General features: G+C 44.3%; 828 protein-coding genes, 27 tRNA genes, 1 other RNA gene, 12 pseudogenes, 2 riboswitches and 2 other annotated features (2 of these 872 running past the window's edge). Of the genes and pseudogenes, 534 read left to right on the plus strand and 334 right to left on the minus strand.

Annotated features, from left to right (window positions below):
- Positions 1-865, plus strand: the 3' portion of a protein-coding gene (znuA, locus tag JKJ11_RS03925; protein WP_006074272.1) for a zinc ABC transporter substrate-binding protein ZnuA. 23 nt of this gene lie to the left of the window's left edge; the window shows 865 of its 888 coding nt (coding positions 24-888); its start codon lies off the left edge, out of view; it ends in the stop codon at positions 863-865.
- Between the two features lie 300 nt (positions 866-1,165).
- Entirely contained in the window at positions 1,166-4,516 is a 3,351-nt protein-coding gene (locus JKJ11_RS03930; RefSeq protein ID WP_239913895.1) for an AraC family transcriptional regulator, read from the plus strand.
- On the opposite strand, the gene JKJ11_RS03935 is transcribed toward JKJ11_RS03930, so the two are convergent.
- Genes JKJ11_RS03935 through JKJ11_RS03945 form a run of 3 tightly spaced genes read right to left on the minus strand, consistent with a single transcriptional unit; the run spans position 4,513 to position 6,874 of the window.
- Entirely contained in the window at positions 4,513-5,454 is a 942-nt protein-coding gene (locus JKJ11_RS03935; RefSeq protein WP_252038764.1) for a 5-oxoprolinase subunit C family protein, read from the minus strand. The genes JKJ11_RS03930 and JKJ11_RS03935 overlap by 4 nt on opposite strands.
- Positions 5,439-6,137 carry a 5-oxoprolinase subunit PxpB gene (pxpB, locus tag JKJ11_RS03940; protein ID WP_252038765.1) on the minus strand — a complete coding sequence of 233 codons (699 nt, stop codon included), beginning with the start codon at positions 6,135-6,137 and terminating at the stop codon, positions 5,439-5,441. The genes JKJ11_RS03935 and pxpB overlap by 16 nt, the downstream gene beginning before the upstream one ends.
- Positions 6,134-6,874, minus strand: coding sequence for a 5-oxoprolinase subunit PxpA (locus JKJ11_RS03945; RefSeq protein WP_252038766.1), 741 nt, complete (start codon positions 6,872-6,874; stop codon positions 6,134-6,136). The genes pxpB and JKJ11_RS03945 overlap by 4 nt, the downstream gene beginning before the upstream one ends.
- Before the next feature lie 562 nt (positions 6,875-7,436).
- On the opposite strand from JKJ11_RS03945, the gene JKJ11_RS03950 reads away from it, so the two are divergent.
- The 3 genes from JKJ11_RS03950 to JKJ11_RS03960 are packed head-to-tail and all read left to right on the plus strand — an operon-like array spanning position 7,437 to position 10,161.
- Complete coding sequence (locus JKJ11_RS03950; protein WP_006074277.1) at positions 7,437-7,664, plus strand: FeoA family protein; 228 nt, start codon at positions 7,437-7,439, stop codon at positions 7,662-7,664.
- Positions 7,664-9,934, plus strand: a complete 2,271-nt coding sequence (gene feoB / locus JKJ11_RS03955; protein WP_006074278.1) for a Fe(2+) transporter permease subunit FeoB — start codon at positions 7,664-7,666, stop codon at positions 9,932-9,934. The genes JKJ11_RS03950 and feoB overlap by 1 nt, the downstream gene beginning before the upstream one ends.
- Positions 9,931-10,161, plus strand: coding sequence for a FeoC-like transcriptional regulator (locus JKJ11_RS03960; RefSeq protein ID WP_006074279.1), 231 nt, complete (start codon positions 9,931-9,933; stop codon positions 10,159-10,161). The genes feoB and JKJ11_RS03960 overlap by 4 nt, the downstream gene beginning before the upstream one ends.
- Before the next feature lie 50 nt (positions 10,162-10,211).
- Here the strand turns inward: JKJ11_RS03960 and JKJ11_RS03965 are convergent, their stop codons facing one another.
- From JKJ11_RS03965 to argS, 3 genes are all read right to left on the minus strand, one after another.
- The gene (locus JKJ11_RS03965) at positions 10,212-10,715 is read right to left on the minus strand and encodes a YqhA family protein (protein WP_006074280.1); all 504 of its coding nucleotides are present in this window, start codon (positions 10,713-10,715) and stop codon (positions 10,212-10,214) included.
- A 169-nt stretch (positions 10,716-10,884) separates the two neighbouring features.
- Complete coding sequence (locus JKJ11_RS03970; protein WP_252038767.1) at positions 10,885-11,313, minus strand: HIT family protein; 429 nt, start codon at positions 11,311-11,313, stop codon at positions 10,885-10,887.
- Positions 11,314-11,423: 110 nt separating this feature from the next.
- Positions 11,424-13,157, minus strand: a complete 1,734-nt coding sequence (gene argS / locus JKJ11_RS03975; RefSeq protein ID WP_096441841.1) for an arginine--tRNA ligase — start codon at positions 13,155-13,157, stop codon at positions 11,424-11,426.
- Positions 13,158-13,190: 33 nt separating this feature from the next.
- On the opposite strand from argS, the gene JKJ11_RS03980 reads away from it, so the two are divergent.
- The 3 genes from JKJ11_RS03980 (at position 13,191) to JKJ11_RS03990 (ending at position 14,910) form a co-directional block, all read left to right on the plus strand.
- The gene (locus JKJ11_RS03980) at positions 13,191-13,331 is read left to right on the plus strand and encodes a hypothetical protein (RefSeq protein WP_216364621.1); all 141 of its coding nucleotides are present in this window, start codon (positions 13,191-13,193) and stop codon (positions 13,329-13,331) included.
- A gap of 3 nt (positions 13,332-13,334) precedes the next feature.
- Positions 13,335-13,937, plus strand: a complete 603-nt coding sequence (locus JKJ11_RS03985; protein WP_252038768.1) for a VOC family protein — start codon at positions 13,335-13,337, stop codon at positions 13,935-13,937.
- 163 nt (positions 13,938-14,100) lie between these two features.
- Entirely contained in the window at positions 14,101-14,910 is an 810-nt protein-coding gene (locus tag JKJ11_RS03990) for a hypothetical protein (RefSeq protein ID WP_096441733.1), read from the plus strand.
- Positions 14,911-15,018: 108 nt separating this feature from the next.
- Here the strand turns inward: JKJ11_RS03990 and purU are convergent, their stop codons facing one another.
- Positions 15,019-15,852 (minus strand): formyltetrahydrofolate deformylase, encoded by an 834-nt coding sequence (gene purU / locus JKJ11_RS03995; protein ID WP_006074285.1) that lies wholly within the window; start codon positions 15,850-15,852, stop codon positions 15,019-15,021.
- A gap of 270 nt (positions 15,853-16,122) precedes the next feature.
- On the opposite strand from purU, the gene JKJ11_RS04000 reads away from it, so the two are divergent.
- The 8 genes from JKJ11_RS04000 to rnd all read left to right on the plus strand — a co-directional run bounded on the left by JKJ11_RS04000 (position 16,123) and on the right by rnd (position 24,004).
- Positions 16,123-16,320 (plus strand): hypothetical protein, encoded by a 198-nt coding sequence (locus JKJ11_RS04000; protein ID WP_031494254.1) that lies wholly within the window; start codon positions 16,123-16,125, stop codon positions 16,318-16,320.
- A 146-nt stretch (positions 16,321-16,466) separates the two neighbouring features.
- Positions 16,467-18,425 (plus strand): DNA repair helicase YoaA, encoded by a 1,959-nt coding sequence (gene yoaA, locus JKJ11_RS04005; protein ID WP_031494253.1) that lies wholly within the window; start codon positions 16,467-16,469, stop codon positions 18,423-18,425.
- Complete coding sequence (tsaB, locus tag JKJ11_RS04010; protein WP_006074288.1) at positions 18,426-19,127, plus strand: tRNA (adenosine(37)-N6)-threonylcarbamoyltransferase complex dimerization subunit type 1 TsaB; 702 nt, start codon at positions 18,426-18,428, stop codon at positions 19,125-19,127.
- Between the two features lie 45 nt (positions 19,128-19,172).
- Complete coding sequence (locus JKJ11_RS04015) at positions 19,173-19,490, plus strand: hypothetical protein (RefSeq protein WP_062463120.1); 318 nt, start codon at positions 19,173-19,175, stop codon at positions 19,488-19,490.
- A 34-nt stretch (positions 19,491-19,524) separates the two neighbouring features.
- Positions 19,525-20,073, plus strand: coding sequence for a Slp family lipoprotein (locus JKJ11_RS04020; RefSeq protein WP_006074290.1), 549 nt, complete (start codon positions 19,525-19,527; stop codon positions 20,071-20,073).
- 2 nt (positions 20,074-20,075) lie between these two features.
- Complete coding sequence (locus JKJ11_RS04025; RefSeq protein WP_252038769.1) at positions 20,076-20,942, plus strand: alpha/beta fold hydrolase; 867 nt, start codon at positions 20,076-20,078, stop codon at positions 20,940-20,942.
- Between the two features lie 168 nt (positions 20,943-21,110).
- Positions 21,111-22,811, plus strand: a complete 1,701-nt coding sequence (gene fadD, locus JKJ11_RS04030; RefSeq protein ID WP_062463126.1) for a long-chain-fatty-acid--CoA ligase FadD — start codon at positions 21,111-21,113, stop codon at positions 22,809-22,811.
- A gap of 74 nt (positions 22,812-22,885) precedes the next feature.
- Complete coding sequence (gene rnd, locus JKJ11_RS04035) at positions 22,886-24,004, plus strand: ribonuclease D (RefSeq protein WP_031494239.1); 1,119 nt, start codon at positions 22,886-22,888, stop codon at positions 24,002-24,004.
- 46 nt (positions 24,005-24,050) lie between these two features.
- On the opposite strand, the gene minE is transcribed toward rnd, so the two are convergent.
- From minE to minC, 3 genes are read right to left on the minus strand one after another with little or no spacing between them, the layout of a single operon-like run.
- Positions 24,051-24,314 (minus strand): cell division topological specificity factor MinE, encoded by a 264-nt coding sequence (gene minE, locus JKJ11_RS04040; protein WP_031494240.1) that lies wholly within the window; start codon positions 24,312-24,314, stop codon positions 24,051-24,053.
- 3 nt (positions 24,315-24,317) lie between these two features.
- Positions 24,318-25,130, minus strand: a complete 813-nt coding sequence (gene minD, locus JKJ11_RS04045) for a septum site-determining protein MinD (protein ID WP_252038770.1) — start codon at positions 25,128-25,130, stop codon at positions 24,318-24,320.
- Between the two features lie 21 nt (positions 25,131-25,151).
- Positions 25,152-25,814: a septum site-determining protein MinC gene (minC, locus tag JKJ11_RS04050; RefSeq protein ID WP_031494241.1), complete on the minus strand. Its 663-nt coding sequence runs from the start codon at positions 25,812-25,814 to the stop codon at positions 25,152-25,154.
- Positions 25,815-25,994: 180 nt separating this feature from the next.
- On the opposite strand from minC, the gene JKJ11_RS04055 reads away from it, so the two are divergent.
- Together JKJ11_RS04055 and JKJ11_RS04060 are read left to right on the plus strand one after the other, a co-directional pair.
- The gene (locus JKJ11_RS04055; RefSeq protein ID WP_006075752.1) at positions 25,995-26,270 is read left to right on the plus strand and encodes a YcgL domain-containing protein; all 276 of its coding nucleotides are present in this window, start codon (positions 25,995-25,997) and stop codon (positions 26,268-26,270) included.
- A gap of 24 nt (positions 26,271-26,294) precedes the next feature.
- Positions 26,295-27,272 carry a lytic murein transglycosylase gene (locus JKJ11_RS04060; protein ID WP_031494242.1) on the plus strand — a complete coding sequence of 326 codons (978 nt, stop codon included), beginning with the start codon at positions 26,295-26,297 and terminating at the stop codon, positions 27,270-27,272.
- A 55-nt stretch (positions 27,273-27,327) separates the two neighbouring features.
- Here the strand turns inward: JKJ11_RS04060 and folD are convergent, their stop codons facing one another.
- Entirely contained in the window at positions 27,328-28,191 is an 864-nt protein-coding gene (gene folD, locus JKJ11_RS04065) for a bifunctional methylenetetrahydrofolate dehydrogenase/methenyltetrahydrofolate cyclohydrolase FolD (RefSeq protein WP_038225364.1), read from the minus strand.
- 205 nt (positions 28,192-28,396) lie between these two features.
- Here folD and JKJ11_RS04070 point away from each other — a divergent pair.
- Positions 28,397-28,473: transfer RNA gene (locus JKJ11_RS04070), tRNA-Arg, on the plus strand.
- Positions 28,474-28,659: 186 nt separating this feature from the next.
- Here JKJ11_RS04070 and JKJ11_RS04075 read toward each other — a convergent pair.
- Together JKJ11_RS04075 and JKJ11_RS04080 are read right to left on the minus strand one after the other, a co-directional pair.
- Positions 28,660-29,721: a hypothetical protein gene (locus JKJ11_RS04075; RefSeq protein ID WP_252038771.1), complete on the minus strand. Its 1,062-nt coding sequence runs from the start codon at positions 29,719-29,721 to the stop codon at positions 28,660-28,662.
- 94 nt (positions 29,722-29,815) lie between these two features.
- Entirely contained in the window at positions 29,816-30,991 is a 1,176-nt protein-coding gene (locus tag JKJ11_RS04080; RefSeq protein WP_164491449.1) for a helix-turn-helix transcriptional regulator, read from the minus strand.
- Between the two features lie 365 nt (positions 30,992-31,356).
- Between JKJ11_RS04080 and JKJ11_RS04085 the strand changes: the two genes are divergently transcribed.
- The 4 genes from JKJ11_RS04085 to JKJ11_RS04100 all read left to right on the plus strand — a co-directional run bounded on the left by JKJ11_RS04085 (position 31,357) and on the right by JKJ11_RS04100 (position 33,575).
- Entirely contained in the window at positions 31,357-31,707 is a 351-nt protein-coding gene (locus tag JKJ11_RS04085) for a hypothetical protein (protein ID WP_124940722.1), read from the plus strand.
- Positions 31,708-31,789: 82 nt separating this feature from the next.
- A tRNA-Arg gene (locus JKJ11_RS04090) sits at positions 31,790-31,866 on the plus strand.
- A gap of 103 nt (positions 31,867-31,969) precedes the next feature.
- Positions 31,970-33,163 (plus strand): DEAD/DEAH box helicase, encoded by a 1,194-nt coding sequence (locus tag JKJ11_RS04095; protein WP_252038772.1) that lies wholly within the window; start codon positions 31,970-31,972, stop codon positions 33,161-33,163.
- 88 nt (positions 33,164-33,251) lie between these two features.
- Entirely contained in the window at positions 33,252-33,575 is a 324-nt protein-coding gene (locus tag JKJ11_RS04100; RefSeq protein WP_164491450.1) for a hypothetical protein, read from the plus strand.
- A gap of 27 nt (positions 33,576-33,602) precedes the next feature.
- Here the strand turns inward: JKJ11_RS04100 and JKJ11_RS04105 are convergent, their stop codons facing one another.
- From JKJ11_RS04105 to JKJ11_RS04115, 3 genes are all read right to left on the minus strand, one after another.
- Positions 33,603-34,055, minus strand: a complete 453-nt coding sequence (locus tag JKJ11_RS04105) for an NfeD family protein (RefSeq protein WP_252038773.1) — start codon at positions 34,053-34,055, stop codon at positions 33,603-33,605.
- Complete coding sequence (locus JKJ11_RS04110) at positions 34,052-34,987, minus strand: SPFH domain-containing protein (protein ID WP_006075698.1); 936 nt, start codon at positions 34,985-34,987, stop codon at positions 34,052-34,054. Before JKJ11_RS04110 ends, JKJ11_RS04105 begins: the two co-directional genes overlap by 4 nt.
- A 221-nt stretch (positions 34,988-35,208) precedes the next feature.
- Positions 35,209-36,063, minus strand: a complete 855-nt coding sequence (locus tag JKJ11_RS04115) for a co-chaperone YbbN (RefSeq protein ID WP_124940725.1) — start codon at positions 36,061-36,063, stop codon at positions 35,209-35,211.
- A 144-nt stretch (positions 36,064-36,207) separates the two neighbouring features.
- Here JKJ11_RS04115 and JKJ11_RS04120 point away from each other — a divergent pair, with 144 nt between their 5' ends.
- Complete coding sequence (locus JKJ11_RS04120; RefSeq protein WP_252038774.1) at positions 36,208-36,357, plus strand: hypothetical protein; 150 nt, start codon at positions 36,208-36,210, stop codon at positions 36,355-36,357.
- 82 nt (positions 36,358-36,439) lie between these two features.
- Here JKJ11_RS04120 and JKJ11_RS04125 read toward each other — a convergent pair whose 3' ends face one another.
- A complete protein-coding gene (locus JKJ11_RS04125; protein ID WP_006075622.1) occupies positions 36,440-37,267 on the minus strand; it encodes an SDR family oxidoreductase in 828 nt (275 codons plus the stop codon).
- Between the two features lie 63 nt (positions 37,268-37,330).
- Positions 37,331-38,245, minus strand: a complete 915-nt coding sequence (locus tag JKJ11_RS04130; RefSeq protein WP_006075623.1) for a TIGR01777 family oxidoreductase — start codon at positions 38,243-38,245, stop codon at positions 37,331-37,333.
- Between the two features lie 234 nt (positions 38,246-38,479).
- Here JKJ11_RS04130 and JKJ11_RS04135 point away from each other — a divergent pair, with 234 nt between their 5' ends.
- From JKJ11_RS04135 to yfcE, 5 genes are all read left to right on the plus strand, one after another.
- A complete protein-coding gene (locus tag JKJ11_RS04135) occupies positions 38,480-39,214 on the plus strand; it encodes a DUF1538 domain-containing protein (RefSeq protein WP_124940727.1) in 735 nt (244 codons plus the stop codon).
- Positions 39,211-40,020, plus strand: coding sequence for a DUF1538 domain-containing protein (locus tag JKJ11_RS04140; RefSeq protein WP_124940728.1), 810 nt, complete (start codon positions 39,211-39,213; stop codon positions 40,018-40,020). The genes JKJ11_RS04135 and JKJ11_RS04140 overlap by 4 nt, the downstream gene beginning before the upstream one ends.
- The gene (locus tag JKJ11_RS04145; RefSeq protein WP_006075626.1) at positions 40,010-40,360 is read left to right on the plus strand and encodes a P-II family nitrogen regulator; all 351 of its coding nucleotides are present in this window, start codon (positions 40,010-40,012) and stop codon (positions 40,358-40,360) included. Before JKJ11_RS04140 ends, JKJ11_RS04145 begins: the two co-directional genes overlap by 11 nt.
- A complete protein-coding gene (locus JKJ11_RS04150) occupies positions 40,357-40,761 on the plus strand; it encodes a CBS domain-containing protein (protein ID WP_006075627.1) in 405 nt (134 codons plus the stop codon). Before JKJ11_RS04145 ends, JKJ11_RS04150 begins: the two co-directional genes overlap by 4 nt.
- A gap of 63 nt (positions 40,762-40,824) precedes the next feature.
- Positions 40,825-41,376, plus strand: a complete 552-nt coding sequence (gene yfcE / locus JKJ11_RS04155; protein WP_252038775.1) for a phosphodiesterase — start codon at positions 40,825-40,827, stop codon at positions 41,374-41,376.
- 92 nt (positions 41,377-41,468) lie between these two features.
- Here yfcE and crr read toward each other — a convergent pair whose 3' ends face one another.
- The 9 genes from crr to miaB all read right to left on the minus strand — a co-directional run bounded on the left by crr (position 41,469) and on the right by miaB (position 51,241).
- Positions 41,469-41,978 carry a PTS glucose transporter subunit IIA gene (gene crr, locus JKJ11_RS04160; protein ID WP_031494205.1) on the minus strand — a complete coding sequence of 170 codons (510 nt, stop codon included), beginning with the start codon at positions 41,976-41,978 and terminating at the stop codon, positions 41,469-41,471.
- A 41-nt stretch (positions 41,979-42,019) separates the two neighbouring features.
- Positions 42,020-43,747: a phosphoenolpyruvate-protein phosphotransferase PtsI gene (ptsI, locus tag JKJ11_RS04165; RefSeq protein ID WP_038225348.1), complete on the minus strand. Its 1,728-nt coding sequence runs from the start codon at positions 43,745-43,747 to the stop codon at positions 42,020-42,022.
- 136 nt (positions 43,748-43,883) lie between these two features.
- Positions 43,884-44,141: an HPr family phosphocarrier protein gene (locus tag JKJ11_RS04170; protein ID WP_006075478.1), complete on the minus strand. Its 258-nt coding sequence runs from the start codon at positions 44,139-44,141 to the stop codon at positions 43,884-43,886.
- A gap of 298 nt (positions 44,142-44,439) precedes the next feature.
- Positions 44,440-45,408, minus strand: coding sequence for a cysteine synthase A (gene cysK / locus JKJ11_RS04175; protein WP_006075477.1), 969 nt, complete (start codon positions 45,406-45,408; stop codon positions 44,440-44,442).
- 202 nt (positions 45,409-45,610) lie between these two features.
- The gene (lnt, locus tag JKJ11_RS04180; RefSeq protein WP_252038776.1) at positions 45,611-47,116 is read right to left on the minus strand and encodes an apolipoprotein N-acyltransferase; all 1,506 of its coding nucleotides are present in this window, start codon (positions 47,114-47,116) and stop codon (positions 45,611-45,613) included.
- 43 nt (positions 47,117-47,159) lie between these two features.
- Complete coding sequence (corC, locus tag JKJ11_RS04185; RefSeq protein WP_006075474.1) at positions 47,160-48,056, minus strand: CNNM family magnesium/cobalt transport protein CorC; 897 nt, start codon at positions 48,054-48,056, stop codon at positions 47,160-47,162.
- An 87-nt stretch (positions 48,057-48,143) separates the two neighbouring features.
- Positions 48,144-48,608 (minus strand): rRNA maturation RNase YbeY, encoded by a 465-nt coding sequence (gene ybeY / locus JKJ11_RS04190; RefSeq protein WP_006075473.1) that lies wholly within the window; start codon positions 48,606-48,608, stop codon positions 48,144-48,146.
- Positions 48,608-49,699 (minus strand): PhoH family protein, encoded by a 1,092-nt coding sequence (locus JKJ11_RS04195; RefSeq protein WP_006075472.1) that lies wholly within the window; start codon positions 49,697-49,699, stop codon positions 48,608-48,610. Before JKJ11_RS04195 ends, ybeY begins: the two co-directional genes overlap by 1 nt.
- 117 nt (positions 49,700-49,816) lie before the next feature.
- Positions 49,817-51,241, minus strand: coding sequence for a tRNA (N6-isopentenyl adenosine(37)-C2)-methylthiotransferase MiaB (miaB, locus tag JKJ11_RS04200; protein ID WP_006075471.1), 1,425 nt, complete (start codon positions 51,239-51,241; stop codon positions 49,817-49,819).
- A 294-nt stretch (positions 51,242-51,535) separates the two neighbouring features.
- Between miaB and JKJ11_RS04205 the strand changes: the two genes are divergently transcribed.
- Positions 51,536-52,690, plus strand: a complete 1,155-nt coding sequence (locus tag JKJ11_RS04205; protein WP_252038777.1) for a 2-octaprenyl-3-methyl-6-methoxy-1,4-benzoquinol hydroxylase — start codon at positions 51,536-51,538, stop codon at positions 52,688-52,690.
- 1 nt (position 52,691) lies between these two features.
- On the opposite strand, the gene JKJ11_RS04210 is transcribed toward JKJ11_RS04205, so the two are convergent.
- The 25 genes from JKJ11_RS04210 to lolB form a co-directional block, all read right to left on the minus strand.
- The gene (locus JKJ11_RS04210; protein ID WP_252038778.1) at positions 52,692-53,714 is read right to left on the minus strand and encodes a lactonase family protein; all 1,023 of its coding nucleotides are present in this window, start codon (positions 53,712-53,714) and stop codon (positions 52,692-52,694) included.
- 194 nt (positions 53,715-53,908) lie between these two features.
- A tRNA-Leu gene (locus JKJ11_RS04215) sits at positions 53,909-53,993 on the minus strand.
- Positions 53,994-54,051: 58 nt separating this feature from the next.
- A tRNA-Met gene (locus JKJ11_RS04220) sits at positions 54,052-54,128 on the minus strand.
- A 41-nt stretch (positions 54,129-54,169) separates the two neighbouring features.
- Positions 54,170-54,254 (minus strand) — tRNA-Leu (locus JKJ11_RS04225).
- A 133-nt stretch (positions 54,255-54,387) separates the two neighbouring features.
- Positions 54,388-54,462 (minus strand) — tRNA-Gln (locus JKJ11_RS04230).
- 35 nt (positions 54,463-54,497) lie between these two features.
- A tRNA-Leu gene (locus JKJ11_RS04235) sits at positions 54,498-54,582 on the minus strand.
- A 133-nt stretch (positions 54,583-54,715) separates the two neighbouring features.
- Positions 54,716-54,790 (minus strand) — tRNA-Gln (locus tag JKJ11_RS04240).
- Between the two features lie 35 nt (positions 54,791-54,825).
- Positions 54,826-54,910: transfer RNA gene (locus tag JKJ11_RS04245), tRNA-Leu, on the minus strand.
- Between the two features lie 133 nt (positions 54,911-55,043).
- A tRNA-Gln gene (locus JKJ11_RS04250) sits at positions 55,044-55,118 on the minus strand.
- A 35-nt stretch (positions 55,119-55,153) separates the two neighbouring features.
- Positions 55,154-55,238, minus strand: a tRNA-Leu gene (locus tag JKJ11_RS04255).
- Positions 55,239-55,296: 58 nt separating this feature from the next.
- Positions 55,297-55,373 (minus strand) — tRNA-Met (locus JKJ11_RS04260).
- A gap of 41 nt (positions 55,374-55,414) precedes the next feature.
- A tRNA-Leu gene (locus JKJ11_RS04265) sits at positions 55,415-55,499 on the minus strand.
- A gap of 133 nt (positions 55,500-55,632) precedes the next feature.
- Positions 55,633-55,707 (minus strand) — tRNA-Gln (locus tag JKJ11_RS04270).
- Between the two features lie 35 nt (positions 55,708-55,742).
- Positions 55,743-55,827: transfer RNA gene (locus tag JKJ11_RS04275), tRNA-Leu, on the minus strand.
- Between the two features lie 133 nt (positions 55,828-55,960).
- Positions 55,961-56,035: transfer RNA gene (locus JKJ11_RS04280), tRNA-Gln, on the minus strand.
- A gap of 35 nt (positions 56,036-56,070) precedes the next feature.
- Positions 56,071-56,155, minus strand: a tRNA-Leu gene (locus JKJ11_RS04285).
- Between the two features lie 83 nt (positions 56,156-56,238).
- A tRNA-Met gene (locus JKJ11_RS04290) sits at positions 56,239-56,315 on the minus strand.
- Between the two features lie 82 nt (positions 56,316-56,397).
- A tRNA-Gln gene (locus JKJ11_RS04295) sits at positions 56,398-56,472 on the minus strand.
- 34 nt (positions 56,473-56,506) lie between these two features.
- Positions 56,507-56,591, minus strand: a tRNA-Leu gene (locus JKJ11_RS04300).
- 38 nt (positions 56,592-56,629) lie between these two features.
- A tRNA-Met gene (locus JKJ11_RS04305) sits at positions 56,630-56,706 on the minus strand.
- Between the two features lie 293 nt (positions 56,707-56,999).
- On the minus strand, positions 57,000-58,091 hold the full coding sequence (ychF, locus tag JKJ11_RS04310; protein ID WP_031495560.1) for a redox-regulated ATPase YchF: 1,092 nt from the start codon (positions 58,089-58,091) through the stop codon (positions 57,000-57,002).
- A 10-nt stretch (positions 58,092-58,101) separates the two neighbouring features.
- Positions 58,102-58,692, minus strand: a complete 591-nt coding sequence (gene pth / locus JKJ11_RS04315; RefSeq protein WP_038229709.1) for an aminoacyl-tRNA hydrolase — start codon at positions 58,690-58,692, stop codon at positions 58,102-58,104.
- A gap of 121 nt (positions 58,693-58,813) precedes the next feature.
- Entirely contained in the window at positions 58,814-59,764 is a 951-nt protein-coding gene (locus JKJ11_RS04320; protein WP_031495558.1) for a ribose-phosphate pyrophosphokinase, read from the minus strand.
- A 27-nt stretch (positions 59,765-59,791) separates the two neighbouring features.
- Complete coding sequence (ispE, locus tag JKJ11_RS04325) at positions 59,792-60,664, minus strand: 4-(cytidine 5'-diphospho)-2-C-methyl-D-erythritol kinase (protein ID WP_252039094.1); 873 nt, start codon at positions 60,662-60,664, stop codon at positions 59,792-59,794.
- An 11-nt stretch (positions 60,665-60,675) separates the two neighbouring features.
- Positions 60,676-61,230 (minus strand): lipoprotein insertase outer membrane protein LolB, encoded by a 555-nt coding sequence (gene lolB, locus JKJ11_RS04330; RefSeq protein WP_503060287.1) that lies wholly within the window; start codon positions 61,228-61,230, stop codon positions 60,676-60,678.
- A 238-nt stretch (positions 61,231-61,468) separates the two neighbouring features.
- Here lolB and hemA point away from each other — a divergent pair, with 238 nt between their 5' ends.
- The 8 genes from hemA (at position 61,469) to ybaK (ending at position 69,433) form a co-directional block, all read left to right on the plus strand.
- Positions 61,469-62,728, plus strand: a complete 1,260-nt coding sequence (hemA, locus tag JKJ11_RS04335; protein ID WP_038229713.1) for a glutamyl-tRNA reductase — start codon at positions 61,469-61,471, stop codon at positions 62,726-62,728.
- 27 nt (positions 62,729-62,755) lie between these two features.
- Positions 62,756-63,844 (plus strand): peptide chain release factor 1, encoded by a 1,089-nt coding sequence (gene prfA / locus JKJ11_RS04340; protein ID WP_038229716.1) that lies wholly within the window; start codon positions 62,756-62,758, stop codon positions 63,842-63,844.
- A gap of 9 nt (positions 63,845-63,853) precedes the next feature.
- The gene (prmC, locus tag JKJ11_RS04345; protein WP_252039095.1) at positions 63,854-64,702 is read left to right on the plus strand and encodes a peptide chain release factor N(5)-glutamine methyltransferase; all 849 of its coding nucleotides are present in this window, start codon (positions 63,854-63,856) and stop codon (positions 64,700-64,702) included.
- 33 nt (positions 64,703-64,735) lie between these two features.
- Positions 64,736-65,119, plus strand: a complete 384-nt coding sequence (locus tag JKJ11_RS04350) for a SirB2 family protein (protein ID WP_006075551.1) — start codon at positions 64,736-64,738, stop codon at positions 65,117-65,119.
- A 3-nt stretch (positions 65,120-65,122) separates the two neighbouring features.
- On the plus strand, positions 65,123-65,932 hold the full coding sequence (locus JKJ11_RS04355; protein ID WP_006075552.1) for a SirB1 family protein: 810 nt from the start codon (positions 65,123-65,125) through the stop codon (positions 65,930-65,932).
- A 17-nt stretch (positions 65,933-65,949) separates the two neighbouring features.
- Positions 65,950-66,801, plus strand: a complete 852-nt coding sequence (kdsA, locus tag JKJ11_RS04360) for a 3-deoxy-8-phosphooctulonate synthase (RefSeq protein ID WP_096993838.1) — start codon at positions 65,950-65,952, stop codon at positions 66,799-66,801.
- Positions 66,802-67,174: 373 nt separating this feature from the next.
- On the plus strand, positions 67,175-68,839 hold the full coding sequence (gene ushA / locus JKJ11_RS04365; protein WP_252038779.1) for a bifunctional UDP-sugar hydrolase/5'-nucleotidase UshA: 1,665 nt from the start codon (positions 67,175-67,177) through the stop codon (positions 68,837-68,839).
- A gap of 117 nt (positions 68,840-68,956) precedes the next feature.
- The gene (ybaK, locus tag JKJ11_RS04370) at positions 68,957-69,433 is read left to right on the plus strand and encodes a Cys-tRNA(Pro) deacylase (RefSeq protein ID WP_252038780.1); all 477 of its coding nucleotides are present in this window, start codon (positions 68,957-68,959) and stop codon (positions 69,431-69,433) included.
- 178 nt (positions 69,434-69,611) lie between these two features.
- Here the strand turns inward: ybaK and rluF are convergent.
- The 3 genes and pseudogenes from rluF to JKJ11_RS04385 all read right to left on the minus strand — a co-directional run.
- A pseudogene (gene rluF, locus JKJ11_RS04375) lies at positions 69,612-70,482 on the minus strand (23S rRNA pseudouridine(2604) synthase RluF); the annotation flags it as partial.
- Positions 70,483-70,558: 76 nt separating this feature from the next.
- Complete coding sequence (gene smrA / locus JKJ11_RS04380) at positions 70,559-71,140, minus strand: DNA endonuclease SmrA (RefSeq protein ID WP_006075558.1); 582 nt, start codon at positions 71,138-71,140, stop codon at positions 70,559-70,561.
- 139 nt (positions 71,141-71,279) lie between these two features.
- Positions 71,280-71,420: a DUF3149 domain-containing protein gene (locus tag JKJ11_RS04385; RefSeq protein ID WP_038229728.1), complete on the minus strand. Its 141-nt coding sequence runs from the start codon at positions 71,418-71,420 to the stop codon at positions 71,280-71,282.
- A 255-nt stretch (positions 71,421-71,675) separates the two neighbouring features.
- Here JKJ11_RS04385 and JKJ11_RS04390 point away from each other — a divergent pair.
- Positions 71,676-71,752: transfer RNA gene (locus tag JKJ11_RS04390), tRNA-Pro, on the plus strand.
- Positions 71,753-71,977: 225 nt separating this feature from the next.
- On the opposite strand, the gene JKJ11_RS04395 is transcribed toward JKJ11_RS04390, so the two are convergent.
- On the minus strand, positions 71,978-72,385 hold the full coding sequence (locus tag JKJ11_RS04395) for a hypothetical protein (protein ID WP_006074295.1): 408 nt from the start codon (positions 72,383-72,385) through the stop codon (positions 71,978-71,980).
- 424 nt (positions 72,386-72,809) lie between these two features.
- On the opposite strand from JKJ11_RS04395, the gene fdhF reads away from it, so the two are divergent.
- Entirely contained in the window at positions 72,810-76,925 is a 4,116-nt protein-coding gene (fdhF, locus tag JKJ11_RS04400) for a formate dehydrogenase subunit alpha (RefSeq protein WP_252038782.1), read from the plus strand.
- Here the strand turns inward: fdhF and flhB are convergent.
- The 6 genes from flhB to JKJ11_RS04430 are packed head-to-tail and all read right to left on the minus strand — an operon-like array spanning position 76,906 to position 81,005.
- A complete protein-coding gene (flhB, locus tag JKJ11_RS04405) occupies positions 76,906-78,054 on the minus strand; it encodes a flagellar biosynthesis protein FlhB (protein ID WP_062462695.1) in 1,149 nt (382 codons plus the stop codon). The genes fdhF and flhB overlap by 20 nt on opposite strands.
- Entirely contained in the window at positions 78,047-78,826 is a 780-nt protein-coding gene (gene fliR, locus JKJ11_RS04410; RefSeq protein WP_198557435.1) for a flagellar biosynthetic protein FliR, read from the minus strand. The genes flhB and fliR overlap by 8 nt, the downstream gene beginning before the upstream one ends.
- 5 nt (positions 78,827-78,831) lie before the next feature.
- Positions 78,832-79,101 (minus strand): flagellar biosynthesis protein FliQ, encoded by a 270-nt coding sequence (fliQ, locus tag JKJ11_RS04415; RefSeq protein WP_006074299.1) that lies wholly within the window; start codon positions 79,099-79,101, stop codon positions 78,832-78,834.
- Positions 79,098-79,835 carry a flagellar type III secretion system pore protein FliP gene (fliP, locus tag JKJ11_RS04420; protein ID WP_124940740.1) on the minus strand — a complete coding sequence of 246 codons (738 nt, stop codon included), beginning with the start codon at positions 79,833-79,835 and terminating at the stop codon, positions 79,098-79,100. Before fliP ends, fliQ begins: the two co-directional genes overlap by 4 nt.
- Positions 79,836-79,861: 26 nt before the next feature.
- Positions 79,862-80,245, minus strand: a complete 384-nt coding sequence (locus tag JKJ11_RS04425; RefSeq protein WP_006074301.1) for a FliM/FliN family flagellar motor switch protein — start codon at positions 80,243-80,245, stop codon at positions 79,862-79,864.
- The gene (locus JKJ11_RS04430; RefSeq protein WP_252038783.1) at positions 80,238-81,005 is read right to left on the minus strand and encodes a flagellar motor switch protein FliM; all 768 of its coding nucleotides are present in this window, start codon (positions 81,003-81,005) and stop codon (positions 80,238-80,240) included. Before JKJ11_RS04430 ends, JKJ11_RS04425 begins: the two co-directional genes overlap by 8 nt.
- Positions 81,006-81,175: 170 nt before the next feature.
- On the opposite strand from JKJ11_RS04430, the gene JKJ11_RS04435 reads away from it, so the two are divergent.
- From JKJ11_RS04435 to flgA, 19 genes are all read left to right on the plus strand, one after another.
- Positions 81,176-81,523 (plus strand): flagellar basal body protein, encoded by a 348-nt coding sequence (locus JKJ11_RS04435; RefSeq protein WP_006074303.1) that lies wholly within the window; start codon positions 81,176-81,178, stop codon positions 81,521-81,523.
- Positions 81,524-81,547: 24 nt separating this feature from the next.
- A complete protein-coding gene (gene flgC, locus JKJ11_RS04440) occupies positions 81,548-81,976 on the plus strand; it encodes a flagellar basal body rod protein FlgC (RefSeq protein ID WP_006074304.1) in 429 nt (142 codons plus the stop codon).
- 45 nt (positions 81,977-82,021) lie between these two features.
- Positions 82,022-82,687: a flagellar hook capping FlgD N-terminal domain-containing protein gene (locus JKJ11_RS04445; protein ID WP_240207417.1), complete on the plus strand. Its 666-nt coding sequence runs from the start codon at positions 82,022-82,024 to the stop codon at positions 82,685-82,687.
- Between the two features lie 129 nt (positions 82,688-82,816).
- The gene (flgE, locus tag JKJ11_RS04450) at positions 82,817-84,043 is read left to right on the plus strand and encodes a flagellar hook protein FlgE (protein ID WP_006074306.1); all 1,227 of its coding nucleotides are present in this window, start codon (positions 82,817-82,819) and stop codon (positions 84,041-84,043) included.
- A 4-nt stretch (positions 84,044-84,047) separates the two neighbouring features.
- Positions 84,048-84,782, plus strand: a complete 735-nt coding sequence (locus tag JKJ11_RS04455) for a flagellar basal body rod protein FlgF (RefSeq protein WP_006074307.1) — start codon at positions 84,048-84,050, stop codon at positions 84,780-84,782.
- 11 nt (positions 84,783-84,793) lie between these two features.
- On the plus strand, positions 84,794-85,579 hold the full coding sequence (gene flgG, locus JKJ11_RS04460) for a flagellar basal-body rod protein FlgG (RefSeq protein WP_006074308.1): 786 nt from the start codon (positions 84,794-84,796) through the stop codon (positions 85,577-85,579).
- A 129-nt stretch (positions 85,580-85,708) separates the two neighbouring features.
- Positions 85,709-86,341, plus strand: coding sequence for a flagellar basal body L-ring protein FlgH (gene flgH / locus JKJ11_RS04465; RefSeq protein WP_420883069.1), 633 nt, complete (start codon positions 85,709-85,711; stop codon positions 86,339-86,341).
- Entirely contained in the window at positions 86,341-87,468 is a 1,128-nt protein-coding gene (locus JKJ11_RS04470; protein ID WP_286036745.1) for a flagellar basal body P-ring protein FlgI, read from the plus strand. The genes flgH and JKJ11_RS04470 overlap by 1 nt, the downstream gene beginning before the upstream one ends.
- Positions 87,468-88,064, plus strand: coding sequence for a rod-binding protein (locus tag JKJ11_RS04475; protein WP_252038784.1), 597 nt, complete (start codon positions 87,468-87,470; stop codon positions 88,062-88,064). The genes JKJ11_RS04470 and JKJ11_RS04475 overlap by 1 nt, the downstream gene beginning before the upstream one ends.
- Positions 88,064-89,443 carry a flagellar hook-associated protein FlgK gene (gene flgK / locus JKJ11_RS04480; RefSeq protein WP_031494855.1) on the plus strand — a complete coding sequence of 460 codons (1,380 nt, stop codon included), beginning with the start codon at positions 88,064-88,066 and terminating at the stop codon, positions 89,441-89,443. Before JKJ11_RS04475 ends, flgK begins: the two co-directional genes overlap by 1 nt.
- 10 nt (positions 89,444-89,453) lie before the next feature.
- Complete coding sequence (gene flgL / locus JKJ11_RS04485; RefSeq protein WP_006074313.1) at positions 89,454-90,338, plus strand: flagellar hook-associated protein FlgL; 885 nt, start codon at positions 89,454-89,456, stop codon at positions 90,336-90,338.
- Between the two features lie 8 nt (positions 90,339-90,346).
- Positions 90,347-91,264 (plus strand): OmpA family protein, encoded by a 918-nt coding sequence (locus JKJ11_RS04490; protein ID WP_252038785.1) that lies wholly within the window; start codon positions 90,347-90,349, stop codon positions 91,262-91,264.
- A 21-nt stretch (positions 91,265-91,285) separates the two neighbouring features.
- Positions 91,286-91,669 (plus strand): flagellar hook-basal body complex protein FliE, encoded by a 384-nt coding sequence (gene fliE / locus JKJ11_RS04495; RefSeq protein WP_252038786.1) that lies wholly within the window; start codon positions 91,286-91,288, stop codon positions 91,667-91,669.
- A 14-nt stretch (positions 91,670-91,683) separates the two neighbouring features.
- A complete protein-coding gene (gene fliF / locus JKJ11_RS04500) occupies positions 91,684-93,357 on the plus strand; it encodes a flagellar basal-body MS-ring/collar protein FliF (RefSeq protein ID WP_006074316.1) in 1,674 nt (557 codons plus the stop codon).
- A 25-nt stretch (positions 93,358-93,382) separates the two neighbouring features.
- Positions 93,383-94,387, plus strand: coding sequence for a FliG C-terminal domain-containing protein (locus tag JKJ11_RS04505; protein ID WP_006074317.1), 1,005 nt, complete (start codon positions 93,383-93,385; stop codon positions 94,385-94,387).
- Positions 94,388-94,400: 13 nt separating this feature from the next.
- Positions 94,401-95,408: a hypothetical protein gene (locus JKJ11_RS04510; RefSeq protein WP_252038787.1), complete on the plus strand. Its 1,008-nt coding sequence runs from the start codon at positions 94,401-94,403 to the stop codon at positions 95,406-95,408.
- Positions 95,409-95,468: 60 nt separating this feature from the next.
- Positions 95,469-95,756: a flagellar biosynthesis anti-sigma factor FlgM gene (locus JKJ11_RS04515; protein WP_198557443.1), complete on the plus strand. Its 288-nt coding sequence runs from the start codon at positions 95,469-95,471 to the stop codon at positions 95,754-95,756.
- On the plus strand, positions 95,746-96,165 hold the full coding sequence (locus JKJ11_RS04520) for a hypothetical protein (protein WP_236111570.1): 420 nt from the start codon (positions 95,746-95,748) through the stop codon (positions 96,163-96,165). Before JKJ11_RS04515 ends, JKJ11_RS04520 begins: the two co-directional genes overlap by 11 nt.
- Positions 96,158-96,865, plus strand: a complete 708-nt coding sequence (flgA, locus tag JKJ11_RS04525; RefSeq protein ID WP_124940749.1) for a flagellar basal body P-ring formation chaperone FlgA — start codon at positions 96,158-96,160, stop codon at positions 96,863-96,865. Before JKJ11_RS04520 ends, flgA begins: the two co-directional genes overlap by 8 nt.
- Positions 96,866-96,933: 68 nt before the next feature.
- Here flgA and JKJ11_RS04530 read toward each other — a convergent pair whose 3' ends face one another.
- Positions 96,934-97,533 (minus strand): thiol:disulfide interchange protein DsbA/DsbL, encoded by a 600-nt coding sequence (locus tag JKJ11_RS04530; RefSeq protein WP_124940750.1) that lies wholly within the window; start codon positions 97,531-97,533, stop codon positions 96,934-96,936.
- Between the two features lie 63 nt (positions 97,534-97,596).
- The gene (locus JKJ11_RS04535; RefSeq protein WP_051647424.1) at positions 97,597-97,950 is read right to left on the minus strand and encodes a hypothetical protein; all 354 of its coding nucleotides are present in this window, start codon (positions 97,948-97,950) and stop codon (positions 97,597-97,599) included.
- Positions 97,951-98,142: 192 nt separating this feature from the next.
- Here JKJ11_RS04535 and JKJ11_RS04540 point away from each other — a divergent pair, with 192 nt between their 5' ends.
- The gene (locus JKJ11_RS04540; RefSeq protein ID WP_252038788.1) at positions 98,143-98,658 is read left to right on the plus strand and encodes a glycine zipper 2TM domain-containing protein; all 516 of its coding nucleotides are present in this window, start codon (positions 98,143-98,145) and stop codon (positions 98,656-98,658) included.
- Between the two features lie 66 nt (positions 98,659-98,724).
- On the opposite strand, the gene JKJ11_RS04545 is transcribed toward JKJ11_RS04540, so the two are convergent.
- A complete protein-coding gene (locus JKJ11_RS04545; protein ID WP_124940753.1) occupies positions 98,725-100,812 on the minus strand; it encodes a flagellar biosynthesis protein FlhA in 2,088 nt (695 codons plus the stop codon).
- Positions 100,813-100,977: 165 nt separating this feature from the next.
- Between JKJ11_RS04545 and lafA the strand changes: the two genes are divergently transcribed.
- From lafA to JKJ11_RS04630, 17 genes are all read left to right on the plus strand, one after another.
- Complete coding sequence (lafA, locus tag JKJ11_RS04550) at positions 100,978-101,868, plus strand: lateral flagellin LafA (RefSeq protein ID WP_124940754.1); 891 nt, start codon at positions 100,978-100,980, stop codon at positions 101,866-101,868.
- Between the two features lie 66 nt (positions 101,869-101,934).
- Positions 101,935-103,257: a flagellar filament capping protein FliD gene (fliD, locus tag JKJ11_RS04555; RefSeq protein WP_124940755.1), complete on the plus strand. Its 1,323-nt coding sequence runs from the start codon at positions 101,935-101,937 to the stop codon at positions 103,255-103,257.
- Between the two features lie 12 nt (positions 103,258-103,269).
- Positions 103,270-103,674, plus strand: coding sequence for a flagellar export chaperone FliS (gene fliS, locus JKJ11_RS04560; RefSeq protein ID WP_006074328.1), 405 nt, complete (start codon positions 103,270-103,272; stop codon positions 103,672-103,674).
- Positions 103,658-103,960, plus strand: a complete 303-nt coding sequence (locus JKJ11_RS04565) for a hypothetical protein (RefSeq protein WP_006074329.1) — start codon at positions 103,658-103,660, stop codon at positions 103,958-103,960. Before fliS ends, JKJ11_RS04565 begins: the two co-directional genes overlap by 17 nt.
- Entirely contained in the window at positions 103,960-105,141 is a 1,182-nt protein-coding gene (locus JKJ11_RS04570) for a flagellar hook-length control protein FliK (protein ID WP_252038789.1), read from the plus strand. Before JKJ11_RS04565 ends, JKJ11_RS04570 begins: the two co-directional genes overlap by 1 nt.
- A gap of 2 nt (positions 105,142-105,143) precedes the next feature.
- Positions 105,144-105,578 (plus strand): flagellar biosynthesis sigma factor, encoded by a 435-nt coding sequence (locus JKJ11_RS04575; RefSeq protein ID WP_124940757.1) that lies wholly within the window; start codon positions 105,144-105,146, stop codon positions 105,576-105,578.
- Between the two features lie 9 nt (positions 105,579-105,587).
- On the plus strand, positions 105,588-106,295 hold the full coding sequence (locus JKJ11_RS04580; protein ID WP_006074332.1) for a sigma-70 family RNA polymerase sigma factor: 708 nt from the start codon (positions 105,588-105,590) through the stop codon (positions 106,293-106,295).
- Positions 106,283-107,149, plus strand: a complete 867-nt coding sequence (motA, locus tag JKJ11_RS04585; RefSeq protein ID WP_006074333.1) for a flagellar motor stator protein MotA — start codon at positions 106,283-106,285, stop codon at positions 107,147-107,149. Before JKJ11_RS04580 ends, motA begins: the two co-directional genes overlap by 13 nt.
- Positions 107,150-107,162: 13 nt before the next feature.
- Positions 107,163-108,134 (plus strand): OmpA family protein, encoded by a 972-nt coding sequence (locus JKJ11_RS04590; protein WP_252038790.1) that lies wholly within the window; start codon positions 107,163-107,165, stop codon positions 108,132-108,134.
- Positions 108,127-108,417, plus strand: coding sequence for a hypothetical protein (locus JKJ11_RS04595; protein WP_006074335.1), 291 nt, complete (start codon positions 108,127-108,129; stop codon positions 108,415-108,417). The genes JKJ11_RS04590 and JKJ11_RS04595 overlap by 8 nt, the downstream gene beginning before the upstream one ends.
- A gap of 418 nt (positions 108,418-108,835) precedes the next feature.
- On the plus strand, positions 108,836-110,293 hold the full coding sequence (locus JKJ11_RS04600; RefSeq protein WP_198557449.1) for a protein adenylyltransferase SelO: 1,458 nt from the start codon (positions 108,836-108,838) through the stop codon (positions 110,291-110,293).
- A gap of 161 nt (positions 110,294-110,454) precedes the next feature.
- Positions 110,455-111,183 carry a response regulator gene (locus JKJ11_RS04605; RefSeq protein WP_006074338.1) on the plus strand — a complete coding sequence of 243 codons (729 nt, stop codon included), beginning with the start codon at positions 110,455-110,457 and terminating at the stop codon, positions 111,181-111,183.
- A gap of 3 nt (positions 111,184-111,186) precedes the next feature.
- The gene (locus JKJ11_RS04610; RefSeq protein WP_198557450.1) at positions 111,187-112,641 is read left to right on the plus strand and encodes an ATP-binding protein; all 1,455 of its coding nucleotides are present in this window, start codon (positions 111,187-111,189) and stop codon (positions 112,639-112,641) included.
- Positions 112,642-112,739: 98 nt separating this feature from the next.
- Entirely contained in the window at positions 112,740-113,996 is a 1,257-nt protein-coding gene (locus JKJ11_RS04615) for an ABC transporter substrate-binding protein (protein WP_038223373.1), read from the plus strand.
- A gap of 242 nt (positions 113,997-114,238) precedes the next feature.
- On the plus strand, positions 114,239-115,237 hold the full coding sequence (locus JKJ11_RS04620; protein WP_006075543.1) for a TRAP transporter substrate-binding protein: 999 nt from the start codon (positions 114,239-114,241) through the stop codon (positions 115,235-115,237).
- A gap of 80 nt (positions 115,238-115,317) precedes the next feature.
- Positions 115,318-115,971 (plus strand): TRAP transporter small permease, encoded by a 654-nt coding sequence (locus tag JKJ11_RS04625; RefSeq protein WP_252038791.1) that lies wholly within the window; start codon positions 115,318-115,320, stop codon positions 115,969-115,971.
- Between the two features lie 2 nt (positions 115,972-115,973).
- Positions 115,974-117,335: a TRAP transporter large permease gene (locus tag JKJ11_RS04630; protein WP_006075545.1), complete on the plus strand. Its 1,362-nt coding sequence runs from the start codon at positions 115,974-115,976 to the stop codon at positions 117,333-117,335.
- Between the two features lie 32 nt (positions 117,336-117,367).
- On the opposite strand, the gene JKJ11_RS04635 is transcribed toward JKJ11_RS04630, so the two are convergent.
- From JKJ11_RS04635 to JKJ11_RS04645, 3 genes are all read right to left on the minus strand, one after another.
- Positions 117,368-117,556 (minus strand): hypothetical protein, encoded by a 189-nt coding sequence (locus JKJ11_RS04635; RefSeq protein WP_006075546.1) that lies wholly within the window; start codon positions 117,554-117,556, stop codon positions 117,368-117,370.
- 96 nt (positions 117,557-117,652) lie between these two features.
- Positions 117,653-118,999, minus strand: coding sequence for a sigma-54-dependent transcriptional regulator (locus JKJ11_RS04640; protein WP_006075547.1), 1,347 nt, complete (start codon positions 118,997-118,999; stop codon positions 117,653-117,655).
- Between the two features lie 3 nt (positions 119,000-119,002).
- Complete coding sequence (locus JKJ11_RS04645) at positions 119,003-120,793, minus strand: sensor histidine kinase (protein WP_252038792.1); 1,791 nt, start codon at positions 120,791-120,793, stop codon at positions 119,003-119,005.
- Positions 120,794-121,353: 560 nt separating this feature from the next.
- Between JKJ11_RS04645 and tig the strand changes: the two genes are divergently transcribed.
- The 7 genes from tig to JKJ11_RS04680 all read left to right on the plus strand — a co-directional run bounded on the left by tig (position 121,354) and on the right by JKJ11_RS04680 (position 130,238).
- Positions 121,354-122,658, plus strand: a complete 1,305-nt coding sequence (tig, locus tag JKJ11_RS04650) for a trigger factor (protein WP_240207397.1) — start codon at positions 121,354-121,356, stop codon at positions 122,656-122,658.
- Between the two features lie 105 nt (positions 122,659-122,763).
- A complete protein-coding gene (gene clpP, locus JKJ11_RS04655; protein WP_038229800.1) occupies positions 122,764-123,387 on the plus strand; it encodes an ATP-dependent Clp endopeptidase proteolytic subunit ClpP in 624 nt (207 codons plus the stop codon).
- A gap of 123 nt (positions 123,388-123,510) precedes the next feature.
- The gene (clpX, locus tag JKJ11_RS04660) at positions 123,511-124,791 is read left to right on the plus strand and encodes an ATP-dependent protease ATP-binding subunit ClpX (protein WP_038229801.1); all 1,281 of its coding nucleotides are present in this window, start codon (positions 123,511-123,513) and stop codon (positions 124,789-124,791) included.
- A 117-nt stretch (positions 124,792-124,908) separates the two neighbouring features.
- Entirely contained in the window at positions 124,909-127,260 is a 2,352-nt protein-coding gene (gene lon / locus JKJ11_RS04665) for an endopeptidase La (protein ID WP_252038793.1), read from the plus strand.
- A gap of 195 nt (positions 127,261-127,455) precedes the next feature.
- Positions 127,456-127,728: a non-specific DNA-binding protein Hbs gene (hbs, locus tag JKJ11_RS04670; RefSeq protein ID WP_006075676.1), complete on the plus strand. Its 273-nt coding sequence runs from the start codon at positions 127,456-127,458 to the stop codon at positions 127,726-127,728.
- 185 nt (positions 127,729-127,913) lie between these two features.
- Entirely contained in the window at positions 127,914-129,773 is a 1,860-nt protein-coding gene (gene ppiD / locus JKJ11_RS04675; RefSeq protein ID WP_124940764.1) for a peptidylprolyl isomerase, read from the plus strand.
- A gap of 171 nt (positions 129,774-129,944) precedes the next feature.
- Positions 129,945-130,238 carry a ComEA family DNA-binding protein gene (locus JKJ11_RS04680; protein ID WP_006075255.1) on the plus strand — a complete coding sequence of 98 codons (294 nt, stop codon included), beginning with the start codon at positions 129,945-129,947 and terminating at the stop codon, positions 130,236-130,238.
- Here JKJ11_RS04680 and rrtA read toward each other — a convergent pair.
- Complete coding sequence (gene rrtA / locus JKJ11_RS04685) at positions 130,221-130,784, minus strand: rhombosortase (RefSeq protein ID WP_198557454.1); 564 nt, start codon at positions 130,782-130,784, stop codon at positions 130,221-130,223. The two genes, JKJ11_RS04680 and rrtA, sit on opposite strands and share 18 nt — an antisense overlap.
- Between rrtA and JKJ11_RS04690 the strand changes: the two genes are divergently transcribed.
- Positions 130,783-131,403, plus strand: coding sequence for a tRNA-uridine aminocarboxypropyltransferase (locus JKJ11_RS04690; protein WP_252039097.1), 621 nt, complete (start codon positions 130,783-130,785; stop codon positions 131,401-131,403). The two genes, rrtA and JKJ11_RS04690, sit on opposite strands and share 2 nt — an antisense overlap.
- Before the next feature lie 20 nt (positions 131,404-131,423).
- Here JKJ11_RS04690 and JKJ11_RS04695 read toward each other — a convergent pair whose 3' ends face one another.
- The 3 genes from JKJ11_RS04695 to JKJ11_RS04705 all read right to left on the minus strand — a co-directional run bounded on the left by JKJ11_RS04695 (position 131,424) and on the right by JKJ11_RS04705 (position 134,656).
- On the minus strand, positions 131,424-132,755 hold the full coding sequence (locus JKJ11_RS04695; RefSeq protein ID WP_006075258.1) for an anti-phage deoxyguanosine triphosphatase: 1,332 nt from the start codon (positions 132,753-132,755) through the stop codon (positions 131,424-131,426).
- A gap of 18 nt (positions 132,756-132,773) precedes the next feature.
- Positions 132,774-133,358 (minus strand): 5'-deoxynucleotidase, encoded by a 585-nt coding sequence (gene yfbR, locus JKJ11_RS04700; protein WP_006075259.1) that lies wholly within the window; start codon positions 133,356-133,358, stop codon positions 132,774-132,776.
- A gap of 83 nt (positions 133,359-133,441) precedes the next feature.
- On the minus strand, positions 133,442-134,656 hold the full coding sequence (locus tag JKJ11_RS04705; RefSeq protein WP_006075260.1) for a pyridoxal phosphate-dependent aminotransferase: 1,215 nt from the start codon (positions 134,654-134,656) through the stop codon (positions 133,442-133,444).
- A gap of 228 nt (positions 134,657-134,884) precedes the next feature.
- Here JKJ11_RS04705 and JKJ11_RS04710 point away from each other — a divergent pair, with 228 nt between their 5' ends.
- The 7 genes from JKJ11_RS04710 to JKJ11_RS04740 all read left to right on the plus strand — a co-directional run bounded on the left by JKJ11_RS04710 (position 134,885) and on the right by JKJ11_RS04740 (position 142,485).
- Positions 134,885-136,192 carry an isochorismate synthase gene (locus tag JKJ11_RS04710; RefSeq protein ID WP_252038794.1) on the plus strand — a complete coding sequence of 436 codons (1,308 nt, stop codon included), beginning with the start codon at positions 134,885-134,887 and terminating at the stop codon, positions 136,190-136,192.
- Positions 136,189-137,901, plus strand: a complete 1,713-nt coding sequence (menD, locus tag JKJ11_RS04715) for a 2-succinyl-5-enolpyruvyl-6-hydroxy-3-cyclohexene-1-carboxylic-acid synthase (RefSeq protein WP_252038795.1) — start codon at positions 136,189-136,191, stop codon at positions 137,899-137,901. The genes JKJ11_RS04710 and menD overlap by 4 nt, the downstream gene beginning before the upstream one ends.
- On the plus strand, positions 137,894-138,748 hold the full coding sequence (gene menH / locus JKJ11_RS04720) for a 2-succinyl-6-hydroxy-2,4-cyclohexadiene-1-carboxylate synthase (protein ID WP_252038796.1): 855 nt from the start codon (positions 137,894-137,896) through the stop codon (positions 138,746-138,748). The genes menD and menH overlap by 8 nt, the downstream gene beginning before the upstream one ends.
- A gap of 3 nt (positions 138,749-138,751) precedes the next feature.
- A complete protein-coding gene (gene menB / locus JKJ11_RS04725) occupies positions 138,752-139,618 on the plus strand; it encodes a 1,4-dihydroxy-2-naphthoyl-CoA synthase (RefSeq protein ID WP_006075264.1) in 867 nt (288 codons plus the stop codon).
- A 194-nt stretch (positions 139,619-139,812) separates the two neighbouring features.
- Positions 139,813-140,814 (plus strand): o-succinylbenzoate synthase, encoded by a 1,002-nt coding sequence (gene menC / locus JKJ11_RS04730; protein ID WP_198557458.1) that lies wholly within the window; start codon positions 139,813-139,815, stop codon positions 140,812-140,814.
- A gap of 3 nt (positions 140,815-140,817) precedes the next feature.
- Positions 140,818-142,203, plus strand: a complete 1,386-nt coding sequence (menE, locus tag JKJ11_RS04735; protein ID WP_252038797.1) for an o-succinylbenzoate--CoA ligase — start codon at positions 140,818-140,820, stop codon at positions 142,201-142,203.
- A gap of 72 nt (positions 142,204-142,275) precedes the next feature.
- Positions 142,276-142,485, plus strand: coding sequence for a hypothetical protein (locus JKJ11_RS04740; protein WP_252038798.1), 210 nt, complete (start codon positions 142,276-142,278; stop codon positions 142,483-142,485).
- Here the strand turns inward: JKJ11_RS04740 and JKJ11_RS04745 are convergent.
- From JKJ11_RS04745 to JKJ11_RS04755, 3 genes are all read right to left on the minus strand, one after another.
- On the minus strand, positions 142,430-143,356 hold the full coding sequence (locus tag JKJ11_RS04745) for a YeiH family protein (RefSeq protein ID WP_006075268.1): 927 nt from the start codon (positions 143,354-143,356) through the stop codon (positions 142,430-142,432). The two genes, JKJ11_RS04740 and JKJ11_RS04745, sit on opposite strands and share 56 nt — an antisense overlap.
- A gap of 170 nt (positions 143,357-143,526) precedes the next feature.
- On the minus strand, positions 143,527-145,401 hold the full coding sequence (locus JKJ11_RS04750) for an MFS transporter (protein WP_038229821.1): 1,875 nt from the start codon (positions 145,399-145,401) through the stop codon (positions 143,527-143,529).
- A gap of 15 nt (positions 145,402-145,416) precedes the next feature.
- On the minus strand, positions 145,417-146,007 hold the full coding sequence (locus tag JKJ11_RS04755; RefSeq protein ID WP_006075270.1) for a TetR/AcrR family transcriptional regulator: 591 nt from the start codon (positions 146,005-146,007) through the stop codon (positions 145,417-145,419).
- A 263-nt stretch (positions 146,008-146,270) separates the two neighbouring features.
- Here JKJ11_RS04755 and JKJ11_RS04760 point away from each other — a divergent pair, with 263 nt between their 5' ends.
- The 3 genes from JKJ11_RS04760 (at position 146,271) to JKJ11_RS04770 (ending at position 149,058) form a co-directional block, all read left to right on the plus strand.
- Positions 146,271-147,155, plus strand: a complete 885-nt coding sequence (locus JKJ11_RS04760; RefSeq protein WP_006075271.1) for a Tim44 domain-containing protein — start codon at positions 146,271-146,273, stop codon at positions 147,153-147,155.
- Between the two features lie 135 nt (positions 147,156-147,290).
- The gene (locus tag JKJ11_RS04765; protein ID WP_252038799.1) at positions 147,291-148,463 is read left to right on the plus strand and encodes a BamA/TamA family outer membrane protein; all 1,173 of its coding nucleotides are present in this window, start codon (positions 147,291-147,293) and stop codon (positions 148,461-148,463) included.
- An 82-nt stretch (positions 148,464-148,545) separates the two neighbouring features.
- Positions 148,546-149,058, plus strand: a complete 513-nt coding sequence (locus JKJ11_RS04770; protein WP_198557462.1) for a GNAT family N-acetyltransferase — start codon at positions 148,546-148,548, stop codon at positions 149,056-149,058.
- A gap of 101 nt (positions 149,059-149,159) precedes the next feature.
- On the opposite strand, the gene JKJ11_RS04775 is transcribed toward JKJ11_RS04770, so the two are convergent.
- The 4 genes from JKJ11_RS04775 to JKJ11_RS04790 all read right to left on the minus strand — a co-directional run bounded on the left by JKJ11_RS04775 (position 149,160) and on the right by JKJ11_RS04790 (position 149,742).
- Positions 149,160-149,244: transfer RNA gene (locus tag JKJ11_RS04775), tRNA-Tyr, on the minus strand.
- A gap of 81 nt (positions 149,245-149,325) precedes the next feature.
- Positions 149,326-149,410, minus strand: a tRNA-Tyr gene (locus JKJ11_RS04780).
- 81 nt (positions 149,411-149,491) lie between these two features.
- A tRNA-Tyr gene (locus tag JKJ11_RS04785) sits at positions 149,492-149,576 on the minus strand.
- Positions 149,577-149,657: 81 nt separating this feature from the next.
- A tRNA-Tyr gene (locus tag JKJ11_RS04790) sits at positions 149,658-149,742 on the minus strand.
- A gap of 486 nt (positions 149,743-150,228) precedes the next feature.
- Between JKJ11_RS04790 and JKJ11_RS04795 the strand changes: the two genes are divergently transcribed.
- The 4 genes from JKJ11_RS04795 to JKJ11_RS04810 all read left to right on the plus strand — a co-directional run bounded on the left by JKJ11_RS04795 (position 150,229) and on the right by JKJ11_RS04810 (position 156,192).
- Positions 150,229-151,314: an efflux RND transporter periplasmic adaptor subunit gene (locus JKJ11_RS04795; protein WP_081875878.1), complete on the plus strand. Its 1,086-nt coding sequence runs from the start codon at positions 150,229-150,231 to the stop codon at positions 151,312-151,314.
- On the plus strand, positions 151,314-154,442 hold the full coding sequence (gene vexH / locus JKJ11_RS04800; RefSeq protein WP_252038800.1) for a vibriobactin export RND transporter permease subunit VexH: 3,129 nt from the start codon (positions 151,314-151,316) through the stop codon (positions 154,440-154,442). The genes JKJ11_RS04795 and vexH overlap by 1 nt, the downstream gene beginning before the upstream one ends.
- A 124-nt stretch (positions 154,443-154,566) precedes the next feature.
- Complete coding sequence (locus JKJ11_RS04805; RefSeq protein WP_006071398.1) at positions 154,567-154,887, plus strand: DUF1244 domain-containing protein; 321 nt, start codon at positions 154,567-154,569, stop codon at positions 154,885-154,887.
- Positions 154,888-155,412: 525 nt separating this feature from the next.
- On the plus strand, positions 155,413-156,192 hold the full coding sequence (locus JKJ11_RS04810; RefSeq protein WP_252039098.1) for a methyl-accepting chemotaxis protein: 780 nt from the start codon (positions 155,413-155,415) through the stop codon (positions 156,190-156,192).
- A 70-nt stretch (positions 156,193-156,262) separates the two neighbouring features.
- On the opposite strand, the gene JKJ11_RS04815 is transcribed toward JKJ11_RS04810, so the two are convergent.
- Positions 156,263-157,330, minus strand: coding sequence for a PLP-dependent cysteine synthase family protein (locus JKJ11_RS04815; protein ID WP_107306230.1), 1,068 nt, complete (start codon positions 157,328-157,330; stop codon positions 156,263-156,265).
- A gap of 122 nt (positions 157,331-157,452) precedes the next feature.
- Between JKJ11_RS04815 and JKJ11_RS04820 the strand changes: the two genes are divergently transcribed.
- The 3 genes from JKJ11_RS04820 to JKJ11_RS04830 all read left to right on the plus strand — a co-directional run bounded on the left by JKJ11_RS04820 (position 157,453) and on the right by JKJ11_RS04830 (position 160,637).
- Positions 157,453-157,914 (plus strand): Lrp/AsnC family transcriptional regulator, encoded by a 462-nt coding sequence (locus tag JKJ11_RS04820; protein ID WP_006071395.1) that lies wholly within the window; start codon positions 157,453-157,455, stop codon positions 157,912-157,914.
- A gap of 108 nt (positions 157,915-158,022) precedes the next feature.
- On the plus strand, positions 158,023-159,198 hold the full coding sequence (locus tag JKJ11_RS04825) for an iron-containing alcohol dehydrogenase (RefSeq protein ID WP_252038801.1): 1,176 nt from the start codon (positions 158,023-158,025) through the stop codon (positions 159,196-159,198).
- Positions 159,198-160,637: a coniferyl aldehyde dehydrogenase gene (locus JKJ11_RS04830; RefSeq protein WP_240207087.1), complete on the plus strand. Its 1,440-nt coding sequence runs from the start codon at positions 159,198-159,200 to the stop codon at positions 160,635-160,637. Before JKJ11_RS04825 ends, JKJ11_RS04830 begins: the two co-directional genes overlap by 1 nt.
- A 51-nt stretch (positions 160,638-160,688) precedes the next feature.
- Here JKJ11_RS04830 and tesB read toward each other — a convergent pair whose 3' ends face one another.
- Positions 160,689-161,564 carry an acyl-CoA thioesterase II gene (gene tesB, locus JKJ11_RS04835; protein ID WP_038222333.1) on the minus strand — a complete coding sequence of 292 codons (876 nt, stop codon included), beginning with the start codon at positions 161,562-161,564 and terminating at the stop codon, positions 160,689-160,691.
- Positions 161,565-161,769: 205 nt separating this feature from the next.
- Here tesB and JKJ11_RS04840 point away from each other — a divergent pair, with 205 nt between their 5' ends.
- Positions 161,770-162,225 carry a YbaY family lipoprotein gene (locus tag JKJ11_RS04840; protein ID WP_252038802.1) on the plus strand — a complete coding sequence of 152 codons (456 nt, stop codon included), beginning with the start codon at positions 161,770-161,772 and terminating at the stop codon, positions 162,223-162,225.
- A gap of 20 nt (positions 162,226-162,245) precedes the next feature.
- On the opposite strand, the gene JKJ11_RS04845 is transcribed toward JKJ11_RS04840, so the two are convergent.
- A complete protein-coding gene (locus JKJ11_RS04845; RefSeq protein WP_124940781.1) occupies positions 162,246-162,548 on the minus strand; it encodes an MGMT family protein in 303 nt (100 codons plus the stop codon).
- Positions 162,549-162,599: 51 nt separating this feature from the next.
- Here JKJ11_RS04845 and JKJ11_RS04850 point away from each other — a divergent pair, with 51 nt between their 5' ends.
- Both JKJ11_RS04850 and ffs read left to right on the plus strand, forming a co-directional pair.
- On the plus strand, positions 162,600-163,340 hold the full coding sequence (locus JKJ11_RS04850) for a VP0952 family biofilm-associated protein (RefSeq protein WP_031496556.1): 741 nt from the start codon (positions 162,600-162,602) through the stop codon (positions 163,338-163,340).
- A gap of 193 nt (positions 163,341-163,533) precedes the next feature.
- Positions 163,534-163,630: signal recognition particle sRNA small type (ffs, locus tag JKJ11_RS04855), an RNA gene on the plus strand.
- Positions 163,631-164,143: 513 nt separating this feature from the next.
- Here ffs and JKJ11_RS04860 read toward each other — a convergent pair.
- From JKJ11_RS04860 to JKJ11_RS04885, 6 genes are all read right to left on the minus strand, one after another.
- Entirely contained in the window at positions 164,144-165,286 is a 1,143-nt protein-coding gene (locus JKJ11_RS04860; RefSeq protein ID WP_252038803.1) for an iron-containing alcohol dehydrogenase, read from the minus strand.
- A gap of 11 nt (positions 165,287-165,297) precedes the next feature.
- Positions 165,298-166,098, minus strand: coding sequence for a rhamnulose-1-phosphate aldolase (rhaD, locus tag JKJ11_RS04865; RefSeq protein ID WP_006071371.1), 801 nt, complete (start codon positions 166,096-166,098; stop codon positions 165,298-165,300).
- An 83-nt stretch (positions 166,099-166,181) separates the two neighbouring features.
- The gene (locus tag JKJ11_RS04870; RefSeq protein WP_006071370.1) at positions 166,182-167,441 is read right to left on the minus strand and encodes an L-rhamnose isomerase; all 1,260 of its coding nucleotides are present in this window, start codon (positions 167,439-167,441) and stop codon (positions 166,182-166,184) included.
- Between the two features lie 11 nt (positions 167,442-167,452).
- Positions 167,453-168,898: a rhamnulokinase gene (gene rhaB, locus JKJ11_RS04875; protein ID WP_252038804.1), complete on the minus strand. Its 1,446-nt coding sequence runs from the start codon at positions 168,896-168,898 to the stop codon at positions 167,453-167,455.
- A 325-nt stretch (positions 168,899-169,223) separates the two neighbouring features.
- A complete protein-coding gene (rhaM, locus tag JKJ11_RS04880; protein WP_006071368.1) occupies positions 169,224-169,547 on the minus strand; it encodes an L-rhamnose mutarotase in 324 nt (107 codons plus the stop codon).
- A 12-nt stretch (positions 169,548-169,559) separates the two neighbouring features.
- On the minus strand, positions 169,560-171,281 hold the full coding sequence (locus JKJ11_RS04885) for a purine-cytosine permease family protein (RefSeq protein WP_252038805.1): 1,722 nt from the start codon (positions 171,279-171,281) through the stop codon (positions 169,560-169,562).
- 357 nt (positions 171,282-171,638) lie between these two features.
- On the opposite strand from JKJ11_RS04885, the gene JKJ11_RS04890 reads away from it, so the two are divergent.
- From JKJ11_RS04890 to copI, 8 genes are all read left to right on the plus strand, one after another.
- Entirely contained in the window at positions 171,639-172,433 is a 795-nt protein-coding gene (locus JKJ11_RS04890; protein WP_252038806.1) for a helix-turn-helix domain-containing protein, read from the plus strand.
- Positions 172,434-173,165: 732 nt separating this feature from the next.
- Entirely contained in the window at positions 173,166-173,456 is a 291-nt protein-coding gene (locus JKJ11_RS04895) for a hypothetical protein (protein ID WP_006071364.1), read from the plus strand.
- A 275-nt stretch (positions 173,457-173,731) separates the two neighbouring features.
- Positions 173,732-174,376, plus strand: coding sequence for a type III secretion system effector protein (locus JKJ11_RS04900; RefSeq protein WP_006071363.1), 645 nt, complete (start codon positions 173,732-173,734; stop codon positions 174,374-174,376).
- 77 nt (positions 174,377-174,453) lie between these two features.
- Positions 174,454-174,843: a hypothetical protein gene (locus JKJ11_RS04905; RefSeq protein WP_096441575.1), complete on the plus strand. Its 390-nt coding sequence runs from the start codon at positions 174,454-174,456 to the stop codon at positions 174,841-174,843.
- A 137-nt stretch (positions 174,844-174,980) separates the two neighbouring features.
- Complete coding sequence (locus tag JKJ11_RS04910; RefSeq protein WP_503060915.1) at positions 174,981-176,312, plus strand: TolC family protein; 1,332 nt, start codon at positions 174,981-174,983, stop codon at positions 176,310-176,312.
- A gap of 20 nt (positions 176,313-176,332) precedes the next feature.
- Complete coding sequence (locus tag JKJ11_RS04915; protein ID WP_252038808.1) at positions 176,333-178,045, plus strand: efflux RND transporter periplasmic adaptor subunit; 1,713 nt, start codon at positions 176,333-176,335, stop codon at positions 178,043-178,045.
- Positions 178,042-181,164 (plus strand): efflux RND transporter permease subunit, encoded by a 3,123-nt coding sequence (locus JKJ11_RS04920; protein ID WP_252038809.1) that lies wholly within the window; start codon positions 178,042-178,044, stop codon positions 181,162-181,164. The genes JKJ11_RS04915 and JKJ11_RS04920 overlap by 4 nt, the downstream gene beginning before the upstream one ends.
- 57 nt (positions 181,165-181,221) lie before the next feature.
- Entirely contained in the window at positions 181,222-181,773 is a 552-nt protein-coding gene (copI, locus tag JKJ11_RS04925; RefSeq protein WP_124940803.1) for a copper-resistant cuproprotein CopI, read from the plus strand.
- 92 nt (positions 181,774-181,865) lie between these two features.
- On the opposite strand, the gene JKJ11_RS04930 is transcribed toward copI, so the two are convergent.
- Positions 181,866-183,131, minus strand: a complete 1,266-nt coding sequence (locus JKJ11_RS04930; RefSeq protein ID WP_252038810.1) for a RidA family protein — start codon at positions 183,129-183,131, stop codon at positions 181,866-181,868.
- 509 nt (positions 183,132-183,640) lie between these two features.
- On the opposite strand from JKJ11_RS04930, the gene gad reads away from it, so the two are divergent.
- The 3 genes from gad (at position 183,641) to JKJ11_RS04945 (ending at position 188,274) form a co-directional block, all read left to right on the plus strand.
- Positions 183,641-185,035 carry a glutamate decarboxylase gene (gene gad, locus JKJ11_RS04935; RefSeq protein ID WP_198557519.1) on the plus strand — a complete coding sequence of 465 codons (1,395 nt, stop codon included), beginning with the start codon at positions 183,641-183,643 and terminating at the stop codon, positions 185,033-185,035.
- An 81-nt stretch (positions 185,036-185,116) separates the two neighbouring features.
- Positions 185,117-186,844 carry an aspartate:alanine exchanger family transporter gene (locus tag JKJ11_RS04940; protein ID WP_198557520.1) on the plus strand — a complete coding sequence of 576 codons (1,728 nt, stop codon included), beginning with the start codon at positions 185,117-185,119 and terminating at the stop codon, positions 186,842-186,844.
- Positions 186,845-187,038: 194 nt separating this feature from the next.
- Entirely contained in the window at positions 187,039-188,274 is a 1,236-nt protein-coding gene (locus JKJ11_RS04945) for a methyl-accepting chemotaxis protein (RefSeq protein WP_198557522.1), read from the plus strand.
- Positions 188,275-188,372: 98 nt separating this feature from the next.
- Here JKJ11_RS04945 and JKJ11_RS04950 read toward each other — a convergent pair whose 3' ends face one another.
- The 5 genes from JKJ11_RS04950 to JKJ11_RS04965 all read right to left on the minus strand — a co-directional run bounded on the left by JKJ11_RS04950 (position 188,373) and on the right by JKJ11_RS04965 (position 192,494).
- The gene (locus JKJ11_RS04950) at positions 188,373-189,668 is read right to left on the minus strand and encodes a DEAD/DEAH box helicase (RefSeq protein WP_006071353.1); all 1,296 of its coding nucleotides are present in this window, start codon (positions 189,666-189,668) and stop codon (positions 188,373-188,375) included.
- 281 nt (positions 189,669-189,949) lie between these two features.
- Complete coding sequence (locus JKJ11_RS04955; RefSeq protein ID WP_006071352.1) at positions 189,950-190,495, minus strand: DUF2799 domain-containing protein; 546 nt, start codon at positions 190,493-190,495, stop codon at positions 189,950-189,952.
- Positions 190,496-190,639: 144 nt separating this feature from the next.
- Positions 190,640-190,840, minus strand: a complete 201-nt coding sequence (locus JKJ11_RS26065; RefSeq protein WP_088876908.1) for a DUF3955 domain-containing protein — start codon at positions 190,838-190,840, stop codon at positions 190,640-190,642.
- 327 nt (positions 190,841-191,167) lie between these two features.
- Positions 191,168-191,548, minus strand: coding sequence for a DUF2061 domain-containing protein (locus tag JKJ11_RS04960; protein WP_063605719.1), 381 nt, complete (start codon positions 191,546-191,548; stop codon positions 191,168-191,170).
- A gap of 304 nt (positions 191,549-191,852) precedes the next feature.
- Positions 191,853-192,494 (minus strand): Crp/Fnr family transcriptional regulator, encoded by a 642-nt coding sequence (locus JKJ11_RS04965; protein ID WP_236110553.1) that lies wholly within the window; start codon positions 192,492-192,494, stop codon positions 191,853-191,855.
- Positions 192,495-192,769: 275 nt separating this feature from the next.
- Between JKJ11_RS04965 and JKJ11_RS04970 the strand changes: the two genes are divergently transcribed.
- Positions 192,770-193,915, plus strand: a complete 1,146-nt coding sequence (locus tag JKJ11_RS04970) for an OmpP1/FadL family transporter (protein WP_252038811.1) — start codon at positions 192,770-192,772, stop codon at positions 193,913-193,915.
- Positions 193,916-193,990: 75 nt separating this feature from the next.
- Positions 193,991-194,701: a ShlB/FhaC/HecB family protein gene (locus JKJ11_RS04975; protein ID WP_006071348.1), complete on the plus strand. Its 711-nt coding sequence runs from the start codon at positions 193,991-193,993 to the stop codon at positions 194,699-194,701.
- Between the two features lie 64 nt (positions 194,702-194,765).
- On the opposite strand, the gene JKJ11_RS04980 is transcribed toward JKJ11_RS04975, so the two are convergent.
- Both JKJ11_RS04980 and JKJ11_RS04985 read right to left on the minus strand, forming a co-directional pair.
- Positions 194,766-197,510 carry a sulfide/dihydroorotate dehydrogenase-like FAD/NAD-binding protein gene (locus JKJ11_RS04980; protein WP_006071347.1) on the minus strand — a complete coding sequence of 915 codons (2,745 nt, stop codon included), beginning with the start codon at positions 197,508-197,510 and terminating at the stop codon, positions 194,766-194,768.
- A gap of 2 nt (positions 197,511-197,512) precedes the next feature.
- Positions 197,513-202,510: a 2-oxoacid:acceptor oxidoreductase family protein gene (locus JKJ11_RS04985; protein WP_252038812.1), complete on the minus strand. Its 4,998-nt coding sequence runs from the start codon at positions 202,508-202,510 to the stop codon at positions 197,513-197,515.
- Between the two features lie 707 nt (positions 202,511-203,217).
- Between JKJ11_RS04985 and JKJ11_RS04990 the strand changes: the two genes are divergently transcribed.
- Entirely contained in the window at positions 203,218-203,853 is a 636-nt protein-coding gene (locus JKJ11_RS04990) for a murein L,D-transpeptidase catalytic domain family protein (protein ID WP_038229911.1), read from the plus strand.
- 64 nt (positions 203,854-203,917) lie between these two features.
- On the opposite strand, the gene JKJ11_RS04995 is transcribed toward JKJ11_RS04990, so the two are convergent.
- The gene (locus JKJ11_RS04995; RefSeq protein ID WP_038229913.1) at positions 203,918-205,351 is read right to left on the minus strand and encodes a DEAD/DEAH box helicase; all 1,434 of its coding nucleotides are present in this window, start codon (positions 205,349-205,351) and stop codon (positions 203,918-203,920) included.
- 267 nt (positions 205,352-205,618) lie between these two features.
- Here JKJ11_RS04995 and JKJ11_RS05000 point away from each other — a divergent pair, with 267 nt between their 5' ends.
- The gene (locus JKJ11_RS05000) at positions 205,619-207,022 is read left to right on the plus strand and encodes an MATE family efflux transporter (RefSeq protein ID WP_062463320.1); all 1,404 of its coding nucleotides are present in this window, start codon (positions 205,619-205,621) and stop codon (positions 207,020-207,022) included.
- 59 nt (positions 207,023-207,081) lie between these two features.
- Here the strand turns inward: JKJ11_RS05000 and JKJ11_RS05005 are convergent, their stop codons facing one another.
- The 9 genes and pseudogenes from JKJ11_RS05005 to mnmC all read right to left on the minus strand — a co-directional run bounded on the left by JKJ11_RS05005 (position 207,082) and on the right by mnmC (position 217,274).
- Positions 207,082-208,047, minus strand: a complete 966-nt coding sequence (locus tag JKJ11_RS05005; protein WP_252038813.1) for an enolase C-terminal domain-like protein — start codon at positions 208,045-208,047, stop codon at positions 207,082-207,084.
- A 7-nt stretch (positions 208,048-208,054) separates the two neighbouring features.
- Positions 208,055-209,059 carry an N-acetyltransferase DgcN gene (gene dgcN, locus JKJ11_RS05010; protein WP_252038814.1) on the minus strand — a complete coding sequence of 335 codons (1,005 nt, stop codon included), beginning with the start codon at positions 209,057-209,059 and terminating at the stop codon, positions 208,055-208,057.
- 171 nt (positions 209,060-209,230) lie between these two features.
- A complete protein-coding gene (locus JKJ11_RS05015; protein ID WP_124940815.1) occupies positions 209,231-210,133 on the minus strand; it encodes a LysR family transcriptional regulator in 903 nt (300 codons plus the stop codon).
- 132 nt (positions 210,134-210,265) lie between these two features.
- Positions 210,266-210,522: pseudogene (locus JKJ11_RS05020) on the minus strand (hypothetical protein); the annotation flags it as partial.
- An 87-nt stretch (positions 210,523-210,609) separates the two neighbouring features.
- Entirely contained in the window at positions 210,610-210,987 is a 378-nt protein-coding gene (locus JKJ11_RS05025) for a diacylglycerol kinase (RefSeq protein ID WP_252038815.1), read from the minus strand.
- Positions 210,988-210,991: 4 nt separating this feature from the next.
- Positions 210,992-212,065, minus strand: coding sequence for a DUF4056 domain-containing protein (locus tag JKJ11_RS05030; RefSeq protein WP_006071337.1), 1,074 nt, complete (start codon positions 212,063-212,065; stop codon positions 210,992-210,994).
- 124 nt (positions 212,066-212,189) lie between these two features.
- Positions 212,190-214,016, minus strand: a complete 1,827-nt coding sequence (locus JKJ11_RS05035) for a GGDEF domain-containing protein (RefSeq protein ID WP_252038816.1) — start codon at positions 214,014-214,016, stop codon at positions 212,190-212,192.
- A 7-nt stretch (positions 214,017-214,023) separates the two neighbouring features.
- The gene (locus JKJ11_RS05040; protein WP_124940819.1) at positions 214,024-215,085 is read right to left on the minus strand and encodes an ABC transporter substrate-binding protein; all 1,062 of its coding nucleotides are present in this window, start codon (positions 215,083-215,085) and stop codon (positions 214,024-214,026) included.
- 179 nt (positions 215,086-215,264) lie between these two features.
- Complete coding sequence (mnmC, locus tag JKJ11_RS05045) at positions 215,265-217,274, minus strand: bifunctional tRNA (5-methylaminomethyl-2-thiouridine)(34)-methyltransferase MnmC2/FAD-dependent 5-carboxymethylaminomethyl-2-thiouridine(34) oxidoreductase MnmC1 (protein ID WP_239913934.1); 2,010 nt, start codon at positions 217,272-217,274, stop codon at positions 215,265-215,267.
- A 175-nt stretch (positions 217,275-217,449) separates the two neighbouring features.
- Here mnmC and fabB point away from each other — a divergent pair, with 175 nt between their 5' ends.
- From fabB to purF, 10 genes are all read left to right on the plus strand, one after another.
- Positions 217,450-218,661 (plus strand): beta-ketoacyl-ACP synthase I, encoded by a 1,212-nt coding sequence (gene fabB, locus JKJ11_RS05050; RefSeq protein ID WP_006071332.1) that lies wholly within the window; start codon positions 217,450-217,452, stop codon positions 218,659-218,661.
- A gap of 232 nt (positions 218,662-218,893) precedes the next feature.
- Positions 218,894-220,039 carry a 4-phosphoerythronate dehydrogenase gene (locus JKJ11_RS05055; protein ID WP_252038817.1) on the plus strand — a complete coding sequence of 382 codons (1,146 nt, stop codon included), beginning with the start codon at positions 218,894-218,896 and terminating at the stop codon, positions 220,037-220,039.
- Positions 220,023-221,036, plus strand: coding sequence for an aspartate-semialdehyde dehydrogenase (locus JKJ11_RS05060; protein WP_124940822.1), 1,014 nt, complete (start codon positions 220,023-220,025; stop codon positions 221,034-221,036). The genes JKJ11_RS05055 and JKJ11_RS05060 overlap by 17 nt, the downstream gene beginning before the upstream one ends.
- A gap of 196 nt (positions 221,037-221,232) precedes the next feature.
- Positions 221,233-225,399 (plus strand): FimV/HubP family polar landmark protein, encoded by a 4,167-nt coding sequence (locus tag JKJ11_RS05065; RefSeq protein WP_252038818.1) that lies wholly within the window; start codon positions 221,233-221,235, stop codon positions 225,397-225,399.
- Between the two features lie 150 nt (positions 225,400-225,549).
- Positions 225,550-226,353 carry a tRNA pseudouridine(38-40) synthase TruA gene (gene truA / locus JKJ11_RS05070; RefSeq protein ID WP_124940824.1) on the plus strand — a complete coding sequence of 268 codons (804 nt, stop codon included), beginning with the start codon at positions 225,550-225,552 and terminating at the stop codon, positions 226,351-226,353.
- Positions 226,354-226,531: 178 nt separating this feature from the next.
- Positions 226,532-227,458, plus strand: a complete 927-nt coding sequence (gene accD, locus JKJ11_RS05075) for an acetyl-CoA carboxylase, carboxyltransferase subunit beta (protein ID WP_124940825.1) — start codon at positions 226,532-226,534, stop codon at positions 227,456-227,458.
- A 42-nt stretch (positions 227,459-227,500) separates the two neighbouring features.
- Positions 227,501-228,781: a bifunctional tetrahydrofolate synthase/dihydrofolate synthase gene (gene folC, locus JKJ11_RS05080; RefSeq protein WP_124940826.1), complete on the plus strand. Its 1,281-nt coding sequence runs from the start codon at positions 227,501-227,503 to the stop codon at positions 228,779-228,781.
- An 18-nt stretch (positions 228,782-228,799) separates the two neighbouring features.
- A complete protein-coding gene (locus tag JKJ11_RS05085; protein WP_124940827.1) occupies positions 228,800-229,363 on the plus strand; it encodes an SPOR domain-containing protein in 564 nt (187 codons plus the stop codon).
- 61 nt (positions 229,364-229,424) lie between these two features.
- A complete protein-coding gene (locus JKJ11_RS05090) occupies positions 229,425-229,913 on the plus strand; it encodes a CvpA family protein (protein ID WP_006071324.1) in 489 nt (162 codons plus the stop codon).
- Between the two features lie 36 nt (positions 229,914-229,949).
- Complete coding sequence (gene purF, locus JKJ11_RS05095; RefSeq protein ID WP_006071323.1) at positions 229,950-231,458, plus strand: amidophosphoribosyltransferase; 1,509 nt, start codon at positions 229,950-229,952, stop codon at positions 231,456-231,458.
- 78 nt (positions 231,459-231,536) lie between these two features.
- Here purF and JKJ11_RS05100 read toward each other — a convergent pair whose 3' ends face one another.
- Entirely contained in the window at positions 231,537-232,412 is an 876-nt protein-coding gene (locus JKJ11_RS05100; RefSeq protein WP_006071322.1) for a LysR family transcriptional regulator, read from the minus strand.
- Between the two features lie 354 nt (positions 232,413-232,766).
- Here JKJ11_RS05100 and JKJ11_RS05105 point away from each other — a divergent pair, with 354 nt between their 5' ends.
- From JKJ11_RS05105 to recR, 6 genes are all read left to right on the plus strand, one after another.
- Positions 232,767-233,870 carry a response regulator gene (locus JKJ11_RS05105; protein ID WP_062460396.1) on the plus strand — a complete coding sequence of 368 codons (1,104 nt, stop codon included), beginning with the start codon at positions 232,767-232,769 and terminating at the stop codon, positions 233,868-233,870.
- A 352-nt stretch (positions 233,871-234,222) separates the two neighbouring features.
- A complete protein-coding gene (locus JKJ11_RS05110; protein WP_420883070.1) occupies positions 234,223-234,558 on the plus strand; it encodes a YbaN family protein in 336 nt (111 codons plus the stop codon).
- A gap of 133 nt (positions 234,559-234,691) precedes the next feature.
- Positions 234,692-235,237 (plus strand): adenine phosphoribosyltransferase, encoded by a 546-nt coding sequence (apt, locus tag JKJ11_RS05115; RefSeq protein WP_006071318.1) that lies wholly within the window; start codon positions 234,692-234,694, stop codon positions 235,235-235,237.
- A gap of 13 nt (positions 235,238-235,250) precedes the next feature.
- On the plus strand, positions 235,251-237,434 hold the full coding sequence (dnaX, locus tag JKJ11_RS05120) for a DNA polymerase III subunit gamma/tau (protein ID WP_252038819.1): 2,184 nt from the start codon (positions 235,251-235,253) through the stop codon (positions 237,432-237,434).
- A 110-nt stretch (positions 237,435-237,544) separates the two neighbouring features.
- Positions 237,545-237,874, plus strand: coding sequence for a YbaB/EbfC family nucleoid-associated protein (locus tag JKJ11_RS05125; protein ID WP_006071316.1), 330 nt, complete (start codon positions 237,545-237,547; stop codon positions 237,872-237,874).
- Between the two features lie 22 nt (positions 237,875-237,896).
- Complete coding sequence (gene recR / locus JKJ11_RS05130; RefSeq protein WP_006071315.1) at positions 237,897-238,496, plus strand: recombination mediator RecR; 600 nt, start codon at positions 237,897-237,899, stop codon at positions 238,494-238,496.
- 69 nt (positions 238,497-238,565) lie between these two features.
- On the opposite strand, the gene aqpZ is transcribed toward recR, so the two are convergent.
- Complete coding sequence (gene aqpZ / locus JKJ11_RS05135) at positions 238,566-239,261, minus strand: aquaporin Z (RefSeq protein ID WP_006071314.1); 696 nt, start codon at positions 239,259-239,261, stop codon at positions 238,566-238,568.
- A 77-nt stretch (positions 239,262-239,338) separates the two neighbouring features.
- The gene (locus JKJ11_RS05140) at positions 239,339-239,587 is read right to left on the minus strand and encodes a YkgJ family cysteine cluster protein (protein WP_031493115.1); all 249 of its coding nucleotides are present in this window, start codon (positions 239,585-239,587) and stop codon (positions 239,339-239,341) included.
- Between the two features lie 159 nt (positions 239,588-239,746).
- Here JKJ11_RS05140 and JKJ11_RS05145 point away from each other — a divergent pair, with 159 nt between their 5' ends.
- The 12 genes from JKJ11_RS05145 to JKJ11_RS05200 all read left to right on the plus strand — a co-directional run bounded on the left by JKJ11_RS05145 (position 239,747) and on the right by JKJ11_RS05200 (position 255,819).
- Positions 239,747-240,199, plus strand: a complete 453-nt coding sequence (locus JKJ11_RS05145; protein ID WP_252038820.1) for a YcgN family cysteine cluster protein — start codon at positions 239,747-239,749, stop codon at positions 240,197-240,199.
- A gap of 56 nt (positions 240,200-240,255) precedes the next feature.
- Complete coding sequence (locus JKJ11_RS05150) at positions 240,256-241,851, plus strand: site-specific integrase (RefSeq protein WP_252038821.1); 1,596 nt, start codon at positions 240,256-240,258, stop codon at positions 241,849-241,851.
- The gene (locus JKJ11_RS05155) at positions 241,848-243,710 is read left to right on the plus strand and encodes a hypothetical protein (protein WP_252038822.1); all 1,863 of its coding nucleotides are present in this window, start codon (positions 241,848-241,850) and stop codon (positions 243,708-243,710) included. The genes JKJ11_RS05150 and JKJ11_RS05155 overlap by 4 nt, the downstream gene beginning before the upstream one ends.
- Positions 243,711-243,713: 3 nt before the next feature.
- Positions 243,714-245,696, plus strand: coding sequence for a site-specific integrase (locus tag JKJ11_RS05160; protein ID WP_252038823.1), 1,983 nt, complete (start codon positions 243,714-243,716; stop codon positions 245,694-245,696).
- The gene (locus JKJ11_RS05165) at positions 245,693-246,151 is read left to right on the plus strand and encodes a phage tail tube protein (RefSeq protein WP_252038824.1); all 459 of its coding nucleotides are present in this window, start codon (positions 245,693-245,695) and stop codon (positions 246,149-246,151) included. Before JKJ11_RS05160 ends, JKJ11_RS05165 begins: the two co-directional genes overlap by 4 nt.
- A 193-nt stretch (positions 246,152-246,344) precedes the next feature.
- Positions 246,345-246,938 (plus strand): tyrosine-type recombinase/integrase, encoded by a 594-nt coding sequence (locus JKJ11_RS05170; RefSeq protein ID WP_252038825.1) that lies wholly within the window; start codon positions 246,345-246,347, stop codon positions 246,936-246,938.
- Positions 246,939-247,091: 153 nt separating this feature from the next.
- Positions 247,092-248,195: a helix-turn-helix domain-containing protein gene (locus JKJ11_RS05175; RefSeq protein ID WP_252038826.1), complete on the plus strand. Its 1,104-nt coding sequence runs from the start codon at positions 247,092-247,094 to the stop codon at positions 248,193-248,195.
- Positions 248,176-248,670, plus strand: coding sequence for a PIN domain-containing protein (locus tag JKJ11_RS05180; protein ID WP_252038827.1), 495 nt, complete (start codon positions 248,176-248,178; stop codon positions 248,668-248,670). The genes JKJ11_RS05175 and JKJ11_RS05180 overlap by 20 nt, the downstream gene beginning before the upstream one ends.
- Positions 248,671-248,725: 55 nt before the next feature.
- Positions 248,726-250,306 carry a type I restriction-modification system subunit M gene (locus tag JKJ11_RS05185; RefSeq protein WP_252038828.1) on the plus strand — a complete coding sequence of 527 codons (1,581 nt, stop codon included), beginning with the start codon at positions 248,726-248,728 and terminating at the stop codon, positions 250,304-250,306.
- The gene (locus tag JKJ11_RS05190; protein ID WP_252038829.1) at positions 250,303-251,568 is read left to right on the plus strand and encodes a restriction endonuclease subunit S; all 1,266 of its coding nucleotides are present in this window, start codon (positions 250,303-250,305) and stop codon (positions 251,566-251,568) included. Before JKJ11_RS05185 ends, JKJ11_RS05190 begins: the two co-directional genes overlap by 4 nt.
- Positions 251,568-252,698 (plus strand): AAA family ATPase, encoded by a 1,131-nt coding sequence (locus JKJ11_RS05195; RefSeq protein WP_252038830.1) that lies wholly within the window; start codon positions 251,568-251,570, stop codon positions 252,696-252,698. Before JKJ11_RS05190 ends, JKJ11_RS05195 begins: the two co-directional genes overlap by 1 nt.
- Positions 252,691-255,819 (plus strand): HsdR family type I site-specific deoxyribonuclease, encoded by a 3,129-nt coding sequence (locus JKJ11_RS05200; protein ID WP_252038831.1) that lies wholly within the window; start codon positions 252,691-252,693, stop codon positions 255,817-255,819. The genes JKJ11_RS05195 and JKJ11_RS05200 overlap by 8 nt, the downstream gene beginning before the upstream one ends.
- 715 nt (positions 255,820-256,534) lie before the next feature.
- Here JKJ11_RS05200 and JKJ11_RS05205 read toward each other — a convergent pair.
- The 6 genes from JKJ11_RS05205 to gap all read right to left on the minus strand — a co-directional run bounded on the left by JKJ11_RS05205 (position 256,535) and on the right by gap (position 262,971).
- Complete coding sequence (locus tag JKJ11_RS05205; protein ID WP_006071311.1) at positions 256,535-258,409, minus strand: BCCT family transporter; 1,875 nt, start codon at positions 258,407-258,409, stop codon at positions 256,535-256,537.
- Positions 258,410-258,500: 91 nt separating this feature from the next.
- Positions 258,501-258,866 carry a hypothetical protein gene (locus tag JKJ11_RS05210; protein ID WP_006071310.1) on the minus strand — a complete coding sequence of 122 codons (366 nt, stop codon included), beginning with the start codon at positions 258,864-258,866 and terminating at the stop codon, positions 258,501-258,503.
- Positions 258,867-259,008: 142 nt separating this feature from the next.
- Positions 259,009-259,959, minus strand: a complete 951-nt coding sequence (locus JKJ11_RS05215; RefSeq protein ID WP_252038832.1) for a ChaN family lipoprotein — start codon at positions 259,957-259,959, stop codon at positions 259,009-259,011.
- A 104-nt stretch (positions 259,960-260,063) separates the two neighbouring features.
- The gene (rlmA, locus tag JKJ11_RS05220) at positions 260,064-260,876 is read right to left on the minus strand and encodes a 23S rRNA (guanine(745)-N(1))-methyltransferase (protein WP_252038833.1); all 813 of its coding nucleotides are present in this window, start codon (positions 260,874-260,876) and stop codon (positions 260,064-260,066) included.
- Between the two features lie 70 nt (positions 260,877-260,946).
- Positions 260,947-261,831, minus strand: coding sequence for a D-hexose-6-phosphate mutarotase (locus JKJ11_RS05225; RefSeq protein WP_252038834.1), 885 nt, complete (start codon positions 261,829-261,831; stop codon positions 260,947-260,949).
- 144 nt (positions 261,832-261,975) lie between these two features.
- Positions 261,976-262,971, minus strand: coding sequence for a type I glyceraldehyde-3-phosphate dehydrogenase (gap, locus tag JKJ11_RS05230; protein ID WP_004748683.1), 996 nt, complete (start codon positions 262,969-262,971; stop codon positions 261,976-261,978).
- Between the two features lie 362 nt (positions 262,972-263,333).
- On the opposite strand from gap, the gene msrB reads away from it, so the two are divergent.
- Entirely contained in the window at positions 263,334-263,735 is a 402-nt protein-coding gene (gene msrB, locus JKJ11_RS05235) for a peptide-methionine (R)-S-oxide reductase MsrB (RefSeq protein ID WP_038223355.1), read from the plus strand.
- 83 nt (positions 263,736-263,818) lie between these two features.
- On the opposite strand, the gene JKJ11_RS05240 is transcribed toward msrB, so the two are convergent.
- Complete coding sequence (locus tag JKJ11_RS05240; RefSeq protein WP_124940867.1) at positions 263,819-264,634, minus strand: DUF2989 domain-containing protein; 816 nt, start codon at positions 264,632-264,634, stop codon at positions 263,819-263,821.
- 142 nt (positions 264,635-264,776) lie between these two features.
- Here JKJ11_RS05240 and JKJ11_RS05245 point away from each other — a divergent pair, with 142 nt between their 5' ends.
- Positions 264,777-265,061, plus strand: a complete 285-nt coding sequence (locus JKJ11_RS05245; protein WP_031494478.1) for a YeaC family protein — start codon at positions 264,777-264,779, stop codon at positions 265,059-265,061.
- Positions 265,062-265,098: 37 nt separating this feature from the next.
- On the opposite strand, the gene JKJ11_RS05250 is transcribed toward JKJ11_RS05245, so the two are convergent.
- Together JKJ11_RS05250 and rne are read right to left on the minus strand one after the other, a co-directional pair.
- A complete protein-coding gene (locus JKJ11_RS05250) occupies positions 265,099-266,658 on the minus strand; it encodes a SulP family inorganic anion transporter (protein ID WP_006075502.1) in 1,560 nt (519 codons plus the stop codon).
- A 340-nt stretch (positions 266,659-266,998) separates the two neighbouring features.
- Complete coding sequence (gene rne, locus JKJ11_RS05255) at positions 266,999-269,983, minus strand: ribonuclease E (protein ID WP_252038835.1); 2,985 nt, start codon at positions 269,981-269,983, stop codon at positions 266,999-267,001.
- A 617-nt stretch (positions 269,984-270,600) separates the two neighbouring features.
- Here rne and rluC point away from each other — a divergent pair.
- Positions 270,601-271,548: a 23S rRNA pseudouridine(955/2504/2580) synthase RluC gene (rluC, locus tag JKJ11_RS05260; RefSeq protein WP_252038836.1), complete on the plus strand. Its 948-nt coding sequence runs from the start codon at positions 270,601-270,603 to the stop codon at positions 271,546-271,548.
- Positions 271,549-271,605: 57 nt separating this feature from the next.
- Here rluC and JKJ11_RS05265 read toward each other — a convergent pair whose 3' ends face one another.
- Entirely contained in the window at positions 271,606-272,190 is a 585-nt protein-coding gene (locus JKJ11_RS05265; RefSeq protein WP_239913976.1) for a Maf family protein, read from the minus strand.
- Positions 272,191-272,325: 135 nt separating this feature from the next.
- Between JKJ11_RS05265 and yceD the strand changes: the two genes are divergently transcribed.
- The 15 genes from yceD (at position 272,326) to JKJ11_RS05340 (ending at position 285,510) form a co-directional block, all read left to right on the plus strand.
- Positions 272,326-272,853, plus strand: a complete 528-nt coding sequence (yceD, locus tag JKJ11_RS05270; RefSeq protein WP_031493500.1) for a 23S rRNA accumulation protein YceD — start codon at positions 272,326-272,328, stop codon at positions 272,851-272,853.
- 43 nt (positions 272,854-272,896) lie between these two features.
- The gene (gene rpmF, locus JKJ11_RS05275) at positions 272,897-273,067 is read left to right on the plus strand and encodes a 50S ribosomal protein L32 (RefSeq protein WP_031493499.1); all 171 of its coding nucleotides are present in this window, start codon (positions 272,897-272,899) and stop codon (positions 273,065-273,067) included.
- A gap of 9 nt (positions 273,068-273,076) precedes the next feature.
- Complete coding sequence (gene plsX, locus JKJ11_RS05280; RefSeq protein WP_031493498.1) at positions 273,077-274,102, plus strand: phosphate acyltransferase PlsX; 1,026 nt, start codon at positions 273,077-273,079, stop codon at positions 274,100-274,102.
- 5 nt (positions 274,103-274,107) lie between these two features.
- Positions 274,108-275,058 carry a beta-ketoacyl-ACP synthase III gene (locus tag JKJ11_RS05285; protein ID WP_124940871.1) on the plus strand — a complete coding sequence of 317 codons (951 nt, stop codon included), beginning with the start codon at positions 274,108-274,110 and terminating at the stop codon, positions 275,056-275,058.
- A 56-nt stretch (positions 275,059-275,114) separates the two neighbouring features.
- Positions 275,115-276,038, plus strand: a complete 924-nt coding sequence (fabD, locus tag JKJ11_RS05290; RefSeq protein ID WP_038229975.1) for an ACP S-malonyltransferase — start codon at positions 275,115-275,117, stop codon at positions 276,036-276,038.
- A 16-nt stretch (positions 276,039-276,054) separates the two neighbouring features.
- On the plus strand, positions 276,055-276,789 hold the full coding sequence (gene fabG, locus JKJ11_RS05295) for a 3-oxoacyl-ACP reductase FabG (protein WP_038230175.1): 735 nt from the start codon (positions 276,055-276,057) through the stop codon (positions 276,787-276,789).
- A 162-nt stretch (positions 276,790-276,951) separates the two neighbouring features.
- Entirely contained in the window at positions 276,952-277,185 is a 234-nt protein-coding gene (acpP, locus tag JKJ11_RS05300) for an acyl carrier protein (protein ID WP_004406112.1), read from the plus strand.
- A gap of 94 nt (positions 277,186-277,279) precedes the next feature.
- Positions 277,280-278,521, plus strand: coding sequence for a beta-ketoacyl-ACP synthase II (gene fabF, locus JKJ11_RS05305; RefSeq protein ID WP_006075090.1), 1,242 nt, complete (start codon positions 277,280-277,282; stop codon positions 278,519-278,521).
- An 81-nt stretch (positions 278,522-278,602) separates the two neighbouring features.
- Complete coding sequence (gene pabC / locus JKJ11_RS05310; protein ID WP_252038837.1) at positions 278,603-279,406, plus strand: aminodeoxychorismate lyase; 804 nt, start codon at positions 278,603-278,605, stop codon at positions 279,404-279,406.
- Complete coding sequence (gene mltG / locus JKJ11_RS05315; RefSeq protein ID WP_006075088.1) at positions 279,403-280,419, plus strand: endolytic transglycosylase MltG; 1,017 nt, start codon at positions 279,403-279,405, stop codon at positions 280,417-280,419. Before pabC ends, mltG begins: the two co-directional genes overlap by 4 nt.
- Positions 280,416-281,054 (plus strand): dTMP kinase, encoded by a 639-nt coding sequence (gene tmk, locus JKJ11_RS05320; protein WP_006075087.1) that lies wholly within the window; start codon positions 280,416-280,418, stop codon positions 281,052-281,054. The genes mltG and tmk overlap by 4 nt, the downstream gene beginning before the upstream one ends.
- Positions 281,055-281,057: 3 nt before the next feature.
- Positions 281,058-282,014, plus strand: a complete 957-nt coding sequence (gene holB / locus JKJ11_RS05325) for a DNA polymerase III subunit delta' (protein WP_252038838.1) — start codon at positions 281,058-281,060, stop codon at positions 282,012-282,014.
- 90 nt (positions 282,015-282,104) lie between these two features.
- Entirely contained in the window at positions 282,105-282,872 is a 768-nt protein-coding gene (locus tag JKJ11_RS05330; protein ID WP_124940877.1) for a TatD family hydrolase, read from the plus strand.
- A gap of 454 nt (positions 282,873-283,326) precedes the next feature.
- Positions 283,327-284,760 carry a PTS glucose transporter subunit IIBC gene (gene ptsG, locus JKJ11_RS05335; protein ID WP_006075083.1) on the plus strand — a complete coding sequence of 478 codons (1,434 nt, stop codon included), beginning with the start codon at positions 283,327-283,329 and terminating at the stop codon, positions 284,758-284,760.
- A gap of 207 nt (positions 284,761-284,967) precedes the next feature.
- Positions 284,968-285,510: a hypothetical protein gene (locus tag JKJ11_RS05340; RefSeq protein ID WP_124940878.1), complete on the plus strand. Its 543-nt coding sequence runs from the start codon at positions 284,968-284,970 to the stop codon at positions 285,508-285,510.
- Between the two features lie 63 nt (positions 285,511-285,573).
- Here the strand turns inward: JKJ11_RS05340 and JKJ11_RS05345 are convergent, their stop codons facing one another.
- The 3 genes from JKJ11_RS05345 to JKJ11_RS05355 all read right to left on the minus strand — a co-directional run bounded on the left by JKJ11_RS05345 (position 285,574) and on the right by JKJ11_RS05355 (position 288,209).
- Positions 285,574-285,666, minus strand: coding sequence for a MetS family NSS transporter small subunit (locus JKJ11_RS05345; protein ID WP_006075081.1), 93 nt, complete (start codon positions 285,664-285,666; stop codon positions 285,574-285,576).
- Position 285,667: 1 nt separating this feature from the next.
- Entirely contained in the window at positions 285,668-287,137 is a 1,470-nt protein-coding gene (locus JKJ11_RS05350; protein WP_252038839.1) for a sodium-dependent transporter, read from the minus strand.
- Between the two features lie 484 nt (positions 287,138-287,621).
- Entirely contained in the window at positions 287,622-288,209 is a 588-nt protein-coding gene (locus JKJ11_RS05355; protein WP_198557556.1) for an outer membrane protein, read from the minus strand.
- A gap of 161 nt (positions 288,210-288,370) precedes the next feature.
- Here JKJ11_RS05355 and cydH point away from each other — a divergent pair, with 161 nt between their 5' ends.
- The 4 genes from cydH (at position 288,371) to JKJ11_RS05375 (ending at position 292,168) form a co-directional block, all read left to right on the plus strand.
- Entirely contained in the window at positions 288,371-288,463 is a 93-nt protein-coding gene (gene cydH / locus JKJ11_RS05360) for a cytochrome bd-I oxidase subunit CydH (RefSeq protein WP_096441502.1), read from the plus strand.
- 7 nt (positions 288,464-288,470) lie between these two features.
- Positions 288,471-289,658, plus strand: a complete 1,188-nt coding sequence (locus JKJ11_RS05365) for a patatin-like phospholipase family protein (protein WP_252038840.1) — start codon at positions 288,471-288,473, stop codon at positions 289,656-289,658.
- 234 nt (positions 289,659-289,892) lie between these two features.
- Entirely contained in the window at positions 289,893-291,110 is a 1,218-nt protein-coding gene (mlc, locus tag JKJ11_RS05370; RefSeq protein ID WP_006075076.1) for a sugar metabolism global transcriptional regulator Mlc, read from the plus strand.
- Between the two features lie 119 nt (positions 291,111-291,229).
- Positions 291,230-292,168: a chemotaxis protein CheV gene (locus JKJ11_RS05375; RefSeq protein WP_006075075.1), complete on the plus strand. Its 939-nt coding sequence runs from the start codon at positions 291,230-291,232 to the stop codon at positions 292,166-292,168.
- Positions 292,169-292,455: 287 nt separating this feature from the next.
- Here JKJ11_RS05375 and JKJ11_RS05380 read toward each other — a convergent pair whose 3' ends face one another.
- Genes JKJ11_RS05380 through imuA form a run of 3 tightly spaced genes read right to left on the minus strand, consistent with a single transcriptional unit; the run spans position 292,456 to position 297,679 of the window.
- Positions 292,456-295,527 carry an error-prone DNA polymerase gene (locus JKJ11_RS05380; RefSeq protein ID WP_006075074.1) on the minus strand — a complete coding sequence of 1,024 codons (3,072 nt, stop codon included), beginning with the start codon at positions 295,525-295,527 and terminating at the stop codon, positions 292,456-292,458.
- A 20-nt stretch (positions 295,528-295,547) separates the two neighbouring features.
- Positions 295,548-296,972, minus strand: a complete 1,425-nt coding sequence (locus JKJ11_RS05385) for a Y-family DNA polymerase (protein ID WP_252038841.1) — start codon at positions 296,970-296,972, stop codon at positions 295,548-295,550.
- Positions 296,973-296,983: 11 nt separating this feature from the next.
- The gene (imuA, locus tag JKJ11_RS05390; RefSeq protein WP_006075072.1) at positions 296,984-297,679 is read right to left on the minus strand and encodes a translesion DNA synthesis-associated protein ImuA; all 696 of its coding nucleotides are present in this window, start codon (positions 297,677-297,679) and stop codon (positions 296,984-296,986) included.
- Positions 297,680-297,902: 223 nt separating this feature from the next.
- Between imuA and JKJ11_RS05395 the strand changes: the two genes are divergently transcribed.
- Positions 297,903-299,048, plus strand: a complete 1,146-nt coding sequence (locus JKJ11_RS05395) for a patatin-like phospholipase family protein (protein ID WP_006075071.1) — start codon at positions 297,903-297,905, stop codon at positions 299,046-299,048.
- 62 nt (positions 299,049-299,110) lie between these two features.
- Here the strand turns inward: JKJ11_RS05395 and JKJ11_RS05400 are convergent, their stop codons facing one another.
- Positions 299,111-299,863 (minus strand): YciK family oxidoreductase, encoded by a 753-nt coding sequence (locus JKJ11_RS05400; RefSeq protein WP_252038842.1) that lies wholly within the window; start codon positions 299,861-299,863, stop codon positions 299,111-299,113.
- 87 nt (positions 299,864-299,950) lie between these two features.
- On the opposite strand from JKJ11_RS05400, the gene sohB reads away from it, so the two are divergent.
- The 7 genes from sohB (at position 299,951) to pyrF (ending at position 306,591) form a co-directional block, all read left to right on the plus strand.
- Positions 299,951-301,012 carry a protease SohB gene (sohB, locus tag JKJ11_RS05405; RefSeq protein ID WP_252038843.1) on the plus strand — a complete coding sequence of 354 codons (1,062 nt, stop codon included), beginning with the start codon at positions 299,951-299,953 and terminating at the stop codon, positions 301,010-301,012.
- A 177-nt stretch (positions 301,013-301,189) separates the two neighbouring features.
- Positions 301,190-301,870 carry a (d)CMP kinase gene (cmk, locus tag JKJ11_RS05410; RefSeq protein ID WP_031496510.1) on the plus strand — a complete coding sequence of 227 codons (681 nt, stop codon included), beginning with the start codon at positions 301,190-301,192 and terminating at the stop codon, positions 301,868-301,870.
- A gap of 120 nt (positions 301,871-301,990) precedes the next feature.
- Entirely contained in the window at positions 301,991-303,661 is a 1,671-nt protein-coding gene (gene rpsA / locus JKJ11_RS05415) for a 30S ribosomal protein S1 (protein ID WP_038230008.1), read from the plus strand.
- Positions 303,662-303,833: 172 nt separating this feature from the next.
- Positions 303,834-304,118, plus strand: coding sequence for an integration host factor subunit beta (ihfB, locus tag JKJ11_RS05420; RefSeq protein WP_088876954.1), 285 nt, complete (start codon positions 303,834-303,836; stop codon positions 304,116-304,118).
- Between the two features lie 215 nt (positions 304,119-304,333).
- On the plus strand, positions 304,334-304,615 hold the full coding sequence (locus JKJ11_RS05425) for a LapA family protein (protein ID WP_252038844.1): 282 nt from the start codon (positions 304,334-304,336) through the stop codon (positions 304,613-304,615).
- A 31-nt stretch (positions 304,616-304,646) separates the two neighbouring features.
- The gene (gene lapB, locus JKJ11_RS05430; protein WP_006075560.1) at positions 304,647-305,816 is read left to right on the plus strand and encodes a lipopolysaccharide assembly protein LapB; all 1,170 of its coding nucleotides are present in this window, start codon (positions 304,647-304,649) and stop codon (positions 305,814-305,816) included.
- 79 nt (positions 305,817-305,895) lie between these two features.
- Entirely contained in the window at positions 305,896-306,591 is a 696-nt protein-coding gene (pyrF, locus tag JKJ11_RS05435) for an orotidine-5'-phosphate decarboxylase (RefSeq protein ID WP_124940884.1), read from the plus strand.
- An 82-nt stretch (positions 306,592-306,673) separates the two neighbouring features.
- On the opposite strand, the gene miaE is transcribed toward pyrF, so the two are convergent.
- A complete protein-coding gene (gene miaE, locus JKJ11_RS05440; RefSeq protein ID WP_198557561.1) occupies positions 306,674-307,444 on the minus strand; it encodes a tRNA isopentenyl-2-thiomethyl-A-37 hydroxylase MiaE in 771 nt (256 codons plus the stop codon).
- 63 nt (positions 307,445-307,507) lie between these two features.
- On the minus strand, positions 307,508-308,269 hold the full coding sequence (locus tag JKJ11_RS05445; protein ID WP_006075564.1) for a hypothetical protein: 762 nt from the start codon (positions 308,267-308,269) through the stop codon (positions 307,508-307,510).
- A gap of 261 nt (positions 308,270-308,530) precedes the next feature.
- Here JKJ11_RS05445 and cysB point away from each other — a divergent pair, with 261 nt between their 5' ends.
- A complete protein-coding gene (gene cysB / locus JKJ11_RS05450; protein ID WP_031496747.1) occupies positions 308,531-309,505 on the plus strand; it encodes an HTH-type transcriptional regulator CysB in 975 nt (324 codons plus the stop codon).
- Between the two features lie 80 nt (positions 309,506-309,585).
- On the plus strand, positions 309,586-310,785 hold the full coding sequence (locus JKJ11_RS05455; protein ID WP_252038845.1) for a methyltransferase: 1,200 nt from the start codon (positions 309,586-309,588) through the stop codon (positions 310,783-310,785).
- 68 nt (positions 310,786-310,853) lie between these two features.
- Here JKJ11_RS05455 and ald read toward each other — a convergent pair whose 3' ends face one another.
- Positions 310,854-311,978, minus strand: a complete 1,125-nt coding sequence (gene ald, locus JKJ11_RS05460; RefSeq protein WP_006075567.1) for an alanine dehydrogenase — start codon at positions 311,976-311,978, stop codon at positions 310,854-310,856.
- Between the two features lie 156 nt (positions 311,979-312,134).
- Between ald and lrp the strand changes: the two genes are divergently transcribed.
- From lrp to JKJ11_RS05490, 6 genes are all read left to right on the plus strand, one after another.
- Entirely contained in the window at positions 312,135-312,629 is a 495-nt protein-coding gene (lrp, locus tag JKJ11_RS05465) for a leucine-responsive transcriptional regulator Lrp (RefSeq protein WP_004734558.1), read from the plus strand.
- Positions 312,630-312,790: 161 nt separating this feature from the next.
- Complete coding sequence (locus JKJ11_RS05470) at positions 312,791-315,910, plus strand: DNA translocase FtsK 4TM domain-containing protein (RefSeq protein ID WP_252038846.1); 3,120 nt, start codon at positions 312,791-312,793, stop codon at positions 315,908-315,910.
- Positions 315,911-315,939: 29 nt separating this feature from the next.
- Positions 315,940-316,557 (plus strand): outer membrane lipoprotein periplasmic chaperone LolA, encoded by a 618-nt coding sequence (lolA, locus tag JKJ11_RS05475; protein ID WP_006074059.1) that lies wholly within the window; start codon positions 315,940-315,942, stop codon positions 316,555-316,557.
- Positions 316,558-316,625: 68 nt separating this feature from the next.
- The gene (locus JKJ11_RS05480) at positions 316,626-317,915 is read left to right on the plus strand and encodes a replication-associated recombination protein A (RefSeq protein ID WP_216613685.1); all 1,290 of its coding nucleotides are present in this window, start codon (positions 316,626-316,628) and stop codon (positions 317,913-317,915) included.
- 103 nt (positions 317,916-318,018) lie between these two features.
- A complete protein-coding gene (serS, locus tag JKJ11_RS05485; RefSeq protein WP_124940889.1) occupies positions 318,019-319,326 on the plus strand; it encodes a serine--tRNA ligase in 1,308 nt (435 codons plus the stop codon).
- A 216-nt stretch (positions 319,327-319,542) separates the two neighbouring features.
- Positions 319,543-319,809 carry a DksA/TraR family C4-type zinc finger protein gene (locus tag JKJ11_RS05490; RefSeq protein WP_171389250.1) on the plus strand — a complete coding sequence of 89 codons (267 nt, stop codon included), beginning with the start codon at positions 319,543-319,545 and terminating at the stop codon, positions 319,807-319,809.
- A 58-nt stretch (positions 319,810-319,867) separates the two neighbouring features.
- Here the strand turns inward: JKJ11_RS05490 and bioA are convergent, their stop codons facing one another.
- On the minus strand, positions 319,868-321,160 hold the full coding sequence (bioA, locus tag JKJ11_RS05495; protein ID WP_252038847.1) for an adenosylmethionine--8-amino-7-oxononanoate transaminase: 1,293 nt from the start codon (positions 321,158-321,160) through the stop codon (positions 319,868-319,870).
- Between the two features lie 120 nt (positions 321,161-321,280).
- Between bioA and bioB the strand changes: the two genes are divergently transcribed.
- The 4 genes from bioB to bioD are packed head-to-tail and all read left to right on the plus strand — an operon-like array spanning position 321,281 to position 324,955.
- On the plus strand, positions 321,281-322,333 hold the full coding sequence (gene bioB, locus JKJ11_RS05500) for a biotin synthase BioB (RefSeq protein ID WP_006074067.1): 1,053 nt from the start codon (positions 321,281-321,283) through the stop codon (positions 322,331-322,333).
- A complete protein-coding gene (locus JKJ11_RS05505) occupies positions 322,317-323,471 on the plus strand; it encodes an 8-amino-7-oxononanoate synthase (protein WP_252038848.1) in 1,155 nt (384 codons plus the stop codon). The genes bioB and JKJ11_RS05505 overlap by 17 nt, the downstream gene beginning before the upstream one ends.
- Entirely contained in the window at positions 323,472-324,275 is an 804-nt protein-coding gene (bioC, locus tag JKJ11_RS05510) for a malonyl-ACP O-methyltransferase BioC (RefSeq protein WP_252038849.1), read from the plus strand.
- Positions 324,272-324,955 carry a dethiobiotin synthase gene (gene bioD, locus JKJ11_RS05515; protein ID WP_006074073.1) on the plus strand — a complete coding sequence of 228 codons (684 nt, stop codon included), beginning with the start codon at positions 324,272-324,274 and terminating at the stop codon, positions 324,953-324,955. Before bioC ends, bioD begins: the two co-directional genes overlap by 4 nt.
- 54 nt (positions 324,956-325,009) lie before the next feature.
- Here bioD and JKJ11_RS05520 read toward each other — a convergent pair whose 3' ends face one another.
- Entirely contained in the window at positions 325,010-325,177 is a 168-nt protein-coding gene (locus tag JKJ11_RS05520) for a hypothetical protein (RefSeq protein ID WP_006074074.1), read from the minus strand.
- A gap of 388 nt (positions 325,178-325,565) precedes the next feature.
- Here JKJ11_RS05520 and htpX point away from each other — a divergent pair, with 388 nt between their 5' ends.
- The 9 genes from htpX (at position 325,566) to JKJ11_RS05565 (ending at position 332,774) form a co-directional block, all read left to right on the plus strand.
- The gene (gene htpX / locus JKJ11_RS05525) at positions 325,566-326,441 is read left to right on the plus strand and encodes a protease HtpX (protein ID WP_252038850.1); all 876 of its coding nucleotides are present in this window, start codon (positions 325,566-325,568) and stop codon (positions 326,439-326,441) included.
- 174 nt (positions 326,442-326,615) lie between these two features.
- Complete coding sequence (locus tag JKJ11_RS05530) at positions 326,616-327,035, plus strand: nuclear transport factor 2 family protein (protein WP_006074077.1); 420 nt, start codon at positions 326,616-326,618, stop codon at positions 327,033-327,035.
- Positions 327,035-327,775 carry an SDR family NAD(P)-dependent oxidoreductase gene (locus JKJ11_RS05535; protein ID WP_240207024.1) on the plus strand — a complete coding sequence of 247 codons (741 nt, stop codon included), beginning with the start codon at positions 327,035-327,037 and terminating at the stop codon, positions 327,773-327,775. Before JKJ11_RS05530 ends, JKJ11_RS05535 begins: the two co-directional genes overlap by 1 nt.
- A 21-nt stretch (positions 327,776-327,796) precedes the next feature.
- On the plus strand, positions 327,797-329,089 hold the full coding sequence (locus JKJ11_RS05540) for an NAD(P)/FAD-dependent oxidoreductase (protein WP_252038851.1): 1,293 nt from the start codon (positions 327,797-327,799) through the stop codon (positions 329,087-329,089).
- Positions 329,089-329,886, plus strand: a complete 798-nt coding sequence (locus tag JKJ11_RS05545; protein ID WP_252038852.1) for a DUF1365 domain-containing protein — start codon at positions 329,089-329,091, stop codon at positions 329,884-329,886. The genes JKJ11_RS05540 and JKJ11_RS05545 overlap by 1 nt, the downstream gene beginning before the upstream one ends.
- A 12-nt stretch (positions 329,887-329,898) precedes the next feature.
- On the plus strand, positions 329,899-331,155 hold the full coding sequence (locus JKJ11_RS05550; RefSeq protein ID WP_171391724.1) for an SAM-dependent methyltransferase: 1,257 nt from the start codon (positions 329,899-329,901) through the stop codon (positions 331,153-331,155).
- 35 nt (positions 331,156-331,190) lie between these two features.
- Positions 331,191-331,706, plus strand: a complete 516-nt coding sequence (locus JKJ11_RS05555; protein ID WP_252038853.1) for a DUF2878 domain-containing protein — start codon at positions 331,191-331,193, stop codon at positions 331,704-331,706.
- The gene (locus tag JKJ11_RS05560; protein WP_252038854.1) at positions 331,696-332,253 is read left to right on the plus strand and encodes a chalcone isomerase family protein; all 558 of its coding nucleotides are present in this window, start codon (positions 331,696-331,698) and stop codon (positions 332,251-332,253) included. Before JKJ11_RS05555 ends, JKJ11_RS05560 begins: the two co-directional genes overlap by 11 nt.
- Positions 332,250-332,774 (plus strand): DUF3833 domain-containing protein, encoded by a 525-nt coding sequence (locus JKJ11_RS05565; protein WP_038230053.1) that lies wholly within the window; start codon positions 332,250-332,252, stop codon positions 332,772-332,774. The genes JKJ11_RS05560 and JKJ11_RS05565 overlap by 4 nt, the downstream gene beginning before the upstream one ends.
- A gap of 89 nt (positions 332,775-332,863) precedes the next feature.
- Here JKJ11_RS05565 and purB read toward each other — a convergent pair whose 3' ends face one another.
- From purB to mnmA, 3 genes are all read right to left on the minus strand, one after another.
- Positions 332,864-334,234 (minus strand): adenylosuccinate lyase, encoded by a 1,371-nt coding sequence (gene purB, locus JKJ11_RS05570; protein ID WP_252038855.1) that lies wholly within the window; start codon positions 334,232-334,234, stop codon positions 332,864-332,866.
- A gap of 142 nt (positions 334,235-334,376) precedes the next feature.
- Entirely contained in the window at positions 334,377-334,994 is a 618-nt protein-coding gene (gene hflD / locus JKJ11_RS05575) for a high frequency lysogenization protein HflD (RefSeq protein ID WP_006074097.1), read from the minus strand.
- 32 nt (positions 334,995-335,026) lie between these two features.
- Complete coding sequence (gene mnmA / locus JKJ11_RS05580; protein ID WP_038230055.1) at positions 335,027-336,136, minus strand: tRNA 2-thiouridine(34) synthase MnmA; 1,110 nt, start codon at positions 336,134-336,136, stop codon at positions 335,027-335,029.
- A 241-nt stretch (positions 336,137-336,377) separates the two neighbouring features.
- Between mnmA and JKJ11_RS05585 the strand changes: the two genes are divergently transcribed.
- Entirely contained in the window at positions 336,378-337,682 is a 1,305-nt protein-coding gene (locus JKJ11_RS05585) for an inosine/guanosine kinase (RefSeq protein ID WP_006074101.1), read from the plus strand.
- Between the two features lie 53 nt (positions 337,683-337,735).
- Here the strand turns inward: JKJ11_RS05585 and JKJ11_RS05590 are convergent, their stop codons facing one another.
- Positions 337,736-338,143, minus strand: coding sequence for an H-NS family histone-like protein (locus JKJ11_RS05590; protein WP_038222895.1), 408 nt, complete (start codon positions 338,141-338,143; stop codon positions 337,736-337,738).
- A gap of 542 nt (positions 338,144-338,685) precedes the next feature.
- Positions 338,686-338,869, plus strand: a riboswitch (Lysine riboswitch).
- Positions 338,870-338,982: 113 nt separating this feature from the next.
- On the opposite strand from JKJ11_RS05590, the gene JKJ11_RS05595 reads away from it, so the two are divergent.
- The 9 genes from JKJ11_RS05595 to hisIE all read left to right on the plus strand — a co-directional run bounded on the left by JKJ11_RS05595 (position 338,983) and on the right by hisIE (position 348,153).
- Positions 338,983-340,584 carry a Na+/H+ antiporter NhaC family protein gene (locus JKJ11_RS05595; protein WP_006074104.1) on the plus strand — a complete coding sequence of 534 codons (1,602 nt, stop codon included), beginning with the start codon at positions 338,983-338,985 and terminating at the stop codon, positions 340,582-340,584.
- A 226-nt stretch (positions 340,585-340,810) separates the two neighbouring features.
- Positions 340,811-340,947: a sequence feature (His leader region), on the plus strand.
- Between the two features lie 40 nt (positions 340,948-340,987).
- On the plus strand, positions 340,988-341,884 hold the full coding sequence (gene hisG, locus JKJ11_RS05600; protein WP_006074105.1) for an ATP phosphoribosyltransferase: 897 nt from the start codon (positions 340,988-340,990) through the stop codon (positions 341,882-341,884).
- Between the two features lie 4 nt (positions 341,885-341,888).
- Positions 341,889-343,187 carry a histidinol dehydrogenase gene (gene hisD / locus JKJ11_RS05605; protein WP_031493478.1) on the plus strand — a complete coding sequence of 433 codons (1,299 nt, stop codon included), beginning with the start codon at positions 341,889-341,891 and terminating at the stop codon, positions 343,185-343,187.
- A complete protein-coding gene (gene hisC / locus JKJ11_RS05610) occupies positions 343,187-344,239 on the plus strand; it encodes a histidinol-phosphate transaminase (protein WP_252038856.1) in 1,053 nt (350 codons plus the stop codon). The genes hisD and hisC overlap by 1 nt, the downstream gene beginning before the upstream one ends.
- A 28-nt stretch (positions 344,240-344,267) precedes the next feature.
- Complete coding sequence (gene hisB, locus JKJ11_RS05615) at positions 344,268-345,341, plus strand: bifunctional histidinol-phosphatase/imidazoleglycerol-phosphate dehydratase HisB (RefSeq protein ID WP_006074110.1); 1,074 nt, start codon at positions 344,268-344,270, stop codon at positions 345,339-345,341.
- Positions 345,341-345,964, plus strand: a complete 624-nt coding sequence (gene hisH, locus JKJ11_RS05620; RefSeq protein ID WP_252038857.1) for an imidazole glycerol phosphate synthase subunit HisH — start codon at positions 345,341-345,343, stop codon at positions 345,962-345,964. The genes hisB and hisH overlap by 1 nt, the downstream gene beginning before the upstream one ends.
- Positions 345,965-346,037: 73 nt before the next feature.
- Complete coding sequence (gene hisA / locus JKJ11_RS05625) at positions 346,038-346,775, plus strand: 1-(5-phosphoribosyl)-5-[(5-phosphoribosylamino)methylideneamino]imidazole-4-carboxamide isomerase (protein WP_006074114.1); 738 nt, start codon at positions 346,038-346,040, stop codon at positions 346,773-346,775.
- A complete protein-coding gene (hisF, locus tag JKJ11_RS05630) occupies positions 346,757-347,530 on the plus strand; it encodes an imidazole glycerol phosphate synthase subunit HisF (protein WP_198557574.1) in 774 nt (257 codons plus the stop codon). The genes hisA and hisF overlap by 19 nt, the downstream gene beginning before the upstream one ends.
- The gene (gene hisIE / locus JKJ11_RS05635) at positions 347,527-348,153 is read left to right on the plus strand and encodes a bifunctional phosphoribosyl-AMP cyclohydrolase/phosphoribosyl-ATP diphosphatase HisIE (protein WP_038230069.1); all 627 of its coding nucleotides are present in this window, start codon (positions 347,527-347,529) and stop codon (positions 348,151-348,153) included. Before hisF ends, hisIE begins: the two co-directional genes overlap by 4 nt.
- Positions 348,154-348,216: 63 nt before the next feature.
- On the opposite strand, the gene JKJ11_RS05640 is transcribed toward hisIE, so the two are convergent.
- Positions 348,217-349,650, minus strand: a complete 1,434-nt coding sequence (locus JKJ11_RS05640; RefSeq protein WP_252038858.1) for a lipopolysaccharide biosynthesis protein — start codon at positions 349,648-349,650, stop codon at positions 348,217-348,219.
- Positions 349,647-350,585: a glycosyltransferase family 2 protein gene (locus tag JKJ11_RS05645; protein WP_252038859.1), complete on the minus strand. Its 939-nt coding sequence runs from the start codon at positions 350,583-350,585 to the stop codon at positions 349,647-349,649. The genes JKJ11_RS05640 and JKJ11_RS05645 overlap by 4 nt, the downstream gene beginning before the upstream one ends.
- A gap of 264 nt (positions 350,586-350,849) precedes the next feature.
- Between JKJ11_RS05645 and JKJ11_RS05650 the strand changes: the two genes are divergently transcribed.
- Positions 350,850-351,995, plus strand: a complete 1,146-nt coding sequence (locus JKJ11_RS05650; RefSeq protein WP_062460302.1) for a glycosyltransferase — start codon at positions 350,850-350,852, stop codon at positions 351,993-351,995.
- On the opposite strand, the gene JKJ11_RS05655 is transcribed toward JKJ11_RS05650, so the two are convergent.
- The 6 genes from JKJ11_RS05655 to pflA all read right to left on the minus strand — a co-directional run bounded on the left by JKJ11_RS05655 (position 351,992) and on the right by pflA (position 359,031).
- Complete coding sequence (locus JKJ11_RS05655) at positions 351,992-352,393, minus strand: hypothetical protein (RefSeq protein ID WP_252038860.1); 402 nt, start codon at positions 352,391-352,393, stop codon at positions 351,992-351,994. The two genes, JKJ11_RS05650 and JKJ11_RS05655, sit on opposite strands and share 4 nt — an antisense overlap.
- A 111-nt stretch (positions 352,394-352,504) precedes the next feature.
- A complete protein-coding gene (locus JKJ11_RS05660) occupies positions 352,505-354,037 on the minus strand; it encodes a SpoVR family protein (protein ID WP_006074130.1) in 1,533 nt (510 codons plus the stop codon).
- 12 nt (positions 354,038-354,049) lie between these two features.
- The gene (locus tag JKJ11_RS05665; protein ID WP_124940902.1) at positions 354,050-355,321 is read right to left on the minus strand and encodes a YeaH/YhbH family protein; all 1,272 of its coding nucleotides are present in this window, start codon (positions 355,319-355,321) and stop codon (positions 354,050-354,052) included.
- A gap of 76 nt (positions 355,322-355,397) precedes the next feature.
- On the minus strand, positions 355,398-357,332 hold the full coding sequence (locus tag JKJ11_RS05670; RefSeq protein ID WP_006074135.1) for a PrkA family serine protein kinase: 1,935 nt from the start codon (positions 357,330-357,332) through the stop codon (positions 355,398-355,400).
- A 286-nt stretch (positions 357,333-357,618) separates the two neighbouring features.
- Positions 357,619-358,119 (minus strand): YfbU family protein, encoded by a 501-nt coding sequence (locus JKJ11_RS05675; protein ID WP_006074138.1) that lies wholly within the window; start codon positions 358,117-358,119, stop codon positions 357,619-357,621.
- 171 nt (positions 358,120-358,290) lie between these two features.
- Entirely contained in the window at positions 358,291-359,031 is a 741-nt protein-coding gene (gene pflA, locus JKJ11_RS05680) for a pyruvate formate lyase 1-activating protein (RefSeq protein WP_006074139.1), read from the minus strand.
- A gap of 275 nt (positions 359,032-359,306) precedes the next feature.
- Here pflA and JKJ11_RS05685 point away from each other — a divergent pair, with 275 nt between their 5' ends.
- Positions 359,307-361,187: a methyl-accepting chemotaxis protein gene (locus JKJ11_RS05685; protein ID WP_252038861.1), complete on the plus strand. Its 1,881-nt coding sequence runs from the start codon at positions 359,307-359,309 to the stop codon at positions 361,185-361,187.
- A gap of 62 nt (positions 361,188-361,249) precedes the next feature.
- Here JKJ11_RS05685 and JKJ11_RS05690 read toward each other — a convergent pair whose 3' ends face one another.
- From JKJ11_RS05690 to JKJ11_RS05700, 3 genes are all read right to left on the minus strand, one after another.
- Entirely contained in the window at positions 361,250-362,230 is a 981-nt protein-coding gene (locus JKJ11_RS05690; RefSeq protein ID WP_006074145.1) for a lipid A deacylase LpxR family protein, read from the minus strand.
- A gap of 259 nt (positions 362,231-362,489) precedes the next feature.
- The gene (gene pflB, locus JKJ11_RS05695) at positions 362,490-364,766 is read right to left on the minus strand and encodes a formate C-acetyltransferase (protein WP_124940904.1); all 2,277 of its coding nucleotides are present in this window, start codon (positions 364,764-364,766) and stop codon (positions 362,490-362,492) included.
- 259 nt (positions 364,767-365,025) lie between these two features.
- Positions 365,026-366,573: a DUF3360 family protein gene (locus JKJ11_RS05700; protein ID WP_031494604.1), complete on the minus strand. Its 1,548-nt coding sequence runs from the start codon at positions 366,571-366,573 to the stop codon at positions 365,026-365,028.
- Positions 366,574-367,462: 889 nt separating this feature from the next.
- Between JKJ11_RS05700 and JKJ11_RS05705 the strand changes: the two genes are divergently transcribed.
- From JKJ11_RS05705 to JKJ11_RS05720, 4 genes are all read left to right on the plus strand, one after another.
- Positions 367,463-368,233 (plus strand): ABC transporter ATP-binding protein, encoded by a 771-nt coding sequence (locus JKJ11_RS05705; protein WP_006075027.1) that lies wholly within the window; start codon positions 367,463-367,465, stop codon positions 368,231-368,233.
- Positions 368,234-368,324: 91 nt separating this feature from the next.
- Positions 368,325-369,095 (plus strand): L-arginine-binding protein AotJ, encoded by a 771-nt coding sequence (gene aotJ, locus JKJ11_RS05710; protein WP_031494603.1) that lies wholly within the window; start codon positions 368,325-368,327, stop codon positions 369,093-369,095.
- A 121-nt stretch (positions 369,096-369,216) separates the two neighbouring features.
- Complete coding sequence (locus JKJ11_RS05715) at positions 369,217-369,957, plus strand: ABC transporter permease (RefSeq protein ID WP_038230091.1); 741 nt, start codon at positions 369,217-369,219, stop codon at positions 369,955-369,957.
- A gap of 2 nt (positions 369,958-369,959) precedes the next feature.
- Positions 369,960-370,643, plus strand: a complete 684-nt coding sequence (locus JKJ11_RS05720) for an ABC transporter permease (protein ID WP_006075030.1) — start codon at positions 369,960-369,962, stop codon at positions 370,641-370,643.
- Positions 370,644-370,793: 150 nt separating this feature from the next.
- Here JKJ11_RS05720 and xthA read toward each other — a convergent pair whose 3' ends face one another.
- The gene (xthA, locus tag JKJ11_RS05725) at positions 370,794-371,600 is read right to left on the minus strand and encodes an exodeoxyribonuclease III (RefSeq protein ID WP_252038862.1); all 807 of its coding nucleotides are present in this window, start codon (positions 371,598-371,600) and stop codon (positions 370,794-370,796) included.
- Positions 371,601-371,776: 176 nt separating this feature from the next.
- Between xthA and JKJ11_RS05730 the strand changes: the two genes are divergently transcribed.
- Positions 371,777-373,894 (plus strand): methyl-accepting chemotaxis protein, encoded by a 2,118-nt coding sequence (locus JKJ11_RS05730; RefSeq protein ID WP_252038863.1) that lies wholly within the window; start codon positions 371,777-371,779, stop codon positions 373,892-373,894.
- A 116-nt stretch (positions 373,895-374,010) separates the two neighbouring features.
- On the opposite strand, the gene JKJ11_RS05735 is transcribed toward JKJ11_RS05730, so the two are convergent.
- The 6 genes from JKJ11_RS05735 to JKJ11_RS05760 form a co-directional block, all read right to left on the minus strand.
- The gene (locus JKJ11_RS05735) at positions 374,011-374,994 is read right to left on the minus strand and encodes an alpha-L-glutamate ligase-like protein (protein ID WP_252038864.1); all 984 of its coding nucleotides are present in this window, start codon (positions 374,992-374,994) and stop codon (positions 374,011-374,013) included.
- 3 nt (positions 374,995-374,997) lie between these two features.
- On the minus strand, positions 374,998-376,503 hold the full coding sequence (locus JKJ11_RS05740) for an inactive transglutaminase family protein (RefSeq protein WP_006075034.1): 1,506 nt from the start codon (positions 376,501-376,503) through the stop codon (positions 374,998-375,000).
- 53 nt (positions 376,504-376,556) lie between these two features.
- The gene (locus JKJ11_RS05745; protein WP_006075035.1) at positions 376,557-377,291 is read right to left on the minus strand and encodes an ATP-dependent zinc protease family protein; all 735 of its coding nucleotides are present in this window, start codon (positions 377,289-377,291) and stop codon (positions 376,557-376,559) included.
- Positions 377,292-377,449: 158 nt separating this feature from the next.
- Positions 377,450-378,427: a tRNA 5-methoxyuridine(34)/uridine 5-oxyacetic acid(34) synthase CmoB gene (gene cmoB, locus JKJ11_RS05750; protein WP_031493418.1), complete on the minus strand. Its 978-nt coding sequence runs from the start codon at positions 378,425-378,427 to the stop codon at positions 377,450-377,452.
- A gap of 67 nt (positions 378,428-378,494) precedes the next feature.
- Complete coding sequence (cmoA, locus tag JKJ11_RS05755; protein ID WP_006075038.1) at positions 378,495-379,223, minus strand: carboxy-S-adenosyl-L-methionine synthase CmoA; 729 nt, start codon at positions 379,221-379,223, stop codon at positions 378,495-378,497.
- A 183-nt stretch (positions 379,224-379,406) separates the two neighbouring features.
- On the minus strand, positions 379,407-380,288 hold the full coding sequence (locus JKJ11_RS05760) for a DUF72 domain-containing protein (protein ID WP_252039099.1): 882 nt from the start codon (positions 380,286-380,288) through the stop codon (positions 379,407-379,409).
- A 287-nt stretch (positions 380,289-380,575) separates the two neighbouring features.
- On the opposite strand from JKJ11_RS05760, the gene aspS reads away from it, so the two are divergent.
- The 22 genes from aspS (at position 380,576) to JKJ11_RS05870 (ending at position 402,154) form a co-directional block, all read left to right on the plus strand.
- Positions 380,576-382,354 carry an aspartate--tRNA ligase gene (gene aspS / locus JKJ11_RS05765; RefSeq protein WP_063605598.1) on the plus strand — a complete coding sequence of 593 codons (1,779 nt, stop codon included), beginning with the start codon at positions 380,576-380,578 and terminating at the stop codon, positions 382,352-382,354.
- 312 nt (positions 382,355-382,666) lie between these two features.
- Positions 382,667-383,113 carry an IS200/IS605 family transposase gene (gene tnpA / locus JKJ11_RS05770; RefSeq protein WP_252038865.1) on the plus strand — a complete coding sequence of 149 codons (447 nt, stop codon included), beginning with the start codon at positions 382,667-382,669 and terminating at the stop codon, positions 383,111-383,113.
- 128 nt (positions 383,114-383,241) lie between these two features.
- Complete coding sequence (locus tag JKJ11_RS05775) at positions 383,242-383,988, plus strand: YebC/PmpR family DNA-binding transcriptional regulator (protein ID WP_252038866.1); 747 nt, start codon at positions 383,242-383,244, stop codon at positions 383,986-383,988.
- A 13-nt stretch (positions 383,989-384,001) separates the two neighbouring features.
- Positions 384,002-384,523 (plus strand): crossover junction endodeoxyribonuclease RuvC, encoded by a 522-nt coding sequence (ruvC, locus tag JKJ11_RS05780; protein WP_006075042.1) that lies wholly within the window; start codon positions 384,002-384,004, stop codon positions 384,521-384,523.
- A 203-nt stretch (positions 384,524-384,726) separates the two neighbouring features.
- A complete protein-coding gene (locus JKJ11_RS05785; protein WP_252038867.1) occupies positions 384,727-386,154 on the plus strand; it encodes a methyl-accepting chemotaxis protein in 1,428 nt (475 codons plus the stop codon).
- Between the two features lie 80 nt (positions 386,155-386,234).
- Positions 386,235-386,852 carry a Holliday junction branch migration protein RuvA gene (ruvA, locus tag JKJ11_RS05790; protein ID WP_006075044.1) on the plus strand — a complete coding sequence of 206 codons (618 nt, stop codon included), beginning with the start codon at positions 386,235-386,237 and terminating at the stop codon, positions 386,850-386,852.
- A 65-nt stretch (positions 386,853-386,917) separates the two neighbouring features.
- A complete protein-coding gene (gene ruvB, locus JKJ11_RS05795; RefSeq protein WP_006075045.1) occupies positions 386,918-387,925 on the plus strand; it encodes a Holliday junction branch migration DNA helicase RuvB in 1,008 nt (335 codons plus the stop codon).
- 524 nt (positions 387,926-388,449) lie between these two features.
- Positions 388,450-390,036 (plus strand): cytochrome ubiquinol oxidase subunit I, encoded by a 1,587-nt coding sequence (cydA, locus tag JKJ11_RS05800; protein ID WP_006075046.1) that lies wholly within the window; start codon positions 388,450-388,452, stop codon positions 390,034-390,036.
- 15 nt (positions 390,037-390,051) lie between these two features.
- Positions 390,052-391,188 carry a cytochrome d ubiquinol oxidase subunit II gene (gene cydB, locus JKJ11_RS05805; RefSeq protein WP_031495488.1) on the plus strand — a complete coding sequence of 379 codons (1,137 nt, stop codon included), beginning with the start codon at positions 390,052-390,054 and terminating at the stop codon, positions 391,186-391,188.
- Between the two features lie 12 nt (positions 391,189-391,200).
- Positions 391,201-391,308: a cytochrome bd-I oxidase subunit CydX gene (gene cydX, locus JKJ11_RS05810; protein WP_006075291.1), complete on the plus strand. Its 108-nt coding sequence runs from the start codon at positions 391,201-391,203 to the stop codon at positions 391,306-391,308.
- On the plus strand, positions 391,301-391,603 hold the full coding sequence (gene ybgE / locus JKJ11_RS05815) for a cyd operon protein YbgE (RefSeq protein ID WP_006075292.1): 303 nt from the start codon (positions 391,301-391,303) through the stop codon (positions 391,601-391,603). Before cydX ends, ybgE begins: the two co-directional genes overlap by 8 nt.
- A gap of 183 nt (positions 391,604-391,786) precedes the next feature.
- Complete coding sequence (ybgC, locus tag JKJ11_RS05820; RefSeq protein WP_006075293.1) at positions 391,787-392,206, plus strand: tol-pal system-associated acyl-CoA thioesterase; 420 nt, start codon at positions 391,787-391,789, stop codon at positions 392,204-392,206.
- On the plus strand, positions 392,196-392,882 hold the full coding sequence (gene tolQ, locus JKJ11_RS05825; RefSeq protein WP_006075294.1) for a protein TolQ: 687 nt from the start codon (positions 392,196-392,198) through the stop codon (positions 392,880-392,882). The genes ybgC and tolQ overlap by 11 nt, the downstream gene beginning before the upstream one ends.
- Entirely contained in the window at positions 392,882-393,325 is a 444-nt protein-coding gene (locus tag JKJ11_RS05830) for an ExbD/TolR family protein (protein ID WP_006075295.1), read from the plus strand. The genes tolQ and JKJ11_RS05830 overlap by 1 nt, the downstream gene beginning before the upstream one ends.
- Before the next feature lie 13 nt (positions 393,326-393,338).
- Entirely contained in the window at positions 393,339-394,361 is a 1,023-nt protein-coding gene (gene tolA / locus JKJ11_RS05835; RefSeq protein ID WP_252038868.1) for a cell envelope integrity protein TolA, read from the plus strand.
- 37 nt (positions 394,362-394,398) lie between these two features.
- Positions 394,399-395,727 carry a Tol-Pal system beta propeller repeat protein TolB gene (tolB, locus tag JKJ11_RS05840; RefSeq protein ID WP_006075297.1) on the plus strand — a complete coding sequence of 443 codons (1,329 nt, stop codon included), beginning with the start codon at positions 394,399-394,401 and terminating at the stop codon, positions 395,725-395,727.
- 30 nt (positions 395,728-395,757) lie between these two features.
- Positions 395,758-396,282 (plus strand): peptidoglycan-associated lipoprotein Pal, encoded by a 525-nt coding sequence (pal, locus tag JKJ11_RS05845; protein ID WP_252038869.1) that lies wholly within the window; start codon positions 395,758-395,760, stop codon positions 396,280-396,282.
- An 84-nt stretch (positions 396,283-396,366) separates the two neighbouring features.
- Positions 396,367-397,155, plus strand: coding sequence for a tol-pal system protein YbgF (gene ybgF / locus JKJ11_RS05850; protein WP_006075299.1), 789 nt, complete (start codon positions 396,367-396,369; stop codon positions 397,153-397,155).
- A gap of 371 nt (positions 397,156-397,526) precedes the next feature.
- On the plus strand, positions 397,527-398,588 hold the full coding sequence (gene nadA / locus JKJ11_RS05855) for a quinolinate synthase NadA (protein WP_236110469.1): 1,062 nt from the start codon (positions 397,527-397,529) through the stop codon (positions 398,586-398,588).
- Positions 398,589-398,704: 116 nt separating this feature from the next.
- Entirely contained in the window at positions 398,705-399,736 is a 1,032-nt protein-coding gene (locus JKJ11_RS05860) for a potassium channel family protein (protein ID WP_062463651.1), read from the plus strand.
- 161 nt (positions 399,737-399,897) lie between these two features.
- Positions 399,898-401,199, plus strand: a complete 1,302-nt coding sequence (locus JKJ11_RS05865) for a BamA/TamA family outer membrane protein (RefSeq protein ID WP_252038870.1) — start codon at positions 399,898-399,900, stop codon at positions 401,197-401,199.
- 10 nt (positions 401,200-401,209) lie between these two features.
- Positions 401,210-402,154, plus strand: a complete 945-nt coding sequence (locus tag JKJ11_RS05870; RefSeq protein ID WP_252038871.1) for a hypothetical protein — start codon at positions 401,210-401,212, stop codon at positions 402,152-402,154.
- 39 nt (positions 402,155-402,193) lie between these two features.
- On the opposite strand, the gene JKJ11_RS05875 is transcribed toward JKJ11_RS05870, so the two are convergent.
- Positions 402,194-402,763, minus strand: coding sequence for a UPF0149 family protein (locus JKJ11_RS05875; protein WP_252038872.1), 570 nt, complete (start codon positions 402,761-402,763; stop codon positions 402,194-402,196).
- Between the two features lie 111 nt (positions 402,764-402,874).
- Between JKJ11_RS05875 and JKJ11_RS05880 the strand changes: the two genes are divergently transcribed.
- The 4 genes from JKJ11_RS05880 (at position 402,875) to JKJ11_RS05895 (ending at position 407,711) form a co-directional block, all read left to right on the plus strand.
- The gene (locus tag JKJ11_RS05880) at positions 402,875-405,079 is read left to right on the plus strand and encodes a hybrid sensor histidine kinase/response regulator (protein ID WP_107306183.1); all 2,205 of its coding nucleotides are present in this window, start codon (positions 402,875-402,877) and stop codon (positions 405,077-405,079) included.
- Between the two features lie 415 nt (positions 405,080-405,494).
- Positions 405,495-405,944, plus strand: a complete 450-nt coding sequence (locus JKJ11_RS05885) for an L-alanine exporter AlaE (protein ID WP_038223284.1) — start codon at positions 405,495-405,497, stop codon at positions 405,942-405,944.
- 141 nt (positions 405,945-406,085) lie between these two features.
- A tRNA-Ser gene (locus tag JKJ11_RS05890) sits at positions 406,086-406,173 on the plus strand.
- Positions 406,174-406,487: 314 nt separating this feature from the next.
- On the plus strand, positions 406,488-407,711 hold the full coding sequence (locus JKJ11_RS05895; RefSeq protein ID WP_252038873.1) for a tyrosine-type recombinase/integrase: 1,224 nt from the start codon (positions 406,488-406,490) through the stop codon (positions 407,709-407,711).
- A gap of 60 nt (positions 407,712-407,771) precedes the next feature.
- Here the strand turns inward: JKJ11_RS05895 and JKJ11_RS05900 are convergent, their stop codons facing one another.
- The 3 genes from JKJ11_RS05900 to JKJ11_RS05910 form a co-directional block, all read right to left on the minus strand.
- The gene (locus JKJ11_RS05900; RefSeq protein ID WP_252038874.1) at positions 407,772-408,164 is read right to left on the minus strand and encodes a helix-turn-helix transcriptional regulator; all 393 of its coding nucleotides are present in this window, start codon (positions 408,162-408,164) and stop codon (positions 407,772-407,774) included.
- Between the two features lie 416 nt (positions 408,165-408,580).
- Entirely contained in the window at positions 408,581-409,486 is a 906-nt protein-coding gene (locus JKJ11_RS05905; protein WP_252038875.1) for a hypothetical protein, read from the minus strand.
- 146 nt (positions 409,487-409,632) lie between these two features.
- Positions 409,633-410,823, minus strand: a complete 1,191-nt coding sequence (locus tag JKJ11_RS05910; protein WP_252039100.1) for a tyrosine-type recombinase/integrase — start codon at positions 410,821-410,823, stop codon at positions 409,633-409,635.
- Between the two features lie 852 nt (positions 410,824-411,675).
- On the opposite strand from JKJ11_RS05910, the gene JKJ11_RS05915 reads away from it, so the two are divergent.
- The 12 genes from JKJ11_RS05915 (at position 411,676) to JKJ11_RS05970 (ending at position 428,320) form a co-directional block, all read left to right on the plus strand.
- Positions 411,676-412,692, plus strand: a complete 1,017-nt coding sequence (locus tag JKJ11_RS05915; protein ID WP_252038876.1) for an integrase domain-containing protein — start codon at positions 411,676-411,678, stop codon at positions 412,690-412,692.
- 5 nt (positions 412,693-412,697) lie between these two features.
- The gene (locus JKJ11_RS05920) at positions 412,698-412,988 is read left to right on the plus strand and encodes a hypothetical protein (RefSeq protein WP_171393672.1); all 291 of its coding nucleotides are present in this window, start codon (positions 412,698-412,700) and stop codon (positions 412,986-412,988) included.
- Positions 412,989-413,091: 103 nt separating this feature from the next.
- A complete protein-coding gene (locus JKJ11_RS05925) occupies positions 413,092-413,523 on the plus strand; it encodes a hypothetical protein (RefSeq protein WP_252038877.1) in 432 nt (143 codons plus the stop codon).
- A 232-nt stretch (positions 413,524-413,755) separates the two neighbouring features.
- The gene (locus JKJ11_RS05930; protein ID WP_252038878.1) at positions 413,756-414,322 is read left to right on the plus strand and encodes a recombinase family protein; all 567 of its coding nucleotides are present in this window, start codon (positions 413,756-413,758) and stop codon (positions 414,320-414,322) included.
- Positions 414,323-414,589: 267 nt separating this feature from the next.
- Positions 414,590-415,087: an addiction module antitoxin gene (locus tag JKJ11_RS05935; RefSeq protein WP_252038879.1), complete on the plus strand. Its 498-nt coding sequence runs from the start codon at positions 414,590-414,592 to the stop codon at positions 415,085-415,087.
- Positions 415,087-418,356, plus strand: coding sequence for a helicase-related protein (locus tag JKJ11_RS05940; protein WP_252038880.1), 3,270 nt, complete (start codon positions 415,087-415,089; stop codon positions 418,354-418,356). The genes JKJ11_RS05935 and JKJ11_RS05940 overlap by 1 nt, the downstream gene beginning before the upstream one ends.
- Positions 418,356-419,096, plus strand: a complete 741-nt coding sequence (locus tag JKJ11_RS05945) for a DUF4391 domain-containing protein (RefSeq protein ID WP_252038881.1) — start codon at positions 418,356-418,358, stop codon at positions 419,094-419,096. Before JKJ11_RS05940 ends, JKJ11_RS05945 begins: the two co-directional genes overlap by 1 nt.
- A gap of 58 nt (positions 419,097-419,154) precedes the next feature.
- On the plus strand, positions 419,155-421,044 hold the full coding sequence (locus tag JKJ11_RS05950) for a site-specific DNA-methyltransferase (RefSeq protein ID WP_252038882.1): 1,890 nt from the start codon (positions 419,155-419,157) through the stop codon (positions 421,042-421,044).
- 10 nt (positions 421,045-421,054) lie between these two features.
- Positions 421,055-422,161, plus strand: a complete 1,107-nt coding sequence (locus tag JKJ11_RS05955) for an AAA family ATPase (protein WP_252038883.1) — start codon at positions 421,055-421,057, stop codon at positions 422,159-422,161.
- Positions 422,154-422,846, plus strand: coding sequence for a DUF4276 family protein (locus JKJ11_RS05960; protein ID WP_252038884.1), 693 nt, complete (start codon positions 422,154-422,156; stop codon positions 422,844-422,846). Before JKJ11_RS05955 ends, JKJ11_RS05960 begins: the two co-directional genes overlap by 8 nt.
- A complete protein-coding gene (locus tag JKJ11_RS05965; protein ID WP_252038885.1) occupies positions 422,836-425,940 on the plus strand; it encodes a type III restriction-modification system endonuclease in 3,105 nt (1,034 codons plus the stop codon). The genes JKJ11_RS05960 and JKJ11_RS05965 overlap by 11 nt, the downstream gene beginning before the upstream one ends.
- Before the next feature lie 676 nt (positions 425,941-426,616).
- Positions 426,617-428,320: a class I SAM-dependent methyltransferase gene (locus JKJ11_RS05970; protein WP_252038886.1), complete on the plus strand. Its 1,704-nt coding sequence runs from the start codon at positions 426,617-426,619 to the stop codon at positions 428,318-428,320.
- Positions 428,321-428,412: 92 nt separating this feature from the next.
- Here the strand turns inward: JKJ11_RS05970 and JKJ11_RS05975 are convergent, their stop codons facing one another.
- On the minus strand, positions 428,413-429,993 hold the full coding sequence (locus JKJ11_RS05975) for a diaminopimelate decarboxylase family protein (protein WP_252038887.1): 1,581 nt from the start codon (positions 429,991-429,993) through the stop codon (positions 428,413-428,415).
- Between the two features lie 438 nt (positions 429,994-430,431).
- On the opposite strand from JKJ11_RS05975, the gene JKJ11_RS05980 reads away from it, so the two are divergent.
- From JKJ11_RS05980 to aphA, 6 genes are all read left to right on the plus strand, one after another.
- The gene (locus JKJ11_RS05980; protein ID WP_038228030.1) at positions 430,432-431,808 is read left to right on the plus strand and encodes an aldehyde dehydrogenase EutE; all 1,377 of its coding nucleotides are present in this window, start codon (positions 430,432-430,434) and stop codon (positions 431,806-431,808) included.
- A gap of 565 nt (positions 431,809-432,373) precedes the next feature.
- Entirely contained in the window at positions 432,374-433,459 is a 1,086-nt protein-coding gene (locus JKJ11_RS05985) for an ABC transporter ATP-binding protein (protein ID WP_006071538.1), read from the plus strand.
- A 31-nt stretch (positions 433,460-433,490) separates the two neighbouring features.
- Positions 433,491-434,537, plus strand: coding sequence for an ABC transporter substrate-binding protein (locus tag JKJ11_RS05990; protein WP_031494112.1), 1,047 nt, complete (start codon positions 433,491-433,493; stop codon positions 434,535-434,537).
- Between the two features lie 95 nt (positions 434,538-434,632).
- Entirely contained in the window at positions 434,633-435,877 is a 1,245-nt protein-coding gene (locus JKJ11_RS05995; RefSeq protein WP_236109771.1) for an ABC transporter permease, read from the plus strand.
- 4 nt (positions 435,878-435,881) lie between these two features.
- Positions 435,882-436,733: an ABC transporter permease gene (locus tag JKJ11_RS06000; protein WP_006071541.1), complete on the plus strand. Its 852-nt coding sequence runs from the start codon at positions 435,882-435,884 to the stop codon at positions 436,731-436,733.
- Between the two features lie 198 nt (positions 436,734-436,931).
- Entirely contained in the window at positions 436,932-437,639 is a 708-nt protein-coding gene (gene aphA / locus JKJ11_RS06005) for an acid phosphatase AphA (protein ID WP_006071542.1), read from the plus strand.
- 156 nt (positions 437,640-437,795) lie between these two features.
- Here aphA and JKJ11_RS06010 read toward each other — a convergent pair whose 3' ends face one another.
- The 8 genes from JKJ11_RS06010 to JKJ11_RS06045 form a co-directional block, all read right to left on the minus strand.
- Positions 437,796-438,767: a LacI family DNA-binding transcriptional regulator gene (locus JKJ11_RS06010; RefSeq protein WP_252038888.1), complete on the minus strand. Its 972-nt coding sequence runs from the start codon at positions 438,765-438,767 to the stop codon at positions 437,796-437,798.
- Complete coding sequence (locus tag JKJ11_RS06015) at positions 438,757-439,491, minus strand: copper homeostasis protein CutC (RefSeq protein WP_252038889.1); 735 nt, start codon at positions 439,489-439,491, stop codon at positions 438,757-438,759. The genes JKJ11_RS06010 and JKJ11_RS06015 overlap by 11 nt, the downstream gene beginning before the upstream one ends.
- Before the next feature lie 77 nt (positions 439,492-439,568).
- Positions 439,569-440,363 carry a transporter substrate-binding domain-containing protein gene (locus JKJ11_RS06020; RefSeq protein ID WP_006071545.1) on the minus strand — a complete coding sequence of 265 codons (795 nt, stop codon included), beginning with the start codon at positions 440,361-440,363 and terminating at the stop codon, positions 439,569-439,571.
- Positions 440,353-441,309, minus strand: a complete 957-nt coding sequence (locus tag JKJ11_RS06025; protein ID WP_006071546.1) for a glycosylasparaginase — start codon at positions 441,307-441,309, stop codon at positions 440,353-440,355. Before JKJ11_RS06025 ends, JKJ11_RS06020 begins: the two co-directional genes overlap by 11 nt.
- Positions 441,309-442,043 carry an amino acid ABC transporter ATP-binding protein gene (locus JKJ11_RS06030; RefSeq protein WP_252038890.1) on the minus strand — a complete coding sequence of 245 codons (735 nt, stop codon included), beginning with the start codon at positions 442,041-442,043 and terminating at the stop codon, positions 441,309-441,311. Before JKJ11_RS06030 ends, JKJ11_RS06025 begins: the two co-directional genes overlap by 1 nt.
- A gap of 10 nt (positions 442,044-442,053) precedes the next feature.
- A complete protein-coding gene (locus JKJ11_RS06035; protein WP_252038891.1) occupies positions 442,054-442,725 on the minus strand; it encodes an amino acid ABC transporter permease in 672 nt (223 codons plus the stop codon).
- Between the two features lie 2 nt (positions 442,726-442,727).
- On the minus strand, positions 442,728-443,393 hold the full coding sequence (locus JKJ11_RS06040; RefSeq protein ID WP_240206619.1) for an amino acid ABC transporter permease: 666 nt from the start codon (positions 443,391-443,393) through the stop codon (positions 442,728-442,730).
- A gap of 283 nt (positions 443,394-443,676) precedes the next feature.
- Positions 443,677-444,705, minus strand: a complete 1,029-nt coding sequence (locus tag JKJ11_RS06045) for an AraC family transcriptional regulator (protein ID WP_240206620.1) — start codon at positions 444,703-444,705, stop codon at positions 443,677-443,679.
- A gap of 167 nt (positions 444,706-444,872) precedes the next feature.
- Between JKJ11_RS06045 and JKJ11_RS06050 the strand changes: the two genes are divergently transcribed.
- The 4 genes from JKJ11_RS06050 (at position 444,873) to JKJ11_RS06065 (ending at position 450,746) form a co-directional block, all read left to right on the plus strand.
- Positions 444,873-446,354 carry a coniferyl aldehyde dehydrogenase gene (locus tag JKJ11_RS06050; RefSeq protein ID WP_252038892.1) on the plus strand — a complete coding sequence of 494 codons (1,482 nt, stop codon included), beginning with the start codon at positions 444,873-444,875 and terminating at the stop codon, positions 446,352-446,354.
- 93 nt (positions 446,355-446,447) lie between these two features.
- Positions 446,448-448,010, plus strand: a complete 1,563-nt coding sequence (locus JKJ11_RS06055; RefSeq protein WP_252038893.1) for a long-chain-fatty-acid--CoA ligase — start codon at positions 446,448-446,450, stop codon at positions 448,008-448,010.
- Positions 447,997-449,631: a GMC family oxidoreductase gene (locus JKJ11_RS06060; RefSeq protein WP_252038894.1), complete on the plus strand. Its 1,635-nt coding sequence runs from the start codon at positions 447,997-447,999 to the stop codon at positions 449,629-449,631. The genes JKJ11_RS06055 and JKJ11_RS06060 overlap by 14 nt, the downstream gene beginning before the upstream one ends.
- Before the next feature lie 203 nt (positions 449,632-449,834).
- Positions 449,835-450,746, plus strand: coding sequence for an alpha/beta fold hydrolase (locus JKJ11_RS06065; protein ID WP_252038895.1), 912 nt, complete (start codon positions 449,835-449,837; stop codon positions 450,744-450,746).
- Here the strand turns inward: JKJ11_RS06065 and JKJ11_RS06070 are convergent.
- Positions 450,724-451,767 (minus strand): AraC family transcriptional regulator, encoded by a 1,044-nt coding sequence (locus JKJ11_RS06070; protein ID WP_252038896.1) that lies wholly within the window; start codon positions 451,765-451,767, stop codon positions 450,724-450,726. The genes JKJ11_RS06065 and JKJ11_RS06070 overlap by 23 nt on opposite strands.
- Positions 451,768-452,061: 294 nt before the next feature.
- Between JKJ11_RS06070 and JKJ11_RS06075 the strand changes: the two genes are divergently transcribed.
- From JKJ11_RS06075 to phnE (JKJ11_RS06105), 7 genes are all read left to right on the plus strand, one after another.
- The gene (locus tag JKJ11_RS06075) at positions 452,062-453,960 is read left to right on the plus strand and encodes a sensor histidine kinase (protein ID WP_412105004.1); all 1,899 of its coding nucleotides are present in this window, start codon (positions 452,062-452,064) and stop codon (positions 453,958-453,960) included.
- Positions 453,957-455,312: a sigma-54-dependent transcriptional regulator gene (locus tag JKJ11_RS06080; protein WP_252038898.1), complete on the plus strand. Its 1,356-nt coding sequence runs from the start codon at positions 453,957-453,959 to the stop codon at positions 455,310-455,312. The genes JKJ11_RS06075 and JKJ11_RS06080 overlap by 4 nt, the downstream gene beginning before the upstream one ends.
- 287 nt (positions 455,313-455,599) lie before the next feature.
- On the plus strand, positions 455,600-456,817 hold the full coding sequence (locus tag JKJ11_RS06085; RefSeq protein WP_252038899.1) for a glycerophosphodiester phosphodiesterase family protein: 1,218 nt from the start codon (positions 455,600-455,602) through the stop codon (positions 456,815-456,817).
- 240 nt (positions 456,818-457,057) lie between these two features.
- Positions 457,058-458,098 (plus strand): phosphate/phosphite/phosphonate ABC transporter substrate-binding protein, encoded by a 1,041-nt coding sequence (gene phnD, locus JKJ11_RS06090; RefSeq protein WP_006071559.1) that lies wholly within the window; start codon positions 457,058-457,060, stop codon positions 458,096-458,098.
- A gap of 127 nt (positions 458,099-458,225) precedes the next feature.
- The gene (gene phnC, locus JKJ11_RS06095; RefSeq protein ID WP_006071560.1) at positions 458,226-458,996 is read left to right on the plus strand and encodes a phosphonate ABC transporter ATP-binding protein; all 771 of its coding nucleotides are present in this window, start codon (positions 458,226-458,228) and stop codon (positions 458,994-458,996) included.
- Positions 458,984-459,781: a phosphonate ABC transporter, permease protein PhnE gene (phnE, locus tag JKJ11_RS06100; protein ID WP_006071561.1), complete on the plus strand. Its 798-nt coding sequence runs from the start codon at positions 458,984-458,986 to the stop codon at positions 459,779-459,781. Before phnC ends, phnE (JKJ11_RS06100) begins: the two co-directional genes overlap by 13 nt.
- A complete protein-coding gene (gene phnE, locus JKJ11_RS06105) occupies positions 459,781-460,584 on the plus strand; it encodes a phosphonate ABC transporter, permease protein PhnE (RefSeq protein ID WP_006071562.1) in 804 nt (267 codons plus the stop codon). The genes phnE (JKJ11_RS06100) and phnE (JKJ11_RS06105) overlap by 1 nt, the downstream gene beginning before the upstream one ends.
- 83 nt (positions 460,585-460,667) lie before the next feature.
- Here phnE (JKJ11_RS06105) and JKJ11_RS06110 read toward each other — a convergent pair whose 3' ends face one another.
- Positions 460,668-461,450 carry an HAD-IIB family hydrolase gene (locus JKJ11_RS06110; RefSeq protein ID WP_252038900.1) on the minus strand — a complete coding sequence of 261 codons (783 nt, stop codon included), beginning with the start codon at positions 461,448-461,450 and terminating at the stop codon, positions 460,668-460,670.
- 315 nt (positions 461,451-461,765) lie between these two features.
- On the opposite strand from JKJ11_RS06110, the gene JKJ11_RS06115 reads away from it, so the two are divergent.
- The 7 genes from JKJ11_RS06115 (at position 461,766) to fucO (ending at position 469,465) form a co-directional block, all read left to right on the plus strand.
- Entirely contained in the window at positions 461,766-462,536 is a 771-nt protein-coding gene (locus tag JKJ11_RS06115; protein WP_198557639.1) for a DeoR/GlpR family DNA-binding transcription regulator, read from the plus strand.
- 79 nt (positions 462,537-462,615) lie between these two features.
- On the plus strand, positions 462,616-463,926 hold the full coding sequence (gene fucP, locus JKJ11_RS06120; protein ID WP_006071565.1) for an L-fucose:H+ symporter permease: 1,311 nt from the start codon (positions 462,616-462,618) through the stop codon (positions 463,924-463,926).
- 29 nt (positions 463,927-463,955) lie between these two features.
- A complete protein-coding gene (fucI, locus tag JKJ11_RS06125) occupies positions 463,956-465,707 on the plus strand; it encodes an L-fucose isomerase (protein ID WP_252038901.1) in 1,752 nt (583 codons plus the stop codon).
- Between the two features lie 38 nt (positions 465,708-465,745).
- Positions 465,746-467,194, plus strand: coding sequence for an L-fuculokinase (gene fucK, locus JKJ11_RS06130; protein ID WP_252038902.1), 1,449 nt, complete (start codon positions 465,746-465,748; stop codon positions 467,192-467,194).
- Entirely contained in the window at positions 467,187-467,627 is a 441-nt protein-coding gene (gene fucU / locus JKJ11_RS06135) for an L-fucose mutarotase (protein ID WP_006071568.1), read from the plus strand. The genes fucK and fucU overlap by 8 nt, the downstream gene beginning before the upstream one ends.
- Before the next feature lie 2 nt (positions 467,628-467,629).
- On the plus strand, positions 467,630-468,277 hold the full coding sequence (gene fucA, locus JKJ11_RS06140; RefSeq protein ID WP_006071569.1) for an L-fuculose-phosphate aldolase: 648 nt from the start codon (positions 467,630-467,632) through the stop codon (positions 468,275-468,277).
- Positions 468,278-468,316: 39 nt separating this feature from the next.
- The gene (gene fucO / locus JKJ11_RS06145; protein WP_006071570.1) at positions 468,317-469,465 is read left to right on the plus strand and encodes a lactaldehyde reductase; all 1,149 of its coding nucleotides are present in this window, start codon (positions 468,317-468,319) and stop codon (positions 469,463-469,465) included.
- A 75-nt stretch (positions 469,466-469,540) separates the two neighbouring features.
- Here the strand turns inward: fucO and JKJ11_RS06150 are convergent, their stop codons facing one another.
- Positions 469,541-470,422, minus strand: coding sequence for a LysR family transcriptional regulator (locus tag JKJ11_RS06150; protein WP_031494634.1), 882 nt, complete (start codon positions 470,420-470,422; stop codon positions 469,541-469,543).
- Between the two features lie 155 nt (positions 470,423-470,577).
- Between JKJ11_RS06150 and JKJ11_RS06155 the strand changes: the two genes are divergently transcribed.
- From JKJ11_RS06155 to JKJ11_RS06215, 13 genes are all read left to right on the plus strand, one after another.
- On the plus strand, positions 470,578-470,976 hold the full coding sequence (locus JKJ11_RS06155) for a RidA family protein (protein WP_252038903.1): 399 nt from the start codon (positions 470,578-470,580) through the stop codon (positions 470,974-470,976).
- Between the two features lie 78 nt (positions 470,977-471,054).
- Positions 471,055-472,515, plus strand: a complete 1,461-nt coding sequence (locus JKJ11_RS06160; RefSeq protein ID WP_107306770.1) for an aldehyde dehydrogenase family protein — start codon at positions 471,055-471,057, stop codon at positions 472,513-472,515.
- 82 nt (positions 472,516-472,597) lie between these two features.
- The gene (locus tag JKJ11_RS06165; protein ID WP_006071574.1) at positions 472,598-473,587 is read left to right on the plus strand and encodes a membrane dipeptidase; all 990 of its coding nucleotides are present in this window, start codon (positions 472,598-472,600) and stop codon (positions 473,585-473,587) included.
- Between the two features lie 132 nt (positions 473,588-473,719).
- Positions 473,720-475,288 (plus strand): BCCT family transporter, encoded by a 1,569-nt coding sequence (locus JKJ11_RS06170; RefSeq protein WP_503060916.1) that lies wholly within the window; start codon positions 473,720-473,722, stop codon positions 475,286-475,288.
- Positions 475,289-475,386: 98 nt separating this feature from the next.
- Positions 475,387-477,105 carry a hypothetical protein gene (locus JKJ11_RS06175; protein WP_252038905.1) on the plus strand — a complete coding sequence of 573 codons (1,719 nt, stop codon included), beginning with the start codon at positions 475,387-475,389 and terminating at the stop codon, positions 477,103-477,105.
- Positions 477,106-477,115: 10 nt separating this feature from the next.
- On the plus strand, positions 477,116-477,847 hold the full coding sequence (locus JKJ11_RS06180) for a DUF3726 domain-containing protein (RefSeq protein ID WP_038228093.1): 732 nt from the start codon (positions 477,116-477,118) through the stop codon (positions 477,845-477,847).
- 211 nt (positions 477,848-478,058) lie between these two features.
- Positions 478,059-478,967, plus strand: coding sequence for a GntR family transcriptional regulator YhfZ (yhfZ, locus tag JKJ11_RS06185; protein ID WP_006071578.1), 909 nt, complete (start codon positions 478,059-478,061; stop codon positions 478,965-478,967).
- 26 nt (positions 478,968-478,993) lie between these two features.
- A complete protein-coding gene (locus tag JKJ11_RS06190; RefSeq protein ID WP_252038906.1) occupies positions 478,994-479,878 on the plus strand; it encodes a phosphotriesterase family protein in 885 nt (294 codons plus the stop codon).
- Between the two features lie 18 nt (positions 479,879-479,896).
- Positions 479,897-480,259 (plus strand): DUF2620 domain-containing protein, encoded by a 363-nt coding sequence (locus JKJ11_RS06195; RefSeq protein WP_031494231.1) that lies wholly within the window; start codon positions 479,897-479,899, stop codon positions 480,257-480,259.
- Positions 480,260-480,261: 2 nt separating this feature from the next.
- Positions 480,262-481,566 carry a YhfT family protein gene (locus tag JKJ11_RS06200; RefSeq protein WP_252038907.1) on the plus strand — a complete coding sequence of 435 codons (1,305 nt, stop codon included), beginning with the start codon at positions 480,262-480,264 and terminating at the stop codon, positions 481,564-481,566.
- A gap of 51 nt (positions 481,567-481,617) precedes the next feature.
- Complete coding sequence (locus tag JKJ11_RS06205) at positions 481,618-481,977, plus strand: hypothetical protein (RefSeq protein ID WP_006071582.1); 360 nt, start codon at positions 481,618-481,620, stop codon at positions 481,975-481,977.
- A 63-nt stretch (positions 481,978-482,040) separates the two neighbouring features.
- A complete protein-coding gene (locus JKJ11_RS06210) occupies positions 482,041-483,180 on the plus strand; it encodes a YhfX family PLP-dependent enzyme (protein WP_252038908.1) in 1,140 nt (379 codons plus the stop codon).
- Entirely contained in the window at positions 483,173-484,390 is a 1,218-nt protein-coding gene (locus JKJ11_RS06215; RefSeq protein ID WP_252038909.1) for a phosphopentomutase, read from the plus strand. The genes JKJ11_RS06210 and JKJ11_RS06215 overlap by 8 nt, the downstream gene beginning before the upstream one ends.
- Positions 484,391-484,475: 85 nt before the next feature.
- Here JKJ11_RS06215 and JKJ11_RS06220 read toward each other — a convergent pair whose 3' ends face one another.
- The gene (locus JKJ11_RS06220) at positions 484,476-484,973 is read right to left on the minus strand and encodes a peptidylprolyl isomerase (RefSeq protein WP_252038910.1); all 498 of its coding nucleotides are present in this window, start codon (positions 484,971-484,973) and stop codon (positions 484,476-484,478) included.
- A 185-nt stretch (positions 484,974-485,158) separates the two neighbouring features.
- Here JKJ11_RS06220 and JKJ11_RS06225 point away from each other — a divergent pair, with 185 nt between their 5' ends.
- Positions 485,159-485,377 (plus strand): VF530 family protein, encoded by a 219-nt coding sequence (locus JKJ11_RS06225; protein ID WP_006071586.1) that lies wholly within the window; start codon positions 485,159-485,161, stop codon positions 485,375-485,377.
- A 53-nt stretch (positions 485,378-485,430) separates the two neighbouring features.
- On the opposite strand, the gene JKJ11_RS06230 is transcribed toward JKJ11_RS06225, so the two are convergent.
- Positions 485,431-485,670 carry an RNA recognition motif domain-containing protein gene (locus JKJ11_RS06230; RefSeq protein ID WP_031495002.1) on the minus strand — a complete coding sequence of 80 codons (240 nt, stop codon included), beginning with the start codon at positions 485,668-485,670 and terminating at the stop codon, positions 485,431-485,433.
- Between the two features lie 194 nt (positions 485,671-485,864).
- Here JKJ11_RS06230 and JKJ11_RS06235 point away from each other — a divergent pair, with 194 nt between their 5' ends.
- On the plus strand, positions 485,865-486,395 hold the full coding sequence (locus JKJ11_RS06235; protein WP_124940952.1) for a GNAT family N-acetyltransferase: 531 nt from the start codon (positions 485,865-485,867) through the stop codon (positions 486,393-486,395).
- Between the two features lie 26 nt (positions 486,396-486,421).
- Here JKJ11_RS06235 and JKJ11_RS06240 read toward each other — a convergent pair whose 3' ends face one another.
- Positions 486,422-487,420 carry a substrate-binding domain-containing protein gene (locus tag JKJ11_RS06240; RefSeq protein WP_006071589.1) on the minus strand — a complete coding sequence of 333 codons (999 nt, stop codon included), beginning with the start codon at positions 487,418-487,420 and terminating at the stop codon, positions 486,422-486,424.
- Between the two features lie 319 nt (positions 487,421-487,739).
- On the opposite strand from JKJ11_RS06240, the gene JKJ11_RS06245 reads away from it, so the two are divergent.
- From JKJ11_RS06245 to JKJ11_RS06255, 3 genes are all read left to right on the plus strand, one after another.
- Positions 487,740-489,854, plus strand: coding sequence for an alpha-galactosidase (locus tag JKJ11_RS06245; RefSeq protein WP_252038911.1), 2,115 nt, complete (start codon positions 487,740-487,742; stop codon positions 489,852-489,854).
- Positions 489,855-490,132: 278 nt separating this feature from the next.
- The gene (gene melB, locus JKJ11_RS06250; protein WP_006071592.1) at positions 490,133-491,506 is read left to right on the plus strand and encodes a melibiose:sodium transporter MelB; all 1,374 of its coding nucleotides are present in this window, start codon (positions 490,133-490,135) and stop codon (positions 491,504-491,506) included.
- A 341-nt stretch (positions 491,507-491,847) separates the two neighbouring features.
- Complete coding sequence (locus JKJ11_RS06255; protein ID WP_124940954.1) at positions 491,848-493,344, plus strand: ArnT family glycosyltransferase; 1,497 nt, start codon at positions 491,848-491,850, stop codon at positions 493,342-493,344.
- Between the two features lie 75 nt (positions 493,345-493,419).
- Here JKJ11_RS06255 and metR read toward each other — a convergent pair whose 3' ends face one another.
- Positions 493,420-494,331: an HTH-type transcriptional regulator MetR gene (metR, locus tag JKJ11_RS06260; protein ID WP_006071594.1), complete on the minus strand. Its 912-nt coding sequence runs from the start codon at positions 494,329-494,331 to the stop codon at positions 493,420-493,422.
- A 197-nt stretch (positions 494,332-494,528) separates the two neighbouring features.
- Between metR and metE the strand changes: the two genes are divergently transcribed.
- Positions 494,529-496,808 carry a 5-methyltetrahydropteroyltriglutamate--homocysteine S-methyltransferase gene (gene metE, locus JKJ11_RS06265; protein WP_006071595.1) on the plus strand — a complete coding sequence of 760 codons (2,280 nt, stop codon included), beginning with the start codon at positions 494,529-494,531 and terminating at the stop codon, positions 496,806-496,808.
- Between the two features lie 56 nt (positions 496,809-496,864).
- Here metE and JKJ11_RS06270 read toward each other — a convergent pair whose 3' ends face one another.
- From JKJ11_RS06270 to JKJ11_RS06325, 12 genes are all read right to left on the minus strand, one after another.
- Entirely contained in the window at positions 496,865-497,269 is a 405-nt protein-coding gene (locus JKJ11_RS06270; protein WP_124940956.1) for a GspS/AspS pilotin family protein, read from the minus strand.
- Positions 497,270-497,278: 9 nt separating this feature from the next.
- Positions 497,279-497,575 carry a YciI family protein gene (locus JKJ11_RS06275; RefSeq protein ID WP_006071598.1) on the minus strand — a complete coding sequence of 99 codons (297 nt, stop codon included), beginning with the start codon at positions 497,573-497,575 and terminating at the stop codon, positions 497,279-497,281.
- Between the two features lie 73 nt (positions 497,576-497,648).
- On the minus strand, positions 497,649-498,050 hold the full coding sequence (yciA, locus tag JKJ11_RS06280; RefSeq protein ID WP_006071599.1) for an acyl-CoA thioester hydrolase YciA: 402 nt from the start codon (positions 498,048-498,050) through the stop codon (positions 497,649-497,651).
- 85 nt (positions 498,051-498,135) lie between these two features.
- Positions 498,136-498,708 (minus strand): septation protein A, encoded by a 573-nt coding sequence (locus tag JKJ11_RS06285; RefSeq protein ID WP_038222399.1) that lies wholly within the window; start codon positions 498,706-498,708, stop codon positions 498,136-498,138.
- 179 nt (positions 498,709-498,887) lie between these two features.
- Positions 498,888-499,553 (minus strand): hypothetical protein, encoded by a 666-nt coding sequence (locus JKJ11_RS06290; RefSeq protein WP_051647683.1) that lies wholly within the window; start codon positions 499,551-499,553, stop codon positions 498,888-498,890.
- Between the two features lie 130 nt (positions 499,554-499,683).
- Positions 499,684-500,919: a dicarboxylate/amino acid:cation symporter gene (locus tag JKJ11_RS06295; protein ID WP_124941237.1), complete on the minus strand. Its 1,236-nt coding sequence runs from the start codon at positions 500,917-500,919 to the stop codon at positions 499,684-499,686.
- A gap of 351 nt (positions 500,920-501,270) precedes the next feature.
- Positions 501,271-502,089: a tryptophan synthase subunit alpha gene (gene trpA / locus JKJ11_RS06300; protein WP_252038912.1), complete on the minus strand. Its 819-nt coding sequence runs from the start codon at positions 502,087-502,089 to the stop codon at positions 501,271-501,273.
- Complete coding sequence (gene trpB / locus JKJ11_RS06305) at positions 502,089-503,279, minus strand: tryptophan synthase subunit beta (RefSeq protein ID WP_006073854.1); 1,191 nt, start codon at positions 503,277-503,279, stop codon at positions 502,089-502,091. Before trpB ends, trpA begins: the two co-directional genes overlap by 1 nt.
- Before the next feature lie 46 nt (positions 503,280-503,325).
- A complete protein-coding gene (trpCF, locus tag JKJ11_RS06310; RefSeq protein WP_252038913.1) occupies positions 503,326-504,690 on the minus strand; it encodes a bifunctional indole-3-glycerol-phosphate synthase TrpC/phosphoribosylanthranilate isomerase TrpF in 1,365 nt (454 codons plus the stop codon).
- 28 nt (positions 504,691-504,718) lie between these two features.
- Positions 504,719-505,717, minus strand: a complete 999-nt coding sequence (gene trpD, locus JKJ11_RS06315; protein WP_252038914.1) for an anthranilate phosphoribosyltransferase — start codon at positions 505,715-505,717, stop codon at positions 504,719-504,721.
- Between the two features lie 39 nt (positions 505,718-505,756).
- A complete protein-coding gene (locus JKJ11_RS06320; RefSeq protein ID WP_252038915.1) occupies positions 505,757-506,362 on the minus strand; it encodes an aminodeoxychorismate/anthranilate synthase component II in 606 nt (201 codons plus the stop codon).
- 5 nt (positions 506,363-506,367) lie between these two features.
- Positions 506,368-507,933: an anthranilate synthase component 1 gene (locus JKJ11_RS06325; protein ID WP_252038916.1), complete on the minus strand. Its 1,566-nt coding sequence runs from the start codon at positions 507,931-507,933 to the stop codon at positions 506,368-506,370.
- 126 nt (positions 507,934-508,059) lie between these two features.
- Positions 508,060-508,162, minus strand: a sequence feature (Trp leader region).
- A 135-nt stretch (positions 508,163-508,297) separates the two neighbouring features.
- On the opposite strand from JKJ11_RS06325, the gene rnm reads away from it, so the two are divergent.
- From rnm to rluB, 3 genes are all read left to right on the plus strand, one after another.
- Entirely contained in the window at positions 508,298-509,191 is an 894-nt protein-coding gene (gene rnm, locus JKJ11_RS06330; protein ID WP_252038917.1) for an RNase RNM, read from the plus strand.
- 71 nt (positions 509,192-509,262) lie between these two features.
- A complete protein-coding gene (locus JKJ11_RS06335; protein ID WP_062460921.1) occupies positions 509,263-509,883 on the plus strand; it encodes an L-threonylcarbamoyladenylate synthase in 621 nt (206 codons plus the stop codon).
- 139 nt (positions 509,884-510,022) lie between these two features.
- Positions 510,023-510,955, plus strand: coding sequence for a 23S rRNA pseudouridine(2605) synthase RluB (gene rluB / locus JKJ11_RS06340; RefSeq protein ID WP_006073868.1), 933 nt, complete (start codon positions 510,023-510,025; stop codon positions 510,953-510,955).
- Between the two features lie 97 nt (positions 510,956-511,052).
- Here the strand turns inward: rluB and JKJ11_RS06345 are convergent, their stop codons facing one another.
- The 6 genes from JKJ11_RS06345 to pspF form a co-directional block, all read right to left on the minus strand.
- Positions 511,053-511,838, minus strand: coding sequence for a peptide ABC transporter ATP-binding protein (locus JKJ11_RS06345; RefSeq protein ID WP_006073870.1), 786 nt, complete (start codon positions 511,836-511,838; stop codon positions 511,053-511,055).
- Positions 511,835-512,830: a peptide ABC transporter ATP-binding protein gene (locus JKJ11_RS06350; protein ID WP_006073871.1), complete on the minus strand. Its 996-nt coding sequence runs from the start codon at positions 512,828-512,830 to the stop codon at positions 511,835-511,837. The genes JKJ11_RS06345 and JKJ11_RS06350 overlap by 4 nt, the downstream gene beginning before the upstream one ends.
- Positions 512,830-513,717 carry an ABC transporter permease subunit gene (locus JKJ11_RS06355; RefSeq protein ID WP_006073874.1) on the minus strand — a complete coding sequence of 296 codons (888 nt, stop codon included), beginning with the start codon at positions 513,715-513,717 and terminating at the stop codon, positions 512,830-512,832. Before JKJ11_RS06355 ends, JKJ11_RS06350 begins: the two co-directional genes overlap by 1 nt.
- Positions 513,704-514,666 carry an ABC transporter permease gene (locus JKJ11_RS06360; RefSeq protein WP_006073876.1) on the minus strand — a complete coding sequence of 321 codons (963 nt, stop codon included), beginning with the start codon at positions 514,664-514,666 and terminating at the stop codon, positions 513,704-513,706. Before JKJ11_RS06360 ends, JKJ11_RS06355 begins: the two co-directional genes overlap by 14 nt.
- Positions 514,667-516,286: an ABC transporter substrate-binding protein gene (locus JKJ11_RS06365; protein WP_006073878.1), complete on the minus strand. Its 1,620-nt coding sequence runs from the start codon at positions 516,284-516,286 to the stop codon at positions 514,667-514,669.
- Between the two features lie 140 nt (positions 516,287-516,426).
- Entirely contained in the window at positions 516,427-517,446 is a 1,020-nt protein-coding gene (pspF, locus tag JKJ11_RS06370) for a phage shock protein operon transcriptional activator (RefSeq protein ID WP_252038918.1), read from the minus strand.
- Between the two features lie 190 nt (positions 517,447-517,636).
- Here pspF and pspA point away from each other — a divergent pair, with 190 nt between their 5' ends.
- From pspA to pspC, 3 genes are read left to right on the plus strand one after another with little or no spacing between them, the layout of a single operon-like run.
- Complete coding sequence (pspA, locus tag JKJ11_RS06375) at positions 517,637-518,305, plus strand: phage shock protein PspA (protein WP_006073881.1); 669 nt, start codon at positions 517,637-517,639, stop codon at positions 518,303-518,305.
- A 19-nt stretch (positions 518,306-518,324) separates the two neighbouring features.
- Positions 518,325-518,561, plus strand: coding sequence for an envelope stress response membrane protein PspB (pspB, locus tag JKJ11_RS06380; protein WP_006073883.1), 237 nt, complete (start codon positions 518,325-518,327; stop codon positions 518,559-518,561).
- Entirely contained in the window at positions 518,521-518,940 is a 420-nt protein-coding gene (pspC, locus tag JKJ11_RS06385) for an envelope stress response membrane protein PspC (protein ID WP_207383189.1), read from the plus strand. The genes pspB and pspC overlap by 41 nt, the downstream gene beginning before the upstream one ends.
- Before the next feature lie 82 nt (positions 518,941-519,022).
- Here the strand turns inward: pspC and JKJ11_RS06390 are convergent, their stop codons facing one another.
- Complete coding sequence (locus JKJ11_RS06390; RefSeq protein WP_006073886.1) at positions 519,023-519,919, minus strand: LysR substrate-binding domain-containing protein; 897 nt, start codon at positions 519,917-519,919, stop codon at positions 519,023-519,025.
- Positions 519,920-520,021: 102 nt separating this feature from the next.
- Here JKJ11_RS06390 and JKJ11_RS06395 point away from each other — a divergent pair, with 102 nt between their 5' ends.
- From JKJ11_RS06395 to JKJ11_RS06420, 6 genes are all read left to right on the plus strand, one after another.
- Complete coding sequence (locus JKJ11_RS06395; RefSeq protein WP_252038919.1) at positions 520,022-521,347, plus strand: 6-phospho-beta-glucosidase; 1,326 nt, start codon at positions 520,022-520,024, stop codon at positions 521,345-521,347.
- Between the two features lie 21 nt (positions 521,348-521,368).
- A complete protein-coding gene (locus JKJ11_RS06400) occupies positions 521,369-522,136 on the plus strand; it encodes a carbohydrate deacetylase (protein ID WP_252038920.1) in 768 nt (255 codons plus the stop codon).
- Positions 522,137-522,303: 167 nt separating this feature from the next.
- Positions 522,304-523,338 carry an efflux RND transporter periplasmic adaptor subunit gene (locus tag JKJ11_RS06405; protein WP_006073890.1) on the plus strand — a complete coding sequence of 345 codons (1,035 nt, stop codon included), beginning with the start codon at positions 522,304-522,306 and terminating at the stop codon, positions 523,336-523,338.
- 1 nt (position 523,339) lies between these two features.
- Complete coding sequence (locus JKJ11_RS06410) at positions 523,340-524,416, plus strand: efflux RND transporter periplasmic adaptor subunit (protein WP_038222853.1); 1,077 nt, start codon at positions 523,340-523,342, stop codon at positions 524,414-524,416.
- Positions 524,416-527,517 carry an efflux RND transporter permease subunit gene (locus JKJ11_RS06415; RefSeq protein WP_124940965.1) on the plus strand — a complete coding sequence of 1,034 codons (3,102 nt, stop codon included), beginning with the start codon at positions 524,416-524,418 and terminating at the stop codon, positions 527,515-527,517. Before JKJ11_RS06410 ends, JKJ11_RS06415 begins: the two co-directional genes overlap by 1 nt.
- A 60-nt stretch (positions 527,518-527,577) precedes the next feature.
- Positions 527,578-528,183, plus strand: coding sequence for a DNA-3-methyladenine glycosylase I (locus tag JKJ11_RS06420; protein ID WP_252038921.1), 606 nt, complete (start codon positions 527,578-527,580; stop codon positions 528,181-528,183).
- Between the two features lie 3 nt (positions 528,184-528,186).
- Here the strand turns inward: JKJ11_RS06420 and JKJ11_RS06425 are convergent, their stop codons facing one another.
- Positions 528,187-528,981: a fumarylacetoacetate hydrolase family protein gene (locus JKJ11_RS06425; RefSeq protein ID WP_252038922.1), complete on the minus strand. Its 795-nt coding sequence runs from the start codon at positions 528,979-528,981 to the stop codon at positions 528,187-528,189.
- A 128-nt stretch (positions 528,982-529,109) separates the two neighbouring features.
- On the opposite strand from JKJ11_RS06425, the gene JKJ11_RS06430 reads away from it, so the two are divergent.
- The gene (locus tag JKJ11_RS06430; RefSeq protein ID WP_031493125.1) at positions 529,110-529,790 is read left to right on the plus strand and encodes a DNA-3-methyladenine glycosylase I; all 681 of its coding nucleotides are present in this window, start codon (positions 529,110-529,112) and stop codon (positions 529,788-529,790) included.
- A 100-nt stretch (positions 529,791-529,890) separates the two neighbouring features.
- On the opposite strand, the gene JKJ11_RS06435 is transcribed toward JKJ11_RS06430, so the two are convergent.
- A complete protein-coding gene (locus JKJ11_RS06435; protein WP_006073901.1) occupies positions 529,891-530,406 on the minus strand; it encodes a glycine cleavage system transcriptional repressor in 516 nt (171 codons plus the stop codon).
- Between the two features lie 290 nt (positions 530,407-530,696).
- Here JKJ11_RS06435 and JKJ11_RS06440 point away from each other — a divergent pair, with 290 nt between their 5' ends.
- The 9 genes from JKJ11_RS06440 to JKJ11_RS06480 all read left to right on the plus strand — a co-directional run bounded on the left by JKJ11_RS06440 (position 530,697) and on the right by JKJ11_RS06480 (position 539,785).
- Positions 530,697-532,112 (plus strand): coniferyl aldehyde dehydrogenase, encoded by a 1,416-nt coding sequence (locus JKJ11_RS06440; RefSeq protein WP_252038923.1) that lies wholly within the window; start codon positions 530,697-530,699, stop codon positions 532,110-532,112.
- 22 nt (positions 532,113-532,134) lie between these two features.
- Complete coding sequence (locus JKJ11_RS06445; protein ID WP_171388734.1) at positions 532,135-533,310, plus strand: iron-containing alcohol dehydrogenase; 1,176 nt, start codon at positions 532,135-532,137, stop codon at positions 533,308-533,310.
- A 63-nt stretch (positions 533,311-533,373) separates the two neighbouring features.
- Entirely contained in the window at positions 533,374-533,781 is a 408-nt protein-coding gene (locus JKJ11_RS06450; protein ID WP_006073906.1) for a hypothetical protein, read from the plus strand.
- A 9-nt stretch (positions 533,782-533,790) separates the two neighbouring features.
- The gene (locus JKJ11_RS06455) at positions 533,791-534,213 is read left to right on the plus strand and encodes a tetratricopeptide repeat protein (RefSeq protein WP_006073907.1); all 423 of its coding nucleotides are present in this window, start codon (positions 533,791-533,793) and stop codon (positions 534,211-534,213) included.
- Positions 534,214-534,226: 13 nt separating this feature from the next.
- Positions 534,227-535,969, plus strand: a complete 1,743-nt coding sequence (locus JKJ11_RS06460) for an arylsulfatase (RefSeq protein WP_252038924.1) — start codon at positions 534,227-534,229, stop codon at positions 535,967-535,969.
- 100 nt (positions 535,970-536,069) lie between these two features.
- Positions 536,070-537,311, plus strand: a complete 1,242-nt coding sequence (locus JKJ11_RS06465) for an anaerobic sulfatase maturase (protein WP_252038925.1) — start codon at positions 536,070-536,072, stop codon at positions 537,309-537,311.
- 4 nt (positions 537,312-537,315) lie between these two features.
- Positions 537,316-537,783: a hypothetical protein gene (locus JKJ11_RS06470; RefSeq protein WP_124940973.1), complete on the plus strand. Its 468-nt coding sequence runs from the start codon at positions 537,316-537,318 to the stop codon at positions 537,781-537,783.
- Positions 537,784-537,863: 80 nt separating this feature from the next.
- Complete coding sequence (locus tag JKJ11_RS06475) at positions 537,864-538,265, plus strand: DUF4345 domain-containing protein (RefSeq protein ID WP_124940974.1); 402 nt, start codon at positions 537,864-537,866, stop codon at positions 538,263-538,265.
- 17 nt (positions 538,266-538,282) lie between these two features.
- On the plus strand, positions 538,283-539,785 hold the full coding sequence (locus JKJ11_RS06480; RefSeq protein WP_006073916.1) for an arylsulfatase: 1,503 nt from the start codon (positions 538,283-538,285) through the stop codon (positions 539,783-539,785).
- 44 nt (positions 539,786-539,829) lie between these two features.
- On the opposite strand, the gene JKJ11_RS06485 is transcribed toward JKJ11_RS06480, so the two are convergent.
- Positions 539,830-540,399: a TetR/AcrR family transcriptional regulator gene (locus JKJ11_RS06485; RefSeq protein ID WP_240206667.1), complete on the minus strand. Its 570-nt coding sequence runs from the start codon at positions 540,397-540,399 to the stop codon at positions 539,830-539,832.
- 162 nt (positions 540,400-540,561) lie between these two features.
- On the opposite strand from JKJ11_RS06485, the gene JKJ11_RS06490 reads away from it, so the two are divergent.
- From JKJ11_RS06490 to JKJ11_RS06505, 4 genes are all read left to right on the plus strand, one after another.
- Positions 540,562-541,803 carry a CinA family nicotinamide mononucleotide deamidase-related protein gene (locus JKJ11_RS06490; RefSeq protein ID WP_124940975.1) on the plus strand — a complete coding sequence of 414 codons (1,242 nt, stop codon included), beginning with the start codon at positions 540,562-540,564 and terminating at the stop codon, positions 541,801-541,803.
- Between the two features lie 193 nt (positions 541,804-541,996).
- Positions 541,997-542,236: a hypothetical protein gene (locus JKJ11_RS06495; RefSeq protein WP_252038926.1), complete on the plus strand. Its 240-nt coding sequence runs from the start codon at positions 541,997-541,999 to the stop codon at positions 542,234-542,236.
- 206 nt (positions 542,237-542,442) lie between these two features.
- A complete protein-coding gene (locus tag JKJ11_RS06500; RefSeq protein WP_038228191.1) occupies positions 542,443-543,462 on the plus strand; it encodes a DUF2804 domain-containing protein in 1,020 nt (339 codons plus the stop codon).
- A 24-nt stretch (positions 543,463-543,486) separates the two neighbouring features.
- Positions 543,487-544,338, plus strand: coding sequence for a sterol desaturase family protein (locus tag JKJ11_RS06505; RefSeq protein ID WP_443088384.1), 852 nt, complete (start codon positions 543,487-543,489; stop codon positions 544,336-544,338).
- Between the two features lie 193 nt (positions 544,339-544,531).
- Here the strand turns inward: JKJ11_RS06505 and JKJ11_RS06510 are convergent, their stop codons facing one another.
- The 6 genes from JKJ11_RS06510 to ubiG form a co-directional block, all read right to left on the minus strand.
- Positions 544,532-544,741, minus strand: coding sequence for a hypothetical protein (locus JKJ11_RS06510; protein ID WP_038222859.1), 210 nt, complete (start codon positions 544,739-544,741; stop codon positions 544,532-544,534).
- Positions 544,742-545,023: 282 nt separating this feature from the next.
- Entirely contained in the window at positions 545,024-545,236 is a 213-nt protein-coding gene (gene cspE, locus JKJ11_RS06515; protein ID WP_006073927.1) for a transcription antiterminator/RNA stability regulator CspE, read from the minus strand.
- Between the two features lie 325 nt (positions 545,237-545,561).
- Positions 545,562-545,837 carry a class I ribonucleotide reductase maintenance protein YfaE gene (yfaE, locus tag JKJ11_RS06520; RefSeq protein ID WP_006073928.1) on the minus strand — a complete coding sequence of 92 codons (276 nt, stop codon included), beginning with the start codon at positions 545,835-545,837 and terminating at the stop codon, positions 545,562-545,564.
- Positions 545,837-546,970, minus strand: a complete 1,134-nt coding sequence (nrdB, locus tag JKJ11_RS06525; RefSeq protein WP_006073932.1) for a class Ia ribonucleoside-diphosphate reductase subunit beta — start codon at positions 546,968-546,970, stop codon at positions 545,837-545,839. Before nrdB ends, yfaE begins: the two co-directional genes overlap by 1 nt.
- Before the next feature lie 74 nt (positions 546,971-547,044).
- Entirely contained in the window at positions 547,045-549,336 is a 2,292-nt protein-coding gene (gene nrdA / locus JKJ11_RS06530; protein WP_006073933.1) for a class 1a ribonucleoside-diphosphate reductase subunit alpha, read from the minus strand.
- Between the two features lie 488 nt (positions 549,337-549,824).
- Positions 549,825-550,535: a bifunctional 2-polyprenyl-6-hydroxyphenol methylase/3-demethylubiquinol 3-O-methyltransferase UbiG gene (gene ubiG, locus JKJ11_RS06535; protein ID WP_038228201.1), complete on the minus strand. Its 711-nt coding sequence runs from the start codon at positions 550,533-550,535 to the stop codon at positions 549,825-549,827.
- Between the two features lie 312 nt (positions 550,536-550,847).
- On the opposite strand from ubiG, the gene gyrA reads away from it, so the two are divergent.
- Positions 550,848-553,490, plus strand: coding sequence for a DNA topoisomerase (ATP-hydrolyzing) subunit A (gene gyrA, locus JKJ11_RS06540; protein WP_031494648.1), 2,643 nt, complete (start codon positions 550,848-550,850; stop codon positions 553,488-553,490).
- A 61-nt stretch (positions 553,491-553,551) separates the two neighbouring features.
- Here the strand turns inward: gyrA and JKJ11_RS06545 are convergent, their stop codons facing one another.
- Entirely contained in the window at positions 553,552-554,166 is a 615-nt protein-coding gene (locus JKJ11_RS06545; RefSeq protein ID WP_006072210.1) for a DsbA family protein, read from the minus strand.
- A gap of 150 nt (positions 554,167-554,316) precedes the next feature.
- On the opposite strand from JKJ11_RS06545, the gene JKJ11_RS06550 reads away from it, so the two are divergent.
- Entirely contained in the window at positions 554,317-554,952 is a 636-nt protein-coding gene (locus JKJ11_RS06550) for an SDR family NAD(P)-dependent oxidoreductase (RefSeq protein WP_252038927.1), read from the plus strand.
- Between the two features lie 69 nt (positions 554,953-555,021).
- On the opposite strand, the gene JKJ11_RS06555 is transcribed toward JKJ11_RS06550, so the two are convergent.
- The 3 genes from JKJ11_RS06555 to cls all read right to left on the minus strand — a co-directional run bounded on the left by JKJ11_RS06555 (position 555,022) and on the right by cls (position 558,198).
- Positions 555,022-555,336, minus strand: a complete 315-nt coding sequence (locus tag JKJ11_RS06555; RefSeq protein WP_006072214.1) for a DUF6693 family protein — start codon at positions 555,334-555,336, stop codon at positions 555,022-555,024.
- A 56-nt stretch (positions 555,337-555,392) separates the two neighbouring features.
- A complete protein-coding gene (locus JKJ11_RS06560; RefSeq protein ID WP_252038928.1) occupies positions 555,393-556,598 on the minus strand; it encodes a cystathionine beta-lyase in 1,206 nt (401 codons plus the stop codon).
- 142 nt (positions 556,599-556,740) lie between these two features.
- Positions 556,741-558,198: a cardiolipin synthase gene (gene cls / locus JKJ11_RS06565; RefSeq protein ID WP_038228207.1), complete on the minus strand. Its 1,458-nt coding sequence runs from the start codon at positions 558,196-558,198 to the stop codon at positions 556,741-556,743.
- Between the two features lie 508 nt (positions 558,199-558,706).
- Between cls and JKJ11_RS06570 the strand changes: the two genes are divergently transcribed.
- The 3 genes from JKJ11_RS06570 to JKJ11_RS06580 all read left to right on the plus strand — a co-directional run bounded on the left by JKJ11_RS06570 (position 558,707) and on the right by JKJ11_RS06580 (position 561,788).
- Positions 558,707-560,050, plus strand: coding sequence for a sodium-dependent transporter (locus JKJ11_RS06570; protein WP_252038929.1), 1,344 nt, complete (start codon positions 558,707-558,709; stop codon positions 560,048-560,050).
- Positions 560,051-560,142: 92 nt separating this feature from the next.
- On the plus strand, positions 560,143-560,829 hold the full coding sequence (locus JKJ11_RS06575; protein ID WP_006072220.1) for a TIGR01621 family pseudouridine synthase: 687 nt from the start codon (positions 560,143-560,145) through the stop codon (positions 560,827-560,829).
- Positions 560,830-560,855: 26 nt separating this feature from the next.
- Positions 560,856-561,788 (plus strand): class I SAM-dependent methyltransferase, encoded by a 933-nt coding sequence (locus JKJ11_RS06580; RefSeq protein WP_038222543.1) that lies wholly within the window; start codon positions 560,856-560,858, stop codon positions 561,786-561,788.
- Between the two features lie 59 nt (positions 561,789-561,847).
- On the opposite strand, the gene JKJ11_RS06585 is transcribed toward JKJ11_RS06580, so the two are convergent.
- Positions 561,848-562,303: an META domain-containing protein gene (locus tag JKJ11_RS06585; RefSeq protein ID WP_006072222.1), complete on the minus strand. Its 456-nt coding sequence runs from the start codon at positions 562,301-562,303 to the stop codon at positions 561,848-561,850.
- A gap of 229 nt (positions 562,304-562,532) precedes the next feature.
- Between JKJ11_RS06585 and JKJ11_RS06590 the strand changes: the two genes are divergently transcribed.
- From JKJ11_RS06590 to JKJ11_RS06600, 3 genes are all read left to right on the plus strand, one after another.
- A complete protein-coding gene (locus tag JKJ11_RS06590) occupies positions 562,533-562,787 on the plus strand; it encodes a DUF1289 domain-containing protein (protein ID WP_006072224.1) in 255 nt (84 codons plus the stop codon).
- Between the two features lie 210 nt (positions 562,788-562,997).
- Positions 562,998-563,960, plus strand: a complete 963-nt coding sequence (locus JKJ11_RS06595; RefSeq protein ID WP_252038930.1) for a response regulator — start codon at positions 562,998-563,000, stop codon at positions 563,958-563,960.
- Positions 563,957-564,910: a sensor domain-containing diguanylate cyclase gene (locus tag JKJ11_RS06600; RefSeq protein WP_006072227.1), complete on the plus strand. Its 954-nt coding sequence runs from the start codon at positions 563,957-563,959 to the stop codon at positions 564,908-564,910. Before JKJ11_RS06595 ends, JKJ11_RS06600 begins: the two co-directional genes overlap by 4 nt.
- Here the strand turns inward: JKJ11_RS06600 and JKJ11_RS06605 are convergent.
- On the minus strand, positions 564,907-566,130 hold the full coding sequence (locus JKJ11_RS06605) for an MFS transporter (RefSeq protein WP_252038931.1): 1,224 nt from the start codon (positions 566,128-566,130) through the stop codon (positions 564,907-564,909). The genes JKJ11_RS06600 and JKJ11_RS06605 overlap by 4 nt on opposite strands.
- Positions 566,131-566,220: 90 nt before the next feature.
- The gene (locus tag JKJ11_RS06610) at positions 566,221-567,360 is read right to left on the minus strand and encodes an acyl-CoA desaturase (protein WP_252038932.1); all 1,140 of its coding nucleotides are present in this window, start codon (positions 567,358-567,360) and stop codon (positions 566,221-566,223) included.
- 250 nt (positions 567,361-567,610) lie between these two features.
- On the opposite strand from JKJ11_RS06610, the gene JKJ11_RS06615 reads away from it, so the two are divergent.
- Positions 567,611-568,993, plus strand: a complete 1,383-nt coding sequence (locus tag JKJ11_RS06615) for a nucleobase:cation symporter-2 family protein (RefSeq protein ID WP_006072232.1) — start codon at positions 567,611-567,613, stop codon at positions 568,991-568,993.
- A gap of 84 nt (positions 568,994-569,077) precedes the next feature.
- Here JKJ11_RS06615 and JKJ11_RS06620 read toward each other — a convergent pair whose 3' ends face one another.
- From JKJ11_RS06620 to ugpB, 5 genes are read right to left on the minus strand one after another with little or no spacing between them, the layout of a single operon-like run.
- Positions 569,078-569,890 (minus strand): HAD-IIB family hydrolase, encoded by an 813-nt coding sequence (locus JKJ11_RS06620; protein ID WP_252038933.1) that lies wholly within the window; start codon positions 569,888-569,890, stop codon positions 569,078-569,080.
- Complete coding sequence (locus JKJ11_RS06625) at positions 569,883-570,983, minus strand: sn-glycerol-3-phosphate import ATP-binding protein UgpC (protein WP_252038934.1); 1,101 nt, start codon at positions 570,981-570,983, stop codon at positions 569,883-569,885. Before JKJ11_RS06625 ends, JKJ11_RS06620 begins: the two co-directional genes overlap by 8 nt.
- Entirely contained in the window at positions 570,984-571,832 is an 849-nt protein-coding gene (ugpE, locus tag JKJ11_RS06630; protein WP_252038935.1) for a sn-glycerol-3-phosphate ABC transporter permease UgpE, read from the minus strand.
- A complete protein-coding gene (gene ugpA, locus JKJ11_RS06635) occupies positions 571,832-572,713 on the minus strand; it encodes a sn-glycerol-3-phosphate ABC transporter permease UgpA (RefSeq protein WP_006072238.1) in 882 nt (293 codons plus the stop codon). Before ugpA ends, ugpE begins: the two co-directional genes overlap by 1 nt.
- A 60-nt stretch (positions 572,714-572,773) precedes the next feature.
- Positions 572,774-574,081: a sn-glycerol-3-phosphate ABC transporter substrate-binding protein UgpB gene (gene ugpB, locus JKJ11_RS06640; protein WP_006072241.1), complete on the minus strand. Its 1,308-nt coding sequence runs from the start codon at positions 574,079-574,081 to the stop codon at positions 572,774-572,776.
- 241 nt (positions 574,082-574,322) lie between these two features.
- On the opposite strand from ugpB, the gene JKJ11_RS06645 reads away from it, so the two are divergent.
- Positions 574,323-575,057 carry a glycerophosphoryl diester phosphodiesterase gene (locus tag JKJ11_RS06645; RefSeq protein ID WP_062461069.1) on the plus strand — a complete coding sequence of 245 codons (735 nt, stop codon included), beginning with the start codon at positions 574,323-574,325 and terminating at the stop codon, positions 575,055-575,057.
- Between the two features lie 63 nt (positions 575,058-575,120).
- Complete coding sequence (locus tag JKJ11_RS06650; RefSeq protein WP_252038936.1) at positions 575,121-575,885, plus strand: DeoR/GlpR family DNA-binding transcription regulator; 765 nt, start codon at positions 575,121-575,123, stop codon at positions 575,883-575,885.
- On the opposite strand, the gene JKJ11_RS06655 is transcribed toward JKJ11_RS06650, so the two are convergent.
- Positions 575,882-577,024, minus strand: a complete 1,143-nt coding sequence (locus JKJ11_RS06655) for an HD-GYP domain-containing protein (RefSeq protein WP_252038937.1) — start codon at positions 577,022-577,024, stop codon at positions 575,882-575,884. The two genes, JKJ11_RS06650 and JKJ11_RS06655, sit on opposite strands and share 4 nt — an antisense overlap.
- Before the next feature lie 231 nt (positions 577,025-577,255).
- Between JKJ11_RS06655 and JKJ11_RS06660 the strand changes: the two genes are divergently transcribed.
- The 4 genes from JKJ11_RS06660 (at position 577,256) to nqrM (ending at position 580,098) form a co-directional block, all read left to right on the plus strand.
- Positions 577,256-578,347 (plus strand): PfkB family carbohydrate kinase, encoded by a 1,092-nt coding sequence (locus tag JKJ11_RS06660; RefSeq protein WP_088877095.1) that lies wholly within the window; start codon positions 577,256-577,258, stop codon positions 578,345-578,347.
- Positions 578,341-579,258 carry a pseudouridine-5'-phosphate glycosidase gene (locus JKJ11_RS06665; protein WP_006072250.1) on the plus strand — a complete coding sequence of 306 codons (918 nt, stop codon included), beginning with the start codon at positions 578,341-578,343 and terminating at the stop codon, positions 579,256-579,258. Before JKJ11_RS06660 ends, JKJ11_RS06665 begins: the two co-directional genes overlap by 7 nt.
- Before the next feature lie 186 nt (positions 579,259-579,444).
- Positions 579,445-579,885 carry a NifB/NifX family molybdenum-iron cluster-binding protein gene (locus tag JKJ11_RS06670; RefSeq protein ID WP_006072252.1) on the plus strand — a complete coding sequence of 147 codons (441 nt, stop codon included), beginning with the start codon at positions 579,445-579,447 and terminating at the stop codon, positions 579,883-579,885.
- Between the two features lie 12 nt (positions 579,886-579,897).
- A complete protein-coding gene (nqrM, locus tag JKJ11_RS06675) occupies positions 579,898-580,098 on the plus strand; it encodes a (Na+)-NQR maturation NqrM (protein WP_252038938.1) in 201 nt (66 codons plus the stop codon).
- 14 nt (positions 580,099-580,112) lie between these two features.
- On the opposite strand, the gene JKJ11_RS06680 is transcribed toward nqrM, so the two are convergent.
- Both JKJ11_RS06680 and JKJ11_RS06685 read right to left on the minus strand, forming a co-directional pair.
- Positions 580,113-580,385 carry a DUF134 domain-containing protein gene (locus tag JKJ11_RS06680; protein WP_006072255.1) on the minus strand — a complete coding sequence of 91 codons (273 nt, stop codon included), beginning with the start codon at positions 580,383-580,385 and terminating at the stop codon, positions 580,113-580,115.
- A gap of 3 nt (positions 580,386-580,388) precedes the next feature.
- Positions 580,389-581,408 (minus strand): AbrB family transcriptional regulator, encoded by a 1,020-nt coding sequence (locus JKJ11_RS06685; protein WP_198557680.1) that lies wholly within the window; start codon positions 581,406-581,408, stop codon positions 580,389-580,391.
- A gap of 150 nt (positions 581,409-581,558) precedes the next feature.
- Between JKJ11_RS06685 and JKJ11_RS06690 the strand changes: the two genes are divergently transcribed.
- From JKJ11_RS06690 to JKJ11_RS06705, 4 genes are all read left to right on the plus strand, one after another.
- Positions 581,559-582,596, plus strand: coding sequence for an HD-GYP domain-containing protein (locus tag JKJ11_RS06690; RefSeq protein WP_031494127.1), 1,038 nt, complete (start codon positions 581,559-581,561; stop codon positions 582,594-582,596).
- Positions 582,597-582,633: 37 nt separating this feature from the next.
- Entirely contained in the window at positions 582,634-586,242 is a 3,609-nt protein-coding gene (locus tag JKJ11_RS06695) for an ATP-binding protein (RefSeq protein WP_252038939.1), read from the plus strand.
- An 87-nt stretch (positions 586,243-586,329) separates the two neighbouring features.
- Positions 586,330-586,995 (plus strand): HAD family hydrolase, encoded by a 666-nt coding sequence (locus JKJ11_RS06700; RefSeq protein WP_006072262.1) that lies wholly within the window; start codon positions 586,330-586,332, stop codon positions 586,993-586,995.
- 31 nt (positions 586,996-587,026) lie between these two features.
- Positions 587,027-587,785: a DeoR/GlpR family transcriptional regulator gene (locus tag JKJ11_RS06705; RefSeq protein WP_038222536.1), complete on the plus strand. Its 759-nt coding sequence runs from the start codon at positions 587,027-587,029 to the stop codon at positions 587,783-587,785.
- Between the two features lie 28 nt (positions 587,786-587,813).
- On the opposite strand, the gene JKJ11_RS06710 is transcribed toward JKJ11_RS06705, so the two are convergent.
- A complete protein-coding gene (locus JKJ11_RS06710; protein ID WP_236109707.1) occupies positions 587,814-589,064 on the minus strand; it encodes a D-amino acid dehydrogenase in 1,251 nt (416 codons plus the stop codon).
- A gap of 104 nt (positions 589,065-589,168) precedes the next feature.
- Here JKJ11_RS06710 and JKJ11_RS06715 point away from each other — a divergent pair, with 104 nt between their 5' ends.
- Positions 589,169-590,053: a LysR substrate-binding domain-containing protein gene (locus JKJ11_RS06715; protein ID WP_252038940.1), complete on the plus strand. Its 885-nt coding sequence runs from the start codon at positions 589,169-589,171 to the stop codon at positions 590,051-590,053.
- A 51-nt stretch (positions 590,054-590,104) separates the two neighbouring features.
- On the opposite strand, the gene JKJ11_RS06720 is transcribed toward JKJ11_RS06715, so the two are convergent.
- The 4 genes from JKJ11_RS06720 to JKJ11_RS06735 form a co-directional block, all read right to left on the minus strand.
- A complete protein-coding gene (locus JKJ11_RS06720) occupies positions 590,105-591,409 on the minus strand; it encodes an alpha/beta fold hydrolase (protein ID WP_252038941.1) in 1,305 nt (434 codons plus the stop codon).
- 164 nt (positions 591,410-591,573) lie between these two features.
- Positions 591,574-592,038 (minus strand): hypothetical protein, encoded by a 465-nt coding sequence (locus tag JKJ11_RS06725; protein WP_252038942.1) that lies wholly within the window; start codon positions 592,036-592,038, stop codon positions 591,574-591,576.
- Between the two features lie 146 nt (positions 592,039-592,184).
- Positions 592,185-592,607: a tRNA (N6-threonylcarbamoyladenosine(37)-N6)-methyltransferase TrmO gene (gene tsaA / locus JKJ11_RS06730; RefSeq protein ID WP_252038943.1), complete on the minus strand. Its 423-nt coding sequence runs from the start codon at positions 592,605-592,607 to the stop codon at positions 592,185-592,187.
- An 11-nt stretch (positions 592,608-592,618) separates the two neighbouring features.
- A complete protein-coding gene (locus tag JKJ11_RS06735) occupies positions 592,619-593,506 on the minus strand; it encodes a DMT family transporter (RefSeq protein ID WP_252038944.1) in 888 nt (295 codons plus the stop codon).
- A 111-nt stretch (positions 593,507-593,617) separates the two neighbouring features.
- Here JKJ11_RS06735 and JKJ11_RS06740 point away from each other — a divergent pair, with 111 nt between their 5' ends.
- Positions 593,618-594,229, plus strand: coding sequence for a TetR/AcrR family transcriptional regulator (locus tag JKJ11_RS06740; RefSeq protein WP_252038945.1), 612 nt, complete (start codon positions 593,618-593,620; stop codon positions 594,227-594,229).
- Between the two features lie 42 nt (positions 594,230-594,271).
- Here JKJ11_RS06740 and JKJ11_RS06745 read toward each other — a convergent pair whose 3' ends face one another.
- Complete coding sequence (locus JKJ11_RS06745; RefSeq protein ID WP_171388697.1) at positions 594,272-594,811, minus strand: helix-turn-helix domain-containing protein; 540 nt, start codon at positions 594,809-594,811, stop codon at positions 594,272-594,274.
- A gap of 98 nt (positions 594,812-594,909) precedes the next feature.
- Between JKJ11_RS06745 and JKJ11_RS06750 the strand changes: the two genes are divergently transcribed.
- On the plus strand, positions 594,910-596,064 hold the full coding sequence (locus JKJ11_RS06750) for a benzoate/H(+) symporter BenE family transporter (RefSeq protein WP_252038946.1): 1,155 nt from the start codon (positions 594,910-594,912) through the stop codon (positions 596,062-596,064).
- 59 nt (positions 596,065-596,123) lie between these two features.
- Here the strand turns inward: JKJ11_RS06750 and glpK are convergent, their stop codons facing one another.
- Positions 596,124-597,617 carry a glycerol kinase GlpK gene (glpK, locus tag JKJ11_RS06755; RefSeq protein WP_006072280.1) on the minus strand — a complete coding sequence of 498 codons (1,494 nt, stop codon included), beginning with the start codon at positions 597,615-597,617 and terminating at the stop codon, positions 596,124-596,126.
- 277 nt (positions 597,618-597,894) lie between these two features.
- On the opposite strand from glpK, the gene glpD reads away from it, so the two are divergent.
- A complete protein-coding gene (gene glpD, locus JKJ11_RS06760) occupies positions 597,895-599,424 on the plus strand; it encodes a glycerol-3-phosphate dehydrogenase (RefSeq protein ID WP_062460257.1) in 1,530 nt (509 codons plus the stop codon).
- 66 nt (positions 599,425-599,490) lie between these two features.
- On the opposite strand, the gene JKJ11_RS06765 is transcribed toward glpD, so the two are convergent.
- Positions 599,491-600,378 carry a DMT family transporter gene (locus JKJ11_RS06765; protein ID WP_062460023.1) on the minus strand — a complete coding sequence of 296 codons (888 nt, stop codon included), beginning with the start codon at positions 600,376-600,378 and terminating at the stop codon, positions 599,491-599,493.
- 212 nt (positions 600,379-600,590) lie between these two features.
- Here JKJ11_RS06765 and JKJ11_RS06770 point away from each other — a divergent pair, with 212 nt between their 5' ends.
- The 5 genes from JKJ11_RS06770 (at position 600,591) to JKJ11_RS06790 (ending at position 604,242) form a co-directional block, all read left to right on the plus strand.
- Positions 600,591-600,920 carry an STAS domain-containing protein gene (locus tag JKJ11_RS06770; RefSeq protein ID WP_006072285.1) on the plus strand — a complete coding sequence of 110 codons (330 nt, stop codon included), beginning with the start codon at positions 600,591-600,593 and terminating at the stop codon, positions 600,918-600,920.
- A 133-nt stretch (positions 600,921-601,053) separates the two neighbouring features.
- Positions 601,054-602,595, plus strand: a complete 1,542-nt coding sequence (gene tyrR / locus JKJ11_RS06775) for a transcriptional regulator TyrR (RefSeq protein WP_038228270.1) — start codon at positions 601,054-601,056, stop codon at positions 602,593-602,595.
- Complete coding sequence (gene rimJ, locus JKJ11_RS06780; RefSeq protein ID WP_006072288.1) at positions 602,595-603,173, plus strand: ribosomal protein S5-alanine N-acetyltransferase; 579 nt, start codon at positions 602,595-602,597, stop codon at positions 603,171-603,173. The genes tyrR and rimJ overlap by 1 nt, the downstream gene beginning before the upstream one ends.
- Positions 603,173-603,760, plus strand: a complete 588-nt coding sequence (locus JKJ11_RS06785) for an HD domain-containing protein (protein ID WP_252038947.1) — start codon at positions 603,173-603,175, stop codon at positions 603,758-603,760. Before rimJ ends, JKJ11_RS06785 begins: the two co-directional genes overlap by 1 nt.
- Positions 603,761-603,768: 8 nt before the next feature.
- Positions 603,769-604,242, plus strand: a complete 474-nt coding sequence (locus tag JKJ11_RS06790) for a DUF2947 domain-containing protein (RefSeq protein ID WP_006072292.1) — start codon at positions 603,769-603,771, stop codon at positions 604,240-604,242.
- A gap of 62 nt (positions 604,243-604,304) precedes the next feature.
- Here JKJ11_RS06790 and JKJ11_RS06795 read toward each other — a convergent pair whose 3' ends face one another.
- Entirely contained in the window at positions 604,305-605,201 is an 897-nt protein-coding gene (locus JKJ11_RS06795) for a homocysteine S-methyltransferase family protein (RefSeq protein ID WP_038228272.1), read from the minus strand.
- 207 nt (positions 605,202-605,408) lie between these two features.
- Between JKJ11_RS06795 and JKJ11_RS06800 the strand changes: the two genes are divergently transcribed.
- From JKJ11_RS06800 to mnhG, 10 genes are all read left to right on the plus strand, one after another.
- The gene (locus JKJ11_RS06800) at positions 605,409-606,827 is read left to right on the plus strand and encodes an SLC13 family permease (RefSeq protein ID WP_252038948.1); all 1,419 of its coding nucleotides are present in this window, start codon (positions 605,409-605,411) and stop codon (positions 606,825-606,827) included.
- 5 nt (positions 606,828-606,832) lie between these two features.
- Entirely contained in the window at positions 606,833-608,158 is a 1,326-nt protein-coding gene (locus JKJ11_RS06805) for an ATP-binding protein (RefSeq protein WP_124941003.1), read from the plus strand.
- Complete coding sequence (locus JKJ11_RS06810; protein WP_031494351.1) at positions 608,145-608,618, plus strand: response regulator; 474 nt, start codon at positions 608,145-608,147, stop codon at positions 608,616-608,618. The genes JKJ11_RS06805 and JKJ11_RS06810 overlap by 14 nt, the downstream gene beginning before the upstream one ends.
- Before the next feature lie 40 nt (positions 608,619-608,658).
- Positions 608,659-609,012: a rhodanese-like domain-containing protein gene (locus tag JKJ11_RS06815; protein WP_252038949.1), complete on the plus strand. Its 354-nt coding sequence runs from the start codon at positions 608,659-608,661 to the stop codon at positions 609,010-609,012.
- Between the two features lie 856 nt (positions 609,013-609,868).
- Positions 609,869-612,538 (plus strand): hydrogen gas-evolving membrane-bound hydrogenase subunit E, encoded by a 2,670-nt coding sequence (gene mbhE, locus JKJ11_RS06820; RefSeq protein ID WP_503060917.1) that lies wholly within the window; start codon positions 609,869-609,871, stop codon positions 612,536-612,538.
- Positions 612,538-612,891 (plus strand): Na+/H+ antiporter subunit C, encoded by a 354-nt coding sequence (locus tag JKJ11_RS06825; protein WP_006072303.1) that lies wholly within the window; start codon positions 612,538-612,540, stop codon positions 612,889-612,891. Before mbhE ends, JKJ11_RS06825 begins: the two co-directional genes overlap by 1 nt.
- Positions 612,891-614,384 (plus strand): proton-conducting transporter transmembrane domain-containing protein, encoded by a 1,494-nt coding sequence (locus JKJ11_RS06830; protein WP_252038950.1) that lies wholly within the window; start codon positions 612,891-612,893, stop codon positions 614,382-614,384. The genes JKJ11_RS06825 and JKJ11_RS06830 overlap by 1 nt, the downstream gene beginning before the upstream one ends.
- Entirely contained in the window at positions 614,381-614,857 is a 477-nt protein-coding gene (locus JKJ11_RS06835; protein WP_006072307.1) for a Na+/H+ antiporter subunit E, read from the plus strand. Before JKJ11_RS06830 ends, JKJ11_RS06835 begins: the two co-directional genes overlap by 4 nt.
- Positions 614,850-615,134, plus strand: a complete 285-nt coding sequence (locus tag JKJ11_RS06840) for a cation:proton antiporter (RefSeq protein ID WP_006072309.1) — start codon at positions 614,850-614,852, stop codon at positions 615,132-615,134. The genes JKJ11_RS06835 and JKJ11_RS06840 overlap by 8 nt, the downstream gene beginning before the upstream one ends.
- Entirely contained in the window at positions 615,134-615,430 is a 297-nt protein-coding gene (gene mnhG, locus JKJ11_RS06845) for a monovalent cation/H(+) antiporter subunit G (RefSeq protein ID WP_031494385.1), read from the plus strand. The genes JKJ11_RS06840 and mnhG overlap by 1 nt, the downstream gene beginning before the upstream one ends.
- Before the next feature lie 507 nt (positions 615,431-615,937).
- Here the strand turns inward: mnhG and JKJ11_RS06850 are convergent.
- A complete protein-coding gene (locus tag JKJ11_RS06850) occupies positions 615,938-616,654 on the minus strand; it encodes a nucleotidyltransferase domain-containing protein (protein ID WP_240206696.1) in 717 nt (238 codons plus the stop codon).
- Positions 616,655-616,936: 282 nt separating this feature from the next.
- Here JKJ11_RS06850 and trmY point away from each other — a divergent pair, with 282 nt between their 5' ends.
- From trmY to JKJ11_RS06905, 11 genes are all read left to right on the plus strand, one after another.
- Complete coding sequence (gene trmY / locus JKJ11_RS06855; RefSeq protein ID WP_006072313.1) at positions 616,937-617,533, plus strand: tRNA (pseudouridine(54)-N(1))-methyltransferase TrmY; 597 nt, start codon at positions 616,937-616,939, stop codon at positions 617,531-617,533.
- Positions 617,534-617,726: 193 nt separating this feature from the next.
- Positions 617,727-618,710, plus strand: coding sequence for an HAD family hydrolase (locus JKJ11_RS06860; protein ID WP_252038951.1), 984 nt, complete (start codon positions 617,727-617,729; stop codon positions 618,708-618,710).
- Positions 618,711-618,809: 99 nt separating this feature from the next.
- On the plus strand, positions 618,810-619,769 hold the full coding sequence (locus tag JKJ11_RS06865) for a hypothetical protein (RefSeq protein WP_252038952.1): 960 nt from the start codon (positions 618,810-618,812) through the stop codon (positions 619,767-619,769).
- Positions 619,770-619,968: 199 nt separating this feature from the next.
- Positions 619,969-620,421: a septal ring lytic transglycosylase RlpA family protein gene (locus JKJ11_RS06870; protein ID WP_006072320.1), complete on the plus strand. Its 453-nt coding sequence runs from the start codon at positions 619,969-619,971 to the stop codon at positions 620,419-620,421.
- A 67-nt stretch (positions 620,422-620,488) separates the two neighbouring features.
- Positions 620,489-621,064, plus strand: a complete 576-nt coding sequence (locus tag JKJ11_RS06875) for a sugar O-acetyltransferase (RefSeq protein WP_031495696.1) — start codon at positions 620,489-620,491, stop codon at positions 621,062-621,064.
- 352 nt (positions 621,065-621,416) lie between these two features.
- Positions 621,417-622,430, plus strand: a complete 1,014-nt coding sequence (locus JKJ11_RS06880) for a substrate-binding domain-containing protein (RefSeq protein ID WP_031495695.1) — start codon at positions 621,417-621,419, stop codon at positions 622,428-622,430.
- 19 nt (positions 622,431-622,449) lie between these two features.
- Positions 622,450-623,469 (plus strand): ABC transporter substrate-binding protein, encoded by a 1,020-nt coding sequence (locus JKJ11_RS06885; RefSeq protein ID WP_503060740.1) that lies wholly within the window; start codon positions 622,450-622,452, stop codon positions 623,467-623,469.
- 17 nt (positions 623,470-623,486) lie between these two features.
- Positions 623,487-624,329 carry an ABC transporter permease gene (locus JKJ11_RS06890; protein ID WP_006072327.1) on the plus strand — a complete coding sequence of 281 codons (843 nt, stop codon included), beginning with the start codon at positions 623,487-623,489 and terminating at the stop codon, positions 624,327-624,329.
- 3 nt (positions 624,330-624,332) lie between these two features.
- Positions 624,333-625,121: an ABC transporter permease gene (locus JKJ11_RS06895; RefSeq protein WP_124941009.1), complete on the plus strand. Its 789-nt coding sequence runs from the start codon at positions 624,333-624,335 to the stop codon at positions 625,119-625,121.
- 11 nt (positions 625,122-625,132) lie between these two features.
- Positions 625,133-626,221, plus strand: a complete 1,089-nt coding sequence (locus tag JKJ11_RS06900) for an ABC transporter ATP-binding protein (protein ID WP_124941010.1) — start codon at positions 625,133-625,135, stop codon at positions 626,219-626,221.
- 4 nt (positions 626,222-626,225) lie between these two features.
- Positions 626,226-627,041, plus strand: a complete 816-nt coding sequence (locus JKJ11_RS06905) for a phosphodiesterase (RefSeq protein ID WP_252038953.1) — start codon at positions 626,226-626,228, stop codon at positions 627,039-627,041.
- Positions 627,042-627,243: 202 nt separating this feature from the next.
- Here the strand turns inward: JKJ11_RS06905 and JKJ11_RS06910 are convergent, their stop codons facing one another.
- The 3 genes from JKJ11_RS06910 to JKJ11_RS06920 form a co-directional block, all read right to left on the minus strand.
- Positions 627,244-628,014 carry a class II glutamine amidotransferase gene (locus tag JKJ11_RS06910; protein WP_006072333.1) on the minus strand — a complete coding sequence of 257 codons (771 nt, stop codon included), beginning with the start codon at positions 628,012-628,014 and terminating at the stop codon, positions 627,244-627,246.
- Between the two features lie 103 nt (positions 628,015-628,117).
- Positions 628,118-628,795, minus strand: a complete 678-nt coding sequence (locus tag JKJ11_RS06915; RefSeq protein WP_252038954.1) for an SDR family oxidoreductase — start codon at positions 628,793-628,795, stop codon at positions 628,118-628,120.
- Between the two features lie 150 nt (positions 628,796-628,945).
- Positions 628,946-629,851 (minus strand): AraC family transcriptional regulator, encoded by a 906-nt coding sequence (locus JKJ11_RS06920; protein WP_503060741.1) that lies wholly within the window; start codon positions 629,849-629,851, stop codon positions 628,946-628,948.
- 141 nt (positions 629,852-629,992) lie between these two features.
- Here JKJ11_RS06920 and JKJ11_RS06925 point away from each other — a divergent pair, with 141 nt between their 5' ends.
- Positions 629,993-631,141 carry an aminotransferase-like domain-containing protein gene (locus tag JKJ11_RS06925; RefSeq protein WP_252038955.1) on the plus strand — a complete coding sequence of 383 codons (1,149 nt, stop codon included), beginning with the start codon at positions 629,993-629,995 and terminating at the stop codon, positions 631,139-631,141.
- A gap of 82 nt (positions 631,142-631,223) precedes the next feature.
- Here the strand turns inward: JKJ11_RS06925 and JKJ11_RS06930 are convergent, their stop codons facing one another.
- The 10 genes from JKJ11_RS06930 to JKJ11_RS06975 all read right to left on the minus strand — a co-directional run bounded on the left by JKJ11_RS06930 (position 631,224) and on the right by JKJ11_RS06975 (position 642,546).
- Positions 631,224-632,360, minus strand: coding sequence for an AI-2E family transporter (locus tag JKJ11_RS06930; RefSeq protein WP_252038956.1), 1,137 nt, complete (start codon positions 632,358-632,360; stop codon positions 631,224-631,226).
- On the minus strand, positions 632,353-633,039 hold the full coding sequence (locus JKJ11_RS06935) for a potassium channel family protein (RefSeq protein ID WP_252039104.1): 687 nt from the start codon (positions 633,037-633,039) through the stop codon (positions 632,353-632,355). The genes JKJ11_RS06930 and JKJ11_RS06935 overlap by 8 nt, the downstream gene beginning before the upstream one ends.
- Before the next feature lie 12 nt (positions 633,040-633,051).
- The gene (locus tag JKJ11_RS06940; protein WP_252038957.1) at positions 633,052-633,930 is read right to left on the minus strand and encodes an HlyD family secretion protein; all 879 of its coding nucleotides are present in this window, start codon (positions 633,928-633,930) and stop codon (positions 633,052-633,054) included.
- A gap of 12 nt (positions 633,931-633,942) precedes the next feature.
- Positions 633,943-634,146, minus strand: a complete 204-nt coding sequence (locus JKJ11_RS06945; protein ID WP_006072343.1) for a DUF1656 domain-containing protein — start codon at positions 634,144-634,146, stop codon at positions 633,943-633,945.
- Positions 634,147-635,769, minus strand: coding sequence for a TolC family protein (locus JKJ11_RS06950; RefSeq protein ID WP_198557698.1), 1,623 nt, complete (start codon positions 635,767-635,769; stop codon positions 634,147-634,149).
- Positions 635,770-635,780: 11 nt separating this feature from the next.
- On the minus strand, positions 635,781-637,949 hold the full coding sequence (locus JKJ11_RS06955; RefSeq protein ID WP_252038958.1) for an FUSC family protein: 2,169 nt from the start codon (positions 637,947-637,949) through the stop codon (positions 635,781-635,783).
- 139 nt (positions 637,950-638,088) lie between these two features.
- Positions 638,089-639,213: a permease gene (locus tag JKJ11_RS06960; protein WP_038228320.1), complete on the minus strand. Its 1,125-nt coding sequence runs from the start codon at positions 639,211-639,213 to the stop codon at positions 638,089-638,091.
- Positions 639,214-639,376: 163 nt separating this feature from the next.
- A complete protein-coding gene (locus JKJ11_RS06965; protein WP_236109684.1) occupies positions 639,377-640,744 on the minus strand; it encodes an L-cystine transporter in 1,368 nt (455 codons plus the stop codon).
- A gap of 157 nt (positions 640,745-640,901) precedes the next feature.
- Positions 640,902-641,585 carry an NAD(P)H-binding protein gene (locus JKJ11_RS06970; protein ID WP_252038959.1) on the minus strand — a complete coding sequence of 228 codons (684 nt, stop codon included), beginning with the start codon at positions 641,583-641,585 and terminating at the stop codon, positions 640,902-640,904.
- A 76-nt stretch (positions 641,586-641,661) separates the two neighbouring features.
- Positions 641,662-642,546 carry a sigma-70 family RNA polymerase sigma factor gene (locus JKJ11_RS06975; RefSeq protein WP_038222111.1) on the minus strand — a complete coding sequence of 295 codons (885 nt, stop codon included), beginning with the start codon at positions 642,544-642,546 and terminating at the stop codon, positions 641,662-641,664.
- Positions 642,547-643,268: 722 nt separating this feature from the next.
- Here JKJ11_RS06975 and JKJ11_RS06980 point away from each other — a divergent pair.
- The 9 genes from JKJ11_RS06980 (at position 643,269) to btuD (ending at position 651,946) form a co-directional block, all read left to right on the plus strand.
- Positions 643,269-643,559: a hypothetical protein gene (locus JKJ11_RS06980; protein ID WP_006070567.1), complete on the plus strand. Its 291-nt coding sequence runs from the start codon at positions 643,269-643,271 to the stop codon at positions 643,557-643,559.
- 457 nt (positions 643,560-644,016) lie between these two features.
- Entirely contained in the window at positions 644,017-645,045 is a 1,029-nt protein-coding gene (cobT, locus tag JKJ11_RS06985) for a nicotinate-nucleotide--dimethylbenzimidazole phosphoribosyltransferase (RefSeq protein WP_198557701.1), read from the plus strand.
- The gene (locus JKJ11_RS06990; RefSeq protein ID WP_252038960.1) at positions 645,042-645,830 is read left to right on the plus strand and encodes an adenosylcobinamide-GDP ribazoletransferase; all 789 of its coding nucleotides are present in this window, start codon (positions 645,042-645,044) and stop codon (positions 645,828-645,830) included. Before cobT ends, JKJ11_RS06990 begins: the two co-directional genes overlap by 4 nt.
- A 9-nt stretch (positions 645,831-645,839) precedes the next feature.
- Positions 645,840-646,376 carry a bifunctional adenosylcobinamide kinase/adenosylcobinamide-phosphate guanylyltransferase gene (gene cobU, locus JKJ11_RS06995; RefSeq protein ID WP_252038961.1) on the plus strand — a complete coding sequence of 179 codons (537 nt, stop codon included), beginning with the start codon at positions 645,840-645,842 and terminating at the stop codon, positions 646,374-646,376.
- A gap of 28 nt (positions 646,377-646,404) precedes the next feature.
- Positions 646,405-647,031, plus strand: a complete 627-nt coding sequence (locus tag JKJ11_RS07000; protein WP_006070571.1) for a histidine phosphatase family protein — start codon at positions 646,405-646,407, stop codon at positions 647,029-647,031.
- Between the two features lie 113 nt (positions 647,032-647,144).
- A complete protein-coding gene (locus JKJ11_RS07005; RefSeq protein ID WP_006070572.1) occupies positions 647,145-648,944 on the plus strand; it encodes a M3 family oligoendopeptidase in 1,800 nt (599 codons plus the stop codon).
- Positions 648,945-649,131: 187 nt separating this feature from the next.
- Positions 649,132-650,160, plus strand: a complete 1,029-nt coding sequence (locus JKJ11_RS07010; RefSeq protein ID WP_006070573.1) for a succinylglutamate desuccinylase — start codon at positions 649,132-649,134, stop codon at positions 650,158-650,160.
- A gap of 45 nt (positions 650,161-650,205) precedes the next feature.
- A complete protein-coding gene (gene btuC, locus JKJ11_RS07015; RefSeq protein WP_038228343.1) occupies positions 650,206-651,204 on the plus strand; it encodes a vitamin B12 ABC transporter permease BtuC in 999 nt (332 codons plus the stop codon).
- Positions 651,188-651,946, plus strand: a complete 759-nt coding sequence (btuD, locus tag JKJ11_RS07020; protein WP_252038962.1) for a vitamin B12 ABC transporter ATP-binding protein BtuD — start codon at positions 651,188-651,190, stop codon at positions 651,944-651,946. The genes btuC and btuD overlap by 17 nt, the downstream gene beginning before the upstream one ends.
- 337 nt (positions 651,947-652,283) lie before the next feature.
- Here the strand turns inward: btuD and JKJ11_RS07025 are convergent, their stop codons facing one another.
- The 5 genes from JKJ11_RS07025 to JKJ11_RS07045 form a co-directional block, all read right to left on the minus strand.
- Positions 652,284-653,771: a SulP family inorganic anion transporter gene (locus tag JKJ11_RS07025; protein WP_252038963.1), complete on the minus strand. Its 1,488-nt coding sequence runs from the start codon at positions 653,769-653,771 to the stop codon at positions 652,284-652,286.
- Between the two features lie 523 nt (positions 653,772-654,294).
- Positions 654,295-654,867, minus strand: a complete 573-nt coding sequence (locus JKJ11_RS07030; protein ID WP_006070578.1) for a nucleoside triphosphate pyrophosphohydrolase family protein — start codon at positions 654,865-654,867, stop codon at positions 654,295-654,297.
- 419 nt (positions 654,868-655,286) lie between these two features.
- Positions 655,287-655,550, minus strand: a complete 264-nt coding sequence (locus tag JKJ11_RS07035) for a hypothetical protein (RefSeq protein ID WP_038228349.1) — start codon at positions 655,548-655,550, stop codon at positions 655,287-655,289.
- Positions 655,551-655,934: 384 nt separating this feature from the next.
- The gene (locus tag JKJ11_RS07040; RefSeq protein ID WP_252038964.1) at positions 655,935-656,510 is read right to left on the minus strand and encodes a DUF1415 domain-containing protein; all 576 of its coding nucleotides are present in this window, start codon (positions 656,508-656,510) and stop codon (positions 655,935-655,937) included.
- Between the two features lie 172 nt (positions 656,511-656,682).
- Complete coding sequence (locus JKJ11_RS07045; protein ID WP_252038965.1) at positions 656,683-657,573, minus strand: LysR family transcriptional regulator; 891 nt, start codon at positions 657,571-657,573, stop codon at positions 656,683-656,685.
- A 118-nt stretch (positions 657,574-657,691) separates the two neighbouring features.
- Between JKJ11_RS07045 and JKJ11_RS07050 the strand changes: the two genes are divergently transcribed.
- Positions 657,692-658,132, plus strand: coding sequence for an ester cyclase (locus tag JKJ11_RS07050; protein ID WP_006070583.1), 441 nt, complete (start codon positions 657,692-657,694; stop codon positions 658,130-658,132).
- 78 nt (positions 658,133-658,210) lie between these two features.
- Here JKJ11_RS07050 and JKJ11_RS07055 read toward each other — a convergent pair whose 3' ends face one another.
- The 4 genes from JKJ11_RS07055 to JKJ11_RS07070 form a co-directional block, all read right to left on the minus strand.
- Complete coding sequence (locus JKJ11_RS07055) at positions 658,211-658,402, minus strand: hypothetical protein (RefSeq protein ID WP_198557706.1); 192 nt, start codon at positions 658,400-658,402, stop codon at positions 658,211-658,213.
- A 330-nt stretch (positions 658,403-658,732) separates the two neighbouring features.
- Positions 658,733-658,978: a hypothetical protein gene (locus tag JKJ11_RS07060; RefSeq protein ID WP_038222115.1), complete on the minus strand. Its 246-nt coding sequence runs from the start codon at positions 658,976-658,978 to the stop codon at positions 658,733-658,735.
- A 140-nt stretch (positions 658,979-659,118) separates the two neighbouring features.
- Positions 659,119-659,538 carry a hypothetical protein gene (locus JKJ11_RS07065; RefSeq protein ID WP_006070585.1) on the minus strand — a complete coding sequence of 140 codons (420 nt, stop codon included), beginning with the start codon at positions 659,536-659,538 and terminating at the stop codon, positions 659,119-659,121.
- Positions 659,539-659,994: 456 nt separating this feature from the next.
- On the minus strand, positions 659,995-661,206 hold the full coding sequence (locus tag JKJ11_RS07070; protein WP_252038966.1) for an MFS transporter: 1,212 nt from the start codon (positions 661,204-661,206) through the stop codon (positions 659,995-659,997).
- A gap of 104 nt (positions 661,207-661,310) precedes the next feature.
- On the opposite strand from JKJ11_RS07070, the gene JKJ11_RS07075 reads away from it, so the two are divergent.
- Complete coding sequence (locus tag JKJ11_RS07075; RefSeq protein WP_252038967.1) at positions 661,311-662,180, plus strand: LysR family transcriptional regulator; 870 nt, start codon at positions 661,311-661,313, stop codon at positions 662,178-662,180.
- Here JKJ11_RS07075 and JKJ11_RS07080 read toward each other — a convergent pair.
- The 3 genes from JKJ11_RS07080 to JKJ11_RS07090 form a co-directional block, all read right to left on the minus strand.
- Entirely contained in the window at positions 662,164-662,886 is a 723-nt protein-coding gene (locus JKJ11_RS07080; RefSeq protein WP_252038968.1) for a hypothetical protein, read from the minus strand. The genes JKJ11_RS07075 and JKJ11_RS07080 overlap by 17 nt on opposite strands.
- 48 nt (positions 662,887-662,934) lie before the next feature.
- Positions 662,935-663,165 (minus strand): glutaredoxin family protein, encoded by a 231-nt coding sequence (locus JKJ11_RS07085; RefSeq protein WP_006070589.1) that lies wholly within the window; start codon positions 663,163-663,165, stop codon positions 662,935-662,937.
- A 141-nt stretch (positions 663,166-663,306) separates the two neighbouring features.
- Positions 663,307-664,200: a DMT family transporter gene (locus tag JKJ11_RS07090; RefSeq protein WP_252038969.1), complete on the minus strand. Its 894-nt coding sequence runs from the start codon at positions 664,198-664,200 to the stop codon at positions 663,307-663,309.
- 117 nt (positions 664,201-664,317) lie between these two features.
- Between JKJ11_RS07090 and JKJ11_RS07095 the strand changes: the two genes are divergently transcribed.
- Entirely contained in the window at positions 664,318-664,800 is a 483-nt protein-coding gene (locus JKJ11_RS07095) for a MarR family winged helix-turn-helix transcriptional regulator (RefSeq protein ID WP_006070592.1), read from the plus strand.
- A 34-nt stretch (positions 664,801-664,834) separates the two neighbouring features.
- On the opposite strand, the gene JKJ11_RS07100 is transcribed toward JKJ11_RS07095, so the two are convergent.
- Both JKJ11_RS07100 and aceB read right to left on the minus strand, forming a co-directional pair.
- The gene (locus tag JKJ11_RS07100; protein WP_006070593.1) at positions 664,835-665,272 is read right to left on the minus strand and encodes a GlcG/HbpS family heme-binding protein; all 438 of its coding nucleotides are present in this window, start codon (positions 665,270-665,272) and stop codon (positions 664,835-664,837) included.
- A gap of 102 nt (positions 665,273-665,374) precedes the next feature.
- Positions 665,375-666,973 carry a malate synthase A gene (aceB, locus tag JKJ11_RS07105; RefSeq protein WP_503060918.1) on the minus strand — a complete coding sequence of 533 codons (1,599 nt, stop codon included), beginning with the start codon at positions 666,971-666,973 and terminating at the stop codon, positions 665,375-665,377.
- Positions 666,974-667,303: 330 nt separating this feature from the next.
- Between aceB and gcl the strand changes: the two genes are divergently transcribed.
- The 4 genes from gcl (at position 667,304) to JKJ11_RS07125 (ending at position 671,656) form a co-directional block, all read left to right on the plus strand.
- Positions 667,304-669,097, plus strand: a complete 1,794-nt coding sequence (gene gcl / locus JKJ11_RS07110; RefSeq protein ID WP_252038971.1) for a glyoxylate carboligase — start codon at positions 667,304-667,306, stop codon at positions 669,095-669,097.
- Positions 669,098-669,107: 10 nt separating this feature from the next.
- Positions 669,108-669,884, plus strand: coding sequence for a hydroxypyruvate isomerase (hyi, locus tag JKJ11_RS07115; RefSeq protein WP_038228368.1), 777 nt, complete (start codon positions 669,108-669,110; stop codon positions 669,882-669,884).
- A 22-nt stretch (positions 669,885-669,906) separates the two neighbouring features.
- Positions 669,907-670,806: a 2-hydroxy-3-oxopropionate reductase gene (locus JKJ11_RS07120; protein ID WP_200874587.1), complete on the plus strand. Its 900-nt coding sequence runs from the start codon at positions 669,907-669,909 to the stop codon at positions 670,804-670,806.
- 235 nt (positions 670,807-671,041) lie between these two features.
- The gene (locus JKJ11_RS07125; RefSeq protein ID WP_038228372.1) at positions 671,042-671,656 is read left to right on the plus strand and encodes a TetR/AcrR family transcriptional regulator; all 615 of its coding nucleotides are present in this window, start codon (positions 671,042-671,044) and stop codon (positions 671,654-671,656) included.
- An 83-nt stretch (positions 671,657-671,739) separates the two neighbouring features.
- Here JKJ11_RS07125 and JKJ11_RS07130 read toward each other — a convergent pair whose 3' ends face one another.
- Positions 671,740-672,003, minus strand: a complete 264-nt coding sequence (locus tag JKJ11_RS07130) for a hypothetical protein (RefSeq protein ID WP_038228374.1) — start codon at positions 672,001-672,003, stop codon at positions 671,740-671,742.
- 548 nt (positions 672,004-672,551) lie between these two features.
- Positions 672,552-673,058, minus strand: a complete 507-nt coding sequence (locus JKJ11_RS07135; protein ID WP_124941033.1) for a DUF3087 domain-containing protein — start codon at positions 673,056-673,058, stop codon at positions 672,552-672,554.
- A 144-nt stretch (positions 673,059-673,202) separates the two neighbouring features.
- Between JKJ11_RS07135 and JKJ11_RS07140 the strand changes: the two genes are divergently transcribed.
- Both JKJ11_RS07140 and JKJ11_RS07145 read left to right on the plus strand, forming a co-directional pair.
- Entirely contained in the window at positions 673,203-673,637 is a 435-nt protein-coding gene (locus JKJ11_RS07140) for a helix-turn-helix transcriptional regulator (RefSeq protein ID WP_353505904.1), read from the plus strand.
- 60 nt (positions 673,638-673,697) lie between these two features.
- A complete protein-coding gene (locus JKJ11_RS07145; RefSeq protein WP_031494100.1) occupies positions 673,698-674,087 on the plus strand; it encodes a VOC family protein in 390 nt (129 codons plus the stop codon).
- A gap of 92 nt (positions 674,088-674,179) precedes the next feature.
- Here the strand turns inward: JKJ11_RS07145 and JKJ11_RS07150 are convergent, their stop codons facing one another.
- The 4 genes from JKJ11_RS07150 to uraH form a co-directional block, all read right to left on the minus strand.
- Positions 674,180-675,541 carry an 8-oxoguanine deaminase gene (locus JKJ11_RS07150; protein ID WP_252038973.1) on the minus strand — a complete coding sequence of 454 codons (1,362 nt, stop codon included), beginning with the start codon at positions 675,539-675,541 and terminating at the stop codon, positions 674,180-674,182.
- A 139-nt stretch (positions 675,542-675,680) separates the two neighbouring features.
- Positions 675,681-677,090 carry a nucleobase:cation symporter-2 family protein gene (locus tag JKJ11_RS07155; RefSeq protein ID WP_107306696.1) on the minus strand — a complete coding sequence of 470 codons (1,410 nt, stop codon included), beginning with the start codon at positions 677,088-677,090 and terminating at the stop codon, positions 675,681-675,683.
- Positions 677,091-677,256: 166 nt separating this feature from the next.
- Complete coding sequence (locus JKJ11_RS07160; protein ID WP_006070605.1) at positions 677,257-678,600, minus strand: NCS2 family permease; 1,344 nt, start codon at positions 678,598-678,600, stop codon at positions 677,257-677,259.
- A gap of 249 nt (positions 678,601-678,849) precedes the next feature.
- Positions 678,850-679,203 (minus strand): hydroxyisourate hydrolase, encoded by a 354-nt coding sequence (gene uraH, locus JKJ11_RS07165; protein ID WP_006070606.1) that lies wholly within the window; start codon positions 679,201-679,203, stop codon positions 678,850-678,852.
- Positions 679,204-679,562: 359 nt separating this feature from the next.
- On the opposite strand from uraH, the gene puuE reads away from it, so the two are divergent.
- The 5 genes from puuE to JKJ11_RS07190 all read left to right on the plus strand — a co-directional run bounded on the left by puuE (position 679,563) and on the right by JKJ11_RS07190 (position 684,029).
- Positions 679,563-680,495, plus strand: a complete 933-nt coding sequence (puuE, locus tag JKJ11_RS07170; RefSeq protein ID WP_088877161.1) for an allantoinase PuuE — start codon at positions 679,563-679,565, stop codon at positions 680,493-680,495.
- A complete protein-coding gene (gene uraD / locus JKJ11_RS07175; RefSeq protein ID WP_006070608.1) occupies positions 680,495-681,010 on the plus strand; it encodes a 2-oxo-4-hydroxy-4-carboxy-5-ureidoimidazoline decarboxylase in 516 nt (171 codons plus the stop codon). Before puuE ends, uraD begins: the two co-directional genes overlap by 1 nt.
- Positions 681,011-681,168: 158 nt before the next feature.
- Complete coding sequence (gene alc, locus JKJ11_RS07180; protein WP_062460123.1) at positions 681,169-682,155, plus strand: allantoicase; 987 nt, start codon at positions 681,169-681,171, stop codon at positions 682,153-682,155.
- Positions 682,156-682,175: 20 nt separating this feature from the next.
- Positions 682,176-682,745 (plus strand): ureidoglycolate lyase, encoded by a 570-nt coding sequence (locus JKJ11_RS07185; RefSeq protein ID WP_124941035.1) that lies wholly within the window; start codon positions 682,176-682,178, stop codon positions 682,743-682,745.
- A 21-nt stretch (positions 682,746-682,766) separates the two neighbouring features.
- The gene (locus JKJ11_RS07190; protein ID WP_062460126.1) at positions 682,767-684,029 is read left to right on the plus strand and encodes a urate hydroxylase PuuD; all 1,263 of its coding nucleotides are present in this window, start codon (positions 682,767-682,769) and stop codon (positions 684,027-684,029) included.
- Positions 684,030-684,099: 70 nt separating this feature from the next.
- Here JKJ11_RS07190 and JKJ11_RS07195 read toward each other — a convergent pair whose 3' ends face one another.
- The 3 genes from JKJ11_RS07195 to JKJ11_RS07205 all read right to left on the minus strand — a co-directional run bounded on the left by JKJ11_RS07195 (position 684,100) and on the right by JKJ11_RS07205 (position 686,665).
- Positions 684,100-684,420: a hypothetical protein gene (locus JKJ11_RS07195; protein WP_006070612.1), complete on the minus strand. Its 321-nt coding sequence runs from the start codon at positions 684,418-684,420 to the stop codon at positions 684,100-684,102.
- Positions 684,421-684,633: 213 nt separating this feature from the next.
- Complete coding sequence (locus tag JKJ11_RS07200) at positions 684,634-685,434, minus strand: SDR family NAD(P)-dependent oxidoreductase (RefSeq protein ID WP_252038974.1); 801 nt, start codon at positions 685,432-685,434, stop codon at positions 684,634-684,636.
- Positions 685,435-685,747: 313 nt separating this feature from the next.
- Positions 685,748-686,665, minus strand: a complete 918-nt coding sequence (locus JKJ11_RS07205) for a helix-turn-helix domain-containing protein (protein WP_124941038.1) — start codon at positions 686,663-686,665, stop codon at positions 685,748-685,750.
- Positions 686,666-686,940: 275 nt separating this feature from the next.
- On the opposite strand from JKJ11_RS07205, the gene JKJ11_RS07210 reads away from it, so the two are divergent.
- The 3 genes from JKJ11_RS07210 (at position 686,941) to JKJ11_RS07220 (ending at position 689,610) form a co-directional block, all read left to right on the plus strand.
- On the plus strand, positions 686,941-688,098 hold the full coding sequence (locus JKJ11_RS07210) for an alpha/beta hydrolase (protein ID WP_252038975.1): 1,158 nt from the start codon (positions 686,941-686,943) through the stop codon (positions 688,096-688,098).
- Positions 688,099-688,239: 141 nt separating this feature from the next.
- The gene (locus JKJ11_RS07215) at positions 688,240-688,644 is read left to right on the plus strand and encodes a hypothetical protein (RefSeq protein ID WP_124941040.1); all 405 of its coding nucleotides are present in this window, start codon (positions 688,240-688,242) and stop codon (positions 688,642-688,644) included.
- Between the two features lie 39 nt (positions 688,645-688,683).
- Complete coding sequence (locus JKJ11_RS07220; RefSeq protein WP_252038976.1) at positions 688,684-689,610, plus strand: alpha/beta hydrolase; 927 nt, start codon at positions 688,684-688,686, stop codon at positions 689,608-689,610.
- Positions 689,611-689,974: 364 nt separating this feature from the next.
- Here JKJ11_RS07220 and JKJ11_RS07225 read toward each other — a convergent pair whose 3' ends face one another.
- Both JKJ11_RS07225 and JKJ11_RS07230 read right to left on the minus strand, forming a co-directional pair.
- The gene (locus tag JKJ11_RS07225; RefSeq protein WP_124941051.1) at positions 689,975-691,315 is read right to left on the minus strand and encodes a lyase family protein; all 1,341 of its coding nucleotides are present in this window, start codon (positions 691,313-691,315) and stop codon (positions 689,975-689,977) included.
- Positions 691,316-691,358: 43 nt separating this feature from the next.
- Positions 691,359-692,891, minus strand: a complete 1,533-nt coding sequence (locus JKJ11_RS07230) for an aldehyde dehydrogenase family protein (protein ID WP_239919895.1) — start codon at positions 692,889-692,891, stop codon at positions 691,359-691,361.
- Positions 692,892-693,080: 189 nt separating this feature from the next.
- Between JKJ11_RS07230 and JKJ11_RS07235 the strand changes: the two genes are divergently transcribed.
- The 5 genes from JKJ11_RS07235 to JKJ11_RS07255 all read left to right on the plus strand — a co-directional run bounded on the left by JKJ11_RS07235 (position 693,081) and on the right by JKJ11_RS07255 (position 699,639).
- Positions 693,081-693,965 carry a LysR family transcriptional regulator gene (locus JKJ11_RS07235; protein WP_124941052.1) on the plus strand — a complete coding sequence of 295 codons (885 nt, stop codon included), beginning with the start codon at positions 693,081-693,083 and terminating at the stop codon, positions 693,963-693,965.
- Between the two features lie 205 nt (positions 693,966-694,170).
- On the plus strand, positions 694,171-695,190 hold the full coding sequence (locus tag JKJ11_RS07240; protein ID WP_124941053.1) for an aldo/keto reductase: 1,020 nt from the start codon (positions 694,171-694,173) through the stop codon (positions 695,188-695,190).
- Between the two features lie 524 nt (positions 695,191-695,714).
- On the plus strand, positions 695,715-697,052 hold the full coding sequence (gene dddP, locus JKJ11_RS07245) for a dimethylsulfonioproprionate lyase DddP (protein WP_124941054.1): 1,338 nt from the start codon (positions 695,715-695,717) through the stop codon (positions 697,050-697,052).
- Positions 697,053-697,061: 9 nt separating this feature from the next.
- Positions 697,062-698,663, plus strand: a complete 1,602-nt coding sequence (locus JKJ11_RS07250) for a BCCT family transporter (RefSeq protein WP_198557720.1) — start codon at positions 697,062-697,064, stop codon at positions 698,661-698,663.
- 610 nt (positions 698,664-699,273) lie between these two features.
- The gene (locus JKJ11_RS07255) at positions 699,274-699,639 is read left to right on the plus strand and encodes a winged helix-turn-helix transcriptional regulator (RefSeq protein WP_088878038.1); all 366 of its coding nucleotides are present in this window, start codon (positions 699,274-699,276) and stop codon (positions 699,637-699,639) included.
- 82 nt (positions 699,640-699,721) lie between these two features.
- Here the strand turns inward: JKJ11_RS07255 and JKJ11_RS07260 are convergent, their stop codons facing one another.
- The 3 genes from JKJ11_RS07260 to JKJ11_RS07270 form a co-directional block, all read right to left on the minus strand.
- Positions 699,722-700,261, minus strand: coding sequence for a redoxin domain-containing protein (locus JKJ11_RS07260; RefSeq protein WP_088878037.1), 540 nt, complete (start codon positions 700,259-700,261; stop codon positions 699,722-699,724).
- An 85-nt stretch (positions 700,262-700,346) separates the two neighbouring features.
- Positions 700,347-701,003 (minus strand): DsbA family oxidoreductase, encoded by a 657-nt coding sequence (locus JKJ11_RS07265; RefSeq protein WP_252038977.1) that lies wholly within the window; start codon positions 701,001-701,003, stop codon positions 700,347-700,349.
- 235 nt (positions 701,004-701,238) lie between these two features.
- Positions 701,239-701,823, minus strand: coding sequence for an NAD(P)H-dependent oxidoreductase (locus JKJ11_RS07270; protein ID WP_088878035.1), 585 nt, complete (start codon positions 701,821-701,823; stop codon positions 701,239-701,241).
- 305 nt (positions 701,824-702,128) lie between these two features.
- On the opposite strand from JKJ11_RS07270, the gene JKJ11_RS07275 reads away from it, so the two are divergent.
- Together JKJ11_RS07275 and JKJ11_RS07280 are read left to right on the plus strand one after the other, a co-directional pair.
- Positions 702,129-702,407: a hypothetical protein gene (locus tag JKJ11_RS07275; RefSeq protein WP_252038978.1), complete on the plus strand. Its 279-nt coding sequence runs from the start codon at positions 702,129-702,131 to the stop codon at positions 702,405-702,407.
- 421 nt (positions 702,408-702,828) lie between these two features.
- Positions 702,829-703,668 (plus strand): class I SAM-dependent methyltransferase, encoded by an 840-nt coding sequence (locus JKJ11_RS07280; protein ID WP_252038979.1) that lies wholly within the window; start codon positions 702,829-702,831, stop codon positions 703,666-703,668.
- Positions 703,669-703,925: 257 nt separating this feature from the next.
- Here JKJ11_RS07280 and JKJ11_RS07285 read toward each other — a convergent pair whose 3' ends face one another.
- Positions 703,926-704,831, minus strand: coding sequence for a helix-turn-helix transcriptional regulator (locus tag JKJ11_RS07285; RefSeq protein WP_252038980.1), 906 nt, complete (start codon positions 704,829-704,831; stop codon positions 703,926-703,928).
- Between the two features lie 302 nt (positions 704,832-705,133).
- Here JKJ11_RS07285 and JKJ11_RS07290 point away from each other — a divergent pair, with 302 nt between their 5' ends.
- From JKJ11_RS07290 to JKJ11_RS07300, 3 genes are all read left to right on the plus strand, one after another.
- Entirely contained in the window at positions 705,134-705,997 is an 864-nt protein-coding gene (locus JKJ11_RS07290; RefSeq protein ID WP_346657542.1) for an alpha/beta hydrolase, read from the plus strand.
- An 11-nt stretch (positions 705,998-706,008) separates the two neighbouring features.
- The gene (locus tag JKJ11_RS07295; RefSeq protein ID WP_252038981.1) at positions 706,009-706,560 is read left to right on the plus strand and encodes a nuclear transport factor 2 family protein; all 552 of its coding nucleotides are present in this window, start codon (positions 706,009-706,011) and stop codon (positions 706,558-706,560) included.
- A 146-nt stretch (positions 706,561-706,706) separates the two neighbouring features.
- The gene (locus JKJ11_RS07300) at positions 706,707-707,408 is read left to right on the plus strand and encodes an SDR family NAD(P)-dependent oxidoreductase (protein ID WP_252038982.1); all 702 of its coding nucleotides are present in this window, start codon (positions 706,707-706,709) and stop codon (positions 707,406-707,408) included.
- A gap of 118 nt (positions 707,409-707,526) precedes the next feature.
- Here the strand turns inward: JKJ11_RS07300 and JKJ11_RS07305 are convergent, their stop codons facing one another.
- The 3 genes from JKJ11_RS07305 to JKJ11_RS07315 all read right to left on the minus strand — a co-directional run bounded on the left by JKJ11_RS07305 (position 707,527) and on the right by JKJ11_RS07315 (position 709,426).
- Positions 707,527-707,865 carry a cytosolic protein gene (locus JKJ11_RS07305; RefSeq protein ID WP_252038983.1) on the minus strand — a complete coding sequence of 113 codons (339 nt, stop codon included), beginning with the start codon at positions 707,863-707,865 and terminating at the stop codon, positions 707,527-707,529.
- Positions 707,866-707,936: 71 nt separating this feature from the next.
- Entirely contained in the window at positions 707,937-708,488 is a 552-nt protein-coding gene (locus tag JKJ11_RS07310; RefSeq protein WP_171388624.1) for a DUF2301 domain-containing membrane protein, read from the minus strand.
- Between the two features lie 2 nt (positions 708,489-708,490).
- Positions 708,491-709,426: a 2-dehydropantoate 2-reductase gene (locus tag JKJ11_RS07315; protein ID WP_252038984.1), complete on the minus strand. Its 936-nt coding sequence runs from the start codon at positions 709,424-709,426 to the stop codon at positions 708,491-708,493.
- Positions 709,427-709,527: 101 nt separating this feature from the next.
- Between JKJ11_RS07315 and JKJ11_RS07320 the strand changes: the two genes are divergently transcribed.
- The gene (locus JKJ11_RS07320) at positions 709,528-709,995 is read left to right on the plus strand and encodes a DMT family transporter (protein WP_063605382.1); all 468 of its coding nucleotides are present in this window, start codon (positions 709,528-709,530) and stop codon (positions 709,993-709,995) included.
- Positions 709,996-710,036: 41 nt separating this feature from the next.
- Here the strand turns inward: JKJ11_RS07320 and JKJ11_RS07325 are convergent, their stop codons facing one another.
- The 6 genes from JKJ11_RS07325 to JKJ11_RS07350 form a co-directional block, all read right to left on the minus strand.
- Positions 710,037-710,399: a YgiW/YdeI family stress tolerance OB fold protein gene (locus JKJ11_RS07325; RefSeq protein ID WP_006070629.1), complete on the minus strand. Its 363-nt coding sequence runs from the start codon at positions 710,397-710,399 to the stop codon at positions 710,037-710,039.
- Between the two features lie 197 nt (positions 710,400-710,596).
- Positions 710,597-711,931 (minus strand): guanine deaminase, encoded by a 1,335-nt coding sequence (gene guaD, locus JKJ11_RS07330; protein WP_006070630.1) that lies wholly within the window; start codon positions 711,929-711,931, stop codon positions 710,597-710,599.
- A 65-nt stretch (positions 711,932-711,996) separates the two neighbouring features.
- The gene (xdhC, locus tag JKJ11_RS07335; protein ID WP_006070631.1) at positions 711,997-712,821 is read right to left on the minus strand and encodes a xanthine dehydrogenase accessory protein XdhC; all 825 of its coding nucleotides are present in this window, start codon (positions 712,819-712,821) and stop codon (positions 711,997-711,999) included.
- Positions 712,822-712,835: 14 nt separating this feature from the next.
- The gene (xdhB, locus tag JKJ11_RS07340; RefSeq protein WP_006070632.1) at positions 712,836-715,226 is read right to left on the minus strand and encodes a xanthine dehydrogenase molybdopterin binding subunit; all 2,391 of its coding nucleotides are present in this window, start codon (positions 715,224-715,226) and stop codon (positions 712,836-712,838) included.
- The gene (xdhA, locus tag JKJ11_RS07345) at positions 715,219-716,607 is read right to left on the minus strand and encodes a xanthine dehydrogenase small subunit (RefSeq protein ID WP_239942173.1); all 1,389 of its coding nucleotides are present in this window, start codon (positions 716,605-716,607) and stop codon (positions 715,219-715,221) included. The genes xdhB and xdhA overlap by 8 nt, the downstream gene beginning before the upstream one ends.
- A 379-nt stretch (positions 716,608-716,986) precedes the next feature.
- Positions 716,987-717,724, minus strand: coding sequence for a GntR family transcriptional regulator (locus JKJ11_RS07350; protein ID WP_006070634.1), 738 nt, complete (start codon positions 717,722-717,724; stop codon positions 716,987-716,989).
- A 305-nt stretch (positions 717,725-718,029) separates the two neighbouring features.
- Here JKJ11_RS07350 and JKJ11_RS07355 point away from each other — a divergent pair, with 305 nt between their 5' ends.
- Positions 718,030-718,818 (plus strand): TerC family protein, encoded by a 789-nt coding sequence (locus JKJ11_RS07355; protein ID WP_252038985.1) that lies wholly within the window; start codon positions 718,030-718,032, stop codon positions 718,816-718,818.
- Between the two features lie 99 nt (positions 718,819-718,917).
- On the opposite strand, the gene JKJ11_RS07360 is transcribed toward JKJ11_RS07355, so the two are convergent.
- From JKJ11_RS07360 to JKJ11_RS07375, 4 genes are all read right to left on the minus strand, one after another.
- Positions 718,918-719,106: a hypothetical protein gene (locus JKJ11_RS07360; RefSeq protein WP_006070636.1), complete on the minus strand. Its 189-nt coding sequence runs from the start codon at positions 719,104-719,106 to the stop codon at positions 718,918-718,920.
- Positions 719,107-719,258: 152 nt separating this feature from the next.
- A complete protein-coding gene (locus JKJ11_RS07365; RefSeq protein WP_006070637.1) occupies positions 719,259-719,936 on the minus strand; it encodes a 3-oxoacid CoA-transferase subunit B in 678 nt (225 codons plus the stop codon).
- Positions 719,936-720,589, minus strand: a complete 654-nt coding sequence (locus tag JKJ11_RS07370) for a CoA transferase subunit A (protein ID WP_252038986.1) — start codon at positions 720,587-720,589, stop codon at positions 719,936-719,938. The genes JKJ11_RS07365 and JKJ11_RS07370 overlap by 1 nt, the downstream gene beginning before the upstream one ends.
- 13 nt (positions 720,590-720,602) lie before the next feature.
- Positions 720,603-721,808, minus strand: a complete 1,206-nt coding sequence (locus tag JKJ11_RS07375; protein WP_252038987.1) for an acetyl-CoA C-acetyltransferase — start codon at positions 721,806-721,808, stop codon at positions 720,603-720,605.
- Between the two features lie 194 nt (positions 721,809-722,002).
- Here JKJ11_RS07375 and JKJ11_RS07380 point away from each other — a divergent pair, with 194 nt between their 5' ends.
- Together JKJ11_RS07380 and JKJ11_RS07385 are read left to right on the plus strand one after the other, a co-directional pair.
- Entirely contained in the window at positions 722,003-722,890 is an 888-nt protein-coding gene (locus tag JKJ11_RS07380) for a sugar phosphate isomerase/epimerase family protein (RefSeq protein ID WP_252038988.1), read from the plus strand.
- Positions 722,891-722,892: 2 nt separating this feature from the next.
- On the plus strand, positions 722,893-723,654 hold the full coding sequence (locus tag JKJ11_RS07385) for a sulfite exporter TauE/SafE family protein (protein WP_252038989.1): 762 nt from the start codon (positions 722,893-722,895) through the stop codon (positions 723,652-723,654).
- A 1-nt stretch (position 723,655) separates the two neighbouring features.
- On the opposite strand, the gene JKJ11_RS07390 is transcribed toward JKJ11_RS07385, so the two are convergent.
- On the minus strand, positions 723,656-724,558 hold the full coding sequence (locus tag JKJ11_RS07390) for a LysR family transcriptional regulator (protein ID WP_252038990.1): 903 nt from the start codon (positions 724,556-724,558) through the stop codon (positions 723,656-723,658).
- Positions 724,559-724,647: 89 nt separating this feature from the next.
- Positions 724,648-726,090 carry a sugar porter family MFS transporter gene (locus JKJ11_RS07395; protein WP_006070643.1) on the minus strand — a complete coding sequence of 481 codons (1,443 nt, stop codon included), beginning with the start codon at positions 726,088-726,090 and terminating at the stop codon, positions 724,648-724,650.
- Positions 726,091-726,640: 550 nt separating this feature from the next.
- Between JKJ11_RS07395 and iolE the strand changes: the two genes are divergently transcribed.
- From iolE to iolG, 10 genes are all read left to right on the plus strand, one after another.
- Complete coding sequence (iolE, locus tag JKJ11_RS07400; RefSeq protein WP_006070644.1) at positions 726,641-727,534, plus strand: myo-inosose-2 dehydratase; 894 nt, start codon at positions 726,641-726,643, stop codon at positions 727,532-727,534.
- A gap of 112 nt (positions 727,535-727,646) precedes the next feature.
- Positions 727,647-729,518, plus strand: coding sequence for a 3D-(3,5/4)-trihydroxycyclohexane-1,2-dione acylhydrolase (decyclizing) (gene iolD, locus JKJ11_RS07405; RefSeq protein ID WP_252038991.1), 1,872 nt, complete (start codon positions 727,647-727,649; stop codon positions 729,516-729,518).
- Positions 729,519-729,591: 73 nt separating this feature from the next.
- Entirely contained in the window at positions 729,592-730,767 is a 1,176-nt protein-coding gene (locus JKJ11_RS07410) for a Gfo/Idh/MocA family protein (RefSeq protein WP_088877186.1), read from the plus strand.
- Between the two features lie 11 nt (positions 730,768-730,778).
- On the plus strand, positions 730,779-731,774 hold the full coding sequence (gene iolC / locus JKJ11_RS07415; RefSeq protein ID WP_006070647.1) for a 5-dehydro-2-deoxygluconokinase: 996 nt from the start codon (positions 730,779-730,781) through the stop codon (positions 731,772-731,774).
- 166 nt (positions 731,775-731,940) lie between these two features.
- Positions 731,941-732,810 (plus strand): 5-deoxy-glucuronate isomerase, encoded by an 870-nt coding sequence (locus JKJ11_RS07420; protein WP_006070648.1) that lies wholly within the window; start codon positions 731,941-731,943, stop codon positions 732,808-732,810.
- Positions 732,811-732,820: 10 nt separating this feature from the next.
- On the plus strand, positions 732,821-733,648 hold the full coding sequence (locus JKJ11_RS07425) for a class II fructose-bisphosphate aldolase (RefSeq protein WP_006070649.1): 828 nt from the start codon (positions 732,821-732,823) through the stop codon (positions 733,646-733,648).
- A gap of 76 nt (positions 733,649-733,724) precedes the next feature.
- Positions 733,725-734,558: a MurR/RpiR family transcriptional regulator gene (locus JKJ11_RS07430; protein ID WP_006070650.1), complete on the plus strand. Its 834-nt coding sequence runs from the start codon at positions 733,725-733,727 to the stop codon at positions 734,556-734,558.
- A 98-nt stretch (positions 734,559-734,656) separates the two neighbouring features.
- Positions 734,657-735,481: a sugar phosphate isomerase/epimerase family protein gene (locus JKJ11_RS07435; RefSeq protein WP_252038992.1), complete on the plus strand. Its 825-nt coding sequence runs from the start codon at positions 734,657-734,659 to the stop codon at positions 735,479-735,481.
- A 140-nt stretch (positions 735,482-735,621) separates the two neighbouring features.
- On the plus strand, positions 735,622-736,452 hold the full coding sequence (gene iolB, locus JKJ11_RS07440; protein WP_198557733.1) for a 5-deoxy-glucuronate isomerase: 831 nt from the start codon (positions 735,622-735,624) through the stop codon (positions 736,450-736,452).
- Positions 736,453-736,565: 113 nt separating this feature from the next.
- On the plus strand, positions 736,566-737,549 hold the full coding sequence (gene iolG, locus JKJ11_RS07445; protein WP_252038993.1) for an inositol 2-dehydrogenase: 984 nt from the start codon (positions 736,566-736,568) through the stop codon (positions 737,547-737,549).
- A gap of 46 nt (positions 737,550-737,595) precedes the next feature.
- Here the strand turns inward: iolG and JKJ11_RS07450 are convergent, their stop codons facing one another.
- The 4 genes from JKJ11_RS07450 to JKJ11_RS07465 all read right to left on the minus strand — a co-directional run bounded on the left by JKJ11_RS07450 (position 737,596) and on the right by JKJ11_RS07465 (position 742,312).
- Positions 737,596-738,426, minus strand: coding sequence for a MurR/RpiR family transcriptional regulator (locus JKJ11_RS07450; protein ID WP_006070654.1), 831 nt, complete (start codon positions 738,424-738,426; stop codon positions 737,596-737,598).
- 217 nt (positions 738,427-738,643) lie between these two features.
- Entirely contained in the window at positions 738,644-739,663 is a 1,020-nt protein-coding gene (locus JKJ11_RS07455) for an ABC transporter permease (RefSeq protein WP_006070655.1), read from the minus strand.
- An 84-nt stretch (positions 739,664-739,747) separates the two neighbouring features.
- Complete coding sequence (locus JKJ11_RS07460) at positions 739,748-741,241, minus strand: sugar ABC transporter ATP-binding protein (protein ID WP_006070656.1); 1,494 nt, start codon at positions 741,239-741,241, stop codon at positions 739,748-739,750.
- A 63-nt stretch (positions 741,242-741,304) separates the two neighbouring features.
- A complete protein-coding gene (locus JKJ11_RS07465; RefSeq protein ID WP_006070657.1) occupies positions 741,305-742,312 on the minus strand; it encodes a sugar ABC transporter substrate-binding protein in 1,008 nt (335 codons plus the stop codon).
- A 527-nt stretch (positions 742,313-742,839) separates the two neighbouring features.
- Here JKJ11_RS07465 and JKJ11_RS07470 point away from each other — a divergent pair.
- From JKJ11_RS07470 to JKJ11_RS07490, 5 genes are all read left to right on the plus strand, one after another.
- Entirely contained in the window at positions 742,840-744,747 is a 1,908-nt protein-coding gene (locus JKJ11_RS07470; protein WP_062460179.1) for a bifunctional 5-dehydro-2-deoxygluconokinase/5-dehydro-2-deoxyphosphogluconate aldolase, read from the plus strand.
- 73 nt (positions 744,748-744,820) lie between these two features.
- Positions 744,821-746,332, plus strand: a complete 1,512-nt coding sequence (locus tag JKJ11_RS07475) for a CoA-acylating methylmalonate-semialdehyde dehydrogenase (protein ID WP_252038994.1) — start codon at positions 744,821-744,823, stop codon at positions 746,330-746,332.
- A 537-nt stretch (positions 746,333-746,869) separates the two neighbouring features.
- Positions 746,870-748,102 (plus strand): DUF819 family protein, encoded by a 1,233-nt coding sequence (locus JKJ11_RS07480; protein WP_006070660.1) that lies wholly within the window; start codon positions 746,870-746,872, stop codon positions 748,100-748,102.
- A gap of 227 nt (positions 748,103-748,329) precedes the next feature.
- A complete protein-coding gene (locus tag JKJ11_RS07485; protein WP_252038995.1) occupies positions 748,330-749,445 on the plus strand; it encodes a phosphoserine transaminase in 1,116 nt (371 codons plus the stop codon).
- 122 nt (positions 749,446-749,567) lie between these two features.
- The gene (locus JKJ11_RS07490; RefSeq protein WP_124941075.1) at positions 749,568-750,737 is read left to right on the plus strand and encodes a phosphoglycerate dehydrogenase; all 1,170 of its coding nucleotides are present in this window, start codon (positions 749,568-749,570) and stop codon (positions 750,735-750,737) included.
- Between the two features lie 25 nt (positions 750,738-750,762).
- Here the strand turns inward: JKJ11_RS07490 and JKJ11_RS07495 are convergent, their stop codons facing one another.
- Complete coding sequence (locus JKJ11_RS07495; protein WP_240206743.1) at positions 750,763-752,184, minus strand: DUF3131 domain-containing protein; 1,422 nt, start codon at positions 752,182-752,184, stop codon at positions 750,763-750,765.
- Positions 752,185-752,412: 228 nt separating this feature from the next.
- On the opposite strand from JKJ11_RS07495, the gene JKJ11_RS07500 reads away from it, so the two are divergent.
- The 4 genes from JKJ11_RS07500 (at position 752,413) to JKJ11_RS07515 (ending at position 756,444) form a co-directional block, all read left to right on the plus strand.
- Entirely contained in the window at positions 752,413-753,045 is a 633-nt protein-coding gene (locus JKJ11_RS07500; RefSeq protein ID WP_252038996.1) for an ElyC/SanA/YdcF family protein, read from the plus strand.
- 124 nt (positions 753,046-753,169) lie between these two features.
- Positions 753,170-754,870 carry a type I secretion system permease/ATPase gene (locus JKJ11_RS07505; protein WP_252038997.1) on the plus strand — a complete coding sequence of 567 codons (1,701 nt, stop codon included), beginning with the start codon at positions 753,170-753,172 and terminating at the stop codon, positions 754,868-754,870.
- Between the two features lie 8 nt (positions 754,871-754,878).
- The gene (locus JKJ11_RS07510; protein WP_198557739.1) at positions 754,879-756,186 is read left to right on the plus strand and encodes an HlyD family type I secretion periplasmic adaptor subunit; all 1,308 of its coding nucleotides are present in this window, start codon (positions 754,879-754,881) and stop codon (positions 756,184-756,186) included.
- Positions 756,187-756,444: a membrane protein gene (locus tag JKJ11_RS07515; RefSeq protein WP_006070667.1), complete on the plus strand. Its 258-nt coding sequence runs from the start codon at positions 756,187-756,189 to the stop codon at positions 756,442-756,444.
- A 107-nt stretch (positions 756,445-756,551) separates the two neighbouring features.
- Here the strand turns inward: JKJ11_RS07515 and JKJ11_RS07520 are convergent, their stop codons facing one another.
- Together JKJ11_RS07520 and JKJ11_RS07525 are read right to left on the minus strand one after the other, a co-directional pair.
- Positions 756,552-760,994 (minus strand): beta strand repeat-containing protein, encoded by a 4,443-nt coding sequence (locus JKJ11_RS07520; protein ID WP_252038998.1) that lies wholly within the window; start codon positions 760,992-760,994, stop codon positions 756,552-756,554.
- 232 nt (positions 760,995-761,226) lie between these two features.
- Positions 761,227-762,210, minus strand: coding sequence for a hypothetical protein (locus JKJ11_RS07525; protein WP_124941081.1), 984 nt, complete (start codon positions 762,208-762,210; stop codon positions 761,227-761,229).
- Positions 762,211-762,358: 148 nt separating this feature from the next.
- Between JKJ11_RS07525 and JKJ11_RS07530 the strand changes: the two genes are divergently transcribed.
- From JKJ11_RS07530 to JKJ11_RS07580, 11 genes are all read left to right on the plus strand, one after another.
- Positions 762,359-763,585 (plus strand): PP2C family protein-serine/threonine phosphatase, encoded by a 1,227-nt coding sequence (locus JKJ11_RS07530; protein WP_198557741.1) that lies wholly within the window; start codon positions 762,359-762,361, stop codon positions 763,583-763,585.
- A gap of 10 nt (positions 763,586-763,595) precedes the next feature.
- Positions 763,596-763,928 (plus strand): STAS domain-containing protein, encoded by a 333-nt coding sequence (locus JKJ11_RS07535; protein ID WP_252038999.1) that lies wholly within the window; start codon positions 763,596-763,598, stop codon positions 763,926-763,928.
- 32 nt (positions 763,929-763,960) lie between these two features.
- Complete coding sequence (locus tag JKJ11_RS07540) at positions 763,961-765,085, plus strand: nucleotidyltransferase family protein (protein WP_124941083.1); 1,125 nt, start codon at positions 763,961-763,963, stop codon at positions 765,083-765,085.
- Between the two features lie 11 nt (positions 765,086-765,096).
- A complete protein-coding gene (locus tag JKJ11_RS07545) occupies positions 765,097-765,549 on the plus strand; it encodes an ATP-binding protein (RefSeq protein WP_031496075.1) in 453 nt (150 codons plus the stop codon).
- Positions 765,550-765,558: 9 nt separating this feature from the next.
- Positions 765,559-767,715, plus strand: coding sequence for a glycoside hydrolase family 2 protein (locus JKJ11_RS07550; protein WP_252039000.1), 2,157 nt, complete (start codon positions 765,559-765,561; stop codon positions 767,713-767,715).
- A 90-nt stretch (positions 767,716-767,805) separates the two neighbouring features.
- Positions 767,806-769,665, plus strand: a complete 1,860-nt coding sequence (locus JKJ11_RS07555) for a glycosyltransferase family 2 protein (RefSeq protein ID WP_006070675.1) — start codon at positions 767,806-767,808, stop codon at positions 769,663-769,665.
- The gene (locus JKJ11_RS07560; protein ID WP_240206751.1) at positions 769,655-770,971 is read left to right on the plus strand and encodes a DUF3131 domain-containing protein; all 1,317 of its coding nucleotides are present in this window, start codon (positions 769,655-769,657) and stop codon (positions 770,969-770,971) included. Before JKJ11_RS07555 ends, JKJ11_RS07560 begins: the two co-directional genes overlap by 11 nt.
- A gap of 27 nt (positions 770,972-770,998) precedes the next feature.
- Positions 770,999-772,408, plus strand: a complete 1,410-nt coding sequence (locus tag JKJ11_RS07565) for a DUF3131 domain-containing protein (RefSeq protein WP_006070677.1) — start codon at positions 770,999-771,001, stop codon at positions 772,406-772,408.
- Positions 772,409-772,419: 11 nt separating this feature from the next.
- Positions 772,420-773,811, plus strand: a complete 1,392-nt coding sequence (locus tag JKJ11_RS07570; RefSeq protein WP_236112005.1) for a DUF3131 domain-containing protein — start codon at positions 772,420-772,422, stop codon at positions 773,809-773,811.
- Positions 773,798-774,793: a hypothetical protein gene (locus tag JKJ11_RS07575; RefSeq protein ID WP_252039001.1), complete on the plus strand. Its 996-nt coding sequence runs from the start codon at positions 773,798-773,800 to the stop codon at positions 774,791-774,793. Before JKJ11_RS07570 ends, JKJ11_RS07575 begins: the two co-directional genes overlap by 14 nt.
- Before the next feature lie 123 nt (positions 774,794-774,916).
- A complete protein-coding gene (locus JKJ11_RS07580) occupies positions 774,917-776,194 on the plus strand; it encodes a glycosyltransferase (protein ID WP_252039002.1) in 1,278 nt (425 codons plus the stop codon).
- Between the two features lie 61 nt (positions 776,195-776,255).
- Here the strand turns inward: JKJ11_RS07580 and JKJ11_RS07585 are convergent, their stop codons facing one another.
- Entirely contained in the window at positions 776,256-776,447 is a 192-nt protein-coding gene (locus JKJ11_RS07585; protein WP_124941089.1) for a hypothetical protein, read from the minus strand.
- Positions 776,448-776,793: 346 nt separating this feature from the next.
- Between JKJ11_RS07585 and thrS the strand changes: the two genes are divergently transcribed.
- The 4 genes from thrS to rplT all read left to right on the plus strand — a co-directional run bounded on the left by thrS (position 776,794) and on the right by rplT (position 779,970).
- A complete protein-coding gene (gene thrS / locus JKJ11_RS07590) occupies positions 776,794-778,719 on the plus strand; it encodes a threonine--tRNA ligase (RefSeq protein WP_031494507.1) in 1,926 nt (641 codons plus the stop codon).
- A gap of 66 nt (positions 778,720-778,785) precedes the next feature.
- Complete coding sequence (gene infC, locus JKJ11_RS07595; protein WP_338116821.1) at positions 778,786-779,274, plus strand: translation initiation factor IF-3; 489 nt, start codon at positions 778,786-778,788, stop codon at positions 779,272-779,274.
- A gap of 106 nt (positions 779,275-779,380) precedes the next feature.
- Entirely contained in the window at positions 779,381-779,575 is a 195-nt protein-coding gene (rpmI, locus tag JKJ11_RS07600; RefSeq protein ID WP_004401085.1) for a 50S ribosomal protein L35, read from the plus strand.
- A gap of 41 nt (positions 779,576-779,616) precedes the next feature.
- The gene (gene rplT / locus JKJ11_RS07605) at positions 779,617-779,970 is read left to right on the plus strand and encodes a 50S ribosomal protein L20 (RefSeq protein ID WP_004401084.1); all 354 of its coding nucleotides are present in this window, start codon (positions 779,617-779,619) and stop codon (positions 779,968-779,970) included.
- Between the two features lie 51 nt (positions 779,971-780,021).
- Here rplT and JKJ11_RS07610 read toward each other — a convergent pair whose 3' ends face one another.
- Positions 780,022-780,987, minus strand: a complete 966-nt coding sequence (locus tag JKJ11_RS07610) for an integron integrase (protein WP_252039003.1) — start codon at positions 780,985-780,987, stop codon at positions 780,022-780,024.
- Between the two features lie 634 nt (positions 780,988-781,621).
- Between JKJ11_RS07610 and JKJ11_RS07615 the strand changes: the two genes are divergently transcribed.
- The 35 genes from JKJ11_RS07615 (at position 781,622) to JKJ11_RS07795 (ending at position 806,280) form a co-directional block, all read left to right on the plus strand.
- Entirely contained in the window at positions 781,622-782,011 is a 390-nt protein-coding gene (locus JKJ11_RS07615; protein ID WP_252039004.1) for a hypothetical protein, read from the plus strand.
- A gap of 157 nt (positions 782,012-782,168) precedes the next feature.
- Positions 782,169-783,215, plus strand: a complete 1,047-nt coding sequence (locus JKJ11_RS07625; RefSeq protein ID WP_252039005.1) for a hypothetical protein — start codon at positions 782,169-782,171, stop codon at positions 783,213-783,215.
- A gap of 134 nt (positions 783,216-783,349) precedes the next feature.
- Entirely contained in the window at positions 783,350-783,772 is a 423-nt protein-coding gene (locus JKJ11_RS07635) for a GNAT family N-acetyltransferase (RefSeq protein ID WP_252039006.1), read from the plus strand.
- A 742-nt stretch (positions 783,773-784,514) separates the two neighbouring features.
- On the plus strand, positions 784,515-785,513 hold the full coding sequence (locus JKJ11_RS07640) for a hypothetical protein (RefSeq protein ID WP_252039007.1): 999 nt from the start codon (positions 784,515-784,517) through the stop codon (positions 785,511-785,513).
- 131 nt (positions 785,514-785,644) lie between these two features.
- A complete protein-coding gene (locus JKJ11_RS07645) occupies positions 785,645-786,217 on the plus strand; it encodes an HNH endonuclease (RefSeq protein WP_252039008.1) in 573 nt (190 codons plus the stop codon).
- Positions 786,218-786,762: 545 nt separating this feature from the next.
- Positions 786,763-787,161, plus strand: coding sequence for a hypothetical protein (locus JKJ11_RS07650; RefSeq protein ID WP_252039009.1), 399 nt, complete (start codon positions 786,763-786,765; stop codon positions 787,159-787,161).
- A gap of 143 nt (positions 787,162-787,304) precedes the next feature.
- Positions 787,305-787,943 (plus strand): hypothetical protein, encoded by a 639-nt coding sequence (locus JKJ11_RS07655; RefSeq protein WP_252039010.1) that lies wholly within the window; start codon positions 787,305-787,307, stop codon positions 787,941-787,943.
- Positions 787,944-788,081: 138 nt separating this feature from the next.
- The gene (locus JKJ11_RS07660; protein ID WP_252039012.1) at positions 788,082-788,555 is read left to right on the plus strand and encodes a hypothetical protein; all 474 of its coding nucleotides are present in this window, start codon (positions 788,082-788,084) and stop codon (positions 788,553-788,555) included.
- 142 nt (positions 788,556-788,697) lie between these two features.
- Positions 788,698-789,945: a HEPN domain-containing protein gene (locus tag JKJ11_RS07665; protein WP_252039013.1), complete on the plus strand. Its 1,248-nt coding sequence runs from the start codon at positions 788,698-788,700 to the stop codon at positions 789,943-789,945.
- A gap of 131 nt (positions 789,946-790,076) precedes the next feature.
- Positions 790,077-790,775: a hypothetical protein gene (locus tag JKJ11_RS07670; protein ID WP_252039015.1), complete on the plus strand. Its 699-nt coding sequence runs from the start codon at positions 790,077-790,079 to the stop codon at positions 790,773-790,775.
- A gap of 147 nt (positions 790,776-790,922) precedes the next feature.
- Positions 790,923-791,822, plus strand: coding sequence for a hypothetical protein (locus tag JKJ11_RS07675; protein WP_140266822.1), 900 nt, complete (start codon positions 790,923-790,925; stop codon positions 791,820-791,822).
- A gap of 210 nt (positions 791,823-792,032) precedes the next feature.
- The gene (locus JKJ11_RS07685) at positions 792,033-792,467 is read left to right on the plus strand and encodes an Sbal_3080 family lipoprotein (protein ID WP_038223160.1); all 435 of its coding nucleotides are present in this window, start codon (positions 792,033-792,035) and stop codon (positions 792,465-792,467) included.
- Between the two features lie 109 nt (positions 792,468-792,576).
- A complete protein-coding gene (locus tag JKJ11_RS07690) occupies positions 792,577-792,966 on the plus strand; it encodes a nuclear transport factor 2 family protein (protein WP_006075005.1) in 390 nt (129 codons plus the stop codon).
- A 143-nt stretch (positions 792,967-793,109) separates the two neighbouring features.
- Entirely contained in the window at positions 793,110-793,565 is a 456-nt protein-coding gene (locus tag JKJ11_RS07695; protein ID WP_062460212.1) for a GNAT family N-acetyltransferase, read from the plus strand.
- 209 nt (positions 793,566-793,774) lie between these two features.
- Positions 793,775-793,909, plus strand: a complete 135-nt coding sequence (locus JKJ11_RS26020) for a hypothetical protein (RefSeq protein WP_286036749.1) — start codon at positions 793,775-793,777, stop codon at positions 793,907-793,909.
- A 77-nt stretch (positions 793,910-793,986) separates the two neighbouring features.
- Positions 793,987-794,931, plus strand: coding sequence for an RDD family protein (locus JKJ11_RS07700; protein ID WP_252039016.1), 945 nt, complete (start codon positions 793,987-793,989; stop codon positions 794,929-794,931).
- Positions 794,932-795,052: 121 nt separating this feature from the next.
- The gene (locus JKJ11_RS07705; RefSeq protein ID WP_006075009.1) at positions 795,053-795,448 is read left to right on the plus strand and encodes a GFA family protein; all 396 of its coding nucleotides are present in this window, start codon (positions 795,053-795,055) and stop codon (positions 795,446-795,448) included.
- A 574-nt stretch (positions 795,449-796,022) separates the two neighbouring features.
- On the plus strand, positions 796,023-796,376 hold the full coding sequence (locus JKJ11_RS07710; RefSeq protein WP_006075010.1) for a DUF1428 domain-containing protein: 354 nt from the start codon (positions 796,023-796,025) through the stop codon (positions 796,374-796,376).
- Positions 796,377-796,639: 263 nt separating this feature from the next.
- Positions 796,640-797,005: a hypothetical protein gene (locus JKJ11_RS07715; RefSeq protein ID WP_124941102.1), complete on the plus strand. Its 366-nt coding sequence runs from the start codon at positions 796,640-796,642 to the stop codon at positions 797,003-797,005.
- A 71-nt stretch (positions 797,006-797,076) separates the two neighbouring features.
- Positions 797,077-797,550, plus strand: a complete 474-nt coding sequence (locus JKJ11_RS07720) for a GNAT family N-acetyltransferase (RefSeq protein ID WP_031495856.1) — start codon at positions 797,077-797,079, stop codon at positions 797,548-797,550.
- A gap of 39 nt (positions 797,551-797,589) precedes the next feature.
- Entirely contained in the window at positions 797,590-798,066 is a 477-nt protein-coding gene (locus JKJ11_RS07725) for a GNAT family N-acetyltransferase (protein WP_252039017.1), read from the plus strand.
- A gap of 64 nt (positions 798,067-798,130) precedes the next feature.
- Positions 798,131-798,376: a Rho-binding antiterminator gene (locus tag JKJ11_RS07730; protein WP_252039018.1), complete on the plus strand. Its 246-nt coding sequence runs from the start codon at positions 798,131-798,133 to the stop codon at positions 798,374-798,376.
- Between the two features lie 69 nt (positions 798,377-798,445).
- A complete protein-coding gene (locus JKJ11_RS07735) occupies positions 798,446-798,898 on the plus strand; it encodes a DUF3291 domain-containing protein (RefSeq protein ID WP_031495862.1) in 453 nt (150 codons plus the stop codon).
- A 205-nt stretch (positions 798,899-799,103) separates the two neighbouring features.
- A complete protein-coding gene (locus JKJ11_RS07740; protein WP_236110571.1) occupies positions 799,104-799,487 on the plus strand; it encodes a hypothetical protein in 384 nt (127 codons plus the stop codon).
- 46 nt (positions 799,488-799,533) lie between these two features.
- A complete protein-coding gene (locus JKJ11_RS07745; protein WP_124941109.1) occupies positions 799,534-799,923 on the plus strand; it encodes an MAPEG family protein in 390 nt (129 codons plus the stop codon).
- A gap of 387 nt (positions 799,924-800,310) precedes the next feature.
- The gene (locus tag JKJ11_RS07750) at positions 800,311-800,760 is read left to right on the plus strand and encodes a YHS domain-containing (seleno)protein (RefSeq protein ID WP_006075019.1); all 450 of its coding nucleotides are present in this window, start codon (positions 800,311-800,313) and stop codon (positions 800,758-800,760) included.
- 12 nt (positions 800,761-800,772) lie between these two features.
- Positions 800,773-801,048, plus strand: coding sequence for a hypothetical protein (locus tag JKJ11_RS07755; RefSeq protein ID WP_252039019.1), 276 nt, complete (start codon positions 800,773-800,775; stop codon positions 801,046-801,048).
- Positions 801,049-801,254: 206 nt separating this feature from the next.
- On the plus strand, positions 801,255-801,797 hold the full coding sequence (locus JKJ11_RS07760) for a PH domain-containing protein (protein ID WP_252039020.1): 543 nt from the start codon (positions 801,255-801,257) through the stop codon (positions 801,795-801,797).
- Positions 801,798-801,832: 35 nt separating this feature from the next.
- The gene (locus tag JKJ11_RS07765; RefSeq protein ID WP_171394135.1) at positions 801,833-802,462 is read left to right on the plus strand and encodes a DUF1349 domain-containing protein; all 630 of its coding nucleotides are present in this window, start codon (positions 801,833-801,835) and stop codon (positions 802,460-802,462) included.
- 32 nt (positions 802,463-802,494) lie between these two features.
- On the plus strand, positions 802,495-802,911 hold the full coding sequence (locus tag JKJ11_RS07770) for a GFA family protein (protein WP_252039021.1): 417 nt from the start codon (positions 802,495-802,497) through the stop codon (positions 802,909-802,911).
- Positions 802,912-803,071: 160 nt separating this feature from the next.
- Positions 803,072-803,782: an HAD family hydrolase gene (locus JKJ11_RS07775; protein ID WP_124941114.1), complete on the plus strand. Its 711-nt coding sequence runs from the start codon at positions 803,072-803,074 to the stop codon at positions 803,780-803,782.
- A 193-nt stretch (positions 803,783-803,975) separates the two neighbouring features.
- Complete coding sequence (locus JKJ11_RS07780) at positions 803,976-804,728, plus strand: SDR family oxidoreductase (RefSeq protein ID WP_252039022.1); 753 nt, start codon at positions 803,976-803,978, stop codon at positions 804,726-804,728.
- A 10-nt stretch (positions 804,729-804,738) separates the two neighbouring features.
- The gene (locus tag JKJ11_RS07785) at positions 804,739-805,134 is read left to right on the plus strand and encodes a DUF1801 domain-containing protein (protein ID WP_252039023.1); all 396 of its coding nucleotides are present in this window, start codon (positions 804,739-804,741) and stop codon (positions 805,132-805,134) included.
- 199 nt (positions 805,135-805,333) lie between these two features.
- Positions 805,334-805,801, plus strand: coding sequence for a 2TM domain-containing protein (locus JKJ11_RS07790; protein ID WP_006072362.1), 468 nt, complete (start codon positions 805,334-805,336; stop codon positions 805,799-805,801).
- Between the two features lie 77 nt (positions 805,802-805,878).
- A complete protein-coding gene (locus tag JKJ11_RS07795; RefSeq protein WP_252039024.1) occupies positions 805,879-806,280 on the plus strand; it encodes a GNAT family N-acetyltransferase in 402 nt (133 codons plus the stop codon).
- A 61-nt stretch (positions 806,281-806,341) separates the two neighbouring features.
- On the opposite strand, the gene JKJ11_RS07800 is transcribed toward JKJ11_RS07795, so the two are convergent.
- A complete protein-coding gene (locus JKJ11_RS07800; RefSeq protein ID WP_006072365.1) occupies positions 806,342-806,530 on the minus strand; it encodes a hypothetical protein in 189 nt (62 codons plus the stop codon).
- A 77-nt stretch (positions 806,531-806,607) separates the two neighbouring features.
- Here JKJ11_RS07800 and JKJ11_RS07805 point away from each other — a divergent pair, with 77 nt between their 5' ends.
- Complete coding sequence (locus JKJ11_RS07805; RefSeq protein ID WP_006072366.1) at positions 806,608-807,213, plus strand: nucleotidyltransferase family protein; 606 nt, start codon at positions 806,608-806,610, stop codon at positions 807,211-807,213.
- A 19-nt stretch (positions 807,214-807,232) separates the two neighbouring features.
- Here JKJ11_RS07805 and ggt read toward each other — a convergent pair whose 3' ends face one another.
- Positions 807,233-809,002: a gamma-glutamyltransferase gene (gene ggt, locus JKJ11_RS07810; protein WP_252039025.1), complete on the minus strand. Its 1,770-nt coding sequence runs from the start codon at positions 809,000-809,002 to the stop codon at positions 807,233-807,235.
- Positions 809,003-809,449: 447 nt separating this feature from the next.
- Here ggt and JKJ11_RS07815 point away from each other — a divergent pair, with 447 nt between their 5' ends.
- Positions 809,450-820,717: a VCBS domain-containing protein gene (locus JKJ11_RS07815; protein WP_252039026.1), complete on the plus strand. Its 11,268-nt coding sequence runs from the start codon at positions 809,450-809,452 to the stop codon at positions 820,715-820,717.
- Positions 820,718-820,752: 35 nt separating this feature from the next.
- Positions 820,753-821,577, plus strand: a complete 825-nt coding sequence (locus JKJ11_RS07820) for a hypothetical protein (protein ID WP_252039027.1) — start codon at positions 820,753-820,755, stop codon at positions 821,575-821,577.
- Positions 821,578-821,641: 64 nt separating this feature from the next.
- Here JKJ11_RS07820 and JKJ11_RS07825 read toward each other — a convergent pair whose 3' ends face one another.
- Genes JKJ11_RS07825 through JKJ11_RS07840 form a run of 4 tightly spaced genes read right to left on the minus strand, consistent with a single transcriptional unit; the run spans position 821,642 to position 826,613 of the window.
- The gene (locus JKJ11_RS07825) at positions 821,642-822,937 is read right to left on the minus strand and encodes an HlyD family type I secretion periplasmic adaptor subunit (protein WP_198557776.1); all 1,296 of its coding nucleotides are present in this window, start codon (positions 822,935-822,937) and stop codon (positions 821,642-821,644) included.
- Entirely contained in the window at positions 822,930-824,996 is a 2,067-nt protein-coding gene (locus JKJ11_RS07830) for an ABC transporter transmembrane domain-containing protein (RefSeq protein ID WP_252039028.1), read from the minus strand. Before JKJ11_RS07830 ends, JKJ11_RS07825 begins: the two co-directional genes overlap by 8 nt.
- A complete protein-coding gene (locus tag JKJ11_RS07835) occupies positions 824,989-825,882 on the minus strand; it encodes a hypothetical protein (protein WP_252039029.1) in 894 nt (297 codons plus the stop codon). The genes JKJ11_RS07830 and JKJ11_RS07835 overlap by 8 nt, the downstream gene beginning before the upstream one ends.
- A 5-nt stretch (positions 825,883-825,887) precedes the next feature.
- Entirely contained in the window at positions 825,888-826,613 is a 726-nt protein-coding gene (locus tag JKJ11_RS07840) for an ABC transporter transmembrane domain-containing protein (RefSeq protein ID WP_252039030.1), read from the minus strand.
- 409 nt (positions 826,614-827,022) lie between these two features.
- Here JKJ11_RS07840 and JKJ11_RS07845 point away from each other — a divergent pair.
- A pseudogene (locus tag JKJ11_RS07845) lies at positions 827,023-828,844 on the plus strand (PhoX family protein).
- Positions 828,845-828,897: 53 nt separating this feature from the next.
- On the opposite strand, the gene JKJ11_RS07850 reads toward JKJ11_RS07845, so the two are convergent.
- From JKJ11_RS07850 to JKJ11_RS07860, 4 genes and pseudogenes are all read right to left on the minus strand, one after another.
- Positions 828,898-829,260: a DUF805 domain-containing protein gene (locus JKJ11_RS07850; protein ID WP_252039031.1), complete on the minus strand. Its 363-nt coding sequence runs from the start codon at positions 829,258-829,260 to the stop codon at positions 828,898-828,900.
- Positions 829,261-829,274: 14 nt separating this feature from the next.
- Positions 829,275-829,607, minus strand: a pseudogene (locus JKJ11_RS26145) (response regulator); the annotation flags it as partial.
- 534 nt (positions 829,608-830,141) lie between these two features.
- Positions 830,142-831,395 (minus strand): annotated as a pseudogene (locus tag JKJ11_RS26150) (sensor histidine kinase); the annotation flags it as partial.
- Positions 831,286-831,711, minus strand: coding sequence for a hypothetical protein (locus tag JKJ11_RS07860; protein ID WP_252039033.1), 426 nt, complete (start codon positions 831,709-831,711; stop codon positions 831,286-831,288). The pseudogene JKJ11_RS26150 and the gene JKJ11_RS07860, both read right to left, overlap by 110 nt.
- Before the next feature lie 408 nt (positions 831,712-832,119).
- On the opposite strand from JKJ11_RS07860, the gene JKJ11_RS07865 reads away from it, so the two are divergent.
- The 7 genes from JKJ11_RS07865 to JKJ11_RS07895 all read left to right on the plus strand — a co-directional run bounded on the left by JKJ11_RS07865 (position 832,120) and on the right by JKJ11_RS07895 (position 842,739).
- Positions 832,120-835,335 carry a S41 family peptidase gene (locus tag JKJ11_RS07865; RefSeq protein WP_252039034.1) on the plus strand — a complete coding sequence of 1,072 codons (3,216 nt, stop codon included), beginning with the start codon at positions 832,120-832,122 and terminating at the stop codon, positions 835,333-835,335.
- A 708-nt stretch (positions 835,336-836,043) separates the two neighbouring features.
- A complete protein-coding gene (locus JKJ11_RS07870) occupies positions 836,044-836,784 on the plus strand; it encodes an SDR family oxidoreductase (RefSeq protein WP_252039035.1) in 741 nt (246 codons plus the stop codon).
- Between the two features lie 15 nt (positions 836,785-836,799).
- Positions 836,800-838,011 carry an acetyl-CoA C-acetyltransferase gene (locus JKJ11_RS07875; protein WP_252039036.1) on the plus strand — a complete coding sequence of 404 codons (1,212 nt, stop codon included), beginning with the start codon at positions 836,800-836,802 and terminating at the stop codon, positions 838,009-838,011.
- Between the two features lie 101 nt (positions 838,012-838,112).
- Positions 838,113-838,460 carry a phasin family protein gene (locus JKJ11_RS07880; RefSeq protein WP_038228517.1) on the plus strand — a complete coding sequence of 116 codons (348 nt, stop codon included), beginning with the start codon at positions 838,113-838,115 and terminating at the stop codon, positions 838,458-838,460.
- A gap of 79 nt (positions 838,461-838,539) precedes the next feature.
- Positions 838,540-840,336: a class I poly(R)-hydroxyalkanoic acid synthase gene (gene phaC, locus JKJ11_RS07885; RefSeq protein ID WP_236110594.1), complete on the plus strand. Its 1,797-nt coding sequence runs from the start codon at positions 838,540-838,542 to the stop codon at positions 840,334-840,336.
- 139 nt (positions 840,337-840,475) lie between these two features.
- Positions 840,476-841,084 carry an FKBP-type peptidyl-prolyl cis-trans isomerase gene (locus JKJ11_RS07890; protein ID WP_198557783.1) on the plus strand — a complete coding sequence of 203 codons (609 nt, stop codon included), beginning with the start codon at positions 840,476-840,478 and terminating at the stop codon, positions 841,082-841,084.
- Between the two features lie 353 nt (positions 841,085-841,437).
- On the plus strand, positions 841,438-842,739 hold the full coding sequence (locus JKJ11_RS07895; RefSeq protein ID WP_063606768.1) for a dicarboxylate/amino acid:cation symporter: 1,302 nt from the start codon (positions 841,438-841,440) through the stop codon (positions 842,737-842,739).
- A gap of 64 nt (positions 842,740-842,803) precedes the next feature.
- On the opposite strand, the gene JKJ11_RS07900 is transcribed toward JKJ11_RS07895, so the two are convergent.
- The 5 genes and pseudogenes from JKJ11_RS07900 to JKJ11_RS07920 form a co-directional block, all read right to left on the minus strand.
- Positions 842,804-843,943 carry an ABC transporter permease gene (locus JKJ11_RS07900; protein WP_031493596.1) on the minus strand — a complete coding sequence of 380 codons (1,140 nt, stop codon included), beginning with the start codon at positions 843,941-843,943 and terminating at the stop codon, positions 842,804-842,806.
- Positions 843,940-845,125 (minus strand): annotated as a pseudogene (locus tag JKJ11_RS07905) (ABC transporter permease). The gene JKJ11_RS07900 and the pseudogene JKJ11_RS07905 overlap by 4 nt, the downstream one beginning before the upstream one ends.
- A gap of 9 nt (positions 845,126-845,134) precedes the next feature.
- Positions 845,135-846,113: pseudogene (locus tag JKJ11_RS07910) on the minus strand (HlyD family secretion protein).
- Positions 846,110-847,545: pseudogene (locus tag JKJ11_RS07915) on the minus strand (TolC family protein). The pseudogenes JKJ11_RS07910 and JKJ11_RS07915 overlap by 4 nt, the downstream one beginning before the upstream one ends.
- A 206-nt stretch (positions 847,546-847,751) precedes the next feature.
- A pseudogene (locus tag JKJ11_RS07920) lies at positions 847,752-847,992 on the minus strand (cation transporter).
- A 398-nt stretch (positions 847,993-848,390) separates the two neighbouring features.
- Here JKJ11_RS07920 and JKJ11_RS07925 point away from each other — a divergent pair.
- The 3 genes and pseudogenes from JKJ11_RS07925 (at position 848,391) to JKJ11_RS26025 (ending at position 851,314) form a co-directional block, all read left to right on the plus strand.
- Positions 848,391-850,018, plus strand: a pseudogene (locus JKJ11_RS07925) (ATP-binding protein).
- Complete coding sequence (locus JKJ11_RS07930) at positions 850,015-850,701, plus strand: response regulator (RefSeq protein ID WP_252039037.1); 687 nt, start codon at positions 850,015-850,017, stop codon at positions 850,699-850,701. Before JKJ11_RS07925 ends, JKJ11_RS07930 begins: the two are co-directional and overlap by 4 nt.
- A gap of 133 nt (positions 850,702-850,834) precedes the next feature.
- Positions 850,835-851,314 (plus strand): type II secretion system protein, encoded by a 480-nt coding sequence (locus tag JKJ11_RS26025; protein ID WP_286036750.1) that lies wholly within the window; start codon positions 850,835-850,837, stop codon positions 851,312-851,314.
- A 54-nt stretch (positions 851,315-851,368) separates the two neighbouring features.
- On the opposite strand, the pseudogene JKJ11_RS07940 reads toward JKJ11_RS26025, so the two are convergent.
- The 3 genes and pseudogenes from JKJ11_RS07940 to JKJ11_RS07950 all read right to left on the minus strand — a co-directional run bounded on the left by JKJ11_RS07940 (position 851,369) and on the right by JKJ11_RS07950 (position 854,595).
- Positions 851,369-852,898, minus strand: a pseudogene (locus JKJ11_RS07940) (tripartite tricarboxylate transporter permease).
- A 13-nt stretch (positions 852,899-852,911) separates the two neighbouring features.
- Positions 852,912-853,406: pseudogene (locus tag JKJ11_RS07945) on the minus strand (tripartite tricarboxylate transporter TctB family protein); the annotation flags it as partial.
- A 214-nt stretch (positions 853,407-853,620) separates the two neighbouring features.
- Positions 853,621-854,595 carry a tripartite tricarboxylate transporter substrate binding protein gene (locus tag JKJ11_RS07950; protein ID WP_006072418.1) on the minus strand — a complete coding sequence of 325 codons (975 nt, stop codon included), beginning with the start codon at positions 854,593-854,595 and terminating at the stop codon, positions 853,621-853,623.
- Positions 854,596-854,887: 292 nt separating this feature from the next.
- On the opposite strand from JKJ11_RS07950, the gene JKJ11_RS07955 reads away from it, so the two are divergent.
- From JKJ11_RS07955 to JKJ11_RS07980, 6 genes are all read left to right on the plus strand, one after another.
- Positions 854,888-855,574 carry a GntR family transcriptional regulator gene (locus tag JKJ11_RS07955; RefSeq protein WP_006072419.1) on the plus strand — a complete coding sequence of 229 codons (687 nt, stop codon included), beginning with the start codon at positions 854,888-854,890 and terminating at the stop codon, positions 855,572-855,574.
- A gap of 72 nt (positions 855,575-855,646) precedes the next feature.
- Positions 855,647-856,546 carry a methylisocitrate lyase gene (gene prpB, locus JKJ11_RS07960; protein ID WP_062460608.1) on the plus strand — a complete coding sequence of 300 codons (900 nt, stop codon included), beginning with the start codon at positions 855,647-855,649 and terminating at the stop codon, positions 856,544-856,546.
- 104 nt (positions 856,547-856,650) lie between these two features.
- Entirely contained in the window at positions 856,651-857,781 is a 1,131-nt protein-coding gene (gene prpC, locus JKJ11_RS07965) for a bifunctional 2-methylcitrate synthase/citrate synthase (protein ID WP_252039038.1), read from the plus strand.
- Positions 857,782-857,829: 48 nt separating this feature from the next.
- Entirely contained in the window at positions 857,830-860,424 is a 2,595-nt protein-coding gene (gene acnD / locus JKJ11_RS07970) for a Fe/S-dependent 2-methylisocitrate dehydratase AcnD (RefSeq protein WP_252039039.1), read from the plus strand.
- Between the two features lie 10 nt (positions 860,425-860,434).
- Positions 860,435-861,610: a 2-methylaconitate cis-trans isomerase PrpF gene (gene prpF / locus JKJ11_RS07975; RefSeq protein ID WP_252039040.1), complete on the plus strand. Its 1,176-nt coding sequence runs from the start codon at positions 860,435-860,437 to the stop codon at positions 861,608-861,610.
- Positions 861,611-861,629: 19 nt separating this feature from the next.
- Positions 861,630-863,510, plus strand: coding sequence for a propionyl-CoA synthetase (locus tag JKJ11_RS07980; protein ID WP_252039041.1), 1,881 nt, complete (start codon positions 861,630-861,632; stop codon positions 863,508-863,510).
- 1 nt (position 863,511) lies between these two features.
- Here JKJ11_RS07980 and JKJ11_RS07985 read toward each other — a convergent pair whose 3' ends face one another.
- Entirely contained in the window at positions 863,512-863,847 is a 336-nt protein-coding gene (locus tag JKJ11_RS07985; RefSeq protein WP_006072426.1) for a hypothetical protein, read from the minus strand.
- Positions 863,848-864,023: 176 nt separating this feature from the next.
- Here JKJ11_RS07985 and JKJ11_RS07990 point away from each other — a divergent pair, with 176 nt between their 5' ends.
- Both JKJ11_RS07990 and JKJ11_RS07995 read left to right on the plus strand, forming a co-directional pair.
- A complete protein-coding gene (locus JKJ11_RS07990; RefSeq protein ID WP_252039042.1) occupies positions 864,024-864,518 on the plus strand; it encodes a GNAT family N-acetyltransferase in 495 nt (164 codons plus the stop codon).
- A 12-nt stretch (positions 864,519-864,530) separates the two neighbouring features.
- Positions 864,531-866,063, plus strand: coding sequence for a bifunctional NUDIX hydrolase/phosphatase PAP2 family protein (locus JKJ11_RS07995; RefSeq protein ID WP_252039043.1), 1,533 nt, complete (start codon positions 864,531-864,533; stop codon positions 866,061-866,063).
- A 266-nt stretch (positions 866,064-866,329) separates the two neighbouring features.
- On the opposite strand, the gene JKJ11_RS08000 is transcribed toward JKJ11_RS07995, so the two are convergent.
- Positions 866,330-867,697 carry an alanine/glycine:cation symporter family protein gene (locus tag JKJ11_RS08000; protein WP_252039044.1) on the minus strand — a complete coding sequence of 456 codons (1,368 nt, stop codon included), beginning with the start codon at positions 867,695-867,697 and terminating at the stop codon, positions 866,330-866,332.
- A 145-nt stretch (positions 867,698-867,842) separates the two neighbouring features.
- Positions 867,843-867,942, minus strand: a riboswitch (glycine riboswitch).
- 389 nt (positions 867,943-868,331) lie between these two features.
- Here JKJ11_RS08000 and JKJ11_RS08005 point away from each other — a divergent pair.
- The 4 genes from JKJ11_RS08005 (at position 868,332) to JKJ11_RS08020 (ending at position 870,842) form a co-directional block, all read left to right on the plus strand.
- The gene (locus tag JKJ11_RS08005; protein ID WP_006072438.1) at positions 868,332-868,490 is read left to right on the plus strand and encodes a hypothetical protein; all 159 of its coding nucleotides are present in this window, start codon (positions 868,332-868,334) and stop codon (positions 868,488-868,490) included.
- Between the two features lie 29 nt (positions 868,491-868,519).
- Positions 868,520-869,263, plus strand: a complete 744-nt coding sequence (locus tag JKJ11_RS08010; RefSeq protein ID WP_124941137.1) for a chromosome partitioning protein ParA — start codon at positions 868,520-868,522, stop codon at positions 869,261-869,263.
- A 162-nt stretch (positions 869,264-869,425) separates the two neighbouring features.
- Positions 869,426-869,809, plus strand: coding sequence for a DUF4156 domain-containing protein (locus JKJ11_RS08015; protein ID WP_252039045.1), 384 nt, complete (start codon positions 869,426-869,428; stop codon positions 869,807-869,809).
- 172 nt (positions 869,810-869,981) lie between these two features.
- The gene (locus JKJ11_RS08020; protein ID WP_006072449.1) at positions 869,982-870,842 is read left to right on the plus strand and encodes a DNA ligase; all 861 of its coding nucleotides are present in this window, start codon (positions 869,982-869,984) and stop codon (positions 870,840-870,842) included.
- 3 nt (positions 870,843-870,845) lie between these two features.
- Here the strand turns inward: JKJ11_RS08020 and JKJ11_RS08025 are convergent, their stop codons facing one another.
- Together JKJ11_RS08025 and JKJ11_RS08030 are read right to left on the minus strand one after the other, a co-directional pair.
- Positions 870,846-871,910, minus strand: coding sequence for a DUF3080 family protein (locus JKJ11_RS08025; RefSeq protein WP_252039046.1), 1,065 nt, complete (start codon positions 871,908-871,910; stop codon positions 870,846-870,848).
- A gap of 90 nt (positions 871,911-872,000) precedes the next feature.
- Positions 872,001-873,371, minus strand: a complete 1,371-nt coding sequence (locus JKJ11_RS08030) for an MATE family efflux transporter (RefSeq protein WP_252039047.1) — start codon at positions 873,369-873,371, stop codon at positions 872,001-872,003.
- A gap of 178 nt (positions 873,372-873,549) precedes the next feature.
- Between JKJ11_RS08030 and JKJ11_RS08035 the strand changes: the two genes are divergently transcribed.
- On the plus strand, positions 873,550-873,906 hold the full coding sequence (locus JKJ11_RS08035; RefSeq protein ID WP_006072452.1) for a VOC family protein: 357 nt from the start codon (positions 873,550-873,552) through the stop codon (positions 873,904-873,906).
- Between the two features lie 77 nt (positions 873,907-873,983).
- Here JKJ11_RS08035 and purT read toward each other — a convergent pair whose 3' ends face one another.
- The 5 genes from purT to sbcB all read right to left on the minus strand — a co-directional run bounded on the left by purT (position 873,984) and on the right by sbcB (position 878,954).
- Positions 873,984-875,159 (minus strand): formate-dependent phosphoribosylglycinamide formyltransferase, encoded by a 1,176-nt coding sequence (gene purT, locus JKJ11_RS08040; RefSeq protein WP_006072453.1) that lies wholly within the window; start codon positions 875,157-875,159, stop codon positions 873,984-873,986.
- Between the two features lie 157 nt (positions 875,160-875,316).
- Complete coding sequence (cdd, locus tag JKJ11_RS08045; protein WP_006072456.1) at positions 875,317-876,204, minus strand: cytidine deaminase; 888 nt, start codon at positions 876,202-876,204, stop codon at positions 875,317-875,319.
- A 176-nt stretch (positions 876,205-876,380) separates the two neighbouring features.
- The gene (locus JKJ11_RS08050; protein ID WP_006072457.1) at positions 876,381-877,067 is read right to left on the minus strand and encodes a CidB/LrgB family autolysis modulator; all 687 of its coding nucleotides are present in this window, start codon (positions 877,065-877,067) and stop codon (positions 876,381-876,383) included.
- A gap of 1 nt (position 877,068) precedes the next feature.
- A complete protein-coding gene (locus JKJ11_RS08055; protein ID WP_252039048.1) occupies positions 877,069-877,434 on the minus strand; it encodes a CidA/LrgA family protein in 366 nt (121 codons plus the stop codon).
- Between the two features lie 98 nt (positions 877,435-877,532).
- Positions 877,533-878,954 carry an exodeoxyribonuclease I gene (sbcB, locus tag JKJ11_RS08060; RefSeq protein ID WP_252039049.1) on the minus strand — a complete coding sequence of 474 codons (1,422 nt, stop codon included), beginning with the start codon at positions 878,952-878,954 and terminating at the stop codon, positions 877,533-877,535.
- A 282-nt stretch (positions 878,955-879,236) separates the two neighbouring features.
- Between sbcB and JKJ11_RS08065 the strand changes: the two genes are divergently transcribed.
- The 9 genes from JKJ11_RS08065 to JKJ11_RS08105 all read left to right on the plus strand — a co-directional run bounded on the left by JKJ11_RS08065 (position 879,237) and on the right by JKJ11_RS08105 (position 886,868).
- Positions 879,237-880,610, plus strand: coding sequence for a Na+/H+ antiporter NhaC family protein (locus JKJ11_RS08065; RefSeq protein ID WP_252039050.1), 1,374 nt, complete (start codon positions 879,237-879,239; stop codon positions 880,608-880,610).
- A gap of 290 nt (positions 880,611-880,900) precedes the next feature.
- Positions 880,901-881,494 carry a GNAT family N-acetyltransferase gene (locus tag JKJ11_RS08070; protein ID WP_006072464.1) on the plus strand — a complete coding sequence of 198 codons (594 nt, stop codon included), beginning with the start codon at positions 880,901-880,903 and terminating at the stop codon, positions 881,492-881,494.
- Between the two features lie 428 nt (positions 881,495-881,922).
- On the plus strand, positions 881,923-882,558 hold the full coding sequence (locus JKJ11_RS08075; protein ID WP_062460570.1) for an alternative oxidase: 636 nt from the start codon (positions 881,923-881,925) through the stop codon (positions 882,556-882,558).
- A gap of 171 nt (positions 882,559-882,729) precedes the next feature.
- The gene (locus tag JKJ11_RS08080; protein WP_239942066.1) at positions 882,730-883,323 is read left to right on the plus strand and encodes a DJ-1/PfpI family protein; all 594 of its coding nucleotides are present in this window, start codon (positions 882,730-882,732) and stop codon (positions 883,321-883,323) included.
- On the plus strand, positions 883,320-883,823 hold the full coding sequence (locus tag JKJ11_RS08085) for a GNAT family N-acetyltransferase (protein WP_252039051.1): 504 nt from the start codon (positions 883,320-883,322) through the stop codon (positions 883,821-883,823). Before JKJ11_RS08080 ends, JKJ11_RS08085 begins: the two co-directional genes overlap by 4 nt.
- A gap of 40 nt (positions 883,824-883,863) precedes the next feature.
- Entirely contained in the window at positions 883,864-884,538 is a 675-nt protein-coding gene (locus JKJ11_RS08090) for a YoaK family protein (RefSeq protein ID WP_038222344.1), read from the plus strand.
- A gap of 9 nt (positions 884,539-884,547) precedes the next feature.
- Entirely contained in the window at positions 884,548-884,925 is a 378-nt protein-coding gene (locus JKJ11_RS08095) for a VOC family protein (RefSeq protein WP_031496537.1), read from the plus strand.
- Between the two features lie 18 nt (positions 884,926-884,943).
- Positions 884,944-885,738: a PhzF family phenazine biosynthesis protein gene (locus JKJ11_RS08100; RefSeq protein WP_198557796.1), complete on the plus strand. Its 795-nt coding sequence runs from the start codon at positions 884,944-884,946 to the stop codon at positions 885,736-885,738.
- Positions 885,739-885,836: 98 nt separating this feature from the next.
- Complete coding sequence (locus JKJ11_RS08105) at positions 885,837-886,868, plus strand: hypothetical protein (protein WP_252039052.1); 1,032 nt, start codon at positions 885,837-885,839, stop codon at positions 886,866-886,868.
- Positions 886,869-886,909: 41 nt separating this feature from the next.
- Here the strand turns inward: JKJ11_RS08105 and JKJ11_RS08110 are convergent, their stop codons facing one another.
- The 5 genes from JKJ11_RS08110 to JKJ11_RS08130 all read right to left on the minus strand — a co-directional run bounded on the left by JKJ11_RS08110 (position 886,910) and on the right by JKJ11_RS08130 (position 890,940).
- Positions 886,910-887,389, minus strand: coding sequence for a hypothetical protein (locus JKJ11_RS08110; protein ID WP_006071408.1), 480 nt, complete (start codon positions 887,387-887,389; stop codon positions 886,910-886,912).
- Positions 887,390-887,425: 36 nt separating this feature from the next.
- A complete protein-coding gene (locus JKJ11_RS08115; protein WP_031496530.1) occupies positions 887,426-887,929 on the minus strand; it encodes a hypothetical protein in 504 nt (167 codons plus the stop codon).
- Between the two features lie 2 nt (positions 887,930-887,931).
- Positions 887,932-888,381: a hypothetical protein gene (locus tag JKJ11_RS08120; protein ID WP_252039053.1), complete on the minus strand. Its 450-nt coding sequence runs from the start codon at positions 888,379-888,381 to the stop codon at positions 887,932-887,934.
- Between the two features lie 773 nt (positions 888,382-889,154).
- Positions 889,155-889,799 carry a DUF3299 domain-containing protein gene (locus JKJ11_RS08125; RefSeq protein ID WP_198557800.1) on the minus strand — a complete coding sequence of 215 codons (645 nt, stop codon included), beginning with the start codon at positions 889,797-889,799 and terminating at the stop codon, positions 889,155-889,157.
- 118 nt (positions 889,800-889,917) lie between these two features.
- On the minus strand, positions 889,918-890,940 hold the full coding sequence (locus JKJ11_RS08130) for a helix-turn-helix domain-containing protein (RefSeq protein ID WP_031495396.1): 1,023 nt from the start codon (positions 890,938-890,940) through the stop codon (positions 889,918-889,920).
- Between the two features lie 235 nt (positions 890,941-891,175).
- Between JKJ11_RS08130 and JKJ11_RS08135 the strand changes: the two genes are divergently transcribed.
- Genes JKJ11_RS08135 through JKJ11_RS08150 form a run of 4 tightly spaced genes read left to right on the plus strand, consistent with a single transcriptional unit; the run spans position 891,176 to position 896,196 of the window.
- Positions 891,176-892,330: an HlyD family secretion protein gene (locus JKJ11_RS08135; RefSeq protein WP_006071414.1), complete on the plus strand. Its 1,155-nt coding sequence runs from the start codon at positions 891,176-891,178 to the stop codon at positions 892,328-892,330.
- Complete coding sequence (locus tag JKJ11_RS08140; protein WP_096443619.1) at positions 892,320-893,339, plus strand: DUF2955 domain-containing protein; 1,020 nt, start codon at positions 892,320-892,322, stop codon at positions 893,337-893,339. The genes JKJ11_RS08135 and JKJ11_RS08140 overlap by 11 nt, the downstream gene beginning before the upstream one ends.
- Positions 893,340-893,348: 9 nt before the next feature.
- Positions 893,349-894,413: an AI-2E family transporter gene (locus JKJ11_RS08145; RefSeq protein WP_006071416.1), complete on the plus strand. Its 1,065-nt coding sequence runs from the start codon at positions 893,349-893,351 to the stop codon at positions 894,411-894,413.
- 19 nt (positions 894,414-894,432) lie between these two features.
- Positions 894,433-896,196, plus strand: coding sequence for a phospholipase D family protein (locus JKJ11_RS08150; RefSeq protein ID WP_252039054.1), 1,764 nt, complete (start codon positions 894,433-894,435; stop codon positions 896,194-896,196).
- 208 nt (positions 896,197-896,404) lie between these two features.
- On the opposite strand, the gene JKJ11_RS08155 is transcribed toward JKJ11_RS08150, so the two are convergent.
- Positions 896,405-897,163: a hypothetical protein gene (locus tag JKJ11_RS08155; protein ID WP_006071418.1), complete on the minus strand. Its 759-nt coding sequence runs from the start codon at positions 897,161-897,163 to the stop codon at positions 896,405-896,407.
- Positions 897,164-897,310: 147 nt separating this feature from the next.
- On the opposite strand from JKJ11_RS08155, the gene JKJ11_RS08160 reads away from it, so the two are divergent.
- From JKJ11_RS08160 to JKJ11_RS08175, 4 genes are all read left to right on the plus strand, one after another.
- Positions 897,311-898,261: a helix-turn-helix domain-containing protein gene (locus JKJ11_RS08160; RefSeq protein WP_252039055.1), complete on the plus strand. Its 951-nt coding sequence runs from the start codon at positions 897,311-897,313 to the stop codon at positions 898,259-898,261.
- 202 nt (positions 898,262-898,463) lie between these two features.
- Entirely contained in the window at positions 898,464-899,843 is a 1,380-nt protein-coding gene (locus JKJ11_RS08165; protein WP_252039056.1) for a metal-dependent hydrolase family protein, read from the plus strand.
- 49 nt (positions 899,844-899,892) lie between these two features.
- A complete protein-coding gene (locus JKJ11_RS08170) occupies positions 899,893-900,540 on the plus strand; it encodes a DUF3299 domain-containing protein (RefSeq protein WP_006071421.1) in 648 nt (215 codons plus the stop codon).
- 11 nt (positions 900,541-900,551) lie between these two features.
- Positions 900,552-901,817: a carbohydrate porin gene (locus JKJ11_RS08175; protein ID WP_006071422.1), complete on the plus strand. Its 1,266-nt coding sequence runs from the start codon at positions 900,552-900,554 to the stop codon at positions 901,815-901,817.
- Between the two features lie 26 nt (positions 901,818-901,843).
- Here the strand turns inward: JKJ11_RS08175 and JKJ11_RS08180 are convergent, their stop codons facing one another.
- The 4 genes from JKJ11_RS08180 to JKJ11_RS08195 all read right to left on the minus strand — a co-directional run bounded on the left by JKJ11_RS08180 (position 901,844) and on the right by JKJ11_RS08195 (position 907,519).
- The gene (locus tag JKJ11_RS08180; protein ID WP_006071423.1) at positions 901,844-901,996 is read right to left on the minus strand and encodes a hypothetical protein; all 153 of its coding nucleotides are present in this window, start codon (positions 901,994-901,996) and stop codon (positions 901,844-901,846) included.
- A 144-nt stretch (positions 901,997-902,140) separates the two neighbouring features.
- The gene (locus JKJ11_RS08185; protein ID WP_252039057.1) at positions 902,141-904,939 is read right to left on the minus strand and encodes an Hsp70 family protein; all 2,799 of its coding nucleotides are present in this window, start codon (positions 904,937-904,939) and stop codon (positions 902,141-902,143) included.
- Between the two features lie 85 nt (positions 904,940-905,024).
- Positions 905,025-906,887 carry an Hsp70 family protein gene (locus JKJ11_RS08190; protein ID WP_006071425.1) on the minus strand — a complete coding sequence of 621 codons (1,863 nt, stop codon included), beginning with the start codon at positions 906,885-906,887 and terminating at the stop codon, positions 905,025-905,027.
- On the minus strand, positions 906,887-907,519 hold the full coding sequence (locus tag JKJ11_RS08195) for a DUF2760 domain-containing protein (RefSeq protein ID WP_006071427.1): 633 nt from the start codon (positions 907,517-907,519) through the stop codon (positions 906,887-906,889). Before JKJ11_RS08195 ends, JKJ11_RS08190 begins: the two co-directional genes overlap by 1 nt.
- 333 nt (positions 907,520-907,852) lie before the next feature.
- Here JKJ11_RS08195 and JKJ11_RS08200 point away from each other — a divergent pair, with 333 nt between their 5' ends.
- Both JKJ11_RS08200 and JKJ11_RS08205 read left to right on the plus strand, forming a co-directional pair.
- On the plus strand, positions 907,853-909,388 hold the full coding sequence (locus JKJ11_RS08200) for a sensor domain-containing diguanylate cyclase (protein WP_006071428.1): 1,536 nt from the start codon (positions 907,853-907,855) through the stop codon (positions 909,386-909,388).
- 88 nt (positions 909,389-909,476) lie between these two features.
- On the plus strand, positions 909,477-910,007 hold the full coding sequence (locus JKJ11_RS08205; protein WP_006071429.1) for a 3'-5' exonuclease: 531 nt from the start codon (positions 909,477-909,479) through the stop codon (positions 910,005-910,007).
- Positions 910,008-910,082: 75 nt separating this feature from the next.
- Here the strand turns inward: JKJ11_RS08205 and JKJ11_RS08210 are convergent, their stop codons facing one another.
- The 3 genes from JKJ11_RS08210 to JKJ11_RS08220 all read right to left on the minus strand — a co-directional run bounded on the left by JKJ11_RS08210 (position 910,083) and on the right by JKJ11_RS08220 (position 912,933).
- Positions 910,083-910,529, minus strand: coding sequence for a tellurite resistance TerB family protein (locus tag JKJ11_RS08210; protein WP_006071430.1), 447 nt, complete (start codon positions 910,527-910,529; stop codon positions 910,083-910,085).
- Between the two features lie 71 nt (positions 910,530-910,600).
- Entirely contained in the window at positions 910,601-912,523 is a 1,923-nt protein-coding gene (locus JKJ11_RS08215; RefSeq protein WP_252039058.1) for an alkaline phosphatase D family protein, read from the minus strand.
- 23 nt (positions 912,524-912,546) lie between these two features.
- The gene (locus JKJ11_RS08220) at positions 912,547-912,933 is read right to left on the minus strand and encodes a VC1380 family protein (protein WP_240205880.1); all 387 of its coding nucleotides are present in this window, start codon (positions 912,931-912,933) and stop codon (positions 912,547-912,549) included.
- A 250-nt stretch (positions 912,934-913,183) separates the two neighbouring features.
- On the opposite strand from JKJ11_RS08220, the gene JKJ11_RS08225 reads away from it, so the two are divergent.
- From JKJ11_RS08225 to JKJ11_RS08250, 6 genes are all read left to right on the plus strand, one after another.
- Positions 913,184-914,515 (plus strand): MipA/OmpV family protein, encoded by a 1,332-nt coding sequence (locus JKJ11_RS08225; protein ID WP_031494492.1) that lies wholly within the window; start codon positions 913,184-913,186, stop codon positions 914,513-914,515.
- A 114-nt stretch (positions 914,516-914,629) separates the two neighbouring features.
- Positions 914,630-918,550 (plus strand): ATP-dependent RNA helicase HrpA, encoded by a 3,921-nt coding sequence (gene hrpA / locus JKJ11_RS08230; RefSeq protein WP_286036751.1) that lies wholly within the window; start codon positions 914,630-914,632, stop codon positions 918,548-918,550.
- A 185-nt stretch (positions 918,551-918,735) separates the two neighbouring features.
- A complete protein-coding gene (locus JKJ11_RS08235; protein WP_006071435.1) occupies positions 918,736-919,248 on the plus strand; it encodes a porin family protein in 513 nt (170 codons plus the stop codon).
- A gap of 219 nt (positions 919,249-919,467) precedes the next feature.
- The gene (locus tag JKJ11_RS08240; protein ID WP_062460490.1) at positions 919,468-920,586 is read left to right on the plus strand and encodes a linear amide C-N hydrolase; all 1,119 of its coding nucleotides are present in this window, start codon (positions 919,468-919,470) and stop codon (positions 920,584-920,586) included.
- Between the two features lie 128 nt (positions 920,587-920,714).
- On the plus strand, positions 920,715-921,044 hold the full coding sequence (locus JKJ11_RS08245; protein WP_252039059.1) for a nucleoside triphosphate pyrophosphohydrolase family protein: 330 nt from the start codon (positions 920,715-920,717) through the stop codon (positions 921,042-921,044).
- Positions 921,045-921,437 carry a VOC family protein gene (locus JKJ11_RS08250; protein WP_252039061.1) on the plus strand — a complete coding sequence of 131 codons (393 nt, stop codon included), beginning with the start codon at positions 921,045-921,047 and terminating at the stop codon, positions 921,435-921,437.
- Positions 921,438-921,505: 68 nt separating this feature from the next.
- Here JKJ11_RS08250 and JKJ11_RS08255 read toward each other — a convergent pair whose 3' ends face one another.
- Both JKJ11_RS08255 and JKJ11_RS08260 read right to left on the minus strand, forming a co-directional pair.
- Positions 921,506-921,991: a hypothetical protein gene (locus JKJ11_RS08255; RefSeq protein WP_006071439.1), complete on the minus strand. Its 486-nt coding sequence runs from the start codon at positions 921,989-921,991 to the stop codon at positions 921,506-921,508.
- Positions 921,992-922,125: 134 nt separating this feature from the next.
- Positions 922,126-922,746 carry the final stretch of a carboxypeptidase M32 gene (locus tag JKJ11_RS08260; protein ID WP_252039062.1) on the minus strand. Its footprint extends 861 nt past the window's final position, so only the last 621 of its 1,482 coding nucleotides appear in the window; the start codon falls outside the window, past its right edge; its stop codon occupies positions 922,126-922,128.

The following is a 922,746-nucleotide window of genomic DNA, read 5'->3' on the forward strand; positions in this document are numbered from 1 at the left end:
GGCACTTACTACACTGCTTCCATTTAAATCGCAAGCATTTGAAGTACTTAATAGTATAAAACCGTTCGAGATGATTTCCCATGAACTGATTCTGGATGACCAAACGGCTTCTTCGTTGTTAAGCGCAAGCGCCTCACCTCATGATTATGCCCTAAAGCCCTCTGATGTGAAAAAATTACAAAGTAGTGAACTGGTCATTTGGTTTGGTAGCGACCTAGAGAGTTTTCTTGAGAAGTCTCTTGAGGGGAAAAATAACGTGCTGGAAATTCAAACTGTTCCTGGCTTAGCGTTGAGAGAATATGGCGATGAAGATGGTCATGATCACGGTCATGAAGGACACAACCACGGTAGCTACGACCCTCACGTATGGTTAGGGCCTGCACAGTCGCGACAGGTCGCAAAAGCCATTACTGCGAAATTGATAGAGCTCGATCCTAAAAACGAAGCGGGTTATTTGGCAAAGCTCAAAGCATTTGAGGCTAACTTAGATGCAACGGAACAGAAGATACAGCAGCAGCTCAAACCAATTCAGTCGGAAGGGTATTATGTTTTCCACGATGCTTATGGCTATTTCGAAAGTTACTTCGACTTGAACAATCTAGGTCACTTTACGGTGAGCCCAGAACGCAAGCCTGGAGCAAAAACACTGATCTCGATTAAAACCACGCTTCGCGAGCAAAATGTGAAGTGCGTTTTTGCTGAACCACAATATACACCTGCCGTGATTCAATCAGTTACTAGGGGCACCAGTACTTCCATCGGAACTCTAGACCCACTGGGGACCGATATTAAAGTAGCAGATGGGAGCTATTTCACTTTTCTTGAGTCAATCTCGACCAATATCGTTGATTGCATGACTCAATAATTGATCTGTGCCAGATTAATCCTACTTGATACTTGAGGTGTTGGTCGTTTTCTGAATTTTCCTGATGACGACCATCACCTTTAGCGTGATCCAACAATCATTTATATGAGTGAAGTCACACAATTACTTTCCCTGACTAAGTAAATCTATTAAATTATCGATAATTATCGACGCAAATTAACTAGGTTTATTTTGACCCATTGCTTTCATTACTCGTCTACGAATGTCTTACCGCTACCTTATAAAAGCGGTGGAAGCAGGGGCTTTTCATCTTACTTGTTTTGCTTTATAGCAAAACTATTGAGCTTAGCTGCGCTGGCGGTTTATTCCATCACTACGTTTGCCGTCGAATTACCGCCAATATTCTACCCACTCACTCTGCAAACCGAAGGAAAGTTTCTTGCTGCGAAACAGCTTTTCCCTGGAGAAGAGGGCGGGTTATGGTCTATTGATGTGCATGATAAAGTTCGATTTTTCGATGGTTCTCGTTTTGTTGAGCTCAGTGGTGCGTCTTTCAATAGTCGTACCGTTACATTTGCAGATGGCCGGTTTTGGTATGCCAGAGGTAATCAGCTATTGACTCGTTACCCACTGGGTAAAGAGCAAGTTGCCTATCAAGTAGAAATCACTGGTAGCATAAAACGTATTGGTCATAGTGGACCGCGAGTTTGGTTTGCCGATCAAAAACACCTTTACGTTCAGGATATAAATTCACAGAACTTCTCTCAAATCGACCTAGCTATCTTTGAACGGTTCTACAGCGGTTCAAATATTGATATACGTGCCGTTTTGAAAGTTGATGGGACTTGGTTTTTAGGGACAAATGTAGGTGTGTTTAAGTGGCAAGACCAAGCCTTGAGTCAACTCAAGACTAGCCATAGAGGCATGGTTACCGAATTATTCTATTCGTCCTCAACACGCCAGCTTTTGATAGGGTATAGCACAGGCGTAGAGCAGTTTTCCTTGGTAAACCAAGAGTCACATTACTATTTACTGAATCGCGCCCATGTACTGACACTCCAAGAATCTACTCAATACTTCTGGGTTGGAACGGAGCATGGTTTGTTCCTAATTGATAAAGCAACCTATCGCGCCGAACGTGTAGAACACAACATTAATGACAAGTTCAGCTTATCTGGTGAAAAGATATATTCGCTAGTATCAGACAAAATGGATGGGATGTGGATCGCCACCGATAATGGCATGCGTTATTTCTCGGAATATGGTGATCTATTTCGTCGTTTTACGGTGTCGCTAGAGGATGAGCTACAGCGCGTAGAGGCGAAATTGGAAGTCGTAGCAAACCCATTGGGAGGCTACTGGGTTATTACGCCATCTGCGCTCTATTCTATAGATCGTAAGGGAATTTCAACACTGGTATTTTGGGGACGTGTTTCATCTCTGACCCAACAAGACAAACAATTATGGTTAGCGACTGATAGAGGACTGTTGCAACTCGATCTCGCCAAATATCGTGTCACGGCTATTCGACAAGATATTGATAGCATCCCAACACACGTTGATCACTTGGCGATAGGGTCAGGTAATAGCCTGTGGTTGAGTGATGGACTAAGGTTGATGAGCGTAAACACAGTGACTAAAAAAGTCACAGACTTTGGTGATGAGTGGGTGGTGAGCAAGCACTTACCTGCAAAGATCACTGAAATCGAAGTTGTTAATCCAGAACTCACCGCTGTTGGGACAGACCACGGACTGTATCTGATTGAAAATGGCAAAAGTCACTTTATTAAGCAGAGTGAGCCCTTTGGCAGCGTTATCGAAATATCCTCCTCTGATGAGCAGATTTGGGTGGCGAGTGGCTATGGAGCCTTTTCGTTATCACTACCTAGTCGAGCCTTTAGGACCCTTCCTCTATTTCACGACAACATTCGTCCAGTATGTATTACGCAAGCGGATGAGCGTGTTTGGCTCGTGACATCAGCGGGGATTTCTGCCTATTCCACCTCAGGAGATATCACGAAACATTTTAGTGCGCCTTATGGGCTAATCAATAATGAGTTTATCAATGGCAGTTGTAGTTACAGTCAAAAAAGTGATGAAGTGATAGTAGGTTCACGCTACGGTATTGTCGAGTTCAGTTCGAAAGCACTACTTGATGCACAGCTGCCTTTGCCGGAAGTACTAGTGTCGAAGGTATCGATCAATAACCAACCCATTCACCTTGGTGGTGTAGCAGGATTAACACCTAAAGTGGAGTTTGGTGATTCAATTGCTTTGCAGTTAGGTTTATGGCCTTTTGCGCAAGGGAATAACTTGGTCTATCGAATCGGTGATTCTAATTGGCAGCAATTGCAGGGACAGCAGTTAAACATTGATAAGCCAAAGCCGGGCAAGCAGCATATCGAAATTGCAATATCAGGCGAGCAAGATAGTCCGAGGACCAAAGTGTTCGAGTTCTATGTACTCACACCTTGGTATATGACCGGGTGGTTTTATACCCTTCTTGGTATAAGTTTTGTTTGTGCAACGGCGATGTTTATCTACTGGCGTTCACGTCGAATACAAGCAATGAATACCGTGCTAAAAACACAAGTCGCGTTGAAGACGGAACAATTGCAACATCAAAGTCGAGTTCTGGTGGGGAATAATCAACAACTTAGAAAGGCATTTAATATACGTCACCAAGTGCTTCGAGAACTCACTGAGCAGGCGATCAGTCACTCTAAACAGTTTAAGCTAGAAAATTCCAGTTTCTCTCACAAAAGCAGTGAAGCGAGTGAAAGTCTAAAAAGTGTGCGTGCTGTGTTTGAGGATAGCAATCAAAAGCCAATGTTATGCTCGGTGACGCGGATCCTAAAGTTCACGCTGGCGGCGTGGCAGAAAGAGTTAGACAGCTATGGCATCAATGTTGAGCTGGTTAATCACGCCAGTCGCGATATTGTGTTAGTAGATAGTTGTGACTTAGACATCATATTTAATTCGATACTTGCTAACGCAATGAGACGTTTGGTTCGTGGGCAAGTCATACGTATTACTCTGGATGATGACCAAGCGAAGCTGAGCGTTTGCTTTGAAGATAGTGGTTTACCACTCCCTAACTTTAGCGAAAGTAATGCAACTCAATTGGATACGATGGCCGTTAATCAGTTGGATTTCAGTCCAAGTAGTCTTCCTTTCCATATACATCACTCTGGTGGCGAGTTGAAACCTGTAGAGCGAAACGGTCGAAATCGAATTACCATGCGCTGGACTCTGTCAGGTGAGCAGTCAACTACGGGACCGGCAGAGGAGAAGGCTCGCTCTTTACTGAATCCAGAGACGGAAACCTCATCGGTTGAAGTAAAAACCGACAAGTATGAAAGTTGGAAACGCCAAGTGACTCAGTTGGTGTCAGTACACTTCAATGACCCTGATTTTAGTACCGCTACGGCGTCTAAATCTTTGTTTATCTCCGAGCGCAGTTTTCAGCGTCGTTTTAAATCACTTTTTGGTGCGACATTTACCGACTATCTAACGGATGTGAGAATGGAAAAAGCGTGTGAGATGTTGTTACAAGGAGAAAAAGTGGCTGACGTGGCGTTTGCTTGTGGTTTCAACGATCCGTCATATTTCTCGCAACGCTTCAAACTCTATTTCGGTTTGCCGCCCTCGAAGTTTGCTGCCATGGATATAGAAGAAACGAGCGATTAGAGTTCAAAGTACTGATAAAAGGCTCGTTGCTTATGACGTTCGACTTCAAGGTTAGTCAGGTGGAACTTAATGTGGTCGCCAGGTCTTAACTGTGCAAGCCTCGCCAAGTCTCTGAAAGCGACGGTGCCAAGTTTTTTGTAGCCACCTAACGTTTGTCTATCTTGCAGTAGTATAATTGGCATCCCGTCTGGCGGGAGTTGAACAGCTCCGCAAACGATACCTTCTGAGATCATCGAACCAACAGCAGGTAAAGCCGTACTGGTTGATCCGTTTTCGTTTTCGAGTCTGATACCCATGCGATTGCTATTGGCTGAAATTCGATATTGCGATGTCAGTATTTCATTGGTCACCTGCGATGATAATTGATGGTATTGAAAAGTGGGGATGAGCCTGAGTCGATAACTGGATGCATAACGTGGAATTGCCGAATTTGGCATCTTGATGGGGTTGGTATGAGCTTTATCCGTAATGGTCAATATATCTCCCATAGCGAGTGGTTTTCCTTCTCCTAGTCCTCCTATTTGGTTTCTTTCAACCGTTGCGACGCTATGCAGAAAAGAAGGAATTTGGAAATTTCCTTTGACCGAGAAATACGTTCTTAGTCCTTGTCTGGGCGTGGATAGGTGTAGTTCTTCGCCATCATGCAAGCGAAAGGCTTGCCACTGAGGCAAGGCAATACCGCGAGTAGCGTTAATTGCGCGACAATCAGCTCCGGTAAGAACAGCGTCGATATCGCCGACTGCACGCAGCTTTATCCGCCCAAGCAGTATTTCGATGCTGGCGTTGGTAGGCGGGTTACCTAACAGTTTTTGGCCCCAGCAATGGGCGTGTAGATCACTGACTCCACCCGGACTTAACCCAAATTGCCCGCAATGGTGGCGTCCAAGATCTTGAATAGTTGCATGATGTCCTTGATTGAGCACTACCAATTTGGGCATATCTTGCCTCCAAGACTTATGAACTCTTGCTTGTCTATTGCTTCGAATCGAACGTTATTTCCCACCTTCAACTTGCTGTCTTGTGGCTTCTGAGGGTTATAAAGTTCAATAGGACAATTACCGATGATTTGCCATCCGCCAGGCGTATCTTGAGGATAAACCGCCGTTTGATTATTAGCGATACCGATACTTCCTTTTGGAACAAAGTGTCGCGGTGTGACCAGTCTGGGAACTTGGATTGCTTCTGACACCTGAGCTAGAAAAGCAAACCCTGGAGCGAAGCCGATAGCGCAAACGGTATAAAGTGTCTGGCTGTGTATTTCAATAATACGCTCAATTGCAAGAGATAAGTCACGAGACATGCTGTCTAATTCTGGGCCTACCTCTGGGGCGTAGTAGGCTGGTAAAACCGTAATTGATGACGGTGTGGACAGACTGGTTTCGATTACCTTAATGTCTGTGATGAACTGTCGAAGCTGCTGCTCATCCACTCTCAAAGGATGATATTCCACCAATAAGCTGGTGTAGGAAGGGGTGAGGTTGAGTATACCTTCCCCAAACTGTTGCTCTATCCGGTCACAGAACTGACCAATAGCATTTGGTAAAGAGAGTTCAATTTCATCGCCAAAGTACACCATAAGTGCTGACTCAGATACCGCAATGATGCGTAAGTTGGTATTCATGATAAGACCTGAGCGTCAATAAGTGAGCGGATTGCTTTGGCGACTCGAATTGACGCCCCATTATCTCCATGCACACAGAGTGTCTCTGCATCTAACTTCAACGTCTTATTGTCAATGGTTTGTACAGAATGTTGTGAGACTAAGGATGAGGCTTGCCCAAGAATATCGGTTTCAGAGTGAAGCACGGCGCCTTCTAGATTTCGCGGCGCCAATAAACCAGAGGTTTGGTAGCGTCTATCAACAAACGCTTCGAATATTAATGATGCTCCACATTGACTCGCCATTTCTGAGTGGGTCATGGCACGATTTGTTGCCAGTAGCATAAGAGGTAAATTCAAAGAGGCTGACACCGTCAACATACATTTCAAAATATCATCGGACTGCATCATATCGTTATATAACGCGCCGTGTGGCTTAAAATAACTTACATGACTGCCTTGATATTCTGTCAGTGCTTTAAGAGCGCCAATCTGATAAATCACGGAGTGAATGAGGGCATTTCGTGTCATTGGTATCGAGCGCCGCCCAAATCCCTCTTTATCGGCATACCCAGGATGGGCACCAATTGTAACCTGATGTGTGACACAGAGTTCGATAGTCTTAATCATGTTGTCAGGATCAGAGGCATGAAAGCCACAGGCAATGTTAGCCATATCTAGCAGTGGGATTAAGGAGGCATCTTGTCCCATTTGCCAAGGGCCGAAACTTTCACCAACATCTCCGTTAAGTTTAAACATAGTGTCCAATTCCATTTGACCATCTATTACTGAGTATGGGGAATAGGTTAATTGTTTACAAATCAGAAAAGTAGACGTGAGAAGGAAGTTTGAGAGACGAGTAAGAAAAAAAATTCGCGGCATAGCCGGGGGACCATACCGCGGGTGCCAATGACACCTTCGCTTGCTGCCGGAGTGATGCGGTTACCCACATCACCTCTGGAATTTCGATTAACAGGAGCAGGTTTGCTCTGTTGGGATTTACTATAAGCAGTTCCACTTATTTTCCTTATAAAAAAAACGGCAACTTATTATGAGTATTACGCCATTGTTTTGTATTTAGTGTAAGGTGTTGATATTTAGTGATTTTATTTTTATTTATCTTTTTTGCTAGTCATCTTCTCGTCATGAAAGTTGGGTTTATTTTCAGAAATTGACGTAATTGACGGAAACATTTTGACAAATATTGCAGTTGCGTTGGCGCTAAAATTGATTTAGCGCAATGCGAAACCTTAGTTTTTAAATATAAAATTATTGTTAATGTTAATATTTCTCATTACCAATCATAGTTTGGGTGGATTTAATGAAACTTGCTGATTTGAATATCGGAAGCAGTGGAAAAATCACTGCACTGACAGGACTATCGAATGATGTCCGTAAAAAACTGATGGTAATGGGATTATTACCTAATACCGAAGTTAAAGTTATTCGTCGAGCTCCAATGGGTGACCCTCTGCAAATTGAGGTTCGTGGCGTCTCTTTGGCTGTTCGCAATAACATAGCGCAAGCGATAGAAGTGGAGTCAGTGTAATGAACTACACCATTCTGACAGTCGGTAACCCAAACAGCGGTAAAACGACCTTATTCAATGGACTTACAGGTGCTAAGCAACAAGTTGGTAACTGGGCTGGTGTCACGGTAGAAAAGAAAACTGGTCAATATCATCACGCGGGTGATGACTTTCAACTTACAGACTTGCCGGGGATCTACGCGTTAGATAGTGGCAATGATGGTAACAGTATTGATGAATCGATAGCTTCTCGCGCTGTCCTGACTCATCCTGCTGATCTTATCATTAACGTTGTTGATGCTACCAGTTTAGAGCGCAGCTTGTATATGACGCTCCAGCTACGTGAGCTGGGTCGCCCTATGGTAGTTGTACTTAACAAGATGGATGCGTTGAAGCGTGAACGAGTAAAATTAGATATTGCCGGGCTTGAGAAAGCGCTTGGCTGTCCGGTGATGACATTATCTGCGACGGATAAAGACCAAGTCAGAAACCTAAAAGAACGTCTACACAAAACCGTTGTTCAAGGTCTTACTCTTGACGCGCTTGCCATTAATTATGGTGCAGAGATGGAGCAGGCTATTGCGAAAGTGGAACCTGTTTTTGCTGGAGAAACGGTTAATTCGCGAGCACTAGCGATTCGTGCATTAGAAAAAGATGTGATGGTGTTGAACTCATTGACATCAGAGCAGCGTGACGACATTGAACTGGCTGGCAAGCAAACTCAACTTGATATCGATCTACAGGTTGCTGATACCAAATACACATTCCTGCATGAACAATGTAAGAAACTTCGCCGTAGTGAAGGTAAGCTAAGCCGCAGCTTCACTGAAAAAGTAGACGCACTTATTCTGAACAAATGGGTGGGTGTGCCATTCTTCTTTGTGGTGATGTACCTAATGTTTATGTTCTCCATTAACATTGGTAGCGCATTTATCGACTTCTTTGACATTGGTGTCGGTGCGTTGCTGGTTGATGGTGGACACTATCTACTGGATGGACACTTACCTGTTTGGCTTGTAACGCTTATTGCTGACGGTGTCGGTGGTGGTATTCAAACGGTAGCTACCTTTATCCCAGTGATTGCAGCTCTGTACCTTTTCTTGGCCGTTCTTGAGAGCTCTGGTTACATGTCTCGTGCCGCGTTCGTGCTAGATAAAGTCATGCAAAAAATCGGTCTACCGGGCAAAGCATTCGTCCCACTGGTTTTAGGTTTTGGCTGTAACGTGCCTTCCATTATGGCAACACGTACCCTAGATCAAGAGCGTGAGCGCAAACTCGCCGCATCCATGGCACCATTTATGTCGTGTGGTGCCCGCCTTCCTGTGTATGCCTTGTTTGCAGCGGCTTTCTTCCCGGAAAGCGGTCAAAATGTGGTATTCGCTTTGTACATCCTTGGTATTGTCGCGGCAGTGTTTACAGGTTTAGTACTTAAGCACACCATCTACCCAGGCTCGAGTGATAGCTTAGTTATGGAAATGCCAGACTATGAGCTGCCAACCTTCCAAAACGTCATGATCAAAACATGGCAGAAACTGAAGCGCTTTGTATTGGGTGCAGGTAAAACTATCGTAGTAGTTGTGACTATCTTGAGCTTCCTAAATTCTGTTGGTACAGACGGCTCATTCGGTAATGAAGATAGCGAAAACTCAGTACTGTCGAAAGCAGCTCAAGTGGTTACTCCAGTCTTTGCACCTATGGGTGTACAGCAAGATAACTGGCCAGCAACGGTGGGTATTATCACTGGTATTTTTGCGAAGGAAGCGGTCGTTGGTACACTCAATAGCCTTTACACTTCGAGTGAAGGTGAAGAAAGTGAATATGATTTGATGGGCAGCCTACAAGAAGCGGTTGAATCTATTCCGGCGAATCTAGCTGGTCTTAGCTACTCAGATCCTCTAGGTGTCGATGTTGGTGACCTTACTGATTCCTCTGCCGTAGCTGAAGAGCAGGCCGTAGATACATCAATTTTTGGTAACCTAAAAGGCTACTTTGTCACTGGCAATGCAGCGTTTGCTTACTTGATCTTTATCTTGCTTTACACACCATGTGTTGCAGCAATGGGTGCTTACGTTAAAGAGTTCGGTCAAAAATACGCACGCTTTATTGCGGTGTGGACAATGGGTCTAGCCTACGGAAGTGCAACGCTGTACTACCAGGTTACTCATTTCACGGCTCATCCTATGACCAGTGCTGCTTGGATCGCTGCCATTCTGTTAGTGTGTGTACTGGTGTTCAAGCTACTGCAAAGCGAAGGCCGAAAACAGAGTGCACTAGAGGCGCAAACTGCATGATTCTTACAGAGTTAAAATCATTCATTGAAATGCATCCTGGCGCGAGTCGTCAGGAGATTGCTAAGAAGTTCTCACTCAGTGAAGATGGTGTTGATGCGATGTTGTCCGTATGGATTCGTAAGGGCACAGTATCACGCATGCTTGATACCAATAAATCCGATCAAGTGACGCGTGTGCGTTATGCCATGAATCGTAACGATGGTTTATCGATTACCGTTACTATGTAAAACGTGATTGAGTCATTATATTAATAGCCGCCCAATTAGGGCGGCTTTTTTTATTTATGTTGATTGAGACCTAATAACTTGAGGCCACCACTTAGCAAAACAATTGCACTTGGCAAGACCAGCATTTCCCACTGAAGTTGGTTAAAGTTGATCAACACCAGTTCAAGAAACTTGACGAAGAGGATGATGATAATGACCTCGGCCAGTTTGTTTTTTAAGTGACCGATGTTTGGTGTTTTAATCCAGCTCAGAGTTGAATCTGTCTCTTCGGAGGTTTTATTCTTGATAAATAAGGTGTACACCCCATGTGAAAAAATAAACAGCACTAAAGCGACTAAGAAGGTATCCAAAGATTTAATAAGGTAGCTGATGGCTATATCTGCGCGGTCTAGGTGCAGTAACTCGGAAGGTGGCTCGGCGTTCAACAAGAACACACCAAACGCATTGTAAGTCTTTGTGGCACCAATTAGGAACAATAAGACAGAGCCAGCCATAGAGCCAATGATGGCAATCCAGCTGACATAACGGAATTGAACTAATAATCTTTTGGTCATGACTTGCTCCTATATTTCAATGGGGCAAGTTTATAGAGAAATTGGATTCGTGATAATAATAGGATTTTTTTAAAGATTATTACGAATACGTAATAGTACCCAAGATCTTTATTCGAGCGGAGATCTTGGGTAGGTAGGCCAATGGTCACTCGCTGTTAAAAGGGCGACATTAATCGCGTGTAAACAAGCTGCTTAAGGAAAGGACATTACCGATGCGTGTCATGATGTCCGCTTGTTCTTCATCGCTGCGTTGCTCGCCTTTGGTATTGCCCCATACAGGACCTGGCCACGCGATGTCGTCTTTGAATCGAGCAATATGATGGATATGCAGTTGCGGCACCATATTTCCTAATGCGCCAAGGTTGAGCTTGTCAGGTCGAAAAGTCGCTTCGAGTGCTTGAGCGACGGCTTGAGACTCTAGCAAAAATTGCTGCTGTTCCTTCATTGGTAAGTGATGAAGTTCTTTTAAGTTTTCACGCTTCGGAACCAAGATTACCCAAGGAACTGCACTGTCCTTGCTCAGGAGGGCAACGCAAAGTGGAAAGTGACCGATGACAGTAGTGTCTTTGGCGAGTTGAGGGTGCAGTTCAAAGCTCATGGTGTTAATTCCGTTGTCATAATGAGGGACTTAGTATACGTCAGATAAAACAAAAGGTTGACGCTTTCACGTCAACCTTTGTGTATTCATTACCATTTACGGAGTGGTAATTACATGCGTTCTAGCGTTTCGATACCAAGCAGTTCTAGACCTTGCTGGATAGTCTTCGCTGTTAATGCCGCGAGTTTTAGGCGGCTTTGCTTAACGCTTTCATCTTCAGCAATAAGAATTGGACATGCTTCGTAGAAGCTAGAGAATTGACCAGCAAGCTCAAATAAGTAGCTACACATAATGTGAGGCTGACCTTCACGAGCAACAGATTGTACGGCTTCCTCGAATTGCAGTAGTTTAGCAACTAACGCTTTCTCTTTCTCATCAGTGATCTTAATGTCACCAGAAAGCTCGTCCATTGATACGCCAGCTTTTGCAAAGATAGATGCTACACGAGTGTAAGCGTACTGCATGTAAGGAGCAGTGTTACCTTCAAACGCTAGCATGTTGTCCCAATCAAACACGTAGTCTGTAGTACGGTGCTTAGAAAGGTCAGCATACTTAACCGCTGCCATTGCTACCGTGTTAGCGATATTTGCTTTCTCTTCAGCATCTAGCTCTGGGTTTTTCGACTCGATTAACGCTGTAGCGCGCTCTACTGCTTCGTCTAGAAGATCAGCAAGGCGAACCGTACCGCCTGCGCGAGTCTTGAACGGACGACCATCTTTACCTAGCATCATACCAAATGCATGGTGCTCAAGGCTGGTTGATTCTGGTACATAACCTGCCTTGCGAACGATAGTCCAAGCTTGCTGTAGGTGTTGGTGCTGACGTGAATCGATGAAGTAAAGTACGCGGTCTGCACCAAGCTTCTCGTAGCGATATTTTGCACAAGCGATGTCTGTTGTAGTGTATAGGAAGCCGCCATCACGTTTTTGGATGATAACACCCATTGGCTCGCCATCTTTATTCTTGTATTCGTCAAGGAATACCACTTGTGCGCCGTCATCTTCAACTGCTAGACCTTTTTCTTTCAGGTCTTGCACAATGCCAGGTAGCATGTCGTTATACATACTTTCACCCATCACATCATCACGCGTTAATGATACATTTAGGCGATCGTAATTGCGTTGGTTCTGGATCATAGTAACGTCAACAAGCTTCCTCCACATTTCAGCGCAGAACTCATCGCCACCTTGCAGTTTCACTACGTAGCCACGAGCGCGCTCTGCAAATTCAGCATCTTCGTCATACAGCTTTTTAGATTCGCGGTAGAAAGCTTCAAGGTCAGAGAGTTCCATTGAAACTTCACCAGACTCTTGTTGAACGCGTTCTAGGTTAGCGATAAGCATACCGAACTGAGTACCCCAGTCACCGATGTGGTTAGCACGGATAACGTTATGACCTAAAAACTCTAGGGTACGAACAACCGCATCACCGATGATGGTTGAACGAAGGTGACCAACGTGCATTTCTTTTGCTACGTTTGGTGCAGAGTAGTCAGCAACGATGGTTTGTTGCTCTTGAGAAGCCACACCAAGGCGTGCATCCGTCAGTGCTTCGTCAGCTTGCTTTGCAAGAAATTCTTCGCTTAGGAAGATGTTAATAAAGCCAGGACCAGCAATTTCAGTTTTGCTTGCAATTCCATCTAGGTCCAAAACGTCCAGAACTTTCTGTGCGAATTCTCGTGGATTTGTACCCAATTTCTTAGCAACGCCCATTACGCCATTTGCTTGGTAGTCACCAAACTGTGGTTTCGCAGATTGGCGAACAGCAGCAGGACTGCCTGCAGGTGCGCCAGCGGCTTCTAGAGCCTGAGATACTTTGTCGTTGATCAGTGCTTGGATATTCACACGCGTTTCCTTCAATTCTTGGAATTGGATTTCATGTTGTTCATGAAACTGTGGCAATTTGGCGCACATAATAGCAACTTTAACGCCAGTGACCTAGAGGGGAAGTTTGTATTTTTTCTGATTCTGGCCGAATCCTGCTACTATCTGGCGTTTGAAGTACAAAATGAGCGCTAAAAAATGGAACAAACCCTGCTACAAAAAGGTCTAGTACCTTCTCAAATGTTGAGTGAAACGGATGCCTTTCTCGATAAAGTTCAGGCATTATGCAGCAAGTTATCTATAGATTTAGCAGATTACCAAGCCGATCATATTGCTTTGCGAATCAATGATTCGGACGTGGCGAAAGCGGCTCATACCGCGTGGCTAGAATATGGCAAGGTCATTTCTGAGGCGCACATAAACGGTCGTCCAATTATCGTTTTGCAATTTGACCAAGCAATAACAAGTCGTGGTTGGTCGATTGAATGTCTGGAATTGCCTTATCCAGCAATAGGGAAGACACACCCTATTGAACACTGGGAGCACGTTGAGTTCGTTGTGCCTTCAAAGGCAACAACAGCGGACGAATATTTAGCTGATTTATGTATCATTTTTCCAGCGTTGGCTCATCGTTTGGAGCAGTTGGATGATCTTAACATTAAAATGAAGCTATCCAGTCCGAAAGGCGAAGGAGAGCGCTTAGCTAACCCGACGGTGGCATTTAAGCACGATAACATCTGCGTCAAACTTCATCCGCATAGCCTAAAAAACATTGTTGCTTCTGAGCAAGCCGATATCTAGAGTAAAATGGTGTGAGTTATAGTTATTCGGGTAATGACATTAAGTGAAATATCATTACCTGAATAAGGGCTAACTTCACAAAGCCTCGACAGGCTCTTACCGATCAATTTATCGTCAACGACTAAACTTGTAGCTGTAAACCTAGTCTGTAAGGAAACGGCAAGTGATAACAGCTACGATAAATAAATGGGGAGTAGTGCTGCTCCTATCAAGCACCTCTTTTCTAACCTCCGCCGCTGGTTTTGATATTGATAATCCCACCTGTGAAACCAGCACGAGTCGACAAGTCTCTAACGGTCGCCTCGATCTCAATCTACATTTTTGCAATCAACTAGTTCTTGATGATGGTAAAAAAGCACCATGGAGCAAATCTTACATAGCTCCTTATGAGCGCGCGGCTAAGCGATGGCTTGAAGTGCTTACCGCCGTCGATGGCGCTGACAAACATACACTAGACATTAACTTCTATGTGGTACCGCTCGAAGATGCCAATGGCATGGCGGGGCCTGAAGATGAAATTGATATCAGTTGGCGTCTGATTCCTACAAAAGGGTCGGTCTTTATCGGCAGCCATACCTATGAGCCTGGATTTGATCAAGTTGAATTCAACGCCAATATTCTGCACGAAATGGGTCATGTGTTCGGGGTGGGGGCGTATTCTACCGACTATACGCGTCATGACGGACAACTGGGTAAAGTGTTTTTAGTCAAAGATAGCCAAGCGGTGAAACGGTTTAATCGACAATATCAGGTAAACTATCGCGAACTGCCAATAAGTGACGATGGTGGCCATTTATATGACTCAAAGTGGAGTGAAGACAAAAAGCGCTACGATAAAAACGGCGTTCCAGTACCAGACATGAGTCAAGAGTTGATGGCAAATGGTACTTTGATTGGACCAGTGACATTAGGTCTATTAGATGACTTGGGCTATCAGGTGGACTATTCGAAAGGGGATCGTTACTCAAATTAACGCTAGTTCCTGAATAAACCGAGTCTGCGTCTATCTGATTAGAGTTAGCGAAAGTCACTCGCTACCATTGCTCAATGATGATTCAACCATGGTAGCGAGTTATAAAGGCTACAGAATGACGGTCTTATTGCCGTAAACAAACACATGGTCATTAATGACCTTGTTTAACGCTTTGGAAAGTACGTTTTTCTCAACATCTCGTCCAGCTTGAGCCATGTCTGCGGCACTAAAGTTGTGATCCACTGGGATAACGTCTTGTTTGATGATTGGGCCTTCATCCAGATCATTGGTGACGAAATGGGCTGTCGCGCCGATAATCTTCACGCCGCGATCATACGCTTGCTGGTATGGTTTAGCGCCGATAAATGCAGGCAAGAAACTGTGGTGAATGTTGATGATTTTATGATGATATTGTTCCACGAACGTTGGCGTTAGAACGCGCATATATTTTGCCAGCACCAAATAATCGGCCTCATATTGGTCGATCACTTCCAACATTTTCGTTTCATGCTCCTCTCGGCTTAGTCCGTCATGAGAAACGCAGTGGTATGGGATATCAAACTTCTCGGTTAGTCCTTGAAGTATATCGTAATTACCGATGACTGCGGCGATCTCTACATCTAGACTACCATCAAAGTTTTTCATCAAGATATCACCTAGGCAGTGCGCTTCTTTGGTGACCAGAATAACGATGCGCTTACGTGATGAATCGACTAACTTACGTTTTGTGCCTTGTGGGAGTGCTTGGTCTAAATCCGCTAAAAAGGTTTCATCGTTGAAGTAACCTTCCAACTCAGTGCGCATAAAGAAGTGACCACTGGTGTTATCTACAAATTCATTGTTGTGAATAATGTTCAGCTGGTGCTTGTAACAAATGTTGGTGATTTTTGAAATGAGACCAGGCGCATCGTTGCAATGCGTCAATAACGTTTTCTTTTCCATGATTTACTGCTTCCGTGAAATTTAAACTTTGACCTCTTCGTTATTCTGAAACTCGATATTTATGGTCCGGAAGGAGCACAACATATTGATGTGAATCTAAATTTACGAATTTGAGGATTTAAAATGGTGCGTTTGTTGAGGTAGTACGCAATCTAATCAACATTATTAATCTATTCTGGGCAAGGTTTCAACAAAAGAAGTCCGCCACGACGGCATTCCGGCTTGTCTCGATTTGTTGGAGCATCCTCAATTTGGCTTTAGGAGAGTGTTATGGATAAAGAACTACTCGCGCGCAAACTCTACGACCAAAGAGTCTCAGAATTGGTTGGAGATTCGGCCATTGACCAGCATGAGCTTGATGAGCTTTGGAACAGTAAAGTCTCGCCTTCACAAGCAGCAGAACAATTAAAGCAATCGGACAATGTCATCGCCCCAGGATGGCTTACACGTTACCTGAATAAGCACTAGCCACTTTAAATTCTTCCCTGGTTTAAGCGCTCTTATTCTCTGTTCTACGAGCAAGAGCGCTCAATTCAATTTTCAACTGCCAAGCGATTAGGTATACACTAGGCCGATTAATATTAGGTAGCGGCAATCAGTGGTTTCAACAATAAATGGTTTCACGAACAATTAAAAAGGCGTTCGCCTCTGATGGCGCATTGGGAAGGGTTATCCCCGGTTTTCAGCCCAGACAACCACAACTTGATATGGCTGATGCCGTTGAACAAGCTATTCATAATGAAGATCAGCTTGTGGTGGAAGCGGGTACGGGTACTGGCAAAACCTTTGCTTATTTAGTCCCTGCGCTGTTAAGCGGTAAGAAAACCATTATCAGTACCGGATCGAAAAACTTACAAGAACAGCTCTTCCATCGTGATTTACCTTTGATGGTTGAAGCGTTAGGTTTTCATGGGCAAGTTTCGTTGTTAAAAGGGCGTTCCAACTATTTGTGTCTAGATAGACTGAGCCGCCAAATGGTGGAAAGTCACACCACAGAAACGCAAACGGATTTGTTGTCACAGTTGGTCAAAGTGCGATCTTGGTCCTCGGAAACCAAGTCTGGAGACTTGGGTGAATGCGATGCGATTGCTGAAGATAGCCCAATTATACCCACCATTACGTCCACTAATGACAACTGCTTAGGAAAAGAGTGTCCAAGCTACCAAGATTGCTTTGTATTGAAGGCTCGTAAGCGAGCATTGGACTCTGATGTCGTGGTGGTAAACCACCACTTATTTATGGCGGATCTTGCTATCAAGGAGACTGGTTTTGGGGAGCTGATTCCAGAAGCGGAAGTGTTTATCTTTGATGAAGCACACCAAATACCAGATATTGCCAGTCAGTATTTCGGGCAATCTATTTCAAGCCGTCAGATCCAAGATCTCGCGAAAGATATTGAGATTGGTTATCGCACTGAAGCCAGAGACATGCGCCAATTGCAAAAAGCAGGTGATAGACTCTCCCAATCAGCGATGGATATGCGTATTGTGCTAGGCGATACAGGTTTTAGGGGAAACTGGCGCGATGCCGTTGCCTCACCAAGTATCAAACGTGAATTAGACCGACTGCTGGATGCCATCAACTTGGTGATTGATGTACTTAAACTCGCTTTAGGTCGAAGTCAGCTATTAGATACCGCATTTGAGCGGGCTAATCTTATTAAAGGTCGTATTGAACGAGTGTGCGATGTCACTATTACCGGTTACTCCTATTGGTACGATACGTCGCCTCGTCATTTTAGTCTGCATATCACCCCGTTAACCGTTGCCGATAAGTTCCATGAGCAAGTGGAGATGAAGGGCGGTGCATGGATTTTTACCTCTGCAACTTTAGCGGTTTCCGATGACTTTGGTCACTTTACCTCTCGATTAGGTCTGATTCCGAAGCAGCAGTTTTCTCTACCAAGTCCGTTTGATTATCCCACTCAGGCTAGATTGTGTGTACCACGTTATTTGCCTGAACCAAATAGCCAAGGATTAGCTCAAAAGCTAGTGAACATGTTGTCTCCGGTCATTGAAGAAAACCAAGGGCGCTGCTTTTTCCTATGCACCTCACACAGCATGATGCGCGAGCTGGGTGAAAAGTTTCGTGAAAGCTTGTCACTGCCCGTATTACTTCAAGGTGAAACCAGCAAACAAAAAACGCTCGCAGAGTTTATGGAACTTGGTAACGCTTTGCTGGTGGCGACAGGGGCATTTTGGGAAGGAATAGATGTTAGAGGTGATACGCTGAGCTGTGTTATCATCGACAAATTACCGTTTACAGCCCCCGATGATCCACTGCTTAAAGCACGGATCGAAGATTGTAAATTACAAGGTGGTGACCCGTTCCAACAGGTACAACTGCCTGATGCCGTAATTACGTTAAAACAAGGTGTGGGCCGATTGATTCGAGATCAGAAAGATCGTGGCGCATTGATCATTTGTGACAATCGATTGGTGACCAGAGAGTATGGTGCGACGTTCTTAGCCAGCTTACCGCCTATTCCTCGAACGCGCGACCTTGGAACGATAAGACAGTTTCTAGCACTTGACACAGAGTCGGATGCTAAAGAAGAAAAAATTGAGAAATAAATGACTTATAAAATTCTAGCTATCGATACTGCAACAGAGAACTGCTCAGTGGCTCTGTTGGTTGGTGATACGATTCATACTCGCAGTGAACTTGCTCCTCGCGATCATACGAAGAAAGTACTTCCTATGGTCGATGAGCTGTTAAAAGAGGCAGGATTGACACTTGCAGAACTGGATGCCTTAGCGTTTGCACGTGGTCCGGGCAGTTTTACGGGTGTACGTATTTGTATCGGGATTGCTCAAGGGCTAGGGTTTGGTGCCGACTTACCAATGATTGGAATTTCAACACTCAAAGCAATGGCGCAAGGCTCATATCGTATGAATGGTGCCACTCGTGTGGCTAGTGCTATCGATGCACGCATGAACGAAGTGTATTGGGGGCGTTTCGAACAGCAAGACAATGGCGATTGGCAAGACGTTGACCAAGAACAAGTGATCCCACCGAGCATCTTAGCGGAGAATCTGTCTGCTGATGGCATGCAGTGGACGCAAGCTGGAACGGGTTGGGAAGCTTACGTGGACACAATGAACACATTGGCTATCGATACCATCGCTTCTGAAGTCAAATATCCGCAGGCGCAAGATATCGCATTTCTTGCTAAATTCGAACTAGAGCGCGGTAATACTGTGCCAGCGGAAGAGGCAAGTCCAGTTTATCTTCGCGATACGGTAGCTTGGAAAAAGCTGCCAGGCCGCGAATAACGGGAGAAAGCTAGCGTGCGAATAACGCGCTAGCTTAATTAACTCATGGTCTCGATTAACGGCCTTCCTTCTCTTACCAACCAGCGCAAGACACAAAAAGCCAAAACGAATAAGGCTGTGTCGAAAGCGTCGACGCCCTCAAGTACTAACGCAACTAATCAAACCACACAAGTCACTAAAGTGGCTCAAGCTGTTGCTCATTCGGTAAAACATTTATCAGACGCTGACGTAGCGCGTGCCCAAGTCCAATATGATTTACCGGAAGGACGCTCCAAAAAAGCATTAGAAGCCTATATGAATGTGATGAATCGAGCCAAACGAGAGGAACTTGAGCAGTTACTTGGTGTCGATATTTTTATATGATAATAAGAGTATTTTTCATTTAAGGATAAGAAGTATGAATTTGGTGACGAAAATCGTTAGCCTGATTGGTTTGAGTATAATGTTGTCGGCGTGTGGGAGCTTACCGGAGCAACTTGCCACAACGAATGAAAACGTTGTTTCCCAATATCAACAAGTGGTTGATGCTAAAGATGGAACTGAAGTTCGCCTTGGTGGTGTGATTGATACGGTTAAAAACTTGCCAAGCCAAACTCGCATTGAGATCGTCAATCTTCCGATCGATAAGTATGGTAAGCCTGACTTAGACCAAGAACCCAATGGTCGTTTTATTGCTTATGTTGATGGATTTGTCGATCCTGTAACGTACTCACGTGGTCGCTTAATTACCGTTGGTGGTCATAAAGGTGGTGTGGAGCGTGGCAAAGTAGGTGAGTTCGAAGCGGACTTTCCTGTTATCAAAGTATATGGGCAGTATCTTTGGCGAGTAGAAGAGCGCTTGATCATAAATCGTAACCCAAGTTCTTTTCATTCCTGCTGGGGTTATTACTGTGACGACTTCTACTACGGACCAACACAGGGAAGAGTTATCAAAGAGGTGAAGTAGCATTGCTTGCAAAAATAGAAGAAAAATCAGTCAAGATAGATGACAGGTACGTGGCCTATCTTGAATTGAACCCCAAACTAACGGCCGCTAAGACGGTCGTTTTTATTCATGGTTGGATGGATAATGCCGCCAGTTTCCACTCTTTAATCGAGCAGGCTGCTGCACATCAGGTACCTTGGCGAGTTATTGCGATTGATTTGCCAGGGCATGGTCATTCAACACATAAGTCTGCGCACCATTTTTACAACTTTCACGACTACATCGATGATCTTCACCGCATTTTGCTCAAACTTGAAGCAGTTGATGTATATCTAGTGGGACATTCACTTGGTGCATTAATCGCGAGTTGCTATAGTGCGGCCTTTCCTGAAAAAGTCGCAGGATTAGTTCAAATCGAAGCGCATGTCCCTCTTTCTGAATCCCCAGAGCAGAGCGCAGAGCGACTAAGAAACGGTATTGAAAGTCGTGAGCATTGGCGAGAAAAATCACCACGTGCCATTCCATCCAAACAAGATGCAATCAAAATGAGGATGCGAGCAACAAAGTTGCGGGAAGAAACAGTCCTCCCGATTGTTGAACGTGACCTGCAATTGATCGATGGTCAGTGGTTTTGGCGTCATGACAGTAAGCTTAAATGTGAGTCGGTCTATCGTATGACGCAAGAGCACGCTGAGACCATTATGTCTGCGATTACTGTTCCTCATTTGGTGATTTTGGGGCAGCGTGGTTATCACTATTTACAGAACCCTCAAATCTTATCTCTTCTTGTCCATGCACAGATAGAAAAGGTCGAAGGCGATCACCATTGCCATTTAGAGTCGCCAAAAAAGGTATTTGAGCTAATACTTGGACTAGTTAACAAAAATTAAACAAGTGTTTGAGTCTTTCGTGCGCAAACTGGTCTGCTGTGTTGTAATAGCAGGAATAATAAAACATTCATAGAGATTCTAAGTGTTAACAAGTTTTTAAACTCTACACTGATTTAACTGCCAGTCTATGAATACGAAAGAGTGACCTTACACGCAAGGAGTATAATTGTGGATAAACCTTGGCTTTCGCGATACCCAAGTGATGTGCCGGAACAGATTAATCCGGACCAGTATCCTTCTTTAGTAGAAATGTTTGAACAGTCAGTACATAAATTCGCTGACCAACCAGCCTTCGTTAATATGGGGTCGGTGATGACATTTCGTAAGTTGGAAGAGCGCAGTCGCGCTTTTGCAGCTTACTTACAAAATGAGTTAAAGCTGAAAAAGGGTGATCGTGTCGCGATCATGATGCCTAACTTGCTGCAATATCCGGTTGCCTTGTTTGGTGTCTTACGTGCTGGCTTAATAGCCGTCAACGTTAACCCACTGTATACACCGCGTGAGCTAGAGCACCAGTTAAACGACGCTGATGCTAAAGCTATAATTATCGTCTCCAACTTTGCTAGCACGCTTGAGCAAGTGGTCGAGAACACGCCAATCAAACACGTGGTACTAACCAGTCTTGGCCAAATGTTGCCAAGAGCAAAAGGGACGGTGGTCGACTTTGTCGTGAAATACGTCAAAGGTATGGTGCCTAAGTATGATTTGCCAGGTGCAATTTCATTCCGAAAAGCGCTGCATAAAGGCCGCCGCTTGCAATACGTGAAGCCGTTTATGACGGGCGATGACATTGCGTTCTTACAGTACACCGGTGGTACGACAGGCGTAGCAAAAGGCGCGATTTTGACTCATCGCAATATGATTGCCAATGTGATGCAAGCTAAGGGCATGTATGCGCCGGTCTTGAATGAAGGTCGCGAGTTAGTGGTGACAGCGCTGCCGCTGTATCACGTTTTTGCGTTGACGGTTAACTGTTTACTGTTCATTGAAATGGGCGGTCAAAACCTGTTGATCACCAACCCACGTGATATTCCTGGGTTTGTTAAAGAGCTCCAAAAGTATCCGTTTACCGCTATTACTGGTGTTAACACGCTATTTAATGCCCTGATCAATAACGAAGACTTCCATGAGTTGGATTTCCGTGGTTTAAGGTTGTCTGTTGGTGGTGGTATGGCCGTTCAGCGCGCCGTTGCAGAGCAATGGAAAAAGACCACTGGTTGTTTGCTACTTGAAGGTTATGGCCTAACTGAGTGTTCTCCTCTTGTTGCTGCTTATCCGCACGATTTAGAACAATACAACGGCTCGATTGGTCTACCAGTGCCATCAACGGAAGTGCGCATTGTTGATGAAGATGGTAACCCCGTGACGGATGACTCGAAAGGTGAGTTGCAAGTTCGTGGCCCACAAGTGATGCAAGGTTACTGGCAGCGTGCAGAAGCAACGAAAGAAGTTATCAACCAAGAGGGTTGGTTATCGACTGGTGACATCGTTCAGTTCGATGAGGACGGCTTCTTGCATATCGTTGACCGTAAGAAAGACATGATTTTGGTCTCCGGTTTTAACGTTTATCCAAACGAGATCGAAGATGTGATTGCATTGAATGATAAGGTGCTTGAAGTGGCGGCAATCGGTGAGGCCAACGAAGCATCCGGTGAGATTGTGAAAGTGTTTGTAGTTAAGAAAGACTCTTCATTAACTAAAGAAGAGATCATTGAACACTGTCGTAAGCACTTAACAGGCTATAAGATTCCTAAGCGCGTGGAGTTTAGAGAGGACTTGCCAAAGACTAACGTGGGTAAGATTTTGCGCCGTGTACTTCGTGAAGAGAACGACGCCAAGTTGACCAAAACCTCAGAAAAAACGGTTTAACGTTAACCTTTAATTACAATCAATGCTAGAATGCCAGCCCTCAAAGCTGGCATTGTTTTTTTAAGAGAGACTGAGTGGAATATCAAATAGTAACCGAGTTGGCCGAACTAGAGTCGGTATGTAACAAGGCTCGTGAATCCGATGTAGTCATGTTGGATACCGAGTTTGTACGTATCCGTACCTTCTACCCTAAACTGGGTCTCATCCAGCTATACGATGGTGAGCAGCTGTCACTTATCGATCCATTGACTATTAGTGATTTCACCCCTTTTATTGAACTGCTTCAAGATGCCTCGGTACTCAAAGTCCTCCATGCCTGCGGAGAAGATTTGGAAGTGTTCGTCAACAGTTTCGGATGCATGCCATTCCCAATGGTCGATACGCAAATCATGGCAGCCTTCTTAGGTCACGGACTATCGACGGGGTTTGCTGCATTGGTTGACGAATACCTTGGTGTAGAGCTCGATAAGAGTGAATCCCGAGCTGATTGGGTTGCGCGTCCACTGACAGATAAGCAACTGGATTATGCAGCGGCTGATGTTTATTACCTATGGCCTCTGTATTTCAAACTGTTTGCTCAAGTGGAAGCAAAGGATTGGTGGGATGCCGCACAGCAAGAATCTGACTTGTTAATGCAAAAACGTGGTAAAACGCCAAATCCAGACAGTGCTTATCTCGACATTAAAGGTGCCTGGCAATTGAAGCGCAAGCAATTGGCCATTCTCAAACCTTTAGCCACGTGGCGAATGAATGAAGCACTCAAGCGTGACCTTGCACTAAACTTCGTCATCAAAGAGCAAGAGCTGTGGAGCATTGCGCGCTTTGCGCTTAAGAAGCCTAAGCAGATGGAAGAAGAGGGCGTGGATCCACGTGCTATTCGTCGTCATGGTGAGCGCATTGCTGCTATTGTCAAACGCGCCCAACAAACGCCAGAAGAAGAGTACCCAGATAAAATCGAGCGCCTAATGGATTTTCCGGGTTACAAACAGGTCTTTAAGAAACTCAAAGATGAAGTGAAAAAAGCGGCGCAGCATAGTGGCTTAGCGACTGAGTTTTTAGCATCTAAAAAGCAACTTAATCAGTACCTTTCATGGATATGGAAGTACGACCGAGATCCGGCAAGGTTGCCAGATGTGATGCAAGGGTGGCGACTGGAGTTGTTCGGTCAAAACTTAGATAAAGTTATGGATTAAAAAAAATGGCTCGCAGTTGCGGGCCATTTTTCTATTTGTTATTCACTTACTTTTCATCTTCTGGTAGCTGAACGTTTAGTTCTAGCACCGAGATGTCATCGTCTTTGTGCTCAAACGACAAGTCCACCATGGATGGATCAACTTCAACGTATTTGGCGATAACTTTAAGAATGTCTTCTTTCAATTGCGGCAGATACGATGGCGAAGGTGAACCTTCACTGCGACGCTCTGCGACGATAATTTGCAGGCGCTCTTTCGCTAAGTTCGCGGAGCTCTTTTTTTGCGGGCGGAAAAACTCGAGTAATGACATGAATTAACCCCCGAATAGACGTTTGAAGATGCCTTTCTTCTGCTCCGTTAAGAAGCGGAAATCAACTTGTTCACCAAGTAGGCGATTTACTGTATCTGCGTAAGCAAGACCTGCATCTGATTCATCGTCAAAAATGACAGGGACGCCTTTGTTCGAAGCATTAAGAACCGCTTGGCTTTCTGGAATCACTCCAAGTAGAGAGATGTGCAGAATCTCTTCCACATCTTCGACAGACAGCATTTCACCTTGTGTCACACGAGTTGGGTTATAGCGTGTCAGCAGTAGATGTTGCTTAACTGGTTCTAAGCTCTCTTCTGCTCGACGTGATTTAGAGTCCAAGATACCAAGGATACGGTCAGAGTCACGTACTGAAGAAACTTCTGGGTTTGTGGTAACAATGGCTTCATCGGCAAAATACAGCGCCATTAATGCGCCTTGCTCGATACCTGCCGGTGAGTCACAGATAACAAAGTCAAAGCCCATTTCATCGAGGTCATCTAACACTCGACGAACGCCTTCTTTAGTCAGTGCGTCTTTATCGCGAGTTTGTGATGCAGGCAGGATGAACAGGTTGTCAGAACGCTTATCTTTGATGAGTGCTTGGTTTAGTGTCGCTTCACCGTTGATCACGTTAACAAAGTCGTAAACGACGCGACGTTCACAGCCCATGATCAAGTCTAGGTTACGCAAACCGATATCAAAGTCGATGACTGCGGTTTTCTTGCCTTTAAGGGCAAGGCCAGAAGCGATTGCTGCACTGGAAGTGGTTTTGCCAACGCCGCCTTTACCTGACGTTACAACAATAATGCGTGCCATTATCTGTTTTCCTTAAAATTATTATATCGTGAGGATTTCGAAATCGAGTTGGTCGTTGGTCATACCAAACATTACCTTTTTGCCCCAATATTCACGTTCAATTTGATCACTGAGCCAGTAATTTCCTGCGATAGAAACCAGCTCAGCTTGTAAGTCGTTACATAGGATCTTAGCTTCACTGGAGCCACTAGCTCCGGCAATCGCGCGTCCTCTAAGCGTGCCATGGATATGGATAGTACCGTCAGCTATTACTTCAGCACCTGCACTCACATGATTTAACACCACAAGGTCTCTGTTTTTTGCATAGATTTGTTGACCGGAACGCACTGGGGTTCGGACTATCATAGTCGGTTCCATTTTCGCGGGTGCTTGAGAAGGGGCTTTACTTGCGGTCATTACAGCAAAGCCAGCTTCAATAGCGAGATTCTGAGTGCGTTTATCTTGGCAACCGGTGATACCTACTGGGATCATACCAAGTTCTTCTACGCCAAGTTTTAGGTCTAGGAAGTTGATATCGCCGTCAACTTTACTGATGTTTAGAACCACAGGAGCCGATGCAAAAAATGTCGGTGCTTGTGAGACTTTTTCTTGCAAAAAATGAACTGCTTTAGAAACATCGTTGTCAGAAAGATGCAACACCGATAAGGTGAAGCTACTGCCTTTCAGATCTGGGGATTGAGACATTGCTGATCAAATCCTTGTGCCAATGACATTGCTTTTTAAATAGGATAATCATGTTATATTTCAACACTACATACAGCAAGCTATCTTGCGCTCAAATGGATAATTAACTCTCAATTTTCCATAAACTAACCAAATACTTTCTTCCGGATGAGAAGATTGGCGACAAAAAGAGATATATCAATGCTTTGTTCTATCTATAAAAGCACGAAAAAGGAAGGGGCGTACCTATACATCGCCAAGAAGGATGACTTTTCACCAGTTCCAGATGCGCTGATGCAGATGTTTGGAAAACCAACTATGGTCATGGTGGTCAACCTTGCAAAACGTACACTGGCTCAAGTGGATGTAGAGAAAGTAAAAGCTTCTATTGAGAATGAGGGCTTTTTCTTACAGCTACCTCCACCACCAGAAAATCTATTAGAGAAATATAAAGAGCAAAAAGCTCAGCAAAAATAGCCTAGATGCTCAGGGGAGGGCACGGTGAAGAGATTATTGTCAGTTATGCTAGGAGCAAGCCTAGCCACGAGCGCATTTGCGCAAGAGAAAGGAACGTTTGAAGAGTACGTTGCTGGGCTTAAAGAAGAAGCTCGTCAACAAGGTATCTCTGAACAAATTCTGACAGAGGCATTTAAAGGTGTCGAGTATAAGCCGAGAGCTGTCACTGCTGACCGTAACCAACCTGAAAAAAAGCTAACGCTGGACGAATATATTCCAAGAGCGGTGCCTGATTGGAAAGTGAAGCAGGCCAAAGAATTGCACAACAAGTATTATGCTGAGCTAAAACGTATCGGTGATGAATACGGTGTTCAACCAAGGTTTATTGTCGCGCTTTGGGGCGTAGAAAGTAATTTCGGACGCTTTACTGGTAATTATCGTGTAATCGATGCCTTATCGACGTTAGCTTATGAAGGACGCCGTGAAGCCTTCTTCCGTAAAGAAGCACTAGCGGCATTAACGATTCTTCAACAAGGGCATATTGCTCCCGATGATATGAAAGGTTCATGGGCGGGGGCAATGGGTCAAAGCCAGTTCATGCCGAGTTCGTTTTTGAACTTTGCCGCTGACGGTAATGGCGACGGGAAAAAAGACATTTGGGATAGTGAAGCCGATGTGTTTGCCTCGACAGCGAATTACCTAGCGAAATCTGGTTGGGACGATAAATATACTTGGGGTCGTCAGGTCAAAGTACCACATGGTATTTCACCCGATTTACAAGGGCGTGAAGCTGAAAAAGGTAAGTATCTTAAGGAGTGGAGTAAGCTCGGTGTCACTCGTTACGATGGTCGACCACTGCCTCAGTTGGACGAAGATATCAAAGCATGGCTTATTATGCCCGATGACGAAAATGGCCGTGTGTACTTGGTATATAACAACTACAATGTCCTGATGAAGTGGAATCGTTCATATTACTTCGCCCTCGCTGTGAGTCATCTTGCAGATCGTATTGCTATGGATTAAATAAAAAGGACTGGCGTCTCTGACGTCAGTCCTTTTTTAGAAATCGAACAACCGATTATTTTTTTGCGGTGTGGAACTGTTCGCAGGCAATCATCGTATTTTCAATCAAGCTGGCAACCGTCATAGGGCCGACACCACCTGGGACAGGGGTAATGAAGCTAGCGTTTTCTCTGGCCACATCATATTCTACGTCACCCACTAAAGTGCCGTTCTCTAAGCGGTTGATACCTACATCGACTACAACAGCCCCTTTCTTGATCCAATTACCTGGAACAAAGTTTGGTTTACCTACGGCTACGACAACGATATCAGCTTGACGCACATGGCTTTCAAGATCTTTGGTGAAACGATGACACGTGGTGGTGGTGCATCCGGCAAGTAGCAGTTCTAATGTCATTGGACGACCTACAATGTTAGACGCACCAACGATAACGGCGTGCTTGCCTCTTGTTGGTATATTGTAACGGTCTAGCAGCGTAATAATGCCTTTAGGCGTACATGAGCGTAGCTTGGGGATACGTTGCGCTAGACGGCCGACATTATATGGATGGAATCCATCAACATCTTTTTCTGGAGTAATACGTTCCAAAACGTGTGTAGTATCGATTCCAGCCGGTAGAGGCAACTGAACCAAAATGCCATCGACTTCTGGGTCTTCGTTTAACTCATCAACGAGAGCGAGTAGTTGAGCTTCACTGGCATTTGCTGGCAGGTCGAAGGATTTGGAAACAAAACCAACTTCCTCACAAGCACGGCGCTTACTACCCACATAAACCTGTGACGCAGGATCTTCACCGACTAAAACGACCGCCAGTCCCGGCGCTCTTAACCCTGCATCCGTTCTCGCTTTAACACGAGCAGCGACTTCAGAGCGTACGGTTTGAGAAATAAGTTTCCCGTCAATGTTTTGAGCAGACATAATTTTCCTTGAGAAAGTTAATTGGCTGTTATTTTTGTGTGCATTGTCCCAGAAAATTATTTCAAAAGCTACAACGCAAACGTTTGCATTGGTGTGTTTTTCAGCTTTTAATGGTATGTTGACTTTTTTTTGGGCACTTAAACTAGTATGAGTCACAAAGCCATTGATTTACCAGTCTTAACTCGTATAATCCTTTCCCTATAGCGCGCCCTTAGCTCAGCTGGATAGAGCACGTCCCTTCTAAGGATGTGGTCGTAGGTTCGAATCCTACAGGGCGTGCCATTCTCCTCTCTTGCTATTCAATCTCTGTCTGTTTTACCCTGTTAGCTGATCTAGTGCTGCTTTTCGCATTGTTGAACTGTTTTCGCAATATTATCGTTTTGGTTGTTCAAATGGTTATAAATGGCAAAAGAGTAACCGGCTAAGTACGGTTACTCTTTATTGTTAAGACTTTGGACTTTGTACGGTTTAGAAGTCAGGCTCTTGAGAGTACATGACCAAAGAGCTTAAAGACCCCACATCTGTTGCAAATCCCTGATTTATATACTCATCAGACGTTGTAAATACTTTCACCATGGTCGTAAAGCCATCAGTTGCTGTAATATAAAGCTGATGCTCATATTCTATGCCTTTCTCGGTTAGAGTCAGCAATAATGCACCATCGTCATTGACTTTCCATTCCCCGGAACTGTCTAAAGCATCATCTTTGTCGCGTATTTCAAACTCATACCAGCCTGTGTTGACTGAGCTAGGAGTATTGTCAAATACAAATCGCTCATAATTGCCTTCACCATCGCCACTGTAGACATCTTGTGCTTTTATCAATCTTGCTTCATCGAATTTGGCGTATTTGCCACCTAGCGTTACTCTGCATTGGTCGGTGATAATCGTGTCGAACTCGGTTTTTGTGACCGCATGTTCATCGGTAAGGTTGTCTTCAAAGTTAGGATTGTCGCGCTGTTTACATTGGACAGGCGTATAAGCCTTAGCAAATAACGAGCTGTAATACGTGGTTTCGTATTGCGACGTATCGTCATCAAAGTAATATTCGTAGATGAGTGCTGATATTGATTGCGCATCCTCATCAATGACATTAATGAGAATATAACCGTCTTTTGGATCCAGCCAATCAAAGCGGGTCGAACCATTGGATTCACTGGCAGTCCCTGACTCACCTCCCGCACCAATATAATGATAGATAAACTTCCCATCACTTTGAGCTTCGAATGACCTAACCTGTCCCTTATTGTTAATTCTAAAGTACGTCGTATCTTTAGCTAGGGTACTTTGAACTGAGGTACTCTGAGCTTGGGCATTTTGACTGCTGGAAGACGAGCACGTTGCAACAGCGGCTTGGTAATCATTCTCTGTTGGGGCAACAGGATCATCGAATGAGCAGGCAGATAGTGTGGATAACTCAAGTTTACTGGTGCTCAATGCATCGCCGTCCGATGAATCTGAATTACAGCCAACTAGAAAAATAGTCAATAGTGAGGAGGCTAAAAGCCCTTTTCTCGCTCGAATAGACATGACAATTCCCTTTGTAAATGTTGTTAGTGTGTTTGTTTTTTAACCGTAAAGGCCGTATTAAAAACTACAAAACTAACCACAAATAACCTATCCCCTAAGAGGGGGGGTAGACAGGACTAGTCAGCAATGTTGCTATTAAGTCGGACTGGGAATGACTGCCGGTTTTGATGAATATCGATTTAATATGATCTTTAATCGTGTGGGTGGAGCGCTCTAAAAGAGCCGCAATTTCATTGCGGGTATAGCCACTGGCGATGAGTTCACACACCTCAGTTTCCGCATCAGTTAGGCCGAAAATCGCTTTGAGAAACTCTGAATTGACATGTATTGGGTGTTGTCGGTCATAGATGTAGACGATGGCGCCTATTTCATAGTCTTTAAGTATAGAATGATCTTGGTAGGGCGTTGGGTGCTCGATACCGATAGGAACTAATAGAATAGTGATTGGTGAAAGTTTGTTGGAAAGATGAGTGACTTTGCAGGCGAGATTGTTGTTTTCCCCGCGCTTTAACACGGTGAATAGGTTGGCAATGTATTCACGTTTCACAGAGATATCCTTGATGGAAAAACGTTGTTGGTTCACCTCTAAGTCATCATGAAGCTCGCCAAGTTCGATAGCTTTTTGGTTTACGCAGAGCAGTGCTCCTTTGCTGTCATACAATAAGGCTCCATGGGGAAGTTGAGCTATCAAGTGATGTAAATTAGCTGTTTCATTAAGAATTTCTTTAAACTGTTGGTAGAGACTAAACGCGCGTTGAATGTGGGGAATGAGCTCATTTAGGATCAGCACATCGTCTCGCGAGAATGCCTGGGCGCTCATATCGCGATGAATACTGAGCATCGCGATCTGGTTCTCTAATCTGCCAATTACAGCCGAAGAGACGTCAAGCATCTGATTACTATCAAACCATTTCTCGACCAATTTTTGACTAGATGTCAGATACTGGGGGGCTGGTCGGCCTATATCACCTAACAGTGTGTAAAAGCGGCTAGGCGGAGCGTTATCAATATAGTCGTGAATATAGTTACCTTCCTCAAGGTTGTTTTCAATAAACTCAATGATGACATCGGTCTTTGGTCCTGCAATCCACGCCGCTTCTATGGCATCACTGGTCGTATTTTGAATATGAAGAACGGCATCTGCTAAATTGAATTCCGAAACGAGTAGCTCCAAAAATGGCTGAAAGCCGTGTTGATGAGTTGGTGCTTGGTAGAGTAAATCGATTAGCTCACTGAAACGCAGCAGTGTGGCTTTTTCAATAGTGTCCATAGTAGTCCTTTGTCGCCATAGTGACACCAGCGAATACATCGAGTCCAATTCAATATATTAAGAACCACGTCTGCTGGTAGTAAAATTAATAGTGGGGAAGTTACGTACTACTATATTAAATATTCAACTTGATGAAATGCCGACTTTTTGACCGGACTCACGTCTGTTAGTGTGATTGTTGTTTCATAATTGAGACTTTTGTGAATTGACTCTGAGAATAACGTGAGTAATAGAATAAGGCCCCAAGGGGATTGCCTGCTTGTGCTCGTCTTTTCACATGTTTTTCTTACCCCCTGTTCAGGGGAGATAAAATGGCCTCCGCTATTTGTTATTCTTGTTATCAGAAGCGATAAAAGAGGTGATAAATGAAAGCGGAACAGCAATTTCGTTTAGCAAATTTTATAGTTAGTGATTTGCAAACGTTGAACTATAAATTGTTTCTTAACGTGGAATTAGTTGAAGGTTCGCCATTCTTGTCTGGGGTTACACCAAAGGGTAGGCCATTTGTTTTTGATGTGTTTATTGCTGAATTTGATGATGAATATGAACACTTGGTAGAGAGAATTATAAAAATAAAAAACGATTACCCTAATTCAGATGTTGCTTTGGGACTACTGACGCCATTCACTCAGAGGCAAGTTATCAAGAAACTGCTGGAACCGTTATTCATTCATGGTATTCGTTTGTGCTATTTAAAGGTGTTTGCTAACTATTGATAGTATAAGGTCGGTAACTGGTTGAGTTATCTAGTCCAGTCCTATACAATTCTTGCTCCTGGGCTGTTGGTCCAGCCAGGAAGCGCCCTTAGCTCAGCTGGATAGAGCACGTCCCTTCTAAGGATGTGGTCGTAGGTTCGAATCCTACAGGGCGTGCCATTATTTAAGACCCCTGATAGCTCTTTGAGTTGTCAGGGGTTTTGCGTTTTATGGACGTATGTCTGCTACACTATCTGCAATTTCACCTTCAAGAGAGTTCACCATGTCCTTTTCTAAACTAGGGTTAAGCCAACCATTACTAGATGCTATCAAAGAGGTTGGTTATCAAAAACCAACAACTATCCAGACTAAGGCGATTCCTATTGTTTTGAAAGGCAGCAATCTTATCGCTGCGGCGCAAACTGGAACGGGTAAAACAGCGAGTTTTGTTTTGCCTATTTTAGAGAGACTTAGTGCAGGTCAAACTGAACGTAAAAAGCGTGCACGAGCGATCATCTTAACGCCAACTCGTGAACTGGCTCTTCAGGTGAACCAGAGCATTGAAGCTTATGCACAGTTTACGTCAATAAAATCTATGGCGATGTTTGGTGGCGTTGATTACGCACCGCAGAAGCAAGCTTTAATTGATGGTGTGGATATTGTTGTAGCAACTCCAGGTCGTTTGATAGACCTATACGGTCAGCGTGCAATTCACTTTGATGAAGTCGAGACTTTGGTGTTGGATGAAGCTGACAAAATGCTGGATATGGGCTTTATCGAAGCGATCAACAAGATTATTGCTCGTGTACCAGAAGATGCTCAAAGTTTGTTGTTTTCAGCGACATTGTCTAATCCTGTCCGCGATCTTGCTAAATCTGCGATAGACAACCCAGAAGAAATTGCTATCACTAAGCACAGTGCTTCTAAGAGCAATATTAAGCAGTGGATAGTCACTGTCGATAAAGACATGAAGTCTTCACTTTTAAGTCATCTATTGCAGCAGAATCAATGGAAGCAAGCGCTTATTTTTATTGAAACCAAGCATGGTGCAGCTAAGCTTGTCAGCCAATTAGAAAAACGTGGCATTGCTGCTGAAGCGTTCCATAGTGGTCGTAACCAAAAAGTTCGTCAGCAACTTATCGAGTCATTCAAAGTCGGTGAGATTCAATACTTGGTGGCAACTGGTGTAGCTGCACGCGGTATTGATATTGAAAACTTGCCAGTGGTGATTAACTACGACTTACCTTATCCAGCAGATGAATATGTTCACCGAATTGGACGTACTGGTCGTGCCGATGCTGCGGGTGAGGCGTTATCGTTGGTATCAAAAGATAACTTCAAAAACCTGTGTATGATAGAAAGCCGATTAGGCCATTTGCTTGAGCGAGTTGAAATTGAAGGCTTTGTACCAAGAAAACCGGTGCCGATTTCTATCCTCAATTATGTACCTAAGCATAAACGTGACGAACAGCGATAATCTCATTTAGAAATACCAATGAAATTAAAAGGACTCTTGCTCGCTATTTACTAGTTTACTTTTAACAAAACGTAGAGTGAGCTGAACCGTGAAAAGGATTTTATTGGTAATTTTGCTAACATTCTCTGCACCTTCGCTGTCGGAGGTGTTCGATGGTTTTCCAGATGCGTTAGTGTGTGAGGTCGGTAAGCCTTACCGTGCGGGTGCTATCGTTCTACTGGTGGATTATCAAGACGAGCGCAAAACTGTTTTTTATCGAAGTTTAGACGGTACACACGTGGTGAAGCTTGACAAGAAAGGACTGGTTTCTGCAGTGGGTCGCTCAAGTCGAAATAGTTGTGTAGGTAAAACATTAAGTGCGCTAATTAGTAAAGGAATGGTCTACTCCTTTACGCCTTTTGAAACAAAATAGACACCTACTTGAGGTGTCTATTTTGTTTTATTCTGCTTTCTCAATCAGAAGGGTTATTCCATCGACATCTATCACTCTGACCAAGGTACCACTAGGTAAGTCAGAGTCAGAGTATGCGGACCAGGAAGTATCGCCAAGTTTGATTCGACATTTTCCCCTGGTAATATCTTGCTCCAACACCGACGTTTGACCTATGAGCTGTTTGTCCTTCTGATTTAGGCGTCGCTGCTTATCTGATTGCTTATCAACTCGATGTTGTTTACGCCACCATAGCCAGGTCAATACCAACGCAAACACCCCAAAGCTAATCCATTGCAGTTGCCAACTGATAGGAATAAAGGCGAGCACAATACCCACCAACATTGCTGCGATGCCAATCCACAACATGTAGCCAGCGGTACCGAGTAACTCGCCACATAGCAGTAATAATCCTAGAGCCAACCAGTGCCAGTAATTGACTTGGCTAAGCAGTTCTATCACGCGTTATCCTTCTTTTGTTGAGGCTTTGACTGATTAAACATTTCTGCAATACCAGCTACAGACCCCATGAGTCCAGTTGCTTCTATCGGCAACATGATAATTTTACCATTCTCCGCCTGACCAATCGATTTCAAAGCCTCAGTATAGCCTTGAGCAATAAAGTAATTCACTGCTTGCATGTCGCCCTGTGCAATGGCAGTTGAAACCATCTCAGTTGCTTTAGCTTCCGCTTCTGCGGCACGTTCACGTGCTTCTGCTTGAAGTATAGCAGCCTGTTTCTCACCTTCGGCTTTGAGGATTTCAGATTGCTTATGACCCTCGGCTTTAAGGATCTCTGCTTGTCGCACACCTTCTGCTTCTAGAATGTCGGCACGTTTATTACGTTCTGCTTTCATCTGAGCATTCATCGCTGCGGTTAGGTCTGCTGGTGGTTGTACGTCGCGGATCTCAATACGAGTCACTTTAACGCCCCATGCGTTAGTTGCTTCATCGACAATCGCAAGCAGTTTGGTATTGATAGAGTCACGTTGGCTTAACATTTCATCCAGTTCCATTGAGCCAAGCACGGTACGCATGTTGGTCAATGTCAGGTTACGAATAGCATGCTCAAGATCGTTCACTTCATACGCAGCTTTTGCCGCATCGATGACTTGAACGAAACATACTGCATCAATGACCACGTTAGCGTTATCTTTGGAGATGACCTCTTGTGGTGGAATATCTAGAACTCTTTCCATCATATTGATTTTACTGCCAATAGAATCAATGAAAGGGATAATCAAGTTCAGCCCAGGTCTAAGCGTATGGGTATAGCGACCGAATCTTTCTACGGTCCAGTTGTTGGCTTGTGGTACGGTTTTGACCCCGGCCACAATAAAAACAATTGCGACCAGAATGAAACCACCTATGGTGACCATTGCATCAATATCCATGAGTCTATCCTTGTATTAAAAATGTACAATCCTAAACAGTATACAGCGTTGTTAAGACAATACTGTGTAAAGGTATGTATTTTTTCGACGAGTAATCATTAAATTTATCATGGAGTTAAACTGATTACTGATAGGTAGGATGAGCGGTTCGACGAAATAAATTGGCGTAATAAGAAAAAGGGAAGCCTGCGCTTCCCTTAGAATAGAGTGTGACTAAGTTATTAGTAGAGCAGAGAATACAACTGACGGCGATACTTAGCGGCGATAGGGTTACCTTGACCTAGCGCAGACAAGATATCCATAAAGGCTTTTTTCAGGTCTCCATCAAGCGCATTCAAATTACGGCTCAGAGGCGTCCATATCAGAGCAAGTGCTTCTTCATCACGATTCACTTGGTGGTATTGAAGACCCAGTTCTGCGACCAGTTTAAGATCGTCAGGGTTTGCTTGTAATGCCGCTTCTAAAGATTGAATCTCAGGGCTATCAGCAGCTTGTTTGTGCAGTTCTAATTTCGCCACTAAGCTCTTATAGTGGTTGTCTTTGTATTCCATTGGAATAGTGTTGAGTACTTGTTCTGCACGTTCAAATTGATTGGTCTCAAGCAAGCAGTTGGCAACTGCCAATTTGATTTCACCTTTATTTTGATACTCTTCGGAAAGGGTCCCAAATGCAGAAATAGCAGCTTCAAACTCACCTTGTTGTGATAGCTCTAGCGCTTTGCGAGCGTTAAGTTCATCTTCACTTGGAAGATGTTTGGTCAGCATAGCTTTGACCGCTTCAATTGGTTGTGGACCACCTAGTCCGTCTACAGGTTGACCATTCACGAATAACGCAATCGTAGGAAGTGCTTGAACACCAAACTGTCCAGCAATCGCTTGTTGCTCTTCACAGTTCAGCAATGCCAGTGTATAGGCGCCGGCGTATTGTTCTGTTAATGCCTTTAAAGCAGGAATTAACTGAGCGCTTTCTTCACTCATAGGTGCCCAAAAGTGGATCAGCACGGGAGCTGTCATTGAGCCTTCGAGGACTTCGCGGAAATTTTGCTCATTTAAATCAACAATGTACGCTGGTTGCATTGAATTATCCTTATTAAGTGATTCGCATTGTTCTATTTTCAAGATTGGTATTGGTGAACCAAAAATCAAGGTTTGTCGAAGAGATTACAGAATTTAGATGCCAAAACGCCGCACTATGAAGCGCGGCGTTTATGGATTTCAGAAATGCAGCAAGCGAAGGTGTTTAAAACATTACAAAGTATGCAAGTGTTACACCCACAGCCAGCCAGTTTAGCTGATTTAGCGTCATTTTTAGAATTCCAAATTGATATCGCTGTGAGCAAGGTGTTAGAGAGATGGTTCCAACTTGTGTAGGGTATGGTTTCGTCTCTTGTATTTAACTACGTTGAGCAATATATCCTTCATATGTGACACTAAAATTACAAATGATCATTTTTTATGCGGCTTTTCGCAGAATCGGATCTAACCATTTGCTTGGAAGTAGACGTTTTAGTACCGCAAATATCTTCGTTGGTGTGGTGACTCGATAGCGTAACTTGGGTTTGTCTGACTCGAGAGCATGTAAAAGTGGCACAACGCAAGATTCCGGCGGCAGCACGAATTGATTATTTGAGCCTTCCGCTGATAATCGGCTTAGTTGTTGCTGGTAATGCGTTTTATGTACGCTTGCATCAATATCAATCCATTTTAAAAACGCGGCCTTGGCATTGGCTCTAAATTGTGTCTCAATAGGCCCTGGTTCTATGAGTGATACTTTGATGTTTGTTTGGTATAACTCAAGTCTGAGAGTGTCGGTCCATCCCTCGAGGGCAAATTTAGAGGCATTATACGCTCCACGGTATTTCATCGCAGCAAACCCGAGGACAGAGCTGTTTTGAATAATACGACCGTCGCCTTGTTTTCGCATTACCGGTAGTACTTGTTTCGTCAGTTCATGCCAACCAAAGAAGTTTGCCTCAAATTGTTCTCTTAGTGCATCGGTTGGCAGGTCTTCTAGGGCTCCGGGTTGGCCGTAGGCACCATTGTTAAACAAGGCATAAAGGCTCCCCTCACATAAAGCGAGTGCTTTTTGGACTCCCAATTTAATGCTCTTGCTATCGGTCAGGTCGAGTTGAATACAAGTCAGTCCTTCTTGGTTGAGCCTATCCACATCTTTTGGGTCGCGGCACGACGCAATGACCTTGTAGCCTTTATTCTGCAACTCATGTGCTGCAACGTAACCGATTCCCGTAGAACAACCTGTAATAAGAATGGCCTTTCCCATTTTTGCGCTAACCCTATGATTTATTCCCTTTCAGTAAAGGTTAACGCTAATGGTAGACGAGGTCTAGCGCGAGTTTGCGACGATGTTTTTCAGCGCTGAGTCGATATGAGGGAAGGAGAAGTTAAAGCCGATCTCTGTGAGCTTTTTAGGTTTTGCTCTCGTGCTATCAAGCAGTAAGCATGAAGATTCTCCCATAGCGAGTTTAATCGCCCACTTAGGAGTAAATAAAAAATGAGGGCGGCCCAATGAATTTGCCAGTGTCTTACTGAAAACTGCGTTAGTGACGGCATGAGGTGCACAGAAATTATATGGCCCGCTAGCGTGTTCAGTTTCCAGTAAACAAACAATCGCTCGCACCATATCTAGTATATGTATCCAAGGAATATATTGTTTTCCGTTACCAATCGGTCCACCGAGCCCCAGTTTATAGGGCAGCAGCATCTTAGCTAATGCTCCGCCACCTTCGCCAAGCACAACACCAGTGCGCAATAGACACACTCTTGTTTGATCGGACTGTGCTCGCAAGGCGATGTGTTCCCAACGTTCACAGACGTTGTGAGCAAAGGTATCCTGACTGACATGCAGACTCTCGTCGAAAGGATGATCTTGTTGATCTCCGTAATAACCGACAGCTGAGCCACTAATAAAAATTGCAGGAGGTTTCGTGCTGGCGTGAATAAGCTCCACAAGAGTTTCGGTGATCTTCCAGCGGCTATCACAAATACGTTTTTTTTGAGCCTCGCTCCAACGTTTATCTGCAATCGGTTCTCCAGCGAGATTTATGATGGCATCAAATTCATTGAGGTCGTTAAAGCTATCTAATGAATCGACATAGTGAATATTGCCACAGTCAGTGTGATGTAGCGTTTGTCTTGCTGTTTGTTCATCACGGGTCAGCAGAGTGATGGAGTAGGTGGTTAGGTGTTTCAGTAACTCTCGACCAATAAACCCTGTGCCACCTGTTACAAGCAAATTCATCTCTGTCCTTCTCCTCAGTAATTGACAACTTACCGATATGACTCAGTTGCTGAATAAGTAAATATAGCAATGAATCAGAGGATTAACTAACGTTGTTGTGGCTGTAGCACATGTTGTACTAGTCACACTCTTGGGGATTGACGCGAGCATTGCGCAATATTGCCATTATTGTCACATCTTCTTACATTTAATGTGTGCCATCATGAAACTATCGTATGGAAGCGGGGGAAAGCGATGCAGGGATTGAAAGCGCTTCTTCATTCAATGGCCAGTAGTTTCAAAGATCTACTACCCATCGTTTTGGTCGTGCTGTTTTTCCAATTGGTCGTACTGCAAGAGCCGCTTCCTAATGTTCTCTCTATCTTATTTGGCCTATTGCTTGTAGTCCTAGGGCTGACCTTTTTTGTATTTGGGTTAGAAATGGGGTTATTTCCCATCGGTGAGTCCATGGCTCAGTCGTTTGCACGAAAGGGCAGCGTCTTCTGGCTGATGGTGTTTTCGTTCTGTCTAGGCTTTGGGACTACCATTGCCGAGCCTGCGCTAACAGCGGTATCTGCTGAAGCAGCTGAAGTGGCGGCGGAAGGAGGGAAAATTCCGATGACGGAAGAGGCCATGCAAGACTATGCGGATGGCTTGCGCTTGGCCGTTGCCATTTCAGTTGGGCTTGCCATTGTATTAGGTGTGCTGCGCATACTTAAAGGTTGGCCTATCCAGTGGATGATTATTGGCGGTTATGTCGGTGTAGTGATACTGACAGGGTTCGCACCGGAGTACATTATCGGTGTGGCTTACGATTCAGGTGGCGTAACGACATCAACAATAACAGTACCATTAGTCACCGCTCTGGGGGTAGGGCTAGCCAGTACCATTAGGGGGCGTAACCCTATGCTAGATGGTTTTGGTCTCATCGCCTTTGCGTCGCTGTTACCAATGATGTTCGTTATGGTTTACGGGATGATTGCAGTATGACTATCATCTTGGATTTTCTCACCACACTGTTGCTCACGGTTCGTGACGTTACACCGATCATGGTGATCATTTTCGGATTCCAGTTTGCCATTTTAAAGAAACCTATTACTAACCCGTTAAAAGTTCTACTTGGTTTTGGCTATGTGATTCTCGGGCTTAGTTTGTTTTTAGTGGGATTAGAACTTGCTCTGTTCCCGTTAGGCGAAACCATGGCGATGCAGTTAACGGCACCTGAATTCTTGCAAGAATTTAGGGTGACGGTAGGCCAGTCATTGGAGTGGATCGACTATTATTGGGTTTACCTGTTTGCTTTCTGTATAGGGTTTAGTACCACGATTGCTGAACCATCGTTATTGGCGGTTGCTATCAAAGCGAATCAAGTTTCTGCAGGTTCGATTTCAGTAAATGGGTTAAGAATCGCAGTGGCGCTGGGGGTGGCTGTTGGTATCTCCCTTGGCAGCTATCGTATTGTTGTCGGAGACCCCATTCACTACTACATCATCGCAGGCTACATCTTGGTGGTGATTCAAACCTATTTTGCTCCCAAATTTATTATTCCGTTAGCGTATGACTCTGGCGGGGTGACGACCTCAACAGTCACGGTCCCTTTGGTGACGGCGTTGGGGTTGGGGCTAGCTTCCACCGTACCGGGACGAAACCCTATGATTGATGGGTTTGGTTTGATCGCGTTTGCTAGCTTATTTCCTATTATTTCCGTGATGGCGTATGCACAGTTGATTCAATTTTTGAGTCAACGTTCAAAGCATCGCGATCTAGCTTCAAAGGAGAAGAACAATGCGCTTTAAGCTCATTCTGGCATTTGTTGAAGACAGTAAAACAGACTCCGTTCTTGATGCGGCTCGTACAGCGGGAGCCACAGGAGCAACGGTAATTAATAACGCGAGAGGGGAAGGGCTTAACAAAAAGCAAACCTTCTTTGGACTTACCTTAGAGGTTCAAAAAGATGTGCTGTTGTTTGTAGTAGAAGAGCACTTATCGCGGCAGATATTAGAGACCATTAATAAGGTCGGAGAGTTTGACCAAACTTCGGGACAGGGGATTGCGGTGCAGATCGATATAGAGGATGCGGTAGGTGTCGCTCACCAAGTTGAGACATTAACTAAAGTAGTAGAGGATGAGCTATGAGCCGACATGAGAAAGTCTGTGTGCGTGATGTCATGGCAAACAGTTATGTGATGGTGGATGGGTTAAAGACAGTGCATGAGGGTATCGTTTTAGCTCGTGAGCATCGGGTAAAAGCACTGGTTGTCGAAAAGCGGCATGATGATGATGAATACGGGATCGTATTGATGAATGACATTGCCAAAAAGGTGCTGGCGAAAAACCGCTCAGCCGAGCGAACAAACATCTATGAGATTATGACTAAGCCTGCACTGTCTGTTGACCCTAATATGAATGTGAAATATTGCGCTCGCTTATTCGAGCGGTTTGGGATTAGTCGTGCGCCTGTCATTGAACACGGTAAGGTGATTGGCATGGTTAGTTACAATAACATTGTTGTGAATGGTATGGCTAAAGAGGAATGAGACAGGCGAACTGGGTTTAGCTGAGTTACAATACTCCCCATTAGTAATGGTGGAGATAAACCAGTGAAACTATTTTTCGCTTCTGATTTGCATGGCAGTCTTGATGCCACTGAACAGGTTCTAGCAGAGTATCATCGCTCAGGTGCGGAGCATTTAGTGATTTTAGGTGATGTGCTTAACCATGGGCCGAGAAATCCAGTACCAGAGAGCTATAACCCACCTAAAGTAGCTGAACGGCTTAATGAGCTCAGCACCAGTATTATTGCGGTACGAGGCAATTGCGATAGTGAAGTCGACCAGATGCTCTTAGACTTTCCTATGATGAGTGACTATGCATGGGTAATGTTGGCAAATGGACAGCGATTGTTCTTAACTCATGGGCATCTTTACAACACAGATAAACGACCTGCGTTAAAGCAAGGAGACGTGATTGCTCATGGACATACACATATACCAGTAGCCGAGTGGCAAGGAGAGCAAATTATCTTCAACCCAGGCTCTATCACATTCCCACGAGATGGCTATGCTGCGAGCTATGGATTGTTTGAAGATAATACTCTCAGTGTAAAAACATTTGCTGGAGACGTTTTAGCATCAATCTCGCTATCAAAGTGAGTAGATAACAAGGCAATTAACTTGTTCAGACAAGTCGCAGACATAAAAAAACGCAGCCAAGGCTGCGTTTTTTCTACGTCGAGATTAACTAATTACTTAGTTACGCGTAGTACTGGCGTTTCACCAACAGTTACAGAACCAGCAAGCTTGTTCAGCTCTTTGATTTCGTCCATGTTAGAGATAACAACAGGAGTTAGCGTTGACTTAGCTTTCTCTTCTAGAAGTGCTAGGTCGAATTCGATGATAGTGTCACCTGCTTTTACTGATTGGCCTTCTTCAGCGATACGCTTGAAGCCTTCACCTTTCAGTTCAACAGTGTCGATACCGAAGTGAACAAATAGCTCGATGCCGTCGTCAGACTCGATAGAGAACGCGTGGTTCGTCTCAAAGATCTTACCGATAGTACCGTTAACAGGAGCTACCATCTTGTCACCAGCTGGCTTGATTGCAATACCGTCACCAACGATTTTCTCAGCAAATACGACGTCTGGCACATCTTCGATGTTTACAATTTCACCAGAAAGAGGTGCGATAATTTCGATTGCACCAGTGTCAGCGCTGTCGTCAGATACTAGCTTCTTCAGTTTGTCAAACAGACCCATGTTGTGCTCCTAAAGGTTTGATTTTGTTCTGCTCAATTATATTAGCAGTTTGTCTTTTCTGCGATAAATTTTTCGACGTGTGCCTCAATTTCTGCAGCAGTCGCCATTTCTAGCGCTTCATCAGCCATTGCTTTTACTTCTGCGAAGTTAGCGTTGCGGATTACTTTCTTAACCTTAGGAATTGAAATACCGCTCATACTAAACTCATCTAGGCCCATGCCCAGTAGAAGTAGAGTCGCACGCTCGTCGCCAGCAAGCTCACCACACATACCAGTCCACTTACCTTCTTTATGCGAAGCGTCGATCACTTGCTTAATTACTGTAAGTACAGCAGGTGAAAGTGGGTTGTATAGGTGAGAAATAAGCTCATTACCACGGTCTACTGCTAGAGTATACTGAGTTAAGTCGTTAGTACCAATACTAAAGAACGAAACTTCTTTCGCTAGGTGGTGAGCAATCGCTGCCGCAGCAGGAGTTTCAACCATTACACCGATTTCGATGTTTTCGTCAAATGCTAGACCTTCAGCACGAAGTTCTGCTTTGTACTCTTCGATAGCAGCTTTCAGTTCACGAATCTCTTCTACAGAGATGATCATTGGGAACATGATGCGCAGCTTACCGTGTGCTGATGCACGTAGGATACCACGTAGCTGGTCACGAAGGATTTCACGACGATCCAAGCTGATACGAACTGCACGCCAACCAAGGAATGGGTTCATCTCTTCTGGAAGGTCTAGGTAAGGTAGATCTTTATCACCACCGATATCCATAGTACGGATAATTACCGCGTGACCGTGCATTGCTTCCGCAACTTCTTTGTAAGCTTGATACTGTTCTTCTTCAGTAGGAAGAGCAGTACGGTCCATGAATAGGAATTCTGTACGATACAGACCAACACCTTCACCGCCGTTACGGTTGATGCCATCGCAGTCTTTCACTGTACCGATGTTACCGCAAACTTCTACACGGTGGCCGTCTAGAGTTTCTGCTGGTAGGTCTTTAAGTTTTGCTAGTTCCTCTTTTTCTGCAAGGAACGCTTCACGTACCGCTTTAGCTTCGTCAATCTCAGCTTGAGTTGGGTTTACGATGATCTTGTTGTTCATCGCGTCAAGAACCAACATGTCGCCGTTGTTCACTTTCTTAGTGATGTCGTTAGTACCAACAATCGCAGGAAGTTCTAGTGAACGTGCCATGATAGAAGTGTGCGAAGTACGACCGCCGATGTCACATGCGAAACCTAGTACGTAATCAAGGTTGATTTGCGCAGTTTCAGATGGAGTTAGGTCGTAAGCTACTAGGATAACTTCTTCATCGATATCACCTAGTGAAACGATGTTGATGCCTAGTGCGTTCTTAACGAAACGAGTACCGATATCACGGATATCAGTTGCACGTTCTTTAAGGTATTCGTCATCTAGAGATTCTAGTGCAGTCGCTTGCTCTTCGATTACTGTGTGAATCGCGTTGTCTGCAGATAGTTTGTCTTTCTTGATGAGTGCTAGGATTTCCTCTTCTAGCTCTTCATCTTCAAGAAGCATGATATGGCCTTCGAAGATAGCCTCTTTCTCTTCACCAAAAGTCTCAAGCGCTTTTTGCTTAACGACTTCTAGTTGTTGAGCTGACTTGTTGCGAGCGTCAAAGAAACGCGCAACTTCTGCTTCAACTTGGTCATCTGAAATAGTCGACGTGTTTAGAACAATCTCGTCTTCTTGAAGTAGTAGTGCTTTACCAATAGCAATACCAGGAGATGCTAGGATGCCTGAAATCATAGCTTTACCTTTATTTGGTCTAATGTATTAAAGATTGGATAGTTATTAGCTACTTATTATGTGTAGCTGATAGCTAGAGCTATTTCCAATAAAGCCATTCTGTTTTCACAAAATGGCTTTAAGGAGAACTGGGTTCTTAGTGAAGCTCAGGGATTAGAGCTACTAGGTGGTCAACTGCTTGTTGAGCTTGTGGGCCTTCAGCAGAGATTGTGATAGTAGTGCCTTTAACTAGACCTAGAGTTTGTAGTTTGAATAGGCTTTTTGCGCTAGCGCTTTTGCCGTTAGTAGCCACAGTGATGTCAGCGTCAAATGCTTTTGCTTCTTTAACGAACTGAGCAGCCGGACGAGTGTGAAGGCCGTTTTCTGCTGTGATTTCTACTTGCTTCTCGTACATTTTTTATACCCCAATTGATTTATTTTATGTTTAGTTTCTAAACCAAACAAAGCTTATCGTTAAATGTTACGCCTCGCTATAGTACGAAAGTCATAACTGTTAAGAATTGTGTCGGTCTAGAATTGTAGGACATGATTGCAGTCTTCGCTGTATACCTGTCTTACGAAATTCTGTAATTAGCCTATTTATTTTTTGGCTTAAAATAAAACTGACCTGATATTACCAAAGGCTGACAGAGTTTCAACAAAAAAGCCCCTTAAAGGGGCTTTTTTCGTGCAAAAATTGATTTGGCAACATATTACTGCTGAATCTCTTTGTCAGTAAATATACCGGCAAACAATGCAGAGCTTAGGTAGCGTTCACCTGAACTTGGGAGTACGGTGACAATGGTTTTACCTTTGAATTCAGGGAGTTCAGCAAGCTTGTTAGCCGCTACAACAGCTGCGCCTGATGAGATACCAGCTAGGATACCTTCTTCTTCCATTAGGCGACGCGCCATTTCGATGGCTTCTTCAGAAGTAACCAGTTCGACACGGTCAACAAGCTCAAGATCCAAGTTCTCTGGGATAAATCCTGCACCGATGCCTTGGATTTTGTGAGGAGCTGGTTGGATCTCTTGACCTGCTAGCACTTGAGAAATGACAGGTGATTCTGCTGGCTCAACGGCAACTGAAACAATTGCTTTACCTTTTTCGCCCTTAATATAGCGGCTAGTACCTGTGATAGTACCACCTGTACCTACACCAGCGACAAATACATCGATCTCACCATCCGTTGCTTCCCAGATCTCTGGACCCGTTGTCTTTTCATGAATGGCTGGGTTTGCTGGGTTGTTGAACTGTTGAAGTAGCAGATACTTTTCTGGATTTGAAGCGACAATCTCTTCTGCTTTAGCGATAGCCCCTTTCATGCCTTTCGCTGCTTCTGTGAGTTCAAGGTTAGCACCTAGTGCCTTGAGAAGCTTACGACGCTCGAGACTCATAGATTCAGGCATAGTAAGTGTGAGTTTGTAGCCACGTGCAGCTGCAACGAAAGCAAGAGCAATACCTGTGTTACCACTGGTTGGCTCAACTAGCTCTACGCCTGCTTTTAGACGACCGTCTTTTTCCGCTTCCCAGATCATGTTTGCACCGATACGGCACTTAACGCTGAAGCTTGGGTTGCGTGCTTCAACTTTAGCAAGCACGTTACCATTACTTACTTTGTTTAGGCGAACTAGAGGGGTGTTACCAATTGTCAGTGAATTATCTTCGTAAATCTTGCTCATTATAATGTTCCTTCATTCAACCGTGGTGGTTATTGATTACCAGATAAGAATATGATTTTGTTTGGCAAGGGAAAAGAACCAAATAGTTATATATTATGGAAGAAAGTTTATGAAGCGCGCTTTTCGATGGGATTTTCTCGGTAAGAAGACCAGCTCGGCCATTGATACTAAAGGAGTTCAATGGCCGGTGTATAAGAAGTGATTACTTGTTGCGTCTAATGATGCCAAAGCCTAGGCAAAGTAATACCCACGCATATAAAGGCCAAGTTCCTACTTCACGATACCAAGTTGTTCCGTCGGTTGGAGTGACGTCAGTTCTAAGCACAGCGGTTTCAAACTGAGGGATTTGAGCAGTAATCTTACCTTTGTGATCGGTAACGGCAGTCACACCATTATTGGTCGAACGAATAAGTGGTAAGCCAAGCTCTAATGCGCGCATTCGTGCAATTTCCATATGCTGCAACGGGCCAATAGAGCGCCCAAACCAAGCATCATTGGACAGCGTTAACAGGTAATCGGTGTCATCAGTAACGTTCTGCCTAACTTGTTCCCCAAAAATAATCTCATAACATAATGCTGGCGCTAGATGCATACCGTTAGCCACAATATTAGGCTGTACGTAGGCACCACGGCTGAATGAAGACATAGGCAAGTTAAAAAACGGGGCGATAGGTCTTAATAGATCTCCAAATGGCACGAATTCACCGAATGGTAGCAAATGGTGCTTGTGATAACGTTCATCGAGATCCATTTCGTAATCACCGTAAGGTGTCTGCCCTACAACCAATATGCTGTTGTAATACTCACCGGACTCGGTTTTGTTGATGACCCCAGTGATGATCGCAGAATCATTCATTTTAGCCGCAGAGTCCAAGTTACGCAGAAATGAAGGTAATTCGAATTCCATTGCGGGAATTGCGGCTTCTGGCCAAATGATAATGTCCGCATCCCAGTTTTCACGACTTAGATCGGTATATTTCATTATCGTTGGCCATCGGTGATTGGGCATCCACTTCATGGCTTGATCGATATTACCTTGAATCAATGCGACCGATTTGGTGCGATTTGGAGCGGGCGTGACCCAGTCGTAGTTACGTAGGCCGAATCCAGTGGCGAATATGACTAGAGGGATGATAGCGAGTTGCCACTGCTTAGTTACGGTTAAGTAAGTTAAGCTGGCAGCCATTACGATCAATAGCAAGGTAATGAGTTCAACGCCACCAATAGGTGCAAAGCTCGCTAACGGTGAATCAATTTGGCTGTACCCTAACCACAGCCAAGGGAAACCCGTCATCACCCAGCCGCGAGCCCAATCAAAGATTAACCAGAGTGCTGGCGCTGCGACAAAATAACGAGTTTTATTGTCTGACGGGAAGAATCGGTTTAGAGACCAAGCAAACAGAGCTGAGTAAATGGATAGGTAGCCGACTAAGAGTGCCATTAAGAACATGCTGGCAATTTTCGGCATACCACCAAAGGTATCGATACTGACGTGAACCCAACTGATGCCAGTGGCAAATTGACCTATTCCCCATGCATAACCTGTCCAAAGTGCACTTTTTGTGCTGCGACCTCTGATAAGGAGGAGAAGGAGAAATGGGCTCAGAATAGCCAAGGGCCATAGCTGATAGGGAGCAAATGCGAGAGTGGTGCTAGCACCAACAAAAGCGGCCCCGATGGGCCGCAATATGCGAAGATTTTTCTTCATTTAAATATCATCTCACTTTTTTGGTGAGCAGCAAGTGGAGAGGTTACTCCTCGACACTTGAAGCCGTTTCTTGGTCAGGTATTGTGACTTGGACCTGAACCACACGACGATTATCCGCCGCTGTCACCTTAAAGTTGTAATTTTCTATTTCAACCACTTCACCACGTGAAGGTAAGTGACCGAATGCAGTCATGACTAGGCCACCTACAGTGTCGACTTCCTCATCACTAAAGTTAGAGCCGAATGTTTCATTGAACTCTTCAATAGTAGTGAGCGCTTTCACCGCAAATGTGTGCTTACTCAGTTTTCTGATATCAAGCTCATCATCGTCATCGAATTCATCTTCGATTTCGCCAACGATTTCTTCGAGAATATCTTCGATGGTCACTAGACCTGATACTCCACCAAATTCATCGACGACGATGGCCATGTGATAACGCTCTTCACGGAACTCCTTCAGTAGGCGATCAACGCGCTTACTTTCAGGAACAACAACCGCAGGGCGAATCACTTCTTCAATATCAAACGGGGCGCTTTCTGAGCCCAAATAACGGAGGAGGTCCTTAGCTAAGAGGATGCCTTCTACATGGTCTTTATCTTCACTGATAACAGGGTAGCGAGAGTGCTGTGCATCTGTCATTAGTTCAATTAGCTTATCGAGGTTATCGGAACGCTCGATAGTGACCATTTGCGAGCGTGGCAGCATAATGTCGCGCACTCGCATTTCAGAAATTTCCATGACACCTTCGAGCATATCGCGGGTATCGTGGTCAATTAGGTCGTTTTCTTCAGAGTCGCGGATAACATCTACAAGCTCTTGGCGGTCTTTTGGTTCGCCTTGAAAAATTTGACCTAGGCGCTCAAAGAAGGACTTTCTACTCGGACCTTCCGACTTTTTACTGTTTCCCTCTGGCTGAGAGGGAGAAGACTCTTCGTTCATGACTTCTCAATTCAGAATGCTATCAGATGTGTGATAGCGCACATGCGTAAACAAATTCTTTTTAGCGCGAACGCCAGCGAAATGTGCTTACTCCTTTTCTACTAAATATGGGTCATCAAAGCCCATATCAAGCATGATTTCGGTTTCCAAAGCTTCCATTTCTTCTGCTTCGTCATCCTCAATATGATCATAACCTAGCAGATGAAGACTCCCATGTACAACCATATGTGCCCAGTGTGCAATCAAAGGCTTGGATTGTTCAATAGCCTCTTTTTCGACAACTTGACGACAGATAATCATGTCACCAAGCAGATCCATTTCTACACCTGGAGGTGCTTCAAAAGGAAAGGAGAGTACATTTGTTGGTTTATCTTTACCACGGTAGTCGCGGTTGAGCTGCTGGCTCTCTTCTTCATCGACTATACGAATCGTCAACTCAGCATCTTGTTGAAACGGAGTAATGGTTTTGTCCAACCAGCCTTGAAATTCGTCAGCACTTGGTAACCCTTGTTCTGATTCGACTGCAATTTGAAGATCGAGTTCAATCGCCATTACTTTCCATCCACCGTTGCGCTAGCAGATGCTGCATCAAGCAGCTTTTGCGCCGCTTCACGTTCTTCACGTCGCTTACGCTCAATTTCTTTACGTTCTTTGGCATCTTTCGCTTCCCATTTCTCGTAAGCATTTACGATGCGCGCAACGACAGGGTGACGAACGACATCATCTGACTGGAAGAAGTTAAAGCTGATTTCGTCAACTTCACTCAGCACTTCAATCGCATGACGAAGGCCAGATTTTGCGCCACGCGGTAAGTCGATTTGTGTGACGTCACCAGTGATAACTGCGCGCGAGTTAAAGCCGATACGCGTCAGGAACATCTTCATTTGTTCAACGGTGGTGTTCTGGCTCTCATCGAGAATAATGAAGGCATCGTTAAGTGTGCGGCCGCGCATGTAGGCGAGGGGAGCAACCTCAATAACATTGCGTTCAATGAGTTTCTCTACGCGCTCAAAACCAAGCATTTCAAATAACGCATCGTATAGAGGTCGAAGGTACGGATCGACCTTCTGACTTAAATCACCTGGCAGGAAGCCTAGTTTTTCACCCGCTTCTACTGCTGGACGAGTCAGTAGGATACGGCGAATCTCTTGGCGCTCCAGTGCGTCTACTGCAGCAGCTACTGCTAGGTAAGTTTTACCTGTACCAGCTGGCCCAATACCGAAGCTAATATCATGAGTGACCATATTCACTAGGTACTGAGCTTGATTAGGTGTACGCGGTTTGATGATGCCTTTCTTGGTCTTTACGAAGACTTCTTTTCCGTGAGCGATTTCTGATTCGGTATTTTGCTCAAGTACACCAGATTCTTTAACGGCTAAGTGAATTTGCTCTGGCTCAATATCAGGGATCTGGCCACGCACAGGTGCTGTGTCGACATAAAGCGTTTTGATGATATCTAGAGCTGCGGCGCTAGTGTGCGGCTTGCCCACGATCGTAAAGAAGTTGCTTCTGTGGTTGATCTCGACACCTAAGCGGCGTTCTAAATGTTTGATATTGTCATCGAAAGGACCGCACAAGCTTGATAGACGGCGGTTGTCTGAAGGTTCTAGATGAATTTCTAGAGTTACGATTTGATTACTCAATGTTGCCTCACATTTTGCCCTTAAGGGCGATGTATGAAGCCCGACTGTGACCGGGCTTCGCATATTTTTACCCAATTAACTCCAAAATAGCACATTGAAGCTGTTTGGGTATAGGCGCTAAGGCGTAAAGGTCGCTACACCTAGCTCATCTTCGCGTTTGGTTTTTGCCATCATTTGTGTTGGAGAAATAACACTGCGAAGATCCATATCTTTTTCTGTTCTTACTAGCTCACCACGTAGGGAGTTTGCGAACACGTCTGTGATTTTCACGTCAACAAACTGGCCGATTAGCTCTGCACCACCTTCGAAGTTAACCACACGGTTGTTTTCGGTGCGCGCACGAAGCTCCATCAGGTTCTTCTTAGATGGACCTTCAACTAAAACACGTTGCTCAGTGTCTAGCATCTGACGTGAATAACGCATTGCCTGCGAGTTTACAGTTTGTTGTAGCTCGTATAAGCGGTCTTTCTTAGTTTGCTCAGGAAGATCACATGGGTAATCTGCTGCTGGCGTACCTGGACGAGGAGAGAAGATAAAGCTAAAGCTCATATCAAAATCTACGTCCTTGATCAGTTTCATCGTGTCTTGGAAATCTTTGTCAGTTTCACCTGGGAAACCAACAATGAAGTCTGAACTGATTTGAATATCAGGACGCGCTTTGCGAAGTTTACGAATGATAGACTTGTATTCAATCGCTGTGTGTGGGCGCTTCATCATAGTCAATACACGGTCTGAACCACTTTGTACTGGCAAGTGTAGGAAGCTAACAAGCTCAGGTGTGTCTTCGTAAACAGCAATGATGTCATCAGTGAACTCTAGTGGGTGACTTGTCGTAAAGCGGATACGATCAATACCATCAATAGAAGCAACCAGACGTAGTAGCTCGGCAAAAGAACAGATATCACCATCGTGCATTGGACCACGATAAGCATTCACGTTTTGGCCAAGTAGGTTTACTTCACGAACGCCTTGATCGGCAAGCTGAGCAATTTCAAACAATACGTCATCCATTGGACGGCTTACTTCTTCACCACGAGTATACGGAACAACACAGTAAGTACAGTACTTACTGCAGCCTTCCATGATTGAAACAAACGCTGTTGCGCCTTCCGCACGTGGTTCCGGCAGACGGTCAAACTTCTCGATCTCTGGGAAAGAGATATCCATTACTGGCGCTTCATCGCTTTGTGATTGCTTGATCATCTCAGGCAAACGGTGAAGAGTTTGTGGGCCAAAGATAACGTCAACAAATGGCGCACGTTCACGAATATGGTCACCTTCTTGAGTCGCTACACAGCCACCCACACCGATAACAACGCCATCTTTTTTGTCTTTTAGGGTTTTCCAACGACCAAGTTGGTGGAACACTTTCTCTTGCGCTTTTTCACGGATAGAGCAAGTGTTCAAAAGTAGTACGTCTGCTTCCTCTGGATCTTCTGTTAGCTCATAGCCATTTGCCGCATTAAGCAGATCGGCCATTTTTGATGAATCGTATTCGTTCATCTGGCAGCCCCAGGTTTTAATTAGCAGTTTCTTACTCATCACTATCGCTCGTCAGTTATTTAAATCTTTTTCTTGCACAGGCGCTGTATTGCGAAAACAACACAGCGGCTGCTTAAATTATGACCACCATCTTGGCGGTAAGCGGCGTATTGTACTGCTTTAAAAACCGCCTGACTAGGGGTAGTGTAAAATCTCTTTGAGAGCTTATATTTCAATTGCTGTAAGCGGTTATTAGGCCTCACAAAAGCAGGGTTTTTCGAAGGAATTCGCTCGCGCTTTTAGAGCGGGCTACGTACAATGAACACACATTGAATTTAGGGTAGTAAGAAGACGATGGAACAGTTTGAAATTGCAGTTGTTGGTGGTGGCATGGTGGGAGCAGCGATGGCGCTGGGTCTTGCTAAACAAGGGCGCTCAGTCGCTGTTATCGAAAAATTCCCCCCTCAAGCTTTCGAAAGCTCGCAGCCAATGGACTTGCGTGTTTCTGCTATTTCTCATCGCTCTGTTGATTTACTGACTCACCTCGATGCTTGGAGCGCCATAGAGGCGATGCGAGTGTGCCCTTATGCACGTCTTGAAACATGGGAAGCGGAAAACTGTCGAATTCGTTTCAATGCCGAATCTCTGCAGCTAGAGCAATTGGGCTACATTGTTGAAAACCGCGTGATCCAACTAGGGTTGTGGCAGCAGTTTCATAGTTTCGACAACTTGAAAGTGATTGAAGGTGACGGTGTTGAAAGCTTAACGCTTGACGATGAAGGCTCAACTATCATCTTAGAATCCGGGCGTGAAATTGCTGCGACTCTGGTCGTTGGTGCGGATGGTGCGAATTCAAGAGTACGACAAGCCAGTGGCATTGGGGTGACAGCATGGGATTATCGTCAAGAGTGCATGCTGATTAATGTTGAGACGGAACTCCCTCAACAAGACATCACGTGGCAGTGGTTTACCACGTCAGGGCCTCGTTCATTTTTACCACTATGTGGAAACCAAGGATCGTTAGTTTGGTACGATTCCCCTAAACGGATTAAGCAGTTAAAGAATATGAGTCATGCCCAGTTAGAGCAGGAGATTGTTGAGTACTTTCCAGCTGAACTAGGTAATGTTAGCGTGTTACAGCACGGCTCATTCCCACTTACACGTAGACATGCACAGCGATATTACAAACATGGTTGTGTACTAGTAGGGGATTCAGCTCACACGATAAATCCGTTGGCGGGTCAGGGCGTTAATCTTGGTTTTAAAGATGTAGAAGCCTTGTTGAAAGCGTTTGAAGATAAAGGGGTCTCTAATGAAGCATTACGTCGTTATGAGCTAGAGCGTCGTCCAGATAACCTGTTAATGCAAACGGGCATGGATGTATTCTATAAAGGATTTAGTAGTACCTTACCACCGGTGGCATTTGCTCGAAATGCTCTACTGAAAGTGGCAGAGCATTCTGGGCCGATTAAAGAGCAAGTCTTAAAATACGCGATTGGCATTAAATAACTTAATAAATGACTAGACATACTGGGGCAGTGATAGGATCTGATACTGATTCTAGCGTTGGTGCCCCAGTTGCTTCATCGACGGTAAACAAAGCTAAATTGTCAGAATGCTGGTTTGCTGTCATAAGATACTTTCCATCCGGAGAAAGACACAAATCTCGTGGGAACTGTCCCCCTGAACTGACAAAGCCTTGATAAGCAGGTACTGCAGGGTCACTTAATTCAAACCAAGAGACGATAGACTCTCCGCGACCTGTTAAATAAACAAAGCGATTGTTCGGTGAAAGCTTAACAGCCGCCGCTGCTTCATGACTAATATGTTCAGGAAACCCTGAAGTAGAGTAAATTAGCTGCCAAATCCCATGATCGCTACGCTTGATAACATGCAGTGATTCATCGAGTTCACACAACACATACCCAAATTTACCATCTTGAGAGAAGTCTACATGTCGAGGACCACTTCCCAGCGGCATTACCAAAGACTGAGATAGAACCGCATCAGTTTTGTTATATTCGTAAAAGCTCAATGTGTCGATGCCTAAGTCTACCGTGACGAACTGTTGGCTATTGGGGATAAACTGTAACTGATGCCCATGGGGGGCTTGCTGGCGAGTAGGATGAACGCTAGAGCCTTCATTAGCCAGTAAAGCTATACGTTCTCCAATAATGCCATGTGCCCGTAGGGCAAATATCTCGAAGTTACCTGTCCCATAATGCGCGACGCCTAATAATTCTTTATTCGGAGATATTGCAAGGTGGCATGGGTAATCACCATCAAGCAATCTTACTTGATGATCTTCACTGTTTGTAGGCACGAATATAAGGGCCGATCCTTCCTGTTGAGAACATTCGGAAACGAGATAATGTCCTTGCTCTGTATACAGAAGATAAGAAGGGTTGAAAGCATTTGTTATCGCTGAAGATATTGTAAGGTCATGAGGAGTGTTGAAATGCGCCGTCTTGAAACCTAAATCATCGCCTTTTGAATACTGTCCAATAGCAACGGAGTAATCTTGGAAAGTCATAAATATCCTTGAAGATCAGTGTATTGAACTAAGGTTGCCTGTCTATCCTAGAATGAACAGTAGCAAAATACTTTTCTGTGAGCTAATAGAAGAAATTAACAATATTGAAGAAACTTTCAAAGATTCAACTAACGTAATTGTCAGAGAGGAATAGATAGAAAAAAAGCCCGTCATATGACGAGCTTTCTTAATAATGGTGCGGAAGGAGAGACTTGAACTCTCACACCTTGCGGCGCCAGAACCTAAATCTGGTGCGTCTACCAATTCCGCCACTTCCGCAACAAAACTTGTAGTTAAGAGAGTAATTGGTAAAACTCAATCTTAACGTTGTAATAAATGGTGGCTACGACGGGATTCGAACCTGTGACCCCATCATTATGAGTGATGTGCTCTAACCAGCTGAGCTACGTAGCCATTTGAAGTTTTCACTTCGCTCTATATTTCAAGAGAAATAATGGTGCGGAAGGAGAGACTTGAACTCTCACACCTTGCGGCGCCAGAACCTAAATCTGGTGCGTCTACCAATTCCGCCACTTCCGCATCAATTTTGTAGTCTTAGCTGATGATTGGTGAATCAACTAGACGTTGTAATGGCTGGGCTACTTTGAACCGAACCTGGGACAATAGATGGGGCATCAAAATCATTGTGCTCCATTACTGAACCTTTAAATAGTGGCTGGGCTACCTGGATTCGAACCAGGGAATGGCGGCATCAAAAGCCGCTGCCTTACCGCTTGGCGATAGCCCAACAGGATTGTTTAAAGTGTCAATCACACTAAAAGATGGTGCGGAAGGAGAGACTTGAACTCTCACACCTTGCGGCGCCAGAACCTAAATCTGGTGCGTCTACCAATTCCGCCACTTCCGCATCAATTTTATAGTCTTAGCTGACGATTGGTGAATCAACTAGACGTTGTAATGGCTGGGCTGCTTTGAACCGAACCTGGGACAATAGACGGGGCATCAAAATCATTGTGCTCCATTACTGAACCTTTAAATAGTGGCTGGGCTACCTGGATTCGAACCAGGGAATGGCGGCATCAAAAGCCGCTGCCTTACCGCTTGGCGATAGCCCAACAGGATTGTTTAAAGTGTCAATCACACTAAAAGATGGTGCGGAAGGAGAGACTTGAACTCTCACACCTTGCGGCGCCAGAACCTAAATCTGGTGCGTCTACCAATTCCGCCACTTCCGCATCAATTTTGTAGTCTTAGCTGACGATTGGTGAATCAACTAGACGTTGTAATGGCTAGGCTACTTTGAACCGAACCAGGGACAATAGACGGGGCATCAAAATCATTGCGCTCCATTACTGAACCTTTAAATAGTGGCTGGGCTACCTGGATTCGAACCAGGGAATGGCGGCATCAAAAGCCGCTGCCTTACCGCTTGGCGATAGCCCAACAGGATTGTTTAAAGTGTCAATCACACTAAAAGATGGTGCGGAAGGAGAGACTTGAACTCTCACACCTTGCGGCGCCAGAACCTAAATCTGGTGCGTCTACCAATTCCGCCACTTCCGCAACAAAACTTGTAGTTAAGAGAGTAATTGGTAAAACTCAATCTTAACGTTGTAATAAATGGTGGCTACGACGGGATTCGAACCTGTGACCCCATCATTATGAGTGATGTGCTCTAACCAGCTGAGCTACGTAGCCATTTGAAGTTTTCACTTCGCTCTATATTTCATGAGAAATAATGGTGCGGAAGGAGAGACTTGAACTCTCACACCTTGCGGCGCCAGAACCTAAATCTGGTGCGTCTACCAATTCCGCCACTTCCGCATCAATTTTGTAGTCTTAGCTGATGATTGGTGAATCAACTAGACGTTGTAATGGCTGGGTTGCTTTGAACCGAACCAGGGACAATAGACGGGGCATCAAAATCATTGTGCTCCATTACTGAACCTTTAAATAGTGGCTGGGCTACCTGGATTCGAACCAGGGAATGGCGGCATCAAAAGCCGCTGCCTTACCGCTTGGCGATAGCCCAACAGGATTGTTTAAAGTGTCAATCACACTAAAAGATGGTGCGGAAGGAGAGACTTGAACTCTCACACCTTGCGGCGCCAGAACCTAAATCTGGTGCGTCTACCAATTCCGCCACTTCCGCATCAATTTTGTAGTCTTAGCTGATGATTGGTGAATCAACTAGACGTTGTAATGGCTGGGCTACTTTGAACCGAACCTGGGACAATAGATGGGGCATCAGAATCATTGTGCTCCATTACTGAACCTTTAAATAGTGGCTGGGCTACCTGGATTCGAACCAGGGAATGGCGGCATCAAAAGCCGCTGCCTTACCGCTTGGCGATAGCCCAACAGGATTGTTTAAAGTGTCAATCACACTAAAAGATGGTGCGGAAGGAGAGACTTGAACTCTCACACCTTGCGGCGCCAGAACCTAAATCTGGTGCGTCTACCAATTCCGCCACTTCCGCAACAAAACTTATAGTTAAGAGAGTAATTGGTAAAACTCAATCTTAACGTTGTACTTGAAGGCGAACCTACAAGTTCAAATAAATGGTGGCTACGACGGGATTCGAACCTGTGACCCCATCATTATGAGTGATGTGCTCTAACCAGCTGAGCTACGTAGCCACTCTTGAGAGCGAGAGAATATAATACAAACTACGCTCTAGTGCCAACAGTTTTTCTAAAAAAAACGTTATCACTTAAATTGTGGCTGGGCTACCTGGATTCGAACCAGGGAATGGCGGCATCAAAAGCCGCTGCCTTACCGCTTGGCGATAGCCCAACAAGATTGATTAAAGTGTCAATCACACTAAATATGGTGCGGAAGGAGAGACTTGAACTCTCACACCTTGCGGCGCCAGAACCTAAATCTGGTGCGTCTACCAATTCCGCCACTTCCGCATATTTCCTAAATACTCTAAATAAGAGTGCTTAGGAAATGGTGGCTACGACGGGATTCGAACCTGTGACCCCATCATTATGAGTGATGTGCTCTAACCAGCTGAGCTACGTAGCCATTTCCATATTGTTGATTCTCTTCGAAAGTTGCCTTATCGCTGAGAACGGGGCGCATTATGCGTAGTTGAATTTGATGCGTCAACTTTTTTTGCGAAGAAATTTGCGAAAAAGTGCCGTTCGAGCTTTTTTTAATCAAACCGCTCTGTTTCTGATCTAAATCTGTTGTTCAATTATCATCGCTCTACCAGAAAGTTAATGCGTTTTTGCAAAGTGACTGAACAATGGCAGACCTTATAAAACAACAAAAGCCAGCAGTTGCTGGCTTTTTAATCACTTTAGGTGTTCGGTAACTTATACGTTAAAGCGGAAGTGAATAACATCGCCATCTTTAACAATGTATTCTTTCCCTTCTAGACGCCATTTACCCGCATCTTTTGCACCAGATTCACCGTTGTATTGAATGAAGTCGTCATAACCAACAACTTCTGCACGGATGAAGCCTTTTTCGAAGTCTGTGTGGATTTTACCTGCAGCTTGAGGCGCAGTTGCACCAACAGGAATAGTCCATGCGCGTACTTCTTTCACACCAGCGGTGAAGTAAGTTTGAAGAGTAAGTAGCTCATAACCAGAACGAATTACGCGGTTTAGGCCCGGCTCTTCAATGCCCATATCAGCAAGGAACTCTTCACGATCTTCGTCATCAAGCTCAGAAAGCTCTGATTCGATAGCTGCACATACGGCTACAACAACGTTGTTTTCTTTCTCTGCGTACTCACGAACAGCGTCTAAATATGGGTTATCTTCAAAACCATCTTCATTAACGTTTGCGATGTACATGGTTGGTTTTAGCGTTAGGAAGTTTAAGTAGCCAATAGCTGCGAGTTCTTCTTTCGCTAGATCAACAGTACGTGCCATACCACCTTCCGTTAGAACTGGAAGTAGTTTTTCAAGTACGGTTAGCTCAAACTTCGCGTCTTTATCGCCACCTTTTGCTTTCTTAGCGTTACGCTGAATTGCGCGCTCACAAGAATCAAGGTCGGCTAGAGCTAGTTCAAGGTTGATCACTTCGATGTCTTCGATTGGTGATACTTTACCTGCTACGTGAACAATGTTTTCGTTCTCAAAACAACGAACAACGTGACCGATCGCGTCAGTTTCACGGATGTTAGCTAGGAATTTGTTACCAAGACCTTCACCTTTTGACGCACCAGCAACTAGGCCTGCGATATCAACGAATTCCATCGTTGTTGGTAAAATTTTCTGTGGATTAACAATTTTCGCTAGTGCATCTAGACGTAGATCTGGCACAGGTACTACGCCTGTGTTTGGCTCGATAGTACAAAACGGGAAGTTAGCCGCTTCGATGCCTGCTTTAGTCAGTGCGTTAAACAGAGTTGATTTACCAACGTTTGGTAGACCAACGATGCCACATTTAAAACCCATGATTGTAACCTTATTCAGCTTTGAAGGTGTGTAAGCGATTTTGTGCTTTTGTTAGTCCATCTTTTAGTAAGATGTCTAAACTACGGACAGATTCGTCAACGACAGCATCAAGGCATTCTTGCTCTTTTGCTGGCGCTTTTCCAAGGACATAACCCGCCACTTTGTCTTTGTGCCCCGGATGACCAATGCCAATCCGAAGACGATAGAATTCTTTGTTGTTGCCCAGCTTGCTAATGGTATCTTTCAAACCATTATGACCACCGTGACCGCCGCCTTTCTTGAACTTTGCAACGCCTGGAGGTAAGTCTAGCTCATCGTGAGCGACCATGATCTCTTCAGGTTTTATCTGGTAGAACTTTGCTAAGGCTGCGATGGCCTTGCCAGATAAGTTCATGAATGTGGTTGGAATTAACAGTCTTAAATCACTGCCGTTCACTAAAATTCTTCCAGTGAGACCGAAGAACTTAGCTTCGTTTTTTAGCGTAACATTGTGGATACGAGCAAGTTCCTCTACCACCCATGCACCTGCATTGTGACGAGTTCTCACATATTCAGGACCTGGGTTAGCAAGGCCTACAAGCAATTTTATCTGCTGAGTCAACGTTAAGATCTCTCTTGAATCTCAAAAGCGCGGTATGATAGCACACTAAATCTGTACAAAAAACGCGAAGACAAAAAAACCACTTCATAAGGAAGTGGTTTTTTCAAATTAGGTGCGAATGTTACTTGCTAGTGAACATTGCTGAGATTGACTCTTCGTTGCTGATGCGACGAATAGCTTCTGCAAGCATGCTAGATAGAGTAAGTTGCGTTACTTTACCTGTTGCAGCCATTTCTTTAGAAAGCGTAATTGAGTCAGTCACGATAACTTGGTCTAGAACCGAGTTTTTGATGTTCTTCGCTGCGTTACCAGAGAATACTGCGTGAGTTGCGTATGCGAATACACGCTTAGCACCACGCTCTTTAAGCGCTTCTGCTGCTTTACATAGCGTACCGCCAGTGTCGATCATGTCATCAACGATAACACAGTCACGACCTTCAACGTCGCCGATTAGGTTCATTACTTCAGAAACGTTAGCACGTGGGCGACGCTTATCTACGATAGCGATGTCGATATCACCTAGTGCTTTCGCTGTTGCACGAGCTCGGACAACACCACCAAGGTCTGGAGAAACGACAACAGGATCTTCTAGACCACGGTCAGCCATATCTTCAAGAAGCACTGGAGTACCGAAGATGTTATCTACAGGTACATCGAAGAAGCCTTGAATTTGCTCTGCGTGTAGGTCGATAGTAAGAACGCGGTCAACACCAACGTTAGACAGGAAGTCTGCAACAACTTTTGCAGTGATTGGCACACGGGCAGAGCGTACACGACGGTCTTGACGAGCATAACCAAAGTAAGGAATAACAGCAGTAATACGGCCTGCTGAAGCGCGGCGCATTGCATCAATCATTACCACTAACTCCATTAGGTTGTCGTTAGTTGGCGCACATGTTGACTGAATGATGAATACATCGCTACCACGAACGTTTTCATTGATTTGAACAGCGACTTCGCCATCAGAGAAACGGTCAACAGTAGCATCTCCTAGAGAGATGTATAGACGATCAGCAATACGTTGGGCTAGTTCAGGTGTAGCGTTACCAGCAAATAGCTTCATATCAGGCACGGTGGAAACCTCAGGGTTGCGTCCAGTTTAAACAGATTGTAATAGGGCTAATTCATACTTAGCCAAAGTCTCTAGTAAAGGAGAGCGATTGCATCCTTTTGCTACAAAAGCGGAGACATTGTCAGGAAGCATTTCAAGGACTTTTTCTGCCTCTTCCTCGTTGTTAAACTCAGAAAATACGCAAGATCCAGTCCCCGTCAATCTTGACGGCGCGTATTGTAGCAGCCATGAAAGTTGGTTATCAACCTCTGGATACAGCATTCGGACAATTTTTTCGCAATCGTTTACGTAAGGTGAGTCCAAAAGCATTGATAATGCTCGCTTTGGCGTGTTTCTGGTTAAATCAGGATGTGTGAATATATCGACGGTAGCAATACTAACTTCAGGTTTAATAACTAGGTAATACTGTTCTTTAGGGCTAGCTTCAGACAGTTTTTCGCCGACACCTTCAGCGAAAGCTGCGAAGCCGCGAACGAACACAGGCACATCAGCACCTAATGCCAAACCTATTTCTGCTAGCTCATCCGTTGTCAGTCGGGTTTGCCAAAGAAAGTTCAATGCTACTAGTGCGGTAGCCGCATTGGATGAACCACCACCAATCCCGCCACCCATGGGAAGAATCTTGCTAAGCTCTATATGAGCACCATAAGTACAGTTAGCTCTGTTTTGAAGCGCCGATGCTGCTTTCCAGATTAGGTTGTCTTCGGTGGCGACACCTTTAATATCTGGGGATAGAGTAATTTGACCACTGGTATTTGCGGTAATAGTCAGTTCATCGCATAAATCAATGAATTGAAACAAGGTTTGCAATTCATGGTAGCCATTAGGTTGACGACCAGTGATGTATAAAAATAGGTTGAGTTTAGCAGGGCTAGGCCATGAAGTAGTGTCGGTGATCATTTTATGCTGGGTCACTGTTTTACTGTCCATTTTGAAACGACAAGATTGAGTTTGGTATCACCTTGCACTAATTGCATCCTAGTCGGCATGGGCAATGAGTTCTCTGTCCCTTCAAGTGAAAAGCTGCGGTACTCATTGTAATCAAGGTTCCACGTTTTGTTGGTAATACGTTTTTGTAAACTGCCGACGGTATTAAATTGGTTTAGCTGATAGCTATCGGCAGTCGCCGGTAGGCCAACCAGCCAATCGCTCAATTGTTCGATTGGGATATCCAGCCCGGTTAATTGCTCAATGAGCACATTTACATCTTTCCCGGACAATTTTTGTCCATCATACGTTTCGATAAAAGAACCGTTTGGGGTTGAAGTAAGATTAAAAACGGTTTGACCAAGAAAGGTAGTCAGACGGACTTGGGTGAAATTATCGGAATGACTCCAATGAAAGTTGAGAGTTTGGCGCTGGTCTGGGGAAATATAACCGAGTTTGCCACTGGCCGTATATTGAGTAAGAGACTCAAGCTCGGTTTTATGTGCTTGCCATTCAACACTTTCTGGCTCTGGAGGCAAACTACTGCACCCAAACAGAAATAATGCCGCAAAAAAATAAAAAAGACGTCGATGGAGTTTGTACATAGGAAACAACTTACGTGATGGTTTATTGTGCAAATTCAATACAATATTGACAGACTATAGCATCAATCCCACAAACTCAGGAAAACATATTGGTAAGAGACTTTCAATAAATGGTGCCATCAAGTAAAATTCTGGCCTATTTGTCAAATCTGTATCAGAGAATTCGCGTTACATGTCATTGCTTGCAATTGGTATAAACCACAATACGGCGTCAGTGGATCTGAGGGAGAAGGTGGCGTTTCCACCTGAAAAACTCAACAGAGCCTTGAATGAGCTAAGAGAAAATACCAAAGTTAATGGCTCTGTGATTCTGTCAACGTGTAACCGCACCGAAATTTACTGTGATACTGGTGATTCCAACAAATCACAATTAATAGACTGGCTTGTTCGTTTCCACGATGTAGCAGCAGAAGAGTTGAAGCCTTCTCTGTATGTTTATGAAGAGCAAGCGGCAATAAAACACCTGATGCGCGTTTCATGTGGTTTAGATTCACTCGTCCTTGGTGAACCACAAATACTGGGACAAGTAAAGCAAGCCTACAGTGATGCCCGTGAGCATCAATCTGTAGAGGGTGGAATTGAGAAACTCTTTCAAAAGACGTTCTCTGTTGCTAAGCGAGTGCGTACTGAAACCGAAATTGGTGGTAGTGCCGTTTCTGTCGCTTACGCGGCTTGTACCCTAGCTCGACAAATCTTCGAATCAATTGCTGACTCAACTGTGCTTTTAGTTGGTGCAGGCGAAACCATTGAACTGGTGGCCAAGCACTTGGAAGGTCACGGTTGCAAGAACATGATTGTGGCTAACCGAACCAAAGAGCGAGCGGAAATATTAGCGAATCAGTTTGGCGCACAAGTTATTGCACTTAATGAAATACCTGATGTACTACCTAAAGCGGATATTGTCATTAGCTCAACTGCGAGCCCGCTGCCTATTATAGGCAAAGGGATGGTTGAATCAGCGATAAAACAACGTCGCTATCAACCTATGCTGCTTATCGACATCGCCGTCCCACGAGATATTGAATCGCAAGTGGGCGAGTTGAGTGACGCGTATCTATATACGGTTGATGATTTGCAATCTATCGTCGATAGCAATATCGAGCAACGTAAAGTCGAAGCGATTCAAGCAGAAGCGATTGTGAGTGAAGAAAGTGCGCAATTCATGACATGGATGCGTTCACTGCAAGCTGTCGATAGCATCAGACAATACCGAAAACACGCAAACGACACCCGACAAGATATACTGTCAAAAAGTTTACAAGCGTTAGCAGCAGGGGGAGACCCTGAGAAAGTTCTGCTAGAGCTGAGTAATAAATTAACAAACAAGCTTATTCATGCGCCTACAAAAGCGCTACAAGATGCCGCTGAGCAGGGAGATCCTGCTAAACTGATGGTCATCCGACAAAGTTTGGGTTTAGACCAAACTAAATAAGCCTTACCCTGAGAAAAGACTGCAATTATGAAAGCCTCCATTTTAGTTAAATTGGAAACTCTTGTTGAACGATATGAAGAAGTTCAGCATCTACTTGGCGATCCAGAGATCATTGGAGACCAAGACAAATTCCGCGCTCTTTCAAGAGAGTACTCGCAACTTGAAGAAGTGACCAAGTGTTTCCAAGCCTATCAGCAAGCACAAGAAGATCTTGAAGCGGCTGAAGATATGGCAAACGAAGATGACGCAGAAATGCGTGAAATGGCGCAAGAAGAAATCAAAGAAGCGAAAGCGACTATTGAGCGTCTTGCGGATGAACTGCAGGTACTTCTTCTACCGAAAGATCCAAACGATGAGCGTAACTGCTTCTTAGAAATCCGCGCTGGTGCAGGTGGTGATGAAGCAGGTATTTTCGCAGGTGACTTATTCCGTATGTACAGCAAATACGCGGAGAAGAAAGGCTGGCGTATCGAAGTGATGAGCTCAAATGAATCAGAGCAAGGCGGCTATAAAGAAATGATCGCTAAAGTGTCTGGTGATGGTGCTTATGGCGTGCTTAAGTTTGAATCTGGCGGCCACCGTGTTCAACGAGTTCCAGCAACAGAATCTCAAGGTCGTGTTCACACTTCAGCATGTACTGTTGCGGTTATGGCTGAAATTCCTGAAGCAGAGATCCCAGAGATCAAAGCGGCTGATCTTAAAATCGATACGTTCCGTGCATCAGGCGCGGGTGGTCAGCACGTTAACACTACTGACTCAGCTATTCGTATTACTCACTTACCAACAGGGACTGTGGTTGAGTGTCAAGACGAGCGTTCTCAACATAAGAACAAAGCGAAAGCGATGTCTGTTCTTGCCGCGCGTATTATTGCCGCAGAAGAAGCAAAGCGTGCCGCTGAAGTGTCAGATACCCGTCGTAACCTATTGGGTTCAGGTGATCGTAGTGACCGTATTCGTACTTATAACTACCCACAAGGTCGTGTATCAGACCATCGCATCAACTTGACGTTATATCGTCTGTCTGAGGTCATGGAAGGTGACTTGCAGTCTCTTGTTGATCCGGTACTGCAAGAACACCAAGCTGACCAACTTGCGGCTCTAGCGGAGCACAACTAATCCATGTCATTGGATATGTCTATTGAAGCGGTGCTCAAACGAGCATCGCTTGTTCTTTCTGGGTCTGGTAGCGAATCACCTTCATTAGATGCGGCGGTCCTGCTGTGTCATGTTCTTGAAAAACCGCGTAGTTATCTACTTACCTGGCCTGAAAAAGCATTAACGTCTAATGAAGCAGAGCAGTTCGAGGCGTTGTTAAATCGTCGTATCGCAGGCGAACCCGTAGCGTATATTCTTGGTGAACGAGAGTTTTGGTCTCTGCCTTTAAATGTCGCTCCAAGCACGCTTATCCCAAGACCTGATACAGAACGCTTAGTTGAGCTCGCACTTGATAAGGCCCTTGTGAATGATGGTGATATTTTAGACTTAGGTACGGGCACCGGAGCAATCGCGTTGGCACTGGCTTCAGAACTGAAAACACGCTCAGTAATGGGAGTTGATTTTCAAACGGAAGCGGTAGAGCTCGCTCGAAGCAACGCGACAAAACTCAATATTACCAATTGTCAGTTTGCGCAGGGAAGTTGGTTCGAACCTGTCGATCTTGTGCACAAATTTAGCGTAATTGTTTCCAATCCCCCTTACATTGACGAAAATGATCCCCATCTATCTCAAGGTGATGTTCGATTTGAACCATCAACGGCATTAGTCGCTGAGAATAATGGGCTGGCGGATATTGAGACCATCACGGCTCAAGCGCCCACTCATTTGCTTGAGGGCGGCTGGTTGTTGTTTGAGCATGGCTTTGAGCAAGGGCAAGCTGTAAGAGAAATCTTGGCAAGCAATGGCTTTTGTCATGTTGTCACTGAACAAGATTACGCCGGCAATGATCGTGTGACACTTGGGCAATGGAACCCATAACAGAAATACAATAAAGAGAAAGAGAGAAGCAGCATGTATGAAGGATTAAAGCATTTTCACTTGATGACCATCGCCATATCGGTGGTGTTGCTATCAGTACGATTTGGCTTACTGGTCGCTAACTCCCCGAAGGTGAATCATCCGTTTTTGAAGCGCTTCCCTCACATTAATGATTCACTACTGTTGTTATCAGGCTTTGGTTTGATTGCAATCACAGGTTTTGTCCCATTTACGGCTGCAGCGCCGTGGATGACCGAAAAAGTCACCTGCATTATGGCTTATTTTGCGTTGGCGTTTTTCACGATTAAATTAGCAAAGAACAACTTATTAAGAACATGTGCGTTCTTAGGCGCATTGGGATGGTTAATGATGGCAGCTAAGATTGCCATGCTGAAAACACCATTCCTTATGGGGTAAGTAATGATTGAACTGTTTGACGAAGATTTTGATGCTATTGAGTTGGTTGAAGGAGCACTGATCTTAAACAAAGCGGTGGATCCAAATACTCAAGATCATTGGGCGGAATTAGAGCTAGCTCGTTTACTAGAAGAAGCTGAGCAGCAATTGTTCCATTTGCGCGATGATAAGCAGCGCTTAGACTCGCTGCTAAGACTGTTTTACACCGAGTGGCAGTTTAGTGGGGACCATGATGCGTATTTTTCCTCTGAAAATGCGTTTATCGATAAAGTCCTTGAGCGACGCAAAGGCATACCGGTTAGCCTAGGAGCTATCTTGCTCTACTTAGGGAGAAAGCTCGGTCTTCCATTAGAAGCCGTAACATTCCCAACGCAGTTTTTGATTAAAGTCTGTTGGCCAAATGAAGCACCAAGTTACATCAATCCTTACGATGGGGAATATGTTAGCAAGAAGCGTTTACACGCTTGGCTAATTGGTAACGATGGTCCGTTGGTGAAGTTAGAGGCAAAACATTTAGCGACAGTTGATAACCCAACGGTAATTGGTCGCTGGCTAGCTTTACTTAAAAGTGCACTATTGCGAGAAGAGAAGTACACGCTTGCATTGCAATGTACCGACCTGGCTTTGACTTTTGTTCCCGATGACCCTTATGAGATTCGGGATAGAGGCTATATTTATCAACAACTGGATTGTCATCAAATCGCGGCAACTGATTTTCAGTATTTCATCGATCAGTGCCCAGATGATCCGGCAATAGAATTACTGAAAACGCAGGTTTCGGCGATCAGTCGCTCACCTGTCACTCTTCACTAAATATTGAGATAACAAACATGGAAATGAAAACGGTACACGTAGGTGATATCCCGGTAGCAAATGATAAGCCGTTCACGCTTTTTGCTGGAATGAATGTGCTGGAATCACGTGACTTAGCGATGCAAATCTGTGAGCACTATGTGAAGGTGACAGAAAAGCTAGGTATTCCATACGTATTTAAAGCGTCGTTTGATAAAGCGAACCGTAGCTCAGTGCATTCTTATCGTGGCCCTGGCCTTGAAGAAGGCATGAAGATTTTCCAAGAGCTAAAAGACACCTTTGGCGTGAAAATCATTACGGATGTTCATACAGAAGAGCAAGCACAGCCTGTTGCCGACGTGGTAGATGTTATTCAGCTACCTGCCTTCTTAGCTCGTCAGACTGACCTTGTTGAAGCGATGGCAAAAACAAATGCGGTTATCAACGTTAAGAAGCCTCAGTTTATGAGCCCAGGACAAGTAGGTAACATTGTTGATAAGTTCGCTGAGTGTGGTAACGATAAAATCATTCTTTGTGAACGTGGCTCATGTCATGGTTACGATAACCTTGTGGTCGACATGCTTGGCTTTGGCGTTATGAAAAAAGCTTCTAACGGTAGCCCAATCATTTTCGATGTGACGCACTCACTTCAAATGCGTGATCCATCGGGTGCGGCATCTGGTGGTCGTCGTGAACAAACGGTCGAGCTTGCAAAAGCGGGACTTGCGACGGGAATTGCGGGTCTATTTATCGAAGCGCACCCGAATCCAGATAAAGCACTATGTGATGGTCCGTCAGCACTGCCTTTAGATAAGCTGGAACCATTCTTAGCGCAAATGAAAGCGTTGGATGATCTTATCAAAGGTTTTGAGCACATCGACATTAAATAAGCGTGCTTATTTCTGATATAGAAGCCAGTCATTTAGACTGGCTTCTTTTTTATGTTCACTAAATATGTTGAGTAATCGTTTCTTCTCAGAATTACAACCTCGTAACAGCTGAATCCCTCGCCATACCTCAGTGCTTTAATTAACCTTATGTAGAATCACAAATTTATTCTGATGAGTTTATAACCTGATACTCAGCAACTTGTGACATAGATTACATAAAAGTGAAATGAGAATGTTATGTTCGTAGGGTTAATTTAAACTATCGCATATTTTGTCGATGTTTCTCTTTATGTCTATTCGTTACAAATCGGCAAATGTGTGGCGTTTATACAACGCTATAGGCAGTGGATCCCCAAAATTCAAAGGTATGAAAATGAAAAAAAGCCTTATGTTTAAGTCCGTACTAAGTGCGGCTATCATCGCGTCACTAGCAGGATGCGCAACCCAACCAGAGCAAGAATGGAATGCTGATGAGACTTATAAGCTCACTATTCTTCATACTAACGATCACCACGGTCGCTTCTGGGAAAACAAATATGGTGAGTACGGTATGGCAGCGCGTAAGACGCTGATTGACCAAATTCGTGCTGACGTTGAAGCGGATGGTGGCAGCGTACTGCTTCTATCTGGCGGTGATATCAACACTGGGGTTCCAGAGTCTGACTTACAAGATGCTGAGCCTGACTTTAAAGGTATGAGCATGATTGGTTACGATGCTATGGCACTTGGTAACCATGAATTCGACAACCCGCTAGAAGTGCTATTTAAGCAAAAAGAGTGGGCTAACTTCCCAATGCTGTCTGCAAACATTTATGACAAGAAAACAGGTGAACGCCTGTTTGATGCATACCACATTTTCATCAAGCAGGGCATTAAGATCGCTGTTATTGGTCTAACAACGGAAGACACAGCGAAGATCGGTAACCCTGAGTACATCGGTGGTATCGAGTTCCGCGATCCGAAAGTAGAAGCAAAGAAACTGATCGCTGAGCTAAAAGAGACAGAGAAACCTGATCTAATTTTCGCAGTTACCCACATGGGCCACTACGAAAATGGTAAGCGTGGTGTAAACGCCCCAGGTGATGTTGCGCTTGCTCGTTACCTTGATGAAGGCGACTTAGACATGATTGTGGGTGGTCACTCACAAGAGCCGGTTTGTATGGAAGGTCCTAACGTCGTTAAGAAGAACTTCAAGCCAAGTGATGAATGTAAGCCTGACATCCAAAACGGAACTTGGATTGTGCAAGCGTACGAGTGGGGTAAGTACGTTGGCCGTGCCGACTATGAATTCAAAAATGGTGAGCTAGATATGGTCAGCTATGACCTTATCCCTGTAAACCTTAAGAAGAAAGTTAAGATCGATGGCAAGAAGCAACGTGTTCTTGTTGAAGATGAAATCAAGAAAGATGCAGAAATGGTGGCATTCTTAACGCCATTCCAGGAAAAAGGCCAAGAGCAACTAGGTGCGAAAATTGCCGAAACGAACGGCAAGCTAGAGGGTGACCGTAATGTTGTTCGCTTCCAGCAAACTAACCTAGGTCGTCTAATTGGTACGGCTCACATGGAACGTGCTAAAGCTGACTTTGCCGTCATGAACTCTGGTGGTGTACGTGACTCTATCGCTGAAGGTGATGTGACTTACAAAGATGTACTTATCGTACAGCCATTTGGCAACATTATTACTTACACCGATATGACAGGTGCTGAAGTTGTCGATTACTTGAACGTAGTAGCAACGAAACCTGTAGATTCTGGTGCTTACGCTCAATTCGCTGGCATTTCAATGACAGTGGGTAAAGATGCAGTATCGAATGTTGTTATCAATGGTAAGCCTCTAGACCCTAAAGCAACATACCGTTTCACTGTACCAAGCTTTAACGCAGCTGGTGGTGACGGTTATCCGAAGCTTACAGGTCACCCTGGTCACGTAAACACTGGTTTTGTGGATGCGGAAGTACTTAAAGAGTACCTAGAAGCAAACAGCCCAATCGATGTGAATAAGTATCAGCCTAAAGGCGAAATCATCTATAAGAACTAGACTTTTATTCCGGTTTAGTAGATAAAATAGAGCGGCGCCATTCGGCGCCGCTTTTCTATATTGACGACTCTAATCTCAAGAGTCGACGTTAACGGTAGCGACTACCAAGGATACGTTATGACACCGGCTATTAACCTTGCCAAAAAGAAAAAAATCACTCATACCGTTCATCAATATGACCATGACCCAAGGCATGAAAGTTATGGTTTAGAGGCGGTAAAAGCGTTAGGACAAGATCCTGAATCCGTATTTAAAACTCTACTGTTCGCCATCAATGGAGAACCGAAAAACCTCGCTGTAGCGGTGATACCTGTTGAAGAAAAGCTAAACCTAAAACTCGCAGCAAAGGCGGCTGGTGGGAAAAAAGCAGAGATGGCAGATAAAGATATCGCACAAAAAACCACGGGTTATGTGTTGGGTGGCATCAGCCCTCTTGGTCAAAAGAAGTTGTTACCGACCTTTATTCATATCTCAGCGGAAGCGAGAGTGCAAATGTGCGTCAGTGCTGGAAAAAGAGGTTTGGAGATTGAGTTAGCACCGAGTGATTTGGCGATGCTAACGCGAGCGAAGTTTGTCAATTTATGTGAGGCCTAAGCAGGCCTCATTTACACTGACTATTTCTTGAGAGATAGGGTACCGCCAACGCGCGTTCTCGGCTTACTTGGCTTAGATGAATCTGGTTTAGCAGCGACCGGTTTACGGTTTTGCGTCTTACCGTGGTGATTACGAGCCTTACCTGAACGTCCTTGCTCTTGCTTGTGACGTTTGTTTTTATTCGGGCTACGACGAAACTCATCTGCACCGTGCCCAGAGAAGGTTTTCATTTTTTCACGCTTCGCTTCTGCTCGAGCGTCATGCAGCTTAGCATCGGTAGCCTTAGTGATATGACGACCTTTAGCATCTTTGCGTGATGCTTCTTCCGTACTCACTGAACCTTCACAAAGGCGGTGAATCTCAGCCACTTCCTGGTCAGTTAAGTAGCGCCATTTGCCATTGGGAATTCCATCAATCGAGATGTTCATAATGCGGACTCGGCGAAGTTTTAACACTTCGAAACCCAGTGCTTCACACATACGGCGAATTTGACGGTTTAACCCTTGAGTTAGGGTAATACGGAAAGAAAACTTGGTTTCTTGCTCGACACGACAAGGCAGAGTTACTGTGTCCAGAATCGCAACACCTGAGCCCATCTTTTTCAAGAAATCACGAGTAACAGGTTTGTCGACACGTACTACATACTCTTTCTCGTGATTGTTACCCGCACGGAGAATCTTGTTAACGATGTCGCCATCGTTAGTCAAAAAGATAAGACCGTCGGACGGTTTATCTAGTCGACCAATTGGGAAGATACGTTTGTGATGGCCAACGAAATCAACGATGTTGCCCGGAACATCGCGTTCGGTTGTACATGTGATACCCGTTGGTTTGTTCAACGCAATATAGACTGGCTTCTCTTTGCTGCGAACTGGTTTACCGTCGATTTCAACATTGTCTCCTGACAACACTTTGGTTCCCATCTCAGGAATTTTGCCGTTAATAGTGACACGTTGTTGTTCGATCAGCTTGTCAGCTTCACGGCGAGAACAAAAGCCAGTTTCACTAATGTATTTGTTAAGGCGTTTTCCTTCAGCAGCGTTAGGCATGCGCAGTATTCACTCTATATTGGTCAGACACAAAATTAAGGTCGCGTATTTTATACTCAACTGAGCGGTAAGTCACTTAACTCGTACGTTTTTGATGACGCTCTCGATTCTCAAGCTTCTTTTCTTGGCTCTTTCTTAGCATAACGTAGACCGCACCACTTCCTCCATGGAACCGCTGCGCACTATGAACGCACTGAACATCTTTTATCTGAGTTAGCCAATGTGCAAGATAACTCTTCATTAATGCTGGTGGGTTAGAGCGTTCGCCGCGCCCATGTACAATAAGCACAGTGCGGATGTCCATACGCATACACTGTTGTAGAAACTTCACCACTTCATCGCGTGCTTCTTTAAGCGTTCTCCGGTGTAAGTCGAGTTTTGCTTGCAGCGGATATTTACCCAGTCTCAGTTTGCGATAGACACCTTCCTGCATGCCATCACGCTTAAACTCAATTAAGTCGTCTGGTTTGATCATCGGAGCGTAATCAATTGAAAGGTACTCAGGGTCTTGCTCAGAAAGCCAAAGCGCTGCTTCTCGCTTGGCCAAATGCGCGTCAGACACTTGGTGGGTCTTTTTAAGTTCAACGGTGTCGCTGTGAATCGGCTTCACATCGCCCATCATCTGTTGGAATAGATCCAGATCATCGTCTTGAGACATAACTTCATCTCGGATAAGCCATTTTAACTGGAGTATATACGAATATTAGCAATAGGTGAGAGCAATAAAAAACCGGAGTGAACAGGCGATCCACTCCGGTGCATAGCGGTTTTCTATTCGAAATAGAAGCTAAGCGATTCTAGTGAGGAGATTTGTCATTCATTACTTTGTAGATGAAGAAACCACCGTAAAACAGCATCAAGCCCAGCGCTGCAAAGATAACTAGCATTGAAGATAAGCCCACTGCATTACCAAATAGGAGATCAAGCCAAAAGTCCATGTTTCCTCCAAAGTATTGACGACAGGGATAAGTTAACTTTTGGTGTTAAAATGAACACTGATCTGGATCAATTGTACTTTGAGTGTTAATAACCTGTATGTCACTGTGTGTATTTGGTCACATTTTTCGTGCTTCTGGCGATATGATGAGCAATCAAACTCAAATGCAAAGAAAGTTGTTATAAAAGCCTTGCTTCAAAAGAATTTATCATTAATATACGCATCCGTTGTTGAGCAAAACTCAAGACAACAATCTCGGTGAATAGCGCAGCTTGGTAGCGCATCTGGTTTGGGACCAGAGGGTCGGGGGTTCGAATCCCTCTTCACCGACCACTTTCAAAAAGCCTCGCTTTCAAAGCGGGGCTTTTTACTTTCTAAGCATAATTTTAGTAGTGGAGAAGAACCCATGCGGGTCAGGGGCTGGATGGCCAGTCCCATCGAATCCCTCTTCACCGACCATTTTTCAAAAAGCCTCGCTTTCATAGCGGGGCTTTTTACTTTCAAAAGAACTTCGCTTTTTAGCGAGGTTTTTTGCATTTCTGAGTATCAAAAACTTCTTTAAGCTAATCTAGCTTTGCTGCCGAGTTTTGCTACGACGCCTTCCAAGCCCAGCACGGCAAAGATAATAGCGAAGAACGCGACAACGCCACCAAATGCACCTGTAAAGGCTACATGCTGACCGAACAGCATAGCGATAATGCCCATGGCGAGAAACTTCGAGCCCACTAAGATAATGTAAGACGAAATACCACGTTTTAGCTTTGGTAGAGTTTTGTGCTTAAGAAAGTACGACGCCATAACTTTTTCAAGCGAGATAGCACCTTTAAGCATGCCGGTTAACACCACCGATGCGTATACTGCCACTTCAAGGCTTGCGATGAACACCCAGTCCCAAGAAGCATTGAGTACTAGCATTACGACAGTAGTGATAATAGAGCTGATGGCGATATCTTTAAGTACTTTCATTTTGAATCCTCGTTATGATTTCTGCTGACCTGATTAAGGTATCAATCACTGCGATTCACTATTTACCATTTTACGCCAATGAGAATTACACTCACTTAAAGTAGGGATGTTTGACCTTAATTACACTGTGGGTATAATTAAGGTAGTTTCGCTCCTAATTTAAATCCCCTTGAAGGGGGACTCCCTGAGAGCACCAAGATTTCTCATTTTAGATTTGTTCTACCACTGTGACACGGATCATTAGAGCAGAGATTGACTGATGGTTTGTCGTACTTATTACAAGGTTTTGTGTCTACGAGGTTTTTCAGTCGCTAGATAGCGTCAATAAACTGCGTGTTACCTTTCTTACACGGCGATAACGTCGTGTGCTTTCGAGTGCGAGTTCAGTGGAGTTTTTTCATCGATCTGAAAGAGATAGCTCTATATGAATGTAATTATCAACGGTCAAACGTATCTTCTGCGCGAAAACAAGAGCATCCTAGATGTCGCAAAAGATATTCAAGTTGATGTCCCTTCTCTTTGCTCCATCAGTAAGCACGACGACAAGCAGTCATGCGACCTTTGTGTCGTTGAAGTGGTGGGGAAAGGTATTGTTAAGGCGTGTGAGACAAAAATCCAAGATGGCATGACCATCGTTACTCAGTCCGCTCAAATTAACAACCTTAGAAGACAGGCACTCAATAAAATATTTGCGGATCACAATGCCGACTGTGAAGCGCCCTGCAAAGTCGCATGTCCTGCACATGTCGATATTCAAACCTACCTACACCATATCGCACAAGGCGATCATCACGAAGCCGTAAAAATCATCAAAGACACGCTACCTATGCCGATTTCCATTGGTCGTGTGTGTCCTGCTTTTTGTGAACATGAATGTCGTCGTACCTTGGTTGACGAACCGCTCGCAATTCGCCAGCTTAAACGTCACGCCGCAGATATTGATTTATCGCTAGCCGAGCAATTTGAGCCGCCGAAACTCCCTTACAACGGCCACCGAGTCGCCATTGTTGGTGCAGGGCCAGGTGGATTGGCATGTGGTTATTACCTTAGCTACCAAGGTTTTGCTGTCGACATTTTTGAATCTATGCCAGAGGCTGGTGGCTGGCTTCGCTATGGCATTCCAGAGTACCGTTTGCCGAAAGATATTCTGGATAAAGAAATTGAGCTGATGTGCCGTGGTGGGATGAGAATCCATACCAATACACTTCTTGGTAAAGATATTGCTCTTGATGAGCTGACAGACAACTATGAAGCGGTCTGCCTTGCTGTTGGAGCAACCAAAGCGGTCAATATGCCGTATCCGGGCTCTGACTTAGAGGGCTGTGTACTTGGTGTTGATTTCCTAAAAGACCATATGACGGACAAAACCTTCACCATTGGCAAGAAGGTGGCCGTGATCGGTGGTGGTAATACCGCGATTGATTGTGCACGAACTGCCATTCGCGAAGGTGCGGAGACGACCATTATTTATCGTCGCACTCGAAATGAGATGCCAGCCGAACTGCATGAAATTGAAGCGGCAGAGCTAGAAGGGGTTAAGTTTAAGTTTTTGACCAATCCCAAATGCAATCTTGCCGATTCACAGGGGCGTGTTGAGCATATCGAGTTAGAGATAATGGAGTTGGGAGAGCCTGATAGTTCTGGTCGCCGCCGCCCTGTCTCTACTGGTAAAACTGAGACTGTCGCTTTTGATACTGTTATCTCCGCGCTATCGCAAAAACCGGACGTCGAGTTTCTTAAATCCGCCAAACATCCTTTGCCTTTGACCGATTGGGGTACTGCGTCTTCTGACGGTGATTCGATGCACCATGGTTACAATGTATACAGTATTGGTGATTTCAGACGTGGACCAGCGACTGCCATTGAAGCTATCGCTGATGGCAAGAAGGCTGCCGATGCTATTGAGCGTTACATTCTTCAAGGTCACTTTAAACCTGAACCTAGAGCGTTTAATAGTCACAAAGCAGAGCGTTTGAGCGAAGTTCGCCAAACAGAATATCTGCAAGAAAAAGCCAAAGCGCGAGCTAAAGCTGAGCAGTTGTCAGTAGAAGCCTGCCAAACAACTTATCAAGAAGTTGAACTGGGTATGTCGGATGAGAAGGCCATTGCCGAGGCTGCGCGCTGTTTAGAATGTGGCTGCCAAGCAAACACTCAATGTGACCTTCGCGATTACGCCACTGAGTACAAAGTGGATTATCGAGAGATAAACATTAACCAGCGCAAAATGTTCCCAGTGGACAAAACCAGCGAGTTTATTGTTTTCGATGCAAACCGTTGTATTAGTTGTGGCTCGTGTGTTCATGCGTGTCAGACCGAATCGGTTCACGGTATTTTAAACTTTTCAGAAACGTCACATCGTCCTTCTTTTCCTAACGGTGCCACTATGGGCGATAGTAACTGCGTTCAATGTGGTGCGTGTGTTCAGGTGTGCCCAACGGGAGCGCTGTCTGATAAGCGAGATAAATCTCACGGTCGAATCGAGATGCTGACACCGGTGAAAACTATCTGTACTTATTGTGGGGTAGGTTGTCGTATTGAGCTATACGTGGATGCGGCGAACAACAAAATTCGTTACGTCAAAGGGGATAAAACGTCTCCAGTAAACCAAGGCATGTTGTGTGTAAAAGGCCGCTTTGGCTTTGATTTCATCCAAAGTGAAGAGCGACTTTCTACGCCACTGATTAGAAAAGCAGGCGAATTGGTGCCTGCCTCTTGGGATGAAACCGTGCAGTACGTCGCTGATAAGCTGAGTAAAATTAAGTCTATGTATGGCAGTGACAGCTTGGCTGGTTTCTCATCGGCAAAAACCACTAATGAAGATAACTACGCATTCCAAAAACTGTTCCGTCGTGAAATTGGCACCAACAATATCGACCACTGTGCGCGGTTGTGTCACTCCTCGACAGTAACAGGTTTGGAAGCAGCGTTTGGTAGTGGCGCGATGACCAACGATATTCCAAGTATCAAACACTCGGACGTTATCTTTATTATTGGTTCAGACACCAGTGCTGCTCACCCAATCATTGCTTCTCATATCAAACAAGCAGTCGCGGACGGGGCAACCTTGATTGTGGCCGATCCAAAACGTATCGATATGGTCGATCATGCCAAATTGTATGTTCGTCACCGTCCAGGTACAGACGTTATGTTACTTAACTCAATCATGCATGTGATTGATAAAAATAGCTGGCAAGATGATGCCTATATTGAAGAGCGCACCGAAGGTTATAGCGACTTGCTTGAAGAGATTCGCAAAGAGTCTTACTCACCGGCTAATGCTGCGTTGGTGACCGGTGTGGCTGCGTTCGATATCGAGCGATTGGCAGAGCTCATTGGCACGGCAAAAGTCACGTCAGTGTTCTACTCGATGGGAATCACGCAGCACACGACAGGTCACGACAACGTGCGATCGATAGCCAATCTACAAATGCTTTGTGGTAACGTCGGAGTTGAAGGTGGCGGCATTAACCCTCTACGTGGTCAATCAAACGTTCAAGGCTCATGTGATATGGGGGCTCTACCAACGGATTATCCAGGCTATCAGAAGGTCACTAATCCAGAGGTTCAGGCCAAATTCGCCAAGGCTTGGAATAGTGAGACCTTACCGACAGAGAAAGGTAAAACGCTGACGGAAATCATTGATGGTGCCTGTGATGGTGACATTAAGGCGTTGTATGTCATGGGCGAGAACCCTGTGCTTAGTGACCCAGACCAAGCGCACGCCGTTCATGGATTGAAGTCGCTCGATTTCTTAGTGGTTCAGGACATATTCCTAACGGAAACCGCGCAACTCGCGGATGTGGTTCTGCCGTCTTACTCGTTTGCAGAGAAGGCTGGACACTTTACCAATACAGAACGACGAGTTCAGCGTTTAGTGCCTGCGGTTCAAGCTCCGGGTGAAGCGAAAGAAGACTGGCGTATTATTCAAGAAATCGCCAATGCTATGGGCAGTGATTGGGCTTACCAAACGGTTCAGGATATTACTGAGGAAATCGCCGATGTCACACCGCAATATCATGGTATTCGTTGGCAGTCGATAGGTGGTAATGGTCTGCAGTGGCCGTGTAATGAGGTTAAGCCATTTGGTACGCGCATCATGCACAAAGACCAGTTCGTTCGCGGTAAAGGGGCGATGAAAGCTATTCCATTCGAATATGCCGCAGAGCTCCCTGATGACGAATACCCGTTAATATTGACGACGGGGCGTCTTCTAGAACAGTTCCACACTGGTACTATGACTCGTAAAACTAAAGGGTTAGACAATCTTGCGGGACCACGCATTATGGTGAGTGTGGAAGAAGCAGAGCGATTAGGTATTACTAATGGTGAGACCGTGAAACTGGTGTCACGCCGTGGTGAAATTAGTGCGCCTGCTTTTGTCACTAAGCGAATGCAACAAGGTGTGGTATTTGTGCCGTTCCACTTTGCCGAGTCTGCGGCGAACAAGCTAACCAATACCGCTACGGATCCTTACGCCAAAATACCTGAGTTTAAAGTGTCGGCTGTCAGACTAGAGACGGTTACTCAGCCGGTTCATTAGGATCAGACCAAACCTTAGGGATATCGAAACGAGGCAAGCCATTTGGCTTGCTTCTTTGTCCTTGGCGCCATGCTTTCAGTTGGTTAACGTAGGTAAGAATGTGAGCGATGGCCACAAACAATTGATTAGGCACCATTTGGTCAACTTGGGTCGTATTGTAAATAGCTCGAGTAAGCTCAGCACTTTCCACCACTTCAACACTGTGTTTCGCTGCCAATTCACGAATGTATACCGCCACTTCATCTTTGCCTTTCGCAACAACAAAAGGTGCTTCGGCCTGAGTCAAATCATAAATCAAGGCGACGGCATATTGCGTAGGGTTAGTGAGCACCACATTGGCTTTTGGCACTCTTTCATTGGCACCTCGTTTGGCATTTTGAGTTTGGATTTGTCGGATTCGCGCCTTCACTTCCGGGCGCCCCTCTTGCTCCTTATGCTCATCTTTTACCTCTTGTTTAGTCATCTTCATTTGCTTAGTAAATTCATGACGCTGATAGGGGAAGTCAAAAAGGCCAAATATCAGAACAATAAGCAGCAAGTAACCAAGGTACTCTATGGTAATCGTAGCGACAGTGAACACCACAGTATCAAAGTGGGCACTTACCAGGTTAGTGATGACGGAGATATAGCTGGAAATCACCCAGTACAACAAACTGAAAAACAGCGTTACCTTAAACACATTTTTAAACAGCTCCACCACTGACTGTGTTGAGAAAATACGCTTTATCCCTTTTATAGGACTGATTTTTTCAAGCTTGGGCGTTAGTAATGAAGGGCTGAAAATCCACCCTCCCAATAAAGTAGAGCCAAATATGGCGGCGATAATTTGGTAAATCAATAGCGGAAAAAACAACATCACCATGGAAAAAAGGGCGGTGCCTAACAGTTCGACCGAAGTCATCCAATGGCTGATGGTTTGAGTATCGAATTGAAAACTGACTAAGAACAGCTCAATAAATGTTTGCTTAATCATATCGATATTCAGGACGTAATAGGCCACCACGCTGATAAGGGTGATAGAAGAGACAAACTCTTTGGCACGCGGAACTTGTCCCTCTCTGCGAGCTTTGGAGAGTTTATGTTGGCTGGGCTGTTCACTTTTATCGCCCGAATCTTGATGCTCAGACATTAGGTAGCCTCAACATGTAATGCAGGTGTTGGTTAAGCTCCAGAACTAAATCAAAGTAGTGATCGCCAATACCCGTTAAGGATGCCATTAACGCAAATAAGCCCAGTAACATGGTCATTGGAAAACCAAGTGCGAACACGTTTAGGGAAGGGGCCGCTTTATTCATCAGACCAAAAGTGATGTTACTAAGCAGCATCACCACTATCGCGGGCACTGCCACTAGCAAACCTGTCGCAAACATCCACGACACCATTTTGAGTACATAATCGATACTGCTGAAGGGGAAAGTGGAGTCAAGCGGCCAATAGGTAAAGCTCTCTTTGAACACCAACAGCACCACCAAATGCGCATCAAGGGATAGGAACAGTAGCATTGAGGTGATAAACATAATCCGTCCAATAATGGCGATACTGATGCCATTAGCTGGATCATTCATCACCGCCATCGCTAGTCCCATCTGCATCGAAATAGCTTGTCCTGCAATGGAAAAAATAGTGAAGAAGAGCATAACGGCGAAGCCAACGAGGAAACCAAAAATCAACTGATACAGGGAAAACAAGAGGGTATCGATGCTAAATGGATTAAAGGGTGGTACTTCGTGGACCAGCGGAGCCAGCAGTAAAGAAAAGATAAAAGCAAACAGTAGCTTAACTCTTACAGGAATCGCGTTGTCACCAAAGAAAGGCGCAATAAGAAATAGGCCCGTTAAACGGACAAATGGCCACCATAAAATACCAAGCCATTGAGTGATTTCAGTAAATGTAAGCTGCATCACGATTACCCAACTTTGGTCGGAATCGCATCAAAGATAAACAGAAATAGGTCACTGATTTCCTGTAGTAGCCAATGCCCCGCCAAAATGATGGACAGTAAGGTCACTAGAAGCCTTGGAAGAAAACTCAGCGTCTGCTCGTTGACTTGGGTAACCGCTTGGAAGATGGCTACCACTAAGCCGACGATAAGGCTGGGTACAATTAGTACAGAGACCATCAGGATAATGACCCATATGGCTTGACTGACAAGCGTGACGGCTTCTTCTGGACTCATCCGCTAATCCAAAAACTATTGGCAAGGCTACCCATCAGCAAACCCCACCCGTCAACGATGACAAATACTAAGAGCTTAAAGGGTAAGGAAACAATGAGTGGCGAAAGCATCATCATACCCATGGACATCAGTACAGATGCGACAACGAGATCGATCACTAAAAACGGCAGAAACAGCATGAAACCAATCTGAAACGCCACCTTTAACTCACTCAGCAAATAAGCGGGTAGTAATATTAAGAAAGGGATTTCTTCATCAGAGGCGAGGGTTTTCTCTCCGGCTATTTTCGTCACTTGCTCGAGCGCTTTGCGTTGGGTTTGGTCCAGCATATAACGGCGCAGTGGTTTTTCTGCCGAGGCTAAGGCCTCCATTAGAGTGATATCGTCGGTGGAATAAGGAACATAAGCCGTGTCGTATATCTTGGTCCAGACAGGCCGCATAATCAGTAAAGTAAAGATCAGGGCAATACCAATCAAAACCTGATTAGGAGGCGTTTGTTGTAATCCTAAGGCTTGGCGTAATATCGCTAATACGATAATGATCCTTGTGAAACTGGTGCACATGATGACAAACGCTGGCACAAAACTCAGCATCGTCATCAATATCAGAATTTGCAGCTTAACGCTGTATTCAGTCCCTTCTGATGTGTTGGTTTCACTCAATATAGTCAGCCCCTCTGCTTGCGTAGGAGAGAACCAAAAAGTAAGCACCATCAGTAAAATTCGTATTGGCATTGTCGTCCTTGAGCTCGCCTAAACAGCTACTTGCTAGGTTTTTTTATAATGCTCAACAACCTAACGCCATATTGACCATTCTTTGAGACGATTTCGCCAGTACCAAATGCAGTACCATTGATTTTTATATCGACTGGGTCACCTTCGTGTTTCTCTAACATGACTACGCTGCCGGCTTTCAAATTAAGCAGCTCGTCTAAGATTAACGTTTTACGAGCAACTTCTACCGTGATGTCGACAGGAATGCTTTTCAGTAGTGATACATTGCTGACATCACTTTGCTCAGCTTCGAATTCAATATCGTCTGCAAGGTCATCCAAATCCAAATCGTCGAGATCTGGCAATTCTTCGTGTAAGTTGAGGTCGCTCATCGAATTGTCAATGGGCGGAGTTTGTTTATCGCTAGCCATCGATTTCTACTCCTAACTCAGAGTTAATAGATTGAAGTTTGCCAAAAAAAGTTGGGTGCCCATTTACTTTGACCGTCAAGTTTTTACATAAGGTCATGGGCATAAAATCACCGGGTTGCAGTTTGGACAACTCGTGCAGCGTGCACTGTCCGTGGAGCATTACGCACCCCAATTCAACCGACTGATATCGCAAATTGTTTAGGATTTCCTCTCTATCGAAAGTTTCGTTACTTTCCATCACGTCGCGTAGCTTCTTAACATATCTATCATCCAACATAAAAGTGATGTCGATTTGTTGCTCATCGAAGCTGAAAGTGATGGTAGTACCAATGTCTGAAGGCTGATGATCTGTATGTTCAACCGCGTAATGGCTTGCATCAGCAGTAAGAATGTTAGTGATCGCCATAGTGAGCTTTTGAAACAGTCTTAAGTGAGTTTGAGTGAGTGTTGTGTCACTACTACTTCTCTTCGATTTTCGGGTAGGTGATGGTGTGTTTAGGTGCTTGTATAGCAGAATATCGGCAGCTTGTGGCTCGATAAAGAAAAAAACATGACCGAAGTCTTCGATGTTTAGCACTGTTTTGATGCTGTTTTTAGGTGGTTTGTGCGCCTCTGAAAAACTGGCTTTAACGTGTCGACAAGAGAAGTTAAATTTAAAAATATCAACAACTTCATTAGAGAAATGCCCGGCGTGTTTAAGCAGGAATTTACGCATCTTAATACTCGGGTTACCGAATTCAGTTAACGAACATTCTTTCATGTCAAGTCCCAATAATTACTATTTGTGAGCGTTCTCAAATTTGACACGCTAATTATTCCTAACTATAGGTTATAGCATTCTCATTTCAACTTGGGTTGAGTGAGAAATACACAAAACTATAACGACCTATTTTGCTTTTAAATCGGGTCGATGATGGATGAGGCTAGGGCATGATTCACTTAGACGATGCGCTTGGGGTTCACCCCAAGATAGTGCAGTTTCGTTTGGACAGAGCAGCGGTATTAAGCTCGAATATTGCCAATGTGGACACCCCAAATTACAAGGCAATGGATCTAAAGTTTGATGCAGTATTGAGTGGTATTGGTAACAGCAAAGACTGGTATATCGATACCTCAGCACAATACCGGATTCCAGTGCAAAGAACGCGAGATGGCAATACCGTTGAACTCGAAAATGAACAGGCAAGATTCGCCAAAAATGTGATGGACTATCACCAAAGCTTGGCATTTTTGCAGTCGAAAATTAACGGTATCAAAACGGCCATCAAGGGCCAGTAAGTGAATTGATTAGGTAGGGACACCATGTCATTCTTAGGTATCTATGAAACGGCGGGCTCAGCAATGAGTGCTCAGACCGTGAGGCTTAACACTATCTCCAGTAACTTGGCGAACGCCGATTCTGTTTCTGGTGACCCTTCAAAAGTTTATAAACCACTCAAACCGATATTTTCCGCGGTTTACAACCATTTCAATGCACAAGAAACCCAACATCAAGGTGTGGTACCAATTCGCATCGCCGACGTTGTTGAAGTGTCCTCGATGATGGAGGGGCGCTATGAACCAAACAATCCTCTGTCAAATGACGAAGGTTATGTTTACTACTCAGGTATCAATGTCGTCAACGAGATGGCTGATATGATCTCGGCGACTCGCAGTTTCGAAGCCAGTGTCGAAGTGCTTGGTAACGTCAAGTCTATGCAGCAATCACTAATGGGACTGTGGCGCAGTTAGCAGTGTCCTGCATTTGCGAACCAGTGGTTTCTAAGGAATATACCTATGACGACTATATCCGGAGCTGCGCAGGTCAATAATATTGAGTCTGCGTCAACATTGCCCCCCCAAGAAAACCCAAACAGTGCTGGGGCGTTAAAGAATGAATTCATCACCTTGATGGTGGCTCAGATTGAAAACCAAGATCCGTTGAACCCGACAGATGGGACTGAATACGTTGCGCAGTTGGCGCAGTTTTCTCAAGTAGAGAGCACAGAGAACCTAGTTCAGTTGATGCAAAACAACACAACGATGCTCGATAACTTGCAAGTCCTGAGTACCGCAGCCTTGGTGGACAAAACAGTCACCGTCAAAAGTGACCAACTATCCGCATCGGGTGAGGGCACACACACTGGTTATATTCAATTGCAAGCTGCGTCCAATACAGTGGCTGTCGAGTTGGTGAATCATCTTGGGCAAGTGAAAACGGTAACGTTAGGCCCCAATAGTGCAGGGCGGGTTGATTTTGCTTTTGATGCCAAAGCGATGGGTCTGAATGGCGCGTACCAAATGAAAGTGACATTGGACAGTGGACAAAATTACCAGCCAGCGATTTATCAGCATGGCAAGGTTGAGCAGGTGACAACGCCGCTTGTAGGCGGAACAAGCCATCTGCAAGTGCAAGGAGTAGGTTTAGTGGCGTTTTACGACGTGGCGGCCTTCTCTAATTAAGTTGTATTTTCGCAAGTATTTTTGGTCTTTGACCTTTTTTAAGTTTTTGTAAGTAAGATGACGGCTGTCGTTCTCCGCTAACCAGAGAGTTAGCGGAGATAGCCTCTTTTGAATGAAGAGGATGACATTATGAGCTTTAGTATTGCACTGAGTGGGCTAAATGCCTCTAACTCAGAGCTCAACACTATTTCCAATAATATTGCTAATGTTTCAACAACAGGCTTTAAGGAGTCGAGAACCGAGTTTGCGTCGGTTTACAGCGGAAGTGAAGCTGGTGGCGTTGAAGTAGTTGGTGTGTCGCAAAACTTTGAGAAAAGTGGCACGGTAACGGGCACTGGGCGTTCACTGGACATGGCCTTGAGTGGCAATGGGTTCTTTGTTTTAGAAGACAGCAAAGGGCAAACTCTTTATACCCGCTCGGGTATTTTCAATATGAATGCCGATGGTGTTATTACCGCCAATAGCGGTGCAGCGCTGCAAGGTTATTCAGTGGATGGCAATAATAATCTGCTCTTGGGTTCGGTTGGCACAGTACAAATCAGCACGGCTTCATTGCAAGCAAGAGAGACCGACAGTATCGAGTTTGTGGCTAATTTAGATGCGCGAGAGCAAGTCCCTGCTGCGGCATTTGATTACAGTGACTCTTCTACCTACAACCATTCTTACACTACCCCAGTTTATGACTCGCTGGGCAATCCACATACGGTAAGTCAGTACTTTGTGAAAGGGGCTTCCAATGATTGGAATGTCCATGTTTTAGTGGATGGTCAAGCCATTAATGCCGCTGACGCATTAGTTCCTGCGGGTTCTCCAACTACCACTGATAGCGCTAATTTTACCTTTAACGCAGATGGAACCATTGCATCAGGGGGGAACTACAGCGTGAGTTTTGACCCAGCTAATGGTGCAAACGGTGTGACAGTCAATATAGATTTATCGTCGGTTACTCAGTTTGGTAGTGACTTTGTGGTGTCTAAAAATAGTCCCAACGGCTACACCTCCGGTGATTATGCCAGTGTTCGAATGGAAAATGATGGACGCATTTTTGCCACTTACACCAATGGACAATCTCAACTGCAAGGCCAAGTGGTACTCGCAGACTTTGCCGCCCCTCAAAACCTGATCAAAACCAGTGATACCGCATGGCTACAAAGCTTTAGCTCCGGAACTCCAGTTTTAGGTACTGCAGGCAGTGGCGTGTTCGGTGATTTAACGTCAGGGGCTTTGGAAGGCTCGAATGTGGATCTGACTTCTGAGTTGGTGGCTTTAATGACCGCACAGCGTAACTATCAAGCCAACACCAAATCTATCTCAACCTCAGATCAGTTAACACAAGCGCTATTCAACGTGGTGTAGGACTATGAATCCAATACTGTTTAGTGCAGCGAAAGGTGCTGAGCGAACCATGCTTGCTCAGCACGTTCGCGCCAACAACCTCTCTCATGCCGACACCATAGGGTTTAAGGCACTGATGGAACACTCCTCACCAATGCGTTTGGAAGGCTCTGGTTTTTTGACTTCCGTGACTTCTAGAACCAATTCGTCGATCAATAACTTCGCGCAAGGTGAAGATATTCGCACCGAACGCCCTCTGGATGTCTCTATTAATGGCGATGGGTTTATTACCTTAGAAGGCTTGGATGGCGAACCGAACGAACTGTACACCCGTGCCGGAAATTTTCGATTAGATGGCAATGGTCAGCTTTATCTTGGTGAGCGCCGTGTTATGTCAATCGAAGGCCCTATGATTCTGCCCGATTTTGAGTTTATTACCGTCAGTGCAAACGGCCTGATTTCAGTGACTCCAATTGGTGGAGAAGCCTCGGTCGAGGTAGGTGCGCTCAAGTTAGTCAAGCCTGAATACGATGAAATGACCATGCATGCCAGCGGCCACTTTGTTCCTAAAGGAGGCGGTGTGTTAGCTGAAGACTTTACGGTTCAAGTACGTTCCGGGTATCTGGAGGCGAGTAACGTATCAAGCCTCGAAGAGCTGGTTAGCATCATGTCACTCACTCGACAATATGAAATGCAAATTGAAGTCATGGCGTCGGCCGATGAAATTGCTCAGATAGGGAATAAACTACTTAAGGCTTAAGGAAGAAAATTATGCACAGTGCTTTATGGATATCCAAAACAGGGATGGCTGCACAAGATGCGAAAATGACCGCCATTTCTAACAATCTTGCCAATATCAATACGGTCGGTTTCAAGCGAGACCGCGTGGTATTTGAAGACCTTTTTTACAGCGTCGATAAGCAGGCGGGGACAGAAACCACCGAACTCAATGAACATCCCACAGGAATTCAGTTAGGGAATGGCGTTCGCGTAGTAGGGACAGAAAAAGTCTTTACTCAAGGTAATGTTCAAAACACCAACCAGCAATTTGACTTAGCCATACTTGGTGACGGTTTTTTCCAAATAGAGAACTCGGATGGTGAGCTTCTCTACACCCGAAACGGTCAGTTTCAAACCAATTCAGATGGGCAGTTGGTCAATACACAAGGCTACCCACTCATCCCTGAAATTGTCATTCCGCCAGAAGCCACGTTGGTGAGCATTACTGCTGATGGCGTAGCAACAGCAACGATTCCGGGACAAGTAAACCCAGAGGCTTTAGGCCAAATTACGATAGTGAAATTCATGAACCCAGCGGGACTCGCTGCGCAAGGCGGCAACTTGTTTGCTGAAACGGAAGGCTCTGGAGAAGCAGTAGAGCTAGTGGCAGGAACCGAGGGCTCAGGGCAATTAAAACAAGGTGCACTTGAAGGTTCCAATGTTCAGGTGGTGGAGGAAATGGTCGACATGATTGCCACTCAGAGAGCCTATGAAATGAGCGCAAAAATGGTCAGTGCAGCCGATGAAATGCTGCAATACATTGCTCAGCAGTCATAGCGACAGAGGGAAGTAGGCATGAAGGAAGCTGAGATGGAAAAGCAAAAAGCGAATAAAGCGGGGCTTGCAAAGTCTCATGCGATTGGTGTGCTTTATTACATCGCAGTTGTCGCACTTCTGGTCGTGAATATGATTGGTTGCGCGGGTCGGCAGGATGAATTTATCCCGCCATCTCCTAATGATGAAGCGTATGCTCCGCCAGAATTAGATTATCAGGTTACACGAGTTAGCAAGGGCAGTTTGTATACTGGAACGACAGCCATGACCTTGTTTCAAGACCGTCGAGCTTATCGGGTGGGAGATATTCTTACTGTTATGCTTGATGAGAAAACAGAGTCAGATAAGAGCGCTTCGACTCAATATGGTAAAGATTCCAGCGCGACGATTGCTGCGCCGACTCTTGGCACGACGACCTACGCTGAAGGCAGCGCCGCTCTTGATGCAACACGAGATTTTGATGGTGCCGCTGCATCTACACAGGGTAATAGCTTATCAGGCTCTATTACGGTGACGGTTTACGATGTACTGCCTAACGGCGTGCTTAGAGTTCGAGGGGAGAAGTGGCTGAAACTCAATCAAGGCGATGAATACATCCGTCTGACGGGGAATGTGCGAGTGGATGACATTCAAGCCGATAATACACTTTCTTCTCAACGTATTGCAGACGCGCGTATCACATATGCAGGCAGAGGAACTTTTGCCGATACCAATACCGCTGGCTGGCTGACTCAATTCTTTAATTCACCTTGGATGCCGTTTTAATGATGAAGTTGAAATGGCGTTACCTCATCCATTTGTTATTGCCTTTGTGGCTACTTAGCTGGGCACCATCAACTTTGGCCGCAAGAGCGATTGCTGAGGTCGCGGAGGTCTACGGCGACAGACAAAACCAACTGATTGGATATGGCTTGGTAGTTGGGCTAGATGGTTCCGGTGATAAATCGCAAGTGAAGTTCACTCAGCAGTCTGTGGTGAATATGATCAAACAGTTTGGTGTGCAACTTGACGACAGCACCAACCCTAAACTGAAAAACGTTGCCGCGGTGAGTGTGACTGCCGCGATCGAGCCACATCAAGGAGCGGGTCAAACCCTGACCGTAACGGTTTCTTCGTTAGGGGATGCCAAAAGCCTGCGCGGTGGGACTTTGTTACTTACTCCACTTCGAGGTATTGATGGTGAAGTTTATGCGGTGGCTCAAGGTAGCTTGGTAGTTGGCGGGTTTAACGCTACGGGTGAAAACGGCACCAGCGTGACTCGAAATACCCCGACCGTTGGCCGCATACCCAATGGTGCGACCTTAGAACGAGAAATCTCAACCGGTATTGACCGGGATCCGACGATTCGTTTGCAACTCAAGCAGCCTAATTACGAAACTGCACTGAACATTTCCAAAGCTATCAATCAGACATTTGGTGGGCAAGTTGCGAAGGCGCTCAATAAAGGCCAAGTTGAAGTGTCTGCACCTATTGATAGCGAAGACAGAGTGATGTTTGTTGCGATGATTCAAGAGTTGCAAGTCGAAGAAGGTCGTCGTTTGCCTAAGGTGGTGTTCAACTCGCGAACAGGCACTGTAGTGATAAGCCAGAATGTGACGGTTTCCGAGGCGGCGGTAAGCCAAGGTGGGATTACCGTGACAATTTTAGAATCCGAGTCGGTGTCACAGCCGGGAGGTGCGTTCAATACTGCGGGTGAAACAGCCATTGTCCAAAATACTCAAATCAGCGTCGATGAAGATGACGGTACGACGATGGTATGGCCTCGTGGTACTAACCTGCAAGAAATCGTCGATGCGATTAATAATATTGGCGCTACTCCAGAAGCGTTGATGCAAATCTTACAAGCGCTGGATGAAGTAGGTGCTATCAACGGTGATTTGGTGGTGATCTAATGCTTGATTCAAACGCACTGGCTTTAATAACCCAATTACCTAGCCAAGTTCCTTTCACAGTAAAGCAGCGGTGTGAAATTAAGCCTGGGATAGAGAACGTTGCCTCCACCAAAGCTGGCGTATCCGTAGTGGCGTCGTCATTACATTCGCCGAGCCCTGCACAAGCGCAAACAGTGAGTTTTGAAACCTTGATGGTTGAAAGTTCGCAGCGAGCAGGGCTGGTAACGTTCTCCGGGCAATTATCGGTTCCAGCTCATACTCAGGCGAGCCAACATGTCGCGAACTTCTATTTAGACAATCATGCCTTAGCTCAAATGAAACACGACAATTCTGGAGCGGGATTGTTGGCAGCTTCGCAGCAGTTTGAGGCGTTATTTCTGCAACAAATGCTCACTCGTATGCGCTCTGCAAGCGAGGCTATGAGTGATGAAAATAATCCGCTGTCCATGAAGTCGGATGGCATGTTTCAAGGAATGCTCGATGCCCAATTGGCGCAGCGTATTAGCCGTCAATCCTCATTTGGGCTCGCCGAGATGATATTCAAGCAATTGTCATCGCAAGTTCCCAACCGTCCTCTAGATAAGGAGAGTAAATAATGGGAATGGTCAATATTGGACTCAGTGGTGTACTCGCCAATCGTGTAGCGTTAAATACGACGGCGCAAAATACCGCCAACGTGAATACACCGGGTTATAGTCGTCAGGTAGTCAGTTTAGAAGCAACATCGTCTGGAAATTTCGTCAACGGGATCAATTTGGGGGCTGGTGTTGAAGTGGGAGACATTATTCGGATTGCAGAGCAGTCTTCCATTAATCGTTTACGCGAAGCTACCGAATCGGCGCAATATTCACAAAGTTATTTTGACGGTTTATCTAATATTGAAAATCTGTTGGGTGCTGACGGTTTGAGTTTAACGCAGGGTCTTAATGGCTTTTTTGCCGCGATTGATGAAGCCAGTGTGACTCCAGAGAGCATCGCATTTAGACAACAAGTGCTCACTAACGCAGATGCGTTAGCACAGCAATTCAACTCAGTTTCAGCCCAACTTAGTCAGCAAGAGGCGGCGCAAAGTGAACGATACGGAGCCATCGTGTCTCATGTAAATAGCCAGCTTGAAAGTATCGCTGCTCTGAATCAAAAACTTCAAGAAGACGCACTGCTCGGTAAAGGAGTAGCAGGGCTACAAGATGAGATGGACAAACAGCTTAACGAGCTCTCAAAATCGTTAGATGTGCAAGTGATATATACCGCGGGCGGTGTTGAGTTATCCACGCCTAATGGACAGCCGCTGGTTATTGGCGGTTTTTCGGCTTCACTCACTCGCGACTTTTCGAGTGGTGATCCTTATAGCACCGATCTTTCCATTACTTTCCAATCAATGACGACTGCGGTTGATGACTCGCTAGGTGGAGAACTTGGTGCACTAGAAGCCTTAAAACTGAGCCAATACGAGCCGATTAAAGCGACATTGGCCGATCTCGCAAAAGGACTCGCTGACGGGGTCAATAATGCCTTAAATACGGGCTTTGATCTTAATGGAGCCGCTGGGCAAAGCTTATTTACTTACACGGCGGGGAGTGAGGCGCACTCGCTTGCCATCGACTCTGCGATTAGCGCACAAGAGCTTGCGTTCTCTTCTAGTGCAACGCTTTCCGGCAACGGTGATGTTCTCAAAGATCTTTCCATGCTCTCTCAAACGCCGTTAACCAATGGGTCGGTTGTTGGTAAAACGCCCTATAGCGCATATTCGGGGTTGTTGGGAGACATCGGTATTTTTACCCGACAAGCTGAAAGTGAAGCGACAGCAGCACAAATTAGCGTGGAAGATGCGCAAGTCGCCAGAGATAGTGTCAGCGCGGTGAACTCAGACGAAGAAGCCGCGAACATGTTGCTTTATCTCAATGCCTATGAGGCCAATATGAAAGTGATCAGTACGGCCAATCAAATGTTTCAGACCTTGTTAAAAGCGTTTTAGGAGAGCAGTGATGCGAGTAACGGACTCACAATTTAATGCGGTTATGCAGCGTTCGCTAATGGATAACAACATTCGTCTCAATAAAGTGTTTGAGCAGATGTCGACTGGGTTGAAGCTTAACCATCTCTCCGATGACCCGATTGCGGCGGTGCGCCTTGAAGGACTAAAAAAGACGGTCTCTGATAATCAGCAATACCAGCGCAATATTGAGAATGTGCAGTCTCAGTTGACTCGCTATGAAACCAATGTGAATACGTTAGAAGAGCTGTCCCAACAGGTCAATGAGCTACTACTTCAAGGTAAGAATGGCACTTTAGATGCACAAAGTCGTGCTGGGATAGTGTTAGAGCTGAAATCGCTGAAAACAGAGATGCTCACCACGTTAAATCAAGCGAATGAAGGAAGCTATTTGTTTTCAGGCACAGACATAACAAACCAAGCTATATCGACAACACCGCCTTATACCTTAAACAGTAATTCAGATTATCGTGAAACCAAAGTTGGCGATGACCAATATGTACCAAGCAACTTAACCATCACGGATATTATCGGCACCAACGCTATTTTTACTGATTTGGACAATGCAATCGCTGAGTTGGAAGTTCCGACAGCTGGGTTTACGCCAGCATTAGATAGTGCGCTCGATACTAATCAAGCTCTGCATCAGAACTTGTTGGTGTCTTTGACAGATATTGGTAGCCAATATAACGCCTTGGATAGACTCAAAGAAACCAGCATTGATATGGTGTTTTTTGCCGAAACGGTGCGCTCAGAACTTGAGGAGTTGGATTATGCACAAGCTTCGGTGGAACTTAACCAAGGTATGATTGCTCTAGAAGCCACGCAAAAAACCTTCGCGCGCGTCGCCGGTATTTCTCTGTTTGATTTGATATGAGAAGCGATATGGTTAAACCTCGTCATACAAGACTACCGAATTGGTTCGGGGCTCGACTACTGTCTATGTCTGGGGCCTTGTACTTAATTCGTTTGATGATGGTTAGCTTGATAATAGCTAAAGTGATGATGCCTACTCAGGCTCTAGCTCAACGTTATATTGTTCCGTTTGATAGTGTGCAATGGCAATTTAATCAATCTGTTGACCAGTGTGTCTTGCAATCTTTCGACCCTCATACCGGTTTTTCGGTACAGTTTGTTCTACTGGCTGCCAACCCTTTACAAATCAAGGTGGAGAAACGTGGCGTACGCTCACTCCCTTCTTCCACTTCGTTTAATACCACAGAGCCTGTCTGGGGGATTTCTAAATCCTATACCACAACCACCATTGAAAAGATCCAACAGCAAGGTCCCGCTTTAGTCACGGCAGATGGTGCGACGCTACTACTAGAAGACATGGCTAGTGGTGCCTGGTTCAACATTAATGCTATGGATTTTGATATCTATTTCCCGACCACGAATTTCAGGCCCGCACTAGATGAATTTAACCATTGCCGCTTTGGTTTGCCTCCCGTGAACTTTCAACATGCACGCCGCGTTGAACTGCATTTTCAAAGCGGCGCTGTGACCTTAACGGAACTGCAAAAACGTACCATTGATGACATAAGTTCTTTGGTAAAGCGTGACCCTAAAATCGTTAAGATTTTGATAGATGGTTATACCGATAATTCAGGGGATTCCGTGGCGAATCTGCAAATTTCAAAGCAACGTGGGTCAGATGTTGCACAGTGGTTCGTTGAAAACGGGGTGTCGAAAAAGATGATAGAGATACGTGGACATGGTGATCGCTACCCTAAATATGACAACACCACTGAAGAAGGTCGTGACAAAAATCGTCGCGTAGAAATTCGATTGGTACGTAAGTGACGCAGCGATGGAGAGCGAGTAATGGAAAAAATCAGCGCAATGCAATTACAACAAGAGCTAATTGGCAAAATGGACAATCAGCAACAAATTGCGACCAATCCATTTTCCAATCAAACGATGGTATCGGCAGCGGTAAAGGGGGGTATTCATAACAATACCCAAGTCAACCCTGCTTCAGAGAGTGCATTGCAGTTCAGTCATGCGTTAAAAGGGGTGCTGGATACAGTGGACAAATACCAAGCTCACGCGTCTGACAAGATAACCGCCGTAGAATTGGGTAAAAGCGATGACCTTTTAGGCGCAACGGTAGCGTCGCAAAAAGCGCAATTGTCCTTTAACGCACTGATGCAAGTGCGAAACAAAATGGTGTCGAACTTCCAAGACATCATAAAGATGCCTATTTAGGCTAGGGAACGGCGATGGCTGCAGAATTAGAAACAAAACCAGCGTTAGCCAACAATATGGGAGCGGCGAAAGAGAAGCTCAACAAAGCCTCTGGCTGGCTTAATACGTTTTGGCAAAGCTCGCAACGCAACGTCATTATTATCACCATATTCGCCACGATTACGGCGGCGATCATTGTCATAATGCTGTGGACATCGGCGGAGCGGTTTCGGCCCTTGTATAGCAAGTCAGCCAACTTCGATTCTAGCCAAGTTTTGCAGCTCCTCGACGAAGAATCGATACGTTACCAGCTTAGTCAAGATGATGGTCAGATATTGGTTCCGGAAGGTGATGTAGCTAAAATTCGCATGATTCTGGCGTCAAAAGGGTTAAAAGAACAACTGCCAAGTGGCTTTGATTCACTCGATAGTTCAAAAAGCCTTGGTGAAAGCCAGTTTATGGAGAATGCCCGTTACCGTCATGCATTAGAAGGAGAGTTGGCGCGCAGTATAACCACTATGAGTGCGGTCAGCTTGGCCCGGGTGCACCTCGCTATTCCGAAAGAAAGCTTGTTTATGCGTGAAGACGGAGAACAACCAAGAGCGTCTGTTATCGTCCACATCATCAATGGAATGGATCTCAAACCGACTCAAGTTGAATCGGTAATCAATTTGGTATCTGGTGCTGTCATTGGTCTTAAGTCGGAACATGTGAGAGTCGTTGACCAGCACGGCCGCTTATTATCTAACGATGCTACCGTTGGCGATATCACGGTCACCACAGGTAAGCAATCTGACTATAAACGTAACCTAGAAAGAACCTTGGTTGCGCAAGCCACAGATATGCTTACTCCAATTCTAGGTGCCAGTAATTTCCGAGTTCAAATCGCAAGTGATATTGATTTCTCCCGCATAGAAGAGACAGAAGAAATTTATGCTGACCCCGTTGTGCGAAAGGAAACTCTTCTTAACGATGTAAATGAGTCCTCAATGGCTCTGGGTATTCCGGGTGCCTTGAGTAACACGCCCCCAGTGACCGATGGCGAGCCTCAGCCGGAGCCAAACGCTAAGGTGAATCGCAGCGAAACGTCACGAGATTATGCGGTGAGTGGCAAAGTACGTCATATCCAACATCAACAGGGCGTGTTACAAAACCTTTCTGTTTCTATTGTCGTCAATGACTTGGCCAACGCAAATCAAACCTGGACACCGGAGGAGCTTACTAATGTCGAAAATGTGGTTCGCTCTGCAATAGGGTTCAGCGAAACTCGCGGTGACACTATACACATCACACATTTCCCGTTTGTGGTTGCCAGTATTCCAGATCAAGCCCCCGTAGCGTGGTTTGAAAATACCAATATTATGCAGCCACTCAAGTATCTATTGGGTGTGATGTTGAGTGGTTTAATGATCATGGTGGTCTTGCGCCCGCTGGCTCAATATTTAACGAAGTCCGCTGAGCAGGAGGAACAAGAAGCCGAGAGCATGGAATACGATGATGTGATTACCAAAGAAGAACGAGCAGCAGAAGCGGCCTTACAGTCGAAACTGGAATCACTAGGCATTGATGCTACGGGTATCAAAGCGTTGGACGACAATTTGCCATCGGCCGATAGCCCGCTAGAGGTGCAGATCAAGCACCTGAAACTTATCGCTAAAGAAGACCCAAATCGAGTAGCCGAGATTTTGCGAACGTGGATTCAGGCATAGCAAAGGATTATCAGAGGGGACGTGTATGGATGACAAACAAACTTATCAGTCTGTGGATGGTGTCGCCATGTTGGTATTGAGTATGGGCGAAGATATTGGGTCTGAGGTTCTCAAAGGATTCACCCATGAAGAGATCAAACAGATTACTCATGCGATGAGTAAAATGAAAGACATTAAGGCTAAAGATGCGCTGGTTTCGTTGTCCGGTTTTTTTGATGATTTTAGAAAGCACTCAGGCATTCTAGGTGGGACACGACAATATATAACCAATGTCTTGGAGAAGACGCTCAACGGTAACTTAGCACGAGATTTGGTATCCGAAATCTACGGTGATGAGATTCGTTCGCACGCAGAAAAACTGGCTTGGATTCCGCCTGATTTGTTAGTCAACGACCTCAAGAAAGAACACATTAATTTGCAGGCGTTACTGATTGCTCATTTGCCACTTGAGTACAGCGCTAGAGTCATGGACGAATACGATGAACAAGAGTGCCACGAGTTGATTCTGCAAATATCCAAAACACAGGTTTTGACCTCTGGGTTAATGGAGACGCTAAAGGACCTTATCGATCGCTGCAAAATCAATTATCACAGCGGCGGATCAGCAAGCCTACAAGGCTCAAAGGTGGTGGCAAACCTTATCAATCGCTATTCCGGCGATAAGAGCAACTTATTCCAATTTCTTCACGATCATGATGAAGAAGCTGCTGAGCTGGTAGAAGAGGCGATGTTTGACTTCTTCACTCTGTTTAATCAAGACCTTGAAACTATCAACCTCATTAATGAAAGAGTCAGTCTTGAGTTATGGGCATACGCCCTTAAAGGGACAAACAAAGATTGCCGCCTGTACATCATCAACTCTATGCCACAGCGGGTTTCTACCGAGCTAAAAGAAAATTTGGTACGTATCGGTGCTGTGCCCGTAAGTCAGGTAGAACAGGCTCGAAAAGAAGTAATCGACATTGTTAAGCAGATGCAGTCTGAAGAGATAATTAAGCTCAACTTTGCCAACGAGCCACGATTGACCTAGTGGGAGAGGTAGGATGAAGTTAACCGGGATTACACAGAGGAAAAATCAGGTCAATCCAGCGAGTGCGGGCAAGATAAAACGTCCGGAAAAGCTTTCGACGCGCCAACCCTCATCAGTCTTATTGCACCAGCAAATGATGCAGTTGAACTTGCAAGAACGCCCCAAGCTTATCGCAGAAGTGTCCGATTCGCACAAGATGTATAGCCGCTTAATGATGGCCGGAGAAGTTCTAAGAACTGTCGCTAGTGAACTTATCAAACTTAGACAGATTGCTGAGTTGGCGCATTACAGTCCAGATCAAGCTAACCAAGTCGATACCATCAAGAAGAAGTTACTGTTTTGGAGTCAAAAGCGCTTGTTTGGTCACTATGTCGTGGATTCTAGCTTTGCTCCTATTCAAACCGATAATCCTCTCATTGAATTTACGATACCAGGGCTCGATTTCCAACGAGAGCGTTTGCGAGATGAGGTGGTGTCGCTCTACATCAATAATCGGCTGGTGGCGTTAGCCTTTGAGCGCACAGAAGACCGTGAAGTCTTGTTAGAGCAGTTTAAGATGATGTTTGCGTATGCCCATTTGCAGTTACGACTTAATCAACAACAAGAGTTTGTGATTGGAATGCGAGATGAGCATTGGCGTGCGTGGGACGGCCAAGTTTTCGTTTCCGGACAGGGTGGGCGTTACGCTGAAGGTGCTCCGATAGCCGTTCAAGCTCAAGCCTGTTATCCAGTGCTAGACACCATTGGTCGTTTACTGGTGAATGAATCGGGCGCGATACAACACATCGAAGCACTGCTTGAGCGAGTCAATAAGTTGTATTTAGCGCTATCGAAAGTACTAAGAACAAAAAAAGTACGAGCAAATCAACTCATTGCTTTTTGTACCCATCCTGAATTGGAGCAGTTTGGCAGCTTTAAACAGCATTTAGCAAATAACCCAGAGCTATCGTTGAAGTCCATTCATCGTGGTTTTAGTGGCCCTAGCCGAGACAACGTTATCAAGTTACTGAGAAAAAGGTGAAACAGACGTGAAATATTGCCGTTATAGTTAATTAGAAGTGAGCAAAGTGAGTAACGGGATATGAGTCAAATCAAGGTCGATAATGTGAAGCATATTGTTCCGCATACCCAAGTTGATGTGGTTCAAAACAAAAAGGTTGAGCCAGACCAAAAGGTCAAAGTGAAGCAAATCAACCTGTCACAACATGAAGTGGACTTGTTGGAAAATGCGAAGAGTTTTTTTGACGGAGTTGAAGAAATTGATAGCGCCAAGGTTGAACAAATCAAAGCGCAAATAGCCTCGGGGGAATTGGTGTTTGATATGGATGAGCTAGCGAAAGTTATAGCGAGACTAGACCATGGGCAATAAAAGCACGTTGATAGGCTACATTACCTATGGTCAGCATATTTTGGAGTTTTCTCGCCAGCTATCTTCTGGACTAGACGATATTCGCGCGGCGATACTCAATCGCGAATATCAAAATTTAGAGTCGCTTAACCAAACCATCACTTCACTAACTCATCGAATGGCTGAAGCCGACCTAAAGCGCTACGCAATGGCAAAGCGGCTGGGTTGTCAGGACAGGCAATACACCAAAGTGATACAGGCAAAACTACAAGGTGGGGTGCTGCAACGAGTTCAAGCTTTGGATAAGCAGATTGAACAATCAATTGGACAATGTAAGACCAAGCTGGAGCGCCAAGGTAATATCATGCTGATGCAGCACCAAGCGATGGAGGAAGCGCTTGGAAAACATAAGTTAAGGATTAATGTCTAAGACCGGATTATTACTCATATTGCTTATCGCGTACGGCTGCATAACTAATATGCAAGCCGCAGTTGCTTCGAGTTCTGAGCTCGAGCAACACCTTTCCACTCGTATTCATTCGCTGATAGAGCAGACAGTTCGCTACCGTTACCCGCAACAGTATCAACTCGATGTCAGTATTCGTTTTTCAAAAGCTATTCATCAACTCGAGCCTTGCTCAAAACCAGTAGCAATTCATCATCGTAGTGAGATTAAACTGGGAAAGCAGAAGTGGACATTACGATGTGAAGCTCAGAGGTGGAGTTTATCTGCAACTTCGTCAGCCAGCCTCACTATCTGGGCTGTGACAGCCGATAAAGCTTTGCGAAAAGGCCAGCGCTTATCTCCCTCCGACATCGCAATAAAGCCAATTAAACTCTACACCGATAAAAAGGTATTTTTTAAACCCAGTGAAGTAGTGGGAAGTAAACTGAAGCGCTCGGTGAAAAAGGGCGAGCTTCTGACCACATCACGTTTGTATCTTGATTACGATGTGGAGAAAGGTCAGGCCGTTGATGTGGTTTACCAGTCAGAGACGATACGGCTAGAGACGTTGGGAACGGCTCTTGAAAGTGGTTTAGTCGGCGACACGGTATCGGTTCAAAATCAGCAGTCAGGGAAACTGTTGCGGGGTGTAGTGATCAAGAAAAATCAAGTGAGAGTGTATTAACGAAAAAACCTAGAGCGAAGGTGAAGCTCTAGGTTTTTCTTATGCTTGTCTGAGCAGAACTAAAGCCACTACAGCGTGAGCAGGTAATTCACTAATTCGTTGTACTCCTTATAACTTTTAATACCTGTCGGCTGAACGATGTATTTGTTGTTAACTAATACACCAGGTACGCCAGTTAATGTGCTCGCATCAAACTGCTTATCAAATTTCTTCTGCATTGAGTTGACGACAAAACTGTTGTACGCCGAGTCAAAGGCTTTGCCATCAATACCATTGCTGACAAAGATTTGTTTGAGCTCTTGCTCGTCAACTGGTCTTTTGCCTATTTCGTGGATCTGATTAAACATCGCAGGAACCATCTTATCTTCTACCTTTAAAGCAACCATGGTGGCGTACGATTTTGCCATTGGTACTGCCATATCATTGCCCATAAACGCAACGTGAACTTTCTCAAATTTAACGCCATCAGCTAGCGCAGGCTTGAGGTTTTCTACTACAGATTCGAATTTGTAGCAGTGTGGACAATAAAATGAAAAGAACTCGGTTACTTTGGGTGTGGCTGACTTTTCAACATCCAATACCTTGTAGTGAGTACCTTGCTCAAATTTAGCCGCATGAGCCGATACGCTTAGTAGTAGCGCAGAAAAAAGGGTAAACAATGCCTTCATAGGGATAACTCCGAAAAAATAAATAGGGTGCGAAATCTCGCGTTAAATGCTGGGGAAACGGAGTTATGCGATAGGAGGGCGGAAAAGGGTTTGAACTCTGCCAATTGCTTTGCCTATGTCATCAATTGACATTAAGGCGAGCGACGTGGTGCCCGAGTTAAGTACGACCAATGATTGTCCACAAGGAACTTTAAGCAAACAAAATGACGCACAGCATTGATGTGGATTAGCCATTTCCACTTTGTTTGATAGTGCTTTGTTAGAGACAACTGAGTTGGTGTGGCTATCGAGCGTTGAGAGAGAATGGGAAAAGACTTCGTTTGACTCGTTACTGATCGCAACAAAACTCACTACCAGCATAATGACTGATAGGAACAGAGCTAGTGTAACGGTAAAACAACGAGAAAACATGGCCATCAAACAACGATTAGGACGCGAGCATCATACCCTAGGGACATTAAAAATACAGGTCTACCGTCACAGTTTGACGCTGCGCTAATAGTGCTCTGACTCTTTACCAGACAATGACATAGAATTCATTCACCGCTGAAATACACGGTTCTTTTCTCCTTATCATGCAGCCGTAGCAACAATAACTAGGAGAATTCCATGAACAAGAAAACAGTGGCGCTGGTAGTAATCACGATGTTGGCAATGTCTGGTTGTCAAAAAGAGCAAGAAGCTCCAACGGAAGCCAAAATAACTTTTGTAGAAGCGGTGACCAAGGCAATAAAAACACCGCATCAAGAGTGTAATGATGTAGTGGTGACTAGACAGGCTGAAGTTAGAGATGAGAATAAGCTCTTGGGGACGCTAGGTGGGGCGGCCGCAGGTGCTGCACTAGGTAATCAAGTTGGTGGAGGTTCAGGAAAAACCGTCGCAACGGCAGTCGGCACTGTAGCGGGTGCTATGACAGGAAGAAAAATCCAAGAAAATGCTCAGAAGAATGACACCATAAGTACAACAGAAAGACGCTGCACAACAAAATACACTACGTCTACCAAAGTGGTCGGCTACGATGTCACTTATGAAGTCTCAGGTACTCCAACGACTATCCGAATGGATAGTAAGCCAAAGACGGGTACTTTTCCGATTGTTTCAGGGCAAGTTGTTATTCCTCAATAAACGTCTCCACCCCCAAAAAAAGAGCTGATTGATGCCGAGTTATTAACGTAACTCGGTTTTTTGACTCTACTCAACATCGCCAAGTACGTTTAACCCATACTCATTCGGAATTTCATTGTAGCTAAGCACTATAAGCTCTTTGGCAAAAGCCTTAGCTAATTTGGCCACCATAGGTCGTGTGGTTGGTGGAACAACGATAACGGGTGGCAGATTTTGGCTTTGCATGGTTTGTACTATGGTCGGCATACGATTTTGAAACTTCTGTAAGACAGAGGGCTCGACAGGGATGGCATCTAACGGAATGTTAGGATCGCTCTGTTGGCTAAGAGAAATCGCGCCCTTAAGCTCATTTTCCAACGCAGAACCGATAATAAAGGCGTTAATGGTTTTGCTGTTGGGTGATACCAAGTTTACTATGGTACGTTTTAACGCCACACGAATATTTGATGACAGCAAGATTGGATCTTTGACGGTATCGATACTTTCGATAATGGTATTCGCTATGGTTCGTACATTAATGATTGGCACTTGCTGAGCAAGTAACTGACGAATCACTTGCATTTGCAGGTTCGGTGAAATGATGTTGGCGAGGTTTTCTGCCAGTTCAGGGTGGTGAATAGCGAGTCGATGATTGATTGCCTTAACATCATCATAATTAAAGATATTATCGAGATGTTCACTGCATACCTTACTGACGTGAGTCGCAATTACGTCATACACCTCAATGACTTGAAATCCGAGGTTAATGGCTTTAGTTTTGTCTGCTTGATTAATCCATAGAGCTGGAAGCTGATAAGCAGGGTCGACGCCCACGATGCCATCTAAGTCTGGATGATCAATTCGGTTGCCCACTGCCATGGACTTATCGGCATAGACTTCACCACGTTCTATTTCATCACCATCAATGCTAATTGCGTATTCTGAGGGTTTGAGCGCGAGATTATCGGTGATAATCACTTCTGGAATCACAAAGCCAATTTGTTCGCTAAGTGTTTTTCGGCTGCCGCGAATACTCTTGATCAGATTGCCTCCTTTCTTGTTATTGGCAAGAGGTACCAATTTAAATCCCAGAGAGAGTGCTATCACATCGACATTGGGAATGATGCTCCAATCAATTGTGCTTTCATGATTGGTGCGAGGTAAAGAGCCCACATCAGATTCAACCTGTTCAGGGGTAGCCTGAAACTTTGACTGGCGCCAACCGACAAATGCCAGTAGGACAGTGAAAGTATAAAAAGCCAGATGAGGCATATTCGGCACGCTACCTATTACGAACATTACGCCCGCTGCCATATAAAGGTTGTTTGGCGAGGCGAGCAACTGCCTCTTTACGGTTTGTGCCATGTCATTATCATTGTCACTAATACGCGTCACGATAATGGCAGCGGAAGTCGCGAGTAATAGTGATGGGATCTGGGCGACGAGGCCATCACCTATAGTCAGTAAAGCGTAGGTTTGAAACGCTTCTTCTGCAGAAAGTCCATGTTCAAAAATCCCGATCAGCACGCCACCGATCAAATTGATGAACAGGATCAATAGTCCGGCAATAGCATCGCCTCGAACGAACTTACTCGCCCCGTCCATTGCGCCGTAAAACTCCGCTTCTTCACCGACTTCTAAGCGTCGAACTTTGGCTTCGTTTTGGTCTATGGCACCTGCATTGAGGTCGGCATCGATTGCCATCTGTTTCCCTGGTAGCGCATCAAGAGTAAATCGTGCAGATACTTCTGAGATTCGCTCTCCACCTTTGGTGATCACCACAAAGTTAATGATCATCAGAATCACAAACACCACAATACCAACAACGTAGCTACCACCAATAACGACTTCACCAAACGACTGAATGACTTTACCAGCGGCATCGCCACCGTTATGACCCTCAAGCAAAACGATGCGAGTTGATGCCACATTCAGCGTTAAACGAAGCAATGTCGCGACCAGAAGCAGGGATGGAAAAATAGAAAAGTCGAGAACTCGAGTGACGGTACTACTGACCAGCAGTACCACAATAGCTAGCATGATATTAAAGGTAAAAAACGCATCGAGCAGGATCGGTGGCAACGGCAGAATAACCATCGCGAGGATCATGAGTAGTACGATTGGAATCGTTAACCTTGATGCCACTGCCTTAAATACGTTTCCCATAACAGCCATTTTTGTGGTTATTGTTGATTAAAATACTAGGATATTTTTCACGCACTTCTCATTTTTGAGTCTTGCAATTTTAAGGTTTAGTGATTTTTTTCGAAAAAAATGAAATGGAATTTTTCCACTGTCGTTAGTAGTTACTGAACAGCAAACACAGATGGGGATCATCAGATGGCTATATCAGTACACACTAACTACGCAAGCTTGGTCACGCAGAACACTTTGCAGTCGACAAACAGTGCGTTAACTAAATCTATGGAAAAACTGTCTACCGGCTTTCGAATTAACTCAGCTGCGGACGATGCGGCGGGTTTGCAAATTGCTAACCGTTTGGAAGCGCAGTCTCGTGGTATGAATGTAGCAATGCGTAACTCACAAGATGCTATTTCGATGTTGCAAACAGCAGAGGGTGCCTTCGATGAGATGACTAATATCGCATATCGAATGAACGACCTAGCGACTCAAGCGGCTAACGGCACGAATACTACAGCAGATTTAGCTGCATTGGATTCAGAGTATCAGCAGTTAGGTGAAGAGCTGGCGAATATTTTGGCAAACACTAACTACGGTGGTAACAACTTGATGAGTGGTACAGGGGCTTTTGATGCCACTATCGATTTCCAGATAGGTAGCACATCAGCAGAAACGTTGACATTCGATACAACGGTTGGCGGAGGGTCATCGGCTCTAGCCGACATTCAGACTTTTGTAGGTACTTCTGGGTCATTAGGTATTGGTGATTTGACAACACAAGCTAATGCACTTGCCGCTATGGATGCTTTGACTGGCGTTCCAGCAACGGCAACGGACAATGGATTTGTCGGTAACCTAGGTGAAATTCGCTCTACATTTGGTGCCACAATCAATCGACTAGAACACACCATTACCAACCTCGGTAATATGACTGAAAATGTGGACGCTTCTAAAGGCCGAATTATGGACACTGATTTTGCCTCAGAATCGGGCAATATGAGCAAACAACAAATGCTAATGCAATCAGGGGCGTCAATGCTTAGTGCATCGAAAATGGTACCTCAACTAGCGATGAGCTTATTAGGATAACCATAGTCACAACATTCCAAGGAGGGGAGAGCTGTACCTCCTTATTGTACTAAAGAGGGAAGGATCATGAACGTTGATGCGGTGCAGCTCGCCAGTAATTTTGCAAGCTTAGATGTGCAGCCTTTTGAGCTGCGCTATAACCAAAAATTGTCAACGATTTCGTCTAAGACTTCTGCCATCAACAAAGTCAAATCTGCATTACAATCTCTCGAAGATAAAATCTACCAGTTTACAAAAACCGGCTCTAGTCTCACTCAAACCTCAACATCAATCTCTAGTGAAGACTACTTTTCGTTAACCACAAGTCCAGGTGCTGAAGACGTTAATCTTGATGTCTTCGTTAAGCAGATGGCTTCTAATCATCAAGTTGTATTTGATGCTAATTCTACCGATCCGAACGATGTTATGGCTGCGGCTGGAAGTTTTTCAGTGACTCAAGGTGGAGTCACGACCAACATCAACATTATGGATGCCGATACCGACATTAGTGGCGATGTCACCTACAGTGAATTTGTCACTTACTTCAACGATCAGTTTGACGGTTCAATTCAAGCAACGTTAGTGAAGTCGCAAGGGGCGATGAAAGTGTTGTTTGGCTCCGACAATGAAGGGGTTGATGCCAGTTTCACCTTATCTGCAGATGCGGCAAGTGGTTGGGATACTACGGTAGCAGCGGCAAGTGCGGCGCCGTTACAAGCTGGTCAAGATGCCATTATTACTCTCGGCAATGAATTTGGTACGCAGCTGACCAGCTCTAGCAATACTTTCGAAGACTTAATAGATGGTGTAGACCTCACGGTTCGCAAAGCCAACACCAGCGGTGATACTGCGACTAGTATCAATATAGGCGATGATATATCAGCCACCGTAGCATCGCTGCAAGAGTTTGTAGACGCCTACAACAACGCCGTCAGCGAAATCACTAACTTGACTCAATCAGGAAACGAAGATGAAGCACGGGGCGTGCTCGCTTCCGATAGCACAATACGCAATATCAAAAATCAATTATCCAATGTTATTAGAGCTGACTATGACGGAACTCGACTCTTTGAGTTAGGGCTGGAAATTGATCGCGACGGCAGATTGAGTTTGGACTCGGGTACGTTTGAAAGTGCGGCTTCTAGCATTGATTTTGAAACACTATTTACAGGTACGGGCGGTGTGTTTGAAGCGTTTGAAACGCAGTTAGAGAGCTATATCGACTTCTCAAATGGCTCGCTCAATCGCCGAATTGATACCTTGAACGATGAAAAAAGTCGTATTAACGACGCTCTATCCGTTTTGGATACGCGTTATGAAACCTATTACAACCGCTACCTTGCCCAGTTTACCCAATTGAACTCACTAAGTAGCCAATTGGATTCTGTTTCCGGACTTTTCACGGTTTAGGGAGAAACCGCCATGCTATTAGGAAAACAGCAACAAGCTAACTATGCCAATGTTCAAGTCGCTGCTAACGCATCGGTCTCATCGAGCTTTGAGTTGATATGTATGCTACATGAGCGTCTGATTCAAGAGTTAGAAAGCGTTAAATACGCGATAGAGCATAAGGATCTCGAGCTCAAATCCAAAGCTTCTCAAAAATCCATTGATATCTTAGTTGGGCTAGACGCTTCTCTCGATTTGTCGACAGGTGAAGCTTTGATTCAGAACATCCATGCGCTCTATGAACATGGCATTGCGACTGTATTTGAAGCATCTAAGGAGATGAATACCGAGCTGATCGACAAGCTTATTGAAGTGATGACTGATCTTAAAGAGGGATGGGAAGGCGCAATGGAGTGGCTTGATGAAGCCCAGTCCTGAGCAAGTAGAACGTCTTGTTCTCAAGCTAGAACAGGCGGTCAAAAACAGACAATTTTCTGAGATAGAAAAGTTAAATCGTTTGCTCAAACAGGTTCTGCTAACCATAGAGCAATCACATCCGAGCTATCTGCCTCTGGTCGTGCGATTGAAAAGTGTTCACAACCAATGCAGAGCATTAGTAGAGCATGAACAAGTCATCCTTAAACAGCAGCTTAGTGACAATTCAAGTCTGCGCGAGCGAGATAAAGCGTATGCCCAGACACAAGTGAGAGCAGGAGAACAGTGATGGAACTGCAAGGGAATATGGCATCAAATAGTTGGGCGACCAATGGATTGGTTTTTGATTTGCTGTCGGCGGTAGATGCGACGGTGAAGAGCAATTCGACCTCTACGGCTCTCAGTTCCTTGTCTTCTGAGCTTGGGGAAACCCGAATGACGCCACTCGCTCATTCATTTCAAACTCTGTTCTCAGTGCTTAATCAGGTGCAGCAGTCCTTGCCTATTGAACAAGACGTCGTAGTCTCTGAGAGCGTTATTCGCAGGGTTAATGAGAGCCGTAATTTAGAGTCTGTGAGTCTTGAAGAGCCTACGCGGACGTCAAGTGTTAACTTGCTTCTGCCAGCAGAACAGTTACCGCTTCGACTAAATGGAGTTGCACGCTCAATCGCAGATTCTATTAAAGTGCTAGAAGCGTCATCGCAGTCCCATCTTTTTTCTTTTGAAGCTGACGAGTACAAAAATGATGAAGTGCTAGTGACTTCAAACAATACCTCCTTTTCTCAACAGGTACTGAGTGCTGTGATATTGGATATTAAGGACAGATGGCTACCAAAGGGCCTTCCCCAGACTAATCCCAATTTGCTCAACTTGAAGTCGTCGTTGCCTAGCATTGCGTCTAAGGCTAGCTCTATGAACCCTTGGACACCAGCTAGCTTAAAGCTTAGTACGCAATTACCACTTGGATCAATCACCCATCAATCTATCGAAGCGCTGTATCTAGCCAATGAAACGACAGCAAGTCGATTAGTACCAACCATTGAGGTAAGTAAAGCGCTTGATGTAGATAGTCAAAGACAAATTCATCAAGTGTTGAGAGATAAAATACAACTTCAATTGGACACCATGAATCAAGCGGCTCGAATACGCTTTGATCCACCTGAGCTTGGAAAAGTGGAGATGCACGTAAGAGTTGATGGCGAGCGGGTCACGATACAAATGAGCGCTACATCTGCTGCCACGCGAGAGGCAATTTTAGCAACGTCAGAGCGTTTGAGGGCGGAGCTCGTCGCACAAAATAGTGAGCTGTCTGAGGTAAATATCTCTTTGGAACAATCGAACTCACAGCAGTTTCAATCTCAAGAGCAGAGCGATCATTCAGAGCAAGAGGTCAGCCCGCAAGCGCATGATCTTCCTTCTCAAGATAACGGCGATGTTTTGGAATATCGTGCATACATTGCGAGGGCTTAGAGATGACTAAAATTATCGTTACGTTCATCGTTACTCTCGCGCTTTCGGTCACAGGTTTCTGGTTGTACCAAAGTAATACGCTGAATATGGAGTCCTTGACTGCTTGGCTTTCACCGAAAGAACCAGAGCCAGCTAAAATGCAGCAGGTTGAAATTCAGCTAGAAAATGTACTGGTGCCTATTAACCTGGGCAATCGACAAAGCTTGCTTTTGCTTGATGTTTCGATGTTTACCCCACAGAAAAATGGCGCATACGTGTATGAGCAATTAAGCCGAATTAAGAACCGCATCATCAAAAAATTCAGTGTCAAAGAGGCCTCTTATTTCTACAACAAACAGTTTATCTATGTGATTCAGGATGATCTCAAAGATGACTTAGATGAACTACCGAGCTTGCAAGTTGGCGATGTACTTGTCACCAAAGCGGTATTTCAATAGGTCGTTACTATGTTGATGCAGCCCAAATACCAGCACACCCAAACTAACGACCAAGCGACGTTGCAGGAGTTAGAAAAATTGGTGCTGCAACAAAACATCAAGTTGATTAACGGACTGCTTTATCAATATCGCTACGCAGTTGATGAAGGAACGTTTGAGGATTTACGGCAAACGGCCATGATGACTTTGGTCATCGAGCTTAGGAAGTTTGACCATGTTGCTAATGATGATTTTCGACGGGCGGTAGCGGTACGAATTCGAGGCGAATTAGTCGATGAACTCAGACGCCGCGACTATATGGAGCGAGATAAACGCCAATTGGTGAATCGAATCAAGCTCGCTGAAAGACAATTAGTACAGCAGTTGGCAAGACAGCCAACAACTAATGAGATTTGTCATTACTTAGGCATTGAAAGTAATGATTATCAACAAGCGATGACGTTAGTGGATGTGTTTGATGATATTGAGCTGGAAACGGTGGTGACAGCCGTTCCGGAGACAGACAGAGAAGTGCTTTTTAATGAGGTGAAACAAGTGTTGAATACGCTTCCTGAGATGGAGCAGCGCATTCTTTACTTGGTTTACGTGAAAAGTCTAAGCACCAAAGAGACGGCACTGGTCCTCGATATCAACGAAATCAAAGTGCATCGATTAAAACACCGAGGTTTAGACATTCTCAAGAGTAGAATGAAGGAGAGTGATGTATGCAAAAACTAATCGGTATTGTTATCGTGCTGAGCGTTATTTTTGGCGGCTTCATTTTTCTTGGTGGGAAGTTTGAATTTATTTTCAAGCTGTCGGAAATCATAATCATTTTTGGGGCGGCATTTGCCAGTCTATTAATGTCTACTACGTCTGCAACGATGAAATTGATGGCTCAGCAAGTTGGCATCGCTTTTCGTTCTACGCCTTATAACAAGGACTATTATCAACAGTTACTATCGTTAATGTTTGAGCTAATCAATACTGCACGAGTTCAGAATATCAAAGCGTTAGATATTCATGTTGAGAATCCTGATTCAAGTAAAATTTTCAGTAAGTATCCAAAGATCACGAGTGACGCTCTTACGACTCAATTCATTATTGATTCATTTCGACAAGTGATCACTGGTAAACAATCGCAACACGTATTGGAAGCATTTCTAGAAGAAGAGATCGAGCATCTCGAGGATGAATACACCAAGCCTTCCGAGAAACTACACGCTACTGCTGAGGCTATGCCGGGGCTTGGTATTTTAGCTGCAGTAATGGGGATCATTCTGACGATGCAAGGCCTTGACGGTGAGATCAGCGAGATTGGTCAGAATATCGCTGGCGCTCTGGTGGGAACATTTACTGGGGTTTTTGGTTGTTATTGTGTACTTGGGCCAATGTCTAGCAGTATCAAAGATGTTTCTGAGAATCAGTTAGCGCCACTACTGTGTGTGAAATCAATCCTGTCTGCTTACGCTCAAGGTCAATCGGCGCACATGTGTGCTAATGCTGGACGCAAAAACATCGAAACTCGTTATAAGCCGTCATTTGTTGAGCTAGAAAAAGCAGTCGAAGTGCTCAGACAGCAGCCTTCATAGGGCTAAGGAGCGAATGATGGAACAGCCAAATGTCATCATCAATAAAAAAGGGCGCCGTAAGCGCGGCGAGCTGCAACACGGCGGATGGAAAGTTGCCATGGCAGATTTGATGATTTCGCTAATGTGTCTTTTCCTCGTGTTGTGGATACTGCAAGTCGTCGATGTGGATGACCAGAAGAAATTGTTGAATTACTTTGCCTATGGCAATGATCCCATCATGCACTTAGGAACGAACGAAAGTGGCGGCAACTCAATTAACCCACTGCCATTACCTCATGTAGCAACCTCTCATTACGACGCGGAGCTGCATCGCATTAATGATACTTCTGTACTTGAAGGTGAGTTTAATAGCCAACAAGAACTGGAAGTTTTGGCGCAGCGAGTCAAACAAGAGCTATCCGGAATTGATGCCCTAGGTAGCGTCAGTGTGTTCGTAACACCTCAAGGCGTGAAACTAGTCATCGCAGACTCTGATAAAGGCCCGATGTTTTTCCGAGGAGGGGCCAAGGTAACGCCTTTCTATCAAGACTTATTGCTGAACCTAGCCGGATTACTAGAAAAAATCGAAAACAAAATGATTATCACCGGACACACGGATGCAAGTCGTTATAAAGGAAGTCGAATGACTAACTGGGAGCTTTCAAGCAATCGTGCTAATAGCGCTCGGTACTATTTGGATAAGGGCGGTCTTCAAGAGCGTCATATTTTTCAAGTAACGGGGATGAGTGATACGGCACCAATTGACTTTAATAACGCCAAATCCGGTATTAATCGCCGTATCGAGTTGTACATTTTAACCGCTGAAACTTTGGCGCAACTGAATAAGGTTTACAAAGCCTTTGCTCTAGAACAAGCGACCAGACCTTCGCCATTGGCAGAAAAAGAACTCGACACAGTTTTACGAGAATCGCACCGTAAAGCGCTGCAAAAAGCAGATTATAATCAGCCAGTTACATCATTTGAAGTGATGAGCCGTTATGACTGAACTCATTCACTCTGTGCTGAACATGCGAAAGTGCTTAGCTTGGTTAGTGGTTATAGATTATGTATTAATTGGTTTTTACGTCTATTTGGCAACGAGCTTAGTATATTTTGATGTTTTTCTTATTGGAGTTTTGATCGCACTGTACAATATCCTATTGGTGACCGTTGTCATCAATCAGCCGCCAGGCTTTATTTCACTGGATAGAGACAAGCACCTTGTTATCCCAATCTGCTTTGCAACTTTTCTTGGTTGCACCATCGTTGTTTTGACCGTTTTCTGGTAATTTTTTGGCTCTATTTCAAAGATTTTTGCGAACAGCGTTGCAAAAATAACCATTTAGGCCTAAGTTGTAATGGTAGTGTAACAAAAAGGAGAGTTTGCCTATGCATCAAGAAATGATTCAACCTTCCAACCTCGGCGTTATTAGTCGCACTTGCCTGTTCTCTCTCGGTACAGTGGTAGCCATTCTGGCTATGCTCTAATAACTTAGACTTCTTAGGGGACAGCCCAAACTCAGACGCTTTGTTTAGTAGATGGGCGTTCCTCTAGGCAACGTAAATCGTTTTTTCTCCCCGTTATAAAGCTCTCTTTTTTCTAATATCCTTACTTTTCGTTAATACCCACACTTTTCGTTTGTTTTCTATCCACCGCGACTCGCTATACTCTAAGTAATTGTTATTAAGACTTGTATAGAGCCGCCTATGTTTTCGCTGGATTCACTATCCTTTTCTCATCGTTTTTTAGCTCTGCCGAATAGCTTTTATACCCAAGTTGAACCGACGCCTCTCAACAATCCTCGTTGGGTTGCATGGAATCAAGAACTGGCAGGTGAACTGGGATTTCCAGAGATGGTTGAAGGCGAACAAGCCTTGCTTGATGTTCTTTCGGGCAGTGTATCGAGTGAGCACATCAAGCCACTCGCAATGAAATACGCGGGTCACCAGTTTGGTATTTATAACCCTGATTTAGGTGACGGTCGTGGTTTGTTGCTGGGTGAAGTCGCAGGAAAGTCAGGGCAGACTTTCGATCTTCACCTCAAGGGTGCGGGTCAAACACCGTATTCGCGAATGGGAGATGGTCGGGCGGTTCTACGCTCGACAATTCGAGAGTATTTGTGCAGCGAAGCCATGGCAGGGTTAGGTATTCCTACCACTAGAGCATTGGCAATGATGGTAAGCGATACGCCTGTGTATCGAGAGCAAGTGGAGCAGGGAGCATTATTGGTTCGTGCTGCCGACACACATATTCGCTTTGGCCATTTTGAACATTTCTTTTATACCGGTCAGCATGAGCAGCTTCGCTTACTAGCGGATAAAGTAATTGAGTGGCATTTCCCTGATTGTTTGGATGCTGACAAGCCCTATGTTGCGTTCTTCGCTGAAGTTGTTCGATTAACTGCAGAAATGATTGCTCACTGGCAAGCCAAAGGGTTTGCTCATGGGGTGATGAATACAGATAACATGTCGATATTGGGTCAGACGTTTGACTATGGCCCATTTGGATTTATGGATGACTACGAACCGGGTTATATCTGTAATCATTCCGACTACCAAGGTCGTTATGCGTTCGACAATCAACCTTCCATAGCGATGTGGAATCTCACCGCGTTAGCTCATGCTTTGTCTCCACTTATAGATAGAAAAGACTTAGATCATGGATTGGAAACCTTTACGCCAATCTTGCAGACAGAGTACAGTTGCCAAATGCGCGACAAGTTTGGGTTGTCGACCAAGCAGAGTGAAGATGGAGATTTCTTTAATCGAAGCTTTGACCTCATGGAAAGTGAAAAAGTGGATTACACCCGATTTTTCAGGGCACTATCGAATATCGATAGTACCGGCATTGCCCCTGTTGTTGACCTGTTTATCGATCGTGCTAAAGCGCAAGCGTGGGTAGAAAGCTACCTGCTACGTTGTATGTTAGAAAATGATTCTGAAGCCGAGCGCTGCCGAAAAATGCGTTTAGCGAATCCAAAGTACATTCTCAGAAATTATTTAGCCCAACAGGCCATAGAACTTGCTGAGAAAGGCGATTTTTCACTGGTTCATCAGTTGGCGGACTTACTCAAATTCCCTTACGAGGAACAAGCAGAACATGAAGAATTTGCCAAGCTTCCACCTGAATGGGGTAAACGTATGGAAATCAGTTGCTCATCATAAAGATGAATGAATTTGTTAACCCTTTATGGCTAAAAAGTATCATCATGTCATTTTTGTGACCTTGCGCAAATTCGAGCTGCAAATTTTATAAACGAATCAATAATAAAATTTCCGCTAAAGCCTTACACTATAGGGAATAAGTGCAGACTTAAGGAAATAAAATGCAGGCTAAGACGCACATTTTGGTTGTAGATGACGATGAAGAGATCCGTCTCTTACTCGATGAGTATTTGACGAAATCTGGCTTTCAAGTTTCTACTGCTGAAGATGGGGTAGAAATGGAGCTGTTTATTAAGGCTAAAGGCTACCCGGATCTTATTCTGCTCGACGTCATGCTACCGGGAGACGATGGTTTTACTCTTTGTCAGCGTGTACGACGAGACTCGCAAGTACCCATTATTATGCTAACCGCAGTATCTGACGAAACCGATCAAATTATTGGTTTAGAAATCGGTGCTGACGATTACATTGCGAAACCATTTAGTCCGCGTCAATTGATGGCTCGAATTAAAGCACTGTTGCGCCGGACCCATCTCAATGGTGATAAGGCAGAAGAAACGCCACCAAGAACGATCGATTTTGGCGACTGGCATTTGGATACCATTGCTCATCGTATGACCAATAAGGTGAATGGCCGTACGCATGATTTATCCGGTAGTGACTTTGCGTTGCTAATGCTGTTTCTGTCGCGCCCGAATGAAATTCTTGATCGCGATACTATTTCGTTTGCGACTCGTGGCCGTGAAGCCCTTCCTTACGAACGTGGCATTGACGTTCAGTTAAGCCGAATTCGAAATAGATTAGGCACTAGTAAAAACTTCCCTCACTATATTAAAACCATGCGTGGTAATGGGTATATTCTGTCTGTTCCAGTGGAATATGGCCAATAACACATGTCTAGAACTCATTGGCTAAAGCGTTTTAGCCCTAACTCTTTAGTCGCGAGAACACTGCTGCTGACTTTGTTGGCAGTCGTGTGCTCTCAAGGTGTACTCACGGCAATTTGGTACCAAAAAACTAAGCAAGATGAGCTATCAGGTATTCGTGATACCTCTGCTAGTATGGCGACCATGTTCGCTTCAACGGTGACCTTTTTCCAAAAACTCCCTATTAAATATCGCCATATTGTTCTCGACCAGATACGTAATATGGGTGGTACTCGTTTCTTCGTTTCATTCAATAAAGAAGAGCTCATCGTTGACCCGATTCCAGACACCCCGCTTAAACTGGCGTCTATGGATTCGGTGACCAAAGTGCTGGAAGAGAAGCTACCGACCATAGAAGCTGTAAAGGTGAACTTCTCGAAAGCAGAAAACTTACGACTGCTCAAAAACGATATTTTTATCAAAGATCTGCCTAAGTCTTGGGCACACCATACGTTAACGCTAGGTCCACTAGACCCGCCAATTCTGGTGGTACAATTGAAGCTTAATCAAGATGAGTGGATCTATATCGCGGCTTTATTGCCTTCACCATATATTCAGCTCGAAGATACCATGCTGACTCAAGATCAAATGGTGTTCTTATTTACTTCTACAACCTTGTTGCTGATCCTGACTTTCCTTTTGGTTCGTGCTCAAGTTAAGCCTTTGAGAAGATTGGCGAAAGCTGCGAATGAAATGAGTATGGACATCGATCAGCCACCATTAAGAGAAGCTGGTGCTTCTGAACTCGTGACGGCAACACGTGCGTTTAACCGTATGCAGACACGTATTCGCCAGTATGTATCTGACCGTGAACACCTGTTTTCTTCTATCTCTCACGATTTGAAAACGCCTATTACACGTTTGAGGTTGAGAGCAGAACTTCTAGATGATGATGTCAGGCGAGACAAGTTTAACCAAGATCTGGATGACCTTGAAATGATGGTGAAAGGCGCGCTGCAGTGTGTACGTGATACCGATTTACATGAAAACAATGCCTACATTGACCTCAATGAGATGATTCGCAGTGTTTCAGAGACACATAACCAAGTGCATACGCTGGTTAGTTTCACCGCGCTTCCGATGGAGCCAGTAGTTGTTAAGCCACTAGCCATTAAACGAGTGCTGACTAACCTAATCGATAATGCGGTTAAATATGGCAATCGAGCATTTGTCAGCATTGAAGAGAATCCCAAATGGATCATCATTACCATTTTAGATAAAGGTCCTGGCATACCGGAGTCTCGCATCGAAGAAGTGTTCGAGCCATATGTTCGCATTGCAACGGATAAAGAGGGGCATGGTTTAGGCTTGGGGATCTGTCGCAGTATATTGCACGGCCTTGGCGGCGATTTGATCATTCGTAACGCAGATTTTGGTGGGCTAGAAGTACAAGTGTTTATTCCGCCCAACCTAGAGGCCTAGGCAGGCTAGCTATTGAATTAACCTCAAACAGAGCGTTAAAGTCACTGAATCCAATAACTCGATATCACTATAGTGATATCGATGCACAGATAACGGCAATGAATATGCGTAAATCACTACTAGCGTTACTGCTTACTTCCACAATCTTTCCTACTTTTCTGCAAGCGAGTGAAGTTGAGGTGTTGCACTGGTGGACATCTGGCGGTGAAGCTAAATCGGTTCAAATCCTAAAACAGAAATTGGAGCAGCGAGGTTACACCTGGAAGGACTTTGCCATTGCTGGTGGAGGTGGTGAAAGCGCTATGACAGTGCTGAAAACTCGAGCGGTCTCGGGTAATCCTCCGTCAGCTGCCCAGATCAAAGGTGAGGATATTCAAGAGTGGGGAGGTTTAGGTTTTCTGACCAATCTTGATGATGTTGCCAAAGCTGATGGGTGGGATGAAGTATTGCCACCTGTCGTAGCGGCAGGCATGAAGTACGATGGCAAATATGTTGCTGTTCCAGTCAATATCCACCGAGTTAACTGGCTCTGGGTCAATCCACAAGTGTTAGAAAAATCGGGAGTGGATTCGGTTCCAGAAACTCTAGAACAATTCTTTGCTGCTGCGGAAAAAATCAAAGCTGCGGGCTTCACACCTCTTGCTAATGGCTCAGGCCCTTGGCAAGACACAACACTGTTTGAAACAATTGCCCTTGCGGTACTAGGACCTGAAGATTTTAGACAAGCGTTTGTTAATCTAGATATGGACACTTTGTCGAGCGACAAAATGGCGAAGGTATTTGAGACGTTCGGCCGAATGCGCGAATACATGGATGAGGACGTCCAAGGTCGAGAGTGGAACGTGGCAACCAACCGAGTTCTTAATGGGCAGGCTGCTATGCAGATCATGGGAGACTGGGCCAAGGGTGAATTTACCGCCGCAGGAAAAATTCCGGGTAAAGATTACCTATGCGTTCCCGCGCCGGGTACTAAAGGGCAGTTTATCCAGAATGTTGATAGTTTTGCCTTCTTTGATATCAAAGACGAAGCCGAAGTGAACGCCCAGAAAGCACTCGCCAGAACCATCATGGATAAGCAGTTCCAAGAAGTGTTCAACTTAAACAAAGGATCTTTCCCGGTTCGAACCGATATGGATATGCACGGTTTTGACAAGTGCGCTCTGGATTCTAGAAAAACATTTGAGCAAAGCATTGAAAATGGTGGTTTAGTACCAAGTATGTCGCAAAATATGGCGACAACGAGTTATGTACTGGGCGCGATTACGGATGTAGTTTCCAACTTTTTTAACGATCCAGAAGCTGACCCGAAGAAAGCTGCTCACAAATTAGCGAAAGCGGTTAAAGCGGCTATCTAGTAACTGCTTTTCCCGTTAGAAAAGCGGAAGTTACCATGGGTAGAAATGGGCTTGTTTCTACCCTTTTTCATTTTATAAATGTGTCACTTTCCACCCATTTCAAAGGCTGGTTCTACACTTGAAAATAGAAATCTTTTATAACTCGTTGTAATTATAGCTTTTTTTTGATTGGCATCGTTATTGCTCTAACAAGATTATCAGTACCCATTGAAGGGACTGCATTAATCCAAAGGAGAATAATAATGTTAAAGCCTCTATCCCTACTGTCTGTTTCTGCTATTGCTCTAGCAAGTTTTAATGCCTCTGCGGCGTGTGATCCAGGTGAGATTGTGATTAAGTTTAGTCACGTAACCAACACCGACAAACACCCTAAAGGTATTGCCGCGTCATTGTTAGAAGAGCGTGTAAATACAGAAATGAACGGTAAAGCGTGTATGCAGGTGTTTCCTAACTCTACTCTTTACGATGACAATAAAGTTCTCGAAGCCCTTTTAAACGGCGATGTTCAACTTGCCGCTCCTTCACTTTCTAAATTCGAGAAATTCACCAAGAAGTACCGCATCTTCGACCTACCTTTCCTATTTGAAAACGTAGAAGCCGTTGATCGTTTCCAAAACTCAGAGTCGGGTGAAAAACTGAAGAACGCGATGAATCGTCGTGGTCTGCAAGGTCTGGCATTTTGGCATAACGGCATGAAACAAATGTCGGCGAATAAGCCACTTCTTGTTCCTGGTGATGCGAAAGGCCTGAAATTCCGTGTTCAAGCTTCTGACGTGTTAGTTGCTCAGTTTGAACAGTTAGGTGCAAACCCTCAGAAAATGTCATTCAAAGAAGTGTATGGCGGCCTGCAAACGAAGGTTATCGATGGTCAAGAAAACACGTGGTCAAATATCTACGGCAAGAAGTTCTTTGAAGTTCAAGACGGTGTGACAGAAACCAACCACGGTATTCTTGACTATCTTGTAGTGACTTCAAAGGAGTTCTGGGATGGTATGCCGGATGATACTCGTGAGCAGTTCGCACAGATCCTAAAAGAAGTGACTGAGACTCGTAACTCAGAGTCGAGCAAAGTGAACCTAGCCAATAAAAACAATATTGTTGAAGCGGGTGGTGTCGTGCGTACTTTGACACCAGAGCAACGTCAACAGTGGGTTCAAGCTCTGCAACCTGTTTGGAAAAAGTTTGAGAAAGACATTGGTGCGGACTTGATCGAAGCCGCTCAAGCATCAAACCAACAATAACCTCGAAATTCATTGTTAAGGGCCCTACGGGAAGTGGGGCCTAACCCTCTGTCCCTACTATTACAAAAGCGATGTATCACATGGAACAGTCTCTTATTTCTCGTATTGGTAAAGTGACCGATGCTTTTGAAGAAACGCTGATTGCTTTCTTCCTTGGCGCGATGACTTTGCTCACTTTTGCTAACGTTATTTCTCGTTATGTATTTAACGACAATATCCTTTGGGCTCTTGAACTTACCGTATTTATGTTTGCCTGGATGGTCCTTGTCGGCGCGTCCTATGGTGTTAAAAAGCACTTTCATATCGGTGTGGATGTTATCATCAATATGGTATCGGAGGATAAACGCAAACTGTTTGCCATTGCCTCGGTATTAGCTTGTTTGGTGTTTTCTATCTTATTGCTAATCGGTTCGTGGAACTACTGGTACCCGTTTGCCACCGAGCGAGCTTGGTATGAAACCGACGATATTCCTATGCCTGAGGTTTTACAGTTTTTAGCAGACTGGCTAAATGAAGGTGAACGTTACGAAAAACTGCCGCGCTTTATTCCTTATATGGCACTGCCAATTGGTATGGCATTACTGACCTTTAGATTTGCTCAAGCCGCTTACCAGATAATGACGGGTAAGTTGGACCGACTGATCGCAGGTCATGAAGCTGAAGAAGATCTAGAAGCGTTAAAAGCGGAAATGCAGGACAACGCGTTTGACAGTGTTAAAGACAAGGATAAATAAGCATGGATATTCTATTACTCTTCTTAATGGTGGTAGGCTTCATGCTAATTGGCGTGCCTATTGCCGTGTCACTGGGTTTGTCCAGTATCTTGTTCCTACTAATGCACTCGGACGCATCGTTAGCATCTGTAGCGCAAACCTTATTTAACGCCTTTGCAGGCCACTACACGTTACTTGCAATTCCATTCTTTATTCTGGCATCGAGCTTTATGTCGACGGGTGGTGTAGCAAAGCGCATCATTCGTTTTGCGATTGCTATGGTCGGTTGGTTCCGCGGTGGTCTTGCCATGGCATCAGTGGTGGCGTGTATGATGTTCGCAGCGTTATCGGGTTCATCGCCTGCAACAGTGGTAGCGATTGGTAGTATTGTTATCGCGGGTATGATCAAAAATGGCTATACCAAAGAGTTTGCAGCAGGGGTCATTTGTAATGCTGGTACTTTAGGGATTTTAATCCCGCCATCCATTGTAATGGTGGTCTACGCTGCGGCAACGGACGTTTCTGTAGGCCGTATGTTCCTTGGTGGCGTTATCCCAGGCTTGCTTGCGGGCTTGATGCTAATGATCGCCATTTATATCGCTGCAAAAGTAAAAGGATTGCCAAAGCAACCATTTGTAGGTTGGAAGGAAGTTTTCGATTCCGCTCGTGAAGCGAGTTGGGGTTTGCTGTTAGTAGTGATTATTCTTGGCGGAATCTACGGTGGTGTATTTACACCAACAGAGGCCGCAGCGGTCGCAGCAGTGTATTCATTTTTGATTGCTAACTTTATCTACAAAGATATGGGGCCGTTTGCTGATAAGGAAAATACCAAGCCAGCGATAGTTAAAGTGTTCCAAGCTTTTGTGCATAAAGATACCAAGCATACTCTGTTTGAAGCAGGAAAACTGACTATCATGCTTCTGTTTATCATTGCTAACGCTCTGATCCTTAAGCATGTATTAACAGAAGAACGTATTCCTCAAATGATCACTGAATCAATGCTTTCGGCAGGCCTTGGTCCAATTACCTTCCTGATTGTGGTGAATGTCCTACTGCTTATTGGTGGTCAGTTTATGGAGCCATCTGGCTTGTTGATCATCGTGGCGCCGTTAGTTTTCCCTATCGCCATTGCACTGGGTATCGACCCGATTCACCTTGGCATTATGATGGTCGTGAACATGGAAATAGGGATGATAACTCCGCCAGTTGGACTCAACCTGTTTGTCACCGCAGGGGTGGCGAAAATGTCGATGATGGGTGTGGTGAAAGCAGCACTGCCTTGGGTTGCGGTTATGTTCCTATTCTTGATAATTGTTACTTACGTACCTTGGGTTTCCACTTGGCTTCCGACCACATTAATGGGGCCAGAGATCATTACTAAATAACCATTTATTAATAACAAAAAAAGAGGAGGTCGTTAGACCTCCTCATCTATATGCTTGATATTCTGTGTTCTTGGATCCGGCTGAGAGCGTCTTTCATAAAAAACACGTCTACTCTGTTTTTTTCTTCTGTCTACAGTCTCGCTGGTGCGATGCTCAACGTAAAAAATACCATCGATTTCTACCGTATCAGAAATAAAGGGAACCTTTGTTTTTTCGCCCATAATCGTCTCCCTACGTGTTCTTATACCCAATTGTTATGCAACATCCTGTCTATATAATTTAAGTATAGGAGACTTGGCTCACACTTCTACAGTATTTTAGTAGGAGCTTTTGTAGGATTCCTTAATGAGCTGATATTTCTGCATTTTATCGTACAAAGTTTTTCTAGGAACGTTGAGCTTTTCCATTGTCGCCTTGATGCTACCATTGGTTTCGATAAGGGCATGCTCAATGACATTTTTTTCGAATAACCCCACTTGTTCGGCGAGAGACTGTCCTTCGCTACTTTCTTCTTGATTAGGCGTGCCTGCTTGAATTTTACCCAGTAGGACAAAACGCTCAGCACAGTTTCTTAGCTCTCTCACATTGCCGGGCCAATCATGGCCAATAAGTTGGCTAAGTTCGTGAGGAGTTAATGCATTAGCGGTTTTTCCATAGCGGGATGCAGCGACAAGCTGAAAGTGGTGGAACAGTGAAGCGATATCGTCTTTCCGCTCTCTTAGAGGAGGTAAATCTAAAGTCACGATATTTAGGCGGTAATAAAGATCTTGGCGAAAAGTACCTTGCATCGAAGCTTGGTTTAGATCGGTTTTTGTGGCGGCGATAACGCGAATATTTAGGGGAATGAGAGCATTAGAACCGACTCGCTCAATGGCTCTTTCCTGCAATACTCGCAGCAGTCTTATTTGCGCTTGCATTGGCATCGATTCTATTTCGTCCAAAAATAAGGTTCCGCCTTCTGCGTGTTCAAACTTACCAATACGCTTGCTCTCTGCGCCGGTAAACGCTCCTTTCTCATGGCCGTATAGCTCGCTTTCAATCAAATTCTCTGGAACCGCGCCACAGTTTACTGCGACGAAATTACCGTCTTTCCGTGAGCTCTGTTCATGTAAAGAACGTGCAACCAACTCTTTGCCTGTGCCCGTTTCTCCAAACAGCAAAATATCGGCATCGGTATCGGCAACCACAGAGATAGTAGAGCGGAGTTCTTGAATCACATTGGTGTCACCGATAATCCTCGGTCCAAGTGTTTGGCTTGCTTTTAGTGAGCGCTTAAGGCTTTCATTCTCAAGGGTAAGTTGTCGCTTCTCAATCGCTCGTTGTGTTATCTCGATGAGACGTTCAGCAGAAAAGGGTTTCTCGATAAAATCGTAAGCACCATCTTGAATGGCTTGAACCGCCATCGAAATATCGCCATGCCCAGTAATCAGGATGACGGGAATACCTTGGTGGTGGCGGGTGACAGTGTTGAGTAAATCCAGACCTGATAACCCAGGTAGACGAATATCGGAAATAATGGCAAGCGGAAGGTCATTTTGTTTTAGACACAACATGGCATCTTCAACAGACGCGAAGAATCGCGCCTCAATATCGGCGAGTTCGAAGCTTTGTTCCAACGCGGCTCTTATATCAGCTTCATCATCGATAAAAAACACTTGGCTCATAATTTAGTCCTTGTCCGCATGGGTGAAAATAGGCAATTCAACCGAGAAACGAGCGCCCCCAAGAGGAGATCGAGCGACACGAATCTTGCCGTTTAGGTTTTGAATAATTTGTTGGGAAATGGAAAGCCCTAACCCAAGGCCATTCTCTTTGGTTGTATAGAAGGGCTCAAACAGCTCTGCAATCGAGTTGCCATGCAAGCCCGGTCCAGAATCATCGATATGAATCGTCACTTTGGTTTGACCCTGTTCTATGGTCAACTCTAGTCGTTTTTGTTCACTATCATGCATGGCTTGCATTGCGTTAGTCAGCAAATTGATGAGGACCTGTTCAACCTGAATGGGATTGATTTGTACTAAGGTATCTTGCTGACCAATTTTACAATCGAGCATGACTCGATGACTCTTAAGTTGTGGTTGAATTAACTCTATGGTTGAAAATATCACCGGAGCAAGCTTGATACGGCTTAACTCATTGGCATCACTGCGTTTGGCGAAAGATTTAAGTTGCTGGCTGATTTTTGCCATTCGTTCAGTCAAAGCGACGATACGCTGTAAATTATCTTTTGCTCGGTCAACTTTGTTTTTGTCGATAAAACGTTGCCCGTTTTCGGCAAAGCTGCGAATGGCTGCAAGAGGGTTATTTAGCTCGTGACTAATACTGGCAGACATTTGACCTAGCACTGCCAATTTAGCGGCTTGAATGAGTTCATCATGAGCTTGTCGCAAGGCTTTCTCAGTTTTGACCCTTTCATCAATTTCTACATGCAGTTCGGCGGTGCGTTCCATCACCAAAAACTCAAGCTTTTGTTTCGCCTCAGTTTGCACCTGTTCGATCTGTCGGTGGCGATAGCGGCGGTTCTCAATCAGAGCGACGACTAGGTAAAGCGTAATAAAAACCAGTGCTAGCACGCTAATAAAGCCGAAAAGCTCAATATAGAGCGTCGAGAGAGGAGTTAATACCCTTAAAATAAGGTTTGGAATACCGGATTCACGTTGGGTAACCAAGTAGTGTTTGGTGAATATATTACCCTCAGGATTAGCAAGTTGGGCGGATTTTGCCGTCAGGTCACCGATGAATCCCAAACTGTGAATGTCGGTTTCTAAGTATTGTCTTGAATTACGGATACGTTGCAGTGTTTGCGAGTTCAGTGTTGAAAGACTGTTAAACAGCCAATTAGGGTTGCTAGACATGAACACGACGTGATTATTGTCGGTGGCAACATAGGTGCTAGTTTCACTTTGCCAGTTGCGTTCAATGGAAGACAGATCCATTTTGACCACCACCACACCAATGTGCTCTGCAGCATAAGTTACAGGAAAAGAGTAATAATAACCGCGTTGCCCAGATGTCGAGCCCAGCGCAAAATAAGTACTTCGTCCACCGTTAATGGCTTCTTGGAAATAAGGTCGAAACGCAAAGTTTTTGCCGATAAATGAACGTTCTAATGCCCAGTTACTTGAGGCAATGGTGTTGCCGTAACGGTCGATGAGATAGGTATCTGAGGCCAAGATAATCCGGTTGGCTTGCTCCAAGTAGCGATTAGTCACTTCAATTTGAGCGGTGTTGCTCGGGGATAATAATGCATCTACTAATTCTTTATCTTGCGACAGGAGTTGTGGGATATGTCGATACTTGTCCAGTTTACTGTCGATGGTTTCTACGAATCGGTTCAGCCAATTGTTATGCTGTTCTTCAAGAGCAGCGTAGCTGTGCTGCCAGTACCATTGACCGCCTACAGTCGAAATTAAGAGAAATAGGGCAACAAAGCCTAGCAAAATCCGTTTCAATCGCATCGTCGAACCCCAACGTTAAACCCCAACGATTCCGTATGTCGTTTGAAAGCATAGGTTAACGAATTTGAGGGTTTTGTGGCAAAAAAGTTATAAGAACTGAGAGGTTAACGCGTTGCAAAACAGGAGCAAGATCTCTTTTTTCGCCATTCACCAAAAAAAGCCCTTCACTCTCTTGAAAAAGCCGATATTGTCCCCATTTCAAGTTGGAATCGGTTGAAAACGTCATTGTTGAACGTTTTCTTGGAGTAATTAGAGACAAAACCACCGATTGACCCGACTTCGACTCGACAGGGTAGGCGGAGATCGCTAGAATGTCGCGTCTGAAATTTTGTCCTGAGACTAATCAGAGATGCCTTTGAGGCTGTCTATTCAGCCCGATGAAGACGTCACTCATTAGTCCGATAGCCAAGATAACATGCTAATTAAAGCATGATTTACTGGTTATCGATGCTCACTTTAAAGAAGTACCTATTGGTACTAACAAGGATGAAGCGGAAATATCCTCGTGATATGGATGCTCATACGCTCAGCCAACACTGAGCCAAACTGAGGTTTATACAATGCAAGTTACTGTTGAAACTCTAGAGGGCCTAGAGCGCCGTCTAAACATTACTGTTCCTGCTGCTAACATCGAAGACGCAGTGACAGCTGAACTACGCAACATCGCGAAAAACCGTCGTTTCGACGGTTTCCGTAAAGGTAAAGTACCGATGAAGATGGTTGCGCAAATGTACGGCAAAGCAGTACGTCAAGACGTGATGGGTGAAGTTATGCAACGTCACTTCATCGAAGCAATCGTTTCTGAAAAAATCAACCCAGCTGGCGCGCCTACTTTCGCTCCTGTTGAAAACGAAGCTGGTAAAGATCTTGTTTTCACTGCGACTTTCGAAGTTTACCCAGAAGTAGAACTTAAGGGTCTAGAAAACATCGTTGTTGAAAAGCCTGCAACTGAAGTAAATGACGCTGACGTTGAAGAAATGATCGACACTCTACGTAAGCAGCAAGCAACTTGGACTGATGTTGAAGAAGCAGCTGAAGACGGTAAGCGTGTAACTATCGATTTCACTGGTTCAATCGACGGTGAAGAGTTCGAAGGCGGTAAAGCTGAGAACTTCCCACTAGAAATGGGCGCTGGTCGCATGATCCCTGGTTTCGAAGACGGTATCCAAGGTAAGACTGCGGGTATGGAATTTGAAATCGACGTAAACTTCCCAGAAGATTACCACGCAGAGAACCTAAAAGGTAAAGCAGCTAAGTTCCTAATCAAAGTGAACAAAGTTGAAGCACGTGAGCTTCCAGAAGTAAACGACGAGTTCGTTGCTAAGTTCGGTGTTGCTGAAGGCGGCGTTGACGCTCTTAAAGCTGAAGTTCGTAAGAACATGGAGCGCGAGCTTAAGCAAGCAATCAAGAACCGTATCAAAGAGCAAGCTCTTGACGGTCTAGTTAAAGAGAACGACATCGACGTTCCTGCTGCACTAATCGACCAAGAAATCGGTGCTCTACGTCAGCAAGCTGCACAACGTTTCGGTGGCAACCCAGAAGCTGCACAACAGCTTCCACGTGAGCTATTCGAAGAGCAAGCTAAGCGTCGCGTAGTTGTTGGCCTACTTCTAGGTGAAGTGATCAAGTCTGAAGAGCTAGAAGCTAGCGATGAGAAAGTGAAAGAGCTTATCTCTGAAATGGCAACAGCGTACGAAGATCCATCAGAAGTAATCTCTTACTACGAGCAAAACGAGCAAATGATGAACAACATGCGCAACGTTGCACTAGAAGAGCAAGCGATCGATGCAATTCTTGCTAAAGCACAGGTTTCTGATAAAGAAGTTAGCTTCAACGAGCTAATGAACCAACAGCCTGCTGCTTAATAAGCAATATCTTGTATAGAAGGTTGACTTAGAGTCGACTTCTCTGCTAACAATGGTCCGTATGATGTTTATCATCCGGGCCATTTATTTTAGGGACATAAGAATATGAGCTACCAAGAAAAAAATGCAATGTCGCCAATTATGAACGCGCTAGTACCGATGGTGGTTGAACAAACTTCCCGTGGCGAACGCTCTTACGATATTTATTCGCGACTACTAAAAGAACGAATCATTTTCTTGACTGGTCAAGTGGAAGACAACATGGCGAACTTAATTGTTGCCCAGATGCTTTTCCTTGAATCAGAAAATCCTGACAAAGATATCTTCCTCTACATTAACTCTCCTGGTGGTAGCGTAACGGCTGGTATGTCGATTTACGATACTATGCAGTTTATTAAGCCTAATGTAAGCACGCTTTGTACTGGTCAAGCATGTTCCATGGGTGCCTTCCTACTTGCAGGTGGTGCTCCTGGTAAACGTTTTGCTCTGCCTAACTCTCGCGTGATGATTCACCAACCACTAGGCGGTTTCCAAGGTCAAGCTTCAGATATTCAGATTCATGCACAAGAAATTCTGACTATCAAACAGAAGCTGAACAATCTTTTGGCAGAACACTCAGGTCAGCCACTCGACGTTATCGAAAAAGATACTGACCGTGACAACTTTATGTCAGCTGCTCAGGCCGCTGAATACGGTATTATTGACGAAGTTTTAACCCATCGCGGTTAATCGACAATCGTTTGAGTAACAATTGACCAAATTGAAGCCTGTGAAAATCAAATTGGCGGGCGCAATTTGGTCTAAATTGATATACACTCAAAACATAGAAAGTAAAGGCTAAGAGGTTAGCGAATGACAGATAAAAGCAAAGAGAGTGGTAGCGGTAAACTGCTGTATTGCTCTTTCTGTGGTAAAAGTCAGCACGAAGTTCGCAAGCTAATCGCAGGTCCGTCTGTTTACATTTGCGATGAGTGTGTTGATTTATGCAACGACATCATCCGTGAAGAAATCAAAGATGTGCTGCCGAAGAAGGAATCTGAAGCGTTACCAACGCCAAGAGACATTCGCGCACACCTCGATGATTATGTAATCGGTCAAGACTACGCGAAGAAAGTTCTCTCAGTCGCTGTTTACAACCACTATAAGCGCTTGCGCAATGGTGATACAACGGCAGACGGTGTTGAACTCGGTAAGAGTAATATCCTTCTTATCGGTCCGACGGGTAGTGGTAAAACACTGCTTGCTGAGACGCTTGCACGTTTCCTTGATGTGCCATTCACAATGGCCGACGCAACAACATTGACCGAAGCCGGTTATGTTGGTGAAGACGTTGAAAACATCATCCAAAAACTACTTCAGAAGTGCGACTACGATGTAGCAAAAGCCGAGCGCGGTATTGTCTATATCGATGAGATTGACAAAATTTCACGTAAAGCTGAGAACCCATCTATCACACGAGATGTGTCGGGAGAAGGGGTTCAGCAGGCACTACTAAAACTGGTTGAAGGTACAATTGCATCGGTTCCACCTCAAGGTGGTCGTAAGCACCCACAACAAGAATTTTTGCAGGTAGATACCTCTAAGATTCTGTTTATTTGTGGTGGTGCATTCGCAGGTCTCGATAAAGTGATCGACCAACGTGTTGCAACTGGCACTGGTATTGGTTTCGGCGCAGAAGTTCGTTCAAAAGACGAAACTAAGACTGTCGGCGAGCTATTTACCCAAGTTGAGCCAGAAGATCTAGTTAAGTACGGTCTAATTCCAGAGTTCATTGGTCGTCTACCTGTGACAACGACTCTAACCGAGCTTGATGAAGATGCACTGATTCAAATCTTGAATGAGCCGAAGAACGCACTGACCAAACAGTATGGTGCGCTATTCGACCTTGAAGGTGTTGAGTTGGAGTTCCGCGAAGATGCACTGCGTGCGATTGCTAAGAAAGCAATGGAGCGTAAAACAGGTGCTCGTGGTCTACGTTCAATCCTTGAAGGTGTGCTGCTAGAAACGATGTACGAATTACCATCGGCTACTGACGTAAGCAAAGTGGTTATTGATGAAAGTGTGATAAATGGTGAGTCAGAACCGCTACTTATCTACACAAACAACGATAATCAAGTTGCCAGCGCCGAGTAATTTGCGAAGCTGAGATAAAAAGGAGGTATTTGATACCTCCTTTTTTTATTTCTTTATTGAATCCAACGAATACGCCCCCATATACTGAAAATAATACTAAGCGGAAGAGAGAATAATATGAACTTGGAACGTTCCGAGCGTATAGAAATCCCGGTATTGCCTCTGCGCGACGTGGTTGTTTATCCACACATGGTGATTCCTTTGTTTGTTGGCCGCGAAAAGTCCATTAGTTGCTTAGAAGCGGCGATGGATAATGACAAACAAGTACTCCTTGTGGCTCAGAAAGAAGCAGATACTGAAGAGCCAAAAATCGACGATCTATTCACAACAGGCACAGTTGCAACCATTTTGCAGCTTCTCAAGCTACCGGATGGCACAGTAAAAGTGCTGGTTGAAGGTCAGCAGCGTGCCAAAATTAACAATTACCGCGATGAAGAATTTTTCGTAGCGGATGCTGAATACCTGATCACGCCAGAACTCGATGAGCGTGAGGAAGAGGTCATTGTACGTAGTGCAATCGACCAGTTTGAGGGTTTCATCAAACTGAACAAGAAGATTCCACCAGAAGTACTAACGTCTCTCGGTGGCATCGATGAAGCAGCGCGTCTTGCTGATACTATCGCTGCTCATATGCCGCTTAAACTCGTAGATAAGCAGCAAGTGCTTGAGTTGCTTGATGTAACTGAGCGTTTAGAGTTCTTAATGGGACAAATGGAATCGGAAATCGACTTACTGCAAGTTGAGAAACGCATTCGTGGTCGCGTTAAGAAACAAATGGAAAAATCTCAGCGTGAGTACTACCTGAATGAGCAAATGAAGGCGATTCAGAAAGAACTCGGCGACTTAGATGATGCTCCTGATGAGTTCGAAACACTGAAGGCTAAGATTGAAGAATCAAAAATGCCTGCCGAAGCGAAAGAGAAGACCGAACAAGAGCTACAAAAGCTTAAGATGATGTCTCCGATGTCCGCTGAAGCAACCGTTGTTCGCAGTTACATCGACTGGATGGTAGGTGTTCCTTGGGCTAAACGCTCTAAAGTGAAAAAGAACCTAGCAAAAGCGGAAGAAGTACTGAACGAAGACCACTATGGCCTAGAGCGCGTTAAAGAGCGCATCCTTGAGTATTTGGCGGTGCAAAACCGCATTAACAAGCTAAAAGGTCCTATCTTGTGCCTTGTTGGTCCTCCTGGTGTGGGTAAAACCTCCCTCGGTCGCTCAATCGCGGCTGCAACGGGTCGTAAATATACTCGTATGGCATTGGGTGGTGTACGTGACGAAGCGGAAATCCGTGGTCACCGACGCACCTACATCGGTTCTATGCCGGGCAAGTTGATTCAGAAGATGTCGAAAGTTGGTGTTAAAAACCCACTATTTCTTCTGGATGAGATCGACAAGATGTCTTCAGATATGCGTGGTGACCCGTCATCAGCGCTGCTTGAAGTTCTAGACCCAGAGCAGAACAATGCCTTTAACGATCACTATCTAGAAGTCGATTACGACCTTTCTGACGTAATGTTTGTTGCAACGTCTAACTCAATGAACATTCCAGGGCCTTTACTTGATCGTATGGAAGTGATTCGTCTTTCTGGATATACAGAAGATGAAAAGCTGAACATTGCTAAGCGTCACCTCGTGTCTAAGCAAGTTCAACGTAATGGCTTGAAGCCGAACGAAATTGAAATTGAAGACTCTGCGATCATTGGCATCATTCGCTACTACACACGTGAAGCGGGTGTTCGTAGCCTTGAGCGTGAAGTCTCAAAGATCTGCCGTAAAGCAGTTAAGAACATCTTGCTTGATCCGAAACTGAAAACGGTGACGGTAAATCAAGATAACTTGAAAGAGTACCTAGGTGTCCAACGCTTTGACTATGGTAAAGCGGACGACAGCAACCGCATTGGGCAGGTAACGGGCCTAGCGTGGACGGAAGTAGGTGGCGACCTATTGACTATCGAAACTGAAGCGATGGTCGGTAAAGGTAAGCTGACTCAAACCGGTTCATTGGGCGATGTGATGCAAGAGTCAATTCAAGCCGCGATGACGGTTGTACGTTCTCGTGCAGAGAAGCTTGGTATTAACTCAGACTTCTACGAGAAGCGTGACATTCATGTTCACGTTCCTGAAGGTGCGACGCCGAAAGACGGTCCAAGTGCGGGTATCGCAATGTGCACCGCTTTAGTTTCGAGCTTGACAGGTAACCCAGTGAAAGCTGAGGTGGCAATGACAGGTGAAATCACTCTACGTGGTGAAGTTCTACCTATCGGCGGCCTGAAAGAAAAACTACTTGCAGCGCATCGTGGCGGCATCAAAACGGTATTGATTCCTAAGGATAATGAACGTGACTTGGAAGAAATTCCTGACAACGTTATTGCGGATCTGAAGGTGATTCCGGTGCAATGGATTGATGAAGTTCTTGAAGTTGCTTTAGAGAGAGCACCGCTTGGAGCGGCATTTGAACCTGTAAAATAGTGATGTGCTCCAAATTTAGGTAAAAGAAATGCGCTGATAGGCAAAAAAAGCTTGTCAGCGTTTTTTTGTAGCACTAAGTTTAGCTATGTAACTCTGAAGCCCTTGATAGACAAGGCTTAGAGTCTTCAACTACGAGAATGGAACTAACGTTACCTTTTAAAAAATAACAATTCGGTAACAGAAAGGGGAAACACAGTGAACAAAACACAATTAGTGGAAAAAATCGCAGAGAACGCAGATCTATCTAAAGCTTCAGCTGGTCGTGCACTAGATGCTTTCATCGAAGCAGTTAGCACTACTCTAGAAGAAGGTGATCAAGTGGCTCTAGTTGGCTTCGGTACTTTCAGCGTACGTACTCGTGCAGCACGTACAGGTCGTAACCCAAAAACTGGTGAAGAGATCCAAATCTCTGAAGCTAAAGTTCCTGCATTCAAAGCAGGTAAAGCTCTTAAAGACGCTTGTAACTAATCATTTGTTACAGTTGTACGCAAACCTTGCGTCAACTGAGCAAAAATTAAGCTTTTGTAAGGCTTAATCGACAAAATGAGTCGAACTTTTTTTAAATATGCGCATCTTACTGATGCGCATTTCTTTTTCTGATATTATCCGATGCAGTAGAAGATAACCCTTCCTATCTGGAGAGTAATAAAATTATGATGGAGCGAATTCGCGAAGGCGTGAATAGCATCGCGGTTAAAATTATCTTAGGACTCATTATTCTGTCTTTTGTGTTTGCTGGTGTAGGTAGCTATATCGCAGGCGGAATTGGCAATACTGCGGCAAAAGTGGGTAATGTAGAAATCGGTCGTGGTGAGTTTGAACAAGCGTATCAAAATGAACGCAATCGCATGCAATCTCAGCTTGGTGATTACTTCTCGACTCTGCTTGGTGACCCAAGCTACGTAGCGTCTTTCCGTAAGTCAGTCCTTGATCGTATGATTAATGACGTGTTGCTTGAGCAACATGCAGAATCGCTAGGACTACGTATTAGCGACGCTCAAATCCGTCAAATGATTCTTGAGATGCCTCAGTTCCAAAATGACGGAAAATTTGACCAAGACATTTATCAAGCAACGCTGCGCCGTGCTGGTTTCAGTGCTGACAGCTTTGCAGAGTACCTTCGCCGTGATTTGGTTCGCAACCAACTACTATCGGCATTGCAAGGTAGTGAGTTTACGCTTCCTAGCGAAATTGAGCTTCAAAGCAAGCTGCTAACCCAAACGCGTGATATCAAAACGCTGACACTATCGCTAGCTGACTTCTCTAAGAAAGCTCAAATTACTGATGAAGAGATTCAAAAGTATTATGAAGAGAACCCTGGGCAGTTTACGCGTCCAGAGCAAGTTAAAGTGGCTTACATTGAGCTATCTGCTCAAGCACTTAAAGATCAAGTTAAAGTCACTGACGATGAAATTCAGAAATACTACGACGAGCATTTAGACAAATACTCCACTTCTGAGCAACGTGAAGTGAGCCATATTTTGGTTCAAGGCGATGACGAAGCGAAAGCACAAGCAATTTTGGACGAGCTAAATGCTGGTGCTGATTTCGCGACGCTAGCGAAAGAAAAGTCAGAAGACATTGGTAGCTCTGAAGAGGGCGGTTCTTTAGGTTGGATCGAACGTGATGTAATGGATCCTGCTTTTGAAGAAGCTGCATTTGCTCTTAAGAATGTGGGCGATACGACAGGTTTAGTTAAGTCTGATTTCGGGTACCACATCATTAAACTTGACGCTATCAAGGCATCTGAGTCTAAGCCTTTAGCTGAAGTGAAAGACGAAATCATCGCTGAGCTTAAAGACCAAGTAGCGGTGGATGAGTTCTATAACCTACAAAACGAACTAGAGAAGGTTGCTTTCGAATATCCTGATTCACTGGATGATGCAGCGAAAGCGGTAAATCAGAAAGTCGTGACTACTGATTTCATTTCTCAAGTTGATGCGCCAGAAATCTTGAAAACGCCAGCAGTGATGCAAGCGATTCAGTCACCAGAAGTGAAAGAAGATGGCCTTAACTCTGAAGTGATGGAAGTGGCTCCAGAGCATATTATTGTGGTTCGTGTCGATGACGTTCGTGAACAAACTGTATTGCCACTTGAAGAAGTGAAAGAGCAAGTGGAAACTCAGCTAGCGAAGGTTAAAGGTGAGCAAGCGGCTATGGAGTTGGGTGTTCAGTTAGTGAATGAGCTAAAAGAAGGCAAACAAGACGCACTTCAAGCGAACAGTCTAAGTTTTGGAGAACTGGAAGCTATCGACCGTAGCTCTCCATTAGCAGGCACTGTGTTTGCAATGACTAAGCCAGCAGAAAACGCAGCGACCTACGCTCAGACTAAAGATATGGAAGGCAACATTGTTGTTGTTGAGCTAACTAAAGTCGCTTCTGAGTACAACGAAGCATACAACGAGCAAATCGGCGCTCAAATGGAACGTGAGGCTACTCAACAAGACTTAGCTTCCGTACTTTCAATTCTGCGCAAAAATACGGACATCGAATATTTGCTTGATGCTGAATAACAGCATTAACAGAGTCGATGACGCAATTCAGCTCACAGTTCTTGTGTAACTGATAAGCTAATAAAAACGGACCGCATTCGCGGTCCGTTTTGTTTTCAGTAGACAAAACTTTTCAGTTTGTTTTTTCTGGGTATCTTGAATGGCGACTTTTAGTGAGAAAAAGGAATTCAAATGAAGTATCTAAAAAACGTTTGGCTGCTACTAGTTTTGTTAGTTGCCCCAGTGAGCTTTTCCTATGCATCTGAAGCGAAGAAACTAGAGGGGATAGAGATAACAGTCAATATCAACCAAGCGGGCCCTGAGGAACTAGCGGAACTGCTCAAAGGTGTTGGCGAGGAAAAAGCAAAAGATATTGTGGAGTATCGCGATCAACACGGAAGTTTTAAATCGGCAGATGATTTAACTCAAGTGAAAGGTATTGGTGAAGCAACGGTAGAGAAGAACCGTTCAAGAATCACTTTGTAACTTACGACGATAGACGCTTACCGAGAGTGCCAAAATCAAGCCGACGCCAAGTCCTATTGCGTGGGCTTGTGTCGCAACTGGAGCCGCGATTAGCTGCGAGGTCGCTTCTGACGCGCCGTATAAGCTTTCCCAGGCCACTTTACCGATGATACCCAAGACCAACAGCCAACTTGAATTTCTTCCACTCAGTGCCTCTTGTAGCGCCCAATAAGCAAATAGAGCGTGGAGTACTCCTGATAGGCCTAGGTAATACGTTAAGTTTGTGAACAACAAAGCGAAACCAATAGAGGTCGCACTAATTAGCGTAACAGCCACCACTGACCGCCACGAAGGACGAAATACGTAGCAAATGACCCAGAGTCCGGCGAGGTTCATGCCCAGATGTGCTAGGTTGGTATGCGAGAAATTTCCTGATACTATCCGCCACCATTGACCCGCGTGTATTGCTAGCTTGTTCCATTCTACTAAGGATTGTAAGCTCGGAATTTGCAGTAATGCGCAAAGCAGAGAAAACAGCAATAGTCTTATGACGAAAGAAGTGTCCATATCTCGATATTGTCCCAAGTGCTTGAAAGCTAAGCGCGCTTGTATTTGTCAGTGGATTCAACCCGTTCACTGTGACACACAATTGATCATTTTGCAGCATCCAAGTGAAGAAAAGCGTCCGCTTGGGACGGCGCGAATTCTGTCCTTGTCATTGCCAAACGGACATCTTTTTATTGGTGAGGATTTCTCGACCCATCAGGCGCTTAATGACCTGTTGGCTGATGATAGATACCAGTCAGTGGTGCTGTATCCGGGTGAAGACTCTGTTGAATTATCGCAAGTACAACTCGCAGCGTCTAACAAGCACTTGCGTGTCATTCTACTAGACGGAACGTGGAAGAAAGCGTTTAAGATGTGGAAACTGTCTACGAATTTGCATGCTTTACCGTTGGTTAAATTGCCAGAGACCTTGCAGGGCGATTATCGGATTCGCAAAGCACCATCACCTAATGCACTATCCACGGTTGAAGCGGGCCATCATATTATTCAAACGTTAGAGCCTGAACGGAACTTCGACGCTATGCTGGTTGCATTTGAAAAAATGATAGAGTTCCAGATTCAGCAAATGCCTTCAGGTGTTTATGAAAAAAACTATTGCGCTCCGGACTCCAACAAATAAGGCTTTACCCTTTCTAATCACTAGTAATTCGAATGCGCCGCAAACAGTTGTTGATGCATCTTTTGGGCATAGCCGTCAGTCATGGCGGAAATATAGTCGGCTATCACACGCATTCCGTTATCTTGTTGTCCACTGGCTTTACGCCAAAGGTTGCGTGTTGACTCAGGAAGTAAGCGCTCAGGGTCGGCGCTGAATGCTTCAAAAAGATCCATAATGATTTGTTGGCCTTTGTACTCGACGATTTGTACCCTTGGTACTTGAATCACGAACTCACTGACAAATCGTTTCAGAATCGCCAAGACACATTCCATATCACCATCAAGGTAGGCATTGTAGTGAAGTAGAGGATCGTCGAAATTTACCTCGGGGACCTTTTTGACTTCAATGCTAGTTAATAGAGCGTTGACAATGCCTCCAATGGCGTCTTTTCGCTCGTAGTGTTTGCCTGAAAAAAGCAGTTCAGTGATAGAGTCAATATGTTCTGAGAGCCAAGTGTTGGTTTGTGTCTTAAGCTGCGCCGCGGCGTTGGCTTGCCACATATCTTTGTCCACCAACTCAAGCACAATTGCGTCTTCTAAGTCATGCACACCGTAAGCAATATCGTCAGCTAACTCCATGATAGAGCAATCAAGAGATTTGAATTGCGTCTTGTTGTGTTGAAGTGGTGTCAATTGCTCAAATCGCATGGTTTGCAACAATAATTTATCGCTGTCAGATAGTGGGTCGATAACCCAATCAAACTGGGGCTTATCTTTATCGTAGATCCCTTTTGCAGGCGCCCAGTCCTTCGCTTTTAACTGGCGTTGGCTGCTCACCGGGTGGGGCTGTTTGTCGGCGCAAGTTTGGCTAATAGGGGCGGGATATTTAAGCAAACCTAATAGGCTGCGGCGGGTGAGGTTCATTCCGTGATGCTCGGTGTAGGGTTCGAGTTGGGTGACGATACGAAACGTCTGGGCGTTACCTTCAAAACCACCATATTCACGCATCATGTAGTTGAGTGCGACTTCACCGCCATGCCCATAGGGTGGATGACCGATATCATGAGCGAGGCAGAGTGCTTCAATGAGTGCATCAGAAGGCAATAATGGTTCGAGTTCTGGCTGTTTTTGTTTTAATTGAGCTGCGATGCCTGAGCCAATTTGAGCCGCTTCGAGCGAATGTGTTAGGCGTGTGCGGTGAAAATCGTTAACACCTGTACCGTGCACCTGCGTTTTAGCTTGCAGTCGCCTAAACGCTGCAGAGTGGAGAATCCTAGCTCTATCACGTTGGAAGGGGTCGCGATGATCATTACGTCTGAGCTTGTGCTCATCACTATGTCTGGCTTGCCAAATTTGCATGGATTCTAACGGCATCTCAATTCCTCGAGTTGGCTAACTGATTTCATCAAGAGAAAGCTCAAAGCTTGGTGCAAAGGTGTTTAGGAAATAGTCCATCTCTTCGGTTTGCTTTTCAAGCAGTGTTTGGTCCAAACGTTTTTTGGCGAGAGCAAACTCATGGTTTCCAGCGCTCAGCTCCTCAAGACATTTCAAATATGCGCAGATAGAATCGGCTTGTTTGACAATTTGGGTGTCTTCTTCGTAAGCGTATTCTGAAATTAAGAAAGGTCGGAAATCATCCTGAAATTCTTCGGGTAACATAGACAGCAGCTTTCGCTCAGCTGCAGACTCTATCTTTTTGTATTCCTTTGCGATTTCTGGGTTGTAATATTTAACTGGTGTTGGAAGATCGCCCGTTAGCACTTCACTGGTATCGTGATACATCGCGAGAATCGCGATTCTTTCAGGGTTGGTTTTACCGCCAAATTTCTTGTTTTTTATGATGGCTAAAGCATGAGCAACGAAGGCGACTTGAAGACTGTGTTCAGAGATGTTTTCCGTTGAAACCGAACGCATTAATGGCCAGCGTTGGATCAGTTTCATTCGAGCAAGGTGAGCAAAAAAGTGACTTTCTTTCATACAGCGTAATCCCTTAATACTAGCGCCGAACTATTTATTCGGCGCTCAATAAGAATAGGCTTTATATCAGTGTTATGAAAGAGTTACTGGCTATATGTTGCCAAGAATTTTTCAAATCGACCAATCGCCATCTCTAGATCTTCTACGTGAGGTAGAGTAACGATGCGGAAGTGATCAGGTTTAGGCCAGTTGAAACCAGTGCCTTGCACGAGGAGAACCTTTTCTTGCTTCAAAAAATCGAGCACCATGCGCTGATCGTCTTTGATGTTGTACATCTTGGTGTCGATCTTGGGGAACAGGTACATAGCCCCCTTGGGCTTCACACAAGAGATTCCTGGAATTTGAGTAATAAGCTCGTAGGCTTTATCTCGCTGTTCTAATAAACGACCACCCGGCAAAATCAATTCATTGATACTTTGGTAGCCACCCAAGGCGGTCTGAATCGCGTGTTGCATCGGAACGTTAGCGCAAAGGCGCATCGAGGCAAGCATTTCAAGACCGGCAATGTACCCAGTGGCATGCTCCTTAGGGCCCGTCATAAACATCCAACCGCCACGGAAGCCACAAACGCGATAAGACTTAGAAAGACCATTGAAGGTCACTACGAGTACATCTTCGGTTAGGGTTGCAACTGAGGTATGAGTCGCGCCGTCATACAGAACTTTGTCGTAAATCTCATCTGCGAAGATGATAAGCTTATGCTGACGTGCAATTTCAATCACTTCGAGTAGGAAGTCACGACTATACACTGCACCGGTTGGGTTGTTCGGGTTGATAAGCACGATACCACGAGTTTTAGGCGTGATTTTCTTCTTGATATCATCTAGGTCTGGATACCAATCCGCTTGTTCGTCACAAAGATAGTGAACTGGGCTACCACCGGATAAAGAAACCGCCGCTGTCCATAGTGGATAGTCAGGAGCGGGAACTAACATTTCATCTCCGTTGTTTAACAGAGCTTGCATCGCCATTACAATGAGCTCCGAAACGCCATTGCCAATGTAAACATCTTCAACGTCTAAGCTACGAATGCCTTTACGCTGATAGTGTTGAACCACAGCTTTGCGCGCGGAGTATATACCTTTGGAATCACAATAACCTTGAGATGTAGGTAAATTCCTGATGACATCGACTAATATTTCATCAGGGGCATCAAAACCAAAAGGGGCGGGATTACCGATATTGAGTTTCAGTATTTTATGTCCCTCTTCTTCCATGCGCTTAGCATGTTTGAGTACAGGTCCCCTAATGTCGTAGCAGACATTATCGAGTTTTGATGACATCTCGATATTTTTCATTGCTATATTCCTAAAAAAACGGCTATTTCTTTACTAAATTACACTAAATTGGCTTTTGAAAGAATAAAAATCTGCCTAAAGTGAAAATTAAAGATTGGATATGAATTCAGTGGCAATGAGCCACTTAACATTGCGAACAATTAAAGCGCGTGTTGCTTGATCTATGTAGTTGGTATAAATAGAGTATCTCGTGTATATAAGATTAAAAGTTACAGTTTTGAGGTTGATTTGTCTCATTTAACAAAAGCCATCACTCAGCTTGTTGAAAATCTAGAGCGTGCGCCACAAGGCACCAAGCGACTAGAGCAAGAATTGCAGGGTTCACCAAAGACTCATGGCATCGACTGGTTGGACGCTCAGCCTCATTATCCAAAGTTCTATTGGCAGTCTAGAGATACCCGCGAAGAAGTGGTTGCACTCGGTCAGCTTCATACTTTTTCAGAAGCGGCTCCTGCTTATACGATTCTTGGTGAAAACCAAAGGGTATGGGGTGGTCGCTCTTTTGATGGCCATTCAGACAAAAACCGTCGTTGTATGTCGGCATTCTTTTTCTTACCTCAAGTCGAGTTGATTCGCTTCGATGAAGGGTGGCGTTTAGCGGTTAATATTGGAATGAGCAAAGAGGTATCAATTAGAGCTTTGAAACAACTCGTTGCTGATGCAAAAGAACTCGCGCCGCTAGCGAGTGACATCGTCTCGTTGCGTCATACACCAGAGAAAGCACAGTGGTGTGATTTAGTTGATGATGTTTTAGCCGGAATTCAACAAGACAAATTCAAAAAAGTGGTCTTGGCTCGTAAAACCTGCGTTGATCTCAAGCATTGCATTTCTCCTGCGCAACTACTCAAAGCAAGTTATGCTCAAAACCATCATAGCTTTCATTTTTTGATGGCTTTGTCCCCTGGTCACGCATTTGTAGGCTCAACGCCTGAACGCCTCTATCGAAGAGTAGGGCAGGAGTTAGAGACAGAAGCCTTGGCGGGTACGATTGGTCGAGGTGGCAATGCCGCTCAAGATATGGAACTTGCCAATTGGTTGACTCAAGATGACAAGAACATCAATGAGAATCAGTACGTTGTGGATGATATTCTGCAAAGCCTATCGCCACATTCAGACCAAGTGCATTTAGAAAGCGAACTTCGCTTAGTTCGCTTGCGTAAAGTTCAACATCTAAAAAGAAACATCTTGGCGCATTTGCACAAGGGTATTAATGGTGTGCAATTGCTACAAGCGTTGCAGCCAACAGCTGCGGTTGCGGGGCTTCCAAGAGCAGAAGCAATGCAGTATATCCAGCAGAACGAACCTTTTGCGCGTGGTTGGTACGCTGGTTCAGTGGGCTATCTAAGCCATGAAAAAGCAGAGTTTTGTGTTGCGATTAGAAGTGCGTTATTGGTCAAAGATGAGCTACAACTCTTCGCGGGTGCGGGGATCGTGCCTGGTTCCATTGCCGAACATGAATGGCAAGAGTTGGATAAAAAGATGTCCACGTTATTGAGTCTAATTTCTGACCAACCGTCATTAGGTGTTGCGTCATGAGCCAAAACCAAGCTGCTTTAAATAGGGTTTGGACGGAAATACTGATAGAAGAACTCTATCGCCAAGGGGTAAGACACGTATGCATTGCTCCGGGTTCACGCTCAACCCCGCTTACTCTTGAGGCTGTTGCTCACCCTGAGTTGACCGTTCACACACACTTTGATGAGCGTGGTTTAGGTTTCTTGGCGTTAGGTCTTGCCAAGTCAAGCCAATCACCTGTTGCTGTCATTGTTACATCTGGCACTGCAGTCGCTAATTTACTTCCTGCGGTTGCTGAGTCGAAGTTGACTAAAGAGAAGCTGGTTTTACTGACTTCTGATCGTCCCATTGAGTTAGTCGAGTGTGGTGCTAATCAAGCCATCGTACAGCCTGGAATCTTCTCACAACATGTGACGGAGACCGTTAACCTGCCATCGCCGACAACCCAGATTTCGCCAACGTGGATATTATCTACAGTTGACCATGCGTTATCAGTTCAAAAAGTGAATGGAGGTAGTATTCACTTCAACTGTCCGTTCCCTGAACCATTATATGGTGGAGACGATAAGCGTTCGTTCTCAGCCTATTTGCAACCCATAGCGAAATGGCGTAATAGCAAGGCCTGCTTTGTCGACTACCATGCGGTTAACGTTACTGACTATACGGCGGAGCATAGTGCATTAAGACTAAGTGACAGAAAAGGTGTCATTGTCGTAGGCAGTGTAACTCTCGCTATTGCCCAGCAAGCAAAGTTACTGGCGCAGAAATTAGGTTGGCCAATTCTGCTCGACCCTCAATCGGGTTTGGGAGGTGACTGGCAGCGTTATGATATTTGGCTTCAGAATCCGCAAGCAGCAGATATGCTTTCAAGTGCCGATACTGTACTCCAAGTTGGTGCAAGGCTGGTTTCGAAAAGGCTGAATGCTTGGCTAAAGCAGCAATCTCTACACAGTGATTACCTAGTGCTGAGTGAATTTGGCGAGCGGTTAAACCCAGATCACGTTGCATTGAAACATTGTCAGGTGTCAATTCCTCTATGGTTAGAGTCAGCCTTAGAAACAGTGGAGCACAGCACAAATATCGGGTGGGGAGATGAATTAAAATCTTATGCCCAACTCGTGACGACATTAATGCCTACTCGTTCACATCTGACCGAATTTGATGTTGCCCGTAGCATTGAGCGATTACCGCTAGACATTAGTGTTTTTATGGGTAATAGCCTTATCGTAAGGTTAGCGGATATGTTAACTAACCCCCTAGGCATCGAAACTTATAGCAATCGAGGCGCATCCGGTATCGATGGTTTAGTCGCTTCTGCTAATGGTGTTCATCGCGATAAAGGTAAGTCGATGGTGCTCTATTTGGGTGATACATCGCTGCTCTATGATTTGAATTCGCTGTCACTTTTTAGTCGTACACAAGCACCTTGCGTAATCGTTGTGACTAACAATGATGGGGGGGCGATATTTGACATGTTGCCTGTACCGCAAGAAAAAAAAGTAAGCTGTTATCAAATGCCCCATGGCCTAAACTTTGAACATGCGGCGGCTCAGTTTGGTTTGCAATATTGCTCACCGAAATCACGTGAAGACTTAGAAACACAAATTCAACATCATCTATTAAGCGGAAAAGACACTCTATTGATTGAAGTGCTTACCGCTGCCGACGAAGTGGCAAGTTTGATTCGTCAACTAAGTCAAGACATTAGTACTTATCAGACTCATGCTTAATAGTCAGTTCACAACGTCCCTCCAAGCTCATACTGAAGATAAGCCTCTGTTGGTTTTCTTACATGGCTTTTTAGGGGCGGGTGACGACTTTCACACCGTTAGTGAATACCTTCCAAACTACAACAAGCTATTTATCGATTTACCGGGACATGGTCAAAGTCAGTCGATCCAAAGCACAAGTTTTAGTGATGTTTGCAGATTGATCCATTCAACCATACTAAAATGTATTGAAACACAAAACCTCAGTGCTACAGTGCCCATCTTTTTGGTGGGGTACTCGTTGGGTGCTAGGTTGTCGATGTACTTTCTCTGCGAGTATGAGGGTGCAGAGAATCAACTGCTGCCACTCACGATGGCTGGTGTTGTCATTGAAGGTGGAAATTTTGGACTGTGCTCAGAACATGCCCGTCAGGATAGATTTGCAAATGACTTAGCATGGGCGCATCGCTTCAAAAATGATGATATTGCAGAGGTTTTGGGCGATTGGTATCAACAACCGGTGTTTTCTTCCTTAAATCATGAGCAAAGACAAGATTTGATTGCTAAACGTAGTGTTAACCTTGGTGACAAGCTAAGTCATATGCTGATGACGACTTCACTAGCTCACCAGCCTAACCTGCTGCCAAAAATCCAGCAGCTTCGGTTTAGTAACGGTAATCGACCTCTGTATATCGTGGGTGAACGAGACACAAAATTTACTGCGCTAGCTCAAGATAGCAACCTTGATTTTAAGGTGATTGCGGGAGCTGGGCATAATGTACACAAAGAGCAGCCTAAGGCCTTTGCCTCGGTGTTGCTGAGTTATCTAGAACAAATGGGTTTAAACCCAAAAGAAGAATTGGAATAGATCATGGCTAAAACAGTTGGACTAACAGAAGAAGAACTTTACGCACCGGTTAATTGGGCGGATGTAACGGGCGATTTTGAAGAAATTCAATATCATAAATCTGAAGATGGCATCGCGAGAATCACGATTGCACGCCCACAAGTTCACAATGCATTTACCCCAAAAACAGTCAGCGAAATGATTAAAGCACTGGCTGACGCTCGTTACGACGAGGGTGTTGGAGTCATTATTCTTACTGGATTAGGTGAAAAAGCCTTCTGTTCTGGTGGCGACCAAAGTGTTCGTGGCGACTATGGCGGTTACCAAGATGATTCAGGTACACATCATCTCAATGTGTTGGACTTCCAACGTCAAATTCGTACTTGCCCTAAACCTGTTATCGCTTCGGTAGCTGGCTGGGCTGTTGGTGGCGGTCATGTTCTACATATGATGTGTGATCTAACGATTGCAGCAGAAAATGCACAGTTCGGTCAAACGGGTCCTAAAGTTGGTTCATTTGATGGTGGTTGGGGTGCGTCTTATATGGCTCGCATCGTTGGCCAGAAAAAAGCTCGTGAAATTTGGTTCTTATGCCGCTTCTACGACGCACAAGAAGCTTTGGATATGGGCTTAGTGAACACGGTTGTACCACTAGAGGATTTGGACAAAGAGACTGTTCGTTGGTGTCGTGAAGTACTTCAACATAGCCCAATGGCACTTCGATGCTTGAAAGCCGCCCTGAATGCTGACTGTGATGGTCAAGCTGGCCTACAAGAGCTAGCGGGCAACGCGACCATGATGTTCTACATGACTGATGAAGGTCAGGAAGGACGTAATGCATTTAATGAGAAGCGTCGTCCAGACTTCAATAAGTTCCCAAGAAACCCGTAACCATCGGCTCCAAGGCACTATCAGCCTTGGCGTCATGTTTGTTTGGCCATATTTAGATACATTTTATCGATAGTTTGCTCAAGTAATTTGGGAACTCTTGTAGTGAAATGTGGCCTAACAACGGTGTATTCAACGTCGTCGACTCTCTCATTTTTAGTTGACGACGTATACTTCCTATGAAGTGGGACTCTACTATGAGACAAGCAAAACTCTACCGCTACAGTCTGCCTATGGACAGCGGTGTTATTCTTCGAGAACAAAAACTTACTCACCGAGACGGTTGGATTGTAGAACTGTCTGAAGACGGCCAGACAGGCTTAGGTGAGGTAGCCCCTCTACCTGGATTCAGCCAAGAAACGTTTGAACAAGCCGGCATAGAAGCACAAAGCCAATTAGAGCAATGGGTCAATGGCAAAGACATAGACTTGGAAGTATGTGTGCCTTCTGTCGCGTTCGGCCTGTCTGCCGCATTAATGGAGCTTGCTCACACGCTTCCTCAAACCGGTAATTATCGTGCGGCTCCTTTGTGTAGTGGTGACCCGGACGAACTGATACCTATCTTGAATAACATGCAAGGTACTAAAGTTGCCAAGTTTAAAGTAGGGCTGTACGAAACGATAAGAGACGGGATGTTAGTCAGTCTTTTCCTCGAATCGATTCCAGACCTTACTCTGCGACTTGACGCTAATAAGGCATGGACTTTGGACAAAGCTAAGCAGTTTGCCAAACACATTTCCCCATCGCTCAGACAGCGTATCGCGTTTGTTGAGGAGCCTTGCCAAACACCCGGTGATAGCGTGTCGTTTGCCTTAGATACGGGGATTGCTATCGCTTGGGATGAAACACTACAGGCCGCGATTAAAGAGCCTGACTTTTCGGTGAAAGAGTTAACAGGTGTCAAAGCGTTAATCATCAAACCAACCTTAATCGGCAGCTTTGATAAATGTATTCGTTTGATCGAAGAAGCGAGAAGCCATGCTATTCGAGTCGTTATTAGCTCAAGCTTAGAGAGTAGCATTGGTCTTGGACAGTTAGCTCGCTTTGCTCACTGGCAAGTGCCAGCAGAAACACCAGGTTTGGATACCATGCAGCTTTTTGGTGCTCAGCTCGAAACACCGTGGCCAGGTTGCTTGCTTCCTGTCGAGCGTCTAGCAGACCAAACTTTGGTTTGGCAATCTGAATCCGTGGACAGCTAGTCAGTGGTTTCATCACACTTTTGGGAGCACTGGGCTCAGTCTGCTCCCAACGACATTGCCTTAATTACTCCTCAACGCCAACTGACGTGGGTCGATGTTAAACAACAAGTCGATCAATATCGACAGTTGCTTATTAATAAGGCCATCAGTCAGGGTCAGGTGGTTTGCCTTATTGGTCGTGCTGAGGAAGCGTTAGTCTTCGCTTATCTCGCTTGCCTCGCTCATGGTGCGGTGCCTGCGATTATTGCCGTGCAATCACGTGAATTACTTGAAGCCAAACTGTCCTCTCTATATCTAGAGGGTGAGCGTGCTGTGGTTTGGAATTGCAGTAACTCGACGTCGCTACCAAGTTTGCACTTCCTTTCACGAGGGACTGCATCGCGACAGTCGTTGGTCTCCGCAAATGTTGATATCGCCTCCATCATTTTTACATCTGGTTCGACAGGGTGTCCAAAAGCCGTTGTCCATGGTAGAGAGCAACACATAGCCTCTGCTAGTGGCTTACTTGAGCGCTTTAGTTTCACTGTCGGAGATTGCTGGTTATTGAGCCTACCTATGTACCATGTCTCAGGGTTAGGTATTGTTTGGCGTTGGCTACAAGCTGGTGCAACGCTCAAAATTGCTAGCGGTGACTTTTGCAAAGACATTTCAGATGTAAGTCATGCCTCGCTGGTGTCTACGCAGCTTAAACGGATTATTGATAATCAATGGCAGACCAAGTTAGAGCGAGTACTACTCGGTGGTAGCCACATTCCTTTGTCACTAATCCAACAAGCAAAAGCCCGACATATCGATGCATGGATGGGCTATGGTATGACGGAAACCGCTTCGACAGTGACCGCTAAACCAGTAGATGAGTGGCCATCATCAGGGCATATTCTTCCGCGACGAGAGCTAAAATTAAGTGGTAATCGTATTTTTGTGTCGGGTGAGACCTTAGCCAAAGGCTACTATTGGCAAGGTCAAATTCTGCCACTGGCATTGGAAGGGCAATGGCTGGATACCAGAGATCTCGGAGAGTGGGTCAACGGCAATGAGCTTAGAGTGGTTGGTCGTGCTGACAATCTGTTTATTTCAGGTGGCGAAAACGTACATTGCGAGGAGGTCGAAGCTGCTCTCAATGTACAGCCAACGATTACTCAGAGCATTGTAGTGGCGGTAGAAGATGAAGAATATGGGGCGCGATGTGTTGCAGTAGTGCAGTCAACTGCGTTGCCGACGGTCTCTGAACAGCGGCAAAAGCTTTCGGATTCGTTACCAAGATTCAAACAGCCGATCGCCTATTTCTTATTGCCTGAATCTCTTTCGCAATCGGGAATTAAAGTCTCACGTGCTGAAGTGAAAAAATGGCTATCGCAACATCAATCCAATTATGTAGTTATTTCATAGTCCAAAACTGAATTTTCATTACCTAATAGGCTCACCATAATATGAGACATGGAAAAACAGTGAGCCTATGGAATGAACAAATTACTGGTTATCGCAATTGCCCTTCAACTGGCGCTTGCCTTCTCAACAGATGGACTGACAAGAGCGCTTGCGGAACTGACAGCGTTTTTGTTGACAGTAGTGTTGTTCTTCAATGTAAAACAAGGAAAAACAGCAGGCCCTGAGACTAAACGAGCGTTAGCCAAGCTAGAGAAGTCGCCGAAATCAACAACCACATCGTAACGCCAAACACCATCGGCTTGCTCCCTGCCTGTTTAAGCTTTTCAATTGAAATACTGCAACCAATCAAGAATAGACACACGACCAACAGCTTTTTCGAGACATCAAAAATTCCCTGATATACCACTTCGAACTGAGGTAAGTAGTCGCTTACTAAGATTGCGACACAGTAAAATAAAATGAAGTAAGGGATAGTGATTTTATTTTGCTTGTTGCTAAAAATAGCTGCACTTACTAGGGCAACAGGAATAATCCATAGCGCACGGGCCAGCTTTAGTGTCGTTGCCGTCGTGAGTGCTTCCTCACCATAAGCGGAAGCCGCACCGACCACGGATGACGTGTCATGGATGGCGATCGCTGCCCACGTACCGAAAGTATGTTGATCGAGACTTAGCGCGTGACCAATGACGGGAAATACGAATAAGGCGACTGAATTTAGTACGAATACAGTTGCAAGAGCGATACCGATCTTTTCATCATCTGCGTTGATCGCCGGTGCAACAGCGGCAATAGCACTACCACCACAGATAGCAGTACCTGATGAAATAAGGTAACCCGTTTGTTTGTCCAATCCCATGCGGCGTGCCAAGAACCAACCGATGACTAACGTGCCAACTATAGTCACTACGATGATTCCAATCCCATCGCTGGTGGCTTGCATGGCTTGATCTAAATGGATACCAAAACCAAGTCCGACAATGGAGTAGGCGAGCAACTTTTTAGTGAATTTTGCTAATGGCAGCGTGGTTGGCACTAGGCTGAAAGTTGTTAAAAAGAAGCCAAGTATCAGTGCAATTGGCGAGGAAACCCATGGAGTGAGACAGGCAAGAATTGCGAGAAAAAACAGAGGGTATGAGCGTAACTGGGTGAACATGGAGTACCTTTAATAAAAAGGCGAGAATTTTCTCGCCACATAAAGGAATTGTATGAATTTCGCTAGATCAACAAAACCTAAAATTTCTTAACGAGCGTTCAGTAAAACTAAACGCTCGTTGTTTTGATATGAACAACATCGAAATAAACGAACAAAATCGCTTATGGCGATCAGCGATAATCACCACGAAGTGTTGCGACTTTTTCGAACATCGCGGCACTTGATGCTTCTTCAGGAGCTACCGGTGCTCCCGCTTCTAATTCCAGCTTAGCTCTAAAGCGAGTTGGGAGCCCTTTACACGCGCGGCCTTTATGTCGACTAAAATAGCTGCCCCATAATCCCTTTAACGCCATTGGGATGACAGGTACAGGAGAGCGGCGCAGGACAATATCAATACCACGCATAAATTCATTCATCTCACCATCTGAGGTTAGACGTCCTTCAGGGAAAATGCAGACAATCTCCCCTTCAGCTAAAGCGTGTTCGATATCGTTAAACGCTCTTCGAATGGAACCTTTGCGAGAGGAGGAGATAGGTATGACTCCAGCACGTCGTAAAAAGCGACGAACGGGTTTGTAGTTCGCGTAGTCTTCTTCCATGACAAAACGTATGAGTCTTGGGCTTGCCGCACTCATCACCAACGCATCCATATAGCTCACATGATTGCAGACAATCAAGGCGCCACCTTTTTCTGGTAGGTGATGCAGATTTTTATGGGTGATACGGTACATGATGGTAGTGAGTACCCAAATAAGGAAACGAACCACGAAGATAGGAGCTTGCAAAAATAGGTAAGTCGCCATCATAAAGTTCATCAGAGCTAGCACAAGGAACAGTTCGACAATAGTGAGTTCCAGCACTGACAGTCCTACGATACCTAAAACTGCACTTCCAACCATAAATAGCGAGTTATAGATATTGAGGGCAGCAATCACTCGGGCACGTTCAGTTTCTTTAGCCTGTTGTTGCATCAGCGCGTACAAAGGGACGATAAACAATCCACCGGACATGCCGAGTAACAATAAATAGCCAAAAACAGGCCATAAGCTAGAGTGGGAAATAAACTCGCTGAATGACGTAAACTGAGGCAGCTCTGATGGAACTGCAAAAGCCATAAGCGCGCCAAAAATGGTAATGCCAATGCTGCCTATTGGCACGATGCCGACATCAATGCGATTCTTAGACATCTTATCGCACAACATAGATCCGAGAGCGATGCCTACAGAAAAAAGTGCAAGTAGGAATGAAACGGCCGCTTCATTACCCATCAAATGTATTTTGGTGAAATTCGGAAACTGCGTTAGGTAAGCTGCGCCCAAGAACCAGAACCAACTAATGGCCATGATACATTGGAATACTACGCGGTCTTGGTGAGCAATTTTAAGTGTTTCTTTAGTTTGCTTTACGGGTTGCCAGCGAAATTTTAGTTCCGGTGCAGCCGCAGGCGCTTCTGGAATAGAGCGGCTTGAAATGTAGCCCGCCAAGGCAAACAAAACTACACATCCAGCAGCGACGTATTTCGCGCTTTCAGCTGAAGCTATAATGCCGGCCCCTAAGGTTCCCAATAGGATAGCAAGGAAGGTGCCAGTTTCAACCAATGCATTGCCGGACAAAAGTTCGTTCGGTTTCAGTTGCTGTGGCAGAAGAGCGTACTTCACTGGACCAAAAAACGCAGACTGTGTGCCCATTAAGAACAGCAATAATAATAAAATGCCATAGCTTTCAGTAATAAAGCCAATTGCGCCGAGACACATAATTGCGATCTCAGCCAGCTTTACTTTTCTGATGAACCATGACTTTTCGTATTTGTCGGCAAGTACACCTGCTGAGGCAGAAAACAGAAAGAACGGCAAAATGAATAGACCGGCCGCTAAATTAATAAACAGGTTACTAGAGATTGGCAGAACCTGTGGTCCTGCAAATGCGACAAACAACAATAAAACGTTTTTAAAAATATTGTCGTTAAACGCGCCAAAGAACTGAGTCACAAAGTAGGGCAGAAAGCGCCTTTGAGATAACAGAGACGCAGATTTCGTATGTGGCATTACCTTTCCTTTTGATTACCAGCTTTGTAAATACTTTGAGATTAGATCTTTGATTAGCTCATCGCCATCGACGGGCTCTGAAGCAAAGAATTTGTCGTCAACACTTAGCAGTGTGATGCCATGAACGCCAGCCCACAGCACGCGACTGGCACGAAGGACTTCTGAGTGAGACTTTTCCGGTTTATAGACTGAAAGCAAGCTCTCCAGCATGCCTGTCATCCCATCGATACGTTGTGATTGCCATTCCGGGAGCGTATCACCGTTCATGTTGTGTTCGAAAATTAATTGCCAACGATACGGGTATTTCTTGGCAAACTCGTGATAACAGCTCGCGAGAGCATATAAGGCTTCTTCGACATTATCAGCTTCATCCACAACCGCTTTTGCTTCCTGTGACAGCTCATCTAGAGTGCGAGCGACAGCGTGCAGTAGTAGCAGATTATAACTGCCAAATACATTCACTAGTGTGCTGGGAACATAACCAATCAGAGTGGCAATCTTCCGAAGGCTAAGCGTGTGATAAGAGTTTTCGCTAAGGTAGTCTTTTACCGTCGTGAGCGTAAGCTCAACAAGCTCTTCCCTGGTATGATCGTTTCTGCGGGCCATGGTTGCGGATCGTTAATTGAACACGGTTCGTTATTTTAGAGGTGTCATGATTAAGCGTCAACTAATGAAGCCTTGTATTGCAGGCTTTGCGCATAGTTTTGAATGCGGTTCTATCTAGCTCGTAACATACGTGCAATATTCTGAAACATGTCGAGGCATCAGAGTGTTTCCTTTAATGCTAAGCTCAGTATATTATGCTTGATGGGTCGTAGTTCATGTATAGTGGTTTCGGCTTAACGTAACAATATAACTAAAGGTCTAGAATGAAACGTTTATTTTCTTTCGTCGCTCTGCTTGTTCTTGCAGTAGCGGTGAATCCGGTAGCTGAAGCGAAGAAGTTCGGTGGCGGTAAATCATTCGGTAAGAGCTTTAAAACAGCTCCAGCTCCGAAACAACAGCAACAGAATACAAATAACATCAGCAGACAGGATCAAAACAAAGCTGGTAGCAGCAAAAAGGGCTTGATGGGCGGTCTTCTAGGCGGTCTATTGGCTGGTGGTTTGTTAGCGGCGTTCTTTGGTGGTGCATTTGAAGGCATCAACTTCATGGACATCCTAATCTTTGGCCTAATTGCATTCGTTATCTTCAAGTTTATGCGAGGGATGCTTGGTGCCAAGCAAGGCAGCATGAATCAGCAGCGACAGCAACCCGCGTTTGGTGGCAACACGCGCAACCAATTTGAGCAGCAACCAAACTTCCAAAACTTCGAGCAGCCGCAAAACGGTGGCGCAGCGACAGGTGGCTTTGGTGCAGCTGGTCATAGCGATGTTCCGCACAACTACCCACCAGGTTTCGATCAAGCGGCATTTCTAAATGGTGCTCGTGAACACTATCGAATCCTGCAAGGTGCATGGAACCATAACGAACTTCATACCATTGAAGAGTATGTATCGCCAAGCCTACTTCAAGATCTTATGGCTGAGCGTGCAAAACTAGAGGGCGAGCAGCATACTGACGTCATGTACGTAGATGCGGAAATTGTTCGCGCAGACTTCGATGCAAACAAAGCACAGCTGAGCTTGCAGTTCTCGGGTCGCTATCGTGATGCGGTAGAAAACGTCGAAGAAGATATCGAAGATATTTGGCACTTAGAGCGCGATCTTACTGTACCTAACGCGCCATGGCTTATCGTCGGTATTCAAGGTTAATTTACCTAAAAATTATGCCAAAAACCGCAGTCTGACCACTGCGGTTTTTTTGTATTTTGCGCAAATAATTTCACAATTTTGCTGCTGTTTTATTCTATAATTCGGCCTCTCTTTTCTGATACATATAAATTATCCATGCACCAGACATTTTCTAGATTCGCACTTGTGCTTTGCGCTTCTTTGGCGACCACGACTTCATTGCATGCTGAAGAATCAGTGGTGCCTTTATTTGAGGCGACACCTAATCCAACAACAGACACTCTGGATGATGTGTTGAGTATATTTGGTGCAGAGCAAGAGTATGACGCTCAGCAAGGGCTTAACTCGAGCTATATTCCAGCCGTGTTCTATACCCCAGAGCAAGGCTTAGGGCTTGGTCTTTTGTATGTTGGCCTTTATGGTGAACTGTCAGAGGGGGCGGGACAACCTTCGTCTATGGTTATCAACCCATATGCTTCTAGTAACGGATCAATGGGTATTACGTTCAGTAACAAGCACTTCTACAATTCGGGTAACGACCGCATTTTCACTGACATAAAAGTATTTGATGATGCCGCCGTCTACTACGGTCGCGGCTACGAGAACGGTCAACAAGACGATAATAAGGTCAACTTTAAAGAGCAAGTCATTGATATCAAACCTACATGGCTTACGAGAGTGAGAGGCGACTATTTCTTAGGTCTCGGCGGTAACATTAAATCGGTACGCCCTCATGAAAAGGAATTTGATAGTCAGTCAGCGGACTACCTTGCTGATGAGCTAACCGATAACACCAGCTATGGTGTGTTTGTATCTAACGTTTATGACACACGTGATAATGTGACCAACGCTTCTAAGGGAACGCTACTGCAAGCGGATATCGGTTATTACCATGATTCAACCAACTCCGCAGATTTTGGTAAATATTCACTGAAAGCTTCACAGTACCATTCACTAACACCTGTGCCAGGATTACTGGCTTGGCAAGTACAAGCGAACTTAACTTCCGGGAATGTGCCATGGAATCAACTGCCCGATCTTGGTGGTGCTGATGCTATGCGTGGTTACATACTTGGTCGCTACCGTGACAACCAGATGATGATGGGACAAGTCGAGTACCGCTTGCCAGTGTATTGGCGAGTAGGTGTCGTGTTCTGGGGTGCAGCTGGCACCGTTGCCGATGACGTTTCAGGACTTTGGGACAATACACTTGCGAGTGCTGGTACGGGTTTGCGCTTAAAGATCAAAGACAAGGTTAATGTGCGTGCTGATATCGGTTACGGTGAACATGGTGGTACCTTCTATTTCCATGTTAACGAAGTCTTCTAAACAGAATTTTTGCGTTGGTTTTGTGCGTTAGTGTTATGCATTTAGCGAGCGCAATCAAAAATATTAAGGGTTGATAGCTTATATGGACATATCCATATCGCTTGTTGAGCTGGAAGATTGTCACGCTTTGTTATTGTTTGAACGGCAGAACAAAGCGTGGTTTGAGCAGCATATTCCTCCAAGGGATGACGGCTTCTACAGTCAACAAGGTGTGGAAGAGCATATTCGTGAACTGGTACTGTTTCATAGAGCGAAACTTTGCTACCCAATGCTCATTCGTAATAACGAAGGAGAGATTTGCGGTCGAATTAATCTCAATATCTCTGAAGCCGACATGAATTATGCAGAGGTGGGGTATCGAATCGGCGAGGCCTATACGGGAAAAGGTGTCGCTAGTTTTGCGTTGTCACTGCTTGTAGATTACGCAAAAAAAACTGCCGGTCTGAAAACCCTCAAAGCGCACGCATTAACGTCGAACTTGGCATCACAAAAAGTGCTTGAGAATAATCAGTTCAAGCGCATAGAAAAGATCAACGATTTTGCGGTACTTCATGAGATCTGCTCAGATGCATATTTATATCAGCGTGAGATTTAGAGTCTAAACTAAACTCGAAAATAGCTTGGCAGGTAGTGGTGTCAGCAATACAAAGTGGTAATAACAAAAAAGCCGACTCAGTGAGTCGGCTTTCGTTTGTATGGTGGGGGGGGACGGATTCGAACCATCGAAGGCAGTGCCGTCAGATTTACAGTCTGATCCCTTTGGCCACTCGGGAACCCCCCCAGGGTTTTTATACTTGTTTCACCGTTTTCCCAACGCAGTGCTTCAAGTTTGTCTAACTGTTGATAACAACTAAACAGAATATGGTGGGGGGGGACGGATTCGAACCATCGAAGGCAGTGCCGTCAGATTTACAGTCTGATCCCTTTGGCCACTCGGGAACCCCCCCAGGGTTTTTATACTTGTTTCACCGTTTTCCCAACGCAGCGCTTCAAGTTTGTCTAACTGTTGATAACAACTAAACAGAATATGGTGGGGGGGGACGGATTCGAACCATCGAAGGCAGTGCCGTCAGATTTACAGTCTGATCCCTTTGGCCACTCGGGAACCCCCCCAGGGTTTTTATACTTGTTTCGCCGTTTTCCCAACGCAGCGCTTCAAGTTTGTCTAATTGTTGATAACAACTAAACAGAATATGGTGGGGGGGGACGGATTCGAACCATCGAAGGCAGTGCCGTCAGATTTACAGTCTGATCCCTTTGGCCACTCGGGAACCCCCCCAGGGTTTTTATACTTGTTTCACCGTTTTCCCAACGCAGCGCTTCAAGTTTGTTTAACTGTCAATAACAACTAAACAGAATATGGTGGGGGGGGACGGATTCGAACCATCGAAGGCAGTGCCGTCAGATTTACAGTCTGATCCCTTTGGCCACTCGGGAACCCCCCAGGAGTTTTTATACTTGTTTGATGTTTTCCCAACACATCACTCAAGTGCGGAGCGCATCATAACAAACTGCGCATAGCTGTAAACCCTTTTTTGAGGATTTTGAATTGAATGGTGCCTTTTTGGACAAAGACGCTTAAAAAGCGTGTTTTTAGTCATTATTTATTAACCAGCGCGGTGTTACATTGATTGTACGTGGATGGTTTCTAAATAGATGAGCATCAAATGTAAATAATCTCTTTAGAATACATTTACACTTCTTGACGTTACTCCTCGTATTACTCGCTACACTATCTGTAGTTTTTACACTGAAGACAAACACGATGAAAAACAAAACAATAATCGGTTTGCTGGCACTGTCTATTCTTAGTGCTTCACCAGCAACCTTCGCCAAAAGGAACGTTGGCTCCAAGGCTATCTCAGTAGTGACTGAACCTGTTGCCATCCATCAAGTTTCTCAATCTCTCTCATTAGTTGGCAAATTAGAAGCGGATCAGTCAGTTATTATCGCCTCGGAAGTCAACGGTATCGTCGATGAAATCAAAGTCACCGCTAACCAAAAGGTTGAAAAAGGTCAGCCTTTGGTCTTACTTAATGACGATAAAGCGCGAGCTGCTGTCGCTGAAGCAAAGGCTTATACCCGTGATCAAAAGCGTATCCTTGCTGAATTTGAGCGTCTAGTAGACCGCAACGCAATTACTAAAACCGAAATTGATGCTCAGAAAGCTGCGGTAGAAATTGGTAATGCACGATTAGACGCGGCTAATGCTAACCTTAACGATCTTTATATCGAAGCTCCCTTCACAGGTACAGTGGGCTTAATTGACTTTAGCCGAGGAAAACTGGTCAGTGTGGGTACTGAACTGCTGACTTTAGATGACCTCTCGACGATGCAACTCGACCTCCAAGTTCCTGAACACTACTTACCTATGCTTGAAAAAGGCATGGATGTGACCGCCAGAACATCAGCATGGGGTACACGTATTTTCACAGGTAAAGTGGTTGCAATCGATACCCGAGTGAATCAGGAAACCCTCAACCTTCGAGTTCGTATTCATTTTGAAAATGATGAAAACCGTTTAAAACCAGGCATGCTTGCGCAAGCTAGAATGGAATTTCCACCAATTGAAGCACCGATCATTCCAGTACAGGCTTTGGAATATTCGGGTACTAAGCGTTTTGTTTACGTCGTTGATGAAAACAACAAGGCACATCGCACGGAAGTATTCTTAGGCGCGCGCGTTGGTAACCAAGTGGTGATTGAAAAGGGTTTAGAAATCGGTCAGCGTATAGTGGTTCAAGGTATCGTAAATATGCGTGATGGTGCCTCGGTTCAAGAAGTGAAATCCGAACCGACAGCAGGTCGCACCGGTGACAAGCCAGCGGGCAATGACAAGGAAGCGAGCTAATGTTGTTATCTGATGTTTCTGTTAAACGTCCGGTAGCGGCAATCGTATTGAGCTTGCTGCTCTGCGTGTTCGGTATTGTTTCCTTTAGTAAACTCGCCGTTCGTGAAATGCCGGACATTGAAAATCCAGTTGTTTCTATCTCTACTCGTTATGAAGGGGCATCGGCTACCATCATTGAGAGTCAGATCACCTCTGTGATTGAAGACCAACTTTCTGGTATCAGTGGTATTGATGAAATAGAGTCGACCACGCGAAACAGCATGTCACGTATTACAGTGACATTTGAACTCGGCTATGACTTGAATACCGGTGTTAGTGACATTCGTGATGCCGTAGCCCGTGCGCAGCGCGCTCTTCCAGATGAGGCGGATGATCCTCTGGTGTTTAAGAACAATGGTAGTGGTGAAGCGTCGCTGTACATCAACCTTAGCTCTTCAGAGATGGACCGCACTCAGCTTACTGATTATGTGAACCGTGTTTTGGTCGACCGTTTCAGTCTTATCTCTGGCGTGAGCTCGGTGGATATTTCAGGTGGCCTATATCAGGTGATGTACATTAAGCTCAAGCCTGCTTATATGGCTGGTCGCGGTGTGACAACGTCAGATATTACCTCGTCACTACGCAGCGAAAACATCGAAAGCCCAGGCGGCGAAGTTCGAAATGATGCCACTGTGATGTCAGTGCGTACCGCACGCGCTTACAACACACCTGTCGATTTTGAGTATCTGGTAGTTAAGCGCGCTAGTGATAATACACCTATCTACCTAAAAGATGTCGCTGATGTTTATGTGGGCGCAGAAAACGAAAACTCGACCTTTAAGAGTGATGGCGTCGTCAACGTTAGTATGGGGATTGTGCCGCAATCTGACGCAAACCCGCTACAAGTCGCTGACTTAGTTCATAAAGAAGTTGAGCGCATGCAGCAGTTCCTTCCACAAGGGACAAGACTGGCGATTGACTACGATTCTACCGTTTTTATCGATCGCTCGATTTCAGAAGTGTATAACACACTGTTTATTACCGGCGGTTTGGTTATCCTCGTGCTTTACATCTTTATTGGCCAAGCTCGAGCTACATTGATTCCAGCCGTGACGGTTCCAGTGTCGCTCATCTCGTCTTTTATCGCGGCATATTTCTTTGGCTTCTCTATAAACTTAATTACCTTAATGGCACTGATCCTTTCAATCGGTCTTGTGGTCGATGATGCCATTGTGGTAGTCGAAAACATTTTCCACCATATCGAACGAGGGGAGTCACCTCTGTTAGCGGCCTATAAAGGGACGCGTGAGGTAGGGTTTGCCGTTATTGCCACTACACTGGTTTTGGTGATGGTGTTCCTGCCTATCTCATTTATGGATGGCATGATCGGGTTGCTGTTTACTGAGTTTTCGGTATTACTGGCGATGTCGGTGATCTTTTCCTCATTGATAGCATTGACGCTAACGCCGGTGTTGGGAAGCACTATTCTAAAAGCCAATGTGAAACCGAATCGCTTTACTCAGTTTGTCGACAAGGGGTTTAGAAAGCTTGAGCGCGGCTACAAAGCGGCTTTGGTTAAAGCCCTTAAATTGAGATGGATGGCACCAATTATCATAGTGGCTTGTATTGGCGGTAGTTTCCAATTGATGCAACAAGTCCCTGCCCAATTAACACCGTCAGAAGACCGTGGCGTTATTTTTGCCTTCGTTCGCGGTGCCGATGCGACCAGTTATAACCGTATGGCTGCAAATATGGACATCGTTGAGAAACGTCTTATGCCGCTATTAGGGCAAGGTTTCTTAAAGTCGTTTAGTATTCAATCGCCCGCCTTTGGCGGTAATGCGGGTGACCAAACGGGCTTTGTTATCATGATATTAGAGGATTGGAATGATCGTGATATTACGGCACAAGAATCTCTCAATGTGGTGAGAAAGTCTTTGGCGGGTATTGCCGATGTCCGTGTTTTCCCATTTATGCCGGGCTTCCGAGGCGGGTCGAGCGAACCTGTGCAGTTTGTTATTGGTGGTTCGGATTATCACGAGCTACAAACATGGGCGGATAAACTAGAGTTGGCAGCGGAACAGTCTCCGTTTATGGAAGGGGCAAGTACCGACTATTCTGAGAAAACGCCTGAACTTGTTGTGACGATTGATCGTGAGCGTGCCGCAGAGTTAGGCATTAGTGTGTCTGATATCTCGGATACGTTAGAGATCATGCTTGGTGGTAAAAGTGAAACCACCTATGTAGAACGCGGCGAAGAGTATGACGTGTATCTGCGTGGTGATGAGAATAACTTTAATAACGCAAATGATTTAAGTCAGATCTATATGCGAACTAAGTCCGGCGAGTTGGTTACTCTAGATGCGGTGACTTCCATCGAAGAAGTGGCATCATCAATTCGTTTGTCACACTACAACAAGCAGAAATCGATCACCATTAAGGCCAACCTATCGGACGGTTACACATTAGGTGAAGCGCTCGATTTCATGGACCAACAAGCTGTGGAAATGCTCCCTGGTGATATCTCGGTAAGTTATGCGGGTGAATCGAAAGATTTCAAAGAAAACCAATCCAGTATCTTAGTCGTGTTTGGTTTGACTTTGCTGGTGGCTTATCTCGTACTAGCCGCTCAGTTTGAAAGCTTCGTAAACCCTCTCGTGGTAATGTTTACCGTACCTATGGGCGTATTTGGTGGCTTCTTAGGTCTGGTAATCATGCAGCAAGGACTGAATATTTACAGCCAAATCGGCATGATTATGTTGATCGGTATGGTGACCAAAAACGGTATCTTGATTGTAGAATTTGCTAACCAGTTACGTGATAAAGGCGTTGAGTTTGAAAAAGCTATTATCGATGCTTCAGCACGACGTTTACGTCCCATCATGATGACGGCATTTACTACGCTCGCGGGGGCAATTCCGCTGATTCTGTCTACTGGAGCAGGCTATGAAAGTAGAGTCGCAGTGGGTACGGTAATCTTCTTTGGTATGGCTTTCGCTACCTTAGTGACCTTGTTTGTAATCCCAGCGATGTATCGACTTATCTCTGCTAAGACCAAAGCGCCAGGGCATGTTGAAGCTGAGCTCAATAAAGCGCTGAGTCACGACGTCAAAGCGCGAACCAGCCATGGCGAGTTAACCGACAGCTAAAACCACAGATTAAATTAAAATCACGGTTTCAATTAGTCTCATAAAATGCTCAGTTTCGACTGGGCATTTTTTTGTTTGTTGGTTAGGATTGTTGAGTACAAAAACAATCAATAAGGAAAGTAAAGTGGCTGAATTTAAATACAAAGATCTTCCTCAAGAGCAGCAAGATAAACTGGATGCGGCGGTATTTCGTAAGCTGTTGACTCACCTTGATGAAAACAAAGATGTGCAGAACATCGATCTTATGATTCTTGCAGGATTCTGCCGTAACTGTTTTAGCAAATGGTATAAAGCAGAAGCTGAAAATGAAGGATTGGCGCTGGACATCGATGATGCCCGAGAGCGTGTTTACGGTATGACTTATGATGAGTGGAAAACCAACCACCAACCTAAAGCGACACCTGAACAGTTGGCCGCGTTTGAAGCGCGTCAAAACAAGAAATAGTCATTAGATTCTCTTCCTTTTGAGGAAGAGAATCACTTTTTTGTGATAGCCATTTAAGTCGATAAATCGCCGCAAGACGCTCACCCGTCCATACCCTAATCGGGGTATACCCACTGCCACTAATCACAACTTACTCTTTAGTCCATTTCTATTTAGCACCTCAATGCTAACGTTAATAAAGAATAACAAGAACCGCAGTGGTCATGATTTATGTTTGCATCCAAAAAACAGTTACTAAACACTCAGCAGCAGTTGCAACAGCAAAAACAACAGACGGACACTTTCGCTTGCCAGATTGAGCAATTGCAGCAAGAGTTGGCGCTTCGTGAGCAAACTATCGAGCGGCTGGAGCAGCAGTTGTCTTCGCAGAAAACCCGTTCGCGTCGATTCTTAAATAGCGTGACGACGCAACTGATCTCCACCACCGCCAATATTGAACAGGCCAATAACCAACTTATCGCTCAAAGTGATCAGTTGCAGGCTAATCTTGGCGTGTTTGAAAGCACTCAGCAGCAGTTGCATGCTATGTATCAGTCGCTGGATGAAGTCTCTCAGTCAGCGGCAACGAGCAAAGAAACCGTCGCAGCTCTTCAGGTACTTACCAGCGATATCACTCAGTTTATTAGTATTATCCACCAGATATCCGAGCAAACGAATTTACTGGCGTTAAATGCTGCCATTGAAGCGGCGCGCGCTGGTGAGCATGGTCGTGGTTTTGCAGTAGTAGCTGATGAGGTGCGCTCTTTAGCGGGCAGAGCCAATGAAGCCGCCAGTGAAATTTCCGGATTGGTTGAACGCATTGAAGGCAGCACGAATCGAGCGGGAGACAATATTGAATTGGTCTCAAGCCAAGTAGCGGAAGCGTCACGAGGTGCGGCAGAGATAGTGCAAGACACCCAGTCTATTTTGTCGCTCTCATCTGATACGGTAGATGTGATTTACAAAAGCACAGTAGATATTTACGCTTCAAGCGCAGTCGCACAATACACCAATATGTGGACGACTGCCCATTCTAAACTCATCGGCGCCGAGTACGAACATTCGCTATTGGAGCTCAAAGAACACGAAACCATCTTCGGCCAAATAGTCGCTCATCATGATGAAACCCGCCAGTTAGCTAGTGTTGGCGGGCCTTTGCAGTTTTTCGGTGACAAAGCCAAGTCTTATCATGATTGCCTGCAGCGCGTGGCGAATGATGAAGCTGATGTGGAACTGATTGGCCAGTTAGATGATAGTTATAGAGACCTTGTACACTATATTTCGAAAGCTCAAGAGCGTGTTAAATCTGATTATCAGCGCTATTAATACTGTTTGAATCGTAACAAATAAAAACGCCACTTCGCTTACCGAAGTGGCGTTTGGTCTTCATTGAAGATTAAGCCAGTTCACCTGTCGCTTCGAAGCTTTCTAGCTTGTCAGTGTAAGGTTGTAGATCGCCAATGTTGTTATTAATCCATTCTGCATTGTAGTAAGTGTCTAGATAACGCTCGCCACTGTCACATAGTAGGGTGACAATAGAGCCTTTCTCGCCGCGCTTTTTCATTTCGCCAGCCAATTGCAACACACCGTATAAGTTAGTACCTGTCGATGCCCCGACTTTACGACCTAACATTTTCTCCAACCAGTGGATGGTAGCAATACTTGCCGCATCAGGAATGGTGCGCATTTCATCGACCACACCTGGGATAAAGCTAGGCTCCACACGAGGGCGGCCAATGCCTTCAATTTTGCTACCACAGTCACCGGTAATATCAGCATTACCTGTTTTGAAGAAGTCATGGAACACGGAATTCTCTGGGTCGACAACACACAATTTAGTGTCGTGCATTTGATAACGGATAAAGCGTCCGATTGTTGCAGATGTACCGCCAGTCCCTGGGCTCATTACTACCCATGTAGGAATCGGATGATCTTCTAGCTCCATTTGATTAAAAATAGAGTTGGCAATGTTGTTGTTACCACGCCAGTCTGTAGCACGTTCTGCGTAGGTAAATTGGTCCATATAGTGACCGTTAAGTTCTTTCGCTAAGCGGTGAGATTCTGCATAGATTTGGTCAGGACGATCAACTAGGTGAGCTTTACCGCCATAGAATTCGATTTGCTCGATCTTCTTACGAGCTGTGCTCTTTGGCATAACTGCGATAAATGGCAAACCAAGTAGGCGCGCGAAGTAAGCTTCAGAAACCGCAGTGCTACCTGATGATGATTCAATAACCGTCGTCTTTGGACCAATCCAACCGTTACAAAGCGCATAAAGGAAAAGAGAACGCGCTAAACGGTGTTTTAGCGAACCAGTAGGGTGTGTACTTTCATCTTTTAGATAAACATCGATACCCTCGATGCTTGGAAGATCGAGTTTGATCAGGTGCGTATCGGCTGAGCGTTGGAAGTCTGCCTCAATTTTACGGATGGCGTCATTTACCCATTTTTGGTCGTTGTGCATAGTTGAGCGTCCTATTTTCTTTTTAATATGGTGATAATTTACCTACATACCCAGAGAAAAACTTTGCTATATTGTCTGTGGTTTTGCAAATTAGTAGAAAAGTTTTCTATTTGGAGAGTTTGGTGGATATAGATAATACCGATAAAAAGTTGCTTGCACTTTTACAACAGGACGGCACCTTGTCACTAAATGAGTTAGCTGATGCGGTAAATTTGACAACTACACCGTGTTGGAAGCGACTAAAAAAACTCGAAGATCAAGGAATCATTGATAAACGTGTTGCTTTGCTAGATCCAGAAAAGCTCGGCTTGTCATTCACCGCTTTCGTGCAAGTCAAAACGACTGATCACTCACATGAGTGGTATAAAGAATTTGTCGAAACCGCATCACTTTTTCCGGAAGTGATGGAGTTTTATCGCATGGCTGGTGAGTATGACTACATGATGAAAGTGCTGGTTAAAGACATGAAGTGCTTTGATGAGTTTTACAAAAAGCTAGTCAATAGCATTGATGGTTTGTCTAATGTGACCTCTACATTTGCGATGGAACCGTTGAAGTACACCACGGCGTTACCGATACGTTGATTCAGTAAAAGCTCTCAACTTATTGCCATCAAGCTTGCTTCGTCTGAGTAATCACTCTATAAAAATAGACTAGATTCATATCAAAATTGGCAGGCAAAGGAGTGTCATATGCTGCATCAGTTAATGGTGTCGGTAAAAAAACCGTTTATCAAAATGGTACCAGTGCCTAAGCCAGAGTGCTTGTCGGGCTCTGGTCAAGTACTTAACGTTCCATCACTATGTCATCAGTATTCAGTGAAAAGGCCGTTAGTGGTAACGGATGGAGTGTTGAGAAAACTGGGACTGCTCGATGATATGCTGGCCGCATTGGACGCCGCCGCTATTGAATACAGTTTGTTTGATGAAGTCCTTCCTGACCCCGACTTTGCCACGGTTCGCAAAGGCGTTGAGCGTTATAAACAGCAGAGTTGCGATGGCATTATTGCGTTCGGAGGTGGGTCACCAATGGACTGCGCTAAGGCGATTGCTGGCAGTGCGAAATCTAACAAAGATGTCTCTAAGCTGACGGGATTGCTTAAAGTACACCGTCCACTGATGCCCATTATCGCGATTCCAACAACAGCAGGCACAGGCTCTGAAGGGACGGTAGCGGCGGTAGTCAGCGATGTAGAGTCCAAAATGAAGCGCTCTATTACCGATCCGTTCTTAGTCCCGAAAGTGGCGGTGTTAGACCCTGATATTATGTTGGGCTTACCCCCACAAATTACCGCAGAAACGGGGGCGGATGCCTTAACTCATGCCGTTGAATCTTATTTGAGCCAATATTCAAATACCTTTACTGAAACGTGCTCAATCAACGCAATTCAAGCAATTTTCGACTATCTTCCAGCTGCTTATCTGCAAGGTAGTGACAAAGTCGCGCGAGAAAAAATGGCTATAGCGAGCTATGAGGCTGGCTTGGCGTTTACTCGAACTTATATTGGTTATGTTCATGCAATTGCCCATCAACTAGGGGCTTTTTACCATGTTCCCCATGGCAGGGCCAATGCGGTGGTTTTGCCCCATGTACTTCGCTTTATTGAACAAAGAGATAACGCCAGACTGACAGAACTGTCGCTGGCCTTGGGATATAAAGACAGTCATCACTTTATTGAAAATGTCGATTCGTTGCTCCGTACTCTGAATATTCCAACGGTGATACCGAAGCTTAAGAAGTCCGACATTCCTCGCTTGGCAAAACAAGCGATTAAGGAAGCGTTTGGTGAGTATCCGGTACCTGAAGAGATGACGGTAGCGGAGTGCCAACAACTATTAGACACATTACTTGATACAGGAGCGCATTAATGAGTGCAGTTGAACTCAATGAACAACAGATGATAGAGCGGCTTCAAGAACAGAAAGTCGCATTTAAAGAGTCTCCTTGTATTAGTCGCGAACTCAGACGCGTCAACCTGCTCAAACTGGAAAAAATCCTGCGAGAGAATCAATCTGAGATCTGTGAAGCCATCGCTAAGGACTTTGGGCATCGTTCTTCAACAGAAACAGCGCTGCTAGAAATTTTTTCTTCCATTGATGGCATTATTGATGCCAGAAAGCAGCTAAAAAAATGGATGCGTCCAAAACAACGTCATACTTCAGTTTGGTTCTGGCCTGCGAGAAATAAAGTCGTGCCTCAACCGTTAGGTGTCGTTGGGATTATCGTACCTTGGAACTATCCCCTTTATTTGGCTGTGGGGCCTATGACCGCCGCGTTAGCTGCGGGTAACCGTGTCATGGTAAAAATGTCGGAGAACTCAACTCATCTCTGCCAAGCTTTAGCGCAAGCATTTTCCAGTGCATTTACCGAAGATGAAGTGTGTTTTATCTCCGAAACTGGCTCGACGGGTAAAGCGTTCTCAAAACTGCCATTTGACCATCTTATCTTTACTGGTTCAGGTGCGACGGGCCGCAAGGTTATGGCGGCGGCGGCAGAAAATCTAACACCGGTGACCTTAGAATTGGGCGGAAAATCGCCAACCATCATCGCACCAGATTACGATGTGAAGAAAGCACTAAAGCGTATCCTTGGCGGCAAAGTGTATAACTCTGGGCAGACATGTGTGGCACCAGATTATTTGTTAGTACCGGAAGACAAGCTCAAGCAGGTGATTAAAGCGGCGAAATCAGTGATGAAGAGTCGTTATAAAACCATTGACCACCCAGACTACACTGCAGTGATAGATGAGGTGTCGTTTACTCGTCTTAACGAGACGCTTCAATCGGCGAAGGAAGGGCAGGGCGAGGTGATTAACCTTATCCCAGCAAGTGAGCCAGACGCTCAGACTCGACGTTTTCCTTTACATTTAGTGGTAAGCCCCGCTTGCGATGAGCCTGTCATGACCAGAGAGATTTTTGGTCCTATCTTGCCAGTGCTGACTTACAAATCCATGGACGATGTTTACCATTTCATTAATGAACGTGACCGACCACTGGCGCTGTATCTATTCTCTGATGATAAAGAACTGCAACAAGCGGTGTTGGAAAACACCATGTCCGGCGCGCTAACTATCAATGATGTGATGCTTCATGTGGCACAGCATGATTTGCCGTTCGGTGGTGTAGGACCAAGTGGTATGGGGCATTATCATGGGCGCGAAGGGTTTGAGACTTTTTCTAAACTGCGTCCAATCATGCACCAAGGCAAGATGTCAGCGATTGGATTTTTGCATTCACCTTACTCAGGATTCGCTCGTCGTGTGGTGAATTATCTAATCAATCGAAAGTGGGGCAAATACCCTCACTAACCTGAGAATCAGAGTCAGGACGAAAGGCGGGGATGATTCCCCGCCTTTTTATTAGTATCGTGACGTTTCGTCGGTAAAGCGCATAACCCCTTCTTGAACTGAAGAAGCAATGAGCTCACCTTTTTGGTTGAAAATTTCGCCACGAACCAATCCTCGAGAGTTACTAGCGTTCGGGCTATCTATTACGTACAACAACCACTCATCCATTTTTACAGGACGATGGAACCAGATGGAATGGTCGATGGTGGCAACCTGAAATTTAGGGGTTAACAAGGTAACACCATGGGGATGCAGTGCGGTAGTTAAGAAACCCCAATCAGATGCGTATCCAAGTAGGTACTGGTGGATAAGCTGATTGTCTGGCATCTCACCGTTCGCACGAATCCAAAGGTATTGTTTGGGCTCTGCCTTCTCTGGCTTCAATGGATTGATGACGGTCACCGGACGCATTTCAATCGGTTTTTCACCGCAAAAAGCTTTGCGAAGCTTTTCTGGGAGAAAGTCAGCGATTCGTGCTGCCAATTCAGATTCTGAAGCGTAGTTTTCTGGTCCCGGTATTTCTGGCATAGCGCTTTGATGCTCAAAGCCTGGAGCCTCGCCATGGTAACTTGCCGTTAAGTAGAAAATGGGGCGACCATTTTGGATGGCTTTGACGCGGCGAGTACTAAAACTCTTACCATCTCTCAAGTTCTCCACATCGTAAATGATGGGCTTTTCTGGGTCACCGGGGTAGAGAAAGTAACTGTGGAAGGAGTGAACTGTTCTATCTTCAGCTACGGTATAACGCGCTGCAGACAGCGCTTGTCCAATCACTTGGCCGCCATAAACTTGCGGTAAACCAAGGTTCTCACTTTGCCCTCGGAACAAGTCAACTTCGAGCTGTTCTAGCTGTAATAGTTCTAATAAATCGCTTAGTGGTTTACTCATAGCACCCATCTTTTATTCATAACTTTATTAGCCAAGTGTGGGTTTTGCTGTCAATTTCGTCAAGCAGAGAAAAATGTAGGAATTGGGTGAATTTATTGAAAAAAAGCGTGTTTTTGTTAAGCGAGATACCGTATATCTGATATGTTTATTGCATATTGTTCCTGTTTTTTGCACAGGTTGTAATCAAAAACTCAAGAGAGGCATCATGAAAAAGACACTCGTCGGTACGCTGGTTATTGCTTTAGGTCTAGGCTTGGTAGGGTGTCAATCTGCACCTCAATCAGACGCGGCATCTCAAGTTGAACAACAGAAGAAGATGGAAGACAGTATGTCATCAGTGAAAGGCACAATTGCTTACAGAGAGCGTATTGCATTACCGCCTAATGCCGTAGTGACAGTAAAACTTCAAGATGTATCGCTACAAGACGTTGCTGCCACAGTGATCAGTGAGCAAACCTTTACAACCGATGGTGCACAAGTGCCGTTTGATTTTGAGTTAAGCTACGACATGGCAGATATTAAAGCGAAGCATACTTATAGTGTGAGCGCTCGCATTGAAGTAGATGGCAAGCTGCGTTTTATCAGTGACACCTCATACCCTGTTATCACAGACGCGAACCAAACAGCAAACGTAAATATGATGTTAGTTGGCGTGCGCTAATACCTATCACTGGATGGCAGTTATGGCTGCCATCCAAATTCTTTCAAACGAACCTTACCTTTGATTGAAAACGCCACACCTTCCTCCATTAATCGCGCTCTCTGCCTCAAGAAATCATCTCCTTTCAGCGATATCTCCCCTTTGCCATTAATCACTCGATGCCAAGGTAATGTACTGCCTTCAGGTAAGTTGCCTAAGGCTTTACCAACATGGCGCGCATAACCCGGATAGCCCGCCATTTTGGCAATTTGGCCGTAAGTCGCGACTTTTCCAAGTGGAATTTGGTGAATTACTGCAAAGATTTGCGCTTTAAATTGATCCATACTGAAGATGTCCTAGTTCATTTTGCCAAGGATAGGTAATAAGGAGGAGCTATGGTATTTTCCGTTTTTCAATTCATAATCACAAGTCTACTTGTTGTAGTTTGTGCTAGAACTATCAGCGTTACCGAAGGGGATATCCCTGTGCTAGCGATGATGATCCCTGCGCTGTGGATCTTGCCTCAGGGTGGCATAGCAGGACTGATGCTGCTTGCATCAATGGTGGTATATGGCCTCACTTTGCCCCTTCAGTCCATTGCGATGTCGGTGGCAGTTTGGATACTAATCCCAGTGTTTTCTGTCGCGTTTTCCAAACGAAGTAATATATGGGTCGTCAGCATCATAGGGCTCATAGTCTTGACCCTGAATGTGGGTATTATGCTCACCCAATCCGCGGGTAAATTAGGTGGCACCCCTATGGTAACACTCGTTCAAGCTTTCTCAGTTTTCGTTGCTTGGTATGCGGCGCGAAACTGGAAAGGTTCAACTGAGCATAGCTGGTGGTCATTGGCATTGATATTGCCAATTTGGGCGGCCGGTTTGCCATACGCCGCGCTGGTATCTTTGTGTATGACCGGAATTTTAGCTTCGATGGAAAGTCTCGGAAGGCTGAAAACATTTCGTTGGAACAAGCTGTTGTGCTGGACACTGCCCACGGTAGGTTTTGCCGCCTTAGTCGTGGTGCCATCGATAGAGGTGCCTAAACCAGTATTTGTTGTTTGGCTCTGTTTATTGGGCACAGCATGGATGACCGATTACATTCTGAGCATAGACGAAGAACAGCAAGAACCTTAAAGCCCTTTTTGAACAAGTCAAAGCGCAGACATTGACTACAGTGTCTGCGCTTTGACTATTCTGTAAGCACTTAATCTACTTAGGGTACAAATTTGCAGTGATGGCCTTGCATTCATCGTCACGATACCTGATAATCCTCCCACGCCTTGCAACAGTGACCCTTCACCAAGCAAAGCAACAAAATCTATGGAGGCCCTGGTCCTCCCGCAACAATAGCTCGTGAACTCGGTCAGGTCCGGAAGGAAGCAGCCGCAGCGAGTGACTTGTGTGCCGGGATGTGGCTGGGGCTTCCACCCATTGAAAACGCCGCTTTTATAAGCGGCGTTTTGCTATCTAAATCTCATCAGATCTTCGCTAATTACCGTCTTTCCTGTGATAACAGGAATCTATCCATACCGTCCACTGAATCACATGAACTATCTCAACTAGCTATCTTACGAGGTTGACTTACTCATGCCCCAAAGTTTGATAGCCGAGTGCTTAGTGTAATCTTCTATTTCTGCAGATTTACCTATTTTTTCTGATAGCAGACTTTATTCATCAGACGCGCAAAGGAGCCTGCATACCAGAGAATAATTAGAAACAGGATTAGGAGAGATCTAGAATGCAGCCGTAATTACGGACAAGATACATAAACAGAAAGTCTTGGTGCTTACATAAGTACCAAGACTTGGTTGATAATGCATACGCAACAAACAGTGTTGATAAATTTCAACTGGATATAGGGGAAATAGGGAAATGCCAACATGGTTTTGTTGGCATTTGTGTTGCGGAACAAAGAGTAAATACTGAATCTTCCGGAGCTACAGTGCTTTTCTATACAGTGCGATTACTTGATCACGAGTCATTGGATGCGGGTTACCGCCTGCACAAGGGTCTGCCAGAGCATCATCTGCCCAGCTCTGAATATCTTCTTCCGTTACGCCTAGTTGAGCAAAGCCTTCAGGGATGCCTACTCGGCGGTTAAGAGCATGAAGTTCATCTATCGCTGCCAGACTTGCTTCTTCTACGGTCATACCAGAGGTGTCTGCGTCAAGCGCCTTGGCAACCCGGGCAAATTTTTCAACGCAGTAAGGGCGGTTAAACTCACACACGACAGGCAATAGAATTGCATTGCATACCCCGTGTGGTAAGTCTTTGTGAGCACCGGCAGGGTGAGCCATTGCGTGAACCATACCCAGACCTGCACTGTTAAATGACAAGCCGGCGATAAACTGACCGTATGCCATCATTTCACGTGCTTCGATACTTGTGCCGTCATCAACCGCTTTTGGTAAGTTTTGCGCGATGGTTTTGATTGCTTCCAGAGAAATATAATCGGTTAGTTTGTGTGCCCCAACAGATACAAAAGATTCAACCGCGTGTGTTAATGCATCAATACCGGTTGCTGCCGTTGTACCGCTTGGAACACCAAGCATAACACTAGGATCGTTCACTGAAATTTCTGGAATGATCTTGTCCGAGATAATTACGTGTTTAACGTGTGTCTCTGTATCAGTGATCACTGCGTTACTCGTCACTTCTGCCGCTGTACCTGCAGTGGTATTGAGAGCGTAAAGAGGAACGCCAAGCGTTATTACTTTCTCAATACCGTTATACGCTGCAATCGGACCATCATTAGCAGAAAGGATTTTGATGGCTTTCGCGGTATCAATTGAGCTGCCACCACCGAAACCAATAATAAACTGCGCCTCAGACTCAGAATACATCTTGTATGCGCTGTTCACGGTATTGGTGTCCGGGTTTGGACGCACATCTTTGAAAAGCATCAGGTTAAGCGGACTGCTGAGAAGTTTGTCAGCAAAGCCGAGCTCTACCAGAGCCGGGTCGCAGATCAGAAGACCTTTTTCACTGCCATGCTCTTCAGTCAGACGTTCAACTAATGCTTCAATTGAGCCAACACCGGAGTAGTTGATCTTCGGAAAAGCTAGTTTGAACACACTCATAATATATACCTCTATAGATTGAATTCTCGTTTCAAAATATCCATATTTTTTCTCGTCACACCTTCAGGCTCATAACCAGCAGCTATACACATCAGGTATAATTTTGCGCCTTTGTTGGCGACATCTACGTAATCAAATGCTTGCAGCGCATCGGCACCGGAAGCGGTTGCACCGTGTTTTTCCCAGATCGCAACGTCATGCTTAAGCAATGCTGCTGTTGTACCATCCGCCAACTCTTCTGAAGAAGGCAGACAGTACGGGATCATGCCGATACCGCGTGGGACGAATGCACGGACTTCCGGCAGCATCTTCCAGCAGGTATGGGTGAACAGCTCGCTGCTCTTTGAAATGTCTGAGTGATGAGAAAGCGCAATCAGTTCAAGTGGGTGAGTGTGAACTACGGATTTGTGGTCAGAGCCTGCTTTGCTTTTTTCTACAAGAATCTTAATATGGCTGATAAATTCAGAGGTTGGGGCGAAATCTTCACTCGCTTTTCCGCCCCAGATGATTTGGTAACCGTTTGCCGCTGCGTTGACTTTAAGTACACAACCCGCATAGTCAGGCTCCCGCAGTTCACGGATTCGTTGGCCAGTACCTTTTACGTAATAAATGCGGTTAGCACTTTCTATTGGCAGTTGCAGTGGCAGTGTTTTTTCTTGCACGTCAACTTGCGGGATTTCATCGAATAGATCTGTGACGTCCACAGAGATGTTACCGCCGTTGCGCTCTGCCCATTCACGTTGCCAAAGGTACTGAGAAACTTCACTGACTTTCTCTATTTCACATATCACTGCATCGTTTAATTGAATCATAGTATTAGCCTTTTATATCTAGTTAACTTAGCCAAACAAGTCAGACGTAGAATCTGACTTGTTTGATTGTTGAGCGGTTTGAATTAACGTGTTTCCAGAATGGTTGCTTCGTAATCCTTCACATCGTTGATCCAATCAAAGCCAACCGGGACTTCGTTTTGCAAACAGTGGTAATTCCATACAGCTGCCCATGGTAGAGAATGAGCCTCTTCAATCAGTCCAAGGCGTGTGGTGTAATCGAAGGATGCTTCTGCCGCTTTTAGTTGCTCTACTGGTTCAAGCAGGGCTTTAAGTAGTGCTTTTTGTGCGTTGCGGGTACCGATAACCCAAGCCGCTACGCGGTTGATTGATGCATCAAAAAAGTCCAAGCCAATTGCTACGCGATCCAGCAGGTTGTTGCGTACGATTTCACGCATGATTGCCTGCGTTTCGTCATCGAACGACACCACGTGGTCAGAGTCCCAGCGAACCGGACGGGTTACATGTAGCTGTAGGTCATTGACGTACAGTGAACATGCACTGATTTTGTCGCTGATCACTTCAGTTGGGTGGAAATGGCCTGCATCAAGGCATAGTGCCGTGCCGCGGGTTGCAGCGTACGCTAGATAGAACTCGTTGCTGCCAACGGTGAATGCTTCTGCGCCTATACCGAACAGTTTGCTCTCTACAGCATCTTTGTGGAACTCAGGAGAAATCTTCTCAGCTAGAGCTTTGTCCAGAGAGTCTGCAAGACGTGTGCGTGGAGAAAGGCGGTCAACAGGTTGATCTTTCATGCCGTCCGGGATCCAGATGTTCATAAATGATGCTGTGCCAAGTTCACGGCCAAAGTATTCAGAAATCTTACGGCTCGCTTTTACGTGTTCAATCCAAAACTGACGGATATCTTCGTCCGGGTGAGACAGCGTCAGACCGTCGTCTGCTTTAGGGTGAGAGAACAGAGTCGGGTTGAAGTCCAGACCAAGCCCTTGTTTTTTCGCCCACTCAACCCATCGAGAAAAGTGCTCAGGTTTGATTTGATCACGTTCAACATATTCATCGGCATCGATGTAAATCGCGTGCAGGTTAACGCGCTTCTTACCCGGAATAAGAGAGAAAGCTTTTTCCATGTCCGCACGCAGTTGATCTGGTGTTTTTGCCGCGCCCGGGTGGTTACCCGTTGCTTGGATACCACCACTCAGGGCTGTTTCTGGCGATTCAAAACCACGTACATCGTCGCCTTGCCAGCAGTGCATAGAGATTGCTGTCTGGCTCAGTAGCTCCATTGCTTTATCTGTGTCCACACCGTATTTTTCAAAAACCGCTTTTGCTTGTTTGTAAGCTGAAATGATCTGCTCTTTGCTCATGGTTATGTACCTTATTTAGTTATTTGTTGGAATTGGGATTTGATTTGTTCCAATCCCTCAATAGGGTTTGCAGTGAAGCTCTTCACATCGGAAGAGGCATCGATAATCTGGCGGCCTTCTTCCAGCGAGGTAATAATGTTGGACGCGATAAACTGGTTAATCACGTTGCCCAGTGCCGAGGCTTCTGTCGGTTCGGTCGATACCCTGATCTGACAAACATCGGCACAAAGTTGGTTCAGGAACTTATCTTGCGTGCCGCCGCCGACAATACGTAATTCAGTTATGGATTTGCCGGTGACTTCCGCAAGCTCGGTCAGTACCCTGTCGTACGCTAGGACTAAGCTGTCGTAGATACAGCGAATGACTTCGGAAAGAGTTTCCGGCGCTTCCATGTCACGCTTGTTGAACCAGTTTTTAATCGCATGTGTCATCGACGCAGGATTTAAGAAATCATTGTCATTAGGGTTGACGATATACTTAAACGGCTGTGCCTGGCGTGCCAGACTAGCGATATCCGGGAACGTCAGTGATGGGTTTTCTGCTTTAATGCGCTGAATCAGCCACAAGCCCATGATATTTTTCAGTACGCGATAGCGACCATCCACATTACCTTCGTTGGTCAGGTTGTATTGGTAAGCAAGTTCGTCGGTGTAAGGTTCAAAGCTCTCAATCCCCACTAGAGACCAGGTGCCGGAACTCAGGTAAGCCATAGTCTCATGAGTGATTGGTGTTGCTGCTACTGCTGATGCGGTATCATGACTTGCCACAGAGCATACCGGGATTCGTACATCGCCTAAGTGGTACTCACCAATAATGCGGTTTGGCATTTTAGGTGGCAGGAACCAGTTTATTTTTGCACCACATGCGTTAATAAGCTCCTTGCTCCACACTTTCTCTTTGCAGTCCAGAAGCTGACTGGTGGAGGCATTGGTGTACTCACAGTGTTTAACGCCGGATAGCTTGTAGTTAAGGTAATCCGGAATAAACAGCAAGGTATCAATCTCGCCATACCATTCAGGCTGTTGATCGTGGATCGCTTTTAACTGGTTAATGGTGTTAAAAGACAGGAACTGAATGCCCGTTGTAGTGTAGATATCTTGCAGGGTTAGCTGATTATCCGCTAACAGCTTATCTAGGACACCTTCTGTACGTGCATCACGGTAGCTGACAAACTCACCTAAGTGTTTACCAAACTTGTTTAGCAGCACAAAATCGACCCCCCAGGTGTCTATGGCCAGTGAAGTAATCTCAATACCTGTCGCCACTACTTTATTGATGCCTACTTTGATCTCTTCTAGAATTGAGTAGAGATCCCAGCACGACTCATTACCATGCATCACTTGCTGGTTTTGAAAACGGTGAAACTCTTCGAGTTCGATTTTTCCGTTGTTTAGATAACCGACCATGACACGTCCGCTTGACGCCCCAAGGTCTATTGCAATCACAGCCTTCATCATGAATACCACCTCTTGTTCTTTAGAGCTATTACACCGTTTTTTGCGACCGAATAACTTCAAAAATCCCCCCGTAAAAACGCAATTGGTGCGTTTTTTTCAAGAAGCTCATGCGGCGTTTCAAAGTTTTGATAAACAACGTGATACTGCATAGATAAAGTTCTGCCAGAGCTTCTCTAAATGTTTGGTTTTATGTTCTTTTGAAGAAGGAAGCAGTTGAACGGTAAAGGGGGAAGCGCAGATGGAAAAAATTCGTCACTGTCAAATAATAAGCCTCGCAATATAGCGAGGCTTAGTGACTGGTTATTTACTGCGATTGGTCTTAACGTTAAGTCAGATAGAAGACGGAATCTAGGGTTACAGACAACGGAGAGTTATCCGGATTGGTTGCCATAATGTCTTGCATATAAGCCCACCATTTCTGACAAGTCTCAGTATTGGCAACCCGACCCCAACGCTCCTCACTCTCGATTTCGACATAACCAAATAGCTGATTAGTCTCCTCATTGAGAAAGATGGAGTAGTTGTGACCGCCGTGACTTTTCAGAACGTCCACCAACTCTGGCCAGATTTCATCATGTCGTTTTTTGTATTCTGCCTTACAGCTTTCATTGAGCTGCATAACAAAGGCTTTTCTGATTAAGTCATTCATTTATATACTCTCTTAAGCTTTGTCACGCAGAGTGATCCAGGTGGTCGCTGAGATAAAGTAAATTACAGTCGGATAAATCGCGAACGCTTTAAAGGACTCGAATGCCACTTGGTAGTCAGCACCTGCGCCCCAGACTTTCAATGCAGAAACTACCAACGCAGCCAGAGAGGCCAGAGCAATCGCGCCGGAAGCTTTCTCCAGCAGACTGGCTGGCTTAGCTTCAGTCTGTTGTGCTGCTTCGCGTTTCGCTAGTTCAGCATGGTACTCTTCACGTTGATTCTGCTCTTGTTGGTATTCCGTTTCCTGTTTAGCGTAGTTATGACCGGCACCCATAGATTTCGCTAACGTGATGTAAACGGCCATAGACAGTAGGTAAGTCGGTACAAAAAGGAAGAACAAATGCAGGATGCCCATCTGTTCACACGTTATCGCAAAAACAACACCAATAGCCCAAGTGATAAGTGCCGCTTTGTTCAGGTCGTTACCTTGGTACTTAGACCAAAGTGGAGTCAGACCGATTTTCTTGAATACCCAGTGCTCAGACAGGATGATTGCGCCAACTGGTGCCAGCAGAAGACCCATGTAGCCCACAAAGTCTAATAAGCGGGTAAATACGAATGGGAAACAAGCAATAATAGCGGTAACAACACCAACGATAGTCGTGATGTATGCACGCGATTTGTTCGGGAAGATACTTTGGATTGCCAGACCTGCACGGTAGATAGTTGGATTAGACGTTGTCCACCCTGCAATGATTACCGCAACGATACCTGTCGTGCCAAGAACCGCGTGAGCGATACCGCCAGCGTCCAAGTTAGACATTGTAGTTTGCATCAGAAGCATAGCTCCCGCACCCATGATACCGGCACAGATCCATGCAATGTAGTGACCGAAGAACATACCAAATGCTGAGAAGTAACCGTATTTTGAGCTTTTAGCAAAACGTAGCAGTGCCATGTCTCCTAAAGAGCCGTGCATTGCTAGGTTACATACCCAAGCGAAAGCAGCAATCTGCCAGAAGGTCATAGATGGTGAACCATCAGGCGTTTGTCCAGTCCAGATGTACTGATCCGCCAGAGACAAGAACTGACCGAAGCCAGTAAAGGTTTCACCGTTCCCAATATTGCTCAGTGCTGGAAGTGCAACCATTCCGCCAGTTACAAACACAACAAGCAGCCATGGTGAACAAACGGTTGCGAACTGAGCGCATTTCTGAAAGCCCAATACTGCAATGGCTACTACAATAGCACCTACAGCGAGTGCCACTGCAACGAACGCAGCACTGGTTGGATACCAGTGTGTCTGCGCCGGAATATCAAATAAGATACGTACCGCAGAGGCCGATACTGTGATCATTGCCCCGCCCAGAGCACAGAAGAGCACGGCGTTGACCACGTTATAGACTTTGTTAAAGCCTGGACCTGCGACTCTGCGCAGGTATTCGTAGACAGTTAATCGGGATTGGGTTGCGATAGGTGCGGTAATGAGTGCCCAGGTCAGCACTGCCATCAGGTTACCAACCACCAGACCCATCAGGATATCAAATGTGCTGGCTCCCCAGGCGACAAAAGCTGCACCGATTACAAACTCAGTACCGGCTACATGTTCACCGGAATAGGAGCCGAGAAAGTGCCGCCAGCCAAGTAGTTTGTGTCTGGGCACCTGCTCTTGTTCATATTCATTGAGGGTTGCTTCTGTTTCTTGCGTTTGTGTAGAGGTAATCGCTTCAGACATGATTGTCTCCTTGCTACTTGTAAGCTCTTGTTTCTTATGTCTTTAAATTCAAGTGTGTGAATTTTGTTCTCGTTTGTTTCCCTCTAAAACGCCACGTATTATCCATGTGGAGGACAAGGGAATTAGGATTAGCTTACAAAGCTGAGAAATTTAAACCTTGGAAAATTAACATCCAAAACGAGTATTTTGGTGAGTTTTTTAAGGTGGGCAACTTTGCCTTCACACTTTTAAAAATATCAGTAAAAAAACGAGCAAAAGTGAGATGTTCGACGAGGAAAAACGAGTTTAAACCATCTAAGTTTACGCTCATGGAAGCAGAGGTATGCAATGATCTATCTAAAGTCGAGAGAGTTCTTTATGAACTCCAACAGTCCTGTCACTACTGAGCTCAGAGCTCCTCAGGAGCCTTATCCTGAGCACGCGCACTCATTTGAAGAGATTATTATTGTTTCCGAAGGATGTGGTACACATGTCATGAATGACGTACCAATGAATCTAAGTAAAAACTACGTTTGCTTTGTCAAAAAGAAAGACCGTCATTTATTCGATGCTGTAGATGGCCTCTACTTAAGTAATATTCTGTTTGAAAAAGATAAGCTGCAAGTTTGCTCGGATCTGAAGCGTTTTATGCCAGGTGAATCAGATAGAGAAACGGGCTGGTTTATTAGTGAGAATACCGCACAAAGTGTGCGTCAGCTGATCGAACGCTTGCATGTTGAGTCACATATCGACAGTGAAGAGTCACGCATGATTACTCAGTTCATTTTTCAGCAGATTATTGTTGAGCTGTGGCGGGGTAAAATGAAAGACGCTGATCTGCTTAATAGCAACGATAAGGTCATTTACGCTTTGTCTCATATCCAGCAGTACTATGCTAGCGTTAATGAAATTGATGATGTTGCTGAGGCGGTCAAACTGTCTTCGCGTCAGTTAACAAACAGTATGAAGAAATTAACGGGCATGAATTTTAATCAGTATCTGCACTACATACGCACCAGCAAAGCGTTTTCCGACATTCTGTATACTGATCAATCTATTACAGATATCGCATTCAGGGTTGGTTATCAGGACAGCAATTACTTCTCCACTAAGTTTAAACAAGTATTCGACCAGACACCGAGAGAGGTTCGAATGAGACATTTTGTTAAATAATCTCTGCATAATTCTAATGTAAGCGCTTTCGGAACGGGTAAGGTTATATTTAAGCGTAAGCTGATAACAATAAAATAATGCAAATAGGTTGGGTGGTTCGAAAACTCGTAACTTGTCTTTGTTCAAAAGATTTCTACAAAACGCTACAGCACTCTTCGAGGATACCTAGTGACAACATAGTAGTTTTACGACGAGGTATTTCCAGGATTCATTAAAGTTTGCTGACTTCTGATGCAAAATTATGCGGACTTATTACTGCAAATCTCCTTTTAACTGTTTGAAATTTTACTTGGGCTATGTTGAATTTTATTGCAAGCATCGCCATCTAGCGCATGCAAATCATATCTAGATTTATACCTGTAGAACAAAACTTCTCCAAATACGCATTGTTCATAAGCTTAAAATTGCTGATGTTTAAGTGATTTACACCCCACAAATACAATACATTACAAAACCACAAACTGAATCGATTCAGGGGTTACTTTATAGCTGTATTTAGACGCTCATTTTACTATCAAATCCATATTGTTAACCTCTTTGTGGTGCTCTATTTAGAGCTTCTACGCTAATGCGACAATAATGTATGGCTTTGTAAACTGCCATTGTATAACAACTCATTAACGTAGTAGTTTGATTATATAACTGTCAGTTAGAGTGAACTCGATCGCTGGTAGGGAAGCATGCGTTATGTCCAAGGAGAGTGAACCAATTATCTAGAGTATTATGAGGTAGATGATGAGTGCAGAGCTGAGACGTAAAATAGAAGAGTTATTGGTGATCGCAAAGCAGGAAGGTGTTTCTATTTTGGGGTTAGTTGATTCGGCTGACGAAGCACAATGCCAGATTTTTCGGAGCATTGAATTGAACTCTCGTCAGGGTATCAGGGCGTTAGATGACATCGTCATGAGACAAAAGTGCCCTGCTGATGGAAGTGCTTGTGATACCTGCCACCAATCTTGCAGGGAAGACCCTAGTTCAGAAATCCCTCAGGTTAGTTCGACACTGCTCTATTTGGTTAAATAGTCACAGGAAGCGTTTTTAACCCAGCGTTACAAAAAGAACGTATTCGCGCATATTGGGTATTCTGTTTGCCTTTTCATTGATGACATCTTCAATAAAACCACGCCAAATAGTGAGCCCCCTCCAACTTCATTTTTATTTGCCAATGCCTGTTTAAATTAAGGCTAGACTCAAAATTCATCGTGGCTACAACCACATAACTTTATCAGCTGAGCAGATGACACTCTAGACACGGACGTTATGGTACTAGACGCAAGCTGCAAAGTGAGAGGTGAATTATGGCAGAAATTACTCAACTCCTTCCCGCTTTTCCTGGATTCGCAGTGCAATATGACCCAAGTAAGAACCCTTACTTCAGAGTGATTATGGAAGAGAACCTTCGCAAGCTAAAGCAGGTTTCAGCAGGAAAATCATTACTTTCATCGATTCAAGCGGCGACACCTGCTTTTCGTGGTTCTTTTCCTCGAGGTGTGAATGTAATGTGTGTTCCGACACACCTTCACTTTACCCAAAGTGGCTACAACCTTGAGATTGAATACGCACAAGATTACAGCCAAAAGCTGACAGGCATGACACCTTCAAACCTCGCCAAACACGCACCTCAAGGATGTCCATTCTGGATCTCTGGAGGCAGCCACAATTCCGCTTTAGATCAAAAATCTGCCACCAACGCCACGGGTTCCGTATGTCATATGCGTTTTACCAACGTTCAGGTTGTAACCCGAAGAGGTGAGAAGGCAGAGCCTTATGTGGTACTAGCTCACGAGCTGATTCATTCTTTACATTGTCTTCAAGGTATTAAAATGGATGGTCGGGACGAAGAGTTATGGACGACTGGGCTCGGAAAATATGAAAATAACCCAATGAGCGAAAACGTATTTAGAGCTCAATTTGGCTTAGCGAAAAGACAGCGATATTTCTAAATTTTCTTCACAGTTTTATTGACCTTCCCCTTAGGGGAGGGTCTACACTCAAGAAGATTTTTCGTAGAAGGCTTGTTATGCGCTTTAGTGTTATTAGAAAACGTTGGATGTCGTTACTGACGATTGTTGCGCTATTAGCATCAACGTTAGCCGTTAGTGCACCAACGATGGCTTTTTCTAATGATATTGTTTTGTCTTCTCAACATGGTGCAATGGTAGATTGTACTGCTAGTGTCGATTCTTCCACAAACTCCCATCATAATGTTTCTAAGCAAACCGCCGTCAGTGAGTGTGGTGGCGAATCAAAGCATAATTGCTGTAGCGCAACGTGTGCGAACGGTGTTGGGGTTATCAGTGCAGACTTAATGCACGGTATTCATCATTATCTCTTCTCCAAAAGAACGCTCGAACTTGCGTTTAGTCCTATTTATCGAGCAAACGGCCTCGATCGACCCCCTAGAGCGTAATCCAATCTAATTTTTCAGCCCTTCTTAGAGCTCTAAGAAGCTTTTTAATCGTGCTTATTATTTAAGCGCGCAGATTGGATACTATCGTGAACAAATCTATTACTTTGGTTGCGCTTACCGTGAGCGCCGCCTTGTGGATGCCGATGTCTGCTTTGGCAGACAATGTCGCCACGATGCAAGTTAATAACCCAAGCGAGGAACAGCTTGGTTCAGTGACGCTGCAACAACTGATCGAATTGTCGATCGCCAATGATGCAAGTAGAGTTCGATTCTACGCTCAATCAGAATCGTTAAGGCAGTCTGGGATTGCTAGCGCTACGCTGAAAGATCCAGTAATAAAAGTTGGCGTTGGCGGTCTACCAACGGACAGCTTTCAATTCGACCAAGATCCCATGACAAACGTGTCAGTGGGTTTGATGCAACAGTTTGGACGAGGGTCGACGTTAGCCCTGCAAAACCAAAAAACGCAAAAGCAAGCTGATGGTATTGAATTTCAAGTACAGACACGTGAGCTTGAGATAGCAAACAGTATCTCAAAGCTGTGGTATGAGCTGGGATTTCAGCAACAGTCAGAGCGTGTGCTGCTGGAAAGTCAGGGCCTAATGCGAGAAATGGTTCGCTTTATCCAAACTAACTACGCCATTGGTAACAGTGAATCTCAAGATCTGATTCAGGCTCAGTTGCAGGTCAGTAAGCTGGATGAAAAGTTGCAGGCCAACCGTCAAATGCAAAATCGCCTGATTGCTCAGCTCTCCGAATGGTTAGGTGCTCAATGGTTGTCTAATCAGCCGACTCTTAAGGCGACCACGACTTCAGACTGGCTGAGGTTGGAAGGTCGTCTTTTAGAGCATAGTCGTTCGGACTACTACGCCATTCTTAATCAGCACCCAATGGCTCGCATGGCAGATATTGAAATAGCTGCAAGTGAAACCCAAGTAGCCATTGCAGAGGAAGCGTACAAACCGCAGTTTGGCGTTGAAGCGATGTATGCCCATCGACAAGCTAACAATATGCGCGGTGAGCCAGCGCCAGATTTAGTGAGCGCTTATGTCACGATGGATATTCCTCTGTTCACTGGTAATCGTCAGGATAAAAATCATGCCGCTGCCGAGTATCAAGTGGTCGCCTCCAAATCTAATAAGGATGCATTGCTTTCTCAGATGTACGCCAAAGTCAGTGCACTGACAATGGATAGGCAAAACCTCACCGAACGTCTTGAACGTTATCGTCAAAGTCTCCTTTCTCAGGCTAAAGCTCGCACCGAAGCTGTAGAAAGAGGTTATGAAAACAGCACTGCGCAATTTAGTGATGTGATCACCGCCTCTAGAGACGAACTGGCAATAGAGCTAGAGGCGCTGAGGTTGGAAACCGATCTTAGCTTGGTCAATAGCGACCTGTCCTATTTTCTGGGTGGTTTTGATTATCAAGCCTCAACTCCGGTGCTTTCAGTGCCATCAAAACAACAATAATTCTGAGAAGGTAAACAAAGATGAAGACATTGAATGTTGCGCTATTGGCCTTAGCGGTTGGCGCTGGAATTGGTGTGCTAGTCGCTCCTTATGTCGGAGGTCATAACATGGCGGAGGCGTCCGATGAAAATGCCAGTACAACGGGAGCGAAAGAGCCGCTGTACTGGGTAGCACCGATGGACCCAAACTATCAACGCGATCAACCAGGTAAATCCCCAATGGGAATGGACCTTATCCCAGTGTACGCCGATGACCTTAACGGTGGTAATGACAAACCAGGAACGGTCAACATCAACCCTGCGGTGGAGAACAATTTAGGAGTAAAAACAGAACCGGTAAAGCTAGCGAAGCTATCGCCGCGTATCGAGACAGTCGGCTATATCGCTTTTGATGAAAGTCGTTTGTGGCAAACCAATGTGCGCGTTGCGGGCTGGGTCGAAAAGCTCTATATCAACGCTGTGGGAGAGCGTGTTAACAAAGGAGATGTGTTATTCAAGCTTTATTCACCAGAGCTGGTCAAAGCGCAGGAAGAGTTACTTAATGCCCATCGCACAGGACGCAGTAGTTTGGTTAAAGGCGCCACGGAGCGTTTAATTTCCCTGGGTGTAGACCGAGCTCAAATTAACCAGATAGTCAAGCAAGGCAAAGCGTCCCAGACCATTGATATCAAGGCACTGGGCAATGGTGTAGTGGCTACATTGAATATCCGAGAAGGTGGCTATTTGTCCCCAGCTCAATCGGTTATCAGTGCGGGGCCAATTGATGAAGTTTGGGTCGATGCTGAAGTGTTCGAACGCCAAGCGGAATGGATCAAAGCGGGTAGCCAAGCAACGATGACATTAGACGCGCTATCAGGCAGGGAATGGCAAGGAGAAATTGACTATGTTTATCCGATTCTCGACCCTGCAACGAGAACGCTAAGAGTAAGACTCAAGTTTGCTAACCCAGATCATCAATTAAAGCCAAATATGTTTGCCAACATTGCGCTGCAACCCAAGACGGAGCAAGCCGTGCTCACTATACCTCGTTCAAGCGTGATTCGCTCTGGAGGGATGACTCGCGTGGTGTTATCCGAAGGAGGCGGTAAATACCGCTCGGCACGTATCGATATTGGACGAGAGGCCCGTGACCGAGTTGAGGTGTTAGCAGGATTGACCACAAGTGACAAGGTGGTGACCTCTGCGCAGTTTATGTTGGATTCGGAGTCAAGCCAAAGTGCGGATTTGTCGCGAATCAATGGCGTAGAACTGCCAGCGAAGACTGTGTGGGCGCAAGGTGAAATCACGAGTGTGATGGCAGGGCACAATATGTTGACCATTAATCACCAACCCGTACCAGAGTGGGATTGGCCGGGGATGACGATGGATTTCACGGTGGACAAGGGTGTCAACCTTAACACCTTGCAATCGGGTCAACAGGTTGAGTTTGAAATGGCAAAGACCGATTCAGGGCAATACGCCATTATCGATCTCAAAGTGAGTGACAAACGGGTTGTCGAGCAAGTTTGGGTTCAAGGGGATATCACTATGTTGATGGCTGATTTTGGCATGATAACCCTCAGTCACAACGCCGTTGCTGAATGGGGCTGGGAAGCCGGAGAAATGAACTTCACTTCTCAAGGAGATGTGGATTTAACTGGCTTCGCTGAAGGCGAAACGGTGCGCTTCTTAGTGACGAAGCAGGGTTCGGACTATGTGCTTATTGATCTGCAGCGTGGAGGAGGTCAGCCATGATTGGAGCCATTATTCGTTGGTCTATCAATAATCGTTTTCTCGTCTTGGTCGCAACCTGCTTTTTGACGTTAGCAGGTTTGTACAGTGTGAAGAATACACCTGTTGACGCTATTCCTGATCTGTCAGATGTTCAGGTGATTATCAAAACCAGTTATCCGGGACAGGCTCCTCAGGTTGTTGAGGATCAGGTTACTTATCCTCTGACGACCGCCATGTTAGCGGTGCCGGGCGCAGAAACGGTGCGGGGATACTCCTTCTTCGGTGATTCGTATGTGTACATTATCTTCAACGATGATACCGACATGTACTGGGCACGTTCGCGGGTTTTAGAGTACTTAAGCCAAGTTACGCCTAACTTACCAGCACAGGCAAAGCCGACTTTGGGTCCCGATGCGACAGGGGTGGGCTGGATTTACAGCTACGTACTACAAGACAAGACAGGCCAGCATGACCTAGCAGAACTTCGCAGTATACAAGACTGGTTTTTAAAGTATGAGTTACAGACAGTTGCTGGCGTTTCGGAAGTCGCGACGGTAGGCGGTATGGTCAAGCAGTATCAGGTCCAAATTGATCCTGCTAAGTTACGTGCTTATGACCTGACCTTGCAGCAGGTCAACATGGCTATCAAAAATGGTAACCAAGAGACTGGTGCATCAGTGATAGAGGTCGGTGAGGCTGAACATATGGTTCGCACTACGGGTTACTTGAGTAGCATTGAGGATATCAAAGCGCTTCCTCTTAAGGTGACGAGCAAAGGTACTCCTCTATTGCTGGGGGATATCGCGGACATCAATCTTGGGCCTCAAATGCGTCGTGGTATTTCCGAGTTTAATGGTGAAGGTGAAGCGGTTGGTGGCGTTATCGTTATGCGTTTTGGGGAGAACGCCAGTCAGGTTATTCATGATGTCAAAGCAAAGTTGGAAGAGCTGCAACGCGGTCTGCCTGATGGCGTTGAGATTGTTGCGACTTATGACCGTTCAACGCTCATCGATGCGGCGGTTGAAAATCTATGGAAGAAGTTGGCAGAAGAGTTCGTGGTAGTAGCCATAGTCTGTGCGCTGTTCTTATTCCACATTCGTTCTTCACTTGTGATTGCTATTAGTTTGCCCATTGGCATTTTGTCCGCATTTATCGTCATGCACTGGCAAGGGATTAACGCCAATATTATGTCGTTGGGTGGGATCGCTATTGCCATTGGGGCTATGGTCGATGGTGCGATAGTGATGATCGAAAATGTTCACAAACATATCGAGAAAACGCACCTCACCGATAAAAACCGCTGGCAAGTTATCGGACGTGCAGCAGAAGAAGTCGGTGCTCCGCTGTTTTTCTCTTTGCTTATTATCACATTGAGTTTTGTTCCTGTGTTCGCGCTTGAAGGGCAGGAAGGCAAAATGTTCTCACCACTCGCTTATACCAAAACATACGCCATGGCAGCAGCTGCGGGTTTAGCCATTACTTTGGTGCCTGTGCTGATGGGGTACTTTATTCGTGGGAAAGTGCTGCCCGAACATAAAAATCCCGTCAACAAAGCGTTGATTGTCTTGTATCGACCGATGCTTAACCTAAGTCTTCGTTACCCTAAATCGATGATTGTACTGGCTATCGTCTTGATGGGGTCGGCTTTCTATCCGACCAGTAAGTTAGGTAGTGAGTTTATTCCGCCTTTGGATGAAGGGGATTTGATGTACATGCCAACGACTTATCCTGGTATCTCGATTGGTAAAGCACGTGAACTGCTTCAACAAACCAACAAGTTGATCAAGACCGTTCCTGAAGTCGAGACTGTGTGGGGCAAGATTGGTCGTGCAGAAACTGCCACTGACCCAGCCCCTTTAACCATGATTGAGACCACCATCCAATTGAAGCCTCGCTCAGAGTGGCGAGATGGCGTTACCACAGAATCACTACGTAAGGAGTTTGATGATTTGGTTCAGTTCCCAGGGCTAACAAACGCGTGGGTAATGCCAATTAAGACTCGCATCGACATGTTGGCCACTGGGATAAAGACGCCAATAGGTATCAAGATCGCTGGACCTGATCTCAAAGTCATCGAGGAGATAGGTGCCAATATCGAACCTATCCTCAATACGATTCAAGGCACGGTGTCGGTATATGCCGAAAGGGTAGCGGGTGGACGATACGTCACGATTGATATCAAACGACTCGCCGCCGCGCGTTATGGTCTGAACGTCAGTGATGTTCAGCAAGTTGTGTCAACGGCAGTGGGTGGTATGAATGTGGGCGAGACAGTGGAAGGGTTGGAGCGATACCCAATTAACGTTCGCTATCCACAAGATTATCGTGATTCGGTGGTGAAGCTACAGAACCTGCCTCTTGTCACTCCAAATGGTGCTCGAATCGCGTTAGCAGATGTGGCGGAAATTCGCTATGAAGATGGCCCGCCAATGATTAAGACTGAGAACGCTCGCCCGAACGGCTGGGTGTTTGTTGATATTGCTGAGCGCGATCTTGGGTCGTATGTCACTGAAGCTCAAAACATTGTGGCAGAGCAATTGCCCCTACCAGCGGGGTACTCGCTAACGTGGTCTGGTCAATATGAGTATATGGAGCGCGCCAAAGAGCGTTTAAGCGTTGTTGTGCCTGTTACTCTCTCCATTATTATGTTGTTGCTTTACCTTAGTTTTAGAAGGGTAGGTGAAGTGCTGGTCATTATGGGGACACTGCCGCTCGCAATGGTAGGTGGGTTGTGGCTTATGCACTACCTTGGGTACAACTTCTCGATTGCTGTAGGAGTGGGCTTTATCGCGCTTGCTGGAGTAGCCGTCGAGATTGGGGTCATTATGCTGGTTTACCTAAATCAAGCATGGCATGCACGCAAACTAGCGGCACAAGAAAACAAATCGCCATTAACGCTCGATATGTTAACCGAGGCGATCCGTGAAGGCGCAGGGCTGCGCGTGCGTCCCGTCATGATGACGGTGTTAACAGTCATCATCGGTCTTATTCCAATTATGTACGGTTCAGGTACTGGCTCTGAAGTGATGCAACGGATCGCCGCTCCAATGATTGGCGGCATGGCGTCCGCATTACTGCTCACATTGCTGGTCCTTCCGGCTATCTACAAGTTATGGAAATCAAAAGAAATTAACCAATAACCGTTGGCGGCCTCTAATGAAGAGGCCGCTAATCACTTATTTAAAAAGGAAGCAATCATGAAAAAAACACTGATAACATTAGCTCTTACCATCGCTTCAACCGCCGTGATGGCAGAAGGTATGGATCATTCGAAAATGGATCACTCCAATATGGACCATGGCATGATGAATCATTCTAATATGGACGACGCTAAGATGGACCATAGTAATATGATGAACATGGACGGGATGTCTGCTGTGGGTATGCCTGCCAAGGGAGCGAAACCCGATAAAGTGGTACATGTGATTTTAACGGATGACATGAAAATCACTTTTAAGCGTGATGTTAAGATAGAACCTAATGACGTCGTTCAGTTTGTGGTCATGAACACTGGCAAAATCGACCATGAGTTTTCTATCGGTTCTATTGCAGAACAATTGGAACACCGTGAAATGATGAAATCGATGCCAGCGGGACATGATCATCATGGTATGGGCAACGTGGTTTATCTTGAACCAGGCAAAGCAGGACAGTTGCTATGGCATTTTCATGGTGAGAAACAAGTCGAGTTTGCTTGCAACATTCCAGGCCATGCAGAAGCTGGGATGGTTAAGAGCATCACATTGTAATAGATCGGTGTTTCGTTAGTAAAAGTGCCCTAGAAGATAACTTCAAGGGCACTCAGGTCAGCAGGAAACCTTGTCAGCGAGCTGCCATTAGCCTATTTGTTCGGTGGCGTACCTTCGGTGTTCGACATAATGGCATCTATTTGAACTACCGCATTAGACGGTAAACTGGATACGCCGATAACGGTCAACGCTGGCAACAAATCACTGAAATAGCTTCTCAATACTTCTTCTAGTGCGCACAAATCATTCATGTCTTTTAGCTGAATGTTGAGTTTAACAATATCATCCATCACGTGGTCGATATTTTCTACGATGGCTTTAATGTTCTCGAAGCATTGCATCGCTTGTTCTTTTGTCCCTGAAGCAACAATCTTTCCTATCGAAGGATCAATAGGCAGTTGCGCTGAGATATTGTTGTAGTGAGAGAAGGCCACGCTTTGCGTCGATAGGGCGTTTAACGGTGCTTTTTCGGTATTGGTTGCCTTAATAACGATGCCGTGACGGTCTTCAACTAATTGAGGCGGTGTACCATCGCCGTGAGAAACGGTCGCATCTATTTGTACGAGTGCATCCAGCGCTAAGCCTTCCACAACCACACTGGAGCGTGCAGGTAAGTAATTAACGGCACGAGCAATGGAAGAATCTGGGAAGAAGGTTTTATACACTTCGTCAACGGCCTCAAGATCTTCCAACTTTGTGATATGAATATTTGTTTTGACGATATCATCCATCGGCACGTCAATGCTTTCGAGTATCGTTTTGATATTGCGTAGACATTGTTGTGTCTGTTCTTTTATCCCGCCTGTCACTACATTCCCCGACTTTGGTTCGATAGGCAGCTGAGCTGAAATATGATTGTAGTGGGAAAACGCGACAGTCTGGCTTGAGAGTGGTGTTATCGGCGCGTTGACGCTATTTCGAGTTAATTTCACCAAATCACAAGGCTCTTGAGGGTAGGTACCTTCGCCATTTGAAATGACAGCGTCCATTTGCACCAACGCCCCTTTCATTGGCAAGTCAGCGACTGCAAGTGACGTATATGTGGGGCGGTGTAGAGGAAAGAAGGAAGCATAGACTTCATTGACTTTGTCGAGGTCGGTAATGTTTTTCAGGTAAACGTTGATCCTCACCACGTCACTCATCGTATGCTCAATGCTGTTTACTATCATTTTGATATTTTTCAGACACTGTTTTGCCTGCTGCTCTATACCACCCGCAATAAGAGTCTTGGTAGCAGGATCGATGGGTAATTGAGCCGAAATATTATTGTAGTGAGAAAAGGCAACAGACTGTGTAGATATTGAGCTTACGGGCGCTTTTTCAGTATTCCTTGAAACCTTAATGATACGGTTATCCATGTAGTGGTATCTCCAATTTTCGTTATTAGTTAGGATAAAGCGAACAAATAATAAGCAAAAAGAGAGCCAAACTAACAAAAGGGTAAATCAAAGCTTCAAGTAGGGCGGATTTACTGTCGCACTAAATGCATGGTGAGGCGTTTATCTTAGCTTCTGGCACTAAGATTTATCTGACAGTGAGAGCGGGTGGTATAAGTCGAATTGCGTTTGTGTTAAGCGTCTAGTTAGGTTTCAGGTAACGGTTATTGTCAATTTTCTAGGCATTCTTGACGGTTTAATCTCATGAGCTGAGAAAATGATGGTCTTTAGTCCCCCAGATAATACTGGAAGGCCGCACTACTCTCATCTGCAGAAAAGTCTACTAATAACGATTTGAATCTTATCAACCGAATATGAAACTAGCACGCCAATGGAATCTCGACTAACTTTAATCCAACGTCGTTGTGCCTTTTAAAACAAATGCTTAATGACAACTTACGCAATAGTTTCAATGATATAAAGGATTGATTATGCCTCTTCATAAAAAGTCAGCTGTTCGTGGTTCAATGTTAGATGATGTTTACTCTTCCAAAGATTTGTCAGTGGTTATGCCCAAGTATCGAATCCCTGAGAATGAGCACGCACCTGAACATGCCTATCAAGTTGTTCACGATGAACTTATGCTAGACGGTAACTCGCGTCAGAACTTAGCGACATTTTGTCAAACATGGGTAGAAGATGAAGTTCATCAATTGATGGATGAATGCATCGATAAGAACATGATTGATAAAGATGAGTACCCACAAACGGCGGAGATCGAAGCGCGTTGTGTTCATATGTTAGCGGATCTTTGGCATGCGCCAGATGCAGAGAACCCAATGGGTTGTTCAACGACGGGGTCGAGCGAGGCCGCGATGCTTGGCGGGATGGCATTGAAGTGGGCTTGGCGCGAAAAAATGAAGAAGCAAGGCAAACCTACTGACAAACCAAATCTTATTTGTGGCCCAGTACAGGTTTGTTGGCATAAGTTTGCGCGCTATTGGGATATTGAACTTCGTGAGATTCCAATGGAAGGTGATCGCCTCATCATGACACCTGAAGAAGTGATCAAACGTTGTGACGAAAACACTATTGGTGTAGTGCCGACTCTTGGTGTGACGTTCACATGCCAGTATGAGCCAGTAAAAGCGGTTCATGAAGCGCTAGATAAGCTTCAAGAAGAAACAGGCTTAGATATTCCTATTCACGTTGATGGCGCCAGTGGTGCGTTTTTAGCGCCTTTCTGTGACCCTGATTTAGAATGGGACTTCCGCTTGCCTCGTGTTAAATCGATTAATGCTTCCGGCCACAAATTTGGGCTTTCGCCATTAGGTGTGGGTTGGGTCGTGTGGCGTGATGCTGATGCGTTGCATGAGGATTTGATCTTCAATGTAAACTATCTTGGCGGTAACATGCCAACATTTGCATTGAACTTCTCTCGCCCTGGGGGACAAATCGTTGCGCAGTACTACAACTTCTTAAGATTGGGTAAAGAAGGCTATAAAAAGATTCATGATGCATGCTACGAAACAGCACGCTACATTGCCAAAGAAGTTGAGAAGATGGGCATGTTTGAAATCATTTACGATGGCCACGGTGGTATTCCAGCACTAAGTTGGTCTATCAAGAAAGGTGCAAACCCAGGCTTCAACCTTTATGACTTATCGGATCGCATTCGATCTCGTGGTTGGCAGATTGCAGCGTATGCAATGCCTGCGGATCGCCAAGATCTGGTTATTATGCGTATTCTCGTACGTCACGGTTTTAGTCGAGACATGGCGGACTTGCTGATTTCTGACTTGCAACATTGTGTTGATTTCTTTGACAAGCACCCAGTGGTTAACGGCAGTGATGCCGACGAGTCTAGCAACTTTAACCACGGTTAAGGTTGTCACCGCTCTAGGTAATCGGCAGAGCGATGCGTCGCATTGCTCTGCTGCTTCAATCACAATGTAGCAGGTGAGATCATGTCTTTTCTTTTTAATTACTTATCTGAAAACCCATTTGTATTTCTATTTCTATCACTCGCGATAGGGTACCCATTAGGACGTATTACTGTTAAAGGTGTGAGCCTTGGTACAACGGCAGGTACATTGATTGTTGGTGTTACGTTGGCGTTGACCTCATTTTCAGTCTTTGGATTAAAAATTGAGGAACCGGGGCTAGTATCGGACATCTTCTTAATGATGTTTATGTACGCCATTGGCATGAAAGTAGGTCCTCAGTTCTTTTCCGGACTGGCGAGAGGTGGCTTAGATTTTGTCGTAATTGGGCTAATCGTTGTTTTTAGTAACTTCGCCATCGTCGTGATTGGCGCCAAGTTGATGGGATTAGAGCCAGGATATGCGGCAGGTATCATCTCTGGAAGCTATACCGTTACCGCAGTAATGGGTGTCGCACAATCGGCGATTACTTCGGGGGCTTTTGTGCCGCCGGCGGGGATGAGCGCTGATCAAGTCAGTGCTAATATCGCAGCGGGCTATGCCATCAGTTATGTATTGTCGACGGTGCTCATTATTCTGTTAATCAAATACTTACCTTCGATGTTTGGTATTGATCCCGTTAAAGCAGGTAAAGACGCAGAGAAAGAGTTTTCTACCGGCGATGACAATGAGAAACTCCCCAGCACCTTTGGGTTTTCAGACGTTGGTGCTTTGCCTATCGATGTTCGTGCCTATAAGGTGACCCATGAAGAGTTGGTAGGGCGCTCGGTCCAAAATCTTTATAAACAATTCCCCGATGCAGTGGTGCTAAAAGTCGTGCGGGGCGATGAAGTGTTGGATGCTTCGGCGAATCCAACGTTACAGTTAGGTGATGTTATCGGTGTTCGTGGTGAATACAGTGCTCTTATCAAAGAAGGTGAAGCAGATATTGGCAATGAAGTTGACGAACCTCGAGCGCGCAATGTCGATATTGAAGTTGCTGACATCCATGTGGGTAAATCAGAACATGCAGGTAAAACTATTGCTCAGTTGCATGCTGAGGTGGGTTTTGGCGTGTACTTCAAAGCGCTATTTCGACAAGGTCATCAACAACCATTATTACCTAATACAACGGTAGAAGTGGGTGATGTTGTTCGTATTGCAGGCTCACAGTGGTGTGTAGAACAAACGGCTTCTCAGTTGAATAGTGTGCCTATTGTAGAGAGCACAGTCACAGAAACATTTTACTTAGCGTTAGCATTGCTGGTAGGTTATGTGTTTGGCCACTTGAGTGTGACCATTGCAGGAATCCCATTTGCCTTGGGTACATCTGCTGGTTGTATGCTTACTGGTATCGTGTTCTCGTTCTTACGAACTCGTAATCCGGCGTTTGGCGGCCCAATGAGTGAGGGGGCCCGAAGCTTCTTACAAGATATTGGCCTTAATTTATTCGTAGCGGTGCTAGCTGCGACTGTGGGGCCTAAGATCCTAGCCTCATTTCAAGGCATTATTGTGATTAAAATAGCGTTACTTGGCGTGACTGCAGCACTTGTTCCACCGTTATTAGCTTGGTTGTATGGTCTGTATGTTCGTAAGATGAATCCGGCCATTCTTGCTGGTGCTTGCGCTGGTGGTAGGAATAGCACACCTGCAATGAAAGGAGCTCAAGATGCCACTCAAAGTGACATGCCGGCGATTGGCTATCCAGTGCCGTATGCGCTGACTTCCGTTATCGTGTTAATCCTTGGCTATATCGCAATGGTTATCAGCTAATCGTCTTATGAGCTGAATGCGATACTAATGAAAAACGGCACTCTTTGTGCCGTTTTTTCTTGTGCCATTTATACGTGATTCATAAAACCGCAGGCATCATAAAACTCACACTCCAATATCAGAATAAGTTGACACTATCGGCTAAATCCTGCTCAATATCCTGACCGTAAGGTCAGAAAATCAAGGGAATGGAAATGAGTGATATTGAGATTGGCTGGCGAGATAGGCTGTTTATGAACATCAGTATGCCAGTAAAAATGCTGCTACCGGGCATTGTAGGTTGCTTGGGTATTGTTGTTTTATGTATATCAAATTTGTACGCTTTAGGTGTGTTATCGGGTGGCGATGGCGTTCAATTACTACTATCGCCTGCTGCGATTATTGTCTTTTCATTGGTAGTCGTTGGGTTGGTGCTGTTCTTATCCACCGGCATCTCCCAGAATATCTTACCGCTTCTCAAACACATCATTGATACTATGCAGCAGGTTCAGCGCGGTCAACTTGACCACCGAATTGGCTTTTCAGGACAAGACGAGTTCGGTCAGATTGGTTCGGCTGTCGATAGTACTCTCAATAAATTGGTTTCTCTTATCAATGATGTTAATGGTTCAGTTGAGCAGCTTCAGCGTTGCACTCACCATATCGAAAGTGCTTCTTCGGATTTAGATGACTTGTTCAAAACCCAGGTGACTCAGCTAGCCGATACCACGTCAGACATCAACAATATTCAAGTGGCGATAAGCCGTGGTGAGCAAGAAGCACAGCGCAGTCTTGATGCGAGCCAGTCCATCTCCAATCAGTTCTTAGCGATTCAGGAGAACAACCAGCAACTAACAAAAGATGTCGATCAACTCAGACACGAAATGGCAGAAGCAAATCAATCAAGTAATGTACTGACCGATGTTTCGATGAAGGTTCGGGATGTTTTGCATGTGATTACTTCGATCTCAGAACAGACGAATTTGCTTGCGCTGAATGCTGCTATAGAAGCCGCTAGGGCTGGCGAAGCTGGACGGGGGTTTGCAGTCGTAGCGGGAGAGGTAAGAACCTTATCGGAGAACACCCAAAACGCTGTGTCGGAAATTCAAACCATGACCAAACAGCTTATCGATACGGCGAGTACTTTAGTATCAGCTATTGCGAAAAGCGAGAGCAGTGTGAGTGAAATATCTCAAGTGACTACGCGGTCCACAGCTAGCTTTGACGATATAACCGTCGCTTATAATCAGCTTCTGGCACTGAATGAACAGATCTGTAACGACTCGGTAGAAACACTGCACCTATGTGAGCAGTCTATCGACAGTTTAGAGGTGGTGAATAAGTTGGCGCTCGACTGTACCAAAAGCACCGACAATGTTGTGCGTGCTAAGGATGAGTTGGTGACGATATCGGACTGCTTGGATGCTTCATTGGAGTCGATTGCGAAATAGCTGAGTAACGATAGTGACAGAGATAGGTCGACAGACAAACAAAAAACGCAGCGTTTAACGACTGCGTTTTTTAATGGTGTTCGCTAGTGAAACTGCGATTAACCTTTTAGGCGAGTTGTTTTACTCGACTTGTTTTTGATTGCTCGCATCAGACGTAATCTGCGCTCCGCAGAGCCTTGCTCGCTCGCATTATTAGTACGACCTTGGCGGTCCTTGTAAGCTGGTTTAGTGTGCATTTTCTGTAGCAAAGCATCGCGGTTTGCTGGCTCGTAACCTGCAAGTTGGATACGCTTAATGCGGTGTTGAATTAGGTTCTCGATCTGAACCAGAGTCAGTTCTTCTTCACGGCTAACGAAAGAGACAGCATGACCTTGCTGACCTGCACGGCCAGTACGGCCAATTCGGTGTACGTAGTCTTCAGCTAGGAATGGCATGTCATAGTTTACAACGTGCGGAAGACCTTGAATATCTAAACCACGAGCCGCAACTTCTGTTGCCACCATCACACGAGCCTTACCTGTTTTAAATTCTTCCAGAGCGCGACGACGAGAGCTTTGTGCTTTATCTCCATGGCAAAGCACCGCTTTAATACCATCAAGTTTGAGCTCTTTTACCACTTCATTGGCGGTCTCTTTGTAATTCACGAAAACCAAGACCTGTTGCCAGTTTTTACGACCAATAAGCTCTGACAGTAGTTCAAGCTTACGATCTTCATCTACGGGATAAACTACGTGCGCAACAGTATCTGCGGTTGAGTTCTCTGCGTTGACAATAATGCGCTTAGGCTTACGCAATAGATCTTGTGCCAGGGCGTTCATCTGAGGTGATGATGTCGCGGAAAACAGCATGGTTTGAGGTTGGCTGTTAACGCTGCTCATGATGGTGCGAATTGCACTAATGAAGCCCATATCAAGCATTCGGTCTGCTTCATCGAAGACTAGGAACTCAAGATTAGCAAGCTTAACGTTACCAAGCTCCAAATGCTCGATAAGACGACCCGGAGTTGCAACCAGAATGTCGACACCAGCTTCAAGTTTACGTTCTTGAGACGACATTTTCGCACCACCAAACACGGCGGCAACTGACACGTCGACGTATTGAGTGTAGCTTTCGATGTTATTAGCGATTTGATCCACTAATTCACGAGTTGGCGCCAGAATAAGTGCACGTACCGCTCCACGAGTGCGAGCCTTTGGAGTATCAACAATCTGTTGAATAATTGGCAAAGAGAAAGCGGCTGTTTTACCTGTGCCGGTTTGAGCGTGTGCCAGAATATCGTGTCCACGACGAGCATGTGGAATCGCTTGTTGTTGAACTGGAGTGAGTTTTTCATAACCACACTCGGTCAGTGCTTGCACGATCTCGGATGAAAAACCTTGTGATAAAAATGACATTCGTTGTTCCTAAAAGCAGATGGCGGTATTTGGTGTTTCTCGTTAACCAATCATCAAAATGATTGTTGACCAAAAATACGGTCGGTGATTATAGAAGAATAATTGCTGCCTGTGGTGACTAATTTTGGTTGTTCGAGTAGAAATTGTACAGTTATTAGGCTAACAATCTGAAAACTATTGCGATATGACGGCAGTCAATCCGAATTTGAGTGGGTTTTTTATCGTTAAAAGGTAAGCCTCCCTCTTTGTGAGAGGAAGGCGTTGGGTTGCAAGAACTCAGCTTAAAATGAGATATTGAAATTATGTTGTACGGTTAACCCGAGTAGATGAGAACGCTCTGACACTAAATCTCGCTTTTCATCTTCTAGACGTTTGCGCTCATCATGATTTTCGCTTGGTGTCGTTCTTAACTTATCTTCGATAGTACGTAACTCGGTTTCAATCTGTTTAAGGCGCTGGTCGCGTTGTCTAGCTTGTTTGCCCAACTCATAGTTTTTGAGAAAAGACTCGCCCGGACATACATAGTAGTACTGCTGTCCCTCATAACCCACCTTGTAACCATTATCCGGTGAACAGTACAGCCCCGTCCCTACTTTGAATCCCTTTGACCATTGTTCTCTATCGGGAAAAACAGCGGCTTCACTACAGTCACTGATATAGCTATCAATCATTTTAGGGCTATGACCGTTAAGTCCATCGCTATAACCAACTTGATACCAGTCAGCGTTGTTACACTCTTCAATAGACATACTGGAACAGCCAGAAAGCGTGATAGCTAGTGCAGCGACAAGCCATTTGATATTTAAACTTTTTAGTCCGATATACATATAAAATCCAAAACAGTGAAAAATAAAAATAGTGCTAAAGCGTCGAAAGTTACTTAGTCAACAATGCTCTTCGTCAAGCTTATTAAGTAACTATACATTCATAGAGATTGGGTGAAGGTATTGGTTTATTTTGTTCTGTCTGTTTTAACGACGTCGACGGTTAAAAGTAATGAACCAGCTAATTGCCGAACTAAAAAGCAATAGCCAGAATAGGGCAAGAAATCCAAAATTCTCTACAAGGACGCCCGATTGATCGACATAAGAATCGCTCATAAGAAAGATAGCTAAGCAGAGGTTTGCCAAGCCAAATAGAATGAAAGTTAACCTATATTTTTTACAGTTCATTACCTAGCATCCTTGCCGTCACTCCAACTTTTATAGCGAGCAATATCACCAATTCTTATTCTATCACCTAGGGTAATTTTCGATCTGTAACCGAATGTACTAGCGGTGTCATGAAACGTAGTTGGCTTTCGTGTGTGTAGGAGTCCAAGAGTTGGTTTGCCAGTGCCTCAGTGAATAGCATTGGGGCGTTGAACTTTCAGTAATGTCTTATTTGTCACTAGAAGATAGGGTGGGAAGTCATACAAACAGGTACGATAGAAATCTCGTTATGGCGTACAAAATGTATGAACGACTTCCTCTCATTGTGCTGGTATAGCTTTGACGTGATTAATGCGCGAAACATGTGTGCTGGTGCTTCCTATTCCAGGACTTTTCGTGGAAAAAGTACGCGATGGTATTAATCGTTGGCTCTAATGTTGCCATGATACCACCCGCCAACACATCACCCGTTAACAAATAAACGACACCAAACGCCACACTAAAGTGTACGGTCGCAAATGAAGCTGTCTTAATGGTTTCGTTATTTCTCAAAGCTTGAAGGCGTTGGTTTTTGTCCCAGACACGTTCGTGAAAGTAAAACGCAACGGTATTTACCGCTGGTTCAAGCATTGCAATCATACTCGCGATTAAGATTTCGCCAGTTAGCGCATATGCAACCGTAAAGGCAATAGTAAAATGGATAGCGGCAAATCGAATCGTCTTAATCATGGGATGTATCACTCAGTTCAAATCTTATGGACCCATTATGATGAACTGGTAATGAGAATTAAAATCAATTAAATCTCTTCTATTGATAGGCAATACCTATTTTTCGTTGGTGAGTTTTTTAAGCAGATGCACTGCTAGTGCACCTAAGGAAGAAAAACTAGCGCATACTGAGGCGACATTGACCTTAGTACTATTCTTGTGCTGAAGCAGGGTAAATGTATGAAGGAGCGTTAGATATCTTCTGATGTACAAGCACTGGCGCTCCTTCATTTCACGTTTTGTAGATTCATGCTCTAGTAGATAGTCAAGCTGCGATAGATCTCTTTTCGATTAAACGAAAACCGAGCTCATTTCGTTCTACTTCTCCGGCAGCGATTGCTTTACTCATATAGCTTCCGACGGTGTTTCGCGACATATTAAGTAATGAAGCAAGAGTAAGAATATTTAATGGGATAGACCCATCGTAGGTCGCTGCACTGATTGCTTCCATCGCCAAACGAATCTTCAAATCGGTATTTTTTTCGCCACGTAGGCGAAATAATGTCAAGCAAAAGCGCTGTTTTTTTGCCAACGAGAAATTGATCATTTTTGAAAAACTACAGCAAGAGTCCATCAATTCTTTGACATCCTCAAAGGGTAACAGCAGCACGGTACTGTCGGTCACGGCTTGTATATCAGACTGAGCACTCTCACCCAAAATCAATGGTACATCATTGATAAGGATGCCGGGGGTAATCAGGTCGTACTTCAAGTTAGTGCCTTCATCGATAGTGGGGTAAAAACCTAATACGCCCTGTAAAGGGATAACGATATCGCTCACACTTTGATATTGGAAGAACAGAAATTTACCCTTGGGAATAGTGACAACTGCTCCACGTCGGATAAGTTGACCTGAAAGTTCGTCGCTAGCGCGGTATATCTCTTTAAGTATCTTCTGGACTGACATTTTAAGCCTCTCAAGAAAGGGATGAGCGCTATTCCTTAGCTTCTTGGGGGTTGTATGTCTGTGATTATAAGAGGGCCAAGACGGTGAATAAATAAGCCGCTGGTTATATAAAACATAAACGCCGTTTATATTGTTCAATCTCTTCGATAACGAAGAAGTTTGACCAATTGCCTGCGTCGCTTTTCGTTACAAGCTATTACCATGCACTCATAGTGCACCTTTGGATTGCTGATTTGACTATGATTTGCGCCATCCGAATCTGTGAGTTGCAAACGATGAACAAAAACCTTTTAGCAGTCGCAATGGCTGTAACCTTCTCTTCGTCCACATTTGCTGGCGGTATCTTACTTCACGAAGTAGCTACCTTTGATAGTGTTTCTTCTGCTGGTGTAGGGAACTCATCTAATCGTACTGATGCAAGTGCCGTGATTACTAGCCCTGCTGGTCTAACTGCGATAGATGACAATAGTTTTTCTATTGGTGTTCAGTACTTAAACGCAAAGACTGAGCACAGTGGTACTGGGGTTTCTGTTGACAAGTCAACGACAGGTGAGTCGAATGCCTTTATTCCAAGTCTTGCTTATGCACAGAGAATCAATGACAGCTGGGTTATCGGGGCATCTTTACATGGTGAAGGTGGTTTGAGTATGGACTATAGCGGTGGTCTTGTAGGACCTAATGGTGGTCTTCCAAAAACACTGTCTGATGAAGCGTTAAATTTGCAGTTAGCCGCTGGATTTCAGGCAAGCGACAATCTGTCTCTTGGCGGAGCTTTGATCGTTCAGCATTTAATGACGTCGTTTGAGCTTGGTGGTGATTCTAGGCTTGATGGAGATGGCAGTTCTACGGCGGCAAGCTTTATGCTATCAGCTATGTATGACGTGTCAGACTCTACTTTTCTATCTGCCAACTATAAACACAAAGTAAAGCATAACTCTGGTGATATCGATGTGTCGTTTGATGGCAACCAGTTTACGTCAATTGAGCGAAATGCTTCTTGGCCAGCTCAACTTGATTTTGGCCTTCAGCACAAAATCTCAGATGAGTTAACTTTCAAAGCCATGACGGGTGTTGAATTTTGGTCACAGTTTGATGATGCTGCAAACAACGTTTATAGCTTAGGTACAGCGCTCGCGTATTCTCAAAATGATTGGACCTACCAAGGTGGTATCCGTTACGACTCGAAAATGTATGACACAGACAAAATGACCCCTGCGCTTCCTATTGGAGCAAACTGGTCGTTAGGTCTTGGCGCAGAAAAAGAGCGTTCAAATGGTCATCGGATCGGTATCGCATACCAATACCGTAATATGGGTACTCAAGACGTCACCTACACTGACCCTACAGACACAATTCCTTATTTTACTGGCAGTGTGGATACCAACCGTATTCATGTTCTAAGTATCAGCTACGCCTACTAACTTAGTGAGCTAACCGTAAATTGGCCTCTCACAGTTGTGAGGGGCATTTTTGTTTTTAATGAGAAATAAAGCGTTATGAAAAAGAATGGTCTGTTTTCATCGGTTGTCAGAGCTTTTGGCTTTGTTACCGTTGTTGGATTATTGGTAGTGACAGGAGTCTCAGCCAAAGAGAAACATCATGAAGATCCAACCAAGATCGTTACCAAAGTAGGTGCTGGCTATTCAGACTCTGCGTTTGTGTCTGGTTCGATTGGTCTTGATGAAGCGAGGATGATCAACGCTCGATACAATGAAACTGGAGAGTGGCGCTTGGGTGGCTCATGGCTATTTGATTTGGGAATCTTAAACTTCAACTTTAGCCGTACTGATTATGAAAATGATAGCTATCGCAACAACTACAGTATTGGCACCTACATCCCTCTAAGTTACTTTGACATCTCTCCGGCAGGATGGATGCTATTTCCCATGGCGGGCTACAGCTACAACGATGGAAAAATGGCAATGCCTTCAGAAGAGGTGGATAACGAATATGTACTGATGCGAAGCCAAAGTCACGGCGGTTATTTGGGAATGTTTGGTATTCGTCCAATTGATGACTCGGATTGGAGCGTACTCGGGTTTGCTGGTGGCTCGATAGGTTCGGATAATTACCGCGGTTATTGGGGCGGGCTTGGCCTTAGTTATAAGATAAACAAAAATGCATCGTTTAACTTCTTTGGAATGCTCTCGGAGGACGACTACGGGACCAATAATAAACTGGCAGGATCGGTGAGTTACGAGTTTTAATGAAGTAAGGCTTTAAGTAAGCGAAAGTAAAAACGGCGGCTATCATTGATAGCCGCCGCGTCGTTTACTCCTCAATAAACTTGTGCTTTATCTGACTCTCTCTTTCCTGCGGTTTGAACTGATTAAACCTAGGTAAGAACTTGTCCCAATCAATCACATGACTGTTGATCTCTGGGCCATCGATACAAGCATGTTTACGAATCAATTTTCCATCTTCCATTACTGGGACCATACACGCACCGCACATCCCGGTTGCGTCTACCATGATAGAGTTAAGGCTCGCCACGCACTCCACTTTGTACTCTAAAGTTAAGTCGCTTACAGCTCTCATCATGAGTGGTGGACCTATAGTAATTACTTCTGCGATAGGTTCGCCTTGTCCGGCTTGATGTTCATCTAGGCGGTCTTTTAGAGGGTTAGTGACAAACCCTTCTACACCGAAGCTGCCGTCATTACTGGTATAGATGACTTCCAGTAAATCAGGATAGAGCGCTTTGAGTGTTTCGACTTTATCGCCTTGCTCAGTCCAGAATGCTTGAGGTGCGCCTCTAAAACCGGAAATCAAAGTGACTTTGTTACCAATTTCGAGATGTGCGCGCATAATAGGATGAACAGCCGGAAGACCCACACCACCTGCGGTGAAGTAGACTCTGTGATTATCTTGGTGCACAACGACTTTACTTGCTTGACCTAGTGGCCCCGCAATCGCTTCAAAGACATCGCCTTCCTGCATCCGGTTGATAAGTTTAGAGCTGCTTCCTAGCCCCTGAATCACTAACTCAATCGTCCCTTTTTCAGCATCCCAATCAGCGAGTGTCAGTGGAATTAACTCGCCTTTTTCATCGGCAAGAACTCGTACAAACTGACCGGGTTTTGCGGAACGGGCGATGAGTGGGGCGGTAATGGTAAATTCGACAATCTCATCCGTAAGTTGACGACGTTTGACGATTTTGGCTGGCATTTGCCCAAGTTCAGTGTAATTGCTTGCCTGCGCGACTAACCCTTCGACTTCTTTTAAATTGAAGTCTAGCGTACTCATGATTTCACGAGCGGCTGCTTGCCCATCACCTGCCGCTTTAATGGCTGTTGAGCCACCACGAGTCGCATCACCACCGCTATAAACACCAGCAAGCGAGGTTTCTTGCGAGCCTTTATTCAGCAGCAAGGTACCCCATTTCGAGGTGTTAAGATCTGGGTTGGCGTCTTTCATTATAGGGTTAGAACTATTACCCAGAGCCATGATGGCGAAATCGACCTTCATTAGCTCCGTTTCCCCGGTTGACTGCGGTCTGCGACGGCCTGAGGCATCGGGCTCACCTAGTGCCATCACGTCTAAGTCGGCAGTCGCCAGTACATGGTTTTTATCCCCATTAAACTGACAAGGAGAGCGTAGTTCTTTGAGCATAATGCCTTCTTCTAACGCATGATGTAGCTCTTCCACACGAGCAGGCATCTCTTGTTGCGTTCGACGATAGACAATAGTCACGTTAGCGCCAAGGCGACGAGCGGTTCGCGCGGCGTCCATTGCGGTATTACCACCACCGATGATCATCACCTCTTTATTGTCCATCTCTGGCATAGGTGTCTCATAGTCAGGGAGGTTGGCGTGCATCAGGTTGACGCGAGTCAAGAACTCATTCGCTGACATGATATTAAGTAGATGTTCACCCGGAACGTTCATGAAGCGCGGTAGTCCTGCCCCAGTGCCGACAAACACTCTCACAAAACCTGCACGTTTGAGGTCCGCTAGGGTAGCAGTTTTACCAACGATGTAGTTAGTGACAAAGCGGCCTCCGAGCGCTTTGATTTTTTCTACCACGTCATCCACCAATTGGTTCGGTAGACGGAACTCAGGGATACCATAACGTAACACGCCACCTAGTACATGGAATGCTTCAAATACTGTCACGGGGTAACCAGCTTTGGCCAGTAGGTAAGCATTGATTAACCCAGAAGGCCCTGAACCTACAATAGCCACTGGCGGTTTGCTAGCGGCAACCCAAGGGTTACACGCCACAGGTTTCGGCGGCTCACCATTAGAAAGCTCGCGCTCCCGTTGTGGTAAGAACCACTCCAACTGACCTATTTCAATCGGTCTATCGTTGTGAGTACATACACCTTGGCATTGAAGCTCTTGTGGGCAAACTCGACCCGTAACATTTGGCAGAGGATTGGCGTCGCGTATTAGCTCAAATGCCGCTTTAAAACGGCCTTCGCCCATTAAGTTTAACACTTCTGGTATGTGGATCTTAACCGGACATCCTCCATCGGCTTCTTCCGCGGGATTGCCGTCGCGGTCGCACATTGGGACACCGACTTCACAAGGTTTGTCTTCGCATTGCTTATCGCGAAGCACTTCAAGCCACACAAATAGCTCTACTTCGCGCAGCGAATAACCCAACCCCATGTAGCCAAGGTAGCCTTGGCTCACTAGATCGAAGTCTTTGCGGCGTTCTTCCGCAGGACGAACGTAAGGAGGAATATTATTGCTGCCCGGCCAACCTTCAGATAACCCTTTAAACATGGGATAACGTTCTGAAAGGTGCAGGTCTAAGCCTTTAACAAATGCCCGTTTTTGTTTCAGTGGAATTCGCCATAGATAACGCTGTAGTGCGGTACTCAGATCGTTGCCCGCGAGCAACAGATCCCATAGCTTAGTGGTGAACTCTGCCGATAGGTTACCGCGTTTCAGCGTGTCCTGGATTAGCTGTTGACTCTCTTCGATGATCATTTGCTGGAAGCGCTGTGGATTTTGATCCATGCGCTTTAGCATAAGCTCCCGTTGAGATTGAGTAAGTAAAGCGACCATAACTACACCTCCACCGAAGCAGGAGCGTTAAAGTGAATGATTTCAGCGTCACACTCATCGGCGATTCGTGCGGCACGTTTCACTAACTCATCAGTGAGTGTCACTTTGGTCAATGAACCCGGAATGACTTGGCTAATCACTTTCGCTTCGCCATTCTCAACCACGGTTGTTTTCTCAAACAGTTCACTCAGTTGTTGGTAGCAGGTCTTGCAATCGGTACACAGACATTTTTCGTCCTCATTGATCGCGACAAGAGGTTGCGATTGTCCATTGGCTTTCGCAGGTGCGTCAGTGGTGTCGATTTGTGTCACAGGGATGCTACTGGTTGGTGTTGCAACCATAGCAAGTTCTGCTAGTCCGTTTGCGATGGACTCAATAGTTTGTTCATTGTTGTCCAAGGCTTGTTGATATCGCAGTTTCCACTCTTCGATTTGCTGCTGATAACCTTGCTCGATCTGCGCTATATGCTGTCCACTTAATGTTTGTAGCATGTGCCAGTTGCGAAGACGCTCTTCACTCAGTGTCACTAACGACGGTGAAACAGAGAGCTGCACCAAATGTTGCTGTTTATCGGTGGACCAGATAAACGGTACTTTATTTGCGCGTTCTTGAGCGCTTAGCTTGAGATAATCAGCGAGCTCTACGGTGTTGTCGTTATCGCTGACTAGCGCAAAGTGTTTCTTGAATCGACCCTCATACAACGCGAAGTCTGCGGCGGTAAATGGCACTTGTTTAAGTTGGGTCATGCCATCGTTATCTAGGTAGCTGATGGTATGTGTTGCCCAGTCCTGATCCAGTTCAGGGTTACCTTCAATAGAGAAACGCTCTGCTAAAGTCTCACCTTTACGTGGGTCGTGAACAAATACCGGACTCATGCGGCTCTCTACGGCTAAGCGAGAGTGTCGCGTGCTAGCATCATCGGCGATACCGTGCTCACCCATACAAGGGGTATAAACATCAAACAGTGCTGGTGCATCTTGATAATTCAAGTACTCCATCAAGTTCGACATAAAGTGACCTTGTAATGCCGTTGAGGTCTGTACCACCATGACTTTCGGATGGAAGGTAGCAATAATTCCTAGCTCTTTACGTGCTTCCTCTTTACCGCTATGAGCACTGCCGAAACGGCTGAGGTCGGAATCTTGAGCGGTGAAACTTGCTGTGGACGCTTGTCCGCCAGTATTAGAGTAGCTGCCCGTATTCAACACAAAGATCTTAATCGGTGTACTGGTAGTTAACAGTCTAGAAAGCGCACCAAAACCAATATCATAGGTTGCGCCGTCTCCACCGATGCTGAATACCGTTGGCATCAGTGCCAGTTCCTGATCGGACAACTGACTCCACTCAAGGTAACGAAGCTGACGATCGTGAATCTCTTCATCGTACATATCTTCTAATTCGAGTTTTGCAGTGCGCAGTGCTTTGAACTGTTCAAGCTGATTGGCTGCTTCACCTTCAAACAAGCCTTTCGCGACCGCTGGGGTGTCTTGGAACAAGCTGTTTACCCAAGGGTCGTTGTATGGGTTTGCAGGGAAGGTAGAGGCATAGACGCTACTACAGCCTGTGGCGTTAGCGATAAGTGCATCAGAAGGGCCATTTCCAGTTGGGCCATGTTCGAATAGGAACAAGCGTTTTTCTAGCGTTTCAATAGTGCGAACTAAACGCTGGGTTCTGGTATTTTCACTGTCTTGTCCAACGATCATATCCAACTTGTCTTCAAGTTGCTCAATCATAGACTCAAGAGTCTGTATATGAGCTTGATAGCGTTGTTGTTGCAGTGCTCGGTTGATGGAGGTGACGAGTCGTAAGGCTGTGACCTCACCACAACCGCGACATGCGCCGTGGCCAGAACTCATTGCATAGTAGTTGCTGCGGTCGAGTAGCAAACGTTTTGACTCTGAGGCATCTTTCACACCTTGTTCAACAAAACGAGTAGGCGTATTTGGCATATTCGCTAGCGTGTTGAACAGTTCGTGCATTTGCTGGTTCATTTCGGTGGTTTGACGAACTTTTTCTAACGCATTCGGGCCGCAAACGTCGACACATTCCATACAGCCACTACATTTGCTTGGGTCGATAGCCACAGAGAACAAACCGCCACTTCCCGGTACCGCTTTTTCCATCGCATCAAAGAATGGCTTGGTGCGACTTACTGGTAAGGATTCTAATGCCACGCATAGCGCTGCCATTTGCAAGGCGATAGGCTCTTCAAAGGTCATGGAATCCACAACTTTTGAGACGACTTGATGCAGTGGCTGTGATTCCCCTTTTGCCGAGCTGCGATAGTGGTGGCGCACTGCGTCCAGAATTGGCGGCATTTTCGCTTTCAGACTATCGCGTTGTACAGGTGGAATATTCAGTTTGTCTATCGCTACATAGGCAATATCGTGCAGCTCATGCACCGCGTTAGGAATAGCGCCATCAGGGCAAGCAATAGTACATTCCATACAGCCAGTACATTTGTCTGCATCAAATTTAGGCACGTTAAGTCTAAAGAGTCCTTTATCTTTAGTGATGGCACTGGCAGGAGGTAAGAACATACCAGAACCCGGGATAACAGGAGCTTCGCCAATGGAGCCATCAACGTAGCGTTTGCCCGCGATATTATTGAAATAAGAAGGATCAAATAGTCCGCAGCTGGCTTGCGCTGGTTTTTGGGTTTCGGTTTGCGCTAGCGTTTCACTGGTTTCGACATTGTCGTTAAATGCACTGTAATTGACATGCTGTGTGGCGTGCATGCCTTCACGAATCACTGCCATGTTACTGGCAACCACTTTCTCGCCTTTTGAACCAAATTTCTTGGCGATTTGTTGGGTAATACGCTCTAACATCGCCGATTCATCAGCACCTTGGGTAACTTGTTTTGCATGTCCACACAAAGCTCCGATAAAGGCGATACCCATCATACGGATTTCTAAATCAGCTGATGGCGCTTGCTCACGCGCTACCTTGAACGCATCAACAATGTAGAAGTTGATGTTGTTGTCACGAATGAACTGACGAGCACTCGCAGGGATCTCTTGCCAAACTTGCTCTGGTTCATGATGAGTTTGCAAAATGAAGGTGCCGTTTTTACTAAGACCCGCCAGTGGATTGGTGTGCATAAACACTTTATGGTCGGGTGAAAGAACGACTTCGACCTGTTGTAGTTCGGCATTGGTGATTTTGATAGGTTCTGGAGAAAGAGTAATAAAGAAGTTGGTTGGTGCGCCACTTTTCTCAGAACCATATTTCGGCATGGACTTCGAGTGCAATCCTAATGCACCAGAAAGAATGTCCGTCAGTAGCTTACCCGTGGCGATGGTGCCGTATCCACCGACAGAGTGGAAGCGTACACGCATTGCCGATTCAGGTAACAGGTTCGGGTTTTCGCCTGTTTCTAAAGCCATCAGCTCAGTATCTGGATAAGCAGAGCGTAATCGATCTTGAATCTGTTTTAGTTCGCCAGTTGCCTGTTTGTCGAAGAACTGGCTGCCTAGGTAGAAGAATGGCTTAATGTTCTCTGAGCGCATGTTATCAAAAGCAGCGATCAAGTGCTTAGGTTGCAGGTCGTGACCTCCTAGTCCGAAGATACCAGTATTGATCATTGGTATGTGCGTCAGTGCTTTGATGCCATTGTGGCGAGGGTAATGGGCATTTTCTTGCGCTTTAAATAGCGCTCTAGAGATGCGCGCAGTTAAGCGTGTTTCGTCGCAACGCTCTAGCACCGTTACCGCAGTTTTTCCCGCAAGTTTCTCGACGATTTGCGCTTCAGGGAATGGATGTAATTGTTTGATGGAGATGACGCCGACTTTTTGACCTTGTTCTCTGAGGTGTAAAGCAACGGCTTCAGCATCATCCGTGACCGAGCCTAAACCGACAATGACGTATTCAGCGTCATCACATAGATAATCCATGACAGGCTCATAGGTGCGACCCGTTAGCTCACCATATTCACGCATGGCTTGCTCGATAAACTGTGGAACATCACTCAGGAAGTGGCTGCGATGGTCGACGATACCCGCTTGGTAGTCTGGCTGATTTTGGACACCACCCGTTAATCCTGGGTTATGCGGATCCATCAGCGCTGGTACACGTTGACGCGTATCTTTTTCATAGGCATTAAGCCAAGCACGTTGCCATTTTTTCAATAGTGCTTCGGGTAGGTAAGCGTTGGTGGATTCAATCCATTCGCCCTGAACGTCTTTTTCTATCGCTGCTTCATTAGCTGTGATATAGCCTCTTAAGTCGGCTAATTTTTCAGGCCAAAACTGGTCTTGGTATTTGTCGATAAATTGATTGAGTTGCCAGACGCGGCCTTTGGCACCATATAGCATTCTCTGAGCTTCTGTTGGTGCGAGAATTCGATCGGTTGGGTCACCGAGATATTGTTTAAGTAATTCTGGCTCAGGTAGTTGAACTTCACTTTGAATATGGCTCGTTGCGAAGCCATCCATGGTATTGGCGACAGGAATTAGTGACAAGGCACTGACGCGATACGAAATGGCAGCAAGGTCGGCCGCTTCTTGGGCATTACTTGCAAATAAAGTGGTGTATCCAGCAGATAACAGAGCGTAGACGTCATCATGTCCCGCCATTACATTCAGTGAATGACGAGAAACTGAACGCGCCGCGACATGAAGCACAAAACCTGCAGCCTTCTTACCGACGGTCACATAGTGCGATTCAAGCCCGTATAAAATCCCTTGGCTTGATGAAGCGTTGGAAATATACTTGCCCCCTGTCAGCGCGGCGCCTAATGCGCCACTTTGCGCAGAATGCTCACCTTCAGGTTCGAAGAAGAATGGGTGTTGCCCCCAAACATTGCAGCCACCTTGAGCTCTAAAGGCTTCATACAGTTCGGAAATCTCAGTAGAAGGGGTGATTGGGTATCCTATCACTCCACCACAAACGTAATCCATAACATGTGCGACAGCGCCATTGCCGTGGATTACAGTAGTCAGGCCGGGATAGGATGGGGTGTTGTGGTGCGCATTGCTCCCTTGGGTCATCGTAGACATAAGAGGTTGCTCCTTGGTATATGGTTTTATTATTAGTTCGACTTCCTTAATGCGTCGATTCTTTACTCCTCACCAAATACTTCATGGCTAATTGCCAGCTTGCACCTTATCATTCAGAGCATTTGGTGATGAACCACATAAACCTAGTGATCGCTCTCGAGATGACCATCTGATGCTTATGCGTTAAATACTACACCAGTTGCAAAGACAACTTTGCTCGTATGTTCACAAAATCAACACAATTTATGTGGTTATAGAGGGTGGGATAGAAGAGAGATCGGTGAGCCTTATCAGGTGATGTTCAGAAAAAGAAAATTTCAGAATTACATGTGGTTAGTTAGCTATAACCTATTGAAAAAGATGTGGTTTAATTAGTTCAGTTCAAGTTAGTATCTTTGATTTTAATAAATGCTACTTAAATAAATATTCAATGGTCTATTTTAATATGCCTACAGTGTAATATAGGAGTAGTCTTATTATTATCTATAGTAGTGCCAATTAATAAATTTAAAGGCATCAATATTAACTGTCTGATATCTATAATTATATTTTAAATGAATGTGAATAATTTCCGATCATGTTCAAATAATCATGTAAAAATTAGTAAACTGGATTTTATTAATAGTTAGGTTAGGATAATATTGTTCACTAATTAAGACAGAGATGTCTTTTATTTATCAACCTGATTAGAATAACTTGTTGTAATAATGGTAAAAAAGATTTTTTCACCGTTGTGGGTGTTAGCGCTTTCTGTTGCTTTCCTGTTTTCCCACAGCGCTCGCAGTGAAGCGGAGATTAGTCCAACATCGGCTAAAGGCATATACAACAGCGCTAAGCTGTATGGGATCGTCGACTTTCAGTTGTTTAAAGATGCCTATAATGCATATGAAAGTACTACTAATCGCAGTAAATCACTATTAACTATTATTGATTATTCGAAGCCCTCTACAGAAAAACGCTTTTATGTCATAGATATGGCGAAAAAGTCTTTGGTTTTTAATACGTATGTGGCTCATGGTGTTAATAGTGGTAAAAAGACGGCGACTAAGTTTTCAAATATTATAAATTCTCGCAAGACATCACTGGGGACATTTTTAACGGACACGACTTATTACGGCTCTAATGGTTATTCACTAAGATTGGATGGACTAACAAAAGGCGTTAATGATAATGCTCGTGACCGATATATTGTTGTTCATGGAGCAGATTACGCTAACGAATCTTTCATGAAGAAAAACGGCTATCTTGGTCGTAGTTGGGGTTGCCCAGCCTTGCCGGAAAAGCTGTCTAAAGAAATTATTGATACGATTAAAGGCGGCAGTGTTATTTACGCTAGCTCTTAATGAATAATTATCTGATTTTTAAATTAAAAAGCCCACTATGAATAGTGGGCTTTTTGCTGTCTAGCTAAGCGTTTTGCTTTGGTTTACTAGCACGAGGTTTGCTTGGTCTAGGCTTACGCTTCTTGTTCGCACCGTTGTTTGCATTATTCGTACTGTTACGATGATTAGCGTTACCTGACTCACCGTCGCTATTACGCTTAGTATTGAACTTTCTTGGTTTACGAGGCTTTTCAGAACGAGGCTTATCTGCACGACCATGTCCGGATGCAGTCGATTTCTCCTGGCCTTCTTGTTTAGGCTTTTTTGGTTTCTTCGGCTTCTTCGGTTTAATTGGGCGCGTGTCCAGCTTTGACTCAGGAACGGCGTTTACTGGTTTGAATCCCTCTAACTCGAATCGGTCAATAAGTTTACCGATCAGTCTTTCAATACCGAATAGCTCTTTTGCTTCATCAGCACATACTAAAGAGTACGCTTTACCAGTTTCACCAGCGCGGCCTGTACGACCAATTCGGTGAACGTAGTCTTCAGAGACATGAGGAAGATCAAAGTTGACCACTTGAGGTAGCTGTGGGATATCGAGTCCACGAGCCGCGATGTCAGTTGCCACTAGTACGCGAATTTGCCCGGTTTTAAAGTGCTCAAGTGCTTTAGTTCGCGCGCCTTGGCTCTTGTTACCATGAATCGCGAGTGCTGTGATTTTCTTACCTTCAAGGAAACGGGCGAGACGGTTTGCGCCGTGTTTAGTCTTACAAAAGACTAAGACTTGCTTCCAGCTACCATCGTCTATTAGCTTGGCCAGCATAGCTGGTTTTTGCTTCTTATCTGCCACGTATAAGCTTTGCTCTACGAGTTTTGTGGTTGAGTTTGGCGGTGTGACTGATACTTCAATAGGGTTATTCACCAACCCTTTAGCCAGATCACGAATCTCGTTGGAGAAAGTGGCTGAAAATAGTAGGTTTTGGCGGTTTTTCGGTAATAAATCGAGGATTTTCTTAATATCGCGGAAGAACCCCATATCTAACATACGGTCGGCTTCATCAAGTACGAGCACTTCAAGTTGAGAGAACTTAATGGCGTTTTGCTGGTAAAGATCAAGTAGACGACCTGGTGTAGCAACCATCACGTCACAGCCCTTACGCAGCTTCAGCATTTGTGGGTTGATCTTCACGCCACCGAACACGCACTGTGAGGTTAGTGGAAGGTTAGTGCTGTATTTGAACACGCTCTCATGAACCTGTGCAGCAAGCTCACGCGTTGGGGTAAGGATAAGCGCGCGAATATGATTGCCTTTCACTCGCTGACCTGAGTTTAATCTTTCAAGTAACGGTAGCGCAAAGCCAGCGGTTTTACCTGTGCCGGTTTGTGCTGCAGCCATAACATCCTTGCCTTCGATAATTGCAGGAATGGCTTGCTCTTGAATTGGTGATGCCTTTTCGTAACCTAGATCTTGGATAGCACGAAGAATAGGAGTCGAAAGACCTAAAGATTCAAAACTCATAGTGGTACTCGTCGGTGGAGTGAGAAAAGTGGCAGTCATGGGATAGAGCAAATCTATCGTTATAAAAGGCCGTAAACCCAAGGATAGGGTAAGGCGCGCTATTCTGCGTGCTTTTGTGACGAACTTCAATACAATTCTCGTCGATTTGCGCTATTGAAATTTGTGGGTAAGGTGTTTATATTGTCGCCGCCTAACGGGCACACCCTAAAATGCACATTCGCCATCCCGCCATCACTGGTGCATTTATATTGGTGTTTTAGAACTTTCATGCAAACGACTACTCGTCCTTTTTCTCGTTTTACTCGTGAATCGGGTGCATTAATGCATCTGTCGATACCTATTATTCTGACTCAGCTTGCCACTCAAGCGATGGGTTTTGTGGATACCACAATGGCTGGTCAAGTGAGTGCTGCCGATCTCGCGGCGATCGCCTTGGGTGCTAGTCTGTGGATTCCAGTTTTATTGCTGCTTCGCGGCGTGATTATGGCGCTTACTCCGGTAGTGGCATATCACCGTGGTGCGCGTGACTTTGAGAGCATCTCTGTCGAGTTCTTTCAAATGGTTTGGCTCGCATTGATTTCTAGTGCGCTGCTGGTGGCTTACTTGGTCAGCGCGAAACCTATCTTAGAGTGGATAGGGGTTGCATCAGAAATTATTCCTATTGCTAGTGATTATGCGTTTGCCTTGGCGTTTGGTGTGCCGGGTATTGCTTTGTTCTATACCTTAAATGGTTTCTGCGAAGGGATGAACAATACTAAAGCGCCGATGATCATTTCAGTTATTGGCTTGTTGGTAAACATTCCGGTTAACTACATCTTAATTTACGGCAAGTTTGGGTTTCCTGAACTCGGTGCGGTAGGTTGTGGTTGGGCAACCAGTTTGGTGTATTGGTTAATGTCGGGACTATTGTATTCCTACATTAAAGGTCATCATCACTACAAAACGATCATTCGGTTTACTGATATTAAACCAAGAGCAAAAGAGATGATTCATTTGCTTAGGTTAGGCCTACCGATCGGTATGAACATTGCGGTTTGCGGCAGTATTTTTGCTGTCATCGCCTTGTTGATTGGTCGTATTGGAGCGGAAAATGTTGCGGCTGCGCAGATCGCCTTGAATATCTCCAGCATGACTTACGTGATTCCAATGAGCATTTCGTTTGGTATCACTATTCGTGTGGGCCACGCATTAGGTGCTAAAGACGAGATAGGCGCGATTGAACGCAGTAAAATCGGAATCTTGGTTGCAGGATTGATGTCGTTAATATCGGTGACAATTTTCTTGTTGTTCCCGGATTGGATTATTCGACTTTACACTACAGACCCAGCAGTGAGTGCGACAGCAGCAACGCTACTTGTGTTTACAGCGATGTACCAGTTTAGTGATGCGCTGCAAACCTCTTCGAACGGTGCGCTCCGTGGGTATAAAGACACGAAAGTGCCGATGTTGTTGGCGATTGCTTCTTATTGGGGATTGGCATTGCCGCTTGGCATAGTGCTAGGGCTGACAGATCATATTGTGCCAGCTATGGGTGAAAAAGGTTTTTGGATCGGCATTCTTACCGGATTGACTGTGGCTGCGATATTGATGTTGCTGCGTTTACGTCACGTAATTAAAAAGCGTCCGCCTATTACTTCTGATAGAGCTTCTGATGGAATGACTACTCGCTAATAGTAAAAGCGCGTGATACCTAAGAAAGGGTCACGCGCTTTTTGATTATTCGTTAGCTCCTAGAGCAGTAATCGTCCGTTTTTATAGCTAAGTCCATTCTCAACATCGCTGCCAAGCAACACTGGACCATCGAGATCCACCACTTCTGCTTTAGTTGCTATAGGCAATGCTGCTTTCATTGCCATTGACGTTCCCAGCATACAACCGCTCATGACCATAAGTCCCAGTTCACGAGCTCTGCCTTCTAGTGCTAAGGCTTCTGTTAATCCGCCAGTTTTATCAAGTTTAATGTTGATCATCTCATAACAATCGACGAGTTCATCTAGCTCGGCTCTGGTATGGCAACTCTCATCAGCGCACAGTGGGATAGGGTGGGGAATACCCTTGAGTAAGTCATCTTGGCCACTAGGAACGGGCTGCTCAATCATGGTGATGTCTAGCGGTGCTAATTGGTCGAACAAGGACTCAAGATCAAGTGACGCCCACGCTTCATTAGCGTCAATGACGATCTTCACTTCAGACGATAATGCTCGAATAGCGGCTATTTTCTCAACGATATCCCCGTTATCGAGTTTGACCTTCAGCAGCGTTGCACCTTCATCAATATACTGCTTTGCTTGGCTTGTCATGGTGTTGAGGTCAGCAACAGACACCGTCATCGCAGTTTCGATACTGGGTGCAATCGCAAAATAGGGTGATGGGAACTGGCTATCAGAGAGCTGACTTTCAAGCGACCATAACGCGCAATCAATAGCATTTCGAGCAGCGCCAGCCGGATAGTTTTGCAAGGCGAGTCGCGCTTCAAAGGGGTCTTGGGTCACTAGGTCGGCACTAAACTCATTGATTTGTGCCATGACTGATTCCACCGACTCACCATATCTCGGATAAGGCATACACTCCCCTTGTCCAAGTTGTCCTTGGTATTCGATGGACACACGAACTACTTCACAGTGAGTACGTGTGCCTCTGGATATCGTGAAGGGCTTCGCGAGTTTAATTGAGTGATGGTGCGCTTCAATCTTCATAAGATTCTCACAACGTTTTTAGCTTGTTAGCGATTGAGTCTACCCCAAAACGAACAGGGTCCGTTACGGGAAGGTCAAACTGTTCACTCCATTGTTGACAGAGTTCTTTGGCGTCAGACTCATCCAATATGGAAGTATTTAAACAGATACCTGCAAATTGGACTTTGGGGTTAGTCACACGTGCTGCCAAAAGGTTAGCGTTAATTGTTTGCTCAATTGTGGGCAATTGCGCGTGGGGGAGGTGGCGAATATGCTGACGTCCAACTTCGTGACAAAGAACAAGCGCATCTGGCTGAGCTCCGTGCAATAGTCCCAAGCTTACGCCAGCAAAGGATGGGTTGAAAAGAGAGCCTTGTCCTTCAATGATATCCCAATCATGATCGTTAAACTCAGGACTTAAAGCTTCTACGGCACCAGAAATGAAGTCTGCTACGACCGCATCCACTGAAATGCCTTGACCGTCGATTAATATGCCGGTTTGCCCCGTTGCTTTGAATCTAGCGTCAACATTGAGCTGCTTGAGGGCTTGTTCGATGGCGAGGGCACTGAACATTTTCCCTACTGAGCAATCTGTTCCAACAGTGAGTAGTCGTTTCCCCGAGCGCTTTCTACCGTTACCTACTGCAAGGCGTTCGTCATAGTGTCTAACATCAAACAACTGGATTAAGCCTTGATCTGCCATTTGGGCTAACTCTGGTATGTCTGTCAGTCTTTGATGCATTCCCGATGCAATATCTAACCCTAGCTTTGCTGCAGCAATGAGTGTCTCTACCCAGTTTCTAGGAATAAAGCCGCCCGCATTGGCGGTGCCTATGACCAGCGTTTTTACGCCTTGTTTTTTAGCCTGCTCAAGTGTTAATTCAGTAAGCCCTAAAGAGACGGTATCCTCGGTTAGCCTGAGTTGCCCTAAACAGGCATCTGGGCGCCATTTGACAATACCGCGCGCGGTTTTTGCTGAGAGAGGATCAGTGACGTCACCGAGGAAAAGCAAGTAAGGCTGAGAAATGTTCATAGTGTCCCTTTATTCACAAGTAGCGAGATTCACAAGTAGCCCGCTTTACAGCTAGGTAAATTCCTAGCAGCGAGGCTAATGCTATCTAAGATAGGGAGGGAACACTCTAATAGCGAATGCTCGTTTGTTGGTCGCCTATAACATTAGGTTATAGGTGGCTATATGTTGTAACTAAGCGCTTGCGTGATTCTTCAACATCGAAAGAAAAGATCTCGTCGCAATCGAAAAAGGATGTAAGTCGCTGGTAAGTAGTGAGACGGAACAGTCAATAACGTCGGATAGCTGGAGGCTATGTAAGTTCTCACTTGCCGCATATTGGCTAGCAGTCCAAGGGTCAACAATCGCAATACCAGCTCCAAGAGCGGCCAGTTCTGCACCTGAACTGTAATTCCTAACTGTAAGGGACGGAACAAAATCAGGCTGTATTTGCTCAAGGGCGAGCGTGAGTTTCTGCCCTAAAGGATCGCGCCTGTCTAAGGCGATGATGTTTAATTCATCGTCCAACAGAGCTTCTAACGTCACTACAGGGGGGGTATTCTCGCCTTCGCTCAATCGAGTGAAACCAGAGGTTGGTACTAGAACTTGCATTGATTTCTTGGCCAGAAGTTGGTGAGAAATACCGGCAGGAGTGTCTTCACCAAACGCGACAGCAATATCGAGCGCATTGTCGAGTAATGCGTCGCACAGTTCACTGCGATTACCGGTGACCAGTTCTATTGAGCATTGATGTGCTTGATGAAACTGTGCAATCACCGGTGTCAGGAATTTTGTAGCTAATACTGGTGGCGCACCTATTCGAATATGTTGATGCCCTTTTTTAACCTTGTTGGTGAGGGTTTTAAATTGGCCGAGTTGTAGATAGATTTTCTCTACTTCTGGTAACAGGGTTCTGGCTTCTTGAGTGGGAACCAGACGACCTTTGACGCGCTCGAACAGAGAAAAGCCAAGCTGTAGCTCCGTATGAGCGAGTACACGGGTCACATTAGGTTGCGATACATGGAGGTTTTTCGCCGCGCCAGAGACGGTTCCCGTTTGCATAATCGCATAAAACACTTCTAGTTGACGTAAGTTCACAAAGACTCCATTCCCATACTGGCTCGCTGTAACTGTAATGGATCTTGCGCCTGAAGAGAATGACCGATTTTGACGCGATAAGGACTCTATCAGAAAACTGATGAAACCCTTATTTATTAAGCCTAAGTTGGCTTATTGCCTGTCTTGGTCAAAATCTCCGTGGAAATGGTCGTGATCAGACACACTGTCGGCGGCTTTTAGCTTTTCACCAATACGCAGATTTCGTTTTTCTGCACAGGTGAAGAGTCCACCAAAGGCGACTCCCAATCGACGAACCCTGCATAGTCAGAGCGTTTCGAAAGTGCTTGAGGAACGGTAGATAACTCTTTATTTGCAAAGAGTTCCTTGAAGATCAATTCAATATCATAGGTGTCAAAAGGCGGCTCAAAATATGAGCGCTAGATAAAACAAAGGCTCGAACCTAGGTTAGGTTCAAGCCTTGAGTTGAAATTAGAAGTTAGACGGCTGTGGCGGAATTAGCCGATGAAATGCGACCAAAATATGGATGCCCAGATCATAAGTGCTAAACCAATTGCCAGAAACACAGCGGCAGAGCCGAGGTCTTTTGCGCGGCCTGAAAGCTCATGACGTTCTAAACCGATTCGATCAACTACGGCTTCAACCGCTGAGTTCATCAGTTCGACTATCATGACAAATACAACACTACCGACCAGAGCCACTTTCTGAAAAAGAGAAACATCGATGAGCAAAGCAATAATAACAGCGGCAATCAGTGCGACCACTTCTTGACGAAAGGCTGCCTCGTTCTTCCATGCTGCTATTAGCCCCGACCAAGAATATCGGGCGGCATAGATAATACGTTTAATTCCGGTGTTTTTTTGTATTTCACTCATAGTGTTAATTCAACTTCATTATTAGGGCATCGTTGCGATTGTTCGCATCTTGATCATCGACCGATTTAGAAATATTGGCGATCATTTGGAACTCTTCATGAGTCCAGATCTCTTTCTCATTTAATGCGGACGGCAGTATATCAAACGAAGCGATCTTGTCAGCAGCAACGAGCTGTAATTGACCAAACTGTTCAAGCTCGTTCAATGATGACAAGGAAAGTGGTGTACCTTTAGTGACTCCATTTGGGACCAAATCTAGGCTGTAGTGGTAATCGCGAGTCTTAACTACCCATTTATTTGGTAAGCGTTTGCTACTATCCCACCAGATACCATCCAGCTTTTTAAGCTGTGCGATGGTGGTGTCTTCGTCTTGGGCATCTAACATCTTTAGGTGTTTTCTGAAGTATTGTGGAAATAACACGACAAAGGCATCTTGAGTGATGTCAGGGTTGATCTTAATGATCTCCATCGCGATTAGCGCACCTAGCATATTTGAGTACAAATCTTCTGGAGAGAAGGCGGAAGGATACTCTTTAAACCCGCCGACAGACACTAACCCATACCATTGAGCAATTTCATGCCACTGTGCAAGACGAAACGCCAATAAACCTGCGAGCTTTGCCTGTTCGTTGTTAGCTGAGTCAAGCTGGTCTAAATTATTGAACACGATTCTTCGAGCACGAAGTTCTGGCGTCAGAGCCAATTCAAATTCGTCACTGTCGCGATTTTTGATGCTGTGATATAGGTATAAGGTGAAGTCTGCAGTATCTCTCACATGCGCGGTATCGATGAAGCCACCTTTATTTGAGAATATCAGACCGTTAACTTCGTCTGACGTGCCGATAAGACTCCCTATGACACTCGAAGAACCATCATTAAACACATGAGCATCAACGTCTTCGACATTAAGTACGTTTTTAATGGAGTAGAAAGGGACGGGAACGCTTCCTAGCTCTGCTTTTAGGCCTGTTCCAAAGGCGCAGCATGGTCTTATCCCTACTGGTACAGTGTTTACGTCCGCAAAACTAGGCTGAACAAACGTAAAAGCTAAACTAAGTAGTAATAATATTCTTCTCATAATCAACCAAAAATCAGTATGTGGAACAAAAAAAACGGCAAAGTGTGCAGTTTACACAGCCTTGCTTTGTCAAAAAAATGCAAGAATTTATGGTGACGATAATAAATCAATGAATTGATGAGGTTTACCATTTCGTGCCAGCAGCGATTTCTACGTGGTTTCTACCTCGCTTTTTGGCGGCGTAGAGGGCTTCATCCGCATTTTCAAGCATGTTTTGTGGAGTAATTGGATGGTCACCTAAGTGCTGAAACGCGACACCAATGGAAATGGTCACAATGTCATAAGGGTCATTACCGGAATGCGTGATGTTGAGTTTCTCTACTTCTTGTCGCATTTGCTGTGCCAGCACGACACTCTCTTCTTGTGAGGTATTGACGAGAAGTGCACAAAACTCTTCTCCCCCAATTCTTGCCACCATATGACCACAGGGAGACAACACCTGCTTGAGTGCTTGCGCCACATAACGAAGGGCAAAGTCTCCTTGGACATGACCATAGGTGTCGTTGTATTGCTTAAAGTGGTCGACATCTATCATCATAGTCGTAATGGTACTAACAAAGAGGCTTTCGGTGTTGTGGGCGAGCTCAGACATAAAGGGACGGCGGTTGGGTAGGCCAGTTAGTTCATCTGTTTCGGCAGCGATATGTAACCTGCGATTTGTTTCGATGAGCTCATCTTGTAAGGCAGTCATCTCGTTATGATTTTTCAAGCGAATATGCAGTTCACTAACGGTGGTTGATAATCGACTTAAAATGGTTTTCTGTGTTTCTGTCCATTGCTGGTGATGATGCAAGTTAGACGCACTCAATATGCCGAAGACAGACTGACCATCAATAAGAGGAAATAGAGCAATAGAGCTGACATTCTGGGCTCTGAGTAGTGCGTATTCAGTTTGTGCACTGTCTTTAATCGATTCGATGTCATCAATAATGATGGGGTCGAGAGACAGTAAACGCCTTTGCAGTAATGTCATGGCTTCGATATTAAAACCTTCACCTAAAGGATTTTTTGAACCATCAGCCCGCCATGAATAGCTAAACGTGGCCATCTGTTCTTGGATTGAGAGTATGCTAATACGATCAATTTCTAAAACTCGTCCTATCGGTTCAAACGCGCTATACATCACTTCGGTAACATTATCTTCGTTACATGTGAGAATGTTTAATGACATATCTGCCAAAATGCGATGTAACTTACTTTGCGTTTTGTATGCTTCCGTTTGCTGTTCAATAGAATGTTTAAGTTGACTCTGATGCTGCAATAGCTGGCGTTCAGTTTTTTTCTGTGCCGCAATCGCATTTCGAGAAGTGTTGTTTAGGTTTTGCAAGGCGTGAGCAACGTAAGTTAACTCATCTTTACGCTCAGTTAAGCTGTGGGGCAGTTTAACTTTGCTTGAAGTTCTTGGACTAATATCTTTCGAAAGACGATAGAGTTCTAAGAGTGGCGTCGTGATCAGCTTACGAACAATAAAGAGAATAACGACAAGAATAATAACAGCTTCGATAATATTAAGTAGCAACCCAAATGCAAGCTTAGATATCACCTCTTCTTGGATAATGCTGTCGTCAATCATGTAGGAGATGTTGCCTAGGTAGCGGCCGTTATATCGCAGTTCCAATATCGAGGGGCTGGTTTTGATGTTTGGTGATAAATTGGCGTCTAAATAGGTGCCATCGACACCAGTTAATCGAATATTACGAATGTAATCATCTTCACTAATGCTCAGCATAAGTTGCTGAAGTTGAGAGAGGTCTAGATCCCACAATGATTCTGCAATGGGATAGGTGAGCGAATGTACATGCGCTCGAGCATGTTTGTTCACTTTGTGTATTTCTTGTCGATAATCAATGTAGGCTTGAATAGCGATGTTGAAGAGTGTCAACGTACCAGTGACGATAATCAAAATAGTGATAATTTTGTTGCGGATGGACATAGCATTGAAGCGCTGCATCTATCGTTCACTCACTTTTGACAACAAAAGGGTCGATTGGGTTGGCAAAAATGTCGATATTTTCGAAGTCTATGTTGCTCCATGCTTTGTCCTCAAGCGTAGAGAAAAGCTCAGAGGGGTAACGAATGATTTGAAATAGATTGAATTTGGTTCTTTGTGGCCAACGCTGGTCTTTCTGGTGATGATGAATCTTAACCATTTGCAAGCCGACTGCTGTGAAGTGTCCACCGCCCAAAGAAGTAATGTGTCCATCTTTCAGTTCCGATAGTACCGACTGTGAGGTGTTGATCGTGCTAATAAAGATGTCGTTGCCGATACTGCGTCCCGCTTCGCTAATTGCTTTTTGAGCACCAAATGCCATGTGATCGTTGGCGGTCCAGATGTAACGGACTTTTGAATGGCGTTTAAGCAGGACTTTGGTTTGTTCATAAGCTAGATCCTCTCGCCAGTCTCCGTAAACTCGCTGCGCAACCGTAGTGTGTTCTTGCTGCATCACAAACGCCATAGCACCTGCTTCGCGATTGTTTGAGGCTGGAGTGTTTTTATCTCCTGACAGGATTAAGAAGGCGCCTTGTTTATCCTTTCCTTTTTGATACAGATCTTTGGCAGTGAGATATCCGATATTAAAGTTATTGGGAAATACGCCAGGCATAAGTCGCGTATTCCATATTGGATCGGTTCGCAGCGTTTGTTTGCTTGAAGGGGAGAGGTCGTTAAGTACGAAGGAAACAAAGCAATTTGATTCAGATAGCATGTTCAATAATGCAAGGCCGTTGCTTTTTTCGTTAACGAGAACGACATAGTCGGGCTTGGGTAAAACTTGCATCCGTTCTGCAAGCAACTGTTGTGTCAGAATGTGGTCTCTATTGCCGTGAAGTATCTCCAAGGTTAAGCCAAGCGAGGATGCCGCTGCTTGAGCGTAGCCGTCAACGTCTCCCCAGAAGCTCTCATCGGCGAAGCCTGGGTTAACGAATAGAACTCTTGTCGTCATGTTCTGGTTCGCACTCAACGCGAACGGACTATGAATGATAAGCAAGCAGCATATCAACCAAATGGATCTCCAAATCATACTAACACTCCCTGTGTTAGAGAAAATTATGGGATTTAGATCACATTAAGTCGAATGGATTGGTTTGAATTTGTTGCAGATTATTCGAGTTTCTCATTTCTTGAACGCTTTTTTGGTTTTGAGATAGCAGAAATGAAAGACATCAGCCACGAGGTAGGGCGTGGCTGATGTGGGTTTGCTTATAGGGATAAAGGTTTTGATTTTATGATTCGTTTTGCCCAAGCCCTTGCGGGATGCAGTTGTGATAAAACATCCACGGGTAGCGGAAGAGGATCACCGCAAATCTCAGAGGCTAATAGCTCAGCCAAAAGTGGCGCAGAACTCAGTCCTCTAGAGCCTAAACCGAGCATACAATATAAGCCGCCATAATTCGGAAGTTCACTTAACGTGTTGTCGTCCTCGGAATAAGAGGCATCCAGCTTATCAAAATCACACACTTGACCAACGAAGGGTAAGTGATCTCGACTTACGGTGCGAATCCCCTGTCGTGACTGGTTATCTGAGGTGTCTACCTCATTTACCCATTCGACGTCTCGAATACAGTGTCTGAGTTTTTCTGCATTTTCGAACTGAGCTTGTTGATCAAATTGGTTATCGATGTGTTTTCGATCGTAGCTTGCGCCGATGCAATGGGTGCCTGTTTGTGGATTGTTTGGCGTCATGTAACCGTCATAACATAGCACCGACTTTAGCGATTTGAGCTTATCTGTCGTCTGAATATGGCTGACTTGTCCTTTTACCGCCGTAAGATGCAGTTTCTCTGTTTGTTTTATAGCACTGAATTTATGGCCATTAGCAACGATAACTGTGTCGAAGTGAGTTTGATGGATAGTGCCGTCAACGAGGATGACTTGCCACTTTCCGTCCTGCGCTTGTTTTAGCTCAGCTACTTCTAAATTAAAGTAAGCACTACTTTTTCCATCGTTTACACTACTTTGGATTAGACCTTGAGTGAGCTGGAATGGACATAACCAACCTCCGAGAGGGTAGTGAATGCTCGCATGCGGCGAAGGGAGGCCGATGGTCTCTGAGGTTTGTTCTGCATCCAACTTATGGATAAGCGCTGTCGGAAAGCCTCCTGACAACATACGTTCGAGTTTAGTAGCAGATTTTTCGTCCCACATCAGTTGCGTGACACCGCACCAGTCGTGGTCGTAAGGGATTGTGGTTGCTGCTTGCTCCGCAAACTGGCGGGCATAAATAAATGCTGGAGCAAACACTCTCGATACGCCTTTGTGTTCGCCGTTAAGAAGTGGGTAAACCGCACCTTGTTTGTTTCCGGATGCACCTTGAGCAGGTTCACTGTCTTTGCAAAATAGTTGACTGTGAATTCCTCGATTTGCTAACACTTTTGTTAGGCAAGCACTGGCAATACCACCACCAATGATGGCTACTTGTTCTGGTGTATTTAGATTTGGTCGATAATACAGTGAGTGATAGTTTGTGAAGGGCATTTTCTGTGCGATTTGACCGACAATCATGTCACGCTTTGTGCCAAAACCTTTGGCTTTACGCATATCGAAACCAGCTTCGATTAAACCTCTTCGAACAAAACCTGCTGCCGTGAACGTTGCACAAGTACAATCTTGTTTACCGAGCTTAACCATGCCGTTAAACAGCTCTTGATTCCACATCTCTGGGTTCTTACTTGGCGCAAAACCATCTAAGAACCAACAATCTACTATACCTTCGTTTGGTGTGGGTACTAGCGGCATGCAGTCTTTTATATCGCCAAACCAGAGATCCAGCGTTATCGCGCCATCCGCTAAGACAATGCGATGACATTCCGGTACAGCCATAGGGTAATGTGCTTGCAACTGTTCGGCATAAGGCGCTAACTCCGGCCATGCTTGATGCGCTTTTTCTAGATCGGTTTTTGAGAGAGGGTATTTCTCAAAGCTAATAAAATGCAGTTCTTGAAGTGTCGAATCCGGGTTGCTCATTCGGAACTGTTCGAACCATTGCCATACTGCGAGGAAATTAAGGCCGGTACCAAATCCGGTTTCAGCAATGACAAAACGTCGTTGTTCGAAATCCTGCCAACGCTCCGGAAGGCGATTTTGTTTCAAAAAAACGTAACGTGTTTCTTCTAACCCATTGACATTAGAGAAGTAAACATCGTCAAATTGGTCTGAAACTGGAGTACCCGACTCATTCCAGTCGAGTTGAGCGTGAGTGATGGAAGTCATAATATTGACACTTAACTTGTGTTATACCCGTTACTAGAAAGTTATCACAACTACAGTTATTAGGGCATCGATAGCATTTATTGGTGCGGATTGTACGAATTTATGGGAAAGCTGACCACTTATATCCTGTATCTTCGTTATCATTTAGCAGTTTTTGAATTTATAGGAAAGTCACATGAAACGAGTCGTAATTACCGGTATGGGTATTGTTTCGAGCATCGGTAACAACGTAGAAGAAGTTTTAGCGTCTCTAAAAGCAGGCCGTTCTGGTATTAACGCCTCTGAGCAGTTCAAAGAGATGGGCCTTCGTTCTCAAGTGTGGGGCGACCTGAAAATCAACCCTGCTGAGCACATTGATCGTAAAAAAATGCGCTTTATGGGTGATGCTGCGGCATACGCTTATCTATCTATGGAACAAGCCATTGCTGATGCGGGTCTAACAGAAGACCAAGTGTCAAATGACCGTACGGGTATTGTTGCTGGTTCTGGTGGTGCTTCAGCACTAAACCAAACACTTGCGGTAGACACTATTCGCGAGAAAGGCGTGAAGCGTGTTGGTCCTTACATGGTACCTCGTACTATGTCTTCAACTGTTTCTGCATGTTTGGCTACTCCATTTAAAATCCGTGGTGTGAACTACACGATGAGTTCTGCATGTGCGACGTCGGCACACTGTATTGGCCATGCGATGGAACTGATTCAACTTGGTAAACAGGACATCGTATTTGCTGGTGGTGGTGAAGAGCTTGATTGGACTCAAACTATGATGTTTGATGCTATGGGCGCACTATCTACTAAATACAACGAAACACCAGAAAAAGCCTCTCGCACTTACGATGCAAACCGTGACGGTTTTGTTATCTCTGGTGGTGGCGGTATGGTTGTTGTCGAGGAACTTGAGCACGCTCTAGCTCGTGGCGCGACTATCTACGGTGAAATCGTAGGTTACGGTGCAACTTCTGATGGCTACGACATGGTAGCACCATCTGGCGAAGGTGCGGTTCGTTGTATGAAGATGGCGATGCAAGATGTAGAAGTGATTGATTATGTAAACACTCACGGAACATCAACTCCTGTTGGCGACGTAAAAGAACTGGGCGCTATTCAAGAAGTATTCGGCGGCAATAGCCCTGCAATCTCAGCGACAAAAGCAATGACAGGTCACGCATTGGGAGCAGCTGGTGTTCATGAAGCAATTTATTCTGCGCTAATGCTACATCACAGCTTTATTGCACCAAGCATCAACGTTGAAGAACTGGATGAAGCAGCCCAAGGCCTAGATATTGTTACTGAAACTCGTGAACAAGAACTGAATACAGTGATGTCAAACAGCTTTGGCTTTGGCGGTACTAACGCAACGTTAGTATTGAAAAAGTATCAAGGCTAAGACTGGATAATCAGTTATTATGATTTCCAGAGCTGACCAGTGAAAATTGGTCGCAGACGCAAGTTTTAACCCCTGGAGAGCGGGTTAAAATCCTTTTGTTCTGGATATTGCCCAGCCATTATTGGCTGGGCATTTTTCTATCTAGGGAATTTGAAAAGAGTTCTCTCGACACTGTGGTGAAGATCTTGCACAATTCATGCCTAGGTAAGGACAACACCCTTTGGACAAAACAATGAAGATTATTGTTGATGAAGCAATGCCTTATGCTGTCGAATTGTTCGAGCAGTTAGGTGAAGTGATAGCGAAACCAGGACGTGAGCTAACTGCTGACGACCTTATTGACGTTGACGCGCTGATGATACGTTCGATCACAAAAGTGAATGAATCGTTGTTAGAAAAAGCGAACAAATTGAAATTTGTCGGTACAGCGACAGCAGGCATGGATCATGTTGATCAAGCATTGTTGCAACAGCGTGGTATCTTTTTCACTGCTGCGCCAGGTTGCAATAAGGTTGGCGTTGCGGAATACGTGATCAGTAGCTTGATGGTTATTGCTCAGCAACAAGGCTTCTGTATTTTTGATAAAACAGTGGGCATTGTTGGTTGTGGTCAAGTTGGAAGCTATCTCCAAAAATGTTTACAAGGTATTGGTATTAAGGTTCTGCTCAACGACCCTCTTAAGCAGCAACAAGGCGATAGCCGTGAATTTACCGATCTAGATGTACTGTTGGAGCAATCTGATGTCATCACTATGCACACGCCAATCACACGAGATGGTGAATTTCCGACTCATCATTTAATCGATGAAGCGCGTTTAAACAATTTTAGATCTGACCAAATCTTAATAAATGCAGCACGAGGTCCTGTGGTGGATAATGCTGCTCTAAAGCAGCGACTACTTAAGAATGATGGGTTTACTGCTGTTCTTGATGTGTTTGAGTTTGAACCAGTAGTTGATTTCGACCTGCTTCCTCTGTTAACGTTCGCGACCCCTCATATTGCAGGCTATGGTTTAGAGGGTAAAGCTCGCGGTACCACGATGATCTTCAATAGCTATTGCGAATTTTTGCAGCTATCTGAACGTGCTAACCCAGATGCTTTATTACCTATTGCACCCATTCCACAAATTACATTAGATAGAGAGTGGGATGAAGCGACACTGCATAGCATGACTCAAATCATCTATGATGTACGCAAAGACGACGCAATTTTCCGCCGTGAAATTCACAATGAAGGCGGCTTTGATAAAATGCGCAAAAATTATTGGGATAGGCGTGAATATGGCGCCATCCTTGTTAAGGGTAGCGATTCATGCAATTTAGCACCTTTAGCAGAACTAGGATTTCAAATCGAGGTAACCAATGAGCCAACAATTTAATATTGCTGTATTTGGAGCAACCGGCGCTGTAGGTGAAACTATGGTGGAAGTGCTTCAAGAACGCGAATTTCCAATGGGTGACATTTACTTGCTGGCTAGCGAGCGTAGTGAAGGTAAAACTTATCGCATTAATGGCAAAACCGTTCGAGTAGAGAATGTAGAAAACTTTGACTGGTCTCAGGTTCACATCGCACTGTTCTCTGCTGGTGGTGAGCAATCAGCTAAGTGGGCACCAATTGCGGCCGATGAAGGTGTAGTTGTTATCGATAACTCCTCAAACTTCCGCTATGAGTATGATGTTCCTTTGGTTGTTCCGGAAGTTAATCCAGAAGCGATTGCTGAGTTCCGTAACCGTAACATTATCGCTAACCCAAACTGTTCAACTATTCAAATGTTGGTTGCATTGAAGCCTATTCATGACGCAGTAGGCATTGACCGTATTAATGTCACGACGTATCAGTCAGTGTCTGGCGCGGGTAAAACAGGTATTGATGAGCTAGCGGGTCAAACGGCAATGCTACTAAATGGCAAACCAGTTGAAAATAAAGTATTTAGCCAGCAAATCGCATTTAACTGTATTCCACAGATTGACCAGTTTATGGACAACGGCTACACCAAAGAAGAAATGAAAATGGTGTGGGAAACTCAGAAGATTTTCAATGATGCGAGCATCATGGTGAACCCAACGTGTGTTCGAGTTCCAGTATTCTACGGACATGCTGAGGCGGTACACTTAGAAACTCGTGCACCAATTTCAGCGGAAGAAGTGACGCAACTGTTAGAACAAACGGACGGTATTGAAGTATTCCATGGTGAAGATATGCCAACTCAAGTTCGTGATGCGGGTGGCAAAGACCACGTTATGGTTGGTCGTATTCGCAATGACATCAGTCACCACAGTGGTATCAACCTATGGGTAGTGGCAGACAACGTGCGTAAAGGCGCAGCGACGAATGCGGTGCAAATTGCAGAAGTGTTAATTCGTGATTACTTCTAAACGCGTTACGTTCGATTTAAGTTGATAATTAAAGGCCTCTTGTTAGAGGCCTTTGTTCTGTATAGTGTGACAAAATTGGTACGAATATCATGCTTGAATCATGTTTTTTCAAGGCTGAGCTATAGTTTTGCAGTGATTATCCGATATAGTACCAAGATTAGATTTGTATTTTTTATCGCAGACAGCTGAGCCTTCCATGCATCATTTTTTAAAGCCTTTGCTGGTGACACTTGCACTAGCAGGAGCGACGACTTCTTTTTCTATCAGCGCTGATACTATTCGATTAACTGGTCCTAACGGTGAAGCTCTGGCTGCGCCACAGTTTTCACAGCCAATTCGTAATCAAGTTACTCCAGATTCTGACACGCCTGCTCGCTATTATGGGCCCACTAAAGTCAACGAAACTCTTTGGTCGATTGCAAGTCGATTTAAACCAGCAGACGCTACCGTACAACAAACGATTTACGCCTTTTATCAACTCAACCCTGCTGTATTTGAGCAAAATAATATTCATAAGCTGGTACCTAACAGCGAGCTACGCATCCCATCTGACGCTCAAATCAATCGTGTCGATTTACAAGAAGCCTTAGCCGTACTTGCTGCCCATCAAAATAAACTCAATTCAGCAGCGACACAGAGACAGGCTAAGGTGGTCGCTGAATCAAAACCTGAGGTAAAACCTGCTGATGTGAAACCAACGGTTGAAACTTCGGCGACAACCAAATCGGTTCCTTCGCAAGTCATGCAAGAAAAAGTTTCGGACATCAAACCTCAAACAGGTTTAGAGCAAGTTATCCCAGCGGCGAAAGGCTTAATTGAGTCGGGTGAGATTAAGCCGCCAGCACAAGAGCTAACTCAAAAGCTTCAGGAAGAGTTGACGCGTTCAGAAAGTGAATTGCTTTCCCTAGAAGAGCGTAATCATCAATTGAGGTTGATGCTGTCAGAAGTCCAAAATGAAGTGGAAGTTCTAAAAACTGAAGTCAGCAACGAAGAGCGCATTCGCACAGAGGTTGAGCGACAGCTCAGTGAAGAGAAACGCAAGCAAGCAGAGATGGCAAGGCTTGCGCCGAGCAAGTTGGATACTTGGTTAGCTAAGCCTTGGTTTGTTGCTTTATTAGCATTTGTTCCTGCATTGCTGATCGGCTTGTTGGTAATGATGGTTTTACGATCTCGTAAGCAAAAGACGCAGATTGCTAGTAATCAAGAAGCCAATACCTCAAACCCGTCGTCTGATGTTGCAGCAGCGACTGCTGGTGTTGCTACTGCAGCTGTTGCGGTTGATGCTCTGGATGATGATAACCCGTTCTCGGATGACCTGCTTGCCGGGATTGAGGAAGATGATGACAGTAGCCAATTAGAGGTAGAGCAACAGCCAGAAGATGATATCTTCGCCGATTTGAATGATAGCGATCTTGATTTCAATTTAGACGATGATGAAGAAGACCCGTTTGCCAGTATCGATGAAGATGGTGAACTGGATATCGGTTTTGTTGATCTTGACGCGAGTAATAACGGTATCAGCGTTAAAGATGGTGAAAAAGCATTAGGTCTTGAAGAAATGGAGCGTGCACTCAACGATGTTGCTGTTCCAGATGCAGAAGATGACCTCGATTTAAACTTGTCTGATACAGATTCAGAGCCTGTTTCTCAACAAGAGCTCGACGATCTATTCGCTGATTTTAACGGCACGTCTAGTACTGAAATGGCTGACCTTGATTCGGAGGAACCTGAAAACTCACTAAATCAAGCGGATATGGACGAGTTACTTGCGGGTGATAGCTTTGATCTAGAAAGTGATGGTGACTTCAATCTGGATGATCTAGATATTGAGACGGATAACAAAACCGCATTAGAGATGACGCCAGAGCAAGCAGATGAACCTGTTGACAATGCCGATATTGATGACCTTTTTGCCCAGTTCTCACAAATAGACGCAACGCCTGAAGCGCCACAGTCTAATACCTCTGAACTGGCACAAGACGAAGAAATCACACTTCTAGACGATATGCTGGACGAGGATTTTGAGCTGTCTGATTTGGATGATTCTGATCTAATGCTCGATGAAATAGTCGATGCTGATGAGAAAGAAGCCACTGACAAGGAGTTTGAATCTTCCGAGAATTTAGACCTAGATGACGTCACTTTACTGGCAGATGAAGACTTAGAGCTTGATGAAAACAATACCGACTTACTTGATGAGTTACTGTTTGAAAGTACGTTAGGCGATTCAACCTCTGATGAGAAACAAGCTGTTGATCTTGACCCGTTTGCCTCTGACGACCTAATCGGCGCAGATATTGATTTAGATAGTGAGATCGAAGACAGCAAACTTGAACTTTCTGACCTTGAGCCATCAAACCTTGAGCCTTCAACAGTAGAAGCCGAATCTCCACTAGCACAACAGCCTGAGAATGACGACGTAATGGCTGTGGCAGAAAGTACTGATGTAGAAGAACGTGCAGATGTAGATAAGTTGGTCGAAGAGAGCACGGCTGCCGCAGCGCAAAATGTAACTGAAGAGCAGCGCTTAGAGGATGACCTCGATCTGGCATTAGATGCTGAGTTGCTACCAGCTACTGCTGAGGCTGAGCAAGTCAATATCGAAGAGCTAGATTCGATGGATGTGTCTTCATCTTCGCAAGCTCCTGCCGGCGAAGCACAATCTCAAGTGGAAGAGCCATCAACATTAGATGACTTAGATAATAATGTTCCTGACGTTGATTCTATTTCAGATGAACAAGGCATTGCTGAACCGTCGTTACCGTCAAGTTTTGAAAGCGAAGTTTCGCAAGAGAACGAGCGACATCACGAGGCGCATCAGCAACAAACGTCAGCCGGTGACAATGCGAGTACTGCATTTGAAGATGAGTTCGACTTCTTTCCTGAAATTGAAGGGGTAGGAGAGTCGGACACAGTGCCGCGTGATGATTCGCAAGAACAGAAAGAACTTGAAGCTTTGATGGCGAATGAGTTTGGAATTCCTCAAGATGATGATTGGTTGATAGATGATGAAAATACTCCATCAACTGCACTAGAAGCCGAAGTGGCGGAATCATCTCAAGAGCAAGAGCAAGAGCAAGAGTCTGACGATGACTTTTTAGCCAAAGCTTTGCAAAGTGAATATAACGAAGAAAATGCTTTCGCCGATGCAGAGGGTGACGCTGAGGATACATTACAGCCGGATTCGGAACTGGCTGCCGATTTTGCTATGGCCGATGATGAACTGCCTGAGTATAGCGAAGAAGATGCGCTTGCTGATGTGTTGGCAGGACAACCAATAGAGCAAGAGGCGTCTGAGCCTAGCGATGTTAGCGAAGCGGAGATTGAAGCTGTACTTCATGACATTGAATTGCCAGAAGAGGTAGAAGTTGCCCACAACACAGAGAGTGACATTGAAACTGCCCCTCAATCAGATGCTACTCAAACGGTGCCGGAACGAGAACCGATTGAAGAGTTTGATTTTCCTGATTACACCGAAGAGGACGCGTATGCGGATAGTGAGCAAGCAGAGCCTGAGCTTGTTCATGAGCCTTTGGTTCAGGATGAGATCACCGATGGCGCTATTTCGTTAGAGGATCTACCGGAATACGATGAGTCACAAGCTGCGGCGGATATGGAGTCGTCCGCTTCTGAACGCGAGCCGAGTTTTGCAGTTGAGCAAGACATGGTAGGTGAAACATTAGATCACTCAGAAATTGATGCTCTAGCAGATGCTTTCTCTATGGTAGACATGTCAGCTATAGAGCAAGAAGGTCAGCTTGGGGAGCTGCTGCAAGAGGGCGAGCAAGCGTTCTCAAATATTAGCCCTGTTGACCAAACCACGGCGGATAGTGCTGGGATGGATTTAGGTGTGATGCTGCAAGACTCTCCAGACCAAGAAGGTGGAGAAGACTGGAATGGTTTCTCATTGACTGATGAGCAGCGAGCATCGATCGATCACCAAATCCCAGATGAAGAACAGGAAATTTGGAACAATACTCATGCTGGATCTTTAGTTGATGCCAGTGAAGAGGACTGGGCTTCCCAAGACCCTGTTGCCGACTTTGAGGACAGCGCAGATCAATTTATGACGATTGATGAGCTGATGGCACAGGTCGACGACAATGCTTCCGCTGATGAGGAAGAAGAGTTGAAATTAGATGTGGGATTGGATGAGTTCCCTGATGTCATTGGTCCTATTACTGAAGTCGATGTTGATTCGGATTCCGAAGCCGCAGGTAACCTTGACCTTGCTAAGATCTATATCGAAATGAACGATTTTGAAGGTGCGGTGAAATTACTTGAGAAAGCGCTACTAGAAGGTAGTGGCAATATTCAATCAGAAGCAAAGGCCTTGCTGGCTAAGCTTTCCGAATACCAGTAAGTAAAAGTGATGTAAAACGGCGGTTGAATGACCGCCGTTTTTGCTTTTACGCTTTGATGACAAAGGATTCACCACACGCGGGTTTATACCTTTATGAGTTGGGTATATACTTTGCCCCCTTTGAAAATTGACAGATAGACAGAGAAAACGATGAAAGTTGCATTAGGTATCGAATATAACGGTGCAAACTACTACGGTTGGCAAAGACAAAGAGACGTCTCTAGTGTGCAAGAAGAACTGGAGAAAGCGCTATCGATCGTTGCAAATCAACCGGTAGAAGTACAGTGTGCTGGTCGAACAGATGCTGGTGTACATGGCACTGGGCAAGTGGTTCATTTTGAGTCTTCTGTCATTCGTAAGCCAGCTGCCTGGACCATGGGCGTGAATGCGAATCTTCCTAAGGATATCGCTGTGCGTTGGGCAAAAGAAGTCCCTGAAGAGTTTCATGCTCGTTTTTCAGCGACCGCTCGACGCTATCGTTATGTGATCTTTAACCACGCGTTGCGACCTGGCATTTTGTCTTCTGGTATTAGTCATTATCATGGCGAAATTGATGCAGAAAAAATGCACCAGGCAGGTCAATATTTGCTGGGCGAAAACGACTTTACCTCATTTAGAGCGGTTCACTGTCAGTCTCGAAGCCCATGGCGTAACATCATGCACCTCAATGTTTCTCGCCATGGACCGTATGTAGTAATTGATATCAAAGCGAATGCCTTTGTTCATCATATGGTGCGTAATATCACTGGCAGCTTGATTGTGGTGGGTAAAGGAGATCAGCCACCAGAGTGGATTGAATGGCTATTGCAGCAGAAAGATCGCAAGCTAGCTGGCGCAACGGCTAAAGCCGAAGGCCTGTATTTGGTAGATGTGGATTACCCAAGTGAGTACCAGCTCCCAGAAGCACCAATTGGTCCACTATTTTTGCCGAATGATTTGAACTCTGGTTGGTAATTGTACTCGAAAATTAGTAGAGACTTTCGGCGTTACAAATATTTATGGCAATGTCACAAGGATAGGTACAACCAGTTTTTTATCTACAGTTAGCCTGTAATATGGTTTAATCCAACGGCATTAATTAGAATTTCAATCTCTCGCCATTAGGCGGGGGTCACAAGAGAAAAGGTCTTCCATGAGTTGGCTTGAAAAAATTTTAGAAAAAAGCAACATCGTTAGCTCGCGCAAAGCGTCTATCCCAGAAGGTATCTGGACTAAATGTACTTCCTGTGAGCAAGTACTTTATCATGCTGAATTAGAGCGTAATCTAGAGGTGTGTCCTAAGTGTGACCACCACATGCGAATGAAAGCGCGTCGTCGTCTAGAAACATTCCTAGATGAAGGCAATCGTGTTGAACTTGGTACAGAACTTGAGCCACAAGACAAGCTAAAGTTTAAAGATTCAAAGCGCTATAAAGAGCGCATCTCTGCTGCTCAAAAAAACAGTGGTGAGAAAGATGCACTCGTTGTCATGCAAGGTGAACTACTAAGTAACCCAGTCATCGCATGTGCATTTGAGTTCTCCTTCATGGGGGGCTCTATGGGCTCTGTGGTTGGTGCTCGTTTTGTTCGTGCAGTAGAAGCCGCTATAGAAAACAACTGTGGTTTAGTGTGTTTCTCTGCCAGTGGCGGTGCACGTATGCAAGAGGCACTAATGTCTCTAATGCAAATGGCGAAAACCAGTGCTGCACTGGAGCGCCTATCTCAAAAAGGTCTACCGTTCGTTTCTGTTATGACTGACCCAACTATGGGTGGTGTATCGGCGAGTTTAGCAATGCTGGGTGATATCAATATCGGTGAACCAAAGGCACTGATCGGTTTTGCTGGTCGTCGTGTTATCGAGCAAACGGTTCGTGAAGACTTACCAGAAGGCTTCCAACGTAGTGAGTTCTTACTTGAGCACGGTGCGATTGATATGATTGTTGACCGCCGTGAAATGCGTCAACGCGTAGGTAGCCTGCTTGCTAAAATGACAAATAAAGCGTCTCCTTTAGTGGTCTCTGTTGAAGATTCTCCAGAAGAACCTACATATGAAGTACCAGAAGCGGACGAAAAAGGGTAAAGTACTCACTAAGTTATCAAACGTTAAGATATTGACGGCTAAATGAGTTCACAATCCATTCCACAAGCCACATCTTCTTTACAGGTGTGGCTTGATTACTTAAATAGTATTCATACTAGTGCTATCGACCTAGGTTTAGATCGAGTTTCGGTAGTCGCCCAAAAAGGTCAATTGACCAAACCTGCCCCAACAGTCATTACCGTCGCTGGCACTAACGGTAAAGGCTCCACCTGCGCGCTTATGGAAGCAATCTTGCTAGATGCAGGTTATTCAGTCGGCGTTTATAGTTCCCCACACCTTATCCGTTACAACGAACGTGTTCGCGTTAATGGTAGCGATCTTCCTGATGAATCACACACTCGTGCGTTTGACTATATCGAAAAGCTACGCGGCGAAGTCAGCCTTAGCTTTTTCGAGTACGCGACGCTTGCCGCATTGCGACAGTTTCAGGAAAACAAAGTGGAAGTGGTTCTACTGGAAGTGGGCCTGGGTGGGCGTCTTGATGCAACCAATGTGGTTGATCACGACGTTTCGGTCATTACTAGTCTTGCAGTAGATCATGTTGATTGGCTGGGTGACGACATCAATGTCATTGGGTTCGAGAAAGCAGGAATCTTTAGAACTGGAAAACCTGCGATATGTGGTCAGCCCAAACCTCCTGCAACTGTACCTGCGCATGCTGATGATATTAAGGCAAATTTCTACCAAACGGGTATTCAATTTGACTACAAACTGACGTCAGAACATACATGGGCATGGCAACATGGCACCTTCATGCTCGAGGATTTGCCCGTACCAGTTTTGCCGCTAATGAACGCCAACACTGCGTTGATGGCTTTAGGGGCGGCTGAATTAGACATTTCCGACGTCAATATCGTGAATGGACTTAAGCAAGCGCGTCTTCCGGGTCGTATGCAGATGCTAACCGGATCGCCAGTAACCATTCTCGATGTAGCTCATAACCCTCATTCAGCAGAGTATCTGGTTGCACAGCTTTCTAAGCATTACCCAAATCGCAGATTTAAAGTCGTGATTGGCATGTTGCATGATAAGGATATCGAAGAGACCATTCGAGTGTTAAACCCATTAACTGAAGATTGGTATCCGGCGTCATTATCAGGGCCAAGAGCGGCGAGTGCAGACGAACTGTGCCAGCATTTAATGTCTGGCAATGCTCTAAATCGATATGACAACCCAGTAAGTGCATATCAAGCCGCGAAAAGTGAAGCAAAGTCAGACGATATGATTTTGGTCGTAGGATCCTTCCATACCGTTGGCGAAGTTCTTGAGCATTGTGAAAAGTTAGACGCTCAAGAGCAATAAAGTAATTAAGGAGTATCAATGGCGAGTAAATTTCAAAGCCGCTTGGTGGGTACCATAGTATTGGTCGCAGTTGGTGTCATCATTTTGCCTGACCTACTTGATGGTAAAAAGCTTCATTACAAAGAAGAGTTTGCCAGTATTCCGCTTAAGCCTGAAATCAGCGCTCAAGTAGAAAGCTTTGAGGTACTAGAGCCAGAAGAAGACACATCGGTGTTACCTGACTCGCCTGTTCAAGCAACAGTAGGGGAAGAGTTGGCTGCAACACCTGAGCAGCAGGCCGAACAAGATCGGCGTGATGTCGTGGATGTTGCAGTGAAAGAAGTGCCTGAGCGTAATGAGTATGCTGATAGTGCATGGATTATTCAGCTTATGGCTCTTAAGAATGCAGATAATGCTCGCGGTCTTGTTGCCGACCTACAAAAACGCGGCTATCAAGCACATGTAAAACAGGAAGCCACCTTTACGCGTGTCATCATAGGTCCAGATGTTTCAAAAAGTAAACTTGAGAAGCAATTGCTAGAATTGGAGAAAATTACCGGTTCAAAAGGTCAATTGCTCAAATTTAAACCACTAAATCCATAAGAAAACGTTTGCGTCGCGGATTTTTCTGTTAAAATGCGCGCCAACTTGAGATGAAGAATTCATGAATTGGTTAGATTTTGTCATTTTGGGTGTGATTGGGCTTTCAGCTTTAATCAGTTTAGTTCGCGGATTTGCCAAAGAGGCAATGTCTTTAGTGATATGGTTCGGCGCATTTTTTATTGCCAGCCAGTACTACGCAAAACTTGCGGTGTACTTTACCAATATCGAAGATGAGATGTTCCGAAATGGCGCCGCAATTGCTGCCCTATTTGTTGCCACACTGATTGTTGGGGCGTTAATTAATTATGTTTTAGGGCAGTTAGTGCAAAAAACGGGTCTATCGGGTACTGACAGAGTATTAGGTATCGTATTTGGCGCGCTTAGAGGTGTGTTAATTGTTTCTGCGGTATTGTTCTTTGTTGATACCTTCACGACACTAAATAGCAGTGAGTGGTGGGAGTCTTCCCAACTTGTTCCGCAATTTAAACTTGTGATACAGCCGTTTTTTGAACACATCGAAGCAACTTCTAGTTTCCTGTCTGGCGCCTAATGGCGCCAGCTAATGTCGCAAATCGAGGATTAGGACATGTGTGGTATTGTTGGAATCGTTGGCTCAACGCCTGTGAATCAGTCTATCTATGACGCTTTGACCGTTTTACAGCACCGTGGCCAAGATGCCGCTGGTATTGTTACCATAGAAAGCAATCGTTTTCGTCTGCGTAAGGCGAATGGTCTAGTAAAAGACGTATTTGAAGCGAAGCATATGCAACGCCTCCAGGGTTGTGTTGGTATTGGACATGTTCGTTACCCTACAGCAGGCAGCTCAAGCGCTTCAGAAGCTCAACCTTTCTACGTAAACTCACCGTTCGGTATCACACTGGCTCACAATGGTAACTTGACTAACGCTCACGAAGTTCGTGAGAAGTTGTTTGAAAAAGACCGTCGTCATGTGAACACTACGTCCGATTCTGAAGTATTGCTGAATGTGCTGGCTCATGAAATTGATACCGTAAAAGGCAATGTAACATCGGATGATGTCTTCAGAGCTGTTACTAATGTGCATCGCACTATCAAAGGGGCTTACGCAGTAGCTGCTATGATTATCGGTCACGGTATGATTGCATTTCGTGACCCTAACGGTATCCGACCGCTATGTTTAGGCAAACGTGATGTTGAAGGCAAAACCGAGTACATGGTGGCCTCTGAGTCAGTAGCTCTTGATGCAGTAGGTTTTGACTTTGTTCGCGATGTTGCTCCTGGTGAAGCGATTTATGTAACGTTTGACGGTGAGCTGTTCACTCGTCAATGTGCTGACAACCCAAGCCTAAACCCCTGTATTTTTGAGTTTGTTTACTTTGCTCGTCCTGATTCATTCATCGACAAGATTTCTGTTTACAGCGCGCGTGTTGAAATGGGTAAGAAGTTGGGTGAGCGCATTCAGCAAGAATACTCAGATCTAGACATTGATGTGGTTATCCCAATCCCTGAAACGTCATGCGATATCGCATTGCAAATCGCTCAGGCTATCGATAAGCCATACCGCCAAGGTTTTGTTAAAAACCGTTATGTAGGTCGTACCTTCATTATGCCAGGGCAGCAGCAGCGTAAGAAGTCGGTTCGCCGTAAACTGAACGCCATTCGCTCAGAATTTAAAGGTAAGAACGTTCTGTTGGTGGATGATTCTATTGTTCGCGGTACAACGTCAGAGCAAATCATTGAGATGGCACGCGACTCAGGTGCTAACAAAGTATTTATGGTCTCTGCTGCGCCGGAAGTTCGCTTCCCTAACGTTTACGGTATTGATATGCCGAGTGCCAATGAACTTATTGCTCACGGCCGTGACAACGATGCTATCTGTAAGCAAATTGGTGCGGACGCACTGATTTATCAAACCATTCCTGACTTAATAGAAGCTGTTGGTCTTGGAAACCCCGATGTGAAATTGTTTGAGGCGTCTGTATTCAACGGTGAATATGTAACTGGCGATATTGACCAAACGTATCTGGACTTCCTTGACTCGCTACGTAGCGATGATGCAAAGACGCAACGTGATATTCAAGCGGATCTAGCAAATCTAGAACTGCATAACGAATAAGCGAACGATGAAAAGAAAAAACCAGAGCAAGCTCTGGTTTTTTTGTGTCTAAATTTTGAAGCCGTTGCTACTGAAATATCAATGAAGTGAGTAATCGATAACAAAGTCGATGAACAGACGGACTTTTTCAGGAAGATGATCTTTATGGTTATAAAGCATATAAATATCGCGAGGGTTGGCACTCCACTCTGGTAGCACTCGAACTAGTTCGCCGTTGTTTATGTACTCTTTTAGCATGACATCGGGCATCAAGGTAATACCCAAACCCGCAGAACATGCTCTGCGAACCACATTTAAGCTATTGGCTTCGAAACGGCCTTTCGTGTTGTTAATAATGGACTCGCCACTGGTATTTTTCAGTTGCCATTTAATTAACGGTGCGCCTTTTAATAGGCGGTGTGTTGATAATTCTTCAGCATGCTTAGGCTCGCCGTTTAATGACAGATAGTCAGGATGCGCAACAAGGATATCTTTGACTGTACTGATCTTACGAGCGATTAAACTTGAATCGCGTTGAGGACCGACGCGGAAAATAACGTCCCATTCCGTTGGGTCTAGTTGATCGGCATGATTGCTCATCGTTAGCTCAAGACTGATGTCTGGGTATTTAGACATAAAGTCGTTGAACATCGGCATCATCATGCGCTTAGTCAAATTAGAAGGTGACGATATTTTTAGTTTACCAGACGCACCTTTGCATTCATCTGCAATATCTTCGGTAGTGCTAGTAAGACGCTGGAGAAGAGGAGAGCACTCATTATAGAAGCGTTCACCCGCTTCAGTTAAAGACAGTTTTCGCGCGTGACGATTCAGTAAACGAAGATTCAAAGAATCCTCTAGAGCCTGTATACGTCGAGTAATTGTTGCAACAGGGATCATTGTCTTACGAGAAGTTGCTGTATAACTCCCATTTTCCACAACAAGTCGGAACAGATTTAAATCGTCAAGTTTCATATATTCAACTATTTGTATTAATTGGCTTTTAGTATAGCTTACACCTTGTCAAGCTGGCGTGGTTAATTTCAAGCGTTGTTGCTAAATAACACAAGTGCTCTCAAGCAAACTAACTTGATATCAAAGGGTTGTTTGATTTTTTCAACTTTAGCTATTGTATTAAAAAAACTCTCCCAAGGGTACATTTGTATAAAAACGAATTTCTGCCTACAGTTAAAATACTCAGGAGCAGTTTGTTCTGCTGCCTGCATATACATATAAATGCATTATTGTAACGTGTCCTACGGTACGACGTTTAATGTAAACCAAAAAATAATAACAACAAGCTCAATCAATTTTGTGAGGCGTAATTTTATGTCTAATACCGACAGTCAGGCTGCTGTGGCTATACCTCATCAGCAACACAGTGCGCGGATTATGGTTGTTGATGATGATCCCGTATTTCGAACCGTTACCCGAAACTTTCTTGAGGCAACGGGCCACCAAGTAACAGAAGCTGGGGATGGATTAGAGGCTTTAAAACTACTGAGTATCACAGAGCCTGACTTAGTGCTTTGTGATTTAGCTATGCCACTTCTTACTGGCATGGAGTTTACCGAAGAGGTGCGCGTAGAGTACCCGTCACTACCGGTTATTGTAATTTCGGCGACGGGTGATATGGCGGACGTTGCTAAAGCGTTACGTATGGGAGTGAAAGACTTCTTAACCAAACCTATTGGTGATTATAAACATCTTACGGAATCTATTAATGTCGTCTTAGAAGAGAGTTCAAGCAGTTGTGAACAATCTGACTTTGTCAGTCGATGGTTTCGTATTGAAGAGTCAGAAGAAGACGGTTCGCAAGAAGAACAAGAATTGCATTGGCACCTACAATATCTCCAGCAAAATCCTAACGCAGCGAGAGAGTTACTTACGGCACTGTTACCTGAAAAAGATTCTGCGTTAGGGGCGTGGAGAAGTAGTTACCGGCTTTTGCAATCGGCTAACACATTACCTCTCGTGTTCGATTACACATGGCTTATGAGCGGTCAGATGGCATTTTATCTGGTCGATGCTTCATCAAGTGACCATGGTGGCGTGGCTAGTACGTTGTTGGTACGGACACTGTTTGATGATTATGTACGCCGTTTGCATCACAACAGTGTCGACCTTAAAGATCTTGCGAGAAATATAGAAAAAGGCATGCAATGCTCGTGCGCTGCATATCCTGTCGAAGCTGTGTTTGGAGTGATTGACTTATCGGAGGGGACCATATCTGTCTTGCCGGCTGGATTGGATTGTCGCTGGGAGAATTCTCAAGCTCATTTCAACATCTCTGGGTCAAATCGTTTGGGTGAGAACTGTTTAAGTAATTTTATGACTAAAGACCTTGCTGTTTTAGAAGGGGGGAAGTTGTCCTTAAGTCGAGTCGGTTCAAGTAGCTTCAGTTGGGAGGTAAAACTTGCTCTGCCGAGCTAAAACAGCGTAGCGGAAGCGCTCTTCAAAAATAACCACACAGTTAGTCTGTTTTTGATTGAATGTAATTGAGATATAGTCAAAGTGTTAACAAAAATGGGAGGCGAAAGCTTCCCATTTTGATGTCTAAAACAACTATACCCAAGAGCAAAGTCATGTCTGATACAGAATTCAAAGAACCATACAACATTTTTTACTTTTTAGGCTTCATTGCCGCATTGCTAATTCCAACGCTTCCCGCTACTCTGACGTGGATTAGAGTTATGAACGGATATGCGGGTTTTTGACCAATACAATAAGTCCAGTTAAACGTTTCTTTTGGAATACGTTAGGCGTTATTTCAGTAATATTGGGTGTGGTAGGCATCGTACTTCCTCTTCTACCCACCACACCTTTCCTACTCCTTGCTAGTGCAAGTTTTTTTCGTGGTAGCCCTCAATTTCATGATTGGTTACTTTCTCATCGTAAACTTGGTCCCATCATCTCTGACTGGGAAAACGATCGCTGCATTAAACGTTCGGTCAGAACCAAAGGCGCAATCTTCATTGTTTTGAGTTTTGCCATCTCCATATTGGTTGTCCAACCAGTATGGTTAAAAGTTGTGCTATTTATTCTGTTTATCGGCGTTTTTACCTTCTTTTTGCGAATTCCTGTGAAACAGCCCGTTGCCGACCACGATGAAAATCACTAACATGTGAAGGTTGTGTGCCCACGCTTAATGTGGGCGTTTTAATTTATACCTACAGAATGAACGTACTCGTGACTATTCGCGACAGCGTACTCTGATCGTCAGGCGTATAAAGACCTTTCCAGAGACCAATACTATGACAATCGATAAAATCTCCCAGATCAAAGCAAGCATCAAAAGCATTCCAGATTACCCAAAGCCAGGCATTCTATTTCGTGATGTAACGAGTCTTATGGAAGACGCAGCAGCTTACAAAGCAACGATAGAGATGCTTGTAGACAAATACAAAGATCAGGGCTTCACTAAAATTGTTGGTACTGAAGCTCGTGGCTTTTTGTTTGGTGCACCTCTAGCACTTGAGCTAGGTCTGGGATTTGTTCCAGTTCGTAAGCCAGGCAAGCTGCCACGTGAAACTGTCGCACAATCATATGAACTTGAATATGGCACTGATACTCTAGAAATCCACACAGACGCTATTGTGGAAGGTGATAAAGTACTGATGGTTGATGACCTGTTAGCAACTGGTGGTACGATTGAAGCTACAACGAAACTTATTCGCCAACTAGGTGGTGAAGTATCTCACGCTGCATTTGTAATCAATCTGCCAGAAATTGGTGGAGATAAGCGCTTAGAAGCACTAGGTATTGAAGTATATAGCTTGTGTGAATTTGAAGGTCACTAATTAGGACACCTTAATGAGTTATCTCGCGTTAGCTAGGAAATGGCGACCAAGAAAATTTTCAGAGGTAGTTGGACAAACCCATGTCCTAACTGCACTTGAGAATGCACTAGACCAGAACAGATTGCATCATGCTTATTTGTTCAGTGGAACACGTGGTGTGGGTAAGACGTCCATCGGTCGCTTGTTCGCAAAAGGTTTAAACTGTGAAACAGGCATCACCTCGACACCTTGTGGTACATGTTCGACTTGTATAGAGATTGATGAAGGCCGAAGCGTTGACTTACTTGAGATTGATGCGGCGTCTCGTACAAAGGTTGAAGATACTCGCGAGCTTCTAGATAACGTTCAATATAAGCCAGCGAGAAACCGCTTTAAGGTTTACCTGATCGATGAAGTACATATGCTCTCGCGTCATAGCTTCAATGCGTTGCTTAAAACGCTTGAAGAGCCACCAGAGTATGTGAAGTTCTTACTGGCGACGACGGATCCTCAAAAGCTGCCGATGACCATTCTGTCGCGCTGCTTGCAGTTCCACCTCAAGCCGATCACTGTTGAGAATATCCAGCAACAGCTGGATCATATTCTTGAGAAGGAACAAGTTCAGTCTGAAAGCCGAGCGCTTGCTCTGCTTGCTCATGCTGCTGACGGCAGTATGCGTGATGCATTGAGCTTGACCGATCAAGCGATCGCGCTTGGAAATGGCAATGTATCGACACCAGTCGTCAGTCAGATGTTGGGTACGCTAGATACGGCTCAAGCGATTCAAATACTGGAATCATTGACTACGGGTGATGCACATCAAGTTATGACCAAGCTTGAGCACTTGGCGGAAAATGGTGTGGATTGGGATACATTGCTTTCTGAGCTCGCATTGCAGTTACATAGAATAGCGATGACTCAAGCATTACCATCTAGTATCGATGCCGCAATTGCCGACAGCGAAAAAATCCAGCACCTTGCGCATACACTACAAGCAACGGATGTACAGCTGTACTATCAAATTGCTCTGAAAGGCCGACAAGATCTGCCCTTCGCTCCATCGCAACGTGTCGCCGTTGAGATGACGCTACTGCGTATGTTGGCATTTAGACCAAGCACTCAGCTCAGCGCTAATGAAATCACTGTCGCGAATCAAAGTGCAGTGGCTAAGCCTGCGTTGTCATCGTCACAAAGCATGGCAACACAGCAGGTATCGAGTGATACTAATGCTCAAACTTATGCCACGCCGACGCCACAATTTGATAGTACGCGTGAACCGTATATTGATACCTCTGCTATACCGATGGGTAACCAACCAGTACAGGCCGAACATCGACCAAGTGCGCAAAGTGAATGGCAAGCACCTCCATCAAATCAAGAGCAGTATTCGAAAACACCGCCTTCGCAAATTCAGCCCGCTCCAAATAGTGGATCTAATGATGTCGTTCGCGGTGAGGCACAGCGCTCAGTTCCAGCCAGCGAGCCAGCAAGACCTGCGGGTGGTTTACGTCATCAATTGCGCTCGAAACGACAATCGGCTTCTCAAGGTCAAGCGAATTCAGGAAACTCTCCTGTAAAAAAGCCTAAAGCGTCATCTGAATCTGCCTCTGTATTAGAGCGTGTTGCTCAGAGAACCCAAGGTCGCACGCCAAGTGCGTCAAATGGTTTAGATGCCGCTAAATCAAATACCGAGCAGGTTAAAGATAACGAGCCTTATCGATGGCGGCCAACAGGTAATGTTGTCGCTCAAGAAGTGAAGCCAGTCGTCAAACCGTCTACGCTTAAAAAGGCTCTTGAACATATCAAAACGCCAGAAATGGCGCAGCGACTGACGCAAGAGGCTGCTCAGCAAGACACTTGGGCTGAACTGATTGAACGTCTTGATATTGGCAAACTGGTGCAACAATTAGCGCTTAATTCAGTCTTCAAAAAAGATGGTTCATCCATTCAATTGGGACTGCGTGCTACACATGCGCATCTAAATTCTGACAAAAATCAGTCAGAACTACTTGCAGGGCTTAATGTCTTATTGGGAGAAGAGTGTCATTTGTCGGTAGAGCTCTCTGAGGAGGGGACGACACCACTCGAACTTCGTGAGCAGTTATATCAAGGCAAGCTTTCTGATGCGGCCAAGAGCTTGCAAGCGGATCCTAACATTCAGTTTATTGTTACAAGGTTTGCGGCAGAGTTAGACGAAGAGAGTATTCGACCTTTATAAAGTTACTTTCCCGGTTGTTTGCTCGAGGTAAACAGCTAGGAAGCGGGGTTGCAATCTATGAATGCGTCCCCATGTTATTAGTTGAAACATGAATAAACCGAGAGAACCCTATGTTTGGTAAAGGTGGTATGGGCAACCTGATGAAGCAAGCCCAGCAAATGCAAGAGCAGATGCAAAAGCTTCAAGAAGAAATCGCTAACATGGAAGTAACAGGTGAGTCTGGTGCTGGCCTTGTTAAAGTAACCATCACAGGTAGCCACAGCACTCGTCGTGTTGAAATCGATGAAAGCCTTATGGAAGACGACAAAGAGATGCTAGAAGACTTGATTGCAGCGGCGTTCAATGACGCGGCTCGTCGTGTAGAGGAAACTCAAAAAGAGAAAATGGCGTCAGTAACTGGTGGAATGCAGCTACCACCAGGCATGAAAATGCCTTTCTAATTGAAGGATTAGAGAACAATTAATGCGTACTAGCCATATGCTGGAGCATTTGATGGAGGCCTTGCGATGTCTACCTGGGGTTGGTCCCAAGTCAGCACAACGCATGGCCTTTCATCTGTTACAGCGCGATAGAAAAGGCGGTATTCAGCTGGCGGATGCACTTTCAAGTGCAATGACTGAAATTGGTCACTGTCAGGAATGCCGTACCTTTACCGAAGAAGAAGTTTGTCATATCTGTAGCAATCCTAAGCGCAAAGAGAATGGCCAACTTTGTGTGGTAGAGAGTCCTGCTGATATTGCTGCTGTAGAAGCTACGGGGCAATTCTCGGGTCGCTATTTTGTTCTAATGGGGCACTTGTCGCCATTAGATGGCATCGGTCCTAGCGATATTGGATTGGATGTTCTCGATTATAGACTGCGCCAAGGCGACATCGGTGAAGTCATTCTAGCGACTAACCCAACAGTGGAAGGTGAAGCAACCGCGCACTACATAGCTGAACTGTGTCATGAGCACAAGGTATCAGCAAGTCGTATCGCTCATGGCGTTCCGGTGGGCGGTGAGTTAGAACTGGTCGATGGAACGACGTTGTCTCACTCTCTGTTGGGCAGACAAAAAATCTAAAGTAGATTGCTAAATAAGATTGATAGTGAAAAGGCGCATTTAGCGCCTTTTTTATGTTCAAAATTAGCTTTAGTCACTATCACTGCTTAGCAATGAGCGATACACCCAAGCCCCAATGATTGCACCAACAATAGGTGCCAACCAGAACAACCACAATTGTGCGACAGCCCAATCGCCAACGTAGAGCGCGACCCCTGTACTGCGTGCTGGATTTACTGACGTGTTGGTTACAGGAATACTGATTAGGTGAATCAAAGTCAAACACAAGCCGATCGCTATAGGAGCGAAGCCTTGAGGTGCTCTTTTGTCAGTGGCTCCCATGATGACCAGTAAAAACATTGCTGTCATGACGACTTCGCAGACCAAGGCCGCGGTTAACGAGTACTTCCCAGGGGAGTGTTCTCCATAACCATTAGAGGCAAAGCCAGACGCGGCGGCGTCAAACCCGGCTTGTCCGGAGGCTATAATATAGAGCACGCCACCGGCAAGTAAGCCACCGATGACTTGAGCAACAATATAGGGAAGTAGCTCTTTGGCGTCGAAGCGACCACCGGCCCAAAGGCCGATACTAACGGCTGGATTTAAATGGCACCCAGAAATGTGGCCAATAGCAAATGCCATTGTGAGCACAGTCAAACCAAAGGCAAACGCCACACCTAATAAGCCAATACCTACATCTGGAAATGCTGCTGCTAACACAGCGGAACCGCAACCTCCGAGTACTAGCCAGAATGTACCAAATACCTCAGCCAAATATCTGTTCATAAGAAACACCATTCTTAAAGTTGTGCGTCTTAACAACATAGCTTATTGGTTTGATACTGCCAGTTTAGCGTTAGATATTAGGTAATTCGTTCAAGCTCTAGGATGTTTGCCAATGCTTTAGCATTAGTATCGCCACACACGTCTGGACAGGCTTTAAAAGCATGGCACACTTTTGGTCGCTCGGGCTGACCAAACAACTTACAAAGATTGCGCTCATCAAGCTGTATGCAGCGAACGCCGCTGGGTTTGCCGTTTGGCATTCCAGGAATAGGGGAAGAAATACTTGGGGCGATACAACATGCCCCACAACCTAATCGACAATCCATCTTTTGCGGCCTTAAAATTGAAGGGCGCTGAGTTTACCAAAAATAAAGGTGTTGTACATAATTGAATCACAGCTACAGCATCCAGAAAGAACAGAGTACTTGCAGTTTGTATCAACTAGCGGTATAAAACGCCTCCACAGGTTTAGAAGGTAATGCCACATGACCAGTCCATTTTGGGAAACAACACCATTAGAGCAAATGAGTGAACAGCAATGGGAATCATTGTGTGATGGTTGTGGTAAATGTTGCCTACACAAACTTATGGATGAGGACTCGGATGAGGTTTATTACACCAATGTGGCTTGTAGTTGGCTGAACAGCAAAACTTGTTCGTGTAAGGATTATCCAAATCGATTCCAATCGGGTGAAGAATGTTTAAAGCTAACCCGTGAAAAAATCCACGAGTTTAATTGGCTCCCAGAAACGTGCTCATACCGTGTTCTATCAGAGGGTAAACCCCTTCCAGAATGGCATCCATTGATCACGGGCTCTAAGTCCGCTATGCACGCTGCAGGGGAAAGTGTTCGCAATAAAGTTGTGTATGAAATTGATGTGGTGGATTGGGAAGACCATATCCAAAACTTACCTGATAGACTAAAGCCTCACAATTAACTTTTAAAGTTGAGAATGCTGTATGTACTGGTTGTATGTACAGTATGAGGTTTGGTATGTCAGATAACGATGAAATTCAGAAAAAGGTCATACGAAAAGAGGTAGAAATTTCACCTATCCCTAACTTCGTTTACGAAAAACCATTGGTATCCATTGATGAGAATGGCGAACCTCAGGTTACCTACCGTACCAATGGGAATAAGATCCCCATCAAGAAACTTCCCTTACTCTATGTCGCTGGGTATGACGACAAAGACAACCTAATTAGCTACCAGCCATTAGACATGGTCAATGAATTCTTATTGTCGAAAGCAATCGATGATGGTGTGCTTGAGCTTGGTACTGATGCACAGGGGCTTGCCCATTATTTCAGCTTCGTATTGGACAAACAGGCAGCATGGGACGCTGAATACGATGAAGAGGACTTTGACCCTCTCTATGATGACCCCCGCCCAGAATGGGATGCTTTTCCCCGCAACAAACAAGAGCGGTTAACCTATCAATATCGAGATGGAATAAAGCAACTTGCTATTGATGGTGTATTGGCTAAAACAACAGCTAGGCAGTATATGAGCAGTGTTGTTAATTTCTATAAACACTGTCTGCGTCAAGGCAGGCGCTTTAATAATCCTCCCTTCCAGTTCGAGACAGTGAACGTCCATTACGAGGCGTCTGCATCTAGTATGAAAGCTTACCAACGTAAGCAGGTGCACACGACTGATATGCGGATTAAGTTTGCTAAGTCCTCTCGCAGTGGTGGCACAAATCTCAGCAACCTACGCCGTGACCTGAAACCATTCACCAATAATGAATGGAAAATCCTACAAACCATATTAATGAAATCCCGCAGGGTGGTTCGTCATGGTGATAACAATAAACTGCATTCGCTGCCGATTGAGTTTTGCCTGCACCCAATGATTTGCCGTAATACGGGGTTACGCCGTGAGGAAGCTGCGAGCCTGCATTTGGGGCAGATTGTTAACCCTGAAACGATGATTCAGGGTGGCAAAGAGGTGTTTAAAAAGCCTGTGATGGATTTGGGTGTCGGCGATAAGTACCAATCACTCACAAAGACGGCTGAGGGCTTCGCAGAGAAAAATAAAAGCCGCATTACTATTATCCCCGCCACATTAATGAAGATGCTTTACGATTACTCGCAGTCTGACAGGTATCAAAAGCGTCTTGAGAAATTCAAAGAATGGTGCAAGGAGCAGGTTGAGGCAGGTAATACGCATTTCTTTGAGGGTGATGATGCAATCAACCCTCAATTGAAATACCTGTTTATTACCCAGTCTGGGAAACCCATGTTTACCCGACTACAAGATTTCACTGGACGTTGGGTGGAAATACGTAACACTGCAAACCTAACCCAAGGCCTTGACCAGCCTATTGCCGGTTCCCTACATAATTTACGCTCAACGTTTGCCGTAAATATCTTCCGTCACCTTTTAAATAAAAAGGATGAGTATGGCAACCCATCAATCACACCTGATGAAGCATTGGATAGGGTATCAGCGCTGCTAGGCCATGAAGATAGGGCAACGACCATGGAATACCTGAAAATTGCACAGGATATGCCCTCTGCCGATGAAATCTATGAAGACGTACTGGACTATATTGGCGCTTTTGATGATTTGGAGGTGGCACTATGATCCAGGGACGAAAGCGTACTAAAATTACGATAGAGAAGACCAGCGCACCGATTATCCCACTTCGCTTTGAAGATATGGTTTTAGATTGTGGTAATGAAAATAAAGCCTACACCCACCGGTTGCGCTACCGTAATGTCCCGACAGTGAAACAGATTGAATCAGGAAGTGGCGTGCTGGCGAATCGGGATGATATCGTTAGGGACATTCACCAAAAGTTAAACCCCTTACCTGAAAGCCGAACAAAGGGGGCTTACTTTGCTGGGCTTGTAAGCTATTTTCGATATCTTGATAGCATTGGTTACCACGGTGACCTTTTCAGTAGTGCCGTCATGATTGATTGCTTAGAGCACTTCAATAAATTATGCGAAAAAGGTGTGCAGGTATCAAAAGCTTCGAAGATTAAAACCAGCTTATCTTTCCTATTAAGGCAGTGGGGTAGGGAGTCTTACCTTAAGACGCTGCCAGAGGTCGCTGGAATCCCTCCGGCTGCGAACAAAGCGTTCCATGTGGAAGCAGAGTTGAAACCATTATCCAAGGTGTTGGTTAAAGGCGCAAAGGCCTTTCAGGAAGCGATTGAGAAAAATGAGTTGCTAGATATTCATCCGTTCTTTGATGAAGACCTGTTTGATGAACAAGCAAAGCGTTTTGGATGGACATTAAGGCAAAGTGCAGCCAAGAAAAATGGCTTCAAGACGAGCATGAAACCTCGAGGTGGGACAATAAAGTTCAGCCCGGTTCCATTTGATCGCCTACATCGACAGGTTTTCTATAATCAGGCATCACGCAATTGGTTTTTCGTATTCTCAATGCTGACAGGCATGAATAAATCAGTGCTTGCTAATGTGCGCCACAAGGACGTTTCATTTAAAAATATTGGCAGTGGGCGTTTTGTTTTTGACGGTGAAAAGTTTAGGGCAGGCTATAAAAGTTTGGATAATAGCGCTGGTTTTAGCCTGCGAACTAAAGAGTTGATTACCCGATGGCTAAAAACCTCTAAAGCGATGTACCAGTCATTAGGTATCCCGCTGTCAAACGAGCTACCACTTTGTCCTTTCTTTAGTTCCAGCGGTGAGATCTTGACATTCAATGTCCACGGTTCAAATATTGGCATCATCAATAATCAGCTTGAAAAGATAACGGGATTAAGGGTTACGACAAGCCGATTCAGGGCGACAAAATCCGATGTACTGATGCGAGTGACGGAAGATATCTTCCTTGTGTCACAGGGGTTGAATAATTCCGTGAACGTTGTCACCAAACGCTACTCTAGCGGCGTTCAGGCAGACCATGATAATAACCTAAATGCCACGTTTGGCGCGTTAAGTGCTATCGCCAAGGGTGAGGAGGTTGGCAGAGCCATCGAAGACTCCAAGGTAATGCGCAGCGATATTTTGTCTGATTATGATGCTAGAAAATTACGTACCCGTGAAAGCCAAGAGCAGCCATTAATGACCACGCCCAGTGGCATCAAATGCGCAGGGCCAACACCAGAGAGACTTGTTGCAGAAGCAAAGCGTATGAAGCAGTTGGGGATTGATTTTTCGCAAGATACTGGGCGTTGCACGGACTTTCTTGCTTGCTTTGATTGTGACAGCCATAAATTGGTGGCGTCAGAAAATGATATCTGGTTAATGCTGTCATTTTTAGAACAAATCGAAGACCTCAAAGAGATGGTGGCCAGCAATTCCGCACCGAAGGAAGAGTATTTTGTGGTGGAGGGGGTGTTGAAAAAAGTCCTTCTCAGGCTGAAACAAAAAGCCCCCAAAAACTACGCTCAAGCAAAACAAAAGGTGGATGATGGCGACTTCCACCCGCTTTATCAAGACCGAGCCAGCGCAAGCCAATTCTTTAAGGGGTAATTTATGTCTAAACAGCTTATACAGCTTCGCCAAGAGCTCGCTGAAAATCCGTATGTGACGTTTGACTCTGACGGAGAAGGAGTGTCACGCGTCTTTGATGTAGAGTGGGATTTCCATGCCCTGAACCAGAAAGATAAAACAATCTCTTTTGGGCAGATTGATGAGAAGTACCGCTATGATATTCAGTCTTACCTTTATGGGGTGATACAATGGCAAAAGGCAACATCAAACTCTAACTCCCATGCGGCTGTTGGCACACTGAAAAGGCGTAGGGAGGGATTAAAAGCCATCGCAACACGCTGGGGAAAAAGTGATTTCAATTTGCTTTCGAGCGAGCGAGAGTGGAAAAAGTGCGCTAAAACATTACATGGGGCTTTCGGTGAACGAGGGTGCCAACAAATTGGGTCTGTGATTAATACACTGAATAAAGCGGGCCTTGTAACGCGATATGTCCACAAACGAGAGCATATCCAGTGGGTTAAACCTGATGCTGATGACGGTCAGGCAATTGCGTTTCCTGAAGCGATTCATGTCAGTATATTAAAGACCGTTGTTGAGTTTGTTGAAACTTATCACCCCTATCGCCACCAAATTTCAGCGGCGATGGAAAAGTTATACATCTATCAGGATGAGATGCTCAACGCTGAGCTTAAAGCGCTCGATGTGAATGCCCTTAACGAGAGGCAAATGAAGACACTCCAAGTGAGGATGCATCGCAAAACAAGCAAGTGGCCTGAACGAAAAGCAATTCCTAACTTCTCATTTCACAGACGTGGAAATTGGTTAGGTACATTGCTCAGGATGTGCTTTATCTGTGTCGGCTTATTCTCCGCTGCCCGAAAGGAAGAGTTGCTCTCCATGAATAAAGAGAGCTATGACGATTCACTGGCTGCCGTACCAAAGGTCTCAGGGTTTTCGACAAAAGGCAATAAGGGCGAAAAGATTTATACAACGTGGAATACGGCTCCTATCGCAAAGCTGGCACTCGAGCTCGCTTTTGACGCCACGCAAGCCGCGAGGAAATATAGTTTAGAACGACTGGATGACGGCTATCAACATGGTCAGCTAACCCTAGACCAATACAACGCAAAGAAACAAGACCTTGAGAGTGCCTTTATATCTTCTGAAATACCTTACGAGAGTGCAGTGCTTATAAATAAAGTGACGTTAAAATACCTTATTGATGGTGCTGGTAATGCATTGAACATGAAAGAGTTCAACATTACTGCGACCGCCGAAGACGTTGACGAGTTTGATCTGTTAAACCCAGATCGAGCAGGGAGTTTAAAGATTGGAGGCGGTTTACCAAAGCTTAGCCCTCATGATTTACGGCGGAGTTTTGTGGTCTTTATGGTGAAAAACCGACTGGGCAACGCACTCACAGTAAAATACCAACTTAAACACCGCAATATTAATATGTCTAACTGGTATGCGAACTATTCTGAACTGGTGCGTACCAACCAACTGCTGATGGATACAAAGTTAATGAGTGAATTTGATGAAGCCATTGAAAACTCAGCAGTGGACGCATGGGATGAGATTTACAATGTATCCGATACCTTAAGTGGTGCTGAAGGCGAGCGTATAGCTCAGAATAAAGCAGAGCGGCTAGCACAGGGTGAAGAAATAGTTATGTCCCGAAGTGAATTGCTTGCATTGGTAAGGTCTGGTGACAAATCCATTGTGTTGCTTCCTACAGGGGGGTATTGCACCAACCGTAATTGTGAGCGCCTTTGCTCTCTGATGGATATTGTTGAAGCCCCCTGTGAGCATAAGGTTGTCACTGATAAGGCGGCCAAAAGGCTGTCGAGGGAGCGGGACAACTTAATTGCTTCATTTCGGGCAACCAATGATATGGGTGATTATGCCAATGAGTTGATTTTGGATGCCAGAAAGAAGAAGATTCAGTCTATTGAACCAACGTTGGTCAAGCACAGCATCCCATTTGATAGCTTCAATGATGATATTAAGGCAGTGTGGTCATGAAAGTAGAGTATCGAGCAACCTGCAAGGCTGAGGGGTTACTGGTCAATGCATTTCAGCGACTATTAGATGGTAAGCCGCTTCATGTTAAGGGGACGGGCAAGCTCACGTTAAACCGAATCAACAATGAAGCCCAACTTGGCAATAGCTATGTCCATAAGTTCAAAGAGTTCGTGGCCTATGCAAAACCTGTTATCGACAAGTACAATCTCAATCGTGATAAGGCAATGACAACTGGTTTAGATATTGAGCTAGATGTTCCTTTGTCTGAGCTTGATGGGCTGAAACATCAGTTGAAGAAAGCTAATGAGCTTAAAGATAAATACAGGGTGCAACGAAACAATGCAATTGAGGCCCGAAAGCAGTTAGAGGCTGAGAACGCCAGGCTCCGATTTAGGGTGTTTGAGCTCCAACAAGAGCTATTAGATGAAAATTCGGTTGTGACACCAATCAAGTAGCGTGCACTCACGCTCAAAGTGTAATGGGGCTTAGGGACGCAAGCGTAACACGTTTCTGCCCCAAAATTAGCTAGACTAAATACTCTAGAGTGCTTATGTCTGCAATATGTCGCAGCCCATCATTGCATAACCATTCAATTTCCCTCATCTAAGCTTATTAAGGCCACTTCTAAAGTCAGACTGGAGGTCAATTATGTGGACGAAGAAAGGTCACTTAACTGGGCAGAAAAAGCCCTTCAAGCTCGAAGATATCTGGCGAATTCGCACTAGACTAGAAATCGAAGGCAACATCATGGAATTGGCCTTGCTCAATCTCGCCATCGATTGCAAACTGCGTTCTTGTGATTTACTAAGAATGAAAGTGAGGGATATATCTTCTGGAGGTGTAATTCAAGATCGGGTGCTTTACAGCCAAAGTAAAACGGGCAGAGAGGTACAGTTTGAGATAACTTCACGCACCGCACAATCATTGACTCAATGGTTAATTCACAGCCAACTATCGGCTCAAGACTATCTGTTTCCTAGCCCTCGCAAACAAGGGAGGGCAATGAGCTATAGCTGCTATGCCACTATTATTCGCCACTGGGCAACGAAACTTGGCTACGATCCCTATCTGTATGGCACGCATTCCATGCGCCGCACCAAAGCAACACTGATCTATGCTCGAACCAAAAACATTCGGGCTGTGCAATTATTACTGGGGCACGCTAAGTTAGATAATACCATTCGCTATTTAGGAGTAGAGATGGAAGATGCACTCAACATATCTGAAAATTTAGAGCTGTGACTTTGTTCTGATAAAGCAGCTTCCATGTGCAGGTGTAATAAGATCAAACATTAAACCAATGTGATTTCTACTCTATGAAAGTGTACTTACAAGGTTTATAATTACTTATGATTTATATTTTTTATAAACCAATCCGTTGTTTGAGAGGATACCATGTTTGCAGAGCGCCTAGAACGAGCCCGCAAGGCTGCAGGGCTATCAATGAGTGCATTAGCCAGCGAAGTTGGCCTATCCGCTAACGCCATTAAAAAGTACGAACATGGCACGACCATGCCCTCTTCTTCAAATCTACTAAAGCTTGCGAAAGCGCTAGATGTGCGCAGCGAGTACTTCTTTCGCCCGACCAAAGTGAAATTGGAAGGCGTGGAGTACCGCAAACGAGCTAATACACCCAAAAAAGTGTTACACCGAATCAACAGTGATGTCTTAGACCAAGCTGAGCGTTGGCAAGAGCTCTTAGAGCTCTATCCAGACTCAGTAAAACCGATCCCTGAGTTTGCTCTACCTGATGAACTTCCAGAACAAATCCTTAGCTTAGAACAAGCGGAAGACTTGGCAATTCAGATACGTCATGCTTGGGAGCTAGGGTTAAACCCCATTCACGATATGATCGACACCCTTGAAGCTAAAGGAGTGATGATCATTACCACGGATGTGGAAACAGATAAGAAGTTTGACGGTTTAGCGGGCAAAATTGGTAGCACTCCTGTAGTGGTGATCTCTACCGCCCAAAGTGGTGACCGCCAGCGCTTCACCTTGGCCCATGAACTTGGGCACTTAGTCGTGCATGGTCGTTTAGCTGAAGGGATTGATGAGGAGAAGGCTTGTAATGCCTTTGCTGGTGCATTTCTTTTACCTACCCAATCACTTATTGAACACTTGGGTGAAAAGCGCCGTCATATTGAACCGCGTGAATTACTGATGCTAAAGCACGAATACGGTATTAGCATGCTAGCGGCACTGTTTCGAGCTGGCCAATGTGGAATAATTACGCCTGCGACTCAGAAAAACCTATTTATGCTGTTTAGCAAAAATGGCTGGCGAACGGAGGAGCCAGGAAAAGCATACCCTCATGAATCGACTTATCTACATAAGCAGTTGGTATATCGTGCTTTAGGTGAAGAATACATAGGGGAGTCAAAAGCTGCAGAGTTACTTGGCATGTCTGTTTCTAGCTTTCGTAAAGAACGAAAGTTGGAGGTGCCGACTCAAGCACAGTTAGCTCAGGAGGCTAGCCGTGCAGCAGCTGCTAATTAGTGATGCCAATATCCTCATTGACATGGAAGAAGGTGGTTTACTGGAAGCAATGTTTCAGTTGCCCTATGACTTTGCAACGCCAGATATTCTTTTTGTTGAAGAACTTGAAGAAGATCATCCCCACCTTCTGGATTTAGGGTTAGCGCTAAAAGAGGTTTCTCCAGAATCAATGATGTATGCCATGCAGCTAACGGGGACCTATACCCAAGCGAGCCGAAACGATTGTTTTGCCCTTGCTTTAGCAAAGCAAGAACAGTGTCCTTTACTGACTGGTGATATGGCACTGAGAAAAGCAGCAGAAAAAGAAGCTGCCATCGTTAAAGGCACAGTTTGGCTAGTATGCCAACTGGTGGTTCATCAGCAAATCAATACCGAACAAGCGCGAGCAGCCTATAAGCAGATGCAAGCCAATGGCAGGCGTCTACCTTGGCATATCGCAGAACAAGCTTTAGTAGAACTAGAGCAAGTAAATTAATAATTAATGGGTTGCCCTCATAAAGTGCAATTCAGAACGATCAGGAATTCTAATAATGACAAGTTTACAACAACGTGCCGAACTTCAACGCCAAATATGGGCGATTGCCAACGATGTACGAGGCTCAGTGGATGGTTGGGATTTTAAACAATATGTACTGGGTACGCTGTTCTACCGTTTTATCAGTGAAAACTTTGTCAACTACATCACTGGCGGTGATGAGAGCGTTAATTATGCGGCCATGTCTGACGATGATGAAAACATCGGTTTTGCCAAAGAAGATGCCATTAAAACCAAAGGCTATTTTCTTTACCCTAGCCAGTTGTTTAGTAATGTGGCGGCCAATGCGCACAAGAATGAAAATTTAAATACGGATTTGGCCGCTATTTTTGCTGCAATCGAAAACTCAGCCAACGGCTATGATTCAGAAAAGGACATCAAAGGCTTGTTTGCGGATTTTGATACCACCAGTAATCGTCTGGGTAATACGGTAGAGACAAAAAACAAACGCCTAGCTGCTGTTTTAAAAGGTGTGGCAGGTTTAACCTTCGGCAATTTTGAAGAAAACCAAATTGATTTATTCGGTGATGCTTACGAGTTCCTGATTTCAAACTATGCCGCCAATGCGGGTAAATCCGGTGGCGAATTTTTCACCCCTCAGCACGTTTCAAAATTGATCGCGCAGCTCGCCATGCACGGCCAGAGCAGTGTTAATAAAATCTATGACCCTGCGGCGGGTTCGGGTTCTTTGCTGTTACAAGCAAAGAAGCACTTCGATGCGCATATCATTGAAGATGGTTTTTTTGGTCAAGAGCTAAACCACACCACCTACAACTTGGCGCGTATGAACATGTTTTTGCACAACATTAACTACGACAAGTTTAATATTCAGTTGGGGGATACCTTAATCGAACCGCACTTTTTAGATGACAAGCCGTTTGATGCTATTGTCTCTAACCCGCCTTATTCAGTGAAATGGATTGGTAGCGACGACCCAACCCTAATCAACGACGACCGCTTTGCGCCCGCTGGTGTGCTTGCGCCTAAATCAAAAGCCGACTTTGCCTTTGTGCTCCATGCCCTAAGTTACCTATCAAGCAAAGGCCGCGCTGCCATTGTTTGTTTCCCCGGTATTTTTTACCGTGGTGGTGCTGAGCAAAAAATTCGCCAATACCTAGTAGATAACAACTACGTTGAAACTGTGATTTCACTGGCACCTAACCTGTTCTTTGGCACCACCATTGCGGTGAATATCTTAGTGCTGTCTAAACATAAAACCGACACTACCACCCAATTTATCGATGCCAGCGGTTTGTTTAAAAAAGAGACCAATAATAACGTACTAACGGACAACGACGACGAAAAAAATCCGGGTCATATTCAGCAAATTATGAAAGTGTTTGCCAGCAAAGAGAACGTTGAACACTTTGCTAAATCGGTTGATTTGGACGTCATAGCAGGCAATAGCTACAACCTATCGGTAAGCAGTTATGTGGAAGCTAAAGACAACCGCGAGCTAGTGGATATTACAGAGCTTAATGCTGATCTTAAAACTACCGTTGCTAAAATTGATGCGCTTCGCAGTGATATTGATGCCATTGTGGCGGAGATTGAAGGTGAGGAGATTGAGGCATGAGTAATTTGAGCTATTTAGAGAAGCTATTGGATGGGGTTGAGGTTGAGTGGAAAAAGTTAGCTGATGTTTTTCAGCTTAAAAATGGATATACACCATCAAAATCAAAAAAAGAATTCTGGGAAAATGGAACTGTGCCATGGTTTAGAATGGACGACATCCGAGAAAATGGCCAAATCCTTGATGGTTCGCTACAAAAAGTCTCAGAGAGTGCAATCAAAGGTGGAAAGCTATTTCCTGAAAATTCAATAATAATTGCCACATCAGCAACTATTGGAGAGCACGCTTTGATTCGTGTTCCATTTTTAGCAAATCAGAGATTTACTAATTTAAGTTTGAAGCCTGGCTATAAAGACACATTTAACAACAAGTTTATTTTCTACTACTGCTTTATTTTGGCGGATTGGTGTAAAAAAAATACAACCATGTCTAGCTTTGCATCTGTTGATATGGATGGATTTAAAAAATTTCCTTTCCCAATTCCATGCCCAAACAACCCAAAAAAATCGCTGGCAATACAAGCTGAAATTGTGCGCATTCTGGACGCATTTACCGCTATGACCGCCGAGCTGACCGCCGAGCTGACCGCCGAGCTTAACATGCGTAAAAAACAATACAACTACTACCGCGACCAGTTGTTGAGTTTTGAAGAGGGTGACGTTGAGTGGAGGGCTTTGAGTGAAATGGCCGAGTATTCAAAGGCTCGTATTAGTTACACAGAACTAGATGACAGCAATTACGTTGGTGTTGAAAGCTTACTTCAGAATCGAGCTGGTAAAATAGACTCCACTCGAACCCCAGATAGTGGAAAACTTACACAATACAATCCTGATGATATCTTAATAGGGAATATACGTCCTTATTTGAAGAAGATATGGCATGCAGATCGAGTTGGCGGCACGAATGGTGATGTTCTTGTGGTTCACCCTACTGATACAGCTATAAATCCACGATATTTGTATCAAGTATTAGCTGATGACAAGTTTTTTGAATACAACATGCAACATGCAAAAGGCGCCAAAATGCCACGAGGAAATAAGCCAAAAATCATGGAGTATTTGGTTCCTATTCCATTTGCTAGCAATAGAGAGAAATCTCTTTCGGAACAAGAACGCATCGTTACTATTCTCGACAAATTTGACACTCTAACGAGCTCCATTACCGAAGGTCTTCCCCGCGAAATCGAATTACGCCAAAAGCAATACGAATATTATCGTGATCTGTTGTTGAGCTTCCCGAAATCTCATTCACATGAGGCGGCTTAATGAGTAAAACGCTAACGGAAATAGCAGAGTTGTTGCAAGCATCCGACAAAAAGGTGCAGTTAATCTATGCCTTTAATGGTACAGGTAAGACGCGTTTGTCGCGTGAATTTAAAGAGATCATCGCGCCAAAGGAAGATGGACTTGATGATCTTGATGGTGCAGAGCAAGCGCCACTGTCGCGCCATAAGATTTTGTATTACAACGCGTTTACGGAAGACCTGTTTTACTGGGATAACGATTTAGATGCGGATGCAGAGCCGAAGTTAAAAATCCAACCTAATACGTTTACCGATTGGATATTAAAAGTGCAAGGTCAAGAGCCTAATATCACCAGGTTGTTTCAGCGTTATAGCAACGAGAAGTTGACGCCTCATTTTAATGAAGACTTTACTCAAGTTACGTTTTCATTTGAGCGAGGAAATGCGGAAAGAGCACAGCATGTAAAAATATCTAAGGGCGAAGAAAGTAATTTTGTCTGGAGTATTTTTCATGGGCTTCTAGAGCAAGTTATTAGAGTCATGAATAATCCTGATGAAGAGGATGATGAGAGCTTCAATCAGCTAGAATATGTGTTCATTGATGACCCCGTTAGCTCATTAGATGAAAACCATTTAATTGAACTTGCAGTTAATTTGGCGGAACTAATCAAGTCAAGCAAATCTGAGAAGCTTAAATTTATCATATCGACACATAATCCACTATTTTTCAATGTGTTGCACAATGAGCTTAATGCAAAAATCTGTTACTTGTTGCAACGTTTTGAAGACGGAACCTTTGATTTAAAAGAAAAAAAAGGTGGCGCTAATACCAGTTTTTCTTATCACTTGTATATCAAGCAATTGATTGAACAAGCTATCACGAACAATGAAATACAGCGTTTTCACTTTAATTTACTGCGCAACCTTTATGAGAAAGTCGCAGCATTTTTGGGGTACGCAGATTGGACAGCGTTATTACCCGAAAGCCGCGAGCTATACGCCAAACGAGTGATGCACTTTTATAGTCATCGTTCATTATCAAACGAAGAAGTTGCAGAACCTACCGAACCTGAGAAGCAGATTGTTAAGTTTCTACTTGAACATCTATTAAATAATTATGGTTTTAAACTGCAAGGAGCACAGAATGACTAACACAACAAAGCCGATTGCAGAATCAAATAATTTTATTGTCTTAGACAAATACACAAAGCAAACGCAGGTAAGTGAAAGCTACCAGAGCGAAGGTGATTTAGAACGTGAGCTGATTCAGGACCTAAGCAACCAAGGCTATGAGTATTTACCTACGCTAACGACGCCAGACGCCATGCTGGCGAATGTGCGCAAGCAGTTACAAGCCCTCAACAAGGTCCAGTTTAACGATGCCGAGTGGGCTCGCTTTTGCGAGCAATACCTAAACACACCCAGCGACAATGTTCTTGATAAAACCCGCAAGGTGCACAGTGACTATATTTTCGATTTTGTCTTTGATGATGGCCATATAGAAAACATCTACCTGTTCGACAAGAAGACCATTGCTCGTAACAAAGTGCAGGTCATTAAGCAGTTTGAGCAAACGGGAAGCCATGCCAACCGTTATGATGTGACGATTTTGGTCAATGGTTTGCCTTTGGTGCAAATCGAACTGAAAAAGCGTGGTGTGGCGATCCGTGAGGCGTTTAATCAAATACATCGCTACAGCAAAGAAAGCTTTAATGCTGAGAACTCGTTGTACAAGTTCTTGCAGCTTTTCGTGATCTCTAATGGCACCGACACGCGCTATTTTGCCAACACGACCAAGCGCGACAAGAACAGCTTCGACTTTACGATGAGCTGGGCGAAGTCAGACAATACGCTGATCAAGGATTTAAAAGACTTTACCGCCACTTTTTTCCAGAAAGAGACGCTGCTTGAAGTGATCTTGCGTTATTCGGTGTTTGACGTCAGCAATACCTTACTTGTAATGCGCCCCTACCAGATTGCGGCCACTGAGCGCATTTTATGGAAGATAAAGAGCGCGTTTAACGCTAAGAACTGGAGCAACACCGAGAGCGGTGGGTACATTTGGCACACCACAGGTTCAGGAAAAACACTCACTAGCTTTAAAGCGGCACGTTTGGCCACCGATTTAGACTGTATCGATAAAGTCTTTTTTGTGGTGGACCGAAAAGACCTCGACTATCAGACAATGAAAGAGTATCAGCGCTTCTCACCTGATAGTGTGAACGGTTCAGACAGTACCGCAGGGCTTAAGAGTAACCTGGATAAAGACGATAACAAGATTGTCGTCACCACAATCCAAAAGCTCAATAATTTAATCAAAAGTGAAAGCGATTTAGCTATCTACAACAAGCAGGTTGTCTTTATTTTTGATGAGTGTCATCGAAGCCAATTCGGTGAAGCGCAGAAAAACCTGAAGAAGAAATTCAAAAAGTACTACCAGTTTGGCTTTACCGGTACGCCAATTTTCCCTGAAAACGCCTTGGGTGCTGAAACCACGGGCAGCGTGTTTGGCCAGCAGTTGCACACTTATGTGATCACTGATGCCATCCGTGATGAAAAAGTACTCAAGTTCAAAGTGGACTATAACGATGTTCGTCCGCAATTTAAGAGCATTGAGACTGAGCAGGATGAAAAGAAGCTCAGTGCCGCCGAGAATAAGAAAGCGTTCTTACATCCAATGCGCATTCGTGAAATCTCGCAGTATATTCTGAGCCATTTTAACCAGAAAACGCATCGAGCCTATTCTGGTGCCAAAGGGTTTAACGCCATGTTTGCGGTCAGTAGTGTTGATGCAGCGAAAGCGTACTATGAAACCTTCAAAACATTGCAGTCCGAGGCCGAAAATGGACCTACAAGTAAGCCTCTGCGCATTGCGACTATCTTCTCATTTGCAGCCAATGAAGAGCAGGACGCTATCGGTGATATTTTAGATGAGAGCTTTGAAGTTAGCGCGATGAACAGCAGCGCGAAAGAGTTTTTGAGCGCCGCGATTAACGATTACAACGCCATGTTTAAATCTAACTATGGCGTGGACAGTAATGGCTTTCAGAATTACTACCGTGACCTTGCCCAGCGCGTGAAGAATCAAGAAATAGATTTACTCATAGTGGTGGGGATGTTTTTAACTGGCTTTGATGCACCTACTCTCAATACCTTGTTTGTTGATAAGAATTTGCGCTATCACGGCTTGATGCAGGCGTTTTCTCGCACTAATCGCATTTATGATGCGACGAAGACCTTTGGCAATATTGTTACCTTCCGAGACTTGGAGCAGGCAACCATTGATGCTATTAGACTTTTTGGCGATCGTGAAGGTAACGAAAATATTAGCCAAGTGGTGCTGGAAAAGAGCTACCAAGAATATATGGAAGGCTTTAATGATATTGTTACCGGCCAAGTGCGCCGGGGTTTTGTCAATATCGTAAGAGAATTGCAAGAACGCTTTCCAAACCCAGAAAATATTGAAAAAGAACAAGACAAAAAGGAATTTGCAAAGCTTTTTGGTGAGTATCTTAAAGCAGAAAACATTCTGCAAAACTATGACGAGTTTGCCGCTTTAAAAGCAATGCAAAGCTTAGATAGCAGTGATGAGCAAGCCGTAGAAGAGTTTAAAGCCAAGTATTATTTAGACGACGCAGACATTGAGACAATGCAAACCATCGATATGCCAAGCGAGCGTGCTATTCAAGACTATCGTTCTGCCTACAACGATACCCGAGATTGGTTACGACGTCAGAAGAAAGGTGAGGAAAAAGACAAGTCAACCGTAGACTGGGACGATGTAGTGTTTGAGGTGGATTTGCTTAAATCACAGGAAATAAACCTCGATTACATTCTTGAACTGATTTTTGATCACAACAAGAAGAACAAGAGCAAAGAAGGCTTGATTGAAGAAGTTCGCCGTATGATTCGTGGTAGCCTTGGCAATAGAGCGAAAGAGAGCTTGGTGGTTGATTTTATTAACCAGACAAACCTAGATGAGATCAATGACAAAGCCAGCATTATCGACGCCTTCTTCAAGTTCGCCCAGGCGGAGCAGAAGCGCGAAGCCGATGCCATTATTGCCTCTGAAAAGCTCAATATCGATGCTGCCAAACGTTATATTGCGTCATCACTCAAACGTGAGTACGCCTCTGAAAATGGTACTGCACTTAATGAGGCGCTGCCCAAACTGAGCCCATTGAACCCACAGTATCGAACCCAGAAGCAAACAGTTTTTCAGAAAATTGCCGCTTTTGTTGAGAAGTTTAAAGGGGTAGGTGGGCAGTTGTAGTGATATGTAGAGCTCTTTTCACGTAGTTATTGCTTGATGAAAAGAGCTCGATGCTTTCTTAATTAAGTAGGGCGTTGTTTCCTAAGCATGTTTCCCTCTGACATTTGCGCTTTGGCCACGATAAAACTCTGCGTTTGGCATTGGCAGATGTCCTGTGTATATCGGAGAGCCGCATTCTTTCATCTCCGATTGAAGCGAACATTTTACGAAATGCTATTAGTCAACAATGCCATTAAGTAGCGCTATTTTTGTCGAACAATAGGTATGTATATTCACATTGTCTCGATTATTATGCATTTCATGAGTGGGTCATTGACCCACAAATGGAGCCAATAAGTAAAGCTACTAAATGATTTCTGTCCAAAGGTGAGTTAGCAGCTATCTCTAGCGAGTGTGATCTCTAGCGAACGTGATCGCCATAGCACTGTATGATGCGATGGATCGTTCTGTGGAAGAGTGCGTTGTGTATAGCAGAGCGCTGGCTAGCAACAAATATCGAGATTTGCTTTGCTCGCGTTGATGGAAAGTTGAGAATTTTGGGGTGGTTTTCTCAGGTTTTGATTAGAGAAATGCCTTTTTGTTGAGAAAACCATGGGCCCACTGGTATTGCTGGTCTCTCTCATGATTCATAAAAACAAAAATTAATTCTTGTATGTCATCAACCATCCGAATCGTTAACAAAAAAGCAGGCTTAATGCCTGCTTTTTTGATGCTATTAGCTTGCGGAACAAACCTCAGTAAACCTTATTCTCGCATCTTGTGCAGCTTGTGAGGACTGCTCTTTCGCGTTCTGAGCATCTGTGAGTAATTGAAGCTTCGCCTCTAAATCATCCAACAATTCTTGTGGAATCGCTTTACTGGTGTCATCGGCATGCTCTAACGCATAAGCGCGAATCTTTTTCTTAACTTTGAATAGGGCATGCAGCGCGGTACGTTCTTCATCTGCGGCAATTTGCGCAGCGTCACGACACTTTTCAAAATTAGCTAGTGCAACCCCTTCATTTGACCAAGGATCAAACTCTGGAAGTTCTTCAATGTTAATGGTTGGCTCTACATAATCTTCTTGGTGACGAATATCCAGCGTGGTGGCTTTGACCGCGGAAATCATCAGCATAACTGCGATACCGAGTAGGGGTAGACCGCCAACGATTGCGGCTGTTTGTAGTGTACTCAAACCACCTAAGAACATGAGAACAGCAGGCATAAAGCTCAAAGTGAAGGCCCAAAATAAGCGGTTCCAGCGCATTGGTTCCTGCGTTACGTCTTTTTGAACCACAGACGCCAAGATGTAGGAAATTGAGTCGAATGTTGTTGCTGTAAAGATGATACACAGCAATGTAAACAAAAGAATGATAAACCAAGCAAATGGTAGCTCTGACAACATAGAGAAGATGGCTTTTGTTGCACCAAACTCGTTCAAAATTGCGACAATATCAAGCTGCCCAGATAGTTGTAGTGATAGACCGTAGTTTCCTAAGATGATAAAAAACAGGAAGCAACCACATGAACCAAAGAACAATGAACCTGCGACCATCTGTTTAATTGTGCGACCGCGAGAAATGCGTGCAACAAACAAGCCCATACTTGGCGCGAACACTAACCACCACGCCCAGTAGAAAATGGTCCAATCTTGTGGGAAGTGAGTGTTGTCAAATGTACCGTAGCCACCGAATGGTTCCGCCCATGTCGCCATCACAAAGAAATTAGACATCATTCGACCGATGGAATCTAGACCCGTCTCCAGTATAAAAATAGTTGGACCCAAAACTAACACTAGAGCAAGAAGTAGCATCGCCCCCCAGAAGTTGATGTTACTGAGGATCTTAATGCCTTTTTCCATCCCCGCAAATGAAGAGTAGGCGAAAATCGCAGTACAGATGGCCAATACGCCGATTTGTGAATAGGTGTTTTGTGGTAGCCCGAATAAGACGCTCAAGCCCTCGCTGATAAGCGGGGCTGCAAGTCCTAATGTCGTCGCTGCACCACCTAATAGGCCGAAGATGAAAAGTACATCAATTAGTTTTCCGAGAGCACCATTTGTGTGTTTCTCGCCGATGACTGGAATCAATGCGCTGGATACTTTCAGTGCAGGTTGCTTACGTACGTAGAAGAAATAAGCGATAGGTAATGCAGGGATCAGATAGATGGCCCATGCAATCGGTCCCCAGTGGAAAATGCCATATGTTGCTGCCCAGCGAACCGCTTCTTCACTTCCCGCTTCTAGCTGAAATGGTGGCGCTTGATAATAATAAGCCCACTCAATACACCCCCAGTAGAGAATACTGGCACCGATACCGCCGCAAAACAGCATAGCGGCCCAAGAAGACGTTGCAAACTCTGGCGCTTCGTCAGGTTCGCCTAGTTTAATCTGGCCGATATCGCTAAAAATGATGAATATCATAAAAAAGAGGGCAGCGAGGCCAAGGGCGAGGTATAGGAAGCCAAACTTGTCGGTCATAATGAGCTTGGCTTGCCCGATGATTTTTGCACCTTGTTCAGGGAACATTATCAAGGGAATGATAACGCTCAGGAGCAATGTGATTGCGCCAAAGAAAGTTGGCTTATCAATCAGCTTGAAGTGTCGATTCATAAATTGTGATCATGCAGTTAAAGATGATCGATTATCAAGTGAATGCGGTTTCCACCTCAAACAGGATTATTTGTCGTTAGGATAAATACCGTTATGCCAAGGCTAATATCAAAGCACCAATGGTCACCGCTGCGGAGACATACTGACCGGCAGAGTAAGAACTATCTTCTTGTTTCTCTAAGTCATCTGGATGGTCCATACCTAATGCGCCATGAGCAAAGGAGGTGACAGATTTACCCAAACTATCATCATCGTCTTTTGAGATATTCTCTTTATTGGCGTCTTTGCTCACTTCCTTTTCTAGCATTGCTTTAGCTTGAGGTGAGATGGATACACTATCTCCATTGCCTGTAGGCAAAGTGTTGCCGTTAGCAGTGGCACCTTCTGCTACTGTCTTAGTGGCCGTCGCAACAGGCGCGTTTGTATGGCTCATTAGGTTTGAATTGACGCTTTGCATAACTATCTCCATTAGCGCTATCAATCAATACATCGTCCAATGTGGCAAAAACTTTATAAAAGCTTCTATAAATGAGAGATTGATCGATGCTATTAACATGGACTAAGCAATTTGTGCGCCAATCATAACTTGTGTTGATGAGTTATTTACAAACCAGTGAGTCGTTACGCATTTTTAAGCTCTTATACGCCTTCATTCGGTTCTCATTTTTAACGTAACGTTTTGGTGGTGGTAGCACTTCCAATTGGTAGTCATCGCTTGTACTCACAATGTCACTCACTGGCGTAATCACGACGATACTCAAGTCAGGGTTCAATTGCTGGATCTGCGCAGCGGTTCCTAATGCTTGCTCGGTATGAAATTTACCTGCGATGTGCATGACCTGAGAGTTAGGGTGTGCTGCCATATAGTTAACAATACTTTCTGCCATAGTCACATCCCAGGCGAGTTGAGCAGCGTATTGTTTCTTCGTTTGTTCAATGTCACCGTGATGCATGGAGGCCATGAATTTTTCTTTGTATGGCGAATCTGATGTGTCTATCGTTGCTGCGACCAGGGAACGTTCTTGCTCATCCAGTTTATCTAAGTAGCCAACCCCTTGACGCCCAATACAGCGGACGATTGATTTTGGTGCGTTGCTGGCAATAATGTCGATATCTGAATTCTTGGCTAACTCAACGAGTGGGCGGTAGTCGCTTTCGTAATTTGGCCAAGCTCCTCCTTGTTTAATTAAGATCTGCTCACCAATTTGTGAAGCGAGATAGGCATCAACCACAGGCTGTTTGTCACGGGTAAACTGTTCCATAGAAAGCGCAGTGTCCGGATTGTTGTTAATGAGTTCTTTCAGAAGATCGGTTTGAAATCGATGAATGCCCGCATGGGTATGCCATTCCCCAACTAAGATAACATCGGCGTCCAATATCGCCTTAGGTAAAGCGCTTAGGCTGATTGATTCGCCAGTAGGGCTGGCCAATTGGTAATCGTAAAATGAAGCGATACTTTCCGGTTTCGAAGCTTGGTATTCAGGTGAGTTTTTTGTCGTGGCACAACCCGATAGAAGGGCGAGTGATATGAGAATGGGTAATGCTTTCATAGTCTGTTCTCTCTATAAAAATAGCCTTCATCGGAAGGCTATCTTGGAACCGTAATGGTAATAGAGATTGAACGTGGACTCAATCTAATTGAAAATAAATCTCATTACATTTTACGGTAGGCTCGAATCAAGAAGTCGGCGTTACATTGAAACTCTTGTTGTGACTTGAGGTTCGACCTTACTTCATCTGTCGCTTTCCAAGCAAATGGTGTCATTTGCAACAAGTCATACGCTTGTTGGCCACTAAGGTTCATTTCATAGTCTAGTTTAGATTCAGACAAAAGTTCGAAGCCTTCAATTTGCTCTGCCGTTTCATCATGTAAACGAACATCTTGATAGATCAACGCTCTAAGTTCATATAGATGGTGACTGCCTGGCGTTACGGTCAGCATGATCCCTTGATCTTCAATACAGCGAAGTAACTCATCGTGTTTACAAGGTGCGTAAATTCGAATCACCGCAGCTAGACTGTTTTCAGAGAAGGGCAGCTTATGACTTGAGGCAACACAAAAGTTGACGTTTGGGTAGCGTTTTGCGCCGTATCGAACCGCTACTTTGGAAATATCCAGTCCATGAAAATCTAACTTTTTGTTCCTTTCTGATAGGTATTGCTGAAAAAAGCTAGTGTAATAACCTTCTCCACAGCCGATATCGAGAACTGTGCCTTGGTTTACGAGATTGGCTAGAGTCTCCGCAACTTGTTGACGCATAGGTGCGTATAAATCGTGCTCAAGAAAAGTACGTCGTGCCTGCATCATTTCTTTATTGTCGCCAGGATCTTTTGAGCGTTTGTGCTGCACAGGCATGAGATTGACATAACCTTCTTTTGCCAAGTCGAACTGGTGGTTGTTTTCGCAGCGAAAACTACGCTCATTAAGGGATAACGATTGCTGACAGAGCGGGCATTGATAGGACATAGGTTAGACTCGACGAAAATTTTCGTAAGTCTAACCATATCATGGGTTGGAAGCAATTAGCTCGGGCGATTTACTTTACCGAAAGAGTGGTTGCGAGCTGGTAAGTGTCACCAGGGTTAAGTTCCTGTCCTGCTTCTAGTGTCTTAGCGTGTAATGTGGACTCTATACAGAACATAGTTAAGTAGCCATCATCGTTCATGTCGCCCATCGACTTCGCACCTGCTTCCCAAGGATTCCAAAGGACTGCAGAATTGTCACCGTCATTAACGATGGAGAGTTGTCGATTGAATGCATTATCGTGAAGCACAATTTCTTTGTTTGGCTCGGTGTAAACACGATCGATAGTGTCGGTTAGAGACAGGATTTCGCCACCCTGACACACTTTACCTTCTTGTAGGCCGTCAATATAAGTTGGACCCATCCCAGTGACTTCCATGTTATGAATGTCACCGATGTTTAGGTAAGTATGCAGTGCACCTGAGAACTTCCATGCAGCCGAGTCGGTGTTGGTAACATTGAGGGTAGCAGTGAGTGTTTCAGATACTTCTACGTTTAAAACGAGTTGGAAGCGGTGTGGCCAAATTTCTCGTGTTTGGTCGTTGTCAGATAGCCCCAAGCTAACAATAACACCAGCGTCGTTTTCTCGGTGCTCGATTAGCGTCCAAGCGCTGTTGCGCGCAAAGCCATGAGCAGGGGTGGCAACACGGCCAAACCAGGGCCAGCAAATAGGTATACCACCTCGCAGTGCAGCTTTGTTATCGTAGACTGCGTCTTTGCTCATCCAAATCAACTCTTCTTGATTGGAGGGCTCAAACGAGATGATATGACCGCCATGAAGGGAAATCGCAGCATTTGCTTTAGGGTGGTTGATGCGAACGATCGTATTGTCGCCTAGCTTAGCAGTCGTTACGTAGTCAGAAAGTACAGTTAAAGCTGGTAGCGTAGACAAGTCCATAGATTGTAACTCCTAGGTGAGAGTTTCTGGTTCCTAGGGGAGGGTAATGTTTGACATTCCCAGGTGATATTGAACCCAGAAACAGATACAAAAAAGGCGACCCAATGAGTCGCCTTAATACAAATATTCAGCTAAAAGCTTACATTACTTAGAGATGTGAGCGATTAGGTCTAGAACTTTGTTTGAGTAACCGATTTCGTTGTCGTACCAAGATACAACTTTAACGAAGTTGTCAGTTAGAGCGATACCAGCTTTAGCATCGAATACTGAAGTTTGAACTTCACCGATGAAGTCTTGAGAAACAACTTGGTCTTCAGTGTAACCTAGAACACCTTTAAGAGCGCCTTCAGATGCTGCTTTCATAGCTGCACAGATAGCTTCGTAAGATGCACCGTTCTTAAGGTTAACAGTTAGGTCAACTACAGAAACGTTAGCAGTTGGTACGCGGAAAGCCATACCAGTTAGTTTGCCGTTTAGTTCTGGAAGAACAACGCCTACAGCTTTAGCAGCACCAGTTGAAGATGGGATGATGTTCTGAGAAGCACCACGACCACCGCGCCAGTCTTTAGCAGAAGGACCGTCTACAGTTTTTTGAGTAGCTGTAGTAGCGTGAACTGTAGTCATAAGACCAGATTCGATACCGAACTCGTCGTTAAGAACTTTAGCGATAGGCGCTAGACAGTTAGTAGTACAAGAAGCGTTAGAAACGATGTCTTGACCAGCGTAAGTGTCTTGGTTAACGCCCATTACGAACATTGGAGTAGCGTCTTTAGAAGGACCAGTTAGAACAACTTTCTTCGCGCCAGCAGTGATGTGCTTACGTGCAGTCTCGTCAGTTAGGAAAAGACCAGTTGCTTCTGCTACTACGTCAACATCGATAGCATCCCATTTTAGATCTTCTGGGTTGCGCTCTGCAGTTACACGTACAGTTTTGCCGTTAACGATTAGGTTACCGCCTTCAACTTCAACAGTACCGTTGAAACGGCCGTGAGTTGAATCGTACTTAAGCATGTATGCCATGTACTCAACGTCGATTAGATCGTTGATACCTACTACTTCGATGTCGTTGCGCTCTTGCGCTGCACGAAATACGAAACGACCGATACGGCCAAAACCGTTAATACCTACTTTGATAGTCATTATAGTTGCTCCACAACTTAATTTCTGTTTAAAGATAACTGGTAGTAAAATTACAGAATCCAGTCACTAACTTCAATAGATAATCGGAATTAATTTGTTTAAAGTCAAAAAAAAGTGTCGCTTTTCTTAACATTCGGTATTAAATGACGTTTTTTTGAACTTTGATAGAGACTCTGTAATAGTTTTAGTTATGTATTTAACCTTGTAAGCAAGGTAAGTTAACATAATTGATACAGCTTGGTTGGAAATTGACAACAATGTGCTACAACCAAGTTTGCTATACGTATGATATATAGCGTGTATAAAATGTAGACAATAAAAAAGGGAGTGTAAAGGTCGTGAGTGGTGAAAATAAAAACGCGATGAAGCCCGATGATTACTGGCGTGAGACCCTAAATGATGAACAGTACCGTGTGTGCCGACAGCAGGGTACTGAAGCGCCTTTTAGTGGTACTCTACTACACAACCGTGATACTGGCTTATACCATTGTACTTGCTGTGCAGCGCCACTTTTTCATTCTGAAAGCAAGTATGATTCAGGCTGTGGATGGCCTAGTTTTGATGCACCGGTCGATCAAGAAGCCATTCGATTTTTAGAAGATCTAAGTCATGGTATGCAGCGAATAGAGATTAGATGTAAGGCATGTGATAGCCATTTAGGCCATGTTTTTGAAGATGGTCCTAAAACAACGGGGCAAAGGTATTGTGTCAATTCTGTGTCGTTAATTTTCAACAAAAGTGAAAGTAGTGATGTATCTGACTGATTCTATGTACCATTCTTTCATTTTGTAGAGATAAAAACGGGCGCCATTGTGGAGCCCGTTTTTATTTTCAATAATTTAGTAAACTATTGAAGCACCAAGTCTCTCGTATAGCTTCCGTTATCAATGGCTTTCGCGACAGTTTTTGCTTGCTCGTTGAGAGAGCGATAGTCTTCTTCTGCTAACCCAAAAAGCAATCTAAGTTCGTTGTCTGAAGCGATGGGGACGTCAAACTCTTTGCCAACCATCGCCCAAAGATAGGATTGCTTTGGGAGGTCTAGGTTTTGAGTCACGCTTGCTAAAGACTTAATCACTTCTTTGTTGACGTATTTTCCACCTGCCGAAAGCTCTAGAGACCGATTTAATAGTTGATAGGTTTTTTGCTTATCCCGTGAAATATAATAGGTGGCGAGAGCATATTGCATGGAAGAGGTGTCAAGTACGCCGGTATTTTCCATGGCTAAAAAGCGACGTTTTGCTGCTTGGCTTCCCGTTTCGCTCCATAGAAAATAGAGCGTTTCTGGCGAAGTAGAGCTCGCTAAATCTCGAGTGATTCGTTCTTGTTCTTCTATCGAATACATTAGAGCATTAAATCTTTTTGTTTTGAGGTCGGCCTGTTCAATTGGCTGAATTTGCGATGCTAACTCTAGACACTTTCGATATTCCTTGAGCAGGTGATAGTCTTTGACTTGATTCTTTTCACTAGGGTCGTCAAGCATCTCATAGCGATGCCAAATAAGGTCTGTTCTCGCGATTCGGCATTGACCATCGTTTATGTTTAATGAAGAACAGTTCAAACTGGGCTCGCTTTCGCAGAGCTGATCTGTGTTCTTGCGAGTTTCAAAACAGCCGGATAAAAGTGAAGTGGCTACTAAGGCGGATAGGAGATAAGGTAATTTCATTCTACTACTTGTGATCAATTACACTGATTTGTCGTACTCAACTTGACTCAGTGTATCATCACGTTATGGTTCGAGTAACGAATTAACCTCTCAGAACCGAAATTTAGCAGGTCTGAAAGTTCAAGCAAAAAGAAGGTTCAGTATGGACGTAGAACAACTCTTAGAAGCCATGACTCCGGATGTTTATGAGAGACTTCTGTATGCCACTGAAACTGGTCGCTGGCCAGAAGGTAGTAGATTATCTCAAGATCAAAGAGACTCTTGTATGCAAGCGGTAATGCTTTATCAATCGAAGCATAACGTAGACCCTCAGCATATGTCGGTCGCCGCAGGGGGCGAAATTAGCTTCAAAAGCAAAGCAGAGCTAAAAAAACAGTTCAGTGCAGAACAGCAAGACATAATGAGAGTTAAAGTGAGCAACGAATAAAAAAGGGGCAATGAGCCCCTTTTTATTTTGCTTTCTGTTATCCAGCAAGTACGTCAGTTGCAACCTTGTAGCTCGGATCTTCTTTCACATTGATTTCGACTAAGCTGCCCGCCTTTTGTAACAGTGCGCGGCAGTCAGGACTTAAGTGTCTCAAGTGAAGCGTTTTACCCACTGCCGCATAACGTTCCGCTAACGTCTCGATAGCTTCTATAGCTGAGTGGTCTGTAACGCGCGAGTTGGCAAAATCAACGATGACATCGGCTGGGTCGTTCTTAGCATCAAACAACTCTAGGAAGTTCGCAGCAGAGCCGAAGAAGATAGGTCCGTTAACTTGGTACTCTTTAGAGCCTTCAGCATTAACGCTGCTACTTGCGTAGATGTGTTTCGCGTGTTCCCAAGCGAACATAAGCGCAGAGACTACAACACCCACAGCAACCGCTACAGCAAGGTCAGTAAGAACGGTAACTACCGTAACCAGCACAATGACAAAGAAATCTTGTTTAGGTACACGGCGTGCAAGCTTAAAGGTCGCCCATTCGAACGTCCCAATCACAACCATAAACATTACGCCTACTAGTGCGGCTAACGGAATCATTTCGATAAGTGCTGCTGCAAAAAGAATAAACATTAGTAGTGCAACGGCTGCAACGATACCTGACAAGCGGCCACGACCACCAGAGTTCACGTTGATCATTGACTGGCCGATCATGGCACAGCCACCCATCGCGCCAAACACCGAACAGGTTACGTTTGCTAGACCTTGACCTACACATTCACGGTTAGATTGACCACGTGTATTGGTCATTTCATCAAGTACGGTCAGTGTTAATAGTGACTCGATTAAGCCGATTGCCGCCAAAATAATAGCGTATGGCAGAATGATCTGTAGGGTTTCAAGCGTCAATGGAACCGCTGGGATGGAGAACTCTGGTAGAGAGCCCGCCAACGTTGCGTTCATATCACCTGACATAGAGCGCAGAAAATCGACAACGGTGCGTGTATCCAAACCAAGACCCTGAACCAATAAGGTAACAGTCACGATAGCAACTAATGATGATGGAACTGCGGTAGTTAGTTTAGGTAGAAAGTGAATAATACCCATAGTCAACGCAACTAATCCAAGCATCAGCATCATTTGATCTTGAGGTAGCCAAGTTAAGGCACCTGAAAGGTCAGGGGCTTTAAACTGTCCAAGCTGTGCCAAGAAGATAACGATCGCAAGGCCGTTAACGAAGCCGATCATAACAGGGTGGGGTACCATGCGAATGAATTTCCCCAATTTAAATAAACCTGCACTGATTTGTAGTAGGCCTGCAAGCATAATAGCGGCAAAGAGATATTGTACTCCGTGAGTCGCTACCAGACTGACCATTACTACAGCCATTGCGCCTGTAGCGCCAGAGATCATGCCCGGACGGCCACCGAAGATAGAAGTGACTAAACCGACGATAAAGGCGGCGTATAGGCCAACCATTGGGTCAACACCGGCAACGAACGCAAAAGCAACCGCTTCTGGCACTAATGCCAATGCAACGGTAAGGCCGGATAGAACATCGTTTTTTACCGAGTGCTTGGAAAACTGTGGAAATTCAAACATGTAATTGTGCTTACTTATGTTGTTGGATTTATATGGATTTCATCCAGCGCAAATTGAGACGTTCAAAGTGTAGAATTACTATATGAATAGCATAGGTGAAAATGATTCGTCGTCATTATCCATTTTCTATATGACATAGATATGGCGCATTGTTGATGAAATAATCAAAGCTCGGCATGCTACCGAAATGTGAACAAAACTTCAATATTGAAAGAAAGTGTTTCGATACTAAGTGGCATCTTTATGCCTACGATTTTCGCCAACGATTTTCGCCAACGATTCTCTAATAATAAAAAAGGCTGCGATATTCGCAGCCTTTTAAAGTTTTCCTTTCTACGTATTAGTAGTTAGGTTTTGTCATTACTGCTGACGCAGAGTTAGTGGCAACTTGGCTGCCCGCACCTTTCTGTTGGTAGCGCTCAGCTTTAACAGGCGCAGCGTTGATGATAATTTCACCAAGTTCTTGCTTGCCCTCAGCTTTAGCCATTGGTGCACTCGCGTGGCCTTTGAAGCTAACAACCGCTTTCTCTACAACAGGGGTTACTGGAGTAGGTTCCACGATAGTAGGTTGCTCTTCAACCACTGCATTTTCAGCTACTGAGACTTCAACCATAGGCTCGGTTTCAACAACAGCTTCTGTAGCTGGCTCAACGATTGCTGTTGCAACTTCTGCAACTGGTTCTGCAACTTCTGCAACTAGTTCTGCAACAACTTGAACTGGCTCAACTACAGCTTCAACGACCGTTTGCTCAACCTTTGGTTCTGTTACAACAGGTGCTTCAATAGCTTCTGGCTTACGCATTACGATAACCTTACCCATTGCCATCTCCGGCATAGCAACACCTGTGGTTGTGACTAGCTCTTTAACTTCCGCTTCAGGTTTCGCTTTCGCCTTAGGTTTCACAATGCCATAGCTCGGCATTACTTTACCCATTGCCATTTCAGGAGAAGCTACACCACCCTTGCGTAGGCGGAATGGGTTAGGGCGACGATCGCGACCACGACGACGACGTTGACCACTTGCACGTAAGTGACGAGGAGAGCGACGGTTACGACGTTGTTTGCCTTCCTCTTTCGCTGGAGCTTCTGTTGCTGCTTCAGGTGCTTGAGGCTTTTCTACTGCAGTTTGAGCTGTCTCAACAGACGCAACCTGAGCTGCTTGCTCTTCTTGTTGTGCTTTTTGATCTTTTACGCGCACTTGCTTAGAAAGCTTACGACGCTGACGACGCTCTTTAACTTTCGCCGCTTTTTCTTCAGAACGAGGTGCTTTTTTCTCAGCTTGAACATCAGCTGCGATTTGTTGACCTTGCTCTTCTACTTTTGATTTGCCGCTTTCTTCATCGCGTTTTTTATTACGACGGTCTTGCTGCTTACCGCGACGATTCTGCTGTTTGCGCGATTCTTGAGCATTGTCTTTAGACTCTTTCTCTTCGTCACGAGCAGGTTTGTTACGGCGATTCTTGTTACGATCATTATCGCGAGAATCTTTACTATTACGGCGACGTTGGTCGTTGTTTCGATTACGACGCTGTCTGCCGTTGCGATTCTTAGGTGCTTCTTCTTTCTTCTCTGGTTCTTTCTTAGGCTCTTCATTTGAAGAGAAAAGTGAACCAATAGCAGAAAGGATGCGAGAAATCAGACCAGGCTGCTTCTCTTCTTTTTTCACTTCTACCTTGGCAGGCTTACTAGGCTTAGGCGCTGGAGTCGGGGCGTTTTGAGTAGGTGTCGCAAAACCTTGCAGTGCAGGTTGCTCAATCTTACGCGGCTTAGCTTCGACTTCGGCTTCCTTAGCTTCAGCCTCTTTGAGTGCTTCTAGCTTTTTAGGTAGCAAGTATGACAACAGGTCTTGTTCCTCACCTTCACGAACACGAATTACCTCAAAATGAGGCGTTTCCATATCAGAATCAGGAACAATAGTGATCTTAACTTCTTGTACGCGCTCAATGTGGTTAATGGAGCGACGCTTTTCGTTTAGTAGGTAAGAAGCAATTGGCACTGGCACGATGGCAAGAGCTTGAGACGTGTTGTCTTTTAAGGCTTCTTCTTCGATGAGACGAAGTACTGATAGCGCTAATGACTCGTTATCACGCACCACACCAGTACCAGTACAACGCGGGCAAATGTGATGACTTGCTTCAGCCAAAGATGGGCTCAAGCGTTGACGAGACATTTCTAGTAGACCAAAACGAGAAATACGACCTATTTGGACACGGGCACGATCAATTCGTACTGCCTCGCGCAGACGGTTCTCAACCTCACGTTGGTGACGTACAGGAGTCATATCAATAAAGTCGATAACAACTAAGCCACCTAGGTCGCGAAGACGCAGCTGACGAGCAATTTCATCTGCTGCTTCAAGGTTAGTATTCAGTGCAGTTTCTTCGATATCGCTGCCTTTGGTAGCGCGGGCAGAGTTGATATCGATAGAAGTAAGTGCTTCAGTTGGGTCAATAACGATAGATCCACCAGATGGAAGCCTCACTTCTCGCTGGAACGCTGACTCGATCTGGCTTTCAATCTGATAGTGACTAAATAGCGGTACTTCACCTTCGTATTTCTTCACTCGGTTCACAAAGTCTGGGCGAACCAATTGAATGTGCTGGCGAGCACGCTCGTAGATGGTGTTGCTATCAATCAAGATCTCGCCGATATCGCGACGTAGGTAGTCACGAAGTGCACGAACGATAACGTTACTTTCTTGATGGATTAAGAACGGAGCAGGGTTTTGGTCTGCTGCACCCTTAATGTTTTCCCAGTTGTTTAGGAGGAAACGCAAATCCCACTCAAGCTCTTCGGCACTTTTGCCTACGCCCGCAGTACGAACAATTAGGCCCATACCTTGTGGTAGTTCTAGAGTGCTCAGCGCGGCTTTTAGTTCTGTACGCTCTTCACCTTCAATGCGGCGAGAAATACCGCCAGCGCGAGGGTTGTTAGGCATTAGTACTAAGTAGCTACCTGCTAGAGAGATGAAGGTTGTCAATGCAGCACCTTTACTACCGCGTTCTTCTTTCTCAACTTGCACGATCACTTCTTGGCCTTCGCTCAAGACATCTTTGATGCTTGGGCGACCTTGGTAGGTGTAGCCTTCAGGGAAGTATTCGCGTGCAATTTCTTTGAGAGGGAGGAAACCGTGGCGTTCGGCACCGTAGTCAACAAAAGCGGCCTCTAGGCTAGGCTCAACTCGAGTGATACGTCCTTTGTAGATATTCGCTTTTTTAGATTCGTGACCTGGACTTTCGATATCAAGATCGAATAGTCGCTGGCCATCGACCAAAGCGACACGCAACTCTTCTTTTTGAGTTGCGTTGATTAACATTCTTTTCATTACAGAAATTCTCGTTGTATTTTCTTTGTTTTCATCATTGCTCTTGTCACAGTTTTCGTAAGTCGTGGTGCCGGATCCCATGGCTTTGTAAAATGCAGCCTCCCGGCTGGAAGGGATGCTCTTGGGCACTACAGTCTTCACACAGAACTTTCGCTGTGTGCTCCGCATATGTGGCGGTGATACTCAACACGATTACGTGAGTAGGTGACAAGGAAGTCTTAGCGATCAACGTCTTATGCCAGTTGCTGCGTCTCAAAACTAAGCGTTCTACTCATAGTTAAAATTGCTCAAAGATAATATCGACAAATCATAAATCGATTTTAATTACCTATTGCAGCTGTGAACTATAGCAGCGCAGCGAATTATCAGCAATCAGCTTTAGTATAAACCACAGAAAAAATTCTGATTATGCCTAGTCAATGTACGTTTAATGTGCTGATTTTAAGCAATAATATCTCAGGGCGTGTAAAAGCTGGTTCAAACTGGTTGATTTCTATCCACAGCTTGTTCAGACAATGGCTAAGAGCGTGTTGTTGATGGTTTTTCCACTATCTCATCGACAAAATTACCAATAGAAAGCGTTATTTTCTTGCAGCTTTGAATGTTATAATAGCGAAATGAGTGAAATTAGAACTAAAGTCCAATTTGTCGATATTGACGACGATATGGCTGGTCAGCGCATCGATAACTTTTTGCGCAACCAATTGAAAAACATCCCTAAGAGTGTTGTGTACCGAATCGTGCGCAAGGGTGAGGTACGTGTAAACAAAAAGCGTGTCAAAGCGGAATACAAGCTTCAAGCAGGGGATAGCGTACGTATACCTCCTGTTACAATAGAAGAGAAGCAAGAAGAAGCACCAATCAGCACAAAATTGAATAAAGTGGTAGAGCTTGAGTCACAAATTATCTATGAAGACGACCACATGCTGATCTTAAATAAGCCATCTGGAATAGCGGTTCATGGTGGTAGTGGTTTGAAGTTTGGTGCGATTGAAGCTCTAAGAGCATTACGGCCACAAGCACGCTTCTTAGAATTAGTTCACCGTATAGATCGCGATACTTCAGGTATTCTTTTAGTTGCGAAGAAGCGATCTGCTTTGCGTCATTTGCAAGCTCAGTTTCGTGAGAAAACGGTACAGAAGTATTACTTTGCCCTAGTAATGGGCAAATGGAAGCCTAGTTGTCGAGTAGTAAAAGCGCCGCTGCTAAAGAATGAAGTGAATAGTATTGTTAGGGTTAACCCTAATGGTAAACCTTCAGAAACTCGCTTCAAGGTACTAGAGTCGTTTGAGCAGGCAACACTGATTCAAGCAAGCCCAATTACTGGGCGTACTCATCAAATTCGAGTCCATACACAGTACACAGGCCATCCGATAGCATGGGATGATCGCTATGGTGATCGCCGATTTGATGCTTATACAGCGAAAGTGGGTCTAGACCGTTTGTTCCTGCATGCGGCAAACATTGTCTTCACGCACCCAGCGAATGATGAAAAAATGGAAATACATGCTGAGATGGAACCAAAGTTGCAGCAAGCGATTAAAAAACTAAAAGCAGGCGTGTAGCTTGACAGCTGTAACTAAAACGGAGTGCTTCGATCCAGATGCACTCCGTTTTTGTTTTTAAGCTAGTGGAGAAATGCCTTGTTTCGCTAAGAGAGTGACAAGGTCAATGAGAGGTAATCCGACTAAAGTATTTGGATCTTTACCATTGAGTTGACTAAATAACGTGATACCGAGCCCTTCGCTCTTAAAACTTCCGGCACAGTATAGTGGTTGTTCCATATCGACATAATGCTCGATTTGGGTGGTCGTTAACTTTCGAAACGTCACATCAAAGGTATCAATAACGGACTCCGAGTGCTGAGTCTTGGTGTTGTAGACTGCCAGTCCAGTATAGAATCGAACAGTTTTTCCACTTTGCTGCTGGAGCTGGCGTATCGCATTGCTGCGAGTCAACGGTTTGCCGATGATATTGCCATCGATGACGCAAACTTGATCGCTGCCGATAATGACGGCGTCTTTTTCGTTCCTTAGCGCACTCGCTTTTTCCAATGCAAGCCGCTGAACAAGCTCTGTTGCCGTTTCATGCTCTTGTGCAGTTTCTTCAACGTTTGGGGCAATGGCTTCAAAGTCGATACCTAATTTGGATAGAAGCTCCGCACGGTACGGAGACGTTGAGGCTAAAATGAGTCGAATTGTTTTCATTTTGGGACAGTTTTTCTTATCATAATTGCAGATTCTAGACATAATGTTAGATTCTTAATCTGTAGGCAAAAAAAGTACAACTTTTTAGCCTTTTTCTTTGACTAAATCCGTTTTGGAAGATAATATTCGCGCCCTATGCAAAAGGTAAAAATACCGCGAACTGTTGACCCGGGTAAGACAGCACAGAAAAGATTGGACTTTGATGGCATCATCCAAGTAAGTCTTTTTAAGCGTCTGAGCGAGTCAGTTAGTAGCGTAAAACGCGATGCTGAAGTGACATTGTCCTTTGGGCATGATGAACAGCGACTCGTTGTTATCTCTGGTAAAGCTAACATCGAAGTTGATTTGGAATGTCAGCGTTGTAATGAGATTTTCACACACCTGTGTGAAGTCCAATTCACTTACACTCCTTACTATAGTGAGAAAAGTGAAGAGGATGCACCGGAAGATTACGATTTGGTAGATCTTAATGAGTACGGTGAGGTCGATCTCATACAATTAGTTGAAGACGAGTTCATCTTAAACCTGCCTCAAGTCGCAATGCACGATATAGCAGATTGTAGCGTTGACTCAAACAACATGGTTTTTGGAGATATTCCGGAAGAGGTTCCAGAAGATAAGCCAAATCCATTTGATGTTTTAAAGAGCTTAAAGCGTGAGTAACACAGTTACTGACGTTTAAATTACTAACATAGGAGTAGGGTCCATGGCCGTACAAAAAAGCAAGAAGTCACGTTCTATGCGTGGCATGCGTCGTTCACATGATGCGCTAACTTCAGCTGCACTATCTGTAGACGCAACTTCAGGTGAAACTCACCTACGTCACAATGTGACTGCTGACGGTTACTACCGTGGCAAAAAGGTTATCAACAAGTAAGGTTGACCTTTGCATAATATAACCGTTGCACTTGATGCAATGGGCGGGGATTTCGGTCCTTCCGTAACAGTGCCTGCCGCCGTGCAGGCACTGTCGCTTTTCCCAGAGCTAAAAGTGGTTCTTGTCGGCGACGAACCGTCGATAAATACGCAACTCAATCAACTAGGTTACCAACGCAGTACCCGTTTAGAGGTAATGCATAGTGACCGAGTCATCTCGAATTCAGAAAAGCCTTCCTTTGCGCTTAGAAACAGTCACGATACCTCAATGCGTATTGCGATTGATCTCGTTGAGTCAGAAAACGCTGATGCTTGCGTAAGCAGTGGTAATACTGGCGCATTAATGGCGTTATCTCGCTTCAGACTGAAACTATTACCAGGTATTGATAGGCCTGCTTTAGTCACTGCATTACCGACGGTATCGGGCAGCAAAACATGGATGCTCGACTTAGGTGCCAATGCATCGGTCGATGCAGATTCTCTCTTTCAGTTTGCGGTCATGGGCAGTGCACTAGCAGAACAGCATTTGGGCAGAAAACCAAAAGTTGCCATTCTAAACATTGGCGCTGAAGAAATAAAAGGCAACGATCTTGTGAAACGTTGCGCTGAAATGCTTACCCAAACGCAATCTATAAACTATATTGGTTTCGTCGAAGGTAACGAGTTGTTACACGACGCTGCCGATGTTGTTGTTTGCGATGGATTTGTTGGAAACACAGCATTGAAAGCGTGCGAAGGAACGGCTCAACTCATTTTAGATAAACTAAAAGCAAAACTAACCGCCTCTACATGGAAAGGATGGATAGCAAGAATATTGTTTTCCGATCTCATAACTGAGGTGAAAACACTGAACCCCGACCAGTATAACGGGGCAAGTTTGTTAGGATTGCGCGGCATTGTCATAAAAAGCCACGGAAGTGCTGATATTTCAGCACTTGTTCATGCAATAGGCGAAGCGGTTCACGAGGTTAAACGCCAAGTCCCGAACCAAATCAGCGATCGTCTAGAAGCAGTGTTACTCGAGAGGCAGTATTAGTCTTCATGTATAGCAAAATTTTAGGTACAGGCAGCTACCTGCCATCTCAGGTTCGTACTAACGCGGATCTAGAGAAAATGGTAGATACGACAGATGAATGGATCGTAACTCGCACAGGTATCAAAGAGCGACGAATTGCCGCAGAAGACGAAACTGTTGCAGATATGGGCTACGAAGCTTCGGTAAAAGCTATCGAAATGGCTGGTATCGATAAAGATGACATTGATCTCATTATCGTAGCAACGACCAGCAGTAGCCATGCTTTCCCATCATCCGCATGTCAAGTTCAAGCAAAACTTGGTATTAAAGGTTGTCCCGCATTTGATATGGCGGCAGCATGTACTGGTTTCGTTTATGCACTGTCAGTCGCCGATCAGCATATTCGTTCTGGTATGGCTAAAAATGTTTTAGTTATCGGTTCTGATTGCTTATCGAAGACAGTTGAAGATATTGATCGTTCTACTATTATTCTGTTCGGCGACGCTGCAGGCGCAGTCGTACTGGGTGCTAGCGAAGAACCTGGCATTATTTCTACTCACCTATACGCTGATGGTCGATTTGGAGACTTGTTAAGTCTTGAGATGCCAGTACGCGGTGGTGAACTTGATAAATGGCTAAATATGTCAGGCAATGAAGTCTTTAAGGTTGCGGTGACACAATTGTCAAAACTGGTCAAAGACACATTAGCGGCAAATGATATGGATAAGTCAGAACTAGACTGGCTTGTTCCGCATCAAGCGAACTATCGAATTATTTCAGCAACAGCTAAAAAGCTTGGTATGTCGATGGATCAAGTGGTGGTTACCCTTGATCGTCACGGTAATACCTCTGCGGCAACAGTTCCTACTGCACTAGATGAAGCAGTACGTGATGGCCGCATTAAACGTGGACAAAATCTGTTGCTAGAAGCCTTTGGTGGTGGATTTACTTGGGGATCGGCGCTTGTTCGCTTCTAATCCCAGCAAAATCCAAACCAATACTAATTTAGATTGCGTTGTTTAAGGAAATAACGATGAGTAATTTTGCAATCGTGTTCCCTGGTCAGGGTTCACAAACAGTTGGAATGCTTGCAGAACTGGGCGAGCAATATGATGTAGTTAAAGCAACATTTGCTGAAGCATCTGAGGCGCTAGGTTATGACTTATGGGCACTTGTTCAGAATGGCCCTGCTGAAGATCTAAACCAAACTCACCGTACACAGCCAGCATTGTTAGCCTCTTCAGTTGCTATTTGGCGTGTATGGCAGGAGCAAGGACTAGAACAGCCAGCTCTTTTGGCAGGTCACAGTCTTGGTGAGTACTCTGCATTAGTTTGTGCTGGTGTTATCGATTTTAAAGAAGCGATCAAACTGGTTGAGCTTCGCGGTCAATTAATGCAAGAAGCAGTGCCAGCTGGTGTTGGTGCAATGTATGCAATCATCGGTCTTGATGATGAGTCTATTGCGAAGGCTTGCGAAGAAGCTGCTCAAGGTGAAGTTGTTTCTCCAGTTAACTTTAATTCTCCAGGTCAAGTAGTTATCGCCGGTAATAAAGCGGCAGTAGAGCGTGCTGGTGCACTTTGTAAAGAAGCAGGTGCAAAACGAGCTCTGCCTTTACCTGTGTCAGTACCATCTCATTGCGCACTGATGAAGCCTGCTGCCGATAAACTCGCAGTTGCTCTAGACGCGCTTGAATTTAATACGCCAGAAATATCAGTGATTAACAATGTTGATGTTGCCGCTGAAACTGACCCTGCGAAAATCAAAGATGCATTAGTTCGTCAACTTTACAGCCCAGTTCGTTGGACTGAAGGTGTTGAGAAAATGAGCGAACAAGGCGTAGAGAAATTGCTGGAACTTGGTCCTGGTAAAGTACTAACAGGTCTAACGAAGCGAATCGTTAAGACATTGAGTGCTGCAGCAGTTAACGATGCTGCGTCACTTGAAGCGGTAAAATAAAAGGAACGCGATAATGATGAACCTTGAAGGCAAAATTGCCTTAGTAACAGGTGCTAGCCGTGGTATCGGTCGCTCAATTGCTGAGCTATTGGTAGAGCGCGGTGCAACAGTAATCGGTACAGCAACATCTGAAAGTGGTGCTGCGGCGATCAGCGAGTATTTAGGTGAGAATGGTAAAGGTTTGGCACTAAACGTGACAGATACCGACTCAATCGAAGCAGTACTAAAGCAGATCAACGCTGATTTTGGTGCGATCGACATTCTTGTAAACAACGCTGGTATCACACGCGACAACCTTCTTATGCGTATGAAGGACGACGAGTGGACAGATATCATGGACACTAACCTAACGTCTATCTTCCGTCTGTCTAAAGCAGTACTACGCGGTATGATGAAGAAGCGTCAAGGTCGCATCATCAACGTAGGTTCTGTTGTTGGTACTATGGGTAACGCAGGTCAAACGAACTACGCGGCAGCGAAAGCAGGCGTAATTGGTTTTACTAAGTCAATGGCACGTGAAGTTGCATCTCGCGGTGTGACCGTGAACACAGTTGCTCCAGGTTTTATCGAAACAGATATGACAAAAGCACTGAATGATGAGCAACGAGCTGCTACACTAGCCAACGTACCTGCTGGTCGTTTAGGTGACCCTCGTGAAATTGCATCTGCTGTTGCATTCCTTGCATCGCCAGAAGCGGCATACATCACAGGTGAGACACTTCACGTAAATGGTGGCATGTACATGGTTTGATCTGTGCAACATTTGTGCATGATTTAAGTCAAAAATGTGCTGAATTTCGGTTAAATTCGCTAAAATTGTGGTTTGACCAGCAAGGACCCCCTTGCAACTTTCAATAGTTCGAATAAACTACGGAAACATCGCATAAAGCGAAATCTGTAAAGGAAAAGAAAAATGAGCAACATCGAAGAACGCGTAAAGAAAATCATTGTTGAACAGCTAGGTGTAGACGAAGCAGAAGTTAAGAACGAAGCTTCTTTCGTTGACGATCTAGGTGCAGATTCTCTAGATACAGTTGAGCTAGTAATGGCTCTAGAAGAGGAATTCGACACTGAGATTCCTGATGAAGAAGCTGAGAAGATCACTACTGTTCAAGCTGCTATCGACTACGTAAACAGCGCTCAGTAATATCTCTTTCCAGGCGGCCTTCTGGCCGCCTGTGTTTTTTTAAACGTCTTCTATCCTTTCAAATAGAATCACAAATATCCCGGAGAATAAAATCGTGTCCAAGCGTCGTGTTGTTGTCACTGGCATGGGTATGTTGTCACCGGTAGGCAACACCGTAGAATCTTCATGGAAAGCCCTTTTGGAGGGTAAGAGTGGTATCGTAAATATTGAACATTTCGATACAACCGATTTTTCAACTCGTTTCGCTGGCTTAGTAAAAGACTTTGATGGTAGTGAATACGTGTCTAAAAAAGATGCTAAGAAAATGGATTTGTTTATCCAATACGGCATCGTAGCAGGCATGCACGCTCTCAAAGACTCTGGTCTAGAAGTCACACCAGAGAACCAACACCGTGTCGGTGTAGCTATTGGTTCTGGTATTGGTGGTCTTGACCTAATCGAAGCGGGACATCAAGCGTTGGTAACTAAAGGCCCTCGTCGTGTAAGCCCTTTCTTTGTACCTTCGACTATCGTAAACATGGTTGCTGGCCAACTTTCTATTCTTGCTGGTCTTCGTGGTCCTAACATCGCAATCTCTACTGCATGTACGACTGGCCTTCACAATATCGGTCATGCTGCACGTATGATTGCATATGGTGACGCTGAAGCAATGGTAGCGGGTGGCGCAGAAAAAGCTTCAACTCCACTTGGTATGGCGGGCTTTGGTGCAGCTAAAGCGCTATCTACTCGTAACGATGAACCACAAAAAGCGTCACGTCCTTGGGATGTTGACCGCGATGGCTTCGTATTGGGTGACGGTGCAGGCATGATCGTTCTTGAAGAGTATGAGCATGCTAAAGCACGTGGTGCGAAAATTTATGCCGAGCTTGTTGGTTTTGGTATGAGTGGCGACGCTTACCATATGACTTCACCAAGTGAAGATGGTTCTGGTGGCGCTTTGGCTATGGAAGCTGCACTTCGTGATGCAGGCATTACTGGTGAACAAATCGGTTATGTGAACGCTCACGGTACCTCAACACCAGCTGGTGACGTTGCTGAGATCAAAGGCATTAAACGTGCTCTTGGCGAAGAAGGTGCGAAGAAAGTGCTAGTATCATCGACAAAATCGATGACAGGCCACTTGCTAGGCGCAGCTGGTTCAGCGGAAGCGATCATCACTATAATGTCTTTGGTAGATCAAATTGTCCCACCAACGATTAACCTAGATAATCCAGACCCTGAGTGCGATGTAGACCTAGTTCCACATACTGCACGCAAAGTTGACATGGAATATGCACTTTGTAACTCATTTGGATTTGGCGGTACTAACGGTTCATTGATTTTCAAAAAGATGTAACCCGCGGTAATCGTACAAGACACTTGTATTCAAACGGCTTGATGCTTAGCATTAAGCCGTTTTGTTTTTAAAGGAAGAACTATGTTTTGGCGTGATGGAAATCAAGTCGACCATGTTTCAGTTACGGACAGAAGTTTTCAATATGGTGACGGTTGCTTTACAACGATTCTGACTAAGTCAGGCAAACTGCAGTTGTGGGATCAGCATGTGAAGCGAATGGAACGGGCTCTACTGCGTCTGAAGATGGCACCCGTAGATTGGCAGCAGATGAAGGCTGAACTTGAGCGAGTTGTGTCACGCAAAGCACTGGCCGGCATCAAAATACATGTAAGCCGTGGTGAAGGAGGGCGAGGTTATAGCCCTAGTGTAAATCGAGGCCCCTTGATTACTCTAAGCCAGTTCGATTTCCCTGTTGGTTATATCGAATTACGTCAGGTCGGCCTTGAACTGTCACTTTGTGATGTCGCATTGGGGTTAAACCCGTTGCTGGCGGGATTAAAGCATAACAATCGTCTGGAGCAAATCCTTGCAAAGGAACAAGTTGAACGTAGTGACCGTCTGGACGGCATCGTGTTGGATATTAACGGCAACGTAATCGAAACTACAATGGCAAATATCTTTTGGTTTAAGGATGGTGTGCTTCACTCGCCAAGTCTTGATATGGCGGGAGTAGAAGGTGTTATGCGTGCAGAAGTTTTACGAGTTGCAAATCAAGACGAGCTACCAATCTTAATCGACTCGTTTAAGCTCAACACATTGATGTCCGCAGATGAGATATTCGTTAGCAATTGTATTTTAGGGGTTGCACCCGTAACCAAAATTCAGGATGCTCAATTCCCTATTGGAAATATGACAAGACGTATTCAGGAGAAGTTAGGTCAGTGATAAAGAAGTTTTTGTTTGCAGTGGTTGTCTTAGGAGCAATTGCTTTAGGTGGCTTTTTATATATTAAACAGAGTGTAAACGAATTTATCGCTCAGCCGTTGAATATTGAACAACCACATCTTGTTACCGTGGAGCGTGGTAATAATCTCAATACGGTCATCTCAACATTTGTAGAAGACCAATGGATTAAGCCTACTCAATTTTCATCTCTTGTTCGTCGTTTTCATCCGAACCTGACTCAAATAAAAGTGGGTACCTTCGAAGTCCTACCTGGGATGACTTTTGAGCAAGCACTCAACGCGATCATTGATGGCAAAGAATATCAACTCGCTATCACTTTTATCGAAGGGTCTACTTTCAAAGAGTGGCGAGAGCAGTTCAAACAAGCAGAATATCTTGAGCATAAGACTGATACGTTAACAGAAGCTGAAATTGCGCAGCAATTGGGTATTGAACGTGAAAAGCTAGAAGGGCTTTTTCTCGCTGAGACCTATCATTATTCTGTTGGTGATAGCGATTTAGACATCTTGAAGCGTGCTCATCGAAAGCTGAGTGTTATCCTAGAGCAGAGTTGGGACGCTCGACAAGAAAAATTACCCCTAAAGAATAGCTATGAGGCGCTAATACTCGCTTCAATCATTGAAAAAGAAACGTCGGTACCATCAGAACGAGAGCGAGTGGCGTCCGTCTTCGTGAATCGACTCAATAAGCGTATGCGACTTCAAACCGATCCTACCGTTATTTACGGAATGGGCGATCGTTATGATGGCAATATTAGAAAGAAAGACCTCCGAGAAGCAACGCCATATAACACTTATGTCATCAATGGCTTGCCACCTACGCCAATTGCTATGCCAGGCAAAGCGTCTATCTTAGCTGCAGTAAATCCAGAAGATAGTAATTACTTGTACTTTGTTGCGAGCGGTACAGGTGGACATGTATTTTCTAAAAATCTACGAGACCACAATAGAGCGGTCCAACAATACTTAAGACAATTAAGAAGTAAAAAATGAGCCAAGCAAAATTTATCGTTATTGAAGGACTAGAAGGTGCAGGGAAAAGCACTGCGATCAGTACGTTGCGAGCTGAGTTGGATGCAGCTGGCATTCAGGACATCGTTAATACACGCGAACCTGGAGGGACTGTCCTAGCAGAAAAAATGCGAGCCTTGGTCAAAGAAGAACACGAAGGCGAGCCTTTGCAAGACCGCGCTGAGTTACTGTTGATGTATGCATCACGTATTCAGTTGGTTGAGACAGTGATCAAGCCGGCGTTAGCAAAAGGTGCTTGGGTAATTGGTGATAGACATGACATGTCTTCGCAAGCATACCAAGGCGGTGGTCGTGAAATTGATCAGGCTGTGATGACTTCCCTAAAGCATATTGCCATTGGTGAATTCAAGCCCGATTTTACTTTGTATCTGGACATCGACCCACGTCTAGGTCTTGAGCGTGCACGTGGACGAGGTGAACTCGACCGAATCGAAAAAATGGACATTAGTTTCTTTGAGCGTACCCGTGAGCGCTATCTTGAAATGGCGAATAATGATGAGTCAGTTGCCATTATTGACGCAAGCCAGAAGATTGAAGACGTACAGCACTCGATCCAGCAAGCTGTGCGTACTTGGTTAGCAAAGCAAAAAGGGTAATCTATGCAAGTCTATCCATGGTTAGTACCAACTTGGTCGAAGCTTAAGGATAACCTTGAACGACAGCACGTGCCCGGAGCGATGTTGATTCAAGCTAAGGTAGGCTTAGCTCCGGAGTCAATGATTGAGCGATACGTTGCAGGGTTGATGTGTCAAAACGACAAGTCTGAACCTTGTGGTTTCTGCCATTGTTGCGATTTACTTAAGGCTAGTGGACATCCTGATGTTCACTATGTGCTTCCCGAGAAAGATAAGAAATCATTATCCGTTGAGCAGATACGACAAGCAAACAAGTGGGCATTAGAGTCTTCTCAGTTTGGTCACTATCGAGTTATTGTTATTCCTCAAGCCGATCGTATGAATGCCTCGGCAGCTAATGCGCTGTTAAAAACACTCGAAGAGCCTCCGGCGCAATGTTTATTTATTTTGTCGACTGAGAACACCAAGTTATTGCTGCCAACGATCAGAAGTCGTTGTGAAGTTTGGCATGTTTCATCGCCTTCCGAACAAATGTGTATTGACTGGGTTAGCCAAGAGATAGGAAAGTCCGTTCCTCGTCATTCGGCACTACTTTGCCATTTTGAACCTATTTCAACGCGTCAGTTTGTAGAGTCGGGACAAGATAAAGAGTATCAAGCGTTAATTGGAGCCTTCATCGGTTTTATTCGTAGTGATGGTTTAGATACTAATGAATTTATTACAACGCTAATGAAGAATAGTAGCGAGCTCTCTACCCAGCTCAATTGGTTGTGGCTACTTCTAAGCTGTGCTCAAAAATCTTATTTAGGTATTGATATTCGAACGTCTTTACCTGAAGCGAGCCAAATTGCTGAAGTATACGGTTACGAAAGCCTATATACGCATTCTCAGTCCCTACAGTCCCTAAGCGAGCAATTACGTTCTTTCCCTGGCCTTAACACTGAATTACTCGTGGCCGATTGGCTTTATGGGTTGAACTAAGTCTAGAATTAGTCATCGCGCTATATTACTTTGAACGGGGTTGGTAATGCTAAAGCTCGTTCATCATTATCAAATTTAAGTTAGAAAATTATGTTTGTAGATTCCCACTGCCACTTAGACAAACTCGACTATGACGATGTCCATTTGGGCATTCAAGATGTTATTCAGAAAGCTAAAGCAGCGAATGTCGAGAAGTTGTTATCAGTGGGTGTGACATTAGGTTCATTTCCAAAGATGTTGGAATTAATCGAACCGTATCCAGAGGTTATGGCCTCTTGTGGTGTCCATCCATTAGACGTTGAGAGTGACTTCTCTCTTGAACTGTTTAAGCAATATGCCTCGCATAACCGAGTGGTTGCTATTGGTGAAACAGGGCTGGATTACCACTATCAACCTGAAACAGCCGCCCTTCAGAAAACCCGGTTTGAGCAACAGGTAGAGGTAGCGGTTGAGGTTAATAAACCTCTGATTATTCATACTAGAAACGCACGTGAAGACACTCTAGCTATTCTGAAAAATGGTTCGGCTGAAAAGTGTGGTGGTGTCATACATTGTTTTACAGAAGATTTGCCATTTGCTCAGGCTGCGATGGAGTTAGGCTTCTACATCTCTATCTCTGGAATTGTCACTTTTAGACAAGCCAAAGAGCTGAAAGAGGTGGTTAAACAGCTACCTTTAGAGCGACTGCTTATTGAAACGGATTCGCCTTACCTAGCTCCAGTTCCTCATCGAGGGAAAGAGAATCAACCAGCTTATGTAGTTGAAGTTGCAGCATACATAGCACAGCTAAAAGGGGTTTCACTTAAAGAAGTCGGTGAAAAAACAACCCAAAACTATCATGATCTATTTTTGCGATAAAAATTAAGTTTCTTGCTAGGAGTGATTAAAAAAGACGCAATATGCGTCTTTTTTGTTTTCAAAAATTGAAAAAGTCAAAAAAAGTTAATGTTCACCAAACCTGTTGAGAAAAAAGTAGTTAGTCTGCACAAACTGTAATTATGTTACGTAAAATAACTTAAGTGTGTATTTTATTCACTGCGTAAAATTAATTGATGCTAATATTAATATCAATAAAAACAATAGCTTATGTAAATTGTAAAGCATTACATTTTGGCCGATGAACTGTGATCTAAGCGTAGTTTTGAAACTAAATTTCGTAAGTGTGTAGAAACCATGAGGAGCATCAATATATATTTAGAGGCAGAAAATATAATTCAATTCGTGGTTACATTTTCTATGGGTGCTAACATTTAAGGCTACGGGGGTGTGCCGTTAGAGCCCATAAACTAATAACTTTATCAGGAGCATAAACATGTTTAAGAACCTTTTTGCTAACCTGCAAAAAGTTGGTAAGTCTCTGATGCTACCAGTATCGGTACTACCAGTTGCAGGTATTCTACTTGGGGTAGGTGCTGCCAACCTTGGCTTCATCCCAGATGTTGTTTCTAATCTTATGGAACAAGCTGGTGGTTCGGTATTTGGCCAAATGGCTCTTCTATTCGCTGTGGGTGTTGCACTAGGCTTCACTAACAACGATGGTGTTGCAGGTCTTGCTGCAATCGTTGGTTACGGCATCATGACTGCTACGTTAAGCGTTATGGCTGGCGTAATGGGTGTTGAAAAAATCGATACAGGTGTACTAGGTGGTATCCTTGTCGGTGGTGTGGCTGCTTGGGCATTCAACCGTTTCTTCAAAATTCAGCTTCCAGAATACCTTGGCTTCTTCGCTGGTAAGCGTGCTGTGCCAATCATCACTGGTTTCACTGCAATCGCACTAGGTATCGTACTGTCTATCGTATGGCCACCAATCGGCTCTGCAATCGGTGCATTCTCTCACTGGGCTGCTGAGCAAAACCCACAACTAGCATTCGGTATCTACGGTGTTGTTGAGCGTTCTCTAATCCCATTCGGTCTACACCACGTTTGGAACGTACCATTCTTCTTCGAAGCAGGTACTTGTGTAAACGCAGCGGGCGAAACTCAAAACGGCGTACTAACTTGTTACCTAGTTGCAGACGATGCATCTCGTGCTGCTGGTAATGGCTTCGGTCAGCTAGCGGGTGGTTACATGTTCAAGATGTTCGGTCTACCAGCTGCTGCAATCGCTATTGCACACTGTGCTAAACCAGAGAACCGCGCAAAAGTTATGGGTATCATGGCTTCTGCAGCACTAACATCGTTCCTAACAGGTATTACTGAGCCAATCGAATTCTCATTCCTATTCGTTGCTCCAGTACTATACGCAATCCACGCTCTACTAGCTGGTTCTGCATACGTTGTTGCTAACACTCTAGGCTTTGTACACGGTACTTCATTCTCACACGGTCTAATCGACTTCCTAGTTCTTTCTGGCCACGCTCAGAAGATGGGTCTGATGATTGGTGTTGGTCTAGTTTACGCGGCAATCTACTACTTTGTATTCCGTACCGTTATCACTGCAATGGACCTTAAGACTCCAGGTCGTGAAGACGAGTCTGAAGATGCAGCTGCAGCAGTTTCTGGTAACGAAATGGCTGGTGAACTAGTTGCGGCATTCGGTGGTAAAGCTAACATCACAGGCTTAGACGCATGTATTACTCGTCTACGTGTAGCGGTAGCTGATACTGAAATCGTTGACCAAGACAAGCTTAAGCAACTTGGTGCAGCAGGTGTAGTTGTAGTATCAGGTGGTGTTCAAGCTATCTTCGGTACTAAGTCAGATAACCTGAAAACAGATATGGACGAGTGGATTCGTAACCACGGCTAATCAACACGTCCAATAAAAATTGAAAAGGGAAGCATTTGCTTCCCTTTTTTTGATCGTATGGAGTGGAAATTCTTGCTCTCTGTTTTCCTTGTCATGACATTCGGACTACTTGCCTCTCTAGAATGCCGTTATTCCAACTTACATGCCAGAAGACACAAGCTCTCAGTTAAACAGAAGAGCAGGCATGATCAATCAGAGAGCAAACCTATGAAAATAAAATTCCCTTTGGTAGTGGTATTTACTATGGCTACCATTTCGTCATTCGCAACGTTTGCAAGCAATACTGCTGGCGGTGAAGAGCAATGGCAAATTGTTGAAGAAAATCAAACTGCAACTCCTGCGACAAGTAAACCGGCTCAAAGTAATCAAAAATCTAATCAGTCTAGAAGCTCATCGCGCAGCAGCGGTAACTCTGGCTTCAAGATCGGTATGGGGTTGGATCAAGGATTAAGTATTGTTGGCCAAATCAATAATACCGTTAACTTTGCAGTGGGTAACGATGGCGTTGCTGCTGACTATATCTTTAGTCGTGGACAATTTGGTGGAGACGTACCGTTTAGCTGGTTTGCTGGCGTCGGTGGTCAAATTCAACGCTCTGATAAATTTGGACCGCGCGTGGCACTTGGCGTAGAACTCCCTTTTGCACGTAGTTGGGACGCTTACGCTCAATTAACCCCAAATCTGATGTTTGATAATAGTGATTTGAAGTTAGGTATTGGGGCGGGTATCGGTGTTAGGTACAGCTTCTAAATTGAATCATAAAAAATGCCAGCATTTAGATGCTGGCATTTTTGTTTAAAAATAAATTTTGGGTTATTTATCCATGGCTTTCTTAATGCAGTAGGATGCACCTCCCCATGTGATACCAAGCCCTAAAACCATCATAAAGATTGCGCTGACTGTCATATTAAGCCTCTTTCTTACTGGTTAAATTAATCACAATTCCGACCACAACGAGTAGCCCCATGAGCCCCCATCCTAACAAAAGCAGATCCGATTGGCCGTAACCACCGTAGCCTTCGGTAAAGAGAGTCTTAAACTTCGTGGCGACGATAATTGCTAGGATGACAGGAGTAATGAATCGAAGACATACGTCGAACCAAGTACCAATAGTGAAGTCAGATATTTGATTGACATAGTCTCGTACATCAGCAATTTTTAGCAACCAAGCCATAAGTATAATTTCGATTAGGCAGCTTGCTACGATACCAACGTTATTTGCGAAATGGTCGACAAGGTCAAGTAGTAGTAAGCCTCCGTTAGTGGCAAAGGCCATAGAGATAACTAAGCCTGCGCCACAGATAACGCTTGCCGCTTTATTTCTACGCCACTTTAGCTTGTCGATGACGGCAGATGTCACGGCTTCCATAATAGAAATGTGTGAGCTTAAACCTGCAATGACAAGTGCGAAGAAGAAAAGTGGTCCTAGGATATATGGAGCTGGTAGTAAGTTAATCGCTGCTGGTAAAGTTACAAAAGCAAGACCAACCCCTGCGGTAACGACTTCAGTCAAAGGTTTACCCTGTTCTTGTGCCATGTAGCCCAAAACAGAGAAAATCATGATACCTGCAAGGATTGAGAAGCCGCAGTTAATAAGGACTGTCATAAACGCATTATTGGTGATATCTGACTTCTCGGGTAAGTAGCTGGAGTAGGCGAGCATAATGGCAAAGCCAATGCTCAACGTGAAGAAGATCTGCCCATAGGCGGCTGCCCAAACTTTTACATCCCAAATCTTGCTGAAGTCAGGTTCAAACATATAGTTGACGCCATCCAGTGCGCCTGGAAGGAAAATCATACGACCGATCAGCAGTAATACCATGACAAACAGTACAGGCATCATTATTTTCGCTGCGCGCTCAATACCAGATTTAACGCCTCCTGCAATTGCCGCATATGTAATGGCCCAAGCGATAAGCATCGACCCTGCTATTTTCCATTGAATATCACCAAGGTTACTCGGAGAGTTGTCACCAAGCTGCAAGTATTCACTGAAGAAAAATGCATTGGTATCAGTTCCCCAACTTTGCGTGAAAGACATACCGAAGTATGAAATAGCCCATCCAATAACCGCCACATAGTAAACGGCGATGGTCGCGGCGACACCCACTTGAAACCAACCTAGCCATTCAAACTTGCTGTTGATTTTAGCCAAGGTTGCTGGCGCAGAGCCGCGATACTTTTGACCCATACTGAACTCTAAGATCATAAAGGGGATACCGGCGGTAATCATGGCGAACAAATAGGGAATAAAGAACGCGCCACCGCCATTTTCATAAGCCATATAAGGGAAACGCCAGATATTACCAAGTCCAATGGCTGAACCTACCGCTGCAAGTATGAATCCCGCTCGAGATCCCCACTGTTCACGTTTCATAATTAACTCCTTTTAGTGAATCTTCTACATGGCCTCATCTATACTCAAATCCAATTATTATTCTGTAATGGAAATTTCTGCTTATTAATAAATATTCAAACGATATATTTTCTAATATGGTTCTTATTTTGAATATTGCTCGGCACATGCCAATTAAAATAGATGATACGACTGGATTTTGTGCTTTCTAATGCTTGCTAGTGAAACATTTAGCTACAAATTAAAATCAGAGTAACGCCGTTATTACTTGATCGCAATAGATTTCACTGTTCTGGTTTGGATTGGTTCTTGGTAGTTAGTATTGTTGAATGGTATTATGTTAGCTTTATATACTAAAGTGGTGGGAATATTGCGTTCTCTACTTCTTTTATCTTTTATAAAATACAGCGAAATATTCTTAATAATTTCCTGTGATTTTATCTTGTTACACGTTGCTGTGTAGCATAAAAGTTCTCGCAATGTATTAAAGTTGTTAACGGAAATGTTAGAATCTGAAACTGATGCCAAAGTTAGTTTGAAACTGATTCATCCATTTGGTTTTAAAACCGATAAGACAGCTTTGATCTTCTGTCGGCAAGTTACAAATAGATATAGTTTCGTTGCTCACCGCAGTTCCTTGCCAACGGATTTGCCCGTTTAAAGCGAGGTTCTTGGTTAGATGGTACTCCATTCCACCAAATATACTTGCCGCAAATCCAGTGTGTGACTTAGCCCACTCCCCAGAAGTATGAGAGGCACCAAGCCCTGCTCCGATATATGTAGAGGTTTGGTCGTTAACTCGATACTCGGCGCTACTTTGAAACTGGAGGTATTGAATTCGAGAGTCCAAGTTTAAGGTATCTAATGAAGAGTCTTGCTGAGAGTAAAAGACACCCATTCGTCCATTGCGGAACGGAAACTCAATTGCTAATGCTGCATTTGCCGATGGAGAAATATCATAACTCTCACCATTGCCGTTTTCGGCAGCACCTCCCATCGAGTAGCCAATAAACGGTGTCACAATGACATTGGCACAACTGGAAAAGCTTAAGAGTGTTGTGGCAAGGGGGAGCAGTAAGAACCTGTATGTCATTTTTGCATTCCTATAAATAAGAACTGATTGGCTACAATTCACGTCTGGGATGTACTAGTTTTAATTATAGTGTGACATTAACGTCATAAATTTGAAGTGGTTACCTGTATATTGTAATTGTATGTCACAATAGTAATTAAAATGTTACAACTGGAGGTGTTATGGAATACGATCTTAAACTAGCTCTGACGATCACGACGGTTGCGTTCAGCACCATTGTTGCGTTTGGACTTATCGCGATCCTAACTGCATAAGATTTATATGGCGAATCTTGGGTTAATTACCAATACCCGAACCGTCATAGATGATGCTCAGTTACAAAAATATATTGGCGGTAAAACGGCGTTAGTTGCACAGGGAGGAGGCCAGCGAGGTATCTTCACATCCGGTGTGCTAGACGCCTTTTTGTTGTCTAATTTTGACCCATTTGATGAGTTTTATGGGACTTCAGCTGGCGCTTTAAACATTTGCGCCTACCTTTCTAGACAAGCCGGCCTAGGCAAATCTTTTATTCTCGACCTTACCACCGATCCACAGTTTTTTAATCTGTTTAGTTTTATTCGTCGCAAACAGTATCTCAACTTAGAATGGGCGCTCGACAGAATTTGTGAGTATCCGTATAAGTTAGATATCGACATGGGGCGAAGGGTCATTGGTCAGCGAAGAGCATTCGCAGCGGTCACCGATGTTTCGACTCTCAAAGATCACTATTTCCCAATGTTGCAAGATAATTGGTATCAAGTGCTGATGGCCACAAGTGCGATTCCCAATTTATTTGAGGGTTCGGTAACATTGAATCAACAAGCATTCATCGATGGAGGGGTGTCTGCGTCAATACCCGTTCAAGAAGCGTGGCGACAAGAGAACCGCACAATCGTCGTAATTCGAACAGAAGAGTATGGTGGTGAGGAAACTCCAGTGGTGGATGATCAACCCGTTGCCACTGAACCGCCAACTTGGTTCAGGGAGTCACTCAACGGTTTGCAACTACAGTGGCAAGAAAAAATACAGAGTTGGTCTAATGACTGGAATGGTTTCTTTGATAACCAAATATTAAAAGCTCAGGAAAGTAAGCATGCACAACATCTCAACCTCATTAACGGTGGGCGATGGCTGTTCGGCGCTGCAGATATTTACCGTCTCAGTCATTTATTTGGAGAAAAGTTTGATTCTGGGTTAGCCGATATGCTCATGGTGCATTACCAAACATATGCGTTAACTCAAGAGTTCTTGAAAACCCCACCTGATGACTGCTTCGTATTACAAATTGCTCCAGAAGTGGCTTTAAAAACCGCTTCTTTAATGAGTGATCCTGAGGATATCCTGCATGACTATCAACTTGGGCTCGATGCTGGATTCCGTTTTGTCGAGCGTTATAATCTTGCAAGTATCACTCAAGTAAACGCTTCAGAAACGTCTGACCTTTGGCTGCCATCTCAAACAGGTTAGTTATTGTTCGTCGTGAAAAAAGCGCTGATATTGTTAACAGCTCTTTAATCATCTATTGATTGTTTTTTATACGTCAGATTTTATTGATGCCTTTGCCAATCAATGTCGTATGGTGATTTGAGCCCCAAAGATTCATCTATATGCGTGATATTTGTCACGGCAATCCATTAAACTGCTTCACAATTACTTCGCAAAGTAAAAAAATTAATAGGTTGTTGTTTTTTGGAGTGCAAAATGTACATGGCTCAACCCGGGCACATTGATCATATCAAGCAGATCAATGCTGGTCGTGTGTATAAACTGATAGACCAATTTGGGCCTATTTCGCGAATCGATTTATCAAAACTCAGTAGTTTGGCTCCGGCTAGTATTACTAAAATCACTCGTGAACTTATTGATGCACACCTAATACACGAAACCACCGTTCAGGAGGCGACCAGTCGAGGTCGTCCAGCTGTTGGATTACAAACCAACAATCAAGGTTGGCAGTTCCTTTCCATGCGTTTGGGGCGAGGCTACCTATCTATCGCGTTGCACGAGCTTGGCGGCGACGTTCTTATCGATACCAAAATAGAAATTCATGAAGTGGATCAGGAAGATGTACTTGCGAGACTGCTTTATGAAATTGATGACTTCTTTGAAAGTTACAATGAGCAACTCGATCGTGTCACCAGTATTGCATTGACGTTGCCCGGTCTGGTGAATTCCGACCAAGGCATTGTGTTGCAAATGCCTCACTACAATGTGAAGAACTTAAACATTGGTGAGGAAATTTTTAAAGCAACAGGATTGCCTGTTTTCGTAGCGAATGATACCCGGGCGTGGGCATTGGCGGAAAACCTCTTTGGGCACTCTCAAGATTGCGATAACTCAGTGTTAATCTCAATTCACCACGGGCTAGGTGCCGGAATCATATTAGATGGTCGTGTATTACAAGGTCGTCACGGTAATATCGGTGAGTTAGGGCATATCCAGATCGATCGCAACGGCGCACCTTGTCACTGTGGCAATAGAGGCTGCCTTGAAACTGTTGCCAGTTCACAAGCTATCAGGGATGAAGTTTCTAAAAGATTGGCGAAAGGCGAAGCGTCGGTTCTTTCTGAATGCGAAGACATTACGGTTGAAGCTATTTGTGAAGCGGCGGCGAATGGCGACGCTTTAGCGATCGGGGTGATAGAGAAACTAGGCGAACATTTAGGTTCTGCCATTGCTATTGTCATCAACCTCTTCAATCCTGAAAAGGTACTGATTGGTGGTGTTATCAACCAAGCGAAATCGATTTTATATCCCGCCATTGAGCGTTGTATCGCAGAGCAAAGCCTCCCTGTTTATACTCAAGATCTACAACTTGTCGAGTCTCGTTTTTATAAACAAGCAACAATGCCGGGCGCCGCTTTGGTGAAACAAGCACTATATGATGGCTTGCTGCTGATGAAAGTGATTGAAGGATAAGGCTTTTCACCATTTTTGTAGACGGTCATACTTTTCTATACAAAGTCAGTAAACTTCTTGTGCTTCCTGCCGATTACATGAGATAAGAGTTTTAGTTCGTGTTTTGCCAAGGAAGCCTCATGTCGAGCGTTTTAAGTTCAGTAGATCAGCGTACCCAGTTAGTGGGAGAAAATAGATTAGAGCTGTTAATGTTTACGCTTAACAGCCGTCAAACTTTTGCTATCAACGTATTCAAAGTAAAGGAAGTGCTAAAGCTTCCTGCATTAACTCAACTTCCTGGCTCTCATTCTAGTATTCGCGGTGTGGCTTCTCTGCGTGGTGAGTCCGTTCCGGTGATTGATTTACGTCGCGCTATCGGTTTTCCACCAGCTAAAGACGATGGTGACCAAAACCTGATTATCACTGAGTACAATCGATCTGTTCAGGGCTTTTTAGTTGGTGAAGTGAAGAATATCGTTAATACTGCTTGGACAGAGATTCAACCTCCGCCTCGTACAGTCGGTCGTGCAAACTACTTAACTGCGATCACTAAGGTTGAAGAGAATCAGCAAGTCAATTTAGTTGAAATCATTGATGTTGAAAAAGTACTAGCAGAGATCATCGACTACGATGTGTCGATTTCTGAGCATACCCTTGACCGCAGCTTATTACCTCACTTGTCAGGAAAAAAAATTCTTATCGTTGATGACTCTTCCACGGCTCGTAATCAAGTGAAAGGCACATTGGATCAGCTTGGCGTCGAGATCATTGAGTGCTTCGATGGCGCGATGGCTTTCAACCTTCTCAAGCAATGGTGTGATGAGGGGATTGATGTATGTAATGAACTGTTGATGATGATTACAGATGCAGAAATGCCGGAAATGGACGGCTACAAACTGACGCATGAAGTTAGAAGTGATCCTAGAATGCGAGATTTGTTTATTACTTTAAATACCTCACTCAGTGGTAGCTTTAATGATGCGATGGTAGAGAAAGTCGGTTGTGACCGTTTTATTTCTAAGTTTCAACCTGATTTACTGGTTGAAGTTGTGCAAGACCGTATGCGAGAGACATTGTAATTGTTTCGCATCGCAAAATAAATTACGCTGTACGTTAAAAATAAGCTATAATTTGGTTGTATTATGGTCAAAAGCCATAAGAGTCATAAATAAATTTTAACTACCAGCTAAAGGTTGTTCCATCAGAATGATTTGGTTAACTTCTAAGGTCTTAATGACGTTAAGTTTACTCATTTTCAAGGAATGGAAGAAAAGACGTACGGAAGCGGCAGTCGAAGCGGATCTATGATTCAATATGATTTAAAACGGGAGCAATAGCTCCCGTTTTTTCGTTTTATGATTTGCAATCAGTGGAACTCTCTTGACTGTATCTTAAGATCAGAAAGTTGCTCGGTCATATCGATCAAGCGTCCAGCTATTACGTGGATGACTTGCCCCTCACGTTCTAAAATCCCTTTCACCTTAAGGATTTTAGCGGTGAGGTACTGTTTTTTCTGAGCTCTTGCGGTGGCTTGCCAAACAACAACATTAATATTGCCGGTATCATCTTCGAGTGTAAAAAAGGTCACGCCTGCTGCGGTGCCTGGTGACTGTTTTCCAGTGACAGTACCCACTACGGTGACCAAAGACTTGTGTGGCTTCAAAGTAAGGTCCCGCATACGAGTAAAGCGTCCTAACTTGCCAGCTTGGTCCAAGAGGGTGATGGGATGTTGATTGAGGGACACGTTCATTGCAGAGAAATCCTCTAACATATCTTCAATTGGCGATGGCTGGTGGGGGAGTGACGAATCATCACTCTTCTCCGCTTTAAACAAGGGTAAATCCTGTAAATTATCCATCATCGCCCATCGTGTAGCGTAACGATGCCCTGATATGGCTTTCAGAGCGTTGGCTGAAGCGAGTATTTCTAACTCACGACGATTCAGTCCAAGCTGTTTAATTTGCGTCGCTGTCGTGAAGCCCTCGCGAGGCCTATGTTGTAGCAGGCGTTGCATACTCGATTCACTGAGCCCGTTAACTTGTCTAAAGCCAAGTTGTAGTACTAAGCCTTGTGGTGTCGATCTTAAATAGTGATGGTATTGCGAGTAATTGACGCACACCGGGGCAATAGAAACATGATGCCGTTTAGCGTCTTGGAGCAGTTGTGATGAGCTGTAAAAGCCCATAGGCAGACTATTGAGTAACGCGGTATAAAAAGCATCTGGGTAATAGTGTTTAAGCCAAGCGCTGCAATAAGCAAGCACGGCAAAAGAGGCCGAGTGACTTTCCGGAAAGCCATACTCACCGAATCCACATATTTGCTCAAATAGTCGCTCGGCAAATTCGGTCTCATAGCCTTTGGCCTGCATACCTTGAATCAATTTAGAGCGAAACTTAAATAAATCGCCATTTTTCTTCCAAGCTGCCATGGCTCTGCGTAGTTGATCCGCTTCACCGCCAGTGAACCCTGCTGCAACCATCGCAAGCTTGATGACCTGTTCTTGAAAAATAGGCACCCCTAGAGTGCGAGAAAGGACAGATTCGACTTCTTTGGAAGGGTAAGAAATGGCTTCTTCTCCGTTTCTACGTTTCAAAAAGGGATGAACCATATCCCCTTGTATCGGCCCGGGCCTCACAATGGCAATCTGAATGACCAAATCGTAATACGTAGCGGGCTTTAAACGTGGCAACATGCTCATTTGTGCTCGTGATTCGATTTGGAATACGCCGATAGTGTCGGCGCGTTGAATCATGGCATACACATTAGGATCATCTTGTCGGCGAGTGATGTCTGCAATGGTCAGTGTTCGACCGTAGTGTTTATTGATCAGCTGAAAACATTTGCGGATTGCAGTTAGCATTCCCAAGGCAAGGACATCGACTTTGAGTAGACCAAGGCTCTCAAGATCATCCTTATCCCATTGAATGACAGTACGTTCAGCCATAGCAGCATTTTCTACTGGAACCAATTCATAAAGTGGCCCTGATGAAATGACAAATCCACCCACATGTTGCGAGAGGTGCCGTGGAAAACCTGTGATCTCATTGACGAGCTCAATAAACTGCTGGCCTTTCAGTGAATCAGGCTTCAGCCCTAGCTCGACAAGTTGAGCTTGCCAACCTTGTGAACGGTCACGACGGTTGATGTTCTTGATGAAATAATCGAGTTGAGTGTCGCTAACCCCTAAGGCTTTACCTACATCACGCACAGCACTTTTAAAACGATAAGAGATCACGGTCGCCGCAAGGGCAGCACGCTCTCGTCCATACTTTTGATAGATGTACTGTATTACTTCCTCGCGACGCTCATGTTCAAAATCAACGTCGATATCGGGTGGCTCATTACGTTCTTTACTAATGAAACGCTCGAACAGGACCGAGATTTGTCTCGGATCAACGGCGGTTATTTCTAAGCAGTAACAGACGATAGAGTTCGCCGCTGAACCTCGTCCTTGGTAAAGAATGCCTTGTTGTTTGGCAAACATGACGATGTCATGAATAGTGAGAAAGAAAAACGGATAATCCAGTTCCTCAATCAAGGCTAATTCTTTATTAATGGTTTGTTCCACATGTGAAGGAAGTCCTTCGGGGAATCGCTGTGCTTTACCACGCTCGACTAACTCTCTGAGATACCCCATTGGTGTTTTTCCGTTAGGGATAAGCTCACTAGGATATTCGTAACGAAGTTTGCTGAGCTTAAACTCACACAAGCTAGCAATATATACACTCTCGTTTAACCACTCAGAGCGGTACAGTTTCTCCAATTTAGTTTTGGGTCTTAAGCTTCGCTCGGTATTAACCAGTAAGTGACTGCATACTTTTTCGATAGAGGTATTGAGTTTTATCGCGGTTAATGTGTGTTGCAGAGGAAGCCGAGTTGCGGTGTGCATCAGAACGCCACCACAAGCGGTAATGGGGAGCTGCAAATCAACAGACAGTGTCTCGCAATGTTGTATATAGCGGTGTTCATTGGAGGTTAGGTGACGTTGTAAGCCAATCCAAAGACGTTGGTGGTGATACTGTACCAACCAACGCCCCCATCTCACATCAGATTCTCTGCCTGTCGGTAGCCATAGAATAAGACAATGACGCAATGACATGATGTCCCATTCTGATAGTTGGTAATCACCTTTCTCGCAGCGCCGTCTAGCATTCGTGATAATACGGCAGAGTTCAGCGTAGGCTTCCCGTGTTGGACTAAGTAAAATGAACTGACACTCATCATTGAGCCAAAACATGCTACCGACGATTTGTTTTAGCGATAGACCATGCTGCTTAATGGCGGTATGAGCCCGCACTGCACCTGCGATGGAGCATTCATCCGTAATAGCAATAGCGGAATACTGTAAGAACTCTGCTTGCAATACTAGTTCTTCGGCGTGAGAAGCACCGGTTAAAAACGAAAAGTTGCTTTGGCAAAATAATTCGGCGTATTTCATATCTGTTTTACTTTTCCGGACTAACTGAATAACCCATGAATAAACCACTGTTTATCTTCGGTTCGAAACAACCACAACCATTGTCCTTGTTCGTTACGAGCAACGTAGTAATCACGCTTAATGTCATTACCATCCCACCAACCGCTGATGATTCTCTCTGGCCCTAAAATGACAGAAACACGCTGCTCTAATAGAACTGGCTTAGGGTAGAGCAAGCTAGGGCGGAGCTTTTTGAGTAAGTAGGTATTTACCTCGGTTTTATCATTGGCTGTTGGCGTCATAGGTTGGGTGGCAAATTCAGGTCTTGGATCGTCAGTGAGCTTGAGGGATGTGACCGCTTGTAAGCCAAGCTTGGCTTGTAAGGTCGATATGAGCTCAAGGCTAGTTTGACTTCCTTTCACACCGTCAAAGAGATCGTGTTCATTCACCTGGTTTTCTTCAGCTCGAACGATAGAAAGCGTTAAGCCATTTACGGGACCATCAAGCTGGATATTCTCCAAAGTTAACTTAGAAAGCGCTTGCCATTTCGTGGCTAGGTAATCGCCTTGAGCGGAATGCAAAGTCACCGGCCTATTGCCATGATCTCGTTGATGTAACGTGAGCTGTAATTCAAACGCGACCTTGTCACGAAGCTTCAAAAATACCTCTAATTGCTTGAATAATCGCGTCAACGGTTTTTGCAGCCAGTCAATATTTTCAATATCAAACAGCAACTCCAGATATTGGCTGAAGTGTTCTGCAGGATGATAAAATTCCACAGGATGCTTAAATTGACCAGTCAGTCTTCCTACATAGTTGACGAGGTCGATATCAAAACGTTTTGCTACTTCGGGTAAAGGTAGTACTAGTAAATCGTCGATGGTCTGAATGCCGACTCGTTGTAATTTCTCTACTTGTTTATTCGGTAGCTCAGTACATGTTAAGGGGTAGCTCAGGATGGCTTGTTTCAGATGAGTGAGCTGTGGTTCAATCCAGTTTTTACCTTGTTTTGCCATTAACATCGCGCTGAAAGGTGACTGGCCAGTAGAGTAAAACGTTTGAACCTCAAGATGGCTAAGGTGTGCGTATAGAGTCGACCAATAATTGTCGATGCCATCATAGAGTGAAAGCATATTAGTTACTTTGATTAACAATCCATTAGGCGGAAATAGGCAAATATCAGAGGTGATCATATACAACCATTGAGCGATATCACTCAACCGATTGGCTTCCATTTCTGGGTCGTATGGGTGTACTTGAAGATCCTGGCAAAGTGCGGCTGCACTGCCAAGCCCCATTCCTAATTTAACACCTTGTTCAAGGGCATACTGGTTGGCTTGAATGACTTCATGGCGGCGACCATCGACGATAGCAACAGCGACATCAGCATCATGGTTGCTGTCTTTATTATGAAATAGAGTGTCGAGTTGCAGAGTCGGGAAATGCAAATATAACCACAGTAACATCGTTGTTCCACTTATCCTTGTTGCTGCATTGGGAAAGGAATCACGGTAGAAGTATGAGGTTTTGTAGAAAGTGTTAACTCAGGCCAATAAGTGCTCATATCAATAACAAAACTGTCTCGAACAAAGCCGCCTTTACGTTTAGTGATAGAGATGGAAAGCCCTGTCTCATGAGGAGTCAAATTCAAACTCAAGGAGACGGGTAGTGAGAATACTTGTGATGTGGTTCCGGATAAGGCTGGCTTAAATAAGAACTGTAAGCAGTGTCCGACTTCACTAGCTACTTGTAAGCGCTTTGCTTGATGGATTTCGAGCCCATCTTGCCATAAACAGACACCACAACATGCGCCACTCTTTAAGCATTGCTCTGCTGCCCAGAGTGCGTGTTTCCCAGATTCAGGATAAATCAGCAAGATCTTGGCAGGATCAATTCCTTGAGCGTATAGGTATTCCGCACATAGATAACCTGGCGGGTTGATGAACACCAGAAGTCGTTCTGTTGTTTGTGCTTGTGCGTAGGGCATCAATAGTCTCAGTTCACCGATACCAAGGGGTGATTGAATATCAATAACACCAGAAGTTGGGAAGCCTCCACCTAAACGACGATCTAGTTCAGCAAACCCTGTTGAATGACACTCAATGAAAGACTCGGCTCTTGCGCCTTTCCAAATCAATTGTTTACTTTGTAATTCGCTAATCAATTCATGCATAATAAATACCTGTATATATGTACAGTATATAATAATTCTTAACGGCTGCAAGCCTTGTATTATCGGGAGGTACACGAATATTAGGAGACAGTTAACATAAACAAAGCGTTAGCCGAATTTAGTGGTAACAAAAAACACGAAAAAAGCAGTGTTCAGACTAGAGCAAATATTTTAATCTCAAAGGAAGATTGCACCATCGTCGGTTCGGATAGGAGAAGTGGTCGTGTTCAAACAAAATGAAAAATACTCGTTGATTGTACAAGGAGGCGGCCAAAAAGGGGCGTTTGCTGCAGGTGTACTTGATAAATTTATCGATGTGAATTTTGACCCATTCTCACTCTATATTGGCACATCGGCAGGGGCATTGAATGTCTCTTCTTTTGTCACTAAGCAACGTGGTCTAGGGCTAGATTTTATTATGAATTACACCACCCGAGACCGATTTTTCGACTTCAATAAGTTCCTACAAAAGCAGCAGCCAATGGATTTAGACTGGGCGTTTGAGTTTGTAAACAGTGGTGAGTTTCCTTTGGATCTTGCTAAGGGTGAGCAGTACCTTGGTGAGGATAGAATCGCACTCGCTTGTATTACCGATGTTGAAGAGCTTAAAGATTACTACTATCCGATTTTTGCGGAGAATTGGTTTGATGTACTAAGAGCAACCTGTGCCATTCCAATGCTCTATTATCATGACATTGAATTTGATGGCAAAAAATGGGTCGATGGTGGTGTCTCAGCGACTATCCCAGTAGAAGAGTCTTACCGTCGAGGGATAAACAACATGGTGGTCATCAGTACCATTCCGCAGCCGAAACAGCAACATGCGGTGACTGCGTCAGTAAAAGATTCACTAGATAAGTGGAAGAAAGAACTTGAAGCTGGGTTGGATACTCACATCAACCACTTAAAAATCTCTGGTACTAAGGAAAAGTTGTCAGAGTTCCATAAGAACTTTTCTGAGAAGTTAGAGAGCATTAAAGCGGATTATCAACGCTTAACAGGACCACGCTTGGAATCTTACCGAGAGCAGAACAAACTCAAAGCGGCCGATAAACTTAAGTTGTCTAATTGGATCCAAGACAAAGAAAAGCTTAGCCGACTGATCGACATTCAAAACAAGCGTGTACCTTTCAGTCGTAGCGGTACAAGTCATTTGGATATGTTGGTGTCTCACTATGCTAATCATGCGGAAGTGGAGCAGTTTCTGTTATCACCACCGGAGGATGTAAACCTATGGCACATTCAACCGAAACATGAATTATCGTCAAAAGGGTTGCTGAGCCAGAAAGACCAAATAATGGAAGATTATGAGCATGGTTTTGCAATGGCAGGGGAGTTTCTGTCTGAGCATCATAATGTGAGTCGCTGATGCAAAGGGTGAATAGCCGTCATTCTTAGATCTACTAAGAATGACGGACTCATGGAAAAATATTAGCCAACCACTCGCTTTGGCTGAGCGTCAATGCACTGACCATTAACGTCGGTGACACTAGGGTCCATCAGGTGCAGATACAATGGCATAATATCTTTCGGTGTTTTGAGCGTATTGGCGTCTTCTCCTGGATACGCTTTTTCACGCATACGAGTACGTGTAGCACCTGGGTTGATGGCATTGACTCTGATTTCAGTATCACTAAGTTCATCCGCTAAAATTTGCATCATGCCTTCTGTTGCAAACTTAGAAATCGCATAAGTGCCCCAGAAAGCACGACCTGAATGGCCAACGGTAGAGGAAGTGAAGATTACTCGTCCTGCCTCTGCTTTTTTCAGTGCAGGCAGCAAGGCTTGCGTCATCAGAAACTCAGACTTGACGTTAATTTTCATCACGTCGTCGAAGGTCTCTTCGTCAATTTGATCGAAAGGGCTTAATGTGCCCAAGACGCTGGCGTTGTGGAGAATGCCATCGAGTTTTCCAAATTGTCCTTCAATCGTTTCCGCCATATCGATGTAATTCTGCTTAGTTGCACCCTTTAGATCTAACGGGATGATAGCGGGTTGTGGGTAGCCTGCATTCTCAATTTCGTCGTAGAGGTACTCTAAATTCTTAACATTACGACCCAATAAAATGACTGTTGCGCCATGTTCGGCATAACTTAAAGCAGCTTGGCGACCAATGCCGGCACCAGCGCCTGTGACTAGAATAACTTTACCTTTTAGCGCCTCAGGAGCGGTTGAATATTCCACTGAACACTTCCTTAGTTTTGAATAATTCTTGGTAATCGTGACAAGATGGTTACAATACACTAATTCGTCGTACAGGGGATTAACACATTGGAATTTTTATTAGACTACGGATTATTTTTAGCCAAGATCGTGACTGTTGTCGTAGCGATTGTCGCGTTGTTGGTTATTGCTAAGTCAGTTGGTGGACGCTCTGGTGGCGCAAAAGGCGAACTTGAAATCACTAACTTAACTGAACAACGTAAACAAACAGTAGAGCAATTAGAACACCACTTACACGATGACGCGTTCATCAAAGCTCGTGATAAAACAGAAAAGAAAGCGGAAAAAGAGAAAACCAAGCAGCGCGAGAAAGAGATTAAAAAAGCGTCAAAAGATGGTGAGCTTGATAGCAAACGCGAACCACACCTATTCGTTCTCGACTTTAATGGCAGCATTGATGCGAAAGAAGTGGCATCGCTACGTGAAGAAGTGAGCGCGATTCTGGCTGTAGCGCGTGATGGCGACGAAGTACTAGTACGCCTTGAATCCGGTGGCGGTATGGTTCATGCGTATGGTTTGGCATCTTCACAGCTTGACCGTATTAAAGCGGCGAAATTACCTTTGACTATCGCTGTAGACAAGGTGGCAGCAAGTGGTGGTTATATGATGGCGTGTATTGCTGACAAGATTGTCTCAGCGCCATTTGCTGTTGTTGGTTCTATTGGCGTGATTGCACAATTGCCGAACTTCAATAAGTTATTGAAGAAAAATGATATCGAATTTGAACAGCTTACAGCGGGTGAGTACAAGCGCACGCTGACAATGTTTGGCGAAAACACGGATAAAGCTCGTGACAAGTTCAAACAAGAACTAGAAGAAACGCACGGTCTGTTTAAAGACTTTATTCGCGAACATCGTCCGGCTCTCGACTTGGATAAAGTTGCGACGGGTGAGCACTGGTTTGGTACTCAAGCCAAAGAGCTAGGGCTGGTGGATGAAATTAAAGCATCGGATGATATTGTTATCGAAGCGTGTAAGGACAAAACCGTGTTGTCTATCCACTATGTTCAAAAGAAGAAGATCACCGATAAACTGGCAGGTGTAGCGGGCGAGGCTGCCGATAACGTGCTACTAAAACTGATTAGCCGCGGCCAAAAACCAATAGTATAAATACATTTAATGAATAGAGCGCCAACAAGGTTATTTGTTGGCGCTTTTTTATGTTTGAAGGTAAAGAAAATGGCATCTTGAGGCTATTGGGTATATAATTCTGCGCCGTAAAATTAAGAACAAAAATGAGTTGGACCTTCAAAGTCGAGCTTATGAAAAAACAACGTGGAGTAAAACATGTCCTCAAACACACCAGTGATTACTGTGGATGGACCAAGTGGTGCTGGCAAAGGCACACTGTGTATGTTGCTAGCTGAGAAATTAGGCTATCACTTACTGGATTCTGGGGCGATTTACCGCGTTTTAGCGTTAGCTGCAATTCATCATGGCGTGGATCTTGAGTCTGAAGACGCGCTAGTCCCATTGGCGATGCACCTAGATGTGCAGTTTGTCGCTGAAGGAGAACTGGTTAAAGTGATCCTTGAAGGTGAAGATGTGTCAGGTGAACTTCGTAAAGAAGAAACTGGCAATGCGGCATCAAAAATCGCAGCGCTGCCTCGCGTAAGAGAAGCTCTGCTACGTCGTCAGAGAGCATTTAATGTCGAGCCTGGTTTGGTGGCCGATGGTCGTGATATGGGAACTGTTGTTTTCCCTGAAGCACCAGTAAAAATCTTTCTAGATGCAAGTGCAGAAGAAAGAGCGCAAAGGCGTTTTAAGCAGTTGCAACTAAAGGGTTTAGATGTTAGATTTGACGACCTTTTGAGCGAGATCGAAGAACGAGACTATCGAGATCGTAACCGTGCGGTTGCACCTCTTCGTCCTGCAGATGACGCTCTAGTGCTAGATTCAACTTCGCTAAACATCGAGCAAGTGTTGGAAAAAGCGCTACAATATATCGAATCTAAACTCACGAAGTAGCCTCTATTAGGCATAGACTTGGTGAGCTTTGAGCCGTTGGTCGCAAGGATGATGACCGACTAAATTATCAACCCCATGCGGTAGGATGCCCATGGACGTTTACTTATTGAAGATTAAATAATGACTGAATCTTTTGCTCAACTCTTTGAAGAGTTTCTAAACGAAACAGAATTCCAACAAGGTAGTATCGTTAAAGGTACTGTAGTAGCTATCGAGAACGGTTTCGTTCTTGTTGACGCTGGCCTTAAGTCTGAGTCTGCTATCCCTGCTGAACAGTTCAAGAACGCTGCTGGCGAACTTGAAGTTGAAGTTGGTGCTGAAGTAGACGTAGCTCTAGACGCTGTTGAAGACGGTTTCGGTGAAACTCAACTTTCTCGTGAGAAAGCGAAGCGTCACGAAGCTTGGATCGTTCTTGAGAAAGCTTACGAAGAAGCTGAAACTGTTGTTGGTATCATCAACGGTAAAGTTAAAGGCGGTTTCACTGTTGAACTAAACGGTATCCGTGCTTTCCTTCCTGGTTCTCTTGTTGACGTGCGTCCAATCCGTGACACTGCTCACCTAGAAAACAAAGAGCTAGAGTTCAAAGTTATCAAGCTAGACCAGAAGCGTAACAACGTTGTTGTTTCTCGTCGTGCTGTTATCGAATCTGAAAACAGCGTTGAGCGTGACGAACTTCTTGAGACTCTACAAGAAGGTACTGAAGTTAAAGGTATCGTTAAGAACCTTACTGACTACGGTGCATTCGTTGACCTTGGCGGTGTTGACGGTCTTCTACACATCACTGATATGGCGTGGAAGCGTGTTAAGCACCCATCTGAGATCGTTAACGTTGGTGACGAGATCCTAGTTAAAGTTCTTAAGTTCGACCGTGAGCGTACTCGCGTATCACTAGGTCTTAAGCAGCTAGGCGAAGATCCATGGGTAGCAATCGCTAAGCGTTACCCAGAAGGTCACAAGCTAACTGGTCGTGTTACTAACCTAACTGACTACGGCTGCTTCGTTGAAATCGAAGAAGGCGTTGAAGGTCTAGTACACGTTTCAGAAATGGATTGGACTAACAAGAACATTCACCCATCTAAAGTTGTTAATGTTGGCGACGAAGTTGAGGTTATGGTTCTTGATATCGACGAAGAACGTCGTCGTATCTCTCTAGGTCTGAAACAGTGTAAAGCTAACCCATGGCAGTCATTCGCTGAAATGCAAGCTAAGGGCGACAAAGTTACTGGTAAGATCAAGTCTATCACTGACTTTGGTATCTTCATCGGTCTAGAAGGCGGCATCGACGGTCTAGTTCACCTATCTGACATTTCTTGGAATGTTGCTGGTGAAGAAGCAGTTCGTGAGTACAAGAAAGGTGACGAGATCTCTGCAGTTGTTCTAGCAGTAGACGCTGAGCGTGAGCGTATCTCTCTAGGCGTTAAGCAAATGGAAAATGACCCATTCAATGCTTACGTTGCAGACACTAAGAAAGGTACTCTAGTAAACGGTACTGTTACTGCAGTTGACGCTAAAGGTGCTACTATCGAACTAGAAGAAGGTGTAGAAGGCTACATCCGTGCTTCTGAAGTATCACGTGACCGCGTTGAAGATGCGTCTCTAATCCTAAGCGTTGGCGACAGCGTTGAAGCGAAGTTCACAGGTGTTGACCGTAAGAACCGCGTAATCAACCTATCTGTTAAAGCTAAAGATGAAGCTGAAGAGCAAGAAGCAATGGCTTCACTGAACAAGCAAGAAGAAGGCGCGTTCGGTAATGCTATGGCTGATGCATTCAAAGCTGCTAAAGGCGAATAATTTACGCCATTAGTGAAAAAGGAGCCGTAAGGCTCCTTTTTTTTGTTTTTATCTTTTCAAAATATAGACTATTATCAATTTATACAGGCAGTTAGTGCACTGTTGTTGTAAAATGACAAATAGACCACTATTCACTGAATATAAAGATAAAGAGTAACGAGGGTACCTACCTATGACTAAGTCTGAATTGATAGAAAGACTCTGCGCGGAGCAAACTCATTTGTCCGCAAAGGAAATTGAAGATGCGGTAAAAGATATTCTAGAACATATGGCCAATACGTTAGAGAGCGGTGACCGTATTGAAATCCGTGGTTTTGGTAGCTTTTCTCTTCACTACCGTGAACCTCGTGTAGGTCGCAACCCTAAAACTGGTGATAAAGTGGAACTTGATGGTAAATACGTACCACACTTCAAACCAGGTAAAGAGTTACGTGAGCGCGTGAACGACAGTCTGTAAATACTCGTTAATCGATAAAACGGCATACTTATTAGTGTGCCGTTTTGTTTTGTGGTCGAGTGAGCATAGTCGTTTAATTATCACCAAAGGTGCATACAGAATAGTCTATATACTCTAATTTTAGCCACGATTAACAAGATTATTGTTAGAGGGCATGGTGTGTGAATCCAATTTCCTGCATAATCGTAGCTATCCAATAACTGTGGTAAAAACGCATGAAGATTATAAAAATAGTTTTACTGATAGTACTTTTTTTAGTGACTTTAGCTCTTGGCTCACAGAACCAAGAAGTGGTTACTTTTAATTATTTGCTGGCCCAAGGTGATTTCCATCTATCGACCTTGCTGGGCAGTGTGTTTGTCATAGGTTTTGTTATCTCTTGGGTTATTTTTGGCAGCTTACACCTTAAGTCTCAATTGACGGTACGCAAGTTGAAGAAACAGTTAGCGAAACAGAAACCATCAGAATCTAAAGAAGTGGTTAGCGCGAATAGCTAATCAAACAAAAGGGTTAGGGTCTATTTACTAAATGCTTGAGCTATTATTCCTGCTTCTTCCGATAGCTGCGGCCTATGGTTGGTACATGGGACAGCGCAGCGTGAAGCATGATCGACAGGAGCAATCGCATCAGATATCTCGTCAATATATGACGGGCCTTAACCTATTGCTTTCTGATCAATCGGATAAAGCGGTTGATCATTTTATCGAACTGCTACAAGTCGATAATGAGACTATTGATACTCACCTAGCTTTGGGTAACTTATTTCGTTCACGCGGAGAAGTAGACCGAGCCATTCGAATTCACCAAAACCTTATCTCCCGTTCTGGGTTAACCATCGATCAGAAAAACCTCGCTCTGCAACAGCTTGCCAAAGACTATATGGTGTCAGGTTTTCTTGATCGTGCAGAAAAGATTTTTGTTCAGTTGGTTGATGAACCTGAACATCGTGAAGCTGCTCTAACGCAATTACTGGCAATCTATCAGCAAACCAGTGAGTGGCATAAAGCGATTGAGTACGCTACAGCATTACAAAAGATGGGCAAGAAGCGAGTGAAGAACAGCATCGCTCATTTTTGGTGTGAGTTGGCTATGATCGAAAAGGCCGACGGTAATACCAATAAGGCGATCCAAAACTTTAAAAAGGCCCTTGCCGTTGACCCTAGGTGTGCTCGTGCCAGCATTTCATTAGGTAAACTTTATCTGGAAGATGAAGATTACGCTAAAACCGTGTCCTACCTTGAGTCAGTGCTAGAACAAGATAAAGACTTTATCAGTGAAGTTCTCCCTACCTTGGCTGAGTGTTATCACCACTTAGGGCAAGAACAGGGTTTGGTTGAATTTCTGAGAGCCAGTATTGAAAAAGGTGCCGGTGTTTCTGCTGAGTTGATGTTGGCGCAGCTAGTTGCAAACCACGAAGGAACCGAGGCCGCACAGGCGTTGCTTACTCGGCAGCTGGTTCGTAGCCCAACCATGAAGGGTTTCTACCGCCTGATGGACTATCATCTTGCGAATGCGGAAGAGGGCCGAGCGAAGGAGAGTTTAACGACCTTGCAATCACTAGTGGGTGAGCAATTAAAAACTAAGCCGCACTATCGATGCCGTAAATGTGGCTTTTCAACGCATTCGTTATATTGGCATTGTCCTTCATGTAAAGGATGGGGTACGATCAAGCCTATACGAGGACTGGATGGCGAGTAGCCTCCGACACAGAATTTTTAATGCAGCACTTATGTGCTGCTTTTTTTGAGTAAAACTCAACTTTCAACGAGGAGCGAAAATGATTGACCAAAAAGTGATTGTTGCACTGGACTATGATAACCAAGCCGATGCATTAGCTTTTGTCGATAGAATTGACCCAAGCTCTTGCCGACTAAAAGTGGGCAAAGAGATGTTCACACTATTTGGTCCTGAGTTCGTTCGAGAGCTTCATAAACGAGGCTTCTCTGTATTTCTAGATCTTAAGTTTCATGACATTCCTAATACTTGCTCGAAAGCAGTACGAGCTGCAGCAGAGTTGGGCGTTTGGATGGTAAACGTCCATGCTGGCGGTGGTGAGCGTATGATGGCGGCATCTCGTGAGATTCTAGAACCTTATGGTAAAGACCGACCGCTGCTTATTGGTGTGACTGTACTGACGAGTATGGAGCAGTCAGATCTCGCGGGTATCGGTATTAATGTTGAGCCTCAGGAGCACGTTCTTCGTTTGGCTAACTTAACCAAAGATGCTGGTTTGGATGGGGTGGTTTGTTCTGCTCAAGAGTCTAGCATGCTAAAAGCACAACTTGGCAAAGAGTTTAAACTAGTTACTCCAGGTATTCGTCCAGCAGGTGCTGCAGTTGGTGACCAAAAACGTATCATGACACCAGATATGGCGATTCAGGCGGGCTCTGATTATCTTGTGATTGGTCGCCCAATTACTCAAGCAGGAAACCCAGCTCAGGTTCTAGCAGACATAAATGCGTCTTTGCGTTAAATTAAATTGCTAAGCCATTAAAAAGAAAAGAGCCAATATCGATAAGATGTTGGCTCTTTTTTATGTTGCTTACTAAATAGACTTAAGCTGGTATTCCACTATGGAATTTAAAGTCATTATCCGGAGATGAAATTAGCTCCGCCTCGATCTTACCAAAGTAAGCCACTCGTTCACTGATATCCTCACCGGCTACCTGCTCTGCCAACGTTAAGTAGTCTTGGTAGTGGCGTGCTTCCGAACGCAATAGTGATATGTAGAATTTTGCGATATCGTCGTCCATGTGAGGTGCCAACTTAGCAAAACGTTCGCACGATCGAGCTTCGATATAGGCACCAATAATGAGCTTGTCTACTAAGGTATTAGGCTCATAAGTTGCCATTTTCGATAGTAATCCTTTCGCATATCTGCTTGCGGGTATTGGTTCATAAGCGATACCACGCTGTTCCATGATTTCTAATACCTGATAAAAGTGATGCAGCTCTTCCTTAATCAGTAGCACCATTTTATCAATTAAGTCTTGGCTATAAGGTGAGTCGGACTTGGCGATAATGGACTTAGAAATATTGCTCTTACCACGCAGTGTTTCCATATTACCAATACGGCGATATGCAAACTCTTCATAAGGCTTAAACCAATCAAACAACACAGCGGCGCTTTGTTTATCTACCGCGTATTTGCGAATCAGGAACATTGCTGACTGACCAGCTTTCAACTCACACAGTAAGTGGTCGATAAGTATGGTAGGTAGGTTGTCGGGCTTTTTTGCTTCTTCAACCCACTCGTTAGGCGTTGAACATTGTAGAAACTGATTAATCGGAGAAAGAATCGCGTCTATTTGAGATGAAGTAATCATAATATTTTTCGTTGAGCTAATTGAAAAAGGCCGCCAAAGCGACCTTTTTTGAACCGGTAAAGATTACCATTTTTTCTTTTCACCAAACAGTGCGTTGATGTCGTCATCACGCTCCCTGTTGGTTTGTTGTTGTTTTTCTTCGGCTTTAGCTTGTCGGCTATTTTGAAGTTGCTCTAGCATTTCAGACAGCTTCTCTTTGGCTTGCATCGAGTAGTTGTCATTTTTTGTGCTTAGCGCATCAATGCCTTTTTTAAGCAGTTGAGCGGCGGTACCTGGTTGACCTTTTGCGATAGATTCGTGAGCGCGTTTAACCACATTTTCGATATTGATTCGAATCTGAATGGTTTCGAGTCGAGCATTCTCAACCATATACGACTGGGTATCCATCCGGCCTTTATTGTGTTCAGTGCGAACAGTGTCTCGTAGGCGCTTAACCAGTTTAAGCATGATAATGGCTTGCTTATCGCTCGTTGGCACTTTAAACGATGTAGCGTCGTTACCTTCATAACTGTCTTGAATCTGCTGAACTTGACCTTTGGCAGACTCAACTCTTTGGGCAAGGTGTTTATTCTTAGGATCGAGCTCATACATGTTCATTAGAGCATCGAGAATGCGATTATGAAGGCAAAGCATCAATTCTTTGCTGTAAGGGAGGTAACTAGCACCGCTTATCAGTTCTTCAGTAGCATCAATTAAGGCTACGTAGCGAGCGGATTCTTGACGTCGTGTCGCTTCCGCCTTTAATTTGTACTGCAGCATGATGTTGTACCCAAGGATCAGGACAAGCAACAGTGCAACCAGTGCGATGATTAAACCAATATTCATAACGTTTTGTATCTACAATGAGTTTCCCTACAATTCGATAAACAGGATACACCAAAGACAAAAGCATCAACACTGCTAAGTTGTCGATTCGGTCATAAAGCAAGGAATTCGATAGCTTTTCATCCAGCAAAAATGCAAATGAGCATTTTGTAGTCAAAAAAACTGTTAATCTTTCTAGTAATTCGTTATAACTAATAATTATATGCTTGTTTTGAGTTGTGATGGGCTCAATGCAATATCAACAGGGATGATGAGAAGCCGATGAAGTTACAGCAGTTAAAATACATTGTCGAAGTAGTGAACCATAACCTGAATGTGTCTGCCACGGCAGAGAGTCTTTATACCTCTCAACCGGGTATTAGTAAGCAGGTTCGCTTACTAGAAGACGAGTTGGGTATTCAGATTTTTGAGCGCAGCGGCAAACATCTTACGCAAGTGACTACGGCTGGTGAAGACATCATTCGTATCTCTCAAGAAATCCTTTCTCGAGTTGAGAGTATTAAAGCGGTTGCCGGTGAGCATACTCACCCTGAAATGGGAACGCTTAATATCTCGACTACCCATACGCAAGCTCGTTATGCGCTTCCTGAAGTCATTAAAGGATTTACGGCTCGTTATCCTAAAGTGTCTCTGCACATGCACCAAGGTACACCGTCACAAATGTCAGAGGCGATTGCCAAAGGCACCGCTAACTTTGCTATCGCGACAGAAGCATTGCATCTTTATCAGGACGCCATCATGTTGCCTTGCTACCACTGGAATCGCTCTATCGTGGTACCAAAAGACCATCCTTTGGCACTGAAACAACAGATCACCATTGAAGATTTAGCTGCGTATTCATTGGTAACATATGTATTTGGCTTTACGGGTCGTTCAGAGCTTGATACTGCTTTTAACAAGGTTGGATTGACGCCTAAAGTAGTCTTTACTGCAACTGATGCTGATGTCATTAAAACGTATGTAAGAATGGGGATTGGTGTAGGTGTTATTGCTAGTATGGCCATGGATGAATCGCAAGACACCGATCTTGTCGCCATTGATGCAAGCCATATATTTGGTGCTAGTACTACCAGTATTGGCTTTAGAAAAGGCACGTTCCTGCGTTCGTATATGTATGATTTCATGGAGCGTTTTGCTCCTCATTTGACTCGCCCAGTTGTTGAACAAGCCATCTCTCTCAAGTCCAATGTGGAGATTGAAGAGATGTTTAAAGATATCGACTTACCCGTTCGATAGCATAAACTCCTTTCGTTGTTGAAGACTTCCTCCTACAATCGGTGCGATTAACGCATTGCACCGGGAATAGGGGGACGCAAATGCATCAGTCGTTTGCAGACATCACTTCATTTCTTCTTCGTCATCAAAACTATTGGCGCTATGATCCTTTTCATCAAGTGATCTCTGAACAAGTATTATGGCGAGAGTCAGCGCCTCAATTGTTTGAATGGCTCCAAACACTGTCCCCGCAAGAGATACTGAAACTCAAATCATCGACTGAGTGCGCTATTGAAGCGTTAGAGCCGTATATTTCCGATGTTCGAACTGCTCATATCGTAATTGAACTTCGCTCAATGCATTCGGCGGAGGACCTTGTGTTGCCAAGAGGTCTCGATGCTGGGATTCCTGGCCGTAAACTAGAACAAATAAAGCAGATGACAACGGCGTGTTTGAATGACCATGCTGGCAATGAATGGCTAGAGTGGTGCTCAGGGAAAGGATTTTTAGGGCGGTTATTGGCTTCAGAGTCGAAGCAGTCCGTTACAAGCTTTGAGTTTCAATCAGCACTTTGCAAAGTAGGGCAGGAAGAAGCCGATAAACGCGCGTTACCCATGCGGTTTGTTCAAGGCGATGCTTTTTCTCCGCAATCTAAATTGGTCTTTAAGCCAACTCAACATGCTGTTGCGCTTCATGCATGTGGCGATCTACACGTTACTCTTATTAAACATGCCGTAGAGCATCATTTATCCGCACTGACGATATCACCGTGTTGTTATCACCTTATCCAAGGAGATAATTACTCGCCATTGTCCAAAGAGGGGAAGGCCGCAAAACTGTCACTAAGTAAACATGAGTTGCGAATCCCACTTCAAGAAACTGTGACAGGAGGAGAGCGTGTTCGTCGTCATCGTGAACAAGAGATGGTGTTTCGTTTAGGCTTTGATGCTTTATGCCAGAGTCATAAGTTAAGTGAAGGCTACTTACCTATACCGAGCATAAAAAAATCGCAGCTATCGAGTGGTTTTAAAGCATTGTGCGAATGGGCGGCTCGTAATAAGCAACTCGACCTACCTGATGTTGATTTTGGCCATTTTGAACAAATGGGTCACCGACGATATTGGCAAATGGAAGCATTAAGCGTAGTACAAGGCGTTTTCAGGCGACCATTGGAAGTGTGGCTAGCTTTGGACAAAGCCATATATTTACAAGAGCAGGGGTATAATGTGGGGCTCAGTACATTTTGTGAGTCCAGTGTGACGCCAAGAAATATTCTGATTCACGCGAAGAGAGCGCATTAAAAAACGGGCATGATGCCCGTTTTTAACTTTTAGAGGTTTAGAACATAACGTTCAAAGTAGATTTGCGATTAGTTAAACATCGCAATAGCAGTTGCTGGTTCGACGTATTCTAAGTCGAAGCTCTCTGCTACTTCTTTACAAGTCACTTTACCGTGAATAACGTTCAAGCCGTCTAGGAAGCCTTTGTCTTCAGTCAGCGCTTGTTGATAGCCTTTGTTCGCCAATTTGATGATGTAAGGCAGAGTTGCGTTATTCAGTGCGAAGGTTGATGTGCGTGCAACTGCGCCAGGCATGTTTGCGACACAGTAGTGAACCACATCATCAACAATGTAAGTTGGGTCCGCATGAGTGGTTGCGTGCGATGTCTCGAAACAACCACCTTGGTCGATAGCAACGTCAACGACTGCCGCACCAGGCTTCATCTTAGCGATATGTTCTTTGGTGACTAGCTTAGGTGCAGCAGCACCAGGTACTAAAACAGCGCCAATGACAAGATCAGCTTCTAGAACATGCTTCTCTAAAGCATCTTCAGTAGAATAAACGACTTTTGCGCGACCCTGGAATTCTTCGTCCAAAACGCGTAATGTATCAATATTGCGGTCGAGGATTGTGACGTCTGCACGCATACCAACAGCCATGCGAGCAGCGTTAGAACCCACTACGCCACCGCCAACGACGACGACCTTCGCTGGTTCTACACCAGGTACGCCACCTAGGAGTAGACCACGTCCACCATTGGACTTTTCGAGTGTTTGTGCACCAGCCTGTATAGACATTCGCCCAGCGACTTCAGACATTGGTGCTAATAGTGGCAAGCGACCCATATTATCTGTTACAGTCTCATAAGCAATGCAGACAGCTTTGCTCTTGATTAGCTCTTCAGTTTGTGGAAAATCTGGTGCTAGGTGAAGATAAGTGAATAATATTTGTCCTTCGCGTAACATAGCACGCTCGACAGCTTGAGGTTCTTTGACCTTTACAATCATCTCTGCTTTCGCGAAAACGTCAGCAGCGGTAGGAAGAATGGATGCGCCTACAGCGATGTAATCATCGTCTGAAAAACCGATACCAACGCCAGCGTTAGTTTCAACGTAAACATCGTGGCCGTTTGAGATTAGTTCTCGAACGCTTGCTGGAACCATACCAACACGGTATTCGTGGTTTTTAATTTCCTTAGGTACGCCAATTATCATCCTGACTCCTCATTATATTGTGGTTGTATTAACTGTTTGTAGGGTGTTATTGTCGAATTACGTACTAGTATAGAAGCTAATAAACAAAATTTGATACTGAATATTACAGAGTTGTAGTATATTTTTTTGCAAGGAAGTAACAAGGTGGAATAAAAAATGGCAGACAACTATAAGAAGCCGTCCAAGGAACTAGACCGAATTGACCGCAACATTCTAAATGAGTTGCAGAAAGATGGTCGAATCTCAAACGTCGAACTCTCTAAACGAGTGGGGCTTTCTCCTACTCCATGTTTAGAGCGCGTACGTCGACTTGAGAGACAGGGATATATTACGGGCTATACTGCTCTTCTTAACCCTCAATATTTAGATGCGTCACTACTTGTTTTCGTTGAGATTACATTGAACCGTGGTGCACCGGATGTGTTCGAGCAGTTCAATACTGCGGTACAAAAGCTGGATGACATTCAAGAGTGTCACCTAGTTTCTGGTGATTTCGACTATCTTTTGAAAACAAGGGTGTCGGATATGGGTGCTTATCGTAAGCTTCTTGGGGATACCTTACTTCGTCTACCGGGCGTTAATGACACTCGTACCTACGTTGTAATGGAAGAAGTGAAGCAAACCAACCAACTTGTGATTAAAACCCGCTAAACTGTAGTTACAGTAAGTCTTACAGGAAGCTGACTAAAGTAATGAAAATCCATGCTTTATTCTCTACCTAAATTGGGTTTTAATCCTTGATGTGGTTAAATCAATGAATACACCGAGCGGCTTTTGCCGCTCGGGCTGTTTTCAATAATTAGATGTTGGTTATGTTCAAACAGGACAAAAAAAGAGTCGAAACGATTATCAAGACGAGCGAAGAGCAAGACGCGCTTCGCCTAAACGGATTTCAACGGCTGAGAGAGTGTTGCTTTATCTTGGCTGTGCTTACGTCCATTCTACTCGCTGTAGCGCTATTCACCTTTAACCCTGCCGATCCTTCATGGTCACAGACCTCATGGGGAGGAGACATTCAAAATGCAGGGGGGATTGTCGGAGCGTGGTTGGCGGATACCTTATTTTTTGTCTTTGGTTCTTTGGCATACCCAATACCATTCATTGTGGCTTTCAGTGCCTGGGTCTTTTTCCGCAATCGCGATGAAGACGATGAAATTGACTTGATGATCTGGGGAACGCGTATCCTCGGTCTGGTGATACTCATCTTAACCAGTTGCGGTCTTGCAGATATCAACTTCGATGATATCTGGTATTTTTCATCGGGCGGCGTAATTGGTGACGTTCTGACGAGCCTCTCTCTACCTACGCTTAACGTACTTGGCACAACCATTGTTCTATTATTTCTATGGGGTGCTGGGTTTACGCTGCTAACCGGTGTCTCATGGCTGAGTATTGTCGAATGGATTGGCGATTCTGTGCTGTCTATGTCTTCCAACGTCGTCAATAAAGCTCGTGGTACCAAGGAAGAAGTGTATGAGCCTGTTTTATCGCAGCCTGAGCGAGAAGAACCGGCTGACGATATGCCACACTTCTCAGCAGAAGCGAATGAGTCTGAAACCGATAATGTAGATACGGCGCCGGTTGCGAAGAAACAATACAACATCCATGTACCAGAACCAGTTAACACTGTCGCGGCTCAACCCGCATCAAACAAAGAAGAAGAGTTCGACCCATTGTTCTCTTCGGATTGGCAACAGCTAGACACGGATACACAGCGTGTTGAGCCGACGATGACAATCCCTGAGTCTGAAGTTGAAACAGAGCCAGAATATCATCATGCAGCACCGACTATTGAGCCGGTCACGCCTGTATTTGACGCCACAGTACAAGAGCAGCCATCGGTTCATTCTGAGACCAGCAACGAACCTCAGGTTGAACGAACTCGTCAATTGGGCGCTACCATCGAAGAACTCGAGATGGCGGCGCGCTCTAGTGATGACTTTGCTGCACAAGATAATGATGAGCCGGAATTGGATGCCTCTATACCACTAACCTCTACGGCCATTGGAGCAGCAGCGTTATCGTCTACCTCCGCTCAGGCTGAAACTGCGACTGAGAGTGTCAATATCGATACCATGCCATGGGAAGTGAGTGAGCCGACAACGCAAGCTATATCGGTGGACACAAATCTTGTTGATGAGGCGACTAACATTACTCCATCAGAGCCGGTGCCTAAAGCAAGTAGCGAGTTGGGGAATTTTGAGGAACTTGAAGTTGAACCGTCTCGTACCCATGTAGAGCCTACATTCGATATTGATGCGCTCGAGCAAGAGGAAACGTCGCACGCTTCAGTGCTTCAAGAAAGTAATGAGCCTGAACCTGAAGCCGTCGACCCAGATTCCGCTGCGTTCCAGAACTTAGTCGCAGATGCTCAAAAAGCACAAGTGGCTAAGATGAATCCGTTCTTAGTACAGCAAGAGCAGAATCTTCCTAAGCCAGCAGAGCCAATGCCGACCTTGGAACTTCTTTACCATCCAGAGAAGCGTGAGAATTTCATCGACCGCGAGGCATTAGAAAACATCGCTCGTTTGGTTGAATCGAAATTGGCTGACTACAAGATAAAAGCCGAAGTGGTGGATATCTTCCCTGGTCCAGTGATTACCCGTTTTGAGCTTGATCTTGCTCCGGGCGTTAAAGTGAGTCGTATTTCAGGTCTGTCGATGGACTTAGCGCGTTCACTGTCAGCAATGGCAGTTCGTGTGGTGGAGGTTATCCCTGGTAAACCATATGTTGGACTAGAGCTGCCGAACATGTCTCGTCAAACTGTCTTCTTCTCTGACGTAGTGGGCAGTCAAGCGTTCATTGAAGCGAAATCTCCTACTACAGTCGTGCTTGGTCAAGATATCGCAGGTGATGCCGTCGTTGCAGACTTGTCGAAGATGCCTCACGTACTGGTGGCAGGCACAACCGGTTCGGGTAAGTCGGTCGGTGTGAACGTTATGATTCTGAGTATGCTATATAAAGCGACACCAGAAGACGTTCGCTTTATTATGATCGACCCGAAAATGCTTGAGCTATCGGTCTATGAGGGTATCCCTCATCTATTATCTGAAGTTGTGACGGATATGAAAGACGCCTCCAATGCACTACGTTGGTGTGTAGGAGAAATGGAGCGTCGCTACAAGTTAATGTCGGCATTAGGCGTGCGTAACATTAAAGGCTTTAACGACAAACTTAAGATGGCTGCTGAAGCTGGACATCCAATTCATGATCCACTGTGGCAAGCTGGGGACAGTATGGATCCTGAGCCGCCATTACTCGAGAAACTGCCTTACATCGTCGTTATCGTCGATGAATTTGCTGACTTGATGATGGTAGTTGGCAAGAAGGTTGAAGAATTGATTGCTCGTTTGGCGCAAAAAGCACGTGCGGCAGGTGTACACCTTATTCTTGCGACGCAGCGACCTTCTGTTGATGTTATCACTGGTCTTATTAAGGCGAACATCCCAACACGTGTGGCCTTTACGGTATCGACAAAAACAGACTCACGAACCATTCTCGATCAAGGCGGCGCGGAATCGCTATTAGGTATGGGTGACATGTTGTATTTGCCGCCTGGTTCAAGTCATACCACGCGTGTTCACGGCGCATTTGCATCAGATGATGATGTGCATGCGGTGGTGAATAACTGGAAAGCTCGTGGTAAACCTAACTACATTGAAGAGATTACCAGCGGTGAACAATCACCAGAAACTCTACTTCCAGGTGAAAAAATGGAAGGTGATGAAGAGATGGATCCTCTGTTCGACCAAGTAGTCGAGCACGTTGTTCAGTCTCGTCGAGGCTCGGTATCAGGTGTACAAAGACGATTTAAGATTGGCTACAACCGTGCCGCTCGCATCGTAGAGCAACTTGAGGCGCAAGGTATTGTTAGTGCGCCAGGCCATAATGGTAATCGCGAGGTACTCGCACCGCCGCCACCTAAAGATTAATGATGATTGATAAGCTCTGAGGAGACTACATGAAGAAATGGTTAACGCTCGCCGCTTTGAGCTTTTCCACGCTAGGTTTTTCTGCTCTAGCAACTGCGACGCCTCAGCAGGAGCTAAGCGACAGACTACAGTTAAACGACGGATTTAGTGCTACCTTCACTCAAAAAGTCACTAGCCCTGAAGGTGAGGTCGTGATGGAAGGCGAGGGCAATGTTGAAATATCACGTCCTAGCATGTTCCGCTGGGTGACAACCATGCCTGACGAAAATGTCTTGGTATCAGATGGCAACAACTTGTGGTACTACAGCCCATTTATAGAGCAAGTCAGTATTTACAATCAGGAGCAAGCGACCGAGCAAACCCCGTTTGTATTATTAACTCGTAATCGCGCCAGTGACTGGGATAATTACAACGTCAATCAAAAGGGCGACGTATTTACTCTGATTCCTACTGCTGTTGATTCAACACAGGGGCAGTTCCAGATTAATATTGATAGCAAAGGTATTGTGCATGGCTTTAATGTTATTGAGCAAGATGGTCAGAAAGGAACCTTTGCGTTTGACAACATTAAAGTAGGCAAACCTTCTGCCGACCGATTTACCTTTGTGATTCCTAATGGCGTCGAAGTGGACGACCAAAGGAACTAGGAGATTGCGTGAGTAATTTCAGTTTTGACTTTTCAGGGGACGAAGACTTTCGTCCCCTTGCTGCTAGAATGCGCCCAGAAAATGTTGAGCAATATATTGGTCAGCAGCACATTCTGGGTGTGGGAAAACCGCTTCGACGTGCGCTTGAAGCGGGTCAATTGCACTCAATGATTCTCTGGGGCCCACCAGGTACAGGTAAAACGACGCTTGCTGAAGTGGCTGCAAATTATGCGGATGCAGAGGTAGAAAGAGTCTCGGCAGTGACGTCAGGTGTTAAAGATATCCGTGCGGCTATCGAAAGAGCTCGCGAGAACAAGCTGGCTGGTAAACGAACGATTCTGTTTGTGGACGAGGTCCATCGTTTTAACAAAAGCCAGCAAGATGCGTTTCTACCTCATATTGAAGATGGCACAGTAACCTTTATTGGTGCGACCACCGAAAACCCGTCATTTGAGCTTAATAATGCACTATTGTCTCGAGCTCGAGTCTACAAACTGACGTCTTTGGACAAAGCCGATATTTTATTGGTACTGGAGCAAGCAAGAGATGATGAAAAGCGAGGCTTGGGAACTATCGCGGCAAATTTCCATGACAACGTTCTGGAGCGTTTAGCGGAGCTGGTTAATGGCGACGCGCGTATGTCGCTGAACTACCTAGAGCTACTCTACGATATGGCCGAAGATAATGCACAGGGTGAGAAGGACATTACGTTAGCTCTATTAGCGGAAGTGGCTGGTGAGAAAGTCAATCGCTTCGATAATAAAGGCGATATCTGGTACGACTTGATTTCTGCGGTACATAAGTCCATTAGGGGGTCAAACCCAGATGCGGCGCTGTATTGGTCTGCACGCATGATAGCGGCGGGTTGTGACCCTCTCTATATCGCACGCCGCCTATTAGCCATTGCGTCAGAGGATGTAGGCAACGCTGATCCTAGAGCGATGCAAGTTGCACTTTCTGCATGGGACTGTTTCACTCGTGTCGGACCCGCAGAGGGTGAGAGGGCCATCGCTCAAGCGATTGTCTATTTGGCATGTGCTCCAAAAAGTAATGCCGTGTATACCGCGTGGAAACAGGCTTTAACTGACGCCCATAACCTACCAGAATATGAAGTCCCGCATCATCTTAGAAATGCACCGACTTCACTGATGAAAGATATGGGGTATGGAGCAGAGTATCGGTACGCTCACGACGAGCCGGGTGCGTATGCGGCTGGTGAACGATATCTTCCGCCCGAAATGGAAGGAACTCGCTATTATCAGCCAACAAATCGTGGTCTCGAAACCAAAATTGGCGAAAAGTTAGATTATCTGGCGGATTTAGACGCAAAAAGCCCACAAAAGCGCTATGAAAAGTAGTGGCTTTTAGTTATCTTTATCCGGTTAACAAATCAATATCTACAACTGGTTGGAAAGTAATCAGTTGTAGAGGTATTCACAACTAAAAAGCATAGGATTGGCAATGCTGGATTCTAAATTACTTCGTACAGAGCTGGATGAAACAGCTGAAAAATTAGCACGTCGCGGCTTCAAGCTAGACGTAGAGACTATCCGTAAACTTGAAGAACAACGTAAGTCCATTCAAGTAGAAGTTGAGAATTTACAATCCACGCGTAACTCCATTTCCAAGCAGATCGGCCAGAAAATGGCTGCAGGCGACAAAGAAGGCGCTGAAGAGATCAAAAAGCAGATCGGTACACTAGGTAGCGATCTTGAAGCGAAGAAAGAAGAGCTCACTGCGGTAATGGCTCAACTTGAAGACATCACACTGTCTGTTCCTAACTTGCCAGCGGACGACGTTCCTCAAGGTAAAGATGAAAACGACAACGTAGAAATCTCACGTTGGGGTGAGCCTAAGTCTTACGACTTTGAAGTTAAGGATCACGTTGATCTTGGTGAGATGGGTGATGGTCTAGACTTTGCTAGCGCAACGAAGATTACTGGTGCACGCTTTATCGTTATGAAAGGCCAATTCGCTCGCCTTCACCGTGCAATCGCTCAGTTTATGCTGGATCTTCACACGGAAGAACACGGCTATACAGAAATGTATGTTCCTTATCTAGTGAATGCGGACAGCCTGTTTGGTACTGGTCAGTTACCTAAGTTTGGTAAAGATCTTTTCCACACTGAGCCACTAACTGAAAAAGCGAGCGATGAAGAGCCACGTAAACTGTCTCTTATCCCGACAGCAGAAGTGCCAGTGACGAACTTAGTTCGTGACACTATTTCTGAAGAGGCGGACTTGCCACTTAAGATGACGGCGCACACGCCTTGTTTCCGCTCTGAAGCGGGTTCTTATGGTCGTGACACTCGTGGTCTTATTCGTATGCACCAGTTCGATAAAGTTGAATTGGTACAAATCACGAAGCCAGAAGATTCAATGGACGCGCTTGAAGAGCTAACTGGTCATGCTGAGAAAGTACTTCAGTTGCTAGAACTTCCATACCGTAAAGTGGTGCTTTGTACTGGTGATATGGGCTTTGGTGCTCGCAAAACTTATGATCTTGAAGTTTGGGTTCCTGCGCAGGAAACATACCGTGAGATCTCTTCTTGTTCAAATATGTGGGACTTCCAAGCTCGTCGCATGCAAGCTCGCTTCCGCCGTAAAGGTGAGAAGAAGCCTGAGCTGGTGCACACTCTAAACGGTTCTGGCCTAGCGGTTGGCCGTACTATGGTTGCTATCCTAGAGAACAACCAAGAAGCAGATGGTCGTATCGCGATTCCAGCTGTACTTCAAAAGTACATGAGTGGCGCAACACATATCGGTTAACGCATAACCTACTAATTATTAAGCCCAGCATTGCTGGGCTTTTTCATATCTAGAAGTCAACTTTCCGCTTGTTTAGGTATGCGACGTCTGATTTAACTATTACAACAATGTAATAGTCTTTCCTAATTTCGACTGATTATTAACTCAAGCCCAATAGTTATAATGTCCGCCTTACCACGGTAAGTATTCATTTCTCGACCTAACTGAGGAGGGCATATGGCCGTAGGGTGGGCAAATGACGATAGTGTCAGCCAACAAATTCAAAATACCATTGACGATGAGATTTCACGGGTAAGAAGCGCGGCGAGTCGCGGAGAAAGTGCGCTTTATTGTGATGAGTGTGGGGAGTTGATTCCTGAAGCGAGGCGCATAGCGATAAAGGGTGTGAGATTTTGTATTCAATGTCAGCAATCGCTAGAGCACTTAACTCAACGTCAGGCGTTGTTTAATCGTCGGGCGAGTAAAGATAGCCAACTACGTTAATTATCATCGATATACAAAGCGGTTTGAAACCAAGCGTCAAACCGCTTTTCAGTACACGTTATCCTGCGCTTGATTCAACGAAGCAAGCTTCATTTTCCAACGCTAAATCAATAGCTTTAACTAAGGCGTCAATATGTTCCGGCTGGCTTATGTAAGGTGGCATCATATAGATCAACTTGCCGAAAGGTCGAATCCAAACCCCTTGTTCGACGAAATGCTTCTGAATCACTTCCATATTTACGGGGTGTTTGGTTTCAACCACACCAATTGCGCCAAGCCAACGCACGTTCTCAACTTGTTGGTGGCGAGTTAAGGCAGGGAGCAGCTGAGCAAACAGTGCTTCGATACTGCTGACTTGTTGCTGCCAGTGGTTGTCGGCAATGAGTTCTAAGCTGGCTGAAGCAACAGCGCAAGCCAAAGGGTTCCCCATAAAAGTAGGCCCGTGCATAAAACAGCCAGCTTCCCCACCACATACAGTATCAGCCACATGCTTCGACGTGAGTGTAGCGGACAAAGTCATATAGCCGCCAGTTAGTGCTTTGCCAACACACATAATGTCTGGCTGGACATTGGCGTGCTCGCAAGCAAACAGTTTTCCTGTTCTTCCAAAGCCCGTAGCGATTTCATCCAAAATCAGCAAAATACCGTATTGGTCGCAAAGCTCACGCACTCGGGAAAGAAATTTGGGGTGGTAAATTCGCATCCCACCAGCGCCTTGAACAATAGGTTCAAGGATTACTGCGGCGATCTCGCGGTGGTGTAGGTCAATCTTTGCTTTAAAGTCGGCAATATCGGCCTCATCCCACTCTTCGTCAAAACCGATCGTTGGCGATTTCGCAAAAATATGCTCCGGAAGAAACCCTTTATACAAACTGTGCATCGAGTTGTTGGGATCGGTTACCGACATAGCCGCAAAGGTGTCACCGTGATAACCGTGACTTAACGTCAGGAACTTAGGTCGGTTCTCTCCCTTTGCATGCCAATATTGCAGAGCCATCTTTAGACTTACTTCAACAGAGACCGAGCCAGAGTCAGCTAAGAAAATGTGTTCCAGATTATCAGGTGCCAGTGCTAACAGCCGTTTGCTGACGTCGATTGCCGGTTGGTGAGTAATGCCACCAAACATGACGTGAGCCATCTTTTCACTTTGTTGAATCAACGCTTGATTGAGCTTTGGGTGTTTATACCCATGTATCGCAGACCACCAAGAAGACATGCCGTCTACGAGTTCAAGGCCATTTTCTAGTTTAAGAAGTACGTCATTAGCAGAGATGACGGGATAACAAGTTAAAGGGTTAAGGGTAGAAGTGTAAGGGTGCCAGATATGCTGTTTATCAAACTCTAAATCCATGAAATAAGCTCTGATTAAAAATTAACCAAGTGTAAACTTGTTGGGGTGGTCGGTGTTGACAGTGTACCGCTTGTCAGTACACTAGCCAAGACTAATTATAAGTGAGCAAAGGATAAACCAGTGGAAGTACGACACGATTGGACCCATGCCGAAGTGCAAGCGTTGATGAACAAACCCTTTATGGATCTGCTGTTTGAGGCGCAGTTGGTGCACAGGCAGTTTCAACAAACAAATCACGTCCAAGTTAGCACTTTGCTGTCGATTAAAACCGGTGCGTGCCCAGAGGACTGTAAATACTGTCCCCAAAGTGCACGTTATAAAACAGACGTAGAATCTGAACGCTTGATGGAAGTGGAGCGTGTACTAGATGCTGCTAAAAAAGCGAAAAATGCAGGCTCAACGCGATTCTGTATGGGGGCTGCATGGAAAAACCCCAAAGAGCGCGATATGCCTTTGCTAACAGATATGATTAAAGGCGTAAAAGATATGGGTTTAGAAACCTGTATGACCTTAGGCATGCTAACGCCAGATCAAGCAAGTCACTTAGCTGAGGCTGGACTTGACTACTATAACCACAACCTTGATACCTCACCTGAATTTTACGGCAACATCATTACCACAAGAACTTACCAAGACCGCTTAGACACTCTTAGCCATGTTCGTGATGCTGGTATGAAGATTTGCTCAGGTGGCATTATTGGCATGGGTGAGAGTGCTAATGACCGCGCAGGTCTGCTGATGGAGTTAGCCAACTTACCAGTGCAACCAGAAAGCGTGCCTATCAATATGTTGGTCAAAGTAAAAGGCACGCCGTTAGAAGAAGTGGACGATGTAGAACCGTTCGACTTCATCCGTCTAATTGCGATTGCCCGTATTATGATGCCAAAGTCAGCAGTGCGCTTGTCTGCTGGGCGAGAAAATATGAATGAGCAAATGCAGGCCCTGTGTTTCATGGCCGGAGCAAACTCAGTGTTCTATGGTTGTAAGTTGCTGACGACCCCTAATCCAGATGAAGATACCGATCTTCAATTGTTTAAGAAGTTGGGTATTAATCGCGAAGAGACATCGCAAAAGCCAGATGAAATCCAAGAAAGCGAGTTACTAGATAGAGTAGTAGAGCGTGTTGCTGCGCGTCCAACAAAAGACGATTTGTTCTATGACGCGAGCGTTTAACCAGCGCATCTCGGATGCTCTAATGGAAAGGGAGCGGAGCAACTTGCTTCGCTCTGTCCAAACATTGGAGTCAGGGAATCAATCTGTTTTTCATAAAGACGGTCAGTCATTCCTTAACTTCTCTTCCAATGACTACTTAGGTCTAGCGTCAAGTTCTGAGCTAAAAGACAGCTATCAGCAAGCCATCTCAGAGCTTGGAGTGGGTAGTGGAGCCTCTCCTTTAGTGACGGGTTATTCCACACAGCATGAGTCATTGAAATCTGCGCTTACTGAATGGTTGGGTTTTGATACTGCACTGTTTTTTTCGTCAGGTTATGCTGCCAATCAAGCGCTGCTGCTCACGCTATTAACTAAGGGGGATTTGTTACTTCAAGATAGACTCAATCATGCCTCACTGATGGAAGCGGGTATGCTTTGTGGCGCAGATATGAAGCGCTTTCGTCATAACGATCTTGCCCATTTGGAGTCATTGGCTAGAGCCGAGCGTTCAACACTCGCGGTCACCGAAAGTGTGTTTAGTATGGATGGCGATCTATCTGATATCGAAGCATTTGTCGGAGTTTGCCAGACGCACGGTATGTTGTCGATGGTCGATGATGCTCATGGCATTGGGGTAATTGGCGACAATGGATTGGGAGCCTGTGGGATCAGTGAACTCAAGCCAGAGATATTAGTCGTGACGTTTGGTAAAGCGTTTGGTCTTAATGGTGCTGCAATACTTTGCTCAGAAGAAATGGGCCAATATCTAACCCAATTTGCTCGTCACTACATTTATTCAACGGCATTTTCAGCAGCTCATGCCCGTGCGCTGTTAAAGGCTCTGTCAATGATTCAAACGCAACATTGGCGCAGAGAAAAATGGATGGAATTGTCTGCCATGTTTGAGGAGCTGTTAAGCGATTGCCCAGAATATGTTTCCACCTCTACGCCAATTAAGCCTTGGGTTGTCGGTGACTCAGCTCGCGCTTTAGCGCTTTGTTCTTCTTTAAAAGAAAAAGGTGTGTGGACCACGGCTATTCGTCCTCCAACGGTACCCAGAGAAAGTGCAAGGCTGCGTATTACTCTCTCTGCGTCGCATCAGCATCAAGATGTGCTAATGCTTGCCACCCATTTGACACGTTTTTCGGAGGCAGGATAAATGACCGAAGTGTTAGCTCATTTGCATACTCCATTACCAAATAAAGATGCAATTTCCGCAGCGTTTGGACGCGCTGCGGAGCATTATGACCAGCATGCTGAACTGCAACGAAAAGTGGCGGACCGTTTGCTGGACAAACTGCCCAATGACTTATCTGGATGCCGAGTGCTCGATCTTGGCTGTGGAACGGGATACTGCGCGCAGCAGTTACTGCTTAGAGGCGCTGACGTAGTTTGCGCTGATCTCTCTGCTGAGATGTTAGCAGAGGCTCAACGTCGTTGTGGTATCGAAAATGTGACTTATCAATTGGCAGACGCTGAGCAGCTACCTTTTACGTCAGCTGAATTTGACTATGTAGTCTCCAGCTTGGCATTACAGTGGTGTGCGGATTTGTCGATACCACTGCGAGAGATGAAACGCGTGACCAAAACTGGAGGCGCTGTATTCTTCTCATCTCTTGTCGATGGCTCTCTTAAAGAACTCAAGAGGTCATGGGGTAAAATTGATGCATATCAACATGTAAACGACTTTACGACGTTGAATCAGGTAAAAATTGCGTTAGCGCAATCTGGATGTCGTGACCATCAACTAGACTTGCCGGAAATGGTTATGTGGTATCGCACCGCACTTGGTTTGATGAAGGACTTGAAAGGCATAGGAGCCAATCACGTAGAAGGTCGCTCAAAAGGGTTTACTGGTAAACAGGCTCTCAAGGCACTTGAAATGGAATATCAAAAATACGCAAACCAAGATGGGTTGCTACCTGCTAGTTATCAAATTTGTTTGGGGTCAGTTGCATTATGATGAAAGCACTATTTATTGCCGGTACGGATACTGAAGTTGGGAAAACCGTTGTATCAAAAGCGATATTAAGTGCTGTAGGTGCACAAGGAAAATCAACGATAGGGTATAAGCCTGTCGCAGCAGGATGCGAAATTACAGAACACGGTCTGAGAAATTCAGATGCGTTACATCTTCAAGCGGCTGCGAATCAAGATATCGACTACGACTTAGTCAATCCTTATGCGCTTTCGTTACCTGCGTCGCCGCATATTGCTGCGATAGCCGATGATGAAGTAATTAGTTACGACAAGCTCTCTACAACCTTACACCAGCATAAAGAAAACAGTGACTTTGTGTTAGTTGAAGGCGCTGGTGGTTGGCGCGTACCAGTTTCGAAAGACGATTGTCTGTCGACTTGGGTTCAACAAGAAAAGTTGCCAGTTGTCTTGGTCGTAGGTATTAAATTGGGCTGTTTGAGCCACGCTATGCTTACTGCTGAAGCGATTAAAGCGGATGGTCTTGAATTAGTCGGATGGGTAGCTAACCGCGTAAACCCTGGTGTGGAGCATTACGCTGAAATTATAGAGATGCTAGAAAACAAAATTGATGCACCCAAGTTAGGGGAGGTGCCTTACGTTCCTGGCTGTAAGAAGCGAGACTTAGGCAAATATATCAAGTTAGATGTACTCGAAAGCATATAAATGCAAAGGGCTGTCATTATGACAGCCCTTTTTAATTGGATAACATGTTGGAAGTTACTTATCTTCCGATAGGCCCATAAGTGCAGACTGAGTTTCCATAAGATGAATGTCTAGCTCAGTAGTGTCTTGAATACCTAGTTGCTCACGAGCTTCGTCTTCGCTGATACCGAGGTGGCAGCAAAGCAAATCAATTGCCATCTGAAAGTTGTTGTTCTCTACCATGGTATTTTCCTTTTCTACATGGAGTGTTCAATCTCACTGGACTTTAACTCGCACACTTATCACTCACAATACGACCAAAGTCTAAGACCTTTTCATCAATCACAATGAAATCTTAGCTCCATATTTTATATGCGTATAATTGCAATCATCGGTAGTTGATGTGCTTTTCTGTTATTTCATGGGCTTATAGTTTATGAAGTAATCAAGATATTAACTGTTTGTTTCAATTTAAAGCTTAACCTTGATTTTTAAATCTAAGACTATATGTATATAGTGAAATCGAAAAATGCCACACGGATCTCAAACTTGGGCCGTAGAACTTTGACTAAAACTATAAGCAAAATGGCATTTTCGTCATAATCAAGCTTCTTAATTTGGAGAAATGTGAATGAAGCGAGTATTACTCTTCCTAGCAACTAACCTTGCTGTGGTTCTAGTGTTAAGTATTGTTCTTAACATTGTCTATGCAGCTACTGGCATGCAACCAGGCAGTTTGTCGGGTTTATTAGTCATGGCGGCAGTATTTGGATTTGGCGGTTCATTCATCTCTTTGATGATGTCAAAGAAAATGGCGCTACGTTCAGTTGGTGGAATGGTGATCGAAAGCCCTCGTAATGAAACAGAGCATTGGTTACTAGAAACCGTCGGTCGACAATCTCAGCAGGCGGGCATCGGTATGCCAACCGTTGCGATTTATGATTCTCCAGATATAAACGCATTTGCGACGGGTGCAAAGAGAGATGACTCGTTGGTGGCTGTATCTAGCGGCCTACTACACAATATGACACGAGACGAAGCAGAAGCGGTACTTGCCCACGAAGTTAGTCATATCGCGAATGGCGACATGGTTACCATGACGCTAATGCAAGGTGTCGTGAATACGTTCGTTATCTTCCTGTCTCGCTTTATTGCAAATATTGTTGCGTCAAACAATAACAGCGATGAAGGCGAAGGCGGCACTAACATGATGGTGTACTTCGGTGTTTCTATGGTGCTTGAACTGGTGTTTGGCTTCCTAGCGAGCTTTATTACTATGTGGTATAGCCGCCATCGTGAGTTTCATGCGGATGCGGGAGCGGCAAGTCTTGTTGGCAAACAAAAGATGATTGCAGCACTAGAAAGATTGAAAATGAGCCAAGAGTCTCATCTTGAAGGTTCCATGATGGCATTCGGCATCAACGGTAAGCGATCCATGACCGAACTTCTAATGAGCCACCCACCACTAGAAAAGCGTATTAATGCGTTAAGAAATCAGCAATACTAATTCTTAGAACTTGTTAAAAAGCTTGGAAAAATTTCCAAGCTTTTTTTTTGATCCTTTCAAACCTCCCCACCGTAACACTTATACAAAAAGTTGTACTTTCCAGATCTTGTATAACTTTCAGGCTGTACTAGCTTGTACTTTAGAGACTTTTGAAAAAACGAATTAAGGGTTGTTATGAATATAGAAATGGTTAGCGAGGTGTATCAGAAGCTAAACAAGAACAACCTGCATCTTCTTGAACAGATTTATCACAAGGATGTGGTGTTTGAGGACTCAGCTCATCGCTTAGAGGGGTGGGATCAACTGTCCGCTTATTTTGACTCTTTGTATACCAACGTCATCAAATGTGATTTTGACATTCGTCATCATCAACAGGTAGAAGATTCAGGTTTTCTAACTTGGACCATGCAGTTACAGCATCCCAAGCTTAATGGGGGAGAAGCCGTAAAAGTAAATGGGGTTAGTCACATTCGTTTCAGCGGAGATCGAGTCATCTTTCATCGAGATTACTTCGACTTAGGGGAAATGCTTTACGAGAACATTCCTCTACTCGGTTTTGTTATTAAGAATATTAAACAGAGGTTGGGTAAGTAATGACGCACTCGCATCAATCCGTCTTCATTACCGGCGCGTCATCTGGCATAGGATGGCAGTTGGCTAATGATTATGCTGAAAAAGGTTATCTTGTCTACGCCTGCGGGCGTTCAGAGGCGAAACTTCATTCGTTACAAGCGGGCAGAGAGAACATCGTTCCACTTTCGTTTGACGTAACCGATAGGGAAGCGGTAGCACAGGCATTTAGCAAGATTGAACTAGTTCCAACGCTGTGGATAGTCAATGCTGGTGACTGCGAGTACATCGATGAAGGGGTGATTGACGCAGCGTTGATAGAGCGAGTGATGACAGTCAATGTGATGGGGACCGTGAATGTACTGGAACAAATGCAGACAAGATTGTCATCGGAACATCATGTTGTGGTCGTCAGTTCAATAGCGGGTGAGTTGGCTCTGCCTCGTGCTGAAGCTTACGGTGCTTCGAAAGCCGCTATCACCTATTTAGTGCGCACTCTACAGCTCGATTGGAAAAAAAAAGGGGTTGCCATCAGCTGTGTTTTCCCTGGATTTGTGAAAACCCCACTTACGGATAAAAACGATTTTGATATGCCGATGATGGTATCGGTAGAAGAAGCTTCAAACGCGATTCAAACGGGAATAGATAAACGGGCAGCTTACATCTATTTCCCCAAGCGCTTCACATGGATTCTTCGCCTCGTCGGTATCATGCCTTATGGCTTACAAACTAAATTAGTAACACGCTTGCTAAATCAATCGTGATAGATAAAGGACTTTCTTTCTATGAAAATAGCAATTATCGGTACAGGAATTTCAGGCTTAACGTGTGGTTACTATTTACATAAGCATCACGATGTAACCCTGTTTGAAGCCAATGATTATATTGGTGGTCATACCGCCACAGTGGACGTTGAGGTAAAGGGAAAGTCCTATGCCATCGATACTGGATTTATCGTTTATAACGATAGAACTTATCCCAATTTCATGAGAATGATGAAAGAGGTTGGAGTAAAGGGTGTTCCTACACAAATGAGTTTTAGTGTCAAGAACGCAGCCACGGGCTTAGAGTACAACGGTCATACGTTATCAACCTTGTTCGCCCAAAAACGCAACCTACTCAATCCAACCTTTTACCGCTTTATCTTTGAAATTTTAAGGTTCAATAAGCTTGCTAAATCGTCTGCAGAGTCAGACAAATCCCTGCTAGCAACTCAAACGCTAGGCGACTTTTTAAGTCATCATCGCTTCTCTGACTATTTCACTCAAAACTACATCCTACCAATGGGCGCAGCAATTTGGTCTTCGACTCTAGCCGATATGAGAGCATTCCCGCTTGGATTCTTTCTGCGCTTTTTCCTAAATCATGGTTTGCTTGATGTTGTTAATAGACCGCAGTGGTATGTGATTGAAGGTGGATCACGCAGCTATATCGGTCCGCTTACGCAGGGCTTTGCCGATCAGATCCGGTTGAACTCTCCTGTTACCTCGGTGTCTCGAGATTCTGCTGGAGTTACGGTGATGTCTAATGGCAACTCAGAGCGTTTTGACAGAGTGATTTTTGCTTGTCATAGCGACCAAGCACTAGCGATGCTTGCTGAGCCGACACAATCCGAATTATCGATTCTTGGTGCTATGGAGTATCAATCAAATGAAGTAGTGTTGCATTGCGATGAAAGTCTACTTCCAGTGAGAAGGTCTGCATGGGCGTCGTGGAACTATGCGTTAGATGGCTCGGAAGATGAACAATCTCGATTGCCGACATTGACCTATGACATGAACATTCTTCAGCATATTGAATCTGATACGACATTTTGCGTGTCGCTCAATTCATCTAACGTGATTGACCGCTCCAAAATACTCAGAACCTTTAACTATAGTCATCCGGTGTTCACGACCCAAAGTATTGAAGCACAGCAACATAGAGAAAAACTGTGGGGACAAAATAACACGTGGTTCTGCGGAGCCTATTGGTATAACGGATTCCATGAAGATGGAGTGAAGAGTGCGTTGGATGTTGTTGAAGGTATTTTAGCCAGTGTTAACAATGCTTCCGCTTCTGTACGAGGAGCTGCGTGATGGTTTCCAACAGCCAACTTATGGTTGGACACGTAGCGCATCGTCGCTATACGCCTACCAAACACCATTTAGATTATCCATTATTCATGCCTGCTATCGATTTAGATGAGCTTGACTCTTTAAAGCAAAAAGTTTGGGGTTTTGGGGAACGTTGGTGGCACTGGGCTAGATTTCGCCGAGAAGACTATCTAGGTGAAGGCGATTTGAAGTTAGCGGTGCAAGGTAAAGTTGAGGAGCTCACTGGTGAAAAAATCGAGGGTAGAGTGGTTGCGGTTTGCCATCTGAGATACCTTGGTCTGTATTTCAGTCCGGTCAACTTCTATTACCTATATGATGAAGAGAATAACTGGTGTTATCTGTTGGCAGAAGTAAGTAACACCCCTTGGAATGAAAGACATTATTACGCTATAGAGGCAGACAAAGGTGTAAATCATCAAAATTGGCGCCATGACAAGGCATTCCACGTCTCTCCGTTTAATCCTATAGATCAGCAGTATCAGTGGCGTCTGAAGCCGTTAGGGCAGCGCTTGTTTGTGTACTTAGCGTGTCACAAGTCAGAAAAAGTATTTGATGCCACTTTGTCAATGAAAGGGCGTGCATTTACCTCGAAGAATTTAATCCGACAATTGGTCACAACCCCAATTATGACGGTGAAAGTCGTGGTGGGGATATATTGGCACGCCTTAAAGTTATGGCTTAAAGGAACACCCATCTATGACCACTCTAAACCCAAGAAGGCTTCGGCTCATTCTGCACCTTCTGACGAATTTTCGCAGCATACGAACTCAAAGAATTAGGGAGAATTCAACATGTTAAATACGACCTCAATAGAGGCACCTAGAGCCCTAACTGGTTTACAAAAAACCGCGAAAAGTATTGCATTCAAATGTTTATACAAACTTGAGATTGGTTGTTTAACCATCATAGAGAGCTTTCAAGAAGAAGGAAGCGTCGGCAAACATGTTGGTGAACGCTTTGGTAAACCCAAAGATGGGGAACCGACAGCGATTATCGAAGTGAAACACCCAGAGTTTTACCGTCGACTAATTCAAGGAGGCAGTATCGCAGCGGGTGAAGCGTACATGGATGATTGGTGGGATAGTCCTGATTTATCCGCTTTAATGGAGTTGATGGCGGTCAACCTAGCCGCTCTTGACTCTATTGAAGATCAATCAAGTCTGCTCACGAAAGTGATGTATAAACTTGGACACTGGGTGAATCGCAATACGGTTACTAAGTCAAAAGAGAATATTCAAGCTCATTATGACTTGGGTAACAGTCTATATGAGACATTTCTCGATGAGAGAATGCTCTACTCTTCGGGCATTTATGTAAGCCCGACAGACACGCTAGAGCAAGCCCAACTCAATAAAATGGAGCGGCTTTGTCAACAATTGCAGTTAGTACCGGAAGATCACGTAATAGAAATAGGTACAGGTTGGGGCGGCATGGCGATTTATATGGCCAAAAATTATGGATGTCACGTTACCACAACTACTATTTCGGATGAGCAGTTTGATTACGCAAAACAGCAGGTCGAAAAAGCAGGACTCGAAGATAAGATTACTCTTTTGAAGCAAGACTATCGCTTACTCGAGGGAGAATTCGATAAGCTTGTTTCCATCGAAATGATTGAAGCAGTTGGTAAGCAATACTTAGTTTCCTATCTGCAAAAGTGCCAGTCTTTATTAAAACCTCAAGGTTTGATGGCGATTCAGGCTATTACTATTGCTGACCAGCGATACGATTACTATGCCGATAATGTCGATTTTATACAGAAGTACATTTTCCCTGGGGGCTTCTTGCCTTCCATTACAGCGCTTACCACTAACAGTACTAAACACACGGATCTCATCGTGAGAGATCTGTTTGATATTGGTTTGGATTACGCGAAGACATTGGTGGATTGGCGTCTAAGGTTTGAAGCATCTTTAGAGAGAGTCAGAACCTTAGGCTACGACGAGCGATTTATTCGTATGTGGCGCTACTATTTTTGTTATTGCGAAGGCGGGTTTAGGGCGAAAAGTATCAGTACCGTTCATATTACCTTCCAGCGTGGTCGTTAATAAAACGTTTGATGCTAAATAATGGAGGTCACAATATGTCACCAGGGTGGAAACTTCTCATTATCAGTAGTTGGTTTCAGGTGATCTGGTTACTGTCAGTCATTGGTCAAACAAGGTTTCAGTGGCTAGCGTTGACATTGAGTATTGTGACCATTTTGGTTTCGTATCGAATGCTAAACCTTCGTTTATTGCAACTGTCGCTGTTGGTTGTCGCTGGCCTAGTTATTGATAGTCTGAATATGTTAGCTAGTCTACTTGTGTTCGACACTCATGTTTTGCCGGTATGGCTTATGGCGCTTTGGTTAATTTTTTCTTGGTATGCGTTTTATTTGAAAACTTTTTTGACGTCTTACCCAATTCTCCTCGTATCAATAATTGGTGGATTCGGTGGAGCGATTAGTTACTTGGCGGGTTTTAAGCTTGGAGCTGTAACCACGCAGTACTCGATGTTGGTCACTCTCGGAATCCTTTTTATTGAATGGGTCTTAATCGTTTACTTAATCGTGCGATATCCAAGACCAGACGAGAGAAGTTGGACTCATGAAACATAAGATGATTTTGGCGGCAGTGCTGAGCTTGTTACTGAGTTCTCACAACGCAGTCGCCTCAAAGGATTCCCCAGTCAGTTATCAAGCGTGGGGCCAGTGGCAAGTCGTTGGGGAGGCGCAACTCAGTTGGTTGTTTTTTGACGTTTATCGTTCCCAATTGCTTGCTCCTCAAGGCATTTACGAAGTGTCAGAAGACATTTCTCCTCATCCCATAGCATTAAGAATTCAGTATCAAAGAGACATCAGTAGACAACAACTTTTAGATGCCACGCTTGACCAATGGCAAAAAATGGGTGTCGATAAAGTGACAAGAAATCAATGGATTGCCAAGTTATACGATATTTTTCCAAGTGTATCAGATGGACAGCAGCTCATTTATGTCAGTGATGGGACGTCGGGCAAGTTCTATTATCTTACGAATCAGAAGCCGCTGCAGCTAGTAGGGTCTATTGATGATGAGTCGTTGAACGACGGATTCCTTGGTATTTGGCTAGCTCCAAATAGCCAGTATCCGAAACTTAGAGCCCAACTTATAGGGATGAATAGATGACGTTATTTCGTTGGCTTATACTGCCTCTCGTACTCATTTTAGGTGCGTGCAGTGCAGACCTGTCAGATTATAAAAATAGTGAACCAAGATTTGACTTGTTCGGGTACTTTGAAGGAGAGACAAAAGCTTGGGGAATGGTTCAAGACTATACCAATAAACAGAACAGACGTTTTGACGTCACTATTATCGGCACAGTGCAGGACAACAAGCTTGTCCTGGTTGAAGACTTCGTTTTTGATGACGGGGAAATTGACCAAAGAATTTGGACCATTGAGAAGCTCCAAGATGGTTCTTATCGTGGGGTGGCCGACGATATCATTGGCGCGGCAACCGGCAAGGAAGAGGGTAACGCTTTACAATGGCAGTACGACTTCGAACTCAAGGTTGATGGCTCAACCTATACTGTGGCTTTCGATGATTGGTTGTATCGACAAGATGATAAACACGTTTTTAACCTAACGAGCATCCGAAAGTTTGGTATCGAAGTAGGAAAGATCACACTGTTTTTCCAAAAACAGTAGGAGTTGATCTAGAACATTTATCGTTGATGATACCCACAAAAAAGGCTGCAAAATAAGCAGCCTTTTTGAGTTTATGTACTGATTAATAATTACAGCTTATCGGTGAGCTCGATTGCTTGACCGATGTAGTTAGCTGGCGTCATTAACTTCAAGCGTGCTTTCTCTTCTTCTGGCAATTCCAGGCCATCGATGAAGCTGCGCATTGCTTCGCCATCTACACGTTTACCACGAGTTAACTCTTTTAGTTTCTCATAAGGCTTTTCGATACCGTAACGACGCATAACGGTTTGTACTGGCTCTGCAAGTACTTCCCAGTTTTTGTCTAGCTCAGCAAGAAGCGCTTCACGGTTCACTTCTAGTTTGCTGATACCCTTAAGCGTTGAAGTGTAAGCAATGATAGCGTAGCCACAGCCAACACCTAGGTTACGAAGAACCGTTGAATCTGTTAGGTCACGCTGCCAGCGAGAGATAGGTAGTTTTTGTGCTAGATGAGCAAATACAGCATTTGCTAGACCTAGGTTACCTTCTGAGTTTTCAAAGTCGATTGGGTTAACTTTGTGTGGCATCGTTGAAGAACCGATTTCACCAGCGATAGTTTTTTGCTTGAAGTGACCTAGAGCGATGTAACCCCATACGTCACGGTCAAAGTCGATTAGAATCGTGTTGAAACGTGCAATCGCATCGAATAGCTCGGCGATGTAGTCGTGCGGTTCGATCTGAGTTGTGTATGGGTTCCAAGTTACGCCAAGAGACTCAGTGATGAACTCTTCGCTGAACTTGTGCCAGTCTAGCTCTGGGTAAGCAGATAGGTGAGCGTTGTAGTTACCAACCGCACCATTAATCTTACCTAGGATCTCTACAGCTTCGATTTGCTTGTATTGACGCTCCATACGGTAAGCAACGTTTGCCATCTCTTTACCCATAGTAGTAGGTGAGGCAGGTTGGCCATGGGTACGTGAAAGCAAAGGAATGTCACGGTACTCTTCAGCTAGTTTGCTGATCGCATCGATGATATTGCGGATCTCAGGAAGAACCACAGTATCGCGTGCTTCTTTAAGCATAAGAGCATGAGACGTGTTGTTGATATCTTCAGAAGTACATGCAAAGTGGATGAACTCGTTTACTGCGTACAGTTCAGGAACGCCAGCGACTTTCTCTTTTAGGAAGTACTCAACCGCTTTTACATCGTGGTTAGTAGTACGCTCGATCTCTTTAATACGCGCCGCATCTTCTTCGCTAAAGTTAGCGGCTAGCTCATCAAGAAACTGGTTAGCTTCGACACTGAATGCTGGAACTTCTTTGATCGCATCCGTTGCTGCTAGTTTTTGCAACCAACGAATTTCAACGATAGAGCGGTACTTTAGTAGGCCAAACTCACTAAAGATGCTGCGAAGTGCAGTTGTCTTACTACCGTAACGGCCGTCTACTGGTGAAACAGCAGTCAATGCTGACAGTTCCATGATGTTCTCCTGAATTGGGTTTCTAAATTTCGTGAGCTTTATACCAATAACTGCGGCATTTGTCACGAATATTGCGCAAACGTTTGCGCTAAATTTATTTTGGTAGGAAAAAATAACTCGCGACAAGGTCGCGAGTCGATGATTACATTCTAGCGAGTAGAATCTGAGCTTGTTCGATCATTTTCTTACGACCAAACACGAGGTGGCGTCGTTTGCCACCAACCTGTCGCCAAAGCACTGCGCTGCGGATACCTGACAATAGAAGCGCGCGCACCTTTTGCTGGGTGCCGGTTTGTTGAAGTACTGCCGGAGTGCCTGTGACTTGAATTCTAGGACCAATCGGACTAATGACATCTAAATACACGCTAGCTAAATTACTGATCATCTGCTCGTCAAGAAGCTCATAGTGCTCAAGTTGACGACTGACCATTTGTAATCTGTCACCAAGTTGAGACATGGCATCATTACGCCCATTTAGTTTGCGCTCTAGTGCCATTAAGCTGATGATGTAACGAGTAATCTCACTTCCGCTTGGTGTGCTATCAATGCCTTTTACCAAACACTCGAGTCCAACTTTAAGGTCGGATTCAACACCAAATACATCTAACGTACTGGATGGGTTCATATTGGTAATAGCTTTGATAGAAGTTTCGAACGCGTCTGAATCACAGTAACCGTCTTTAGCAACTCGTTGAACAAGGGCAACGGCTTGGCAAATTCCTGCAAATGCTATTGTACGGTCATAAAGTGTATTAGCCACGTAGCTCTCCTAAGATAATAAACGAATAAATGTTAGATACGCTCTTCGATGATGCCGCCGCCCAAGCAAACATTGTCGCTATAGAAGACAGCAGACTGTCCCGGAGTGACAGCTACTTGTGGTTCATCAAAGATAACCTTAATGTTGTCATCGTCAATTGGGATAATCGTACAAGGGATATCTTGTTGACGGTAGCGCGTTTTCACTGTGCATTGCATTGGTTCTTTAATCGCTTCGCGACTCACCCAATGAAGTTGAGATGCACGCAGTCCGTTTGATTTAAGTAATGGATGATCAGCACCTTGAACCGCAATCAATACATTACGTTCAAGATCTTTTTCAGCAACATACCATGGATCTTCATTACCGCCGCCACCTTTTTGGCCCCCAATATGTAACCCTTTACGTTGACCCAATGTGTGGTACATCAGACCTTGGTGTTCCCCAATGACTTTACCTTCCGGTGTTTCAATTTTACCCGGTTGTGCTGGCAAATAGCGAGACAAGAAGTCTGTAAATTTGCGCTCACCAATAAAACAAATACCTGTCGAGTCCTTTTTCTTCGCGGTAATTAAGCCTTGCTCTTCAGCAATGCGACGCACTTCTGGTTTTTCTAACTCACCTACAGGGAACAAGCTACGAGCCACCTGGTCGTGACTTAATGTATAAAGGAAGTAACTCTGGTCTTTGTTGCTGTCTAAACCGCGAAGCATTTGCGGCTTTTCACCGTTTTCAGGGAAGGTACGGCTAACGTAGTGACCCATAGCAATATAGTCCGCATCGAGAACTTCGTCTGCAAATTCTAAAAATGCCTTGAATTTGATTTCTTTGTTACAAAGGATATCTGGGTTTGGTGTACGACCTGCTTTGTATTCTGCTAAGAAATACTCGAATACATTATCCCAGTATTCTGCTGCAAAGTTGATCGTATGTAGGTGGATACCTAACTTATCACAGACCGCTTGTGCGTCGGCTAAATCTTCCGCTGCAGTACAATATTCCTCATTATCATCTTCTTCCCAGTTCTTCATGAACAGGCCTTCTACTTGGTAGCCTTGCTGTTTCAGAAGGTAGGCAGAAACAGAGGAGTCTACACCGCCGGACATACCGACAATCACTTTCTTTTGGCTGTTATCAGACATGTTAAAATACCACCTATATCAATTGGACGCAGATTCTAGCAGAAACCGAAGGCGCAATACAGATCCGCGAACTAAATCACACTTTCTAGGAGCATGAATGTTTGTACAAATAGAGTGAAAAACAAGGTCAGTGATAAAAAAAATTGTAGCGTAAACGTTTGCTAAGGTTGCCTATGTTGCCGAGGTAAACTATACAGAGTTAGAATTGTCGCCCTTACATTCCTGTTACGAAGATATCCTTATGAAATTCCCCGGCCAAAGAAAATCGAAGCATTACTTTCCGGTTCACGCTCGTGACCCATTAGTCAGCCAATCTCAAACTAGCAAAAAAATGTCGAGAACCCATATTATCGGTATTGACCAAACACTAGTTGATATAGAAGCGCGCGTGGATAGCAGTGTTATTGAGAAATTTGGACTGAGCAAAGGGCACTCTTTGGTTATTGATGACCAAGCAGCTGAAAATCTGTATAACGAATTGAAAGAGCAAGAGCTTATTACCAATGAATTTGCTGGGGGCACAATAGGGAATACATTACATAACTTTTCTGTGTTGGCAGATGACAAATCGGTATTGTTAGGTGTAATGAGTGCTGATATCCGAATCGGTAGTTATGGCTATCGATATCTATGTAATACTTCTAGCCGTATGGACTTAAACTATTTACAAGGCGTTGATGGTGCCATTGGACGTTGTTTTACGTTAATTACTGAAGACGGCGAGCGAACTTTTGCAATTAGCGAAGGTCAAATGAATCAACTTCGTGCTGAGAGTATTCCTGAGAAAATTTTTAAGAAAGCCTCAGCGTTGGTATTAACAGCCTATTTAGTTCGTTGCAAAGATGGCGACCCAATGCCGGAAGCAACCATGCAGGCAATAGAATATGCGAAGAAATACGACGTACCTGTGGTATTAACATTGGGAACTCGCTTCGTTATTCAAGATGATCCGGAATATTGGCAAGACTTTTTGAAACAGCATGTTTCGGTTGTCGCTATGAATGAGGATGAAGCTGAAGCATTAACAGGTGAAAAAGATCCATTGGCTGCTGCGGATAAAGCACTTGATTGGGTTGATCTTGTTTTATGTACTGCTGGACCAATCGGTTTATTTATGGCTGGTTATACAGAGGATGCTGCCAAAAGAGAAACTTCGTTGCCATTATTACCAGGGTGTATTGCTGAATTTAACCGATATGAATTTAGCCGACCTGCTATAAAATCTGCATGTGAAAATCCTACAAAAGTTTATTCACATATTGCTCCTTATATGGGTGGGCCAGAAAAAATCAAGAATACCAATGGTGCGGGCGACGCAGCTTTATCTGCATTACTGCACGATATGGCAGCGAATAAATACCATAAAGAAAATGTGCCAAACTCAAGTAAGCACCAACACCCATACCTTACTTACTCTTCTTTCTCACAAGTATGTAAATACTCAAATCGAGCAAGCTATGAAGTGCTGGTTCAACATTCTCCACGTCTTTCTCGTGGTCTGCCAGAGAAAGAAGATAGCCTTGAAGAGGCATATTGGGAACGATAATAAAAAAGCGCCGAAAGGCGCTTTTTTTATAAATCTAATATTACTTAAAGATATTAGATTTCGAATTCTTCTAGAGATTTACCTGCATCTAGAGCAGTTTGGATTGCAGAAGGCGTACGACCTTGACCAGTCCAAGTCTTTTCAGCGCCACTAGCGTCTACATATTTGTATTTTGCTGGACGAGGAGCACGTTTACTCTTCGCTTTACCTTTAGATTCACCAGATAGCGCAGCGATAAGATCTTCAACGTCAATACCGTCTTGAGCAATCATTTGAGCGTACTCGCTTAATTTAGCTTCGCGTGCTTCTTTCGCTGCTCTTTCTTCTGCTTCCGCTTCTTGTCTTTCACCAACAACAGTAGTCAGTTTTTCTAGTGCTTCTTCTAGTTGTTCTAAAGTTAGCTCACGAGCAAATGCACGTAGGCTACGAATATTTAGTAGAGTTTTGGTTAATTCAGACATGACAGTTCCCATGAGATTATTATTTGGTTCGGATTAATAATAAACAGCAAATATTGAATTGACAATATTTTCTTAGTGGATAAGAGAAGAAATATAATAATTCTTACAAAAACCTGATAATAGACGACGATAGAAATACATAGTGGTGTATATAGCAGGTGAAATTAGAACATTAATAATTACTAAACCTTAGTATGAACTACACAAAAGTCGGACTTTGAGTGGATTTTGTTGCATATTGTACTAAGTGTGGTTAGTTAGACATATAGTTTATTTGTAAGTATTACGAAATTGATTGAGTTCGATATAAATGAACTTCTATAAAATTAAGTTGTCAGTGATGGTCGTTCAAAAAATGTTTATCTCTGAGTAGTTAATGGGTGATTTGAACCCTGCGTTATAACTAAACCGCAACACTGTTTACAAGGTGATAGCAACATTCATGTTGCAATTGATGCTTTGGTAAGTACAATGACGTCCACCTAATGCAAAAGTAAGAACATTCTTTCAACATGCTAACGCATAGTAGTGAATGATTTTTCTTTTGATGTAGAGGCGCGACTGCGAAAAGTCCTTGTCGTTGGGGTGATGCCAATGAACGACAAAAAAAGGCGCTGTCGCCGAAGTGAGAGTTGAATATCAAGCACTCTCGCTGGGGTTGTATCCGAAACGAACAACACTGCCATAGTCTATTATATTGTTAAACTATGGAGCGCTACTGTAGGGTTGGGAGAAGTGTTCACTTCCCTTTCGCTTAGTTCAACGTTTGCGTATGAACTTATAGATACGCATGTCTGCAGTAGATCTCTAACCATAATTAAAACTGGTTTTTGAAGATCATGAATTTAATCGATTTTGCTTCGTCACCATTATCACTGCTACCGCCGATCGTAGCTTTGAGTTTGGCGATTATCACACGTCGCGTTTTGCTTTCCCTAGGTGTAGGTATTGTATTAGGCGCTTTTCTACTCAACGATTACTCGGTAATGAATGCTGCAGGCTATGTCTATGACACAGTATCTGGCGTTGTTATTGAAGATGGTGGTCTAAACACTTGGAACATGAGTATCGTTGGCTTCCTATTGCTACTCGGTATGATGACGGCGTTATTAACGTTGTCAGGTGGTACTAAAGCGTTTGCTGAGTGGGCACAAGCACGCGTGAAAAGTAAACGTGGCTCAAAGCTTCTTGCTGCATTCCTTGGTGTGTTCATTTTTGTTGATGATTACTTCAATAGCTTAGCAGTTGGCGCGATTTCTCGTCCTGTTACTGACCGCTTTTACGTATCGCGCGCTAAGCTTGCTTATATTCTAGATTCAACGGCTGCTCCTATGTGTGTGCTTATGCCAGCTTCGAGCTGGGGTGCATACATTATGACTATCGTCAGCGGTATTCTTATCTCACATGGTATTACTGAATACTCAGCGATTGGCGCGTATGTTCGCCTAATTCCAATGAACTTTTACGCAGTATTTGCACTATTAATGGTGTTCGCTGTTGCTTGGTTCCAATTAGATGTCGGCCCAATGCGTAAGCATGAGCTTCGTGCAAAACAAGGTCTTGGTTTTGACAAAGATAAAGAGAACGATTCTGCTGAAGCTCATGAACTGAATGAAGAGTTGGATATTAAAGAAAGCGACTTTGGTTCAGTTTCAGATCTGATTCTACCTATTGTTGTCCTTATAGGAGCGATGGTAGCAGCGATGATCTTTACTGGTGGTCAAGCTCTGGCGGCAGATGGCGTTGCATTTAATGTTCTTGGTGCATTTGAGAATACGGATGTTGGTACTTCTTTAATTTACGGTGGTTCTGCTGGTTTATTAACAGCGGTCTATACCGTCGTGAAACAGAAGCTTTCTGCGGCTGATATTGCAACAACCATGTGGATTGGTGCTAAGTCGATGTTCGGCGCAATCTTGATTCTGTTCTTTGCATGGTCTATCGGTTCTGTCATTGGCGACATGAAAACAGGCGCTTACCTATCGTCAACTGTACAAGGTAATATTGATGTCCATTGGCTACCAGTTATTCTGTTCATGCTTTCTGGTCTTATGGCATTTTCGACCGGTACATCATGGGGTACATTCGGAATTATGTTACCAATCGCAGGTGATATGGCGGGTGCAACGGATATCGCAATGATGCTTCCAATGCTTGGTGCGGTATTAGCGGGTTCAGTATTTGGTGATCACTGTTCACCAATCTCAGACACGACCATCTTGTCATCGACAGGTGCACGCTGCAACCATATTGACCACGTGTCTACGCAGTTGCCATATGCATTGTCAGTGGCATTTGTTTCTTGTATCGGCTTTATTACATTGGGTATGACAACGTCGGTAGCACTGTCATTCGGTGCTGCAACAGTGACGTTTATACTTGTCTGTTTCATTCTTTCTGCTCTATCTAAAGCAAGAATGGCTAAAGAAGCGAATGCGTAAATAAATTGCTTTAATATCAAGGAGCCTACCAAGGCTCCTTTTTTTATGTCTTTTGGCCTACTTTTGCCGTTATTCGTAATAACAAATCATACTTGTTGGCGAGTACGAAAAAAAATTCGCTGATCTGTAAAATAGTGGTTGAAAATCATAATGAGCTTCGTTAGTGTGAAGGTACAGACACAAAGGACCTAAACATAAGTATGCTAAATTTTGATATGAACATTCATCATCACCATCATCACCCAGCTTAATCTTTCGGGAGATGAACGCATACCCGAGAGATAGGTAAAACTCTCGGAGGTTCGATTTAAGATTTAAAGAATTAAACCCTCGGGAGACCAAAGCTCCCGAGGGTTTTTTCGTTTTATAATTTAAAATCAATATCTTGTACAGGGATACAGCAATGCAAACACAACGCCTAAGAATCGCAATACAAAAGAAAGGTCGTCTTAGCAGAGAAAGCCAAGACCTACTAAAAAAATGCGGAGTTAAGTTCAACGTAATGGGTGAGCGTCTTGTTGTTCACTCGTTAAATATGCCAATCGATCTACTGTTGGTACGTGATGACGATATCCCTGGTTTGATCATGGATGGTGTCGTCGATCTTGGCTTTATTGGTGAGAATGAGCTAGAAGAAGTTCGCTTAGACCGCAAAGCACTTGGTGAACCAAATGAGTTCGTAACGCTTCGCCGTCTTGATTTCGGTGGTTGTCGTTTATCTATCGCCATCGACAAAGATGAAACGTACAACGGCCCGCAAGATCTAGCAGGCAAACGAATAGCGACCACTTACCCACAATTACTGAAAGCTTATATGGATGAGCAAGGTGTAGACTTCAGTACTTGTATGCTTACAGGGTCGGTCGAGGTCGCGCCGCGAGCTGGTTTAGCGGACGCTATTGCCGACCTTGTTTCTACAGGGGCGACACTGGAAGCCAACGGATTAAAAGAAGCAGAAGTTATCTTCCGTTCTAAAGCAACGCTGATTCAGCGCAAAGGCGAGTTCGATGCCGATAAAGAGGCACTTATAGAGAAGCTACTAACTCGTATGCAAGGCGTTCAGCAAGCGAAAGAGTCTAAATACATTATGCTGCACGCACCAGTCGCAAAACTTGAGCAAATCAAAGCGCTTTTACCGGGTGCAGAAGATCCGACAGTATTACCTCTATCTTCGGATAAAGAGCGTGTGGCGGTTCACCTAGTTAGTACAGAGAACTTGTTCTGGGAAACTATGGAACAGCTGAAAGAACTTGGAGCGAGTTCTATTCTTGTGCTACCGATTGAGAAAATGATGGGGTAAGGCCATGAGAACTGTAGTTTGGCAATCATTAAGTCAGTCGCAACAAGAGTCTATTCTTGAGCGTCCTGCGATTACTGAAGGCGCAAATATTACTTCTGCGGTATCGGCGGTTATCGAGCAAGTACGTAGCGAAGGTGATAAAGCGCTGCTAGATCTTACAGAAAAGTTTGATCGAGTTCGACCTGACTCAATTCGAGTCTCTAACGAAGAGATTGAAGCTGCATCATCGCGTCTCTCTGAAACAATGAAACAAGCGCTGGAGCAAGCGTATTCTAATATCGCTAAGTTTCACAAAGCTCAGCGTCCGGAACTACTGCGAGTAGAAACTCAACCAGGCGTTGTCTGTGAACAAGTGACTCGTCCTATAAATACGGTTGGACTGTATATTCCGGGCGGTAGCGCACCATTACCATCAACCGTGCTTATGCTAGGGGTTCCAGCTCAGATTGCTGGTTGTCGTAAGGTGGTATTATGTTCCCCACCGCCTATTGCGGATGAAATCCTTTATGTTGCCAAGCTATGTAAAATCGATGAAGTATATAACGTCGGTGGTGGTCAAGCCGTAGCGGCGATGGCGTATGGCACAGAGAGCGTTTCAAAAGTAGATAAGATCTTCGGTCCGGGCAATGCCTATGTTACCGAAGCCAAGCGTCAAGTGAGTAATGATTTCCGTGGAGCAGCGATCGATATGCCTGCTGGCCCATCTGAAGTGTTGGTTATTGCCGACGAAACAGCGGATGCTGACTTTGTCGCGGCCGATCTACTAAGCCAAGCTGAACATGGTCCAGATTCTCAAGTAGTGCTTGTCACTCCATCTCCAGTGATTGCAGACCAAGTAACAGAGGCGGTGAATAAACAGCTTAAGCAACTGTCGCGTGCTGATATCGCGCAGCAAGCATTAGGCTCAAGTCTCATTATTATCGCTGAGTCGATCACTCAGTGTGTGTCTATTTCAAACTACTATGGCCCTGAGCACTTGATTGTTCAGACTAAAGCACCACGTGAACTGTTACCGCTACTTGATAACGCAGGTTCTATCTTCTTGGGCGATTGGTCACCAGAGTCTGCGGGCGATTACGCTTCAGGTACTAACCACGTACTGCCGACTTATGGCTACACTCGTACTTATTCAAGCTTGGGCTTAGCTGACTTTTCGAAGCGAATGACGGTACAAGAATTAACTGCCGATGGGTTACGAAATCTGGCTCCGACGGTTGTCACTATGGCCGAGGCCGAAGGGCTGGATGCGCACAAACGTGCCGTGACCATTCGTGTCGAGAAGCTTGCGCAGGAGAGTAACTAATGGAAAAGCTCGCTCGTAAACAAGTTCAACAGCTAACGCCATATATGTCAGCACGACGTATTGGCGGTAGCGGTGATATTTGGCTCAATGCTAATGAATCACCATTTAATAATGAATATAAAACAGACTTTGCACGTCTTAATCGCTACAGCGAATGTCAGCCTAAAGCGCTAATCGAAGCCTATGCGGCATATGCTGGTGTCAAACCAGAACAAACACTGACTTCTCGTGGTGCTGACGAAGGCATTGAATTACTTATTCGTGCTTTTTGTGAGCCGGGTGAAGATAGCATCTTATTCTGTCCGCCGACCTATGGCATGTACGCCATCAGTGCTGAAACCATTGGTGTTAACCGTAAAACGGTACCCTTGACTTCTGATTGGCAACTCAATCTGCCGGAAATCGAAGCCAATTTAGATGGCGTCAAAGTACTGTTCGTTTGTAGCCCAAACAACCCAACGGGTAACTTGGTTAAGCGTGAAGACATTATCGCTTTATTGGAGATGACCAAAGATAAAGCTATTGTTGTCATGGATGAAGCGTATATCGACTTTTGTCCGGAAGCGTCAACCGTTGATTTGTTGGCCCAATATCTGAACTTAGCCATCTTACGTACATTATCAAAAGCCTTCGCTTTGGCTGGTCTTCGTTGCGGATTTACGCTTGCCAATGAAGAGCTAATCAACGTACTGCTTAAAGTGATTGCACCATATCCGGTACCAATCCCTGTCGCGGAAATCGCGGTGCAAGCCTTATCGGAACAAGGGTTAGCGCGCGCTAAGTTCCAGGTGCTGGATCTCAATGCCAATCGTGCCTACCTACAAGCAGGTTTATCGACCTTACCAGGTGTTACCGTATATGAAGGTTGGGGTAATTATCTACTCGTTGAATTTGCTAATGGCGATGAGCTATTTAAAGCAGCGTGGAATACGGGAATTATTCTTAGAAATTCACCGATTGAAAACAGTGTAAGAATCAGTGTTGGTAATCGTGACGAATGTGAGAAGACATTGTCATTTATTCGCAATCAACTAGAACAAACAGCGGCATAAGCTAGCCATCAAGAAAAGGATTTATAAAGTGAGCAACCAACAGAAAATATTATTTATAGACCGTGATGGTACGTTAATTGTTGAGCCTCCAGTGGATTTTCAAGTTGACCGTTTGGATAAACTCAAACTCGAGCCGTTTGTTATTCCAAGTTTATTGGCTCTGCAAGACGCAGGGTACCGCCTTGTGATGGTGACTAACCAAGACGGTTTAGGTACTGCTAGCTATCCTCAGGAAGACTTTGACGCTCCTCATAATATGATGATGGAAATCTTTGAGTCTCAAGGCGTTAAATTTGATGATGTTTTAATTTGCCCGCACTTTGATGAAGACAACTGTTCATGCCGTAAACCAAAACTTGGTTTGGTTAAAGAGTATCTTCAAAGTGGCAAAGTGGATTTCAAAACCTCTGCTGTGATTGGTGACCGACAAACTGATCTTCAGCTAGCTGAAAATATGGCGATTCGTGGAATTCAGTACAATCCGGAGACCATGGGTTGGCCAAGAATCTTAAAAGATTTAACGGTAAAAGCACGTACAGCGGAAGTAATTCGTACTACCAAAGAAACGGATATCAAGGTATTTGTAAACCTTGATGAAGCGGGTGGTAATGAAATCTCAACTGGCATGGGCTTTTTCGACCACATGCTTGATCAAATTGCCACTCATGGCGGTTTTCAGATGAAGTGCATTGTGGATGGCGATCTGCACATTGATGACCACCACACTATTGAAGATACCGCTTTGGCTCTTGGGCAAGCTTTGAAAGAAGCGCTGGGTGATAAGCGCGGTATCGGTCGATTTGGCTTTAGCTTGCCAATGGATGAGTGCTTGGCGCAATGTGCCTTAGATCTATCTGGTCGCCCATATCTTAAATTTGATGCCAAGTTCTCTCGTGAGCAGGTGGGGGACTTGTCTACAGAAATGGTCGTTCACTTCTTCCGATCTTTGACTGACACGCTCGCATGTACACTTCACTTATCTTCTTCTGGCGATAATGATCATCACATCATTGAGAGTTTGTTTAAGGCCTTCGGCCGTACACTGCGTCAAGCCATTAAGGTAGAGGGTAACGAGTTACCAAGTAGTAAGGGAGTCTTGTAATGGCCAGCAGCAAACAGAATGTAGTCATTATTGATACCGGTTGTGCTAACGTCTCGTCAGTAAAGTTTGCTATTCAGCGTCTTGGCTACGATGTTGTTATTTCTAAGGAGCCTCAAGTGGTTCTGGGTGCTGACAAGCTGTTTCTGCCAGGTGTAGGTACGGCAAGTGAAGCGATGAAAAACCTTCAAGAGCGCGATCTTATCGAACTGGTCAAACAGGTCGAGAAACCAGTACTTGGTATTTGCTTGGGTATGCAGCTGTTGGGCAAGCTTTCACAAGAGAAAGGCCAAAAGGCGGACGAGCTTGTTGAATGTTTGGGCCTTTGTGAAGGTGAAGTAAAACGTCTGGAAACAGGAGACTTACCTCTTCCTCATATGGGGTGGAATACCGTGAAGGCTGTGTCTGGCAATCCGCTGTTTCAAGGGATTGAAGAGGGTGAATACTTCTATTTCGTGCACAGTTTTGGGATGCCCGTCGGCGACTACACCATTGCTGAATGCGAGTATGGCAAACCGTTTAGTGCTGCGATACAAAGTGGCAACTACTACGGCGTACAGTTTCACCCAGAGCGCTCGTCCAAAGCAGGCTCAAAACTGATTCAAAACTTCCTAGAGTTAGTGTAATTCCTGACTAACAAGAAGTTATCGATAGAATTTATCGGCTTCACACGGTCGTGAGGCTTTGAAGGAAATGATTGTGATTATTCCAGCATTAGATTTAATTGAAGGACAAGTGGTTCGTCTATATCAAGGCGATTATGGTCAGGTTACTGAATATAAGGTCGATCCGATTGAGCAGTTCAACCTCTACCATCAAGCCGGAGCAAATTGGCTACACCTTGTCGATCTGACTGGCGCGAAAGACACATCAGCGCGCCAGCTTGATTTAATTGCCAAACTACTAGCAGGAACGCCAGCAAACATACAGATTGGTGGTGGTGTGCGCACTGAGCAAGATGTAGTTGATCTGCTTGAGGCTGGTGCTCAACGTGTTGTAGTTGGTTCGACAGCGGTTAAGCAACCAGAGTTGGTTAAAGGGTGGATGGAAAAATATGGCGCAGAGAAAATTGTGCTAGCACTCGATATTAACATCGATGAAACCGGTACACGCAAAGTCGCCATCTCAGGTTGGCAAGAAGACTCTGGCGTCACCATTGAAGCGTTAATTAATGATTATCTAACAGTGGGCTTAAAGCATGTGCTGTGCACTGATATTTCACGTGACGGCACATTAGCAGGTAGTAATGTCGAACTCTATGTAGACCTGTGCAAGCAGTACCCACAAGTGCAGTTTCAGTCTTCAGGTGGTATCGGTAGCCTTGCCGATATTGAAGCACTAAAAGGCACGGGCGTATCGGGCGTGATTGTTGGCCGAGCGTTATTAGATGGTAAATTTACCGCAGAGGAGGCATTCCAATGTTGGCAAAGCGAATAATTCCTTGTTTGGATGTCCGTGACGGTCAAGTGGTGAAAGGCGTTCAGTTTCGAAACCACGAGATTATTGGTGATATCGTTCCGTTAGCTGCGCGTTATGCAGAAGAAGGTGCAGATGAGTTAGTCTTTTATGATATCACTGCCTCAAGCGATGGCCGTGTAGTGGATAAAAGCTGGGTAGCGCGAGTGGCAGAAGTGATTGATATTCCATTCTGTGTCGCTGGTGGTATTAAGTCTGCTGAAGATGCGGCACGTATCTTAGAATTTGGTGCTGATAAAGTATCAATCAACTCGCCAGCTTTGGCTAACCCTGAATTGATTACCGAGCTTGCCGACAAGTTTGGTGTTCAATGTATTGTCGTCGGTATCGACTCCTACTTTGATAAAGAAACGGGTAAGTATCAGGTGTATCAATTCACCGGTGACGAATCACGTACTAAAGCCACTAAGTGGGAGACCCGCGACTGGGTTCAAGAAGTGCAAAAGCGCGGTGCAGGGGAAATCGTACTTAATATGATGAACCAAGATGGGGTGCGAAATGGCTATGATATCGAGCAGCTTAATATGGTTCGCGAAGTGTGTAAGGTGCCTCTCATTGCTTCTGGCGGTGCGGGTGCGATGGAGCACTTTGCAGAAGCGTACAAAAAAACCAATGTTGATGGTGCGTTGGCCGCCTCCGTATTCCACAAGCAGATCATCAATATCGGTGAGCTTAAGCAATATCTAAAACAACAAGGTGTGGAGATCAGACTATGAGTGAAGCAGCAGTAGCGCTCACCGAGCGTATCGACTGGGAAAAAGTAGATGGTCTTGTACCTGCTATTATTCAGGACTTTCAATCTAGCCAAGTTCTAATGATGGGATATATGAATCCTGAAGCGTTGGAAAAGACCTTAGAAACTGAGCAAGTGACCTTTTTTTCTCGCACGAAATCCCGATTGTGGACGAAAGGAGAAACGTCAGGCAACGTACTCCAACTTCGTAATATCGCTCTAGATTGTGACAATGATACAGTACTTGTCAAAGTAGACCCAATTGGACCAACGTGTCACACAGGTACGACTACGTGTTTCGATGGTGACCCACAAGAAGAGTCTCAAATGGTGTGGCTTCATCAGCTTGAGCAATTGCTTGCCGCTCGAAAAGATGCGGATCCGCAATCTTCTTATACCGCGAGCCTCTATGCTCGTGGTACCAAACGTATTTCGCAGAAAGTGGGCGAAGAGGGCGTTGAAGTCGCGCTTGCGGCAACGTCGGGTGACAAGGCGGAGCTAATATGCGAATCAGCTGACTTAATTTATCACCTAATGGTGCTACTTCAGGACCAAGGTCTATCGATGAATGATGTGGTTAATAAGCTGAAAGAGCGCCATAAATAAAACGCGATCTCTAATTTAGAAGCCAATAAGGTTTGACCTTGTTGGCTTTTTTTTTGCTGCTTTCTAAATAGTTGAGTGCCTAATCAATTTAAACTTGCGAAGCTCGTCGAGAGGTAATGGGATTATTGAAAACTTTGCAAAACCAGCCATAGTGAGAATGCTGAAAATAATACCTGTTGCGAATTGAAAAGCTGCACTCATCGACTCGGTTAGTAGCCAGTGGGTTGAAATTGCCAATGCTGAGATCGTAAGGGCAGAGAGTAAAGCCATGTGGCAATAAGGTAGAAACTCAAGAAACTGACTTGCCTTGTAGAGCATAATAAGTCGAGCTGTATAAGCGATAGTAAGCACTGCAATAACCCCCAGTAATCCCCAAATAGGTACCAACACAAAATACCCAATAACCGCGATAGTGGCACAGATGCCTTGAATCCACATTTGTGCCTTACTGGAATTGCCACTGTAGCAGCCCAAATTTAAATAATCTCCGGCGTTTTTAATTACTCCTATAACAAGAAGTGCAACAACAAGCGTGCTTGCGGATTGATAGGTGGTTGGTAGTATCAAAGTAACGAAGCTTGGTGCGGTTAGAATCATTACAGTAGCAAGCAAGATTGCAATGTTAACCCCCAGAACCGCCTTATCAGCACACTCTTGTTTACCATTAATACCGTTTAGTATCGCTACTCGATTTGGAAACCACCACAGTGCGTAGGGTTGGAGAGCAAGTCCAAGTATTAGTGCGAATTTAGCACTGACCGCATAGATAGCGAGTTGTTCCACACCAACAAAACTCGCAAGGAACCAACGATCAAGTCCATTAATCATATAGACTGATGCGCTTCCTACGAGCACAGGCAAACCAAAACTCAAAATAAGACGAGAGGAGCCCAAATAACCAAAACTCCCCATTTGACTCCATTGATACTTGAGCAAGCACATTAGCAGAAGCAAGCTAGAACAGGCTGCTGATATTAATACACCATCGATACCAAACCCTGCTTCGAGTAGAACAAAGGTCATCATCGCTTGAACGAGCGCTTTTATGACGTTAAGAATGCAGAAGCGTTTCGCCATGGCATTCATACGCATTAATGTTAACGGGATGGATATTGCACCGTCGATCATGGTTGGAATGAGCAGTAACACAATTTGGTAGCTTTCGAAGGTAACAGGCAAAGCGTGAATCAACCAGGGGAGGGATATTCCAATGAGGCTACCGCCAATGACACAAACGATGATACTCAAGGTAAAGCAGTTTGAAATAAGCTGCTGCTTCTCTGTACCTTTTGCGGTACCAATATATCGATACATCGCATCGACTATGCCAAAACTGAATAGGATAGTGCCGATATCAGCGAGTAACACTAAAGCTTCAAGTGAACCATACTCGGCGAGCGACAACTTATGCGTGATATAGGGAATCATGACGAGGGATACCCCTTTCATCATCAAGATGCCGATAGCATAATAAGCGGATTGCTTTAGTGAGTTCATGATGCCGATCTACTTGGTAGAAGGATAATGCTTTTGCAGTCTCCAAGTAGACTGCGTAAACGTCGTTTTTCTGGAGCCAAGGATAGTGAGCGTAGGCCAAGTAAGATCGCCGATAAAGGTTGGTTAAGACAACGGTGGTAGTCGGCGTATCCTTCAAGAATGCGTGCTTTTGAACTTCTTAAAGCAGATGAGGAAATGTTCCAATAAAGGTGAGCAGATGTGTACCTGTGCAAGATAGCTTCTAAAGATTTTAAGTTGCGCAACCGATTATCGTCTGTTTGAGTAGTTGAACCTTGTCTCATGACATAGCCTGCTTCAATAGAGTTCACCGCACCGAACGGGTGTTGCTCGCAAATGCGTAGCCACAAATCGAGGTCTTCTCCATATTCTAAATTAGAATCGAAGGGTGCGATGTCTCGAAAAATCTCAGCCTTAATCATTACCGTTGAAGTACCAATCACGTTATTTTGAAGGACAAACTCCAAGGCATCGTTCATCACGATATATTGACGACTGTCAGACTGAAACTGATTCCAATAACCAAAGCAATCAATTATTTCTTCGTACTGTTCGGTAACGTGTTGGTAGTTAGTAAAGGTACCTGCAAGCTCAGGGTAGCATTGATGAAAGTGGAGCTGCCTTTCTAACTTATTAGGCATCCAATAGTCGTCAGCATCAAGAAAGGCAATATAATCTCCGCTAGCTCTGTTAATTCCCAAGTTTCTTGCACCCGAAGCACCAAGACCTGACGTTGTAATTATCTGCATTCGAGAATCACTGATGCTGTTAAGGTAACCTGAGGTGTTGTCAGTACTATTGTCATCGACAACAATAACTTCAATGTCCTGGTGTGTTTGAGAGAACACACTTTCAACTGCTTTAGGTAAGTACTCAACGCAGTTATAGGTTGGAATGATGATCGAGATTTTAGCCATATCCTTAGCTCTCTTATCTGCAGCGGTATACGACAAGTAGCACTATACATGCCAAGACCGATGTTGTTTAAAAACATGTACTTATGACTAGTTGTCGCAAATTGATTGTTTTCAGTGGGCTAACAAGTGTCAGATTAGGCAAATTGATTATCGAAATGCGAATAGAGCGTTATTTAAGCGATAAATGGTTGCTTAACAAGCTTTAAGCCTTTGGTGCGTATCTTGCTTAGAACAAAAGACATAGTTAGCTTTTGGGACGGAAGAATGAAAAAAACCGCGTTCATTGCGCCTACATACCCGGTGTTGAGTGAGACTTTTATTCAAACAGAAGTAGATTCGATTAGAGCATGTGGGCACCCCGTCTGTGTGTTTGCATTTGAACTGGAACAAACGCAATCAACTTTTGATTATGATGTTATTAAAATCGGTGAAAATTTCTGTTTGTCTGCACTGGTCCAGTTTAAGTACAAAAATTTGCTAGCGGCGGTGAAGTTTGTTCGTAATCAGAGCTCACTTCCTAAGCGTTCGTTGCTCGTTTATGGCGCCAAATTAGCAACTCAACTCGCAGAACTTGATGTTGAGCACGTTCACGCTCACTTTTGCCAGCACACCACGGCACACGCCATTGTTGCAGCAAAGCTTCTCGGAATAAGTAGCTCTTTTGTTGCACATGGACACGATGTTTATGAGTCTCCTTTCGACGTCGGAGAGAAACTTGCTGCCTGTGACTTCGCAGTCGCTGTTTGTCGTGACATGCTGGATGATTTTAAAGACATGGCAGGAAAAAATATCAAACTGTTACACTGTGGAGTGAAAACCGAGCAGTTTACGTACTCGCCTAAATTGCCTCGCCCTGAAATCTCACTTGTCTTTTTAGGCCGCCTAGTCGAGCAGAAAGGTGTTCAACATTTGTTGGAAGCGATGGCTCCGGTAGCCGAAAAGCTCAACATTTTCCTTGATATTGTTGGTACCGGAGAGTTGGAAGCCGAGCTGAAGCATCAAGTACAACGGCTTGATTTATCCGATAGAGTAAACTTTTGTGGTGCAAAATCTCACGATTGGGTGAAAAAGTCTCTGCCAAATTATGATTGCTTAGTCGCGCCGTTTTGTATGGCCTCTACGGGTAATGTAGATACGGGCCCCCTCGTCCTTAAGGAAGCAATGGCAGTAGGCACACCCGTAATCACGACAGACATCATGGGGTGTAAAGAAATTGTGACTCCAGAGACGGGCTTCGTTGTCCATGAAAAAGATGTCACAGCGCTCAGGGCGAGCATTGTGGAGTTTTCTCAGCTCAGCTTTAGCCAAAGAGTGATGATGGGGCGATTGGCGCATGAGCGCGTTCAAGTAAAGTTCAACGCGCTGTTACAGGCCAGAAAGTTGTCTCGTTGGATAGAGAATCCAGCTTAACGAATGTACCTTGCGTTGATGCTTACGTGCCAACGATGCAGTTGTCCGTTAGTTTTCTCTATCCATAAATCATTATGATATTCGTAGATGCGACCATTTACGGTAAGAGTGAATCCATTTTCTTTGACGCTTTCTAACTTTGTGAATTGGTCGGAAGTGACCAGAAAAGGCTCACTGTTATCTATTGGCGTTGCGTCAGACAAGACAAAGTAGGCGTATTTGGGACCAGCATCGGGGTCGGTAGAATGAATTCGGTGCGCGACGAGCTTGAACTCATCACTCAAAGGGGCGCTGAGAGTTTGGCTACCCATTGTTTCGTGGGTAGGTATAAACACCCATGAGAGGGTTGCGATGATGGCAAGTAAAACCACACCAAAAGCTAGGAGTAATTTGTTCATAAGATACGAGTTGAAACGAAGGATAATGAGCCAGTGCCAAGCTTACCATTGAAGGAAAGGGAGTGCGAAAAATTATCTGGCCGCAGGTAGGGACCCACGACCAGTAAATGGTTAGATAGTAGAATTATAAGGTTCGCGTTTAGGGCAAGTACCAAGAATTTCTCTTCGTCCAGACTCCTTCACTTCTTCTAAAATTACATCGAACCCCCAAAGTCGATAGAGGTGCTTTAAGACCTCGTCATGACCTTTATCTAGAGGGATACGATTATGTGGAACATGTTGTAATGTAAGCGAACGGTCTCCTCGAACATCTACATTGTAGACTTGGATGTTCGGCTCTAGATTACTCAGGTTGTATTGCGCTGCGAGTTTTTCACGTATCTGACGATAACCCATTTCATCATGAATAGCTGAGACTTCGACGAAGTTCTTTCGGTCATCATCGAGAATGGAGAAAAACTTAAACTCACGCATTAAATGTGGAGATAAATATTGGCTAATAAAGCTCTCATCTTTGAAGTTGTGCATAGCGAAATGCATAGCATCCAGCCAATCACTGTCGGCCAACTCTGGGAACCATTCTCTGTCCTCGTCCGTTGGTTCTTCACAGATTCGCTTAATATCCCTAAACATTGCAAAACCTAAAGCGTAAGGGTTTATGCCACTAAAATAAGGGCTGTTATAAGCGGGTTGAGCAACGACACTGGTGTGGCTGTGCAAGAACTCGAGTATGAATTTGTCAGATACCAGACCTTCATCATACAAATGATTAAGAATTGTGTAGTGCCAGAAGGTTGCCCAACCTTCATTCATTACCTGTGTCTGTTTTTGAGGATAAAAATATTGGCTTACTTTGCGCACGATCCTGACGATTTCACGTTGCCACGGTTCAAGTAATGGCGCGTTCTTTTCAATGAAGTAGAGGATGTTTTCCTGAGGTTCACTAGGGAAGCGTACCTTTTGGTCTTCTTCAGGTGTTCGATTTTTAGGTACGGTGCGCCATAAGTCGTTGACCTGTGATTGCAAATAGGTTTCGCGTTCCTCTTGGCGAATTTTCTCTTCTGCAATTGAGATTTTTTCTGGACGTTTATAACGGTCCACACCGTAATTCATTAAGGCATGGCACGAGTCTAGAATTTGCTCTACCTCCTCTTCACCATACTTTTGCTCGCAGTCAGCAATGTATTTCTTAGCGAAAAGCAGGTAATCAATAATAGAACTAGCGTCCGTCCATGTTTGAAATAGATAGTTGCCTTTAAAGAAGGAGTTGTGACCGTAACAGGCATGAGCCATAACCAGCGCCTGCATGGTGACTGAATTCTCCTCCATGAGATACGCAATACATGGGTTGGAATTGATTACGATTTCATAGGCCAAACCCATTTGACCATGTTTATACCCCTGTTCTGTCTGGATGAACTTCTTACCAAATGACCAGTGATTATAGTTAATGGGCATCCCTATACTCGAATAGGCATCCATCATCTGTTCTGACGTAATAACTTCGATTTGGTTAGGGTAGGTGTCGAGACGGTAATGCTCTGCGACACGCTTTATTTCTTTGTGGTAGCGTTCCAACATGTCGAAAGTCCAATCAGGACCGTCTGGAAGTACCTTTGACTTAACTTTAGTATCTGTCGTCATATGCACGTCTCCCTATGCGGTCTCTTTTTGAAACAACTCCCTAAACACTGGGAATATGTCTTCAACAGAACGAATGTTCTTCATTGCAAAGTTGTCGAATTCATTCTCTAACTTTTCATATTCATGCCACAGTGTTTGGTGCGTCCTACGAGTGATTTCGATGTAAGAGTAATACTGGCAAGCTGGTAACAGTTTATTGACGAGTAATTCGCGACAACGAGGCGAATCATCAGCCCAGTTATCGCCATCTGAAGCTTGCGCTGCGTAGATGTTCCACTCTCCGAGAGGATAACGGTCTTCTACAATTTCCTTCATCAATTTGAGAGCACTTGAAACGATGGTGCCACCAGTTTCTTGAGAATAGAAGAATTCGTGCTCATCAACCTCTTTCGCCTGAGTATGATGTCGAATAAACACCACTTCAACATTCTCATAGGTGCGTGTTAAGAATAAATACAGCAGCACATAGAAGCGCTTAGCGATATCTTTGGTTGCTTGGTCCATTGAACCAGATACATCCATCAAACAAAACATTACGGCTTGGCTTGAAGGAACTGGACGTTTTTCATAGTTTTTAAAACGAAGATCGAAGGTGTCGATAAAAGGCACGCTGTCGATTTTTTTGCGAAGCTCAGCGATCTCTTCTTTGAGTCGGTTTTCCTCAATTGGTTTAGCTGGCTCACTCATTTGGACGTCATCAAGTTGTTTACATAGTTCATCGAGCATACGACGTTTGCCCGCTGTCATCGCTGTACGTCGCGCTAACGACTGTTGTAATGAACGAACGATGGCAATGTTAGAAGGCATACCAGCAGTTTGATAACCTGCACGATGCGTTTTCCATTCTTTGATTTTGTTGATTTGATTCTTTTTGAGGTTCGGTAGTGCGAGATCTTCAAACAGAATATCAAGGTATTCGTCTTTAGAAATCTGAAACACGAACTCGTCTTCACCTTCACCGTCAGGACTCGCTTCCCCCTGACCAGAACCACCACCTTGTCCGCCTTTTGGCGGACGTTCAATTTTGTCCCCGGTGATGAATTGGTCGTTACCAGGATGGACGCGCTCTTTTACGCCTCCTTGACCTTGATGGAAAATTGGTTCGCTAAGGTCTTTTGCAGGAATCGAAACATCTTCGCCAGTCTCAGTGTTGGTAATGGAGCGGCGATTGACGGCATCGGTAACCGATTCTTTGATTTTCTGTTTATGTCTGCGTATGAAACGCTGCCTGTTAACGGCACTTTTGTTCTTGCCGTTCAAGCGTCTATCGATAAATTGTGCCATGAGTTACTCCCTGTATTCCTCTCACCAAACAGCCACCGAGCTTTCGCTCGGGGCTGAGATAAACAGTCAGGTGTACTTATGAGGATTTACGAACTCTCAAGTACCACTCAGACAGCAATCGTACTTGTTTCTCGGTGTAGCCTTTCTCCATCATACGATTGACAAAGTCGTCGTGCTTACGTTGGTCTTCGGATGATGTTTTCGCATTAAATGAGATAACAGGTAGTAGCTCTTCCGTATTGGAGAACATTTTCTTCTCGATAACCGTACGAAGTTTTTCGTAACTTGTCCAAACTGGGTTTGAACCATTGTTATTAGCACGAGCACGAAGTACAAAGTTAACGATCTCGTTTCGGAAATCTTTAGGATTACTAATACCCGCGGTTTTTTCGATTTTTTCTAGCTCTTCGTTAAGTGAAGCTCGGTCGAATAGCTGACCGGTTTCCGGGTCACGATACTCTTGGTCTTGAATCCAGAAGTCCGCATAGGTGACGTATCGGTCGAAGATATTTTGACCATACTCTGAATATGACTCCAAGTAAGCGGTTTGAATTTCTTTACCTATGAATTCCACATAGCGAGGGACTAAATAACCTTTAAGGAATTCTAAATACTTCTCGCCGACTTCTTGAGGGAACTGTTCACGTTCAATTTGCTGCTCAATGACATAGAACAGGTGCACTGGGTTTGCTGCAACTTCAGATTGGTCGAAGTTGAAGACTCGTGACAGGATCTTAAAGGCGAAACGAGTAGACAGGCCAGACATGCCCTCATCGACACCGGCATAGTCGCGGTATTCTTGATAGCTCTTCGCTTTAGGATCGGTGTCTTTTAATGTTTCACCGTCATAAACACGCATTTTCGAGAACAGAGATGAGTTTTCTGGCTCTTTTAGGCGCGATAGTACGCTGAATTGACCTAGAAGCTCTAGGGTACTTGGTGAACAAGGTGCTTTAGAGAGCTCACTATGATCGAGAAGTTTCTGGTAAATTTTAACTTCTTCAGAGACGCGCAAGCAGTATGGCACCTTAACGATGTAGACACGGTCCAAGAACGCTTCGTTGTTCTTGTTATTGCGGAAGGTTTGCCATTCTGATTCGTTCGAGTGAGCCAATATCATACCGTCGAATGGCAGAGCTGAGAGTCCTTCAGTACCGTTGTAGTTACCTTCCTGTGTTGCGGTTAGGAGTGGGTGCAAGACTTTGATCGGAGCCTTGAACATTTCCACGAATTCCATCAAACCTTGGTTTGCGCGGCACAACGCACCTGAATAGCTATACGCATCTGGATCGTCTTGTGAGAAGTGCTCAAGTTGGCGAATATCAACTTTACCTACTAGAGCGGAAATGTCTTGGTTGTTCTCATCACCGGGTTCAGTTTTAGCTATCGCGACTTGGTCTAAAATAGATGGTCTGACTTTGACAACCTTAAACTTAGTGATGTCGCCGCCAAACTCGTGTAAGCGTTTCGCTGCCCAAGGTGACATGATTGAGCGTAGGTAGCGTTTCTCAATACCATATTCACTTTTCAGTAGGTCGCCGTCCTCTGAAACATCGAACAAACAGAACGGGTGATCGTTGACCGGACTGCGCTCACCGTTGGCAGATAGTACATAAATAGGCATTTTTTGCATTAGTGCTTTAAGCTTCTCTGCAAGCGAAGATTTACCGCCACCTACTGGACCTAGAAGGTATAGTATTTGTTTTCTTTCTTCTAGACCTTGAGCGGCATGCTTGAGATAAGACACAATCTGTTCGATGGCATCTTCCATGCCGTAGAAATCTTCGAACGTTTTGTAGCGAGAAATAATGCGGTTTGAAAAAATACGACTTAAGCGAGGATCCTGAGCGGTATCAATAACCTCAGGTTCACCGATTGCGAGTAAAAGACGTTCTGCTGCATTGGCGTAAGCACTCTTGTCGTCTTTACATAGAGATAAGAATTCCTTGATAGACAATTCTTCATCTTTTGCGGCTTCGTAGCGCGCTTGATAATGATCGAAAATACTCATAGCTGATTCCCCTTAAACCTGCAAAGCTGACCATTGACAGATATACAATGCGACTCCATGTCATTTTTAAGACTAGTAGGGTTTTCAGATTTATGCTTATCAATTATGCATTTATTTACAAAACTTCCTCAATTTAGTCTGGTGATTATCCCCCAGTCTCAACTTTTATACGTGAGTCCCGATTATTAGATTAGACCGGTTGAGAGTAAGAAAAGTTGCTCAAAAAAGCCCTCTGCCTAGGGAGGAAGAGGGCTTTTTGATAACTGATTGTTTTAACGCGTTAAAGTTAAGCGTTAAAAATCTGTCTGAATTCTGCTGCTGATAAGTGGTATTGACGTGGGCAATTTCGCCATGTCACTAACATACGACGATATTTCTCAAGCATAGGCACATGGCTATTGAAGTGATGATCGCCTTTGTCGAATTGTGGGTAAAGCCCTTCAGAATCGATTAGAAATCGAACATAATTAACCAATTGTGCTTCAGCTGCGATATCAAACCCTAAGAACTGCAAGCGACGCTGGTCTACATCGTTACGCTCTTCATCTGAAAGCATCTTATTGGATTCTTGCATTGCGTGGTACATTTCCATGATGTCGATTACTTCACGACACTCGTCTTCAACTAAACAGCCATACTCTTTGTTCATTTCACGCATTTGCAGTTCATAGCCACGCTCTACAATTGTTTGTAGGCGCTTGTACTTTTCTGCATTTTCCGGCGTTAGCTTAGCCATTAGGTAATATTGATTAGATAGGATTAGACGTTGAGCATTTGTCATTTCCATGGTGAAAAGCCTCACTAAAAAGTCATCATTATAAGTTTACGAATGAATTCGCTATACCGACAGGTTATCAGCTTCTCGATATTGTGTAACATGATCTCAACACGTATTTATTACAAAAAAACGCGCTTTCTAGCGCGTTTTTTTCGTGTCAAAAGATTTCCGAATCTACTGTTAGTATTTGACGGTATCAGTATATTGCAGAAGAATATTTTGGATGTTATCCATGACTTCTTTGGTCGGCGGCTGTGTCCCTTCAAGAGGGTACTCAAAACCGAGCGCTTCCCACTTATGTGCGCCTAACTTGTGGTATGGCAACAGTTCGACTTTTTCGATGTTGTCCATATCCTTAATAAACTCGCCAAGCATGTGAGCCGCTTCTGGATCGTCCGTATAACCAGGGACGACAACATAGCGAATCCATGTCTTTTGGCCAATTTTGTGTAGATAACGAGCAAAATCTAATGTGCGGCGATTAGATACACCGATGAAGTCCTGATGAATTTCATCTTTCATGTGCTTTATATCGAGCATCACTAAGTCGGTAGCATCCAAAACTTCGTCGATAACATCAGTATGCTTACGGATGTAGCCGTTAGTGTCCAAGCAGGTATGAATGCCTTCCGCTTGAGCGGCGCGAAAGAAGTCACGGACAAACTCAGGTTGGAGCATGGCCTCACCGCCTGAACAAGTAATACCACCACCAGATGCATTCATAAAGTGACGGTAGGATTTTGCCTCGGCAATCAACTCGTCGACGGACACTTCTTTGCCGCCATGAGTATCCCAAGTATCACGGTTGTGGCAATACATACAACGCATGAGACAGCCTTGAAGAAAGACAATAAAACGGATCCCAGGTCCATCGACCGTACCGCAGGATTCGAATGAGTGAATGCGACCAGTTGTTGACATATGCTCTTCTCTACTTACTTATTTTTACGCGTCATTTTATTACAAAATGGCCCCCTACGACAGGAAAAGTGGTACCCCATTCATAGTCTGTATCGATCAAAAACCGACTTCTGTTGCCCATAGTGAAATAATGTTATAGCGTTGTTAATTATATTATTAATACATGGTACATAGATTGCTAGTTTGCTTACTTTAAACCAGTATCAACTGGTTGCGTCTGTTGCAGATAATATCGGTCAGGAGACCGACATGCTTATCGTCACAAGGGGAAATACATGGAAGTAGCCTTATCACAAAAACAAAAAACTGCCTTTTCGATGCTCACTCTTTGGTCAGGGTTCATCATTTTGGTGTTTTTTATTTTTAACTCACTTTCCAGTTTAAGCGAGAAATTCACCAGCAGTAGTGAAATGGAGCGAGCCAGCGCACACTTAGCCTCTACTCAAGTGTTGCTGATGGATACCGTTAATCGACGAACCACATTAGTAGCTGGTGGCATGGATGCGTTTGAAGATAGCATGGACCGATTGGAAACCAGTGCGGAGCAAGACCTAGCGTTCTTAAAGCAAGCCGGTTTGACTACTGAGAGTGATAATGTTTCCAATACGTTAGAGTCGTTTATCTTTAATTTGAGCCCTTGGCTGACCATCAAATCAGAGTTGGGTTTCTCCGTGAATGACGGATTGCTACAGCAGCTACAGCAGAATAACGCCAAGATCGATGCCGCTATCAAAGAAACAGGTATGGTGACGCTGACTTCAGATTTTCAGAAAGTAGTGACCAGTTTGCAGGAATACTTAATTCAGCCCAACGAACAAAACGAAAAAGGCTTTAAGCGAGCTCTTGCAGGATTTGTTAATGCATCAAATACCTATGCCATGTTGGAGCTTTATGAGAATGAAGTCAAAGCATTGGAACTCGGCTTCGCGCGAGTGGTTGAGCTGTCAGGTACTTTAGTTGGTTTAGAGAAGAAGTTAGACCAAGCTCAGGCGATTACTTTAGAGGCCTTTGATAAAGCCGCTCTAGCACTGAATCAACAAGCACTTTCACTAGGTAATCAAGCCGCCGATGTATCGAGCATGACTAAGGCTTCCGTCGGTATAGCTTGTGCTTTATTAGCGCTATTTACTACAGCTATCTTCCTCACATTAAATGTCTCTCTGGCTCGCTCGTTAAAGCAAACACTGTCGGCACTTAAACTAATAGAACAAGGTGATCTTTCGACGCGTCTTGCCGTGAGTAACAATCATCGTGATGAGTTCAACCAACTTAAGCAAGCCATCAATGTGAGTTGCGAAAACTTAGGGACTTTGGTTGACGGTGTGAAAACCAACAGTCAGCAACTATCGAACAGTTCTGGTGAGCTAGACAGCGGAATCAATCAACTAAGACAGCACCAAAGTCAAGTTATTGAACAAACGCAGTTATTGGCGTCCGCGACTGAAGAGGTGAGTGTTACCACACAAGAAATTTCTGGTTCTTTAGAGTATGTGGCAACCATTAGTAAAACCTCAGCAGAGTCTGCGCAAGCGGGTGGTGAAGTTATTGTAGATACCATCGCTGCTTTTGAACAAGTTGGCACTATTCTGGAAGAAGCCGCTACCCATATCGAACAGCTGGAGCAAGCTTCCCAAAAGATAGACTCAGTGATGGAAATCATTAATGGTATTGCTGAGCAAACCAACTTATTGGCACTGAATGCCGCGATTGAAGCGGCGAGGGCAGGAGAGCAAGGTCGAGGTTTTGCTGTGGTGGCAGATGAAGTGCGAAGTCTCGCAGTAAGGACAGTACAAGCGGTAGAGGAAATCTCTGGTACGATAGACACAATGAAACAGGAAAGCACGCAAGTTATTCAGTTTATTGCTCAATCTGACAGGTCCATGCAGTCTGGTCGAGAGCAAGGGAATCAAGCGAAAACCGCACTTGAAGAGATCATGAATAAGGCACAAGAAGCTAGTTCTCAAACTGAAGTGATTTTTGCCTCTGTTAAGGAACTAGCGACAACTTCGCAATCGATGGCCAACAACATGGCGCAAATCAGTGACTCTATGGGTGAACTTGAGGCGAGTAGTCAGAGTTTGAAAGAAACCAGTGATGGGGTAGATAAGCGTTCTACGGAGCTCTATCAAGAATGTGAGAGATTTAAGACGGTATAATAAACGCTACGGTAAAGGAATATGTCGATGAAATAGGCACCTAGGAAGGTGCCTATTTCATTTTAGAAGAAAGCAAAAAGCGAAATTCCTCCATTGCCATAGATAGACTTTGACGCTTCTTTATATTCTGCGGACTTAGAACCGGCAAAGGCACTAATACCAACATAGGCGTTATACCACGTCACACCAAGAACTGCCTCACCTTGCCACGGCTGTAAAGTGACGTCGTAAGCATCACTTGGCTCTGGTATTCCGGGTCTCTCTCCTTGAATAGTAAGATCATTAAATCGGTAGCGAGCTTTTAAGCCAAAATAAGTAAACCAGCCCTTATTAGAGGCGCCGATCATCCCGGCCTTAAACGGGTTTTCTGTACTGATGTTTGCAGAACCGAAGTTACCTCCAAGTTCTGAACCAAAGCGAAACATCATCCCCGTGGAAACATCACTTCTAAAATTCCCTAGGTTTGCTTCGGTGACGTTTGAGACTTCCCATCCGGTATTGCCAAAAAGTGGCTCGCGTTTCCAATTTAGATGAGTTAAGTAACCAATACTGCCTGCGACTTGATCCTCAATCTGATATTCCCAGCCTTTTGGGTCTGCTGAGCCCACAATCGAGTGCACCAACTGCTGCGCTTTATCGGCAAATGACCCTTCACCAGTGCTACCTAAAGTGAGATTGAAACGCTGTGCCTGTTGAGGGTGCAAACTAATGTAATTCAATTCGCCATGGAAATAACCTGCATAGGGGCGGTCATTAGCCAGAGGTACAGTGGCTTCAATATCCGAAGGGGTCCACATCTTATGTCCAAGCTGAAATTCAAACTTATCAAGAGAAGCGCTTCCCCAATAAGACAGACTAAGCGGTTTGAATAAAGCCCAAGGGGTGATGGCGCTGCTGGTATAAGAAAGAAAAATACCGTTGGTATAGTCTTCGTCTGTGCCAAAGATACCGTCATTATCGAGTGAAAATGAGACGGTAGAGCGCTCAGAGGCTAAGACAACACTGCTGACAAAAATCAAAGGTAAAATGGCGGCTGCTTTCATATGTGTCACTCTCTTCAAATACGGCTAGTAGAGATGTTTTATTATTAAGTTGAGTGTGACACGAAAGAAAAAGGTTAGTCAGTGATCTATAGATGAAAAAGTATCTCTATCGTAGCGAAATTGTAAACAATCCTTAACCAGTGAGAACTAAGTACTTTTTTGTAGATAGGAATCAAAATTAGGCAGAAATTAAAAATAGATAGAAATAAAAAAAACCTCGCCGAAGCGAGGTTTTTATCTCAATCAGTATAATCTCAGATTATAGAGATTCAGTGAACGTACGTGCGATTACGTCAGCTTGTTGCTCTGCAGTTAGAGAGTTGAAGCGAACAGCGTAACCAGATACACGGATTGTTAGCTGAGGGTATTTCTCAGGGTGCTTAACAGCGTCTTCTAGAGTTTCACGGTTAAGAACGTTCACGTTCAGGTGTTGACCACCCTCAATGCCAGCTTCGTGGTGGAAGTAACCATCCATCAGACCGGCAAGGTTAGCGCGTTGGCTGTCTTCTTCTTTACCTAGAGCGTTTGGAACGATAGAGAAAGTATAAGAGATACCATCTTTAGCGTGTGCAAACGGTAGTTTACCTACAGAAGTAAGTGAAGCTACAGCACCTTTCTCGTCACGGCCGTGCATTGGGTTAGCACCTGGTGCGAAAGGAGCGCCTGCGCGACGACCATCTGGAGTGTTACCAGTTTTCTTACCATATACCACGTTAGAAGTGATAGTTAGGATAGACTGAGTAGGCACAGCGTCGCGGTAAGTTTTCAGTGAACGGATCTTGTTCATGAATACTTCTACTAGTTCACAAGCAATGTCATCTACGCGAGCATCGTTGTTACCGAACTTAGGATAGTCGCCTTCGATTTCGAAGTCGATTGCAACACCGTCTTCGTCACGTACTGGCTTAACTTTAGCGTACTTGATAGCAGCTAGAGAGTCAGCAGCAACAGAAAGACCAGCGATACCACAAGCCATAGTACGACGAACGTCACGGTCGTGTAGAGCCATTAGTGCAGCTTCGTAGCTGTACTTGTCGTGCATGAAGTGGATGCTGTTTAGTGCAGTTACGTACTGCTTAGCTAGCCAATCCATGAAGTGGTCTAGTTTGCCCCATACATCGTCGAAGTCTAGAACTTCGTCAGTGATCTTAGGCATTTCTGGGCCAACTTGAATCTTAAGCTTCTCGTCCACACCGCCGTTGATAACGTATAGAAGAGTCTTAGCTAGGTTCGCACGAGCGCCGAAGAATTGCATGTGCTTACCAATAACCATTGGAGATACACAACATGCGATTGCATAGTCATCAGACTCGAAGTCTGGACGCATTAGGTCATCGTTCTCGTACTGGATAGAAGAAGTATCGATAGATACTTTTGCACAGAACTTCTTGAAGCCTTCAGGTAGCTGCTCAGACCAAAGTACAGTGATGTTTGGCTCTGGAGAAGGACCCATAGTGTATAGAGAGTTTAGGAAACGGAAGTTTGAACGCGTAACAAGCGTACGACCGTCAAGACCCATACCACCCATAGACTCAGTTGCCCAGATTGGGTCACCAGAGAACAGATCATCGTACTCAGGAGTACGTAGGAAACGAACCATACGTAGCTTCATTACGAAGTGGTCGATCATTTCCTGAGCTTCAACTTCAGTAATCTTACCTTCAGCGATGTCACGCTCAATGTAGATATCTAGGAAAGTAGAAGTACGACCTAGAGACATTGCAGCACCGTTTTGAGACTTAACAGCAGCTAGGTAGCCGAAGTAAGTCCACTGAATAGCTTCTTGAGCTGTTTCAGCTGGGCGAGAGATGTCGCAACCGTATTTCTCAGCCATAACTTTCATTTGGCCAAGTGCACGGTGTTGCTCTGCGATTTCTTCGCGAAGCTGCATAGTCATTTGAAGATCTTCGCCGTTCTCGAAACGCTCTTGTAGAGAAGCGAATTGAGCTAGCTTGTCTTGCATTAGACGGTCAATACCGTAAAGAGCCACACGACGGTAATCACCGATGATACGACCACGACCGTATGCATCTGGAAGACCAGTTAGAACGCCTGACTTACGGCATTTCATGATGTCTGGAGTGTAGATATCGAAAACACCAGCGTTGTGAGTTTTACGATATTCAGTGAAGATTTTCTTAACTTGTGGGTCTAGTTCGCGGTTGTACGCTTTGCATGAACCTTCAACCATACGGATACCACCGTTAGGGATGATTGCACGCTTAAGCGGCGCTTCAGTTTGAAGACCTACGATAGTTTCAAGATCTTTTTCGATGTAACCTGCATCGTGAGCAGTGATGGTAGAGATAACTGAAGTATCAAAATCAACTGGTGCGTGAGTTGAGTTTTCTAGTTTGATACCTTCCATTACCTTAGCCCAAAGCTTGTTAGTTGCTTCAGTACCTTCAGAAACTAGGAAAGACTCGTCACCCTCGTATGGAGTGTAGTTCTTTTGGATGAAATCACGAACGTTAACTTCGTTTTGCCACTCACCTGCTGCAAAACCTTCCCAAGCTTTAGCAAATTGCTCTGCCATGACATACCTACCTTTTTAGTAGAAAAAACACGTACTGTACGCTTTTACGCATGTTCACCGGAGGATGAACCAGTACACTTGAATAAAAATATCTATAACCACTTAGGGTTAGTATGGATATAGATATTGTCATTCCCTACGTTAAAATCAAGCTTACACTAAAAATAATTTGTAAAACTTAAACTAAATCAATAAAAGTTAAAAAAGTTTGATAAAAATATGGGCAGTGAATGTCACTGCCCAAATAATCAACTAGATATTATAGGAAAGCTGGAATGCCGTACTGGCCTTCTAGCATACCTACAGCTAGCATCGCTACTAAGCAGATAACGAACACACCCACAGGGATGACAATCTTATCTACAAAAGATAGACGAGAAGCACGTTCTTTGTCACCAATTAGACCATTATTATCTAGGAACATGGTTAGCGCCCATGCCAACACTGGGTTAGCAACGACTGATGCAAAGATACAGATACCTGCCGCTTGTGAATCCTTAGTCTCTTTTACCATCTGCATACCAGCTTCAAGTAGAGGAAGGAATACACCCACTAGTAGCGCAACGCGCATTACTGGAGGCCATACTGCTACGTCCATTGGGAAACCAAGAATAGCAACAATGATACATAGAGAACCAAGTAGAATCGCACCTGCTGGAATTGGACGCTTAGCGATCGCAGCTGGGATCATGTAAGTACCCCAAGAAGAAGTGATGTTACCACCACCAACCGCAGTACCTACCATTTGACGGATAGAACACATAGTCATTGTGTCATCTACATCCATGAGTACTTTTTCAGTCTTACGTGGGTAGTTAAGTTCTTGGAAAATACGGTGACCAAGGAAGTCAGGTGACCACATCGCAACCGCTAGAATCGCAAATGGTAGAGAAGCAATAAAGTGTTGTAGGTTTGGAAGACCTAGCATCCAACCTTCTTCTGTACTGCCCCACCAGTAAACTGGATTTAGGTTAGGAAGACCCATTTCAGTTTCGAACGTTAAGTCGAAACCAGCACCTAGACCAAGGGCTAGTAGAAGACCCGTAACTGCACAAACCGGAATAGCAAGCCAACGCATGTTGATCTTAGCGAGGTAGGCGTACACAGCGATGTTGATGCCCAGTACGACCAAGCCAACATAACCCATGCTGCCTGCTTCAACACTCGCAGATTGCAGACCTACTGCCCATTCTTGAATGGAACCGATTTGGCTCATCGTACCGGTGAAGCCGAGGAAGATTAATAAGCCCCCCGCCGTGCCTTGGGAGGTGAGGTTTACAAGCTTTGAGCCACCTTTGAAGTAACTTAGCAATAGGCCGAACACACCAAGAAGGATTGCAAGAGCAAGAGGGTGAGCACCAGCAAGCGCGATAGAACCGATAAGTGGGATCATCGGACCGTGGTTACCAGCAAGGTTAGCTCTTGGGTTGATGAAACCTGATGCAAGAACACAGAAAAGAAGTGCTGGGATTAGCATTTCTACACGTGCAACTTCGATCGCAAACTCTTTCCCAAGGTTTACGTGATCCCAAGCAGCGGTTAGACCGTCAGCCCATGACATCATTACTGCAGAGTACATTGCAATAATGCCGATGGTACCAGCAAGAGCAGGTACTAAATCTTCTAGTTCAAAGCGGAAGTCACGGCCTGGTAGGTTTAAACCAAAGCGGCGCGGTTTCATGATTTGAAGTTCGTGGTCTAGGTATTCAGAGCGGCTGGCAAACTCAGATGCCGGACGGTGAAGCTCTTGATAGCTCTTAGTCTCGATATCCGAATCAGAATGCGCTTTGTTAACTGCGTCTGACATAGATTCCTCATATATATAAAAAGTTAGTCGTTTGGCTTGATAAACGAACTGGTTCACACCGACTTGGCTAGGCTGCTGCACGTTAACGACGTGCTAAGAATAGACGAGATTCCTAAAAATGGGGTGAATAATTCGTGCTATATCAATGGAGCCGAGTCTAACAAGCAACACTAAGACCTTGATTGATCTTGATCACTTTAAGAAAAAATGTGAAAGAAAACTACAACAGTTGTTTGAATCAGCGCACTTTATTAACAGTGAGCGTAAGCGACTTTCAATATGAAAATTTTATGAACAACATCATTTTTATCAATAAGTATTGGCTGCTCCCCCAGTTAACGGAGTCGGCAGTGAGATTGACGAAGTTTATTTGATTGTGGTGACGAAACTCAGATGTTGACGAAGTGGGTTTGCTTATAAAACAACCATTAGGGGCTGTGGAGGGCGAAGTAAGCCAAGAGTAATCAATACCAGTGCTTGTGCTCAGTATTTTGATCTAACTATCAAAACACTCAACTAGCTCATTATCTTAGCTAATGCGTCATTAGGCAGACTTATATTCCGATATTTTGATGTATGGCAGAGATAAGGGCTAAATTATGATTGTTTTGTGTAACATTTGTGCAATAAATTCACATGGAGAATAAAAAATCACCAATGACTAAATGTGCAGCATTCAGTAAAGATTATTCACAATTATAAGTTATAAACTCTTTAAATTGCATAAATCGTCAGATACAATCGCTGTGTTAAGAATAAAAACAGGTTAATAGTTTGTTGCAAACTGTACATTGTAGTGCTAGCTTGTATCGAACGAATAAAAGGTCGGAGTACCTTTCGCCTCTAATAATAGGCATAGCAGTCAATAATATACAGGGAGCACAAGCGCATGAATGATGTACCAGCGCTGGACATAAAAGAACTGCACAAGACCTTTGGTCAAAATGAAGTTTTAAAGGGGATTTCCCTTTCTGCACACAAAGGTGATGTCATCTCGATTATTGGCTCATCTGGTTCTGGAAAAAGTACATTTCTTCGTTGTATCAACCTTCTTGAAACACCCACAGAGGGCGAAATTTGGGTTAACGGTGAGTTAATCGAAATGAAGCGCAATCGTTCGGGTGAGTCTCTTCCTGCCAATGAAAAACAAGTTCAGCGAATCCGTTCTCGCTTGGCTATGGTATTTCAAGGTTTCAACTTGTGGTCTCATATGACGGTGCTGGAAAATATTATTGAAGCACCCGTTCATGTTCTGGGCGTGCCGAAAGCTCAAGCTATTGAAAATGCAGAACTGCTTCTTAAAAAAGTAGGCTTGTATGAGCGTAAAGATTATTACCCAGGGCACCTTTCTGGTGGTCAGCAGCAGCGTGCTGCTATCGCTCGCGCACTGGCAGTTGAACCTGAAGTTATGCTTTTCGATGAGCCAACGTCTGCTTTGGACCCAGAACTGGTAGGTGAAGTTCTGGGTGTAATGCAAGATCTCGCGGAAGAAGGTCGCACCATGTTGGTAGTGACTCACGAGATGGCGTTTGCCCGTGACGTTTCAAATCATGTGATGTTCTTACACCAAGGTCTAGTTGAAGAGCAGGGTGATCCTGCCAAACTGTTCACTAACCCTGAATCTGAACGTTTACAACAATTTATCTCATCCATCTACTAATATAGAGGGTGGCATGTCGGAACCTAGGTTCCGAGAACAATCAAACAAACACAACATTAATAACAAAAATCTCAATCACAGGAGTATGGAAATGAAAAAGTGGTTAATGGTAGCAGCACTTGCTGCAACGGCAGCAACTGGAGTAGCACAAGCTAAGGAATGGAAAACTGTGCGCTTCGGTATTGAAGGTGCTTACCCTCCATTTAGCTGGACTGAAGCTGACGGTTCACTAAAAGGTTTTGACGTTGATATGGCAAACGCATTATGTGAAGAGCTTAAGGCGAAGTGTGTGATCGTCCCTCAAGATTGGGATGGCATCATTCCTTCACTATTGGCGCGTAAATATGACGCAATTATCGCAGCAATGTCTATCACGGAAGAGCGTAAGAAGAAAGTTGACTTTACTGGTAAATACGCACAAATCCCTAACAAGTTTATCGCTAAGAAAGGCGCTGGCTTGGACTTTGATAACCTAAATGGTGCGAAAATTGGTGTACAGCGTGCAACTACGCACGACAAGTACCTAACAGATAACTACGGTGACCAAGTGGAAATCGTTCGTTACGGCTCTTTCGATGAAGCATACTTAGATCTAGCAAACGGTCGTATCGTTGCTGTTCTTGGTGATGCATCAGCACTTGAAGAAGGTGTAATCAATAAAGATGGCGGTGACGCGTACGAGTTCGTTGGCCCTTCTTTGACAGATCCTAAGTGGTTTGGTGAAGGTATGGGTATCGCAGTTCGTAAACAAGACAAAGACTTAACTAAGCAACTTGATGCGGCTATCAAATCTCTACGTGAGAAAGGTAAGTATCAAGAGATTGCAGCTAAATACTTCAACTACGATGTATACGGCGACTAATCACTTAGCTTAAATAACGATAAGGGCTTGAGCTAGTCTCAGGCCCTTTTACTAAAAAGCGTGTCACAGTTGTTTTTTAGTATGACTTACCAACAAATTTGCTGTGCTGTTGGAAGGAACTATGCTCGATTTACAAGGATATGAAGCCTCAATATTAAAAGGGGCCGTACTGACCATAGAAGTGGCAATACTTTCGCTATTGCTTGCTATGCTCTTAGGTATGTTAGGCGCGCTCGCTAAGCTTGCTCCCTATAAGTGGGCACGTGCGATAGCGACACTTTACACTACCATTATTCGAGGCATCCCAGATCTCGTTTTGATGATGCTAATCTTCTTTGGCGGACAAATACTGCTCAATAACAGTTTGTACGCCGTCAACGAATGGCTCAACAACTGGTTTATGTCCAGTGACCCGAATCATGAGTGGACTTCATACTTACCTGACTATATTGATGTATCTCCATTCGTTGCAGGGGTATTAACTATCGGATTTATCTTTGGTGCTTACATGGCCGAAACTTTCCGCGGTGCAATCATGGCCGTTGATAAAGGTGAAATGGAAGCAGCGAAGGCCTATGGCATGAGCTCTGTCTTAGCATTTAGACGTATACTTCTACCCCAAATGATTCGACATGCTCTACCGGGGTTTGGCAATAACTGGCTGGTACTTCTTAAGACAACTGCACTAGTCTCCATCATTGGACTAGAAGACATGGTACGCGTGAGTTCATTAGCGGCGGGTTCAACCAAGATGCCATTTACCTTCTATATGTCGGTGGCGATTATCTTCTTACTGTTCACCAGCATCTCAACCGGTTTCTTAAAGCTGGTGGAGCGTAAATTTAGTATTCATGTGAGGTAGATATGGACTTTTCATTGATAGTAGAAAGTTTCCCAGTCTATCTGGACGGCCTTTGGACTACCGCATGGTTGGTGTCGCTAGCCCTTGTGATTGGTTTGTGTGTGGCAATACCTTTAGCGGTAGCTAGAAACAGCACAAATTATTTATTCAGTTTACCATCGTGGGGTTTTATCTATTTCTTCCGTGGTACGCCACTGTTGGTTCAACTTTATTTGATTTACTACGGCATGGACCAATTCTTCCCAGTCAAAGATACGTTGTGGGAAAACGCATGGTTCTGTGCGTTAGTCGCGTTTGTACTTAACACATCAGCGTATACGGCAGAAATTATCCGCGGTGCGATAAATGGCTTACCAAAAGGTGAAGTCGAAGCTGCAAAAGCTTATGGAATGAGTCCTTGGAAGACTTATCGTCGCATTATTTTGCCAAGCGCATTACGCAGAGCCTTACCCGCGTACAGTAACGAAGTTATCTTCATGCTTCACGGTTCGGCGGTAGCTGGTATCGTCACTATTATGGATTTGACCGGTGCTGCTCGCTTAGTGAACTCTCGTTACTATGCGCCATTTGAATCATTCCTGACCGCAGGTTTGTTCTATATGGGACTGACCTTCATTATTCTTTGGGTATTTAAGAAAGCAGAGAAGCGATTCCTAGCGTATATGAGACCACTTGAGTCACAGTGATGTAGTTATTCCTTAAGAAAGAATAATTAGAATTATGATCCCCGATTGTTACGAAAGTGATGATCGGGGATTTTGTTTTTGCACTACGCTTTGGGCAGATTCCTGTTCTAGGCAGGAATGACGTTATATTAGCGCAAACCAGAGCTTGGTTTAGCCAAACACAGACCAAATTGGCGCGTGATCAGATGGCTTCTCAATGCCACGTAGTTCGTAATCAATACCTGCTTCTGAACACGTTTCAGCAAGACTCTTCGTAGCCAATACCACGTCAATTCGTAGGCCGCGATTATCATCGAAACCGCGAGAGCGGTAATCAAACCATGAGAATTGATCATCGACGTTTGGATGCAGCTGACGGAATGTATCTACGAAGCCCCAGTCGAGTAGGGTCTGTAACCACTCACGTTCAATTGGTTGGAAGGAACACTTACCAGTCTTGAGCCAGCGCTTACGATTTGGTTCACCGATGCCGATATCTCGGTCGATTGGACTGATATTGATGTCACCCATAACGATAAGCTTCTCATCATTACTATGGTGCTCATTCAAGTAGGTCATCAGATCTTTGTAGAAAGCTTCTTTATAAGGAAACTTGGTCTCATGGCTAATGTTATCCCCTTGAGGGAAGTAGCCATTTAACACGGTCACTTTGTCGCCATTAGCATCTTCGAATGTTGCCATGATCATACGTTTTTGATGATCTTCGTTGTCGGTAGGGAACCCTTTTTGGACCGAGATAGGCTCCTGCTTGCAAAGTATAGCAACACCATAGTGTGCCTTTTGGCCGTGGAAATAGACTTTATAGCCCATAGCCTCTACCGCTTCTACTGGGAAGGCATCGTTATGAACTTTGATTTCTTGCAAACCAATGACGTCTGGCTGGTGCTTATCAATCAAAGCTTGAAGTTGATGAAGTCGAGCGCGTAGGCCATTGATATTAAAACTGATGACTTTCATTTCTCACTAATCCTGTGATTTTTATATCAGGGTCAAAATACTAGCATTGAGCATCCTGAACGTACAACGCTTCAGTTGAGGTGAAGATGTAAAAATGATGTAATAAATCGCTAAATAAAAACGACAATACGTCGATAAAAAAACATACTGGCTCACGTTTGCAAAAAGGATGTACTATGCGAACTCTTTCCGTGCAGTGGAAAATCACGGTGTTAGCAGGCTGTTGCTTGCTATTTACTTCCATAGCTTTGATAGGCTTTTCACTCTATAACGCCATCAACAGCCAAAAAGCAATTCAGACACTCAGTTCCGAATCGGTGGTTGAAAAATCACAGGCGTTACTTGAAGCTCGTGCGGATATTAACGCACGAGAAGTCAAAGATTATTTCAATGAAGCGATTTACCGTGCGGAAATGTTGATCGCCAACGCTAAGTTTCAAAAGTATAACGCAGAAGAAAATTTCGTCCCCAGTGAGGATCTGCGAACGGCACTGGATGAAATGATTCGACAGGCCGTTATCGAGTTTCCTTCTATCCAAGGCGCATACTTAGTCTTCAAGCCAAATATGCTTGATGGAGAAGATTCAAACTATGAGGGAGCCGACTATGTTGGTTCTAATGAGCTTGGACAATTTGCGACTTATTGGCAAATCACTGAGACGGGAGAGAATGCCGTCCGCACGGTTCTAACTAAGCGTAAGCTTGACGCTTTAGAAGATGGGGAACGCTTCTATTGTCCTCTCGCTACCGAAGCATCGTGTGTCAGTACCCCACGACTCAGTGCCATTGGTGATCAGCAACACCTCACTTCATCGCTATCAATTCCAATTGAAGTCGATAACATGTTAATTGGTTTTTTAGGTATCGACCTTAAACTGACTGAGCTCGCCAATACCGTTATGGAGTCAGATGCCAGCCTCTTTAATGGCAGTGGACACGTGAACATCATCAGCCTCGATGAAAGTGTAATTGCCAGTGACGATTCGAGTATTAAAGTTGGTTCTCCTTATCAAAGTGCCATTTTATCGTCAGAGCAGATTACAGACCTGATGTTTGGAGAAGAAGCTAGCGCTCAATGGAGTGCAGATGGTCAGTGGTTAACGGTATTTAATCCAGTCACTATTGCTAATCAGACATGGGGCGTATTCTTTGATATGCCTCGTAGCAGCGTTCTCAGTGATGCTATTGAGCTTGATAGCATTATCTCTAAGCAGTTAGAAGAAGGAATTGTATTTGAAGTCTTAGTGGGTGCTGGCTTTGTCATTGTAGGGCTCGTCATCATTGCTCTAATGTCGCTACGTCTAGTTAAGCCAATTAGAGAGGTAGTTACTCGCTTAGAGGATATTGCCAGTGGAGAGGGGGACCTAACGCAGCGTTTGGAAGTCAAATCGGGCGATGAGATAGGTCAGCTTGCAGAGCAGTTCAATGCATTTTTAGCAAAATTGCAAACGACGATCCAACAAGTTGCCGTAACCACTGAACGCATTGCTGGTACAGCTGAAAGTGCCAATGCCACAGCGGTTGCGACACGAGAGAGTAGTGAAGCTCAATTTAGAGAAGTTGACCTCGTTGCCACTGCGTCAGAAGAGATGACACAAACGGCATCACTCGTGGTGCAAAATGCTGAGGTTGCGGTGCAAGCTGCGGCTTCAGCAAATGAGTCCGCTAGCCAAGGTCAGGAAGTCGTTGAACTGTCAGCCAGTGAAATGGTTCGTTTAGTTGAACAGATGAAAGCTACCGTTCCGGTGGTAGAAGAGCTAGCGAAGAACAACACTAATATCACAGAGATCCTCGCGGTAATTGAAGGCATTTCCGAGCAGACTAACTTACTGGCACTCAATGCTGCCATTGAAGCAGCGCGAGCAGGGGAGCAAGGTCGTGGGTTCGCGGTAGTTGCAGATGAGGTTAGAAGTCTAGCAAGTCGTACTCATGATTCGGTCGGCGAAATCCAAGAAGTTATTGAGCGTGTCCAGAAGGGAACTCGCGATGTGGTGAGCGCGATTCAAGAAGGGTCACAACTTGCAGATTCTACGGCGACGCATGTTCAGCAAGCCGTGGCAGCACTGAGTAGCATCTTCGAGTCTATCTCTGCGATTAACGATATGAATAGCCAGATTGTTAAGGCAGCAGAAGAGCAGCAATCTGTATCGGCGGAAGTTAATCAAAACGTAAGTAACATTCGTGATTTAAGTGCTCAAATCTTAGAGAAGGCGGGAGACTCAGAAAAAGTGGGCAAAGAAATTAACCAGCTTTCTAGCGAGCAACAAGGGTTGATGAGCCAATTCAAGGTGTAACTGCTCCAACTGAACATAACGGTAATAACAAAAAACGCGACCTAATGGGTCGCGTTTTACTTTAACAATTCAGCGAAGACAGAAGTCAGTGCAGAAAAGACATCATCAAGGAAAAGTTATGACGTTTCTACCCCATTAACGTGCCCAAACATCTTAGCCGCATAGGCAACGCGCTCTTCTGGAGAAGGGTAGGTGAACGGGTTTGGTTCGCCTAACGATTCGATGTGCTGCAGTCTCGGTAAGATGCCACTTCCATTGGCGATTTGAATCGCAAGACCAGGACGAGCATTAAGCTCCAACACCATTGGCCCTTCTTCCTTATCTAACACCATATCCGTACCCATATAGCCAAGGCCTGTCATCTCATAAGCACTAGAGGCAAGAGTGAGGAGTCGTTCCCAGTGAGGTACTGCGAGCGTTGCAAGCTCTTTGCCAGTGTCTGGATGGTGAGTTACAGGTTGGTCAAACTGAACCGCTCTAACCGCTTTACCGGTAGCGATATCGATACCAACACCTACTGCACCTTGGTGAAGGTTGGCCTTGCCGTCGGATGCAGATGTAGAAAGACGCATCATCGCCATCACTGGATAACCTTGGAATACGATGATCCGAACGTCAGGAACCCCTTCGTAACTAAAGCCTTCAAAGCAATCATCAAACTTGATGAGGTTTTCGACCACCGCTACATCGTTCTTACCACCTAATGAGAACAGTCCCGCTAGCGCGTTACTGATATGGCGTTCAACGTCTTCTTTGTTAATGGTAGAACCAGATGGTTTGGTGTAGACCCCATCTTTGTGCTCTGTGACCACCAAGATACCTTTACCACCACTGCCTTGAGCAGGCTTAATTACGAATCCTGGCCAGTCTTTGACCATCTCATGGATGGTTTTAACTTCAACTTGGCTTCGAATAACGCCAATCAAGGCTGGCGTGGTTGCGCCAGCTTTTTCTGCGATGATCTTGGTTTTAAGTTTGTCATCAACCAACGGGTATTTAGAACGATCATTGTAGCGACCAATGTAACTATGGTTACGCTGGTTCATACCCATGATACCGCGTTCACGTAACTTAAAAGGACTGGTTAGCTTTCGTAGCATAAATTAGTCCTCCGTTAGAGGTTTGAAACGGCGTAGCTCAGTCAGACGGTAGCCTGTGTAAGTACCTAGCATAAGGATACCGCCAAGGATAACCAATTGCAGACCGATAAAGTTAAACGTTAGATGCTGTACATATGGGTTGGTCATCGCAAGATAAACCAGAACCGCTGTGAGTAGTGAGCCACCACCCTGCAGTACAACCTCTTTCGCGCCTTCCTCTTCCCATAGAATCGACATACGTTCGATTGTCCAAGACAGGATGATCATTGGGAAGAAGGTAATCGACAGACCTTCGGTGAGACCAATCTTGAAGGCAACGACGGTAAAGACTGAAATAATCAAAATAACGGTGATGATAACCGCTGATATCCTGGCAACTAATAGTAAGTTGAGTTTAGATAGATAGCTACGGATCACCAGACCAGTACCCACTATCAGCAAGAAGCCGACAATACCGGTGACTAACTGTGTTTGAACGAATGCTACGGCAATCAGTACCGGCATGAAAGTACCTGAGGTCTTCAGGCCAATCAGTATTCTCAGGAATACAACAATCAAGGCACCAATTGGTATTAGCATGATGGTCTTAAACATGGCTTGCTCTTCGAGAGGCAGGCTATGAATAGAGAAGTTAAGAAGACCGTCAGCATCAACTTTGCTGTTTGTTGCTTCTTGAGGGGATACCTCTTGCGAAATCATGGTGAAATGAACTTTACTGTCTTTACCACCGACGACATCAAGCAAAGAGACGTTAGACTCATCCCAAACCAATAGGTTCTGTTGTTTTTTACCTTCGGTTGTTTCCGGAGAGAAAATTTGCCATTTTTTGCCATCCCATACTTGCAACATTTGTTGGCTGGATTGACGGCGACGACCATCTTCTAATTCAATAACACCGACAACTTTGCTGGGAACATCAGCATACGCTAGAAGCTTAGAGGCTGCTTGCAACTTAGTCATGCTGTTCAGAATGAGCGCCGAGTTTTGGCTATCACCATCGTTCAGTGCTTTGATAAGTTCTCGAGTGAAAGTGATATTGTCGGAAGAGCGAGAGGTGGCGCGTTCTACAAGGGCAATAGCAGCGGCTTCTTCTGGACCATCAAAGGTCGGTTTAATGATTTCTTCTGTAGGAGGTGTCGAGTTAGCGAGCGCTTGGTCATCAACAAGAAATTGAGTTTTGTAGTAGATGGTTTGAGGACCTTGGGCTTGGCGGATTGACCACTCCGCTCGGCGTCCTGCATCAGAATCAACATACGAAACACCGTAGCCTGGTGAAGATGCTGACTCTCCAATGAGTGTAAAGCCTTCTTGAGTATAAGGTGCCGCTAAAGAAACTTTGGCCGGCTTGCCGATGGCGTTAAATTCAACTCTAGCTTCGATATCCCAGACTTGGCGAGTTTCACCTGGAGTCCATGGAACGCCGTACGTCTCGTGTCTGATGACACTAAGCGCAATACCTGCGGCAATCAGTAAGCCTACTGATAGGTAAAATGGAATACGTGAAGTCATAAACAACCTTATTATTGTAATTGCTTTCCCTGAAAGTGTTATTCAAAAGAGATTTATTTGTTAGATGAAAGTATATATTGCTGACTTACATCCACTAAAGCAATATCTTTGATAAATTCTCTTCCTAGTAGTATAGGGTGGGTCATTTGCGAGCGATCCGCCAGTGTAAATTGCGCTTTTTCATGGATTTTTCCTACACGGATCCACAATTCAACTACAGCTCTACGTTCCATTTCATCGCTGGTAGATTGGCGTATTTTAACATATCGGAGTACAGGGGCTTCAATCCAACGTTTTTCCTGCTCTTTAACCTTGTCATTAACGAGGTGAAATTTCACCCATTGCTTCCCATCTCTCTCAAACGCTTGAATATCGGCAGCATTTAATGAAGAGGTTGCTGCTCCAGTATCGACACGCGCATCGAAGGTTTGTTTTAAAACATCGAGTTTTACTTTTTCAACAGAGCCTAAGATTACAGGGCTTGAAATTGAAGGCACAGCAACGATTGCTGGCAGAGGCTTGGAGTCATCAATTTTCTCCAGTCCTTCTACTTGATTGTTCTCTAGTACCTTAATTTGTTCATTAAGTGCGATTATTTCAGATTCCAAACTATCTATGTAGTCAGTTTGGTTGCTCAACTGCAGGTCGATATTGGTGAGGCGATTCTCGAGGCGTTGCTCGGATTGCTCGATTGCATTGAGTGTACTTTGGTGAAGTTCTTGGTGATTAATAGTGGAACAGCCGGAAAGTAAACCGATGGCGACAAGTGGTGCCAAGCGTTTGTACATCTTAAACCCTAAAACAGTAAATAATGGAACAGGAAGTGGTATGGATTTTAGCTGATCAATAAGGGAGTTTGATACTCCCTATTGTCAGAGCTCCGTTAGAGTTATAAACGTCATGTCAAAACTCGATAAAGTGAGACGTATACAACACTTACGATTGATTAATTGCTTGGATTATCAGCAATTAAGATAGCACGACGAGGAGCAGGGTAGCCCTCGACAGTTTTGCTAGGATCGTTCTGATCTAGATACTCAGGCAACGAGTTATGTGTCATCCATTCAGTAGTGCGTTGCTCACCGATTGTCGTCACGTTCTCATCAACGATACGTACATTTTCAAAGCCAACTTTCTCGAGCCAAACTTTCAGTGCAAGTGCTGACGGGAAAAAGTAAACATTGCGCATTTGAGCGTAGCGATCGTGCGGTACTAGGACTGCATTCTCATCACCTTCAATCACCAAGGTTTCTAAAATCAGCTCGCCACCCGGTACCAACTGGTTCTTTAGTTGAATAAGATGATCGAGCGGCGAACGGCGGTGATATAACACACCCATGCTGAATACCGTATCAAACGCTTGCAGTTCAGGAAGCTGTTCAATACCCAATGGCAGTAAATGAGCGCGTTGGTCGTTGCCCATCATTTTGCGAATCGCTTCAAATTGAACCAAGAATAGGTGTGATGGGTCAATACCGACGCATAGACGTGCACCTTCACCTAGCATGCGCCACATGTGATAGCCGTTACCACAGCCAACATCCAGCACAGAGCGATTCTTTAACGGTGAGATATGTGGAAGCACACGATCCCATTTCCAATCAGAGCGCCACTCAGTATCAATATGAATGTCATGAACATGGTACGGACCCTTACGCCAAGGGTGGAAAGTACGCAGTAAGCTCTCAAGCTTTTTCATTTCGCCAGTGGGCAGTGGCTCAGAGTTTGAAATCGTTACACTGTCTTTCAGCTCTACGTTATCAGGCTGACCCACATCAATCTTTGCTAGGGCTCTTAACCAACGATCAAAATCGCCATGCTGAGCGTTTTGCCAGTCAGTCAGCTGTTGAGGCAACACATTAAGCCATGGCTGTAGGCGTGTATCTTGAGCAATAAGTTGGTAGAAGTCTGCAAAATTAAACATTGGATTCTCTAATTTTAAACTTAGCGATATCTCGCTAATGGTATATCTAGGTAATGGTCGTAATGCGCTATTTAATAGCAAACATAGAGCCGAAGTTGAAACACTGGAACCAAACTTCACAGCTACTAAAACCGATCTCTTCAAAGCGTGCTTTGTGCATTGCAATTGAGTCTGGGCGCATGACGTTCTCAATGGCGCTGCGCTTTTGGCTAATTTCGAGCTCGCTGTAGCCATTGGCGCGTTTGAAGTCATGATGCAAATCGATCAATAGTTCATTGGCGCTTTCGTCTTCGAACACATATTTCTCAGATAAGATCAAAATACCGCCCGGGCGCAAACCCGCGTAGATCTTTTCAAGCAGAGTTCGACGATCCTCTGGAGATAAAAATTGAAGCGTAAAGTTAAGCACCACAACGGATGCGTCGGTGATATCAATATCACGAATATCAGCTTCAACGACACTAACTGGAGTATCAGAGCGGTAAGCATTCACATGAAGTTTGCAACGCTCAACCATAGCTGGAGAGTTATCGACCGCAATGATTTGGCAACCTTCTTGAGTAATGTTGCGACGCATAGATAGCGTAGCAGCGCCCAAGGAACAGCCTAAGTCATAAATAGTGGAGTGAGGCTTTGCAAAGCGTTCAGCCAGCATGCCAATAGCAGAAATAATATTGCTGTAACCCGGCACACTGCGTTGAATCATATCTGGGAAGACTTCCGCTACGCGTTCGTCGAAGGTAAAGTCACCAATTTTGTCGATAGGTGCAGAGAATATCGTATCTTTGTTCTGCATATCATTGTTCCCCATGCGGTCTCACTCAGTCCTAAACTTGGTTCAGCGCTTTGCTAAGTACAAGTTCAGAGGCAATAAAAAAGGCGCGCATTTTACGTTATTCATCAAGAAAAGTCATCCTACGTAACTGTATCGCAACTTGTGTTAGGTCAAATCAGTGAGAGATAGACACGCAGTAATGAATTAGAACATTGAAATTTGATGATCGTCGCGCAATGCTGGAATTGCGTTGAGTGGGGAAAGCGTTGTTTGTAGCGTCGCCATATGCTGGCTTAGCACTTCATAAAGCTTAATGGCAAGCTCAGGCGCTTCGACATTGTCAGGAGTATGAATCATAACGTAAGGCTGCTTACCTTGTTGAACCCACTCGGCAAGTTTATTTTCCCAAGGCTTAAAGAAGCGAAGATTTTGTTCCATATCTGGGTGACCAATAAAGCGAATCATTGGATGTTCTGCGGTTGCAATAGCGTGAACAGGTACTTTTGGTTTCTTTTCATGAGCATCGATGACGGCAGGGGTATCCGGCTTGGCCGCGAAAACAGGACGACTATCCATAATAATGCGGTCGATATTTTGCTCCATTAACCATTGGTTAAACCGTCGTTCGTCATCAGATTTATTGAAAAATCCCAAATGGCGAACCTCAACCCCCAACCGCATGTCGCTAGGGAACCACTGGCAAAAAGATTGCAGTGATGCGAGGTGTTCGGGAGCAAAACTGCTCGGAAGCTGAATCGTCCACATACCAATTTTCGAGTGCAGCGGTTCCATAACTTTGAGGAAGTTGTTTAGCTCTGCTCGGCATTGAGTGAGTATTTGCTCGTGGGTGATCTGTTTTGGGAGTTTGAAGGTAAACCGGAAATCTTCAGGAGTCGCACGATTCCAGCTATCGACAGTAGAATTATTCGGTGTAGCGTAAAAGGTGGTATTGCCTTCCACAGTGTGAAAAACAGATGCATAACGCTCCAAGCGCTCATTTGGCTTGGTACCTTTACCATAGAATGAGTGCTGCCAATCACTGTGTGACCACATGGTTAAACCCAATCTTAACTTAAGCTCGCTCATCATCTTCCCTTGCTTTCGTTTCCATCTATGGCATCTCGTGTATTGATTGCAATGTTCTGGCTTCAGTCGTATCAACAGGATTTGTTGATATTTTATCCATTTCAAGAGTTCTAGTGCCGCAACTGGCAATTAAACACAACAATTCTGTCAAATTAGGTCGATTTTAGACGATTTTCCGAGTATAAATGAACCTTTGATTTTATGGGTGTAATGTAAGTTGGCTAGATAATAGTCACTCGCCCATACTATACGTTTCATTATCACTATTGGAAATTGGGAAATTCACTATGCGTAGCCATTACTGTGGTCACCTGAACAAGTCCCTTGCAGGACAAACTGTAGAACTGTGCGGCTGGGTAAACCGTCGCCGAGATTTAGGCGGTCTTATCTTTATCGATATGCGAGATCGTGAAGGTATCGTTCAGGTAGTCGTTGATCCAGATATGGCTGATGCTTACGAAGTGGCAAACCAACTTCGCAACGAATTCTGCATCAAGCTGACTGGTGAAGTTCGTGTTCGTCCAGAAAGCCAAGTTAACAAAGACATGGCAACTGGCGAGGTTGAGATCTTGGCAACTGGCCTTGAAATTATCAACCGCAGTGATGTATTGCCACTAGACTTCAACCAAACCAATACTGAAGAGCAGCGCCTCAAGTATCGTTACATCGATCTTCGTCGCCCAGAAATGAGCGATCGTATTAAGTTGCGCGCTAAAGCATCAAGCTTTGTTCGTCGTTTCCTTGACGACAATGGCTTCCTAGACATCGAAACACCAGTACTAACTAAAGCGACACCAGAAGGTGCACGTGACTACTTAGTGCCTAGCCGTGTTCACAAAGGCTCGTTCTACGCACTACCTCAATCACCACAGCTATTTAAGCAGCTGCTGATGATGTCTGGTTTCGACCGTTACTACCAAATCGTTAAGTGCTTCCGTGATGAAGACTTGCGTGCTGACCGTCAACCTGAATTTACTCAAATCGATATCGAAACTTCTTTTATGTCTGCGGATCAAGTTCGTGAAGTGACAGAAAAAATGGTTCGCGATATGTGGCAAGAGCTATTGAACGTAGACCTAGGTCAGTTCCCAGTTATGCCTTTCTCTGAAGCGATTCGTCGTTTTGGTTCAGATAAGCCAGATCTACGTAACCCGCTTGAGTTAGTAGACGTTGCTGATCTACTAAAAGACGTTGAATTCAAAGTGTTCTCAGGCCCAGCTAACGACGAAAAAGGTCGCGTAGCGGTTATCCGTGTACCAGGCGGTGCTTCTCTAACTCGTAAGCAAATTGATGGTTACGCAGAGTACGTTGGTATTTACGGCGCGAAAGGTCTTGCGTGGATGAAGGTTAACGACCGTGCCGCAGGTATGGAAGGTATCCAGTCTCCAGTAGCGAAGTTCCTAAACGAAGAAGTGATCAACGGTATTCTTGAGCGCACTGAAGCTGAGTCTGGCGACATCATCCTATTTGGTGCAGACAAAGCGAACACAGTTGCTGAAGCAATGGGTGCACTTCGTCTTAAGATTGGTAAGGATCTTGAACTTACTGATGAGTCTAAGTGGGCACCTCTTTGGGTTGTTGACTTCCCAATGTTCGAAGAAGATGACGAGGGTAACCTGCACGCGATGCACCACCCATTCACGTCTCCTCTAGGCATGACTGCGGAAGAGCTAAAAGCGAACCCAGCGGCAGCAAACTCAAACGCGTACGATATGGTTCTAAACGGCTATGAAGTAGGTGGCGGTTCTGTTCGTATTCATAACGCAGAAATGCAAGCAGCAGTATTCGAGATCCTTGGTATCGATGCAGAAGAGCAACGTGAGAAGTTTGGTTTCCTACTAGATGCACTTAAGTTTGGTACACCACCACACGCAGGACTTGCATTCGGTCTTGACCGTCTTGTGATGCTACTTTGCGGTACGGAAAACATCCGTGACGTAATCGCATTCCCGAAAACGACCGCAGCAGCGTGTCTACTGACAGATGCACCAAGTGCAGCAAACCCAGCAGCACTTGAAGAGCTAGCGATTGCAGTAACAGCAGCGAAAGAGAAGAAAGACTCTTAAGGTACGACGTGGTTTTTTAGTTAGTTCGCACGCCTTGGGTAGATTCCTGCCTGCGCAGGAATGACGCATCAACCTTTGGTGTGCTCAAGCTGTCGTAATCCCTGCGTAGGCAGGGATCTTCTAACCGCGAGCACCAAAACTAAAAGCAAAGATCACAACATACCCAAAACTCCCGCAACAGCGGGAGTTTTTGTTTTCTAATCCTAAACCACCTTCTAGGAAGGTGGTGATCGTCCATTAGGGCTTTGCCCGAAGGACGCTCATGTTCAAGATATCCAAGTTTGTAACCAGCAAATCAAGGAGAAAAAGAACATGAGCAGATATGAATCCGCTTCGCACGTATATTACAGGTGCCAGTACTATATAGTTTGGACGCCCAAGTACCGCCTCAAAATACTCAAGGGTAACTTGGGCAAAGAGCTGTACCGAAGTATCTACATCTACAGCAACATGAAAAACTGCAAGGTTGTAGAGTTGAACGTTCAAGTAGATCACGTCCACTTGGTTGTGAGAATGCCACCCAGTTTGAGTATTTCAAAGTATATGGGATTTGTAAAAGGACGGACAGCGATAAGGTTGTTCAACAAATTTCCGTATCTAAGAAAGCAGAAGTTATGGGGCAATAAGTTTTGGCAGCGTGGTTATTTTGTTGATTCGGTAGGAATGAACGAGGAAATAATCCGAAGATATGTCAGGCATCAAGATCGTGTTGGAAAGGAAGAAGAAGAGCGTCAGATGCATCTGGGGTTGAGTAACTAAAAGTTAGCCCCCTTTTAGGGGGCCATTCAAAGCCACCTGCTCAGCAGGTGGATTATTTACTTCCAAAATCTGTATAGTTATACCAACATAAAAAGTAATCCAACTTCATAGAACTCAAAGGATTTGTTATGGCAGGTCATAGTAAATGGGCGAATATTCGTCACCGTAAAGCAGCGCAAGATGCCAAGCGCGGCAAAATCTTCACTAAATTGATTCGCGAAATTGTCGTTGCCGCTAAAGAAGGTGGTGGTGAACCTGAAAACAACCCTCGTCTTCGTGCCGCTATTGATAAAGCACTCTCCAACAATATGACTCGTGATACGGTAAATCGTGCCGTGAGTCGTGGTGCTGGTGGGGAAGGCGATGACAACATGGAAACGGTCATCTACGAGGGTTACGGTCCCGGTGGAACGGCAGTCATGGTGGAATGCATGACCGACAATCGTAATCGAACCGTATCTGGCGTTCGCCACGCATTTTCTAAAGCAGGGGGCAACCTTGGTACTGACGGTAGTGTGAACTACCTATTCGATAAAAAAGGCGTCATTTCTTATGCTCCAGGTCTGGACGAAGACGAAGTGATGGAGGTCGCACTAGAAGGTGGTGCTGATGATATTGAAACCGGAAACGATGGCGCTATTGATGTTTACACCGCGCCTGCCGACTTTGGTGCGGTGAAAGATGCGCTAGATGGCGCTGGTTATCAAGCCGCCAATGCAGAAGTGACGCTTGTGCCGTCGACTAAAGCAGAGCTTGATGAGACGACGGCACCAAAATTACTGCGCTTGATTGACGCACTGGAAGACCTTGACGATGTGCAAGAGGTCTATCACAACGGTGATATCTCTGACGAAGTCGCAGCAAGCCTTGAGTAATTAACGAGAAATCATGTCAATAATACTAGGAATCGACCCTGGCTCGCGTATCACCGGATATGGTGTAATTCGTCAGCAGGGTCGCCATTTGCAATACCTCGGTAGCGGATGTATCCGTACATCAGAAGCAGAGTTACCGGGCAGACTCAAACAAATCTACGCAGGTGTGAGTGAGATCATTACTCAATTTCAGCCAGACGTGTTTGCTATTGAACAGGTGTTTATGGCTAAAAACGCTGATTCAGCGCTTAAGTTAGGACAGGCCAGAGGCAGCGCAATTGTTGCTGCCGTGAATAATGACTTGCCTGTCTACGAATACGCAGCACGCTTAATCAAGCAAGCGGTAGTAGGTACGGGTGGAGCAGATAAAGCACAGGTTCAGCACATGGTTATGGCGATGCTGAAATTGCCGTCCAAACCTCAAGCTGATGCGGCTGACGCCTTAGGTGTAGCAATCTGTCATGCAAACACCAACAAAACACTTGTCGCTTTAGCGGGTAAAGCAACAGGCGCAAAAAAAGGGCGATATCGCTAATCAAATTAATCGCATGAAGCCATCAAGGGAGTGTGGCGATATAAACGCCATACCGATAATTTTAACGATAGCCAGTCCACACTTTTAGAGCTTTTCGCCTAATTCGCCTTGTTAATTATTTGTTAACTTTCTAATATTGGTCCGATGAGTCAATTCAAAGGACCAAATGTCCGAATAATCAAATAACAAGGAACTCCAACGGCATGTGGCATTATTTTATCAATAATTCGGATAGCCTTTCTCGCAACACCCTTCGTAAAGCGGAAATCACCGCGGTCTTCTCAGTTGTGGCTTTGGTGGTTGGTTTATACAGCGCGATTAAGTGGCAATCCAATGGCCACGCGTCTCTATTTCTCACCTCTATCGCGTTGATCTTAGTCGAAGTTATTGCTTTAGCAGTGCTTCGTTTTAGTAAGATGATCACAATTGCACTGAACATCGGTTTCTTTGGTATGGTGCTGCATGCGGTGAATATTATCTTCCAAAGCGGTGGCATCGTTGATTCGACGCAAGCGTTCTGGGCCCCGCTGTTGATCGTAGCCTTCTATCTTTCCGCATCTCGTATTATGGCATTAACGTGGAGCGTCGGGATTCTAGCGGTATCCGCCGTGATGACCTATTTGCATACTTCCGGCTATCAGTTCCCAACGATTAACTTGTCGGCATCTAAGCAAAATATAGAGATTTGGTCTGGCATGTTACTGCCGCTATTTGTCATTTGCTTCGCGCAAAGTTTTACTTCAAAACAGAAAGAAAGTGCGATTTCACGCGCTGAAAAAGCGCAAAAAGAGAGTGCGTTACAAGCAGAAAAAGCGTCAGAAGGTGAGAAGAAACTTGATAGCATGCTGCTCGCTGTTAACGAAAGCGTTCAAGAGTTAGATGAAGTGATTCATCAAGTGAACACGCAATCTACACAACTGACAAGTAACGTACAGTCACTGAGCCTCAACAGCGCTTCTCAAGCCAGTGCCGCAGAGGAAATGAGTCAGCAATTGGAACAGCTGTCGTCGTTCACCCAAGAGTCGGTCAATTTTATGGAGCAAGTGATTACCCAAACCGACTCAATAAAGCAGCAAGCAGAGAGCAGCTCGGAAATGCTGAATGCTTCGACGCAGGCCATCACCAATATCGATAACAGTAATCAGAAAGTGGTGTCGGTCATTGAGCTGATTACTTCCGTGGCAGAGCAAACTAACTTGCTTGCGTTAAACGCTGCTATTGAAGCAGCAAGGGCTGGTGAACATGGTCGTGGCTTCGCCGTCGTTGCTGAGCAGGTCAGAGAACTGTCGTCTAAAACCAGTAATTCAGTGGATGAGATTCGCACTCTTATCAACAACAGTCAGCAAGAAATCAACTCCGGACAAAAAACCATTCAAACCACAGTCTCTGAGTTGAGTATGATGATAGAACAGGTGCAAACCATTTCTTCAGAAATTACCGAGCTCAGTGAGTTGGTCACTCAGCAGAACTTAGCCATCGGCGAATTAGACCAGGCAAGCAGTGATGTGGCGGAGTCTGTCGTCGGCAGTAAAGCGATTGCCGAAGACATTCAAACGATTAGTGATCAGCTTGGTCAGCAAATCCATGAGGGCACTGAACTCTCCGAGCGCCTACGCTCTGTTATGCCTTAAATTTTACTTAGAATAACTGGATACCTATCCAGTTATTCTATATCCTAAGCCCTATTGCAACTAACATGAGACATTGAACTGTGATAGGACGATTACGTGGAACTCTAATCGAAAAGCAACCGCCAGAACTGTTAATTGAAGTGGGCGGCGTTGGCTACGAAATTCAAATGCCGATGAGCTGTTTCTACGAACTACCTGAAATTGGTCAAGAGGCGATCATTTACACTCACTTTGTAGTGCGTGAAGATGCGCAATTACTTTATGGCTTTAATACCGTCCGTGAACGTGCACTGTTCAGAGAGGTCATCAAAGCCAATGGTGTTGGTCCAAAACTAGGTCTTGGTATCCTATCCGGCATGTCGGCTACTCAGTTTGTTGCGTGTGTAGAACGTGAAGACATTTCTACTCTTGTTAAGCTACCTGGCGTCGGCAAAAAGACTGCTGAGCGTCTAGTTGTTGAAATGAAAGATCGTTTGAAAGGTTGGGGCGCGGGTGACTTGTTTACGCCTGCGACTGACGCTGCACCAGTTGATAGTGTTGGTGCTATGAATGCCGACAACGCGGAAGAAGAGGCGGTCAGTGCACTGCTTGCGTTGGGCTATAAACCTACACAGGCATCAAAAGTAGTTTCTCAAGTTGCGAAACCAGATATGACCAGCGAAGCGCTGATTCGTGAAGCACTGCGTGCTATGGTTTAAGTTGTGAGAAATTAAATCTCACCTTTATTAAATAAGCTGAATGAATAGCAAAGAGACAGCGTGACATGATTGAAGCCGATCGCTTAATAGCGCCTGAAAATCCTGTTTTCAAAGATGAGGACGTGATTGACCGAGCAATACGTCCTAAAAAACTGGCCGATTATGAAGGCCAAGAGCATGTTAGTGACCAGATGGAAATTTTCATCAAAGCGGCACAACTGCGTAATGAGGCGCTTGATCATTTGTTGATATTTGGTCCTCCGGGTCTAGGTAAGACAACCTTAGCCAATATCGTCGCCAATGAAATGGAAGTGAACATTCGCACCACGTCCGGTCCGGTGCTTGAGAAAGCAGGGGATTTGGCTGCGCTGTTGACCAACCTCGAAGAAAATGACGTCTTGTTCATTGACGAGATTCACCGTCTAAGTCCAATGGTTGAAGAAGTTTTGTATCCCGCGATGGAAGACTACCAACTGGATATCATGATTGGCGAAGGCCCTGCTGCACGCTCTATTAAGATTGACTTGCCTCCGTTCACTTTGATTGGCGCGACAACCAGGGCTGGTTCACTGACTTCACCACTTCGCGACCGCTTCGGTATTGTTCAGCGTTTGGAATATTACAAAATTGCTGATCTGCAAAAGATCGTGCAACGCAGCGCGTCTTGTCTTGGCTTGTCAATGGAACCAGAAGGCGCGTTGGAGATTGCTCGTCGTGCTCGTGGTACACCTCGCATTGCCAACCGTCTACTGCGCCGCGTTCGAGATTATGCGGAAGTGAAAGGCAATGGTCATATTTGTGCGGATATCGCAGACAAAGCACTGAATATGCTTGATGTCGATCATCAAGGTTTTGACTACATGGATAGAAAGCTCTTGCTAGCAATTATGGAGAAGTTCGCAGGTGGTCCTGTAGGTCTCGACAACCTAGCAGCAGCCATTGGTGAAGAGAAAGACACCATCGAAGATGTGATTGAGCCTTATTTGATACAACAAGGCTATTTACAACGCACACCTCGTGGCCGTATCGCGTCTGACCGAGCTTATTTACACTTCGGTATCGATAAACATTGATAATTGTCAGATTTCATCCAAATAGTTCCTTTTTGTGAATAATTATTAAGCCGCATTATTGTAAATTTATATTGCAAATATGCGGCTTTGTTTTATTTGTCATATCTATCGTTTTGTGTGATTTGAAGTCCAATTCTGTTTCATATAGCTAACACTTCACGCTATAATCCCTTGCTACTAAAGGGGTATTCCCAATTCTTCCTCCCCTTCACACTTCCCTTAATTTGCTTACATAAATTCATTGAAATTGATCTGCATCAATGTGATTAAAGATCGTACAATCAACTCTTTGTGTTTATTGATGTAAATCAAAGCAACTCTACAAATAAACCTTTTGAAACCGAGTCAATTTAACAGTAATATTAGCGCCAGCTATATTAGCGCAAGCTTAACAATTAACTAACCATTGAGGTACATTTTTGCAACAAGGATGATGATTTGCTCAACAAGTTTAATGTCTATTAAACAAAGTCCTTGAAGCTAAATGTAGAAAGTGTCGTTCAGCTGACACAAAAGGAGTTACCATGATAGACGTTGTTGATCTGTCGAGACTGCAATTTGCACTCACGGCAATGTATCACTTCTTGTTCGTTCCATTGACTCTCGGTATGGCGTTCCTGCTAGCCATCATGGAGTCCCTCTACGTAATGACCAATAAGCAAATCTACAAGGACATGACAAAGTTCTGGGGTAAGCTATTTGGTATTAACTTCGCTCTAGGTGTTGCCACCGGTCTTACTATGGAATTCCAGTTTGGTACCAACTGGTCTTACTATTCCCATTATGTTGGCGACATATTCGGTGCCCCGCTTGCTATCGAAGCCCTCGTAGCCTTCTTCCTCGAATCCACTTTTGTCGGACTTTTCTTCTTCGGATGGGATAGGCTCTCAAAACGTCAGCACTTAGCCGTTACATGGTTAGTTGCGCTTGGTTCGAACTTCTCTGCACTCTGGATTCTTGTTGCAAACGGTTGGATGCAACACCCAGTAGGCGCTGAGTTCAACTTTGAAACAATGCGAATGGAAATGGTGAGCTTCGCTGAGGTAGTACTCAACCCAGTAGCTCAGGTTAAGTTTGTTCACACAGTAGCATCAGGCTATACAACGGGTGCAATGTTCATCCTAGGTATCAGCTCTTACTACCTACTTAAAGGTCGTGATGTTGCATTTGCTCGTCGTTCGTTTGCTATCGCAGCTTCGTTCGGTATGGCATCTATTCTATCGGTAATCGTACTTGGTGATGAATCAGGTTACGAGCTGGGTGATGTTCAAAAAGTGAAACTCGCGGCTATTGAAGCAGAGTGGCACACTGAGCCAGCACCGGCAGCATTTACTCTGTTTGGCTTACCAAACCAAGAAGAAATGCACACCGACTTCGCGGTTAAGATCCCATATGTAATGGGTATTATCGCAACGCGTTCTCTAGATACTCCTGTAACTGGCCTTCGTGACCTACGCGAAGAGCACGTCGATCGTATTCGTAACGGTATGTACGCTTACGAGCTGCTAGAAAAACTTCGTGCAGGTGACCGCAGCGAAGCTAACGTTGCCGCGTTTGATGAAGTGAAAGATGACCTAGGTTACGGTCTACTACTTAAACGCTACACAGACAAAGTTGTTGATGCGACAGAAGATCAAATCCAAGCAGCAGCGGATGACTCTATCCCTAAAGTTTGGCCGCTATTCTGGTCATTCCGTATAATGGTTGCGTGTGGCTTTGTCATGCTATTCGTATTCGGCGCAGCGTTTGTACAAACATGTCGTCAAAAAATCGAGCAGAAGAAATGGATTCTCAAAGCAACGCTATTCAGTATTCCACTTCCTTGGATCGCTATCGAGGCAGGTTGGTTTGTTGCTGAATACGGACGTCAACCGTGGGCTGTTGGTGAAATTCTACCGACTCACGTAGCCGCGTCAGCGTTAACGGTAGGCCAGTTATGGTCTTCACTGTTCGCAATCATTGCCCTCTATACTGTGTTCCTAATTGCTGAAGTTTACTTGATGGTGAAATTCGCACGTAAAGGTCCAAGTAGCTTGAAGACTGGTCGTTACCATTTCGAACAAAATGACGAAACGGTAGAGAACAAAGTTAGTCGCCAAGTAGAAGCGTAAGCAAGGAGAAAAAGAATGTTTGATTACGAAGTCTTACGACTCATCTGGTGGATTCTGATCGGCGTACTATTGGCTGGTTTCGCAATCACCGATGGATTTGATATGGGGGTAGGTGCTCTAGTGCCTATCCTAGGTAAAACGGACAGCCAACGCCGTGTAATGATCAACTCGATTGCCCCTCACTGGGATGGTAACCAAGTATGGTTGATCACTGCTGGTGGTGCGTTATTCGCTGCATGGCCACTTGTTTATGCAACGTCGTTCTCCGGTTTCTACTTTGCAATGATTGTGACGCTAGCAGCGCTATGGCTACGTCCAATCGGTTTGGACTACCGTTCAAAGCTAGAAGACACCAAATGGCGTAACGTTTGGGATATCGCTATTTCAATCAGTGGTTTTGTTCCACCAATCATCTTTGGTGTGGCATTTGGTAACTTGCTACAAGGTGTACCGTTCCAACTGAGTGAATTCATGATGCCAACGTATCATGGTTCGTTCTTTGGTCTACTAAACCCATTTGCGCTACTTTGCGGTCTAGTAAGCTTGTTCATGATCTTGCTACAAGGCTCAACTTGGCTACAAATGAAGACAACAGGTGATATCCATACTCGTGCTCGCAACACAGCACAGCTAATGGGTCTATTGGTTGTTGCAGCTTTTGTAGCAGCAGGTTTCTGGATTCAAAACATCGATGGCTACTCAATCGTAAGCGCAATTGACGGCAATGCAGCATCGAACCCACTTAATAAAGAAGTGGTTCGTGAAGCAGGTGCGTGGATGGCGAACTTTGAGAAGTACCCACTACTTTGGATTGCTCCAGCACTAGGTGTGGTGATGCCTCTACTAGCAGTACTGGCTTCGCGTCTAGAGAAATGTGCAGTGTCGTTCATTGCTTCTTCTCTAGCGAACGGCGGCATCATCTTTACGGCTGGTTTTGCAATGTTCCCATTCGTAATGCCAAGTAGCCTAAACCCTAACCATAGTTTGACTATGTGGGATGCGACTTCAAGTGAGTTGACTCTGAACCTAATGACAGCGGTAGCGTTCGTAATGGTTCCAGTAATTCTTAGCTACACAGCTTGGACTTACTACAAGATGTTTGGTCGTCTTGATGACAAGTTCATCGAAGAAAACAAAAATTCACTTTACTAAGGAGCATTTGATATGTGGTATTTCGCTTGGATTTTAGGTGTATTACTTGCGTGTGCATTCGGCATCATCAACGCTCTTTGGTTAGAGCACAGTGAGATGATGGACGAAGACAGTGAGTAATCTTAACCAACAGTTAGAGCAACTCCACAAACCTGTAGATAAGACGCTATTGCGCGTCTTATCTCTGATACTCGGCTTTGTTAATGTCGGTTTGTTTATGTGGAGTCCAGACCAATACGCTGACGCCATTGGTGGCTTCTCGCCATTCTTAGGATTGCTATTTGTATTGTCTGTTTGTGCCAGCATGGTGTTTGGAGTCGGATTCCGACCGAGGTTCTGGCTCTGGCAAGCGGTGTTCAGTCCGTACTTGTCACTAACTGTGTTGAGTTACTTAACGTTAATGTACGTTATCTAAAGAAAACCCGAGCTATGCTCGGGTTTTTTACCTTTTGAAACAAACAAACTTTCGAAACTGCTAATAACTTCATCAGTTGAGTGTAAATTTTGGCACTTTATTCAAAATTTTTTGTCAGCTCTTATAACAAACACAATCACTTGCGTTATATTAGAGCGCAGTATTCATTAGGAAGTTACCAGTTTGTCTCAGTTATCACCGTATTTCGAATTCCCCATCACCGTCTATTATGAAGACACCGACGCAGGCGGTGTGGTCTACCATTCGAATTATCTCAATTTCTTTGAACGCGCCAGAACCGAGTTGCTTCGTAGCAGAAACGTACACCAACGTCAGTTGCTTGACCAACAAGTAGGTTTTGTCGTTCGTCATATCGATATTGATTTTATCCGCGGTGCACGGCTAGACGACCACCTCACAGTGAAGACACATATTTCTGAATTCAAACGAGCGTCATTAACATTTCAACAAGAAATTGTTGATGAGCAAAATGTGACAATTGCAAAGGCTCTCGTTAAAGTGGCATGTATCGATAATATAAAAATGAAGCCGAAGGCTATCCCTTCGACTATCTTATTGGAGTTAAAAAACAGTGACGGCTGATATTTCGTTTGTGGACCTCATTCTAGAGGCAAGTCTACTGGTTCAATTGGTAATGTTGATTCTGCTTGGGATGTCAGTCGTATCTTGGGCGATGATCATCAAACGCAGCAAGGTACTAAAACAGGCTACTAAAGACTCCGACGAGTTTGAAGATAAGTTCTGGTCAGGTGCCGATCTTTCGCAGATCTACCAAGATGTAAAAAAAAGAAAAGACGACCTTTCTGGTACGGAAGAGATTTTCTATAGCGGCTTCACTGAGTTTTTAAGACTTCGTAAATCTAACGCTGAATCACCAGCTTTCATTATGGAAGGAACGGGGCGTTCGATGCGTGTTGCCGTTTCTCGCGAAGTAGAAGATCTAGAGACAAACCTACCATTTTTAGCAACCGTTGGTTCTATCTCTCCATATATCGGTCTCTTTGGTACCGTTTGGGGCATCATGCACGCGTTCATCGCATTGGGTGAAGTAAAACAAGCAACGCTAGCGATGGTAGCACCTGGTATCGCGGAAGCACTGATCGCAACAGCAATGGGTCTATTCGCAGCTATCCCGGCAGTAATGGCGTACAACCGACTCAGCAATAAAGTAGGCAAGTTGGAGCACAACTACGCGACCTTCTCAGAAGAGTTCCACAGTATCCTGCACAGACAAGCAATGGCGGGTAGGGAGCAGTAATGGCTGGCTACCAACCAAAGAAACGCAAGCTGACATGTGAAATTAACGTCGTTCCGTATATCGACGTCATGCTAGTTCTACTTATCATTTTTATGGTGACATCACCCTTCGTCACTCAAGGTGTGGATGTAGAACTACCAAAAACGTCCACCGCTAAGCCAGCAACAGAGCTAGCAGGTGACAGCGACGCAAGTTTTATCATTGTTGAAGTCGACCGTGATGGTAATTTTGGTTTGAGCGTTAATAACGAAGACATGCAAAGAGGCCTTAGCTTACAAGACATTATTGTTCGCGTTCGAGCTGAGCTGTCGATCAATCCAAACTCGCCAGTGGCAGTAGGCGGTGATGCAGCTACCCCTTACGCAGAGGTAGTGTTGTTGTTAGATGAGTTAAGTCAGGCCGGTATCCCAAAAGTGGGCCTACTAACCGATATCAGGGAATAGTCATCGCAACGGTATGAAAAGCAATAAGAAGAATAACTCTAGCTACGGAAAGCCAATAGCGATCTCTTTGTTTGCTCACTTGATGCTGGTTGTCGCTTTATTGTGGGGGACAGACTTCACGATGAATAAAGCGGAGCCAACAGGCATGGTGCAAGCGGTGGTCATCGACCCTGCTAGAGTGCGCCAACAAGCGCAAGAGATTCGCAAGCAGCGCGAAACCGCAGCTAAAAAAGAACAAGACCGCCTTGATAAGTTACGCCGTGAAAGTGAGCAACTGGAGCGTAATCGCAAAGCAGAAGAAGAGCGCATTCGCAAGTTAAAACAGCAACAAGCGAAAGATGCTCAAGCAGCGCGTGAGGCGGAGAAACGCCGTGAAGTGGAAAGGCAGCGCGCTGCAAAAGCTGAAGCTGAACGTAAAGCCAAAGAAGAAGCTGTTCGTGTTGCTGAGCAACAACGAGTCGCTAAAGAAGCGGCGATAGCTAAGGCAGAGAAAGAACGTATAGAAAAAGAACGAGCGATCAAAGAAGCACAACAAAAAGCCCAGCGTGAGAAAGAAGCCGCTGAACGTGCCGAAAAAGAACGTATTGCTAAAGAGAAAGCCGCTAAAGAAGCAGCAGAAAAAGCCAGAATAGAAAAGGAGCGTTTGCAGCAACTTGAGCGTGAGCGCAAGGAGCAAGAAGCCGCTCTAGATAACATTTTCTCTGGCCTTGAAAGTGAAGCGGCTCTGAATACTAGTGCGCGCTCTAAACACGTTGCATCAGAAGTACAACGTATGGGCGCAATCTACACTCAGCTGATTCAACAAAAGCTGCTTCTAGAGGACAGCTTTCGGGGAAAGCAATGTCGAGTTAACTTGAAACTGATACCTGCGGGTAACGGCGCTATCGCTGGTCAAGTTGCAGTACTCGATGGAGATAGCAGACTTTGTGCCGCGACTAAGCGTGCGATAGCTCAGGTTGGAACCTTCCCGCTTTCAAAAGAAGCGGATGTGAACCAACAACTTAAAAATATTAATCTGACCGTAGTTCCAGAGTAAAAAGGAAGACCTCGTGATTAAGCGAATACTATTAGGAATGGCATTAGTACTGAGCTTCGCTGCTCAGACTGCAAATGCCGCTTTAGAACTTGTCATTACCGACGGTATTGATTCCGCAAGACCTATCGCCATTGTCCCATTTAAGTGGGAAGGTGAGGGAAAACTTCCTCATGATGTTTCGGCCGTGATTGCATCAGACTTACAACGAAGTGGTAAGTTTAGTCCTGTCGCAACCAGTAAAATGCCGCAAACGCCATACGATGCGTCAGACATTAACTTTGAGGCGTGGACATCCATTGGTGTGGATTCGTTGCTAACGGGTACCATCGTGAAAAACGCAGAAGGTAATTACGAAGTAAGCTACCAACTGGTTGATGTGGTGCGTGGTCAATTGACTGGCGGTAAATCCAAGGCTCTAAGTGATGATGGCCAACTGGTTCTGTCGAACGACCACGTCCTGTTCAAGAAGAAAGCAACCGTTCCAGGCAATCGCCTACGTGAATATGCTCACCGCATTTCTGATCTTGTTTATGAAGAACTAACTGGTGAGCGCGGCGCATTCTTAACTCGAATTGCTTATGTCGTTGTTAATGACAAAGATCAGTACCCGTATCAAATGCGTATTGCTGACTATGATGGCTACAACGAAAAGCTCGTTCTACGTTCCAAGCAGCCGCTAATGTCTCCGGCTTGGTCTCCAGATGGAAAAAAACTTGCCTATGTAAGTTTCCAAAACGGGCAAGCTGAAATCTTCATCATGAACATCTATACCGGTAAGCGTGAAAAGATTACGTCATTCCCACGTCACAATGGTGCGCCAAGATTTTCTCCTGATGGCAAGACGTTAGCGTTAACACTATCAAAGACTGGGCAACTGCATGTATATACGTTAAATCTTGAAACAAGAAAACTACGTCAAATTACTAGCGGTAGGTCAAATAATACAGAACCGTTCTGGAAACCAGACGGCAAATCCCTTATTTTTACGTCGGATAGGGGTGGTAACCCTCAGATTTATGAAGTAAATTTGTCCGACGGTAAAACTAAACGTATCACATGGCAGGGTAGACAAAACCTCGGTGGGCAGATCACCCCTGACGGTCGCTACCTCGTGATGGTAAATCGCTCGAACTCTGGATTTAATCTTGCAAAACAAGACTTAGAGACAGGTTCAGTGCAAATCCTCACGAAAACACTGCTAGATGAGTCACCAAGCATCGCACCAAATGGTGGCATGGTGATATACAGCTCTATTTATAACAAAACTAACGTCCTTTCTATGGTCTCCATTGATGGACGATTTAAAGCTAGATTACCGGCTACAAATGGGCGTGTAAGAGCCCCAGCATGGTCACCGTTTTTATAGCAATTAAATTTTTAGGTTAAGGAAATAACAATGCAATTAAACAAAGTTTTTAAGGGGTTGCTAATCGCACTGCCAGTTCTTGCGATGACAGCATGTAGCTCAACTGATGACGCTGCGTCATCAACAGGTGCAGAAACTTCTAACCAACAACATCAAGAAACTGTTGTTGCTACTCCAATCGATGAGAATGCACAACTTTCTGAGCAAGAGCTAAAAGAAAAAGCGCTTCGTGAAAACCAAACTATCTACTTTGCGTTCGATAACTCTACAATTGCTGGTGACTACGAAGATATGCTTGCAGCACACGCAGCGTACCTAAGCAAAGACCCATCACTAAAAGTGACTATCGAAGGTCACGCTGATGAGCGCGGTACTCCTGAGTACAACATCGCACTAGGTGAGCGTCGTGCACAAGCTGTAGCTAAGTACATCCAAGCTCTTGGCGTACAAGCTGACCAAATCTCTATCGTAAGCTACGGTGAAGAGAAACCACTAGTACTAGGTCAATCTGAAGACGCGTACGCGAAAAACCGTCGCGCAGTTCTAGTTTACTAATTCAATCTGCTTAAGATTGTTGAGTCGCAGCCCTTGCGCTGCGACTCATTGTTTTAAGCCACGGCAATTGAGGTAATAACCTTTATGAACAGTAACATTAAGCGCGTTGTTACGCTTACGTTACTAGCCGGCGCAGCAAGCACAGCTTATGCGACAAAAGCACCGGTTACCGACTTGAGCGCAACATCTTCCTCGGCAACTGCTGCCTCTATTTCAGCAGCCCATGCTGCAACCAATGAAACTGACGTTCAACGCTTAGAACGTCTGCTTCAGAACCGAAACCGAGTTCAGTTGCAAATGCAGCAACAGCTCGATGAAATGACGCAAGAAATCGCAACTCTACGTGGTCAGCTAGAACGCAACAGCTACGATATGGAGCAAATGTTGCAGCGTCAGAGAGAACTATTCATTGAGATCGACAAACTTCGCTCTCAAGCAAGCACGGCCGCAGTCCCAGTTCCTGTAGCAAAAGACAGTACAGCACCTCAAGGCAAATTCAGCACAGACGCTGATGAGCAAACCGCCTATCAAAATGCTGTAGACCTTATCCTGAAGAAGCGTGACTACGCCGGTGCTATCGAAGCATTCAAGCAATTCCAAAAAGACTATCCAAACTCAACCTTTATGCCGAACACGCATTACTGGTTAGGTCAGCTTTACTTTGCTAAACGCCAAGATTCAGAAGCAGAAAAGAGCTTTAAAGCGGTATTAGGCTTTAAAGAATCCAACAAACGTGCAGATGCACTAGTTAAATTGGGCGATCTAGCGAAGCGCGGCAACAAAGCAGCAGAAGCGAAAAAGTACTACGAGCAAGTAATTGCTGAGTACCCAGGTAGTTCTTCTGCGAAAGTTGCTCAGTCTAATTTGAAGTAATAATCAGATAGGTGCGTTGTCGCTTTTATAGCCGGGCGCCTGCATTGGCGGGCGTTCACCTAAAGCGAACCCAACCACCCAAGGCTCGTCATTCCTGCGCAGGCAGGAATCTACTCAAAGCGCGTTCAGTGCTCGCTGGAATAAGACCCCTGCCTCCGCAGGGGGGCGCCCAAAATTAACTGCTGTGGCAGTTGTGGATATAATTGCTTTCTCTTCCAACCTCAACGCTTCATTACAACCCATCACACTCTTAGCCCGATGCGGCCACTTTCTATTCAACTTTGGTCGATTACCTCAGGCCTGCCTTTGTCCTTGTAGGAATATCCGTGTACAATGCTCCGACTATTTGGAAGTAGCATAGAGCATGCGCTATGAGCCACATCTTAGACACTATTGATACGGTATATCCGTTTCCCCCTAAGCCTGTTCCTCTAAGTGATGACGAGAAACAGCAATACATTGCAAACATCAAAACGCTATTAAAACAAAAAGACGCGGTTTTGATTGCACACTATTACACCGATCCTGAAATCCAAGCTCTTGCAGAAGAGACGGGTGGTTTCGTGGGTGACTCTCTTGAAATGGCGAAGTTCGGTAACCGCCACGGTGCGTCGACGTTGATCATTGCTGGCGTTCGCTTTATGGGTGAATCAGCAAAAATCCTAACGCCAGAAAAACGCATTCTGATGCCAACTCTAGAAGCGGAATGTTCTCTAGACCTTGGCTGTCCTGCGGACAAGTTCACTGAATTCTGCGATGCGCATCCTGACCACACGGTTGTGGTTTACGCCAACACCTCTGCAGCCGTAAAAGCACGAGCTGACTGGGTTGTGACATCAAGTATCGCCCTTGAAATCGTTGAGCACCTAGACGCTGAAGACAAACCAATTATTTGGGGCCCAGATCGTCACCTAGGGTCGTACATCGCGAACCAGACTGGTGCAGACATGCTTTTATGGCAAGGTGAGTGTATCGTCCATGACGAGTTCTCGGCTAAAGCATTGAAAGACATGAAGTCAGTTTATCCAGACGCAGCGATTCTGGTACACCCGGAGTCTCCGGCTAGCGTAGTTGAACTGGCGGATTCTGTTGGTTCTACCAGCCAGCTAATCAAAGCAGCCAAAGAGCTACCGCACAAGCAGATGATTGTTGCGACCGACAAAGGCATTTTCTTCAAAATGCAGCAAATGGTGCCAGAGAAAGAACTGATCGAAGCACCAACAGCAGGCGCAGGTGCAACATGCCGCAGCTGTGCACACTGTCCTTGGATGGCGATGAATGGTCTACGTGCCATTGAAAAAGCATTGAAAGACGGCGGTGAAGAGCACGAAATCTTCGTAGACGACGAGCTACGCGTTAAGTCGCTGATTCCTTTAAATCGCATGTTGGACTTTGCTGAGCAACTGCAAATTAAAGTGAAAGGCAACGCGTAACCACTAAAGTTAACGCCGTTCTCAAAAAACCAGTCTTCGGACTGGTTTTTTCGTATATGTTGTTCGCCATTTTCATATATGCTTAACACATAATCCGTCTACGAATAGGGAAGTCAGTGGCGATTTGGTTACAACTTAGAAAATGGTTTCATTCTCATCTGTTCGAACTCAGGTTTAAAAGCTTAGCGGCCGCCATTTTGCTTTATGCTGGCTTATCATGGGTATTACTCAGAGCCAGTGGCGAAACAGACCTGACGGTTCCTATTTCTCAATTCATCTATTTTATTGTCGTTACCGCTTCAACGGTTGGTTATGGCGACTTATCTCCAACGACAGAAGCAGGTCGTTGGGTAGCTATCTTATTTGTCATCCCTGGGGGACTGATGTTGTTTGCGGCGTTACTTGGCCGTTTAGCAGCACTCGGGCTCGATTCTTGGCGTTCTGGACAACTCGGTAAAAGGAAAGTAACTGTGGAAAATCATATTCTAATGTTGGGTTGGAATGGTCAGCGTACTATTCATCTTATTCGTATGTTGCAACATGAAGAAACAGGTCGCAGACCTATAGTGTTGTGCAGTCGTTCGGATATCGAAAACCCGCTTCCCGGTGAGATTTCTTTTGTCAAAGTGAACAGCTACACCGACGGACGAGAAATGGAAAAAACCAACATCGAAACCGCTAGTTGTATTCTTATTGATAACCCCGAAGACGATATAACCCTCTCTGCGGCGCTTTATTGCTCAAACCGCAACCCTAATGCTCACCTGCTGGTTTATTTCAAAGACGAAGCGCTGAGCGACCTTCTACATCAACACTGTCCAAACTCTGAATGCATCCCAGCTGTAGGAGCGGAAATGCTTGCTAAGGCTGCGGTTGATCCTGGTTCAAGTGCCTTACATCAAGAGCTATTAAGCTCAACACGAGGCATGACGCAATACTCGGTTCACTACCCAAGCGATGCTCCAGACTCATCGGTCGAAGCCTTGTTCAACTGGATGAAAGTAGAGTACCAAGCGACTTTAATCGCAGTGGATGTAGGAAATGGCATCATTCTTAACCCAGATCTCGAACAATCCATTTCCGCAGGCAATAAATTGTTCTATATCGCCGACGAGCGAATTGACAATTTTTCTTGGAAAAACCTGTAGCCACAAGCCTATGTCATCAAATTGTTCATCGATATTTAAAATGTGAATAATTTGAGAAAGAAAAATATCTTGATACGGAAATGTGTTCTGTTTATTATGCGCGCGCTTTTTTGAAAAAATGAATGAACGTTCATTCATTGATTATGGGAACCTTACAATTCATGCGCGTAAATTTGCTGTCGCTACTTGTCCTTTCTGCTATTGCACCATCTATTGTGGCCGCGAAAGAAGATGTCGTTATACCTAGCTATGCTCAACTTGAAACCAAGAAAGAAGACATGGTGTTCGAACACGACGTTACTAAAGCAGACGCTAAGGTAGACGAATACGATGACGCTATCTCAAAACTAAAAGACGACAACACCGATAGCCGCTATTCAGAGACCATCTCAGATCTAAAGTACGCAAAAAAATACTACCGTGAAGTGAATGGGTTACCCATGTTCAGCTTCCTAGGTGGACCTGCATTTACTCCGGAACAAGGTGTACTTGTTGCGGTAGGTGGTTTGTATTCATTCAAAACCGACCGTGAACAGCAACAACTGCAACGCTCAAGTGTCTCGGCATTTATCATCGGTAACTATGTTGATTCGGAAGTAGGTTATGGTTTACGAGCTAAACATGACCTGTTTTGGAATAACGATGATATTCAATTCCAAGGTGCATGGAACGCAGGTACTCAAGGCAAACACTATTGGGGCATCGGCTATGATGCCGCGCAACAGTTTGATTTTGGCGATGTCACTCAATACAAAGCCAACACCAACAATTATAAAGGCAATTTGATCTTTCGAATGGTCGACAACTGGTTTGCAGGCCCCGCAATTAAGCTGAATTACTTTAGTCCAACCACTGAACCTGATTCGGCGGTATTGGATGAGAACTTTAACGAGTTCAAAGATAAGCCTTTCACATGGGGTCTAGGTGGCAGCATTCAATACGATTCTCGTGACGTTGCCGTTAACCCTTGGAGTGGCTCTTTGTTTAGAACAGAGGTGCTGCTGTATAGCGAAGCACTAGGCAGTCAAGCTGAGTACCAGAAACTGGACGTGGAATATCGAACTTTCCACAGTTTCCAGAAGGGTCGAGTGTTGGCAGTGCTAGGTCGATTCCAACAAGCTTTTGGCGATACGCCGTATTACGACATGCCTGAACTAGGCGGCGCAAACTCGATGCGCGGTTACTATCAAGGCCAATATCGTGACAAGGTGACGGCAGAAGTAACCGCTGAATACCGACATACATTCCGTCGTAGCTCAGGCGCGCTATCTAACCATGGCATTACCGCATGGACGGGCGTGGGCTCGGTGGGAGAGTCTGTCGAAGATTTGTCGGGACACGCTATTTTGTCTTATGGCATTGGCTATCGCTATGAACTTCAACCGCGCATGAATATCCGCCTTGATTTAGGGATGGGTAAACATGGCTCGGCATTTTATTTCAACTTTACTGAAGCTTTTTAGGTAAACCGTTTTGATTAGATTACTAACCATACTCGTTCTTACATCCCTTTATATGGTATTAAATACTGTATATGCAGCGAGTGATGAACTGAAACAACAAGTAGAAAGAGAGAAGAACCAAGCGCACTGGAGTGGTCTACCGGTTTGGGGTGAGCAGGCTCGTGACCTAGGTTATGAGTTACCGATTCCCGTTGGTTTTGGCATCTATATGAACTCTCAAGATGTAGAGTATGTGGCGACGGATGATTTCAAAATTGACGCAACAGGCGGGCTACTTGGCGGTCGTAACAAGCCTAATCACTATGTCGTACCAGCAGATGATGTATCGATTAAAGGGTCTGATAAGAGTGTTCAGCTTAGACTCGACGCATGGGTATTTCCATTCCTAAATGTTTATGGTTTAGCAGGCTATACCGAAGGCAATAAGGAGATCAGCGCCGATCTTTCCAATGCAACACGTAATGGCAGACCGTTTCCTGTACCAGCGACCATACCAATCAACATCGAATATGAAGCCTACAATTTAGGTATTGGTGCGGTACTTGCGACGCAGTTTGAAGTGATCGATGGATTCAACCCAATTATTGTCACGGCAGCGGGTGCTGTAACCAATGCTTGGACCACCACGACAGACAGTACCATTTTAACCAAAATCGGTGCGGTGCGAGTTGGTCAGCGTTATGACGTACCTTACGGTAAGCTAACGATGTTATTGGGTTATCAGTATCAGAGCATTGAGCAGAACGTGACAGGTAGCTTAACCGACTTGCAAGTTGGTGGTTTGAACCTTGCTGATGAACTGCGCTTTGACGTAAACCTAAAAAGCAAAGAAACATCCAACATGTCACTCGCAGCAGTCTACGACTTTGGCTATGAGAAAGAGTGGAACTTGATGGCGGAATACAGCTTCCTGAACTGGAATCAGCTGATTGTGTCGATGGGTTATCGTTTCTAAAGACAACAAAAAGCTCCTCATTATGAGGAGCTTTTTGCATTACTGCTGCTCAGCCAGTACTGCGCCTTTTTGCGTAATGCCACAAAGCATCATTGGCATGGCATTATAGATTTCAGCAAATTGCTCCAAACCTTCAATACCCTGTGATTGTAGTGTTGCGATAGATGTCTCAGGGTCGTAAAGCATGCTCAATGACAGTAGCACGCCGCCTAACAGAGCGTTGTCTTCACTGTGCTCTGGCATGATGGTTTCCCAGTCATCTCTAGCCAATTGCCAACCTTGAAGAACACCTTCGCAGAAGTCTTTGGTTGCCAACGTCACGATCTCTTCTTCATCTAGATCACAACCTTCCGGCCACTGCCATTCGCCGTCTAATAGAGCAGGGCGAAAATCATTCCATAAACCAATAATTGCTTGTGCGTAAGTTTCTAATTGCTCACCGGATGTGAATGGTGCTACTTCCTCACCACCCCACAGAAACGGTAGCCACTCTTCAGGTGGTAACGTATGTGGCGCAGCGGCCATCGAGGTGACAAAGCCTTGTGTTTGCGCTTCGTTAAGAAGTTTGCCTTCTAACTCAGGAAGGGAAAGTATGTCTTTTAATGTCAAAATGCTTTACCGTAAAGGCGAAAATGATGCTTAATAGTAACAAGCTACAGACGAATAAAATAGACGAAATTATCTGAGTCGAACAAGAAGAAAAGGATCGCTTCTCTAGTTATGGTTATCAACGAGTCTCTCAAAAAGAAAAGTGTCGTCGCGCTAGCGCTGTACCTAGCTCTGTTTATCGCGGTATTCGGAAGCATCACCTATATGGTGGTGGAGTCTCCAGTTCGTGCCAAGCTCGAAGAAAACCTCGATATCAAAAACGAGTTTCTCGCCGCCGAGATCTCAGCGCCACTTTCCAGCTCTGTGGGTGTATTGAAAAGCATCGTCGCTATGGCGCAGTCCATTGAAAACCGCACCGCACTCGATGAAGCACTCTGTCAGGTATTTAAGCTCAATGATGGCATCGCCGTGAGTGGTGGCATTTGGCCTGAACCGTATTCTGTAGACCCCAACATTAAACTCACCAGCCTGTTCTATAACCGTACCAGTGATGGAACGGTGGATAAAATTGATCTTTGGAACAACCCCGAAGCTGACGGTTATCACCTAGAGCCATGGTACACCTCAGTCAAAAACCAGCCTGTGAATACCATTACATGGTCTGAAGTGTACATTGACCCTTATACCCACGTGCAAATGATAACGGCCTCGGCCCCTTACTACTTAAATGGTCAATTTGCCGGAGTCGCCACCGTCGACCTTTCACTAGAAAACCTAGTGAAATTCGTCAAAAGTAAAGCAAGAGAGCACGATCTTGGGGTGATCGTGCGCGATACGAACAATCATGTGATTACCGAGCACAACTTCCGAGTAGGGCGTGATATTTACGTCAGTCAACGTCAATTTGGTGATTTTGATTGGAGTCTAGAAGTCGTTAATGCGAGACGACTGGTATCTGATCAAGTGTCAGACATCGTAATGGCGGTCGAGTTGGGTATCGTGCCGGTCATGCTGCTTTGTTTGATGTTTGGCTATTACCTTATTAGCCAATATCTCATTAAGCCGATTACGGATATTGCTAAGAAAGTCGATGAGTCCAAAGAGGGCGGCAGTATCGATATTAACTATCAAAGCCCGGACGAGATTCGCTACCTAATCGACACCTTCAATGAAAAAACCATTTATTTAGACCAAGAACGCGTCAAAGCGCAGGCTTCCACTAAAGCAAAAACGGCGTTCCTAGCCACGCTCTCCCATGAAATCCGAACGCCGATGAACGGCGTATTGGGCACCGCTCAAATATTGCTTAAAACCGACCTTAATCTAGAGCAGCGTAAACTACTCAAAACCCTTTATGATTCAGGTGATCATATGATGTCTCTGTTGAACGAGATATTGGATTACTCGAAGATTGAGCAAGGTCACCTTGAGCTTGAAAATCGTCCATTCCCGCTGAGCTCCATCATTGGCAGTATGCACAGCGTCTATCACACCTTATGCAATGAGAAAGGGCTACGTTTTAGCGTATTCTCGGAAGTTGATGAAACTCGCTGGTATTCCGGCGATAAAGCGCGCCTTCGTCAAATCCTATTTAACTTGCTCAACAACGCGGTTAAGTTTACTTCGCAAGGAATGGTGGAAGTCTACTTGTCTGAAGAAGTGAATGATGGAGTGACGGCGCTCGTTATCCGAGTTAAAGACACTGGAATAGGAATCTCACCCGACGCGCAAGCGAGAGTGTTTAAGCCATTTGAGCAAGCCGAATCGAGCACTACGCGCCGTTTTGGAGGTACTGGGCTTGGTCTTGCGATAGTGCAAGAGATTACTCACTGTATGGGAGGCAACATCACGCTAACCAGTCAGGAAGGGATGGGATCTGAGTTTACGGTTCGCGTCCAACTTGAACCATGCAAACCAAAAGCGTTAGATGTTCATATTGAACGTCATCTCGACTATCGTGGACTCAAAGCACTTATCGTCGAGGATAATCGCACCAACACTATCATTATCGAGACCTTTATGAAGCGCAAAGGCTTTATCACTTCTTCAGTAGAAAACGGCGAACTGGCACTAAAAGCCGTCTCAACCCAACAGTTTGATCTTATCTTAATGGATAACCATATGCCTGTTATGGATGGGGTAGAGGCTATCGCGGGTATCCGTAATATGCTCGGCCGTGAAAAAGATACCTTGATCTTCGGTTGTACCGCCGATGTCTTTAAAGAGACTCGAGAGCGCATGTTAGGCGCTGGCGCAGACTTTATTGTTGGTAAGCCCATTGATGAAAGAGTATTAGACGATGCTCTGTATCAATACGCCAACAAGCTATTCCAGTTCTCAAGCAAACGCCGTTCGAACGTAGAGCCTTTGCGTTAACCCTTCGTAGTGACGCCGTTATTGGCGTTATTGCACCTTCCTAGCTTGTTATTCAACTCACTAGATTTCATAAAACACCTATTTAAGCGCCATCCATCCCGTAAGCCTAAGTAAACTCTGCTTAGCCAAGAGAATCTTATTGTTTAGAGCTGTAACTATTGTACACAACGTGCCACTAACTCACTGAATATCAGTGGTATAGTCAATAAATGTAATCAAATTACAACAAATAGCGAGTTTATCTAGTTTGAACTTTAAAATTGGTGATTAATTTACTAAGTGACTTTAAATACGGTATGTAAAACTACCAAATTGGTGTTCTAATAGCGACGAAATCTAGATAGTAAAAGATATCTAGTTATATGAATTGCCAAAAGCATTTTTTGATAGTTTATTATTCCGTGAGATTCCTGAATTGAAACCTAAAGCTCCTTTTTGTATTCGTAACGCCGCAGCAGACACTTTTGCTATGGTCGTCTTCTGTTTCGTCTCTGGCATGCTAATCGAAGTATTAGTATCTGGCATGACGTTCGAACAGTCACTGGCATCACGTTTACTGTCGATCCCCGTTAATATTGCAATTGCATGGCCATATGGCGTTTTCCGTGACTGGGCACTAAGACAAGGCGCGAAAGTATCAGGTTCGGGCACCATGAAGGCCATTTCAGACCTAATCGCCTATGTAGCGTTCCAGTCGCCAGTATACGCAGCGATTCTATTTACTGTAGGCGCATCGACTGACCAAATCATCACCGCAGTATCGAGTAACGCAGTAGTATCATGCGGAATGGGCGTACTTTACGGCTACTTCCTAGACCTATGTCGCCGCTGGTTCCGAGTACCAGGTTACTACCAAAGCGTCTGATTTGCCGATCATTTGATCGAATTAATCACAAAGTAAGCAAACAATTAAAAAAGAGCGCTTTTTTCCCGATTTGCACTTGACCCCATCAAGGATAATCATTAAATTAGCGCCTCGTTAGCCAACAGCGCTAACAAACAATACGGTGAGTTGTCCGAGTGGCTGAAGGAGCACGCCTGGAAAGTGTGTATACGGCAACGTATCGAGAGTTCGAATCTCTCACTCACCGCCACATTTAAGAAGAAAGACGTCCTTGGACGTCTTTTTTTGTGTCTAAATCAGTTAGTTATCATCCGACGACGTCCTGATTCTTCAGTAACATCCACGCATTTGATGTATAGCAAAATGTATAGTTAAATTATTTTGCCGGCATGCCATACAGTTTTGAGACAAAAAACGAATACAAACAGTATACGTTTTGTATCGTCACGGGATGTGACTAAATATCTGTTTTTATTAACTTTAATGCTCAAAACTGTATACCCTTTCGCAAGACTTTAACAGGTCTATAAAAACTATACATTTTAGGATGAAATCGAGGGTGTTATGCGTTCAAAATTAACAGCGAAACAGGTCGAGCAGTTAACCGTAAACAGCGGGCAAAATCTTCGTCGGGTGAGTGATGGAGGTGGGCTGGTTCTCGTCATTCGAAAGTCAGGGGTAAAAGCTTGGGAATTTCGTTTTACCAAGCCAAATGGCAAAGGTTCAAATCTTGGGTTGGGGCCTTACCCCGAAATTACTCTTACTGAAGCAAGAAGACGGGCAGCGGAGTTTCGGCGACTGAAAGCTCTAGGTAAAGATCCATCCGTCGAACAACGGAAACGAAAGCTTGATATAAAGCGCGAGGCACACAATACGGTACAGCAAATCGCAGAGTTATGGCTGGAGACGGCATCATCGCGTGTCGCGACCAAAACAGCGACTGGATTTCGTCAAAAACTACGCCTTCACATCTATCCAAAATTGGGGCGTCTACCAATTCAAGAGGTCAAAGCCTCCATGCTTATTGAAGCGATGAAGCCTTTAGAGCGTGATGGAAAGTTAGAGACGATTGGACGAACAATTGCTCTATTTCGTCGGGTTATGCAGTACGCGGTTAATCACGAGTACATAGACCATAATCCAATTGGGAGTATGCGTGACGTTTTCCCCAAACCTCAGCGCCGAAATTTCGCTTGTGTTGATATCAATGAATTACCAGATCTTCTAATGATGGTAGTGCAATCTACAATGCGCCCAGCCAATAAGCTTTTGTTTGAGTTCCAGCTGCACACTCTCACACGTTCAAAGGAGTCTACTGGGGCTCGCTGGGAAGAGATCTCGTTTGAAGAAAAAGTTTGGTACTTACCGGCAGAGAGAGCTAAAAATCGACTGATGCATAAAATTCCGTTGACGCCTGAAGTCATGTCTATTTTGAGGGCTGCGAAACACTTAGGAAAGGGGAGTGAGTTTGTATTTCCGGCGAGGAATAGCCTGGGACGACAAGTGCATCCAGAAACGCTCAATGCGGCTTTTAAACGAATGGGGTTGGGCGGCAAAATGACGTCACACGGGACTCGTTCTCTGGGCAGTACGACGCTCTATGAGCGTACTGATTTTGATTCCATTGTGATTGAAGCATTACTCTCCCACACCGATAGAGATGGTATTAGGGATGCATACAACAGAAACAAGTTTTTTCAAAAGCGAAAGGTGGCGTTGGAGTGGTGGAGTAAACACATTGTTTCACTTACCAAAGGGCTGACAAGCTATTCTCTGATAGAAATATAATCAGTGTAGGTTGGTCGGAGCATGTTAATTCTCAGACCAACCTACCACCTCTAATCTGTACTAATATTGGTTAGTCACTCCACACTCATGGCTTAAGAGCCAGTAGTCAACTTCACTTTTCAGCCACACGGAGACACGTTGCCCAACAGCAACTTGGGGAGGGAAACTTTTGTCAGCTATCAGTGCATAGATTTTAGATCGAGACAAGCCTGTTATAGCTTGAAGTTCGCTCATGCGAATACACTGTTCGTCTTTTACGTCACCACAGTATTCTTGAGTGGTTGGACGCTGATTGATTTTTGATAAGAGCCAGTTATTTATATGTTCCTCGACGTAGTACCGAGTCTTGCCCAAACTAGGTGAAGATACCGGTTCAGGAAGGTCATCCCAATTGTCTAGTGAATGGGCGCTGACAGAAAGCTTTCTCGCGACGTTTGCTTTTTTGATGAGCATCTTACCTCTTTCATCAATGTAGTTTTGTTGATTAATGTCCTTGTTTCCTGGTGCTTCTAAGCGTTCAGTATCTACAAGGCTTTGATGGGAGAGTATGTGTCTTAGAGCTGCATGCCAACTAAAGAATGATGTTTGTTTTAGTATTGTGGAAATATTTCCCACAAGTGAAAAACTTACATCTTGGCCTAGTGACTTTTGAATCGATAACTGCTTAGTGGTGTTGTATAAGGTGTACAGTATGGAATTTCGAGAGGTATTGGTGGGGTGTTTGGCTGTGTATAGTTGATTTGCTTGTGAAGTAGAAGGAAGTAGACAAGCAGACAACAAGGCGTTTGGCTAATTTGGTGCTAAAAATGGCGATAACTCGCCATTTTTTATATAGTTACTTGTTACTAGCCAGTAGAGATCTTTGATGCTTAGCTGCTTGGCTTCAATGCATCATCTAACTCCTCTCTGTAAGCTCCGATGTCAAAATCGCCTTCAACAACGAATCGGTTTAGTTCTTTTGCCTCGATCACAGGTAGTGTGTGGTTGCTATAAAGCTCTTGAGCTAGATACTCAATTGCAGCGTGCATGACATCATCCACGCTAACGCCAGCTAAATTGAACTCCTCGCAATATTCCTGAACACGATCTTCCAGTTCACCAACTCTTGATAATGGCTCGTTCAATATTTCATAGTCAAATTCTATATGACCGACACTCGTAAGCTTTGGTTCATCATCTTCATGTAACTCAGAATCAATGTAATGCCCTAGATCCTGAATAATGTCAGAATCCTGAAAACCACTTACATAACGTCCAACTAAATTTGAATCATCCCACTGAGCTTTGAATACACTCAAAACCTGCTGAAACTTCGATAGATTCTGATCGATGAAGTCGTTAACGTCATTTTTGTGTACCAACGCAGAGTTGAGATAAAAACGCAGTACCAGATTATACCAAACTTCAGCTGGGGCGCCGGAGCCAACTTCACTAGAGTAGCCTGCATTTACTGCTCCCGATTCTATGTCTAGTGTGATAAATGCAGGTTGCGGTTCGTGCTGCGAATCAAAGTGATGAAAGAAGGGATAATCGTCTAATGCATCGAGTGACTTTGTCAAAGCGTTGTATGCCTTCAACACTTTTGGCAATTCTTTTTGTGGCGATTGCAGTTGATGGTCGCAGTCTGAGACTGACACGGTAAAATCAGCATTTATCCATTTCGTAACTTGTTGCTCTGTCACACCTGCGGCTATTGCGAATGCTGCCAGAGCGCCTTTGTGTTCCCCATAGAAATATGAGATATATTGCTCAAGAGTTAGTAGTTTAACTTCCATTGTTTTTCTCCATATTTATTTCACCGATGAAAACATTCTCGCAACTAAATACAGCTATCTGTTTACTCAGAGCTATAAAAGTTGTTTCAGCATAGTTAGTGCCATATTGGCCAAATGCCTTGCCTAGAGATGCTTACCTTATTTTTTCAGAATTGAGGTTGCTGTAATTTGTCAAGCTCTTGTTTAACGTAATAACTACAGGTTTTATCGTGAACTAATTTCGAGTATTGATTACCCCACCAGTTAAGAATTCGTTGACGATCATTAAAAAAAGTCGATCGGTTATATACTTTGCGAATCGTGTTATTGTCAGTGTGAGAATGGATGGCTTCGATGATCAAAGTTTCTGCTGCTCCCAGTTGCTCATGCATTGCAGTTTCAGACACTGCTCGGGTTCCATGACCACTCATTTGGCTCTTTAGACCGAGCTTGGCAAATGCTGTGTTAAGAGTCGAAGTCGTTCTTGGTTTATCCCCACCCTTTTTGTGAGGCGATGGAAAAACGTATTGACTGTCCCCCGAAAGTTGCTTCGCTAGTTTTAATGCGCAGATCGCTTGGGGTGAAAGTGGGATTTTGTGTTCTAAACCGTTTTTGCATATTTGCGATGGAAGCGTCCATATCCAATCGGTTTGACAAATGTCAGCCCACTTCATCTTCAGGGTTTCACAACAACGTGTGCCTAATAAAACTTGTAACTCAAACATCAGCTTAACGGTTAGAGACAGGTTTGAAGAGGCAATTAAACTGATTAGGTTGTCGAGCTGATTAACCTTTATGCTTGCATGAGGTTTAGAACGGTGCCGACTGAACAACTGTTTCATATTACTAATATCTATTGCTTTACTATATTCAAACGTTACGGAGTAACCCAAAATGCCTGTGATCATTGAATGGAATTTATTTAATGTGGGTATTTGTCTTTTTTGATTGAAAGTATCTAAAAATTCGTAAATATGTTCGCTCGTTATTAAGGTAATTGGAGTACAGCCTAATGATGAACCAACAATATGACATCTGTAGCGCTTCATCATGTCTAAGTAAGTAGACGCCTTTAATCGTCTCTCTTGAACTTCAAGCCATTTTTCTGCGATATCTTGAAATTTAGGTGTATCTTTCCCTCTAAGGCGCCTCAAATAAAACTTAGGTTCAATTCCGCGCTCTCTTGCTGTTTTTACTTCTAAATTTATTTGTCGAGCATCCTTGAGAGATAAGAACTTGGTCGAGCCCAACCCTAAGTATGTATCTTTTCCCGCAAGCGTCTTGATACGTAACTCCCACCGCTTAGAGTGTCCTTCTATGGCAAGATACAACCCATCACCATCGCATATTCGAATCATTTTCACGCCGTCTGGACACTTTAAATTGTTTACTTTTGTGACAGTTAGCCTTTGCTTCATTTAGCCTCCTATGTACTGCATTGGAAAGAGAGGCTAAATGTTTGTTTATGCGAGATAAAGCTACCAATGACGTCTATGTAGAAGGTAGATTGAAATCTGAGTGTGAAATGCTATTTAGGTTCCAAGTTTGTAGGGGAGAGTGCATTTCTTCAACTGGAGAAGTTGGGTTATGCACTGTAGAAAGTTCCGATTGTGGTATCGATAAAAAAGCATGACTCTTTTTGACCCGTTAAAACTGGGCATACGTCGTTATATGAACATTTACGTTCAGTTTTTTATTGCCTGAGAGGGCAAAGACGGAGGAAATCATGCAATACCCTAGTCGTCTAATTTTTGAGAAATTAGACGACCAAGCAAAATCAGGCCAAGCCCGGGACAGGCAAGGCGGGAGAGCAAAATGACTGAAAAGTTTTCAGAAGTTGCAAGCATTTCAAGGTGATTGAGAGCGACAGCAGGCGATAAAAATCAGGCGCTGCTATCACAACAGCCAACTCAATACGGAATGCATTAATTACCCCACAAATACACACATAGCACACTGATAGCGGATGCAAGAAGCCCGAGGCAGCTGTCGACTGCACTATCAGATGAACCAGGATGCAATATGCCCATGACCCACGCGCAAGTGGGGAAGGTTCAATTCAACGTGAGGATGCAAAAAGCCCACGCCTTTGCGATGAAGGAGCACGTTGGATACACACACGACGATTTCATTTATCGATACAGTCTCGTACTGAGCACGCTATGTCAGGAAACACAAAGGAGATTAATGTCAAAAACAGGAGAAAGTAAGTGACAAAAAAACGTAAATACTCTGGCCATATCAGGCATGGTCTGCGCGAGTTTTCACGAGCTAATTTTGGTCTTTGGTCGCGAGATTTAGAAAAGGCATTGATTAATGCGAGTTTGGAAAACCAGGGAGGGATACATTCCAATACTCACCGTGCGAGGATGCCGGCATTGAGGTGTTTTGCTGCCTATCTAAAAGCGGAAACCACAATAACACGCCTAGAAAAGATCGAAAGGTATGTTGTCGAGCAGTTCGGTATATACCTGAAAGAAAGGTACGAAATTGGCGAAATCAGCCCTCGAACTGCGCGAGACTATCTGTCTCATGTGAATCGGGCGTTGGCGCAAGCTCGGGGCGACGAGACACGGGTAGTAAACGCGACTAGAGAACTTGGCTTCGTGCCTAAACAGGGGATTGCAACTTCAGATCAATCTGTGTCAGGAACGCTGCACCAGAAAATAATGCAAAACACTTCCGAGGAAGTGAAGTTGGTTATTCAGCTGCAACGAGCATTTGGTCTTCGCTTTCGGGAGGCATCACTTTTAGATGCGAAGTCAGTTCTAAGGGCTTTCGAGTCAGGGAAAGTTCCAATAATTAAACGTGGGACAAAAGGTGGGCAAGAGCGCAACCTTCCTATATTTAACTCGGAACAATATAAAATAATGCTAGCTGCGGCAGAGTACCAAATTGCGAACGACAAAAACTCTTTCATACCTGATGATAAATCATTCAGAGCTTTTCAAACGTCTGCATGGCGAGAGTTTAATGAAGTTGACGCCTCTTATTGCTCACATGGCGAGCGACGTTTTTTTGCCTGCAAATTCTACCGTGATTATGTCGGCGTTGCTTGTCCTGTTCAGAGCAATATTGCGCATGGAAGAGCACATATTGAGTTTATTGCCGACCAAAAGGGTATCTCATTTGAACAGGCTAAGCAGCTTGATAGAGAGGCTAGACAGATGTTGTCTGAGGTTTTGGGTCATCACCGTATAAACATCACCAACGCCTATGTAGGGTGATGCTTATGAGTCCATATACACGGAAAAAGATTATGGCTGTGATGAGCGCCTATCTGAAAAGAGGTATCCCATTTAGAAAGAAGCAAGTAAGAAGGCTTCTCGCAATTCTGGATGATATTTTTTTGCATGAGCCAAACGTGGGCGAGAGTCTAGAGAAAGTAGGCAGACGGCAGATCATCGGATATTGGGATCGCACTCAGTCTGAATCAACTGCTGTTCGTCTTGAGAAGTATCAAATATTGAAGCTTTTCTTTTCTGCTGCTGGCTTGAGAGGCAAAGTACCAAAGCCTCGTTGAATAATAACTCCAGCTGTTCACCCCCATTTGTAGCATTACACGTCCAATGCGTCCTTTAGAAATACATACCCTTTCATACCCACAAATCAAAAAGGAGGGGGGTATGTTAAAAGAAAATGAGCAAACGTATTTGGTAAAGACTCAACTAATCGAGGCGGTGTATTGCATTGCATCCAAAATGGACTGGAGTGCACGTGAAATTGAGAGTGCAACTTCGGGTGTCGAAAGAATCGTATCAAAGCTATTTATTTTAGGGCGTGATACACATGGCGGGCAGTTGGATCTAGATTTACTGACACAGACTCAAGCTGAAGACATAGTAAACGCAATAGTCTATTCATCCTGTGGTGAAACTAAAACGGCGTTGTCTGACCTTGTTCTGCTCTCACTACTGTTATCGACGTTTTACAAATACATTTCGACTAAAGAAACGTCGCGTGACAGCCTTGGTAATGCATTTCACGATTTGAGTATCACTGACAGTCACATCGATGAGCTGTGGCCATGGGATAGACTTTTTTGGCCGTGGAAGTAAGAGGGCTATTACGAAATTTATTATGTTTAGTAAAACCTCTAGTCGTTGGCAATGATGGATTTATTCGTTTCTAGCAGATAATGTGGAGTCTTATAGCTGGTATCAAAAAACACTCGAATGTTGATACCAGCTATTTTTTGACTGTATGGGTATCATAAAAATAGGGTTTTAGTTTGTGATACTAAAACTATATTGATACCATAATAGATGATACGTAATAGGAGGGAGCAGTTTGCGTACATTTGCATATTGCCGGGTTTCTACTGTCGAGCAATCGACGGAGAACCAGATTATCGCAATTCGACAAAAAGGGTATGAGGTAAACGAAGGGCGCGTGATTAGTGAAACTGTCTCAGGTTCGGTTGAAGCGATGAAGCGGGAAAAATTCAAAACATTAATCGAACATCGTATGGAATGTGGCGATCAACTTGTGGTTTTGAAACTAGATAGGCTAGGTAGAGATAATATCGATGTTCAGAATACTATTAACCTTCTGAGTGAAAAAGGTATCCAAGTAGTTTGCCTTGATTTGCCGGTTTCAGATCTTTCTAGCGCTGAGGGGAAATTGATGCTTCAGATGTTTTCGGCATTTGCAGAATTTGAGCGAAATCGAATTCGAGAGCGAACAAAAGAAGGAATTGAACGTGCTAGAGCTGAAGGTAAAAAGCTAGGTAGACCAGCGGCACAGAGAACAACAATGGCTGTTCAAGCCAAAAAAGCGGAAGGTTTATCTCAGTCTAAAGTGTCAGAGTTGCTAGGGATAGGGATTGCAACAGTAAAGAGGCATTGGAATAAGTAGAAGCTCGTAAACGGTGCGTTCTCGTATTGTAAATATTTTGATAATAATGGGTTGGTAAGTTCGATAACAACAGCCAATACAGCCGCTGTTAATATGGATGCTCTATTCTAAGCCAACCCCTTAGCTTTTTGGTTACTTAACTGCAGCTCCTAAACTTCTGGTGCAGTTCAATGAGTGAAAGACGGTTGTTTTAGAACGCCATCCTATTCAAGAGTTGTTTCATGAGCTAGTATACAAAAGTTACATATTGTAGGGATAGCAAATTGCATGAAAGACTCAAAACTAGATCGTGAATTACTTGAGAAGGCGACAGAAATTTTTAGCGAGCTTGGCTTACCGGTCGAGCTCGCTATCAATGTATTTCTTGCAAAAGCAGTTCAAGCGCAAGGTTTTCCATTTCCAGTTGCGTTAGATGGGGATAGTGCTGTCAATCAGCAGCGAGATAATCGGATCTCAAATGCTGAAATAACAGAGTCTATACAGCACCTAGTAGAAGTGATATTGCCTCTTTCTGAAATTAATAATCTCACCCAGCTAGAGTATTGCAAAACCACATTTGGTCTATCATTCCCTGTTCTGAAAATATCAAAAACGGCTAGGCCAGAAGATGTAAGGCGTAGCGCTAAAGATGCCAAAGGCCGTAACCGTTACTCTACAACTAAAGTTGCTCAGCGTGATGGACAAACGTACTTAATTTGTACCCAATGGGCTGATCGTCATCGACCTGCCTTTGTTCGTTGGCAGCAGACATTTGGAGATAATTAATGCGTATCATCGACAATATAAATGATCTGCTTGGTGACGACTTAAAAAGCACAATAAAGCCGGGAGCAAAGCTTAAAATTGCAGCATCCTGTTTTTCGATCTATGCGTATGAAGCTTTAAAAGAGGAGCTCGAACAGATTGAGTCACTGGAGTTTGTGTTTACCTCTCCTACATTCGTTGAGTCAGAAGTAACGGATAAACTGAGTAAACAGAAGCGAGAGTTTTTCATTCCGAAAGAGCAAAGAGAAAAGAGTTTTTACGGAACTGAATTTGAAATACAGCTAAAGAACAAGCTTACCCAAAAAGCGATTGCTCGAGAGTGTGCAGACTGGATTCGTCGAAAGGTGGAGTTTAGGTCAAATACGACTGGTGCACCAATGCAGCAGTTGGCGGCAGTGCAAGTAAGTGAAGAACAAACCGTGTATCAACCGCTTAATGGTTTTTCAGCAGTAGATCTTGGTTACCAAAAGGGTAATGCAGTTTCCAACATTGTTACCTGTATGGACGAGCCTTCTTCCACCAGCGTTTTCATGGGTATGTTTGATCTAATATGGAATGATGCAGAAAAAGTGCAGGATGTGACGGATAGGCTGGTCAATCACATATCTACCGTATACCAAGAAAACTCTCCTGAACGTATCTATTTTCAGTTGCTCTACAACATCTTCAGTGAATTCCTCGAAGACCTTAACGAAGATGTCCTCCCGAATGATAAAACGGGCTACCAAGACAGCTTAATCTGGAATAAATTGTTCAATTATCAGAAAGATGCTGCTACCGGAATCATCAATAAGCTGGAGACATACAATGGTTGTATCCTTGCCGACAGTGTAGGTTTAGGTAAAACATTTACAGCCTTGGCTGTAGTTAAGTATTACGAGCTACGTAACAAATCAGTGTTGGTCTTGTGTCCTAAAAAACTGGCGGATAACTGGCTTAACTATAACCGTAACCTGAGTACCAATCCTTTTGTAAAAGACAGGTTCAATTTTGATGTCTTGTGCCATACCGATTTGCAACGTACTAGAGGAGAGTCTTTTGGTATCCCGATGGACCGAGTTAACTGGGGCAATTACGATCTGGTTGTAATTGATGAGTCGCATAATTTCAGAAACAACCAAGTATACAAAGATAAAGAAACCCGCTACCAGTCACTGATGAACAAAGTCATCCGTGCAGGGGTGAAAACGAAGGTGTTGATGTTGTCGGCAACACCGGTAAACAACAAATTCTCTGATTTACGTAATCAGTTAGCATTGGCCTACGAGGGTGATTCACATGTGCTTCGAGAGCAGATAGGTACGCAGTTCAGTATTGAAGAAATTTTTAAACGGGCGCAAAAATCATTTAATGCATGGGCAGATCTCGCGCCTGAAGAACGTACTGCTTCTGCGTTATTAGAGACGCTAGACTATGACTTTTTCCAACTGCTCGATAGTGTGACTATTGCTCGCTCTCGTAAGCATATACAAACGTTCTACGATACGGCTGATATAGGTCATTTCCCTGAACGAATGAAGCCGAAGTCTTTTCACCCGGCGTTGACTGCGCGATCTGACGTAATTGGGTTTAATCAGATATTCGAGCAGCTTTCGAAGTTAAAGATGGCTGTTTATGCCCCAATTAGCTATATCCTACCTAGTCGTATCGCCAAGTATGAAGAGATGTACGATACCGATGTAGGAAGTAAAGGTAAGCTGCGTCAGGTTGATCGAGAAAAAGCACTGCAACGTCTGATGACCATTAACTTACTAAAACGTTTAGAAAGTTCCGTCCATGCATTCCGATTAACGTTGCAAGGGCTACAGTCAATACTTGATGACGCATTGAGTAACATCGCAGCATTTAAGAAAAGTGGATTAGATACTGGCTATCTAGATAGCGCAAATGATTTTGATGGTATTGACTGGGATGAAGATGTAACAGAATACCAGGAAGGCTTTTCAACCGGCGGAAAAGTAAAAATCAACCTTGCTGATATGGATCTTCCTTCGTGGGAGCACAACTTAAGTGCCGACCTAGAAGTGATAGGCAAACTGCTTGAGGAAATGGATAAAGTGCTACCTGAGCAGGATGCTAAGCTTCAGCATTTACGACAGCATATCTTTGAAAAGTGGCAACATCCTCTTAATCCAGGTAATAAGAAAGTTCTTATATTCACAGCTTTTGCTGATACCGCTGATTACCTTTATGAGAACTTAGCTCAAGAATTTAAAGATAAGTATAAAATTCACACCGGAAAGGTAACTGGTAGCAGTGCAGCAAAGTCGACGATAGGTAAGAGCTATGATTTTCAAAGCTTGCTTACGCTGTTTTCACCTGTCTCTAAAGAAAAAGCCCAGATACTTCCAAATGAACCTGTTGAGCTTGATGTTCTAATCGGTACAGACTGTATTTCAGAAGGTCAGAACCTACAGGATTGTGACTATCTGATTAACTACGACATTCATTGGAACCCAGTACGCATAATCCAGAGGTTCGGACGAGTAGATCGCATAGGGTCAACAAATCAAGCTATTCAGCTAGTCAATTACTGGCCAGATATAAGCCTGGATGAATACATTAACCTTAAAGAGCGTGTCGAAAACAGGATGGTAATCTCAGACATTACCGCGACTGGTGACGATAACGTGCTAAAGGCTGAAGCAAACGATGTTGCCTATCGCACCGAGCAGCTCAAACGTTTGCAAGAGGAAGTGGTAGATTTAGAAGATGTCAAAACTGGCGTGTCCATAACTGACCTCGGACTCAATGAATTTCGCATGGATCTTCTGAATTACATCAAAGCGAATGGGGACATGAACACTACACCAAATGGGCTGCATGCAGTGGTAGCGGCAAAGCCGGACATGGGGCTCGTACCAGGCGTGATTTTCTCATTACGCAATCGTAATCATAGCGTCAACATCAATAAGCAGAACAGACTTCACCCATACTACTTGATTTACATGGCAGAGACGGGTGAGGTTGTGATTAACCATATGCAGGTAAAACCGTTGCTCGATCAGGTACGGGCTGCATGTAAAGGCAAAGATGGCCCAGACACGCTAGCGTGCACATACTTCAATAGAGATACTAAAGACGGTCGTGAGATGAGTTTCTACTCTGAATTATTGGACCAAGCGATAGGTTCTATTGTGGAAGTTAAACAGGCTAGTGACATCAACAGCCTGTTTAGTGGAAAACAGACATCAGCATTGGCAAATGAGATTAAAGGGTTGGAAGATTTTGAGCTGATTAACTTTATTGTCGTAAAGGCGGAAGGCTAATGGCATCAGCTCAACAACATGTATTCATTCCTTTCAGATTTCCTGAAGCTGCTGCATTAGGAAGTCAAAAGCAAGGGCAGAAAATTCCCAAGGAAACGATTTATCAGCAATCAAATCTGGCGCCAGCGACTAAACAATTGTTCGTTAATCAAGTCGAGCAAATAGTCTGGCGATACAAATTGTCTCCAGATACGTTGAATGTCGCTGAAAGTGAAGATGTGGCAGAGGTACAAGTTTTCGATATACATCTAAAACCCAATTGTAGGGACCTTGATGCCGAGGTACTGGAAATATTAGATCGTGCAGTTCCCTCGAACATTTTCTTTCGTATCTTCAATGGTCTCCCACATCGGCCACAAGTGCAGCATGCGATGGCTTGTAAAAGAGAGAGCAAGCGAGATGCCGGAAGTATGGTCATTAAGGAACACTTTCTATCCGATTGGGTCGCTATCTCTAAGTTAGGTGAGCTAAATCATGCCGAAACTAAAAAGCTTCCAGTTATCATTAACATGGCAACACTGTACAATGAGCTGTTACAAAGCCTACTGTCAGAACCCGCACTTGAAGGCGAGTCTATAGACGAGCAAATGAAGCGGATAGCGATGCTGAACGCTTGCAGAGATAAGTTAACCAAGCTTCAGGCAAAGCAACAAAAAGAAAAACAGTACAATCGCAGGGTTGATGTGAACAGTGAAATCAACCGACTAAAAGAACAGATTAGCTCGCTAAGTGGCCAGTGAGTGAACACTCAGCGAATCGAGCAGAAACAAAGAATTAGACAATAGAGAGCCTCCAGATATGGAACAACTAAAAATGCACAGCCCGAATATGGTTGACCAAAATATCGAAAAACTAGCGGAGCTGTTTCCTGGCTGTGTGACAGAAGCGCAAGGCGAAGATGGCAAACTGCGTAAAGCCATCGACTTTGATCTTTTAAAGCAGGAACTGTCTCGCCACATCGTCGAAGGCCCTCAAGAGCGTTATCAACTTAACTGGCCTGGTAAACGTGAGGCTCTACTAACGGCTAACGCCCCGATTGCGAAAACGCTACGTCCTTGTCGTGAAGAGAGTGTGGATTTCGATAAAACTCAGAATCTTTTTATTGAAGGGGATAACCTAGATGCACTAAAGCTTCTTCAGGAAACATATCTTGGAAAAGTTAAGATGATCTATATTGATCCTCCTTACAATACTGGAAGTGACTTCGTATATCGAGATGACTTTTCTGAATCAGTTGATGAGTTTAGTATACGAAGCAATGTGTTGGACGAAGACGGTAATAGACTTTTTGAAAATACTGAGTCTAATGGACGATTCCATTCAAGTTGGTTATCGATGATCATTTCTAGAGTCAAATTAGCGAGGAACTTGTTAGCTGAGAATGGTGCCCTCTTTGTTTCTATTGATGACAATGAAAGAGACAACATAAAGAAGGTTTTGGATGAAGCGTTTGGGGAAAACAGCTTTGTAGCATCAATTATTTGGAGAAAAAAGGCTTCTCCGGATGCGCGTTCAACAGTTGGTAGTGTTCATGATTACTTGCTTTGTTATGTCAAAAACCCTTTGGATCCTAAAGCAGCAATAGGAAAAATGGCGCTCAGTGAAAAAAGGAAGTCGTCATTTACTAATCCAGACAATGACCCTCGAGGCCCATGGGCATCTGTTGATATGACGGGAATGATTGGTCGCGCGACTAAAGACCAGTTTTTCGAGGTAACGCTGCCTAGTGGGAGAGTTATAACTCCCCCATCTGGCCGATCATGGGGATTAGTCAAAAGAACATTTGATGATCTATTGTCTGATAATCGAATCTGGTTTGGTGCAAAGGGCGATAATGTACCTCGAGTTAAAAGATTTTTGTCAGAGGTTGAAGGGCAGACTGTCCCTACTTATTGGGATAAAGAAGAAGTCGGAAGTAATGAAGACGCTTCGTCGGAACTGCTATCTTTATTTGAATTTCCGAAATCATTTGATACTCCAAAACCGACAAAGCTTATTGATAGGCTTATTGAAATATCTACTAACAAAGATGAAGAGAGTATTGTTTTAGACTTTTTCGCAGGATCCGCGACTACTGCTCATAGTGTATTAAAAGCCAACGCGAATGATGGTGGTAAGAGAAGGTTCATTATGGTTCAGGTCAATGAACCTGTGAATCAAAAATCTGAAGCAAAAAAAGCAGGTTACGTTTCTATCGATCAACTTTCCAAAGAGAGAATTAGAAGAGCTGGTGCTGTGCTGTCAAAGGCAGCAGTACATGAACAATGGAACAGAGATATTGGATTCAGAGTTCTGAAAATAGACTCCTCAAATATGGCTGATGTTTATTATCAACCAGACACAATGACTCAAGAAGACCTGTTTGCACAAGTAGATAACGTCAAAGAAGATCGAACTGAAGAAGACCTACTGTTCCAAGTCATGTTGGATTGGGGGGTAGATCTGACCCTTCCTATTCGTCGTGAAACTGTGGATGAAAAAACAGTATTCTTTGTTGCGGATAACGCGCTTGTGGCTTGCTTCGACAAAGAAAGCGGCATCAATGAAGCCTTTGTTAAAGAGTTAGCTAAATTTGAACCGTTACGCCTGGTGTTCCGTGATGCTGGCTTTGCTTCAGATAGTACTAAGATCAATGTCGAACAAGTGCTTAAGCAGCTATCTCCAAACACAGACGTGAAATCAATCTAGAGGATCGACGATGAGTACTCAGCTTGATAAGCTCACTATAAAGGGCTTCAAATCGATTCGTGAACTTGAAGATTTCGAAATGAAGAATCTCAACGTGATCGTTGGTGCCAACGGGGCAGGGAAAAGTAATCTGATATCATTTTTTAAGATGCTACGCTCGTTGATCAATGACAACCTAAGCAATTATGTCTCAGACAATGGTGGTGCCAGCGATCTCCTGTTCAATGGTGAAAAAACTACGCCCAAAATGAGCTTTAGTACTCGTTTTGGTGCTCGTGGGTTTCGTTTTACATTAGCTCCGACACCTTCGGACAGCTGCTCTATTGAAAGTGAAGCGCGATACTACTCAGGTGGCAGGACTGGTTGGTGGGAACTTGGTGATAGCTATGATGGTAAGTCCAAGATGGTCGCAGAAGTCACAGGAAAACGCCCAGATGCGAGTTACTCGCAACCTGTTTATGACGAAATCGCGTCTTGGATGATTTATCACTTCCACGATACCAGTGCAACGGCTCCAATGCGTAAGTACGAGATCGTTGAAGATGATGCGGTGTTACGTACTGATGCGGCGAATATTGGTCCGTTTCTGAAAAAGCTGAAAACAGCCCACGAAACACAGTATAAAGAAATCGTTAATGCGATTCGCTTAGTGACGCCATTCTTTGACGATTTTGTATTGAAGCCTCGAGAGTTTGGCGTTAAGCAAAAAGTGAATATCAGCTGGCTCCAGAAAGGTTCTGACTACCCGATGCAGCCTTATCACCTATCTGATGGCTCAATTCGCTTTATCTGTTTAGCGACGGCACTTTTGCAACCGAACCCACCTTCGACAATTATCATTGATGAACCTGAGTTAGGGTTACATCCAGCGGCAATTGATGTTCTAGCTGAGTTAATTCAACAAGCTTCACAGCGTACTCAGGTAATCGTTGCAACTCAGTCGCCAGCATTGATCGATCAGTTCGCAATTGAAGATATTGTGGTGGTGAATCGCAAAGATGGAGCATCAACGTTTGAACGTCTAAATCCAGAAGATTTCTCGCAATGGCTAGAAAGCTATTCTGTTGGTGAGCTTTGGACTAAGAATGTCATAGCCGGGGGGCCGCGCTATGAGTAAGTTCATCGAGGTTATTGCCATCGTAGAAGGGAAGACAGAACAAGTTTTTATTGAAAGTGTCTTGCAACCATATTTGGCCGCGAAAATGATTTTTATATCAGCGACGCAAATTACTAAGCCGGGACAAAAAGGCGGTGATGTTCGTTTTGTACGAGCCCAGCAGGATATCGGTAACCATCTTAAGCAGCGAGGCGATACGTTTGTAACGACCTTTATTGATTACTACGGAACGAAGGAGTGGCCAGGGTTGGGTACTCTAGCTCCTGGCTTGACGCCCACACAGATTTCCACTCATTTGCATGATGCAACGCTGCAAGCTGTAAACGAGTTATTCGGAGAGACTCGTTCAGATGAACGTTTTATTCCCTATGTAGCTATGCATGAATTTGAGTCTCTATTGTTTTCAGATAGTGAAATACTAGCATCAGAGATGGGTATTGATGAGAAACTGGTGACGGCAATTCTTACTGAATGTGGTGAACCTGAGTCTATTAACAATAGCCCAGCTACAGCGCCATCTAAGCGTTTAGAAAATTTGTCGCCTTATGGGACGTTTGCAAAAACTAGAACAGGTATTGCCATTGCACAGCGCATTGGTATCCAAAAAATGCGTGAGAAGTGTCCGTTGTTTAACTACTGGCTAGAGGAACTAGAAGCAAAGCTTGAGGAACAAAATGAAGCTTAAATTCAAACATCAAAAATATCAGGCTGCTTCTGTTCAAGCTATTGTAGATTGTTTCAAAGGTCAGTTACCCAATGATGCAGCTAGTCGCTATCGCATGGATCCTGGTGTAGAAAAGGCGGATCACACAGGTGCTCGTCAGCAAAAGCAGGATTTTGATGAAAATGCATTTAAAAATGCTGAAATTCAGCTCAATGAACAGCAGCTACTTGCCAATGTGCAACAGGTTCAACGTCATCTAAACATACCTCAGTCAACAGATCTGCTTGATTTTAAAGACGTGAACGGTAAGTCAGTCAAATACTCCTCCGGTGCGAATCTCAATCTAGATGTCGAGATGGAAACAGGTACCGGTAAGACTTACTGCTTTGTAAAATCGATATTTGAGCTCAACAAACAGTACGGCTGGACCAAGTTCATTATTGTTGTGCCGAGCATCGCAATTCGTGAAGGGGTCTATAAGTCGCTGGAAATCACTGCTGAGCACTTTCTAGAGGGTTACGGTAAGCGAATTAGGCCTTTTATCTATAACTCGAAACAACTCCATGAGATTGAAAGCTTTTCATCTGATGGTGGCATTAACGTAATGGTCATCAACGTTCAAGCCTTTAATGCTCGTGGAAAGGATGCTCGTAGAATCTACGAGGAGTTAGACGATTTTCAAAGCCGTCGACCTATCGATGTCATCAAAGCCAACCGTCCGATCATGATCATGGACGAACCGCAAAAGATGGAAGGTAAGAAAACCCTAGAGTCCTTAGCCGAGTTTAACCCTCTGTTTATTCTCCGTTACTCTGCAACACACCGTGTCGAAAGAAATAAAATCTTCCGCCTGGATGCTGTTGATGCGTATAACCAGAAGCTGGTGAAGAAAATTGGTGTAAGGGGTATTACCACGAAAGGCCTCTCAGGAACTAATGCCTACCTTTATCTGGAAAATATCGAAATTTCGCCGAAGAAACCTCCGGTCGCTCGTCTCGAGTTTGAAGTTAGGAATAAATCAGGCATTAAACGTGTTGTTCGCAAGTTGAGTAAGGGCGATAACCTTTACGATCTGTCTGATAATTTAGAGCAGTACAAAAATAACTTTGTTATTTCGGATATCAATGCTGTTACAGATACTGTCAGCTTCTTAAACGGTGTAGAGCTGACTGTTGGTGATGCGATAGGTGATGTAAGTGAAATTGCATTACGCCGAATGCAGATCCGTGAGGCGATAAAAGCTCACTTAGACAAAGAAGTACGCTTGTTTGATAAGGGCATTAAGGTGTTAAGCCTGTTCTTTATCGACGAAGTTGCTAAATATCGCGATTACGATCAGCCCGATGAAAAAGGTGAATACGCGCGAATCTTCGAAGAAGAGTACCAACTACTCGTAAACGACTATATCCCTCTTAACTCAAAAGGAGAGCATGCGGATACGGCATATGCTCGTTATTTGAAGCGAGACTCGGCATCGGGTATCCACCAGGGGTATTTTTCTATCGACAAGAAGAAACGGTTGGTTGATCCCAAAATTAACAGAAGTGGTGACAATAAAGGGTTGTCTGATGACGTTGATGCTTACGATCTGATTTTGAAAGATAAAGAGCGCCTACTTAATCTATCTGAACCAACAAGGTTTATTTTCTCTCACTCTGCTTTGAGAGAGGGGTGGGATAACCCTAACGTATTCGTGATCTGTACTCTCAAGCACAGCGATAACACTATTTCACGACGCCAAGAAGTTGGTCGAGGCTTGCGCTTGGCAGTAGACCAAGATGGCGAGCGTGTTGATCATCCATCCATAGTTCATGATATCAACCACTTAACCGTAGTCGCTAGTGAGAGCTACAAAGACTTTGTGAGTGGATTACAGCAAGATATTAGTAGTTCGTTATCGTCAAGACCAAGACAGGCAGATGAAAAGTATTTTACTGGTAAGGTGTTAGGTACACCTGAAGGTGATATTGAAGTGACGCCAGAGATGGCAAAACAGATATACCGCTATCTGCTTAAGAATGACTATTCAGATGACAACGATAGAATATCCGACGTCTACCATGATGCTAAACGCGAGGAGCAACTAGCCGCGCTTCCAGAGAGCCTGCAGCCTTATGCCGAGCAAATCTTCCATCTAATTGATTCGGTATACTCTGATGCTCAGCTTCCTGATATTGCAGATGATCGGAAAGCGAAAAGAAATGAGCTTAACAATAACTTTGATAAGAAAGAGTTTCAGGAGCTGTGGGCACGCATCAACCACAAAGCCATATACAACGTTGAGTTCGATAGTGATGAATTGGTATCAAAATCTATCCCTGTTCTTGATAGTAAACTGCGAGTAGAAAAGCTTCATTTCGATATTGTCCGAGGTGAACAGATGGCGCATGTTGATGCTGAGCAAATGAAGGCTGGTCAAAGTTTCAAAGTAGAAGAAACGGAAAGTGCCGAGTATCATGCGTCGGTTAAATCTAATGTCAGATATGATTTGCTTGGTAAGGTAGCTGAGCTAACCAAACTAAAGCGTAGTACGGTAGCTGATATTCTGCGTGGAATCGGAAGCCATGTTTTCGACCAGTTCAAAAACAACCCGGAAGATTTCATCGCAAAGGCTACGCAACTGATCAATGAGCAGAAAGCGACTATGGTCATTGAACATTTGGCATATGACACTCTAGAAGAGAAGTTTGAAGCCAGTATTTTCGATGCAAACGGCTCCGAAGATTTTTCTAACGCAGGTGATAAGCTGAAACGCCATATCTACGACTACGTAATTACTGACTCTAAAGTAGAGCGTAAGTTTGTTGAAGAACTGGATACTCGCACTGAGGTCAGCGTATATGCGAAATTGCCAAGAGGCTTCTTTATCCCAACTCCTTTGGGTAGCTACAATCCCGACTGGGCAATTGCGTTTCAGGAAGGATCGGTCAAACATGTTTACTTCATTGCTGAAACGAAAGGCTCAATGCAGTCTCTCCAGTTAAAAGGTGCTGAGCTAGCGAAGATCGAGTGTGCAAGAAAGTTCTTTGAAACAGTGAACGAAAAGTTCAGTGAAAATAAAGTTAGGTATGATGTTGTAGATAGCTATGAAAGCTTGAAAACACTAATTCGCTGACAATGAAGGGCTCAAGATATCGTCTTGAGCCCTTCACAGTTGTCAAAGTACTAAATTTAGTACCTGCCCAACGTTCGATAAGAATGGCAAAGGGATAAGGAATGTGTTTCTTTCGCAACGTGCTTTTTCGTTTAGGATTGTTTTTATCTTTCAGTTAGCTAACGCCAAAATTTAGCTGATGGGTATACATCGATAATGCGAAGATGGAAATGGTGCCATGAGTCGAAAGAGGATATCTAGCGAGTAGTGTGAAAATTATTAGTCGAGAGGCTTAAGTGTCGATCTAGTTTCTGTGATAGTTGGTTACATCGATTCAGAAGGTTTTTTGATTAATCGAAGCACTGAATCAGGGGTGATTTGAGAGGCATGTCACGTAACACAAACAAAGATAAAAAGTATGTGTAGATGTATAGGAAATTTGAAATCTGACTAATTTCCTATTTAAAATATATAGTTATGAATTTATGGTAATCTCTCACTCACCGCCACATTCTAAGCCCCAGCAGAAATGCTAGGGCTTTTTCATTTCATCTAATTGAGCGAAAGATTAGGACTAGTAAGACCTAAATCCTCTAACCGTGATTCACCTCAAACCATCTAATACCATTCTAAGACCTCCTAGCATTATGCAACTCTGCCTTATATTATGGGACCAACCCAATAACAGGCTCTCACAATGTCCATAACATCCTCTTTCTACGACAAAAATGCAGACTCGTTGGCTAAACAATATAACTCACTAAAGTTTGAGGAAGTGCACTCCTCTTGGAAACCATATTGGCCTATTGAAGGGGATACGGTTTTGGATGTAGGTGCGTCATCGGGCCGAGATGCAAAATGGATGACGCAACAAGGAGCGGAGGTTTTTGCGTTGGAACCGTCGCTAGCAATGAGAGAAATAGGTAAGGCGAACACTGGTGATGACGTAACGTGGTTACAAGATGAATTACCTAGTTTAAAAGCTGCACAGAGCCTTGGAATTCGGTTTGACTTAATTTTGGTGAGTGCCGTTTGGATGCATGTCCCGCCGAGTCAAAGAAGTCGAGCGTTTCGTAAGCTATCAAACCTCCTTGCTCCTAATGGAAGACTGATCATCACTCTACGCCATGGCCCCTTTGACGATGAGCGAATTGGCTACCCAGTTTCAGCATCAGAATTGGAGCAATTTGCCAAAGACACGGCTTTACTTGTTAAAGCTGTGAGTGATTCGGGTGACTCATTAGGGCGTAGCCGTGTATCTTGGCAAACCGTGGTCTTAAGCTTACCCGACGATGGCTCTGGCGACCTAAGTAAGGTACGACATATCATCGTCAATGACAGTAAGAGCGCAACCTATAAATTGGCGCTACTGCGAGTACTTTTACGTATAGCCGATGCTCACCCTGGATGCGTGTCAGATAGAACTGGCGGTGAAGTTGCCATTCCTTTGGGATTGGTGGCGTTATATTGGGTTAAAGCCTTTAAGCGTCTAATCGATATCGGAAAATTACAGCAGAATAGCAACCCCAATAGTGGATTGAGTTTTGTGACAGAAGAGGGTTGGCATCAGCTCAAACATTTATCAGCGGATGATCTTGCTGTTGGTAGCCTGTTTTGGGGAGACGAAGCGAAAGCGTTGCAGAAAACAATTCAGGCGTCGATTAAAGCCATGAAAGAAGGGCCAATCGCCCATATCTCTACCGGAACAAAACAAGACAAGAAACACGAGTTCTCAACCTTAGCGCCAGCCAAACGGCGTAGAACACAAAGTAATGTGTATCTAGATACTCAGTTTTTCGAAAGTTATGGTTTCTTTGTTCTTAAGCAGAGCCTTTGGGAGTGCTTCAGGCTCTATAATTCTTGGATAGAACCGTTGGTAGTCAATCAGTGGGTGATGCAAATGCAGCGTTTTGAGTTGAACCGGAAAAACAATATATCGCTGCAAAGCTACCATGACTGTCTGGTTTGGTTGGATAAGGATCACGATACACGAGAAGTGCGGAAAAGGGTGGGTGAGTTGCAGCGAGAGAAACATCGCGTGTCGAGCGTTTGGAGCAATACCAAACTAACTAAGTCGTTTCATGTAGACCATTGTTTACCTTTCACTTATTGGCCAAACAATGATATGTGGAACTTGCTCCCCGCGACCGAAAACGAAAATACTAGTAAAAGTGACCGTTTGCCAAGCAAGAAGCGGTTAGTCGAATCTAGAAATCGTATCGTGAACTGGTGGCATCTTGCTTGGGGAGAACAAGACCAACATAGACAGCGTTTTTTCACTGAGGCCACTCTGTCGCTACCTAACCTTCCTCCTCGATGTCAGGATTTTGAAGAAGTTTTTGATGCGATGGGACTACAGATTCGGGGTGTGAAGAGTCGTCTTCTTATCAATGAATGGTAGTGAGTGACCAAACACAAAAAAAGCTCCCTACGGGAGCTTTCCAATCACCAATTCTCAATTCAAACCACCAAGCCCAAAACTCAGCAACCTGCTTATTTCGAATAACTCGGCGTTCTTGCCACGCGGCGTTTAGTTGCTGCTTTTTTACCAGCTGGCTTCGCCATTTTCTTCTCAATTTCAGCTTTTGCTTTTACAAAGCGCTCTGGAAGAATTTGCGTTGCGAATACATCTTCAACCGTTTCAGCGCGTTTGATGAGTTCCGCTTCGCCGTCTTTCACTAGTACCGTTGCTGGGCGTGGTAGTGAGTTGAACTGGCTCGCTTGAGACTCAGCGTAGTGACCGACATCCATAATCGCTAGCACATCTTTTGGTTGTAGAGCTGGCATGCGTGCGCCGCTTTCCCAGATAGATGGGATACAGATTGGGCCTGCGATTTCAGTGGTTCTCTCTACCAATGGTTGGGTCATTTTGTTTGCTGGAAGAACTGGGTTCTTCGACTCTTGAGACTCGACCAATGTAGCTAGGTAAGTCGATGCATCAACCATGGTGTAGGTGTAATCCATCTCTTGATCGTCTTTCACAACGTATACCGAGGTAAGTAGCGTGCCGATGTTACCTGCGATATAACGACCTGGTTCTAGCCATAGTTGTGGTACTTCGAAGCCTTCTTTAGTGAACTCTTCTAGCATGCCCCCACACACTACTTTTGCGTAGTCTTCGATGGTGTTCGGGTTCATCATGTGTTCTTTGCTACGACACTCAGGCTCACGCTCACGTGGCCAGCCGCCGCCTAGGTCAACTTGGAAAGGTTGAACGCCACACTCACGAGATATTTCGATAATGTTGCGTGCGTATTCTCGGTATAGCGCATCCCAACCTTCAGGCTGTTTAGAGAAGCGGCCTAGGTGAGTGTGGAAACCGTAGAATTCGAAGATGTCGATTTCTTTTACGCGGTTGACGATCTTTTTCGCTTCTTCTTTTAGCAAGCCGAATTTGATCCACTTCATCGCGCCGATAAAGTTAGGGAACGGGTAAGCATCTGGTTCGAAGTCATTGAAGAAATCTTCAGGGATAACTTTTAGACGAACCGCAATGCGTACTTTTTCCGCTGGTTTCACTTCGCGAGCGATGCGTTCTACGATTTCAATCTCTTCGTAAGAATCTAGGTGAATCGCGTAGCCATATTCAATTGCTTTACGGATAGCAAGTTCAGGCTTAACGGTACCGTTTAGTGCTATGGTTTTTGGGTCTGCGCCAGCAATGTATGTCGCTTCAACTTCACCTGGACCAAAGCAATCACCGCCCACGCCTTCTTCGTTACAGATAGCTCGAACCGCGAAGTTGGTATTCGACTTGATAGCAAACATCACGTTGACTGGTTTTGGCCAGTAGTTGCCAAACGCGTTTTTTACACGGCGCAGGTTGTTACGAAGCGTGTCTTCGCTCAATACGAACAGCGGGCTACCGTATTGCTCGATAAGATCAGTGGCTTTGCAACCACCAATCAATAAGTCGTCACCTTGAGTGGTTAGCTCGTCGGTTGGAGTCAGAATGTTCTCAAGACGCTCAGCATAGTTCTGGTTAGCTTTGTGCTCTGCTAGAAGCTGTTGCTGTGTCTCTAAAATAGTGCTCAGTTGCTTTACAGACTCTTCTAAAAGCGCTTGATTTTTCATATTCATTCCTCACGAAGTGTTCGTAATTGGGTATCGATTTGATGAACGCTAGTCTATCTGGAGGTCAAAAATGCAGCATGTCACTGAGGGTCAATTTATTTTACACCTAGTGTTAAGGTATTGAATTAATGTTGCTTTTGTCAGAAAGCAGATGTTGGGGTTGGGCGGATAGGTTAACAAACTACGGTTGTGGGTGAACTAACGTATTGTTTGCTAAGAGGCGAGAGATAGTGAGGGGCTACGTAATGAGTCAAGTTATCGCTGTGGGTTATTTGCGTTAATGGGTCAAATAAGCTGACACCCAGTGACATCGAGTTGATGAGTGTCTGGGTTAAATTATAGCCATATTAGGTGAGGAATTAGCCTTACTAAACATGTCGAAAAGAACTGGCATAACGCCTAGGTCTTCACAATACCCAATTTTACGAGGTAATCACTATGTCTTTTGATATTAACAACGCTAAAGGTGTATTCGCGACAGTGGACGCTGCGATTGAAGCTACTCATAAAGCTCAACGAGAGTTCTACGTAAACTGTACCAAAGAAGGTCGCGAAGCCATCCTAACTGCTATTCGTGAAGCAGTATTAGCGCGTGCAGAAGACTTCGCAAAAATGGTTCGTGAAGAGACAAAACTGGGCCGCGTGGAAGACAAAATCGCTAAGCACCACCTTACGGCAATGAAAACGCCGGGTACGGAAGTACTAGATACTAAAGTATGGTCTGGTGACAATGGCATTTCTCTTGGTGAGCGCGCACCTTATGGTGTTATCGGCGCGGTAACGCCTGTGACTAACCCAACAGAAACCATAGTGAACAACGCAATTTCGATGCTTGCTGGTGGTAATGCGGTTACGTTTAACGTTCACCCATCGTCTAAAGTGGTTTCTGCGGTGATGATTGACTTGTTAAACAAAACCATCGTAGAAGCAGGCGGCCCAGAGAACCTAGTGACCATGGTAAAAGAGCCAACACTAGAAACACTAAACGAAATTGCTCAGTCACCACTGATTAATATGCTTGTGGGTACAGGTGGCCCTGGCCTTGTTAAGGCTATCCTACAATCGGGTAAGAAAGGTGTTGGCGCAGGCGCTGGTAATCCGCCAGTAATCGTGGACGCTTCTGCTAACCTAGATCTCGCAGCGGCGGGCGTGTACGGCGGTGCTTCTTTTGATAACAACCTGCTGTGTATTGGCGAGAAGGAAGTCTTCGTTGAAGAGGCCGTAGCAGATGCATTCCTTGATAAGCTAGAAGAAGTTGGCGCTTACGTGTTAACAGCAGAAGAAGCAGAGCAGTTAACTGAGCAAATTTTGACGCTAGATGAGTTTGAAGGCGCGAAGCCGTGCACAGCCCATGAGATTGCTCGTGTTTGGCACCCGGTGAAAAAACACGTCGGTCAAGATGCAGGTGAAATCCTAAAATCAATCGGTGTTGAGTCTGATACTCGCCTTGCCGTAATGCTGGTAGAAAACGACCACCCATTGGTTCATGTAGAGCAAATGATGCCAGTGCTTCCTGTGGTTATCTGTAAAGATATCGATGAAGCCATCGACCGCGCAGTGGCGGCTGAGCGGGCCAATAAGCACTCGGCATGTATCTACTCGGGTAACATCGAGAACGTGACTAAGTTTGGTGCTCGCATCAACACCACTATCTTTGCGCACAACGGACCAACGCTGTCTGGTGTGGGTTATAACGCAGAAGGAACGTCTACGTTCACTATCGCGGGTCCAACGGGTGAGGGTATTACTAACGCGTTATCGTTTACTCGTGCTCGTCGTTTTGCTATCGCTCAAGGTGGTCTGCGTATCGTTTAATCGATGGTGTGATGACCCGTCTTGAGATGAGTTGAAAGCCGGAGCGTTTGCTTCGGTTTTTTTGTTTGATTGCCGTAGGAACGTTTCCTCTGAGAGATGCGCGGGCAGTAGACATCGACGGCTTTAACCAGAATAACGCTGTTATTTTAGTAGGTTAACGATTTTATGAAGTCAAATAGCATACTGATTAGGCCCATATTCCATCTAAGTATCACAATGTAACAGCGCTTGTAGCACGTTGATATTGCTAAATTTGTTCTAAGAGGGCGTGTTGATACGAAGATCAAATTTAACGACTGATTTATCAAATAAGCAGTTCCTTCCATTTATTTCTATGATACTGATATTTTTATCTAGTAGATCTTCCTAATTCAAACCTTCATTCGAGCTGAGCTTAATTTTTGTACAAGTTGCAACATTTCGTAATCCCTCTTTATGTCTGAAAAACAAAGGATAAATCACACTTTCTAAAATCAAATGTTGCTCAGTTGTTAATCAAAACTAGGTTTTTGAATAGCGCTCAGTTTTTGAGGTTGAGCTTGAAGCAGAGGGATAGGCAGTAGAAATGGACAGTCGTTACGTACAATTCAAGAATGTAAAAAAGAGTTATGACCGACACAATTTTGTGGTGAAAGACTTTAGCCTCGACATCGCTAAAGGGGAATTTGTAACACTGTTGGGGCCTTCTGGCTCTGGCAAAACCACATGCTTAATGATGCTCGCTGGGTTTGAAGATGTGACCAGCGGCGGGATAGAAGTCAACGGAGAACTCATCACAAACGTTGCGCCTTATCATCGCAATATTGGCATGGTATTTCAGCACTACGCATTATTCCCTCATATGACGGTGGCAGAAAACCTAGCTTATCCCCTTAATGTTCGCAAACTACCCAAAGAGCAAATCAAACAGAAGGTTCAAGAGTTTTTAAAACTGGTGGAGCTTGAACACTTTGGTGACCGCTATCCGGGTCAGCTCTCCGGCGGTCAAAAGCAGCGTGTGGCACTGGCGCGTTCGCTGATTTTTGAGCCTTCGATTGTTCTTATGGATGAACCTTTAGGTGCATTGGATAAAAACCTTCGCGAGCAGATGCAATTTGAAATTAAGCGCTTGCACGAACAGTTAGGTTTTACCGCCATCTATGTTACCCATGATCAGACCGAAGCACTTACTATGTCTGACCGTATTGCAGTGTTTGAGGACGGCGTAGTTCAGCAGTGTGCGGACCCTTCTACGCTGTACGAGCGTCCAGCCAATGCGTTCGTCGCCGATTTTCTCGGCGAGAATAACCATCTTCCGGGGACTTTAACTAAAATTGACGGCGACCACGCTCATGTTGAGTTGAGCGATGGGACTCAAGTCGTGGCGACTGCGATCAATGTTCCTGAAATTGGAGAGCGCTGTATGTTGGCAGTGCGCCCAGAAAACTTCTTTATCGGAGACAAGGACGAAGTGAACAGTAACCAAGTCTCCGCTACCTTTGTCACCCGATTGTACGTTGGTGACTTCATTCGTTACTTCTTTAAGTTGCAAGACGGCAGAGACGTGATGGTGAAGCTCCTCAATGACCAACAAGCACCGACCTTCAAGGCCGGTGATGTAGCCAGCCTAACGTGGTCCATTTCTGATGGGTTAGCGCTTGATCACCCTTAGTCAAGGAAAGAAAGGATATATGATGACGAAAATGAAAAAGTGGCTTCCTATTGCTCTTGCGCTTGGACTGAGCAACGCAGCAATGGCCGACCAACTAACGGCAGTGTCGTTTGGTGGTGCTTACGGCGATGCCCAAAAGAAACACATGCTTGATCCGTTTACTGAGAGTACCGGACACAAGGTGCTGTCTGAAAACTATTCAGGCGGTATCGCAGAGCTTAAAGCCCAAGTAGAGAGTGGCAACGTGCTTTGGGACGTGATTGACGTTGAGGTTATCGACCTTGAGCGAGCCTGTTCAGAAGGTTTGCTAGAAGTATTCCCAATGGATACCTTGCCTCCTGGTGATGACGGTACGCCAGCCAAAGATGACTTCAGCAAAGAGGCGCTCGCTAATGAGTGTGGGGTAGGTAACATCGTTTGGACTGTCCTTTTCGCCTACAACCACGACACCATTCAGGGTGGCAAACCAAGCTCGATTCAAGATCTTTTCGACACTAAAACGTATCCAGGTAAACGTGCTTTTCGTAAGCGTCCTCAAGTGAACCTAGAGTGGGCACTACTGGCTGATGGCGTTGCTAAAGAAGACGTGTATGACGTGCTAAGTACCGATGAAGGCCAAAAACGTGCGTTCGCGAAACTCGATACTATCAAAGACGACATTGTCTGGTTCGACAGTTGGTCGCAAGCGCCTCAACTGCTTAACGATGGTGGCGCGGTCATGGTTCAGTCGGCGAACGGTCGCTTCTTCGATGCCATTCAACGTGAAGGTAAACCGTTTGAAATGGTCTGGGATTCGCACGTTTACGATCTCGATGTTTGGGCGATTGTAAAAGGCACTAAGAAGAAAGCGTTAGCGGAAGAGTTCATTCGCTTTGCAACGGGTTCAAAACCATTGAGTGGTATGCCTGAGGTGGCGTATGGTCCAACTCGTAAATCCGCTTATCAGTATGTGGATCCTGCGGTTATTCCAAAGCTGCCATCGTCTCACCTAGATGAAGGGGTAAAAGCATCGGGTGATTTCTGGGCTGATTACGGTGAATCACTGGGTGAGAAGTTTAACGAGTGGTTACTTCAATAGCCTCAATCCTATAAACAAAAGTTGGGCTATCTAAAAGTATTAGATAGCCCATTTAATCGAGTTTTTAAGCGTTTAGATTCAAGGATGAAAACAGAATGGCGAGTGAAAATACGCTAACACTGACAGAGCTTTCTGAGAGTAAAAAGAAGCATCGCAGCAAACAGTTAATGCTGTTTTTGTTTACTTTGCCACTGCTGCTGTTTGTGTTTCTTTCCTTTTTAGCGCCGATCACCACCATGCTTTATCGCAGTGTTTATCATCCGACGGTTGCTCAATTGGTACCAAACACCTTAGAGGCGATGGCATCATGGGATGAGTCAACCGGAGCCATGCCGCCTGATGAGGTTATTCAGGTATTCACGTTAGAGCTTCATGAACTGGCACAGGAACGCCGCTCCGGAAAATTGGCCGAGGAAATCAACCGCTCATTGCCGGGCTCTTCAAGTCTTATCAAATCCACTGCACGAAAAATCAAAAGAATGCCGATCGAAGAGCTGCGTCTCGAAGGCACCGATATTCTATTAGATAAACATAAAAAGTGGCGCTCCCCCGATGTGTGGGTAGCGATTAAAGTATCGGGTAACAAATGGACAGAGCGTTATTATCTAACGGCATTGGATCTGAAAAAGTCCTTGCAAGGTGATATCGAAACCAGAGACACAAAAATCTACATCAAACTATATTGGAAAAGCTTGAAAATCGCCCTGTACATTACTTTGCTTACCGCGATTATTGCGTTTCCATTGTCGTACTATCTATCTACAGCCTCGCCGAGCAAAGCCAATAAGCTGTTGGTGTTTGTATTGTTGCCTTTTTGGACCTCATTATTGGTTCGAACCACATCATGGATTGCGCTTTTGCAAACCAACGGGGTAGTGAACAGCACCTTAAAAGCGATAGGCATTATTGATGAGCCACTTGATCTACTATACACCGAGTTTTCGACCATCATTTCAATGACTCATATTTTGCTGCCTTTCATGATTCTGCCGCTCTACAGCGTAATGAAGAACATTGACCCAAGCTATTATCGTGCGGCGCTGTCTTTGGGTTCTAAACCCATGCCTGCGTTCTTTAAAATCTATTTCCCAATGACATTACCCGGCTTAAGTGCAGGGGCTCTGCTGGTGTTTATTATTTCTATTGGTTACTACATTACGCCCGCGCTGGTCGGGGGTACGGACGGGCAAATGATCAGTAATATCATTGCGTTCCATATGCAGTCATCCAATAACTGGGAGTTAGCAGCAGCACTAGGCAGCTTGCTACTGGTTCTGATTTTGGCGCTCTATTGGTTATATGACCGCTGGGTAGGCGTGAACAACATTAAGTTAGGTTAACAGTATGAAGAGATTTCCAAGCTATTTTACGCCTCTGCAAAAACTAGGCTCACTGTCTCTTTCTGCTAGTGCGTATTTGACTCTGTTTTTTTTGATGATGCCGATCTTGGTGATCATTCCACTCTCTTTCAATGCCGAGCCTTATTTTAGTTTTACGCCAGGGATGCTGGCATTTGAAAAAGAAGCCTATTCGCTCGAATGGTACGCTGAGATTTGGCACGACGATAACTGGTTGCTCGCCATCAAAAACAGCTTTTTGATTGGTATTTGCGCCACGATTATTGCCACAGTACTAGGGACATTGGCCGCAATAGGGTTAAGTAATTCAGCGATGCCAATGCAGCGCATCATAATGGCGATTTTGTTGTCTCCGATGATTGTGCCTTTGATTATTACCGCTGCGGGCATGTTTTTCTTCTATACCCAACTCAACTTGGCGGGCACGTTCTGGGGTGTGGTGATTGCACACGCAGCTCTAGGGACGCCATTCGTGATCATCACTGTGAACGCAGCATTAGCTGGCTTTGATTATTCGCTTGTGCAAGCCTCGCTGGGAATGGGCGCAAGGCCGGTATATACCTTTGTTAAGATCATTATGCCGCTAATCAGGCCCGGAGTGATTTCGGGGGCGTTGTTTGCTTTTGTGACCTCGTTTGATGAAGTAGTAGTCGCGCTATTTTTGGCAGGACCGGAGCAAAAAACAATTCCGAGACAGATGTTCTCGGGACTAAGAGAGCAAATCAATCCGACCATACTGGCCGTTGCTACCTTGTTGGTCGTCTTGTCGGCTATCTTGTTGTTTACTATTGAATATTTGCGCGCCAGATCGGAGCGCATCAAGATCAATAGTTGGTAATCCATTTCTATCGCAGTCTATCTTTGAACGATAGGCTGTTGTCTCATTACCTTGCTTTCTTCACCTTGTTTTGTGTGTTGATTTTGGGTCTGTACTTGCTTGAAAACTGTGAATTATCTTTAACTTTCAGAACGATAGCGGCGGGTGTACCGTAGTTGGGTTTTTCGTTTGTTTAATCCAAGTATCAAGGACCCTAAGATGAACATTAAAAGTTCGCTGAAGCTTATTACTCTCTCTGTACTTCTTGCCTCTCCACTGTCATTCGCTAAAGTCTACACCACCACCGATATGCAGGCTGTCAGCCATCAAGCGCCACAAATGGAAGTCTATAAAGACATCAATTGGGTGTCAGTATCTGACATTCAGAAGCAGCTTCCTGACCATCCAATTACTGTCGGCCTGGATATCGACGACACCATGCTGTTCTCTTCACCGGTGTTCTATCGCGGCCAGCAAAAATACTCTCCGGGCTCGAATGCGTATCTTAAGAACCAAGACTTCTGGAACGAGGCAAGCACAGGCTGGGATGATTTCTCTCTACCTAAGCATTCAGCGCTTGCCCTAGTAAACATGCACTTAGCACACGGTGACACTATTTACTTCATCACAGGTCGTAACGCTCCAGAAGGCAAAGAGACACTAACCAGCACTATCCGCCATCTGTTCCCTAAAGATCGCCGTGACCAAATTAAACCTGTGGTCTTCGCTGGTGGCTTAGAAAAAGAGAAACAACTCAAACAAGCTGGTGTTGAGCAATACTACGGTGACTCAGATTCCGATATCACTAGCTCAATGCATGTGGGCATCAAAGCAATTCGTTTCCTTCGCAACGAACAGTCAACCTACGTCCCTATGCCGCAAGCAGGCAAATACGGAGAACCTGTTCTGATTGGTTCTAACTACTAGTTAGTCACACTCAAACAAAAGGGCGCAGCCAATAGCCGCGCCCTCAAATACTTAGTCTTCTTATATATCGTCCTCAAAGGCGTCCATCATTCCTGCCCCGAGCAGGAATCTACTCAATGCGCCTACCGCCCTCAAGTGTGGCACTCAATCCCAATCTCAATGACAATTAAAAAAGTTACGAATGTACTTTTCACCAGAGAGATTCTCCTTATCCGACGATAAGGAAATCAACTCTAACACAATATCAATCAGCTCTTCCTTTGAATAACCAATACTTGGGAATTGGTAAGAGCCAAAATGAGAGAAGAAAGTATTATCAAACCCAATAATTACTGGACGGTCATCTTGGTTACCAAAGCTGTCCACCGCTGCCATCGCCATGGCATCAGAGGTACAAATCACACCGTTGTTTGGTTGAACAATGTCGTTTGAATTGCCGATGAGATACTGCTTCGCCTCATTGTACTTGTAGTTGCAATAGGCGATGTTTTTCAGGGAGATATCGTGGCGTTCGAGGTTGTTTTGGTAGAGAGCAAGTCGGCGTTCTTCAACGGCAGAGCTTTGTCGTCCGGCAAGTAAATGAACTTCTTTAACGCCGGATTGAACTGCATAATTCACCGCATCCTGAATGGCCTGTTCTTCGTCGAGTAACACCGACCATGTATTGTCCCAGTTTTGCCCGTTAAGGTTAATCACTCGCGGAGTAAGAAACAGCTTTGGCATGTCTTTAGGTTCAATGAGATCCGAGAAAATGATCGCCGCGTCTACGCGATGAACGAACGCGTTGTCGGTAATTGATGCAATATCATGCTCGGTTTTAATGCGAATGAAGATTGGCAGCTTGCCTATTGATTGCAGTCCTCGTAGTAAATGATCAAATAGCTCAAGGTCGCTCAAATCACTAATGTGGTTGACCACAATGGCGACGAGTCCAGTGGTATTACTATTTAAACTTTGCGCGAAGGGATTCATGACATAACCGAGCTCTTCGGCGGCTTGCAACACGCGCTGCTTTTTTACTTCAGATATGGGTTTTTTCTCTTTCGAAAAAGCCCGAGAAGCAACCGCTTTTGATACGCCTGCTCGGTCTGCTACATCCTGCAATGTAGGTAGCGTTTTAGTACTCATTCACAAATAACCTCACGATTTTCTTCACTTTATCATAGTCTGTTACCGAGACCCAATCATCGCAACTTTCTGTTCCCATGGAGATTTGTGAGGACTGTTGAATCATATTACTAGGGCGCTGACCTTTACCAGAAAGGTGCAGCTCGGTGATGCCTGTGTCAGCCAGTGAAAGCGCATTGCTGTCGTTTACTCCAGAGCCCGCCATGATAGATAGGCGACCCTGAGCGGTGTCGACTAACTGTTTAATCATCGCTTTACCTTCTGGTGCAGTTGGCTGGAGTCCTGAAGTTAAAATTCTTTCGATCGGGTAATGGCAGAGGAGTTTTAAACTCTCTATCGGGTTAGCAACCAAATCAAATGCGCGATGAAAAGTGATTCCAATACCTTGAGCGGCGGTTGTCCATCGACGCAGGGCATCTTCGTTGATGGTAGCGTCGGGATTCAGTGCACCAATAACGACGCCATCAACGCCAAGCAACTTGTAGCTGAGTATTTCCTGCTCCATAAAGTGGATTTCTTCTTCACTGAAGACAAAGTCACCATCACGAGGGCGAATCATCACGTAAATAGGAATGGAGGAAACCGCGACAGCCTGAGTTATTAATCCTAATGAAGGCGTTAGACCACCCAGTGACAGAGCGCTACACAATTCGATTCGGTCGGCGCCTGCCTCGATGGCAGTGTGCAGTGATTCAATATTATCGATACAGACTTCAATTTTCATACAGCTCGCTCATTGAAACTTATGGAAAGATAGAGAGGAAAAAAAGGCCCGGGGGAAAGGGCCTTTGAGTTATCGGTTTACCAAGTACCCGCTAGTTTAGGTGGGTTAGCATCCGCACCCCACCATTTGTGGTAAGACGCTTCATAAGCACCAGAGTTAATGTAGTCAGAGACAAACATATCCATCCAGCGTAAGTACTCGGCGTCGCCTTTTCTAACTCCAATGGCGATAGGGTCATTAGAGTGCAAGCCTGGCAGAGTTACAAGGTTTGGGTTGTTAGTAGCTAGGTAATCAATCAGAGAGCTGTCTTCGATACCCGCATCTACACGGCCTTGACGAAGCAACAATACACCGTCTGGTGCGAAGTTATCGGTATAAACTAATTCAGCTTCTGGCACTTCACGTTTCAAAAAGGCTTCGCCTGTAGAACCGCGGCCTACAACAACTCGTTTGCCTGCAAGATCCTGCAGTGAATTAATATCTTGGTCTTTTTGATGAACAATACGAAGACCAGCACGTGCATAAGGAATGGAGAAATTCACCGATTTAGCACGTTCTAATGTCGCTGACATGTTACCAATGACCGCATCTAGTTGGTCAGAAAACAGCATTGAAACACGAGCGTCACCATGTACATCAGTGAAGCGTGCCTCAACGCCAAGCTTTTCTGCTAGGCGTTTCGCTAGATCAACGTCATAACCTGCTGGGTTATTCTTTTGATCACGGAATCCGATAGGTTCGCCACCAAGTGATACACCGATTTTGATGTAGCCGCGCTCTCGAATGTCTTCGAGTTTGCCAGCAAACGCTGAGGTGGAGCTGATTGCGAGTGCACTTGCCAATATGGTGGCAACCAATGCCTTAAATTTCATTGTGGTTCTCCATTTCATTTCGTTTATCCATATAGCGTCTTTCCGCTATTCTTTGTTCAGGTTTACTCATTCCAGATTTGTAAACCCAGTATTTGATGTCCTCTTCACATCCAAAATTGATTACTCGATAGTTGTCATCTTTGTCGATCGCATGAATGACAACGCCAGCCAAAAAGCCTGTTCTAAGCGAATTTAGTTCTTCAATGGCCATATCCACCGCTTGATCGAGCGAAAAGCCAAGACGCATCGCCATTACGATGGAGTAGGAGGTATTGGCTCTGATGGTCATTTCGCCGGTATGAGTACAGGCCGCCGCGCCATATCGGCTATCGGCATAAAAGCCAGCGCCGACAATAGGTGAATCGCCAAGGCGTCCTGGGTATTTCCATGCCCAGCCTGAGGTGCTTGTGGCTGCATAAATACTGTCTGTACTGTCTTTGGTGAGAAAGACGGTGGTATCACGGACTTTCTCTGGGTCAGTGATCATTGAGTTGAGGTGTGCAAGCGGACGAGTCGACATATCGGGGTTGTCTTCGCCAGTAATTTCTTGAAGCTTCTTAAACCACACCTCTTTAGAGTCTTCTAGTAGAGGGTTAGGGCACTCAAAACCCATCTCATAGGCAAAGCGTGTCGCCCCTTCACCTACGAGGATCTCGTGGTTCAGCTCTTCCATCACTTTTTTGGCAATGCGCGTGACGTGAAAATGATCTTTGACGGCCCCAACGGCACCGGTTCGAAGCGTGTTGCCGTCCATTACCGCACCGTCAAATTCCATATCACCCAATAGGTTAGGCCAGCCACCGTAACCAACACTGCGAATTCTTGGTTCTGCTTCGACTTTTTCAATACCACAAATGATCGCATCGAGACCATTGTCGCCGTTATTAAGCATACTTACCGTGTCGTCGATTCCCGGCCAGGCTTCTGAATTTGATAATACAATCATTACTTGCTATCCATTTTCTCTAAAAATCGTCTAATTCTTTCGTCTTGCTTACCGCCCTCATCGGAGAAGAAAGCATCTTTGTCCATGTCAGCTCTTACTACCCCTTCGTCGAGGAAAACAATGCGATTGGAGATCTTTTTCGCGAAGGCAATTTCGTGAGTGACAAAGATTAATGTTGTGCCTGATTTGGCAAGGTCAGCGAGCACGTCAAGCACCTCTGAGGTCATCTCTGGATCAAGTGCACTGGTTACTTCGTCTAGTAGCAAACACTCCGGCTTCATCGCTAGAGCGCGACAAATACCGATACGCTGTTTTTGTCCGCCAGAGAGTTGAGCTGGGAAGCTGGTCTCTTTGTCCGCTAAATCAACAAGCTGCAATAGTTCTCGCGCGGTGCTTTCAGCTTGCTCTTTGCTTTGCCCTAGCACTTCAATAGGTGCGAGGGTGATGTTGTCTAAAATGCTCAAATGCGGGTAAAGGTTAAAGTGCTGGAACACCGTCGACACTGACGTGCGGATCTTTTGTAATTCCGCTTTGTTGGAGACCGAGAGGTCGCGGAAAGTGATGTCACCGTCATCAATCGCTTCTAGCCCGTTGATGCAGCGTAGTAGGGTAGATTTTCCAGAGCCACTTGCACCTAAAATAGAGACCACATCGCCTTGCTCAATATTTAGGCTGACCCCTTTTAATATGTCGTTGCTTCCAAACGACTTCTTTACGTTGTTAATTGAAATCATGGGGATCACCTTATGCTAAAGACCAAGTTTGATGTTTTCGTAAGTAGAGCTCGAGCTTTCTGCCCAGCTTGGAGATGGCCATCGACATGGCGAAGTAGGTCAGCCCGATGACAGGCCAAACAATAAATGGCTGCCAAGTACGTTGGTTCAAAATGGCGCCGACTTTGGTAATGTCCATAACCCCGATAACGGAGACCAGTGACGTTACCTGAAGTTGGTTCACCGCAAGACCGACGAGTGGCGCAATGGCAACTAGCAGCGCTTGAGGCGTGATGATTTTGTTCAAAATTACCATCTCAGAGATGCCAAACGAGCGTGCAGCTTCAATCTGACCTTTATCGACCGCTGCCATTGCGGTAACAATAATGACGGAGACAAATGCAGCCGTATTGCCAGTCAGCGTGATTGTGGCGGCTAGTTCCGCCGACATGTCCATGGAGAGGAAAATCGGCAGGCCGAAGTAGATCAAGAACAGCTGAACCAAAACTGGGGAGTTTTTAAGAAACTCGCTCACAAAAACAGAAAGCTGGCTCAAGAGAGGGAATCGATAGTGACGAAAGAGCGCGAGCCCTAAACCTAACAAACCGCCAAACAAGCTAGAAACCAAGAACACCTTTAACGACACGCTGATGCCACTAAGCAGAACAATAAGGTCATAGGGGACAAATTCATTACTAGACATTGCTATGCTCCCGCTTCAGAAAATCGATTTAGTCGCTTGTGCGCTAAAGTGATAAGAATGGATAAGATGTACGTCAGCACGCAGTAGAACAGTAATAAGAAGAAGTAGACTTCAAATGGTCTAAATGTTTCCGCCGCAATGATTTTTGCGGTTCCTGTGAGTTCGTTAAGTGTTACTGTCGATAAAATAGAGGTGGTCAAAATTAGGTTCACGAAGATCGAACCTAACGGTTTGATCGAGTTGCGCAACGCGATAGGAAGAATGATCTTTCTATAGATAGTTAAGCGTTTTAAGCCGAAAGATTGAGCGGCTTCGATCACGTCTCGATCGACCTGCTGAACTGCTGCGCGCAGCACGTCAGCACAATAAGCACCAACTGCAATAGAAAGCGCCAGCACTCCCGTGGTGTAGGGATCAATGAAAATGCGTAATTCAGGTAAGCCATAAAAAATAAAGAACACCTGCACAATAAAAGGAATGTTCCTAAATATATTTATGTAGGTATAGCCTGTCTTAGACAGTACTCTTGACTGACTAATACACGCAAACATCACCAGCAAACCAATACAAAAACTACCAATAATAGAAGCGATGCTAATACTAGCGGTTATCGCAAATCCTTCTATAAACGAGTCTAAGTATCGATACATTATCGAGATATCAAACACGGAAGCTCCTTCTAATTGAAACTAGTTTCAATTTACGTGCTGATTCTTTTTTACGCAATGCCATTTAATTAAAATTGAAACCGGTATCACATTGTTAATAACAACATGCTTAATTAGAGACTTGGTGGTCTAGAAGGTATAAATGAGGATGTTTTTCATACTAGAAATTGCTTCAAGTGCACGTCATTCCTGCCGTCGAGCAGGGTAGGGCAGTCACTTGTGGCAGAAGTTTTCCTTTTTCAAGGAAATAACGGCTTGTCTTCAGACGAACAAAAAACGAGCACTAACCCTCACCCGCCTTACGAAACTCCTTCGGCGAACACCCGCTCCATTTCCTAAATGCGTGCCGAAAATTGGCACTGTCAGAAAAACCAATTCGCTCTGAAATCTCTTCCATGGTGATTTGTGTAGTAAGCAGGTAGTGGCGGGCCAGTCGATAGCGTACATTATCAAGCACCTGCTGATAGCTGGTCCCTTCTGCTTTCAAATGACGGCGCAGCGTACGTGATGACATGCCCAGCTCGGAAGACAAGGCTTCAATGGATGGATAGTTGCCTAGACGTTCGATAAATATCTGACTGATTTTTTCTTGCAAACTGGTACCGCCTTCGGCTTTTTCCAGCATTTCATCACAAGATTTCAAACACATTTTCAGCGTCATTGCATTGGCAGCAGGCAGAGGCTCGTAAAGTACCGTAGCGTCAAACTGCCATTCCAAACAATCACTATCGAACTCAATGGGGCAATGAAAAACTTGCTCGTATAAGTGACCATATTCTGGCTCAGGGAAGGGGAATTTAATCAGTGTTGAAGGGAACGGCTGCTGCATCACCTCTTCACACAAATTTTGAATGGCAGTGAACCAGTACTCGGAGCAAAACGGCAGCAGTTCGTCCAAATCGATAAGTTGCTCGGCGCGAAAATAACCGACATTACCTTCGACCCACATCTTCTTTTTAAGCACAGGACCGGCCAGACGAAGGTATTTAAACCCCATCATAAGAGCATCGAGCATGGTGTTGCTGCTGAACACCGCATAGCCCAACACTCCAAAATCACTGAACCTTGCTTGCTTACCCACTTGGAGCCCTAAACCCGCTTCATTTGTCTGAGTGAGTGCGTTGCTGAAGATAGCCATCTTTTGAGCAAAAGTGAGCTGTGTATCTGGTTGATAGAGTTGGGAAGAGGTGACGGTCGTACCCTCAAATAATGATTCGGTGGCAAAGCGACTGTCGAGATAACGCGCCATAAGCTGAAGATCTAAAATCCCGCAAGCTTGAGTATCTGGCTCATAAACTGCCGTGTATTGCATCCAACTTCTCCAAAAAGGTTAATAGGCGACTTTCAATAAGTTAGCGTGATTGTGGGATCTCAATGTCTGAACAATGTCCGAATTTCACCGCTTTTTGTCTCAATGTAACCTGTGCTCAATGTTATCAGAATGTTGTAATGAGGCAAATTTCAATGCGAGATTAATAAATGAGCGAAATGATTGATTGGGTAAAAGATGTAGGTTCTGAATGCGAAAGTATCGAAGTGAGCGAGCTTAATACTTGGTTTTCTGAGCTTCAAACCGCATACCAACAAGAGACCAACCCTTCACTTGCTGTGCGAAAGCAGCGATTGCAGGCTCTTAAAACACAGCTAACGCGATATCAATCGGTGCTAGCGGAGGCAATGAGTGATGACTTTGGCGGGCGCAGCCATACCGAGTCATTAATGGCTGACGTGTTAGCACCTATTCTCGATATCAACCATGTCAATCGCCACTTGAAAAGCTGGATGAAATCGAAAAGTCGCCCAACGGAATGGTTGTTTAAAGGCAATAAGTTACAGGTTCGCTATCAACCAAAAGGTGTGGTGGGGATTATCTGTCCTTGGAACTTTCCGCTTTATCTTTCTATTGGCCCGATGATTACCGCGTTGGCAGCAGGTAATCGCTGCATGATTAAGATGCCGCCTAACTGTCCGGCAACCACAAAGGCTCTGCGAAAAATGTTGGCCGAGATATACGCGCCAGATCTCGTCAGAATTGTTGATGGTACGCATCCAGAAGCGATGGAAATCTCTCACTTGCCGTTTGACCATCTGGTCTTTACCGGGTCACCAAATAGCGGCAAAACCATAATGGCCAATGCGGCGGCTAACCTAACGCCTGTGACGTTGGAGCTGGGCGGAAAGTCTCCGGTGGTGGTTTTTGATGACTACGATATTGAGAAAGCAGCAAGCCGTATTGCTCATGGCAAAGGCTTTAACTCAGGACAGATTTGTATCGCTCCGGATTATGCGTTTGTTCCAGAAGGCAAGGTCGATGCATTTGTAGAAGCGCTCAAAAAAGCTCACATCAAGATGTACGGGGAGATCGAGGGTAACGCTGATTACACATCTCTAGTGGATGATGCACAGTATCAAAGGTTTGCTGCTCTAGTCGAAGATGCGCGAATTAAAGGGGCGACGATCACTCAATGTTTGTCTCAAGGCGAAGGTCGAAAAATGCCGCTCTTTATCGCCACTAATCTAAAACCGAGTATGCGAATTTGCCAGGAAGAAATCTTTGGGCCGTTACTGCCAGTTCATAGTTACCAGTCAATTGACGATGTGGTGCAATACATTATTGAGCGCCCCAGACCGTTAGCTTGTTACCTATTTAGTCATAACACGCAGCAACGAGAAGCGCTGTTAAATCAAACTCATAGTGGCGGTGTCACCATAAACGATTGGGGCTGGCATGTACTTAACCATTCGGTGCCATTTGGTGGTGTGGGTAACTCTGGTATTGGTAACTACCACGGCGAAGAAGGTTTTCGTGAGTTGAGCCATGCACGCACAGTGTTGCAAATGAGAGAGTGGTTTCCTATCCAGCTCTTTTCTCCGCCTTACGGTAATCTTGTTCAGAAGTTGGTGCTGCGCGTATTTGTTGGTAAGCCAGACCCAGACCTCAAAACCCATTCCTCAAAATAACACGAATAATCTAATCCACTAACAACGGACCATTTTAAGAATCTTCGGCGCGCCAGTATTTACTGGCGTGGTACACCTACAAGGAGACCTCGGATGCATAACCTTGCTGTTAATCTTGAGCGCAGTGCTGCGCTCTTCCCGGACAAAACTGCTCTCAGAATGGGCGCAGAGGAGATCAGCTATCAACAACTGGAGAGTGCGGCTAGCACTGTTGCTCACAACCTCAAGCAACTTGGCTTGGAACAAGGGGCCAAAGTGGCGCTTTCGTGTCCTAATGTTACCTATTTCCCCATCGCTTATTACGGAATTTTAAAGGCAGGCTGCGTGGTCGTGCCGCTCAACACGCTGTTTAAGAACCGGGAGATCGCCTACCATCTGCAAGACTCTGATGCTAAAGCGTATTTCTGTTTTGAAAACCAAGACATGAATCCAAGTGAGCAATACGGACGTTTGGGTTTTTCTCAAGCGGACAGCTGTGAACACTTCATACCCATGATGACAGTTGATGAGAGTGAACACTCATTAGAGCAGTGGTTGCAACAACCGCCGCAAGTGTTTGAATCTGCAGCAATGCAAGGTGACGATACGGCAGTCATTCTTTATACGTCGGGTACGACAGGACAACCGAAAGGCGCAGAGCTCTCTCATTCTAATATGCTGGCAAACGCAATGTCCTCTCAGTATTTAATGCGACTAGAGTACAGCGATACCACGATGGCGACCCTACCTTTATTTCACAGTTTTGGTCAAACCGTCATGATGAACGCCAGTGTGCTTACGGGTTCGTCGATCGTGCTCATTCCTCGCTTTGATCCTAAGTTGGTTATTCAACAAATCATCGACCACAAAGTCAGTGTCTTTGCGGGGGTACCCACCATGTATATCGCTCTGTTGACGGTGGGCGAGCAATTACCAGAGCAATCTGAACAGGTTAAACATAGCTTGAGACTGGGCGTTTCTGGTGGGGCATCCATGCCAGTAGAGGTGATTCGTCAGTTCGAATCGCGCTTTGAGTTACCTGTCTTGGAAGGCTATGGCTTATCGGAAACGGCGCCCGTTGCTACTTTCAATCATATCGACGGTGACCGCTTACCAGGTAGTGTAGGTCAGCCGTTATGCGGTCATATGATTAAGATATCTGATGTTCAAGGTAATGCGCTGCCTATTGGAGAGTTAGGAGAAGTGTGCATTAAGAGCCCAAGTGTTATGAAAGGCTATTACGGCAGAGCCGAAGCCAGTGCAGAAGCGTTACGTGAGGGTTGGTTTTGGAGTGGTGATATTGGACGACTTGATGAGCACGGCAACTTATTCATTGTCGATAGAGTGAAAGATATGATCATTCGCGGCGGCTATAACGTCTACCCACGTGAGATTGAAGAAGTACTGATGTGTCATCCAGACGTGGAAATGGTCGCCGTTGTCGGTGAGCACGATGAGCGACTTGGTGAGGAAATTCATGCTCACGTTGTGTTGCATGAAAACTGCACCAGTGATGGCGAAACCTTAGTAGCGTGGTGCCGTAGTCAACTTGCTGATTACAAATATCCACGCCGTGTGTTTATTCGAGCATCACTGCCAATGACGGCTACAGGAAAGATCTTGAAACGCGAACTGCATCCATTGGATGTGATGGAGGTAGTCGATGGACAGCTATGATTTCATTATTGTCGGTGGTGGTTCAGCAGGTTGCGTGCTTGCTTCAAGGCTATCGGAAGATCCTACCGTGAATGTTTGTTTGCTAGAAGCCGGAGGTAAAGATACCAGTCCGTTTATTCACACGCCCGTTGGCTGTGTTGTGATGATGCCAACCAAAATCAACAACTGGGGGTTTGAAACCGTTCCTCAGCCTGGACTCAATGGTCGTAAGGGTTATCAACCCAGAGGGAAGACCTTGGGTGGTTCGAGCTCAATCAATGCCATGATGTACGCACGTGGTCACCGTTATGATTATGATCTTTGGGCATCACTAGGGAATGAAGGCTGGAGCTACGATGAGTGTTTACCGTACTTCAAAAAAGCAGAAAATAATGAAGTTCATCATGATGACTTTCATGGCCAAGGTGGGCCGCTTAACGTCGCCGATTTGCGGTCACCCAGCCCAATGGTGGAAAGATATCTATCAGCGTGCGAGTCAATTGGCGTGCCGACCAACCATGACGTGAATGGCGCTGAGCAGTTTGGTGCTATGCAAACGCAGGTGACGCAATTAAACGGTGAGAGGTGCAGTGCGGCAAAAGCTTACTTAACGCCAAACCTTAATCGTCCGAACTTAACCGTGCTCACCAAAGCCACCACGCATAAGGTGTTGTTCGATGGAAAGCGAGCGATTGGTGTGGAGTATGGAATGAAAAGGCAGCGTTTCCAAATTTACTGCAACAAGGAAGTCATTCTAAGCGCTGGTGCGTTTGGTACTCCGCAAGTGCTGCTGCTATCTGGAGTTGGTCCTAAACAAGAGCTAGACAAACATGGTATCGACCAAGTGCATGAGTTGGCGGGAGTAGGTAAGAATCTGCAAGACCATATCGACTTGGTGCACTCATACCGAACTACGGCCAAACGTGACACCTTTGGTGTATCACTAAAAATGGCGTCGGAGGCCAGTAAAGCAGTGCCTCAATGGTTCAAGCAGCGTCAAGGCAAGCTGAGTAGTAATTTCGCCGAAGGTATCGGGTTTTTGTACTCTGATGATGACGTCGATGTGCCTGACTTAGAGTTTGTCTTCGTCGTAGCGGTGGTGGACGATCATGCTCGAAAAATCCACATGAGCCATGGATTCAGTTCTCACGTAACGCTACTCAGACCGAAAAGTACCGGCACGGTAACCCTAAATAGCGCCGACCCTTACGACGTTCCAAGCATTGACCCTGCTTTCTTCCAAGATCCTGATGACATGAGAGTGATGATCAAAGGTTGGAAAAAACAGTATCAGATGCTGCAAAGTGAGGCGTTTGATGACGTTCGCGGGGCAAGTTTCTATCCGGTTGACCCGGACGATGACGCCGCGATTGAGCAAGATATCCGCAATCGCGCCGATACTCAGTATCACCCGATTGGCACCTGTAAGATGGGGACTTCGGATGACCCTGAAGCGGTCGTAAATAGTGAACTGTCTGTATACGGGATGGATAATCTGCGGGTGGTCGACGCATCTGTGATGCCGACGTTGGTGGGTGGCAATACCAATGCACCGACTATCATGATCGCCGAGAAAATTGCTGACGTGATCAAAGCAAAATACTCGATTTGTCATCCTGCTGATGCTTCAAAAGTCAGCTAACCAGCGAGCAAAGACCAAGCCGTCATGGCTTGGTCTATGTATAAACCGCTCTTTCCCTTGACCTCCTCCGTTGTTGTTCCCTCACTAAAGTCAAATGAGTCCTAAGAACGCGATGTTGCAACCTTACGACCTATTTCTCACCACCATAGTCTCTACACTCAAGCTTCTAGAATGGAAAGCGCAGTAAGTAGGGAGAAGGAAGTATGAATTGGAATGTGGCACCAATGATGGCTTTGGTCATGTTGCTGCAAGGATGTGGCGCACAAAATAGCTCACAAGCCATTGAACAGAAATACACAAATCACGCCTCGAAATTTACCACTGTGGAAGGTAAACGAGTGCATTATCGAGATGAAGGACAGGGTGAGGTGGTGATTTTACTGCATGGCACTTCATCGTCACTTCACGCGTGGGAACAATGGACGCAAATCCTCAAACAAGACTATCGCGTCGTACGTATGGACTTACCGGGTTTTGGCTTGACCGGGCATCTGCCTCAGAACCAGTACGAAATAGCTGACGATATTGCTTTTTTGAGCGCTTTTATTAGAGAACTCGACATCGAACAGGCACATTTTGTTGGTAGCTCTTTAGGAGGGCGCATCGTGTGGGAGTACAGTTTGCAACTTCCAGAGCAGGTTAAAACCCTTACGTTGATAAACGCGTTAGGGTATCCGCAACAATCGTGGCCGCCAGGCATTGAAATGGCCCAGTGGCCAGTCATCGATAAAATAATGGAACATGTCACTCCAAGGTTTATGTTCGAGGATGGGCTTAAAGAGGTTTACTTCGACCCGCTGCTCGTGGATGCGGCGTTGATTGATCGATACTACGAACTGACCACCTACCAACAAAATCGACAGGGATTCACACGTCGGGTCAAGGCATCGCTGGATGAGGACTCGGATAAGATAACGCAAGTTGCTAAGCCGACTCTTATTCTGTGGGGGAAGGAAGACCGTTACTTTCCAGCTGAAAATGCGCGAAAGTTTGAGCGTGATATTCGGGGCTCTTATGCTGTGGTGTATGACGACGTGGGACACTTACCGATGGAAGAGGTCCCAGAACGATCAGCACAGGCATTTAAACAGTTTATCTCGAAAGGTAAGCCTTAGGACTAACCTGATACCAGCGCTTGAACGCTTTGTAGAAGCTGCTGGTATCTTTAAAACCAAGACGATAGCTCAACTCGGTCACGCTTGGAGGCGGGGTTTGAGTTAGCCAACGGGCTGCTAGCTGCTTTCTAGTATCATCAAGAATACTCTGGAAGGAGGTATGCTCCTTTTCCAGTTTGCGGTAGAGCGTTTGTCGGCTGATGTGTAATTGCTGCGCAACCTTGTCTACGCTGAATAGTTCTCCATTTTCTAGTCCGTTTACTACTATGGTTCTGACTTGCTGCTGGACAGGTTGAGTTTTCGTTAGCGCCTCAAGATGACTTTGTGCGGTTTTTGCCATCATCGTTTTCAGATACTCACTACTTGTCACAATGGGAAGGTTGAGCCATTTCGATTCAAATATCAGCTGGTGTTCAGCACAGTTAAATTCAATTGCTTCTCCAAAGATTGGTTGATATTTATCCACATAGTTCGGAGCCAAATACCCAAACTTAGCTTTGGTTAGCGGGAAGGATTGGGCACTCAGCATTCTCGCCCACGTCACCATCGCACTCATACTACGTTCGATGGTCGCTCGAGGGTAGTTATGCAGTGATTCAATGGAGAGGGTTAAGCGGCACTGCTGCCCATCGTCTGCCACTTGCCAACACTCCGAAGCATTCATCAGCAAAATATTACTTTGGAACGTGTTAAAGGCATCTCTTAACGTCGCGCATTGGCTCACCCAACTTGCTAGTACACCTTTTGATTCAGGGGATATGGTTCGCCCAATGATGAGTCCAATGTCGGGCGATGGATGGTGCTGTTCGAGCAGTGACCACAAGGCAACCATTTGGCTTTCTGGAAGCCTATCCGATGGCGATAGCTTGACGCTATTTTGAATAGCCTTTAGCTTAATAGCGTCAAGGTGATTGGATGTTTCTACCTGTTCGCGCAAAGCGGCTGGCAACAGTGGATAGGCATTTACCAAATCAAGGACAGAGGCGAATGAAACGGATTTTTCGATAGAGTTATCTGCCATGAGTGTTACCAAAATTTTAAGTTATAGCTAACTAATATCGCAATTTTCCTCGTCTATCAATCTAGAGTGCTTGTAAAAAATGGTTAGTTCATAAGATGTTAGCTAATTGTGCCTATCAACCATTCTCTCAAAAAGCGGACTATGTCCTTTATTTAATTATTGTTATGGTGTTTTATATGGCTTGTTAATGATTTGGTGGTGTAGAGGGCAAATCAGTCAATGGAAATGATACGTGAGTTACGTGAACACTCTAACCAAAGCGTGGCGGCGAGATTTCGTCGTGTGGTTTCTTTGATGCGCCAACAACGCTGGATGAGATTGCGAGGTATAGAACTACGCCTGATTCTGGCACTCGCTATGCTCGCGTTCACTACATTAATCCTATCTGTGGTTACCACTTATACGTTCAATGACCTTAACCAACGTCTTATTGTTCTGAAAGAGAACAAGATCCCAGCCTTGGAGCAGGCCGCTCTGCTCAATGACAAAGTTCGATCGATCATTACCACCTCTTCTCAGCTTAGTGAAGCGGACTCGAATTTAGAGCGAAAGCAGGCCATGCAGAAGATAGAGCGTGCCATTGATGAGATGGATCAGATTATGATCCAGTTTCCGGATTATCACTCGTATTACAAAGAAATGATTGCTCAGGTCAGTAATAGCTTGAGCTTATTGCATCAAAGCGAAAACGAATCACAACAACTCAATCTAGAGCTGCGAGATTTGCTGGAAGGCTTCTACCCGCTATTGAAACAAGCCACTCAGTCACTGGACCAGTTGCCAACTGTGGCCAAAGCTCAAATTCAATACACACAGATGAAGTCGTTGCTGTACTACCAACTTGGGCTGGTGGAAAAGCTCTATAGCGATGCTAGCTTTAACGAGCTTGATTACACCACTTACCGAATTGAGCAAATTGGTCAAGAGTGGTGGACGTTATGGCAACAAAGTGGCGTGAAGCTACAGTTTCCTGAGATCGACCAAAAACTCTCGATTATTTACGACTTGTCTTCTAGCTCGAGCCGCCTGTATACCCTAAAAAACAAAGCACTGGATCACCGATATCAAGAGCAGTATTTCTTGCAGAACAGTCGCGACCATTTGAACCAGTTAACGGTGCAAATTGAATCTAATACCAATAAGGTTAATCGTAACATCGACAACTCCATCGCTGTAGTTCAACAGTCATTGCTTTCAAACCAACAGTTATCGTTAGCGCTGTCTCTGTTTAGTGTGTTAGCGGCGGTGGGTATCTCATGGTTTTATGTACGTAAAAACATTCTTGAACGACTTACGCAGCTGAAACACAACATGTTCGCTATCTCGACGGGACATTTAGATACTGAAGTGGCGATTCGTGGAAATGATGAAGTGACGCAAATGGCTAAATACCTCAAAGTGTTTCAGTCAACGGCGAAAGTAGTGAAGCAGACCAACCGACGCTTGGAAGCGGAAGTGGTGGAGCGTACGGCCGCAGAGGAAAAATTACGTATCACCCAAAACGAATTGATTCAAGCAGGGAAACTCGCGGCGTTGGGACAGCTCAGTGTCGGGATTACTCATGAAATCAATCAGCCATTAACTGCGGTTAATAGCCATGTCCGAAGTGCACAGCGGTGGCTTGAAAAAGAGCGCCCCGATAAAGCTATAACCAACCTTCAAAAAATCGAAGTGCTATTGGAGAAAGTGGCAGCAATCACCAGACACCTTAAAGCATTTGCTGGGAAAAGTGACGGTAGGCTAGAAAACGTACCGTTAAACAAGGTGGTGGAAGATGCTCTTGAACTCTTTGATAACCGAAGAGAGGGGGTATCGATTGTGTTCGAACAGCAGCCGGACTGTTTGGTTCGAGCCAATAGCATTAGATTGGAACAAGTTTTGGTGAATTTAGTCAGCAACGCCTTAGACGCTGTGGAAGGGAGCGCCGAACCACAATTAGTGGTTTCCATTTGGAGCGACACCAAAACAGTTTCAGTTTCCGTCCAAGACAATGGGAAAGGCATACCTGCCGATGAGTTACCCTATCTTTTTGACCCATTTTACTCCACTAAGCGTTCAGGTAAGGGGCTCGGACTTGGGCTCTCTATTGCATATAATATTATTCAAGATTTTGGAGGGACGATTCACGTCCAATCCGAGATTGATCAGGGCACTGAGTTTATTGTGACTCTGCAACAAGGCAATCTATCATGACACAACAAAAACACATCGTCCTCATTGACGACGAACACGACGTAGTAGAAGCAGTAAGTGAAATGCTAGAACTTGAAGGTTTCGCAGTTACGGCGTTCACTGACCCAAGAAAAGCGCTACGATCACTTACCAATAACAGTCGCTCGGTTGTGTTGTGTGACGTCAGGATGCCCTCGGTCGACGGACTGACATTGTTGAGCTCAATTCAACATCGCGCGCCACAAGTTCCGGTTTTATTGATGAGTGGTCATGGGGATATTCCGATGGCTATCGAAGCAATGAAGTTGGGGGCGTTCGACTTTATCGAAAAGCCGCTTAATGCCGATGAGGTGATCGCCAAGCTCGATTTAGCTCAGTTACAAGCGCAACAAACTCTCGTTAGTACCCCATCTCTGGAGTTGACCGACAGCGAAGCGATTGAATCCGTGATTATTGGTCAATCTAAAGCGATGGAAACCATACGTAAGCAAGTGCTCGCGCTCGCTAACACAGGGGTGGATACCATCATTAATGGTGAGACAGGAACAGGAAAAGAAGTCGTAGCAAGAGCGCTTCACCAGTTTAGTCGCCGACAAGCCAAACCATTTGTCGCTATCAACTGTGGTGGAATGACCGAGAGTATTATTGAAAGTGAGCTGTTTGGTCATGAAGCGGGGTCGTTTACCAGTGCCAATAAAAAGCGCATTGGCAAAATTGAGCAGGCTAATGGTGGTACGTTGTTTCTTGATGAAATAGAGAGTATGCCCATAGCGGTACAGATAAAACTACTGCGCGTTATTCAAGAGCGAGTCATTGAGCGTGTGGGCGGGAATGAGTTAATACCAGTGGACATTGTTGTCGTAGCGGCCAGTAAGGCAGATCTTGCAGCATTAAGTGATACTGGCGAGTTCCGCTCGGATCTTTTCTATCGCCTTAATATCGCCAGTCTTAATCTGCCGCCATTGCGTCAACGTAAAGAAGATATCCAGAGTCTATTTAGGCATTTTGTTGGCCAGGCGAGTCAGAAATACAAGACTCGACCTTCCACGATTTATTCGGAACAGATTCAACAGCTATCGCGTCATGAGTGGCCGGGTAACGTGAGGGAACTACGTAACGTTGCGGATCGTTTTGTATTAGGCATCGTTGGTGATGGCTTTGATTTACAAACGCCAATACAAGACGCCAGTGAGACCGAGTTTGCGTTTGAAAAACAGATGGAACAATACGAACGCAATGTATTGACTGAGGCGTTAATTGAATCGGCTGGCAACATAAATGACGTCTCTAGCAAATTGAACTTACCGCGTAAGACGCTCTATCGGAAAATGAAAAAGCACCACTTGGATAAGGACGATTTTAAAGTGACCTAAGGCTTGAAGAGTGACGGAGATAATGGCAAGTCGCTTAGTGAATGGTGAAGGACAATAGTGACCCAATAGCCAGTGTTCTTTGTAAGTGGAAGTTCTAATTAACTGAAATTAAATAGTTTTATTGTTTTGGCATGAAGGGTGCAAATCACGTGCTTGTGATAATTTTGTCACATCCTTCACGGTAAAATAGGGTGTAGAAAACCAACGTTTTCGTTCCTATAAACGATAAACCGTGACCACTAACAAGGATTGATTCTCGTAGAGTAACGAGATGAAAGGAGAACTAAATGAAGCACATACTCACAGCAGTGGCAGGCGTCCTGATGGCAGTAAGCTCAGCAAGTGTTTGGGCTGATGAACCCGCCAATTTGGGGCCAAGACCGGCTTATCTGGTGAATAGCATGGATGATAGCCCTCTTAAAGATAAGCTACTGAGTTGCAGTAATGGCGCGTTTGAGCGCAGTGATTTCTCTATCGGACACCGTGGTGCTGCGATGCAGTTTCCTGAACATACTAAAGAGTCTTATCTAGCTGCAATTGAGATGGGAGCGGGTGTACTGGAGTGTGATGTTACCTTCACCAAAGACAAGCAACTGGTTTGTCGTCACTCTCAAAGTGATTTGCACACAACAACCGATGTATTGGCACACCCAGATCTTGCAAAAAAATGCACCATACCTTTCCAGCCAGCTGATCCATCTACCGGTAAAGACGCACAAGTTGAGTGCCGCACATCAGACTTTACTCTGGCGGAGTTTAAGCGTTTGAAAGGCAAAATGGATGGCGCTAACCCGAAAGCGACCACTATCGAAGAATACATGCAGGGAACGCCAAGTTGGAGAACGGATCTGTATGCACAAAGTGGTACGTTAATGACCCATTCAGAGAGCGCTGCTCTGTTTAAGAAGCATGGGGTCAAAGTGACGCCGGAGCTAAAATCTGCAGCGGTTGAAATGCCGTTTGATGGCTTTAGCCAAGAAATGTACGCGCAAAAATTGATTGATGAACTCAAAGCCGCGGGTTTTGCGCCTTCCGATACCTACGTTCAGTCATTTAACCTAGATGACGTGAAATATTGGATTGCCGAGACTCCGGAGTTTGGCGAGCAAGCAGTGTATCTTGATGACCGTGTCTATGAGCAGAAAGACTTTGTTGCTTCTCTAGAGAACATGAAAGATCTGCATAAGCAGGGCGTCAATATTATCGCCCCACCGTTGTTCGCGTTAGTGCAACTTGATGACAAAGGACAAATAGTGGCATCTGATTATGCGAAACTGGCCAAGCAAGCTGATTTAGACATTATCGCTTGGACGCTGGAACGTTCTGGACCATTGAACAATGGCGGTGGATGGTACTATCAATCAGTCAAACCAGCTATCACGAAAGATGGTGACATGATGGTCATGCTAGATGTACTAGCCAAAGATGTAGGTGTGTTGGGTGTGTTTAGTGATTGGCCGGCAACAGTGACCTATTACGCTAACTGTATGGACATCGAATCGTAGATTTTTGAAGGTATAGTAAGGGCCTTCGGGCCCTTTTTTAGTGGCGTTAATCTTTGCAAAAAAAAAGTTGGGACAAAACTGACTCAAATGACGGTTTGTTTAATGGACACTTTTGACCCATTTAGCTAACGTGTTTGAGTGGTGTAATTTAACTAATTGAATAATAAGAATAAAATTGTTGGCACGTCGCATGCAATATGTGACGTGATTACAACAACAACGTGAAAATAAGGTTTGAATATGAAAATCAGTGTTAAAGGACTGTTAATCGCCACCTCGCTGCTTGCACCTTCCCTCGCTCTAGCAAATGAATGCTCTAGCCGCGGCGTACTTGACGATAGATACTGTGATGAAAACAACGATTTGGTCGCTGACTCTCCGAAAAATGCCGATGAGTGGATTGACCCAAGTACCTTAGTATTTACCTACACTCCAGTAGAAGATCCGGCATTGTACAAAGATGCGTTTGCTGACTTCCAAGCACATTTGAGCAAGATTACTGGTAAACGCGTAATTTACTACACGGTGCACTCAAACTCTGCTCAGGTTGAAGCGATGCGTTCTGGCCGACTTCACGTCGCGGGCTTTTCGACAGGTCCTACAGGTTATGCAGTAAACTTGGCAGGCTATGTCCCGATTGCAGTAAAAGGTGACGAAGCTGGCTTCCAAGGCTACAACCTGATTACTATTGTTCGCAAAGACAGCGGTATTAACGACATGTCTGACTTAAAGGGTAAAAAGGTTGCTCACACTTCTGCTTCATCCAACTCTGGTAACCTAGCACCACGCGCACTTTTCCCTGCTGAAGGACTTGTACCTGACCAAGACTACAAAGTGCTTTATTCAGGTAAACATGACCAATCTATTCTTGGCGTCTACAACGGCGACTATGATGCCGCGCCAGTCGCGTCAGACGTCTATGACCGCATGGTTGCAGCGGGTCGTGTTGACGATTCAGAACTAAAAATCATCTACCGCAGTCCTCGCTTCCCAACTTCAGCATTTGGTTACTCTTATAACCTGAAACCAGAACTGGTTGAGAAAATCAAAGAGGCATTCTTTAGTTACCGCTTTACCCCAGAAATGAGCGCTTCGTTTAAAGGCGCTGACCGTTTCTCACCAATCACTTATCAAGAGGAGTGGGGCGTGATTCGTGATATCGCACATGCCACGGGTACGGCTTACACCAAGGCGGGTCTGAAGAAGTTGGCTGAGAAAGATGCGGCGAAGCGTGCTAAGAAGAAAGCTGCGGAACTAGCAAAGCAAGCTAGCACTCAATAACTCCCCCTAATTTAAACCATTAGATCTTTGTTAACTATGCCCTTAAGGGTAGGGCATAGTTCATTCAAAATTTGCCTAAGACGCTGAACAATCGAGAGCGAATTAGGGTAAGCACAAGGAAAGCAGTATGGCTGTAGCAAGCTACGACGGAATCAAAATCAATAACCTATTCCATGAATATGTCGCAGGTAAGCCAATCCTAAAAGGGATCGATATTGATATCGATGAACCGGGGATTATCGCGATCATTGGCCCATCTGGTACTGGTAAAAGTACCTTACTTCGATGCATCAATCGTCTCAACGACCCAACATCCGGTGAAATCCTGTTTGAAGGAGAAGACCTAACTAAGCTAAAGGGTCAAGAGTTGAGAAAGCAGCGCCGACACATAGGTATGGTGTTCCAAGAGTACAATTTAGTTGAACGTTTAACGGTTATTGAGAACGTACTAAGCGGCCGTTTGGGGTACATGAGTGCTTGGAATGCGTGGCGACGTAAATACTCTTCAGAAGATCTTGCTAAAGCATTTGAACTGCTCAATTTTGTTGGTTTACAAGATTTTGCTAACCAGCGAGCTGATAGCCTGTCTGGTGGTCAGCGTCAACGCGTTGGTATTGCAAGAGCTGTGATGCAAGACCCTTATATTCTGCTTGCCGATGAACCGACTTCGTCTTTGGATCCAAAAACCGCTGTGGAAATCATGGAGCTGATGGAGACCTTTGCTGAGCAGAAGAATATTCCGGTGCTGGTTAATATCCACGACGTGAACCTAGCGAAGCGATTTGCAAAACGCATTATCGGCATGTGTAACGGCAAGGTACATTATGACGGCAGCCCTGAGGGAATTACCGAAGAAGATCTGAAGATCATTTACGGAGGTGAGTCATGGCTGGACTAACTCCGAATGCAAAAATCAATGTTGAAAACCCATTCAAACCGTCGTGGACAAGTCGCGCGATTGTTGTTGCGGTCGTGGCGTATCTGTTTTACAGCGTCTCGACGTTGGGTCTGACATTTGACCGATTAATCATAGGTTTTGGTGAGAGTGAACGACTGATCTCTCGTATGATTCCACCTGATTTTTCTCGCACTAACTTGTTATTGAGTGGTTTAGCGGAGAGCTTGCAGATAGCTATCATTTCGAGCTTTTTCGGCATCGTTATTTCGCTCTTTTTGGGTCTACTAGCTGCACGAAACCTGATGCCTTTGATTGTGTCCACTCCGGTGCGAGGCTTTATCGCATTATGCCGTTCGTTCCACCCAGTCATTATTGCCATCTTGTTTGTTAAAGCGGTTGGGTTTGGTGCATTGGCGGGTATTTTGACGCTGGTGTTCGCGTCCATAGGGTTCATTGCCAAGCTATTTGCTGAGGCGATTGAAGAGATTTCCTTTAAGCCTGTAGAGGCGATTAGAGCAACCGGAGCAAGTTTTGCCAGCGTGATTCTATACGCGGTAATGCCACAAGTGTTTACTCGCTTCATCGGCTTTGCCAGTTATCAGCTTGACTCCAACTTGCGTAACTCAACCATGGTCGGGATCGTCGGTGCTGGTGGACTTGGTGGTACCTTGTTCTCAGCATTCCAACGCTTTGATTATGATTTCGTCGCTGCCATTCTCATCACCATTATTGCACTCATTTTGGTTGGCGAGTTCTTGTCTAATATCGTGAGGAGAATTTTCTAATGACCACAGCAGCTATTGATAAAGAGTGGCAACGCTTTACTCCCAATGAGCGAATTGCGCGTTTCGCCGTGTATTTGTGCCTCGTATCTGCCATCGTCTGGTCATGGCAAACGGTGGAAGTGATTCCAGAGTTTTTGTATGACGCGCCAGCGCAATTTGCCGACATGTTTCAGCGTATGGTGCCTTTGGATTACGCTTTCTACCCGCAAACCATTCATGCGGCGATGATAGAAACGCTGCATATCGCAACACTGGGTACACTATTTACTTTGATTTTTGCAATACCTCTCGCGCTGCTTAATGCACCGAATATTACACCAAGCAAAACATTAAACTGGATTGCTCAGTTCTTCTTGGTATCTTCGCGCTCAGTGAACTCATTGGTTTGGGCGCTATTGTTTATTGCACTGTTTGGCCCCGGTGTTCTGGCTGGTATTATGGCGATTGCGATCCGCAGCGTCGGTTTTGTAGGGAAACTGCTGTCGGAAGCCATTGCTGAAGTGAACATGGGGCCTATCGAGGCATTACGAGCGACAGGTGCGTCTTGGATGAGCGTGATTGTCAAAGGCTATTGGCCTCAAGTAATGCCCGCTTTTTATTCGATTGTGTTGTTCCGTTGGGACATCAACGTACGTGAATCTGCAGTGCTTGGCCTAGTTGGGGCTGGGGGGATCGGCGTAGTTCTTAACGATGCTCAAAACCTATTCGAATGGCAGAAAGTCTCAATGGTGTTAGTGACGATTTTCGCAGTCGTTATTATTGCTGAAGCCTTAGTCATTCACATTCGAAACAAGTTAATCTAGTTGATTTATAGCCAATAAAAAACGGCCGTTATGGCCGTTTTTTATTGCTATTAACTATTTATCGCTACTAGTTTTTATTGCTATTAACTTTGCTTGAGCGCAATCAGTTTCTCGGCAAACTCTGCAAATCCGAAGCCACCCGGCTTAGTCATCACAAGGCTAGGCTTATGTTCTAGCTTATCCCAATAGTGCGTAATGTTGGCCACACCCACGGTGAGAGGTAAGCGCTCAAACATCAATTGATCATTAAGAGAGTCCCCTACGTAGCAGCACTGCTCATCAACCTTATGGCCCTCAATGCCTTTACCTTTCAGGAAGCTAAGAGATGAGTGGCGTTTAGAGTGGTCACCATACCAAGCATTAATATGAATAGAACTTGCAGTAGCATGCGCACCCAAAGCATGGATTCGAGTCAGTACCTGTTGAACAATGTTCGGATCTACAGGCTCACGGTTCTGACCAATATCAATGGCAACTTCGCATAATCGATAGGATTGGTCGAGAGTTAACGCTAAATCAGGAAAATCGCTCAATATATCCAGTACTTGCTGCTTGAGTTTGGCTTGATCTGCGCGAATCTGCTCCAAAGGTCGCTCGGTGGTTATTTGTAACGCGCCATCTTTCTTTTCCAACAAGAATGCACCATTTTCTCCGAGTACCGCATCCACTGGCCACAACTGAGCAATATGGTCACACCATCCTGCACAAGCACCAGTCACCGCCACCACTTTGATGCCATTATCTCGCAGAGACTGTAGGGCGATGAGAGTGTCAGGAGGCAAGGAGCCATCCCACGTTAAGGTGTCATCAACATCGGTCAGGACCCAGTTGATCTGCTTCCATTCTGAAGAGAGTGGATTGGTCATACTTTCTATTCTCAATTGTACTTTTTATCGTGTTTTCAATAGTACCAAAACGGCAAAATTATGCAGTGACGTAGGTAGATTTAGCTATGCCTATATGACGTTTGAAGCGTTGGAACACACTCAAATGTCACAATGTATGTCTGGTTTCCGCCGCTTATGCCCGTTTCCCACAGTCAATGCCCGTTTTTTTGTGTGGTAAACCAAACAATCGGGCAAAAGTGGTCACTGAAAAATCTAGTGTGAGCTGGGTCGTAGTTTTTTTGGCCTTTTCGATTAATCTGTTAATAACAGCAAAGCAGTTGGTAGTAGGAAACGATGCAAGCAATTACCAGAGCGAATTTTATCTTGGGTTTAATTTCAAAGGTTGGTCAAGTTTCAGTTCAAGACTTGGCATCGGAATTAAATGTGTCGGTGGAAACAATTCGTCGAGACCTTAAAACGCTAGATAAAAAAGGTGAATTAATTCGTACTCATGGTGGCGCTATAAGTAAGCGTTATATTGATGAAGGAACGTCGTTTACTAATCGAGCCTCAAGCAATATGCAAGACAAACAAGATTTGGCTAAACAGGTTATTGAGCATATTTATGAAGGTGCCGTTATCGGTTTAGACGCTAGTTCTTCAAGTTGGCTAGTTGCTCAAGCATTACCTGATATTCGTTGTACGATTGTAACCAACTCGTTGAATAATATTAGTGTCCTATCTGGAAAAAAGAATATAACGATTATTAGCTTAGGTGGTCACTACTCAGAAAAATATAAATCATTCTATGGTTTGATTGCCAAAAATACTTTGCAGGAAATGGCGCTTGACCTGAGTGTAATCTCGTGTGTGGGCTTTGATGAACATAGTGGTGTGTGGGATTCGAATGAATACAATTACGAGATAAAAAAGACGCTCATCCAAGTGTCGAGCAAGAATATTCTTATTGCGGATAAAAATAAATACAAGAAACGAAGTTTATTAAAAATATGTGATTTTTGTGAAATCGATATATTGATTTCCAATGCGGAAATTGAAAATGATATTCATGGTGATATGAATTCAATTTCAAATCCAAATAAACACACGATAACACCAATATAAAATAATTAGTTTAATCCAATAACGTGAAACAGTATCCAACATTAATTTGGAGGGTACAGTATATCTAAAGGAAAAGAAAATGACCGACGTACTAATATCCACCACGGACCGTGGATCAAAGAAAGGAAACTCTGAAGTCATACCTAAGAGTATTTTAATACCGTTTATCTTGCTTACCTCATGTTTTGCTTTATGGGGACTGGCAAACAATATGACCGACGTATTGATCGCTCAATTTAGAAAGGTCTTTACATTAACCGATATGCAATCAGGATTGGTACAAACCGCCTTTTACGGAGCCTATTTTGTACTGGCTCTTCCTGCTGCTCTTTTTATTCAACGTTATAGTTATAAAGCGGGAGTGCTACTGGGACTAGGTCTATTCGCCTGTGGAGCCATCCTGTTCTACCCGGCAGCACAAGCAATGCAATACCTACCATTTTTAATGGCGCTGTTTGTGCTTGCGGGTGGTCTATCCATCCTTGAGACCAGTGCCAATCCTTACATTATCGCGATGGGACCGGAAGAGACGGCAACACGACGTTTAAACATTGCTCAAGCCTTTAACCCTGTGGGCTCTATTACTGGGGTAGTGATCGGTAAGGTGTATATCTTATCTCAATTGAACCCGGCAACGGATGTTGAACGCGCCGCTATGAGTTCAGCAGAGTTGTCTGCGATTCAAACATCTGAGCTGAACGCAGTAATGATGCCATATCTCATGGTGGCGGCGGTGATTGTCTTTGTTTGGTTAGCGATTGCGTTCACTAAGATGCCGGCAGCAAAAGACACGGTTGCTGAGAGCGACTTAGACATGTCTATCCGCGCCACATTTGGTCGCCTGATGCAGAAAAAACACTTTGTCAAAGGCGTGATCGGTCAGTTCTTTTATGTTGGTTGTCAGATTGGCTGTTGGTCGTGGACGATTCGTTATGTGATGACTCAAGTCGGCGGCACTGAAGCGGAAGCATCCACTTACCTGTTGGTATCAATCATTACTTTTAGTGTCTTTAGATTCGTATGCGTTGGTTTAATGAAGTACATCGCACCGGAGAAACTATTAGCAGCACTCGCATTGGTAGCCTCTGTTCTAGTGCTAATGCTGATGACTGTTGGTGGCGTGGTTGGTGCTTACGCTTTAGTTGGTATCTCAGCATGTATGTCATTGATGTTCCCAACCATCTTCGGTCTATCACTTCGTGACCTTGGCAGTGATTCAAAATTCGGAGGTAGTTGTCTGATTATGGCTATCTTAGGTGGCGCAGTACTCACCGCCATTATGGGACAGATTTCAGATTCGATGGGTATTCAAGCTGCCTTCATTATCCCTCTAATTGGCTTTGCATACCTTATCTACTTCGGCCTTAACGGCTACAAAATTAAGCAGTAATTCAATTTAACGGAAACGAGAACAAAATTATGACTACAACCCTAACAAGAATTGGTATTCGTCCAACCATTGATGGTCGCCAAATGGGCGTTCGCGAGTCTCTAGAAGTTCAAACTATGAATATGGCGAAGAACCTCGCTGCTTTCATTGAAGAAAACATTAAGCATGTATGTGGCACTGCTGTTGAATGTGTTATCGCTGACAGCACGATAGGCGGTGTTGCGGAAGCAGCGGCGTGTGCAGATAAGTTTCGTCGCGAGAATGTAGGGGTTTCAATTACTGTTACACCTTGCTGGTGCTATGGTACAGAAACTATTGATATGGACCCACATATGCCAAAAGCGATTTGGGGCTTTAATGGCACAGAACGCCCAGGAGCGGTGTACTTAGCCGCGGCCATGGCTGGACATTCTCAACTTGGTTTACCCGCTTTTTCTATCTATGGGCAAGAGGTGCAAGATGCTGATGACACATCCATTCCTCAAGATGTTCAGGATAAGATTTTACGTTTCTGCCGTGCTGGCTTAACAGTAGCAGCCATCAAAGGCAAATCATACCTGTCCATGGGTTCGGTCTCGATGGGTATTGCAGGTTCGGTGGTCGATCCAGATTTCTTCCAACGTTATTTGGGAATGAGAAATGAATATGTCGACATGACTGAAATTAAGCGACGCTTGGATCGTGAAGTCTACGATAAAGATGAGTTTGAGTTGGCATTAGCATGGACAAAAGAAAACTGTAAAGAAGGCAAAGACTATAACGGCGAAGCGTTGCTTGAAGAGCAAAAGCAGCAAGATTGGGAAACCGTCGTTAAGATGACGATGATCATGCGCGATCTCATGACAGGTAACCCTAAACTAGCGCAGTTAGGCTTTGGTGAAGAAGCAATGGGACACAACGCCGTAGTGGGCGGCTTCCAAGGTCAACGCCACTGGACTGATCATTTGCCAAACGGTGACTTTAGCGAAGCGATCCTTAACTCGTCTTTTGACTGGAATGGACTTCGTGAACCGTTTGCTCTAGCTACAGAGAACGACAGTTTGAACGGCGTAAACATGCTGTTTGGCAAGATGCTTACCGGTCAAGCTCAGGTTTTTTGCGATGTTCGAACCTATTGGTCTGATAGTGCGGTAGAACGAGTGAGTGGCTACAAACCAGAATCTGGTTTCATTCACCTTGTTAACTCCGGTTCCGCTGCGTTAGACGGCAGTGGCGAAGCAAAAGATGAGCAAGGCAAACCTGTTATCAAGCCTCATTGGGATATGACGGTTGAAGATGCGCAACAATGCCTAGATGCTACTCAATGGCCACCTGCAATAAGTGAATACTTCCGTGGAGGCGGTTTCTCTTCGAACTTCCTAACACATGGTGACATGCCATTCACTATGCACAGAATCAATCTCATTAAGGGTGTTGGCCCTGTGTTACAAATTGCTGAAGGGCACTCCATCACGCTTCCTGAAAATGTTCACAATACGTTGAATGAGCGTACCAACCCAACATGGCCAACGACGTGGTTTGTTCCAAGACTCACTGGCACTGGTGCATTTAGAGACGTGTACTCGGTCATGGCTAATTGGGGTGCGAACCACTGCGTTATCACTCATGGTCATATCGGGGCGGATCTCATTACCTTAGCTTCCATGCTACGTATTCCGGTGTCTATGCATAACGTTGAGTCGAGCGAGATTTTCCGCCCGCATACTTGGAGCGCATTTGGTCAGGATGCGGAAGGTCAAGACTACCGAGCTTGTGCCAACTTTGGCCCTCTATATAAGTAACTAGGTAAGGCGGGGAAACCCGCCTATAGGATCGCGTTATGTCAGTAGTAATAGTTTTGGATTGTGGCGCTACCAATATTAGAGCCATTGCCGTCTCCGATAACGGACAAATACTCGCGTCGCACTACATCAAAAATAACACTCAGTTATCGGGTTCTGAAAACCAATACCATGTGTGGGATTTTGCAGAGATATGGAGCAAGCTGGTCAGGTGCTGCGCCGCGGTTACTAGCCAACTGAATGCAGAGCAGATAGTGGCGGTGACAGTAACCACGTTCGGGGTTGATGGTGCACCGTATTCGAAAAGCGCTCAACAAATCTATCCAATTATTTCTTGGAAATGTCCGAGAACGGTACCTGTGATGTCGCAAGTAGAGACAGAGACCGACAGACTCGCCCTCTACCAAAGTAATGGGGTTGGCGACTACAGCTTCAATACGCTCTACAAGCTTCGTTGGCTTAAAGATAACGAGCCGAAGATCTATCAATCGATGGACAAGTTTGTGTTCATTTCCTCGATGCTAACTCACAAGTTAACCGGAGAACTGACCACAGATCGAACCATGGCTGGTACCTCAATGCTAACAAGTCTAGGTGATGGTAATTGGGATGATAAGACATTGTCATACCTAGATTTAAGTGCTGAGCACTTTCCGAACCTAATAGATGCCGGTTGTAAGGTTGGATTGGTACTCGATGAGGTGGCTGAGCTGTTGGGATTACCAAAGTCGACTCCAGTCGTTTCTACCGGACATGATACTCAGTTTGCGTTAATTGGTTCTGGTGCTGAACAAGACCAAGCGTTTTTAAGCTCAGGTACATGGGAAATTCTCATGGCTCGTTCGTCGAAGCCCAAGGTGGATAGAGACTCTCTTGAAAAAGGATTAACAGTCGAATTGGATGCGGTTCAAGGGGTATACAACCCGGCTATCCAATGGTTGTCCAGCGCTGTTATTGAGTGGGTTGTTAACCACTTTTATCAAGCGGAAAAAGACAGCAGCGAACTTTATCAGATCATGATTTCAGAAGCTGAGTCCGCCGGCCCTGGAGCAGGGAATGTTCGCTTTAATCCAGATTTTTCTGTCGACGCTGGAGGGCAAGGTAACGGTGCCATTGAAGGTTTGTCTATTCACACCACGAGAGGACAAATTACCCGAGCTGTTTTTGAAGGATTAAGTCTGCAGTTCAAACGTAACTTTGATTACCTTGCAGAGCGTTGCCATTTAGGAAGTTTACCCGTTATTGCCGTAGGTGGAGGGACAAAGAATACGCTCTGGAACCAATTGCGTGCCGATGCCATTCAAAAGCCACTATTAATCGTCGACCAAGCAGAGGCGACGGTAACTGGAGCTGCAATGGTGGCGTTTTACGGTGTTGGTCATTTTAACTCGTTATCTGAGGCTCAAAATGCCATGAAATCGCCGACAACGAGAGTCGAACCACGTAATCACGTAATGAGCACAAAGAAGGAGCCAGAATATGCTTAAAGGAATTCATCCGGCGCTATCTCCGCAGTTAATTGCAACATTAGCAGGCATGGGACACGGAGACGAAATCTTACTTGCAGACGCACATTTTCCGGCTGCGAGCTTTAATTCCAACGTTATTAGGGCTGATGGTATTCGAGTTAGCACGCTACTAAGCGGCATCATCCCACTATTTGAATTGGACCAATATGTTCAGCAGCCCTTGGCGATGATGCAGGCTGTTGAAGGCGATACGTTAGATCCTTCGGTTGAGGATCGCTATCTAACCGCGATAAACACTAACAACATTGATGCAACCATGATTGAGCGTATCGAACGATTTGCTTTTTATGAACGCGTGAGAAGTTGCGCCGCCGTCGTCGTTACTGGCGAAACGGCAAAATACGGCAACATCATTCTTAAGAAAGGCGTAACAGAATTTAAGGAACTATAAGCATGAACAGACAACAACTTTCGCAACAAATCATCGACACTTGCCTTGAAATGACAAGACTTGGGTTGAACCAAGGCACTGCTGGAAATGTCAGTGTTCGTTTTGATAACGGTATGTTGATCACACCAACGGGCATCGCATACGACAAACTCACCCCCGATCATATTGTGTATGTCACTCATGATGGGTTCTTTGAGGAAGGCAAGTTACCGTCATCAGAGTGGCACTTCCATCTGACTTGTTATCAAACTCGTGAAGACGTTAACGCGGTAGTTCACAATCACGCCATTAATTGTGCGGCGGTATCCATTCTGAACAAACCAATCCCAGCGATTCATTATATGGTTGCTGCGTCGGGTGCGACAGAGATCCCTTGTGTCCCTTACGCTACTTTTGGCAGTCACGAACTAGCCGATTATGTCAAAGAAGGGATGGCAAACAGCAAAGCCATTTTGCTGCAACACCATGGACTTATTGCGGGTGAGGCTAATTTAGAAAAAGCACTGTGGCTAGCACATGAAGTCGAAGTATTGGCTGACCTCTATCTGAAAACAATGGCGATTACACCAGATGTCCCTGTGCTTGACGATGCTGAAATGCAAAAGGTCTTGGGCAAGTTCAAGTCATATGGACTGAGAGTTGAGCAGTAGTTACCAATAACCTAATTGAAGATGTAGAGGGAAATGACCATGGCTTTTTCTTTAAATTTACCCAAGTTGAGTTTAGCTGGGGCTGGCGCTATTAATGATGCGGTACAAGAGATCCAAGCTCAATCGATTAACACTGCGCTTATTGTGACAGATGCGAATCTGGTTAAACTGGGAATTCTTGATTCATTACTGGCTCAATTGGAGCAGCTCAGCATTGATTATGTGTTGTTCGATAAAGTGACACCAAACCCAACGGCTGCGCTAGTAAGAGAAGGGGTCGAGCTGTACCAAAAGGAACAGTGTGACTGTTTCATTGCTGTAGGTGGAGGTAGCCCTGTAGATTGTGCTAAAGCTATACGCATAGTGACCTCAAATGGCGGTGACATCTGTGATTATGAAGGTGTAGGCAAAGTGCGAGTTGTAGGTGACTACTTTGTCGCGGTTAATACGACAGCAGGGACAGCGGCAGAAATGACCTCTAATTCGGTTATTACTGACGAAGAACGGCAAGTAAAAATGGTGATTATCGATGCCAAACAGATCCCTGATTTGGCGGTTAATGACCCTGAGCTTATGTTGGGATTACCAAGCAGCGTAACCGCTAGCACGGGTATGGATGCGCTCACCCATGCCATTGAAGCTTATGTTACACCCGGTGCACATACACTAACTAAACCGACGGCTTTAGAAGCAATTCGCCTTATCAATAAATGGTTACCTGTTGCGGTAGATGATGGCCAGAATCTAGAGGCGCGTGAACAATTAGCTTGTGCTCAGTTTCTTGCAGGTATGGCGTTTAACAGCGCAGGTTTAGGTTTGGTTCATGCCATGGCTCATCAACCAGGTGCTACACATAACCTTCCTCATGGTGTTTGTAATGCTATCTTGTTACCGGAAGTGTGTGAGTTCAATGCTCAAACACGTCCGCAACCGTTTAGAGCGATTGCCGAAGCTATGGGTTCGAGTACTGCGGACTTAGATGATGAATCTGCGGCGAAAGCTGCGATAGCGAGAATTCGTCAGCTTTCACAGCGCGTGCAAATTCCAAATGGCTTAGCAGAGCTAGGCATTCAAGAAAGTGATTTTGCTCTTTGGTTAGATAAGACTCTGGCTGACCCATGTCTTGGGGGCAACCCTAGAGTTCCGACGCGAGAAGAAATCCTTAAGCTATTTGCTCAAGCTATGTAACGTAATGAAAAACCTAGCGCAATGCTAGGTTTTTCTGAACATCCTTTTGAATGTTGCGTAGGTGCTTGATGTCCGCTATTCGTCATAATTCAAATAAGTCACACATAAGTCATGGAATGCTTGTGCTTGAGGGGAAATCGTTCGCTCAGTAAGGCGAAATATCCCGATTTGCCTTTGTAAAGGTGGGTCGATCAGAGGAAGCCAGACTAATCGAGTTTCATTAGTGGGAAAGGCAAGTTTTGGCAGTGTGGTAATGCCAATACCAAGCTCCAATACAGAGAAAAGAGAGGTGATATTTTCGACGGAATACAAAGCCTGCTCGCTGAGAGCTCTGGCTGGTGTTGGGTCTAGGAGCTTACAAGTACCATTTCTGATAAACGGCTGTTGTAACAGAGTTTGCCATTCGATGCCTTCGTTTTGAGAAGCAATAGGGTTGTCTTTCAAACAGACGACACCAATAGGATCTGAGATAAGCGGCGTAAACTCGATAGCGCCATCCTCAAGGTGTGAGCTGTTACCTAGGGCCAAGTCGACTTCCCCTGACAATAGTCGTGCTTCGACACCAGCGGCGTTATCATCAATCAGACTTACCTCCACATTGGGAAATTGTTCGCAAAAAGCACCCAATACACTGGGAATCAGCTTAGCAGCGACAGAGGGGACACTGGCGATTCTGACTCGTCCCTGTTGTCCCGCGGCAGCGGCTCGTAAATCATTATCTAATGCACTATAGACGTTAAGGAACTGGATTACTTTGGGCAGACATATCTCGCCAAATGGTGTGAGTTTAGATTTGTTCCCGGATTCAAACAGCGCCTGACCTAAGTTCTTTTCAAGTTCTTTTATTGATGTGGATAATGCTGCTTGCGAGCGGTTGGCTCTATTTGAGGCCGCTCTGAATCCACCTTCTTCGACCACCATCACAAAATGCCGCAATTGTTGAAGTTTGATACTCATTAGACCACTTCCTTAAGCCCTTTTGTCACCGTACCTTTTGTAAGGTGATAGATTTTTCTTATCAAATGTAAGAAATTTACCGTTAGATTTATCAAATATCAAGTAGCATTATTTAACCATCAAGAAACATAGTTGTTACAAATGGTGGATTGCTCGTGAATTTTCAAACCCAAAAGTCTCCAGTTAAAACTTCTCTATTTGCTTCAAAAGCGCCACTTGAATGGGCGATCGTCAACAATGGCACATTATATACCGCGCAGATCCCTATCGATGATACTGGAGCTGTTGTTGATGGTGGCATTGAAGCACAAACCCGTCAGACATTTAGCAACCTTTCTCACACACTGGAATGTGCAGGTTCGTCTCTAGATTCAGTTCTACAAGTGTTGATCTACGTGACAGACCGAGAGTACCTCAAAACCGTCAACGATGTTTATGCAGAGTATTTTGAAGCACCTTATCCAAATCGCGCAGCTATGGTCGTGGCGGGGTTAGCGAGAGAAGAAATGCTGGTGGAGTTTGTTGTGTACGCAGCTGCGCCGCAACCAGAGTAACGACAGCTTACTAATCAACTAAGCAGAATATTGGCGGCTAGATCTCATCTAGCGAGCTACAGAACAAGGAAAGCACAAATGACTCAACAACTTACTATTCCAACTGAAAATGCCTTGTACATCGCAGGGGAGTGGCAGTCTGGTGTGAGCACCATCGCCAACATTAACCCATCAGATATTTCTGAAAATCTAGGTCACTTTGCTCAGGCAAGCCAAGTGCAGGTTCAGCAAGCCATATCCGCAGCTAAACATGCACAGCCAGAGTGGGAAAAAACACCTATTGAACGCAAGCAAGCGGTGCTTCAAGCAATTGGAGACGAATTGATAGCGCGCTGCGATGAACTTGGTACCTTGCTTTCTCGCGAGGAGGGTAAGCCATTTTTAGAAGGTCGTGGTGAAATCTATCGAGCTGGTCAATTCTTCCAATACTTCGCGGCTGAGGTGTTACGTCAGATAGGTGACAGTGCTGATTCAGTGCGTCCGGGCGTTTCAGTGGAAGTGACTCGTGAAGCTGTTGGTGTGATTGCGATTATTTCCCCTTGGAACTTCCCAACCGCAACGGCGGCTTGGAAGATTGCACCTGCATTGGCTTTTGGTAACAGCGTCATTTGGAAACCTGCGAATCTTACTCCAGCGAGTGCGGTGGCTTTAACGGAAATTATCCATCGTCAAGGCATACCTGCTGGTACGTTTAACTTGGTGTTAGGTAGTGGTTCTGAAGTGGGTAACACTTTGATCAATTCTACAGACGTGAACGGTGTCAGCTTCACGGGTTCTGTAGAAACGGGACGTAAAGTGGCAGCCGCAACCGCCCCGAATTTTGTTCGTTGCCAGTTGGAAATGGGTAGCAAAAATGCCCTGGTCATTGCCGATGATGCTGATATTCAGATTGCAGTAGAGGCGACGATTGCTGGATCTTTCTCTGGCGCAGGCCAAAAGTGTACTGCGTCTTCTCGTCTTGTGGTGATGGATGGCATTCATGACCAATATGTTGAAGCACTCATTAAGCGCATGAGCGAACTAAAAGTAGGCCACGCACTTGAAGAAGGCATCTTTATGGGACCTGTCGTCGATGGCAACCAGTTAGAGGCAAACTTTGGGTGGATTGAAAAAGCTCGTCAAAGTGGAGCAGAGCTAGCATTTGGCGGAGAACGTCTGAATCTTGCGCATGAGGGTTACTACATGTCACCAACACTGTTCTTGAACACTAAGAATGAGTGGGAAGTGAACCAAGAAGAGGTGTTTGCGCCTATGGCGAGCGTTATTCGAGTTGCCGACCTTGACGAAGCAATCGCAACAGCGAACGACACACGATTTGGATTAACGGGTGGCATCATCACACAAAGCCTGCGAAACAGTGCCATCTTCAAACAACAGATCCAAACCGGTTGTGCCATGGTGAACTTGCCAACAGCAGGCACAGATTACCACGTACCGTTTGGTGGTCGTAAAGAGTCTAGCTTTGGTCCTCGTGAGCAAGGTCAATATGCAAAAGAGTTCTATACCGTAGTAAAAACAGCGTACCAACGCCCTTACTAATTATTACACGACGCCGAGAGAGTGACGTTGTGACGTCACTCATTTTGAACACCAATTCAATGAGTACAGCAAGAGGTGGGGTATGTACCAGCAAGGGATTGTCATAGACGGATTGCAATACTGCAATTGGGACAGAGAGTATTTTCAAACGCTCAAAGCCAGCGGCATTACCGCTGTTCACGTTACTATCGCTTATCACGAGAATGCACGTGAGACACTGACTCGATTTGCCGAATGGAACCTTCGTTTCGAGCAAAACGACGACCTCATTATGCCGGTTTATTCCATGGCAGATGTCGAGCTTGCAAAGGCATCGGGCAAGGTTGGCATTTTTATGGGGGCGCAGAACTGTTCTCCGATTGATGACGAAATTGGCTTAATTGAAGTCATGCGCCGTCAAGGGCTGCTCATCATGCAACTGACCTACAACAACCAAAGCCTATTAGCGACAGGGTGTTACGAAAAGCACGACACAGGCATCACCCGTTTTGGTAAGCAAGTCATCGAAGAGATGAACCGTGTCGGCATGATCATCGATATGTCACACAGCGCCGAACGTTCAACGCTGGAGGCGATAGACCTTTCTGCTCGTCCAATTTGTATCAGTCATGCCAATCCAACGTTCGCTCATGATGCATTGCGAAACAAGTCGAACACGGTGATCAAATCCCTTACCGAGCGTGGCGGCCTGATTGGATTTAGCCTTTATCCATTTCATCTACCCAATGGCAGTGAGTGTTCATTAGAGGATTTCTGCCAAATGGTAGAGAAAACTGCGGATATTGCAGGTATCGACCACATTGGTATCGGTAGCGACCTTTGCCTGAATCAACCTCAACAAGTTTTGGAGTGGATGCGCAACGGACGCTGGTCAAAAACCATGGATTATGGCGAAGGCTCGGCTGCTAACTCAGGTTGGCCTGATGCTCTTCCTTGGTTCAGCGGCAGCAAAGGAATGGAAAACATCTACAACGGATTAGTCCGTCATGGCTTTAGTGAAGTCGAGGCGGGGAAAATTATGGGTGTTAATTGGTTTGACTTCTTACAACAAGGATTGGAGCCAAATCTATAGCCTACACCCGAACATGGAAGAGCTCGCCAATACAAAAACAATAGGTGAGCGTTAAACACAACATAGGTTGCTTTCCCCAAGGCGAGCAACACAAACTTCTGGAGTCAGAGTATGTCTGATCTAACCAATAGCATGAACACAGCACCACCGTCTTCTGCAAGCGCGGAGATAGAACATCAAAGTAAACTCTCTTCATCGGATAAGTTGGGGTTGAGTAACCCTGCATTTTGGTACAGTGGCGGCTTTATCGCTCTGTTTGTTGCACTTGCGCTTTATGATGGCGAGCTGCTTTCTTCTCTAGTCAATGTTGGTTTTAGCTGGTCAGTAAAAGTTTTTGGTCCTTACTGGCAAATATTACTACTACTCACTTTTCTTATTGGTCTTGGTCTCGCAGCAGGGCGAACAGGCAAAGTGATTTTGGGCGGTAACGTGAAACCAGAGCTAGACTCATTTCGCTGGATGGCTATTCTATTCTGTACCTTACTGGCTGGGGGCGGTGTATTTTGGGCAGCAGCTGAGCCTATTGCGCACTATGTGAGTCCTCCTCCTCTGTACGGTCCCCAAGACAGCGTTATGCAAACAGCGATTAATGCTTTATCGCAGTCATTTATGCACTGGAGCTTCTTGTCATGGGCAATTGTAGGTAGCTTAACCTCTATTGTTATGATGCATTTGCACTATGACAAAGGCTTACCTTTAAAACCTCGAACCTTACTGTATCCAGTGTTGGGAGAGCGTGCGTTGAAAGGTCATACCGGTGCTCTGATTGACGCATGTTGTATTGTAGCAGTTGCTGCAGGAACCATCGGACCTATTGGTTTTCTGGGGCTGCAAGTGAGCTATGCATTGAACGCACTGTTTGATATTCCAGATGGCTTTACCACTCAGCTGATCATTATTCTGTTCGCGATAGTGCTATACACGCTATCAGCACTCAGCGGCCTTAATCGCGGAATGCAGATGTTGAGCCGTTATAACGTCATCTTAGCTATTGCGCTGATGGTTTATATCCTACTGTTTGGTCCAACTAACTTTATCTTCAATGGCTATATCCAGGGTATGGGTACCATGTTGGATAACTTTATTCCAATGGCGACATATCGAGGCGATGAGGGATGGCTTAGCTGGTGGACGGTATTCTTCTGGGGTTGGTTCTTAGGTTATGGGCCATTAATGGCTATCTTTATTGCTCGTATCTCACGTGGTCGAAGCATTCGCCAAATCATTTCTATCATTAGTATTGCGGCGCCATTCGCGACTTGTTTCTGGTTCACCATCGTTGGTGGGACTGGACTTGCGTTCGAGATTGCCGACCCTGGTAGTGTTAGTAAAGCATTCGAAGGGTTTAACCTTCCGGGAGCGTTACTCGCAGTAACACAACAGCTACCTATGCCAATGCTAGTTTCCATTTTGTTCTTAGTGCTTACCACCATATTCATTGTCACTACGGGAGATTCGATGACTTACACCATCAGTGTTGTCATCAGTGGTGAAACGGAGCCAAATGCCATCGTCCGTACCTTTTGGGGAGTAATGATGGGGGTGACGGCTATCATCTTAATATCACTGGGATCGGGCGGTATTTCGGCACTGCAGTCCTTTATCGTGATAACCGCGGTACCAGTATCCTTAGTGCTGTTGCCCTCACTATGGAACGCTCCGCAAATCGCGATGAAACTGGCGAAAGAACAAGGCTTATAAACACAACAATAGTTCTTCAATAACGTGAATGCTGTGTGGGCTTAGGTTCACACCCCACGCAGCTCCAATCATTCTTATAATTAAAACAGGTGAGCAAAATGGATGTACATCGTTCAACTTACACTGAGACTCCGCTTCGTAGCGTTGATGTGGTAATGAATCCACAACGACTTGGCGCTATGCATCAAAATCGAATCAGTTTTGTGCGCAGCTTAATCCGCAAAATGGCACAGCAAAATTGGCGGGTGAGTAAGCATGAATGGCAGCTGTCGCCGCAAGGGTATGGACACGTCATTTACCGTCTCGCAACACCTAAGCACGTTTATCATCTAGTGGTATTTTGTGACCAGATTGCTGATGAAGAGCGCAATGATCGCGTGATTGCAGAGAAATGGGATGTGACATTCGCCCTAGTGTATGGAGATGTTGATGTGTCTCTGTTGGAAAAGCTGCGTGCCAATGTGCCGCTTCAAGAAGCAGGGCGCAATACCAACGATGTTCTTGTATTGGCTCGCGCCAATAAGAGTGTTCGAGTCTTCGAACATATTGTTTCTCACCTTGCCAAGGGCACTCAACCAGACGCGAAAGAGCTTGCTGAGGTTGGTTATATTCTGCGTACAACGGCAGTTTACGGTAATGGTAAGTTCGGCATTGCTGACTTTAAGTTACTGGAAGATAACGATGACTTTAGTCAGTCATTCAGCGCCCAAATGTGCGCGGTGTATCTGCTACGCGAATTCAGTTTGGATTGGGTGCATTACTTGGCGACGCAACAAGGCGGTGATAAAGCGATATCATTAGATCGCGGTTTGCAGCGATACTTGGGCGTTGGAAATGCCACTGGGCTTGGTATGGCGCCATATTTGATTAATCACCCATGCATCGTTGACCAGTGGATGACGTCACGAGAAAAAGCACTCGCGATGGTGTTGGCGCAGCAAACTAATAAAGATAAGTTGCCGCAACTTAAAGTTCTGCTTAGCAAAGCGACTATGCACTTGGCGCAAGTAATAACGATTAATGAGGTGCAAAACAGCTTAAATCAGCAGGCGCTTGATGAATTGTCTTTACTAGTAGACGACCTAGCTACACATCTTGAAAATGCCTCAACTTGGGGTGATTTGCTCGAACAAAATCAGTTAATGAATATGGAAGCCCAAGAAATCCTCATTGCGTGTCTGATGGAGCTCTACCCAGAACAAGTTGATGTATTTGCAGATCAGATGAATACGGATGAAACGCTGTACCTGCCAACGGGTAAAAAAGTCAGTGATTTGATTTCGTTATTGGAAACTCGTTATCAGTGGGCAGTTAGTACTAACTTTTCGATGCCAGAAAACAACTATTGGTTCTGGTATCGGTCACAGGACAAAGAAGAGCCACGCTTAGGTGTTCGTGAGGAAGAACAAGGTGCAGATAAAGAACTACCGCTTGATATTGGTAGACAAGCGTATTACCTGTACAGAGCGTTAGAGCAACAATCTCAAGAGATGTCAATTGCGCAATTTCTGCTGCATTCTCCTCAATATCGAGCTATTGCAAGAAGGGTATGGACGCTAGGTAATCGCGTGATGGGAGACATTCAAATGAATGTTCTCCATAAACAGTCACTACCTATGCATTTATTGCGTTGCAAACTCGCCATCTTTGGGGCGACGAAGTTTGATCCTCGATCTGACCGCTGGGTCCGAGTCACCTTTTTCCAAGGAGCCCCATTGCTAGACGAAATCGGCGATGAGAATTACCAAGATAATTGGATCTTTCCATTGTTGCCTAGTGAGCAATCTATGACTTCCATTAACTCTATTACGCCATAAGGACGTTGGTATGATCGTATCTCACAATGAATTAGTCGCTGCAGTAAACAAAGCTTTTTTGGGAATGAAACGCTCCTGTGGCGAAGCGGACGTGATTGCTAATATGGTTGCGGACCTGCAAATGGTTGGGCTTAATGGGATTCGCCATTTTAACAATGCATGTAACTACCTAGGCCTCGAACAAGACTGCGCAGTTCAAATCAATAAGGTTGAACCAGGTTTACTGGAGGTGGACCTCCACCAAAATAGCGTAGCGTGCCATCTGCCTGTGATCTTAGATTTCGCACTCGAGTCGATGGTTGGGCAGAAGCAACTCAAAATGACATTATTGAACTGTCACAATCGCTGGTTGGCGTATAGTGAATTGGTAAAACTGGCAGCGAAGGGTATTGCTTGTAGAGCATATTGGAGCAATGGTAGTCAGCCCAAACGCACTCTTTACGTACTCAACCGAGGATGTGTTGCACCTGAGCTCTATTTTTCTGACACTGACCTTGTTGAAGACGACCTTCACTCGATGACGATTGAACTGTCGATTGAGGACTTTAACCAGACAGCATTAGCGGGCCAATACAACACCCATATCGATAGCACTGAACTTTCTAGCTCGCAGCAAGCCGCTTGGGTAGAAGGCATTTTTGTTGATGATGCCGAGTGGGCAATGTTAAAGCAGACGGCAACGATATTCTTAGTAGAAAACAGTCAGCGCTCACTGCAAGGAGCGGGTGAATTAGTGGAGTGATAATCAAGCCCACACTGATCTTATAAAGTTAGCAATAGATGAAAGTGCCGAGTAATCCGGCACTTTTTTCATTTTTGGTGATTGGCAATCCAGTTTTAATGCTTTTTGTCAGTAGTTAATAAGAGTGTGACGCGCTTTGCTTTTTTTATTGTACTGGTATGGTTAAATTAAATCCTCAAAAAAATGAAGAATAAAAAATGAAGAATAAAAAATGAGTAGTCAAAACTATATAAAGAAAAACGGAGCGGCCATTATTCATATCGCCCGTTATTTGTTAACGACTGAGGCTGGGGATAGACTCAAGACGATTGATGAGCTGTCGATCGACATCGGTTGTTCCGTTGGATATGTAGCAAACGCGATTAAATTTATCGAAAAGGAAGAAGCGGTCTACCTAAGCCGTCAAGGGCGTAATGGCACCATTATCTCTTCACTAAATTTCAATAAGCTGGTGGGTATATCCGAGATTGGTAATATCGTTTGTGCGATGCCGCTGCCGTATACAAAGCATTACGAGGGATTGGCCTCTGGTCTTAAGCAACAGATAGACAACGTGCCCCTGTACTTTGCTCATATGAGAGGCGCAGGGGTTAGGGCGGAATGTCTTAGTGACGGTATCTACGATATAGCTATCATGTCCAAACTGGCGTCAGAAAAGTATGTTGCAGAGGGTGATTTGGAGATTGCAGTAGAGTTGGATGCGCACAGTTATGTACCAGAACATCGATTGATTTACAGGCAGTCGGAGCGTAATAACATTAAACGAATCGGTGTTGATGCTGAATCGCCAGACCAAAAACTGCTTACTGAAATCTACTTTAAAGATCAAGAAATTGAGGTGGTTCCAGTACCTTATAACGAATGTCTCAAACAGATTGTCAAAGGGGAGATCGATGCTGCAATCTGGTATGCCTCACGAGAAGATTCTATTGAGGCGATGGGCCTTAGCGAAGAGCCGCTCACGTCTATTCCGGATTTTGAAAAGGCGTCGATTGCAGTGTTGATGGTTAGAAAAGGTTCGGACTATCTAAAGGCCATGCTAAAGAAATTCGTCAATAACGAGAAGTTACTAGCGCATCAAACGGACGTGATATCCGGTAAAGTGATTCCAACTTATTAGGTTCTAGCTAACAAGGAGAAAATGAGATGTCATTCGACACAACCGGTTTTACCTATTGCCATGAGCATCTGCATATCGATTTATCTCCTCAGAAGGGAGATATTGATTGCAAACTTGATCAATTTGAATTGATTAAACAGGAGCTTATCTCGCTTAGGAAACTTGGAGTACGGAATATCGTTGAGGTGACTAATCGTTTTATGGGTAGAAATCCTCAATTTATTGAGGATTTAACTAAGGCGTCAGAGATGAATGTTGTTTTGTCGACTGGCTATTACATCGAGGGTTTCTTTCCGGATTTCTTAGCGAATCTGTCGATTCGAGATATTGCCCAAACCATGATTGACGAAATTGAACAGCCTCTGGATGGCACCTCTCTAAAGGCGTCTGTGATTGGTGAGATTGGGAGCAGCGAAAACCAATTCTCCCCACTAGAAAAGAACGTCTTCTTAGCTGCGGCCATTGCTCACAAAGAAACAGGCGCGCCTATTTCAACGCACACCTCATTTAGCACGATGGCGAAGCAACAGATCCAGTTACTTGGTGGTGAAGGTATCGACCTTAGGAAGGTGACGATAGGACACTGCGACCTTCGAGATAACCTTGATGACTTGCTCTACTTGTTGGATCACGGGTGTTACGTGCAGCTCGATACAATTGGTAAGAACAGTTACTACCCAGATGAAAAGAGAATTGAAGTGATTAATACCCTAATCGCTAGGGGATACGTCGAGCAACTTATGTTGTCGATGGATATAACTCGACGTTCGCATTTAAAAGCGAATGGCGGGTTAGGTTTTAGCTACTTGATGGAGGAGTTTGTTCCTCGACTGTTCGCTTCTGGTGTAAGCGAAAGTGATGTCGAAATTATGCTCAAACACAATCCAAACCGATTTTTCAATAACGGATAAACATAAAAGGAAAGCAGAATGAAAACGATCGCAATCGCGGGTTTACAACGCGAACAAATTAAAGCGCAGATAGAAGAGGCGGCACCAGGAAAGTTTGAGTGCCACATTCTCAACGACATGGATGCCGCGATGAAAGTAAAAGCAGGAGAACTTGATTACTACGTCGGGGCTTGTAATACAGGTGCGGGCGCTGCACTTAGCATGGCTATTGCTATTATTGGCTTCAATGAGTCGTGCACGATTGCGAAGCCTGCTATTCAAGCTAAGGAAGAGCAAATTGCTCAATTTATTACCGAAGGCAAAAAGGCATTTGGATTATCAATTGAGCACGTAGACCACGCCGTTCCTATGTTAGCGACATTGCTAGCGAGAGAGGTGTAGTTATGGATATCACCAACATTGCTCTAATTGCGACCTTGTGTGCAATGACTGCTTTAGTCGCACATATGTCGGCCGCCGTATTTCACGACGGGATACGACCCATATTGCCTCAGTTGATTGAAGGCAACATGACACGCCGAGATGCTGGTTCCGTTGCTTTTGGCTTGTCTATCGGTTTTGTCGCGTCTGTGGGTATTTCTTTTACCTTATCGACAGGCCTTCTTAACCCGTGGCTGCTTTTCTTACCGACGGACATCATAGGTGTTATGGCAACGAGCCGCATTATGGCGGTGCTTGGGGGCGGCATTTGGGGCGTATTAGTGGTTACCAGTCTGGCTGGTGTTAATGCGGTTCTGACAGGTCTTCCAATTGATGCGCTGGGTGCTTTGGGTGAGTTGGGTACACCTGTCATGTCGGCGTTTGCGTTATTCCCACTGTTAGCTATTTTCTACCAGTTTGGATGGAAAGCAGGGGCTGTTGCAGGTGTTGTGATACTTCTATCACGACTGTTTGTTATGAAGTTTACGGGTATCTATCCTGAGTCGATTCAGATCTTTGTTGGTATGGTGATGCTTGTGGCTATAGCGATTCGTAAAGATGTTCAAGATAAAGCGAACGGTATTACCCCTCCAGATATGAGTGGTATGCGAAGCTTGTTTGAAGAGCGAACTAAGCGAATTTTCAAGAACATGCCTTACTTAGCTGTTGTCGGTGCACTGATAGCCGCCGCCGCTGCGTCGGGGATCTTTGCGGGTTCAGAAGTCTCTATTTACTCGTTAGCAGATGCCTACAAAATAGAAGACCCTGTTGCTCAAAAAGAAGCATTAAACCAAGTCGCTTTGTCTGAAATGATGCGTGGTTTAGGCTTTATTCCACTGATTGCCACTACGGCACTTGCTACTGGGGTTTATGGCGTTGTTGGCTTTACGTTTGTGTTTGTAGTGGGTTACCTCTCACCAAATGTACCTGTGGCAGCAGTACTTGGCGCGATTACAATTTGCATCGAGATTTTCTTGCTTCGTGGTATTGGTCGCTTCTTAGAGCAGTTCCCTTCAATTCGAAATGCTTCGGACAATATTCGTAATAGCATGAACACGCTAATGGAATTTGCTTTGCTTATTGGGGGGGTGCTTGCAGTGATGAAAATGGGTGGCACGACCGGGTTCACGATCTTTGCAATGTTGTATTACTTGAACGAAGTAATGGGTCGTCCAATTTTGAAAATTGCAGCGCCTGCAGTAGCGGCAATACTTACCGGTGTGGTGTTAAACCTACTTTACGTCTTTGGGCTTTTTGTTCCTGCATAAATACGCGTACAGCTTTTTTCATACCTATCTGTACAGAGATTTGGAGAAATTATGAAACAACGAATGTCTCTTCTTTTGGAGCATAACGTAATCAGTCAAATCGCGTTTGATGCGACCATGAGGGCTGTCGGAATCTTGATGATTGAATGGAATGTGAAAGAGGATTCAGAACAATTTCAGATGGCGATGACTCATTTTGCACGTGCTATTGATCGAGTACTACAAAGCAATCCTATTGTAGAAGGCTTGGACTCTGAGATTCTAAAAGAAATGCAAGATGACGACGTATTTTCAGACATTGTCAGTATGAACAATCAGTTATGTTCGGCGTCTGGCGTACCAGAGATGCCTGAGACGGAAATCAGTTTTCTTTTGAGCAATCTGTACGCAATCAAACTGAGTGTGTCGTAACTGGATTTTTTTGGAAATTAATCTTCAAAAAAATGAAAATAAATTGAGTGGATTGAAAAGTATATGTATTTAAATGCTTTGCAACATCAAAACGATGCACTGATTCAGGCTACCCTTGCTCTTTATGAGCAGGGGAACCTGTTACCGGATTCGTACGTCATTGATGTCGAACAATTTACAGCAAACGCCAAAGTCATAAGGCAGCGTGCTAGCGACCTTGGGTTAAAGCTGTATGGCATGACCAAACAATTTGGGCGTAACCCATATTTAGCACAGCTTCTTCTCGAATTAGGCTATGACGGTATTGTTGCTGTGGATTTCAAAGAAGCGCGAGCTCTGCATTTAGCGGGAGTCAAGGTTCAACACGTGGGTCATTTAGTCCAGCCTCCGTCGGCTATGGTGGAACAAATCGTGGCAGAGATGAAGCCAGAAGTTATGACCGTCTATTCGCTAGATAAAGCACGTCAAATCTCAGATGCAGCCTGCAAGTGCGGCAGAGTGCAACCTGTGCTAGTGAAGTTTTATGGTGACGAGGACAGGCTTTATGTCAACCAAGAGGCAGGATTTCCGATTGCTGAACTCGACTCTGTGTTAGAGGCACTTGGTCAAATGAAGGGAATTCGCCTAGAAGGAGTGACTCATTTCCCTTGCTTTTTGTTTGATGGTGAGCAGCTTGCCGCAACAGAGAATGTCGACACGCTGCATCAAGTCATCGAACATTGGCCAGAGGAGGGGGGGCCTCACCAAGTCAATATGCCTTCAGCGACATGTTTTAACACTTTAACCATGATTAAACGGCTAGGGGGAACTCATGGTGAACCGGGTCATGCTTTGACTGGTACATTCCCAGCTAACATTGATGGCAGTCAGCCTGAAAAAGTTGCGATGCTGTATTTATCAGAGATTTCTCATCAGTTTCAAGGTGCGTCGTATTGTTATGGGGGTGGTTACTACCGTCGTGGTCAACTTGAACATGCATTGATTGATGGCTCGGTGTTCCCTGTTAGCAATGAGGATGTGAACGCTATCGATTATCACCTAAAAGTATCTGGGATCCATAAAATAGGTACACCGATAATCATGGCATTTCGAACTCAGGTCTTTGTCACTCGTTCCGATGTGGTTTTAGTTGATGGTATTCAATCTGGGAACCCAAGGGTTATCGGGCGCTATGATTCATTGGGAGGGGCGATAGATGGGTAGATTTATCGTTATTGTCTTGGATGGGTTCGGTGTTGGTGCCATGGATGATGTCTATGAAAGCCGAACCAAAGATATTGGAGCGAATACCGCATACAAACTACTGGCCTCTTATCCCAATAGAGATTTACCAACTCTAGCGTTATTGGGACTTAATAATGTTGTTGATTGCAACGTATCGCGCCTTAGACAAAACCCTAACGCCAACACCGGTACCATCAACCTGCGACACCAAGGATGCGACACGTTTGCTGGACATCAAGAGCTTATGGGAACGCTACCTAAATTACCAAGGGTAAATCCATTTCATAACTCCATTGATACGATTCAAGAGTCCATTGAAGAGGCTGGGTATTTCGTTGAGCGGGTAAAGAGAGGAGAGCTTGCTGTACTGTTGGTCGAGCAATCTGTAGTGATTGGCGACAATCTGGAAGCTGAATTAGGTGAGGTGTATAACGTTGCTGCGGATTTAAATCGTATTGAATTTGATAGTTTATTGAATATCGGTCGAATTGTTCGTGCAAATAATGATGTAGCAAGAAACATTGTATTTGGAGGGCGACTTGATGCGACCGAACAGCTTATTAATTCGATAGAAGTCCGTGGAGAGTGCGTTGGAGTTAATGCGCCTAAATCTAAAGTGTATGAAAGAGGGTTTCAGGTCGCTCACTTAGGGTACGGGGTTAACCATTTAGTGCAAGTTCCCCATTTACTCGCCAATGTTGATTGTGAAACTGTTTTGGTTGGTAAGGTGGCCGACATTGTAGAAAACAACCATGGTGTGAGTTTCAAAGGATTAGTGGATACGGAGCAAATCTTATCTATTGCTTATCAGGAAGTTGATAAGCGAAAACATGGGTTTATTTGTATCAATGTACAGGAAACCGATTTGTCAGGGCATCGACAAGATCCAGATTTATATTGGAAAGTGTTGGAAAAAAGCGACGTTGGAATCGCTAAAATTATGCAATTGATGAACGATGAGGATGTTTTGGTGGTCACGGCCGACCACGGGAATGACCCTTATATTGGTCATGGGCAACACACTAGGGAAAAAGTGCCGTTATTGCTTCATAAAAACGGCATCAATGGCGCGTGTTTGAGTGAGCGTGCGACGCTCGCCGACATAGGGGCGAGTGTCGCGGAGTATTTCGGGGCAGATTTACCCGAGAGCGGAGAATCGTTTATTGAATTGCTTAAGCCGTTTGATTGAAGTGGTATAGATGAAGTGTGCTAGAGAGCTGAAACTGGTTGGCGTTCTAGTAATCTTTCCATTCAAAAAACTGAATCGTCAGTAGTTATTTCACTACTACATCATTAATTATAATTGACTCACAAGGTACGTCATCGTGCCCTTTGTAGGAATGCGTTGCTACTTTTCCAATGGCGTTGACCACATCCATGCCTGCGGTCACTTTGCCGAAAACCGAATAGCCCCAGCCACGGTTTGTGGTGGCAGTGTGGTTCAGGAAGTCGTTGTCGACTAAATTAATGAAAAATTCCGATGTGGCAGAATGAGGAGCATCGGTACGAGCCATCGCTATAGATCCTGTTACGTTTTTAAGACCTCGATTGGCCTCGTTGACGATAGGTGCGCGACCTAGCTTTTCTTCGAGATTTTGGTTGTAACCGCTAGCTTGTATCATGAACCCGTCAATGACACGATGAAATACTGTTCCTTGGTAAAAACCTTCTTGGCAATATTTAAGAAAATTTTTGGCACTAACAGGGGCTTTTTCGATATTGAGCTCAATGTCGATATTGCCGACGTTCGTTTCCAAAGTAATAGTAGTCATGGTTAAGTCCTGAGTTTTCATTCTAAAAAGTAAGAAGTTTGCTATTGATAATGTAGCTGTAATACTGAGTCTAGTAGTGACATAAGACGATGTATTGAGCGACAACAGTAAATGCGATTGCTTTCTGGTTAGAGCCTATGATGAAATAGCGCCGCATTCCACCCACACACTATTTGGAACTTTTAATGAGCACTGAACAACCAAACAACCCGTTACATGGCCTAAAGCTAGAGAAAATTCTTACTCAATTGGTGGAACATTACGGGTGGTCTGGGCTACACGATATCATTCGAGTGAACTGTTTTGCGAATGACCCTTCTATTAAATCATCGCTCAAGTTTCTACGTAAAACGCAATGGGCAAGAGACAAAGTAGAGCGTCTGTATATTGAAACGTTTTGCTAGAAAATGTTAAGGCCAGTCATAGACTGGCCTTATTGGTCTTGGTGACCTGCACATTAGTGACCTGCAAATTTCACGCGAATCTTGCTGCCATTGAACATGGTAAGGTTCAGTTCTTTGATCGCCACTTTCGCTTCATCTTCGTTTGGCATATCTACGAACGCAAAGCCTTTGGACTTACCCGTTTCCTTATCCAACACCAGTGTACATTCAACAACGCGGCCGTAGCCTAGAAACAGTTTTCGTACGTCGTGTTCAATTGTGTCACGGTCAAGGTTTCGAACTAAGATTTTCATAATGAGCCATTTGATATAAGAATTACCGGCGGATTGTCTCAGGTTATGCGGTGTAAACCAAGTGATTCTGTGGAAATATCAGTCCCGCAAAAATCTGATAATTGTGAAATCTCATTAATCAGGTATAACTAGACCACGACTAAAAGAAAAGATTCTGATTAATCCGTTAGTTAGACGTTTAAGGGAGACTTGTGGTGTTCACTCTAAAAGTTGATAACGAAATTGAGCTTGCGTTGGTACAACCTTCTTTTGCAGGACAGTATCTGGAGATAGTTAACGAGCAACGTGACTACTTAGCGCAATGGTTAGCGTGGCCACCTCATGCCGACTCAGAAGCTTTTTTCCAGCGATTTATTAGCCAGTCACTGCACGATTACGCGGATGGTAAATCTTTGGTGTGTGCCATGATCTATCGTAGCGAGTTGGTAGGAAACATTAGTTTTAACGCTATCAACCTGTCGCTAAAGAAGGTGGAGTTAGGTTACTGGCTGTCATCAAAGGCACAAGGTAACGGGATTGTAACGCGCAGCGTCGGTAAGCTTATCGATTATGCATTTAACGAGCTTGGTATGGAAAAGGTTCAGCTGTGTGCTGCGACGGAAAATACGGCTAGTAGAAATGTGGCGGAGCGTTTGGGCTTCTCGCTGGAAGGGATAATTACGCGCAACGAGAACTTAAATGGCAGGGTTGTTGACCACGCTGTCTACGGATTGCTGCGCTCTTGAGTAGCGCAGCACCGAGCTAACTCTAGTTATCTTCTGCTTACCGAAGAGCGTTTTACTAATATTGGCGCAAAGAGGTTTTGTGCTCTTTCAACGTCTTTCCCGCTGGCTCTTTGCAATGCTTCTAATACAGCTTGTTTAGCCATCACCTGAATTGGGTAACGAATAGTTGTCAGTCGAGGGTAGATAAAACGAGCGATCAATCCATCATCGAATCCAATAACCGACATATCTTCCGGAATTCGTATACCATTTTCTTGGATTAATGCTAAGCAGCCTGCCGCCATATCATCGTTATAAGTAGCAACGGCTGTAATCGATAGATTCTTGGCGAGTAGGTTCACCATGGCCTGTTCACCGCCAATCTCATCCGGCTCACCATACTCAATAAATTCTTCATTGGGCTCGATGTTGTGATCTTTGAGTGCCGCTAGGTAACCATCTCTACGATCATGAGCATCATCGATGTCGTGGCTGGAGGCGATATAACCTATTTTCTCGTGGCCGTTTTTAATCAAAAACTCAGTGGCCAAATACGAACCTTTGAAATTATCGAGTGCAATGCAGCGATCTGCGATTGCCGGAACAGAGCGATTAATGAGCATCATTCCGGGTATTTCGTCGGCCAGTTCGGTGAGCTCTTCATCTGACAGTCCTTTACTGTGGATGACAAGTGACTCACAGCGACTGCTAATGAGCAGGTTGATGGCATTTCGCTCTTTGACTGGATCGTGGTATCCGCTACCAATAAGAATTTGTTTGCCTTGTTCTGCAGCAATGGTATCTATGGCTTTAACCATAGCCCCAAAGAACGGAGCAGATACGTCGTGTACCAGAATCCCTACAGTATTGGACGATTTGCTAACCAGCGCGCGCGCGTTTGCATTTGGTCGATAGCCAAGTTTTTTCATAGCAGCTTGAACTGCAACGATAGCGGCCTCACTGGTGTGGGGCGCGTTGTTTATGACTCGGGATGTGGTCGCGATTGAAACGCCAGCTTCTTTTGCGACTTCTTTGATTGTGGCCATGACGCTCTCTACATCTTATTAATCATTTTATTAAACAATGCTTAAGCAAATATGACAAACGCTATTAGTGTGCGTGAACCCCCATTTTTAACGATTAGAGTAATCGTTTCCAAAAATGTCACTGTGAATAAAGTTTAACTCTATCTGGCCGTCTTGTTTGAACATAATTTTACGTTTCGTCGCTTTATCCTCCTACGCTCAGAAAACGAGCTTTGAATACACTATAATTGTAAACGTTTCCATGATTATGCAGTGCCTCACAGAATTTCTATGATTTGAAGCTATTATGTAGAGCAAATCGTTTCTGAGGTTAGAGTGAATGACAAATAAAACGCTGATTGAACTTAAGGGCACCAGCACACAGATGCTTCTTGAAGTCGGGGAGTTAGCCGAGATTTTGCACTGGGGTAAGAACATCGATGTATCTCACCCTCAATCACGGTTAGCGTTGCATCGTCCAGTTCCTTATGGGCGCTTGGATGATGATATTGCTATGTCTTTAACTCCGGAATTAGCTCGCGGGTTATTTAGCAGTCCGGCGATAGAAGGACACCGCAATGGCTTAGATTGGGCTCCGGTTTTTACCATTTCAGAGACACTCCACAAAGATGGTCAGCTCACTTTGGTCAGTGAAGATGCATCGGCGGGGCTAACGTTAACCAGTGAACTGCATCTAGACAAGTACGATGTGGTTAAGGTTCGCCATACACTCACGAATGACAAGGCGGGTGCGTATCAAGTAAACCGATTAGCCAATACTTTGATGTTGCCAGAACGAGCCAAAGAGTTGATGAGCTTCTTCGGGCGCTGGGTCCATGAATTCCAAACGGTACGCCAGCCATTATTGCAAGGAGGCTTCCAACAAGAGAACCGTCGTGGACGGACCTCTCATGAGCATTATCCAGCAATTATTGCGGGTACCAGCCATTTTGATGAAATGTCTGGTGATGTGTGGGGTTTCCATTTTGCGTGGAGTGGGAACCACAGGTTAAGAGTTGATGTGAAAGCTGATGGCCGCCGTTATGCTCAGGCTGAAGTTATCTATCTGCCTGGGGAAGTGACTCTTGAACAAGGTGAAAGTCTAACTACTCCTTGGCTGTATGCCAGTTACAGCGATAAAGGGTTGAATGGCATGAGCCAGCAATTCCATGAACACGTCCGTCACTCAATTTTACCTTCTGAGTTTGTGAATAAACCTCGTCCAATTCACTTGAATACATGGGAAGGCATCTATTTCGACCACGATCCTGACTACATTATGTCTATGGCGACACAGGCAGCACAGATGGGTGTTGAGCGCTTCATTATTGACGACGGGTGGTTTAAGGGACGCGACGGTGACAAGGCTGCGTTAGGGGATTGGTTTTTAGATGAATCGAAATATCCTAAAGGTTTGCAGCCTGTTGTTGAGCATGTAAACAGTCTCGGAATGGAGTTTGGCCTATGGTTTGAGCCGGAAATGATCAACAAGAATTCTGATCTTTATCGTAGTCACCCTGACTGGCTGCTGGCAGTTGATGGCTATCAACAGCCTACTGGGCGCAACCAATATGTCATCGATCTTCAAAATGATGCTGCGTTTGAATTCTTGTTTGAGCGCTTGGATTATTTCCTATCCACATACAATATCGGCTATATCAAGTGGGATATGAATCGTGAAGTGGTGCAACCCGGACACAGAGGTAAAGCGGCCGGTCATCAACAAGTGGTTCGCTATTATCAGCTGGTTGATAAAGTGCGAGAAAAACATCCTAACGTAGAAATTGAATCGTGTGCAGCAGGTGGTGGGAGAATCGATTTTGAAGTGTTGAAGCGTACCCATCGCTTCTGGGCATCAGATAATAATGATGCGCTGGAGCGACAGTCTATACAACGAGGTATGAGCTATTTCTTCCCACCGGAAGTCATGGGGAGCCATATCGGAGCGAGCCATTGCCATAGTACCAGACGCCGTCACTCTATTGAATTTAGGGGCCTCACCGCCTTGTTCGGTCATATGGGAATCGAACTTGATCCAGTCAAAGAAAGTGACATTGAAAAGCAAGGATTTGAGCGCTACATCAAGTTGCATAAATCATTGCGATCGTTGCTACACAGCGGGAATTCATGGCGTCTTGAAACCGATGATAACGCTCATCAGATCTCAGCTGTTATTGCCAAGGACCAGTCTCAAGCGGTTATCCAGATCGCTCAGTTGGCCATGCCAACGAATTCGTTAAGTGGGCATCTACGGATACCAGGATTGGATCCTAAAGCAAGGTACAAAGTTTCCGTGATTGATAAACCTGCTTTGTTTGATGACATCGTTAACTACCAACCGCCTTGGATGGAAGAAGGATGTGAGTTAACCGGAGAATGGTGCGAAGAGATTGGGCTGACGATGCCGATACTAGACTCAGAATCTGCGGTTCTAGTGGTGTTACAGCGACTCTAAACTGTACTGATTGCAATAAGGCTGCATGACTTTATCTTGCAGCCTTTTTTATTGGTTTAGTTGTAATCGTTTCCGGATTATTTTTACTCCTTAAAACTAGTAATAGATGTATTTGATCACATTTAATTTACATATTGTTATTTTTTACTGTTTTAGATCTCATTTTTAAATATGCCAGTGTAAACGTTTCCAGTTGTGGTTATGGATCACAGAAAGGCGACGCTTCTGTCAGTAGGATTGCGCTCAGACCAATAAATTAAAGAAACTAAGTGTAACCTATGTCTGAACAACTGACTCTTAAAACCAAACTCTCATATGGCCTAGGTGCTTTAGGTAAAGACTTTGCCTGTGCGCCTATCTACATCTTCCTTATGTTCTACTTTACAGACGTCGCAGGATTGTCCGCTGCGTTTGTCGGTTCAATCTTCCTTGTGGCCCGAATTTTCGATGCTGTGACTGACCCTCTTATGGGCGTGATCGTTGACAACACTCGTTCAAAAATGGGTAAGTTTCGTCCATGGATTGTTGTTGGGACGATTCTAAATGCGGTTGTGCTGATTGCGTTGTTTAGTACTCATATGTTTGAGGGTACAACCTTATATGTATATGCTGCGGCAGCGTACATCTTATGGGGACTGACCTATACTATTATGGATATTCCTTATTGGTCAATGATTCCAGCGCTGTCTAGCTCTAGACAAGAACGAGAGAAGTTGGTCGTATGGCCTCGTCTATTCGCTAGCTTGGCATGGTTTATCATCGGTACTTACGGCTTGCATATTGTTGGTACGTTAGGAGACGGCAATCAAGGAGACGGTTTCTTCAATCTATCAATCCTAATCGCGATTCTATTTGTGTTAAGTGCTTTCTTGGTAGCTCGCAACGTAAAAGAAGATACCAACATCAAAGCAAATGCAGCGGAGAAGTTTAATTTCAAAGATGTCATGGTAATTATTGGTCAAAATGACCAACTAAAAGCACTGATTGGCACGGTATTATCTTTCCAAATCGCTAACTTGTTAGTGGGCGGATTTGCTATCTACTACTTTTCTTATGCACTAGGAAATCCTGAACTTTTCCCAATCTATATGATGGTTGCTGGTGCTGCGGAAGTCGCGGGTGTTTTCTTGTTCCCACGCATTGCTGCTAAGTTGCCTAGAAAGAACTTGTGGTTTATCGCCTGTGGTTTCCCGATACTATCATGTGGCCTGTTACTTGCGATGAGTGGCTTGGCTCCGGGTAACGTGGTGCTTATCGGTCTATCAGGTGCAGCTATCAAATTTGGTATCGGTATTGCGAATGCACTACAAACAGTAATGCTTGCTGATGTTGTGGACTATGGTGAATATAAAACTGGTCGTCGCAGCGAGAGCGTTATTTTCTCAGTTCAAACCATGTTGGTAAAATTCGCGGGTGCAGCTGGTGGCTTCATCGTTGGTGTGGGGCTGTCATTAGTCGGCTATGTACCGAACGTAGAACAAACTGCGGATACAATTTTTGGCATTGAGTTCATGATGGTGGGCTTACCTGCAATCTTAATGGCGATTAGTGGCATTGTTTATAAACGCTATTATCATCTGCACGACGGGTTTTCTGAGAGTGCGGTTAAGCACATCGAACAGGTGGAGCCTCAAACGGTTAACGCGCAATAATTCAACATCTCTCTAATTATTATGAATCACACGGTTTAATGCAGTTTGTACAGAATGTATTGAATGGTGTGATTCATAAATAGAATCAGTCACTTCTCGTTTTACTCTTCCGATCTGAAGGTACTCTTCTGTCCCTTCGATGCTGACATTTCATTACAGCTCTTGACTATCTATCCATATAGACTATTCATATTATAAGTATCATTAATTTATATAACTTATTAATAACTAAGATATTTACAAAAAAATGACTTGAAGCCATTTTGTGATGCACTTCAAGTGAGTAAAGTCTATCGCCAAAACCTTCTATTTTGACTTTTTAGGGGAGCCCTTTTTAGCCAATGTTTTCAACTATTCTCAGTTTTGACCGAGCATCCACGAGTTCAACAGATGTGCAGCGTTCGCATCGCTTTGCATTTATGTGGTGTTTTTTCTATGCCGTCGCTTGGTCTTTGGTGTCTTATCACCTAGATCCAACCGTACCTTATGACGCAGTGGAAGCGTTGAACTGGGCCAGTAATGGTGAATGGGGAAGTCCGAACAATCCGTGGTTTGTAGGCTTTTTTGCTCGTATTTTACTGGTCTCAGATACCACAGAGTTTGCGTCAGCATTTTGGTACGTAGGACACTTCTCTGTTATCGCATTGGGTATGCTGGGTTGCTACAGACTCGCTTACAAACTCACAGACTCAATAGCCTTAGCTTGGTTGGGGCTGCTAACTCTGAACTTATCGGGCGTTATCAACTTTGAAGCCATTCCATATAACGACAACTATTTGTTGTTCGGTTCTTGGTCATGGATTTTATTGTTTTTTGTCAAAGCTGTTTATGAAAACGCGAAGTGGTGGTTGCCGTTTGGCGTGTTAGCTGGTTGCTCTGCAATGGCTAAATACACGACCTTCGCACCAGTTGCGATGGTATTTATACTTAGCCTTACGGTGCCAAGCGTGCGTCGCTTTTGGAAAGAACCGTATTTCTATGCCGGTATTGTTGCATTTTTAGCTTTAGTAACGCCAAATTTCTTTTGGATGTTCGCCAACAACTTCTCGTCAGTGAAGTGGGTGAGTGGTCAAGTATCGGCGCAGTTGAGTCCTGGTAGTTGGTTAGCGCTGTTGTCGGTATTCTATCCGTTTGTTTTGTTAGCGGCGCTGCTGGGAAAACGAGCGCTGAAACTGACTAAAGATGTGCCTGAAAAAGTATGGCTAACAACGTTTGTTTTATTGGCTCCTCTGGTACTTATCATGGCTTGGTTTACCTTCCATAAAGGTAATCGCCTTGTAGAATGGTTGCACCCGTTCTTCATGCCTGCGCCAGCTGTGTTGGTCGCTTATCTAGCAAAAGATGTGGTAGGTAAACTATCGAGACCATTTAAAGTGTTGTCAGTCATGGCATTGGTTATGATTGCTGGCTATGCCTCGGTTATGCTCTTTAACGTTCGTAATGCGGGACAGAACTTTAGCGGGATTAAGACGTTAAGCAGCGAAGCAGAGCAGTTTTGGTATCAACATAATGACAAGCCGTTGACATTAGTTGGTGGAACACCGCTTTCTCAATGGTTTACCTTCTATATTGCACCTCATCCAAAAATGACGAATCAGTGGAGCAATGAGACGCTACCCAATGTTTACAACCGCCATATCACAGCCGAGGCGATTGAGCAGCAAGGTGTGTTGTTGATGGGTAATGTGGGGGCAGGATGTAAAGAAGGGGTATTTGCTCGCTTTACTAATGAATGGCCGCAGTTTGTACCAGATATCCAGCAAGAAGTGATTTATCAAGAGTCTCCTCAGGACAAACAGCAAGCAGTATGTTTGGGAATCGTGAGTCCACGTTCTTAAGCAGTACTGCGTTATAACGAAGTAAGCCCTCCACTATGGAGGGCTTACTTTTTGAATGGACTATTACAATAGAACTTAAGCTATCTTGATACCTTCCAGATGTTGCTGACATTGCGTTCTTGCTGTGCCGAAAAATGCCTGCAGATAGTGTTTATCCTTTTCTCCATTTCTCACCGCAGCAAAGAGTCTTCGCCAAAGCCCTTGTCCCAGTGGCTTGCTGGTAATTAATCCTTGACGAGAAAACTCACTCACTGCCCAGTTAGGTAAAGCAGCGACCCCTAAACCCGCCGAAACCATTTGTACCAACATTAAGGTGTTGTCAGCTTGCTTCCATTTCTTTGGTTCTATCCCTGCTGGGGTTAAGAAATGTTTGACTATATCAAGACGTTGCTTTTGAACCGGATACGTCAATAAGGTCTGCTCTGATAGATCTTCGGGTTCAATTACAGATTTTTCTGCTAATGGGTGAGAGATGGACGTGACTAAACGCATCTCGAAATCGAACAGGGGTTCATAATGAATTTCAGATCGCGGCTGAATATCAGAGGTAATCACCAGATCTAGCTCTCCAGCAACCAAAGCAGGAATAGGCTCAAAGCCAAAGCCAGAGGAAAAATCAAGCTCTACATGTGGCCAAGCGAGTTGGTACTCTTTCAAAGCGGGCATCAGCCACTGAAAGCAAGAATGACAGTCTATAGCCATGTGTAAACGACCGTTGATGTCTTCCTTGAGACCCGCTAAATCACCTTCTGCTTGCGCGATGCGTGGAAGAATTTCGTTCGCGAGGTTGAGCAGTATCTCACCTTCTGAGGTAAATCGAACTGGGCGTGTCTTGCGAATAAACAACGGTGAGCCGATACGCGCTTCTAAGTCCTTTAGTTGATGAGAGAGGGCGGACTGAGTTAGGTGTAGCGATGTGGCGGTCGCAGTTAGTGATCCTGTATCTCGTAGCGATGCCAATGTTTTTAAGTGCTTTAGCTCTATCATGAATATCCCTCATCCTGTTCCCTTAACTATTAACTTAACGTGATTTATAAGATGTGTAAACATCTAGACGTCCAAAAGTGTTTTCTATCTATTGTTGAATTAATTTCATATTCAATGTGAATAATTTGAGATTGTTCATATTTATTGGCTGGGGGATAGTTTAGCCATCCAGACTGCTTCAGATAAAGGACATCAACATGACAGTAACGCACATTCTTGGCTATCCACGCATCGGTGAAAAACGCGAACTCAAATTTGCTCTAGAAAAATACTGGAAAGGGGAGAGCGACCAAGCTGCTCTCAAGCAAACTGCAAGTAACATCAAACAGAATAACTGGGCGCTGCAACGCGACAATGAACTATCTTTCGTGACAGCGGGTGATTTTGCTTGGTATGACCATGTACTTAGTACCAGCCTACTACTAGGCCATGTGCCAAAGCGACATGCTAAAGGCTTTCCTGACCTTGATACGCTTTTTCGTGTAGGGCGAGGTCAGTCACAGGCTCAGTGCGGTTGCAGTGGCGAAGCAGCGTCAGACATGACGAAGTGGTTTAACACAAACTATCACTACATTGTTCCTGAGTTTTCCTCTCAAGATAGTTTTCAAGTAAGTTGGACCCAGTTATTTGATGAAATAAATGAAGCTCAGCAAAACAGCAGTAATGTGAAACCTGTGCTTCTAGGCCCGTTGAGTTACCTTTACCTTGGAAAAGAAGTCGAAGACGGTTTTGATAGACTCACGCTGTTGCCACGTCTTTTGACAGCCTACCAAGCTATCTTAGCGAAGCTAGAAAAACTGGGTGTAGAGTGGGTACAAATTGATGAGCCAATACTATCTCTTGAGCTTCCAAAGCCATGGCTAAGTAGTTTTAAGCTGGCTTATCAGGTAATTAGAAGTGATGTGAAGGTGCTACTGACAACCTATTTTGACTCGGTTGTTGAATCGTTAGATGTGATTAAGCAACTAAGTGTTGATGGCCTGCACATTGATGTGGCTGCGGCTCCTGAACAGCTAGATATCGTGGTTGATCAATTACCAGAAGATTGGGTGTTATCGGTCGGTACTATCAATGGTCGAAATGTATGGCGCGCAAATTTACACAGTAAGCTCCAACAATTGCAGCCAGTAAAAGAAAAGCTTGGTGAACGCTTGTGGGTGGCCACCTCATGCTCTTTGCTACACAGCCCGGTTGATTTAGAACTGGAAACCAAACTTCCAGAAGGGACAAAAAACTGGTTCTCTTTTGCCAAACAGAAGGTTAGTGAAGTGCAATGGTTGGCTAAGGCATTAGATGGCGATGAAGATGCAAAACAGTATTGTGCTCAATACAGTCAACCCATTATAGAGCGTGAGCTATCGACTTGGGTAAATAAGCCTGAGGTTCAAAAGCGTGTTGCCGCTTTGGGCCAAACCAACGGTGATCGCTGCGCACCTTATGATGAGCGAGCCCATCATCAGAAAGAAGTATTGAAGCTTCCTTTATTGCCAACTACGACGATAGGTTCGTTCCCGCAAACCTCTGAAGTTCGACAAACACGTGCGGCGTACAAACGTAATGACATTGATTTCCCAAGTTATCAAACTGCTATGCATGCGTTTATCAAAGATACGGTAGAGCGACAGGAAGCCACCGGATTAGATGTTTTGGTGCACGGTGAAGCTGAACGTAATGATATGGTGGAGTATTTTGCAGAGAATCTTTCAGGCTTTCAAACTACTCAATTTGGTTGGGTACAGAGTTATGGATCGCGCTGTGTTAAACCTGCCATCGTGGTTGCTGATATCGAACGTGACAAGCCAATGACAGTCGAGTGGTCAACCTATGCTCAGTCGTTAACCTCAAAACCAATGAAAGGTATGTTAACGGGGCCTGTGACCATCTTATGCTGGACGTTCCCTCGTGAGGATGTGACGCGAGAAACGATAGCCAATCAGCTTGCATTAGCACTTCAAGATGAAGTTAATGATTTGCAGAACGCTGGAATTAATATCATTCAGATTGACGAACCTGCAATTCGCGAGGGTTTACCGTTAAAACAGCGTGACCATAAAGCATATTTAGAGTGGGCGGTGAAAGCGTTCAAAGTGTCCGCGGCAAGTGCTAAACCAGAAACTCAAATACACACTCATATGTGTTACAGCGAGTTCAATGAAATCATTGAATCTGTGGCTGCGTTAGATGCAGACGTGATTACCATTGAAACTTCTCGTTCAAATATGGAACTGCTAAATGCGTTTGAAGAGTTTAACTATCCAAATGAGATTGGGCCGGGGGTTTACGATATTCACTCTCCAAACATCCCGACCGTTGAATGGATTGAGCAGTTGATTGAGAAAGCGGCTGAGCGCATTCCTGTAGAGAGACTATGGGTGAACCCAGACTGCGGTTTAAAAACACGTAACTGGGAAGAAACGGAAGCATCATTAAACAACTTGGTGAAAGCTGCGAGTAATTTGCGTAAAAAGCTAAGTTAATCGGTAGAAAAATAGAAAAGGCTTGCAGATGCAAGCCTTTTTTTCGATGATTCGAATTAGTTGGCAGGCGGCTTGTCGCAATAGTCTTTGGTGACAAGCTGGTCTACCATAAGTTGACCGCGCGAGTTGCGAATTTTGATCCGGTAGGCCAAACCCATATCCAGATTTGATTTCACTTCACGATCGGTACAGTAATAGTTCATGCTGTTACGCAATACCGTATCAAGCGGTTTAGCGCCTTTGGCATCGGTATTGTAGATCATCATAATTTCAACCGTGCCTTTGTTGGCTGAGGCCTTCATGATGGACAACGGGCCTTGTTCAATAGGCAAACCAGAAGACAACACGCTAGCGCGGCTTTGAGCTAGCATTTCTATCTGACGCTGTTGGTCATCATTGGCGCTAGAACAGCCCGCTAACACGGTCACTGCCGTGAGAGCCATCCAAAGAGATTTTTTCATCGTTCGCCTTTAGAATACTTTCTTAAATGGTTTAACGATAACGTTAGCATAAACACCAGCTTCAATGTACGGGTCGGCATCTGCCCATTGTTGCGCTGCCGCTAACGACTCGAACTCAGCAATAACGGTTGAGCCTGTAAACCCAGCATCTCCCGGATTATCACTGTCAATGGCTGGCATTGGGCCTGCGGTGAGCAATCGACCTTCATCTTGGAGTGTTTGAAGTCTTTCCAGATGTTGTGGGCGAACGCTGAGACGTTTTTCTAGCGAGTTCTCAACGTCTTGTGAAAAAATAACGTACCACATATTTGTTTCCTTCAAATAGTCATGTCCTCTTAAGATGTCATTTTTTCACGGAAAAGTCATCGCTAGAAGCGCTTTAATTTGGATTAATTGGACGAGGGCGTCCATTTGCATCAATGGCAACGTAATGGAAGGTAGCTTCACATACTTGGTAACGGTCACCGACACCCTCTAGACTTACTGGTTTAACCCATACTTCTAGATTGATAGTCATTGAGGTGTTACCAATTTTGGTGCATTCACCGTAGCAGCAAACTACATCACCAACTTTTACAGGGTGTTTGAACGTGATTCCTGAAACTGAAACCGTCACGATACGGCCATGAGAGATCTCTTTCGCCAGGATACCGCCGGCTAAGTCCAATTGAGACATAATCCAACCACCAAATATATCGCCATTCGCGTTGGTATTCTCAGGCATAGCTAGAGTGCGAATTATAGGTTGGCCTTTAGGTGTGTTTGATGTTGTATTGGTCATGGTTATAGTCTTCCTGAAACAAGACAGCGACCCGTAGGTCGCTGTTTTCAATTATCTGCGGAGTATACAAAACTTCCGCCTTGAATCAAGATGTATGATCTTGGTTCTCATTTTTGGCAGGTTTACCTTCTTCATCTTTCGGAATGTGTTTGTAGATATACACGCCAGTGAGAATGGTGAAGAGCAGGGTAGCTGCCAATAGGCCGAAGACTTTAAAGTTGACCCAAACGTCGAGTGGAAGGGAGTAAGCGACGTAAATGTTCAAACCCGCGCAGAAAGAAAAGAAGCCGACCCACGCATAGTTTACTTTGGTCCAAACCGCGTCAGGTAAGGTGATTTCTTTACCCAGCATACCTTTAATAGCGCTTCGCCCCATCGCATGACTAACCGCTAGACCTATCGCAAATATCACGTAAACAATAGTTACTTTCCATTTTATGAAGTTGTCATCGTGCAAGAATATCGTCATGCCACCAAACACAGCGACCATTAAGAATGTAATGACCTGCATTTTTTCGACTTTCTTATATAGGAAATAGGTGATGACGATTTGAACTGCGGTTGCGACGATTAATGCGCCCGTTGCCACGTAGATATCTTGCATTTTATATAGAGCGAAAAAGATAATCAGTGGAATAAAATCAAGTAGTTGCTTCATGTTTATCGCAAACCTTTCAGTGATGATTCACGACAGTGTAACCAAAACTTTGCCAATACAAAACAATTTGAACAAATTGGTGATGAAGATGCTCGGGACCAAGGGAGGTGTGCCAGTGACGAGACGAGTTAGAAAGACCCGAAAAGTCGGGCCTTTGTTAATCTTCTATTCCTAATACACTATTCGGTGATAGGTTTTTTTAAACCAGAGATCGATGCGTACTGAGGGGGATTAAGATCCTGCGGTTTTATTTGCACCCTGGCATCACTGGCTCGGCACACACCATCGGTGAAATTGCCGCCACGGATGTACTTGTGTATGCCATCAAATCCGTTTTTATAGTAGGAGTCGAGCTTTCCTCTGTAACCGTAGTAAGTACATTTATCGTAGCCCCAGCCATACATATAATCAGCAAGAGCTTGAGCGAAGCTTCGCTGACCATTTACCCAGGAGGCACTGTTACAGTTATAGCATTTGATTTTGCCTGTAAAAGTCTTTGGAAGGCCATTTTCTTTTAGTCGGTCGACGACAAACCTGTGGCCTACGACAGTGCCCCAGCATTTAGCCATGGTGATATGTTCTTTCCCCGGGAATCCATGTCCACGGATATATATTTGATCATCATTAGAAATATTGACTAGCTCATTAATGGTAACGCCTTTTTGATACCAGATCTGAATGGCTTCTTTATCCTTGGTCGTAGCAAGATGTTGTATCCAGCGATGGTTTTTGCGATGCATTATGTTGTCAGAGAAATTGCCATCCTCGTCGGTCATTTCACCATACTCCATCCAAGCTCGAGCGTCAGAGGTTGGTGTCGGCATATAAAAGATTATCTTTCCCATGGGTACGTCAAACTCCTTTTGTTTGTAACCATAAATAACCTAGTAGAAAAACACATATTAAAACAGTTTTATATAAAAAAGGGTTGTCACTATAAAGTGACAACCCTTGAAATCTGTTTAATGACTAAAGTTACGCTTGTTGTTTTTGTAACTCAGCCTCTTGTGTTTCTTCTTCAACCAGAGCATCAACGATGACCGCACAAGCTGCATCACCAGTGATGTTTAGAGCAGTACGAATCATGTCGAAGATACGGTCTAGAGCGAATAACAGAGGTAGGCCTTCAATAGGAATGCCTGCCGCCAGTAGTACCGCTACGACAAGGAATGACGGACCAGGAACACCGGCTTGACCAACCGCACCCAATGTCGATGTCACGATGATAGCAATGTATGCGCCCATTGAAAGATCGATATTGAATAACTGTGCAAAGAAGATAGCTACCAAACCATAGTAAATTGCGTTACCAGACATATTGATGGTCGCACCAAGTGGCAGTACGAACGATGCTGTCGAGTTCTTAACACCTAACTCTTTTTCTACTGTGTCCATAGTCACAGGCAGTGTCGCCATTGAAGAAGCCGTCGAAAGCGCAACTGCTTGAGGCTTTTTCATGGCACTAATGAACTTCTTCGCTGAGGTCTTTGTAAACACTTGAATCATTAGAGGGTATACAACAAAGCCGAAGATAAGAATGGCTGCGATGTAGACGACGAACAGCTTGAACACAACCATTAGCGCACCAAAACCGAAGGTGCCAACGGCTTCTGCCATTAGGCCGAATACGCCGATAGGAGCGATGATCATCACTTTGTTGATCATCCACACCATAACATCAACAATTGCGTTCACGCCATTAAGAAGAGGGTTGCGACGGGTTTCTTCTAGTTTAGAAAGGCCGATACCAAAGAATAGGCAGAACACCAAGATCTGTAGGATGTTTGCTTCATTTAAGGACTGAAAAACGTTGGTCGGGATCATACCTGTAATGGTTGCCCAGAAAGAAGGTAGGTCGCCCTTAGAAGCGTATTCAGCAGAGAACATGCCCTCGATGCCTGCTGTATCGATATTAATACCTGGTTGGAACACTTCACCCATAACAAGCGCTAACGCCACTGCTAGAGCTGAAGTTAAACCAAAATAAGCTAGTGTGGTGACACCAACTTTACCTGCGTTACTACTGTTGCCAAGACCAGCAGCACCTGAAATCAGAGCTACAGCAACCAAAGGAATGACTAACATCTTAATTAAATTAATAAAGATAGTACCCAATGGGGCAAACATAGACGCAGATTCACCCATTACGGCCCCGATTAGGGTACCTAGGATCATTGCAATCACGACTTGGACGCCAATATTGTTTAGCATCAACTTTTCTTTTAACACTTCCTTAACTCCTGTGCTAATAAATTATAAAATCCTAGCATAGTCTTCCAGATGAACGGCAAATGTTAGACTAATGTTCGTTGGAGTTTTTACACTTTATTAGCACTGTTAGCAATAGATAGAAATCAATTAGAGGTGATTTAGATAAGAATATTAGAAGGAATGCTGTTCTATTGACCGATAGCAAACGTTTGCTTTGAATTTGGTTAATAATTACTTACGGATTGAAAGATATTGATAATAGTTGTGAAGGTTGAGATGTAAAAAAAAAGTTGCGCAACTGGCGCAACTTTTTTGTTATGAAAGGGCAAAATGAACTGTCTAAAAAAACGCCTATTTTTGTGTCGCTGCTTTCATCGCTTTAACAAATTCAGAAAGTTTGTTTAGCATTTTTTCGGGCTCTGCCAAGTTGTTTTCGATGATTTTAACGACCGCAGAGCCAGAGATAGCTCCTGCAGCACCAGCAGCCAATGCTTCAGAGATTTGCTTCGGCTCAGAAATACCAAAACCAAGTAATGATGGCGGAGCATCATGTTTAGTGAGTTTATCTAGCTGAGTATTCATAGGCATATTAGCTTTAGTTTCAGTACCAGTTACCCCAGCTCTCGAAAGCAGGTAGGTATAGCCGCCGCCTAGTTTTGCCACTTGCTGAATGGTTTCTTCACTCGCTGTTGGTGGCGCAATAAAGATAGGGTGAATACCGTGCTTATGAGCCGCTTCAACAAACTCTTTGCTTTCGTTAGTTGGAACGTCAGCGATTAGTACTGAGTCGACGCCCACTTCCGCGCATTTCTTATAGAAAGTGTCAACGCCACCTGAATAGACGAGGTTTGCGTACATGAGCAATCCAATTGGAAGCTCTGGGTATTTTGAGCGTATTTTTGCCAGTAGCTCAAAACATATAGTCGGTGTGGTTTTTGAGTCCAAGGCACGAATGTTTGCGCCTTGAATAGTAGGACCGTCAGCTTGAGGGTCTGAAAACGGCATGCCAAGCTCTAGCGCATCAGCGCCAGACTCAACTAAGGTTTCGATGATTTTCAGAGACAGCTCTGGATTCGGATCTCCCATTGTCACGAAAGGAACGAAAGCGCCTTGATTCTTCTCGCCTAGGCGTTGAAACATTTCTTTGTAGCGATCTTGATTCAGGCTCATTACATAACTCCTTTTTCTTTTAAGATATCGTGAACGGTGAATATATCTTTGTCTCCGCGCCCTGATAGGTTAACAACGAGAAGTTGTTCCTTCTCTGGGTTTTCGCGTGCCATCTTTAACGCGTAAGCCAGTGCGTGTGAAGACTCAAGAGCTGGGATAATACCTTCTCCGCGCGCTAGCTCTTGGAATGATTCGAGCGCTTCGTCGTCAGAAATAGACTCGTATTCTGCTCGACCAATACTATTTAGATAAGCGTGCTGTGGTCCAACGGATGGGAAATCGAGACCTGCAGATACGGAGTAAGACTCTTCTATTTGGCCATGTGGATCTTGCATAAGTGGTGCTTTCATGCCGAAGAAGATACCAGTAGTACCATGCTTTAATGGCGCGCCGTGTTGGTCTGTATCAATCCCTAGTCCAGCAGGCTCTACACCGATTAAGCGAACGCTCTCTTCTTCAATAAAGTCTGCAAACATGCCAATGGCATTTGAGCCTCCGCCGACACAGGCAATAACAGCGTCAGGAAGAACCCCTTCACGTGCTAGGATTTGATTTTTGGTCTCTTCACCAATCATACGTTGGAATTCACGTACAATGGTTGGGAACGGGTGAGGGCCTGCCGCTGTACCTAGTAAGTAGTGCGCATCTTCGTAGCTGGCTGACCAGTCACGTAGAGCTTCATTACAGGCATCTTTTAGTGTTGCTGAACCAGAATGAACAGGAATTACCTCAGCACCCATCAGACGCATGCGGAAAACGTTAGGGCTTTGACGTTCTACGTCTTTTGCACCCATATATACTCGGCACTTTAGTCCAAGCAACGCACAAGCAAGTGCTGTTGCAACCCCATGCTGACCAGCGCCTGTTTCGGCAATAATTTCGTTTTTACCCATACGTTTGGCAAGCAAAGCTTGGCCAAGTACTTGGTTGGTTTTGTGAGCTCCACCGTGAAGTAAATCTTCACGTTTAAGGTAAAGCTTCGTCTTGGTGCCTTTGGTGAGGTTGCGAGTTAGTGTTAGCGCCGTTGGACGCCCTGCGTATTCTTGCAGTAGGGACATAAACTCTGAACGAAATTCAGGGTCATCCTGAGCGTCGATAAAGGCTTGCTCTAGTTGATCCAGTGCTGGGACAAGGATCTGTGGAACAAATTGTCCACCGTATTCGCCAAAATAGGCATCTAATTTAGACATGGTAAATTCCTTAAGTTGAAACTTGTTACTCGTACTAGAGCAAGTTTTAGTAATCTCGAATTAATGCGAAGGCTTGGTTGAGTTTTTCGGCATCTTTCTTACCCGGTGCGGACTCAACGCCCGAATTGAGATCTAAGCCGATACATCCAAGCTCACTAGCTTGCTTAACATTCTCAGGAGACAGTCCTCCAGCTAGCATAATGTCAGTGGTGTTATTTAATAATTGCCAATCAAAGCTCTTTCCGGTACCGCCTGATTGTTCACCCACCTTGGCATCTAATAAGTGGCGGTCAACATTGATGCTGTTTAGGTCTGGCAGCTCATCGGTGACACCGTGTGCTTTCCACACTTTTATATCTTCATTAAGAAGAGGTTTGAGTGTATCTACGTAGGCTTGGTCTTCGTTACCGTGCAGCTGTACCGCAGACAGTTTCAGTTGATTTGCTGTATCTGCGACAAACTCCGGGTTATGGTTTTGAAATACGCCAACAAACTCAAGTGGAGCGCCACTCATGACCATGCGAGCTGATTCTAAATCGACGTAGCGCGGAGACTTTTCTACGAAAATCAAACCACCTTTTACTGCGCCAGCCTGGTAAGCTTTTGCCGCATCGTCTGCTTGGGTCAGGCCACACACTTTGTTTTCTCCGAACAGCACTTTACGAACGGCAAGTTCTAAGTTGTCTTCTGCCATGAGCGAACTACCGATTAGGAAGCCATTAGCAAACGGACAAAGATCTCGAACTTGCTGGTGGTTATAAATACCAGATTCAGAGATGATGATGGTTCCTTCAGGAAGTTTTGGAGCAAGCTCCTTAGTGCGTTCAAGATTCACCGACAGGTCACGAAGGTTGCGGTTGTTGATACCGACAACTTTCGCCTTAAGCGCAATAGCTCGCTCTAGTTCTTCTTCGTTACTTACTTCGGTGAGAATACCAAGGTCGAGAGACTCTGCAACGGCTGCAAGCTCACGATATTCGTCATCATTGAGTACTGAAAGCATCAAAAGAATAGCGTCAGCATTGTAGTGGCGAGCAAGATAGACCTGATAAGTGTCAATCATAAAGTCTTTACACAGCACTGGCTGTTTAACCTGACGACGAACTTGGGGTAGGAAGTCAAAGTTACCTTGGAAATACTTCTCATCGGTCAAAACAGAGATCGCGCTTGCGTGGTTGTTGTATACCGAGGCTATGTAGTCCAAGTCGAAATCGTCGCGGATTAACCCTTTAGATGGGGACGCTTTTTTGCACTCAAGAATGAAGGCAGCTTTTCCTGTAGACAGCGCTCCATAAAAGCTGCGATCTGATGGCACTAGATCGGCCTTAAAGCTTTCTAGCGGTTGAGACTCTTTACGAGCCGCAACCCAGATTTTTTTGTCTTCGACGATTTTTGCTAATACCGTTTCCATTTTCTTTTCCTATGTTGTCGTCGATGGTTTATCCGCGCTCAGCGAGTTGCTGAACGAGCTGATACGCTTTACCTGAATTCATTGCGTCTATCGCTTGTTGAGCATTGGACTTAAGGTCGTCATGCCCAAACAGTTTCATCAATAATGCAACGTTGACAGCAACAGCGCCAAGTTGAGCGTCAGTCCCTTTTCCGGTCAGCATATTGGTGATGATTGCGCGGTTTTTTTCTGGCTCACCACCTTTGATAGCCTCAAGTGGATGAGCATCTAAGCCGAAATCTTCTGGTGTTAACGTGTACTCGGTAATTTTCCCGTCTTTGATTTCTGCTACTAGCGTTTCGCCATGAATTGCTACTTCGTCTAGACCGCTACCGTGTACTACAGCTGCACGTTTCATCCCCATTTGTAGCATGGTTTCTGCGATAGGACGAACCAGTTTCGCGTCATAAACGCCCATCAATTCGATGTTTGGTCTTGCTGGGTTAATCAGTGGACCCAAAATATTGAAGATAGTACGAGTTTTCATGGTTTGGCGAACGGGCATCGCATGACGAACACCACCGTGATATTGCGGTGCAAATAGGAAGGCAACACCAATATCATCAACGGCTTTGCGTGTGTCCTCGGCAGACATCGCTAGGTTGATACCAAAAGAGTCGAGCAGGTCAGAAGAACCAGATTTGCTCGACACACCGCGGTTACCATGCTTCGCTACTTTTAGACCACAAGCTGCGGCAACAAATGCCGCGGTTGTGGAAATGTTGATAGTGTTGGCTCCATCGCCGCCAGTACCCACGATATCTGCGAAGTCATAGTCAGGACGGGGGAAGGGATTAGCATTGGCTAATAGCGCTTTGGCTGCACCTGCGATCTCCTCTGGGGTTTCCCCTTTGATTTTCAGAGCGGTTAACGCGGCAGACATCAAAATAGGGTCAAGTTCCCCTTTAATGATAGTGTCAAACAACTGCTGGCTCTCTTGTTGAGACAGGTCTTGTTGGTCGTAAAGTTTGTTAATAATAGTTTCCATGATTACGATTCCTTGAATTTGGTTCAGTTGTTTGAATGATTAAAGCTGTTTCGTTGCCCACGCAATAGCGTTACTCAGCAGCGTTGCGCCATACGTCGTCATGATCGACTCTGGGTGATACTGAAAACCGCAGACTCGGTCTTGTTCATGCGCCACAGACATAACCAAACCATCGACTTCTGCAGTGATATTTAGGCTGTCAGGCACTGTTGTTGCGACCAAAGAGTGATAACGTGCGATAGCCATTGGTGAAGGCAGTCCTTGATAAATGCTGTGGTTATCATGAGCCATCATCGAGACTTTGCCGTGAATGATTTCTCCAGCACCAGCTACAACACCACCGTAAGCTTCTACAATCGCTTGGTGACCTAGACAAATACCGATCATGGGGACTTTGCCACGCAGCGTTTTGATGAGTTCTGGCATGCAGCCCGCATCTGCTGGTGCGCCTGGGCCAGGAGAAAGTACAACTACCGGATTGTCCAATTCAAGCACCGCGGTAGCTATGACGTCAGCGGCGATATGATTACGGTAGATTTTTACGTTGTGGCCTAAACTACGGAATTGGTCGACAAGGTTGTAGGTAAATGAGTCGAAGTTGTCGATAAACACAATGTTGGCTTTGCTGGAAATAGTAGTAGACATCGTGATTACCCCTTGTGTGCCGTTTTAATTGCAGAAATAACAGCTTGTGCTTTGCCTCGTGTTTCGTCTGCCTCAGACTGCGGGTCGGAATCAAATACAACACCTGCGCCGGCTTGAACCTGAGCAATACCATCCTCCACATAGGCGGAGCGGATTACGATACACGTATCAAGATCACCAGCACCATTCATGTAACCAACTGCTCCACCATAGCTACCACGTGTTTGTCCTTCAAATTGACGAATGAGCTGCATCGCACGAATCTTTGGTGCGCCTGTAAGTGTTCCCATGTTCATACATGCTTGGTAGCCATGAAGGGCATCGAGATCACCACGGAGCTGACCAACAACACGGGACACCAAATGCATGACGTGACTATAACGGTCTGTTTGAAGCAGATCGGCGACATGCCTAGTGCCGGGTTCTGCGATACGTGCAACATCGTTACGGGCTAAGTCGACCAACATCATGTGTTCAGCGTTCTCTTTCATGTCGCTACGCAGTTCGAGTTCAATGCGGCTGTCTAGATCTTTGTTGATGGAGCCATCGGCGTTTTTACCGCGACGTCGTGTGCCGGCAATAGGGTAGATTTCAATTTGATTGGAGTCAGAACCGTATTTGAGTGCACTTTCTGGTGATGCACCAAAGAGGGTGAATAACTCGTCCTGCATATAGAACATGTATGGACTTGGGTTGCTTTGCTTCAGCTCTTTGTATGCTGCAAGCGGAGAAGGGCATGGCAGAGTGAAACGGCGTGATGGAACGACTTGGAAAATGTCGCCACGAACGACGTACTCTTTTAAATCTCTTACTATCTGGCAGAAATCTTCATCAGAGATACTAACGCTCTCTTCGATACCTTCAACTTTCTTCGCCTCTGGAACAAGTTTTAGGTCATCGCATTGCTGACTGATTTGTAGAATCCTTCCTCGGATTCGAGCTAACTCATCTTCATCATGATTGAACAACGTTGTATGCAAGTCGCAGGATTCTTTTTGGTGGTCAACAACAAGTAGGCTCTCTGCAACGTAAAATACGAAGTCTGGACATTGGTTTGATTGTTTAGCATCACCTAGTGGTTCGAAGTTGGCAACGATGTCATAAGCGAAAAGCCCACCCATAAATAATGCATTTTTATCTTGGCCTGTCAGGTCGAAACTGTGTTGTACAAGACGAAGTGCATCAAAAGAAGAGGCTTCACGAAGTCTAGAATCTTCGTCAAGCGTATCATCAGGCATCTCAAACTGAACGACCAACTCACGTTTTTGTAGGGTAAATTCAATGCCTTCAGCAAGATTCTGAGCAATGATATTGAGCAAGTTAACGCCGTTTGTGGTTAAGGCTTCGTAGCGAACTTTGTGACCCTCACAAACAATTCTTACCGCTGAATCAACGATAAGCAGACTTTGGAGATCTTGTTTAGAGTCAATCTCAGCAGACTCAAGCAACAGGCTGTCTGTTTTGTTTTCACATAGCGTATGAAACAGTCGAGTCGGATCTTGGGTATAAGGTACTTGCAATGACAGTACTTCCAAACGACCTTGCTTTTTGATGGTAATGGCTTTGTTCACAAAACCTCCTCTAAATTCTTTGAATCTGCTTTTGCAACAATCTTGATACATACTCGCATAATTAAAACGTTTGCCCAACGTTGAATAGGTTCAATTTGTTGCTTAATTAATCAGTTAAATCGAAAAACAAAAAAGCCCACTCGTTTGAGTGGGCTTTAATCAAATTAGGTTTTGATTATGCACGCAAAAAAGCCCACTCGGATTGTGTCCAAGTGCGCCACCAACCTTGTAGAGAATTAACCATACGGTTTAAAGGTTTTTTGATTGTATGAATATCTAGTAACATACGTGCTTAACTCAAATAATGTATCTGCGTACTAGTTAACTAGTTCGTGGTGCGAAAGTCAACCGAAATTGTGAAAAAATGAAGATAGATTTACATAGCCATACCACAGCCTCAGATGGCCGACTATCGGTTGCCGAACTTTTAGACAGAGCAATTGGTTTTGATGTCAAGGTTCTTGCTATTACTGACCATGATACTTTGGATGCGATTCCCGAAGCGCTTGAACTTATTGAGCAACAGTCACTGCCGATTGAGTTGGTTAATGGCATTGAAATCTCGACCGTCTGGCAGAACAAAGACATTCATATTGTGGGGCTGGGTGTGTCACTTGATTCTCCTGAACTGTTAGCGCTTATTGAAGCTCAGCAAGCAAGACGTGTTGAGCGCTCCGAACTCATTGCACATAGGTTAGAAAAGGCTACTCGTGAAGGTGTTCTCGAAGAAGTAAAGCTTATCGCGGGAGATGCCCCAATCACTCGAGCACACTTTGCAAAGTGGTTGGTGGATAATGGCTATGCTAAAACCATGCAACAAGTGTTTAAGAAATATATGACGCGCAATAATACCGGTTATGTGCCGCCCAACTGGTGTTCAATGCAAGAAGCTGTTGCGGCGATTCATAGTGCGGGAGGAGTGGCAGTTCTCGCTCATCCAGGGCGCTACCAATTAACCGCAAAGTGGCTCAAGCGACTGATCGCTGCATTTTGTGAGGCTAACGGCGATGCCATGGAAGTAGCACAGCCACAACAAAGTCTTCAAGAAAGACGCAACCTTGCCGATTATGCGATACAATACAATCTATTAGCTTCACAAGGGTCGGATTTCCATTACCCGTCACCTTGGATGGAGTTAGGCAGGAATTTATGGCTTCCATCTGGAGTAGAACCAGTATGGGACCAATTATCATTAAAGACAGCAACCTCTCTGGACAACGCTACACTAGATAGTGGGGATGCTGCATGCAGTAGTTAAGAGATCGCTCTTGAAGTCGAACAACATGGAAGGTTGTACCGAGAGCATCCTAAAAGCTTGAAGGAATAACAATGAGTCAATTTTTTTACGTACACCCAGAAAACCCACAAGCACGCTTGATCAATCAGGCGGTTGCCATTGTTCGAAATGGTGGTGTGATTATTTATCCAACCGATTCTGGTTATGCATTGGGGTGTCAGCTTGAGAACAAACAGGCGCTAGAGCGTATCTGTCAAATTCGTCGTTTGGATGATAAACACAACTTCACATTATTATGTCGAGATTTGTCTGAGCTATCTCTCTATGCTCGAGTAGACAACACCGCTTTCCGTTTGTTGAAGAACAATACTCCTGGCCCTTATACTTTTATTTTTAAAGGGACTAAAGAAGTTCCTCGTCGTTTGATGAATCCTAAACGTAAGACAATAGGTATTCGTGTTCCTGACAACCAAATCGCTTTGGATCTGTTAGAAGCTTTAGGCGAGCCTTTAATGTCAACGTCATTGATTTTACCGGGCAACGAAGTAACAGAATCGGATCCAGAAGAGATTCGTGACCAACTGGAACATGCTGTTGACTGTATATTGAATGGTGGTTATTTGGGTGAACAACCAACCACAGTAATCGACTTCAGTGATGATGACGCGAAGGTCCTAAGAACCGGGGCTGGTGACCCAACGCCATTCCAATAATAGGTCAATGTTTTCTTACTAATAAAGGTAAGAAACTTGGTGCGTCTAACAGAATTCTTTGCAATAATGTGCGACCGCGATTTTTAAGGTCGCATTATCTGGTTTCGACGTCTGTGAAGACGACATTATAGGTAGGTAAATGAGCGAAAAATTACAAAAGGTGCTTGCTCGCGCAGGCCATGGTTCACGCCGTGAACTTGAAGCCCTAATTAAATCTGGGCGCGTGAGTGTTAATGGTCAGGTAGCAAGACTGGGTGAACGTCTAGAAGACGAAAATGCGGTTATCCGTATTGATGGTCATACTGTTTCCGCCAAAGCACAAGAAGAAGTGGTTTGTCGAGTGCTGGCCTATTATAAGCCGGAAGGTGAGTTGTGTACTCGTCACGATCCTGAGGGTCGTCGCACAGTATTTGATCGCCTACCTAAGATCCGTGGTTCGCGCTGGATTTCTGTTGGTCGTCTTGATGCCAACACATCAGGTCTACTTCTTTTCACTACTGATGGTGAGCTAGCAAACCGTCTAATGCACCCAAGCCGTCAAGTTGAACGTGAGTACTTGGTACGTGTATTTGGTGAAATTAACGAGAAGAAAGTTCGTAATGTGGTAAACGGCGTAGAACTTGAAGACGGTATGGCTCGTTTCGAAGATGTAGTTTATGCCGGTGGTGAAGGTATGAACCATACTTTCTACGTAGTTATCAACGAAGGTCGTAACCGTGAAGTTCGTCGCCTTTGGGAATCACAAGAAACGACAGTTAGCCGCTTGAAACGTGTTCGCTATGGTGACATCTATCTTGATAAGAAACTGCCACGTGGCGGATGGATGGAGCTGACACTCAAAGAGGTGAACTATCTTCGTGAGCTCGTTGAATTACGTCCTGAAAAAGAAACCATGCTAGACCTTAGCCAGAACACGTCACGTCAACGTGAACGTTCTCGTAGCCAGAAAATTCGTCGTGCGGTACGTCGTCATGAAGAACGTGCTAATGCACCTAAAGGTCGCAGCAACCAGCAGCGTCGTAACAAAAAGTCTGCTGGCGAGCAAAGCGCTCGTTCTAAGACTCGACGCTAAGCGTTCCAGTTAACAAAAAGCCAGCTCAAACAGCTGGCTTTTTTTCGTCTTAAGAACGCGTATCTTATAACGGTGCAAAGTCTTACCTACACAACTTCTACCTGTGCATTGGGGTTTTACGGAAATGGCTTTCCACCATACGCTGAGTCACAATATGTTGTGGGTTGGTCATGATCTCGTTCGTGTTGCCATATTCCACTACATCGCCTTCGTGCATCACCATGACCTTGTCGGTAATATGTTTGATGATGCCTAAGTGTTGTGACACGTAAACGAACGCAACCCCCATCTCTTCTTGAAGCTCTAAGAATAGGTTAATAATTTGCGAGCGCATCGCCATATCAAGCCCGTTAAGCGCTTCATCAGCGACGATAATGGAAGGTTGAAGAATCAAAGCACGAGCAAGACAGACACGCTGCTTTTGACCAGTTGCCAGCATCTGAGGGTAGAAGTAGGCGTGCTCTGGAAGTAAACCGACGCGAACCAGAGTATCTTTTACTCGTCGCATACGCGCTTCTGGAGGCATATTGGTATTCCGTTTTAGCGGGCCTTCCAAAATACGACCAATCTGAATTCTTGGATTCAAAGACGTGTTTGGGTCTTGAAAGATCATGCGAATCAGTTTGCAACGGGTTGAGTAATCTTCGTGCTCAAGTAAATCGCCATTGACTCGAATTTCTCCCGCGGTTGGTTCAACTACACCCGCAAGCATACGAGCTAGTGTGGATTTACCAGAGCCATTCTTGCCAATAAAGCCGATAGTTTGCCCAGCCTCTAGGTCAAAACTCACCGGTTTAACTGCGTGCTGAACTTTCTTCTTAAATAGCTTAGATCGAGTTACAAAGTCCTTTTTTAATCCGGAGACTTCTAACAACGCACTCATGCTTTTTTCTCCGTATTAAGAGGGAAGTGACAACTGTATTTATGATTCTTAATGCGTTTAGCGCTAGGGATTTCCACGCATTGTCTTTGCGCATAGGGGCAACGAGGCCCAAGGCGGCAACCAATCGGTAAGTGCTGCAATGGTGGAATAGAACCTGGTAAAGATTGCAGCTTCTCTTTGTGCGGAATCCAATCGCCAAAATCCGGCATTGCCTTGAGCAGCGCCACTGTATAGGGATGCTTGGGTTTCGCGAGTAGTTTTGCGGTATCCGCCGATTCGACAGATTGACCACAGTACATCACCGTAATTCGAGTCGCCCACTGAGTAATCGTTGTTAAGTCGTGACCAATCAGAATGATGGTGGTGTTATTTAACTGATTCATACGACTTAAAAGACGCAATATTTGCGATTGAGTAATTGGATCCAAGTCGTTGGTTGGTTCATCGGCAATCAGCAGCTTTGGCTTGGTTGCAATTGCCATAGCGATCATGATTTTCTGACATTCGCCATCAGTGAGCTCGTAGGGGTAGCTGTTCATGATACGGGTATGGTCTTTAATACCAACCTTATGAAGTAACGCGATAGCTTGCTTTTTACGCCACTTAAATCGCTCCCACCATTTACCTTCAAAGGAACGAGAAGGGATCGACTCTATAAGTTGCTTGCCCACTTCGTCAGACGGGTCTAGACAGGTTGAAGGTTCCTGGAAGATCATTGCCACATCGCGAGCAATAACACGTCTGCGTTCACGAGGCGTGAGTTGTAGTAGATCGATATTACCTAACCGCATTCTATCGGCAGTCACGCGCCAGTTGTCCTTACAGACACCAACAATGGCTTTGGCAACAAGACTTTTTCCTGAACCGGATTCGCCAACTAAACCTCGAATTTCACCTTCATTAATGGTGAAGCTCATGCGATCCACCGCTTTGACGAGACCTTGTGGAGTCTCGATTTCGATGGTTAAGTGTCGAATATCTAAAACTGGCATTATTCGATCCCCGCGTTTAGTGCGCTGCGCACACCTTCACCAACAATATTCACCACGACAACGGTAAACAGAATAGCTAAACCCGGAAGGATAACGGTCCATGGTGCTAAATAGAGCAACTCGGCGGCATCACCTAACACTGCTCCCCATTCGCTGCTTGGGGCTTGTGCGCCAAGGCCAAGAAAACCAAGTGCGGTAATGTCTAAAATGGCGATGGATAATGCAAATGTTACTTCGGCTGCAATGACCGTTAGTATATTAGGCAATATAGAGTTCCACAGCAGATAAAAGTCGTTCGCACCGTCTAAACGAGCAGCCATGATGTAGTCTTTTTCAACTTCGGTATGAACCGCAACATAGATTGAGCGAATGAATCTAGGAATGAGCGCTAAACATATCGCTAATAGAATGTTGAATTCACCGGGACCTAAAAATGCTACGAAAATGATCGCTAGTAGTAGCGATGGGATAGACATTACGGTATCGAGAAGGTGGTTCAGCGTACTCGAGAGCAGGCCACGTGTCATTCCTGCTAATATACCAATCAAGCATCCTACTGCTGCTGCAATCGCGGTAATGATAATTGCTGCGCCAAAAGATAGGCGAGAGCCATCGATAATGCGTGACAAAATATCGCGACCTAAGTCGTCAGTTCCAAAGAAGAAATCGACGGTACCTTGAGGATCCCAAGATGGTGGAATCAACAAATAGGAGCTCTGCGCCATTGGGTCGTAGGGAGTGATAAATGGCGATGCAATAGTGATGATAATGACAAAGACCAAACACCAAAGGCCAAACATTGATAGGCTATTCGAGCGGTAACTACGCCAGAATCGCTCAAGCTGAGTAGGAATGCGCTCTTCTTGGTAGACGTTATCTGACAGCATACCATTCCTTCCTTACTAGAGGGTTGATCATCGCACCCAACAAATCTGACAAAATGCTTGCTGCTAAGACGATAGAAGCCACGACCAAGACGCCTGCTTGAATTGATGCGTAATCCTGATTGGAGAGCGCATCCAGCAGCCAACGTCCAATACCCGGCCAGTTAAAAATAGACTCGGTCATAATGGCGAGTGTGATCATACTTGAGAGCTGAACTCCAAGTTTAGGAATAATAGGTGGAATGGCATTTCGTAGCACATGCTCAATGACGATTTCATAATTCGACAAACCTTTAATTCGAGCAGCTCGAATGTAGTTTTGTCCCATTACTTCGGTTACTGAAGTACGCATCATACGGATAACTTGCATTGTTGGTGAGAGTGCTAGCACTAAACACGGCAAAATCATATGTTCAATAACGCTTTGTAACGCCTCTTTGCGATAAGGTGCGTCCGACAGCAGAGCATCAATGAGTGCAAACCCTGTGACATGATCAATTTCATAAAGTAGGTCATAGCGTCCTGCAACAGGGAACCATTGATAATTCAGCGAGAAGTACATAATCATCAATAACGCAATCCAGAATAATGGGGCGGCATAACCCACCATGGATGAGAACGAAATGATGTTATCCAACCATTTACCCTGTCTCATACCCGCGATGGTGCCAGCTGGAATACCCACAAACACAGATATCATAAACGCGGCAAAACACAGCTCTAGAGTTGCAGGAAGTACAGCTGAAAGCTCTTGGGTAATGGGTACACCAGCTTTAGTCAGTCCAAAATCTAGACGAGACAATTGAGCGACATAATCAAGCCAGCCAGGGAAAAACGCTTGAGTAGTCCAGAAAGAATCAGGGTCAAGTCTGACTAAGCTATAGCCGACGAAAGTCAGGATCAATAACGTAATGACAAAGAGATTTAGTCTGCGGACAGAATACCAAAACATCTACTTCAACCTCACAACTTGATCAAACGGTTGGGCGTTGAATGGACTGGTTCTAAAACCTGTCAGGCTATCGCTATGTGCTTGATATTTTTGACCGTGTGCAATAGGCAACACAGGAACTTCCTCATTCAAAATGTTTTGTGCTTGTCGATATAGATTGAGTCGATATCTTGGTTGACTCACCTCAAGCGCCAGATCTAACAGAAAGTCAAAGTCATCATTACACCACATTGATAGATTCAAACCTTCACGTTTTGACGTGCAAGATAACAAAGGACGTAAGTAGTTATCTGGGTCGCCAGTATTTCCCACCCAACCTGTTAGCAGTAGATCAACGGACTCAATATTCGATAGTTCTTGGCGATCGACTCGATCATCGGTGAGTAGGTTAAGGGTAATCCCCACATCGGCTAAGTTAGCTTGGATAAGTTCTGCCGTTTTACGTGGACTCGGGTTGTAGACTCGTGGCTCAAGAGGTACCGCCATAGTGAGCTCTAGACCTTTCTCATAGCCAGCCTCTTTTAGCAGCGCCATTGAATAATTACGGTCGTAGCGAATTTGAGTGGCATCTTTCTGGTGTGCCCAAGAACTTGGTGGAAGAAGGCTATAAGCTTTCTCTCCGGTGCCAAAATAAACCGCTTCGAGAATGTTGTCGCGGTTTATCGCGAGATTCAGGGCTTTACGAACTCTAGGGTCACTAAGTGCTTTATGCTGAGTATTGATAGCCACAAAAGCCACGTTCATGGCTGGTTTGGCTTGTAGAACGATGGACTCTTCATTCAATATCACAGGGATTTGGCTCGAAATAGGCGAGTTCAGGACATCGCACTCATTTCTTAATAGTTTAGCTAAGGCGCCAGCTCCGCGATGAGAGATATCAAATACGACTTGTTCCATATCTACTTTGCCACGCCAGTAGTTTTCGTGACGCTTTAGGCGAACTAAATCTGCAACTTGGTATTCGTCTAGGTAGAAAGGCCCAGTACCAACAGGGTAAATATCAATATCGAGTTTATGATCGGAAAAGACGAGCTGATCAGCATATTCAGCAGAATAGATTGGTGCGTGTGCCGTCGAAATGTTGGAAAGGAACGAGTTGTCTGGCCTCGATAGAGTAAACTTGACCGTATTGTCATCCAATGCTTCAACTTTCTCGACCAAATTTGCGAAGTCAATGCCTGCGAACCACGGATAGACACTGCCGCCTACGTCGTGGAACGGATTGTTAGGGTCGATAATACGCGTGAAGCTAAATACAACATCGTCCGCATTCATCGGACGTGTGGGAGTAAACCATTCAGTGGTTTGGAACTCTACACCTTTGCGCAGAGTGAACGTGTACTCTGTGCCTTCCTCGTTAACTTGCCAAGATTTTGCTAAGTTTGGAACGGGTTGGTGAGTGCCTGGGTTTAGCGTCAGTAGCGTATCGAATAACTGCGGCGCAATGGATTCGACAGTGATGCCACCGTCTACTAATTGCGGGTTAAAAGTACTAGGACGACCTTGGTCGCAATAGACGAATCCGTCTTGTCTAACTTTCGAGTGATCGACTTTTTCTTCGCAACCTGTCAATAGGATGAGACCGCAAAGTCCAAGCGATAAATTGATTAATGCCTTCATAAACACGCTACATTCATTTTAGCGAACGTAATATCTGTATTGAGATCAGGGTAATTTACCACTAAATCGTCAGCTAAACCAATAATCACAAGTACTTATCGTGCAATTGGTTAAAAAGTGTGGCAACTGTCTGACCCTGCTCAAACCAGTTTATACTTTCGCACTAAACCTCTTAGCTGATCATAGCTCAAGCTTAGCAGCTTAGCAGCACCGCGTTGATTGTATTGAGCTTGCTTAAGTGCTTCATTAATCAACTTTATATTTTGTTCATCCTGCCATGTTTTAAAATCGAGTGGAAAGGTAAACGCTTCTTCAGTTAAAGGTTGAGAGGACTGAGACTCTTGTTCAGAAGGCTTCTCACTATGTTCCGCTCTCATTGATGGGAGTGCACCGAATTGACCTTCAAATGGATTGAATATTAATGACTCAATGGGCTGTTCATTGGTCCCTTGTTGATACACAGCACGCTCAACTACGTTTTTTAATTCACGAATGTTACCTGGCCAAGGGTAGTCAGCCATGCTTTGCCAAGCTTGTTCGGTGAACCCAACAAAGAACGGTAGACCCAACTCTCGACACATTTTTATCGCAAAGAACTCGGCTAATAGTGGAATATCTTCGGGACGATGGCGCAGAGGCGGTAGATAGATCACGTCAAATGCTAACCTATCAAGAAGGTCAGGACGGAACTTTCCTTGCTCTGCGAGTTTTGGTAAATCTTCGTTGGTGGCACAAACCAGTCGAACGTCTGCTTCCAACGCTTTTGCTCCGCCTACACGTTCATACTGCCCGTATTCAATCACTCTAAGGAGCTTCTCTTGCACAGATAAAGGGGTAGTAGCGAGCTCATCTAAGAACAGTGTGCCATTTTCTGCTCGCTCGAATCGTCCTTGGTGACGACCTTTTGCACCGGTAAAAGCGCCAGATTCATGCCCGAACAGCTCAGAGTCGATTAGCCCTTCACTCAAGGTTGAACAATTAAGAGAAACCAAAGGTTGATCCCAACGTTTAGACAAGTAGTGTAAACGCTGAGCAATCAGTTCTTTACCTGTACCACGCTCACCGATAACCAGTACAGGACGGTCAATGGGAGCGAGCCGAGATACTTTATCGAGTACAGCTAGAAAAGCAGGAGATTCGCCAATTAAGTTTTGCGCCATAGTGAGTCCTCTAGGTTGGTAAATATTACCAATAGTTGGCTAGAGTCATCATAGCATGTCAATCTGATTAAGCGAGTGTAATATCTATCTTATTGAATATTATGGGTTTAACAAATTGGCACGTTAATTGGATTAGCTGTAGCAACGATTCAGAGTTCATTGGCGAGCTCATCCAATTAGGAGAAGTAGTATGGGTATTTTTTCTCGTTTTGCAGATATTGTAAATTCAAACGTGAGCGCTTTACTTGATAAGGCAGAAGATCCAGAGAAAATGATTCGTCTGATCATTCAAGAAATGGAAGATACATTAGTTGAAGTTCGCACTAACTCAGCAAAAGCGATTGCCGACAAAAAAGAGTTAGCTCGCAAAGTGAAAGCGATTGAAGAGCAAATTATAGAGTGGCAGCAAAAAGCGACACTCGCGTTAACAAAACAGCGTGAAGATTTAGCGCGAGCAGCACTGATTGAAAAGCAGAAGCTTGAAAATGTGGTGAAAGGGCTGCACGATGAGCAAACTTTGGTGGAAGAAACCATCGACAAGCTCACTAATGAAATTGCTAAATTAGAAGCCAAAATTACCGAGACACGTGCGAAGCAGCAGGCACTGATCATTCGTTCGGAAGCAGCAAGTAATCGTCGTGATGTGCAGAAGCACTTGCATACCAGCCGCACTCATGAAGCGATGGCGAAGTTTGAACAATACTCTCGCAAAATTGATGAACTAGAAGCGGAAGCGGATCTGTATTCGAAAACAGGTAACGCGAAGTCTTTAGATCAAGAGTTTGCTGAGCTACAAGCACAGGACGAAATTGATAAAGAGCTCGCTAAGCTTAAAGAGCAAATGAATAACGAAAAATAATGCGGATTAGGAGAAAAGTATGTCGTCATTTTTAATTGCGGGTCCATTAATTGTCTTTTTGATTTTTGTTGCACCGCTGTGGCTTTTTCTCCACTACCGCAGCAAGCGTAAATCAGAGAGTGGTCTGTCGCAGCAAGACTTCCAAAAGCTGCAATCGCTGTCTCAACGTGCAGAAAAAATGCAGCTACGTGTGGAAAACCTAGAGCGAATTCTGGATGCGGAGTCCCCAAACTGGAGGCAAACCTATGACTCATAGAGAGCTGTATAAAGATCCGGTCAATGGTAAGTTGACAGGGGTGTGCGCAGGTTTAGCCAATTATTTCGGTGTTGAGGTTTGGCTGATACGAATTCTTGTAATTTCGGCGGCGCTGTTAGGGGGGAGCTTTTTAGTCTTGTTGGCGTACGTGGCAATGAGCTTGATGCTAGAAAAGCAACCTGACAACTTTGTTGAAGCCATGAAAACCAAGAAAGAGCACTCATTGAAGAGTAAACCTTGGCAACAAGGGCAAAACGCGAAAGACTTGCTGAATACGTTAGAGCGCGATTTTGACTCGATGGAGCATAAAGTGAGAGATATGGAAGCGTATGTCACGTCAGAGGCATACAAAGTGAATCGAGAGTTCAGCAAGCTTTAATATCTTATAGCGTAATGAATAAAGAGGTGCAGTGGCACCTCTTTTTTATATTTGCTGGAGAATAGATGAGAAACAGTTGTTGTTAATGCGTGTCGCGCAGTTGTTCTGTTAACCAGTTTGACAACGCTTGAAATTTTGCCCGCTGTTCCATTCCTTTTGGACAGACTAAATCATAACCTTTACCTGATTCCACGCTGGCAAATGGAGCTACTAACTTTCCCTGCTTAATTAACGGTGCAATAAACTCCTTTCTTCCGAGAGCGACTCCCAAGGAGAGCTGAGCCGCATCAATGGCAATCCTGTTATCGCTATAATAGTCACACTTAACCTGGCAGTTGATGTCGAGCTGCATCTCATTGAGCCAGTGCTGCCAAGCGACGCTGTCACTGTTGTGAATAAAACGCACCTCTTTTAGTCGAGCATCATTAAGGTGAAGTTGGTGTTTTTCAGCGTACTCTGGGCTGCAAACCGGTATACGCTGACCAGCAAAGAGTCGCCGGCTGAAGTGGTTAGGATAAAGACCTTCGCTGTAAAAAATAGCAGCATCGTATGGTTCGAACTGAAATTCACTTTGATTCTGTTTGGTGTCCAGTTTGATGCTTAGATTTGGATATTGATGACGAAAATCCGGCAGTCTTGGCATTAACCACGATGATGCGAAATAGGGGGAGGTCGCGATGTACAGCTCACCCGTTAACTCACCTGTTTGAATGTCTGACAGTTCGGAAAATATAGATTCAAATGAGGTATTCAGAATACTGAAAACCCGCTGTCCTTCTGGGGTAAGTTCGAGTTTCCTCGTTTTCCTAATGAACAAGTTAAAGTTAAGCAGTGTTTCAAGCTTTTTAATGCGTTGGCTTACGCCTCCTTGAGTAAGAAATAATTCTTGTGCGGCGTGAGTGAAACTAAGATGTCGAGCCGCCACATTAAACGTATGCAAGAGTGATAACAACTGCTGTCGATTGTGGTTTAGATTCATGGATTACTCCAGCTAATGCGTTGGTTCGATTTATTGGTTTGTTTAACGTTTTTCTTGACTATAAATTACATCACGTAATCTTAAATCGGAAGGGCAAACGTGATGAAGCAGACTAAAAAGCTAAAAGTAGTCGTAATTGGTGGTGGTTCGAGCTATACGCCAGAGTTGGTAGAAGGATTGTTGGCTCGACACCAAGAGCTACCAATATCGGATCTTTGGTTAGTAGATATTGACGAAGGAATGGAAAAAGCAACGGTGATTGCTGATCTGACCAAAAGAATGATCGCCAAAGCCGAGTGCGACATTAGTGTGCACCTGACGACAAATCGTCAACAAGCTCTAGTTGATGCGGATTTCGTTTGTTCTCAATTTCGGGCTGGCCGGATTGAAGCCCGACTACGTGATGAGAGAATAGCGTTAAAATATCGAGTTATTGGGCAAGAGACTAATGGCCTTGGGGGGTTCTCCAATGCGTGTCGAACGATCCCTATCGCGTTGGAAATTGCGAAGGAGATGGAAGCGCTATGTCCTAACGCATGGTTGCTTAATTTCACCAACCCTTCGGGTATGGTTACTGAAGCGTTGACAAAGTACTCGACAATAAAAACCGTCGGACTGTGTAACGTCCCTGTGAATATGGAGCGAGGTGCTGCTGAAATGCTGGGTGTTGATCGTAAAGACATCACTATGCAAATCGCTGGACTGAATCACTTGGTGTGGGCTCGAAAAATTCTTCATGATGGCAAAGATAAGCGTGAGCAGGTCATCAATGAACTACTTGCTGGTAACGACCGAATGACGCCTAAGAACATCCCTCCTTTTAAATGGGATGAAGGTATCATTAAAAGTTTAGGTATGGTGCCTTGCGCATACCTTCGCTACTACTATCAATCGCGTGACATCCTTGATAAAGAGTATGCTGCTTCAGCGAGTAAGAGTAATCGAGCTGATCTAGTGGCAAAAGTAGAAGCCGAGCTGTTGGAAATCTACAAAGATCCTACGTTGGATACCAAGCCTAAACTGCTTGAAGAGCGCGGTGGTGCTTACTACTCCGAAGCAGCCTGTGAACTGATGAGCAGCATTCACAACAACAAACGTTCAATCATGCATGTGAATACTCGTAATAATGGTGCGATTCAAGGCTTGCCTGATGACTGTGCGGTTGAGGTGAGCTCTATTATTACCAGTAGTGAGATTATTCCGCTAAATGTCGCGCCATTTGAAACCGGAACATTACGGCTAATTCAACTGATGAAAGAGTTCGAAACGTTAACGGTGGAAGCAGCAATCACGGGCGATATTAATCTTGCCAAACGTGCGCTCATGCTTAACCCAATTGTTGATAGTGGCCAACACATTGACGAAGCGCTAAGAGAAACGATTCGAGAGAATATAGACTTTATGCCAGCGTTTACGCACTTCTTATAAGAATAATCAAGGTTAGTAGTTATGAAACTCATTTTGAACGCAGATGACTTTGGGCTGACTGAATCGGTGAACTTAGGGATAGCAGATTGCTTCCATGCTGGAATGGTGAAGTCGACGACGATTATGATGAATCAGCCTGCTGTAGAGCATGCCGCTGAATTGTATCGACGAGGGCTTATATCGGAGGTTGGCTTACACTTTACCGTTACCGCAGGTAGACCGATCTCCGATCCTGATCTTATCCCTAGCTTGGTGAATGATGACGGAGAATTCTTCGATAAGACGATACTGTTTAACAAATCAGATGTTTCGAGTGGCGAGGTAGAAGTTGAGCTGAAGGCTCAGTACCGCGCTGCATTAGATATGGGATTCAATATTAATCACATCGATAGTCATCATTTTGGAGGCGTCTATCGACCCCTAAAACAAGGTTTTACTCAAGCGGTGAACAAGGTTGGACTTCCTGTGCGGAGAATCGATAACATCATCCAAGGGCAAGAGTCGTTAGCTGTCCCTACACCGGATGTATTTGATATGGGGTTCTATGCTGAGGGAGCGACGATCGAACACTTAAAAGCGATGCTTCTTGCTTACCAAGAGCAAAAGCCGAGTGGTACGATAGAGCTCATGTGCCATCCCGCTCGAAAGGTTAGTGAGGAGCTTGTCGCACTCTCAAGTTACACCGACTCAAGGGTTGAAGAATGGCGAATTCTCACCAACTTAGAGATGTCATTGTGGTTGCAGCAACAAGGAATTGAGTGTGTCGGCTTTGATGCATTGAACGTATAAAATCATTTATGAAAATTCAATAGAGCAAGGTGAGGATATTCACCTTGCTCATTAGCTTGTGAAATTTAAGAAAATTAGCATAAATCTATTATTAATTAATGAGTTGCTGGCAAGGCACGATTCTCTCGACTATGTTTTAAAGTACATTAAGAACAAGGCAGTTGAGAATGAAGAGCAAGCTTTCCTTTTTGGCGATAGTCGCCAGTCTTATAAGTGGCTGTGGACAAGAACCACCGCCAATTCCTGAACCGGACTCTCGTCCAGCCAAACTGTTTAACGTCGCTGTCGGCAATAGTAAATTTGAGCGCACATTCCCTGCTACTTCAGAAGCGGGTGATAAAGCCGTTCTCGCTTTCCGTGTTCCCGGGCAATTAGAGCAAATAGTAGTCCGCGCAGGCCAACCCGTTTCTAAGGGACAATTACTTGCTCAGCTCAACCCCGACGAATATCAATTATTAGAGAAGCAAGCCAAGGCGAATTTCCAATTGGCGGATGTTCAATATCAAAGGGCTCTTAAGTTACGCAAGGATAAAGTCGTGTCCGAACAAGACTTTGACCAAGCAAAGGCAAACATGAATTCCGCTCAAGCCAATTGGTCTCAAGCTAAGGCCAATTTGCGCTATACCAAATTGCTTGCCCCGTATGACGGTACTATTTCCATAATCCCTGCAGACAATTACGAGTACATTCAAGCCAAAGAAGGGGTTATGAATATCCAATCGAATCAACTAATTAAGGTTATTTTTCAGCTGCCTGATCTATTGTTGAATCGATTCCAATCGAAAAATCAAGTAGATGCTTCCATGGTCTTTGATGCTTATCCATCACGTGCTTTCGAACTAACTTTCCAAGAAATTGATACTGAGGCTGACCCAAAGACGGGCAGTTACAAAGTGACCATGATCATGGAGAGACCGACAGACGTGGGGATCCTACCTGGAATGGCTGGTCAGGTAAGCGTAGTCACTCGCAGCACTGGCGCTACGGTAATCCCTCAGTCAGCACTGTTTATGGAAGGGGATACTAAGTGTGTTTGGCGGGTTAGTGAACAAGGAATTGTCGAGAAAGTAGCAGTAGAGCTTAACGACAAGCGACAGGTTATTAGTGGGCTAAACGATGGCGATCAAATAGTAGTTTCTGGGGTGCAAGGGATTGAATCAGGTATTAAGGTCCGTGAGTGGGTCAAGGAAAGAGGGCTTTGATATGCATAGTCGCTTAGTAAGTATTCTAGTTCTTGCTGCAATAATATCAGGATGTAGCAAACCCGAAGTGGGAACGAGAGAGGAAGTTCCTAAGGTGAGAGTCACGGAGATTGGCAAAACCGAGCTGAAAAATAGTCTTTATTTTCCTGCTCTTGCTATGGCGGCGGACCGCTCTCACCTCAGCTTTAGAGTCGCAGGAGAAATCAGCTCTATCGATCTTAAAGAAGGTGATTTTGTGAAAAAAGGTGATGTGTTGGCAGTGCTTGAACCCACAGATTACCAATTGGCGGTAGATAATGCGCAAGCACGGTTTGGCGTCATTGACAGTCAATTTCGTCGCTCAAGCCCTTTGGTTAAAAAGGGACTATTAGCGCAATCACAATTCGATGAAATTGCAGCACAAAGAGCCTATGCCAAAGCGGAACTAGAGCTTGCTAAGTTACGACTATCTTTTACAGAGCTTCTTGCTCCGGTGGATGGTGTAATATCGCGAGTGTCAGCAGAACAATTTGAGAACGTTCAAATCGGTCAGCAAGTGGTCAATATCCATAGCGTTGATGAAGTAGAGGTGATTGTTCAACTCCCTGACAGCTTTTCACTAAACCAACCTACGAATCGCGATCTAGCTAGCATTGAAACTCTCGTCCGCGTGCCTTCTGGTAATGAATATACCGCACGGCTGAAAGAGTTTACCACCGAGCCTGACCCCTCCTTGGGTACTTTTACCGCTACATTAGTGCTGCCTATGCCGAAAAACGAATACATTCTAGATGGTATGGCGGTGGACGTGACATCCAAAGCTAAAGATGTTGGTCTGAATTTGACCCGAGGAGTGAGTGTTCCAATAGAGGCTGTCTTTAATCAAGATGGCGATTCGCTCAATGACAATGAGAAGTTCGTTTGGCTGCTAAACGAAGACAGTACGGTAACTAAACAGAAAGTGACGACGGGTAAAGTTTCTCAAACCACGATTCAAATAGTCGATGGCTTGGAGCAAACGCAACAGATAGTGATTGCTGGTATTGCAAGGCTCAGAGACGGCATTAAAGTGGAAGTACTCTCGCAGGAGGCGAAGTGATGAACCAAGAAAAACAACAATCATTGCCTCAATCGGATGACGAGGTTACTGGCGTTGCCGCGTATTTTATTCGCAATAAAGTCATCAGTTGGATGGTGTCGTTAATATTCCTGATAGGTGGTGTTTCGGCATTCTTTGGACTGGGTCGATTGGAAGACCCTGCATTTACGATAAAAGATGCGATGGTAGTGACCTCGTACCCTGGTGCGACGCCTCAACAAGTGGAAGAGGAAGTTACGTATCCGATAGAGAAAGCTATTCAGCAGCTCACTTATGTGGATGAGATCAACTCCATATCGAGCCGTGGTTTGTCTCAGATAACTGTGACTATGAAAAACAACTATGGTCCTGATGACTTACCTCAAATATGGGACGAACTGCGTCGTAAAGTAAATGACGTGAAAGGCTCGTTGCCTCCAGGGGTGAATGAGCCATCGGTAATTGATGACTTTGGTGATGTATATGGCGTGTTGTTTGCCTTAACGGGAGAAGGATACAACTACAAAGAACTTCTAGATTATGTCGACTATCTGCGACGTGAATTAGAACTGGTAGACGGAGTCAGTAAGGTCTCGGTAACAGGTGACCAACAAGAACAAGTATTTATTGAGATTTCGATAAAACGGATCAGCGCTCTTGGTATCGCGCCAAGCACGATTTTCAATTTGCTTCAAACTCAGAACATTGTTTCTAACGCAGGTGCAACCCGAATTGGTGATGAATACATTCGTATTCAACCAACCGGAGAGTTTACGGATGTGTCGGAGCTCGGAGACCTTATCCTTACGGAAGGTGGAGCTCAAGGTCTGATCTTCTTGAAAGATGTCGCAGAGATAAAGCGAGGGTTTATCGAAGTCCCATCGAACATCATTACTTATAATGGCGATACTGCACTCAACGTAGGAATCTCGTTTGCTAGTGGCGTCAATGTAGTCGAAGTTGGTGACAGGTTATACAGACGATTAGCGGAGCTAAAATATCAACAGCCAGTTGGTATCGAAATTAACGAAGTTTATAGTCAACCAAAGGAAGTGGATAAATCAGTTCGTGGGTTCGTAGTTAGCTTGGGGCAAGCCGTTGCCATTGTAATAGTGGTGTTGCTGTTCTTTATGGGACTACGCTCGGGCTTATTGATTGGACTGATTTTACTGCTTACGGTCCTTGGGACTTTCATTTTCATGCAGTACATGGCTATCGATCTTCAAAGGATTTCTCTGGGAGCCCTAGTCATAGCGTTGGGGATGCTGGTGGATAATGCCATCGTGGTCGTTGAAGGGATATTAATAGGAACACAAAAAGGGAGGACTCGGCTTCAAGCCGCAACCGATATTGTGACGCAAACGAAATGGCCGTTGCTGGGGGCGACTGTGATTGCGGTTACTGCTTTTGCGCCCATTGGCTTGTCCGAAGACTCAACAGGCGAATATTGCGGCACATTATTTTCCGTACTATTAATTTCACTCATGCTAAGTTGGTTTACTGCTATATCTCTTACGCCTTTCTTCGCCGATCTGTTTTTCCGAGGTATGAAGGTGAAGGAGGGAGAGGAAGGCAATGATCCTTATAACGGCTTTGTTTTTGTTGCTTACCGAAAGTTCCTTGAGTTTTGTATGCATCGAGCTTGGTCGACGGTGGTCGTATTAATTATGGCACTAGTGGCGGCCTTATATGGATTTACTCAAGTTAAACAGTCATTCTTTCCAGCCTCTACAACGCCGATGTTCCAAGTGGATGTTTGGCTACCAGAAGGAACCGACATTAGAGCGACCAATACCAAGCTTAAAGCAATTGAAACTTGGATCTCTGAGCAACCAGAAGCTGACCATATCACGACAACGGCGGGTAAAGGGTTGCAGCGATTTATGCTGACTTATGCACCGGAAAAGAGTTATGCCGCTTATGGAGAAATTACCACTAGGGTCACTAGCTATGAGGCATTGCAGCCACTAATGGCTCGGTTCCGAGATTATCTAGACGCAACTTTCCCTGAGATCAACTACAAGCTTAAGCAAATTGAACTCGGTCCTGGAGGTGGTGCAAAGATTGAGGCGAGAATCATTGGCTCTGACCCGACGGTACTTAGAAGTATTGCGTCGCAAGTTATGGATATTTTGTATGCCGACCCAGGTGCTTACAACATTCGACACGATTGGCGCGAACGCACTAAAGTTCTTGAGCCTGTGTTTAATGAGAGTCAGGCTAGACGTTACGGTATTACAAAATCTGATGTGGATGATGTGCTAATGATGTCCTTCTCCGGTAAGTCTGTTGGTTTGTACCGAGATGGAACAACCTTGATGCCTATTGTGGCAAGGCTACCAGACGAAGAGCGAGTGGATATTCGTAACATAGAAGGGATGATGATTTGGAGTCCCGCACTGAGTGAGTTTATTCCATTCCAACAGGTCACACAGGGATATGATACTCGCTGGGAAGACCCGATCATTGTCCGCAAGAATCGCAAACGGATGCTGACGGTGATGGCAGATCCAGATCTACTGGGCGAAGAAACTGCTGCTACGCTCCAAAAGCGTATCCAGTCTAAAATTGAGGCGATAGACCTACCGCCAGGTTATTCATTAGAGTGGGGGGGAGAATATGAGTCTTCTGGGGACGCGCAAGAGTCTCTGTTCCAAACAATGCCTATGGGCTATCTGTTCATGTTCTTAATTACTATCTTCTTGTTTAATGCGGTGAAGGAAGCACTTATCGTCTGGCTAACTGTGCCTCTGGCCGTCATTGGTGTTACCACCGGACTACTTGCCTTAAATACTCCATTTGGTTTTATGGCATTATTGGGTTTTCTAAGTCTGTCAGGGATGTTATTAAAAAACGGTATCGTTTTACTTGACCAGATTGAGATAGAAATTAAAACCGGAAAAGAGCCGTATTCAGCGGTTGTTGATGCGGCGTTAAGTCGAGTGAGACCAGTGTGTATGGCAGCGATCACTACTATCTTGGGGATGATTCCGTTATTACCGGATATCTTTTTCAAGCCGATGGCGGTAACAATTATGTTTGGTTTAGGATTTGCGACTGTATTGACGTTAATTGTCGTTCCAGTGCTGTATCGTATCTTCCACAGAGTTAAACCAATCTAGATATTTGGGAGCAGCGTAATGCTCCCAAATACCTTTATCCATTAAGGAGAGATGAATTCGATGTGCAAACGATGCCCATGGCTTGATGAAACCAAGCAAGATTATGTGGAATATCACGATAAAGAGTGGGGTGTCCCCGTACTAGACGATCAAACTATGTTTGAGTATCTAGTGTTGGAATCCGCTCAGGCAGGATTGAGTTGGTATACCATCTTAAAACGTCGCGAAGGGTATCGAAACGCATTTGCTAACTTTGATGTAGAGAAAGTAGCCCGTTTTACCGAAGAAGATGAACGTCGTTTACGGGAGGATAGTGGGATTATTCGCAATAAATTGAAAATCAGCTCAACTATCACCAACGCTCAGCATTTCATTGAGATACAAAAAGAGTTTGGTAGCTTTTGTAATTATATCTGGTCGTTTGTCGACAATAAGGTATTAGTAACTTGTCCTAAGACGCTAGAAGATTATCCAGCCACGTCGGAGGTCTCTGATCGGTTAAGTAAAGACCTTAAGAAACGCGGCTTTAAGTTTGTTGGGTCGACTATTATCTACGCCCATCTTCAAGCGGCAGGGCTAATCAATGATCACAGTGTTTCTTGCTATCGACGCCAAGAGGTTATCGATAGCTATCAGACGCTTGGCCTAGAATACCAGTTAGTTTAAAGACTACTCTATGGTGTTGGAAACCTGTCCGATCCCTTCAATTGAGACCGACACGTTATCACCCGACCTAAGTGCTCTTGTTCGACCTGGTGTACCAGCAAAAATCATATCACCAGGTCGTAGCGTAATGTATTTACTGATATAACTAACGATTGTTGGGACATTGTGAATCATGTTTGCCAGTGTTTCTTGTTGCATGATTTTGCCATTAAGACGCGTAACGATTTCTTGGTTGCCGATATCGACATTAGTTGTAATGAAGTTAGATACAGGACCAAAACCTGTTGCACCTTTAGCACGCCACCACTGCAGATCTTGACCTTGCCAACTGCGTTCCGTCAAATCGTTGCCCGCTAAGTACCCAAACACGCAACTCAACGCATTTTGATTGCTTGTGTCGTGACATGTCTTGCCGATCACAATGACAAGCTCTCCCTCAAAATGAACATTATTTGCCTCATCGGGAAATGACAATGCACCGCTCAACCTAACAGCGTCGATAGACTTGAAGAAAATCTCCGGCTTTGCAGCTCCAGAGTTGCCTGCATGACTGCGAAAGTTGAGGCCGACAGCGTAAACGCTACCGTGAGTAATAGGGGCTAGTAACGTTGCTTCATCGGCTGTGATGACTTTTACGGTAGAAGGATTATCAAATGGTCTTGAAGACAACAGATCATAGTGGTTTGGGTTTTGTTGTGAGACGCGTATCCAGTGTTGTTTGTTTTGATACTCGACGAGTCCATATTGCGCCGCTAGCGATTGAAATGGTAGAAAAGTCAGTAACAGTAAGAGTCTCATTGCCGCCGTCCTAGAATAGGTTCCTGAATACATCTATGAAAGTGTGCTCAACAGAGTATAGTGTTGAGTTATTAATTACGTGAAAATAGATGTCTGGTTCAATAGAACTTAGTAGGTAGTGGAAAGATATGGAAAAATTCGATTCGATTTACGCCAGAGCGGCAGATAGAAAAGGTGGTGAGCAAGGACTTGAGTCGATTGTCTCCAAACCTCTGAGCCGAGATGAAGTGGCAGCTATTCCTGAAGATCGTTGGTTGTCTGCGTTTTCAATGAAAGTGTTCCAAAGTGGAATATCGTGGAAAGTGGTAAGAAACAAATGGCCAAACTTCGAAGAACATTTTTTCCAATTCAGAATCGATCCGCTACTGATGCTGTCTGAAGAACAGTGGGAACAAAAAGCCCAAGACCCAAAAATCATTCGTCACATGACTAAAGTCATGTCGATACCAGTTAATGCCTCGATGATCCAATCTGCTCGCTACGAGCACGAATCCTTTTCGCAAATGGTTGCCGATTGGCCGAAAGAATCGATTGTCGAACTCTGGGCACACCTTAAAAAACATGGTGCAAGGCTCGGCGGAAATACTGGACCTTATGCGCTAAGACAATTGGGTGTAGACACCTTTATTTTATCAAATGATGTAGAAGGCTATTTACGTAATACCAATATCATTGACTCGGGTAGAGGCACAAAACGTGCGATGAATGCTGCAAACAAAGCATTTATGGAATGGCACCAAGAGTCGGGTAGGTCACTTTCAGAAATCAGCCAAATCATTGCTTATGGTTTTGGCGATAATCGAGTTTAGCTAGGTAAGGGAGGCTTTCTCTTCCAATGTCTTTTAGACATAAGTTCCCCCTGCTGCGCAGGGGGAAGATTTAGTAGGGCAAACTCTTAAGTAAATCTATTTATGATTCCAGAATCACTCGCGTATCTTCACTCAACGATTCTAACTCACTTGCCACATCTTTAATTTGCATTGCTGCAGGTATTTTGAGCGCCATTGTTGCTGTAAATAGGCTTGAACCAATACCACCGCCCCCCGCGATAAATACACGCTGGCAGTCCATATCTAGAATACGGATATCTTGCCCATCTAAGAACTGGGTAATTTCGTTAACGATACCGGCTCGGTCGTTAGCATCTAATCGTAACTGGAATACCTTTTCTTGATCATGACGATGCTCTTCGGTATCGGTGATTTGAACTAATAATCCTTGCTGTTCACTGAAAGCGCTTTTGACTGCTTGAACATTGTCCGTAGGAAGTTCGACCTTTATGACGGCGGCCACATGGTCTTCGATAAAATTCACTTTGCTCACCAGCCATTTACCGCCGTTTTCGTGGGTAACTGATGCAAGGTTTTTAATGGTGGCTGGGCTAGCTTGGCCAACAAAGTTGACAATGAAAGTACTGCTGCTCATACGATTCCCTCCACAGGTTTAAAACCAACAACTATTTGAATAGTTAACTCCAGTTTAGATCTAAAAAAGGTCGGTCGCATGATGAACGTCAAGTATTCACTCTAAAAACAAAACAAGATTATTGAACTGTAGTTAGGCGCACAATTTTCATGGTTTTTATTTGGTCAACAAAGAGTTAGCCATAATACCTCTCCCTTTCGCAGATCTAATTTACAGTTCTCTGACATTTAATCACTAGACCGACCGGTTTGTTTTGATTATTGTGTGATCACTTTCTTAGGAGGACAACCATGCAAAACACGACTTTTGATGATTTGAAACTCATTCACAAGCGATTAAAAAAGCACTATCAAAGTGAACCAATGCCAAGCTATGAGGCTCGTGTTGCCGTGCTTACGTCGTTAAAAGTGTCGTTGCAACAATTCAGCGACGCGCTTTGTGATGCTCTGGATAAAGACTATGGAAAGAGAAGCCGACAGGACACATTAGTTGCCGACGTCTTGCCATGTATTGGCAATATTGACCACACCTTATCCCAGTTAGCGCAATGGATGAGTCCATGTCCGAGAGACGCGGGCCCATTGCTTTCAAGCTCAACTGTAGAGGTGGTGTATCAACCTAAAGGAGTTGTCGGCATCGTTACTCCTTGGAACTTCCCTGTCATGCTTTCTATTGGTCCTTTGATATCTGCGATTGCTGCGGGTAATAGGGCGATGATCAAACTGAGTGAGTTCACCCCTGCCACCAATTCGGTCATTCGTGAAATGCTTGCAAGCTGCTTTAGCGATACTGAGGTTGTCGTCATTGAAGGTGAGGCCGATATTGCTGCTCAGTTCACCTCTTTACCATTCGACCATTTGCTCTTTACTGGCTCGACAGAAGTTGGTCGTAAGGTCATGAAAGCTGCGTCAGAAAACCTAACGCCAGTCACCTTAGAACTTGGCGGCAAGTCGCCAGTTCTTGTCGCGGATGACGCTGATATTGAGATGGCTGTGGAACGCATTATTTATGGCAAGAGTTTGAATAATGGTCAGGTATGTGTAGCTCCTGATTATGTATTGATTCCCGAAGGCAAGCAGCACGCTTTTGTTAAGGCATATGTCGAGCATTATCAAAAACTGTTTCCCCAAGGGGTAAACAGCGACTCGATGACTAGTCTGATTAATCAGCGTCAATTCCAACGTCTTCATGATTTGCTCTCCAATGAAGTGGCGGCAGAGTCTCTTGTTACTGCCTGTCATAAAGAAGCGCTCGATGTGGAAAGACAACTGATGGCGACACACTTAATTGTTAATCCATCTCTGCAATCACCGGTTATGACTCAAGAAATTTTTGGTCCCTTATTGCCGATCATCACCTATTCCACCATTGATGGTGCAATTAACTTTATTACTGAGAGACCGAGGCCCCTAGCACTTTATCTGATGAGCGAAGATGACTCATTGCAACGCAAAGTTGCTAATCAGGTGCACTCTGGTGGTATGTGTATTAATGACTGCGTTTTCCACCTAGCGGTCGATGATGCGCCATTTGGAGGTATTGGTGAGTCTGGAAAAGGGGCTTACCACGGTAAAGAAGGCTTTCTAACTTTCTCTCACGCCAAGACGGTGATGACGACCGATGCAGAGCAACACAATGTCAGCTTATTACTTGGTCCTGAAGATAACGAATTCAAACGTGCAGTACTAAAAACACTGTGCGCATAACTGACTAATTGGAGATTCAACTATGAATAACTTTACTTTCAACCTTAGAACCGTCGTTCACTCTGGTGCATCATCCATAGAAGCGATCCCAACCCTGTTTAAAGCGAAAGGGGCGCAGCGAGTGTTGTTGGTCAGCGACAAAGGCCTTGAGTCATTGGGATTCGTAGAGCGTTTGGCATCGCTGTTTTCGACAGAAGAGAAGGTGAAGCTTGCGGGGATTTACACCGATATTGAAGCGGACGCGAGCTGTTTGGATATTAATCGCGCTCTGGAATTTGCAAAACAGGTGAATGCAGACAGTATTTTGGCGCTTGGCGGGGGGAGCGTTATCGATGCATCAAAAGGTATCAAATATGGTTTAGAACATAAGCTTGATGATATCCGTGATGCGATTCAAGGTGGTGGGCGTCTTGAAGTTGGTCCTGATGTAAAACCGTTTTCAATTCCTCATATAGGCGTACCGACAACGGCGGGGACAGGTGCAGAAGCATCGCCTATCGCGGTTTTTTATAATGACAGAGAGCAGGTTAAAGCGAGTTTAGTCGTCTCTGGACTTGAGTGCGATATTGCTGTTTTAGACCCTGAGCTGACAGTGAATTTGCCAGCAGCGTTAACAGTATCGACAGGTATGGACGCATTGACCCATGCGATTGAAGCACTGGCATCGCCTTTAAGTAATACCTTCACTGATGCTTATGCGACGCAGGCGTGTCGCTTGATACTGAATAACCTACCGCAAGTACTTCAGTCTCCGCAAAATGTAGCGGCTCGTTGTGAGCTCCTGCAAGCAAGTACCATGGCTATTTCTGCTTTCTATTCGTCTTTAGGTGGCATACCGATCCATAACTGCGCGCACGCATTTGGTGCGGTAGCGCATATCCCACATGGTGATGCCAATAGTGTCTTACTACCAGTGGTGATTGAGGCGCTTCCAGAGTTTTACCTCCCAAGCATTAACAAATTAGCAGCGGTGTTTGGTATATCACCTAGCTTAACAGACGCTGAAAAACACCAAGAGGTTGTACATTCATTACGTGCTTTTCAGGCGTTAGTGAATGCGACGCAGAGCTTTGCCAAATGGAACCTAGATGACAACAAAAAAGCGCAGATTGTCTCTGGGATAGAAAAAGACATCAGTTTCCAGTTCTACCCGATTGCTCAAGAAAAGGTCACCGCAATACTCGAGACTACTTGTTAATTTTCCAACTTACTCATTGCGGCATAGGGATGTGCCTCACTTTTTGAATACTAGGAGGCAACTATGTTTTTTACTCAACACGTCAACAAGATGCTATTGGTTACCGGTATTGGGACCGCGGCGGCTTTCGCTTATGCATTTTTCCCACAATGGGCCATTACTCACATCGGGCAATTACCTTATTTGGATCAGGATTTTGTGTTCTATCAACACTGGGGTGTCATGGTAGGCATGATGGGAGTGATGATGGTGGGTGCGGCTTTCAAACCTCAGTGGAGAGAGAGCATCATGCTTTATTCTGCGGTTGAGAAAGGCTTTATGGTGATTCTTCTTCTGCTTAACTACAACAGCCCTCATATTACCGGTTTTTTACTTGCAGGAGCCATGGATACGTTCGTTGTGATTTGGACGTTAGCATACTGGAAAGAGCAGAAAACCATACGTTTACAAGCCTCAACTTTGCAACACTAGCGTCAAACTATGAATAAACGCATTCAAAATTGGTCGCTTAGCTTTCTCTGTTTGCTTTTTATTGGGACGACATGCCTGGGGTACGTAACAGACACACCAAATACCTTATCTAGTGATGTTGGTACTACGTTTCAAAACGGTTATGCGGGTGACGCTGCGGCGCAGTACGAGATTGGTATGTTTTATCTGCAAGGTGTCGAATCTGAGGGTGAATATCTTGAATCTACTCAAGAAAAAGCACGCAAATGGATATTACGAGCAGCGACTCAGGGGAATGCGGACGCTCAATTACAGCTTGGTCTTATGTACGCAGCAGGGACTGGTGGCGAGAAAGATCATTCTCTAGCGGTTAGCTGGATAGGCAAAGCCGCTGAACAGAATCATCCTAGAGCACTGGATATGCTCCATTGGATGTCACAAAGTGCTCACTAAACAAGGGTGAACCATGAATAATTCCAAAACTATCCTATGCACGGCCATAGCAGCCTCTTGTGCACCAAATGCATTTGCTACGCAGGAAAAACCTAATATTTTACTCATCGTTGGTGATGATGTCGGATTTGCTGATACGCAACCTTATGGCTCTGAAGTGTCAACACCAAACCTGATGCAACTGGCTGAAGAGGGGGTGAAATTTACCAACTTCCACGCTTCACCCACGTCATCTGTTACTCGCTCTATGATGTTAACGGGTGCCAACAGTCATGAGGTTGGGCTAGGCACGTTCGACTATGCCGTCTATCCGCCAGCTATTGGCAAGCCAGGTTATGAAGGCTACCTCACTAAAGATGGCGTAACCGTAGCGACGTTACTTCGTGATAATGGCTATCATACTTACCTTTCTGGGAAATGGCACTTGGGTCATGATGATGGTTTCCTGCCGGATGATCGTGGCTTTGAACAGAGCTACGGGATTTTGGCTGGCGGTTCGAATCATTTCAATAGAGATATGATGTTCCCGGCGAAAAATGAAGCAACAGCAAAAGCGTTGCAAAAAGGTGAAATGCCCGGCGTAGAGGTCGAGCCGACTTATCAAAATGGTCAACAAGTAAAAGATAAGTATCCGGGAGAGTATTCAGACCAAGGTTATACCGAAGAGTTAATCAGCATGATTGATAGTAATAAGGACTCCGGAAAACCTTTTTTTGCCTATTTACCATTCACAGCGATTCACTTGCCACTACAAGCACCTAAAGCATCGTTTGAAGATAAGATTGCTTATTACGTAGAGCACGGATGGGACTCTGTTCGAGAAGACCGCTTTAAACGAATGCAACAGATGGGCGTAATTCCAAAGAGCGCTACGATGTCCGATAGAAATTCACTGAGTAGACCATGGGATGATCTGTCAGATGAACAAAAGCAATGGTATGGCAAAAAAATGGCCATTGCTATGGGAATGATGGAGCTTCAAGACCAGCAGATAGGTCAGGTAACTGATTATTTGAAGAAGATAGGTGAGTACGACAATACGTATATTATCTATCTCGCAGACAACGGTCCGGAAGCGACGGATATTACGGGGAAAAATGTAAGTGATCTGATTCGTACTTGGACCGATTATCACTTTGACAATAGTACCGAAAATCTGGGTAACGCAGACTCAAGTGTCTCATTGGGCCCAGAATGGGCAAGTGCATCCACTGGTGGATTGTCTTGGTTTAAAGCGTATACAGCAGAAGGGGGAGTACGTGTTCCTCTGATCATCAAACCTGCCAAAGGTGTTCTCGGAGATAAGGAGTCACTGGAGGCCGGAACTCAAACTAATGAATTGGCACAAGTAAAAGACCTCGCTGCCACAATATTGGATGTGGCCGATGTTGAATCCGCTGGCGGTGAATATAAAGGCAGAAAAGTGGCCCCAATGAGCGGTCAAAGCATTATGCCTTATCTACAAGGTGAGCAAGAGACTGTCCATAGCGAAGACAATGCTATCGCGTTCGAGTTATTCGGCAGCGGTATTCTTCTTCAAGGGGACTTTAAGATCATTCGAATTTCGAAGGGGATGGGAGGGGACAGTGAGTGGCATATGTACAACACCAAGTTAGACCCTGCTGAAATGATAGACCTGAAACACCAACGTCCTGAGCAGTTCCAACAAATGTTAGCTGCTTACAAAGAGTACGAAAAAACAATGGGTATCGTACCAGTGGATGAACAATGGAATCCATTTGAAAACGTGAAGTAAAAAATTTCGCCTCAATGCAAACTGACCGGTTTGTATTGAGGCGAGTTCATCCATTTAAAAATGTTGAACAGTTTGGATACTTTCTTAAGAGGAACACACCATGTCCCACTATCATCTTAATGTACCTCAGTACCAAGGTCAGCCTCATGCTAAGTTTCAGGCGTTGGCGAAACCAATTGGAGCGGTGTGTAATATTAACTGTGACTACTGCTATTATCTGGATAAACAACAGCTACTAGAGTATCCCAAGAATCGCTCGTACAAGATGAGTGATGAGATGCTAGAGCGTTATATTCGCCAGTACATTCAAGGTCAAAACACGCCAGAGATCGTCTTCTCTTGGCATGGTGGCGAGCCAACGATGCTAGGTCTTAGTTATTTTGAACGAATAGTAGAGCTTCAAACGAAATACGCCAAACCCTATGTGAAGATAGTGAATGATATTCAGACCAATGGGCTGTTAATCAATGACAAATGGTGTCAATTTTTGGCGAAACACGCGTTTAGTGTAGGTTTGAGTATTGATGGCCCAGAACAGCTTCACAATACATATCGCAAGAACCGCTGCGGGCAGGGGACGTTTAGCAAGGTGATTGAAGCCGCCGAACATCTAAAGCGTCATGGTATCCACTTTGCGACGCTGACTTGTGTCAACAACGTCAATGGAAATTACCCTTTAGAGGTGTATCGCTTCTTAAGAGATGAGATTCAACCATCACAAATTCAATTTATCCCAGTTGTTGACCGAGATGAAGAGATAAAATGGGCTCAGTGTTCTGAAGCTGCAATCATCCCTGTATCCGCTCAAACAACAAGTTGGAGTGTCGCTCCGACTCAATGGGGAGACTTCTTAACGACCATTTTTGATGAATGGATGAAGCAGGATTTTGGCAAAGTTCATATTCCTTACTTTGAAAACTTTTTCGGAATTTGGATGGGTAAACCGAGTTCGATGTGTACGCTAAGCGATATATGCGGCAAGGGCATTGCTGTCGAACCTAATGGCGATGTTTATGCCTGCGATCACTATGTTCATCCTGAACACAAAATTGGCAATATTGAGCAGACGCCATTGGCGGCAATCGCTTTATCAAAACAGCAAATGACCTTTGGTTTTGCGAAACAAAGAGCGTTGCCCAAACAATGTTTGGAGTGCAAGGTGAGGTTTGCTTGTCATGGTGAGTGTCCAAAGAACCGAATCATAAAAGATAAGTACGGTAACCCTGGACTTAATTACTTATGCCAAGGTTGGCAACAAATATTTCATCATGTTGATCCAGTGATTACGCATATACTTGAGCTAAATGGAATTGCGAAAATAACATGTAAAGCTATTGGGTGAGAATATGGATAGTTATTTACTACTCGGCTTGGTCATGGCGCTGCTCAGTATTTGGAAAACCTATTCTGGTCCCGCATTAGCAGGTTTTGTTGGTTTTAGTTATCCAGAGATGTTGCTGTTTAATGTGGTTCCGGCATTAATCGCAGGCTATTTCGGCTGGTTTATAGGACGATATTCCTTTTACCTTTATGCGAGAAAGAATTTTCAGCCCTACAGGCCTAAGTTGAGGCGATTCGTAACCGCATGGAAAAGGTACGGTAATAAGACTATGGCCACACTTGCTCCTGTTCTGGTTGGCATTCCACTCTACACCTTAATCGCTAGGCGCCTCAGACAAAGTCACATTACTACCTTTATTTTACTTTCATTGTCTATTTTGTGTTGGAGCGGTTTGAGTTATAGCCTAGTCAATGCATTAAATCTTAGTACACATCTCAATTTACAAGGCTTACTTAGTCAGATAGGGCTTTGAGCTAACTTACTCTATTAAATCTGAAAATTTGCTTTATAGATACCAGCAACTAGTCTGTAAGAATAAACAGGAGAAGCAACATGACGCATACACAAAAGTTCTTGTTATTGGCGGTCCTTGGATTAATCCCTATTGCCTTAATGTATGGCTTGGTTCCTAGCATTACCTTACCTTTCCTGTTTGATATTGATGCATCACCGATTAATGTGAGTCATATTTTTCGCGCTGTAATGGGGCTTTATCTTGCATTGGCGGTTTATTGGCTTATGGGGGCTTTCGGGACGCAGCAAATGGCGCGTTCTGCACTACAAAGTCTGATTGTGTTTATGTGGGGGCTGGGTTTAGGTCGTGCTATTAGCATGGTCGTCGATGGGATACCAAATGGGCTGTTAGTCGTTTATCTTCTCCTCGAAATAGGGTTTGGAGTAGTAGGGATTGTGCTTCTCAAAAAAGATGATTTTGAAACCAAACGAGTCGCGTGAATATATTAGGAGGCAGGATGCACCGTATATTAATGAAATGGTTAGTGCTGAGTTTATTAGGCTTGAGTTCACTTGCGAATGCGAATGAAAAGCCACCAAACATTTTTGTTATTTTTACTGATGATATTGGTATCTCTAACCTAAGTGCTTACCATCGAGGGTTAATGAGTAGTGAGACGCCCAATATTGATAGTATTGCTGAAAAAGGAATGTTGCTGACGGACTATTATGCTCAGCCTTCTTGCACAGCAGGACGCTCTGCGTTTATTACCGGACAGTTCCCCGTTCGTACCGGCATGCATACTGTTGGTCTTCCAGGTAGCCCAGTAGGACTGAATGCTGAAACACCGACACTACCGGAAATACTGAAAACCTTAGGTTATACAACTGGCCAGTTTGGTAAGAACCATTTAGGTGACCGAGATGAAGTGCTACCAACAATGAATGGTTTCGATGAATATTGGGGTTGGTTATACCATCTTAATGCGATGGAATACACTGAAGATCCTGATTGGCCAAAAGACGAAGCGTTCCAGAAATTCGCACCAAGAAATGTGATTCATTCCAAGTCAGATGGCAAGGGTGGACAAACCATCAAAGATGACGGGCCTTTGACCATCGAACGCATGCGTACTTTAGATGATGAGGTTAATAAACATGCCATCAACTTCATCGAAAATGCGGTGAAACAAGACAAGCCTTTCTTCACCTGGTACTGCCCTTCAAGAGGCCATGTTTGGACTCACTTGTCTCCAGAGTACGAAGCTATGCTCGGACAAAACGGTTGGGGCTTGCAAGAAGTCGTGATGAAAGACCTCGATGATCATGTCGGTGAGATGCTTGCCAAATTAGAAGAGTTGGGTGTAGCGGATAACACGATTGTGATCTTTACGGCGGATAATGGGCCAGAAATCATGACTTGGCCTGATGGCGGAATGACGCCTTTCCATGGTGAAAAAGGCTCAACTTGGGAAGGTGGTGTCCGTGCGCCTCTGTTGGTGAGCTGGCCAGGTAAAATTCCAGCAGGAAAAATACACAACGGGATGTTTGATGGTATGGACTGGTTACCTACGCTGGTTGAAGCCGCAGGTGGACCAAGCGATCTCAAACAACAAATGCTGACAGGGTATGAAGGCTTTAAAGCGCATTTAGATGGTTACAATCAAATATCGATGCTCACTGAACTAGCACCGTCAAATCGTAAAGAAATCATTTACTACGAACGTGACAGACTTCAAGCGGTTCGCGTTGGTGATTGGAAAGCTCATTTTGTGGTGCAAAATCATGGCTGGAGTGGACCGAAGGAAGAGCTTAATGCACCGCTGCTCTTCAACCTACGCCGCGATCCTTATGAGCGTGCTGCTGAGGAGTCTGGTATGTACATCAACTGGATGGGCAAGAAAATGTGGGCATTTGGCCCAGCTCAGGCAGCGGTACAACAACACTTAGAAACCTTTAAAGAGTGGCCTCCTGTCACTTTTGAGCCGGATGCGGTGGATGCGTCCGGAATAGGGCGCTAAATGGTTGTTAATTAAAATAGTTACTATAGGGCTGCTTGCAGCCCTTATTTTATCAGTAACTTGGTTTCCATCATGGCTTGCTCTAAATGCGTTCGGTCTTTTTGCATCGCGCAAAGTAATGTGGCACCTAACCACTTGGCATAAAGCGTTCGCGAGACCATGTATGGATTTTCTATAGCTAGCAGACCTTGCTCGTTGCCAGATGCGAAATAATCCGCCATGCGATTAATGACTTTTTCAGCGCCGTTATCCAGTTCGACTTGCATACTTGATGATGTTCCAGATATTTCACCAGACAACTTCACCACTAAACATTTAATCCGAAAATCTTCTGTCACCTTTGAATCTGACCAAAACTCGAAGTAATGTAACGCGCGCTGTTCATAGGCAATGGAGCTGTCTTCTAGATATTGACTGAGCGTGTTTAGATGGTCTTCAAAATAGTCTTCTAATAACTGGCGGCCGAAATCTTCCTTCGATTTGAAATGATGGTAAAAAGAGCCCTTCGTTGCGTTCGCTTGCTGAATGATCTTCATAATACCAATGCCAGCGAATCCATGTTCGCTAATGAGGTCAAACCCAGCGTCGAGAAGTGTTTGTTTTAAATCAGCCATAAGTCCGCCCTTTTTTGAAATCGGCGACTATTGTAACTCTGAACAAACAGACCGTACAGTCTAGCAGCGTTAACATCGTTAATCGGATGATTTGCCACGAAATCGCTATTGCTATTTCAATAACTCATGTCATCCTTATGAAAAAACCTACAAGGAGAGATCATGCCTAAAATTGCAATGTTGAGTACTGGTGAAGAGGTATTGTATGGCGATATTGTTGATACCAATGCCGCGTGGCTCAGCCGTGTATTTTATGAGCATGGGTTTTCCATGTCGAAGCGCTCTACAGTAGGTGACCAGCGAGCTGAGTTGCTACAAGAAATGATCATGCTAAGTTTGAATCTGGATGTGGTGATCGTCAATGGTGGCTTGGGGCCTACGTCTGATGATCTCACTGCTGAAGTAGCAGCGGAAGCCGCGGATCAATCTTTAGTGTTGAACCAAGGTTGGTTGGAAACACTTAAAGCCTTCTATGCTCAACGCGGTAAATCCATGCCTGACAGCAACATCAAACAAGCAATGTTGCCAGAGGGCGCGGTGGTGGTTGATAACCCAATTGGCACCGCATGTGGTTTCAAAATGATGATCAATGATTGCTTGTTTTACTTCACTCCAGGTGTCCCAAGCGAATTCAAAAAAATGACGCTTGAGCAGATTTTGCCTGACTTAAAACATGAATTCCCTAATCAACAAGGTAGGGTATGCCGACGTTTATATACGTTTGGCCTATCGGAATCTGGTATTGCAGACACGCTTTCAAGTCTTAATCTACCGCCGGAATATGAGTTGGGCTATCGTTCTTATCTTCCTTTTATCGAAGTCAAACTGTTTGGTCCTTCAGACGATTTAGAAATAGGGTCAAGAGTGCTCTCGATGATAGAGAAGCTCTTGCATAGTAATGTTGTCAGTGTCGATCAACCTATGCTGGACAGAATTGGTCATTTGGTTGAGTTACATAAACCAACCATTGCTATATCTGAACATGGTACCAAGGGTTACCTAGCCTCTTGGCTTCAAGACAATGAACAGATTGAGCAATATTGCGGGGCAACATGGGTACTTGGCTCTAAAACGGCATCGCCGCTTGATAGAGACAGTGAAAGGTTGGGGGCCACTCTAGCGCTAGCAGGAGCGACAAAAAGCAACTGCAGTTCAGATATTGCCTTGTCCACAGGAAAGCTTGAAGGTGGAGAGTTCTCCGTGGCGCTTTCAACGCCCAAAGGTGAATGGGGGCAGACGCTAAAACTGCAACGAAGCTACAGCTCTCAAAGTGTAAAAACTGTCATTAGTACGGTGGCGGGAGATATGCTTAGACGTTACCTAGATAATAAGCCAATGTTCCCTGATTATGGCTTTCTTACTCGTACCGAAGAGATATTTCTACCAACGGATCAGTTAACTTGATCCTACTAAGATAAATATTCAACACAGTGCCTATATTCTATTTTGTTATGTATATATGAAAATTAGATCTAGCTCACAATAAGCTGATCTCTAACAGGAATTTCAAATTCTCATTTTTGAGAGTAGCCCTTTCTTTTTATTTGATTAAAATCAATGTTCACCCTGAAAATGGTGGTGTGTAGGAGGGGTAAATATGATCCAGCAATCAAGAATAAGAGTGTTTTATCAGATCGCCAATGAGCAGATTATGCTTGGCGAAACACTCAGCAAACAATGCGGTGATATAGCGGCTATGTGGTTGAAGGCTCCTATGGAAGAGATCCTGTCTGATGACGGTTTTAGAATCTCGCTCTACGATGATGGTGGACGTCGCATTGCAGACAAACATGTTTCTATGGGTACAGCAGACTCCATATTGTCGACTGTCGACTGAGACCCAATTCAAGTTACTTTAGGCTGATCAATTTGATCAGCCTTTTCTTTTTCTGATGTTTATTTGTACGATTCTGTGATCCATTTTGTGCTTTTGCTCTAATTTGTCCACAGTTGCTGATTCTTGTCTCATACTTTGCGAACCCACACTTTGTGAACCAACAAAAATAAGGCCTAAATAAGGCTATGAGAAGAGAAAGTATTAGAATGAACACGCCTTCTGTTCAACAAATTAAATCGCTAATGGGAGTAGATGGTAAACCTAACTACGGTCATCTTTTATCCATTCCAGAAGCTCTAGACATTGCCAGCTTTCGCTACTATTCCACAATGGATAGAGAACGCAGTTCACTCGCTAAATATTTCCATTACAAGCAGTTTCAGTTTGTCAGTATTTTTACTTCCAAATACGTTTTAGGCATAGCGATCGCTGATATTCGCTACCTTGGAACCAGTTTTTGCTATCTCTATGACATTGAAAAAAAACAACTCGTTGAAGAGAGTTGGATGCGTCCCGTGGGATTAGGGTATTCACTCACAGCGTCGCCTTGGAAAGGGAAAGCACAGTTCAATCAAGGGCAGATTTGTTTTGATATTGAAGAGGGAGAGTGGCGGGTTCGAGCTAAGTGTAAAGCGTTCGAATTGGACGTATTGCTTGATGCCGGAGATGCAGAAAGTACACCGCTAATGGTTTCATCGCCTACAGGCTACAACGGATGGACTTATACGCAAAAGCATAATGCATTGAATGTGAGGGGAGAGTTCAAGGTAGGTGGTCAAACGCAGCCGATGGAAAGTTGTCTAGGGGGGTATGACTTTTCAGCAGGTTTTATGAGGCGTGAAACAAGTTGGCGCTGGGCGAGTATTAACGGTAAAGCTCAAGGTGTGACAATTGGTCTTAATCTCGCGGCTGGAGTAAACGAGACGGGGGTAACTGAAAATGTACTTTGGGTTAATGGTAAGCGTAGTCTATTAGCGGGTGTAATGTTTGATTTTGACCGACAAGTACCAGATTCTGACTGGCGCATTTATGATGAGCAAGGGCGAGTTGATTTGACCTTTCAACCGCTTAATGCTCGTAAAGAGAAACTCAATCTTTGGGTACTTAAAAGTAATTTTCGCCAGTTCATTGGCCATTTTTCTGGTGTTGTAAAGGATGAAGAAGGTCGCGAGTATCAACTTTCGCAAGTAATGGGATTAACCGAAGACCACTTTGCAAAGTGGTAAATACAAACAAAGAATCAATGGAATATGATGGATAAACTTGTTCAAAACCCGGAGTGGTTGTTAATTGTATTAGCTCCTTTATTTGTCATTATGATGGTGCTCGAGTATTGGCTTGGTCAACGGGGAAACCGCCTGCCAAGCTCAGCCCAGTACTCTCTAAAGGAATTGGCATGTAACTTCTCGTTGGCTGGGCTTCATCAACTTACCGATCTCGTTGCGGGGCTGTTTATCGCAAAACTATACCTGCTAGTGTTTGGCTGGAAACTTTTTGATATCAAGATGTCATTAGGCATGTTTTTGGCGTTAATGGTATTACAAGACTTTTTCTACTATTGGTTCCATCGAGCGAGTCATCGCATTCGCTGGATGTGGGCTGCTCACGTTGTCCACCATAGTTCCGAGAATATGAACTTCAGTACCGCATTTAGACAGAGCTTAATGTACCCGCTAGCGGGAATGTGGCTGTTTTGGATGCCACTGGTCATTATAGGTTTCGACCCTAAATGGGTGGTATTTGTAGTGCTGCTGAATCTAGGTCTACAGTTCTTTGTTCATACACAATGGATACGTCGATTAGGGCCCCTTGAATGGGTGATTAATACCCCATCGCACCATCGGGTTCATCATGGTGTCAACGCGCAATACATAGACAAAAACTACGCGGGAATTCTGATTATCTGGGATCGAATGTTTGGGACTTTTGAGCCTGAAGTAGAAGAAGTTCGTTATGGAATCAGTAAGCCAGTTAATAGCTTCAATCCAATCACGGTTACTTTTGCCGAATGGAAAGATATGCTAAATGACTTATCACGCAAAGATCTGACGTTAAGGGCGAAAATCAAAATGATTTTATCTCCGCCAACGGATACGCATTAACCTAAGATTGATCAAATTACTGCTGTGATAAAGGTTGAGTGTTGTGACGAGAGTGAGTAAGGCGAGAGAGTCACTATAAAAGTCGCAATATTATCAAGGTGCTGAAGGCGGTAAGCACGTTGATGGATAGTGTTTATGATTAGTTATAGTGATGGTCAATGGATACTGGCCTTAGTAGTGAAGGTACTGATTATCAAGCCTGTAGTGAGAACTTTCCGATTAGCTCGTCATGGACGTTGGTAATGGTGCCAGTATGAGTAGATTCACAGTAACTAAACGCCAAATTTAGGTCTTTGGTTTTTGCTCTGGTGAGAAAGTGTCTAAGCAAAATATCGCTGTTTAGTTGGTGCGGTTCAGAGACCCAAGTTACATTATCTTTGATTGATTTAAACGTTACTTTCATATTTCTCCTATTTGGATTTTTGTGTGTTTTTAGTGGATTCACGGTTTTGGTAAAACCAAAAGCGTTTTCTGCCGATAGATCGAGACATAATTTACCTAAATATAATGATGCGAATTGTAGATTTAATACCATCAGAGAGTGATGGATGTTTGAGCGTGTTGCTTGATAGAGAAATGTATAGCGAGAACGTTGAGAGGAGAGGTTATTGCTAGTTTTTTCTAAAATCCAAAGTGAAAAGATAAGATGAAAGCGGTTAATGATGCCGCTTTCATCAATAAAATCTTATAGAGCTACAACGTTTGCAGCTTGAAGACCTTTCTGGCCTTGCTCTACTTCAAAAGACACTTTTTGGCCTTCTGCTAGAGTTTTGAAACCTTCAGATGCGATAGCACGGAAATGAACGAATACGTCAGCACCGCCATTTTCTTGAGCTAGGAAGCCGAAGCCTTTCTCTTCGTTAAACCATTTTACTGTGCCGTTTACTTTGTTAGACATGATGTGTCCCTTATATAAATTTAAAATTGTTGCGATGCGCTGATGGGCTGGAATTATTTAATGTATCGATGAAGCTTAGGGAAACACTGAGGATGACGACAATAACGAAGAGATTCTGAGAGTTTTACTTTTACAACTGGATATTTCATTTAATAACTCTGAACAACAGAGCGGCGCCAGTATGGGGCTTATAAAACACCTTGTAAAGGGTTATTTTTAATGTTGTACGATTTAGTGAAGGGAATTGCACACTCGCTGACTACACCTGCTCAAACCCGCAGCAATAAAAAACGGCTCTGGAGAGCCGTTTTGGGAATGACTTGAGCTATGCTCGCTTCTTAACTTGATGCGCAATATTGTCGAGCTCGATATCAGTTTTCGCTCGACAAATACAAGGCAGAATTTCATTACCTTGTGTATATGCCATTGCAAACCCTACATATTCCACTTCTCCCGAAACCAGTGTGCAGCGGCAAGCGCCACAGTGCCCGTCTCGACAGTTGTATTCAGGTTCTAACCCTGCTTGCTCCATAGTCTCTAAGACTGTGTTTGAAGGGTTAGACTCTATAGTGGTGATAGAGTTTATCTTAATGGTTGGCATTAAAGTTCGAAGCCCTCGAAGTCGTCTGCGTTTACTTCATTGTCGATTTGACCGACAAGGTAAGAACTGATCTCTGCTTCTTGTGGTGCAACCTGTACATTATCAGATGATAACCAAGCGTTAATCCAAGGAATTGGATTCGATGTAGCTTCTGGATAAGCTGCATCAAGACCAACTGCCTGCATACGAACGTTCGAGATATATTCAACGTATTGGCACAGGATATCTTTGTTAAGACCGATCATAGAGCCGTCTTTGAATAGGTATTCTGCCCACTCTTTTTCTTGCTCTGCCGCTTCTTTGAATAGGTCGAAACAGTCTTGCTTACATTCTTCAGCGATTTGCATGAATGAGAAATCGTCTTGACCGTTACGAAGCAGGTTAATCATGTGCTGAGTACCGGTTAGGTGCAGCGCTTCATCACGAGCAATCAGCTTGATGATTTTCGCGTTACCTTCCATCAGTTCACGCTCTGCGAACGCAAACGAACAAGCGAAACTCACGTAGAAACGAATCGCTTCTAGTGCGTTTACTGACATCAGACATAGGTACAGCTTCTTCTTCAGGTCGTACAAGTTAACTTTAACTTCTTCGCCTTTGATGTTGTGCGTACCTTCACCGAAGCGGTGGTAGTCGTTTGTCGCTTGAATTAGATCATCGTAATAGTGTGCGATGTCCTTCGCACGCTTTAGGATGTGTTCGTTTTCAACGATATCGTCAAAAACCACACCTGGATCGTTCACTATGTTACGGATGATGTGCGTGTAAGAACGAGAGTGGATAGTCTCAGAGAATGACCATGTCTCGATCCATGTTTCTAGCTCTGGAAGTGACACGAGCGGTAGCAGAGCAACGTTCGGGCTACGACCTTGAATCGAGTCTAGAAGCGTTTGGTACTTCAGGTTACTGATGAAAATGTGTTTTTCATGCTCTGGCAATTTGTTGTAGTCAATTCGATCGCTTGATACATCTACTTCTTCTGGACGCCAAAAGAAGGAAAGCTGTTTCTCAATCAGCTTTTCAAAAATCTCAAATTTTTGTTGGTCATAACGCGCAACGTTCACTGGTTGACCTAGGAACATTGGTTCTTTTAATGCGTTATTCTTTGTTTGGGTAAAAGTACTGTAAGCCATTGTGCTGCAATCCTTTTTAAGCCCCTCCGTTTAAGGGAAGGGCGAGAAAATCTTAACTTGTTTACTGCGAGATATTAAATCTTACAGCCGCCGCCTGCGCAATCGTCATCTTGCTCAACTACTACTACAGATTTGTCGCTTTGGTCGTCTTTCGCACCGTCGCGAGTGTTATGGTAGTAAAGTGTCTTCACGCCATATTTATACGCAGTAAGCAGGTCTTGAAGCAATTTCTTCATCGGCACTTTGCCGCTTTCGTAAACGCTTGGGTCATAGTTAGTATTTGCTGAGATCGCTTGGTCAACGAATTTCTGCATGATACCTACTAGATGCAAGTAACCGTCGTTGTTGCCGATGTTCCAAAGTAGTTCGTAGTTCTCTTTTAGATTAGCGAAGTCTGGAACAACCTGTTTCAGGATACCGTCTTTTGATGCTTTCACTGAAACGTAGCCACGAGGTGGTTCAATACCATTAGTCGCGTTAGAAATCTGAGAGGAAGTCTCAGATGGCATTAGCGCCGTCAGTGTTGAGTTACGTAGACCAAATTCCATGATTTCAGAACGTAGTGCATCCCAATCATAGTGCAGTGGCTCGTCACATACTAAATCGACATCATTCTTGTAAGTGTCGATAGGTAATAGACCTTTCGCATAGTTTGTCTCATGGAACGATGGGCAACGACCTTGCTCTTTCGCCAGTTCGACAGACGCTTTTAGCAAGTGGTATTGAATCGCTTCAAATGTACGGTGAGTAAGGTTATTTGCAGAACCGTCAGAGTACTTAACACCATTTTTCGCAAGGTAGTAAGCATAGTTAATGACACCGACACCCAGCGTACGACGATTCATCGTAGACTTATAAGCCGCTGGTAATGGATAGTCTTGATAATCAAGTAGAGCATCAAGAGCACGAACCACTAGGTCCGATAGATCTTTTAGGTCATCGAGCTCGTTGATTGCACCAAGGTTAAATGCCGAAAGTGTACATAGCGCGATTTCACCTGAGTCGTCTTCTACGTTTGACAATGGCTTAGTTGGCAGTGCGATTTCTAAACATAGGTTAGATTGGCGAACTGGCGCAACTTTCGAATCGAATGGGCTGTGCGTATTACAATGGTCTACGTTTTGAATGTAGATACGACCTGTAGAAGCACGCTCTTGCATCAGTAGAGAGAATAGCTCTACCGCTTTAACGGTTTCTTTCTTAATTGATGGATCGTTTTCGTACTTAACGTATAGACGCTCAAACTCATCTTGATCTTCAAAGAACGCGTCATATAGACCTGGTACGTCTGAAGGCGAGAATAGAGTGATGTTGCCACCTTGAACTAGTCGAGCATACATGAGTTTGTTCAGCTGAACGCCGTAATCCATGTGACGTACACGGTTTTCTTCTACACCACGGTTGTTCTTAAGAACAAGTAGTGATTGTACTTCGCCATGCCACATAGGGTAGAACACAGTTGCTGCGCCACCACGAACACCACCTTGCGAGCAGCATTTAACCGCTGTTTGGAAGTACTTGTAGAATGGGATACAACCAGTATGGAATGCTTCGCCTCCACGGATTTCAGAACCCAGCGCGCGAATACGACCGGCATTGATGCCGATACCAGCACGTTGCGAAACGTAACGAACAATTGAGCTTGCTGTTGCGTTAATAGAATCTAGGCTATCGCCACATTCAATCAGTACGCACGAGCTAAATTGGCGCGTAGGAGTACGAACACCTGACATAATAGGTGTTGGTAGAGAAATCTTGAATGTTGATGTTGCATCATAAAAGCGCTTGATATAGTCAAGACGAGTCGCTTTTGGATACTTAGCGAATAGGCAAGCCGCTACCAGGATGTAGAGGAACTGTGCACTTTCGTAAATCTGACCAGAAACACGGTTTTGAACGAAGTACTTACCTTCAAGCTGTTTTACGGCAGCATATGAGAAGTCGTGATCTCGAGTGTGGTCGATATAGCTATCCAACTCATCTAATTCAGACTTAGTGTAATCTTCCAATAGATGTGCATCGTACTTGCCCATCTCTACCATTTTAGAAACATGGTCAAATAGCGCTGGTGGCTCATATTGGCCATAAGCTTTTTTACGAAGGTGGAAGATAGCTAAACGCGCAGCTAGATATTGATAGTCTGGTGCATCTTCTGAAATCAAATCTGCAGCAGACTTGATAATAGTTTCGTGGATATCTGACGTAGTAATACCATCATAAAACTGGATGTGAGCCTTGAGTTCTACCTGAGATACAGAAACGTTGTTAAGCCCTTCTGCAGCCCATGCGATGACGCGATGGATTTTTTCGAGATCGATACTTTCTTTGCGGCCATTACGCTTAGTAACGGTAAGTTGTTGGTTCATTCTGAGGTGTTCCCTAACAAAACAATATGAAGCTTCGCTTTTATGAAATTTTGTTGAGTCTTAGCGATAGCTTCGTGATCAATGTCACCCTATACGTTTCGGCTTCCAACACAAGATATAGGGGTCATCTTAACTACGAGTTACAAGATAGTGCTATAGCGGGAGATTTTCAAGTTTGAGAAATTGAATGTCTTGTGGATAACTAGGGGAAAGAAAAATTTCAGTTAGTAGATACTTACCACTGAAGATAGACCTGACTTAGTAGTGAAATTTGCGTGCTAGCAGATTGGTTTTGTTTTAAACAAAGACGAAAAAAAATTCCTTGATCTTTGCCAATTTTTGGTTGTTATTCTTTAGCTCAATAAAACTGCGATATCGGCACACAAAATCGGCGAAAGTGTCTTGTTTTTGTAAATGATTTGTGTGTGAAAATTAACGAAGCTGAGTGCCAATTAACCGAAGGAAATTGGCACTAGATATAGAGGAACTTAAAGCGACTTTTCGGTGAACACGATGTAGTTCACATCGACACGATTACCCAGTTTATAGGTATCGGTTAGTGGATTATAGAGAAGTCCTGTAATCCCTTTCTCCGTAAGGTCAGTTTTATCGATCATCTTGATAAGTTCTGAAGGCTTGATGAATTTGTCATGTGAGTGTGTGCCATCTGGAACTATTTTAAGCAGCTTCTCTGCACCAACGATAGCAAATAAGTAAGACTGCAAGTTGCGGTTAAGGGTGGAGAAGAACACTTGGCCACCAGGCTTAACCAGTTTTGAACATGATGCGATGACTGATGCAGGATCTGGCACGTGTTCTAGCATTTCCATACATGTTACGACATCATATTTGCCTGCGTTTTCAGCGGCGTGCTGTTCTACTGTACTTTGCACATAAGTCAGTTTGGTGCCTGTTTCTAATGCATGCAGTCTGGCGACTTCAAGCGGCTCTTTACCCATGTCTAACCCTGTAACCTCAGCACCTTGTTTCGCCATGCTTTCTGCAAGGATACCGCCGCCACAACCTACATCAAGAACGGTTTTACCAAACAAGCCATTGGCCTTTTCTAAAACATAATTGAGTCTGAGAGGGTTGATTTGATGTAGTGGTTTGAACTCACCTTCAAGATCCCACCAGCGACTTGCCATCTCTTCAAATTTCTTAATTTCGTTGAGGTCTACGTTTTGTTGCTTATCCATATATGCCAAGAGTGTTGTTCCAAGGTTGCGACGCAGTATACCGCAAATTGGATTGGGAAATATCTTCTCGTAGACAGAATCCTCAGAATTCTTTATCCAGCACACTATTTATCTGATTAATTGACGGTTTTTTCGCCGATTTTCAGAGTCATAGATTGGAAATGTGCAAATTGTGGACGTTTGAATCGCAACCAAGGTCACAACATGATAAAAGCGAAGGGAAAGTGATGCCGAACACGGTATTAATGTGTTATATTTTGTCACCTTATACGTATCGAGTATACGATCAAAATATAGAGGGATATTGGCTCTATGAGCGATCTAGCTAAAGAGATCACGCCCGTAAACATTGAAGATGAGCTGAGAGGCTCTTATCTCGACTACGCGATGTCAGTTATCGTGGGTCGTGCTCTTCCAGATGTGCGTGATGGTCTAAAACCTGTTCACCGCCGCGTTTTGTTCGCGATGAATGTTCTAGGTAATGATTGGAATAAACCATATAAAAAGTCTGCCCGTGTGGTCGGCGATGTAATCGGTAAGTATCACCCACACGGTGATAGTGCGGTATACGACACCATCGTTCGTATGGCGCAGCCTTTCTCACTTCGCTACATGTTGGTCGATGGTCAAGGTAACTTCGGCTCGATTGACGGCGACTCTGCGGCGGCAATGCGTTATACCGAAGTCCGCATGGCGAAAATCGCTCATGAGTTGCTAGCGGATCTAGACAAAGAGACGGTTGACTACGTTCCTAACTATGATGGAACGGAACAAATTCCAGCCGTACTACCGACAAAAATTCCAAACCTTTTGGTTAATGGTGCGTCAGGTATCGCTGTAGGTATGGCGACAAACATTCCACCACATAACTTAAACGAAGTTATTGATGGCTGTTTGGCATACATCAAGAATGAAGACATCACGATTGACGAGCTCATGGATTACATCCCGGGCCCAGATTTCCCGACAGCGGCACTGATCAGTGGTCGTAAAGGCATCATCGATGCTTACAAGACGGGTCGTGGTAAGGTCTACATGCGTTCTAAAGCAGAGATCGAAGAAGACAAGAATGGTAAAGAAACCATCATTGTTACCGAGATCCCTTATCAGGTGAACAAAGCTCGCTTAATCGAAAAGATTGCAGAGCTAGTTAAAGATAAGAAAGTAGAAGGCATTAGCGCACTACGTGATGAGTCTGATAAAGACGGTATGCGCATTGTTATCGAATGTAAGCGTGACGCAGTAGGTGAAGTGGTTCTAAACAACCTGTACTCACAGACTCAGCTGCAAACGACATTCGGCATCAACATGGTTGCCCTAAACAATGGTCAGCCACAGCTGTTCAACCTTAAGGACATGCTGAAGTGCTTTGTTGATCACCGCCGTGAGGTTGTGACGCGCCGTACTATCTTCGAACTTCGTAAAGCAAGAGACCGTGCTCACATTCTAGAAGCGCTATCTCTAGCACTTGCGAACATCGATGAAGTTATTGAACTTATCAAGAACGCACCAACACCAGCTGAAGCAAAAGTAGGCCTGGTTTCTCGTGGTTGGGAGCTAGGTAGCGTAGCTTCTATGCTAGAGCGCGCTGGTACCGATGCAGCTCGTCCAGATTGGCTAGAAGACCAATACGGTATTCGTGACGGTCTGTACTACCTAACGGAACAACAAGCTCAAGCGATTCTTGAACTTCGCCTACACCGTTTAACTGGTCTAGAGCATGAGAAGATTCTTGATGAGTACAAAGCACTTCTAGAAGAAATTGCAGAACTGATGCACATTCTTGCAAGCACAGAGCGCTTGATGGAAGTGATCACCGAAGAACTTGAACTAGTTCAAGCAACTTATGGTGATGAGCGTCGTAGTGAAATCACAGCGGCGGTTCACGACATTGATATGGAAGAGCTAATCGCTCGTGAAGACGTAGTAGTCACTTTGTCTCACGAAGGTTATGTGAAGTATCAAATCCTAAGCGACTACGAAGCACAGCGTCGTGGTGGTAAAGGTAAGAGTGCGACTAAGATGAAGGAAGAGGATTACATCGAGCGTCTGCTTGTTGCAAATACTCACGACAATATCTTGTGCTTCTCTACGCGCGGTAAGACTTACCGTCTGAAAGTGTATCAATTGCCACTCGCAAGTCGTACTGCTCGTGGTAAGCCTATCGTTAACATTCTTCCACTAGAAGAAGGTGAGCGTATTACGGCGATTCTTCCTGTAAGTGAATTTAGCCCAGAGAAATTTATCTTTATGGCGACTGGTGACGGTACCGTTAAGAAGACTTCTCTAGACCAATTCTCTAACGTTCGTGCAAACGGCCTAATTGCTGTAAACCTACGTGATGATGATTCGCTAATCGGCGTTGATATTACCGATGGTCAAAGTGACATCATGCTGTTCTCGAAGCAAGGTAAAGTAGTTCGATTCAGCGAAGACAAAGTACGTGCTATGGGTCGTACTGCGGCGGGTGTCCGTGGTATGAAACTAGCAGATGAAGACCAAGTGGTGTCGTTGATTGTTCCTTCTAACCAAGGTGACATTCTAACCGTGACACAAAATGGTTACGGCAAGCGTACTGAACTTGAAGAATACCCAACGAAAGGTCGTGCAACACAAGGTGTTGTATCTATCAAAGTTTCTGAGCGAAACGGTCCAGTAGTTGGCGCGATTCAAGTTGAAGAAGGCGACGAAATGATGATGATCACTGACGCAGGAACGCTAGTTCGTACTCGCGTTGCTGAAGTGAGTCAAGTTGGTCGTAATACTCAAGGTGTTACGCTTATCCGCACCGCGTCTGACGAGTCAGTCGTTGGTTTGCAGCGTATTGATGAAGTCGAAGAGTTAGAGTTGCCAGAGGGCGAAGAAGTTGAAGCAAATGCAGAGACTCAAGCGCCAGAATCTGGAGATTTAGCGGCTGACGACTCAGCGGCTGACGATTCAGCTACTGAAGAGTAATCAACATTTGTAGTGAAAAACCTGTCTCAATGAGACAGGTTTTTTTTCGTCTCTAGAACGTTCAGAGTTGCTGTTTGACTAAATCGATTGTTGTGTTGGGATTTTTATAATCAATGGGTAGCTCAACAAGGATGTCATCATGGGCTAAAAATAAAGAAGGAAAGCTGTTACCGCCAATGCTACGAGCAAATCTTATCTCTTCCGAAAGCTGCTGACTGATCTCAGCTGAAAGAAAGTCATGTCTAAATGCTTCAATATCTAGTCCAACCTGTATAGCTAAGTCGAAAAGTACTTCTGACTCACTCGGATTTTTTGCTTCAAGATAATACGCCTGCTGTATAGCACGATACATGTTTTGTTCGGACTGCTGCCTACGTGCAGCCAGCACCGCGCGGCAGGCTGGGTAAGTGGAGCGTTTAGGCGTATTTAAGGTCCAAAAATCATGATTAAACTCAGTGCCTAAATAACTTTCGATTTTGCGCCAATAAGAGGCGATTTGAGTTTGCATTTCTGATGGCATTGGTACGTTGGAGTCGGGGGCTAAGCCTCCGAGTACGTATTGAATGTCTAGTTGGTCATCCAACTGTGTCTTAATCAAATTCCAAGTAGGTGCATAACCCCAGCACCATGAGCACATCGGGTCATAAACATAATACAGTTTCGCAGCTTTACTCATAAGATCATCCTTGTCTCTCGCTAAACGAAGAGTGTAATGGTTCACCTTATCATGAAAAATTGTCTTATAACCCACACTTGTTTGATTTAACACCTAGACTGGTATTTTTGATAGTGTAAATTATTATCATTATCAATGTGGGGTGTTGAAATGAAGAGTATTACTATTTTTGGTGCAAGCAGTGGCCTTGGTTTGGCTGCCGTTCGCTATTTTGCAAGTCAAGGAGTGGAAGTTATTGGTGTTGCAAGAGATCCGAAAAAGACCGACGAACTGGCCAGCTTGTGCGTTCAATTAATTGCTTGTGATGCAACTAAACAGCCGGATGTCGAGGCAGCGGTGGAATGTCTTCCGAAAGACACCGTAGTGCTTTCAACAATGGGCAGCTTTAGAGCCGAAGTACCTGTCGATTATCTCGGACACCGTCACTTGATAGACGCACTGGAGACAAAAGGTATTGAACGTTTCCTGTTGGTTACTTCATTAGGATGTGGAGATTCATGGAAGCTTCTTTCGGAGCGAGCGAAAGCAGGCTTTGGGGCAGCGGTAAGGGAGAAGTCCTTAGCTGAAGATTGGTTAGCCAGCAGTCAACTGGAATACACAGTATTGAGACCTGGTGGATTGAAAGACGGGGAGGTGACAAATTGTGGGGAGTTATCGCAAGGAGTTGAAGTACATGGTGCGATCACTCGAAGTGAAGTCGCTCGCCTTGCACATCAAATTTTGTTGAACGAGGCGTCAATTGGTCAGATATACCAGTGTGTTGATCCGACGGTGAATTATAACTAAAGGAAATTTTCTACAGAAATACACGAGGCTCACCAACATGTCGATGAGCTTCATTGATTATCTGTAATGCTACTCTACTCGGGTGTGATTGAGTGCGTAATTCCAAACACGATAAAAGTAAAATACATAGCCGATCCCTAATGTCAGTATTGAAATAACAAACCAGAGCAATACATGACCTAAGTCGCTAAATAGATCGATATCACAGTCCATTCTTCGCTCTCTGCCGGATTCATCAATGACGTAAGTGCGATTAATGATGAACTTGGAAAATGAATAAGGGAAGAAAAACAGCGCGATGCCAAACGTGACAATGCTGAGAATTAACCAGATGAGTAAGTGGCCCAGAATGTCAAAGATAGCGACATCTGCTCGTAATCTCATAAGAGTACCTTATCGTAAATTAAAAAAGGCTTTCAAAACTGAAAGCCATTTGAGGTTTATTGGGTGAGAGTTTGTTCTTGTATAACGGAATTATAGCGCTCAAAGCCCTGCTTGAGATCGTTAATCAGATCATCAATGCTTTCCAGCCCAATGTGAAGTCTAACTAGCGTCCCTTCAAAATGAGGGTTGGCTACCGTTCGTAATGAATTGAAGCTACTTGGTTCATTTGCCAACACTAAGCTTTCGAATCCACCCCAAGAATAACCCATACTAAAGTGCTTCATACCATCCAAAAATGCCGTTGTTGCTTTGGTATTACTGGTCTTAAGGATAAAGCTAAATAGCCCATTGCCGCCGGTGAAATCTCGGTGGAAATATTTACTGCCAGGGCATGTATCTAGGGCAGGGTGACGCACATGGTCGACTTCGGCACGCGTTGCTAACCACTTCGCAACTTGCAAACTGTTCTCTGCATGTTGGCGCAGCCGAACATCAAGCGTGCGAATGCCACGAAGTCCTAAGTAGGCATCATCTGGAGAAACACATTGTCCCATCAGATAGCTTTGTTCACGCAATTGATCCCAGTACTTTTCGTGAGTCACTGCCGTACCCAGCATAACGTCGGAGTGACCAACGATGTATTTAGTAGCTGCTTGAATAGAAACATCGACCCCGTGTTCAAAAGGTGAGAAATTCACACCAGCGCCCCAAGTATTATCAAGCATGACGATAATATCGGTTTCGTGTGCGATCTTAGCCATCAAAGGAACATCTTGAACTTCCATTGTGATAGAGCCAGGTGATTCCAAAAATAGAATTTTGGTATTGGGCTGAATCAGTTCACGAATGCCTTCACCAATCATCGGATCATAGTAGGTCGTTTCTACCCCCATTTTCTTCATGATTGAATCACAAAAATCGCGCGTTGGTTCGTAGCAAGTATCCACCATCAGGATATGATCACCAGTCTCAACAAACGACAAAATAGCGTTAGAAATAGCGGCCGTGCCACATGGGTAGAGCGCGCATCCAACACCACCTTCAATTTCAGTCATAGCATCTTGAAAGGCAAAGTGTGTGTTAGTGCCTCTGCGTCCGTAGAACAGTGTCTTGTTGGCTCGGTTGATGGTGGCGTGCTTTTTTTCCGCCACGGTGTCAAAGACAACGGTAGAAGCTCGTTGTACAGGCGGGTTAACTACGCCGTTAGTCCATTTCTTACTGCGGCCAGCAGTTACAAATTTGGTGGTCTTGCTTTCTGACATTTAGATTCCCTGTCTTAGCCTTGAACTTTCGTGTAGGAAGGCGAGTTTTTAAAAGAGGATAGACGCAATAAAACACGAAGGCTAAAGAGTTTCAAGTCTTTAGCCTTCATAAAACGTTGTCGGGTAGGAGTGAAATCTAAGGTCAGAGCAGTGGGTTGAAGAGATAAAATAGTCTTTCAAAAAATCTATGATAAATACTTCTTTGCTTCCACACGCTGTAGTCGACTAACTCCGAGCGCTGAATATAGCTCGATTGTAGCTGGTGCATCTCTTTGGTGAAGCTTGGATCTTCCACAGCAAGGGTCACTTCAAAGTTAAGCCACAAGCTGCGCATGTCCATATTGACGGTTCCCACTAAGCAAAAGAGCTCGTCGATAACAACCGACTTAGTATGCAGTAAACCGCCATCAAACTCGTAGATTTTGACACCAGCGGAAAGTAAGTCAGTGTAAAATGCGCGTGATGCCCATTTCACCATAATCGAGTCGTTATTCTTCGGGATAATGAGCTCAACGTTGACCCCTCGTTGTGCGGTTGTTTTGATCGTTTCCAACAAATCAGCACTAGGTACAAAATAAGGTGTGGTGATTCTTACCGACTCTTCTGCCTGATGCATTGCGAGGGTGAGGACTTGCCCAATTAACTGGTCTGGCATACCTGGCCCAGACGGTACGACCTGAACTGGTTTAGAGTCTTTAGGGATCTCTATAGCGCATTCGGGTTGAGCTGGTAGCTGTCGATCGCCTGTTTCTACTTCCCAGTCCCAACAATGTATTGCAGACAGCACATTGACTGTAGGACCTTCGATACGGACCATAATATCAATCCATTGGCCCACGCCGGAGTTTTGCTTGAAGTAAGCGGGGTCGACCATGTTCATTGAGCCGGTGTAAGCGACTTCATCGTCTATAACGATGATTTTTCTGTGCTGACGGAGATCTAAGCGACGTAGGAAAATACGCCAAGGAGACACTTCTAGCCCTTCGACCAGTTCAATACCCGCATCACGCATCATTTGTGCCCAATGACTCTTTTTGAAGAACGTGGGGCTACCGGCGGAGTCAAGAAGGACTTTAACGTCTACACCGCGTTTGGCGGCTTGTATGAGCGCTGATGCAACCGAATCCGCCAATCCACCCGGATACCAAATGTAGAACACCATACGAATGCTCTCTTTGGCTTGCTCAATATCTTTGATCACTGATAACAGGATCTCTTGTGGTGTAGTTTGTAGCTGAAGTTGATTACCACATAGAGCTGGAATGCCCATTCTGTTGTTACACAGATGGTCGATTTTCGAAATATGAGTGCCTAACCCATCGGTAACATGTGCGTTGCAGTCATTCAGTTGATAAAACCAGTCACCAAATGGATGGAACATTTCCCTAGCTCGATCTGCTCGCTTTCTACCTAGGTTAAGCTCACCAAACATGAAGTAACATAAAACCCCAACGACTGGGATGATGTATATCACCATTAACCAAGCGAGAGAAACGCTGACGGCACGGCGTTTTAGTACAACGCGCAAAGTGACACCTGCCACTAGGACCCAATAAAGTCCGATGCCTGCGAGAGTAAGAAAGTGGTATACCTTGTCCATTATGCCTCGATAGAAAGACGCTTTCGCAAATAATAAGCTCAGAATCAAGTATTTGGAATAGTTAGTTGCCTGTCAAATACAACCTGTTACACAAGCCATAAAAATTAATGAAATAGGTAATTTCTATACAATTCGACGTTGTTTTGATGACGATGTTATTAATATCGAGGCACGGCATACCAAGTCGTAAGAGAATAGGTGAGTTGCTTAGTTGAGGGGTTTACAGTTGATGGAATAAACCGCAAACTATCGATAAAGCGAATGGAAAATGGCCAGTTGGAAGTTTGGCGCTTCCAATTTTAAAGATAAGCTGTTTTACTTGCTATATCGATCTTGGATATAAATTCCATATGAAGTGTAAACTAAAGATTACACTCCTATGTTTAAAAGCAAAAGATCGTGAGCACAGGGATAGGCTGCCAATCAAAGGCAGCTTTTTTGTGCGCCAAAATCATCTCATGGACAGCCGCAAACTCGTCTAGTTAATAGACACATATGGTACATACTGATGGCAAGTTCCGATAGAGGCCAATTCTCTTCTCGCTTTGGCTTTATTATGGCTGCTGCTGGTTCAGCAGTGGGTTTAGGTAATGTTTGGGGGTTCCCGACACAAACAGCCAGTAATGGCGGGGCCGCATTCCTCCTTATATATCTTTTGATGATGGCTCTACTTGCTTTCCCAATGCTTGTCGCTGAGCTTACAATTGGTCGATATGGGCAATCTAACCCCATCGGATCACTACGAAAGATTTGGACAAACAATCGTTTATTAGCGGTGTTTTTTGGTACCACTGCTATGCTAACTGCATCAATGATCTTGAGCTTTTACGCCATCTTAGCTGGCTGGTTAATTGGCTTTGGAATCTCTCCAATTATGAAGTTAATTGGCTTACAGCAGTTTTCTGAATGGTTAATCACCTTTGGAACAGGACGCAACGTCCTCTTGACCGTCATATTTATGTTGATGACAGTGTTTGTGGTACGCCGTGGTGTCGCAGATGGTATCGAAAAATGGTCATCACGATTGATGCCAGTTTTGTTTGCACTGTTTTTGGTTCTCATTATCTACATTTTCACTCAAGACGGTGCTCTCGATGGGTTAAGAATGTACCTCGTTCCTAACTGGGAGCATGTAAATGGGGGATTGGTCGTTAACGCTATGGGGCAAGCATTTTTCTCCCTGTCGCTCGGCGTTGGTGCGATGATGGTTTATGGTTCTTATCTAAGTAAAGATGTCAATATTCCCAAGACGGCGGGTCAAGTCGCCATAATTGATACTGGTGTAGCGTTTTTTGCTGGTTTACTAATTCTTCCAGCAATGTTCGTTGCAAAAGCAAATGGTGTGCAGATCTTTAGTGAAACAGGCGAGCTGATCAGTTCAGGAAATCTTGTATTTACGGTCTTACCAAGTTTGTTTGACTCAATGGGATTAGTGGGAGAGGTGGTTGGTGTCGCCTTCTTCGCTTTAATGGTGATTGCTGCCTTGACGTCATCTATCGCTATGTTGGAAGTACCAGTATCGTGTTTGCAAGAAGAATTAAAAATCAAGCGAGAGAAGTCAGCCATTATTCTGGGTGCTGCTATTCTTTTGTTCAGCGTGCTCATCGCTGCGAATTTCGATACGCTATTTGATTGGGTAGCTACAGCGTCAACCATGTATATGCAGCCATTGTTGGGAGTGGTTTGGGCTGTGGTTATTGGTTGGGTTTGGAGTCGGAATGCTCTGCTTAAAGAAATTCAACAAGGCAACCCAGAGATCGAGAAAACTTGGTTTTGGCGTATTTGGCCTATTTACGTCAAAGTGGTTTGTCCTATCGCCATCATAATGGTGTTTGCTTACCCATTCTTGTAAGCAATCTACACATTATCGCAAACTAGAAGCTGCTCATTGAGCAGCTTTTGTGTATTATCCCAGCCCATTATTCCTTAGCGATAAGGCATCGTATGTTCGATATTCATTATGAAAATGAGGACTTTGTTGTCATCAACAAATATCCAGGAGTGAGCGTTCATAAAGATGATGGCGACACTATGTTGGTGTCGGACGTTGCAATTGCTATTGGCGCATCGTCACTTCATCTGGTCCATCGACTCGATAAAATGACATCGGGATTACTGATATTAGCCAAACGAGCTGAAGTCGCGGCACAGTTTTCACGCTTATTTGAGCAACGCGACATAGACAAGTATTACCTAGCTATAGGCAGTAAAAAGCCAAAGAAAAAGCAAGGGACGATAATTGGCGATATGGAGCGCTCAAGACGCTCGTCTTGGAAGTTGGTTAATTCAAAGAATAATCCAGCGGTGACACAGTTTTTTTCTGCTGCAGCAGAAAACGGTGAACGGGTCTTTTTGTGTAAGCCGCTGTCCGGCAAAACACACCAAATTCGTGTTGCATTGAAGTCGATTGGTTCTCCAATTAAAGGCGATGCTATCTATAACACGAGTGACAGTTCTGATCGTGGCTATTTACATGCCTATGCGCTGCGCTTTGAGCTAAGTGGTGAGTTGTTTCAGTTTAGGTGTGACCCGCGAGAGGGTTCTCTTGGGGAAAAATGGCGCTCAGCAGAAGTTGAGGACGCTATCGATAAATGGTCACAACCGTGGGAGTTAGCATGGCCGAAAAAATAGAACAGACAAACAGCGAAAACGAGGCGATGCAAGCTAGCCAGTTAGGTGTATTCTTTGAGCAAATCTCAATTGGGCTGTCTCAATCCAATGCAGAGGTAAGACGTCTTTTTCACGGTAGAGGAAAGTGCTGGCCAGGTTTGGAGCAATTAACTTGTGATTGGGCATCTAATCAGTTGCTGGTGAATTTGTTCAAGCCCGTTGATGAGACGTTTATGGCTGTGCTCACGCAAGGGCTTGAGGATTTATCAACTAGCGAACTTTGGCAACAAGTGCAAGGCAAGTCGATTGTCTTACAGCACCGGTACAGTGATGGCGCACCAACAGAAGTCTTATGGGGTGAGCTTGACCAAAGACCAGTTGTCTCAGAGCTAGGTTGTAAATATCAACTCGATATTGGTCGCAACCAAAACTTTGGACTTTTCCTTGATATGAGAAATGGTCGGGAGTGGGTCAAAGACCGTGCTGCTGGAAAGCGAGTCCTTAACCTTTTTGCCTACACATGTGGATTCTCCGTTGCAGCAATTGAAGGTGGGGCAGAACATGTGGTTAACGTTGATATGGCGCGCGCGTCGTTAAATAAAGGACGCGATAATCACCGATTAAATGACCATGACACGTCTAAAGTAACCTTTATGGCGCACGATATCTTTAAGTCGTGGGGGAAAATCAAAAAGCACGGACCCTATGACATCATTGTTATCGATCCTCCGTCGTTCCAAAAAGGGAGTTTTGCCTTGACTAAGGATTACAAAAAGATCTTACGACGTTTGCCTGAACTGTTGAATAAGCAAGGTGAGGTGATGGCGTGTGTGAACTCTCCTAGTGTTACACCAAGCTTTCTGATTGACAGCATGAAAGAAGAAGCACCAACACTTGCTTATATTGAGCGATTAGCTAATCCATCAGAGTTTGCTGATAAAGATGACGATGCCAGTTTGAAGGTATTACTCTTTCGCTAAATAAACTTAAAATAAAAAACGGCACGTTGCGTGCCGTTTTCTGTAGGAAGTAATTGGAATTAGTTCATCCAATCTTTCAATTCGAACGTAAGTGTGTGCTCCGCGCCTTTTAGCTCAAGACCGTTTTTAGTGACGGTGATATCGCTCCAATCTGACAACGTCTTAGACATCGTTTGTTCAATATCCATCGCTGTGCCGGCACACATCTTCATAGTCATCCCCATTTTTTCGATGCGGAATTGACCATCTTTAAGCTCACCTTGACCGAAGAAGTTGTTACAACCAGCATTGCCGTTTGCCGTCATCTTTTCACCGATCTCTAGGCGAGGTGTTTGGTTCTGTTCATCAACTTGAATAGCGTTGCCGTCAATTTGAACCAAGTTCCAATTGTGGTGTTGAAGATCTTGTGCGGTTACAGCTTTCATCGCTTCCTCTTTAGTGTCGTTCGCGGCACAAGCCGTCATTAGTACTGGAAGTGCAACTGCGGCAAGTAACTTCTTAGAAAAAATCTTCATATAATTTGCTCCAACTGAATGAAATTATTGACAAGCCTAACTAATAAAACACTGTTTTTTGTCAGGAGTAGGTTATGTTTAGTATAGTGGTTTTTTAATTGGATAAGTGTAAACCATTGCGTAACAGTGATATTGGATTCGCAAAAGCCACATAAATCAGACTATTCTTACTATCCAAGTTTGTTTTCGCTCAAAGAGTGTAGTCCAAATATATGAATAAAGGATGTCGATGGAGCAACTAGAGTTTTTCACCGTACCAAGTCCATGCGTACGTGTATGCACAGTTGATGAGAAAGGGTATTGTCAAGGATGCATGCGTAAGCGTGATGAGCGTTTTAATTGGTTGAGCTTTACCACCGCACAGCAACTTCATATCATTAAATTATGTCGTCAACGTTATCGCCGCAAGCTAATGCAAGGCAAAATACCGGTGACAAACGCAATACTGGAAGACGACGACAGCCCTCAACAAGATTTGTTTTAATAACTGTTGATGCTCGTGATTAATTATATTCCCCTGTTGACCAACTCTAAACCGCAGCACCTTCCGCATTGGCTCAGTTAGTTTTTGTATGCTTTAACAGTATGCTGTATTTAAAATGAAAATGTGATCTTAGTTCAAATTGGTGCTGGTATCCCAGATGGAATTCTGTTTATTATAGGTTAGTCAATTATCAATAATATTAATGGATTCATGCGGATACTTATATGTGACGATTCAAAGGTAGCAAGAAGAAGTCTAGCGAGTTTTATCGCAAGCTCTTTTGATGGTGAGATCATATTTGCGGAAAATGGCCGCCAAGCACTTGAAACAATGCAGTGCGATACCATTGATATCTTATTTCTTGATTTAACAATGCCCGAAATGGATGGCTTTGAAGTACTCACAGCGCTTCAAGAATTCAGCCATCAGACCAAAGTGGTCGTAGTGTCTGGCGACATTCAAGAAATTGCCCAACAACGCTGTTTCGATCTCGGTGCTTATGCATTCATAGAGAAGCCGTTAAAAGCAGAATCGGCAACTCCTCTATTTCATGATCTGCAGATCCCAATTCATCATGCGCATTCTTTAAAGCAGTCATTTAGCAAACAACAGATGTTTGAACGCTTCCAAGAAACGTCGAATATCGCTTTGGGGGCGGGTGCTGCAACGATTTCAGAACAGCTTAAAGAGTTCATCCTATTACCGGTTCCAAGAGTCGGCGAATTGACGTTTAGTGAGCTCACCATGATGATTCAAGATACCCTAAATCGTGATAATAGCTGCGCGGCGGCACAGCGGTTTGTTGGTGGTGGTTTACATGGTGAGGCATTAGTTTGTATCGAGGGTGATTCGGTTGCACAAGTGGGACGGCGTTTGGGGTATGACGATGGTGAAATTTCCCACGATGAAATTGTTGTCAATCTAGTGAATGTCCTCGTTTCTTCTTTCTTAGTATCGTTATCGGAGCAGCTAGGGTTAGAGTTCTCGTTACGTGAGCCGCTGAGAATAGAGGATTTCAGTCCCGAAAACTCGATGCTCAATGCTAACGAACACGTATTTACGATTGAATATACCTATGATGCAGAAGCGTTAGACTTATTCTGCTCCGTACTGTTTATGTTTGATGTGGAATCCGTGGAGATTATCCACCGTCAAATGGAGCTTTTACAATGACCACTATGACACTCGAGCTTTCCGACTTTCATTGGACGATGCAGTTGCTGGATACGCTGGATGCGGGTCTTATTGTGGTAGATCGTGAATACAATGTCTGTGCATGGAATAGTTTCATGCAGAACTATAGCGGTATTAATGCAGACAGCATTATGGGCAAGTGCTTGTTTGAAAGTTATCCCAATCTTCCTGAAAAGTGGTTAAGAGCGAAACTGGAATCGACTGGAACTCTCAAAACTCGGGGGTTTTCAAACTGGGAAGATCGTCCAATTATCTTTGAATTCAAAAACTTCTCACCTGTTTCACAAGGCTTACTCAACATGTATCAGAACATGGTGATTACGCCACTTAAGTCTCCCCAAGGGGATGTCACGCATTTTGCTATTATGCTGCAAGATGTGTCGGACATAGCTAAGAGTAAAATGCACCTCAAGCGCTCCAATGAGAAGTTGACGGAGTTAGGTCGCACAGATGGTCTTACTGGACTGTTTAACCGGGCTTACTGGGAGTCACAGTTTATTGAGGAATTTAATTCGGTACAGACCACTGGACGTACGTCAACGCTGGTAATGTTCGATATCGATCATTTTAAACGTGTCAATGACAACTATGGCCACGCCACTGGCGACAACGTGATCAAAGAGACGGCTCAGCAGCTGTTAAAGGCTGCGAGAGGTAGTGATGTGTGTGGTCGCTACGGAGGAGAGGAATTCGCCGTTTTACTCACCGACACCACGGCAGATCAAGCGTCGTATTTTGCAGAAAGGTTGCGTAAACGAGTAGAGGAGCTCTGTTTAGAGTTCGATGGCCAGTCACTCCAATACACCATTAGCTTAGGTATCACCGAGTGCAGCGCTGAAGATAATAATCATGTAGATTGGCTAAAGCGCGCGGATAAAGCCCTTTACCAGTCCAAAGAAGCTGGTCGTAACGCCACGTCCATCCTCTAGCACTGTTTATCTTTTAACTCAAAGCGCTGCTGTTCAATAGGCAGCGTTTTGGTTTTTGGCAGTTTAACTAGTACCCAACTTGCAAGCATGGCAACAACAAGACCGCTTAACGCCAAAAAGCCCATCACGCTGGCAATCTTATCGTGATCTAACAGAACCCCCACGATGTAAGTACCAATAGAGAACCCTAAGGATACGGCGGCTGCCATAAAACCTTGTGCTGTCGCAGGTCGATAAGGGCTAATTTCGTCCGCAAGAGCGGCAATAGAAATGTCGTTCCACGCACCATTGATAATGGAGATTAATATCAGTGAGAGCGGTAAAAGCGCCATAATATTGTGGCCCAACATAAACCAGATACTGATGCCTACAATCAGGTTTACTACCACGGTGATGAACCAAAGGGAGTGGGCTCCATGAGTTGCCATCCAAGTTCCCGCGGGAGTAAGTGCGACGAGGGTGACAAGTGCTGCGATAGCCATTCCGAATGCGGAACTCGATACGTTAATGCCAAACCCTTTATCAATAATGACTGGTCCCATCTCCACCATATTTGAACCCACAAACATAGACATCAATACGCAGATGACGAACCCAAACCAAACAACTTTAGAATGGCTGCGATCCGAATTCGTGCTTAATTCATGAGGTTCAGTGATAGAGACCAGGGTCTTCGGTGGATAAAGTACTGTAACGACGATCAACAACAGGTCGTAGGCAAAGAGTGTGCCCAACTGTATATTCACGGATAGCTGCAAATAGTCAAGACAAGCAATGGTTACGCCAGCCACGGCTACCCCAAGCATTTGAATTTGGAAAAGGTGTTTCAGTGCGTTTGACTGGCTTTTTGGCGAACTATTTAAGCGCAAAGCAAGCGTTGGATTGAGAATAAGCAGGAGGTTACTGCCAAGACCAATCAAACAGGCAATACCCCAGTAATGCCATTGAGTTGTAGAAACGAAAAGTAATAGCAGTAATGCGCTGGCATGACATATGAGTGCGAGTAGGTGCATAGGTTTATGAAGCGTGTATTTATCGGCGATAGAACCAAGCAAAGGAGCCGTTAAGCCACTTAATCCTAAAATCAGCATCACTTGACCAACGAGTAGCGCGCTGTCGGTCCGGGATAGGATGAGAGGGGCAACAATGATCGCAAGACCTATCCATTGAACTACGCCCATTGACGCTTGGCTTAGCTGCCATAAGTTGCTTTTTTTCATACCAAAATCCTGTGATAAATAGGGGAGAAAGTATAAAAAAAAGCGAGCATCAATGATGCTCGCCCAGTGTCAACTTAATTGACTACCACATTAGCTGATCGCTAGCCTAGGATTATTAACCATACTGTACCAACGACGTCTTTGTTCTTTTAACGTTATGTCTAATTGCTCTATTCGCACTCGCAATAAGGCTTGCTCATACTTTTCTTTGACATTGGATTTTGCCGACTTGATAAGTTGAGTCTTTAGTTCGTCGCATTCATTCAGTTTGCTGATCAAATGTTGCAATTCTTGTTCAATCACCGAATGAATTTGCTCTGCGTTGGGAAGTTGGAAGATTTTGCCCTTGGCCGTTTGCATGGTTTGCAGCAGACGTGCTTTCTCAATGCGATAAGGTGACACGCGTTTTAATCCCTTGGCTAGCCCAAAGTAAGCGCAAGAGCGTATTAACCATTTAGTCGGATCAAACTGCCACCAACGAATGCCATTTCGATAGTCATGCTCAAAGATATGGTGGAAGTTGTGGTAACCCTCACCAAACGTAACAAACGCTAAAATCCCGTTGTCCCGTGCCGTGTTTTTGCTGGTGTACGGCTGAGAGCCCCAAACATGAGCTAATGAGTTAATAAAAAAGGTCGTGTGATGACTGAGTACCAATCGTAGTGCACCAACAATTAGCACAAAACCAATCAGATCGCCATAAATTGCTCCTAGAGCAATTGGGATACCGAAATTGGTGAGTAGGGCAAGGGCGACATAATGTTTGTGTTGCCACATCACCACCTTGTCTTTTTGAAGATCTCGGCAGTTACGATAATCATCGTATCGTGCGGCTTGATACTCCCTAAGCATCCATCCGATATGTGAGTACCAAAAGCCTCGCTTCGCTGAGTATGGATCTTTGTCGTTATTGTCTACGTGTTTGTGATGAACACGATGGTCTGAAGACCAGTGCAATGCGCTATTTTGCAGGGCAAAGGCACCACCAATAGCAAATAGGTATTTCAGTGAATTGTGTGCTTCGTATGCCTTGTGTGACCACAGCCTGTGATAGCCCGCTGTAATGGACATACCACAAAATACAAAGGCAATGAGTAACCAAACCCAGTGTGCAAGGGTATAACCGTGTGTCACGCCATACCATGCGGTGCCTACTGTGGCTAGGATAAAAGTGCTAAGAAAAATCGTGACGTTTAACCAAATTATCGGGGGCTTGTGAGCCGTGTTCATACAATAACTCCATTTAAGCTTACAACTGTTCGCCAGAATATCAGCGTACACGTGTAAGTCAAAGAATAAGTTGTTACAGTGTTTAACGGAAAATTGCACCAATACTGGCTATCGACGGGTGAAAGTGGTGCGATATGATGCATGTAATTTGACTAAATCTTTTAAAAACAGAAGGTTAATTAATGGTATGCATATTGCTTTAATCTTTGTGGTCTTAGTTGTATACAATCAAAAATACATAGGGAATCACATGGAACAGCAACATAGCAGTGACTTAATCTACGGACTGGATGATAAACCTTCGGTCAAAGCCGCGAGTTACGCCGCACTTCAACATGTTTTGGCGAGTTTTGTCGGCATTATTACCCCGACATTAATTATTGGAGGAGTGTTAGGACTTGGTGACCATATCCCATACCTTATTAGTATGGCGTTGATGGTCTCAGGAGTAGGCACTTTTATACAAGCGAAGCGAATTGGCCCAATTGGTGCTGGCATGATTTGCGTTCAAGGAACAAGCTTTGCTTTTTTAGGCTCTGTCTTGGGGGCAGGCTTTCTTGTTAAGGCTAACGGGGGAGGACCGGATGAAATGCTCGCGACCATTTTTGGTGTGTGTTTTTTCGGTGCTTTTGTTGAAATTATCTTGTCGAGATTTATCGATAAACTTAAAGCGGTCATCACTCCTGTTGTCACGGGCATTGTGATTACGACTATTGGTATTTCGCTGATCAAAGTGGGTATTACTGACATCGCTGGTGGTTTCGGCGCCGAGGACTTTGGCTCTGCATCTAACTTAGCACTAGGCGGTGTAGTTTTGGCAACCATAGTGATTTTAAATTTGAGCCGCAATACCATGGTGAGATTATCTTCGATTCTAGTTGGGTTATTGATCGGGTGGTTAGTGGCGATGATGTTGGGAAAAGTCACCATGCCAGACTTTTCATCGCAACCATTTCTGAGTATTCCTATCCCTTTCAAGTACGGATTCGCGTTTGATTGGCAAGCTTTTCTACCGATTGCTTTTATCTATCTGATTACCGCTATTGAATCGACGGGTGACCTAACTGCCAACTGTCTGTTTTCAAGGCAGAAGATTGAAGGTAAGCAGTACATAAAACGAGTAAAAGCGGGCGTGTTGGCAGATGGCATAAATTCAATGATTGCAGCAGTGTTTAATACCTTCCCGAATACCACCTTTAGTCAAAACAATGGGGTGATTCACCTGACTGGAATTGCCAGTCGTTACATTGGATACTTCATTGCTGGCATCTTATTCTTACTTGGTCTGTTTCCAATACTTGGAGCTATCTTGATGACGATACCGAAGCCTGTGTTAGGCGGTGCAACCTTGGTAATGTTTGGTACTGTGGCTGCAGCTGGCATCAAAATCATCGCAAGTGAAACACTAGATAGACGCCGAATTATGACTATCGCTATTTCACTGGGGCTAGGGTTAGGCGTTATGCTGGTACCGGATTTGCTAAAAGAAGCCCCAAAACTGGTACAAACTATATTGGGGTCACCAGTGACAATGTCGGGCATCGCGGCGTTAGTGATTACTGGATTGCTGTCATTGGTGAAAGAGAAGCCGCAAGAGACTGTGTTGAAATCTCAGTCTTTACCTGAGGCGTAATACCTTTCTGCAACGAACATAATCAGGTATTTAGTCGAGATAGAAAGGCCGTCGTTAATAGACGGCCTTTTGGTTATCGCTAAGTCAAACACTGTGACGAGCTTCGACCAGTTGCTGAGCCAATTCAGCAAATCCGTATCCACCATTACCACTAGTCATATAACTGGGTTTCGCCCGCAGCTTTGACAGCAAAGGCGTTAGGTTATTTACGCCAAATGTAATGGGTAGCCAATCAAACATCGACTCGTCATTGAGTGAATCACCGATGTAGGTCAGTGTTTCCAATGCAAATACGTTCTGGTTACCGCTTACTTTAAGGTACTGTTCACTGCTGAATCGCTTACTGTGTTCACCTAGCCAAACATTGATGTGAATGGAACTCTGAGTGGCTTTCACTTTTTGTCCGTTAACGACTAGCGATCGAATCTCATTGAGTAGCCGTGCGCTAACATCGTCTGCGACAGGTTCACGGTCTTGCCCGAGGTTAATGGCAACGTCGCAAAATCTGAAGCTCTGGTCATTAGCAAACTCGATCCCAGGGTAGTGAATAAGTAACTTTTCTAGACGCTGTAACAGTATTTTCTGGTTGCTTCTCATCTCGTCCATCGGTTGTAGTGAGTGGACGTGAAATCCTTGTTGGTTTTTCATCATCCAAAATGCACCATTTTCCCCGATGACACCATGAACTGGCCACAGCTTGGCAATTTGGTCACACCATCCAGCGCAAGCGCCAGTGACAGCAACGACTTTAACCCCACTCGACCTTAGTTTATTGAGGGCGAGTAATGTCTCGGGAGGCAATGCTCCTTCCCAAGTCAATGTATCGTCCACATCGGTGAACAGCCATTCGATCTTTCTCGCTTGATGTGGCGATAACGCAGATAACGACTTAGGCATTAATGACCTCTTGCTGAAGAGTAGTGTGATCGTTGAAATGAAGGCGCTTTGAGGTTTCACTGCTGAAAAGATGAAGATGCTGTCGATCAACATCAATACCAAGTTGGTCACCAATGGCTATTTTAGAGTGACCTTCGACACGGACAACCAGTTTTTGAGGCTCACTTCCGGATGTGATGCAATAGAGCAATAGATCAGCCCCTAATGCTTCGATGAGCTCAACTTCTACATGAAACCAAGGGTCAATGTCGTTTAGCGTCAAGTGTTCAGGCCTAAGCCCTAGTTTTACTGAGCCAAGGTTAAGAGCTTTGGTATCCATTTTGAATAGCGATGAACCTAGCTCTATACCTTCAGCGGATACTTTGGCGTCGAGAATGTTCATGGATGGTGAACCAATAAAGGTTGCCACAAACAGAGATTCTGGATAGTCATAAATATCTAAAGGAGTGCCCACTTGCTCAATATTACCTTTATTGAGTACCACCAACTTATCGGCTAGTGTCATGGCTTCGACTTGGTCGTGCGTAACATATACCGATGTAGTGCCAAGGCGACGCTGTAGGCGTTTTATCTCAAGCCGCATTTGAACTCTTAGCTTGGCATCCAAGTTGGATAAGGGCTCGTCAAATAAAAAGACTTTTGGTTCGCGCACAATGGCGCGGCCCATAGCCACCCTCTGACGCTGACCTCCGGAAAGCTGCTTCGGTTTTCGGTCTAATAAACCATCGAGCTCGAGCATTTCCGCAGCTTGGCTGACAAGGCGCTGTATTTCCGCTTTTGGCGTTTTGCGATTGCGTAGTCCATAGGCCATATTGTCGTATACCGTCATATGCGGGTATAACGCATAGTTTTGGAATACCATTGCAATATCGCGTTCACCGGGTTCTAGCTCGTTCACGATGTTATCGTCGATACGCAGAGTACCTGAACTGATTTCTTCCAATCCGGCTAGCATACGTAGCAAGGTGGATTTGCCACAGCCACTTGGGCCAACAAGGACAACCATCTCACCGTCATCGATGTCGATATTAGGGATCGCTTGGTAACCATTTGGGTAGCATTTAGCGATATTTGAAAGAGTAAGCGTTGACATTTATTTCTCCGAATCTACCAAGCCTTTGACGAATACTTTTTGCATAGCAATAACTACGATGACTGGCGGTAACATGGCGATGATGGTGGTGGCCATAATCTTGTTCCATTCGATCACGCCGTCGACGACGCCAAGCATTTGTTTAATACCCATCACTATGGTGTAGTACTGGGCATCAGTGGTAATGAGTAATGGCCAGAGGTATTGATTCCAACCATAAATGAAAGTGATCACGAATAGCGCTGCAATATTGGTGCGTGAGAGAGGAAGCAGAATATCGAAAAAGAACTTAATCGGACCTGCGCCATCAATGCGTGCCGCTTCGACTAGCTCATTCGGCACGGTCATAAAAAACTGCCTGAATAAGAATGTTGCCGTTGCACTCGCGATGAGAGGAATGGTTAATCCCGAAAACGAGTTAAGCATGTTCAAATTAGTGATGACTTCGAACGTCGGCATGATTCTCACTTCGACCGGTAACATTAACGTGAAAAAGATCATCCAAAACGCAATCATTCGTCCAGGAAAGCGGAAAAAGACCACAGCATAAGCCGATGTTATTGAAATAGTCAGTTTTCCTATGGTGATACACAGCGCCATGATAAGAGAGTTGGTCAGCATGTGTGTGATTGGAAGCGCGTTGTTATTAAATGTACTTTCATTGCTCAGCAGGTCTGAGAACACACTAAATCCCAGATCGCCAAACCATAACGGTGTGCCTGTTGCAAACGCTGTGTTCTCATGTGTCGTCGCTACCAAAGCGATCCACACCGGTAAAGCAATAGAAACAATGCCTAGTACAAGAATAATGTGACAAAACACATTGAAAAGAGGTCTTCTTTCTACCATTAGTACGCTACCTTTTTCTCAACGTATTTGAATTGAATAACGGTCAGCATTGCTACCAAAACCATAAGAATTACCGACTGTGCTGCTGATGAACCAAGATCGAGTCCGATAAAGCCATCGTTATACACTTTGTATACCAGCGTCGATGTACTGTTACTTGGACCGCCTTGTGTCATTGCATGAATAATGGCGAAGGTGTCGAAGAAAGCGTAAACAAAGTTAACCACGAGTAAGAAGAAGCTGGTTGGGGAAATAAGCGGAAAGCTAATCGTTAGAAAGCGCTTCACCGGACCACTACCATCAATTGCAGCAGCTTCGTGCAACGATTTAGGAACCGATTGCAAGGCAGCTAAGAAGAAGAGGAAGTTGTAACTGATCTGTTTCCAGGTTGAAGTTATTACTACCATCCACATGGCATGACTTCCGTTTAATGTTGGATTCCAATTAACCCCAAACCAATTCAAAATATCGGTAACAACCCCAATGGTTGGGTCAAACAAAAATAGCCATAGAGATCCTGCAACAACGGGTGCTACCGCGTATGGCCAGATGAGAAATGTGCGATATACCGTGGCACCTCTAACGATATGCTCAGCAAAAGCAGAGAGAATGAGCGCACTGACTAATGCCAGCAGTGCAACGCTGATACTAAATTGGATCGTAGTGAAAAAGGAATCAAGGTAATAGCTATCGTTGAGAAGCTTAGTAAAGTTCTCCAGACCAACAAACTCACGGCTGATGCCAAACGCATCCTCCAACTGAGAAGACTGAAATACAGCCTGACCTGCGGGCCAAATAAAGAAGACAAGGGTAATAATTAGCTGAGGTGCAATTAACGCATAGGGCAGCCATTTATTTTTAAAAACAACTTGTGATGACATACGGTGTACCAAAGAGCCGTCATTCTCAATTAGAAAATGACGGCGAAAAGACAAAGACAATTATTTTTGTGTGCGTTCAAAGCGGCGCAACTGCTCGTCACCACGACGAACGGCATTGTTAAGTGCAGACTTAGCGGACGCTTTACCTGCCCACACGGCTTCTAACTCTTCATTAATGATGTCGCGGGTTTGTAGGAAGTTACCAAAGCGAATGCCTTTTGAGTTCGCTGTTGGTGTTGTTGATGTCATTTGCAATACCGCAGTATCCGTTCCTGGATTCGCTTGGTAGAAGCCTTGTTGTTTAGTCAGCTCGTAGGCTTGTTTGGTGATAGGTAGGTAGCCAGTGAACTGGTGCCAATCTGCTTGAACTTCAGGGCTCGACAAATACGTGAAGAACTTAGCTACACCTTTGTATTCTTCTGACGTATGGCCTCTAAGTACCCAAAGTGATGCACCGCCAATGATGGTATTTTGTGGCTTTGCAATTAGGTCATCATCGTACGGAAGCTGCGCAACGCCTACATCAATGCCCTTCATGTTCTCTTTAATCCCCGCTAGACCAGCAGAAGAGCCCATAGTCATCGCACACTCTTGTGTGTAAAAAAGAGGCATGCCATCTGATTGACGGCCGCCATATTTGAAGATGCCTTCTTTTGACCAATCGCCCATTTGTTGGATGTGTTTTACATAAGGCGCGTCATTGAATTTAAACTCAGTATCAAAACCACCGAAGCCATTATTCTCAGTCGCCACAGGGATGTTGTTACGTGCACCGAAGTTCTCTATTTGAGTCCAAGATTGCCATGTGGTTGTGAAGCCACATTTCGCACCTGACGCTAACAACTTACGCGAGACTGCTTCCATTTCCTTCCAGGTTTTTGGTGCTTCTTTGATACCCGCTTTTTTAAACATGTCTTTGTTGTAGTACATCACAGGTGTTGAGCTGTTAAATGGCATAGACAGCATCTGTCCATCGTTCGTAGTGTAGTAGCCCGTTACCGCGGCAAGGTAATTATCTGCGTTAAATGGTTCTTTAGTATCAGCCATTAGCTCATAAACAGGGTAGATAGCTTGCTTAGCACCCATCATGGTTGCGGTACCTACTTCGAATACCTGTACGATTGCTGGTTGTTCTTTTGCTCTGAAAGCAGCGATGGCACTGGTCATGGTTTCTGCATAGCTGCCTTTGTACACTGGCTTAATCTCGTATTCGGATTGGCTAGCGTTAAAGTCAGCGGCAATTTCATTGACCTTTTGACCTAAAGCGCCACCCATGGCGTGCCACCATTCAACCTCGGTTTTCGCGTGCGCTTGAGCACTGATAACTGCCATTGTTGCCGCAATTGCCGTGAGGTGCTTAATAGACATATCTTTTCCCTTATGATTTTAAGTATCTGTTCAACAAGACAAGAGCAAATGTTCGCTTGTGTTGTTTTATCTGCTCCATTTGTTCAAGTGAAAGTTAAGCGAAGAAAATGACGCTTAGGTGACAGTTAAATGAACTTATTTGAAAGGTTTTGTTTTCATCAAAGATGGTTTTAACTGCAATACGCTTGTCATAAAGGGCTGGGATGCTGCATGTGAAAATAAATGAACATATGAGGTAAACATGAAAACAACAGCGCATCGCGGTGTATCGAGTCTGGCACCAGAAAACACATTAGTAGCATTTCAACTTGCTGCTCAACAGGGTGTCGAGTGGATTGAAATTGATGTTCAATTGAGTGCTGACAAAGTGCCTGTGGTTATTCATGACCAAACGGTAAACCGCTGTACTGACGGCAGTGGCAAGGTAGCTGATCTGTCACTGAAAAAGCTGCAAGAGTTGGACGCTGGGTTATGGTTCGGAGAACAATATAGAAATGAACGTATTCCTTCCTTGTCAGAGACATTGTGTTTTGTACAGCAACATAACATTAGCTTAAATATCGAGTTAAAGGTCTACTCAGGTGATGATATTGAATTGCTATGTCAACAGATAGCTGCAGTCGTAGCGGAGGTTGGCGTTTCCTATGAGCAATTGTTGTTTTCTAGCTTTAATACCCAAGCACTTATGGAAATGAAAGCTAAAATACCTAGTATTCGCCGTGGACAGTTGTGGCAATCAATCCCAGAGAATGCTTTAAGTGTATTAAATGAACTAGAGGCGTTTAGTGTGCATTGTGATTATCGTTTTTTGACGGAAAAGCTCGCCAAACATGTAAAAACTGCCGGATACCAATTGTATTGTTACACCCCTAATTTCCCTGAATTGGTGGAAGCGCACTGGAAATGGGGGGTTGATATGATGATCACTGACGAACCTCATTCTTATTTGATGCAAGCTGAAACGGTTTTCTCGTAGTGGTAGCTAACACTCAGTTGTTAAAATCGAATAACACATATTGAAAAAGTAGAACCAAAAACAATGCATAATTTAAGCCTGCGGCAGCAAAACGTTATCGAACTTATTCAGCATCAGGAATATTGCACAATTGAAGAGCTTTCGGCTCACTTTAATGTCACGACACAAACCATTCGGCGTGATATCAACGAACTTTGTGCGTTAGGTCTGGCAAGACGTCATCACGGTGGCGTCAGTTTACCCACAACATTAACGAACCGAAGCTTTGCCTCTCGCAGCGCAACGAATTTGAGTGAAAAACAGATTATTGCAAAACAAGTGGCTGAGTTAATACCGGACGGCTGTACTTTGTTTCTTGGCATTGGCACCACCATAGCCGCCATCGCGGAAAAGTTAGGTAATCAGAAAGAGCTAAGAGTTGTGACCAATAACTTCCAGGCTGCTCATATATTGTCTCAGTACGACCATATAGAGACTTGGATACCAGGCGGTCGACTGAGAACCAACGATGGTGATGTTGTGGGTGACAGTATCGGTCATTTCTTTGGCCAATTTTCCGCGGATATCGGGATAGTGAGTTGTGCGTCGGTGAGTCTCGCATCCAGTGTCTCATTGAGCGCCGACATTTCACCACTAGAGTTAAAACAAGAAGAGTACGCCATGGAACATCAGCTTCGTGAAGCGTCTGTCAGCCAAGCGATTATTGCCGGCTCGCAGCAAAAATGGCTAGTGGCTAACAGTACTAAATGGCAACGGAAGGCCGGAGCCCGCGTTGCGCCACTTAGCTATTTTGACCGTATATTCGGTTCGGCTTCAGGAGTAAGTTAAGCCACTTGACCTGATGTCAAAGGCTCTGGCGGAAATCGCTCATAGATAGCTCTAAACTTATCGATGTTATCCATTAACATTTGCACAATGATAGGGTCAAACAAGCTTCCTGCTTCTTGGCGAATATAGTTTTGAGTATCGTCCATTGTCCAAGCGTGCTTATAACTACGCTTGCTTAATAAGGCGTCAAACACGTCTGCGATAGTGATGATGCGAGCTTCGAGTGGAATGTCATTCCCCATAATTTTGCAAGGATAACCATTGCCATCGAATCGTTCGTGGTGGCAGTAAATAATATTCTTAAGAAATGCGACCTCCGCGCTGGAGGCGGTCATGACATCAATGTTGTTCAATACTTCATCAATAATATCGACACCATAATCGACGTGTTTATCCATGATGGCTTTTTCTTCAGGGGTGTAACGATGAGGGCTAAACAAAATATGGTCAGGAATACGGTATTTGCCGATATCATGAAAAGGGGAATAGAGCTCAATCCATTGAATAAAACGGTGATCGACAGGTAACTTTACTGCTAATAATTCGGCCAGCAGCTTGCTGTAAAGGCTCATACGCTGCAGATGGTCCGCAGTTTCGGGGTCGCGTTTATGACTAATGCGAAGTGCCAATTGCAACGCCTGCAAAAACATTTGATGTTTGTACCTATCATGACAAAGTAAGCTTGTGATCACCTCTTTTACAAACAATAAGTCCGCATGCAGCTCGCCGTCGCTAAAATAGTCGGCTTTAGTAGCATTAAAGAAGAGCACCGCCCCATGGCGCTCATCTATTTTTAATCCCATCGTGAAGCTACTTCGGTGTCCTAGTTTCCTTAGCCGCTCATTTCTCGTGTTTGGGCTAAGCTCGTTGAGGTCTGCAACTACGCGAATTTCTTGATTATCTATGATTTTTGTCAGTGGTTGGCAATGCTCTGCATGGATAGAAATGACATCGAAGTAATCGCTGTTGTCTTGATGGTCAATGACATGGAAGTTTTCGAGATGGTCGTGACTGGTAACGGACACACACAATCTCGACAGAAAAGGGTGTTTTTTTCTGAGGCTTTTGAAGAGCTCATCAATGCCGTTTCGACAACTTAACGCTCGGTTGGTGCTGGCAATACAATCAATATAATCCATACGTTTCTTATCATTAGTTTTTATATGGTTATTGTAATATTAGCCACTACTAGGAGACTTCTTCAAGTGACGGATTTCACGATTGAAAGTGTAAAGGAGTGAATATGCGCCTAGTGGCAATGATCTGTGATCACGTTATCAAGTTGAATCTTTGAGCGTGGAAAACGTTTGCTTCGAGTAATTTGACAAATTATTATCCAAACAAAAGTTTGAACAACCGGACAAGTGTTTATGACTGAGCGTGAGCAGCAGATTTTAGAGTTAATCAAACAAGACCCAATGATAGCCCAGCATACTCTTGCGGATATGTTGGATTTAAGTCGAAGTGCCGTTGCAGGCCACATAATGAACCTGACTAAAAAAGGCTTCATTGAGGGCAAAGGTTATGTCATTGCTCCAGAACGATTCAGCGCTGTCATAGGCGGTGCCAATATGGATCTTTGTGGCCGTTCAAGTTCTGATTTGGTGATGGGGGATTCTAACCCTGGTGTACTAACTTCAGGAGCTGGAGGTGTTGCACGTAACATTGCTGATAACTTGTCTCGACTAGGCAGTAAGGTGCAGTTTATTGGTGCAATCGGTGATGATCTTTGGGGCGAGCAACTGTTAGATTCTTGCCGAAACGCAGGCGTTGGTGTTGACCATTGTTTAACCGTTCCAGGTAAAGCGACCAGCACTTATTTGTCGATTCACGACCAGAGCGGTGAGCTTCAGCTTGCACTAAACGATATGGCGTTAATTGATGAGCTTAATGTTGAGCAACTTTCTAAACGCGCTGCAGTATTTAATCGCTCATCGGCCATTGTGCTCGACGCAAACTTAAGTGAGTCGGCACTGGATTATTTATTCCACGCACATGCGGATAAAGCAATTTTCGTTGATCCTGTGTCATCAGTTAAAGCAGGAAAAATAAAGCCTTATTTGGAATATGTGCACACCTTAAAACCAAACCTTTCTGAAGCCGAACTTTTGGCGGATTGTAAGATTGAGCATCCGGATCAGTTGCCAGACGTTGCTAACAAATTGCACGCATTGGGTGTTAAGCGTCTGCTAATTAGCCTTGGTAAAGAGGGCGCCTATTCGAGTGTTGAGGGTCAAGGTGAGTTTATTCCGGCTTCGAAAACACTAGTAAACAATGTCACCGGAGCGGGTGATGCGCTGATGGCGGGTCTTGCTCATGGTTATCTACAAAACTGGGATTGGCAGCAGAGCGTGGAGTTTGCACTTGGTGCAGCCCGATTAGCACTCCAATCCAGTTCAACAATTAATTCAATTATGTCTGAAAAGGCAGTCTCTCGTTTAATAGAGGAATCAACATGTTAGAGAAGTATCTAGATATTCAACCTGAAGTTGCGCAAGCATTGGCTGAAAACAAACCTGTCGTGGCACTGGAATCAACGATCATTTCTCACGGTATGCCTTATCCACGCAATGTAGAGACCGCGCTTTTAGTTGAAGAAACAATCCGTGAATCAGGCGCTATTCCAGCGACTATTGCTATCATAAAAGGCCGCCTAAAAGTTGGTTTAGATAAAGAACAGATCGAATATTTAGGTAAAGCCGGTACTAGCGTGACCAAAGTCAGCCGCCGTGACATTCCTTTTATGGTGGCAGGCGAAAAAGACGGTGCGACAACAGTAGCAGCGACAATGATTTTGGCAGAAATGGCAGGGATTCGTGTATTTGCTACAGGTGGCATCGGTGGTGTTCATCGTGGTGCTCAAGAAACATTTGATATCTCTGCTGACCTTCAAGAGCTTGCAAATACAGATGTTGCTGTAGTGTGTGCAGGCGCGAAGTCAATTCTAGACTTAGCACTTACTCGTGAATACTTGGAAACGCAAGGTGTACCTGTTATTGGTTATCAAACCGATAGTCTACCAGCGTTCTATACCCGTGAAAGTGAGCATGGCATCGACTACCGCCTAGACTCAGCACAAGAGATCGCAATTGCGCTGAAAGCGAAGTGGGAGATGCAACTTGCTGGTGGTGCAGTGATTGCCAACCCAATTCCTGTAGAATACGCGATGCCAGTGGAAACTATCAACTCTGCGATCGAGCAAGCGTTGGCAGAAGCAGATGAGCAAGGTATCGCTGGTAAAGAATCGACACCATTCTTGTTAGCTCGAGTTTGTGAACTAACAGGTGGGAACAGCCTTGATTCAAACATTCAGTTGGTCTTAAACAATGCTCGTCTTGGTGCCGCTATTGCTAAGTCGTATTGTGAAGCTTAATAGTTTCTAGCTTCGTCTCTATATTCAAGCCCCGCCCTAGTTAGGCTCATTTGCTAGGGTGGGGCTTTTTGATCTTGGGAAAACGCTGTTTCTCATTTTACAGATGTTAATATTGCAAATTTAGTTATTGGCATATGCTAATTATAGGAGTAATTTAAGTACCATTGTTCAAATGGAGGAACTCTTATGATCGTTGCTATCCCATTCAATAATGATTCTATATCGTCTCATTTCGCCAAAGCACCTCAAATTTTGTTGGTTGATACTTCGAAAAATAGTCAGCATAGGTTGACCTTACCTGACGCTTCTCAAGGTGGCTGCGGGAACAAAAAACACTGGCTCGACATCATCAAACAATATGACGTCGAGACCGTCGTGGTTCGAAATATAGGCAAAAAAATGCTTGGAGCTTTGTTCAATTCGGGCGTCAATGTCAGGTCTGCACCTGTCAGAACACATATTGACGATATCGACTTTGATACCCTAAATAAGGTGGAATCACTTGATTATGGCCGGGTGAATAAGCCAAAACACAATACTTGCTGTTCTGGCCACGAACCGAAACGAAATAAACTCGCGCCTAGTACGGTCCATCATATTAGAATGAATCTCAAATCGATTAAGTGACGGGGTAACATTATGGAAGTACTGTTCGCTATTATTGCGTTTTTGGCGGCAATTGCGTTAATGGCTATTGGTGTGATGTTTAAGCGAAAAGCCATTCAAGGTAGTTGTGGTGGACTTGCGAGTGCTGGCATCGATGGCGAATGTGACTGCAAAGATAAGTGTCCGACAACTCATAAAACCTTGTATCAAATACAAGAGCCTAGAAAGCACTAATCTTTAACGGGTTCTTATTCAATAACGAGTGCTTGACCGTTAATTAGGCAAGTCGCGACTTTCAAACGGGCAGACTTTACTATGTTGGCAAAAGTCTGCCTCGATACTTGCATCTCTTTCGCTGCATCAATCTGGTTCATACCATTGAGATCTGCCAGTCTTAATGCCTCTAATTCATCGGGTAACAATGCCATCTTATCGAGCTCAGAAAGTGGTACACCATTAGGTTTGAAACATTCAAAGGGAGCACGGCCGCAGATACGACGCTGTTTTTTAGGCCTAGCCATTGTTTACATCCTACTTAGTCTTTGCAGTGGCGATTTTAATACCACAGGCATCATATACAACATCATTAATCGCATCACATGATTTATCGCAACAAATGCGGGTTCCAAACCCAATAATAGAGCTACTGCGGTCATCGCTTCAACGCTGCCAGGTACCCAAGCAAGCAATAACACTTCCCAATCTGTGCTGGTCAAGTAACTAAATATCAGGGCGTAGACTAAGGTTACGGTGACGCCCAGCGCAGTTACAATAAATCCAGCTCTAGAATATTCAACGGCGTCTTTTAATGATGTAGGAGCCAAACGGGTGCCAATTAGCACGCCTAGAATTGCTGTTGCAAACATAATAAATAGCTCAGGTACTACCAAATGAAGTGACGAAAATTGAGCGTTAAACATCGCAGCAACAATCAGACTGGTTAACAGGTAAGGGGCTGGGATACCGATCTTTCCAACGATCTTACCAAACACAAAACTCAGCACAGTAAGCAGAATAAGATAAGGGATTTGTGCTAATGAAACCGTTTGGCTGAGCTGAGACGTTCCTTCCCCGGTTGTTGCAACAATTCCCGCCAAGACAACTAGCAGAAGTAAGCGGATTGAATGCGAAAAGATGATTTTGGGAGATGGTTTTTCTTGTTCTTCACTGATTACCAGAATTGCTGCCATTGCTCCGGGAATAGCGCCAAGTAAGGATTCAAAAGGCGTCCATTTTTCTTGCTTATAGAGCCAGAAAAAATTCACGGTGGTTTGTGACAACATGCATAGAATCAAGCCCATAAATAAAGGCAGTGAAAAAGAGTCAATAAGTTCACTTGTATGCACAGTGATACCAATACTCAGGCCAAGAATAATCTGAATCGTAGTGAGGATCGCACTGGGTAATCTTACGTCTGTTTTGGTTAAGCGCAGATACATTACAACAAAGAGAGCCGCGGAAAATAGCTCACCGAGCGGTATCGGTAACACACCGCCAAGAAGTGACCCGATAAGTCCTACCAAGATGGTTCTTAATACTTCCATGTACAACATACCAGATAAATGAATTCACACGATTGTACGCGATTTCAGGAATTCAAGACATCTATTTACAGAATTTGATGCTACTCAGATTTGCAATATATCCAAACTAAACAATACTTTATTGATAATAATAACAGTGGTTGGACTGAGATGAGTAAGGTAGAGCAAAGTACAGAGCCGTTTACGGTGTTGGTCGTCGATGACACACCAGAAAACCTAGATGTACTGAACGGGATTCTAACAGATTCCTATAAAGTAAAGGTTGCGATTAGCGGCAGAATCGCCCTGAAAATTGCGCAAAAAGTCCCTAGGCCAGACATTGTTTTGCTTGATGTAATGATGCCAGAAATGGATGGCTATCAAGTGTGCGAGCAGCTCAAAGCAAATCCTTTAACCAGTGATATTCCTGTGATATTTGTGACGGCAAAAGGTGAAGTTTCTGATGAAACAAAAGGGTTTGAGCTTGGTGCTGTGGATTACATTATCAAACCCGTTAGTCCTCCTATCGTGAGAGCACGTGTTGCAACACATTTATCACTTCATCATCAAAAACGACAGCTTGAGAAGCTAGTTCAGAAACGCACCCAAGTCATCAAAGATACTCAAAGAGAAATTATTAGCTGTTTGGGAAGAGCGGCGGAATTTAAAGATAACGAAACCGGAATGCACGTTGTACGAATGAGTCATTACAGCCGAATGTTAGCGACGCACATTGGCGCTGATCCTAAATGGGTCGAGTTATTGTTTGAAGCGGCGCCTATGCACGATATTGGCAAAATTGGTATTGCTGATGATGTGTTGTTGAAGCCTGAAAAACTAGACGAACATGAATGGAAAGAGATGCAGCGGCATGTGGAATATGGTGTCGCAATTCTGGGTCCATACCGGTCACCATTGTTGGATTTAGCGAAAGAGATAGCTCAATGTCATCATGAAAAATGGGATGGTAGCGGTTATCCGTCAGGACTTTCTGGAGAGGATATTCCTCTTAGCGCCAGAATCGTTGCTATAGCTGACGTGTTTGATGCGTTAACTAGCGAGCGCCCTTACAAACAAGCATGGAAGACTGAGGATGCCTTCGAATACCTGCGCAAAGAATCAGGTTCTCATTTTCAGCCAGACTTAGTTGCGGCTTTTGTTGGTATGGAGCCTGAGATAGAACAAATCAAACGTGCATTTGCTGATTAATTTCGCTAGTCACTATTACAGGATGTAACCAACAAACATGAATTCTGAAAGCGTTAAACATTCCATCGTAACTTCAAACAAAATTGCAGCTGGCTTTCTCGTTGTGTTGGTACTGCTCCTCAGTGTCGGCTTAGCAGCGTGGTTCAGCCTAGACAAGCTGTTTCGTTCTGTCGATCGGTATGAAGGTGCGGGGCAGCTGCTTCTTACATTAGATAGAGCAAGACTGCATGAGCTTTCCTTTACCCGAGACTTATCGGAGAGAGAGTCGGAAGTCGCGCTTTCTCATATGACAGAAGCACTGAAACTGTCCGAAACGTTTCATTTAGAAAGGCATGAAGATAGTTCAGGGACCAAAGAACTAGTCAGTCAAATTACTCAATATCGAGCAGATTTTCAAAGATACGTGGCGTTGTCTTGGGAGTCAGTCGAAAAAAGAGAACAGATGGTTGAGGCGGCTCAACGAGCGAGTTCTATCGCCGATGCTCTTCATAGCTTACAGATAAAATATATTGAGAAAGATAAACGCTTGGTGGATAGCTTGCGCCAATCAATGAGTGATATTTCCCGTAACTCAACGGCCTCTTTCCAGCTCTCCGTTGCTGTTGAGTCAGCACGCAACCATGCAAAGGATTTTCTGGTATCAGGAAATTTAAAGGAATATCACCTTAGCAAAGGAGAATTGAAGAAAATATCGCGCTATTTGGATTTTTTGGAAGATCGAATCAAAGACACTCGTAGTCGGGAGTTATTGGTTGAGTTGGAGCAACTAGAGCGCGCTTATTATGAGAATTTGACTGTGTTTCGAAGTGATAAGGTTAAGAAAGGAATTCGACTAGATGACCCCGCTTTGGCAGATTTAAGTCGTGTTGCGTTCGACCTAGCACAATCTGCGTTGGACCTACGGAATAACGAGACCTTGGTGTTTGAGCGAGCTCAGTCAAAAGTAGCGGCCATTCAAAATTTGATGGCTCGACGACTGGACCTATCGAAGAGTGTGACTGAATTAATACAAGAATTAGACAGTGCTAGGCAAACCGATAGAGATTTTTCGCTGGCCTTGTCTTCCGAAGCAAAAACCATTCATGCTCAAAATGTGGTGATGGTTTTAGAAAGGGGACTGCAAACCACCTCCATACTGCGTGGTTCATTAATAGAGTTAGATGAAAAAGTGCTGTTTGAGGAACTTGAACCGGCAATTAAAAATTACCTTGAGCGATTTGGAGAATTGCGAATAGTGTCGAGTCATATAGGTACTATCGCACAGCAGATGGTGGATTCCGCTATTGATATCGACGGTGCCATTCTGGATATAAGAAATCGCCGATTTAATGAGATGTCTGAAGCTAGGGGCCTTGCCAATATGACAACCTATGGCGGCATTTTGTTTGCTTTGGCCATTCTTCTTCTTGCTTATCTGATTCGAAAATCACAGCGTGAGCTTCATATCGTCACCGAAGAGTTGGAAGAAAGTAATATCCAAACTCAAAATGCAAGCCAGGCAAAATCCGACTTCTTGGCCAATATGAGTCATGAGATTCGCACACCGATGAATGCCATTATTGGTATGAGTCACCTTGCTTTAGAGACCAAACTTGATAACAAGCAGCGTCATTACATCAGCAAGGTTAATAGCTCCGCTCAAGCCTTGTTAGGTATCATTAATGATATTCTTGATTTCTCGAAGATCGAAGCAGGAAAAGTGGAAATTGAATCAATTAATTTCTCTTTAGACAGTGTGTTGGAGGAGGTGATTAGCCTGATTGATGACAGTGCTAAACAGAAAAAGCTATCACTTATTATTGATGTCGCTTCGGATGTGCCCGACCAACTCATCGGCGACCCATTGCGAATTAAACAAGTGTTAACGAACTTGACTTCCAATGCTGTGAAATTTACTGAGACAGGTGAAGTACGCGTTAAGGTATCAACTGCGATGATGAGGGAGCGAGAGTGCAAAATTAATTTCGCGGTTAAAGATACGGGCATTGGAATGACTCGCGAGCAGATAGACTCACTGTTCCAGTCATTTTCTCAAGCAGACTCATCCACGACTCGCAAATATGGTGGGACGGGGTTGGGTCTTTCCATTACCAAAAATCTAGTTGAGCTGATGGGAGGTAAAGTCAGTGTTGAGAGTCGGTTAGGCGAAGGTGCTCGCTTTAGCTTTTCACTGGTGCTAGGTGTTTCAGAGAGTAACGCAACGGTGTTTTATCCAGCTCAGTTGCAGAGTCAGAAATTAGCACTGATAGATAGCTCGAAAGAATCAGAACAAGTGGTGCTAAGTCAGCTGGAAAGAATCCAATGCAAGGTGGACAGCTATCGCGACTTAGATCAACTTGAGTCAGCGCTTAATCAGGGGAAAACTATTCCCAATGTTGTTCTTTATGGATGGCGAAATGAAGTGTCCGATAACATAGAAACGATCTTGTCCATGCGAGAACGTGCGCCCCAAGTCTTAACCGCAAAGCTGATCATTCTGTGCTCTGATTCTCGACAAGATATCATTGAAGCGTTAGAAGAGACTGATATTCAAGTCGCCAGTGTTTTGGAAAAGCCGTTTACTGCTTCTACATTGCACGATGCTTTGATTGCAGCTGCATTGAATGAGTCGCCACGTGTAGGGCATTATCGAAGCCATAGCGAAGAACTAAAGCGAGCACTAGCATCATTACAAGGCGCTAAAGTTCTATTGGTAGAAGATAATACGATCAATCAGGAGGTAGCAAGAGAGTTACTGCAATCGAAAGGACTTTCCGTTGATGTGGTGGAAAACGGACAAGAGGCCGTGACCTCCTTGCAATCGGACATCTATGATGGAGTACTGATGGACTGTCAAATGCCCATCATGGACGGTTATGAAGCCACGAGGAATATTCGAAAAGAACTTGGTCTAGTTGAGCTTCCTGTAATAGCTATGACAGCTAGTGTGATGATCGATGATAAAGAAAAGGCGTTGGCCTGTGGAATGAATGATGTGATTGGTAAGCCGATTATTCTTGAAGAAATGTTCCAAGTGATGGCCAAATGGATTCAGCCAAGCAAACAGTCTTCAGTTGATCATCTCGACATTGAAAGACTGGCTGGATCTGAAATAGGCCTGCGCTTAGCTGGTGGTAATGAGGCACTGCATCAAAAACTCATTCAACGATTTATCGAACAATACTCCGGAATGAGAATAGGTACTTCAGAAGAACAGACCAGCGAAGCTACAATGTTTGAGGTTCATACTTTAAAAGGCGCTGCTGGCAACTTGGGGTTGGCTGATATTGCTGAAATTTGTGACCAAATAGAAAGACAGCTAAAGCAAGGAGGTTCGGTTGAACAAGAAGTTACAATGCTCAACACTCAACTTGAACGTACAGTTGAGAGCTTAATCCAAAACACTTTATCAATAAGTGTCCCTGAACCCCAAGAGTTCGAGATTCCATTTAGCGAACCGCAACTGCAGCGAATTAATGAGTTGATTGCTCTGTCAGAGGACTTTGATATGCAAGTATCAGAGTTATTGAGCGATGTTGATTATTTGTCTCAAGCCGGACTCGTGGAGGACGTAATTAATGATTTAAAAGTGGCGCTAGGACATTATGACTTTGAGAAGATGAGCGCTATCCTTCAAGCATACAAAGCGTCATTAGGTGGAAAATAAAAGGATAAGCTATTAAAGGGCTGCTCGACCTTTCTTAGTCGGGAATCTGCTATACTCGGCGTTTTTTGAAGGTAAGTAAGGTAGTTCATGAACTTTAAAGCAGCAGTTTTCGATATGGATGGATTGCTTCTCGATACAGAAAATGTCTGTAAAGGCATTTTTGAAAAGGCATGCCAAACGCTCGGTGTACCTTTCTTAGAGCAGAGCTATTTATCTATTATTGGATGCAATTCAAAGACCATTCATAGCAAACTCGGTGAGGCGTATCAGGATATTATTGATTACAAGGTAATTAATGATGAGTGGCGAAAAAGCTATGATTCGGTCGTGTTCCATCAAGCTATTCCGAAAAAGCATGGTGTAATTGAACTACTGGATTTCTTGAAATCAAAAAATATTCCTCTCGCTGTGGCGACATCGACTCACCGAAATGTCGCTGAAGCTAAACTGAAATTGGCAGGCTTAGATAAGTACTTCGACTGTTTAGCAACGGGTTGTGAGGTGACTAGAGGCAAGCCTGACCCAGAGATTTATCATTTGGCGGCGCAAAGACTTGGGGTTGAATCAGAAACATGTTTAGCATTTGAAGATTCGAACAACGGCGTCAAAGCGGCTGTTGCGGCCTCTATGCATACTTACCAAATTCCCGATCTCGTCTCGCCTTGTGAAGATGTGAAAGCTCTGAATGCGAAAACTAGAACTTCGTTATTTGAGGTATACCGTGAACTTTCAGATAGTTATACTATTAAGTAGATTTTAAAAGAACTCGAACTGGAGTGATGTTTTGAAGCAAACCCAACGCCACAGACAAATACTTGCCATGCTTTCAGAAAAGGGCTTTTTGAACACTGAAGAGTTCGTGGATGTGTTTGGCGTAAGCCCACAAACCATTCGCCGAGATTTAAATGATTTGGCGAAGCAAGGGCTTGTTACTCGTCATCACGGGGGCGCATCGCTTCACTCTAGTACTGAAAACGAAGCCTACTCTTCACGTAAAGTGCGGTATCAAGACGAAAAAAACCGCATTGCCAACGAACTGGTAAAGCGTATACCAAACTCATCCTCTTTGTTTATTGACATCGGCACGACAACAGAAGCGGTAGCGACGGCACTGCTTGAGCATAAAGATCTTAAGATTGTTACCAACAATATTAACGTTGCCAACATATTACGAGTCAAAGATGACTTCACAGTGATCGTTGCTGGTGGACAGATTCGTAATAAAGACGGCGGTATTATCGGAGAGGCGGCGAAAGAGTTCATCGAGCAGTTCCGACTCGATTACGGCATCATCGGTATCTCTGGTATACACGAAGATGGCAGTCTTCTCGATTTTGATTTTTCTGAAGTTCGTATTGCGCAAGCGATAATTGCTTGTTCAGGGCAAACTATACTTGCAGCAGATAGCACCAAAATTAACCGAGGTGCTATGGTCAATCTTGGTCATATTTCTCAAGTAGATGCATTTTACACTGACGCGATGCCCCCTCAAGAATTAGTAGATATTCTTGAACATAATGAGGTAGATTTGCAGGTGTGTTAAACGCACCTGCCGTACATTTTCGGTACTTCTACTGGTACCTCTCAACGCTCAGTTCTGCTAGTTCTAGACGACCATCTGAAGCCATTAACTCGGTTAGAATATCCGCCGAACCACATGCCATCGTCCAGCCTAAGGTGCCGTGCCCTGTATTGGTGTAAAGGTTTTTGATCGGTGTTTTGCCAATAATCGGTGTGCCATCTGGGGTCATAGGTCTAAATCCACTCCAGTATTCCGCTTGAGTAAGGTCCGCGCCCATAGGAAAGAGGTTGCTGACGACATGGTTGAGTGTGGCAAGTCTCTTGTCGGGAAGTGTTGCATCAAACCCTGCGAGCTCCGCTGTTCCAGCGACGCGGATGCGCTCATCAAATCGAGTCACCGCGACTTTGTAGGTTTCGTCCATAATGGTAGAGGTAGGTGCTTGCTCATCATCGATCACCGGAAGTGTTAATGAATAGCCTTTTACCGGATAAATCGGTAGGTCAATACCAAGAGGCGCTAACAAAGATTTGGAGTAGCTTCCTAGTGAGACGACGAATCTATCACCTGTTATAGTGCCTTGTGACGTGTTAACCCCCCTGATGCACTGCTTATCAACCTCTAGTTCATTAATATTGGTATCAAATAGGAACTTGACACCTGCTTGCTCCGCCAAGGTTTGTAGTTGCTGGCAAAACAAATAGCAGTCACCGGTCTCATCATCCGGTAGATAAAGCCCGCCGACTAGTTTACCGTTCATATTTTCTAGTCCAGGCTCTTGTTGTAAGCACTGCTGTCTATCGAGTAGTTGAAACTGAGTACCACTCTCTCTGAGTAGCGCCATATCTTTTTCTACAGAATTCAATTGCTCATGTTTGCGAAAGATCTGCAGTGTGCCTTGCATGCGTCCTTGGTATTGCAGTTGGTATTGTTTATTAAGCTGGGCTAAACAGTCTCTACTGCGATTGGCAATGGTCAACATGCGAGCTTTATTGGTTTTGTAATGACTCAGTTGGCAATTCAACAACATTTGGCTCGCCCAGTGAATCAGTTCAGGGCTTAAGCTAGGCTTTATTTTTAACGGTGCGTGCTGCTCAAAAAGCCATTTGAGTGCTTTTGTGGGAATCCCTGGTGCTGCCCATGGAGAGGAGTAGCCGTAGGAAATTTGTCCCGCATTGGCGAAGCTTGTCTCTTCCGCAGCTCTGGATTGACGGTCGACGACAGTCACCTCAAAGCCAGCTTGAGACAGATACCATGCACTGGTTAACCCAATGACTCCACTTCCTAATACGACGACTTTCACATTCAACTCTCACATTTTTTATTTTCAGCAACAATGAACGGTTTACATCTGATTAACAATCGATATAAATTGACAATAGATTTTAGTAAAACTAAAGGCTAGGTATGAAATCTGCTGTACTTCATGGTATCAATCTAATTTGTATTGTCGCGCGCCACACCAGTATTACCAGTGCGGCAAAGGAGCTGAGTTTGACGGTCGGTGCGGTGAGTCAGCAACTACATCAGATTGAACAACGCTTAGGTTTTACTGTATTTGAACGCCATGCTCGGGGAATTCGGCTTACCGAACGTGGCAATAAACTGGTAGAAGCGGCGGGTCACCATCTATTGTCCATTGAAGAAGCGGTGTTTCAACTAACACGAGTGTCTGAGCGCAAACAGATACGATTAAAACTCACCCCGTCGTTTGCCTTTAAGTGGTTAGTACCTCGCTTGGAGGACTTCTATCGCCGTTATCCCGATGTTCAGATACACACTTTCGCTGAAGGCGCACTCGTTGATAGTGACAGCCGCGATTTTGATGTTGCGATAGATTATGGGCCGATACCTTATAAACGCTCCGATGCAGAATTACTGTTAGAAGAGTCACTGATTCCGGTAATGAGTCATGACTACTGGCAGCGTCACCCTGATTTGGCAACCAGCAATAGAGCGTGGGAACAAGTGACACTATTGCATGATCTTATGCCGTGGGAAGGTGCACCTAAAGATTATGAATGGCTGTACTGGGCATCTCAACAGAGTCTGGATTTTGACACTAACCAAGGGCATTTCTTCAATCGTACAGATATGGCGATGTCGGCTGCCGAGGCTGGAGTTGGTATTGCTCTGGCTCGAACAGCCTTGCTAGGAGAAGAAGTCGCGCAAGGGAGGCTAGTTGCACCATTTGATAAGATGGCGGCGAATGCCGGATATTTTGTCATCACCCATACTGACAATCCTTATACGCGACTGTTTAAGAGTTGGCTGCAAGAACAAGTACAGTAAAGTGAGATAAAAGGCTCACCTCACCGTGCATAGCTGAGGTGAGCAAGAGCATTAAGCCTGTTGGCAATGATAAGTATTATTACCCATGGTAATTAGGTTGTTAAGAATGCGCTCACCATCCGCACGCAGTCCATTGTGTTCGTACTCATTGGTAATCCAAGCTTTAGCATTTGGCATCAGTGCAAGGGTCTCGCGGCTGATATCCATTTCTACGAACATATCGTCGGCATAAACAGCGCAACTTACTGGAACTGAGTTATTGGCGAGTGTTTCGGCATCATACAGTTTGCCCCAATCTGATTTCTCTGCCAGTAGATCTGCGGCTTCTTTCAGTGGTTTTAGGCACTCGTATTGTTCAAACATCCAAGGGAAGACCATTTCGCCAGTAAAGTAGAATTCGCTTTCTTCGCCAGAATAGTTGAATTCACTATGCTCTTGACGTACTCGATGTGCAGACCAATTAGAGCTAAAGCCTTGGCAATAAATGGATTCGTGCAGCAAGGCGTAGATAGGGTTAGTTTGAAAACCCTGTTGCATCAACATTTCATTAAGGAACTCATAACGCATAATAGTCTCACCGTTGACCTCAACCAGAGCGTTTTCTAAGTTGTAATAAGTCGGTAAGAAGGTATCACTCATACCAAAATTAATGCCAATCTGTTGAAATTGCTCAACGGTGAAACGCTGGCCATTAGGCAAGTAGACGTCATTATTCATTAGGTGATTGGCAATGTTCTTACAGAGCGCTTGTGCATGAGGGAACTGACGAAAGAATGCCTGATTTTTCTCTCTGGTACGCTTAAATGTCGCTTGATAGACGTCGTCTGGATGACGCGAAATTGATGGTACACCACCTGTGATAAATGAACGCGATAAGCTTTCTGGAAATAAAGAGAGGTAGGTTAATGAACAAAAACCACCAAAGCTTTGACCGAGAATTGCCCATTGCTTAACACCAAACTGTTTACGAATAGACTCTGCATCGCGAACAATATTGTCCGCTCTAAAATGGCTGAGATAATCTGCTTGCTGCTGTGGTGTTTGACTTGCCAAGGTTTGATGGCTGATTACAGTGCTGTTTCCGGTGCCTCTTTGGTCCAGTAAAAGTACTTTGTAATCCTGTAAAGCGCGTTTTAACCAACCATTATTGCCATTCGGACGGGGTGAAGGGAACCCGGGACCTCCCTGAAAGTAGACTAGCCACGGCTTGTCTGCCGTGTCATCGACAAGAGTTACTTCTCGCGCAAAGACATTGATATTGCCCTTATTTGGGTGTTGATAATCTAATGGAACAATAAAGTTGTGAGGGGTAAAACGTAAACCTGAGTCGATGAAAGAGGCGGTGTTGACTGTCATATTCGAACTTCCGTGATGAATAGGGAAACTGCTATTTCTGCAATGTCAGAAAATGAGGTAATCGCTATGCGAAGAAACAGCAGTGAAGTAGCACCGACGTTAACGTTTTTGTAATGAAAACGCTAGTGACAATCGAACAAATACAAAGTATGGACGCACAGGTATTAGTTTTCGGTACTTAAACGCGGTGATCGTTTATTTTTCAATCTCAGGCCATCGCGAATATTTAATCCCATAAGCGTTAAGTTGATAAAACCTGCGACAAACTCTATGCCTTGAATCCAATAAAAGGTGTGGTCAAATTGGCCCTTAGAGGCAAGAGTGTGAAGATAGATCGCACAAGGTAGCAGCACCAACATGCCATTCACTGCAATAAATGGCATCCGCTTTTTCTTTGCTCCAAGTACTCCCTTATTTGCTTTTGGCGCGAGCTTTGAACCAGTAATACCAGCGATTGCCATACAAGGGATCAAAACCCATACGGCAAAGAAAATGGCAGTTTTCACAGTGGTCACAGCTTCCTCACTTCCGAACAGTTCGACTAAAACGCTGCTGGTGAAGAATGACAAAATCAAAGCAAAAGCAATGATCGCTGCAGTTCGGTGTAGAGCAGGAATGATAGGTCGCATAGTGGTCAGCCTCGAGTGGTCATCGTATGAATTACGCAAAGATTACACAGCAATTGTTGCAATTGCAACAATTGCTGTGTAAATAAATAATAATAGTCTCGGATGTTAGAGATATGCGCGACGATAGATAACTTTCTGAAATTTAGTTATGTAATAGTGATATGACTAAAACTTGGCAGCTCTTTGTAAATAGCAGGTTTGATATCAAGAAGTGGTGTACTGTTCAGACAGTCTAGTCCGCGTACGAAAATTTGATTCGTTTTAATTCCTTCGATCTCAACTATCGCAGCACCGATAGGGTTTGGTCTATGTGGTGTACGTAGCGCAAATGTCCCTTTGGGTTGATTGGTGTCATCTCCATAGACATCGCATGATCTCTGGGCTTCGTTCAACCAATAAAGCACTAGTATCGAATCACCTTTGTATAGACCTTTTATCCCCTCATTGTAGGCCGGATTGATATGAATAGTACACATTGGACCATCTGTTGGCTGAATGTTGTTGGAACAGTCGCTTATATGTTGATAAGGCGTAGTAATATGCCCGATAGAATCTAAGGTTGGCTTCATTGTTAATATTCCTATTGATGATTGCTAAGCGCGAACTTTGTGTAAAGGAAAATGGTTGCTAGGATAATCGCTCCGCCAACAATGCTGGCGTTAGCCGGTATTTCGTGAAAGAAAGTTAATGCCCAGATGGGGGCCAATACTGTTTCTAACATTAGTGTCATAGATACTTCTGGTGCCGTGATATATCGGGTAGATACCATGGAGAGTACTCGGCCTGCTGGTGCAGTAATTAGTCCCATTAATGCCATAATTAACCAAGTTTCCATGCTATATGCGGAAGGAACAGTAAACGGCAGCATTACCAGCGCGAGTAGCATTCCTCCTAAGCCTACCGCAGCGAGACGACTGACGTTTTGGTATTTGCGAAGCAACGTAAACATGAATGACAAGCAAATCACTGAAAACATGGCGAGCAGGTCGCCAAACCAAGTTCCTGTGCTCATAGAGCCAGAGACGACGGTTGCGATTCCTATCATTACACCAAAGATCGCGACCATGGTAGCTTTGCTAATGTGTTCTTTAAGCCATAATCGACTGAATATCGCGGCTATTGCTGGAGTGGTACTAAGAATAATAAAGGTATTGGCAATAGATGTATTTTTAACACTAAAGATGAGGCCTGAAGCACTGCCTACCATAAGTAAACCTGCAACTAATAGTGGCCATCCGCTGGATTGGACCGCTTTTTTTATACCCCGATTGTCATTCAGTTTCAATACAAGTGGCATAGACACTGCACTAAATAGCCCAAACAGAAATGCGGTGTCGAAACTACTGACTTGGGCGTAACGAATAAATATCGGGTCAAGACTCATAAGCATTGCTCCTGCGACAGCAAGGGAAAAACCTTTGGCGCGTTTGGATACCGGCAAGGATGAATTTCTGGTGATATTGGACATGAAAACCTCTAATTTAAAAATCATACTGATTAGTATGATTTTTAAATTATCTTGTGTCAATAGTGATCATACTCTAGAGTATGATTGGTATTTCAGAGCTGAGAGTAGGGCATGAGTAAGATTGAACAAAATCGCGAGAAGAAACGTCGCGTTATTATGGAAGGTGCGCAAAGCATTTTTCTGTCAGAGGGTTACAGCATGGCAAGTATGGATGCGGTAGCCAGTAAGGCGGGAGTGACTAAACAAACCTTGTATCGTTACTTCCCTTCAAAGATGGACTTGTTTGATGCGACGTTGCGATTCATTGGTGAAAGTAACAACGCTCAGTTTTCTTACTATCTCAAAGAGCCTGATACAACCCATGCATTGTTAGAATTTGGCTACGCATTTGTTCGATTTCATTTTTCAAATGATCATCTTGCAACGCTGCGACTCCTTATTGCAGAGCAAGCACAAGCGCCAGAGATCGTTGACCGTTTCTTTGCACTTGGTTCAGACGAATCTGATGAACAGTTGAAACAGTTCTTCGAGACGCGCTTTGGCGTGCAGAATGCTGGAACGTTAGTGGACTTGTGGACGGGTATGCTACTTGCGCCAAGAATGAGTATTTTACTTGGCCGACAAGATATGGACGAAAGTGAAATTCGAGTGCATGTAGCGTCGGCAACGACCTTATTGTTAGACGCAATTATCGAGAATAGGGAATGTTCGAAGGGTAACTGATAGCCTAGATTTAACTATCAGTTCCTATCACAATGCGTCGGGCTAGTTTGGATAGCAGACAATATTCTGAAATACCGCCCTCTCGGTTACGGCTTTATAACCGTGTGGCTGATCGCTATAAAAGCGTAAACTTTCACCCTGTGCGACGGCATGCCACTTATCTTCAAAAAAAACCTCGAGGTTGCCTTCCAACACAATGATATGCTCAATGACGCCTACGCTGTGAGGTGAAGACAGTTGGCAATGGTGCTGCGCTAGCGTAATTTCAAACATTTCCATGTTGGTGTCGCTGGTATAGGGAAATAGGGTATTGACCAGCATGTTTTCATCTTCTGGGAACGTCATTTCGCTGTCACGTAGCACAGGGTCGTTTGCGAAGAACCCAGAAAAGGACGCCTCCAAACCACTAGAAATTTTCCATAGTGTCGAAATTGTGGGGCTTGATTCCCCCCTTTCTATCTGTCCCAGCATAGCTTTGGACACGCCAGTTAGCTTGGCAGTTGCGTCTAAGCTCAATCCTTTGTGTTTTCTGATTTGCTTTAAGTGCGCCGCGATTTGCGATTTAAAAACGGTGTCGTTCATAGGGTTCTCTTATTGTGCGTTATAACGCACAGTGGTACTCTTAGGTTTGTGCGTTATCACGCACAAGAATAGCACTATTGATGAAATAAGGAACTAACATGAAAGGAATCTTTAGTTTGAGTCATGTCTCTGCGGGCTTTACTGCGGTATTAGTTGGCTATACCAGTTCTGTGGTCATCATCATTCAAGCTGCGACGCAATCTGGCGCAAGCCCAATTCAAATCGAAAGCTGGCTGTTGGTTCTAGGCGTAATGATGGGGCTAACCTCAATAGGTCTGTCATGGTTTTACAAAATGCCTATCCTCACCGCGTGGTCGACACCAGGGGCTGCGATGTTAGTTGTGTCAGCAGGGGAGTACCAGTTAAGTGAGGCGATAGGTGCCTTTATGGTTTCTGGTTTAATGATTACCGTGACAGGGCTGATTGGTCCCCTTAGTGAAGCCTTAAAGCGAATTCCTTCATCACTTGGCACTGCAATGTTGGCGGCCATTTTGTTACCTTTCTGTCTTAAAGGCTTTGAACCACTTCAGACGTCACCAATCTTGTTTATCATCATGTTCCTGACGTATCTGCTGGCAAAGCACTTTGTTCCCAGGTATGCCATGCTGCTCCTTCTTTCGGTAGCATTAAACTGTGCATGGTTTGTTACGCCGCATGACGCTGTCGAGTTTCAAATAGCGATGGCTAAGCCTGTTTGGATACCGGTAACTTTTGATGTATCCGCGTTACTCAATCTTGCGCTACCGCTTTATCTTATCACTATGATTTCTCAAAACTTGCCTGGTGTTGCGATGATGAAGAGTTATCAATATCAAACACCAGTGAAGTCGTCGTTAATTACCACTGGTGTTGCAAATATGATTTTCGCTCCTTTCGGTGGTTTTAGTGCTAACTTGGCAGCGATTTCAGCGGCTATCTGCATGAACGACTCAGTGGATGCCGACAAGAATCAGCGGTATAAAGCGGTAATATGGGCCGGTGTGTTTTATCTCGCTGCCGGTTTGTTCGCGACGTCTGTGGTTGCTCTTTTTATCGCACTGCCAGCTGATATTACCAGTATGTTAGCCAGTTTTGCCTTGTTGGGAACGTTATTGATGTGTTTACACTCGGCATTTATGACGGAAGAGTACCGAGAGGCGGCATTATTGACTTTCTTGATTACCCTTTCGGGCGTTAGCTTCTTAGGCATTAGCTCAACCTTACTTGGCTTGGCAGTAGGGTTGATTTATAGCCGCTTTACGCGTCGCACCTAATAAAAGCCCGCACTCGTTTATTCGAATACGGGCTTAATAAGTTTATGAAGAACTATACCTTAGTGTGATTTAGTTCGCTTGATCGCGTCTAACCAACCAGCGTACAACGTTTCTCTTTCATTTCGCTCTATTTGCGGACTAAAGGTACGCTCGATTTCTTTCTTGTCAGCAAGCTCTTCTTGGTTTTGCCAAAAACCAACTGCGAGACCAGCTAGCATTGCCGCACCTAAAGCGGTTGATTCTCTGACAACCGGACGAACGACTTTGCTACCCATAATATCGGACTGGAACTGCATCAGGAAATCGTTAGCAACGGCGCCGCCGTCAACGCGAATTTGGCTTAGCTTGATACCTGAGTCCTCTTCCATGGCAAGTAAGACATCCCGACTTTGATAAGCGATGGACTCAAGAGCTGCGCGGATAATGTGGTTGCGGTTCGTGCCGCGTGTTAATCCCGTCAAAGTGCCACGTGCGTGTGGGTCCCAATAAGGCGCACCTAGACCAACAAATGCAGGTACAAGATACACGCCGTTGGAGTCATCGACTTTCTCTGCAAAGTACTGAGTATCTTGAGCATCTTGGATGAGTCCTAGCTCATCACGCAGCCATTGAATCGTTGCGCCACCCATGAACACACTACCTTCGAGCGCATAAGTGATCTCATTGCCAACTTTATATCCGATGGTAGTGAGCAATCCGTGTTTCGAAGCGATGGGCTTGTCGCCAGTGTTCATAAGTAAGAAACAGCCAGTGCCATAGGTGTTTTTGACCATGCCTTTCTTAAAGCACTGCTGACCAAATAGGGCGGCTTGTTGGTCTCCTGCGATACCACTGATAGGAATATCTTCAGTCCCTCCGCCAATATGGGCGTAACCATAGACTTCGCTGCTCGATTTAACTTCAGGTAACATGGATTTTGGAATGTTGAAGATATCGAGTAGTTTCTCATCCCATTTTAGGGTATGGATATTGAACAGCATACTGCGTGATGCGTTACTTACGTCTGTAACGTGAGACTTACCGTGGGTCAGTTTCCAGATTAACCAAGTATCCACAGTACCGAATAGTAATTCGCCTTTCTCCGCGCGTTCTCGTGCACCTTCAACATTGTCGAGAATCCATGCAATCTTAGAACCAGAAAAATAAGCATCTACCACTAAACCTGTCGTGTCACGAATGTAGTCTTCATGGCCGTCGGCTTTTAACTTTTCACAAAAATCGGCCGTACGGCGGCACTGCCAGACAATAGCATTGTAGACAGGATGACCCGTCTCTTTTTCCCATACAATGGTGGTCTCACGCTGGTTGGTGATACCAATCGCAGCGACTTCTTCGTTAGCAATGTCAGACTGAGCTAATACTTCAGTAAGGGAAGAGCGCTGCGTGGCCCAGATTTCCATCGGGTCATGTTCTACCCAACCGGGCTTAGGATAAATTTGAGTGAATTCGCGCTGAGCAGCACTGATCGTATTCGCGTCATGATCAAAAATAATAGCTCGGGAGCTAGTCGTTCCTTGATCTAGTGCGACGACGACTTTCTTCTTACTTTCCATATCTTTCTCGTTATTTCTTTATGCTTTTTCGCTGTCATCGCGAAATGTTCGTTTCCGCACACTGTAGTGTTCGAAATGTCAAATATACATGAAATTAATGTTAATGAACTTTCCGGCGTATTGCAAAGGTTGAGTTCTCATTCCTTGATTTATCTTGGTTTAATGAAACTTTCGTGAAAGGTGTAAAAAATACTCGATCTTTTCGTTTATGATGATTATATTGTATCTAAACGAACATAAACGCGCATTTGCGAATAAAGAGCTGGACGAGGAAACTATGAGTGTAACCAATAAAGTGTATGATTTAGTCGTAATAGGAGGCGGCATTAACGGCGTCGCAGTTGCAGCTGATGCAGCAGGGCGTGGCTTGAAAGTCGCACTTTATGAAATGAACGATTTGGCTTCGGCTACGTCTTCGGCAAGTAGTAAACTCATTCATGGTGGCTTACGTTATCTTGAGCATTATGAGTTTCGTTTAGTTTCGGAAGCTCTTGCAGAGCGTGAAGTCTTGCTCAAAAATGCACCGCACCTTGTTTCTCCACTTCGTTTCCAATTACCCCACCGACCTCATTTGCGCCCAGCTTGGATGATAAGAACGGGGTTGTTCCTATACGATAACTTGGGCAAGCGTGTTTCTTTGCCTGGTAGTCATAGTGTGAAGTTTAAGGGCGAGCAAAGTCCGCTATTACCAGAAATGAAAGTAGGCTTCGAATATTCGGATTGTGCCGTTGACGATGCGCGTTTGGTTGTCACTAATGCCAAGTTAGCTGAAGAGAAAGGTGCGGATATTTTCACTCGCTCAAAATGTGTTAAAGCCGAACGCTCTGGTGAAGCATGGCGTGTGGATATCGAGAACACGCTGACAGGTGAAGTGAATTCAATACAAACCAAAGCACTTGTAAATGCCGCAGGTCCTTGGGTTGACCGTTTCTTCGGCAGTCAATTGGCTATGCCATCGCCGAGAGGTATTCGTCTAGTAAAAGGAAGCCATATAGTGGTTCCTAAGATGTACGATGGTAATCATGCATTTATTCTGCAAAACGAAGATAAACGAATTGTGTTTGTGATTCCTTACATGGATAACTACTCAGTGGTAGGTACCACAGATGTAGAGTATCAAGGTGACCCAAGCAAAGTTAAAATTGATGATAACGAAATTGCTTACTTGTGCGATATCGTTAACCAACATTTTACGACTAAAATTTCACCTGAAGATGTGATTTCTGATTGGTCTGGTGTTCGTCCTCTATGTGATGATGAATCTGACGACCCGCAAGCAGTAACACGTGATTATACGATCGAGCTTGATGATCAAATGGACGATGCTCCGCTCTTATCTATTTTTGGTGGCAAGCTGACAACGTATCGCAAACTTGGTCAGGCAGCGGTGGATAAACTTGCTCCATTCTTCCCTCATATGGGGCAGGCTTGGACTCGTGAAGCAATTCTACCTGGTGGTAATTTCTCTAATCGTGATCATTTAGAGCAGCAGCTCGCTTCTCAGTACTCATGGCTAGACAGTGGCATTATAAAGCGATGGGTCAGAGCATACGGTACACGTATTAGTCAGTTCCTTGAAGGTAAATCTAGTGTTGATGAGCTGGGTACGGATTTTGGACACGGCCTGTATCAAGCAGAGGTTGATTACTTAGTGCAGCAAGAATGGGCCGTATCAGTAGACGATGTGCTTTGGAGGCGAAGCAAGCTCGGTTTAGAGTTTGAAGCGGAGCAAGTCGAACAACTTAGCGATTATCTCGGCGCATCACTTGCAAAAAAGAATGGTGTGAATCTTAAACGTGTTAGCTAGTCTTTTATAAGATTCACCATTGATCGCTCTAAACGAACAGCGCCCTTGAGTAAGGGCGCTGTTCCGTTATTGGTCAAGTCGTTTGGCCTTTCGAAACGAAACCATCGAACTTAGGCGATAAAAAACTAATGAAGCAAGTAACAATAAACAGCCGAATACTTTGTTAATGGGCATCGGCTCGGAATAGATAAGCACACTTAGAATTAACGTCCACACTGGTTCTAGAAGCATCAATAGTGCTGCATTTGTCGGATTAGCTAGTTTCTGACCCGTTGTTTGCATTAAGTACCGTAAGCTAGTCGCAAGTAAAACGCTCAGTGCAAACCACTTCCAAGTGATCAACGAAATATGTTCAGGCCAAGTTTCGACACTGAGTGAAAGAATAATACCTATACAACCAGTTGAAAACAGCTGCAAGGTTGTCAGCAGCATAGGTGACAACTGTGCTGAATACTTGCTATTGAAGTTAAAGTGGAGCGCCAATCCAACAGCGGACGCCAAAAACCAAAGCTGGCTAGGGTCGGTTTGCCAACTTCCTTTCCAAGACAACAGAAACAATCCTGCGGCCGCAATCGGAAGCGACAGCCAAAAAGCACGGATTGGTTTTGTTTTAAATAGTACCCAAGCGACTATTGGGACAAACAGCATCGACAGGCTCATGATGAATGCGCCTTCGCCTAAGGTATCACTGATAGAAATTGCATGAATCCAGCAAAAGATAGCGCTTCCTAAGAAACAACCTACACTCATAGCTCGAAGACAGTCTCCTAATGAGGCTGCTTTAAGCGCTCGCATACAGAATGGAAGTAAAATTAACGACGCAAAGATAAACCGCAAACCAATAAAGCCGAATGGCGGAAGACCCTGAATGGCTTCTTTCGAAAACACCCATCCAGCCCCTGCAAGCAATGTGGTAAAGACCAGAATAAATTCAGCGCGATATTTGACGTGCATAAAGTGGACTCTTTTTTTTGCTCATTCTGCGCTATTTTTGCCGGATAGACCATAGTAGAACCGAGCGGAATTATTGATATATCTGATAAATAGAATTACTAATTTGATGGTGATTGCCTTCACCCTTAACGTTTGCAGCAATATTTGGGATTAGTTTGCAAATGCTACTATATTCATATCTAGAGTAAGTAATATCCGAAAAGGAGAAAGTGATGTCGTTCATTGCCTATAGTAATGAAACTCACACCGTTATCGAAGTTGACGCGCCGCACTTTGATGCTAAAACTGTCCCGAGTTTTCGACAATGTATCGATGGTTTAGATGATTCATTAAATCGGTGCATGTTATTGGACTTAACCAGTGTGACGTTTATGGACAGCAGTGCGTTAGGAGCGCTGATGGCGCTGCGAAAAACCCATCAATGTGACACCATATGCCTTATCACTGAGAGTGTACCTGTTCTCCAATTGTTAAAAGTTACCAAAGTAGATCAGTTAGTTACCGTCTATCCCGACCTTGAACAAGCGATAACTGCGAACTAGTTATCACTTTGCTTGCATAACGTACAAAAATAAGTCAAATCGTAGGGCCAACATACTGTTTTTGTTGACGCGAAACCGCTTGTCATACACACTTACTGTCAACATTTCGTGACACTTTCTATAGGAAGACAAAGTGCGTTTAGAAGTTTTTTGCGAAGATAGACTGGGGCTCACGCGCGAGCTATTGGACATTCTTGCGTCCAATAGTATTGATTTGCGTGGCATTGAAATCGATATATCTGGGATTATCTACTTGAACTGTCCAGATATTGATTTCGAGACGTTTAGGGACTTAATGGCCGAAATTCGCCGAATTTCCGGAGTGAAAGACGTCCGAAAGATCCAGTTTATGCCTAGCGAACGACACAATACAGAACTCGTGTCACTGCTCACCAATTTACCTTATCCGGTATTGTCAATTGACCTTAAAGGGGCGATTGATATGGCTAACCATGCAGCTTTGAAATTACTTGCGAAAAGCGAAGAAGAAGCCATTGGTCAGTTAATCTCTCATCTATTACCAAGCTTTAACTTCACCAAGTGGATTGAAGGAGAGATCTCCCGACAGAAACAAGCCATTGTTATTGATGGTTTAGATTACACCATGGAAATCCTACCGGTTTACATTACTGGCGAGTCGAATGAAACTTTATTAGCCAGTGCGGTTATGAGTATCCACCCAACTACAACCTCAAGTGCGCCCGAGGTACTTGCCGACAGCAATTCGCTAGGGTTTGAGCACTTTGTTGGCGTATCGAACCGTCACAAAGCTCTGATGAGTCAAGCGAAAAAGCTAGCTATGTTAGACCAACCGCTGCTGATTGAAGGCGAAACGGGTACCGGTAAAGAAATGCTAGCGAAAGCTTGCCATAATCGTTCTAATCGTGCTTCTAATCCCTTTTTGGTATTGAGCTGCGCATCGATGCCTGATGATGTTGCAGAAACGGAACTGTTTGGTCATGCTCCTGGTTCATTTAATCATGAACATGGTCACAAAGGTATTTTCGAGCAAGCTAATGGCGGTACTGTGCTATTGGATGAAATCGGTGAAATGAGCCCTCACTTACAAATCAAATTGCTGCGTTTCTTACAAGATGGCACCTTTAGACGCGTAGGGGAAGAGCACGAAGTACACGTTGATGTGCGTATTATTGCATCGACTCGCTATAATCTGGCGGATCTGGCAGAGCAAGGTGCATTCCGAGAAGATCTCTATTACCGATTAAATGTTTTGACGCTTACTATTCCTCCCCTGCGCGAGAGAGCTAGTGATATCGCACCGCTATTGGATTTGTTTGTCGCAAAACATAGCAATAAGCTAGGCATCGCCAAGCCTGATATTGATGAGGAACTCGTGAAGTCTCTCAGCAACTATCCATGGCCAGGCAATATGCGTCAGCTAGACAATATGGTGTTGCGTGCGTTGACACAGGTAACGGGGTCAACATTGGAGCTAGAAGACTTTAATTTGCCTAAGTTGGAAAGTGTGAACTCCGGCTCTGTCAATCTAAACATCGATGGCTCTCTCGATGACATCATGAAGGACTATGAATCACGTGTACTTGAAAAACTCTATCAGTCCTTCCCATCAAGTCGTAAGTTAGCTAAGCGTCTTAATGTGTCACATACCTCCATTGCCAATAAGCTGCGTGATTACAATATCAGGAAGAATTAATGGAAGATCTTAGCTCGGCGGTGCAGCTGCACCGTCGCGAAGGGAATGTTCTAGTGAGAACGGCTAAGCCCTCTGATGCTTACACGATTGCTCAGTATTTTCGGGATAACAAGACCTTTCTCAAACCTTGGGAACCAAAACGAGATGCCGACTTTTATAAAGTCGACTCGTGGGCAGCCAAATTGGTGAAGTTAGAAGAGTTGCACCGTTTGGGGCTGGCGTATTACTGCTTAATTTTCGATGCAGAAACGAACCAGATGCAGGGGACGATCTCGTTTAGCAGCTTGATACGTTTTCCATTTCACTCATGCAACCTCGGTTACTCTTTAGCAGAAAATGCACAAGGCCATGGCTATATGCGCCGTGCGTTGAAGTTAGCGATACCGTATATGTTCGATGTGCAAAACATGCATCGTATTGCCGCATCATATATGCCTAGAAATGTTCGCAGTGAAGCGGTATTAAACGCGATGGGCTTCACACGGGAAGGTTTTGCTAAAGACTATCTTTTAATCGATGATAAATGGGAAGATCACGTGTTAACGTCGTTGATTAACCCTAATTGGAAGCCATCCTAATGACTAGACTTGAGCAGCAACTCAACTTATTGATGGAACTTGATAAGTTAAAAGCCGTTTTGCGCCGAACTCGAGTTCGATGTGCGGATGGTCGTTTCGAAAATAGTGCCGAGCACAGTTGGCACGTCGCCATGATGGCGTTGCTGTTGCAAGAGCATGCTAACGAACCTGTCGATATTGCAAAAGTCGTCAAAATGCTTTTGTTACACGACATGGTTGAAATCGACGCTGGCGATACTTTTGTTTACGACACCGCCGCATATGAAACGCAGCAGCAAACTGAACTTGAAGCCGCCAAGCGTTTGTTTGGTATGTTGCCCGATGACCAAGGAGAGGCATTATTTTCGGTTTGGCGCGAGTTTGAGGCAGCAGAATCGGCAGAGGCCAGATTTGCTAAGGCGTTAGATAGACTTATCCCGATGTTATTGAACTACCAGAATGATGGTCAAAGCTGGATCGAAAACAATGTTAGCAAACAACAAGTGATGCAAGTGAACCAACGTATAGAAAAAGGTTCACAAGTGCTTTGGGATAAAGCAAAATTGCTGATAGAAGAAGCCACAGAAAATGGCTGGTTAAGAAATTAGGAGACTGAATGTCTTACACAACTTTGGATGAATACCAAAGAAAATGGATTTTTACTCATCAATCAATGCCTGTTCCTGAGCAAGATTGGCCACAGATTAAACCCATGACTCAAGCGCGTGCGGCGCAGTTTTGGAAAGAAAATATCAGCGCCCAAAGCCCAGATGCAGAACGTCTAAGCTCACAAGATTGGCCAATGAAAGACAGCAATTGGCAAGATGATGTTGATTGGATGGCTGCGTGGGAAGCAGATGAGAACGAGCTTCCTGAAGCCGTGAATCAGTTTATCGATTGGCAAGACGACGTCACAGTGTATTTCTGTTATGAGAAGTACAACGTGATTGAAACTAAATGGTCGGTGTTTAAAAAGTATTGGAAGAACTTCCTGTTTTACGATGATGGTCCTATCTTATTAGGCCGCCGCCGCTCGGAAGCGCTTTGGTTTTCGACTCAGGGAACCGTGCGATTAGGCCATCGCAAGTAACCGACTTAAAAGCCAGATAATTCATCGTCTGGCTTTTTCATATCTGTATTATTGACTTGGCGTTATTTCACGCTTGCTTTCCACTTAGCCAACACTTCAATGTGTTCTGGCCCAATACCGCAACAACCTCCAATAATATTCGCTCCGTGCTGCTGCCATTTCTTGGCAAACTGCAAATACTCTTGTGGAGAGACTTCTCGTAACTCTTGTACTGCATCATTTGCTTTATGCCCAGATTGAATTGGCGTAAAGCTATTGGCGAATGCTCCCAAGCAAATTGAAGAGTGGTGACTTTCTAACACCTTTGCCGTTGCTGCTAAAGCTGCTTCAATAACTTCTGGAATAGAGCAGTTGAATAAGATGCCATCTGGGTTGTGTTTTAGCAGAGACTGCACCGCATCGACTACTGTTTCACCTGAGCGCAGCTTACCCAGTTGGCTAACATCATCTAACAAGGTGTACGCGTAATATTTAGGCTTTGTCGACTCAGCAAGTACCTGAGATACCACCTGTGCTTCTTCAATACTGGAGAGTGTTTCGACCAACCAAATATCGACATACGCATCCTGAGCCTGCATTAAGTCTTGCCAAACCTGCGCCCCTCGCTCTGCCATGAACAGGTCTGGACGGTAAGAACCAAATGCCGGAGGCAGGGAGCCTGCGATAGTGACTGCGCGGTTACTGTGTGATACCGCATTTTTAGCCAGCTTCGCTGCCAAACCTGCGAGCTCTGTTCCTCGCTCATGATAGAGAACATCACCCAAATGGAAAGGTACACAGGCATAGCTGTTGGTCGTGATGATATCGGCACCCGAATCAATAAACTGCTGATGAGCCTGTTCTACAAAATGCGGCGCTTCTATTAAGGCTTGTGCGCTCCAGTAGGGTTGAGAAAATGGTGCGCCCATGCGCTTGAGTTCTCTTCCCATACCGCCATCTAGAATGGTGAGTGGATTCATTGTCTGGTTTCCTACAGCTAAACCGTTATGGTGTTATTTATATAAGTGTAATCACTGATGTGAGTAACAATAACAAATTGTTACCCAATTCACACTCCAAGAAACTTCATGATAAATATGCAAAAACTTTGATCCTACGCTAAGTAGCTCCACACATAGCGGCGTGATACTGCTCACAGTATAATATTTCTCAGGACGAGCAGTACCATGCAAAAATATTTAAAGTATATCATTCCGATATCTATCCCATTAATCGTTTTGCTCTTGCCACTATCGGCATTTCCTTTCGACGGATTGACCATTATCCAGCAGCGCGTTATCGCGATTTTCCTTCTCGCCGCCTTGTGTTGGGTGTTCGAACCTATCCCTATCTACGCCACCTCTGTGGTGATTATTGTGCTTGAGCTGTTACTGGTATCGAATAAAGGGCTTTACCTGTTCAGGCTGAATGAAGGACAGCCCCATTTTGGTGAGCTACTTAGTTATAACGAAATCATGGCAACTTTTGCCAGTCCGATCATCATGCTTTTTCTTGGTGGTTTCTTTCTGGCTATGGCTGCAACAAAATATCGCCTTGATGTTAACTTAGCGCGAGTGTTACTCAAGCCATTTGGCAGTGACCCAAAATTCGTCATGTTAGGCTTGATGTTAATAACCGGCATCTTCTCCATGTTTATGTCGAATACCGCCACTACGGCGATGATGCTCTCTATCTTAACGCCTGTTATCGCTGTTTTTGGTCCCAAAGATCCTGGACGAATTGCGTTTGCATTATGTATCCCTGTCGCGGCTAATATCGGAGGGATCGGTACGCCAATTGGTACGCCTCCCAACGCTATTGCTCTTAAATATCTCGTGGGTGATAACTACATCAGTTTTGGTGAATGGATGGCGTTTGGTGTGCCGTTTGTAGTGGTCATGATGGGGTTAGCTTGGATGCTAATTAACTTCCTTTATAGTGCCGATCAAAAGAAAATTGAGCTTTCAATCAAAGGTAAGTTTCTTAAAACGCCGAAAGCCATCATGGTCTACATTACGTTCACATTGACTATCGTACTTTGGCTGATGGGTTCCAGCCACGGAATGAACTCGTACACCGTCGCACTGATTCCAGTCGCAATCTTCTCGCTTACAGGCATTATCAACAAAGAAGATCTCAAGAAGATCTCTTGGGACGTGTTGTGGCTGGTGTCAGGTGGTATCGCCCTTGGGCTAGCTTTGGACAAAACGGGCCTTGCAAGACTTGTTGTACATAGCATTCCATTTGATGCTTTTTCACCATATGTGGTGCTGTTTGGTGCTGCTTTCTTGTGTTTGGTGATGGCAAACTTTATGTCGCACACCGCAACCGCTAACTTATTGATGCCAATTATGGCAGCGTTAGGCACGTCTATGGCGTCGCTGACACCACTGGGCGGTGAAATTACGCTGATACTCGTCGTCACGTTCGCTGCGTCATTGGGTATGTCGCTGCCAATTAGTACGCCACCTAACGCACTGGCACACGCAACGGGACATGTGCAAAGTAACCAGATGGCCAAAGTGGGCGTGATTCTTGGTGTGGTTGGTGTATTGCTTAGCTTCGTATTGGTTTGGCTATTACATGCCGTGGGACATATTGGGTAGAGTTTATGGAGCAATTAGTACGACATTATTTCTCGCAAAGTGATCGGCAGGTAACCTTGTCTGCCGATGAGGTCGTGCTGCGTCAAAGTGGTCAAAATGACCGTCTTTATCTTGTATTGCGAGGTGAGCTGGAAGGTTACTTTGAAAGTGATGAAGACGGCAAGCTTACCAAACTTTTCACAGCGTCGGCTGGTGCGTTTATTGGAGTCCATAGTTTCTTTTCAGGGACTTGGACTGCGTCGTCAACAGTCATAGCAAAAACCGAAGTCACATTAGCGTGGATTGATAGGCATACGCCTGCCGTTTCGCCGGAAACGTTAGGGCCACTCAATGCGCAGTTTATGCCAGTAATGGTCAACGAACTGTCGCGACGTCAGCGTCGTGCGACTCAAGAAGCATTAGCAAAAGAGAAAGCCCTGCAGCGTCTACACACAGCGGAGCAAATGACGACGCTTGGACAACTCGCTGCCGGCATTGCGCATGAACTTAACAACGCTATTGGTGTGGTGAGCAGTAAAACAGAACGGTTACAGCAAGATTTAATTCAACTTCTAGAAGAGGTGCATCCAGAAGCAAGTCAGTTCTTCGATGTGGGACTGATGCAAGGACAAAGTGCGTCATCAAGTGAAGTAAGACAGCTTACCAAGCAAATACAGTCACAATATCGATTGGAACGAAGTCTCGCGAAACGTCTAGCTAGAGCCACTGCAAGCCACACGATTCCTGATTCTTGGTTAGCAGACCCTGAGCAAGCACTAAAGTACTGGGGAATGGGGCGCGATCTTCATGATTTACGAGTCGCGGCCAAACATACAGTGGGTATCGTCAAATCTGTGAAGCAACTGGGACGTACTGACGGGGAGCCTGATGAATTACTTGATATCAACGACACCATCAATAAAGCCCTTGCTCTATTACAAAGTGATTTACGACGCGTTTCTGTTCGACTGCGTCCCGCAACGCTGCCTTTAATCAAAGGGGCATCCACTGAGTATGTACAGATATGGAGTAATATCGTTAAAAATGCTTGCGATGCCATGTTGCAAACTGAATCACCTCAAATTGATATTCAAACAAAGTTATCGAATCAAAGAATTTTGGTCACCATTGCCAACAATGGGCCGGAAATCGATGAACCTACCCGCCGAAAAATATTCCAGCCCAATTTCACGACTAAGAAGGGCGGTCTATCTTTTGGCTTAGGGCTAGGGTTATCCATCGTTAAACGAATCGTAAGTGAAAATGGTGGCACGATTGTCGTGAAAAGCGATAAGGAGAGCACCATTTTCCGAGTCAAATTACCTGTAGGAGAAGCATATGGAGAAGCTTAACGTCATTTGTGTCGATGACCAGCGCGAAGTATTGAGCGCGGTTATTCAAGATTTGGAGCCTTTAGCGAATTGGTTAAACATTGAGGATTGCGAATCAGGAGAAGAGGTTCTCGACTTAATGGAAGATCTTGACGCTGACGGGGAGTGCGTTGCAGTTATCGTGTCTGACCATGTCATGCCGGGGATGACGGGGGTTGAATTGCTGACGGAAGTCTCCAGAGATAGCCGATTTAAAGAAACCAAAAAAGTGTTGCTAACAGGGCAGGCCACGCATTCCGATACTATTACGGCGATAAATACGGCAGGCGTTAGTCACTATTTTGAGAAGCCTTGGAATGCTGAAGAGCTCATTGCGTGTGTACGTTCTCTTGTAACCAGCTATATTTTCGATAAAGGCTTTGACTACCAACCTTATCATGAAGAGTTAGATCAGACGATAGTGTTTGAAAGGCTGCGCTAGCTCCTTGATTAATATAACACCTTATTACTTAGGAGGATTTATGAAGAAAATACTGTCCTTGTCGGTACTTTGTGTCGTATTGACTAGTGCTAGCGTGACGGCATCTGAACGTGCAGAACAAGGTTGGCAAATGATAGAACAAGGTGCAATGGTTGTGGACGTGCGCACTCCTGATGAGTTCGCTGATGGTCATTTGACAAATGCAGTGAACTATCCGTTATCTGATATTGATAAGTACTTTGCTAATGTCGATAAGTCTACACCGATCGTTGTGTATTGCCGGAGTGGTAACCGTTCAGGTAAAGCAATGGACTATTTGACCTCTGTTGGTTTTAGTAATGTCCACAACGCAGGTGGATTAGAAGAAATGCGCGAACAGAAAGGCGCAAAGTAGCAATAGACACCCCTCTATCATTCGTATCGTCACCCAAGCAGACCTTTTATCGATGTCTTTGCACCATAAAAGGGGTGACCATACCGAATGTTGTGGCGTCATACTGGTCTCTTAGGTTAATCAACTATCCAATTCCTAAGTTTAGTAAATGACTAAAGTAAACTTGAATTTGCTTAAGTTATAAACGTGATCTTGAAAGGAATAATTGCAATTTATTACTTGCTTTTAATTCTATCTGATATATCGTTTAAAAAAACATAAGTTATTATTCGGTATTTTCGAGTTTCTGGTGTTGAACCATTTTTACTAAAGGAGGACTAATATCATATTGATAACCCTCTTTACTGTGTTGGTGATTTGTTTTTTGACTCTAAGTTGCTGATAATTGAAATTTATTTTTAAATCTCAATACCATTAATCCTACTTGTCCCTTCTGACACTATTCGTTACAAACTGTCATCTATTCCAGATATTTTTAATAAATATATTAAAAAATCGGCTTTCTTATACATTCAGAAATTAGAATTACGACTAATCAACGACTCTTTACAATTGTATTCTGGTACTAAAATACTCGCCAAGGATAGAATTTATATCGTTTAGGATGTAAAGATTGATTAATAAATCAGCTCAATGATTGTTCTGGTATTAAATTAGCTACTCACTTCTTCATGTTGGCTATCAGAAAACTCTTCATCTAAAACAAGCACTGCTTCGGGTATATGGAACTAATCGAATAAGGTTGCTGCAATGGTAAGTGACCGTTTTGCTATTTCTGCAATTTGGTATTTAGCGTGAATTCACTTGGATATAGTAGATAAAGGTGAGTATTAACTTGAACATCGAAAAGGCTGCATTGACGTCCAATAAACTCGGCAAACAAGGTGAGCGTGTAAACCTGCATAGCTCACAGCTATTCGCGTTGTTTGCTGTGTTTCCTCTGTCGATATTTCTTTCAATCTTATACTTGTATAGCCCTGAAGGCGTGGCGTGGACTGCATCGTGGGTTCCAAGCTTAGGCTTAGATCTCAGCTTTAGGCTCGACGGTTTATCATTTCTATTTGCCTGTTTGATTAGCGGTATAGGTACTTTAGTGCAAATATACGCGTTGGCTTATTTGCGTGAATATCCGAACCGTCTCAAATTTCACTTTTACTTAACGGCATTTATGTTAGCGATGCTGGGAGTAGTGCTCAGTAATAACGTGTTGTTACTATTTGTTTTTTGGGAACTAACAACCATTACGTCTTATTTGCTGATTGGTTTTAACCACGAGAACCCAACTTCTAGAAAGAATGCACTGCAATCTTTACTTATTACTGGCGCTGGTGGTTTAGCGATGCTAGCGGGTCTGATTCTTTTAGGGAACATGGCCGAAAGCTATCAATTGACGACTATTTTACAGCAGGCGTCGGTCATTCATGAGCACGCACTGTTTGTTCCATCATTGGTGCTCATTATATTGGGTGCATTTACGAAATCGGCGCAGTTCCCGTTTCATTTTTGGTTACCTAATGCGATGGCAGCACCAACACCTGTGAGTGCTTATCTGCACTCGGCAACGATGGTGAAAGCCGGGATCTTTTTATTAGCTCTGCTTTCGCCCATTTACGCCCACAGTGAGGTTTGGTTTTATACACTAACAACAATGGGTGGTTTCACGGCGCTTTGGTGTGCTGTTTTAGCTTTAAAACAGACCGACCTAAAACTAATGCTTGCCTACAGTACAACAGTCGTTCTCGGCAAGCTGACGTTTTTGTTAGGTATTGGTACCGATTTGGCGCTTAAGTCTGCATTAATGTTGATCGTTGCTCACTCGATGTATAAAGCGGGCTTGTTCATGGTGATTGGCAACATCGATAAGGCGACAGGGACTCGTGAGGTTGGGGTGCTTCGTGGATTACGTCCGGTATTACAAATTAGCTTTGTGGCTGCATTTATCGCGGCGCTATCTACATCGGGCGTTCCGCCACTACCAGGTTTTTTGAGTAAAGAGTACATGTACAAAGCTGGTTTGGAAGTGAGCTCGTTAGCGGTACTGTTAATGCTGGTGGTCAATGCACTGACCGTTACGTTGGTGCTTGCTCTTCTAATAAAGCCCTTCTCACGGAAATACCAGGGTGAACCAACACCAGCCAAACCTATTGAGGTAAATAAGGGGCTGTGGCTTCCTCCAATTACGCTTGCGCTAGTTAGTGTACTCGCGACGGTACTGGGGCTTGGCTGGCTTAATGAACAAGTTATTTTGCCCGGCGTGACCTCGATTGCTCCGATATCTGAGCCAGAGCCACTCAAGTTATGGCATGGCATTAATCTGCCTCTGGTGTTAAGTGCGGTGACGCTCTTGCTAGGTGTCTCAGTGTATAAGATTTACCCTTGGCTACTCGCTCAGTGGACACGGTTATCTATCACTTTGCCTAATGCGAACAAGGTGTTTGATGGTTTGCTAAAAGGAATGATGGCATTTGCGTCTTGGCAAACTAATCTGATGCAGCGAAAGCGCATGAGTTTTTATGGCTTGATTTCATTTTCAGCGTTAGCAGTACTACTGGTATCTCAAGTTCATATTTCTTCGGACGTTATGCTTAACCAACTTGTTGACGTTAAGTTCTACGAGTTTGCAGTAGCATTACTGCTTATTGTCTCCACGGTTGTCGTCATTGTTTCTAAGACGAAACTTCTTGCGGTTGCGGCGTTAGGAATGATCGGCTTCATGACAACTTTGGTGTTTATGATCTACAGCGCTCCTGATGTGGCTAAGACGCAACTTTTGGTAGAAACGCTAATGGTGGTGTTTTTGGTCTTGCTGATGCGTCATGTGCCTAAGCTGGCCACGGTTCGTCAACATTCAATAAAAAGAAAAACGCTCCACGCAGTGGTTGCTAGTGTGATTGGTTTTGCCATCACTATGCTGCTTATCAACATTACTTCACAGCCGATGGATACCAGTGTGGCAGAGTTCTTTTCTAACAACAGCGTTCCTGGCGGTCACGGGCGCAATATTGTGAACGTAATTCTAGTGGACTTCCGTGCGTTCGATACCTTTGGTGAAGTGGTTGTGGTGGTAATGGCTGGGCTATGTGCGGTCAGTCTACTGAAGCCGGGTAGTGTGACCTACAAGAACATTCAGTCGCTGATCTTTGGTACTGCTTCGCATATCGTTGCTGCTTTGATGTTGGTGTTCTCACTCTATCTCCTGATGCGAGGACACAACTCGCCTGGTGGTGGCTTTATCGGTGCGCTTATCGCAGTGATTGGTTTATCACTACTGATGTTTGCAGAGTCTCCCAAGTATGTGCGTGAGCGATTGCACTTCGCGCCATTCAGTATTGCTATGTTTGGCGTATTGCTGAGCTTTATCGCAGGCGTTATCAGCTTGTTATTCAACTTACCTTTCTTGACCGGGTTGTGGTGGAAAGATGTACTTCCGCTCGGCACACCATTGATCTTTGATATTGGTATTTATCTGGGTGTTATTGGTGGTGTTATGGGAATGGTACTGCACGTCAGTGAGGAGCTTAACTAATGGAAATTTTATGGAGTGTGGTCGTAGGGGTGTTTGTTGCCGCTGGGATCTATTTGATGCTCGAGCGCCATTTGTTACGCGTTCTATTTGGCTTAATTATGCTGAGTAGTGCTGTCAATATGGCGATCTTTACAGCGGGTAGGCTGACAGTAGGTGAGCCACCATTGATTGATGCTAATGCAGTTGTGCCGCCTATAGGTGCTGCAAACCCATTACCTCAAGCATTGATTTTAACGGCGATTGTTATTGGGTTTGGTTTATTGGTGTTCACGCTTGTGCTGTTTTATCGAGCCTATCAAGAGTCCTTAACAGCGGATATTGATCAAATGACGTATTCAGAGGAGGAGCAGTAATGTCGCTTTGGTTAACGTTACCTGTCGTTCTCTCAGTGCTTACTTCGGCTTTAGTTTTCTTTAGTCGCAATCATGTGAGATACGTTGAGTGGATTAGTGGTGTTAGTGCGCTAATCACCTTGCTCGCCAGCGTAATGCTGTTTGCCGATGTCACTACTTTGGGCCCACAAGCGGTCGCGTTTGGTCAGTGGGCGGCGCCATTTGGTATCGTATTTGTCGCCGATATGCTGAGTGCAGGCATGGTAGTCATGACTGCTTTCATTGGGGTAATCATCGTATTCTATGCCATGGCAGATTTACGACCTAAACCATCGTATAGCTTGTTCCATTCATTAATCCATATTCTATTGGCAGGTGTTTACGGGGCGTTCTTAACGGGGGATATATTCAACCTATATGTCTGGTTTGAAGTGATGCTGATTGCCTCGTTCGGATTAATGGTACTGGATGCCACTCGTGAACAGGTAGATGGAGCCGTTAAGTACGTAATGTTGAATTTGATCTCAACGCTAATGTTCTTGCTGGCGATTGGTTTGCTTTATGGGGCAACGGGCACTTTGAATCTTGCTGACTTGCATGGGAAAGTCGCATCCATTCACCCGCAAACTCAGTCAACGGTGGCGGTGCTATTCTTGTTTGCGTTCGCCATTAAGTCGGCATTATTTCCACTGTTTGCCTGGTTACCAGCGTCATACCATACGTTACCGAGTGGTGTTGTTGCTCTGTTTGCTGCACTACTGACTAAAGTTGGCATCTATGCGCTTATGCGGATGTTCACCCTTGTGTTTCCTTTGTCGGACAGTGGTTGGCAACCATTAATGTTATGGATTGCTGGGTTAACTATGTTGGCTGGCGTTTTAGGTGCGGCGAGTCAGTTCAACGTAAAGAAGATCTTGTCGTTCCACAGTATTAGCCAGCTTGGTTATATGGCAATGGGTCTAGCCATCGCGACACCGTTAGCGCTTGCTGGAGCGATCTTCTACATCGTCCACCATATTATCGTGAAGTCGAATCTGTTTCTGATTGGTGGGGTATTAGAACGCAAGTATGGCACGAGTGAATTGCGCCACTTAGGCGGGGTATACAAATCGACACCATTGCTGGCGTTTCTGTTCCTGATCCCAGCCTTTTCACTTGCAGGTTTTCCTCCTTTGTCAGGTTTCTGGGGTAAGTTTCTGGTTATTCGAGACAGTCTACACGTTGAGTATTATTGGCTAGCGGGTACAGCTCTATTTGTTGGGCTACTGACACTGTTTTCGATGACCAAAATTTGGAGCGAAGCGTTTTGGAAGCCACAACCAGAAAATAAGCCGGCGAAAAAACTGTGTAAGAAAACCAAGGTGTTGTATTACGCACCTATCATCAGCCTGACATCAATGGCGCTGTTGTTTGGATTCATTGCAGAGCCTTTTTTCCAGCTAGCCATGGGAGCAGCAGAGCAGTTACTAGACCCGAGCGCCTACATTAATGCGGTCTTAGGAGGTGGAGCATGAATTACTTTTTCCTCAATGTTTTCCTAGCAGGTGCTTGGATGCTGATCAACGGCGAATACAGTGGTCTAAATTTCGTGGTTGGGTTTACGGTTGGCTTCTTTGCTTTGAGACTAAGTCAACCATTTGGAATGAAATCTACTTATTTCACACGTTTCAGTGCGGTGATTAAGCTGTTTCTGTGCTTCTGCTATGAGATGGTGATTTCCGCAGCTCAAGTGGTTTGGGATGTGGTGACGCCAACACACTTGAGTGACCCGGATATTGTTTATGTGCCTCTGGATGTGACGACAGACTTAGAAATTACGCTACTGGCTAATATGGTTTCACTAACGCCAGGCAGTCTAAGTTTGGATGTCACTGAAGATAAAAAACACTTGGTCGTTCACGCTATGTTCGCACCTAAGCATGAAGAGGTTATTCAAACTATCAAACAAGGGATGGAAAAGCGTATTTTGGAGGTGACTCGTGGATAGTTGGTTGCAGTTTACTATTACCATTTCTTACGCTGGATTATTATTTAGCTTGGTGATGGTATTTATCAGGTTAATATTAGGTCCGACCTTGGCGGATAGAGTGGTTGCACTCGATTTGATTGCATTCATTACCGTTGGATTTATTGCAGTACATACTTTAGATAGTGGGCAGAAATCATTATTAGACGTTGCGATAACGCTAGGTCTGGTAGCATTTTTGGGCACGATTGCTTTCTCAAGCTTTATAGCGAAGAGAACATTAGAGGAGGAAGAGTAATGGAAATCATAACGGGAATTTTGCTCTGTATCGGTACCTTTTTTGTTATCGTTGCTAGTATTGGAGTGGTAAGAATGCCGGATCTTTATACCCGAATGCATGCATCAACCAAAGCTAATACTATGGGATTAACAGCGTTGTTGGCTGCTGTAGCGGTGGGGATTCCGGATATTACAGTAACCTCACGTGTACTAGGCACCATGTTATTTATTTTGCTGACGGCACCGGTTGCGACGCACTTGTTGGGAAAAAGTATGCACGCTAGTGGTTATAAGATGTGGCGAAGAGAAAAATAACTGGTAACGATCATCGTCCATTGAGTCTACTTTTCATGGAAAGGAAAGTATTTCGACATATTTCGTTTTGTAATTCAGCGTTATATTTGATTGTTAATTGTATTTTTGTGGTATGGCTTTAACTATCGAGATTAATTTATATTTGATGTTATTTTCATATTTACCTTAATTAGAGTGGAAGGTAATATAGTTTATAGAGTCAATGCTCCTCTTTTTGATAGCTCATTAAATTATAAGTTCCATTTTAAGTGTTCTGAAGTTTAGTCGTTCGTTAAAAATCGAAGGAGAATAATATATGCGTAAAAAAGAAATGATATTGCTTATTATTACTAGTACTTTATTTCTAGTGAGTCTAGTAATAGGGAAATAAGCTTAACTGTTCATCTTATAATGTAGAACGACATATTCCACAAGCAGGTGCTGTGACTAGTCGTGCTTCATAAATAGGTGTCAATAAGTTTGAGTATGTGGCGCGAACATAAGAGCGTCGTGCCACTTCCAACTTGGTTATTGGTGTGCAATCTTCGCATCTAACTGCTGAAGCACTGATTCCACAAACTCCTGAGCAGGTAAACTCTTCCATTGTTCCGTTAAAGCCACCTCTGATAATGACTGCCGTTTGCTGACCATCACTCCCCGTAATAGATAGCTATGAATGCGGCAAGCGCACTGATAGCAATCTTTGCTGTCCGGATAATGTTTGTTAAACCAAGTAAGACACTCGTGCATTGCTTGCAACAAAAGAGATGGTTCAATGCTGGGAAATATGCGATTAAACGATTCACCGAATAACGTTATCGCCCAATCGCCGGCCATTGCAATGTCGAGTAGGAACCAATGCCTGGGGTCATTATTATGGTCAAACGAAACGTAGTCTTTCTTTAAGGTGCGACCCGTATTGAAATTAATAGCGTAGTGCAGCGATTGTGCTGTGCGCAGTTGGGCTTTGTGATATACCACGAACTCCAATTTGGTTGCTGGGCAGGGTAGGTGAGAGTGCGATAGCGCCTCTATGATAGCCTGCTTTTGAGCGTCGCAAAGGGGTTGCGCTACCACCATTTGGACGTCTAAATCACTTTCACCCCCAACATAACTCCCCTGACTTGCTGAGCCAAGTAAGTAGATACCAACGATATTAGTACCTGCGATTAACTGAAGCACGTCGCACAAGCGATTTATGTATTCTCGTTCAGCAGAAGGTAGGGCAAAAAGACGTGAGTGCATGATGATAGTGTGGATCCGTGTCGATGATTGTCGATGCTACCATAAGCGATTAGTTCAAATCAGTGAAACGTCTGGCAACCTCAACAAGTTATCAGTTTGACTTAAATACTTTTGTTCAAAGCACACCCTGCTGAAGACTATTTCTGTAAATAGCTAAATTATTGCCGTTACTTCATCAAGCAAAACTGTGATAATGGCGACCCACAGTAACTATTGCCTTATTGGCGATAGAGCATCTTGGTTAAGTTATTCGTTATATTCATTAAGTAGGATTTTACATCTATGCGCGCCTTTGTACTTCGAGCTCGTTCCGCCCCTACCGAAAGCCAGCAACTTCTCGCTTCCGTTGGTCAGGAGGCTCATACCGAAATTTTAGCTCACACGTTGATGAACACGATCTTTGTTGCGCAGTCTCATCGTGAAGATGTGGTGGTTTACCTCGTCCTAGAAAGTACTAAAGATTACTCTCGCACTATACGCTTTAGCTCAAACGACATCAGTAACGTTGGTGGCTTTCATGAGAAAGTGCTACTCGATAAAGTTGCCAGAGCATTAGACGTATCCCAAGGTATGGGTAAAGAGCAAGAACGTGAAGTTGAAGCGGGTATTACTGTACGAACCATTAGCTTCGAAAAGCTGGTTCAAGAACTGGCGGAAGATTATCAGCTCTACATGATGGATAAGAAAGGCACCTTCATTCGAGAACAACAGTTTGTCGGTAATTCTTGTTTTCTTCTTACCGACCATATTCCAATGCCGAAGAAGAGTTTTAATAGTTTAAAGCGTCTAGGTACTGAGAAAATCAGCCTTGGTCCTAAGATGTTGTTTGCTTCTCAATGCGTAACTCTGATTCATAATGAATTGGATTTAAATGAGTAACATTGAAGGGCGATAGGAAATCACCATTCGATAGTGTATTGAACGCTATGTCTTTTAGGCATAGCGTTTTTTTAACTTTTCCGTTTTTGCAGATTATTTTTAGATCGTGCAATGCATAATTCTCTCAGTTCAGGTTAGCTATCTTACTGATGCCAAACGCCAATGAATACACTTACATTACTGAGAGCAAATTATGAAAATGCATTTCAAAAGCCTTGTCTGCTTAGCTGTTCTATCTACTCCTGTTTTTGCAGCGCAACATCCTGATCCTTTGCCTTCTTGGAACGATGGCGCTACTAAATCTGCTATTGTTGAATTTGTTGAAACCGTCACCACAAAAGGCTCTGACAATTACGTCCCAGCCGAAGAGCGTATCGCAGTATTTGATAACGATGGTACGTTATGGGCCGAGAAGCCGATGTATTTTCAATTATTCTTTACCTTGGACCGTATTAAAGAGCTTGCTCCGAAGCACCCTGAGTGGAAAACCGAAGAGCCGTTTGCGTCTGTTTTGAAAGGCGACATAAAAGCAGCCCTGTCTCATGGTGAGGAAGGATTGCTGAAAATGGTTATGGCAACGCATGCCGGTATGAACTCTGTGGAATTTGAGGAAATGGTGCAAGCTTGGGTGAAGAACGCTAAACACCCAATCACTAAAAGGCCTCTAACGGAGATGATTTATCAACCGATGTTGGAAGTGCTCGACTTTCTTCGTGATAATGATTTCAAGACCTACATAGTTTCGGGTGGAGGAGCAGACTTTATGCGTCCTTGGACAGAGGAGGTGTATGGTATTTCTCCGGAGTACGTTATTGGCAGCGAAATAGAGACAGAGTTCGCTTACACTAGTAATGGTATTGAAATCCAACGCTTGCCAAACGTCGCTCATATTAATGATAAAGCGGGTAAGGTCATTGGTATTCACAAGAGACTAGGTCGCCAACCTATTGCGGCTTTTGGTAACTCTGACGGTGATTTGCAGATGATGCAGTGGACGACCCAACAAGAAGGTGTCACGTTCGGCCTTTATGTGCATCATACTGATGAAGGGCGAGAGTGGAAATATGATCGTAATTCTTCGGTTGGCCGCCTAGATAAGGGACTAGACGAAGCCAAGAAAGAAGGTTGGACTATCGCAGATATGAAGAATGATTGGAAAGTGATTTACCCAAATTGATAGCGCAGTGATTTGGAACCCGCAATGCGTTTGGGGTCACTAGAAAGCATTGCGGTGGTTGCTAGCCTTTAAGGGTATAAGTGAAGGTAAGAGGGCTGAATGGCAGTCACTAATAGTAAAAAAATACTCACTTTCGAGCAGTTATCTAGTGAGATAACCGCGATAGCAAACTGCAAGGTCCTGTTTGATTTTCCCAATGAACCAAATCATGTTATCGAGCGTCAGTATGGATTTTTACAAATTAATCGTCCAACGATTCGTTATACAGCATTCACAACTCCTCATGCACTGACACTTTACTCCGCTCTGTTTAAGCCTGAGTGTGCTTTGCAAACTCGATTACATTCACCAGAAATTACCCTGATGATCACCACAATGGGAAGTCAGTCCGTGTGTTTTAATGGTAGTTGGATTAACACTGACCAAGTTGCGATAGTCTCAAGTCGTTCTGAAGTTCCCTTTGCATTATTTATTCCCCAGAACACCACGGTTATCTTGAGTGAAATAGCTGAGCCCTCTAGAAAATTGAAAAGTTTCAGTGATTCCCTTGTCCCAGTTACTGTTTCGAAAAGGAACTTAGACAAGTTTAAGGCGGTAGGTAAGTTTGTCTTTGAACAGCCGACTGAGAAACAAGGGCATGGTGGGACGAAAGCTGTCCTTGATTTGATCACCGTTCTTTTGGATGAACTCCCTCCACTGCGCCCCCAATCGCTGCATGGACCAAGTCGCAGGCCTAGAAAGCATCTGATGACAAAAATAGTGAACATGATGGAACAGAAAACGACGCGAGTGATGTCGCTGAAGCAGATAGCTAATGAATTAGATATTAGCACCAAAAGCATCAACCTCTTTTTCAAAGAGTATTTGTTCATTGCACCCAAGCGATTCTATTTGCTCGTTAATCTATTTAAATTTCGAAATATTTTGATTCAAGGGAAGTGCTCTTCAGTATTAGAAGCTACGGTATTATCAGGGGTTGATGGATGGAGTCGATATTCTGAGCGGTACCAAAAGCTGTTTGGTGAAAAGCCTTATGATACGTTTAAGAAGTCAAAATAACGATGTAATTTGGCACGGATCTCAAAGGCAGTGAACTTTGGTATTTTCATGTCTAATATCTTTCTTGAGCATGACCGAGTGGCATCGAGGTCGTGGAAAAATCGGCCATTGATATCGAATGTTGGCTTTTGTCCCATTCGGTTGTTTTTATGAGCTTTATTGCTAAAGCGTCAACAGTTCAAGAATAGATAAACACGACATGAATAAATTTCAATTTCCAAATAATATCAAGAAGATCAATTTCATCTTTGTTGCATTAATGTTCTCTTTTCTAGCTGGTTGCTCTTCAACCGCTTCAATTGATAGTTCCAAAACTCGAAGTTATGCAAAATCCCATGAACTTGTAGGTCAAGCGTCTTGGTATGGGAATAAATACCACGGACGACGCACTGCGAGTGGTGAGCGCTATAACATGAGGGCTTATACCGCAGCTCATAAAACGTTACCTTTTGGAACGATCGTGAGAGTGACAAATACCGCTAATGGTAAAACAGTGGACGTCAAAATCAACGATAGAGGCCCGTTTGTAAAAGGTCGAATTATTGACTTATCTCGCAAGTCATTTGAACAAATTGGCGACATTAGTAAAGGGATAGCACCGGTAAAAATTGAGATTATCGATGACAGTAATACTTTTAGGTATAAGCACTAATCCACTGCCCGAATGACGCGTTGGTGATACAATTCAGCTGCAAAAAAGATCCGAGTTGAGAGACAACATGACTGAGTTCGAAAAAATGCTTGCTGGTGAAGAGTTCGATGGCGGCGCCGAAAGCATTAACCAAATCCGCGAAAACGCCTCCCTTCTGTTACAGGCAATAAATAAAAATACTGATGACATTCAACGTGGTGAGCTGTTTCAACAGTTAATGGGGAATATTGCAGATTCCAGTATTGTACGTTCTCCATTCTATTGTGAGTTTGGTAAGACGATTTCGATTGGTGAAAAGACCTTTATTAATATGAATGTCACCATGCTAGATGGTGCCAAAATCATGATTGGTAACAACGTGTTGATAGGGCCAAATACGCAGTTCTATTGCGCTAGCCACGACTTAAACTACCTTAAGCGTCGCAACTGGGAAACGATCTGTGGACCGATTACGGTGGAAGACGATGTATGGATTGGAGGTAATGTGGTGATCAATCAAGGTGTTACCATTGGAGCGCGTTCCGTGATTGCCGCTAATTCCGTTGTGAACAGTGACGTACCGCCCGACTCGTTATATGGTGGAACACCCGCTAGGTTGATTAAGAATCTCAATGAGAGCGATAACACTTACAAAGGCCAATAGCCACACAACTCAGTAAATTCTTCCGAAAGGATGGCGATTAGCATTTAGTATGAGAAATGAGCCAGAGCACTTAATCTCTTTCGCTGCATTTCAGCTTAATCATCGTGATCCTTTCGGCGACCACTCATATTTCCCCCAGTTTCTGTGACATTAATCGTTATTTCACATTACTCTACAATTTAATTTGCTTCCGTTAAATTCAATGAAATGAAAGTGTTTCATAAATTATATTGTCGATATATGTCGCAAACATGCATCGATATGGCGGCTAAATTGACGCTTCTTCATTTTTCCCTTAATAAAACTGTAATGTGTCCTCTTTAATCTTGCGTTCAACAACGGAGGAAAGGCGATGAATATCAAAGATGTAGCAGAACTTGCAGGAGTGTCACCTGCAACTATCTCTCGTTATCTAAATCAGCCTCAATCTGTAGCGCATGCCACGAGCAAGAGAATTGAGAAGGTCATTACTCTCACTGGATACAGTGTTGAGCAACGACATGACCAAATTGAATTCAATAAAAATCCAACTCTCGGAGTGGTGATTCCAAGTTTAATTAACCCTGTGTTTTCAGAGGTAGTTACCGGCATCCAGCAAAGAGCGAGGCACTTTGGGTACTCGGTTGTGGTTGTTGACACTCAATATGACAGTGGCCAAGAGCAGCAAGCGGTTATCGACCTGATAAGACAGCGTGTCGAAGGTGTCATTTTGACGATCGCAGATACCTCTGAAAATGAAGCATTGAAACTTCTGAGAGATTTTAAGTTTCCCTACTGTTTATTGCACAACCGTTCAGATGAGCAAGAACCTTGCGTTTTTGTTGATAACTATCAAGCCGGTATTGATGTAGCTCAGCGAGTCGTGGAATTAGGACACCGAAGAGTTGGCATGTTGACGGGGCGATTTGTCTCATCTGATCGTGCTGAGCAGCGCTATAAAGGGTTTAAAAAAGGTCTTAATGACAATGGATTGGAATTAACTGAGCTACTAGAAGTAGACCAAAACAAGCTTGATCCATTTGGTGACCAAGAGATGAGTGTTATCCAGAGAGAACAGGCGCCTACAGTGTGGTTTTGTAGTAACGATTTGCTGGCATTGAAGGCGATAAATGCCGTGAAAGCCAACGGTCTACATGTACCTTCGGACATCTCAATTATCGGTTTTGACGGCATGAGTTTAGCTCAGCTTATCACCCCGACTCTCGCAACGGTTGCGGTACCACATCTAAAAATGGGGCAAGTCGCTGTAGATATTTTATTTAACGCCAAAGCAGGAGCGAGCGTATCGACTCAACTTGCTCTGGATTATCAATTGCAAATGAATGGCTCACTTGACGTGGTGCCGCACTTACAAAACAACGAATAGTCAAATATTGGAGAATATAATGACTTTTACACTAGGCTCTAAAACAAAGAAACTAGCGGGAATGCTATTTGGTTTGGCTTGCGCTTCATTTCAAGCGCAGGCATCTAGCGCAATTTGCTATAACTGCCCTCCAGAGTGGGCGAACTGGGGAGGGCAATTACAGCTGATAAACAAAGAACTTGGAATTCGAGTTCCGATGGACAACAAAAATTCCGGTCAGTCTTTGTCTCAGTTAGTTGCGGAGAAAAACAATCCAGTAGCAGACGTTGTTTATTATGGCGTGTCATTTGGCATCAACGCGACTAACCAAGGGGTGGTAGAACCATACAAACCGAAGAATTGGGACCAAATTCCAGAGGGGATGAAAGATCCAAACGGTAATTGGTTCGCAATTCATTCGGGAACCATTGGCTTCTTCGTTAACGTTGATGCTTTAGATGGAGCACCGGTCCCACAGAGTTGGGAAGATCTTCTTAAACCAGAATATCATGGCATGGTCGGTTATCTTGACCCAACCAGTGCGTTTGTGGGCTACGCAAGTGCGGTAGCGGTAAATGAGGCAATGGGTGGCGATATCAATGACTTCACACCTGCTATTGAGTACTTCCGCAAACTTGCGAAAAATCGCCCGATTGTCCCAAAACAAACCTCGTATGCACGTGTAATTTCGGGTGAGATTCCAATCTTATTGGATTATGACTTTAATGCGTATCGTGCCAAATATAACGACTTCTCTAATGTGGAATTTGTCATTCCGAAGGAAGGCTCTATTGCTGTTCCTTATGTAATGAGCATGGTGAAAGACTCGCCACACCCTGACAACGCAAAAAAAATCTTGGATTTTGTGTTATCCGAAAAAGGCCAACAAGTTTGGGCAAAGGCGTATTTACGACCAGTTATTGATGGGGTGATGGATGAGGATGCGAAGAGTAAGTTCCTACCTGACTCTGAATATCAGCGCGTTGGTTCAGTTAACTTTGCAAAGATGTCTGAAAACCAAGCCGCATTCGCTGACCTGTATCTAAGAGAAGTCAACTAAACCTCACCGGACCATGGATGGCGGACAAGATTTCCGCCATTGTTTTTATGAAAAAGAATCATCTATCTATTTTGCTTATTCTGCCTGCTGTAATAGTGAGCTGCGCATTTTTCTTGTTACCAGTGGTGCAACTGTTGCAGGTCTCGTTAGTTGATGGCGGTGCGCAGAGCTACATACAAATTCTAACCCGACCTTTGTACTTGAAGAGTCTTTTTTCAACCGTAACGCTTTCTGTCCTAGTCACAGTTGTGAGTTTAGCGGTGGCTACGATCAGTGGGCTGTTTTTGACGCGTTATGAGTTTAAGGGGAAGCAGTTGCTGGTTGCTATGTTGAGCTTTCCGCTTGCATTTCCCGGAGTGGTGATTGGTTTCTTCGTCATTATGCTTGCAGGACGTCAAGGTCTGTTTGCCCAAGCAGGGTTATTGCTTACTGGGGAACGTTGGATGTTTGCTTACTCAATCGCGGGATTGTTTTTGGGTTACTTGTACTTCTCAATACCTCGAGTGGTACTCACGGTTATGGGTGCCGCAGAAAAACTCGACCAAAACCTACTTGAAGCGGGGCGTTCGTTAGGCGCAAATCGTTGGCAAATTTTCAAAGACGTAACGCTACCTGCGTTAAAGCCAGGATTAATCTCATCGGGTTCGATCTGTTTCGCTACCTCAATGGGCGCGTTTGGCACGGCGTTTACTCTGGCAACCAACATTAACGTGTTACCAATGACGATTTATACAGAGTTCACGCTCAATGCTAACTTCGCTATGGCGGCTGCTTTGAGCTTAATCCTTGGTCTAGTGACTTGGTTGTGTTTGATGTTAGCGAAGCGTCAGGGTAATTCGTCTATGGCAATGGGAGGCTAATCAATGAAGAAAGATAAGTACTTTTATATCCAGCTTGGGTTCACTTTATTGGTCTGTGCATTTCTAATTGTTCCTGTTTTTATGTCGATTGTTGCTGGACTAACGAACAACTATTTTGTTGGTGTGAAAAGTGGATTGACCCTTCGTTGGGTTGAACAAGTATGGGCACTCTATTCAGACACGATTTGGCTAACACTACAAATTGCTATCGCGACCACCATTATTAATGTGTTGGTGGGCGTACCTTGTGCTTATGTGCTGGCGAAAAGCAAAAGCCGTTGGGCATCGTTGTTTGATGAGATCTTAACCTTGCCGATTGCCATTCCCGGTATGGCAATTTCGCTTGGTTTAATCCTCGCTTACGGTGACTTTAGTGATTTCCGTTCTAACTGGACGTTTATCTTAGTGGGTCACGTTATCTTCACTTTGCCGTTTATGGTTAAGTCAGTGTTGGCGGTACTGCAAAGTATTAATTTCAATGTGTTGGAAGAGGGAGCGGCGAGTTTGGGAGCAAGCTTTTGGCAGCGTTTCTTTGATGTCATTGTCCCTAATTGCAGGGCAGGTATTGTTGCGGGTATGTTGATGACCCTCACTCTCTCTATTGGCGAGTTTAACCTGACTTGGATGCTTCACACGCCATTAACCAAAACCTTGCCTGTTGGTTTGGCTGACTCGTACGCCTCCATGCGTTTAGAGATTAGCTCTGCTTATACCTTAATTTTCCTTTGTCTCATTTTACCGTTGCTGGTTCTGGCTCAGATGCTGAACAGAAAACCGGTTACAAGCAATTAAGATTGAACTCAATGTTAGAACAAACAATGACTGGCGTAGAAATCACGCTGAAAAATATTACTAAGACTTTCCCAGATGGAACCTTGGCACTAAAACCGACTGACCTAAAAATAGAAGCGGGAGAGATTTTAGTATTACTGGGCCCTTCTGGTTGCGGGAAAACGACAACCTTGCGTCTTATTGCTGGATTGGAGTTTGCTGATGAAAATGGCGGACAAATAACTTTTGGTGATCAAGAGGTTACCGCGCTACCTATTGAGCAAAGAAAAGTCGGGATGGTGTTCCAATCATATGCGCTGTTTCCCAATATGAACGTTAGCGAAAATATCACTTATGGCCTGAAAGTTCGTGGCGTGGATCCTTCGGTACGAGCTCAAAAGCTTAAGCAGATGCTGACTATGTTCGACCTAGAAAAGTATGCCCAAAGAGGCGTCCATCAATTATCTGGTGGCCAACGTCAACGTGTGGCGTTAGCTCGCGCCATAATAACCGAACCAGATGTGTTGCTGCTTGATGAGCCGCTTTCAGCTTTGGATGCTTTGCTAAAACAACGTTTGAGAAGTGATATTCGCTCGTTGTTAAAAGAATTAGGCATCACTGCAGTGTATGTAACTCATGACCAAGAAGAAGCTATGGCGATGGGCGACAGAATTGCCGTTCTCGACCATGGTGAAATTGCCCAGATTGGTTCAGCAAAGGATATCTATCTGCAGCCAAGTAACAGCTTTGTAGCTGATTTTATCGGGCAAATGAATCGATTTGAAGGAGCGGTAGAAGCAGGGAAGTTGCTGTTGGACACCGGTAAGTACCTGAAACTGCCAGAGCATATAGACACGAATATCTCTGCTAAAAATGACTCACTGAGCGTCATGCTAAGACCAGAAGATATTATCTTGAAGGACATTAGCGATGATTGTGATGCTTTAACCGGTGTCGTAGTGAGTACGGTGTTTTTAGGGGACAGAACCCGTGTCACTTTGTCTGGAGTACAAAAGGAGTCTCAACTCATGGTTGACTGTTTTGAGCGCACTGAATATCAGGCGGGTCAAGTTGTGACTGTGTCCTTTGAACCTAGTCGTTTAATTCCTTTGAAGAAGTAAAGTTATGTTAATTGCCCAACTTACCGATTTGCATATCAAACAAGATGGCAAACCCGCGTATCGCAAGGTGGATACGTTGCGATGCCTACAGAATGCTGTACAACATATCAACCACCTTAACCCCAGACCAGATTATGTCGTTATTACCGGTGATCTTGGTGACTTTGGTACGGAACAGGAATACGAAATCATCAGGCAAGAACTAGAGAAACTGCAAATACCACTTCGGGTCGTTCCGGGTAACCACGATCACCGTGATAATTTGCGAGTGGGACTGCAACAGTTAGTCGATTTTGACCACCCAGAGTTTTGCAACTTTGTCGTTGAGCAGGATGAACAAGTTTTATTGGGTTTAGACTCGTCTGTCATTGGCAAACCTTATGGCTTTTTATCTTCACAAACACTTGAGTGGTTGCAAAGTCAGTTAGCCCGTTTATCTAATAAGTCTGTGCTTATTTTTCTACACCATCCGCCAATGCATGTCGGATTAGGGCATATGGATGTGCAAAACCTGACAAATGCAGACAGCTTATATGAAGTGTTAAGTCAGTTTGATAACGTACGCGGACTTTGCGCTGGCCACTTACACCGTCCTATCACCGCGACTTGGCGTTCAATTCCTGTTTGGGTTGGACCGTCACACAGCCATTCGGTGACGCTTGACCTCGATCCTAACGCACCGTCATCTTTTTCATTAGAGCCAAGAGCCATTCAACTGCTCAAATTTGAGAATGATTTGGTGGTGTCCCATATTAGCTACATTGAAGACAGTGATGGTCCTCATCCATTTTTCGATGAACAGGGTAGATTGATCGATTAGCGATTGAAGCAACCCAGAAAAGGTCCATGCTAGGTATGGACCCTTTTAAACTTGTTACGCGAGTATGTTGTGCTTTATTAATTACTCGTATTTTGACGCGTACGTTTCTCGTATGCTTGCGAGTACCACTCTAATAGTTCAACAACTTTAGTGTCATTCAACAGGGTTTATAGGCCGAGAGCTTCAGGATAGAACTCAGCCGTTATATATCGAGACGTATTTGCGTCGTCGTAAGGCTCAAACCATGTATATGGGTAATTGTTTGTGGTTTGAGTAGTTTCCATTCTTTGCTTTTTTCGAGAGGTTCGGACGCAACACTGACATTTTCTCCTTCTGCTTTAATAAAAACAGTCGGTGGTTCTTGGTCACTACTATATCGTACGACCCAAAACTGTTCGCCGTCGGAGAGGCAAATAGAGGCTTTAAATGGCAAGGCTACCTCTCTTTCTGATTTGGCGTTTTCGATATCTTTGATGGTTTCAATAATGGCGTTGTTTACATTGCTCGACAGGCCATTTTTCATCATCAATAAGAAGATAAGCTCACTGTCGGTCGTTCCTTTTCGATAGTGATAAAGCGATTCAGGCAGCAGACGTTCTAGTTGGAAGCGCAGCTTTTCAAATTCATCGATTTGTCCGTTATGCATGAACATCCAATTGTCGACTACGAAAGGATGGCAGTTAGAGCGTGATACGCTCGTTCCCGTTGAAGAGCGAACATGTGCCATAAATCTATGGGAGCGAATGTGATGCGTCAGAGAACGAAGATTATCGTCACTCCAGGCAGGCATGACTTCGTGGAATTGACCGGGGATATCACGTTGCGTGTACCAACCTAACCCAAAACCGTCAGCGTTTATTCGAGTAGCACCTTTTCTTGCCTCTAAACTCTGGTTAATCAGTGAGTGTTCAGGTACATAAATTAGTTCATCTAGATAAGTTGCGGTTCCCTGATAAGCTAGCCAACGACACATTCATCGCTCCCTCTGTGTAGTGTTTGAAATGGGTACTGTTCCTAAATTAACCACTTTTGTGGCGTTCAACAAGCACCCATACCAACTGTTACAAAGGAGATGTCTACTCAATTTCAACCGGCGGTCTAAACGTCATCTCATGCATGACTACATCACTAGGCAGTTCAAGTAATAGAGAGATGGTGGATGCAACGCTTGCTGGGTGCATATACTCAGGGCGGTCTGCTTCTCTAAAGCTGGTGTCTGCGCCGCCAGGGAACAAAGAAGTCACTTTTATTCCATGAGGCTGAGCTTCTTTCATCAAGATTGCACTAAAGCCCGCAAAACCCTGTTTCATCGCCGTGTAGACACTCATGGTTTCATTAGAGCGTTTAGCAACTGTGCTTACCACATTAATAATTTGTCCTGATTTAGCCGGTTTCATGACCTTTAAGGCTTCTCGACACAACAACGCAGGTGCACGAAGGTTGATAGCATACTGTTGGTCAAATTCTTCTAAGGTGAACTCTTCAATAGCGCACTTGCGCGAGTTCATACCCGCGTTATTAATTAGAACGTCCAGCTTACCTAGCTTATCGAGTGCCTTTTGGAATAGTTCGACAGTCTGGTTGGGATCGGTTAAGTCGGCAGCGATGGTATGACAGTTCGCTTCTTGCTCTAACTGTGCCAGTTTTTCAGGATTACGGCCCGTTGCTACGACTTGGTGGCCTTTATGGCTAAGTTCTTTTGCTAGTTCATAGCCGATACCACTTGTTGCACCAGTTACCAAGATTGTTTTCATCGCCAAAGCTCCAAATTGATAAGAAGTTGAGTAGGTTGGATAGTGGCACAAGCTTACCGTGGACACGAGTAAATTACCGTACCAATTAATGAAAACAGGGCACACGTTTGTGCTTTGTTACAAAACAAATGCAGAGGGAGAGGCAACTGGTCAATAAAAACTGATAGGTAGATAAAAATCCAGTTCAAAAATTTCGTCAGGCGCCAAGAAATGATTGCGATGGTAATGTACGTAAGCTGGGGTTGCACTGGCTTTGAAGCCAGACTGCGGTAACCATTTCTCTTGGATTCGACTTATTTGCGGAAGCAACTCACCGTAAACACCTTGAAGACGGAAGACGGCGTGTAAACCACCCGGAATGGTCATTTGGTTTACGGTACCTCGAAGTTTGATCGGAGCATCAATTTCTAGGCATGCGACATAGCGACACTTATCTAGTTCAACCCAAGCGGGGTTCGAATGATGTAACCCAAACTGTACCGAAAAATCTCGTTTTTCAGCGCTTGCCCATGCTTTGAGCATTTGCCATGGCTTACCTATAGAGCGGTTGTAACCAATGTGACGGATATATGCGACGCGACGCGGCGGCGCGTCGATAATTTTAGGGGCGGGAATAGGACGATCCACAGCTCGGGCATAACCCGCAGCAACGTCGGGGTCCGCTAAATAAGGCTTGTGTGATACTTGAGGATCGTGTTTGCGCCACTGACCGGGTGAGAGTCTGAACACGTCTTTGAACGCACGCGAAAATGATGATATTGAGCTAAAACCACTCTTATTTGCTATCTGCTGAATACTAGATTTGGTATCGAACATTAATTGATTTGCAGCGTATTCCATTCTAGTGCGGCGGATATATTGATGCAGTGATTCACCAACGACTTCCTTAAATACTCGATGGAAATGCTGTTCGGAATAGGCCCCAATAGCAGCGAGCTCTTTTCCGGAAAGCTCTTTACTTATATCACTGTGGATATAGAACAGGACGTCGTTGATTCGAGTTAGATGACGGGCATTCACAATCAAAATCGCATAAATGGACATGTTTATAAGCATAAATGGACAACATGAAGCTTGCAATAGCGTGTAAGCTGATTTTTCGTTATGGCGGGGTAGTTTAAATCTCTCTATACACTTCATTAATTGTTCTTAATCTAAAATAATGCCCCGCTATTAGTTGTATTGGTAAGGAAATATATGGAAATCGCTCGCTCCCTTCAAAATGTCCCTTCGTCTTATATTCGTGAAATTCTGAGTGCAGCCAGCGATCCAAGCGTCATTTCACTGGCTGGAGGATTGCCAGATCCGGATACATTCCCCATCGAGCTAATGCGCTCCACGTTTGAAGGGTTATGTGATAAGCCAGAGGTATTCCAGTACGGAACCACGGCAGGGTATACGCCGTTACTCGATTTCCTATCGGACTATTACCAACTACCAAGCAATCACAGTGCGGTTGTTTGTACAGGATCTCAGCAAGGTCTGGATTTGGTGGCAAGAGCTTACATTAATCCGGGTGATACGGTCGTAATGGAAGCGCCTAGTTATCTGGGGGCTATGCAAGTATTCGGCTTAGTCGGGGCGAATATCGTGACGGTGTCACAAGTGGCTTCCGGCCCTAACTTAGAACAACTTGAAGCGTGCTTTAAGACCAACTCGCCAAAAATGTTTTATGCAGTGCCAGATTTCCACAATCCGACAGGTGTTTGTTGGACACTGGAAACGCGTCAAAAAGTCGCGGAGCTTTGCATTCAATACAATGTGGCATTTATTGAAGATGCTCCGTACCGCGAACTCCGATTTACTGGAGAAGAATTGCCAATGGTCTCGACCTTTTGTCCAGACAACTCCATTGTATTTCGTTCGTTCTCTAAAATTGCATCTCCAGGCCTTCGCATTGGTGTGGTCACTGGCAAGAAGAGCTATATTGAGCCGATTATTAAGATCAAACAAGGTGCCGATCTGCACTCCAGCATTCCAATGCAAGCTGCGCTACTGGGCTTGCTAAAACATGATGACTTTGACGCCCACCTAGATACAGTAAAAGGGATTTATAAGGCGCGTTATCAAACGCTATTTGAAGCATTAGAAGCTAAGTTACCTGAGAGTTGTACGTTGAACTCCGTTGATGGCGGTATGTTTATTTGGGTTGGGATTCCTTCGTGCGATACGTTTGAATTAGCTAAGGCACTGTTGTCAAAAGGTGTTGCCGTGGTTCCTAGCCCTGTATTTTATCCAGAGGCAAACGGGCAGCCTTCGGCACTTCGCTTGAACTTCACTAACTCAACGCCTGAAGAGCTTGTAAAAGCAGTGGATGTGCTCGCAAATGTCCTAAGTGAACACTAGTAACGTTCCGCAGCCCCTTAAATAACACAGCCGATAAAGTTTAGTGACTTTATCGGCTGTTTTTTATCCGCTGCTCATCGTATTAGCTGTTTTCGGCTTTCGTATTGCTTTCTGATGTTGCCTCAACGTCGCCTTCTGACAACTCGGTCTGCTCTTCGTAATTAATCCAGAATAAGAACAATTCATACCAAATGGCGAGAATAATAGCGCCGAGGAATAGACCAATAATTCCTGCGAACAACATCCCACCGATGGCACCGATTAAGATAATAGGCATCGGCACATCAACGCCACGTCCCATCAACATAGGCTTGAGAATGTTATCAGATAATCCCCCCGCTAATGCCCAAATAGTAAACAGTGTCGTACTAGTTCCGTCTCCTGTGGAATAAACGTAGAAAATTACCGGTGCAACGATAAGTAGAGCAGGTAACTGAGCGATACAAAGGATCAATGTTGCGAGTGTCAGCAAACCAGCAGCCGGAACTTTAAACACAAACATCGCAGCACCGATGATTGCCGCTTGAATAAACGCCACACCAACAACACCTAGTAATACACTGCGAATAGTTGCTGCCATCAAATTAGCCCACTGTTCAGCTTTTTTCCCAACAGCTCTTACTGCGACGGTTTCTAACGCTCCTGAAATTTTCTCTGCATGTGCCATAAATCCACCGGCAATTGCGAGGGAAATGATGAACATAATCAAGCTTGTTAATGCACCGCCTAATATGGAGGCGACAGTACCGAGAAAGCCTTTAATCTCAGGCAAAAACTGCTGTATAGCTTTTTCCATGTTAGTGGCGAATAGGTTCCAAATGCTATACAGCTTGTCACCAATGACAGGGATGTCGGCGACCTTAGAGGTGGGTCCCGGGATTTTTATCTCGCCACTTTGTATTACTTCAGTGGTATGAGCGACGCCCTCGTAAATTGAACCAGAAACCATGACGAAAGGGATCACCAACAAAGAAATACCGATTAAGGAGACCAGAGTAGCGGCTAATCCCCGTTTGCCACCTAATGAGCGCTCTAACTTTTTGGTCAGTGGCAACAAGGCGACGGCTATGATTGAGCCCCAGAGGACAGGAATGATAAAAGGTTTAATGATATCGTAGGTGAAGATCAGCAATATCACTAATAAACCAATTCGAATGGCCGATTCGACCATATTATTGACAAAGAGCTTGCTTTGACGCTGTTCAGTCTGTCTATCCATTGTTGTTTTCCCTGTTTTCAATATTTGCACTTACCAAACTTGATACGACTATTGCCATATAGAACACTCCGACAACGGCTTCCAAATACACGACAACTTGTGCTAGCGGAGTAATTGGACTGATGTCGCCATAACCTAACGTTGTTAAAGTAACGAAGCTGAAATACGCTGCGTTAGAGAAATTCTCTCCCCACGTAATGGCTTCGAGCCCCGTAAAGGCTTGTGGGGAATATTCGATAATAATTAAGTAAACGATAGCCCACATTAAGCCGAGTAGTAAAAATAATGCTACTGAACCAATGACTTTGTTGGTGTTGACCTTGCCGTGGAAGAGCACCTGTTTAGCAGTCGACTTAAAGGTACCAAAGAAGAATGAGAAGGTGAGAGCGAGCATAACGAAGTCCATTTCACGGATCTCGAAAACAATTTTCGCCAACGTCGCTAAGATCCATAGGCATACCAGCGTTATCAAAAATCGCGTCCATCCTTTATCGAATCGCAGACTGGCCAAGCAAACAATGAAAGTGACGATGATAAACAGTTGAAGAACATGATCTATTACACCTTGTCCAACGATTTCGGCCAATGCTGAGCTGATAAGTAACGCGATGAGCGACACTGTCAGATAGAAGAAATTATTGTCTTCATTAATTTTTTTTAACCGATTCCCCATTTCCATCATCGTTTCTCCCTAGTCTTCACTTTGTTCCATCACCATAATTGACGCTGATAATCCAAAGCGCAGATGCACTCCTTCAGGGAGTTCATGTAGCGACACACGAACTGGGATTCTCTGGGCGAGGCGAATCCATTGGAAAACAGGATTGACGTTGGGCAAAAGGTTATAGCCAACTGTGCCATCTTTGGGCGCGATACCCCAGCCGATAGAATCGACAGTGGCATGAATAGGTTCATCTGGATGTGACATCAAAGTCACTCTTGCTTGGCTACCAGGGTGTATTCTTGGTAGTTGGTTCTCTCTAAAGAAGCCAAATACCCAGAAACTGTTTTCATCAATCAAGGCGACAAGAGGTTGGTTAGCGACGGCCTGTGTTCCTTCTCGGATATCAAGGTTGGAGACATAGCCATCCACCGAGGCGACAACGCGCGTATAGCTAAGATTGAGGCGAGCGGACTTTAATTGTTCCTCTGAGGCTTTGATTTGCAGTAGTGACTCTTGATAGGCAATTTCGCGTCGAATGAGATCCTTATGAGAGACTGCTCCTTTGTCTTTTTTACGAATGTCGAGCAAACGGTCGTACTCGATTTTCTTTCCCTTTGAGCTGATGATGGCGCGTTGCAAAGCCACTTCGGCTTGGGAGAGGGCAACTTGATAGGTTTCAGGGTCGATTTCAAATAACAAGTCGCCTCGTTTGACTTGTTGGTTGTCAACAATAGTCACGTTGACAATGGGACCTGAGACTCTTGGGGCAACCTTGATGATATTCGCTCTAACTTGTCCATCGCGTGTCCAAGGGTTGTTGAAGTAGTCTTGGTATTTCTGATACCCAAACCACCCAGCTCCACCAAGGATAATCAGGTTTAGGATAATAATGAGAGATTTTTTCATAGTGACGAGCTCCTAAAACCTTAAATAGAAATGGTCGATAGCAATGACATACAACACGAGGATTGCTAAGAATGTGAGCGAAGGGAAGGCGATAAATCTTGATAGCTTCACCTTGTTTAGCATCACGACGGTAATCCAAGTCGCAATGAGCGCGAGAATCAGGACTAACACCAAAGGAGAAAAGTAAATATCTCCCCACGACATTTCATGTGGCATCTATTTATCCTCCTTGTCCGTTGCTGGTGGTTTGGCGCCTGTGCGCAGCGTTAACGAAGGTAGAGCAACATTTTCTTGCTGTAATTGGTCACTCCAATCGGTGCGCTTGTTCATCTGTTCGACATGCTCTGGTGACACAAACGCTTTTCCTGAGTTAATTTGCCAACCGCCGCCTAGTGACTTGTACAAGGCAACAACTTGGTTAGCTACGTTTCCTTTAATTTGAGCGTAACTGTCTTCGCTTCGAGTCATTTTTTCGACGGAGTTCAATAAACGCTCAAATGAGATTTGTCCGTTCTCATACTGGGTGAGCGAGATATTAAATGCGCGAACTGAGGCGTTTACTGACTCTAAGCGCAGGGATTTTTGTTCTCGATACAAATCGTAGGCTTCCATTGCATTCGTCACCTCTTGAACCGCTTGCAGTACTTTTTTGTTGTAATTGGTCAGGGTTTCTTGGAATTTCGCGTCTTCAAAACGGATATTGTTCTTCACTCGCCCATATTGAAAAATGTTCCAGCTCATTGCGGGTCCGGCCACTAAAGTCAGCGAATCGTTGAAGCTGAAACTACTGCCTGAAGGTACAGAGCTGTTAATGCCTATGGATCCAAAGAGGGAGAAGCTCGGGTACAACGCAGTTTCAGCTACACCGATTTGAGCGCTTTGGGCATGAGCTTGAAGCTCTGCAACTTGTAAGTCTGGTCTGCGCATAACCAAACTAGCGTCAACAAGATTGGCTAATACTGGGGTTTCTGGAACGATAGAGCCATCTCCCTTTTCCGAAATAGCGCTTTTTGATCCGGAAGCTTTAAAACGCTGCTCAAATTGAACCAGTTTCTGCTCCATGTCTGACTTAAGAATGGGCTCTATTTCTTCAGGCAATGTGCCCAGCAGGACCGCCAACGCATTTTTGGCTTGCAACATCGCTACAGTTAGCCCCGGTAGGGCAGCTTTGGTGGTGAATAGTTGATTGCGCGCCTGTTGAACGTCGAGTTCGGTGACATTGCCTGACTCAAACTGCACTCGCGTAATGTTGACTACTCGCTCTTGAATCTCGATATTGCGCTGTGAAAGCAGTATGCGTTCTTGGAATGTTCGGTAATTAATATAGTTTCTTGCCACTTCAGAGGTGATGGTCACCAAAATATCGTTGTAGGAAGCGATGGAGGCGTAATAACCCGCTTGGGCTGATTCAATTCCGCGTGCATATTTTCCCCAAACATCCATTTCCCAACCCGCATCAAAGCTCAAGGTTGCATTGTTGAATGAACTTTCATTGGCGTAAGCTTTGGCTAGGTTGCCAGATATGGATTGTAGCTGAGGATATTGCAATCCATCGGCGATACCCAGAACTGAACGCGCTTGCAAGATTCTAAAACCGGCGGCTTCCACATCTAAATTCTGTTGAGAGGCAATATCAACCAGTTTGTTCAAAGTCGGGTCGTTAAACTGTTCCCACCATTTTACGGTTGAGTCCATGCTAGCTTGTGTGTCTGAATCGTTCCACGATGACGGAAGTTGGGTTTCTTGACTCGGTGTAAAATCTGGACCAAGCGTAGTACACGCTGTCATAGACAACGTGGCTAACGCGATAAAACAGGACTTTGTGAGATGAGAGATCATTACTACCTTTCCTAAAATCGATGCATTTTGAGATTATTGAGGTCGACATTCTGAACCGCTTCTTCCACTTTTATCAGAGACTCAAAAACACTTCGTTTTAAGCTGAGGAAGATATAGAACTCTGCAATGTCTTTTTGAGCGTACTGCTCAGGATCTAACTGCTGAAAAAACACATCGAGAATAGCCTCTGTTTTAGCGTATTCGCATTGCACGTCTTCAAGCGTTTGTACACGCTCTCTTTGATCACGGTTATGAGTACGGATTAACGTTAGTAAGCTTTCGTCCGTGTACTCGTTTCTAAGCTTAGTAATCAATGGGTTATTTTTCAGATGAGTTTGTGCGATGACGAGTGTATTTAAATGATTTATTAAATTACGACACTGCTTTGTGTAGGCAGTCAGTGATTGGTGATCGTTCTTGTCAAAGTAGTTGAGATCGATCTTACTTGCCCACAATGCAAGTTTCTTAGCTGCAACATTGGCCGTTTTTAGATGTAATTGAATTGTAAAGTTAGCCAGGGTTGAGCGGTTTAGCATTTGAAGCTTAACAACTAATTGATAAACATGAGTGAAAAGTCTTTGTCTTACCAATAAGAATAGTCGTTCGGCTTTACTTGAGAAAGGGAAGTAATGGGCGAACACAAGCATTAAAACCACAAGATAGAACAACATCATGATGGTAAGGAGAATGCCAAAATGGTAATTCATGACGTTGTCGATACCGAGAATAAAAAGGCCGATCATAAAGAAGATTGTGATGGGGCCTTTAAATAGATAGAAGCCAATAAAGGTATACGCAAAAAGGAAAAGGGCGAGTTCGATGCCAAGTTCCAGTGTGGGAAGAACAAAAACGTAAGCGGGAACGGCAAAGATAAACCCGAACGTAAATAGAAAGCCGAGTAATTTAGGATGCACGGGTAGGAAAGAGAGTAAAGAAACAAAAATGGTGGAGAAAATGACGAAGCTATACCCACCCGGAGGATTGAAAAAGATCCAGATAAAAGCGGCTACCCAGTAGGTCACAAAGACTTTAATCGATGTCTTAAAGTTTTCTGCGTCCCACCATAGGAAAGCTCCGGCGCTTTTCCGAGGCTTTTCGTCAAATGACACTGATTTGGTAACGGAATCGATACAACTAACAGTTTCGTTCAGCCTCGAAATACTGGTATGAAGGCGGTTGAGCACATACCCCAAGGTAATGGCAGAACTCTTAGATAGATGAGGATGATTACTGAGAGAGTCTAGGTCTAAGGCGACTTTTCGCTCTTGCCAACGATACTCTAACCCCTCATCTGATGCTTGGAGGTAGTGTTCACACTGTTCGAATAATTGCTGAATATCGGCGACAAACTCATCGTAATTGGTGATAAATTTCTGAGGCTCACCCTGCAGAAAGTTCGAACTAGAAGTTGCTATCAGCAGATTGGTTATCTGTTTGGTGTAGTGAAGCGTGAGCTGCCACTCTTGAAGGTAAGCGGACACATCGCTGCATTCTTTACTTTCGGTAGAAAAGCGAGTTTCTAAGGCGGTTTGACTCGCGTACAACTTCTCAATTAAGTCATTTAGACTGGGGGACTGACTATCGTCTGACGATGATTCAGACACCTTTTCCGAATCTGTTATATGAGATGTTGTGTTGATTGGTGGCGAGAGGCGTTCGAGGATCTGTTTTTGGAGCGAAACGACGTCGTGGGTCATACGGCGAAGATTCTGTTCTGTTTTGCTTGGGAACAGATAGGTGCCTACCAAAGTGTAAATAATGACACCAAACACGGTCATGTGAGCACGGTCTACGCCATATAAGAATGCACCTTCTGCATCTCCTCCGTTTGACATCATTAAAGTCATGACGCCTGTTAACATGAATAACGTCGGATCTTTTAGATAGGCATTTTTAAAATAGAAGATAAAGGATGCCACAACAGAAACACTCAGCATGTATAGCAGTCGATCTTGGGCGAACATACCGACTAGCAACAATCCAATAACGGCACCAACTATGGTTCCAAGTACTCTTAAGGTTCCTTTCTCTAATGATTCACGTTGGCTTCCTGTTGATGCGATGAGCATAACAGTGGTAGCCGCAGTAGAAGCCTGAGGCCAACCTAATGCAAATGGAATGAGGTAAGCGAGGGTAAGACTGAGTGCTACCTTTGTCGCGAATTTGGCCTTGTCGTTCATAATCCCTTACGTTGAAGATACCAACTCATAAGAAACTATAGACATTAAATGAAGTTTTGCGTGGTAATTTTGACGATAACTATTGAAAATTAAAGAAAAAAGCGCTGCCGAGCAGCGCTTTGAAGTTTACTAAGTTGTATTAACCAAATAGGTAGCTGTAGAGGTAGCCCGCGCTAATTGCCATGCCTAAGATAACGACTAAGAAAGCGGCAATCATTTGGTTCTTGAAGATAGATTTCAACAAGATAACCTCTGTTAAGCTGGCACCAGCACTGCCAATGATAAGTGCCATCACAGATCCTAAAGCCATACCTTTTTGAACCAAAGCTGCACTTAGCGGAATAACGGCCTCTGCACGAATGTATAGTGGAATACCAATAACAGCTGCAATCGGAATCGCATACCATACTCCTTCACCAGCATATTCTGCTATAAGGTCAGTTGGGATAAACCCGTAAATAAATGAACCTAACAAGATACCAATCATTAGATATGGGAATACTTGTTTGAAGTCGCTCCAAGTCGATTTCCAAATACGTAGCCAGCGGCTATCTTCTTTTGTTACTGCTGAAGTGGTGCCACAGCATGCACTACCATCGGTGTTGATGTCGGTAATGGTTGGTTCCTCGCTAGAGCAGCAGCTTGTTTTCGCAGCTACAGGTGCACAGCATGACGACTCTTTTGCCTGCGTTACAACCGGTTTTGCAGAAGTGCCACAGCCGCTAGATGTGCCGCAAGAAGAAGTTTCAACTTTTGCAGGTTCAGTATCACCACATGATGTACCACATGAGCTCGCTGCTGAGTTGGTTTGGTATGCTTCAGGTTTTACGTAGCGTTCAAATCCAAGTTTCTCTAGAACATAGCCAGCAGTGACGGCAACGAACATCGCGATAGAGAAATAGAACACTGCGACTTTGATACCAAATGTCACCACGAACAAGCCGATGATTACAGGGTTAAGTAATGGGCTAGCGAACAAGAAAACCATCATTGGGCCAAACCCCGCTCTCGCTCTCAGCAAACCTTTTAAGAAAGGGATGGTTGAGCATGAGCAAAACGGTGTAATTGAGCCAAGAAGGGCAGCGATAAAGTAACCTTTGCCATTTTTGGAACTCAGAATAGATTGGATTTTTTCAGGTGTTAGGAACTCCTGCAATACCCCAACAATGTAACTTATTGCTAAGAAAAGAATGATAAGTTCAGTGGCTAGAAAGGCAAACATGTTTGCAGTTTCTTTAGCCATTTCTAAAAATTCAGCGTTCATATTAGTTAGTCCTAATGATTCGATATGTTTGGAATTATAGAACTATTTGGATTGAGATCAATAAATATTTCGATAAATATCGAAATAAATTTTAACGCACTGAAATTGATAATAAAAAAAGCGGCCATGAAGGCCGCTTTGCTAGAATGACTTGAGCTAGTTATTATGCGTTAGCTTGCTCGAGCTCAGGTTGTTTCTTCTTGAGCAGACGACTAGTAATAGTACCTGCGGTCATCGCGCCAGAGACATTCAGTGCGGTACGCGCCATGTCGATTAAAGGTTCAATGGAGATAAGTAGCGCAGCGATAGTGACCGGCAACCCCATTGCTGGCAGTACGATAAGAGCAGCAAATGTTGCGCCGCCACCGACACCCGCGATACCAAAAGAGCTAATAGTAATAATGGCAACTAACGACAGGATGAAGTTAAAGTCCATCGGGTCAATACCGACAGTTGGTGCAACCATTACGGCTAACATTGCAGGATAGATACCGGCACAACCGTTTTGTCCAATTGTCGCCCCAAATGATGCTGATAAGTTAGCAATAGCTGGTGGTACGTTGAGTTTGGTAACCTGTGCTTCTACGTTCAATGGAATGGTCGCAGCAGAGCTTCGAGATGAGAACGCAAAAGTTAGTACTGGCCAAATCTTCTGGAAATATTCTTTCGGACTTACGCCAACAAGTGAGACCAAGAAACCGTGAACCAAGAACATTAAGAAAATAGCTAAGTAAGACGCAACGATAAAACCAAGTAGATTTAAGATGTCACCTGCACTTGAAGTCGCGACAACTTTCGCCATCAGAGCCGCAATGCCATAAGGCGTTAATGCCATAATCATTTTTACCAGGCGCATAACAACAGATTGCGTTGCATCGACAAAAGTGCGGATCGGTGACTCAAGCTCTTCTTTCTCGGCCATCACTTTTCGTGCAGCTATACCAGTAAGGACACCAAAAATAACTACAGCGATAATAGAAGTAGAGCGGGCACCGGTTAGGTCAGCAAATGGATTGGTTGGAATGAAGCTAACCAGCATTTGTGGAATTGTGAGATCGCTTACACGGTCGACGCGACTTTCTAGTACCGCGATACGAGCCGTTTCACGTGCGCCTTCAGTGAGCCCTTCAGCACTTAAACCAAATGCTTGAGTGACTGCAATACCGATAAGTGCGGAGACGGCAGTCGTAGCAAGTAGTACAGAAATAGTCAGGCCACTAATTTTGCCTAAAGAGCCGCCTTTTTCCAGTTTTACCACAGCGGCAATCATAGAAACTAAGACTAAAGGCATGATGATCATTTTTAAAAGACCGACATAGCCTCTGCCCACAACGTTAACCCATTCAAGGATTTCGGAAATAGCTGCGTGACCTTCACCTAGTAGTAATTGTAGTCCGAGTCCGAAAGCACTCCCTAAAACCAAACCGAATAAAACAAGACGTGAAAGGGCGTGTTTCTTTTGTTGCTGTCCATACAAAAAATAGAGTATGCCTAAAAATATCGCTAGCGCTGCGACAACCGCAATTGACATTGAAGTATCCTTTTATCCATCTGACGTATAAACCTTATTTAGCATAAGGTAATTAGAAGTGTAGATGGCTAAAGTACCGATCTGTTGTAATCGTTAACAATAAATTAATGTCATTAGTTAGAGCAATTTGTTATATGCTGTTTAATATATATTCGAGCTAGTTTTGATAACTAGAAAGAATATCCAACATATTTGCAGAATTATATGCGACGCAATTCGCATCATGATGTTCAATTACGCTATAGAGCATCGCTTGAGCAACAGACTCTGCGGGGATAGGGGCGTATGATCTAAGTGGGCCGATCATGAGAGGTGATAGGAGGCTGAATATTTTTTGAACAGCCACTTCATCTGATCGGATCTGTTTTTTTCTACCTGCGAGTGGTCCAGGTCGAACAAAGACAACTTGGTCGAATCCCATGCCTTCGATACGACGTTCAACGCGCCCTTTGCACTTGAGATAATGGGAAAGAGATCTTGGAGAGGCTCCTAAGCTTGAAACTACCGCAATACGCGTTACACCAATCATCTTCATGGTTTGAGCAACATCACAGACAAGGTCGTAATCTACTTTTTCCAACGCCGCTTTGCTGCCAGCTTGTTTAAGGGTAGTACCGAGACAGATAAATCCAAGAGTAGGGGTAGGCGAGGAGTCTTCCCAGTTTGTAACCCTGAGCGCCCCATCCATTAGTTGGATCGTTTTTGATGCGTGTGTATCTAGAGGCGAGCGACATAGCGCGTAAACCGTTTCAATGTGATCGGTTCGCTCTAACAGTGTGAGCAGTTTGCTTCCCACTAACCCAGATGCGCCAGCGATGATGGCATTGTAACTTGATGACATAAAGAAAAGTCCCACTAACCGATGGTAAGTGGGACTATAGTAAATGTTGAGCTAACGTGCTGTGATAGAAGCGAAATTAATCAATTTCTGCTCGAGTTAGATTTTGTCGTTTAAGTTTATCTCGAAGCGTCTCCATGGCACTTTTTTGTATCTGACGCACTCTTTCTCGGGTGACGCCAACAATTTCTCCCACTTGTTCTAATGTCTTGGGATCATCGTCAAGTAATCCAAAACGGTGATGTAGAATAACGCGTTGTTTGTCAGGTAAACTGTCCACCAAATCAATGAGAGCTTTATTTAGATTCTGGGTCACGATATCTTGTTCTGGAAGCTCAAATACATCGTCATCATCGATGGTTTGCAAGTGATCTTTCTTATCGCCTTCTTCATCCCAGCCATTATCTAGTGATAAGGACTGTTCAGAGAGCTTGAGTAGTTTGCTTACTTCTTCAGGTGCACGGCCTGTACGCTCTGCTATTTCTGAAGACGTAGGCTCATGATTACCTTCTTTGCGAAGCTCATGAGCTGCTTTGCTACATTCACGTATTTGCTTTGTAACGTGGACAGGAACACGAATGGTTCGGCCTTGGTTCATGATCGCTCGGTCAATCGCTTGCTGAATCCACCAAACTGCATACGTTGAAAAGCGATAACCTAACTCTGGATCAAACTTATCAACCGCTTGAATGAGCCCTATGTTTCCCTCATTGATTAGATCATAGAAATCAAGCCCTCTGTTTGAATAGCGCTTCGCTGTTCTAATCACTAATCTAAGGTTGGAGTTGATTAAGTGCTGTCGCGCTAATGTATCTCCAGCTCGCGCTTTTCTTGCAATGTGTCTTTCATCTTCGGCACTAAGAAGATCGTGTCCTGCGACTTCTTTGAAATACGTTGCACCAATATTTAGGGATTCATCTTTACCTGAAGTTGTATGACTGCTCTTTTCCTTGACTGCTCTCATATTCATCCCTTCCCAACTGCTTGTAATAAATGTGTCTTTCTTCTTCTGATTATATTGTTCAGCTATGAAATTGGTTTCTCTGTCATAAATTACTATATTTTAAAATCGGAATACAATGTTCATTTAATAAAATGGATACATAGCGGCAACATTTATCCTTTGTTTCATTTGTTTCCACCACCTGTTTGAGAATAAGCATCATTTGTATCAATGTTCCTGAGTATGTGCGCCATTACACCGCCAATTTAACCTTATGATTTATATGATATAAATCATAAGGTTTTTCTGTTGTTCAGAACGATTTTACTCAACACTTCTAATGTATACCTAAATTGAAGTGGCTGCGTTTACAGTTGTACAAATCATGCTCGTTACGTTGTGAAAATTCTTTATTGTTGATTGTTTTGTAGATAAAAGTGCGATTATAAAGGTGGATGCTGGTGTAATAATTGGCCTTTCTTGGGTGGTTTAGTATCATGCATCGTATTGCATTTAGCCGTTTAATTGTGTGATATTTAACCCATTTTATATTCTTGGAAGCTATATATTTACCGGCATGTTACAAAGTACTGTCGTTTGCGAAGCGTTTTATAAAAATAGGACGATAGTTTAGAAATATGACAAATGTATCAATTTAAGTGATCAAGGTTGTTGGATTTAATAAGTACATTAGACTTTAGTATAAATAGACAGGTAAAGACCGCCAGAGTCGGGATAATAATATGAATCAAGAATTAAAACAGAAGATAGAAGAGCTTCTTGTGCTTGCGAGGATGCAAGGAGTTTCTATCGTTGGGTTAGCGGATATACCTAACTCAGATAAATGTCACGTATTTAAAACTATTGAGCATGATTGCAAGCAAGGTACGCGCAATTTAGATGATATTATGATGCGCCAAATGTGCGATGGAAAGCCGAGTAATTGTTCTACTTGCCACAAAACTACACCAGTGATCTCAGACGATGGCCTTGCACAACTATTTTCTGAACTTCAGCAGCCGATTGACACTTAGCAAGCCAACTTTCCCTCTAAAATGACGGACACTAAAAAGCCCTCTACAGCATTGTAGGGGGCTTTACTATTTTACTTACAGTTAAGTGATTTGGTCACGTCAGCGATAAAGGTACATTAGAACGTTTCTTGTTACTATTTTGCGGTCCTTTTTTAGACGGAGCTCTTTGATTGGTAAGCATAATTGCCTCCTCACTTTTTTGTTATGTTGTTATTTTCAACACCTAGTCCGATTTAACTCAATTCCTTCTTCTCAATGTACGTTTGTTGATACGATCTTGGCAATACAAGGCTGTCCTTCACGTTATGCTTCCAAGATTTGGGTGAGATCTAAAGTTGGTTTGTGATCTCGTAATAAGTACACTAGGTGAACCCTAAGTATAGCTCATAAGCTCTAATGCAAATTTTGACCGTTTTGCAGGGAGTTAGAGTAAGTGGAACCATAAAGAAAGGACGTCATGCTAGCGAATACATTTGATCAATCTATTCAAAACCGAATAGACCAAAAGACCAAGCCATTAGGTGCATTAGGAAAGCTTGAGGGCATCGCTTTCCAGTTGGCAAAGATTCAAAGCCTCTCTTTAGGTAATTTAGCAACTAGTATCGATGTATCAAATCCGCATGTCATAGTATTTGCTGGCGACCATGGTGTGGCCGAGCGAGGAGTGAGCATTGCGCCAAGTGCGGTAACTCAGCAAATGGTGATGAACTTTCTTGCCGGTGGCGCTGCAATTAACTGTTTCTGCCGTGCTAACGAGATAGCGTTCTCCGTTGTAGATTGCGGAATGCTTGAGCCAGTTTCAGATAGTTCAGGTACCTTAGTTTTGAGTCGTTTAGGATGTGGAACGGATGATTTCTCTGCACATCCTGCAATGACACTAGAACAAGCTACACAAGGTATCGAAGCGGGACGGAATATCGTCGCATCAAAGATAGAAAGCGGCGCAAACATACTCATGTTTGGCGAAATGGGTATTGGTAATACTAGCTCAGCATCAGCGTTGCTTTCTGCTATCACCGAGCTACCAGTGGCCCAGAGCGTAGGGCTTGGGACTGGAATTAATGCCGAGCAACTTGCGCTAAAGCTGGCGTTGGTTCAGCAAGGTGTCGATAGAGTGCAGAGCAAATCAGTCATGGAGATCTTATCCGAACTGGGCGGTTTTGAAATTGTTCATATGGTGGGTGGTTTTCTAGAAGCAGCAAAACGACGCGTTCCAGTGTTGGTGGATGGCTTTATCGTTTCCGTTGCAGCACTTATCGCCGCTAAGTTAGAACCAAGCTTAGAAGATGTTTTACTGTTCTCTCATACCTCTCAAGAAGCAGCGCATCGTTATGTATTGGAACAATTTAACGCGAAGCCGCTTTTAGACTTGTCGCTAAGATTAGGTGAAGGGACTGGAGCGGCACTTGCGTATCCACTTATTAAATGTGCGGCTGAGTTCTATAACTCAATGGCAAGCTTCGAAAGTGCTGGAGTAACAGTGTGAGTAACGAAAAATCTCGCAGTTGGTGGTGTTATCAATGGCAACTGTTTTGTCTCGCATTGAGTTTTTTTTCACGTTTGCCGATACCTAAAAACACGCCATATTCCACTGAGCGGATGAATCGCTCTGGTCGTTATTTTGCGGTAGTGGGCTTTGTGATAGCGGTACTGTGCGCTCTGGTATTTGTTGCTGCGAGTACTCTGCTTCCTGTCTCTGTCGCCGTCGTTATAACAATGGTGTTTAGTTTGCTATTAACGGGGGCGTTTCATGAGGATGGCCTCGCAGATATGGCAGACGGCATTGGCGGTGGAATGACGGTCGAAAAACGACTGCTTATCATGAAAGACAGCCGACTTGGAACATACGGCGTCAGCACACTCGTGATGGTGTTACTGTTAAAGTTCGTCACCCTTGTAGAGCTTGCTAACCACAACCAGTTCATTGCCGCTATTATTCTGGCGTATGTTTTTAGTCGAGCCGTCGCGGCGTCGTTGATATCGACGATGCCGTATGTGTCTGATCCAGAGGGTAGCAAAAGCAAACCGCTAGCTAATCAACAAACACAAAAAGAGCTTATTTTTCTCGCTGTGTGTGCACTGCTTCCAGCGGTTTATTGGGGTATGCAAATCACTATTACTTTAGTGATTTGGGCATTGTTATTTCGAATAGGATTTAAACGTTGGCTTATGGCGAGATTAGGTGGATTCACAGGTGACTGCCTTGGCGCTGCGCAACAAATCGTGGAGCTGTCGGTTTACCTTATCTTGCTCGCATACACTGTGCCATAGGAGAAGTCTGTGCCAGTAGAATTGATAATAGGCGGTGCTCGCTCAGGCAAATCAAGCTTTGCAGAAAATAGAGTGTCGGAATTAATTGACGCTAGCGAGGGGCTTACCAAGCATTATGTAGCAACCTCTGAGCCGATTGATAACGAAATGCGCGCTCGTATTGAGCACCACCGTCGCCAACGTGGACTTGGCTGGCGAGAGTGGGAGTGCCCATTGGCGCTGTCGGAGCAATTATCGACCTTCTCATCGTCGGATGTCGTACTTATTGACTGCCTCACGTTGTGGCTGAACAACCACCTTTTCCATTTAGGTGACGACTGTGATGATCTGGGTTTAATGAGGGAAATTGAAACCTTAGTCAAGGCCTTAGCACAATGTGATGCGCATGTAATTGTCGTGTCGAACGAGGTCGGCTTAGGGGTTGTACCTATGGGCGAAGTGTCTCGCCTTTTTGTGGATAATGGGGGGCGTATGAACCAACAAATCGCAAAGATTGCAGAGAAAGTTGTGTTTGTCGCCGCTGGTTTACCGTTAGTTTTGAAGTAACTGCGGAGCGGAGTAACAAGGGAAGGTAATGCAGAACATTTTACTGATGCGTCACGGCAAAGTATCGGCGCCTCCAGCTTTATACGGCGTAACCGATGTTGAAGTTGCTAAGAATACCAACCTAGACATTGTCTCAGCTTTGGCCGCCACACAAATTGATATTCAAAACATCTACTCTTCTCCTTTAAAGCGCTGTGCCACGCTAGCGCAAATGGTAAGTCAAACGATGAATATCGATGTAGCGCACGTCGATGAATTGGCTGAAATGAACTTTGGCACCTTTGATGGTGTCCCATTTGATAAGATGAGCAAACAAGATTGGTTGAGCGTCGAGCCGTTTTGGAGTGACCCGGTGAACCATCCTCTTCCACAAGCCGAGTCATTGAGTCAATTTAGAGCTCGTGTTCTTCACGGTTGGCACAGCCTTCTGGCGTTACTTAGTCAGCCCAATAAAACAACATTGGTAGTTGCTCATGGTGGTGTAATTCGATTGATTTTAGCGGAAGTTGTTGGTTTAGATTGGGCCAATCCAAAGCTCTACTCAACGCTTGATATTGGCAATGCCTCTATCACTCATTTACAGTTTAATTCCGAGTTCCCTGCGCATGTAAAAGTGAAAACGGTCGGGGCCTCTCTACATTCTTTTAAGTTATAACAGTGAGTTACGGCAGCTGTGCCTCTTCGAAGGCTGTCAGCAACCGTTAACTAGGTCTCGTGGAATCAATGATGTTTAGGTTTCGCGAAACACTAATACAAGGAAATATCGCAATGAACAAAGCCGTTTGGGATCTATCAATAGCTTATCAAAACCTTGATGATCCAAAAGTAGAGCAAGACATTGCTTTGATTCAACGTTCTATTGAATTGTTGAATAGCCATAGTGGTGAACGTCAAAACGTGTCAGCGATGCAAAATGCGATTCAAACCATGGAGGCGGCTGGCACTTTGTTGGCGACCGTAAATACCTTGGCAAATTGCTATGCCTCTACAGATGCGCAAAATACACAAGCCAAACAGTTAATTGGACGTATTGCTCAGCTCAACTCAGAGCTGGAGCAGGCGTTTACGCCGTATGAAAATACCCTAGCGTTGGCGGAAGTGTCATTCATAGAACAAGTTTTAAATCATGATAATCCTTCAGTCTCCGGGCAAGGTTTTCAAATTGAGTTATTGCAGCGCAAAGCCGAAACTCAGCTGAGCATTGAGGAAGAGCAACTGCTTTCAGCGATGCAAGTGGACGGACGCGATGCATGGGGCAGGTTATACGATAATATTACTGGCTCACTGACCATTGATATCAAAACGGATTCCGGCTCTGAAACCGTAGGATTTTCAACAGCGGCGAGTCTCTTGTATGGTGGTGAATTTGCTAAGCAGCAAGCTGCTTGGGAAGGCATTCAATCAGCCATGAAAGCCAATGAAACGTCGTTTGCTGCCATCGTGAATGCCTTAGCCGGTTGGCGACACAATGAAGGTAAAAAGCGTTCAAAAGCGAAGCAAGAACATTTCTTAGACTCTAGCTTGCGCGAGAATCGTATTCAACGAGAAACACTGGATGCGATGATGTCTGCTGCTAATGAGAGTAAAGCAATAGGTCAGAAAGCGGGAAGATTAATGGCTCGCGTTCATGGACTTGATGCGATGACACCTTGGAACCACCTCGCTGCGATGCCACCATTAAACAGTGGCGAAGCACAAGTCTATTCTTTTGAAGAAGGCATCGCGGTCATTAAAGCCGCATTTGAACAGGTCGACCCATCCATGGCGGAGTTTGTTCAAACCATGGTTGATAATGGTTGGATTGATGCGGAGCCGTCAAACAACCGCCGTTTAGGCGCGTATTGTACCAAGCTTGCCGCGACACGCACGCCATTGGTCTTCATGACTTGGGGTGGTAGCCGCTCGGATTTGCTAACGTTAGCCCACGAGCTAGGACATGCTTTTCACAACTGGGTGATGCGTGACTTGCCTCTGTGTCGCACTCATTACCCGATGACTTTGGCAGAAACGGCCTCCATTTTTGCTGAAAATATCGTTCGAGATTACTTGTTAGATCAAGCGCAAACCACGGAAGAGAAGCTAGAAATGCTGTGGGAGGAGTTATCTTCTGCCTACGCTCTGACGATAAATATTCCAGTGCGCTATGAGTTTGAAAAAGCCTTCTATGAAGCCCGAGAAACAAGTGAGTTGGACGCCAAACAGCTATGCGAACTTATGTCGACAACATGGAGTGATTGGTATGGTGATTCCATGTCAGGAACCGATCCATATTTCTGGGCGAGCAAGCTGCATTTCAGCATCTCAGAACTGAGTTTCTACAACTATCCATATTTATTTGGTTATCTATTTAGCCAGGGTGTTTATGCACAGCGTACAACCAAAGGAGAGGCATTCTTCCCTGACTATGTTTCCTTGTTACGAGATACAGGGTCTTATTTAGCTGAAGAGGTTGTGTTGAAGCACATGGGTAAAGACCTCACTCAAGCCTCATTTTGGAATGAAGGAATGGCTAAGTTGGCGTTGAAAGTGGATGAATTTGAATCTTTGCTTGATAGCCTAGAAAGTTAAGAAAGCCTGAAACGTATGTGGTGATAGAGTAGTTATGTCACCACATGCGTAGTGCTCAACATTGATTTTTCGGTAAAATAGGTGTTTTGCCTTAAAGTTACGAGACTTACTTCGATAAACGCGATCATATCCGTATAAATTTATTGAATGTTTCATTACCATACCGCTGTTAGATAGGGAGCAGCGCATGACGAAATCGCTTTTTCGCCAGTCATTTCTGAAAGATACATTGGAAACCGAAACTGAGTTCACTGCAAAATCGCTGAACACTCCAGATGGAGTGAAAATGGAACTGAGTTATCGTGGGGTATTAGAAGTTACCCCAAAACATCTAGATAAAGACAGTAAACACATCATAATTTCATGTGGCATCCACGGTGACGAAACAGCACCGATGGAACTGGTCAGCAAAATGGTGGAAGACATAGAATCGGGCTTTTTAAAGCTGAATGCTCGTTGTCTGTTTATCATTGCTCATCCAGAGGCTACCAACCGACATACGCGTTTTATTGATGAGAATCTAAATCGATTATTCGGTAGTAAAGAGCACGCCGTAAACCGTGAGGTGGCGATTGCTAAGCACTTGAGATTGTTAGTCGACAAGTTTTATCAAGGAACAGAAGAGGCAAGTCGCTGGCATTTGGATTTGCACTGTGCGATTCGTGAATCAAAACACTATTCTTTTGTCGTTAGCCCTCGTTCACGACATGCGGTAAGAAGCAAGGCTCTGTTTGATTACGTTGCGAGTGCGCATATGGATGCGGTGCTGTTATCCAATGCGCCGTCGAGCACGTTTAGTTGGTTCTCCGCCGAGAATTATGGCGCACAAGCGTTAACAATGGAGCTTGGGCGTGTAGCGCGAATTGGCGAAAACGATCTGGAAAAACTGCTTGCGTTTGATATTGCTACTCGAGATCTGTTGTCTGAAGAAACACCAGAGCATTTAGCGAAGCAGCCAGTCATTTATCGTGTGTCACGCACTGTGGTTCGTCACCATGATGATTTTGGCTTCTTGTTTGACGATGATGTCGAGAATTTCACAGAGTTTAAACACGGTGAAGTCTTTGGCCATGACGGTGATAAACCATTAATGGCAAAGAACGATCATGAAGCCATTGTTTTTCCGAACCGCAAAGTGGTGGTTGGGCAACGCGCTGCCTTGATGGTGGTTAAAGTGGCAACCCGCTATGAGGATGACCAACTGGTCTACGATTGATCGAAAAACAGTGGCGTTCTGCATCGCCGCTGTTATGCTTCTCAAATGGAATTCAATCAGTTACTGAATCAAAACCAAAGACGCTGGCGCAAATTGATTATTGCGATGACTGGCGTCTTAGTTATTTTCGCGTTACTCCACCTATCGGTTGGAGAGCTTTTTATTAATCCGTTCTCACCTCAGACCGCACTTGAGTCTCGTCTTCTCTATGATTTGCGTTTACCAAGACTGCTTGCTGCCGCTGCCATTGGAGCCGCGCTCGCGCTCTCTGGTGCTTCGCTGCAAGTGTTGTTAGGTAATGTACTCGCAGAACCTGGTGTCCTGGGTATTTCAGGCGGTGCCAGTTTGGGAATGGTGATCATTTTGTTTGCTTTTCCCGCGGCTGCGACGCCACTGGGTTTTATGTTATCCGGGGTGGTTGGGGCACTTGGCTTCACCTTGATATTGGTGAGTATGGCCAAAACCATGAGGTTGACAACAACTCGACTGCTGTTAGTGGGGGTCGCGCTTGGAATACTATCTAGCGCTGTGGTGACTTGGGCGTTCTACTTCAGTGACGAGCTTAGTCTTCGCCAGTTAATGTACTGGTTGATGGGAAGCGTCGGTGGGGTAAGTTGGTATCAGCATGTTCTTACGGTGTTAATGATTCCAATAGGCGTCTGGCTATGCCTTCAAGGTAAGGTTTTGGATAAATTAATGGTAGGCGAAGTACACGCTAAGCAATTGGGTGTGGATGTAAACCGCGTCCGTTGGCAACTTATCCTTTGTGTATCGCTGTTGGTAGGTGGCTCGGTTGCTTTAGGTGGTGTGATTAGCTTCGTTGGATTAGTTGTCCCGCATCTACTTCGCTTGGCTTTCGGCACTGAAAACCGTTATCTGTTGCCATTGTCTGCGGTAACGGGAGCAACATTGTTGGTGATCTCTGACATACTTGCGCGACTAGTATTGGATTCTGCTGAGCTACCCGTTGGAGTGATGACCACGACAATAGGAGCGCCGATCTTTATTTGGATGCTGGTGAAGAGTCATGATTCAAGTTCATAACCTAACTATTGGCACTAGGTTACTGCCATTGACGATCGATATCCCAACGGGACAACTAACGCATGTTATTGGTCCGAACGGTAGTGGCAAAAGCACCTTACTAGCAGCTTTAGCTGCTGTGATTGACTATCAAGGTGACATTGTTATTGAAGGTACGGCGCTGTCGACCTTATCTCTTCCCGATATTGCATTAACGCGAGCGTATCTCAGTCAATCCGCTCGCCCAGCGTTCAATATGCCTGTTTACCAGTTTCTTTCGTTATCCATTCCTGCAAATTGCAGAGATGACAGCGAAGAGGTAAATCGAGCCATTCTATCTATTGTCGAACTGCTTAATCTGGATACCATGTTGAGTCGTACCGTCCATCATTTATCTGGTGGTGAGTGGCAGCGAGTGCGGTTAGCTGCTTGTTGTCTTCAAGTTTGGAAACCCATCAACCCATTAGCCAAATATCTAATTCTGGACGAACCAGCGGCTCCACTTGATATTGGTCAGGAAAAATACCTCCATAGACTCATAGATCTTGTAACTGAGCAGGGTACAACTGTCGTTGTGGCGAATCACGATCTTAACGTGACTTTGAGAAGGGCGGACAATGTTGTGCTATTGAGCAATGGTGTACTCGAAGCGGTAGGGAGTAGCCAGCATGTTCTGACAGTTGAGAACATTAACTCGGTTTACAGGACCAATGTGCAAAAGGTTGAACATAACGGCAGAGCCTATCTTATTTTTGAAGATTAATGATGCCGTTAATAGAATGATCAGCGCATTTGGACGAACAGCCTCATCGTCGTAATAGGTTAGCTTTGTACAGCTAACCTATGCTTAGCTTAATGATTGAACTGAAGAATTAACATCAGTGGTTGAGAGCCACGAAAATCGCAATAACAGATAAAATGGATGGAATTGCGATCCCAAAAATCATCACTTTCAATTTCATCCAATATAATCTTGATTCATATCTCCGCGTTTGCTCCAGTAGATACAAAAGCCGATCTAACTTTATATCTTCATTACCAAAATAGGTAGCGAGTTCTTCGTCATAACGTAAGCTCATTGTTGGTTCTCCCAATGGTGATTAGTGACCGAATGTCATAGTTAAGAAGTTAGGGTTGTCATATTTACCGTATTTTTTGACCAGAGCTTCGGTTTGAGGATTCATCCCGATGACTTCAACTTGATTACCAAGTTTGGAAAAACGTAATACCACTCTATCTAAGGCATCAACCGCGGTAATATCCCAAAAGTGAGCATCTGATAAATCGATTGTGACCACAGGGTGCTCATTGTCATAACTAAACATATCAACGAAGTCGTAGGCTGATGCAAAGAAAATCTGCCCATGAACCTTATGAGTAATATGCTCTCCATCAACAATAACTTCGTCGACCACATCCATGATAGAGATACTGGCATTGGCGTAAAATACGGACGCCAAAAGTACGCCAACTAGCACGCCGATGGCGAGATTATGTGTCATAACCACGGATACCACCGTTGCTAGCATGATGACATTGGATTGGAGTGGGTGATGTTTTACCTCGACCAGCGATTTCCAAGAGAAGGTGGAGATGGAAACCATAATCATCACAGCGACAAGTGCAGCCATTGGGATTTGCTTTAAGAAGTCGCCAAGAAAAACTACCATTACCAGCAATGCTACACCGGCAAATAAGGTGGACAGTCGAGTTCTCCCTCCTGATTTCATGTTAACCATAGACTGACCAATCATGGCACAACCAGCCATGCCGCCCAGTAATCCTGCAACAATATTAGCAACACCTTGACCTTTGCACTCTTTGTTCTTATCACTGGTTGAATCGGTGTAGTCATCAATGATGGTCGCCGTCATTAGTGACTCCAACACGCCAACAACTGCTAAGGCAAGTGAATAAGGGAAGATGATTTGCAGCGTTTCTAAATTGAATGGAATATCAGGTAAAAGGAACACTGGTAAAGTATTAGGCAGTTCACCCATATCACCAACGGTTCTGACGTCAAAACCCAGGTAGGTACTGATTAGGGTAATCGCGACAATACACACCAAAGGAGAGGGTAACACCTTACCAATTTTAGGGATTAAAGGAAGCAAATAAATGATGCCTAATCCTGCTAGTGTTAGTGCGTACACGTGCCATGTCACATCGGTCAACTCAGGCAATTGTGCCATGAAGATCAAAATGGCTAGCGCATTGATAAACCCAGTAATGATCGATTTGGCGATAAATCGCATCAGATTGCCCAGTTTAAGCCAACCGATCACATATTGAATCACTCCGGTTAACAGGGTTGCTGCCAAAAGGTAATCCAATCCGTGGTTTTTAACCAAAGAGGTCATCAATAAAGCCATGGCTCCAGTAGCCGCTGAGACCATGCCAGGTCTTGCGCCAGTAAAAGCAATGACGACACAGATACTAAACGAGGCATACAAGCCTACTTTAGGATCTAATCCTGCAATAATCGAAAAGGCAATAGCCTCTGGAATCAATGCTAGGGCAACAACAATACCTGCTAAGAGATCGTTGCTGATGTTACTAAACCACTCTTCTTTACTAAAAACTGCCATATAAATGAGTTCTGTCCTAATTATCAAATTGTAAAAAGCCAACTTCGTTTCGCGCGAGCGCAAGTACGAATTTGTCGTTTAGAACCTAAGTTCTTTTTGTTTCGGCTGTCGCCGAGCGTTCATTTTTGGGATTTTGTAGTCACAACCAGATATCTGGGACGATACCTAATCGCAGTGAGTAATCGTGTAATTACTTACATGCCGTGACCAATGCTGTGTTGACCTCAAGAAGGCAAAGATGCCTCAATCAGTCTGCGTATAGCTGTGACGCTTGGGAGAGCGCCGACAAGAGTTATTCGATAGCAATAAGGTATTAAACTAGCGCCAGTTTTTATAAACTTGCATTAGGTTTTTTGCCTTGGTATCGAATGGCTGGCATTGTACGCTCATCTCGTTATGTGCATAGATGCTCAATCATAACTTGCAGTTTTGATAGGTAGAAATAAAGCGAAGGGGTGAATAATTCTAAGGGAAACAAAAATGGCTATCACAAGGATAGCCATTTTAAAGCAAGTCGCTCGGTCTATACCAAAGGCGTTAGATCTGCTGGGCGGTAATAGACGGATTTAAGTACTTTGCCTTTACGAATTGTTTTTGCTTCAGAAACGAAATCTTCAGCACATTTTGCGATGATGTATTCGCCTTTTTGAACGGCCATTAGGGCAATGCCTTGCTTCGCGTAGTGCGCTTCAGTTTCCGCATACTCTTGCTCGTTGCGGCATACTTTGCTCATGTTACTAGAGTGGATTTCATCCCAGCATTTGATGAAGTCGATGTCGCGGTTAGCTGCTACATGCAGTAGAAGCTCAATAAGGTAACTGATAGCCACGTTATCTTCTACTTTGCTGTCGCCAAGGTGCACTAAGCGACCCATTAAGACATAAACAGAATCGATGATCGCGTCCGCTTGTTCGACTTTGCTGTCAGCTTCCGCCAACTCAGTCATTTCTTCGATAGCAAGAGAGCTATGCAAAGTATCCGCTGCATCATCTAGAGAATTAGAGTCATTTACTGGTAGGTCAAATGTAGTACGGAACTCAGTGATATCACGATAAAGGTGATCGAAAATCTCTTGGGTAAGTTTGGTTAATTTCATCGATTTCTGTCTTTTGGTATAGGTTTTACGATCCTATCAAACACCATAGCTTTTCGCTAGCAATGCGATATATGCGTATTGTAGATATAAGTGTGATTGAATTATCACTATTGCTAATTTGTGTGTACACTTTGTTCACGATCTAATCACTGTAAGATTGAATAAGATCATGATTGTTATTAGAATTATTTCGATCCCCAAAACAAGCTGTGAATTTCGACCAATCGGTGTCATGTATACGAGAACGGGTTGGTCTACAGTTTCAGAAAGTACACGTACTTTTTGGAAAACGTCGTTTCGGAATTAGGGTCCCGAGTCGTCGTACTTAAAGGCCACCTTTCGAGGTGGCCTTTTAACATCTTGTACTCAGTAGCGCAGTAAAATGGGCATTAACTAGACACAAGTTTGTGTTGGAAGTGTCATCTGTCAGTTGGCAGTTCAGTATAAAAGTCATCGAAATTGCCCCATAGTTCTAGTAACTGATACACCTCTTTTTGAGTAATAAACTTACTATTCACATGATCTTTGCCATCTAAAAGCACGAGGTAGTGAGGCGTGACTTGGTTTGCTGTTGATATGGCATTCCATTGGGCGAGAATGCTCTCGGAGCAAGCGTTAGAAAAAGTGGCAAGTTCGATGCCTGTTTCTCCAACAGTATTGTAGATAGTTAGAGATAAACTCATATTAAAATGCTGAATGAATAGAGTCTTAAGGATGGCTGTAGTGTATCAGTAGGCATGAATACTACAAAGCAAAGACTTGTCAGAATTGTATGGCATTTATACGTGGAAAAGTTCGCCCACTAAACTAACAGCATAGTGGGCAGACTAATCACTTCGTTGACTCTATTTGAGCCGTAGTTTGGGCTGCGTTGTCATGTCCCATTTGATCCATGATGTCGTAGGTCACAAAATAGGTGACAAGCAGAATCAAAGGGATAAATTTAATCCAAGGTTTCATGGTGGTAGTCTCATCAAATCAATTAAGGTGAAACTACCACTGAGTTAACGGTTTCGATATGACTAAAATCGCAATGTAAGGTTGACTTGAGCAGAGCTTGAATTTGATCAGTGACCAAATAGATATGGGAACAATTGTTTTCTTTCCGATTCATTTAGGGCGCTGACGCGATCAATATTATTATCTGGGATCGCTTCCGGATTCGGGTAGTGCTTTAGCACTCGCTCCATACTTTCTTCTCGAATAAGGTGGAAGATAGGGTAGGGAGAACGATTGGTCAGATTTTCTGGGTCTTCTGGCTCTGCACCACCAAAGCAGTAATCTGGGTGGAATGTCGCGACTTGGTAAATACCTTCCCAATCATTTTGTTTGATAAGCGTTTCGACCCAATCAATAAAGAAGTTATAGTCCATAAAGTCTTCAAGCATGTTCGGAACTACAACCAACGTGGTCTCGAGATCACTCACTTCGGTTTGTTCCAATAACATCAGTTCGCCCAGAATATCTTCTAAAAGACCTTCTTCATTATTGGCCAGACTAACAAAAGTTTTGATTTGCTTGTTTCTTTCTGGTTTAGCTGCAAAAGGGCAAAGGTTTAAACCAATAACCACATCTTTCAACCACTGTTGAACTTGCTGCTCGATCTTTACTACTTCTTCACGTAAGGGTCTAATTTCTTTCATATATTTTTGTAATCAACGCATTGTTGCTATTCAGTTGCTTAAGCTGAGGCACCAAAAATCCATCAGCTGAAGTGAAATGATACTCGAACCCATTGGATTAAAGCGTCAGTTAGCCACATGCTAATGCAGTTGAGGCTAATTTGAAACTCTTTTGGGTCACAGTCAATCATAGTCAAAGCATCAAGAAAGCTCTAAGTTCCTCAATGAATGTTTTGACTTTCCGAGGCGTATTAACTCGTTCTCGATAGAGTGCGTACACTGCCCGGTTTTGTAATTGGTAGTGGCTGAGCACTTCGATGAGTTTGCCATCAATGATTTCTTTTTTAGCCAATTGTCTTGGGAGCATAGCGACACCAAAGTGGTTGAGCAGCGCCACTTTAATGGCTTGAACACTATTGACCGAAATCGAAGGCGAAACCTCAATGGCGTGTTCTTCTATGCCCTTGCGAAAACGCCATAGAGAATAGTTTTTAAGATTTGGGTCTTCAACTACCCGATGAGACAATAAGTCTGTTGGATGTAGAATCGGCTCATGATTTTGCAAATATTGTGGTGACGCACAGACAATGCATTGGTTTTCAGTGAGTTTCGTAGCAACAAGATCTAGGTCTTGTTTGACTAAGTTACCCGAGCGGATGGCGACGTCATAGCCTTGCGAGGAGATATCGTTTACTCCGTCATCAAGGAGTAGGTTAACTTTAACTTCTGGATACCTAGTACAAAATTCGCAGATGAATGGCATTAACATGATCTCGGTAAGACCATTCGGTGCGAGAACGTTCAACGTACCCGACATTGCAACGCTATCGTGCCTAATGCTGTCGTTCAGCGTATCCAACTTAGTCACTAAAATATTTGACTCAAGGTAGTAGTGTTTACCTGCATCAGTTAAAGACAGTGTTTTCGTTGAACGATTCATTAACCGCGTACCTAGATGATTCTCTAGATCTCGAATGTTTCGGCTAACCAGAGATTTGGATACGCCTAATTGCTTTGAAGCACCAGTGAAGCTGCCTTCTTCAACGGTACTGATAAACGAGCGCATAAGTGTAAGTAGATTCATGGTTCTTCTTATTGTGTACTAATTGTTGACATCCTATCCACCTTTTAAAGTCTATTCAAATCTACTGATGCCAATAAAATAACAATAAAAACAAAGGTAAAGTAAAAGGAGAATAAAGATGACAAGTAAACAAGTTCAAACAATTAAAGACTATTTTGAATTTTGTGTTGATGGAAAGGCAACAGAGCGTGTGGGCGAATATTTTGCGGCTGATGCTTTGATCCACAGACCGGATTGCGGAACAACATTACGAGGGCTTGAAGAGTTTGAAGCTAAGCTCAAATCTTGTGTTACTGAACGGTACGAAAGTGTGAAAACAACGTTTCAAAGAGTCATCGAGACTGAGGGCGAAGTAGTCGTGGCGTTAACGCATAAGGCTGAAAATTCAAACACGTGGATGGGTTTTGATGTGTCAGGAAAAGATGTGACATGGACTAGCCTTACCTATTTCCGTTTCAATAATGAAGGCAAAATAATCGAAGAGATTGTTGAACGAAACGAACTTAGTATGGCTAACCAATTGGGCTTACACCTAGATGTCACCAAAGAGCGTAATTAACACTTACAGCATAGAATTCGAAGTATTTCTTTGAGTCAACAAAGTAGAAAGCCATCTAGTATAAGATGGCTTTTATCCTTAATCGGATTTTCTTTCTACCTCCGCAGGACAAGACTTCGCCAGTGGGACTTCAACGACGTAGTCACGACCGTTGTCATCGTAATGGCAAATACGATGATCACCATTCTTAAACTCATAGTCGTACTTGACTGTGTAAGCGAAGGCTAGCGGAGCAGCTAGTGATAGCGCTAGAAATATCAGTTTTTTCATAGGTACTTCCTCCTTGTTTGTCTTTGTTTGATTGACACTTGTAATCGCTTAAAAACAAAAAATCCTTAAGTGAGTAATTCCATGAGAGTGAGAAACGCTGGAGCTATCAAAAGGAGAAAGCAGAGCCACATCATCGCAATGGCCAGACGCTCAACACAGTCAGTAGTGCAGACCTTGAGTAGGGTCTTTGTGAGCGGGTGGTCTAAAAACTTAACTATACGCGCCATATCAACAAGCATTGAGCAAGTAATACGTTGTCGTTGCGACAGCGCAGGCAGAAAATAAAAGTAGGATGAGAGCGAGCGTTTCTTTATCCATCTTCTTATGCCGCTACTGACTAAAAAGTAGCGCTTTTGAGAAAAAACGAGTGAAACCGCATTTATCGCAACAGAGATGTACATATTCAATGTTGCCCATCGTCACCGTATAGATAGTATCTGGTAGAGCCGAAATATTGGAATAGCGACTATTGATCTTTGGTGTTCGCCAATATTCAGAGCCACATTGAGAACAGACAGATTCGACTTTCTTTTCTTTCAAACGGTCATATAGTTCATTTATTGTTAGTGTGTTCATAACTAATACCTAGATGTTCTTTTGAGAGAAAAATAAGATAGTAGATCTCGTATTAGCCAATTGTTAACTAAACATAACGAGAAAAAAGAGAATACTTGAATATTGTTATTGGTCATGTTTGGTTTCTTCATTATTGATGTTCATAGATCTTTTGCACATCTAACATCTTTCAAGGTTCTTATCGTCGGTTCCATTACGGGAATTTGCCTTTTGCGAAAGACCTTGCGATGTTTAATTACTTCAGTGATAGATTGGTGTTGAGAGATATTCCCGGTATAGATGACCTTAATGTCATGACACAAGAACCAACCACCGATAAAATCGCCGCTTAGCCTTGTCAGCAGCTTATGCGACGAGGCTTTCTTACTTCGTCCAACATGCCCTCCAAATGACATCAAATCACCGTTAGATACGACACACCAATACACTTTGCTCACTTTTCGGTTTATGAATAGTGTCCCGTCGGGGAAAAGAGGTGGGGCGTTCTCACCCAATAAGTTCTCTATATCAGGGTTGGTAAGAATTTGGAAAGGTTTGCGTTGTGCTGTAGCGCGTCCCATTGTTTACCTCTCATAAAATCTTCGTTTTATGTTAATTTTGATTATATAGGCTGACATGGTTTGTTGATTAATTAACTATTTTTACTGTTATTGTGATTATATTATTAAACGATTTTTAACTTATTTGGCTAATGGTTTTAATAGTCCTTGTTATACATGGCCTTCAATTGGGCGATCTTGTGATTTCATATTTTAAAAAGAACCCTCTAACAATTTTTCATGGAAGTTTGTTAGAGGGCTAATACACGGATTCGTGTAGAATGTTAGCATTAATATTAACGGTGTAGTTCGTTAATAACTCTGTGAGTTGTTGGATAGCCACAAAGTAAATAAACCTTAAACAATTAGTTAAGGTTTGTAACGAGAAAAGTTATTAACGTTATTTGTTACTTACATTAATATTGATTACCGTTGGTTAGTATGTGCCCAATGGTAAAGGAAAGTTTAGGAGAGGATTTAGCGAGAGTCTGCGACAAGTGCCGTAGTTTGCTCTGCTCGATCTAGCTTGGAAAGTTTCCAACATAATGCAAACAGGACAAGGTATAAGGCTAATCCACCTTCAACCACAGAAGTCCATTTACCGTGTTGCCAACAATACAGTAAGAAGAAACCTCCAATACTTCCGCCGACGTAATAATGCACAAGATAAAGTGCGGTAGCCGTTGCTTTGGCGGTAGTCGCTTTCTGACTTACCCATGCGTATGCCAATGTATGAGTAAAAAACGCGCCGCCGCTGATGAGAAGTAGCCCGACCAACATAGCAGGAATGCTCTCTATTATTGCGACTAGCATACCGAGTAAGCTGAGTGTCGTGCCTAGCGCCATTCCAAGAATTGGCGAGAAGTGAGCGCGCCATTTGCCCGTCCATTTGGAAGAAACCGTACCCGCTAAGTAGCAAAGGAAGATCAGCGCAGATAACGTGACTGGTAGATTGTGCGGATCCGCCACCAATCTAAATCCCATCACAGAGTAGAGATTGACGAAGAGCGCAAAGTTAATACCGCCGATGATCATTGCAACCCAAACTATCGGTGTAGAAAGATGAGTTAACAGGGCTCGGTTGTGGTGAAAGAAAAGGCCACGCGTCGGTTTGAAATGTTGCTGCTTCGGCAATAGCAAGGCGACAATGATGACGCAAACTAATGTAAAACTGGAGATAATTAGCACCGCGGTATGCCAATCAAAGTAGCCTGTGAGTATACCGCCAGCAACACGCCCTGCAATACCACCTAGTGAGTTGGCAGCGATATAGCCGCCGATAGCTCGAGTAAAGGCTTCACTGGATAATTCCTCTACCATATAGGCGACGGCTACTGAGGCAAATGCTGCTAAGGATACTCCCATACAAGCTCGCAGAAACACGAGTGTCGATAAGTTATCGGTTAACAACATCAAATAACCGATAACAGGAATCGCAAATAAACCTGCGAGCATAACGAACCGTCGGCCTAAGCTCTCCGAAGTAATAGCCCAAGGTACTAGGCATATCGACAGCCCTAGCGTAGAAGCAGCGAACACCCAGTTTATTTCAGTTTCAGAGACTGAAAAGTGTATAGCAAGCTGCGGTAGGATTGGTTGGAAGATATATAGATTACAAAATACCAAAAAGGAGCCGAGGGCTAATGCCCAAGTTATCTGTTGGTATTGTTTCGTATGCAGCTCTATCACAACCTGATTCTCTATAACTAAACGATGCTTATGTGACCAAGTTAGCATTCAAATATGGATTAATGAAATATATTAAAGCTATAACTTCGATATATTTTGTTAATATGGATATTAAACAACTTAAGCACTTTCTTGCCGTCGTAGAACACCAAAACTTTACCCGAGCAGCCCAAGCGGTGGCCATTGCTCAGCCTGCACTGAGCATTTCTATCAAGAAGTTTGAGCAGCAGCTCGGTGTACAGCTTTTTTCTCGCGTCGATAAACAAGTTATGTTGACACAGGAAGGTCGAGTATTACTGCCTCATGCTCAGAAGGTTCTGCGCCAAATTGATGATGCCAGCCTAGCCATTGATGAGATGAAAGGGTTATTAAAGGGCGAAGTTCGTTTGGGGACACCAAGTATGATGGGGTCCTATTTTTTTCCAGAAATAGTCATGGCATTTAAGAGTGCCTATCCCAATCTCAAAATGACGGTTATTGAGGCAGGGACACAAGACATCAGAAAGATGTTACTCCATGGGGATATCGACCTCGGTGTTATTCGCAATACGGACGTGCCCGGTGATCTAGAAGTCGACCAGATCTTTCGCTCTGAAATGGTCGCGGTAGTCAGTCAAAACCACCCATTTGCAAATAAACAATCATTAGATTTTGACGAGTTTTTCGATGAAGAACTGGTGATGTTTAAACCTGGATATTTCCACCGCGACTTTATTGATGAGGAGTGTGAACGCCGTAATATCGAAGCGAAGTTCTCGTTTGAAACTAATCTTCTCCCAATGATTCTATCTATAGTAAAGCGTGAGTTTGCTATTACGGCATTATTGGAGTTGGTCACAGGGCATGAACCAGAACTTAAGGGGTTGTCGTTTGAGCCGCCAGTATTCGTCGACCTTGCTCTAGCTTGGCGTAAAGATGGGTACTTATCGCGCGCTGATAGGACTTTTATAGACTTTGTTAAGAAGCATCTTTGATGCAAGTACTCGAAGTAGGTAGCCGAGTGAGCACTTGCCCGATAGACGTTGCGGAATAAACAGAATGGCTTATGTCTTGTTGTTTGTTGGTGACCATACCAATCAAAGCCATATTCACACCTATTTGGACGTAAATAGGTGTGCCAGAAAACACCTGAGTCATATCACTGCATTGACTTATGGTCATGTTGCTCAGATTAGATGAGTCAACAAAACAGGTTTCAATGGCAAGTGCTGCACGAGCTTGATCATAAACCAACAATTGAATCGGCTCGTTCTCCCATTGAACGGTAGAGGCGTCGACAAGAGCGGCGATATCCTGATGACAGCCTAGCTGAGAACCCACTTCAAGAATGGCCCAGTCATCTCGCGCAGTCATCTTTTCGACGTTCTGGTGATCGGTCTTTACTGAAGTCGCGTGAGCAAAGTCATAACGTTCATCTTGGCCAAATAGCGCGGTTAGCCGAATATCTCTAAGTGGGTAGAAACTGCGAGAGGTATAATCGTAGATACAATGAGCCGGTGTGATTAACGTTTGGTTGGCAATTTGGGTGGCGAAACAAGTGTGTATCGGCGAAGGCTGACTGCCAATATGAACTAAATACAGTCGTTGATTAATGATCCTCGCTTCATCCAAGACTTCTAAGCTGTCCGCATGGCTGAAAGCGGTAACGAATCCAATTAAAAATGTCCACCAATTGTTCATATTATACTGCCTCTCGACATTGACAGAAGCAGTATAGGAAATGAAGGATTAATTGCTTTTGTACATACGTTCGAAATTCTTCGGGTTCCAACCTACCATATATTGGTCACCAATTTTCAGTACAGGAAGAGAACGAGCTCCAATCGCATCTAACTCTTTGCGACCACGCTGCATTTTTGCATTGGTCAGGCGGTATTTATAACCCTTGCTGTCCAAATAACGCTGAGCATCTTTACAGTGAGGGCATTTGTCTGAGACATACAGTACTAATCGTTTCACAAGGATTCTCTTTTGGTAAAAACAGCCGCCTATAGTACGGTTCTGACTATGTTTGTAAAGTGTTAGCCTCGGAAACAACAATGCTCGGTAGAAGCTGCCGAGCATTGTATTAAACGCTTTTGGGAAAACGGTATCTTGTAATTATCGGTTGGCTAGTCGCGTCACACGATGCTGTTTTATCGCCATGATCATTTGTGGAATCAGTGAGGTTATTATCATACCCATCATCAGAATGTATTGAGTATGCGTGAACGACTCACCAAGTAGCATTAGGCCACAAACAATGCCTGCTATTGGGTTTGCGATACCGCCGAAAGTGAAATCTACCACAGTCATCCGCTGTAACAGCCATACGTACATGCCGTAACTTAGTGCGGTATTGAGACCAACGACCCAACTTAAACCAAACAGGTTTCGACCATCAAAGTTCTCGATGACCGAGACATAAGTTTCCGGTGCAATTGCGGCGTGAAAGCCAGAAGCAATCGCTAAGATTGCGCCGCCTAAGATTAGCTGCCAAGTTAATATTGTCCACCAGTGAATTCTAGTGCCCAATGACTTAGTGATACTACTACCCGCGACAATACACATAATCGCTGCAAGCATTGCGCCTAAACCTATTGGGTTAAGGCTGATTGAACCTGGCGAAAACAGGAAAAAAGCCAGTGATACCAGTGCTAGACCACTCAATGCTTGTGACCAGCTTGGACGGTGTTTTTTTACCAGCCATTGATATAACATTGCGAAAACAGGCACCGAAACCATACCTACGCCTGAAATGGCAGACGGCAAGGTTTGCGCCATCACAAATATCAAACCAAAGAAGGTAGCGATGTTGATAAGACCAAGCGTTAGTAATACTTGCCATTCACCTTTTTTAGGTAAAGCTGGCTTAACCAGCAGTAATAATAAACCTGCTGGTAGCGCTCGCAGAGCCCCTAACAAAATCGGCGGCCAGTCTGGTAGCGTAAATTTGGTTACGGCATAAGTTGTACCCCAGAAAAAGGCGGGGATCATTGCCAGAAGTATGTTCATTTAATTTATCTTTACGTTAAGATATTTGCGCACACTCTAACGACAAATTGGCTGCCTGTAAAGTATCTTTATGTTAAACTAATTTTTCTTGATGATTAACCAGTGGATGAATAAGACATGGATGCGATTGATCGCGTAGTAGAGCAGTGGGCAAAACAGAAGCCTGAGCTGGACACAGAACCTATGGCCATGATGGGGCGGCTAATGCGCATTGCCAAATATATGGAAACCAAAGTTGCGGATTTACATAAAAAATACGACTTAAAACTTGGTGAATTTGATGTCTTGGCAACCTTGCGACGTAGTGGTAAGCCTTATCGTTTAACACCGTCAGAGCTAATTAACACGATGATGCTTACGTCAGGAGCGATGACCAATAGATTGGATAAGCTGGAGTCCAAAGGATTAATTTCGAGAGAGCACAGCAAAGCGGACCGTCGAAGCGTTACGGTGCAATTGACGCAAGATGGTTTAGTGCTGATTGATAAAATGATCGAAGAACACGTCGAAGTGCAAGATGGATTGGTGAAATCTCTTTCGGCTTCTCAGAAAAAGCAGGCAAATCAGTTGTTTAAAACCTGGTTAAGCCAATATGAATAAGCATTAAGGCCCTAATTCGTTAGGGCCTTATACGTTAAGCGGCTACCTCATCGCTGTATAAGTTGGCACAGTTAATCCCTTGAATAGCGCAGCGCTCATCAATATCAGAGAGATCGCCACTCACACCAATAGCGCCAATCACGTTTTTCTCTTCGTCTCGAATAAGCAGTCCGCCCGGAACGGGAACCATGTTACCGTGGGCAAGTACGTTAACCGCGGAGATAAATGCAGGACGAGAATCAGCGTCTTGCGCTAGTTTTCGGGAGGAACAACCTAGCGCCAATGCGCCCCATGCTTTGGCAATTGCAATGTCAGGTCGCATCATGCTAGACCCATCTTGTCGCTGCAAAGAAATCAGTTTTCCTCCATTATCAAGAACGGCAACAGTCAAAGGCGCACAGTCGTCAGACAGTCCAGCTTCAAATGTGCCATCAATAATGGTCAGTGCTTGTTGTAGAGTTAAACTTCCCATGTTATCTCCTCGTCTCATAGCTTGCGCTATTCGTACCTGCTGCCTTAAGCACTTATTCGGATTAAGTCAGCAGGATTTAGGCGTACTTTGCCAACAGTTTGGTTAAAGTAACGAATAGCTTGGAAGGGTCAGGAAGTTAGCGAACTGTTTTGCTGTAGAAAGCTCATAAAAAAGGTCAGCTGTTTCATCAAAGCGTCCTGCAGCATAACGTGCATCGCCAACTTCCTGTTTAATCGTTTTTAGCTCTTGGTAGAGCCAAGTGTGAAAGAGTGATGATGTAAATACTTGGCCATCATCCAGAGTGACACCGTGGTGGATCCACTGCCAAATGTTGGCACGAGAGATCTCAGCCGTTGCGGCATCCTCCATCAGTCCATAAATTGGTACGCAACCGTGCCCCTGTATCCATGCTTCAATGTAGTAGAGAGCAATACGAATATTCTTGCGCACACCCGCTTCATCACGCGTACCTTCGCAAGGTTTTAATAGCGTCTCGGCAGTAATGTCTTCCGATGGACTAACATAATCAAGTTGATTTGTTTTCCCCTGAAGCTGCTCGTCAAACACCGACATCGCAAGATCAACCAATGCAGGGTGCGCGACCCACGTGCCGTCGTGACCGTTATTCGACTCGCGTTTTTTATCTTCAATGACTTTCGCTGTTACACGTTCCATTTCTTCAGGATCTTTTGCCGGAATGAAGGCAGACATCCCGCCCATCGCAAGTGCACCACGTGCATGACAGGTTTTAACCAGTAATTGGCTGTAGGCGTTTAGGAACTCTTGGTCCATACCGATGCCGTGTCGGTCTGGTAAAATTCGGTCTTTGTGGTTCTTCAACGTCTTAATGTAGCTGAATATATAGTCCCATCGACCACAGTTCATGGCCACAATGTGGTCCTTCATTGCATACAACATCTCTTCCATTTGGAATACAGCAGGTAGTGTTTCGATAAGCACGGTCGCTCGAATTGTTCCTGTTGGTACCCCGAAGTAGCGTTCAGTAAAGGCAAATACGTCATCCCACCATTTCGCTTCTTCCATGCTTTCCAACTTTGGAATGTAGTAATAAACACCTAAGCCTTTGTCTGCACGAGACTGATAGTTGTGGAAGAAATACAACGCAAAATCCATTAAGCACCCGCCAATCGGCTGGCCCTGATATTGAATAGATTTTTCTGGTAAATGAAGTCCGCGAGGTCGAGCAATTAATAGTGCTGGATCACTATTCAATGAGTATTGCTTGTCTTTGGTGTCGTCGTAATAACTGATGGTTCCAAGGTTGGCGTCGCGTAAGTTGATCTGTCCCTCCACCATGTTTTTCCAGGTCGGGGAGGAAGCATCCTCAAAGCAACACATAAATACTTTTGCGCCGGAGTTCAGCGCATTAATGACCATCTTTCTATCAACAGGTCCGGTAATTTCAACGCGACGATCTAATAGCGGAGCTGGTGGCGGGCTAACCTTCCAACTCTTGTCATCTCTTATTGATTTGGTGTCCTTGCGAAAATCTGGTAGCTCGCCCGCATCAAAGGCGGCTTGTTTGGTTTCACGGTCTTGTAGCAGTTGAGTGCGTCTACTGCCAAAGTGCGCAACTAACGTTTCTAGGAAGGTTAGGGCGTCGGAATTTAGGATCGCTTGATAAGCTGTGGACTGGGTATCTCCAATTACCTTAAGACAATCTGCTTGTGCTGCGTCCATAACTTCATTAAGTGCCATTGTTCGTCTCCTTTAAACAATACTTTCTTATTTTGTATACAAAACTGTATCCGTGTATTTACTTATATTGGAAAACAAACAAATGATCAAAGGGTATTTAACATTAATTTATCATCGAATTTTCCTGAAAATATTTTTACGTAAAGATATTTTATATAAAGCATTATCTGTTAGGAACTACGGCGTAAGTGGTCACTTAGTGCTTTAACTCTATGTTGCAAAAATGTTGATTTTGGGGTTGCGATTCTCTGGATATGGTTCATAGTACACAATATGGATTTGAATTGTATACAATCTGAGAGGGATATTAGAATGGCGAAAATGAAGGCAATTGAAGCAGCTGTAGCCGTACTAAAGAAAGAGGGAGTAGACATTGCGTTTGGTGTTCCGGGCGCAGCAATCAACCCCATGTATGCGGCGATGAAACACCTAGGTGGTATTGACCATGTGTTAGCCCGCCACGTTGAAGGCGCATCACACATGGCAGAAGGCTACACACGAACTAGCCAAGGTAATATTGGTGTTTGTATTGGTACATCGGGACCTGCTGGAACGGATATGATCACGGGACTCTATTCTGCATCGGCGGACTCGATTCCGATTCTATGTATTACTGGGCAAGCCCCTCGAGCAAGACTGCATAAAGAAGATTTTCAGGCGGTAGATATAGAATCTATTGCCAAACCAGTAACAAAGTGGGCGACCACAGTACTAGAGCCCGCTCAAGTGCCACGCGCATTTCAAAAAGCATTTCATTTAATGCGTTCAGGTAGGCCTGGCCCGGTTCTTATCGATTTGCCACTAGACGTACAGCTAGCCGAAATCGAATTTGATATCGATACCTACGAGCCACTTGCGGCATACAAACCAACCGCAACTCGCGAGCAGGCAGAAAAAGCATTTGATATGCTGTGTGCTGCCGAAAAACCGGTCATTGTTTCAGGTGGAGGTGTTATCAACGCAGGGGCATCAGAACTGCTACAACAGTTTGCGGAACTGACTGGCGTGCCAGTGATTCCAACGTTGATGGGTTGGGGTACTATCCCTGATGATCACGAGTTGATGGCAGGTATGGTGGGTCTTCAGACGGCACATCGCTACGGTAACGAAACGCTTTTGAACTCTGATTTTGTATTCGGTATTGGTAACCGCTTTGCTAACCGTCACACCGGTTCATTGGATGTGTATACCGAAGGCCGCAAGTTTGTCCACGTAGACATTGAGCCGACTCAAATTGGGCGCGTATTCTGCCCGGATCTTGGTATTGTGTCGGATGCCAAATCTGCATTGGAGCTATTAGTCGATGTTGCTCGCGAACGTTCATCAAAAGGTACTTTACCTAATCGTGCGTCTTGGGTTGGTGAATGCCAGCAGCGCAAATCCAGTATGTTGCGTAAAACGCACTTCACGGAAACGCCAATTAAACCAATGCGTGTTTATGAAGAGATGAACAAAGCATTTGGTCGTGAGACTTGTTACGTCAGCACGATTGGTCTATCGCAAATCGCGGCGGCTCAGTTCCTTCATGTATACAAGCCACGCCATTGGATTAACTGTGGTCAAGCGGGTCCTTTAGGCTGGACTGCTCCCGCTGCGCTGGGTGTGAAAGCCGCGGATCCAAACCGTGATGTTGTCGCAATATCAGGTGACTATGACTTCCAATTTATGATTGAAGAGTTAGCTGTGGGTGCGCAGTTTAATCTTCCGTATATCCACGTAGTCGTTAACAACTCGTATCTTGGCCTAATTCGTCAGGCACAACGTCAGTTTGACATCGATTATTGCGTGCAGCTTGCGTTCGACAATCAGAACTCTCCAGAACTTGAAGGGTATGGTGTTGACCATGTGAAAGTGGTGGAAGGGTTAGGCTGTAAAGCGATTCGTGTAACACAGCCAGAAGACATCCAAGATGCGTTCGTTCAGGCAAGAGAGCTGATGGCGAAACACAAGGTCCCTGTTGTGGTTGAAATCATTCTAGAGCGTGTCACTAACATCTCAATGGGTGTCGAAATCAACGCTATCAATGAATTTGAACCACTAGCTGAAAATGCAACGGATGCACCAACTGCACTGTCGTCACTAGATTCGTCAAACTCACAGTCTTAAGGAGAAAATTATGCCAAAATTCGCAGCTAACCTATCGATGCTGTTTAATGAAGTTGACTTTCTGAGTCGATTTGAAAAAGCGGCTAATGCAGGGTTTCACGGAGTAGAGTATCTGTTTCCTTACGATTTCACAGCAGAAACTATTAAGTCGGTGTTGGATGACAATAATCTAGAGCAGGTTTTGTTTAACCTTCCTGCTGGTGACTGGAATGCGGGAGATCGTGGTATTGCGGTCGACCCAAGTCGCATCGAAGAGTTCCAACAAGGGGTGAGCCAAGCGATAAGCTACGCCCAGACTTTGGGCTGTAAGCAAATCAACTGCTTGGCAGGCATTGTTCCGGCAAGTGTGACTGAGCAAGACGCGAGAACGACGTTCGTAATCAACCTTCGTTATGCTGCTCAGCAACTGGAAGCGGCAGGCATCAAGTTGGTGATTGAAGCGATTAATACACGTGATATTCCAGGCTTCTTCTTGAACACCACAGAACAAGCGAAATCCATTATTGAAGAAGTCGGTAGTGCGAACCTATCGGTTCAATACGACATATATCACATGCAAATTATGGAAGGCGACTTAATTCCGACCATCACCAATAACTTATCGCAAATTTCTCACATTCAATTGGCTGACAACCCGGGGCGTCATGAGCCAGGTACCGGAGAAATCAATTATGACTTTGTATTGAGAGAACTTGACGCAATGGGCTACCAAGGTTGGGTGGGCTGTGAATACAAGCCGAAGACGACCACTGAAGAAGGTCTTTCTTGGTTAAACGCTTTTCAATAATTCGATACGTTAAGGAGAACACATCATGAAAATTGCATTCATCGGTACCGGAATTATGGGTCAGCCAATGGCTAAAAACCTGCAAGCGGCAGGTTACGAATTGGTATTGTCGGATCACTTCAATGCTCCACCGGCTGAACTGGTTACTCGCGGCGCAACAGTATGTCACTCACCGAAAGAAGCGACTGAGCTCGCTGACGTTATCATTCTAATGGTGCCAAATACACCACAAGTTGAAGACGTATTGTTCGGAGCAAGCGGAGTGGAAGAGGGGTTAGCGGCAAGCACGTCTCAAAAGTTAGTGATTGATATGAGTTCAATTTCGCCAATCGCGACTAAGTCATTTGCTAAACGCATTAAAGAAAGTGGTGCACAGTATCTAGATGCTCCGGTGTCAGGTGGTGAAGTGGGTGCTGTTAATGCAACACTGAGCATTATGGTAGGCGGCGACCAAGAAGCATTTGATCAAGCTCGCCCACTGTTTGAGAAACTAGGCAAAAACATCACGCTTGTTGGTGATAGTGGCGCAGGCCAAACATGTAAAGTCGCTAACCAAATCATTGTTGCACTTAATATTGAGGCAGTGTCGGAAGCCCTTGTTTTTGCATCGAAAGCCGGTGCGGATCCAGCACGTGTGAGACAGGCGCTATTGGGAGGCTTTGCAAGTTCTAAGATTTTAGAAGTGCATGGCGAGCGTATGGTAGAAGGCACATTTGACCCTGGCTTTAAGATTGCGCTTCACCAAAAAGATCTAAACCTTGCGCTAACTGGAGCTCAAGAACTTGAAGTCGCGTTACCCAACACTGAAAACGCGCAAGCACTGTTTGGTGAGTGTGCCGACTTAGGTGGTGAAAACTGGGACCACTCTGCACTAATTAAAGCAATAGAGGCTCGCTCTAATCATTCAATCCGTAACGAATAATGATTACTTAGGGCCATGATTTCCGCATAAATCGCGTAGTTTTGTCTCCTTTTATACGCGTTCCCGAAATCGTGCAGGCAGTTATTGGAGTTAAAGGGCTTCTAACTTCAACATTAACAGGCGCTGTTTGTATCGGTTTTGGGATTTTTTACCTCTCAGTATTCCCCATAAGTTTTGGACTTATTCTTTGTTTTCATTAAGATTAACTAAGTAGCACATGAGAGCAGGGAAGAGTATGTCGCGAATCAGACGAAAGAACCAAGACCTTATTATCGAGGTTGCCAGTGAACAGTTTGCTATGCATGGTTACGCTGCCACCAAGATGGCCGATATAGCAAAAGCGGCAGATATTCCCAAGCCTAACGTCTTTTACTACTTTAGCTCCAAAGACAAACTTTACTATGCCGTGCTCGAAACCGTCACTCAGCCATTGCTTGCTGCGTCATTACCTATCGAACAGTTAGATGATCCCGTCGAAGCGTTGACTCAATACATTCGTACCAAACTGACGATTTCCCGTGATTATCCTCATGCTTCTCGTGTGTTCGCTAGTGAAGTAATGTCCGGGGCAAAGGTGTTGCCAGAATCCATTCGAGACAAGCTGTTTGAACAATCGCAGATGATCATTTCCAAGTTTGCTACTTGGTCGAAACAAGGCTTTATGGATGAAGTACCACCGCATCATCTTATGTTTGCGATTTGGTCTGCGACTCAGACCTACGCTGATTTTAATTGGCAGATTTGCAGTGTATTGGATAAACCCGAATTAGACGACGCAGATTATGAACAAGCGGCGACGTTTCTCACCAAGTTAGTTATACAAGGTTGTGGTGTTAAGAGTCGGGTATAAGTGCACTTTTACAAGGTAGAGGTGACGTACAGCTGCTCCATCGATATAGAGCGGAATAGAAGCAGCTGTGTCTAATAGATATGCTAAAGGTCTTTATTTCGGGTGGTTTGCTGGCGAATATAGTCACCAAATTCGTATTTACGTTCCTGACTACCAATTTGATACAACTCTGTTTCTGTTCGCTGTTGAGCGTAGTTAGAGGCTTTCATAGAGCCATTGAGAATTTTTAACATCTGAGCAGAAACACGCTTCATAAATCGATCAACACGCCTTCCATACACTCTTAGTATGCCTAGAAAGCTGCAAAAGCTCATTGCGAGCGCGACCGACCAATGGATTTCAATCATGAGATTTCCTTGAGTATTATAACGACTTTGACTTCAACAAAGGTTATTAACCAGTGCACAAATATTTATATAGTTATTATGGTTTGTGAATATAGTTATATAAGTTCGTTATATCAATGTGCCAGAAATCTATTGATACAAACAGTCACACAGCTAGAAACTAATTAACGGAACTTTTAATATTGAAACCAATATATCCCATAGTTTCTTTGTGGGTACTGGGTTGAGTTTACTTTCAAATTGCCTATGAAGTAGATAAATAAAAACAGATGTTACCTGAAGGTTAATTCAAAGTAAAATCAATTATGTTGTATATAAATCAATGACTTATTTAATATATTGGTCATTATGTATTAATTGGTTAGATTATATTTCAAAGTGACCGGTGTGTTAGTTGGTTAGCATTGGTTTATGGGATTATTAATAAAAGTCTGAGGATTTGTTTGTGATTGAAACAGAGTGTTTCTTTAGAAAATATCGCCTATTAAATATATTATTTAAAGGCGATGTTTAATTGATGGTGATATTTGTATGTAGCTAGGTGAATATTAGAATCGCTTCAATATTGCTGAGTCATAGTCGCTGACATTAATTGTTACGCCGTACTTTTGTATCCACTCGTCAAGATTTTCCTGTGCAGTGTTTAAGCTACTTATGGTGATGGTGTTGTCATCAAGTTGCCAAAGTTGGCGCGACCCTTCGTAGCTGAACTGCAGCGCTAACATCGCATCAACGTTGCCTTGTTCGGCCGCAGCTAGCAGCTTGCGATTTTTGCGATAAATGAGGTTCAGTGCTTGTTTCAGTTCCCAAACATAAACGACCTCTTTCATCTTGGGTTGGGCTTTGAGTTTTAGAAGAAAAATAACAAGCCCAATAGCGCTAATTATTACGCCTAGAAGGTTCCAGTGAAAGTGAGAGCCAGAAGGAGAAGGAAAGAGGTAAATCAGGGCTTGTGAAATCGCTAAACTTGAAATTGCTAAGGTCGCGATACAAGCGATTATGACGATGTTTAAACGAGATCGGTATAACTGCTTATCGATAGTTTGTAATTTCATCTTCCATCCATTTTAGTTCGCTGTCTTTCTCATGCTGACAGCAAGAGTCTGCCGACGATTATACACACTTGCTCGTACTCATAAATCATACCGATTGAGATTTGTATGCCTAGCAATTAAGGCCAAGTCGTGTGTTAGACTTTGATGAGTATTTTGGAAAGGGACAGAGTCCAAGTGGCACCTTCTAACAAAACATTCTATGAACAAGAGATTGACCGTCTCTACAGTGAATCTCCCATAAAGGCCAAGCAGTATTTACTCATTCGCCAATCCAAAGCCTTCATGGAAAAATTTCACTCAGAGAATATTGAGTTGAACGACTTAGCTAAAGCGGCGTTGATGTCGCGCTTTCACTATGTGCGCATTTTTAAAAAGCTTTATGGTGCCACACCCCGAAGCTATCTCAGGGATATGCGCATTGCCAAAGCGAAAGCACTGTTGCGAGAGGGGCACCAGATTACCTATACCTGCTTTGAAGTGGGGTACGAAAGCGTAGCGACGTTTTCCTCGGTGTTTAAAAAGTGTACGGGTTATTCACCAAGGGAGTTTCAAAAGCGCAATAAAAGCAATCTAGAATAAGTTTTCCTATGACTTCTTGGCTATCTTTTAGTTATTCCATTACATCTAAGGTAAATATGAATGATTAAAATTGCTTTAACGAGTGTTCCTGTCAACGATCAGGACAAAGCATTAGACTTCTACACCAACATGTTGGGCTTTGTGAAGAAGACGGAAGTACCTGTAGGTGAGCACAAATGGTTAACCGTAGTATCTCCACAGGAACAATCGGGTGTTGAACTACTACTTGAACCCATGGCATTTGAACCTGCCAAGTTGTATCAACAATCTCTTAAAGAGGCAGGTATTCCTTGGACGTCGTTTGTTGTTGACGATATTGCTGCGGAATACGAAAGAATGTCTGCCCTTGGTGTTGAGTTCTCCATTGCGCCAAGAGAAACAGGCACTGTGATGATTGCAGTACTTGATGATACCTGCGGTAACTATATTCAGTTGATGCAAGAAATTTAACGCATCACATCTCGTTAGAAGTTATTGATGTGAATAAAAAGGGTCTCACTAATAGTGAGACCCTTTGCTATCGTGATAACTCAATGAATAAGCTACATACTTAATGCTGCTTGTCTTAAGCGAAGTGCGGCGGCTTTATGTCGCTCAATGAGCTGTGGCATATCCACGCCCATAACAGCACCATCGTGAACTCGCCATTGACCAGCCACCATCACACGGTCTGCCTGTTGAGCTCCGCACAATAGTAGAGCAGCGAGTGGATCGTGGCTGCCAGAGAAGCGAATGTCATCGAGCTTAAACATGGCAATATCTGCTTGTTTGCCGACGGAGAGTTCGCCTATATCTGTGCGACCCATGGCGCGCGCTGATCCTGATGTTGCCCAGCGAAGCGCGTCAAAGTGTGTTACGTTGTTAGAGCCATAGCGAAGGCGTTGCAAATACATCGCCATACGAACCTCAGCTATTAGGTTTGAACCGTCGTTGGAGGCTGAACCATCTACACCCAAGCCTACTTTCACGCCAGCTTTCTCAAGCTCGTTATTTTTACAGATACCGGACGCTAACATCATATTAGAAGTAGGGCAGTGACTTATTCCTACCTCTGCTTTACCAAGTCTGCGAATCTCTTCACTGTTAAAATGGATACCGTGGGCTAACCAAGTGCGCTCATTAAGCCAACCTACGTCCTCAAGGTAATCTACCGGACGCATACCAAACTTCTCAAGACAGAAATCTTCTTCGTCCAATGTTTCGCAGAGATGCGTATGTGTCATCACCGATTCATTTTTGGCGATTCGTGCCGTTTCTTTCATTAAATCAGTGGTCACAGAAAATGGCGAACAAGGTGCGAGCGCGATTTGAGTCATCGCTCCATCTTCACGTTGATGATAACTATTGATCAAGCGCAAGCTGTCATCAACGATGGTCTGTTCAGTTTGTATTGTGTGACGCGGTGGTAGTCCGCCATCATCTTCCCCTAAACTCATCGAACCGCGAGTAAATATGGCTCTTATTCCGAGCTTTTGCGCCGCTTCAACTTGCAAATCTATCGCATGTTCAAGACCAGTCGGGATTAAATAGTGGTGATCCGAGGCTGTCGTACAGCCAGAGAGTAATAGCTCAACAAGTGCCAATTCTGTAGCGACACTCATCATCTCTTCGTCGAGATTTGCCCATACTGGATACAAGCTTTTTAGCCAATGAAACAGCTCTTTGTTGAGCGCATCGGGGTAAGCTCTAGTTAGCGTTTGATAAAAATGATGGTGGGCATTCACTAGCCCTGGAGTGACGACATGTTGTGATGCGTCGATAACCGCCGTTATGGTTGTGGTGGGTTCTTGGTTGCTTGCTACTAGCTCGACAATTCGACTGCCTTGTACAACGATACCGCCGCCAGCGTCTTCTGTAGTGCCAGTGTAAATAGCAAGTGGATTCTTAATCCATACGGTTTCCATTCATAGTAATCCTTAGCCATCTCAGCCTTTTCAGGGAAGAGGGTCTTTTTTTGTTTTTAGTTGATGTAAGGTGCTCTATGTCATTGATTAAGCCATGTCTTAGAGCACGACAGTTATAGCCACTGATTGTTAGCTGTTCTTAATTATTACCTTTTGCAGACAGCTCTGTCTGTGATATTTCTTGGTTTTCTTCTTGTTGCTGAAGTTCATGAATCTCTTGCTTAACCATAGCACGGCTTTCTTCGTGTGCTTCTTGCTCTTCGCGCTTGCTTGATTTTGGCAAGAACTGATGCAAAAGTACGGTGACGATCGTACCAGTTGTAATCCCTGAGTGAAGGAAGTTTGAAAGTTCATGAGGGAAATGCTGAAGTAAGCGTGGTTCAAACGTGACTGCCAGTCCTGATGCTAAGCCAACGCAGATGACAAGGGCATTACGTTTAGTATCAGCCGCTTTAATAAGCATGCGAATACCCGCGTAAGCTATCATGCCAAACATGACAAAACCCACACCGCCTAGCACCGGTTTTGGAATCGTTACTGCAATCGCTGCCAGTTTCGGGAACAAACCACCCAAGATGAGCAATCCACCCGTTGCTGCAACAACGTAACGGCTTGCAACACCTGTAATACCAACAATACCTACGTTTTGACTGAATGATGCCAGTGGCATAGCTGTTAAGCATGACGCAAGTGTGCTGCCCAGACCATCGCCAAGCAATCCGCGCTTAAGGTCTTTACCATCAATCTTGGTGTGACAGTTGTTTGCGAGTGCCATAAAGTCACCAGTCGCTTCGGCGATGACAACTATATAAACCAAACTCATACTAACAATGGCGCTGGCTGAGAACGTAAGACCATATTTAAACGGTTCTGGACCACCTACCCATTCAGCGGTGCTTATTTGGTCGAGATCAACCATTCCCATGGACAGCGCTACGATGTAACCACCGGCAAGGCCGATAACAATAGCTGAAGCCGCAACCGCACCTTTACAATAAACCGATACCGCAATCACAATACCAAGTGACACAGCGGCAAGAAACAGCTTAGGCAAGGTAGCAAATTCACTGCTAACGGCGGGGGCATCTCCGACCCAGTTCATGGCAACGGGGAGTATGGTGAGCCCGATTAGGGTGACCACGACTCCACTTACAACAGTTGGGAAGAGCTTACGAACTTTGTCCATATAGAAGCTAGCTAATATGACGACAAACGAGCCAACCAACGCTGCACCCATAATGCCGGATACGCCAGAATCTTTACCTATGGAGATGGCAACACCAAGAAAGGCAAAGCTTGAACCCATAACAACTGGTAGCTTAATTCCGATAGGGCCGAAACCGACACATTGTGCGATGGTGACGATACCAGATGCCAGTAAGGCGGCGTTAATGAGGGAGACAATTTCGTCGTTAGGTAGGCCAATGGAAGCGCCAACAATTAATGGTACAGCGACGATACCACCAATAGAGGCCAGCATATGTTGGACGGCCAGTAAAAAGGTCATGCCGTGAGGCGGTTTTTGGTTCAGGGTGTACAGAAGTTTCATACTTATTCCTTTAGAGAGCGATGAATCGACTCTTCCTTGGTGGTGACATGGTGACTTCTACAAACTGCGTAGTGATAGTAATCCTGCTCGTCCTTTGTGCTGACCTAAACGGCAGGGTTAAAAACAAGCGGTAACCGTTAAGGCACGATTACCGCTTGATTTTGGGTTAGCCAATGAATACCAGTTTGGCAACGAAAATGGCGCTTAATAGGTACATTGAAATAGAGACATCTTTGGTTTTGCCCGTTGCTACTTTAAGAACGGTGTAAGTGATAAAACCAAGAGCGATACCATTAGCGATAGAGAAAGTAAGTGGCATCATTAGCGCTGTTATGGCTGCTGGAGCACCATTGGTAAAGTCTTTCCAATCAACATGCTGCATACTACTCATCATGACGAACGCTACATAAATAAGAGCGCCAGCTGTAGCATAAGAAGGAATCATACCGGCTAATGGAGAAAGGAAAATTGCTGCTAGGAAAAGAGCGGCAACGACAATCGCGGATAGACCAGTTCTAGCGCCTGCAGCTACACCTGCGGCACTTTCTACATAACTGGTCACTGGTGGACAACCCACACATGCACCAGCAACACTAGAAATACTATCGGCTTTAAGTGCCTTGCTTAGCCCTTCAATTTTGCCTGTTTCTTTGTTGATTAGGTGAGCTCGCTCAGCGACACCCATTAGCGTACCTGCTGTGTCGAACATGTTCACAAAAAGGAAAGCAAGAATCACACTGACCATAGAAACGTTAAGTGCGCCTGAAATGTCCATCGCCATAAAGGTTGGGGCAATGCTTGGTGGTGCAGAGAAGAAGCCATTGTATTGAACAAGACCCAACATCATGCCAACAATAGTAACGCTCAGAATACCGATTAATACCGCACCGAACACGCGACGCTCACTGAGCACCGCAATGATCAAGAAGGCAATAGCAGCCAAAAGCGCATCTGGTTTAGTGAAGTCACCTAGAGAGACCAACGTTGCTGGGTTTTCAACAACAATACCTGCGGTTTTCAGGCCGATAAGACCCAAGAAGAGACCGACACCTGCCGTCATCGAGTAACGTAAACTTTCAGGAATACTCTCAATGATCCACTGTCGTATCTTATAGAAGCTCATACCGACAAAGAGAATACCGGAGATAAATACCGCTCCGAGTGCCACTTCCCAGCTGTATCCCATTTCACTGACGACAGTGAAAGAGAAGAAAGCGTTAAGACCCATACCGGGCGCGAGTCCAACGGGCCAGTTAGCAAACAGCCCCATGAGTAAACAGCCAATGGCTGCACCAATACAGGTGGCGACGAAGACCGCTCCCTGATCCATTCCAGAGGCCGCCATAATGCTTGGGTTGACGAAAATAATGTACGCCATAGTAGCAAAGGTCGTTACACCTCCGACGAGCTCATTTTTAACGCTCGAACCGTGTTGCTTTATCTTGAAAAAGCGTTCAAGCACGCCATTTCCAGCCGATTCGTTGAGCACTTCTGCTTTGCTTTCATTCATTTGAGTAAGTCCTTTACACAATACCCTTAATGTAGAAATTGGGTATAAAGTTTGTTGCTTTTCCTTAAATTGAAAACAGCAGTACCCATGACACCTTGCTGCAGAGTCACTCCAGCACTAGTGCCATTCTCCAAAGAGAGTAGGTTCATTCCAATTTACTTATTGCTCTTTCGCAAAAGAGCGAGCTCTTAGAAGTGCAAGGCTGCCTGTTGTTGTCTTGCACTTGCTAGGAGAAGGTTGCTACAGCGATCAACTGCCTCTGTAGGTTGAAAAACTGTAAGGGGAGGCGAGCAGAGGCACATGATAATGCGCATCCTCATCATTCAATCCAAAGCGAATTACGATATCGTCAAGGAAAGGAACTTGGTCTAGCTCGACACCTTTACGCTCAAAGTAAGGAGCGACATGAAAAATGAGTTGATATTTTCCAGCGACAAAATCATCGCCTTCAAGAATAGGAGAATCAGTTCGGCCATCGAAGTTCGTCATTACGCTCTTAATAAACTGACTTTCTTCACCTTCAATACGGAAAAGATCCACTTGGATCTCTGACCCAGGCACACCATTTGCGGTGTCTAGTACATGCGTTGTTAGTCGTCCCATAATTGCTTCGTGCTTACACACGCTCCTTTAATGTCATCTTGTAATTCTGTATACAAAAATCAGGTCTGTTTAATTCTATTGATATTAATATGTACACAATTTACGCCATTAGTAAAGGTTTATGTTATGAAAATGTTGCATCAAAACAGTGCTAAATATGGGCGGAACATGCACTAAAATAGTGATGGTTAAAAATCATTCAATTATAACTTGTTGAAAAATAGCATTATGTTTCCAAAATGTAATTTGATAAACAAAATCTTTACATTGAGATAAATTATTGTATACAATTAAGTAAACCAAAGAGTGAAAGCGCACTCCAAAGAGAGTGCAGAAAAGAACCAAGAAGGAGTCTGTGGATGAATAAGGATTATTCGCGCAATCTCATCGGCTACGGAGCGAATCCCCCTCACCCTAAGTGGCCAAATAACGCACGAATCGCGGTTTCCTTTGTATTGAATTATGAAGAAGGCGGTGAGCGTTGCTTACTGCACGGAGATGATGAATCGGAATCATTCCTATCGGAAATTCCGGGTGCTATGCCAATAAAAGGTGAGCGTCACATCAGTATGGAATCGATTTACGAATACGGAAGCCGTGCAGGTGTATGGCGTGTGCTTAGGTTGTTCGAGCAGTATGATATTCCACTAACCATTTTCGCGGTTGCGATGGCGGTTGAGCGCTATCCTGAAGTCGCTGTGGCAATGAAAGAAGCGGGGCATGAGATATGCAGTCACGGCTATCGTTGGATCGACTACCAATATACTGATGAATCGCAAGAGCGCGATCATATGATCAAGGCGATAGAAATTATTAAGCAGGTGACGGGTGAACGTCCGCTTGGTTGGTATACCGGAAGAACCGGTCCAAATACACGACGTATTGTGGCAGAAGAAGGCGGATTCCTTTACGACTCTGATGCCTATGATGATGATCTTCCTTACTGGCACACAGAGGCGGGGAGACCTCAGTTAGTTATACCGTACACGCTTGACGTAAATGATATGAGATTTGCTACCGCCCAAGGATTCAACTCCGGTGAGCAGTTCTTCCAATACCTAAAAGATACCTTCGATACTCTGTATGAAGAAGGTGAAACTGCACCAAAAATGATGTCTGTAGGCTTACATTGCCGATTAATTGGACGTCCGGGACGTATCGCCTCGCTAAAACGCTTTTTAGATTACGTCAGTCAACATGAAGATGTGTGGCTATGTCGCCGCATCGATATTGCCAAACACTGGCATGAACACCACCCATATCAACCCGATGAACAGCAAGGAGCTCAATAATGACACAATTCAAATCATGCACACCGACAACTATGGTACGTGATGAGTTTGTCTCAAGCTTTGCTGACATTTATGAGCACAGTCCTTGGGTGGCTGAGTCCGTTTTTGACGCTGGACTGGATGCAGATGACAACCATATAGAAAGTTTACATTTGAAAATGTCGATGACGCTGCTTAATGCGTCTGAGCAAAAACAACTCGACTTGATCAACGCTCACCCAGATTTAGCCGGTAGAGCAGCGGTCAATGGAGAACTTACCGCGGCATCTACAGCCGAGCAGGCTGGTGCTGGTATTGACCAGTGCTCCGAAGAGGAATTTGCCAAATTTACTACTTACAACAACAGCTACAAAAATCGCTTCAACTTTCCCTTTATCATGGCGGTTAAAGGGGCCAATCGTTACCAAATTCTTGAATCGTTCGAGATGCGATTAGGCAATGATAGTGAAACTGAGTTTGCTACTGCGCTTAACGAAATCAACAAGATAGCGTTATTTCGCTTGAGAGATATGTAAGTCAAAGGAAAGGCGACTATCTCTTTTATTAACCTAAGCTCGAAAGCCTAAGCTGGAAAATCTAAGCAATGAGCGCGTCGGCAGAGGCCGATAATGGCGACGAGCAAGCAGGTACTCATTTTATTATTAATTGGATTAATTGAACTGGATGACAGGAAATGTCTTTGAATATTGAACAATACATCAACCTTGCAGATGACAAACTAGGCGCAGAAGCGCTATACGCTACCGATGACTTTTTTGCTGACAAGAGTCGTTTACTTCGTCGAGAAGCACCTGAGTGGAAAGACGACCTTTATGACGACAATGGCAAATGGATGGACGGTTGGGAAAGCCGCCGTAAACGTGGCGAAGGTTATGACTTCTGTGTGGTTAAGCTCGGTTTAGCGGGAACGATTGCAGGCCTTGATATCGATACCTCATTTTTCACAGGTAACTTCCCTCCGTCAGCGTCTGTTGACGCCATTTATAGCCCAGATGCTGATCCCACTCATGCGGAAGGCTGGGAAGAAATTCTACCGTCACAAAGTCTAGAAGGTGACAAGCACCATCTAAACGAAATTGACAGCGACAAAGTATATACCCATGTTCGTCTTAACATCTATCCAGACGGTGGTGTAGCGCGTCTTCGTGTCTACGGAAGCCCTAGTGTAGATTGGAATGCTATCGACGAGTTGCAACAAGTTGACTTGGCGGCCGTAGAAAATGGTGGTCGTGCGTTGGCTTGTAGTGATGAGCACTATGGTAACAAGTCAAATATCCTTGGCCCTGGTCGTGGTGAAAACATGGGTGATGGTTGGGAGACCGCTCGACGCAGAACACCGGGTAACGACTGGGTGATTGTGGCACTTGGACATGCGGGTAATGTTGGTCGTGTTGTTGTTGATACAGCGCACTTCAAAGGTAACTACCCAGATAGCTGCTCAATTCAAGCCGCTTACGTGAAAGGTGGAACAGATGATCAAGTCGCCACTCAGAGTTTATTTTGGAAGGAGCTACTTCCTTCTCAAAAACTGAACGCACACGATATTCATGAGTTTGTAGCTGAGGTTAACGAGATTGGTCCAGTTACCCATGTAAGACTAAACATCTTCCCTGATGGTGGTATTAGTCGCTTACGCCTATTTGGTACAAAAGCAGACTAAACTTAATAGAGGGAATTTTTATGAGTAATGGTATTTGCCATCTAACTATTGAGCCACTCACTAAAGCCGCATTTGAGCAGTTTGGTGATGTGATTGAAGTTGAAAATAGTGACTATTTTATGATCAATAATGGTTCGACTCGTCGCTACCATAAGTTAGCTGAAGCCGATGTTGAAGAGCTGGGGGGGCGTGCGATCATGAGTATCTTCCAAGCGACCCCGCTTCAGTATCCGCTCACTATTTCAATGTTAGAGCGACACCCTCTGGGTTCACAGGCTTTTATACCATTGCTTGGTCAACCGTATCTTATCGTTGTCGCACCAAAAGGCGACAATCCTTCTTTGACTGACTGCCGAGCTTTCTATAGTAACGGTCGTCAAGGGGTCAACTATCACAAAGGAGTTTGGCACCATCCTGTTTTGGCTCTGACCGACCAAGATAAATTTCTGATCGTCGATAGAGCTGGGGAAGGGCATAACTGTGATGAAGTGTTCTTTGAAGAGAACCTTGTACAGTTGGACTTGAAGGATTTGCCGCAAGACATCGATAAGACGAAACAAGATAAGGACAAGCAGCAAGCGACTGTCTAAGCTGCTTTTGAGGAGTGTGTTATGGATCCGCACATGACAGAATGGCTCAACCTGATGATTCGTTGGGCCCATATGATTGTAGGTATCGCATGGATTGGAGCGTCTTTCTACTTCGTTTGGCTTGAGAACAATCTCAACCGTACTAACCCTAGAGACGGCCTATCTGGCGATTTGTGGGCGATTCACGGCGGTGGTATTTACCATCTCGAGAAATACAAACTGGCACCACCAAAAATGCCAGAAAACCTTCACTGGTTTAAGTGGGAAGCTTACTTTACGTGGATTACGGGTGTACTGCTATTGGGCGTAGTGTATTACCTCAATGCTGAAATCTATCTAGTAGCTCCAGGTTCGGGCATCGACTCAACAACAGCGATTATGATCGGTATTGCTGCGCTTATCTCTGGTTGGGTAATCTACAACCTACTGTGTAACTCGCCTTTGGGCAAAACGCCGGTACTGTTAGGTATCGTGTTGTTCCTAGGGTTGGTAGGTGCAGCCTATGGTTTGTCGCAGGTGTTCAGTGGACGTGGTGCTTACATCCACGTAGGCGCTATCATTGGTACCATCATGGTTGGTAACGTGTTCTTCGTCATCATGCCTGCGCAACGTGCTTTAGTGAAAGCGATTGAAAACAATCAAGAGCCGGACCCTACATTGCCAGCAAAAGGCCTGTTACGTTCACGACACAATAACTATCTGACTTTGCCAGTGTTGTTCATCATGATCAGCAACCATTTCCCAAGCACATATGGTTCTGAATACAACTGGGCAATTTTGGCTGCGCTATCAGTATTTAGTATCTTGGTCCGTCACTACTTTAATACACGTCATGGTAGCCAGAAGTTCGCATGGACAATACCTGCTGCTGCTTTGGGTATGGTAACGCTAGCCTTTGTTACATCGCCTTATGCCAACAAACCAGCTGCCCCTGTCGCAAAAGCACCTGTGGTTGAAGCTGGTGATCATCATGCAGACATGCAAGCCTCAGCCGATATTGCGGCTCAAGCAGATGATGGCACAATTGCCTTTGCACAAATTAATGATGTCATTCAAGAACGCTGTTCGGTATGTCACTCTGCAACGCCAACACATGCTGCATTCCAAACCGCTCCGGCTGGCGTGATTCTGGATACGCCTGAAGAGATCAAAGTGAATGTACCACGCATTGTCGCTCAAACCGTGACGACGAAGGTAATGCCGTTAGGTAATCTAACTCAGATGACAGATGAGGAACGTATGTTAATTGGAGAATGGGTAGAACAAGGCGCTCAGATTCAATAACTGATGAAGTCATCTTTAATACGTTTAAACTGACTAGCACATGCTAGTCAGTTTTTTTTTTATGGTTTAGCTAAAAGCAGAACTCAGATGCTGAGGTACAGACACCATAATCTGTCGTAGTTTGTCGTGAAAGCTCTATGTCTTCGACGTGAAACTCACCTTCGAAGATTTTAACTTTGATGTCAGATCGACTGTAAAACTCAAATGTGCAGCCAGTAATAACTTCATGGTACATTCCCGATACATCAAACACGTCTTTTTCAATACTTATTCCTTTCAACTTATGAAGCTTGTTGCCATCGTTGAAATATTGAGTACTAAACTGGTTATTCTTCATTGAGGTATGAATATGAAAAACCTCTTTAAAAGAATCAATGGTAAATATAATCATAGTTTTTATTTTGGGTTTGAACGGAGCGGGAAGGTTATAGGAATCAGTTGGTTACCACAGTCGATGTTTTGTCATGGTTTTGTCAAGAATTGCGTTAATGGCTAGGTCTATTACTCTATTTTTATAGTTGCTGCCTATCCTGAATACTAATAATAGAAAAGGTTAACCTTTCGACACGATATTGTTGGCTAACCTTTTTATTCCTATATGAGTCTATCTAGCAGATAACATTTCAATAACGGATAATACTTGTTCAGTTTTCGTTTCATTTAATGCATCAGGATGCGGTGCGGCAAAGCTTTCTAAATCATTATCAAAATACTTGCCATGTGCATGCGCGAATTCATCGGACAGCGATGCTCGAACTAGAATATCAGCACCGAGAGCTAAGTCATTTCCTGCAATACCATATGCATCTTTCACCATTTTACTTCCCAAAAATGACTTCGGATTAACAGACACAATCATTGGTCCTGTTTGCTCATAGCGTAATCCCAACGCGCGAGACCACATAGTAAGAGCGAGTTTACTTTGCGCGTATGCATCTGAATCACCGAGTGGCTTGTTTCCTCGCAATGCATCCAAGTTGACAGTGGCTTGTGCTGCCGAAGATAAGTTAACCACACGTCCGTTAGCAGCAAGCAATGGAATTAAAGCCTGTGTAAGACGATAAGGGGCAATAGAATTGACGACAAAACGAATGTCGAGATTATCTTCAGTCTTAGTTGCGGGAGCTGTAAATACACCGGCATTATTAATGAGGACATCGATTTGAGAGAATCGCTGAGAAACCTCATCAGCCATTTTGTTTATTTGGTTGAGATCAGATAAATCAGCAATGATCGTTTCTACTTTCGCATCTGAATTCAATTCCAGTAACTGATCAACGACGTCTGAAACTTTGGCTGGCGTTCGACCGTGAATGATAACTGTATGATTTAGCTTTATTAAATCCTTGGCAGTTGCTAACCCAATACCATCGGTTGCTCCAGTAATTAAGATCACTTTGCTCATTCTAAGCTCCTAGTTATTCAATAGATTTTTATCTGAATAACAACAGATAAATTCTTGTCATGGACTGGCACATAACAACAAACTGCCCAATCGATTTGGTCACTGTAATGTTAGCCGGGCTCTTCGACAAGTCACCTTGTTAAGGAAATACTTTATAGATTTTGTTGATAATAGATGGAAACAATAAAGAGTTCTTAGTGCTTTTAAGCTATATCAGCCAATCACCTATCGTGGTTTTGTGAAAGATTAACGAGTTTATGTCCCTTTTCGTGTTTCGTATCTACCTTAGGACATTCGTTATCCAAAATTCCGATTAATGACGAATGTTCTCTGCTCGATATTCAGATGGTGTCATTCCTACTTTGTTTTTGAATAAACGCGAAAAATACTGTGGATATTCAAAGCCAAGACTATATGCAATAGTCGCGACAGAATCCTTACTTGAAAGCAAGCGATCCTTTGACTTTTCAATCAAAGCGTAATGAATCCAGTCTTTGGTTGTCTTTCCGGTTTCTGCCTTAAGGGCATCACTTAAGTAGCGACTCGTCATATTCATATCTCGCGCCATATCTTCAACTTCAGGAATAGTTTCCGATTGACTAACAACAGCTTCTAATCGAGCCTCCAATAGATTTGAAAACCTATCGTATACCGATGTATCTGTTTCTTTGCGCATCAAGAACTGTCGGTGATAGTAACGATTGGCATACATCAATAACGTACTGATTTGCGAGAGAATTAGGTCTTTACTGAAGGCATCTAAGCAATTGCTGTTTTCAATCTCAAGCGTATCAAACATATTTGCCATATGTCGCTCTTCCTTTGGAGAAAGGTGCAGCGCTTCATTGACGGAATAATTGAAGAACTGATATTGCTTCAGTTCATCTTGTAGTTTGTGGCCACGAATGTAGTCCGGATGGAAACAGATAGTTCGAGCTACTGCATCAACTTTAATCCCACTTGCTGATACTTCTTGATTAGGTGCAAAAAACAGCATAGTACCATTCGAGCAGTCGTACTTTGTGCGGCCATACATGAGTTCACCAGAAATAATGTGTTTGAGCGATATCGAATAGAAACTGGTGGATAGCGCCAACTCTTGTTCACAATTTAGCTGGTTATCATCATTGTTTGAGCTCATTTTTATTACATCAACAAGAGGATGCTCTGGTGGACGTAAACCAAGTGCCGCATTTTGTTCTGCAATCGTTTCAAAGTGGAATTTTTTCATTATTGAACCTCATGGTGTAACGCAATGCTGGCATCAGACATAAACAATAGCTGACGATAACGTTGATCATTGCGCTAACTACTGTGCGTCAGTCTAAGCAGAAATACAGTATATAAAACTCCGTAATATGTATACAAAACAACGAAATGATCAATTTCGGGGATTTGTATACAACTCTCGTGGTTTTGTGCGCTGCTTAAATTATAGCCACCACTTATTATGAACTTCTAATCGACGGAGCAATTGCGCTCTGACAAGAGAGGTTTTCCAAAGGTATGTCTGCAAATCTATACAAGTTGCTGTTACTTAGCGTTGTTTTTTCATTAGCCGGTTGTATTTCTGGTTCTTCAACTTCGCTAAGTCAGTCACAGGACTATTACGATTATATTCAGCCGTCATTTTCCGAGTATTTAATGGTGACAGAGAAGTGGCTAGCGGAAAATCGCAGTTACATCAGTGATGACCACGATAAGGAAATCACTATGAACATGCCATTCGAATTGACACCGAAACACAAGACAAACAAGGCCGTTTTACTGGTACACGGTTTGGGTGATTCACCATATAGCTTTTCGGACATTGCTCCTTCGTTGCGTGTGCAAGGGTTTCATGTGGAAGTGTTGCTACTTCCAGGTCATGGGAGTAAGCCCAGTGACTTAATGCTGCCAAGCTATAACGATTGGCAAACTATCGTTGATCATTACGCTGGTTTATTGAAACAACAATACGAAGAGGTCTGGTTGGGCGGTTTTTCTACAGGAGGCAACCTCGTCACAATTCATGCTATCGAAAATGGAGGTATTGATGGCTTGTTACTGTTCTCTCCAGGCTTTCAGTCTCAAACGCCATATCTTGAAAAGTTAGCACCTATCGCTTCCATCTTTTTTGATGGCTACACCACTGATGAGGACAACTTTGCTCGCTATAACTCTGCACCGCTAAATGGAGCAATAGCATACTCACAAAGTGCAGCAAAGCTAAGAGAGTTATTGAAAGAGAATCAAGTGGAGATCCCCACTCTAATTGTGTTGAGTGAGGCGGACAGTATTATCGACCCAGAAGCGGTAAATGCTCTATATCAACAACGCTTTACACATCCGAGTAATCAACTGCTTTGGTATGGTGAGTCTAATATTGGGCAGGAAACTGTGACGGTATCGAGTATGAAGTTGGATGGGTTGAGGATTAGTACGGCATCTCACATGAGTCCTTTATTTGCTCCGAGCAATGCTTATTACGGACAAGATGCAACCTACACGATGTGTATGAATAGCATGGACAGTGACGCGGTAGCCTATTGCGAGAAAGGAGGTGAAGTGTGGTTGTCGGCTTGGGGTTATGAAGAGGAGGGTAAGGTGCATGCTCGATTGACTTGGAACCCATACTATCAAAGCCTTGAGAAGGCTATGCTCGAAGTAGCAAGTGCTCAATAATAACACTTCCCGCATCACCAGATGTATTAACTCTGCCTCGTTATTCTGTATACAGGTCTTGCAGTTTTGTGCACTGCTATATCGAAGCGTACCACCTAAGATAGCCTTATCAATTACCAGACAGCTTATGAGGTGATAACTATGCGACAAAAGGAAGAACAATTAAGTCAATTGATTCAAGCTGTTGACAGGAAAAAAGTTCATCAGATTAGATGTGGTGATCACCGTTTTATAGATATCACCATTGTACAAACCGAAGGCCGTTTTTTTGTCAGACAGTATAAGTTCAACGAGCGGAGTTGGTATGACGCATTTATCAATAATCCAAGCTTGGACGGCGAACCCAATGGAGCGATGAGAGTCGGTGACCTAGAGGTGTTAGTCAATGGCAAAGTTCCTAATGACCTATCGATGGTGACGTCCCGAGTCAACTCGGCTTATCGGAAGTTACTGGGGCTTCTATATCCAATAATGCGTCTAACGTTTGACACAAAAAAGCACGAAGCGGCAACACTAGAATTAATTCCAGTGTTTGAAAGCGAATAATGCAAATTCAATAAAGTAGCAGAAACAAAAGGTAGGAATATGAATATTAAACAAGTAACTTTCAAATCATTTGGTGTAGATCTGGTTGGTAATCTCTATGTACCTGCGGGATTTGACGTAAACAAGAAGTACAAAGCTATCCTAGGTGCAAGCCCGTTTCCACAAGTGAAAGAGCAAGTGCTAGCAACTTATGGTGCTGAAATGGCAGAGCGTGGTTTTATCTTCCTTGCATTTGATTACCTAGGTATGGGTGACTCTCCGTCACTTCCTGGTGAGTATATGCAGTCTCGTTACATGTTCCGTTTAATAGAAAATACGTGGGATGCGGTTTCATTCTTAAGCTCGCTACCATATGTCGATGAAATCTACGGTCTGGGTGTCTGTCAGGGCGGTTCAATTATGGCTTCTTCAGCGGTGACGGACCATCGTATTAAAAAGATGGCGCTTGTTTCAGGCATGATGGCAGCGGATGCATTCCAATGGACAGATAAAGCAACCGTTCATCAAATGATTGCAGCTGCAAACGATTCTAAGCAGAAAATGTTTGAAACCGGTAAAGCTGACTATGTGGCCCCATTTGGCTTAAATGACGAACAGTCAAAAGAGGAGTTTGTTGGAGAAGCTGCCTTTCCGGAAATGGCAGGTGAAACATATGATTACTATGGTCGTGATGGCTATCGAGGTCCTGTAGCAGTCGAGAATTTCACCAACATACATGTGGCAGATCAACCAATGCAATCCTTATTCTCTCTTTGTGAGCACTACGCTGACAAAATAGTACAGCCAACGCTAGTTGTTTATGGTCAGGATGCGCCAACCGCAATTTGCTCAACAGCGTTTATTGAAAAGTTAACCAATGAGCATGAAGTACTGGCTTTAGGTAAGTTTAGCCACGTTGATTTTTACTACAAACCAGAAGCGGTAACGCTTTCAGCAAATGCAGTGGCTAGTTTTTTTAACAAATAATCACTCAAGAAAGCGCTTTATTATTCTTATACTAGAACGCTTCCTTAACGCTGAGATAAGTGCTTGAACAGCGATAAAACGGGGCTCAATTAACAACTCGATAGGGCCTTACATTAACCCCATTTGTCCAGAATCTTCACAGTTGGCACTTTTGGAACTCAAAAGTGCCCCATTACAAGCTACATAACTTTCGTGTGATGCTTTGCAGATAGGTACTTGGCCTATTTATTCTAATCTGAATAATGTCTACAGAACTGTCACTAGTAGATGGAGTGACATCAAAAGATTAGAGCACGCTTTAATAGACTGGGTGCCACAATCTAGCATTCCGGTTACAGTATTATTTGCTATTAATGAGTAGAGGTCACCGCTTGAGTATCTCTTGTAACGTCTCTTTTAATTCAGTCGAGTTTTTTGCCTCTTTAACATGGTCTAAAGTCGCTTTGTATCCAATCTTAGACTTAACCCGTACGACGAGTGGCACTAAGGCAGACTCATTACGAGATTGTGTCTCTGAGTTGACTTCTATCCCGAGAATACACTTCTCAGTTAGTACTGAAATTCCTTTCTCTAGGTGATCTATCGCATCTAATAGATTGATAATCAGTAGCATTCCCCACGGGTTATAATCTAACTCTCCATGGATATGTGCTTGTTTAGATGAGTAACAATGCCCTTGTGCTTGCATAGCAGACTGAATGGCAAACTCGGGAATCGTAGGGTTTACTTTCCCAGGCATAGCACTTGAACCAGCCTGTACTGCTGGAAGCGTAATTTCCGATAAACCGCCCTCTGGACCGGAAGACATCAGACGCAGGTCTTTCGCGATCTTGATAATAAAGCCCGCTAAGTTCTCCACCTGGCTCACGCAATTAGTTTGAGCATCGAATGATTGGCTGGATTGAAACAAGTTATCGTTCTTGCGAAGCTCTATACCGGTAACGTCTGAAAGTACTGAGATGCAACGCTCGGCATAAGCCGTTGAACAGTCACCACTTCGACCAATAATATTACCGCTTAAATTAACAGCCTGAAGGTCATTGCGACACGCTTTAAGGTGCATTTGATAGGTATGTAGTGATGCTAAGTAACCGCTCCAGAATTGTTTAAACTCAATCGTGACAGCATCCTGCATACAGGTTCTGGCGAGTTTAGAACTGTCGCTGTGATTCGCTATTAAATACTCAAGCGAGTATATCAAGCGTTCAATGGTTATATCTAAGCGGTCAAGGGCTTCAATCGCAGCCAAGTGACTTGCGGTTTGCAAGCAGTCGCTCGTTGAATGATTCATATTAATGGCATCATTCGGATGAGCGGGAGAATAAGAGCCGTAGGGCTGGGCATAATAACTATAATTGACAATGTTAGCGACGACTTCATTGACATTCATATTAACGGAAATCCCACCACCACCATGAAATGCGTGAACGGGGAATAGCTCCCTTTGGTAGTTTTCTAATATGGACTGACAGGTGTTTTCAACGTTCAATGAAAGCACTGGATCCATTTCTCCTATTTCCCTGTTTACACGAGCAGAAGCTAATTTGATACGTAAAACAGCGTTGATAAGTGAAGCGTAGTCGCCAAGTGTTTTTTGATTGTCTACGGGGTACAGATTTAGAGCTCGCTGTGTTTGAGCACCATAAGGGAGTAACGCCGGAATTTTCACTTCACCAATATTATCGACTTCGATTCTGTATTGCATGATTTTCCTTAATTGGGCGGATAGGACCGCCCAACATATTTGATTAACTTTCGCCGTAGTAGACCCAAATACTCTTAGTCTTTGTGTAAGAAGATAGCGAATGAATGGCCATTTCCTTACCCCAGCCACTTTGTTTAAAGCCTCCAAATGGGCTGGCAAGTCCATAGCAGCCATATTTGTTTACAAACACCATACCAGCATCAATCTGATCAACCATTCGATGTGCGCGAGTCACATTGGATGTGTATATACCTGCCGCAAGTCCATATTCCGTGTTGTTAGCTATTCTAACGGCGTCTTCTTCACTTTTGAATTTGATACAAGAAAGCACTGGCCCAAAGATCTCTTCACGAGCTATACGGGCATCTTCAGGTACTTCTGAGAAAATCGTTGGTCGCACAAAGTAACCGTTATCATTCCCATTTGATGTATCTCGCGTACCACCAGCAACCAGTTTCGCTTCGGTTTTACCTATCTCAATGTAAGACATGATTTTATTGAACTGCGCTTCATTACATTGAGGCCCTTGTTCACTTTCAGGATCTAACGGATCACCACACTTAACAGCCTCTGCTTTCGCAATCAGTTTCTCGAGAACATAGTCATAAATTCCTTCTTGAATTAAGAATCGTGTTGGTTCGGAGCACTTTTCACCTTTGTGAGAGAACATAACAGTAAAGGCACGATCAATAGCTGCATCCAAGTTTTCAGTATCCTCAAAGAAGATACAAGGAGACTTACCGCCAAGCTCAAGCGTGACTGATTTCATGTTTGATTGGCCGCTATTCTCAATAATTTTGCGTCCAATTGGTGTACTGCCCGTAAAGGAAACTTTTTGCACATTATTGCTGACTGTTAGTTGATTTGAAGCCGCTCCATCAGCAATTACTAAGTTTAAAACACCGTCTGGAATATCAACGTTTTCAACAATTTTTTCTATCAAATATAAGGAGGTCAAAGGTGTAAACTCGGATGGTTTAAGAATAACCGTATTCCCCATAGCTAAAGCCGGAGCAATTTTCAACGCGGCCTGATAAAGAGGAAAGTTCCAAGGTGCGATAAGCGCACATACGCCAACCGGTTCTTTATTCGTGAAGTTAAGGTACTCAGGGTCGACAGGTGACGTTTCGCCATAAAACTTGTCAGTCCAACCTGCATAGTACTCAAAGATATCAGCACAAGTTGGGATATCATCTGCCAACGACTCTGTTAAAAGTTTCCCGTTTGGTAGCGTCTCTAGCACCGCTAAGACTTCAGTATGATCACGAATAACTTGAGCAATATCGCGAAGAACTTTAGCTCGTTCAGTCCTACTCACTTTACTCCACACACCAGATTGGTGAGCTTGTGAGGCAACAGCCGTCGCTTCTTCAACTAACTGCTCATCAGCTAAAGGGATGTTACACAACACATCTCTATTGCTAGGGTTGGTAACCATCCAATTATTCTCTAAGTTGCCGAGAACCCATTGGCCACCAATAAATTGCTTTTTATCTTTGCTTAGCCACTCTTTAGCTGTAGTGATCGCTAAATTGTATTGAGTATCCATATTTTCTCCAAACTGCGCATTTGTCATTGTGGTCAGTCCTTAAAAATTTACAGATGTCACAATTTCACAACAACCGAATAAAAGTAATTAACATATGAAATTTAATCATTAGAATTCAGAAAAATCTATAAAAGCGCGCTATTGCGGAAGTTAATGTGAAACGCAGTGACTGAGTTTGAGTTCTAGGTCGCTGTATTTGTGACTAGGAGCAAGATAATGAGACAGCTACCCTCGCTTAATGCAGTTCGAGTATTTGAAGTTGCAGGCACCCACTTGAGTTTCACCGCTGCGGCAAACATCTTAAATGTTACACAGGGGGCGGTTAGCAAACAGATAAAGCAACTTGAGGAGTATTTAGGTGTACCGCTTTTCAAACGCACATCTACTCGAGGGCTTCTTGAGTTAACTCCGATTGGCGAGCAAGTTCTCGACACAATTTCTCGTTCTCTTTCTGAGGTTGAGAAAGGATTAGAGGTCATACGAAACCCCAATCTCCAACAGCGATTAGTTGTCCTAGCCCCTCCAACATTTACCAGTCGTTGGTTGAGTGCTCACCTCGTTAACTTTGCAAAAGTATTTCCTCAGTATGACTTACAGATCTATAGCAAACGAGAACAAAGTACCCTATACGATATTGAAATCCTCTTTGATGAAGTCAGTGAGTTCTATGCAAAAGACAACTTGTTGTTTAAAGAAAAATACGTAGCAGTCTGCAATCAAGATCTTGTTACCGAGAGCATGAATATTGAGGCGCATACACATAAGATGCTCCATATTCGCCACCACGGCCATAACCTCCCAGCATGGAAAGACTGGCTTGAATCAGCAAATATCCAATTGGCAGAGGGACACCGAAAAGGGATTTCGATGAGTACTCAAGAGCAGGTGATAAATACAGCTATCGCTGGGGGCGGGTTCGCGGTTGTAGATCTCAATATGGTCTATCACTCGCTTAAAAAACAAGAGCTCATTCAGTTCCACCCTCTACAATGCCGCAGTCGCTATGGGTACTTCATTCATGTCCCGACTCCCAAAGTCGGTACGAGTAAAGTTGAAGCATTTGTGTCCTGGTTGAAAGAAGAGTGTCTTAGCGTGTCTTAGCTTCAATTTTTCAAATAACCCCTATTGAAGGCAAAAATATAACCAATTGTTTTTTAAGGTTTTAAATTCACCTTGCATGCGGTAATGAACTAAACTCATACAAGCCTAACTTATATTCACTCGTGTTTTGTTGGCTTTTGAATCTAAATACTCAGGTCAACAAACAAAAATTAAACATTTCGTTTACATAATGCGAGAGGTGAATATGGAATACGTACAACTAGGTAACTCTGGCCTCAAGGTGTCTCGTTTGTGCCTTGGAACGATGAACATGGGTTCTAAAGAATGGAAGCCTTGGATCTTTAATGAGAAAGAGAGCGAACCAATCATTCGTCATGCTATCGACCATGGTGTTAACTTTATCGACCTAGCAGACTTTTACTCATATGGGGCAGGTGAAGAAGTCGTTTGTAATGTTCTCAATCGCATTGGACAACGTGACAAACTGATTGTAACAACTAAAGTTGGCTACCAAATGAATGATGACATCAACGCACAAGGCCATTCTCGCCAGCATATAATGAACTCCATTGACGCATCGCTAAAGCGTATGAAGATGGACTATGTAGATATTTACATGCTTCATTTCTTTGATGTAAACACCCCTATAGAAGAAACAATGTGCGCGCTGAATGATATTGTTCGATCAGGCAAAGCTCGCTATATTGGTGTTTCAACCATGTATACATGGCAGCTCGCTAAGATCATCCAGGTATGTGATCAAAACGGTTGGGTAAAACCTATCAACATGCAACTACAATATAATTGTGCCTACCGAGAAGAAGAGAGAGAGATGATTCCATATTGCCAAGACCAAGGCATCGGAGTGTCGGTATTTAGTCCTCTTGCTCGGGGTATTCTCACTAATGATCTGCAGTCTAACCGAAACAAAACCGATTTCTTTACTGCCGAAATGTATAACGACAAGGCTTCATTAGATATTTCTACTTCTGTTGCCCGCGTAGCCCAGAGGCACAACGTAGCCCCCGCTCAGGTAGCACAAGCTTGGGTACTATCTAAACAATACGTTTCCTCGATGTTAGTTGGTGCTGATACACCTGAACAATTCAATAGCGCTCTAGCTGCGTTGGAAATGAATCTAGATCAAGATGATATATTTGAGTTAGAACGCAATTATACGCCTTGCGACATAATCAACGATTACACCGCAGGAAATCGTATACCTCGAGAGGCTCGCCTTCCCAAAGGTATTTACGCTGAATAAATGGCATATAATTCAAACTGTATTCAAATGGCACTTAACGTGCCATTTTTTGTATTTTTAATTTGAAAACCCCATCTATAACTGTCAGCTTCCTGAATGACGCCAGTCATACTTAACACTTTTTGACCCCTTCCGGATATAGTCAACAGTTAGCTCAACTATCTCCATCTACTTCTATTGCTAACCCAAGGGTTTTACAAGCCACTGGTTTTACAAAATCAACCTAACTTACTGATACCTAGAATGATATTGGCTTTTACGCACGTCAGGCAATTAAACTTAGCTCACAGAACTAAAAGTAAACCTTTCAAAATGCAACACTCAATTAACAACGCGTTATTGATGGCTATCACTATTGGCATATAGACATTCAAGCTCAACTTAATCTAACCGATTGTTTAATCAGAGGATTCATTACCCAGCGAATTTTGTTCTTAGGTATGAGACTTTATTTCCATCAATCACCAATAACATTGCTGTAACATTAAACCCAGTTAATACGGTGGTTTATTAAGGGAAATAAAATGACAAACCAATTTGTACTTGGCTCCAATCGAAAAATAGATCCGTCACGTCGACGTGCCGCACAATTAAAACCAGATGGAAGCGTGAACGACAATGATAGAGTCGAGATAGGGCCTACTGCTCTTGCATTCCAAGAGTGGGCAGACCTAGGTCTCACTCCACCAAATCTGCACAAAATGCGAGAGTATCGATTAAAACGCATTGTAGACCAATTGCAAGCCCGTGACTTGGCAGGGGTGTTGTTATTTGATCCTTTGAATATTCGATATGCAACAGATTCGACCAACATGCAGCTTTGGATTGCACACAACCACGCTCGTGCTTGTTTTGTATCTGCAGAGGGCTACATGATTCTTTGGGATTTCCATAACTGTGACCATTTATCTGCACACCTACCGCTTGTGAAAGAAGTACGTAATGGAGCGTCATTCTTCTACTTCGAAACTGGAAATCGAACCAATGAACACGCCCATCATTTTGCAAAAGAGATTGCTGACATCGTTAAGCGTCACGGTGGTGGGAGCAATCGTATCGCTGTAGACAAGATCGAGATTGTTGGTTTGCGTGAGCTCGATAAGCAAGGCCTCGATATCTTTGATGGCCAAGAAGTGATGGAACTAGCTAGAGCAGTCAAAAACACTGATGAGATCAACGCAATGCGCTGTTCGATTGCTTCGACAGAGATTGCAATGAAAAAAATGCAAGAGGCAACTGTTCCTGGCGTCACTGAAAACGATATTTGGTCGGTGTTACATGCAGAAAACATTAAGCGCGGTGGTGAATGGATAGAGTGTCGAATCCTGTCTTCAGGACCTCGTACAAACCCATGGTTCCAAGAGTGCGGTCCTCGCGTAGTTAAAGAAGGAGAGCTGTTAGCTTTTGATACCGACCTCATTGGTCCTTATGGATTCTGTGCAGACCTATCACGCACGTGGCTAATCGGTGATGTAGAAGCGACCGAAGAACAGAGACATTTATACCGCGTGGCCTATGAACATATCCAACACAATATGGAAATACTAAAGCCAGGTATGACATTCGAAGAAGTAACACGCTCTGGCCTTTTACTTCCTGAAAAATACCGACCACAACGCTATGGAGTAATGATGCACGGTGTCGGTTTATGCGATGAGTACCCTTCAATACGATATCCAGAAGATCTAGAAGGTCATGGGTATGACGGTGTATTGGAGCCAGGCATGGCACTTTGTGTTGAGGCATATGTTGGCGCTGTTGGCGGCAAAGAAGGGGTCAAATTGGAAGACCAAGTCATTATCACAGAAGATGGGTTTGAAAACCTAACGAACTACCCATTTGAAAAAGAGTTATTAAAGTAGGAGCAGCACATGACATCCGTACCTAAAAACACTCATAAATTACTAGTAAGCGCGGGAGCTGGGATAATTTTAACTCTGTGCTTTGTCTATGTATTACTTGCTCCAGAAGCAAGCACTGACATGTTCTCAAATCTGAAAAACTACATCGCGCATAAGTTTGCCTGGTTTTATATGGGCAGTGTCGCATTGTTTATCTCTATCTTAATTTTTAGTGCATGTAGCCGTGTTGGAGATTTAAGGCTCGGTAAAGATAATGAGAGACCTGAATTTTCAGGGTTTGCATGGGGTTCGATGCTCTTTAGCACAGGGATGGGCATTGGGCTTGTTTTTTTCGGCGTCGCTGAGCCTGTCATGCATTATATGAACCCTCCTATCGTTGAGGCACAGAGTGATGTAGCAGTGAGAGATGCAATGAACATTACTTTCTTTCATTGGGGCATCAATGCATGGGCTATTTACACTATTGTAGCTCTTGTTATTTCTTACGCAGCGTATCGTAAAGGCCGTCCACTAGAAATGCGAAGCGCATTTTATCCAATATTTGGTGACCGAATCAATGGACCTTTAGGAGTAGCTATTGATGTCTTTGCTGTACTTGCAACAGTGGTTGGTATTGTGACTCCCCTAGGTTTTGGCGTGCAACAAATTAATACTGGCTTAAATTATGTACTAGGCGTGGAGATTAGCACAGGCAATCAAATTGTCTTGATTGCAATTATTGGAATAACGACATGTATTTCACTGGTGCTTGGCCTAAAGAAAGGGATAAAAGCGCTATCACTCATTAACATCTGCGTCGCAATTGGACTAATGACGTATGTATTTTTAGCCTCTAATACTACCTTCATCCTCAACTCAACAGTTGAAAATATCGGCAACTATTTGGCGAGCTTTGTACCCCTGTCTTTTGATACTTACGCTTATACTAACCCAGATTGGTTTTATGGTTGGACACTATTTTACTGGGCTTGGTGGATTGCTTTCGCTGCGCCAACGGGGTTGTTTATTGCTCGAATTTCACGTGGCAGAACAATACGAGAGTTTGTGGTAGGTGTACTTGTTATACCAGTGGGTTTTTCTTTCGCATGGCTAACAATATTCGGTAATAGTGCGTTGGACCTTATTCATAACCAAGGTATCGAGGAGTTAAGTGCGGCAGTGATGACCAACTCCTCGTCGGCATTATTTAAGTTCTTTGAGTTGGTATCTGATTGGAGTCTACCTAGTTACTTAGCTCTATTCAGTATTTTCGTGTTCTTTATAACGACTTCTGATTCGGGCACGCTTGTTATTAATACATTGACATCAAAGGATGAAGATAATGCTCCGATTTCACAACGTATTGGCTGGGTAATTGCAATTTCTGGTATCACTAGCTTGTTATTAATGAGTGGAGGCATGACCGCTATTCAATCGCTACTCGTTATTATGGGGTGCCCTTTCGCCATTATGGTAACGATGATGAGTTATGGGTTTATGAAGTCTGTGTATGTTGAAGTCTATTCACCCGCTACCAAAACCCGAGGAGCCGAATTGGATGAAGTAATTAGAAAAGCAGAACAAACAGAGATTGAATATAGGAAAGCTCAATTCATCCATGGTGGTAAGTAATCATATTGAGTTAGATTACGAAAGATCAATAATATAGACGATTCACTGACTATACAGCTCTCCTCACTTTCAAGTTCCTCCTTAGAGCTACTTTTGAGTAGGAGAGCACTCAAAAGTCCACACTTCCCTTTTATATATGTATAAAAGGTTGGACACCGGTTTAAGTGTCTTTCCATACACAGAGTTATCAATGATTTGCTAAATTAAAATAGTCACTGACTCACTTTTGTCCAGAGGTGTGCTGACGGAGTACGCAACACAAAACTGCTCCAATACAAGTTATAGACATGTGTTGTGACGAGAAAAGTTAGTCGAAATGGCCAAAAAAACTAGCTGTACAGTCAGTCTATGGAGACTTTTATATTAGTTGTTACAGCTCATTATCAACTAGGTTACTAAAAGTATACTGATTGTATTCAATCTCTAGGTTACTAAAAGTATACTGATTGTATTCAATCTCTAGGTAACTAAAATATACCGTAAGGCGCTCGCCATTAGGAGCCTACTCCTATACTTATTCGATGTGCGTATTCAATAACTACGAGTGACGTTTTTATTATCAATGCTGATAAATTACATTACTTAGTTTCTCAAAATGACGTGGGGCTGTATGAAAGCGAAAGTTGAAGTTGACCCAAAAGGGCGTAAGAGCGTCGTTGATGCCTGTACTCAGCCTTGTGCGATCGAAAAAGGTATGAGGATTTTGGGTTCAAAATGGAAGGGATCGATTATCTACCATCTAAAAGATGGTCCAGTGAGATTCAATGACCTTTCAAGAATGTTGGGCGGTGCTAGCAAGAAGATGGTCGATCAGCGTCTAAAAGAGCTAGAAAGTGAAAACATGGTTATACGCCGTGTGCTCAATGAAAAACCACTGGCAGTCAGCTACGAACTTACCGAGTTTGGGCGCAGTGCTTTAACAATTCTCGATGAGTTGAGAAAATGGTCTGAAAGCAACAATATACAGCTAAGATAGCGAGAGCTACATTTATCTAACTCCCTCTTTAACGTAGCAAGGCAACCAATATGGTTGCCTTGTAGTATTTCGAACTGGCGATTCAGTAGTCTAGTGTGCCACGGATAGGGTAGTGGTTCTCTGGGTTACGAATCCATGCCAAACCTCGGGTCAGTGCACCGAGCTCAGGTCTAACAAATGGGTTATTGGATATGTCTACCACGTGTAGGTTGCCGTGTTCATTGACGACAAACAACCCCGGCTCTGCAAAGTTATGGTCGGTTTCAGCTTCGGAGCGTGGTAGTGATATATAAAGCCCCAGAGTCTTCATTTGTTGCTCCGTAAGGCCATAGGCGATAGGAAAACTGATATCGAGCTTTTCTAGGTGTTGCTCCAATTGTTGCTTTGAGTCACCAGAGACTGCCAAAATATCAACACCTGAGTCACTAAATGCTTGTTTATAGGTCTCAATTTCATTCAAATATTTGGTGCAAAGTGGACAATGTTTACCACGATAGACAAACACCGCTTGCCATGTTGCATCACCTTGAGGTTGACCTAACTTGACTTTGGTTCCATCAAGCTTTGTTGCCTCTAATATAGGAAAAGCGTCACTCGCTTTTAGTTTTTGTGAGTATGTCATCTGGGCTCCTGAGATTGAAGTCACAACTAGTTAGAAAAAGATAGGATACTAAGAAATAAGTTGCAACCAGTATACTTTTAGTAACCTAGCGTTGATTCGCCTGAGCTATTAACTCAACTAAGATCTGTTTGTAACTTTCCACTGAGTGCGCGCCAGAAAAACCATGTTCTCCATTGAAAATCACCGTTGGAACACTCGATACGCCCATTTTTTGCCATTGTTTCTCTGTACTACGTACTGAGCTTCGTCGCTGCACATCATCTAGCCAACGCATTCCTTCTTCGGGTTCAAGACCTACAGAAATTAGCTCTTGCTTAAGAATCTCACGGTCAGAGACGTCTTTCTGCTCACTGAAGAATGCGGTAAATAAACGTAATTTTAGCTCAGTCTGCTTGCCCAAACTCTTGGCGTAATCAAGCAAAAGGTGTGCGTCAAAAGTGTTCACCATTTTCATTTCATCAAAGTAGTTAAACTTGAAGCCATGCTCTGCCCCAATACTGGCGATACGGATGCGCGCGTTCTTACTTTCCTCTGCGCTACTGCCATATTTACGAGCAACGTGATCTCGAAGGTTTTCACCTTCAGCAGGCATATCAGGGTTCAATTCAAAAGGCTGCCACTCAATCTCGATGCTATCTTCAATGCCAAGCTGTTTGATAGCTGCTTTTAAATGGTTGTATCCGATGATGCACCATGGACAGACAACATCACTAATAATGTCGAGCTTAATTGTATTATTCATATGAGTTTCCCACTCAAAGCACTGTACTCACGCGGCAAACAGTGCTTTTATTTGCGTTTGCTATCTTTAACTGAGTTTAACGTTCGCTAGGGTGCGTCCACGCAAACTTCTAGAATGGCGCATCCGGCTGAGTGTGCGCCAATGCGTTAGTGAAGTTTGAGATAAGCTAAGCAGCCAGGCCAGTCAGCACTTCCAGCGCTTGACGTTTAGTAAATCCAGTGCTCATGACTACCTCTTAGAAGTATGCGTCTAGGTGCGATTCAAAGCGAGCAAAGTCGTTCTCAATGTCTGCGTTTTTCATCACGTCGTAGCAAGCAAACGTTGGCAGTGCAGTCATGCCAAAGAAGCGGAAGTTTGCGTGCATGTGGAACATCAAATCATCCACACCGCGACCTTGGAATAAGTATTCGCTATCATCATTAAATGACTCCTCTGGTGCATTGAATGTGAAAGAAAGCATGTATTTGGTATTGGTTCGAGTGCCGCCTGTTCCATAATTTTTCTTTGGTTCTTCTGGCGTTCTGCCATCAAAGGCACAGAGTGCGCCTCCCATACCCGCAGTGAATACTTCATCCATGTATTTTTTGAAAGACCATGGGATGGTCATCCAGTTGACAGGTGACTGTAGGATCACTCGATCTGCCCATTCAAAGTTCGCCAGTTGCTCGTCAACGACGATGTCATCTTGCATTGTCACTACGCGAACTTCGTGACCCTTTGATTCTAACTGGGTACGAGCTTTCTCAACTAAAGCCGCATTGAGTTTGCCTTCAGAAAATGGAGATGGTTCGTGTGCGTTAATGATTAGAACGTTACTCATGATATTAACCCTTCAATATTTGGATGTTTACCGAGCGAATAATGATTTCGCTGTCTTGTGGTTTATTATGGTTACCTACATTTCTAGTGCAATTAGTTAACTTTTAGTAACCACCATAAAGATCGAATTGAATGTTCTTAAGTGTATGTTTTACTGTGCTTTTATTTTTTCGTTGGAGTGGGCGTGTGGGTTGATAGGCGGTTAAAGGTTACCAAAAATAAACTAGTTGAAGTTATTGTTGGTTCTACCATACTGAACATAACATGCGGCTTAGCGCACAGTGATTTTGCAAAGGACGTAACTATATGGATTTATTCAAGAAACATCCATTGTGGCGCAAACCCAAGCCCCATCAAGATGCGGAGACCTGCAGCGATCATGTGCACTGGATAGGGCTTTTTCACGACTTGGCTCATGTCTTATCGATTTTCGCGCTGGGAAATTACTTGAGTCCTCACCTTGGTTTTACCGAATTCGCCGTTTTTACGCTGCTATTTATGGTGACTTGGTTTGTATGGCTTGACATCAGCCTTTTTAACTTGATTTATATCAGCACTACTAAAACAGCAAGCGGAAAGAAATGATTAGTCTGCTATTTTGCGACTATACTTTTTATTATTCATGGGTTTCAAATAGGCAATTTTCCGTAACTTATTTTTGCCCAGAACCATGATAGCTAACACTTTGTAATTGAGAAGTGCCTTTCTTCAGCCTTATTACAATACCACTACCAATCCGTTTAGAGCTTGTTTGGGATTTATCCAAATCGTATGTGTCATAGCCGTCAGACCTTATCAGATCCTGTTTTTTCTCCAAATTCCTTCTTTGTTGCTTGTCTTTGTAAGAGCTGATAACTTGTCGGCGAATTAAACTCATTACTAAGGAGGCACCAGCAATGACTTATTTTATACAAACAATATCTATCAAGCGTCCTTACGGTATTCAACGAAATAACTTCAGCTGAAAGTAAGGACGATAAATCTAACTTATTGTCGGAACTAAAAAATGTACAATAAAATCGACGAGGCTAGTGCAAAGCCTGTTGTATGGTCTGCATATACTGCTGATGTATTGTGGACTGATAGTCATATCGCAAAGCAGATGCTGGCATTTCATCTAAACCCAGAACTTAGCCTTGCATCTCGTACTGCGGAGTTTATTGATGCGTCTACTAGCTGGCTAGTTTCTGAGTTTAGCCTAAGTGCAGATTCTAAGACCATTGACTTCGGTTGTGGGCCTGGCCTATATACCCAGCGCTTAAAATCCAAAGGTGTTGGTACCGTTGTTGGTCTGGATTTTTCACATAATTCGCTTGAATACGCTAGAAGCCAAGCCAAGAAATCACAGCTTGATATCGAGTATCACTATGGGAATTATCTTGAGTACGGTGATGTTCGCAAATTCGACTTGATCACTCTGGTGATGTGTGACCTTTGCGCTCTAAATCCAGATCAGCGTGCGACCTTATTAGGTAAGTTCAAATCCCTGTTAGCGCCTAGTGGTTCGATTGCACTGGATGTTTACACTACGACTCGCTTTGCGGCTCAAACTGAGTCTAGAAACCTCGAGAAGAACGCTATGGGTGGTTTCTGGAGTGCAGATAATTACTGGTGTTTGCAATCAAACTTCAAATACGAAACTGAGATGGTGACCCTAGACAAATACGTCATCTTCGAAGATGCCCGAGAGTGGACAGTGTATAACTGGCTGCAGCACTTCAACTTGGAAATGCTAGCCAGTGAACTAGAGCCACACGGTTTAGAGATCAAAGCGAAATATAGCGATCTCAAAGGAAGCATCTTTGCGGATGGTGATGAGATGGCACTGGTTATCGGCCACAAGTAACTAGAACTAGATGGGGCGAGAAATCGCTCCATTTTTTTACTTAGCGTAAGAGCAAACTCAGTTTCTTCACTTAACAGCCAAATAATTGGTCATTAAAGAGTTTAAACGGATTGGGCTAGCTAGATGTATTTTGGTCGAGCTGTTGCAGTACGGGAAGCAGTCCGAAATCTCAGAATGGTTTTATGACTCCCAACTCATTTATGCCTAAGAAGCTATGACGGGCATGAAGTCCGAAAGTGATTTTTTCCAATTAACTATCAGTTTTCATTGTTTTTTATGTATTGCCCCGGTGTGATGCCGAAATGGTTTTTGAACGCACGAGTAAAGTGGGATTGGTCATTAAAGCCAAGCTCGTGTGCCGTTAAAGCGATATTTACTGGAGCAGAGGAGAGTGCCACTCGTGCTTGCTCCAAACGCTTATTCATCAGGTATTGATAAGGTGTTACACCGATGAGCTTTTTGAACTCTCTCAGGAAATAAAATTTACTACAACCGAGCAATTCTGCTAAATCATCGACCGCTATGTTGTTGCCCATGTTTTCTTCGATGTATTGGTCAATCTTACTAACTTGGTGTTGGCCGAACTTAGAGGCAGCAAGTTGGTTGTTCTTAAGGTCAAAGTAGTTGGAATAGTTTTGGATGTAGTGGGTTGCAAGCAACGAAACCAGGTTATTGAGGTAGACTTTGCCATTTCGCCCTTTGCCTTTTGCTTCTAACATAAACAGTTCAATGATGCCCTTAATGGTTTCATCCAACACATTGTAGTTGTTCAAAAATTGCAGCTCAATTCCGTCTAAATTTAGCGGGCAATGTGAGAAAAACTCCTGCTCTTCAATCGCTAAGATGACGAAGTAGCAAGGCTCTGCCACATCATGGGTAAACGGAGTTTTAGGCGGGTTAATCCAGATGTTGCCCGGGCTGGTTTTTAGATCGGCGAACGTACCATCTTTTTCGACGCTCCAATTCAAATCTTTTTCTAGTGCCAGTGCAAAGTAGAAGTAGGGTGTGTAGACATTCTTCGGATAGAAATAAGGGGACGTGCCCTTTTCTACCAATACGCCCGACCAATCTAATCCATGGTTTGAAAACTCAATATCCAGCACGTCGCCACAGCTTGATAGCACATTAGATTCAGAGTCATAAAACTTAAGCTCGGACTTCATTTTCGTTCCTTTGTTCTCATTCACTTGCTCGCTGAAGTTAGCGGAGTTTTGTACATTTCGTCAACTTTTTGAGCGGGCAATAAAATACAAAAACTTGGGCAGGAATGTTCAATCTTCTCTAGCGTTACAGCGCTAATCTATACCCAAGTTAGCCGGACGCTTCAGGCAAAACATAAGACAGAGAGGATGCCATGTTAAAGAAATCGCTTTTACTACTATTAAGCAGTTTGCCGTTCACCACCTTTGCTCACTCAGTTTCTGCAGATGATAACAATACTAACCTAGCTATAGAGGACACCACCATGAAACACATCGAACTTAATACTCAAGTTGGTCAACTAGCTGCAAACCTTTACCTACCAAAAGGTGCGGGAAATGCCCCAGTAGTTATCGTAACGGGTGCGTGGACAACGGTGAAAGAGCAGATGCCAGCGGTTTACGCTCAAGCATTAGCAGAGCGAGGATATGCTGCATTGACGTTTGATTTCCGTGGTTGGGGTGAAAGTAAAGACCAGGTGATGTACCTAGAAGATCCTTCACGTAAAACAGCGGACATTCGCGCAGTGATTGAAGCAGTGAGTCAGTTAGACGGCATTGATGCATCACGCATTGGTGGCCTGGGTATTTGTGCGTCGGCGGGTTACATGTTGGATGCGGTTGCTGGTAACGCCAAAGTAAACGCAGCAGCAGTGGTTGCTCCTTGGTTGCACGACAAAGCGATGGCGACTGAAATTTATGGCGGAGAAGAAAGCGCGAAAAACCTACTCGTAGCAGCGGAAGAAGCAGCGCGTTCAGCGACTCCGGTTTACATAGAAGCGGCAAGCACAACCAACGAGAGTGCACTGATGTATCAAGCACCTTACTACACCGAAGTCGATCGTGGATTGATTCCTGAATATGACAACCAATACAACGTTGCATCATGGACTGGCTGGTTGAACTACGATGCTCAAGCAAGCGCGGCAACGCAAGATAAACCAGTTCTTATGGTGGCCTCTGAAGCCATGGCTCTGCCTGCAGGTGCGCATCGTTACATAGAGAATGCTGGTAGCAACGTTAACGCAGTATGGTTATACGACATTAACCAGTTCGATTTTTACGACCAACCAGAAGCGGTAAAACTGGCTGTCGATGAAGTGGTAGAGCACTTCGAAGCGAACCTATAAGGAGTCGTGCCATGAAACTTAAACAACTGTGGTTACTGTTTATCGGGGCGATTACCATGAATGTGAATGCTCAAACCATGCCTTTGGACGAAGCGAAAATTCGAAGCAACATTAACAGCTTCTCGGCTTTGGCAGACCAGGGTGCATTTGAATACTTAGGTCGATTATTCGCTCCAGAATTGACGGTGGATTACACCACACTGTTTGGCGGAGAGGCTCAACTAGTCAAACGCCAAGACTTGATCAAACAATGGGCAGGGTTCCTTCCCGGGTTTGATGCAACATTCCATCACTTGAGCAATTTAAACGTCTCTATTGATGGCGATAAAGCGAATGCGACAGTGGACTTCACAGCAAGCCATTGGCTCGGTGCAGTAGGTTTTTGGGCGGTTTCAGGTGAATACGAGTTTGAGTTGCAACGGGCAAGCGATAACTGGCAAATCACCTCAGTGAAATTGAATCGAAAAGCAGAGCAAGGTAGTCGAGATATCTTGGCAGAGGCGCCTAACCAGGCAGCGCAAAACTTAAAATCTCGCGAAGCGCTTAAAGTGATATACCAATAAATACGTCAGAGCAATTTTGCCTAGCAAGTGGGTACTTGACCGTTTGCTAGAGCTTGCTCCGACTTGATTTTAGGTGGCAACGGTAAAAACTATCATCGTGACCAAGTTCCACGTTGATGCAGTAGAGATTTTATAAGGAACTCGACATGAGAAATAAAACACAGCGAATCGCCATTGTTACAGGGGCAAACCGTGGCCTTGGTAAAGAAGTTAGTCGCCAATTGGCAGCACAAGGTGACATTGTCATTGTTACAGCGCGCCAGCTGAGTGATGCACAGCAAGCTGTAAAAGAGTTAGGTTGGGACAACTTGTTAGCGGCACAGCTTGATATTACTGATGAGGGTAGCATTACTCATTTGGTTGAGCGTGTTAAGCAGCGTTTTTCCGTTGTCGATGTGTTAATCAACAATGCCGCGATTCATTATGACACTTGGCAAAATGTGACAAATGCTAATCTCACTACTGTCAAAGAAGCGATGGATACCAATGTGTTTGGAGCGTGGCGAATGACACAAGCACTTTTACCTTTACTCCAAAGCAGTCAGCAAGCACGTATTGTTAATATCAGCAGTGGTGCGGGTGCGCTTGATAATCAGACTGGCAGCACACCTGCCTACAGCATGTCCAAGATCGCGCTTAATTCATTGACGTTAATGTTTGCCAATCAACTGAAAAGCAGAGGTATTCTTGTAAACTCAGTCTGTCCAGGATGGGTAGCTACTGACATGGGGGGAAACGGAGGGCGCCCAATAGCGATAGGGGCCGAAGGAATAGTATGGGCCGCAAATCTGCCAGTGAACGGACCAACTGGTGGCTTCTTTCGGGACCGCGAACGAATTGTGTTTTAGTAGTAACTGAACACTGTATCGCTTTTCGAAATGAATATTTATCTTCTATTCGAAGAGCGGAATTCATTCACGGTAGGCTCCTCATAAAGAATGTCGTTCAGGAATGTAGTCTAAGTATTTAGTCCATCTGGGTAATAAAGGTTTGTTCACCATCCACAAAAGCCACAAAGCCGCCGTGATAGATAAACACCCGACCACGTCCTTCAACTAGACAGGCAAGCTGTGGGTTCAAATCTTCTTCGTTATTTTGACGTTGAAATGTGCCGGTATCGGTGATTTCGCCGTCGAGTGAAGGCAAATATCCATGAGTACGTTTGGCTTGGTCAATCAGGCTTAATTCGCTGGTGTTAGAGAAGCAAGAGGGGATTGCTCCTGCATCTTCGATAAACATGGTTTTTAGTTCTTCAAAGGCTGTAATCACCAGCCAGTCGATGCCGTTAACGTGATGGATAAACATAGTGTATCTCGATAATTCTGATGCGGAGATATTATCACTAATCAGGGGAGGGTGTAGCAGAGATTTGATTACTAAATCTGATAATTCGCTTTAATGCCAATATCGAAGTGAAGCGGCATTTGCCATTTCTTAAATGATAAGAAACCCATAATTCCGCCGACAGCGATGTAGAGCGCAACTAAAACTGGTAGTTTGTTCAGGGCAGTGCAAAGTACTGCAATAACGAGAAGAACAGGTATCAGTTTGAGTCCGGGTACTTTGAAGCAGAATGATTCTTTGAGTGCAATGCCGGAAAACACCACAAAGCAAAAGCCAAGGGATACCCACGTTGGGAGGTCTGTGACCACAAATAGGAGTGCTAACCAGCCACTCCACATTATCACCGTTCTTACCGTTTTGTCGTAAACGTGGATGTTGGCGGCGGATAAAACCGTGGATGTAAGCAGCATCCAGAATATCCATTGATCAAATGGAGATGTGACACTGGCGAGTGTGATACCTTCGTAGCTTAATGCGGCTGCCAGCAAACAGCCGATGGAAAATAGTGATATACCCAACCGATAAAGACAGACACTGAGCTTATCCAGTGCATCTAAGTCTTCTTTAAATTCAGGATTTGCCATGATTATTTCACGCTTTTTATCTGGTTATTGATAAAACATAGCTGTTCATAAAGCATCTGAGTTTTTGGCATAGCGACACCTTGATCTTTCGCTAAATCAATCGCGTTTTTATACATGTATTGAATCTCAAGTTCTCGATGGTTGCGCCTGTCGAGTAACATGCTAGTGAGGTAAGGCTTCATCTTAGCGGTGTTTGATAGCATGGTATCAATCAAAGTGTCTGAAATGTCAGTGTCCGTGGTTTTTGCGGCATGTTGAACTTCAATCATGATTTCTTTTGAGAGATTAACCAGCTCCTCGCAGCTCATCATTTCAGCAGTATCGGTGTTGAGTACGGTCGATAGTCCATTGAAAGGGACATTCCACAACAGCTTCTTCCATCTTGCGTCTATGATACGTTGATCGACATCGACTTCTACGCCGCTTTGAGTCAGGTGATTGGCAAAGTCTTCGAGTGCTTCAATGCCGGCATCGCCATAAGTGCCGATAGTGATACGGCCGTAATCAATATGGTCAATATGTCCAGGTGCCACTTTATTTGAGCAAATAAAGCACAATCCGCCTCCGACAAAAGGAAGGTTAAATTGTTCAGCTACCTCTCGCTCCGCACCAATGCCATTTTGAAGCAACATAACAAGTGTATTGGGTTTTAATAAAGGGCGAAGCAGTGCTTCGAGAAGGTGGTTTTGGGTGGTTTTTAGCGCGACAAGAACGACATCGGCTTTGGGCATATCACGCGTTGCATTATAAGCATTTAAGCTTTCAGCTGAAATTGAATAATCACCATAATGGGAGTCGACTTTTAAGCCGTTTTTGATGACATGTTGATAATCGCTGTTGAAGAGAAAGTGCACATCATTGCCGCCGTGATGGAGTCTTGCTCCGTAATAACCTCCAATAGCGCCTGTGCCAATAACTGCGAATACCTTTTTGCTCATGTCATATCCCTAAATCAATGTTGTTATCGTACTAATGTACATGAATTTTATTATGAATGAAGTGCTACGCTTGTAAGAGTGTGTTTTGACGGGAGACTGATGTGAACGTAACAAGTGTCGTACTGGTGATACTCAGCGTTGTTGTTGGGGTTGGTTTAGTGTCTCAAGCTGGCGTCAACGCGCAATTGAAAATTGGTATGAGTTCATCGTTACAAGCGGCGTTTGTTTCGTTTGTGGTTGGAACAGCTGTGCTAGGCATGCTGGTCGTGATTGAAGGCAAACCTTGGTTTCCTCAAGGTTCTATATCATCGCTACCTTGGTGGGCATGGATAGGTGGGCTTTTAGGGGCTTTTAATATCGCTATGTCGATCTATTTAGCACCGCAACTTGGTGCGTTGGCGTTGGCGATTTCTATCGTCTGTGGCCAGGTTATCGCGTCGATTTTCTATGATCAGTATGGGTTATTGGGATATCCGACAATTGAAATGACGCCACAACGAATTGGCGGAGCGTTATTGATCATATTGGGTGTGATGTTGGTAACCTATCAGCCAAACAAAAGCGGCTGAATGACAGCCGCTTTTGAAAATGGGATGAGTATTGTTGGCTATTAACCCGCGATGACAACGCGTTTAACGTCAACGGTTGCATCTTCCAACGTGTCTTTGTCTACACTACCAGTAATTGTTACACGGTCATTTGGTGTAACGTCTACACCGCGCCAATCTTCACGATCGATTTCAATCACAATGGTGTTCGCGCCGTCAGTAAATTGGTATTTCTCGTCACCCAAAGAGTGCGTGATGTTACCTGTGATTTGAACCGGAGCGTCATCATTGGCACTTAGCGCTTGAGCGACTGTTGTTTGTGCGCCTTTGATAGGGCCGTTAAAACCACCTTGCTCAGGCATAGATTTCGCAGCTGCAAAACCAGAAGTAAGGATAAGTGCTGTAGTGATGATTACTTTTTTCATAAAAACCTCAAAGTAGGCGTTGTGTTCATTTGATGGTGCTACTATGCCTGAGTCAATCTTAACGAGATTTGAAGTTAATATTCAGAATTCGTTCATCTAACAAAAAAATGCGCTTTTTTTTAAATTATTTCTCGAAATTGTTTATCTAGATAAAACAAAAGGCCCACTAAGGGCCTTCGATTTATTGCTATGTTTTGTTAACTGACTAAGCGCTTATCACGCTCGCCTTGAACGTCATAAGCTTTGTCGCCAAAGATATACGTCTCGCAGACCGTTCTATCGTCACCAAGGCTCATCAATACAAACAGTTTCTCTTCTAGAGTAGTGGCTTGCTTCATTCTAAAGCGCATCAATTGAGTCGCGTGAAGGTCTAACACTACGAAATCGGCTTCTTTGCCAACGGCTAAGTTACCAATCTTGTCTTCCAAATGAAGAGACTTAGCGCCGCCTAGTGTTGCTAAGTAGAGCGATTTCAATGGGTGCAGCTTTTCTTGCTGGAGCTGCATGATTTTGTACGCTTCACTCATTGTTTGTAGAATCGAAAAGCTGGTTCCCGCACCCACATCGGTGCCCATACCAACACGCACGCCATGTTCCTCAAGCTTATTCAACTTAAATAGGCCTGAACCAAGGAACAAGTTGGAAGTAGGGCAGAAAGCGATAGCAGATTCTGTATCCGCCAACCTTTGACATTCGCAATCAGATAAGTGAATGCCATGAGCGAACACCGAACGCTTGTGAAGCAGTCCGTAATGATCGTATACATCAAGATAGCTTTCACGTTCTGGAAAGAGGTCAAGTACCCACTCAATCTCTTTCTTGTTTTCCGATAAATGCGTATGCATGTAAACGTCTGGGTATTCTTCAAGCAGCTTGCCTACGGTTGCAAGTTGCTCTGGCGTGCTGGTTGGCGCAAATCTCGGCGTGACGGCATAGAGTAAACGGCCGCGATTATGCCACTTTTCGATTAGCTCTTTAGACGCTTGGTATCCTGATTCTGGCGTGTCGGTTAGATAGTCTGGTGCATTGCGGTCCATGAGCACTTTACCTGCTATCATACGAAGCTTACGTTTCTCTGCCTCTTCAAAGAAAACATCGACCGATTCTTTGTGTACAGTACCGAACACTAGGGCTGTAGTGGTTCCGTTACTCGCCAGTTCATCCAAAAACAGTTTCGCGACTTTGTGTGCGTAAACCGGGTTTTTGAATCGTCTTTCTTCTGGGAAGGTATAGTTTTCCAACCAATCCAATAGCTGTTCGCCGTAAGAGGCAATCATGCCTGTTTGTGGATAGTGGATATGAGTATCAATAAAACCTGACGTAATCAGCTTGTCTTTATAGGTGGTGACTTTTAGTGGCTTTGGGTGTCTTGCTAGTACGTCTGTAGCTGAGCCAATATCGATGATATGACCATGTTCAACGACAATCATGCCGTCTTCAAAAAACTCATACGAGTTCTCTAACCCGACGTCTTTCGGGTCAGCAATGCTGTGTAAAATACTGGCTCTGTAGGCCTTACGCTGTGATGTCATGGTACTTCCTTTTAGCCAACTCCTCACAAATTGGCCTTCAAATTCTGAGTCCTTTAAGTAAGCATTTAACTTACTTCATGCAGTGCTTGCGACGGATCCGGACGTTTTTGCTCTACTGGATTGCCTTGATAGAGTGAGATCAGTTCCCCTGCGACAGATACAGCGATTTCTGCAGGGTGTTTGCCGGTAATTGCGCCTATACCGATAGGGCAGGTCATGGTGTTGATCTGCTCTTGTGTATAGCCGCGCTGAGATAACCTAAAGTCGAACTTCTTACGTTTGGTCAATGAACCGATCATTCCAAAGTACGCACTGTCATTACGATCAATGATGGCTTTTGACAGGTCGAAGTCGAGTTGATGATTATGAGTCATGACCAAATAGTAGCTATTCGGTGGCATGTGTTTGACTTCACCAACAGGGTCATCTGACACCAATTTCTTCACGCCATCTGGGAGTACTTCTGGGAACTCTGCCTCTCGTTCATCAATCCAGGTCACTCTAAATGGTAATGTCGACACTATGTGCAGTAGTGCTTTTGCGACATGACCAGCGCCGAATAACACCAAGTGTTTCTGCGCTGTTCCAATAGGTTCGAAGCTTAACGTCGCCATTCCGCCACAGCATTGACCGAGGCGGGCTCCAAGATTAAAACGCTCTACTTTTAGTGCGCTCTCTCCTGAAATAAGCATCTCTCGTGCCATTTTTGATGCTACATGTTCGAGATGACCACCGCCGATAGTGGCGATAATCTTGTCTCGTGTTACCAGCATCTTCGTGCCCGCGTCACGCGGCACAGAGCCTCGGTCTTCCAAAACGGTCACCATGACACAAGGCTCGTGGTTTTCTTCAAGCTTCGCGAGTTCATGAATCCAATTGTCCTTAAACATAGTGACCTCTCTTATTAGTTTGCTTCCGTTGTGGTAGTGGTTGTATTTTTCTGCCCTTGTGTGACGGCTTGTACCGCCATTAATACACGTTCAGGTGTTGCTGGTGTGTCGAGTTTTGGAATTGCACCGTCCACGGCGACATACGAGATCGCATCTTTGAGCGCACTCCACACTGACATACCTAGCATAAATGGTGGTTCACCAACGGCTTTTGAATTGAACACCGTATCCTCTGGGTTGCTGCGGTTCTCCAGAAGGTGGGTTCTAAAGTCGATAGGCATATCCGCAATCGCTGGGATCTTGTAACTTGCAGGTCCGTTAGTCATTAGGCGACCCTGTTCATTCCAAACCAGCTCTTCGGTTGTTAGCCAGCCCACACCCTGTACAAATCCGCCTTCAACCTGACCAATATCGATCGCAGGGTTTAGTGATGCGCCAACATCGTGCAAAATGTCGACGCGCAGGATTTTGTACTCACCAGTCAGCGTATCAATAATTACTTCTGAGCACGATGCTCCGTAAGCGAAGTAGTAGAAAGGGCGACCGCGCGCTTTCTCATGGTCATAATAGATTTTTGGCGTGCGGTAAAAGCCGGTGCTCGACAATGAAATTTGGTTCATCCATGCCAGCTGAGCAAAGTCCGCAAACGTCATAATTTCTTCACGAATCTGTACCATACCATTCTTAAAAATCACTTCCTCTGGCGTGACTTTAAAGTGTGACGATGCAAATTCTATGAGGCGCTGTTTGATGGTTATTGCAGCGTTTTGCGCGGCTTTACCGTTGAGGTCGGCGCCCGATGAGGCCGCAGTGGGCGAGGTGTTCGGCACCTTGTCGGTGTTAGTTGCAGTGATTTGGATACGGTCAACATCTACTTGAAACTCCTCTGCTACGATTTGAGCCACCTTGATATTCAAGCCTTGGCCCATTTCAGTACCACCGTGATTCAAATGAATACTGCCATCGGTGTATATGTGAATCAGTGCTCCAGCTTGGTTTAGGAAAGTCGCGGTAAACGAGATCCCGAATTTCACTGGAGTAATGGATAAGCCTTTTTTCAAAATCGGGCTGTTGCGGTTGAACTCGGCAATTTCTTTACGTCGTGCGTGGTAATCACTGCTTTGTTCGAGTTGCTCAGTAATTTCCGGCAAGAAGTTATCTTCTACGGTTTGATAGTAGTGGGTAACATCACGACCTTCTTCACCGTAGTAGTTGGCTTTGCGCACTTCGAGGGGATCTTTTTTCAAGTAACGAGCGATCTCGTCCATGATGTGTTCGATAGTCATCATGCCTTGTGGACCACCAAACCCGCGGTATGCAGTATTCGATGCCGTGTTGGTTTTACAACGATGGCCTGTTACGGTTGCATCGCCTAAATAGTAGGCGTTGTCCGAGTGGAACATGGCGCGGTCGACAATAGAGCTCGATAGGTCAGGGGAGTAACCACAGTTACCTGCGACAATGATTTCAGCTCCCTCAATCACACCATCATCGTTAAAACCAATCTTGTATTGGTTGTAGAATGGGTGACGTTTACCCGTCATGGTCATATCTTCATTACGCAGCAAGCGCATTTTGGTTGGACGACCTGTTAGGTGTGCAATAACCGCTGCCATACAGGCAGGTCCAGCCGCTTGAGTCTCTTTACCACCAAAGCCACCACCCATGCGGCGCATGTCGATAACGACCTTGTGCATGGCAACGCCGAGCACTTCCGAGACAAGCTTTTGAACCTCAGTCGGGTTTTGGGTTGAGGTATAGACAATCATGCCACCATCTTCGGTTGGCATAACACTACTGACTTGGGTTTCTAGATAGAAGTGCTCTTGCCCGCCGATCTCAAGCTCGCCTTCAATGATGTGTTTGGCCTTTGCGAGTGCTTTTTGAGAGTCACCACGCTTTTGCTGGTGGCTTTCAGTAACAAAGTGCTCTTTGGCAAGGGCTTCTTTGACATCAAGGATAGCAGGTAGTGCTTCATATTCGACGATGGCGGCATGAGCGGCTTTACGGGCCGTTTCTAGGTCGTTTGCGGCTACTGCGATGACAGGCTGGCCGTAATACTCCACAACGCCATCGGCTAACAGAGGGTCACCAGGTAGAATCGCGCCGATATCTAATTGACCGGGCACATCTTTGGACGTAATTGCGATGGCAACGCCATCGAATTCATAACAAGGCGATACGTCCAATTTGGTGATTTTCGCGTGCGCTTGTGTGCTTAAAAGAGCATACACATGCAGCTGATTTGGAAACTCAAGACGATCGTCAATGTAGACCGCTTCACCAGTTACCTGTTTAGGTGCACTGTCGTGCTTAACGCTCTTACCCACGCCGGTTTTCAAATCTTGTTTGACAATGGCAACCATCTCTTCGTGAGTCAGTTGCTGATGATTCACGTTAGACATAAGAAGTTACCCTCGTTTCGATCAGATTACTGGTGTTATTGGTTTCAATGTAATAGCGCTTAAGCATATTGGCAGCTGAAATAGTGCGGTACTCTTGGCTTGCTCGGAAATCGGAAAGCGGCTCGAAATCGTTTTTCACTGCTTCCATTGCGGTGGCTATGGTCTCTTCATTCCATGCTTGACCGATTAGCGCTTGTTCGCAAAGTGTGGCGCGCTTAGGTGTTGCTGCCATACCGCCGAAAGCGACTCGTGCGTCTGTCACGACGTTATCTTCCACAGTAATGGCGAAAGCGCCGCATACTGCTGAAATGTCATCATCTAAACGTTTTGACAATTTATACGCTCGGAAGCTGTCGTTACTTGGTTTTGGAATGATGATCTTTTCGATGAATTCACTCTCTTGCTGCGCTGTCACTTTGTAGCTAATGAAATATTCTTCCACCGGAATCACACGCGTTTCATCACCACAACGAAGCTGAATGCTAGCATCAAGCGCTATCAGTAGCGGCGGGGTGTCACCGATAGGGGAAGCATTGGCAATGTTGCCGCCAATCGTGCCTTGGTTACGCACTTGCAGTGAGGCGAAGCGATGTAGAAGTTCTCCGAAATCAGGGTAGTGCTTAGTCAGCAGTTGATACGCATCGGAAATAGGCAGATTAGCACCAATTTCTAACGTTTGGTCCGTCTCTTCACACACTTTCATTTCTTCAACCAGATTCACACTGATTAACGTTTCGATTTCACGATGGAATTGAGTTACTTCAAGCGCTAAATCGGTGCCGCCAGCGACTAATTTGGCTTGGGGATGTGCTTTGTAAAGCTTGGCCAATTCGTCAGTAGTTTTTGGTGAAAAAGCAGTGAGATGACCAAGGCGTAAGCTTGCATCTTCATTTTGAATACTCTCAAGCTTCTGAATGGTTGCACGCTCTAATTCAGAGAATTGGTCAACAATACGTTCTTCTGAGCAAAGTGATAAAGCCGAGTCGACGATAGGACGATAACCCGTACAACGGCATAGGTTACCCGCAAGAGACTCCATAACATCGGGCTTGCTTGCGTTAGGTTTATTTTTGGTCAATGCAAACATCGACATGATAAAACCAGGTGTACAATAACCACATTGTGAGCCGTGAAACTCGACTATTGCCTCTTGTACCGGGTGGAGTGATTGACCTTTTTCTTGTAAGTCTTCCACCGTAATGAGCTGTTTTCCGTGTAGAGCAGAAATAAACGTTAGACACGAGTTGACGCTGCGGTACTTCAGCTGCCCGTCGACGAGCTCACCTAATACGACAGTACATGCCCCACAGTCACCAGAACCACAACCTTCCTTTGTTCCAGTTTTCTTTACATGAGTGCGTAGATAGTTCAGCACAGTCATGTTGGGGGAGACATTTACTTCCTGCTTGATTTCTTGATTGAGTAGAAAAGTAATCAAGAGACCTCCTTGTTCCGTGATAGTTCGTTTTTATAATTTTCTGACCTTTGGGTCAATAATTGGATAATTTGACCAAGAGGTCAACTAAAATTTTACAAAATAGCAACAAAACTAAGGCTTTTAATCGATTTTAGAATGAAGTGGGTATTGTATGTGTATGATTTTATTTAATAAAATGTGGAGTCAGACGTCGATTCTGTGTTACAAAAAATCAGCCATGATTATTTCGTTGTTTAAAACGATAAGCTGCGGAAATTTCGAGGGAACAAGCAGGATCAAAAAAGCCAACCGTATTTGGTTGGCTTATAATGTGTTATTCAACTTAGCTCGCTTTGTTCTTAAGCACGTCTGAGAACACCACATGAAGATCGTTGGAGGCGTTGTTTCCATCAAGATTCAATTTAGAACGAATGTGTTCTAAGTGTTCTTTCATAAGCTCAAGTGCGACTTCTTCATCGCCGTTCTCAATGGCATCAAGCAACATGGTGTGTTCATCTTGAGAACAGTTGGAGTGGTTGCCCGTTTCGTACATAGCAATGAGCAGTGACGACTGCGAGACAATACTGCGTTGGAAGGCGAGCAGAGGTGCGTTGTCTGCCATTTCGGCGAGCTTGATATGAAACTCACCAGATAAACGCAGGCCACTACCGTAATCGTCTTTGGCAAAGGCGGCGTTTTCCTCTTCGACCAATTTACGGCACTCAGCAATTTGCGCCTTGGTTGCGCTTACAACTGCGAGTTCAGTAATGGCGAGCTCAAGCACTTCTCTAGCTTTGAAAATCTGTTGTGCTTCTTCAACCGAAGGGGCAGAAACAATAGCGCCACGATTCGGTCGAATATCGACGACTTTTTCAAGCGATAATCGAAGCAGTGCACGACGAATAATGGTGCGACTAACACCAAAAATTTCCGCTAAAGCTTCTTCATTTAGTTTGGTTGCGGGAGGAAGGCGTTGTTCTAATATGGCATCAAAAATATGACAATAAACGACGTCATCTTGCGTCTGACCAGCAACTTTGGTCTTTACGCTTTTACTTACAGAGTTTTTCAGGCTTCCCATCTGATTACAGCACTCTCATGATTTATGTCCCTAATAAAACAATAATACTTCAGTTTGTATACAAGTGGCTATACAAAGATGGAATTGTGACGAACTAAGCAATATTGGCGCGTATTCACTGTTTGGGGTTGCATGTATCAATTTATGAATCAACGACATGTTTGGTTACATTCTGACATATTGCTCGTTAGAGGGTTTGGTGATTTACTTGCGATCCCTAAGTAACAGAGGTATTAACCCTAAATGGACGACCCCTATAGTCGACTTTACAATTCCATTGGTTCCACTTTCCTGGAGCCGCAATCATGTTAGAACTTTTCCTTCAGCCTGAAGCATGGGCTATTTTTGCCACACTATTTGCCTTAGAAATCGTACTCGGTGTTGATAACGTCGTGTTTATCTCCGTACTTTGTGAACGCCTTCCATTACATCAACGTAAACTGGCCCGAAACCTAGGTATTGGCTTGGCCGTTATGGCGCGTATCGTGTTAGTTTTTTCGATCACTTGGGTCATGTCATTGACGCAACCTTTATTCGAAATCGCTAAATTCGCTTTCACCGGACGAGATGTCATTATGATCTTGGGTGGTGCGTTTTTGTTAGCCAAGAGTCTGAAAGAGCTTTGGAGCTGGCTGACTCACGATGAAAGTATGCATTCGACACGAGTAAGTGCAGGCTTGGCAGTGGTGTTATTGCAGATTGTCGCGGTGGATGCGGTCTTTTCTATGGACTCTGTCATTACGGCGGTTGGTTTAACAAGTGAAGTACCAATCATGGTTGCTGCGATATTAGCGTCGGCGGTGGTCATGGTGTTGACGGCAGAGAAAATCAATAACCTTGTCACCCAGTACCCAGGCTTCAAAACCCTAGCGTTATTGTTCTTGGTGTTGTTAGGGGGCTTGTTGATGGCAGAAGGCTTCGCAATTCATATCAACAAAGGTTACGTATACTTTGCGATGGCGTTTGGTTTGATATTGGAACTTTGTCACATTCAATTAAAACGCACTCAAGCTAAAAGGTTGTCTGTGCAAGGTGGTCAAAATCCAATGACTATCCGGAAAATTCGTCCGTTTAGAGTGGGGACGATAGCCTAGTCAGGGTCCTGTATTTAAAGACTGGTATCAGTGTGCTAAGACTATTCAAACCATCAAAAAGGAGAGCTTATGCTCTCCTTTTTTGTATTTGTCTATGAGTTAAATTCCAAAATCGTAGCCTTGGTAGATATCTGACAATGTTTTGGGTTTCTTGCTACGTTTGCTTGGAGTGGGATGATATTCGTGTTTAATCGCATCAGCGTGTGCTTGCGCAGACTTCATGAATTCAGGATCAGACATCGCTTGTTTGCGAAGCTCATTGATGCGTTCTAGTTTTTCTTGCAACATAACTACACCTCATGAATTGCTGTATGTACAACCAGTATAGACTTGTGCTGTATGAATATCCAGTATTTTGTGTTGAGGGTAAAAATAACGCCTAGGTGAGTGATTAAACTCAACTAGGCGTCTGGTTTATGTTCAGAGTTCTAAGACCAGAATTAGGTAGGGATGGGCATTGGTTTTAATGCAGGGGAAATACGAAGTTCAGCTTCTGTTGCTTGCTGAACGTCTTCAACAGAAAACTCCGGAGCTAATTCAGTGAGCAGCATCCCTTGTTCAGTCAGTTCTATGACGCCCATTTCCGTGACAATCAAATCCACTTGATTTACAGCCGTGAGTGGCAAAGTACAGTCGCGTAATAGCTTCGCTTTGCCTTTGACAGTGTGCTCCATCGCAACGATCACCTTCTTTGCTCCAACCACGAGATCCATCGCGCCACCCATGCCGGGCACCATTTTTCCTGGAATAATCCAGTTCGCGAGATTACCTTTTTCATCCACTTGCAATGCGCCCAACACGGTGGAATCGACATGGCCGCCGCGAATAATGGCGAACGAATCCGCGCTATTGAAATAGCAACTTCCTTCGATTGCGGTAATTGGTTGTGCGCCTGCGTTAACCAAGTCAGCGTCTATTTCATGTTCTTCAGCTAAATTATCAATACCAAGCAGTCCATTCTCTGCTTGAAGAAGGATTTCGACATCTTTGTCGACTTCGTTAGCCACTAGAGTAGGTAGACCAATGCCTAGATTGACGATATCTCCGTCGCGCATTTCTTGAGCGACACGCCAGGCGATGCGACGGCGAATAGTATGTTTGTCTAGTTGAGTGCTCATTACGCGTCCTCCGTTAAGATATAGTCCACATATAGGCTAGGGGTGTGCACGGCTTCAGGTTGAATGTTGCCTATGTCTACCAGAGACTCCGCTTCAACAATTACTGTGTCAGCAGCGGTTGCCATCAAGGGGTTAAAGTTTTGTGTGGTTTTGCTGTAAAACACATTGCCACGACGGTCAACGATGGAGCCGCGAATAAGTGCGATGTCTGCCCTCAAAGGGGTTTCTAGTAAGTAGTCTTTTCCTTGAACATTAATAACTTGTTTGCCTTCGGCGACAATAGTGCCCAGGCCAGTAGGCGTCAAAACACCACCGAGTCCGGCTCCTCCGCTGCGAATTCGTTCGGCAAGAGTGCCTTGAGGGACGAGTTCGACATCCAAGACTCCCTCGTTCATTTGTGCCCCTGTTTCTGGGTTAAGACCGATGTGTGATGCATAAAGCTTTTTGACTCGCTTTTCAGCAATCAGTCGACTCGTACCTCTACCGGGTGATGCCGTATCGGTAGTAATGAGTGTGATGTCTTTGATGTCGAATTCGATTAGTAGGTCGATAAGTTTTTCTGGCGCACCGGTTGCCATAAAACCGCCTACCATGATGGTCATGCCGTCATGAAGAATGTCTTTGAGTTGTTGAGGTGATGCTGCTTTTTTCATGGTCGTTTCCTCTTTAACAACGTTTGATAATGACGGCTGTGCCCATGCCGCCACCGATACACAATGAAGCCAAACCCAAATCACTCTGAGTTCGATGCAATTGATAGACAAGAGTGGTAAGAATCCGGTTACCTGACGCTCCGATAGGGTGGCCGAGTGCGATCGCTCCACCACTTAAATTGGTTCGCTCTAATAGCCATGGAACATCAATGTTGTGTTGTTCCGCTAATGAATGAGCAACGCCAAGAGCTTGGGCCGCGAAGGCTTCGTTAAGCTCGAACACATCAATATCAGTTATCGACAAATTGGCTTTATTTAGTGCGTTGGCAATCGCGGGAACTGGACCAAGTCCCATAACCTCGGGCGCGATAGCCCCTTGTCCGTATTCAATAAGCTCTGCAAGTGGTATTAAACCATGACGTTGTACTGCGGATTCAGAGGCCAATAGAATGGCTGAACCACCGTCATTGATGCCAGATGCATTACCTGCGGTAACCGTCCCTTCGGCGGTGAATGCAGGTCTGAGTTTTTGTAGAGCTTCGTAGGTGCAATCGGGTTTTGGGTATTCGTCACTTTTTACTTCAGTTTGACGCCGGCGGCTTATAATAGTGAGTGGGGCAACTTCGTTGGTGAAATCACCGTTTTCTAAGGCGTGGACAGCTTTCTTTTGACTCGCCAGTGCAAAAGCATCTTGCTCTTCACGTGTTAGTTCAAATTTCTTGGCGATGTTTTCTGCCGTGATACCCATATGGTATTGGTGGAACGCATCAGTCAGCCCATCCTTAATGATGCTGTCTTCAAGGTTTTGATGGCCCATTTTATATCCGCGTCGGATTTGACCGTTGGCGATAAAGGGCGCGTTGGACATACTTTCCATTCCACAAGCCATGACGATGTCGGCATCGCCAGCTCGAATGTGGCTTGCGCCATCCATTACGACTTTCATTCCACTGCCACAGATCATGTTAAGGGTGTAGGCAGGAACGGAATCTGGGATCCCCGCTTTAATAGCCGCTTGGCGGGCAGGACCCATACCAGAACCTCCGGTTAACACATTGCCTACGATCACTTCATCGATCAGGTCTGGCGCAATATCAGCCTGCTCGATTGTGGCTTGAATAGCGTGTGCACCAAGCTCAACTGCGGATAGTGAGCTAAGTGAACCATTGAAGCTCCCTATAGGGGTACGTTTTGCTGCGACAATAAAAATTCGTTCCATCTCTGTCTCCCAATACCTTAAATGATGCGTCTGTTTGAGCGCTTTGTTTCAGTCTAAAAGGGAGCAGCGACTATGTGTTATAGACAAGAATTCAAAGCGGCTTTGCATAAATGCAAATACCAAATTGGTGGTTGATCACGTCTTTTCATTATTAACACTTTTATCTTGGTATCAGGATAATTGGAGAAAACGTTATGCATAATCGAATAGCTTGCGCCCCTTGCTGTTGGGGTATCGAAGAGCCAGACAATGGGCTAAACCCAAGTTGGGGTAAAGTGCTAATGGAGGCAAGTGACTGCGGATATCGTGGTATTGAACTGGGGCCAGACGGCTACTTTCCAGAGGAGTCGATGCTGACCAAAAGTGCGTGCCGAACGCGAGGACTAGAAATATGTGCTGGTAAGCTGCAACAACCCTTTAGTGACAGCGAAAAAATGCCAGCAATTCTCAAACAAACTGAGAAAACGTGCGCTCGTTTAAAGGCGCTAGGAGTGGGTACGCTACTGCTTATGGAAGGTAATCATCCTGAGCGCTTTGGCAGTCTCGGTCAAAGTGCAACAGCACCTCGATTAACCTCAGAACAGAAACATCACCTCATCAACAACATGAGACAAATCATTAGTCTAGCTCAGGAGCATGGATTGCGTTGTTTACTGCATCCCGGTGTTGGTGGGTATATTGGGTTTAAAGATGAGATAGAGTTTGTATTGCATCAATTTTCCGATTCCGAACTTGGATTATGTCTCGATATTGGTCATACGTTTTTAGATGGAATGGACCCTTTGAGCCTGATCAGACAGTATGCGAATAGAATTGAGCATGTTCATTTGAAAGATGTATCTACCGACAAGTTACGTGTAGCAATTAGAGACAAACAGCCGTGGTTTGATGCCTATTCTGACGGGCTTGTTACTCCACTTGGAGACGGCGATATCAAACTCAATCAAGTCATTGCGAGTTTAAAATCTATTGACTATCAAGGGTGGTTAGTAGTGGAACACGAGCACAACGTTAAACAGTCGCAACAGGTAAAAGTTGACCTTCAGCGCAGCCGCAACTACCTCGCTTCATTAGGAGTCTAACCATGCCGATAGTCAGCGATCCTTGGTTTTACATAATGGCAATACCTGCTGTGTTGATTTATGGCATAGGTAAAGGTGGGCTAGGAGGAGCATTGGGGATCATCGCGGTTCCGTTAATGGCACTCATCATCTCTCCTACTCAGGCAGCGGCAATTTTACTGCCCATTCTTATTGTTATGGACGCGTTCGCCGTTCGTCACCATTACAAGAACGCTGATTATCGGATTTTAAAGCAAATGCTTCCTGGGTCGATTCTAGGTGTGGTGCTCGCGGGGTTATTCTTAAGTGTGACACCTGAAACTGGCCTAAAACTCACCATAGGTTTGCTGTCTTTGGCTTTTTGTTTTCAGCACTGGTTTGGCGGTAAACAGTCGTCATCGACTCCAGGGAAATTGAGCGCGCGGTTTTGGAGTGCATTGGGCGGGTTTTCCAGTACGGCTATCCATGCAGGTGGTGGCCCAGCAAGTATTTACTTACTGCCACTGCGCTTAGAGAAAGTCACACTTATCGCAACTATGGCGGTGCTGTTTGCCATTATCAATGTGGTAAAAGTAGTCCCATATGTGGCGCTGGGGGAGTTTGATGAAACCAATTTACTCACTGCATTGTTACTTATTCCGTTCGCTCCGGTGGGAGTGAAACTTGGTGTAATGCTACTTCATAAAGTTAGTCAGGAGCGAATCTATCAGCTTTGCTACGCGTTCTTATTTTTATCTGGTGCGAAGCTATGTTACGACGCGATACAAAGCTTCGTAATGGTATAAGTCAGCTATGCCCTTCTTCTTTGCTGGCAAGCAAAAAATCCTTAAATTTTGTCGCCGTGGGAGAGGCGGTCTGCGGCGAATGATAATACAGATTTAAACTCCAAATACTGGTTTGATAGTCGGGCAGTAGTGCGATTAGCTTACCATTATCAATGTAACTTCTCGCGACAAACTCTGGCAGGTACGCAATTCCAATTCCATTCAAAGCCCCTCTTAGCAACAAATCACTATCATTAACCTCAACGGTTTTCGGTACTTTTAAAATGATATTTTCCGCTTGCTGACGAAAGATCCAATCGTTACTTCCGGTGAGCGTGGTGGCCATCAAACAAGGGTGTTGAGCCAAGTCACTAGGGTGAGAAGGTAGGTTGTGCGATTCAAGATATTGTGGAGAGGCGACGACAATAAACGGACATTGCATCAATTCTCGCTTCACCAGCAGTAAATCTTTTTCGCGATAACCTTGGAAGCTGGCATTGGCGCTGATCATTAAGTCAGAGGTACTTGCATGGTCTAACGCCCAAGGCGTGACGTTGATATTAAATGTCACGTCTGGGTGAGCCTTGGAGTATTGGGCAATCATATCCATCAAATAATGATTGGCATAGACAGGCGTGCAGACGATGTCGATATGGCCTTTTTCTTGTGACTGGTAATCTTCTAGCTTTCTGCTGATGCGTTCTGCGCTATCGACTAGGGGGGAGAATTCTTCGAATAGAGTTTGACCGGCCTGAGTGGCTTCCAAAAGTCGATTTGATCGACGACACAAAGTGGTTCCAAAGTGGTTTTCAAGTTCTTGTAACCAGCGGCTGCCAGCCGAAACGGAAATATTGAATCGTCGTGCCGCAGAAGAAATGGAACCAGAGCGAATCACGTAAACAAAAAACGCCATTTTATCGAGCATAAACGCCTCATTGTGTTGGCCAGGTTAAAAACAAAAAAGGAACAGACCTTAAGTTAGCCTGTTCCCGTTTTGTTGTGGAGTCTTATTGATTAAGCACGTGCTTCAGATGTGGACTGTGGCACTTTTTTGCCCAATTTTTTCGCCATGGCTTCTTCCATTTTTTCCAGACTGACGCCTTTGGTTTCAGGTACATACTTAACAACAACGTACATACAGATGATAGAAAGAATCGCAAATAACCAGAACGCAAATGCACCATTAAAGTTCTCTTTTAGATAGGCATTTTCGTTGAGCATAGGGAAGGATTGAGTGACGATAAAGCCAGTAAACCATTGAGCACCGACGGCGATCGCCATCGCTCTAGAGCGGATGCTGTTCGGGAAAATTTCAGAAATCATGGTCCAACATGCGCAGCCCCATGAAGTGGCATAGGAAACAACGTATAGACATAGCGCGAACAAGGCGGCATAACCTTCCGTTTGTTGATACAAAACATAGCCCACAACAAACATACCAAGTGCACAGCCGAAGGTACCGTATTTCATTAGCGGTAGACGTCCGACTTTGTCAATAAGATACATACCAAGCGCATTACCTAGAATGAATACCACGCCAACGAAGGTAGTTTGGAATAGAGCGTTTTCTGTAGAGCCAGTAATCGGTTTCAGAATCTCAGGGGTGTAATACATGATGACGTTGATACCCGTTAACTGTTGCGCCGCAGCAACAAAGGTACCGATGACAAGAATAGCGAATAAGAGAGGAGAGCGTAAACTCACTTTGTTCTTAGCAGTGCTTAAACTGTCTTTAAGGGAGTCTTGGATTTCCAGAATAAGTTGTTCTGCATGTTTTGGGTTAGAGATTTTAGACAGTGTGGTTTTCGCTTCATCGATTCTCCCTTTGAGTACTAACCAACGAGGGGACTCTGGAATAATAAACAGTAACACTGCAAACAGTGCCGCCGGTATCACTTCGGAGCCCAGCATCCAACGCCAACCTAGATCCACTAACCACGCTTCTGACATACCTTTAGCGATAAGATAATTGACGTAGAAAACACCTGTTTGACCAATAACGGCAGACTGTTGGAACATACTGACGGCGCGCCCTCGAAAGTCTTTAGGAGCGACTTCAGACATATACATAGGGGAAACAACACATGCCAGACCGACGGCAACACCACCGACAATTCTTAAGATGACATAGAAGCTAAATGTGGCGGCTAACGCTGAACCAATGGCCGATATCATAAAGAGCACGGCTGCGATGAATAGGGTGTTGCGACGGCCATATTTAAGAGCAGCCCAACCGGCACTGACTGCGCCGATAATACTGCCTAGTACGACACTGGATACGGCCCAGCCAGTTTGTGCTGGGGTTAAACCAAAGTGTTCTCTAATAGGGCCAATAGCGCCTGAAATTACCGCGGTATCATATCCTAGTAGTATCCCGCCTAGTGCTGCAATACAGCAGATTCGAACAATATAGGCAATATTGTGTTTTCGTGCTTCTGCCTTGGATGTTGCTTCCATTTTATTTTCCTTATTGAGATTCCCCAAAGCTGTCCCTTTACCATCGAACCAGTTCCAGTTGGGTAACGCCCAATACTTCGGTTTGTAGGGTACGAGTATTGGCATTCTATAAGTCCAGCAGATGTTATAGTTGTGTAATTTGAAAATTATTTTTCATTTTGCTGGTGTTTTAATCATATTGACTCTTTTCTGTTTCGACTACCGCTAAACTGTCATTTTGTCCAAAAATGTTATCTTCATCAAACTATGAAAAATCTTTTTCAAATCCTACAAATGTTATAAGTGACTGAAAACTATATATTTAATAAAAGTGAGATCTAGATCAAAAACAGTGGTAAGCCGCGTGCTATATAGGTTTTTTCCAATTTCATCTTGTTTTGAAAATCTCACTGGATGATATGAAAAATATTTTTCATTGGTGTTTTTTTTGGCTAAAGTAGTCCTCAGTGAAACAACAGGAGATGTTCAAAGTTTGCTAATGCGATGAATTGATCAACATGAGCGCTTTGAATCACTTGGAAAATCTTTAAAACATTGTCGGAGAATAAAAATGAGCAACGTGCAATATGGAATTAGCCCACTGACTTGGACCAACGATGATATGCCAGAGCTTGGTGGCGAGATCCCTTTGGAAACGTGTTTAAGTGAAATGGCTGAAGCTGGATTCACAGGCACAGAGCTAGGCACCAAGTATCCACGTGAGCCAGAAGTATTAGTACCACTACTTAAAGAACATGGCCTTGTACTCGCGTCAGGTTGGTATAGCGGCAACCTAATGACGATGACGGCTGATGAAGAGATTGCAGCGATGCAAGACCACATCAAGCTTCTTAAGGCAGCAGGCTGTAAAGCAATGGTATATGGTGAAGTGAGCAACACTGTCCATGGCGACATCAACACACCACTTTCACAGCGCGTCATCTTATCGATGGATGAGTGGAAAATGTACTGCGAGAAGTTGACCAAAGTCGCTGACTATCTGCTAAACGAACACGATATTAAGCTCTCTTTCCACCATCATGTTGGCACTATCTGTGAAACAGAAGATGACATCAACCTTATGATGGAATTCACGGGTGAGTCTGTATTCCTAACATTGGACACTGGCCACATCACATACGGTGGCGGTAACCCAGTGACTATGATTGAGCGTTGGGGTCATCGCATCGGTCACATGCATTTCAAAGACCTTCGTCTTGATGTCATGAAAGCGGCTCGCGAAGCTGATAAATCCTTCTTAAATGCTGTTCTTGACGGCGTATTCACTGTCCCTGGTACGGGCGATGTGGACTATGACGACGTGTTTGCTGCGCTTAAAGCTCGTAACTATCAAGGTTGGTTATTGGTTGAAGCTGAACAAGACCCAGCAAAAGCTCACCCACTAACTTACGCAAAAACTGCTTACGAGAACATCACAGGTTACGCGAAGAAATACGGCTTGTAATTGAGCTCTGGATGATGGGGAGCCACGCTCCCCATCACAAAGCTACGGGGTTAGGGATGCAAAACGTAGCTTACTCATGGAATGGACAAAGTTGAGACTACCGAGGAATAGAATGAAAACTGTACGCCTAACTGTCGCAGAAGCGCTTGCACAATACTTAGCTGCTCAAATGATCGAAATAGATGGAAAAAAAGAGCAACTTTTCGGCACCGCTTTTGCCATATTCGGTCACGGCAACGTGACGTGCTTTGGACAGCAACTTAAGAACATTGAAGACAAAATTCCGACTTGGCGTGGTCAAAATGAACAGTCGATGGCGACGGCGGCGATTGCTTATGCAAAAGCAAACCAGCGCAGACGTATTGGTATCGCGACAAGTTCAATTGGTCCGGGTGCAACCAATATGGTGACCGCAGCGGGTATTGCTCACACTAACCGACTTCCTGTGCTATTGATTTCAGGGGACGCATACGTAAGCCGTTTACCTGACCCAGTATTACAACAGCCGGAGAATTTCTACGACCCATCTATTACTTGTAACGATGCTTTCAAACCACTAACTCGTTACTGGGATCGTATTATCTCGCCTTCACAGCTGATGCACTCATTGCCTCAAGCGATTGACACCATGCTTGATCCAGAGACCTGTGGACCTGCATTTATCGGCCTTCCTCAAGATATTCAAGGCGTTGCTTACGATTTCCCTGAAGTGTTCTTAGAAGAAAAAGTTCACCGTATTCGTCGACCAGAGCCAGAAATTGCTGACCTTGAGGATGCAAAAGCAGTACTGATGAAAGCGGAAAAACCACTGATCGTATCTGGTGGTGGAGTGCATTACTCACTTGCAACTGATGAGCTCGCGGCATTCGCAAAACAGCACAATATTCCGGTTGTAGAGACTATCGCGGGTCGTGCCACGATGTTGCAAGACAACCCGCTCAATGCAGGGCCTATTGGTGTGACAGGCGCTGATTCGGCCAACTACATGGCGGCGCATGCGGATGTAGTCGTCGCAATTGGTACTCGTTTGCAAGACTTTACTACAGGTTCGTGGAGTGTATTCAAGAACCCAGACATGAAGCTTATCACTATTAACGTTGGCCGTTTTGATGCGATAAAACACCGCGCGCTGCCAGTCAAATGTGATGCCAAACGTGGCTTGGTTGAGTTATCGAAGTTACTTGGTGATTGGCAGGGTGATAATGCCTGGGCTCAAACTGCGAAAGAGCAGGCCGATGAGTGGAAAGCGGTCGTTCATCGTCGTACCAACCCTCAAGAGGGCGACCTGTTACCTGGACTGTCTTCATACGCAGAAGTGATTGGTAAGCTGAACAAATCCATGCAGCCGGGTGATACCGTGCTGACAGCCGCAGGTGGCCTGCCTGCTGAATTAGCAATGAACTGGCAAAACTACCAAATCGGCAAGTTTGATATCGAGTTTGGTTTCTCATGCATGGGCTATGAAATTGCCGGCGGTTGGGGCGCTAAAGTGGCGAACCCAGACAACGATGTAGTTGTGCTTGTCGGTGACGGCTCCTACCTGATTCAGAACTCAGACATTTACTCATCCGTCCTTACTGGTCACAAGATGATAGTCGTAGTGTGCGATAACGGTGGCTTTGCTGTTATCAACAAGCTTCAGAACAACACGGGTAACGACTCTTTTAACAACCTACTTGAAGACTGTCGTCGTCCTGATGGTGAAGTGGCTCGTGTCGACTTCGCTAAACACGCTGAAGCTCAAGGGGCGATCAGTGAGAAGCTGACGTCGGTAGATGAGTTCGATGCAGCATTCCAACGCGCTAAAGAAGCCGATCGTACTTACGTTATCGTGGTTGATATTGACCCAGTATCGCCAGCAGCATGGTCTAAGTGCGATTGCTGGTGGGAAGTCGGTCTACCAGAAGTAACACGCAACGACCACGTCGCAGAGAAAGTGGTGAGTTGGGAAGAAGGCCGCGCTACACAGCGCCGCGGTGTCTAGTTCAGATTTCTATTTAATTTTCTAACACTTAATCTCGGCTCCTAGACACTAGGAGCCACACAAGGAGTCAAGCATGTTTAATGAAGAGCGTCATTTTGAACAGCCAATTCGTTGGGCAATGGTAGGTGGTGGTCGTGGTAGCCAAATTGGTTACTCTCACCGCAATGCAGCACAGCGTGATGGATTGTTTAAGTTGGTTGCGGGTGCGTTTGACCTAGATGCTGATCGTTGCCGCGATTTTGGCGTCAATCTTGGCCTAGACCCAGAGCGTTGTTACTCAAGCTATAAAGAGTTGTTTGCTCAAGAAGCACAGCGTGAAGATGGCATTCAAGCTGTCTCTATTGCTACGCCAAACTCTACTCACTACGAAATCTGTAAAGCGGCACTAGAAGCCAAGCTTCATGTGGTGTGCGAAAAGCCAATCACCTTTACGACTGAAGAGGCGGAAGAGCTAAAAACTATCGCGGCGCAAAACAATCGTGTTATAGGTGTGATGTATGGCTATACAGGTTTCCCTATGGTCCAACAGGCGCGTGAAATGGTGCAACGTGGTGACCTTGGTGAGGTTCGTGTCATCAATATGCAGTTCGCTCACGGCTTCCATAATGAAGAATACGAGAAAAATGACCCAGGTTTGAAATGGCGTGTGAGTCCTGAAGTATCAGGTCCAACTTATGTGCTAGGTGACATTGGTACCCATGCGTTTTATCTCAACGAGGTAATGACCGGACTAGAAGTTGATAGCTTGGCATGTATGCGCCAAAGCTTTATCGAATCTCGTGCGCCACTTGAAGATAACGCACATGTGATGATCAAGTTCAAAGGCGGCGCAGTTGGTACGCTTTGGGCATCGGCTGTGAACTCTGGTTCGATGCATCAACAGAAGATCCGTATTGTCGGCTCTAAAGCATCGATCGAATGGTGGGATGAGTATCCAAACCAACTTCGTTACGAAGTACAAGGTGAAGCACCTCGCGTACTAGAGCGTGGCATGGGGTACTTGTATCAAGACGCAGAAGGTGTTGCCTCTAACCGTGTTGGTGGTGGTCATGCTGAAGGTTATTTTGAGTCTTGGGCTAACCTATATCACCGTTTCGCTATGGCATTTGATGCAGCTGACCGCGATGACCAAGAAGCCCTAGCGGGTATTTGGTTCCCTGGTATTGATGCCGGCATCGAAGGGGTTCGTTTGTGTGAGAAGTGCGTTGAGTCTGCGGACCAAGGCGCGGCTTGGGTTAGCTACAAATAATAGGAACGACGATGACAAAAATTGCATTTCAACATGACAGACCGTTGGATGCCATCGTTTTAGGACGCGCGGGTGTGGATCTATACGCCCGCGAATCAAAAACCGATATGGCGGATTTGTCGGGCTTCAACAAGTTTGTTGGTGGTTCAGCGGCCAATATTGCGGTCGCTGTGAGCAAACTAGGTGGCAAAGTGGGTTTCATTGGTTGTGTTGCTGATGATGCGTTTGGTGGCTATGTAAAAGGTTACATGTCAGGACAGGGGATCAACCTAGACGGCATGATGACTGACAACTCTGGCTCTCGCACTTCGGTCGCTTTCACTGAGATGAAACCAAGTGACTGTACGGTCCTTATCTATCGAAATAACGCTTCTGATCTGACGATAAAGCCAGAACAAATCGACCCTGAATATATCGCAAGTTCAAAGGTTTTGGTGGTGACAGGCACGGCACTTTCTGAGAGCCCAAGTCGTGAAGCTACGTTGATCGCGATGCAACATGCGCGTCGCAGTAACACTTTAGTTGTCTTGGATGTGGACTACCGTCCTTATTCATGGCGCACCGATACTGATGCTTCTATCTATTACGGGATTGCCTCTAGCCTGTCCGATATCGTGATCGGCAATCGTGAAGAGTTCGACATGATGGAAACGGTGATTGCACCGGGCAATAAGGATGACGATGCCACAGCAGAACGCTTTATGCGCGACAACACCCAGATTGTGGTGATTAAGGCTGGTGAGTTTGGTTCGAAAGTGTATTGCCGTGATGGCTCTAAGTTCCAACAAGGCATCTTCCGAGTTGAAGTGAATAAGCCATTTGGCTCTGGTGACTCCTTTGCAGGTGGTTTGATTTGGACCTTAGTGAATGGTGGCACACTGCAAGAAGGCGTGAGAAATGGATCCGCTGCGGCTGCGATTAATGTCAGTGGGGATAGCTGTACCGAAGCTATGCCAACGAAAGAGCAGCTTTTTGATTTTATTGAGACAAGAAACCAAGGTGTTTAGTGGCATCGACTGATGTGATTGAAGACAGTATTTAGTCTCCCGGGCCGGTATTTCGACCTCAGATACTCGCGAAAATACACACCATCGTGGCCCGGTTTTTTTATTAATGAACAAGTTTAGGGAATTGAAACTGCGCTCAAAGAAAAGAGCAGTGAGGAGAAAGAATATGGGTAAACACATACCACCCTACGATAATAAAAATGAGCCCATTGTAGGTATTAATGATGAAGTCACACCTTTGTGTTATTTCAACCAAGTTTGTTTGACTCAAGGCGGCACATTCAACCATGAGGTTGAAGGGTATGAGTCCGTTATCGTATTAGCTGGTGGCACTTGTAGTGTTTCAGTGACTAATGGGCAAGACACCCAAGTGTTCGACAACATTGGTAAACGTGCGTCAGTGTGGGACGGCAATCCAGAAGCGGTTTATGTACCACTTGGTTACACAGCGCAAATAGAGTGTGTCAGCGAGAATGCCGACATCATGATTGCTGGCGGTAAGTTTGAAGCGTCACTAGAACCGTTCTGCGTTCGTGAAGAGAATGTCGATATCGTTCAATACGGCTCAGACGACACCAAAACGCACCGTAAAATCAAACATGTTCTTGGTCAATCAAATGCTGACAAACGCGGTCGTTTGTTAGTCAGCGAATTGTTTACGGTTGGCGCTGGTGGTTGGTCAGGTTTCCCTCCACATAAGCATGATGAAGATCGTGTGAAAGAAGATGGCAGTCGAGAAACACTGTACGAAGAAGTGTATCAGTTCCGTTTTAACCCTGATTTCGGTTTTGGTGCTCAGTTCTTGTATGAACATGAAGATGACCATGGTCCGGTTTATCACGTTAAAACAGGCTCAGTAATCGCTATCGACAAAGGTTACCACCCAAGTGTGGCGGCACCGGGCTATGAGATGTATTACTTCACCATAATTGTTGGGAAGACTGACAAGTCTCTGATTCAACATTTTGACCCTCACCATGAATATCAAGTGAATACCATTCCAGGTATCAAAGATATGATTGCGAAGTTCAAATAGGAGACAATGCATGTTAGTGAATCTTAATGATCTATTACCTGATGCGGCGGCTTCTGATTATTCAGTACCTTGCTTTAATATTTTCGGTTTCGAAGACGCAAGAGCAGTGGTAGAAGCGGCGGAAGAAGTTGGTAAGCCTGTCATTCTGGCTTGTAATAAAGACGTTGTCGATTTCTACGGTGTGGAAACCGCTGCGGCGATGTTCCTCAACCTCGCTCACAAGAGCAGCGTACCGGTCTGCCTACATTTGGACCATACTTATGAAGAAGACATTGTCTATCGTGCGCTTAAAGCGGGTTTCAGCTCGGTTATGTTTGATGGCTCTCAACTGACTCTGGATGAAAACATCGCTCGCACAAAAAAAGTGGTCGAAGTGGCTCACGCACTGGGTGCTTCTGTAGAAGGTGAGATTGGCTCAGTACCTTACGAAGAGGGACGCGACCATATCAAATCTATCTATACTGAGCCTGAGGATGCTGCTAGATTTGCCCAAGAAAGTGGCGTTGACTGTGTAGCAATCTCAGTAGGCAATATTCATCGTTTGACCGAGCCAACCTGTACTATCGACTTTGGGCGTTTGGATCGTATTGCCAATGAGGTCACTGTACCTTTAGTCATTCACGGAACGAGCGGTATTCGCGATGAAGACATGCTTAAGTTGAAACAGAGTCGCGTATCAAAATTCAATATTGGTACCTGCTTGCGTCAAGCCCTTGGTCACAACTTGCGCGGTTATATGAATGATGAACCGCAGAAATTTGATCGAATCTACTTTATGCAGAAAGCAATGCCGTATGTTAAGCAAGAAGCGATTCGCAACTTTGAATTATTATCATAAAATAGAGTCCCCAACCTAATTTGGGAAGGGGACCGGTTGACTATTTATTGCGTTCGAATAGGAGAGCGTTATCACTATGGATGTAGAAGTAAAAGTACCCGCTGATTTAGATTCGTTACGCGAGCTTATCGTGAAACGCTATGACGGCCTGAGCAGTAGGCTGCAGCAGGTAGCCGACTTTGTCATGGAACAGCCAATGCTGGTCGCCGTAGAAACCATGGCAACCATCGCGCAACAAGCCAATGTACCGTTGTCGACACTAAGTCGATTCTCCAATGCGATGGGCTTTGATGGCTTCACGTCTATGCAGATATTGTTTAGAGATCAGTATTTGAATCGTCCTAGAGACTACAAAGAACGTGTTCGTAAAGCACGTGAGATGGAAGATGTACCACACGATTCTCCACAAGCCATCTTTCAAGATTTTGGTGATGCCAATATTGAGGCGCTTGAACAACTTCAAGTTATGGTGTCGCCACAGAAATTGGAACGTGCTGTGGCCATGCTTGAAGGGGCTGAAACCATCTACATTCAAGGGATGCGCCGAGCTTACCCTGTAGCGTTCTACCTCTGGTATGCGTTAATGAAATCGGATAACAACGTTGTGCTCTTAGATGATCATGGTGGTATGTTGTCGCCCATGACGCGTCGTATGAACGAAAATGATGTGCTGTTCACGGTGACATTCAACCCTTACGCGCAAGAGACCAGTGACCTAATTGACGAAGCATACAAAAAGAACGTACCTATTATCGCCATTACCGACAATCAGATGACGCCTCAAGGCAGTAAGATGGAAGTGTGTTTTGAAGTGCAAGAAGGCGAGGTAATGGGGTTCCGCTCGTTGAGTAGTTCAATGTACCTAGCTCAGACATTAGCGGTTAGCTTAATGTGCCGCGAAGTAAATTAATCACAATTAATGAACATCCAGACTATTAAAGAGTAAGCCTTGTAAAGCAAATGCATCAAGGCTTAGCTTCTTGTTGCCAAAATTCAAGGAGATCCACTATGCGTTATGCTTTACATGGAATGTGTTCACTCCACAGCAATGTTATTTCTGACATTCGTTTAGCTCATGATACTGGGTATCAAGGGTTAGAAATCCACACTGAAAAACTCTGGCGCTACATTAAAGCCGGCCTATCCGCAGAGCAATTTAAACAGCGTTTAGATCATTTCAACATAGAGCCTACAGCGATTGATATTATTGGCGCCATCGAAGTGACGGATAAAGCGTCGAAAGCTCAATTGTTCCAAGATGCGGAAGCATTGTGTCAGTTCGCTCAGCAAATAGGTGCACCTACCATTCAACTTAATGCCTTTGAAGCATTGAACGGACTCACTTTAGAGCAAAATATTGAGCTGACAGCTCAAAATATACGTTCGATTGCGGATATAGGTAAAGATTATGGCATTCGCTTTCAATATGAGGGTGCTGCATGGACTCCCATTGCTTCGCTCGACGATTACTATCGTTTGTTAGATGCTGTAGGGCGCGACAACTTTGGCTTTGTTCTCGATACCTGGCATTTTTGGGCATGCCGAGGCGCAAGTCTCGAGCAAATCGCCAACATTGATCCCTCTCTTATCTACAACGTCCATATTTCAGATGGTACTCGCCCTGAAGAAGGAGCAGCTTGGCCAGATGAAAGAGAGTTACGTGGTCACTTTATTGGTCAAGGCGATATTCCTTTGTCTGAGTGGGTTGATGCCATCCAGTCTACGGGTTACCAAGGCTTCTATTCGGGCGAATATCTAAATGATCAAATGTGGGAGCAAGATTATTACGATGTCGCTACTAAGATGCTTAAAGGTATGAAAGCCCTGTTCTAAGCAAATAATGTGTCCACTTAACGGTTAAATATTCTCCGTATTAAGTGGACTTTGTTGTCTAAGTCACGAAATAAATATTTCATATAAATATAATTGAATTAAATATTTCACAAGGCCTCATTGGCAACGGAGCGCTCCCAATGTCCTATCTACTTTCTAAGTATTCTCAATCATCTGTTGATTCCCGTGTTCAATCGATTACGCCAGAGAGTGCAAATTGGCAATACGTGGGCTTCTCAGTTTATGAGATCGCAAAAGGGGAAGTGTTAATGCTTGATCAAACGGCTACCGAGAAGTGTTTAGTCTTGGTGTCGGGAAGAGCAACTGTGACGGTTAATAATCAGGTGTTTAATAATATTGGTGAACGTATGTCGCCATTTGAAAAAGATGAAAACCAACAGCGTATTAAGCCACACTCGGTGTATGTCGCACCCCAGCAGAGTGTTCACGTACTGGCTGAAACGGATTTGGAACTAGCGGTTTGCGAAGCGCCCAGTGAAGGTACTTTTCCGACTCGTCATATTGCCCCTCAAGATGTTGATGCTGAGCACCGAGGTAAGCGACAGAACCAAAGGTACGTACACAATATTCTCCCAGATAACAAACTCGCGGACAGCCTGCTCGTCGTCGAGGTCTTTACTGAAGAGGGCTGTACGAGTTCTTATCCTAGCCATAAACACGACCAAGATATCGACGGCCAAGAAACCTATTTAGAAGAAACTTATTATCATCGCTTAGACCCGTCTCAAGGCTTTTGTATGCAGCGCGTGTACACCGATGATAGGGAGTTAGATGAGTGCATGGCGGTGTATGACAAAGATGTGGTCATGGTGCCAAAAGGTTACCACCCTGTAGCTACCATGGCAGGCTATGACAGCTATTACCTGAATGTAATGGCCGGACCTAAGCGCAAATGGCTGTTCAGTTGGGAGGGTCCTCATGCATGGATTAATTCTGAGGACTACATGTAATCGCGATGAGTGTCATATGGCTACCTACCGAAACCATGCCGCTCATGAGCAACTTATTCTGGTTTGACTCACCATCGAGTTGGACAAACGACAAGCAAAGGAAGGAGTGCAGAATGTATAATATCGCGCTGTTTGGAGCAGGGCGCATTGGGCAAGTTCATGCTGTGAACATTGCCAATCACCCTGAAACTAACTTGTATTCGGTGATTGACCCTTATGATGTCAATGCCAATCTTTTATGCGACCAATATGGTGCTAAACGTCAATCTATTGAAGAAGCAATGGCCGACTCAAGTGTTGATGCGGTATGTATTTGCTCCGCTACCGATACTCACGCTGATTTGATTGAACTGGGCGCGAAAGCAGGTAAAACGATCTTCTGCGAAAAGCCGATCGATCTCGACTCAAGCCGAGTTCGCGATTGCTTGGGTGTTGTTGAACAATATAAGGTGCCTTTACTTGTCGGTTTTAATCGCCGTTTTGACCCTCACTTTGCGAACCTGAAACAACGCGTGGTAGAAGGTGAAGTAGGTGAGCCTGCGACACTGACGATTACCTCTCGCGACCCAGAGCCGCCACCTGCGGAATACAGTAAAGTATCTGGTGGCATGTTCCGTGATATGACTATCCATGATCTTGATATGGCGAGATTCATTTTGGGTGAAGACCCGGTCTCGGTCACTGCTCATGGCAGTTGTAAAATAGACCCTGAGATCGGAAAGGCAGGTGACATTGATACCGGAGTGATTGTATTGAACTTTGCGTCTGGTGCAATCGCTACGATTCAGAATAGTCGTAAGTCTGGTTACGGCTACGATCAGCGTATTGAACTGCACGGCGAGAAAGGCATGCTTCAAGCGGAAAACGTCCGTGAGAACCTGATAAGTATGACTTCTGCTCAAGGAGTAGAATGCGCGAAACCACTACACTTCTTCTTAGAGAGATATAAAGAGGCGTACATTGCGGAGTGGCAACACTTTGTAGACATTCTTAATGGTGGTAAGCCTAATTGTTCCGGTATCGATGGCGAGTTTGCACTGCGTTTAGCAGACGCCGCAATTGAGTCAATGAATAGCAAGCGAACGGTCTTTATCTAGTTCTTGACGATGTCATAAAAACAGCGCCCAATTTAGGGCGCTGTTTTTATTCGTGTTCATTATTAATCGCCATGGCAACGGCAATACTCTGAACCAAACATAACGAAGCGGATTGAGAGCGAAAGGCGTCCACTTTGGCTTCTTTAATGACGAAACTGACATCGCTAAAAGCAGCGAGGGGGCTTACCTGACTATCTGTTATCACTATCTGCTTCGCACCTGCTTTGGAAGCCACTTCACTTAGGGCGACGGTTTCATTGGCATAAGGACTAAAGCTGATGGCAACAATGGCATCGTTTGGACCAATCATGCTCAGTTGTTCTTCATACATTCCTCCGAGGCCATCAATCAGAAATGCACGTTTGTTTAAATGACGTAGTGCATAAGTGAAGTAGGAAGCCACGCTAAAAGAGCGGCGTAAGCCAATTAGATAGATGTTTTCACAGCTCTGTAGAATATCGATAGCACTATTAAGATCGTGCTCTGAGGTTTGGTTTGCTAGGAAATTCATGGCTTGTGAGTTGGCGTTGGCAAACTCTTGAAGTATCTGTTTTGGGCTTTCAGGTGCTAATGGTTCAGTGTGTAGCTGCTTGTGGATTCTTGCTCGATCGGTATAGCTTGAGGTCTCTTCAACGATTTTGTTACGAAATAACTGTTTCATCTCATTGAAGCCACTAAAACCAAAGGCGCTGGCAAATCGAATTAAGGTGGAAGGTGGAACTTCGGCTTTCTGCGCAATGATAGCAACAGTTTCCAGTGCGATATCATTTGGGTTATCAAGCACATATTTTGCTACTTGTTGAAGTCGTTTACTTAAGCCGGAATATTCTAAACGTATTTGTTCTTGTAGTTCACTTAATGTAGCAGCCGCTATCATAGAGTTCTCCGAAAGCCAAAATCAAAGGATAGACGTACAAAATACCTCATTTTATAGTGGTTTGAAATATTTGTTTCATTGAGTGTGTAACGAGGAAGAAAAACGCGCCTTGTAAAAAGGCGCGATGAGCCAAACCGAGAGCGACTATACCGAGGCATCCAAGGTATCCTAGATAAGAGCCGCCTCGTACCCTACTCAAAGTTATTCTGTAGTTGCACTATTTACTCTTCTTATGGCGCTTCATATCAAACATAACGGCAAAGATAATGACTAAGCCTTTTACTACTTGCTGCCAGTAGGCCGAAACGTTGAGAAGGTCGAGACCATTTTGAAGTACACCCATAATCATGGTACCGATAATAGTTCCTTGTATCGTACCAATGCCTCCAGCGTGCGATACGCCGCCGACAGTCGCTGCTGCGATTGCATCTAGCTCGTACATGATCCCCAGACCCGGTTGACCAGAGTTGATTCGAGCCGCCAAAATCAGCGCAGATATACCCGCTAACAAACCAGCGTAGGTATAAACCAAGATCTTATAGCGCTTTACATTGATGCCAGAGACGTATGCGGCGGTTTCGTTACCACCGATGGCATAAGCGTATTTACCAAATCGGGTGTAGTTCAGTAGTACATATGACACGAATGCCATCACAGCGAAAATGATAACAGGAACAGGAATACCCACGATGCTGCCTTGGCCAATCCATTGATAAGAATCAATGAGGCTACTTACAGGGCGGCCATCTGAGTAAAGCAGGGCAGCGCCACGGGCAACGATCATCATACCTAGAGTCGCAATGAATGGAGGAATACCAGTGTAAGCAATGAGTGCTCCATTGATATAACCGCATAATGCGCCAACAGCTAATGCCGCTAGAATAGGAACGATGATAGGTAGCTCTGGCATCGCAGGGTACATACGCATTGACCAGTCGATGGTTTGCGCCATACTGGCTGAGACTACGGCCGCTACAGCAAGTACTGAACCAGAAGATAAGTCAATGCCTCGGGTAATGATGATGATAGTAACGCCAAGCGCAAGAAGACCAATACTTGCCATTTGAGTCATTACATTTAATAAGTTAGCGACCGATAGGAAAACGGGCGATAGGATGGACATCACAACACACATGAAGACAAATACTACGTATATCGCATATTTAGATACCATGCGCTTGAAATTAGTTTGAGCTTGACCTTCAGGTGAGGTCGCTTTAATCAGTTTAGCAATCATAACTGCATTCCTTGAGTTACTACTCTGGCCTCAAGTCCTAGTTTGAAAGACTCGTGGTGTTTTAAATTGGAGGTGTCTCAATGTTTAATTGAGTGCCATCGACATGATTTTCTGTTGCGTCGCATCAGGGCCGTCGATAAGACCTTTGAGTTTGCCTTCATGCATAACTAAGATGCGGTCGCTCATTCCCATGACTTCTGGAAGTTCTGATGAGATCATGACCAAGCTTTTACCCATGCCGGTTAGCAGACGCATTAGCTTGTAGATTTCTGACTTGGCTCCAACGTCGATTCCTCTTGTGGGTTCGTCTAGGAATAAGATGTCAGGTTTGGTCAGCATCCAGCGAGCCAACAATACTTTTTGTTGATTACCGCCGCTCAGATTGTCGATCATTTCGTACATTCCTGGCGTTTTTACTTTTAGCTTTTCACAGTGGGTTTGGCTGTCTTGCTTCATCTTTCTCACATCGAGCACGTTGACGACTTTGTTTCGGTAGGCGTCCAAATGAGCAATGGAGGTATTGGCGAAAATATCGAGCATCAGATAAAGCCCTGAATGTCGTCTATCTTCGGTTAGGAAGGCCATTTTGTGTCGGATAGCATCTTGTGGTGTGTTAATTTCGACGTAATCACCATTGATTCGAATAGTGCCTGCGTCTTTTTGCCTAACGCCGAAAAGCGTTTCAATTAACTCGGTTCTACCTGCGCCTACTAGACCCGCGATACCAAGAATTTCTCCTTCGTGCAATTTGAAGTTGATATCGCTGAATGCGCCTTCAACAGTGAGGTTTTCAACTTCCAAGCGAGTTTTACCCGGTTTGGCGGTTGGGGGAGGGAACACTTCTCCCAAATCTCGACCTACCATCATCTGTACCAATTCGTCATTGTTGGTAAGCTTCGCTTCGCGCTCGCCGACAAAACAGCCGTCACGAAAGACAGTAATATCGTCACAGATCCTGAATATCTCATCCATCTTGTGACTGATGTAAACAATCGCACAACCACGAGACTTCAGCATTTCGATGATTTCGAACAGATGGTCAACTTCTTTATCCGTGAGTGCGGAAGTTGGTTCATCCATAATGATGATCTCTGATTGATAGGAGATAGCTTTTGCAATCTCCACCATTTGCATAGTTGCGACGGTCAGTTCACTCATTGGAGTTTTGGGGTCGAGTTTTAAGTCCAATTTACTCAATAACTCTGTGGTGTCGCTGTACATCTTAGCGTGGTCTACAAGGCGTAGTGGCCCTTTTAGCGGTTCTCTACCCAGCCAGATATTTTCTGCGATGCTTCGATGCAGGATAGGAGATAGCTCTTGGTGTATCATTGAAATACCCGCTTCTAACGCTTCTTTGGCGCCTTGAAACTCAACATTTTCTCCCTTGTAGCGAATGGTACCGCTGTCTCTTTGGTAAATACCAAACATCACTTTCATTAGGGTTGATTTACCCGCACCATTTTCACCCATCAACGCCATAACTCGGCCTTGTTTCAAAGTGAGCTGCACATTATCGAGCGCTTTTACACCAGGAAAGGTTTTGGTGATTCCACGCATTTCTAGTAAGACTTGGCTCATACTATTACTACTCCGAAAAAAGCTCCGTATTCTAAAGAGGGGGAGAACACGGAGCGTGGGTGGTTAACCTTTTTGCTTCGCTTCGAATGCTGCTAAATTACTTTGAGTCACAAGCTCAGCGGGGATCCAAGTGACCTGTTGATGTTTTTTGCCTTTAACAGCATCTACCGCAGCATCGATAGCACCTCGTGCTTGGCCCGCGCCATCTTGGAATACAGTAGCGCTTAGGGCTCCATCTTTTACCGCAACCAAACCATCAGGTGTTGCGTCAACGCCAACGACTAAGGTGTCATCAAGCTTGCCTGCTGCACGCAATGCTTGAATTGCTCCTAGAGCCATGTCGTCATTGTTTGCAACGATGACATCAAGCTTGTCTCCTGAATTGAGCCAGTTTTCCATAACCGTCATGCCTTGTGAGCGCTGCCATAGACCGGTTTGTTTTCTGACAACGTGGAAGTTTGGATTTTTAGACAAGTAGTCTTCGACACCTTTAGTGCGCATGATTGCGGCTTCATGAGTCAGCATACCCATAAGAATGGCAACATTACCGCCGTCCACTGAATCTGTGATGTATTGAGCTTGTGTTTCGCCAAATTTCAGCTCTTCAGAACCAACGTAGAACACACTATCGGGCAGATAGTCAGGACGACGGTTCAGATAAACAAGTTGAATCCCTGCCTTGATGATTCGGTCTGTAAGAGGTTGCGTGGCATCAGTGTTAACTGGAACCAAAATAATGGCGTCCATTTGCTGAACGATGAAGTTCTCTACTTGGCCTAATTGCTTGGCTGCGTCTTCTTTGGCGTCCACAAATGTGAGTTCGACTTTGCCATCAAACTGCTTAGCGTATTTATCCATGGCATCTTTCATATAAACCATGAAGGTGTCATCGAAGTTTGGTATCGCTACTCCAATGCGTGTTACATCGTCTTTTTTCTCTTCCTGGCCACAAGCGGTAAGAACAATAAGTCCAAGAACTAATAGCGTTCCTTTAAGCAGTGCTTTGGTGTTTGATGCGAGTATTAACATTCTGTCCAGCAACATAGTAATCCCTTGTTTCTTAGTTGGCATAAATGCCTCCTTGGTATCCATCACACTTATCTATCGATAAATATGAATATTTCATTTCGTTATTAGATGAAATCTGTAGAGCATTTATTCAGTATTCACTCTGACTTTTTACTAACGGTGGCAGTAAACTTGATTGAAAAATATTTTCTACTATCCGTTGGTTTTTAACTATAAGGTGATGTTCAAAATATCACCACTGTTAATGTGTCGTAATTGTTAAAAGTGTTATCTCGATCTCACTTGATTTTCTTGTCTATTGGTGATGTTCTTTTTAAGTATATGTTTTTAAATGGAATAAATAATCTGTAACGTGTGTTTTTTAAAAGTTATAAATGGATCGGAGCATGGTGGGGTGATTTGATAAACGATCTCAGTTAAATGAAAAATAATTTTCGATTTCGATCGTTTTTTAGGTTTGTTGATTAGATTGGACATAAAAACTGGCGGCCGATCACGGTTTTTATCGATAATTCCAATTTATAATAAAATGAAATAAAAATTTCATTAATCTTGGAGGAGATGAGGTAATGAGGCAGAAGGATAAGAAGTTTGATGTGATTTGCATGGGCAGGGTGGCCGTCGATTTTTATGGTCAGCAAATTGGTTCACGGCTAGAAGACATGAGCAGCTTCTCGAAATACCTAGGTGGCTCATCTGGTAATGTCGCGTATGGCACAGCGAGACAAGGGTTAAAGTCGTCAATGCTGGCTCGTGTGGGCGATGAACATATGGGGCGATTTCTTCGTGAAGAGCTTGAAAGACTTGGTGTAGACACCAGTTTCTTAATTACTGATAAAGAACGTCTAACTGCCTTAGTCATATTGGGTATCAAAGATGAAGATACTTTCCCGCTGATCTTCTACCGTGACAACTGTGCCGATATGGCCATTACGTCTGACGATATAGACGAAGACTATATTGCGTCAGCACGCTGCCTCGCTATCACGGGCACGCATTTGTCGAATCCTAAGACCCGAGATGCCGTGCTTACTGCACTTCGCTATGCCAGAAAGCACGGCGTAAGAACGGCGTTGGATATCGATTATCGTCCGGTGCTTTGGGGACTAACTTCACTGGGTGATGGTGAGACTCGCTTTATTGAATCAGGAGCTGTCACTGAACAATTACAAGAGGTACTCGGCCTGTTCGATTTGATCGTCGGGACAGAAGAGGAGTTCCATATTGCAGGTGGTTCAACCGAGACGTTACAAGCACTTAATGGGGTGCGCAAAGTCACTGATGCGACATTGGTTTGCAAACGAGGTGCTTTAGGTTGCTCGGTCTACGACTCGCAAATTCCAGACCACCTTGATGGTGCAATTAACGCAACGGGTGTACGAGTTGATGTGCTTAATGTGCTCGGCGCTGGCGATGCCTTTATGTCTGGACTATTGCGAGGCTACCTCAATGATGAAAGCTGGCAACAAGCGTGTGATTATGCGAATGCTTGTGGAGCACTAGTTGTCTCTCGTCACGGTTGCGCTCCGGCGATGCCTTCGAAAGAGGAGTTGGACGATTACTTGTCACGTGCAGAGCAAGTCCCAAGGCCTGACTTAGATACAAGATTGAATCACTTACATCGTGTGACTACTCGAGATAAACAGTGGGACGACCTTTGCATACTTGCCTTTGACCATCGAATTCAATTGGAGCAAATGGCTCAAGATGTCGGTGCGTCATTGAGTCAGTTGCCCAAGCTCAAGAAGCTGATACTAGAAGCGTATTCAGAAACAGTGCGTGAGCAGGGGTTACAAGGCGGAGCCGGTTTGTTATGTGATAGTACTTATGGACAAGCTGCACTCAATGAAGCTACAGGTAAAGGTTGGTGGATTGGAAGACCAATCGAGCTGCCAGGCTCTCGTCCTTTGGAGCTTGAACATGGCAATATTGGTTCGCAACTTGTGTCTTGGCCTAAAGAACACATTGTGAAGTGCTTAGTCTTCTATCATCCTGACGATGCTCTTGAACTCAAAAAGCAACAAGAGCGCCTACTAAGTGATGTTTATCTTGCATGCTGCCAATCAGGGCATGAATTACTGATTGAAGTCATTCTGCCAAGCTCGATGCCTCAAGGTGATAACTATTATATCGAAACGATACAGCGACTCTATCAGTTAGGAATCAAACCGGATTGGTGGAAGTTGCCTCCTCTATTACCTGAAGGCTGGAGAGCGGTTGAAGATCTAGTGTCAAGCAATGACAGCCATTGCTATGGCGTTGTCTTACTTGGATTAGATGCCTCGAAAGAAGCGCTGGCTGAAGGGTTTAAACACGCTCAAGCCAGTAAGCTTGTTAAAGGGTTTGCCGTAGGGCGGACTATCTTTGGTGAGCCTTCGAAAGCGTGGCTTGCTAACCAATTAGATGACGACACATTCAAAGCGAATATAAAGGCGAACTATCTAACGCTTGTTTCAGCGTGGAAAAATCGAATGTAACTACATGCACTCAGGCCGAGTACATCGCAGTGATATTTGATGCCTGAGTATTTATTAGAATTGTGGAGATACTATGGAAACCATTCAAAACTATGTCGCAGGGGCGATTGTTAACAGTGAAAGTGAGCGCTTTGGTGCGGTCTATAACCCTGCAACCGGAGAACAAACAAAACAAGTGGTATTGAGTTACGCTCATGAAGCTGAGCAAGCGGTTGAAGTGGCGAGTACAGCCTTTAAAGCTTGGTCTAAGACGTCACCGCTCAAACGTGCGCGAGTGATGTTTCAATTCAAGGCGTTACTTGAAGCAAATATGGATCGGATAGCACGCACCATTTCAAATGAGCATGGCAAGGTATACTCCGATGCGATAGGGGAGGTGACTCGTGGGTTAGAAGTGGTGGAGTTTGCCTGTGGTATCCCTCACTTACAGAAAGGTGAGCACTCAGCTAATGTCGGTACTGGCGTTGACAGTCACTCTTTAATGCAACCTCTCGGTGTTTGTGTTGGTATTACTCCGTTTAATTTCCCAGCCATGGTTCCAATGTGGATGTTTCCAGTTGCCATAGCGACGGGTAATACTTTTGTGTTGAAACCGTCTGAGAAAGATCCGTCAACGGCTTTGATTCTTGCTGAATTGTTAAAACAAGCGGGATTACCTGATGGTGTCTTTAATGTAGTTAATGGTGATAAAGAAGTTGTAGACGCCTTGCTTACGTCACCTAAAGTAGAGGCGGTTAGTTTTGTTGGTTCTACGCCAATCGCTGAATACATTTATGCCACAGCCTCTGCTCATGGGAAACGCTGCCAAGCCCTTGGCGGGGCGAAGAACCACTGCATCTTGATGCCAGATGCCGATATGGATATGGCGACCAACGCCATTATGGGGGCGGCATATGGTGCTGCAGGTGAGCGTTGTATGGCACTGTCCGTCGCAGTGGCAGTCGGCGATGAGACCGCAAACCGTTTCATTGAGAAGCTCACACAGCAAATTTCACAAATGAAAGTAGGCCCAGGTATTGTGGAGGGTACTGAAAACGATATGGGCCCGGTGATATCTGCGCTTCACAAACAAACCATTTGCGACTACATCACTAGTGGCGAAGAACAAGGTGCTGAAATTGTTGTTGATGGCCGCGACTTTACCGTTACGGGAAATGAAACAGGGTACTTTGTTGGCCCAACTCTGATTGATAACGTCATGCCGGAAATGACAGTGTATAAGGAAGAGATTTTTGGACCGGTGTTAGCCGTGGTTCGTGTCAGTGACTACGAAACGGCTTTATCATTAATCAATCAACATGAATATGGTAACGGGACCGCTATTTTCACTCGTGATGGGGAAACCGCACGTCAGTTTAGTGAGGATGTTCAAGCTGGCATGGTGGGTGTGAACGTGCCAATTCCTGTTCCAATGGCATTTCATAGTTTTGGAGGGTGGAAGCGTTCTATCTTTGGACCTTTAAACGTTCATGGAAATGATGGCGTACGTTTCTATACCAAGATGAAAACCGTGACTAGTCGTTGGCCTGCTAGTGTTCGATTAGAACAGCATGCAAGCTCATTCTCAATGCCGACGATGGAATGACCTATACTCAATGTTAACGAGTAAACGAAAGAGGAGCTTTGCTCCTCTTTTTTTGGTTCAGTTGCGGCAAATAGTGCTGAAAATGTGATACATGGTGTCAAGTTTCGTGAAAATCACCGTTAAAATTCAACACTTTTATGTTCTCAAATGTGATTTGTATCAAATAACAATCAATAGGTGTTTGTTTGATATTTGTACGATTTAACAATTTTTATGCGTCTAGTTGTATTGCGGAGTTGATGATTAGTGGTGAAGGAATTGTTGCCAAAATGATTACTGAACAACATAAAGTTCGTATTACAACTTGCTGATAATATAGCGTTTTTACTTAATTCTAGTGAATGGCTATACGCAATCGACAGACTCAAAACGCGTAGGCTAAACGATTTTTGGCAAAGATGAATTTCTATTTATTCATTTCTATTGGGTAAAAATTGTTAAAATTTGTGACAATAAAGAGATGTATGTATAGTCTCTGGCCACTGACCAAATGTGTCCAAATGTTTCAATGGATGCAAGTTAAGGAGACTAACAATAATGATCACGAATGACGCAGTCATAATGGGCTTACTTGCTGCCATTCTTGGTGGAGTATTTATCACCGAGAGCAGCAAAAATCCTTTCTGGAGAAAATTCTACTCTTTTGTCCCAGGTCTGTTGCTGTGCTATTTCCTCCCGTCTTTACTTAATACAACGGGCATTATCGACGGTTCTGACTCTAAACTATATTTTGTTGCTAGCCGATACTTACTGCCGGGCGCTTTAGTTCTGTTGATCGTTTCTGCAGATTTGAAGAAGATCTTCGGCTTAGGTTCGAAAGCGGTAATTATGTTCTTAACGGGTACATTGGGCATCATCATTGGTGGACCAGCCGCAATAGTAATTTTAGATTTTATCAATCCAGACCTCGTTTCTGGTGATGTATGGCGTGGCCTAACAACAGTTGCAGGTTCGTGGATTGGTGGCGGTGCTAACCAAGCTGCGATGAAAGAAGTGTTCGGTGTAGGCGACCAACTATTTTCTGCGATGATTACGGTTGATGTTATTTGTGCCAACATTTGGATGGCTATCTTGCTTATCATGGCTGGTCGTCAAAAGAAAATGGATGCATGGCTTAAAGCTGACACCTCTTCTATCGATGAACTAAAAGAAACCGTTGCGAAGTACGAAGAGGAAAACTCTCGTCCAATCACAACGACAGATATGATGAAAGTCGTGGCGATCGCTTTTGGCTTAACGGGTCTCGCACATTTTGGCTCTGATTTGATTGCTCCTTGGATCGCAACCAATGCGCCAGAGTTAGAGAAATACAGTCTGACGTCAGGATTCTTCTGGCTCATCGTTCTTGTTACGACATTTGCGTTGATTGCTTCCATGTTCAAACCAGCGCGCACACTAGAACATGCTGGAGCCTCTAAAATCGGTTCAGCGTTTATCTATATTCTAGTGGCGACTATCGGTATGCAAATGGACGTGACTGCGATTCTAGATAATCCGGGCTACTTCTTTATCGGTATTACATGGCTGACGATTCACGCATTGCTGATGATCTTTGTGGCTAAGCTGATTCGTGCTCCGCTATTCTTCATGGCTGTAGGTAGCCAAGCCAACGTTGGTGGTGCAGCATCAGCGCCTGTTGTCGCCGCCGCCTTCCACCCATCATTAGCACCAGTAGGTATTTTGATGGCAGTACTAGGCTATGCGCTAGGGACGTACGGAGCTTACATCTGCGGTATCATCATGCAAGCTGCTGTTGGTGTTGTGGGATAAGAAACAAACAGTATCCCGTTCAAGGCAGTGCGTAAAAGCACTGCCTTTTTAATTTTGGGTTATCTCAAAAATCCAAAGCACTCTTTTGTTGTTTTTGCAGAGAAAACGGCTCATTTCACACAGTAAATACAAATATTTATTGTCGATCAGCATAACCCTCTTGCCTTAGCGTCTGTTTTACGACAATGTGATGAATAGTTATTCAATATTCACAAGCAGGGAGGCTTATGAAACCTCAACTCAAACCGCAAAACCCTAACTTCTCTTCTGGACCATGTAGCAAGCGTCCGGGGTATGATCTCACTCAACTGGATGCTTCCACATTAGGTCGTAGTCACCGTTCATCTCTAGGTAAAGCAGTACTGGCTGAATCGATAGAAAAAACCAAAGCGATACTGGGTATCCCTGAAGACTATCGTGTTGGCATCGTTCCGGCATCCGATACTGGAGCTATGGAGATGGTGATGTGGTCGATGTTAGGTCATCGTCCAATTGATGTTTTCCATTGGGAGTCGTTTGGCTCAGGTTGGTTAGCGGACATCACCAAACAGTTGAAACTTGAACAAGTAAATAGTTATTTAGCTGATTATGGGTCGCTACCAGATCTAACACAGGCTAATCAGCAGCACGATACCATCTTTACATGGAATGGCACGACCTCTGGAGTGAAAGTCCCGAATGGTGATTGGATTAGCGATGATAGAGAAGGGGTGACTATTTGTGATGCAACCTCCGCTGTGTTTGCGATGCCTATGCCTTGGGAAAAACTGGATGTGGTCACTTTCAGCTGGCAGAAGGTGTTAGGTGGAGAAGGGGCTCATGGGGTCATTGTTTTGAGCCCTAAAGCGGTCGAGCGATTAGAGACTTATACACCGCCGTGGCCACTGCCGAAGATTTTCCGCATGACAAAGGGTGGAAAGCTCATAGAAGGCATTTTCAAGGGTGCGACGATTAATACGCCTTCTATGTTATGCGTAGTGGACTATATTGATGCTCTAGATTGGGTGGCAGATATTGGCGGTGTAGGTGCGGCGATTGAGAAATCAGAATCCAACCTTGCTGTACTAACAAACTTCGTGGAATCACGAGAGTGGATACACTTCTTAGCTAAAGAACCAACACAACGTTCTAACACCAGTGTATGCCTCACGCTTGATGCATCGGAGCAGCAAGTTAAAGCGATGATTAAATTGTTGGATGATGAAGGTGTCGCGTTTGATATCGGCGCTTATCGGGACGCGCCAGCGGGACTCAGAATTTGGGCAGGGGCTACCGTTGAATCTAGCGACTTGGAAGCGTTACTGCCATGGCTAGATTGGGCTTATGCTGAAGTCACACAATAATTACAAAGCACCTGCTGGTCAGGTGCTTTGTTGTCTCTGGCACAACAGAAAAAAGCCAGCTTTGGGACAATAACAGTACGCTGATGAGTAGAAATGGAATTTCAACTTAAGGTGAAGCGACAATGAAGAAAATAAAGACCTACAACGCTATTTCGAATCAAGGATTGGATAAGTTTTCACGCGACAAATATGAAGTATGTAGTGAGTTTGGTGAGCCTGATGCAATTTTGCTTCGCAGTCATAAACTCCTTGATGAGTCCATTGCTTCAAGCGTTAAAGCCATTGCACGATGCGGAGCAGGGGTAAACAACATCCCGATCAAATCTTGCACGGAAAATGGAATTGTCGTGTTTAATACGCCGGGTGCTAATGCCAATGCAGTGAAAGAGTTGGTATTAACCGGGCTTTTGTTATCGGCAAGAGATGTCGTGGGTGGTATTCGTTACTCCCACACCCTCTCCGATATGACAGATGCCATGGCGATGGACAAGCTATTAGAGAAGGAAAAGAAGCGTTTTTCTGGCTCTGAAATCAAAGGCAAAACACTTGGTGTAATTGGTTTAGGCGCAATTGGTGCCTCTGTCGCTAACACCGCTATTGATCTTGGTATGAACGTGATTGGTTACGATTCAGCGCTGAGTGTTGAAGCGGCTTGGCGATTATCAAGTCGTATTAAGCGAGCGGAGAATTTAGTGTCGGTGATTGCAAAATGTGATTTCGTGACCGTTCACGTTCCTGCACTGCCTTCAACTATAGGATTGATTAACCACGATTTATTGTCTTCAGCTAAACCAGGCATGGTGTTGCTGAATTTTGCTCGTAAAGAAATTGTCGATACAGACGCAGTAATAACCGCGCTTGAGAATCACCAAATTGATCAGTATGTGACTGACTTTCCAACGCCCTCTCTTATTGGGCGTGATGGCGTGATCCTCATGCCTCATATTGGCGCTTCGACGTCCGAAGCAGAGGAAAATTGCGCCATCATGGGGGCGGAGCAGCTCATTGATTTCTTGGAAAATGGCAACATTACTAATTCAGTTAACTTTCCTACGATTCGTTTAGAAAGGGCAGAGGGCTACCGAATTACGTTTGCTAACGATAATGTCCCTAGGGTCTTGGGTAGCGTATTGTCTCTGTTGGCTGATTTGAATATTAACGTGCTCGATATGCTGAACAAAAGCCGAGAGGAGGTCGCGTATACCATTCTCGATATTGAGCAAGAGCCTAACGATGAACTCCTTTCAGCTATCAGCAATGTAGAGCATGTGTTTAACGTAAGAACACTCTAGGTGACAACATTGGCGAACTTGCAGGCTATTTGGCGGAATTTGACTGCTCTAATGCATAAGGGTAGAGAGCATGATTACCAAGAGCTTTATACCATAGTGCTGTAAGCACAAGAGAGTTGGTATTGATGTTATAGGCGGTGTTAGTGCCGCCATTTTTATAACGACCAGTTGGGATACTTCGAGAGCTTAGACTTGTTTTAACAACCGTGTTGTAGAGTTGTTGTGAGAAATCGTCGGCATATAAAACACTTAGTCCGAATCCTATCTTTGAACTGAACGTCTGTGGGTTCTCGATCGGTTTACCCCCGGGGCTCACGCTCAGCCAAGGTTTGCCATAATAGTAAATATTGTTATAGGCAAACCAAGGACTTTTACTCATCGCGTCTTCAGCAAATACTTGAGGTTGTCCTAACTGTTTGGAACGTTTTTTATGCAGTTGGTAAAGTTGATCAAGTTGATTCCACCATACGTTCTTTGCCCCTATTTCTATGGCAGTTAGTACATAGGGATCAGTAGTGAAATAGGGGACGTTTCGATTATCCACATATACAGACATACCATCGACCGACACTTTTTCTACGTGCTGTTTGGTAAAGCTCTGCGCTAAGTTATAACCGAATAACTCAAACCCTTGTGCGGCATATTGCAGATAGCCTAAGCGTCCTTCTTGTCGATAGTATTCTTTGTTTTTATATAGTTTGGTGCCATAAAGGGTACCTTTGTGAACGGCTGATGCGAGTTTCCAGTTTTTTTCTATGATGGCGACTTTACTAGCCAGTTCGGGCAGCATTTTTTCGGTGATGCGCAGCCAAATAAGTAATCGACCTATATCAAGCGCCGACCAACCATTGCCATTACTTTTGGTGTCGCTGTAACTGCCTGATGGTTTTCCATGTTTGGTACTGTATTCTCTATTTGGAAGGGTGTTTTGATACAACGCTATAGTGGCGAGCGTATCCAAAGTAAGGCTGAGTTTATCTCTCACTTCTTCTCTGGAAATAAGGTTTAGTTCATAACTCGCGAGTGTTGCCGATATTCCACTGGCAATATCCCACATGGTCGCGTGATGATAGCCTTGTACGGAATCCCAGAACCCAGTTTCAGGATGATAATTTAAATCAAAGTAGTACATGGATTTTTTTGCAAGTAGCCAATCGTTGCGCGTTAAACGAGACAAATCTAGTTCAACAGTTTGACTTGAATTAGTTGGGGACAATGATGGTTTGTTAAGCTCAACATTTGAAGGGACATCAATTATCGTTTCGACAATAATTGGGGGAGCGAGCGCCCTTCTTTGGTATTCGATAGTGGAAGGTGCCTCAGAGGTATCACCCTGAGAGACGCCTCTTCCGCCATAAAAACTGGGTGCTTCTGGTTCATCGGACGCAAAAGTGAGCACGGGAATGAAAGCAATGTAGAGAGCTAGCTTTGCCATCAACTTTTGCACTTATATTGCTCCCTTACTCTAGATTCCATACTTAACTAAATGATAAGACATGAATAATGTTTTTCTAATCTAGTTTTTACGATACTTATCAGGAGGTTTTAAATTAGAAGTGATTTGTATAATAATTGAACGTTTTTCTGTTCTTTTTCGATAATTCTGTTACTATATTCTGCGTCAAAGGACTCTTCAAAAGTCAACGGATAGGCGAGCTGAAATTAAGGTGCTCCTATGCGAAAATTCATCGACTTACTCTCTCAATCTAACGTTTCTCTCGTTCGCCAGTCAGCCAGTGTCTTGGCTACTTTTCTTAAATCTGAACAACTCGACTATCGGCTAGATACCGTTCAGAAACAAAGGCTTGCTCAGTATTTAGAAACTACAACGCTCGTTAGCGAAAACTTTGGTTCACCACTCAATGCACATAGCGTAGTGGCATTTTCTTTCGGTGATAGCGAAGATGTCAACAAACGACTTGCCAATGTAGCCACTGATTTGGTTCGTGAAAACGGATTTCTTGACGCGCATATACAACAAGAAGTAGCAGAGCACATTACGGCTTTGCCCAATGCACATGTAATTGCTGATGACAACTACCAAACCACGACTGACGTAGCAAGAAAAGCGTTAGATAAATCCGTGGGCCGTAACGTGATAGTGGTTGCGCAAGCATGGCACGCCAAACGATGTATAGAGACGTGTCAGGAAGTAGGTTTGAACGTGGTTGGATTAAGAACGGTAGACCGATTTCCGAAAAATGACCCACAGCCATGGGTGAGAAATCCAATTAATTGGGTGTTAAAAGAAAGCCAAAGACAGTTTGTGACTGGGCAAGAAATCAGCCGTCTTTTACAACTTGCCTAAACGATGTGAGCGTTACACTAAGGATTTGTTTCTAAAGAGAGTTTGATCATCAAATAATCTCGAAATACCCAACGTAGTTCCTATACTGCCCAGTACGAAGCAATTACAACAGTATAGAGAACACATGGAACGTATCAGAACAGCGTTTTCTCAGGCTCGCAAGGAATTGTGGGTAGCCGCTTGGTTCAGTCTTGCGATTAATTTCTTAGTTCTGTCTTTACCTATTTATGGTTTGCAGTTATTCGATCGAGTCTTGTCGAGTTATAGCATGGAAACCATGTTTGCGCTGATGGGGATTGTGCTGTTTCTTATTACCGCGCAGTTCCTACTAGAGCATATTCGAACAGAGCTTCTTCAAAAATCGGGACTTAAACTGGATGCTTCTTTAAGCGGCTTATTGTTGTCTCGAAGCATATCTCAATCCTCCCAAACCAACAGAATTGAAAAGCAAGGTTTGCAGGATCTATCGGAGATCCGTAATTTTCTGGTGACGCCATCGACGTCTGCAATTTTCGATATTCCTTGGTCACCGTTCTTCCTCATTATTCTCTTTATGCTTCACCCATACATTGGCTTAGTTGCTCTATTTGGCACTGTTACTTTTGTCTTGTTAGCAATGATCATGTTGGTTCAGTCAAGAACCACTAATGAAGAGTCTGTTCAGTTTTCAAATCGCACCAACATGGAGCTAAACGACTATTTGCGCAATGCCCCAATGCTTAAAGCGATGGGAATGTCAGAGAATATTGGCCGTGTATGGGAACATAAAAGTGAAAAGATGCTTGCCTATCAGTGGTTAGTTAATTCGAAAGCGGGAAAGCTACTGGCACTTAGTCGATACTTTAGAACCTTACTGCAAGTGGTAGTTCTGTCGTTAGGCGTGTATTTAGTTCTCAATCAACAGCTTGGTACAGGAGCGATCATTGCGAGCTCCATTATCATGGGGCGCGTGTTGTCCCCATTTGAACAGGCGGTGGGTAGTTGGAAATCTTGGTACGTTGCGTATAAGTCTTGGCGACGTTTAAGCGTGTTACAAAGCACCGAAGATGCAACGCAGAAAATTAAACTACCGGATCCTAAAGGGCAAGTGCATTTCAAGAATGTAGGGCTGAAGTTACCTAATGTGCAGGAGCCAATATTGCAGAACATTAGTTTTAAACTTGGGGCCGGTCAAGCACTTGCCATACTGGGTAATTCAGGCTCCGGAAAGTCTACCTTAGCGAAACTCATTATGGGGATCTATCAGCCAAGTGTTGGAATGATAGAAGTGGATGGGGCGGCTATAGGCCAATGGTCGGATATACAATTCGGGGAACACATTGGTTATTTACCACAACATGTTGGTTTGCTGGCTGGGACGGTGAGAGACAACATTTGTCGTTTCAGTGACGCTGATGATGAGGATGTAGTTAGAGCGGCAAAATTAGCGTGCATACATGAACTGATTATCTCGCTTCCTGAAGGGTATCAAACCTACTGCGGTGAAGGTGGTTTGCAGCTGTCTGGTGGTCAGATGCAGAGAATTGGTCTTGCTAGAGCGATTTTCTCCAACCCTAAAGTGCTAGTACTTGATGAACCCAACTCAAACCTTGACCCGGAAGGTGAAGTCGCGCTCGCTATTGTGCTCCAACATTGTAAAGAGAACGAAATCACCGTTGTGATGATCAGTCATCGCCCTGGTTTTCTGCGTCAAATGGATTGGGTTGTGCTCTTAAAAGATGGGAAGGTCGAGAAAGCTGGTAAGAGTGAGCAGTTCCTCGGTTTATCTTCGAGTGTGGATACTACTCCAGAACCAGCAGCATCAACAGCGCGAACAGCAGGGTAGGAGGACTTATGGTTTTTGATACATCGAAAGTCATTAAATCAGGGATAGTACTTACCTTACTAACGGTGTTTGGTTTTGTCTGGTGGAGTACGAGTGTAGAGCTTAGCTCCGCATCTATCGCAAAAGGTGTCGTGGTAGTAGAGAGCAAACGTAAACCTGTACAACATCTGGAAGGTGGATACGTAAAACAGATTTTTGTGCGTGAGGGTCAGCATGTGGAAGTCGGCGAAATTCTAGTAGAGTTATCGAACTCGAGGGCAGAAGCAGATTTTCAGCGCTTAGACCTCAAGCTTATGTCGTTAGAGTTTCAAAAACGCCGATTAAAAGCACTACTCGAAGAGCGCAGTGTTGTTGATTGGAGTATGGGAGATAGGACTGAACTAGCCACTAACACCATTGAACGTACGCAGATATTGAGCAATATCGTGAGTAACGAGCAAGTCCAATTTCAACAGGCTCTTTTGAAATCAGAGCTCTCACAAGGGCAGTACTTACAGCGTAAAGCCTTATTAGATGAGCAAGTACGAGGAGGGCAGTTTCAAAAGCGAGCAGTGGAACGACAACTCTCCTTAGTTAAACAAGAAATTGATATGACCAAGGGGCTGGTGGATAAAGGTTATGTCTCAAAGACTCGAATGTTGGAACTACAAAGAGCATTGGCAAGAATTGACGCAGAGCTTGCAGAGGTGAATGCCGATATTGAGGTTGGACTCAGGCAGCTAAACGCTTTAGAGCAAACCCATAAAGCGCAGCGCCTAGAACAACAGCAAAGCTATGCTGCTGAGCTAGCCTCGACTCAAAAAGAAGCGCGTGATGTCAAAGAAGCCTTGAAAGCGGCGTCGGATGTGCGCGAACGGGTAACAATACGCAGTGAACATCAAGGAACGGTTGTTGGTGTTAATATTGCTGGAGTAGGGGCAGTGGTGAATCCTGGTGATATCTTAATGCAAATCGTCCCTGACAGTGATGAGTTGATTATCGAAGCTTTGGTACCTCCACAAGATATTGATGTGGTGCGAGTCGGTCTTGAAGCCAAAGTCAGATTAAGCGCTTATAACATTCGAAAGACGCCGCCTGTGGATGGTGAGGTGACTTATGTCGCTGCAGACCGTTTGGGTGATGATGTTGATGATAATGTCGTTGGCTACAAAGTACAAGTGAGGTTAAACGCCGAAGCGCTGCATCAGTTAGAAAACATCGAGCTATACCCTGGCATGCAAACTGAAGTATTTATTGTTTTGGAACAGCGAACACTTTGGGATTACCTAACAGCACCGCTAACGGTTAGCTATTATCGGGCGATGAGGGAAGTATAGATGGATTCAGACATGCTTTTTTGGCTAAGCTTTTATGGCGCGTTTTTTATTGCGAGTGGGGTAGTAGGGGCACTCAAAGGTCGACTAATTGCTGGGATTTTACTTGGTTATGTCTTAGGACCCATAGGGTTAGTTGTTATGCTACTTAGTAAAGATCAACGTATGATTCCTTGTCCGCATTGTGGTCAGAAAACCCACCATCACTCTTACCACTGCCAGCACTGCAACGAAAAAGTATACGGTTATCTCCATTCTTAAAACCAAGATCCTATCTCTAAATTTACTCCAGCTTTACTCTTAAATGGCAGCATAAAAAAAGCCCTTCTTTCGAAGGGCAAACAGTCAGGAACTCACAAGGATAAAGGTTAAGCAATATCTGTTGGGAAGTTGATATTGTCTTGGTCGAGGTCGCTCCAAATCGTGACCTCTTTACCGTCGGAGCTTTCGAGCTTGTAGCCGTATAGGTTAGATGTATCAAGATTTTGTGCTTCGTAGGCATCTTTCAAACCTTGAGCCATGTCTGTCGTCGTACCTTTTAGCTCCCAACCCCAACCTGTGAGGTCGATGGAGTTGGCGCCAGTACACACGAATTGTCCATTCGCCTCTCCAGCGGTGTCGTTAACTACTATTTTGTCTAATGCAATGGATATGTCAGTATCGGAAGAGTTGACTCTTACCCCTTCTATTTCTTGGAATGCAGTTTTAGACATATCTATAGTTTGGTTGTCACCGTCGCTGCCCACGACAAGGACATCAAACCCTTCACCCCCGCTAAAATATACGGTGTTCGCATCACCAGAGGTCATTTCTTCACTATCAAATGTCAAAGTATCGTCACCGCTTCCTGCAAACAGTTGATCAAGACCCGACCCTCCATCTAGAGAGTCATTACCCTCTTGACCAAAGACAAGATCATCACCGCTACCGCCGCGTAAGGTGTCGTTACCCACACCGCCATCTACATAGTCACTACCACCTCCGCCATCGAGCGTATCGTTCCCTTCCTTACCGGAGAGATTGTCGTTACCGCTACCGCCGAAGAGTTTGTCATCGCCCAACTCACCAAACATTTGGTCGTCACCGGATTGACCATAGAGAGTATCATTACCATCTTGCCCAAATAGGGTATCGTTTCCTGACCCGCCTTCTAAACGGTCATTGCCTTCGCCACCGTAGAGTAGGTCGACACCACTATCACCCTTGAGCTTGTCGTTACCAATACCACCAATTAGCTGGTCATCGCCATCACCACCAAACAACTGATCATTACCGGAACCGCCGTCGAGTTGGTCGTTGTCGCCGTAGCCGTAGAGTCTGTCATCCCCTTCGTTACCTTCTAAGACGTCATGGCCAGAGCCGGCATTGAGCGTGTCGTTGCCGTCGCCTCCATACAGTTTGTCATGACCAGCACCTGAAATGAGCGAGTCGTTGTCGCTTCCCCCATACAAGGTATCGTCACCTGCACCGGAACTAATCGTGTCATTTCCTTCATCACCGTAAAGGGTATTATTACCTGTCGAAGCGACGATAGTATCGTTGCCTAATCCACCGCGAACCGTGTCATGTCCCCCTCCGGAAGTAAGCGCGTCATTACCTTCGCCCCCATCCAAAGTATCATTACCATCCGCTGAAGTGATAGTGTCGTCACCTGCGTTACCGGATAGCACATTACTACCAGACTCAGCGCTGATATTGTCATTACCAACACCACCAGAAACCGTATCGTTACCGGCGCCCGTTTTGATGAAATCATCACCGTCACCGCCTAAAATGGTGTCGTTTCCCGTGCCGCCCATTAGAATGTCGTCACCGCTAGCACCATCGATCAGGTTATTTCCTGACTCACCAAATAGTTGGTCGGTACCATCGCCCCCAAGCAGGGTATCGTCGCCGCTTCCTGCGTAAATAAAGTCGTTTCCAGCATCACCACTTAAGGTGTCATTGCCTGCGCCACCAAGAAGTACGTCTGTTGCTTCCCCGCCGGATAGTTCATCATTACCATCCCCGCCATCCAGCGTATCTTCACCAGCGTCTCCTGATAGAACATCTGCGCCACCTCCACCGGAGAGACTATCGTTACCAAGCCCGCCAACAGCATGGTCACTTCCAGAACCGCCGAATAACGTATCGTTGCCTTCACCAAGGTCGACAGTATTGTTACCCGCTTCGCCATAAACCGTGTCATCCCCAGTACCAGCAGTGACAGTGTCCGCACCGTCTCCCGCGAATAGGGTATCGTTGCCGCCGCCGCCAGTAATGGTGTCGTTGTCGGCTCCTCCGTAAAGTGTGTCCGCGGCATCACTACCAATCAGCGTATCATCACCCGTGCCACCGTAGATATTGTGTGAGCCAGTTGCTGCCGCTGTGAGGGTATCGTTGCCTGCTTCACCTAATAATGTGTCTTGCCCATCATCGGTCATGACATCATCGCCTGCGCCACCAGCGAGGAAATCATAGCCGTCACCACCCACTAACTCATCGTTACCGTCGCCACCAAAAATAGCGTCGTTTCCGTCTTGACCGTAGAGCTTGTCATCACCGTCACCACCATCAATGTGGTCATCGCCTAAGCCTGCGTGCACAACATCATTGCCTCGGTCGGCATAAATAGCGTCATTACCTTCGCCTGCATCAACGGTATCAGCCCCAGTACCGCCGTAAACTGCATCATCTCCTGTACCAGTACTGATGGTGTTGCTACCCGCTTCGCCAAACACGGTATCATTACCTTCACCCGTGACCACGTTATCGGCACCTGAGCCGGCAAATATGGTGTCATCACCTTTGCCAGAAAATAGTTGGTCGTCGTCTGAACCACCAGCGAGTAGATCGTTTTCGTCAGAACCTGTTAGTACATCATTGCCAGAACCACCAAAGAGTTCACTGGCATTGCTGCCCGCAGTTAAGGTGTCATTGCCTGCCTCACCAAAAAGTTTGTTGGCCCCTTGTTGCCCCAAAACAACATCGTCGCCACCGCCTGCAAAAATAGAGTCGTTTCCTAGTCCTGCATTGATGGTGTCATTGCCGCCGCCCGCAAAAACTTCATCGTGTCCGTCACCCGCATCAATATCGTCGTCACCTGACCCCGCGTAAACTTTGTCGTCACCAATTCCAGCCTTAACGGTATTGTTACCGTCGCCAGCATAGATGACATCGTCTCCAAGCCCAGAAATGACGTTATCTGCGCCATCATCCGCATAGATAGTATCGTCGCCATCTCCTGAATCTATTTGATTGAGTCCGGAGCCGGCAAAAATGGTATCGTTATCGGCACCCGAAGAAATGACATCGTCACCAGATTCGGTGTAAATAGTGTCGTCCCCCGTTCCTGTATCAATGACATTACTACCGCTTTGTCCAAATACAATGTCATCGCCTGAGCCTGTATTGATGACGTCATTGCCTTCACCTGCATATACTTGATCGTTGCCTGCGCCTGTAGCGATAACATCGGCTCCTTCATTCGAATGCACTATGTCGTCACCATCGCCTGCGTCTATTGTGTCACTGCCTTCGCCACCATAGAGCTCATCGTTACCAAGACCTCCGACAAGCACATCATTACCTGAATCACCGATAAGCACGTCATTGCCGTCACCGCCGGAGAGCGTATCGTTACCAAATTCGCCAACAAGAACGTCATTTCCAGCGTCACCTTGCATTACGTCATCGCCATCGCCGCCGAGCAAGAGATCATTGTCGTCGCCTCCGGAAATAGTGTCATTACCAGCACCACCGATAACAAAATCTGCACCTGAACCACCAAGAATATTATCGTTACCTTCTTCGCCTTGTAACTCGTCCGCGCCTTCGCCACCCTCTAGGAGATCATCACCTTTGCCACCAAAGATTTTGTCATCACCTGCATCACCGTATAGGGTGTCGGTGCCGTCGTCCCCAATGATAATATCTGCACCGTCGCCGCCGTGAATAGTGTCGTCACCAAGTTCACCTAACAGCGTATCGTCACCTTCATCTCCATGTAACGTATCGTTTCCGTCACTGCCAAGTAGGGTGTCATTTCCGGTGCCGCCGGACAAATAGTCGTCTCCGTTACCACCAACTAAAACGTCATTGCCTTCTTCGCCGAACAAACGGTCGTCATTGATATCACCATCTAAGAAATCGTCACCCGTTCCACCATAAATGGTGTCGTTACCTTGTTGCCCCTTGAGAATGTCGTCTCCGGCGCCACCATAAATTTGGTCGTTAAAGATGTTGTGAACGGCGATATTGACGCTCTCAAGATCGTCATCAATGGGAGTACCATCAACGCTTTCTAACGAAAAAAAGACAGGTGTATCAGCAGACACTTGAGATTCAGTAAACTCAAAATCGATGACGACATCACCGTTTTCGTCAACAATGGCTTCTTGAGAGTGGATGACGACACCTTGGTCATCTTTGATTGTGACTATGACCGTCTCGTAGGTGCCACTTACATTGAAGTTTGCAGTGAGGTTGCCCGTTTGCTCTATGATGTAATTGCCTAGACGTACACCATGTACAATGGTTTCTTCTGATGAATTCGACTCTGAACCAGAATAGCTATAGACGGTTGTCGTGGTTCCCCAACTATCATCGCCACTGCTACTATCTGAAGTTTCATTGTTTGACGAGGAATCGTATTCCACATCACCTAGCACCGTGTCCGCACCTTCACCGGCTTGAATATGATCAGAACCTTCGCCACCCGCCACGAAATCATTACCTTGTTTAGCATGAATTTCATCATTACCGGACTTAGCGTTTAGATTGTCGGCTTGGTCAGTACCTGTAATCAGGTCGTCGTTTTTTGTTCCGTCCATGGGATTCTCTCTCTAGCCAATTTCGTTGATGCGTTAACATATGAATTAGGAGGTTTTGAACTGTTTTCCACAAAACCGTCGCAATCGGAGTAGAGCAGAATATGTGCCAATTTGCTCATGGCTATAACAATCTGAAAACTAGAATAAAAATTCTTAGCAGATGTTCTGTGTCATTTTGAGATTTACGTGGAAGCCAATATGCGACGCAATTTGCACGAAAAAGTTAAGAGACTCAAAATGCAAATGAATATGCAATGGTGATGGAGCCATCTAGGAAACGGCCAGTGCCTTCAGCCGCGTTACCAGGGTTCCAACGGTTACCGGAGTAGTTGTTATATTGCAAAGTGATTGTTCCTGGCCGCCAATCGAAATACCCAAACCCATAGGTATAATCGGGATTCCAGGGTTGTTGTTGGGACTTATCAAAGTAATAGAATGCGGTGGCGTTAACGTACCAGTTCCCGAAAATAGCGTACTTACACCCTAGAGATGCGGTTCGGTGATGAGCCTTGTAGCTGGAGGACGCAAGGTCGAAGTAAGAAGGTGTCCAATTGTAGTCGACTTGACACCCAATGCTCCCGTCTTCGGAAACTCGAGTCCACTCTAGTAGCTTTCCGGTAATTGGAAACTTCCATCCAAGCGATACTGTACCCTCATCAAAATTGGTTCTTGAGCCGCCTGGTTCAGGTGAAAAACGATTCCCACCGTAATTGGAATACAAAAGACTAAAAGTGTAAGGACGCCAATCGCTATAACCAAAAACATAGGTAAAGTCTGGGTTCCATGTTTGTTGCTGATCTTTATCGAAATAGTAATAAAGAGTGCCAGAGGCAAACCAGTTGCCGATTAATACATATTTCAACGATAAATTTGCTGTGTAATTGACATTGGAAGGGCCATTTGTTGCGCCGGAAGGCAAGTTGGCATCTTGGGTTTGAATTAATGGCAAGTTAAGTGAAAAGTTACCACTTAGCCCCGATAACCCTTCTCGGTCTTTTAGTTCACCAAATGGCAGTTCGAAGGAGCTTTCTACGCCTCGCCAAATTAAGTCTAATTCACTGTCTTCATCTTTATTATTGATGGAGTTGTCACTATTGGTCAGGTTTGGGGAAATAGGCGCAGGCGCATGCTCGCGAGTATTTGATAGATATTCATCACCAAAACACAACGAGGAAAATGTGATGGTTGATAAGCCAATAATGACGTATTTCTTCATTTATTATTGCGTCCTTGCAAGCCGTAGTCCTAACTTCAGATATACAACCTTGCTCTAAGGTAAAGAAAAGCAAAATATTTTTTTGTTTTTTCGTTCTCAGTTTCTATTCTAGTAAATAATGCTTCATAAGTGAGACGGAATCTCGTAAATGACACAAAAAGAGTTCAAAGACGCAGCAGAATCTAAAGAGGTTTTATTGGTGGAAGACAATAAAACCACGCAGATTCTAATGAGCTCACTTCTTAAGAAGAAGGGGTATAGTGTCACTGTAGCCAGTCATGGTTATGAAGCCTTAGAAATACTGCAGAAAAGCGAACATATTCAATTCGTATTGAGTGATTGGGTTATGCCTAAAATGGATGGGGTTCAATTGTGCCAAGCTCTAAAATCGACAGATTACAATCGCTATATATTCTTCGTTTTATTATCTGCTAAAGATGATAATGACTCGATTGTCAGTGGGATTAATGCAGGTGCTGATGATTTTGTTGCCAAAAATACAGCTATAGACGAACTAGATGCGCGTATTCGAGCTGGTTTTAGAAATTTAAATCTTCATAACGAATTACTCAAAAAGAATCAGGCGCTTGATAATGCGTATGCCACCATCCGACAAGACTTAGACGCGGCAGGCGATTTTATTCGTCAATTGCTACCAACGAAAGTTGAATTCAACAACGTGTTGATGAATTACACATCAATTCCGAGTGCGCAGATTGGTGGTGATATTTTGGGTTATTTCGAACTCGACGAGCAGCATATTGGTTTCTATTTATTAGACGTGTCGGGACATGGGGTATCTTCTGCATTGTTGTCCTTCTCCGTTCAACAAACGCTGTCTATCGCAAGTGGTCCAAACTCAGTGGTTTATAAGGAATCGTCCTCAGGAAAAGTAATTCGCCGAACTGATGAGGTAGTGGCGAAACTAAATGACATATATAGCCAAGATGATTCAAACCCCCTTTATTTTACTATGGTATATGCCGTATTGAACCAGGCAACTGGGCAGCTAGATTATTGCATTGCTGGTCATCCACCAATTGTGTGGTATCAGCATGAAACGCAGTCTACGGAATTTCTTGGAGAGGATAACTTTGTTGTCGGTATGTTTGATTTTGCAGACTACAAGCAAAAGTCGGTGACGCTTGGTCCTAGCGATGAGGTTTGGATTTATACCGATGGCATCACTGAAGCTAGATTTGAAGGCGAGTTTTACACCGAAGAAAGGTTAAAAGAGAGGATACAACACCATGCCTCTACAGACTTTGAAAACAAACCGAATGCCATTGTGTCAGAGGTGAGAGAGTGGCAAAAGAGTGACGTTTTTGATGATGATATCAGTATTTTAGTTTGTAAATGGGCACCAAACCAATAGGAAAATTACTATGAATTATGAAGTGTCGAACAACGACCTATTTACGGTTGTGGAAGTACAAGAATCGCGTTTTGACGCTAAGTTGGCTCCAACGTTTAGGCAATCTATGGAAGATATTCGGGGCGATATTAAACCTAATTTGTTGCTTGATCTATCGAATGTAAATTTCATGGATAGCAGTGGCCTAGGAGCTGTAATGGCGGTTTATAAGCTCCTTCGAGATAGGCAAATTGCTATTGTTGGCGCTAAACAACCTGTTAGAGATCTATTGAAGTTGACCCGAATGGATAGGCTAGTAAAAACCTATGACACGGTTGAGGATGCAATGACGGCGTCGGTTTAAGTGGTAATTCTAATTAGGCTAGGGGATAGGCAATGAAAGGAATGATATTGGCGGCAGGCAAGGGGACTCGAGTTAGACCCATCACTCAGCAGATACCTAAACCTATGATCCCGATATTGGGTAAACCTGTAATGGAGTCGATGATTGAGTTATTCGCTCAACACAATATTACTAAGATTGTCATTAATACGAGTCACTTGGCTGAGGTAATAGAAGACTATTTCGGCGATGGTCACCATTTTGATGTTCAGCTTTCTTATTCTTGTGAGGGAGAGCTTAAAGACGGCAAGTTTGAAAGCAAAGCCCTAGGTTCGGCTGGGGGGATGAAACGCATTCAAGAGTTTTCAGGATTCTTTGATGAGACGTTTGTCGTGGTGTGTGGTGATGCGTGGATTGACCTTGATTTGAAAGAGGCGGTTCGCAAGCATAAAAAATGCGGAGGTATTGCGACCATTATAACCAAACGAGTGCTTGAAGAAGAAGTCGAAAAATACGGTGTTGTGGTAACGGGCGATAAAGGTTTGGTGCAAAGTTTTCAGGAAAAGCCCGCTCGCGAAGATGCGCTGTCGAATCTTGCCAATACAGGTATTTACATCTTTGAACCCGCTATTTTCGACTATATTCCTAGCGACCAAGAGTTTGATATTGGTAGTGAGTTATTCCCTAAACTCGTAGAGCAACATGTACCGTTTTACGCTGTTGAAATGAACTTTCAGTGGCTGGATGTCGGTAACATCAAGGATATTTGGGGTGTTACCGAGGATGTATTGAGCGGAAAAGTTCCAGGTTATAGAGTGCCGGGCACGCAAGTGAAAGCGGGTATCTGGCTCGGGATTAACACCCAAGTCGATCTTGAAAAATGCAATATTGTTCCGCCAGTTGTTATTGGTAGTGGATGTCAAATTAAGGAGGGTGCGACCATCACTGGTCCCGCTTTGATTGGCGCAAACTGTCAAGTGGACGCCAATGCGACAATAAAACATTCTCTGGTGTTTGATTACACACAAATTCATACCAATGCTGTTGTCGAGGAACAGACTATCTTTGGTGATTTTGGCATAGGACATGACGGTGAGGTTGAGGATAAAACTCAATGGACTAACCTGCGCCCACACCCAGCTTTAAATCGTTTAGCCGATGTGATTAATAAAATGTGATGGGAGAAAGCATGGTTGATAGCAATGTATTTACTCACACTTATGAAAGCTCACTGATTACATCAAGAAATGTTGCCGATGACCTGAAGGCATTTTGGTCTCAACAAGCGGTCAAAAACAGTGTTATTGATGAACTAGAGCTGTGCGTGGTTGAGTTGGTAAATAATGCTTTTGAGCATGCTTATAAAGAGCGTGAGGGTGAGGTTATAGAAATTGTAAGTACGTTGACAGATTCGACGATCACCGTTGATATCACCAATTTCGGAGAAGGAATGTCTCAAGATGATTTTGCGTCTGCGCTTGAGGCCGATTTTATTGAACCGGACGCGGACGACCCCGACACGTGGGTAACGTCAGGCAGAGGCTTTATTATTCTTGCGGCTTTAGTTGATAAAGTCGAACTAACATTCGATGACAACCGCAATACTTTCCATTTAATTAAGTCATATGACGCGGTGGTATAGGTGGCTGGGATGTGGCGTTGGATTGCAAAGTTAAGTATTGGAATACTATTGGTAGGCTGTACGTCTACCGAGCTAGCTCACACTGATGCCACCCAGTCATTGGATGGCTATTGGGATTTCAAAAAGCTTAGTTCTGAAAATGCAGAGCAAACGAGCATCGCAGTTCCATCAAATTGGTACAGTTCAGGCGTAGAGTATTCAGGTAGTGCTTTGTACCAGACTAACTTCGATGTCAGTAATTATGACTCATCGAAGCGTTACTGGCTCAAGTTTGATGCTGTCGATTATCAAGCACGAGTTGCACTCAACAATATTCCTTTCAAGCCTCATAGCGGATATTTCGCCCCCTTTGATTACGAAGTCACAAATGTTATCAAATCTAACGACAATCAACTCTCTGTGGTGGTAACGAGCGAAAATGACCAGAAAGTAGAAGATTGGTCTCTCAACAAAAAAGAGATTAAAGGCGTTCTAAATCACCATGACACTCGACCTGGGGGAGCTTGGTCCGATAGAGGACAAGAAGCAAATTCTGGAGGAATATGGGGAAGCGTAGCTCTCGAGAGAACTGGCCCGATAGCGATAAAAGCATTTAAATTTGTCCCTGAGATAAGTCGTGATGGAGAGACGACTGGGCAACTTAAACTGACTTTGGATAGCAGTATTACCGCTGACGCAACCATTGTTATCACACTGCAACGTCATAACACCGAACGATCTGAAGCGACGATTGAGCGCTACGAATTTACTCGTTCGGTGATTAAAGGAAAATCGGACATCCTTTGGACCATTCCTAGTATGAAGAGGGAACTGTGGTGGCCATATGATTGGGGAACGCCAACTTTATACGACCTTAGTGTTGAAGTATTCGAAGGTGAAAGAATTTTGTCTCATCAACGCTCTGAAAAAATAGGCTTTCGACATTTTGAATATTCAGAGGACAACCAACATTTCTACGTAAACTTCCAACCGTATTTTATTCGTGGGACTAATTACATTGGTAGTCAGTGGCTAGGTGAAATGGGGAATGAAGAATATGAACGTGATTTGATGTTGATGCGAGAAGCCAACATCAATAGTGTTCGAGTACATGCTCATGTTGCAGGTAAGCGTTTTTATGATAAAGCAGATGAGCTCGGTCTAATTGTTTGGCAAGACTTCCCATTGCAATGGGGTTATGAGGACTCAATTGGTTTGGTCTCTGAAGCAGAATCTCAGGCCAGAGATATGACCGATATGCTATACAACCATCCTTCTATCGCATTTTGGAGCGCTCACAATGAACCGCCGTGGGATGCAACGTGGATGAAATATAAGTACCAAAGTTATCAACCTGACCATAATTTGGAACTTACTAAAGCCGTTTATCAGGCTTTAAAAGCAACGGGCGACCATCGTATTGCAAGAGAAGCGTCTTACACCCATGAGCATCCATGGTTTGGTTGGTATTCGGGTCATTATAAGGACTACCGTAAAATCGCAGGCCCGCCAATCATCAGTGAATTTGGGGCACAGTCTTTCCCTGATGTTGATGTTGTGGAAACAATATTGAATGGGGAGTCTAATTGGCCACTCAATAAAGCACAGCTTAAGAAGCTTTCGTATCATAATTATCAGCATCATGAAACGCTCAATATTGCAGGGGTGGAAGTAGGGAACTCTCTTAATGACTATATTGCTAATACACAGCAATATCAAAGGCAAGTGAATAAATACGCCGCTGAGCAACTTAGATTGAAAAAAAATAAAGGCATCGCTGCAATATATCAATTTATGTTTGTGGATAGTTGGCAAGCCGTAACTTGGGCAATTCTTGATGCAGAACGAAATCCTAAACCTGCCTATTTTGCAGTTAAAGAGTCATTTCAGCCTATTTTAGCGATTGCCAGTGTAAATAATGACAAGTCGTCTAAGATTATAAATATCAGTGTAATCAATGACTCAAGAAGCGAATTTTCAAAAGCAACCGTGTCGCTCGAATGTTTCGATAATAACAATGAACTCAATTTGTGTTGGGAACAAAACGACGTAATTATCGCTTCAAATTCGATTTCTGACATTGCTTCAGTTCCGCTAAATATGGTGGGTTCAGAGTTTGTGATTGATATTAAGTCAAGGGATGGAGAAGTGATATCCAGTAATCACTATTCCAAAGGAGATTACTAATGTGCAGAGCGTTAAATGATAGGTGTTTTTAAATCGACACATTAGGGTTAATAAGTAGGAAATTTCATTTTCTATAGGGAAGCTAGGCAAATGGACAACTATTTTCAAAAGTATGAACATCGAGTGCCGCCGGAACCTGTACCTCACAGTATACCGAGAGAGTTGCTGTATCAATATTTAGCGACGTGTAATTTAACGTTAGGTGTTTGGTACCTGTGGTGGCGTTGGACTTACGCTCTGAACATGGATGCATTGTGGTTTTCACTTCCATTGGCTTTTGCAGAATCTTGTGCATTTATCGGCTCTATATTGTTTACGTTTAACTTATGGAAAACTAAAGATGAACCTAAGAAAGAGCCACCATCAAATATCAATCAATGTGTTAAAGACTCCGCCGAGGACAGGCCGTTAGCGGTCGATGTCTTTTTCCCGAGCTATGACGAAGAGCCTGACCTCGTCAGACTGAGTATTGAAGACGCCCAACGAATTACTTATCCCCATGACATCGAGATGAAAATTTTCATTCTTGATGATGGCAAGCGGGAGTCGATGAAGGCACTTGCAGAGGAGATGAATGTTGGATACATCACTCGCGAGGGAAATGTGGGGTTCAAAGCCGGTAATCTGAGAAATGCCATGGAACAGACTTATGGTGATTTCGTGGTTATCTGTGATGCTGACACTAGGCCACTACCTACGATTCTAGAGAATACGCTAGGTTATTTCCGAGACCCAAATGTGGCTTGGGTCCAGACACCACAATGGTTCTTTGATTTACCAGAAGGAGTTCGTCTTCCGGTCTGGCTGGAGCGTAAATTTGGTAAAGCTGCCGCCGCTCTTGGCAAAGGAGTCGAAAAGTTTTACGGGCCAGTGACCTTTGGCCAGGATCCTTTTGTCAATGATCCGCAAATGTTCTATGACGTTATTCAACGTCGTCGTAACTGGGTAAACGCGTCATTTTGTTGTGGTGCAGGCTCGATTCATAGACGCGAGGCGGTAATGGAAGCAGCGCTAAGAGCATACGCTGAACAGATCACCAAAGAGCAACAAGATGTTGAAAAGCAGATACGAAAACTGACCAAGGAAAAAGAGGTTGATCAGTCGATTTCAGACAACCTTAGAAATGAGATTTTGTTTGATACGGAATTTACGCCATACAAATTCCACGTATCAGAGGATTTATACACTTCGATTGTGCTTCATTCAGATACAGAACGAAACTGGCGTTCGGTAATGCATCCGAGAGTAGAAAGTAAAATGCTGTCACCGCAAGACTTGCAAACTTGGACGGTTCAGCGCTTTAAGTACTCTGGTGGTTCCATCGACATCTTTATGAATGACAATCCGATTTTCAGGAAGGGCTTGAGCTTTAAGCAAAAACTCATGTATGGCGCGAGCTTCTGGTCTAACTTATCGGCAGTCTGGAATATCATTTTTCTCGCTTGTCCAATAATCTATTTTCTTACCTCAATCGCTCCTGTTAGTGCTTATGATGTGACCTTTTATTTACATTTCTTGCCGTACATCTTAACTGCGGAAATCGCGATGATGGTGGGCACTTGGGGTGTGGCTGGCTACAAAGGTAAGACAAATTTCTTGTCATTTTTCCCAGTTAATTTGCGTGCGCTTTGGACAGTGCTTAGAGGACGCAAAATTAGCTTCCCAACCACACCAAAAGAAAGACAAACAGGTAATTTTGCCAAACTTGTATTGCCTCAAATGGTGGTGTTTGGCTTAAGTCTCTTCGCTATTTTTTATGCTTGGGTCGGTTACTACACGGGCTCTTGGGGTGAATATTCCGGTGGCGGTCTAGTGTTCAACACATTCTGGATTCTCAATAACATGCTAGCTATGTGGGGAATGATAGCTGCCGCTTTTTGGGAGCCTCCAAAAGAAGAGAAAAACAAAGAAGAAGTCACCAGCACAGAGGATTTAAAGTATGAAGTTTAAAGACGCATTATTGGCTGCAAGGCACCACGTTGTTTTCATTCTTGGTCTGTGTACTGCATTGGTCATCGCTTTCAATATAGAGACGCGAGACTACGGAAAGGTGTTAGGCAATATCACCTTTGAAGCTCACGAAGAGATCCCACTTAAAGAAAATCGAGTGTTATCTCATGAAGAGTTTACTTGGGCGAATACGGCGTGGCGCTACTTTGAAAACAATTACCAAGATAACACGGGATTGGTGAATTCCGTTGATGGCTATCCGTCGACGACTATGTGGGATACCGCCTCTTATTTAATGGGCCTCATTGCTGCGGAAAAAATCAATGTGATCACTGATGAAGTGTTTGAAATGCGAATGCAGAAAGCGTTGCGTTCACTTGCTAGACTTCCTCTGGTTGAAGGTAAGTTGCCAAATAAAGCTTACAACACACAAACGTTAGAAATGGTGGATTACCAAAACAACCCGACTCCTGAAGGGATAGGATGGTCAGCCATTGATATCGGTAGAATACTAGTGCCACTCAATATATTGATCTGGCAATATCCTAATTTCAACGCAGATGTAAACAACATTCTTAATCATTGGAAGATTAACGAAATGCTAATCGATGGATATCTATACGGTTCTAGACCAAGTGAACAAGGCGGTTTTGAGTTAGTGCAAGAAGGACGTATTGGTTATGAAGAGTACGCGTCTAAATCTCTGTTCCTGATGGGACGAGATGTATTTAATTCAATGAAATATATTGATTATCTAGACCTGATTGATATTTACGGCATTGAAATTCCAACCGATAAACGCGACCCAGCTAAGTTCCATGCTCACAACTACGTGGTTAGTGAGTCTTATATTCTTGATGGGCTAGAGTTTGGTTCTGACAGCGTCTCGAAAATCTTCGCGCACCGTGTGTTTAGTGCTCAAGAGCGCAGATATGATGATACTGGCGTGGTTACTGCAGTAAGTGAAGATAACGTCGATGAGCCACCTTATTTCGTTTACAACACGGTTTTTTCTGACGGTAAAGAATGGAACGCAATTTCAGATGATGGTAAAGACCAGTCACACCTAAAAACCCTATCTACCAAGGCTGCGTTTGGTTGGTACGCCTTGTATGAGAATGAATACACGGATTTGTTAATTAGTGAAGTATCGCCTCTGTTCTCAGAAACCAAAGGGTGGTATTCGGGTCGCTATGAAGTTGATGGACGACCTAATAGAGCAATTACCGCGAACACCAATGGCATTGTTTTAGAGTCGCTGGCCTACATAGAAAACGGACCATTATTAAGCGTAGGCGCAAAATAAGGACAAGGTTGTATTAGGGAGAATAACATGCGCTATTTGACAACGTTATGTGTTGCGCTTGCAGTGGCTGGCTGTGGTAATAAATATAATCAGTTTTCCGACGATATTGTCGAACGTAAAAGTCATTGGAGCATTCCGCAGGCTCGACAAGGTGAGCTTACCGAAAAAGAAATGGATATGGCTCGTATTGCTTGGAAGTACTTCGAGAATAATTATCAAGAGCCAACAGGTTTGGTGAATGCGGTAAATAACTACCCATCGGTCACTTGGTGGGATGCGGCATCCTACCTAGCAGGTATGGTGAGTGCGTACGAGTTAGGAATTATTGAGAAAGAGGAAATGGACCGTCGATTGATTGCCTTTATAGGGACGTTAAATCGATTGGACTTATTCCGTGGCGAATTACCTAACAAGGCTTATAACACACAAACTGCTGCTAAAGTGGACTACGGTAACCAGCCAGGGGAAATCGGTTATTCTGCTCTCGATTTAGGCCGATTGCTCATCTGGCTATATATCGTCAAACATCGTTATCCAGAGTATGCGACCGGTATCGACCAAGCGATTTTGAGATGGAATTTCTGTAATGTCGTTGACGAGAACGGCACTATGTTTGGTGCGTTGCTGGAGAAAGACAAGCCTGTTCAGTATCTGCAAGAGGGCAGATTGGGTTACGAAGAGTATGCAGCCAAAGGATTCCAACTCTGGGGGTTTGACACTAGTCAAGCCTCTGATCCAGAGCCTTATGCCACCATCAATTTGTACGGTTATGATGTCCCTTACGATACCCGAGACCCTAGAAAGCTCAAAGCACATAGTTACGTTGTAACTGAAAGTTATGTTTTAGATGGCATTGAGTTAGGGTGGGACTTGACCGACGATAGGACAGGACACAACTACAGTTATACTAATGAATGGATGGCTGAGTTCGCGTTACAAATTTATCGTGTACAAGAGGAACGATACAAGCAAACCGGTATTATCACTGCGCGTACCGAGCACCAATTAGCAGGGCCTCCATACTTCGTTTATGACACCATTTATACCGATGGCTTTGCTTGGAATACTATTTCTGAGAATGGCGAATATCTACCGCAGTTTTCAGCTGTTGCAGTAAAGGGCGCGATGGGGATGTGGGTTTTATGGGATACAGAGTATACCGATCTACTATTCGATCATATTTCTCACCTTTACGATAGAGATAAAGGGTTTTACGAGGGTATTTTTGAGAATGGTACCGGTCGTATCAACACCTTTACATCGAACAATAATGGTATCACCTTAGAAATTCTGCTCTACAAACAACAAGGGAAGTTACTCAAGTATCATGACGATATAGCACCGAGCTTGTGGGAAAAAGCATTGGAATCGCCTTTTGGTTATGAAGGTCAGTGCTTGCCACGCGAGAACTATAAAAAGAAGAAAAATAAGTCTTAGGGGCGCATCGAATGCAAAGGCTGGTTGTTTTGCTTTTAGCTCTGCCTCTACTTTATGCCTGTGGAACCATTGTCCAAGGTGTAAGTTCTGGTGTTGAAGCAATCAATACTTCTCAGACATTTCGTCAGGGACGTTACGGTAAGCTAACTGAACAAGAGTTGGCTTGGGCAAGTACTGCCTGGAAATACATTGAGAACAACACCCAGCTTCAAACTGGATTAGTTAATGGCATCGACAACTACCCATCAACCAATATGTCAGGGATTGCCGATTATCTATTCGCCTTGCTCGCAGCGAAAGAGTTCGAGTTTATCTCAACCAAACAATACGACGAACGACTCACCTTAGTACTGACTTTTCTCAATGACATGAACTTGAGTATGGGACAAGTTCCGCACAAGGTCTATCACACCCAGACGGGACAGAAAGTGGATTATGGTTTGCAACCTAGTGATATTGGATGGTCCTCGTTAGATACTGGGCGTTTACTTATTGCACTCGCCATCGTTAAGCAATTCTCTCCAGAATTTACCGAATACATTGATAAGGCAGTATTGCGCTGGAACTTCTGTGAACTTATCAATGAAGATGGTGAGTTGTTCGGCGGTGCAATATATGGCGGCAATGTGACCCGTTATAAAGAGGGGCGTTTGGGCGTCGAAGAATATACCTCTTATGGTTATTTAGATTGGCAAGTTGTACCTTACAAAGCGATGCGAATAGACCCGTATGACGTTGCGACTATTTATGGCATCGACCTGCTTTTTGATGGCAGAGATCCCAGGGACTTTGACGTCCTAAGACCTGTCTACAGCACTCCTTATTTATGGATGGGGTTAGAGTTTAACTGGGACAAGATTTCGGATTCCAGTTCCAACGATGCGAATCACTCTGACCCGGTAATGTCCGCGATGGCAGATTCTCTTTATTTAGTGCAAGAAGCGCGTTGGGATGTAGATAGAATCTATACCGCGCGAGGTGATCATGTAGTAGCAGGCGATCCTTATTTTGTTTATGACGCGGTCTATGCCTTGGGTACTCCATGGATAACGTTAGCCGAAGATGGAAGTTCCCATGATTTGCTTGCTTTGGTATCGACTCGTGTGGCTTTTCAAATGTGGGCGCTGTGGAAGACCGATTATACCGACCGCTTGATGGTACTAGTGCGTGAACTCTACGATCCGCAACGAGGTTGGTATGAAGGCCGCTATGAAAGAAACAGTAAGTACGAAAAGAGTATTACGCTTAAGACCAACGCTGGGGTTCTAGAAGCCTTGCTATACAAGCAGAATGGAAAGCTCTATCAACCATCGGGAACACGAGAATACCGAGATGTACAGTTTGACTCACGTTTCTATCATCCTGGTAAGTGTTTAGTGGAGACGTTTGATGACTACAATTAGATTTCTGCTGTTGTTATTCCTGTTTTCCTTTGCCACGTCTACTAGTGCACAGGTTCAGGACGTCGAATTAAGGGTATTTAGTCAGCCAACCTTACTGGCTGGTAACGGAAGATTTAAACAAGCAGCGGAACAATACCATAGACTGAGTCTGCAAATACTAGCCTCGGAAGCAAAACTGGGTACGGAAAAAATGTGGCAATACGCAGGTCTTGCTGAAGCTCTAGCCACGGTGTGTGCCAACTTAGACAATGACCCGAAAGCGTATGAGTATTGGGCTAATAGTGTGCGTTATTTACTGACTGGAGGGACGGAATGGTCTCAAATGCAGCAGTATCTTCATCAAAAAAACGAACAAGCAAATACTCAACTGCTGACGCAAATGCAGACTTTTGATGTTGCTGGTGGCTATGACCAATCGTGGGAAAATGATGCGGCAGTTTTGCAAGTTTGGCAGGAAAAACTCAATCTTTTTGCATTCTCTGGTCCCAAGATTGGCCTAAAATCTACTCGCACACAGACAAGCTTACCATCGAGCACGCCACCACCAGTGGCTACGCAAACTGTTCCTGGACAAAAAAAACTAAAAGGCATTGAATCGAATTTTTCTCAATCTCAAGGCTTTGTGCCGAAACCAGCATCACAACCTAACGAAATGCCCGAAGGCATTAATAATGCAGCTCCAACCTCCGCCCCAGCTAGAGCAGTGGTGACTAATCGTCACTTGATTCAAACTTCACCAGCGCCAGCTGAAAACGAGGTTACGATAATCGCGACGCCAATTGATGAATTCGATTACGAAGCCGCAGAACGAGATGAGATAAATGCTCTGGCAAATGAAGCTGATTTGGAGGACTTAGACAATACACTCAGCACAGAGAGGCAAGTACCAAGAGCCAATATTGGCGCAGAGAGTAGCTCGGGTGTCGAGGCTGTGCAACGAAGGAGCTTTGCTCCAGTTCCGGTAGAGCAAGAAAACCAGTAAGTAAACAACACGATTTCATATTGTTTGTTTAGAATTACCTGCTAGATATATTGAAGACAATTATTTGAACTCACGCCCATAAATCCTAGTCTGCTTTTGTTTCCACTAACTAGGGCAGGGACCATGGCTAGCAATCAAGATCTCAAGCAAGCATCTACGCTTCTCCAAAACTCGAACGTACATTTCGACCTTACCGATAATCACCAACAAAGGGGCTTGTTGCAATTAGCAGAGCAACTGGATGCGTTGAGCAGCCTATCTGTTGGCGACTTAAAGCAATTAGCGATAGAAGACCAAGCGCCACTGGAATACCGCTTAGCTGTTAAATTGGTTGCCTCAAAGCGCTTTGTAAGAAAAATCCAAACACCATTGCGCATTGGTGTGGTGTTTGCGATGTGGGGAGAGCACAATCGATTAAACCCCAAAACAGAACAAAACCCCAACGGTGAAGATTCGTTGAGAATGAAGGTAGAACAGCTAGCTTGGATCACTTCGGGAAGTTGCATCGATTGGCATCTTTACCCAGTAGATGATGGATGCCCTCATGATAGTGCTGATATTGCGAAAGGTATCGTTAAGACCACAGAGCAGCCCGATAAAGTCACAGTATTTAAACTGTCGGAACATTTGGATACGGATGAAGGACCGTTAGCTAATCTGAATAGTGCTGACGACTCTCGTAAAGGTGGAGCGATTGTACTTGGTTGCCAAAAGGCCATAGATGAGGGCGCAGATGTCGTTGTTTATACCGATGCTGACAACTCAGTTCATTTAGGGCAAATAGGATTGCTGCTAGAACCTTACTTAGAACAGGCCAAACAAGTGGTTTTAGGTAATCGCAAACATCCAGAGTCGATTTTGGTCAAACAAGAAGAGCGTTGGGGCATCGGCATTAAGACTCTACGCCATATGCAGCGCATGATAGGGGAGCAAATATTCTCTCAAGGTATTAAAGATACTCAGGCGGCATTTAAGCTATATTCTCGTGATGCGCTGCAAGTTATCCTTCGTAATCCAACAGTGTATGATTTTTCATTTGATACCGATTGGATCTTGGCCGCGATGGAATACAACAAGCCGATTACTACCGTGCCATTTGCCTTTATTGATTCAGCAGCAGAGTCTGTCTCGATCGTGCAAGGTCCTATGACAACTTGGTATACGCTGTTAGAAGGGTTAGTCAAAGCGGCAAGGGCTCGTCATGCGTCGTACAGTCGTGATATGGCAAAGGTCTTTGATGAGGAGATTCATTCCCACAAAGATCTAGAACTGCTTATTGATATTTTGCCAAAACAGCTTGCTGAAGCCGATGACAAATCGTTGGGTGATCCTGCCATTATGTCGCCTAATGAGGTAAGAGCTTGGATACAGCAAGCGAGATACGCTAACGCGAGTTCGTGACTCACGGAGTGAGGATGTTAAAAAGGAGGCAAGCATGCCTCCTTTTTACTTTTTGTTTATCTTATTCGACGACTTTGACTCCGGATATTCGAGTGCCATTAGCAAGCATAATGATGGCGGTGGAATCATCATGATTTTGGTCGAATTGGTTTTCAACTTCGATAACTTCGCTGCCTAGCGATAAGTGTCCTTCACAATATACGGTAGAATGCCCATCTTGATTGAGTTTGACGTAATATTCTGAGTGGTCCATAAGAAGTCCTTTTTCCAACATACCTAATATATAGATTAGAAGCTATTGATGTGAAATCAAAGATTCACATAACGAGAATCAGGCTGTAATAGCAGGGATTTACGAGGTGTACCATGCAATGGGAGAGAGGCGAGTTATCGTTGTTTTATTAAACATGTCACATTTCTGATTGTTATTTCTTGAGCTTTGTTTACAATGTTCGTTCGCTTTGGCTGGTGCATCCGTATTTGCATCAAAATAAGCTGATAACACAATGAAATCGCGGCAGTTTTCGCTTCACTGAAAATTGCTAACCAATAAAACATGTCTTGCTTGGTGTGCAAGACCACTGTAAATAGGATACTACATGCCTGTAATTACTCTTCCTGACGGTAGCCAACGTCAATTTGATAACCCTGTTTCTACAATGGATGTCGCTCTTTCAATCGGTCCTGGTCTTGCGAAAGCAACCATCGCTGGTCGTGTAGATGGCGAACGCGTAGATGCTTGTGATTTAATTGAAAACGATGCGAGCCTAGAAATCATCACGGCGAAAGACGAAGACGGTCTTGAAATTGTTCGCCACTCTTGTGCTCACTTACTTGGTCACGCTATTAAACAACTGTACCCAGATGTGAAAATGGCAATCGGTCCTACGATCGACAATGGCTTTTACTACGATATCGATTTAGAACAGTCTCTTACTATGGAAGACGTTGAAAAAATCGAAAAACGTATGAAAGAGCTAGCAAAAACCAAGTATCAAGTTATCAAGAAAAAGGTTAGCTGGCAGGAAGCTCGTGACACATTTGAAAGTCGCGGCGAACCATACAAGATGGAAATCCTAGACGAGAACGTTTCTAAAGACGACCGTCCAGGCCTTTACCATCATGAAGAATACATCGATATGTGCCGTGGTCCTCATGTTCCTAACATGGGCTTCTGCCAACACTTCAAACTACTGAACGTGGCTGGCGCATATTGGCGTGGTAACAGTGACAACAAGATGCTTCAACGTATCTACGGTACTGCATTCCACGATAAAAAAGCGCTTAAAGCGCACTTGACGCGTCTAGAAGAAGCGGCAAAACGTGACCACCGTAAAATTGGTAAGCAGCTGGATTTATTCCACATGCAGCAAGAAGCACCGGGCATGGTGTTCTGGCACCACAACGGTTGGTCTGTATTCCGTGACCTAGAAGTATTCATTCGTGAAAAACTGACTGAATACGGCTACCAAGAAGTAAAAGGTCCTCTAATGATGGACCGCGTTCTTTGGGAACGTTCTGGTCACTGGGACAAGTACGCAGATGCAATGTTCACGACTTCATCAGAAAACCGTGAATACGCGATTAAACCAATGAACTGCCCAGGTCACGTTCAGATCTTTAACCAAGGTCTTAAATCTTACCGTGATCTACCGCTACGTATGGCTGAGTTTGGCTCATGTCACCGTAACGAGCCGTCAGGCGCACTTCATGGCATCATGCGTGTTCGTGGCTTCACACAGGATGATGCACACATCTTCTGTACTGAAAGCCAAATCCAAGACGAAGTAACCTCTTGCATCAAGATGGTTTACGATACATACAACACGTTTGGTTTTGATAACATCGTGGTGAAACTGTCGACTCGTCCTGAGAAGCGTGTAGGTAGTGATGAAATCTGGGATCGCTCTGAAGAAGCATTGAAACAATCTCTTGAAGCAATGGAAATTCCATTCGAGATTCAAGAAGGTGAGGGTGCGTTCTACGGTCCTAAGATCGAATTTACTTTATATGATTGCCTAGATCGCGCATGGCAATGTGGTACAGTTCAGCTAGACTTCAACCTACCGGGTCGTCTAGGTGCTACATACGTAGATGAAAACAACGAACGTCAAGTTCCTGTTATGATTCACCGTGCAATCCTAGGTTCTCTTGAGCGTTTCATCGGTATTCTTATCGAAGAATACGCTGGCTTCTTCCCAACGTGGTTGTCGCCAGAACAAGCTGTTATCATGAATATCACTGACAAACAGTCTGATTATGTTCAAGAAGTAACACAAAAACTGCAAAAAAGTGGAATTAGAGCCAAAGCGGACTTGAGAAATGAGAAGATTGGCTTTAAAATCCGCGAACATACTTTGAAGCGTATCCCGTACATGCTTGTTTGTGGCGACCAAGAAATGGAAGCCGGAGAAATTGCAGTACGTACACGTAAGGGTAAGGACCTAGGCAAGTTTAAAGTGGATGACTTTATCTCATACATCCAAGCCGAGGTTTCTAGCCGTAAGCTCAATCTGGAGGAATAAGCTATTAAAGGCGGAAGACGTGGCCAACAACCGGCCAAACAAAACCAGCACCGTTTAAACGGTGAAATTCGTGGCGTTCGTGAAGTTCGTCTAACAGGTGCAGATGGTGAATCTGTTGGTGTCGTATCGATTCAAGAAGCACTAGATGCAGCTGCAGAAGCTGGTATGGATCTCGTAGAGATCAGCCCTAACGCCGAGCCACCAGTCTGTCGTGTGATGGACTACGGCAAGTTCCTCTTCGAGAAGAGCAAAGCTGCGAAAGAGCAGAAGAAGAAGCAAAAGCAGATTCAGATTAAGGAAGTAAAATTCCGCCCTGGAACTGATATTGGAGACTATCAGGTAAAACTACGCAACCTGACGCGTTTCCTAGAAGACGGCAACAAAGTGAAGGTAACAATTCGCTTCCGTGGCCGTGAAATGGCTCACCAAGACATTGGTGTCGACGTTCTAAATCGTCTGAAAGAAGATACTGTAGATTTAGCTGTAGTAGAATCTTTCCCGACTAGAATCGAAGGTCGCCAAATGATCATGGTATTGGCCCCTAAGAAGAAGTAATTAAAGGCTTTACAAGTAAGAAAACCCAGCTGTTTTCTGAACAGCTGGGTTTTGTTCGCCCTAATTACTATTGTTTAATCAACTCAACAATGCGGAGTTATTCATCATGCCTAAGATGAAAACCAACAAAGGTGCTGCTAAGCGTTTTAAGAAAACTGCTGGTGGTATTAAGTACAAGCACGCTACAAAACGTCACATTCTGACTAAGCGTACTACTAAGAACAAGCGTCAGCTTCGTCCAAATGCAATCCTTCCTAAGTGTGAAGTGGCTGCAGTTGTTCGTATGATGCCATACGCTTAATTCTTTTTAGTTTATCAATCGTTTAGTTTAGGAGAGACATAATGCCTCGCGTAAAACGTGGTGTACAAGCTCGTGCACGTCATAAGAAAGTTCTAAAACAAGCTAAAGGTTACTACGGTGCACGTTCACGTGTTTACCGCGTAGCTTTCCAAGCAGTTACTAAAGCTGGTCAATACGCTTACCGTGACCGTCGCAACAAGAAACGTCAATTCCGTCAACTGTGGATTGCACGTATCAACGCTGCATCTCGTCAAAATGGTCTATCTTACAGCCGTTTCATCAACGGTCTTAAGAAAGCATCTATCGAGATCGACCGTAAGATCCTTGCTGACATCGCGGTATTCGACAAAGCTGCATTCGCAGTTCTAGTTGAAAAAGCGAAAGCTGCTCTTTAATTAGCAGTTAGGTCTATGTAAAAGGGGAGCGAAAGCTCTCCTTTTTTGTATCTAAAGAATATTAGATAACGGACTTTTCACGCCACTCGCTCCTCGGTTAATGACGTGCGTGTATATTTGAGTCGTCTTAAGATCTGTATGCCCTAATTGTTCCTGCACTGTTCTAATATCTGCGCCACTTTCCAATAAGTGAGTTGCAAATGAATGTCGCAACGTGTGACAGCTAACCCGCTTTTCTATCCCCGTCTTTTTCACCGCAGATTTCAGAGCTTTTTGTACGCTCGACTCATTAATATGGTGTCGACGAATTAAATCAGAAGTAGGGTCGATAGACAGCCGAGCAGAAGGAAACAGAAACTGCCAGTTGAGCTCTTTGTTTGAGTTTGGGTATTTAGTCGCCAATGCATTGGGGAGCCACACACCGGAATAGTCACTCTGCTTAACATCTTGCCTCCAAATACTCTCAACGTGTTGCTGCTGTCGCCGTATCGCTGGGAATAGCTCTCTGGCTAACGTCACTACTCGATTCTTATTTCCTTTCGCTCGCCATATTCTCAACGCGCCATAATCAAAGTCGATATCTTGATATCTGAGCCGAAGGCACTCCATAAGACGCAGTCCAGAGCCATACATGAGTTGTGCTGGCAATAAAAAGTTCGGCGGCATACTTTCAAGCACTTTACTCACTTCCTTTACTGTGAGAACAGTAGGGAGCTTTTTGCTCTTATTAGACTTCTTAAAGCGCATATTGACGTCTATAGGGTCATGAAGGATATGTTTATATAAAAACACTAACGCGTTGAGTGCTTGATTCTGAGTACGCATAGCCAAGTTACGGCTTGTGATCAAATAGGAAAGAAAATCTTCCACCTCCGCAGTACCCATTTCCTTTGGATGCTTTTTGTCGTGATAAACAATGTACTGAAATATCCAAGAGAGGTAAGCGTCTATCGTCCTTTCCGAATAGTGCCTCGCGCGCATAAAGTCACGAATGTAGTTCAAAAACGGGGATTTCATTACTTACTCCAATACTGTGTTTGTGTACAGTTCTTGAGTCTAAGTAAGATTTGAGGACTTATACGGAAAATTTCCGCATTTTGTGATGTGCAACAAAGCTAATAATACTTAATCTACTGATTTTCATACACTAATGATCTAACATGGTTAGATTCTATGTTTTTAGAAGGCGGTAGCGTGTGCGGAAGTACGGAAAAAATCCGTCTATAAAGCGTTAGTTGCACTTAGAAATTTACTGGTCACATCACTATCTCGTTAGCTACGCAGCGATAAGCCCCACTGCTTAACTTTCTTTCCGGTGGCAGCGTGAAAGCGTCATTCGCTGTAGTAATCGAGGTTTCGCGGCACTGCTTTTTGTGCCCGTCCGTGAGCAACAGAAATGACATCTTCCTCAACCTGTTTTTCAGTGACTTCGGTGGTTTCTTTTTCGCGCCAACTCGCATTAATCGAAATATGTCAGTTCTGTCAGCTATCAAGCACGGCATGGTGATAGTAATTTAGATAGCAGTAAGCAATGAGCATCTTGGCGCAAGTAAGAAAATAGGGGCGTAGGCAACTAACAAATTACTCAAACGGACGCTATACGTGTGTCACTTTTGGTTTGAAGTTCAGAGTGTTTGGCAAGGTTGGTCGTATGCGCCGTTTAGCAAAGCGTTATGCGCAATTGATCTCATACGTATCTAGTTCTTTAGTTTATTCTCTTCTTTGGTTTATTACACAAAGAGGAAAGGACATGATCCAAACGTTAATGGATGCTATTGATGAGCGTCTTGAAATTCGTTTTACCTACAGCGGTTACGACCGAGTTGCACAGCCTGCTGCAATTGGGGAATCAAGAAAAGGCAATGTAGTTTTGCGTTGCTATCAAACAGAAGGCGGTCATGTTACCCCAGGTCATGAATGGGATTTATGCATCGTGGATGACATATCTAGCTTAACTGTTACTAATGATGTGTTTGAAGATAATCCGCCGGGGTACAAGAAAGGTGATAAACATATGCGTGAGATATATGCTGAGTTGTAGGCTCGTTTGCGCATAACAAACTGTTTAAGAGTGATTCGCAACGCATGGCATTTTTACTATGCGTTGCGTTTATTGTTTAAGGTGGTATGCGGAAGCATAGGTATAGCGTTGCTCACACCTTAACAGGGCGTTAGCCTTCTCCTTGGAGTTGAGAAAATTGAAAAGAATTAAGCGAAATCCAGAAAAGTTTGAGGTTATAGACCTATTCACTGCCATGGGACGTGAACATGGTTATAAATTAACAGTTGAAGGCGATGCTGATGACTTCATAGAACGTATTGGTAAGTCATTAAAGTCATCGCAGGAAAACCCAACCCTTTTACACGGAAAGAGAGTTGAATCTCTGTTTGCGCATGTTGCTGGAGCGCTAGGAAACTGCAAGCTAATCAAGCAAGAAGATAGTGGAGAAGCGTTTACAACCGAAGCTAACATACAAGCTCCTGACTATAAAGTGGTTCTCAATAACGGGAAACAGTACTTTATTGAAGTTAAAAACTGCCATTTTCCAAATGTTAAATCACCTTATCCATTTAGAAAATCGTACTTAGAAAAATTGGAAGCATATGCTGACTTACATGGGACACCATTGCTATTTGCAGTCTATTTTTCTCGCCACAATAAGTGGTTTTTATTATCTAAGTCTTCCTTTGACGAACAGAAAAATAGATATGTAATAGACTTTATCAACGCCATGGCTAAAAACGAGATGTCGATATTAGGTGATAGAACTATCGGTACTGAGCCATCCCTAACCTTAGAGCTTCGCGCGGACTTGAGCAAAGAAGCAACTATCAGTGAAAACGGTGAGGTTAACTTTATTATCGGCGATGTAAAGTTATACTCCGCTGGTCGAGAAATTACGAATGAACTAGAAAAGTCTATTGCCTTTTATTTAATGAGGTTTGGTACATGGAAGGAGAATGCACCAGAGGCACTTGACGACAATGGAGTGTTTGCGGGCGTAAAATATTCTTTTTCACCTGATTTTCCACCGGAAGAGCAAGTGTTTTCCATGATCGGTGAATTAAGCTCCATGATTAGTTCGTCGTACACTGAGCAAACCGTATACGAAAGAAGCGTAATAGCTCTAGACACAAACCTGGAACCTAGCGTATTTTCAGTTGAAATACCTAACGGGTATAAAGGTGAGGAACTACCGTTGTGGCAGTTTACTCTTCAACCTAATCCTGACTTTAAAGGCTAACAAACTGTTTAAGAGTGATTCGCAACGCTTGGCATTTTCACTATGCGTTGGTTTTGGTGTTTAAGGTGGTATGCAGCGGCATCGGTATTGCGTTGCTCACACCTTAACAGGGCGTTAGGTAACTAGGAGTGAATATGGAAGTTTTTCTCAAGCCAGCGTTAGATTGGGAGTTCGCTGAAAGTCTAACGAAAGCAAATATGGCAGAGTATTATCAGCGTTATGACATTTCTTGGGATAGTGAAATGTTCGCTGATAGTTGGAAAAACTTAGACAATTTTGAGGTTTATGCGTACGGAGAGCGAGTGGGTGTCATCCGCTTTAGTTACGCAGACACGACCACTTATCTTAGAGACTTTCAGCTAATCAAAAGTGCTCAAGGAATGGGTATAGGGACTACTTGCCTTACATTAGTTAAAAAGCACGCAAAACAGCACAATTCAGCTGAAGTTGCTCTTAGGGTATTTCCCGATAATCCTGCTGTAAGTCTCTATAAACGCGCAGATTTTCTTGAGTCAGGCATTTTTGGGAATGTAATTGAAATGAGGTGTTCCCTTTGAGTTCGTTACCTAACAAATTGCTCAAGAATGACGGCTAACCTTTGGCATTTTTGGTTCGGTTGGGTTTAGAGATTACGGTGGCTTTGTTTAGGTTTCGTGGCAGTTAGCCGCATCTTAGCAAGGCGTTATGTGTAAGGGGTTAAATTGAAGTATCTGCGTTATATCTTTCCATTGTTAATATTGACGGTAGTTTTTGGAAGGGGTTTTTATTTTGATTACCGTCAAGAACAGAGACATGCTCAGCTAAAGGAAGTGATTCACGGGTTATTATTCGATGGGGACGATCGTACCAATGTGAGAAGCGTTTCGTTAACCGATGAAATTATTAGTATTGCCGTCAATATCCAAAACACGATAGTGACAGACGAGATAAAGTCTAAGTTTCAAAGAAATGCTCACAATCAACTTCCATCAAAGATATGTAGCAGTATAGGTCTCAAAGAAATGATGCAAAATGGCACCAGAGTGTCGATAGACGTAATAGCGAATAGTAATGTTCCAATAACTAATGTTCGAGTAACGTGGGAAGATTGCACATAACAATCGCTTCAAGTCGATTCGTAACGTTCGGCACTTTTGGTACCAATTTGGGCTTATGTGGTTACGGTGTTCAAATTAAGTTTAGTGGAGCGTCACTCACAACTTAAGCGGGCGTTATGCGCTTATTTTACCTCGCTGGTAGTTGATGTAGAATTTTCAGCCCCAATATTCATCTTGATGCTTAAATTGAAGGTGTTTGCATATGTTCGAAAATCTAATAAAAGAAATGGAAAAACTAAGCTCTGTTTCAGTTCCGATTGAAACTGACTCTAAAGGTTATGTTGATAAGCAATGCCCGTCCGAATCATGTGAATTTAAATTCAAAGTAAACGAAGAAGATTGGAAGAACATTTTTGAAGATGAAGCTGTATGGTGTCCATTGTGCAAACATGAAGCTACTTCTGATCAATGGTTTACTAAAGAGCAAGTGCAACACGCTCATAGTGAAGCTAAGTCGGTACTTGAAGGCGTTATTCATAATGCAATGAAGGAAGATGCAAAAAAATTCAATAGGCGTCACAATAATAAGGGTTTTATCTCGATGTCGCTGAAAGTCTCTGGCGGCATGAAAAGAACTATAGCTTTACCTGCTGAAGCAGCAGAAGAAATGCAGTTGGAAATCCAATGTGAGTCATGTAATTCTCGGTTTGCTGTCATTGGTAGTGCATATTTCTGTCCTGCTTGCGGTCATAACTCAGTGGAACAAACGTTTTTTGATTCACTTCGAAAAATAGCCGCGAAGAAAGACAATATAGATGTTATTCGAAACTCGTTGGTAAATGAAGTTGGCAAAGATGAAGCTGAATTAATCTGTAGGTCTTTAGTCGAGACTTGTATATCTGATGGTGTAGTGGCTTTTCAAAAACTGTGTGAAGGGTTGTATCAACCAAACGGAAAAGCCCCTTTCAATGCTTTCCAACGACTTGAACAATCAAGCGAACTTTGGAAAGGGGTATATGGCGAGGGATACGATGATTGGTTAGGAGAAAGTGGATTAGCGGCATTAAACGTTTTGTACCAGAAGCGCCACTTGCTTGCTCATAGCGAAGGGATAGTAGATGAGAAATACGTTAATAAATCGGGCGATAATTCGTATAAAGCAGGACAGCGCTTAGTCATCACAATTGCTGATGTAGAGCTATTAATTAGGTCTTTGAATACCTTAGCCACCAGGTTGTTAGACCGCCGTGTAAGCGCATAACAAGCAATTCAAGCTGATTCGCAACGCTCGGCGCTTGCGGTTTCAATTAGTTTGGTGATTACGGTGAAGCGCTTAGGCAATGTGGCAGCGTTGCTCACAACTTAATTGGGCGTTATAGCGCAGGAGTAATTATGGAATATCTTCAACTGTTTAAGATGCCAAAACCTATGAAGATTACGGGGCGTTCATCTAGCATCACAAACTCATTTATCAATTCAATTATCCCTGTTGTCGAGCCAACTAACGAAGAAGTTAAAACGGCGCTTCATATTCTAGGCATGACATTAGAAAAGTTCGAATGTTCATATTGTGGCTCTACAGCTACTGAGTGGGATCATTTACGACCTCTTGTCCTAGATAAGAAACCAACTGGCTACATATCTGAGATACATAATTTGGTACCATCATGTGGAAAGTGCAACCAGTCTAAAGGTAACAAGCCTTGGAACAGCTGGATACTGAGTGATGCCAAGCTATCTCCTAAAACACGGGGTATAGCACACCTAGATAAACGCATTGAGGCACTACAAAAATATGAAACATGGCAAACTCCTACGAAGTTGGACTTTGAATCAATCGTGGGTACAGAGAAGTGGCAGCAACATTGGAAAAACTGGGAGACTGTTCAGGAAACCATGAAGCAAGCGCAAGTATTGGCTAGTGAAATCAATACAATAGTGGCTCAGTCGTACAAAGCGCTATAACAAAGCATTTAAGAGTGATTCGCAACGCTTGGCGCTTTCGCTTCGCTCAAGTATAGCCAAGCGCCGCTCACACCTTAATGCGGCGTTAGTTGCACTTAGAAATTTGCTGGTCACACCATTGTCCCGTTAGCTACGCAGCGATAAGCCCCACTGCTTAACTTTCTTTCCGGTGGCTGCGCGAAAGTGTCATTCGCTGAAGCAATCGAGGTTTCGCGGCACTGCTTTTTGTGTCCGTCCGTGAGCAACAGAAGTGACATCTTCCTCAACCAGATCTTCAGTGACTTCGGTGGTTGCTTTTTCACGCCAACTCGCATTAATCGAAAGATGTCAGTTCTGTCAGCTATCAAGCTCGGTATGGTGATAGTAATTTAGATTGCGGTAAGCAATGAGCATCTTGGCGCAAGTAAGAGAATAGGGGCGTAGGCAACTAACAAATTACTCAAACGGACGCTATACGTGTGTCGCTTTTGGTTTGAAGTTCAGAGTGTTTGGCAAGGTTGGTCGTACGCGCCGTTTAGTAAAGCGTTATGTGTCACGGAGGAAACATGGCAAAAACTAATCCCACATTAAGGGTGGTGATTATATTCGTAACCTTTGCTGCTGGATTGATATTTAGTCACTTTAAGCAGCAATACACAGAGAATGTGCTTAAGCAGTCAGCTTCGAAACTTAAGATAATCCCTGAACATAGAATTATGTTGTCTAGTTACTATGAGAGCGAGAAACAGGTAAATATCGGATTCGACTTTATCGGTTTTAGTCGTGATGACAACAAGTTCAAAGAATATCAAACTAGGTATTTAGCTAGCTTTAAGAACATGGCATGCAAGTCAAAGCCTTTGAAAAGTTATTATCAAAACAAAAAACCTGTAGTAATCGACTTGCGTTTACAAAATAGGAATTTTGGTAACCTGATTTTGTCTAGCTCTGAGTGTCGAAAATGATACATAACAAATTGTTCAAGCAGACAGCTAACGTTTGGCGATTTTGGTTTGAATTGAGTTTAGTGATTACGGTGGCTTTGTTTGAGTGTAGTGGTAGTTAGCTGCTACTTAACAAGGCGTTATAAAGATGGAGGAATCGAAGCATGGTTGATTCGGTCATGAAGTACATTGAACAAGGAAACTATTCGTTTGTATTTCTTGTTATCGCTTTGTCTTTGGTGGTTAACCTTGAAAAAATAATCTCACTGTTTTCAGCACAAAGAAAACAACGCTTAGTTACACTAGAGCGAGCTTCTTCAATTGAAAATCTATCTCCTCGTTTGCGAAAGCACCTTGATGATCAAATGCAAGTTGAAGTGTTTTTCCTAGCTCATGGCTTAAAGGTTAGTAAAATAACCTTGAACGGTCTCTTAGCTTTAGAAGATCGAGTAGGGGCTCGAATTTCGTTTAAGCATATCCTACGCGTTGGTAGGATAGTACCTGACCTCGAAAAAGTGGAGGAACAGGAATTTCAAATAGAGTTACCGTGGTATGACAAATTTTATTCGCTGTATAACTTGGTTATAGGCTTGCCCGGTTTCATTCTTAGTATACTTTGGTTTTCGTACAGCCTTTCAGTCGTTTTTACTGTTCCAAACTATCCTAGCTTAGTCGTTTCATCACTAGCTGTTGTAGTTAGCTTAGCCATGCTGTATCAGGGCGCGCCTTATATTTCCACAAGAATAGTTAATGCGGAATTAAGAAATATGAGGGAATGTGGTACTGTCGAAAAATCTTTATAACAAAGCGTTTAAGACGGATTCCCAACGCTCGGCGTTTTCGGTTTGCTTTGCATTTAGTGTTTACGGCACAATGGTTTAGGTAAGGTGCTCTGCGTTGCTCACCACTTAACGCGGCGTTATATTTTTTTTGAGTTCATCGTGCTAAATAGAATCGAAGAATGGATTGATTTAACAAACGAAAGGTTTTCTAATCAACGACAAAGTTGTGCGTTATTTGCTCGTGATTTCGCTGGTTTCTACTCTGAAGAGTTTCTATCTAGTTCATATTTTGTAATCGTTGATAGCGTTCCAAAGCCAGATTTTCCAGAGTTACGTCAAGCTGGTTTAGGTGACTTTCTTGATATGGAAGTTCAAGGTATTACATATAAAAACACTTATTACATAGTGCCGAGTGTCGCTCAAGATTTACGTTTACACTTTCATGAATTGGTTCATGTTGCCCAATGGAAGACTCTTGGCGCTAGTGGCTTTCTGCAACGTTACATATCTGAAGTTCAAAGTGTCGGCTACAATGAAGCACCTCTCGAAAAACTAGCTTATGCATTTGATCATCACTTTTTGCAAGGCGGGCAAAAAGTTGATGTCCCAAGCTATGTAAAAAACAAAATATAACAAGCAATTTAAGAGGGATTCTCAACGCTTGGCACTTTCGCTTCTACTTCAGTTTTAGTGTTTATGGCACAATGCCTTATGCTGGGTGGTAGCGTTGTTCACCCCTTAATTGGACGTTAGGCAAAGTAAGTATGAGGAAAAAATGAATAGTGATGTTTTAACTAATAAGTTAACAGAAGTTATATCCGAGTTACCTGAAACACCTCAAGTAACAGTCAGCTTATTTGATTCTGTTTCATCTGAAAGTGTGCCTTATTATCAGATTGCTCTTGAGAACATCAAAGATATTACTCAATACTTACAGTCATCAGAAACTGTATCAGAAGTTTTTGATGACAAGATGCTTAATACTGGAAGTGGTGCATCAAGAGTCAACCTTGAGTTGCTAGCTCGCTGGTTAGTTAGGCAAGCTCAGGTTTCTTCACCTGAATTAGCAACTCAGAAACTTGCTGACTTCCTAGATTCTCAATTCACTAGTGGTAAAAACGTTTTAGCAATCTCCGGAGTTACAGTTCAAGATGTAGTTCATATAACAAATAAAATTAAGTTAATCCCGTTTGATGAACTGCAAGCTTCACATGCAAAAGAGGCGATTTCTCCTCCTTATATGAAGCCAGAATTTGCAATGAAGTTAGGTTTTGCTCCAGCCATTGGTAGTGGTTACAAACCACCAGAGGCTGCAGCTGTAGTTGATACTGAAATTTCCCCCAAAGCATTTGGTGAAGAGAAGCATCCTAGGGCTCAAGATTTTTTACCGTTGTATGAATTTTGTGAGTTTCTTACATTAGTAAAATCGGGCACTCCTATCCCTGTGGCAAGTTGGAGCGACGTCTCAAATGATACGCCATGTAAACAATTTCTTGGCGGTGGGTGGAGTGGACAAGTCATTGATATAATCTCCCGAAGTTCTATTCTTTTAACTCAACAAGAATGGGATTCACACAAAGATCTTTATCTTAAATTTTGTGCATTACCACAAAGCGTGCGTGACCTATTACGGGTTCCTATTGAGCGCTTGAATCAAGCTCGTCGTCGCTCCGATGCTGCGGATAAGGCAATCGACTTGGGTGTTGCATTTGAAGCATTATTACTAAATGACAAGTCTCACAAAGAACAGATTGCATTTACTCTTCGTTTAAGGGCTGCCTTGTTTTTAGGGAGTGAATTTACCAAAAGACAAGAGTTAATTAACTTCTTCTCATCTATATATAGCTGTCGTTCACAAGCTGCTCATACCGGAAAGCTCGATGCGAAGATTAAAGTCGCGCATAGAGGAAGAGTTGAAGCAAAAAAATTACTTCAAGAGGGAGATGAGTATTGTGTGGAAGCTATTATAAAAATAATCAACTTAGGTAAATTCCCCGATTGGAATGAATTAATGTTGAAGTAATAAATTTGCCTAACAAAACATTTAAGAGTGATTCCCAACGCTTGGCATTTTTCATTCCATCGTTGGGTTTTGTGTTTAAGGTGGTATGGTTTAGTTTTGTGGTAGCGTTGCTCACACCTTAATGTGGCGTTATGAATAGAGGAGATCGTGTGGAAAAGTGTTACATGTGTGATTCTGAAGGAAATACGAAGGAGCACGTGCCTCCGAAATGTATATTTTCTGAAGCGAAAGATATTCCAAATGGAGATAATTATAAAAAGAACCTTATAACCGTTCGTTCTTGTGAGAAACATAATACGGCTAAGTCAAAAGATGACGTATATTTGCTGTTCTTCTTAGCGGCTAATGTTATATCAAATGATCTTGCTCAGACGCAATTTGGCACAAAAATTATGAGAGCAGTAAATAGAACACCTCATGTATTTGCAGAGTTCGCTAAAAAAAACTCACCAGTTACTCTGAAAGGTGAAAATGGTGAAGTGATCCATACTGCCGCCATTGAGATTGATCGTGCCCGATTCGATACTGCAATTGAACATATTTCTTATGCTTTACATTACCATAAGTTTGGAGAAACATTTGTTGGTAATATTCAGGTCATTACCAGCGGGTTGGTGGATCTATCAAGCATAGATAGTGTTGACGTAAACAAAAGAATTCAAAACTTTGGTCAAATAGCTGATGAGCTGTTAGCAAATGTAGAATCTGAAGGTGATAATCCTGAAGTATTTACTTATAAGATTTTGAAAACAGATGAACTTCGTCAAGTCATTATCCAAATGAATTTTTACTGTGGATTTAAGATCGTTTCGATAATGAAGTACTCTTAACCAATATTCATAACAAGCAATTCAAGCTGATTCGCAACGCTCGGCACTTTCGGTTTCAATTGGTTTGGTGATTACGGTGAAGTGTTTGGGTGTGGTGGTAGCGTTGCTCACAATTTAATTGGGCGTTAACTATCTAGGAGATTACATTTGAGTTCGAAGTATGTACCTATTGTAAAAACTACCTTATTTTATGTTTGTATCAGCTTTGGTGTTTGCGCTCGTTTTTTACTTGGCAATTTGTACGGTGTGTTGATCACTATGTTCATAATCCGTCACTTCAGCGAAGCCCTGCTTGGCTACCCGGCATATTCTTTTGAAGAATTAATGGTTTGGTTAGATGCTCTTAGCAATGAAATGAAAATAGCGATAGTTAGCTCATTGGTAACTGTAATTGGCTTTTTGGTTGCTTACGCAAGTGCTACTTCAAACTGGAAATCACAATTACTAGCAAATATAAAACTGCAAGCTTCAGGAGAGCTAAATGCTTTCTTTACTGAGGTTGGATCACTCGTCACTGATTGTGAAATTTATGCCGATGAAACGATAGAAGTGTCAGAACAAATTCGAAAGTCTAAAGACAATCGAGAGAAACGATTCTTGGTTTCCTACCAAAACGGCAGAGGGCAAGAAATTGACTTGAAGCGTAAAAGGCTTGTGGCTATGTCGATTCAAGTACATCAGTTTACAGGTAAATATGCCAATTTATTTCTGTCGGTCCCAAGGGTTCAGTCGAATTTCGATACAGCAGCTAAAGCACTGAATGAGGTTGCATCGAAAACATGGTTTAATATTCCAGTTTCCTACCCAGAAGATACTGATCCAATAACTACTTTCTTAAAGCAAGTTAATGAAGAGCAGTTAAAGGTTTTTAAGGCGTCCGTAGAAAAAAATCGCATTTTCTTGTCATTTTACCCAGGAAGTGCTGGTGGCATCTTACAGTCTGGCGTGGTGCCTTTTAATGGTTTTTCTTTGTTCAATATGTATCGTCGTATAAAAGAGCTGCATTCAGCTTTCGAAGAGCTGCGCAAAGCGAAACAAGATAGTTAACAAACAGTTTAAGAGGGATTCAGCACGCGTGGCATTTTCGGTATGCGTTGGTTTTGGTGTTGAAGTACCTTGCAGCGGCTTGGTCATTGCGTGCTTCACCCCTTAACTGGGCGTTACGTGTCAAATCGAAAAACTTAACATATTTCAATGACTAATATGTTTCCGTTTGTATAATCAGCTACAACTAAAATAATGCAAATGGTTGTCTATATGAAAGCGTCAAGTTTGTTAGCTGTAAGCTCAATTCTTATTGTTTCCGGCTGTACATCAATTACAGTTGAGCCTGTATCCAATGACTATAGTTTGGAGCATGTCTGTATTCAGAATAACCCGAAAGTCATAGTTGATGATTTTGTTGGAGTAGTCGAAGATCGCTTCCAATATCACGGCATTACGACAGAGTTCGTTGATTTTGTACCTGAATCTTGCAACTACAAGCTTACCTACACAGCTTTAAGGTCATGGGACTTCGTTCCTTACCTATCTCATGCAGAGCTTCGTTTATACAAAAATCACAAGAAGATCGCTTATGGTGAGTATCACCTCGACGGTAAAGGTGGTCTAGATATGTCTAAGTTTGATAGTGTGAAAGAAAAAATGACACCTGTTATCGACCAAATGTTGGGCAAAGCCGAAACCAATTAAAACAGGCTCATAACAAAGCATTTAGTGATTAGCAACGCTTGGCCCAAGTATGGCAAGCGTTGCTCAACCTTATTGCGGCGTTTGTTGCCTTATCGATTTCGGAGAATTAATGGAAGTACTAATCGAACAAGAAATTGCGTTGCACCAATTCGAAGTCCGACAAGACAAAGTAGAAATTGAGCGACTTATCCATCCAGGCTTTAGAGAAGTTGGTAGATCAGGTAATAGCTACGACTTCAAATCAATTGTTCGAATGATGGAAACGGAGAAACCATCAAATGTGCAGGTACACTCTCAGAATTATGAATGTGTCGCGTTAGAGCCAACAGTTCAATTGCTGACGTATGAATCTGCTTTAATTGATGACGGTGGTCAAGTTAGCAACTTCACCAAGCGCAGTTCCATTTGGGTTCTAGTCGGAGAGTTGTGGCAGCTTAAATATCATCAAGGTACGCCATGTGACGTATTTGAAATAAAGGTATCGCGAAAGGGCACCTGAAAAACTACTCAAGTAGACGCGTAAAGGGCGCCGATTTTGGTTTGGTTGAGTTTAAAGAAGACGTTGACTTTGCTTGAGTGTGGAGGCGGTAAACTGTTACTTTTAACAGGATGTTAGTAGTCAAAAGTAAAAAGGAACCCTCAATGGGATTAAAATATCGTTCAGCTACTCTTGAAGACTTAGAAAGTCTTGTTGCTTTGCTTTCAAACGACCCCCTTGGTAGTCAAAGAGAAGATTCCTCTATTCCGTTGAACAGCGCTTATCTTGAAGCGTTCGCAGCTATTGTACGAGATCCAAACAACCAATTGCTTGTTGTTGAACAGGAAAACTCTCTAGTTGGAATGCTTCAAATTACCTTTATTCCATACCTGACGCATATTGGTAGTTGGCGTTGTCTTATCGAAGGAGTCCGAATCCATAGCGACTATCGTGGACAAGGCTTCGGTGAGCAAATGTTCGCACATGCTATCGAACTGGCAAAAAACAAAGGTTGTACAATCGTTCAGCTAACAAGTGACAAGCAGCGCCCTGACGCAATCAGGTTCTATGAAAAACTTGGATTCAAAGCGACACATGAAGGGTTTAAGCTCGCGTTGTAGGCAGTCTGCTAATAATGAACTCAAGCAGGTTCGTAACGCTCTTCAGTTTGGGTTCAAGTTCCGCCTATTAGCAGCCACCTAGTCGGACGTGATGCGTCAGTATTATGTAAAGTTCGGGAAAACCGGAACTAGCACTAATAGCTTGTTTAGGTTCACAGTGTTGTTAACTATTTTATGAAATTACACACGATGTTTATGGAGAGTTTTCTATGGGAACGATAATTGGTTTGGTTATTTTAGCTGCTGTAGATTGGTACCTGGTTCGCAAAACTGGATTTCACATTCATCAGTGGGTTGCCAGAAAGTACGAAGAGTATTTTCTGGGTAAGGAAAACAATAAATAATACTTGCTCAGCTTAGAAATTAAACACGCATAACAAGGCATTAGATTGTTTTCAAACGTTGTATTAGGGATTGAATTTTGGAAGAAGTACAAGAGAAATGGATTTGCGGCTTTTGGAGAAGAGTCGGGGCCTTGGTTATCGACTCTCTAATACTAGGTGTTTTTGGGTCTGTTATAGGTTTGTTTCTTGAAGACACCTTCGCCCAACTTGGCGGGTGGGGTAGGTTAATTGGTTTTGCCGTTTCAATTACATATTTTGGAGTTATGAATAGCTCTGTATCAAATGGTCAAACAATTGGTAAAAAAGCACTAAACATCAGAGTTGTAGATTCATCCAATTCAACAATTGGTCTGCCTAAATCCTTTGCAAGGTATAGCTTCCTAGCGATTCCATTTTCACTGAATGGAGCACAGGTTCCAAACGAATTATCTCTTTCATATTTAATGTACCCCTTATCTTTGATGACTCTTGGTGGCTTACTTTCGATTTCTTACTTATACGTTTTTAATCGTGTAACTCGACAATCATTACATGACCTTGTGGTAGGTACTTACGTCGTAAATGCAAAGGCCAATCGTCAAGAACTCCCTTCACTTTGGAAACCTCACTTAGGGGTAGTGGCTGTTTTATTCATCGTTGCAGCGCTTGTGCCAGCATATACTTCTAGTTTATTTGAATCAGAACCTTTTAAAGGTCTACTAGTAACTCAGGAAGCAATAAACAGCAATGAATCGGTTAGATATGTAGAGGTAACAACAGGCTCAAGTACGGTTACCTCATCTGATTCAGGTACTAGAACAACTACGTATGTGAATGCTCAAGCGTTTCTTTATAAGGATAATGTTGATGATTCCAAAACTGCAAAGCAATTAGCGCAGGTAATAATTAAAACTTATCCAGAATCACTAAGCAAAGACATAATTCAGGTAGCCCTTGTCTACGGCTATGACATTGGTATTGCTTCAAAATGGAATAGCCACGATTACCAATTTACCCCACAAGAATTAACAGGTCTGGAGTAATGAGAATTTAACATGGATTTAAAGTAAGGCGCGTGACAGCTTGTTAGGTTCCACTTCACCTCGTTTTTAGCGTGCTATTACTTGTCGCCTAAAACCGCTTTATCAAACTGGAGATAAACGAATGACCAAGTTAGTCGGTGACACCCTGATTAAAACTTACCATCTAGCTACATGTCATTGTGGTTCTGTTGAGCTTGAGTTGCACCTACCAAATGGAATAGATAAGCCTCGACGTTGCGATTGTTCAATGTGCCGTCGTCGTGGAGCGATCGTTGCATCAGTGAAACTAGACGGTATTCGTATCTTGAAAGGGCAGGAACACTTAAAGCTATATCAGTTCAATACGCATACGGCAAAACACTATTTTTGCTCGAACTGTGGCATTTACACTCATCACCAAAGACGTTCCGACCCGACTGAATACGGATACAACGTCGGATGTTTGCAAGGAGTTAACCCGTTTGATCTGGGTGATGTGGTGACAAATGACGGGGTCAACCACCCAGCGGACAGATAGTGAGCTGATATTGCGTTGCATATTTTGAATACTGTTGTTTGCTAGCCTTTAAAGAGAATACAGCTAAATCTACTCATTAATCTGAACCTGGCCGAAGAGTTTAACTAGACGATTGGTTGAGTGTATTAACATTGGTTAGGTTGAATCTCTATTCAACTGCATGAGAATATTCGATGTTTAAATGCCCCAATTGTGATGAGTCATTAACATGTGCTAGCAAACTTAAAGCTTATCCTAAGATTCCTATATATTGTGATAACTGTCGATCTCTTCTAGGTGTATATCATCGTTTCTATTACCTAATGTACTTTGTCACTCTTTATTTGATTAGTATGTGCACACGAATCGAGTATTTGATGTGGTGGGAAGCTACAGGAGTAGTGGTGCTCTTATTCTTTGTAACACAGTTATTACAGCCTCTTAGGAAGCTATAGTTCCCTCAAACGACTCAAGCAGTCTATAAGTCCGAACACTTGCAGTGTCAGCATCTGCTAAAGCTCATTATAACGGCAGGCAGCTATGTACAACGCAGTCCTTGTACTACGATTATTACTCCATACAAAGGAGTTCGCTTATGTCATATGTCGATGGATTTGTAGCTGCCGTACCAACAGTGAATAAAGAAAAGTACATTGCGCACGCAGAAATTGCAGCAGAGATGTTCAAAGATTTCGGCGCAATAAAGGTTGTAGAAGCTTGGGGAAGTGAGGTGCCTGATGGAGAAATTACTTCATTCCCTATGGCGGTTCAAGCAGAGGGCAACGAAACAGTTGTATTCTCATGGGTCGTTTGGCCTTCTAAGGATGTACGAGATTCTGCTTGGGAAAAAATAATAGAAGACCCGAGGATGAGCCCAGAAAACAATCCAATGCCATTCGATGGCAAGCGCATCATTTATGGGGGATTTGAGGTCATTTTAGACAAATAGAGTTTTTCTATGCACAGTAAAGCTGTCAAGTAATAGCGGTAATGTGTAGTGTTTGGTGGTTTTCCTTCAAGTTTGCTGATTTGTTGTGGCGAGAGAAGAAATACCAACGCCATACTGTTGAGGTGAATCTCTGCTCGTCACAAATCACAATGAAACCAACTCTGTTTTTGAAGTCTCTCGTGAAATAGCCTTCTTGTTCTGAATGTGCTCCCGCTGAGTAATAATCTTGATAGATTCTGAATAAGCTCAAAGGGAATAAAAATATGCTAGAACGTATCGAGAAAGTGCTTGAGTTAAATGATATTTCTTATGAAAGTGGCAAAACTAGAATGTACATCAAGTTGGGCGGCTTAAGTTCACAAGTCAAAATCTGCTACGACTATGCGACTAATACTTATAAAGTGAACTGCGGGGAACTTCGTCATTATTTAACCAGTCTGATTTTCTTTTGTCAGGCCGTTAATATGTTTTATCAGCCGAACTTGGAGGTTTGGGCTGGGTACGCCGCTGGTCTTATGCTCGGACTAGCCTTTGGAAATCTGCTATCAGTAATATCGGCTAATATTCAGTTGCTAGACTTACGTGCTCAATTAAGGGAAGAGGGCGTATTCCTGAAGCTTAGTTCATAGTACTGCTTGGGACCGTGTGGTTTGTACCGCCTCGTCGCGTTTGTCGACTTCTTCTTATGGAATGGAGAATAATGGAAATATCAAATACTTTAAGGCCTGGTGATATTGGGCAAATTATAAAACAGCACGGGCTATTGTACTCGAGTGAATATGGATATGACGTGACATTTGAAGCTTATGTTGCCGAACCACTGGCGCAATTTGCTAAGCGAAACAATGATCGAGAGAGAATTTGGCTTGTCAGGCTTAATAACAAGCTTGTCGGGACAATTTGTATTTGCGAGCTTTCTGAGGTCGAAGCACAGCTCAGGTGGTTTTCTATTGACCCCGTTGCAAGAGGGAAAGGAGTGGGCAAAGCGCTTATGGAACAAGCGCTGGACTTCTGTCTTGACAGAGGCTACTCCAAGGTAGTGTTATGGACGGTAGCCGGACTTGCTGTCTCAAAATCGCTATATATCAAATATGGATTCAGTAAGGTTGAGGAAATAGAACGTGAGTTATGGGGCGCAATGCAACGAGAGCAATGCTATGAAAAAGTGCTTTAGTCTATGTACTTAATGCGAGAGCCAATTAGTGAGAGAACCATGAAACTCAGAGTATTCGACAAAGCAGATTACGATACGCTCATCCAATGGATTGACTCAGAAAAACTGAATTATCAATGGGGAGGGCCAAATTTCGCCTTTCCATTAGACCACCATCAACTCACCAGCCACTGCGCTAAACCCGAAGTCCTTCCTTTTATTCTTGTATCCGGTAGCCTGCGTGTTGGCTACGTTGAATTGTTCAAAGTCACTGAGTCAAATTTCCGTATTTGTCGTGTATTTGTGTCGAGCAACTTTCGGGGCCAGGGGGTCTCTAAAATCATGCTAACGCAGTTAATCGAATTATCTCGAACGCGATACTTTGCGACGCAGTTGTCACTCGCAGTTTTTGCGCACAATCGAACAGCGAGGCGTTGTTATGAAGCGTTAGGCTTTAACGTCACGTCTCGTGAAACAGGGACAAGATCCTATGATGGGGTGGTTTGGGACCTGCTTCGAATGGAGAAGCAGCTATAAAAAGCGCCTTCTAGCAATATATAACTAGGGTAATTTGGTGGGTTAGCAGTTCTGAGGTTAACGAATGATAAGTTGCAGTGACTACGATTATATTGAAATAGCGTGTATGTATCGTTATCCGGTTAAATTAACGATGAAAGTGGGTCAGCCACTAGAAGGTATTGCATTGGATACAGCGCGAGACGAGAGCAACAATGAATGTCTGAAGCTAATTGCTAAGGAAACAGATGTTCTTGTTATATTAGATGAAATCAATAAGTTAGAGGTATTGGTAGATAACCCACATTTTTCTGAAGTCGTCTTTAAATGATGTTTGAACATCAATGGGAAAAAGAATGGTGTTAGCTATCAACCGTATGCATTCCAAGGAAAGGAATTTATGAAACTGGCACAACTAAATATCGCATTAGCAAAATATCCGCTCGATGCTCCTGAGATTAAGGAGTTCGTTGATAACTTAGACTTGGTCAATGGCATTGCAGAAGAAAGTGAAGGCTTTATTTGGCGCCTAAAAGATGACAGCGGTGATGCGACCAGTATACAACTCTTCGATGACCCCAACATGATAGTAAATATGTCTGTTTGGGAGTCGGTAGATTCGCTTAAAAACTTTATGTTCAGAACACACCATAGAGATTTTATGCGCCGCAAAGGTGAATGGTTTCACCGGCTTGCTGAGGATACCTACGTGTTATGGTGGATTGAAGACCACCACATTCCATCAACAGAAGAAGCTTTGGAACGATTAGCGTATCTAAGAGCGAATGGTGATAGTCCCTACGCGTTTACGTTCAAGACTAATTATACGCCGCTCGATATAAAGACTAAGTAATTATCAAAAAGTGGTAGCAACGTTGTATTGGACAAGCTAATGGAGTTGGCTTGGTCTAGTACGTTTCGTGTGAACTGGGTCTTTAATAGAGTTGGTCACTAAGACTCAACCTATAGATGCTGGCGTGAATCTAGTCGCAATGCTAGCCAGCAATCTGCTTATCAATGGGCGATTCATAGAACATAACAACCAGGAGGAAAGTTCTATGAAACGTACAATCGAATTTGTTGGGTTACAACGAGCGTGGAAGATGGGTCTGTCTTCGTTAGTAGGAGGGGTTACGGCTGTATTAGTTGTTCACTTTGTATTTTCAAATGAACAAAGTGCTGTGGCATATGCAAGTGCCTTTTTTGGTGCGGTATTTCAGGTTTTAATCACGATCAGAAACAATGAAAGTCACCTGACTGCTGATAATGAAGATGTCTACCTTTACGATATACCAGCGGCATTAAGGTATCAAAAGTCGCTATTGGGCAAACCCTATATTAGAGTTACTTCTCTAACCCAGACTGGTTATCATAGAAAAAGGGTGTTCCAGTCTTGGATATCAGAAGAAGATTGGGACTTTATGTTGAATAAATGTACATGATAGGTCCCACAAAGGGCTGTAGTACAACCTTTACAAGGATTAGAACTTGACGACATTAGTACTTTGTTTAGTTATTGCGGCACTACTGCCTTATCTAGCAAAAATGCCTCTTGCAGTCGCAATGCATAGAGCTGGAGGTTACGACAATAAAAATCCCAGAAAACAGCAAGCAAAACTCAAAGGGTTTGGCGAGCGTGCTTTAGCGGCACACCAAAATGCTTTCGAATCTTTGATTGTATTTGCTATCGCGATACTGCTGGCCATTGCAACGGGAACCATTAATGAGACCGTACAGTTTTTAGCGGTAGTGCACATCGTATTTCGTGTTATTTACAACATTCTTTACTTGCTCAACAAAGCCACGTTACGTTCTTTATCTTGGGCTGTTGCAATAGGTTGCTCTTTTGCGATTATGTTGCAGAGTATGCCTAGTTGATGGCAGGTTATTTATTAGGCCCATTTCTTCATTTAGTGCAACTCATAATGGGATGTGGTTTAGTCCGATGAATTTGAAGTGTGTCGAAGTATACGAGCGGTTAGCGTAATCCTCACCAAATAGGCATCATAATGTTCTAAGCAACAAGTAGAGGCCGACATGTCGAAGTTTGAGTTCATTCAATTGCATCTGATTGAAAAAGGGGTACCAAAAGATTTAACCAAGCCACGTCTTTTTGTTTGTAGGAACCTCTTAATGGTTGCAGGTATTTGTTACTTTACTTCGCTAGGCTGAGTTTGACGGATTAGTACTTTTAAATTATCACGTGAATGAAATCTTTCGCTGCTTTCTCAGTTCTTTATCTATGGTGATAGAGGAGGGTGCGTTATGAAATACTCAGCAAGATTGTTTTCGATAGTACTGATGTGGTTAAGTTCGTGGACTTATGTTTATGCACTGGAACCCACCTATAGTGATTTTTTTGGCAAAGCGATAAAAGGTTATGACCCAGTTGCTTACTTTACGGTAGGTAAACCACTAAAAGGTGATAGTGATATTACTTATGAGTGGAATGGCGCTAAATGGTACTTTTCGACACAGGAAAACCGGCAGCAGTTTGTTTCTAACCCAACAGCTTATGCGCCTCAATACGGCGGATACTGCGCGTGGGCTGTAAGTCAAGGCTACACGGCTAGCATCGATCCTAATGCTTGGTATATTTTCGAGAATAAGTTGTATTTGAACTATAGCAAGTCAGTTCAAAAAAACTGGCAAAAGGATATTAGCGGGAATGTACAAAAAGCTGATTTAAATTGGCCTGAATTACTTAAGAACTAAATTGAGGGAAAAATGGATTTTGAGTTTTATAACAAAGGTGATAGTTACACTTACCTTTGTATAGAGTCAGCAACGTTCAAAGAAGAGTCTACTCAGTTAATCAAACAAGGTTTTGTCGAACAATCGTTAATTATCACAGCAGTATCGGCAGAGGAAGCCGAGGCTATTTACAAAAGTGAGCACCAAGGTTTCTTAAAGAAACTGTACATGCTGATATCTTCGATTGGATTGCAATCTCAAGCACTAACTCTCCCAGCCCTAACAAAGGATTGCTACTCTTCTATTTGAAATCATTCTGATACTTGCATCTTGTGCCTGTCAGATTCTAAGAAGGTGGAAATAAATCTTAACCTAATTAAACGCTGCTATATAAATAATTGTTACTTGAAAGTGACGCTCTAACTGATGGACGATAAGGCTACAACGGAAAGCACTGCTAAGAACAATACTAGGAAAAGAGAACTGGCGGTTTTACTAACACCCAAGGAAGAAGTATGCACATTATTCAACAAGCACTTGAGCCAAGAGAGAAGTTGATTTGGTCAGGACAGCCAAAGCAGGGGATCGTATTTCGGCGCACTGACCTGTTTCTGGTTCCGTTTAGTTTACTGTGGTGTGGTTTTGCGATTTTCTGGGAATTTACTGCGTTTAATTCGGGGGCGTCGATTTTCTTTTTACTGTTTGGTGGGGTGTTTGTCGTTATTGGTTTGAACTTTGTACTAGGTCGTTTTTTCTGGGACTCCTCTCAAAGGAAGAAGACATTTTATGGAATTACCAATGAGAGAATCATCATAGTTGATGGCTTTGTGCAGAGGAAGATCACCTCATTGAACATCCAAGCGCTTCCTGAGGTCAGTTTGTCGGAGCGTTCTGATGGATTAGGAACCATCTTACTGGGCTCGCAAAGTGCGACGCAACGAGGAATGACTCTGTCAGGCACACCAAAAGGTGTACCCAAGTTAGATTTAATCAAAGACCCCAAATATGTTTTCAGTATTATACGTAGCGCTCAGAAACACGGATACTTATTGGTATGATAGGGCCTACCACAAGAAAGCAGTAGAACTTAACAATGGTAGATTTTACGACAGCGAAATGGTTATACAAACCGAGGAACAGTGAGGTAACTAAAGGTTCTGTATCAATAACCACAGATCCCGAGACGGACTTTTGGCAGCGGTCTTACTATGGCTTCAGAAATGATAACGCTCCAGCATTACAACTTGAGACAAGTGAGAATTTCACTTTCACTACGAAAGTACAATTTGACTACCAAGCTCAGTTCGATCAATGCGGTTTAATCATTTATCTAGACAGCGAAAACTGGTTTAAAGCTTCGATTGAGTATGAGAATGAAGAGTATTCTAGGCTAGGCAGTGTTGTGACAAACCTAGGTTATTCTGATTGGGCAACGTCCGATATTCCATTGCCAAACGAGATTTGGTATCGCCTAAGTCGTCGTGGTCCTGACTTTCTGGTTGAGTCGTCATTTGATGGGCAAACCTTTAAGCAAATGCGGATTTTCCATCTTCATCAATTGGGTGAGACGACGGCTGACATGGGGAAATCAAATCCACCTTTACCTGCCCAAACTCCAGTGACGTTTGGTGTTTATGCTTGTAGCCCTTTGCAATCTTCATTTACCGCTAGATTCACTGAACTGAACATAGAACCATGCAAGTGGTTAGCTCACGCTGTTTAATGGAATTGGAAAAGCTAACATAAGGAGATGTTATGACAAAGACAATAGCTGGTGGCTGTTTGTGTGGCTCAGTGAGGTTTGAAGTTCAAGATAGCTTTGAGAACTTTTACTTTTGCCATTGCGAGCAATGCCGCAGGGTGACGGGTTCTTCGCATGCTTCAAATGCGATTACCCATAAAAACAACATAGTTTGGACTAAAGGGGAAAAACTGACTGTTCGATTTGACCATCCGAGCGGTGCATTCACTAAGGTATTTTGTTCACGCTGCGGCTCGGGTTTACCTCATGAATCGCAGAACGGGAAGGATTTGGTTGTTCCTGTGGGCTGTTTGGATACTGCACTCTCTTTGTCTCCCAATGCTCAGATTTTTTGTTCCGAAAAAACGGAATGGTTTCGTAAGGGAGTAGTCGCCCCGGAATATCTTGGCTTTATGACAGAAGAACATTAGTGTATTTGAAGCGTTTACGAGGAAGGTATGGGTAACACTGCGTATCAATCTGTCCTTTTCTGCGATACCTCACAGTCATCAATATATAAACCATTAAAGTAGAGCGCTGAAACCAACTAACCTTCTGATAAAATTAAAAAAATTAGGTGATTTGAATATAATGAAGTTAGACGCAATACTCTGGGATTATGATGGCACGTTGGTTAACTCTGTGCCAAAGAATATTGATATTACCAAAACGATTTTATCGATAGTTGCACCACACCTATCAAACGAGAATTTACCGAAATACTTGCTTAGTGAAGACTTGTACCATGAAGCGAACCATGGTGCTAAGAATTGGCAAGAGCTATATGTTGACTACTATGGATTAACACACGAAGAAATGCTTGTCGCTGGAGGAATGTGGGCTGAGCATCAGGAGAAAAACCAAACGGAAGTTTCTCTGTTTAATGGCATTCAAGGTGTTATCGAGCAATTCTCTAATATTCCCCACGGCATCTGCTCTCAGAACTCTCAAAACAACATTCGTCGTGTGCTGAAAAATCACGGGATCAATTTGCCATTTAAGTCGGTTGTCGGTTATGACGATGTTCCTGATGGAAGCCAAAAACCAAATCCTTATGGCGGCATCAAATGTGTAGAGTCCATTTTGGGAAGCAAAAATGAACAATTGCTGATGTATATCGGCGATCATGAAGCAGATACGCAGTTCGCTCGTAACTTGCAGAAAGAACTAGGGACAGGTTCTAAGGTCATCTCAGTTGCCGCAGCTTACAGTCGTTCAGAGCCAGATGGATGGCTAGCCAAGCCTGATTATGTTGCCCATAAAGTAGAAGATCTACTTCAAATAATCGGGAAATATGCGTAACGGTATCAGAAAGAAACTTCGACGCACTTCGGGTAATCGGCAATAACTATCGGTGATTGTACTTCGTATCGCAGGCTGGTTAACACTGCTACGACTCATTTGTGTTGCTGTGTTTGGTGGTATGCCCAAGTACTATTTCTTTAATGTGTTAAGGTAATGGACTCCAAGATGCATGAAGTCGGGATTTAGTCGTATGGATAAGAATAAAGCAGTATTGATTACTGGTGCGGGCCGAGGTATAGGAGCAGCTACCGCCACACTTTTTGCAAAGAAAGGTTATGCGGTATGTATTAACTATAGGTCTGACGTAGGTTCTGCTTCGGTTTTGGCTGAAAGTATAAAAGCGCAAGGAGGGCGATGCATCACTGTTCAGGCCGATGTATCTGATGAAAATGAAGTTCTGCGCTTATTCTCGACCGTTGATCGTGAATTAGGAACACTATCGGTGTTGGTAAATAACGCGGGTATTTTAAAACCGCAGACTCGCTTAGAGGATATGTCCGCAGACAGAATCAACACCATACTAACAACGAATGTCACTGGTTATTTTCTATGTGCAAGAGAAGCGGTCAAACGAATGTCGACGCGCAATGGTGGTAGCGGCGGTTGCATTGTAAATGTGTCGTCTGGAGCAGCGCGTTCAGGCTCACCAAATGAGTATATTGATTATGCCGCGTCTAAAGGTGCAATTGATACCCTCACTAAAGGGTTATCGTTGGAAGTGGCTTCAGAAGGTATTCGAGTGAACTGCGTTCGTCCGGGGCTGATATATACGGATATGCACAGTGATGGTGGGGAGCCTGGGAGAGTTGACAGGCTCAAATCGGTTCTACCGCTTGGTAGAGGTGGTCAGCCGGAAGAAGTGGCGGAAGCGATATATTGGCTTGCATCGGATAAATCCTCCTATTCAACGGGTAACTTTCTCGATTTAGCTGGTGGCTTATAACGGGGTTTTCATGGACAAATCTGTCGAAGAAAAATTCAACCAATATCCGAATGAAGTGCGTTCACGGATGCTCGAACTCAGGACGTTGATCTATCAAGTAGCTAAAGAGCTTGGTGAAGTAAAGGAATCGTTGAAATGGGGAGAGCCGAGTTATTCAGTTGAGGGAGGGAGCCCAATACGCATAGATTGGAAACTTAACACTCCTACTCAATACTATTTGTACTTCAACTGCCAATCGAAGCTTGTTGACACCTTTAAAGAGCTTTACGGAGAATCGCTTCAGTTCCAAGGTAATCGCGCTATCATTCTATCTACTTCAAAACCACTCCCTTCAATGATTAACCAATGTGTCACTTTGGCGTTTACGTACCATAACGTTAAACACTTGCCATTATTAGGGCAGTAAAGTAGTCGCAAAGCGAAAAATAAGTAACTTGTATTGTGTGTCACGCATTGTTGTTGTCTAACTTGGCTATATCAGAAGTCAGAATGTAATTTTTAAGTATCTGATAACTAAAGAGTGTCATAGCGGTGACAGATTGCTGTCGTAACGATTTTAGCTCCAAGTAAGTACAGTTGTTTTGCAACAGCAGAAAGGATAAATGATGATTATTAGAAAACTCAGATTACAACGTGGTTGGTCTCAAGAACAATTAGCTGAATTAAGTGGATTAAGTATAAGGACGATTCAGAGAATTGAGCGAGGGCAAAAGCCGGGTTTGGAGTCCCTAAAATCACTAGCTGCTGTATTTGAAACAACCATCACTGAACTACAGCAGGAGCCTAAAATGACCAGTAAAGTAGAGATCACTCAGGAAGAACAGAACGTTATCGATCAGGTAAGATCTATCAAAGGTTTTTACTCTCACTTAATGACGTATGTGTTAGTTATGACGTTACTGTTTACCATTAACATTGTCACGGACCCTAGCTATATTTGGGCATGGTGGCCAGCGATGGGATGGGGGATCGGCATTCTCAACCACGGAATCAATGCGTTTGAACTGTTTAGCTTCTTTGGTCCTAAGTGGGAAAAGCGACAAATTGAAAAGCGTCTCGGAAAAAAACTGTAGAAATGAAACAAGTGACAACACAACCCTTAAATAGCTTTCCAGCGACGTTTCAAACGCTTGAAGTTATTGAACCCACAATGTTGAAAGAACTAGAGCGACTATTTCAGCTTAGTTGGAGTGACTTTAGATTTGATGTGGAACGTCAGGAGGGCATTCCAAACCCTATTGCGGCGTTGAAGGATGGAAAGCTGATAGGTGGGCTCGCCTTTACTTTATTTTTGTCTCCGGAAGACAGTGGCAGCGATAAAAATCCACCTAATGTAATTTGGCTTAATGCATTGTATGTTGATGAAACTTGGCGAGGTCAGGGAGTTGCTCGCCACCTCATCGACTGTGCAATTCACCTGATGTCTAATACCGAACAGAAAACTCTGTTTGCTTATACTGATGTGCCGTTGATGTATCTACATCTTGGATGGAAAACTATCGACTCTGAATGTGATGAGAATCATCAAGTGGTAGGAGTGGAACTCACTTAGTATTTAGAGTGCTTTATTTTCGATGCTGGTAGACGTAATAGAGGCTAACCAGCATCATAGGTTATTTGTATCTTGCTTGTTTTAGAAGACCAATCAGTTCATCTTCGGTGTTTGGTGTTCTTTCTAGTTTTAGTTGTGGTGAACTGCCTCCCCAAAGCATATAGGCTGTATCGGTACAGTGATCGTGATGAAACCATCTGCCATCGATACAAATGTCGGTATAGCAGCGCGGGTCCTTTTTTAATTCCATAATGCTTGTCTCCTTGTGTTTAACACCTTTACAACATAAATCTAATATCAAATTAATAATTTGATTTAAATCAATGAATGGCATCTTTTAATAATGCTCGTGGTGATATAACTCGTATGCGAAACAATCCAAATGAATATCTTGAAAAATTGACCAAGCTATTGGTACAAGATGAGAACCGAATTCAGTTGCTCCAAACCGTTCAGGCACTTTCAAGGTCTTCCTATCGCCTTTATGTAGCCGCGGGTTTTGTTCGAAACTTAGTTTGGGATTCACTGCATCAGTATCAATTTTCAACGCCATTAAACGATATTGATGTGATTTACTTTGATGATCAGGTGGAGGGGCTAGAGATACAGCGAACTATCGAAAAAGAGCTATCTAAGCAACACCCTCGCTATCATTGGCAAGTCAAGAACCAAGCGGTAATGCATACTCGTAATGGCGACAAACCATATAAAAGCTTGCAAGATGCGATGTCTTATTGGCCTGAGAAAGAAACCGCCATAGCCGTTAGGCTGCTCGACAATGACCAAATCGAAATTGTTCACGCTTTTGAACTGGAATCGTTGTTCGAGGGGGACGTGACTTATAACATCAAGCGGGACTATCAGATATTTCTGAATCGCGTGAATGAGAAGCAGTGGTTAGAAAAATGGCCTAAATTGCATTTAAGCACTTAGGCCATTCATAGCAAGATGTCTATTTACCGAGCGCCACTCCTTCGCGTCTTGGGTCAGCGGCACCTTCTAAACCTGTTTCAGTAATTCGTATTGCGTGCAGACCAGAGTTGAGATCTCTCTTATTAACGCTATAGCCCATTGCTTCGAATTGCTGTGCATAGTCCGCCAGAGGCGTGTTTATTTCAACATCCATGGCACCGAAACGGTTAATCATGCGCGGTTGGTCAATGGCTTGTTGAATGTCCATTCCCCAATCTACGTGTGCAATGATGCTTTGCGCCACATAGCCAATAATTCTGCTACCGCCGGGAGATCCGATAGCAAGGTAAGGCTTATCGTCATGCATGACGATAGTCGGTGCCATTGAAGAACGTGGGCGTTTATTCGCTTCCACTCGGTTAGCCACAGGTTTACCATCTTTGTTGGCCACAAATGAAAAGTCGGTAAGCTCATTATTTAATAAGAATCCAGCTGCCATGACACGCGACCCGAATACGTTTTCAATGGAAGAGGTCATGGATATAACATTGCCTTGCGAGTCCACAATATTGAAGTGCGTTGTAGACGGAAGTTCTATGGCTTGATCTTGTGCCAGTTGAACGGTTTTTATTGCGGGTGGAGAGCCAGCGGATACTTTTTGCAGCGCTTCGTTTGGTGTGATGAGCGCGCTTCTTTCAGCGATATACTTTTGATCCAGCAGTCCTTTCACTGGTACATCGAAGAAATCGCTATCGGCCATGTATAGACCGCGGTCAGCAAATGCTAGCCTTGAAGCATCTGCTAAAATTTGCCAACTGGTTGGGTTATTACTTCCCAGCTCATTTAATTTGAATGGTTCGGTTAACATCAGAATCTGTCCCAGTGTTAGCGCGCCACTACTTGGAGGGCCCATGCCGCAAACATCGTATTGCTTATATGGGGCGCAGACGGCTTGTCGATTCTTTACTTGATAGTTAGCAAGGTCGGCCAGTGAAAGTTTGCCTGGATTGCTTGCTGCTTCCTTTTGAACGGCGTTGACTATCGCTGTAGCTACGGGGCCTTTGTAAAAACCGTCACTGCCTTTTTCTGCAATAGTTCTTAAGGTTTGTGCGTAGTCAGGGTTTTTTAGCAAGGTTCCTTGTGTTTTAGGGGTGCCGTCCTTATTGAGAAAATAAGCGGCTGTTGTTGGGTGTCTAGTAAGAAAATCGACGTCATTCTCAATGAGCATCGACAATCTTTCGCTGATAGTAAAACCTTGTTCGGCTTTCTGAGCGATAGGCAACACCACTTCATCCCAATCAAGAGCACCGTATTTCTGATGAACGTCCCAAAGCAGTTTGACTGTACCTGGCGTGCCCACCGAGCGACCACCTACCACTGCGTCATAGAACTTAAGTGGTTTTCCGTTCTTATCAAGAAATAAGTCACCATTGGCAGCTGATGGTGCTGTTTCTCTACCATCATAGGTGGTTAACCGCTGCTTTTTCGAATCCCAGTAGACAAGAAATGAGCCGCCGCCAATGCCACTTGATTGTGGCTCGACTAAACCTAGCATCAGCTGCACGGCAACCATGGCATCAACAGCGTTGCCACCGCGAGCTAGAACCTCTGCGCCAGCTTGTGTCGCTTCAGGGTTGGCTGCGGTTACCATCCAGTCTTTTGCTTTGACGAGTTGTTTGTCGCTCGTCCCGGTTGCCATTTCTGGTGCAAAGGCATCCGCCGCTTGTTGCGAAGCGTGTACACTGGATGAAGCGAGTAAGGCACTAATTGTAATCGCAATTAGTCGAGAGGTGGGCGCTTTAACTGACATCTGACTTCCTTATAATAGTGGGGTTAATTACCTGTTACCACAGTCTTTTTTACGTTCCTGAAAAAGATAATTCCTAATTCTAGTCTATTTATGTGCACTTGCTTCCGAAACTTACTTTGCTGAATTGAAGCCAAATAACACTGCTGTCATTTTCAATGATTATTGTTTTTATGTATGCGTCTATGTAACAAAGAGAGGTAAGAAATGCTCTTTATAATGAGTCGACAGCTAGGTGATGCAACAAAACGGGCTTGTTACTACTTGATGATAGCGGTACTTATTGTCGTCTACATTAGCCTGATTTGTTTTGCTGACTTAGACCAACTTGTAATGAAACTTTTGTTTTGATTCTATATAGAAAAATAAGCAAAACCGATAAGAATAATTAGCAAATTCTTCATCCATATCCTTAACTTTATGAAAGAGTTAGAAGTTAGGAATGGACGAATGACGGATAAAAAGAGTGATAAAGCGAAGACCCAAAGCGGCCAGAGTATAAAGGAAACTCTACCCCAAAAGACCGTTAGCCGTAAGAAGCAGCAAAAAAACGAAAAAAAACGTCGCCTTTTTAGTACCTTGCGATACCAAGTCGGTCTACCTCCTGCTTTAGCTCTGATATTACCTTCTCTAGCTACTAGACATGCAAGTGCTCAAGGTAATGAAAACTTGTTACGCCCAACTAGTCATCCAACCACAGAAGCACTGCATCATGGTGAGTCTTCTGATACCGATACCCATCACATAGGTGCAAGTTTACAAGAGTCAGAGCTTGTAAACGCTGATACAAACGAAGCTAGAGACGCTCATATTGCGTCAAGTGCGAGATTGGAATTGCACCATTATAAAGTTCACGCCTACACAAACTCTCATTTATTGGCTACCAATAACGTTAACCAGTCCTCAGAACCAACTTCTTCGCCACGCAGTACTTTAACTGGCTTTCAAGACTATCTACACCAACCTTTTTCACATCAGAATGCACCGCAATTTATCAGGCCTGAAATTTCTAACCAACAATTACAGGTCAAAGAAGATGGGCAACTGGTACATGGTCAATTGATTGCGACAGACAAAAACACCAATGAAACCATAAGTTTTGCTACAAATACTCATGTGGATGGCTTAACACTGAATCCAGATGGTACTTACACTTTTGATCCGACGGATCCCGTTTATCAGAGCTTGAAAGAGGGCGAAGTTAAAGAACTGACAGTACCAGTAACAGTGACTGATTCCGCAGGACTGACATCTCATGCAAACTTCGTTATTCAAGTCTCGGGTACTAACGACATCCCTAGTGTTATAGGTCAAGTTTCTGGTCACATTCAAGAAGACATCAATGTTGACTCCTCTGGTTTACTTACCGTTGCTGGACAAGTTCAAGTACAAGATATTGATCATGGTGAATCGCATACTTTAGCGGAAGTCATAAAAGGGCAATTTGGGACATTAACTATTGATGAACAAGGGCACTGGCAATATCAAGTTGATAACAGCCTCAATGCAATACAGCAGCTCTCTTCTCAACAGCAAATGACTGAAACAATATCAATCCATACCGCTGACCACACAAGTCAAAATATCCAAATAGTTATCGGTGGGAGCGATGATAATGCTGTCATTTCTGGGGTCGACTCTGGTGTAGTCGTAGAAGATTTGCATGTCAAAAATGGCAGCATAAAGACACAGGGCGACCTAACGGTTGTCGATACTGACTTAGGTGAAGCACACTTTGCTTCACAAGTACTTGTTGGTCAATTTGGTAGTTTGAGTATTGATGCGAATGGTCATTGGAGTTACGAAGCTAATAACCTACAAGCCGCAGTTCAACAATTAGGTAGAGGTGATGAGCTACATGAAACGTTTACTGTAGCATCGGTCGATGGAACGACTCATGAAATAAAGATAGAAATTGATGGTGTTAACGACTTGCCGGTAATGACGAGCCAGTCGCAGCCGGTTAAAGAAGATGGGGCGGTTTTCCATGGTCAAATGGTAGCCACTGATGTTGACCAAGACTTACTGACGTACACCACTTCAAACCCAATTGATGGCCTGACATTCAACTCAGATGGCAGTTATACCTTCGATCCTAGTCATGCCTCGTACCAACATTTAGCAGTTGGCGACACAAAGACTGTGAAAACCATTGTCATTGTAACTGATACTGCGGGTGGGCAAGATCAAAAAGAGCTGTCCTTTGTTATCGAAGGAACTAACGATAAGCCGACAGTAACTCCAATAACCGCTCAGTTCCATGAAGACCAGTCTCAACACCTTGACATCAACTTATTATCCCAAGCTCAAGATGTGGATGGTGACGCGCTAAGTGTGGGTAGCCTTTTTCAAGTTAAAGTGAATGGTCATATAGAGAGGCTTCCTGACGGTTTTGGCATAGTTAATGGTCATTTGCAGGTTGACCCATCAAGTTCTACATTCCAGCATCTTGCGCAAGGTGAGGTTGCGACGTTTGAGCTGAGTTACAAAGTCACGGATAGTCACGGAGCTTCAACGCCTCAAAGTGTCACTGTAAAAATTGTTGGTACCGACGATAAAGCGCAGCTGGTTTCGAGCTCAATAAATATCGGTGAAGCTGTTGCCGAGCACACCTATCACGGCACTTCTATCAAAGGAGCTCTTCAACTAACGGATATTGATACTACCGACAATCCTCAGTTCGTCGATATGATCTATCAATCTAGCTCTCGATTGGGTTCTCTTGCGCTACGTGCTGATGGGCACTACGAGTACTTTCTTCAAGGTAACTACGTCGGTACTGCCAATGCTCAAAAAACGGTGGCAGCATTGAAGCCTGGTGAGAGTATCACCGAAACCTTCAATGTGAAGACCGCCGATGGGCAAACAAAACCTGTCACCGTGACCATTCATGGTGAAGAAGATAGCGCTCAGATTGTTGTTAATTACGGTACGACAGACAATCACTTACACGAAGACTCGATGACGTCTCCGGCATACCCTTCAGAGCTATTTGCAACGGGTATCGTTAAGGCTATTGACCCTGACCATGACGACGATCAATTGAAGCCTCAAACATTAGTGTCGGCCCACGGAGGTCACTTCACGGTGACAGAAACGGGCATGTGGCAGTACCACATTGACAACAGCTTGCCTGCGATTCAGCAGTTGGGCAAGGGGGAGAGCTTCCAAGAGCAATTTACCGTTGAATCAAAAGATGGTTCTGCGCAAAAAGTCATTACTGTGACGGTACATGGTACCAATGATGATCCTGAAGTTTCCTCGACAGTGACATTGCCACCTGGTAATGAAGACAAGCCTTATATCATCAGTAGCGCCGCCTTGCTTGCCAATGCATCGGATGTAGACGCAAATGATGCGGGACATCTATCAGTGTCCAACCTTATTGCACTCAAGGCAGACGGTTCTTCCGCTGGCACCATTACAGATAATCACAATGGTTCGTTCACATTTACCCCAGAACTCAACTATAACGGACCAGTGCGTTTTAACTACGAAGTCCATGATGGACATGGTGGAAGCGTTATCACCTCAGCGAACTCGGTACTCAAGCCGGTGTCAGATAATGCACAAATAAGCTACGCATCAACCGACCATCATTTAGCGGGAGTTACAGAAGATAGAGGGTATATCGATACCCATGATGAGCTTCACTTTGAAGGTAAACTCGACATCGTCGACCCCGATCAAGGGGAAGCGGAATTTGATATTAACTACGGCCCGCAAACCTATAACGGCATAGGCTATGATACCAAGCTTGGCGGCCATATTCTGTTGATGCGCGATGGTCACTATACCTATACGATCCGAGACCATCAGCCTCAAGTTCAGTCATTAAGTCAAGGTGAAGTGCTTACCGATCAATGCGTGGTTCGAGCTAAAGATGGGACAACGTTTACGATTGAAGTAAATATACACGGCACTAATGATGCGCCAACACTCAGCGCACAAACACAGTCAGTGACAGAAGATGGAAGCAGTCTTAATGGACAGATGCAAGGCCGAGATATTGACCACGGTGCGACGCTCACATATTCGATAGCTCACTCTGTTGATGGGCTGACATTTAACGCTGATGGCAGCTACTCGTTTGACCCTTCTCATACTAGCTATCAACAGCTCAAAGACGGTGAGCACAAGATCATAGATATTCCGGTGACGGTGACCGATGAATATGGTGCAAGCTCGACGCAAAACTTGACCATAAACCTCCAAGGTAAAGGAGATGCCGCGGTTATTGGAGGCGTGGATACTGGTGATGTACATGAGAATCAAGCAGGGCAGGATAAGTCTCCTGACTACGCACAGCCCGGCATTGGGGTTATTGGTCAAGACTCTCTGACAACAAGCGGTCAACTGACGATTGTGGATCCTGATTCTGGTGAAAGTGAGTTTGACCCCAATGGCAAAGTGTATTCATATAGCGGTCAATATGGGCACCTACTGCTTCGACCAGATGGACATTGGGACTATGCCGTTGCTGCGGGTACTCACGATTGGCACTTAGGCTCCACCAAAACCACAGTAGGCTCAACAATCGACCAGTTGGGTCAAGGGGAAACTCTCACCGATACGGTCACCGTACATTCCAAAGATGGAACTACTCACGATATTGTTATAACCATACATGGGGATAATGATGCTCCTTACGTTTCATCAGAAGTTACCTTGCAGTCTGGCAAAGAGGACGTCAGCCAAACCTTCACCAAGGCTGATTTGCTGGCGAATGCTGTTGATGTTGACAGTAACGATGCCGGATTGATGAGGGTCACCAACTTGCTTGCTGACCATGGCTCTATCCGCGATAACCATGATGGAACCTATACTTACACGCCAGAACTGAACTATCACGGTAAAATCCATTTCAGTTACGACATTCATGATGCCCATGGCGGTTCTACACCGACAGGTGCGTCGTTCGATCTTGCATCCGCCAATGACGCAAGTGTACTGGCTGCTGGACAAGATTCAGGTTCGGTGACAGAGGATCATCTGCGATCTGGTACCGCTGGGCAACTCTGGTCTGGTTGGACGAATTTAGATGTAACCGATGTGGATAGTGCTTCAGAGGCAGAAGTCGCTTTTATCGAAGTTAATGGTATCAAGCATGCAGTGCCAGCAGATTTTGGCATGAGCCTGACTGCAAACCATGGTTATTTCTCAACGACACATAGCACCGACGGTCACAACAAATGGAGCTACACTGCCGATAATACTAGCTCAGAAATACAAGGACTGAAGACCGGGCAGCAGCTTCAGGACACTATGGTGCTCATCACAAAAGATGGTACTCGAATTCCAGTAACAGCGACCATCCAAGGTCAAGACGATCATGTCATTATTGACACTCCAGATGCGCTAACAGCGGCTATAGGAACGGCAGTTGAAGATATCAAAACGACTGTTGTTGGTATGCTTCAGGCGCACGATCTCGATAAGGGCGATCATGTCTCTTTTGAATTAACAGGCTCTGCGTCATCTCAAGCAGGCAGCTATGGTACCTTTTACGTCGATCCAGCTGGGCATTGGCATTATGACTTGGATGCTTCAAAAGTTGACTCATTGAGAAGTGGTGATGGGAAGGCAGAGGCATTTAACATTGTCGCTATCTCCAGTGATGGTTCCCGTGCGACTCAAAAAGTGGAAATACTCGTTAGGGGCACTGATGATGCAGCAATCATTACTGGCCAAAGCACTGGCTCAGTGACAGAAGATCTTCACGTGCAAGGTGACGCAAGACACACAGTATTTACTGGTGGTGTTCTTAATGTAATAGATCCGGACGTCGGTCAACGTGGCTTCCATCATACCTTGAATGCTCACGCGATTAGTGATCCATATGGCGGCAGCCTTTCAATAGACAAAGCGGGAGGTTGGATTTACAGCGTCCCGAATGGCAACCTACAACATTTAGCGCAAGGTGAAACGAAGCACGTTCAATATCAGGTGCAAACACTTGGCGGTGACACCCATGTGATTACTGTCGATATCGTAGGTACCAACGATACACCGATTCTTGTGGCGCAAACCCAAACGGTGAATGAAGATGGTTCGCTGCTCAATGGTCAGATGCAGGGAAGTGATATCGACCACGGTGCGACATTAGTCTACTCCATTGCCAAGTCTGTGGATGGGCTAACTTTCAATGCTGACGGTAGCTACACGTTTGATCCAACCAATGCGAGCTACGACCACTTAGCGAAAGGCCAGACTCAGATTCTCACCATTCCAGTTACCGTCACGGATGAGCATGGAGCAAGCGCGACTAAAGATCTCAATATCACTGTAACAGGCACCAATGATGCAGCGCAGATTACTGGTGCTGATAGTGGAGATGTCTACGAGTCAACCTATGCCGATCGCTCTCCTGATTATCAGAGGGGTATTATTTCTCACTTATGGAATGATTCGATACATACCTCAGGAAAATTAGACATTGTTGATCATGATTCTGGCGAGGCACACTTTGATAACAATGCTCCGACCTATCAGTATTTTGGTCAGTATGGCCGTTTAATACTCCAGCCTGACGGTGATTGGTATTATAGCGTTGATGTAGGCAATAGCGCGGTAGGTCGCAAAATAGATGAACTCAATACAGGCGAAAACCTGACCGATACCATTACCATCCGAAGTGCGGATGGCACGACTCATGATGTTGTTATTACCATCCACGGTGATAATGACTCTCCGTTTGCTTCTGGAGAGGTGCAACTCAATTCCGGAAAAGAGGATCTGGTACAAACGATCACTCAAGCGCAGTTGTTGGCCAATAGTATGGACGTTGATAGTAGTGATGCGGGTAAGTTGCACGTGGACAATCTTCAAGTTGACCATGGCTCTATCAGAGATAATCAAGACGGTACTTTTACGTTCACACCCACCAAAGATTACAACGGACAGGTACACTTTACTTATGATGTTGTAGATGCTCACGGAGGAACAACACACACGGGAGCAAATACTACTCTTGCCGCAGTGGACGACAAAACCACTATTACAGGTGCTGACCATGGCACTGCTACGGAAGATATTGCCACTCACATGTCGACCAATGTAAACATCATGGATGCTGTCGACTGGCAAACGTTACAAATCACAGACGTGGACAGCCCGAATACACAAGTAACGGTTGAATTTGCTGGACAGCAATATACGTGGAATCTGGGCAGTGACCTAGATGTGACCACTCCGTTTGGTAAGTTTCAGTTTCATACCTTAGTGAGTGGGCCGCATGCGGGTGAGCATTCATGGAGCTATATTGGCGACAACTCTAATGTTCACGTTCAAGAGTTAAAGCACGGTGAATCACTTACCGAATCGATCAAGTTAATCGCCACTGACGGCACTGAATTTCCTATTACCGTCAAAGTAAGTGGTAGTGAGGATGGGGTCGTCATTGATTCTAAATCGGAGCTTGGTCATGTTGTAGAGAATGCTCAAACAGGCGCCTCTGTTGCAGGTAGCGTGACGGCACATGATACTGACCTTCATGACTCCGTGAGCTGGACAGCAACACCTACAAGTGGCATTAGTGGTCAGTATGGTTCGTTCCATTTAAGTTCCGATGGCCAATGGCATTATGACGTTGACCAAAGCAAAGCGACAAAACTAGGTGACGGAGACGAATACTGGGAGCACTTTACTATTGAGGCCGTGTCTACTGATGGCAGTAAGGTTTCACAAAGTGTATCGGTTGTTGTACGTGGTAATAACGATGTGCCCGTAGTGAGTGGTGAGGTGACTTTACCGTCTGGTAAAGAAGACTCGTCAATACATATTACGCAGGCACAACTTATCGCCAACGCTACAGATGCCGATTCAAACGACAGGGGTTGGCTGCATGCTCAAAATCTTACGGCAGACCACGGTAGTATCACCGCTAATTCGGATGGCAGTTTCACCTTCAATCCAGATCATGATTACAACGGCACCGTTCATTTTACTTACGATGTTGCTGACAGGCATGGCGGAATTACACATACAGGAGCAAACACGACATTAGCTGCAGTCAACGACCGCCCTGACGTTCAACCTATTACTGATAGTATCAAAGAGGACTCAACCAATAATCACTCCGTTGATCTTTTAACTGGCGCAACAGACAAAGAAGGGGATGCATTGTCTGTATCCCAAATCAAATATTCAGTCGATGGTGCTACCGCAACGACTAGTCTGCCTGACGGTTTGGTTTTAGGTGCAGATGGACATTCAGTGATTGTTGATGCAACACACTCAACTTTTCAGCATCTTGCCGTAGGTCAAGCCCAGCAAGTCGTAGTAAGCTATCTTGTTAATGATGGGCATGGAGGGCAGACACCGCAGTCGGCAACTTTAACGATTGAAGGTACCGATGACAAAGCAGTGTTGACATCCAATGTTATCCAAATGTCAGAGTCTGAAGCCTTATTAAGTAAAACGTCGATTTACCATGGCAACTTACAACTTACGGATCCCGACACGGGTGATCACACTCAATTTGCCTTTAGCGGTCGATATATGGGACAAGGTTATGCTCCAGGAGATCTAACTGTTTGGCCTGATGGTTCTTATCAGTTCCGACTGGAATCAGCTCGTAATCGACATGCCGATGATTTGATCGATAGCCTTCATAAAGGGGAATCGATGGAGATCCCTTATCAGGTCAGAACCAGTGATGGTCAGAAACTCAACATCATCGTTAAAGTCATTGGGGAAGATGATCAAGCAAGTATTGTCGTTGGGCAATATTCGTCATTAGATAATCATGCTTATGAAGATAACCTTTCACCGGGAAGTACGCCAAATCAAGTGTGGAGCGGTGGAAATTTACATGTTATCGACCCCGACCATGGTCAAGCGGGGTTCGTTACTCAGAGTTTTGATACGCCAGAAGGGGGACATTTCTCTATCAATGTTCGCGGCGGATGGCAGTACACAATTGACAATGCCAAGCTACAACATTTAGGCGAAGGACAAAGCTACCAGAAAACCTTTACGGTTGAGTCGATTGATGGAACCGCTCAGCAAACCATTACGGTGACCGTACACGGTACTAACGACACTCCAGTCGTGACTTCCGCGGTGAGCTTATCTCAAGGCACAGAAGACACGCCAGTCACATTGAACGCGGCGGATTTACTCGCGAATGCCAGTGATGTTGATGACCACAGTCAGTTGAGTGTGCACAACTTGAGTGTTGATCATGGGCAGGTAGTCGATAACTTAGATGGAACCTTCAGTTTCACACCAGAGAAAAATTATCACGGACAGGTACAGTTTACTTATGACGTCAAAGATGAACATGGTGCTTCAGTATCGACGTCCGCCACAATGAACTTAGCTGCCGTTAATGATGCGGCAACATTTACTGGCGATTCAGCAAGCCTTGTTGAAGATACCAACCTGCAACACAACACTCGATTTGCCGGTTCAACCACTATTCAAGATGCACTATTTTGTCGTGGAAGCCTTGTGATCTCTGATGTTGACGGACAAGGCGAAGCGGCACTAGATCTTAAAGGTCAGAACCAAATTTCGCAAGATGGTACCTATGGTCACTTCTTGATTAAACTAGATGGGACATGGGTCTATACTGCCGACAACAGCGATTCAAACATTCAAGATTTAGATAACGGCCAGACCTTAACTGATAGTATCGAGATTACCTCAATAGACGGCACTAAACATTCGATTTCAGTGACCATTAGTGGTTCGACGGATAGACCAACGATACATAGTTTCACGGACTCTGGCGTCCAAAACACGGGACCCATTGAAGGTAATCTCATTTCTGGTGTAGGCACCTCACAAGGCGCAGCGGCTGCGGCGACAGATTCAGACACTAATGCCCACCTTGTTCTTCAAGATATTCAGATACAAGACCCTGTGTCGGGGAATTACGTGGCTGTCACTCCAGGTCACCCTCATGCCATAGCGGGAATTGGCACACTGGCTATTGAAGCTAATGGTCACTACATCTTTACTCCTGAAACGGGCTTCGCTGGGAAAGTACCCAACATGGTATATCGAGTCGGAGACGATGGCGGTACCCCAGTTAATGATTCCTCGCAAAATACGCTATCCATAGAGGTTAAGCCGCCAGCTCAACATGCACCAACGGTGACACCACAAACGGTCACAAGCGATGAAGACCAAAGTCATATTTTCACCGCAGCAGAGTTTGGCTACCAAGATGCTGATCATGATGCACTAAACCACATCACGATTACTCAGTTACCTTCCCACGGTCTGTTAACCTTGAATGGTGTGGCTGTCACTGCCAATCAACAAGTTTCTAAAGCAGACCTAGACGCGGGTCATTTAACCTTCACACCAATACAAAATCAGAGCGGCGCTAATTATGCGCATTTTGAGTTCAGTGCGAATGATGGCCATCAAGACTCGGTGAGTGCATCCATGGTCATCGATGTGAACGCGATCAATGATGCGCCGACGGTTGGTTCAAGCTTTACCAGTTTACTGGAAGATACACCTCACAGCTTTACCAAAGCCGACTTCAAATACGCAGATGTTGATGGGGATTCACTGCATCACATTACCATTACCAGCATCGCTCATGGTTCACTGACACTCAACGGGCAGGCAATTTCTGTTGGTGATGACGTAGCCGCTGCGGATTTGGCTTCATTAATCTATACCCCAACACCGAACTACCATAGTGTTAATACGAGTGGCTTAGGGGGCATTAGATTTACGGCAAACGATGGGCATACTGACTCTAAGCCTGGAATGTACCTAATTAATATTGTCGCAGTTCCTGACCCTGCAGTATTCACAGGTGATTCAACGGGTCGAACTCAAGAGGATCTTCACACCCAAACAGCTGGGGTCTTAAATGTGGCTGACCCTGATGGCACGCAAGGTTTTATTGCGGTGCAAGGCGGTGTGGGTATTGTCGGTAGTAAAGGATATGGGCATGCGCATATTGATAGTAGTGGACATTGGACCTACGACCTTTACAACCAGCACCCCATTGTACAGCAGCTTAAGCAAGGCGAGACGGATACAGAAACCATTACAGTCCAAGCAAAAGATGGCACCACGCATGACATAGTGATAACGGTCACCGGAACCAATGACGTCCCTACGGTTTCAGAAAAAGTGCTACCAGGTCAAAGTACCAGCAGACACGTGGTGACCGAAGATGGCAACTTAACCTCAACCGGACAACTGACGACTCAAGATACCGATGGGGATACGCTCAGTTTGAGCCTAGATCCAAGTCATGGCGCGAGTTATGGTTCGGTACAACTAGATAGTCATAGTAATACTTGGACATATCATCTCGACAATGCTAACTCACGCGTTAACGCGTTAAATGATGGTGATGTGCTGCACGACACTTTTACTGTGCTGGTGGATGATGGGCATGGTGGGAAAACCAGCCAACAAGTTACTATGACCATTAATGGTCATACTGACCCTGTGCCTTACACGCCACCGACAATCAGTGTGTCTGTTGATGCTCGGCATGCTCGTCATGTAACCCCAACCATAACTGCCACCACAGTCCGAGATTACGCTCACCGTATAGGGCAGTCCGCCACAACGGCGAGCGGGCACCATGAGATAAATGGGCATGGCAGCTCAGACATTATTATTGTGCAAGGGCGCTTAACAGAAGAAGCCGAGCTGAAGAGTGGTAATGACATTCTTTATATCGGCGGTAGCTTGACAGACAAGGAGATTGAGGGGGGCATGGTTCAGACACGCTAATCCTTGGTGCCTATAATCGCCAAAACGCACCACGTTTGCGTGACCATGGTGAAAAGCTCAGTGATGGGCATGAAGAGATGGAGATAGAAAGTATTGAAAACATCATTCTGGGTGATGGCACTGTACTAAAAGGGCACCTTCCTGCGAACTTTCCTGTTCAAAGCCAGGGGCATTATGAATGTGATGTGAGCATCCAAGCTCACCTGTCTTCTCATGATGAAACTGTCACGGATATCCGGATAACGCATTTGCAAACTCATGTCACTTTGCAAAGTGCTGGACATACGATTCACGCAAACCCAGATGGCAGTTACACCGTGCCTACAAACGGACATGTTACGCTGGTTTCATCTCAGCCTATAAGTGGCAGCCATCACTACTTTGCAACGGAAGTGACAACCCACAACTCAGCAACAGGGGTAAGTGCTGTTACGACTGAAGACCTTCAAGGACACACACATAGCCATATCAACCCACCGCCGCCTCCACCTCCGGTTCTGAATGATGAGCCGATGGACGATGACGCGGTAGCGGATGGAGAGTCTCTAACGATAATGTCTGCGCTAGGAATTAGCGATGCGACGTCGGGTAATGATGATCATCAGCAACATGATGCTTCAAACTATCTGGATAAATTAGGCATTACTCAGCAAGAGGGGCTTCAGCCTATCGAGCAAAGCGCGTTGCCTGATGATCTTGATATCGTTCTTGATGACGCGGAGCAGCATGATATTACGACCGAACATCAAAGTGATGTGGCGCATCATGGTGCTCAAAGTGATATTGAGCACTTCCAAGATATCGATAGTGACCATCAAGATATGCAAGATCCGACGTTACCAGATGATCCGACTCGCTAACAACAAAACGCCCTTGTTCATCAAGGGCGTTAGTCAAACTAGCGAATATTAATGATTGAGAAGATTATCGCTCACCAAAGGCACGGCTGATATTTGTGAATATCGGTTTCCACAGATATTGGAACACCGTTTTTTCGCCAGTGGTGATATCCACTTCACCGGTCATTCCCGGTAACAACGCAAATCTATCTGGGTCGTCCCTAAAGTAGGGCTTCTCGACTGCAATGGTGACTTCGTAGAAGATATTGCCTTTCTCATCCTTGCTGGTTGTAGGGGATATGGACTCTACGATACCTTTAAGAGCTCCGAATCGACTATAGTCGTAGGCATCAATTTTGACTCTCGCACTTTGTCCCTCGTTAACAAAACCTATATCTCTCGGAGATAGCTGAGCTTTAAAGTCTGCCGTGCCTCCAATTGGCACGATTTCGACCACGGTTCCCCCTGGCTGAATTACAGCACCAACTTTTGTACTCGGTATACTTTGAACTAAACCTTGTAGTGGTGACGTCAAAACAGTATTAGTCAGCTTCGCTTCTCCAGAGCGAACACGAGCTTCTAGTGCAGAGAGTTCAGAGGCAGCTTTCGAGCGCTGATCGGCTACCTCGACTTTGGCTTCTGCGAGCAACTGGGAGATCTTTTCATCATTAGAATCTGCCTGTTTGATTAGCAGAGCTTTTTTACCCCTCGCTTCTTCAATTTGCTGTTCAATAGAGGCTACTTTTTGCTGCATTTCAAGAACACGAAGTCTTGAAATATTACCGCTTTTTTGTCCTTTTTGAAGTATGCTGAGCTCTTGTTTTGACGCGCTTAACTGGCGTTCGTAAGCTGGAATGGCTTTTTCTGTACTGCGTAATTGTTCTGCGATTTGCTCCGCCTCTTTTTCTAGCACTATCCGTTTTTGATAGTAAAGAGCAATTTGCGCGCTGCGCTGAGCTCTCTGCTGTGCAACGAGTTCTGGATATTGGCTTTGGTATAAATCAAAATTAGGCTCGCGCTCGTCAATAAGTGAAGATAATCTTTCTATCGTTAAATTGAGAGAAGCTTGTTGAGCTTTCAATTCCTCCAAGGCTGTTGTTTGGAAGGTCGCATCAAACTCAACCAACACTTGACCCTCTTCGACCATATCGCCTTCTGCGACAGAAATGGTTTTCAATTTGCCACCAATATCACTTTGAATGACCTGACGCTCACCTTCTGGGACGACCGTGCCTTTTGCCTTGGCAATTTCATCAACTTGAGTTACAGCTGACCAAGTACCAAATGCAATCACACACAAGGCGATTGAATAAGTGATTACAGACAATAGCTTCTTGGTCTGTTGTGATTCGATTGCTTCAGCATACTGAGATTTATTCATTGGCAGCGACCTCCATTGTGCTGTCACTATTGTTCTCTTCGTTCAGGGCACCAAAGTAGGCGACAGCGCCTTGGTTTAAGACGATAACTTTGTCTGCTAGCTTAATTAACTCGGGATCTTGTGAACTGAATAGAATTGTAGAGTGACCTCTTTTTTTATTAAGGAAGGTCTTAAACAGTTCAACGGACTTAGGTGACAAGTCATGAAGAGGGTTATCGAGCAAATAGAGAGGGTAATGAATGGCGAGGGCTTTTGCAGCAATCAACATTCTAGCTTCATAACGTGACAATAAATCGTACATACTGGCAGGCCAGAATTCGGTGAGTTTGGTATCAAGTCCAGCTGGTAATGAGTTAAGCCAATCTTTACCACCTGCTTGCTCAATAGCATGGATAATTTCTGCATCTTGTATCTCTTGTTTATCCGAGAACCATTCACGGATGTTAGTCAGGAGCACTTGAGGATGAGCAGCTTTGTAGAACATCCAATGGCGATAGAGCAATGGCGCGTATTGGCTTAAGTTAATACCGTTGATATTAACGACACCGTTTTGCACTGGTTGGAAACTTGCGATAGTGTCGATAAGGCTTGTTTTACCACTGTTAGAGGGCCCTGTAATGGCTATGATTTCTCCTGGCTCTATTACTGCACTTACCCCACTAAGAGCCGGTTTAGCCTGTTTAGCATAGCGGAGAGTAATTTGGTCGAGTTCAATCCGTGGCGGTGAACTTGGCAAAGTATGATGTTGATATCGATATGCTTCTTCCGAATTTAGAGTGAGCGTTCGATTGATCGTCATTTGTGTTTGCTTAAGCTGCTGAAGCCTAAAAGCGCTGTTAGCGAGGGTTTGGGCCGGCCCTGTTACTCGGGAAATCAACATCATGGTTGCGATCAGTCCACCAGCCGACATCACTTGGTTAAAAATTAAATCGATGCCCAAACCAACGACAGCGAGCGTCGAGGTCACGCCTATGGCGTAGTAAATCGATGTGTATTTCGCTTGGTGTACTGTCTGTTTGAAGCCATTCTGAGCGGCTAAGTGGTTTGCTTTATCGAATCGAGACAACCAACCTTCTAGTAGTTGGCCACTACGCATAAAACCGAGGTGGGTAGATAGCTCGGCTATGAGCATTTGGCGGTTGGTTCCTGCAATGGTGGATTGGTTGGCTTTCAAAGCTGAATTCTTGATACTACTGCGAGCGACCACGTAATACAGACCGAGGGCGATAATAGGAACGATGACTAACCAACCTCCCAATATAGCAATCGCAATGATGAATAGCAGGACAAATGGGATATCAAATAGCGCGTTTCCCAGAGGGCCAGCGAGAACCCCTGCGACTCTATCCGCAAAACTCAATTGATTGATTTGGCTTTGTTGAGGGGTTGCCTTACAAACGTTATAACTTCCGGTCAGTAGTTTTTTAATGAGCGCATCGGAAATTTCGCGACTTATTCGATTGGCGACAGTGGTTAACGTCTGGCTTCGTACCACTCTAAGCAACCAAAGCATGAAAAACAGAATGCCTGCTCCTATTGCAATTCCCTGTAGCTCGTGGGCTGCATCACCACCAATGACATGATCGTAGATAGACATTGTGATGAAAGGAATCGCCAGCGCGAATAAGTTAGAAAACAAACTCGCTAACGCAACTTTCGGGACCACCGCTTTGTAAGCGTCCAACCTTGTGCCCATCCAGTTGGGGTCGGGTTTATCAGGAGGTGAGCCCTCTAGTAAGATCGCGATGCTGAATTGTTTTAAATCTTGTGATGAAAAAGGGGTGTCATTGGTGACTTCGAATAAGACTTGGTCCTTGGGTTGAGCGATTATCAGTTGTTGGTCGATGACCAAAACTGCCACTTTATAAGATTTCGTATGAAGCTGTTGCTGTGCATTGACGATTCGATAAGGCACATTGAGTCGGTCGAGCATACTCAAATAGTCTTCTAAGTTATCGAGGCCATTTTCTTCTACCCATTGATGAGCGAACACATCGACGTTGCTGTTCACTTCAAGTGCTCTGAGTGACAACAATGAGGCTGTTTCAATATTATTCATTGTTCTCTCCTTGCTCAGCGTTCGCATCAAGCTGCAATAAGATCGTGTTGTCACATATAGAGGTAAAAGTGTGATTAAAACTGACTAGAAATATGGTTCGGCCGTTGTTCGCTTCTGTTTGGATGATTTCTGCTAACTTAGGCCAAGTATCTATGTCTAAGTCCAATTCAGGTAAATCAATACAAATAATGGAGGTAGGGCGAGCGAGCTGAAAACAAATGTTGATTAAGCGGATACTGCTGTGGCTTAACGGTATAGTCGGAAGATCCCCCAGTTTGGTTTCGAAACCATCCGGTAGCTGAGTTAGCACGTCATACAAGCCAAGTGACTTACTGTATGCTAAGGCGCGTTCAGAAAGCTCGGGCTTATACCCACATAAGTTGTCTAAAATAGAGCCTTGAAGAATTGAAGAACGAGACCCTATGTAAGAGCTCGAATATTGGCGCGACAAAGCAGAAGTTGTGTCGGTATCTAACAAGAACTGACCGGCATGCTCCTGATTAGCCCCTCCTATTGTAGTGAGAAAGTGGCTAGCTGCTTCCTTATCGGGACAGGTGATTTGACAGATTGAGCCTGAAGAAATACTGGCATTAATTACATAGGTTTTTGAGAAGCGCTTTATTGCTAGATTGTTCATATGTAGTGATGAAAAAGATGGTAAAGCAGCGCTTATGCTCTGGTCTTGAGGTGAGAGTTTTAATAACGCATTTACGCTTTGTATGGCGGTTTGCATATTAGCATAACGAATATTCAAACTAGTCAGTGCGCTAAGTGGCGCTACCGCTCGGCCAGCCAAGATGGAACAAGCAGCAAGCCCACCAGTTGTTAGTTCTCCAGAAAGAACATGGGAGGCACCGGCTATGACTAAAATAACGGAGGTTCCCAAGGAGGCTAGATAGATGCATTCTTGAGCGAAGGCGTTCTTTTTCGTTCGTCTTCTGAATGAGTAAGTCGATGTTCCTGATTAATACCCTTATAAGCTGCATACGTCTTATATTCATTTGCCTGACGTTTGATACCAAGAATGTTACGGTTGAGATTGAGTACAAACCCCGCTCTTGCGTCCTCGGTAATGGCATGCTCTAAGCTTCGTTGTTTTGCTCTTTTACCTGACAGCCAGACGAAGCTGAATGTAATAGCCCATACGACAATAGGTACCGCGACTAAGCTTCCGCCAACATAGTAAACTAAAAATAGGAACAACAGCGCAAAAGGAATATCTATCAATCCAGATAGAAGTCCCCCTGAATAGAGATCTTTGATTTTTGCGATAGCTTCTAATCCGTTCTGAACGCCTCCCACTTTTAATTGCTTAATCTCCTTAATAGGTGACGTTGCTAACGCCCGAACTGTTTCTGCGTAACGTTGTTGTTCGAGCATGGAAGATTCTGCGGCCAGTACCCTAGAACGAACGTATCTGAGTAAAGCATCAAGTAATACCGCTATCGTTGCGCCTGCTAGTAGCAACGTCGCAGTGCCGTAACTTTGGTTTGGAATTATGCGGTCATAAATCTGAAGCACCGTTAAAGGCACGGCAAGAGAAAGAATATTGATAAGCACTGATGGCAGCAGCACTTTTTTAATGCCCTGAATACCTGAAGAGAATGTTGTGTCCATACCTAGCTCATTTCTTATCCATATCAATTAAGACTCGGACAAAAGCAGCGACATTTCAAATAGTAAGGAAAGAAAAATCCACAATTTATTAAGGTTTAGTGTTCGATTGTTATGGGAGGAATACTGTACTTAAAAGCAATATCTATTTCATAGCAGTGTTTGTGTAGGGAGGTTAACTTATACAGACACTAAATCGTTCATAAAGAAACTTCTAATAATATAAGTGTTAGTTATTTGTAACTGAGATGTCATAATTTGATTGCATCATAGCGGCCACAATAGTAATAACGGCCAATTTAATGGCCTTTTCTTTAGTAGAAAGGAAGTCAAAGTGAAGCATTTTAATCGAACTCCAGATCAAAGAGCGCTCGACCAAGAGCCAGAATTCAATCGTTTTGTTGAAGCTGCTATGTCGCGTCGTCGTTTTCTAAAAGCAACGGGGGCTGCTGGAACGGCTGGCTTTTTTGCTGCGAGTCCTATTAGTCAGGCTGTTGCTAACACTATGCCAAGCAAATCGCAGTTGATTGGCTTTGATGCTATTCCTATTTCAACAACCGATACGGTTGAAGTACCAGAAGGTTATCAGGCAGATGTATTGATCTCTTGGGGTGACGCTATCAAAAAAGGTGCACCGGCGTTTAGCCAGTCGAATAATGCGCAGGCGCAGGAACTTCAATTTGGTGACAACAATGACGGTATGACGTTTTTCTTAATTTCCAACGACAGAGCTGTTCTTGTTGTGAATAACGAGTACACCAACAACGAGTACCTTTATGAACATCAAGGTAATAATATTTCAGCAGATGATGCTAGAAAAGCACAGGCAGCACACGGGGTGTCGGTTGTTGAGTTAGAAAAGAACAATGGCAAGTGGCAAGTGAATGTAGATGGCCGCCTAAACCGTCGAATCACGGCGTACACAGAAATGGAAATGACGGGTATTGCTGCCGGTCATGAACTGCTTAAAACCAATGCTGATAATTCGGGTAAGAAGATACTCGGTACGTTTAATAACTGCGCTAATGGGCAAACGCCGTGGGGGACTTACCTAACTTGCGAAGAGAACTTTAATGGCTATTTCGCTAATACTTCTGGTAGTGAATTAGGCGACCGCTATAAGCGTTATGGTCTGGGTAATAAAGACAGAGGGTATGACTGGTATAAGTATGATACGCGTTTTGATATGGCTAAAGACCCTAACGAACCGCATCGTCATGGTTGGGTTGTTGAAGTTGATCCGATGAATCCTAATGCAACCCCAAAAAAGCGTAGTGCTCTTGGCCGCTTCAAACACGAAAATGCGGCGTTGACGATCAATGATGATGGTCATGTTGTGGTGTATTTAGGTGATGATGAACGTGGTGAGCACTTATATAAGTTCATATCTAAGAAAAAATACGTAGCAGGTGCAGATTCTAATCGTGATCTCCTTGAAGAAGGAACATTATACGTTGCTAAATTCACTGGAACAGAAGGTGAATTGAGCGGCACTGGCGAGTGGTTGGAGCTTACATGGGGCAAGAATGGTCTAACACCTGAAAACGGCTTCCCTGATGCGGCTTCAGTGATGATTTTTGCTCGAGAGGCAGCCACCCAAGTTGGTGCGACAAACAATGGATCGTCCAGAATGGGTAGCCGTACATCCGGACAATCAGTCGGTCTTCTGTACGTTGACCAACAATAAACATCGCGGTGTTAAAGATTCACAGCCACTGAATGCAGTAAACCCAAGAGAAAAGAACCCATATGGTCACATCGTTCGTTGGAAGCCGACGAAAGGTGACCACTCAGCAGGCACGTTTAACTGGGATATTTATGTACTTGCGGGCAATCCTGAAGTGCACGAAGTTGGTTTGATGGCTGGCAGTGACAACATCAATAAGGACAACATGTTCAATAGCCCTGATGGAATTGGTTTTGACCTCGCTGGAAGGTTATGGATTCAAACTGATGGCAAATATTCAAACAAGGGTGATTTTGCGGGTATGGGCAACAACCAAATGCTTTGTAGTGACCCACAAACGGGTGAAATCCGCCGTTTCCTGACTGGACCAATTGCTTGTGAGATTACAGGGTTAACCTTCTCTCCAGACTATAAGACGATGTTTGTTGGTGTGCAGCATCCTGGCGAAGACCTTGCTCCATCACATTTCCCTGAAGGTGGTAATTCTATACCACGTTCATCTGTAATGATGATTACGCGTACAGATGGCGGCATCATTGGGGCTTGATAAGGGTCTCAAAAAATCGAAAGAGACTCTGCGTGAGTCTCTTTTTCTACTTACTAAAGTGAAGGAGGAGCGGCTCCGAACTCATTGTCATGGTCACTCTTGAAAATGAAAAAGATGACTAGAATGAGAGCGCCTAACAAAGGAATCAAATAAAGGAATAACCACCAACCACTTCGACCAGTGTCATGTAGTCGTCGGCATCCCACAGCCAATGTTGGTACTAGTACAGCTAAAGAATAAAACGTACCAAATAACCCGAATTGCTCACTACCGGCACCAACGATTCTATCGATGATATTGAATAGTAAGGCAATGACAAAGCTGACCAACACGTAACTCCAGTATTGCTTGCGCGTCGCTCGGCCGTTGAAGTTCGCATAGTTGTTCTTTAGGACATCGATGTAGTTATTCAGCATAAACACTCCTTGGTTTAACAGGATGCTTGGAACTTAGAGTCTAGCTTTTCCATCAACACTTCGCGTTTGAAAGGTTTGGGTAAATAGTCATCCATGCCACTTTGATAGCACTTTTGAATATCGTCATCGAGCACCGAAGCGGTTAGGGCAATAATATGAGTTTGCTTAAGAGCATTCTCAGCTTCGAACTCTCGAATTGCTTTGGTGGCTTCAAAACCATCAAGCACGGGCATCATACAGTCCATAAGTATAAGTCCAATAGTCGAATAGTCTCGTTGATAAATCTCAACTGCTTCTTGACCGTTATTGGCAATCACAAAGTCAATAGATAGCTTCTTCAAATTTAAACTAACGATCTGTTGGTTTACTTTATTATCTTCAACAACCAAGATTTTAAAGGTTCTCTCCGATTTTAGATTGGTGTCATTGGTGCTAGTCACCTCTGTAGGTGCTCTAGTCGTAGGTGCTCTAGTCGCCGTAAGGTTACGTAGGCTGTTGATCAATCTGTTACCAAATAGTGGTGATGTTAGAAACGCAGAAACCTGTAATCCATTGGCATCCGCGGTTTCTTTTGTTATCGCGCAACAGGACAATATATCATGCTCTTTGAATTGTGATTGAACCGAAGAGAAGTTGGCATTGCTATCAAGAATAATGATCGTATCAACAGTGAGTTCTAGCGTGTTGATGTCTGATACAGCAGCGTGCACGTATTTCACTCCGTAACGTTCTAGTTCCGAAAGTAACAGTGGATTTGGATAGTCTGAGAAGTATTGAACATGTAGCGATGGCTCATAACCTACACTATGGCTGTCGCGGCTGAATTCAAGGTCAAAGTAAAAGTGACAGCCTTTTCCTTTAATTGATTCAAGATGAATGTTGCCACCCATCATTTCCACCATCTTTGCGCAAATAGCCAGGCCTAAACCAGTGCCGCCATAGTCTTTCGAGGTATCGACATCTTCTTGTTTAAACTCTTCAAAAATGTGCTTCTGCTTTTTTTCATCAATGCCTATCCCTGTGTCCTGGATGGAAAAGCCAATGGTGACACTGTCTTCTGTCTGAGCTCTCAACTTTAGAGAGAATGCGATGCTGCCTGTTTCAGTAAACTTAATCGCATTGGAAGCTAAATTCATTAATGTTTGGCGAACTTTTTGTTCGTCGGCTTTCACATAGTCAGGTATCTCTGGATCGATGTCGATGAGAATATCGATTTGTTTCTGCTGTGCTTTGGGTGCGATTAGTGCTGCGGTATCAAAGATCGTCTCTTTTATTGCTGTCGTGTGAGGACAAATCTCTAAATGCCCGGATTCGATTTTTGAAAGATCGAGTATATCGTTAATCAACATGAGTAAGGTCTGAGATGATGCATTGATGGTCGTCAGGTAATCTTTTTGGATGGCACTAAGCTTGGAGTCTCCGAGGATCTCAGTCATACCTAAAATACCGTTAAGGGGCGTACGAATCTCATGAGACATATTGGCCAAAAATGTGCTCTTAGCTTGATTCGCTTGTTTTTCGTGCTCTCTTGCATCAATCAGCTGTTTCTCTAGGGTAGAGGTTTGTCTAACAACATAAAGTAGGATGAGAACAATGGCAGCGATGAGCAAAATAGTAGCAAGAGATTGATGATTCTCATGCTTAACGATTTCGCTGTTTATCTGCTTTGGTAAGATATTAAACAAGGTATTCAGTTTGCCTTCCAGTTTATGAATGGTGGCTCTGAGTTCACCAAGTTGTCCCTCTTGATAGGAGTACCCAAAATTCTCGTATGCGCTTTGTAGAGCATAAAAAGCAAGTCGGAACTCCTGAAATCTATATAGGAGTTCGTATGAGGATTCCTGAGCGCTTAACTCTGATTGCATTTGAACGAGGGTTCGTTCAATTCTAGGTAGAACAGTAGGGTCAAACTCGGCGAAGAACTGGTACATTAAATCTTTGGTTGTTAGAGCAATGTAATCAAGTGGTGTTGAGTTGGCTTGAATCAAGGCATACTCGAATGCGAGCGTCTTCTGCTTTAAATTATCAATTAAGGCCGGTTTCACCCTCTGAACCATGAATAAGCAACACAATATCAGCCAGTAAGTAGAAGCGTTGAACATAATCATCGACATGGGATAATGCCTGTTGCCCATCGTAATCTGTATTTAGTCCGGAATTAATAATGGTTGCATTGATCGAACCTAGCTGCTCCAGAATGTTTTGATAATCCGTCTCCATTTTCTGTAGATATATGTGGTCGACTCTATCAATAAAATCTTTTTCGTGACGACGCATCATTAGCATGTCGTTAGATGCGGTAAGAATACTCTTTTGAAGCGAAATCAATTGGTTTTTGGTTTTATCAACGGAATGTTGAGTATAGAAAAATAGGGCTAAGAAACTAAGAATAGCAAATGCGCCTAAAGTAAGGGTTTTGCGAATAGCCTGAGTGGGAAAGGTGTTGCTCATCAATCCATATCCTTATGGTACAACGTTTTTTGCACTCCGTAGTGTAACGCAAAACAAGTAGTAACAAAAATGAAACAAAACTAGATGGCGTTAGTTTTTATTTCCTTAATTTTGGTAGAGCAGAGTCAATACTTTGTAGCAACTTGTATTTTTGTGTATGCCTGAGGCCATGACGCAAGGTTGAGGAATAAGAATTCATTAGTGCAAAGATGATTGGATATGTCATTTTGCAGTATTTAAATGCTGTGTGATATAGGCTGGGTAGGAGATTATCTCGCATATTTTCTTGGTGAGTGATTGCTTGATAAAGTGACGAATACTTGTCTGTATTTACAATGATTTCGTGATGAAAATTTCCCGCCCAAATCTGTGGCATGATGGGTAAAAACGCAACACTTAAGGGAATCCATGAAATTTTCACATTTAGCCCGAGTGGGCTTTGTCCTTTTCTCGGCTAGTCACGCCTCTTTGCTTATTGCACAAACATCAGATGGCTCATCATGGTATCGAGACATTGCTATTTCTCCGGCCGGTGATCAGATTGCATTTACTTACAGTGGCCAAGTCTGGGTAGCTAACGCAAAGGGTGGCGATGCAGTTCCGCTTACAAGTGAGACGGTTTATAGCTCGAATCCTGTATGGTCTCCTGATGGACAGTCGTTAGCATACCAATCTAACCAGTATGGTCGGGGAGATGTGTTTGTTTTGAACATGAACACTCATAAATCTCAACGATTAACTTTCCACGGTAGCAAGGATATCCCTTATTCCTTTAGTGCCGATGGTAGTCAAGTCTTATTTCAATCTTTTAGGATCGGTAATGGTGATAGCGAATTAAATAACGGATTTTTTGGCCGCTCCTACAGACTGTATACAGTTCCTGCAAAGGGTGGTCGAGAGCAGGTCTTGTTAGAAAATTCAGTGAGTAGTTATTCGGTCTCTCATGATGGTAGTCAGGCTTTGTATACTGATTTGCCTTCGTATACCGAACAACAGTGGCGCAAAGGTGCTCAATCAGATGCTGCAAGAGATATCTGGAAATATGACGCTAAAACTCACAAACACACACAACTAACAACGTTTAGAGGTGAAGATCGCAACGCAGTTTGGTCTGAGGATGACCAGTCCATGTATTTCTTATCTGAACGTTCAGGCAGTTTTAACATCTGGAAGCAATCTTTGACTGAGCCTGAAGGTGATGCTGTTGCCGTAACTCATCATCAAAAGTTACCCGTTAGGTTTTTATCGATTAGCACCCAAGGTGATTTAGCTTACGGGTTTGACGGTGGTATTTGGCTTAAGAGGAAAGGCGATAAGGCAGCGCATGAAGTTGACATCAAAATACGTAAAGCGCGCAGTGATAGCAGTACTAGAAACGTGAATTTGGCCTATGAGATTACTGAACTAGCGGTATCACCAACAGCTCCGGAAGTCGCCGTCGTAGCTCGAGGGGAGGTATTTGTCATCTCTACGTTGACCGGAGAGGCACGTCGGTTGACGAATACCCCACAAGCAGAAAGAAACATTTCGTTCTCTAGTGATGGAATGACATTACTTTATGGCTCTGAGCGAGCAGGGAATTGGGATTTATTTGCGAGTCATATAGGCGATCACGATAAGAGCTTTCTTACGGCAAGTCAGATAACAGAACAGCAACTCACGGATACGCCGGTAGATGAGACCCAACCTGTGTTGTCTCATGATGACACTCGCATTGCATACAGAGAATCAAGAAATACGTTAAAAGTAATGACTATTGAAGATGGCGCCAAAACGACACTTCTTAACAGCCAATCTATGTATTCTTACGAGGATTCAGATTGGCGTTATCAGTGGTCGCCAGATGATCAGTATATTGTATCTCGTGATGGTAGTACGTTAAGTGCTAATAATATTGTTCTACTTGATAGCAAAGGCGAGAACAAACCCATCACATTGAGCTACAGCGGATTTGTTCAATCTGCGCCAAAGTTCTCTGATGATGGTCAGGTTGTTTACTGGACATCAGACAAAGACGGGCTGACAGAACTGGATGGCAGTACCGTAAATGGTGACGTATATGCGGTCACTCTAAATAAAAAGACAGAAGCGAACTTGGGCCTATCTCAAGACCAAGCGTGGTTAGCTGAGCAAGAAGAACACGCTGCTGCTCCAAACCATAAAACTCTGATTGATGTCAACGACCTTCAAGATAGAATCCAACGCTTAACGCCTTATTCTATGTCAATTTTGGCGAGTTACCTTTCTCCCGACAACACTGAAATGGTTGTTGCCAATCAACGAGGCGATGATATCGAATTTGTGCACCTGAACCTTTTAACAGGGGAGCATGAAGTGATGTTCACACGCTCCGCGGACGACATCCAAGCCATTACGGTAACGCCTGACAGAACGATGTTGATGCTCATCGGTCATGGACAACTAGAGAAAATCGATTTGGCTAATGGCGATAGTGATGACGTTCATTTTAGCTTGGATGCCGAATATGACTTTGCGAAAGAAACACAATATATCTTTGACCATGTATGGCGCTTAACCAAGACCAAATTCTACGACAAAAATCTACATGGAGTAGACTGGGATTGGTATAGAGAGGCGTATGCAAAACATTTACCAAGCATACATAATTATAATGACTTTGCTCAGTTGTTAAGTGAGTTGGCTGGTGAGTTGAACGCCTCACACACTGGTTCTACGTATAGGATGCATCCTGGTAGTTGGGAGTCGCCAGCATCACTCGGCATTATTTACGATGATAAATATCAAGGGAAAGGTGCAAGAGTTCGTAGCGTTCTACTAGGAGGGCCAGCAGATCTACCGAATAACCCGATTAAATCAGGTAGCATTATTTACTCGGTGAACGGGGTAGATGTTCAACCTGGCAAGGATATTTATCCATTGCTTAATAACCTAGAAGGTAAAGTAACTCGACTGTCTGTTCTTACTCCTGGGAATAAGAAAACGATATCCGTAGCCGTTACGCCTGTCTCGTTGTCTGACGAAGCGAAACTCTCGTATAAACGTTGGGTAACGGAGCGTGAAGTACTTACCAATAAGTTATCAAATGGGCGTCTGGGCTATATCCATATTCCTGAGATGGGTAACGATTCATACCGTCAGCTAGTCAACAAATTGTTCGGTCGATATCGAGATAAAGAAGCAGTTGTTATTGATGTCCGATACAATGTCGGAGGGAACCTACATGATCAAATAATGAATCTATTATCTGGTGTGAGACACAGTTCCGCGGTATCGAGAGATGGCTATTCAGCAGGCTCATTTCCACTTCGCCGTTGGGCAAAACCTAGCATAATGTTAGCGAATGCATCGAGTTACTCAGATGGTTCAGTTGTACCTTACTTTTATCAGAAAGAGGGAATTGGAAAACTAGTGGGTGAACGTGTACCAGGAACGGGAACCTACGTGCTTTGGGAAAACCAGCAAGAACCATTATTGGAATATGGTGTACCGCAACTTGGTTTCAAAAATGATCAGGGTAAGTGGTTCGAGAACAATGAAGTGAAGCCAAATATCTTGGTTTATAACTCACCTGACGACGTCGCTTCTGACAGAGACCGTCAACTAAGCGTTGCTATTAAGGAGTTGCTGGCGAAGCTGAACTAAGATAGGCAACTACATATAAGTACTTAGTTTTGAAGGCCCTTTGACTTTGAGTTCAAGGGCCTTTTTCATGGAAGTAGATAGAACATACTTTCGTGTAAGACATTAATGTTAAAGCGCTGTGAGGCTTTGTGAAAAAGATCACGTCTTAATGAAAAGCACCAAAATAATGTGTATTGCATCAGTATGGTGCTTTGACCATATATAACTACATGAGACCATTTACATTTGATGATATTTAAGCTTTAGCTCTAAATAAATATCTCATATCTTTCAGTGATCTATATTATTCAATCTAAGAATAATGTGATAGAAATTGAGATTTGTAATTAAATGTTATTGATAGATACCAATCATTATTTTGGTGCATGGTAATTCCTTATTAATACGAATATAAATTTAAAGTGACTGTTATTAAAAGGTTTGTTGAGAAATTGATTCGGGTTTTTTCTTCAAGGAGAACGGGTGGATAAAATGTAATTTAGTAATTTCATGATTGTGATCAGTATCTAAGTACTACTCCGTGCAACGATTAAAGGGTGGTTAAATATTAAGATTTCATTAATTTAATATCCATAAGTCAAAGCGTAACAAAAGCTCAGTAATATCAATAATAAAATCAGCCATCATAATAAATACGCAAATTAGGACGTCAGAATTTAGTATTTTACATAAATAGCTAAATGCTAGTTGCTAGGAATGGAGTTATTAATGAAGAAGCTCGCAATAATCACCGGTTCAAAAGGCGGAATTGGTTCCGCAATATCATCTGCAATTGTCGATAAAGGATATCGTCTGATTGCTACCTATAACACAGGTAACTATTCATGCGCTAAGGAATGGTTCGACAGCAAGGGTTTCACAGAAGACCAAGTAAGGCTGTTTGAACTTGATGTTACAAATACTGAGGAGTGTAACGAAAAGCTAAATCAACTTCAGCAAGAAGAAGGGACATTTGATCTGGTCGTAAACAATGCCGGTATTACGAGGGATGGCCAGTTTAAGAAAATGAAGGCTGAAGCGTGGTTTGATGTCATCAACACTAATCTGAATAGTGTTTATAACGTGACGCAACCTCTTTTCGCGGCTATGTGTGAAAAAGGTAATTGCCGTGTCATCAATATCTCATCGGTAAATGGTCAAAAAGGGCAGTTTGGCCAAGCGAATTACGCTGCAGCAAAAGCTGGAATGATTGGCTTTACCAAGGCGCTTGCTTCAGAAGGTGCTAGATCTGGAGTTACAGCAAATGTTGTTGCACCTGGTTATACAGGCACGCCTATGGTTGAGGCGATGCGTGAAGACGTTCTCGATTCCATTAAAAGCACCATTCCACTGAAACGCCTAGCAAAACCAGAAGAGGTTGCCGCCACGGTAGCATTTTTGGCAAGTGAAGAGGCCGCTTACATCACAGGTGAAACGGTTGCCATCAATGGCGGCCTATACATGGCGTAATCAAGGGAACAGATAATGGAAAAAGTTTTTATTGTTGCAGCAAAGCGTTCAGCAATCGGTAGTTTTGGTGGCAGCTTACAGAACGTTACTGCTGGAAAACTTGCATCGGAAGTGATTGCTGGTGCGGTCGATGCCTGCGGTATAACTGTTAACGACATAGATGAAGTGATTGTCGGTAACGTTGTGAGTGCAAATCAAGGCATGGGGGTAGGGCGACAAGCTTCTATCTATGCAGGTATTCCAGCGGAAGTTCCAGCTTATACGCTAAACATGGTATGTGGTAGCGGAATGAAAACGCTCATGGACGCCGCATCACATATCAAATCAGGCGAGGCAGAAGTTGTTGTAGCTGCTGGTGTTGAGATTATGTCGCAGATCCCGTTTGCTATGCCAGCGTCGGCACGTTCAGGCCATAAAATGGGGGATATCACTGCAAAGGATCTTCTCGTTTCAGATGGACTCACCGATGTCTTTAATGCTTACCACATGGGCGTGACCGCTGAAAACATCGCTAAGGAAGTCGATATTTCTCGTGACGATCAAGATGCGTATGCCCTACAAAGTCAACAAAAAGCGGCCGCAGCCATTGAAGCAGGGAAGTTTATAGATGAAATTCAACCCGTTGAGGTGAAAATTCGACGTCAAAGCGTCGAATTTTCGACCGATGAATACCCCAAACTAGACGCGACCATGCAAGGCTTATCTAAGTTAAGGCCTGCATTTGATAGAGAAGGTACAGTGACGGCGGGTAATGCGTCGGGCATTAATGATGGTGCTAGCGCTTTGGTTGTGGCTTCCGAGTCGGCGGTTGAACGCTTAGGGTTGACACCATTATGTGAAGTCGTTAACTGCGCTCAAACTGGTATTGACCCGCAAGTAATGGGACTTGGCCCAGTTCAAGCGGTGACTAAAGTGCTTAGTAAAGCTGACTTAACCATAGAAAACGTGGATGTGTTTGAGCTTAACGAAGCGTTTGCGGCGCAAGCGTTAGGCGTTATACGCAACTTAGCGTCGCAGCATGGTGTGTCTGCAGAGTCTATTTTGCAAAAAGCTAATCCAAATGGTGGTGCTATTGCCTTAGGACATCCATTAGGAGCATCTGGTAATAGAATCATTGTCACTCTCATTCATGAAATGTTACGCGAACAAAAAAATATCGGCGTTGCATCTTTATGTGTAGGTGGTGGTATGGGAACAGCAGTACTTTTGAAAAACTGCCAGTCTTAAAAAAACGTAATTGTTAATAGCTCATTACAGTGTTGTCGGATTCCCAAATATTAATGGGATAGCTATATAAAATTGGAATATATTTCCTAGGAGAAATAATCATGTACACGGATATCTTTAAAGTTTTCAATGAACAGTCAGAAAAAACGTTTGAACCATATGCAAAATTCAACAAATTGATGACGAAAAATGTAGAGACTCTAACTGAACTGCAACTTAATGCCATGCGTTCGTACAGTGAGCTTGGTTTAAGCCAAATGAAAGCGGCCTCCGAAATTAAAGACGTGTCATCATTAGCGGTTTTTAATAGCCAACAACTTAATACACTGTCTCGCTTATCTCAGCAAATGATGGATGACAGCAATAAGCTTCAACAAGTTGCGAAAGAATTCAAAGAAGATATTGAAGCTCTAACAACTGAAACTGTAAAAGCTAACACACCAGCTTAATGATTCAGGTTTTTTATTAGGGTTGCGGGGGCACTCGTTCCCGCAACCTTTTTTGTTTTCCAAGAAAAGGGTTTTAACTATGTTTCAAAACTTCTTTTCGGACTACCTTGTGAAACTGCAGGAGAGCAACCAGCAATGGTGGAAAGACTTCGAGCAAGGCAAGGCAGCCGTTAATAGCCCTCTAACTAAAGCAATGCAGGAACTCAACGCAGAAGATACTGCAGCTTTTATGGATAAGGCCTCACAGCAACCCGCTGCTATGTTGGACATGCAAACTAAATGGTGGACTCAACAACTAGAGATTTGGCAGCGAGTAGCACTGCAATCAAGTAAAGAAGAGGTCGTTTCTGTAGAAAAAGGCGACCGTCGATTTGAAGATGATGCATGGAAAGAAGAAGCGTTTTATAACTTCATCAAGCAGTCCTATGTTCTTTTCAGTAAGACTTATTTAGAGACTATCAACTCGGTGGAAGGTGTCGATGAGAAAATCAAAGAGCGATTGACGTTTTTCTCCCGACAAACGTTGAATGCACTCTCACCAACGAATTTCATCGCCACCAATCCTGAGCTACTTAAACTGACTGTTGAGCAAAATGGAGAAAACTTGCTTGCTGGACTTCAGCAGTTCCAAGAGGACATCGAAGCAAGTGCTGATGTGCTGAAAATTCGCATGACGAATACTGAAGCATTTCAAATAGGTGAACATGTCGCTAATACGGCTGGAGATGTTGTCTATCAGAATGAACTATTTGAGCTGATTCAATATCGTCCTGTCACAGAAGTGGTGAACTCTACACCATTGCTTATCGTTCCGCCTTTCATCAACAAATACTACATTCTTGACCTTCGTGAGAAAAACTCGATGGTTAAGTGGCTGCTGGAGCAGGGTCACAGTGTATTTATGATGTCGTGGCGAAATCCTGGCGCTTCTCAAGCTAAGGTGGAGTTTGGCGATTACGTGACTAATGGTGTTGTAAAAGCAGTTTCTGCCATTGAGTCGATCACTGGTAAAGATCAGATCAATGCTGCCGGATATTGTATTGGAGGCACTGTCCTTGCTTCCACTGTGGCGTACTACGCCGCCAAACGTATGAAGAAACGGATTGTCTCAGCGTCGTTTTTTACCACGTTGCTTGATTATAGCCAGCCAGGCGAAGTAGGAGCTTATATAAACGACACCATCATCAGAGCTATTGAACTACAAAATAACGCCATAGGTTATATGGATGGTCGCTCACTCAGTGTGACATTTAGCTTGCTTCGAGAAAATAGTCTTTACTGGAACTACTATGTCGATAATTACCTTAAGGGTAACAGTCCCGTAGATTTCGACTTGTTGTACTGGAATAGTGATAGCACTAATGTAACTGCAGCTACACATAATTTTCTATTAAGACAGCTATACCTTGAAAACAAGCTGATTCAGGATAAAGGTGTGAAAATCGGCGGCGTGTGGATAGACTTAGATAAGATACGAATCCCAAGTTACTTTATTTCCACCAAAGAGGATCATATTGCACTTTGGCAAGGAACTTATCGCGGTGCGTTGAAAATGGGTGGGAACAAAACTTTCGTATTGGGCGAATCAGGGCATATTGCAGGTATCGTTAATCATCCCGCAAAAGAGAAATATGGTTTCTGGACTAATTCTACTCTAGAAGAATCCGCAGAAGAGTGGATAGGGAATGCAGAACACCATAAGGGGTCGTGGTGGCTGCACTGGAACGAGTGGCTCAAACAGTTTAGCGCGGAAGAGCAAGTTGAACCGTTTTCAACAGGAAATGAAGAATATCCTGTAGTAGGTAGTGCTCCTGGTCAATACGTGTTGCAAACTTTGCCAGTGGTCGATTCCCTGCCAGATAATGAACTGACCTAAAGTTCACATAATCATCAATGCAAAAGGACCTCTTGGTCCTTTTCTTTTTCCAGTATCAAGCCTTTTTATCCGTAACATACTTTTTTTCTGTATAAGAAGTCTTAACATTAGACCAAGAGTTAGTTGTTGAGAGGTTGGGATGGAAATAGAGACGTTAGAACAAAAAGTAAGCTATATCTACGGTCGAGAGATCGCGTTGGAGCTTGCCAAAAAATCATTTCCAAAAATGAATATCAAAATTGTCCAAGAAGCCATCATGGACACATTCATGCAAAAAGAATGGCCATTTGACCCGTCTGAAAATGAGCAGTTGAAGCAACAGATGGAAGACCAGCGCAAAGAAACAGAGAAACAGCTAAAGCAGCAACAAACAGAATTTGAACAGGCTTTTTTCAAAAAGAATGGTCAGCGCCGCGAAGTAACAACCCATAGCTCTGGTATTCAGTATGAAATACTAAAAGAGGGGAATGAGCTCGCTAGTGTCTCGTCAGGAACGCAGTGTAAGGTCAGACATAAGACTTGGCTTCTAAACGGACGTCAAGTTGATAGCTCTGTACATCTGCCTGAGCCGCTAACGATTTCTTTAAATCAGGCTCCTGTCTCTTGGTTAGTCGTGCTAAAACAGATGAAGCTAGGCTCTACGTGGCGTTTATATGTCCCAGCTCACTTAGCTTATAAAGAAGATGAACACCCTAGGGTTCCAGAAGAAACTGCTGTTGTTTTCGAACTGAGTCTTGTGTCTATTTGATGGCTTAGATTATTTACCTTTCATTTCAAAATACCCAGAATTATGTGCTAGGTATTTTTATTTCATTAAGATGGTATATTGAGATGCTAGTCAGGTATTAATATTTCTTATGTGAACTTTAAAAGAACATAATATTAGTTGTGGCCATTGGTGTTATATTGCATGCTGTTTTGTTGGTAATATGTAGCATTAAGGTTTTTGTTAGCGTGCTGTGTGTAACAACATGAGTGATCCCAGTCACAGTGCAGAATCAGAAAACAAATTTGTAATTCTAATCGTCAGCGTCTAGCTGCTAATCTGCTCCGGCTTTTAGATGTCCCCATCTCTAAGCAATATAAAAATAAGGAGTAATTATGACTAATACCAAAAAACCAATGTCACTGACTACACGAGTGATTATCGGTATGGTTGCAGGTATTTTGACGGGCTTCGCGATTCGAAGCTTGTTTGCTGAGAACGGATTTGTAGACGCATACATCGTTAATGGTTTGTTCGAAGTTGGTGGCCAAATTTTCATCGCCAGCTTGAAGATGCTTGTTGTACCTTTGGTTTTTGTATCGCTAGTTTGTGGTACGAGTTCTTTGAAGGACGTAACCACTCTAGGCCGTTTAGGTGGTAAGACTGTTCTTTTTTATGTAGCGACGACAGCAGTTGCGATCACCTTAGCTCTTACCATGGGCACTGTGTTCCAACCGGGTGCAGGTGCAGACCTTACTGCCGCTAGTTCATTTGCCGCTGCTGAAGCCCCATCTTTAGGGCAGGTCATCATTGACATGTTCCCAACTAACCCTATTAGCGCAATGGCAGAAGGTAAAACACTACAGGTTATCGTGTTTGCTGTATTGTTCGGTATTGCGATTAGTGCTGCGGGCGAACCTGGAGAGCGAATCGCGGCTGTGTTCCGTGACCTTAACGAAGTGATCATGAAGTTGGTAGCCTTGTTAATGAACATCGCCCCTTATGGTGTATTCTTCTTAATGGCTAAGCTGTTTACTGGTTTAGGTTTAAGCGCCATCTTTAACCTTGCAGAGTACTTCTTCGTTCTAACGGCCACATTACTATTGCATGGCTTGGTGACGTACAGTGTCATGCTTAAGTCATTTACAGGTTTAAGTCCTGTTACCTTCTTGAAGAAGATGGAAGATGCTGTCATGTTTGCATTTTCTACCGCATCATCTAACGCAACTATTCCTGTTACCATGGAAACGGCTCAAAATCGTCTTGGCGTAGATAACAAGGTATCGTCTTTCACAATTCCACTCGGTGCTACTATCAACATGGATGGCACTGCGATCATGCAGGGCGTGGCAACTGCGTTTATTGCTCAGGCGTTTAATATTGATTTAACCATGGGTGATTACCTGACGGTAATTCTGACAGCGACCCTTGCGTCAATTGGTACTGCGGGCGTTCCTGGTGTTGGCCTTATCATGTTAGCCATGGTACTAAATCAAGTGGGTCTACCTTTAGAAGGTATTGCATTAATCATGGGTGTTGACCGCCTATTAGATATGATTCGTACCGCAGTTAACATCACAGGTGATAGCGCAGTTACTTGTATTGTTGCCAAATCGGAAGGCGCATTGAATATTGATAAGTTCAACGATCCTGCTGCCGGTGAAAGCGAAGAAAAGGTTGAACTAGTTCGAAGCTAATTCAACGAAAGAAAATAAAAGGGGCTAATGATATGTCATTAGCCCCTTTTGTTTTGTCTTTCATTTATTCAGCATTGCTGATTCTATATTTCTTGAAGCTGTATACAGCAAGACTTCCCCAAGCGAAAGCTTGAATCCAAAGTTGCGTCCATGCCCCACGTATTTGAGACCACTCGGCACCCATTTGATTTAGCTTCAAAAAGCCATTAATTGCTGCTTGCGTCGGGAAGATTGCAGCAAACCACTTGATGGGCTCTGGTAGCATTTCTGTTGGCCATATAAAGCCTGCGGAAAAGATCAGAGGCATTGAGCTTAGCAGAACAACAACAGTCACCAGTTCTCTTCGTGGTGTAATGGCGCCCAAAAATATGCCAATAAAACAAGAAGTAAGCAAAAACGGCAACATTAGAGTCAGCAATTCGATGGGGTGAGCTAGCTTACTGATACCATACATCTCGAAGCTAGCACCGAAGTAATACATACCAAGTAGGTAGTAAATAAGCGTAAGCACAATGCTGCGAACAGCCACAACAGATAATACTGATTGAGAGCGCCAATAACCTTTACCTTGACGTTGCGTGCCACCAACCAAACCTGACGCCATTGCGAGAGTTTGCTGAAGGATTAATACAAAGACGGCCGGCACAACATAGTCTACATATCCCATTCGAGGGTTAAAGGTAGGCTTGGTGTTAAGCTGAGTCGCAGCATACTGTTTGCTCGCCAGTTCCAGAGGTACGCCATCGATGAGCAATTTGGTTACTTTGGCTTTTGCTGCTAAAGTCCCGCCAGCTTGCGCTAGACCCTCAACCACGGTTCCATAAACCAAAAACAAAGCGGCATCGCCGGCGTAGGCAAGTACTGGACTTTTCCCTAACATAAGGTCTTTGTAGAAATGCTCAGGAATCACCAAAATACCGGACACTTCCCCATTTAAAAAAGCCTCTTTCGCTGCTGCAATAGTATGGTCTCGCTGTACCACTTTCACATTTGGTGTTGCGTCGACCATACGTTCCAATTGAAAGCTGGTTTGACTGAGATCTAAGTTGACTACAGAGATTGGTTGTTCTCTTGGTGTTTGCTGAGTGTAGGGAAGAGGGTATAAAAACGAATAGAAAATCACGCCACCAAATACCGTTAGTACTACTACCGGATTGGTGAGAATGGCTTTGAGTTCGAGTTTTACATGTTCTAACAGCGTCATGCTACTAACTCCTTACTCATATGTTTTTTAATTAATACAGACGTTACTACCAATGGGATGACGTAACCTAACATGGGTGTTAAGTGCGAAAGTGACTGAAGTGGAGTGACGCCGTAACTTGCTTGGCTTACCTGAACTTCAATATAATGACTGATTGGTAATAGCTCGCGCCAAAATAATGCGAGGGGATTCATGTCAGTCGCTGGAAAAGTAATTCCCATAAATGCAAAACTAGGTGCGGTAAATGCTCCAGCAAAACTCATCGCACGTGCAGCATCGCAAGTTAAGAAGAAAAACAGTGATGCCATTATCATACAGGTGACCGTAGTAACGATCTGTGCAAAGAAGAGCACCAGCCAACTCCCTTCCATTGGCCATCCAATTAAGTCGTAAAACCACACTAAAAAGAAAGTGCCTTGCAACAAGAACCAGAGGAAATAAGGGAACAAGGTCTGTGCCAATCTTGATATGGGTTTTTCTTGCCCTAACCAAGGAGCGAGTCCGGAGATTCGATAGTTTTGCACTCAACACTAGTACAGTGAACGACACAACAGCGATTTGCCAAATTGCTGGAACGATAGCACTCACTAGGAACTGAGCATAGTTAGTGCCTTTGTTGAACAACGGTGTTATCTGAGTTCTCACGTTGACTGCTTTACCCATGGCTGCAGCGCCTGTTGTGTCGCCTTTTGCTAGAGCTTTGACAACTTCAACTTGAGCATTAAAAGTGCCTTGTGCTTGTAGAGCCGCAGAATTAATCAAGCGTCCAACGAGTATATACTGACTGTTATAGAATAAGGTCACTTCTGGACGTAATGATTTCACTACCGCTTTATCAAAACCATACGGTATGGTTAGAATTGCGTAAATATCGCCCTCTATGAGGGCGTCACGAGCTTGACCAATGTCATCGTACTGATGATTGACACTCAACATCGATGTGGCATCGTAGTTTCGAATTAGCTTTTGTGATAACTGGCTCTTACTCAGATCAACCACACCGATGGGTAAGTTGCTGGCGATTCCTTGGGAAAAGATCCAATAGATAGAAAGGCACAATAATATTGGCACCCAAGTGAGGCAGGATAATAGCCATTTGTCATGGCGTAGTATCTGCCATTGGCTATGAAACTGACTTTTCGCGAGTCTTCGTGTAGCTAATGTTGGAAAAGAGTGAGGCATAATGGCTTCCTACATTTCTACCACTAAACTCATACCCATACGAAGCGGTACATCCTTATCTACTGGACGAGCTTCAACTTCAAAAGTGCGAAGATCGAAACCTTGAGTCGCGTCAGTTGAACGCCATGTAGCAAAGTCACCCATTACAGCAACGTGGAACACTTTAAAGGTGACAGTTTCATCAAGTGCAGGTAAATAAGCATCAAATTCTTTATCTTTCTCGAACTGGCTTAAAAGATCTTCACGTACATTCAGTACGGCCCAAGTGTCTTTGGTATCAATAACCGTAACTACAGGGAAGCCTTGAGGCGCAAGTTCGCCACTGTGCAGCAATAACTTGCGAAACTTCACCCATCAAACCAAGAATGGATTTTAGTGTCAGCTGCATAAGCTTCCACTTCGGCTACCGCGCCTTCCGCCATTCGAGCTTTTTCTGCCGCCGCTAATTTTGTTTCAGAACGCGCCCCTTCTTTGGTCATCTGGTACATCTGAAATGCCTGCGCTTTCAGTGTATTTGGCCGCTTGCCATTGAGTCATGGCTTCATCACGTTTCTGCTCAGCTAACCACACCATCTTTATATAGGTTGTTAACTCGTAGATACGTTTTCTCAAGTAATGCTGCAGCGGCTTTTGCTTTGCGCCATTGGTCTTCTGCTGCTTGAATCTGTTGCTTACGTGCGCCTGTCTCCGCTTCTTTGGCAAGCGCTCCCGCAGCTTTCTGTCCGGCTACGGCTTGCTCAAGTTTGGCTTCGATTTCTGGGCTATGGATGGTGAAAATGAGTTGGCCTTCAGCTACTTCGTCACCTTTTCGCACTAATACTTCATCAATCCGACCTGGTACTTTTGATGAAATGCTATATTGCTGAGACTCGATTTGCCCTTGTAGTCGAAATGGAGGTGTTTGATAGGCATCATAAAATTTGTATCCAACCCAACCAATAATCGCAATCGTACCTAATGTCAGTAAAGTAGGTTTTACCTTGTTCATGATGCATCCTTCGTTCTTAGTTGAGCTGGGGTAATAGCGTTATATTTATACGTAGAAAAGTTGTTCATCTCGCTAGAAAGCGCGAGTAATTTATTTAATGACAGTAAGTACTGGAAGCTTGCGGCGTCTTGCTGGGTCTTGACGCTGGCAAGATAGAGCTCAGCATCGACCACGTCTAGAGAGCGGCCTAATCCTTGAGAAAAGGCTTTTTGGCGTAGCTTGAGGTTCTCTTCTGCAAGTTGAATACATGGTATTCAACCCTTGCACTTCATCGAGTGCTTGCTGCGCTTCTAAGTAAGTTTTTTCAACTAAGACACTTAAGTCTTGTTTCGCTTGTTTCTTTAAAAATTGTACTTGAGATACCGCACTGTTAGCCGCTTTCATTTGCTCACTGCGACCTGTGTTCTCAAGAAGTGGGACACTTACGCCAATACCAACTAGCCAATCTGGCTTCATCTGTCCGGCCAATGAATCGCCGTGATACAGACTATAGTCACCATAGGCGTATACTTCTGGGAAATATTTACCTTTCTCAGCCTTCATCAAGCTACTTGCTTGTTTCTCTTTCGCATCAAGAATAGAAAGGCCAGGGTAGGTGTTGAGGGTTTGATCAACGAAAGCATCCAGAGGTGGCAGGTTTTCGTTGATAAAGAGTTGGTCACGAGGTTCAACGGTTTCAGATTGCCCCCAAAACTTGGGTAAGCGCAGCTTCTGCGATATCTAGGCCGTGTTGTGCTTTTTTGCGCTCCACCACCGCTTTGGCTAATGAAGCTTCAGCTTGAAGGCGCTCAACTCGAGCAATTTGTCCTTGTTCTTCAAGTTTAATTGCGAAGTCTCGGTGCTTGGTTAGCCCTTTTTCTGCCGCCATTCTGGTTTCGACGACATTGCGCGCGAGCACCACACTAAAATAGTACTTACTTAGATCTTCGTATCGAGCTTGAACTTCCATTGCAAGCTGGCTTTGAGCCTCTTCTTTTTTACCCTCGGCGGCGGTTTGCGCTGCGGTGATTCTACCACCCGTAAAAATCGGCCAAACTGCTCGGATTGAAGAGGTGAAAATGTCTTGGTTTTCAATGGTGGAAGTAATGCCCCCTAGAGCACTTGCAACTTGTCCTAAGACCGGTCCTAATGCTCCGGCGGGTAGGTTAGGGACTCCACTAAGGCTATCCGCAAATTGCGAGCCACTAATTGTTACATCTTGATCCAATCGAGTGTAGTTAGCGCCAACCGTGACCTTAGGTAGGTTTAAACTACCGCTTGCGTCTTGTAAGTGCCCGTATCGTTCTACGTTGGCTCGTTGTGCGGCTAGAGAATTATTGTTTTGTTGAAGCAATTGCCAGGCTTCATCAAAGGAGACTTCGGCAGAGTAGCCACCGAAAGAAAGCGTTCCTAGCAATGCGCCCACAACCAGCGGTAGGGACCTTATCTTCATGTTTGCTCCAAAACAGATGATGTTAATAAATTGATTAGAGTATATGCTCTAATAAAATGGTGTGCAATAACCTAACTATAGATGTTTTTTTGATCTCTATGTGGTTAAGTGTCTGTTATTTAGAAGCTAAACGATATATTTTGGTCACTGATACTAAAAAAGCAACTTCACATTACGTGCCGTTGCTTTTTTGAAATCAAACGACTTTAATCATTTGATGGACAAACGTAGCCAGCTCTCCACATTAGGTCTTTTGCTTGAAGCAGTTCTTTTAAGACTTCACTGCCCGACATTTGTGGTGAAGCGAACGATACCAAAAACCTCGTGTTCTAGTTCCGATGCTTGTGAGTTTGTCGCTTGATATGCTCTGACGTGGGTAAATGTAGCGCGTCGATTTTTCGACAGAAGCGCCCGATTAAGGCAAATTCCAAAACAGTCCCGTTCCATAACGACGTTCCTTCTTACGTTGTATTTTGCGCTCTGCACAAGGGTTACTGCGTTTTCGTTTATTATTTTCTAGTTATAAGTGACCTTGAAAGTTACGTTTGAGTCGACAAATAGCAAGTAGACTCAGGTACTTTTTAGATAACAATTTTACTATACGGAATAACGGCTGAATTGTTCTAAAAATAAGCTAAAAGTGATGTGATCATAATCAGATATTCGGTTGCATATGCATGTAACTGACATGAATGTTTACACTCTAATTGTAGGAATCAAAGAGCACTTTTGTCGTCTATTTGACTGATTCTACGTAAATTAATTATGTGCTTCACAGTTCGATACCCAATTGAGTGCTCGTATGTTACAACGCTGTTACAGTATGGGTATTAGGGAGAGTTATCATGAAATGGAACCAGATAAGTTTTCGACACCGAATGCTCATAATTATGACGGTTTCGGGGTTGTTGCAGTTGCTTGTCTTATCATTAGCTGGATTTAGCTACATCAAGCAGTCCCAAGAGCAGGAAATGGGGCTAAAAGCCAAAGGCGTCGCAACATTCTTGGCGCAGTCTAGTGCTGTTATCAATATGATTGAACAGAACACGTCTGCCCGAATGCAAAACCGATTTCGTGGACTTACTGAGATGATTGGGGCAGCCTTCATTGTTATTGGTGACGAGAAAGGCATTCGTTTAGTCCATCCAATTGATGAGCGAATTGGGTTGCCAATGAAAGGGGGTGATAATGATCAAGCTCTGATTCATGGTCAAACCTACGTCTCGTTTGCAGAAGGATCTCTTGGAAAGTCAGTTCGAGGCAAAGCGGCGGTATTTGATAAAGATGGCAATATCATAGGTGTTGTTTCCGTCGGCTACTTATTGGATAGACTCCAAGACCGTATTGAGCCCTATTTAGCTTTCCTCCTTGGAATGGCAATACTGGTGCTCATTGTGAACGCGATTGTTTCTTACTTTATCTCACGTCGTTTTCAAAAAGCACTATTGGGTTTTGAACCAGAAGAGATCGGTCGTCTTTATGGCGAGTTGGACGTCACTATGAGCACCATTAAGGAAGGTGTTATCAGTATTGACTCCGACGGGGGTATTACGCTCGATTAATACCAGTGCGTGTGAGATCTTAGGGTTAACTAAATCGGGTGTTATGAACAAACCGCTGTACCAGGTATTACCGAACTCCGACCTGCAAAGTTTGATCGAAAGCCAAGAGTCAGATAATGATATTGAGCTGTATCTCAATCAACAACGTATCGTTGCCAATCGCAGTCCCATTGTTGTTGATGGCAAAGTCGTTGGTGCGGTGTCGAGTTTTCGTTTTGCGCGATGAAATCTCGGAATTGGACTGAACAGGCTATCGCAAACCAAAGCCTATGCCGAGGCTGTTACGTTCGCAGACTCATGAACATCGAAACAAGCTGAACACTATAAGTGGATTGGTACAAATGAGGGGAATTGGGATGCGGTGCAGCATCTCATCGGGCCAAGAAACTGAGCACTATCAGAGCTTAATTGAGTTCCTTCGAGAAACCGTTAAAGACCCGTTGATTGCCGGTATGCTTCTTGGAAAAACAGAGCGCGCACGTGAGCTGGGATTAGGATTAAAAGTAGAAGATGAGTCGCGACTTGAACCATTGCCAAAAGAGATAAATGCTGATGACTTAGTGACCATTTTGGGTAATTTAATTGATAACGCGTTTGAAGCAACATTATCGGCTATTGCGCACTCTCCTCATGAGCGGTTAGAACGGTCAGACGTTGAAGTGTCGGTGAGTGACTTTGGTAATGAAATCATTTTAGAAGTTATTGATAAGGGGTGTGGCTTACCCAAGCATCTCGATGTGAAATCGCTAACGCAACGCGGAGTGTCGAGTAAATCAGTCACTAATCGTGGTGTGGGATTGTTTTTAGTCAAACAATTGACTGAAAGATACCAAGGACAGTTGGAAATAGTAGAAAACAAGGATATCGGCGCACGTGTGACGGTATATATTCCTAAGGATGGATTAGCATGAGTGACTTAACACGAGTCATGATAATAGAAGACGATTTAAAAATCGCAGAACTGCATCGTCGATACCTAGAGCAAATTGGTGGTTTTGAAGTAGTTGGAATGGCGACATCAAAAGCCGAAGCGGAAATACAGCTTGAAATATTAGAACCCGAGCTAGTGATGCTCGATGTATATTTGCCTGATGGTACAGGCATAGAAATATTGGCTTGGCTACGGAGTTTGAATCAAGAGTGTGATGTTATTTTGATTACTGCTGCACGCGATGTTGAAACTCTGCAACAGGCGATGCGTGGCGGTGTGATTGATTATTTATTAAAGCCTGTTATGTTTCCTCGGCTGGAGGCGGCATTGAAAAAGTACCAGAAACGTACTGAGCAACTGCATCATGTGGAAGGTTTGGATCAATCGTTAGTAGACGAAATGATGCAAACTAGTAGCGCAGAGAAAAATGTTGAGCTTCGACTACCCAAGGGGATTGATGGCGTGACTCTTGAGAAAATTCGTGCATTGTTTAAAGAAGATAAGCCATTTACCGCCGATGAAGCAGGGGAAATGATTGGCGCGAGCAGAACGACAGCAAGACGATACTTGGAGTTTCTTATTAGTATTGGCGAGTTGGTAGCTGACGTGAATTATGGCACCGTTGGACGCCCTGAGCGCTGTTATCGTAAAGTTATACGTTAATCATCTCTTTATCTGATTTTCAAAGGATTTCTAAAGCCCTTTTGTTGTTTTACAAAAGGGCTTTTTTCGTACTATTCGGCCGAATCGTGACCTTGATTCAATAAACTCAGCCCAATAGAAAGGAAAAATCCTCATGAAACGTAACGGCTTTACGCTTATCGAACTTGTTGTAGTTATCGTTATTCTTGGCATTTTAGCGGTCAGTGCCGCACCAAGGTTCTTAAATCTTACTACTGATGCTCGAGTAAGCGTGTTGAAAGGTGCTCAAGCTGCGGTTAAAGGTATGGATTCATTGGTTTATAGCAAGGCCGTAATCAATGGCGTTGAACGCAATGGAGATAAAGCAGTCAAAATTGATGGTAAAAGAGTAAACTTAATCAATGGCCACTTGAAACTGGATACTAAAAACAACGTCGCTCAATTCCTTGATACAGACATGAATTATCATGTCAAACAGAATGGTGCTACTGACGGTGGTGAGTTGGTCATCTATGGTGGTAAAGAAATACGCAATGTTGAAGCTGTGAAAGAGGGCGGCTGCTTTCTTCTTGTTACTCAACCAGACTCTGAAAAAGGCGAGTACCGTTACACGATTATCGACCAGAATTGTTAATTAAATAAGAGCCACTCAATAGAGTGGCTCTGTAAGTATCAATTCATATTGAACTTAAGATTCAACTTTCTTGGGTTGATAAAACCATTTTTTAACCAACGAAAGCAACGCGGGTCCGACAAGTACTAGTACAGCCAATACAGTAAACGTCAATGTGATAGGGCGCTCCCACAAGAAGCTTAGCTCACCATCACTGATCATCAGTGCTCGTCTTAAGTTCTCCTCCATTAATCCGCCAAGAAATAAAACCAAGCAGTAACGGAGCTAATGGGAAATTGGCTAGCCTTAGTGCGATTGCTGCCATTGCTACGAGCAGCATGATAAACACGTCCATGGTATTGAACGAGACCAAATACACCCCAGTAATAGAGAAGAATAGGATCATCGGCAACAATACCGTTCTTGGTACCGCTAGTAGCTTAGAAATATAAGGAATCAACGGTAGGTTTAAGATAACTAGAACGATGTTACCGAAGTACATAGAGATGATGACTGACCAAAACACGTCTGGGTGTTCAACGAATAGTCGAGGACCCGGTTGAATACCATAGGCGATCAGTGCACCTAACATAATTGCAGTTGTACCGGAGCCAGGGATACCGAGCGTCAATAGCGGAACAAACGAACCACTTGATGCTGCATTGTTAGCTGACTCTGGTGCAACCAAGCCACGAATGCTTCCTTTGCCAAATTCTTCTTTTTTTTGTCTTTAGGCGCAAGGTTACGTTCCATACCATAAGAAAGGAAAGCGGCAATGGTTGCGCCTGCGCCTGGAAGGACACCGGTAAAGAAGCCCAAGATAGAAGAACGAATAGAGACAGGTGCCACTTCTTTTACTTCTTCTTTAGTGATCTTCATGCTTCCTATATCGCTCATCTTGCGCTGTTCGTCTTGGCGTGTATCTTTTTCTGGCTTAAGTATACCCATCAAGGTTTCACCTAAAGCAAAGGTTGCCATCGCAAGTAATAGGAAACTAAATCCGTCCATTAGGTCAGTTAAGCCAAAGGTAAAACGCTCGACACCCACACCTTTATCGATACCGACTGTTGATAGCATGAGTCCCAGCACAACCATCATCCACGCTTTAATAACCTGACCTTTGCCAGCGAATGCCGCAACTGCAGATAAACCAAGTAGCATCAGCGCAAAGTAGTCCGAAGACTGGAAACTCAATGAAACTTTGGCAAGGGCGGGGGCTGCGAACAGCAACATGATGGCAGAAAGTGTACCGCCGGTAAAAGAAGAGTAGGCTGCGAGAGCTAACGCTTTACCTGCTTGGCCTTTCTGTGCCATTGGGTAACCATCAAATGCTGTAACAACAGTTGATGAACAGCCCGGAGCATTAATAAGAATGGATGAGGTTGAACCTCCGAATACCGCGCCGTAGTAAACACCGGCCATCAGGATTAGGCCAGAAGAGGGATCCAGTCCGTAAGTAATAGGGATCATCAAGGCGATTGCTGAAATAGGGCCCAGACCCGGAAGCATCCCGATAAAAGTACCGACAAAACAACCGACAATCACCATCATGATGTTCATCGGCATAACTGCCGTTGATAATCCTTGTAAAATTCCGTCTAACATAATGGTGTCCTACCCAAAGAGTGAAGATGAGTCCAGGCTCTAGATAAATATCTAGTCCTTGCGTAAGCATGAGATAAAAAGCGATGACAAAAGGAAAAGAAGCACCAAGTAAAATGCTCTTACGACGTTCACCAAGTAAATAGAACCCAATCATTAAGAAGAAACCAGTAGCGAGGACAAATCCTAGATAGGTTAGTCCCAACCCATATGCGGCCATTAACACCAAAAATCCAATCAGTAGTTTCCAATTGAAATCAGTGACGGCGCCGCTTTTTTCATTAGGTTGTCCGGTGACAAGAAGAATTACCGACAGCACAATACCAACAACGGTTAATATGCTTGGTAACGTTCTCGCGGTGAACGGTTCGTACTCATCCCCAGGAAACATTGGGATTAGCGATGTCTGGTATCCATAGCATAAGCAAAGGATCATAAATATCATCGCACCTACACGATCACGAGAAAGTAGATTTTCTTTCGTGAACAGCTTAGAGGTGAAATCTGACATAACTCACTCCAGGTAAAGAAAAGAGAAAAGGCCGTATACAAGGGATCGATGACCGTCGACCAAGTGGGTAAGAGAACTCAGGACACAGTCTTTTTACCCAATAAACAAAGGAGTACTGCTAGAGCAATTACAAACTGAAGGATTCGTAGCTGCGTCTCATATACGGCAAAATATTGGCAAGAGGAGGGAACAGCAAATCCCTCCTTAGTGTTGCTTACTGTTTCAAGAAACCAAGTTCAGTCATGAGCGCGCCCATCTGCTTTTCTTGGTCTTCAAGGAATTGGTAAAACTCTTGATCAGGTTTGTAGTTGTCAATCCAACCATTGCGGTCACGAACTACTGCCCATTCATCAGTGGAGTACATTTTCGACAGCGCCTCTGTCCACTCTTTGACTTTCTCTTCACTCGCCCCTGGAGCTGCGAAGAAACCACGCCAGTTAGCAAAGACAGTTTCGTTTCCATACTCGGTTAGTGTTGGAATATTCGGCGCTGCTTCGAGACGCTTCGGTGCAGTAACAGCAAGTACTTTGACTTGACCTGACTTCGACATTTCTAGCACTTCACCAAGACCTGTTGACAGAAGCTGGGTTTCGCCCGATAGAAGAGCGGCCATCGCTTTACCACCTGCATCGTAGGCAATGTAGCGTACCTTTTTCGCATCAAAGCCTTCGCCTTTAAATGCTGCCGCAACGACTAGGTGGTCCATGCTTCCTCGAGCTGAGCCTCCTGCAATTTTGACTTTACGAGGGTTCTCTTTGAAGTCAGCAACTACGTCTTCCCATGTGTTGTATGGAGAATCTGCTGGAGCAACAATAGCGCCATAGTCAGCAATCGTTGCTGCAACAGGTGTTAGGTCTCTAAATGATTGTGGGAAAACACCAGTCAATGAACGCACAACGATAGGAGTAGAGTTAACCATTAAGGTGTCTTCTTGGCGCTGCGCGGTTTCGATTAGGTGTGCAATTGCTTTACCACCGCCACCACCTGACAGGTTTTGAAAAGAAACATTGTCGACAATATCTGCTTTTACCAAGACATCACCTGTTCCGCGTGCTGTCATATCCCAACCGCCGCCAGCACCCCCAGGAATTAAGAAATGAATCTTCTCTAGATCTGCAGCATAACTACCAAAAGAAAGAGTAGTTGCCACAATCGATGCCGCTAGGGTCGGTTTTAGTGCCTTAAACATGTTCACGTTCCTTATGTTGACTTTATTGTCTGCCAGCAGAGGGATGCTGACTTGACCTCTATGGGTTAGCTAAAGGTTACGTACTTGTTACAAATGCATCAATAAAGTGCAGATATTGAGGATAAAGAACATAGGGTGAATTTTGTTCATAAAGTTCACACGTTGGTTTTTAAGTTAGACGTTAGTCTACATTGTCGACAATCCTGTTGATCTGATGGCATTAAGCTGCTTAAATAATGTTCATGTAATGAGAACTGTCAACAATGTAGTAAATTCTAAGGTGAGCGTTGATATGAGTGCAGAACCAGTAATGAATGACGACGCGCCGTTAAAAGAAGCGACCAAGTCTGAAAATTTAACAGAACAGCTCATCGAAGAGATTGTTGAAGGGAGAATTGAATCAGGTAGCAAGATCTCTGAACCAGAGCTAGCAAAACGCTTTGAAGTGAGCCGTGGACCTCTTCGTGAGGCTATTATGCGCCTAGAAGGGTTAGGACTGATTGAACGAATTCCTCATGTAGGGGCGCGCGTGATTACCTTATCTCAAGATAAGTTGGTGGAGTTGTACTCCGTTCGTGAAGCTTTAGAAGGAATGGCGGCGAGACTGGCTGCACAAAACATCAGTGATAAAGAAGTTGGTGAGTTGGAAACGCTGTTAAACCGACACTCAGAGCATATAGACGAAGTGGATGGTGCTTCCTATTTCCACCAGCATGGTGATTTTGACTTCCATTACCGCATCATCAAAGCCAGTCAAAACAGTCAATTAGTAAACTTGCTATGCAATGAGCTTTACCACTTGTTGAGGATGTATCGATATCAATCACCTCGGACACAATCTCGTCCTGAGGCAGCGTTAAAGGAACATCTTTTTATTTTAGACGCGATTAAAAATCGTGATCCTGAATTGGCAGAACTGCTGATGAGAAGACACATTTCACGAAGCAAGGCGTTAATCGAAAAGAACCTAGACAGCTAATTCAATTTATAGGTGACGCAGTAAAGATTTCCGGCACTGCGTTACATAAGGGAAAGTAACAAGGAGACAATCATGTCAGTATCCCCGGGACAACTATTCCGTGACGCCGTCACTAACGGTAACCCACTTCAAGTCGTTGGTACGGTAAATCCTTACTGCGCCATGATGGCAAAAAACGTTGGTCATCAAGCTATTTACTTGTCGGGTGGTGGCATTGCTAACGCATCGTATGGACTTCCTGACCTAGGTATTACTACCTTAAATGACGTCTTGGTTGATGTAGAGCGCATTACAAATGCGTGTGACTTGCCTTTGCTGGTGGATATTGATACTGGCTTCGGCGGCGCTTTTAACATTGCTCGTACGATTAAGGCGATGGAAAAAGCAGGGGCTGCAGCGGTGCATATTGAAGATCAGGTGGCTCAAAAGCGTTGTGGCCATCGCCCTAATAAAGCCATTGTTAGTCAGCAAGAAATGGTAGATAGAGTCAAAGCTGCGGTAGACGCCAAAACTGACGCTAGCTTTGTCATTATGGCACGTACCGATGCACTGGCGGTTGAAGGGATGGATAAGGCTATTGAACGCGCGATTGCGTGTGTTCACGCGGGTGCTGACATGATATTCCCCGAGGCGATGACTTCTCTTGAGCACTATCAGCAATTCAAAACGGCTTTGAATCAGGCTACAGGTAAAGATGTTCCGATTCTTGCCAATATTACCGAGTTTGGGCAAACCCCGTTATTTGGTTGTGACGAGTTGGCAAAAGTCGGCGTCGATATGGTCCTTTACCCGCTATCTGCATTTAGAGCGATGAACAAGGCAGCAGAGAATGTCTACCAGCATTTGCTAAGTGTTGGCAATCAAGAAGCGCTTACCGAGCAAATGCAAACTCGTGCAGAGCTCTATGCACATCTCAATTATCACAGCTACGAAGATAAACTGGATCAACTATTTACTGAAAGCAAATCCTAGGAATACAACGGAAGCTCAAGAAAACCATTTACTAACTTTATCCAATAACATGATGCCGCGTTAAGAGATCCCAAAAGGGACAAAAGCGGGAAAAGGAGTTCAAAATGCCTAATTCAGCCATAGGTGGAGCCGGTCTTCGAGGCCAAAGTGCAGGTACAACAGCACTATGTACAGTAGGTAAGTCGGGGACAGGTCTTACTTACCGAGGTTACGACATCACCGATCTTGCCAACAATGCGCAATTTGAAGAAGTCGCGCACTTACTATTGCGTGGACATTTACCTAATCAAACAGAGCTTGATGAATATAAAACCATTCTTGTGGGCTTACGTGGCCTGCCAGAATCTCTGAAAAAGGCACTGGAATTGATTCCCGCTGATGCTCACCCGATGGATGTGATGAGAACGGGTTGCTCGATGCTAGGTAATTTAGAGCAAGAACTAGACTTCTCTGAGCAAGAGGCGGCGACAGAGAGAATGCTGGCGTTATTCCCAGCGATTATCTGTTACTGGTATCGCTACAGTCATGATGGTGTGCGTATTGATACCAAGGACCAGTCAGAGGATTGTATTGGTGGCTATTTCCTGAAAATGCTCACTGATAAGTCGCCATCTGAGCTTCACAAAAAAGTGATGCATTGTTCGTTAATTCTTTATGCCGAGCATGAATTTAATGCCTCGACCTTTGCTGCTCGTGTTTGCGCATCAACCTTGTCCGATATTCATTCCTGCATCACCGCAGCTATAGGCACTCTACGTGGTCCACTGCACGGCGGCGCAAACGAAGCTGCCATGGATATGATTCAAGATTGGCGTAGCGCGGACGAAGCAGAAACCAATATCATGCAGATGCTAGCCAACAAAGATAAAATCATGGGTTTTGGACATGCTATTTATCGCGAGAGCGATCCGCGTAATGCACTCATTAAGCGTTGGTCAGAAGAGCTATCTACACAAGTTGGCGATACCTATCTTTACGATGTTTCGGTAAGGGTAGAAGCGGTAATGAAACGCGAAAAAGGTCTGTTCTGTAACGCTGACTTTTTCCATGCGTCGGCTTACCACTTTATGGATATTCCTACCAAACTGTTCACGCCTATTTTCGTCATGAGTCGACTTACAGGTTGGGCTGCTCACGTTTATGAGCAGCGCGCAAATAACCGAATTATTAGACCAAGCGCGGACTATGAAGGCCCAGAAGCAAGAGAGTGGGTGGAAATCAACGAACGTGACTAACTGTGAAAACTAAGCAGAGAAAAAAGAGCGTTTAGAAAGGATGTGAGCATGTCTAATCAAACTATAAATTATCAATATCGCAAAGCTCTCCCCAATTCGCAGTTGGACTATTACGATGCCAAAGCTGCGGTTGATGACATAGAGCCAGGAGCCTACCAGCACTTGCCATACACGTCTCGAGTTTTGGCAGAGAATTTAGTACGTCGTTGCGAACCGTCAGAGCTAGAGGAGTGTTTGTCTCAGCTTATTTATCGCCGTCGAGATAAAGACTTCCCTTGGTATCCAGCCCGCGTTGTCTGTCATGACATTCTTGGACAGACTGCTTTGGTGGACTTAGCTGGATTGAGAGACGCGATAGCTAATCAAGGCGGCGATCCGGCCAGCGTCAACCCTGTTGTTGAAACTCAGCTGATTGTTGACCATTCATTGGCGGTTGAGCATGCCGGCTTTGAGGCTGATGCGTTTGAAAAGAATCGAGCCGTAGAAGAGCGTCGAAATGAAGACCGATTCCACTTTATCGAGTGGTGTAAAACCGCCTTTGAGAACGTTAGTGTAGTACCAGCCGGTAACGGAATTATGCACCAGATCAACTTAGAGAAGTTGTCGCCAGTCGTTCAAACTAAGCAAGGAGTGGCATTTCCCGATACCTGCGTCGGCACAGATAGCCATACGCCTCACGTTGATGCACTTGGTGTTATTGCCATTGGCGTTGGTGGTTTAGAGGCGGAAACGGTGATGTTAGGTCGACCATCCATGATGCGCTTACCAGATATTGTCGGGGTTCGTCTTGTTGGACAGCGTCAACCCGGTATTACCGCCACTGATATTGTGTTGGCGTTAACTGAGTTCTTGCGTGCTCAACGTGTAGTATCGAGTTATTTGGAATTCTTTGGTGAAGGTACTAAGCATCTGACTATCGGTGATCGTGCCACCATTTCAAATATGACGCCAGAATACGGCGCGTCAGCTGGCATGTTCTACATTGACGAGCAGACTATTAACTATCTAAAGCTTACTGGTCGCGATGATGAACAAGTTAAATTGGTAGAAAACTATGCTAAGCAAACAGGGCTTTGGGCAAATGCTTTAGAAAGTGCACAATATGAACGAGTACTTGAATTTGACCTCTCTAAAGTTGAAAGAACCTTAGCAGGTCCCTCAAACCCACATCGCCGATTACCAACTGCTGAGTTAAACCAGCAGGGTATTGCTGCACCTTGGGAGCAGACGCAAGACAAGATGCCAGATGGTGCTGTTATCATTGCGGCTATTACCTCCTGTACAAATACCAGTAATCCAAGAAATGTTGTGGCGGCAGGGTTGATCGCCAAAAAAGCCAATGAGTTAGGACTACTGCGCAAACCGTGGGTGAAATCATCATTCGCACCGGGTTCCAAGGTCGCCAAACTGTATCTAGAAGAAGCGGGATTGTTACCTGAACTCGAAAAGTTGGGGTTTGGCATCGTTGCCTATGCTTGTACCACGTGTAATGGTATGAGTGGTGCGTTGGATCCGCAAATTCAGCAAGAGATCATTGAAAACGATCTCTACACGACTGCTGTATTGTCGGGTAACCGGAACTTTGATGGGCGAATTCACCCCTACGCTAAACAAGCGTTTCTCGCCTCACCGCCATTGGTTGTTGCATATGCGATAGCAGGTACCATTCGCTTTGATATTGAGCGCGATGCTCTTGGTCTTGATGCTTCCGGTAACCCCATCTATCTCAACGATATTTGGCCAAGTGACCAAGAGATCGACGCTGTAGTTAGCCAACATGTGAAACCTGAGCAATTTAACCAAGTGTATATTCAAATGTTCAAGCTGGATGAGGCCGAGAGAGCGAAAAGCCCACTCTATGACTGGCGTGAACGCAGCACTTATATTCGTAGACCGCCATACTGGGAAGGGGCATTGACAGGTAAACGCACGTTGCGAGGAATGCGACCTTTAGCAGTATTGGGTGACAACATTACCACTGACCACTTGTCGCCATCGAACGCGATTCTAGCCACGAGTGCTGCAGGCGAATATCTGACAAGCATGGGCGTGCCAGAAGAAGACTACAACTCGTATGCAACCCACCGTGGCGACCACTTGACCGCGCAAAGAGCGACATTTGCTAATCCAAAATTGTTCAACGAGATGGTTAAAGAGGATGAACAGGTCGTTCAGGGTTCTCTCGCTCGTATTGAGCCTGAAGGCAAAGTCACAAGAATGTGGGAAGCCATTGAGACCTATATGGCGCGTAAACAGCCGTTAATCATTGTAGCGGGTGCTGATTATGGGCAAGGTTCTTCGCGAGATTGGGCTGCAAAAGGTGTGCGCCTAGCTGGGGTTGAAGCTATTGCGGCAGAGGGTTTTGAACGAATTCACCGCACCAATTTAGTGGGGATGGGAGTTCTACCTCTTGAGTTCAAAAAAGGTACCAACCGCAATACGTTAGCGCTTGATGGCACGGAACTGTACGACGTCGTAGGCGATATCAAAGCGGGTTGTGATCTTGCTTTAGTGATTACCCGAACCAACGGGGAAAAACTCGATGTGCCAGTGACTTGCCGCTTGGATACTGAAGATGAAGTTAAAGTCTACTCTGCTGGTGGCGTGTTACAGCGATTTGCTCAAGACTTCTTAGCACAGTAAGGGGAAAGGAATGACGAAACAAATTAAAATTCCTGCGACTTATCTGCGTGGCGGTACTAGTAAGGGGGTCTTTTTCAGCTTGTTGGATCTCCCTCTTGAAGCTCAGCAACCAGGAGCAGCACGAGACAAGTTACTGATGCGCGTAATAGGAAGTCCAGATCCTTATGCAAAACAGATTGATGGCATGGGAGGCGCGACGTCGAGCACCAGTAAAACGGTGATAGTGTCAAAAAGCACCCGTGATGATCACGATATTGACTATTTATTTGGGCAAGTTTCAATCGACAAGGCCTTTGTCGATTGGAGTGGTAATTGCGGCAACTTATCGGCTGCGGTGGGACCTTTCGCTATTCATAGTGGGTTGGTTGATAAAGAGCGGATACCCGAAAACGGTATCGCGAAAATTCGAATCTGGCAGGCAAACATTCAAAAAACTATCATCGCCAACGTTCCTATTGTCGACGGCGAAGTGCAAGAGTTGGGTGATTTTGAGCTCGACGGAGTGACATTTCCGGCTGCCAAGATCGCGGTTGAGTTTGTTGACCCTAGTGACAGCAATGGCTCGATGTTCCCGACGGGTAACTTGATTGATGATCTAGAAGTGCCAAATGTAGGTGTCTTTAATGCGACCATGATCAGTGCGGGTATCCCAACAATTTTTATCGATGCCAGGGAACTAGGTTTATCAGGTGCTGAACTTCAAGATGACATTAACAGTGATGAGGCTTGGCTTGAAAAGTTTGAAATAATCCGAGCGCATGGTGCGGTAAAAATGGGCTTGATTGATTCGGTTGATCAAGCCGCGACTAGGCAGCACACTCCGAAAGTGGCTTTTGTGTCGTCTGCAAAAGACTACGTTTCATCGAGTGGTAAGCCCATTGAGGCCAACAGCGTTGATCTATTAGCTCGTGCTTTGTCGATGGGGAAATTACACCATGCGATGATGGGCACTGCGGCCGTTGCCATCGCCTGCGCTGCAAGCGTAGACGGCACCGTCGTAAATTTGGCTGCTGGCGGAGGCAACCGAGAATCTGTGACGTTTGGGCACCCTTCTGGAACATTGAAGGTGGGGGCGGTTGCTTCACAGTCACCGAATGGCTGGACAGTAAATAAAGCAATAATGAGTCGAAGTGCTCGAATCCTTATGGAAGGTTGGGTTCGTGTGCCATCGGATACTATGAAATAGACATATTGGAGGACGCATTATGTCTGCATATCAACAAGAATATCAGTGGGCTGAGAAGCAACCAGAGTCTTTTTGGGAACATCAAGCAAGAGCCATTGACTGGTTTGAAGCGCCAAAAACCATACTTGAGAAAGATGAAAACGGCATCGAGCGTTGGTTTCCTGACGGCGTTATGAATACTGCTTGGTTAGCACTTGATTATCACTGCGAAAATGGGCGAGGGGAGAAAACCGCTCTCATTTACGACTCACCTGTCACAGGAACAAAGCAAAAGTATAGCTATTTTGAGCTTCGAGATAAGGTTGCAAAAATCGCGGGAATGCTTGCTAAACAAGGAGTGGTTAAAGGCGATCGTGTTGTTATCTATATGCCAATGATCCCGGAAGCGGCAATGGCAATGTTGGCTTGTGCACGTTTGGGGGCGATTCATTCAGTAGTATTCGGCGGCTTTGCACCAAACGAACTGGCTGTCAGAATTGAGGATGCTGAACCTAAAGTCATTATGACCGCGTCTTGCGGTATAGAAATCAATAAGGTTTTACCTTACAAGCCATTGGTTGACAAGGCGATCATGGATAGTCGTTGGAAGCCGAACAATGTATTTGTACTGCAACGTCCGCAATGTGAGGCAGAGCTGAATCAAGAACGTGATTTGGACTGGCAAACAGAATATGAATCCGCGTTGCCCCATGAATGTGTACCTGTGCTTGCCACTGACCCTCTATATATTTTGTATACGTCAGGAACGACTGGGAAACCAAAAGGTGTGGTGCGCGATAATGGTGGGCACGCCGTCGCGATGAAGTACTCAATGTCTGCAGTCTACAACATGCCAACTGATGGCGTATATTGGGCCGCGTCGGATGTAGGTTGGGTAGTAGGGCATTCTTACATTGTTTATGCACCGCTTATTCACGGTTGCACTTCAATTCTTTTTGAAGGTAAACCAGTAAGAACGCCCGACCCAGGTGCATTTTGGCGTGTGTGTGAAGAATATAATGTTCAAGTGCTGTTCTCTGCACCTACAGCGTTTCGAGCAATCAAGAAGGAAGACCCTAATGGCTTGGAGTTGTCTAAGTATGATATCAGCGGGTTAAAGAGCATCTTTATGGCGGGGGAGCGTCTCGACCCACCGACGTTAGAGTGGGTAGAAACACATACCAAAAAGCCAGTGATCGACCATTGGTGGCAAACGGAAACGGGTTGGGCTATCTCTTCTAACCCGTTAGGTATAGAGGTAATGGGTGTCAAAGCGGGCTCATCAACGAAACCAAGTCCGGGTTTTACCGTTGAGATTCTCAATGAAATCGGTGAGCCAGTTGGCGCTAATCAACAAGGTTTTGTCTCACTTAAACGTCCATTGCCACCAAGTTGCCTTACTACCGTGTGGCGCAATCATGACCGATTTGAATCGGGCTATTTAAGTCAGTTTGAAGGCTATTATGTCTCTGGAGATGGCGGTTATCTGGATGAGGATGGCTACTTATTCATTATGGGACGAGTGGATGATGTCATAAACGTAGCAGGACACCGCTTATCTACTGGTGAGATGGAAGAAATTGTTGGTGGGCATCCAGCGATTGCAGAGTGCGCAGTTGTTGGTGTGCATGATGACCTCAAAGGTCAGTTGCCATTGGGCTTAGTGGTATTAAAAGATGGTGTCAAAGTTGATAGTGGGGAACTGGAACATGAATTGGTCGGTAAAGTTCGTCAGGAAATCGGTGCTGTTGCATGTTTCAAACACGCACTAGTAGTAGAACGATTACCCAAAACTCGCTCTGGTAAGATTCTACGTCGAGTTATACGCCAAATAGCCGACGGTGAAACCTACACTGTCCCTTCGACGATTGATGACCCAAGCAGCCTTTCAGAAATTGAACGAGCGTTGCATACAGACTGATTTAATTGTCATAAGGAACCGAACTCATCTGCCACATTTTAAGAACATGGTTCGGTTCCTCGCAGTTACCAAACAACATTTGATACTTAGGAGTAAAAGGTTCGCCGATATAGGTAGTACGGCTGAACTTTCCGGTCTTTAGGTCGACCTGTGTGACAACTCTTCCTTTAAAATTCTGAAAAATTACGAACTGCTCACTTTGAAATACTAACTGTTCTTGATAGAACCAAAAATGGTCGGTAGTAGCCGTTAACGTACATTTCATCGGCAAAGACGCCAAAGAATAGGGCGCCCATAATAGTAGGCCGAACAAAGTGCAAATCAGTGTACGTGACATATCATGCTCCTTATCGTTTTGGATAAGTATAGTCACCTGAGAGTGTGATATTCACCCACGAGACTCCTACATCATCTTTCATTATGTTTTTTTATTTGCACATGCCTGACAAAACCCTCACACTAGGCGCACATTTGTAAACGACTTTCTCTTTTTGCAACATTTACCACGCGTCTATGACTGATTTAGCCTATAGAATTCGCTCTGCTAATACCCAAGATTTGGAAACGCTAAATGATCTTATGTATGAGTTGCATGAGTATCATCACCAAGCTGTCCCCGAAGACTTCAAACCCGCATCAGAGGTGCAGGAAGAAAAGAGCATTGCACGTTACCTAGATTCACCTGACTGCTTGGTACTTGTTCTAACCATTGATGGCGACAAGCGCGCTCCTCAGATCGTCGGTTTTGTGACGGCGCAGTTTTGTGAACTACTTTCACCGATTAGTAAGTCTTGTTTAATAGGAAATATCGATGAGCTGTTCATAAAACCTGACTATCGGCATCATGGATTTGCTCAAAAATTACTGAAAGAAAGTGAACGTCGTTTAATTGAGTTAGGGGCTAGTCAGATTATGGTTGAGGTCTGGGACTTTAATCACGCCGCTCTGAACTTATATAACAAAGAGGGATTTATCCCTCATATACATTGTCTTAGAAAAAAAATCTAATTAGGTATGTCTGTGACTCAACTTTTGAGCCATATTGCTTTTACGCTATTGCTTGCGCTACTAACAATACATCAGAGCTTTGCTGCTTCGGACATGTCGCCGAACGTAACGTCTAAGGTGCCAAACACCTCGTTCAATAAGCTGTCGGATAATCTCCGAGAACCTTTTGTGCATAATGATCCACCATTAGCTCCTACAATAAGAGGAGCATTGTGTTTGGTTCGTGCTGACGATCGCATTCTGCTGGTCGATGAAATCGTAACGGGAAAGCTATCTTTGCCGGGAGGAACGATTGATAATAACGAAGATCCACGACTCACTGCCCAACGTGAAACATGGGAAGAGGCAGGATTGGTGGTTGTCGTTGGTCAAGAGTTAGGCCGAACTAAACGAGCAGTGTTCTATGAGTGTAAGGTCGAGTCTGACATTATTGCTTACAGTGAGACGAATTATGGTCGAGGGGTAGAACTTCCTATTTATTTTGCACCACATTTTGGTGTGGAGGTACGTAGTGCCAACCTACTGAGCCCAAAATCGGTATCATCGATCGAGTATCGATATCCTAGTCAGTGGCCGATGGTAGAATCTATGTTTGCTGCGATCCCGAATCAGCCTATCAGTTATATCGACAACCTAATCAGTTCTGCACCAAAAGTTCATCAACTCGAATTGTCTTGGCTATCTAGTACACAAGAAGCGCTTGTTGCAGCGCCGAAGCAACTACAAGAGTTAGTTGTTTTAGGTGGTAATGTACTTTACATCTTGTTGCAGCCGTTACTACTTATTTCATTCCTGCCACTGTTCATTTGGCTATGGGGGCGCTACTTTACCGCACAACTTATGTTTGCTGTGACGGCGACCTCGTTATTTATTTTGGTCGCAAAGCAGGGGTTTAGCTTTCCTGTTCCCCATGCTTATTTACCCACGCTTAACTATAACGAGCGAAGCGGGTTCAGCTTTCCCGACTTAATCATGGCGAATTGGATTTGTGTTTCCAGTATCGTGGTGAGTCAAATACAGCCACGCCATTTGAGTAAGTTCGCCATCGCGGCTTTTTTGGTCACTATCATCATCGCGTTCTACCAATTTATAAGTGGGGGTGCATTCTTGTCGGATATGTTAGCCGGTGCAATTATTGGTGCGCTTGTTGGCTGGCATTTTATTAGGCATCATTTTAGCCTTGCGGTCATTGAAGACTACACGTTTACGCGGGTTAAAGTGTGGCTCATACTAACGGCGTTTGCGGCCACCTGTGCTTATATCTGGCAATATCCATCATTTTTAAGCTGGTTAGCGCTGTGTATCGGAATGTTACTGTTCGCTGTCGCAAATGGCTATTGTTCGCCTCGCTCGAAGATGTGTCTGAAAGAGCTCCTCTGTTCTTTGGTACTTATTCTACTGTTATTAATTGGCTATTTTCGTTTGGAAACCATGTTTGCGCACAGTGATATTGGATCTTTGCTGTTACAAACATTGGTGATACCGGTGACTATTATGATTCCGGCTATTGTGATGATCGTGTTTCGTAAGAGAAACTGCCATTAAGACGTTTTAGTAAACGGATTAGCATTTGGCGTAGAGAGGTAACTGATAGTTTATGGATGACGTTAATCTATGGCTTCATTCATTCGGTAGGATATTCCTATGATCATTGCAATTATAGCGGCTTGTTCGGCGTTTATGGCGACATTGGCCACTCAATTAAACGGCGCAACCGATGCGGCACTAGATAGCGTTGCTGACATAATGTTTATGTAAAAAGAAAGGTCTGATTAAACATCAGACCTTTTCTAATTTAAGAGTTGATGACTCTATGCAATAACAGCCTCACGCTCGTCTTTAGAGGTTGAAGCAAAGTAGAGTTTAGTCTCTTCAATAACGACATTTCTGAGCAACACCAATCCAATTAGGTTAGGCACCGCCATTAAGCCATTCACAATGTCGGCAATAATCCAAATTACATCTAGGTGCAAGAAAGCGCCAGACGCGACCAAACCAACGAAGATGATCTTATAAGGTAATACCGCCTTGGTGCCCATGAGGAATACAACGCAACGTTCACCATAGTAATTCCAGCCAAGAATAGTAGTAAACGCGAAGAATATCAGTCCGATCGATACCAGTAGAGGACCGAGAGTATCCGAATTTAGACCGACAGCAAAAGCATGAGTGGTCATAGCTGCGCCAGCAAAATCACTTTGCCACGCACCAGTTAAAATCAATGCAAGGCCTGTCATGGTACAGATAATGATTGTGTCGATGAACGTACCCGTCATAGAGATAAGGCCTTGGCGAACACAGCTATCAGTTTTAGCCGCCGCCGCCGCCATTGGCGCACTGCCTAGACCACTCTCGTTAGAAAATACACCACGAGCAATACCGGATTGAATTGCCAGCATTATGCTGGCACCAACGAAGCCCCCTGTTGCCGCTGTGCTAGTAAATGCAGATACTACGACAAGTTGAATTGCGGCACCTAGTTGTTCGGCGTTCATGACTATAACGCTCGAGCAGGCTAGTACATAAAACACCGCCATGGTCGGTACGACTTTACCTGCCACATTAGCAATAGACTTGATACCACCTAAGGTTACAAAGGCAACAAGAAGAGTAAGAACCGACGCGGAGATCTCGCGAGAGATACCGAAAGAAATGTGGCTTGCATCCAGAATAGCGTTGACTTGCGGAAAGGTACCAATACCAAAACAAGCTACACCAAGAGCAAAGACAGCAAACATCGTGGCTAGGAACTTAGAACCGACACCATCGCGCAGATAGTACATAGGTCCGCCAAGCATCTGTCCTTTATCGTCTACTTTGCGATATTTAACGGCGAGCAAGCATTCGGCATACTTAGTAGCCATACCAAACAGCGCCGCTAACCACATCCAGAATAAAGCACCTGGGCCGCCTAGCTTAATTGCAGTTGCAACGCCTACGATGTTACCAGTCCCTATTGTCGCTGATAAAGCGGTACACAATGCAGCGAAGCTAGAAACATCACCATTACTGGATTTGTCTTTGCTGAATACGAGCTTGAGCGCGGTTGGAAGATGTCTAAATTGAAGTAAGCCAAGTCTAAACGTGAAGTATACGCCAGTACCAACAAGCAAAATGAGTAATGGTGGTCCCCATACAAAAGAGTCGATAGCTTGTAGTAAAGATTGAAGGTCGTTCATGATTTCCCCTTAATAAAACAAAACTTAAGGAGAAGAGAGAAGGGCAGTAATCCACAGACCGAAAATGATCTGAGTTCATTACCACTCAGTATTGACCGTAAACGGTTGTTCGTTACAGTAGAAATATGAGTTGTTCAATGGTGCTATTCTCTCCTCTGTCCTTTTGCCTGAGAGTTTCACTCATTACATGAAATGAGCTTGCTCCTTCGGCGACCGATTTAACGGTTCTCTCCAGAGGTTCCTCCAACTACAGTCCTCACTTTATCCTTATCTAAGATAAGCTCTGATTTCTCAGAATAAAGCACCTGAAAGATTTACTTCTTCGGCGGGTCATACTAACCAAATGTTAATGCAAGGTTAATAAACCACTCTCCTGCAGTCTTCAACGGAACAAATATCTAGTGACTAGATAATCTGTGACGGCAATCCTATCGTAAATAAAAAACGATGTCATGAATAATTTTACAATTTATTTGAGCCAAAATAGGGCGTAGATCGTTCCATTTGGTATATTTGAACATGTTTCTGACTTTAGAATTGAAGTTGTACGCTAAAGTGATGAGTAGTACAGTTAACTCTCTGGAAATTCACTACTTTTGCTTAAAATGTAGCCGTTAGTGCAAAGGAGATGTTTATGACTCGATTGATTGCAATTGCGTTTCTAGTGGCTCTGGCCTTTTTACTGTTTCGATATAGAACCAATGAGAAGGTACAGAAAGGTGTGGTGATTACGGTGCTGTCTGCGTTTGTTATTTATACAGCAACCTTGGTCATATCTGAGTTAATTCGATAAACCTATGAACAACTTTTAAAGAGGTTAGAGTGGATAAACAACCTGAAAATCAGCCGGTCGAAAATGATGATGTCGTCGTCATCGAACAGAAAGATACCCGTGCGAGGTTGTATATTGGCATCGCCGCGGTGCTGGGTTTAGCAGCTGGTGGTCTTATTGGCTCGGCAGTCACGCAAAATGACTGGCAGCAGCGATATAAAGAGCTCGATACCCAATACCAGCAAGCACTAGTTAAAACTCAAACTCAACAATCTAACTTGGATGAAAAACTTGCTTTAGCCGAGTCAGAGTCACAATTAAAGTTGCGCAAAGTGGTGGAAGAGAAAGTGGAACAACATCAGCAACAAGTAGATGCTTTGAATGAGCAGATTTCCAAACTTGAAGCCGATAACCAGCAACTCGAAAACCAGTTGAGTGCTCAAGGTAAGAAACTAGCGCAGCAGAAAAAACAGAATGTTCAACTGGAACGTAAAACGGATATCCAAAGTTCGATGTTCGAACAGTCTCAAGAGCTATTTAAGCGAGAAGCAGAACTGAAAGCTGAAGTGGCTAAGTTGGAACAAGAAAAATCGCAGCTGACTCCAAACTTGAAACGCTGGAAGAAGGATTGTGATCTATTCCTGGAAGGCACATCTTGGGATGCAAAGTCAGATTCATGTGACCGTTATGATTCTGCCACATCACGTATTAGCCAAATCGAGCAGATGTTGAAAGTGCATAATATGGATCTCAACCATATTGCGACGTTGAAAAGCGAACTCGGAATTCAATAACACTCAAGGATTGGCAAAGTAGAAATATCTAAAATTACTTTGCCAATTAATCTCCACCCTGAATTATGAAGTGAATGTCATTCACACTCTGATTCTATGATCTATCAATCTGATTGTAATATGCGGGCTTCATAAGAATCGTATCTTTAGATTGGTGAATAAATGAAAAACTCCACATTATTACTAGTCATTACTTTAATGGTTGGTAGCTCTGCTAAGCCCATTAACCAAGATGCTAAATCGGTCAGAATTGTCGATTCTGCACCTGCAAATTGCTTGTACTTAGGTGAAGTCGATGGAACGCAAGGTAATTGGTTTACCGCCGATTTTACAAGTGACAGAAACATTCTGGTTGGTGCTAGAAACCAGCTGAAAAACGAGGCACATAAACTAGGAGCGAATGTCGTTGTATTACAAAAGAGTGTAGATAATAGTAACGATGGTCTGTACGCTTATGCGGACAAAAATTCGTTTGGTATGTCTAGTAGTAAAGGTACTTACAGTAGTACGTTAATTGGTGAGGCGTATTTCTGCGCGGAACAATGATATTTTTATCGATAAGAATATATTCTATCGAGTTACTTCAAACTCAATTGTAATTGATATATTCCTAGCTACTAGATCATTCAAATTTGCTCGACTTTGCATGGAAATAATCGAACTAAAATACTGTTGTTATCTAGAATAACGTTAATTTTAACGTCTAAAGAACAGTAGAATGAACAGAGCAAATTATTGGCCCTATATTATATCAATATCGATGTTATCAACGGATGGTTTTGCGGAGGGAGTCGCCTACCTGGACACTAAACCTAGCGTTGTGAACGCCATCAATTACGACCAAAGCCTGAATATAAACGAGTACTATGTTAGTGAGAAGTTGGACGGTATTCGTGCTATTTGGACAGGAGAACAGTTAGTGACGCGTTCGGGACGCGTAATTAACGCTCCAGATTGGTTTACACATTCGCTTCCCGCCATCATGGTCGAAGGAGAGTTATGGGCGGGAAGACAGCAGTTTTCAAAAGTCCAAAATACAGTACTTGACCTAAAGCCCGACAATGAAGCTTGGCAAGAAATTCGTTTTAAATTGTTTGACGCTCCTGGGCATTTAGGAACCTTTGAACAACGATATGAGTTTCTTAAGCGTTACTGTGAAAGTGTTGCTTTGAGACATGTTCAATGTGTAGAACAGCGTACTGTTTTAAGTCACAAAGAACTCGATGACTATTTAGAATCGATAACAGCGAACAAGGCTGAAGGGCTGATGCTTAAACTGAAACATGAGGTCTATCATCCGGGCAGAAACCATTCACTTGTTAAAGTCAAAACCGTACAAGATATGGAAGGCCTAGTGGTTGGCTACAAAGAGGGGAAAGGCAAGTATCAAGGAAAGATGGGCGCATTACTTATCGAACTTAGTGACGGCGCACGGTTTTATGTCGGTAGCGGATTTAGCGATATAGAACGTACTAATCCTCCTAAAATCGGAACCATGATTACTTTTAAGCACAACGGTTGGACAGTCAATGGATTACCACGCTTTGCACGATTTTTCCGAATTCGCGATCCAGAGTAGCCATTACGGTTGTCTTATCTCCGTCAGGGTTTTACCACAGCGCTTAAACAACGATTTCCAATAGAATACATGCTGCTGATTTGCCGTTTTGAACTCATCATAAATGCGGTCGAGTCGATAAACCGACACCTTATCTTGCTGGACCTTATCCAAAACGTGCTTGATAAACACCACTTCGCGAGAGATGGCTTGATACTCGCTACTGAGAAACGAGAGGTAAGGCTGAATATCGGTGATGAATAGGTTGTTGAAGATATTAACCAAATAGTTAAAGCGGGTAGTATCTCTGTTAGCCCCACACAAAATTTTATTATCGTACTTCTGTAATTGTTGAGTGGCTACCGTCAGCCACTGTGTACTCGCTTGAAGAGAATAGGCGAGATTTCCGATAAGTTTCGTTTTCTCTAATGTTTCTTGGTACGGTGTAATCGACGGAGGTAAGGTTAAGGTATGGCTTCCTTCGGTCTGTGTGAGAATGTAAGCGGCAATACTATTGAATGTATTTAACGCAGAATGTAATTGAGCCGCTTGACTACTTATCCCTTCATCTAACCACTGATTACCGGATAGCTGAGCGCGCATAGCATTACTGGTAAAGATAAGATTTGAAAAGTAGCTGGGAAGATAACGGTATTTAATGGCCAGAATGTCTTCAAGCTGAGCTTTCACACTTTGCTCTATTTTGTCGGATAACAAGCAGCGCTCGATACCGTCGATTAATGTTATCTGGTAGTCAAAATCACGAAATTGATCCTGGACTTTACCTAAAACAGAATTACGCTCGGCGATCAACTCAAAGAGATGGCATTTTCTGAGCTGATAACTGTCGATAATGCCCAAGGTAGTGCGTGGAATATCGATAGTAATTTCACGTTGGCTAGGAAGGGTGATTAAAGTGATGCTAGGGCTAGGTAACGTGTCGCTGTTTTGAACCGAGGCAATTCTTGACAAATAGTCTTCGAAACGGCTCTCAGCTCCTTTCTGCTCAATACATCCAGACAAGGCGCTTAAGAAAAAAACAAGCGCCATGACTGCTTTTGCTGATGGAGGTGTTGTTAGTGCTTTCAAAGTTTTCTGCGCGTTATATTACGTATCTAGGTATTACGTAAGCGTAGTCTATCTTTGATCACCCTTAATAAACTTATCGATGCTCTAAAGCTAGCGGCTCGCGTATTCGAGTTGTAACTCATCGTTTTGACGGTGCATCCATAGCAGTCGGATAGTGAGCATGATAGCGGCACTTGATAGACCAGCAATAAAGCCAATCCAGAAACCAACAATTCCCATTGGCTCGATAATTAAATCGGTCATTCCGAGAACGTAGCCTAACGGTAATCCAATTAGCCAATAGGCGATAAATGTACGATTAAAAATGGCTTTCATGTCTTTATAGCCACGCAATGCGCCCGCTGCAACAACTTGGATTGCGTCTGTACATTGATAGATGGCTGCAAAAATCAACAGGTGCATTGCTAGCGCTACTACTTCTACATTGTCGGTATAAAGGTGAACGATTTGTTGCTTAAAGATCAACGTACAGATAGCGGTGAAAATAGCGGCCCCAAGGCCCACTCCGAGGCCGACACGACAAGCAATGACTGCTCCAGCTGTATCAGTTTCACCCAGTTTATGTCCAACGCGGATACTGACTGCTGCACCGATACTCATTGGGATCATAAAGACCAAAGATGAAAAGTTCATTGCCACTTGATGCGACGCCACGACAAGTGAGCCAAGTGGCGCGACAAGCAATGAGACCACTGCAAAAAGAGATACTTCAAAAAAGATTGCAGCAGCGATAGGAAAGCCAAGCTTAAATAAACGAACCTGTGCTTTACGTTCTGGTTTATGCCAAGTTTTGAAAAGTTCAATGTGCTTGAGACGCTCTGTAGTGACGGCATAAAACAACATCATAAAGAACATGATCCAATAGACGATTGTGGTCGCAACGCCACATCCAACGCCGCCTAAAGCTGGAGCACCAAATTTCCCGTAAACAAAGATCCAGTTAAGTGGGATATTGATCAGTAAGCCAATAAAACCAATAACCATAGCGGGCTTTGTCAGCGACATTCCGTCTGTGTAACTACGTAGTGCTTGGAACAACAGGAAAGCAGGGACAGCGAAAATAACCGCGTAAATGTAGCCTACGGTTTTGTCGGCCATGACGGTTTCGACACTCATTAAATCGAGTATGGTTTCTATTTGTAATAGGACTAACACGATTGGAACACTAATAAGCAGAGCCATGATGAAACCTTGATGGATTTCATAAGGGATCTGCTTTTGCTTTCCAGCGCCATTGAGTTGTGCAACAACGGGTACCAAGGCCATCAACAGACCTATACCGAAAAGAATAGAAGGAAGCCAAACACTGGCGGCAATGGAAACCGCCGCCATATCAACGGCACTCACACCACCTGCCATAATAGTGTCGACAAACCCCATACCGGTTTGAGCAATTGAGGCAATGAGAACGGGGGAGGCAAGTTTGATGAGATTTTTAGCTTCAGTCTGATAGCGTTGCACGTAAGATTCCATGTTTTATAAATAACCATGATGAATGATAAAGAAGTTTGTCATTTCGCACCATAATTTATTGTCTCTGTGGTCAGATAATTGTTTGTTTTGGAAACAAACGTTTACTCACAATTATTATAGTGAACGTGTTTTATGATTGAATTATCAGAGCGGCAAGGATGAATTGATGAGTACACACGATAAATTGGATTATGTTGAGTTTGCAGCGGCCGATATTTCCGCGACAAAAGCGTTTTTTGAAGCGGCATTTGGTTGGACGTTTGAGGATTATGGACCTGATTATACAGCCTTTTCAAACCAAGGACTTAACGGCGGATTTTATCGCGCAGAGTTAAGTTCAAAAGCTCAACAGGGTGGGGCGTTGCTGGTTTTCTACAGCGCGGCGATTTCCGAAACACTGGAGCGGGTGAAACAAAATGGTGGCTGTATAGTACGGGATATTTTCGACTTTCCGGGTGGCTGCCGCTTTCATTTCATCGAGCCAAGTGGCAACGAGTTTGCTGTTTGGTCTGAATCTAGATAATAAGCACTAAATACGCCAATGGGCTCTAGCATTCTGTTGGAGCCCATTGGTCATTCCATTACGTAAAAGCGCTCGTGTTAGTAGATAACTTTTACTTTCTTAGCGCATTCGACAGCCTCATCGACTGCTGTCTCTAGAGATTTACGCTTAGTAAGTACAACGCCTAAACGACGACGCCCATCAATATCTGGTTTTCCAAAGAGGCGGATTTGAGTTTGTGGAAGACTTAAAGCTTCATCAAGGCCTTCGTAACGGATATTGTTAGATGTGCCTTGGCCGAGAACAACAGCGGAAGCTGCAGGACCATATTGGGTGATGCCGTTAATTGGTAGGCCGGTAAAAGCACGCACGTGTAATGCAAACTCCGACATGTCTTGAGAAATCAGCGTGACTAGACCTGTATCATGTGGGCGAGGTGATACTTCATTGAAAATAACTTTATCGCCCTTAACAAACAGTTCTACACCAAAAATACCATAGCCACCCAGCGCGTTAACCACTTGCTCTGCCGTATATTCTGCCGCTTTTATTGCATTAGCTGACATCGCCTGAGGCTGCCAAGATTCGCGGTAATCACCATCTTCTTGACGGTGACCCACAGGAGCACAAAAGTGAACGCCATCGACAGCGCGTACGGTCAATAAAGTAATTTCGTAATCGAAATCGATAAAACCTTCAACAATGACTCGACCTGCGCCAGTACGGCCACCTTCTTGAGCGTAGGTCCAGGCTTTCTCAATGTCGGATTCTGACTTGATAACACTTTGACCTTTACCAGAAGAACTCATAACTGGTTTCACTACACATGGTACACCGACATTTTCTACAGCCGCTTTAAAGTCTTCGTAGCTGTCTGCAAATTGGTAAGGAGAGGTATTCAGGCCGAGTTCTTCAGCCGCCAGTCTACGGATACCTTCACGATTCATGGTTAGCTTGGTTGCATTCGCAGTAGGAACAACGTTTAAGCCTTTACTTTCTAACTCGACTAGCTTGTCCGTTGCAATGGCTTCGATTTCCGGCACTACGTAGTCGGGTTGTTCTTGATTGATAATGGCCTCTAGTGCTTCGCCGTCCAACATATCGAGCACATAACTTCTGTGAGCAACTTGCATTGCAGGGGCGTCAGCATATCGGTCACAAGCGATGACTTCTAAGCCTAGTCGTTGGCATTCAATGGCAACTTCTTTACCTAATTCACCAGAGCCTAAAAGTAAAACACGTGTAGCATTTTCACGAGTAGCAGTACCAAACATAGAGTGTCCTTGAGCATTCATGAGGAAGAATTTCGGGGGATCATACTGGATTATTGCAGGAAAGCAAACGTTTGCGCGAGATTTTATTATCAGTATAAATTTTGGCCTAAAAAAGCCCCGCATGAGCGAGGCTAAACGATATCAGAGAGTTGCAGCGCTAAATTGACACGTATTCTAGTTGGATATCTGGGTCAATGGCCTCAAGTGTTGCTTGAGTGTCTGCAAGGTGACTGATTTTACCTTTGGACACTTCTGCTAGCGCTACTAGCTGAATGTCTTCAAAGTTTTGACCATCTAGAAGCAACTGAACAAACGCTACCTGTAATGGTGGAAGGCTAGGATTAAATGCTGCGTTCTCAGCATACGCCCCTTGGTAGACAGAGCCATCTTTCATTGCGATAGCAACACCACTTAGGTTTTGAGTATAAGGTGAATGACTGCGATTTAACGCTTCTACTGCAGATACGACGAGCGTATCGGTTTCGTCAGTAGTTAAAGCGTGAGCTAATGGGCTCATTAACCCTTCGGTAATACCAAGATCTTTAGGTCCAAAGGACTCTGGTAAATATTCTTGTAGCGTCATTGCATCGCGCTGCGGCAATTGAATAACTAGCTTGTCCGCAGTGGTCAGCTCGTTCATAAATTGGCGGCAGTGACCACAAGGACTAAAGTTAATCGTGATATCTTTAAGTCCAGTTTCACCCTTCATCCAAGCGTGGCTGATAGCGGATTGCTCTGCGTGAACTGTTTGACCAAGTTGCGCCCCAATGATCTCCATGTTTGCGCCGAAGTACAGTTTGCCTGATGTCCCACGTGCAATTGCGCCAACAAAAAACTCAGAGATAGGTGCATATGAATAGGCTGCAGCTAAAGGCAGCAAGGCAACGCGAAGCTCATCATCTTCTAGGCCAGAAAGAACAAGCAGTTGTTCAAACTGCTCTTGTGATAGCGTTGCATCAAATTCTGGCTTAGTAATGATAGGTTTTAGATAGTTAACGATCTGCTCTGGCATATCTGCAAGCGCTGACTCAAAACGATCTGTCATGCTGTGTCCTTTATCTTTTGCGGTTTACTGACATTCTATGCAAGTTAGTGAGAAATAAGGGTGATGATGATCACAAATAAAAATGCAATGAATGCAATGTTTCAGCAATAAGAGTGATGTCACACAATTTGTAGCCAGTAAACGACGAGTTTTACTGGCTATACAGTCCTGAAGTGTTAAGCGATAACAGTCCCAAACCAGAGGGAGAATGCGAACATAGACGGGGCAAGAATGGAAGTGATAACACCACAAACAACGAGAGCAAGTGAGCTGAATGCCGCGTCTCTAGGATCTTTCTCTGCGCAAGTGGCTGTGCCAAGAGCGTGAGACACCGTGCCCATGGTTAATCCTTTTGCAATGGGATGCGTGACACCGAGTAAGTTGTAAATTGGGTACGCTAATATCGCACCAAATAATCCGACGAGTAACACTAGAATGGCTGCAATGGCCGGCTCCCCACCTAAATGGCTTGAAACTTCCATTGCGATAGGCGTGGTGACCGATTTACCCAACAAACTAGCGATGAGTTGCATGTCGGCGCCTAACCATACAGCGAGCATTGAAGCCGTGAACATGGAAGCAACACTGCCAACACCACATGCTAACGCGATTATTCTCCAGTTAGCACGTATTTGGGGGAGTTGCTCATAGAGCGGATAGGCAAGTGCAACCACTGCGGGTTGTAGCAGATAGCTGATCCACTCGTTGTCCGCGTAATACGTGTCAAACGGCACTTTAAGGTACGTGAGTAAAGGAATCATAATCGCAATACTGAGGAGTAGCGGATTAAATAGTGGATTCTTTACTTTCTGAGAAATAAAACGGGCAACAAAGAAAACGACGATAGTAACTAGCAGCCACATATTAGCTATCTCCCTTCTTTAAGAATCGATCAAGGAAGACGGAGAGTGCGGTCAGAACAATAAGTGTACCGCCAATAGCACCGGCTAAGATCGGCAGAGCGTTAGCAATCAACATATCGAAATGGTTCATTAACCCGACACTAATGGGAACGAACAACAAAATCATATAACGAATGAACACGTGAGCACCCGGTTGAACGAGTTTAACCGGGATAACTCCGCCCGCCATCGCCGCAAATAACAGTAACATGCCAAATATACTGCCAGGCACGGACACATCGAATAAATGTTGGATGGTATTTCCGATAAATAGGGCAACGAAAATAATAGCGAACGATAGTATATAGTGAAGCGCGGTTTTGAGCATGGCTTCCTCTTAGTATAAAAAGTAACGACTCTCCTTAAGTGCAGCCAAAAGAATGAATCCTGAGGTTTGGCTGCACAGTCACTACATGGCTGGAGAAGTTAAGAAACGAGACGCTCCACGTAGCGGTAGACGGATTTTAGTATGGCGAGTTTCTTCTCGTCAGACTCATGTTCGTGAACTAAGTTTTCCATATTTAGCATATAGCTTTCAATACGACTTTCGAAAAACTCACGACAATGGTTTGCCCAGCGAGCTTGTTCCGTTTCATCAAGGCTCCATGGGAAATGGCGTGCACGGTACCTGAATAGCAGCGGTTCAATACGAGGATCACTAAAACTAATGTCTAATGCAGATAGATTGTTTGGGTCCGTTTCGCGAATAATATCCATCGCGCTCTTGTCTGCTGGCGAGAAAAAGCCGCTGTAGAGCTGAGTATCTACGTCGCCATCATTCTCAAACTCGCGCTCAATACTATATAGTCCGATCAGTTTTTCACGGATCTCTGGATGTTGTTTGATTAGGGCTAGGTTCTTCAAACACTGCTCTCTGTCAATGCCAATGGACTCTGCATTTTCCGCTGTGAGCGTTTTGGCCGGCGCGAGAATAGGGCACTTGTTGAGATGAATAAGTTTAAGCGGGACAGGTTTCTCGTCCGGTGCGAGTTCATCATGTCGGGTGTATAGGCGCTGATGTAATGCATCAACATCTAAATCTAATAGTGGTTGTGGGTCTTTGGCCAGATCAGCAACGATAACCGCATTTTGATTGGTTGGGTGCCACGCGATAGGTACTACCCAACTGGTATATTGGCACTCTTTACCTAACATTCCAGATACATGCATCAAGGGTGTCATGTTCACGATATCGACGAGTTCGTTTAGTTTTCGCTTTTGACGCATCGAATAAAAGTAGTCAAACAGTTTTGGCTGCGCGGCCTTTACTTTTTTGGCTAGTTCTATCGTTGCAATAACGTCTGCCATGGCATCGTGAGCATTTTCGTGTTCGATACCATTAGCAACAGAGAGATGTTCAAGTTTAAAACTGGTAAACCCTTCGTCATTCTCCGGCCATTCAATTCCTTCAGGGCGGAGTGCGTGGCATGCGCGCATAACATCCAATAAATCCCAACGTGAGTTACCGTTCTGCCAACTCCATGCGTAAGGATCGATGAAGTTACGATAACAGGTATAACGAGTTACCTCATCGTCAAAGCGAATGCTGTTGTAACCAAGGCTTGTTGTGTTTGGTGTGGCTAGTTCGTGATGAATCTTAGCAATGAACTCTGGTTCTGAGAGCCCTTTCTCCTGACAAAGTTGTGGTGTGATACCTGTGATTAATGCTGCTTCGGGAGAAGGTAAGTAGTCCGATGGTGGCTGGCAGTAAATAACCAATGGCTCACCAATGATATTAAAGTTCTCATCCGTCCGTACACCCGCAAACTGACAAGGTCTGTCCTTAGCAGGGCTCACTCCCCATGTTTCATAATCGAAAAAGAAATAAGTGGGTTGGTGTTGGGACATTAGAAATGGTTCCTTAAATCATAGACTAAGCATGATAAAATGATGCTTGAATAACTCTTATTAGACCACCCGAGAGAGTGTATGGCAACGAACATTGAGCATTCTCAGCGGTATTATCCACGTGATGCGGGTGTTTTATTTCTTTCAGTATTTACCTCGCTTTCGTTTAGCTGTTTTATCATACAGTGGAATGGTGCATGGACATTTGGACGTCTAGACGTTGACATGTCTTAATGGCGGCATTATGCTGCACGCCTTCCTGTTATTGCTGCCACTTTTGATATGACCAAAACGAATAAAAACAACCAATCTATTGTTCCTTCACCTATAGCACTGTTTCCTCTTGTGCTATTCCTGACATTATTTATAGGTGTAGGGACCTATTTATCCTTACAAGGTGTAGATTTCGCGTTTTATCAACTTCCTGCGCCAATTGCTGCATTACCAGCGGTGTTTTTGGCGATCGTTTTAAGTAAAGAAACACTCAACAAAGCTATTGAGCAGTTTATTAAAGGTGTGGGGCATCAGGATATCATTGCCATGTGCATGATTTATTTGTTAGCGGGTGCGTTTGCTGCCGTAGCGAAAGCCTCTGGAGGTGTTGATGCGACAGTGAATCTCGGGTTATCAGCCATTCCAACAAGCATGATTCTTCCTGGTATATTCCTTATTTCAGCTTTCATTGCGACTGCAATGGGGACATCAATGGGTACTATAGCCGCCGTTGCCCCTGTTGCACTCGGTATTGCAGAATCTGCGGGCATGAGTGTTCCACTGACTGCGGGTGTCGTACTAAGTGGCGCTATGTTTGGTGATAACTTATCTATTATTTCCGACACAACCATAGCTGCGACACGTTCGCAAGGGTGTGAAATGAAAGATAAATTTAAAGAAAATATACGTATTGCTATTCCTGCAGCGTTTATTGCTTTAGTGATTTTCGCATTGAATAGTTCTGCGACTCAGTTACCGGAAACTGGAGACATTGAGTGGTTTAAAGTCATGCCTTACATTGCGATTTTGGTATTGGCCGTCTCTGGATTAAACGTATTTGTTGTTTTAACCGTAGGTATTCTGCTTGCGGGTACGGTAAGTTTGACCTCTGTTGAGGGCTACCAACTGACAAGCTTTGCTCAAGATATCTATGCTGGCTTTGGCAACATGCAAGAAATCTTCTTATTGTCTATGTTAATTGGTGGGCTGAGTGAGCTAATGCGTCGTCAAGGCGGTTTAGCATTTCTAACGCAAGTTATTACTAAAGTGATTCGTAAGTTTGGGTCAACGCATTCAACGCAAGCAAACAGAAAGGCGAGTGAGTTCGGTATTGCAGGCTTAGTCTCTCTAGTAAATATGTGCACGGCAAACAATACCGTAGCCATTATCGTCTCTGGTAGCGTGGCTCGAGAATTGGCTCAAGAAAACAAAGTAACCGCACGCCGCTCAGCAAGCTTACTTGATATCTATTCATGTGTAATTCAAGGAATACTGCCTTATGGTGCTCAAGTGTTACTGCTTGGCTCCGTTTTCCAATTATCGCCTTTAGAAGTGGTTTCTAACTCCTATTACTGCTTCGCATTAGCATTATCAGCGGTAGTAGCGATCGTGTTAAAACCACGCGCGAAGCAAGCAACATTTTGCGAAGAGAGACACGTATAGCAACCTTATAGTTGAAAGGCTAAACCGCCAATTTTGATAATAAGTAAGGCTTCATTATATGGAGCCTTTGCTTTATTGGCGGAACTCACAATCTCCAAACCTGTCCAAATACCGTCAGATAAAACGCCTCTATTTGCAGGTTATGCTGCTTTATTAATCGATATGTTATTAACTATCGTAGAATATTGACTTTGCTTTAAAGTGCTGTTTTATTGAAGGAAGAAGGCAAGCAAATGTGCGTGTGTTTCTTTTCTTACGATCTCGATTTAAATCCGCCATGAGGAAGTAGCATGTCTGAATTACAAATTATTAAAGCCGATTACTCTGCAGTACCAGATCTATGTAACATGTTTCTAGATGCTTACGCTGATAATGAAGCGATGCAAGCAGCATTACGCCAAGACGAAGTGGCTGACTTCGCACATGATTGTTACTGGCGTTGGGCGGTTGGCGAGTGGGGGTTAGCCGGTGGTGAAGTGTACACCACACCTGAGCGCGATGGTTGCGTTATTATGCGCTCACCAGGCAAGCACCAGCCGGATGTGATGCAAAAAATGGAGATTCTATCCATTGTTACCCGCATGATGGGCTCATGCAAAATTGAATTGGCAAAAGAAGTCTGCGAACAAATGCTGGCAGTGCCACCGTTACAAGATTGCTATTGGTTGTGGGGCCTAGGGGTGTCACCGAAAGCTGGCGGAAAAGGTCTTGCGAGTGCATTAATCAAAACCGTCACTGACCAAGCAGATGCGGCAGGCAAACCAACCTATGTCGTGGCATCTAGTGAGAAAGTTGTAAAGACTTTTGAGCGTCGAGGCTTTGAAGTACTGTCTAAGAGTGAAAATTTCCCATACTGGTTCATGCTTCGACCTGCTCAAAGCTAAAAACAGTTCTCAATAAAGAGCCTTGGTTAAACCGAGGCTCTTTTTTGCACCTATCCTCAAACGTATAATCATCCACGCTTTTCAATCCTCCTCGCAATGATCTGATGCCCTTTACCCTGTTAAGGGGAACAAATTCAGCCGTGACGCAATTGTGTAACTGCCTGTGTCTGCTCCACAGTGTCTTTCGCTTAATTATTCTTAGATAGCCAGTATTCCCCCTACGATTCAACTTTTTCAATAAAAGTGATGATTGAATTTAAGCTTCTGATTTAACGAGACTATTATCTATGTCAATGTCTTTTTTCTCATGATCTTGTCTTAATAACCCTATAAAAACTCAACTATTATTGGTGTTTTTCAAAATTAGTTGAATGAATGGCGTTAAGTATGTATGTTGTTTGTAGATTAATCATATGGAGAGATCAGTAATGGTAGAATTCAAATTGACGCACAAGAAAGCTGAACGTGTTTCAGAAAAAGTCGCTCTTTCTGTCACTAAGTTGCTGAAGTATGTACTCAACCTTTTTTACGGCAAAAAATACGATAAAAGGGCAGTTATTCTGGAAACCATCGCCGCCGTACCTGGAATGGTAGCGGGTATGTTCAATCACTTAAAAGCGCTTAGGCGTATGAGAGACGATGAAGGTTGGATCCGAGAGCTTTTAGACGAGGCTGAAAATGAGCGAATGCACTTAATGATTTTTCTAGATATTGCCAAACCCAGTTGGTTGGAGAGGCTCATAGTTCTACTGGGTCAGGGCGTGTTTATTGTTGTTTACTCGATTATCTATTTACTCTCTTCCAAAGTTGCACATCGAGTTGTAGGTTATTTTGAAGAAGAAGCCTGTAAAAGCTATACAGAATACCTAGAGAAGATAGACGAAGGGTACATAGAGAACATACCGGCTCCCAAAATTGCGATCGATTATTACCAGTTAGCGGACGATGCACTGTTGCGTGATGTTGTTTTAAGAATCAGGCAGGATGAAGCCGGTCATAGAGATAGAAACCACGGGTTTGCTGATGCTTATGAACGTAAAGATTTGCCTTCGCATCTTGCCTAACCAATAAAAAAGACGCTTCGGCGTCTTTTTTATTTAGAACAACGATTTCATTTGTTGTGAGTGAGATGCCTTTGACGTTATCCAATACTTATGGTTTGGGTTACAAAGGTTGAAATAATCTTTGTAACTCAATACTGTAGGTAACAGTATCTTAACAGAATGGAGGCTGTGATGAATGTTGGAATCTATGTGTATCGTGATGTAGAGGTATTAGACTTTGCTGGGCCTTTTGAAGTCTTTTCTACGGCGAATCGGTTTCTGAACGAAGAAGACAAATGGTCAGTTAGCCTTCTATCTCAAACACAAGGTACCGTCTTAGCAAGAGGTGGTCTTAAAATCCAATCCGACTACTCCATCTACAGTCATCCGGCAATTGATGTACTGATTGTCCCCGGTGGGGTTCATATCCAAGAGATGGAAAACACTCGCGTATTAGATTGGGTGAGAGAGACAGCAGCTAACTCTACGCTTGTGGCTTCTGTGTGTACAGGCGCATTTTTGCTGGCGAAATCGGGTGTCCTTTCTAACCAAACTGTCACGACTCACTGGGAAGATCAAAATGAACTACAACACCTGTTTCCGGAGTTAACCATTATCAATGATATACGTTGGGTAGATTGTGGTGACATTGTCACATCAGCTGGTATTTCTGCTGGGATTGATATGAGCTTGAGGCTGGTTGAAAAATTGCGCGGACGCGACATCGCACTTAAAACAGCAAAACAGATGGAGTTTGATTGGTGTGAACATGGGGTTACTTTATGAGCATTGCTGTAAGACGTTTAACCCATCCAATATCGGAAAATGTGTTAGCACTAGCTGTGTCAGATGAACAGTTGCCTTTTGTGGGTGTAGTATCCGATATTATTCAGAGCAGTTTAGTTTACCCCAAGGAGAGTCAATGGGTAATCTATTCGGGCGAGACTCCTGCAGGTTTTTTCCTACTTGATGAGGCATACCAAGTTACATTAGGAACTACGTTGGAGAATGCTACTGGCCTTCGCGCTTTTTTTATCGATTCGCGGTTTCAGGGTAGAGGTCTCGCTAAGATGTGTTTAAAGCTTATAGTCAAAGAGTTTAACGCTTGGTTGGACACTGAACACAATGACCTATATTTGACTGTTAACTGTAGAAACAAGGCGGCGTATCAACTTTATTTAGCAGTAGGGTTTATTGATACGAAAGAACTATATCTGGGTGGTCAAGCTGGTCCTCAACACATTATGTGCTTTAAATCAAAGACAACAGATGAAATGGGGCTATGATGCTGCCTTCTGAATTATGTTGTTGAGATAGGTGATTGCTGTGATATCTAAGTTACCTCGTTGGATTGAGTCGGGTGCGTTTGTTCTCTCTTTACTAGCAGGGACAGTGAATGCTGTGGGGCTTATGGGGTTTCAACATCAGGCGATCTCACATTTATCTGGTACTGCAACTCTACTAGGTACTCAACTGATTCACGATTGGTCTCTTGCTGGTCATATGTTCGCAATTATCGTTAGCTTCTTAGTAGGGTCTGCGATTTCTGGTTTATTCATTTCAAATGTGTCGCTAAAACTCGGTCGTCAATACGAGTGGCTTCTTTGCATTGAAAGTCTATTTTTGCTGATCGCCACTTATTTACTACTCAATGGTTCTCAAAGTGGAACCTACTTTGCTTCAGCTGCATGTGGGTTGCAAAACGCCTTGGCAACCACGTTTAGTGGAGCGGTAGTTAGAACGACTCATGTCACTGGTATCGTTACTGATTTGGGAATCATGATTGGTTCGACATTAAGAGGCGAGACATTTGATAAACGAAAAGCCAAGTTGTTTGTCACCATATTAACGGGGTTTATCGTTGGCGGTATAGTGGGTGCTCTGTTATATCGGAATTTAGCGTTTATGGCGCTCGTTGTCCCTGCGGCAGCATGCCTAGTTTTAGCGTTAGTGTACCGAATTTATCGCAAGAGAATCGCTTATACCAATCGAGCAAGTTAGAGGGAATTTATGAACATTCAATCGATTGATCATCTCGTACTCACAGTTGCTGATTTGCAATCATCTGTGGAGTTTTATGAAACGCTAGGAATGAGATATGAAACATTTGGTGATAATCGGCATGCGCTTCATTTTGGTTCTCAGAAGATCAATCTGCATATCAAGGGACAAGAGATAGAACCTAAAGCAACCTTTGCAGTGCCGGGAAGTGAAGACTTGTGTTTTGTAATAGACACTCCGGTTGGACAAGCTAAACAGATACTCATTTCTAAAGGTATTGACGTATTCACAGAGCCTGTCAATCGCACAGGCGCTACGGGCAGCATATTGTCAATTTACCTGCGCGATCCAGACGGTAATCTTATCGAACTTTGTAATTATCAATAGTCAACTCTAAGGAAAATCATGACCACGCAATGGATTGTCGATGCTTTTACCACACAGCCATTCAAGGGCAACAGTGCAGCTGTTATCCTCGTTGAGGAGTACCCTGACGATGAATGGATGCTTAACGTTGCAGCAGAAAACAACTTATCTGAAACCGCTTATCTTAAACGTCTTGATCACAACCACTACTATATTCGATGGTTTTCTCCAATCACTGAAATTGATTTCTGTGGCCATGCCACATTGGCGTCCGCGTTTGTACTGTTCAATGACTTGTCTCACACTGGCGAAATTCGTTTTTCTACCAACGATGTCGGTGACCTAATCGTGGTACAAGGAGCTTGTGAGCGAATAGAGATGACGTTTCCCATTCTTATGCCTTGTGAAATAGACGAGGTTCCAGAAGCGCTTGTTCGAGGACTATCTATAGAACCATCTAAGGTGCTACGAAGTAAGCAAGCATATTTCGCTATTTACGAGTCAAAACAACATGTTGTCTCTTTAACAACGCAAAATGAGCCACTAAAAACACTTGCTCCTTATGATGTAGTCGCGACAGCTCCAGGTTCCGACGATCAATATGATTTTGTTTCTCGCTATTTTTGGCCAGCGAATGGCGGTGATGAAGACCCCGTCACAGGCTCGATTCATGCGGGTTTGATGCCATATTGGGCTGAACGACTCGGCAAATCAAAACTCACGGCCTTACAAGCTTCTAAAAGAAGTGGGATCTTGTATGGTGAGGTGCTTCAGGACAGTGTCTGTATTTCTGGTAATGCCGTATTATTTGCGAAGTCCACTCTGAACGTTTAGAGTCACGCACCAATTTGACGACTAATGAAATCCACTTATAGGCTTAGAAGTGGGACGCGTAGTCAGTTATTTATCCCAGTAGTAGAAGAGTCAAACGAATGAAGCTTTCAAAAAGAGAAGGTCGTGTTGTTGACAGTGCGATAGAGCAATGGCTTGAACAAGGCACTATCAACCAAGAAGAACATGACAAACTGAAAAACAGCTATCAAGTCGCCAGTGTCGATTGGTCACTTATTGCTAAGTACTCATTTTGGATTGCAATTGTTTGCATCGTTTTATCGGTACTTTCCGTGTTGCTTGATGAATGGCTGATTAAACTGCTGGATGAGATATTCTCTGCACCTGACATAGCGAAGAGTGGATTTTTCGCTGCAATATCAGCGGGCTTTTACTTTATTGGCGTAAGACGAAAATCTAAGGCGCCGGACAAAGCCTTTAGCAATGAGGCCTTATTTGTACTGGGTATTGTCAGTACTGCGGTGTCGATTTATTTTCTTGGTCAGGTTATTCAAACCAATAGTTTAACCAAGTTGATCCTGCTTGCATCGCTGGTGTACGGCGTATTGGGTTTATGGATTCCTTCGCACATTGTTTGGTTGTGTGCGCTATTGTCATTTGGCACTTGGCTTGGTTTTGAAACCTACCAACTAAGCGACGAAGGTTATTTTCTTGGCCTTAATTTCCCATTCCGTTATGTGCTTTATGGTTTGGTACTTATAGTAACAAGTACGTTGGCAGTAAAACGTTGGCCATCTAAGGAAGATTTCGCCATCACTACTCGTGCTTTGGGGCTATTTGTGTTCTTTATATCGATGTGGTTAATGTCGGTGTTTGGTAATTATGCGGACTTTAGTGTGTGGAGTAATGTCACTCAGTTCTCTTTGCTACATTGGTCGATACTATTACTTATTGCGTCTGTTGTAGCTGTGTATCACGGAATGAAGTTTGATGATGAACTTACGCGTGGCTTCGGGCTCATTTTCATCTTCATTAATCTCTACACCCGCTTTATAGAGTACTTCTGGGAAGGGACGCATAAAGCGGTATTTTTTGCTATTTTGGCAACAAGCTTTTGGTTCTTTGGGACTCGTGCTGAAAAGATATACCGCCTTGGACGTGCAAAAGAGTAATCTGCTTCGTTAGACTCATTTAACAATAGTTTTGGGAGCGTTTATCTTACGCATAAGCTCTCCCAATCGAGCCTCATCATATGCTCACCCGCTGGTGCCATCGACTCGTCGATATCCACTCTTGCTCTTATTTCGATGATTTGATCTGGGTTTAACTGATCCTTTTCGATTTGAATACCATTACGCCAATAGTTGATATCGCCCTCATAACGCTGAGGAACATCAATTTGAAATCGAAACTTCTCAGATGGTAGGCTCGATTCTAAACCACCAAAGTCAGCATTTTTTAAACGCAGAATTACACTACCGTGAGGGATGTTATGAACCAAACGCAGTCGAATCTCACGTAAATCGTAATCTTCGCCAAATGACAGTTCTCCCTCTGCATCAATGACTTCAATTCCACAGCGCGCTGGGATGTCTGCACGGAATCTTAATTGAGCATCGTTGTTTTCTGCCAAACATGTCGTTGATAGTAGTAACAGAGCTAGAACCCAACAATTAGTGACCAATCTGAACATAAATAAATTCCAATAGATGCTTGCTAAGCCGACTCATTAAGCGCAAATCGTGACCCATTCGGTTTTTATTGTCAGGTCATCTTTGGCAACTGTATCTTCCTCAGAAAGAGAAACTCTGGCTCGGATTTCTAGCTTACGCTCATTACCAAGTTCATGACGTGTAAAGGTTTTACCTACCATCCAAGCAAGAGCACTGCCTTCCTTTTCACCGCTACCTGTTACTTTAAAATGGAAAAAGCTGTACTCTAGATTCCTTAGATAATCGTCTTGGTCATACTCTAAGTCGTCTAGTCTGAGTAACACTCGGCCATTTTGACGGTTATCGATAATCTGAATTTGAGCTGCGTCCGCTAGATAACTATCTCCAAATGCCAAATCACCTTTATCTTTGAGCACTTCCAAACCACACTGTGCTTCAATGGATGCTTTAAACTCTATTTCTGCATCGTTATCCATTAGCGAAAAGTTGTTATTTGCATACACTGCATGATTAGTGATAACAAGCATACCAGCGACTAGTAAAGCGGTAGATGTGCGCATAATTACTCCGCGAATGTTGTATTAGTTTGTTTCATTTTAATTAGACGCTGCTTCTCTGTTTCGATTTGCAGAAGCTTAAGTTCGTGTTCAGCTTGAGCAAGTTCTTCTTCTCGTTTACGCTGACGCATTTCGAACGCGTACAGTTTTGTGCAATCAACACGGTCTTCACCGCCAAACTGAATTGTGACTGCAGCATAGATACCGCGGTCATCTTCGTTGTAATAATTGTGATAAGGGTCGTACTGGTTGCTGTATGTATCATCTGCGCCTTGGGAACCATAAGTTCCAAGTTGAACAGTTTTACCCGTTGATACTGCTTGTTCACAGGTAGACCCATTAGATGTCCGAATTCTATCAGTACCTGATGGGTTTGATACTGAGGGGATAGGGTTTGCCAGTACATTCATCGAAATCATCATAGCTGCCGACCCCAAAGTGATTCTAAAACTCATGATTAAAACCTCTTAAATGTGAGCTTTGTGCATACTTCATAGGTGTTCGGGGAGTCTGTAACCATCTTAGTACACACTAATTTTTCGGATGTTTTACTAGGAGGGGTTTTAACACTAATGTCTAAATCAATTTCCTGATTGGCCGCTAGCTCAATTTTATTGTTAAACACTTTCTCGTTGATCCTCAGATAGTAATTTGCAGAGACATTGGAACGATTTACCAGGGTAAATTGCACTTGCGTTTTATCTGAATAGGTTTCGAATTGAGTGTTTTTCCACTTATGAACATTGGCACTGGCTGTGAATGATGCAGCCAACGCAGTTAAGCAGACAAAGTATTTAAGTAGTCGCATACATCACCTCAAGAGCTAACAAAGAAGGGGATAGTAATGCAGTTGCGCGTAATACGATTACCATTTCGCGCCAGCAGGTTAGAAAAGTGAAACAACTTTGTTTTGGCGTTGAAACGCTAACCATCGAAGGAAGGTTGCGTAATCACTGCTCTAACTTTGAGATTGTTTTTGTATCGATGTATCGAAGAAGAAAATTAAATGATGAACCTACGATTGGCTTTGGACTACTTTTAACAATCCATACACTCGATTTATTGAGTACTTCTGAGAAGGGACGCGTAAAATGGTGGCCTTTGCTACTTTAACAACAGATGTTTGGTTGTTTGGAACTCGTGCAAAGAGGGTTTATCGTCTTGGTCGGAACTAGCATACAGAATCTTAAGTTTCTGAATATCAAAACCTGTAAAGCAACAATAGATACTACTGCTCGTACACTGTGACATTATCCGCGGTCATTGTGTATGCGCTCATTACTTCAGTATTGCCGTCGGAGAGTTCAATATTGGAAGCGGTAGATTGCTCCAACAAAGTTCCTTCGACCCACACCGGTGAGTATAAACCTCGAAACTCAATTCCTTTAGGGTAACTCACTACGACCATTTGATTTCCTGGCGGTGGTGGTGTGTGAATACAGGCGCCGGCAGTAGGAACAAGTATAAACTCAGTAACAATCAACTCATCAAATTCAAGAGGTACAATGAACCCAGGAAGTCGCCCCTTCTTGCCAATGAGCGTGGGATTGATATTCATATTCCAATCTGAATGATCGGCATCTATTTGCTTTTGTTCTTCAATTAAATCAAGGATATTGATGCCATTCTTTGCAAAGCGTATCAATGCTTCACGATAATTTGTCTCTAGTGCAGCACGTTCAGGTTTGTGTTTATTTTGATAGTCTACGATCGTCATCAAATCATAGCGCTGTGTGGGTGTAAAACTCGCAAACTTGTTTTGGTAAGTTGGCGCATCAATGGTCGGCGAGAGATCTTGCCACTGCCAGTCATTTGCATGTGCTTTCACCATAAATAGCAAAGAAAGACTGAATAAAATAACTAACGAACGCATGCTTTAAATACCGATAATTGACCATTAACCGACAGAACCTATCAGTAACCTTGCCATGTGTACATCCTTAACCAGTTCTTTTTGGTATCTTGTTGTAAGAATGAGCCGTGTTGTTTGGTTATGGACTGCGCTGTGTTTCGTTCAAACTTAATATCGTTCTTTGATACATTTTAGGTGTTAGGCCGCTGATGCGCTTAAACGAACGCGAAAAGTGAGAAATATCGGAAAAGCCAAGTTGACTAGCAATGTGAGTCAGTGATCGTTCTTCGCCCATTAGTTCTACTGCGACAGTAAATACTAGATTATCTTTGATATGGCGGAAACTTGTTCGCTCTTCATTGAGCCTTCGCTGCAGCGTACGTGGTGTCAGCTTTAACAGTTTGGCTGCTTGCTCTAGGGTAAGGTTGTGTTCCCGAACATAGGGTAATAATGCCGTAAACACGCGGTCGGTAAAGTTAGCGTGCCAAGTCACTAATGGTTCTTGTGGTGCACAATCTTTACTGGTGATATTTGGAGCGTGCTGCAAAATCTCCTTATCGATTAACCATTCTATACGTTCATTTTCAACGAAATATTGTGGTGACGTCCCTATGATAGCTTTAAATACATCAACTTCCTTCGATTGGATTTTAATTTGTTTAGGAGTCCATGTGGACTTAGTCATGGCTCGGACCAATTCGATAGCGTAAAGCACTGCCCAAATCTCTGACCAAAGGAATAACGGGCTGTCATCAAATTGGCGTTTGCACCAATACCAAGTCCTTCCATGACTCTGTTCTAGTCCAACATTGACGCCAACGGCATCGTACTGAAACACTTGTTTTGTATGGACTAAAGCTTCCTCTACCGTATTGCATTCAGATAACTCACCTAGTAGGCGTGGTATAACTTTTTGCCTAATCGCCGTTCGTAATAGATCGCCGAATTGAGTAATTCCTAATTGATTTCCCAATAAATAGATTAATTTTTTCACTGGCTCTTGGGGTAAGAATTCTTGATCCAAATCGAACAAGTCTGGTGGTAATCCAGATTCTTTTATCGCTTGGTGAGGGTCGTGGTTGTATTCGCGAAAGAGTTCTACCAATACGCGGGCGTAACCAGATTTGATCAGTGGCGTAATTGGGTCCTTGCTAGTGGTCATAGGCGTTAAAACGGTATTTTTGAGATATTGATAATGTTTAGGTTAGACCTTTGGCGCAAAATGGCAAATCTGAAAAAACACATCAACTACAATTTTCGCTCAGTGATAATCAGCAAAGTAAACACGTGTTGGTTCTCTAATATACTAATTTTTAAAGTAATTAAATTTAATTTGTTCCGGTAATAGTCTATACCTAGATAGGATTGGTTATTAAGTTGTTAACAAGGGATGAGTAATGAGCGATAAACCAGAATCAAAAAGTCAGCCAGTAGAGAAACAGAACAAAGATTCTCAAATTGAACAAGCTGAACAAAACGCAGAGCAAGCGAAACAGAACAAAGTGAAGAAAGTTACCAATGCTCTTGTTGTCTTTATTGTAGCTAGTCTCGCTATCAGTATTATTTCAGATCGAATCATTCCCTCTACAGACAATGCGCGCGTCAAAGGCTATGTCGTGCCGATCAAACCTCAGGTTTCTGGGCAAGTGATCGATATTCAGGTAAAGCCTAATCAGTTAGTGTCAGAGGGCGATACATTGATTGCTCTTAATCCGGTGGACTATGAGATAGCTGTTCAAAAAGCGGAACAGGATTTGGAAATTGCTGGACAAAATGTTGGAGCTCAAACGGCGACGATCGCCTCTGCACAGGCTCGTTTGACCAGCAGTATCGTCGAACGAGATAACGTTGAACTGCAAACTCGTCGTGTACTTACTATGGCAGAAAAAGGGGTGATTTCCGCTTCTGAGGCTGATAAAGCAAGAGCGAATTTGGCGAGGGCACGCGCCAATGTTCAAAATGCACAGGCAGATTTGGACAAAGCCAATAAACAGCTTGGCGCAGAAGGTGAAGAAAATAGCCAGATTAAAGCAGCTTTACTTGCATTAGAGAAGGCTCAACTGGACTTAGAACGTACCGTAGTTAGAGCTCCAACCAACGGTGGCGTCTCAAACTTCAGTTTGTCCGAAGGATTTTATGCGAGCGCTGGCCAACCCATAATGACGTTTGTGTCAACAGATAGCATTTGGATTGAGGCTTACTTTAGAGAGAACAGTTTAGGTAATATTCAACCAGGTAATGAGGTTGAAATAGCACTCGACTTTGCTCCAGGAAAGGTCATCACAGGCAAAATATCAAGTGTTGATTGGGGCGTGGATTGGGGGCAGTCCAACCAAGCTGGCAAACTGGCTCAAGCCAATAATCAAACTGGCTGGTTAAGACAAACTCAAATGCTTCCGGTTACGATTGAATTCGATACGGCTGATACGACAGGGTTGCTGCGAATAGGTGGTCAAGCGGATGTCGTGGTATACACCGATAACAACACCATCTTCAACATGTTAGGCAAGGCTTGGATTCGAATCGTGAGTTGGATGTCTTATGTCCGATAACACACAAAATCGCGTACTCAGATTTACGCTTGGTGTCGGTATTGCTACGTTTCTTGCTGCTTGGATAGATTGGCCATTGGCGTTTGTAACACCGATTTTCACCGCTAAGTTTCTGTTTGAAAAGAAGGTATTACACAAAGACATCGTCTATGAACTTCTTCTTGCGATGATCGTAACCGTTGTAATTGGTGTTAGCTTAAGCTTAGGTCTTGCTCAATATCCGGTTCCTCTATTAATAGGGGTAGGAATGTTGATGATGTTGGGGTATTACCTGTTTCTCGACCCGAAATGGAATTTGTTCGCAACCATATTGTTAATGTCGACATTGATGTTGCCTTTTATGGCAATTGATAGTCCACCAATTGCTATATTTTTGGCGTTGGGTTTAAGTTTATCTGGTGCTATTGCAGTCGCAATATTCGCAATAATGCACATCTATATGCCGGAGAGAGAAGAAACGCATCAGGGCTATCAAACGGTTCCATTTACTTCGGAATTCCGCTGGCATTCCGCGTTGAAAGCGATGATTGTCGCTTTCCCTGTTGTCTGTTTCTTCTTCATTTTCCAGATCTCTGAAGCGCTACTTTCGATGATATTTATTGCTTTGTTATCGTTAATGATAACCGGCGAAAAGTCCATCAAGCTAAGTCTGTTTTTGCTAATTAGCAATGGTATTGGTGGTGTGATTGCCGTTCTAGTGTTTGGTGTATTAGCTCTAGTCCCTAATATTGTTTTTTACACTGTCTTTATCAGTCTTCTAGCAATTGTTATCGGTAGCAAAATGTACTCAGAGCCTACAAAGGCACCGGTGTACGCGACGGCATTCAATACCGCTTTGGTGTTGATAGGCACGACGTTAATGAGCTCTGGTGTGATTGACGAAAAAATGTGGATAAGGCTCGGACTTCTTGGTTTGGTCGCTTTATACATGATGATTGCTGCTTTCTTTATTGAAACGAGGCAATGGAAGGTCCTGCAGTTCAATGGACAGATGATGAAATCTATTTAGGTAAACGTTATGAATTTTGACAGTTCCTTCAATAAAAATGCGATCGATACTTTTATCAAAATCGCGACCATTTCCATTTTGGTCTATTGGTGTTTTTCCATTCTTAGACCTTTCATGATGCTCGTTGTTTGGGGCGGTATTATCGCCGTCGCACTCTATCCAGTGGCGTTATGGTTACACGCTAAATGCCGTATTTCCAAAGGTAAAGCAAGTGGGTTGCTTTCGTTGATTGGCGTTCTGCTACTACTTATTCCACTCGTTTGGTTATCTAGTGGTTTATATACGGGAGGCACAGAAGTGTATTCGCAGCTACAGGACGGAACACTTCAAGTACCAAGGCCGACTCAAGCCGTCAAAGAATTGCCTGTAGTTGGTGAAAAGATATATGCCGCTATGTATCATGCTTCGACTAACTTAGAAGGAGCGATGGCTAAATATAGTGAGCAGATAAAATCGCTAGCAACAACATTAGCTGGTGCTGTGGGGTCCTTTGCGGGTGGGCTACTACAATTTATCGTTTCGACCATCATTGCTGGCGTGTTTATGGCGAATGCTGAGAACTGCCAAAAAGCGTTCAACAAAGTGGCTAATCGACTCACTAACGGCAAAGGTGCGGAGCTAGTCAATCTATCCAAATCAACAGTTCGTAGCGTCGTACAAGGCGTGTTGGGTGTTGCGGTTATTCAATCGATCATGGCCGCAGTCGGTATGGCGTTCGTTGATGTGCCTGCGATAGGGCTTTGGGCACTAGCGGTCTTGTTAATGGCTATTATCCAGTTACCGCCAATACTGGCGCTTATTCCGGTGATTGCTTATGTGTTCGGTACCCAGTCGACCACAGCAGCAGTACTGTTTTTAGTATGGTGTGTCATCGTCAGCGGCAGCGACGCGGTTCTTAAGCCTATGTTACTAAGTCGAGGATCAGATATTCCCATGTTGGTTTTACTATTGGGTGCGTTAGGTGGAATGGCTATGTCAGGAATAGTCGGCCTGTTTGTTGGTGCCGTTGTATTAAGTTTGAGTTATCAACTGTTCGTATCTTGGCTAGAAGAGCCAGAAAAAGCCAAAGATTAATGCAAGGAGAATTGGCTCAATGTGGAAAGGGATTTCTATCTTCGTTTTATCGTTAGTTTTGGGCGGGTGTGCTTCTAATGCTCACTCTCCGAGTTCTTCTGACGATGAGTGGACATCACAGCTAATGGAGCAGCGTCGTTGGCGCGACGCTGAAGATTTAGAGAAAGATTATCTTAAACTCTCGTCTGAGAATCGACTACCAGTTCAACCAGCACTTGTTAAAGTGATTGGCTCACAGCAGGCGGACGCGATAAAGAGTCTAGCCGCGAAGATCTACTTGATTGAAAACGCGAAACACACCATTGATCTTACATACTATATCTTCTCTGACGATTTAGCAGGTAAAGCCACATTAGGAGCTTTGTGTGAGGCCGTGCAACGCGGTGTTGATATCCGCATTATGGTAGATAGCTTGGGTTCGTACAGTCTTAACAATGGGAACTTAAAAGGCCTTATGCAGTGTGAAAAAAACGCGGGCTATATTCGTGATAGAGAAGGACAGATTACAACTCAGAAAGCACGCGTACAGGCGGTTGTCTTCAATGCACTAACAGATGGTGATTCCAGATGGAACCATCGCTCTCACGACAAGCTATTTATTGTGGACGGTTTCTATAATCAAAATGCTTATGTGATTACGGGTGGGCGGAATATGTCGCTTCATTATTACGGGATCGATAGTAATGGAAATAAGGACTACTCAGCGTTTCGTGATATTGAAGTCATAATCCGTCCTTTACTTGAATCGAAACCTGAGCAGTCGCCATCTCGACTAAGTGAGTATTATTTTACGGTCCTGTTTACTAAACCTGGCAACAAAAAGCTTGATACATGGTCAAGTTACAATCGAGACAAGTCTTTATTGTTAAAGTCTTATCAGAAGTTGAAAGCAAACCCAGAGTTTAATCAGGCATACATTGGTATAGCTCAGTATCTAGATATAGATTATCGTACTGCAGATACCAAATTTGCGCACGAATTGGACAATCTAAATGCGGACGATGTTGTGACGCGTTATAGCCATAACAAAAGTGCTAATGCCAATTCAATCAGCGGCATTTTGGCGAAAACTGCCTATAGCAATACTGAGCTTAAAAAAATAAGAGTGGTGTCGCCATACCTGTTTCTTCAGTCGGATTTACTAAAAGATGAAGGCGTAATCGATAGAGAGCTAAACATCGCGTTGAGTTGGTTGGAACAAGATCCAGAGCGAAGTATTGAGGTTATTACTAACTCAGTACTTACTAGTGATAACTTCTTCACTCAAGCCGTGATCGACATGCACACGGTACCTTCACTCATTATGCAAGATGAAACCCTCAAGCAAACTTGGTTAGACGATGACCTTGATAATAACGAGCTCAACGAAAAGTTCCTTCAATCATCAGCTTGGAAGAAGGCGGTTAACCATCCAAGAATCAAGTTCTACCAATTAGGTAAACCCGACTCGGTATTACTCGGTGGAACACAATACTATGGCAAACTTCATGCGAAATTTCTGATTATTGATGAAACAGCGTTTGTAGGCACGACCAATCTCGATTTTCGTTCGTTGCTTTACAACAATGAAGTGGGGTTTTTCTTATCGGGAGAGCAAATAATCAGTGATCTCAACCAACAATTTGAACTACTTAAGCAAGACTCATTACTTTGGGGTAGTGAGGAGTGGTTAGAGATGCGGAAGCAGCTTAGGGCGGTTGGGGGTATGAAAGGCAAAACATCTGAAAGCCAGCGAGAAATATATAGCATTCTCGAATCTACGGGGCTCAAGTATCAATTCTAGGCAGGGAGTTATTCGCTATTGATGGCGTAATCTGGCAAATGTCGATCATTTTCGTGCGGTATGTTTGATTGTCAATCAAACTATAGGAGTCGTTAATGATCGTACATTTTAGAGTTCAAGATATTGAAGAGTTGTGGTTGCATATCGACTTGGCTGCTCATCTTCAAACAAGGCTAAGAATGTTAAATAGGTTGTAGAATGCTCAATTCTAAAAACTGAACGCCCAACCTATCATCGGGCCCTGCTGGGTGACATCTATCTGTGTAGTGCCCGAGTCATTTTGAATATTTAAGTAGCGATAACCGAACCAAATGTTGTTTAGATTACTTAATCGATACATTCCAGCGAGATTGAGCCCTCTATTCACATCATTGTCGCCAGCAATACTAGTATCTACAGTAAGACTCAATCCCCAGTCCTGATTAAACCAGTGGGCATATTTTAACCCCACCAACCAGTCGAATTGGTGCCCTGATGAATTGATCGATGGGGCGTCGTATTCGTTAACACCTATGTCAATATTGAACTTACTGTAAGTATGTCTAACCCCAGTCAGCATCACTAAGCCATGGGTGACTTCATAACCAGCGAAGAGGTCATTTAAAGACATAGTGGCATCTAGATCGATAGTGGTTGTGATATCCGGAAGAAACGGCAGTTTCGGTTTGTAAGTCGATGAATTGGAGCTTTTGATATGCAAATAGTTAGCGCGAACACCCAATAGCCATTTACCTTTCTGAGCATAGAAATCGCCCATGAGACCGAAATTTAAGTTACTAACAATATTATCAAAAGGAATGTCAATATCCACGATACCACCTGAATTTCCTGAGGTACCGGTGATGCTTGGTGTCCATATCATTGGGAACACCAACAAATATTCCCATTCCTCGGACTGACTTGACTGAGCGAGGCAAGGGGAAAGCACCGTCATGCTAGTTAAAGCAGCTAAACTAACCGACTTCATATCTATTCCTTTAAATACTAATTTATTCAGATGGTTAACATCTAGGATAGACTATATTAGTCCTATACCACCTAATTACTTGTGTACTAGATGATGGCCAGACCTAGAAAAGAAGAGCAAGTCCACATAATTCGAACAGAACACGTCATGTTTTTTATTGACCTCTTCAAGGGGATGGATGTTGATCTACTTCCTTTATTAAGAGAAGCGCGTATTCCCAATACAATTGTTCAACGACCTAACTATTCTTATTTACCAGAATCAACGTTGAAAAACCTGTTATGTCATCTCGGAAAGCGATTATCTAGCGATCAATTTGGGATTAGGGTATGGGAAATGGTCTCACTTGAATATGTCCCGTATTATCTGAGTAAATTACCCGTTAATACGACGGTTCATGAGGCGCTTAGCAGATTTGGTCAACTGCTAGAAATGGAATCGTCCAATACCAAAGTCTACATAAAAAGGGCTGGTGGAGCGTGGTGGTTTGTAAGGGAGAAAACGGGTGCAGATGAAGTTTGGTTCCAATATGCAGAGATATTTTCTGTGACGTTTATGACACAGTTAGTCCATCAGTTAACAGCAGGACAGTATCATCCGAAAGAAATTGGTGTTCAGTCATCTTCAGTTGAGGCGTTTAAATTGCTACCGCAACTTCAGAATGTGGTGCTCTATAACGAACGCCCTGTGACTGCAATTAAAATACCTGACAGTGTAATGATGCAGATGACCAAATTTAACGTTCAAAAATCTGTACCCAGCGAACCGTTACCAAAGTTGGGACGGTTTACTCAGAGTTTAAAACTCGCGCTTAAACCCTACTTTACCGCTGGAAAGTTACCTCTAGATGTAGCTTCTGAGGTTATTAATATCCACTCAAGAACGATTCAACGCCGACTTAAAGAGGAGGAAACCAATTACAAGGAATTTAGTGAACAGATCCTGTTTGAACTCATTAAAACTGAGCTTATGTCTTCATCTACTATTGCGACAGTTGCTCAACAATTTGGTTACTCTGATTCCGCGCATTTCACGCGAGCATTTAAGCGATACGTTGGTATCACTCCCTCGCAATATAGGTCAAATCTCCCCACGTAAAAGCAACCTTTAAGTTTTGTCGCCAAATGGCAATACGTTAGGTTCGCAAATGTATAAATTATCACCTAAGGTTTAGATGTTAATTGTTTGTGAACTCAGCGTGTTACATAAAAACAATTAGCCTCGTAGCAGCAAATTCATATCAATGATTCGGAATGTTACGCGAAGTGGATTCCACTTGGCACGGACTAAAGGTGAAATAATGAAATCGATCGGCGGCAAACTGTCTCTTCTCGCAGCTTCTTGTGCCTGTGCGCTCTCAGCACAAGCAGACACAATTTTGTTTAAGAACGTTAATGTTTTTAATGGCACAGACAACAAACTGTATGAAAACCACTACGTATTAGTGGAAGACAACTTAATCAAAGCGGTATTGAAAGATGTAGTTGAAGTCTCCGATGCGCAAGTCATTGATGGGAGTGGTATGACATTAATGCCGGGTCTGATTGAAGGGCATGGCCATCTGCTATTAAACGGCGGTAACTTGAGTGACCACGAGAATAATCGCACGATAGAAGAATTAGCCGCGCGTTCTACGGTTAACGCTCGAGCGGCGTTTCGTTCAGGCTTCACCACTTGGCGTGATGCTGGAGGATTGAATACCGGCTTACGAAAAACGATAGACTCAGGGATGCTGGAGGGACCTAGACTTTATACCTCTGGCGCTTTCATTGGTCCTACAGGTTCTCACGCAGACTTTAGTAATCTCACAACAGCCAATCAACATTTTTTCGGTTCTACGACGAGTATGGCGAGAAACAGCGTCAGCTTTAATGCCGATGGTATTACCGACATAAAGGCCGCTGCTCGTCAGAATTTCAAACAAGGCAACACGCAAATTAAGATCATGTCTTCCGGCGGTGTCGCTTCATCTTTTGACCCTTGGCAGCTAAATGCGATGTCGCCAGAAGAAATTTCGGCAGCGGTAGAAATTGCCGAGGCTTATGGCTCTTACGTTATGTCTCACGCATACAGTAAAAAAGCAATTTTACGCAACCTTGATGCGGGCGTAAAAACCATTGAACACGGTTTTATGTTTGACGGTGATATTGCTAAAAAGATGAAAGAGAAGGGAGCGTATATCACAACCAATATGACGGCTTTTTCTCCCTATTTGACTCAAATCGAAGCGATCAACTCTAATCCGGCTTCGAAACGAAAAGCAGAATCAGCGACGAAGGCATTCTCCAAGTACATTGAAAATGTCAACAAGTATCAACCTAAATGGGGTTTTCACACGGACTGTGTTGGTGATGTAACCGCTTGCATTAAGCAAACCGACCATACCATATTCCTTGCTGGTAAAGAGCTGGGTAACTTCTTCACACTCAAAGGCTTGACGTCAGTGAATGGCGAAATTGTCAAACTATCTGGGGTCATGGATCCTTATCCTGAAGGTAAGTTAGGCGTGGTTGAAGAAGGTGCATACGCCGATCTTATCTTAGTAGATGGTAATCCACTCGAGGACTTATCAGTAATCGGTGCCAACGAGAAATGGTTTGATGCTGAGCCCCGAGAGGCAGACTTAGACACAATTAAAGTGATCATGAAAGACGGTGTTGTTTACAAGAACACACTATAGCCATTCAATGGGGCTCAGAAACTGAGCCCTCTTAACAAGAGTAATGTACATGTTGAATTGGTGTTCTAGCCTGATTGTTGTTCTATTTTCGTTTTCCGTGTCTGCGAGTCAAATCTCGGTCTTAGATTGGACGGATTTGAAACCTCAAATGAAAGAAGAAATTGTAGTCTTACCGGATATAACCGAAGCTCAGAGAGAATCTTTACAAACGATTTTGTTATTAGACTCTGTGCCCAACAAAGCGAATCAAAAACTTGCTAATCAAATCATTGTTGAGTTGGGTAGTGAAGGTGTCGATGCTCGTGATTTACTCGAGAAAAGAGCGACTTATATGGCTCAGATGCAAGCTCGATCGGAAACCACGACGGATCGCTTTGATAAACAAAATATTCGAATGGCTGGCTTTATCGTGCCGCTAGAAATGACAGGAGAGAAAAGTACTGACTTTCTGTTGGTGCCAGTTGCGGGTGCATGTATCCATTTGCCACCGCCGCCAGCAAATCAAATAGTGCGAATACGCTACCCAGAAGGATTTGAAATTAAAAATGTTCAATATCCAGTGTGGGTTGAGGGTATTTTCACCAGTGATAAACAGACAGAGGATGTTTTTCTTGTTGATGGTAATACCTCGGTGACAATGGGCTACAGTATGGAAGCCACTAACATTGAAGATTATTACCAATCAGAAACGTTATAGTGAGACGCATGATGACTAAAACCCTTCTATCAAGTGTTGCTTTAGCTGCGATCTTTGCGTCGCTCGTCCCCAAAATAGCCATTGGTGCCGATTTTGGGAGCCCGGACTCAGTCGATAACACTCTCAAGACAAAGCCAAACCCAAAATTGAACTGGAGAGAATCGTTAGAGCAAAATCAAAATCTTACATTTGGCTTAGATTATCAATCACTGGGGCTTCGTGCTTCGGACACCGTGACAGGAGGCGAGAATAACGCCGCCGCTGGTGTGTTTCGTTTCTACGGGAGTTGGAACTTAGTTGGCCTAGATTCGGGTAATGTTGGTGGACTGGTATGGAAAGTAGAGCACAGACATAAGTACACCGATCTTTCACCTAAAGAGTTTTCGTTTATCGGCAATGTTACTCCCAGTCTACCTGATGGTGTCGGCTATGTCGGTATGATAGGGCCTGCGTATTCTGACCAAGGCAGTCGTCTCACTAACTTGTATTGGAAACAAAAGTTAAACCAGGGTAAAACGTCACTCATGCTTGGGTATCTAGATACCACCGATTACGTCGATACTTATGCTCTTGCGAGCCCTTGGACGGGATTTACTAACCTGGCCTTTAGCACAGGAGGAGGTGCAATTGGCTTGCCTGATGATGGTGTACTTGGATTAGCCGTAGGTCATATGTTGACTGACAATTTTTATCTGATTGGTGGGGTAGCCGATGCTAACGGTGACTCTAGTGACCCATTTAATTCTTTCTTTGACGACAGTAAACTTTTTACAACGTTAGAGTTTGGTTGGACCGCTTCTCAAGAGCAAATTTATACCGATAATGTACATGTCACAGCATGGAATATTGATGGTGGTACAAGGCATAACTTGTCAACTATTACCTTGCCAGATGGTAGTACAACCTATAGCGATCAAAACGGCCGTGGTATCAACTTTTCAGCGAGCTATTTTGCGACAGCGCAGTTGATGCCATTTATTCGAGGAGGGTTCTCAAGCGGAGATGTAGCCTTGTATGATACTTCTATCAGCGCAGGTATCGGCTACTTTGGTTTGGGTAATGCAACGAGTAATTTGGGTTTCGCCGTAAACTGGAGTGAAGTCAATGAAGCGTTTGGGAGTGGTTTAGACAATCAAATTACCTCAGAGCTATATTATAACTGGGCTGTGAATGACTATATTCAAGTCACACCAGACTTACAGTATATAAAGAACCCTGCGTTTTCTGATAAAGATAGTACTTGGATTATCGGCCTAAGGTTACGAGTCGCTATCTAAAAAAAGAGCTCATATGAGCTCTTTTTTTAATTTCCATCGTAGATGTAGCTATACACTCTGACTGGCCATCCGTAACCTGTATATTCTTTAGCAAGAACATCGGCGACTTCAACTGTGACTTCAATTCTTACCCAAGCACCGATGCCTAATGGCTGATACTCAATGACTCGATTTTTCATTATTAGGTTTCCGCTATTATGAGGAGTGATAATCATCGTTAAGGCGCAATGTATACGCCTTAACGAAAATTAGCTTGGAATAGCCGATATTACTTACCTATTTGTGCCAAAGTGTTCCAAACCATAGCAAACTGTGTCGCTGCTTTATTGATTGATAAGTCGCAAACCAACTGGTAGGGCATCACCAAATAACTTTTTAGAATCAGATTCCGACAGTGTTTTGACCTCGGAAACCAATTCATGCCAACTAGAAGATGCTTTCGACGCTTTCAGCTTATCTAGAACCTGTGCTCGATAGTCATCAGAAATATCTAGAGAGCGGTCGCCGGTTTTACGGCACATCAGGACACAGGCAAAGCCTATCATTGGTTCTTTTAGCCAGTCTTGCTCAAGAAGTTTTGGTAGCCATTGTTCAATTTGTTCCCGCGATATCACGTTATGTTGGCTGCCGTAGAGTGGTGTACGAGAGGCAAGTCTGCCTAATGCCCACCAGTGTGCTTGTTCGAACTGAGACTGGTTGAGGGCCTTGCTGAGATACCAAGTAGCTAACAGAACTTTGTCATCAACGTACAAGTTCTCTAAGCTTGCCGATAAACGAACCATGGCCTCATAGCCTTTATCCTTGGCTCCTTGGAATGTTTTGGCATTCTTCATCGCACCAGGATGTAAGTATTTGGCGATCCCTCCTAATATTACTTCCTGCTGTTCTTCATTTAGACCGCCTGAGACACGACGCCAGAAAGTCCACCAATCACTCCAACCTTGTGCATTCTGGAACTGAATACCTTGTTGGTACAACCCCCAGATTTGTTCCATACGCCATGAGTCAGTCGCATCACCAAAACCAGGGCGCATACAAAAGCCTGTTAAGCGAAGCCAATTCTTTTCGTGTTGTTCAGAACGACGACGACGTTTGCGACCCAGTGAAAAACTGTCAACTAGAGAACGTAAGGTATAGAAATCCCAGTCATCTTTCTTACCAAGGTTTTTCTCAAGTGTTTTGGAGAGCAGCTTGATTTCTTTGCTGTCAGCGCTGTTTTTGTTGCCACTATACAAACGAGAAATCAAATCTTTGCTTGGCTCCAGCCCAGGATGAGCGGTGACCGTTTCTTCTTGTGCCTGCTGATTTCGAACTTCAAATTCAAGCGCCCATCGCTGAGCATCATCCTCAGTGCTTACACATTCAATCTTAAGCGTACCAACCTCGGTTAATTGGCAAGCGAGCTGAACTTCAACTCGTTCTTTTTGATTGGCAGCAAGCTGAGAATCATTACCCTGTAACGTATTGATGTATGGAGGCAACGGTGCGAACTGATCGGGGGCGATTTGAACCATTAACCCGTTCTGTACTTTTTGATGCTCGCCAAAGTAATCATGGGTTGAAGTAAGAAGGTTAAATCGAACAGGTTCACCCAGAGTTAGCGCAAATCGACGACCAGTCAGACGAATTTCTTGCCCTTCATCTGTACCTTTGGACAATAAACATAAAGCTTGGCCAAGTTTGTTCTTTTCTTGTAGATGTAGGAAGTAGGAACGGGCACTACCACCACCAATTTTAAGCTGTGCACCACGACGTGCTTTTGCAAAAGCGACAGCACCAAGCGCAACAGACCAATCTGGATGTGGGTTAGAGAGTAAAGAAACAGCAGAACCTTTCCAATTTTCAACGATATCGACCACGCGACGTGTGACCAAGTCGCTGTTGAAAACACCACCATTGAGTAGCAGGCCAACAGGAATCGCTGGGTCACTTTGATCGCCTAAGGCGTCTTTCGCAACCTCTTGGTGCAAATGCAAGAACTCGGAGACATGCTTACTTACCGCAGGGTCGGAAACGTAAGGCAGTCCAAATTCAACGACAGCGCTTCGTTTCTTGTCAGGTAGCTCACCAAACTTCGTGGTCGGAAAGAAGCCTTCTAAAGCTATTTGATGCACTTCTTGTTTGGTAAGAGCGATGCTTTTCGTGCCACCGATTAAACGAGAACCACTACCCAACATAGTGATTTTCATGTCATTTGGAGCATTTTCAGACAGCAACGCCTCTTTTGCCTTGCGAGTTTGCTGAATCAGCTTGGTAAGACTAGCCGCGTTAAGCTTTTTAGTCTCGTTAAAGCGCTGCTCAGCCATATGTGCAAGTGCCAGATCAAGATTATCACCACCTAACATAAGGTGTTCGCCGACACCGATTCGATTCAGTGTTAGTTCGTCATTGTCGTGTTTAGCTTCAATCAAACTTAAGTCAGTAGTACCACCACCAACATCACATACCAGAATAAGCGGTACTTGGGCCAACTCTTGTGCTGCGGTATCTTTGTGTCTCGCATACCAGTCATAACAAACGGCTTGTGGCTCTTCTAACAGGTGGACTTTTGGTAGTCCTGCCAATTTTGCGGCTTGTAGGGTGAGCTTCCTTGCGGTTTCATCAAAGGAAGCTGGAACCGTAATGACTACATCTTGATCTTCAAGTTTGTTGTAGTGATGGCGGTGGTTCCATGCCTGACGAATATGGTTGAGATAGCTTGCGCTGGCGATGACTGGCGACACTTTTTCGACATCTTGCGCGCCGGCCCACGGTAGAATGTCGTCTTCACGATCAACTGCATTGTGCGATAGCCAACTCTTAGCACTTGAGACCTGTCGGCCTTCAACTTTTGCACCCAACTCTCTCGCCCATTCACCAATGATGATATTTTTCAGATCACCATCGACCGATTGATTTTCCCATGGGAGAGTGAGGTCCGCTTCGGACACTTGCTGAGCTGCTGGATGATAACGGAAAGAGGGCAGTAGTGGTTTACGCACTACTTCGCCCGGGCCAACGAGTTGGTCGATTTCAAACAATTCGACCGGAGAGTTAGAGAGGTCGTCTTGAATTTCACAGAATGCGACAACCGTATTGGTTGTACCTAAATCGATACCGACCAGATATTGTGAGGATGCCATGACATGCTCCAGTTAGGTCTTAATAAAGACTGGGATTAGCGATAAAAAACGGCACATAATGTGCCGTTTTGTCATTTAATTATTGTTATGCGTCTTCGCGGACGTCAAATTCAACGTGCCATTTTTGGCCATTATCCGAAGCGATGGCTTCCAGATATAGAGTGCCAAGTTCAGTAACGCGCGATGATAGTGTCACAGGAACCACTTCGCCAACGCTGCGGCCTTCTGATACTGGCAAGGTAACTTGAATTTCTGGAAGTTCTTCAAGCTCTTCTGGTTGCCAAAAGTCAAGATGAACTCCTGCCTCATCATCACGGCGGGTAGTTGAACCGAAGAATTGGAAATGAACAGGTTGACCAATGACAAGTCCAAATTCTTGACTAGGGACTTGAACACTACTGCCTTCTTCCATACCGAACGGTGCAACACAAAGGGCTTCCATTGGAGGAGCCATTCCCGGAATCGCAGGCATCGCACTTTCAATGCCGATGTAGTAACTCGAGGCAATACCGCCGCGAATTCGAACACCTTGACCACGTCGAACGCTACCGTAATAAGCTGCACCACTTGCAACGGCAAGATCTAAGTCTAGGCCAGAAAGCATTTTTGCCTTGTCTGAGCCCGCAGTTTCAAGCCACGCGTTAATGGTGTTGAACAAACGATCAGAGAGTAGTTTCGATTTAAGGACACCGCCGTTAAAGAGCAAGGCTGTTGGCTTGACGAACTCAGGTGCTGGTTGCATGCCAGGAATACCTGCAAAGGCGTTATCTGTTGCGTTGCTTTGGCGGCTCAAGAACGCAGCAATATGGCGAGTAATCGCCGCATCTTGTGCGTAAGGAAGGCCCATTTGCGTTAATGCACCGCGAGCACGTTGAACCGGATGATCTTGAATGCCCACTTGTGGGAAGAAACCGTCTACAAGAGTTTGTTGAACTTCCTGTTGGGTCAATTCAGTTTTCAGTGTTGCGCCTAGTAACTTAGAGCCACGACTAGGGACAACAATCGGCACTGCTTGAAGCTCAGAATCATTTAGTAAGGCTTCTTTAGCGTCGCGGCAAGCATGAGTCATTGCTTGAACTTGCCACGGTTGCAATTCTTTACCATCTTGCGCTAGCTTCATCTTTAGGCGATAAGCTAAAGCAAGGTCCATATTGTCGCCACCAAGCAGAATATGCTCACCAACAGCAACACGTTCAAGATTCAGGTTACCATCTTGTTCTGTTACTGCGACCAAAGATAAGTCTGTGGTACCACCACCGACATCGACTACTAACACTACATCGCCAACATTGACTTCATCACGCCATTTATCCTCGCTGTTGTCAATCCAGCTATATAAGGCTGCTTGAGGCTCTTCAAGAAGGGTTAGGTGTGATAATCCAACGTTACGTGCTGCTTCTGCAGTAAGATCGCGCGCTGCAGGATCAAAAGAAGCCGGGACGGTTATGGTTACGTCTTGGTCCTCAAGCTTATGCTCAGGGTGTTTGTGATTCCATGTATCTTTCAAGTGCTCTAGATACAGCTCAGTCGCACGAAGAGGAGACACTTTGGTGACTTCTTCTGGACTGCCTTGTGGAAGAAAGCTCTCACGTCGGTTCACACCGCCGTGACACAGCCAAGATTTAGCACTCGCTACGAGACGAATAGGTGTTTTTGAACCAAGGTTTCGAGCAACGGCACCAACCAGAGCCTTTGGCTCACTTGTCCATGGCAGAGTGCGGGAGCCTTGTCCCATCTCGTGCTCATGAGGTTGATATAGAAATGAACCTAGTTGTTTGAAAGATTCTACAGTACCTGGCGCTGTAAGCTGTGGAATAGAAACTACTTCCACTTGCGCGGACTCGTTTGTCGTATCAAGAAACGACATAACACAGTGTGTAGTACCTAAGTCGATACCTACACTGTAATGAGCAGATGGCTGATTCTGTTCGTGCGTTGATAGATCCATTATAGCTCTACCTCTGCTGGTGCGATGACAGATGCGTTGTAGTTCTCAGACAACTTAGGCAGAGTCACTTTGTCGGCTTTCCAACCTTTATGAATTAGTGTGCCTGAGAATGGTGCATTACCGGTTACGTTGCCAGTTAGGCGAACAGATTGCGAATCAAAGCCTTCTTCGATTGTTACGCGAGTTTCTTCGTCTTCACTGCGAATTGGAGACAAAGCAAAGTACTCGGTGATCACTTTTTTACCGCCAGAATGGACAACACGAGCTGCTGCGCCCACTTCTTCATCGGAGAATGAAGTTAGGTCTTCTTGCAGGAAATCGACCATGCGAGCTTCTTGCTGCATCAAAGACAGAAGTTGCATTGCAGAATCGGTAGAAGCAGTCGCAAGTTTAGATTCTACTTCTACAACTTTTTCCACGACTTTTTCGACTTCAACGACTTTCTCAACTTCAACGATTTTTTCTACTGGCTTTTCAACCTCGACGATCTTCTCTACTGGTTTTTCGACCACTTTTTCAACGACTTTGCTTTTGCGTGATACCGCGATGGCAAGCAACAAAACGCTAGAAGCCGCTAGGCCAGCGTGCAACATGTCGAAAGTAGTTGGGATAACATTTAGATCGATGTTCATAGGAGTTTCTCTATGTGTCAGTCATTAGTTGTTAATTTTGGGGCGAAGTCTAGCATAATCAAGGCTCATAGAGCGATGGTTTCGCAATAATGTCATTACAAAGTGAGTTTTTTGGCGAAGAATTCAGCAGATAATGACGATTTTACAAATTTAGGTGATCTTCGCTGTTTTTTTTAACACTGTAACTTTTGTCCATGTCAGAGCTGTGTAAGATTTAACAGTAAAAGGTAAGGTATTGTATTTTCGATACTTATATCACATGGCTAATAATATTTAATACAAATATAAAAACTGGTAACACTAATAAAACTATAACCAGTTAGGACAATATATATGGTTACAGGCTTAAGCAAAGAGGACCGTGGTGTCAAGCGGTACTCCGTGTTAGTACTAATTCTGGGATTGGTATTAACGATTTTCATTACACATCTTGTTTATAAAGGACAAAAACAACTTTCCGATTCTAATTTTGAGTTCTTAGCTCAAAACCAAGCAGAGAATATAAAAGAACTTGTCATGTTGGACGTTGCTTTTATTGGCGCAGGAGCTAGTTTCTATCACGCAACTCAACCACCAACGTGGGATAATTTCTCCACTTTTGTCGCTCCATTGCTAGCAGATTCAAAAAGTTTGATAGCTATGCAATGGATGAAGAAGGTGTACCCTGAGCAGATTGAGTCGCATGTAGAGCGAGTCAAGCAACACTTTCCTAGTTATCAAATATATACGGTACCTAAAGACGAACCTCGCCAAGATGGTTATATCCTTGAAAATGATGAACCTATTTATGTGGCAAGTGATGTCTATCCTGTTAATGAAGCCAACTTACGTGCATTGGGGTACTACTCTTCCCGAGAGCGTGTTAGACGAGTGATTCGCAGCACACTGGAAACCGGAGAGCCGAGTTTGTCAGATAAGATTCGCCTATTACAGGACGGGTTTGATCGTTCGTTACCGAAACAAGGAATGCTAGTTTACCACCCAGTATTCGAGGTCGGTGATAACTCATTACGTGGAGTGGTTATTGGAGTTGTTCGGACAACCGCATATTTCGAGCAGATTGTTTCTCGAACCTCCATCGGTAAAGAAGTGGGTATTCAAGTTGTGGATTTAGGGTTTGATGCCGAAGATGACCCCATTATGTATGAGAATCCAGCGTGGCAAACGTTGTCTGGGGATATAAAGAGCATCATTGTGGATCTTTATGATCGACAGTGGAACATTCAGTTTAAACACGATTCAGAAATTTCTCAGAATGACAGTTTTATTCTCCTATGTGTTGCTTCAGGCGGTTTTATCATTTCGATTCTATTGGCTTACGTGGTTCAGTTAATGCTGCGTGAACAACGAAGATTGACCAAGTTGGTCAGTCGCAGAACGCGTGACTTGCAATACTTAGTAGAGCGAGACCCTTTAACGGAAGTGTACAATCGACGCGCATTCAATCGGTTAGCGGATTACCATATTTCATGCAATAAGCCATTTTCTTTAGTCATTATTGATATTGATAAGTTTAAGCAAATTAACGATAAATATGGTCACGTTTCTGGTGATGAAATCTTGATGCAAGTTGCTGCGTATATAAAAGCGCAACTGTATCCCGATGATATGCTGTTCAGACTCGGCGGCGATGAGTTTGCTGTGATAAGTCGTTGTGTTGACGAAGAGTTACTCAACATTTATCTAAACGAAGTGTGTGAAGATATTTCCTTTATGAAATGGGACACCATCGATCCAAACTTTGTTTGTACACTGAGTATAGGTGCGTCCGTATTTAGAGGAGAGTCCTTGGAGAAACTCATGAACCGTGCCGATGATTTATTATATAGAAGCAAAGATAAAGGCAGGAACAGAGCAATGGTTGCTTGATTTTTTAGCGATTGAATGGAGAACTGTCGAGGTTTGACGTTTGATACGTTACAATCTGACGGTTCGTTTAACTAATCTTAAAATCCCTATGAATTATAATCGTGTCGTTTGTTTTGATCTTGAAATGTGTTGTTGGAATGTCGACGGTGTTGGCACGACTGGCGAGATAATTGAAGTAGGGCTAGCAGAAATAGATTTAGTTAAACAAGAAGTAGTGAAGCGAGCACAATATTACGTTAAGCCTGAAACTGATAAGGTGTCGTTATTTTGTACAGAGCTTACCGGTATAACACCACGTAAAGTAGAAAAGCAGGGGCGTCCACTAGCGTCTGTGATTCAGTCGATGGTTAAAAATTTTGGTGGGCCTAACAAAATTTATGCTTCATGGGGCCGAGACGACATTATCTTACTCGAAGAATGTCAATCGAAAGGTATCGAAATGCCATTCAAAGAGTTTGTTAATCTAGCGACCTTATATCGCATACAGAATCGACTTAAAGATAAGCGTATTGGTCACAAAGCGGCACAAGAAAGCCAAGGAATAGAGTGGGAAGGTAGACAGCACTCGGGCTATGTTGATGCGTATAACCTTGCTAAATTGGCATTGACCATGCTGTAACTCGCTGACCAAGAATGACAAAAGCCGATCAGAAATACTCTCTGCTCGGCTTTTTTGTGCTTATAACGTGTGGCGTTACTTGTCAGTGACTTGAATCTTAGCTCGGATAAACTCGCTGTGATCAACATAGAGGAGCTCTGCTACTTTACGAATCACTGCATCTTCCAGCGGGTCAATAACTCCGTCTGCGTTGGCAACTTCCCACATGGCTTTGATTAAGTCAAAGCGCTTCTCCTGACTCAATTCTCTCAAGCTTGAGGTAAAGTCGTACAAAGACGCTGAGTTCTTGGTTTGTTCTTGCGCTTGAACCAACAGAGTTTTCGACTCTGTTTCATCAAGTCCTAACAGTCGTTCAATTAAAGATAGCTTGGCTTTTTCTTCTTCCTCTTCCACTTGATAATCGGCATTAGACACTTCGCAAAGCAGTGCAGCGATAGCAAGGTTAGGGCTAATTGACTTGTTGTTAGATAAGTCATCGCCTTCAATAAGTTGTTTAAACATTGAAGTAATGGAATTAAACATGGCGTTACCTGATTTTATTGCTTATTTATAATACATAGTGATTGTTGAGCCAGATCACAAGTATTTAGAGTTTAGCTTTCGGAATTAGTTTCAGGGAATGTGGTTTTTGTACCATCTCCATGAAGGACCGATATCTCGATAGGTTTGCCTTCATCATCCAATCGTACCTTTCCGATACCACTTTTATTGACCAGTCGATTATGGTGACTTGGTTCTGGCTTACGTTTGAAGATCTTTAAACGCTTACGCTTAGTAAACAAGTTGAGCGGTGAACGCGGTGAATAAAGCCATTTATCGAGTGTGTCACAAATCGTCAGTAGTGGTTCCGGAAACTCATTCTTTATTCCACTACAGGTTATTTGGTAAATGTGCGAGTCCGTCTGCTTATAACGAAGTTTGACGTCGTAGACGAAGGAGTAGTGTACGTCACCCGACAAAATGACAAAGTTCTTAGGTGTCTTAGTATGGGTAAAAATAGACAGTAGAGTATTGGCGCTTCCAGGATGAGCCATCCAGTTTTCAGCATCAATAATTAGTGGATTACCCATTTTTGTCGCCATACTTTGTAGTGTTTCTATAAATTTCACACCAAACATAGGTGCGGGAGATACGACAACAACAGAGTCTAGACCGATGAGCTCTTGTTGAAATTCAACCATCGCTTCCCAGTCCATTAGACCAGATGGTTTATTTAGATTGGACTCGGAACGCCAGCGTCGTGTGCGAGTATCAAGAACCACTACTTTAGGTGATGAATCAAGACTAAAGTGCCACTTCTCGTATCGCAGCAATTGCGTAATTAAGTCATCGTGTTGGTCTTGCGCGATGATTTTGTTTGCGTTGGCATAAGAGAACAGCCCAACCAAACTGTGTCGCCAGTCACTCTTCATCTGAACTGGCGTATTACCCCAAGCTTGGCACAGTAGATAGGACAATAGAGCGTTACCTATTATTCGCTTAGAAAACGCGTTCTCGTAAGCTGCTTTTTCCCAGCCAACAGTTAGGTTCCAATCGTCAGTTACGTCGTGATCATCAAAAATCATATAACTTGGGACATGCGCCATAACTCGCCTGATCTTTGGTAAGCCAGCGACAAATTTATCGAGCTCTGCTTTTTCCCAGTTCCAAAGAGGTTGGTCTTTCTCTAACAAAGGTTGGTTTTCAGAACCATCATTGGGACGCAGTTGTTTAAACTGAATGGCATCCCAGAGTTCAGGAGACCAATTTAACAAGTACATTGCCAAAAATTCTGAGAAGCTAATCAGATGATTTTCGCATTCTCTAGAGCTGAAAATAGGCGTGTCATTTTTGTTAATCAGACCCTTTAGACGATGAGTCTCATCTTGGTAATGGGGGAGTATTTGGTCTCTAGAATAGAGAGCGTTGGTACAATGGTAGAGTTCATCTGCATTTTCAACAGGCGCACCAATAAATGACTCATTAGGTAACTCAAGTAATTTGATGACTTTATGGATAGCCACCAACATTGGACCGGCAACATGATCAGCGTAGATTTGGTCGCCAGTAAGTAACAAAAGGTCTGGTCGATCATCGTCTTTTGTAGAAGTCGCTAACTGATCGAGCAATGAATCAACTTGAAGCAGGCTGTCTTCACTATGATGATGTGGGTTTCTACATGAACCGTGAAGAATATGATCAGACTTATCTGACAATATGATGTCTATCCAAGATGACGATGAATAGAACATGTTGTCATTAAGAACGCTGCTCTTGGATTCTCGCCAAACCACGTTATAACCTAAGTGGCCAGTCTGAGACGTTAAAAGATTAGTGTGGAACTGAATGATCCATAGCTTGTTGCTTATTTTGTAGACCTGCTCAGTATCAAAATCACTGTAGGAAATCACATCATCGTTATTGATCGCAAGTTGAAGGTTTGAAGGACACAATGAGGTCGCCAACCATAGGGTGATATGCTGAGGGTTAGTGCGACGTAATATTGGTCCTGCCAACACAGGATTGAGCTTTTTCATGAGGCGTTCTTTCTACTTACTTTCTAGGAATGTTCCAGTGCTGGGTGCTCTGATGCTGTTGTAGCTTCATTCATTTGCTCAAGCAATTCGACAAACTCTGAGCTACTCGTTTCATGACCGATTAGGAAAAAAGCAGTCAAAGCATTCAAAAGATGCTCTTTATTGTTGCTTTGGTCGATCATCTGAGCTAATCGCTCACGAACTAGCTCTATTTCATGCTCAACAAATCCTCGACCTTCAAATGTATCTTCCGCTTCGTCAGGAGCGTTGTCGAACTCTAAGAATAACAAGTCATTATCGACTTTGGCACTCAAAAGTCGTTCTGGAAGCCATGTCTCACCTGTGACGACATCAATATGTTGATCGTTTGGCAAAGATTGGAGAATTTTTTTTAACTTTTCTACTTTCACGATTCGTCTAAATAGTGGAAACTATGACACCCATCACTGTTGGTTATTTATTGAGCCATAAGGCAAATAACAGTGTGGTGACATAAAAATATGCGTTAACCCCATAATATACAACTCTACTTCACTGAGGTAGCTGTTGTTAGGTTATTTGATAAATGGCGTGTGAATTTTGGCTATCAGTCAAAATAGTGATTACGTGCTCCTTAGCTTATTAATTGTAAACATATTCCAGTTGGAGAAACTGCAAGACATGATAAAGAGAAATCTCGCGCTCGCGACCGCAGCATCACTTTGTACAGCACCAGTGGTATTGGCAGAAGAGTCAGCGCAAGAAGCGGATTGGGGCATTGCAGCAGTGTGGCGTACAGCGAACATTCCTTTTGATACCAAAGGAAGTGATACCTCCGTTAGTACCTTTATTCCGATGATGTTCTTTAAGAATGACTATGTCTTTCTAGACGGTACTATGGCAGGCGCCCACCTCTATAAAACGGATGACAAAGAGTTAGAGCTTAACGCCATTGCGCGTATGCGTTTTATCGACATACCAGCAGACGAGCAAAATGCCGTTGGGGGAGACACTGCGGATTATGGTTTGCAAATGCGTTACAACTTTGATGACGCTTGGCACTTCGACACTGAGCTAATGACAGACGGACATAACCGTTATCATGCAAACTTTAGACTTCAAGGTATGCTTGATTATGGTGACCTTGAATTACGTCCTAACGTTACACTACGTTATAAAGATGCTGACTTTAACACCGAATACTATGGTACATACCGAGGCACTACAGATAGCCTAAGTGGCGGTATGGACTATGCGATGGGCGTTGATGCTAAATACCACGTCGTATCAAACCTATACCTTGTAGGTGCGACTAATATTCGCATGCTAGATAACCAAGCGTATCATTCATCAGTGATTAAAGAACGTTTTGAAGGCGAAGTGTATTTCGGTTTTGGTTTCTTCAACGAGAAGAAAAAATCAACATCAAAAGCGAAGCAAGTACGTCGTGATATCGGAGCTAAACCTTATGTGCGTGTAGCTCATGGTTATGCGTCACCATCGGACATGGGTGATATCCTGACCTTTAATGGTAAGCGCGATCCGTATAATAACCAAGTAACATCAGTATTTTATGGCCATCCATTAACGGATGAGTTGTTTGGTATGCCGTTGGATATCTATTTGAGTCCGGGTATTGCTCACCACTGGAGTTCTGAGGTTCAAGGCTCTGGTACAGAATTTATCACGCTTATCAAAGCATATTACACATTTAACTGGCCAGTGAAGATGCGTTTAGGTGTGGGTAACGGCCTGTCATATATCGACAACATTACCTATATCGAACAACAAGAGATGGATAAGAAAGAGAAGCGTGCGAGTCACCTTATGAACTACATTGATATTTCTTATGATATCAGCATAGGCTCTATTATCGGTAAACCAGAGCTTGAAGAGTTATGGTTGGGTTATGCTCTGCATCACCGCAGTGCGATATTCGAAGCTTCGTCCCAGTTTGGTCGAATCAAAGGTGGTAGTAACTACAGCACCTTCTATCTTCAATACCACTTCTAATCAGAAAGCTCCGCATTGCGGAGCTTTTTTGTATCCTTCTGGCTTAACGCGAATTTCCTACCTGTGCTACAATCCGGCCAGTTTTTAATAGTAAAAAGTTAAGTAGGGAACGTTTTGACTTCCTCTCAAAATTCCAATCAACAGTCGCAAGTGCGAGCGAATAATCCACAGTCACTTAAAAAAGCATTAAAAGACTGTATGATTCGCGACCGCTTTCGTTTGAGTAAGCGTATCGCAGGCGCAACAAGAATTAAAAAACCAGAAGCTCAATCTGCAGTATTCGACGAGATTGCTACAGATATTGCGCGATCGATGATGGTTGCTCAACAGCGCGCAGCTGCAAAACCCACCATCAACTACCCAGAGCAGCTGCCGGTTAGTCAGAAGAAAGATGAAATTGCCGAAGCCATTGAGAATAATCAAGTGGTTATTGTGGCGGGTGAAACAGGTTCAGGTAAGACGACTCAGCTACCAAAAATTTGTTCAGAATTAGGGCGAGGACAATTTGGCTTAATTGGTCATACACAGCCTAGACGACTTGCTGCGCGCTCAGTGGCAAATCGTATTGCCGAAGAGATGGAGACGTCACTCGGCGAGTTCGTTGGGTATAAAGTCCGATTTAACGATCAGATTTCTGAGAATACTCAAGTGAAGTTGATGACAGACGGTATCTTACTAGCTGAAATTCAACACGATCGTTTTCTTAATCAATATGACACCATCATTATTGATGAAGCGCATGAGCGTAGTTTGAATATCGACTTTATTCTGGGGTACTTACGTGAGTTACTCCCGAAACGCCCTGATTTAAAAATCATCATCACTTCAGCGACCATCGATCCAGAGCGTTTCTCAAAACATTTCAATGACGCGCCAATTATTGAGGTCTCGGGACGAACATACCCAGTTGAAACTCGCTATCGCCCTCTGTCTGGGGACGATGATGGCGATAGAGATCAGCTAGAAGGCATTTTCGAAGCGGTAGATGAACTGTGTGATGAAGGTCTTGGTGACATTCTGATTTTCATGAACGGTGAGCGTGAGATTCGTGATACGGCGGATGCATTAGCAAAACGTAACCTTCGTGATACTGAGATTGTTCCATTGTACGCTCGATTATCCGCTGGCGAACAGAATAAGATCTTCCAACCACATGCAGGTCGACGAATTGTACTCGCCACTAACGTTGCTGAAACATCTCTGACTGTTCCGGGAATTAAGTACGTCATTGACCCAGGTACCGCTCGCATTAGTCGATACAGTTATCGCACAAAGGTTCAGCGTCTTCCTATTGAGCCAGTTTCTCAGGCAAGTGCAAACCAGCGTAAAGGTCGATGCGGCCGTGTAGAAGAGGGGATCTGTATTCGTCTGTATTCGGAAGAAGATTTCGAATCACGCCCAGAATTCACTGATCCTGAAATTCTTAGAACCAACCTAGCGTCGGTCATTCTGCAAATGACGGCTTTGGGGTTGGGCGATATCGAAGCTTTCCCATTTGTTGAAGCACCTGATAAACGCAATATCCAAGACGGCGTACGTCTGCTTGAAGAGTTAGGTGCTATCAATGATAAAGCAAAAGATCCTAAGAAACGTTTAACTCCAATTGGTCGTAAGTTGGCTCGCCTGCCAATCGACCCTCGTTTGGCTCGAATGGTGATAGAAGCACCAAGACTTGGATGTTTAAAAGAAGTCATGGTTATCGCTTCTGCATTGTCTATTCAAGACCCAAGAGAACGTCCTAGTGACAAGCAGCAATCGTCTGACGACAAACACAAGCGCTTTTTCGATAAAGAGTCTGATTTCCTGACGTTTGTAAACCTATGGGATTACATTCAAAAACAACAAAAAGCGTTGTCTGGAAATCAATTCCGCAAGCAATGCAAGCAAGACTATTTAAACTACTTACGTGTACGTGAGTGGCAAGATGTCTACTTCCAAATACATCAAGCCATGCGTGAGATGGATGAAAAACTCAACCAAGAACCAGGCAGTTACCAATCGGTCCATACTGCCTTACTGGTTGGCTTGTTGTCTCATATTGGTGTGAAAGACCAAGAGAAAAATGAGTACCAAGGGGCTCGAAACGCACGATTCCATATCTTCCCAGCTTCAGGTCTGTTTAAGAAGCAACCTAAGTGGATAATGTCGGCAGAACTGGTGGAAACCTCTAAGCTCTGGGGACGTATTATCGCCAAAATTCAACCAGAGTGGATCGAGCCTCTAGCAAAACACCTAATCAAACGTAGCTACAGTGAACCCCATTGGTCTAAGAAACGCGCAGCCGTAATGGCACACGAAAAAGTGATGTTGTACGGAGTACCAATCGTTCCGAAGCGATTGGTTAACTATGGTGCGATTGACCCAGTTTTAAGTCGCGAACTGTTTGTGCGCAGTGCCTTAGTTGAAGGGGATTGGGAAACCAAGCACGCATTTTTCAAACAAAACAGAAAGCTACTACAAGAAGTAGAAGAGCTTGAGCACAAGTCGCGTCGTCGGGATATTCTTGTTGACGACGATGAGCTGTTTGATTTCTACGATCAACGTGTAGGTACGGAAGTTGTTTCTGGGCGCCATTTTGATACGTGGTGGAAGAAAGCAAGCCAGAAGAACAAAGAGCTTCTTAATTTTGAAAAAGAGATGCTGTTTAAGGGCGACGCTAGTCATGTCACCGATCTTGATTATCCTAACTTCTGGCATCAAGGTGGATTTAAACTCAAGCTAAGTTATCAGTTTGAACCTGGAGAAGATAGTGACGGTGTAACAGTGCATATCCCATTACCTATCCTTAACCAGATTGATAGTGAAGGGTTCGATTGGCAAATCCCAGGGTTGCGACACGAACTGGTGGTGAGCTTAATCAAAGCATTGCCAAAGACACTACGTAAGAACTTTGTTCCAGCGCCAAACTACGCAGACGCATTCTTGGCTCGTGTCACACCGATGGAAGCACCGCTTTTAGATGCATTGGAAAAAGAACTTCGCCGCATGACCGGTGTGGAAGTATTAAGGGACGACTGGAATCTAGAACAACTTCCTGATCACCTGAAAATTACTTTCCGTGCTGTGGATCATCGCAATAGAAAGCTTAAAGAGAATCGCAATCTCTATGAGTTGAAAGAAAGCCTGAAAGACAAAGTGCAACAAACTTTGTCTAAAGTTGCTGATGATGACATTGAGCAGCAAGGTTTGCATACCTGGAGCTTTGGTGAACTGCCAAAAGTCTATTCGCAAAAGCGCGGTGGATTTGATGTGAAAGCTTATCCTGCTCTGGTGGACAATAAAGACAGCGTTGAAATTAAGTTGTTTGAAACGGAAGTCGAACAAGAGCAGGTCATGAAAGAAGGGCAACGTCGTTTGCTGCTACTGAATGTGCCGTCTCCAATTAAATATCTGCACACCAATCTTCCGAACAAATCTAAGCTGGGTCTCTATTTCAACCCTTATGGCAAAGTGTTAGACTTAATTGATGACTGTATAGCGTGCGGTATCGATAAGCTTATCGAAGGTCAAGGTGGCTTAGTTTGGGATGCAGACAAATTTGAGCAACTTAAAGAGTATGTGCGTGGAGAGTTGGGCGATACAGTTGTAGACATTGCACAGCAAGTGGAAACAATCCTGACGACTGCGTTCAACATTAATAAAAAGCTAAAAGGTCGCGTAGACTTGACTATGGCATTCGCGTTATCGGATATAAAAGCGCAAATCGAAGGATTGATTTTCAAAGGCTTCGCAACCGAATGTGGCTGGAAACGACTGCCGGATATTCTGCGTTACTTGAAAGCAATTGAGAAACGTATGGAGAAGTTACCGATTGACCCAAATCGAGATCGCATGCACATGCTAAAAGTGGAATCCGTCACTCAAGACTACAAAGAGTTACTTAACAAGATTCCAAAAGGTATGAAAATACCAGAAAACGTTAAAGAGATTCGCTGGATGCTAGAAGAGCTACGCGTGAGTTATTTTGCTCAGCAGCTCGGTACGCCATACCCAGTGTCCGATAAACGCGTATTGAATGCGATAGACGCTTGCTAAGTGTCCAACTAAATAGATTCTATACAAAAATGTGATAGATATAACTTCTAAGCGTATGAGAATTCAGAAAGTTTTACCGAAAATTAAAACTAGAAGGATTCTCCTACGATATAGTGTGTGATATATAAAGCTCCGCGGTGGCTTTCATTGGACTCGCCGCATTTTATTAAACAAGAAGGTTACAAATGAAAAAGACACTTTTAGCGCTTGCGCTTGTTGGTGCGTCGACGTCAGCGTTTGCTGATGCGTGGTTGTATGGTGGTGTTTCTGCTGGTCGTGCAGACTACAATGGTAACAGCGATACCCCAATGGGTTTCCACGTTGGTACTGGTATTCTGCCTATCATCGGTATTGAAGGTGGTTACTGGAAACACGGTAACTTCGACGGTACTAGCGAGGGCAAGAAAGGTTACGCAGAACTAGGTTCTTGGTACGCAGCACTTAAACCAAGTATCGATATTGGTCCAGTACAGCTTTACGCTAAAGGTGGTTTACACTACTACAACGCTGATTATAAAGATGGTCTAAGTGGCAGCGACAGCGGTACAGACTTTATGTACGGTGTAGGTGCAGAGTACTTCGTGACTGATATGCTTTCTGTTGGTGCGAGTTGGCAACGTTTTAACGGCGTTAAAACCAAATTTGATGACAAAGATCTAGATAGCTTTACCATCAATGCTACACTTCACATCTTCTAAAACTGTGTAAGTGTGTAAAAAGGCGACCTTGGGTCGCCTTTTTCGTACCTGGTGATCTAAAATTGTACGAATAGAGAGTCTTTTGGTGGATTAAAATATCAATTAAGTAACTGAAAAGATAATTCTTTTCATCGTATTGCAATTTCCATTTTCAACTAAGAGAACTAGGTCTACACTCATAGCACTACAATGTGTAGCCTTACTTTTAGGTTGTTTGAAATGTTCAGAAAAACGTTAATTGCGATAGTGCTTTCAGCTAGCGTTATCGTACCTGCTAGTGCTTGTACTGGCATTTCTCTTTCTACGGTCGGAAACGACTTCATACAAGCTCGCACTATTGAATGGGGTGAGAGTAATCTAAATAGTAAACTGATCATCTCTCCGAGAAAGCACCAGTTCACGTCGATTATGCCCGATCATAAACAAGGATTCAGTTGGGGTAGTCGCCTAGGTTTTGTTGGTATATCAGTAAGTGATGACCGGTTTATTGGGGAAGGGGTTAATGAGGCTGGGTTGAGTGCCGGACTATTCTATTTCAAAGGGTACGGTTCGCTAAAACCGTACAACGAGGAAGCAAGACAGAAAAGCATTACCGATATGGATTTTGTACGTTGGATGTTGTCGCAATTTAAAACTGTCGATGAAGTAATAACCGCGATGAAATCTATAGATATCGTGCCAGTATATCTAGATGCTAAAGGACAGCCTTCACCAACAGGGCATTGGCGTGTAACGGACAAAACAGGTCGAAGTGTTGTGATTGAAATTATGAACCAAGGAGAGGTGCATATTTACGAAAATGAAGTAGGCGTTCTGACTAACTCTCCAACGTTTCCTTGGCAGGTGACCAACTTAAACAACTACCTGCACTTACAACCTGGAACCAGTGCTCCTCGGCAGTTTGGAAAGGTCGAGGCAAAATCATTCGGTATCGGTTCAGGGTTCTTAGGCTTACCTGGAGACATTACGCCGCCTTCTAGGTTCGTACGAGCGGCATTTTATGTCACCACTGCACCTGAACTCAAAACCTCGGCACAGGCAGTTTCTCAAGCCTTTCATATATTGAATAACTTCGATATTCCAATTGGCTCTGAGTTTGGCCCGCAATATCGAGAGCATATCCCAGATCTACCAAGCGCGACTCAGTGGACTTCAGTGGTTGACCAAACCAATGGCGTTCTCTACTACAAAACGATGAACGACAGCCGAATTAAGAAAGTGGATCTTGCTGCGTTAGATTTTTCTGCAAAAAGCGAGATTAAGAAAGCGTTAGATGATGGAAAGTTTGAATTTGAAGATATTACACAAAGCGTGCAGCCCGCAATTAATAATCAATAAATCCGATAAAACTACCATCATGGTTTTGATAAAAGCGACTCAATTGGTCGCTTTTTTAATGATGTTAAAAACGACTAAGAATACTCCCATCTTTAAGGTGCTAAGGCGATTGAATAGGGGAAAACTGAATGTTTGAACAACTCGTTAAGGTATCCGAGGAACTTGGCACCGAAAAACCACACAGAACCTATCCGTTCTTTTTACAAAAACTTGTAGAAGAAGTCGGCGAGCTATCAATAGAACTACAGATTAAAGATGGCATCACTCCTACTGAAAAAGGTGGAAGTGATGGTGTTGTAGGTGAAGCGTGCGATGTTATTAACTGCGCTATCGACGTCGCTTGGAGAGCACTGCATGAGCAAACCCCAGACCAAAGTTCAGAGGAAATTGCTCGTTTAATCATGGATATTTGCCTAGTAAAGAGAGAGAAATGGCTGTCAAAAGTGGAAGGTATGTAAGTGGATAAACCGTTTGAAGACCATGGATTATTTAGTTGGTCAGAGTTGATAACTCCGGATTTTGAACAAGCATGCCGGTTCTATGAATCAATGCTTGGTTGGAGGTTAAAAGAGGTAGCGGGTCGAAATGGTAGCCGCTACGCACTGGTTAAAAGTGATAACGCTACGGAACCTTTTGCTGGCATACTTACTGTCGATGATAAGGATATTCGAGCACATTGGCGCACCTACGTAACCGTTGACGAAGTTGAAGCTATTGTGAACAAAACAGAATTAGTCGGCGGTTTAGTATTGGTTCCAGTGACGACTATTGAGCGTGTCGGTAAGATAGCGGTGATAGAGGATCCATGTGGCGCGGTTATTTCAGTGATTGAATACGACTCAAAAAGATAATTTTCAGCAGAAGTAATGGCGGGGGATAGAATAGGTCTCCCCCGAATCATTATATGTTGTGTCGATATTTAACCTTGAGCCTTCACAATGTCATGCGTACAGGTAATGGTATAGGTTACCGTTGCCGTTTTATCTCCATTTTCCTCAAACTCAAATTCTCCAACACTTGTGTAACCGTGAGCTGTGTTCTCACCGACTTGAACTTCGACAGGAGCGTTCTGTAAGTCTTCTACTTTGTGTGCAGTCCCATCAATTTCCAACGTAGTATTTTGTGCTGTAATTTTGTCATCGTCAGCCTCGAAGTGAGTGACTTGGAGCTTTGGGTTCATATGATTTTCGTTATGATTAGAAATAACTTTAAACGTTGCACCATCTTCAGGAACTTGGTTTCCAAAACCTAAGGTGCCGGTCGCCTCGCTGTCAACTTGTACACCACACGTTTTATCAATGTGTGCGGAGTAAATTAGCTTAGGACCTTCTGAGGAGTTCGCTTGCACACTTGTAGCGATGAACAAGCTCGGAATTAATAATACCGATAGTGTGGACAGTTTCATTTCTATTGCCTTTATTGACTAACTACTAATAGGCAATGTTAAAACGGTTACCGTTGAATTACTTATCACTTTGCGCCACAGACTGGAAAGTGTTGACTCGCCAAGTCGTCTAACTTCGCGAGTCATGGTCGAAACTATAAGTAACGTTTTTCTAAATGTGTTCTAAAGAATTGAGCGTTAAGTTCTGAGCCGGTCGCTTGTTTAACCAACTCTCCAGTACCAAGCGTACTTGCCTGACTCCAAATATTGTCACTTAACCAATCAAAGATCGGAGCCAATTCTAATGAAGAGATTGCGTTGTCCACATCCACCTCTTTTCTCATCGCCGCCATAAACTGCGCTGCATACATTGCCCCTAAAGTGTAAGAAGGGAAATAACCAAAGGCACCATCTGTCCAGTGAATGTCCTGCATGCAACCGTCTTTAAAGTTACCTTGTGTGGAAAGACCGAGGTACTGCTGCATCTTCAGATTCCACAGTTCAGGAATATCCTTATAGGAGATCTTACCATTCATCAAATCTCGTTCGATCTCATAACGAAGAATGACATGGGCAGGGTAAGTAAGCTCATCCGCATCAACGCGAATATATCCTGGTTGCACTCGGGTATAGATTTTCTGTAGATTGTTTGCTTCGAATACTTTCGCGTCATTAGTTGAGAAGTGTTTTTGAGCCAGTGGCGCTAAGTTGGCGATAAAAGGTTGACTTCTGCCTAATTGCATTTCGAAGAACAAAGATTGAGATTCATGAATACC

Source organism: Vibrio sp. SCSIO 43133 (assembly GCF_023716845.1).
Lineage (GTDB): Bacteria > Pseudomonadota > Gammaproteobacteria > Enterobacterales > Vibrionaceae > Vibrio > Vibrio mediterranei.

Bases quoted from the DNA above. Each gene is read 5' to 3' on its own strand.
- JKJ11_RS07430 (WP_006070650.1), top strand. From the start codon at position 733,725: ATGGATGTAGAAGTAAAAGTACCCGCTGATTTAGATTCGTTACGCGAG.
- JKJ11_RS07540 (WP_124941083.1), top strand. From the start codon at position 763,961: ATGAAAGGAATGATATTGGCGGCAGGCAAGGGGACTCGAGTTAGACCC.
- JKJ11_RS05250 (WP_006075502.1), bottom strand. From the start codon at position 266,658: ATGTTTGAATTTCCACAGTTTTCCAAGCACTCGGTAAAAAACGATGTT.
- btuC (WP_038228343.1), top strand. From the start codon at position 650,206: ATGGAATTCAATCAGTTACTGAATCAAAACCAAAGACGCTGGCGCAAA.
- JKJ11_RS05975 (WP_252038887.1), bottom strand. From the start codon at position 429,993: ATGAAAAATCAAGCGCTTTTAGAAGAGTCTGTAAAGCAACTGAGCACT.
- JKJ11_RS07375 (WP_252038987.1), bottom strand. From the start codon at position 721,808: ATGGAACGAATTTTTATTGTCGCAGCAAAACGTACCCCTATAGGGAGC.
- JKJ11_RS06025 (WP_006071546.1), bottom strand. From the start codon at position 441,309: ATGATTGTATTATCAAATTCAGAAGCCTGGCCGGGAATCGACGACACG.
- JKJ11_RS04080 (WP_164491449.1), bottom strand. From the start codon at position 30,991: ATGGACACTATTGAAAAAGCCACACTGCTGCGTTTCAGTGAGCTAATC.
- ybgF (WP_006075299.1), top strand. From the start codon at position 396,367: ATGAACAGTAACATTAAGCGCGTTGTTACGCTTACGTTACTAGCCGGC.
- JKJ11_RS07090 (WP_252038969.1), bottom strand. From the start codon at position 664,200: ATGAACATACTTCTGGCAATGATCCCCGCCTTTTTCTGGGGTACAACT.
- JKJ11_RS07230 (WP_239919895.1), bottom strand. From the start codon at position 692,891: ATGACAAATGCGCAGTTTGGAGAAAATATGGATACTCAATACAATTTA.
- rrtA (WP_198557454.1), bottom strand. From the start codon at position 130,784: ATGGACACTTCTTTCGTCATAAGACTATTGCTGTTTTCTCTGCTTTGC.
- JKJ11_RS04965 (WP_236110553.1), bottom strand. From the start codon at position 192,494: ATGTCAGTCCAGAAGATACTTAAAGAGATATACCGCGCTAGCGACGAA.
- JKJ11_RS04385 (WP_038229728.1), bottom strand. From the start codon at position 71,420: ATGGACTTTTGGCTTGATCTCCTATTTGGTAATGCAGTGGGCTTATCT.
- JKJ11_RS07670 (WP_252039015.1), top strand. From the start codon at position 790,077: ATGAATAGAGGAGATCGTGTGGAAAAGTGTTACATGTGTGATTCTGAA.
- JKJ11_RS06220 (WP_252038910.1), bottom strand. From the start codon at position 484,973: ATGACTACTATTACTTTGGAAACGAACGTCGGCAATATCGACATTGAG.
- JKJ11_RS05545 (WP_252038852.1), top strand. From the start codon at position 329,089: ATGGTTTCCAACAGCCAACTTATGGTTGGACACGTAGCGCATCGTCGC.
- cmoB (WP_031493418.1), bottom strand. From the start codon at position 378,427: ATGTTTAATTTTGCAGACTTCTACCAACTTATTGCTCAAGATACACGC.
- JKJ11_RS05910 (WP_252039100.1), bottom strand. From the start codon at position 410,823: ATGATTCGAATATGCGATGGTGATGGGTTGTATCTTGCCATAGAAGGA.
- btuD (WP_252038962.1), top strand. From the start codon at position 651,188: ATGATTCAAGTTCATAACCTAACTATTGGCACTAGGTTACTGCCATTG.
- rnm (WP_252038917.1), top strand. From the start codon at position 508,298: ATGAAGATAGATTTACATAGCCATACCACAGCCTCAGATGGCCGACTA.
- JKJ11_RS07435 (WP_252038992.1), top strand. From the start codon at position 734,657: ATGCGTTATGCTTTACATGGAATGTGTTCACTCCACAGCAATGTTATT.
- JKJ11_RS06415 (WP_124940965.1), top strand. From the start codon at position 524,416: ATGAACCAAGAAAAACAACAATCATTGCCTCAATCGGATGACGAGGTT.
- JKJ11_RS07485 (WP_252038995.1), top strand. From the start codon at position 748,330: ATGAAACCTCAACTCAAACCGCAAAACCCTAACTTCTCTTCTGGACCA.
- JKJ11_RS06490 (WP_124940975.1), top strand. From the start codon at position 540,562: ATGCCTAAAATTGCAATGTTGAGTACTGGTGAAGAGGTATTGTATGGC.
- JKJ11_RS05210 (WP_006071310.1), bottom strand. From the start codon at position 258,866: ATGCAAAGCGTCAATTCAAACCTAATGAGCCATACAAACGCGCCTGTT.
- JKJ11_RS08235 (WP_006071435.1), top strand. From the start codon at position 918,736: ATGAAAAAGACACTTTTAGCGCTTGCGCTTGTTGGTGCGTCGACGTCA.
- mnhG (WP_031494385.1), top strand. From the start codon at position 615,134: ATGGAAATCATAACGGGAATTTTGCTCTGTATCGGTACCTTTTTTGTT.
- JKJ11_RS06805 (WP_124941003.1), top strand. From the start codon at position 606,833: ATGGAGCAATTAGTACGACATTATTTCTCGCAAAGTGATCGGCAGGTA.
- accD (WP_124940825.1), top strand. From the start codon at position 226,532: ATGAGTTGGCTTGAAAAAATTTTAGAAAAAAGCAACATCGTTAGCTCG.
- JKJ11_RS06785 (WP_252038947.1), top strand. From the start codon at position 603,173: ATGACTAGACTTGAGCAGCAACTCAACTTATTGATGGAACTTGATAAG.
- JKJ11_RS03980 (WP_216364621.1), top strand. From the start codon at position 13,191: ATGTTGTTCATGAAACTGTGGCAATTTGGCGCACATAATAGCAACTTT.
- JKJ11_RS07190 (WP_062460126.1), top strand. From the start codon at position 682,767: ATGGATCCGCACATGACAGAATGGCTCAACCTGATGATTCGTTGGGCC.
- xdhA (WP_239942173.1), bottom strand. From the start codon at position 716,607: ATGACTGTGCTGAACTATCTACGCACTCATGTAAAGAAAACTGGAACA.
- JKJ11_RS06425 (WP_252038922.1), bottom strand. From the start codon at position 528,981: ATGAGACTCTTACTGTTACTGACTTTTCTACCATTTCAATCGCTAGCG.
- JKJ11_RS06500 (WP_038228191.1), top strand. From the start codon at position 542,443: ATGAACACGCCTTCTGTTCAACAAATTAAATCGCTAATGGGAGTAGAT.
- ruvB (WP_006075045.1), top strand. From the start codon at position 386,918: ATGATTGAAGCCGATCGCTTAATAGCGCCTGAAAATCCTGTTTTCAAA.
- JKJ11_RS08120 (WP_252039053.1), bottom strand. From the start codon at position 888,381: ATGAGTTTTAGAATCACTTTGGGGTCGGCAGCTATGATGATTTCGATG.
- JKJ11_RS05385 (WP_252038841.1), bottom strand. From the start codon at position 296,972: ATGTTACTGTGGTTATATTTGCATTTCCCGACTCTGCAACTCGACACT.
- cmoA (WP_006075038.1), bottom strand. From the start codon at position 379,223: ATGCAGAACAAAGATACGATATTCTCTGCACCTATCGACAAAATTGGT.
- guaD (WP_006070630.1), bottom strand. From the start codon at position 711,931: ATGACATCACAGCGTAAGGCCTACAGAGCCAGTATTTTACACAGCATT.
- JKJ11_RS06700 (WP_006072262.1), top strand. From the start codon at position 586,330: ATGAACTTTAAAGCAGCAGTTTTCGATATGGATGGATTGCTTCTCGAT.
- JKJ11_RS06225 (WP_006071586.1), top strand. From the start codon at position 485,159: ATGAGCACTGAACAACCAAACAACCCGTTACATGGCCTAAAGCTAGAG.
- JKJ11_RS07075 (WP_252038967.1), top strand. From the start codon at position 661,311: ATGGATATTAAACAACTTAAGCACTTTCTTGCCGTCGTAGAACACCAA.
- flgG (WP_006074308.1), top strand. From the start codon at position 84,794: ATGCACAGTGCTTTATGGATATCCAAAACAGGGATGGCTGCACAAGAT.
- menB (WP_006075264.1), top strand. From the start codon at position 138,752: ATGGCTAAAACAGTTGGACTAACAGAAGAAGAACTTTACGCACCGGTT.
- cspE (WP_006073927.1), bottom strand. From the start codon at position 545,236: ATGTCTAACAAAGTAAACGGCACAGTAAAATGGTTTAACGAAGAGAAA.
- JKJ11_RS06815 (WP_252038949.1), top strand. From the start codon at position 608,659: ATGAAGAAAATACTGTCCTTGTCGGTACTTTGTGTCGTATTGACTAGT.
- JKJ11_RS06965 (WP_236109684.1), bottom strand. From the start codon at position 640,744: ATGTCAATTGCGGTTGTCGCAGCGCTAGCGATATTTTTAGGCATACTC.
- fliQ (WP_006074299.1), bottom strand. From the start codon at position 79,101: ATGAGTCCAGAAGAAGCCGTCACGCTTGTCAGTCAAGCCATATGGGTC.
- cysB (WP_031496747.1), top strand. From the start codon at position 308,531: ATGAAGTTACAGCAGTTAAAATACATTGTCGAAGTAGTGAACCATAAC.
- JKJ11_RS06570 (WP_252038929.1), top strand. From the start codon at position 558,707: ATGGCAAGTTCCGATAGAGGCCAATTCTCTTCTCGCTTTGGCTTTATT.
- JKJ11_RS08145 (WP_006071416.1), top strand. From the start codon at position 893,349: ATGAATTTTGACAGTTCCTTCAATAAAAATGCGATCGATACTTTTATC.
- JKJ11_RS03945 (WP_252038766.1), bottom strand. From the start codon at position 6,874: ATGTTTAAACTTAACGGAGATGTTGGTGAAAGTTTCGGCCCTTGGCAA.
- JKJ11_RS06575 (WP_006072220.1), top strand. From the start codon at position 560,143: ATGTTCGATATTCATTATGAAAATGAGGACTTTGTTGTCATCAACAAA.
- JKJ11_RS07290 (WP_346657542.1), top strand. From the start codon at position 705,134: ATGAAACACATCGAACTTAATACTCAAGTTGGTCAACTAGCTGCAAAC.
- hisIE (WP_038230069.1), top strand. From the start codon at position 347,527: ATGAGTGAAGCAGCAGTAGCGCTCACCGAGCGTATCGACTGGGAAAAA.
- JKJ11_RS06510 (WP_038222859.1), bottom strand. From the start codon at position 544,741: ATGAAAGTAACGTTTAAATCAATCAAAGATAATGTAACTTGGGTCTCT.
- JKJ11_RS06665 (WP_006072250.1), top strand. From the start codon at position 578,341: ATGTTAGAGAAGTATCTAGATATTCAACCTGAAGTTGCGCAAGCATTG.
- JKJ11_RS07880 (WP_038228517.1), top strand. From the start codon at position 838,113: ATGTACACGGATATCTTTAAAGTTTTCAATGAACAGTCAGAAAAAACG.
- JKJ11_RS06920 (WP_503060741.1), bottom strand. From the start codon at position 629,851: ATGCTTATAAACATGTCCATTTATGCGATTTTGATTGTGAATGCCCGT.
- uraH (WP_006070606.1), bottom strand. From the start codon at position 679,203: ATGGGACGACTAACAACGCATGTACTAGACACCGCAAATGGTGTGCCT.
- motA (WP_006074333.1), top strand. From the start codon at position 106,283: ATGCAAAAACTAATCGGTATTGTTATCGTGCTGAGCGTTATTTTTGGC.
- tig (WP_240207397.1), top strand. From the start codon at position 121,354: ATGCAAGTTACTGTTGAAACTCTAGAGGGCCTAGAGCGCCGTCTAAAC.
- JKJ11_RS06770 (WP_006072285.1), top strand. From the start codon at position 600,591: ATGTCGTTCATTGCCTATAGTAATGAAACTCACACCGTTATCGAAGTT.
- JKJ11_RS04770 (WP_198557462.1), top strand. From the start codon at position 148,546: ATGGACATATCCATATCGCTTGTTGAGCTGGAAGATTGTCACGCTTTG.
- JKJ11_RS08065 (WP_252039050.1), top strand. From the start codon at position 879,237: ATGACCAAAACGAATAAAAACAACCAATCTATTGTTCCTTCACCTATA.
- JKJ11_RS04960 (WP_063605719.1), bottom strand. From the start codon at position 191,548: ATGATTAAGACGATTCGATTTGCCGCTATCCATTTTACTATTGCCTTT.
- JKJ11_RS07560 (WP_240206751.1), top strand. From the start codon at position 769,655: ATGAAGTTTAAAGACGCATTATTGGCTGCAAGGCACCACGTTGTTTTC.
- JKJ11_RS08165 (WP_252039056.1), top strand. From the start codon at position 898,464: ATGAAATCGATCGGCGGCAAACTGTCTCTTCTCGCAGCTTCTTGTGCC.
- JKJ11_RS06410 (WP_038222853.1), top strand. From the start codon at position 523,340: ATGCATAGTCGCTTAGTAAGTATTCTAGTTCTTGCTGCAATAATATCA.
- flgE (WP_006074306.1), top strand. From the start codon at position 82,817: ATGAGCTTTAGTATTGCACTGAGTGGGCTAAATGCCTCTAACTCAGAG.
- JKJ11_RS04745 (WP_006075268.1), bottom strand. From the start codon at position 143,356: ATGTTCACCCAGTTACGCTCATACCCTCTGTTTTTTCTCGCAATTCTT.
- puuE (WP_088877161.1), top strand. From the start codon at position 679,563: ATGAATAAGGATTATTCGCGCAATCTCATCGGCTACGGAGCGAATCCC.
- JKJ11_RS07795 (WP_252039024.1), top strand. From the start codon at position 805,879: ATGTTGAAAGAACTAGAGCGACTATTTCAGCTTAGTTGGAGTGACTTT.
- JKJ11_RS07035 (WP_038228349.1), bottom strand. From the start codon at position 655,550: ATGAGTTTATCTCTAACTATCTACAATACTGTTGGAGAAACAGGCATC.
- JKJ11_RS07655 (WP_252039010.1), top strand. From the start codon at position 787,305: ATGGTTGATTCGGTCATGAAGTACATTGAACAAGGAAACTATTCGTTT.
- JKJ11_RS08205 (WP_006071429.1), top strand. From the start codon at position 909,477: ATGAATTATAATCGTGTCGTTTGTTTTGATCTTGAAATGTGTTGTTGG.
- JKJ11_RS08190 (WP_006071425.1), bottom strand. From the start codon at position 906,887: ATGGATCTATCAACGCACGAACAGAATCAGCCATCTGCTCATTACAGT.
- JKJ11_RS07080 (WP_252038968.1), bottom strand. From the start codon at position 662,886: ATGAACAATTGGTGGACATTTTTAATTGGATTCGTTACCGCTTTCAGC.
- JKJ11_RS07140 (WP_353505904.1), top strand. From the start codon at position 673,203: ATGAGTATTTTGGAAAGGGACAGAGTCCAAGTGGCACCTTCTAACAAA.
- JKJ11_RS06740 (WP_252038945.1), top strand. From the start codon at position 593,618: ATGAGTAAGATTGAACAAAATCGCGAGAAGAAACGTCGCGTTATTATG.
- JKJ11_RS04890 (WP_252038806.1), top strand. From the start codon at position 171,639: ATGAACTCCAACAGTCCTGTCACTACTGAGCTCAGAGCTCCTCAGGAG.
- JKJ11_RS04940 (WP_198557520.1), top strand. From the start codon at position 185,117: ATGTCTTTTCTTTTTAATTACTTATCTGAAAACCCATTTGTATTTCTA.
- JKJ11_RS03965 (WP_006074280.1), bottom strand. From the start codon at position 10,715: ATGACCAAAAGATTATTAGTTCAATTCCGTTATGTCAGCTGGATTGCC.
- JKJ11_RS07535 (WP_252038999.1), top strand. From the start codon at position 763,596: ATGAATTATGAAGTGTCGAACAACGACCTATTTACGGTTGTGGAAGTA.
- gap (WP_004748683.1), bottom strand. From the start codon at position 262,971: ATGACTATCAAAGTAGGTATTAACGGTTTTGGCCGTATCGGTCGTTTC.
- JKJ11_RS07950 (WP_006072418.1), bottom strand. From the start codon at position 854,595: ATGTTTAAGGCACTAAAACCGACCCTAGCGGCATCGATTGTGGCAACT.
- JKJ11_RS06905 (WP_252038953.1), top strand. From the start codon at position 626,226: ATGTTAATTGCCCAACTTACCGATTTGCATATCAAACAAGATGGCAAA.
- ubiG (WP_038228201.1), bottom strand. From the start codon at position 550,535: ATGGATAAGCAACAAAACGTAGACCTCAACGAAATTAAGAAATTTGAA.
- JKJ11_RS05960 (WP_252038884.1), top strand. From the start codon at position 422,154: ATGAGTAAGTTCATCGAGGTTATTGCCATCGTAGAAGGGAAGACAGAA.
- JKJ11_RS04475 (WP_252038784.1), top strand. From the start codon at position 87,468: ATGCTTGATTCAAACGCACTGGCTTTAATAACCCAATTACCTAGCCAA.
- JKJ11_RS05900 (WP_252038874.1), bottom strand. From the start codon at position 408,164: ATGCTCATCAAAAAAGCAAACGTCGCGAGAAAGCTTTCTGTCAGCGCC.
- menH (WP_252038796.1), top strand. From the start codon at position 137,894: ATGCTTAATAGTCAGTTCACAACGTCCCTCCAAGCTCATACTGAAGAT.
- JKJ11_RS06945 (WP_006072343.1), bottom strand. From the start codon at position 634,146: ATGCCACATGAAATGTCGTGGGGAGATATTTACTTTTCTCCTTTGGTG.
- JKJ11_RS07305 (WP_252038983.1), bottom strand. From the start codon at position 707,865: ATGTTTATCCATCACGTTAACGGCATCGACTGGCTGGTGATTACAGCC.
- JKJ11_RS06365 (WP_006073878.1), bottom strand. From the start codon at position 516,286: ATGAAGGCATTAATCAATTTATCGCTTGGACTTTGCGGTCTCATCCTA.
- JKJ11_RS06065 (WP_252038895.1), top strand. From the start codon at position 449,835: ATGAATTGGAATGTGGCACCAATGATGGCTTTGGTCATGTTGCTGCAA.
- flhB (WP_062462695.1), bottom strand. From the start codon at position 78,054: ATGTCTGAGCATCAAGATTCGGGCGATAAAAGTGAACAGCCCAGCCAA.
- JKJ11_RS04620 (WP_006075543.1), top strand. From the start codon at position 114,239: ATGTTAAAGCCTCTATCCCTACTGTCTGTTTCTGCTATTGCTCTAGCA.
- pspC (WP_207383189.1), top strand. From the start codon at position 518,521: ATGCGGAGTCCCCAAACTGGAGGCAAACCTATGACTCATAGAGAGCTG.
- JKJ11_RS07315 (WP_252038984.1), bottom strand. From the start codon at position 709,426: ATGAGCAAAAAGGTATTCGCAGTTATTGGCACAGGCGCTATTGGAGGT.
- JKJ11_RS06865 (WP_252038952.1), top strand. From the start codon at position 618,810: ATGGCAGTCACTAATAGTAAAAAAATACTCACTTTCGAGCAGTTATCT.
- JKJ11_RS05830 (WP_006075295.1), top strand. From the start codon at position 392,882: ATGGCTGGCTACCAACCAAAGAAACGCAAGCTGACATGTGAAATTAAC.
- mlc (WP_006075076.1), top strand. From the start codon at position 289,893: ATGTACATGGCTCAACCCGGGCACATTGATCATATCAAGCAGATCAAT.
- JKJ11_RS05455 (WP_252038845.1), top strand. From the start codon at position 309,586: ATGCATCAGTCGTTTGCAGACATCACTTCATTTCTTCTTCGTCATCAA.
- JKJ11_RS07725 (WP_252039017.1), top strand. From the start codon at position 797,590: ATGAAACTCAGAGTATTCGACAAAGCAGATTACGATACGCTCATCCAA.
- JKJ11_RS04895 (WP_006071364.1), top strand. From the start codon at position 173,166: ATGATGAGTGCAGAGCTGAGACGTAAAATAGAAGAGTTATTGGTGATC.
- JKJ11_RS04530 (WP_124940750.1), bottom strand. From the start codon at position 97,533: ATGAAGGCATTGTTTACCCTTTTTTCTGCGCTACTACTAAGCGTATCG.
- JKJ11_RS08015 (WP_252039045.1), top strand. From the start codon at position 869,426: ATGAAAAACTCCACATTATTACTAGTCATTACTTTAATGGTTGGTAGC.
- JKJ11_RS07685 (WP_038223160.1), top strand. From the start codon at position 792,033: ATGAAAGCGTCAAGTTTGTTAGCTGTAAGCTCAATTCTTATTGTTTCC.
- hisF (WP_198557574.1), top strand. From the start codon at position 346,757: ATGTTGGCAAAGCGAATAATTCCTTGTTTGGATGTCCGTGACGGTCAA.
- JKJ11_RS04445 (WP_240207417.1), top strand. From the start codon at position 82,022: ATGACGACTATATCCGGAGCTGCGCAGGTCAATAATATTGAGTCTGCG.
- yciA (WP_006071599.1), bottom strand. From the start codon at position 498,050: ATGACCAATACAACATCAAACACACCTAAAGGCCAACCTATAATTCGC.
- JKJ11_RS04795 (WP_081875878.1), top strand. From the start codon at position 150,229: ATGAAAAACAAAACAATAATCGGTTTGCTGGCACTGTCTATTCTTAGT.
- JKJ11_RS05355 (WP_198557556.1), bottom strand. From the start codon at position 288,209: ATGACATACAGGTTCTTACTGCTCCCCCTTGCCACAACACTCTTAAGC.
- lapB (WP_006075560.1), top strand. From the start codon at position 304,647: ATGCTTGAGCTATTATTCCTGCTTCTTCCGATAGCTGCGGCCTATGGT.
- JKJ11_RS04615 (WP_038223373.1), top strand. From the start codon at position 112,740: ATGAATATGCGTAAATCACTACTAGCGTTACTGCTTACTTCCACAATC.
- cdd (WP_006072456.1), bottom strand. From the start codon at position 876,204: ATGACAGATCGTTTTGAGTCAGCGCTTGCAGATATGCCAGAGCAGATC.
- JKJ11_RS06285 (WP_038222399.1), bottom strand. From the start codon at position 498,708: ATGAAGCAACTACTTGATTTTATTCCACTGATTATCTTTTTCGCTCTA.
- JKJ11_RS04015 (WP_062463120.1), top strand. From the start codon at position 19,173: ATGGTCTCGATTAACGGCCTTCCTTCTCTTACCAACCAGCGCAAGACA.
- JKJ11_RS07460 (WP_006070656.1), bottom strand. From the start codon at position 741,241: ATGAGCCAAGTCTTACTAGAAATGCGTGGAATCACCAAAACCTTTCCT.
- JKJ11_RS07900 (WP_031493596.1), bottom strand. From the start codon at position 843,943: ATGACGCTGTTAGAACATGTAAAACTCGAACTCAAAGCCATTCTCACC.
- JKJ11_RS07505 (WP_252038997.1), top strand. From the start codon at position 753,170: ATGGAACGTATCAGAACAGCGTTTTCTCAGGCTCGCAAGGAATTGTGG.
- tmk (WP_006075087.1), top strand. From the start codon at position 280,416: ATGAGCCAAGCAAAATTTATCGTTATTGAAGGACTAGAAGGTGCAGGG.
- pflB (WP_124940904.1), bottom strand. From the start codon at position 364,766: ATGGCAGAGCAATTTGCTAAAGCTTGGGAAGGTTTTGCAGCAGGTGAG.
- JKJ11_RS06190 (WP_252038906.1), top strand. From the start codon at position 478,994: ATGTCATTCGACACAACCGGTTTTACCTATTGCCATGAGCATCTGCAT.
- JKJ11_RS08135 (WP_006071414.1), top strand. From the start codon at position 891,176: ATGAGCGATAAACCAGAATCAAAAAGTCAGCCAGTAGAGAAACAGAAC.
- JKJ11_RS06240 (WP_006071589.1), bottom strand. From the start codon at position 487,420: ATGGCCACAATCAAAGAAGTCGCAAAAGAAGCTGGCGTTTCAATCGCG.
- flgL (WP_006074313.1), top strand. From the start codon at position 89,454: ATGCGAGTAACGGACTCACAATTTAATGCGGTTATGCAGCGTTCGCTA.
- ugpE (WP_252038935.1), bottom strand. From the start codon at position 571,832: ATGGTAGAAAGAAGACCTCTTTTCAATGTGTTTTGTCACATTATTCTT.
- JKJ11_RS08110 (WP_006071408.1), bottom strand. From the start codon at position 887,389: ATGTTCAGATTGGTCACTAATTGTTGGGTTCTAGCTCTGTTACTACTA.
- hisH (WP_252038857.1), top strand. From the start codon at position 345,341: ATGGCCAGCAGCAAACAGAATGTAGTCATTATTGATACCGGTTGTGCT.
- JKJ11_RS04955 (WP_006071352.1), bottom strand. From the start codon at position 190,495: ATGTATATCGGACTAAAAAGTTTAAATATCAAATGGCTTGTCGCTGCA.
- JKJ11_RS04115 (WP_124940725.1), bottom strand. From the start codon at position 36,063: ATGCAACCAGCGTACATTGTTGATTTAAATGAGCAAAATTTCCGCGAA.
- JKJ11_RS07380 (WP_252038988.1), top strand. From the start codon at position 722,003: ATGCATAATCGAATAGCTTGCGCCCCTTGCTGTTGGGGTATCGAAGAG.
- JKJ11_RS08100 (WP_198557796.1), top strand. From the start codon at position 884,944: ATGACCACGCAATGGATTGTCGATGCTTTTACCACACAGCCATTCAAG.
- JKJ11_RS05170 (WP_252038825.1), top strand. From the start codon at position 246,345: ATGTGGACGAAGAAAGGTCACTTAACTGGGCAGAAAAAGCCCTTCAAG.
- JKJ11_RS06605 (WP_252038931.1), bottom strand. From the start codon at position 566,130: ATGAAAAAAAGCAACTTATGGCAGCTAAGCCAAGCGTCAATGGGCGTA.
- JKJ11_RS06180 (WP_038228093.1), top strand. From the start codon at position 477,116: ATGATCGTATCTCACAATGAATTAGTCGCTGCAGTAAACAAAGCTTTT.
- JKJ11_RS04455 (WP_006074307.1), top strand. From the start codon at position 84,048: ATGAATCCAATACTGTTTAGTGCAGCGAAAGGTGCTGAGCGAACCATG.
- JKJ11_RS26065 (WP_088876908.1), bottom strand. From the start codon at position 190,840: ATGAACTGTAAAAAATATAGGTTAACTTTCATTCTATTTGGCTTGGCA.
- JKJ11_RS07570 (WP_236112005.1), top strand. From the start codon at position 772,420: ATGCAAAGGCTGGTTGTTTTGCTTTTAGCTCTGCCTCTACTTTATGCC.
- JKJ11_RS05085 (WP_124940827.1), top strand. From the start codon at position 228,800: ATGGCGAGTAAATTTCAAAGCCGCTTGGTGGGTACCATAGTATTGGTC.
- fucI (WP_252038901.1), top strand. From the start codon at position 463,956: ATGACTACAACCCTAACAAGAATTGGTATTCGTCCAACCATTGATGGT.
- JKJ11_RS05055 (WP_252038817.1), top strand. From the start codon at position 218,894: ATGAAGATTATTGTTGATGAAGCAATGCCTTATGCTGTCGAATTGTTC.
- JKJ11_RS05880 (WP_107306183.1), top strand. From the start codon at position 402,875: ATGGTTATCAACGAGTCTCTCAAAAAGAAAAGTGTCGTCGCGCTAGCG.
- JKJ11_RS06745 (WP_171388697.1), bottom strand. From the start codon at position 594,811: ATGAACGACACCGTTTTTAAATCGCAAATCGCGGCGCACTTAAAGCAA.
- JKJ11_RS07530 (WP_198557741.1), top strand. From the start codon at position 762,359: ATGACACAAAAAGAGTTCAAAGACGCAGCAGAATCTAAAGAGGTTTTA.
- JKJ11_RS08195 (WP_006071427.1), bottom strand. From the start codon at position 907,519: ATGAACATCGATCTAAATGTTATCCCAACTACTTTCGACATGTTGCAC.
- JKJ11_RS08185 (WP_252039057.1), bottom strand. From the start codon at position 904,939: ATGGCATCCTCACAATATCTGGTCGGTATCGATTTAGGTACAACCAAT.
- JKJ11_RS07830 (WP_252039028.1), bottom strand. From the start codon at position 824,996: ATGAATAATATTGAAACAGCCTCATTGTTGTCACTCAGAGCACTTGAA.
- JKJ11_RS04540 (WP_252038788.1), top strand. From the start codon at position 98,143: ATGAACAAGAAAACAGTGGCGCTGGTAGTAATCACGATGTTGGCAATG.
- JKJ11_RS04515 (WP_198557443.1), top strand. From the start codon at position 95,469: ATGAGTCAAATCAAGGTCGATAATGTGAAGCATATTGTTCCGCATACC.
- JKJ11_RS04145 (WP_006075626.1), top strand. From the start codon at position 40,010: ATGCGCTTTAAGCTCATTCTGGCATTTGTTGAAGACAGTAAAACAGAC.
- fucP (WP_006071565.1), top strand. From the start codon at position 462,616: ATGACCGACGTACTAATATCCACCACGGACCGTGGATCAAAGAAAGGA.
- JKJ11_RS04075 (WP_252038771.1), bottom strand. From the start codon at position 29,721: ATGTCTATTCGAGCGAGAAAAGGGCTTTTAGCCTCCTCACTATTGACT.
- JKJ11_RS06345 (WP_006073870.1), bottom strand. From the start codon at position 511,838: ATGAGTGCGTTGTTAGAAGTCTCCGGATTAAAAAAGGACTTTGTAACT.
- JKJ11_RS04755 (WP_006075270.1), bottom strand. From the start codon at position 146,007: ATGGCCCGCAGAAACGATCATACCAGGGAAGAGCTTGTTGAGCTTACG.
- JKJ11_RS05730 (WP_252038863.1), top strand. From the start codon at position 371,777: ATGCGAACTCTTTCCGTGCAGTGGAAAATCACGGTGTTAGCAGGCTGT.
- recR (WP_006071315.1), top strand. From the start codon at position 237,897: ATGCGTACTAGCCATATGCTGGAGCATTTGATGGAGGCCTTGCGATGT.
- JKJ11_RS07475 (WP_252038994.1), top strand. From the start codon at position 744,821: ATGGAAACCATTCAAAACTATGTCGCAGGGGCGATTGTTAACAGTGAA.
- JKJ11_RS06875 (WP_031495696.1), top strand. From the start codon at position 620,489: ATGACTGAGTTCGAAAAAATGCTTGCTGGTGAAGAGTTCGATGGCGGC.
- metE (WP_006071595.1), top strand. From the start codon at position 494,529: ATGACAGTAACGCACATTCTTGGCTATCCACGCATCGGTGAAAAACGC.
- JKJ11_RS05700 (WP_031494604.1), bottom strand. From the start codon at position 366,573: ATGTCAGACGCAGTTAACAAAGCGCATTCTGATTCGGATATCGAGACT.
- pspF (WP_252038918.1), bottom strand. From the start codon at position 517,446: ATGGCGCAAAACTTAATTGGCGAATCTCCTGCTTTTCTAGCTGTACTC.
- JKJ11_RS07200 (WP_252038974.1), bottom strand. From the start codon at position 685,434: ATGAGCAAAGTGATCTTAATTACTGGAGCAACCGATGGTATTGGGTTA.
- JKJ11_RS06545 (WP_006072210.1), bottom strand. From the start codon at position 554,166: ATGAGTAAAGCTGCGAAACTGTATTATGTTTATGACCCGATGTGCTCA.
- JKJ11_RS05205 (WP_006071311.1), bottom strand. From the start codon at position 258,409: ATGAATCGACACTTCAAGCTGATTGATAAGCCAACTTTCTTTGGCGCA.
- JKJ11_RS04140 (WP_124940728.1), top strand. From the start codon at position 39,211: ATGACTATCATCTTGGATTTTCTCACCACACTGTTGCTCACGGTTCGT.
- JKJ11_RS06060 (WP_252038894.1), top strand. From the start codon at position 447,997: ATGGACAGCTATGATTTCATTATTGTCGGTGGTGGTTCAGCAGGTTGC.
- rpsA (WP_038230008.1), top strand. From the start codon at position 301,991: ATGACTGAATCTTTTGCTCAACTCTTTGAAGAGTTTCTAAACGAAACA.
- JKJ11_RS07300 (WP_252038982.1), top strand. From the start codon at position 706,707: ATGAGAAATAAAACACAGCGAATCGCCATTGTTACAGGGGCAAACCGT.
- JKJ11_RS07160 (WP_006070605.1), bottom strand. From the start codon at position 678,600: ATGAATGAAAGCAAAGCAGAAGTGCTCAACGAATCGGCTGGAAATGGC.
- JKJ11_RS07785 (WP_252039023.1), top strand. From the start codon at position 804,739: ATGGACAAATCTGTCGAAGAAAAATTCAACCAATATCCGAATGAAGTG.
- JKJ11_RS05125 (WP_006071316.1), top strand. From the start codon at position 237,545: ATGTTTGGTAAAGGTGGTATGGGCAACCTGATGAAGCAAGCCCAGCAA.
- JKJ11_RS06215 (WP_252038909.1), top strand. From the start codon at position 483,173: ATGGGTAGATTTATCGTTATTGTCTTGGATGGGTTCGGTGTTGGTGCC.
- gcl (WP_252038971.1), top strand. From the start codon at position 667,304: ATGGCGAAAATGAAGGCAATTGAAGCAGCTGTAGCCGTACTAAAGAAA.
- yhfZ (WP_006071578.1), top strand. From the start codon at position 478,059: ATGAGTAGTCAAAACTATATAAAGAAAAACGGAGCGGCCATTATTCAT.
- JKJ11_RS05195 (WP_252038830.1), top strand. From the start codon at position 251,568: ATGAGTAAAACGCTAACGGAAATAGCAGAGTTGTTGCAAGCATCCGAC.
- bioC (WP_252038849.1), top strand. From the start codon at position 323,472: ATGACCGAAGTGTTAGCTCATTTGCATACTCCATTACCAAATAAAGAT.
- JKJ11_RS07740 (WP_236110571.1), top strand. From the start codon at position 799,104: ATGAAACGTACAATCGAATTTGTTGGGTTACAACGAGCGTGGAAGATG.
- folC (WP_124940826.1), top strand. From the start codon at position 227,501: ATGAGTTCACAATCCATTCCACAAGCCACATCTTCTTTACAGGTGTGG.
- JKJ11_RS07710 (WP_006075010.1), top strand. From the start codon at position 796,023: ATGTCATATGTCGATGGATTTGTAGCTGCCGTACCAACAGTGAATAAA.
- JKJ11_RS07045 (WP_252038965.1), bottom strand. From the start codon at position 657,573: ATGAATCTACTTACACTTATGCGCTCGTTTATCAGTACCGTTGAAGAA.
- JKJ11_RS05340 (WP_124940878.1), top strand. From the start codon at position 284,968: ATGAAAATAAAATTCCCTTTGGTAGTGGTATTTACTATGGCTACCATT.
- JKJ11_RS06165 (WP_006071574.1), top strand. From the start codon at position 472,598: ATGTACCAGCAAGGGATTGTCATAGACGGATTGCAATACTGCAATTGG.
- JKJ11_RS04135 (WP_124940727.1), top strand. From the start codon at position 38,480: ATGCAGGGATTGAAAGCGCTTCTTCATTCAATGGCCAGTAGTTTCAAA.
- pxpB (WP_252038765.1), bottom strand. From the start codon at position 6,137: ATGAATACCAACTTACGCATCATTGCGGTATCTGAGTCAGCACTTATG.
- JKJ11_RS06480 (WP_006073916.1), top strand. From the start codon at position 538,283: ATGCACCGTATATTAATGAAATGGTTAGTGCTGAGTTTATTAGGCTTG.
- JKJ11_RS06255 (WP_124940954.1), top strand. From the start codon at position 491,848: ATGTTTTCAACTATTCTCAGTTTTGACCGAGCATCCACGAGTTCAACA.
- htpX (WP_252038850.1), top strand. From the start codon at position 325,566: ATGAAGCGAGTATTACTCTTCCTAGCAACTAACCTTGCTGTGGTTCTA.
- JKJ11_RS05670 (WP_006074135.1), bottom strand. From the start codon at position 357,332: ATGAGTATTTTCGATCATTATCAAGCGCGCTACGAAGCCGCAAAAGAT.
- apt (WP_006071318.1), top strand. From the start codon at position 234,692: ATGACAATCGATAAAATCTCCCAGATCAAAGCAAGCATCAAAAGCATT.
- JKJ11_RS07750 (WP_006075019.1), top strand. From the start codon at position 800,311: ATGAAATACTCAGCAAGATTGTTTTCGATAGTACTGATGTGGTTAAGT.
- cydA (WP_006075046.1), top strand. From the start codon at position 388,450: ATGATAGACGTTGTTGATCTGTCGAGACTGCAATTTGCACTCACGGCA.
- xthA (WP_252038862.1), bottom strand. From the start codon at position 371,600: ATGAAAGTCATCAGTTTTAATATCAATGGCCTACGCGCTCGACTTCAT.
- uraD (WP_006070608.1), top strand. From the start codon at position 680,495: ATGACACAATTCAAATCATGCACACCGACAACTATGGTACGTGATGAG.
- rluB (WP_006073868.1), top strand. From the start codon at position 510,023: ATGAGCGAAAAATTACAAAAGGTGCTTGCTCGCGCAGGCCATGGTTCA.
- JKJ11_RS04740 (WP_252038798.1), top strand. From the start codon at position 142,276: ATGAACAAATTACTGGTTATCGCAATTGCCCTTCAACTGGCGCTTGCC.
- JKJ11_RS06360 (WP_006073876.1), bottom strand. From the start codon at position 514,666: ATGTTTTGGTATTCTGTCCGCAGACTAAATCTCTTTGTCATTACGTTA.
- iolE (WP_006070644.1), top strand. From the start codon at position 726,641: ATGAGCAACGTGCAATATGGAATTAGCCCACTGACTTGGACCAACGAT.
- ybeY (WP_006075473.1), bottom strand. From the start codon at position 48,608: ATGGCGATTGAACTCGATCTTCAAATTGCAGTCGAATCAGAACAAGGG.
- JKJ11_RS08255 (WP_006071439.1), bottom strand. From the start codon at position 921,991: ATGAAACTGTCCACACTATCGGTATTATTAATTCCGAGCTTGTTCATC.
- JKJ11_RS04210 (WP_252038778.1), bottom strand. From the start codon at position 53,714: ATGACTTTCCAAGATTACTCCGTTGCTATTGGACAGTATTCAAAAGGC.
- crr (WP_031494205.1), bottom strand. From the start codon at position 41,978: ATGGGTCTGTTTGACAAACTGAAGAAGCTAGTATCTGACGACAGCGCT.
- JKJ11_RS08080 (WP_239942066.1), top strand. From the start codon at position 882,730: ATGAATGTTGGAATCTATGTGTATCGTGATGTAGAGGTATTAGACTTT.
- minC (WP_031494241.1), bottom strand. From the start codon at position 25,814: ATGTCTCAATCCCCAGATCTGAAAGGCAGTAGCTTCACCTTATCGGTG.
- JKJ11_RS07895 (WP_063606768.1), top strand. From the start codon at position 841,438: ATGACTAATACCAAAAAACCAATGTCACTGACTACACGAGTGATTATC.
- hemA (WP_038229713.1), top strand. From the start codon at position 61,469: ATGTCATTGCTTGCAATTGGTATAAACCACAATACGGCGTCAGTGGAT.
- lolA (WP_006074059.1), top strand. From the start codon at position 315,940: ATGAAGAAATGGTTAACGCTCGCCGCTTTGAGCTTTTCCACGCTAGGT.
- JKJ11_RS05240 (WP_124940867.1), bottom strand. From the start codon at position 264,634: ATGAAATTACCTTATCTCCTATCCGCCTTAGTAGCCACTTCACTTTTA.
- JKJ11_RS08050 (WP_006072457.1), bottom strand. From the start codon at position 877,067: ATGTGGCTGCTAGTTACTATCGTCGTTTTCTTTGTTGCCCGTTTTATT.
- JKJ11_RS04580 (WP_006074332.1), top strand. From the start codon at position 105,588: ATGTTGATGCAGCCCAAATACCAGCACACCCAAACTAACGACCAAGCG.
- JKJ11_RS05935 (WP_252038879.1), top strand. From the start codon at position 414,590: ATGAAAGACTCAAAACTAGATCGTGAATTACTTGAGAAGGCGACAGAA.
- ugpB (WP_006072241.1), bottom strand. From the start codon at position 574,081: ATGTCTATTAAGCACCTCACGGCAATTGCGGCAACAATGGCAGTTATC.
- JKJ11_RS04825 (WP_252038801.1), top strand. From the start codon at position 158,023: ATGCTGCATCAGTTAATGGTGTCGGTAAAAAAACCGTTTATCAAAATG.
- JKJ11_RS05590 (WP_038222895.1), bottom strand. From the start codon at position 338,143: ATGTCTGAATTAACCAAAACTCTACTAAATATTCGTAGCCTACGTGCA.
- JKJ11_RS05785 (WP_252038867.1), top strand. From the start codon at position 384,727: ATGTGGCATTATTTTATCAATAATTCGGATAGCCTTTCTCGCAACACC.
- JKJ11_RS05330 (WP_124940877.1), top strand. From the start codon at position 282,105: ATGTTTGTAGATTCCCACTGCCACTTAGACAAACTCGACTATGACGAT.
- dgcN (WP_252038814.1), bottom strand. From the start codon at position 209,059: ATGAACATTTCTCAGCCTTACTTGCTTTTCCTCGGTGACGTCACTGAT.
- JKJ11_RS05090 (WP_006071324.1), top strand. From the start codon at position 229,425: ATGAATTGGTTAGATTTTGTCATTTTGGGTGTGATTGGGCTTTCAGCT.
- JKJ11_RS05365 (WP_252038840.1), top strand. From the start codon at position 288,471: ATGGCGAATCTTGGGTTAATTACCAATACCCGAACCGTCATAGATGAT.
- JKJ11_RS05540 (WP_252038851.1), top strand. From the start codon at position 327,797: ATGAAAATAGCAATTATCGGTACAGGAATTTCAGGCTTAACGTGTGGT.
- tolA (WP_252038868.1), top strand. From the start codon at position 393,339: ATGAAAAGCAATAAGAAGAATAACTCTAGCTACGGAAAGCCAATAGCG.
- nqrM (WP_252038938.1), top strand. From the start codon at position 579,898: ATGGAAGTACTGTTCGCTATTATTGCGTTTTTGGCGGCAATTGCGTTA.
- vexH (WP_252038800.1), top strand. From the start codon at position 151,314: ATGTTGTTATCTGATGTTTCTGTTAAACGTCCGGTAGCGGCAATCGTA.
- prfA (WP_038229716.1), top strand. From the start codon at position 62,756: ATGAAAGCCTCCATTTTAGTTAAATTGGAAACTCTTGTTGAACGATAT.
- JKJ11_RS07265 (WP_252038977.1), bottom strand. From the start codon at position 701,003: ATGAATAATACAATTAAGCTCGACATTATTAGTGATGTTGTCTGTCCA.
- JKJ11_RS05030 (WP_006071337.1), bottom strand. From the start codon at position 212,065: ATGAGAAGAATATTATTACTACTTAGTTTAGCTTTTACGTTTGTTCAG.
- JKJ11_RS06890 (WP_006072327.1), top strand. From the start codon at position 623,487: ATGGCGGACAAGATTTCCGCCATTGTTTTTATGAAAAAGAATCATCTA.
- JKJ11_RS06455 (WP_006073907.1), top strand. From the start codon at position 533,791: ATGAATAAACGCATTCAAAATTGGTCGCTTAGCTTTCTCTGTTTGCTT.
- JKJ11_RS05215 (WP_252038832.1), bottom strand. From the start codon at position 259,959: ATGAAAGCATTACCCATTCTCATATCACTCGCCCTTCTATCGGGTTGT.
- JKJ11_RS06750 (WP_252038946.1), top strand. From the start codon at position 594,910: ATGAAAGGAATCTTTAGTTTGAGTCATGTCTCTGCGGGCTTTACTGCG.
- JKJ11_RS06505 (WP_443088384.1), top strand. From the start codon at position 543,487: ATGATGGATAAACTTGTTCAAAACCCGGAGTGGTTGTTAATTGTATTA.
- JKJ11_RS04680 (WP_006075255.1), top strand. From the start codon at position 129,945: ATGAAGTATCTAAAAAACGTTTGGCTGCTACTAGTTTTGTTAGTTGCC.
- JKJ11_RS07455 (WP_006070655.1), bottom strand. From the start codon at position 739,663: ATGATTGCTAAACTGATTAAAGCGACCTCACCTGAAGGTCAAGCTCAA.
- JKJ11_RS04395 (WP_006074295.1), bottom strand. From the start codon at position 72,385: ATGAAAGTACTTAAAGATATCGCCATCAGCTCTATTATCACTACTGTC.
- JKJ11_RS08245 (WP_252039059.1), top strand. From the start codon at position 920,715: ATGTTTGAACAACTCGTTAAGGTATCCGAGGAACTTGGCACCGAAAAA.
- imuA (WP_006075072.1), bottom strand. From the start codon at position 297,679: ATGCATGAATTGATTAGCGAATTACAAAGTAAACAATTGATTTGGAAA.
- JKJ11_RS05895 (WP_252038873.1), top strand. From the start codon at position 406,488: ATGCGTTCAAAATTAACAGCGAAACAGGTCGAGCAGTTAACCGTAAAC.
- flgA (WP_124940749.1), top strand. From the start codon at position 96,158: ATGTCTAAGACCGGATTATTACTCATATTGCTTATCGCGTACGGCTGC.
- kdsA (WP_096993838.1), top strand. From the start codon at position 65,950: ATGGAAATGAAAACGGTACACGTAGGTGATATCCCGGTAGCAAATGAT.
- JKJ11_RS08175 (WP_006071422.1), top strand. From the start codon at position 900,552: ATGACTAAAACCCTTCTATCAAGTGTTGCTTTAGCTGCGATCTTTGCG.
- JKJ11_RS04470 (WP_286036745.1), top strand. From the start codon at position 86,341: ATGATGAAGTTGAAATGGCGTTACCTCATCCATTTGTTATTGCCTTTG.
- JKJ11_RS06460 (WP_252038924.1), top strand. From the start codon at position 534,227: ATGAATAATTCCAAAACTATCCTATGCACGGCCATAGCAGCCTCTTGT.
- nadA (WP_236110469.1), top strand. From the start codon at position 397,527: ATGAGCCACATCTTAGACACTATTGATACGGTATATCCGTTTCCCCCT.
- JKJ11_RS07135 (WP_124941033.1), bottom strand. From the start codon at position 673,058: ATGAAATTACAAACTATCGATAAGCAGTTATACCGATCTCGTTTAAAC.
- JKJ11_RS06055 (WP_252038893.1), top strand. From the start codon at position 446,448: ATGCATAACCTTGCTGTTAATCTTGAGCGCAGTGCTGCGCTCTTCCCG.
- fucO (WP_006071570.1), top strand. From the start codon at position 468,317: ATGGCTTTTTCTTTAAATTTACCCAAGTTGAGTTTAGCTGGGGCTGGC.
- JKJ11_RS07385 (WP_252038989.1), top strand. From the start codon at position 722,893: ATGCCGATAGTCAGCGATCCTTGGTTTTACATAATGGCAATACCTGCT.
- folD (WP_038225364.1), bottom strand. From the start codon at position 28,191: ATGTCTGCTCAAAACATTGACGGGAAACTTATTTCTCAAACCGTACGC.
- trmY (WP_006072313.1), top strand. From the start codon at position 616,937: ATGCGCGCCTTTGTACTTCGAGCTCGTTCCGCCCCTACCGAAAGCCAG.
- JKJ11_RS06765 (WP_062460023.1), bottom strand. From the start codon at position 600,378: ATGCACGTCAAATATCGCGCTGAATTTATTCTGGTCTTTACCACATTG.
- JKJ11_RS05145 (WP_252038820.1), top strand. From the start codon at position 239,747: ATGACCAGTCCATTTTGGGAAACAACACCATTAGAGCAAATGAGTGAA.
- JKJ11_RS06595 (WP_252038930.1), top strand. From the start codon at position 562,998: ATGCGGATACTTATATGTGACGATTCAAAGGTAGCAAGAAGAAGTCTA.
- rhaB (WP_252038804.1), bottom strand. From the start codon at position 168,898: ATGATGAAGGCTGTGATTGCAATAGACCTTGGGGCGTCAAGCGGACGT.
- JKJ11_RS06230 (WP_031495002.1), bottom strand. From the start codon at position 485,670: ATGAAAATCTTAGTTCGAAACCTTGACCGTGACACAATTGAACACGAC.
- fliS (WP_006074328.1), top strand. From the start codon at position 103,270: ATGCTATTAGGAAAACAGCAACAAGCTAACTATGCCAATGTTCAAGTC.
- JKJ11_RS07780 (WP_252039022.1), top strand. From the start codon at position 803,976: ATGGATAAGAATAAAGCAGTATTGATTACTGGTGCGGGCCGAGGTATA.
- JKJ11_RS07990 (WP_252039042.1), top strand. From the start codon at position 864,024: ATGACTGATTTAGCCTATAGAATTCGCTCTGCTAATACCCAAGATTTG.
- JKJ11_RS07635 (WP_252039006.1), top strand. From the start codon at position 783,350: ATGGAAGTTTTTCTCAAGCCAGCGTTAGATTGGGAGTTCGCTGAAAGT.
- JKJ11_RS04915 (WP_252038808.1), top strand. From the start codon at position 176,333: ATGAAGACATTGAATGTTGCGCTATTGGCCTTAGCGGTTGGCGCTGGA.
- JKJ11_RS06320 (WP_252038915.1), bottom strand. From the start codon at position 506,362: ATGTCTACTACTATTTCCAGCAAAGCCAACATTGTGTTTATCGACAAC.
- JKJ11_RS05480 (WP_216613685.1), top strand. From the start codon at position 316,626: ATGCGCCCAGAAAATGTTGAGCAATATATTGGTCAGCAGCACATTCTG.
- JKJ11_RS06685 (WP_198557680.1), bottom strand. From the start codon at position 581,408: ATGGAAGTATTAAGAACCATCTTGGTAGGACTTATCGGGTCACTTCTT.
- JKJ11_RS07980 (WP_252039041.1), top strand. From the start codon at position 861,630: ATGTCTGCATATCAACAAGAATATCAGTGGGCTGAGAAGCAACCAGAG.
- JKJ11_RS04605 (WP_006074338.1), top strand. From the start codon at position 110,455: ATGCAGGCTAAGACGCACATTTTGGTTGTAGATGACGATGAAGAGATC.
- JKJ11_RS06355 (WP_006073874.1), bottom strand. From the start codon at position 513,717: ATGCTGTCAGATAACGTCTACCAAGAAGAGCGCATTCCTACTCAGCTT.
- fabD (WP_038229975.1), top strand. From the start codon at position 275,115: ATGAGTAATTTTGCAATCGTGTTCCCTGGTCAGGGTTCACAAACAGTT.
- JKJ11_RS06900 (WP_124941010.1), top strand. From the start codon at position 625,133: ATGTTAGAACAAACAATGACTGGCGTAGAAATCACGCTGAAAAATATT.
- ihfB (WP_088876954.1), top strand. From the start codon at position 303,834: ATGACTAAGTCTGAATTGATAGAAAGACTCTGCGCGGAGCAAACTCAT.
- JKJ11_RS07825 (WP_198557776.1), bottom strand. From the start codon at position 822,937: ATGAATAAATCTCAGTATGCTGAAGCAATCGAATCACAACAGACCAAG.
- JKJ11_RS06435 (WP_006073901.1), bottom strand. From the start codon at position 530,406: ATGAGCAGCAGTACTTTCATTGTCAACTTTGTTGGCCAAGCTAGCCCA.
- JKJ11_RS06170 (WP_503060916.1), top strand. From the start codon at position 473,720: ATGAACACAGCACCACCGTCTTCTGCAAGCGCGGAGATAGAACATCAA.
- JKJ11_RS06085 (WP_252038899.1), top strand. From the start codon at position 455,600: ATGAAGCACATACTCACAGCAGTGGCAGGCGTCCTGATGGCAGTAAGC.
- JKJ11_RS05720 (WP_006075030.1), top strand. From the start codon at position 369,960: ATGGACTTTTCATTGATAGTAGAAAGTTTCCCAGTCTATCTGGACGGC.
- JKJ11_RS06680 (WP_006072255.1), bottom strand. From the start codon at position 580,385: ATGGCTAGGCCTAAAAAACAGCGTCGTATCTGCGGCCGTGCTCCCTTT.
- JKJ11_RS08075 (WP_062460570.1), top strand. From the start codon at position 881,923: ATGGTAGAATTCAAATTGACGCACAAGAAAGCTGAACGTGTTTCAGAA.
- JKJ11_RS07550 (WP_252039000.1), top strand. From the start codon at position 765,559: ATGTGGCGTTGGATTGCAAAGTTAAGTATTGGAATACTATTGGTAGGC.
- JKJ11_RS06795 (WP_038228272.1), bottom strand. From the start codon at position 605,201: ATGAATCCACTCACCATTCTAGATGGCGGTATGGGAAGAGAACTCAAG.
- ptsI (WP_038225348.1), bottom strand. From the start codon at position 43,747: ATGATTTCAGGCATCCTAGCATCTCCTGGTATTGCTATTGGTAAAGCA.
- JKJ11_RS05530 (WP_006074077.1), top strand. From the start codon at position 326,616: ATGAATATAGAAATGGTTAGCGAGGTGTATCAGAAGCTAAACAAGAAC.
- fliF (WP_006074316.1), top strand. From the start codon at position 91,684: ATGGCTGCAGAATTAGAAACAAAACCAGCGTTAGCCAACAATATGGGA.
- JKJ11_RS04930 (WP_252038810.1), bottom strand. From the start codon at position 183,131: ATGGATAACCGTATCATTAAGGTTTCAAGGAATACTGAAAAAGCGCCC.
- pabC (WP_252038837.1), top strand. From the start codon at position 278,603: ATGTTTTGGCGTGATGGAAATCAAGTCGACCATGTTTCAGTTACGGAC.
- JKJ11_RS04830 (WP_240207087.1), top strand. From the start codon at position 159,198: ATGAGTGCAGTTGAACTCAATGAACAACAGATGATAGAGCGGCTTCAA.
- JKJ11_RS06335 (WP_062460921.1), top strand. From the start codon at position 509,263: ATGAGTCAATTTTTTTACGTACACCCAGAAAACCCACAAGCACGCTTG.
- JKJ11_RS08005 (WP_006072438.1), top strand. From the start codon at position 868,332: ATGACTCGATTGATTGCAATTGCGTTTCTAGTGGCTCTGGCCTTTTTA.
- JKJ11_RS07450 (WP_006070654.1), bottom strand. From the start codon at position 738,426: ATGATAGCGGCTGCTACATTAAGTGAACTACAAGAACAAATACGTTTA.
- JKJ11_RS06735 (WP_252038944.1), bottom strand. From the start codon at position 593,506: ATGTCCAATATCACCAGAAATTCATCCTTGCCGGTATCCAAACGCGCC.
- JKJ11_RS04635 (WP_006075546.1), bottom strand. From the start codon at position 117,556: ATGGGCGAAAAAACAAAGGTTCCCTTTATTTCTGATACGGTAGAAATC.
- JKJ11_RS08095 (WP_031496537.1), top strand. From the start codon at position 884,548: ATGAACATTCAATCGATTGATCATCTCGTACTCACAGTTGCTGATTTG.
- JKJ11_RS07690 (WP_006075005.1), top strand. From the start codon at position 792,577: ATGGAAGTACTAATCGAACAAGAAATTGCGTTGCACCAATTCGAAGTC.
- JKJ11_RS04170 (WP_006075478.1), bottom strand. From the start codon at position 44,141: ATGTACGAGAAGCAAGTAGAAATCACAGCAGAAAACGGCCTTCACACT.
- rhaM (WP_006071368.1), bottom strand. From the start codon at position 169,547: ATGAATGACTTAATCAGAAAAGCCTTTGTTATGCAGCTCAATGAAAGC.
- JKJ11_RS07325 (WP_006070629.1), bottom strand. From the start codon at position 710,399: ATGAAAAAAGTAATCATCACTACAGCACTTATCCTTACTTCTGGTTTT.
- JKJ11_RS04950 (WP_006071353.1), bottom strand. From the start codon at position 189,668: ATGTCATTTTTATCACAAGGTTTTTCATCCGAGATCGTGCAAGCACTG.
- JKJ11_RS06195 (WP_031494231.1), top strand. From the start codon at position 479,897: ATGAAAACGATCGCAATCGCGGGTTTACAACGCGAACAAATTAAAGCG.
- JKJ11_RS06395 (WP_252038919.1), top strand. From the start codon at position 520,022: ATGAAGCAGACTAAAAAGCTAAAAGTAGTCGTAATTGGTGGTGGTTCG.
- JKJ11_RS05565 (WP_038230053.1), top strand. From the start codon at position 332,250: ATGACGTTATTTCGTTGGCTTATACTGCCTCTCGTACTCATTTTAGGT.
- miaB (WP_006075471.1), bottom strand. From the start codon at position 51,241: ATGAGTAAGAAACTGCTAATTAAAACCTGGGGCTGCCAGATGAACGAA.
- JKJ11_RS04630 (WP_006075545.1), top strand. From the start codon at position 115,974: ATGGATATTCTATTACTCTTCTTAATGGTGGTAGGCTTCATGCTAATT.
- JKJ11_RS05200 (WP_252038831.1), top strand. From the start codon at position 252,691: ATGACTAACACAACAAAGCCGATTGCAGAATCAAATAATTTTATTGTC.
- JKJ11_RS07065 (WP_006070585.1), bottom strand. From the start codon at position 659,538: ATGGGACGCGCTACAGCACAACGCAAACCTTTCCAAATTCTTACCAAC.
- JKJ11_RS05745 (WP_006075035.1), bottom strand. From the start codon at position 377,291: ATGTACAAACGCTTGGCACCACTTGTCGCCATCGGTTTACTTTCCGGC.
- JKJ11_RS07790 (WP_006072362.1), top strand. From the start codon at position 805,334: ATGATTATTAGAAAACTCAGATTACAACGTGGTTGGTCTCAAGAACAA.
- JKJ11_RS05040 (WP_124940819.1), bottom strand. From the start codon at position 215,085: ATGATTTGGAGATCCATTTGGTTGATATGCTGCTTGCTTATCATTCAT.
- JKJ11_RS06110 (WP_252038900.1), bottom strand. From the start codon at position 461,450: ATGACCAATCCACTCTCTTCAGAATGGAAGCAGATCAACTGGGTCCTG.
- JKJ11_RS05060 (WP_124940822.1), top strand. From the start codon at position 220,023: ATGAGCCAACAATTTAATATTGCTGTATTTGGAGCAACCGGCGCTGTA.
- JKJ11_RS07860 (WP_252039033.1), bottom strand. From the start codon at position 831,711: ATGAGCAACACCTTTCCCACTCAGGCTATTCGCAAAACCCTTACTTTA.
- JKJ11_RS05740 (WP_006075034.1), bottom strand. From the start codon at position 376,503: ATGACTTCACGTATTCCATTTTACCTATCAGTAGGCTTACTGATTGCC.
- JKJ11_RS05685 (WP_252038861.1), top strand. From the start codon at position 359,307: ATGGAAGTAGCCTTATCACAAAAACAAAAAACTGCCTTTTCGATGCTC.
- purF (WP_006071323.1), top strand. From the start codon at position 229,950: ATGTGTGGTATTGTTGGAATCGTTGGCTCAACGCCTGTGAATCAGTCT.
- JKJ11_RS06485 (WP_240206667.1), bottom strand. From the start codon at position 540,399: ATGGCTGATTTAAAACAAACACTTCTCGACGCTGGGTTTGACCTCATT.
- JKJ11_RS07840 (WP_252039030.1), bottom strand. From the start codon at position 826,613: ATGGACACAACATTCTCTTCAGGTATTCAGGGCATTAAAAAAGTGCTG.
- pal (WP_252038869.1), top strand. From the start codon at position 395,758: ATGCAATTAAACAAAGTTTTTAAGGGGTTGCTAATCGCACTGCCAGTT.
- JKJ11_RS06495 (WP_252038926.1), top strand. From the start codon at position 541,997: ATGATCCAGCAATCAAGAATAAGAGTGTTTTATCAGATCGCCAATGAG.
- JKJ11_RS07350 (WP_006070634.1), bottom strand. From the start codon at position 717,724: ATGGGAAGCCTGAAAAACTCTGTAAGTAAAAGCGTAAAGACCAAAGTT.
- JKJ11_RS07255 (WP_088878038.1), top strand. From the start codon at position 699,274: ATGAAAGCGAAAGTTGAAGTTGACCCAAAAGGGCGTAAGAGCGTCGTT.
- JKJ11_RS06070 (WP_252038896.1), bottom strand. From the start codon at position 451,767: ATGGCAGATAACTCTATCGAAAAATCCGTTTCATTCGCCTCTGTCCTT.
- lnt (WP_252038776.1), bottom strand. From the start codon at position 47,116: ATGAAGAAAAATCTTCGCATATTGCGGCCCATCGGGGCCGCTTTTGTT.
- ald (WP_006075567.1), bottom strand. From the start codon at position 311,978: ATGATAATTGGCGTACCTAAGGAAATTAAAAACCACGAATACCGTGTT.
- cydH (WP_096441502.1), top strand. From the start codon at position 288,371: ATGGAATACGATCTTAAACTAGCTCTGACGATCACGACGGTTGCGTTC.
- JKJ11_RS05035 (WP_252038816.1), bottom strand. From the start codon at position 214,016: ATGCAGCGCTTCAATGCTATGTCCATCCGCAACAAAATTATCACTATT.
- phnE (WP_006071561.1), top strand. From the start codon at position 458,984: ATGGCTGGACTAACTCCGAATGCAAAAATCAATGTTGAAAACCCATTC.
- JKJ11_RS06560 (WP_252038928.1), bottom strand. From the start codon at position 556,598: ATGTCAGAAAGCAAGACCACCAAATTTGTAACTGCTGGCCGCAGTAAG.
- JKJ11_RS03970 (WP_252038767.1), bottom strand. From the start codon at position 11,313: ATGAGCTTTGAACTGCACCCTCAACTCGCCAAAGACACTACTGTCATC.
- gyrA (WP_031494648.1), top strand. From the start codon at position 550,848: ATGAGCGATCTAGCTAAAGAGATCACGCCCGTAAACATTGAAGATGAG.
- JKJ11_RS07575 (WP_252039001.1), top strand. From the start codon at position 773,798: ATGACTACAATTAGATTTCTGCTGTTGTTATTCCTGTTTTCCTTTGCC.
- JKJ11_RS05640 (WP_252038858.1), bottom strand. From the start codon at position 349,650: ATGAACTCACTAAAGCAATCCGCTTATTATGCTATCGGCATCTTGATG.
- cobT (WP_198557701.1), top strand. From the start codon at position 644,017: ATGCTAGCGAATACATTTGATCAATCTATTCAAAACCGAATAGACCAA.
- JKJ11_RS06075 (WP_412105004.1), top strand. From the start codon at position 452,062: ATGCGCCAACAACGCTGGATGAGATTGCGAGGTATAGAACTACGCCTG.
- JKJ11_RS04905 (WP_096441575.1), top strand. From the start codon at position 174,454: ATGCGCTTTAGTGTTATTAGAAAACGTTGGATGTCGTTACTGACGATT.
- JKJ11_RS05520 (WP_006074074.1), bottom strand. From the start codon at position 325,177: ATGGTAGAGAACAACAACTTTCAGATGGCAATTGATTTGCTTTGCTGC.
- JKJ11_RS07735 (WP_031495862.1), top strand. From the start codon at position 798,446: ATGAAACTGGCACAACTAAATATCGCATTAGCAAAATATCCGCTCGAT.
- JKJ11_RS07800 (WP_006072365.1), bottom strand. From the start codon at position 806,530: ATGGAATTAAAAAAGGACCCGCGCTGCTATACCGACATTTGTATCGAT.
- trpB (WP_006073854.1), bottom strand. From the start codon at position 503,279: ATGTCTAAATTAGATGCCTATTTTGGCGAATACGGTGGACAATTTGTT.
- JKJ11_RS06115 (WP_198557639.1), top strand. From the start codon at position 461,766: ATGCAAGCAATTACCAGAGCGAATTTTATCTTGGGTTTAATTTCAAAG.
- JKJ11_RS06800 (WP_252038948.1), top strand. From the start codon at position 605,409: ATGCAAAAATATTTAAAGTATATCATTCCGATATCTATCCCATTAATC.
- fabB (WP_006071332.1), top strand. From the start codon at position 217,450: ATGAAACGAGTCGTAATTACCGGTATGGGTATTGTTTCGAGCATCGGT.
- JKJ11_RS06270 (WP_124940956.1), bottom strand. From the start codon at position 497,269: ATGAAAAAATCTCTTTGGATGGCTCTCACGGCAGTGACCGTGTTAGCG.
- JKJ11_RS06050 (WP_252038892.1), top strand. From the start codon at position 444,873: ATGAGCGAAATGATTGATTGGGTAAAAGATGTAGGTTCTGAATGCGAA.
- thrS (WP_031494507.1), top strand. From the start codon at position 776,794: ATGCCTGTAATTACTCTTCCTGACGGTAGCCAACGTCAATTTGATAAC.
- ggt (WP_252039025.1), bottom strand. From the start codon at position 809,002: ATGTCAGTTAAAGCGCCCACCTCTCGACTAATTGCGATTACAATTAGT.
- JKJ11_RS07890 (WP_198557783.1), top strand. From the start codon at position 840,476: ATGGAAATAGAGACGTTAGAACAAAAAGTAAGCTATATCTACGGTCGA.
- phaC (WP_236110594.1), top strand. From the start codon at position 838,540: ATGTTTCAAAACTTCTTTTCGGACTACCTTGTGAAACTGCAGGAGAGC.
- fdhF (WP_252038782.1), top strand. From the start codon at position 72,810: ATGAATGTAATTATCAACGGTCAAACGTATCTTCTGCGCGAAAACAAG.
- JKJ11_RS07500 (WP_252038996.1), top strand. From the start codon at position 752,413: ATGCGAAAATTCATCGACTTACTCTCTCAATCTAACGTTTCTCTCGTT.
- JKJ11_RS07365 (WP_006070637.1), bottom strand. From the start codon at position 719,936: ATGAGCACTCAACTAGACAAACATACTATTCGCCGTCGCATCGCCTGG.
- aceB (WP_503060918.1), bottom strand. From the start codon at position 666,973: ATGGACGCAGCACAAGCAGATTGTCTTAAGGTAATTGGAGATACCCAG.
- JKJ11_RS04705 (WP_006075260.1), bottom strand. From the start codon at position 134,656: ATGAAAAATATCGAGATGTCATCAAAACTCGATAATGTCTGCTACGAC.
- prpB (WP_062460608.1), top strand. From the start codon at position 855,647: ATGTCAGTATCCCCGGGACAACTATTCCGTGACGCCGTCACTAACGGT.
- JKJ11_RS08155 (WP_006071418.1), bottom strand. From the start codon at position 897,163: ATGAAGTCGGTTAGTTTAGCTGCTTTAACTAGCATGACGGTGCTTTCC.
- JKJ11_RS07650 (WP_252039009.1), top strand. From the start codon at position 786,763: ATGGCAAAAACTAATCCCACATTAAGGGTGGTGATTATATTCGTAACC.
- JKJ11_RS04815 (WP_107306230.1), bottom strand. From the start codon at position 157,330: ATGCACAACGACCAAAAATGGGTAAATGACGCCATCCGTAAAATTGAG.
- JKJ11_RS04625 (WP_252038791.1), top strand. From the start codon at position 115,318: ATGGAACAGTCTCTTATTTCTCGTATTGGTAAAGTGACCGATGCTTTT.
- fliD (WP_124940755.1), top strand. From the start codon at position 101,935: ATGAACGTTGATGCGGTGCAGCTCGCCAGTAATTTTGCAAGCTTAGAT.
- JKJ11_RS04810 (WP_252039098.1), top strand. From the start codon at position 155,413: ATGTATCAGTCGCTGGATGAAGTCTCTCAGTCAGCGGCAACGAGCAAA.
- JKJ11_RS06210 (WP_252038908.1), top strand. From the start codon at position 482,041: ATGTATTTAAATGCTTTGCAACATCAAAACGATGCACTGATTCAGGCT.
- JKJ11_RS07055 (WP_198557706.1), bottom strand. From the start codon at position 658,402: ATGAAAAAACTGATATTTCTAGCGCTATCACTAGCTGCTCCGCTAGCC.
- JKJ11_RS05655 (WP_252038860.1), bottom strand. From the start codon at position 352,393: ATGAACAAATTACTCCTAGCTTTTGGTGTGGTTTTACTTGCCATCATC.
- ptsG (WP_006075083.1), top strand. From the start codon at position 283,327: ATGTTTAAGAACCTTTTTGCTAACCTGCAAAAAGTTGGTAAGTCTCTG.
- JKJ11_RS07150 (WP_252038973.1), bottom strand. From the start codon at position 675,541: ATGGAAACCGTATGGATTAAGAATCCACTTGCTATTTACACTGGCACT.
- JKJ11_RS07205 (WP_124941038.1), bottom strand. From the start codon at position 686,665: ATGAAAAAATTCCACTTTGAAACGATTGCAGAACAAAATGCGGCACTT.
- JKJ11_RS05225 (WP_252038834.1), bottom strand. From the start codon at position 261,831: ATGGACTTGTCTACGCTACCAGCTTTAACTGTACTTTCTGACTACGTA.
- tesB (WP_038222333.1), bottom strand. From the start codon at position 161,564: ATGAGTAAACCACTAAGCGATTTATTAGAACTATTACAGCTAGAACAG.
- JKJ11_RS04430 (WP_252038783.1), bottom strand. From the start codon at position 81,005: ATGAAAGAATGTTCGTTAACTGAATTCGGTAACCCGAGTATTAAGATG.
- JKJ11_RS06650 (WP_252038936.1), top strand. From the start codon at position 575,121: ATGCATAATTTAAGCCTGCGGCAGCAAAACGTTATCGAACTTATTCAG.
- JKJ11_RS08150 (WP_252039054.1), top strand. From the start codon at position 894,433: ATGTGGAAAGGGATTTCTATCTTCGTTTTATCGTTAGTTTTGGGCGGG.
- JKJ11_RS07465 (WP_006070657.1), bottom strand. From the start codon at position 742,312: ATGCCAACTAAGAAACAAGGGATTACTATGTTGCTGGACAGAATGTTA.
- dnaX (WP_252038819.1), top strand. From the start codon at position 235,251: ATGAGTTATCTCGCGTTAGCTAGGAAATGGCGACCAAGAAAATTTTCA.
- yfbR (WP_006075259.1), bottom strand. From the start codon at position 133,358: ATGAAAGAAAGTCACTTTTTTGCTCACCTTGCTCGAATGAAACTGATC.
- JKJ11_RS05665 (WP_124940902.1), bottom strand. From the start codon at position 355,321: ATGGCACAATTTATCGATAGACGCTTGAACGGCAAGAACAAAAGTGCC.
- prpF (WP_252039040.1), top strand. From the start codon at position 860,435: ATGACGAAACAAATTAAAATTCCTGCGACTTATCTGCGTGGCGGTACT.
- JKJ11_RS04610 (WP_198557450.1), top strand. From the start codon at position 111,187: ATGTCTAGAACTCATTGGCTAAAGCGTTTTAGCCCTAACTCTTTAGTC.
- rhaD (WP_006071371.1), bottom strand. From the start codon at position 166,098: ATGATTCAATTAAACGATGCAGTGATATGTGAAATAGAGAAAGTCAGT.
- miaE (WP_198557561.1), bottom strand. From the start codon at position 307,444: ATGATTACTTCATCTCAAATAGACGCGATTCTTTCTCCGATTAATCAG.
- JKJ11_RS07125 (WP_038228372.1), top strand. From the start codon at position 671,042: ATGTCGCGAATCAGACGAAAGAACCAAGACCTTATTATCGAGGTTGCC.
- JKJ11_RS04695 (WP_006075258.1), bottom strand. From the start codon at position 132,755: ATGCCGTTAGAATCCATGCAAATTTGGCAAGCCAGACATAGTGATGAG.
- JKJ11_RS05535 (WP_240207024.1), top strand. From the start codon at position 327,035: ATGACGCACTCGCATCAATCCGTCTTCATTACCGGCGCGTCATCTGGC.
- JKJ11_RS05560 (WP_252038854.1), top strand. From the start codon at position 331,696: ATGAAACATAAGATGATTTTGGCGGCAGTGCTGAGCTTGTTACTGAGT.
- JKJ11_RS06045 (WP_240206620.1), bottom strand. From the start codon at position 444,705: ATGCAATACACGGCAGTTTATGAGCCAGATACTCAAGCTTGCGGGATT.
- JKJ11_RS05595 (WP_006074104.1), top strand. From the start codon at position 338,983: ATGAATTTAATCGATTTTGCTTCGTCACCATTATCACTGCTACCGCCG.
- melB (WP_006071592.1), top strand. From the start codon at position 490,133: ATGTCTGAACAACTGACTCTTAAAACCAAACTCTCATATGGCCTAGGT.
- JKJ11_RS08170 (WP_006071421.1), top strand. From the start codon at position 899,893: ATGTTGAATTGGTGTTCTAGCCTGATTGTTGTTCTATTTTCGTTTTCC.
- JKJ11_RS06880 (WP_031495695.1), top strand. From the start codon at position 621,417: ATGAATATCAAAGATGTAGCAGAACTTGCAGGAGTGTCACCTGCAACT.
- JKJ11_RS06175 (WP_252038905.1), top strand. From the start codon at position 475,387: ATGGATGTACATCGTTCAACTTACACTGAGACTCCGCTTCGTAGCGTT.
- JKJ11_RS04350 (WP_006075551.1), top strand. From the start codon at position 64,736: ATGTATGAAGGATTAAAGCATTTTCACTTGATGACCATCGCCATATCG.
- JKJ11_RS07425 (WP_006070649.1), top strand. From the start codon at position 732,821: ATGTTAGTGAATCTTAATGATCTATTACCTGATGCGGCGGCTTCTGAT.
- JKJ11_RS04020 (WP_006074290.1), top strand. From the start codon at position 19,525: ATGAATTTGGTGACGAAAATCGTTAGCCTGATTGGTTTGAGTATAATG.
- acpP (WP_004406112.1), top strand. From the start codon at position 276,952: ATGAGCAACATCGAAGAACGCGTAAAGAAAATCATTGTTGAACAGCTA.
- JKJ11_RS06390 (WP_006073886.1), bottom strand. From the start codon at position 519,919: ATGAATCTAAACCACAATCGACAGCAGTTGTTATCACTCTTGCATACG.
- JKJ11_RS06725 (WP_252038942.1), bottom strand. From the start codon at position 592,038: ATGCGACCTATCATTCCTGCTCTACACCGAACTGCAGCGATCATTGCT.
- aqpZ (WP_006071314.1), bottom strand. From the start codon at position 239,261: ATGAACAGATATTTGGCTGAGGTATTTGGTACATTCTGGCTAGTACTC.
- JKJ11_RS06960 (WP_038228320.1), bottom strand. From the start codon at position 639,213: ATGAACGCTGAATTTTTAGAAATGGCTAAAGAAACTGCAAACATGTTT.
- JKJ11_RS06670 (WP_006072252.1), top strand. From the start codon at position 579,445: ATGATCGTTGCTATCCCATTCAATAATGATTCTATATCGTCTCATTTC.
- JKJ11_RS07930 (WP_252039037.1), top strand. From the start codon at position 850,015: ATGAGTGACTTAACACGAGTCATGATAATAGAAGACGATTTAAAAATC.
- JKJ11_RS06030 (WP_252038890.1), bottom strand. From the start codon at position 442,043: ATGATTTCAATTAACAACGTAAAGAAGTCGTTTGGAAGCAACGACATA.
- JKJ11_RS06970 (WP_252038959.1), bottom strand. From the start codon at position 641,585: ATGTCATCAAGTTACAATGCCATCATCGCTGGCGCATCTGGGTTAGTG.
- JKJ11_RS08105 (WP_252039052.1), top strand. From the start codon at position 885,837: ATGAAGCTTTCAAAAAGAGAAGGTCGTGTTGTTGACAGTGCGATAGAG.
- JKJ11_RS07270 (WP_088878035.1), bottom strand. From the start codon at position 701,823: ATGAGTAACGTTCTAATCATTAACGCACACGAACCATCTCCATTTTCT.
- JKJ11_RS07875 (WP_252039036.1), top strand. From the start codon at position 836,800: ATGGAAAAAGTTTTTATTGTTGCAGCAAAGCGTTCAGCAATCGGTAGT.
- yoaA (WP_031494253.1), top strand. From the start codon at position 16,467: ATGGTTTCACGAACAATTAAAAAGGCGTTCGCCTCTGATGGCGCATTG.
- JKJ11_RS06405 (WP_006073890.1), top strand. From the start codon at position 522,304: ATGAAGAGCAAGCTTTCCTTTTTGGCGATAGTCGCCAGTCTTATAAGT.
- JKJ11_RS06720 (WP_252038941.1), bottom strand. From the start codon at position 591,409: ATGACAGTCAACACCGCCTCTTTCATCGACTCAGGTTTACGTTTTACC.
- aphA (WP_006071542.1), top strand. From the start codon at position 436,932: ATGAACATTAAAAGTTCGCTGAAGCTTATTACTCTCTCTGTACTTCTT.
- JKJ11_RS05245 (WP_031494478.1), top strand. From the start codon at position 264,777: ATGGACGTAGAACAACTCTTAGAAGCCATGACTCCGGATGTTTATGAG.
- phnC (WP_006071560.1), top strand. From the start codon at position 458,226: ATGGCTGTAGCAAGCTACGACGGAATCAAAATCAATAACCTATTCCAT.
- JKJ11_RS06915 (WP_252038954.1), bottom strand. From the start codon at position 628,795: ATGAAAACAATCTTGGTAACTGGTGCAACAAGTGGTATCGGCTATGAA.
- JKJ11_RS04355 (WP_006075552.1), top strand. From the start codon at position 65,123: ATGATTGAACTGTTTGACGAAGATTTTGATGCTATTGAGTTGGTTGAA.
- JKJ11_RS05185 (WP_252038828.1), top strand. From the start codon at position 248,726: ATGACAAGTTTACAACAACGTGCCGAACTTCAACGCCAAATATGGGCG.
- trpCF (WP_252038913.1), bottom strand. From the start codon at position 504,690: ATGGAAACGGTATTAGCAAAAATCGTCGAAGACAAAAAAATCTGGGTT.
- JKJ11_RS07775 (WP_124941114.1), top strand. From the start codon at position 803,072: ATGAAGTTAGACGCAATACTCTGGGATTATGATGGCACGTTGGTTAAC.
- JKJ11_RS06935 (WP_252039104.1), bottom strand. From the start codon at position 633,039: ATGGAAATGGGGAATCGGTTAAAAAAAATTAATGAAGACAATAATTTC.
- JKJ11_RS08140 (WP_096443619.1), top strand. From the start codon at position 892,320: ATGTCCGATAACACACAAAATCGCGTACTCAGATTTACGCTTGGTGTC.
- JKJ11_RS08055 (WP_252039048.1), bottom strand. From the start codon at position 877,434: ATGCTCAAAACCGCGCTTCACTATATACTATCGTTCGCTATTATTTTC.
- JKJ11_RS04760 (WP_006075271.1), top strand. From the start codon at position 146,271: ATGAAACGTTTATTTTCTTTCGTCGCTCTGCTTGTTCTTGCAGTAGCG.
- JKJ11_RS05375 (WP_006075075.1), top strand. From the start codon at position 291,230: ATGTCGAGCGTTTTAAGTTCAGTAGATCAGCGTACCCAGTTAGTGGGA.
- JKJ11_RS06930 (WP_252038956.1), bottom strand. From the start codon at position 632,360: ATGGATAGACAGACTGAACAGCGTCAAAGCAAGCTCTTTGTCAATAAT.
- JKJ11_RS07490 (WP_124941075.1), top strand. From the start codon at position 749,568: ATGAAGAAAATAAAGACCTACAACGCTATTTCGAATCAAGGATTGGAT.
- JKJ11_RS07275 (WP_252038978.1), top strand. From the start codon at position 702,129: ATGGATTTATTCAAGAAACATCCATTGTGGCGCAAACCCAAGCCCCAT.
- JKJ11_RS07525 (WP_124941081.1), bottom strand. From the start codon at position 762,210: ATGAAGAAATACGTCATTATTGGCTTATCAACCATCACATTTTCCTCG.
- JKJ11_RS05005 (WP_252038813.1), bottom strand. From the start codon at position 208,047: ATGAAGATTGAAGCGCACCATCACTCAATTAAACTCGCGAAGCCCTTC.
- rpmF (WP_031493499.1), top strand. From the start codon at position 272,897: ATGGCCGTACAAAAAAGCAAGAAGTCACGTTCTATGCGTGGCATGCGT.
- JKJ11_RS06160 (WP_107306770.1), top strand. From the start codon at position 471,055: ATGACTCAACAACTTACTATTCCAACTGAAAATGCCTTGTACATCGCA.
- pyrF (WP_124940884.1), top strand. From the start codon at position 305,896: ATGATTGACCAAAAAGTGATTGTTGCACTGGACTATGATAACCAAGCC.
- JKJ11_RS07195 (WP_006070612.1), bottom strand. From the start codon at position 684,420: ATGATTATATTTACCATTGATTCTTTTAAAGAGGTTTTTCATATTCAT.
- aotJ (WP_031494603.1), top strand. From the start codon at position 368,325: ATGAAAAAGTGGTTAATGGTAGCAGCACTTGCTGCAACGGCAGCAACT.
- JKJ11_RS07545 (WP_031496075.1), top strand. From the start codon at position 765,097: ATGGTTGATAGCAATGTATTTACTCACACTTATGAAAGCTCACTGATT.
- JKJ11_RS07720 (WP_031495856.1), top strand. From the start codon at position 797,077: ATGGAAATATCAAATACTTTAAGGCCTGGTGATATTGGGCAAATTATA.
- JKJ11_RS07730 (WP_252039018.1), top strand. From the start codon at position 798,131: ATGATAAGTTGCAGTGACTACGATTATATTGAAATAGCGTGTATGTAT.
- JKJ11_RS04920 (WP_252038809.1), top strand. From the start codon at position 178,042: ATGATTGGAGCCATTATTCGTTGGTCTATCAATAATCGTTTTCTCGTC.
- fucK (WP_252038902.1), top strand. From the start codon at position 465,746: ATGTCAGTAGTAATAGTTTTGGATTGTGGCGCTACCAATATTAGAGCC.
- JKJ11_RS05490 (WP_171389250.1), top strand. From the start codon at position 319,543: ATGGCCGTAGGGTGGGCAAATGACGATAGTGTCAGCCAACAAATTCAA.
- tnpA (WP_252038865.1), top strand. From the start codon at position 382,667: ATGAGCAGATATGAATCCGCTTCGCACGTATATTACAGGTGCCAGTAC.
- JKJ11_RS05065 (WP_252038818.1), top strand. From the start codon at position 221,233: ATGCATCATTTTTTAAAGCCTTTGCTGGTGACACTTGCACTAGCAGGA.
- pspB (WP_006073883.1), top strand. From the start codon at position 518,325: ATGTCGTCATTTTTAATTGCGGGTCCATTAATTGTCTTTTTGATTTTT.
- JKJ11_RS04945 (WP_198557522.1), top strand. From the start codon at position 187,039: ATGAGTGATATTGAGATTGGCTGGCGAGATAGGCTGTTTATGAACATC.
- purT (WP_006072453.1), bottom strand. From the start codon at position 875,159: ATGTTTGGTACTGCTACTCGTGAAAATGCTACACGTGTTTTACTTTTA.
- ushA (WP_252038779.1), top strand. From the start codon at position 67,175: ATGAAAAAAAGCCTTATGTTTAAGTCCGTACTAAGTGCGGCTATCATC.
- JKJ11_RS05585 (WP_006074101.1), top strand. From the start codon at position 336,378: ATGAAATTCCCCGGCCAAAGAAAATCGAAGCATTACTTTCCGGTTCAC.
- JKJ11_RS05000 (WP_062463320.1), top strand. From the start codon at position 205,619: ATGCAAACGACTACTCGTCCTTTTTCTCGTTTTACTCGTGAATCGGGT.
- JKJ11_RS07025 (WP_252038963.1), bottom strand. From the start codon at position 653,771: ATGGCAGTTTTTAGTAAAGAAGAGTGGTTTAGTAACATCAGCAACGAT.
- hisD (WP_031493478.1), top strand. From the start codon at position 341,889: ATGAGAACTGTAGTTTGGCAATCATTAAGTCAGTCGCAACAAGAGTCT.
- cydX (WP_006075291.1), top strand. From the start codon at position 391,201: ATGTGGTATTTCGCTTGGATTTTAGGTGTATTACTTGCGTGTGCATTC.
- JKJ11_RS07515 (WP_006070667.1), top strand. From the start codon at position 756,187: ATGGATTCAGACATGCTTTTTTGGCTAAGCTTTTATGGCGCGTTTTTT.
- corC (WP_006075474.1), bottom strand. From the start codon at position 48,056: ATGAACGAAGAGTCTTCTCCCTCTCAGCCAGAGGGAAACAGTAAAAAG.
- JKJ11_RS04910 (WP_503060915.1), top strand. From the start codon at position 174,981: ATGCCGATGTCTGCTTTGGCAGACAATGTCGCCACGATGCAAGTTAAT.
- JKJ11_RS05990 (WP_031494112.1), top strand. From the start codon at position 433,491: ATGAAAAAGTGGCTTCCTATTGCTCTTGCGCTTGGACTGAGCAACGCA.
- JKJ11_RS06585 (WP_006072222.1), bottom strand. From the start codon at position 562,303: ATGAAGATTTTTTCTAAGAAGTTACTTGCCGCAGTTGCACTTCCAGTA.
- JKJ11_RS06835 (WP_006072307.1), top strand. From the start codon at position 614,381: ATGAATTACTTTTTCCTCAATGTTTTCCTAGCAGGTGCTTGGATGCTG.
- JKJ11_RS04985 (WP_252038812.1), bottom strand. From the start codon at position 202,510: ATGTCTACGATGACCCAAGGGAGCAATGCGCACCACAACACCCCATCC.
- JKJ11_RS04490 (WP_252038785.1), top strand. From the start codon at position 90,347: ATGGTTAAACCTCGTCATACAAGACTACCGAATTGGTTCGGGGCTCGA.
- JKJ11_RS07310 (WP_171388624.1), bottom strand. From the start codon at position 708,488: ATGGCAAATCCTGAATTTAAAGAAGACTTAGATGCACTGGATAAGCTC.
- JKJ11_RS04975 (WP_006071348.1), top strand. From the start codon at position 193,991: ATGAAAAAGAATGGTCTGTTTTCATCGGTTGTCAGAGCTTTTGGCTTT.
- iolG (WP_252038993.1), top strand. From the start codon at position 736,566: ATGTATAATATCGCGCTGTTTGGAGCAGGGCGCATTGGGCAAGTTCAT.
- JKJ11_RS06950 (WP_198557698.1), bottom strand. From the start codon at position 635,769: ATGATCTCTCATCTCACAAAGTCCTGTTTTATCGCGTTAGCCACGTTG.
- JKJ11_RS05555 (WP_252038853.1), top strand. From the start codon at position 331,191: ATGTCACCAGGGTGGAAACTTCTCATTATCAGTAGTTGGTTTCAGGTG.
- JKJ11_RS04990 (WP_038229911.1), top strand. From the start codon at position 203,218: ATGGTAAAAAAGATTTTTTCACCGTTGTGGGTGTTAGCGCTTTCTGTT.
- JKJ11_RS07615 (WP_252039004.1), top strand. From the start codon at position 781,622: ATGCGCCGTTTAGCAAAGCGTTATGCGCAATTGATCTCATACGTATCT.
- JKJ11_RS04085 (WP_124940722.1), top strand. From the start codon at position 31,357: ATGAAAGCGGAACAGCAATTTCGTTTAGCAAATTTTATAGTTAGTGAT.
- JKJ11_RS07715 (WP_124941102.1), top strand. From the start codon at position 796,640: ATGCTAGAACGTATCGAGAAAGTGCTTGAGTTAAATGATATTTCTTAT.
- minD (WP_252038770.1), bottom strand. From the start codon at position 25,130: ATGGCACGCATTATTGTTGTAACGTCAGGTAAAGGCGGCGTTGGCAAA.
- JKJ11_RS05025 (WP_252038815.1), bottom strand. From the start codon at position 210,987: ATGAGTGAAATACAAAAAAACACCGGAATTAAACGTATTATCTATGCC.
- JKJ11_RS07870 (WP_252039035.1), top strand. From the start codon at position 836,044: ATGAAGAAGCTCGCAATAATCACCGGTTCAAAAGGCGGAATTGGTTCC.
- JKJ11_RS07410 (WP_088877186.1), top strand. From the start codon at position 729,592: ATGTTTAATGAAGAGCGTCATTTTGAACAGCCAATTCGTTGGGCAATG.
- yfaE (WP_006073928.1), bottom strand. From the start codon at position 545,837: ATGCCAACCATTAAGATAAACTCTATCACCACTATAGAGTCTAACCCT.
- JKJ11_RS06955 (WP_252038958.1), bottom strand. From the start codon at position 637,949: ATGAACGACAAGGCCAAATTCGCGACAAAGGTAGCACTCAGTCTTACC.
- bioD (WP_006074073.1), top strand. From the start codon at position 324,272: ATGATGAAAGCACTATTTATTGCCGGTACGGATACTGAAGTTGGGAAA.
- JKJ11_RS06275 (WP_006071598.1), bottom strand. From the start codon at position 497,575: ATGTGGTACGTTATTTTTTCACAAGACGTTGAGAACTCGCTAGAAAAA.
- JKJ11_RS08180 (WP_006071423.1), bottom strand. From the start codon at position 901,996: ATGAAAAATCGAGTCATTGAGTATCAGCCATTAGGCATCGGTGCTTGG.
- JKJ11_RS05735 (WP_252038864.1), bottom strand. From the start codon at position 374,994: ATGCTACGAAAGCTAACCAGTCCTTTTAAGTTACGTGAACGCGGTATC.
- JKJ11_RS07765 (WP_171394135.1), top strand. From the start codon at position 801,833: ATGGTAGATTTTACGACAGCGAAATGGTTATACAAACCGAGGAACAGT.
- JKJ11_RS07565 (WP_006070677.1), top strand. From the start codon at position 770,999: ATGCGCTATTTGACAACGTTATGTGTTGCGCTTGCAGTGGCTGGCTGT.
- JKJ11_RS06010 (WP_252038888.1), bottom strand. From the start codon at position 438,767: ATGAGTACTAAAACGCTACCTACATTGCAGGATGTAGCAGACCGAGCA.
- JKJ11_RS04570 (WP_252038789.1), top strand. From the start codon at position 103,960: ATGGAACTGCAAGGGAATATGGCATCAAATAGTTGGGCGACCAATGGA.
- JKJ11_RS04850 (WP_031496556.1), top strand. From the start codon at position 162,600: ATGGTATTTTCCGTTTTTCAATTCATAATCACAAGTCTACTTGTTGTA.
- JKJ11_RS04150 (WP_006075627.1), top strand. From the start codon at position 40,357: ATGAGCCGACATGAGAAAGTCTGTGTGCGTGATGTCATGGCAAACAGT.
- msrB (WP_038223355.1), top strand. From the start codon at position 263,334: ATGAAGCCCGATGATTACTGGCGTGAGACCCTAAATGATGAACAGTAC.
- JKJ11_RS07005 (WP_006070572.1), top strand. From the start codon at position 647,145: ATGAACAAAGCCGTTTGGGATCTATCAATAGCTTATCAAAACCTTGAT.
- JKJ11_RS05175 (WP_252038826.1), top strand. From the start codon at position 247,092: ATGTTTGCAGAGCGCCTAGAACGAGCCCGCAAGGCTGCAGGGCTATCA.
- JKJ11_RS07470 (WP_062460179.1), top strand. From the start codon at position 742,840: ATGAGGCAGAAGGATAAGAAGTTTGATGTGATTTGCATGGGCAGGGTG.
- JKJ11_RS08085 (WP_252039051.1), top strand. From the start codon at position 883,320: ATGAGCATTGCTGTAAGACGTTTAACCCATCCAATATCGGAAAATGTG.
- JKJ11_RS06980 (WP_006070567.1), top strand. From the start codon at position 643,269: ATGAATCAAGAATTAAAACAGAAGATAGAAGAGCTTCTTGTGCTTGCG.
- JKJ11_RS08070 (WP_006072464.1), top strand. From the start codon at position 880,901: ATGTCTGAATTACAAATTATTAAAGCCGATTACTCTGCAGTACCAGAT.
- JKJ11_RS07185 (WP_124941035.1), top strand. From the start codon at position 682,176: ATGAGTAATGGTATTTGCCATCTAACTATTGAGCCACTCACTAAAGCC.
- nrdA (WP_006073933.1), bottom strand. From the start codon at position 549,336: ATGAACCAACAACTTACCGTTACTAAGCGTAATGGCCGCAAAGAAAGT.
- truA (WP_124940824.1), top strand. From the start codon at position 225,550: ATGAAAGTTGCATTAGGTATCGAATATAACGGTGCAAACTACTACGGT.
- JKJ11_RS07640 (WP_252039007.1), top strand. From the start codon at position 784,515: ATGTTCGAAAATCTAATAAAAGAAATGGAAAAACTAAGCTCTGTTTCA.
- JKJ11_RS06790 (WP_006072292.1), top strand. From the start codon at position 603,769: ATGTCTTACACAACTTTGGATGAATACCAAAGAAAATGGATTTTTACT.
- JKJ11_RS05995 (WP_236109771.1), top strand. From the start codon at position 434,633: ATGGCGAGTGAAAATACGCTAACACTGACAGAGCTTTCTGAGAGTAAA.
- JKJ11_RS07355 (WP_252038985.1), top strand. From the start codon at position 718,030: ATGTTAGAACTTTTCCTTCAGCCTGAAGCATGGGCTATTTTTGCCACA.
- JKJ11_RS06295 (WP_124941237.1), bottom strand. From the start codon at position 500,919: ATGCTAAACAATATTGGCGTCCAAGTCGTGATTGCAATGATCCTAGGT.
- JKJ11_RS07225 (WP_124941051.1), bottom strand. From the start codon at position 691,315: ATGCAATACAGAATCGAAGTCGATAATATTGGTGAAGTGAAAATTCCG.
- JKJ11_RS06440 (WP_252038923.1), top strand. From the start codon at position 530,697: ATGCAAAACACGACTTTTGATGATTTGAAACTCATTCACAAGCGATTA.
- JKJ11_RS05165 (WP_252038824.1), top strand. From the start codon at position 245,693: ATGAAAGTAGAGTATCGAGCAACCTGCAAGGCTGAGGGGTTACTGGTC.
- flgC (WP_006074304.1), top strand. From the start codon at position 81,548: ATGTCATTCTTAGGTATCTATGAAACGGCGGGCTCAGCAATGAGTGCT.
- JKJ11_RS06655 (WP_252038937.1), bottom strand. From the start codon at position 577,024: ATGGATTATATTGATTGTATTGCCAGCACCAACCGAGCGTTAAGTTGT.
- rluC (WP_252038836.1), top strand. From the start codon at position 270,601: ATGAGTGAAATTAGAACTAAAGTCCAATTTGTCGATATTGACGACGAT.
- holB (WP_252038838.1), top strand. From the start codon at position 281,058: ATGCAAGTCTATCCATGGTTAGTACCAACTTGGTCGAAGCTTAAGGAT.
- JKJ11_RS06885 (WP_503060740.1), top strand. From the start codon at position 622,450: ATGACTTTTACACTAGGCTCTAAAACAAAGAAACTAGCGGGAATGCTA.
- serS (WP_124940889.1), top strand. From the start codon at position 318,019: ATGCTGGATTCTAAATTACTTCGTACAGAGCTGGATGAAACAGCTGAA.
- JKJ11_RS06420 (WP_252038921.1), top strand. From the start codon at position 527,578: ATGTGCAAACGATGCCCATGGCTTGATGAAACCAAGCAAGATTATGTG.
- flgH (WP_420883069.1), top strand. From the start codon at position 85,709: ATGATTGGTTGCGCGGGTCGGCAGGATGAATTTATCCCGCCATCTCCT.
- JKJ11_RS05865 (WP_252038870.1), top strand. From the start codon at position 399,898: ATGCGCGTAAATTTGCTGTCGCTACTTGTCCTTTCTGCTATTGCACCA.
- JKJ11_RS06035 (WP_252038891.1), bottom strand. From the start codon at position 442,725: ATGTCTAGTAATGAATTTGTCCCCTATGACCTTATTGTTCTGCTTAGT.
- JKJ11_RS04845 (WP_124940781.1), bottom strand. From the start codon at position 162,548: ATGGATCAATTTAAAGCGCAAATCTTTGCAGTAATTCACCAAATTCCA.
- JKJ11_RS06015 (WP_252038889.1), bottom strand. From the start codon at position 439,491: ATGAAAATTGAAGTCTGTATCGATAATATTGAATCACTGCACACTGCC.
- feoB (WP_006074278.1), top strand. From the start codon at position 7,664: ATGAACTACACCATTCTGACAGTCGGTAACCCAAACAGCGGTAAAACG.
- rne (WP_252038835.1), bottom strand. From the start codon at position 269,983: ATGAAAAGAATGTTAATCAACGCAACTCAAAAAGAAGAGTTGCGTGTC.
- JKJ11_RS07280 (WP_252038979.1), top strand. From the start codon at position 702,829: ATGTACAATAAAATCGACGAGGCTAGTGCAAAGCCTGTTGTATGGTCT.
- JKJ11_RS05155 (WP_252038822.1), top strand. From the start codon at position 241,848: ATGATCCAGGGACGAAAGCGTACTAAAATTACGATAGAGAAGACCAGC.
- JKJ11_RS26025 (WP_286036750.1), top strand. From the start codon at position 850,835: ATGAAACGTAACGGCTTTACGCTTATCGAACTTGTTGTAGTTATCGTT.
- JKJ11_RS04970 (WP_252038811.1), top strand. From the start codon at position 192,770: ATGAACAAAAACCTTTTAGCAGTCGCAATGGCTGTAACCTTCTCTTCG.
- JKJ11_RS04565 (WP_006074329.1), top strand. From the start codon at position 103,658: ATGAAGCCCAGTCCTGAGCAAGTAGAACGTCTTGTTCTCAAGCTAGAA.
- JKJ11_RS07520 (WP_252038998.1), bottom strand. From the start codon at position 760,994: ATGGACGGAACAAAAAACGACGACCTGATTACAGGTACTGACCAAGCC.
- JKJ11_RS06870 (WP_006072320.1), top strand. From the start codon at position 619,969: ATGAATAAATTTCAATTTCCAAATAATATCAAGAAGATCAATTTCATC.
- JKJ11_RS05345 (WP_006075081.1), bottom strand. From the start codon at position 285,666: ATGACAGTCAGCGCAATCTTTATGATGGTTTTAGGGCTTGGTATCACA.
- JKJ11_RS05650 (WP_062460302.1), top strand. From the start codon at position 350,850: ATGAAAAAAACCGCGTTCATTGCGCCTACATACCCGGTGTTGAGTGAG.
- JKJ11_RS04205 (WP_252038777.1), top strand. From the start codon at position 51,536: ATGGAACAGTTTGAAATTGCAGTTGTTGGTGGTGGCATGGTGGGAGCA.
- JKJ11_RS08215 (WP_252039058.1), bottom strand. From the start codon at position 912,523: ATGAAAAAGCTCAATCCTGTGTTGGCAGGACCAATATTACGTCGCACT.
- JKJ11_RS04840 (WP_252038802.1), top strand. From the start codon at position 161,770: ATGAAAAAGACACTCGTCGGTACGCTGGTTATTGCTTTAGGTCTAGGC.
- JKJ11_RS04055 (WP_006075752.1), top strand. From the start codon at position 25,995: ATGCTTTGTTCTATCTATAAAAGCACGAAAAAGGAAGGGGCGTACCTA.
- JKJ11_RS03950 (WP_006074277.1), top strand. From the start codon at position 7,437: ATGAAACTTGCTGATTTGAATATCGGAAGCAGTGGAAAAATCACTGCA.
- JKJ11_RS08130 (WP_031495396.1), bottom strand. From the start codon at position 890,940: ATGACCACTAGCAAGGACCCAATTACGCCACTGATCAAATCTGGTTAC.
- xdhB (WP_006070632.1), bottom strand. From the start codon at position 715,226: ATGTCTAACGTGAATCATCAGCAACTGACTCACGAAGAGATGGTTGCC.
- JKJ11_RS07480 (WP_006070660.1), top strand. From the start codon at position 746,870: ATGATCACGAATGACGCAGTCATAATGGGCTTACTTGCTGCCATTCTT.
- JKJ11_RS04095 (WP_252038772.1), top strand. From the start codon at position 31,970: ATGTCCTTTTCTAAACTAGGGTTAAGCCAACCATTACTAGATGCTATC.
- JKJ11_RS05100 (WP_006071322.1), bottom strand. From the start codon at position 232,412: ATGAAACTTGACGATTTAAATCTGTTCCGACTTGTTGTGGAAAATGGG.
- JKJ11_RS08200 (WP_006071428.1), top strand. From the start codon at position 907,853: ATGGTTACAGGCTTAAGCAAAGAGGACCGTGGTGTCAAGCGGTACTCC.
- JKJ11_RS04980 (WP_006071347.1), bottom strand. From the start codon at position 197,510: ATGGTCGCTTTACTTACTCAATCTCAACGGGAGCTTATGCTAAAGCGC.
- cydB (WP_031495488.1), top strand. From the start codon at position 390,052: ATGTTTGATTACGAAGTCTTACGACTCATCTGGTGGATTCTGATCGGC.
- JKJ11_RS06020 (WP_006071545.1), bottom strand. From the start codon at position 440,363: ATGAAATTTAAGGCATTGGTTGCCACCATATTGGCAAGTGCACTCGCA.
- JKJ11_RS06925 (WP_252038955.1), top strand. From the start codon at position 629,993: ATGGAAATCGCTCGCTCCCTTCAAAATGTCCCTTCGTCTTATATTCGT.
- JKJ11_RS05140 (WP_031493115.1), bottom strand. From the start codon at position 239,587: ATGGATTGTCGATTAGGTTGTGGGGCATGTTGTATCGCCCCAAGTATT.
- JKJ11_RS07100 (WP_006070593.1), bottom strand. From the start codon at position 665,272: ATGGGAAGTTTAACTCTACAACAAGCACTGACCATTATTGATGGCACA.
- fliE (WP_252038786.1), top strand. From the start codon at position 91,286: ATGGAAAAAATCAGCGCAATGCAATTACAACAAGAGCTAATTGGCAAA.
- JKJ11_RS08225 (WP_031494492.1), top strand. From the start codon at position 913,184: ATGATAAAGAGAAATCTCGCGCTCGCGACCGCAGCATCACTTTGTACA.
- JKJ11_RS06830 (WP_252038950.1), top strand. From the start codon at position 612,891: ATGTCGCTTTGGTTAACGTTACCTGTCGTTCTCTCAGTGCTTACTTCG.
- JKJ11_RS07220 (WP_252038976.1), top strand. From the start codon at position 688,684: ATGAATATTAAACAAGTAACTTTCAAATCATTTGGTGTAGATCTGGTT.
- JKJ11_RS06000 (WP_006071541.1), top strand. From the start codon at position 435,882: ATGAAGAGATTTCCAAGCTATTTTACGCCTCTGCAAAAACTAGGCTCA.
- JKJ11_RS06975 (WP_038222111.1), bottom strand. From the start codon at position 642,546: ATGAGAGCAGTCAAGGAAAAGAGCAGTCATACAACTTCAGGTAAAGAT.
- JKJ11_RS07610 (WP_252039003.1), bottom strand. From the start codon at position 780,987: ATGAAATCCCCGTTTTTGAACTACATTCGTGACTTTATGCGCGCGAGG.
- pflA (WP_006074139.1), bottom strand. From the start codon at position 359,031: ATGTCAACAACTGGTCGCATTCACTCATTCGAATCCTGCGGTACGGTC.
- prpC (WP_252039038.1), top strand. From the start codon at position 856,651: ATGCCTAATTCAGCCATAGGTGGAGCCGGTCTTCGAGGCCAAAGTGCA.
- JKJ11_RS07040 (WP_252038964.1), bottom strand. From the start codon at position 656,510: ATGAAAGAAATTAGACCCTTACGTGAAGAAGTAGTAAAGATCGAGCAG.
- JKJ11_RS04545 (WP_124940753.1), bottom strand. From the start codon at position 100,812: ATGGCTGTTATGGGAAACGTATTTAAGGCAGTGGCATCAAGGTTAACG.
- sbcB (WP_252039049.1), bottom strand. From the start codon at position 878,954: ATGTCCCAACACCAACCCACTTATTTCTTTTTCGATTATGAAACATGG.
- JKJ11_RS07390 (WP_252038990.1), bottom strand. From the start codon at position 724,558: ATGCTCGATAAAATGGCGTTTTTTGTTTACGTGATTCGCTCTGGTTCC.
- JKJ11_RS06850 (WP_240206696.1), bottom strand. From the start codon at position 616,654: ATGCACTCACGTCTTTTTGCCCTACCTTCTGCTGAACGAGAATACATA.
- fucA (WP_006071569.1), top strand. From the start codon at position 467,630: ATGAACAGACAACAACTTTCGCAACAAATCATCGACACTTGCCTTGAA.
- yceD (WP_031493500.1), top strand. From the start codon at position 272,326: ATGCAAAAGGTAAAAATACCGCGAACTGTTGACCCGGGTAAGACAGCA.
- JKJ11_RS07770 (WP_252039021.1), top strand. From the start codon at position 802,495: ATGACAAAGACAATAGCTGGTGGCTGTTTGTGTGGCTCAGTGAGGTTT.
- JKJ11_RS06445 (WP_171388734.1), top strand. From the start codon at position 532,135: ATGAATAACTTTACTTTCAACCTTAGAACCGTCGTTCACTCTGGTGCA.
- JKJ11_RS04590 (WP_252038790.1), top strand. From the start codon at position 107,163: ATGATGGAACAGCCAAATGTCATCATCAATAAAAAAGGGCGCCGTAAG.
- JKJ11_RS05775 (WP_252038866.1), top strand. From the start codon at position 383,242: ATGGCAGGTCATAGTAAATGGGCGAATATTCGTCACCGTAAAGCAGCG.
- fliR (WP_198557435.1), bottom strand. From the start codon at position 78,826: ATGCAGCTTACATTTACTGAAATCACTCAATGGCTTGGTATTTTATGG.
- JKJ11_RS06465 (WP_252038925.1), top strand. From the start codon at position 536,070: ATGTCCCACTATCATCTTAATGTACCTCAGTACCAAGGTCAGCCTCAT.
- JKJ11_RS05920 (WP_171393672.1), top strand. From the start codon at position 412,698: ATGAGTCCATATACACGGAAAAAGATTATGGCTGTGATGAGCGCCTAT.
- ispE (WP_252039094.1), bottom strand. From the start codon at position 60,664: ATGATCACCGACACTACTTCATGGCCTAGCCCTGCTAAACTCAACCTA.
- JKJ11_RS06475 (WP_124940974.1), top strand. From the start codon at position 537,864: ATGACGCATACACAAAAGTTCTTGTTATTGGCGGTCCTTGGATTAATC.
- JKJ11_RS07510 (WP_198557739.1), top strand. From the start codon at position 754,879: ATGGTTTTTGATACATCGAAAGTCATTAAATCAGGGATAGTACTTACC.
- JKJ11_RS08160 (WP_252039055.1), top strand. From the start codon at position 897,311: ATGTTTTTTATTGACCTCTTCAAGGGGATGGATGTTGATCTACTTCCT.
- JKJ11_RS05705 (WP_006075027.1), top strand. From the start codon at position 367,463: ATGAATGATGTACCAGCGCTGGACATAAAAGAACTGCACAAGACCTTT.
- JKJ11_RS04870 (WP_006071370.1), bottom strand. From the start codon at position 167,441: ATGAGCAAAGAGCAGATCATTTCAGCTTACAAACAAGCAAAAGCGGTT.
- JKJ11_RS06645 (WP_062461069.1), top strand. From the start codon at position 574,323: ATGAAAACAACAGCGCATCGCGGTGTATCGAGTCTGGCACCAGAAAAC.
- JKJ11_RS07865 (WP_252039034.1), top strand. From the start codon at position 832,120: ATGAAATTTTCACATTTAGCCCGAGTGGGCTTTGTCCTTTTCTCGGCT.
- JKJ11_RS07000 (WP_006070571.1), top strand. From the start codon at position 646,405: ATGCAGAACATTTTACTGATGCGTCACGGCAAAGTATCGGCGCCTCCA.
- JKJ11_RS04885 (WP_252038805.1), bottom strand. From the start codon at position 171,281: ATGTCTGAAGCGATTACCTCTACACAAACGCAAGAAACAGAAGCAACC.
- JKJ11_RS07850 (WP_252039031.1), bottom strand. From the start codon at position 829,260: ATGCTGAATAACTACATCGATGTCCTAAAGAACAACTATGCGAACTTC.
- JKJ11_RS08125 (WP_198557800.1), bottom strand. From the start codon at position 889,799: ATGCGTTCGTTAGTTATTTTATTCAGTCTTTCTTTGCTATTTATGGTG.
- JKJ11_RS03935 (WP_252038764.1), bottom strand. From the start codon at position 5,454: ATGCCCAAATTGGTAGTGCTCAATCAAGGACATCATGCAACTATTCAA.
- JKJ11_RS05760 (WP_252039099.1), bottom strand. From the start codon at position 380,288: ATGAGCGAGCTTAAGTTAAGATTGGGTTTAACCATGTGGTCACACAGT.
- nrdB (WP_006073932.1), bottom strand. From the start codon at position 546,970: ATGGCTTACAGTACTTTTACCCAAACAAAGAATAACGCATTAAAAGAA.
- JKJ11_RS06350 (WP_006073871.1), bottom strand. From the start codon at position 512,830: ATGCCAGTTTTAGATATTCGACACTTAACCATCGAAATCGAGACTCCA.
- JKJ11_RS06580 (WP_038222543.1), top strand. From the start codon at position 560,856: ATGCAAGCTAGCCAGTTAGGTGTATTCTTTGAGCAAATCTCAATTGGG.
- JKJ11_RS07955 (WP_006072419.1), top strand. From the start codon at position 854,888: ATGAGTGCAGAACCAGTAATGAATGACGACGCGCCGTTAAAAGAAGCG.
- JKJ11_RS07585 (WP_124941089.1), bottom strand. From the start codon at position 776,447: ATGGACCACTCAGAATATTACGTCAAACTCAATCAAGATGGGCATTCT.
- menD (WP_252038795.1), top strand. From the start codon at position 136,189: ATGAGCCAAAACCAAGCTGCTTTAAATAGGGTTTGGACGGAAATACTG.
- JKJ11_RS07695 (WP_062460212.1), top strand. From the start codon at position 793,110: ATGGGATTAAAATATCGTTCAGCTACTCTTGAAGACTTAGAAAGTCTT.
- JKJ11_RS04535 (WP_051647424.1), bottom strand. From the start codon at position 97,950: ATGGCCATGTTTTCTCGTTGTTTTACCGTTACACTAGCTCTGTTCCTA.
- JKJ11_RS06940 (WP_252038957.1), bottom strand. From the start codon at position 633,930: ATGAAAAAATCTCTCATTATTATCCTAAACCTGATTATCCTTGGTGGA.
- iolC (WP_006070647.1), top strand. From the start codon at position 730,779: ATGACAAAAATTGCATTTCAACATGACAGACCGTTGGATGCCATCGTT.
- tolB (WP_006075297.1), top strand. From the start codon at position 394,399: ATGGCATTAGTACTGAGCTTCGCTGCTCAGACTGCAAATGCCGCTTTA.
- JKJ11_RS08240 (WP_062460490.1), top strand. From the start codon at position 919,468: ATGTTCAGAAAAACGTTAATTGCGATAGTGCTTTCAGCTAGCGTTATC.
- lafA (WP_124940754.1), top strand. From the start codon at position 100,978: ATGGCTATATCAGTACACACTAACTACGCAAGCTTGGTCACGCAGAAC.
- cls (WP_038228207.1), bottom strand. From the start codon at position 558,198: ATGGACAAGGTATACCACTTTCTTACTCTCGCAGGCATCGGACTTTAT.
- JKJ11_RS03985 (WP_252038768.1), top strand. From the start codon at position 13,335: ATGGAACAAACCCTGCTACAAAAAGGTCTAGTACCTTCTCAAATGTTG.
- rimJ (WP_006072288.1), top strand. From the start codon at position 602,595: ATGGAAGATCTTAGCTCGGCGGTGCAGCTGCACCGTCGCGAAGGGAAT.
- JKJ11_RS06825 (WP_006072303.1), top strand. From the start codon at position 612,538: ATGGAAATTTTATGGAGTGTGGTCGTAGGGGTGTTTGTTGCCGCTGGG.
- JKJ11_RS08020 (WP_006072449.1), top strand. From the start codon at position 869,982: ATGAACAGAGCAAATTATTGGCCCTATATTATATCAATATCGATGTTA.
- JKJ11_RS06625 (WP_252038934.1), bottom strand. From the start codon at position 570,983: ATGTCAACGCTTACTCTTTCAAATATCGCTAAATGCTACCCAAATGGT.
- JKJ11_RS05980 (WP_038228030.1), top strand. From the start codon at position 430,432: ATGTCTTTTGATATTAACAACGCTAAAGGTGTATTCGCGACAGTGGAC.
- JKJ11_RS05675 (WP_006074138.1), bottom strand. From the start codon at position 358,119: ATGGAAATGACAAATGCTCAACGTCTAATCCTATCTAATCAATATTAC.
- JKJ11_RS07095 (WP_006070592.1), top strand. From the start codon at position 664,318: ATGGATGCGATTGATCGCGTAGTAGAGCAGTGGGCAAAACAGAAGCCT.
- JKJ11_RS06470 (WP_124940973.1), top strand. From the start codon at position 537,316: ATGGATAGTTATTTACTACTCGGCTTGGTCATGGCGCTGCTCAGTATT.
- ychF (WP_031495560.1), bottom strand. From the start codon at position 58,091: ATGGGTTTTAAATGTGGCATCGTTGGTCTACCAAACGTTGGTAAATCA.
- JKJ11_RS06860 (WP_252038951.1), top strand. From the start codon at position 617,727: ATGAAAATGCATTTCAAAAGCCTTGTCTGCTTAGCTGTTCTATCTACT.
- JKJ11_RS08115 (WP_031496530.1), bottom strand. From the start codon at position 887,929: ATGCGCACATCTACCGCTTTACTAGTCGCTGGTATGCTTGTTATCACT.
- lon (WP_252038793.1), top strand. From the start codon at position 124,909: ATGAACTTGGAACGTTCCGAGCGTATAGAAATCCCGGTATTGCCTCTG.
- JKJ11_RS08000 (WP_252039044.1), bottom strand. From the start codon at position 867,697: ATGAACGACCTTCAATCTTTACTACAAGCTATCGACTCTTTTGTATGG.
- trpD (WP_252038914.1), bottom strand. From the start codon at position 505,717: ATGGAAACTATTATTAACAAACTTTACGACCAACAAGACCTGTCTCAA.
- acnD (WP_252039039.1), top strand. From the start codon at position 857,830: ATGTCTAATCAAACTATAAATTATCAATATCGCAAAGCTCTCCCCAAT.
- JKJ11_RS06600 (WP_006072227.1), top strand. From the start codon at position 563,957: ATGACCACTATGACACTCGAGCTTTCCGACTTTCATTGGACGATGCAG.
- JKJ11_RS05940 (WP_252038880.1), top strand. From the start codon at position 415,087: ATGCGTATCATCGACAATATAAATGATCTGCTTGGTGACGACTTAAAA.
- JKJ11_RS05925 (WP_252038877.1), top strand. From the start codon at position 413,092: ATGTTAAAAGAAAATGAGCAAACGTATTTGGTAAAGACTCAACTAATC.
- iolD (WP_252038991.1), top strand. From the start codon at position 727,647: ATGAAAACTGTACGCCTAACTGTCGCAGAAGCGCTTGCACAATACTTA.
- JKJ11_RS06080 (WP_252038898.1), top strand. From the start codon at position 453,957: ATGACACAACAAAAACACATCGTCCTCATTGACGACGAACACGACGTA.
- hisG (WP_006074105.1), top strand. From the start codon at position 340,988: ATGCAAACACAACGCCTAAGAATCGCAATACAAAAGAAAGGTCGTCTT.
- JKJ11_RS06150 (WP_031494634.1), bottom strand. From the start codon at position 470,422: ATGAGTATCAAACTTCAACAATTGCGGCATTTTGTGATGGTGGTCGAA.
- JKJ11_RS05715 (WP_038230091.1), top strand. From the start codon at position 369,217: ATGCTCGATTTACAAGGATATGAAGCCTCAATATTAAAAGGGGCCGTA.
- JKJ11_RS06400 (WP_252038920.1), top strand. From the start codon at position 521,369: ATGAAACTCATTTTGAACGCAGATGACTTTGGGCTGACTGAATCGGTG.
- JKJ11_RS05690 (WP_006074145.1), bottom strand. From the start codon at position 362,230: ATGAAAGCAGCCGCCATTTTACCTTTGATTTTTGTCAGCAGTGTTGTC.
- JKJ11_RS04640 (WP_006075547.1), bottom strand. From the start codon at position 118,999: ATGAGCCAAGTGTTTTTTATCGATGATGAAGCTGATATAAGAGCCGCG.
- JKJ11_RS07760 (WP_252039020.1), top strand. From the start codon at position 801,255: ATGCACATTATTCAACAAGCACTTGAGCCAAGAGAGAAGTTGATTTGG.
- JKJ11_RS07805 (WP_006072366.1), top strand. From the start codon at position 806,608: ATGGCATCTTTTAATAATGCTCGTGGTGATATAACTCGTATGCGAAAC.
- clpX (WP_038229801.1), top strand. From the start codon at position 123,511: ATGACAGATAAAAGCAAAGAGAGTGGTAGCGGTAAACTGCTGTATTGC.
- JKJ11_RS07155 (WP_107306696.1), bottom strand. From the start codon at position 677,090: ATGAAACTTCTGTACACCCTGAACCAAAAACCGCCTCACGGCATGACC.
- rplT (WP_004401084.1), top strand. From the start codon at position 779,617: ATGCCTCGCGTAAAACGTGGTGTACAAGCTCGTGCACGTCATAAGAAA.
- bioA (WP_252038847.1), bottom strand. From the start codon at position 321,160: ATGGATTTAGAGTTTGATAAACAGCATATCTGGCACCCTTACACTTCT.
- JKJ11_RS07755 (WP_252039019.1), top strand. From the start codon at position 800,773: ATGGATTTTGAGTTTTATAACAAAGGTGATAGTTACACTTACCTTTGT.
- JKJ11_RS04645 (WP_252038792.1), bottom strand. From the start codon at position 120,793: ATGCGATTGAAACGGATTTTGCTAGGCTTTGTTGCCCTATTTCTCTTA.
- glpK (WP_006072280.1), bottom strand. From the start codon at position 597,617: ATGGAAAGTAAGAAGAAAGTCGTCGTCGCACTAGATCAAGGAACGACT.
- phnD (WP_006071559.1), top strand. From the start codon at position 457,058: ATGAAAATCAGTGTTAAAGGACTGTTAATCGCCACCTCGCTGCTTGCA.
- JKJ11_RS05470 (WP_252038846.1), top strand. From the start codon at position 312,791: ATGTTCAAACAGGACAAAAAAAGAGTCGAAACGATTATCAAGACGAGC.
- JKJ11_RS04900 (WP_006071363.1), top strand. From the start codon at position 173,732: ATGGCAGAAATTACTCAACTCCTTCCCGCTTTTCCTGGATTCGCAGTG.
- JKJ11_RS06550 (WP_252038927.1), top strand. From the start codon at position 554,317: ATGAAGAGTATTACTATTTTTGGTGCAAGCAGTGGCCTTGGTTTGGCT.
- JKJ11_RS06205 (WP_006071582.1), top strand. From the start codon at position 481,618: ATGAAACAACGAATGTCTCTTCTTTTGGAGCATAACGTAATCAGTCAA.
- JKJ11_RS06610 (WP_252038932.1), bottom strand. From the start codon at position 567,360: ATGAACACGGCTCACAAGCCCCCGATAATTTGGTTAAACGTCACGATT.
- JKJ11_RS04575 (WP_124940757.1), top strand. From the start codon at position 105,144: ATGACTAAAATTATCGTTACGTTCATCGTTACTCTCGCGCTTTCGGTC.
- glpD (WP_062460257.1), top strand. From the start codon at position 597,895: ATGAGTGTAACCAATAAAGTGTATGATTTAGTCGTAATAGGAGGCGGC.
- JKJ11_RS05265 (WP_239913976.1), bottom strand. From the start codon at position 272,190: ATGAAAACAATTCGACTCATTTTAGCCTCAACGTCTCCGTACCGTGCG.
- JKJ11_RS04425 (WP_006074301.1), bottom strand. From the start codon at position 80,245: ATGGCTAGCGATAAACAAACTCCGCCCATTGACAATTCGATGAGCGAC.
- JKJ11_RS07395 (WP_006070643.1), bottom strand. From the start codon at position 726,090: ATGGAAGCAACATCCAAGGCAGAAGCACGAAAACACAATATTGCCTAT.
- JKJ11_RS07555 (WP_006070675.1), top strand. From the start codon at position 767,806: ATGGACAACTATTTTCAAAAGTATGAACATCGAGTGCCGCCGGAACCT.
- JKJ11_RS04750 (WP_038229821.1), bottom strand. From the start codon at position 145,401: ATGCCACATACGAAATCTGCGTCTCTGTTATCTCAAAGGCGCTTTCTG.
- JKJ11_RS07030 (WP_006070578.1), bottom strand. From the start codon at position 654,867: ATGAAATTAACCAAACTTACCCAAGAGATTTTCGATCACCTTTATCGT.
- trpA (WP_252038912.1), bottom strand. From the start codon at position 502,089: ATGAGCCTGAATCAAGATCGCTACAAAGAAATGTTTCAACGCCTAGGC.
- ppiD (WP_124940764.1), top strand. From the start codon at position 127,914: ATGATGGAGCGAATTCGCGAAGGCGTGAATAGCATCGCGGTTAAAATT.
- JKJ11_RS04600 (WP_198557449.1), top strand. From the start codon at position 108,836: ATGTTTTCGCTGGATTCACTATCCTTTTCTCATCGTTTTTTAGCTCTG.
- alc (WP_062460123.1), top strand. From the start codon at position 681,169: ATGTCTTTGAATATTGAACAATACATCAACCTTGCAGATGACAAACTA.
- purB (WP_252038855.1), bottom strand. From the start codon at position 334,234: ATGGAACTGTCAGCATTGACTGCTGTTTCACCAGTAGACGGCCGTTAC.
- JKJ11_RS06690 (WP_031494127.1), top strand. From the start codon at position 581,559: ATGAGTAAGGTAGAGCAAAGTACAGAGCCGTTTACGGTGTTGGTCGTC.
- JKJ11_RS07235 (WP_124941052.1), top strand. From the start codon at position 693,081: ATGAGACAGCTACCCTCGCTTAATGCAGTTCGAGTATTTGAAGTTGCA.
- JKJ11_RS07580 (WP_252039002.1), top strand. From the start codon at position 774,917: ATGGCTAGCAATCAAGATCTCAAGCAAGCATCTACGCTTCTCCAAAAC.
- minE (WP_031494240.1), bottom strand. From the start codon at position 24,314: ATGTCATTACTCGAGTTTTTCCGCCCGCAAAAAAAGAGCTCCGCGAAC.
- JKJ11_RS05905 (WP_252038875.1), bottom strand. From the start codon at position 409,486: ATGGAAGTTAAACTACTAACTCTTGAGCAATATATCTCATATTTCTAT.
- JKJ11_RS07370 (WP_252038986.1), bottom strand. From the start codon at position 720,589: ATGAAAAAAGCAGCATCACCTCAACAACTCAAAGACATTCTTCATGAC.
- JKJ11_RS06245 (WP_252038911.1), top strand. From the start codon at position 487,740: ATGACAAATAAAACGCTGATTGAACTTAAGGGCACCAGCACACAGATG.
- hyi (WP_038228368.1), top strand. From the start codon at position 669,108: ATGCCAAAATTCGCAGCTAACCTATCGATGCTGTTTAATGAAGTTGAC.
- tsaA (WP_252038943.1), bottom strand. From the start codon at position 592,607: ATGAAGCCAACCTTAGATTCTATCGGGCATATTACTACGCCTTATCAA.
- JKJ11_RS04000 (WP_031494254.1), top strand. From the start codon at position 16,123: ATGGATAAAGAACTACTCGCGCGCAAACTCTACGACCAAAGAGTCTCA.
- JKJ11_RS04520 (WP_236111570.1), top strand. From the start codon at position 95,746: ATGGGCAATAAAAGCACGTTGATAGGCTACATTACCTATGGTCAGCAT.
- JKJ11_RS07010 (WP_006070573.1), top strand. From the start codon at position 649,132: ATGACGAAATCGCTTTTTCGCCAGTCATTTCTGAAAGATACATTGGAA.
- JKJ11_RS04125 (WP_006075622.1), bottom strand. From the start codon at position 37,267: ATGGGAAAGGCCATTCTTATTACAGGTTGTTCTACGGGAATCGGTTAC.
- pspA (WP_006073881.1), top strand. From the start codon at position 517,637: ATGGGTATTTTTTCTCGTTTTGCAGATATTGTAAATTCAAACGTGAGC.
- JKJ11_RS05955 (WP_252038883.1), top strand. From the start codon at position 421,055: ATGAGTACTCAGCTTGATAAGCTCACTATAAAGGGCTTCAAATCGATT.
- cysK (WP_006075477.1), bottom strand. From the start codon at position 45,408: ATGAGCAAGATTTACGAAGATAATTCACTGACAATTGGTAACACCCCT.
- JKJ11_RS07985 (WP_006072426.1), bottom strand. From the start codon at position 863,847: ATGTCACGTACACTGATTTGCACTTTGTTCGGCCTACTATTATGGGCG.
- JKJ11_RS05380 (WP_006075074.1), bottom strand. From the start codon at position 295,527: ATGAAATACGCCGAATTATTTTGCCAAAGCAACTTTTCGTTTTTAACC.
- JKJ11_RS04995 (WP_038229913.1), bottom strand. From the start codon at position 205,351: ATGAGTTTTGAATCTTTAGGTCTTTCGACTCCTATTCTTCGTGCTATC.
- JKJ11_RS05945 (WP_252038881.1), top strand. From the start codon at position 418,356: ATGGCATCAGCTCAACAACATGTATTCATTCCTTTCAGATTTCCTGAA.
- JKJ11_RS05350 (WP_252038839.1), bottom strand. From the start codon at position 287,137: ATGAAACGTGAACAGTGGGGATCTCGAGCGGGATTCATACTTGCAGCG.
- metR (WP_006071594.1), bottom strand. From the start codon at position 494,331: ATGATAGAGCTAAAGCACTTAAAAACATTGGCATCGCTACGAGATACA.
- JKJ11_RS06695 (WP_252038939.1), top strand. From the start codon at position 582,634: ATGAATTCTGAAAGCGTTAAACATTCCATCGTAACTTCAAACAAAATT.
- JKJ11_RS04505 (WP_006074317.1), top strand. From the start codon at position 93,383: ATGGATGACAAACAAACTTATCAGTCTGTGGATGGTGTCGCCATGTTG.
- JKJ11_RS05950 (WP_252038882.1), top strand. From the start codon at position 419,155: ATGGAACAACTAAAAATGCACAGCCCGAATATGGTTGACCAAAATATC.
- cmk (WP_031496510.1), top strand. From the start codon at position 301,190: ATGTCCTCAAACACACCAGTGATTACTGTGGATGGACCAAGTGGTGCT.
- JKJ11_RS05105 (WP_062460396.1), top strand. From the start codon at position 232,767: ATGTCTAATACCGACAGTCAGGCTGCTGTGGCTATACCTCATCAGCAA.
- JKJ11_RS06555 (WP_006072214.1), bottom strand. From the start codon at position 555,336: ATGAGATTACGAGCAGATGTCGCTATCTTTGACATTCTGGGCCACTTA.
- JKJ11_RS07360 (WP_006070636.1), bottom strand. From the start codon at position 719,106: ATGTTGCAAGAAAAACTAGAACGCATCAATGAGCTTCGCAAACAAGCG.
- JKJ11_RS07420 (WP_006070648.1), top strand. From the start codon at position 731,941: ATGGGTAAACACATACCACCCTACGATAATAAAAATGAGCCCATTGTA.
- JKJ11_RS26020 (WP_286036749.1), top strand. From the start codon at position 793,775: ATGGGAACGATAATTGGTTTGGTTATTTTAGCTGCTGTAGATTGGTAC.
- JKJ11_RS05505 (WP_252038848.1), top strand. From the start codon at position 322,317: ATGACGCGAGCGTTTAACCAGCGCATCTCGGATGCTCTAATGGAAAGG.
- JKJ11_RS05150 (WP_252038821.1), top strand. From the start codon at position 240,256: ATGTCAGATAACGATGAAATTCAGAAAAAGGTCATACGAAAAGAGGTA.
- JKJ11_RS05970 (WP_252038886.1), top strand. From the start codon at position 426,617: ATGTCCATAACATCCTCTTTCTACGACAAAAATGCAGACTCGTTGGCT.
- JKJ11_RS06450 (WP_006073906.1), top strand. From the start codon at position 533,374: ATGTTTTTTACTCAACACGTCAACAAGATGCTATTGGTTACCGGTATT.
- JKJ11_RS05160 (WP_252038823.1), top strand. From the start codon at position 243,714: ATGTCTAAACAGCTTATACAGCTTCGCCAAGAGCTCGCTGAAAATCCG.
- phnE (WP_006071562.1), top strand. From the start codon at position 459,781: ATGACCACAGCAGCTATTGATAAAGAGTGGCAACGCTTTACTCCCAAT.
- JKJ11_RS07285 (WP_252038980.1), bottom strand. From the start codon at position 704,831: ATGAAGTCCGAGCTTAAGTTTTATGACTCTGAATCTAATGTGCTATCA.
- rlmA (WP_252038833.1), bottom strand. From the start codon at position 260,876: ATGTCCTATCAATGCCCGCTCTGTCAGCAATCGTTATCCCTTAATGAG.
- JKJ11_RS04765 (WP_252038799.1), top strand. From the start codon at position 147,291: ATGCACCAGACATTTTCTAGATTCGCACTTGTGCTTTGCGCTTCTTTG.
- smrA (WP_006075558.1), bottom strand. From the start codon at position 71,140: ATGTCTCAAGACGATGATCTGGATCTATTCCAACAGATGATGGGCGAT.
- gad (WP_198557519.1), top strand. From the start codon at position 183,641: ATGCCTCTTCATAAAAAGTCAGCTGTTCGTGGTTCAATGTTAGATGAT.
- JKJ11_RS07050 (WP_006070583.1), top strand. From the start codon at position 657,692: ATGACAAGTAAACAAGTTCAAACAATTAAAGACTATTTTGAATTTTGT.
- JKJ11_RS05985 (WP_006071538.1), top strand. From the start codon at position 432,374: ATGGACAGTCGTTACGTACAATTCAAGAATGTAAAAAAGAGTTATGAC.
- JKJ11_RS07645 (WP_252039008.1), top strand. From the start codon at position 785,645: ATGGAATATCTTCAACTGTTTAAGATGCCAAAACCTATGAAGATTACG.
- JKJ11_RS04595 (WP_006074335.1), top strand. From the start codon at position 108,127: ATGACTGAACTCATTCACTCTGTGCTGAACATGCGAAAGTGCTTAGCT.
- JKJ11_RS06910 (WP_006072333.1), bottom strand. From the start codon at position 628,014: ATGTGTCGTTGGCTAGCTTATCAGGGAACCGCAACTTATCTAGATGAA.
- JKJ11_RS08035 (WP_006072452.1), top strand. From the start codon at position 873,550: ATGAGTACACACGATAAATTGGATTATGTTGAGTTTGCAGCGGCCGAT.
- flgK (WP_031494855.1), top strand. From the start codon at position 88,064: ATGGGAATGGTCAATATTGGACTCAGTGGTGTACTCGCCAATCGTGTA.
- JKJ11_RS07295 (WP_252038981.1), top strand. From the start codon at position 706,009: ATGAAACTTAAACAACTGTGGTTACTGTTTATCGGGGCGATTACCATG.
- JKJ11_RS07060 (WP_038222115.1), bottom strand. From the start codon at position 658,978: ATGAACACACTAACAATAAATGAACTATATGACCGTTTGAAAGAAAAG.
- hisC (WP_252038856.1), top strand. From the start codon at position 343,187: ATGGAAAAGCTCGCTCGTAAACAAGTTCAACAGCTAACGCCATATATG.
- JKJ11_RS07240 (WP_124941053.1), top strand. From the start codon at position 694,171: ATGGAATACGTACAACTAGGTAACTCTGGCCTCAAGGTGTCTCGTTTG.
- JKJ11_RS06200 (WP_252038907.1), top strand. From the start codon at position 480,262: ATGGATATCACCAACATTGCTCTAATTGCGACCTTGTGTGCAATGACT.
- JKJ11_RS07145 (WP_031494100.1), top strand. From the start codon at position 673,698: ATGATTAAAATTGCTTTAACGAGTGTTCCTGTCAACGATCAGGACAAA.
- mnmA (WP_038230055.1), bottom strand. From the start codon at position 336,136: ATGTCTGATAACAGCCAAAAGAAAGTGATTGTCGGTATGTCCGGCGGT.
- JKJ11_RS06620 (WP_252038933.1), bottom strand. From the start codon at position 569,890: ATGCCTAAGTCGTTATCTGCGTTATCGCCACATCAAGCGAGAAAGATC.
- JKJ11_RS04130 (WP_006075623.1), bottom strand. From the start codon at position 38,245: ATGAATTTGCTTGTAACAGGTGGCACAGGGTTTATTGGTCGAGAGTTA.
- fucU (WP_006071568.1), top strand. From the start codon at position 467,187: ATGCTTAAAGGAATTCATCCGGCGCTATCTCCGCAGTTAATTGCAACA.
- rpmI (WP_004401085.1), top strand. From the start codon at position 779,381: ATGCCTAAGATGAAAACCAACAAAGGTGCTGCTAAGCGTTTTAAGAAA.
- JKJ11_RS05425 (WP_252038844.1), top strand. From the start codon at position 304,334: ATGAAGATTATAAAAATAGTTTTACTGATAGTACTTTTTTTAGTGACT.
- JKJ11_RS05660 (WP_006074130.1), bottom strand. From the start codon at position 354,037: ATGACGACAGATACTAAAGTTAAGTCAAAGGTACTTCCAGACGGTCCT.
- JKJ11_RS06430 (WP_031493125.1), top strand. From the start codon at position 529,110: ATGGAAAAATTCGATTCGATTTACGCCAGAGCGGCAGATAGAAAAGGT.
- JKJ11_RS07210 (WP_252038975.1), top strand. From the start codon at position 686,941: ATGTCTGCAAATCTATACAAGTTGCTGTTACTTAGCGTTGTTTTTTCA.
- JKJ11_RS07250 (WP_198557720.1), top strand. From the start codon at position 697,062: ATGACATCCGTACCTAAAAACACTCATAAATTACTAGTAAGCGCGGGA.
- JKJ11_RS05550 (WP_171391724.1), top strand. From the start codon at position 329,899: ATGTTAAATACGACCTCAATAGAGGCACCTAGAGCCCTAACTGGTTTA.
- ruvC (WP_006075042.1), top strand. From the start codon at position 384,002: ATGTCAATAATACTAGGAATCGACCCTGGCTCGCGTATCACCGGATAT.
- JKJ11_RS07260 (WP_088878037.1), bottom strand. From the start codon at position 700,261: ATGACATACTCACAAAAACTAAAAGCGAGTGACGCTTTTCCTATATTA.
- fliP (WP_124940740.1), bottom strand. From the start codon at position 79,835: ATGCCAATACGAATTTTACTGATGGTGCTTACTTTTTGGTTCTCTCCT.
- JKJ11_RS06290 (WP_051647683.1), bottom strand. From the start codon at position 499,553: ATGGGAAAGATAATCTTTTATATGCCGACACCAACCTCTGACGCTCGA.
- xdhC (WP_006070631.1), bottom strand. From the start codon at position 712,821: ATGTTTAAGGACAATTGGATTCATGAACTCGCGAAGCTTGAAGAAAAC.
- JKJ11_RS05645 (WP_252038859.1), bottom strand. From the start codon at position 350,585: ATGGCTAAAATCTCGATCATCATTCCAACCTATAACTGCGTTGAGTAC.
- tsaB (WP_006074288.1), top strand. From the start codon at position 18,426: ATGACTTATAAAATTCTAGCTATCGATACTGCAACAGAGAACTGCTCA.
- JKJ11_RS04435 (WP_006074303.1), top strand. From the start codon at position 81,176: ATGATTCACTTAGACGATGCGCTTGGGGTTCACCCCAAGATAGTGCAG.
- fabG (WP_038230175.1), top strand. From the start codon at position 276,055: ATGAACCTTGAAGGCAAAATTGCCTTAGTAACAGGTGCTAGCCGTGGT.
- JKJ11_RS05285 (WP_124940871.1), top strand. From the start codon at position 274,108: ATGTATAGCAAAATTTTAGGTACAGGCAGCTACCTGCCATCTCAGGTT.
- JKJ11_RS07215 (WP_124941040.1), top strand. From the start codon at position 688,240: ATGCGACAAAAGGAAGAACAATTAAGTCAATTGATTCAAGCTGTTGAC.
- JKJ11_RS04120 (WP_252038774.1), top strand. From the start codon at position 36,208: ATGCAGCAAGCGAAGGTGTTTAAAACATTACAAAGTATGCAAGTGTTA.
- dddP (WP_124941054.1), top strand. From the start codon at position 695,715: ATGACAAACCAATTTGTACTTGGCTCCAATCGAAAAATAGATCCGTCA.
- JKJ11_RS07665 (WP_252039013.1), top strand. From the start codon at position 788,698: ATGAATAGTGATGTTTTAACTAATAAGTTAACAGAAGTTATATCCGAG.
- JKJ11_RS06895 (WP_124941009.1), top strand. From the start codon at position 624,333: ATGAAGAAAGATAAGTACTTTTATATCCAGCTTGGGTTCACTTTATTG.
- ugpA (WP_006072238.1), bottom strand. From the start codon at position 572,713: ATGTCATCACAAGTTGTTTTTAAAAATAAATGGCTGCCCTATGCGTTA.
- JKJ11_RS07130 (WP_038228374.1), bottom strand. From the start codon at position 672,003: ATGATTGAAATCCATTGGTCGGTCGCGCTCGCAATGAGCTTTTGCAGC.
- JKJ11_RS03960 (WP_006074279.1), top strand. From the start codon at position 9,931: ATGATTCTTACAGAGTTAAAATCATTCATTGAAATGCATCCTGGCGCG.
- copI (WP_124940803.1), top strand. From the start codon at position 181,222: ATGAAAAAAACACTGATAACATTAGCTCTTACCATCGCTTCAACCGCC.
- JKJ11_RS08210 (WP_006071430.1), bottom strand. From the start codon at position 910,529: ATGTTTAATTCCATTACTTCAATGTTTAAACAACTTATTGAAGGCGAT.
- JKJ11_RS06715 (WP_252038940.1), top strand. From the start codon at position 589,169: ATGAAATCTGCTGTACTTCATGGTATCAATCTAATTTGTATTGTCGCG.
- JKJ11_RS04860 (WP_252038803.1), bottom strand. From the start codon at position 165,286: ATGAGTGTGTTCAAACTAGCTTTTCCGAAGATCAACTACTCCGGTGTT.
- lrp (WP_004734558.1), top strand. From the start codon at position 312,135: ATGGCAGACAACTATAAGAAGCCGTCCAAGGAACTAGACCGAATTGAC.
- JKJ11_RS05965 (WP_252038885.1), top strand. From the start codon at position 422,836: ATGAAGCTTAAATTCAAACATCAAAAATATCAGGCTGCTTCTGTTCAA.
- purU (WP_006074285.1), bottom strand. From the start codon at position 15,852: ATGGAAAAGAAAACGTTATTGACGCATTGCAACGATGCGCCTGGTCTC.
- JKJ11_RS05445 (WP_006075564.1), bottom strand. From the start codon at position 308,269: ATGAATATTGGTTTAATCATCGCACTGGTTGCACTGTTGCTTGTCCTG.
- clpP (WP_038229800.1), top strand. From the start codon at position 122,764: ATGAGCTACCAAGAAAAAAATGCAATGTCGCCAATTATGAACGCGCTA.
- JKJ11_RS04510 (WP_252038787.1), top strand. From the start codon at position 94,401: ATGAAGTTAACCGGGATTACACAGAGGAAAAATCAGGTCAATCCAGCG.
- JKJ11_RS06615 (WP_006072232.1), top strand. From the start codon at position 567,611: ATGGAACAGCAACATAGCAGTGACTTAATCTACGGACTGGATGATAAA.
- JKJ11_RS06590 (WP_006072224.1), top strand. From the start codon at position 562,533: ATGGAGCAACTAGAGTTTTTCACCGTACCAAGTCCATGCGTACGTGTA.
- JKJ11_RS04110 (WP_006075698.1), bottom strand. From the start codon at position 34,987: ATGGATATTGATGCAATGGTCACCATAGGTGGTTTCATTCTGGTCGCA.
- menC (WP_198557458.1), top strand. From the start codon at position 139,813: ATGAGACAAGCAAAACTCTACCGCTACAGTCTGCCTATGGACAGCGGT.
- aspS (WP_063605598.1), top strand. From the start codon at position 380,576: ATGCGTAGCCATTACTGTGGTCACCTGAACAAGTCCCTTGCAGGACAA.
- JKJ11_RS07705 (WP_006075009.1), top strand. From the start codon at position 795,053: ATGACCAAGTTAGTCGGTGACACCCTGATTAAAACTTACCATCTAGCT.
- JKJ11_RS06660 (WP_088877095.1), top strand. From the start codon at position 577,256: ATGACTGAGCGTGAGCAGCAGATTTTAGAGTTAATCAAACAAGACCCA.
- mnmC (WP_239913934.1), bottom strand. From the start codon at position 217,274: ATGACTTCCATCACTCACGCTCAACTCGACTGGAATGAGTCGGGTACT.
- JKJ11_RS07815 (WP_252039026.1), top strand. From the start codon at position 809,450: ATGACGGATAAAAAGAGTGATAAAGCGAAGACCCAAAGCGGCCAGAGT.
- iolB (WP_198557733.1), top strand. From the start codon at position 735,622: ATGTCCTATCTACTTTCTAAGTATTCTCAATCATCTGTTGATTCCCGT.
- ybaK (WP_252038780.1), top strand. From the start codon at position 68,957: ATGACACCGGCTATTAACCTTGCCAAAAAGAAAAAAATCACTCATACC.
- JKJ11_RS06810 (WP_031494351.1), top strand. From the start codon at position 608,145: ATGGAGAAGCTTAACGTCATTTGTGTCGATGACCAGCGCGAAGTATTG.
- JKJ11_RS05190 (WP_252038829.1), top strand. From the start codon at position 250,303: ATGAGTAATTTGAGCTATTTAGAGAAGCTATTGGATGGGGTTGAGGTT.